The sequence below is a fragment of the Shewanella sp. FeAMO genome (genome assembly GCF_053653955.1).
The window spans coordinates 1,495,807-2,418,552 of record NZ_CM132201.1 but is presented as its reverse complement, the minus strand read 5'-3'; the positions used below and the strand labels follow the sequence as shown (position 1 = coordinate 2,418,552).

Genomic DNA, 922,746 nt, shown 5'->3' with positions numbered 1-922,746 from the left:
GGCAAAGCCAAAGACTTAGTGATTTCGAGCCATAAATAGGAGCGGTAATGCATTCACGGAAACCTTTCTACCTGGTGGTAGCTCTGCTGTTTATTGTTGGGCTCAGCGCCAGTATTTATCGTGGTATTGAACACAATGTGCCCTTCCTGCCCGGTGAGCAGGTACAAAGTTGGGCTGTCGATGCCAAAGTCAGTTTTCAGGGTACGGGTGGCCCGGCAGAAGTCTCTTTCTCCCTGCCACAGGATCCGGCATTTGAAGTCTTGATGGAAAATGCCACCTCCCCGGGTTATGGCCTGACTATCAGCAACAATGAACAGGGCCGCCGCGCGCTTTGGTCGATTCGTCAAGCCAATGGTCAACAGGACCTCTACTACAAGGTCACCCTGATCCCCACTGGCCGTGAAATACTCAAGGCTCAGGAAGAACCCCTGCCGCCTGCACCTTATATCTGGTCTGCGACCGAGAAAGCCGCCGCCGAGCAGGTGATGGACGAAGCCTGGGCTCGCAGTGCCGGTAACCTCTCTTTTGCCCGTGAGATCATGCGCGCCATTGCCGGCCGTGATCGCAGTCAGAACATAGAGCTGCTGCTGTCGGCCAACTCACCCACCAAGCTGTTTGTCCATATGCTCAATAGCCGCGGTATTCCAACTCAGGAAGTCAATGGTCTGTATCTGGAAGATCAGCGCCGTCGGCAGCAGCTTTCTCCCTTTGTCGAAGTCTATCAGGACGGTAAATGGCACCTGTTCGATCTGGTCAAAGGCACAGAGGGCCGTCCGGAAAACATGGTGCTGTGGGAGCGCAGCGGTAAATCGGTATTGGACGTACTGGGTGGCAGCAACTCCCAGGTCAACTTCTCCATGCTGAAAGACACACGTTCAGCCCTGGCGACTTCCATAGACATGATGGCCAAAAACAACGCCATCGACTTTTCCCTCTATCAACTGCCGCTGGAAGAACAGAGCCTGTTCAAGGGTATTTTGCTGATCCCTATCGGGGTGCTGATGGTAGTATTCCTTAGGGTTATCATAGGAATAAAGACTTCAGGTACCTTCATGCCTGTACTTATCGCCCTGGCCTTTATCCAAACCACACTGCTGACCGGCCTGATAGGTTTCCTGCTGATTGTGGCCTTTGGCTTGATGATCCGCTCCTATCTATCGCATCTGAACCTGTTGCTGATTTCGCGAATATCGGCGGTGATCATAGTGGTGATAGGCATCATAGGCCTGTTTACCCTGCTGTCGTACAAGTTTGGGCTCAGTGAAGGCCTGACTATCACCTTCTTCCCGATGATCATTCTCGCCTGGACCATTGAACGTATGTCGATCCTTTGGGAAGAGGAAGGCGCCAAAGAGGTGATGGTGCAAGGTGGCGGTTCACTCCTGGTAGCCACTCTGGCTTATCTGGCCATGAGCGCCACTTGGGTACAGCACTGGGTGTTCAACTTCCTGGGTATCCATTTGGTGATCCTGGCGCTGGTGCTGCTGATGGGTCAGTACACGGGTTATCGACTGCTGGAGCTCAAGCGCTTCAAGCCACTGGCAGGAGAATAAGATGAATTTTGCCTGGCCATGGCAGCTGCGCCGCGCTGGCGTGCTGAATATGAACAAGCGCAATATCGACTATATTGGCCGCTACAATCCGCGCAAGTTTTACAAACGGGTGGACGACAAGCTCACCACCAAGCAACTTGCGCTTGCCAATGATATTGCCGTACCCGATCTGATAGGCGTGGTGCGCGAGCAACACGGTATCAATAGCATTCCCGAGCAGGTAAAAGATCGTAGCGGCTTTGTGATCAAACCCTCCAAAGGCTCGGGCGGCAAAGGGATCTTGGTGATCACCCATGTGGAGAATGGTCGCTTCTATAAGCCCAACGGCAATGAAGTCACCCCGAGCGAGGTCGATCGCCACGTTTCCAATATCCTCAGCGGCCTGTTCTCCCTCGGTGGCAAGCCGGATGTGGCCATTATTGAGGGCTTGATTGAGTTCGATCCCGTATTCGATGGCTTCAGCTATGAAGGGGTTCCGGATATCCGCCTGATAGTGTTCAAGGGTTTTCCTGTAATGGGAATGCTCAGGTTGTCCACCGCCGCTTCCGATGGCAAGGCCAACCTGCACCAGGGCGCGGTTGGTGTCGGCTTGGATATCGCTACCGGCCGCGGTCTGCATGCGGTGCAGTTTGACTGCCCGGTCGATTTGCATCCGGATACGGGGCGTAACCTGATTGAAATCGAGGTGCCCCACTGGGATACCTTGTTGCACACGGCCTCGAGCGCCTATGAGATGTGCGAACTGGGTTATCTGGGAACCGATATGGTACTGGATCAAAACAAGGGACCACTGCTGCTGGAGCTCAACGCCCGTCCCGGGCTTGCCATCCAGATAGCCAATGGCATGGGGATATTGCCAAGGCTGCAGCATGTGGAAAGAATGACGGGCAAACCCATGTCAGTGGAAGAACGGGTCGCTTATGCCAAGAAGCACTTTGCCAGCCGTTAACTCCGGCCTGAGTCCGTCTCGCCTCAAGTCCAGGCTGCCACTGTCGGTGTTGGCGTCGCTGCTAGCATCGACTGTGGCCTCTGGCATTTCCCCTGTCCTGGCCGCGCCTGATGCCGTCCCCTTGCTGACGGCCCAATGTGTCGAATACAGCAGCAATTTTCAACCTGAATTTCAGGATCTGCAGTTGCTGGAGCGACAAACCCTCGGGCTGCACAATATCAATGACCGCCTCGGTTATTATCGGAGTTTTCCCCTGTCAGCGGCTCAGCATGAGTTGCTGTTGCAGTGTCAGTTGAAACTGGCCGACACCATGGATAGATTCCTGAGCGAACCGGCGCTGATAAGCCTGACATCCGAACTGAACCAGGATGATGAGCCACAGCTTCAGGCATTGGCCCAGAGGTTGGACTGGTTGATGCAGCAACATCTGGGCATAGAGGAAAAAGCACGCCTCCACGGCGCCCAGGCCAGCATTCGCCAGGGAATGCGCAGTGACGATCTCAAGCTGGAGTTGGGACAATGTGCCCTGCCCGGCATGCAACAGGCTCTCAATCCCGAAGAGAATTCAGCGGAGCAGGAACAATCACCCCAAAAGCCTGGCTTTTTTGCAGTCAATATCGCCTCTTACTTGATGCAACAGGCCGATGGTGATTGTCGCGCCAAGGTTTGGCGCACTTATCAGGGCCGCGCCAGATTACGCAATCAACTGCCGCTGTCATCCGTTTTTGCCCTGAGACAACAACAAGCCAAGGCGCATGGTTACCCGAGCTACAGTGATTTTATCCTCAGTTCTCAGTTGCTGAGTACGCCAAGCGATGTGGCCAGGTTTCTCGATGCCAGCACCCAAAAACTGGATTACGCCCCCTGGGATCTGGGCCGCGAGTTACAGCAGGCCCAGTCAACAGAAATGGTCGCCCTCAAGGGCTCTGAAGTACTAAAAGCTCTGTTTGACCATCTCAAACCGCTGGGATTAACCGCAGAGCAGATTAACGACGACTGGCTCAGGGTGTATCACCATGGTCGGCTGCTGGGTGAACTGCTTATCAGCGAAGGCAAACACAACCGCCATAAAATGCTGCGCCGCGCCGTTGTCGGCCAACAAACCGGCCAGAGCGAGCTGGTGCTTAAGCCTCAGCAACTTAGGCTAAAAGATTATCAGACCGCAGTTTCTTCCCTGAGCGCCGCCATAGCCCAACTCAGTGGCGGCGGCCGTTATTATCTCAACAACAGTCTGGAGTTGCCTCAGGATGGCGCCGGAGTGGGCAAAGCTTGGCTGGAGCGCTATCTGAGCGGCGCCTTTGCATTTTCACTCAAGCCAGCTCCCAGCTCGCGCGAACAACTGGCCGAAGAATACCAGCAGCAGCTCAAGGTGTTTCGTGCCAAAGTGGCCCTCGCCAGCTTTGAAGCCTTTGGCAACAGCCAATACCCACAGCTGCACAAGGCGTTTGAAGCCAGTTTTAATGGCTCCTGGCCCGAAGTCAGTGACTATAGCTACAGCTTTGGCGCCATCAGCGATCAGGGGCCGCTCTATTATCTCGGGCTCTGGCAACAGCAACTTGCCAAAGCCATAGATGTTCACACCCGGGGCTGCAACCCGGCGCAACTATTTGATCTCTTGCTGGTCAACGAATCAGCCCAACCTATGGTCGCCCGTTTGCAAAGCCTGTTTGGCGCTGCCGATGCGGCCACACTCATCCGGAGGATACGCGATGCCAATACTCAAGAGAACCGGTCAACTGACACTTGCCCTCTGCCTGGGAGTGATGAGCAGTACGCTGGCCGCTAAGAGCCAGCCCAGCGCTGACGAGGTTTATCAACGCATTCAGCAGAATCTGGAGCAGCACCTCTACCAACTGCCACCCAGGGTGCAGGGCCATTACGGGATCCGCCTCTATCGGATGACAGGTGACGAGCAGTACGCCAACGCCGCCTTGGTGGATCTGTTTGCGGTTACTGAAGCGCAAAGCTTCTATGCCTGCCAACTGGACGACCCTGAATTCGTCAAAAGTGAATCGCTCAAGGCGATATCCCAACTGGGCAATGGCCCCAGGGCCAAGGCACGCAAAAAAGCGCTCAAACCCTTCCCCGAATTTCTGTTTTATACCGATGTGCTGCTGCGCTACGCCAGTCGCATAGATGAATTGGGATTTAGCGGGCCCTGCCACGACAAGTTACTCAAAGGGCTCAAGAGTACAGATCTGCAGCACGGTCTGACCGACGAAGCCATGATTGAAGCCTGGGCGGCGCAGCTGGTCAACTACGTTTACTGGGCCAAGCAACTTGGCGTTGGCGATTACCTGGAAGACTACAAGGCCGCCTTCAAACGTGTCTACCCCGATGCCGAGGATGACAAGCTCAGTAAGGCACAATATCGCAATAAGCTCTATGGCCTGACTCACTTTATCTTCGCCGCCAGCGAATACTATCAGCACCCGGTTGATGCCAAGGAGTTCGCCTGGATCCTCGATTACTTCGAAGCCAACCGCGAGCGGATCCTCAATGATGCCACCAACGATATTATTGCCGAAGTCGGAATAAGCTATCTGCTCGCCGGCAAGGGCAAAGATCATCCCATGGTGAAAGCCACTCAGGCGCACATCATCAAGTCATTCGATCCTGAGGTGGACTTTATTCGCTCCCCCAAAGGCAACCCGGCGCTGGCCCTGGGTGAACACCGCAATGTGCTGGCGATGATGCTGCTCAAATGGCCGGAAAAACTGCATAAAGGCCCCTATTTGAGTGAGCTCAAGGCGACCCGGAAATACCTGCCGATGCAGGTGACGCCACTCGAGTCGGTAAAACAGGCGACCGAGTCGACGAAAAAGGCTAAATAGTTTGAAAAACTGGCAGTTTCCACCCATGATAGGCCGAAATCTGACGAGTTTTTAGAAAATGAACAGACCCAAGTCCACATTGGAACAGTGGCGGATCCTGCAGGCCGTCGTCGACTTCGGTGGTTACGCCCAGGCCGCCGAGCAGCTCAACAAGAGCCAATCATCCCTCAACCATGCTGTGGCCAAGCTGCAGCATCAGTTGGGGATCCAACTCCTCGAAGTGCGTGGCCGCAAGGCCTATCTGACCGAATGCGGCGAAGTACTGCTGCGTCGCTCTCGTCACGTCACTCAGGCTGTAGGGGAATTGGAGCAGCTCGCCAGCAATCTGGAACAAGGGTGGGAGCCGAGTCTGAGCATCGCCAGGGAACTGGTCTACCCCATGGAAACCCTGACCGAGGCGCTGGCCGCCTTTCTGCCCCAAAGCCGCGGAACCCGGGTCACAGTGCGGGACACAGTGATCAGCGGTACCCAGGAGATGATCAAAAACCATCAGGTGGATATTGCGATTTGCGGTACCCCGCCCATGGGTTATATCTCTGAGCCCCTTTGCGATCTGGACTTCTACCTGCTCTGCCACCCTTCCCATCCGCTCGCGGCTCAAGTGGAAATTGAAGACGACAGAGTGCTGGCCCAACATCTGCAAATTGTGATCAAAGATACCGGCGTCAATAGTCAGCAGGAAATCGGCTGGCTCAAGGCCGAGCAGCGCTGGACCGTCAGCAACTTCCACGAAGCCAAGGTGATCCTGGCCAAAGGCATAGGTTTTTGCTGGATCCCGGCGCATCTGGTCAAGCAGGAGCTGGAAAATGGGCAATTGGTACGGCTCAGTCTCAAAGGCTCCAGCAGTCGCAAGATACTGCTCAGTCTGGTAGTGCCACAGAGAGACAAACAAGGCCCGGCCTGTAAGCTGCTGGAATCACTGATCCTGGCTCAACATAAATCCGGCTCAGTATAAATCTGAGCTCATTATAAATAGTAAGAAACGGAGCAACTTCATATTTACGCTGTGTCCCTATGGTATGACGTCATGAATATCAGTTGGAAAAAGACCCGAACAGCCCCTGGAGAGCGCTATAACGCTGGTTTTTCACACAGTATTATTGAGGTTTTGACAAAAGCCCCTGAAATTTGAAGTTAATCTGGCGCATTATTTCTGTAATATCACAGAAAATATCATTAAAGTCATATAGATATAAAACACTGTTGGTAGATAATAGGTTTGGAAACCGCGCATGTACGTTTAACTGCAAGGGATATTTTGGCTAGACTCTATTATATCTAACTAATACAAAGAGATAGCTATGCGCGTTTACAGTCCTCCGAGGACTAAAACGCGCATGCGCACTATACAGCTGTTATATGCTCAGAGGGAAACTGTGAATCAAGATATATTAAACATTGCGTTTGAGGAAAGCATCGATAGTAAAGCTATTGATCAGTTAAAGCAGTCCCTAGAACATCTTGGTCAAGATGTGGCTTTTCACGAAACTCCTAAAAAAGGCCCTCAAGCTTCCATCCTACTGCTTGGCATCTCATCCGTTGCAATCCTTTTTGGCGGAGCTTTTGTCAAAAAGCTAGGCGACAAGGCAGCTGAGGATACCTATCCACATATTAAGAATGCTTTATCCAAGTTATATCTAAAATACTTCGGGGAAGACCCAGAGTATAAAGTCAGTATATTGACGACGTCCGAGAATAAGGAACCAGACACAAAGTATTCCTTAATATTGGCGCTGTACTGTGTAGGAAAAGATAATCAGCGGGCTAAGTTTTTATACGAAACCAGCTGGTCAAAAGAACAATTAGAAATGGCTACGGACATTTACATTCGCGCAATGACCGAATTCGTGACCAACAACCAGAGTGAAGTAAAAGAGTTGATTGACGCCAGTGGTAGCAGAATGGAGCCTCATTTAATTGCTTGGTCCCCTTCAGTTGGGAAGTTGGTTAGAATTAGCGCATTACCTAGCCATGTGCGCAAATAACAAGGCCAGCCAGAGGGACACCCAAACCACTGCGCACTTTGTCTGCCCCTGCTGGCGGCGTTAGGCTTCCAGTATGTTCGAGTATGATGATCTAGAAAAAATTGATTTTGAAGACATGAGTCTTGGGCGCTACCGAGGTCTTTATACAACCACGTATAACCGGTTTGCATTTAGAGTACCTGATTCCGAGGAGAGCATTCGAATCTGTAGATCTCCAAAGCTTGGTCGCGATAATGGTTTAAATTTTTGGTTAGCTGCCGAACTTCAAGATGACTGGAGCGATCGAGAAGAATACTTTAAGCCATATATTATTGAGGCTGATTTTACAAAGATATCAGAAGATAAATTTAACTCAATGGTACGCAGCCAGTGTAGTGAGCTTATAGCGCAGCCAAGTTTACCGCTTAACACAGGGGAGTTCGTTGGAGCCTATGCAATGTATACCCTTGATAGGGAGTTAATAGTTGACTTGTATGCCGAATACACAGACGAATATATACATTTCATTTGGGAGTCCACAGCCTAACAAGGCCATGCACGTGACCTTCGGTACTTGTCACGCTTTTTTGTGCCAAATACCTCGGCTCGTGATGGCGGCGTTATGTATAGGAAAGAGATATGATCGAGAAGCCTAAAGTAACTACGCTTACAGAAGCCAAGGTAATACACAAGCTTCATTGTGGCGAATGCAACTGGAAGCAAGAGATAGCTGCAAACACCGATGCAGAAATTAAGTGTTGCCCTTGGTGTGGATGGAGTGATTTAGACATAAGCACAGTTGCTAATGAAGGTGGATTTCAAGAAATTGAATGCGAAAAGCACGGTAAAGTAACAGTAATTATGCCAAGTCCAAATATTGAACTACTAGATTTTATGGATAATTTATTTTGCCCATTCTGCTGAGAATATAGATTCCCAACGTTAATGACGCGGAAGTAAACCTCCGACTATGCTTTGTTTAAGCATTTAACAAGGAGGTTATTATGCCGCGCTCTCGCCGAACTCAAATTAGCCTTGAAGATATGTGAAGCACTAACGACTCTCATCCCGAATGCGCTGCGCCTGTTGCTGCTCAGCGGCTATCACGTCGGCAACTGAACCCGACTCAAGCTGCAACTCGGCCTTGGGTGGACTGAAAGCCTGTTCATTCAAGGCATTTGACTGCTGTGCTATGGCGCCCATCAAACGAGACAGACCTATGGGGAAGTTTGCAGAGTCGCCAGCCTTGGGTTCAAAGGAAGGCGCGGACTTTTCAGCAGCCGGATCTGCGGCTCCCAACAGGTTTTGACTCAGCTCAGGCTTTGGTGCGGCGGCAAGTCTCTGGGTTCCGGCCTCTTCTCTTGCCTGGTTATATTTACGCATCGCCTCGGCGGCAACCCGGATATCGGCCATGGAGGGATCGACAGGTGCCATCGCCGCCGCATAGACCTGTTTCATTTTCGCCATGGTCGCCAGCGGATCGCCGTTCACTACAGAGACATCTATCTGAACTTCACCTTCCACCGCGTAACGCTTGCCATCGGGTCCTTTCTCGAATTCAAATGCCGGTTGTCCGGCATGGATCCCGCCTACCGCGGCATGAGCCTGTTCATGGGATCGCACCTGGGTATCGCGCTTCATCAGGGAGTCGATTTCCCGCTCAAGCGCCTGTTGCTCACGACTCTCACGGTTCTGCTGCTGTTTCTGTTGCGCCTCATCCGGCTTGGGTTCGGCTGCGCTTGTCGTATTCGACTCCCCGGTTGACTGGCGAGCCGCCCCTTCGTCCCCTTCTTTTACTTCGCTGCCAGCCTGGCTCGATGAGCGACTCGAAGAGCTGCCAGAAGTGTTGTCAAAATCCTGCTCTGCCCCACTCATAGAGTTGGCGGAAGTATTTGTGCCATTAAAAGCGGGAACCTCAGGAGCTTCTCCCGCTAAAGTTACTGGTATCACAGGGCCGCCGACAATGTCAGCCCCTTGGCCGGAAAAGGCAGATGCTTGAGTCGATGTCCCCGCGAGCGGCATCGATGCTTGAACCTCTCCATGCCAATGGCCAGAGCTGGACAAGGCCGCTGCCCCCAGAGCTCCTTTAGTCAAACTGACCAGTGCTTCCCGCGGTGGCTTTACAATTTGTGGCTCTGAATGTTGCGCAGCTGAACCTTGGAGTGGGCTCAGATTAACTGAACTTGTATTGACTGGGCTTTGATTTCCCGAGCTCAGGTTTATTGGGCTCGGGTTTATTGAGCTGGGCTTTACGCCACTTATCTGAGAGGGATTTTCCTGAGAGGGATTTTGACTGGCGGAGATTTTACCGGCAGGGTTGGCGCTGAGAGGCGATTGGTTTATGGAGCTGCCACTGCTTAAGTTGGCAATTGACGAGCTTGGCCGCCGGGACACGGCTGTTGCCGTCAGCCCCGCGCCAGCCAGCGCGCCAACCATATATTACACCTCGATATCTATGATACTGCCTAAGGTGTCGGATGCGCGTTCAATCACCTCTACTGAAGCTTGCCCCTGGGCCTTGGATTCCAATGCCGATACCAGTGCCGAGGTTTTGTCTGCCTCCTCAACCGGGCGGGCCGAATCGGCCTGCTGCGCAGGTGCCGGACGGGCGATATCCACTGTTGCCTGAGTCAGGCCGGACTGGGCGCTTTGCAGCCCTTGAACTCCCGCCGAAAAAGCCGATGGAATTTGCATGATTGCCCCTTGTCTGTATTGGACTGTGGATTTTCGTTCTGCGGCTAAAATCAGTTACTACCATTTTAGCCACAGCTTTGAACAATTATTGGCCAATTCAGTGCAAATGTACAGTCCGAAAGGTTTATGTCCCTTGATGGGTTTCCGCAAAAGAGGCGCCTGCGAGCCAACTCGCGTCCCAATCTTTCCACACAGGTTGCATGCCTTGTGCTCGAATGGCGCTGACCACCTCAGGGACTGTGCGCTCATCACTTATCTTGAACTGATCCAGCTGCAACTTGGGATTGCTATAACCACCTGGCTCTGTTGAGCTGGCGGCACTCACATGGGTGATCCCAAGGGGCAATAGATTGTCCCTGAGTGAGGCGCTCTCCCGGGTAGAGAGACTCAACTCCAGCGCCGGGCTGAACAAGCGCATGGCGCAGATTAGTTGCACCAGTCCGGCATCATCCAGAGTCACAGCCGGCGTTACTCCGCCAACGCAAGGCCTGAGCCTTGGCAGCGAAACGCTGAAGCGGCTACGCCAGTACTTTTGCTGCAGATAGTCCAGATGCAATCCCATCAGTGCCGAGTCCAGGCGCCAATCATCCAGTCCGAGCAAAACCCCCAGGCCTATCTTGTCGACCCCGGCCCTGGCGGCCCTGTCCGGTGTATTGAGCCTGAAACCAAAGTCCTTTTTATTGCCTCTGAGATGATGGCGGTCATAGGTGGCGGGCTGATAGGTCTCCTGATATACCATCACGGCATCCAGTCCCTCATCAACAAGGCGTCGATAGCCCACTTCGGCGAGGGGCTGCACTTCAATCGCCAGATAGCTGAAGTCCTGCTTGAGCCTCAAAAGCGCCTGGGCAAAATAATCCAGCCCTACCTTGGTTTCATGTTCGCCGGAAACCAGCAACACAGAATCAAAGCCACGCTGCTTGAGAATGGCAATTTCAGCATCCAGTTCGGCCTGGCTTAGGGTCTTGCGGCGAATTTTATTGCTCATGCTGAAACCGCAGTAGTCGCAATCATTGGCGCATAGATTGGAAACATAGAGCGGCGCATAGAGACCTATGTTGGCGCCGAACTTCTTGCGGGTGAGCGCAGCAGAGAGCTGCGCCATAGGCTCGAGAAATTCCCGGGCCGCCGGTGACAAGAGAATGGGCAAGGCCGAGGGATTGTGCGCTATCGTCTCGGGCCGCGCCAGACAGCGCTCAACCTCGGCGGCGCTGACACTGGCAATAGCAAGGCGCAGTAGATCTCTGTCGATAGCGGTAAAACGCTCAAAAAAATCAGCCATGGTTTTCTCCCAGATTGAGAAAACCGGTCAGCGGACTGGTGTTTTGGGCTCGATTGCTGATGGTCCCGAGTCCGGCAAGATAGGCCGCTCGCCCGGCGCGCACCGCATCCTTGAAGCAGCCCGCCATGGTCACGGGATCCAAGCTGGAGGCGATGGCAGTATTGACCATCACGGCATCGGCGCCCAACTCCATCGCCCGCATCGCCTGAGACGGCGCGCCGATCCCGGCATCCACCACCACAGGCACATTGGCCTGCTCTATGATGATCTTCAAAAAGGGTTCTGTGGCCAGCCCCTGATTGGAACCTATGGGACTGCCAAGCGGCATCACGGCGGCGCAGCCTACCTCTTCGAGGCGCAAGCACAACACGGGATCGGCATGCACATAAGGCAGAACAGTGAAGCCTTCGCTGCACAAGATCCGGGCCGCTTCCAGTGTTTCTACCGGATCCGGCAATAGATAACGGGGATCCGGGTGGATCTCCAGCTTCAATAGTTGGGTGCCCAGCATCTCCCGTGCCAGCTCGGCGGCAAAAATCGCCTCCCTGGCATTGCGGGCCCCGGAGGTATTGGGCAGCAGCTGCACGCCGCGCTCTTTGAGCGGTGTTAGCAATTCATCGCTGCCCTGGTTAAAATCGAGCCGCTTCATCGCCACAGTAACCAACTCGGCGCCGCTGGCCACGAGCGAGCGTTGCATCAGCTCTGCCGAAGCAAACTTGCCGGTGCCGCCAAATAGCCTGGATTGAAACTCAAACTCGCCAATTTGCAACATATCAACCTCCGGCAACGGCGGAAAACAGCTCGAGGCTGTCTCCGTTTCGGCATTCAAGCACTGGCCACTGAGATCTGGGCACTACGGCGCCATTACGCACCAGCGCCACGCTGCCAGGCGCTATTTCACACCACTCGAGCAGCTGTAACAGCGTCATAGCTTCAGGCAACTCTTTGACTTGATTGTTTATCTTAATTTGCATCGCAATTCTCCTCACGGCTAAGCTCAGAACGCCCTTTCATAAATTGAGCTTCGGTTTGATTTCCAGCCTGAGATTGGGTTTGACAGCAAAGACATGCCGGGTCGGCGCAAAGCGCAGCCTCACGCACGCTTAAAGTGCGGCAATCCAAGCTGATGAGCCGCCCCAGGGTGCTGCGCTCTCCAAGCAGAGTATTGATGGCTGCCAGCGACTGCATCGCCGCCAGGGTTTGCACCGCAGGACCCAGCACCCCCATGTCGCGGCAGCGCCCCGAGCCTGTGCTATCCCGCGGGAACAGGCATTCGTAACAGCCCGCCTCGGGGTTAAGCCAAGGGGCGGTATGACACAATAGGCCGGAATCGGCGCTGATCGCCGCCGCAATCAGCTCTTTGCCCAGCTTCACACAGGCTTGATTAAGGTTATGACGGCAAAGGAAATTATCGCTGGCATCCAATACCAGTGACGCCTCGCGAATAAGCTCTGCGCTCTTGGGGCCAAATAGCTTGGGCTCAATCTCAATCAGGCAGTTTGGATAATCGCGCCCTAGCTTTTCCTTGGCCACGTCGACCTTCAAACGGCCGATATCCTGCTCGTTGTAGAGCAGTTGCCTTGGCAGATTACCCAGCTCGACAATATCGGGATCGATTAGAATGAGACGCCCTACTCCGGCGGCGGCCAAAGAGTGCGCCAGATGATGACCAAGGCCTCCTAGCCCCACTATGGCGACCGTCTTGGCCCGTAAGGCGAGCTGTCCCGCTTCTGATACTCTGGGCAGCAGCAACTGGCTGCCGTAACGGATAAAGTCGCGGTCGCTCAGCCCGGCATTTTGTTGAGCATAGCTAATCCCGCTTGCAATCGGGGCTGCTCGCCCTAACCAGCTTTGTGTCAGGCGCCTGAAGGCCGTTACCGGCTCGGCGGCCTCGGTAATGGCCCGCACCACGGCGACATTGGCCACACCGGTATGCTTGACGGCATCAAGGTTATGCTCGTCAATGCCGCCAATGGCAACCGTCGGCAGCAAGGAGCCGAAGGTTTCGCTATAGGCGCCAAGGCGCGCCAGTCCCTGGGGCAGAGATGGCATGACTTTGGTGTTGGTAGCAAAAATATGCCCGAGGGCCAGATAACTGGGCCTGTGGCGCAATGCAAGCAGCGCCTCGAAATAACCGTGACTGGATAACCCCAGCGCCATACCCGCCCCTTGGATGGCCTCAAGGGATGCCTGGCTGAGATCCTCCTGGCCCAAATGCACGCCAAAGGCGCGGTGGGCAATGGCCAGTTGCCAGTGATCATTGATAAAGACCCGCGCCTGATATTGGTGCCCGAGCGCGATAGCGCGAATGATCGCCTGCTCGGCGCTCGAACCGGGCAGCACTTCCTCCTTGAGCCGCAATTGAATAGTGCGGCAACCTGCCTTGAGTAAGGCTTCCAGCAATTCGACATCGGCCACGACTGGGTAGATACCCAAATTATGGGGCAACGTTTTGAAGCCTTCAGCACTAACGCCTTTAGCACTAACAGCATCAGCAGAGGTTGGTGCTGCAAGCCAAGGGGCGCCAAGCACCTGGGCTGGGTTGGCCCAGGGATAATCCTCCAGCGGCCAGATGACAGGCATAAGCTCGGCGGCCAGACAAGTCCCTGGGCGACCTAAGGGCCCGGGACCACTGCCTACCCGATAACTCTGCACCAAGGCGCCATTGATATAGGCCTTGGCCAAGATCAGCGCATCGGGCAAGATCCAGTCGTGGGCCAAAAATGCCGCTATGGCACTGGATAGCGTGCAACCGCTGCCATGGTTGTTGCTGGATGCTTGTCTTGGGCTCGCCAACACAAACCCCTGCCGTTGATGCAACCCGGAGCTGTGAGGCAAGTCTTTAAAAAGCAATAAGTCTTCTGCCAGACCGCGCGCGATCCCCGCCTCGAAATCCCCGCCCTTGGCCAAGAGATGGCAAGGCAGTTCGTTTGCCAGGCAAGTTGCCGCATCTTGCCAGGAAGGAAAGTCATGAATATCGCTGTGACTCAGCAACGCCAGCTCGTGAATATTCGGGGTCAGCACAGTGGAGAGCGCCGCCAGCGGCCGGTAATCCAGCCGCGCTGCGCCCGTTGCAGTGCTCTTTGAGAGTGCATCGCCGCAACTGGCCACCATGACGGGGTCGACCACCAAAGGAACATCAGGCAGGTGCCGAGCCAACCAGTCACAAAGCAGCTGCAGCTGCGCTTGATTGGCGAGCAAGCCGATTTTTATCGCCTTGGGCGGCAAGTCACCGAGCAGAGCATTGAGCTGCGCCAGCAACATCTCCTCGCTCACCGCCTCGGTTAGCGTCACTGCCACACTGCTTTGGGCGGTCAAAGTGGTGATGACAGAGCAGCCATGACAGCCAAGATTACTGAAGGTGGCCAGATCGGCCTGGATCCCGGCGCCGCCGCCACTGTCTGAGCCGGCTATGCTCCAGACTATCGGCCTTTTATCAGCCGCCATTTCAGGCTTCCTCTTCATAGCGTGCAGCCTCTGGCTCGGGCTTGGACTTGGGTTTGGGATTGGACTCGGACAAGGACTTTTCGCCTGCTGTAGCCGGATGATACAGGGCGCTGCCAGCGGCCTTGAACTGCGCCGACATCCGCGCCATCCCCGCCTCGGCATCCAGTACTTCCAGCGGCTGTGCCGTCAGTTCTTCAGCCTGCACAGGCTCGGTTTGGCGCTCTGCCGAGTCTGCCCCTGATGAATCCCCCGAAGCTAGCTGAGACGCAGCCAGAGACGCAGCATAGTCGCGTACATCCTGGGTGATTTTCATCGAGCAGAACTTGGGGCCGCACATGGAGCAAAAATGCGCCACCTTGGCAGACTCCTGAGGCAGGGACTCATCATGGAACGCCCGGGCGGTATCGGGATCCAGCCCCAGGTTGTATTGATCTTCCCAGCGAAACTCGAATCTGGCCTTGGACAACGCATTGTCGCGCAGCTGAGCGCCTGGGTGCCCCTTGGCGACATCGGCGGCATGCGCCGCAATTTTGTAAGCAATAAGCCCTTGTTTAACATCCTCTTTGTTTGGCAAGCCCAGATGCTCCTTGGGAGTCACATAACAGAGCATGGCGCAGCCGTACCAGGCAATCATCGCCGCGCCTATGCCAGAGGTGAAATGATCGTAGCCGGGCGCAATATCCGTGGTCTGGGGCCCCAAGGTGTAGAAAGGGGCCTCATCACAGTACTCAAGCTGCTTGTCCATATTCTCCTTGATCAGCTGCATAGGAATATGGCCCGGCCCTTCGATTATGGTCTGCACATCGTATTCCCAGGCGATTTTCACCAGCTCACCCAAGGTTTCCAGCTCGGCAAACTGAGCCTCGTCGTTGGCATCGGCAATCGAGCCGGGGCGCATGCCGTCACCGAGCGACAGAGAAACATCATAGGCGGCGCAAAGCTCACAGATGTCGCGGAAATGGCTGTAGAGGAAGTTTTCCTTATGATGGCTCAGGCACCACTTGGCCATAATGGAGCCGCCACGGGACACCATGCCGGTCACCCGATTGGCCGTCATGGGCACATAGCGCAGCAATACCCCGGCATGAATGGTGAAGTAATCCACCCCTTGTTCGGCCTGCTCTATCAGGGTGTCGCGAAACACTTCCCAGCTGAGATCTTCGGCAATGCCGTTGACCTTTTCCAGCGCCTGATAGATGGGCACAGTACCTATGGGCACAGGCGAGTTGCGCACTATCCATTCGCGGGTTTCGTGGATATAACGGCCGGTGGACAGATCCATCACCGTATCGGCGCCCCAACGGGTGGCCCACACCAGTTTTTCCACCTCTTCCTCGATGGAAGAGGTCACCGCCGAATTACCGATATTGGCGTTGACCTTCACCAAAAAGTTACGGCCGATAATCATAGGCTCGGCTTCAGGGTGGTTAATGTTGGCGGGAATGATGGCGCGGCCACGGGCCACTTCGCTGCAAACAAACTCAGGGGTTATCGGCGTGGCAACTATAGCACCAAAGGCTTCTCCTTTGGCCTTGCGGGCCAGCTGCGGATCTTTGGCAAGTGCTTCATTGGCCCGGGCCATATTTTCACGAATGGCGATATATTCCATTTCAGGAGTGATAATGCCGGCACGGGCGTAATGCAATTGGGTCACCCGCTTACCCGGCTTGGCCCGGCGCGGTTTGGGCAAAGCGTCGAATCTCAAATGATCCAGCCCTTCATCCGCCAGCCGCTGCTGGGTAAAACTGGAGCTGACCGAGGTCAGCTCTTGCGTATCATCACGCTCTAGGATCCAGCCCTGGCGGAGCTTATCCAGGCCCTGGCGCACATTGATAGCCACGTTGGGATCTGAATAAGGGCCGGCACAATCATAAACACGTACAGTGGGATTGGGTTCAAATTGCTCACTGCCATCTTGGGTTGGTATTCGGGTGTCTGTCTGCCTGATTTGGCGCATGGCTACCTGAATATCGGCCCGGGAGCCCTGAACAAACAGCTTCTGTGAATTGGGATGCTGCAAGGGTTTAAGGTTATCGATAAAGGCCTGGGCGGCCTCACGGGTTTGACGACGATTGGATTGACGATTTGACATAAGCAAGCTCACTCTTTTGGAAAATGAAATTGCTTGTCAGGAGAGTTGAATAAATAAGCGGCGCAAGCTGACTGGTTAAACTCCTTGATTTGGAGTCCCCCTCCGGCGGTGTTGGCAGACTGGCCTCGTGGTTTCAGGTCAGTTCAATGTCCGCTTGAGAAGCCAGATATCGCCTCGGCTCTTTAAAGCCTTTGGCATAGATTTTTGCTCGCAGTGGCTGCGGTAATGCTGCAGCTGAATGCTTGTTTCCTTCGCAGGTGCTAGCCTGATCAGGTTCAACGGATCCCGAATAAACGGTCTCAGCCCAGAGGGCACTCCGACAAGATTGCTGTCGAGTATAAGCACAAGCCGAAGCGGGAAACAAGCCCAATGACAAAACGCGCCGCAGGATCAAATCCATTAAAATCACAATTTAATTATCTGAATTAAATTGAAATACTCGCAAAAATTGAACAAAAAATTTATTTCAAGTCAAATAAATTGATTGCAAAACTCACTTACCAAGCCGCTTTAGACGGCTGGCCACCGCCTCCTTGAGTGCTTTTTCCATCTCTGTCTGACCGCACTTAAATGGAAACCCCAAGTTTTCGGCATAGGGATTGAGCGGAGTCGGCACCTTGACGACCCGATAGCAGGTATCACCATCCTTGACGATACGGTTGGGGTCGAGCGGCAGATCCAGACTGGCCACTTTATTGAAATCATCGGCGTCATTGACCCAAAGCACCTCCATCTCCCCATCCATTTCACTGAGGCTCTTACGTCCCGTGGCCTTATCCGCATATTGCTGTGATAACTGCTGCAGCGCCTGCTGTTGAGAGTGTTGCAATACTTTTCGGGCAGACTTTAATGCGCTTGAACTGAAGTCCAACTGAGCTTGCTCTGCCGGCTGCGGTCTAAAGTCATTTGCTCGCTCGGGCGCAGGTACGGCTGCATTTTTCGTTTCTTCAATGACTCTACCAATAGGCTTAACGCTTTGATCCTGAGTCTTGGGGATGCTTTGCTCTTTCTGGTTTTGAACCATGCCTTGTGGAGTTTTTTGCTCGGTTTTTTGTGAGTCAGAACGGTTGCTTGAGTCAGCTTTGTTAACCTCTATCGCTTCCTTGGGCTGGGTTATTGCTTCTTCCTCCAAGGCTTCCGGCACTGGCGTTAACTGTTTTGGGCTGGGCTGACTGAAATACAGATAGGATTGCAATGCCTTGGGTTTGGCAGGCTCAGTCACCACTTTTTGCCATTCGGCCTGCTGCCAAAACCAGGATAACCCCAGCAATAGTACTAAGTGCGCGGCTCCCGCTACAGTCCAACTGCTGAAGGCGTTGCCCTTTGCCTCACCATCCCCCTGCTCTGCTTTTTTAGCCATGCCAACTTGCGCCAGGCATTGGGGTTGAAACCCAAGCTGTTGACTAAAAGGCGATTGGGCAAAGAAAGGGGCAATCGAATGTGATTGAGAATGGCTTGGTTGGCAGGAACAGGGATTAATGATTTCATCCAGACCAAGCTCAAAGGCTACATCCCTACCCGGGATGCTGATGCTCAAGCTTGCCATTGCCGCCGAGCTTTCGTCTCGGCTGGCAATAAACTTTTCTGGAAGATAAGGCATAAGCCGCTGATTTATCCGTCGCTGAATGTAAACTCAGTGTTAGAGGAAAACCCTCGGCAAAAAGTTCATTCCCTTGTTTGAAAAGCAATTTACGCTACAAGCTCAAATCGACGGCTTCAAGCAAAACAAGTAAAACCCTTGTCGAATAAGACTGACGGAATTCTCTGAACAAAATAACCGTAAAAAGCGACTTGGAAGCCGGGCAACGAGTTGTTAAGGTGCCACATTAGACGTTTGCAAAAAATGCAGACGATACGGTTCAAGGAATAAATCCATCTCAGCGAACACTTGTACACTTTTATCTAGCCATGGCGCTACGGCGCTGTTAGACTCACTTTCAATGAGGTCGAACCAGAGAGTCAATCATGCCCAACAGCAAAGCCCCAGCAGCCGAAGCCCAGTTCAATGGCCAGTTTTCCGCTGGATACAGTCTGAATGAAGAGATAGCCAATGCCGTCAGCCATGGTTTGGGGGTGATTGCCGGCATTCTTGGGTTGGTGCTGATGTTGCTCAAGGGCTGGCATTCGCTGGATGCCATTCAGTTAACAGGTGTAACCATCTATGGAAGCAGTATTATCCTGCTGTTCCTCTGCTCGACCCTGTATCACAGCATTCCTCAGCCAGTGTGGAAACGGCGTCTCAAGATGCTGGATCACTGCGCCATCTATCTGTTAATCGCCGGAACCTATACCCCACTGATGTTAATTACTTTGGCCGATGCCCAGGAAGAATGGGTGCTGATAGCCATCTGGTCGTTGGCACTGGGGGGAATAGTGTTCAAGAGCTGCTTTATTCGCAGATTCAAGGCTCTGAGCCTGGTGCTGTATCTGGCCATGGGCTGGCTCTGCGTCGCCGTGTTGCCTGAGCTTATCGATAACCTGTCAACTGCCGGGTTCAACTTGCTGTTGGCCGGGGGCCTGAGCTACAGCTTAGGTGTGATCTTCTACGCTACCAAGGCGATCCCTTTCAATCATGCCATCTGGCATCTGTTTGTGTTGGGCGGCGCCGTTTGCCATTTCCTGTGTGTTTATCTGACGGTGATCTAACGCAGGCGGATAGACTTAACTCAGCGCCGCCGTAGAGAGACGGCTTCCGGCTTGCTGTGCTAACTCTAGTGCAGCTAGGCCGGAGCTCTTATCTCAGCCTGCCATTGATTAAACTCACTGAGTAACCGCCTGGCGGCGATACTATAGTCTCCCCCCAAGTCTTGCCAAACAGCCGCAATACATTCCAAGGTACATAACCCGCCCTGGCGCTGATTGCGCCGCAAGCGAAACGCCGAGTCCTGCTCTGTTTGCAGCTCGACTCTGGCAAGCGACTGTAGATAGGGGCTTTGGCGATACATCTTGCCGGCCTCCTGCCAGGTTGCATCGAGTATGACCAGCGAATTTAGCGGCTTCCCTAATTTCAGAGCAGCTTTCTGAGCGGCTTCCTGAGCAGCGTCTTGAAGCAATGTTGCGTCCTGAGCCGGGCTTTGGTTTGGGCTTTGGCTTAAGTTTGGGCTTTCATTTACAGCTTGAGTTCTAGAAGTATTTTCTTCGGTTTGCGGATAGAGTAAGGCTGTTCGCCCCAAAGACAAGTGCTCCATTAACCAAGCATCCGGGGCTTTACGCGCCCACAGTACCCGCTTACAGAGAGTCGGATAAGCATTAAGCGCCAGGGTGGCTGTGTTACTGGCTCGATTCAGCTCTCTTTCATGGGTCAGCAGGATTATTTTCACAGGCAGTTGCAGCTTAAAATGGGTTATCGGCTAATGGAAATCCCGCGAGTTTACCACCAGCGCGTGCATACTGCCCGAGATATCCTCCAGCCGACCGGCCAGCAGATGCAATACGCCGGACGAAAATTCCACGACCCCGCTCACCTTGAGGATCCTGGCGCTCAAATAAGCCTGTCTCTGGGCTCTGGCCGTATCACTCCATACCACCAGATTAACATTGCCGGTTTCATCTTCGAGGGTGATGAAGGTGACTCCACTGGCGGTGCCAGGCCTTTGCCTGCCGACCACCAGCCCCGCCACAGTCACATTCTGCCCATGACGACACTGCCATAAAGAGGCGGCGCTGTGACACTTGCCGAGTAACCCCTGCTCTCTGAGCAGTGCCAGAGGATGGCGCCCCAGAGTTAGCCCGGTACAGGCGTAGTCAGCCAGCAAGGCATCAACTTCGGTGACCTCAGGCAAGGCGGTTTCAAGGCGAAAATCGGCCTCGTCCGGCTGCTCAAACAAAGGCAAACGCTGCTGACGGGCGGCCAACTGCCACCTGATCTGATGGCGATCGCCGCCCAGGGTAGCAAAGGCATTGGCGCTGGCCAGCGCCTCCTGCTCACGCCTTGGCAGTGCCAGAGCCGCCAACTGCGACAAGTGAGTAAAGCCCTCGCCCCGACCCGCTACTATCTTGACGGCACTGCGCTCGGATAATCCCTTGACCAACCTGAACCCGAGGCGCAGTGCCAAGGAGCCATCGGTTTGTCGCTCCAGTGTGCTGTGCCACTGACTGAGGTTGATGCAAACCGGCAACACCAGGCCGCCATGATGACGAAGATCCTGAATAAGCTGTGACGGGCTGTAAAAGCCCATGGGTTGACTGTTGAGTAAGGCGCAGCAAAACGCCACCGGGTAATAGTGTTTGAGAAAGGCCGAAACATAGGCCAGGAGCGCAAAGCTGGCCGAATGAGACTCGGGAAAACCATATTCGCCGAAGCCGCGGATCTGGTTGAATATCTGCCTGGCAAAGGTGTCACTATAGCCTCGGGCCGTCATCCCCTGAAGCAGCTTGTGTTCAAATTGCTCCAGCTCGCCACTGCGTTTCCAACTGGCCATGGCGCGGCGCAATTGATCGGCTTCCCCGCCACTGAAACCTGCGGCGACCATGGCCAATTGGATCACCTGCTCCTGAAAAATGGGCACCCCCATAGTGCGTGACAACACGCTTTCCACCTCGGCCGAAGGAAAAGTAACCGGCTCGATTTTATCGCGGCGGCGCAGAAAGGGATGCACCATGTCTCCTTGAATTGGACCCGGGCGCACTATGGCTATCTGTATTACCAGATCGTAATAACAGGCGGGTTTGAGCCTGGGCAGCATGCTGGTCTGGGCTCGTGACTCCACCTGAAACACCCCCATACTGTCGCCCTGCTGCAACATACGATAGACGGCCTGATCTTCCCAGCGAATATCCGACATGGCAAAGGGACGAATGTGACGGGAGATCAACTCGAAACATTTGCGGATCGCGGTCAGCATTCCCAACGCCAATACATCGACCTTTAACAGCCCCAGACTCTCGAGATCATCCTTGTCCCATTGGATCACAGTGCGCTTGGCCATGGCGGCATTCTCTACCGGCACCAGCTCGGCCAATGGCCCGGCCGAAATCACAAAGCCGCCGACATGTTGCGACAAGTGCCTTGGAAAACCCATCAGGGTCTCCACCAGCGGCAACAACCACTGCCCCAAACCTTGTTGTGGCAACAGCTTGCCTTGTTGCAACTGCTGCTGCCAAGGCACTTGCGGATCGCAGCGATCGACAGCGCCTATCAGCTCATCCAGCCGTTGCTCGCTGAGCCCCAGAGCCTTACCAACATCTTTCATGGCACTCTTGAAACGATAAGTGATCACACTGGCGGCCAGGGCTGCACGCTCGCGGCCATATTTTTGGTAAATATACTGGATCACCTCTTCGCGGCGTTCATGTTCAAAATCGACATCGATATCCGGCGGCTCATGGCGCTCCTTGGAAATAAAACGCTCAAACAGCATGTTGACCTTGGTAGGATCCACCTCGGTGATCCCGAGGCAATAACAGACCACAGAGTTGGCGGCCGAGCCACGTCCCTGATGCAGTATCCCTTGCCTGGTGGCAAAACAGACCAGATCATAGATGGTCAGGAAAAAGTATTCGTAATTGAGCTCGGCAATCAGCTTGAGCTCGCGCCGATACTGAGTCTGCACTTCAGGTGTTATCGCCTCGCCAAAACGCCTGCGGGCGCCCTTTTCCACCTCCTGCGCCAGATATTCACTGGCGCTTAGGCCGCTTGGCACCAACTCGGCCGGGTACTCATATTTGAGTTCATCCAAGTTGAAATGGCACCGGGACGCCAGCTCACAACTCCTTGCCAACCAGGCTTGGGGATGACGCCTGGCCATAGCGGTTATCGGCTTAAGCGCCATTTCGGCATTGCCCGATAACAGCTCACCGGCCATGGGCACGGCGCGGCCATGGCGGATACAGCTGAGTACATCGTGCAGCCTTTGCCGCTCTGCAAGATGCATCTGCACATTACCGGCGGCGACACAGGGAAGGGAAAAACGATTCGACAGCACCTCACAGGCCTCGAGATACCAAGCCTCTCCGGGTTGCAATTGCCGCTCCATCAAGAGATAAAGCGGCAGTGAAAACACGGCTTTGACCCGTGTCGCCAGGGCATTCAATTGTGCCAGACTGCGCTGCTGCAGCTGCGTCAACCAAGGAGTTTGCTGACTTAGGCTTTGGTGCTCAGTGCTTTGCAAGTCGGCTTGCGCCAGCAACTCGCTCACAGATGGTGGCCGCCACAGGCAAAAGCAGCCGCGGTCAATGGCCGCAAAATCATCCAGGGTTAACCGATACTTGCCCTTATCGGCCCGGCGCCGCCCCCGGGTTATCAGAGTGCTGATAAGACCATAGCCCCGGCGATTTCTTGCCAGCAGTACCAGGCAGCCTTCCGGCAGGTGGAATTCGGCGCCGACAATCAGCTTGATACCGCTTTGTTTGGCGGCCTCATGCGCCTTGACCACACCCGCCAGAGAGCACTCGTCGGTAATGGCGATGGCCTCATAGCCCAGTTTGGCGGCCTGCTGCACCAACTCATCCGGGTGAGAAGCCCCGCGCAAAAAGCTGTAATTGGAAATAGCATGCAATTCGGCGTACATCAGCTGAACCAAGCGTGAAGAAAGAGCCCATTAGCGGTGCGAAACAGCCAACACAGACCGCCGTTCTCCTTATGATGGGCAAGAAAATAATCCCGGCAGGGAAAAGGCCCTGAATGCCAGGGGCTCTGTAACCTTTCCGGCCCTCTAAGCAGCTCCACGGCTTCAGGAGCAATGGCTTGCGGCTCTTGCAGCAGCCAAAGAGGCCGCAGCGCCAGCGACGGCTGAACTGGCGGCCTTGCCGGTGGCGGCCAACGAGTCAGGGAAGCCGCAGTGCTGGCCAGTTCAGGCATGGGATCGGCCGCCAACACCAAAGAGCGCACCTTATGGCTACCTAACCTGGCCTGTAATCTGGCGAGTAATTGATTGGCATCCTGCTGCTGCCCTTCTCTGGACTCAGTCAACTCTCGACTACCCAGCTGCTGCGACACAAACTGCCTGGCTCGCAGCTCAATATCGACGACCGGGCTCGGCAGTTGCAATCCTTCCAGCTGTAAACGGCAGAGCTGAGATAACCCCTGCAGTTGATATTCTCCGAAGGGATAGTTGAGTGTCAGTTGCAGCGCCGGGGTCTCTTGCTCGCGAAACTTCAGCCACAGCTCCAACTGTTGCACCGCCAACTGCCTGATCCGCAAATAGGTTGCCAATTCCCCCAGCAGCTTTTGCAATGGAAACAGCAATCCCTGAACCCACTCAACGTCATGCAGCAAGGTCAACCTGGCCTGAAACTGTTCGGGTAACTCATATCCCTTGCGGCAACAGGGCAAGCGCCCCTGGATTTGTGCCAGCAGCTGCAGCAAACCTTGACCAAAGCGCCGCCCCAACTCGGCAAGGGGTAAGGCATCAAGCATGGCTAGAGTCGTCAGCCCAAGCGCGCCGAGTCGTTGCCGTTCCTCTTGGGTTAATGGCAGCAAATCCAGTGGTAAATCTGGCGGTAAGCCGTGATGCACCTTGAGGCGCCCGGCTTTTTCAGCTGTGGGTGAGCTCATGAAGGCAGCTGATACCGCGCTGATACCGACGTGAGTATGCCGCGCCAATATAGACGCATCCAGCGGTCTGTGTGCCAGCACCAATGAGCATTCCAGACCATAGGCGGCGACTTTGTTGAGATAAGCCTCGACAATGGCGCTCAAACTGCCAAACAGTTTAACCATGGACCCCACTTCCAGCAGCAGGGTATCTGTAGGCCAGCGCGCATCGGCCGCATTTTCAGCCGCTTGTTCAGTAAGCCCGGATAACAACGGCGGCCAGATTCTGGCGCTGAAATCATAGCTCCACTGACACAACCAATCCCGCAACGCCTCGCTGTCCACCTCCTGTAGTGGCCAGAGTTGCAACTCTCCCAACAGCGACTGAGCGCTGCCGACACTCATCCCCGCTGTAACGCCTTTTGCTTGAGCGTCGGGACAGGCCGAATGTATAACCAGCTTCCGGCTATCATATAAGGCCATGGGGACTTGGGGATCAAGAGGCTCTAACGCCGCAGCGGTTGGCACTGCTTTTGGTTGATTTTGGGTTTGGGGCTGCGGTTGAACGCGTGTTTGAACATGAGCCGTACCACTACCTGCCATACTTCCTGTCATAGTGTCGGTCATAGTACCTGTCATAGTGCCCGCCATATTGCCGAGCATAGCCAGACGATAACGCTGATATTGCAGCAATAGCTGTGGAAACCAGACTCCCATCCATACCTGGGGCATCTCAGATAGCCTCTTGGCTCTGAGCAGTATGGCTTTGAGCGGCTTGGCTTTGAGTGGTTTGAGAATTGGCCGTTTGCGGATTCGCGCTTTGAAAAAGCCCCGCGGGCTTGTTTGACTCTTGCCGTGCAGTCCAGGGATTAGGCGCGCATTCATTGGATGCAGCAATCCTTGACTGCGCCATCCCCCAAGGACCATGAAGCACGTTACCATAAAACACAGTGCTATGAAGATCAGTGCCATGTAAACCAGAGTCGTGAAGCACAGGGCCATTGGCCTTGCGGCCGGAATGGTTTGGAGCAATTGAGTCTGTTGAGTTACTTAAGCTATGATTGGGAGCCGCCTTGCCGCTTCTCAGGGTTACCACGCCCGGCTCGATATGGGGCAATTCAAGCGCCAGTGCCGGCAAGCCACGCAGATGCAATTCAGGGACGGGCCAACCACCGCGACGCTTTAAAATTTGCAGCCTGGCGGTATTAACGCCAGCCGCGCTGATAGCCAGCTTTAGGGTGACAGGATGATTGCTGTCGGCCTGAGCCATAGGCAACTGGCAAATTCCCAGCGCCTTGCCCTGCTCTGCGGCAAGTTGCAACCTTCTGGCCTCAGTCAGTGTCAGCTTGTCCAGCCAACTCAGCACCAGGGGACAGGCGCCGCTGCTCAGCCCTTGCTCCATGGCCCAGAGCACCTCTTTACGCTGGGTTAACTCCAGCCACAAAATACGCTCGGCGGCAATACCGTGCTGGGCAAAGCTCTGTGCCAGCGGCTGCAATGGCGGCGCTATCAGCATTATCATGGCATCTCTGGACTCATCCCCTCTAAATTGATTTCTTTTGGACTGATTTTTTTCGGAATGATTTCTTTCGGAATGTGAGCCACACTGAGCCGGCAGTAAATAACGCATCAAAGGCAGCAACAGGCTGAGTTCCCCGTGCCCAGGAGACTGGCTGAAGAGCTCACAAATGCCCTGCCTTGGCCACCCTGCATCACTGAGCTGCGTATCCAATGCTTCAAAACCACTGGGATACCCCAATGTTTTGCCCTGACTGCCCGGCCCCAACCAGAGATCCCGGCGCTCCAGCAGACCGTTCAAGGCCTGAGATTTTGCTGGATCAGATTTTACAGAGTGAGTTTTGGCTGAAAGAGACATGAAAAACACCGATACTGTATTTTTATACAGTATAGCGAACTTTAGCCAACTGACAAGTCGTGCTGGCGCCAAAGCCTTAACCCGAGATAGAATAAATGAGAATGATTATCGAAACATATTCTCGACTTCAGCGAATAATTCAGGAGCTTGCCTTGCTGCCCTTTTCCGGCCTGTTTTCCCAACTCCAATGGCGACTGTTTGGCTATTTTGGTGTGTCATTACTGCTTATCCTGCTGCTCGCCAGTAGTATTGAAGCCATGTTGCTAAACCGCTTGTTACTGCTGCCCCAGCAGACCCAAAGCCAGTTACAGCAACTGGCCGATGAGGCCAACGACTATATCGTCAGGGGCGATATAGCAGGACTGGCGGATTGGGAGGGGCGTCAGGCATTTGTACTCTATGTGCTGGATAGCAAGCAGCAGGCGGTGAGTCAGCGGGAAATGCACCCGCACTTTGTTTACAAACTCAATTTCCTCAAGCAGTTGCAGCAGCCTATGGGGGACAGGGTGCAAAAACCTTTGATAGGCCTGCCACTACGCAATAGCCTGGAGCCGGACAATCCCCTGCTCTTGGTGGTACAACTCAACGCCTCTTTACACCCGGCGCAGCAACTGGATAAAAGCCTCTGGCTTATCCGTATCCTGGTAGGACTACTGGTGCTTTTGTTGTTCAGTCGTCTGCTGAGCCGCCATCTGATCCAGCCGCTGAGTTTACTGCGCAGTGCCACCCGTCAGCTGGCACAGGGCCAACTCGATACCCGGATTGCCGGCCATTTTTCACTAAAGCAGCCGGAATTTTTCCAGTTGGCGACCGACTTTGACCATATGGCCGAGCAGCTGCAAAAGAGCATTCAAACCCAGCAGCGGTTACTGAGGGATGTATCCCACGAACTGCGCACTCCCCTTGCCCGGCAGGAGCTGGCCTTACACCTGTTGGAAAATCGCTTGGGGGAGGAACATCAACAACCGCTTGCCAGGCTAAGACGCCAGGGCGAAGAGATGGCGCAATTGATTAACACTATTTTAGACTTCAGCCGCCTGAGCAACGGCTTCATTAAGCTGACGGCAGCGCCTTTTACCCTGACAGAATTACGCCGCTCACTGCTGCAGGATCTGGAGTTTGAGTCTGGCCCCAAGCAAAGCATAGTCTGGGCACAGGCCCCCATTGATGAGCAAACTTTGCATACCGATATGGCCTACTTGAAGCGGGCGCTGGAAAATGTCTGTCGCAATGCCCTCAAATATGCCGGTGAAACCTGCCGGGTGGAAATCCAGGTATCTCAATTGGGTGACGACAAATTGGGTGATAGCAGACTGCAGCTGAGTGTCAGCGATAATGGACCCGGGATCCCCAAAGAGCAACTGGAAGCCTTGTTCAACCCTTTCACCCGTTTGGATGAAGCGCGTCACAGCTCTCAGGGAGGTTATGGGCTGGGATTGGCGATTGTGCGCCAGTGTATGCAGCTCCTGGGCGGCTCGGCCCAAGCGATCAACCGGCCTCAGGGCGGTTTGAGCATATTGCTTGAGCTGCCGCTGCAACTACCAAACTGCAGCGAAGCCCAACTTAAGTCTATTGCTTAGGCGGTAAACTTACGCACCTTCTTCAGTGCCATCTCCTGTTTAAGGCGGGAGAGATGCTCGATAAATACCTTGCCGTGCAGATGATCGATTTCATGTTGCAGCACTATGGCCAGGAAATCATCACTGTGGATCGTCTGGGCTTGGCCCTGGCGATCCAGATAGCTGACAGTGACCGACTCGAAGCGTTTTACCTTGGAGCGATAACCGGGAATGGACAAACAGCCCTCTTCACCGATAAATTCACCGCTGGACTCAGTGATCTGCGGATTGATCAGCACCAGAGGTTGATTGCGCTCTTCTGAGATATCAATGACGACTATTGCGTGCCCACTGCCCACCTGGGTCGCGGCCAAGCCGATACCATCGTCTGTGTGATACATGGTTTGCAACAGATCATCGATGAAAGGCTGCACGGCTTCTATTTCGGTGACAGGCTTGGCTTTACGCTTGAGCCTGGGATCGGGAACCGTCAAAATATCCATAATTGCCATAGGGTTATATTCTCAATTTACTCGACTTGGCGTTCAATGGGCGCCATTATGGCGAAAAAGCATCAAAAGGCAAACCTTGCGTGTGCAGCGCAGAGCGGCCATGGCACTTTTGCCAAGTGAGTAACCTCCGCTATGGAATGGTATTATAATTTGCGCCAATAGCATCAGGAGCCAAGATGACCCCGGAAACGAGCGCCCCGCCACTGAGTCCAATGCAGAAGATTTGGCACATAGTTGCATTGATCCCCGAAGGTCGGGTGGCAAGCTATGGCAAAATTGCCGACTATGCCGGCCTGCCCGGACGGGCACGCTATGTTTCCCGGGCACTGAAACTGGCGCCGGACAGCCTGGCGCTGCCCTGGCACAGGGTTATCAACAGTCAGGGTAAAATCTCCTTTGCCAAGGATACCCATCCGTTTCAACTACAGATGAGCCTGCTGCGCAGCGAAGGCGTACAAGTGAACCAAGGCAGAATTGCCCTGTCTGAATATGAGTGGCGGCCGGACATGGCCACTCTGGTCTTGTCCATGCCGTTTTAACCACAGGAGACTGCCTTTGATCCGTTCGCTTCTACTCTTGATACTGTTACTGCCCTTGCCGTTATGGGCGCAGACCAGCCCCCTGGCACCCCACACCGCCGAATATCAGGTCAATTATGGCGAAATCAATCTCGGTGGCGCCCGTTTTATGCTGTTGCCGCCAGAGGGCGACTTCTATCAATACAAATTGGACAGTGATCTCAGCCTCTTGGTGCTGAGCGATAAACGCCATATCCGCAGTGAGTTTACCTATCAGGATGGTCAGTTGACGCCGCTGCGCTTCAGCCATCAGCGAACCGGCACTGGCCCCAACTTCAATGAGCAGATAGCCTTTGCCAAGGAACAGGGCAAAATTTTCAGTCGCTACAAGGATGAAAAGAGCAAATTGGACTATTCAGGCACTCTCTACGATGCCCTGATGGTACAGCTGCAGTTTCGGCTGGATCTCGCCGCCGGCAAGGAGCCCCTGGCCTATGAGCTGGTCAAGGACAACGAGATAGATGACTATCGTTTCAAGATAGTCGGCAAGGAGCGGATGACACTGGACAGTGGCGTCTATAACACAGTGAAACTGGAAGTGGTTCGAGACAGCACCAAGCGGCAGACCTTTGTTTGGATGGCGCCGGATCTCGGCTGGCTACCGGTGCGCCTGACCCACTTTGAGTCAGGCAGCAAGCAGCTCGATATCAAGTTAGCCAAGCTGAGCCTGGGCTCGGAAGTCAATAACCAGCTCGCCAAGACGGAATAATTTCCAATCCCCCGGTGCCAACAGCTGCCAGTTTTCGTTGCCGGTCAACGGCCGGGTGGCTATGACAGTGACCACATCCTTGGGGGTGGTCTGGGTGTCAAAATCAATCACCACATCCGTGTCTATCAGCTGCGCCCGGCCAAATGGCGCCCGGCGGGTGATATAGCAGAGGTTATTGCTGCAATAACTCATCAGATAACGGCCGTCGCTGAGGATCATATTAAACACCCCAAGAGTGCGGATCTCCTCGGCAAGCTGGGCCACATACTCAAACACGGGCAAAATATCATCCGGCTCGGATTCGCCGAAACGTTCGACCAGGCGGCTCATTATCCAGCAAAAGGCCTGCTCACTGTCCGTGTCACCCACGGCCTGAAAGCGGCCGCTTTGAAACTTCTGTTCATAGTCAGACAACTGGCCGTTGTGGGCATAGGTCCAGTAGCGGCCCCAAAGCTCGCGGGTAAAGGGGTGGGTATTTTCCAGCGAGACTTCACCGCGGTTGGCCTGCCGAATATGGCTGACCACCACTTCACTCTTGATCGGGTATGACTTGATAAGGCTTGCCACATGGGACTGGCTGCTGGGGCTGGCATCCTTGAAGGTGCGGCTGCCCTTGCCTTCATAAAAGGTGATCCCCCAACCATCCACATGGGGCCCGGTCACCCCGCCTCGCTCCGCCAGCCCGGTAAAGCTGAAGACAATATCCGTTGGCACATTGGCACTCATCGCCAGCAGCTCACACATCTTGTTTTTCCTGTCACTGAATCTGTTATTTCATTATCTGCGGCATTGTAGCCAAGCCGTGTCGGCAGGGGAATTATTGCTTGCAATAAAAAATTTAAACAATTGTTTGAAAAATGCTTGTATTCGATTTCGCTTAGGTTTAATTTTATTGCGACACAGGTCTGACCACATACTATAATTGTGATCTTGATCGCTCTCAAGCGAGGCGTTCTACACTGAATAAAGTGGTCGTTTTATTAAGGAGAACAAACAGTGACTACCCTACTATGGATCCTGGCATTGCTCTTGGTTTTAGGAGCAGCAGCGTACCTCAGAGTATCCCTGCTGACCGCAACCATAGCCGCCGCAGTGGTCATGGCAGCAGGCAGCCTGCTGGATGTAACTGGACTGATTAGCTGGATAATTTTCCTGGTTATTGCCCTGCCGCTGAACCTGAGTGCCTTCAGGCAGAGTGTGATAACCCGGCCATTACTTAAACTCTATCGCGGCATCATGCCGGAGATGTCTTCTACCGAAAAAGAGGCGATTGAAGCCGGTACTACCTGGTGGGAAGCCGATCTCTTCGCCGGTAATCCCAACTGGAAGAAGCTGCACAACTATCCGGTTGCCCGTCTGAGCGCCGAAGAACATGCCTTTCTGGAAGGACCTGTGGAGGAAGTCTGCCGCATGGTTAACCAGCATATGGTTTCCCATCAATTGGCGGACTTGCCTGCCGAAGTATGGCAATTCCTCAAGGACAAAGGCTTCTTTGCGATGATCATCAAGAAGAAGTACGGTGGTCTGGAGTTCTCTGCCTACGCCCAATCCCGGGTACTGCAAAAGCTGGCCGGTGTCAGCAGTGAACTGGCTTCAACCGTAGGTGTGCCCAACTCACTGGGCCCGGGCGAGCTGCTGCAGCACTATGGTACACCGGAGCAGCAGGATCACTACCTGCCCCGCCTGGCCAAAGGTTTGGAAGTTCCCTGCTTTGCCCTGACCAGCCCTGAGGCTGGTTCAGATGCCGGCGCCATTCCGGATTTCGGTGTAGTCTGCAAAGGCCAATGGCAAGGTGAAGAAGTACTGGGGATGAAACTGACCTGGAACAAGCGCTATATCACCCTGGCACCTGTTGCCACAGTTTTGGGGTTGGCATTCAAGCTTAAAGATCCCGAGCATCTGCTTGGCGATAACGAAGAGCTGGGCATTACCTGCGCCTTGATCCCGACCGATGTTGAAGGTGTGGAAACCGGCCGACGCCACTTCCCGCTCAACTGTATGTTCCAAAATGGTCCAACCCGAGGCAAAGAGGTGTTTGTTCCTCTGAGCTTTATCATAGGTGGCCCGAAAATGGCGGGACAAGGCTGGCGCATGCTGGTGGAATGCCTGTCGGTTGGCCGCGGCATCACCCTGCCCTCCAACTCAGCCGGTGGCGTTAAAACCGCGGCTTTGGCAACCGGTGCCTATGCCCGCATTCGTCGTCAATTCAAGCTGCCTATCGGTAAGCTGGAAGGCATTGAAGAGCCAATGGCACGCATCGGTGGTAACGCCTATCTGATGGACGCTGTAACCTCCTTGACCACCACAGGTATTGATCTGGGTGAAAAGCCTTCTGTCATCTCGGCGATAGTCAAATATCACCTGACCGACAGAATGCAGAAATGCGTTATCGACGCCATGGATATTCACGGTGGTAAAGGGGTATGTCTTGGCCCCAACAACTATCTGGGACGCGGATATCAAGCGGCACCTATCGCCATCACGGTTGAAGGGGCCAACATTCTGACCCGCTCAATGATCATCTATGGTCAAGGCGCCATTCGCTGCCATCCATATGTGCTGGCAGAGATGGAGTCGGCCTTTGATAGCGACGTAAACCGTGGCCTGAATAACTTTGATGCGGCGCTGTTTGGCCATATCGGCTTTACCACAAGTAATTTTATCCGCAGTCTGTGGATGGGCCTCACCGGCAGTCGCTTCTCCAATGCGCCTTTTGCCGACAAGACCAAGCGTTACTATCAGCATATGAACCGCTTCAGTGCCAACCTGGCCTTGCTGTCGGATCTGGCGATGGCGACCTTAGGGGGTAACCTCAAACGTAAAGAGCGGATCTCTGCCCGCCTGGGTGACTTGCTCAGCCAGTTGTATCTGGCATCGGCAACCCTCAAGCGTTATCAGGATGAAGGCCGTCAGAGTGAAGATCTGCCACTGGTACAGTGGGCGGTTGAAGACGCGCTCTACAAGCTGCAGTCTTCTCTGGATGATCTGCTGGATAACTTCCCTGCTGGCCTCGGCGGCGTGCTGCGCCTGGTGTTGTTCCCCTTCGGTCGACCACTGAAGCGCCCAAGTGATGTGTTGGACCACAAGGTAGCCAAGATAATGCAGACCCCTTGTGCCAGCCGTGACCGTCTGGGTAAGGGACAATTCTGGGAAGCTTGCGACAACAATGCCGTAGGTATTCAGGAGCAGACCTTCAAAGACATACTGGCGGCAGAGCCCTTGTATGACAAAGTCTGTAAGGCTGCCGGCAAACGTCTGCCCTTCATGTGGCTGGATAAAGTGGCCGCAGAAGGCAAGGCGCTGGGTGTTCTGAGCGATGATGAAGTGGCCCTGCTGGAGCGCGCTGAAATCGGCCGAATGAAATCCATCAACGTGGATGACTTTGACCCCGCCGAACTCAAGGCCCAGAGCCTGGAGCAGGACAGCCGCGAAGAACAAGCTGCTTAAACCTGCCGAGTAACAAGCATGAAAAAGGAGACTCTGAGTCTCCTTTTCTTTTATGGCGAGGCAGACTTGATCACTTTTATGTGTCTATCTTTTATGTCTCTATCTTCTCTGTGCTTATCTTCTTGTAGCTATATCCACCTATTTTTCACCGACCTTACCGCTCTGCCATTTCATCCTTGCCTTGAGCTCATATCTGCGCTTAGCTCAACTGTTTCTATAGAATGAGATGTCATTTTCCGCTTTGGCGCTCTCTTTGGCGCAAGAATTCGGCCAGCAGTTCATCGGTTTGTTGCTGCTGCGCAGCCTGCCAGCCATCTTCATGGACCGCCAACTCAAGTGGTCGCCGGGGCAACCAGCCTTTGCGCTCAAGCTCAGGGGTATCGTTGAAAGCGCTCACCCGCCCCAGACACAAATAAGCGATAATTCTTATCTCCTCAGGTATCCCCAAGGTCTCACGCAACACTTCATCATCAAGAATACTTACCCAGCCCACACCCAGGCCTTCGGCTCTGGCGGCGAGCCACAGATTTTGCACCGCGCAAACTGCACTGTAGTTGTCCATTTCCGGCTTGATGGTGCGGCCAAGTACCACAGGCCCGGTGCGGCTGGGGTCGCAGGTCACACAGATCCCCAAAGGCGCCTCAAGAATACCTTCAAGCTTTAACCGTTGATAATGAAGCCGTCTTTCGCCACTGAACTGTTCCGTCGAACGGGCATTGGCGGCATCAAACCCCTGTTTAATGGCGCGGCGCTTGGCTTCACTGCGCACCAGAATAAAGTCCCAAGGCTGCATAAAGCCAACGCTGGGCGCATGGTGCGCCGCATCCAGGATCCTCTGTAAGCTCTCTTCGGGAACCGGCTTTGACAAAAATTGACTGCGTACATCGCGGCGGGCAAATATCGCCTTGTACAAGGCTTCTCTCTCCTGCAAAGAAAACGCTTCTGCTTCGGAGGAAACGGCAAAATCGGACATGGTTCACCTCTTTGATGGCTGATCTTTAACGCCTGCGGTGCCCGGACTATAGCAGGCATGTTAGTGGAAGCGCCAATCCGGCATCTCAAGATTTGATGCTGCATTAATCTTCTATAGCCAAACCTTGTGATACAAAAATACCGGGCCGTTTTAATGACCCGGTATTTTCCGTTTGCTTTCGGCGCTGTGGCTCAAATTTGATCAGGCGGTAACTTTCCCCTTGTCTTCCCCATTACCTTTCCCACTCTCTTTTCCACCGGCTTCGCCCTCTTTATCACAGCTCACTTTGTCTTGAACATCAGCCTCAGTTAGCGCGGTTTGCTGCTCTTTCGCTTCCTGCTCCTTGGCCTTTTGCTCGGCTTCAGCCCTTGCCTGCTTGAGGGTTTCCTCCGCTTCCTTGAGCGCCGATGCCTCCGCCAGCGCCTCTTTGGGGATCAGGCTGATAAGCTCGATTCCGCTTGGCAAATCTGTAGTGTTGCCGGTCAACATAGTGACCTTACCATTTTTCAGGTACATCAAGGGCACCACAGTTTCACCATAGCGGCGGCAAAAGTCTTTGTAGCCAAAGCTTTCTGTCAGGTTAGTGCTCTTCAGCACCCCGCCCTTGGACATCAAACTGGCCAGCTTGGCGTAGGAGACAGTTTCACCGAACAGGCACATACGCTTCAAATAGGACTCAGACAATTGATGGCGGGCACTGGTACCATTGCTTTCCGTGTTGCTGAGACCATAAACCTTCTTCTGTCCGAGAATATCCTGGAAATGGAAATAGACCACAGGGTTGAGCTGGCGATAGGGAGACAGGATCAACACCTTGCCGATGCCGGTCAAATCCAGATAGGTGTCGGCATGCTCCGAGGCCGGGTTGCCAAAGTAAACCGGAATATTATCCATCCGCGCCAAACGAATGTTATCCCAGTTACTGTCGGCAAGGATCACCTTGATATCCTTGCTCTTGAGCACCTTGGCCAGCTCCCGGGAAAACTTGGAAGCGCCAAAAATCAGCAGGCCGCGGGCAGAGCCTGCCTGCACCCCAAGAATACTGGCCCAGCGTCTGGCGGTGAGCGACTGGATCACAACTGTGCCTATGATGATTAAAAACACCAGTGGCACTATGGTCTCGGCGCCGGGCACTTCCATCTTTTCCAGCTTGATGGCAAACAGTGATGACACGGCCGCCGCCACTATCCCCCGCGGCGCCACCCAGCTCAAAAACCACTTTTCAGCGCTGCTGAGCGAAGTGCCTATACCCGAGAGCCAAATGCTCAGCGGCCTGGCCACCAAAAGCACCACTGCCAATACCCCAAGGCCGCCCAGACCAAGGTCCAGCATGGCCGACGAGTCCAACCTGGCCGCCAGCAAAATAAACAGCGCCGAGATAAGCAGTACCGTGAGCGTCTCTTTGAACTCGAGGATATCGGCAATATCCACGCCGCGCATATTGGCGAGCCAAATCCCCATTACTGTCACGGTCAACAGGCCGGACTCTTCCTGCAATAGGTTTGAACCGACAAAGACCCCGAGCATTATGGTCAGCACTGCCGTGTTGGTTAGATAGTGGGGTAAGAGATTACTCCTCAGCACCCGCCCAACAAGATAACCGGCCAAGGCACCAAGCCCAAGGCCAATACCCAGCATAGAGCCGAGTGCCAGCAGTACATGCGCTGTCTGCCCAGCACTGACAGTAATGTACTCAAACACCAACACCGCCAGCATGGCGCCTATGGGATCTATCACTATCCCCTCCCAGCGCAGAATGCTCGCCAGCTGAGACTTGGGCTTAACGGTTCTGAGCATGGGCACAATCACAGTCGGCCCGGTAACCACTACCAAGGCCCCAAACAACAGTGCCAGCGGCCAATCAAAACTCAGCAGGAAATGCGCCGCCGAGGCGATGCAGCCCCAGGTGATCAGCGCGCCCACAGACACCAAATGCGTCACCATCCGGCCGTGGTCCTTGATCTCCTTGAAGTTGAGCGTCAACGCCCCTTCAAACAGAATGACAGCAACCCCGAGGGAGATGATGGGAAACAGCAAGTCGCCGAAAATCGCATCGGGATCCAGTAAACCCAGCCCGGGACCCAGCAACAAACCACAAAGCAGCAGCGGCAATATCGCCGGCAGACGCATCCGCCAGCCAATCCACTGACACGCCAGAGATAAGACTCCTATCAACGCCAGCATGGCGGTGATTTTTTCAACCATAAGTAGAATCCTTTTTTGTTTCTTTCGGGCGACCCGAAACAGCTTTACAGCATGAGCAACGCCAGAGTCAATCGCTGTTTCTGTATGAGCATATATGAGTTAAAGAGGATGGGATCAGAAATTTTTGTGGCAATGTGCCAGATTCGGCTTGAAACCAGATAAAACAAAAAGCCCGGTCATTGCTGACTGGGCTTTCTGCTTGTTTGGCGGAGCGGACGGGACTCGAACCCGCGACCCCCGGCGTGACAGGCCGGTATTCTAACCAACTGAACTACCGCTCCAAACTCTTGCTTATCGCCTGGGCAATAAGGCTTGAATTCGTTAACTTGACTGGCGGAGCGGACGGGACTCGAACCCGCGACCCCCGGCGTGACAGGCCGGTATTCTAACCAACTGAACTACCGCTCCACTCAAGTTGCCGGGAATAATACGTAGGCCCCTTGTCAGCGTCAACAACTTTTTTACCCCGAGGATCCCGATTAGCTAAAAAATCAGCAAAGCATGGATAATCAAGATGTTCAGTTGGATTTGCGCTCATCCTCATCGGGTAGGGTCAGGTCAATCTCCTGCACATCATCTTCCTTGGGCGCCGCCTGCTGTTTTGCCAGCAACTGCTCTTCAGCCGCAGCCAAGGCCTGCTTCAGACTTTGACGCTTGCGCCAAAACAGAATCGCACCGACCCCAAACAGTAACAGCAAGACGTTACCACCTATGATCAGGTAAAGGGCATTTTGTTTGGCCGCCGCTTCTTCTTTGGCTGCTATTGCTGCAGCCCTGGCGGCCATCTCTTCGGCGCTCGGTGGCGGCTTGGGTGGCTCGACAAAATTGAAAAAGCGCTCCGGCAGGGTCAACACCAGCTCCCTTCCCTGCTTGTCTGTGCTGAAGACAGTGCCCTTGATACGGTAACTGCCAAAGTCACTCACCTGGGGCAGCACGAGTTGCGTGGTGCCTTCTGTGGGCTGACGCACGGTAACCGGCAGTTGCAATCCGGCCGGCCCCAAAAGCTCAATATCGAAATAGGTTTCCTCAAGGCGCAGAATGTCTGGATTGGCACTCAGCATCAGGCCCCATGGCTGAGTCAGGGGATCGTCCGGCTCAACCACCTTAATATCCACAGGCGAAGGTTCGAGGCGAAATGCCTGTTTGAACTCACGTTCAAACACATCGTTTTGCACACTGACCTGCAGGGTGTAATCTCCCCAGGGCTGGTTGAGGTTAATATTGGAAGTAAAGGTGCCGTCATCTGGCCGTTCATCCAGCGCCTCCCCGTTGTCCTGATAACTGCCGACAATAAGGGTACCGGCGGCAAAGTTTTCATCGCCCGGTTTGTGGGAGGAAACAAAACGCGCCGTCCATTGCAACAGGTATTCAAGCCCGGGAAGTCGCATTCTCAGCGAATCACCGGTGAGATGGGCGGTCAGCTTAAGGCGCTCGCCCTGATACAGTGGCTGAGGCAGTTCATCCACCTCAATCCCCAGCTCGGATACCCAGGTGATTTGCGAGCCGGGCACCACTTTACCAATGAGCTGCCAAGGGCCTGGCACAGGGTTTTCCACCGAAATCATGTCGCCTGTGACACCATCGGTCCATTTGACATTCTCCGGGTGGCGCGAGGCATACCATTTACTGCCATCAGGCAAAACCACCACCACAGGGGCGGAGCCGTATTCCCGCTGCACCAGAAGCACGATTCTGTCGACCATATGGTCGACCCGAAAACGATTCTTAAGCTCAGAGGCCTGTTCCTTGGGTACTATCTCGGCCACAGCCGGGGCCCCAAGGCCAAGCAGCAGACACACCATGAGGCCCAGCGCTGGTCTCAATCCCATTATTTGCTTCAATCCATAGGTTGTGGCTCGTCGCGCCAGAGGCACTTGCCTGATTTTGCAACTAAATCGAGCCTTTGCTCATGCATATTCAGTTCATCGGCCGATGCGGCGATCACTTTAAGTTTTGCGCGATTGGCATCGAGACGCATGATGCCGCCGGCTTCCTGACCTGCTTGCTCGCTGGAGAGGTTGAACTTGGTCTGGCCGCCTGTCATCGCCAGATAAACATCGGCGAGGATCTCGGCATCGAGCAAAGCGCCGTGATACTCGCGGCGGGAGTTGTCTATGTGATAACGCTTACACAGGGCATCCAGATTGTTCTTTTGCCCTGGGTGCAAAAACTTGGCGATGGCCAGGGAGTCGAGGATCTGACAAATATCCGCCGTCACCGGCCCTCTGGGATGGGTCATGGAAAACTCATGATCCATAAAGCTCACGTCAAACGAGGCGTTGTGAGCCACAATCTCCGCCCCTTGAATAAAGGCGATAAAGTCGGCGGCTATTTCATGAAACCTGGGCTCGTTGGCCACTCTCTCATCTGTGATACCGTGAACCGCAATCGCTTCTTCATCAATGGGTTGGCCCGGATTGATATACTGGTGGAAAGTGCGGCCGGTCAAGCGGCGGTTAATGACTTCCACACAGCCGATTTCAATGATTCTGTGGCCTTGATAGACGGGGCCTGCGCCCTGGTTCATACCTGTGGTTTCGGTATCCAGAATGATCTGCCGACTGGCATTCGATATGATATTCATCTATTTTTTGCAGCTTCCTGAGTGAATTTACGGGTATACTCGCCCGCATTTGCCGGATATGGTAACAACTTGATGAGCGAACTGAAACAGATCCAGATATACACCGACGGCTCCTGCCTGGGCAACCCCGGGCCCGGCGGCTATGGTGTTGTCATGCGCTATAAACAGCATACCAAAGAACTCTCCGGTGGCTTTGCCCTGACAACCAATAACCGCATGGAGTTGCTGGCACCTATCATAGCGCTTGAGAGCCTGAAAGAGCCTTGCAAAATCGTGCTGACCAGCGACAGCCAATATATGCGCCAGGGGATCACCCAATGGATCCACGGCTGGAAGAAAAAAGGCTGGGTCACTTCCAACAAGACGCCGGTGAAAAATGTCGATCTCTGGCAGCGACTCGATAAGGCCACGCAACAGCATCAGATAGACTGGCGCTGGGTCAAGGGCCACGCCGGACACCCGGAGAACGAGCGTTGCGACACCCTGGCCCGCGAAGCCGCCGAGGCCAACCCTGCCACAGTCGATCAGGGTTATCAGGCCAGTCTTTAGAGGCTTGGTCTCTAATGACTACCTTTGTCCGCGACTGTCTTGAGTTTCAAAAATTTGCCGCAAAAGTCGATAAAGGCCTGCGCCAACGGCGTCAGGCTGTGGCTCTTGTGGCGAATAAGGTAAAACGGCCGCTCGAGCGCCAGCCCCTCCACCTCCACCAACGCCAGCTCTCTGCGAGCTAGCTCTTTATCCAGTGTCAGCTCAGACAAAACCCCAAGCCCGGCGCCCTGTTTCACCGCCTGTTTGATGGCATCCGGAGTTGGAAAACAGAAACGGGCTTCTGGCTGCAGGTCCAAGCGGTTGGCGGCATCGACAAAGTACTCCCGGGTGCCAGAGCCCTCTTCTCTCAATACCCAGGAGAGCCCTTTGAGCTCGCTTGGCGAGACCTTGCTTCCCGCCAGCGGGTGCGCCGGATGGCAGAACACCTTGAGACAGTCCTGATGCCAAGGCAATACGGCGATACGACTGTCGAGGCAATAACCTTCAATAAAGCCCAACTCGGCGCGAAACTCGGCCACATCGCGGATAACCTTACGGGTATTGTCTATCGCCAAGTCGACCTGAGTCTGAAGGTGCTGCTGGCTGAATGCCACCGCCGCCTTGGCCAGCAGAAAATTGCCTATGGTGGAACTGGCGCTGACATTTAACATACCGGCCAGTTCATGGTTGTTCGGAGTAAAAGCCTGCTCTATGCGCTCGATGCGTTGCAGCACATCGCTGGCCAGTGGCAACAGCAGACTGCCTTGAGAGTTGAGCTGCAAGCGGTTGCCTATACGCTCAAACAAACGGGTATCGAGCTGCTTTTCAAGCTCCGACAGTGCCATGGAGGTGGCCGGCGCGGAGAGGTTAACCCGCTCGGCGGCCTTGGCCACTTGGCCTGTGCGGGCCACGGCTTCAAAAATCATTAACTGTTTCAGGGTAATACGCATTGCAATTATTGCTCTTCTTTAGTGCGGCGCTCCAGTTGTCTGCCGGAGAATCCCGGTGTCGGCGTGGGTTGCCAGCCGGGGATCCGCTGACGACGTTTATCCCCCAAGGGGGTTAACGGCGAATCCAGCTTGCGGGCCACCAACAGATACAGAGAGCCGGTACCCGGCAGCCACTTTTGCTGCCAATGATGCCATATCCTCAAGGGTGCGGCTTCGCTGAGCAGCGAATGGTACAAGAGCCGCTCATCGTGCACCAACTGATACCCCAGAAGCCCCAGCCAGTCCTTTACCCTGGCCGGCATAAAGAAATGGCCGCTCCAGGGTAAAGCCTGCTGAAATCTGGGCAGCAGCTTGCCGAAAAAGGCGCAGCTGAACGGGTTAATCCCGACGATGAAAAGATAACCTCCGCTGACCAGCACTCTGTCGGCTTCACGTAAAATCCGGTAAGGGTTTGCCTCAAACTCCAGTACCAGGTTCATCACCACCGCATCTATGCTGGCCGGAGCCAACGGCAGCGAGGCAAAATCGGCAACTATCGAAGCGCCGTTGCCGGGATAGAGGGAAAACTGATGCCCGACCGGACAGTTTTTGATCTCGAGTTCGCGGCTTAAGGCCCCCAGGCGCAACAGATGATAACCAAACACTCTGGGCCACCAATAGGCCAGTTTGCTTTCCAGTTCACGTTTGATAGTCTCACCGGCTGGCAAACTGTCCCAGGAGCTGGGTCTGGACTCAGACGAGAGAGGCATAGATACTCCGGTTAAGCCGTTCTAGGCTCAGCTTAATAACGAACCGCCTATACAAGCAAGTATGAGGCTCAGTAAAATTGAAACTGATCCCGTCGACTCAAAGGAGCCTTGAGCTTATGTCCAATGTCAATGTCCCCCTCGCCCGGCCAAAGATAACGCCCATTGCCGCCTTCGATGACAACTATATCTGGGCCATAGTGTCGCCCCAAGGTGATTGTTGTTGGGTGGTGGACCCGGGTGATGCCGCGCCCGTGTTGGCTTTTTTGGCGCAAAATAACCTGACGCTGGCAGGGGTATTGATAACTCACCATCACAGCGACCATACCGGCGGTATCCTGGCCTTGAAGGAAACTTTCGGCTCGCTCCCGGTTTACGGGCCTGCCAATCCGGCCATCAAAGGCATTACCCGGGCACTAACCGAGGAAGGCGAATATCGGCTTGAGCCTGGGCAAGGCCGATTTGCTTTAGAGTGTCGACTGTTCAAGGTCCCCGGGCACACGCTGGATCATATCGCCTACTTGATTGGCGATGCCCTCTTTTGCGGCGATACCCTGTTCTGCGCCGGCTGCGGCCGCCTGTTTGAAGGCAGCGCCGAACAGATGTACCACTCCTTGAGTCAGTTTGCGGCCCTCGATGACAACACCAAGGTGTATTGCACCCATGAGTACACCGTGGCCAACCTGCGTTTTGCCAAAGCCGTTGAACCGGATAACCAGGCACTGACTGACTACCAACTTGCCGCCGAAGCGCTGCGTGAGCAGCAACAACCCACACTCCCCTCCACTATTGGTCGTGAAAAGGCCATCAATCCCTTTATGCGCTGCCAAAAGAACACACTGCAGAGCGTACTGGAGGCCCACAGCGGCCACCCCTGCCATGATCCCGTGAGCCGCTTTGCAGTTCTCAGGCAATGGAAAGACAATTTCTGAAAACCGGGTTACAATGAGCCGCTTTTTTGTGTCGTTATTATGACAACGCTAGGCCAAGATAGATTTATCTACTTGTTTTAAATAACAATACTTGGCTTCCAGTAACGGCACTTCTTTTTCACCACGGAAACCAAACCAGGGTAAAAGTACCACCCAAGGTACTATCCCGGGCCAAGGGACCAGGCCTATCCCAGGTTTCCGTTTGATGTGCGTTTGCCTGTCTGTTCAGGCCATCATTCGAGGATTGCTGTTTTTGAAGCAAATCAGATTTTTTATGTTGGCGGGGAGCCTTTCCCTGCTTGGCGGCTGTCAGCTGCTGTCTCAGGCGCCGGAGTCCACTGCCGAAGCGCCGGTCAAGGCCACTCCAGCTCCGGTCATCACTCAGGCTCCACAAGTCATCAGTGAGCCGGAAGTCGCTGTCACAGATGTATGGCAACGGATCCGCAGCCAACTCAATATGCCGGTTCCCGATGAGAAGCTGGTGCGCCAGTACCGCCAGTGGTACATCAATAATCCAAGACACCTGGAGCAGATCTCCGAGCGGGCTGCCCCTTTTATGTATTTGATTGTCGAGCAGATAGAAGAGCGTAAATTGCCGATGGAGCTGGCGCTACTGCCGATAGTGGAAAGTGCCTTCGACCCCTTTGCGTACTCCCATGGTGCAGCCTCCGGGCTGTGGCAGTTTACGGCGCCCATGGCGCTGCATTTTGGCCTGGAGATCAACTGGTGGTATGACGGACGCCGCGACGTACCAGCTGCCACAGCCGCTGCGCTGAATATGATGGAATACCTCTACGACAAGACGGGCGAGAACTGGCTCTATGCCATTGCCGCATATAACACAGGCGAAGGTCGGGTGTTGAACGCGGTCAAGCGTAACCGTCAAAAAGGGCAAGCTACCGATTTCTGGTCCCTGTCACTGCCCAAGGAAACCGAGCGTTATGTGCCACAACTGCTGGCACTGGCCGATGTGATCAAAAACGCCGACAAATACGGCATTAACCTGACACCAATTGCCAACGAGCAGAAGCTGGAAGTGGTCGATGTCGGTAGTCAGATAGACTTGGCCTTGGCAGCCCGCCTTGCCGGTATGGAAGTCAATGAACTGCAACAGTTCAACCCGGGTTTTAATCGCTGGGCCACAGCGCCGGAAGGGCCACACAAATTGGTACTGCCGTTGGACAAGGCCAAAGAGTTTGAAATCGCCCTGGCCAGCACTGAGCCCAGCGAGCGCCTCAACTGGCTCAGATACAAGATCCGCAAGGGTGACTCCCTTGGAGTGATAGCCAAGAAACATCATACCAGTATCGATGTGATCCGTTCTGTCAACGGCATCAGTGGCAACAATATTGTCGCCGGCAAGCACCTGTTGATCCCGGTCGCCCTCAAGGATGCATCGGCCTACCCGCTCTCCAAAGAGCAGCGTCTGGGTCAGAATAAGTCCGGCAAGAGCAAACGCAGCTACCAGGTCAAGTCCGGTGACTCCCTGTGGCAGATAGCCAAGGATAATGGTGTCAGTGTCAACGAGCTGGTGAAATGGAACGGTATCTCGGCCAAGACGCCGTTGCGTCCCGGGAAACAGCTGACCATCTGGACTAAAGCCTCTGGCAAATCCCAGAATGCCAACGCCGTAATGCGCACCGTGAAATACAAGGTTCGCTCCGGGGATTCGCTGGCACGAATAGCCAGCAAGTTCAATGTCACTGTGGATGATCTGCTGGAATGGAACCAGCTCAAGGCCAGTAAATACCTGCAACCCGGACAGATGTTGACCCTGTTCGTGGATGTGACCCGAGTCAAGACCTGATAAAAACTCCTACCCAAGCGGCATCTTTGATGCCGCTTTTGATCCTGCTCTAACTTTCACAAGCCGCTTCGGTACAATTGTTAACCATTTGTTCGCTGTCACAAATTTGACGCTCATCTTTGTCGATAATCATCCGCTGAATTAATCCACCCTAAATAAAAACAAAAATGAGCAGAGATTTGTCCATTACCGGCATCGAGACGCCGGTGCCTGAAGGTGCCCGTATTCTATCAACCACAGATCTCAAAGGGCGTATCACCCACATCAATCAGGAATTTGTCGAACTTTGTGGCTTTTCCCATGAAGAGTTGTTGGGCCATGGTCATAACATAGTGCGCCATCCTCATATGCCCAAGGCAGCCTTTGCCGATCTCTGGCAACAGATCAAGAGTGGCAACAGCTGGATGGGTTTGGTGAAAAACCGCCGCAAGGATGGTGGTCACTATTGGGTCAACGCCTACGTCACCCCGATCCGCCGAAAAGGCAAAATAGTTGAATATCAATCAGTGCGAACCAAGGCAACACCAGAACTGATTGCCAGAGCCGAGGCCTGCTACCGGGCCATCAATCAGGGAAAATCGATACTGCCACGCGTTAAACTCGACCTGACAACCAAACTGGCACTATGCTGGGGTGCATCACTGCTATCCTTGGTGCCCCTGCCCTGGCTAAGCGGTCTCTGGCAATTTGTGCCTGTCTGCACCGCGGCAACTTTGATGGGCTGGAGCCTTTTCAGACTCAAACAAAGGTTAAAAAATGTCAGTCAACTCAGCCGCGGAGTACAGAATAATCCACTGATGCAGGCTATTTACTGTAACAGCACAGATGAACTCGCCGAGCTGGAATTGAGCCTGAGAATGCAGCAGGCCGAGATATTTGCCATCACAGGGCGGATAAAAGACAGCGGTGAGATCCTCGATAACAGTTTGAGTGCCCATCAGGCCGCAGTCGATGCCAACTACCGCGAACTGGCACAGCAAACCGGCGCACTGAAACAGCAAGGTGATGCCATCAACGAACTCAAAGGTGCTGTGACAGAGATTGCCGAAACTTCCGCTGACACCGCCAACGAGGTCACTGAGCTTGAGCAAAGTAACCGGCAAACGCTCGAAGCCCTGGCCGCCAGCCGCGCAGCCAACAGTGAAATCACCGCTCTGCTTACCAAGGTGGAGGCTCAACTGCTGGCGCTGGATAAACGCTGCAGCAGCATTAACACCGTGCTGGAAGTGATAGAGCAACTATCGGATCAGACCAACCTGCTGGCACTCAATGCGGCAATCGAAGCGGCCCGGGCCGGTGAAGCCGGCCGCGGATTTGCCGTGGTGGCCGATGAGGTACGTAACCTGGCAATGCGCTCCGGTGAATCCGCCGGTGAAATACATCAAATTATTGCCGAGCTCAGTCTGCAAAGTCGGCAGACAGTGACCGAGATGGAGCGCAGCCAGCAACTGACCAAAGAAAGTCTGCAACTGGAGCAAAAGTTGGCGCAGCGGTTGGATGAAGCCACCAGTGCCCTGGGCCGAATTGCCGCACACAGCCAGCAAATCGCCGTTGCCACGGAGCAGCAAGCCTGTGTGGTTGAGCAGTTGCACCGCCACTCAGAGCAGTTGCAACAAGGGGTTGGCAGCCTGACCAGCAACAGTGAAGCCGCAAGCCATCACGGCGAAGAGTTGACCCGCCAAAGTGAGCGGCAAAAGGAACTGATAGCCCAGTTTTAACGCGCTTTACCGCCCGTTACAGCTTGGTCAAAGACTGAGTACCCCAATAAAAAAGTCAGGATTAACCTGACTTTTTTATTCCAACCTAGATAAGCGCCTTAACGCCTCGCCACCGGCACTTCCAGCATGGCCATAGCCGCCAACTTGGACTCCAGAGGTTTGCCTTCAAAGCGGGCCTGGAAGCTGTATCCCTCAGGGCCAATTCGCTCAAGTGTCTTGGCCGGTACCTTGAACATCACTTTCAGCGTCTGTCCCGGCTTGATACTGGTATCTCTGATAGCCTGAGTGAACATCATTTCATCCGACCAGGCCCAGACTCGCTGTTCCTTATCATCCACCAACCAGAGATCCGCCGTCATCCCTGAGTTAAAGCGGATCCCAACCACGTGCTCGCTCGGGTTACGGATCTCCAGCATCGCCTGCAGCGGCTGCTTATTGACTACTTCTGCAAACGTCAGTTTACCCTCAAGCAAGGCAGCTGTCGGTGCTTTTTTGATGGTACCAAAGTGCAGTGTCGGCATTCTGAGTTCCTCCATCCCAGTCGGAGTCTTTTGAGGCACAGGCTCAGTAGTTGCAGCATTGGAGCCACTGCAACCTGCGAGTGCCAAGACCGCCAGCAAAGGCAAAACGGCACGCATCATTTACCTCCTCCGAGTTTCTTGAAGATGCTGTCTTTAAGCTTGTCTTTCACCTTCTCGGTTTCTTCCTTGAGTTTGGAATCAAACAGCGCCTGGGTATCGAGTGCAAACTTGGGTTCCTGGAATGAACCGGAAATCATCAGCGGAATTTCAACACCGGCCAGATCATTCTTGCCTTCACCGCCTTGGCCCTTGAGACTGCCGACCACTGAGGTTTTCAGCTTATAGTCCAGTTGCTCACTGATAAGGTTGGCACTACCGGCACCCGCCAAGCGAATAAGTGGTGAGGCCATCGCCAGATCCGGGTTATTGGCCACACCATTTTTCAGACTGAAACTACCAGTCAGGCTGGAGAAGTCTGTCTTGCGTTCGCCCTCTTCCTGAGCCGACAAATCACCTTTTAGCTTGGCCTGGGCGCTGCGGATCATATGAGGGATATTCACGCCGTAAAGGGCACCGTCACTGATTTCAAACTTGCCGTTGGCGTCTAGGTTTTGCTTGATGTTATCCGGAATTAGGCTCTTGCCTTTACCTTTGACATTAAAAGCGGTGGCACCGGCAAGAATTTCCAAATCGGCCGCATCCTTGAGCAAAGGTTGAATTTTGACGCCACTGAGCTGAGTATCAAAATTGTAGCTGGCGACCTTGTTGCGACCGTCAAGCTGTGCCTTGGTCATCAGTTTGCCCTGATACAAGTCAGCGCTGAGCTGCTTCATATCCAGCACGCCATTGTTCAGAGCCAGATCCATTTTCCAGTTTTCAGTGGTCAAGCCGGCAGCCTTAATGGTCTTAACAGTAAGATCCATGGCGAAGTTGACCTGCTTCATCGCACTCAAGTCCGGTTCACTGCCGGCCTTGGCGGCCGTTGCCGACTCAGTGGTTTTGGCTGCGGCTTTATCTTCCTCTCCGGCAGGCAGTAACTTGTCGAGGTCAATTTCACCCAGTGCCAACTTGGCTTTTACATCCGGTACCTTGCCGCCGAAAGCCACTTTAAGATCCCCTTTGCCTTCAATATCGGCCACCTTGAGACTGCTCAATACCAGCTCGGCGTTTTGACGGTTGAGATCCAATTTCACATCGGCATTCAGATCGGCGCTCAACTTGCCGCCGGGCATACTCTTGCCTTCAACGCGATTTTCAATGGCAAAGCCGGTGATCTCCAACTGCTTCATGTCCGCTGAAATCTTCAATTGCCCTTTACCCTCGCTGGCAATTTTCATGTCCGGCATGCTGCCGCTGAACTTATAAGCCAGAGGGGCAAATTTACCCAGCGAAAACTCGCCCAGGGTCAGGGACTCAAGTACAAAGGTTTGGTCACTGCCACTGCGCTTGTCGAGCAGATGAATTTGGGTATTGGTGATATTGATGCCACCGATATTGAGACTGGCCAGCCCCTGAGCGTTGCCTTCGGTATTCTTGGGTTGCTCTTTGGCCGTACCGGCATCGCCGCTGAGCCCATCCAGACTGGTGCGGCCGTCTTTCTGGGTTATGAGATCCAGTTTCAAGCCATCGAGGTTTAACTGGGCAATTTCCACTTCTTTACGAAACAGCGGCATCAGAGCAACTTCAGCGACAACCTGATTAACTGCCAACATCTGTTTCTCGTCGAAACCATCCGGGTTACTCAGGCTGATACCGCCCAATTCAATTCCCAGAGTCGGGAAAAAAGTCCAGTTGAGATCCTGACTGATGACCAATTCACGCCCTGTCTGTTTTTTTACCGCATCGACTATTTCGGGTTTAAAGTCGTTGGGATCAAATAACAAGGTCAAATACAGAACCAGACCGAGAAACAATACCGCGAAAATACCCAGTATCCACTTAACCACTTTCATAATAGTTTCCTTGTTCAACAATAAGGACAAAGGCGCTTGTTCAACTGATAAAGGCCATATTCAAGGGATTTTGGCTGACGGCGATGCCATTATCATCGGCATAGAGCATCATGCCGGGAGTTATCTGCACATCGCCAATGGAGAGCGCACAATTGATTTCTCCAGCCCCCTTACGCTCGGTTTTGATAGGTACCGCCGCCAGGGCCTTTACCCCAAGCTGCATGGTCGCCAAGGTAGCAACATCGCGCACGGCGCCATAAATCACGACTCCCTGCCAACCATGGTCAACTGCGCTTTGGGCAATAAGGTCTCCCATCAGGGCCTTGGATATAGAGGCGCCACCGTCCACCAACAGTACTTTACCCGTGCCATCGGTAGCCAACAGCTGTTTCACCATGGAATTATCCTCGAAACACCTGACGGTTACGACTTCGCCCCAAAAAATAGACTTGCCACCAAACTGGTGAAAAACAGATGGCAGCAACATGAGATCATTTTCATAATGATCAAAGAGATCCGGTAACAAATCCAGCATATAGGCCTCCGTGCAAATACTGCTTTCTAGGTTAACGCCCTTATCCTGCCACCACAAGTTTCATGATAGCAGAACAGGCATCTCCTACGCTGTGCAGTGAAATGCTTGAGTAAGTTCGGAAATATACTATAAACTACTACAAGTGACAGCTTTACGATCCCTTTATCCTGTCCACTCTTTCGGGCAAAACTTCGTTTTAAGTGAACATACATGACAAAAGATCTCGATTTGCAGAGTGCTATTGCGGCGCTCGATGCATATGGATATGAAAAAAAACACTCAACGGATCTTGAGCAAGCCAGAAACAAACAACAAATGACCCGTTATTTGAAGTCTTTGGACTATAGCCTCAGGCGTCTGAAGCTTCTGCAGGAAGCGGTCAATGAATTGGTCGAAGAAACGCAGAACGACTTGCATAAACAAGAGCAAGTCCAAACCTTCAAGACCAAGGTCATCAATTTATCCCGCGAACTCAATATGTCCTACGATGAAGTATTGGTCTATATGGCCAATCAAGGCGGTAAGTAAGTCCTATAGGGAAGTGAGTTCAGTATCGATTGCAATATAGTTCGATATACCAGAGAGGCGCAGACAATATCTGCGTCTCTCTTTTTATAGCAATGATATAAACCCTTTCTGTCCAACAACTATTTATTCCATCTTTTAAATTTCATTCCGTTATTGAAAGTTTCTGGTGCCTAACAAAAAGCAATAAGTATCCGCTCAAATCCCCAACCTATTATTCGTCCGGATTATTCCAAATAATCCCATGAAAATTATGAGGCTTTATAGCGCACCCTCTTGTTTGCACTACACTTAGGTACAAACGGCCCAGTTTGAAAAGATAAGGGCTCAAAGCTGTGACGAATGGAGGGCAGCAACCACCATGGGAAAGATGCTAGTGCCTTTGGCTCTGCTACTACTCTTGTTTATCTGGCTCAGCGGGCCCAGGCAACCAACCTCCCCTGTTTTACTCAATCAGACCCCGGTTCGCATCGCCGTGTCCACCTCGCTGCTTTCAGCCCCTGTCATCATTGCCGATAAGCTCGAACTCTTTGCCCGCGAAGGCGTCTATGTGGTGCTGCAACCACTTCAAGGTGGCGATCTTTGTTTCGAGGCCCTGCTCTATCACAGGGCGGATCTGGCCACCAGCTCAGAGTCAGTGGTGATGTTCAACAGCTTTGAGCGAACCGACTTTACCGTGCTGGCCAGCTTTGCCGAATCGGATAACGACATTAAGCTGTTAACCCTGAGCCAGAGCGGTATCACTACCCCGGCGCAACTGGATGGCAAACGCGTTGGAGTCGTTGCCGGCAGTGCCAGCGAGTACTTTCTCGATACCATACTGAATATTGCCGGACACCCAGCCTTGGCGCCAGTTAGGGTGGATATCCGCCCGTCTGGCTTGGCACCGGCGCTGTTGGCCGGCGATGTGGATGCGATTTCAGTTTGGGAGCCCTACGGATTTCAGCTGCTCAAGCATCAACCGGGCAAGATAAGCGAGTTCCCCAGCCGGGGGTTATATAGCCTTTCTTTCAATCTCATCAGTCGTAAGGCCGACAACCAAGCATACTACGAGCATCATGTGCGGATCCTCAAGGCGTTGAAACTCGCCAGTGAATTTATTGTTCTGCACCCGCAGGAAGCCCGTCAACTGGTTGCCGAGTATCTGCACCTGCCAACTGAGGAGGTTGCCGCCCTCTGGCCCGACTACCTGTTCCGTCTGTCGCTGGGTAACAGCCTGCTCAGTAATCTGCAGTCGCAGGCCCGCTGGGCCATGGCCAGTGGCACCATTGAAGCCCGGCAGCTACCGGATTTCAGAAGCGTCATAGATCCCACTGCATTGGATCAGATACAACACATGTCTTTGGTGGAGCAGCAATGAAGCTATCCAGCCGCCTCAATATTCTGGTCATTCTCTGCATCACCCTGACGCTGGTACTGGCGCTGTCACTGCTGCAACAGCGCCATTTTTCCCAGCAGACATTCCAGCAGATGCACAAACTGGTGGAGCTGCAACTGCATCTGGATCTGCTGCGCTCCAACTTGTGGCTGCTGCAGCAATACCGGGATACCCGGGCAGTTGAAAATACCCAGCGGGATCTGCTGCGCCTCAACGCCCTCTTGAGTAACACTCAGGTCGATGATGAGCAGCAACAGCAGCTATTGGCCAATTTAAAACGCCAGAGCAGCAACATCAGTACCCTGCTGGAGCATTCCCTGCCCAAGCTGTCGCTGATAGCAGATGATCAGTTGGTCAGCAGCATGTTGCTGTCCAGATACAATATGAGCATTCAATCCATGAGCGAAGATCTGTTTCGCTTTCAACACTACACCATGGACAGAGCCCGTATACTGCAGCTCAGTCATCTCTATCTCAACGGCGCCCTGCTGCTGGCCATTGCCCTGTTGGTGACAGGCTTTACCCTGCATACTCTGAGGCGTTTTCGGCGCCACTTGGGCAGTTTGAAACGCGGCATTCGCGATCTGGCCAAAGGCGATCTTCACAGCCGTATCAGGTTGGAACAACAGGATGAACTCTCGGAGCTGGCCAATGAATTCAACAATATGAAACAGGCATTGATGGAAACTACAGCCCGAAAGGAGCAGTTACAGCTGGAAGTGGAGGCGCAAACCCGTCAGTTGCAGCAGCAACAGGATAGATTAAGATATTTGGCGGATCATGACGATCTCACCGGCGCACTCAATCGCGGTGCCGCCACCACCGAGCTGGAAAACGCCATAGCACGTTGCCAACGTCAACAGCTTAAAGCGGCGCTGCTGTTTATCGATCTGGATAAATTCAAACCCATCAACGACAACTTTGGCCACAGCGCCGGTGACGCAGTGCTGGTGGAAATCGCCAAAAGGCTTCGAGAGACCTTAAGACGCTCGGATTTGGTGGCCCGTATCGGCGGCGATGAATTTATCATCTGGCTGGAGCCGATAAATAGCCGCGAAGAAGTCTGTGCCGTGTTGGAAAAGATTCATGCCTTGGGTGCCGATATCCCCTGGCAAGGGCAACAACTGCAAGTCGGCCTGAGTACCGGCATCAGTCTCTATCCCGAGCATGGCGACACCCTGGCCGAACTCATCGGCGCTGCCGACAGTGCCATGTATCAGGCCAAGCAGGCACTACCTCAGGCTTCCATGGACCTGGCACTAAAGAAGCGCTACAGCTTTGCCTCACCCAGTGCTGATGCCTGACTATGCTTGCCCGGCCACACACGCCTGAACTTCAAACTGCCGGCCAGAGGCGCCTAAACCAGTTGAATCTCGGCAGTCTTATCGCCAACAACAGCAACATGGCAGCAAGGTAAAGACTGGGCTCAATGATTTCAGACTTCACCGACCAGTAATAATGCACAGGTACCAACAGGGCAATGGCATAAATACTGTAGTGCAGTTGCTGCCAGCGTCGCCCCATCCGGCGCTGCAATGCCTTGAACGAGGTCAGCGCCAGCGCAGCAAGCAACAACCAGGCGCTGGCCCCCACCAAAATATAGGGACGCTTGATAATTTCACTGAGTAGCAGCTCCCAGGCAAACAGCAAATCCAGGCTGAAATAGCTGAGAATATGCAAGCAGGCCCAGGCAAATACCCAGAGTCCGAGCAAACGCCGGGTCTGCATCAACAACCCCAGTTTGAATTTTCTGGCAACTGGCGATACCAACAAGGTGGCCACCAAGGCGTTGAGTGCCCCTTTGCCGGTAAAATGGATAATATACTGCACAGGATCGCCACCGGCACTGTCTGTCACCACTTGCAGAGCCAAATAAAGCAGTGGCAAACCGGCCGCCAGATGCAGCAACGCCTTTAACCAAGGCAGTAGCTTGGGATCTAAGCGCATCAATAATATTTCCTTAAATCCAGATCCCGGTAAAGATGGGCTACCTGCTCGCCATAACCGTTGAACATCTGGGTAGGGATCCTTTTGGCAGAGAAGATCCCACCTTCGGCAATCCGCCGCTCTGTCGCCTGTGACCAACGCGGGTGATCCACCTTGGGGTTCACATTGGCATAAAAACCATATTCATGGGGTGCCAGTTGATTCCAACTGGTCGGTGGCTGTTTGTCCAAAAGCCTAATTTTCACGATAGATTTAATGCTCTTGAAACCGTATTTCCAGGGCACCACTAAACGCACGGGAGCACCATTTTGCGGCGGCAGTGTCTTGCCATAGAGACCCACCGACAGGAAGCTTAACTCGTTCATCGCCTCATCGAGTCTCAATCCCTCCACATAGGGATAATGAATGCCGCCGCCCATCAAGCGATTGCGTTGCCCAGGCATTTGCTCGGGATCAAACAGGGTTTCAAAGGCCACATGAGTCGCAGAGGATTTGACTCCGGCCTTGGCCAGCAAAGCCGCCAGCGGAAAGCCTACCCAGGGGATCACCATGGACCAGGCCTCGACACAGCGCAAACGATAGTGGCGCTCCTCCAGGGGAAGCAACTTGAGCAGATCGTCATAGTCCAGCGTCAAAGGGCGCTCGACCTCACCTTCCACTTTCAGCATCCAGGGATTGACCTTGAGGCCCTGACTGTTTTCGAAGGGATCTTGTTTACCTGTGCCAAACTCGTAGAAGTTGTTATGGCGGATCACCTTGTCAAGGGGTGTCAGGCTTCCCGGTAATTGAAAGTTCGGGTTGCTGCGATAGTTGAGATTTGAGGTCACAAATGCCTCGCTCTCGCGCTTTTCACCAAAAAGGTCAAACAGGCCTGCCTGAACATGGCCGGGAATACTGGCACCTATGGCGCCGAGCCCCAACGCCTTGACTATGTTGCGTCGATCGCGAAACACGGCTTCCGGCGTGACTTCTGTTGCCGGCAACTCCCAGGGCATTTGCCTGCCGATACCCTGGTTAAATTTTTTATTGCTCACAGAGACCTCTCAATAGCTGCAGTCAATTCAGTTTATAAGACCCAGGCAGGCAAAGAAAAATTTCTTGCTGGAATAATTCCTGCGGCTCCATTGGCTGAACCTTGGCTGACAAGGGGTACAAAATGGGCAACTCTTGGCCATTTATCCTGAGTCTGCATGCCCTGGGCCTTGAAGGCCCTGACTCATTCTGCGACTCTATCCGGGTTTTCCGCTCCTCTTTTTGCACTCAAGGGACATGATATGGACTTGGCCACCACAATTTCCGCGCCTCAACTCATTGCCGCCGCAGCCGTATTACTGCTGGGTATCTTGCTTGGCGCCCTCTTTAATCAGCGCATGACCCGCGGCCGCTGGCAACAGATCAAAGACCAGTTGGTGCTGCAACATGAACAAAGATGCAGCGAACTCAACGAACAACTCAGCAGCAGCCAGGAAAAAGCCGAATGGCTGGTGTCCCAGCTCGGCAAGGCAGAGGCCATTGCCGAGCGGGTGCCCGACCTTGAACAGCAACTCAAGGATGCTCAGCGCAAGCAGTTGGAAACTCAGTTAAACCTGTCAAAGTCCAATGCCATGCAGCAGACAATCAGCGCCCGCTTCGACGCCGAGCAACAGGCGCTCAACGATAAGATTGAGCTGCTTGAGCGCAGTGAAACCCGCCTGAAAGAGCAATTTGAAAACCTGGCCAACAAAATTTTTGAAGACAGAAGCGAAAGGCTAAAATCCCAGAATCTATCGCAGCTAGATGGTGTTCTTGGGCCGCTGAAGCAACAACTCGAAGGATTCAGAAGACAGATTCATGAATCCTACTCACAGGAACAGAGTGAACGTTCCTCACTGAAACACCAGCTGGAAGATCTCAAGCAGCTCAACCTGCGCATGAGCCAGGATGCGGTCAACCTCACCAAAGCGCTCAAGGGTGACAACAAGCAGCAAGGCAATTGGGGGGAAGTGATCCTGGAGCGGGTGCTGCAGGAAAGTGGGCTCAGACAAGGGCACGAGTATGACGTGCAGCAGGATCTGAAAAATGATGCCGGCAAGCGCTTTAAACCCGATGTCATCGTCCACCTGCCGGCCAACAAGGATGTAGTGATAGATGCCAAGATGTCACTGCTAGCCTATGAGCGCTACTACAATGCCGAAACCGATGAACAGCGCTCCCTGGCGCTGCGTGAACATATCAACTCTATCCGCGGTCATATCAAAGGCCTGAGTCAGAAGGACTACCAGCAACTGCACGGCATCAAGAGCCTGGATTATGTGCTGATGTTTATTCCGGTGGAACCCGCCTTCCTGCTGGCGCTGGAACAAGAGCCGCAGTTGGTTAATTTTGCGCTCGAAAACAACATCATGCTCGTCAGCCCAACCAATCTTTTGGTGGCACTGCGCACCATCAATAACATCTGGCGCTACGAGTATCAGAACCAACATGCACAGAGGATCGCCAGGCAAGCCGGAAAAATTTACGATAAACTCTGTGGCTATCTGGAAGATATGGACAAACTCGGGCGCGCGCTGGACAATGCAGAGAAGTGTTTCAACGGCGCCATGAATAAGCTGGCTACCGGCAGGGGTAACCTTGTCCGCCAGGCTCACCAGATGCAACAGTTGGGCGTTGAAACCAGTAAACAACTGGATAAACAGTTGCTTGAAAAGGCGATGACAGAGACTTCCTTGCCGACAGACCAGGAGGTTGATGCCATAGAGGATTCAGAGCCGGACAGCGAACTGGCTTCCTGAGCTCAACCCCGCTCTCAAGTGAACCAGGCCATCAACAAGGAGTTTTAGATGCGCAGAGCCTTGACCCGAATCGCCCTCGCCGGCAGCGTTGCCTTGAGTGCATTGACAGTATCCACTCCCTGGATGCTGTTTCCCGGGATAGGCCATGCGGCCAAGGCACCTGCCGCTTTGGAGCAACAACGCCAAAGCTACCTAAAGGCCAGAGAAGCGCTGGATAAGGGCCAACTTGAGGAGTATCGCAAGCTCAGGGCCCAACTCAAGGATTACCCACTCAATATCTATCTGGATTTTCACGCCGAGCTGGATGACATAATGGCGCTTTCTGGCTCAAAGGCGCTAAAGGCATTGGACAAGTTTGAGCATTCACCCTTGCACGCCAGTGCCCGCCACAGGTACCTGGTGCAAGCCGGTGCCGACAAACGCTGGCAAGACTTTCTGGCCATTTCCCCAGAACTTCCACGAGCCACAGAGCTGCAATGCTATTTTTACCGGGCCAAGCTTGGCCAGGGTGAGGCTCAGGTCGCCTGGGATGGCGCTCGCCAACTCTGGCTCTATGGTCGCTCCCGTCCCAAGGAGTGCGATCCCCTGTTTAATGCCTGGAGCAAGGCCGGGCACCGCACTCAGGAATTGATTTGGTCGCGGATGATGCTGGCCTTTGATGCTGGCCAAAGCGGTCTGTTGCAGTATCTGGGGCGTAAAGTGACTCAGCATCAGAGCCAGGCCAAGCTGCTGCAGGCGGTATACAAAGATCCCAATCGCCTCAGGCACATGAATCAGTTTGATGGCGATGCCCCCATCTACAGCGACATAGTGTCCGCCGGGCTTAAGCGCCTGGCCCGCAAAGATCTGCGTCAGGCAGTTCGCCTGTACGTCAAGTATGAAAAAGCCGGCAGATTCAGCGATTTCCAAGGGCGACAACTCAACCGTTATCTGGTCAGACGAGCGCTTATCGTCGAGGACGAGGGGCTGAGAGATCATATCGACACCATGCTGCCGCTGCTCAAGGCCGACGATCTGACCGAGCGCCGTCTGCGCTGGGCTATTGCCGAGCAAAATGACGCCGATATCCGCCGTTTTCTGCCGCTGCTCAGCGACGAAGGCCGCAACGATGCCCGCTGGCGCTACTGGCACCTGAGGGTCAATGGCCGGGACGATACCATGCTCGAAGCGCTCAGCAAAGAGCGTAATTTCTATGGTTTCTGGGCCGCCGCCGAACTCGGTGTCGCCCCCAACCTGGCGCATGTGCCGACTCAATCCCAGGCGCAAATGCAGGCAAGACTCGCCGATGACAAGGCGCTGGCGCGGGTATCTGAACTGCTGGCACTGGATAAACTGGTCGATGCCCGCATCGAATGGGGCCAAATGCTCGCCCGCCACAACAAGCAGATGCGCGCCCAGTACGGCGTCTACGCTCAGCAGCAAGGTTGGGACGCGCTGGCGGTTGAAGCCAGTATTCAGGCCCGGCTATGGAATGATATGGAGATGCGCTTTCCCTATGCAGCAGACCCTTTCTTTACCCGGGCAGGCAAAGACTTCAAGGTCAATGTCAATGAAATTCGAGCAATCTCCCGCCGCGAAAGCGCCTTCTACCCTTATGCGACTTCGTCAGTGGGCGCCAGAGGCCTGATGCAGCTGATGCCGGCCACCGCCAAGCAAACCGCAAAAGAGTTCAAACTGGCGTTCAACGGCAGTCGCAGTCTGTACGACCCGGCCATCAATGTGCCACTCGGTAGCGCCTACTACACCAAGCTACTGGAACAGTTTGACAACAACCGGGTGCTGGCCGTTGCCGCTTACAATGCTGGCCCTCACAGGGTAAAGCGGTGGTTGAAGCAGAGCGATGGCAAACTGGATGTGATGAGCTTTATCGAAACCATCCCCTTCAGCGAAACCCGCTCCTATGTGCAGGCCGTATTCACCTACCGGCAGATTTATGAGCTGCGTCAACAACAGGCGCTGCCACAATTCAGTGAAACAGAGCTTGGCCGCCGCTATTGAAGCGGCGGTGAATTGGCACTGAGTCAATTTCCCAACGCTTTGATATTAAAGCGCTTGTTCCTCGCTGTATTTTTCAGCGCTCGGTACTTTAGTGGGGTAAATGGGCTTGTTATCCCACGGCTATAATGGGAATAATTAGCATTCATTTAGCTAACTCCGTTGATGACTGCATGGATCTTTCTCCTCCGCGGCACATTGCCTGCGAATATCAGCCACTTGTTTGCCCCAGGGCCCTGACCATTCAGGGCTATGAGGCCCTGGCCCGCTTTTACAATCAAGAGGGAAAGGCGCTGGCGCCCAATCTGGTATTCGACTGGCTGCACAGAGACAGCCGCGCCCTGGCGGCGGTAGAACTGCAAGCCAAGCTGTTGCAACTCAATCAGGCGCCTAAAACGCCAAGGCTGCACCTGAATCTGGATCCCCACGCGCTGGACAGCACCAACTGTCAATGCATGATGCAGGCGCTGGACAAATATCAGCAGCAAACCGGAGGCTTGACGGTAGAGCTGATAGAAAACACCTGTGTCAATGACGCCGATAAGGCCCAGGCACTACTCAAGGAACTGCACCGCCGCGGGATTACCGTGGCGCTCGATGATGTCGGTGCTCCCCATGCCATGGTGTCGCTGCAACTGCTGACTGCCATCGACTGCATCAAGCTCGACCGTCACTGGCTGAGTGCCATCAAGGCACCACTCATGGCTAAGCTTTTGGAAAATCTGCTTAATTTTGCCAAGTCCTGCCAAAAAATAACTATACTCGAAGGAATTGAAACCGAGCAGCACCTGTCTCAGGCACTGGCTTTGGATGTGGATTTAGTGCAAGGTTTCTATTTCAGACCTCAGTTCATCCAGACGGAGCCGGAACTGATTTCAGTGACCATCTAACAAGGAAGCCAATGTGTCCAAGAGCCAGATAACCCAGGTACTGCAGCAACTCGAGCAAGTTTTGATAGGCAAGCCCAGGGTAATACGGCTGGCACTGGCCTGTTTACTGGCCCGCGGCCACCTGCTGATTGAAGATCTGCCGGGCATGGGCAAAACCAGTTTATCCCACGCACTGGCGCAAACCTTAGGCTTGAGTTATCAGCGGGTTCAGTTTACCAGCGACATGCTGCCGGCGGATATTCTCGGGGTTTCCATCTTCGATAAGCAGCAATCTGAGTTTGTATTCCACCCAGGCCCCATCTTCAAACAGATGGTGCTGGCCGACGAAATCAACCGCGCCAGCCCCAAGACCCAGAGTGCCTTACTCGAGGCGATGGCAGAGCGGCAGATCACTGTCGACGGTGTGACCCACAGGCTGCCGCATCCTTTTTTTGTGGTCGCCACCCAAAACCCCACCGACCAATCAGGCACCTTTCCACTGCCGGAATCCCAGCTGGACCGCTTTATGATGCGCCTCTCCATTGGTTATCCCAGCCAGGACGCCGAGCTGGCCATGCTCAAAGGGCAAGAGCGCACTCAGCCCCTGCCCCAGTGTCTGAGTGCGCTCGAGCTGGATCAACTGCAGCAGGAGTGCGAGCAGGTGGCCGCTTCCGATGCCCTGCTTAACTATATTCTGGCGCTGGTGGAAGCTTCCCGCAGCCAAAACGAAGGCTATGGCCTTTCCCCCAGAGCCACCAAGGCGCTGCTGGCGGCGGCCAAGGCCTGGGCCTATATCCAGGGGCGTCAATATCTGGTGCCCGAAGATGTGCAAGCAGTGTTTGGCGCCGTTGCCGAGCACCGCCTGCGGCATTCGAGCCAACTTCAGGGCGAGCAGTTATCGGCCAAGTTACTCGGCACCATTAATCCCATTCGGTAACAATGAGATGGCCTCTGTGACCTCCCTCTTCTCTGCCCGGTTCAACCGCTGGTTGTCACGGCGTATTCCCGCCGCCAAAGAGCAACGTTTGAGCCACAGAAGCATCTTTATTCTTCCCAGCGGCTTCGGCGTTATCTGGCTGGCGCTGGTACTGCTGCTGTTTCTGTTCGGCACCAACTATCAAAACAACCTGGTGATCGGCCTGGCCATAGTATTGGCCAGCGTGTTTCACACCTGCATCATTCACAGTTACCGCAACTTAGCGGGACTGAGACTCAGTGCCCGTAAGCCTCCGCAAGCCTACGCCGGCGACAGCCTCTCCTTCCCTGTGACCGTCAGTGCCGACAGAAGCCTGTTTCGGCTCGGTTTCAGCTACCCGGGAGAGCGGCAAGTCTTTGTCTCCTGTGTCGATAACCAGGAGCAGACGGCTTTGGTGCCCATGCAGCCAAGACCCAGGGGCCTTTGGCATCCAGGTAGACTCAAGGTGGAGTCCTGCTACCCTCTGGGGCTCTGCCGCGCCTGGTCTCATCTGGATCTCGACACCAGTCAATGGGTGTTTCCAGCGCCTGTGGTCAGCACACCTAAACTGGGGCGCAGTGAACACGTCCCCGAATCCCAAGACAGTGGCGAGTGGCTCAGCGGCGTCGATGAATACGCCGGGCTTAAGAGCTATGTTCCGGGTGAATCGCTCAAACAGGTGGCCTGGAAACAGTGGGCTCAGGGCCGAGGCATGCTCAGCAAGGAGTTTGCCGAGCCTCAGGGGGCGCCCTTGTGGCTGGAGCTTGATAGCAAGTTAACCGGCGATGAGTTGGAAAAGCGCCTGGGTGAGCTGAGTTATCAGGTCAATCAACTGGACCATTCAGGCCAAACCTGGGGGCTTAAGTTAGCGGGCAGGACCATAGCGCCTTCTCAAGGCGAACCTCAGCGTCAGGAATGCCTCAAAGCCCTGGCGCTCTATCCGGCCAAGGCTGAAGGTACCGGCCGATGAAAGCCGCGCGCTTGAAAGCAACGCTCAAGGAGACCTCGGAGGAGATCATCACCCGCCGCACCTTGCTTTGGCTGCTGATCACCAATCTGGCAGTGCTGGCGCCGCTTGCAGGCAAAATCACCTTGGGAACCCTGGGGATCTGCGCCATCTGTTTTGTCTGGCGCTTGGGGATCTATCTTGGCAAGGTCGCCAGGCCCCCCAGAGTGCTGGTGACTGTGCTGGCTATTGCTGCGGCGCTGACGCTGGCGCTGGTGAGTCGCGAACTTGGCCTGCTCAATGCCCTGGTCAACTTGTTAATCCTCGGCTATTCCCTCAAATATATCGAAATGCGCAGTCGCCGCGATGTCAAAGCCGTGGTACTGGTGGGCTACTTTCTTATCGCCCTCACCTTTATCGACCATCAGCAGATGCTCGACGCCCTGCAACTCTCGCTGGTGGCGGCGCTCAACACCTGCGTGTTGGCAAGCCTCTACCACGAACAGGCCTCGTTCAATCGCCAGATCAAGCTAACCCTGGTGCTGCTGGCACAGAGTCTGCCGCTGGCGCTGCTGCTTTTTGTGGTGCTGCCGCGTTTCAGTCCGCTTTGGATGGTACCGCAGATGAAAAGCAGTACCACAGGTCTGTCCGATGAGCTGAGCTTTGGTGATATCTCGCGCCTGACCAAATCCAACGAGCTGGCATTTCGCGCCAGTTTCAAGGGCCAGATACCGGCTCCGGAAGACAGGTATTGGCGCGCACTGGTATTGGAAGAATATGACGGCAAACGCTGGCAGCAGTCACGGGGAATAAAGGCGCTGCAGCAAGACAGCTTTATCATGAATCGCCGCCCCGAACCCGGCGCCCCCAAAGGGCCTTTTATCGATTACAGCATCATAGCCGAGCCGAGCGGCCAGCATTGGCTGTTCGGCTTGGATCTCGCCTACAGCATGGATCCACGCCTGGTGAATCTGCCGGACTTTCGCCTCTATGCCGTGAGACCGGTAGAACAAAGGTTGCAATACCGGGTGATGAGCTATCCGGATGCCCCCCTGGATAACCGCTTGAGAGCGCCGCTGCGGCAGCTCAATCTGAGCCTCCCCGATGAAATCAACCCCCGCAGCCGCAAACTTGCCGCCGATTTTGCCCGCCGTTACCCGCAAGCCGAGCAGCGCTTGACGGCCATGATGCAGTATTTCAACAGCCAGCCCTTTTTCTACACCCTGACGCCCCCACCGGTGGGGCCGCAGCAACTGGACGACTTTTTGTTTGAAAATCGCGCCGGTTTCTGTGTTCACTACGCCTCGGCATTCACCTTCATGGCCAGAGCCACCGGCTTGCCCGCCCGCATTGTCACCGGTTATCAGGGCGGCGAATACAACCCGCAGGCCGGTTATCTCAGCGTGTATCAATATATGGCCCACGCCTGGAGTGAAGTCTATCTCGAAGGCAAAGGTTGGGTACGTTACGACCCCACCGCCATGATAGCGCCCGAACGAATTGAGCAGGGTTTCGACTCCCTGTTCAGCCCGGAAGAAAGCTATCTTTCCGAACTGCCGTTTGCCGGGGTGCGGACCAGCGACTGGTACAACAGCCTGAGACTCAGGCTCGCCAGCCTGGATTACTACTGGAGCGTCTGGGTACTGGGTTTTGACAACGCGCGCCAGCAAGAAGTGCTCTCCAAACTGCTGGGGGAAGTGAGTATCGGCCGCCTGGCAGCCTTGGTCCTCGGGGTGATGGCCCTTACCTTTATCGTCATTTTGTTCACCACTGGCCTGCTGCGGCTTAAAAGAGGCCCTGACAGCATCAACCGTCACTATCTCAAGGTATGCCGCCAGGCTGCCAGGCTCGGGCTGCCAAGGCCGGCTTCCCTGGGGCCTGTGGATTACGCCGCGGCGCTTGCCGCGCGCTGGCCGGCGCTGACAGAGGAGATAGAAAGCTGGACCTCTCTCTACATTCAGCTCAAGTATCAAGACGCTTCCAAGGAGTCGGCGATATATAAACGCCGCTTTATCCGCCAGTCCCGCGCTTTGTGGTTCAAACTGCTGAAACAAGATTTGCAACCCGATAAATCAAGCACCTAGAATAGAGCACCTAGAATAGATCACCAAAGCAATAAACGGCCCAAAGCCAGGTAACCTTGCTGCCTATGTTTACTCTTATCCAGTCCAACAAGATGGAATTGCTGTCAGCCACGCTGGCAGACCGGCTTCGTGATGGCGTGCCCGGCATGTCGCCGCTTAGCTGTGAGCAAATTCTGGTGCAAAGCCCCGGCATGTCCACCTGGCTCCTTCTGGAGCTTGCGCGCCACAATGGCGTGGCAGCAGCGCAGGAGTTTCCGCTGCCGTCCAGCTTTATCTGGCAGCTCTGTTATCTGCTGCTCGATGATGTGCCCAAGGAAAACCCCTTTACCAAGGCGGCGATGACCTGGAAACTGATGGCGCTGTTGCCCTCCCTTCTGGATAGAGACAATTTTGCACCGCTCAGACATTATCTGGGCGACGATGTCGAGCTCAAACTGTTTCAACTCAGCGGCCGTATCGCCGATATTTTCGATCAATATCTGGTATACCGTCCGGAATGGATCCTCGGTTGGGAGCAAAATGAATCCCCGCTGGAGATAGCGCCGCAGCACGCCTGGCAACCCGAGCTTTGGCGCGAGTTGGTGCGTTACAACAATCAGGAGTTGCAACAGAGCCATTACCACAGGGCCAATCTGCACCAGGCGCTGATAGAAACGCTGACAGGCGGCAACGATCATGCCTTGGAAGGCCTGCCGCCCCGATTGTTCGTGTTCGGGATCTCCTCGATGGCGCCGCAAACACTGGATGTACTCTATGCGCTCGCCAGTCGCATCGAAGTAGTGATGCTGAGCCTCAGCCCCTGTCGTCACTATTGGGGCGATATCATAGAGCCCAGGGCGCGGGCGCGAATGGCGCTGGCTTTTGAGGGCAAGAAACAGTTGCCCGAGCTCTGGGAAGACAAGCTGGAAGTCGGTAATCCCATTCTGGCCAATAACGGCCGTCTCGGCCGCGAGCTGCTGGATATGGTGCTGGAGCTACCCCCTGAGCGGCTGGAACTGGAAGAGCTGTTTCACCCAGGCAACACAGATACCCTGCTCGGCGGCATTCAAAATGACATTCTGGAGATGGAAACCTTAGGCGAGCCTCTGGGGCCGGATGTCAGCAAATACCTGAATATCGCCCGGCGCAGGCCCTTGGCCGCCACCGACGACTCCATCACCCTGCGAAGCTGCCACAGTCCGCTGCGGGAAGTGGAAACCTTGCACGATCATCTGCTGCATCGCCTGCGCAGCGACCCTTCGCTGGCCGCCAAGGACATCATGGTGATGCTGCCTGATGTGGCCGCCTACGCCCCCTATATCGATGCGGTGTTTTCCGCCAAGAGCGGCGATCATTTTATCCCCTATGCCATAGCCGATCGCGGCGCGGCTCAGGAATCCCCCTTAATTGCCGGTTTTCTCAACCTGTTGGCGCTGGACAAGAGCCGCTTTGGCCTGACAGACATCATCAGTATTCTCGAAGTGCCCGCTGTGCTCGCCCGCTTTGGCATAGCTCAGGAGGAACTGGAGCAGCTCAAGGGCTGGCTCAAGGCCGCCGGTATTCGCTGGGGCCGCGACAGTCACAACCGTGAAGAGCTGGGCTTGCCCGGGTTTGACAAACACTCCTGGGCCTTTGGGATCCGTCGCATGCTGCTGGGCTATGCCCTGGGCGATGATGCCGAGCTGTATCAGGGCGATCTGCCGCTGGCCGGTATTGAAGGCCAGTCGGCGCAGGCGCTCGGCAAGTTGTTGAATTTTATCGAAGCACTCGATAACTTCAGGGAAGAGCTCAAGCAGCAAACCCCACCGGAAGAGCGGGTGGCGCAGCTTAACGCCCTGCTCGATGCCTTTTATCTGGCCCAGGAGGACGATGCCAGGGAAGAGATCAACGACATTCGCCAGGCCATAGACAGATTCGCCGAAGAGCTGCGACTGTCGGGCTTTAGCGGAGTATTGCCGCTGACAGTGGTTTGGCAATGGTTCAACTCAACCTTGAGTGAGTCCAGGGTCGGTCAGCGTTATCTCGCCGGCAGCGTCAACTTCTGTACCCTGATGCCGATGCGATCCATCCCCTTCCGCCAGGTGTGTTTGCTGGGAATGAACGATGGCGTCTACCCCAGGGTACAACATCCTGTGGGGTTCGATCTCACCGCCCATGAAAAGCCAAGACGCGGCGACCGCTCAAGACGCCTGGATGACAGATACCTGTTTCTCGAAGCCTTGCTGTCGGCCCGGGATCAGCTCTATATCAGTTACATAGGCCACAGCGAGCGCGATAACAGTGAGCGTATTCCCTCCATGCTGGTATCGGAATTGCTGGAATACATTCAGCTGTGTTATCGCCCTGACGAGGCACAATTTACGCCGCCCGCAGTGCCCACAGATGCCGATGAGATTGCCGCCCTTGGCGATCTGGCGGCCGATGCGCTGATGCAGCGCCTCATCATTCAGCAGCCGCTGCAGCCCTTCGATGCCCGGCTCTACAGTGACAGTGAGCTGCCCGGCAGTTTTGCAACCCAGTGGTGCCCCCGGGAGATGTTTGCCGCCCAAAGCCCGGCGCCTTTTATTGAACATGAGCTGGGCGAGGAAACCGCCCTCAAGGAGCCGGAGCTGGAACTCTCGGCGCTGATCCGCTTTTTCCGCAACCCGGCGCAGTATTTCTGTCAGCGGGTACTGCAACTGGACTTGAGGCTGGATATCGACAGTCAGGACAATGATGAGCCCTTTGAGCTCAACGCCCTGCAACGCTATCAGCTGCAGCTGCTGATGATGCAGGATGCGCTGGAAGACGAGCGTGGAGAGCTGAATGAAACCCTGCTCGACAAGCTCAAGGCCGAAGGTCTGCTGCCGATGGCGCCGTTTGACGATCTGCTGCTGGATCAATACCGCCGCGATATCGCCCCGGCGGTGGAGCGCACCCGTTTTCTTCGCGCCGAATTGCCCAAGCCGGATGCCATTGAAATAGCGCTCAAGCTTGAGGTCAATGGCCGCGAGCTGCTGCTCTGTGGCCGTATCGAAGACTGCTACCCCAAGGGGCTGGTCAACTTAAGGCCGGGTACCACCAAGCCCAAGGATCTGTTGAGCCTCTATATTCGCCACCTGTGCCTCAATGCCAGCGGCATTCACAGGCACAGCTATCTGCTGGATGCCGGTCACTTCCACGCCATGGCGCCGCTCAAGGCCGAGTCCGCCAAGGCCCTGCTGGGTCAGTTGGCCGCCTTGTTTGAACTGGGGCAGCACAGGCCGCTGCCCTTTATGGCGCAAACCTCCATGGCGTACTTCAGCGCCGAGGTAGAAGATGGATTGCCCATTGACACTGAACATCAGCTGCGGCTTGCTGAGGCCGAAAGCGCCTGGTTGGATGATGCCGGGTTCGGTGACGGCCAGGATCCCCATAACGCCCGCCTGTTCCGCTTTCCGGATGACTTTGGTTTAACCCTTGATAACAGCGCCTATGCTGGCACGGCGACGGATTTTGGGCTCAAAGCTGGCGAACCTAAGTTGAGTGAAGATGAGTTGAGTGAAGATGAGTTGAGTGAAGATGAGTTTACCCTGAGCAACATGAGTACGGGGTTGCCGGACGGCTGGCAACTCAGACTCAAGCAGAGCCTGAGTTTCCCGGGGTTGGCCCAGGGGATTTTGGCGCCGCTTATCAGCCTTTACCACAAAGACAAACTGGCCGCCCTGGCCGATTTTACCCAGATGGGACAGGAATAATATGCAAGCACTGGAGCCATTGAGTTTACCGCTGAGCGGCCGGCGCCTGATTGAGGCCAGTGCCGGAACCGGCAAGACCTACACCATTTCCGGCCTCTATCTGCGCTTATTGCTGGGTGATTTTGAGCGCCCGGGCCTCGGTTGTGAGCAGATCCTGGTGGTCACCTTTACCAACGCCGCCACCGAAGAGCTACGCGACAGAATACGCAAAAGGATCCGCAGCTGTTATCAGCGCTTTATTGGCCTAAGCGTCAAAGACGATTTTATCGAGCAGCTTTATCAACGCTGCCCGCCAACTCAGCGAGCAACCGCCCTCAAGCAGCTGGATCTGGCGCTCAAGAGCCTGGATGAAGCCGCCATTTTTACCATTCACGGCTTTTGCCAGCGGATCCTCTCGGATATGGCCTTTGAGTCGGCGCTGCTGTTCGAGTCGGAATTTACCCTGGATGACAGCGAATACCTGCGCCAGAGTGTGCGCGATTTCTGGCGCCATGTCTGCTATCGGCTGCCAACAGCGCTGGCGACCGCGATAGCCTCCCATTATGCCACTCCGGATGCGCTGGGGCGCGAATTGAGACCTCTGCTCGGCGCCAGTCAAGCGAGCGCCAACCGCGACCCGGGGAAATTCGACCAATATGCCGAGCAGTTGCAGACTCAGCTTGCAAGACTGCGACTGAGCTGGCCAAGAGAAAGGGACGCCACCGAGGCCCTGCTCCACAGCCTGCCGCTCAACGGCACCAGCTATGGCAAGCAGGCCGATGGCTACCCCAAGCTCACGGCCATGCTGGAGCAGATGGACAACTGGGCCAAGTATCATCAGGGGCTGCCGACCCCGAAACTCCTGGACAGCCTGGCTCTCGGGTCACTGAAACTGAGAAAAGGCGGCGAAATCCCTACAGCACAACAAGCGCCGCTACTGGCGCAGATAGAAGCGCTCAGAGACAGCGTAGACTCGCTTATTCCGGCATTTCTCTATCAGGCAAGAGCCCAGATAGCCGAGCGTTTTGCCGAGCTCAAGGCCGAGCGCAACTTGCTGAGCCCGGACGATCTGCTGCTGACCCTGGCCAAGGCCATAGGCGGCCTGACCCAGACGGCGCCGGATAGCGGCCTTGCCATAGGTGAGCAGCTCAAGCAGGAAATAGGCAAACGCTTCCCGGTGGCGCTTATCGACGAATTTCAGGATACGGATCCGCTGCAGTTTGCAATTTTCTCCGGCATCTACCCGGCGCAATTGCCTGAGCAGGATGCGGATGCCGGCGCCCAGCCTGAACCCAAGCCAGAGCCTGACCCCAAACCAGAGCCAGAGCCAAGTCGAACTCTGTTGATGATAGGCGATCCCAAGCAGGCGATTTACGCCTTTCGCGGCGCCGATATCTATACCTATATCGAGGCCAGGCGCAATACCGCCGATCACTATAATCTGGACACCAACTACCGCTCGGCCAGCAACATGATTGCAGCAGTCAATCGCCTGTTTGCCGGTCGCAACGACCCTTTTATCAGTGACGCCATCCCGTTCGAGCCGGTCAAGGCCAATGACGCTGGCAGCAAACAGCTGCTCGCGCCCGGCGCAGACTCGGCGGCGCTGCAGCTCAGGCTGCTCAAGGAAGATCCGGACAAGGGCCTCAACAAGACCCAGGCCCGTAAACTGCTGGCCGAAGATGCTGCTGCCGAAATCGTGCGTCTGCTCAATGCCGCCAACCGTGGTGAGTGCCGCCTCAGTGGCAGTGAGCAGCCGCTGCGCGCCCGGGATATCGCCATTTTGGTGCGCGACAGAAATGAAGCCGCCGTCATGCAACAAGCGCTCAATAGTCGCCAAATCGGCGCCGTATTCCTCAGCCGCGACTCGGTAATGGTCACTGAAGAAGCGCGGGAAATCGCCCTTATCCTCAAGGCGCTCGCCAGCCCCAGGGATGAACGGGCGATTCGCTCGGCACTGGCCTGCCGCTTGCTGGGTTTCAGCGCCAATAAGATCCATGAGTTCAACCAATCTGAGACATTGCGCGCCGAGGTGCTCGATACCTTCATGTCGCTGCATGATCTCTGGAGCCGCCGCGGCATCATGCCGGCGCTGCTCAATCTCGCGGATCACTGGCAGCTGCTGGAACGGCTCGGCCGTGAGGCCAACGCCGAGCGGTGTCTTACCGATTTTCGCCATCTGGCGGAACTGCTGCAGCAAAAATCCACCGAGCTCGAAGGCATGAGCGCCCTGGTCAACTGGTTTGAGCAGGAACTGCTCTCCGGCCAAAGCCGTGAAGAGCAGCAACTGAGACTTGCCAGCGAACAAAATCTGGTGCAGATAGTCACTATCCACAAGAGTAAGGGGCTGGAATATCCTGTGTGCTTCATCCCCTTTGTCAGCCTGGCCCGCGACGGCAGTCGCCGCCCCTCGCCCATGCTGTACCACAAAGACAATCAATTAGTCTGGGATCTGGACGCCAGTGACGAAGGCTGGGAAGCCTGTAAACGCGAGACGCTGGCCGAAGATCTGCGCCTCTTGTATGTGGCGCTGACCCGGCCCATATATCGCTGTTATCTGGGGCTGGCCAACCACTGCCGCATGAACAAGACGGGCATCAACAGCTTTTTGAAAGATACCGCCATAGGCTATCTGCTCGGCATTGAAGACAAGGACTGTGACGGCGATAGGTTGCAAAGCGCCGCCGCATCCCTTGTTTGCGAGGCCATCTCCTTGACCGAAATAGGCGATGCAGACCCAAGTCGCCTTCAAGGCACTGAAAACCACTCCCAAAGCCCACTTTGTGCCCAGGTGCCGGCGGCGCGTCAAGGCGCGCCCTGGCGGGTTGGCAGCTATTCCGGCTTGGTCAAACATCTGCCCCACGAGCGGGTGTTGCCGGGCGCCGGTGATGAGGAGTTTGAAATCGAGCCTGCCTCTGTCTATGAACCGCAGGATGTCTTGCAGGCCAACCGCTTCAGCTTCGCGCGCGGCGCCAATGCCGGTTCTTTTATGCACCTGGTACTGGAGAAAATCGACTTTACCCAGGCCGAAGAGGAACTCTTGCTGCATCTGCCCCAGGCGATGCAGCAGTATGGCATCGACAGCGATTGGCAAGATGTGCTTTATAACTGGTATCGGGATCTGCTTAACGCCGACATCGCTCTGCCCCAGGGGCAGAGTCTGCGCCTGGTTGATCTCAGCAAGCGCCAAAAGCTGGTGGAGATGGAGTTTTATCTGCCCCTTGGCGGCGATACCCAGCTTATCGATACCGAGCTCAGCCGCTTGCTGGCCAAACACGGCTATGGCGGTGAGCTGCGCTTCGATGCCTTCAAGGGCATGCTCAAGGGGTTTATCGATCTCACCTTTGAATATCAGGGCCGTTTCTATATTGCCGATTATAAATCCAACCATTTGGGGGACGATTTCAGCGATTACAGCCAGGACAAGATGGCCGCCGCCATCAGCGAGCACAGATACGATCTCCAGTACCTGCTCTACAGCCTGGCGCTGCACAGATATCTGAGCCTCAAACTGCCGGACTATTGTTATCAAAGTCATTTCGGCGGCTGCTGTTATCTGTTTTTACGGGGCATGTCAGCGGCTCATCCCGGCGCCGGGGTGTTTGTGGACAGGCCGGATGAAGCGGTGATCCTGGCCCTGGATGCCTTACTCAAGGGCGAATCGCCCTCGAGCGCCCCTCAGTTGGAGTTGAGTCTATGACAGATAGCCCATCAATACTGCAAAGCAGCCAAGCTGTTACTGCGCTGCTCAAGCAATGGGAAGAGCAGCGGCTGCTGACGGCGCTCGACCGCCACTTTGCGCTGCAGATGGCCGCCATTCACCGGGAGCCATCGCCGCTGTTTCTGCTGCTGTGCGCCCTGCTGAGCCGCCAGTTATCATCGCAGCACGCCTGCCTGCCACTGGGGAGCATAGCTTTTGATAATCCGCTGGCAGAGCCCCACCCCAGCGTGCGCCTCAATACCGACCCGGCAAGCCTTGAGCTGGCGGTGGCCAATTTTGCCGCCGTCGGCGCCCCGGGTGAAGACAAACCCTTGATCCTCGACGCTGGCCGCCTCTACCTCAAACGCTATTATGATTTTGAGTGCCGGGTCGCCCGGCGCCTCACCGCCATGGCTGCCACTGAATACCCCGCTACCGACGAAGTGCGGCGCGCGCTCGATTGCCTGTTTTTGCCGCCAGCCAGCCATACTGGCCAAGCGACTATTGATGAAGCTGAAGCCGATAGTGAAGCTCAAACTAATAATGAAAATTCCGGCAAACGCGATTGGCAAAAAGTCGCTACCGCCACCGCTTATTGTCGCCAGTTGGCGGTGATCACCGGCGGCCCGGGCACAGGCAAGACCACCACGGTCACCAAGCTGCTGATGCTCCTGTGTCTCGGCAGTGAGATGAACATACGTCTGGTGGCCCCCACGGGTAAAGCGGCTGCGCGCCTGACCGAATCGATAAAGGCCTCCAAACAGCGCCTCGCCAAAGAACTTCTTCCCTTTGCCGCCGAGCTTGACCTTGGCGCTATAGACAAGATCCCCGAAGAAGCTGCCACTGTGCATCGCCTGCTGGGAGTGATCCCAGGCTCGCACAGATTCCGTCATCACCAAGACAACCCGCTGCATCTGGATCTGCTGATTGTCGATGAAGCCTCCATGGTGGACTTGCCTATGATGGACCGGCTGCTCGATGCCCTGCCCGCCAATGCCAGGTTGATACTGCTCGGGGATCAGGATCAGCTGGCCTCTGTGGAAGCCGGCGCCGTGCTCGCCGATATCTGCGCCGGTCTGCGCCACCAGCAGGACTGGCGCATGCGTTACAGCGCCGAGTTTGCCGCAACACTGACAAGGCTCACCGGCTTTGACCTCAGCGATTGCGTCAATCTCGCCCCCGGCATAGGCAATAATCTTTGTATGCTGCGTCACAGCCACAGATTCCGCGGCGATGCCGGCATAGGCGTGCTGGCCAAGGCGGTCAACCTCAGTGATGGCGCCGCGATAACTGATGCCTGGAATGGCGGCTATCAGGAGCTTGAGTGGCTGGAAATCGGTAAACAGCAGCAGGGGCTGGCTCAGCTTCTCAGCCAGGCCTGTGAGCACTACCGCGACTATTTGGAAGTGGTGCACAGGCCGGACATCGGCGCCGATGAGATCATCGCCCGTTACAACCGCTTTCGACTGCTGTGCGCCACCCGTGGCGGCGATTTCGGTGTCGAGGGGATCAACCGGCAACTGACACAAGTGCTGAAACAGGCCGGACTGATCGCCCCGCAGCAGGAGTTTTATCCGGGCCGACCGCTGATCATCCAAAGCAACGATTACAACCTGGGGCTGTTTAATGGCGATATCGGCGTTATTCTGCCCGACCGAGACAGCAACAGGCTGCTGGCGCACTTTATTCAGGCCGACGGCAGTGTGCTCAAGGTGTTGCCAGCGCGTCTTCCCGGCCACGAGACCTGTTTTGCCATGACAGTGCACAAATCCCAGGGCAGTGAATTTGATTCTGTGGCCTTGGTGTTACCGCCGAGCCCGAGCCCGGCGCAGCTGCAACTGCTCACCAAGGAGCTGATCTACACCGCCATTACCCGCGCCAAGCAGCATTTTTGCTGCCTGGGCAACAGCTCAGTGTTTGATGGTGCCTGTCGTCGCCTCACTCGCCGGGCCTCGGGGCTGGCCGATAGGCTGTGGCAATGATTGTGGCAGAGATTATGGCTGTAGCCGGGACTATAACGAAAACAGCAACCGGGGCAGATGCCATACGGCCCCGCTTCGCTCTGGCGGCAAAATAACCAGATGAGAGCCTGCGTCAGCTGCCGTTATACTCAAGGCCTGTCTAAGCAGGCATAATATCGGCCAAGGTTATTTATCAGGCCGCTCAGTCAGGAGAATTCATGAGCAAAACCCATATCTTGTTACTCTGTGGCGGCGGGGCCGCCGAGCACAGTATCTCTTTGATGTCGGCTGACTATATCGAAAGTTGCCTGGCAAATATTCCCGACATGGAAGTGCTCAGGTTGGAGCTGGACGCCGACGGCCACTACCACACCAAGCAGGGCCAGGTTTGCGAGCTGACCAATCGCCGTGAAGTGCGCTTCGATGAGGCCGAGCCCAGCTGGCCGGTGGACTATGTGATCCCTTGCATTCACGGCTATCCGGGTGAGACCGGCGATATTCAGTCCTATTTCAATCTGATCAACCTGCCCTATTTCGGTTGCGGCTCCGAACCCAGCAGCAACTGCTTCAACAAGGTCACGGCCAAGATGTGGTTCAGTGCGCTCGATATCCCCAATACCCCTTATCTGTTTCTCAGTGAAGCAGGTGAAGCGGCCAACACCCGCTGCCGTGAGGCCTTGAATGAATGGGGCTCACTGTTTATCAAGGCGGCATCCCAAGGTTCATCCGTCGGCTGCTACCGGGTGGACAACGGCGATGATATCCCCTCGGTGCTGGAGCAGGCCTTCAGTTACTCCCCCTACGTGGTGGTGGAAAAGACCATCAAAGCCAGGGAGCTGGAAGTGGCCGTATATGAATACCAGGGTGAAGTGATTGCCACAGTGCCGGGTGAAATCATCTGCGCCAACAACACCTTTTACAGCTTCGATGAGAAGTATGATGCCAAGAGCAAGGCGGTGACCAAGGTCGAGGCCGAACTGAGCCAAGCGCAAATCGATACCATACGCGATTATGCCATTCGTGCCTTTAAGGGGATGAAGCTGTCCCACCTGTCGCGTATCGACTTCTTCCTTACCGATGAAGGCGAGATACTGCTCAACGAGATCAATACCTTCCCGGGCATGACGCCCATCTCCATGTTCCCCAAGATGCTCAGCAACAATGGCCATGATGTCAGCGAGTGGCTGGTGAGTAACATAAGACGCCAGCTGAGCGAACCGCTCAAGTAAAGCCCCCGTCCTGAGCCAAGCACCAACCAGACTGAAACAAACGCAAAACCACACCCGCCACTCGCGCGGGTGTTCTTTATCCTGCTAAGCTGAAAAAGGTGTGAAGGCATGCAGGAGAGCTTATGTTCAGTGCGATAGATATAGATCATCTGGTGTTGATCTGCAGCAGTCTGGAAACCAGCCAAGCATTCTATACCCAAGTACTGGGGGCTCATCCCGAGCGGCGGCTCGACTCCCCTTGCCTGCTGCAACTGAGATTCGGCAGTGCCCTTATCGATCTGGTGCCAAGAAGCGATCAACCTTTAGGTCTCAATATGGCGCACTTCTGCCTCAATATTGCCGCCAAGGATGAAGCCTCAGTGTTGCAACACCTTGAGCAACACGGCGTGCACCACGAAGGCTTTTCGGAAAAATATGGCGCCCGGGGATACAGCCGCTCTATCTATATTTACGATCCGGACGGCAATCAAGTGGAGCTTAAACTCCTGAGTCGGCAACAGCAGAGCTGCCAATAAGGCGTTGCTTAATCATGGATTTTTAATGGCGATTTAACAGATCAAAAAGCGCGCCGGGAAAGTTCGGCGCGCTTTTTCCATGAAGCAATAGGCTATGCCCAGAGCTTTGGGCTCAGAAGCCTTCCACTCCCTGCATATCCGGCAGGTGATGGGCTATCCCCTTGTGGCAGTCGATACAGGTCTTCTCACCGCTTGCCAGCGAGGTGGAGTGCATATTGGCCGCCCGCTGTGACTGACGGGTGAAGTCCATATACTGGAAGTTATGGCAGTTTCGACACTCCAGCGAGTCGTTGGCCTTGAGTCTGGCCCACTCATGCTCGGCCAGTTCGCGCCGCTTGGACTCGAACTTCTCCCGGGTATTGATGGTGCCGAACACCTTGCCCCACACCTCCTTGGAAGCCTGCATCTTACGGGCTATCTTGTCGGTCCAATTATGGGGAACGTGGCAGTCCGGACAGGTCGCCCGCACCCCGCTGCGGTTCGTGAAATGTATGGTGGTCTTCAGCTCCTGATAGACGTTGTTCTCCATCTCGTGGCAACCGATACAAAAGGCCTCCTGGTTAGTGGCTTCCAGGGCAGTGTTGAAACCACCCCAGAAGATGATCCCGGCAACAAAGCCTCCCAGGGTCAGAAAACCCAGACTGAAGTGAACACTGGGCCGGTTCAGCACCCGCCATATCTGTTTCAGTTTCTCAAACATAGCGACTCCTAATGGCTGGATGGGTTCTCAGCCCCGGACTTGAGCAAGTGATCCATATCGACAAAGTCATTCTCCACCATCAATCTGGCGTCCAGTTGCGGCACATGGCACTGGGTACAGAAATAACGTCTGGGTGACAGCTCGGCCAGGAAGTTATTGTCTCTGTCCATATAGTGAGTCACGCTCACCATAGGCGCCTGCGATTCGCCGGTGCGACTGCGGGCATGACAGGACATGCACTTGTTGACCTTAAGATCCAGCTGGTAGCCGTCTATCTTGTGCGGTATAACCGGCGGCTGCATCGGGTAGTTACGGGTCTGTTTGATATCCGTATTTCTCACCTTCTGCATCACAGGCGGTGTCGGCTGGCTATTGAGCGGCGCCTGACGCAAAGTCGCCACCTTATCTTCGGGAATGCCGGCAGCATTGACAGACAGCGCGGTCATCAGTGCAGCAAAGGCCAACAGGGTATGATTCGATTTCATCTTCTTATCCTCCTCAGGCCTTCATCACTTTCACGGCACACTTCTTGAAATCGGTCTGCTTGGACAGCGGATCCGTGGCATCAAGAGTTACCTTATTGATCAACTGACTGGCGTCGAACCAGGGGACAAACACCAAACCCACCGGCGGCTTGTTGCGGCCGCGGGTTTCCACTCGGGTCAGTATCTCGCCGCGGCGGGACACTACCTTGACCTCATCCCCTCGGCGCAGGCCGCGTTTTTTGGCATCATCCGGATGCATAAAGCACACGGCATCCGGGAAGGCGCGATAGAGCTCGGGTACCCTCTGGGTCATGGAGCCTGAGTGCCAATGTTCCAGCACCCGCCCGGTAGAGAGCCAGAGATCATATTCGGCATCCGGGGATTCTGCCGCCGGCTCGTATGGCAGCGCGAAGATAACCGCCTTGCCGTCTTTTTTACCGTAAAACTCAAAGCCCTTGCCGGGTTTAACGTAGGGATCCGAGCCCTCGCGGTAACGCCAGAGGGTTTCTTTGCCGTCAACCACAGGCCAGCGCAAACCATGGGCCTGGTGGTACATTTCAAAGGGAGCCAAGTCGTGACCATGACCACGGCCAAAGGTGGCGTATTCCTCAAAAAGCCCCTTTTGCACATAGAAACCAAAGTAATTGGCCTCGTCGTTCAGATAATTGCCGTCGCTTTCACTGAGAGGGAACTTATTGACATTGCCGTTCTGGTACAGCACTTCATACAAGGTCTTGCCCTTGTATTCAGGATTGGCCGCCAACACAGCCTCGGACCAGACTTCGTCTGTGGTAAAGCGCTTGGAGAACTCCAGTAACTGCCAGAGATCCGAGCGCGACTGTCCGGGCGCTGACACCAACTGATGCCAGAACTGGGTGCGGCGCTCGGCGTTACCATAGGCGCCCTCTTTCTCCACCCACATGGCGGTGGGTAGAATGAGATCCGCGGCCTGGGTGGTAACCGTTGGGTAAGCATCGGACACCACAATAAAGTTCTCCGGATTACGGTATCCGGGCAAGCCCTCTTCGTTGATGTTGGGGCCGGCCTGCATATTGTTATTCACCTGCACCCAGTAGCAGTTGAGATCGCCATCTTTCAGACGCCGGTTCTGCTCTACCGCGTGGTAGCCTGGCTTGGGCGGAATGATCCCGGAAGGGATTTTCCAGATGGTCTCGGCAATCTTGCGGTGCTCTGGATTATTCACCACCAGATCTGCCGGCAAGCGATGGGAGAAGGTGCCCACTTCCCGCGCAGTACCGCAGGCTGAAGGTTGACCTGTGAGTGAAAACGGACTGTTGCCCGGGGTGGCTATTTTGCCGGTCAGCAAATGGATATTGTAGATAAGGTTGTTACACCAAACCCCGCGGGTATGCTGGTTAAAGCCCATGGTCCAGAAGGAGGTCACCTTCACCTCGGGATCGGCGTAGAGTTTCGCCAGCTCCAGCAATTTATGTTCGGGTACGCCCGAGAGCTTGCTGACCTTCTCCAGGCTGTAATCGGCGACAAACGCCTTGAACTGATCGAAGTCCATCGGGGTGGATTCACCGGCGGTGGCCACGTTCTTGGCTTTTTGCTGCAACGGATGTGAGGGCCGCAGGCCATAGCCGATATCGGTTGTACCTCTGCGGAAGTTCACATGCTTGTTGACGAAGTCCCAATTAACCTTGTCATTACTGATGATGTAGTTGGCGACATAGTTGAGAATGGCCAGATCGGTTTGCGGCGTGAAGACAATCGGCAAGTCGGCCAAATCAAAGCTTCTGTGCTCGAAGGTGGACATCACAGAGACTTTTACATGGGGCGCGCTGAGGCGTCTGTCTGTGACCCGGCTCCAGAGGATTGGGTGCATCTCGGCCATGTTGGAGCCCCAAAGCACAAAGGCGTCGGCAGCTTCAATATCGTTGTAGCAGCCCATGGGCTCATCCATGCCAAAGGTACGCATAAAGCCGCCCACGGCCGAGGCCATACAGTGACGGGCGTTGGGATCGATATTGTTGGAACCGAAACCCGCCTTCATCAGCTTGGAAGCGGCATAACCTTCCCAAACCGTCCACTGACCTGAACCAAACATGCCCACCGCCGTCGGCCCTTTGGTCTTGATGGTGTGCTTCCACTTCTCGGCCATGATGTCAAAGGCCTGATCCCAACTGATAGGGGTAAATTCACCGTGCTTGTCGTATTTGCCGTCTGTCATCCGCAGCATGGGAGTCTGCAGCCTGTCATGGCCATACATGATCTTCGACAGGAAGTAGCCTTTAATGCAGTTTAGGCCGCGGTTGACCTCACTGTTGGCATCGCCATGGGTTGCCACGACCCGGCCTTCGCGGGTGGCCACCATCACAGAGCAGCCAGTACCGCAAAAGCGGCACGGCGCCTTGTTCCAATCTAGCTGGGTGTGTTCTGAACTGGTGATCAGGTTGCTGGCGGTGGCAGGTAAAGCCAATCCTGCGACCCCGGCTGCCGCCATGGCGGCATTGGCCTTCATGAATTCGCGTCTGTTCATTTTCATTGCTCTTCCTCTTCGAGCTGTTCACACTGGTGATACACCATAGCGGTGGAGATCACGCCCTTGAGGGCATTGATCTTGTCCATGGTGGCGAGGATCGCCTGTTCGGTCGGGCCTTCCAGCACCACAACCAGCTTGCTTTCATCGTTAACCGACAACTCGGCATTGCCGAATGACAGAATTTGCTGACGAACGCTGGCCATCTTGGGTGGCATCACCTGAAGGATCAGGCTGCTGACATGCAATTCCCTACTCATCTCGTTCCCCTGTTTTAAGGACTCTCGTTATGCTGGCGTTAACCGGCTCCCGGTGGACCGGTTAAAATTTGACTGAACCAGATGGCAAAGCCCAGACCGCTGACCAGTAAAACCGACAGCAGGGGTGCCAAAAAAACCGTCAGGAAGATAAATATCTTCAGCTCCAGACGTTTTTCATCAGTACTCGGTGTCTCGCTCATGGCTCCTCCCTAGGCGCTATGAAGATGGCTTGCTGCTGTGCTGTTCCAGGGCAACGGCCGCCAAGCCAGGCAGATTAAAGCCGCCTTTGAAATGCAACTTGTTTTTCGGTTTCAATCATAAAGGCAAAGTGTTAACAAACTGTATACCCCCAAGTTGGTAAACACCTGATGCCGTTGATCTGGATCATATAAATAGCCGGCAAAAGACGGATATCACAGCTTTCAACCGCCTCAATCGATTGTAATTTCGACATTTTCCGTTTTTAGCTATTCAGGCTTACATGAAATACAGCAAAGAAGTGGCTATTTCGCCAATAAATAGCGGTCAAAAAACAAACGAAATGAGCAAAATATCCATTAGGGAGTAGAGCCCAGCCAGGGCAGGCTTTAAAGGCATAGATCGGCAATCAAGGGCGAAACAGAATCCTGTTCTATGTCACAGAACTCAGTAAAAACAGTATCTTGCAGTTGCAGCAACTGGTTTGGAACCTTAGCATTATCATGCATTTTAGTTAAACCTTTTAATTTCAGGGCAGATTTCACACGCCTGATTGTACGTCGCCCAACCAAGGAGAGCCTTTAGTGAATCCCTTCCCCCACTCTGCTGCCACACTCCCCATTTTGCTCGGCCTGAGCCTGTCATTTTCTGTTGTTGCAGCAGACAAAACATCGAGCCTGCAATATCAGACCTGGGCCCAAACCGCCGAAGAACTGCAGCGGGAAGATATGCTTGAGAAAAACCCCGCCAGCGTCATCCTCTGGGCCGGCTCGGCTTATGCCAAGGAGTACCATAGCCCCAGAGGGCACCACTTTGCCGTCGCCGATGTCAGTCACAGTCTGCGCAGTGGTGTTAGCCCCAAGGCTGGTGAAACAGCCCTGTCGGCCAGCTGTTGGACCTGCAAGACGCCGGATGCGCCCAGGCTGATGAAAGAGCTGGGCGTCGAAGGCTTCTCGGCCAAGAGCTTTGCCGAGCTGGGTCCGGAAATCCAAAACCCTGTGTACTGCTCCGATTGCCATACCCAGGGCTCAGCTGAACTGACACTGCCAAGACCTCATGCCCAGGACGCCATGGCCAAAGTGCACAAACCCTTTGGTGAACAAAATCAGTCGATGCAGCAATCACAGGTTTGCGGCCAATGCCATGTCACTTATTACTTCCAGCCTGAGCGTCAGGACAAGGTCAATATCCCCTGGATCTTCGGCAACAGCGCCGATGAGATAGAAAAGTATTATGACGCCCGGCAGTTTTTCGAGTGGGTGCACCCGGTATCGAGAACGCCGCTGGTGAAGGCGCGCCATCCCGAGTTTGAACACTGGAATCGCAGCGCCCACGCCAAGGCTGGTATCAGTTGTGTCACCTGTCATATGACCCAGGAAACCAGCTCCGACGGCAAACCTTTCACCAACCACAAGATAACCAACCATCTGCCGGACTTTGAAGCGGCCAATTGCAGCAGTTGTCACCAGAGCCAACAGCAAATTACCCAGCTGATTGCCGACAACAAGGCGCTGCTGGAAGCCAAGGCGCAGCAGTTACAGGAACTGCTTATCAAGGCCCATTATGAAGCCGGCGCCGCCTGGAAGGCAGGAGCCCAATGGCAACAGATAGGCTATGCCATCATGGGGATACGCCATGCACAGTGGCGCTGGGACTTTGCCATGTCATCCCACGGTATTCACGCCCACAACGCCAAAGAGGGTGAAGCCCTGCTGAACAAGGGCTTAGAGCAGATCCGCGCTGCCAGAGAGATATTGAGCAAGCTGAATGCCGACCTTGGCGTAACCCGAGTCGATTATCCGGACTACAGTACCAAGGCCAAGGCGCAGGCCGCCATAGGCGTAGAGCTGGAAAAACTGACCGAGGAGAAGCAAGCCTTTATCGAGACCGAAGTTAAAAAACATTGGTCCAAGGCTGCAAACTTCGGCTATTGAGCGGCAAGGTGAACAATAGCCGGGATGAGAGCCAAGCCTTAATCAAAACATGCAATTTTGATTGGAAATAAGCGGCGTTCAACAATAGCCGCGGTGGGAAATATGGCCGTTTACCAGGCGGGCACCAGCAGGCACTGTATTGTTCTTGCTGTGCTCTGGGCCCGCCTGTTTTTTTATCGCGTCCACTTTAGGAGCCAGCTGCAGCTGTCCAGTTAAAACTGCTGCAACTGGTTAAGGATTCGCTTTTCCGATATCGGATAGGCAGTGCCCAGACTCTGGGCAAAACAGCTGACCCTGTACTCTTCCAGCATCCAGCGCACCTCGGCCAGCGCCTCCGGTACCGCCTGGCTGCGCGGCACCTTGGCAATCGCGGCCTTGAACTCTGTCTCGGCGTTGTGAATGCTGTGCAGGTGCAAACGGTCACGGTTGGGATCCACCGGCAGCTTGTCCAGGCGCAGCTCAATCGCCTTGAGATAGCGGATCAGATCGCCAAGACGCCGCCAACCGGAAGCTTCAACAAATCCCTTGAACACCAGGGCATCCAATTGGCTTTGAATATCACTCATGGCAAAAGCGATATCCAGGCTGATTTTGCCCTTGAGACGCTTACGGACCTTCTGGTGCAAGGTCAAAATCTGCTCCACCTTAAGGGCGATGGCCGCTGCGGTTTCATTGAGTTCGGCCCTGACAATCTCCTTGGCTTTGGCAAAGTCATCGGCGCTTCGGACATCCAACTGCTGCTCATCCAAAAGCTGCTGAATTGCCGCGGCAATAATGTCATCTATCAGTATCTGCACCTGGCCGAACGGATTGAAATACATCGCCAGTTTGGCCTTGTTGGGCAAGGCCTGCTGTAGATGTTTCACCGGCGATGGAATATTGATAAGCAGCAGCTTTCTCAGCCCTTGTCTGTGGTGGGAAAGCGCCTGCTGTTCGTCATCAAATAATTTGATGGAAACTGTATCGCCGGCATCCACCAAGGCGGGGAACGCCTTCACCTCATAGCTGCCTTTGCGGCTTTGATATTCTTTCGGCAGGTCGCCAAAGCTCCATTCGGTCAGGGCGTTTTGCTCTATGCCCTTGTCGGCAACCTTGCGTATCGCCTGGTTTACCTGCCCCTGCAATGATGCCTTGAGGCTGTCGAGATCCCGGCTCTGGGCCAAGAGCTTGCCCTTATCGTCTTCCACCTTGAAGTTCATCTTCAGATGGTCGGCAATGGCGTTGAGATCGAAATCCTCCGGATTGACACGGGTGCCACTCATTCTCAGCAGCTGTTTGCACAGGGAGGGCAACAAAGGCTGGGCAAAAGGTTCCATCGCCTGCACACAGGCGCGGGCATAATCCGGCGCCGGCACAAAATTGCGCCGCAGCGGTTTGGGCAAGGACTTGATCAGGGCAACACACTTCTCCTCCCTAAGCCCCGGTACCTGCCAGTCAAAATCGGTTTCATCCAACTGATTGAGCAGCGCCACCGGAATAAGCACAGAGACGCCGTCATCCTCGGCCGCCGGTTCAAAATGGTAACTCAGCTTGAGGCTGAGATTGCCCTGCTGCCAGCTGTCGGGGAAGTCCAATGCTGATACATGGGTGTCATCCCTTTGCATCAAGAGTTCGCGGCTGAAATTGAGCAGCTCAGGGGTCTCTCTCCTGGCCTGTTTCCACCAGGTGTTGAATTTGGGCTGGTTGTATATCCCTTGTGGAATGCGTTCATCGTAGAAGGCGAACAAGGCGTCTGTATCCACCAGAATGTCGCGCCGCCGCGACTTATGTTCGAGATCTTCCACCTCTTCGAGCAACGCCTGGTTGGCCTTGAAGAAGGCTTCATTGCAGCGCAGCTCACCCTCGGCCAGAGCCGAGCGAATAAAGATTTCCCGAGCCTTAACCGGCTCCAGCGGGCCAAACTGTACCCGGCGGCGGTTGACTATGGTGAGGCCATAGAGCACCTGATTTTCCAGGGCGATCACACTGCCCTGTTTGGCTTCGAAATGGGGCTCGTTGTGCTGCTTCTTGACCAGATGCGCCGCCAGAGACTCGAGCCATACAGGATCGATACGGGCGCAGGTACGGGCGAACAGGCGTGATGTTTCGGTAAGCTCGGCCGCCATAATCCACTTGGGGCCCTTCTTGGCCAGCGGCGAGCCGGGAAACACAAAGAAGCGCCGGTTGCGGGCCCCCAGATACTCGTTGTCTTTATCCTTGAAGCCGATATGGCTCAGCAGCCCCGAAAGCAGCGCCTGGTGCAGCGGCTCATATTCGGCGGCCTGACTGTTGAGGCGCCACTTGAGGTCGTGCACACTCTGACGCAGCTGGGCATAGAGATCCTGCCATTCGCGAATACGCAAATAGGCCAGATACTCGGCCTTCACCTGCTTGCGGAACTGACTCGATGACAGGCTCTTCTGTTGCTCTTTGAGGTACTGCCACAGATTGAGCCAGGCAACAAAGTCGGAGTCTTTGTCGGCAAAACGGCGATGGGCCTCATCGGCGGCCTGTTTCTTCTCATGTGGCCGCTCGCGGGGATCCTGAATCGATAACCCGGCGACAATCACCATCACCTCATGCAGACAACCCAGCTTATTGGCCTCAAGCACCATGCGGGCCAAGCGGGGATCGACCGGGATCTTCGCCAGATCGCGCCCGAGCGGGGTCAGTTTCAGCGCCCCTTTGTGCTTGCTCACCGCCTGCAACTCTTCGAGCAGCAAGAAACCGTCGCGGATATGGCGCGGATCCGGAGGCTGAATGAAGGGGAAGCCCTCAATGTCACCCAGGCCTATGGCCAACATCTGCAGGATCACGGATGCCAGGTTGGTACGCAGAATTTCAGGATCGGTAAACTCCGGCCGATTAATAAAGTCCTGTTCGTCATAGAGGCGAATACAGATCCCCGGCCCAACCCGGCCGCAACGTCCCTGGCGTTGATTGGCACTGGCCTGGGAGATGGGCTCAATCGGCAAACGCTGCACCTTGGTGCGATAGCTGTAGCGACTTATCCTGGCGGTACCCGGGTCGATAACATAGCGGATCCCGGGCACAGTCAGCGAGGTTTCGGCCACGTTGGTGGCCAATACAATGCGCCGCCCTGGATGCGACTTGAATACCTTGGACTGCTCGCCGTATGACAAACGGGCATAAAGCGGCAAGATCTCGGTATCGCGCAGGTTACGCTTTTTCAGCTGCTCGGCGGTATCGCGGATTTCGCGCTCGCCGTTCATGAAAATCAGAATGTCCCCCGGGCCTTCGCGACAGAGTTCATCGACGGCGGCAAAGATGCCGTCCATCAGATCCAAGTCGGCGTCGTCATCCTGCAACAGAGGGCGATAACGGGTTTCCACCGGATAGGTGCGGCCGGACACTTCCACCACGGGCGCATTGTCAAAATGCCTGGAAAAGCGCTCCACATCTATGGTGGCCGAGGTGATGATCAACTTGAGATCCGGGCGCTTTTGCAAAATTTGCTTCAGATAACCCAGAATAAAGTCGATGTTGAGACTGCGCTCATGGGCTTCGTCTATGATGAGGCAATCATACTGACTGAGCCATTTATCCGATGCCAGTTCTGCCAGCAGGATACCGTCTGTCATCAACTTGATATAGGAGTCCTGGGAAACCGCATCGGCGAAACGAACCTTAAAACCCACCGCCTGACCCAGCTCTGTCTTGAGTTCATCGGCAACCCGGCTGGCCACGCTGCGGGCCGCCAGCCGTCTGGGCTGAGTGTGGCCAATCAGACCACGGCTGCCAAGCCCTAAGTCGAGACAGATTTTGGGCAGCTGAGTGGTCTTGCCCGAGCCGGTCTCACCGGCCACTATCACCACCTGATGATTGATGATGGCCGAGGCGATTTCATCGCGCTTTTGTGACACCGGCAGCTCATCCGGATACTCGATGACAGGTCTGTCTGCCAGCCTTTGCTGCGCCCTTTCATAAGCCTGCAGCGCGGCTTCACTGAGCTCGGCGAGTTTTTGCTGTTTGGCTTCTGAGTCGGGGCTTTTTTTCAAGCGAAACAAGCTGCGGCGAATGCGCGTCGCATCGGCCTGAAAGCAGAGATCCAGATATTCGCGGGAGAGTGGGTGCAGCTTAGCGTTCAAAACCTGTGTCCATTGGGATCAAAAACGGCGATCCTAACAAGGATACGCCGTCTTGGGTATGCTTACTGACTGATAACGCCCAAATTTCAGTCAAATCAAGCGTTGTTGTCAGGCCGGAGTCAAATAACACTGCTGCATATAGATGTTCATGGCCTTGAGCACATTGGTACGGTTGATGGTTCCCACCACCCGGCCATCTTCCACCACTGGGTATATTTTCGGCTTCTGCCCCAGCATCTGCTCGGCCAGCTGCAATATGCTGTCATCCGGCCTGACCCAAAGAACATCGGCGCGCATACAGTCGCGCACCACGGCGGTCAGATCGCAGTGATAACTGCTCTTGAGCATGGCGGCCATACAGTCTTGCTGTGACAAAAAGCCCACCAGACTGCCGCCGGCATCCACCACGGGCGCCCCACCCTTATTGGCCTCAAGCAGTTTTTCCACCGCAGTGGCTATCGACATATCCGCCTTCAGCAACACAGGCTGACGGTCCATATGATCACGTATTTTTATCGAATCCATAGCTTTCCCCAAGTTCAAAACGGCTTCATTGTTCAGTGTAGCCAATATTTTGCCCTTGGGGTTCAAGGCAGCAGCGATTGCCTCAATCCAAAATTTTAGTTATCCCGCCAGATCATCACTTCCGCCGCTTGATTGCTCTTGCGCCAGGCACGGTACATACCTTCGGTGTTGAACGGTGTTGCCACATTGCCTCTTTGGTCAATGGCGATCACCCCGCCACTGCCGCCGGCTGAGATCAGCCGCTGATTGATCACTTCATCGGCGGCCTGCAAAATCGATTTTTGCTGATACTTGGCCCTGGCGCAGATATCGCCGGCCACATGGAAACGGATAAAGTACTCACCGTGGCCGGTCGCCGAAACGGCGCAGACACCGTTCTCGGCATAAGTGCCGGCACCTATTACAGGTGAATCACCGATGCGGCCATAACGTTTGGCTGTCATGCCGCCGGTCGAGGTCCCGGCTGCCAGGTTGCCCTGCTTATCCAATGCCACTGCGCCAACGGTACCGAACTTGTAATCAAGATCCAGAGGACTAAGACGCGCCTGAAAGTCTTTATTGGCTTCGGCGGCGTTGATTTTGGCCTTGGCATCGAGAAGCTGCTGATAGCGCGCTTCGCTGTCAAAGCGATTGCCGGGCACCAGCTCCATTCCCAACGTCAGGGCGAACTCCTCGGCGCCCGCCCCCGAGAGCATCACATGCTCTGACTTGTCCATCACGGCTCTGGCGAGATCGATTGGATGACGTATATGTTTAACCCCGGCCACTGCACCGGCATTCATGCTCTTGCCGTCCATAATGGAGGCATCCAGTTCATGAGCACCATCAAAGGTATACACTGCGCCGACTCCGGCATTAAACAAGGGACTGTCTTCCAGCACTCTGATGGCAGCCTGCACCGCCTCCATGCTGGCGCCGCCCTTATCCAGCACCTTATAACCGGCATTGACGGCTTCAGTCAGCTTGTCGCGGTAGGCTTTTTGCTGCTCTTCAGTCAAGGCCGCCTTGGAAATAGTGCCGGCGCCACCATGAATGGCAATCGCAAAAGGAGCCTCGGCCGCCCAGGCCGGCAGCAACCCAGGTAACAGGAGTCCCAGGCTCAGGGCAAGAGTTTTTATTTTTGTTTTCATTGTATTGCTTCCATATTAACGACTGCTGCCTTTGTAACCATTTTATGCCTGGATGGCAATCTGTTACTTGCCTGAGCCAAGATCAGAGGCGACAATAGCAGCAATGTTACGCTAAGCAAAAGTTCTGATTTCCTTGACCAAATACAGTCGCTTTCCCGCGTATATCCTGAGTTTTGCGTCGATCATGCTGGCAAGCCCCCAGGTAGTGGCCGCCGATGATCCTCTGCTTAATCTCCGCATTGAAGGGGTTTCGGGCGAGCTTGAGAAAAATATCCGCGCACACTTGGGCAACTTTCCGGAGTCCAAGGTGCAGCGCCGTGCCTATCTATTTAATGTCAGCGACAGCGTTGAGGCCGCGCTGGAATCCATGGGTTATTACCATGGCAAGCTGGAACAAGAGCTCAAGGAAAGCGAACAAGGGCCGTGGGAGCTCAAGCTCACTATCACTCCGGGAGAAGTTACCCGTCTGCAGTGGGTCGATATCCGCCTCGAAGGCGAAGTACTCAACGACCCCTGGATCAACCGCTGGCTCAGCCAGGTCAAGGTCAAACCCGGCGATCCCCTCAATCACGGCGATTATGAACAGATAAAGTCGCAGCTTATTTCGCTGGCGCTGGCCCGGGGCTATTTTGATGGCCATTATCAAAAATCAGAGATCCGCGTTAATCGCGATCTCAATCTGGCACAGTTCAACCTGTATTTTGACTCGGGCAAGCGTTATCAATTTGGCGAAGTGAGCTTTGAAGGCCACAGCCTGCAGCCGCAGTTGCTCGATGACTTGTTGCCATTCAAGCCCGGCGCGCCCTACAGTACCCGCAAGCTCACACGGCTCAATCAGGAGCTGCTGGATACCGGCTATTTTGCCAATATCAAGGTGTTGCCCCAAATCGACAAGTTGACAGAAGACAGCATCCCGGTACGGGTCGAGTTGACCCCAAGACCGGATCACTCCATTGAGCTGGGTCTGGGTGCCGACATCGGCTCCAGCACAGACAGCAGCCTGGATCCCAGGGTCCGGGTGACCTGGCGCACCCCGCAGATAAACAGTTACGGCCATTCCCAGGAAACCAGCATAGAGTGGTCGAGAGACAGACCTAAATTCCTCTCTACCTATACTATTCCCCTGACTCATCCTTTGGATGATCAGCTCAAGATCCGCGTCGGTCTGCTGAGGGACAAATACGGCGTAACTCAGGACTATGTTCCTGAGGACAGGGACTTTAGCAATACAGGTCAGTTGGAATCAACCAAGAAGCTTCTCGGGGTTGGCCGCAGCAAACGCCTGCATAACGGTTGGCTGCTGAGCTACTCGCTGGAAGCGATTCAGGAAAGCTACACCCAGTCGGATATTGATTATGATCCTGGATTTTTGCTGTTTGGTACCACGCTGTCCAAGACCATACGCGGCGATAACAGCCTGGATCCCAAGTCGGGTTTCCGGCAACTTTACAGTATTGAATATGCCGATCCTTCACTGGGTTCAGAGATCCGCCTGACTCGGATGCAGGCCAAATTCAAATGGATTGAGACGTTCTTTGAAAAGCACAGATTTGTTTCCCGTCTCGATCTCGGGGTCAACCTGGCGGCCGAAGGCGATCTGGCCTTGATCCCGCCGTCGCTGCGTTACTTCGCCGGTGGCGATCAGAGTATTCGTGGTTACAGCTATCAGGAACTTGGGCCTCACTTGGATTACACCAATGATCAGGGCGGCCTTTCACGGGAAGTGGTCGGTGGCCGCTATCTGGCGGTCGGTAGCCTGGAGTATCAATACTACCTGACCCCAAGCTGGCGGCTGGGTACCTTTGTCGACGCAGGTAACGCCTTTGATGTCAGTCAATTTGAACCTGTGGTTTCCGTGGGCGGTGGTATTCACTGGATATCCCCCATAGGCCCCATCAAACTGGATGTGGGCTTTGGCCTGCACGAATCCGATGCCGAAGACAGGCCCTGGCGTATTCACCTGACCATGGGGACAGAATTATGAGCCAAGCCCCAATGCCACAGAAACCCAACCCAAGCAGCAAGCAAGTGGCGAAAAAGACGCGCCCCCTGTGGCTCAAGTCCTTGAGGTGGTTCACCCGCACACTTTTGTATATCCCGCTCGGCTTGCTGGTGCTGTTGGCACTCTTGCTGGGCACGGCACCCGGGAGCCATTTAGCGGTATTTCTTGCCAGTGCTCTGGTGCCGGATCTTGAACTGGAATATGCTTCCGGCACCCTGAACCGGGAGCTGCAACTCAAACAGGTACACTGGCAGATGGACGGCATCAGTGTCGATGCAGATGCCGTTACCCTTGCCTGGCAGCCTGCCTGCCTTTTGCAAAAGCAGTTATGTGTCGACGCCCTGGTGTTGACAACGACCCGGGTCGACATAGACACCCAGGCCTTAGCCTCAGATTCAGCCTCTGAAGAAGAAGCGCCAAGCTCGGGAGAACTGGTACTGCCCTTTGGCATCAGCCTGAAGCGAGCAAGCCTCACGGATATTCAAGTGCGGGTCGATGAGATGCATTTTGATGCTGCGGCATTGAATACAGCAGCCAATTGGCAGGAAAGTGGTTTGCAGATCATCCAGCTTGAAAGTCGCGGACTCAGCGTGCTGATCCCTGAGGCTAATGCGGCAGAAGCGCAAGCGACAGACAAAAACAAATCAGCCGCAGTGGCCAAGCAACAAAAAGCGGCACCAAAGAGTGAGACTGATGAATGGGCGCTGGCGCAGATGCCAAACGTTGCCATGCCCTTCCCCATTTATTTAAAGCATGCCGAGCTAAAGGACTCACGCCTGCAGATCATGGGGCGGGATGACAGGTTTGAGGAACTGCGTCTCAGCGCCAGCTACATCGGCGCCGAGCTGCGAGTCAACGAGTTTTATGCCAAACACACAGATGCCAGTCTGTCGCTGGAAGGTGAACTGACTCTGGATAAACATTGGCCCATGGCACTGACGGTACAACTGGAGTTACAGCGTTTACCTGAACTACCGGGACTCGAGCAGCAACAGCTGGATCTCGCCCTCAAGGGAGATTTCAGCGACTTGCAACTCAAGGCCAAACTCAGTGGCGAGCAGAGCCTGGCACTCAATGCCAGCGTCAATCTCGCCAACCCGGAACTGCCCTATTCAGTGAACATCTCAGAAGGGGAACTGCATTGGCCCTTTGATCTGGCTCAGTACAGTGTCAGCGAACTGGCGTTGGAAAGCCGCGGCAGCCTCAAGCAACAGGCCGCCAGTGTGGTCGCTCAGATAAGCACTCCCTTCTACCCTGAGCTCAGCCTCAATACCCGCCTGGCGCATCAAGGCCAAAGGCTCAAGATTGAAGAGTTCAGCAGTGACAGTAGCGCCGGTAAACTTGTACTCCAGGGTACGCTGGATTACGCCGATGGCATCGCCTGGGATGCAAATCTTGCGCTTTCACACTTCAACAGCGGCGCGATAACCCTGCCTTCTACCGAAAAAGCTGCGAAGGAAAAAGACCCAAATAGCCAAGTTGCCCACAACAAGCGCAAGAGTGACAACGAGGCAGCAAGTGCACAAAGCCAAGCAGACGAGGGCAAATCTGAAGAAAGTCTGGCGGAAGATACGCCGGTGATCCCGTCCAGCGATATCAGCGGACAGCTGGCCAGCAGTGGTCGCTGGCAGGATAGCAAGTGGCGAGTGAGTCTGAAGCAGACCCAACTTCAGGGCTCATTGGACCGCCTACCCTTTGAACTGACAGGCGATCTGGATATAGATGATTCGCTTGAGCTCAGCAGCCAGGGATTATCGCTGCGGGCGCTCAATACCCGCCTGGACCTGTCAGGCAGCGCCAAAGAGCAATGGGCTCTCAGTGCCACGCTGGACGTGCCCGATTTCAATCTCTGGCATCCTGACGCTTTCGGTGCTTTGACGGCAGATATCCAGGTGGTGGGCGATGCCAAACACCCGCAGGTACAGCTCAAGGCCAATACCCAGAGCATCAGATTTGGCGATCTCAAACTCAGCGGCAGTCAACTCAAGGCGCTCTATGCACCGCTGGATCTGCATGAGTTTGCCCTGTCGCTGAAGACAGGTGAATTTGACGGCGCAGGTATTCATCTTGATGGCATCACTCTCAGAGCCAAAGGTAATGAACAGCAACAGAAACTGGGGCTGGAAACCGAGGGCGATCTGCAGCTGGATACTGCCATCCACAGCAAGCTGGATCTCGCCAAACAAAAGGCCAAGGTGGAACTCAGCAAATTCAACTTGGGATCCGTTCTGGGGCTGTGGCAGCTTGAACAAACAGTGTCACTGGACTGGGATCTCAAGCAGAACCGTGGTGAACTCAGTGGCTTTTGTTTGAGTCACCCATCCAGCAGACTCTGCCTGACCGATAATGTCAGCCTCAGTGACAAGGGTGAAGCCAAGTTGCATTATCAGGGGCAACCCGGGCAACTGCTCGCCAAGCTGTTACCCGAGCAGTTCAGCTGGCAGGGTGATGCCTTGATGGATGCCGCCATCGTCTGGAAACCCGGCGCGCGTCCGCAGGGTAAGCTCGACTTCCAGTTGGCTCCTGGGAAAGTCAGCCTTAAACGCAAACAGCAAGCCAGTGCCAGCGTCGACTATCAGGCGTTGAAACTCAACGCCACCCTGGATGATGATGCGCTGAGAAGCCATATTCTGTTCAATTCCGATGCCCTCGCCCGCTGGGAAAGCCAGCTGGATATCAAGGTCACTCCGGATCGCAGCCTCAGTGGTTACGTCAATATTGAAAAAATCAATCTACAACTGCTTGGCCAGTTCATGCCACAACTTGAAACCATTGAGGGTTTACTCGGCGCCAACCTGAAGTTGGATGGCAGCCTCAACAACCCAGAGCTCAGTGGTCAACTTAACCTACGCGATGGAGCCCTGGCCAGTACAGTCAACCCCACTAGACTGGAGCAGATATCACTGGATATGGCCTTTGCCGGCCAAACCGCCGAGCTCCAGGGCCAGTGGATGATGGGCAGCGGCCAGGCGAACCTCAGCGGTCAACTGCGTTGGCCTGAAGGACAATTCAGCGGTGATATCCAGCTCAAGGGACAAGAACTCGGTGTCATTCAACCACCACTGGCAATTGTCAATGTCAGCCCGGATATTCAACTGCATTTCAGCCCGGACGCGCTCGATATCAAGGGTGAGGTCAAGGTGCCCTCCGGCAATATCAAGGTGGTGCAACTGCCGGCCGGAGGGGTGAGCGTATCATCCGATGTGGTATTCAGCGACTCTATTTCCGAGCAGGAGGCCAAGGCATCCTCCATGGCCTTGAGCGCCGATCTGAATATTGATGTCGGTGATAAGCTGGCTATCGATGGTATGGGTCTCAAAGGGATGTTGGTGGGTACCTTACGGATGCAGCAATCGCCGCAGAAGCCGCCGCAACTCTTTGGTGATATCAAGGTAGTTAACGGCAGCTATAAATTCATGGGGCAGACGCTGAAAATTGCCACAGGTGCGGTGCAGTTTGTTGGGCCTATGCAGATCCCCAACCTCAATATCGAGGCTATTCGGGAGATCCGCGATGAAGATGTCACCGCCGGGGTACGTATTACAGGCACTCCCAACAAACCGATAGTGACCCTGTTTTCCAACCCCGCCAAGGAGCAGGCCGAAATCCTCTCCTATATTGTCCAGGGTAAAGGTTTTGGCTCCGGCAATGAGCAGAACAACTCACTGATGATGGGCGCAGCGCTGTCGCTGAGCTCCCAGGTCGATGGTGGCGCCATTTCCAGCCTGGGCGACACGGCGGCCGGCCTGGTAGAGATGTTTGGCTTCTCCAATGTGCAGTTGGATACCAATGATGATGGTAAAGTCGCCATCAGCGGCTATATTGGCAAAGATTTGATGATCAAATATGGTGTCGGTGTATTCAATCCGGGTTATGAAATGACGGTACGCTACTATCTGTTGTCGCAGCTCTACCTGGAAAGCGTATCCGGCACTCTGGGCCAGTCACTGGATATCTACTACAGCTTTGATCTTTAACTCATGGTAGCGGATGTCTGCCTTGCGGGCATCCGCTACTTATCCCATCCGGCCTGGACATAAAATGCGACTTAAAGCCTAATTAGCTGTCCCTGCAGCTCAAAATGCAGACATAAAAAAAGCGCCCTGAGGGCGCTTTTCAACATCCAATTATCGATTAAGCGTAAACGAAGTCTACGTGCTCGATCATTGGCTTGAACGCGTGACGCTGCATAGCCTGAGCGCGTACTTTAACTTCTTTACCGTCCAGAACTATGGTCAGATCGCTGGTGTAGAAGTCATCGTTGGTTTGGATGTTGATGATATCTTTGTGCTCGAACACAATAGCAACGGCTTCTTTGCCGGCGCCATAGATAACGGCTGGAACTTTCCCGTCACGACGCAGGCGGCGGCTCGAACCTTTCCCAATCTCAGTGCGGGTTTGTGCTGGAATAGTGTAAGACATAATAATACTCTTTTGATAGTCAATAACTGGCCACTATTTTCGACCAATAGCGGCCTTCATATAAAGCGGGCGAATACTAGCACAGAGGTAACTGAGCCGACAAGCTGATTTACCCTTTACAGGTAAAAGTGAAGTCAATTTCTCTCTCCCGCTGTTGCTCATCTGTAACATCTGTAATCATTAAGAAAAGCCATTGCTTAGCAGAGGTTTTACCCTGATCGAGATCACAATTTTTCCATCGCCCTGCTGCTACCCTGCTTTCAGTAATCTGGTTTTATTACATGAAGCAGGCCGATGAACGCCAATCTGCAGCAACTGATACGGGATGATAGCCTGTGCTATAAACTGGCAGCGGAACTCCATTACCTGATCGAACATGCTCCGTTTCAACAGGAGAAGCTCGACCTGATTTTATTGGAGTTTCTCGCCTGTAATCAGCAGAAAAGCGGCCATCTGTTACATTTGATGCGTGCCTGCAACTGCCCGGATCTTATCGAGCAATTGAGCTCAGACGCTCTCTTTTATGACAGACTCAACACCTTGGTCGCCGACTGGCAGCAAACCCGCGAGCTGTTACGTCTCAGATTGCAGTTCAGCGAGCTGATGGCTCTATTGGAAGATAGAAAACCCCGCGAACAGGGCTTTATCCGCAGGGCAGAAACCAATCTCTCTGTGCCGGAAAAACCTACCAGCTGCGCACCGGCCCGCAGTCAACGTGGACAAATCCCGACTTCGGATAATAGCCGACTCCCCCTAGTTTTAATGACAGGGCAGCCTCACGCAAAGTCTCAAGCTTAACTCCGGGGATCGCGATATCCATTGCCATACCCCGCATATGGTAACTCTTCTTGGCTACGCCGTTACTCTTGCCGGCCAGCATGGCGTTGGTTTTAGGCGAGCGATAACCTGAAATCACATGGATCTCTTCAGAAACCGACAATGTCTGCTGCAGGTTGAACAGGAGATCGAACAGGCGTTTATCCATAGGGGCCGCCAAATTCAGCCGATGATCTCTCAGCAGATGGCTGAACTGCGACAGAGTGTTACTCTGATAATGACCGTCTTTCCAATAAGTCCCATCGCCACGCTCCCCTGTATGCCGGTTATAAAAACTCAGATATCGACTACCTTTAGTAGACCGACTCGCCATCGCTTTTGAAGGAAGCATAGAAACCATTGCCGCGCCGCCAAGGCCCATCAACAACTGCCTACGGGCAGGACATACTACTGACACTTATTCACCTTGCACAAAAAACAACCACAAGGCGGCAAATTATACGGGATTAACGCCAAGGTCAAGCGCCGATTTAGAGGCAGCGCCGCGGCCTTTTGAGATGAACTAGACAGAAATCGAGATAATTCCTTGCACCACATTAAGTTAGTAAAGCTTGGGTTCGGCGTCCCAAAGATACTGTTTATCAAGGACGCAGCAAATGCTCCTCACTTCCCTGATGCTGCTCTGCCTTGTGGGCCAATTCAGTATTCCTTATCGTCTGCGCCTCAAGTGCCACCTTAACTCCCGGGCTCAATTGATAGATGTCGCTGCGAAATTGCGCTCTTTCCCGCTCATCCATCCACGCAGTCCAATAAACCAGATGAACAGGCAGGCGCTGCTCAAAGGCAAACCATTGAGTGGTTTGATAGTCACTTTGCATCCGCTGCCAGGTTCTCTTGTCCCGCACCAGATTATTGGCCATCCAGGACGCCAACTCTTCCACCTTGTCGACCCGGATACAACCGGAAGACAGGGCTCGATTGGCTTTGGTAAACAGATGCTTGTCCGGTGTGTCATGCAGATAAACATTAAAGCCATTGCTGAAATGGAACTTATAGCGTCCCAAGGCATTATCGGCGCCCGGTTGCTGTACCAAACGATAAGGGAAACGGCCACTCGCCTCTTTTTGCCAGGCTGCGGCGCTTTCTTCCACTCTATTGCCCTGATAGTCATAAACATTGAAATGCCGCTGCTGCAGATATTCACCATCCTTGCGGATCTGCGGCAGTAAGTCGCGCCTCAGTATACCCCTTGGCACAGTCCAGGTAGGATTTAAAACGATATTGGATACCTCACTGCTGAGCAGTGGTGTTTGCCGATAGGGTTTGCCGACTATGACCCGGGAGCGTAACTGCACCTGGTTGTCATCCACCAGAGTCAACTCAAACGCCGGGATATTCACCAACAGATAGCGCTTTCCCAATTGCTGCTTGTAGACGGTGCGGGCGACGAAGTTGCCGGCCAGCATGCGGGCACGTTGCAATGGTTCAGTATTGAGCCAACGCAGCGTATCAGGGCCTATGATGGCATCGGTTTTAAGCCCATGACGGGATTGAAACGCTTCTACCGCCGAGGCCAGCTGCGGTGAATAAACCTTGTTGTCGCCCGGCTCGCTGCTGAGATCGCCAAGCCAATATAGACGCTTCGCAATTGTTGGGAGCAGCAGATGACTGTCGCCAGGGCGCAGCCAACCACCGGGATCCAACCTGGGCCATTGATGCCGCTCAGCGAGCCAAATGAGATAGCGGATCCGGCTGCTGGTTGCCAGATAGTCGTCTTCCTGAGGCTCCAGCGCCAGCGCCCGGCTGAGCGAATTGGCGTCAAGGGGTAGCGTGTTGAAGGCCAAAGGAACGCCACGACGCTTCCAGAAGGCTGCAATATCCTGTTCAATCCCCTCACGCAACTCCAGTTGAAGGTTAAGATCGCCGCGGCTCATGGAACGTAAATCATCGGCAAACTCCTGCCCTTCAGGCAGCAGAGCCAGCAACTGCAGCTGATTATTCAGGATCCTGATAGCGGCATCATCGGCTTTAACTGCATATGCCGCGCCGCTGAGGAGCAGAATGATCAGTAAAGGCATTAACACGCGCTTTGTCATATCGGCCTCCCGGGACATAAGCTCAATTATGGCAAATATGCGCCGTGATTCGATGATATTTTGCTGACAATTGGCTGAACGACCCTCGATTAACATAATACATTGGCAAGTCAATGATTATTAGCGATTGATAATTAACCACTTATTAGCACAAGCCTGTGATCATGGAGATTATTCTGATATAAAATCCTGCCAAAGCAGTAACAGGCAATATAATGAACAGACAAATGCTCATTCGGCAGATGGCCGAAAGACAACAGATCTCAAAGGCTCAAGCCAAAGTGCAACTGCAGCATATTCTGGCTAGCCTTACCCAGGCACTCAGTGAAGGCGAGAAGGTTTATCTGCCGCAGTTTGGCACTTTCGAGCTCAGATACCACCTTCCCCGCAACGGCCGTAACCCACAAACCGGTGAACCTTTGGAGATTGCCGGCAGCAATCAGCCTAGCTTTAAGGCTTCCCCTTCGCTGAAACAGGCTCTGCAGCCAGAGTAATACGTTCTCGGGGCAGGCTCTCTGCCCCCTGCATCAATAGTCATGCTTGTTGCTGGCCAAAGATATCAATACTGACGCTTGTATCTGACAGTTGAACCGGGATTTGATGTGATAAAAGTCAGCAGCTATTAACGAACGTAAACTTGGTATGAAAACAAGGGCTAAGTTTGCTTCTAGTGACTTTAAGGGAATTCAATTTAGGGGGATTAAATTTGGAGGCGCGACCCGGAGTCGAACCGAGATCGACGGATTTGCAATCCGCAGCATAGCCATTCTGCCATCGCGCCTTTTTGGGGTCACAGCATTGAGGTGCTGTGTGAGATTGGAGCGACATATCGGGTTCGAACCGATGACCTGTACCTTGGCAAGGTACCGCTCTACCAACTGAGCTAATGTCGCATCACTTTTCTTGCTTCGTTTTGTATTCAGAGCCAGCCCTGACTACGGATTGGCATTCTACGCTTTTAACCCCGACTGTCAACGAAGAATTAGTGCTTAACTGTTTGCTTGGACACTAAATAATCTTATCGAAACATTATTGTGCAATCGGGCACAAACTAGCACCGTTTAACCTGCTATCAGATCCTTCCAGGCGGCCTTGATATAACTGATCATCGACCAGAAGGTCAGGAAAGCCGCCACATACAGCAAGGCATAGGCGGTATAGATCATCCAGTCGCCCTGCTTCCAGATAAGGCCAATAATTGCCACCATCTGGGCTGCCGTCTTATACTTGCCAATCCAGGATACCGCCACAGCGCCGCGTTTACCTATCTCGGCCATCCACTCACGCAGCGCCGATATCACCAGCTCACGCCCTATCATAAACAGCGCCGGCAAGGTCAGCCAGATGGTGTTGTAGTCTTCAACCAGCAGCACCAGGGCCGTGGTCACCATCAGCTTATCGGCCACAGGATCCAAGAAGGCACCAAAACGAGTGGACTGCTCCAGTTTACGGGCCGCATACCCATCCAAGGCGTCGGTAATGGCTGCAAGCCAGAAAACAAATGCAGCCATGAACGGCGCCCAACTGTACGGTAAGTAAAATACCAGAACAAAAACAGGCAGTAAGAACAGCCTAAACCAGGTAAGGGCGATGGGTATATTAAACGGCATGATAAAACCAAATAATCAAAAGCAGCGCCAATCTTGCCTGATTTTTACTACCCCCGCAATGCATCGTGTATCGTTTGAGCCATTTCTGGACTAATCCCGGGCACTTTTGCCAATTCCGCCACACTTGCCCCCTTCACCTGTTGTAATCCCCCCAGATATTGCAGCAAAGCCTTGCGTCTTTTCGGGCCAATCCCCGGGATAGACTCAAGGCTTGAGGTGTTGCGGGTCTTTTGGCGTTTATTTCTATGACCGGTAATCGCAAACCTGTGGGATTCATCACGAATATGTTGAATAAGATGCAGCGCCGGTGAGTCATCCGGCAGTGAAAAGCTCTCTTCGGTATCACCGAAGATCAGGGTTTCCAACCCGGGTTTGCGGCTTTCACCTTTGGCGACCCCAATAAGTGTAGGTACGGCCTCTATGCCGACAAACTTTTCGTTGACCACTTCCTGGGCCATTCTGAGTTGCCCAAGGCCGCCATCGATAAAGACAATATCCGGGATCTTGCCCTGTGCATTGACTTTATCAAACCTGCGAGTCAAGGCCTGCTTCATCGCCGCATAATCATCACCGGGAGTAATGCCCTTGATGTTGTAGCGCCGATATTCGCTCTTGTCCGGCCCTTCACGATTGAACACCACGCAGGAGGCCACAGTGCTCTCCCCCATGGTATGACTGATATCGAAGCACTCCATACGTTTAATCGGGGTGCTTTGTTCAAGCGCCTCTTCAAGCAGCAGGAATCTCTGCTCCACCGTATTGCGGTGGGCCAGCTTGGTATTGACGGCATTGGTAGCATTGGTCTTGGCCAGGCGCAGATAACCGGCTCTGTCCCCCCTGACCCGAGTGCGGATGGCCACTTTCTTGTTCAGTGCGTCCATTAACACCTGCTCCAGCTCTTCCAGCTCCTCATAGCCGTCACTCAGGAGAATTTCCCGCGGGATAGTACGCTGAATATCGACATTGAGATAAAACTGCAGCATAAAGGCTCTGAGTACCTCAGCCATTTCGGTCTGCGCCGGCACGCTGGGATAGTAGCTGCGGCTACCGAAAATCTTGCCCTCGCGAATAAACAACAGGTGGAAACAGGCCACCCCTGAGGCGTAGTGCACCCCAATAACATCAAGATCACCATGGCTGGATGACACTTCCTGCTGCTCGGCCACTCGTCTGAGCGCCATGATCTGATCCCGATAGCGGGCCGCCTGCTCGTAGGCCATGGACTCGGCCGCCTGCTCCATTTTCTTGACCAAGGCGCTGAGCACCTGCTGATCCTTGCCCTTGAGAAACAGGGTCGCCAACTTGACCTGCTCCAGATATTCCTCGTCCGAGACCTTGCCGACACAAGGGGCGCTGCAACGCTTGAGCTGGTACTGCAAACAGGGACGCGAGCGCGCCTTGTAGTAGAGATCGTCACATTGACGAATAGGAAACAGTTTCTGCATCAAATGCAGGCTTTCACGCACCGCACCGCCATTGGGATAAGGCCCGAAATACTGCCCCTTCTCCCGTTGCGGCCCCCTGTGGTAAGCAAGCCTGGGGTGCCTGTGCTGGCTCAGCAAAATAAAGGGGTAAGACTTGTCATCCCTGAGCAGCACATTGTATTTCGGCAAGTACTGCTTGATGTAATCGTTTTCCAGGATCAGTGCTTCGGTTTCACTGTGAGTCAGTGTCACATCGATATTGGCGATATGGGACACCAGCGCCTGAGTCTTCACATTGGGCAGATTCTTGCGAAAATAAGACGAGAGCCGTTTCTTGAGATCTTTGGCCTTGCCCACGTAAATCACGCTACCGCCGCTGTCGTACATACGATAGACGCCCGGCGCTGAGGTCAGATTTTTAAGAAAAAGCTTGGGATTGAATTCCTGCGGCATGAACCCACTCTATGAATAACGGCTGAAGAGATAAAGATTTCAGGGACAGAAAACAACAAAGAAAGAGGGAGCCATGGCTCCCTGTGTAAATCAGAACTGCCCGGTGTCGAGCATTTTATACCGAATCGCCAATCGGGTCAGCTCCACATCGCCGCTGATCCCCAGTTTGGCAAACAAGCGATAACGGTAGCTGTTAACCGTCTTGGGGCTGAGATTCAGCTGCTCGGAGATATCATTGACCTTCTCACCATTGGTGATCATCATCATGATCTGCAATTCCCGCTCAGACAGCGACTTGAAGGGGTTTTCATCAGTCTGATCAAACTGACTCAAGGCCATCTGCTGGGCAATTTCCGGTGACAGATATCGCTGCCCGTGAGCGACCTGCCGAATGGCTTGGATCACCTCCGGCGGCTTGGCTCCCTTGGTCAAATAACCGGAAGCACCGGCCTGCATCACCTTGGTCGGGAAAGGGTCCTCTGAGTGAATAGTCAATACTATGATTCTGGCATGAGGTTGGTAACGCAGAATTTTACGGGTGGCCTCAAGCCCCCCTATTCCGGGCATATTCATATCCATCAAAATCACATCGGCTTCATTCTGCCTGCTCCACTGCACAGCAGCTTCGCCATCACCTGCTTCCCCTACAACTTTAATGCCTTTCTCATCTTCGAGGATCCGGCGGATCCCGGTTCTGACCAACTCATGGTCATCCACCAAATATACGGATATCAACTTCAACCCACCTTATTATTGTCGGCCTTTTCGTGTAGCCCTGATTCTTCGAAGCCTTTGGGATAATTTAGCCCATCTGCCGACAATAGAAAAGCTCAAGTTAACTTTATGATTATAAAAGAAACTCATTCTTATGTTGACTTGGATAAGGGATAAAGTGCAACAATCTTCCCTTTTGTTGCATAAAAATTCTCTTGCCAAGGCAATAAAATGCCAAAATCAGTGCAACAATGCCTTGGCCGAAAGACAAATAGGTTCTGGTCGACATTGAGCCGGTTAGGATTCAACCAACATATGTAAGTTCCGGCCAACCCGTTTCAGATCTCTCAGGGCCGCCGCTTCTGTAGCCATACGCAGCGGCCTTTGCGGAATTTTGATGGTATTGTGCAAAATATCCATGTCATCGCGCTGGGTATGGGTAAATTCGATAGTGCCATAGGGTGTCTTGAAAACTCCCTTTCGACCTGTGGTCATCACGGTAATGTAGCTGATAGGGATCTGCGAAATCGCACCGTATTCAGACAGGGCCGATTCCAGCGAAACATAGTTATACTCACCGCGCCGCAGTGCACAGGCGATATGCTCTACCGCGTAACTATCTCGCCGGCTCAGTGCAAACAGGTATACGCCGCGGCAGGGCCTTTCCAGGATCCCCTGCTTTATCAACCTAGGCAGGCTCTGCTTAAACGCTTCTGCCGTATCATCAAAAAATAGCCGCCTGAGATTCCCCTTGGTATAAACATAAATACCTTTACGATCAAAACTGTGCAGCCGTTGCAAAGCAGTACTGATATCCATAATCCAATCAAGTAGACATAAAAGTGCTTAATAGCATACCTAAATGTCCACTTAAAGCTATTGGAGCGAGATGACCTCTCTGTCTGAATTGAGAGGAAAATTTATGGACTTGAAACTGTGTAGGCGAGCTCTAACACAGAACTGATTTTCCCAGTAGCAATCATTAAAACTGGGACACGGAAAAGCCCGCTTATTTGCACAAGCGGGTCTCTCAGAATAAGGCAGAGGTACAGAGATTTAAATCCTGCATAACGGCGCTATAAACCCAGCAATCCGCTAACCGATACCAGGCTAATCGCTATTATCAAAACCAAGATATGAAAAAGCCCGCCTGTTCACACAAGCGGGCTTCTCTGAATATGGCGGAGGAGCAGGGATTTGAACCCTGGATGGGCTATAAACCCATGCCGGTTTTCAAGACCGGTGCATTCAACCACTCTGCCACCCCTCCGGAACGACGCAAATAATATATCCAACAAAAAAGCGTGTAAACCTTTAATAAATCATTTTATTCCAACTGCTTATTCGTTAAACAAAGCGGCTTTTAGTTGAGCATTTCAGAACTATAAACTGTCCCAACCCCGTCAGATAGATCTGAGTATCGTTGATGTAGTCGTTGGACAAACAAGTGGATTGCCTACTCTATTGGCGACTTTAAGTCTATGACTGGCATAGGAACGGAAATACGAAAGGCCCACCTTTTTGCACAAGCGAGCCTATCTGAATATGCTAAAAGGAGCAAGGAGTTGAACCCTGCATAATGGCGCTATAAACCCTCAATACTCTAAGTGGTACCTAGCCAATAGCAATCATCAAAACCAAGTACGAAAAAGCCCGCCTGTTTGCACAAGTGAGCCTCTCTGAATGTGGCGGAAGTGCAGGGATTTGAACCCTGCATGACGGCGCTATAAACCCAGTAATCCTCTAAGTGGTACCTGGCCAATAGCAATCATCAAAACCAAATACGAAAAGGCCCGCCTGTTTGCACAAGCGGGCCTATCTGAATGTGGCGAAGGTGCAGGGATTTGAACCCTGCATAACGGCGCTATAAACCCAGCAATACTCTAAGTGGTACCTGGCCAGTAGCAATCATCAAAACCAAATATGAAAAAGCCCGCCTGTTTGCACAAGCGGGCTTCTCTGAATATGGCGGAGGAGCAGGGATTTGAACCCTGCATAACGGCGCTATAAACCCAGCAATACTCCAAGTGGTACCTGGCCAATAGCAATCATCAAAACTCAGATACGAAAAAGCCCGCCTGTTTGCACAAGCGGGCTTCTCTGAATATGGCGGAGGAGCAGGGATTTGAACCCTGGATGGGCTATAAACCCATGCCGGTTTTCAAGACCGGTGCATTCAACCACTCTGCCACCCCTCCGGAACGGCGCAAATATTATAAGCTCACTAAGCCGTTGTAAACCCTTATTTCTAAAAATATGTTCATATGCCTAAATCTCAGCCATCCGAAGGATTCAAACGGAACTCATATCGAACAATAAAAGCCGCTCCAGAATGGAGATTTACCATGCCGCTCCGTCACCCCTGTGGTAAAATCAGCTTATCTTTAAATGACTTTGAGCCACAATGAAGCCTAGCTTGATCCCGGCCGGGGCCCTTACCCCTCAATACTCCAATCTGCAGCTTCCCACATCGAGCCAACTGACAGATCTATTACTTGGACAGGAAAGAGTCATAGACGCCTTTGGTCTGCTGCAAACCTTATCAGGACAACAGCTCTTCCTGGCAGACTTCCAGGGTATCCACCGCACTTGGCTGTTTGAAGCCCTGAGCGCCCAAAGCAAAATGCCAATGCAATATTTAAGCGGTCGCATCACCCGGGCGCAGCTACTCGGCTATCCGGATAGTCAACCATCAAGGCAACCGGGTGCCCTCGCAAAGCCCGGACTACTTTTTATCTGCGCCGAGTCCTTGTGGAAACGTGAGCCTTTATGGGAGCTATTGTTGGATGCCATCGAAAAAGGTGGCTTCGAGCTTCAGGGACAATGGCAGCCACTGCAAGCCAAAGTTGTATTGGTGGGCTCGAGTCTGCTCTACAGCGAGCTCAGGTACCATGAGCGCAGATTCAGCGAGTTGTTCGCCCTGCTTGGCGAGCTGGTATTTGAAATTGATTTGCAAAAGGTTACTGTCAATGCCTATGTAGCCTGGCTGGCAGAGCTGGCCAAGCTCAGTCATTGTCAACTGACCGAGTCGGCCTTACTGCCTCTGCTCAGGTACAGCAGTCGCCTGACAGAGCATCAGCAGCGCTTGAGCCTCGCCAGCGCAGATTTGGCACAAGTGTTCGCTGAAGCTGCTTTTTACAGCCAGGGGCAAGCGCTTGATGCCCACGCCATTGAACATGCCCTGGCACAACGTCAGCAGCGACATAACGCCCAAGAACAGCAGTCGGCACAAAATCTTGATGACGCCTTCATCTATTTGCCAACTGAGGGTGCTATGGTGGGGCAAATCAATGGCCTGACAGTGATAGACACCTTGGATTATTGCTACGGCGAGCCGGCCAGGATCACGGCATCAGTGCATTATGGTGATGGTGAAGTGGCCGACATTGAGCGGAAATCTGAGTTGGCGGGCAATATCCACGCCAAGGGAATGATGATCCTGTCCGCATGTCTCTATCGGGTATTTGGCCGCGACGCGCCCTTGCACCTCAATGCCAATATTGTATTTGAGCAGTCCTATCAGGAGATTGACGGTGACAGTGCCTCCTTGGCCGAATATTGCAGCCTGATCTCGGCGATAACCGAACAGCCGATAGACCAAGGGCTGGCTGTAACAGGTGCGCTTGATCAGTTCGGCAACGTACAGGCCATCGGCGGTGTCAACGAGAAGATTGAGGGTTTCTTCAAGCTCTGTGCCAGGCGTGGCTTGACCGGCAGCCAAGGGGTGATTATGCCCAAGTCCAATGTGCAGCAACTCAACCTGGCACCCGAGATCATAGCGGCGGTAGAGCAAGGTCAATTTCTGCTCTACGAAATCACTCATGTCGACCAAGCTGTCACTCTGTTGATGGGGATAGAGGCCGGGGAAGCAGACGAAGACAACAACTTCCCCGAAGACACTTTATACGGCATGGTGCAACAACGACTGGACAAGTTGGCAGGCAATCTTGATGAAGAACCGGGCTATTTTGCGAGCTTGCTGGCAAGATTGCCATTTTTTCGCCAATAAGTAGCTGATCGGAGTTGTTTGGCTTACACCTGTTCGCTAATCTTGGCGGCACTTGATGAAGGATGTGGTAACAACAATGACTAAAGCAAACAGTTTCAACAAAGAAGAGCTCATCGCCTGCGGCCATGGTGAGATATTTGGCAAGAACTCCCCTCGCCTGCCCGTGGACAACATGTTGATGATCGACAGAGTCGTCACCATCAACGACAACGGCGGAGCCTTCGGTAAAGGTGAAATTGTTGCAGAACTGGATATCAACCCGGATCTCTGGTTCTTTGGCTGTCACTTTGTTGATGACCCTGTTATGCCAGGTTGTCTGGGACTGGATGCCATGTGGCAACTGGTTGGCTTTTTCCTTGCCTGGGAGGGCGCCGTGGGTAAAGGCCGTGCACTTGGTGTAGGCGAGGTCAAATTTACCGGCCAGGTGCTGCCAGGCGCCAAGAAGGTGACTTATAAGCTTAATATCAAGCGCACCATACACCGCAAACTGGTGATGGGTATTGCCGATGCGACTTTGGAAGTAGATGGCCGCGAGATCTACTCAGCCACGGATCTGAAAGTGGGTGTATTCAGCGATACCTCAGCCTTCTAAAGCCATCGAATACAAGCAACAAGGTCGGCAATTGCCGACCTTGTTGCTTTCAGAGCGCTATAAAAATGCCCTCATCTGGGAGGGCAGTCTTGCTGAATTACTTATTGAACAGGCCGTTTATCCGGCCTTCTACCCCTTCGCGCCAGCCTCCTAGCCACTGGGAGCGAGAATCAAGATTCGAATAAGGACAAAGCTCCTTGGAGCGGCCGCCGACACCGGCTTGGAATCCCTTCGAAAAGGCTCGGTCTAAACGATCTCGTTTTTGTCTCTTCATGCAAGCGTCCTCTGTACTATTTTACATAGAAGCATCAGCTTCACTTGCTATGAATAGAACTTTTCAACGCCGAGATCAATCAAAAAATCGCCAATTATAGCGAAGAAATTTTAAACTATTGAGATCCTGATTAAAAAAAATCGGCGCCTTTTGGGCGCCGATCTCACAGGCTTAAACTAAGCTTAAATTTTGCGTCTGCGCCACCAGATCAGCGGCAGCAATGCCAACCAACCCAAGCTGGCCGCACCGGAACGCTCAAACGGCTTATCGATATCACCGTCGTCCACCTGAGTACAAGCTTCCCCACTGCCACTGGGCTTCAGAACAACCATACGCGGCAGATAAGAAGTCACTGGCTGACCGTTACCATTAAGCTCAAACAGCGGCTTGCCGTTTTCGCCGATCACCAAATTGCCGTCGTCATCAAACTGGTAAGAAGGCTTACGGATAAAGGCAGTACCTACTATGGTGCCTTCCTCATTGATGCTGTTGGCTTCCACCACCACTATGTCAGTGTTGTAGGTCAGGGTTTTGCCTGAGCCATCTTCAACACTCACTTCATGACGTTTCCAGTTGCCTTCGGCATCTTTCTCATAGCCTTTGGACTCACAGGTCAGCAGCTTATTGAGATTACTGAACTCACCGGACTCTTTGTCAAACAGGAAACCCACCTTAGGTCTTGGTTTGTCCTTGTCATGGGTAGACTCGATATAACCCACGACCTGACCTTTGTTGTTGATATCTCTGGGCTTGCTGGAGAGATCAGACATGGTGTTGTAGAAATCATTGGGAGTAACCGGCTTGGTCTCAGGGTTATTGGTATCATAGATAAAGAACTTATCGCGGATATAGCCCTGAATGTACTTGTTGTAGCTACCGACCAAGATCCCTGCATCATTGACATCATAGGCAATGGAGTTGCGCACATCATCATCGACAACCGGGATCCAATGGTACTTGTATTCACCATTGGCATCTTTACTCCAGTAGGCCGCATCCATTCTCAGGTTGTCTGAATCGTTATAACGATAAACATGGGAGCGTCCGGCAACAACTCCAGAGTTGTTCAGCCCCAGCCCCTGAGCGGTAAAGGTATAGTCTGAATCACCGGGAGTCAGACCAAGTGGCAGCTCAGTGCCGGTAACCGCGCCATTTTCATACTGCCAGACATAGGCACGCATCTGGTACTGAATATTGCGGGTGTTGTTGGCGTTGGGATATTTTTCCCGCTGCAGACACACATCCAGCGGCAGCGTGTTGTCGTCACTGAGACAAGCCGCGGCCCGTTCGGCGCCATAGTTACTGATGGCGGTACTGGCATAGCCGGCAACCAGGTTGTTGCTGTTGATGGCTGATGCCATGGACCAACCGCCGAGCTCGGCCGTCTTGTCGTCCTTGGTATAAGTGGTATAAGGCGGCAACAGCGGCACTTCAGTACTGCCGTCTTTAACAAAACCGCGCTGCTCGAAGTCACGGTAATACCAGTACTCCTGCCCTTCGGTTTCCCCGGTGTAGTCGACTTTCTTCTCTTTACCTGTCATAGCACCGACACGAATACCGGCGTCATTGACGTCATAGAAGAAACTGTCAACCGAATTGACACTGGCCGGATCGGCAGGGTCGGTATCCGCAGGCGGCGTGCTACCGTTTACACTCTCAAAATTGGGTGTCCAGGGACTGGCAGGATCGTTTTCCTGAGAGTTGAAGGTGAAGTTATTGGCAATGATGGGATCATTGATGGAATAGGTGATCTTTTCCTCTGGGGCGATACCATCTTCAATGTCGATAATGCCGTCATCATTATCCACATCCGAGGTGCTGAGCTTTTTCTTGCCCTTGGCTACACCTATGGCTTCATTATTGGCATTAACGCCCATACCATAACCAGTACGAGTATCGGTCAGGTTACCTTTGAGATCATATTCATCCAGGTTGACGACTTCATAGACAGGAGCCGCCTGCGATACCTGTAATACACTGATAACCCCCATGGCCACCAATGACAGCGCACTATTCAACTTCATTAATTTGATTCCCATTTAAATTTTTGAGCTTACTTCATTGACTCGAGTTCTTCCCAACGCTCGAAGTAAGCCTCCAGTTGCTGTTCTTTCTCTGCCAACTGTTGCAATTCGCTGCTCACAATAGCTTGATCCTGCGAATAAAAGTCCGGCTGATTGACGCGCTTCTGCAGCTGTTCCAACTCCTGCTCCAGAGTTTCCATCAAGGCAGGTAAAGCATCCAACTCACGTTGAAGCTTATAGGAAAGCTTTTTGGCTGTCTTGGGTTCTGCGGCTTTTTGCGGCGCAACCTCCTGTTTGACAGGCTTAGCTGCCTCAGGTTCCTCAGCGTCGCGATAGAAACGTGCCCCTTGGGCAACCGCATCCTGATAGCCGCCGACATATTCACTCCAACGGCCGTTGCCACTGAACCACCAGGAACTGGTGACCGTATTATCAATAAAGGCCCGGTCATGACTGACAAGCAGCAGAGTACCTTCATATTCAGTGAGCAGAGACTCTAGCAATTCCAGTGTCTCTATATCAAGATCATTTGTCGGTTCATCGAGAATGATAAGGTTGGCCGGCCTGAGCAGCAGTCTGGCCAGTAGCAAGCGGTTTTTCTCACCGCCGCTGAGCGCCTTGACCGGTGTACGGGCCCGCATGGGCGAAAACAAAAAGTCCTGCAGATAACTGAGGATATGCCTGTCTTTACCGTTAACAGTAACTGTGCTCTTACCCTCGCCGACGTTTTCTTCAACCGTCTTCTCCGGATCCAAGGCTTCGCGGTATTGGTCAAAGTAGGCGACTTCCAGCTTGGTGCCCGTCTTAATTTCACCACTCTGCGGCGCCAACTGACCTATCAACAACTTGATAAGCGTGGATTTACCGCAACCGTTGGGGCCAATCAGTGCGATGCGATCGCCGCGCATCACATTGGTGGAAAAGTCCCGCACCAGGTCCTTATCTACCAGGTTGTAATTGAGATCCTGCACCTCAAACACCAACTTGCCACTGCGATCGGCTTCAGACACCTGCATTCTGGCATTGCCCTGGCGTTCCAGGCGGGCCCGGCGCTCCATTCTCAAGGCCTTGAGGGCCCTCACCCGGCCCTCATTACGGGTACGGCGAGCCTTGATCCCTTGACGGATCCACACCTCTTCCTCGGCGAGTTTCTTGTCGAAATGCGCATTTTGTTCGGCCTCAACCCTGAGCCACTCCTGCTTACCATCGAGATAACTCTGGTAATCACCGGGCCAGGAGGTAACCACTCCACGGTCCAGATCCACTATACGGGTGGCTATCTTCTGAATAAAGCCACGGTCGTGACTGATAAAGGCGATGGCGCCCTTATATCCCAACAGAAACTGTTCCAGCCATTCTATGGTGTCGATATCCAGGTGGTTGGTAGGCTCATCAAGCAGTAACAAATCCGGCTCGCTCACCAAAGCTCTGGCCAGGGCGACTTTACGTTGCCAGCCGCCGGAGAGTTCAGACAGAGGTTTATCCGGGTCCAACCCCAGCAGCCGACAGTTTTGCTGAATACGGTTGTCGAGCTGCCAACCATCGAAGTGATCCAACTTGGATTGCAACCGCTCAAGGTTTTTCAGCATTTTGTCGAGCGCTTCGCCCTGGGCCTTGGCCATAGACTGCGACAGTTGATGGTATTCTTCGAGCAGTTGGCCCACATCGGCCAGACCGGCGGCAATATAGGAATAGACAGTGCCCTGTTCCGCTTTGGGTGGGTCCTGTTGCAGGCGGCTGACTTTAACATCGGTGGCGATATTGAACTCACCATCATCAAGCAGGACTTCTCCTGCCAACACCTTCAATAGACTGGACTTGCCGGCGCCATTACGGCCGACAATACAGACCCGCTCGCCGGCTTCAATACTGAAATCTGCCTGCTGCAGCAGAGGGGTATAACCATAGGCAAGCGAGCCATTATTGATACGAACCAGACTCACATTATGCTCCTGTAAAGCGTTTTACTTGCTGTTCATCGAAGGGCCAACAGAGTTCCTCACCCATGCTGTTGGCCAGCACAGGAATAAGCACTCCATAGCGTTCGGCAAGCGTTTCTTGCTCGCAAATATCCTGGGTGCGATAACCAATATTCAGGCCATCGAGCAAGGTCATGGCCAACTCACACAGATGGCAACCATCTGTGTGGTATAGGGTCAATGGCGTCTCAGGCATGGGTTATCAACCAGGTATTATGAATATGCGGATTGCGCTTGTAATCCATTGGCAGCATCTGGGCATCCATATTGGTAACTGACATGCCCTGAGCCGCCATGGCCTCGCTATCCATTTTGAACTTACGTTTATTGTTGGAAAAGATTATCTCTCCGCCCGGATTGAGCAGCTTGAATAGATCAGACAACAACTTGACGTGATCGCGCTGCACATCGAATGAGTCTTCCATCCGTTTGGAGTTGGAGAAGGTTGGCGGATCGATAAAGATAAGATCAAACTTACGGTCACAATCGCGGATCCATTGCAGGCAGTCGCCCTGCTCGAAACGATACTGTTTACCAATCAAACCATTGAGCACAAAGTTATCCTTGGCCCAGTTAAGGTAGGTGTTGGACATATCCACAGTCGTGACCGACTTGGCACCGCCAAGCCCGGCGTGCACCGACGCGGTTCCCGTATAGGCGAACAGGTTGAGTACGTCGCGACCGTTGGCTTTACTGCCCACCAGTTTGCGAATAAGCCTGTGATCGAGAAACAACCCGGTATCCAGATAATCGGTCAGGTTGAGTTTGAAACGGGCACCGTACTCCTGGGTAACCAGCTCCAGCTTTTCTTTGTCGAGCCGCTGATACTGATTTGTACCCTTCTGCCGCTCGCGGGTCTTGAGGATGATCTTGTCCGGCTCAACACCTATGGCACCGGGCAAAGACAGAAGCACATCGGTCAAACGTCGCTTGCTGACGGCTTCAGGTATGTTGGCGGGCGCCGCATACTCTTGAATCACCACATAATCCAGATACTTGTCGATAGCGACATTGTACTCGGGGATATCTGCATCATAGAGGCGATAACTGTCGATTCCCTCTTTACGGGCCCACTTATCCAGCTGTTTCAGATTCTTTTTCACCCGGTTGGCAAAGGCACTGGCAATATCACTGACCTCAGCCCCTGACTGCTCGGCCGCCACCGCTGCCCTGCGGGTAGAGTTGGCATGCAGGGTATAGAGATTAAAGGCGCACTCCAGTGCCCCGTTGAACATCTTCATCTGCTTATCGGCCTTGAGCTTAAGCGATGAGATCAATTCGATATCACTGCAAAGCAAGGCCACTTGCCAGCCACCGAACTCACGCTTGAGCTTGTCGCCAAACTGATAGTAAAGCTGCAACAAAGAGGAGACATTGCCCAAACGCTCGCCGTAGGGCGGGTTGGAGATCAACAAGCCTTTGTCCAGCGGTGGCGTGATATTGAGAGCATTGGCCACACTGAACTCAATCAGGTGACTGACACCGGCGCTCTTGGCATTACGTTTGGCCAGCGCCACCATGCGCGAGTCCATGTCCGAGCCGAAGAACTTCACATCACAACGGTTCTTGCCTATGCTGGCCCGCGCCTTGGCTTCCTCGACTATGCTTTGCCAAAGCTTGGCGTCATGGCGATACCAGTGCTCAAAGCCAAAGCGACTGCGTTGCAGCCCCGGGGCCATATCGGCCGCTATCATAGCCGCCTCAATCAACACTGTGCCGCTGCCACAAAATGGGTCCAGCAAAGGCGTTTGTTTATCCCATTGGGCCCTGGCTAACATGTTGGCGGCAAGGTTCTCTTTTAATGGCGCCTCACCGGTACCGCTGCGATAGCCACGTTGATGCAGCGCTGGACCGGAGAAGTTCAGCGCTATGGTTACCTGGCCGTTACGGTAGTGGGCATCGATTTTGAAGTCGGCATCGACACGTTGCACATTGGGGCGGTTGAGATCGTCTTCGCGGAAGCGATCCACTACAGCATCTTTAATCTTGAGGGCGCCGAACTGGGTGTTCTTGATAAAACCGCCCATGCCGTGAAAGTCGATACTAAAGGTACAACGGTTATCAAAGTGGCTCGGCCAATCGATACAGAAGGCCGCATTATAAAGCTGTTCGGCGGAATCACAGGGACCGCGATGCAATATAAGCAAAATACGGCTTGCCAGTCTGGTCCAAAGGGTAATGCGGTATGCCAGCTCCAGTGGACAGGAGAAATAAACCCCGGCCAGGCTTTCCTTGACCTCAAGCGCACCAAACTCGCGCAGTTCCTGCGCCAAAGCATATTCAAACCCCTTGGGGGCCGCCGCAAAAAAATTCAACATGAACAAACCAGATAGCAAAGCAAAAATGAATGGCGCATTATACCCTTTGATTAAGGTAAAAGATAAAAACTTCCGTTTTCAGGACCGCTTTTCTTGGTCAATCCTGCCGAATTGTTGGAGTTGTGACCGATACGTTTAATCTCCGCGCACGGATGAATTAAATTTGAACACTCAATGGCATTTTGATGATTTGTCCTTGCATTGCCGCCCCTTGGTCGTTATAGTCCACCCCGCTTTAACGGACGCGGGATGGAGCAGCATGGTAGCTCGTCGGGCTCATAACCCGAAGGTCGTCGGTTCAAATCCGGCTCCCGCAACCAATTTCAAATTCCTTAATTATGAATTCAAACTGATTAGTACAAATCGGACGCGGGATGGAGCAGCATGGTAGCTCGTCGGGCTCATAACCCGAAGGTCGTCGGTTCAAATCCGGCTCCCGCAACCAATTTCAAATTCCTTAATTATGAATTCAAACTGATTAGCACAAATCGGACGCGGGATGGAGCAGCATGGTAGCTCGTCGGGCTCATAACCCGAAGGTCGTCGGTTCAAATCCGGCTCCCGCAACCAATTCCTTTCTAAAGAACCAACTCCTCTTATTAACTAAATTTGAATGATGAGCATAGCAAGAGCTTATCGGGATCGGCTTGTTCTCGTGTCGCAAGAAATTGTAAATGCTTCCCCTCCTCTTGCTTCAAGCTCAAAATATCAACCTTTGCCATAACCACCAATTCCTTGGGCACATGATTCTTCCCCAAGCCTGCAAGCAACAGGCAGCACTTTGCCGATAGTACATAAAAGAAAAGCCACTCTGTGAGTGGCTTTATCTGTGTTCTATTTCAATAAATCGGCGGCATACCTTCCGGACGAGTGCGTAGTACCTTAAGAAACCACATGTACTGCTCAGGATAGGCGTTGATCACCTGCTCCACCGCCTTATTCAGCGCCTTGGCTTCATTTTCCTTGCCCTGCATCGACTCGGGATCAATTGCCGGCATAACAGTCAAACGAAAGCACCTGGCTTGCTCGTCGTAGCCAATCTTCACCGGCATTACCTGAGCGTTACCAGCCTGTGCCAAACGGCCAACCACAGGTAAAGTAGCCTTGACTGTTCCTAAAAATGGCGCAAATACGCTCTGTTCCGGTCCCAAGTCTTCATCCGGCAAATAGAAGAAACTGTTACCCTGTTTCAGCTCAGCCAACAAGGCCCGGATCCCGGCTTCACGCATATAGATATTGCCGCCTTGAGAGCTGCGCATCCGGTTATTGAACCAGTTGAACAATTCATTTCGATGCGCCTTGGCCATGGAGACCATGGGCAAGTCCAAATTCAGCCTCAAACCGGCATACTCTATGCCCCACACATGGGGCATGATAAAGATAATCGGCTGCCCTGCTTCACGGGCAGCGGCAATATGCTCTTCTCCCTCAACCTTGACTCTTTTGCGTATATAGGAGCTCGGCATCAAGATAAGCTCAGATTGGGCCAGCAAGGTCATCACAAAAGCTTCGGTGTTGCGCTCCAGCAACTGCTCGATTTCCGATTCACTCTTATCGGGGAAACAGGCTTTGAGATTGGCTCTGGCCACCTTAATGGGCTTATGGGCTATACGCCTGACCAAACGTGACAAGCCGCGAGCGATAGGATCGCGAATAATGGCGGGCAAGAGACCAAAGAGAACCAGTACGCCTATCGCCAACCAACTGCCCCAAAATCTCGGATGCAACAATGAGCAACGGAAGCGCCTATCGAAGTATTTGCCTTTCTTAGGCTTGGAAGGTGTATTTGACAAGGTTTAACCCCTGGGTGTAATTCCAATGCAATGCCAAACCAGGCATTAAAAAGCGATACAGCATAGTAGAAGTGTTTTCTACAGACACAAACAGGGAAGCCACTCACAGGAGCGGCTTCCCTGTTCTGAATTACTGACCGAGCAGTTATTTGCCTTTGTTAGCGGCTTCTACGCGACTCTTCAGCTTCTGTCCCGGACGGAATGTCACCACCCGACGGGCAGAAATTGGAATGTCCTGACCTGTTTTGGGATTCCTTCCCGGTCTTTGATTCTTATCCCTAAGATCAAAGTTGCCAAAGCCAGATAACTTGACCTGCTCACCATTTTCAAGCGCAGTTCGGATCTCTTCGAAAAACGCTTCAACCATCTCTTTGGCTACCCGCTTGTTAATGCCAAGCGTTTCAAAAAGATGCTCTGCCATTTCGGCCTTGGTAAGTGCCATACTTTAATCCCTCAACGATGCGTTGAACTCGGACTTGAGTGCAGAAACCACTGTATCAACCATCTCAGCTATCTCTTTTTCCTCAAGTGTACGAGTGTTATCTTGTAACGTAAGTGCGATCGCCAGACTCTTTTTGCCCTGCTCTACACCTTTACCTCGGTATACATCGAACAAGTTTAAGCCAACCAACTGATTTTCGCCAACTTTTCTTATCAGCGTCATCACGTCACCTGCGGCGACTTCTTCATCAACCACTATGGCGATATCGCGGCGATTGGCTGGAAACTTAGACACAGCCTGGGCTTGCGGTAATTTAGCCTGCAGCAAGGCGTCCAATTCCAGCTCAAAAACTATGGTTTTGCCATTCAGCCCAAAAGGCTTCTCGAGGCTGGGATGGACTGCACCTATATACCCTATGACCCGATCATTTCTCAATATTTCAGCACATTGCCCCGGATGCATAGCCGGATGCTGCGCTCCTTTAAAACTAAATTCAGCTTCGGAAACTGTCAAGCCAATAATGGCCTCTAAATCACCTTTAAGATCGAAGAAATCAACGGTTTTCGACTCCATGCTCCAGTGCTCGTCGCTCTGGGGACCGGCGATCACCGCACCCAGCATGGCTTGTTGTCTTACGCCGGATTCTGCTTGTGCATCAGGAATAAAGCGTAAACCAGTCTCAAACAGGCGTACACGAGTCTGTTGACGGGCCTGGTTGTAACCCACAGCATTCAGCAATCCAGTGAACATAGACAGGCGCATAGCCGACATTTCACTGGAAATCGGGTTAGGCAGTACCATGGCTTCGCTGTCAGGATGCACCAGTTTTTGCAGCTTGGGATCGACAAAACTATAGGTGACAGCTTCCTGGAAACCTCGGGCCACCAACATAGCCCTCACCCGACTAAGCTTCAGATCCGACTCTTTATGATCTGTCATAGAGAGGTGCGCCAGCGGGGCTGTGTTCGGAATATTGTTATAACCGTAAATTCGGGCTACTTCTTCGATAAGATCTTCTTCAATTGCCATGTCGAAGCGATAAGTGGCGGTTTTCACCTGCCAATCGCTGCCCTGTTTTTCAACCTGGAAGCCCAGACGGGTCAGGATCTCTTCCACATCGGCATCACTAATCTGATGACCAAGCAGTTTGTCCAGCTTGCTGCGACGCAGTTTAATGTCGGCAGCCTTTGGCAGATGCGCTTCGCTCTTGGCCTCAACCACAGGGCCGGCTTCGCCGCCACAGATATCCAGCACCAAGCGGGTAGCTCTGTCCATAGCCTTATGCTGCAGCTCTGGGTCAACGCCGCGCTCAAAACGATGCGAAGAGTCGGTGTGCAGTCCAAGGCGACGGGCCTTACCCATGATGGCCAAAGGCGCGAAGAACGCACACTCCAGCATAATATCGCGGGTTTGCTCACTGACGCCGGAAGCCTCACCACCGAATACACCAGCCAGGGCCAATGCCTGGCTGTTATCGGCAATCACCAGGGTATCGGCTGGTACAGTAATTTCGTTGCCATCGAGCAGAGTCAGCTTCTCTTCACCGTTACCCAGACGCACCTTGATGCCGCCGTCAATCTTGTCCAGATCAAAAGCATGCATAGGTTGACCGAATTCAACCAATACATAGTTGGTGATGTCCACGATAGGATCTATCGAGCGAATACCGCTGCGGCGCAGTTTCTCCACCATCCAGTCAGGCGTTTGCGCCTTGACATTGACATTGCTGACCACCCGGCCCAGATATCTCGGGCAAGCTTCCGGGTTGGCCACGTCAATTTCAACTCTACGCTCACTACTGACGTTGGCAGCTTCCCAGCTTGGCTCGGTCACGTTAAGACGGTTGAGCACGCCCACTTCGCGGGCCAGCCCCACCATACCCAGGCAATCTGCACGGTTGGCGGTCAGATCCACATCGATAATCACATCATTAAGCTGCAGATATTCACGAATATCGGTACCGATAGGAGCATCCAGCGGCAGCTCAATAATGCCGTCGCTCTCAATCTCTATGCCCAACTCGCCATAAGAACACAGCATGCCGTGTGAAGGTTGTCCACGCAGTTTGGCTTTCTTGATTTTGAAGTCACCGGGCAGCACCGCACCAACAACGGCCACAGCAACCTTGAGTCCCTGACGGCAGTTAGGTGCGCCGCAGACGATATCCAACAGCTCTTCGCCGCCGACATTGACCTTGGTGACCCTTAGCTTGTCGGCATCGGGGTGTTGACCACATTCAACCACTTCACCCACTACCACGCCGGAAAAGTCACCGGCAACGGCAATGACGTCGTCCACTTCCAGGCCGGCCATGGTGATTTGGTGAGTTAATTCGTCACGGCTAATCGCAGGGTTAACCCACTCACGAAGCCAGGATTCACTGAATTTCATAATACTAAAGCTCCGTTATTTGAATTGCTTGAGAAAACGTAAGTCGTTTTCGAAGAAGGCGCGCAGGTCGTTGACACCATAACGCAACATGGCCAGACGCTCGACGCCCATACCAAAAGCAAAACCGGAGTATTTATCAGGATCGATTCCCACACCGCGCAGCACATTAGGGTGAACCATGCCGCAGCCGAGTACTTCCAACCAGCCGTTCTTGCCTTTCACATCCACTTCGGCAGAAGGCTCGGTAAAGGGGAAGTAAGAAGGACGGAAACGTATCTCCAGATCCTCTTCAAAGAAGTTACGCAGGAAGTCGTGCAAAATGCCTTTCAGTTCGGCAAAGTTAACATTCTCATCGACCAGCAGGCCTTCCACCTGATGGAACATAGGCGTGTGAGTCATATCGTAGTCATTACGATAAACACGACCGGGAGAGATAATCCGCAAAGGTGGCTTTTCCACTTCCATGGTGCGAATTTGCACCCCTGAAGTCTGGGTACGCAGCACTACCTTGGGATTGAAGTAGAAAGTATCATGCCCCGCACGAGCAGGATGATGCTCGGGCATATTCAAGGCATCGAAGTTGTGATAATCGTCTTCGATTTCCGGCCCCTGTTTGACACTGAAGCCCAACTCACCAAAGAAGCTCTCAATCCGTTCAATGGTTCGGGTGACCGGATGCAAACCACCATTGTCCAGGCGACGCCCCGGCAGGGTGACATCTATTTTCTCAGCCTGGAGCTTCTGCTCCAACTCGGCTGCTTTCAGCCCTTCAATTCGCTGACTGAGGAACTGCTGTACCTTTTGCTTGGCTTCATTGACCTTCTGGCCGAAGGCGGGCTTTTCTTGTGGACTCAGGGTCGCCATCAACTTCATCATGTCGGTGATCTTGCCCTTCTTGCCAAGATAATCGACGCGGATGTCATCGAGGATTTTCAGATCACTGGCCCCTTCGATGGCGGCTAAGGCCTGTTCTACGATCTCAGTTAACTGCTGCATCTTCTCTTCCAGTGCATGCCGGCCCGTAGGCGGCGATTTTGGTGTCTGTTTGAATTAAAACAGTAAAAGAGTGAAATTTTACGTTAGCTACAGGTCTTTGACCAGTGGTGTGAGGCATTTTAGCAAATGAATTGCCTACAAAAAGTGCTTTTTTTAACCATTGATGCCCTGAGCAAGACGAGTTGTGGTGTCCGAGGATAGAAAGTGGGCAACAATGCAGGAAAAGCACAGTACCCGAGCACGTCTGTGATAAGCTCGCCCCACGGTCAATTCCTCTTTGCAAGTCAGTGTCAACAGATAGTAAAAAGCCAGTAGCTCAGAAAGTGACGACAAAAATTCAGGCAGAAGATACCGCCAAGGCCGGCATTCACCTACGTGATTATCAGCAGCAAGCCGTGGATGCCGCTGTGCGCTATTTCCGCGCTCAGTCAGGCTCGGCTGTGATAGTGCTGCCCACGGGTGCCGGCAAGAGTTTGGTGATTGCTGAACTGGCCCGTATCGCCAAAGGCAAGGTACTGGTACTGACCCATGTTAAAGAGCTGGTCGCCCAAAACGCCGAAAAAGTTGCCCTGTTGACTGATGAAGCCAGTATCTACTCGGCCGGCCTGAGGCAAAAGCTCACCCAAGGCAAAACCGTTGTCGCCAGCGTGCAATCCGCCGGGCGCAACCTGGAAGCCTTTGACAGCCACTACTCCCTGGTGGTCATAGACGAGTGCCACAGAGTGAGCCTTGAGCAGGACAGCCAGTATCAGCAACTGCTTGAACACCTCAAATCCCACAACCCCAAACTTAAGCTACTGGGTTTGACGGCCACCCCTTATCGCCTTGGGCTGGGTTTTATTTATCGCCGCCACTATCACGGCCGGGTTGGTAATCCCGACCGAGGGATTTTCGATGACTGCATCTTTGAGTTGCCCTTAAGGCCCCTAATTAAACAAGGCTATCTGACGCCGCCCAGGCTTTACGATGGCCTGAGCGCTCAGTATGACTTCAGCGGCCTGCCGAGCAACAGCAATGGGGAATATGATGAGGCTAAGGTCGATGCCCTGCTCAGTCACAGTGGCCGTGCGACCAAGGCCATTGTTAACCAGCTAAGGCAACTGGCCAACACCCGCAAGGGAGTGATTATTTTTGCCGCCACTGTGCGTCACGCCGAAGAAGTGCTAACACTGCTGGCTGACGAACCGGCAGCGCTCATCACAGCGACCACAGAGATGCAACAGAGGGATACCATCATCCGCGCCTTTAAAGCCCAGGAACTTAAGTTTCTGGTCAATGTGGCCGTGCTCACAACAGGGTTTGATGCGCCCCATGTAGACCTTATTGCCATCATGCGGCCCACGGCATCTGTGAGCCTGTTTCAACAGATGGTTGGCCGCGGGCTGAGGCTAGCCGAAGGCAAACAGGACTGCCTGGTCATAGATTATGCCGCCAGCGGCTTTGACCTGTTCTATCCCGAGGTCGGCACTCCCAAGCCCGCAGCAAACTCGGTGCCGGTACAGGTTCCCTGCCCCGAGTGCGGTTTTGCCAATATCTTCTGGGGCAAGACGGATGAGGATGGCGACATCATCGAACACTTCGGCCGCCGCTGCCAAGGACTGTTGCAGGACAATAGTCAATGCAGTTATCGCTATCGCGCCAAGTCATGCCAGGATTGCGGCGCCGAAAACGATATCGCTGCCAAGATTTGCCATCAATGCCAATCGACTCTGGTCGACCCGGACAAACGCCTCAAAGAGGTGTTGTCAAAACAACATCATCATCTATTCAAGGTGCAGCAAATGTTGCTGCACGCCGAAGAGGGGCGCCTCAGAGTTCAGTATCTGGATTATGACGGCAATGACTTCAACCAGTATTTTAAAATGGAGACCAGTGCTCAACGCCGGGCACTGTTTGCTTGTTTTATTCATCCCCACAGCAAAACACCTGGGCTGAAACTGCCGAAATACAGTCAACCACAACAACTGGTCGACGATGCTGCGCGGTTTCGGGCGCCGGATATGCTGCTGCTGAAAAAACAGGCGCGGCGCTGGGATTTATTGCAAACTTTCTTTGATTACCAAGGCAGGTTTCAAACCGAAAAATCATTCCTGGGATCAAGCGACTTAGCATAGGTCTTTAAGCTGTGGTATAACTGCTGCAAATCAAGTCCATGGGAGTCAATATGTTTGTAGTTATTTTCGGTCGTCCAGGTTGCCCATATTGTGTACGTGCAGTGCAGCTTTCTGAGCAACTGGCTGAAAAGCGTGATGATTTCAAGTTTAAGTATGTCGATATTCACGCCGAAGGCATCACCAAGGCCGATCTGGAAAAAACCGTAGGCAAGCCGGTTGAAACAGTGCCGCAAATTTTCGTCGACAAAGAGCACGTCGGCGGCTGCACTGAATTTGAAGCTTATGTCAGAGAAAACAACCTGCTCTGAAGCAAGCCTCCTTCTCGACGCTAAGGCACCCAAAGGGTGCCTTTTCTATATCCCCAGTCCGGATTGCATATCTCTGCCCGGCTTCGCGCTCAGCCCAACTGCAAACCCTGCGCGCTCATTCAGCACGAGTGCCCCACTAATTATTAGGTGCCCTTAGAAAAATGGCGGCTTTTCTCAAGAGGTTGTATTATGTAACAGCTTGAAAAGCTTATTACTGAGGATATATGCAAGGGAACCAGGCAAAGCAACAATCCAACCGATTACCTTGGCTTCCCGGCTGGCTGAAACGCTTGCCGGTCAAGTTTGCCCTCAGTCAGTTACTCATCAGCGCCCTCATTGTCATCAGCACTGTGCTGGTATTGCTCAGCATTCAACGTAACCAGTTGCTCAGTCAACAAAGAGCATTGAACCAAAGTTATGGTCAAGTCGTTACCGCAAGACTGCAGGAAGTGACCTCTCAGATAGAAAGCCTGGTCAGTACCATGGCGAACCTTGGTGCCCTTTACCGCAGCAATGGCACAGCGCTCAAGGCCAGTATCGAGTCGGTGCTGGAATTGGAAACCCAGAAAGAGATGATCACCGGCGGCGGGATCTGGCCTGAGCCCCGAGCCTTTGAACCCGGGCGGATCCTCGACAGCCTCTTTTGGTATCGCGACAGCTACGGCAAACTGCAGCAACTCAACAGCTATAACGAGCAGCCACAGCAACGCTACCACAACGAAGACTGGTATAAACCCACCCGCTTTTTTCCGGCCGACAGAACCTTCTGGTCCAGCGCCTATCGCGATCCCTACACGGCCGAAGCCATGGTCACTGCCTCTGTCCCTATCTGGCAGGATCATGAGTTTATCGGTGCCGCCACAGTGGACATCAGCCTTGGTGGCCTTAACCGTTTCTTCAGAGGCGCACTCAAAGATCTCAGCGGTTATGTGTTTGCCCTCGACTACCGCAACCATCTGCTCGCCTCTCCCTGGGAAGATGAGTTGCTGGACAGCACGCTGGAAAAGCCGCTGAGTCTGGATAATTTTCAACGCCTTGAACGCCTGTTCCCCGAGTTTCAATCTGTTGGTGAAGCACTGCGCAGCGCCGATCAGGTGCTTATTCAGGAGGCCAATCAACATAAGGCCTTCAGCAGTCAACAGCTCAAAAGCCTGATGGGCGAGCGTGATGAAATCGAGGCGGCACTGCTTGCCACCATAATCAACAACTCTGCCAGAGAATGGCCGGCCAATGCCAAGCTGCTGCTGACCCAAGAACTGACCCGGGATCCCTTGCTCAACGAGCCAGCGCTGGTTTCGGTATTTTTGATGCCCAAGACCTATTGGAAAATTGTAATAGTCACACCGCTGTCATCCCTCAAAGAGGACGCAACATTGATTGCCGGCAAAGTCGGCATCTACCTGGTGGCGATCCAGTTGCTGGCACTGCTGCTGTTATTTCTGGTGCAGCACAGATTGTTTATCAAACCTATCAGCCGCATGGTGGCAGCGCTCAGGGAAAATAACCCTGCCCGGCTGGAGTTGGACGCCAGAGACAGAGAAGATGAACTGGGGATGCTGGCCGGCAGTTTTATCTCCCGCACCCGTCAGTTGGAAACGGCGATGGCCAGCCTGGATGCCAGTAACCTGGCGCTGGAGCAGCAACTGGAGGTGCAACATAACGCCCAACAAATTCTCAAGACACGTACCGAGCAGCTTAATGCATTGATGAATCATTCACAGAACATCATCTACATCAAAGATTTAACCGGGCAATATACGCTGGTCAATGACAAGTATTGCGAAATTACCGCCCACGAACGGGCGCAGTTTATCGGTGCCGATGACAATCAGGTCTTCCCTCTCGGCCTGGCACAAATTTACCAAGCCAACGATCAAAGGGTTGTCAGTAACCAAAGCCCCTTCTGCTCTGAAGAACCCATTGCCACCCCTCTGGGGGATGTCCTGTATCAGGTAACCCGCTTCCCCATCCGCGACGAATTTGGCGAACTATGTGGCATAGGGGCGATTGCATTCGATCTTTCCAGTCACAAACGCCAGGAACAGCAGTTGGGGCAAGCCCTGGAGTTACAGGCCGATATCAATAAACGCAACAGCCGTACCCTGCAACAACAGCAGCAACAGATAGCTCAATTGGAAGGTCAATTACAGCAGGCACAAAGCAAGTCTCAGTTGCTCAGTCTCAGCAGCACCTTGATGAAAGAGCAGGAGTTGCAGCTGCCAAGACTACTTGCCCAGTTGGTTGCTGACTTGTCTGCCGACTTCGATCAGCTCGGCGCGAGTTTGTTTGAAGCCGAAAGCACCGAAGTTTTGAATCAGTCCAAGGAACTTATTCTGCTTGGTTCCGCCAGATTGCGTCACCTGTTGGCGCTGGTCAATTATCCACAGACAGAGGTCAAGACGCTTCATTTCGATGAATTCGTGACTCACCTGCAGGCTCTGATGGCGCCACAGTTTGCCGCCGCAAATGTTGAAATGAAATTGGCGATTGCGGACAAGCTGTTGCCTGGTGCCAAACCCTGGCATCTTTTATTGCTCTTCTACCCTTTGCTGAGCAACACTCTGCATCATGCATTTACCCATCAATCTGCCAATGCCCTGATAACTATTGAGGCGGACAAGCTGGACGAGCGCCATCTGGAGGTTACAGTAACAGACAACGGCAGCGGAATAAGTCAGGAGACGCTGGCCCGTATTGAACAGGCCGCTTCACAAAGCGGAACCGGCACTCTGTCACGGTTACAGAGCTATGTGAGGCTAAAACTGCTTGGAGAAATGACCATCAGCTCCCAAGAGGGAGACGGCTGCTGCATCCGCCTGCTGCTGCCGCTTGAGTCCATTGAGTAGTTTAACCAGGCTCCCCCTGAGGCGAGAGAAGACTCAAGCGCTGGACTTATCAAACCTTTGCAAAACTTTTTCAGCTAGACGATTTCACATGGGCCGGGATTTCAAAATAGCCTGACTCTAAGCAAAGAGCTGCCATTCCATACCATTGAAAAATATCACTATAATATTCCTCTGGATGACAAAAGCCGCCATAATAGGCGGCTTTCACGGGGTATGGTTAGAAGCGCTTAGCTGTCAGTCGCTTTCTTTCAGGCTGACATCCACCAGATAGTGACCCTGCAGCCAGTTTCGGCCAATCAACAGTTTATGGGTCATCTTGCTTCTGTCTTTAAGGTTAACCTTGACCGGATACTCTCTTCCCGGCTCGCCAATGTTGAGTTCCACCATATAACGAATTTCACTGCCTTGGGCATTACGGATAAGCGAGGTATTGGTGATCATGGCATGCAGGCGTTGCTTTTCGCCCTTTTCGTTTTCTGTGGTGAAGCTCAGCTGTTTACCGATATTCTTTTCCATATCCTCATCGCCGTTTTCCACTTTCAGATCCGTAGCATGCAGTGAATTTTCCACCGCGCCGGTATCTATACGGGTTTGGAAAATCAGTCCTGATTCCCGCACACTGATGGGAGCGACCGGCCCTATGATGCGCTTTTCAGCCACATCGACCAGAAAGTCATCGGACAGCCAGTTGCGGCCGATAAGCAGTTTATAATCCATGTGGCTGCGGTCTCTGAGATTAACCTTGACCTTACGTTTGTGATCGCCAAACGCGACGTTCAACTCCACCATGTAACGCGTCTCTCGTCCCTGAGAGTTACTGACAGTAGATGTCTTGACGATTTTGGCCTTGAGCTGCTTTTTCTCACCACGTTCGTTTTCTGTGGTAAAGCTGAGCATTTTGCCCACGTTATCCTGCATCTTCTTGGCACTGCCGCCAATGACCTTGAGATCCACCACATGCATGGAGGTGTTGGCCGCCCCGGTATCAATACGGGCCTCAAAACTGAGCCCGGCTTCGGCGACCGTCATAATTTCAGTCTGACCTATGACTGTTTTTTCCTGGGCAAACACTGATGTCGAAAGCAACATAAAACAAAGACCAAGTTTTTTAAGCATAGGACTATTCCATTCATTTCACTTAACAAGATGAAAATCCGGCTGAAGTGCCGGAACTTACAGATAAGACAGATGTTAACGCTTCAGGTTCCCGAGAGCCAGGCTCGGCCCTTGGCCATTTCCGCTCTGGGAAACACGGCCACCGGGCAAGGGAGCATCAGCGCCAAGGTTTGAGCCATGCCCTCGATGGCAGGGCTATCGGTGATCACAGCTATACGGGAAAAGTCCTGCAGATGAAACAGTCCAAGGCAGGCATCGTCCCACACCGCTTGCAAAGAGATGCCCTCGAAGTCGGCACCGTATTCATACCAAAGTTTAATGAGCACATGTTCCCTGAGTTTGGACTCCACCGCTGGCAGCAAAACAGCATCGTAATCATCACCGCTGATCACACCGCTGGCGCGAACTGCCACTGTATTGTCATCAAACCCGGAAAGCAGTGTCAGCATTGAGCGCCTCCACCTGTGTGTTATTGAGACAGGAGCTTGGCGATTTCCTGATCAAACAGATTCTTGATCAAACCGGCAAACTCGCTGATAAACAAGGTTTGCTTTGCCGTAGCCTTATGATTGGCCACCTTGGCCAGGATCTCTTCCAAATCGTACACTATGGCATCTATCTCACGAATAACAGTGTTACGCTGGGCGAAGGACAGTTGCGGATTCTGGCCACAGACCATAATAATCTGCGCCGACAGCTGCTCTTCAAACTGTTCCATGACGCTGCTGTCGCCCAAAGATTCCCCTTCGGGAGTCTCAAACAATCCAAGGTGTTCGGTCAGGAATTGTATGAGGTGCATATAGCCGTCTTTGTCTGTAACCATCTTTCTTCCCGCGTGCAACGTCTCAGGCCAACCCATAAGGGGCAAACTTCCGAACGCCGCCAATGCGGCGATCAGAGAGTCACATTATGAAACAAAATCCGCCTTGAGTCTTGCCTCAAATCAAGCCGTCGTTTGTTACTTGTTTAATCTTAGAACAAAAGAGACAGGAACAGCCTTACTGATGCTGGATAGTCCGGCAATTTCACGTAATTTTTCAACCCCATCGGTCAAACCAAACTCTTCGGCGTTCACTATGACGGCTTTTTGCGAGGTTACCAAAAGGCTCGACTCACCGAGTCTGGCCACCACCACACCAAAGCGCTTGTTCTGACTTTTGCCATGCAGCGACAACACGCCATCAATCTCAGTAGTCAGCAACTCGCCGGGTTTGAGCTTGTCCAATAGATCCGCAGGCACTTGCGCTGTCAGCGTCAGGCTAGGAAAGTTAGCCACCTCAAACAGCATGGTTTGCATCCGCTTGTCGCGGATTTCAATGCCGGTATTAACGCCGTTGAGCGGGATCTCCAACTTGAATTCGCCACTCTCGGCAAGTGTGCCACTCACCTGGTTGAACTCATGTACCTCGGCGATATCACCTTTCTTGACCGACACAAAGCTAACCTTGGAGTCGGCATTGTCCAACTGCCAGTCAGCCGCCAGGGCCAGGTTACTGAAGGCGCCGAGCGCCAGCAAGGGGATCCATTTCTGCATATTCTTGTTCCTTGTAGGGTGTGAATTGAACTGCGCCGGATTTCACCCGGGTAAAAGCAAGCGCTTTTTGTAGATTACTCATTACTAAAGCATATTGTTCACTTCAAGAAAACCTTTGCCGCTATTGAGTGAACTTTTGCTCACGGACCACCACGGCCGCCTGCAACCATTTCTCTCAGCGTCACCAGACTGTCAAGCCAATGAAACAAAACCCTTTTATTCTACAAACGCTAATACAGACCAGCAGCCAAGATTAGGTAACGAGGAAACTATGTCAGAGCAACAAGTGACAGGAACCGTTAAATGGTTCAACGATGAAAAGGGCTTTGGTTTTCTAACCCAGGAAAACGCCGCCGATGTGTTCGTCCACTACCGCGCCATTCAAGGCAGCGGCCGCCGCACCCTGAAAGAGGGTGAGAAGGTCAGCTTCAGCGTGACTGAAGGCCAAAAGGGGCTGCAGGCAGAAAACGTAGTGCGGTTAAAATAGCTGACGGGTAAAAGTAAAGGGACGGCAGATGCCGTCCCTCTTGTTATGCCATAGCGCCATCAAGGTGCAAGACGATTGATCTCCCATCCGTCATCTGTGCGGCTGTAGAGGAATCTGTCATGCAGCCTGTGCTCACCGCCCTGCCAGAATTCCACACTGGAAGGCACTATGCGGTAGCCGCCCCAAAACTTGGGCAAGGGGACTTCGCCCTTGGCAAACTTGGCCTTCATCTCGGCAAACTTACTCTCAAGTGCCTGACGGGCGCTAAGTTTGCTCGACTGTTTCGAGACCCAGGCCGCTATCTGGCTGTCTTTCGGACGGCTGACAAAGTACTTGAATACCTCTGTAGCAGACAGGGCTTCGGCTATACCTGTCACGGCCACCTGGCGCTCCAGCGGATGCCAGGGGAACAGCAAACTGACCTTGGCGTTGACGGCAATCTGCTGCGCCTTACGGCTTTCCAGATTGGTAAAGAATACAAAACCCTGCTGATCAAAACGCTTCAGCAAGACTATCCGCTGAAACGGTTGGCCGGTTTCGTCCACTGTGGCCACCACCATGGCGGTAGGGTCCGTCAAAGGTGCATCCTTGGCTTGCGCCATCCAGCGCTCAAACTGCGCCATGGGCTCGGCGGCCAGATCGGCGCGCCTGAGGCCGCCCTGGGTGTATTCGCGGCGAATATCACTCAAATCTGTCATCGTCTATCCTTGTCCCTGAGCCGGGCGCAACGCCCCAGCGAAACGGCCCCCCAGCCTAGCCAGGGGGCTCTATACAAGAAGAAAAGCCAACGACAAGCGTTGGCTTAACGTAAAGCGGCTTACTTGACTTTGCCCTGCCCCAGCGCCCAGACATGCAGCATTTCCAGGCCCAGCGTCGCGCCCGCAAGCGCAGTAATGTCGGCGCTATCGTAAGCAGGTGCCACTTCAACCACATCCATACCCACTATGTTGAGGCCCTTGAGACCGCGGATAATTTTCAGCGCCTTGTCGCTGGTGAGACCGCCGCATACCGGAGTACCGGTTCCCGGCGCGAAGGCAGGATCCAGGCAATCGATATCGAAAGTCACATACAAAGGCATATCGCCAACCCGCGCCTTGATCTGCGCCACGATTTCATCGGCGGTCATTTCATTGGCCATGGCGGCATCAATCACCTGAAAACCGTGGCCTTCTTTGGTGTATTCGGTGCGGATCCCCACCTGCACAGAATGAGCCGGATCGATCAAGCCTTCGTTGGGGGCATGATAGAACATGGTGCCATGGTCAAACTTGCTGCCCTGACTGTAGGTGTCGGTGTGAGCATCGAAGTGCAGCAGCGCCATCTTGCCAAACTGTTTGTGGTGCGCGCGCAGCAGCGGCAGGGTCACAAAGTGATCGCCACCAAAACTCAGCAGTGTCTTGCCGGCGGCCAGAACTTTGCTGGCAAAGTTTTCGGTGCGCTCGGTAAAGTCAGCGGCATCACCACAGTTGAATACCAGATCGCCGGCATCCACTATCTTGATATATTCGCTGAGGCTGAAATCCCAAGGCCAACGCTTCTCTTCCCAGGCCAAATTGGTCGAGGCATTGCGGATAGCTCCGGGCCCCATACGGCCACCGCTGCGACCGGTAACGGCCATATCGAAAGGCAAACCTATTACCACCACATCCGCATCGCTTTCTAGCGGTTTGAAATCCAGTGGCTGACGCAAATAACCAAACGCATTTGAATAAAGCGAGTAATCAGGTTTATCTGCTAAAGTGGTCATAAATACTCCAAAACTTGGCTAATGCCGATATTTACATGGACTCAGGGATCAGCACTTCGTGGCACATCTGCTGATAGTGACTGAAGCCAACATTATAACCCTGCTCCAGGGACAAAGAGCAACTTCCCAGACATAAATGTTCAGGGTAACCACGGGTGTCCAACTGGGCGTTGAAGCCGATGACATCCCAGCTGCCGGGATTGAGAATGGCCAGCAAACGGGCGAAGATATCTATCGGTTGCGCGGCGAGATCCAGGTTGGTCTCGAAGCTGACATAAGAGCTGCTTTCCTGGGGCGTGATATGAATAGTCATATACTCTTTGCCGCGAATGCCGTTGATGGAATAACCAAAGGGCTCAAACAGGAAGTCATCAAACTGGAATCCTGGCAGCATCTCTTCCAGTGCCAGCAGTTGGCGCACCCCGGCGCAGCTTTGGTTATCGGAGCGTAGATAGTCGGCCGCCTCACCGCGAATGTGATACATCAACAGCTCACTGGTGGCATCACCGCTCTCGGCGCTGAAGGCCTTGTCACTGCAAAACAGATAATGATGATGGGAATCCAGATGACCGATACGGTACGCCACGCCGGACAGTTTCTCTCTCAGTGCCTGTAAGTCCTGCTCAAAAGAGCTGGCCTGCAGGTGCGACAGATATTCGTTTTTGCGCTGAAAAGTCGCAAAGGCTATCGCCTCTTCGCCGAGGGAGTCGATAAAATGCAGGGTCGAGCGCGCCAGTGTGGTGGTACCACAGGTCAACATTAAAAACCTGTCGTCCCAAACAAACAGACTCGACTCGCTGAGCAGATAGGCATCGCAATAATCATTGCTGACGGAAGAAAGGATTTCTGCATTGGCCTTGGCCACCATCTCTTCCCAGAAGGGCTTTCCCAGTGAGCGCAGCGAAGGCGTAGCCGGCGTCACTATCACTTCAATTTTTTTTTCTGAACCTTCAAAAAACATCTTTTATCTCTACTTGTTGCAGGCCCCGAAGGGCCTGCTGAATGCACCGACCTTATGAAAAATCTTCCAGATAGGTATAACCCTTAAGACCCAATTGCAGCTCTTCAAGGATCGAGGTGCGTTCGTCTTCGGCAATATGCTGATTCACCAGCTCTTCGTAGGTGCGCATAAAGGACACAGCATCCAGGTTCACATAGCGCAGCACATCGGCCACAGTGTCACCGGACAGCACAGACTCTATGTTGGCCAGGCCGCTTTCATCGAGACGCACCACAGCCGAGTTGGTATCACCAAACAGGTTGTGCATGTCACCGAGGATCTCCTGATAAGCCCCAACCAGGAAGAAACCGATAAGATACGGGCTCTCGGCACTCCAGGCAGGAACCGGCAGTGTGGTTTCAATCCCCTGCCCGTCCACATACTGATCCACCATGCCGTCCGAGTCACAGGTGATATCCAGCATCACGGCACGGCGCTCTGGCGCGGTATCCAGCCCGGTCAGCGGCAACACAGGGAACACCTGATCTATACCCCAGGCATCCGGCAGCGATTGGAACAGCGAGAAATTGACGAAGAACTTGTCGGCCAGTTTCTCATTGAGTTCATCAATGATGGGTCTGTGATAACGGTTCTTGTTGTTCATCAAGCCCTGTAGCTCGTGACAGACACGCAGGTTGGTCTGCTCCGCCCAGGCGCGCTCTTCCAGGCTAAGTTGCCCAAGAGCAAACAGAGCGTGAGCTTCGGCCAGATCCGATTGGGTATCGTGGAAAATCTCAATCAGGGCACGGGAATCGGCGCGGCCGCGGATATCGCTCCAGGACTGCCACATGTTGTGCAGCAGCTGTGGGGCATCCTCTGCCGGTGGCTGGATATTCTCAGGGGAATAGGCCTCGGTACCGATAACATCCGTGATAAGTACGGCGTGGTGCGCGGTCAGGAAACGGCCGGACTCAGAGATAATCCTCGGCACCGGCTGCTCGTACTCGGCGCAGACATCACTCAGGGCGCTGACGATATTGTTGGCGTATTCGCTCAGGCCATAGTTCATAGAGTTGTTGCTTTGGCTGCGGGTACCGTCATAGTCCACCGCCAAGCCGCCGCCCACGTCGAAACAGTTGACCTTGGCCCCCAGTTTTCTCAGCTCACAGTAGAAGCGCGCCGCTTCACCCACACCATGGCGAATATCGCGGATATTGGCAATTTGCGAACCCAGGTGGAAGTGCAGCAACTGCAGCGAATCCAGCATGTCGGCACTCTTGAGCTCATTGACCACCCGCAGCACCTGCGCAGCAGACAGACCAAACTTGGACTTTTCACCGCCGCTGGCCTGCCACTTGCCCTTGCCCTGGAACGCCAGACGTGCGCGCAGCCCCAGACGCGGAGTAACCCCAAGCTCGCGGGACTCCTGCAGCACCATCTTGAGCTCGGACATCTTCTCCAGCACTATGTAGACCTTGTGGCCCAGCTTTTCGCCTATCAGTGCCAGGCGGATATATTCTTTATCCTTGTAGCCGTTACAGACTATGACTGAGCTGGCCTTTTGCGCCATCGCCAGTACCGCCATCAGCTCAGGCTTACTGCCGGCTTCAAGCCCTAGTTGCGGTGCTTCTTTGCTGACCTGGCTGGCGAGGATTTCCTCAACCACTGTCTGCTGCTGGTTCACCTTGATGGGATAAACTAACAGATAGTCCTCGCTGTACTCATACTTTTGAATCGCCTGATTAAAGGCCTGGCACAAGCTATCGACCCTGTGGTGCAAAATCTGCGGGAAACGGACCAGCACAGGCAGGTTAACACCGGCCTTCACCATGTCTTTGGCCAGTTCGTTCAGGCCGATTTTGCTGTCCGGATTCAAAGGATCCGGTGACACTGTCACCTCACCCTGATCGCTGATCCCGTAAAATCCCTGGCTCCAATATGCGACGTTGTAGCCGACGCGGGCATCGTCAATAGACCAATCACTCATGTTCGTTAGCCTGTTATCAAAAAATGGGTTATGCGGTAACCGTCATCGCTGACGCGACCGCCTGTTCGACAAACGCCGGCAGCGCAAAGCTTGCCTGATGGATAGCCGGCGTGTAATAACGGGTGGTAATACCGGCCCGTTCAAAACGCTCTTCGAGAGTCGCCAGGCTATGCTGACGCGCCTCAAGATCATCGGTTGCCCAGGCAAAGGCCATGCTGCCACCCACATAGGTAGGCACGGCCGCCATATAGAACCGACACTCTTTCACATAAGAGCTCATGCGTCTGACGGTATTTTGCACTTCATCCAGCTGCATAAAAGGCACGCCGTTCTGAGCGACAAAAATCCCATTTTCATTGAGACAACGCTTACAGCCCTCGTAAAAGTCGGAACTGAACAGTACTTCTCCCGGACCAAGGGGATCTGTGCAGTCAGAGATAATCACATCAAATTTTTGCTGTGATTGCCTAACATAATCCATCCCGTCGCTGATCACCAAGTTGACTCTGGGGTCATCATAGGCACCTTGGGAATGGTTTGGAAAATAGCTTTTACACATTTCCACCACGGCGGCATCAATCTCCACCATGGTAATGGATTCAATCTGTTTATGTTTGACCACTTCCCGCAGCATGCCGCCGTCACCGCCGCCTATGATAAGCATCCGCTTGACGTCGCCGTGGGCCAGAATAGGCACATGGGTCAACATTTCGTGATAGACAAACTCATCTTTCTCAGTGGTCTGGATGGCGCCATTGAGCGCCATGACCCGTCCCATAGCGGCATTTTCAAAAATGCTCAGGTGCCACTGTTCGGTCTTTTGCTCGAACAGCACCTTTTCCACCTCAAAATACTGCCCGTATGCCGGATGCAGTGTCTCGTAGTAAATATTCTTGGCTTGCATTTAACCTAAAACTCTTGGTGTTGAATGTAAGGGTGGACAAATAACCCGTCCTCGGCGATTCAAAAATGAATGCCGAGTGAATGTATCGTCGTAGATGGACGACGGGCTCAGTTGGGACTATTGGCCTGTTCGCGGCCGGAATTGATGCGGATTAACGTGAGATGTTTCAAGCCGGTATTGTCATAGCTGACAATGGTTGAAAACCTGTGTTGTGGCACTTGGCGAACCAGTGCGGCAAATGAATGGCTGTGCATTAGCTAAAACCCTCTTAACCCCGTGTAAATGGTGCTTTTTTCATTTACACGGTTAATGACTCGTGAACCATAATAACCCTGTTACTCACGTTTGCCTGTCAGGACTGAATGTACCTTCAAAACGGCGCAATTAAACCTTGCTGTGCCCCATAATGCAAGCACGAATCACAGTTTATCCAAGGCTTTGAAATATAAACTACAGTTGCTATGTTCACTCATGCCATTTAAGCGAGCTTTTTTCGATTTATATCAATAAATTGAGCTTTGAAAGCCGATTTTATCTGTTCAAGATTTTTTAAATACTCAGGCTCCTTATTTTGATCGCCAGATACCGCTTTGGGTACCTAGTTTGCTTCAATGCAGCCCCCTTGGGGAATTCGAGGGTGAAAACTCACCCTCAAACAAAGGGTTGTTATCGTGAAGCCTGGCGATTCAAGCAAAAAGCGCGGCAGCTAAAAACGCCACCCAATTTAGCGAATTAATCAAAGGTCATTTCCGGCACAGATTCACCGCAATGCAGTCTGCCCGCCGTCTTGGCGCGGATCTCCTCAACAGTCACCCCCGGCGCGCGCTCCAGCAGATGAAAGCCGCCGTCACGGATTTCCAGCAATGCCAAGTCCGTCAGCACCCGCTTGATACAGTTTACCCCGGTCAGCGGCAGCGTACAGCGCTCAAGCAACTTGGGCTCACCCTGTTTGCTGCAGTGCATCATGGTACATATGATGTTGGCCGCGCCGGCCACCAGATCCATGGCGCCGCCCATCCCTTTGACCATCTTGCCCGGGATCATCCAACTGGCAATATTGCCCTGTTGATCCACCTCCATCGCCCCCAACACAGTGAGATCCACATGCCCGCCCCTTATCATGGCAAAGCTCAGGGCCGAGTCGAAAATCGCCGCGCCTTTGACCGCAGTGACTGTCTCCTTACCGGCATTGATCATGTCGGCATCTATCTTTTCCTCCAGCGGAAACGGCCCCATTCCCAACAGACCATTTTCCGAGTGCAGCATCACCTCTATCCCGGGTGGCAGGTAGTTGGCTACCAGAGTGGGAATGCCTATGCCCAGATTGACATAATCACCGTCACGGATCTCTCTGGCGACCCGCATAGCCATCTGTTCGCGACTCAACGCCATAATGCTGTTCTCCTGTTAGCTGGGTCGAAAGGTGCGCTTTTCGATGCGTTTTTCAAACTGTCCCTGCACCAAGCGATCGACAAAAATTCCCGGTGTATGAATTTGTGATGGCAGCAGGCTGCCGGGCTCGACTATCTCTTCTGCCTCTACCACGGTTATCTTGCCCGCCATCGCTGCCAAGGGGTTGAAGTTCATCGCGGTGTGGCGATAGATGCAGTTGCCCTGCCAATCGGCCTTCCAGGCGCGAACCAGCGCAAAGTCGGCGACTATGCCGCGCTCCAACAGATACTCCCGGCCTTCGAAATGTTCACTGGGTTTGCCCTCGGCCACCGGAGTACCGACTCCCGTGGCCGTGTAAAACGCCGGGATCCCGGCGCCGCCGGCGCGGATCCGCTCGGCCAGAGTGCCCTGTGGTACCAACTCCACCTCCAGCTCACCACTCATCATCAATTGCTCAAACAGGGCGTTTTCACCCACGTATGACGCCACCATCTTGCGAATTTGGCGGTTTTGCAGCAACAGCCCAAGACCGAAGTCGTCGACGCCACAGTTGTTGGACACCAGCTCCAGATCACGCACCTCTCTGCGCACCAACTCGGCTATCAAGCCCTCGGGAATGCCACAAAGGCCAAAGCCTCCGGCAATGATCCGCATCTCATGGGTTATCCCCTCCAATGCCTGTTCATGACTGGCAACCCTTTTATCCAACCCGGCCATAGTGATTCTCCTGTGTCAGCCTGTCTTGCCTTATTGCGCGGTCCAGCCACCGTCCAGCACCAGCGTCTGGGCGGTAATATTGCGCGCCGCCGGCGCCATCAAAAACGCCACCGAATGTACGATTTCATCGACGCCGATAAACGCCTTCTTCGGCATGGGGGACAGCATGATGTTGTCGATAACCTCTTGCTCACTCATGCCGTGCTCCCTTGCCTGGGACGCTATCTGCGCCTCCACCAGCGGTGTCTTTACATAAGCCGGGCAAATAGTGTTGACGGTAATGTCCCAGTCGGCGTTTTCCAGCGCCACGACCTTGCTCAGCCCCAGCAAACCGTGTTTGGCGGCCACATAGGCCGACTTGTACCTAGATGCCACCAGTGCATGGATAGAGCCGATATTGATGATGCGGCCAAAGTTGCGCTCCCGCATTCCCGGCAGCAATGTCTTGCAAAGCATCGCCGGGCCGGTGAGCATCACCTGTTGCAGCAGTTGCCACTTCTCGGCCGGAAAGGCATCGAGGCGCGCCACATGCTGCATTCCGGCATTGTTGATGAGCACATCCACTTCAATGTCAGCCAGTTGCTCGGTCAGCGCTTCGATGGCCCGGGGGTCGGCGACATTGAGCCCAAGGCCCAAGCAGTTGCCGCCGGCTTGATTGAGCGTGTTGGCAGCCAGTATCGCCCGCTCAGGGTCGAGATCGCTCAGCAATATCCTGTGGCCAAAGGCCGCCAGCTCAGTGGCAATCGCCAGGCCGATACCGCTGGCCGCGCCGGTGATCAATACGGTTTTAGGGTCTTTCATACAGGCTCCTTAAAATTACGCCCTGCGGCGGCTTGACTCAGTCCGCCAGAAATGCACGGATTTCATCACTCTTGCTCTGAATGGAGAACAAGCCATCGAGATGGCCCCAGGGGCCTTCAATTTCACTTATCTCTACCTCTTTACCCAGTTCCTTCATGGTGGCGGCCATCTGCCTCACCCTCTGGGGCCGCAGCAGCAGATCGCCACTGGCGGGCAGCAACAGGCTCTTGGCCTTTATCTTGGCCAAGGCGGGTTTCAGCTCGCCCCCTTGCCAATCGGCACTGAACATTTGCGAGGCCCGTACCAGATACAGTACATGGTTGGCATCCTGCAATGCCGCCCTGGCCCCGGCGCGCTGTTGCAAGATCTGGCTGATTTGCGGCAGCGTGCGAATATCCGCCAGCGCGCCTTTGTCGGCAACAGTGAAATCCTTGAAGCTGGCCAGATAAGCCTCCGGCGCCATTGCATCCTGGGTGATATTGAGCAGCGCCGCGGTCAGCCCTGCCACCGGGGGCGTCTTGCCGTAGTAGTCGCCGCCGCGCCAGTTGGGATCCAGCCGGATAGGCAGGGTCCATTTCTCCAGCGCCGGTACGCTCCAGGCATCCATGCTGTCGGCGCCGATAACATGAATGAGCCGCTCGACTCTGTCCGGGTAACTCACCGCCCAATCTAGCGCCTGAAATGACCCCATGGAGGCACCCATAACCGCATGCAGTTTTTCAATGCCGAGACTCTCCAGCAGCAAGCGCTGCACCTCGACGAAGTCATGAATGGTCACCACGGGGAAATCCAATCCCCAGGGTTTGCCGGTTTCAGGGTTGATGCTGGCAGGCCCTGTGGTGATGGTATGACCGTCGTGCACATTGGCGTTGACCAGAGTGTCGGCGCTGACAACAAAGAAGCGATTGGTATCTATCGCCTTGCCCGGCCCTATGATGGCGTCCCAATAGCCACTCTGGGGATCAGACTCGGCGTACTTGCCGGCGGCGTGGGAATTACCGGAAAAGAAATGAGTGATCAGTATGACATTGTCCTTGGCCGCATTGAGACTGCCGTAGCTTTCCCAGCCGACGGTCACACTGGGCAACACTTTGCCCGATACTGTGCGAAACTCAGTGGTGGTAAACGACTTTTTCTCCACCAGCATAGGCTGGGCGGCCGCTTTCAAGGACGAAGCCGCCGTGGCAGAAACGGACTCGGCCGAAGCCGGAGCACTGGCTTGGGCAACCCCAAGCAGCGCCGCAAACATGCAGGATACAAATAACTTCATATTCACCTCTTAAAACCAAATAAACAGAGCCAGTGCCAGCGCGACACCGATAAGGGGCAGCAGGGTCGTCAGCGCCGCCATCGCCCAATAGGCGCGCTTGTGGGTTTCCTTACAGATGGCGCGAATGGTGGTAACCACATAACCGTTATGGGGCAAGGTATCCAAAGCACCGGAAGAAATGGCCACCACTCGATGCAACTGATCCGGGTTCACCCCCATATCCAGATAATGGGGCGCCACCAAAGGCAAGGCTATCGCCTGGCCGCCGCTGGCAGAGCCGGTAAGGCCGGCAATCACGCTCACCGCCACCGCAGCCCCCAACAGCTCATTGCCCGGCATATTGGTCATCACCTCAACCGCAGTGGCAAAGGCAGCCGATGATTTGGCCACGGCGCCAAAGCCGACCACGGCGCTGGTATTGCCTATGGCCACCAAAGCGCCTGTGGTGCCGTCATTGACCGCCCGTCCCAGATGATGAAAATGGCGGAAGTTGATTAACATCAGCGTCAGCACCCCACCGAGCAAGGCAACTATCAGGGCATTTTGTGCCAGGGTATCGTGCAGCCAAAAGGAGATAACCAGCACCACAATAAGAGGGATCACCCCTGTGATGGGATGGGGCAGATCCCGCTCCGGCACTTCAGGATCATCACTGCGCGCCTCGAAACGCTCGCCTCTGGCGATGGCTCGGTTAATCATCCACTTGAGCCAGAAATAACCGCTGACCGCCATAAACAGGGCCACCACCAGGCTCACTTCCCAGGCGGCCCAGGGAGAGGTATTGAGGTATTTGATCGGGATCCAGTTCTGGATCTCAGGCGAACCGGCCGAGGTCATGGTAAAAGTCACCGAGCCCAGTGCCAACGCTGCCGGAATAAAACGCCGCGGCAGATTGGCATCCTTGAACAGCCCCAGCGCCATGGGATAGACGGAAAATGCCACAATAAATACGCTGACGCCGCCATAGGTCAACACGGCACAGGCGGCTACCACTGCCAGCACCGCATAGCGGATCCCGAGTTTCCCCACAATAAAATGCGCCACCGCATCGGCCGCGCCGGTATCTTCCATAAACTTGCCAAACAAAGAGCCCAGCAAAAACATAAAGAACCAGGACGCCAGAAAGCCGGAAAAACCGCCCATATAGGCACTGACAAAGTCAGCCCCCGAGGCATCGAATAACGGAATATGGTTGCTCAGCGCCACCAAGGCCGCGCACAGTGGCGCGGCGACAAACAGGTTGACACCTCTGAGTGTCAAAATGATCAGCAGCAGTAAGCCACCGAAGAGTCCCAGCATACTCAACATAAGCCCATCTCTTGTTGTTGGCCGCCCTGTTCCGGCGCCGCAAATTTGCAGCGATTGATCAGGCGCCATTGTTAATTTTTTGCAAACATTTTTTTTGCAACCAAGAGAGTGACAAGCAAAAGCCGGATTGAACATAACACCATAGTGCTATACACAAAATAACCAATAAATTTCAAATCATTAAATAACACTGTACTAAGGTGCTAATTCCCTTCTGCTTCCTTTGCTCTAGAGTAAACGCCGAAGTATTAACAAAAACAAAACAAACAAAACAGCAAAAGGACTTAATCATGAGTCAATCCAAGATCCCCTACTCTCTGCTGGCACTGGCCATAGCCTCGGCACTGACGCCGATAGCGGCTCAGGCAGAAGAAACCAACAATAAGGGCGAGCTGGAACGTATTGAAGTCACCGCCAGACGCACAGTGGAAAACCTGCAGGAAGTACCGGTCGCCGTCACCTCAGTCAGTGAGGCCGAGCTTAATGAACGCGGTATTACCGTGGTGACCGAAGTGCAGCAGTTCTCCCCCAATACCACGCTGCAGGCGAGTCGGGGAACCAACTCCACCATGACCGCCTTTATTCGCGGCGTGGGCCAGCAGGACCCGCTCTGGGGTTATGAGCCCGGCGTCGGTATCTATGTGGATGATATCTATATCGCCCGCCCACAGGGGGCGGTACTGGATCTGCTGGACGTGCAGCAGATAGAGATACTGCGCGGCCCTCAGGGCACGCTTTACGGCAAGAACACCATAGGCGGTGCGGTCAAGTATGTAACCAAGGTGATGTCCGGCGATCCCCAGTTGAATATTCAGGGCTCCTACGGCAGCTTTAATCAGAAAGATCTCAAGATCACCGGCCAGTATCCGCTGATAGACGAACAGCTGTATCTGGGCTTTGGCTATGCCAACCTCAACCGCGATGGTTTCGGTGAGTTTTTGACCTCGGCCGAGCCGAACCAGGACAAAGAGAACTACAACAAAGATCTCAGTGCCATGCGGCTCACCCTGGAGTATCACCCGACAGACTCACTGTTTTTCCGCCTCGCCTGGGATAAAACAGACGATAAGTCCAACGCCAAGGGGGGCTATCGCCTGCTGCCGAGTCTGCTGACTGATGCCCCGGTACCGGACAGCAAGTTCGACTCCTACACCAGTCTGCCCACCTGGAACGAGGTGGACCTCGAAGGTTGGAGCTTCACCGGCAGCTGGGACATAAACCACTCAACGCAGCTGAAATATATTGCGGCCAGAAGAGAGAGTTACTCACCCACCAACATAGATTTCGACAACACCTCACTGCAAATTTTCGACGTACCGGCCATCTATGACGACGAGCAAACCACCCATGAGCTGCAGCTGCATCACAGCGGCGACAACTACAAGCTGGTGTCCGGTCTTTACTACTATGATGCCGAGTCCTGCGGCCAGTTTCAGGCGATTCTCGAAGAGCTTGGAAAGGCGCTCAACGCCCCTGGGCTGACCCGTGAAGTGAGCGGCTGCTCTAACTCCACCAGCAAGGCGGCCTATATTCAGGGCAGCGTAGACTTGAGTGACAGCTGGTCCATGACCCTGGGGCTGAGATACACCCAGGATGAAAAGCAGGCCTATGTCCGCAACGGCCTGATATTCGATACCGTCTATCCCGAATCCGGATGGGTACCTGGCTATGTCCGCCCCGAAGGCGACTTGGTGCCCTTGGTATTGGACGACAGTGAAGACTGGTCCAAGCTGACCCCAAGAGTCGGGGTGGAATACCAGTACTCGGATGACATCATGTTCTTTGCCAGTTACGCCCAGGGATTCAAGTCCGGCACCTTTAACCCCAGGGCCGAAAGCGCCGAACCGGCGGCAGATCCAGAAACCGTTGACAGCTTCGAGCTGGGGATGAAGAGCGAATGGGGCCGCAACTTAAGGGCCAACCTAACCCTGTTCAGCCTGGATCATAAGGACAGGCAGTATATCTCTGTTTTGCCGGGCGACACGGCTGCCGATCTCAATCAGCGCCTGGGCAACATAGGCTCTTCGGAGGCCCGTGGCGCAGAGCTTGAGATGACCTGGGTGGCCACAGATGCGCTGAACTTTGACCTGGCGGTGGGCTATATCGATGCGGAATTCAGTGAAGTGTTCGATACCGACCCTGTCACAGGTGAAACCTTCGACAAGTCGGACAGGTTTACCATAGCCAATACCCCGGATCTCACCTTTAACCTGGGTTTCACCTATCGTCTCTACGCCGATATCGGTGAGTTTGTCTTTAACGGCAACTATTACTATCGCGGTGATTATGTGCTGTTTGAGGAAGACAGCCTGCTAACCCAGGACGCCTACGGCCTGCTGAATCTGGGGATCACCTGGTATAGCAATGACGGCAGCTGGTATGCCGGCCTCTATGGCAAAAACCTCACCGATGAAGAGTACCTTATCGGCGGCTATCAGTTTGTCACCCCGGATCCGAGCGATCCGACAGATGTCAGCAAGTACACCCCAGGACTCGGTGGCGACAACACCCTGATTGGTTATTACGGCGATCCACGCACAGTGACCCTGACGGTAGGCTACCGCTTTTAATCCGTGCCCCGAACAAGGCTTACCCTAGGGTAAGCCTTGTTTTTATTGATACTTTCCCGTATAAAACTTGAAACCCGGAGCCCTTAGGATGAGTCTGGTGAAAGCCATAATTGCCGATGATCACCCGCTGTTTCGCAGCGCCCTCAAGCAAGCCGCCGCCTGCGTATTGGATGAAGCACAGATACGCGAATGCGCCGATCTCGAGGGGTTGTTTGAGCTGCTCGGGCGACACAGTGAAACTGAGCTGGTGTTTCTCGACCTCGGCATTCCAGGAGCCAATGGTTTGCAAGGACTGTCGCAACTGCGCAATCAATACCCGGATGTGTTGATCATCATGGTGTCGGCCACCGAAGCACCGGCGATTATGCAGCAAGCCATCGCCCTGGGCGCTTCGGCCTATGTACCCAAGTCCTCGCCGCTGGAGCGGATATCCGAAGCCATCGCCGAGGTGCTCAATGGCGAAACCTGGCTACCGGCGGATTTGGCGCTGGAAACTCTGGACGCCGATGACGAGCAGACGGACTTTGCCAGAAATCTGGAAAAGCTGACGCCGCAACAATACAAGGTGCTGGCGATGATTGCCGATGGCCTGCTCAATAAGCAGATAGCCTATGAAATGCAGGTGCAGGAAACCACGGTCAAGCAGCATGTATCCGCCATTCTGCGCAAGCTCGGCCTCAACAACCGTACCCAGGCCGGCATCCGCTATAACCAGCTCAGCCGCCCAGAATAACGGTTTCCCCTTCCCCACAAAGCGCTTTATTTAAAAGCGCGCCTCAATTGAGCAAACGCTTGATACTGCGCCTGAGCGCCGGCAGCTTCAACGGCTTGTAAAGCAAGGGGAAACCGGCATCACTAACCTGCTCGCGAATGGCTTCGGCCTGATTGGCAGTATTGATAATCACAGGTAATTCGGACAAACCCTGGGAGGCCAACAGCTCAACCCCGGTGAGACCGGCATCCAACTGATAATCGACTATCAAGAGTTGCGGCAAGGGCAAACGCGCTTGCAGTTCAGCCAACTGCTCGGCGCCGGTGGCCTTTTCTATCTCGCAGCCCCAACTGCCCATGACCTGCCCCAGGGCTTCGAGCACGGTTTGATCATTATCCACCAGCCAAACCCGCAACCCGGCAAAATCGGACTCACTCTCCAAAGTCTTGGGTTTGACCGCGGCCACAGCCCCCGGCAGCGACTTGCATTGCAGCAACAAGGTAAACTGAGTACCGGTTCCTAACTGGGAACCCAGCAGCAAGGGGATGTCCAACAGATCGCAGATACGCTTGGTAATCGCCAGCCCAAGCCCCAGCCCTTCGGCGCTACCGCGGCTGCCGAGCTGCTTGAACTCTTCAAATATGGTCAGTTGATCTTCCTTGGCGATACCAATGCCCGTGTCTTCCACTATCAATGACAAGAGTCCGTTTTCAAGATAGGTCTTCAGCCGCACTTCGCCCTGCTCGGTATAACGAATGGCGTTGCTGAGCAGATTACGCAGCACACGTTTGAGCAGCGCCTTGTCGGTATTGAGCAGCACTTCCTGACTCTCGAGATGAAAGCCAATGCCTTTTTGCGCCGCAAGCGCCTGATACTCGTGCCTGAGGGGATCTATGATTTGCCGCAATGGAAATTCACTGACATTCACCTTGAAGGCTCCGGCGTTGAGCTTGGTCAGTTCCAGAATACTGCTGAGCAGCTCTTCGGCGCTGCCAAGGGAGCTGCGGATATTATCGGCCAGGGTTTCCAGCTCACTGCCCCTGGCTTTATCACTCATCAAGGAGCAGAACAGGCTGGCGGCATTGAAGGGTTGCAACAGATCGTGACTGGCGGCGGCAAAAAAGCGGGTCTTGCTCTCGGTTGCCTGCTCGGCCACCCGTTTGGCATTGGACAGTTCACGGTTGGCCTGGGTCAACGCCCGGGTGCGCTGGTTGACCTTTTCTTCCAGCGAGGCATTGACGTGTTCCAGCTGGCGCTGCTGGCTGACAAAGTCGGTCACGTCCGTATAGGTGGTCACAAAGCCGCCACCGGGTAAGGGGTTACCCTGCATCTCATACACCCGGCCATTGCTGTGGGTGCGCTGATACTTATAGGCACTGCCCTGACGCAGATAGTCGAGACGCTTGGCAATTTCCTGCTCGGGATCCTCGCCACGAAACATACCTCTGTGGGCGTTGAGGCGAATGATCTCTTCCACCGGCCGACCTATATAGAGCGCCTCATCCGGGTAGAGAAACATATCCTTGTAGCCCTGATTCCAGGCCACCAGCCTCAGCTGGGAGTCCACCACACTGATCCCCTGTTGGATATTTTCTATGGTCGATTGCAGCAAGTCGCGATTAAAGCGCAGCACTTCGCGGGCCTCATCGACAAATTCGGCCACCTGCTCCAGCCCCTGATGTTTCTCATCTTTGGCGGCATCGATAATCAGCCTCGCCGAAGCGCCGCCGACCATGGCGGCGAGCTCTCTCTCGACCAGCTGTTCGGTTCGCACCGGCGCATCCACTTTCCAGTGATTGGGATCCAGCGGGAACTCGCTGGCAACCAACTGACTGGCCGAGTCGGCTTCGCCGAAGCGTTTCAGCAAGGCCGCCAGATCATGAAAACTCAAACTGGCCTTGGGCACACCTTCCCGTCTGTCATCCCGGCTGATAACAAACTTGCTGCTCTGCAGCCGCTCAGCGAGCCCCGCCGGGCGCAGCACTGGCAGCAAGATATACACTAATAAATTGAGCCCAAGCGACAGCAGCATGGACTGGGTAATATCATCCAGCCCCAGCCCAAGTAGATCCCGCGGCGCCAAAGCCTGAACTCCGAATGGGCCATTGTCGAGCCAGGGCTGGTAACCAACCGCGCCTATCACCAGGTTCGGCAGCAGCAAGGTATAAAACCACACCAGCGAGCCTGAGGCGATCCCCAGCTGCGCCCCGAGACAAGAGGCCTGACGCCACCACAAACCTATGATCAGCGCAGGTGCAAACTGCGCCACCAGGGAAAAAGACATCAAGCCCACCATGGCAAGGGAGTTGGTATCGGCCAGTATTCTGTGGGTAAAGTAACTCAGTAGCAACAGCGCGAAGATCACCGCCCTTCTGGCCTGCAGCAAGGCGTTTTGGCTGAGGCCGCGACTGCCGGAGGCCAGTGATGAACGCCGCAGAATAAACTGGTTGATAAAGTCGTTAGTGATCATGATTGACAGCACTATCGCCGAGACAATCACCATGCTGGTGGCCGCCGAAAACCCGCCGAGAAACACCATCAGGGAAACGGCGTGATTCTCTACCGCCATCGGCAAGGCCAGTACGAAGGAGTCCGGCGCCACCTGCTCCTTACCGAACCATAACAGGCCGGCTACCGCGATAGGCAAAATAAACAGATTGATAAGAATGAGATACAGCGGAAACAGCCAGCGCGCCGTACTGAGATGGCCCTCGCCGCCCGTTTCAATAAACTGCATATGAAACTGACGCGGCAAACAGAACATGGCCAACACCCCAAGCAGGGTATGGGTGGCATAGATGTAGCCGGAGTCGACCTCAAAGCTCAAGCGCCCTTCGGCCTTGGCGCTCTGAGCCTGTTGCCAGAGTGCCAGCGGGCTGTCGAACAAACCGAAACAGACAAACAGCCCAACCGAAATAAAGGCAGCCAGCTTCACCAGCGATTCAAACGCCATACTGGCCACCAGCCCCGGGTTGTGCTCGCTGGGTCTTGGACGCCGGGCACCAAACAGTACGGCAAACAGCGCCAGCAGCAACATGATATAAAAGGTACTGTCTTGCCAGAATCCGCCTGAGGAAACCTCTTCGCCCGTGAGCATGGCGATACTTTCTGAGGTGGCCGACAGCTGCAACGAAATATAGGGCACTATGGCAATCACGGAAATAAAAGACACCAACCCGGAGAGGCTGGAAGACTGGCCATAGCGGCTGGCGATAAAGTCGGCCAGGGATGTGAGTTTTTCATCGCGGCAGATTTGTGCCACCCGGCAGTAAAGCCGCCAGCCAAATAGAAACAGGATCAAGGTACCGGCATAGGTGGGCGCCAGCCACCAACCATGATTGGCAGCCTGAGCCGTGGTACCGAAAAAAGCCCAGGAGGTGCAGTAGACGCCGAGTGTCAGGCTGTAAAACAGCGCCCGAAAGCGTTTGGGTTTATATTTATCCGCCCACCAGGCGATGATAAACAACAGCGCGAGATACAAGAGTGCCAGCAGGCTGACGGACCAGATAGAGAACATAGGCAAAGGTTTTTATTTTCAGCTTAACCAGTTCTGCTGCAAAAAGCAGCGCTAACTTTAGTCTTATTCAAACTTAGGGAAGTCTGACTTCGACAGGCCCCGGCATGCCTTCAGTCAGATGCCTTGAACGCCAATTGCTGTGCAAGCCACGCCCTACAAAAGAGAAGGCCACGAGGACTTATTCGTACCTTCCCTAACAAAAGTCACGGGCATAGGTGGGCGCAATCCGTTATAATCCGCCGCAGCTGAAACAAAGTTAATCAGGTTCAAAAACAGATGGCAGAAATAGGTCAAAGTTGCACCCTGGAAGTGGTCAAACAGGTTGATTTCGGGGTTTACCTCAACGCTCATGAGTTGGGACAGGTGTTATTACCCAATAAAGTGGTGCCCAAGGGTTGTCAGGTTGGCGACAAGTTGGAGGTGTTCCTCTATCTGGACTCCAACGACCTGCCTATCGCAACCACTAAAAAGCCCTTGGCTCAGGTGGGTGAGTTTGCTTATCTCAAGGTGGTTTCCATTGGTCGGGTCGGTGCCTTCCTCAATTGGGGACTGGAAAAAGATCTGCTGCTGCCCTTCGGTGAGCAGCACAAGCAGGCCGAAGAGGGCCGCAGTTACCTGGTCTATGTTCACCGTAACCGCGCCGACGAGCGGATTGTCGCTTCGTCCAAAATCGATAAGTTTGTCGATAAGAGCCCGGCTTGGTACAAGAATGGTCAACAGGTTGACCTTATCATTGCAGGTACTACAGATCTCGGCTACAAGGCGATAGTCAACAATAAGCATTGGGGCGTCATCTATCAAAATGAGGTGTTCCGTAAGCTGAAGTTTGGCCAAAAGCTCAAGGGTTATATCAAGCAGGTGCGTCACGATAACAAACTGGATCTGACCCTGCAAAAGGCTGACCGTCAGGAGTTGGATCAGCAATCACAGCGGATCATGAAGAAGCTGGCCCAGGCCGGCGGTTTCCTGCCCTACAGCGACAAGACCTCGCCCGAAGTGATCTACGCCGAGCTCGGCATGAGCAAGAAGGCCTTCAAAAAAGCCATCGGCGGCCTGTTCAAGGCCGGAAAACTGCGCATCGAAGATGACGGTATCCACGCCAATAATTGAACAAAGAACTGGCAAAGAATTGAGCTAAAATAACGCGCCTGCCCTATTCAGGACAGGCGCAGCCGAGGAAAACCGCGACATCGGCTCAAGGCTCTGATATAACTCAAAAACACTGAGTAAAATGTCGGTCAGTTGGCCGATATCTGCCTTGAATGGAACTGTCAATTATGTTGCAACTCAATGCCATCGAAGCCAGAGTGATTGGCTGCCTGCTGGAAAAAGAAGTCACCACTCCGGATCTTTATCCCCTGTCTCTCAATTCACTGACCCAAGCCTGCAATCAAAAGACCAGCCGCGATCCCGTGATGGAACTGAGCGAGTCTGAAGTGCAGCAAGCCTTGGACAGCCTGAGTAAAAAACGTCTGCTGAGTGAGCAATCCGGCTTTGGCAGCCGGGTCATAAAATACCGCCACAGATTCTGTAACACTGAATTTGGCGAGCTGCAGTTTTCCCCGGCGGAGCTGGCGATAGTGTGTTTGTTGCTGCTGCGCGGCGCCCAAACCGCAGGTGAACTCAGAAGCCGGGCTCAGCGGCTGTTTGAATTTGACGGCCTGCCACAAGTGGAACAAACCCTATTGGCGCTGAAAGACAAAGGCTTTATCCGCCAACTGGCCAGGGAGCCTGGAAAACGTGAGATACGCTTTGCCGAGAACTTCACCGAGAATGATGGTGTATCTGAAGGTTCCGGCGGCGCAGATACCACTCAGATTGCCAATCAAGCTGCAGCTCACCATGAAGGTGAGCGCGAAGGTGAGTGCGAAGGTGAGCCAGAAACGGCGAGCCAGAGCCGGATAGCCTTGCTTGAACAAGAACTGGCGACAATGAAGCAAGAGCTGGCTTTACTAAAACAGGAATTGGCCGAGCTTAAGGCGCAACTGGCATAATTGACCGTAAAAACGACAGCTACCGCTTGAAATAGCGGCCAGGCGTTGGCCTGCCTGGCCTCATGGTGTTAGGCTGGCGTCTTATCGGCAACCCAGTGCTTGCTCCGGTCGCTGCAAGGACTCCATATTTGGAGCAAAACAAGGAACCACATGACAACTGCAACTCACAGCACTCATCCCGGAGGGCTGAAAAACGCCCTGCAACTCGCGGGATTTGAACTCTATAAACTCATTTTCCACCGCCGTGGCACCCTGGCGATGATAGCTTTCGCCTTGGTGTGGCTGCTGATCCTCGCCTATCTGGTCCGAGGTGCCGCCAGCTTTCTGTTGAACCCGGACTTCAAGCATTTTGTTACCGGCGCCTTCGGTGAAGGCACTCTGGATCAACTGTTTGCCTGGCCGGTTGCCGAGCAAGCCGTCTATTGGGTCATCAGTCTCTACCTGTTCCCCATGTTCAGCATTCTTATCTGCGGCGATCAGTTCGCCTCGGACAAAAACCGCGGCACACTGCGCTTCCTCAGCCTGCGTTCGGGCCGCGATGCCCTCTTCTTCGGCCGCTTCCTCGGCATGATGTTGATCCAATTGCTGTTGGTTGTCATCACAGTCATAGCAACCGTATTTTTGGCCATGAGCCGGGATATGGCGTTGGTGCTACCCGCGCTGACTTCCGGCTTGATGATGACACTCAATCTGGTATTGATCCTGCTGCCCTACACCGCCCTGATGGCGCTGTTCTCACTCTGGGCAAGCTCGGCCAGATTGGCCAGCGTTTTTGCGGTGCTTTTCTTTGCCGCCATGATGATAGTAATGGCGGTTATCAATGCTCAGCTGCCCATGCTCTCTTTCATCGGTTATCTGGTGCCCGGAGCACAGATAGATGCCATGCTCAATGCCCAGCCGCTAACGGCACTGTCAAGTGCTTGGTTGCCGCTGCTGCAAACCATTGGATTATTGGCGATAGGCCGCACCATGATGCAGCGAGGTGATCTATGAGTCTGATTAACTGTAAAGGCCTGAGCAAACTCTACGGCGGCAAGCGGGCATTGGATTGCGTCGACTTGCAACTGGAGCCCGGTAGTCCCATCGCCCTGGTCGGCCCCAACGGTGCCGGCAAGACCACCTTAATGAGCCTGCTGCTGGGTTATATACGTCCAAGTAGTGGTGAAATCACTGTGATGGGACAGCGCCCGGGCAGCACCGGACTTTTGGGACAGATCTCGGCCCTGCCCCAGGACGCTGCCCTGGATCCCGGCTTCAGCCTGCTGACTCAATTCAGCCTGTTTGCCCGCATGCAAGGTATGGGCGCCGAAGCCGCCAAGGCAGAATCCATGCGGGTGCTGGCGCTGGTAGGCCTTGAGGACGTCGCCAATCAAAAACCCAACTCTCTGAGTCATGGTATGGGGAAACGCGCCGCGATAGCTCAGGCGCTGATAGGCAACCCCAAGCTGGTGTTGCTGGATGAACCCACGGCCGGACTGGATCCCGCCAACGCCCGCAAAATTCGCGAGTTGGTAGAATCCCTGAGCGCAGACACCACCTTTATTATCAGCTCCCACAATCTGGATGAACTGGAAAAACTCTGTGATAGAGTGCTATATCTGGACAAAGGTAAACTGAGCCAGTCGGTCACCATGCAGCAGAGCAGCGCCGAAGCCTATCTGACGCTGCAGATGCAACACTGTGATCAGGAAAAACTGCTGGAGGCACTCTACGCCCTTGAAGGTGTTTACGAGGTCTCGGCCAAGGGCAAACAAAACTACCTTATCCGTTACCAACCGGAGAAGGACACCTTGGATATCGAACTGCTGCAGCTACTCAAGCAAAATGGCTGGCAATATCGCAGCCTGATGCGAGGCCGCACACTGGAAGATACCCTGTTCGACGGCGCAGCCTGAATCTCAGCCACTCGTCTATACCTGTCGAGCCCTGACACGAAAAAACCTAGCCTTGGCATAGGTTTTTTCTTTCGTCTACAGCAGGTTAGTGTCACGCTTTTACTTTTTTAATCGAACCACCCAGGGTATTTTCACCTAGCCCCGCTATTTACACTCATTCATATCAGTTTGCATCAGAATCAGTTTACAGCAACTTAATCACATCCCTTTCTACATTACGCCTGCCATTTTCACCAACAAAGTCTTGGGAAAGGCGCAAGTGCGTTCTTTTTCGTAAGGAGTGGCTTGGGCCTGACCGAAGTCATACCAGGGGGCCTGCCAAAATCGGATAAATCAGAGACTCAATTGCGGTTATCGGGATAAATGAAGGTATATTTTTTAAAACAGAGTAATAGCTTGAAATAAGTTAATCTTAATTTGAGAGATCACTACAAATTAGAACAAAAGCTCTAGCCAGAGACCACTTGTTGAAGAGATAAAAGACTGAAGAGATAGAAATTGAGCGGGCTTAACTATGAAGACATAAAAAGCCAATACATAAAAATCAAGGCATAAAAAAACCGCGCTTCCTTACACCTGAGAGTGTAGGTTCACGCGGTTTATTACTGTATCGCTCGGGTTACCCCGAAAAGCGATTAGCCGATAACAGAAACGTTTTCAGCTTGAGGACCTTTCTGGCCCTGAGTAACAGTGAAGGATACTTTCTGACCTTCGTCCAGAGTCTTGAAGCCGTCAGAGTTGATGGCGCGGAAGTGTACAAACACGTCTGGACCAGACTCTTGCTCGATGAAACCGAAACCTTTGTCAGAGTTGAACCACTTAACTACACCAGTTACTTGTGACATGATATAAATCCTGTAAATAAAACTATCTTTTAAGCCTTAACGGCGGTGGAGCTGAAAATGCCGGTATTACTTATGTTTACAGGACGAACTGGTCGTATTGAAGACATAAAAATAAGCCCAACTTTCAAGCTAAGTAGACTATAAATCATTCTGGAGATAAGTCAACAAACTTAATTGAGCCCTTGAGGTTTTTTTTACTTAAATTTCGAGTATTTGCCGTAACAAGTTGAAACCTATCTTATAGTTCTACGTCTTATGTATTACGCCGGTAAACCTGAATGTAAAAATCCAGCTCACAACCCAATCCCTCAGCCTGCAGCTGCTGTTTTTGTTCGGCGCTGAGCTTCCAGGCATAGGGAGTCATCTCCAAAAAGTCATTGCAAACCTGCCCGGCCGGTAAAACCAGCGGCCACTGCAATCGCTCATCATGCAGCAGACCAAAACCCGGTAGCTCTGACTTGGTCGGCTCATGCTCTCTTGGCTCACTGTAGATGATCTCTTTTAACTGAAAGTGATGTCTGGGGCCTGGGGATACACAGATAAAAATGCCGCCTGGCCTACACACCCGCGCCAACTCCTTATCTTTTGATGGCGCATAGATACGCAACATGAGCTCAAAAGCAGCATCGGCAAAAGGCATGTCGTAGGCGCTGGCCACACAAAAGCGCATCTGGGGATGTGCCTTGGCGGCGTAGCGAATCGCGGTTCTGGAAATATCCAATCCATAGAGTTCGCCACCAACAGCTTGTTGCAAACGCTCGCTGTAGTAGCCTTCACCGCAGCCCAGATCCAAAATCTCGGGTTGTCCCTTGCCATACTCCAGCGCCAGCTCGTTGACCCTGTCGCTGAGAGCCTGATAATAGCCGGCGTTCAAAAAAGCACGCCTGGCCTGCATCATCTGCTTGTTGTCACCGGGATCGCGGGAGTTTTTCTTCTGCACCGGCAACAGGTTGACATAGCCTTCCTTTGCCTGATCAAAACTGTGGTTTTGGCCACAACGCCATTGTTTTCCGTCCTGCACCAACTCGCTGCGGCACAGGGGACAAATATAAGTCATGCATTACTTCCATCAGAATCGGGCTTTGCAGCCCAAGGTGGTTTTACTCTTCGTCGGTCAACTGCCTGACCATGGCATTGAGCTCCGGCGATGACAAGAGTTCATAGCACTCAAGCGCGCGCCTGAGCTTTTCTTCGGTGCCATCATGGTTGGCACTCTGGCGGTAATTGGGACGCTCAAGCGACTGATTATAACATCGCAGCAGCCATTGACGTTTCTGGGATAGACCTGTGAGCAGATGCCAGACTTCGTTGAGCAGGCCTTCGGGCAATTTAGCCCCATGCGCCTGCTGGTATCGTTCCAGCCTGATTCGAGCCTGAGTCACTTCACTGAGTTGCACCGCCAACTTTTCACTACTGGCTTGATAATCCTGAGCTTCGGCCAACGCTGTCTTGGCCAGAATGATCTCTCTTGGCTCCTGTGACAAACGCAAATCCTGCTCCAGAGGCAGCAGCTCGAATCTGCCGGTTTGTAACGAGCAGAGAAATGTCTGCCCCGGCCATAAATCGAGACACACTCCCTGCCTCAGGGCAGCGATGCAACTTGAAGTACTGGTTCCAACTTCAGAGTAGAGTCTAAAGCCCTGACCTGCCGTGCGCGACACTCCATCCTTCCTGACGGATTCCAAGGGTAGCAACTGCTGAGTCAGAAAAGGTTGCAGCCTCAAAATAAACTGCCCCTGCGAAGCCTTGTCTTCTCCTTCAAGCATTACCCACTCAAGCAGCGGCGAGCGCAAGGCCTCCGACAACACAAAATCACTGACACTGTCTGGCAGGCTGAGGCACAACCTGGTCGGCATTGAAAGATTGACTATGGTGGGTGAACTGAAAAACTGACTGTACATCTGCATCCCTTCGGGTAATCCGAACCTCGTTGTCCCTGCCGGCAGGCCGCTTATTGTAACCAGAGGCCATCGATTCACCAAGGGCGGTTTTTAACCGAAATACCAGCGATAATGCCGGCAAAATCCCATTTCCGTAAAAAAATGTTAAGATAAGCTTTTGTCTACAGAGCCAAAGTCATCAGCATGAGTCAAGCCCAACCTCAGCCTTCCATATTCTGGCATGATTATGAAACATTCGGCGCTAATCCGGCGAAAGACAGGCCGGCGCAGTTTGCCGGGATACGTACCGATCTGGAGCTGAACATCATTGGCGAGCCCGAGACCTTTTACTGTCAGATAGCCAGCGATTACCTGCCCTCTCCCGAGGCGATCCTCATCACAGGGATCACGCCGCAGCTGGCGAATGGCAAAGGGCTGCCGGAAACCGAGTTTATGGGGCGGATCAATGCCCTGTTCAGCCAAGCCAATACCTGCGTCGCCGGCTACAACTCGCTGCGATTTGATGATGAGGTCAGCCGTTATGGTTTTTACCGTAACTTTATCGATCCCTATGCCAGAGAATGGCAGCAAGGCAATTCCCGCTGGGACATTATCGATTTGGTTCGGGCCTGCTATGCCCTGCGCCCGGACGGGATCAACTGGCCAACCAAAGAGGACGGCTCTCCCAGTTTCAAGCTCGAACATCTGACCCAGGCCAACGGACTCGGCCATGAAAAGGCTCACGATGCCATGTCAGATGTTTACGCCACCATAGCCTTGGCCAAACTGATAAAAGAGAAACAACCAAGGCTGTTTGACTACTATTTCAAACTCAGACGCAAGCAGGCAGTCTCTGAGCAAATCGATGTACTCAATATGCAACCTTTGGTGCATATCAGCTCCAAGATCCCGGCGACTCAGGGCTGTGCCACTCTCATTGCCCCTGTGGCCCATCATCCGGAGAACAAGAATGCCATTGTCTGCGTTAACCTGCATATGGATATCAGCCCGCTGATTGAATTGGATGTAGACAGCATTCGCGAGCGCCTCTACACGCCAAGAAGCGAATTGGCAGAAGATGAATTACCCATACCGGTTAAACAGGTGCATATCAATAAGTGCCCCTTTATTGCCACCGCCAAGACACTGACCGATGAAGCCGCCGAGCGGATTGGATTTGACAAGGCCTTTGCCCGCGAGCAATACAAGCGCCTGCGCCAGCATCCGCAGATCCGCGCCAAGCTGGCAAGCCTGTTTGATACCCCAAGGGACAACCAGAGTACAGATCCGGATCTTATGCTCTACAGCGGAGGATTCTTCTCTCCGGCGGATAAGGCCAAGATGGAGATGATCCGCCATACCGCCCCCGATAATCTGGCGGCGCTGGATCTCAGCTTTGACGACCCCAGGCTCAAGGAGATGCTGTTTCGTTACCGTGCCCGCAACTATCCCTCGACACTTACGGACAAAGAAACACTGCGCTGGCATGAGTTCTGTCAGCAAAGACTCAACGATCCGGATTATGTCATTCGCTTAGAAAATCTGTTGGAAGAAACTGCCGAAAATGAAAGTCACCAGCGACTTCTCAAGGCTCTCGTGCAATACTTACAGGCGCTTTAACGGAATTTTGCGAAGCCAGTCCCGTTTCCACTGTAACTTCCTGACTAAACTGGATAACCATTAGCTTAACATTTAACAAGGAATGGCCAATGCAAGACAGATTTGTAAACAGCCTGAACCAGTTGCCCAAGACACTTGCCGAGCAATTGGTTCCACTGCTCAACGATGAGTTCGCCGGTCATCTGGATGCACAGCAGCTGAGTGAGTTGGCCAAGGTCAGCGGCCTTGGTGATGATGAATTACTGCTGGCACTCTTGCCTATTGCTGCGGCACTGGCCAATCCGCCAATCAGCGAGTTCTATGTCGGCGCCATCGCCAAAGGCAAGAGCGGTGATATCTATATGGGCGCCAATATCGAACTACCGGGTGAAGCCTTGTGTCACTCGGTTCACGCCGAGCAAAGCGCCATCAGTCATGCCTGGCTGAGCGGTGAAAGCCAGGTAGTCGATATCATAGTCAACGAGAGTCCCTGCGGCCACTGCCGTCAGTTTATGAATGAGTTGGTGGCCGGGCAAGAGATCCGCATTCATCTGCCCAAGCAGCCTACAGCGCCTTTGAGTCATTACCTGCCCTACGCCTTTGGTCCCAAAGATCTCAATGTCACCACACCTTTGCTGAGTAAACAACAGGTAAACCTGGCGCTTGAAAGCTCCGATCCCATGGTGATTGAGGCGCTGGATCACGCCAGCCTCAGCTATGCCCCGTACAGCAAGAGCCATTGTGCGGTAGTACTGGAAACGGCTGATGGCGCCACCTTCTGTGGCCGTTACGCCGAAAACGCCGCCTTTAACCCATCCATGATGCCGATGCAGATGGCACTGTCGACCCTGCTGCGCCATAACCGCAGCTTCAGCGAAATCAAACGGGCGCTGCTGCTGGAATCGGCCGATGGCAAAATCTCTCTGGTGGGAGCCAGCATGGACGCCCTGCACGCAGTGGCGCCTGTAGAGCTGGAACATATAGTGGTCAGCCCCGAGCCCAACTGATAGCAGACTCAAAACCCAAAAAGGACAGCTGATGCTGTCCTTTTGTTATCTCCAATCGCTGGCCTTACTTATTACGGCACTTCTCCTGGCGAGCCATCAGACTGGAAGTATCCCAGCGGTTACCGCCCATGGCCTGCACTTCTGCGTAGAACTGATCAACCATGGCAGTCAGCGGCAAATGCGAGCCATTGCGTCTGGCTTCATTGAGTGCTATGCCTAAGTCTTTGCGCATCCAGTCCACCGCAAATCCAAAATCATACTCGCCCTTCAACATGGTCTTGTGACGATTTTCCATTTGCCAGCTCTGGGCCGCGCCTTTGCTGATCACCTCAACCACCTTCTCGCCATCGAGCCCGGCGCTCTTGGCAAAATGCATGGCTTCGGCCAAACCTTGTACCACCCCGGCAATGCAGATTTGATTGACCATCTTGGTCAACTGCCCGGCGCCAACATCTCCCAATAGTTCGGCGCAGCGGGCATAGGCAGCCATCACAGGTTTTACCCGTGCAAATACCGCCTCAGAGCCGCCGGCCATAATGGTCAATACCCCATTCTCGGCACCGGCCTGACCGCCGGAAACCGGCGCATCCATAAAAGCGATGTCCTTCTCGGCCAGCAAAGCGGCCAACTCCCGCGCCACGTCGCATGAGGCAGTGGTGTGATCGACAAAGATACTTCCCGGAGCCATACCATGCACTGCGCCCTCTTCACCCAGTACGACCTGGCGTAAGTCATCATCATTGCCGACACAGGCAAAGACAATATCCTGCCCCTCGGCGGCTTGGGCCGGAGTCGCGCAGCAGCGCCCACCAAACTCTGCCGCCCAGGCTTCAGCCTTGGAGAAAGTACGGTTGTAAACAGTGACCTGGTGCCCCTGTTTTTGCAGATGCCCAGCCATGGGATACCCCATAACACCTAGACCGAGAAATGCGACATTCGCCATGATATTTCCTTGATTGTTTTAAGTGCGGGAACAGGCTGGCCCGATTGCCGACCATGCTTCAAAACCTTTGGCGTAAAGCCAAGGTTTTGGTTTAAAGCAAAATTCTTAGTTTAAACCAAAGCCGAGAGTGACAATTCGAGCCGATGTTTAAGCCGCATTTTGCCATGGGGCAGCGTAAAGGAGAAGTTGATACGGGTAAACTCAGCATCCCGCATACAGAAAAGAGCCACGAATGTGGCTCTTGAAATCAACACTTAAGGATGAACGTGCGCTTCCATTTCCGCGCCGATTTTCTTGCGCATCTCCATCAACTTGATTGCCGAATCCCTGAGCTCTATGTCTCTTGCCGATGTCGGCTGCCATTCAGGTACAGGCGTAGGTTTACCTTCATCGTCTACCGCCACCATGATGACAATACAGTGAGTGGTCAGATGGCGCTCGGAATCCTTGGGATCGCCGGCCTTTACGTCCAAACCTATGTGCATGGAGGTGCTGCCGGTATAGATCACCTTGGCGCTCACCTCCACTATATTGCCCACATGAATAGGTTTGACAAATCTGATCCCACCGGCATAAACCGTGATGCAGTATTTACCGCTCCAACCGGCCGCACAAGCATAGGCCGCCAAGTCAATCCACTTCATTACTGCGCCGCCGTGTACCTTGCCGCCAAAGTTGACGTCAGCGGGCTCGGCCAAAAACCTCAGGGTTATCTGTCTCTCTGTTCCTGCCATGGGATCCTCTCATCAGGCTTGGCGATCTGCTGACCGCACCTGGCTGAGAGTGTACGCGAAAATTTCGCAATCACCCAAACTTACATACCAGGAAACTTCCGCCAATCACCAGAGGTAAGGCCAGCCGATAAATCCAAAGCTGCAATTTGCTGCTGATAAAACGGGACAGATGAAACAGTGAGTAAATGCCCATCGCCAGCAGGAAGATGCCAAGCACCTCTACCCCGGCTATCACATCGGCATCGCCGCCGGCATAAACCGCTGCTGTCAACAAGGCAAACCAGAGCACTGTATAGGCAGCTATGGCCAAACTAAAAGTGCGAACACCAATTTCCATCGCCGGTTGCCAGCGGCTGTTTTCGCCCCGCACCAACTCGGTTAAATTGGCAGCAATCGCTCCGACTACGGCCATAACAGGAAACATTGCAGGATTGAGCATAGTGAAAACTCCAGAATCATTTGGCGGGATTCTGGCGCTATATTCAAAGAATGCCAATAGAGATGAACAAAGGTTAATTCTGGGTTTAGCTTGAGAATATGACTAACTGATTTTAAAGATAAAAAAAGCGCCATCTGGCGCTTTTTCAAGAGGTTGAATCTTAAACTCGCTTCAGCAACAAAGAGCCATTGGTGCCACCGAACCCGAAAGAGTTACATAGCACATGCTCTACTTTGGTCTGACGTGCGGTATGGGCAACAAAGTCCAGATCGCAACCTTCGTCCGGGTTGTCCAGATTGATGGTAGGCGGAACTACCTGATCTTTAAGGGCCAACACAGAGAAAATGGTTTCCACTGCACCGGCAGCACCGAGCAAATGCCCCGTCATCGACTTGGTGGAGCTCACCATCAGCTTATAGGCATGATCGCCAAAGATGGACTTCACTGCCGCCGCTTCGGCCTTATCGCCTGCCGGCGTAGAAGTACCGTGAGCGTTAATATAATCTATGCTTTCGGGTGCCAGGCTTGCATCTCTCAGCGCATTTTTCATGGCTGCCGCAGCGCCGGCGCCATCGGCTGGCGGCGAGGTCATATGGAAGGCATCGCCGCTCATACCGAAACCAACCAGCTCGGCATAAATCTTGGCACCGCGAGCCTTGGCGCGCTCATACTCTTCCAGCACCAGTACCCCGGCGCCGTCGCCGATAACAAAACCGTCTCTGTCTTTATCCCATGGGCGGCTGGCCGCCTGAGGGTCATCATTACGGGTAGACAAGGCCTTGGCCGCGGCAAAGCCACCCACGCCCAGAGGACAAGTCACATCTTCTGCGCCACCGGCAACCATCACATCGGCATCGCCATAAGCTATGGTACGGGCTGCGAAACCTATGTTGTGAACCCCGGTGGTACAGGCAGTTGTCACCGCAAAGTTAGGGCCGGTCATGCCGTACATAATGGACAGATGACCGGCAATCATATTGATGATGGTGCTGGGCACAAAGAAAGGGGAAATTTTACGTGGGCCACCGGCCATCAAGGCGCTGTGGTTTTGCTCAATCAACCACATGCCGCCCATACCAGCGCCGATAGCGGTTCCGACTCGGGTCGGATCTTCTTTATCCATCTCCAATCCGGAATCACGCATGGCCTGAATGCCGGCAGCCATACCGTACTGAATAAAGAGGTCCATCTTGCGGGCGTCTTTACGGGACAGGTACTGCTCTACGTCAAAATCTTTGACTGAGCCTGAAAAACGGGTGCTGAATTCGCTGGCATCAAACTTGGTGATAGGCGCGATACCGCTCTGACCTGCCAGCAAGGCTTGCCAGGTGCTGTCCACTGTGTTGCCGACCGGGGTCACCAGACCCAGGCCAGTGATAACGACTCGACGTTTAGTCACTGTGTCCACCTTAGATTAACGGGTGAGTTACCATGATAGGCTAGGCTGTTGCAGCCTACCATTGCCGCCGGCCAGCAGCCGAATGGTCACATGACACGATAATGCATCGGCTGATACTGGTACAACCAGAAACTGACGGGGCGAAAACAAAAACAGGCGGCAATTATGCCGCCTGTTTTCTGGAATTCTGGATTACTGATTCTTGGAAACGTAATCGATCGCTGCCTGAACGGTAGTGATTTTCTCAGCTTCCTCATCAGGGATCTCGGTATCAAACTCTTCTTCCAGAGCCATAACCAACTCAACAGTGTCCAGAGAATCTGCACCCAGATCGTCTACGAAAGAAGCTGCTGGCTTAACGTCTTCTTCTTTAACGCCCAGTTGCTCTACGATGATTTTCTTTACACGTTCTTCGATGTTGCTCATTAGTTTTCTTTCCTATTCAAATTACGCACTTGCGTAAGATTGCGAGTAGTTTATTAGATTTGACCAACATTGCAAGCCTAGAATTCGTGGTCTAACCACGATTTTAGGCCCTCAATTGCTGCAGATCACCACCCAATTGCGACAGTATCCCTGCCATTCGCCCTTAAACCATATACATCCCGCCATTTACATGCAAGGTTTCCCCTGTGATGTAAGCGGCGGCATCCGAGGCCAAAAAGAGCACGGCGTTGGCAATTTCCTGTGCCTGACCCAAGCGTCTCATTGGAACCTGGGACATGATGGCCTGTTGCTGATCTTCTGTCAGCTCATCCGTCATATCTGTCTGGATAAAACCAGGAGCAATAGCATTAACTGTAATTTGACGAGATGCAACCTCTCTGGCGAGAGATTTTGTAAATCCGATCAAACCCGCTTTGGCCGCAGAGTAGTTCACTTGGCCCGCATTGCCCATGGTACCTACCACAGAGCCGATATTGATGATACGACCATGACGTTTCTTCATCATTGAGCGCATCACTGGCTTGGATAACCTGAAAAGAGATGTCAGGTTGGTGTCCAGGATATCCTGCCACTCATCCTCTTTCATCAGCATCAATAAATTGTCACGGGTGATGCCAGCATTGTTTACCAGAATATCAACATCACCGGCTTTTTCTTTGATCGAGGCAAATAAATTTTCAACAGATTGTGGATCTGTGACATTCAGCACCAAACCATGGCCCTTATCGCCCAGATAAGCCGAGATGGCTTCAGCGCCACGCTCACTGGTTGCGGTACCGAATACTGTGGCACCGGCCTCGGCCAGAGTAGTGGCAATCGACTTGCCAATGCCACGACTGGCGCCGGTAACCAGGGCAATCTTGCCGCTTAAGTCTAATGTTACGCTCATGAAAAGCTCCTTATTCGATCAATGCAGCCAGAGAAGCGGCATCGTTGACTGCCTTGGCAGTAAGGGATTTATTAATGCGCTTGCAAAGCCCGGTCAAGACTTTACCCGGACCCACTTCATAGAGCTCAGTGACCCCCATGGCCGCCATGGCTTCAACGGTTTCAGTCCAGCGCACCGGGCTGTATAGCTGACGTACCAAGGCATCACGGATATCAGCGGCAGCTTGTGGCTGGGCGACATCCGCATTGTTAATCACGGGAATTTGCGGCTGGCTAAATTCGATGTTACCCAGTGCACTGGCCAGTTTATCGGCGGCAGGCTTCATCAAAGCGCAATGGGAAGGCACGCTCACAGGCAAGGCAACCGCCATTTTGGCGCCTGCTGCCTTACAGGCTGCGGCGGCGCGCTCAACCGCGGCTTTTTCACCGGCAATCACGACCTGGCCTGGGCTATTGTAGTTAACCGGGCTAACCACAGCGCCTTCGGCGCTGTCTTCACAGGCCTTGGCAATGGCGTCGTTATCCAGGCCTATGATGGCAAACATGGCGCCGGTTCCGGCAGGAACCGCTTGCTGCATCAATTGACCACGCAGTTCAACCAAATTAACTGCATCGGTAAACTTGAGCACCCCGGCACACACCAGCGCCGAGTATTCACCCAAACTGTGGCCTGCCATCACGCTGGGCGCGGATTTGCCGGCCGCTTGCCAGGCGCGATGCAGGGCGACACTGGCGCTCAGCAAGGCAGGCTGGGTCTTGTCAGTCTCGTTAAGAGTTTCGGCCGGTCCCTGCTGCACCAGTTGCCACAAGTCGTAACCCAGTACTTCACTGGCTTCACGAAAAGTCTCGGTCACGACCGGATAGCCTTCGGCAAGATCGGCAAGCATGCCAACAGCCTGAGAACCTTGTCCCGGGAACACGAAAGCGAAGTTTTCCATATTCATTTACCTATGATTGCAGGCAGCAAAGCTGATGCCGCTGCCCGAGTCCACTGATCTGCCCGGCAGATCAACTTGTATGCATTGAGACGTCCCGCTCACTTACGCGAAGAAAGCAGGCACTGAATATCAGAAGCGAACCAAGGCGCTACCCCAGGCAAAACCGGCACCGAAGGCTTCAAGCAGCAAGAGTTGCCCGCGCTTGATGCGGCCATCGCGCACCGCTTCGTCCAGTGCAATCGGCACTGAGGCAGCTGAAGTATTGCCATGTTTGGCCAGCGTCAGCACCACTTTATCAAGACTCATGTCCAATTTCTTGGCTGTAGCATTAATAATGCGGAAATTGGCCTGATGTGGCACCAGCCAATCTATTTCTGACTTGTCGACGTTATTCAATCTCAGGGTTTCTGTCACCACATGGGACAACTGAGTCACGGCGACCTTGAAGACATCGTTGCCCTTCATGGTCATAAAGCCCACGGCTTCGGAGGTTTCTCCGGCTCTGGGTGGAAAGGCACATTTGAGCAGATCGCCCTGACGGCCATCGGCGTAGATATGGGTAGAGATGATCCCCGGCTCTTCACTGGCGCCCACCACGGCGGCACCGGCACCATCACCAAAGAGAATAATGGTGGTCCTGTCTTCCGGCTCACAGAGTCTGGAAAGCACATCGGCGCCTATTACCAGCACTTTCTTGGCCGCACCGGTTTTCACGAACTGATCGGCAACCGACAGCGCATAGACAAAGCCGGAACAAGCCGCAGCGACATCAAATGCCGGGATGGTATGAACCCCCAACATGGCCTGCACTTCACAAGCAGCTGCCGGAAAGGCGTTTGCCGCACTTGTGGTGCCGCAGATAATCATATCGAGTTCACCGGCTTCGATGCCTGCCATTTCAATGGCCTTCAACGCCGCCTGATAACCCATAGTGGCAACCGTTTCACTGGCATCAGCGATCCGACGCTCAGAAATACCCGTGCGCTCAACAATCCACTGGTCACTGGTTTCCACCATTTTTTCCAGATCCTGATTGCTACGCACCTGCGCCGGCAGATAACTGCCAGTTCCAAGAATTTTTGTATGCATAAGGAGAAATCAGCTGTTTATATCTAAAAGTATCGACTCGAGACGCTGCTTGATCATCTCAGGGAGTCGACGTCTTGCTTCAGTGACTGCCAAGCTAATCGCTTGTAAATAGGCAGTTTCATCCGCATTCCCATGGCTCTTGACGACTATTCCGCGCAATCCTATCAGACTTGCTCCGTTATAGTGGTCGGGGTTCATCTGTTTGAGCACGCTTTGAATACTGGGAGCCAATAATTTGGCCAACATGCGTACAAAAAAGCCTCGGGTCAGCCCTTCCTTAAGCTGATGGATCAACAGTCTGGCAATGCCTTCTGAAGTTTTCAGGGTAATATTACCGACAAAACCGTCGCAGACAATCACATCGACTTTGCCTCGGTAAATCTCATCCCCTTCGATAAAACCTTGATAATTGATTTGAGGAGTATGTTGCAACAACTGGGCAGCCTGCTGCACCTGATCGTTGCCTTTGATCTCTTCGCTACCGACATTGAGCAGTGCAACCTTGGGTCTGGGTTGTTTGGTCACTGCTTCGCAGAGTACTGAACCCATGACGGAAAACTGGAACAGAGTATCTGAATCACAGGAAACATTAGCCCCGAGATCCAGCAGATAGACTGGCTTATGATTGATGGTGGGAAGACAACTGACCAAAGCGGGTCTGTCTATACCCGGCAGCGTCTTTAGTACAACCTTGGCCATCGCCATCAGCGCGCCGGTATTTCCCGCACTGACACACGCCTGGGCCTCGCCTCTATGCACAGCATCCAGCGCCTGACGCATTGAGCTGTCACGCCGGCAACGCAAAGCATGCACTGGCCTGTCGGACATACTGACCACTTCAGTGGTATGCCTGAGTTCTATTCTATCTGTAATGTCTTGCCCGGATTGGGCGAGATATGGCTGTATCTGGTCTTGGTCACCAACCAGAATAAACCTGAGATCTGGATATAATTTAAGTGCCTGCAGGGCTGCAGGCACAGTCACGTGGGGGCCATGGTCGCCACCCATCGCATCTAACGCAAGCGTCAGACTCGTCATAAGACAATCAACAACTTACTTGTTGATTACCTTTTTGCCACGGTAGAAACCGTCAGCAGTCACATTGTGACGACGATGCAGTTCACCGCTGGTAGCGTCTACAGACAGCTGAGCAGTGCTCAGTGCATCGTGTGAACGGCGCATACCGCGCTTTGAACGAGATTTTTTATTCTGTTGTACAGCCATTGATCTGTCTCCTGGATTACTTGCTCTTCAGTTTTTCTAACACTGCAAACGGATTTGGACGCTCCTCTTGAGCGGCTTCAATCTCGCCTATAGCCACATCCTTGGAACCTGTATGACATTCATCTACGTCATGGGTAGGTATCAAGGGCATAGCCAGTATCAATTCATCTTCAATCAATTGATGCAGACGAACTTCGCCAATTTCATTACACTCAATAGGGTCATACGCATCCGGGAGCTCATCGATTTCAGCTTCATTCCGGCAAGGACTGAAACTAAACTCGACCGTAACCTCTGTGGTAAATAGTGTCATGCAGCGTTGACATAGCAGAGTGAGCTCCGTCACAGCCTTCCCTTTCAGGTAGACTATCCCCTGTAAATCCACACCACACTCAATTGACACTGTCACATCGGAACAGTCGCCGGCACATAATTCATTCAATCGCTTCAGTTGCGTACCAGGAACAACACCTTGATAGCTAAGGCGGCTGGTCGCAGCACGAATGGGATCAATTGAAACCGGTATCTTTACTGTTTGCATAAGGCGCGCATATTATAGTTTGAAACCGCCGGAGTCAAAGGAAAAATGATGATGAGGCTCGCAAAGGAAACAAAACCTGTGCGCCCCCAGCCATCATAGGCCTGTTCCAACGGGTTCGAAATTGACGGACGCAGAATTCTACCCAAGCACAGGGCTCTTCACAAGCCGTTGCCGCGCAAAATAAAGCCAGTCATCTCATCCCAAAGCCACTCTTGCCAGGCCTTGGCAAATTTGGCGACAATATCCGGCTCCCACATCGCTTTGGAACCCAAGATATGACCCACCAAGATGACAGCACCCAGGCTGCGGTATCACCCACAGAACCTCAGTTGATTTTAGCCTCAACCTCCAGTTACCGAAAGGCACTATTGGCAAAATTGGATTTGGCGTTTGAGTGTGTAGCTCCCGAAGTGGATGAAACGCCCCTGCCTGAAGAAACCGCCTTTGATTTGGTCAAGCGTCTGGCGGCAGCCAAAGCGCAGGCCGGGGCAAAGCAGCTAAGCAATGCTCTGGTGATAGGTTCTGATCAGGTCGCTGTGATTGATGGTCAAATCGTCGGCAAGCCACTGACTGAAGAGAAAGCCTGCAAACAATTACAGGCCGCCTCGGGGAAAAGCATCACCTTTTATACCGGGCTGGCGCTCTTTGACAGCCGCAGCGGCCAAACTCAGGTGGAAGTCGAACCTTTCACTGTGCATTTCAGAAACCTGAGCCGAGATGAAATCACCGACTATGTTCGCCGCGAGCAACCGCTCTGGTGTGCCGGCAGCTTTAAGTGTGAAGGCTTGGGCATCGCCCTGTTTCGGGCCCTTGAAGGACGGGATCCCAACACACTAATAGGTTTACCCTTAATCCTGCTCATCGAAATGCTCTCCCGTCAGGGTATAAAAATATTGGGAGATGCTGCGGCGCCAGTAAGATGAAGGCTCAGGCGCTGCCTCTTACCTGTACCTATTCCCTCCTACAGACTTGCCAAGGAACATGTGGCACTGTGATGCAAGATGATACGGGTGTCGGATGGGTCTGAATCTTATCACAACAAGGTAAATTGAAGTGCGTCAGCGCGGCTTTCGCTCTACACTAATAACAATTAATCAACATATCTCTTTTGATGATCCCTTGTAGAGTGAAAAGATGACAGATACCGAAGAAGCCTTGGCTCTACTGGCTGCTCCCTGCACAGATAAACGCTTTTTTCAACGGGCACTGCGCGCACTCGCCTTGGTGACCCAATGTCGCTGGGCCGGCTTTGGCCGACTCAAAAACAATTCCCAAGGCGAAATCATCGCCTTTTGTGACAACAAACAGTCTCTGCCTGCTTTTGAGTTTGAATTGGCCGGCTCTCCCTGTGAGTCCCTCTATCAACAACAGGAAACCAGCACTCACATACTCCACGCCCGTGATCTGCAGAAACGATTTCCCCATTTTGCCATGATCCGCGAGATAGGCGCCCAGAGTTATCAGGCCGAGTTGATCCTCGGCAGTGATGGCAAACCGGTCGGCCATATTTTTGTACTCGACACCCTCCCCCAGGCCGAAAGCGCCAAGTCAAAAGAGTTTTTCCGGATCTTGGCCCAGCGTATCGGTCTCGAATATCACAGAATGTTGGTCAGTCGCGAGCTCGCCATGCACAAGCAGATGATAGCCACCACAGATCATCTGTTGGCATTTATCGGTACCGATTACTGTTACCGTATGGTCTCCAAAGGGTATGAGCAGCTTTTCAACCGCGTTCAAGAGGAGATCATAGGTAAGCATATTGCTGAACTGCACGGTGTAAGCGCGTTTGAGAAGAAGATCCGGCCGCTACTTGAGCGGGCCTTTAACGGCGAAACGCTGGAAGCCAATCAGTGGTTGCATCCACCGCATCTGGCCGCGCCGATACTGATGAGTGTACGACATTCACCCTGCATCAATGATGCCGGCGAAATTTGCGGCGTCATAGTCTCGTCCCACGACATCACCCGTCTGTCAGCGCTGGCCTTGTCCAGCCTGGGCACTGAGCCATTGGATCTTAATAGCGGGAGCCTTGGTGCAAAGGACTTGAGCACAAAGAACCTGAGCAAAGAGAACTTGAGCGCAGAGCCCCCAAACGCGAATAACCTGAGTACCCAATTGGGCCAGGAGTTGAAAACCGCCAATTCCTGAACTTGCACTTCACTTTATTTAGGGAAGGTGCGAACAAGTCCCATGTGTGCTCTGCGTCGGCTTACTGGCCTGGATGCAAGGCGTGGTTCGCAGCAAATGGCCCTAGTCCTTTGCAAGAAGCGCAACACAGCAGGCAGGCTTGTAAGCCACGCCCTTCGGGGCTTTCACAGCAACCGGCTTTCTGCGTTATCCGACTTCGACAGGCCCCGGCATGCCTTCAGTCAGATGCCTTGAACGCCAATTGTTGTGCAAGCCAGAGTGCCACGAGGACTTATTCGCACCTTCCTTAGCAGAATACGGAAAGTAAAAGGCCTGCATCTGCAGGCCTTTTCACTGTGCACTAGGGACTGTATTCCCGTAAGCATCATAGGTGATGTAAAAGCCCCAATGGCGTGTCGATAATAGCTTTGGGCGCTGCTTCATGTAAGCGTTCGCGACTATGGGCGCCATAACTGACCCCTATGGCATCCATACCGGCACTGGCAGCCATATTGAGATCGTGTACCGAATCACCCACCATCAAGGCTCTCTCAGGCGCTATCTTTAATTCAGCCAATAGCTGTTGCAGCATGTCCGGGTGTGGTTTACTTCTCGCCTCATCGGCGCTGCGGCTGGCATGAAAAAACTCTCCAAGCCCAGTTTCCCCCAGTACACGTTCAAGACCTGCCCTTGCCTTACCTGTCGCCACTGCCAGCAGATACTTCTCACTGCGCAGCTGTGACAGCAGTGCCGGAGTTTCACTGAAAAGTGGGCTAGGCGTGGTATCAAGCAGCAGGAACTGCTGCTTATATTCCTCTCTGAGCGCCTGATATTCGCCAACACTTCCCGCTGGATAGAGGCATTGCAAGGCCTCTGTCATAGATAGGCCAATAATGTCACGTACTGCCTGCTCCGAGGGTATAGGCAAGGCCATTACCCTTGCCGTATTTTCCATACAGCGGACAATCTTGCCTATTGAGTCCATCAGTGTGCCGTCCCAATCGAATATCAGCAGCTCGTATGCCTTCATGGCCTGTTTCCTTATTCTTTGCTATACCCGAGTAAGTTTATCCAACAACTCAAGTAACTCAGGATCCAAAGGAGCCTGCACTGTCATTTCAGTCTCTGTGTCAGGGTGAGTGAACTTAAGTTGCGCCGCATGCAGAAACAAGCGATTCAACCCGAGTGCCCGCATACTGTCATCAAACTTTTGCTCACTGTACTTTTCGTCACAAGCAATAGGATGACCGGCATACTGGCAGTGTACCCGGATCTGATGAGTACGACCGGTAACCGGGCTGGCCTGCACCAGTGTGGCACCGTCATAACGCTGCAAAATTTTGAAGCGGGTTTCCGAGGCCTTGCCTTCGGTATTTACCCGCACAATGCGTTCACCCGATTTGAGCGTCAGCTTCAGCAATGGCGCCTTAACCACCTTGTCGTGCTTTTGCCACTCACCACGAACCAGCGCCTGATAGTCTTTTTGCATCTGCTTGTGCCTGAGCTGGTCATGCAAGTGCTTTAGCGCGCTGCGCTTCTTGGCAACCAAAAGCACTCCGGAGGTGTCTTTATCCAGACGGTGCACCAACTCGAGAAACTTTTGTTGCGGTCGCAGGGATCTCAGCGCTTCAATCACGCCGTAATCCACACCACTGCCACCGTGTACGGCGATGCCGGCCGGTTTGTTCAGTACCAGAATATGTTTGTCTTCAAAAAGAATTCTGTCCTCTAGGCGCGATACCCGCTCAAGATTGGCGGAAGGCGCCGTGCGGTAGTTTTCTTCACTGACCCGAACCGGCGGAATGCGTACCTGGTCCCCTTCGGCCAACTTGTATTCAGGCTTTATCCGTTTCTTGTTGACCCTGACTTCGCCCTTGCGCACTATGCGATAGATCATGCTCTTGGGCACGCCCTTGAGCTTGCTGAGCAGAAAATTGTCAATGCGCTGGCCAACATTGTCTTCGTCAATGGTCACCAGGCGAACTTGCTGATTGGGTGATGGCGTCTCGGTATTCATAACACTTATGTTGCGGTTCGGGGCGCGCTATTGTACAACATGTTGAGGCTTTTGATTGCCGATTTTTTTGAATTCAGCTATATTTCAGCGGCGAACCCTGCGTATTGATGAGCCATTGCTCAATCTATGAACGGTTCGAACAGTGGAAAGCGCTTGAGCGATGTCTGACTTCCGAGGTCGCAAATAGTTGATTTGCAAACCGTACATAAAAGAACACTACTGAAAAAATTGTTTTTACGGTTAAACCTGGACGGAAACACGAAATTCAGACCACTTTCAAGCCGCCACTATGCTGTTTTCGAAAGTTAATGTTAACTCGTCATCAAACGACAAGGCTCGACTTCGGCATTACCGGATTATTATTGAAGAATTTATGGGGTTGGTTGATGTTTTACAACGAATTCCTTGTTTTTGTAATCATTGAAAAATAAGCCATAAATAGGATGCGACACGCAGCGAATGCGTCTAACAGCAATGCGCACCTCCCAGCCTGGAGGAACGCCGAGAGGCGTCGCCCGAATGAGACCAGGCCCGTAATGCAGCGACCAGTACGTTTGATGACCTCTTATTAAGAAGAATGACGTCATCATGAAACGGATGTTAATCAATGCGACTCAATCCGAGGAGTTGCGCGTTGCCCTGGTTGATGGGCAACAACTCTATGATCTGGATATCGAAAGCCCAGGCCATGAGCAGAAGAAAGCCAATATTTATAAAGGTAAAATCACCCGCGTAGAACCCTCTCTGGAAGCGGCTTTTGTTGACTATGGAGCCGAGCGCCATGGCTTTCTGCCACTGAAAGAGATCGCCCGCGAGTACTTCCCCAAAGGTTACTCCTTCCAGGGTCGTCCCAGCATTAAAGAAGTGGTCAGTGAAGGCCAGGAAGTCATAGTTCAGATAGATAAAGAAGAACGTGGTAACAAGGGCGCCGCCCTGACCACCTTTATCAGTCTGGCCGGCTCTTACCTGGTACTCATGCCCAACAACCCTCGCGCCGGTGGTATCTCCCGTCGGATAGAAGGTGATGAGCGCACTGAGCTGAAAGAGGCCATGGAAAACCTGGAAGTGCCCAACGGCATGGGGCTGATTGTCCGCACCGCAGGTGTTGGCAAGGCCGCCGCCGATCTGCAGTGGGACTTGAAGGTATTGCTGCACCATTGGACAGCGATTCAGGAAGCGGCCGAGAGTCGCCCTGCTCCTTTCCTGATTCATCAGGAAAGCAATGTTATCGTTCGCGCCATCCGTGATTACCTGCGCCGTGATGTAGGCGAAATTCTAATCGACCACCCACAAATTTATGCCGATGCCAAACAGCATATCTCCCTGGTACGTCCTGATTTTGTCGACAGAGTCAAACCCTACTCATCTGAAGTGCCGCTCTTTACCCACTATCAGATTGAGTCACAGATAGAATCCGCATTCCAGCGCGAAGTCAGACTGCCTTCCGGCGGCTCTATCGTTATCGATCCCACCGAAGCACTGACCTCTATCGATATCAACTCCGCCAGAGCCACCAAGGGCGGCGATATCGAAGAAACCGCACTGAACACCAACCTGGAAGCCGCCGACGAGATTGCCCGTCAGTTGCGTCTGCGCGACTTGGGCGGCCTGGTGGTTATCGACTTCATCGATATGACTCCGGTCAGACACCAACGTGAAGTGGAAAACCGTCTGCGTGACGCAGTTCACCATGACCGTGCCCGTGTGCAATTGGGCCGTATTTCCCGCTTCGGTCTGATGGAAATGTCCCGTCAGCGTCTGCGTCCGTCTCTGGAAGAGTCCGCCGCTCACATCTGCCCACGCTGTAACGGCCAAGGCACCATTCGTGGTACCGAGTCGCTGGCACTGTCGATTCTGCGCCTGATGGAAGAAGAAGCCATCAAGGAAAACACCTCTCAGATTGAGGCCATAGTGCCTGTGGATGTCGCGGCTTACCTGCTGAACGAAAAGCGCAAGGCCATACGCATCACTGAGCAGCGCCATGATGTTGAAGTCTATGTGATCCCGGATCCACACATGATGACCCCGAACTACCGCGTGGTACGTCATCGCAAGGACGACCAGATCTCTGAAGTCAGCTACCAGCGTGTGGAAGAGCCGGAAAACAAACTGTATGAACCACGTAAACTGGAACGTGCTGCTGCACCCAAGCCAGCCTTGAGTGGTTTTGCTACACCTCTCAAGCAGGAAACTGCCGAAGCACCACAGACAGCCAAACCGGCGGCCAAAGCCGCAACGACTGAAGCGGCCAAGCCCGGAATAATTTCCCGTTTCTTCGCCGCCCTGGGTGCCATCTTCTCCTCTTCCGAGCCACAAGCCGACAAGAAGCAGGAAAAGAGCACTAAAGACAATCAGGAAGGCAGCGGCCAGAACAACCGCCGTAACCGTCGCAATGACCGCAACGACAGACGTCGCAAGAGTGGTGATGACAAAGACGGTAACCGCGATTCACGCAGCCGCAACCGTAAATCGTCCGCCAATGAGCGCCCTGCCCGTGATAAAGACGAGCAAGGCAACAAGCGTCAGGCAAACGATACCGGCAAGCCAACCCGTGGTGACCGTAACGACAAGGCTCCCAAGTCTGAAGCTGTGGATGAACGCAAGAGCCGCAGCAAGGCCCGTGACGAAAGCGAGCAGGAACCAAAACAGGAAGCCGCCCGTGAGCGTCGCCAACGTCGCAACCTGCGTCGTAAGGTGCGCATTGAGGCCAGCGATGCACAGGAAGCCGTTGACAATACAGCAGAGGCAACCAGCGCCGAAGTGAAAGCCAGCGCCCAGGCCAAACCTGAAGTAAAGGTTGAGGCAAAAACCGAGGCCAAGCCAGCTCGCACCAAAGAAAGCGATGCCAAGGATAACGCCGAGCAAACCGACAAGCCGCGTCGCAGCCGTCGTAAGCCTGCTGCAGCTCAGGCTGAGTCCAAGGAAATGGAAGTTCAGGCCGAAGTTGAAGCCAAGTCAGAAGCCAAGAGCGAAACCGCTGCCGAGCTGAAGGGTGAAGAGTCAACTCAGGTTGCCACTAAAGCCCAAGGTGCAGAGGTGTCACAAGACATTCAGGCAAGCGCCGACGTCAGCCCTGTTGCCAATGCCGAGCAAATCGCTGAAACCAGTGTTCAAGCTAATGGTGTTCAAAGTGATGCCGAAGCCATTGAGGGTGCTGAAGAAGACGATAAGCCCAAGCGCGAAGGCCAACGCCGTAGCCGCCGCAGCCCTCGTCATCTGCGCGCAGCCGGTCAGCGTCGCCGCCGTACTGAACAGGAAGGCGAAGAGTCTGAAAGCACTGAAAAGGCAAGCACTGAAAAAGCAGCCTCTGAAGTAGCAAATAACGCTAAAGAAGAGGTTGTCGCCGAGGCATCAGCGCCTGCCGCTGCCGTTGAAGTCGCCGCTGAGCAAGCAAAGCCTGCCGACAAAGCTCAAGAGCAAGCGCAAGCTGAACCTCAAGTTGTTGCCAAGCCGGCTCCTCAGGTTGAAGCCAAAGCTGAAGCAACAGCCGAAGCTCAGGTTGAGACCAAACCTCAAGCCGAGGTCGCTGCCAAGGTAGAAGTCGTTGCCGATACAAAAGCCGCCGAAGTAGAGGTAAAGGCTGAACCCAAAACAGCAGAAGCCGAGCCAATGACAGCGCCTGAAGCCCAAGCTGAAAAAGCTGAAGTTGCAAAAGCTCAACCAGTCGAAGCTGCGCCATCAAAAACGGCAGAGAAAGCGAGCGAAGCGCCCAAGGCAAAAGCTGCTGAAGAGATTGCATCCAAGCCCAAGGCAGAAACTGCATCGGCAAGCGTCGCCGCCTCTGCCCCTATGGCCAAGCCGGCTGCTATCAGCCGCCCTGCGCGCCAGTCAAGCAATGAAGCCAAGGAAAGCCCGGCAGCAACACCTGCAACAACCCAGGCAAGCGCCGCACCAAGAGTCAGTCGCTTCAGCACTATGGTTGGCTCAGATACAACCAAGCCACAGGTGGATCAACGTGCTCACGTTGAAGTGCCCAAAGGCCGTGAGTATCAGGCCAATGGCGAAAGCGCGCCACGCAAGAGCCATGGTAACAGCGCCGAGTCAGATATGGCCCGTCCCTGAACCTAAGTGTTGCTGAGAAAAACCATGCCCTCGGGCATGGTTTTTTTATTTTGATCTGCTTCACACTTCTGTCACAACAGAAATTTTGCTAGTATGCGCAACTTTGTTTTTAACCCTCAAGATGGGATCCCAAGCTGAATGTTTGAACTGATACGCCATAAAACCAGCAGTCACAAGGCGGATATACTCTCCGGCCTAACGGTTGCTATGGCGCTGGTGCCCGAAGCGGTAGCCTTTGCCTTCGTAGCTAAAGTAGAACCTATGGTGGGCCTTTATGCCGCCTTTATTATGGGACTGATCACGGCTCTCATCGGCGGTCGTCCCGGCATGATATCTGGCGCCACCGGCGCGATGGCCGTGGTCATGACCAGTCTGGTGGTGTCCCACGGAGTCAGCTATCTGTTTGCCGCCGTGGTGCTGGCCGGGATAATTCAAATTACCGCCGGAGCACTGCGGCTTGGCAAGTTCATTCGCATAGTGCCCTATCCTGTAATGATAGGCTTCGTCAACGGCCTGGCCATAGTCATATTCCTGGCGCAACTGGGGCAATTTCAGGTCAAAGTCGGCGAAGAGGAGATGGCCTGGTTACCCGGTGCAGATATCTGGCTGATGCTGGCGCTGATAGCCATGACTATGGCTATCATACATTTTCTGCCTAAGCTGACCACAGCCGTGCCTTCATCCCTGGTGGCCATACTGGCAGTAACCGCTCTGGTGGTGGGCCTGGATCTGGATACCCGCAACGTGCTCGATTATTTGCGCAATATGAGCGGTAATCCTGAGGCAACTATCGCCGGCACACTGCCAAGCTTTGCCATTCCGGCCGTGCCCTTCAACCTGGAAACCCTTTATATCATAGCGCCCTATGCCGTTATCCTGGCAGCTGTTGGCCTGATTGAGTCTCTGCTGACCCTGACTGTGGTCGATGAGATGACCCAGACTCGCGGCCGTGGCAACAAGGAATGTGTCGGGCAAGGCGTGGGTAACGTCACCAGTGGCTTTTTCGGTGCCATGGGTGGCTGCGCCATGATTGGTCAGTCGATGATTAACATCAACTCAGGGGGCCGCGGTCGTCTTTCCGGGATCACCGCCGCCCTCACCTTGCTGTGCTTTATTCTGTTTGCCGCCGCCTTTATCGAGATGATCCCGCTGGCCGCCTTGGTCGGGGTCATGTTTATGGTGGTACTGGGAACCTTTGAATGGGCCAGCTTTAAAGTAATGCGCAAGGTGCCCAAGCACGATGCCTTTGTTATCGTGCTGGTGACTGTGGTGACGGTATTTACCGATTTGGCGATTGCGGTATTTGTCGGGGTGATAGTATCTGCGCTGGTATTTGCCTGGGAGCATGCCAAACAGATCAGTGCTCAAAAGAGTATAGATGCCAACGGTTGGGCGGTTTACCGCCTCAATGGCCCACTGTTTTTCGGCTCGGCGGCTTCGTTCCTTGAGTTGTTTGATGCCAACAATGACCCCAAGGATGTCGTGGTCGACTTCCAGTCATCCCGGGTCTGTGACCACTCGGCTCTCGATGCCATAGACACCTTGGCCGAGCGCTATGTGAACCAAGGCAAACGCCTGCATCTTCGTCATCTTTCCAACGACTGCAAGCAGTTGCTGCACAAGGCCGGCGATCTGGTGGAAGTCAATCTGATTGAAGATCCCAGATACAAGATTGCCGACGACAAGTTAGACTCGTAAATTAACACTGTCCAGACCATAAAAAAACGGCAAGCTGAGGCTTGCCGTTTTTTTATTCTACTTCAGCTTGGCACTGAAACGCCGTCGCACCTTATCCAGCTTGGGTTTAATCACCAAGGCACAATAGGGCTGCTCACCATGGAGCGCAAAATAGTCGTTATGATAGTTCTCCGCCGGATAGAAACCATCAAAGGCGGTCAACTCTGTCACTATCGGCGCGCTAAAGACGCCTTCCTCATCCAGCGCCTTAATCATGGAGGACGCCGTCTCAATCTGCTTATCCGAGTGCGCGAAAATCACCGAACGATACTGAGGCCCCACATCGTTGCCTTGGCGATTCAAGGTGGTGGGATCATGACTGGCAAAGAACACTTCTAACAGCTCGGCATAGCTGATGACAGTGGGGTCAAAAACTATCTGCACCACTTCGGCATGGCCGGTTGCGCCGCTGCATACCGCCTTGTAGTTGGCATCTTTTGCCGCGCCGCCGGCATAGCCGGAAGTCACTTGCGTAACCCCGGCCAAACTTAAAAATACCGCTTCTGAGCACCAGAAACAGCCGCCGCCCAGGGTGGCCGTCTCCAAACGCTTTTCAGTTGTCGGCTGCTGAGCCTCGGCATCATCTATGGCCTCAAAGACCATGGAGACAGAATTGACGCAATGTCGCAAGTTCTTTGCCGTTAACCCCTCTCCTTCAAACACATGTCCCAGATGACCACCACATTGACTGCAAACGATTTCGGTTCTGCGACCATCGGCGTCGGGTATCCGGGTGACGGCACCAAAGATTTCATCGTCAAAGGCGGGCCAGCCACAATGGGCATTGAATTTATGCTCGGACAAATACAAGGGGGCACCGCATTTACGGCACAGATATCGCCCCTTGGCATTGTGTTGATACAGCTCTCCACTGAAAGGGCGCTCTGTGCCTTTTTCCTCTATGACATAACGCTCAAACTCGTTCAGGGGTTTCATTTAACGCTCCTCGATTGCTCTGCGTAACCCATAAGACCCGAATTGCAGCGGTTACCGTTCACTCTAGTTACACAGAGCCATAAAAGTGACTTGGATCACTTTACGTTGCCCCTATAAAGACATCAAGGTAGACTTGCGCTCGGGTCACCCGACTGCCAACAAAATGTCCATAGAGACACGAGTATCGGGTCAATAAAAAATAACCAAGAAAGATGATGATGAAACTGGAAACCATAGACTATCGCGCCGCAGATGCTGCCGAGCGCTTTGTAGAATCCCTGCGCAGCACCGGCTTTGGCGTGTTGCGCAACCACCCTATTTCACAACAGTTGGTGCAGGATATCTACCGCGACTGGCAGGACTTCTTCAACAGTGAAGAAAAGCAGGCCTTCATGTTCAAGCCGGAAACCCAGGATGGTTTCTTTCCGGCGAGCATTTCAGAAACCGCCAAAGGCCATACGGTCAAAGACATCAAAGAGTACTTTCACGTCTACCCCTGGGGCCGCATTCCTGAGCAATTGCAGGACAATATCCTCACCTACTACCAAGAAGCCAATGCGCTGGCCGCCGAGCTTCTGGACTGGGTCGAGGCGCACTCGCCTGCCGAGGTGGCAGCCAACTACCGCACTGCGCTGTCGCAAATGATAGCCAATAGCCACAAGACGCTGCTGCGGGTGCTGCATTATCCGCCAATGACAGGTGATGAGACTCCGGGTGCCATTCGCGCCGCCGCCCATGAGGATATCAACCTGCTTACCGTATTGCCCGCCGCCAACGAGCCCGGGCTGCAGGTGAAAAGCCTCGACGGGGAATGGCTGGATGTTCCCAGCGATTTTGGAAACCTTATCATTAACATAGGCGATATGCTCCAGGAGGCTTCCGCCGGTTATTTCCCATCGACCACTCATAGGGTGATCAACCCGGAAGGCGCCGATATGAGCAAGTCGCGGATCTCACTGCCGCTGTTCCTGCACCCTCGCCCCGACGTTGTGCTGTCAGAGCGCTATACCGCCGACAGCTACCTGATGGAGCGCCTGCGCGAACTTGGGGTTATCTAGCGCCTGCGGGCGCTTTTTTCAGTTCGGAATGCTACAATAGCGCTCTTTTTTCAGTTTTCAGCAGGATAAGCAATAGATGGCGATTCAATGGTATCCGGGACACATGCACAAGGCCCGCAAAGAGATAGAAGAGGTGATGCCTCAGATAGATCTGGTGATCGAAGTGCTGGACGCCCGAATACCCTACAGCAGTGAAAACCCCATGGTGGCTAAGCTGCGCCAGGACAAGCCTTGTATCAAGTTGCTGAATAAGTCTGATCTGGCCGATCCCGAGATAACCAATCGTTGGATTGAGTACCTGGAGCAGGAACAAGGAGTGCGGGCACAAGCCATCACTACCCTGCAACCTGCCATGGTCAGAAAGATCCCCGAGCTGTGCCGCAAACTGGTTCCCGTGAGCGAAGGTGCGCTCAAGGATATTCGCACCATGATCATGGGCATCCCCAATGTAGGCAAGTCCACCATCATCAACACCCTGGCCGGCCGGGTGATTGCCAAGACAGGTAATGAACCTGCGGTGACCAAGGCGCAACAAAGGATCAACCTTAAAAACGGCATAGTGCTGTCCGACACGCCGGGGATCCTTTGGCCCAAAGTGGACAATGAAGCCTCGGGTTATCGCCTGGCGGTCACAGGTGCCATCAAGGATACCGCCATGGAGTATGAGGATGTGGCCCTGTTTGCCGCAGCTTACTTCCTGCATGCCTACCCGGAGGCGATGATGGAGCGTTATAAGCTGACCTCCCTGCCCGCCACCGACATCGAACTGCTCGAAGAGATAGGCCGCAGGCGCGGCGCCCTCAGAAGCGGCGGTCATATCGATTTACACAAGGCCTCGGAACTGCTGTTACATGAGTTCCGCTCAGGGAAAATCGGCCAGCTGTCCCTGGAAACGCCGGAAATGGCCCAGGCAGAAGAGGTCGAAGTGGCCAAGCTGCTGGCGGAGAAAGAGGCCCTGAAGCAGGCAAAGAAAGAAGCCGACAGGCTGAAGCGCTCCGGCAAACGCCATCAGGGTTAAGTTTCCCTCAAGAAGCAAACTTAGCGAAAACAGGCCGCCATTGTGGTCTGTTTTTGTATGTCACTTATCCAACCAATTATCCAACTAAATTCCGCATAAGCTTTATGACTTAAGTCCTTTGCAGAACCGCTCACCGCGCCGGCGGGATACTCCTGGGCCTGGCGGCCTGGATCCGGGCAAACAGCCCGGCAATACTCAACTCCAACAGATCCAAAACCTGCTCAAATCCGCTGTCGCCACCATAGTAAGGATCCGGGACTTCCCTGATTGGGGTATCGGCAAAGTCCAGCATCAAGGCCAGCTTGTGTTTGTAAATCTGCGGACAAGCCTCATCTAGGGCCTGAAGATTATCACGATCGGCCGCCAGAATAAGATCGAAATGAGCAAAGTCCCGCGCACACACCTGCCTGGCTTTGATCCCTGAAAAGTCCAGTCCGCGCCGCTCACCGGCGGCGCGGGCGCGTCTGTCCGGCGATTCCCCTGCGTGATAACCTATGGTGCCGGCCGAATCCAACTCCAATGTCAGTCCCATGGCCTGAGCCTTGGCCCGGGCCACAGCTTCAGCACTTGGTGAGCGGCAGATATTGCCCATACAAACCATCAAGATACGGCTGATTTCGCCCTCGCTGACACTTGGCACACTTTGAAATTCCACCTTAAGGTTCCTTATTGGCTGACACGGCAGGATTGCGTTCCGCATCCGGGTCGGCGGCAGAGACTTTTGCCTCAATAGCCTCTGCCGGGAAACTGAGTCGATAGTCGGATCTTACCCTAAGGAAGCGGGCAAACCTAGGCTTGCCGCCCGAGGTCAGCCCGGAGAAAGCAAAGGTCACCCAGGTTCCGGGAAGCGGCGGTGAAGCCCTCTCGGCATCGGTGAAACCTGTTCCCAGACGAAAGCTTACCCCAGCCTCGGTTTCCACCAGCAAGGCGCCCATCATGCCTTGATACTTGCCTTTTCCCGGAAGTATCGCCAGCACTCGCGCCTCGGCATCTTCCACAGGTTTGAGTTTTAACAAGGCATCACTGCGCCCCGCCAGATACATGGCATCAATGCGGTGCGCCATCAGGCCTTCGCCCCCTTTGGCCACCACCTGTTGTAACAACAGATGTAACTCTTGCGTGCTGCTCAGACGCCGCTGCTCGATGACATAGAGATAAGGGGTCAGTTGGTGATACTGCTTGAACACCTGATAACGTTCGGCAAAAGCCATTTTCAGCCCAGGGGCATCGAACAGATAAAAACCCAGCTGGCGCCAGGAGTCTGCTTCGCCTAAACCTCTGGCCAGCAGCGATGCAGTATCAAAGCTGTGATAGCTGCCCCAAAGCTCTCCTTCGAGTGCCACGGCAGGAAAGTCCTTCACAAACCAAATTGGTGCAGGAATCACTCTGCCCGAGCGGCTCAGCAAACGCCTGCCGTCCCATCTGGCGCGGACACCATCGAGTTTTTCACTGACAAGAAAATCCTTGATATCGGCCTTTTGTTGTTGCCAACGACCGGCCAGCTCCGGGGCCGGTAATTCTCTATCACCGGCCGCCGGAAACGAGAGCATAAAAGACAAGGCCAGCAGAAAAGTTTGCAGCAGTAACAGCATGGCCGGAAAACGTTTAAGGTATGCTGTTGTCGGTAAAGATTGCGGATATTGCATAAGCCCTCCCTGGCTATCGACCAATTGCCTGCTACATCCTATAGCAGAGACCAAAACTACAAAGATCAAAACTACCAAGAGTATAGAAAGTCGTGGCGGTTATGGTGACAACTAGTGTAACGATTATCGAAACGGCCCTCCCCCTTTGCCAAACCTTCCGCCTTGGCATAATAACGGCCAAACACCCGTGGTAGGTGCAGTAACTGTTATATCAGCGGTAAGATGAGCTGCTATAATGCCGCCGCACCTTGGAAACCTCAGCGCCACTGCACTAATAGTCAAATTAGTCACTAGTGACCAACGCGAGGTCAATAAAGGAAGCGACAAGTTGCAACCCCATTAACCCAGGAACCTTTCACGGTTCAGCGGGTCTTTATACAGCAACCGGCCATAGCCACAGATCAAGAATTGAGAGAATATGAAACCCGCCAACAATCATGGACTGAAACGCATTTTCCGCGCCACCGGCTTTTCCATCAAGGGCTTATGCTCCGCCTGGAAACATGAAGCCGCCTTTCGTCAAGAAGCCGTATTGGCATTGTTAATGATCCCGCTGGCGTTATATCTGGATGTGGCCAAGACAGAAAAAATACTACTGATAGCGACGGTATTTATCGTCATTATTACCGAGCTGTTGAATTCGGCCATTGAAGCCGTGGTCGACAGAGTGGGTGATGAAATTCACCCCTTGAGTGGCCAGGCCAAAGATATTGCCTCGGCGGCGGTCTTTATCAGCCTGTGTTTATGCGGCCTGACCTGGGCCGTGGTTATCTGGCCTTTGGTGTTCTAAAGCGCTTTGGTATGTTGAATGCACGCTTTGGTATTTTGAATGCTTCAGTAGTAAGGCAACCGGGCATCAAGGCAAAACGCTCAATGCCCGGCCAAGTTTAGAACTGACTTCTGAGGTAGTTGACCGCTTGCAGTATCTGCTCCAGGCGGTCGTTGCCCGGCAAGTAGGCTACATAGACATTACGCCTGAGCGGTGTTTTATCATCAATCACAAACAGCTCTCCTTTTGCCAGATAAGGTTCAATCATGTTTTGCGGCAAAAATGCACTGCCACCATTATTGAGCAGAAAGTCCAGCGCAATACGAGCCGAGCCGGTATGCAGCACAGGAATGGGCAACTCGGCATAGTCTCTGGCATGTTGGATATTGAATGCCGTGCCCCAATCAACCTTGATGTAATGCCTGTCCGTCAGTTCATCGACGGAGGAAGCCGCCTCTGTGCTCACCAGATGCAGCGACACCTCCCCTATCTGCAACAACTCAAACTCTTCCAGCTTAGGGGGATCGAAGGCAATGGCCAGATCCAGCGTTCGGTCCATCAACTGTTTGGTCATGGCCGCCGGTGCCAGAATTTCGGTGCGCAGCGCCACTCCGGCAAGCCCCTGATGTAAACCTTGCATATATCCCTGCAGATAAGCGTCCCAGATATTGGGCGCCGCACCGATAACCAGTTGCACCGACTGGTGTTCACTCAGGGAGATATCCTGTTTGGCCCGCTCCCAGGCGGTCAGTACCGCTTCGGCATGCGCCAGCATCCGCACCCCGGCCGGGGTCGGTTGTATGTTGTTTCGCTGCCGTTCAAACAGCTCGACCCCGAGAATACTCTCCAGCTGCTTAACCCTGAAAGATACGGCACTGCGGGTCAGATAGAGGTTTTCGGCGGCCTTCCCAAAATGGCGGGTATGGGAAACTTCCAGAAATGTCTTGAGTAAATCCGTGTCCATAAAAAATTCTTTATCGTCATAGACAAATTTTTTTGATTTATAAATCAATCATACTAGCCAATACTCTGCTTGCAAATCTCCTCAAGAACCATTTTGTAAGGAATATCGCCATGTTGACCACGACTCCTTCACCATCGGCACTGCAGAGTGCATCTGTGCAACAAGCCGCCAATGAGAGTTTCGTCAGCGAACGCCGTTTCTATGACGACAAGAACTTCCCCAAAGGCTTTCGCCGCAGCGGGGATTTTACTTACAACGAAGCAGAATTACTCGAAAAACATGGCGTTGCCATGCAGGCTCTGGCGGAGGGACGCCAAGCCCCCCGGAATCCGGAGGAGAGTCATTTTGTTGAAGTTGTCCGCGGAAATTCCGCTCCCGGTAGCTTGTTGGAAAAGATCTGGGTAAAGTATGTCAAGTTGGCTTCTGGGAAGCCTTTCTACGCAGTAGTCGGCACCACTTTAGTGAAAAAGGCCGATGCTGAGTATATTGACGATATGATAGATGACGATGTTCAGGATGAGCCTGAACTTGAGGATGACCAATGAAAATTAGGGTTTGCGACTAAATGCGTGGTTGGATTTTATATAAAGAGACCGCGACTCAGCTAAAACCTGAATTGTATGAAATAAACCGATTGTTGGAGGCCGCCAAGGCCGACAATATCGAACTTGAGGTCTATGCTCCCGATGAGTTTGACCTCACAGTGACCCGAGAGGACAACAAGAGTATTTTACTGAACGGGCAACCAGTAGAGTTGCCCGATTTTATTATTCCCCGTATGGGCTCGGGTACCACCTATTTTGCCTTGGCGATTATCCGCCACCTGGAACGTCTTGGTGTTTATTGCCTCAACTCTTCCAAGGCGATAGAAACCGTTAAGGACAAGCTGTTTTCCCAGCAACTGTTGGCTGAAAAGAATCTGCCAACGCCCAAGACCATGCTGGTGAAATTCCCGGTTGATGTTGACCTGGTTGAACGTCATTTGGGTTTCCCTGTGGTGATCAAGACACTGTCCGGCTCGCAAGGCAGCGGCGTGTTTCTGTCACACAAGGCACGTGAGTTCGATGATCTGATGCAGCTTATCGAGGCCACCAACAAGAATGCCAACATCATTCTGCAGGAGTTTATCTCCAACAGCCATGGCCGGGACTTGCGAGTCTTCACCATAGGTGGCCGGGTAGCAGGTTGCTACGAGAGACGCGGCCAAGAGGACAGTTTCAAAGCCAATGTCAGCGCCGGTGGCTCAGCCAGCCCCTTTGCGGTCACACCTGAAATAGAGTGGCTGGCAACCCAGACAGCCAACATACTGGATCTGGATGTTGCCGGGATAGATCTGCTGTTTGACAACGGTCACTACAAGATTTGTGAAGCCAACTCCTCGCCGGGCTTTGAAGGACTGGAGTCCTGTCTCCACCTGGATATAGCAGCACAAATACTGCACTTTATCCGCATCCGTTTGGGCATGTTCAACAAGGATTCCAAGAAAAGCGACAGCAGCGAGTCCGAGGCCTGATCCGAACACGAGCTTTAATATCAGACTGAAGCGCTCCTTTATGGGGCGCTTTTTTGTGGTAGATCATAAAAAACCACACATTTGTAAACATTCTATTCACAAAAACCATCATTCTGGTTTAGACTCTTTGCAGTCGCGCGGATTTTCAGCATTCGAAAATACAAGAAGTGTCATCCTGCAAGCTACAGCTGGCAAGCACTCAAACCGCGCACGTGCCGATTTATCCCGGAAAAGGAATCTCTGAGAAGGCACTTGGATTATCTGAGTAACGAAAAGAGATTACCCATTGTTGACACCACACTCTATTAACAATTCAGGTTTGAGACTGTCGCTGACACTCGCCCTGCTCTGCTGCGCCACTACCCAAGCCCAAGCCGGCGAGTGGAGCTTGAATATTGGTGGTTTCTACTCTCAGTCCGACACCAATATGCAAGTTACCGATCCCTTGGTCGGCAACGATTTCGATCTGGATTTTGAGTCTGATCTGCAGTTGGCGGAAAACGAGTTTCTGCCTCTGTTTGAATTGGGATACCGTTTCAACGATAGACACCACATCTATTTTGACTGGAAACAACTACACCGCAGCGCTGAAACTCAAGCGGTCAGTCGACCATTTCAGGTCCAGATTGACGATACCGTCTATGATGTCAAGGCCGGTGGCCAGCTGGGCACCACGCTCAATATCGATATAGCCCGCATCGGCTATGGCTATGATCTGTTTCAAGGCAACGGCTATAACATAGGGGTCAGTGTAGGGCTGCATACCATGTTCATTGAAAGCAGCTTCGAAGGTTCAATCGGGGCCTGTGCCACCTCAGAGCTCAGCGGCAATATCTGCAGCGCCCAGCCCATTCCCAGACTGGTGGATGAAAGCGTTACCGCACCTTTGCCGAATATTGGCCTCTTTGGTGACTATGAGCTGGCACCCGGTTGGCAATTTAATTTGCATGCCCAATATTTTTCCGTGCGCCTTGATGATCTCAAGGGCTCACTGGTCGATATCAGAGCCGGCATGAAAACCACCCTGAGTGATCGTTGGGACATCACCTTGGCCTATAACTATTACAAAGTGGATGTGGATGTGCGTCAGAGCGCATCGGACGCCGCGGTAAAAGTGGCCGACTACAACCTCTACTATAGTTTTATCGGCCCTATGTTATCGATCAGCTACCGTTTCTGAACTTGTTCTCCGCTTGACGGTACAATCACGCTTTTTCCTGACGCTTTTTCCTGACGCTTTTTCCTGCCCCCTTTCCCTGACCATAGTCGCTTATTGGCAGCTCGAGTCAAAGCTGTCATCCACTATCTTTTGCCGACAATCACCAAGTATTCCAGTCCTCTCGCCTGCCAAGCCTCTCAAAAAGTGAGTTTGATAAAAATCCACTCTTGCTCACAGTTACCCATCTGATAATGGTTATCATTTAACAGAAAGGATGAGGGAGGAGGCAAAGATGAGTAACAAGCTGGCAGTCACAGGGCTAAATGATCCTATCGCCCAAACACTTTTTATCCCGCTCTATATGAAATCGTGCCAATCCAAACTGAAAGATGCCTTCTTCTCAGATCCTTGGGCCTGCGCGCTTATCGAACAATTTGATTATGACTTCTCAAGTTTTGACCAATCTGTATTGAGCTCAGTAGGGGTCGCCATCCGCGCGGGTTACTTTGACAGACTCACGGCGGATATTATCGCTGCGGCGCAGTCCTGTGTTGTAGTCAACCTCGGAGCCGGGCTCGATGCCCGCTTTCAGAGGGTTCAAATGCTGATGGGAAACACGATGGAAGACAAGGCCTCGTTTTACAACCTGGATCTGCCTGAAGTGATTGCCCTCAGAGAGCAGCTCCTTCCTGCGGACAGTTGTGAGACATGCATCAGTGCTTCTGTATTTGATAGCGATTGGATGGATGAACTCAATGCCCGTCATCAGGGCGCAACCTTTGTTTTTATTGCTGAAGGCCTGCTGATGTACTTCGACAATTGTCAGGTACAACAGTTGCTTCAAGAACTGGCCAGCAGCTTTCCTGGTTGCCATATTCTATTCGACGGTATCAGTCGCTGGATGAGGGACAATTCAGATAACCACGACAGCGTAAAATATGCCGGTGCCGGTTTTAAGTTGGCGCTCGACTCGCCACGGGAGATTGAGCAATGGCATGGAAAGCTAAAGGTGATTTCAGTCGCGCATTACGCCGATTTCAAAGAGTGGAAACGAGTAGGTTTCTTCAATTATCTGCTGTCCAAATACATTCCCAAATACTTCCACTCCAGTTTTCTGGTGCATGCCTGTGTCGAGCAGCCATGAAAAACAAAGGCATTCAATTAATTACGCTTTCAAGTGACAAGAAGCATGGACAGGTGTAACCCTTTTTGAGTCACACCTGCCACCAAACTCAGCGCTGATCCTGAGCCCGGCGCTTCTTGAAGTCCGAGTCTTCAAGCCATTGGGGCCAGTCATTGTTATTGGCCAACCGTGCCAGGATATCGCTTATCAAGGCCAAGTCCTGCCGAACCCCATCCAGACTCCAGCTTGGGTCATAATCATCGGCTGCCTTATGATATTTATGGGCAATATAATCCGGGTCTGTATCCCCCAAACTCATAAACAGCAAGCCGGGTACCCCTTCCTTGGCCAGAGCGAAATGGTCCGAGCGGAACATCAAGCCATTTTGCGGCCGGGGATCGGCCTTGACGTTGCGTCCCTGCCCTTTGGCAGCATCATTCAAATACTGCTCCAGCTCTGACACGCCCTCACCATAACGCAGGATGTAATCCACGCCTTTACCCATATTCATGCCGTCTATATTGAGAAATGCCACCAGCTGCTTGGTGGGAACCGGAGGATTTTCGGCAAAGTACTGGGCGCCAATGAGTCCGGTTTCCTCGGCAGTAAAAGCGCTGAACAGAATCGAGCGTTTCGGGGCATCAATGCCCTTTTGCTGTTTGAAATGCTTTGCCAGTGCCAGAACACCGGCCACACCTGAGGCGTTATCCACAGCGCCGTTGAGCACCACTTCCTTGCCATCTTCAATGGTCTTTCCCAGGTGATCCCAGTGAGCGTGCATCACCAAGTATTCATTTTTGTGCTCGGTTCCAGGCAACAAGGCCGCCACATTGTGGGATTGCGCCAGTTCTATCTTGTTGTTCAAGGTCAGATTGGCCTTGAGTTTCAACGGCACCGCCTTGAAGCCTTTATTGACCGCCTGTTGCTTCAAGGTATCAAAGTCCAGACCCGCCTGGCTGAACAGCTTCTTGGCGCTATCGTGCTGGATCCACCCCATCACGCCAACCGATGATGCGTTGTTATCTTTATCCACCAGGGTGTACTTGGTATTGGTGTTGCTGTTACGCACCACTCCCCAACCGTAAGCGGCGGGCGCAGTTTCATGCACAATAAACACGGCTTCGGCGCCCTGGCGGGCCGCTTCTTCATATTTATAGGTCCAGCGACCGTAATAGGTCATGGCATTGCCCTTGAATATCATGGGATCCTGAGTAGCAAAGCCAGGATCATTGACCAGCACAATCAGCGTCTTACCACGAACATCCAGGCCTTCAAAGTCATTCCAACCGTATTCCGGGGCATTGATACCGTAGCCGACAAATACCACCTCGCTGTCTTGCAGCTCCACCTTGGGCGTCACTCTTTGAGTGCGGGCGGTGAACTCCTCACCGTTGCTGAAACTCATTGAGCCCAGCTTAAGCTGCATATTCTGATCTGCAGTGATCCTGGCCATGGGCACGGCTTGCAGATAACTGTTGCCAAACCCGGGCTCAAGCCCCATCTCCTTGAAGGCCTCGGTAAGGTAATCCAAGGTCAGCTGTTCACCGGCCGACAGAGGCGCACGGCCTCCAAAAGCGTCGCTGGCAAGGGTTTTCACATCCTGGCGATAACTGGATTCATCCAGCTCAAAGGGGGCGGCCAACGCCAGAGCGGGCGTTAACAGTGTGGCCAATAGGCCACACACAGAGGTAAATTTCACGACTTCATTCCTTGCTATTATCTATTTTGTTCAGCCATTGTAACAGCGGGGCAGCATTCGGCAATCAGCGCAACAAGGTGACATTCTGTGAGCCTTTGGATCCACAAGCGGCTTAATTTATGTCAAGCTGAATAGGTAATTGCATTGACAATGAGTTCCCCTATGGCCATGACTCTGCTTCAACAAGCCGCCCAATACCTGAAAAAAGCCTTGCCGTTGATGTTAAAACATCAGATACCGACAACGCCGGTCAACTATGCGCTCTGGTATGCCTATGTCAGCGAGCGCAACCCGGCACTCAATGCCAGCCTGGATGAAGCCGTCAGCCAGTACAACACCTGTCCGCCCTCCACGGCGGAACTCCTCTACCGTCATCATCTGGCCCCGGAAGATGAACTGGATGTCAGAGATATGCGCCAGAGTATGGAGGCGATAGCGACCGAGCTGTCTCAGTCACTCAAGGATACCAGCTGCGATGCCGACAGTTTTCGCGCCAAAATCGAGCGTAACTTTGGCCGTATCAGCCGCTTGGATCAGGACGCCATGGATCTTGAGCAGGTAATGGGCATGGTCAGAGCCCTGGTGAAAGACTCGGATGATATTCGCAGCAGCACGGATTATTTGAGCTCGCAACTGAGCAAGGCCCAGCAGGAGATAGACAGTCTGCGGCTACAGCTGCAAAACACCGAAAAAGACATATTGTTTGATGCCCTCACCGGCTGCCTTAACCGCCGTGCCTTCGATGCCGACTTCGATAGCTTGTTGAGTCAGTCGCCGAAGGGCTGCTGCCTTATTCTGGTGGATGTGGATCACTTCAAGCGTTTCAACGATGAATATGGGCATCTTTTGGGGGACCAGGTGCTCAAGGCGGTGGCCAAGCGTCTGCAGGATAGTTGCCGTGACGGCACCAAGTTGTATCGTTTCGGTGGTGAAGAGTTCGCTATTCTGGTGCCGACCAGTCAGCTGAGAGTGGCCCGCCAACTGGCCGAAGCCATGAGACGGGCACTGGAGAAGGTTAGCGTAAGAGACAGGCGCAAGGGCCAGCTCATCAGCAATATCAGCGCCTCCTTCGGGGTTGCCGAGTGGCAGCAAATGGATACCCGCCAATCCCTTACCGAACGCGCCGACACCTTGCTCTATGACGCCAAGCGTTTGGGCCGCAATCGGGTGATGCCGATATCAGGCTGAAACCGCCAGCGTTTGCAAGGCTTCTGCCTGCACCACAAATCTAAGCTCGGCGCCGCCGCTCAGGCTGTCGAAGGGATAACAGGTGATCAGCGTCAATAGCCGCTCATCACTGCCCATCAACCAACGGGTCTCAGATTCATGCACGACTGCGGTAGCCCGTATTCGATAAAAATGGATCTGGCCATCCATGCCCTGCAAGCGGATCTCCTGCCCCACCCTAGCCCCGGCCAGAATCGCGAAATGGGTATCCCTGTGACCGGCAATCACTGTATTGCCTGTCTCTCCGGCGCCGGCTCCCGAGAGCATCTGCGCCGGTCCAAAGGCCAGATTACGGCCACTGGCCCCGGCCAGCACATAGAGTGGCTCATGCTTGCCTATCCACAATTTGGCCGTGGGGTGGGTATCGGCCCAGGACCAGGGTTTGTGTGCCTGGCCGTCAGTCAGACTCTTGGCCCAGGCCTTTTCAATCAAGAACTGGGCGAACATGGCTTTGGCTTGCATATATCCTCCTTTAAACAGCATGGCCGAACCTGCCACAACCAGAACAACTATCACTATTGAGCAGATATCGCTAAAGCGCCCCCTATTGACCGAGGGCATAGCGCCTGCTGTCAGGGCCTGCTCAGCCTGGCTCATCGCCCCGCCTCCTCACAAGCACGGCGGCCAAAGGCCCTGGGGAAAGCCGCCAGCATCAGCGCCGCCAGCAAACTTGCCAACCCCAGCAGCAACATCAGCCGGCTGTCGGTGGCGGTCTGCGGCAACTTACCCTGCCAGCCCTTGGGCGCATGACTGGCCACTTGCCCTTCCCGGGTCGCCGCGGCGTCCGGATTGACCGGGGTGACATCCACTGCCACCAGGCTGGTGTACGGACTGACCAAGTGGTACTTCAGCGACAGCGCTGTGACCTGGCGTTCAATGCGTTCACTGTTGGCAGCATCTTTGGCCAGCTCCAGCGCGGCTATCTGTTTTCTGGCCCAGATAAGATCCAGCCCTTTGGGATCAGCCTTGGCATTGAGCGCCAGCTCCTGCTGCCAGAATTGGCCATCGATAAGACCGGATACGATAACGGCCTTGTGGGCATTGCTACGCTGTTTGATGCTCACCAATACCGGCTCACCCTGATAGAGATCCGGAATTTGTGCCGGCCAGTAATCCGGCACTGTGCCGTCAGGGTAGCGCAGCGACACATCTGTGATCCTGGGAGCGGAGATTTTTTCCAGCAAGGCAACCACCTTTTGCTCCACCTCCTGCATCTTGCCAATATAGGTAAAGCTGCCACGCCCCAGCTCTGCGGCGCGCTGCATAAAGTGGGAGTTGGGGGCACTGCCTATGCCTACGGTAAACAGGCGGTTTTCGCCGAGCCTGTCTTTAATCAGTTCAAATAGCGCCTGTTCATTGCCTACGGCGCCATCCGTCATGAAAATCACTTGCCTGAGCGCCTTAATCTCACCTTGCGTGCCGACTTTATTTTGAGCGGCAAAATCATTGTTCAATGCCAACTCAAGCGCCTTGGCCATCTCGGTACCACCGTTGGCTTCCAGGGCACGAATAAACTGCTGTGCCCGACCTATATTGTGGGCCGTCGCCGGCAAAGAGTTGGCCGCCATGGTCTGCACTGCAGAATTGAATTCAACAACATTGAAACTGTCCTCCGATTTGAGACTGCTCAATGCATACAGCAATGCCTGTTTGGCCTGAACAATTGCATCTCCCCCCATGGAGCCCGAAGTATCTATCACCAGAATAAGCTCCCTGGGCAAGGGCTTGGCCACCTCTTTGCTCTGTGGAGGCATCAACATCAATAGACTGTATTCATCCCTGGCAGCTTGGCCTTCGGCCTGCGCTAAAGAAGGTGCTGGGGTATGGGTCTGGCCTTGCTGGCTGAACAGCGCCGCTGCGGGCTTGGCGCCCGGATCCGCTTGCCATTGCAACACAAAGTCGCTGTCGGCCTTGGTATTGTCTTGTTGCAGCTGCACCCGGATACGGCCATCACTCAGGGTTTGTTGGGAAATAGCATGATAAGGGGATTCCAGCGACAGCAAGGGAAAACCGGCATCCAGGATAATATCCAAACTGAGACGATTCTCCTGGCCACCGCTTTGCGCTTGGGTGCCTATAGGCTCAGAGCTCTCACTATCAGCGCCGGTGAACATCTTTTCAAGGCCCGCGGCTTCAATCACAGGGCTCAACAACCGCGCCGCCTCTTCCACGCCCTTGAAGCTTTGCAGCATGCTTTGAGGCAGATAACGGGGCGTGTGGGTCATGGGAAAGCGCAGGCTGAACTGACCATCACGGTAATCCAATGCCTGCTGGTAGCTGAAGCTGACTTTAAGGGTTTCCCCCGGGGCCAAATTAGCCACCTGAGTGGTGAACAGGTTGGGCCGCTCCTGACTCAGTAAACTGGCGCGCTTGCCCTGAGCCTTGGCCTGCTCAAAAGTGCGCTTGGCCTCTTCCTTTGGTTGAATAACCCCCTCGATGATCCGCTCACCTATTCTCAGCTGCATGCTGTCCACCGCCGCCTCATTGGGCAGCGGGAACAGGTAACGGCCGTGGATCCACTCCTGGGTATCATTGGTGAATGACTGGGTGACGCTGACTCTGTTACTCCAGCCACTGATGTTCATGCTGACTTCGGTTGCCAGTGCCGGGGCCTGGGTGTCGCCGAAGGCGAGCACCCCGGCACCTGGCCATTGCGGATTATCAATCAGTTGAAGGGTATCTTCCTGAGCCTGCGCACTTGCAGGCTCTTCGGCAAGTTGGGGGCCATTCTCGGCCCAGGCTTCAACCGAGCTCACCAGGTTGAACACCAGCAGTGCCAGCAGGGCAAAGCCTGAAAATTGCAGGGCGTTAACGGCCCTGCATAAATAAGTATCAGAATCGCTGTGACTGGCGGCGGGCATTCTCTGAAACTGCTCGTTTTCCTGCCGAGGGATATCCATATTCATTTTGCCGCTCCCTCTCAATTACCGCTTTGTTGATTGGCTGCCAGAGCAGCTCCCTGAGTCTGCAATTTCAGCGTGACCCGACGGTCAAAGAAGTCGCTCTCGCGGCTCTGTTTGGCACTGAGGGGAGAACTGGCACCAAAAGCCTGGGTTTGCAAACGCTCTTCGGCAACGCCTTGGCTAACCAAATAACTTTTCACCGCCTCAACTCGCTGCTCGGACAGCGTCTGGTTGTAATCAGAATTACCGCGGCGATCGGCGTAACCGGTCAGATCCAACATCAGCTCAGGCGACAGGCTCATGGCATAGGCCAAATCGTCCAGCTGGCGGGCAAAGTGGGGTTCGATTTCGGCGGTGCCGGTACGAAACTGCACATTCATACCCACTATCAACTCTTCGAGCTGGTCAGCTCGGTCGCGGGAAAGCGCATTGAGGCGACTCTGGGCATCGGCGTATTGCAACGATAACTCCTTCAGCGCTCGCTGCTTCTCACTGAGACTCGCCAGTTGTTCGGTTTGCTCGGCCAGCTGTTGCTGCTGACTCTTGAGCTGCTCGTCATCGCCCACAGACTTACCCACTATGCCACCGGTGAAGGCACCGATAACGGCCCCCACAGGCCCCCCAACCACGGCGCCCAGCAGTGCGCCTGTGCCAAAACCAACCAACTCTTCGTTGTGGTCTCTCTCCTGAGTCGGTAAGTTTGGCTGGCTGTCGGCGTGCGCCAGAGAAGAAGTCAGCAACAGTGATGCCATGATCAGGGAGGCTATGGGGGTCTTTTTCATCATCTCGATTCCTTTTGTCTTGTAGAGCCTGCTGCCCAGTTGGCAGCGTTCCTCGTCGTTGAGATGATTAAACCCCATTGAAATGGCAAGTCTGGGGAGCAAAAATGGCACTTTGGCTATCAATTGTGGCAACAAAATGGCAATTGGAAGCGATCGCTTTTTTCACGGCTAAAATCCTGTATAGTCACGGCTATTCACGGCTCGGCAGGAACAAGAGGCAGATGAAACGCATTGCCATAGTGGAAGATGAAGCTGCAATAAGAGAAAACTACAAAGATGTGCTGCAATCACAGGGTTACTCTGTGCAGACTTACGCCAACCGCCCCGAGGCCATGCAGGCCTTCAACACCCGCTTACCGGATCTGGCCATTATTGACATAGGTCTGGAGCATGAAATCGATGGTGGCTTTACCTTGTGCCAGTCGCTGCGGGCGATGTCGGGCACCCTGCCGATTATTTTTCTCACCGCCAGAGACAGCGACTTCGATACGGTTTGTGGCCTGCGTCTGGGTGCCGATGACTACCTGAGCAAAGATGTCAGTTTTCCCCATTTACTGGCGCGGTTGGCGGCGCTGTTTCGCCGCTGCGAACTCGCCGGCAGCAGCGCTCCGGCCGATACCCTGATGGAGCGCGGCGCCCTCACCATAGATGCCAACCGAATTCAGGTATACTGGCAACAGCAGCCGATTGAATTGACAGTGACCGAATTCTGGATGGTGTACGCCCTGGCCAAACATCCCGGCCATGTGCGCAGCCGCACCGAATTGATGCAGGAAGCCAAGATTTATGTCGATGACAGCACCATTACCTCCCATGTAAAGCGGATCAGGCGCAAGTTTATCGCCGCCGATCCGGCCTTTGACTGCATTGATACCGTCTATGGCATGGGTTATCGCTGGGATCCCGAATCTTGAAGTTTCCCTCCTATCACCCGCCAATAGGCCTCAGAACCAAGACTCTGGTACTGTCGCTGTTTTTGCTGTGCCTGCCCTGGCTTGGCTATCAGTATGTGTGGGAGATGGAGAAATATCTGCGTCACGGCCAGGAGAAAACCCTGGAAGGAACCACTCAGGCCCTGGCTACGGCGCTACATGAAAGACCCAGGCTGTTCGACAGCCAGGCCAGTTTCCTCAATCAAGTAGAAAAGGGCCGCGATCTCTACGCCTATCCGCTCAACGGCCCCATTCAGCTGGATGGCCGCCTCAATGATTGGGAGGCCTACCGCCATCGCGCCATGACCTATGGCGAAGAGCATACCCTGATGCGCTTGAGTGACAGCCAGTCAACGCTGAGCTTTACCCATATGGTAGGTAAATATGGCGGCTACCTTTACGGCTTTTTCGAGGTAACGGATCCAAAGGTGATTTACCGCGGCCGCAACAGCCTGAGTGTGGATCGCAACGACTATCTGGCTATCGCCACCCTGGCCCCGGATGGCCGTTTTCGCCGCTACACCATAGCCAACAAGCACGATGGCTGGCTCAGCGCCTTCGAGTTGCCTGAAAATCCGGCGCTCAGCGCCCCGGTGACACCAGAGGTCCGCATTCAGGGCCAGTGGTTGAAAACCGATAAGGGTTACAATATTGAACTCAGAATGCCGCTGGAGATGGTGGGCAGTAAACTCAGTTTTGCCATTCATGATGTCAACGACAAAAAGAGCCGCAGGCTGGAAGCCATAGTTGGTACCTCGGCCACTGACCGCGCCGACAAGCTGGGGACGGTTCTGGTACCATCACCGGAAATTGAAAGTATTATCAAAGGTATGGGGCATAACAGCTCGCGGATATGGGTGGTGGATGTCCATGGCCGGGTGCTGGCCAAGTCGGGCGATATTCGCGCCGATTCCAGTGTCTGGACCCGCTCGGTCGAGGAGGAGCGGCAACCGGAAAGCTTCTTTGGCAAACTGGAACACGACTATCTACACCCCATCTACTACACAGTGCTGACCAAGCCGCCTATGGATTTTATCGACTCACTGCAGGACTCGACCGAACTCGGCGGTAGCCATATTCGCCGGGCGCTGAATGGCCAGATGGCCTCCACCTGGCGCCTGACACCGGATAACAAGGCGGTGGTGTTGGCGGCGGCCAGCCCCATCTGGATTGACGATAAGGTGATGGGCGCCGTGGTTGCCGAGGAAACCACCCATGGTATCCGTACCCTGCGTAACCGGGCACTGGAGAAGCTGTTCAATGTGATCCTGACCGTGATGGCCATGGGAACCCTGGCACTGTTTGTGTTTGCCTCCGGGATCTCCAGCCGCATTCGCAAACTCAGGGATCAGGCCGAGCGCGCCATCGACAGCCAGGGGCGGGTTCGCGACACCATTCCACCTTCAAAAGTGCGCGATGAAATTGGCGATCTGTCGCGCAGTTTTGCCAATATCGTCAACCGATTGGGGCAATATACCCACTATCTGGAAAACATGTCCTCGCGGCTATCCCACGAATTGAGAACCCCGGTGGCCGTGGTACGCAGCTCATTGGAGCACTTGAGTCTGCAGCAACTGGACAAGGACACGGCCAAGTACGTCGACCGCGCCCAGGAAGGGGTCAATCGCTTGTGGCTGATCCTCGCCAACATGAGCGAAGCCACCCGGCTCGAGGAGTCCCTGTCCCAGGCCGAGATAGATGAATTCCCACTGACCAAGGTTGTGGCAGGCTGCGTCGCCGGGTATCAGATGACTTACAAGGAACAAGGTTTCGTGCTGGTGTTGCCGGATGAACCTTTGACCATGCGTGGCGTGCCTGAATATGTCGCCCAGCTGATGGATAAGCTGGTCACCAACGCCATTGAGTTCAGCAAAGCCGATACCGATATCCGCATCAGCCTCAAGGTGCAGGGCAAACAGGCTCTGCTCAGGGTGGAAAACCAAGGGCCACTGTTGCCGGAAAACATGACCGAGCAGATCTTCGAGTCCATGGTCTCAGTGCGGCCACAAACGATGCAGTCCAAACCTCATCTGGGACTGGGACTTTATATCGCCAGGCTTATCACCGCCTTCCATGGCGGCCATATCAGTGCCAGCAACCTGAGCGACGGCTCAGGTGTCGAAATTCGGGTCAGCCTGCCGCTGCTTTAAGCCGCGGACAACTTGAACAAGTCTCAAGCCCGCCGCACTGGCAATGACAAGATTCAATGTTAATATGCCTCAAAGGGGCGCTCGCCCCGCAATCACAGACAAGAGTTGCATCCATGAAGAAAGCCACCAAGCTGGTCTCGCTCGGCCGGGACAAAAAGTGGAGCAAGGGAGTGATCAATCCTCCCGTGTTTCGAGCATCAACCGTCGTATTTGACAGCATGGAACAGATGCGCCACGCCACGGCCAATCGCGCCAAAGGGGAGATGTTCTATGGCCGCCGCGGCACCCCGACTCACTTTGCCTTTCAGGCGGCCATTGCCGAACTCGAAGGTGGTGTTGGCACTGCGCTCTACCCTTCAGGCTCTGCGGCCATCAGTGGCGCCCTGCTGTCTTTTCTGAAGGCCGGTGATCACTTGCTGATGGTAGACAGTGTCTACGAGCCCACCCGGGATCTGTGCGACAAGCTGCTCCAGGGGCTGGGGATTGAAACCAGTTACTATGACCCCTTGATTGGCACCGGTATCCGCGAGCTTATCCGCCCCAATACCAAAGTGCTGTTTCTGGAATCTCCCGGCTCCATCACCATGGAAGTCCAGGATGTACCGACCCTGTGCCGCATCGCGCATGAGCATCAATTGGTCACCATGCTGGACAACACCTGGGCCTCCCCCATCAATTGTCGCCCGTTTGAGATGGGCGTCGATATCTCGATTCAGGCCGCTACCAAGTACATAGTGGGTCACTCGGATGTGATGCTGGGTACGGCGACCGCCAATGAAGCACACTGGGATACCCTGAGAGAGAACAGCTATCTCATGGGCCAATGCACCTCTGCAGACGATATCTTTCTGGCGGCCAGGGGCCTGAGAACCCTGGGGGTGAGAATGGCGCAACATGAAAAAAATGCCCTCAAAGTGGCCAATTTCCTGGCGCAGTGCCCGGAAGTGGATCACCTGCGCCACCCGGCGTTTGCCAGTTGCCCGGGGCACGAGTTTTTCCTGCGTGACTTCAGCGCCGCCAACGGCTTATTTTCCTTTGTGCTCAAAGAGGGTAACCGCCAGGCGATGACCGCCTTCGTCGAAGGGATGGAGCACTTCAAGATGGGATTTTCATGGGGTGGCTTCGAGAGCCTTATTCTGGCGATATCCGGTATAGAGAAATTGCGCACGGCAACCCAGTGGGAAAGCAGCAAGCCCCTGGTGAGACTGCATATAGGTTTGGAAGATCCGGACGATTTGATTGCCGACCTCGAGCGAGCCTTCGAGCGTTATCACACCGCAATGCAGGCTTAATCAGCAAAAAGCCCGCTTGAATGCGGGCTTTTTAAGCTTATCGCTGTTAGCGTCAGTCAAAGTCCAGCTCATCTGCCGACACTCCTACGCCCAATTCACGGGATAAGGCCATCTGCTCACGAATATCCTCTATTCGCCTGCGTGCAGCGCTTATCCGTATGTCTTTTTTACTGACCCGGTTATTGGATGTCAGTGTTCCCTCTTGGGCCGCTTCGCTCTTGCCTCTACTCACAGATTGATTAAATGACATGTTCTTCCCTTAACTTCACGCCGGTTCTCTCCAGCTGTCTCAAGAGCGCTTCCTGCTCACTTGGGGCAAAGCCGGTAACCCGGAGTTAAAAACGACACATCCGGTATTAAACACACCGGCAACCCTCACATCATGCCTTATTAAAGAGCCCGTTCCTATCGGAAAGTTCCCTTATTTTAATTCCGTTCAGCAAAAACTCAGGCGTATAAAAAACAAACAAGTGCAAACGCTCAATTAATTAACGCACGACACACCTTATAAATGCATAGAAACATTTGCTTACTATTATCGGTGATGCAAATTTGTTTAAATAAAAACATATATTTAACAATGTGTTTTAAAGAGCAATAAGAGCAAAAATAACATATTGATTTTAAATAGATTAACTCTTCATCCTTAGTTGTTTTATAAATGTTAATTTTAAATTAATTTTAAATTAATAAATATAGACAAGTGTTGCCAAATCTAGGTTTAAATTGAATCATATCTTTGTCATTGAAACATTTGACAAACAAAATAAAAACATTGCCACGCAAGGCAATTTACAATAATAATCAAGGAGAGAGATATGACATCCATATCTACAACAGCCAAGGCCGTTCGCTTCGGTCTTCTGGCTGCTGCAACCAGTATTGCTTGTACAGGTTTCAGTTATGCTGAAGATAAGCCTGAAACATTTGAACGTATTGAAGTCACAGGTTCAAAAATCAAGCGTATAGGGGAGATAGCACCAACACCCGTCACAGTGATCACAGGCGATGGCCTTATCGAAGCAGGTGTTACCAACGTAGCAGATCTGCTGCATAAGATGCCTAACACTCTGGTTGGTCTGTCACCGGAAACCACCAACAACACTGTTTTTGCCAGTGGTCTAAATAACACTGACCTGAGAGGACTGGGCTCCGACCGTACTCTGGTGCTGGTTAACGGCCGGCGCTTTGTAGCCGGCTCGCCAAGCTCAGGCGCCGTGGATTTAAACAACATCCCAACCGCCATGGTTGAGCGTATTGAAATCACTACAGGTGGCGCTTCTGCAGTTTATGGCTCTGATGCCATTGCCGGGGTGGTCAACATAGTGACCAAAACCAGTTTTGATGGCTTGGCTATCGATGCTTCTACCACCCGTCCTACTGAAGATGGTGGTGAAGAGGAATACGCCTCGCTGACTTTCGGCTCTGACTTGGGTAAAGCCAACTTTGTGACCAACATCAGTTGGTCACGTCAGGGGCAGATTTCATACATGGACAGAGAGTTCCTGCGTGAAGCGCCGATTGTGGTTCGCAATCAGAATGCCAATGGCCCGAATGATCCGCAGGCAGTAATGTGGGGCTATGGTCAACAGGTACTGGCTTCATACAGCAAGACAGGAACTTTTGTCTCCAACGGCACCCGTTATACCTTCAGCGATGACGGTCAAATTCGGCCAATGGATCTGGGTCAACCACTGCCGCCGCTGACCAGCGGCCGGGTGGACTATCTCGGTGGTGAAGGCTACAACTTTGCCGAGAACTCTTTCATCAAGACACCACTGGACAGGATCAATTTCTTTACTGTGATGAACTATGACATCAATGATGATCATAAATTTACCATGGAGGCCAACTACACCAAGTCTGAAGCCTATGGTGAAAGTTCACCTGCATTCCTCAACTTCCGTCTGTACGATGACAATGCCCTGCTCTCACCCGAAGCGGCGGCTTTGGTGACGGCCGGCGAATCCACTGCTGGCGCCGGGGTAAACGTAGGCTATCTGGCATCTGATTTCGGCAACCGTAAATACAGTCAGGACAGAACCACAGCGCGTTTGGCACTGGGTGTTGAAGGTGCGCTGTCCGATACCTGGTCCTATGACGTTTACGCCACTGTTGGCCATGTTCAAGCCGACACCGAATGGTATGGCGAAATGTTCGAGCAGCGCTTCTATGACGCTGTCGATGTGATTAAAGATACCGACGGTAATCTGGTATGTCGTGACGAATACGCCCGAGCCAATGGCTGTAAGCCTCTGAACGTATTCGGCCGCGGCCAATATGATGAAGCCGCCTACAACTGGGTCAGCACAGATGCCATTCGCCGCTCATCGATAGATCAATACGTCGCCGGTGCCTCTGTCAGCGGCGATCTGTTTGAACTGCCAGCCGGCTTTATCGCAGCGGCATTCAGCGTTGAATACCGTAAGGAAACGGCTGAAACCCTACCGGATCCGGCAATGCGTGAAGGTTTGCTGTTCAACAACCAGTCTCAACCACTTTATGGTGAGTTTGATGTGACCGAGGCATCAGCCGAATTGTCCATCCCGCTGCTGCAGGATGTGATGTTGGTGCAGGATCTGACACTGGAAACCGCGTTCCGTTATATGGACTACTCCTCCTCCGGCTCTGATACTGCCTGGAAAGTGGGTATCAACTGGGCGCTGAATGATGATCTGCGCATCCGTGCCAACCGTTCCAAGTCTGTACGGGCACCTAACATTGCCGAACTGTACACCCCATCCAGCCAAACCTTCCGCACGATCAACGATTATTGTGCTGCCAGCTTCAGGAACAGGATCAACCCTGATTACCTGGACAATGTGTTGGCCAACTGTGCGGCTCAAGGGATCCCGACCGACTTTGAACCATCCCAGGACTGGTACGGTTCAACTCGTCCAGGCTTTATTGTGGGTAACCAGGACCTGAAAAACGAAGTTGCAGACGACATCACTCTGGGCTTTGTGTACACCCCGTCTTACCTGGAAAACTTCAGCCTGACGGTGGATTACTGGAAGTTTGACATGGAGAATGTGATCAACAGCTTCAGCGGTGCTGAAGTGGTCAAGTCAGTCCAGTACCATAGATAATGACTTCTGTCCTTTGCTGGAACGTGATCCCGATACCCATGAGATAGTGAACTACTATGAGAAGCCGGTTAACTCGGCATCCAGTATCACTTCAGGTTTCGATATTGAAGCCAACTATCGCCTTGAAACCAGCTTCGGTGACTGGGGCTTCCGCCTGTTCAGTACCTATCTGGAAGAGCGTTCATTCAACTCTACCGGATTCGCCGATGATGAAGTCAAGGAAGTGGGTGAGCAGGAGCGTCCGCGCTGGCGTCACCGCTTCACCACAGACTACACCTACAATGACTTCTCTGCCGTGCTGACAGCCAACTATCGCAGCGGAACCGTGCTGGACAACGAATGGTCACCCAATCAAAACAACTATAACGACATCCCGTCTTATACCACTTTTGATTTGACCAGCCGTTACAACATCACTGATGCATTGCAGGTTCGCGCCGGCATACTCAACATGTTTGACCGCACCCCACCTCGCCAGCCAGGCGTATATAACCAAGGTGCTTACTACGACATGCTGGGTCAGCGCATCACCCTGGGTGTAAATTACAAGTTCTAATCCAGTAGCACCCCCAAAAAAGCCTCGATTTCGAGGCTTTTCTTTTTTATATCTTGACCTATCAGTTTACCGCCTGGGGCCTTGGCTCATAGGCATCGGTTCCCCATAGCGGCACAGTGGACAGGGCGTGCTTGTGGCTGCCGTTGGTTTCTTTGGTGGAATAGGACAGATACAGGAGTGTCTGGTGTTCGCTGTCATAGATACGTCTCACCTTGAGGCTCTTGAACAAGATGCTCAAGGACTCGGTAAATACTATCTCGCCCTTCTTCCCCAGTTCGATACTGGCCAGTTGCGCCTTGGTTATCGGTCCTGTCTGGCGACAGCTGATACTCATATCCGATGGGTCGGCAAAATCCAGATTGGCCTCTATGCGGCTGATATGACAGGTTACACCGGGCAGTTTGGGATCTGTCTTGGCATCTATGATCACATCTTTGGTGGTAAATACGCCCAGGCTGACCTTGCCCACATCATCGCCGCACCCGGCGAGCAAGCCTGTCGCAGCTGTAGCGACCAAGGCAGCCAAGAGTGGCGTTTTTTTCAGTGCCATGAAGAGTCCTCTTTCAATTAAAGTGCAATTTAACGGTACAGGCGCTCGGCCCAGCGGGTCAAGCCGGCCACCACAGAGCCGAAGTGATCGCCACTGACCAAAGCCACATCCGGGAAACGCGCGCGGATCTGCTCGGTAATATACGGGCTCTTGGCGCTGCCACCTGTGAGATAAATGACATCCGGCTGACATCCCCCTTCCGCCAAAGCCTGGGTGATAAGCTTGTGCACCGTTTCGAGCGATTCATCGATGGCGGCCACAAAGGTGGCGGCATCGACATTCACAGTCAAGGGCTGCGATTTGGGCGCTTCGACAAAGCCTATATCCATAGCGGCTTGCTTACTGTCGCTCAGGGCGATTTTAAGCTGCTCGGCACTGCGCACCAAACGATAACCCAGCTGATCTTTTTGCACCTTCAATAAGCGCGCAAGTTTCGCCTGCTCTTTGGCATCCCGCTGCAGCTCTTCAATCAACTTGCGACTACTCAAGGCAGAGAATTCCCGCTGGGCACTGACATCGTTGACGGCGACCGCGTTCCAGAAGGGTTGCCTTGGCATAGGCTTGCCTGTGATCAGCGCACTGCCGAGCCCCAAGTGCGGCATAAAACCAGCCATCGCCAGAGCGATATCCAGATCGTTGCCCCCTACCCTTTGACCACTGTGGCCCAGGCAGTCGTCACTGCGATCTTTCTTGTCTTTAAGCTCAGGCCCCATGCGCACAAAGGAGCAATCGCTGGTACCGCCGCCAATATCCACCACCAGCACCCGCTGCTCCCGGGTGAGTGTCGACTCAAACTCAAGGGCAGCCGCCATAGGCTCATACAGAAAAGCCACATCGGTGAACCCGGCGCGCCGGGCCCCCAGAGTCAAAATGGCCTCGGCTTGCCGGTTGCTCTGCTCGCCGCCAATGCCCTGAAAGTTAACCGGTCGCCCTATCACCACCTGGGAAATAGCCTGCTTCAGGCTCTGCTGCGCCCGGGTATGAATTTCCTGCATCATCAGGGTGACGATATCTTCAAACAGCGCCATCTGATTGCTGAGCAGGCCCGAAGCGCCGAGGAAGGACTTGGGCGAGCGAACATAGAAGCCCTCTTCCGGCATCTCCATATAGGTTTCAATCGCCTGATTGCCGATGAATACCGCTTGCTCGTTGGCAAGCAAATCCAGTTCCAGGCGTGCCGTTCGGGCGCGACTCAGCTCGGCGGCGCGTTTGGGTTTGAAATCAGCCTGGGCCGCCAACGGCAAGCGCTGCAGCACAGATTCGGAAATGAGTTCCCGCTCCATGGCATAAATGGTCGACGGCATATAGTTACCATCCTCGGCCAGAGGCAAGAGTCGGGTCTTGCCCCCATCCATCACGCCAATGGCGCAGTTGGCACTGCCATAGTCAAAACCTGCAAACATTCCGTCCTCCTGCTTTCGCTGGCTCGAAGTGGCCCGGGCGCCGCTTTTTGCTTTGAAGACAAAGCCTCAGCGCCCGCTCCCGGCCAGGAAACCGGCCGAGAAAAAAGAGCGCAACATAGCATAAGCCGGACAGAAAGCCCAATCGCCAATATCGCTCTCTTTGACCAAAGTGGGGGCATTGTCATTCTTTCGACATAAATTCGCTCTACCCTTAAATGCTTCTTGCGTTCTTGCAAAGGACAAAGGGCTAAGGCCATTTGCTGCAAACCACGCCTTGCATCCAGGTCTATAAGCCGACGCAGAGCACACATGGGACTTGTTCGCACCTTCCTTAGCGCCGACGCAACCCCGAATTCAAACCTGAGCCGGGCCGAAATAGCGTCAAACCAAGAAACTGCGCCCCGCCTTTATTCTCTGATTACAAGCGGATATCGGAGTGTTATTGTATATCTGCCGGGCTTTCTCTATGTCCGGCGTCTGCTCACGAGGAGTCTTTGCCGTGTCACCGTCCGTCGAAAAATTTTCTCTGGATAAGGAGCTTTCCTGGCTGTCTTTCAATGAAAGAGTCTTGCAGGAAGCAGCCGATCCTCTGGTTCCTCTGGTGGAACGGGTTCGCTTTCTGGGCATATTTTCCAACAACATGGATGAGTTCTTCCGGGTCAGGGTTGCTGCGGTGCGTCGCTCGATTCTGTTATCCAGCCTGCAGGAAGGTCGCAACTCCAGCCGCCATTTGATGGCCAAGATCCAAACCAAGGTATTGATACTGCAAGAGCGTTTCGACGCCATTTACGGCGAGTTAATGCGGGAACTGGCAAGACACAGCATCTTTCTCATCAATGAGAAACAGCTGAGCGATTTTCATAGCCAGTGGCTGAAGAAACACTTCAAGGATCAGCTCAAGCGCCACATCACGCCGCTTATCCTCAGCAACCGCTCCGAGCTGTTCAAACAACTCAACGATGACACCACCTATCTGGCGGTGTGCCTCTACAGCCGGGAAAAGCGTCAGTACGCCCTGGTGGAAGTGCCCACCAAGAATGTACCGCGTTTCATCCAACTGCCGGCAGAAACCTCGAAGCGCCGCAAGCATTTGATTTTGCTAGATAACATAATCAGACACTGTGTCGATGAGCTATTCGCCCCCTTCTTCGAATATGAAGAGATTGAAGTCTTCTCCATGAAGCTGACCCGCGATGCCGACTTCGATCTCACCGATGAGCTGGAACAGAGCCAACTGGAAAAGCTCACCAAGGGCCTGAAAAAGCGCCTCACCGCCGAGCCGGTACGTCTGGTGTATGACAAAGAGATGCCGGAGCATATGCTGAGCATGCTTACGGCGCAGCTGAATATCTCCAATACCGAGTGCCTGATCCCCGGCGGCCGTTACCACAGCTTCAAGGACTTTATCGGCTTTCCCAATCCGGGACGCAAATACCTGGAAAACGACAAGCTTCCGGCACTGGACTCGGCCGGATTCAGTGTCTGTGCCAACAAGTTTGACGCCATTCGCCGCGGCGACATCATGCTTTATTACCCCTATCACAAGTTTTCCCACTTTACCGAGCTGGTGCGCCAGGCGGCCTATGATCCTGCCGTCAAGTTCATCAAAATCAGCCTCTATCGGGTGGCGAGAAAGTCCCATATAATCCAGTCGCTGATAGATGCGGTGAAAAACGGCAAACAGGTCACCACTGTGATTGAACTCAGGGCCCGTTTCGATGAGCAGGCCAATATCGAGTGGAGCCGGGTGCTGGCCGAGGCCGGCGTCAAGGTACACCATGGGATCCCAAGCTTGAAGGTCCATGCCAAGATGTGCCTTATCGGCCGCGAGGAAGCCGGTGCAATGCGCCTCTATGGCCACATTGGCTCGGGTAACTTCAACGAGGGCACGGCCAGGGTGTATACCGACCTTTCGCTGTTTACCGCCAATCAGGAAATTGCCGCCGAAATAGAGCAGGTATTTGAGTTGATTGAGCACCCTTACAGACGGGATAACTTCCAGCATCTGATAGTTTCCCCCTATGATGCGCGCCAGAAGCTGACCGGCCTTATCGAGCAGGAGATCATCAATGCCCAAAGCGGCATCAAGGCCGCCATCACCCTCAAGCTCAATAATCTGGTGGATGAGGCGATGATCCAAAAGCTGTATGAAGCTTCCAGCGCCGGCGTCAAAATCCGTCTGCTTATTCGCGGTATGTGCGCGCTTATTCCCGATATTCCCGGGATCAGCAACAATATTGAGGTCTTCAGCATAGTGGACAGATTCCTCGAGCACTCGCGAGTGATGCTGTTCCACTCAGGCGGTGAAAACAAACTCTTTCTCTGCTCCGCCGACTGGATGGGGCGTAATATCGATAACCGTATTGAAGTCAGCACCCCGGTATATGATCCGGGCTTGAAGCAGATGATCCTCGATACCCTGGCGCTGCAATTTACCGACAACATCAAGGCGCGGGTGATCAACAAAGATCAATCCAACCCCTACCGTAAGCGGGGCAACAAGCGTAAGGTAAGATCCCAGATAGCCATACATCAGTATCTGGGCAACTACGAAAAACAGCGGCAACTGGATCTGGCCAAGCCCCAGGAACCGACGCAATAGCAAAATGAGGACCACCTTGACTGCAACACCCAAGCATTTTGTCGCTGTGGATATGGGCTCCAACAGCTTTCATCTGGTGATAGCCCGCGAGCAGGATGGCAGCATTCAGATCCTGCATAAAGAGAAACGTCTGGTACAGTTGGCCGAGGGGCTGGATCAGGACAACAGGCTGGATAATGACGCCATAGCGCGCGGTCTCGCCTGCCTCAAGGATTTCAACCTCAGGTTTTCCACTCTGGATCAGGCCAGAGTCAGACTGGTGGCCACCCACACTCTGAGAGTCGCCCGTAACCGTGAGGCCTTTATCGAGGCTGCCAGGGCCATTATGCCCTACCCGGTCGAAGTGGTATCCGGCCATGAAGAGGCGCGCCTTATCTACAAGGGCATAGCCCACAGCCAGGAGCTGGCAGAGCGCAACCTCATCATAGATATCGGCGGAGGCTCCACCGAAGTGGTGCTTGGCCACAAGACTCAGGCGCAGATACTCTCCAGCCTGCGCTGTGGCTGTGTCAGTTACAACCAGAAATACTTTGTCGACGGCAAGCTGACGCTGGAGAACTTTCGCGCCGCCCAGGCAGCAGCCGATAAACAGTTTGCCTCACTGGCCAAGGAGTATTTCAGTGGCCAGTGGGATCTCACTCTTGGCAGCTCAGGGAGTGTCAAGGCCATCTGCGAAGCGATGCAGCACTTCTTCAACGATGAAACCATCACTCTGCCCAGGCTCAAGCAGTTGAAACAGCAGTTGCTGGACTGGGGGCATGTGGATCAAATTGAACTGCCGCAGGTGGACAGCAAACGTGCACCTTTGCTACCGGCGGGGCTGGCTATCCTGATCAGCTTCTTCAAGAGGCTGCCGATCACCGAGTTGCAGTTTGCGCAAGGGGCTCTGCGCGAAGGCGTACTATACGAACTTGCCGGGATCAGCCAATTCGGTGATGTCAGCGGCCGCACTGTCGAGAGCATGGCCAAACTCTATCATGTGGACTTGAACCATGCCGCCAAGGTAGCCACTTCCGCCAAACAGCTGTTTGATGCCGTGGCAGACGGTTGGCAACTCGAGCACTGGCGCTCCCTGCTGGAACATGCGGTGAAACTGCATGAGATAGGGATCCATATCAACTCCCGCGCTCACCACAAACACGGCGCCTACATCATAGCCAATAGCGATCTGCCCGGTTTCAGCCAAGAGCAGCAACAGCTGCTGGCACTGCTGATTGGCAACCAGCGCAAGAAACCCAACCTGGAGGCGCTGGCACAACTGGAGCCCGCTCAGAAATTACGCCTAATCCGCCTAATGGCGCTGCTGCGCCTCGCCGTGTTGCTGAATCTCGGCCGTATCGCCCGCAGCTTGAAAATCACCCGGGTAAAACCCACGGCAACAGGCATGCAGATAAGCCTGCCCGAGCCGCGTCAACGCATCAGCCTGTTTGCCAAAGACCTGCAGCGGGAGCAAAAGCAGCTCGCCCAGTTGGGTTTTGAGCTGCAGATAAGTTATGCCGACAACTGACGTCCTGTGACTAGGCCCTTGTTATATCGGTAACTGGGGTTAATCAGTGGCTGTGATGCCCGCCTTCAAGCTGCTGACCATCTGCCGAGTAGAAGCCTGAGCTGCCATGTTGAATAAAGCCCTGGGTGATCATCTTGGCAATAAAAGGGTCAGACTCACTGTCGCCCACATCGGCAAAGTCGAGGTCCTGGAAACCTGAGGTAAGCCGCTTGAAACTCTCCTGGCTCACAGGCGTCAGTTTGCTGAGCCGATAAACAATATGCTGCTCACCTTGAGTGATGGTCATCTCGGCTGGCAGTTCCAGCTCGCTTATCCAGCTCAGTTGCAAAGACTGCGACTCGGTGGCACTTTTGTTCGCGTGACTATGATTTTCCTCATGACTTTCTCCATGACTCTTGCTCTTAAAAGAATAGCTCTGACGGGTGAAGCAGCTATCCTGCAGGCTTTGGCCCTTTTCAAATTGACTCAAGGCAGCGGGCGATATCAGGTGAAACTGCCTATCGAGATCGGTGTGAATATTCAGCGCCAAGAGGTCACCACGGCGATAGCTGATAGAGCGTTTCTCCTGGGGGAAATAACGCACATACTCACCATTTTTATGCCAAGCCTCATAGCTGACAGGGCTGCGCTGATAGATGATGGTATCGTCAAAGCGCGTCAGGGTCAGTTGCTGCTGCCTGGCCTGCTCACCGCTGCCAACAGTGATCTGATAGCTGGCTTGAAAACGACCGGGTTTGGCGGCACAAACATTAGCATCATCGCCAATTGAGCCGCCCGCTTTGACATGGACGTGCTCCTGGCTGCCAGGCTGGTTGCTGACAGACTGAGTATTGGCCATGGCAAACTGCCCCAGAGAAGCTGTGATCCCCAAAGCGAGTGACAGCGTGAGTGACAATGTGATTGACAATGCGAGTGGGCGACCAAGAACGCGAGGGGCTGTGCAATGAGCTGTGCAAAGAGCTATACGAGGAGCGATATGAAGCGCTACGCGGGAAAAAAAGGGTAACGCTGGCTTGAATGTTACACGGGACATAATAAACCTACTGATATGACTCTAAAACAAAAGACTAAAACCAAAGACCAAAACCAAAGAAGCAGCCTGACACCCTGCCTGAAACTAGGGGCAGGCAGGGGCATCAGGCTGCGAAACGCTAAACCTTATTGCGCCGCGGCGGCCTCGGCCTTATTGACCAAATCACCGGCAAAGTTCATCACATGGAAGATGTGGTTCTGCTCAACCGTACCCTGGACCAGGCTGGCACCCGGGCCGCGAGCGAAGATGGCCACATCTTCACCGGCATGGGTTTCACTTTCCAGCGGCACCAATGCCTCCTGATGGAACCCCACACTCTGGGTGTCTATGTAATTTAGATCCACCCGACCAGGCTCGGCGGCATAGTTGTAACGCTCATCGCCACCGGTCGCCAGCGAGCCAAAGCCCAGGCCATTGGCATAACCAACCGTGGTATAAGGCATGCCGTTGGCATCGGTAGAGTTGGTGACCGACGGCTGACCGTTGGCATCGTTACTCTTCACCAGGCCCAGGATAGGATTACCTCGGGTCGGATAGCCGGCGATGGTGAACACATGGCTGTGGTCGGCGGTAACCATCAGCAAGGTGTCATTGGCCGAAGTCTTCTCCATGGCGACACGTACCGCCTCAGACAAGGCTATGGTGTCGTGCAGGGCACGGGCCGCATTACCGGCATGGTGAGCATGGTCGATACGACCGGCTTCAACTATCAGGACAAAGCCTTTGTCGTTCTTTTTCAGAATATCGATACTCTTGGCCGTCATCTCTGCCAGAGAAGGCTCGCCGGTAACACCGGTCTCGACTCTGTCGTAGTCATATTCCATATGAGAGGAGTTAAACAGCCCCAGCGCATGCTCTGTGCTGCCGGTATCCATCGCCAGGAAGCTGTCACGGTCGGTAACGTAACTGGCGTTGGGGTACTGGGACAGCCACTCGGCGGTCAGATCGCGACCATCGTTACGCTTACCCGCTTTGCCTTCAGGATCGATAGTAGTGTTGGGAATAAACGCGCGGCGACCACCGCCCATAACCACATTGATCCCTTTGCCGTTATTGAAGTCCAGCATCTGGGCGGCAATGTCTTTACAGCCGTTGCTGACGGCTTCGGCCGGCAAGTTGCTGTCCGCTTCCCAGTCGCGATCCGGCACATGGGCATAAGTGGCCGCCGGGGTAGCGTGAGTGATACGTGCAGTTGAAACCACACCGGTAGCCATACCCGCCATGGCGGCCAGCTCCAGCGAAGTCACCAGGTTTTGACCGCTGGCGGAGGAACAAACACCGCGCTCGACACCTTCAGCCTGTGAGATCACGCCAACGTCCGTCTTCACCCCGGTGACCATGGCCGTCATGGTGCCGGCCGAATCCGGGGTTTGACCATCAACGTTATATGTCTTGGCCAGGCCAAGATAAGGCAGAGTCTCAAAGGAGAGTGAGTTTTCCTCTCCGGTTTGCCCCTTGAGTTGACCATCGAGGATCCGCGCCGCCGTCACAGTTGAAACGCCCATGCCATCGCCGACAAACAAGATGATGTTTTTCGCCGCCCCCGCCTGGGTGTTATTACTCATATTGGATGCCTTGGTGACGCGGTTTTGACCATCGACATACCATTGATTAACGGCGGTCCAGTCTTTTCCGTCACTGCCGTTGCTTCCATCCGTACCCGGGGTACCTGCGGTGCCGTCCTTGCCGTTGTCACCGTCACTTCCACAGGCCGCCAAACCGAGAATCGCGGCCAAAGACAGTACCAGTAATTTCTTATTCATTTCCTTGCTCCCAATTAATACTTAGTACCGCCAAGCTCTTGGGCTTGATTGATAATGTGGAAAATCACGTTCTGCTCCATTACACCCTGCACCAGGTTGGCGCCGGGGCCTGTGGCATGCAGACTAATGTCTTCACCGGCGTGGGTTTCACTTCCCATAGGAATAAGAGCTTGTTGCATAAAGTCTTTGTCTTGAGTGTCCACTGAGGTCAGGTCGTCACGGTTCCCCACAACTGCGCCCGGGCCATTGGTATAACCCAAGGTGGTGTATGGCTTACCATCGAGGGCAGTAGAAAGGTTTCCATCTACGCCGTGTACCAGACCAAGAATGGGGTTACCCCGCTTCGGATAACCTGCGATGGTGAACACGTGGCTGTGGTCGGCGGTGACCAGAATGAGCGTCTCTTCCGGGTTGGTGTTTTCGACCGCCGCCTTAACGGCGTTGGAGAGTTCCACCGCATCGGCCAGGGCGCGCTTGGCGTTACCGGCGTGGTGACCATGGTCGATACGACCCGACTCGACAATCAGCAGATAGCCCTTGTCGTTCTTCTGCAAAATCTCGATAGATTTCGCTGTCATCTCAGTCAATGAAGGTTCGCCGCCCACATCATCGGCGCGGTCCGCTTCATATTCCATGTGGGAGGAGTTGAACAAGCCCAGCAGGTGATCTGTGGTGCCGGTATCTATGGCATCAAACTCTGCGCTGTTCCATACATAGGCGGCGTTGTCCAGGTTGTCGACCCAAGCCTTGGTCAAGTCCAGGCCATCCTTACGCTGCCCTTTCTTGTTCTCGCCATCAGTCACTGTTTCAGGGATAAAGGCACGGCGACCGCCGCCCAAGGCGACTGACAGGGCATTGTCTTTATCGCGCATCACCATCTGGTAGGCGATATCTTTACACTCGTTGGCTACCGCCTCGGCAGGCAAGTTGGCGTCAGATTCCCAGTCACGCTCCGGGCTATTGGCATAGGTTGCTGCCGGAGTGGCGTGGGTGATACGTGCAGTGCTCACCACACCGGTAGATAAGCCTTTGGCATTGGCCAGATCCACCAGAGTCGCCAGCTCATTGCCTTTGGATGACAGGCAGTTGCCACGAAGGCTCTGTTCGGATACCGAAATCACCCCTGCTTTGGACTTTACCCCGGTCGCAATGGCCGTCATGGTGCCTGCACTGTCCGGTGTTTGCTGGTTGGTGTTATAGGTCTTGATCAATGCGGTATGGTCAAATTTCTCAAAACTCAAGAAGTTCTCTTCACCACCCTGGTTACTGGCCAGCTGCTGCCCTTGGTAGATACGCGCAGCAGTCAAGGTGGAGATCCCCATACCGTCACCGACAAACAAAATGACGTTTTTGGCTTTTGCTTTTGATTCTAATGTAGCCTTGTCTGACACCCGCTGGGCGCTTTCCTTATACCAATGGCTGTCAGTTTGAACACTGGGTAACACGGCGCTATTGGCCGCCATGGTTACCAGGCTGCAAGAGATCAACGCAGCTAATCTATTTTTCATCACTTTCATCATCCGTATTGGGTTGAAGTAAATTGTTCGCTATTAAAAATAAAGCGGCCTGATTGTCAGGGATCCAGATGACAGATTTGATTAATCAAGATTGCAGTTATGTGAAGCTCTGCGTTTAAACGACACAAATCAAAGGAAAAGCTGGCTTTTTGGCCAAGAAACCTGAATGAGTATTGGATGGGAAATACATTAAAGGAGACACTTGTTTGTTCTGACTATCGAAAAACAGTGGTCGCAGCCACCATAGCATAGCTTGAATATCCACCAGAGAAGCACTGAAAAGCTCAGGAAAACTATAATAAAAGAGCCATTTGGTTCTTATGTGTTTGTCACCGACTGGTTGCAACTGTTTGGCAATTTGGAGAAAACAATGACAGAGCAAGCACTTAACCAACACTAAAACCTGTTGGATCCCACAAAGTCACCCTCTTCAAATATATAAAAATATGCATTATTTATCAGTGTATTAATAGATTTCATCATTAGAAAACGTTTCACAAAAGCATTTCAATTCGTTATTTCAGGCATTAAGGCAAATCAGGCAAGCAACTCGTCATTTTAGGCAAACTTACTCGGCATCCCCTGCCTATACTGGTGCTAATTCAGGAGCAAATGACAAACACTGTTTCAGCAGTACTTCCTGATAACGACCAATTCTTGTTAGGAGCAACCCAAATGAACAAAGTCTACTTCCCCAATACCAACGGTCTGGACATTACGCTCGCTGGGCTGATCAACTTCCCGGAAAACTTCGATGCTACCAAGCGTTACCCTGCGATTGTGGTGTCGCACCCTGGGGGTGGTGTGAAAGAGCAAACCGCGGGCACATACGCAAAAAAACTTGCAGAGCACGGGTTTATTGCCATTGCTTATGATGCGTCTTATCAAGGTGAAAGTACCGGCAGCCCGCGCCAATTGGAAAACCCACACGTACGTACGGAAGATGTGAGTGCCGTGATTGATTACCTCACCACACTGGATTACGTCGACAACGACCGCATTGGTGCGATGGGGATCTGTGCGGGTGCGGGTTATACCGCCAATGCAGCCATCAATGATCGTCGTATCAAAGCGGTGGGAACGGTCAGCATGGTGAACATCGGCCAAATGTTCCGCAACGGTTGGGACAACAACGTCAAAGACAGCGATGCGATTCCTTACCTTGAAGCCGGTTCTGGTGCGCGCACTGCCGATGCCACTGGCGCGGAGCCTGCAACCATGCCAATGGCGCCGATGAAGGAAGAAGATGCACCGAATGAAGAGCTGCGTCAGGCTTGGGAGTATTACCATACCGATCGCGCGGCGTATTGCACCGCACCGGGTTTTGCGACGGCTCGCAGCCTGACTCAAATCATCTCGTATGATGCATTCTTTAAAGCGGAAGCGTTCTTCACGCAGCCACTTTTGACGGTGGTGGGCAGCAATGCGGGCAGCAAATGGATGAGTGATGATCTGATGGCGCGTGCGGCGAGCAATGACAAACAGATGTACATTGTCGATGGTGCCAACCACATGGACCTCTACGATGGCGAGTCACCGATTGCTGAAGCTATTGGCGTACTTGCACCATTCTTCCAACGCACGTTGTAACACGCACGATGAATATCAACGAAGGCTCAACACATTGAGCCTTCTGCGAGGATAAAACGATGGATATTAAAAAAGTCTCGTTCCGAAACGCCGATATGGCTTAGGATATGGCCGCATTCATCTTGTTGCCAGACGGCTTTGACGCAGCAAAACGCTATCCGACCATGGTTAGTGTTCACCCATTTGGGAGCTGCAAAGAGCAAACCTCCAGTGCAGTTTATGGGAAGGCGTTGACTGCATTGGGCTATGTCGTGATTGCCTTTGACGCCAGCTTTCAAGGTGAGTCGGGCGGTATGCCCCGTTATGTGGAAGATCCTACGCAACGCGTCGAAGACATCAGCCGCGTGATCGATTATGCCGTGACCTTACCTTATGTGGATGAGACCCGCATTGGCGGATTGGGCATCTGTGGTGGTGGCGGTTACATTCTTAATTCTGCCCTGACCGAGAAACGTCTGAAAGCCGTTGTGGGCATTACACCTGTCAATGTGGGGCGTTTGTTCCGCGAAGGGTTTAGCTTGTACAACCCCATCGGCACATTGGAAGCCATGGCGACGCAACGCACGGCTGAAGCTCGTGGTGCTGAGTTACAAGTGAATGAACTGTTGCCACCAAGCCTCGAATTTGCAAAAGAAAACGGTTTGACCGATCGCGATGTGTTTGAAGCCACAGAGTATTACAAAACACCGCGGGGACAGTCGGAAGGTGGTGCAACGCGCATGGTCTTTTCTCACGCTCAAAAAACCTTAAGCTGGGATGCCTTCGCATTTGCAGAAACCTTGATGACACAACCTATGATGGCGGTGGTTGGCCAGAAAGTGGGCGCGTTTGGCGCGTTCCGTGATGGGCAAGAAATTTATGGTCGAGCGGTGGCTTCGAAAGATCGTCAATTGGTGGATCTGGAGAATTGGTCGCACTACGAGCTGTATGACCACCCCGAGGCGGTGAGTTTGGCCATGGAACGCGTGGCGCCATTCTTGGCGAAATATCTCCAATAAGTGAATGATGCGTTCTTCGCGTGAGTGAAGAACGCATCATTCACCTTTTTTGAAATCGTAAGGGATGGCACTGATGATCCGTTTGTTCCTGATGTTGCTGTTGGCATTCGCTCTCATCTTGTTCGTGGTTGCATTTGTGGTCACGCGTATTGAAAATGCACAAGATGCGGCCAATCATGCGTTAAGAAATCACGCGTTAAAGCACGATGATTTCAAGCATGATACGTTAAAACATCGCAGCGCTTCGGAAAAACCTCGAAATGTGGCCGTTGTGGTCTTTTCTCGTTCAGGAAATACGGGCGTTTTAGCCGATCACATCGCCGAAACGTTGGATGCGGATGTCCATGAATTAGTGGCAAACGACTACCAGATTGGGATGGTTGGCTGGATAAACGCATTGAGCGATGCACGGAACGATTTCGCGGACATCTCACCGAATCACATCGATGTTTCGCACTATGACACCGTGTATCTGGGATCGCTCATCTGGTTATACAGCCCAGCGCCACCGATCTGGCAATTTGCGAACAATACCGATTTCACCAACAAACATGTGGTGTTGGTGAATACGTTTAACAGTCAATTTAAGCAGCATTTTATTGATGAATTTGAAGCACTCGTGCGTTCGAAAGGCGCGATCAGTTTTGCTCATCAATACGTGAAGCGGGGAAGAATGGGAAGCCAAATATCCTCGCAAGAGTTAACCCAACGATTCGATGAAAAATACAATGTGAAAAGAATCAACGACAGAGCAGGTGAACGTGATGAACAGCAATAACGCCAATCAAGCGCTGGTGGATCAAGTGCGCGCCTACAGCAGTAAAGAGGGCAGCTACGTCACCGATATCCCCGGGCTTGAAGTGCATATTCGAAATACGCCGACAGCGCCGCTGCATTGCATTTATAGCCTTGGATTTTCGCTGATCTTACAAGGGAGCAAGCAACTGGCGATTGATGACAGGCAAGTCCCTGTCGAAGCCGGGCAGTCGATGCTTACCACCTTTGACACACCGATTGTATCGCATGTGACAGAAGCAACACGTCATCAGCCATTTTTGGCGCTCGCCCTGAAATTAGATTATGACCTGATCATGCGAACGTGCACGGAGTTGCAGCTCGACAAGCCCGATCGTCACTTTGAGTATCAATCGATTTCCATTCAGAACATGGACGATGGCATATACCGGACGATGAGCCGTCTGCTAGCGTTGGAGCAAGAGCCTGAGTATCTCGCGAGTTTGGTGCCACTGATAAAAAAGGAACTCGTGATTCGCTTGCTTCATGGGCCGCATGGCACTCAACTGCGACATATTGCATCTGTTGGTTCGCCCAGCAATCACATTCTGAAAATCGTGACGTGGATGAAGAAGAACTTCACCGAAACCGTCGGCATGAATGAGCTGGCGGGTCAGGCGCACATGAGCGCTTCAAGCTTTCGAGTGCACTTTAAAGCCTTGACTGGCAGCAGCCCGTTGCAATACATGAAAAACCTAAGGCTACAAGAAGCGCGGGAACAGATGCTATTAAATGGTCTTGACGCAACTCAAGCCAGTAATCTGGTGGGCTATGAAAGTGCCTCTCAGTTTAGTCGTGAATACAGTCGTTTATTTGGATTACCGCCCCAAAAAGATATTCAGCGCCTGCGACAATATTAGAAACGTGGAAACGAGCAGTAAACCGCATTCGCTGTAGTAGCTCAGACCAAACTATTTGCCCGAACTCACAGTCGAACGACAGAATTCAGTAGCTACTGCTCATTTCCTGCTTCAACTTTTACCGCTATCAAGAGGTTTGCTTGGCCTGCTCTTTCTGACGCTGTTTCTGCTCACGGCGCTTATGGATCACTTCTTTGACATCGGCGCCTATGTGAGCCTCACCGCGGCGCTTGGCCAGTTGCATCTGCCGCTCACGCTCGATAAATCGCCGGCGCTGCTTTTCATCCAGCTTATCTATGCAATGGGGACAGCTGACACCCTGCTCATAGGCCGGGCTCTGCATATCGGCCTCGGTTATCGGCATCCGGCAGGCATTACATTGATCGTACTGGCCTTTTTGCAACTGGTGATCCACTGAAACCCGGTTGTCGAAGACAAAGCATTCTCCCTGCCACAGACTCTGCTCTTCGGGCACTTCTTCCAGATATTTGAGGATCCCACCTTCAAGGTGATATACCTCATCAAAGCCTTGTTGCTTAAGGTAGGCGGTGGACTTTTCACAGCGGATCCCGCCGGTGCAAAACATGGCTACCTTCTTGTGCTTGGCCGGATCCAGCTGCTGCTTCACATATTCGGGGAACTCGCGGAAAGTCTCGGTCTCGGGATTGACGGCATTCTTGAAGGTACCAATTTGCACTTCATAGTCGTTGCGGGTATCAACCAGCAGCACATCGGGATCGGAGATCAGCGCATTCCAGTCTTGGGGTTTGACATAAGTGCCGACCACTTCTCTGGGATCTATGCCTTCCACCCCCATGGTGACTATCTCTTTCTTGAGTTTGACCTTGGTGCGGTAAAACGGCATCTCATCATCAAATGAGCGCTTGGAGACGATATTATCCAGGCCATTCTGGGCATCCAACCAGGCCATCAGGGTATTGATGCCGCTTTCCGAGCCGGCCACTGTGCCATTAATGCCTTCGGCAGCCAGCAGCAAGGTGCCGCGAATACCATTGTCTTCCATGGTCTCGAGCAACGGCTGACGCAAAGCCTCATAATCCGGCAGGGAAACAAACTTATATAAAGCGCATACAACTATTTTGGACATCATTACCTCAACTTCTGCTGGCTGGAACCTAATTTCCAGTGCATAACAGCCTCACCTTCTGGAACCTTCCTTAGGTGATCGGCCTCCCAAAATGGGGGCGCCATTCTACCCCAATCACAGTAGCGCAAATAGACAGCAAAAGTAGGGTTATTAGGCGATTTCTGAATCAAGTAGCCGTATCGTAACGACTCAATCCTATACACGTCTTTGGGCAGGCGACCTTGCCTGTCACCCGAGTCATTCCTACAATGGCTGTTTTATTGAAATGCCAAGGGAATCTTGTGACTCAAGTAAGCAGTCAAACTGTGCTGTACAGCTTTCGCCGCTGCCCCTATGCCATGCGCGCCAGACTGGGCTTGATTGCCGCCGACCAGTCTGTTGTGGTGCGGGAAATTCTGCTGAAAAATAAGCCGCAGGAGATGCTGGCCCTGTCGCCGAAGGGCACAGTGCCTGTGATGCAACTCGCCGATGGAAGGGTGCTTGACGAGAGTCTGGATATCCTCTTCTGGGCATTGGCGCAAGCCGATCCCCACTCATTGCTGCCGCAAAATCCTGAGGAAGAAAACCTTACCTCGGCACTGATTGCAACCAATGACAGGGCATTCAAGCCTTTGCTGGACAGATACAAATACTTTGACCGTTATCCTGAGTTCAGCCAGCAAAGCTATTTCGAACAAGCGCTCGAGTACTTGCTGCCACTGGAGCAGAGACTGGCTGAGGCTCAAGGGCTGCAAGAGCAAGCCATGTTGCTCGGGCGTATGAGCGCGGCGGACCTCGCCATCTTCCCTTTTGTGCGCCAATTTGCCCATGTGGATAGAGCCAGGTTCAATGCAGCCCCCCTGCCCTGTCTGACTCAATGGCTGCAGGCCTGGCTCGAGCACCCCTGGTTTATCCGCGCCATGAAACCCAAGCCTCTGTGGCTGGAAAGCGGCGAGCAACAGCCGCTTTAGCGCCTGCCGAGCAATCTTGGCAAGCGTTTGCGTGCTATCGGGATCCCGCCAGGTTTTACAGGTGTGACGGTCTGGGGGCGCTGGTATCATCGCCGGCCAAACGCCGCACTTCGGGGGCCTGGCCCTCAGCGACCGCTTGTTTGTAGTTTTGATGCATACGCACTGCCAAGGCCAAATCAGGCCTGATGATCAAGCCATCCTCCGCCACATCTATGCCACTGGCTTCACACCAGCTGAGCAGTTGACGTTTACGGCCCGCCAGCACCAGGCTGACACCGCGGCGCTTCAACAGGTGCGCCAAATCGGCAATCATGGCCATCACACTGATATCCAGATGACTGAAACAGGCTACAGCATCGACTATCACGCAGTCCACCGGCTCGGGCTGCTCTTTTAACCTGGCCAGCAGCTGGCGTTTGAAATAACCTGCGTTGAAATAGGTCAAGGGTGAGTTGAAACGGTAGATCATGATCCCCGGGATCGCCGTGGCCTTGTCACTGCGGTCGATACTGCGCAGCACCCCTTTGCGATCGACACCGAGCAGCTGCTCCGAGGGTTTCATCACTACCCGGATAAATTGGAACAAACCCAGCAGCACTGCCAGGGTGATCCCCGGGATCACCCCGATAAAGAGCACGGCCAACAGGGTGATCAACGCCAGGGTAAAGGCGCCGTTGTCACGCTTTCTCAGCTTCCAGATCCCCTTGATATCAATCAAAGAGAGCGATGCGATAACGAGCACCACCCCGAGCGCCGCCGAAGGGATATATTGCAGCGGCGCAGTCAGGAACAGGGCCACCAGGGCTATCAGCAGCGCCGCTATCACAGAAACCAGCTGCGACTTGCCGCCATTGGCATCATTAACCGCGGTGCGCGAATCGGCGCCGCTGATGGCAAAACCCTGAGACAGCGCCGAGGCGATATTGGCTACCCCAAGCGCGCGAAACTCTTTATCAGGATCTATATCGTAGCCGTTTTTGGCGGCAAAGCTGCGCGCCGTCAGCATCATGGAAACAAAGCTCACCATGGCAAGGTTCAGCGCCGGCATCACCAGTTCACGGCTGAGCCCCAAATCAAATACCGGTGCCTGAAACTCCGGCAGACCGCCTTCGATAGTGCCTACCACCGCCAGTTGATACTGCTGCAAATCAAACAGCCATACCAATAATCCTGCCACCGCAATCGCCACCATGGAGGCAGGCAGTTGCGGCCGCAGACGCTTGACCAGCAGAAACACCAGCAAGGTGGCCAGACTCATGCCCAATGTTGGCCAGTGAGTGCGCGACAGATACTCGGCGCCGCCTGCCAGGCGTTCCAGCAAATAGCGGGAGTCGAAGCTAAAGCCAAAAATCTTCGAGAACTGGCCGACGATAATGGTTATCGCCACCCCGTTGAGCAGCCCCATCAAAATCGGCCGCGAGAGAAACTCGGCAAGCACCCCGAGCCGAAAGCGACTGGCCAGCAGGCACCAAATGCCCGTCATCAGGGTCATGGTCATCACCAACTGCCAGTGCACCTTGGCATCTCCGGCGGCCAGTGGCGTCACCACAGCGGCTATCACGGCGCAGGTCGCGGCATCCGGACCCACTATCAGTTGCCTCGATGTACCAAACAAGGCATAAATCAACATAGGTAAAATACAGGAGTATAGCCCGGCAACGGCGCTGACCCCGGTAAGCTGGGCATAGGCGATGGCCACAGGCAAGGCCACTGCGGTTACCGACAAGGCGGCACGCAGATCATCCCGCAACCATTCTTTTTGGTAATGCAGCAATCCTGCCAGCCCGGGAAGTGATTGAGTCAGCAACTCCCTGGTGTTCCATTGTGGAAAATTAACTCGCATATTCAGCACTCAACTCCATCAATTTAAGCGCATACTGTCCTGAGTGGATAATGTAGTGAGCTTATGCCAGGAAGTCATCCAGGGCGAAATAAAATATTCTCACTATTCACATTTCCGCTTTTGTTTGTCAGTAATGTAAAGAAAACACTTGGGGGGATTGGCTAATTGGCCGCCGCGACTTAACATAAACCCCAAGCCCCTTTTCGTGGCATGAATCACACTCCTGACCAAGCATCCAATGCTTTTTGGCCAATATAATGAGGTTAAATTGGATACCCAACCCCAGATAACCAGGCGCACGCCCCAAGGGCTGCATCTGGCCTTGCTTATTCCCATGCTGTCGGCCATCGTGGCGATAACGCCTTTGGCTATCGACATGTATCTGCCGGCCATGGCTACCATAGCCGAAAGTTTCCATTCCGATATCACTACAGTGCAGCAGTCTCTGAGCCTGTATCTGGCCGGGTATTCTCTGGGTATGCTTACCTTTGGGCCTTTGGCCGATCGCTTCGGCCGTCGTCCTTTGGTGATCATTGGCCTATCGGGATTTATGTTGGTCAGCCTGGGATTGGCGCTGTCGCAAACGATAGAAATGTTTTTAAGCCTCAGATTTGTCCAGGCCTTTATCGGCGCCGCCGCTACCGTGGTGATCCCCGGCTATATCAAGGAGGTCTATGGTGACAATACGGCCAAGGGCATGTCCTATGTCAGCCTAATAATGATGCTGGCGCCGCTGCTGGCTCCATCCATAGGCAGCTTAATTCTGGAGCTGGGTGAATGGCATTTGATTTTCTTTATTCTCGCCTTCTATGCCCTGCTGCTGCTCATGCTGGTATTGCTGAAACTGCGTTTGCCTTCGGATATGCAAGGCGCCGAGCGCAGCCGCAAGTCATTCTTTGGCGCCTATGCCACCGTCTTTACCCGGCCAGGCGTTAAGCTGCATATCGGCAGCGGCGTGCTGACTTCATTCGCCTTCTTCTGCTATCTGACAGCCTCGCCGTTTGTCTATATGTCGGTATTTAACTTGGATAAGTCACTGTTTGCCATACTATTCAGTACCAACGTAGGCGCCTTGATGCTGGCCAATATTATCAACTCACGCATTGTTGGTCGCTATGGCTCAAGACGCATGTTGGTTGCCGCCACTATGCTCGGCAGTATTGCCGCTACCGGGCTGTTACTGGTGAACCTGCTCGACTTGAGTTACCACTTTACCGTGGCCATGCTGATCCCCCTGATGGGATGCCTGGGGATAATGTCGGTTAACGCCGATGCCATAGTACTGATGAAGTTTCAGCAGGAAACAGGCACAGCCACCGCGGTTATCGGCACCCTGAGGTTTGGCTTTGGTGCTCTGGCAGGACCGCTGCTGGCGCTGTTTTACACGGGTACTGCCGTGCCCTTTGCCGCGTTGATGCTGGCCTCTGTGCTACTGGTGGGTCTGTGCCAGTTCGCTGTCAGTCGCCGCCCTGTGCCAGAATGCCGCAGTACCGACTCCTAAAATAAAGCTGGCGGTAAAGCACGCTCAAGCGTTTGAAACCGCTTGAGCGAAAAGCGCCGTTTGGAGACTTTCCGCAACCCCAGAACCACAATTTTCAAAGACTGGGTTCATACACAAGGAATTAGCGGCGCTTTAGACCAAAGTCTAAAAAGATCCTCAATTAGGTATAAAACATAATAAATTCAATACGTAATAAATAGCACTTTAGCAAAACCCTACCGCAATCAGGGCCGTTTTTCGGCGGCAAAAATGAAATTTATTCATGCTCATAAAAAAGCTGCTTCCAGGGGCTTGAAAACTTCTCTCTTTCCAATATGATGAAATTCTGTCCATTGGTGACAGAGACCCATTCCCTACAGGGAAGTGTGCCCCAAGGCCGGGTCGACAGCTGGCCGGAACTACCCTTCCGGCCCGAATTAGAGCGATAACCGTCGCTGTAAAAGTTACTGTTTACCGTAACGGTATCTTATCAAGGAGTACCAAATGGAGATGCTTTCAGGCGCCAGCATGATAGTGCGTTCGTTAATTGACGAAGGCGTAAAACATATATTCGGCTACCCGGGTGGCTCAGTTCTCGACATCTACGATGCCCTGCATCAAAAATCCGATATAGAACATATTCTTGTCCGCCATGAACAGGCGGCCGTGCACATGGCCGATGGTTACGCCAGAGCCACGGGCAAGGTCGGCGTGGTATTGGTGACATCCGGCCCGGGAGCGACCAATGCCATTACCGGCATCGCCACCGCCTACATGGATTCAGTCCCTCTGGTGGTGCTTTCGGGCCAGGTGCCCAGTAACCTGATCGGCAATGATGCCTTCCAGGAATGCGATATGATAGGGATCTCCCGCCCTGTGGTGAAACACAGCTTTTTGGTGACAGATCCCACCGAAATTCCCACCATTATCAAGAAAGCCTTCTATATCGCGGCCAGCGGCCGCCCAGGCCCTGTGGTAGTGGATCTGCCCAAAGACAGCCTCAACCCGGCGATACTGCACGAGTATCAATACCCGGAAGAGATTAAGATGCGCTCCTACAACCCGACGCTTTCGGGTCACAAGGGCCAGATCCGCCGGGGTTTGCAGGCCTTGATGGCCGCCAAAAAACCAGTTCTGTATGTGGGTGGAGGCGCCATTATCTCCGGCTGCCACCAGCAGCTATTGACACTGGCCGAACGACTGAAACTGCCTGTGGTCAATACGCTTATGGGGCTGGGCGCCTTTCCCGGCTCTCATCACAACAACCTGGGCATGCTGGGGATGCACGGCCTGTACGAAGCCAATATGGCCATGCACCATTCAGATTTAATCTTCGGCATTGGCGTGAGGTTCGATGACAGAACCACCAATAATGTCGCCAAATATTGCCCGGATGCCACCATACTGCACATAGATATCGACCCTTCATCCATCTCCAAGACCATCAAGGTGGATATTCCGATTGTAGGCTCGGCCGATAAGGTACTGAACGAGATGCTGCAATTGCTGGATGAAGACAAGGTAACGCCTCAGGATGACGAGGCGCTGCAACACTGGTGGCAGCAAATTGCTTCCTGGCGCAGCCGCAACTGCCTCGAGTATCAGCGCAATGCCGAACGGATCAAGCCTCAGCAAGTGATAGAAACCCTCTATCGCCTGACAAACGGTGATGCCTATGTGGCCTCGGATGTTGGCCAGCACCAGATGTTTGCCGCTCTCTATTATCCTTTCGACAAACCACGGCACTGGATCAACTCAGGAGGCCTTGGCACCATGGGATTCGGCTTGCCGGCCGCCATGGGTGTCAAGATGGCGATGCCGGATGAAACCGTTGTGTGCGTCACCGGCGACGGTTCGATTCAGATGAATATTCAAGAGCTTTCCACCGCACTGCAATACGATGTGCCGGTGAAAATCATCAACCTCAACAACCGCTTCCTCGGGATGGTGAAACAGTGGCAGGACATGATCTACTCGGGCCGCCACTCCCACTCCTATATGGACTCAGTCCCTGATTTTGCCAAAATCGCCGAAGCCTACGGCCATGTGGGGATCAATATCGACCATGTGGATGAGCTGGAGAGCAAACTGGCACAAGCCCTGGCCATGAAAGACAGGCTGGTGTTTGTGGATATCAGTGTCGATGAAACCGAGCACGTCTACCCGATGCAAATTCGTGGTGGCGCTATGAATGAAATGTGGCTGAGCAAGACGGAGAAAAGCTGATGAGACGTCGAATCATATCTGTATTGATGGAAAACCAGCCCGGCGCCCTGTCAAGAGTTGTCGGTCTCTTCTCCCAACGCGGCTACAACATTGAAACTCTTACGGTTGCGCCCACCGATGACCCTACCCTGTCCCGGCTGACAGTCGCGGTTGAGGCCGATGAAAACATTCTGGAGCAGATAGAGAAGCAGCTGCACAAGCTTATCGATGTGCTCAAGGTGTCCAACATCACAGAGTCCACCCATGTGGAGCGGGAACTTGCCTTGGTCAAGGTCAAGGCAAGCGGCGCATTGCGGGAAGAAGTGAAACGCACCGCCGATATCTTCCGCGGCCAAATCGTTGATGTGACAGCCAATCTCTACACAGTACAGATGGCCGGCACCAGCGATAAACTGGATGCCTTTATTGCCGCGCTGACCGAAGTCACCAAAGTGGTGGAAGTGTCTCGCTCCGGAGTCGTGGGGCTTGCCAGAGGCGACAAGGCGATGCGCGCCTGAGTCTCCCCGCCAAAGTCCACGCATGAAAAAACCAGGCTTGAACCTGGTTTTTTACTGTCTGTGAAAACTTATGTTATTGCAGAGGTTTGCTTATCCGGATAACCACCCGGCGGTTGCGGGCCCGCTCGTCACTGGAGTCGTTTGAAGCCACATGGCGGCGCTCGCCGTGCCCTTCGGTATGGATCCTGTCACCCGGGATACCCCGCGCCACGAAGAACTCTTTGACTGAACCGGCGCGCTGCTGAGACACCTTCTGGTTGATACTACGACCACCATAGCTGTCGGTATAGGCGTCTATCAGCACCAGTTCCACTTCGGGATCATAGGCCAGGTACTCCTGCACCCGCGCCAGCTGCGCCTTGGAATAACGGGTCAACTCGGTACCGCCCATCTCATAGGTAAGCACGGTAAAGGCGATATCATCGAAACTGTAAGGCAATAGATTGGCCAGGCACTGCTTGAACTCGCGGTATTTCTGGGCAAAGTTGGCCGCAGAAAGGCCGACCGCCACCTTGTTGCTTTGGTTGTACCAATCGCTGTAGTAGAAAGTGGGTTCCATACCGCGATCCAGCTCTGCCAGCATGGACCAGGCGGCCTTTTTCGGCACTTCACCATTGAAGTATTTCTGGTAGCTCAACTCGGTAATCGCCTTGGATGTCACCCCGGGACGCCAGGCCGGCGCCTTGCTCATCAAGCGGGCATGGGTCACGGCATCAGGCTTTTGCCACATATCCAGAGTAAACTGCAGATTCAGCTCTTTACCCGCATGACTGGAAAACACCGCCTTGCCGTAGGCGGGAATGTCGTGCTCCAGGCTGCAACCTATGGGGGTATTTTGCGCCACGCGCCAATGAGAGTCGTCAAGTGACGCCACATAGTGCCTGAGATCCGCCATCGCCGACAGCGGCAGACAAAGAGTCGACAGCAGGAACAGTTTACGCCACATAGAAATCTCTCTTTTCGCATACCATGTTGTCTCTATCGGCAAAGAAATTCATTCCTTTAGCCTATAAAAACAACAATCGAACATGACACCCTGTTGATGTTTTAGCATAATAGCCGCTTCGTTATTTTCCAGGGGAAATGCATGACTCAGCCAAGCCTAGCCAACCAACTCAAGCACAGATTCAGGGGCTATTTCCCTGTGGTGATCGACGTGGAGACCGCTGGCTTCAATGCGCAGACCGACGCGCTGCTGGAGATTGCCGTCACCCTGCTGAAGATGGATACCGAGGGCAATCTGGGAATAGACAGAACCCTGCACTTCCATATCGAGCCTTTTGAAGGCGCCAATCTAGAGCCGGAGGCACTGGCATTCAACGGCATAGATCCCAACAACCCTCTCAGGGGCGCCGTCAGCGAGAAAGAAGCTTTTCTGGAAATATTCAAGGCGGTGAAGAAGGCGCAGAAGGCGGCCGATTGCCACCGTTCTATCATAGTGGCTCACAATGCCGCCTTCGATCACGGCTTTGTCAGTAAGGCAATTGAGCGCAATGATATCAAGCGCTCGCCGTTTCATCCCTTTGCCACCTTCGATACCGCCACTCTGGCCGGATTGGCCATAGGCCACACAGTGCTGGCCAAGGCCTGCGCCTTGGCCGGGATCCCCTTCGACAACAAAGAAGCCCATTCGGCGCTTTATGATACAGAGCGCACCGCCGAGCTGTTCTGCTATATAGTGAACCGCTGGAAAGCCCTTGGCGGCTGGCCTTTGCCTGCAGCTGCCGAAACCCCACAGGATGTGGTCTAAACCCGCTCAAAGATACGCTCAAACATAGCAAGTCGGCTCGGACATATAAGCCGACTCAAACTAAAGTGTTTCCCGTCCTCACGCCAAATCCTTTGAGCATCTGGTGTGAGGGCGCATCAAAACCCAGCGACCAAAGACCAGCGTTCAGAAACCCGTTCAGAAACCAGTGACCGGAAACCAAAGATAGCCTGGCTCAAAACCAAAGTCTTGAGCCTCATGTTTAAAGCCCGGTGCGACTATCGAGTTTCAGGGCTTTAATCAAGTCGAATACTTCATGGATTTCTTTGAACACTTGCTCTATGTCTGCGCTGAGATCCAGCGGCTTGAGAAGATCCAGTTGCGGCTCAAAATAGCTGTGCTGACAGGCTATTTTGACAAACAATCGCCCCTGTCTAAAACAGGCTTCCAGCTCGCCTTGATAAAATCCTGATAGTGACAACAAACGTTCCATAGTCGCTGTATTGAGCACATATCTGGCTTCGAGCTGATCGTCACTGTAGACCTCAAATCTACGCTCAAAGTCCGGGTCTTCCAGCTTTACCCTCGAGAGCTTGTTTCTGAACTGCGCCAAGCCATTGGCCATAAAACCTTTATCGCGGCGCACTTGGATGGTCGCGGAAAATGTCTTCGGCAGGTCAAACTCTATCACTATGCCATCGAACAGCGTCTTATATTGGGGACCATTATCGTTCTTGCCTGTGCGTTCGAGTAACGTCAGTTCCCTAAGCAGAAAAGGCACATTAAGATATTTGCCTCTGACCGAGTTTTGAAAATAACCTTTGTCATAGTCGGGAAAGAGACCATAGTCTTTATAGCTTTCCAGTTCAGGCAATCCCGAGGGGTTGAACGCAAAGCTTTTACCGAAATACCCCAGCAGTAGAGGATAGATCTCCTCAACTATCTGGGTACGCAGTTCACTTATCTCACTGCCAGCCCAGATGTTGGCCAACACCACCACCGCCAGAGATAGCACGGCGCCGCCAAAGCCGATAAAAAACACCCCTTCTTTAAAATCCAGCATGAAGGCGCCGTAGAAACTCATGGCAAAAAACAGCAAAAATGCCGGAATGCCAATAAAGGTGAGAGGCGCAACTATCTTTCTACGCTCTTTATACCTGGCAGCAGCGGCCTCTCGAACCGACTCATAACGTCGACACTTGGGTGCAATCTTTTGCGCATAATATTGGCCGAAGGCCTGCTTGTCTTGCTCCGGAATAGCAAACTCCATTGAATTCATCCTGTTTTCCTTGCTATTTTTCCGGTTCAATTAGCAACTATCTTGAACCTTTCGTCAAGTTCTGAGCTCTGGAATGGGCAATAAAGGTTTAGATAGGTGTAAAAAAAGCTGCCCGAGGGCAGCTTTATAAAGCCATACATGCAATTACAGCTCTTCAGCGTTCTCAGACAGGTAGGCAGCAACACCGTCTGGGCTGTCTTTCATGCCTTTCTTGCCTTTTTCCCAACCTGCAGGACAAACTTCACCGTGCTCTTCGTGGAATTGCAGCGCGTCAATCATACGCAGCATTTCATCGACGTTACGGCCAAGAGGCAGATCGTTAACGACCTGGTGACGCACCATGCCTTCTTTGTCGATCAGGAAAGAACCACGGAAAGCCACACCGGCTTCAGGGTGCTCAACATCGTAAGCCTTACAGATATCGTGGCGAACGTCGGCTACCAGAGTGTATTGAACCTGGCCGATACCGCCTTTTTCCACTGGGGTGTTACGCCATGCATTGTGAGTAAACTGAGAATCGATAGAAACACCGATCACTTCAACGCCACGCTTCTTGAACTCTTCCATGCGGTGATCGAAGGCGATCAGCTCAGATGGGCACACGAAGGTGAAATCCAGTGGGTAGAAGAACACTACCGCAGGCTTGCCTTTGATTGCTGCAGTCAGGTTGAAGCTGTCAACAATTTCACCAGAACCCAGAACAGCTGCTGCAGTAAAGTCCGGAGCCGGACGGCCTACTAATACGCTCATTTTATACCTCCATCTATGGATTGAGCTGTGAATAAAACAGAATCCGTTTTAACTACAAGCCATTATAAGAGGTGCCATGCACCTGACAACCTATTTAGGATCAATATCACGCTTTTGCTGCATTTTAAGGCTTGTCTGGGTAAGAAATCGGCAAGTGTGCGGCCACCGCAATTACCTGGCTCACAAAGCGACTCAATAACCTTAGGATCCAGTTCACAAAGAGAGATTTTTTCCCGCAAACACTGATTGCAGCTGGACATCCAAGCCACCCCAGTCAAAAATAGCCCCTTTGTTTAGCGAATAAGACTTTACTATGAACGCAGTTGTGATTGCCGTCTGTCTGATGCTCGCTCTCAGCCTGGCCCGGGTCAATGTGGTGATCGCCTTGACGATCAGCGCCCTGGTTGCCGGCTTGATGGGAGGACTGGACATCCACCAGACCATAGAGGCATTCAATACCGGCCTGGGCGGTGGAGCCCAGATAGCCCTGAGTTATGCCCTGCTCGGCGCCTTTGCCGTGGCCCTGTCCCATTCCGGGCTGACCACTTTGATCTCCACCTCTGTGATCAAGGCCCTTGGCAAAGATCCCGATAGTCAAAACCTCAAGTGGGTTCGCAGCCTGTTGCTGCTGTCCCTGCTGGCCATGGCTATCAGCTCACAAAACATTCTGCCGATCCATATCGCCTTTATCCCCATTCTGGTGCCGCCACTCTTGCATCTGATGTCCAAACTCAAGCTGGACAGGCGTTTGGTCGCCTGTGTTATCACCTTCGGCCTGGTCACCACTTATATGGTGTTGCCTGTGGGCTTTGGCGGCATATTTCTAAACGACATACTGCTGGCAAACCTGCAGTCCAACGGCTTAGAGGCCCAGTCAGGGGATATTCCCCAAGCCATGCTTATTCCGGCCGCCGGCATGTTGGCCGGACTGTTGACGGCCGTGTTTATCAGCTATCGCAAGCCAAGAGAGTACCGGGAAGAGCAGATCCTCGCCGCTGAACCGGAAACCGGACTCAGCAAGCGCAACATCATCATTGCCGTGCTGGCTATTCTGGCGACTCTGCTGGTGCAGCTGCAGACAGATTCGATGATTTTCGGCGCCCTGGTTGGCTTTATGATCTTCTCATTCAGCGGCGCGCTCAAACATGTGGCCGATGAAGATATCTTTAACCAAGGCGTGCGCATGATGGCCAACATAGGCTTTATCATGATAGCCGCCGCCGGTTTCGCCGCCGTGGTCAAACAAACCGGTGAAGTGCTGACTCTGGTCAGTGCCATAGGTGAGTTGATTGGTGACAACAAGGGCCTGGGCGCGCTGTTGATGTTGGTGGTGGGTCTGTTGATCACCATGGGTATTGGCTCATCCTTCTCGACTATCCCCATTATTGCCACCATCTATGTGCCGCTGGCGCTGAACTTTGGTTTCTCTGTGCCTGCGGTTATCGCCCTGGTCGGCACCGCCGCAGCGCTTGGGGATGCAGGCTCACCGGCATCGGACTCAACGCTCGGCCCCACCGCCGGCCTCAATGCCGATGGTCAGCACGATCATATCCGCGACAGCGTGATCCCAACCTTTATTCACTACAACATTCCGCTGCTGATCTTCGGCTGGATTGCCGCCATGGTACTCTAAGCACTGCCTTGGGGAATGATGGCCCTGAATACAAAAAGCCAGTCTGTATCAGACTGGCTTTTTTGCTTTAGCGGCCTGCTTTACAAGCCGGGGTCGAGCTTATCAGCGCGGTTTCAGGCCTGAGTTTCTTCTATCAGGCGGTTACCTGAGCCTATCTCTATTTTGCGCGGTTTCATGGCTTCAGGGATCTCGCGCACCAAATCTATATTGAGCAGGCCGTGTTCCAGATGGGCGCCTTCGACGGTCACATAATCGGCCAACTGGAAGGTACGTTCAAAGCCGCGCTCGGCAATGCCCTGATACAGGTATTTACGCTCCGGAGCCTGTTCGCCCTTGGTGCCTTTCACCAACAGCTTTTCGCCCTCGCTGGTGATCTCCAGCTCATCCATGGCAAAACCTGCAACCGCCATGGTGATCCGGTAACGGTTCTCACCCAAGAGTTCGATATTGTATGGAGGGTAACCGGCATTGCCATTGTTGGCGGCGGCATGTTCGGCCAAACGGGCCAAACGATCAAAACCGATAGCGCTGCGGTAAAGGGGAGTCAAATCATAGTTACGCATAGTCATATCCTCATAGATTAAGCAATATGTAGTGTCGGGCCGAATCATCGCACCCTAGGTTCAAACGGCCGCCCAATGGCACGGCCTTTAATTTATCGGTCAAGGCGCTTCCCCTGCCGACACTCAATAGATAGGGTCGGGCAATGGTATTTCAAGTCCCGGTAGAATTATTTGGTTAAAAATCACCCAAATCCACATGACTGCCCTGCTCTTTTGCCACAAAAAAGCAGCCCCGAAGGGCTGCCTGTAAAGTGACTTAAAGTGCTATTTACTGAGGCACTTCACAACCCAGTGGGCTGTTGGAGTTTTCATAAACGATATCGCCTACCGGCTCGTAATCAACGGCCTTGATGCTTTGCTTCTCTTTCAGGAAGCTGTAGAAGACTTCGGCATCAACATAGCCGGTTTGTACAGGATCCAGCTTGGGATAGCCGTCACCGCCCGCGGCGTTGAAGCTGGGTACAGTGAAGGTGTAGCTGTCTGTTGCACTGTAATCCTTGCCGTTGACTTCGCTGATAGCGACCGACTTGGCCTGACAGTCAACTGTCATTTTCACACCTGTGATCTGGGCATAAGCCCCTGAACCGCGCTGCATGGTAGCCACTACACCCAGATAATCGCTGAGCTCGGCACCTGTCATAGTGCTCAGGGTGATCATGTTACCGAAAGGCTGCACTGTCAGTACATCACGGTAGCTAATATCACCGGGGGCGATAGAGTCACGTACACCACCCGAGTTCATCACGCCGATATCGGCATTAACCTTGGTGGCCTGCGCCATAGCGAGCAAACGGCCCAGGTTGGTCTGCTGACCACGAACCACGGCGCGATCGCCTTCCAGTTTGCCATCGGTAGTGGCGATGATTTCGCCCAGTTTTTCACTACCCTTGTCCTGATATTGCTGCAGTACAGCCTTCACTGTGGTATCGGCAGGGATCGGCTCACCGGCCAGTTCCTCTGTCTTCTTGCCTTCGGCGTCCAGTTTTCTCAGGTTGACCGGGATCAGCTTGTAGCTGGCCAGGTGCAGTTTGCCGCCATAATATTCAAAATCGGCGCGGCCAACATATTTACCCCATTCATGGGCCTGCATGATCCAGGTGCCGTTTTGCTGATCAGGGCGACAATCATCACCTGGGTTGAAATCGGCATAGCTCTGGGTACCGGGTTCCATACAAACCGGATTCTGTGAGTGGCCACCTATGATAACCTGCAGTTGTCCCTCTTCCAGGGCGCGAGCCATGGCCACGTCACCCGGGGCGTTGCTGCCATTTTGGCCATCGGCATAGTGACCCATGTGAGTGGTCGCCACTATGATGTCGGCGGCTTTGTTATCATTGATCTCTTTGATGACCTTTTTGATCTCTTCTTTGGGATCAGTAAACTCAAGCTCGCCGATAAACTCAGGGTTACCTATCTTAGCGGTATCTTCTGTGGTCAAACCTATGACAGCTACTTTAAGACCTTTAACATCGAAAACCTTGTAAGGCTCGAAGTAACGGGTGCCATCTTTTTTGTAGATGTTGGCAGCCAGCATAGGAAACTCGGCGAGCTCACGCTGCATATCCAACACGCTCAGTGGGTTATCAAACTCGTGGTTACCCACGGCCATGGCGTCATAGCCAATCAGGTTCATGCCGATAAAGTCAGGCTCGGCGTTTTGCAGATCCGACTCAGGCACACCTGTGTTGATATCACCACCGGAGAGCAACAGAGTCTGGCCGCCGTTGCTTTCCACTTCGTTGCGTAAGCGCTCAACCAGCGTCTTACGGGCTGCCATACCATACTCACCGTCACTGTTTTCCCAGAAGCGGCCATGGTTGTCATTGGTGTGTAAAATGGTGAACTTGGTGCAGTTATCGGCGCCGCAGACTTCCGGTGCCGGATCCTTGTCATCACTGTTACAACCGGCGAGAGCAGCCAGAATGGCTGTCGCCAAAAGTCCTTTCATCAGTTTATTAGACATAATTAAATCAACCCCATGTTTTTATTTATTTTTACCATCATCATTAATAAGCGGTGAAGCGAACTTCCCGCGCCCGACATACTAGCAAGATTAAGTCGAACATGTGTCATTTTTATTAATAAAAGTGAGCTAAATGTGTGATTTTAAGGCGGGAAATAATACAGTTTGTTTACGTTACCAAATAACCCCCTAAACGAGGGGGATATCAAAGCGGGATATGCTGCGGGACCAGGATTTAAGAACTCTAACCAACCATAGTTATCTTGCTGTTATTTAAGATAATAACTAAAGCTTGCCATGAGACATGGCTATTGTTTGGCAAAACAAACAGCCCGGGTGATAATTTTCTTGCCCCAGGCTGCTTAATTTTCAGGCGCTCAACCCTTAACTGTCACTTAGGGAAGGTGCGAATAAGTCCTCGTGGCACTCTGGCTTGCACAGCAATTGGCGTTCAAGGCATCTGACTGAAGGCATGCCGGGGCCTGTCAAAGTCGGATAACGCAGAGAGCCGGTTGCTGTGCAAGCCCCAAAGGGCGTGGCTTACAGACCTGTCTGCTGTGTTGTGCTTCTTGCAAAGGACTCAGGCCATTTGCTGCGAACCACGCCTTGCATCCAGGCCCGTAAGCCGACGCAGAGCACGCATGGGACTTGTTCGCACCTTCCTTAGCTCAAACGCGCCTGCAGCCACTGACTGATGAGATTAAGCTCCTGCGGTACCACGCCGTGCGCCATTGGGAAAGTGTGCCATTCAAGCCGATATCCCCCCTGCTCAAGCGCCTCTTTAGCCATAAGCCCGGCACTGAGGGCAACCACATCATCCTGCTCGCCGTGGCATTGCAAAATAGGTGTATCACGGTTGGCGCTGCTCACGTCTTCCGGCAGTTGCTCACCCCCTGGCAAATAACAGGACAGCGCCATAATGCCAGCCAAGGCTTCGGGATAACGCAGTGCGGTAAAGAGGCTCATCACCCCGCCTTGGCTGAAACCGGCAAGCACAATACGGTTGGCGGCAATGCCCTGAGCGACTTGCTGCTCTATGAGTTGTCGAACCAAACGCTCGGATTGCAACACCCCTGGCATATCGGCTCTGTCATGGAGATTGAGGCTCTTGATGTCATACCAGGCGCGCATCACATAGCCACCATTGACAGTAACAGCCTGCTCAGGCGCATGTGGAAACACAAAGCGTATCGAGTGATCGGCCGGCAGTCCCAATGCCGGCACCACAGGGGCAAAGCCGTCACCCGAGTCACCCAAACCATGCAACCAGATAACACAGGCCGTGGCCGGCTCCCGGGGTTCAACGACAACGGCATCCAGGGTGGCTGACGACATAACAACATCCTTCTTGATAGGCAAAAAATGTGACCGACATCATATCAGGCTGAAGATTCCTTGCCAGTACCATTCTAAAAATTCGAATAAAAACACATGTATTTCGCGCTTTACCCACAAATAACCACCACCTAGACTGAGATGCAAGCCATGAAAGCAAAGCGGTTAAAGGAGCGACAGATGGGATTATTGCAGCAGGGCAAATGGGTTGATCAGTGGTATCAGACAGACAAAAGCGGCGGCAAGTTCGTCCGTGAAGATGCAAAGCTGCGAAACTGGATCACCCCGGACGGCAGTCCGGGCCCCAGTGGCCAAGGCGGATTCAAGGCCGAGCTGGGCCGCTATCATCTCTATGTTTCACTCGCTTGCCCCTGGGCCCACAGAACCTTGATATTTCGCGCCTTGAAGGGATTGGAAGCGCTGATCTCTGTCACTGTGGTCGAGCCCCATATGTTGGAAAACGGCTGGGAATTTGCCACAGAGGCGGCTGGCCCCAAGGGCGGCCACCATATCCAGGGCGCCGAGCAAGACCCTTTGTTTGGCAAAGCATTCCTCTACCAAATTTATCAACTAGCCGCTAGCGATTACAGCGGTCGGGTGACAGTACCTGTGCTGTGGGACAAACATCATCAGACCATAGTCAGCAATGAATCGTCGGAAATCATCCGTATGTTCAACTCCGCCTTCGATCATCTGACCGGCAATAACCTGGACTTTTACCCGCCCCATCTGAGAGAGGAGATAGATACGCTCAACGAGTTCATCTATCCCAATATCAATAACGGGGTTTACCGGGCCGGTTTTGCCACCTCACAACAAGCCTATGAAGAGGCCTTTGAGCAGCTGTTCAGTGCCCTTGACAGATTGGAGTTGCAATTGAGTGAACGCCGCTTTCTCACCGGTTCACAAGTCACTGAGGCAGACTGGCGCTTGTTTACCACTTTAATCCGTTTCGATGTCGTCTATGTGGGCCACTTCAAGACCAATAAACGCCGCATTGAAGACTACCCGGCGCTGAGCCAATACCTGCGCGATCTGTATCAGTACCCCGGCATTGCTGCCACGGTCAACTTTGAACATATCAAACAGCACTATTACTACAGCCATGGGCAGATAAATCCCAGTCGCGTCGTACCCAAGGGCCCCGAGTTAGACTATCAGCGCAGCCATCAACGCCACAGACTGGAATAGTAAATCACTCGGGCGTCAGGCCGTAAAAGTCTGCCAGTTGCTCGAGCTGTTCATCTGAGTCGAGCCGCAGCTGCCAACGCACGGCGCCGGCATCGGCCAGCAGAATGCAAGGGCCTTTGAGCAAACGGATATCGTCGCTCAGCGCCATCAACACTGTCTGCATGGCCGGCAAGCGTACCTGCAGCTCATTGGGACTCAGCAGCAATCGCCCCTGCTCGCAGTCAATTTTCATCCCCTCTCCTCTCAATGGTTTTTCAATCAAAAACGCCCGCTAAAGCGGGCGTTTTCAGTTAAAGCCAAACTCAGTGGTGATGGCCACCGACGCCATGGGCATGACCATGGGCTATCTCTTCATGGGTAGCTTCACGGGCGGAAACGACTTCGATATCAAAGGTCAGCTCGCGACCGGCCAATGGGTGATTGATGTCCACAGTGGCCATAAACTTGCCCACCTTGACCACAGTCACCTGACGCTGGCCTTGATCTGTATTGACGACCGCGCGCATGCCTGGCTTCCATACTTTGGCGCCCATCAGGTGTTTTACCGATACGCGCTGCTCGGCGCCTTCAACACGCTCACCGTAAGTTTCAGAGGCAGGCAAGGTCACACTGAACTTGGCACCTACCTCTTTGCCTTCGATGGCTTTCTCGACTCCAGGCATCATGTTGTCATGGCCATGCAGATAGGCGATGGGATCGTGCCCCTCGTTGGTTTCCAACACTTCACCCTTTTCATCGCGCAGTGTGTAATTGAACTGCACCACCATATCTTCTTTAACGCTCATTCTGAGTCCTCAGTATTCATGATTCCGGCGCAGCTTAACAAAACTGTCGCCTGCACTCCACTGCTTTGGATTACCGCCCGGCGCCAGGCACTATCGCCAGATGCTCGAGTCGCTCCAGCACCTGGTGGTTTTTAAGTGCCAACTGACAAACACCACCATCGATTTGATGCTTGGCGGAGCAATCCACACTCCAGCTGCGCAGCAGATATCCGGCCAAGGCTGCGTTGCTGGCCACCTTGAGTTCACCATCCTCCATACGATAGTCGAGCATAATCGCCTCCGGATGCTTCAGGCTCGGATGGGGTACCAACACCAGTTCCACCGGCGTCAACCAGTTGTTGTCGGCTGCCGGTTGCTCCTTGGGCAAGGGAGAGCCCTCAAGTTCTCTGGCCTGCTTGATACGGGTCACCACAAAGTCGTTGAACTTGCCATGCTGTCTGTCAAATGCCCGTACATGCCAGCGCTGGCCGTTGTTGACCAGGGCATGGGGCACAATTTCACGGAGGGTTTCACCGCTTGAGGTTGAAACATATTGCAGCGCCAGCGCCTGCCCTTGCTGAATCGAGCGCATCAGCGCCGCGATAATCTCGGTATCCGGATGAATAAGCCGCACCGCATCGAAACAGACCTGACTGGGAACCAGGGGCTGTGACAAACCATCACCAAAGCCACGGGCCAAACCCGAGAGAATGGCTTCGGGATCGTGATGAAACAAGGGCTTGAATTCATGCTGGCGCTGATAATGACGACTGGGGTGCATCAGCTTGAGGTTCTGCGGCGCCAATTCGCGATAGAGGCTGAAGTCGCGGGTGGCGGCCGCCAATCCGGTGGCAAACTTGGCAATCAGATCCTGACGACTGACCTGGCCAAAATACTGCAGACTGAAATCGATAAAGGCCAGACGCTGACGCTGGCCGTGACTCAACTTATCTATGTTGCTCATCTCGCTGCTCATATCATTCCCTGAGTTCAAATAGGTGAGGGAGAACGCCAATTTCTGCTGCCGGCATTATCCGGGCAGTTTCTTGGCGCCTTTATGAGCTAACATTAGCCAATTCCTTGGCTGCTGGCAATCATTTTGATTAGCAGAACTAGAGTCCCAGAGCTTTAAAGGTTTCGGCAGAGGGGAAACCGTCGGCCACCAAGCCTTTGCTGAGCTGAAACGCCTGTAAACTGGCGCGGGAGTTACGCCCGAGAATACCGTCCGGCTTTCCGGCATCAAACCCCTGCTCATTGAGCTTTTGCTGCAGCGCCTTTATCTGGGCGCGGCTCAAGCGGGTTTGCTGCGGCGGTGCTTTGGCCAGCCGTCCGGCGCCACTTATTCTGTCGGCCAAATGGCCTACTGAGATGGCATAAAACTCAGAACGGTTCCAACGCTGGATCACCTGGAAGTTATCGTAGCCGAGAAACGCTGGGCCCTCGTGCCCGGCGGGCAGATAGAGTCTGGCTTCCATCTGGGCCTGTGGCAGCACCTCGCCATTGCTCTGGGTCAATCCCAGCGACTGCCAGTCGGCGAGAGACTTTTTCTGCCCCAGATGCTGATAATCAAACGCCTCAGGTAAGCGAACCTCCCTGCCCCAGCGTTCGTTGCGTTGCCACCCCAGGTGAGCAAGAAAGTTTGCCGCCGAGGTCAGGGCATCATCTATGCTGTTCCAGAGATCCGCCTTGCCGTCACCGTCACCATCGACGGCATAACTGGCGTAGGCACTGGGCATAAACTGGGTGTGTCCCATGGCACCGGCCCAGGAGCCTTGCATATCGGCGGCAGCAAAACCATATTGCTGGCTCAGCTTCAGCGCTGTCATCAACTCCTGGGTAAAGAAACCCGAGCGGCGGGAGTCACAGGCCAGAGTCGCCAGCGAGTCCAGGACCGGCATCTTACCCTTGTAGCCTCCGAAATTGGTCTCCATGCCCCAGAAAGACAAGAGATATTGCGGCGGCACGCCATACTCGCGCTTGAGCTTGTCCAGCAGCGCCTTGTGCTCAACCAGCAGTTCCCGGCCCTTGGAAACCCGCCAATCGGTTACCCGCTTATCGAAATAGTTGGCAAATGTCTGGGTAAACTCGGGCTGACTGCGATCCAGCTCTATCACTCTGGGGACAAACTTGAGTGGCTTAAGATGTGAGTCGATGGTCTGTTGACTGATGCCCTCGTTAAGGGCCTTGTCCTGCAACTCCACAATACACTGAGGAAAAGCCGCTTCCCCGGCCTTTATCAGGGCTTCTACAGGATCCTCATTCTGGGGGGCTGCCAGCGTTTGCGTGGCCAGCAGCAGGGGAAACCAGGATAATACTCTGAACACCTTCCGACTCCTTAAAAGATTAAACACCCCATCGAGTTCCATCCTAACCAGTCGCACAGCGTTTTTTAAGCCCCGCAGGCATAATTCCCTGCCGTTGAGCCGATTTTTAAGCATTTATTCCTGTTTGTTCATCTGAGGTTAAGATTCACTTGGACTCCAGTGCTTATGCCGTATAATGGCGCTACTAACCCTTGCTCAAGAGAGAGATCATGACTGATTTAGCGCCGGCACTGAGCCAATTTATCGATAACGTCAAAGAGCACCAGCAGGTGTGGGGCTTACAGGACGACTCCGGCGAAGGCTGGGTGGTGTGTGACTCCAGCGAATATGAAGACACAGATGTCATGCCTTTATGGTCTGATCAGGCAGTGGCCCAGAGTCATTGCACCGAGGAGTGGGTCAACTTCGCACCGGTAGCTATTTCACTGGAAGAGCTGCTGGAGTTCTGGATTGAAGATCTCAACGAAGATGGCGTATTGATTGGTATCGATTGGCGCGCCGAGCAGGAATGTCCCGAAGTTGAGCCGGTAGAGCTGGCCAAGTTCCTGGTAGACGTGGAAGCCGAATAAGCTTTACCCGGTCGGGAGTCATCAAGACTCCCGACTTCTTTTAAGACTCAGAGCAGCATCTGCACAACCCTATGCCCTGTCCCTTGGTCGACATCCCCTTTAATTGCCGTCACAGCTGCTGGTTTTGTGCCGAACCCTGTGAGCACGTTTTTGCCTTTAGAGCCTCCCCCCATGCAGAACATGCCTCACTGAGCGTGCCAGCCTGTAAGGAGTGCCTGACGCTGGCCCGCCAACATACTCTCACCTCGATATACGAGTGCCGTATTGCGGTTAAAGATGCGTTGATGAAGCGCTACGCCAAACATCTGGCCATAGGGCTGAATTGGACCCGTGAAGAGCTGGAAGAATCGGAGTTTTCCTGCAAAATTCTTGGCGGCTTTAAACGCAGCGCCTGGTTTATGTATGAAGTGGCCAGAGACAGGATCAATGCCAAGGGCTGGCCCCTGTGTATTGAGGGGGTTCCGCTGAGCGACGAGACGCCAAATACCGGGTTTGACTTCGACGGTTTGCACTACAGCTCAGTGTTTGCCGCCATAGAGCACTACGCCAAAAACTTTGCACTGGATAAAGACTTTCTGCAGGCCTTGACTGCGATCTGCGGCCGCGACAGATTTGCCTTTGCCGTGCGCCTGGCCAGACTCAACATAGCCGCGGACAAACGCACCAAGAAGCAACTTATCCGCGAACTGGAGCAGGAAAACAGCCGCTAATCAGCTCAGCTGACGAATTCTGTCCTGCACCGCTTCCACCAGCAGATCCGGCTGAAACTTGGAAATAAAGCGATCACAACCCACCTTTTCCACCATCGCCTTATTGAAACTGCCACTGAGTGAGGTATTGAGGGTGATATAGAGATCGGCCATCCGCTTGTCGTTGCGCACCTCATAAGTCAAACGGTAACCGTCCATTTCAGGCATCTCGGCGTCGGTGATCATCATCAAAATCTGATCTGTCACCTTGAGCCCCTGATCGCACCAGGACTTGAGCAGCGTCAGCGCCTCGCGCCCATCGCTGCGTTCAATCACTTCAAGCCCCAACTGTCCCAAAGTATCGCGAACCTGGCGTCTGGCGGTGGGCGAATCGTCGACAATTAAAATCTTGTGCCCCGGCATCTTGGCCACCAAGGACTCATCCAGCACACCTTCCGAGAGACGCACGTCATAGTGGATGATCTCTGCCAACACCTTTTCCACATCGATAATTGACACCAACTCAGTTTTACCCTGAGTCTCAATACGGGTAATGGCGGTAAGGTAATGATTGCGGCCGGCAGTCTTCGGCGGTGGCATGATATCGCCCCAGGTCATGTTGACGATATGCTCAACCTTGCCCACCAGAAAACCCTGCACGCTGCGGTTGTATTCTGTGATGATAAGGTTAGCGTCTTCGCCCACCGGCATGGGCGAAAAACCTATGGCACTGCGCAGGTTAATGACAGGGATGGACGTACCGCGGATATTGGCGACGCCACTGATGGCGGGATGACTGCCGGGCATGGCAGACAGTTCCGGCAGTTTCACTACTTCTTTGACCTTGAATACATTGATGGCAAACAGCTGGGTCGAACTGATCCTGAACAGCAGCAGTTCCAGACGGTTCTCACCCACGAGTTGGGTACGTTGATCTACGGATTCCAATACTTTTGCCATAACGACTGCGTTTCCAATTTAACTTCGGAGTATTGAGCAAATTATAGTGGTAAAGCGGCACAACAAACCATGCTTCAGGGCAAATTTAGGCTAAATTGTCTTAAATGATACGCACTTGGATGCTGTTATATCGGTTACAAAAAAGGGTCAAACGCATCTGCCTTCATAGAGTTAAGCTGGGCTACAGCAAAAGCGCGCTCACGCCCCCTGATTACACGTCATTATCCCGCTCAAGCTTTGCCGACGGTTTTACGGGCCAGGGTGATACCCGCCAGCGCCGGCAACTGGTGTTGGCGGATAATCTCAAAATTGCCGGTATCTTCAAGAACAGCCAAGAGTTCAGCGTGATTGAAACGGTTTTCCTGGGGATGTTCAAACAAACGCCGACTCAAGGGATTACAGATAGCAACGCGATAAAGCTCTTCCATGACGAAATAGCCGCCAGGGCGCAATACTCTGTGTACTTCGGCCACCGCCTGTTGCCAATCCGGAATATGATGAAAGGCGGCAAAATCGACCACAAGGTCAAACTGGCTATCGGCAAAAGGCAAGGTGCTGCCATCGCCCTGGCACAGATGCAACCAGTTTTGATCCGAATACCGCCCGGCGCAGTGGCTGACCATGTCGAAATCAAAATCGAGCGCCCACACTTCTTCCGCCCCCAGATCCTGACGCACAAGCGCGATTCCCTCACCAAAGCCGCAGCCTATCTCCAAGGCGCGACTAAAAGCAGGTAAAGGCTTGGCAAACAGCTTCAACAACATCCGCCGCTCCAGCTGTCTTTGCAGCCACAAACGCAGCGGATGCCTGACTATCGATTTTTCAAAGCGATTGAGTTGCATGAATGGCAAACCACCCAAGATAATTCATGGTTAATATTTAAGGCCCTTGCGGCGACAATCATCTTCACTCTTCCCCAAAGGGTTCCAGCGGCAGTTGATCCCAATAGATGCCCTGACCGAAGAAGTCTTCCAACAGTTGATTGAGCCGCGAAAAACTGCTCACCCTTTGCGGCTTGCCACTGATACAGTGCCACACGTACCTGTGGCAGTTATTGTCAAACAAGTCATAATCCCGATACTGAAACAGGCTCTCGCCGGCGCGGGTCAGCGCCTGTTCACTGACCAAGGGCATTCTTTGATGATCGCAGGCAACAAACACCTTGCTGCCGCTGCGACCTGCCAGGAAACGCTTCACCGACACTGGCCGCACAAGGCCGCTGCCGTGGAGTTCGGCCAACATACCGTCACCGAGCCAGATACCTGTGTGTTCAATGACCCCGAATACGTGGCAGCACACCAGCATCCCGGGCTGCACTCGTTTGACACTCTGACTGTGAAACCATTCACTGGGTGTCAGCCGCGCCTGCCCCTTGGCCCCCTTTGTCGGCATATCCTTGAGTACTCGATTGCGGGCGACTTTCTTACGCTTCTGCCCTTCATCGGCAAGCCACACGGCGCCGAGTGCGGCAGAGCCGAGCCAGAGTAACGGAAGTGCCATAGCTTTGCTCCTTAACGCCTTGAGTGGCACTTTGAAATTAATCGAATTCGGGCCGCTTGGCAAAGTTCAATTCGACCAAGCTCAGTTCTGACAACGCTCTGCTCAGTGTCAAACCAAGGGAATACACCCAGGAAGTGTTCACCGACTGCTATACCCAGGAGAGGAAATCGGCCACAGGCTCTTTGGCAGCATCACAGCTTTGCGCCAGAAACAGCTCACCACAGGCCAGCGCGTCAGTCAGGGCATTGTGGGCCGAATACGGCGGCAGATGATAGCGGCTGCGGCAAGCGCCGAGGCGCAGACTACCGCTTGGCAGCACCTCCTGTTGCCGCTGCAGGCGGGTCTTTTCCAGCAGCAGGGTATCTATCACGGGAAGATGCAGCTTAGTACCGTATGCCTGCTGACAAAGCCTGCTGAGAAAAGCGCAGTCCAAAGGAGCATGATGCATCAGTAAAATGCGCCCCTGACTTTGCCGTAACAGCCAAGGCAAGAGCTGTTCGGGCGCCAGCGCCCCCTGTTCAAGATGGCGATCCATAATGCCGTGAATCGTGGCGCTCTGACCGACGCTGCCGGCAATACTCACCAATTTGTGGCGGGCGCCGCTGAGCTCCAGTCTGCCTTTGTTGATGGGCACCACACCAATGGAGAGTATCTGATCGCAACCCGGCTCTAGGCCGGTCATTTCCAGGTCCAGCGCCATCAAAGGCGCCTCTGCCACAGGCTTGGACAACACAGGACTCAAGGCCTGGTAAAAAGTCTTGAGTGGCTCCTTGGCCTGCCAGCAATGCCAGGCCAGGCGGGCTTTGTGCAGCAAAGGCATCCTAGAAACTCCGGGTAAACTTGAGCCTCAGCGCCGCCTGGGCATCATGCACCACTTTAAAGGCATCCCTGAGTTGATGGCGCATCAGTGAAGAGAGTGCCTGCGGCATCAAAAAATTGCTTATCCCCTGGCCTTGCTCAAACTGACGCCCCTGATTGGCCAGCCGCATATGGGCAATAAACTCATGGGCATCGGCAAGGTTGAGGGCATCTTTGCGGCTCAGCAGCTTGCTCTCCATCAAGGCGCGGATCCGTTTGGCGGTATTGACCTCTTTGATGCCGGCAGCCAAGGCATAAACCCGGGCGATGTCATTGATAAGGGCGCTGCCCCTGTGTTTAAGATCCATCCCCTTGACCTCACTGCCATCCCTGTCGAGCACAAATTGGCGGAAAAATCCCAATGGCGGCGACTCACTTAAGGCATTACCGGTCAGGGCCGCCAGAAAGATATCCTTGTCTTTGGTCTGCGCCAGCACTTTGTCTTGCAGCGCATCGAACAGGCTGTCCGGCCCATATACGGAGCGCATATCGAAAAAGATGCTGGCATGCATCAAGGCCTTGGGCTCAGGGGTGTTGACCCAAGAGGCAAACTTCTGCTGCCAACTTGCCAGCGACAAACACCAGTTGGGATTTTGCGCCATGATATCCCCGGGGCAGTATACATAACCGCATTCGTTGAGCCCGGCGCACACCCCCTTGGCCAAGGCCTGAAAATAACCTCTGGCATGCTCATCCGGCTCTTCGGCCAGCAATAAACCATTGTCCTGATCCGAGCAGGCGGCCTGATCCTGCCGCCCCTGAGAGCCAAATGCCAACCAGCAAAACGCCATAGGCGCCTCGCCGAGCAGCGCCTGATTGAGCTGGATAAGCCTGCGGGTAAGCGCATCGGTAACTGAGGTCAGTACCCGGCCAATCTCCTCGGCACGGGCATCTGCACTGATAAGGTTTTGCAACAAAAGCGGTATTTGGCGACTGACCCCGATAAGGCTTTGCAAATCTTTTTGCCGCTCTATCTCGCCTATCAGCAGCAAAGGTTGGGATGCCTGACTTCGCAATATGTCTGTGCTGGTGATCATCCCGACCGGCTGCTCTCGCTCCATGACCGGCAGATGGTGAATGTTGTGCTCGCTCATCAGCAGCATGGCTTCAAATACCAGGGCCTGGGCATCTATGTATACGGGCTGGCGGGTCATGGCTTGAAACACGGCTTCATTGCCGGTAAGCCCCTCGGCCAGCACCCGATTACGCAGATCCCTGTCGGTGAGGATCCCCACCAGTTTGTGATTATCCAGAACCAACACAGACGACACCCTGTGCTTGCGCATCAGCTTGGCCGCATCCGTGATACAAAGGCGGTGATCGACACTGACAGGCTCATGGGTCATCAGGGTGCTGATACGGCTGGTGGTGGTCAAATCCCTGGCCCGAAAACGACCTTGGTGGCGCAACCGTTTGGCATAGGCGCGGTTGAAGAAGCGGTCGAAGCTGCGACACTCCAGGCGCAGAGTGTCAAACAGCGCCGGTGGCACATGATAGACCAAGCCATCTTCGAGGATCAGCACCTTGTTACTGATCTCCTCGCCCGACAGCAGAGAGGGAAAGCCAAAGCAATCGCCCTCCCCCAAACGGTCCAGCAACTCGCCTTCGGCATCGCGCACTTCAAAGGCACCGCTGCGAACGATATAGAGCATGGGGTTGGCCGAATCCAGCGGCACGGCTTTCATCGACTTGCTGTAATAACCTATGCCGATGGCGCGGCAACATTGCTCCAGCAAGGGTTGCGGCAGTTCATCGAAAGGAACCGTCTGTTGCAGAAAGCTGCGAATAGGCAGCAGTTCACTCTCATCCATGGGCGGCCTTTAGAGTTGGACTGACTAATCTCAATATTGCCCACTCTGTATCATGCTGGCTATCTGGCTTTAGTCGAATACAGCCAGAACCAAGGCAGAAAGCCCGAAACAGAAAGCCCAAACCAAAGAAAAATAGAAAGTTGAGTATCCAACCCAAACTGCACTGATAAAAAAATCCCCCGGCCAAGCGGGGGATCTTCCATTTATGCAGCATCAGACTATCAGTGTTCCTGCGCCGTGCCTGCACCTTTGGGGAAACGGATGGATTCAACCATTTCCTGTACATGCTCCGGAACAGCGGCTGTCATCTTGGCAACAATAATCGCCACAACAAAGTTGAGTATCATGCCAATCATGCCTATTCCTTCAGGCGAAATACCAAACAGCCAGTTTTCAGCGCTGTTATCGGCAGGATTAATGAACTTGAAGTAGATGATATAAGCCGCGGTAAAGCCAAGCCCCACCACCATACCGGCTATGGCCCCTTCCTTGTTCATCGACTTGGAGAAAATACCCATCACGATTGCCGGAAACAGTGACGATGCCGCCAAGCCAAAGGCAAAGGCCACCACTGCCGCCACAAACCCGGGCGGATTAATCCCGAAGTAACCGGCAATCACTATACCAACAGCCGCCGCGGTTCGGGCGTAGAACAACTCCTTCTTGTCTGAGATGTCCGGCATAAAGTTTTTCTTCAACAAGTCATGGGATACCGAGGTTGAGATAACCAGCAGCAAGCCCGCAGAAGTCGACAGCGCCGCCGCCAGACCACCGGCTGCAACCAGAGCAATCACCCAAGCTGGCAGATCGGCGATTTCAGGGGTCGCCAGCACCATGATATCGCGGTCGATATTCATCTCATTGCTGCTGTCGTCAGTGAGATTACCCTTGGCGTAGTACATCTTGCCGTCGCCGTTTTTATCATTCCACTTGATAAGTCCGGTGGTTTCCCAGTTTTTGATCCACTGCGGCGCCGACTCATAGGCAACACCGGTCGATTCAGGACCATTGATGGTTTCTATCATGTTCACCCGGGAGAACGCCGCCAAGGCAGGCACAGTGGTGTACATAATGGCAATAAACACCAGCGCCCAACCGGCACTGATACGGGCATCTTTCACCTTGGGTACGGTAAAGAAACGCACAATAACGTGTGGCAAACCAGCAGTACCTACCATAAGCGCGGCAGTGATAGCGAATACATCTATGGTGCTCTTGGCGCCTTCTGTGTATTCAGTGAAACCCAGCTGGGTTTGCAGGCCGTCGAGTTTTTGCAGCAGATACACCCCGGTATTATTCCCGGCGGCATCTATCAGCTCAGCGCCAAAACCGATTTGTGGAATGATATGGCCTGTCATCATCACAGAGATAAAGATGGCCGGAACCATAAAGGCGAAAATAAGCACGCAGTATTGCGCAACCTGAGTGTAGGTGATCCCCTTCATGCCACCGAGCACGGCGTAGAAGAATACTACCGCCATACCTATATACACCCCAGTGTCGACATCCACTTCCAGGAAGCGGGAGAACACCACCCCAACACCGCGCATCTGCCCGGCAATATAGGTAAAGCAGATAAAGATGGCGCAAATCACAGCCACAACTCGGGCCGCTTGGGAGTAATAACGCTCACCAATAAAGTCAGGCACAGTGAACTTGCCGAACTTACGAAGGTAAGGCGCCATGCACAAAGCCAGCAACACATAGCCGCCGGTCCAGCCCATCAAGTACACACTGCCATCGTATCCGACGAAAGAGACAATCCCCGCCAGCGAGATAAAGGAAGCGGCCGACATCCAGTCTGCGGCCGTCGCCATACCGTTCATCACTGGGTGAACCCCGCCACCGGCAACATAGAAATCTTTGGTAGAGCCGGCTCTTGACCAGATGGCAATCCCTATATAAAGGGCAAACGAGAGCCCCACAATCAAAAACGTTAATGCTTGAACATCCATACGGCCCGCTCCTTAGTCTTCGTGTACGTTATATTTTTTATCTAAGGCATTCGCTTTGGCCGCATATACGAAAATCAGCACTACGAATACATACATGGAACCTTGCTGGGCAAACCAGAAGCCAAGCTTGAATCCCATAAAATGAATTTCATTGAGAACATCCACCAGCAAAATCCCACAACCGTAGGAAACCACGAACCAGATGGCCAGTAGTGCCAGTACCAAGCGCAAGTTTTCGCGCCAGTACCCCTTTGCCTTGTCATTGTTTTCAAAACCCATAGCGACTCCCCTGTGGTAATAATTATTAAGTCACAGTTAATCTAGCAACCGCCGGGAGTGCCACAATCAAGACCTTAGTCTAACCCCAAATTTACACATTAATAACAATTGTAAAAATCCAATATTTATCAGCTGGTTAAAACAAAATACGCCAATAAAACGCTCGTTTAATTGGCGCTTATTATTAGACCAATGTCGAAGTGATTTTCAGGATGGTTTGCATCGGGAAGCGGCCCTTCTCCGCCATGGGAAGGGTCGAACAAGAACCCAAAGCTGCCATAAACGCTTTTATCGAACCGAGGTGGAATAAACTCTTATGACCATTCAGGCTCTTGTCTGAATTTGTTCGGCAGATTAATGCCAAAAAGCGTAAAAAAAAGAGGCCATTCGGCCTCTTGATTGCATTTTCTTGACTGCATTTGCAAAGTGGTCGCTATGGCGCTTCCTGGTTCAAATAGAGGACAAGCGCTGCCAGCTCCTTGGGATCTGAGCTTTGGGAGGTGATCAAATACTTGCCATTGACCAAGAGTGAAGGCACACCACGGATCCCTGAGAGCTGAGTCTGGGTATCATAATTGGCCAACGCCAGCTTGCTGTCGGCCGAGCCCAAGGTTTGGTTAAGCTCTTGCTCATTGACCCCCTGCGCCAAGAAGAAATCCTTCAACTGCTGCGGCCGATCAAAAGCCTGATGTTTCTCATGGATCCTGTTGAAAATATTGCCGTGCACCTGATCGGTTATCCTGAATTTTTGCGCCAGATAATAGGCTTCCTGACTGAGGATCCAGGAGGGACGCCCGGCACCGACCGGGGTTCGTTCAAAATCCAGTTTCCCCTTCAGCAGGGCAGCAGTTTGCTGCATCAAGGGATCCTTGTGATAGCAATGGGGGCAGTTATAGGAGAAAAACTCTCTGACTATGCCACTCTTGGCTTCCGGGATCCCTGGCACCTTGACATAATCGCGCCCTTCCTGAAAATCGGCCGCACTGGCACTGAAACTGCCGAAGGCCAAGAGTATCAGCGGCAAGGCTCTCACCATTCTGGATAAAAAAGACATAGGGTTTCCTCTTGTTCTGTTTTTAGTCACGCTTTTTATTGGCAAGCGGCAATAAGGCTATCAGCCTCGGGGTAACTGTATTCAAAGTCAAGCTCGCGGCAGATGAGAGAGCCATCCACCCACTTACCGGTTTCACTCTCTGTTGCAAACTCAGGCGATGCCAGGCCAAGCGCCTTGGCGGCAAGCGGATAGAATTCTTGCCTGGTTGGATGACACGGCGCACAAAGGTTATAGATGGCCCCTGGGTTAGCGGCGGTCAATAACTGCAGGCAGGCATTTATGCAATCATCGAGATGCACCAGATTCACCACGGCGTTTGCTCCGGGCAGCCCTTTCTTGCCGGCCAGGAAGCGCCCGGGGTGACGGCCAGGTCCGACCAAGCCGGCAAATCGGATGACAGTGACTTTGAGACCTTCGTTGGCAAGCGCCAGTATCTTCTGCTCAGCCATCGCCAAGGTGCCGGAATAGCTGTCCGCCGGAGCATCAACAGATGTCGCCTCTGTGACCACGCCCTGAGACTGTGGGTAAACCCCTGAACTGCTTATAAACAACAGACGTTTGATGGAACTTGCTGCAATCACAGGCAATAAACGCTCGAGAGAGGACAGATAATCATTGGCGCCACGCCTGAGGCCGGGGGGGATATTGAGCACCAAGGCATCACAGCCATCCGGTAACGAAGGTAAAGGTGCAGGCTCAGCAAGATTGAGGGTTACGGCATCCATCCCCTCTTTTCTCAACAGATCCGCGCCCTCCTCGGTACGCTTACTGCCGCAAACCTTAACGCCTCTGGTCTGCAGTTCCTTCGCCAGTGGCAAACCAAACCAGCCGCAGCCCCAAACCGCAATATGTTTCATCGCCCTACTCCGTTGTAAACCGAGCTCAAGCATAAGACAAATAACAATAAAAACCAGAGGTGGGCCTATGAGTGGCCAAACTTTGGCCGCTCACGGCAAGAGAAAGCGGGTTGCAAGCTATTCCAGGGCGCTGAAATAGAAACTGATGCTGGCACCGGTTTGCAGGGTTTTTGAGGCGCCTTCGGTCAGTTCATCAGACTTGAGCACGGCCTCCACGCTGACCTCCTCATCCATAAGAAAGCGCAACTTAGGCTCGCTGCCATCGCGTTTACAGGCCCAGACCTGGGGTTGTCGCACCTCTGCAGTCGTCATCATCACCTTGCCGACACTGTTGTCAGACAGACTCACCAGGGTGCCAGGCGGATATATACCCAGCACCTTGACCAGCGCCGAAATCAACTGCTCCTGATGTTGGCCGACCCTATTTTTAAACAGATAACCCAGGGCAATTTGCGGTGACACCATCTCCTGACGCGCCAATTGGCTGTCATAGTCATTGGCCAGTGCCACTATCTGAGTGGTCAGGGGCAGCTTGGCCAGCTTGAGCCCATCGGGGTAGCCTGAGCCATCGATAAACTCATGGTGATGCATCACTATATGCAGTACCTCATTGCCGAACAGGCCACTGCGCTTGAGCATGTCATAGCCAAAATTGGGATGCATGGAGAGAAAATTGCTTTCATGGGGGCTCAAGGGGCCGCGCTTGCGCCTGATGGCATCGGGCACCTTGAGTTTGCCTATATCGTGCAGCAGTGCCCCCAGAGCAATATCCCTCAGCTTGTCCTTGGACAACTCAAGCGAATGACCGATCATCAAGGCCAGTACCGCCACCGATATCCCGTGCTGAGTCACGCTGGGAGCGCCTTCACCACTGGACACCAAGGCCAACTTGGGATTATCGGATTCCAACAGATGCTCCAGCATCAGCTCTACCAGAGCAGAGGCTTCACGAACGGCGCCTTCGGGATCGGACACCAACTTACTGACCACGGTACGACTGTCATTAATGGCATTCAAAAAACGCCCCTGGCTCTTGCGTATCGCCTTGCGGGCAGAGGCTTTGGGATCCGGTTTATTGTCCTTTGTTTGCTCTGTTGCCTGCTGCGCCTCGTCTTCCTCTTCAATCACATCATTGAGCAGCTCCTCGTCGGAGAGCAAGATGACATAGGGCACCCCGAGATTACGGATCATCTCTATCTGGCTGGCATCTTTGATTTCTATACGATTGAACAAAAAGGGATGATCTGTCCAGGACAGAGGCAACTTCACTGTAATGCCGGTTTGCAGGCGTGACAGCGGGAGATGGATCCTTTCAGCTTTGGCCACTCAAAGTTTCTCCAGAGAACAACTTGATAAACAAGGTTTTAAAAAACCAATACCCAAGAGTCTTAACTATAGACCATTGAAAACCAAGCGTAAGACTTCAGCGCCAAATTTATGACAAAAACAGCATATTTGACAGTGTTTTAGTTCCTAAACGGCCGCCGAAGCCCTTTTCTGTTCATATTTCATCCAAAACAGTTGCGATTGATAACTCTTTAAGCCGAAAATATGCCAAGGGGTCTCTGTTTTATATAGCAAAAAACCGCCAATCTTGCCTTGTATGTCACTCCAACTTGTCTTGTTTTTGCCAGTCGTTCAAATAGTGGCGCAAATGAGCCGACTTGGCGAGGTACAGCAAAGACCAGAACAGCAGCAATGCATCCAGCGCCAGATTCCAACTGAACAGCCAGTCGCTGTGACCAAGACGTTGAATAAGCAGCATGCCGTCTATCCCCAGCAACAGCGCCAACCACCAACGAATTTGCCGAAATAGTGGGATCACCACCTCAAATACCCGTTTACGTTCCGCCACGATCAAACCATAGACCAGCAAGGCGCCGGCGCCGGCGGCCAGAGCCAATAGGAAGTCGCTCTTTTCCGGATAAAACAGCCGCACCAGAGCAGCCCTGTCGCTGGCCTGGGTCAGAGACGCTGCAAACACACACCAGCCGCGGGCCAGAAACAGCACTATGATGTAAAGCAGTAACGGCGGCTTGATATGACCGTTATTGTCGAGCCAGCGTACATGTTCAAATTTAAGCAAGGGCAGAATTCCATCATTGTGACTCACCCAGACAGGGCCTGGCGCAGCCATCATAAAAAAGTAACCGAAAGCGCTCACGCTTGTGACTGACCCCGGCTTCTAGGCAGATGAACCTACAGGCTTTGAGTCCGAAGCATCTTCCAAAACAATGAGGTGGGTCCTGCGGCGGCGCAATTCAAGTTGTGTAAGGCAAATAAGCTAAATAAGGGGGGCTTGAACAGACTGTTTGGCTTTTTTGAGTCTGAAATGTTAAGAGTCCTTATCAACTCGGGTCAGTTGATGCTAAGTGAACATAAAAAAGCCCCGCAGCTTAGCGCAACGTAGTTCACTTAAGCGGAGCTGCCTTGTGATTAACAGGATATCGGGTCTTTGATATTTTTACCGCCCTAGGCCGATTTGGCTTAGGGCGTTTGTCTATAAAAAGGATGGACAAGTCTCCTCGCAGACTGTTTAGACGCTTCGGCGTATTACCTGGTGACACCGCTTTGCTCATGACTTTGAGCTGACTTGCGATGAACTGACAAGCGTACTTAAAGCTGATTTCATTGGGCATTCGACCATGCTCTACTGCCGCTTGGCTCGCTTCTCGTCTCACCAAGTTATAACCAAAGTCGGCAAAGCAGTTTTGAATAGACATAAAAAATCGGAAACCTACAAACAGGTTTCCGATTGTCTCTCATCAGGAGGATCGGTCAACCGATCCTTATCTGATCTACGTTGCGCAGCTTGGCGGGGCTTAAACAGAGAAATAAAGCTCAGGGCTGCAGCAGCGCCAGCAGGCCGGCTTCATCCAACACCTTGACCCCCAGCTCATTAGCCTTGGTCAATTTGGATCCAGCGGCCTCGCCGGCCACCACGCAGTCGGTCTTCTTGGAAACACTGCCGGACACTTTGGCGCCGAGCGCCTCCAGCTGCGCCTTGGCGTCAGTGCGGCTCATCTGGCTCAGGGTGCCGGTCAATACCCAGGTCTGCCCCTTGAGCGGTTGCTCGTCTTCAGACGGCGCTTCGATGGCCGGCCAGGTCACCCCGGCGGCCAGCAGTTTATCTATCACTTCAAGGTTGTGGGGCTGAGCAAAGAAGTGCGCCACATGCTGAGCCACTATGGCACCGACATCTTCCACTTCAATAAGCTGCTCGACACTCGCTTGCTTGAGGGCATCCAGCTCTTTGAAGTGCCGTGCCAAGTTGGCGGCGGTGGATTCACCCACCTCACGGATCCCCAAAGCGTAGAGAAACTTGGCCAGGGTTGTTTGTTTGGCCGCCTCTATGGCCTGCACCAGATTGGTGGCCGACTTGAGCCCCATCCGCTCCAGCATGGTCAGGGCCGAAGCCGTGAGTGAGAACAGATCCGCCGGGCTCTGTACCAGCTCCTTATCGATCAACTGCTCGACTATCTTGTCGCCCATGCCGTCTATATCCAGCGCCTTGCGGGAGGCAAAGTGTTTGATGGCTTCCTTGCGCTGCGCTTCGCAGAACAGGCCACCGGTGCAGCGGGCCACGGCTTCCCCCTCGAGGCGTTCCACCTGAGAGCCACAAACCGGGCATTGCTCCGGGAAACTGATCTCTTTGGCATCCTCAGGTCTTTTTTCCGGCACCACGGCAACCACTTGCGGGATAACATCACCGGCGCGGCGAATGATCACAGTATCGCCAACTTTGACCCCAAGGCGGGCGATTTCGTCGGCGTTGTGCAAAGTGGCGTTGGAAACTGTCACCCCACCGACAAACACAGGCTTGAGCCTGGCGACCGGTGTCACGGCGCCGGTGCGGCCTACCTGAAAGTCGACCCCTTCGAGCAGAGTCATCTCTTCCTGGGCCGGAAACTTATAGGCGATGGCCCAGCGCGGTGCACGGGAGACAAATCCCAGTGTTTGCTGCGCTTCTATGCTGTTGACCTTGAATACCACACCATCGATTTCATAGGCCAAAGCACTGCGGCGCGCCATAATATCCCGGTAGTAGTCATCCACTTCGCTGAGGTCCTTGGCAAGGCGGATCTCACTGCTGACCGGCAATCCCCAAGTTTTAAGCTGCTGTAACTGCCCAAGATGGGTGTCCGCCAGCGGGAAGGATTCCGGCTCAACCACGCCCAGTGCATAAGCGTAAAACGCCAGTGCCCGAGAGGCAGTGATCTTGGAGTCCAGCTGCCGCAAACTGCCGGCGGCGGCATTCCGCGGATTGACAAACAGCTTGTCTCCCTTGACTCGGTTACGCTCGTTGAGCGCCTCGAAGGCCGCCTTGGGCATGAATACTTCACCGCGCACTTCCAACAGCGGCGGATAATCATCGCCCCTGAGTTTCAGTGGCACCGCCCGAATGGTACGAACGTTTTCGGTAATATCTTCACCGACCGCGCCATCGCCCCGGGTGGCGGCACGCTCCAGCACGCCATCGCGATAGAGGATACTGACCGCCAGACCATCGAGCTTGGGCTCGCAGCAATAGCTGAACTCGCCGACTCTGTCAGTCACCCGCTTATGGAAGGCAGCAAAGTCTTCTTCACTGAAGGCGTTGTCCAGACTGAGCATAGGTTTGAGGTGAGTCACCTGTTCAAACTTGGCCAGCGCTAGACCACCGACTCTGAGGCTTGGCGAGTCGCTGCGTTGCAGCTCAGGGTGCTCGGCCTCCAGCATCTTGAGCTGCTGCATCAGGCGGTCATATTCGGCGTCGGGAATGCTGGGGTTGTCATCCACATAGTAGCGAATGTTGTGCTCGTTAATGGTACTTATCAGCTGATCAATTTCGTTTTCAATGGCTTGCATAAAAATTCCGCACAAAACAAAGGCCGCAGAGGCGGCCTTGGATAGAGAGACTCACACAGGCTCCCCGATGGATATCAGCCCTGAGCCCGAATACGGCCCAGGTAAGCTTGTTTGGTGTCTTGATGCCATGGCTGACGCTGGCCGTCCAGCAGATCGGCACCAAGATCATCCGCCAATTGATGGGCGGAATTGAGCATGATGGAAAAGTTCATCAGCGGATCACCGTGACAAGGCAAGGTCATAAACAGAACTATCCCTTGAGTGTTGAACTGCTCCATGTTGTCCGGGTCAAACACCCCGGGCTTAACCATGTTGGCCAGGGAAAACAGCACCCGACCTGTGCCGGCGTTGTCTTCATGGCGATGGAAAATGTTCATGTCACCAAACTTGAAGTTCAGTGCCAACAGGCAAGGCAGCAGCTCAGCGCCGCTGAGGCTCTCGCCCTCTTTGGCAACCACATGCAGTACCAAAACATCTGTGGGATCGGGCAACTCATCGTGGCGCGATTCTTCCTTGGCCTGCTCGCGGGTCTGTTGTTCAGTGGCAAGTTGTGGCTCTGGCTGGCTGTTTACCTGATGACCGGCCTGGGGTGTGGTTTGAGTGTCGCTGTGATTATCCGCGCCCAGCCCCAACTCCATCTGCATTTCGGCAGTATCTTCTTCATCATCGATATGTAACACAGGCTCTTGCCGTTGTGGCTTGCTGTTCACTCTCGGCTCGGGTTTGGCGCCTGAGAGGGAAAACGACTGTTCGCCTTCAACTTCATCCTGCTGAGGCGGCTGGAAACCAGGTTTACGCAACTTGCTGCTCTTGAGCTTGGGCGGCTTCTCGTCCGGCGAAATTTTACGCACCCTCACCTCACCAATTCCATCGGCATCGAAACCTTCGCTGTCACGCCGGGCCTGGTCCTTGTAGAAACCTGTCAGCGGATTTTCTTTCAGCGACTTGGGCTGCTGTTTGCGGATAGACCAGAAACCGTGAACCAGCACGGCGATGATGGCAATCGCACCCAACACAAACAATACCAGTTGCAAATTTTCCATTGGTTACCTGTTTTCCTATGGTTATCCGGCGTCGGCCATAGCCACCGCTTCTTCAATATCGACTGCGACTATGCGAGAGACACCCGGCTCATGCATAGTGACACCTATCAACTGATCAGCCATCTCCATGGTGAGTTTATTGTGGCTGATATAGATAAACTGTACGCTGTCCGACATCTCCTGCAAAAGACGGCAGAATCTGTCGACGTTGGCGTCATCCAGGGGTGCATCGACCTCATCCAGCATACAAAAAGGCGCCGGATTGAGCCTGAAAATCGCAAACACCAATGATAAAGCCGTCAGAGCCTTTTCTCCACCCGAAAGTAGATGAATCGTGCTGTTCTTTTTGCCCGGTGGCCGGGCCATGATGGTCACTCCGGTATCGAGCAAATCATCATCTGTCAGTGCCAAATAGGCACTGCCGCCACCAAATACCTTGGGAAACAACTCGCCCAGTCCGGCATTGACCTGCTCAAAAGTCGCCTTGAAGCGACTGCGGGTTTCCCTGTCTATCTTGCGGATCGCCTCTTCGAGACTGGCCAGCGCCTTGTTGAGATCTTCATCCTGGGCATCGAGATAAGCCTTACGTTCTTTTTGCTGCTCATACTCTTCAATGGCCGCCAAGTTAATGGCGCCGAGGCGACTTATCTTGCGCCGAACTGATTCCAGTTCATCCTGCCAGGGCGCTATTTTTGCTTCATCCGGCAGGTTTGCCGCCACTTCATGCAGCTTGATCTGCTGCTCGCTGAGCTGCGCCAATTGGCTGTCGGCCTGACCTTTCAATCCCTCGCGACGTAACTTTAACGTGCTGATTGTCTGAGTCAAGTGCTCCAGTTGTCCAAGCTGTTGTTTTTGCTTTAAAGCTGTACTATCCAACTGCTGTTGCTGCTCGGCAAGTTTGGCCCGGGTGCGCTCAAGCTCCGTCTGCATCCCGTGTTGCTGCGCAAGCAATCCTTCCAGGCGTTGCTCCAGCGGTTGCAGCTCGGCTGTATCTGCATCTTGCTGCGGTTTATCCAACAATTCCCTGCGCTTGTGCTCGGCCTGCTGCAACTGCTCGGTCAACTGTTTACGCCGCTGCGATGCCAACGCCAAGGCGGTTTTCTGCTCCGCCAGAGTCCCGTTCAAGGTTTTTAACTGGCGCTCGAGTTCGCTCAGGCTGACTTTAAGGCTGTTTTTTTGCTGATTGGCCTCGTTGTGGCGCTCACTCAGCAATCGCTCCTGCCGCTGGCGCTCATACAGAGTATCATCGGCAGCAAACTGACTCTCAATCAGCGTCTCCAGCTCAAACTGCTCCTGCTCGAGGCGCTCTTTCAACTCGGCGATTTCCGCTTCTATCTGTTGCCTTTGTCTGAGTTCGCGTGCCGCCTGCTCGGTGGCCGCCTCACAAGCCATCACTGCGCGGGTCAACGCCAGTTGCTGTTGCTGTAGCGCCTCGGACTTGAGCTGCTGAGCCTGCCTTAATTCGTTGAACCTATCCTGAGCCGCAGTGGTTTGTTGCTGCGCCTGCCGGCTCTCGCTTGCAAGCTTATCGAGCTCGGCCTGAATGGCGCCCTGCTCGGCGGTAAGCTTCACCAGTGACTGGCCATCCTCGGCAAGTGTCAGCTTTACATCATGCGCAAAAAGGTTGCCATCGCGGCAGAGGATCAGTTCCCCCTCTGCCAGCCCCTGCTCAAGCAAGTTGGATGCCTGCTGCGCCGACTCGGCCCAGCGCACCCTGTTAAGCCAGGGGCTTAAGTTGACGCTGGCGCTGACCGGCCCCCAACTTTGGCGACGAGTCTGAGCAAAACCTTTGCCATCAAATGGTTTGGAGTCAGGATAGACAGCGGCGCGCATCAAGGGCCCAAGCCAGGCCTCAACCACTTGCTCCCAACCGGCCTCAACCTGAATGTCCTGCCAAAGCTGAGTCAAGGCAGTTTGTGTTTCTTGCGTTGCTTGAGCGGCGCCTTCGAGCCACTGACTTATCAGCTCCAGGCGGCCAATTAGCCCCGAGCGGCGCTGCACCAACTGTTGCTCCGCTTGTCTTGCCAGCTCCAACGCGTTCTGGGCCTTGGTCAACTCTGCGCCATGCCGTTCGACATCGGTTTTAGCTGCCGCCAATTGTGACTCACACAAGCTGACCTGCTGCTGAAGCTCAGCCGGGTTTGCCCCGTTATCGGCCTCAGGTTGCTGCAATCTTGCACTGAGCTTATCAAGCTGCTCGCTGCGCTGGGCATGTTGCTGCTTAAGATGCTGCTCCCGGGTGGCGGCCAGCTCCTGTTGATGCTTGATATCTCTGACCGCAGTCACCGCCTGTTGCAACTCGCCGGCAAGGCTTTCACTTTGCGAGAGCGCCGCTTCATACTGCTGGGTCAGTTCAAACTGCTGCTCTTCCAGTTCTTCCTGGCGCGGCAAATGTTGCTGCAAACTGTCATCCAGGGTTTGCTCCTGCTGCTTGGCCTGAGCCAGCTGTTCATTCAATGTGGCGATTTGCTGTTGCAGTGCACCCAATTCAGATGCCTGCTGTTTATCCCGCTCTTTGAGATACTTGAGCTGCTGCTCGATACGGGCGATTTCAGTGTTGTTGTGATAAAAATCGGCAACCTGGCGCTGCTCCTTTTCACTGAGTTCATCCTGAGCCAGCTTTTGCCGAGTCAGGCTCAACTCCAACTCTTGCTTCTGCGCCTGCTGCTGGGCCAGCTCGGTCTCCAGCCTTTCTATCTCGCTGTTTTGCGCTTCGGCCTGCTCATTGAGCTCCAAGAAACGCATCACCAAGAGTTCGGCATGCAAGCGCCGCTCGCTTTGCTTGTATTCCCGATAGCGTTTGGCGGCCTGAGCCTGAATCGTCAACTTATCCAGTTGCTTACCAAGCTCGGAGCGAATATCCCCCAGGCGCTCAAGGTTTTCGCGGGTATGGCGAATACGGTTTTCCGTGTCCTTGCGCCGCTCTTTATAACGGGAGATGCCTGCGGCCTCTTCGATAAAGACCCTGAGTTCCTGCGGTTTGCATTCGATCAAGCGGGAGATGGTGCCCTGGCCTATGATGGCGTAGCTGCGCGGCCCAAGGCCGGTGCCCATAAAGATATCCGTAATATCCTTGCGGCGGCATTTTTGACCGTTGAGAAAATAAAGGGCTTCGCCATCGCGGGAGACCTGGCGCTTGACGGAAATTTCGCCGTAGTTGGCATACTGGCCGCCGATACGCCCAAGGGTGTTGTCGAATACCAGCTCAACGCCGGCGACAGAAACAGGCTTACGGGCACTGGAGCCGTTAAAGATAACATCGGCCATGGAGTCACCGCGCAGGTGTTTGGCCGAGCTTTCACCCAGCACCCAGCGCACGGCATCAATCACATTGGATTTACCGCAGCCATTGGGGCCGATAATGGCCGTCAGCGGATTGAGAAAAGGGATTTTGGTAGCATCGACAAATGACTTGAAGCCAGCGAGTTTTATCTGTTTGAGTCTCATATTTGCCGTTGGATGTCAGTGCCGATTGTTTTTGTTTTGCGGGCCAATCCTGAAGGAAATTCAATAGCCTGATTGAAACGCCGCCGTCCTGGCCCAATAAGCTGTATAAGCGCTGTCACTTTAGCAAAGCGGGCCGCATTTTGTAACGCTTTTTATTCCCTTGGCTGCGTTTTTCCCTTGTTTTCGTGGCCTTGGTTGCTCAAAATCGGCCCTAAGTGTTCTTTTATTGAGAGTAAGTGGTACATGTCCGCATCTTCAAGACCCGCCAAGAGCGGCGTCAACTATTTTCTCGAAGGCTTTAGCCTAATCAAACGTCCGGGCTTGCGCAGCTTTGTGTTTATTCCGCTGATGATCAACCTGCTGTTGTTTGCCGGAGTCATCTATTTTGCCATAGGCCAACTGGGAAATGTGTTTGCCTGGCTCGAAGGCCAACTGCCCGACTACCTCAGCTGGCTTAATGTGATCCTCTGGCCACTGGCGATTATCACCCTGCTGGTGCTGCTGTCGTTTATCTTCAGCTCTGTGATGAACTGGCTGGCAGCGCCATTTAACGGCCTGTTGGCCGAAAAGGTGGAGCAACTACTGACCGGCAAGCCGCTCAATACCGGCGGCACCTTGGATTTAATCAAGGATCTGCCGCGGATCCTCGGCCGCGAATGGCAAAAGCTGGTGTATTACCTGCCGCGAGCCATACTGATCTTACTGCTGTTTTTTATTCCTGTGATTGGCCAAACCGTTTTCCCTGTGGTCTGGTTTATCTTCAGTGCCTGGATGATGAGCATCCAATACTGTGACTATCCTTTCGATAACCACAAGGTGGCGTTCAAAGAGATGAAGTTTGCCCTGAAAAATACCAAGGGCAGCAGTATGAGCTTCGGCGCCGCCGTCACCCTGTTTTCCATGATCCCTATTGTCAACTTTATCGTGATGCCGGTTGCCATTTGCGGTGCCACCTCCATGTGGGTCGACAAGTATCGCGAAGCCTATCGCAATCCGGCCATAGCACCAGATTAAGCTCCATAAGGCCAATTGAGACACAAAAATGCCTGCAGTTGCAGGCATTTTTATTGCTGAGGAAAGCTCTGTCTTAACAGGCACGCAGAATTAAACTGCCGATGGAGTAACCCGCACCGAAGGAGCTCAACAGGCCCAACTCCCCCTGTTTGAAGTCCTGGTGATATTTATGGAAAGCGATTACCGAGCCGGCCGATGCCGTGTTGGCGTATTGATCCAGCACCACGGGCGCCTTCAAAGGCTCGGGTGTTTCACCCAGGAGCTTTTTCACCACAAACTGGTTCATATTGATATTGGCCTGATGCAGCCACAGACGCTTGAACTGCTCCGGCGTGATACCTGCTTCTTCGAGCTGCGCATCCAAATGCTGGTATATCATGGGCAGCAGCTCTTTAAAGACCTTGCGCCCCTGTTGATGAAACAGCTTGTCTGCCTCGCCGGAAGTGGCCGGATCACAACGGTTAAGGAAACCAAAGTTGCTGCGGATATTGTTCGAGTAATGGGTAAAGCAGCGGCTCGACAGAATTTCAAAGGCTTGCTGGGCGCGGCAAGTTGCGGCCGGCTCCAATACCAAGGCCGTGGCCACATCACCGAAAATAAAATGGCTGTCGCGGTCACGATAATTGACCTGAGCCGAACATATCTCAGGATTGATGACCAACACGCGCCCGGCGCTACCACTGCGAATGGCATTGGCCGCTGTCACCAGGGCAAAAGTCGCCGAGGAACAGGCGACCTGCATGTCAAAGCCATAACCCCGAGTGCCGAGGGCTTGTTGAATTTCAATCGCCATCGCCGGATAGGCCCGCTGGGTGTAGGCACAGGCGACTATCACCAAGTCAATGTCATCCGCCTTGAGGCCGGCATTATCAAGGGCTTGCTTGGCCGCATGCAAGCCCATTTCAGCCTGCAGTGACAGGCTGTCGCTGGCACGTTCAGGGATCAGCGGCATCATGACTTCAGGATCCAAGATCCCCTCTTTGACCATCACAAATCTGTGTTTGATGCCTGACGCTTTCTCAATAAACTCACTCGATGAGTAATTCAGCGCCGCCACATGGCCAAGATCTATCTGGGCACGGTTTTCGGTATTGAACAGGTCAACATACTGATTGAAGCTGTCCACCAGTTCTTGATTGGTTATTCCTTCCGGAGGGGTAAACAGCCCGGTACCGGAAATGACAATCGCATCCTTCATAAACTACCTTCTTATTGTTTTGTGACCGGATCCGCCTGCAGCACAGTCTCTGTTGGACTCATGCGTGGCTTACTCAGATCGATAACAACTGTTGCTGAGATCTTATCCTGGATGGCTTGCCTGTTGGCATCCCAAAAAATCTGCAAGAAACCCAGCAGTCCAGTGGCAAAGCCTGCACCGTATCCCCCGTAACGGCCAAAGGCGTCCCATAGGGAAAGCTTACCACCTCCGAGGGCAATCACCCGCACCCGCATGATTTTTTTGCCTAAAGTCTGACCATCGAACCAGGCAGTGAACAAGGTAAAATAGAATGCCGCCCAGCCAAATCCAAACCCGAGGTCATTGAGCATCCCCTTGGCCCAAGCGAGCAAACTGTATTGTGTTTCTTCCTCCTGCTCGTCCTCTTCAGCTCCCTGTCTTGAGTCGTCTTCGGCAGATGCCGGCTTGGTTTGTGTGTCGATTTTCGCATCGTTTTTTGCATCGGTTTGTGCGTTAGTCTGTGCATTGAGTGCCGCTACAGACTCGGGCTTCATTGAAGCCAACTGCGGCATCAAGTCTGCATTTATCGCCGCAATATCGGCTGAAGCAAGCGGCAAGTTATCCAATGCACCTTGCAGCATGGTCTCGGCCTGGGTGCGTGACAGCCCTGCCTCAGCCGCGGCATTGACCAGCAAACCCGCTTCATGTTGGGCACAGGCCTTGTCCTCACACAAACTCAAACGCAACAGATGCGGCGTCAAGGTCAGCAGTGTCTGCCCCTGAATTTCATTATCGCGACGCTCTTGCAGGCCGTTGACTTTTATCATCTGCGGCACCGCAGACCAAAGCAAAACCACCGCCATAAACAGGTACAAAAGCCCCTTGGCCCAAGTGGAGATCCTGTTGGCGTGATTGTGTATATAATAAGCCAGCAGGCACACCAAAAGCACAAACAGCGGGCCGGCCTGTTCGGCCAGTACTGCTATCAACAAACCGTCTATCGTGATAGCCAGTGCCCGTTTCCAAGGCTTTGCCAAGGGGGTGTAGAGTAGCTCCGGCGCCACACTGAATGCGGCCGGTGTCACTATGCTGCGGGGATCTTTGCCCGGATACAGCTTAAAGCCGCTCTGTTCCCCGGCTCGATTCGGATTTGCCTCCTCGGCATTGAAGTTATGATCCAAGCCTGCTCTCCTATTTGGAATAGAATGTTGATTTTTGGTTAACGTCGAATTGGCGTTGAGATTAACATAAAGCTAAACTGGCTTACTCCGAAGTTACGAATAACAGAGATTCATGTAATAACTAAAAAGAATAAAGAAGAACAAAGATTCACTTCTCTTTGATCTCATGGAGATTATGCTTTAGGGATGCAATCAAAGGAGGCCAGCAAGCCATGAGCAAAATTTTCGAAGACAATTCCTACACCATTGGTAACACTCCACTGGTTCGTCTTAACCGCGTCAGCAACGGCAAGGTGCTGGCCAAGGTAGAAGCCCGTAACCCAAGCTTCAGTGTCAAATGCCGTATTGGTGCCAATATGATTTGGGACGCCGAGAAAAAAGGCCTGTTGACCAAAGACAAAGAGCTGATTGAGCCCACCTCGGGAAATACGGGTATTGCGCTGGCCTATGTTGCCGCCGCCCGAGGTTACAAGTTGACTCTGACCATGCCCAACACCATGAGTCTCGAGCGCCGCAAGCTGCTCAAGGCACTGGGCGCCAACCTGGTACTGACTGATGGTGCCAAGGGCATGAAAGGGGCCATCGAAAAGGCCGAGGAAATCCGCCAATCGGCGCCGGATAAATATCTGCTGCTGCAGCAGTTTGACAACCCGGCCAATCCTGAGATCCACGAAAAAACCACAGGTCCTGAGATCTGGAACGATACCGATGGTCAAATCGATGTATTTGTTGCCGGTGTCGGTACCGGCGGCACCATTACAGGGGTGAGCCGTTATATCAAGAACACTCAAGGCAAGGCGATCACTGCTGTGGCCGTTGAACCAGCCGACTCACCAGTGATCAGCCAGACTCTGGCGGGCCAACCTGTGCAGCCGGGTCCGCACAAGATCCAGGGCATAGGCGCCGGCTTTATTCCGGGTAACCTGGATCTGGAGCTGATTGACAAGGTAGAGCTGGTCACCAATGACGAAGCGATAGAGATGGCTCACAGGCTGATGAAAGAAGAAGGCATTTTGGTGGGGATCTCCTCCGGTGCCGCCGTCGTTGCCGCCAACCGCATCGCCGCTCTGCCAGAATTTGCAGACAAAAATATAGTGGTGATCCTGCCATCTGCCGCCGAGCGTTATCTGTCCTCGGCCCTGTTTGTCGGCCAATTCGGCGATCAGGAAAACGTGCAGTAAGTAAGCATAAACCGCAACTTGAAAGCCCTGTCTAATGACAGGGTTTTTTTATACCTCTAACGCTATCAGCCCAAACGCAGCGAACTGAAGACCCCCTTTTGATGCCACAATTCAAAGCAGCAGTAACCACATATTTGCCCTCTTGATCAAAGTTTTATGCAACTGGCCTGTACTTGACTTGGGCTTTGGGCCATAAAGGCTTTTTTGAACCTTTCCCACGGCTCCCTAGACAATGCCCTTTTTCAGTGAACCCGCCAAACTCAGTGCCTTCGAAGCCAAATTTGAAGCACAAAAAATCGCCTTCGCTCCGGTCAGTTTTCAGGTGACCCGCTGCCTGCTGCAGTTCGACATCCTCAAGCATATAGATGCCGCAGGCGATGAGGGCATTAGCCTTGAGATACTCAAAGAACAAACCGGGCTGACAGAATATGCTCTGGGCGTTCTGCTCGATATGGCGCTCTCCATGGGGCTAGTTTGGCACAAGGGAGACTATTACATCCTCGACAAGACAGGCTGGTTTCTGCTGCATGATGATATGGCCGCCACCAACCTCAATTTTATCCACGACATCTGTTACCAAGGCCTGTTTCATCTGCAACAGGCGCTGGAGCAAGGCTCTCCCGAGGGACTGAAAGTATTCGGCGATTGGCCCACTATTTACCCAGCCCTGAGCCAGTTACCGACAGAAGCGAAACACAGCTGGTTCGCCTTCGATCACTATTATTCAGATCATGCCTTTGACAGCCTGATGCCGCGCATATTTGCCAAAGGGCCGGCTCATTTGGTGGATATCGGTGGCAATACCGGCAAATGGGCCTTGAAATGTGCCGGCTACAACACACAGTGCCGGGTAACCATAATGGATCTTGCTCCCCAGCTTGAGCTGGCCGCCGAGGCAGCAAAAGCCGCAGGTTTGAGCGGGCGGATATCCGGCCTGGCGTGCGATCTGCTTGCCCCTGACGGCCCCTTTGTGACCGACGGCGATCTCTATTGGATGAGCCAATTCCTCGACTGTTTCAGCGAGGCACAAATCCTGGCCATCCTGCAGGCTTGTGCCAAAGCCATGCCGGCGACAGCCGAGCTCTGCATTCTGGAAACCTTCTGGGACAGGCAGCCCAATGCCGCCTCCGCCTACTGTGTCAATGCCACCTCGCTCTACTTCACAGCCATGGCCAATGGCAACAGTCGTATGTATCACTCCAAGGTACTGCTGAAACTACTGCAACAGGCAGGTTTCTATGTCGATGAAGATATCGATGACATAGGGCTTGGGCATACTCTGCTGCGCTGCAAGCTTAAATAAATTTGAATCAATGAATAATTTAATTTCAATTTTATTAATCAAAGGCCGGTTTTAGACTAGGACCATCAAATCGGAATCTAGAGGTCACAGTATGAAACTCGTTGCCACTACCACTGAAGAACTCAGCACTCGCGAGTCCAAATTCAGTAAAGCCGCCTTCAGGCGGCTGCCAAGCCCACTGGCCGGATTGGCGCTGGCTATCGCCAGCCTGGGCTGGGCCTGGGAAAACGTGTCAGCAGAATTTCCCGGCCTGGCATTGGGCGCAGCGATTGCCGGGATATTACTGTCTCTGCTGACAGTCAAATTCATTCTGCATCCTGAATTACTGAATGAAGAACTGCGCCACCCTGTGGTCGGCAGTGTGCTGCCCACCTTTGCCATGGCACTGATGGTGATCTCCAAAGCCGTAGGGATCCATCTTCCTTTGTGTGGCTTCCTGATCTGGTTGACGGCTATCGCCATTCACTGCTGTTTACTGGCGGCCTTTGTGCTGCATAGAGCAATGGACTTCAACCTGGAGCATATGGTGCCCAGTTGGTTTGTGCCCCCTATCGGCATGGTGGTGGCCGCCGTGACCTTTCCCGGCGCCGAAGCCGGCGAGGTAGGCGCCCAAATCGCTCACATCATTCTGATGTTCGGCTTGGTGAGTTACTTGGTGATGCTGCCTGTGATGCTATATCGCTTGATCTTTTGTAATCCGGTCGCGGATGCAGCCAAGCCGACCATAGCGATTCTGGCAGCACCGGCCAGCCTGTCTCTGGCCGGCTATCTGACCCTGACTCCAGAGCCTGAGCTTTGGTTGGTCGCCCTGCTGCTGAGTCTGGCCCTGCTGATGACCCTGGTCATCTATCTGGCCTTCCTGCACTTGCTGCGCCTCCCTTTCAGCCCTGGGTTTGCTGCCTACACCTTCCCCATGGTGATAGGAGCCACTGCCCTACTGAAAACAGCCGCCTGGTGCAACAGCCAACCCATGCTGCAATCGCTGCACCGGCCACTGGCGTTACTTGGAAATATTGAGCTTGTGATAGCCAGTGCTATTGTCGGCTTCGTCGCTATCAGTTACCTCAGACACTACCGCCCCTGGTCTCTGGGAAACTGAAATTCCCATACACAGAAACCCGCAAGAGCGTGACGCAAATCACGCTTTTGCGATTTATTGGATCTTCAATGGTCCATTGAAATCTACTCAAGCTCCTAGACAAAACAAATTCAACTCTTCACCACGAACAAGTTTAAACATTAATAAAACATTTAACTCCACATAAATTTACAGTAGAGAATAATTTACTAATTAATATGACTAATTAGTCAGCAAGATAGAGAGTCAGAACAAATAAACGCTGTACGTTATATTTATGATAACAAGATGAGTACATTTGGTTTCAGTATAATTTAATTACATCTGTATTATCCTTGTTGCACTTTTTATTTCACTAAGGTTATATTCCTGATACATCCGGAAACATTTTTTAATTAATTCGGATGAAAAAAATAAAAACACACATAAGTATCAGGGAGAAAATAATGCAAGCTAATTCTAAATTAGCCAAAGCAGTGCGCTTTGCGTTAATTGGTGGTGTTGCAACTGCAGCTTATTCCGCACCAGCATTGTCGGCAGAACAAGATCAGCAAACGGCTAATTCTGCCGTTGAGCGTATCTCTATCACTGGCTCACGTATCGTACGTGAAGGTGCCGTGGCCCCTACCCCGGTGACAGTAATTTCGGGTGAAGAACTTCTGTCTACCGGTGTTACCAACATAGGTGAAGCCCTCAACCAGTTGCCTGCTCTAGGTAACACCTATTCTCTCGCCAACTCTGGACGTTACATTGGTACTGCCGGAGCCAACCTGTTGGATCTGCGTACCATGGGTACCGACAGAACCTTGGTGCTGGTTAACGGTAAACGCCATGTTGCCAGCTCAGCGGGAAGCTCTTCGGTTGACGTAAACACGATTCCAAGTGCCTGGGTCGAAAAAGTGGAAGTCATTACGGGTGGTGCATCTGCTATTTATGGTGCAGATGCAGTAACAGGCGTAGTTAACTTCATTCTGAAAAAAGACATTGTCGGCTTGGATATTTCCGCTATCAAAGGTCGAGCCGATGACAGTGGTTTTGGTAAAGACAGAGTTTCGCTTTCTTACGGTACAGATATCAATGATGGTCGCGGTAATATCGCCTTCGCCGCAGAATACAGCGCTCAGGATAGACTCAGAGCGTTCGATCGTGATCAAACCAAAACCTCATTTACCAGTCTGAAAAATACCAACAGACCCAAGGATGCCGACGGTAACTATATCGATTCCAATGATCCGTCTGATCCAGACAAGTATTTCCTGCCAAACGGCGGACATTATAAGATCAGCAACGCCGGTACCTTCTTCCTGGATGGTTGGAAGACCTTCAATCCAGACGGGACTATCCGTGATGTCTACATCGGCCCTAAAGTTGATGGGAACTATTGTGTCGACTGTGACTTCACCAACTTGAGACAGTTTGAAGATCTGCAACCAGAATTCAAGCGTTATAACCTCAACCTGAAGAGCAATTATCAGCTGAATGACGATATGAACCTCTACTTTGAGGCCAAATATGTCAACAGTCAGGCCAGTGATTATGGTCAGCCTGCCTTCTTCTTTGGCAACAAGGTAAACACAATTAAGGTTGATAACCCTTATCTGGATCCCAACCTTGTTGCTCTGATGAAGAGCAACAAGGATGCGGACGGTAACCCTCAGCCACTGGATTCAATCGTCATCAACCGTTTCATGGCCGACCTGGGCCAACGTGTCGAGGACGACACCCGTGAAACCCAGCGCTACGTACTGGGTCTAGAAGGCGTCTTGGCTGATGACTGGGATTATGACCTGTACGCCATCTATGGCCAGACAGATCTGGAACGGGTGAACAAAAATAACCTCATCTATGCCAACTACCAAAATGCCCTCGATGCTGTCATGCTCGACGGTAACATAGTCTGTCGCAGCGAAACCGCCCGTGCTGAAGGTTGTGTGCCGGTCAACATTTTTGGTGCAGGTAACCCAAGCCAGGAAGCCATTGACTACATCAATACCACTTCTGTTGGCACCGCAGTGATCAAGCAAACCGTTTTGGGTGGCACTATCACCAATTCCGGGCTATTCGAACTGCCAGCCGGTTATGTAGGCCTGTCTACCGGTGTTGAGTACCGCAAAGAAGAGAGTGAGATCAAAGAGCCTGAGAATGCTGCAGGCACATTCTTCAACGCCTTGGGTGAAGACAAAGGTGATTTCGATGTCAAGGAAGTATTTGCCGAGGTATCAATACCTCTGCTGGCCGACTTGCCGCTGATCCGTCAGTTGGATATGGATCTGGCCGTACGGTTCGCCGATTACAGCACCATTGGCAATGCGACCACCTGGAAAGCCGGTCTGAGCTGGGAAATCAACGACGAGTTGAGAATGCGCAGTACCTATGCTGAAGCCATTCGAGCGCCTAATATCAGCGAGCTGTTTGGTGCCCCAAGTCAAACTTTCTTCCGGGTTGATGATTCATGCCGTATTGATAACCTCAATAACCTGGCCGATTCTTCCACTCGCCGCAAGAACTGTGCCGCGCTGGGTGTACCTACTGATTTCAATGATCAGTACGATGCCAAAAGCATAGAAGGCAAGAGCAGTGGTAACCGGGAACTGAAACCTGAAGAGTCCACCAGCTACACTGTAGGGCTTATCTATCAACCTGAGTTTATCGAAGGTCTATCTATGACACTCGATTACTGGAATATCAAGATTGATGATGCCATCAGTTCTATTGCGGCTCAGGACATCATAGATCGCTGCCTGGATTCGACCAGTGGTATAGATAACCAGTATTGCGCGCTGATCACCCGTGACCCATCTTCACACCAGATAACGTTGATTCAGAGTCACTCTCTGAACGTTGCAGCCTTGGAGGCCTCTGGTGTTGACCTGGATCTGGCTTATAAGACTGACATTCTGGGTGGTGATTTCAGTGCCAACCTGATTGCGACTCACCTGCTTAAGCGCCGGAACTTCTCCTTCCAGGATAATCCCAGCGATTACGAAGAATTGGCCGGCACTTTGGGATATGCAGATTGGCAGGCCAACCTGACCCTGAACTACAAGTATGAAAACTGGCTCAGCTACTGGCGTACCCGTTTCGTCAATGACGTCAGCTTGTACACAGATAAGGAACTGGCCCGCAACGCAAACCCAAGTTCAAACATGCAGTACGACGATTACTTCATCAGTGATGTCGCCGTGGGTTATCAGTTTGATTCCGGTATAACGCTTAAGTTCGGTATCGATAACCTGTTCGATAAAGACTTGCCTTATGGTACGACCGGTACCACAGCAGGTTCTGCAGCGTACGATAACGTCGGTCGCTTCTACTACACAAGTCTGAGCTATTCCTTCTAAGCTCATTTAAACTGAATATTATTCGGTAAATAAGCGGCGCATTTTGCGCCGCTTATTATTTATTCAACCAACCCCGCAAATGTTAATCAAATGTTTTTATCATGTTTTTAAATGTGGTTACTGATGTTTTTTAATAGTTTCAAAACATCTGATTACATCTTTATTACAATAAATAATCGGGTAACAAGCATTTAACCGCTTGTATTATTTGTATCTTAATGGTTACATTTTGTCGCCGAATTGTTCTATGCCGGCTCGAATAAATACAAAAAGACAAAATAAATATCATAAAAGGATATAAATGATGAATCTCAGTGTCAGCAAAGCTGTGCGCTTCGCCCTCTTTGGCGGCGCAGCAGCGGCCACTCTTAGCCTACCTGCAGTTCAAGCCAACGAAAACGAACAACTGGAGCGCATCGAAGTTACCGGTTCACGTATCAAGCGTACCGACATGGAATCGGCACTGCCGGTAACTGTGATGAGTTCTGAAGACATAGCCAAAACCGGCCTGACAGATGTTTCTGCGGTACTGGCACAAATGCCATATAACACTGCGGGCAGCTTCATCAGCGACGCCGGCAGCTCTGCCAGTAACCATGCCAGCTCGGGCATGCGTGGTCTGGGTTCAAACCGCACCCTGACCCTGATCAACGGCCGCCGTATCGCACCATCAGCCACTTTTGGTGCCGATGCAACCAACCTTAACCTGATCCCTATGGACGCCATCGAGCGCATTGAGATCCTTCGTGACGGCGCTTCTGCCATCTATGGTTCCGATGCCATTGGTGGTGTAATCAACATCATTCTGAAGAAGAACTATGACGGTCTTGGATTCGATCTGAAATACGCCAACCCGACTCAGGATGGCCGTGATGAAATGTCGGCGTCGATGACCTTCGGTAACACAGGCGATAAGAGCACCAGCCTGGTAATCATAGAGCACAAGAAGTTTGATCCTCTCAAGGGTGGTCAGCGTGATCATTTGACCGCCAACTGGGATGAGGCCTATGGCCGCAGCTCTCTGTATGCACCGGAAGGTACCTGGCGCCCTGTGGCTGCCCGCCCAGGCAAAAAAGAAGACGGAACCTTTGAAACGCCAACCTACACAGGTAACTATGTACCGGGTAAAGACTGTCCGGCCGATCAAATCGTTCAGAGCAAAGATGGTCCACGTTGTGGCTATAGCATGTATGAAGGCACCGATTACCTGCCGGATCAGACCAAAGACTCTTTGTTCAGTAACCTGACTTACAGAATTACCGACAACCTGGAATGGTTCGGTCAGGCGATTGTGATGCGTGACAAGTCCACGACTTCCTCTACCGCACTGTGGACCCCTAACCTGTACATAGCTGCCGACAACCCACTGAACCCAACTTATGGCACAGCCAACGCAAGCGAAGTACAGGCTTACCACCGTCTTACCGGTGTGGCCGATCGCAGCACGACGTTCAAGTCCGATGTGATTGACGTGGTTACCGGTCTGAACCTGGAGCTGGATGCCGGTTCACTGAACTGGTATGTACAGTACTCAGATCAGCAGGTAGACATAAGCACTGACTCCTATGTGTTTGAAGACAACCTGCAACAAGCCGTAGACGCCGGCCTGTACAACCCATTTGTTCTGGGCGGCAATGCGACTCAGGCAACCCTGGACAGCTTCCTGCACACCGCCACCCGTCAAGCTGACTCCAAGACCACAGCGACTGCCATTTCCTGGGCTGCGCTGGCTCCTATCGCACTGCCAGGCGGTGACATAGGTTATGCCGTGGGTGCCGAGTACCAGAAGATGGAATTCAGCGATCGCCGCGACGCGCAGCAAGCTGCCGGCAAAGTACTGGGTACTTACGGTGGTGACTCCGCCGGTGAGCGTAACTACAAGGCTGCCTTTGTTGAGCTGGAACTGCCGGTCACTGACGATCTGAACATCAAACTGGCCAGCCGTTATGACCAATACAGCCTGCCGGACGAAGGCCAGCTGTCCAGCTCTATCAACCTGCGTTACCAGTTGTTGGATAACCTGGTACTGCGCGCCTCTTACGGCCAGGGTTTCCGTGCTCCGTCACTGGATGATCTGCTGGGCGAAGCCGCTACCAGTTATGACAGAGTGATCGACACCAAAGGCTGTCAGATGCTGCCGGCTGACCAACGCGAAGGCGCTGATGTGTGTGAGTCAACTCAGTATCTGCGCAAGAGTTCAGGTAATCCGGAGCTGAAACCTGAAGAGTCTGATCAGTATGCCTTCGGTGCAGTGTGGAACATCACTGATGATATCTCTCTGGTTGTGGACTACTACAACATAGAGATCAGCAACCAGGTCAGCTACGTTGGTGCCCAGACTATTCTGGATCTGGAAGCCACGACCGGCCTCGGTGCGTACGATCCTAAATATGTCTATGTGAAGCGTGATACCGACGGCAAGATTGAAGAGATTGGCGCCGGCTACATCAACATGGACGGGGTACAAACCTCGGGTCTGGACGTCTCTTTCAGCTCGCGCTTCGAGCTGGGTAACTACGGCAACCTGAAGTTCGCACTGGAAGGCACCTATGCACTGGAATACACAGAGCAGGCCAGCCCGGTCGACCCACGTTACGACGTGCTGGGTACCAAGGGATATCCTGAGCTGCGTTTCAACTCCACCTTCAGCTATGAGTACGATGCCTTCAGCGCCTCGCTGATCGCCAAGTACATAGACTCCTATGCCGGTGAAACGCCACAGCAGCAAGCTGCCAACATCGACAAGCAGGACTTCGGTTCCTTCACCACTTGGGATCTGGCCATGAACTATGACTTTGACAAGTTCGGTAAAGTCACAGTCGGTGCCCGTAACCTGTTCGATGCCATGCCTGCGGTGAACTATGAGCTGTCCTACCCAGGTTATGACGCCGATACCCACAACATTATCGGTCGCGTAGTCTACGCGGGTTATCAGATCCGCTTCTGATAAACGCTTTAATAGCCAAAAGCGCAGTCATTGACTGCGCTTTTTTTTGTTTAATTCCATCCTCAACAATCAAGCATGGAGCTTCATTCCGCTTTGTCCTGTGTGGTAACCAAAACTTCCCGTACCGGCAACCATGCCTGACAGCCCAGCATGGCCAAGAGGGAAACCAGCAAGGCCGGTACCACAGGGTGAATATGAAGCGGCAAAGGCAAGGCCAGCCATTGCAGCATTCCATAACTCAGCAATCCGGAAATCATCGCGGCAAACACCGAGTTGCCAGTCAATGAAGGCCAGAATACCGCCGCCAATATTGGCCAGAGAAACACCGCCTGCAGCGCGCCGAAAGCCGCCAGATTGAGCCAGACTATCATGGCCGGCGGCTCCAGCGCCCAGTAACAGGCGAGCGCAGCAATCATCAACATGACAATGCGGCTCAAACGCAGCTGGCTTTGCGCCGAGGTTTGTGGCCTCACCTTAACCCAGGCATCCCGCACCAGACTGACCGCCGCCTGCAGCAACATGGAGTCCACCGACGACATCACGGCGGCGATGGGCGCCGCCAGCAACACCCCGGCCAAAAGTGGCGAAAACAGTCCGGAGATCAAGGTAGGCATGATTTCATCCGGTACCTGCAAATCGGGATAAAGTGCCCTGCCCATCAAACCGATAAGATGCGGTAACAGTGTCATCAAAACACTGATAAGGGTGCCCCAAATAATGCCTTTCTTGAGCGCCTGGGTATCTTTAACCGCCAATAAACGCACCACAGTATGTGGCAGCCCAAGCGTACCGAAACAGATAAGCACCCAAAACGACAGCATCATGGGCCAGCCCAGTTGCCCTTCATTGCCGTGGGGCTGCAACAAGGCCGGATCTTCGCTGGCCACCTTGGACATCAACTCTGTCATACCGCCATGGCCAAGCAGGGTGAAAAACAGCAGCAATAGCCCCAGTAGCATTACTATTCCCTGAAAGGCATCTGTGATGGTCACCGCCCTAAACCCACCGCTCAGGGTGTAAGCCAACACTGTCACCACAAACAGTGCCAGCCCCAGGCTGTAGTCGATACCGCTGACCCCGGCAAACAACCTGGCGCCACCGATAAACTGCACCGTTATCATGGCGATAAATCCAAGCACCAAGGAGCCCAGCGCCAACGTGCTGACTCCTTTATGTTCGAAGCGAGCGTCCAACCACTCAATTAAGGTGGCGTAAGGCGCCTTGGCCGCGAGGATCTTCGGCCCCAGCACTCCCAGGGTCAGCATGGCGACCGGCACCTGGATCAAGGCAAGCCAAACCCAGCCCAAACCTATCTTGTAGGCGGCGCCCGGACCACCGATAAAAGAGCTGGCGCTGGTATAGGTGGCCACCAGCGTCAAGGCCAACATGGGGCCATTGAGAAAACGGCCACCGATAAAAAAGCGCGCCGCCTTATCCTGATAGAGGCTGGCCTTGTCTTGTCTGGCGGCAATAAAGCGGGTCAACACCAGGCTGAGCAACAGATAAAGTAATACGGGGATAAGAGTGGTCACTCTTTATGCCCTCCCCGGCCAAACAGGTAGAAGAGTCCCATAATGAAAAACAGCGGGGTCAGGATACAGGACAGCCAAAACCACAATGGCAGGCCGTAATAGTCAGGTTTTGAGTCCCAGACACCCATATCGGTCAACAGGGGCCCCAGAGCCCACAAGAGGGCGTAAATCAGGGTAAGTATGATGGCCAGACGTGCCATGGATGACATAACGGCCTCCTTGGATTGCTCCTGGGGTTGGAGCGTGACAGCAAAAAGAAAGCGTTGATTCTAATCAACTCTTCCCCCGAGTGCCAAGGCATGACTCAAGTTACGCTTTGGTTGTGGGATAAAGTTATCACCCGGTTACCTGATGATATTCCGTTAACTTTTTGACTGCATGCCGAATTAACCATGACAGGACTCACAGCCCTGAGCCTGCTCCCGAACAGGTCACAACGGCCCAAAATTCAAGGCCTGGTTCAAACTTTGACACCGATTTGTGAAGCGGTACGAATAAGGATTTGCTTAAATAGACTGTCGGCGGATCCCCCAGTGTCGGCGCTATGGCATACAATTGTTAACCTGCTCGCAAAATTTAGCTTTTCCCTGTGGGTAAAGGCCGATATCAGATGCCGACAGCACGGCTCTGTGTTAATATTTTTGTGGTAAATTGGTAAGACCAATTTTAGAGTTCGATGCATAACGAGCGATTCTTTGAACAGACTTTCTCGGGGTAGCTAAAACCTCAACCTGGGCTCTGTAAGTAAAGAAGATGGAGATTGCGGCAACATGGGAGATGTAAACATTTCCAGTTTGCAACCATTCATCGCGAGCAACAGCACAGATTGGACTTTTATAACGTGTTACAAGCTTATGCTTGGGTCAAACACCAAATAGAAAGCACAGGCTGCGGTAGATAACGCTGCAAGATAATTAAGATTGTGGTGAATTGTTTCAAGACGGTTTTTCAGGCAAAAAAGGAATGGCGAAAGGTAGTTTAATTTCATAATTCAGATTATACGGCGATTAAATTGATCTGAATCACGTAATTTAATTACATTCTGCTTATAGTTAACGAATTCGATGGCTCAAGGGTCATCACACAGAACAAGCGATAAATGAATTTCATAACCTAAACCGGTGGCCAGCCACCAAATGAGCGAAAGAAGGCAGCTATGAACAACAGTCCTAGCCCATTTGATGCATCAACCCCTGCCAATACTGCGCAGAAGGTCGAGGATGCGGCCGTCGTCAAAATCGGCCGCGATACCCAGTCGACCCTGTTGCTGGCCATGACTGCGGGGGTGTTTATTGGCCTCGCGTTTATCTTCTATGTTGTCGCCACTGCCGGTGGCAGCGCCCTTCCCTACGGTCTCAACAAACTCATCGGTGGCCTGTGCTTCAGCCTGGGCCTGATGTTGGTGGTGGTTCTGGGCGGCGAACTCTTCACCTCTACTGTATTAACCATTACTGCCAGAGCCAGCAAACGAGTCACCACCAAGGCCTTACTGCGCAACTGGGGGCTGGTCTATCTGGGCAACTTTATCGGCGCCATGCTACTGGTAGGTCTGATGATCACCGCCAAACACTATGATGCCGGCCACGGTTTGATAGGCCTTGGTTATATGAAGACAGCTCAGGCCAAACTGCACCATGACTTTTTCCAGGCCATCGCCCTCGGGATCATGTGTAACATCATGGTGTGTCTGGCGGTATGGATGGCCTATGCCAGTCGCTCGGTCACTGACAAGCTGCTGGCCGTGGTGTTGCCGGTTGCCATGTTTGTCGCCGCAGGTTTTGAGCACTGCATTGCCAACATGTTCCTTATTCCCATGGCCATTATCAGCAAAAATATGGCCGGCACTGAATTCTGGACAAGCGCCGGGGTCAGCCCCGAGCAGTTTGCCGATCTCACATGGAGCCAATTCGTGTTCCATAATCTGGTTCCCGTCACTCTGGGTAATATCGTGGGGGGAGCTTTATTTGTAGGGTTGACTTACTGGTTTGTGTATCGCCGTCCCTTGCTGGCCAAGCAAGGCAGCGAGGCCAGCAAGTAACTTTATCTCAACTAGAAGGTATGAGTACTATGACCGAGAAAACTGAGCTGTTTGCAAGCGCATGGGAAGGCTTTGTTCCCGGCGATTGGAAGACCGAAGTCAATGTACGTGACTTTATCCAGAAGAACTACACCCCCTATGAAGGTGATGAGTCTTTCCTGGCTGGCCCCACCACTGCGACCACAGCCCTGTGGGACAAAGTCATGGAAGGCATCAAGCAGGAAAACCGCACCCACGCTCCGGTCGACTTTGATACAGACAAAGTCTCTACCATAGATTCCCATGATGCCGGCTACATCAATCAGGAACTGGAAACCATCGTTGGTTTGCAGACTGATGCGCCACTCAAACGCGCCATGCTGCCCAACGGTGGTATCCGCATGGTTGAAGGCTCCTGCGCCGCCTATGATCGCGAGCTGGATCCTGAAATCAAATATGTCTACTCCGAACTGCGTAAGACCCATAACCAGGGTGTGTTCGATGTTTACACTCCGGAAATTCTCGCTTGCCGTAAGTCAGGTGTACTGACAGGTTTGCCCGATGCCTACGGTCGTGGCCGTATCATTGGTGACTACCGTCGCGTAGCCCTCTACGGTATCGACTACCTGATGAAGGACAAGGTTGCACAGTTCACTTCACTGCAGGCTCAGATGGAAGCCGGTGAAGATCTGAGCAACGTTATCCAGTTGCGTGAAGAGATTGCCGAGCAGCACAGAGCGCTGGGCAAGATGAAGAAGATGGCAGCCAAATACGGTTATGACATCTCCGGCCCTGCCAAGAATGCCAAAGAAGCCATCCAATGGACCTACTTCGGCTATCTGGCCGCGGTGAAGAGCCAAAACGGCGCCGCCATGTCTCTGGGTCGTACTTCAACCTTCATCGACGTTTATATCGAACGCGATCTGAAAAACGGCGTGCTCACCGAAGAGCAGGCTCAGGAAATGATCGACCATTTCGTGATGAAACTGCGTATGGTGCGCTTCCTGCGTACTCCTGAATACGATGAGCTGTTCTCCGGCGACCCAATCTGGGCTACCGAATCTATCGGTGGTATGGGTCTGGACGGTCGTCCACTGGTGAGCAAGACCAGCTTCCGCTTCCTGCACACCCTATACAACATGGGTCCAAGCCCAGAGCCAAACATCACTGTGCTTTGGTCTGAGCAGCTGCCTCAGCCATTCAAGAAATACTGCGCCAAAGTGTCTATCGACACCAGCTCCATCCAGTATGAAAACGATGACCTGATGCGCCCTGACTTCGAGTCTGATGACTACGCCATCGCCTGCTGCGTGAGCCCCATGGTTGTGGGCAAGCACATGCAGTTCTTCGGTGCCCGTGCCAACTTGGCCAAGACCATGCTGTACGCCATCAACGGCGGTGTGGATGAAAAGCTGAAAATTCAGGTCGCTCCGAAGGCAGATCCTATCACAGACGAAGTGCTCAACTATGATGACGTCATGAGCCGCCTCGACGGTCTAATGGACTGGTTAGCAACTCAGTATGTCACTGCGCTGAACACCATCCACTACATGCACGACAAGTACTCTTACGAAGCCGCGCTGATGGCGCTGCACGACAGAGACGTACGTCGCACCATGGCCTGTGGTATCGCCGGTCTGTCTATTGCTGCCGACTCCCTGTCTGCCATCAAGTATGCCAAGGTGAAACCGGTTCGCGATGAAAACGGTATTGCCGTAGACTTCGAAATCGAGGGTGATTATCCCAAGTTCGGTAACAACGACGCCCGTGTTGACGACATCGCCTGTATGCTGGTTGAAGGCTTTATGGCCAAAATTCGTGACAAGAAGATGTACCGCAACGCCATCCCAACCCAGTCAATCCTGACCATTACTTCCAACGTGGTGTATGGTAAGAAGACAGGTAATACTCCGGATGGTCGCCGCGCCGGTGCACCATTTGCCCCGGGTGCCAACCCAATGCACGGCCGTGACGAAAAAGGCGCTATCGCTTCACTGACCTCAGTAGCCAAGCTGCCCTTCGCTCACGCTCAGGACGGTATCTCTTACACCTTCTCCATTGTGCCCAATGCACTGGGTAAAGATGAAGATGCCCGCCGCACCAACCTGGCCGCGCTGATGGATGGATACTTCTCCCACAAGCCAGGCCATGAAGGTGGTCAGCACCTGAACGTCAACGTGATGAACCGTGAAATGCTGGAAGATGCTGTCGTCAACCCTGACAAGTATCCACAGCTGACCATACGTGTTTCAGGCTATGCAGTGCGCTTCAACTCACTGACCCCTGAGCAGCAGCAAGACGTGATTACCCGTACTTTCACCAAAGCACTGTAATCCGCGTTTGAAACCAGGCTGCAGCGGCCGCCGCTGCAGCCATTCCAAGGAGAGCACATGACAGTAAAAGGACGGATCCACTCGGTGGAATCCTTTGGCACAGTAGATGGTCCCGGCATTCGCTTTATCGCCTTTATGCAGGGTTGCCTGATGCGCTGTAAATACTGTCACAATCGCGACACCTGGGATCTGGATGGCGGCAAGGAAGTGACGGTCGCGGAGCTGATGGAACAGATAGTCAGCTACCGACCTTTTTTAGAAGCCAGCTGTGGTGGCGTGACCGCCAGCGGTGGTGAAGCTGTGTTACAGGCTGAATTCGTTGCCGAGCTATTCAAGGCCTGCAAGGCCGAAGGCATTCACACCTGTTTGGACACCAACGGCTTTGTCCGTAAATACACCGAAGTGATCGACCAGTTGCTGGACAACACAGATCTGGTACTACTGGACATCAAACAGATGGATGATGCCAAGCATATAGATCTCACCAAGGTCAGCAACCAGCGAACATTGCAGTTTGCCGAATATCTGGCAAAACGAGGCCAGAAAACCTGGATCCGTTACGTGGTTGTCGGAGGCTATACAGACGATGAAGCCTCTGCCGAAAAACTGGCTGAATTTATCAAGCCAATGACCAATGTGGAAAAAGTGGAATTACTGCCCTACCACGAACTGGGCAAACACAAGTGGGAAGCCATGGGGGAGCACTATGAACTCGACGGCGTATCGCCGCCGGATCGCGAAACCATGGAGCGAATAAAGGCTATATTTATCCAGAAAGGGATCAATGCCGGTTACTGATTCAGAGCTCTTCCCAAAATCCGGCATCGAGACGTTCAAAGGCCAATTTAAGGATCTGCGCCATATCCATATAGCAGGCCTTGGCCCCTAAAGGGCGACTGCTCACCCCAAGCCCGGAAAGCTTGGCATTGAGTTGATTTCCCCAATCGAGCAAGGACAGCGGCAAGGGATGGCGAGCACGCCAACCCAGCCACAGATAGCCCTGCAAAGGCAGGCTGAGAAAGAACAGAAAGATAGCTATGGCCTGGGGAAGATAGTCCCAACCATAGAAATAGAGTGGCGCGGCAGCCGATAGCATGGCCAACACAGGCATCAACTGCAACGCCAACTGAGTGGCACGAATAACGCGAAACTCAGGAAAAAAGAAACCCAGTTGTCTGACCATGGGCCAGGTCTTCATATAACGATGACCTTCCCTCACGGTTTTGAGAAAGTTAAGGCTCAATCAAGGCACCTGAAACAAGCATAATATTGCTTTTACCTTAGCACAGTTCCCTATTCGGCCCCAACAACGGCTTGACGGCAGGAACGCAGTGAAACAGGTTACAGGCGAGTCCAGTTCACCCGTAACTCATTAATTAAAAACGGCGAAAGGTTTTTAACATGTCTAAAAAACTGGTATTGGTTCTAAATTGCGGCAGTTCTTCTTTGAAATTTGCAGTCATGGATGCACTCACGGGCGATGATCAGATCTCAGGTCTGGCCGAGTGCTTTGGTCTGGAAAACTCCCGCATCAAATGGAAACACAATGGCGAAAAGCATGAAGCCGCACTGGGCGCATTTACCGCGCACCGTGAAGCCGTGGAATTTATTGTAAACCAGATCCTGGCTCCCCTGCCTGAACTGGCGTCACAGATCCTAGCGGTGGGTCACCGTATCGTGCATGGCGGCGAAAAATTCACCCGCTCGGTTATCATTGACGACCAGGTGATCAAAGGTATCGAAGACTGTGCCTCACTGGCACCGCTGCACAATCCGGCGCACCTGATAGGTATTCGCGCTGCCATGGCCTCGTTCCCAAGCCTGCCTCAGGTTGCCGTGTTTGACACCGCCTTCCACCAGAGTATGCCTGAGCACGCCTTTGTCTATGCCCTGCCCTACAAGCTTTACCGTGAGCATGGCATTCGTCGTTACGGCATGCACGGCACCAGCCATCTGTTTGTCAGCCGTGAAGCGGCCAAGGTGCTGGGTAAAGAGCTGGCCGACACCAATGTAATCTGTGCTCACCTGGGCAACGGTGCTTCGGTCACGGCGGTTAAAGGCGGCAAGAGCATGGATACTTCCATGGGCCTGACACCACTGGAAGGCTTGGTGATGGGAACCCGCTGCGGCGATATCGACCCCTCCATCATCTATCATCTGGTGCACCAACTGGGTTACACCCTGGAGGAGGTCAACAACCTGCTGAACAAGCAGAGCGGCCTTTTGGGGATCAGCGAACTGACCAATGATTGCCGTGGTATTGAGGAAGGATACGCCGAAGGTCATAAAGGTGCCACACTGGCACTGGAAATCTTCTGCTATCGTCTGGCAAAATATATCGCCTCCTACACTGTGCCATTGGGCCGTCTGGATGCCGTGGTCTTTACCGGCGGCATAGGTGAAAACTCCGACATTATCCGCAAGAAAGTGCTGGAACTACTGTCCATCTTCAACTTCCAGGTCGATGATGAACGCAACCTGGCCGCCCGCTTCGGCAATGGCGGAATTATCACTAAAGATGAAGGCACTCTGGCCATGGTCATTCCCACCAATGAAGAGTGGGTTATCGCCGAAGACGCTATTAGTTTGATAGAAGAATAATATGACCAATCAGCCGCCTGGTTAGCCTGGCGGCTTTCATGTTTTTTGACTTTACAAGATTCACCGGAAAACCATCGACTCCGAAGAGGTTTTTATGTCCCGTAACATTATGTTGATCCCCATAGGCACTGGCGTCGGTCTGACGTCTATCAGCCTGGGGATGGTTCGTGCATTGGAACGCCACGGCGTTAAAGTGCAATTCTTTAAACCCATTTCCCAGTTGCGCCCGCAGGATCACGGCCCTGAGCGCTCAACCACCATCCTCAGCAAGTCCCCCACGGTCAACCCGCTTGAGCCGTTTGAAATGGCCCACGCCGAAGCGCTGATCCGCGCCGATCAGACGGATGTGCTGATGGAGCAAATCATCGCCCGCGCCAGTGAAATTGCCGATAACACTGAAACCCTGATCATCGAAGGCCTGGTGCACACCCGTAGCCATCCGTTTGCCGATGATGTCAATTATGCCATTGCCAAGGCGCTCGACGCCGATGTGATCTTTGTGGCAACCCCAGGCAACGATAGCCCGACCGGGCTGATGAACCGCCTCGAAATCGCCTTTAACTCTTGGGGCGGCAACAAGAACAAACGTCTTATCGGTGCCATCATCAACAAGATTGGCGCGCCGGTGGACGACGAAGGCCGTGCCCGTCCGGATCTGTCTGAAGTATTCGACCATCAGGACGTTCAGCGCAGCGATACTGCCGGTATGTTCCAGTTGCCGGGCAAGAGCCCACTGAGGATCCTCGGCAGCGTGCCTTACAACCTGGATCTGGTGTCCCCCAGAGCATCCGACTTGGCCAAGCACCTGCGTGCCCGCATCATCAATGCCGGTGAGATGAACACTCGCCGTCTGCGCAAGGTAACCTTCTGTGCCCGCTCTATTCCCAACATGGTGCAGCACATTAAGACAGACTCGCTGCTGGTCACCTCTGGCGATCGCTCCGATGTTATCGTATCTGCCTGTCTGGCAGCGATGAACGGCGTCAAGATTGGTGCCTTGCTGCTGAGCGGCGGTTATGAACCTGAGCCTGAGATCATGGCCTTGTGTGAACAGGCCTTTGAAACCGGCCTGCCTGTGTTCCTTATCGATACCAATACCTGGCAAACCTCGCTCAATATTCAACGCTTTGACCACGAAGTACCTGTGGACGATGCAGTGCGTATTGAACTGGTACAGGAATATGTTGCCGGTCATATCGATCAGAGCTGGATTGAAAGCGTCACCGAGAACTCGCCCCGCGAGCACCGCCTGTCGCCACCGGCTTTCCGCTACAAACTTACCGAGCTGGCCCGCGCCGCCCGTAAGACCGTGGTGCTGCCTGAAGGCGATGAGCCGCGCACCATCAAAGCCGCCGCCATCTGCGCCGAGCGCGGTATTGCCCGCTGTGTACTGCTAGGCAAACGCGACGAGATTCTGCGTATCGCAGCCCAGCAGGATGTCATTCTGGGAGAGGATGTCGAGATTATCGATCCCGATGAAGTGCGTGAGCGCTATGTCGAACCTATGCTGGATCTTCGCCGCCACAAGGGCCTGACCGAAGTGGTTGCCCGTGAGCAGTTGGAAGACAACATGGTGCTGGGCACCATGATGCTGGCCCAGAATGAAGTGGACGGTATCGTTTCCGGTGCAGTCAACACCACGGCCAACACCATTCGTCCACCACTGCAGCTGATTAAGACAGCGCCCGGCTCCAGCCTGGTCTCTTCCATCTTCTTCATGCTGATGCCGGATCAAGTGCTGGTATATGGTGATTGCGCCATCAACCCGGATCCCAATGCCGAGCAGTTGGCCGATATCGCCATCCAATCGGCCGAGTCGGCCAAAGCCTTCGGCATTGAACCCAGAGTCGCGATGATCAGCTACTCTACCGGTGACTCAGGGACAGGCTCGGATGTGGATAAGGTGCGCGAAGCCACCCGGATTGCCAAAGAGAAGCGTCCGGATCTGGTGATTGACGGCCCACTGCAGTACGACGCCGCAGTAATGCCCAACGTGGCTCGCTCCAAGGCGCCGGACAGCCCGGTTGCCGGTAAGGCGACTGTGTTTGTATTCCCGGATCTCAACACGGGTAACACCACTTATAAGGCGGTTCAACGAAGCGCCGATCTGATCAGCATAGGCCCTATGCTGCAAGGTATGCGTAAGCCGGTGAACGATCTCTCCCGTGGCGCCTTGGTGGATGACATAGTCTACACCATCGCCCTGACCGCTATTCAGGCCACTCAGAGTAATTAATGGCCAGATAGCCAATTCAAGAAAAGCGTCTGCTCCGGCAGGCGCTTTTTTGTGGTCTATTTCACATAGGAGTGTACTCACTCAGCGAGCATCAAAAGCCGGGGAACAGATTGGGTAATGAAAGGTTTATCAGGATAAATCGATGCCGGCCTGCGCACCTGCGCGTCTTTTCAACCTACCCTTTGGAGCTGGCAGCTCAAACCTCTATAAGAACTGATATTGGATACTGACTGCGGCTTTTATCAGCAAAAGCTGTACAAAATCAACGCAAAGGATCCTTTACGCCAGTTATGATTCAGTCAGGAATGAGTCATTAGGAAAGAAACGGATAGGGAAAAGTGCCAAGCGTCAAAAAATAACCAGCGACAATTTAACGACGATATCAATCGCTTAGGAAGTATCTATCGAGTCTTCAACACTCTTGTCCACAGATTCTGTGGATAAGAATCTCTGCGCTATCCTCTTTATATGCCACAGGATCGCCGATCCCGTCAAGCGTGCGGCATCGGCTTGCGATCAATACTAAAAAAACCGATACTGTTTGGCACCAATCATCAGGGTCAACACTATGAGATATTTACTTTTTCTTTGTCTGCTAGGCCTATTTGGCTGCAATGATGACCCGAGTAAAGCCACCATAGATAGCCCGGAACAAGTCGCCCTGGGATTCTTTCAGGCCATCTACGTAGATAAGGATGTCGAGAAGGCAACCCATTATGTCGATGATCCGATGAAGGAGGTGCTGAAAAGTTACTATATCGCCGCCTCTGTACAGCGCCATATGCTCAATCTACAGATGACAGATGTCACCCTGGAGATTGAAGAGATAGATATCGACTTCTTTCGCAAGTTCACCGATGACGTGACTGTCGTGGTCAAATTTACCGGCCGTAGAGGTGGCCGCCCCTGGGTCGATGACAGAACCATTCGCCTGCATAAACGGGGCCGGGCCTGGGTGATAGTGGAAATTCTCCCGGAAACCGGCAAGATCAACTCAGGTTCCCTGTAATAATTGTGCACTGACCCACGCAAGGGCCGAAGAGGTTTATCCCTCAAAGCCCGCCGTGCTAAACTCACAGGCAATTTTCACTCAGTCTGATTACTATGAAACAACTGTTGGATTTCCTGCCGCTGGTCATCTTCTTTGCCGTTTATAAGTTTTACGATATCTATGTCGCCAGTGGCGCCTTGATAGCCGCAACGGCGCTGCAACTCGTGGTGACCTACCTGCTGTACCGCAAGCTTGAGAAAATGCATCTCATCACCTTTGCCATGGTGGCCGTATTCGGTACCCTGACCTTGGTGTTTCACGACGATGCCTTTATCAAATGGAAAGTCACCATAGTCTATGCCCTGTTCGCCTTGGGTCTGGGTGTCAGCCAATTGCTGAATAAGCCTGTACTCAAGGGCATGCTGGGGCAGGAACTCAAGGTCGCCGACAAGATATGGGCCAGAGTCACCTGGTACTGGGTCAGTTTCTTTATTATCTGCGGCCTTATCAATATCTATGTCGCCTTCAGTCTGAGTCAGGAAACCTGGGTCAACTTCAAGGTCTTTGGCTTGACCGCAGTGACGCTGCTGAACACCATAGCAACCGTGGTTTATCTCTTTAAACACATCCCCGAAGAGCAACGCAAGGAACTCAAATAATGTGGTATATGATCTCATCCCAAGATGTTGAAAACAGCCTGGAAAAACGTCTTGCCGCTCGTCCGGCCCATCTACAGCGCCTGCAATTGCTGGCCGATGAAGGACGATTGATGCTGGCCGGTCCACATCCCGCCGTGGACAGTGAAAACCCGGGGGACGCCGGATTCAGCGGCTCTTTGGTGGTGGCCGAGTTTGAGTCGCTGGAAGCCGCCCAGGCCTGGGCCAATGCCGATCCTTATGTTGCCGCCGGCGTTTATCTGAGTGTTATCGTTAAACCCTTCAAACGAGTGCTGCCCTGATGAAAATCGTTTCCTTCAATATCAACGGACTGAGAGCTCGTCTGCATCAACTGCAACAGTTGATAGACAGTCACCAGCCGGACATCATAGGGCTGCAGGAAACCAAGGTGCACGACGAAGCCTTCCCTCTGGCCGAAGTGGAGGCCATGGGGTATCAGGTACATTTCCACGGTGGCAAAGCCCACTATGGCGTGGCTCTGTTATCCAAACAGGCCCCCATTGAGGTTCAAAGAGGCTTTCCCACCGACGATGAAGATGCCCAGCGCCGGCTTATCGCCGGAAAGTTCATTCAGGACAACGGCCGGGTGCTGACAGTGATCAACGGCTACTTCCCCCAGGGGGAGAATATCAATCACGAGACCAAGTACCCGGCCAAGCGTAAGTTTTACGCCGATCTGATGCAGTATCTGCAAAACTCATTCAGCCCGGATCAGGATATTGCCATCATAGGGGATATCAATATTTCGCCGCTGGATCTGGATATCGGCATCGGCGATGCCAATGCCAAACGTTGGCTGAAGACAGGTAAATGCAGCTTCCAGCCGGAAGAGCGTGAATGGTTGCAAACCCTGCTGGATTGGGGTTTAGTGGATACTTTCCGCCAGTTGCATCCACAGCGCAGCGAACGCTACTCCTGGTTTGATTATCGCAGCCGTGGCTTTGATGATAACCGCGGCCTGCGTATCGATGTGATCCTGGCAACCGAGTCGCTGGCAAGCCGTTTGAGTGAGGCCGATGTGGATTACGCGCTTCGCGGCATCGACAAACCCTCGGATCACGCGCCTATCTGGAGCTGTTTTCGCTGACATTGTCGTTAATGCTTGACGCTGACCACAGCAAGCGGCACGCCTGAAGCAAAAAACAAAGCTCAGGAAACGCTATAACGCAAAACGCCGACATCTGATGATGCCGGCGTTTTTTTATGGCTCAGCTGTCTAGCAGTTCAACTGGTTTTATACTGTGCCAACAGCCGGGTCAGAGCGGCAGAAGCCTGGGCCAGTTTTTGACTCAGCTCTATCGCCCTTTCGCTGGCCTGGCGCATCTGATCCGAGTGGCTGCGGATATCGCCAAGCTGCGAGCTGATCTCCCGGGCCGACACGCTTTGCTCTTCGGCCGAGGCAGCGATTTGGCTGCTGCGATCAAATACCGCATCCACTGAGCCACGCATCCCCTCAACATCTGTACCCACCTGAATGATCGCCTGGCGGCTTTCGTCGGCCTGCGACACTATCGCCTCGGTCAACTGAGACAAATTACGGCTGCCCGCCTGCAAACCCTCAATCATACGTTGAATTTCCACTGTCGCTTCCTGGGTTCGCCCCGCCAGGGTCCGCACCTCGTCGGCAACCACGGCAAAGCCGCGCCCCTGTTCTCCGGCTCTGGCAGCCTCGATGGCGGCATTGAGCGCCAGCAGATTGGTCTGCTCGGAAATACCATCAATAGTGGTCACCACGGCGCCAATCTCGGTGGCATCCCGCGAAAGTTGCGATACCGAAGAGAAAGCCTCGGCAATCCGGCCCGACAACTCACCTATACTGGCAACTGTTTCTGCTATGTGTCTGGCGCCCTGTCCCATCTGAGAGGCATTGTCCCGGGTCTGGGAAGAGGTTTCGGCGGCGTTGTGGGACACTTCGGTAATGGCATTGCTCATCTGCTCCATCGCCGTGGCCACAGTATCGAGAAACTGCCACTGAATTTTGCCCATCTCATCACCGGCGGCGGCTTGCTCGGCAAATTCGGAAGCCGCCATCGACAAGGTTTCGGCATTGCTGCTGATGGCGGTGACCATTTCGCTCATGTTATCGGCGCAGCGATCAATCTCGCGGGCTATCAGGCTGAAATCATCTGTGCCGAAGAAATTGAGCCTGAAGCTCAAATCGCCGTCAGCCAGGCGTTTGATTGCCATATACATATCCCAGAGCCCGCCGCCGAGAGAGGTGGAGATCCAATAGCTGAGTTGAAACAATGGCAACAGCCCGACAAAAGCCCACAGCAGCAACCAGTTTGCCCGGCTGAGCATCTCTTGCTCCGGCAGTGTTAAGCTGTCACCGAGCCAGTAGTTGCCGTCACGGCTACTGAGCATGACTTTCACCTCGGCGCGCGGTTCATTGCGGCTAAGGCCTTGCTGCTGTAGCCAAAGATCGCGCCCCTGCTTGGGCGCCAGCTGGAGCAGGGTCTCGGCTTTGGCTTTTAAACGCGCCTCAGCGCCCTGGGTTACACTGGCATCCAACTGCCACCAGTTGGCCAGTGCGATAGCGGCGGTTATGGCGGTAACCAGCGAACACACAAGCCAGAATTTACCGTTGAGACTGAACTTAATCAGCATGGCATCAACTTTTCTAAACTGGATCTGCTTCATCAGTGCTCCTCAGCGCGAAGCTAAAAGCCGGGACAGGACCCTGGCAGTATAATCTATTACTCCACCACCCTTTCGACCGGCAGAGGTTTTGTTTGAGTTTGACGACTGCGGCTGGTTTGGCAATAGCCCATGAGATCGGTCAAGCGACTCATGGCATAACCGAATACGGCACCAATCAGCAGCGGCGGCATAATAGCCGCAATATCCGCCGACATGGCAAAGGTGATGCAACAACCAATAAAGGCACCGGGAATAAAGTTAAGTTTACCGAAGCAGGCCTGCAGGCACATGGCACTGGTGGCTATGCCGGTGAAGATCCAGCCGAATACCGGCGAGACAAAGAAGCTGCTGCCGCTGATGATAAGCCAGGCCCAGAATACTCCCGATGTATTGGTGCACCAGGCCTGAAGCAAACCGGCGAACCCACTGCGTCCTTGAGCAAAGAAAGTACTGCACCCCAGAAACCCTATCCAGGTGATCAGACCAAAGGTGTCGGCAACCCCACACCATACAGTGGCCAAGAGGCCGGCAGATATTGCTGCATGCCAACGCTGTTGCATAGGAGTATCTCCACAAAATGTAACTATTGGTTAAATTACCCCGTTTTTGATAACAAAAACCGGATCTACACCAAAAAAGGGCCTATTAATGCCGAGACCTGGCTCACTTTGCAAACATTTAGTAGTAAAAAAACAATAATGGAGTGAATTTCAGCCAAATAAAAACCCGGGCATGCCCGGGTCAGTTGCAACTGGAATAGCCTCAATCGGCCAGTAGCTGATCGGCAACGAAAGGGTTGTTTCGCCGCTCTTCACCAAAGCTCGACATAGGGCCGTGGCCGGGAATGAAGTTGACCTGCTCGCCCAAGGGCCAGAGTTTGTAACGAATGGAGTCAATCAACTGCTGATAGTTGGAGCCGGGAAAGTCAGTACGGCCTATAGAGCCACGAAAGAGGACATCTCCCACCCAGGCCAGGTTCTCTTCGCGGTCAAAGAAGATCACATGCCCGGGTGTATGCCCCGGACAGTGAAACACCTGCAATGCCTGCTCTCCCAATGTAACCTCTTCACCATCTTCGAGATAACGGTCTGCCTCGAAGGCTTCACAGGCCGGGAAACCAAAGTTCTGGCTTTGGCGTGGCAGGTTCTCCAGCCAGAATTTATCGTCGATATGCGGGCCAATAATCTGCACGCCACACTCGGTGGCCAAAGCCTTGGCGGCACCGACATGATCTATGTGTCCGTGAGTCAAAAGAATATATTGCAACTGCAGGCCGTGCTGCGCCAGGGCATCCATGATGCGCTCATGGTTACCGCCTGGATCTATCACAGCGGCTTTGCCACTCTTCTCACACCAGATGAGGCTGCAATTCTGCTGGAAAGGGGTCACTGGGATGATCTGGTATTTCATTACACACACTCGCAGGCTGTTATCGTTCCATGATCGATAGATCGTCTCGATGCATGATCCACCAACCCGGCAACAGAAAAATTGATCCCGGGCAGGAAAGCGACAGATAAGCGGCTTTTCTGGCGCCGGTTTGCAGCGCAGGGATTTTTGTATACAATTTTGAGCCATCCAACCTTCAAGCCCAAGGCCCTACATGATAACAGACAGCCGTCTTGCTGGCATCCTGAGCCGCAAACACTTCTTCTCTCTGCCACTGGATTATCAGCATCCCACCGGGGAACAACTGCAAATTTTTGCCAGGGAGCTTATCGGCACCCAGGATAACGCCGCGACCCTGCCACTCCTGGTGTTCTTTCAGGGTGGCCCGGGCTTTGGTGCTGCCCGCCCCCTTACCAATGGCGGCTGGATTAAAAGAGCGCTCAAGGAGTATAGGGTACTCTTGCTGGATCAGCGTGGTACTGGTCTTTCAAGCCCGGTCAGCTTCAAGACACTGGACGGCATGACGCCTGACGAACAGGCTGAGCACCTGAGCCATCTTCGCGCCGACAACATCATCCGCGATGCCGAGGCGATTCGGGCGCAACTGAGCCCTGATACTCCCTGGAGCATTCTCGGTCAGAGTTTCGGTGGCTTTTGCGTACTCAGATATCTGAGCGCCGCGCCGCAAGGGCTCAAGGAAGCCTTTATTACCGGCGGTATCCCTTCCCTTGATCGCCCCGCTGCCGAGGTTTACCGGGCAACTTATCAACGCCTGCTGGCCAAAAATCAGGATTTCTTTACCCGCTTCAAAGATGCCAAAGCCCTATTGGCCGAGCTAAGAGGCTTTATCAATAGCCATGAGGCGCGCCTGGCCACAGGAGAACGGCTGACCCAGGAAATGCTGCAACTTTTGGGTGTCAACTTAGGCATGGAGCAAGGGCCGGAGGCGGTCTACTATCTGCTGGAGCAAGCCTTGATAGATACCCCAAGTGGCAAGGCGCTCAATCCCCTGTTTGAGGCGCAGTTCTGCCAAATGCTGGATTACAATACCAACCCGCTGTTTGCCATCATGCACGAGTCCATCTACTGCCAGCAGCAAGCCGCAAACTGGGCCGCCCACAGGGTGCGGGGCGAATATCCGGCTTTTGCCCCGGACGCCGAAGAGCTGCTTTTCAGCGGTGAGATGATTTACCCCTGGATGTTCGAACAGTTTGCCAACCTCAAGCCGCTGAAAGCCTGCGCCGAATTGCTGGCCGCCAAAGCCGATTGGCCTTCACTCTATGACCCGAACATTCTTGCCAATAACCGTGTACCTGTCGCCGCTGCCATCTACAGCGAAGATATGTATGTCGAGCAGGCCTACAGCCTGGAAACCGCCGCCAGAGTCGGCAACCTCAAGTATTGGTTGACCTCTGAATATGAGCACAATGGCATACGCATGGATGGTGAGCGGATCCTCGATAAGCTGATTGCGCTCAATCGCGGCCAGGCGCTCAGGTGAATTCAGCTTGGGTTAATTTTAAAAGCGCACACTGAACTTGGTTCCACATCCATTGACGCTTTGCTTAAACGCTTGTTTCGGTGTCGTCCCGGTCTGCCCTTTTTGGCAGACCTTTTTTTATCCAAAAAAAACCGCAGCCAAGGCTGCGGTGGAAATAACGGACTGGGTCCAATCCAAAGAATACAGGGAGACTCGAACCGCCGACTTAGCGCTTCATTGCTGGATAGGTGAACTCATGGCACTGATTGCAATAAACCTTGCTCTCTTTGTGCTCCTGATGGCAGTAAGTACATGGCAAGTCCGTGCCATAGTGCAGGCTGTCATGGGGGTTGGGTTCAACATCATGACCGGCGTTGGCCGGACGTGCTGTCTGCTTGGCAACATCTTCAGGAGTGCCGTGGCAGGCTTCACAGGCTGTCGCATCAGGAATGGTCTTGCGCTTGGCATCACCATGGCAGGCGGCGCAATCGACACGACCATTTTCAGCTGTCATGACTTCTTTGTGGTAGTCCTTGATCTTCATGGCGTTGGCCGCTCCAGGCAGCAACAAGGCGCAGGCTACAAGAACAGTGGATATCATCTTCAACATCTTGGGCTTCCTGTTGCGGGGCAGTTGCCTGCCCCGCTCTTCTATCAGTAGTTGGCAATAAAGTCGTGTGACGCCTGAATGTCAGGAGTGAAAGGACGATCTTTGCTTACGAAAGGCACTTTCTGACGATAACCTTCATACATGGCACCTGTGGCTTTACCCTGCTTCAGGCTCTTGTCGTGCATCTTGCGCAGATCGATAGCTTGAGTAGAGTGCAACAGCTCCAGACCATAGATGGTGTTGGTGTTGTCAACAATCTGGATCAGGTTGTCAGAAGCCAGTTTCAGGTTGGTGAAAGTGTCTTCGATGTTACCGGCAATTTGGATACCATCGAATGAAACCGGGCTAGCCAATTGCTTGTTACGCACCTGCATGTCAACGAAGGCTTTCTGGATAGCACCGAAAGCATGACCATTGTTTTCCGGACCGGCCAGGAAGCGGCTCAGACGGGTAAAGTGGGCATCAGACAGGTGGATAGTGCGCATTACACTGTTGTGAGACACGTGAGTCAGGGCAGTGCTCAGGTTCTGTACCGCCAGGGCAACAGGCAGAGGCTCGAAGTTGGTGGTTGGGAACACACCACCCTTGCCTTCAACCATGTATTTGGCTACCTGAGGGAACTGGCTGTAGTCCTTGGATGCGCCCAGTACTACGGCTGGGTTATCGTCTGAGTGGTTGATCTGGATATCAATCACTTCGCCCAGATCCACCAGGGCTTTCTTGGCACTGGCCAGAGTGTAGGCTGTGGTGCGATAGCTCAGAGGATCCTGCAGCGGACGCTCATCATTCAGTTGCCACAGATAGCTGCCATCCAGTTGCGCCAGAATATCTTGAGTCGTTGCCTGAATATAAGGGAAAGGACGGATATCATTGGTTTGTGGCAGGAAAGGTGCCACGTTACCATTCAAACCTTCAAGGCTCAGACCGAATACGGTTGGAGACACTTCCAGCAGGTGCTTGGCATCCTGATAGCCCTTCATCGCATAGGCTACAGCCACTGCGTTGTTGGACAGGATAGACAGGGCATCTTTACCCATAGGCTCCAGCAAAGGAACTCCGGCATCGGCCATGGCTTCACGGCTGCTGACACGCTTGCCCTTGTAGAACACTTCCCACTCACCAATCATCGCCAGACCTACATGAGAGGCCAGCAGGATGTCGGCTTCACCCACAGTACCCTGTGAAGGGATAACAGGAGTAATACCCTTGTTCAGGTAGGCTTCGTAAAGGTCGGCAACCACAGGCTGAACCCCGGTTTGACCGGCCAGAATGGTGTTCAGACGCACGGCCAGAGCCACACGGGTCAGACGCACTGGCATAGGCTCGCCGACACCGGCACTGTGAGCGCGCAGCGTGCTGTAGTTGAAGCTACGGGAAGCATCCATAACGGCGGCACTCAGCTCACCATTGGCATCAAACAGCTTATGGTCTTTGTTCAGGCCCACACCTACAGTCAGACCATAGACAGGCTTGCCCAGACGCGCAGCTTCCATCAGCAACTCGTGAGACTTAACCAGTTTGGTGCGTGCCTGAGAGGCTACTTTGACTTTGGCGCCATCGGCAATGGCCCAGGCTTGTTCCTGAGTCATGTGCTTGCCATCCAGAACCACTTGTTCCATTGCCAGAGCACTGCCTGACATCAGGCCCAGCGTCAGCGACGCCAGCATTAGAGATTTGTTCATCATCTTACTCCTTGTTATTGAATTTGTTACGCTTGCTTCAGTGCTACCGGCTTGGCAGCGGCACAGTTACGGCCTGCATTACGGCCGGTGACAATACCTTCAGCCACAGCACAGGCACCGAGGCGGCTGGCACCGTGAATACCGCCGGTGGATTCGCCGGCCGCATACAAGCCTGCAATCGGTTGGTTACTGACCAGATGCAGGACTTCAGAATTGGTATTAACCTTGACACCACCCATGCAGTAGTGAACTTTCGGCCACATACGCACCGCGTACCATGGGCCCTTGTCCAGCACTATGGCTTCCTGCATTGGACGACCAAACTCTTTGTCTTCACCGCTCTTGACCGCTTCGTTCCAGCGGGCCACCTGCGCCTTGAGCTTGTCGGCCGGCATACCATAGGCCTTGGCCAATTCATCCAGAGTGTCGGCCTTGGTGATCACCTTGTACTTGATACCCCAATCCAGCGTCTGGGCATTCTTGGCACCTTCGGCATTGGTAAAGCCAATGGGATACACAGGGTTGTTGTGCTCATCTCTGCGGGTCATGATGGCATCGGCACGCGCCTTACGGTCGGCCAGCTCATTAAAGAAACGCTCACCGGTGCGCACATCCACCACTATGCCGTGAGGATAAGTGGCAATGGTGTTGAACTGGGATGCAGTACCAAAACCTTTCTCATCGGGTGATGCCCATGGGCCCAGCTGAATTTGATCCAGATGGATAGGGTTGGCCCCCAGAAGCATCATCTGCTTCAGTGCTTCAGAGGTCGCACCCGGATGGTTGGTTGAGTCCAGGTCATTGTTCAGCTCAGGCAGCTGCATCATGCGATATTCGATATCCCGACCAAAGCCGCCGGTCGCCATGATCACCCCTTTGCGGGCACCTATGGTGCGTATCTTACCTGTCCGCTCCCGTGGGAAATAATAACCTTCACGAACCTCGACCCCGATCACGCGGCCTTCAGCATCACGGATAAAAGATTCGAGCTTTGTTTGATTTTTCATGATCACGCCTTTGGCGCGGGCGGCCTTGACCAGCGGACGTATGATACCGGCGCCGGAGCTTTCTACTGTCTGCAGTACCCGCTGCACACTGTGACCACCGAAATGCTGTACGAAAGGCTTCCACTTAACGCCGTAGTCAATCAGCCACTGGCAGGACTCTGCCGTGCCGTTACATACCAGCTTGAGCATCTCAACATCATTCATGCCACGACCTGCGCGCAACATGTCGGCCACCATGGCATCTACTGAATCTTCAATACCGGCCTGCTTTTGCAACGGAGAACCGGCAACCGCCATGGCACCACCATTAATGGTTGAGTTGCCGCCAAAAACCGGCATCTTGTCGATAACCATTACGCTGACACCGGCTTCACGAGCCTGCAGGGCTGCTGCCATACCGGCAAAGCCACTGCCGACTACCAATACGTCTACCAGTTCATCAAAGGATTCCGGCGCCTGTTCGCGGCACTGGGCCATGGCACCACTGCTGACAGCCATCCCCACCCCGGTCACTGCCAGAGCGGCGCCGCCCTTGAGCAACTGACGACGACCACTGTCTATTTTCTGTTTTTCTGTCATGTACTTATTTTCCTTTCATGCAGGGAAAGAACTCAGTCAACCAGTTGCACTGGCCATGCCAACTAACCAAAAAGAGGTGCTCAGGGGGAGATTTATGATTACGGCCACAGAATCACGAAATATAAAGATCTACAATCACGAAACTTCGCGGTTTATTTGAAATATCAATGGAAAAACACTTTTATTACGAGTGTACCAGGCGGCTCTGTAGTAGCCTGCAGTTGGAAACCTCGCTTAAACACTACTTCGACTATGTACGTGACTCAGTGCCACTCGATGGCCTGTTCATTAATATTTATCGAAAAGAATTCAATGATATACAATTTATCGCCCAGGCCAGCGAAACGCAGGCAAGCACGCTTGATGTCCAGGTTTCCCTCCCAGAGGGACTGGCCAAAACGCTGGAAGATCCCGATAGGCCGAGGGTGAGGATTGTTAACGACATTGATCATGATCCCGTGACATCCCAGGTTGCCCCCAAGGTGATCCCCGGGATCCGCTCGCTGATCATTTTACGTATGTCGATGGAAGATACCCATTTGGGCATAGTAGGTTTTTACTCCAAGAGTGCCGGTACCTTCCGCCCCCGACACGCAGATATGTTGGCGCCGCAGATGAGCACCTTTGCCCTGATCACTGCCCTCAACCTCAGAGGTCGTAATCTGCTGCTGGAAAATCAGGCGCTGGCCAAACAAAACGTTAGCCTCCAACGCACGCTGGATGTGCAAAACGGTGTGGTCGGTGCCAACTCGGGGCTGAAACAGGTGATGCAACAAGTGCAATCCATCGCCCATCTCAACACCACAGTACTGATGCTGGGGGAAACCGGTTGCGGAAAAGAGGTGATTGCCAACGCCATTCATGAACTCTCGGCCAGGGCCGGCAAACCCTTTGTCAAAGTCAACTGCGGCGCCATTCCCGAGACCCTTATCGACTCAGAGCTGTTCGGCTATGAGAAAGGCGCCTTTACCGGCGCCGAATCGCGCAAGGCCGGTTATTTTGAACAGGCCAACGGCGGCACCATCTTCCTCGATGAGATTGGTGAACTGCCACTCTCGGCTCAAGTGAGACTGCTGCGGGTACTGCAAAACAGCACCATTACCCGAGTCGGTGGCCATGAACAGGTACACCTGAACATCAGAGTGATAGCGGCAACCCACAGGCACCTGCAAGCCATGGTGCATCAGGGGGATTTTCGTGAGGATCTCTGGTATCGGCTGGCGGTATTCCCGATAGACATCCCCTCTTTACGCCAGCGGCGCACAGATATCCCTCTGTTGGTGCAGCATTTTATTGAACAGCTGAGCGCCCGATTCCAGTTGATCAAACTGCCCTGTATCCGCCCTGAGCAGTTGGTCATTCTCAGTCAGTACAATTGGCCCGGCAATGTCAGGGAGCTGATCAATGTGCTGGAGCGGGCCATCATTCAAAACCCGGCCGGACCACTGGACTTCAGTTTCCTGGCGCCGCAAACCGAAGCCGTGGCCACCGCCAGCGGCCAGACCATAGTGGTCGACCCCAGCCATGCGGGCAATCAACTGGTACCGCTGGAAACCATGACCCGTAAATACATAGAGCACGCCCTTAAAGTGACCGGCGGCAAGCTCTACGGCCCCGGCGGCGCTGCCGAGCTGTTGGATATTAACCCCAATACTTTGCGCAGCAAGATGAAAAAACTGGGGATCGTTTAGAAACAGGACATAGCAAACGACTCTGGGCAGGAGCAAGCTAATTCCGGCGGGGAAAAATAACATAAAAGGCCGAAAGTCATCACTTTCGGCCTTTTTATTGCACCTTGCTGCCGGGTCTGGCTGTTGTATCTTTTCGCATCGACGGACTTGAAAGCGCATATACCAGTGGCGTTAAAAAGCGTAGCGCAGCGAGAAGCTGTACTCAAGGCCATCGTTGGGTGCAGTGCCCCAACTCTTGTAGTGCGTCAGCTGCAGCTTGAGACTCAAGTCTTGCGCCAATGGGCCGGAAACAGCGGCAAACAATTGATGACCATAATCGTCGTCATAACCAAAGACAGCCGCATGCTCGTGGTCACGCCCAAAAGCCGCAGTATAATCCAGGTTCAGTTTCCAGCCCTTGGGGAGCACTGGCAAATCGTAGTAACTGTTGCCATTGAGCACCACGCCGGATAATCCTGAGTAATCTTTATCGGTCAGATTGGACTGACTCACAGTATAATGCCCCGCCAACCCCAGGTTGAAACGCAGCGCGCCGCAGTCAAAATGCTGCTTCAAGCCGAGATAAAAATTGTCCTCGGTCAGGTGCTTATGGGTGCCGAGAAAGTTTTGCAGCCACAGGGCGGTACGCTCTTCGTTGAGCCGATAATGCCAAACCGTCAATGACTTGAAGGCGACCCGTTTATCCGCCACCCATTTACCGGGGTTTTCCACCTTGAGCATCTGATAAAAAGTATTGCGCTCGTCACGACTAAAATGACTGAGCGCCGCAAAGCTTTGGTTGAAAGCCCCGGGATTATCGTCACGGGTGGCACTCGTAAACCCCAGATAACCGGCCTCTATTTGAGTCGATGCGCCGGCATCAGTCGTGCCAAAACCGCCAAGCAAGGTAACGGCTAACCCGACTATTTTACTATTGAGTTTCATCTTTTCCTTGTTCAATCAGAGTCTCCTTCACACCCTGGACTCATGTCCGTGATGGCATCTAGTTTCCCCTGTCCAATGCAATGGATAAGCTCGTGAATAAAGTAAAAAAAGGCCACCCTAAGGTGGCCTGTGCAGGGAAATACAGGGAGCCCCTTAGAAGAAGTAACGGATACCTACCGCATAGTTGTTGTCCTGCAGATCTTCCCAGGACTTGTCATCCATGCTGCTGAAGTCAATCTTGGCTTCGGCATACATCACAGTGTCACGGCTGTAACGGTAGTGCAGACCCAGAACCGCAAACTGGCGGGTCCAATCGCCTTGGATGGCGGTGTTGGCATCTGTGTCCAGATCCTGATAGCTCAGCAACAGAGAAGGAACAAAGCCGTTGTCATACTGGTAAGCAAGGATGAATTCGCCGCCGGTGGAATCGTACAGGCTGCCGCCAACCAGTTCGTTTTGCTTGCTCTTGTGAGCGTTGAAGCCCACGTACAGACCATCGGCGTCACGGCCTGGAGCATACTGGTAGAAGCTGCCGTACTGGGCACCGATACCGACGATCTGGTTGGTATCATCAACGGCAACACCGGCCAGGTTGCCTTCAAAGTCGCCACGGTTGAAACCGGCCAGAACCTTGAACTTATCGGTCACGTAGTAAGTCACGCTGGCACCATAGCTGGAGTCAAAGCTCAGCTCAGAGCCATCGTTCAGAGCGGCGCCGTTTTCGTCAAACAGGGCAACATCGTCATTTTGCTTGGAAGCATACTGCAGGGCGATATGCAGCTTGCCGAAGAAGGTATTGCGATACTGGAAGGCTGCATCGGCACGACCGGCACCGGTCAGGCCACCGTCACCAAAGGTGTAGGCACCTACAGACCAACCAGTGAAGGCATTGAGCACGTCGGTAGTGTAAGCCACATCATAGTATGCACCCCACTGCTTACCGAAAGTCAGAGTACCCCACTTATCGTGAGCCATACCCACATAACCCAAGCGGTTGAACAAGAAGTCACTGTTCTTCTCGGCACGCATCTGACCGCCGCCCTGGCCTTGGGTGTAGATCAGGCCGTCATCGCTGGTCACCATGTTGATGCCCCACTCTGTGTGGGCAAAGGCGCGCCAACCGTTACGCTCCTGACGGTCAAAACGGAAACCTACGCGAGAGAAGTTATCAATAACAGAGGTTTCATGACCATCATTGAAGGCGGCAAAACCCAACCAACCTATCATGTTCACACTGTTGGTCTGATCGTTATACAGTTCCACAGCCTGAGAAGCGCCACTCGCCAGCATAGCCGGGATCATAAGTGCCAGGATCTTCTTGTTCATATTCATTACCCTTTTATAAGTAAAACGCGTTTAATACGCTGATTTATTAGACATATTTCTATGTGTTACTCGAGGGCTGCAGTTTGCGTGCCAGCTGTTAAAAAGCCAATCCCAACCCCTGGTTTCCTGAGCTGGATCGACAAATCGTGAAATATCGTGGTTGGCGGGCGTTAAATGCCGTGAGAAGAATTAAATATCGTTGTAACAAGCGAGCAGTTTATGCAGCAAAAGAGATGCATGCGTATCGGCAAGAGCAGAGTTTACTGCCACACAGGAAAGAATAACGGTTTGATTTTTATACAGTTAAAGCTGACTCGGTTCGAATCATCACGAATGCTTGATGTAACAAGAGTTGATAAAGAAGGGGGGATAAAACAAAGGCAAAACCGCCGAGAATAGAAAATGAAATTGCTTTATTAAGATATTGATTTTATGAAACTTTAAATATATTCGGGCAAGATTTGCAACCCAAGCCAACTCTATTGCATTATGAAACAGTCAACCGCTGACACCTGGAGGGAATATGGAAAGCCTGCAACATCTGCCCGCCGAAATACTGCTGGGCATAGTCAATGAGAAACTGAGACTGCACTGCCCGGACAGAGATGCACTTTATTACGAACTTGACCTGTCACCTGCCCAGCTCGAGCATAAGCTCAGTGCACTGGGATACGAGTACCATGCCCTGTCCAACCAATACCGACGCTTGAAATAACCCCAAGTTCTCAGGACGTTGCGGACTGGGCTTTGGTTTTGCTCTTGGTCGCTGAGCGATAGCTGCGCTTGCCGGTGCCGGTCTTAACGCCAGTGCTCTTCTTGGTGCTTGTGCCCTTGGGGGCACCTGCCTTGCCGGCATAAGCGCCACTGCGACGTTTACGTCCTTTGAAGCCTGTACTTTTCACGCCACTCAAGGCCGTAGGCAGTTGTGCCTTGGCCTGCTCAATAAGCTCGCCCAGTTTAGCCGTCAAGGGTTGCATAAAGGCCTGATATTTAAGCTCACGGTGACAAATCGCATCCAGGCTACTTTCCCACAGCGCCGTCATATCCGGCGTGGTGGCCACTTCAGGCAGGCTTTGAATAAGCCCGCTACCGGCCTCGGTAGCCAAAATACTCTTGCCCTGACGTTTCAAAAAGCCACGTTTAAACAAGAGTTCAATGATCCCGGCGCGGGTCGCTTCTGTGCCCAGACCATCGGTTTCCTTGAGGATTTTGCGGATCTCAGGGTCTTTCACATAGCGGCTTATTCCTGTCATCGCCGCCAGCAGTGTGGCATCGGTAAAATGCTTGGGGGGCTGGGTCATCTTTTCCACTAATTCACCCTTAAGGCAATCCAGTATCTGCCCCTGAGTCAGCTCAGGTAAGCTGGTTTGAATATCTTCCGCTTCATCGTCGTCTTTTTGTTTGCCAAACAATTGCTTCCAACCCTGTTTCAATGGCTGTTTGGCCTTGGCCACGAAGCAACCTCCGACAATGTCGATCACGGCGCGGGTTTCAAGGTACTCATAATTAGGGTAAAACTGCGCCAAATACTGACGGGCAATCTGCAAATACACCTGACGCTCACGCTGTGATAAAACCCCGAGGTTAGCCGTCTTTTCCGTAGGCACTATCGCGTGATGAGCGTCCACCTTGGCATCATTCCAGGCCTTGGACTTAAGGGCGGGATTGGGCGCTTCACAGCCTTGCAGCAGTTCTGCCGCCCCTTGGGTAATGGCATTCAAGACTGCCGGGGCCAGCTGTAACTGCGCCTTGGGCAGGTGACGGCTATCGGAGCGCGGATAGGTTATCAATTTATGCCGTTCGTACAGGGACTGCGCCGTATCCAGCACCTCTTTGGCGCTCATACCGAAGCGTTTGGCGCAATCAATCTGCAGCGCTGACAGACTGTAGAGCAAAGGCGGTGCCTGGTGTCTTTGCTTACGCTCCAGCTCATCTACCCGGCCGGGTTGGCCGGTGATCCTGCCGACCACATTCATCGCCAAACCGCGGGAGAGCACCCGCCCCTCCTCATCCATCCAAGGTTGACAGGCCTCACTGGGCTGCCAGCGGGCGCTGAAACAGCTCCCCTCTTGGGTGCTAAGATGGGCCAGTACTTCATAAAAAGGTTTGGGCACAAAGGCAGCGATTTCCAAGTCGCGCCGGACAACCAAACCAAGCACAGGGGTTTGCACCCGACCGACCGACAGCACGCCCTGATAGCCCACCTTGCGCCCCTGCAGGGTATAGGCACGGGTCATATTCATGCCGTAGAGCCAATCGGCTCGGCTACGCGCCAGTGCCGAAGTCGACAATGGCACAAACTCGCGGTTGCTGCGCATCTGCCCCAGGGCACGTTTTACCGCCTGCGGGTTGAGGTCGCTTATCAACAAGCGTTTAACCGCTGCCAACTTATCGCCCTTGACCCCAAGATGGGCAATCACTTCATCCACCAACAACTGCCCTTCCCGGTCAGGATCGCCGGCATTGACCAACTCACTGGCCTGCTTGACCAATTTACGCAAGACACTGAGTTGGCCGCGACTGCTGGCTTTGGGTTTAATCTGCCAATCGGACGGGACAATAGGCAGATGTTCCAACTGCCAGGACTTGTAGGCGGGATCGTAAGCATCCGGCTCAGCTTGCTCCAGCAGATGACCTATACACCAGGAAACACAATCTCCGTTGCCAAGCTCGATATAGCCCTCATGTTTGCGATGGGGTTTGGGGAGCACCTCGGCGATGGCGCGCCCAAGGCTGGGCTTTTCGGCGATATAGAGGATCATCCACTGCGTCCTTTGGCTGTCACTGAACAGTATTACTGGATAAAATTACAGTAATTCTAGCCAAGTCATCTGTCGGCTGCAAACCCTCTGTGGGTAATGGCATGATTAACTAAGCTTGATTGGGCAAAGTTGATAGAACAAGGCGATTGAACAAGGCAACTAAACAAAGCAACTAAACACAGCGCAGCTATCTATTTTCCTCCTCAAGCTCCGCCAGGAATTCTTCACTTACCCAGTCAGCCGTTTCGGGAAGGACTTCTTCTGACAACCAGGAAAAAATATCCTTGTACACGGCCCTGGCCGGAAAACCTTGCTGTTCGCGCTTTCCTGTCCAGGTTAAATGGACAGAGACCAGCTCTTTTTGTATTTCGCCGTCAATCACTTTAAACCCGGCCACGCTGTCATTGTCTTGCCGCCTGGCGATGGGATAGAAGTCCTCCCCGGTTTCTTTTTGGTATTCCATTCTCAGCCCGGGTCCGCCGGGTTCATCGATAAACCACCAAGGCATGAGTCCTGCAAATTTATGCGCTTTCAACCAGTAATACTCTATGGGTAACTGCATCTGCTTAATTCCTTATTGTCCCGACGCTCTGCCCCAGGGTAAAAGCAATTCTCCTGGGGTGGCCATAGTGAAATCAATGGGTTATTTAAGTAAAATCATTCACTATTCAATTTGAAGTTAGGAGTATATCCGGATCATGTTGAAGTACATTGAGCAATTTCCCAAATGGATCTCTAATATAAAAGCGGCGCACACCCCAAGGCTCTGAGATTGGCCCGTATTCAATCTTTATGTTTTGCGCTCTCAGCCGATGAAGCACCAAATCAAGATTGTCCACCTCAATAGAGAGATCTGGCACCGGCGTCCCTGAGCCGCCTTCGGTTGCCAAACTGATTTGAATTTTCATCTCTTCAGCTGAGCCAAGGGTTTTAATCCAGCCATGGTCCATAACCAGCTCAAGACCAAAAATCGATTCATAAAATACTTGGCCTGCGTCCAGGTCGGCAGCAGCCACATTGGCTACGATTCGTTTCACTTTCATCAAGCAAGTCTCCTGAAATCTGCTCAAGCCGGCAACGCCGCCGATACGAAAGAGCGAGTCTGTTTTTTTAGCCTAACCATTCGCATGGCACCTGACCTTGCCGATAGCTTTGCTTTAAATAATCCAGAAACCTTGACTCCAAGCCCATGGTCCGAGCTTTCTCAATCAGCTCCAGGTCATCTGTGATATAACAGCATATCTCGTGGCAATTGGTCGCTTCGGACAATTTTATAAACAACGCTTTGCTATCAAATTTGTTATCCAAGTGAGCATCAACCTCGCCTACTTGCTGATTTAAATGCACCCAAGCATTATCAAATGCCGCTTCATCACTTTTATCCAGCAAGGCATCCAGCTCATCAGCGCGCTTTGAAAACAGATTTTCCAGTAACTTGTCCATAGTGTTGAATACAACCTTTCTCAGTATTTCCCTTTCTACCTTGCCGTAATCTATGCCCTATCAGCGGCTGAAATCAACCATGAAAGCCCGGCCGAGACTTTCCAGGCCAATAGCAAGCCCCTATTTTTTCGACAGTCAAAACCAAGTGTCCCAACTGCGGTCCATCTTCAAAGTACTATTCGAAGATATCTTCACATACCCATGATTTTATTATGGAAATATTCATACCTCCATAAGCTCACTTTTCCATCACTCAGTGTAAATTCAATTGCGAACCATTCTTGTTTGCAATTAAAATGCAACATCTTTCAGGAGGCCAAATAATATGGAAACGTCCCCGCTGTTGTTGCGCTGTAACCAACTGCTTTGGTGTGAGGGATTGGTCTTGCTGGCAATCATGCTGGTATTGGCCAGTTTTGGGCTGGATGCCCGGCTGTTGATCCTGCTTTTGGCACCAGGCTTGGTGCTGTCTTTAGCCTTGGGATACCAACCCGGCAAGAAGACGCTCAGCCTGGTGTTTGCCTGCTGGGTCCCTGTCTGGTGCCTCATTTAACCCCTTGAGTTGTTTAGGAGAATGTTATGCCCAAATCCATGGTTCGGATGAGCCTTGTCGCCGCTGCTGTCAGCAGTCAATTGCTGCTGATGGGGGCCGCCATGGCCGAAGAAGCCCAGATGGAGCGCATGGTGGTCAGCGCCAACCGTACCCCTACCCAGATAAGCGAGCTCTCCAGCACGGTTTGGTTAATCGATGAAAACAGCATCCGCGAGCAGATAGACAGCGGCAAAGGCGTGAAAGAGATGCTGGCCGCCCTGGTTCCCTCCATGGACGTATCCAGCCAGGGCCGAACCAACTTTGGTCAGAACATGCGCGGCCGCGCCATGGTGGTGCTGATAGACGGCGTATCCATGAACACCTCCAGAGGGATCAGCCGTCAGTTGGACAGCATAGATCCCTTTAACATCGCCCGCATTGAAGTGTTGGCCGGCGCCTCAGCCCTCTATGGCGGTGGTGCTTTGGGCGGCGCTATCAATATAGTGACCAAAAAAGCCGCCGACAGCCAGGATACCTTTGAAGCCGAAGCAGGTTTCAAATCGGGTTTTAACGGCAGTGATGACTTGGATTACCGCGCCGCCTTTGCCGTGGCCGGCGGCAGCGATACCCTCAAGGGACGTTTCAGTGCCGCCTGGCAGGAAAATGGCCAATGGTTCGACGGCAGCGGCAATCAGGTGATGCCGGATATCACCCAAACCGGCATGCAGTACACCCAAGGTTATGATCTGATGGCCAATCTGGACTGGAGCCTACCAAACAATGCCACCCTCAGTGCCATGGTGCAGTTTTACAACAATGAGTCCGATGGCGACCACGGCCTCTATATGGGGGAAAACTTCAGCGGTGTCACCTCAGATGCTTCCCTGCTCGAAAGCCGCAAGGGATTGAATGCCGATCGCAGTCCCAAAACCGATCGTACCTTACTTAACCTCAGCTATACCCAGGCTGATTTTCTCGGCCAAACCTTGTACCTGCAAGGCTTTTATCGCAAGGAAGATCTCGACTTTCACCCCTTCCCTTACGTCAGTGAAACCCTCGGGGTTTACAACTTCTCGGCCTCGTCACAAAACACCGGCATTTATGGCCTGAAAGCCGTGTTGGAATCCAAGCCCAGCGACAGCCTCAAACTCACCTGGGGCATCGACTGGGACAAGGAGAGCTTCGACTCGGATCAGATGAGTTTTGATCTCGACGCCGCCAACCAGAGTGGCGGTTTGACCATGAAGGAGCTGTTTACCACAGGCCGATATGTCGACTTCAGTGTCGAGTCCATCGCAGCCTTCCTGCAGGGCAGCTGGGATATCAACGACTATCTGGTGCTCAACGCAGGTTATCGTTATCAGCAGATGGACAACAACGTCGATGACTTTATCGGCTATAACCAACAGGTGGCGATTGCCCAGGGTAAGGCGCCGGGCGCCGATGCTATCAAGGGCGGCAGCACAGACTACCATGTCGGCCTGGTTAACCTGGGATTGGTGGCTAAACTGAGCCAGGATCAGCAACTGTGGCTTGCCTACTCACAGGGCTTTGAGCTGCCGGATCTGTCCAAATACTATGGTCGCGGCAGCTATCAGGCCAATGCCGATGGTTATCTGCAGCTGACCAACAGCATTAATATCAATGATTCCCGCCTCGATGGCATCAAGACCGACTCCTTTGAGCTGGGCTGGCGCTATCTGGCCGACCGTTGGCAGGCCCAGGCCAGTCTGTATTACGCCATCTCGGATAAGGTGATTGAGGTCAATCGCAGCGATCTGACCATAGAAGTCAAGGACAAGGATAAACGCACCTATGGCCTGGAAGCCCAACTGAACTTCGATATCAGCAGCGCATGGCAGGTGGGCAGCAACCTGCATCTGGTTCGCAGTGAAATCAAAAATGGCGCCGACTGGATTGATGAGACAGTCACCTATGCTTCACCTTCCAAGGCCACGGCCTTTATCGCCTGGCGCGGTGACAGCCAACAGTTAAGATTGCAGGCCGAGCATAGCTTCAGCGCCGACTCTGACTATCGCTTCAAGGCAAATGATGGCCAGAGAAGTGAGCTGGACAGCTATACCACTTTGGAGCTGCTCGGCTCCATCAAACTGCCGGTCGGCACCCTGAGCTATGGCATAGAAAACCTGCTTGACAAGGACTACAGCACCCTTTGGGGCCAGCGAGCCGCTTACTTCTACAGCCCGACTTACGGCCCGGAGAAGATGTTTGACTATCACGGCCGTGGCCGCACTTTTGCCATCAATTACCACCTGAGCTGGTAAATAACCTCAAAAAGCGTCGCCCCTGCGGCGCTTTTTCTCTTTTGCGCTTGTCAGCTCATCCCGGATCCCGTAGTTTGTGGCGGCCATTTTATTTACAGGGAAGTGTCATGCTACTTTTAATCGCGGCGATTATGATTGTCCTGCTGCGTCGTTTGCTCAAGGCCGATGAGCCCTTTCAGGGCTATGAATGGCTCGCGATTGTCACCTTGGCTATTTATCTGCTCTGTTACTTCTACCTGCCGCCATTTGCACCGGCAAGCAACCAGAGAATGGGGTTACTGTACGAGATGATCCCAAGCTTCAGCCTGGGCGCTATCCTCTTTCCCGAACTGGGTCCACGCTACCCGGAAAAAGTGGTTTGTGTTTTGGGCGGTCTTGGACTGCTGACCTCTGCTGTGATATTGGCAATATTCAAACTGAGCGTTTGGTAGGTCGGCCCGGGGATTAAACCGGAACCTCTGGTTGAATGGCTGAGAAAACTCACAGCGACGGCTTAGGGCGTTTGCAGTGCCTCGCCTACCTTGGCCAAAATGAAACCGGCTCTCTTCGCAACCGACCATTTGGGCACTTCAATTAACTCATAACCGAAAGCCTCATAGGCTTTTTGCATCGCATGATAAGTCGCCACCGCTTCACTGAAGTCCTGCTTACGTTCCATATCATTGGCGTAAATGGCTTGCCAGGGCGGAAAGATGAATACCCTTGGGTGATAAACAAGCTCACGGCAATGACTCAGCAAACTCTCGGGAATAGTTAAGTTCTCAAGCAGGCTATAACCGTAGGAATCCAGCATACTGCGGTCAAAGAAAATAATGCCGTCATCGCCGCTGAAAGCTTGATAACGCGCCAGCTCTTCATCAACCATGGCATCACGAAAAGCGCTCTTGTCATCCCAGGGCAGCGCCCTTCCAGCTTGCGCCAGTTGAGCCTTTATCACCTTACGGCCGACTTCCGGCGCACTCGGGTAACCCAGGCTTTGCAAAAAGTCGATGACAGACGTCTTGCCTGAACCCGGCCCACCGGTAAATACAATGCGATTATGCAATCAAACCTCTCTTTGCTTATCAACGGCAAACTGACTTTAAGCTGATTGAGATTTTGTGCCGCTAAAGCCAATCCCGCTTCAGATGGCACGAATAGCAAACAACCGCCCTGTGGCGGCTGTCTGGCGGGGGAAAACAACTCAAGATTCGATACAGGCGCGAATTCTATCGGCTATGGTGTGCAGCTCATCCTTGTCCCCCTGATGGGCCGCGTGCTCCATCAGGCCTTTGAGCGGGCCGGGCAACACATGGAAATGTACATGGGGCACAGTCTGACCGGCGGCGCTGCCGTTGTGTTGGAACACAGTGGAGCCCGGGATCCCCATGGCCTTTTCCACTGCCTTGCCCATCAGTTTGACGGTACGCATGCAGGCCGCCGCCGCTTCATCAGACAACTGATACAGGGTCACGGCCGGCTCTTTGGGCAACACCAATAAGTGGCCCTTGGTTTGCGGCATGATATCCATGAAAGACAGAGTATGCTCGTCTTCATAGAGCTTGATACAGGGCAACTCGCCGCGAAGAATGCGGGCGAAAATATTGTTGTTGTCGTAATTCAGATCCATCTTGTCACTCCATACTGACGAACCGATTGGCTTGGAAGCTATTGGTGTACCACAAAAAAGGGCCGGTTGCACCGACCCTTTGGTATTGAAGCTTAGCCGAAGTAACTGTCGTCGAAGGCCATGATGGATTCACTGGCCGCGGCGATTTGACGCCGATAGCCACTGGCGCTGCTGACATAGTAGTCCATAAAGAAACCCGCCGAGGCCAGTTTGCCGGCATAGAAACCGTCGGCATCATCTGCCAGCCCATCGAGCGCCAGCTCGGCCATCCGCGCCCAGATCCACGCCAGCGCAGCTGTGCCAAACAGCTGCATATAAGGCATTGAGGCCGCACCCAGGTTGTCGGGATTCTTCATCGCCAACTCCATCAGGCTCTGAGTACCACGCTGCAGATCCATTGCCGCCTGGCCCAAACCTTCGAGCACTTTGGCAAACCGGGGATCTTGAGCGGCCTTGGGTTTGGCACCTTCGATAAAGGCCTCCACCTCTGCGGCCCAGAGTTTCAGCGCCGCGCCCTTGTCCCCCATCAGCTTGCGTCCCACCAGGTCCAGGGCCTGCACGCCATTGGTACCTTCATAAATCATCGCGATACGGGCATCACGGACAAACTGCTCCATCCCCCACTCATGGATATAACCATGGCCGCCAAACACCTGCTGGGCATCGACACAGGCGCTGAAGCCTCTATCTGTGATAAAGCCCTTGACCACAGGGGTAAACAACGCCGCCAACGCCTTGGCTCTGGCCTTTTGCTCGGCATCCTGATGCCGCTCGGCTTCATCGAGCCACAGCGCCTGCTGGCCGATAAGGGCGCGGGCGCCCTCATTGAAGACTTTTTGCGACAACAGCATCCGCCGCACATCACCGTGCACCAGAATAGGATCGGCATTTTGCTCCGGCGCCTTGGTGCCGGACAGTGCCCTTCCCTGAACCCGCTCTCTGGCGTAGGCCAGCGCGTTCTGGTAAGCGATTTCAGAGACGCCCAGCCCCTGAACCCCAACGCCCATGCGCGCCTGATTCATCATGGTGAACATGGCTCTGAGGCCTTGATGGGGTTCGCCCACCAGCTCGCCTTTGGCGCCATCGAACAGCATCACACAAGTGGAATTGCCGTGAATGCCCATCTTATGCTCGAGGCCGCTGGCCTTGACATTGTTGGCCTCGCCCAGGCTGCCATCTTCCTTGACCCAGTATTTGGGCACGGCGAACAAACTGATCCCCTTCACCCCGGCCGGTGCATCCGGCAACCTGGCCAAGACCAGGTGCACTATGTTTTCGGCCAGATCGTGATCGCCACTGGAGATAAAGATTTTCTCACCGCTGACAAGATAGCAGCCGTCAATGCTGGGCTCGGCCTTGGTGCGCAGCAGCGCCAGATCGGTACCGGCATGGGATTCGGTCAGATTCATGGTGCCGGTCCACTCGCCGCTCACCAGTTTGGGTAGATATTTGGCCTTGAGCGCCTCGGAGCCATGGGCAAAAATGGCACTGTAAGCACCGTGGGTCAGCCCGGGATACATGGCAAAGGCCATGTTGGAGGAGGTCTGCATTTCGGTGGCAAAAATACCCACAACTTCCGGCAAGCCCTGACCACCGAACTCAGGATCACAGGTCAGCGTTGGCCAGCCGTTGTCCACATACTGGCGATAGGCATCGATAAAGCCCTCGGCGGTTTTCACCCCGTCGGCTTCCAGTCGACAGCCCTGCAGATCGCCGACACTATTAAGCGGCAGCATCACCCCAGTGCTGAAATCGGCCATACCTTCGAGAATGGCATTGACCAACTCAGGGTCTATTTCATCGAACCCCTGCAGCTTTGGCTGCTGATAAATATCCAGTAACTGTTCAAGAATAAAGCGGTAATCCCGCATCGGCGGCTGATAACTTGCCATATGCTTATTTCCTTTTCCCTGTGATTGATGTCTCACCTTAGCCAATTCTGAGTAAAAACTCAGCACCTCTGACCAGTTTTATATCACTTTTTTTGAATACAAGAACAGCGCTCTGCGTAAATTCGCTTGAACAGCCCCTTATCTCGGGCTGTAAAACTTTGTAAGCTAGGGGCATTATCCTGTTCGCCCGCTAAAGGAATCCTGCATGGCCAGCGTCAACACCCGCAAACACCCCAATGGTCTGGACTATATCGAAATCGATACTCCACTCTGCTACGGCCGTATTTTTTTACAGGGTGCCCAGATAGACAGCTTTGTGCCCAAGGGCAAGGCGCCGCTGCTGTGGGTTTCTCCTGCCGATGACTATCTGCCGGGCAGTGGTATTCGCGGCGGTATTCCCGTCTGCTGGCCCTGGTTTGGCATGCATGCCAATGAGAGCTGGCCCCAGCATGGCTTTGCCCGTACCCGGCTGTGGCAACTTGAGCGAACTCATATCAGCAATGAACGGGTAGAGCTGAGCTTTACCCTTAAACTCAGCGACGAGGACAAAGGTTACTGGCCCCACGATACCGAGGTGCGGCTGGACTTTGTCCTCAGCGACAGCCTCAGGGTCAGCCTGATTAACCGCAACCTCGGAGAGCAAAGCGTGACGCTGACCCAGGCGCTGCACACTTATTTCCCCATCGGCGATATCCACCAGCTGCGCGCCACAGGCTTTGCCGGCAGCCAATATATCGAGTTTGGTGAAGGCCCATATGCACAAGTCGAGGACGAAGTGCGCTTTGAGCGCGAGACCGACCGGGTTTACACCGGCTTGTCCGAGCTGCAAAAGCTGCATACCCCCAACGGCACGATTCTTGTCAGCCGTGAGCAGAGCCACTCGGCAGTACTTTGGAATCCCTGGATAGACAAGTCCAAGCGGCTGGCCCGTTTCCAAGAGCAGGATTACCTGTCCATGGTCTGCCTGGAAGCCGCCAATGTGCTGGAAGATAAACTGGTGCTCGGCCCCAAACAGAGTCACACTCTGACCACAGAAATCCGCTGGCAGGAGTGAGCGGCCAAGGCCGGGAAACACCAATGAGGTATCGACTCCCAAGCAAGAAACGCCTGACGGTATGGGCTGTTGGCCTGTTGCTTCTGCTGGTGCTGCTTCCGGGTGCCCTGCTGATGGGGCTGGCTTGGTCCCTGTATGAAAGGCCGCAGTGGCTGCTGCCGCATATTAATCAATATCTGGCTGCGCAAGATATTCGTATCGACGAGTTGCGCCTGGCGCCTGAAGGCTGGGACAGACTGAGCTTCGATTATCTCAAGCTTGATTACCAGGGCAGCGAGCTTGAGTTTCATCAACTCAGGCTTCAGCTCAAATCGCCTGTCAGCGCAAAACGGATTTGGCAATTGCTGGCAGGCGAAGCATCGACGCCGCCCCCTGGCTCCACCGACTGGTTGATGGCGCAACTTCAAAAAGTCAGCTATCAAGACGCCGGTTTTAGTTTGACGCCTGAGCTACTCTTGCCCGGCGGTGATGATGGCGGTCAGAGCCTGGCGCTGGACTTGAACTCTGTGCCCGAAATAGCCCTGGGGCCGACCCGAATAAGCCTGCAACCCGAGGCGGGCGTATCCGATACGCCCAATACGTCGCTGACCTTGAATAAGGCAGGTAATACCCCAAGCTTTACTCTGATGCTGCAAAAGTTGCAGCTCAGCCCTTCCGGGCAACTGGTTACTGAGCTGGCCACCCGGTTACAAGGAGTGCAACAAGAGACTCACTCAGGAACTCAAACAAGACAAGAGACGCCCCTGCTGGCATTAACCGCCGACTTGAAAGCCAAACTCGCCAACGGTGCCCCCGCCTGGCGATTGACCAGTCAACTGCATCTCAAAGCGCTGCAACAGGCGCTGGCAAGTGTTGAGCAGGACCCGGCCGCAGCGCCCCTCATCAGCGCCTTTAAGCTTGATGAAATAGTGAATGCCGAGCTAATGCCGAGCCTTGGCGGAGATCTCTTCTCGCAACTGACTCTGGATTTAACCCAAGGCAACATAGACTCGCGCCATTGCTGGTCAACGCCGACTATTGCCATGCCAGGACTCGAGCAAGTGGCGCTTAAGATAACGCCGCAGCCTCTGGAAGCTAAGGCACACAATTCATTGACCGATAGCCCTCTGTGCCCAAGTTCCAACGCTGCTGCCAGTTTCAGTGCCAAGGCTGAGGCTGAGGTTAAGGATAGTGATGGCGCGGGGTTGCGCTTTCGCTTTTCGGGCTCCACCAGCGAGCAGATTTTTGAGCTGGCGCCGCTGAGACTTACGCTTTCAACCACTCCGGCTCAGCGCCAAGCGCTGCTTGCCTTGCTCGCAGCAACATCCACATCCGCACAAACATCAGCAACCCAGGCCGCGGAACTCGAATCGCAATTGGCGCAGCTGCAGCAAGTCTTGGCGCAAGAGCCAGCTGAAAAAAAACAAGTAAAACCCCTTATCGCCGCAATTGAGCTGGCGCTTGATCAGGGCCTCGACGCCGAATTCAAACCCACCAAGGTCACTGATACAAAGAACAATGCGGCAACGGGCAATGAGACATCCATGCGGGTATCGCTGCCGAGTCTGACAGTGCGGCCGTTACTGCCCGCCCTGATGACAGAGAAGCAGCAAGCGTCGTTCGGTACGCCAATTAATCAGCCAAGTGCTGCGAAACTGAGCCCGGCAGCGCTCAGTAGTGGCGAGCGGCCGAGTTTGCTGCTGACCCTTGAAAACCTGCAATTGCAACTGCCAAAGGCCACAGGAGCACAGCAAGACACTTCTGTTTCTTTGCCGCAAAGCGCCAAACCTCAAGGGTTAAATTCACCGGGCTCTGGTTTATCAAGCTCTGGCTCATCAGGCTCAAGCTCACCAAACTCCTCAAACTCAAAGCCCTTGTCGGCCGAGCAGCGACTCGAACTGGCGCTGCAACAGGCCATTCAAGGGCTGCAACTCAGCCTAAATCAGTTGCCACTGGAACAAGCAAGCACAGACTGGCGCCTTGAAGCCTCCCTGCCGAGCGGTTTTCGCTGGCAGTCGGCTGCTGCTGAATTGCAACTCAATGAGGGCGCATCACTCAATAAGGGCGCATCAATGGCGCTTAGCGGTAAGCTGGCACTGGAGCCGACAAGCGAAGGGCAACAACTGAACTTCAGCCTCGCGGCCAATCCCGGGTTCAGCACTGGTGCCATTCAAGCCGGTATAGAGGATAAAAGTATCCAACTCTCGGGCTTTAAGTTGTCACTGCTGGACCCGCTCAGTGGCAGCTTCAACCAAGGCAAACTTAAGCTGTCTTTGCCCGCGGTCAGCAGCCAGTTGGGTGAATTGCAGGCTAAAAGCGGGCCGCTGGCACTGTCGATTGCCCAAACCTCACTCCTGAGCCCCGGGCTCAGTCGAACCCTGGATGCCAACCTAAATCAAAAACGGCACTTGCCACTCTTGAGTCAACTCTTGGATGAGCGTTTTGCCAGTCGTCTGAATCTGGCCTTCGATGGGCTCAACTTAAGCCAAACCCGGCATACCAAGCTCGGACCTCGCACCGAAACCCTGCTCAATCTGGGCTATGGCAGCTTCAGCCAGACCATTGACTGGCAGGATAACCGTCTTATCAGTGAAGAAAACTGGCAACTGGATAATATCCCGCTTCACAGCCGCCACGACTTTATGCCCATCTGGCCCAAGCGGGCCAAAGATCCGCTTGGCTACCGCTTGAACAGTTGCTGGACCCTGGATACGGATCTCGCTGATATCAAGGCGCTGGCGGCCAAGAACCTGCCCTTGCCTCCTGAGTTGGTACTCAGGGGCGAGACCCACATGATTGCCGACCTCAAGCTCGAAGGGCTTGGGCGAGCGTTGCAATTGCAACTGGATTTCAACCCGCTGCTGTCGGATCTCTCCGGCAGTATCAGTCAGTTACCATTTGAAGGCGCCAACCTGTCGGCCTTGTGCCGTTTGACCCTTGACAAGGAAGCCAAGGCGCCGGCAGAGGCCGAACTCAACTGTCAGCAGCTCAAGGCTTCGGTACAGGCCTTCAACCCCGGAGTGCTGTTGACCAATCTGGGACTGGAAGGCCAGCTCAGCCTGACCCCTGAACTCGACAGCAACCAAAGCACTCAAGCCAAGCTGTTGCCCGGGTTTCGGGATGCCGATATTCAGGTGCGCGGCCAAGGCGAGTTACTCAAGGGACAAATGCTGCTGCCCAGCTTCCGCTTGCGGCTCAACGCGCCATCCAATGCCTATTTGGTGTTGCAGGGCCTGAGCCTGGAAGAACTGTTGGCCATCCAGCCTCAGGAAGGCATCTACGCCGACGGTATTTTCGATGGTGTCTTGCCGGTATTTATTACCGACGGCCAGGTGTCGGTCAAAGGCGGCCGCCTGGCGGCCCGAGCCCCAGGCGGACTTATCAAGGTCGGCAATAATCCGGCTGTAGCTCAAATGCGTGCCGGCCAACCCTATCTGGACTTTGCCTTTTCCACCCTCGAACACTTGCAATATTCTACCCTGGCCAGCACTTACGATATGGCACCGGATGGTGAGGCCTGGCTCAAGGTTGAAGTAAAAGGTAAGGCCGAGGGGATTGAACGCCCTATCCACTTGAACTACTCTCATGAGGAGAACATGCTGCAGCTCCTCAGGAGTCTGACCATAGGTGACAAGCTTCAAACCCAAATTGAAGCTTCCATGCAGTGAGGACACAAAAGGACATGAATGTGAAACAGACTAAATTTCTGCTGCCGCTGGCTGCAGCCTTGCTGCTGGCGTCGGGTTGTACCCCAACGGTCAAGATTGAGCCACCGGATAAACCAATCGTTATCAACTTGAATGTGAAAATCGAACATGAAATTCGCATTAAGGTCGATAAAGAGTTGGATCAGCTGCTGACCAATGATGAACTCTTCTAAGGTGCCAGAATTCGCGAAAGGAAAACACAGATGAAAACCAAGTTGATGACCCTGACTGCCGCCCTGTTGATGAGTTTCTGCGTCTTTGCCATAGGTTTGCAGGACGCCAAGAGCCAAGGGTTGGTGGGTGAACAGCAAAACGGCTATTTGGGCGTGGTCAAATCCAGCGCCGAGGTGACGGCACTGGTTAAGGATGTCAATGCCAAACGCCGGGCACATTATGAAAAAATCGCCCGTCAAAACGGGATTTCCGTGGATGATGTTGCCAAACTCGCCGGCGCCAAGGCGATTGCTGCCGCCGACAAAGGTCATATAGTGCAGGATGCTTCCGGCAAGTGGGTGCGTAAATAACCCGTTAACCCTTTAATAAGGACTGGCTCAATGCTGGTCCTTTTTTATCGCGTTAACCCTTATCAAAATATTCCCCGGCCCTGACATAAGCGCAGCCCGCTTGTGTCGCTTCAAAGGTGCCCCCACCCCGCAATTCCCGCATGGCATAGCCCCATAACAAGTTTTCATGAGCGTGGCAGCACAGACGGGTCGTAAAATCGCATTTGCTGAATTATTTCTGAACTATGACTACAGCACACTCTTTCGTCGCTTGCCACTATCCACAGGAGTCAAGATGCCACTGGCTATTCTTGCGTTAACTGAGCCTACGTTAGTCCCTTGCGTCTCGATTGATACCTAGCGTCTGGGTTGGCAGCCAACACTTGATGTCGATTGCCGCTTTGGTTAACCTCACGGCACAGACTGCAGCCCCAAAGGAAGGACCCTATGGCTGAATCCCCCGCACAGATCATGCTTGAAGACGCAGAAACGCTCCACACCCGCCAGGCGGTATGGAGCGCACTGTCGGACTTGTTTCTTGATACAGATGTCGCCCTGCACTACCCCGGCATCACCCGAGTATGTGCACTTTCACCCTATTCCCTGCCGGAACTGGAGCATATTCTCTACCGCGAAGTTGCCCCTGTGTGCGGCCCCAATCTATTCGATGTCTGTGGCGAATGGGCCGGTTTCGATGAGCAGTGGCTCAAGGAGAGTATTATGTTGCAGTTCACTACTCCTCCCGGTCTTTGGCAAAGATTGAAGCAGCGCCTGGCACAAAGAATGTTCGCCCGTTACCTGACGCCTCATTGGCAACTCTTGTCGCTGCAGATCCAAAGCCGGCGCAATAACCAACGCTAACTAGCCCTTTAAAGTCTTTAGCCGCTGAGCATTGGGCGGCAGCGGCTTCCAACGGCCAAAGTCATATTGATTCCAGTCTGACTGAGATATAGAGCGCCCCCTTTGATCCAAGCCATCGAACGTGCCCGAGCAACTTACCTTAAGCGCACTCAGATGCCAGCCCTAAAAACTGCAGTTTCATCACAGACTTATTTCGAGTATCCAATTTGTCCCTTTTACAAAAGATTTCCCTGCATTCGATCACAATTTATTAAATGATAACAATTATCACTTGCACTCATATTTGTAAAAATATAAATTTGCCCCCCACTTAAAGCTTATTTTCTCAATCGCTTCATTTGTTAATCAGGACAGATACTCATGCCTAGCTACAAGTTTAAGCTCAACGCCCTGCTGCTCGCTATGCTGGCATCACCGGCCTTTGCCGACGATGCTGTCGAGCGCGGAAATCAATCAATCGAAAAAATTGTCGTTTTGGGGGAAAAGACAGAGAAATCATTGAAAGACGTGAGTTCATCTGTATCTGTCATCACGGAGGAGCAGCTTAAGACGCTGCAATACCTGTCGGTGCATGACGCCATCTCTGAAATACCCAACCTGGTAGTGCTGTCCGGGCAGATGCCCAATATCCGCGGGGTTTCCGGTAACGGAGCCGCCACCGGCTTTAGTGGGGTTTCCGGCGGCGCCAAGACCCGGGTATCGACCATAACCGATGGTGTGGCAGAACCTTTTATGGCGGATTTGACCGGCGATACCGGCATGTGGGACATAGAGCAGATTGAAGTGTTTCGTGGTCCCCAATCCACCAGCAATGGCCGCAACAGCATAGGCGGCGCCATGTTTATCAAGACCAAGGATCCGACTTTTGACTGGCAGGGTGCCGCTCGGGTGGGTTATCGCAGTGAGAGCCAATATATAGACTCGGCCGCCGCTATCTCCGGCCCTTTGATTGAAGATGAGCTGGCCTTTCGCCTGTCGGCGCAGCATACCGATGGCGAAACTTACGCCAACCCGGTTATCCATGAAGCTAACCCGCCGGGCTTTGATCTGAATAAGCTCAACACAGACAGAATAAGAGCCAAACTTCTGTGGGAGCCCGCAGCCATTGACGGCCTCAAGGCCATGCTCAGCTATGCCAAAAACCATGAGCGCGGCAACACGGGACGGCAATACTTCAGTGGTGACGATCCCTGGAAGTATCAGCCCATCAACCCCAGAAACATGGACACTGAATCCGATACCGGCAGCATCAAGCTGGACTACAGGATCAGTGACAATTTCTCGGTCGACTTCTTGCTGGCCAGAATGAACTACAACTGGGTGATGGATACCTATGACAAGGATCCTGCTACCGAGCAAGTGGTGAGTATGGAGGAGTCCAACACCACGGCTGAAACCAAGCTGCATTTTGGCCTTAACAGCGAACTCTACAGCGGCTTTATCGGCCTCTACTATTTCAAGCGCGATCAAGACTTCAACAGTATCGGCGGTTCGGTTTATCGCGGCGACGACAATAGTGACTCCAAAGCGGTTTTCGGCGAATTTACTTATAACTTCACCGATGACTTCAGGATCACCGCCGGAGGCCGGGTCGAACGGGAATCGCAGCTGCGTAACTTCTGGATGAAGCAGCCGCAAACGCCCATAGAAGATACCCTGGACAACAGCAAGACCATCAAGTTGCCCAAGCTGGTGCTGCAATATGATATCAATGCCGAGACCATAGTCTCCTTAAGCGGTCGCCGTGGTTACAACGCCGCCGGTGCGGCGATAGGCTTTCCGGAGAATGAGTTCTACTTCTACGATGAAGAGTACGTTAACGCCTATGAACTTGGGCTGAGAACCAGCCTGGATGGCGGTAATATCAACCTGAGCGCCAACCTGTTCTACAACGACTACGACGGATATCAGGCCACAGGTTCTGCCAGACGGGTTATCAACATGGACAAGGTGATTACCTATGGTGCCGAGTTTGAAGCCTCAGCCATGGTGACCCGGGATCTGCGCCTGCACGGCGGCCTTGGGCTGTTGAGTTCGGAAATCAAGGAGCCTGGAGAAGGTTATGCCTCTGCCAAGGGCAATGAACTGGATTCGGCCCCCTCAATGACCGCCAATCTCGGTGCCCAGTATTGGCTGACAGATCAGCTTACCTTCAGTGTCTCCGCCAACTATGTCGGTGAGTACTATGGTGACTTTGAGAACACAGAGGAACGAGTTGCCGGTGACTATGTGCTGGCACGTATGTCGCTCAATTATGAGACAGACAACTGGATCTTCAACGCCTTCGTCAACAACGCCTTTGATGAGAAAGCCGTGTTGAGCCGCTCTCCGGCAGCCCGTAACTACCCGGATGGCTATGCGGCGATAGTCGATCCCCGTAACTTTGGGGTCTCTGTCACCTACCAGTTTTAACCTTAGATAAGCCAAAAGGCTCCCAAGGGAGCCTTTTTAATTTTATTGAAGCCCCTTTGACCAAGGGTTACGGCTTCAAAGCCGTTTCATGACTGAGTCTCACGCGGCGATCATCCCCTAAGTGCGTTAAACACAAAGCGGAAAACTCGCTTTGCCAACGGGTCAGCTCAAACCCATAGCGTTCTTGAAAGGCCTGAGTCTCAAAGTACATGGAATAGGCATAGTTTTGATACAGCATCAATCCAGGCAGCACTTGGCCAGCCTCTAGATACTCCCTGGATGCCGCCAGCATGATGGGATAGTTGTCGTTATGCTTTTCACCGCCGAATCCCGGCTTAAAGCCATCAAGCCGGCGGATGAAGGGATCATCTTCAAGATAAGTTTGCAACTGCACCTGGCTGAGCATTCGCATTACGCCATCGGAGGGGATGCCGAAGGCCCAATTACTGTGAAACGCCCGTAGAGCAGCATGAGCCGCCAGTTCATTTCGCCCCAAACGCCTTAACTGCGATGCCAGTGCAAACCAATAGTCACCCACTTCCGGTAATTGCTCGCAGGCCTGCTGCAGTAAAACAATGCCTGCCTCAATATCGTCCTGCTTGGCTGGCCCCTCCTCTGCTCCGCGAAAAAACGCCTTGGCGCTCTGAACCAACATTGGTGCAAAGTCTGCGTCTTGCGGCTCTTCATCGCCGCGCTCCCAGTCGTTGGCTTCGAGCCAGGCAACAAATTTACCGGCGCCGGAAAAGGCCGGTACCACCTTGGCCTCATCGTGCCACATGTCACAGACAATCGGCGCCTCTGTCTCCCGGCCCAAGGGCCAATAGAGCCCAAAGTAATCACCGTTGCCGAGCTCGGCATCGAACAGAGGCAGAAAGCCCAATGAAGGATAGGGTCCCATGGGCTGTTCGTCCGCAGTAAAAGGTGACAATAAATTGATTTCAGGAGGAATATGCATGATGCGACATCTCTATCAGCGCGGAGGAAAACAACTGTTTTTGAATGGGGTTAGAGGCTAGCTCGCCGGCGGAATGGAATAAGTGCCCACGGCATGGGCCACCAGGTCGCTGTGTCCGACCGAAAACACAGACACCTCGGCAATCGCCAGTGATTTACCCAGTTTCAGCAGCCTACAATCGGCGACAATGTCACACTCGGCACTGGGTTTACGCAGGAAGTTGATATTCAGGTTAGTGGTTACCGCCAGCGGCACTATGCCTATTTCCCCCAGCAAGGCGACATAGATGGCAATATCCGCCAGCTCCATCATGGTCGGCCCTGAGACAGTACCACCGGGGCGCAGGTGCGCCTGAGTTATCGGCTTACGCACTCTGGCCGACTTATCTCCCAGATGTTCAATCACAATGCCGCTATGTGGCAGCTCATAGTTAATAAAAGCTTGCAGCTCGGCGATAGTCACCATCTAAACCTCCTTGATTGTTAGGCCAGTCGTTGCGGGTATCAATGGGCATGGGTATTACTTGGACATTGGCAGCCTCTGGTTTAGCTGCCCTTCTACTCCTGTTTGGTCGTGGGCTTTGATACCACTTTTGATTGTTGCCGACGTTTAAGCTCCCGCCCCTGAAGGGTGAATATCGACCAGACCAACAACAAAGGCAGCATTGGGACTATCCCCCAAAGCAAATCCACAGAACTTGCCACCAAGGTGTATTTAAGCTGATATACCGGCACCAACACCCAAAGGGGATAGCTGTAAAACAACCCTCGCACCAGACGCATAGACAAACTGCGACGCAGCTCGGCGCCGGGAAGCGAGGCAAACATCAAGGCAAACCAGCCCAAAACGCCCGTCAGCAGTGCAAAACCCAGCACAAGCTGGATCAATAGTTCCGGCATTGTCCTCTCCCTGAGTATAAGCTTCTAACCCTTTTGCCCGATTTACAGCGCTGACCGGAGCTCTCCTGTCAGCCAGGAGCGGTCATCGCAGAAGCAAAGGCCAAGCGCCCACGACCAGCTCGCTCACTTTCAGCTTAATCACTGCCAGAATCACATCCCGGTTCCGCAGCGGCGGTTTCCGCTGCACTATGGTCTGTGCTGGCATCATGCAGGCTCGTGATAGAAAAATCCTGTGGCCGGCCAAAGATAACCTCCGCAGCTTCCCTTCTCAGTTGCCCATAGTCCGGCTCACTGGAACCTTGGGCGATGGAAGTTTGCACCGAAATGCGGGAAAACTCGGCCGGTGAGCAGTACATGGCATAGGCATAATATTCGTTGGTCGAAATCCTGCCATTGCTGTCACCGGCTCTGGCCGGACGCCTGAGCTTTTGTCTGATTAAGGCCCTTTCCAGCTGATTTCTAGAGTAATATCTCTTCTTGCCATAATGCTTTAGCAAATCCCTGGATAGCTTACGGGCATATTGCCTTATCTTTCGTTTTCGAAACAGATGGGCAAACATAAGAACTCACTCTGCTTGGCTCGCTTCTCCAATATGCCGCTTTGTGCTCAGAGCCTGATTGGAGCCCACTTGCCGAGCGGCACCAAAGAACAGATATGGCGCGGCAAATAAGTTAATGATTAAACTGTAAAACAGCGGCAACAAGGCCACGCCCAAACCGGCCATGATGGTTTCGACGCCGCCTAAGCTTTGCATCAAAACCCGCAGCAAACCGTAAATAAACATAAGCCCGGCGGCCAACCAGCATACTTTGATGGCACCCCGTAATTTGGCGCGCCTTGTCGCAGCCAAAGGGGTAAACCAACAAGCCAGGGCGGGCGCAATAACGCCAAGCATGGAGGGGAAATCGATAAACATGGCCCAGTGCGCCGACAAAACCAGCTTGCCAAGCGTATACAAACAGACCAACCAGTAGACTATGACTGCTGCCCGGTTCAATTTCTCCTCCTGTTCTCGCGGTTAGGCTTCAAGTGCCAATTGCAGCAATAAGTCCAGCTGAACCCTGGCATCGCCTCTTTGAGTCTTATCAATGGCAGGCTCACCACCGAGACGCAGTGCCGGGGTGTAAAAGTAGATCTGGTTCTGCTGCAGCTTGCCTTGCAGGTCACTGACTTGCTGAAGATCCTTCTTCCTGAAGAAACTGGCTTGCACTTCATCGTCACAACACCAGTCGTTGAAGAAATCTTCCATGCTCCAGGTGAGCACATCTGTCTGCGAAGTGTGGGGATCGATAAAGGCGATATCTTCATCCCCTTCGTCGCTCAGGAGCCGATAATAAAAAATGTCGCCAAAACAGCTGATAGCGAACGGGATGCGACTCATGTCTTCATCCAACATCAGCCAGCCCCAGAGATTGTCCAGGTATTCATCCGGATCAATAAGTTGGATTAAACCATCACCATAGTGGCCAAAGCCATGTTGTTGCCACAGTTCCAATAAGCACTCGGGCAAATGGTCCTGATATTTGGCAAGAGTTGGCGCCGATACTGATTTGATATCTGCGCCGGGTGGCAGATGGTCGATAAAAGATTGCAGAAGCATTGAGGTAAAATTCCTTTTCCTATCAGAATAACTGTCACAAAACCTTGGGTTTTCCGTGACCTTGATTTGAAAGCCTTAGCAGGCACTTAGACATGGGGCGTGAATAAGCCCGTTGCCGATTATGCGGCCTTTGATAGCATGATTGCAATCCCGAGAGACGCACCGGCTATACACAGAGCACAAAAATCGCTGAGACAGTATCGATATTTGTCCACAATATCTATTCGATCGCAAAACTCTCGGCGACAAGCTTTAAGGTATCAGTCTGAGCTTGGTACAGCCCTGGCATCGAGCCGTAAAATGGTGAAGGCGATGCTTTCGCCGCTAATATTGCTATCGAAAGGTGCCTCCAGCCGACATAGGCCGACATCTATGACAGCACCTTGGGTAATATCGGTTATGGTGCCAAATGCGCGGTAGCTCCATCCCTGAATATGCTGCAGCTGCCTTAACCCCTCCGGGTTGCCGGCCAACATGGTGTTTTGATCCTCCTGTTCACAGGCAATACCGACGCTCAGCTCAATATCAATGATCTCACCATAAGTCAGGCTGTCACCACCGAATTCATCCATCACAGTAAGCGGCTGCCCCGCCACTTCAATAACGGCTTCAAGGTAATCGCCCTCGGTTTGCTTAAATACTGCTTGCACGGTTTTCCTTATAAAATTCTTTTTTGAGGCTGTTTCTCAGTTGGTCACTGCTCAGCTTCTTTGGCCGCCAGCCACTCACATTCGGCTGTGGTGGCCAATTCCCCCAATTGACGACGCTGATCCCGCCCCTGGAAACTGGAACGAGCCCCCTTGAGGATAGGTACCGCATATTGAATATCACGGGCCAGTCGCTCGAGAAATAGATTGCCGGAACGGCGATATTCCGCCATTTCCTGCCCATTGAGCTGGATCATAAAGCGGTTGTTATGTCGGCAAAGCACATCCAGATATAGTTGTCCTTCATGCTCCAACAGGTACCATTGCGCTTGAGACATCGCCAATACTTTCATACCCAGCTCCCGACTATGCAGCTTTTACCGAAAGAGGCATAAAATTACAGCAGCGTAAGCCACTCTGAGGTATCTGCCAGAATAAACTCATAGCGTTTGCCATCATTGAGAATGACCCGCAGCGCATCTGCCGATATAGGGAAAATACCGCCGCCAGTAGCCAGACACTTTTCTACCGCGCAGATATCATCACGCTTGAGTGTGTAGGGCCCCAGCCCCAGTTGCTGATTGAAAGGCACAAACTTAAGTTCATTGCCGGTCAAGGAGATTTTGCCATCGGCTTTGGCCACTCCATTCTGCACTGTAGTCATTGACGATTTGATCAGTTCTGCTGCCATCCTTGCTTCCTCTTGGGTAATGCCTTGCTTCCTTAAGGCCTTGTTGGCATAAGCCATCAATAATGTTCAAACTACCTCAATAGATGAGGTTTGTCATCCCGATGAACGGGCACTGCTGCACTGCAAAACTCAGGCGATAGCCTCTGGCAGGATGAGCTCCGGCGCGCCAAAACAGTGAAGATAGCCATCAATAATGGCCAAAGCGTCTTCATCCGAGCAGAGATAAACGGGCAAACCATGCCGCTTAGCCAATTGCTTTGCATGCTGTTTTTGGCTGAGGCCATGGGATTGGTCTCGGCTCTGCGAATGAACCACATGGGGCACAAATAAAAGGTCGGCCAAGCCAAGCGCCTTCAGGTTTTCAAGGCCCACTGTATTGCTGTCACCACAAAGCGCCGCGGTTTCTATGTTGGCGGTCAGCAGCATGGCACCGGCACTGACACCAACCAGGAGATGTCCGGATGCAGCATAACTCTTGAGTTTCTGCTGTTGATTGCGACTATGCAAGCCGCGCAAAAAACGGTAAGTATCCCCGCCCGAGAGATGCACTAAAGGCTTATCCAGTAACGTCTGCATCACAGTGTCGTTAAAACCCTGCTCAAAATCCAGGTAGGTGTTGAGACCTATGCCAAGGCCTTGATAAAACGCCTGTGTTGCCCGGTAGAAATCCCCCTCGGGGTCAGGCTCTGAACCTATGTAACCACCCGCTTGTCCTTTAAGCCCCAAAGCCTCAATAACAAACGCTAGCGCCTTATGGCCGGTTGCGCTTTGGTGATTACTGAGCAGCAGTAGATTCATACTTTTTCGCTCCTTGAAAGTCGGCAGTTTCTTGCAACACCCAGAGTTTCCCGCTCACAGCCTCAACGGCCATTCGCGCCGTGATTAATAAAGTTCTTCAGCCTAAGACATCAGCGCAGGGAGTCAAAAGCAGCCAGCAGTGCTTCATCTTCTCTTTCTAACAGGCACTCGCCAATCTCATCTATGGGTAACGCAGCGCTGCTGGACAACAGCTTAAGGGCTTCAATATGCTCAAGAGTCAGTTCATGCTCGGTAAGCAAGAACGACCAATCGAAACTGTCGACAAGCGCCTGCTCGACACCATCGGCATACAGCTGGTTAAACCTTTTTGGGTTGTGACCGAAGATCAATGCCGCCAAGCAAGCATATTCGCCGAATTCACTGTCATCATCAAAGCAGTAATCCAACGCTATGCCCCGACTTAGCAAGGCAGCCAAAGCCTGTTCACCGGCTCCATTCAAATGGTATTCATTGTAAAACAAACAGGCCGCCGCCGTAGCCAGTGCCTTATGGGAGAAGGCGTATCTGGGCAGTAGAAAATTAAAAATGGCGTAAGCGTCAGACTCTCCTGCAAAGACCAATTCCAACAACCGGTTATGGTCCAGGCGGCCACCCACTGAAATAAACGCGCTAATAAAACCGAGATAAACATCGTGACACAGCCGGTAAAGATGTTCAGGGTCGTCTTCGACCAAGCTGCCATCCGGGCCGTTGACTTTGATGATGTCAAATAGCGGCGTAAACTGCTTCGGCTCGGAATAATACGCCACACGGCAATACATAAGGTAATAGATTTGATAGTCCTTGATAACGGCGTTCGCTCTGAGATAAGAGATGATCTCAAGCCAGGCAGGGTCTTTCTCTATCTTGAACATATATTGGGACCAGGCTTTCGGCATGTGCTGGCGCAAATAGTCCAGATTGCCTTCTTCAATATGTTGTTTTATCTCATTTAATCCACGAAACACGGCATTCCTCTCATAACAGGTGTAAATCTTCTCCGGGAAATCCCGGGCTTGGTAGGTAAAAGACCTGAGTTAGGGCTGACTCAGTTTTTGCTCAAGCGCCCGGTTCTGAGCCATAATCTCTTCGAGAAAAACCGAACCATGCAGCCTGGCCAATTGCAGCGCCTTGATAGACGCCGCCATAGCCTTATCGAGCTGTTGGTTAAGCGTATAGGCCGTTGCCAGGCTGTCCCAAAGGATTTCCGAGCGAGCGAATTTCTCTACTCCTTGCTCCAATATGGCAACGCCCCAGGCAGTTTGGCCCTCATAGGCGGCCTTTAGGCCGTATACATTGAATTGATGTGCCGACAACGGAAAGGTATAGCCATACTCGGCAGTTTTTTCCCTGTAGAACGCCAGCAGCTGTTGCAGCGACATCACATCGACTTCCGGTACCGCGTTCCAGCCACTGAAGATGGCTTTAAGCCCCTCGACATTGCCAATCAAGGGAGTGCTGTCGTGGGTTTCTCGGGCAAAACGGGCATTGAAAACCTGTAGCTTTGACGGCTTCTTGGTTTCCAGTTTTTGCAGCATGGCATCAAAGGCCTGCGCCATCTCGCCTGGCTCACTCGCCATACTGAGAAACCAGCGCATGGGCGCTTTGCGCTCGCGAGTCTGGTATTTGTCGTAATCTGTAATCAAGGCAACATCGTCCCACCACAGGCTGGGACTAATGGCTATCGCGGCATTGAAGGAAGATGCCGGACCGAGCACCTGATAACTGCTGTAAAGCCCGGCCAAAGAGTGGCCAAATATCATCCGGTAAGGCGCCAGACGGTAACGTTCACTCAATGTAGGCAGCAGTTCCTCTGCGATAAAACGGTTATAAACATCGGCCTTTCCCGCCCTTGCGGCGAAATCTTTCGGCTCTGTGGGAGTAAAGTACTTGAGTCTATCGCGGGTGCTTATGCCCACCACTATCATTTCCGGTACTATGGCGTATGTGCTCAGAAAGCCGACGCTGGATGCCACATGATGAAACTGAGTCGAACCATCAAGTACCAACAGCAAGGGGTAGTGAAAACTGTCTGAATGTCGATAACTCTCGGGCAAAGCAACCTGAACTGTCACGGCTTCATCGATAAGCCCGGCCGCAAGTGTAAAACGCTGCTCTTCGGCCAATACAGTCAGCGACAGCAAGGCACAAAGCAAAAATACGAATCTCATGGAAATCCTTGTCAGTAAAACGTCTTTAAAGGGCATTCAAAGGCCGGCCGGCACGGGATAAAAGAAATCTTTGCCATTCATCGCCAATGCCTGCAACTGCCCGGCATCTATCGCCAGACTCACCTCGGCGCTCCAGGCAGGAAAACCACCTTTGGCTAAAAGGCTGACGGTCAATAGCAGATGGCCACAGGCATCTGTCGTTGCCACAAGACTGTACTCACCTTCTATGGCAGCCCAGCTTTGCTCGCCTTGCCAACCCTGCCACTGCCGGGCAAGCTCCTCAAAGAAATCCGCCGGGTTCCGTCCGTAGGGAGGATTTTCCACCCTCACACTTGCCTGCATGCCTTCTCCCGAGATAGTCACGCAATAGTGTTCAAGCCAACCACTGGTGTCCAACTCGGGTTTATGAAAACGCACAGAGCAGCCAAAGCTGTTTTTCAATATCCATTCTTTCACCTTTCCGGCGTCCTCTTTACCTGGATTTAAAAGCAGCCGGGTTACAAACGGCCTTTGAGCGGGTGCTGAGTTTGCCAACCACTGGCTCCGCGGCTGCTGACAAAATACACCAGCAGATCGGCCGCGCCACGATGGCTGACCCAATGAATGAGTGACGTAGCCATTGAGCGGCTCGCCACCTGGCACCAGAGACTATCCTGATTGTGTGTAGCGCCGCGGCTGTCGACTCGATAAACCAATAGATCGGCGGCCGCGCGGGAGCTGACTTCATGTACCAGCACCTTGGCCGCTCCCCGAACCTGAACCTCATAAATAAGCGCCATAAAACCTCCCTGTTGTAGCTTGGCTCTTGGTGGTTTTGCCTCTTATATCTAAATGCCACGCCTGTGATGCCTGAACACTCAGGGCTGTAGCATGCCTAAATCTTCAGCCACTTTCAGCGGGTTAAAAGGCCCGTCGATAGCCTTTGCCAGCGCCTCAACCTGACTCTGATCCAGGTGTTGTATCGCCTCTTTGTCCGGCGTCTCAAAATAGATAAAACCTTTGAGCAAGTCGTTGAGTGTGGTGATATCGGCATCGGCGAGTACCGCTTTGAGTCTCAGTGCTTCATCCTCAGTACACTGATAGTCTTTTAACTCATTCAGGTAAATCAACACTGCTATCTTGTCTTCACGTGCCAGAGCGTTGAACCAAGGGCTGGCGGGGAATGTGAGTGTCGATGTCTTGCCCTGACGATCACATGCTTGCCAGCTGTCATTCCATTGCTTCAGATAGGAAAACTTATCGACTTGAGTTGCGCAGCCTGACAGCAACAGCGCAATTGATACCACTATGATTTTCTTCATAAATCCCTTTTATTCTGCAAGCTTGTTGAAGATACCAACAACCCGCTTGAGATCATCCTATTTAAAAGCTCATGCCATAAACCCTGTGACACTAGCGGCTTGATGCGGCGAGGCCAATGCCGAAGCAGACAAAGACGCCGCCGCTTAGCTTATTCAGCACTGAGCTTCCCTTGCCGGAAGCCAGCTTGGTCTTGGCAATGGAAGCAAACAGGGCATACAGAGTGTGAATAAGGATCACCAAGCCACTAAAGGTTGCGGCGAGTAAGGCAAACTGAGGAGCGTATTCCCGCTGCAGGTCGATAAACTGCGGGAATATCGACATAAAAAACACGATCGCCTTGGGGTTGGAGATGGAGACTAAAAATCCTTCGGCGAAACACTTGCGAGCGCTGCCTTGCTGTAAATGAGCGCTGCTGGTGCCACCACCCTTGGCTCGGAACATTTTCAGGCCAAGATAGATAAGATAAGCGGCGCCAATAAACTTAATTACAGTAAAGGCCAGTATTGAACTGGCCAACACAACCCCCAAACTGGTGGCCGAGATCAAGGCAACAAACAAAATAGCCAGTGCGACCCCAAATATACCGGCAAAGGTCTTGAGCAAGCCGCGTTGAATCGAGTTGTTGACGGTCAGCATCACCGCTGGCCCAGGCAAGAGAATGGTGGCCATGGCAACACCGAAATACACAAAATAGTTATCCATTTTTATTCCTGAACTGATAAAACTGTCAAAAACCCTTAATCCATTCAAATCTGCCAATCATTGTCATTGATATAGGGCTGCAAACCCGGCAAATATGGATAAGCGATAAGCTCAAATCATCACCATAACCCAGGCGCACGAGTTTGATGTGCTAGAGAATCAACATCCGGTAATGAGTAAACAAGAGAGCGCGCCAAACCTTGAGTTCAATCGGCGATAGCTACCGCGGAACCGACAATCCTTTTCGTCCCTGAAACATCCTTGAATACCACAGGAGCTTGTACTGTATCTCATTGATAGTTATGGCGACCATACCCAAGCAAGTCACAGATTACAAGAAGATTTCCCGAAGGCCAAAGCCGCTTCTTTGGGTGCAAAATCGCGCTGGTTATGGTGCCAACAGGATTTGCTGTTTCCCGGCCCATCCCATTAGAATAACCTCGTTTGCTTATTCCTTGAGCCAGGGAGCCAGGAGGGGCTGCCAAGATTTTGGGACGGGCTCGAAAGGGAATAACCTATCAACACCAAGGAGGGAACATGAAGCACTATCGAGGCAGTTGCCTTTGCGGCAAGGTTCGTTTTGAAATCAGCGCTGAGCTGCAGCAGTTCTTTTTGTGTCACTGCAGTCGTTGCCGCAAGGATTCAGGTTCGGCCCACAGTGCCAATCTGTTTTCAGACAGCGCCGAGTTAACCTGGCTCAGTGGCCAGGACGCCATTACTGCGTTTACCCTGCCAGGTACCCGCCACAGCCGCCACTTTTGCGCCGTTTGCGGCTCGGCGCTGCCCAAAGCGGTCAAAGGTAGCCACCTGCTGCAAATACCCGCAGGCAGCCTGGACGATGAGCCGGGTCTGACTCCCCAGGCGCACATTTTTTGTCAGACGCGCGCCGCTTGGGATAGTGAATTGGAAACTGTGCCGCAATGCGCTGATAAACCAGATATTTAGCTTTACTCATTCAGATATGATTTACTGATGACTCTCCCATTGGCACTATCAACTTACAATTACGCTCTGGTGTAACCATTATCGAGTAGGAGATTTACGCTTTGAAAAGACCCGATACTATCTCCAATTCAGCTAATAGCTATATTCTTTAGCGTGCATTCTGAGCTCTGCCGCCTTATTCTCCAGATATTCTGCAGTATTGAGCAGTCTTTCTATCACATCTGCCGTATTACGGGAATTATCTCTAATCACTGTCATGCTGCTTGCTAAATCACGTGATACCAGAGACTGCTCCTCTGTAGAAGAGGCCACCTGCGTATTGATATTATGAATAGCCTCAGTGCTCACAAGAATGTTCTCAAAAACTGAAATAATCCCGCCAAACTCTTCATCGGCCTTATTCATCAATTCAGCAGCTTGAGTCACAGAACCGCCAACTTCGGTTGTCCGTTGTTGTAAACTAGCGACTATGTCGTCAATCTCTTTTGTAGAGTCCTGAGTACGCTGTGCCAACGAACGTACTTCATCGGCAACAACCGCAAAACCTCGCCCCTGCTCTCCAGCGCGAGCCGCTTCGATTGCTGCATTCAAAGCCAGTAAATTGGTTTGCTCAGCAATAGCCTTGATAACTTCCAGGACATTGCTTACCTGATCACTTTCAGTGACCAAATGTTGCATAGCTACTTTTGTTTTTGCAAACTCCTGTGCTAACACGCTCATTGCAGACTGTGCCTGTCGTACAGTCCTCTGACCTAAGGATACATTGGATTCATTCTCCGCGGCTCTAGCTTCAGCCTCTTGGGTATTTTCGCTGACATGCATCAATGTCGTCGTCATCTCTTCCATAGCACTAGCACTTGAATCCAACTCAGAGGCCACTTTTTGAGAGCTGGCTCTTGACTCATTTACTGCTGACTTGGCTTCCTCCGACAACTTTGCAACCTCTTTAGAAACGCTGTCTGTTACAGCCAAGGAGGTTGCCAATGAACTTATAAAAGCGTTAATCTGCTCCCTTATTTGGGCAATTTCACCACTGGCTGTAACCTGAATCCGTTTACTTAGGTCTTTCGTTTTCTGAATGTCCATCAATTGTTCGTATACGAGTACAATTGGATTGGCAATTTTATATTTAACCATCACGAAACCAACAATACTGACTAAGATCACTATAGCCAGCAGTAGCTGCGACCAGAAAAGAGCGCTTCTGAGATCCTCCATTCGCTGGATAAAGTCTGCACCAGTACGCTGATCCAGAGCCGAAAAAAACTGGTCAATTGGTGCCATAATTTTGGCTTTTTCCCTATGGTAAGCAGGACTGTGAAGCAGTTCTCTTGCCAGCGCCAGATCTGGTTCTCCCCGAACACTATATTTGCCACTGGTCGGATCCAAAAATATGCCTTTAACCGCATTCATTGCCTTAACTTCCAACGCCACTAATGCATCAGAATTCGCTTGGGCCTGATCCAGGAAGTCGAACTCCTTTGCACTAAAGCCCAAAGACTTCATCGTGTCTTTAATTGCAGCACGTTCGCCATCCGCTTTGGGTTTGTCACCATAATTCAATACTAAATCCCAATATATTTGGTGGTAGTGCTGCGGCCGAGGTTTCTCTCCATTGCGAATATCAAGAATATCCTGATACATCTTCTCGTATTTCTCTTCGCCGGTAATAGCATAGGTACGGGCAAGCCGTGTAAGATCGTCTGAACTTTGTCTCAGTTCATCAGCCACCTGATAAGACTTATATCGAATATTCGCCGCATCACCTAACTGAACAATTTTAGCCGATTCATTCATAGTGAAGATGAAGGTTAACAAGGCGCTCGCACATATAGCACCAAAAACAAGGCTCATCATGGATTGCGTTTTCATTCATGCTCTCTTGACAATTAGAGGAATCGTCCTTTAAGCGTAACGCATGCGCATCGTATAGATAACAATATTTTCACAATTGTGATGAGTTCACAAAAATCATACCTGCCTTAACTTCAAATACATTTTTCAGTAGCCCACACATGAGACTTAAGATCAACATCAAAAGACCGAGTCTTCATCCCTTTAGGGAAGGTGCGAATAAGTCCTCGTGGCACTCTGGCTTACACAGCAATTGGCGTTCAAGGCATCTGACTGAAGGCATGCCGGGGCCTGTCGAAGTCGGATAACGCAGAGAGCCAGTTGCTGTGAAAGCCCCGAAGGGCGTGGCTTACAGGCCTGCCTGTTGTGTTGTGCTTCTTATTTGCTGCGAACCACGCCTTGCATCCAGGCCTGTAAGCCGACGCAGAGCACACATGGGGCTTGTTCGCACCTTCCTTAGATTACCGCCAACTCCACCATGGCAGCGGTGTACATCTTAAGGTTCAGCTGCAACTGCTCGCGGGTGATAAACTCATGTTCACTGTGGCCTGTATACTCGACACCCGGCATGGCCGGACCAAAACTGAGGGCATTGGGAAACAGTTTACTGTTGGTGGAGCCGCCAATAGCAACAGGTTTAGGGTCGGCAATACCGGTAAACTCGGCAAACACATTGAGCAGGGTTTGCAGATGCGGCGCCTTATCCATCACCTTGGGCTCGCCCCAATAGCTGCTGACATCGACCAGAGTCACGCCGTGGGATTGCTGCCAACCGGCCAGCGCCGCAGACAGCTGTTTATCCAAGGTTTCCGGGCTCTTGCCTATGGGGCGCCTTAGGTTAAGCGTAATACTGGTACCACCCTGCCCCCACTCCACCACAGTCGGCGCCAGCGACATAGGGCCCATAAAATCATCACTATAGCCCAGCTCGCCAAAGCGCTCGGCATAGAGGTCCAAGCCTATCATTTCATTGATAAATGCCAGGGTTAATGCCGACTGGCTCGGCGCAAATATCTCAGACTCCAACAGCGCAGCCAGATGAGTCACGGCATTGACACCATCTTCAGGGGTTGAGGAATGGGCCGATTTACCGTTGGCGGCTATCTCCAGGCTGTCGAAATCCAGGGTAAAATCATAGCGCATCCCCTGCTGGGCTTCTGCGGCGCGTTGCAAACGGCTGACCATTGCGCTGTCGGCTCCGCGGATCAGGGCCAAGGCCTGCTGGGGGATCTGACTGGCAAAGGAGCCACCGCTGAAATGCTGCAGTTGCGGTTTATCGAAATTAGGCGCCTTGACTTTGGGTTCAGGTATCGTGAGTTTTATCTGGCTCCAGCCCTTCTCGGCGGTGACTACAGGATATTCGGCGTCTATGGTGATATTCATATCGGCCGCTTGATAGTCCTTGAGAAACACTTTCAGCGGCTCCCAGTCCGACTCCTCGGCCAGATATACCATGAGTTCAATGCGGCGGTTCAGTTTTACCGACTTGTCCTTGAGCGCCTTCATGGCGTACATGGCGGTGACTATCGGCCCCTTATCATCTTCGGTGCCGCGGCCTATCAGCTTGCCCGGTTGCGATTGAGTATCCAGTTGATAGGGACTCTGGTGCCAAAGCGTTGAATTGGCCGGTTGCACATCCCCGTGGGTAATGATGCCAAGCTTATTAGCGCCGCCGCCCCTGTCTTCGCCAAGGCCTATCAAGAGCACATAACCGTGATCAGCATAATCCAGCCCCAACTGCTCAGCTTGAGCCTTGAGCGCCTGCTTGAAGCCGATGAATTCCGGATTGGTGTCGGGCGTCAACCCTGGGATAGCCTCGGTATTGAAGTGCACCAACTCGGCGAGACTCTGTTCCATCTCGCTGCCATAGCGGTCAAGGCTGTACTGGGCCAAGGTTTTCGACAGTGGCGAGACTTGACTCAATGCAGACTCTGTACCTTGGGCAGCACTTACGCTTGAAGTCTGGCTTGAAACCTGGCTCGAGGGCTGAGCCGTAAGGCCGCTCTCTGCGCTTACAAAAGGAGCAAACACGCACAGGGACAGCGACAGGGATAAACGGGAAAGTGTTCTTATCATCATGGCAGGGTGGCTTTTGTTATCTTTTATTTTCAATGGCCTGAGAGTGTGCCACAGATACAGTTTCGATACTGCATTCGCTAAATTTTGTTACAAACTAAACAGGACAAAATTGGCCTTTTTCAATACGGCATGTTACTAAGGACGGCTTCGGCGCGGCCCGCTGCGCCATACGGGAGATAAACACCAGCATAGAGGAATAACAATGAAGGGAATGACCCTCTCTCCAGTGGCTCTGGCCCTGGGATTGGCGCTGACACTGAGCGCCTGCGACAACCAGCCTGTATCCCAGAGCGACACATCTGCCCAAACTCAAGCGCCTGCGCTGCAGAATGGCACAGGCACAAACCCAGCCGCAGCCAAGGCCGAACAAACCCGGGACAACCCTTTCTTCCAGCCCTGGAATACTTACCTTGAAATCCCCGCCTTTGATCGCATCAAGTCCGAGCATTACCTGCCGGCCTTCAAACAAGGGATTGCCGAGCGCAAGGCAGAGATTCAGGCCATCATAGATAATCCGGCCGCCGCTGACTTTGCCAACACCATAGAAGCCATGGAGCGCAGTGGCGCCTTGTTGACCAAGGTGTCAGGGGTGTTTTATAACCTCACCAGCGCCGACACCTCTGCCGAGCTGCAGAAGATCTCCAAGGAAGTATCCCCGCTGTTGTCTTCCAGCCGCGATGATATTTACCTCAACAACGCCCTGTTTCAGCGGGTTAAGACTGTCTATCAGCAAAAAGATCAGCTGGTACTTAACCCGGCGCAGCAGAAACTGCTCGAAGACACCTACAAACGCTTCAGCCGCGGCGGTGCCAACCTGGATGAAGCCGGTAAGGCGGAGCTTAGAAAGCTCAATGAAGCGATTGGCAAGCTGAGCCTGGAGTTCGGCGATAATGTGCTGGCAGAAACCAACGACTTTGAACTTGTGATAGACAAGCAGGCCGATCTGGCCGGTCTGCCGCAGGATGTGATTGACGTTGCCGCCCAGGCGGCCATCAAGCGCGGCCATCCCGGCAAGTGGGTATTTACCACCCAACGCCCCTCCGTCACCCCGTTTTTGACCTATGCCGATAATCGTGAGCTGAGAGAAAAACTCTACAAGGGTTATATCGAGCGCGGTAACAACGACAACGCCCACGACAACAAGAAGGTGCTGGCAGAGCTGGCGGCTCTTAGAGCCAAACGAGCCCAGCTTCTGGGCTATCCGAGCCACGCCCACTATGTGCTGGAAGAGCGTACTGCCAAGACTCCGGAAAATGTCTACGCCCTGCTGGATAAAATTTGGCCCGCCGCCCTGGCCCAGGCCGAAGCCGAAAAGGCCGAGATGCAAAAGCTTATCGACAGCGAAGGCAAAGACTTCAAACTGGCCGCCTGGGACTGGTGGTACTATGCCGACAAGATACGTGTCGCCAAGTACAGCTTCAACGAACAGCAGACCAAGCCATACTTCTCGCTGGAAAACACCCTCAAGGGCGTGTTCTACACCGCCAACCGCCTCTATGGCATCAGTGTCACCGAGCGTGACGATCTGCCCAAGTATCACCCGGATGTACGCACCTTCGAGGTGAAAGATAAAGATGGCAGCGTTATCGGTATCTTCTTTGGCGATTACTATGTGCGTGACAGCAAACGCGGCGGCGCCTGGTCCAATGCCTATCGCCGCCAGGCGGTGGTTGATGGCGTCAACGAGCAGCCCATCATAGTCAACGTACTCAATTACCCTCGCCCCAGTGGCGATGAGCCGACGCTGCTGACCTTCGATGAAGCCGGTACCCTGTTCCATGAATTCGGCCATGCGCTGCACGCCTTGCTGTCCAAGGTGGAGTATCGTTCCCAGTCCGGCACTTCCGTGCCCCGCGACTATGTGGAGTTCCCGTCACAGGTGATGGAAAACTGGATGACTCAACCGGATGTGCTGGCGCATTTTGCCAAGCACTATCAAACCGGTGAGGTGATCCCCCAGAGCCTGGTAGACAAGATCCGCGCCGCCAGCAAGTTCAACCAGGGTTTCGCCACGGTGGAATACATGGCAGCCACCAAGCTGGATCTGGACTGGCACAGCAGCAGCGTCACCGAACCTCAGGATGCGGCCGCCTTCGAGCAGCAATCGCTGAGCAATATGGGGCTGATCCCCGAGATAGCGCCGCGCTATCGCTCCACCTACTTCAGCCACATCTTCTCCGGAGGATATTCAGCCGGTTATTACTCCTATATCTGGTCTGATATTCTCGGCGCCGATGCCTTTGAGGCCTTTAAGGAAAACGGTATTTTTGACCCGGCTACCGCCAAGGCGTTTCGCAGCAACATCCTTGAGCGCGGTGGCAGTGAAGATCCTATGGCGCTTTACAGGGCGTTCCGTGGTCAGGAAGCCGCCATTGAGCCACTGCTGCGCAGTCGCGGTCTGCTGGCGGAATAAACGCTTGCCGGATTAGCAATGTCCAGCAGCGCAATCAAAAAAGCCGTTCACTCAGTGAACGGCTTTTTTTAGTTCTTTCTCAAGGCTGGACTTTATCAGGGCTGGGCTTTCTCAAGGCTGACCGGTGTATTGCTTGACTCCGGGCGGGATAACAAACCAGTCCTGCTTTTCACTGACCCAGGCATGGGCACTCGGCTGAATGATACGGGTATCTTCCAGGTTACTGGGCTTGAGCTTGATACTCTGCGGATCAGCCGGGTTGTAGTGATAGATACGATTGCCGCAGCGACCACAAAACTTGGCGGCGCTGATATTGCCGCTGGCCGAACCCCGCTGCCAATGGCTCAGTTCGCCACTGAATTCTATATCTTCGGCTCTGACAATCGCCGTGATGCTGAAGGCACTGGTGGACAGCTTCTGGCATTCCTTGCAGTGGCAGGCCACCACCATCTGCGGCGGCGCCAACAAGCGATAACTGACAGCGCCGCACTGGCAACTGCCCTTGATGGGGTAACGAATAGCGTCCATAGCTTTTATCATCTTATCTGAGGGATAAAAAACACCCGCCATTTGGCGGGTGTTATCAAGGGTTTCAGTCTACCAGGCCTCGGCGCTTGAGCAGCGCATCCACTGTGGGTTTCTGGCCGCGGAACTGGATGTAGTCCTGCATCAGATCCTCACTGTTCCCCTTGGAGAGAATTGCCTGACGATACTTGTCACCATTGGCTCGTTTGAGGCCACCTTCAGCCATGGTATGGGCAAAGGCGTCGGCAGCGAAAACTTCGGTCCACAGGTAAGCATAATATCCGGCCGAGTAACCGCCACCGAATACATGACTGAAATAAGTCGACTGGTAACGTGGCAACACAGGCGCGTAATTCAGGCCATGTTTGGCACGGGCCTTGGCTTCGAAGGATTTAACGTCCGCCACTTGTTCACCGGCCTTGAGGGAGTGCCACTCCATATCAAGCAGCGCTGCGGCCAGATACTCTACCGTGTCATAGCCCTGGTTGAAGGTAGCCGCTGCACGCACCTTTTCCAGCAAGGCTTTCGGAATTGGCTCGCCGGTTTTGTAATGTTTGGCATAGTGAGCCAAAACGTCCGGATCTGTGGCCCAATCCTCGTTGGCCTGGGATGGGAACTCAACAAAGTCCCTTGGAGTAGCGGTACCAGCAAGGCTTGGGTATTTCACCTGCGAGAACAAACCGTGAATGCCGTGGCCAAATTCATGGAACATGGTAGTCACTTCATCAAAGGTCATCAGCGTAGGCTGACCTTCGGCCGGCTTGGGAATATTGAGCGCGTTGTACACCACAGGCTTGTTATCCAAAAGGAAGCTTTGGGTCACGTACTCATCCATCCAGGCGCCGCCGTTCTTGCCTACTCTGGCGTAAGGGTCCAGATAGAAGAGCCCGATGGAGCTGCCGTCTTCGTTGAATACTTCCCAGGCGCGGACATCTTCCTGCCATACCGGCAGATCCTTGCGCTCTTTCATTGTGATGCCGTAGAACTTCTGCATGGCGTAGAACATGCCGTCATTCAGCACGGTATTGAATTCGAAGTAGGGCTTGATCTGGCTCTCATCCAGATCGTATTTGGCCTTGCGAACCTGCTCGGCATAGAAGGCCCAGTCCCATGGCTGCAGCTCAAAGTCGGCACCGGATGCCTTGATTTGCGCCTGGATATCCTTGCCTTCAGCCTTAGCCTTGGTAACGGCCTTGGGTGCCAGGTCATCCAAAATGGCAAATACCGCATCCGGATTACCGGCCATCTGATCGGCCAGTACATAGTCAGCCCAGGTTTCATAACCCAGCAGTTTGGCCTTTTCGGCGCGCAACTGTGCCTGCTTGAGTACGATAGGACCATTACTGGCCATGGCGCGATTGGCCGAAGTCTGCCAAATTTTCTCTCTCAGGCCTCTGTCTTCCAGGCTCGACAGCAGTGGCTGGCGGGTGGTATTCACCAGGCTTATCAGGTAGCCCTCTTTACCCGCTTCCTTGGCGGCGTTGGCCAGGGCGCCTATCTCATCCTCACTCAAGCCTTTGAGCTGCGCCTTATCGGTCACCAGGATCACATCATCCTTGAACGACTTGAGAATGTTTTGCGAAAACTCGGTCGACAATGTGGCCAGCTCACCGTTGAGCTCACGCATTTGGGTCTTGTCGGCTTCGCTCAATTTGGCGCCGGCACGGACGAACTGATTGTAATAGAAGTCCACCAGACGCTGATCTTGCGCGCTCAGGCTATCTTTGTGGTTGTAGACAGCTTCAACCCGGGCAAACAACTTGGGATTGAGGAAAATATTGTCGCTGTGTTCGGTAAGCTTGGGAACGATTTCCCCTTGAATGGCCTGAAACTCATCGTTGGAGATCAACCCGGCCAGATTGAAGAAGACCCTGGAAGTACGATTGAGAATGGCGCCGGTCTTTTCCATCGCCACTATGGTGTTATCAAACGAAGCGGCTTCGCTGTTGTTGATTATGCCGGCAATTTGCTGGTTGTGTTCCTTGATCCCGGCTTCAAAGGCCGGCAGATAGTCTGCGATTTTTATCTTGTCGAACTGCGGCGCATGATACTGCAGCGGACTTGGGCTGAGCAGCACATTGCTTGCTGTTTGTTCGGTGCTTTTTGCCTCTGGCATACTTTGGCTCGCTTCTTTGGCCGGGGCATTACTGACAGTTTCATTGGTTTGCTGTTCGGCACAGGCACTCAGCACCAGTGCAGCGCCTATGGCGGTGGCGATTAATGTCTTACGCATCTTGACTCCATTAACGGCAGGCTATTGCTTAGTTATGATTGAATACCCGGGACACCTGTCTCGGCGGGGCAACAGCCCTGTTGATTCCCGCCATTACCTTAACAACTCTTCCGCTATTTGGACAATGACTTAACTGTAAGAAATTCTGCCCTCCCCCATGGAGCCGACATGACTGAGCAGAAATCCAGCGCCAAAGTTGGGCCTCTTGCGGTCACTGGAACAAGTTTTGAACAACCGGGACAGTCAGCGGACATTTATTTGCCACTTGTCACAAATTGTCACCCGTTTTTAACGGCCGATGTCACATAAGTGTCGCCGCCTTTGGGTATACTGCGCCTTGGTTAACCAGATTAATCACATGATTAACAGTGATTTAACCGGATGATGGACGGGATAATCTCCCGGGGTCGATAATAAAAACCAAGAGTAGTAAACAATGCAAACTAAAACACTAGTAACACTGGCGGTTGCCGCCGCAATGGGTCTCAGTGCCTGTGGCAGTGACAACAAGGATGAGCCAACGGTGAGCGTAGATCTGCGGGTTTTGGAAACCACAGATCTGCACACCAACATCATGGATTACAACTATTACAGCGGCAAGGAAGACCCTACTATAGGTCTGGCCCGTACCGCCAGCCTGATCCATGCCGCCCGCAAAGAAGTCACCAACACGGTATTGGTCGATAACGGCGATCTGTTGCAGGGCAGCCCCATGGGCGACTATATGGCCAAGGTCGGTATCGCCGATGGCGAAGTGCACCCCGCCTACAAGGCGATGAACCTGCTCGATTATGCCGTGGGTAACATAGGCAACCACGAATTCAACTACGGCCTGGATTTTCTGGAGAAATCCCTCGCCGGCGCCCAGTTCCCCTATGTCAACGCCAACGTCTATTGTGATGCCGATGATTGCTGGAAGGGACTCAAGAAAGGTGACAACCTGTTTACCCCTTATCTCATCAAGGAAACCGAGGTTAAGGACACTGACGGCAACAGTCACAAGCTCAAGATTGGCTATATAGGATTCGTGCCTCCGCAAATTATGCTGTGGGACAAGCAGAACCTCACCGGCAAGGTACGCGCCGAGAGCATAGTGGAGAGCGCCAAGAAATTTGTGCCGCAAATGAAGGCTGAAGGCGCCGATATCATTATCGCCATTCCGCACTCAGGCATTGGCTCCACCGAAAACCCAGGCGATCCTGCTGCCGAAAATGCCACCTATGCCCTCACCTATGTCGACGGCATTGATGCCATCATGTTTGGCCACAGCCACTCCATCTTCCCCGATGCCCGCTATGCCGACTTGCCCAACACAGATGTGGAAAAAGGCCTGCTTAACGGTGTCCCCGCCGTGATGCCGGGTCGCTGGGGCGACAACATGGGCCTGGTCGACTTCAAACTGCAACGTAAAGACGGCAAATGGACTGTACTCTCGGCCCGCACTGAGGCCCGCCCTATCTATGACGGTGCCAACAAGACGCCTCTGGTGGAAGCCGATAAGGACATTCACGATGCGGTTGAGCTCGAACACCAGGGCACCATCGCCTTTGTCGAGCAGCCAATCGGGGTAGCCGCCGCCGACATGTTCAGCTTCCTGACGCTGGTGCAGGACGACCCGACTGTGCAGATTGTCTCCGACGCCCAGATAGCCAACGTCAAGGCCAAGCTGCCGGAAGCACTCAAGTCATTGCCTGTGCTCTCTGCAGCCGCGCCGTTCAAGGCCGGTGGCCGCCATAGCACCACCAGTGATGCCGATCAGTATGTAATGGTGGACAAAGGGCCGCTGACCTTCAAGAACGCCGCCGATCTCTACCTCTACCCCAACACTATGGTAGCGGTTAAGCTAAACGGCGCCGAGCTGAAAGACTGGCTCGAGTGTTCAGCCAACCAGTTCAACCAGATAGATCCTGCCAGCACTGAGCCGCAGGAGCTGGTGAACTATAACCACCCCACCTATAACTTTGATGTTATCGATGGCGTGACCTACAAGATAGACGTGACACAGCCGAGCAAATTCGACCGGGATTGTGCTCTGGTCAATGCCGATGCCTCGCGAATTGTGGATCTGGCCTTCACCGACAGCGAAGGCACTGTCTATACAGGTGAAAACCTGGCGGCCAAGGAATTTATCGTCGCCTCCAACAACTACCGCGCCTTTGGCGGAAAGTTTGCCGGCACCGGCAGCGAGCACGTGGTACTGGAACTGCCGGACACCAACCGTGAAGCTCTGGCGGCTTACATCACAGAGCAGTCCAAATACAATCCTGAAACCGACAAGTATGACGCCATGGTTAACCCCACGGCCGACTATAACTGGGACTTCAAGAGTATAGATACGGCTGTTGCCCTGGATATCCGCTTTGCGACTCAGGACAGTGACAAGGCCGCCAACTTCATCCAGGCCAACCAGCAAAGGACCATGACCAAGCTGAGTACCGATGAGCTGGGCTTTGCCGTCTACCGCATAGATCTCAAGCCTGCCCAATAAGACTGTCGATTGAGACTGAAAACGACCCAAGCGCCCTCAGGGGCGCTTTTTTATGCTTCTTCTTGCCATAATTTAAACCTCTGGCAATGTTATAAAGTAAGTACAATAAAACACCAGACTCACTCAGCCGTCACGACGGCAAGATTGCAGGAAATCTTTTATGTCTTCGATACCCGCGCCCTTCTCCCAAGCCTGTGAAAACAACCGCGAGCCGATACTCAAAATACTCAAACAGGCATTCTCAGGCTGCCGCAGGGTATTGGAGATAGGCAGTGGAACCGGTCAGCACTCTGTCTACTTTGCCCCGCAGTTGCCGCATCTGGTGTGGCAATGCAGCGATCAACCCCAGTATCTGGATGGGATCCGCGCCTGGCATGCCAAACTCCCGGCGAGTAACCTGGCCGAGGTAATCACTCTGGAGGTGTGCTCACCCTGGCCGCAGGCGGCAACTGAGCCGGCGCCGGATGCCATCTATAGCGCCAATACTGCGCATATCATGAGCCAGCCCATGGTGGAGGCGATGTTTACCGGCATAGGCAAAGTATTGCAAAGCGGCGGCCGTTTCTGCCTCTATGGCCCCTTCAACTACCGAGGCGATTACAGCAGTAACTCCAACCGGGTGTTCGATGCCATGTTACGGCAGCGCGATCCACAAAGCGGCATTCGCGATCAGGAGTGGATCCTGATGCTGGCCGCAGCCCAGGGGCTTGAGCTTTGTCAAGATCATGCCATGCCCGCCAATAACCGCCTGCTGGAGTTTGTTCGCAAAACGGCTCGCTAACTGAGAAAAAGTCATGCGAAAAAATCACGAGAAAAAGCCACAAGAAAAGTCACGAGCCAACAGTCGTGATAAAAAGCAGTGAACAAAAAGTAGTGAACAAAATAAGCGTTTTACCTGAAAAGCTCAGGCGCTATCAGCCTCTGAAGCGCCTTTGTTTTTACACGGCTTTGGCGTAGAGAAACAGATCTGTGGCCTTGACCTCGCCCTGCTCCAGATAGGGTTTACGCAGGCTGTCGATGAGCTCAAACCCGGCCGCGGCCAACTCACTGACGAAAAACACTTCGGGATAATAGTGGATAAATACCCTGTCTCCTGCGCTGGAGCTTTGATAGCCGGACTCTTGATAGTCATCCTCCATGGAGGCCAGATACAGGAGCCCGCCGTCATTCAGTAGCGCACGGCAGTCTTGCAGTAAGGCAATCACATCCTGACGTTCAAGATAAGGCGTGACGAAGAGCAGAACTATTGCATCAAAACCCTCTAGCGTGTCTAAGCCATCAAGGGCATTAAAGTCATCAAGGGTATTAGAGCCATCAGAAACCCCAAGGCTTAGGGGCGTAGCTGCACTTTCAGGCACATCTAAGGTTGCGATAGCCTGCACGGCATCAGCTTCAAGCAGCGACGAAAGACAACCAAGCTCGCGGCTATCCAGCCGATAAAAACGTCCCTCGGGTAACAATTCACTGGCAAGTGCCACCATAGCCGGCGCCGCATCTATACCCACTATCTCGAGCTCAGGCACCCTTTTTGCCAACATGCCGCTGACATGCCCTGGGCCACAACCGATATCCAGTAACCGCAGGCGCCGTCCGGCACAGGCCTGATACTGCTTCAGCAAGGAGGCAAAACGGTTATGGGCCGAGTCATAACAATCGTTGCCGGCAAACTTATCCCGATAGGGAAGCGCCATTTTGTCAAAGGTGGCCACGGTTTCCCGGTACTTATCCATTGTGCTTCTCTCCCTGCACCATCAACAGTCGAGGCTCAGCATACTGACTGGCACAGAAAAAAGCCAACCTCAAGGGTTGGCTTTATCAGAGAGGACTTATCAAGGATGACAGACGTTATGCAACTCCAGGTTGGTACCTATATCCTTGTTGCGGTTGGCCTTGGCATCGTCGTTACGCAGCTGGGTCAGATGATCCAGATAGGCCTGATCCACATCCTTGGTGATGTAGTGGCCGTCAAACACTGAGGTTTCGAAACGCTTGATATCCGGATTTTCCATTCGCACCGCTTCCACCAGATCGCTCAGGTCCTGGAAGATGATGCCATCTGCGCCAATGAGACGGGCGATTTCATCGGCATCACGGCCATGGGCAATCAGCTCATTGGAGGTTGGCATGTCTATGCCGTAGACGTTGGGGAAGCGGATCTCGGGCGCGGCCGAGGCGAAATACACCTTCTTGGCGCCAGCTTCACGAGCCATCTCGATGATCTGCTCTGAAGTGGTACCACGCACTATGGAGTCGTCCACCAGCAGCACATTCTTGTCCTTGAACTCGGCGTTGATGGCATTGAGCTTGCGTCTGACCGACTTCTTGCGCTCCTGCTGCCCCGGCATGATAAAGGTACGACCGATATAGCGGTTCTTCACGAATCCCTGACGGTAAGGCAGATCCATGCCACGGGCAATTTCCAGGGCGATATCACAGGAGGTTTCCGGAATAGGGATCACCACATCGATATCATGGTCGTACCATTCCTTGCGGATCTTCTCACCCAGCTTGGCGCCCATGTTGACCCGGCTGGCATAGACTGACACCTTGTCTATGGTGGAGTCCGGACGGGCAAAGTAAACGAATTCAAAGATACAGGGGGCATAGCTTGGCGCTTCGGCGCACTGACGAGTAAACAGCTCACCTTCCGTGGTGATATACACAGCTTCGCCGGGAGCCACATCGCGCATCACTTCAAAACCAACGGCATCCAGTGCCACGCTCTCTGAGGCCACCATATACTCGGTACCAGAGGCTGTCTCATGCTTGCCGAGCACCAGAGGGCGAATACCGAAAGGATCGCGAAATGCCACCAGGCCCTGACCGATAATCATGGCCACCACGGCGTAGGCACCGCGGGTATCGGCGTGCACCCGGGAGACGGCATCGAACACTTCATCCGGGCTCAAGGTCAGGCTGTCGGTCTTGTCCAGCTCATCGGCCAACAGGTTGAGCAGCACTTCAGAGTCGGAAGTGGTGTTCACATGGCGGCGCTTGTTGCGCAGTCCTTCGGCCAGTTGCACTGTATTGGTCAGGTTGCCGTTGTGCGCCAGAGAGATCCCGAAAGGAGAGTTCACATAAAACGGTTGGGCTTCAGAGGCACTGGAGCTGCCGGCCGTGGGATAACGCACATGGCCCAAGCCTGCGTTGCCCTGCAGCCGCTGCATATGCTTGGGTTCAAATACGTCCTTGACCAGACCATTGGCCTTACGCAGGCGAAAGGCATTCTGATCGATAGTCACTATGCCTGCAGCATCCTGGCCACGGTGTTGAAGCACTGTCAGTGCATCATAGATGGTCTGATTGACCGCCGAGCGGCCAACGATTCCGACGATACCACACATGGGTAAGCTTCCTCATTGTAAGATGTTCTGATAATTGTATTTTTTATATTTTGGGTACAAAGCTTGAGGTATTTTCCAAGTAGTCAAAAAACCACTGGATAACCACCCCGAATTCGGGCACCAGTTGCGAACCCTGCCACCAATCGGTTTTGGGTGCGCCGGTAAAGGCATCCATAAAAAAGAGTATGGCACTGACTATCAATGCGCCGCGCAGCGCACCGAAACACAGGCCAAGAATTCTGTCCGTTCCCGAGAGCCCTGTCTTGGAGACCAACTGGCCGATCAAATAGTTCACCAAGGCCCCCACTATCAGGGTGACAATAAACAAGATGGCAATGGCAACCCCGTTTCGCAGCACCTCATCATTGATTTGAGTGATATGAACGGCAAGGTCCTGATAAAACTGGCTGGCGATGAAAAAGGCGGCGAACCAAACCACCAGCGACATGGCTTCTTTGGCAAAACCACGGATCAGACTGATAAGGGTCGATAATCCGATAACTATGATGATGGCGTAATCTATCCAAACCATGGGTAGAAGTATCCGGTGAAGATTTAAGTCGGCGGGATTCTACCAGAGAAGGCAAGCATTCTCACCCCCGGGGCGTAAATAATTGCTTGCCGACTCGGGGCAAACTGTCATCTTTCCTGTGGGTTATAGCGAACCACTTTACCCTTGAGTTTGGTCAACTCTTCAACCTTCTTCTGTTGCTGTTTGATGCGATCACTGGAGACATCCGGACCGACAAACACCCGGGTCAACTTTCCGTCCACAGGCTTGTCCGGCAAGGTATAGGCGCTGAATCCGGCCTTGCGCAATTTGGCTACCAGGGCTTTGACATTGGCCGCGTTACTGAAGGCGCCGAGCTGTAAAGTCCAGGCTGCATCACTGGGTTTGGCCTTGGGTTCGGGAGTCTTTTTGACCTCCTGTGGCTTGGATTGGGCGGTGTTGGAAACACTGTTTTCGGTAGCCTTCACCTCGGGCGCCGCCGGTTCGACTTCAACCTGAGGCTCGTCTGTCTCCTGTGCCAAGTCCAGAGTCTCGGCTACATCCAGGGTTTCAAACTCTCCCGGCTCCGCCAATTGCGATTCGGTATCCGGCCGCAGCGGAATTTCAGTGAACTGCTCTTGCTGGCGCTCTTTCTTGCCATCGAGAATGTCAGGTAAAAAGATCACCCCCAAGGCGACCAATACTACGGTACCTACAAGACGGTTATGAAACTGAGTCGACAAAATATCTTCCTTCCAGTCAATTAGATAAGCGCTTTAAAGCCCGAAACAGTGTAAAAGGAGCCAAAGACAATTACCACATCTTCGGCGCCGAGTTTGGGTTTGAGGTATTGCCAGCAATCCGGCATCTGTTCAAATTCCCGGGCGTCACAGCCATCCGGCAGGGCTTTTCGCAAACGGCCGGCATCGGCACCACGCTCATTATGCAAGGTCACCAACAACCAGCTGTCTATACTAGGCGCCAGCGCCTGCATCACGCCCTCGATATCCTTGTCCTTGAGCATACCGCAAACGCCATAGACTCGCCCCTTGGCCTGCAGTTCATCCAGCCTTTGCGCCAGATAGCGGGCCGCGTGGGGATTGTGCGCCACATCCAAAATAATCAGCGGCGCCTCACTGATATGCTCCATTCTGCCGCTGAGCCTGACACTGGCGAGCCCTGAGCGAATCGCCGCTTCGGAAAGTTCAGGCCAGAGTTGTTCCAGCGCCGCCAAGCTAGTGGCGGCATTGGGCAGAGGTAATTGCGGCTTGGGTAAGCCTGCAAACTGCCAGTGCTCACCGCAAAAATCCCAGCCTGTGCGGGTTTGCTTGTAGGAAAATGCCTGCCCTACCGCCTTGAGTAAGGCGCCCTTTTCATTGGCAACCTCAACTACGCTGGCAGGCATCTCGGCATCGCCCACTATCGCCGGGCGGTTCTTACGGAAGATGCCGGCTTTCTCACGGCCAACCAGCTCCCGGGTGTCACCAAGATACGCCTGATGATCAAGATCTATGGCGGTTACCACACTGACATCGGCATCTATGATATTGGTGGCATCCAGCCTGCCTCCCAGGCCCACTTCCAGAATAACCAGATCCAGCTTGGCCTGCTTGAACAGCAGTAATCCGGCCAAGGTGGCATATTCAAAGAAGGTCAGCGAGGTGTCCCCCCTGGCCGCTTCTATGGTTTCAAAGGCCGAGATAAAGTCGCTATCCGGTGCATCGACGTCGTCTATTCGCACCCGCTCATTGTAATTGATGATATGGGGCGAGCTGTAAACCCCGACCCGATAACCCGCCGCGCGCATGATCTGCTCCAGCATACGGCAGGTGCTGCCCTTGCCATTGGTACCGGCAACTGTGATCACCTTGGTGCTGCCCAGTGACAGCACCCCGAGCCTGGTGGCAACTTGGGTGACCCGCTCGAGCCCCATATCGATTTCGGTCGGATGAATGGCCAGCAGGTAGTCCAGCCAAACAGACAAAGGAGCGTTGGCTCCCGGTAGCTGATGCGGATGAGCGGATGATTGCGACATTTGATTCTTCCCTTAAATCTTGATGTTGCCGCAAGCAAAAGCGTAGCGGCAACAGCATGCTAACGGTTTCAGTCCGGCATAAACAGTGGGCCCATGGCCAACTTGGGCAGTTGATATTGCTCAGGATAGCTGACATGCACCAGATAGAGGCCATTGGGTTTGGCCGTGGGGGCAGCCTGGGTTCTGTCTTTGAGCTCCAGCAACTGTCCCAGCCAATCCAGCGGCTGATTGCCAAGCCCCACTTCCAGCAGCGAGCCGACAATATTGCGCACCATGTGATGCAAAAAGGCATTGGCTTCGATATCCACTATCACATACATGCCCTGGCGGGTCACACTGACCCTGTGCACATTGCGAAACGGGGTGCGCGACTGACATTGGATCGCCCTGAAACTGGTGAAGTCGCGCTCGCCCAGCAGATACTGAGCCGCCTGATGCATCTTCTGCTCGTCTAGGTCACCGTGATAATGGCTGACGCCACCACGCAAAATGCCGGGACGGAAATTGTGGTTGTAGATGATATAGCGGTAGCGGCGAGCGGTTGCCGAAAAGCGGGCATGAAAACTGTCATCCACCTCTTTGGCCCAGCGCACCGCGATATTGTCCGGCAGATTGGCATTGACGCCCAGGGTCCAGGCGCCTTCTTTACGCACGGCAGAAGTATCAAAATGCACCACTTGCCCGGTGGCGTGTACCCCGGCATCGGTGCGACCGGCGCATTGCAGTGCTATCGGCTCATTGGCGACCAGGGATAAGGCCCGCTCCAACTGCCCCTGAACTGAATCCACTTCGGCCTGGCGCTGCCAACCATAATAGCCGCTGCCGTCATATTCGATACCCAACGCAATACGCATCTGTTTCTCCCCTGATCTCAAGGCGGCGAATTCTACCACAGAGCGGGCATTCGCCTCCAAGAAAAAGCCCGGACAATAAACGGACTGCATAAAAAACGGCGCTCCAGGCGCCGTTTGAGTATTGATTGAGCTCTAGCCCAAGGTTTTTATCAGGGCTGCAGCTTCCTCTTGCTGGCGGGCGTTGCCGTCCAGCTCCACCTCTTTAAGCAATGCCTTGGCGCTGTCTTTGTCATCGATTTCGATATAGGCCCGCGCCAAGTCCAGCTTGGCATTGACAGAGTTTTCCTCATCATCGACATCGACCATAGCGGCGGCGCCAACGAGGGAGTCGAGCTCACCCATATCCACATCCAGCTCCTTGTAGGGGTCGGTATCACTGTTGCCTTCGTCGGCTTCACTGAGCAGGCGCTCAATATCGATAAAACCGTTTTCCTTCTGGAAGGCGCTGAGATCGTGCTCAGGTACCATGCTGGAAGCCACCTTGCCTTTTTCTTTGGCATCGAGGGCCGCAAGCGCTTCATCCACTGTCAGTTTATGGTCTTCGAGATCCAGCGAGTCATCATCATCCAGTTCGAGACTGAATTCCTCATCCGCCTCAGCTTCCTTGGCAACGTTTTCAGAAAAAGCGGCCAACAGGTCATCGTCGCTCAGGCTCTTGTCACTGTCGTCAGTATCCTGGGCCAGGTCAATATCCAGAGCCTGCTCGGTATCTGTTACGCTGTCTTCAACATCAGCAGCCTGTTCCTGGTTAGAGAGTTCCTCTTGAGCCAAGAGCTCTTCTATGGCTGAAGGCTCTTCTTGCGCTGAGGGCTCTTGCTTTTCTTGCGCTGAAGGCTCTTTTGGCGCTGAGGGCTCTTCCTCAACCAAAGGCTCTTTGGGTGCGGAGGGCTCCCACTCAAGAATATGGGGATCATGGCTCTTGCTGCCGGCCTTGAGATCGTCGAAGAAGCCGGAATCCTTGTCGCTGCGTTGAGCGCTTTGTGGCGCGCTGTCGGTATCCCTGCTCTCATCGGCTAAAGTATCGGTTTCATCGGACTTCTTAGGCTCATCCAAGTCCTCAGCCTGCGACAAGCCTGCCAGCATGGCATCCAATTCGGCATCGCTGCGCTCAGTGGCATCATCCGACTCAACCTCTGAGCTATCTTCCTCGTCAGTCTCAGCTATCGCCTCATCAACGTTATCTATCGCAATTACGTCATCCGCAAGCCCAGCCAACAAGGCGTCCAGATCTTCACTCTCTTCCTCAGCTTGAACCGGCTCTGCTTCAGCTTCCTGAGTCTCGACAGCATCGCCCAAGTCATCGAAGCCTGCCAGCAAGGCATCTATGTCTGCCTCTGTATCGCTGGAGTCTATGGCAACATTGTCATCTTCAAGCTCTGCGGCGATAGCGTCACTTAAGTCTTCCGTTTCAGTGCTCTCTGCTGCCGGCGAGTCGAATCCAGCCAACAAGGCATCAATGTCTGCTTCTTCGCCCAGCTCGGTATCAGCTGAGTCATCCTCATCCAGCTCCAGCTCGGCAGCAATGGCAGCGCTGAGATCTTCCTCTGCTTCTGTCTTACTATCGTCTTCAACTTGAGTACCGGCTTCAATTTGAGGTTCTGTGTTTTCATTGACGTCAAACCCGGCCAGCAACGCATCGAGATCGGCTTCCTGTGTCTCATCCAGAGTCTCTTCAGCCTGTTCATCTTCGGCCAATTCGGCGGCGATGGCAGCACTGAGATCTTCATCCTCATCAATGACTACAGCGCTGTCATCGGCCTGGCTCTCCAGATCCAAACTCTGCAGCTCTGTGTCCAATTCAGGCTCGGGACTCTGCTCTTCGGGTTCAAGATTAAGGTTCTGTTCAAGCTCGGCTTCAAAGCTCTGGTCGAAAGCGGCCGTCACATCTTCGGGTAAGGTTTCACTGAGCTCAGGCTCTGATGCTGGAACACTTTCGGCCTGCAACTCTTCAGGAATGGTTTCCTGTTTATCGGTATCGTCCAATCCGGCCAGCAGTGAGTCCAAGTCTTCTTCAGCGGGTTCATCCTGCTCACCCGACTCCTGCTCGCCCATGGCTTCGGCCCAGAGATCATCGAGGGACTGGCCTTCATCTTCGGTCTCTTGGGTGTCATCTCCCTCTCCCGAGTCGATGAACATCTCCTGCGCCATGTCCATCTGCTCGTTGTCACTCTCAACTTCCGGCTCAGGCTGCAGCGCTGAGCTGTCGACATCCAGCAGTGAATCAATGGAATCGTCCGGATCATCATCCAGATGCACCGCCAATTCATCGTCGGCATTGGCCATCTCGGCTGTGGCCGCGCCGGCGATAGCCGCGGCAGCCATTGGAGCCGCTTCGGTCTGTGGAGCTTGGGCATCACTCTGTTTACGTCTGCGGCGCAGCATGCTCCATAGCAATAACAACAGCAGTACCGCGGGTATGGCCGCGGCCAGGGCCAGTAACAGCGGGTTGTCCATCAGGCTGCGCCAGAGGTCGTCCGGCTCATTAGCCGTAGCGCTGGCAGCTTGAAGTTGCTGCTTGAGTTCAGCGTTTTCGGCTTTGAGTTGCTGCTCCTGCTTTTTGCTGGCCTGCAGAGACTCTTCCAACACAGACAGACGCTGATTCAGTTCATCGATTTGCGCTTGCAGCCCTTGGTTATCGGTATTGGCCACTGTGAGCAGGTCCTGCGCGCGTCCCAGTTCATCGGTCAGGCTCAGATTGCGGCTCTGCAGCGCTTCAATGCTGTTGTCGTCGGCCGTTTCCGGAGTTGCTTCCGTGGCTGCTTTTTCGGTTGTGGTGGCTGGCGATTTGTCTGCAGCCACTTGAGTTGGCTCAGTCGATGGCTCACTGACCTTCGGCTGCGCGCTGTTTTCCTTGGCACTTGTAGCTACATTGGATGGCTGCGCCGCTGTTGGAGTTTGGGTGGCCGCCGTTGGCTCTTTTGCGGCTTGGCTTTCACGCTCGGGGGCTTTGGCGGTTTCAATTTTGCCATCATCTGCTTTTAGCGGCTTACCGGAAGACCAGCTCTTGTCGTCCTGCTCGGCACGGGCTCTGGCCATACTCAAGGGGATAGCCTGCATCACCTCTTTGGAAGGGATCAGCAGTATCATGCCCCGTTCCAGGCTGTTGTAATTATTGGAGGTGAAGGCGTGCGGGTTGGCCTCAAATATAGCGGCCATGACCTGATAGATGCTGACACTGGAATCCGGTCTGACTTTCTGGGCAATGCTCCAGAAGGTGTCTGATGGCGTAGTCGGACCATACTGGCGTACCTGTTGGCGCACCTGACCATCAGGGCCGGTAATTTTCAGGCCTTCTGCATGGGCGGGTTCAATGAGAGTACCTTGGTTCAGGGCAAAAAAAGCGGCCATCAGGCCAACAAGATATGAAGTGCGAAAGTTCATCCATTCTTCCCTTTCAAGCGCTGGTTTCGCCAACTGACGACTGGCTTTAGGCATTTGTATTTATTGAGATTACTATAAACCAGAAATGTCCGCCCTGCTACTGTTCACATTTGCAAAACAAAAAAAGCCTGCTGCTTGCAGGCTTTTTCAACAGAAACAAAGAGTTCTTAGAGTGTTAGAGATAATCGCGGATTAAGATCTCGCCTATCTGTACACTGTTGAGCGCCGCGCCCTTGCGGATATTGTCAGAGACCACCCAAAGATCTATGCCCAGATCGTGGGAAATATCCTTGCGCACCCGGCCGACATACACAGGGTCACTACCGGCACCTTCGGTGACAGCTGTCGGATAATCATCATCATCTTCAAACAACACCACGCCTTCGGCATCCCGCAATACCGCCTTGACTTCCGCGGCATCAACCGGCTGCAGCGTCTCGATATGAATCGCTTCCGAATGGCCATAGAACACAGGTACCCGTACCGCGGTAGGGTTCACCAAGACCTCGCTGTCGCCGAGGATCTTCTGGGTTTCCCAAACCATCTTCATCTCTTCTTTGGTGTAGCCATTTTCCATAAACTTATCTATATGCGGCAACACGTTGAAAGCTATCTGCTTATCATAAACCTTGGGCTCTGAAGGCAAGCCCTGCAGCAGCTTGGCAGATTGACCCGCCAGCTCTTCAATCGCCTTTTTGCCTGTACCGGAAACCGACTGATAAGTGGCCACATTGATACGGCTGATCCCAAAGGCATCATAGATAGGCTTGAGCGCCACCAACATCTGAATGGTTGAGCAGTTGGGATTGGCGATAATATTACGGTTACGGAAGTCGGCAATCGCCTGTGGATTGACCTCTGGAATAACCAATGGAATATCCAGGTCGTAACGGTAGTGGGAGGTGTTATCTATCACCACACAACCGGCATCGGCCGCTATCGGCGCCCACTTGGCCGAAACATCACCACCGGCAGAGAAGAAGCCTATCTGCGCCTGAGTCCAGTCGAAGCTCTCCACATCGAGGATCTCTACCTGTTTACCGTGAAAACTCACGGTTTCACCGGCGCTGCGACTGCTGGCCAGTGGAAACAGATTCGCCACCGGGAAGTTACGCTCCTCAAGGATTTCTATCATGGTTTGACCCACAGCCCCTGAGGCACCCAATACGACAACGTTAAATTCCTGCGACATTTACAGACCGACTCCTGAAAAACCTAAATGAGACAACCAATCTACCCCAGAACCCCCGGCGTTTGAAAGAGTCAAAGCACTGAATTCTCGCCTATGGCGGTGATTTTTTCTCATGTCATCAAAACCTGCGGGGTTTTTCAGCATTTTCCGGAATTTTTCATCGTCATCACGTAGATCATAAATAAATCGGCATAGAGACAATAATGCCTTTTCATCGGGCATACTGCTGATATCGAGCCGGGAATTCCAGCGCTCGGGCAATAGAGTGGCAAGCGACTTGTCCGCCGGGCGATTGAGTATCGCCATCAAGGCCTGATATAACATGAAAGTGCCCCGGGCCTTGCCTTCCAGGCTGTAACCGGCAATATGCGGGGTGCCAAACTCCACCAAAGACACCAGTTCCATCATGGGGTTGGGCTCCCCTTGCCAAACATCCAGTACCAACTTGAGGTCCGGCCGCTTGGCCTTGACCCGGATCAGCGCGCGATTGTCTATCACTTCACCGCGGCAGCAGTTAAGCAACCAGCAGCCGGGTTTCAATGTCTCCAGTCGCTGCTCGTCAAACAGATACCAAGTAGGATGTTCGCCATCCCGGGTCAGAGGCACGTGCAGACTAACGATATCGGCGCCGACAATCAGTTCATCCAGGCTGACAAAACGGCGGCTGTCTCCAGCCTTGGCCAGTAAGGGGTCGCAGAGCAAGGTTTTGATTCCGTAGGCTTCAAGGCAGCGCGCCAGCGCCGAGCCGGTATTGCCGGCGCCAACTATGCCAACGGTTTTGCCCTTGAGCTGAGTATCAAATCTGTTGGCCAACTCCAACATGGCGATAAAAGCATACTCGCCAACCGCAGTGGCATTGCAACCTGGGGCATTGGAAAAGGGGATATTACGGGACGCCAGATAAGCCTTGTCCACATGATCTGTCCCTATGGTGGCACTGCCGACAAACTTAAGTTTATGTGCGCCTGCCAGCAGCGCCTCATTGACCTTGGTGACCGAGCGCACCAGCAAGACATCGGCATCGGCCACTGTGGCCGCATCCAGATGACGACCATCAACAGCCACTATCTCCCCCAGCTCGGCAAACAAGGGCTGCACATAGGGCATATTTTCATCAACCACCAACTTCATCGACTTTCCTGCTCTGTTGTGGATTAAGCCGCTATTCTATCAGCGGCCTGCAGACTTGTCTGAGTCCGGCGCACATTTAAGGAAGCTACTAACAAGTTCTGCGTCAGCTCATAAGCAAAGAAGGAAGCCATTCGGCTTCCTTCTTGTTTCACTGAATCAAGGCGCTTACTTGTACTTGCGCATCACCAGTGTGGCGTTGGTGCCGCCGAAACCGAAGCTATTGCTCATAACAGTGTTGAGCTCGGCGTCGCGGTATTCACGCACAATTGGCATACCTTCTGCGGCCGCGTCCAGATTGTCGATATTGATGGAAGGCGCGATAAACCCACCTTCAAGCATCAACAGGCTGTATATAGCCTCATGAACACCGGCTGCGCCCAGGGCATGGCCTGTCAGCGACTTGGTTGAGGCAATCGCCGGCATCTGGCCGTCGAAAACTTCACGCAAGGCTTCCAGTTCACGCACATCACCGACAGGGGTAGAAGTACCGTGAGTGTTAACATAATCGATAGGTGTATCTACTGACTCCAGCGCCATCTTCATGCAGCGCACCGCACCTTCACCGCTTGGGGCAACCATGTCATAACCGTCTGATGAAGCGCCGTAGCCGATGACTTCGGCATAAATCTTGGCACCACGGGCCAGCGCGTGCTCCAGCTCTTCAACAATCACTATGCCGCCGCCACCTGAGATAACAAAGCCATCACGGTCGGCATCATAGGTGCGGGAAGCTTTTTCCGGTGTGTCGTTATACTTGGTCGACAAGGCGCCCATAGCATCAAAGCCCATGGTCAGGGTCCAGTCGATTTCTTCGGCGCCGCCGGCAAAGACCATATCCTGTTTACCCATCTGGATAAGTTCCACCGCGTGACCGATACAGTGCGCACTGGTGGCACAGGCCGAGCTGATGGAATAGTTCATCCCTTTAATTTTGAAGGGCGTCGCCAGACAGGCACTGGCAGTAGAAGACATAATCCGCGGCACAATATAAGGACCTACGCGCTTGACGCCTTTGGCACGCAAGGTGTCTGCCGCCTGAACCTGGTTGGAAGACGAAGCGCCGCCGGTACCCACGATAAGACCCACACGAGGATCTGAATACTGCTCTTCGGTCAGACTGCTGTCTTCAATAGCTTGCTGCATAGCCAAATAGGCGTAGGCTGCGGCATCACCCATAAAACGCAACGCCTTGCGATCAATAAGCTCTGCGGGATTGAGTTTGATGTCGCCCCAGACATGACTGCGCAGCTGCATCTCCTCAAACTGATCCGAGTGGGTGATACCACTGCGGCCAGCCTTGAGAGATTCAGTCACTTCTTGTTTGTTATTACCGATACTTGAAACAACGCCAATTCCGGTGATCACGACTCTTTTCATGTTTTACTATCCATTCCGTACAATTCAGTACCTACTTTTGCTGACGCCATGTTAGCCGTTTTACAGCATTTAAGTGGTCAGCTTTCCGTAAACTTGGGTAAAATAATGCCGAACAAGGCCTCCAGAGTAAAAGATTGCCCGTGAAACAGGAACAACTTCGGCCATCCGGCAGTGAAAATACGCAAACTTGCAGCCAAAATCCCACATCTGCAGAAACAACACAAGCCCCGACGACAACTCTTACGCCCTACCAACAAACCCGGCTCGATGACAAGCCCCTTGGACGGCAAATATGTCTGGCGGCGGTAGGCGGCGAAACCCTGCTGCCTCTGATACAGCTCTGGAGCCAACTAAGGCAGGATTATCCCAAGCTTGTGTTACAACTTTTGCTATTCGCCGCCGATAAAGATTCCCAAGCCGAGTCGCTTGAGCTTCTGAAAAAAAAACTGCAATTATGGCAGAAGGCTGAAAATACGACATCCGCCGAGAGTCAAACGACTGCAGTAATGAGTTTGCTCGCCGAGCTGCAGGCAGGCAAACCCATGGCGCTCCCAGGCTGCCAGCGCTTTGTGCTCGATGGCGGCAGGCTGAGACTGGATCTCTATCTTGAATTCGACGCTGCGCTGCTCAAAGAGCTGCCAGGTTTAAGCCATCAAGGTTGGATAGACAACTGGCTGTGGCTTGCCGAGTCCTTGCCCTCTGAGGCAGCGGCATGGCAGATGGCTCGCCTGGCCAAAGACAGCGCCGCCCTGCTGTGCTTACCGGAAAGAAAAGAAAGATTTGCGCCCTTAATGGTCAATAGCGGCCTCAATGCTGCGGATTTTAGCAGCCCGGCATCGCTGCTTTTGACTCACCAAACTGAGCTCGAGCCTATCGCCAAGGCTGAGCGCCTTGCCTTGCGGCACCAAAGCAGTGCCCGGCTGGCGCCCTGGCCACTCTATCGGGAGCCGGCGCTTGCAGCCGATGACAGTGTTGCCATTATCGGCGCCGGTGTGGCCGGCAGTCAGTTGGCGTTGTCGCTGGCCGAGCGTAAACAAGCCAGCCAGGTATTTTGCAGCGAGGAAAACGCGGGTGAAAGTGCCAGCGGCAACCGTCAGGGCGCGCTCTACCCGCTGTTGACTCCGGAAACATCCGAGCTCAACACCCTGTTCCAACAAGGTTTTCTCTTTAGTCGGCGGCGGATAACCGCGCTGGCTGCCGCCGGTTTCGATATCGCCCATGACTTTTGCGGTGTGTTGCATACAGGTTTTGATAAGCGAAGTCGCGCCCGTCTGAATAAGATTGCCGAGGGCCAAAACTGGCACTCGGATATTCTGCGCCGGGTCGACAGCACTGAGGCGACAGAGCTTGCGGGATTGGATATAAAAGAAGATGGTCTTTTTTACCCTCTGGGTGGCTGGGTCTGTCCCAGAGCCCTGTGTCAGGCCGCCATCCAATACGCCGTCGACTCGACTTACTGTGACTTTCAACCCCGAACCCATATCAGCGAGATTTCAAGAGAAGGTAGCCTCTGGTGGCTGATTACAGCCGATGGTCGCCGCTTTGGACCATTCAAAAAACTGGTGCTGGCAAGCGGCGCTTCGCTGACGGCGCTGCCACAAACTTCGGCCCTGCCCGCCTCCCCCTTTCGCGGCCAGGTCAGTGAAGTTGCAACTCAAGGCGGTTTGGGAGCGCTTAAGACCGTACTCTGCGCCAAGGGCTATCTCACCCCGGCCTGGGGGGGTATTCATTGCCTGGGAGCCAGTTATGTTAAAGATCCCGAGCAGTTGGCCTACAGCGCAGTCGAGCAGAGAGAAAACCTGAAAAAAATCGCCATGAGTTATCCGGATGCCGACTGGCACCAGGGGCTGGTGATGGGGCAAGGTGCCAGAGTGGGTGTGCGTATGGTCACCCGGGATCACTTCCCCATGTTGGGACAAGCGCCGGATGTCGAGGCACTAATGCAGGGCTATCAGCAACATCAGCACACTCCCGAGAGTGCCCGCTACTGGCAACAGGCGCAGGCGCCTGTGCATCCGGGTCTATATGTTCTTGGTGGTTTGGGCTCCCGCGGCCTCAGTACCGGCCCGTTGGCGGCGGAAATTCTGGCATCAGAACTTTGCCATCAGCCTTTGCCTGTTGGAAGTACACTGCTGCAGCGCCTCAACCCCAACCGGATGTGGATGCGAAAGCTCATCAAAAGCAAGGCGCTGTAAACTCTCTGAATTCGCTATCATTTCAAACACAAAAAAGCCCCGAACGGGGCTTTTTCTTGCTCAAACCAGACTCAGGCGGCGATCCGCTGTTTCAGTTCTGACCAGGCGCTATCCACCAGACGATAATCGGCATCTTCAAGCTCTTTGGCTGCCAGTTTCAGACATTGCTGCATCCGCTCATTCAAGGCATCCGGCCCTTGTTCTGACTCGTTTTCCAGCTCGGCCAGCACCACGGCAAAATGCCCCTGCAGGTAACCGCTGGCAAACAGGGCATCATCGTCACCGCCGGCCACTATCTCGCCAATCCACTGCTCCAATGCCTGTTCGTACTTCTCTAACATGCTCTACTCCGCTAAGTCTGGGTTGGCCACCTGATACATCACGTAATCCCGGTAACCTGTCACAATTCGATAATAGCCACTAAGTTCGCTATCCAATTTCTGGTCGCCACTATCCACGATAAGCGGCCTGCCTTCAAGTGCTTTTAGTTTGCTTTTGGTGGCAAGAATGATGATATTTTCCTTGCCAATGCGCCGGATAAGCTCGGGCGACAACTGCTGGTTGCCACGGCCAAGAATGTGCCCTTGGCCACCTATCAGGGTAATGACCAACTTAACCTTTTGATTTTCAGTGGCACTCAATAACTGCGCCGCATTAAGATCCGAGGCCAGCAGGGCCTTGTTCTGCACCAGATCCACCCCAAGCAGGGTGTTATCAAGCCCCAGCTCCTCCATCACGGCCGCCACTGTACTGCCGGAGCCCATGATATAGAGCTCATCTTCCATATCGCCGACCACATCGGCGGCAATATCCGCCAGCACCAGTTCATCCACCTCGCGGCCGCCCATCTTCACCGCCTGGATATATCGCGGCTCCGCAGGCACTGTCATTTCACCATAACGCCGCGCCCTGACCGTGCCTTGGCGGAAGGCCTCTTCATCTATGTCCATCACATCGGCGCTCATCAGACTCACCAGGGCGCCTTCCAGCAGTTGCTTCAATACCAACCCGGATGCATGGGGAGTAATGCCGTAAACACCCGAATGAATTTTGACCCCGGCCGGTACACCGAGTACGGGGAAGTGCTCACCGACAACCCCATAGATATCCCTTGCCGTGCCATCGCCGCCGGCAAACAGCAGCAAGTCCAGCTCCTGCGCCATCAAGGCCTTGGCGGCAGCCTGGGTATCACTGCGACTGGTATCCGTCGCCGCCTGGTAACACACCTCGGTGCGAAAACCCAGCTTTTGCGCCAGGTCGGCGCCCATGTTACCCGAGGCGGTATAGATTTGCAGGCGCTCGGCAAAAGGCGTTATCACTGCCAAGGCCTGCTCCATTCGCAGCCCGGCCTTGGGGGTGGCGCCAAGGCTCAGCGCCTCTTTTGCCACACCGTCGCTGCCCTTGAGGGCCACACTGCCCCCAAGCCCGGCCAGCGGATTAATGATAAGGCCCAGTCGAAACATTTTACTCATAACTCTCTCCGGCAAATGATGCTCTGCTCTTGTAAGAAATCATCAGGCGTCAATGGGGTCACTCTGTGATTGACGCCTGGAGTCGCTACCCGGAATAGCCAGCACGGCCAACATGGACAGCAAGGCGCACGCGGCGGCAAACACCCAACACCAGAAGGCGCCGCTGCCATCGCCCCAAATCAGGCCGCAGATCCAGGTGCCCAAAGCGCCGCCGACGCCAAAGCTCAAACTGGCGTAAAGTGCCTGGCCCTTGCTGCGGTGACTGATATCAAAATTACGGTGAACAAACTGGATGGATGCCGCATGGGTCAAACCGAAGGTAAAGGCATGCAGCAGTTGGCTGAGCCCCAAAAGCAACATGCTTTCGGCGCCAAAAGCCACCAGAAGCCAACGCAGCGCCGTCATGCCTATGCTCACCAGCAGCAGCGTCTTGACCCCATAGCGACCGAGTAACCTGGGCGCTATCATAAACATGAAGATTTCCGCCATTGCCCCGAGAGCCACAAAAATACCGGCGCTGGCCTCTGTGTAACCCACCTGCTTGAGATAAAGCACGAAAAAGCCGTAGAAAGGCCCGGCGCTGGCTTGAAGCAACATGGCAGACAGTAAAAACCACAGTAGCGGCCGCCCGAGTTTGAGTGCCGGCTTATCCTGCACGGCCCCCGCCGAGGCCCGATTCGATGGCAAGGGTAAGGCACAGCCCAGTAACCCAAGAAACAGACTCAGCCCCACATAAAGCAGCACCTCGGGGCCAAATTCCTTGATGGCCCAGCCTGTGCCCACCACCAGCACGATATAGCCGACACTGCCGAAACTGCGAATGAGGCCATACTTGTTGGCTTCAGCCCCCAGGGTTTCCAGGGTGATTACCTCAAGCTGCGCCAGAATCGCATTCCAGAAGAAGGTATAGAGGGCCAAACTCAGCGCCAGATAGAGAAAGCCGCCATGATAAAAGAAACTCAGATAGGTCAAGGCGGCGGCAAAGGCACCGAGCTTGATAAGCTCAGAGCGCATGCCGGTGCGATCCGCCACCAGCGCCCAGACATTGGGCGCGACTATGCGGGTTGCCATAAGTATGGCCAGCAGGAAGCCTATTTCGGCGGCGTCGAAACCACGGTTGTCAAAAAATACCCCCAGATAGGGCACCATGACACCGAGTATGCCAAAGAAGAAGAAATAGCAGGCAGAAAGCCAGGCGAGCTGTCCCCCTGCGGGAAACAGTCCGCGCATTTATCGCATTCCAAGTACAGGTGTAAGGCTGCTGACATCCTGGTTTTGGGCCCGATGACGCAGCAAGTGATCCATCAAGACTATCGCCAACATGGCTTCGGCAATGGGCACGGCGCGGATCCCGACACAGGGGTCGTGCCGCCCCTTGGTCACCACTTCAGCCTCAGTGCCCTGCACTGTCATGCTCTTGCCTGGCACGCTGATACTGGAAGTGGGTTTCAGCGCCATATGCGCCACTATGGGTTGCCCGGAAGAGATACCCCCGAGCACACCGCCGGCATGGTTGCTGTCAAACCCGGCAGGCGACATCAGATCTCTGTGCTCTGAGCCCTTTTGGTTAACAACGGCAAAGCCATCACCGATTTCAACGCCCTTGACCGCATTAATCCCCATCAGCGCATGGGCAATATCGGCATCGAGACGGTCAAATACCGGCTCGCCAAGGCCGACCGGCACATTGGTGGCCACCACACTGACCTTGGCACCGATGGAATCACCGGACTTTTTCAGCTCGCGCATATAGTCATCCAGCGCTTCCAGCTTGGAGGCATCGGGGAAGAAAAAGGGGTTCTGTTCTACCTGAGCCATATCCAGAGTGTCAGCGCAAATAGGCCCAAGCTGGGAGAGATAACCTTGGATCTCAATGCCGTGTACCACCTTGAGGTATTTCTTCGCCACAGCCCCTGCCGCCACCCGCATGGCAGTTTCCCGCGCCGAGGAGCGGCCACCGCCGCGATAATCGCGCAGGCCATATTTTTGCTGATAGGTATAGTCGGCATGCCCGGGACGGAACAGATCTTTGATATTGGAGTAGTCCTGGCTGCGCTGATCGGTATTTTCAATCAACAGGCCGATGGAGGTGCCTGTGGTCTTGCCCTCAAACACGCCGGAAAGAATACGCACCTGATCCGGCTCGCGCCTGGCAGTGGTATAACGGGAAGTACCCGGACGGCGACGGTCGAGATCCTGCTGCATATCGGCTTCGGTCAGCTCAAGCCCTGGCGGGCAGCCATCGATAATGCAGCCCAGTGCAAGCCCATGGCTTTCACCAAAAGTGGTGACGACAAAGTTCTGACCTATGCTGTTTCCCGACATCCGCTTAATTTCCCCCTGGAGATAAAATGACCGAGCGCCGAGGTTCGGCCATCCGAACCTCGGCTTTACTGGCCCATTGGCTAATGGGCCGCTTTATTATTCACTGTCTTTAAAGATGGCGAACAGTGATTGATTTTCAACTAGCTGATCTTTTGTCAGCACAAACACCCCATCACCACCATGTTCAAAGCTGACCCAGGTGAAAGGCACATCGGGGAACTGCTCAATCAGGTGCACCATGGAGTTACCCACTTCAACCACCAGGATACCGTCATCTGTGAGGTAATCGGCGGCGTTGGCCAGAATGCGTTTAGTGATATCCAGGCCGTCTCGACCGGACGCCAAACCAATTTCCGGCTCATGGCGATACTCATCCGGCATATCGGCAATATCTTCGGCATCAACATAAGGGGGGTTGGACACAATCAGATCGTACTGCGGCGCTCGTGGTACTGCGCTGAAAAGATTGGACTGCATGGGAAACACCCTGTCCATCACGCCGAGCGACTCAACGTTTATCTGCGCCACTTCCAGTGCATCCTCGCTGATATCCAGCGCATCGACCTCAGCCTCTTCAAACTGATAGGCACAGGCGATAGCGATGCAACCGCTGCCGGTGCAGAGATCGAGTATCCGTCTTACCGGCTTGTTGTAGAGCCAGGGACCGAATCCGTTTTGGATCATCTCGGCAATCGGTGAGCGAGGCACAAGCACCCTTTCGTCCACATAGAAGTCCAGCCCGGCAAAACGGGCGGTGTTGGTCAGATAAGGCACGGGTAAACGCTCGCGTACCCGGCGGATGATAAGCTCAACTATCTTGTGTTTTTCGCTGCTGGTGAGATTGGCGTGGATCACCTGCTGACCAATGTCATCGGGCAGATGCAGGGCATGAAATACCAGGGAAACCGCTTCGTCCCACGCGTTATCTGTACCATGACCATAATAAACATTGGCGTCATTGAAACGGCTGACGGCCCAGCGCAACATGTCGCCTACCGTCCGCAATTCGGTGACGGCTTCATCCACAAAGATCTTATCCAAAATCTGACTCCGGCTTTATTCTTATTCCGCCCCATTGTAACTGAAGTCTGTTCAGAAGAAACAGGATTCAATAAAATAGCCTGATGAACGAAGAAAACGACAAAGAAGGCCTGGCGGAATTTCAGGCACTGGTATCCGGGATCACCCCGCTCGACCAGGATAAACGCCATTTCCGCCCGCCGAGCAAAACCAAGAAGCAACTGGCTGAAAAAGAAGTTCAGATACAGGCGGACAGTTATTTTTCAGACGTTTACCAGCCATTATTGCCAGTTAACGGCCCTATGCGTTGGTGTCGGAACGATGTGGACGCCATGGAAGTCAAACGTCTGCGTAGAGGCGATTATGTGCCTGACTTTCTTTTGGATCTGCATGGTTACCGCCAAACCGAAGCCAAGCTGGAACTGGCAGCCTTGATCCAGGCCTGTATCCGTGAACACAGCCCTTGCTGTAGTGTCATGCACGGCTACGGCACCGGCATTCTCAAACAGCAGTTACCCATGTGGCTGGCGCAGCACCCCAAGGTCAAAGCCTTTCACCAGGCCCCCAAAGAATGGGGCGGCGATGCGGCGCTGTTGGTACTGATAGATATCGGTGAACATCCCCACAGACGCTAGCCACAGTAGAGCTGCCCCCTTTTAAAGACTTAGCGCGATAAATGCAAGGAACCCGGCCATGGCCGGGTTCCTTGTTTAGCTGGCGCTTTAAGATTCATCTTTTAATCACATAAGGCGCATGATTTCAGGTTAGTTGCAGCACTAAAGGCGGCTTTAAACCTGGGGAAAGCACTAGGCGATATTGTGCGGCCCTTGCTGCCACATCACGCTTGCCTGCTGACCATGTACATCAATAAGTGCCACTGACGAGGTCGCAAATAACGGCGGCTCAATGCCGGCCACCAATTCACTGACCATATAACCCAATAGTGGCATGTGGGCTATCACCAACACCTTGTCAGCCTTGAACTGTTCCGCGTATGCCTTCACCAGGCTGGCAGCCATTTCAGGGTCAGCAGATGGTACCAATTCATCCAATACCATCCATTTACGCGGTTCAGGAAAGTGCTTTCCCAGTTCTTGCCAGGTCTGCTGCGCTCTGAGGTAGGGGCTTACCAACACCAGATCAAAGGCAGAGACTGAATCATTCAGCCAGTTGCTCATCTGTGTCGTATGGAGGCGTCCGGCATCAGTCAGCATTCGCTCCCGATCCGAGGGTGCTTCGAAACTGGCCTCACCATGGCGCATTAGAAAAAGCTGCATACATCACTCACTACAGAAAAAGTTCTTATGGTTCTATGTCAATTGTAGCCGTTTATAGCGCGGCAACAAACCGCACAGCTCTCAATCTTTAGTCGAAAAATCCAAGAGATATTTGCCAAAAAAGCATAAGGCTATCAATATATAACAATCTGTCTATACGGGAGTTATCCCTTGAGCACTTGCCAGTCTGTCATTTCCAGCCCCAATGACCACCGCAGCTATCGTCATCTGACTCTGACCAACGGCCTGCGGGTGTTGCTGGTGCAAGATATGCATTCTGCCCAGGCCGCCGCATCCATGGCGGTCAATGTCGGCCACTTCGATGATCCTCAATCCCGCCCCGGGATGGCACATTTTCTCGAACACATGTTGTTCCTGGGTACAGCCAAATTTCCCGAGGCAGGAGGTTATCACAGCTTTATCAACCAACATGGCGGCAGCAATAATGCCTGGACGGGCACAGAGCACACCAACTTCTTCTTTGCCATAGATCCCCTGGTATTTGCCGAGGCACTGGACAGATTCAGCCAGTTCTTTATTGCACCTTTGTTCAATCAGGAGTTGGTGGACAGAGAAAGACACGCCATAGAATCTGAGTTCAGTCTCAAGCAGAAAGATGATATCCGCCGTATCTATCAAGTATTGAAAGAGACGGTCAACCCGGCGCACCCTTTCAGCAAGTTTTCCGTCGGTAACCTGCAAACCCTGGGCGGAGACGAGCAACAGCTCAGGGAAGAACTGCTTGCCTTCTACAAGAGCCATTACAGCGCCAATCTGATGACTCTGTGTCTGGTGGCTCCCAAGGCAATCGATGAGCTCGAGCAGTATGCCAGACGCTATTTTTCGGCAATAGAAAATCATGATCTGCAAAAAACTTATCCCGAACTGCCACTGTTCTCCAGTGAGCAACTGCAAAAGCAGATCCATATAGTGCCGCTTAAAGAGCAAAAACGCCTGACCCTGAGCTTTGCCCTGCCCGCTATCGATCGCTTCTATCGCAGTAAGCCACTGACCTTCATCAGTCACCTACTTGGGAGTGAGAGCCACGGCAGCCTGTTTTCCAAACTCAAGGAAGCCGGTCTTATCAACGGGCTTTCCGCCGGTGGCGGCATCAACGGCTACAACTTCAAGGAATACAGCATCAGCATTCAGCTGACCGACAGAGGTTTGAACCAAACCGACAAGGTGGTTGCTGCTTGCTTCGGTTATATCAAACTCATTGCCGATACTGGGCTGGAAGACTGGCGCTATCAGGAAAGAGCCAATCTGCTCAAACTGGCATTTCGCTACCAGGAACAGATAAAAGCCCTGGATCTGGCCAGTCACCTCAGCATCAATATGCAACATTATCAGGTTGAAGATACCGTCTATGGCGACTATCGCATGGATGGCCTGGATGTCGCTGAAGCCAGAGCACTGATGAGCCTGATGACCCCGGATAATATGCGCCTGCAACTGGTGGCCCAGGATCTGGATACCGAGCAACAAGCGGCCTGGTATCACACCCCCTATCAAATTAAACCCATAGAAGAAGCCAGGCTGGCACTGTGGCGCTGCGCCGAGGCTGAAACCGGGATGGAGCTGCCAAGGCCTAACCCTTTCATCGTAGAAGACGCCATAGCCCGAGGCGAACCCAGCCGGCATCCTGAGCCGGTGATTGTCGCCGAAGGTGCCGGTTACCGTATCTGGCACAAGAAAGATGATGAGTTCAATGTCCCCAAGGGGCATCTTTATCTCTCGCTCGATTCGGATCAGGCCAGCCCCACGCCGAGACATGCCGCCTTGACCCGGCTGTATGTGGAGATGCTGCTCGATCATCTGACCGAACATACCTATCAGGCGGAAGTAGCCGGCCTCAGCTACAACATCTACCCCCATCAGGGCGGGCTGACCCTGCATTTAACCGGTTTTACCGGCAACCAGGAAACCCTGTTGGCGCTGCTGATAGACAAAGCCCGGGAGCGCAGTTTTACCCAGGAGAGGTTCAACCTTATCAAACGCCAGTTACTACGCAGTTGGTATAACCATGCCCAGGCCAAACCCATCTCCCAGCTGTTCACCAGCTTGACGGTAACCTTGCAAAAACGCAGTTATGAACCACTGCGGATGGCTGAGCTGTTGGAAGATATCACCCTGGACGATCTGCATGACCATGTGAGCGCCTTCTATGAAAAAATCTATCTGGAAGGCCTGGTCTACGGTGACTGGCTGGAACAGGAAGCCCAGTCTCTGGGAAAACGACTCAGCCATATTCTGTCTCTGGTTTCCAAGCCCAGCCGTGAATCTGCAAGAGAGTTGGTCAACCTTCAGGGGAAAGGAACCGTACTCAGGGAGCTGAACATAGCTCACCCGGACAGCGCCATCATAGTCTATTACCAATCCGTGTTTGCCACTCCGGAGAAAATGGCGTTGTTCAGCCTGCTGAATCACACCATGTCGTCGACTTTCTTCCACGAGCTGCGAACCCAAAGACAACTCGGTTATATGGTGGGCACAGGCTATCTGCCGCTAAACCGCCACCCGGGGATGATCTTCTATGTACAGTCACCGACCGCCGGGCCACTGCAATTACTGGAAGCCATAGATGAGTTTATCGCCGACTTTAACTACGCCGTGATGCAGATAACCAATGAGCAGTGGGAAAGCACCAAGCAGGGACTGATCAACCAAGTCATGGAACATGACGCCAACCTCAAGACCCGCGGCCAACGTTATTGGGTCAGCATAGGCAATAAGGATTATCACTTTAATCAGCGTGAGCTGGTGGTAGCAGAAATCAAGCGCCAAACCCGGGCCGGCCTGATCAAGTTTATGATGGATAAAATGCGCACCAAACACAGCGATCGTCTGGTGCTGTTCAGCACAGGAGAACAACACAGACATCTGGAACGTCTGCAAGCCGGTTCCTTGATCACAGATTTACGCGCCTTCAAGCAACAGGCTGAGCAGTTTAACCTTTAATCCCTGGACTGCCCTTGCTCAAACGAGGAATTTTTCTCCATTCCAATTGGTATCGAAGATTGTTCCAAGACAAAGGGCTGCAGCAGTTATAATCAAAAGGTATTATATTCAATAACAGCACAGCATGCTTTTAAGTGGATGGCACAGCTCGATTTATCACCACATATCTGGGGCAGAAATGAGATAAACGTATGTGATAGAAAGGTTTAATTTTGACAATCAGGCTACTTTCTGAAAGAGTTATCATTCAACGGTACTGGCATCACTCATTATAAAATTTACTAAATTTATGCCTAATCTCCTGCTCCGCCTCATATTGCTCTGGTCTCTCGTTATTGCCTTTATCCCGGCTAAAGTTTCAGCACTTCCCCTGATTGACACTCCAGCTCCCATCCTTCTGAAAGCAGAAACATACGGCGTCCCTGAAGGACTTTCGCAAAGTACAGTGACATCGATAACCGAGGATTCGGACGGTTATATCTGGATAGGCACGCTTAACGGCCTCAACCGTTTTGATGGCAAGGAGTTCAAACAGTATTTCGCCAATGATGGGAGTGGCCTCAAAAGTTCGTTTATTCAAAGTTTATACTTCCATAAAGATCTTCTGTTAGTTGGTACCAATAACGGCCTCTATACCTACAATAAAGAAAAAAATACCTTCATATCCGTAAGTGGTATAAACGGTGCAGTTTGGTCTCTCCAAGGAATGGGAGATTCAATCCTGGTCGGTCTCAATGACAAGATAGCTAAAGTCGAACAGATCACAACTGCAACGCCTAAAATAACTCTGTTACAGTCTGAGAGTTTCCTCAATGTAAAACAGGTTATAGTCAATAATAACAGTTACATAATACGAAACCATGATGGTTCTGTTTATCATACTGATGAAAATACAAGTAAAACTGAGTTGATATCAAAAGAGTCAACTTCCATCAGCCAAGATGGGGAATATGTTTATATCTTAAAGGAAGATGGAATATACAGATGGAAAGATAATGAACTTAAAAACATATCGATTGGAAGCTACAACAGCATTTTCAATTTAAACAATGACCTGTACGCCCTAAAAAACAATAAAGTCTTTAATATCTTATCAAATGGTGATGAAAAGCGTCTTGGTCAGGTAGATGGCATAGATCTCTCGACCTCCATGAGCTTTGTATATGCTGAAAAAGGTAGGCTTTACATACCTTTTCTGAATAAAGGTTTTTCTGCAATAGATATTGAGAGTCAACTCGCGTCTACTCTCACAAGTAATACTCAGAGTGTTTGGCATATACAAAAGAATCAACAAAATAACATTCTTGTTTCTGATGACACCCAAATATTAACTCTGCTAGATGAAAACCTCGATGTCATATTCTCCATTGACTCTGGAATCAAAGGACCTAAAACAGCAGGGCTGGTAAAGGATACTATATTCTATGGTTCACTAGATGGATTATATGCAATAAATATCAGTACAGAAACACGCTACCAAGTAGTTGCCAGTCCCATAGTCGCTTTTGCCGTAAACAAAGATGAAACCAGAATTGCGGTAAGTACTGCAGACTCGTTAATACTTGAAGTAGATATAAAAACACTAACTGTGGTCAGTCAACATGATTTAAGTAGTAAACCAGCAATCTTCAACATGGCCTATGAAAATAATGAATTGTATGTTGCTACTCAGGCCGGAGTATTTATTGTCAGTAGTGCTGGTGTAAGACATATTTTTGAAGAAGAGTTAACCTACAGTATTGCACCGATTGATTCGGGGATATATATAGGAACTGGGACAGGGCTAAAGTTCTACGAGAAGACGACCCAAAGTATAACAACCAAGTTCATCACCAATAGCCCCATCTACTCAATAGCAACAGATTCAGATGGAAACTATGTTGCAACCTCTATCAGAAAAATTCTCATAGGGATTGCCGGGAGAACCTACGTTTTAAATGAAGACTTCGGCAGTCAGTATGAATACAATACACAAAGCGCTTCAACTTGGAGAAATGGATTCCTGCTGGGTGGAATCTCCGGGTTAACCATTATTTCACCCAATGATATTATTAACTTCAAGAATAGTCATAAGCCAAAAGCCAACCTCAATGAGTTATTAATATTTAATATCCCTCAAATCGTCGACAACAGTAAACTTTCTGCTGCGCTTTCTCTTTCGAAGGAGATCAAACTTAAGTATTCTGACTATCCATTCACTCTCAGATTTAACAGCCCAAAGTATTCTCATATAAAACTCGAGTATGAGTACCGACTTCAGGGGCTTTCTGACGACTGGATTAGTTCTAAAGGCATCAATTCTGCAACTTATACTAATCTTTCACCCGGAAGCTATACCTTCCAGGTCAGGGCGATAAATCCCATCACAGGTGAAAAAGGTCAGGATACTGAACTTCAGGTAAATATAACCCCTCCTTGGTGGCTTTCCACGCTTGCCAAAACTCTCTATGTATTGGCGATACTACTGATACTGACGGCTATCACCAAAGCCGTGCTGCGCAAGAGAGAGATCCAGCGTCAAATAGCCTTGAGTGAGGAGCGTCTAAAGCTCTCCCTCTGGGGTAGCGGTGATGAGATGTGGGACTGGGATATAGAAACGGGGCAGATATACCGCTCCAATATCTGGGGTTCTCTCGAATTTCCCCGCGACGGCCAGCGCTCCGGCCACCATGGTGAAGAGAGCAATATACACCCTCAAGATAGAGAGCGGGTAAGAGAAGCACTCAATAAACATTTTTACGGTGAAACAGATCATTTCGAAGCAACCTACAGAGTCAAAAGCAAGAGTGGTGAGTGGCTGTGGATCCTCGACAGGGCCAAAATTGTTGAGCGGGATGAGCATGACAATGCCCTTCGTATGACGGGAACCATCAAAAACATCAACAGTTTCAAGACAGCAGAAGAGCAGCTGCGCCTGTTCGAACGGGCGATAGAGAATATCTCGGAAGGTATGTTTATTCTGGATGCCGATTTCCATTATGTTGAGGTTAACGAAGCCTGCTGTGAACTAACCCAACACAGCCGAAACCAGTTGCTCGGCACAACGTTGCAGTTCAGCCGTTATCCTGACAATTACAATCAACAAATAAAGCAGTTATTGCAGCAGTACGGTCGCTGGAGCAACGATATAGAAGCCATTAAAGGCGATGGTTCAGAGTTCTTGATGGAGCTCACCATAGATGCGATTTACGATGAGCAAGGGAGCCTGACCCATTATGTTGGGGTGTTTTCCGATATCTCCCGTCGAAAACAGCAGGAAGAAGAGCTGCGCAAGCTCACCAATAATGATCTCCTGACCGGTCTTCCCAACCGCTCCAACCTGCAAGTCACCCTAGGCAACCTGGTGAAAAAAGACCATCACCACACTCTGATGGTGCTTGATCTGGATAATTTCAAAAAGATCAATGACTCCCTCGGTCACCAAATAGGTGACGAGCTTTTGATCCTGGTCGCAGAAAGGCTGCAGCAATCTATACCCGGACATACCAACCTTTATCGCCTCGGTGGTGATGAGTTTGCCATTTTGGTGGACAAGAATCCCGATATAGGTTCCAGTGCTGTGATAGCCAGCCGCGTCATAGACGCATTCGGTCAAGCCTTTGGACTGGTAGGTGAACAGCTGGTTGTCGGCGTCAGCATAGGCATAGTGCTTTATCCCGAAGACGAGCAAAATGAGCAAGCGCTGCTGAGAAAGGCCGATATCGCCATGTACCATGCCAAGTCTGCCGGTGGTAATCGTTATCAGTTCTACTCAGAATCCTTGAACCGCAATGCAATCCGGCAGTTGGAGGTAGAAAATCTTATCCGAGAAGGCCTAAAAGACGATCTGTTTGAAGTCTATTACCAGCCAAAAATCAATCTGCGCAGCGGTTTGGTATCGGGTATGGAAGCCTTGGTTCGCTTGAATCATCCTCAGCACGGATTGATCCCACCCAATGACTTTATTCCGCTGGCAGAGGAAAATGGCCTGATTGTTGAAATAGGTGACCTTGTTATGCGAAAAGCCTGCTTTGCAGCCCAGCAGTGGCGTGAGCAGGGATTGTTTGATGGCCGTGTGGCTGTCAATTTGTCGTCGCGACAATTCGCACTTCCCGATCTGCAGCAAAGAATCGCGTCAATTTTACGTCTGACCCGCCTGCCACCGGCTAATCTGGAACTGGAAATCACCGAAGGGACTGTTATCAAGCATCCGGAAAAAGCCATTAAAGTCATGCAACAACTGGCTAAAATGGGAGTCTGTCTGGCACTCGATGACTTTGGTACCGGCTATTCATCTCTGTCCTATCTGAAACGATTCCCCATTCACAGCTTGAAAATAGATAAAGCCTTTGTCGACGATATCGATAAGTCTGACAGAGACCTAAAGATGGTCGATTCCATCATCACCATAGCCCACAATATGGGGCTTTCCGTTGTGGGAGAAGGCGTGGAAGACTCATCACAACTCAGTATTTTAAAAGCGTTAAACTGTGAAGAAATACAAGGGTTTATTTACAGCAAAGCCGTACCGGAAGCTGAATTTTCCGAGTATCTGAAACAAAATCTGCCCGCATTTACAGGAAAGAAAAATACAATTTAAGAACCAAATTTAAACCGCATATAAACCGATAAAAAGCCAAAATAAAACCAATTTAAAACTGAAATAACACTTTGGCATAACTCCTGCTTTATCTCTCTCAGCGTCAAGAAGTTAACCGCTGACTGTTACCACTACCCTGAGAGAGATAAAATAATGATTAAATCAATACTTGCTACCGCCGCCGTTGTTACCAGTTCACTGGCTTTTGCTGCTGCACCTAACGTCAAGTTCAAGCCTGTCGAGTTGGCTGCTGCGCCTAATGTGAAGTTTAAGCCTGTCGAGCTGGCCGCTGCCCCTAATGTGAAATTCAAGCCTGTCGAGCTGGCCGCTGCCCCTAATGTGAAGTTTAAGCCTGTCGAGCTGGCCGCTGCCCCTAATGTGAAATTCAAGCCTGTCGAGCTGGCCGCTGCCCCTAATGTGAAATTCAAGCCTGTCGAGCTGGCCGCTGCCCCTAATGTGAAATTCAAACCTGTCGAGCTAGCCGCAGCGCCTAATGTGAAGTTCAAACCTGTCGAGCTGGCCGCAGCGCCTAATGTGAAGTTCAAACCTGTCGAGCTGGCCGCTGCCCCTAATGTGAAATTCAAGCCTGTCGAGCTGGCCGCAGCGCCTAATGTGAAGTTCAAACCTGTCGAGCTGGCCGCTGCCCCTAATGTGAAATTCAAGCCTGTCGAGCTGGCCGCTGCCCCCAATGTCAAATTTATATACGCCTGATCCTAGGGCTTTGGAGGACTAATTATGATCGTAGCAATCAAGAAGTTATTGGGTCTGACCAAACCAGAGCGTAAACGGGTGAAACTGCCGGAGGGTCTGTGCCACCTGGAAGTGGTTCCTGCCAGAGGTTGGTGGAACTGATGAAACAGCGAAAAAACAAGGGAGCATTTATGCTCCCTTTTGCTGTGATTTGGAATCAATAGAGGATTCTAGAAGGAATGCTTGCTATCGCCGGACCGAGTGGTTTTGCGGTACGCTAGTTGCCTATGTGCATTAAATAACAACATGGCAGCGGGTCCCAGCAACAACCCGGCAGCCACCCAACGTTTAACCCCCATCCCCGCCTTGAAGGCTGAATGTCCCAGAGTGTAAGCGGAGACGCCCAGAGTCCCCGCCAAAGCCAAAGCGCCTGCCAGTATCAGTGTCAACTTGCCTCACCTCACTTGTTGCAGCGCATCCCTTCACTGTCCAAAAGAAAGCCGGAATACTACCCCAGCAGCGCTCAAAATAACAGCAAAAGGTCAGTAATTCGCCACCCGAGCCTGGCAAAAAATGGTTCGACAAAAATAGCCTGACAACCAATCCCCCGGCATTACTCAAGCCTTAACAGCTCACCACAGGACTTTTGCAGCAGACTGCGACAACGCCACAGGCCAAGCAGTGCCACCAACAAGGCGCCACTGAGGGGAGCCAACAGCCACCATTGCCAGTGAGGGCTGACTCTGAGTTCAAACACCTGAGTTTTCAAAAGCCAGAGCGCAAACTCCGCCACTGTGACCGCCAGAATGCCCGCCACGGCACCTAGCAGTGCAAACTCCAACGCCGTGGCAAGCTTAAGCAAGCTTCCCGGCGCACCAAAGGTGCGTAGAACCGCCAGTTCTCGTTGGCGACTGGCCATGCCGGCTTCGGTCTGCGCTATCATCACCAGGGCACTGGCCAATACCACCAGCACCAACACCAGCGTCAGTGCCAAAGATACCTGGGCGACTATCTCTTTGAGCTGAGCCACCATGGCCCCCACATCTATGATGGAGACAGTGGGGAAATTACGGATAAGCTCAAGCACAACAGCCTTTTGGCCATCATCCAGATGAAAACTGGCCATGGAGGTATAAGCAAAGGGGGCCAAGGCTTCCTGACTGAAAATCATAAAGAAGTTGGGTTGCAGAGTTTCCCACTGCACAGAACGAATACTGGCCACTTTGACAGTCAGCGTTTGGTTATCGATAACAAAACTCAGGCTGTCTCCGACAGTAATTCCCAAGCGCTCGGCCACCCCGGACTCCACCGACACGTCATCGGTTTGCCGATTAAAATGGCCCTCAAGGATCTCATTGTTGGGCGGCAAGGTATTTCGCCAGGTGAGATTCAGTTCCCTTGAAATCCCAAGACGCCCTCTCTGCCCCTGTTCCTGCTCTTCGGCAGTGATCACCTCCTCACCATTGATAGCGCTGAGCCGACCACGGATGACAGGATAGATATCTGTGGCAGCAATCTGGCGCTGAGCCATAAAGTCCGCCAGCGGCTCTACTTCGTCCGGGGCTATGTTAACCAGGAAATAGTTCGGCGCATCCTCAGGCAACTGCTTCTGCCATTCGCTGAGCAAGTCCTGACGCAACGCCATTATGGTCAGCAATAACACCAAGGCGCTGGAAAAGCCCACCAGTTGTACAGCGTTTTGTCTGGCACGGCGCCGAAGGCCCGCCAGTGCCAGCGACAAGGGGTTGGTCGTGCGCATGCCAACACTCTGCCCCAGGCGGATTAACAAAAAACCCATCAGGCTGAGCAGCACCCCGAGCAACACCACGCTGGCCACCACGGTCAGGGTCAAAGGCAAAGAGCGCGAGTAGAGCCAGCCGAGTAATCCCATGGCCGCCAAACTCAGCAGCAGATGCAACCACATGCCCAGACGTATTCCTTCTAGCTGGCGTTGCAACACCCTGAGCGGCGGAATAGCCAGCAGCCGCATCAGCGGATAGGCACTGAACATAAAGGCGCTGATAAACCCTGTAGCCAACCCCAAGAGAAGCGGTCTGAGCATAGGCGGAGAATAGGCGGCAATTTCCGCGGGCAAGGCTCGGCTGATGAGATAATCCAGCACCAGGCCACCGAAGATCCCCAAGATCACTCCAAGAAAGGTCACCAGCAGCAGGTGCAGACCGAACAATAAACGGATTTGTCTTGCACTGGCGCCAAAGGTTTTCAGCATGGCAACCACATCATAGTGACGCTGGCAATAACGCTGGGCGGCAATGCCGATGGCGGCGCAGGCAAGGGCTATCCCCAGCAAGCTTGCCAGCAGCAAGAATCGCTCCGCCCGCTGCACCGCCCCGGCAATCGGCGAATCGCCGGATTGTACATCAACCCAACGTTGGCTACTGGTCAGCAGTGGCTTGGCGTATTCTTCAAAACGGCTCAGCGCCTGGCTGTCCCCGACAAACTGATAAAGATATGTCACCCGGCTGCCGGGTTGAATGACCCCGGTTGCCGCAACATCATCAAGGCGCATCAACACCAGGGGGGAAGAAGCAAATGGATTGAAACCGGCATCGGGCAGCCTGTCTATCTCCTTGGCCAGCGCCATCTGGGCGTTACCCAGCTCAACACTCTTGGGATACCCCAGCAGGCCCCCAAGACGCATTTCAAACCACAGTTCACCTGGCTGCGGCAAGGCACTGGCTTCTCCTTGACGCAAGACAATTTTGCCCTTGAGCGGATAGGCATTATCAACTGCCCTGACAGTGACCAACTGAAATGCATCACCGCTGTAAACCATAGAGTTGAACTGCAAACTCTGCGATTGCTTCAGCCCTAACGCGTTGGCCTGCTGCAGTATGCCTGCATCTATGGGGACGGGTGAATTAATGATTCGGTCGGCGGCAATAAACTTGGCCGCCTGGCCATTGATGGCGAGCTGCAATCTGTCACTGACCCGGGCCAGGCCGGTGACAGACAACACCGCCAGGGTCAAGGCCAGCACAATCAATACCAACTGCCCTTGCTTGAGCTCGCGGCGAAACAGGCGCCATGCCAGCGTCCATTCCATCAGCGCCCCTCCTCTGCCGTTACCGATGCCGCCGGCACCTGGCTCTCTGTCTTGGCCTCATGCAAACCGGCCTCTTCCGGCAGGGTTTGCTGCCCCTGCTCATACAATCGCCCTTCGTGCATCTCCAACTGGCGCTCACAGCGACTGGCCAATTGCATATCGTGGGTCACCAAAATCAAGGTGGTCGAACTCTCGCGATTGAGCTCAAACAGCATGTCGGCAACCCTGTCGGCGTTGTGTTTGTCCAGGTTGCCCGTGGGTTCATCGGCAAACAGCACCTTGGGTTCGCTGATAAAGGCTCTGGCGATAGCCACCCGCTGCTGCTCACCGCCGGAAAGCTGTTTCGGGTAATGATTGAGCCTGTGCCCGAGGCCAACTCGCTCCAGCATGGCTTTGGCTCGCTCTCTGGCATCCTTGATACCCGCAAGTTCAGCCGGCAGCATGACATTTTCCAGGGCGTTGAGGGTATCAACCAACATAAAAGACTGAAAAATGAAGCTGACCTTCTGCTTACGCAGCGCCGCTTTCTGCTCTTCATTAAGCCCGGCCAGGGCACTGCCATCGAGCCAAATCTCACCGGACGAGGGGGTATCCAATGCCGCCAGCAGGCCCAGCAGAGTTGATTTACCTGAGCCTGATGGCCCAAGAATGGCCACACTCTGGCCCGGCTTGACATCCAAATTGATGCCACTCAGGATAGTCAGGTCACCTTCCTGGGTAGTGACAGTTTTTACGAGATGGGAAACCTTAATGGCACTGTTCTTCAAAATTGCTTCCTTATGCTTGCGTCCGCTGGCATTGATACCAGTCATATTCTTGTTCTCTGCGCTGCCCGTCAAGGCCGCTGATGTACTGATCCTGGGGGACAGCCTGGGAGCCAGTTACGGCATGGCCGAGAAACAGGGTTGGGTCGAAGGGCTGAGACAAGCCTTACCCGAGCATAACATTGTTAATGCCTCTGTCAGCGGCGAAACCACGGCCGGTGGCCTCAGAAGATTGCCTCAGTTGCTGAAGTCGGTAAAACCCTCGCTGCTGTTGGTGGAGCTTGGCGGCAATGATGGTCTGAGAGGCTTTCCGCCAACAGAGCTGAAAAACAATCTTACAAAAATCATTGCGCTGGCTCATCAATCCGGCGCCAAGGTGCTGCTTTCCGAAGTCATGGTACCGCCAAACTACGGCCCCAGATATGCCAACGCCTTCAGCGCCGTTTACAGTGACCTGGCCAAACAGCCCAACGTCACCCTGATGCCCTTCTTTATGACAGAGATAGCGCCCTTCCCCGAGTTGATGCAGGCCGATGGGCTGCACCCGAACGAAAAGGCCCAGCCCAAGATCACCGCCTTTGTGCTGCCCTGGGTTGAATCGGCAATCGAAGCCATCAAAGCCCCTGCCACAGACGCATCTGCGCCGGCAACGGGCGGATAAGACTATCGCCGGACATAATAGCCGCAGGACGACATAGCTAAAAACGACTAAAGGCTGCGGCTGAATACCCTCACCTTGTGCCCCATCAGTTCACTTTCTTCCTGCGGCAGCATTCCCAACTTGAGGGCTATCGCTTCCGAGCCCAGGTTGCCATCCATGATCAGGGCTATCAACTCATTCACGGCGCAAATCGCTTTTATTTCTGGCAATGCATGGCTGGCGGCTTCATAACCCAGTCCCTGGCCCCAGTATTCAGGCAGATATCGGTATCCCAACTCAACCTTGCCGAACTCCGGCAGGAACTTGGGGCCGCAAAAACCTATCACCTTGCCATCGGCCTTATGCTCAACTGCCCAGCGACCATAGCCATACTTGCGGTAGTCGGCCAAAATGACCTTTTCAAGCACCTGAGCGGCCTCTTCAATATCCTTCAATGGCTCGCCGGGAATATACCTCAGCACTTCGGGAGTACTGTTCATGGCAAATAAAGCCTGCTGATCACCATCACGGAACTGTCTCAAAATTAATCTGGGGCTTTCGGTAATCAAGATTAACGACTCCTTGTTATTCAGTTTGTTGCCTTAAGGTTGGCTAAAGTTTATTAATGTTTAATAAATCATAACCATAGATTACACTAGGGCGGGCGCGATAAGTCCATACCCGATCGGATTGAAAGTTGTTTTGTCGCAATAAGATTGCAGTGCAACCCGGCTAGTATGCCCATACCGGCCTGATAACATAAAACAAGGAAAGCGTATGTCCCAGCAAAAAGTCTATATTCCCCTGGCCACCCGTACCAGCCAGTACATCATGGCTGAAATACTGATGACAGATGCGCTGCTCAGCCACTATGCCAGTTACGAAAACTGCTACCGCGAGATCAGCAAGTTGGTATTCCAGTTGGCAGAAAAGGAAGATCTGCACAACATTCATGTGATCGCCAATGACAAACTGCCTGTGGTGCGTTTTCACACCGAGGCCTACTGCTTCCAAACCGCCGAACAGATCCTGTTCTTTTACAACCCGGCCTACCATGAAGCCCAGAACCTTTTCTTCCAGCCGGACTACAAGGCCCGCAAGTTAAGACTGCTGTTTTTGGCCACAGGTAAGGAAATTCGCGCCAACGCCGCCAATTTCCACAGCCGGGTCAATGCCGTATTGAATGGAGTGTTGGACAACCTGCCGGAGCAGGAATTAAGGGTCAAAGTCCGCGATCACCAGCACATGGCCTACGATCTCTTCGCCCGTGCCAAGGGGGAGAAAAAGACCTATGGCTACAAGCTCAGGGATATTTATCAGCGCTACAAGTCGCGCAAGTGCAAACTGCCGGAAGATCACAGCTCATTGGCCTATGTCACCGTCAGCCTGCCGCTGAGCCGCCGTCTGAAGCAGAGCGTGCTGGAAGAAGAGCATACCGAAGACTTCAGCCCGCTGTACCAGTTTCTTGAGGACAAGTTCCGCAGCGCGGCGGCCGGCAAGCAATTGCACCGCATCGCCATGGTGGCCAACGGCCTGATGCCTTTGGTTCGCAACAGTAAGTTCGAGAAGGTGGAAAGTACTGCCGAAGCCCAGATGATAGGCTTTGATCCTGCGGCAACCGACACTCAGTTTGTCAGCCATTGGGATGGGCGCAACCTGGTAGAATCGGTGCACTTTTTGCTGGTTGCCGGTAAAGAGGACTACACAGAGCCAGGTTATGGCCGCTACATGAACCAGGTGGAAGCGGCTTTGAAAGACTTTGCCGAAGCCATAGGTTTGGATCCGGAGCGCCGTGAACTGGTGTTGAGATTCCATCAGCACATCAGTTACAAGCGTTAAGACTCAAAAAAGCCGGGCTAGCCTGCACAATACAGCTCAGCCCGGCTTTTTACCTTGTTATTATGAGTGTGCTATGAGTGAGTCCCCTGGGCTCGGTTATTTCCGCCCTGTGACCACATTGATTCTGGCAACATCCACCAGATCGCTCACCTGATATTTGTCGAACAGATCCAACAAGGCATCGCTGCCCTGCTCCAGTTTCAACATCATCTCTTCTTCATAAAGCGGCACCAGGCTATAAAAATTGATGCACTTGTCCTGGTCAATCTCCAGGGTGTGGAAACCCTCATCAACCAGCAGTGACGGCAGAACTATCATGCCGTTTTGACGGGTATTTTCGGCAAAGGCTTCGGCAGGATCACCATTGGGTATTGTGTGTCCCCAGCCCAGCCAGCTGTCGTATTTATGCGGAAAGCGCGCCAAAAACTTAAGCTGCCTTACAGGCCAGTACCACTGTTCATCGCTGAAGGCTTCCTGACTTATCTGCCAATGCGCCGGCAAGGTGATCATCAGCTCCATAAACCTGGGGATATCCGCCTCTTCGGGGGTACTCATAGGCAAGTCACTCATGCCGGAAGTCACCAGAGTATGGAAAGGTCGCTCGTCTGTCGGTGCCACATAATGCACATCAATATGCACAGTATCCGAGATAACTTCATGAAAGACCCAGGTGACTTCACCAATATGGCGCTCAATATGTTCGCTTATCTGGACGATACACTCTTCACCCATAGGCGATTGCCATTCCTTTTCACCATCCGTGTATCTGAAAATGGGATCACCGGAAAGGCTGTATTCTTGTTCATCCTTACTCATGCCAACTCCTTTTGATTCTGACGCATGAGGTTTTATCACTGCCGGCGAACTAAATCCAGAATAAATGATGAAAAACAAACTGTTGTTAAAATAGTGTTTACATATGGCGATAACATCTCAATCTGTTATTTGCCGCTACTTGCATTATTTAGTGCTAATTTGGCCGGATTTCACATTGTCAGTCGGGAAGTGAATCGGGATCTTGTTAACGGAATAATAACAATAATCAGGAGAGATTATGTTCAACAAGAAAAACCCCCTGACTTTGGCGTTGCTGGCAGCCGGGTTAACCGTGGGACTCATTGCCTGCTCGGATGACGACAATACGTCTCAAACCACTGAACCGCCGGTCGTGACGCCACCGCCGGTAACCAGCCCCTTCCCCGAAGGCGCCATCATGGTTGAAGCCGGAGACAATTTGACAACCCGAATTCAGGAAGCTCTGATCAACGCCCAGAGTGGCGCTGTAATCGTGTTGCCAAAGGGCCGATTTGAGATAGATGCCACCTTGTTGTTTGACGGCGATGTCGACGGTGACGGCAGCTATGCCAGCAATGTCACTGTCATGGGCCATGGCCGCGATGAAACCATTCTCGACTTTGCCAATGCCAACGCCGGTGACGGTATCTTTGTGCAAAACGCCCTCAATATCACCATCAAGGATCTTTCGGTCTATGAAGCCAAAAACAACGGCATCAAGCTGAAAAATACCAATGGCATCATACTGCGCAATGTCTCCGCAGTGTGGGAAGGTGAGCTGGATCAAGGCAATGGCGCCTACGGCCTTTACCCGGTGGAATGCGAGAATATTTTGATTGAAGACAGTTATGTCCGCGGCAGCGCCGATGCCGGTATCTATGTGGGCCAGTCTGAGTACATAGTCGTCAGGCGCAATATCGCCAAGGAAAACGTCGCCGGTATCGAAGTGGAAAACTCGCGCTTTGCCGATGTCTATGACAATGAGGCCATGGGCAATACCGGTGGTATTCTGGTGTTCGACCTTCCCATTGGCAACCACAAGTACGGCTCCAGCGTACGGGTATTCAACAACAAGGTTTATGACAACAATACCCACAACTTCGCCAACGCCTCTGCCAACCCGGCCGGAGTGCATATTGTTCCTCCCGGCACCGGGGTGATCATACTCTCCACCAACGATGTGGAAGTGTTCAACAACCAGATCAGCAACCACGATACCCTAGCGGTCACAGTCTCCAGCTTCTTTATCGCCGAGCCGGATGTCTCCGCCTTTGCCGCCAGCTATGCCCAGCCGGGTCAGGCCATTGAAGATGGCTGGCGCGCCACACCGCGCAACATCTATATCCATGACAACCAGATAAGCGGTTTTGCCACCAAGCCCAACGGTTATCTTATCGAGGATATCATCAAGGCCTACATCTACAGCCATGGCCGCTTCCCGGGGATCCTCTACGATGGCCTGGGTGAACTGCTCGCCAACAATAGTACCGGCGCCTATCTCGGATTTGGTGAACTCCCCTTCAACCCTGACGGCAGTGAAAATGTCTGTGCCAGCAACAATGGAGATGTCAGCATTGGCCAGCTCTACGGCAACAGCAATACCGATGTCAGCATTCCCGATGTCATGTATGAAGCCAAGCAGCAGCAACTGTTGCAATGCTCTTTGGTCAGCCTACCTGTGCATACCGTCACTTTCGGCGAACAGATCTTCGGCTGCGGCGTGGATGATGATACCGAAGGTTGTGACGGTGGCGTGCTGGTCGGCGGTGGCGGTACTATAGGAGAAGGTGAAGGCGGCCTTGAAGGCGATGGCGACCTGTCGCTGTGCAGCGCTCAAGGCTCTGGTGTGAACTGGGATGCTCTGACGGGTGCCAATTGCAGCAGCCTGGCACAATACCGCCTGTTTACCGACGCCTCTATGCCGGCGGCCATGCCAAACAGTGGCGGGATCCCTTACGATCTCAACACGCCGCTGTTTACCGACTATGCCAGTAAGTATCGCTATGTGTTTGTGCCGGAAGGGAAACAAGCCAACTACAGCAGCAATGAGGCCTTTGACTTCCCGGTAGGCACAGTACTGGTGAAAACATTTGCCCTGCCTGCCGATACCGCAACCAGAGGCGTGGACAATGAAACTCTGATTGAAACCCGGTTGTTGATCCACAGAGAGTCGGGCTGGACCGCCCTGCCCTATATCTGGAATGCCGAGCAAACAGATGCCACTTTGGCCAAGGCCGGTGCCATTCAAGGCAAGAGCGTGGTGCACAAGGGGCAAACCCTGAACTTTGACTATGTTGTCCCGTCAATGAATCAGTGCAAGCAGTGTCATCAGTTCAAGGCCGACAGCGCCAGTCAGGCGGTGTTTATGCCGATTGGTCCCAAGGCCCGCCATCTGAACCGTGACTACCCCTACCAGGATGGCAGCGCCAACCAACTGCTTCATTGGCAAAGCGCGGGTATTCTCAGCGGCCTGCCAACCCTTACCAGCGTCGACAAGGTACCAGCCTATGTGGATGGTGATGAAGCCACTTTGACTCAACTCAGTGACAGCGAGCTGATGCAAACTGCCAAGGGCTACCTGGATATCAACTGCGCCCACTGCCACAGACCCGAAGGCAATGCCTCCAATACCGGGCTGAAACTGGAATACCAGCGCAGCTATGATGAAGACAACGGCTTCAGCCACGGCACCTGTAAATCGCCTGTAGCCTATGGCGGCGGCACTCTGGGCTATGATGTGGTACCGGGTAATCCGGCCGAGTCCATCATGCATTTCCGGATGCAGAGCAATGAGCCCGGCGACAGAATGCCCGAAATTGGCCGTAGCCTCAGCCACGAGGAAGGAGTCGCGCTGATAAGCGAATGGATTAAACGTTTACCAGCGGCCAGCTGCTCCAACTGAAGCTGGAGCCAAGCAGACTGAAAAACGCTTACCGCAATAAGCAAAAGGCCCGGGTTTGACGACCCGGGCCTTTTTAGTCTTCCTGCCCCAAGCGGCTGAAATAGCCTGGTGGATAACCGAGCCAATGCTTGAAGCTCTGGCGAAAATGACAACTGTCGCTGTATCCCAAACGCTCGGCAATCTCACTCACCGATAGCCGGCCCTCAAGGATCCAGCTCACCGCTCTTTGACACCTTTGCTGATCCACCAGGCGTTGATAGCTGCTGCCGAGGGCCGCCAGCTTGCGCCTCAGGCTGCGACTGCTCATGTGTAACCTGAGTGCCATGGTTTCCAATGGCGGCACAGCGGGAAAGTCGCCATCCAGCTCGGCAATAATCTTTTCAATCAGCGAACTCTGCTGCTGACAGTTTTGGCTGTGATCGGAAAAATGACTCAGATCCACAGCCAGCGCCAGGTAGGATTTATCGAGGCGCCATTCATTGAAGTCACTCTGAAACTCCAGCTGTTTGGTCAGTTTTGCCAATCCCTCAGACGGCATCAAAGTGCCGGTAACACAGATACAGTTAAAGCTGACCTCTTGACCGGTTAACTCCCGCGCCAAACTCAGCAGCGCACCTATGCTGTGAAGAAATTCGCCGCGATAGATTAACGACTCGGCCCGGCCGGTATTGAGCCAGCGCAGGCGGATTTCCCGCTCATCTTCCAGCAGCAACAGATCGGCAAAACTACCCACCCACTTGGGATGGTTGAGCACAAAATCCAGGCATTCACCGAGATCCCGGCAATCCCCAAGCAAAGGCAACAGAAAGCCCAAGTCGGTTACCTGGGTATTGAGACCAGCCAGCAGGCTGATATCCTCACGTCGACTACGCTGCATGAGAAACGCTATGGTGGCGCTGAGCTGCCAGACCCGCACCAATTGGCACTCCTTGAGTTCATTGATACCCGTGCCTATGTGCCGGCATATCTCTTCGGCAGCCTCGGCTCCCAATTGTGACTGAATAAAACGAATAAGGTTGGCCAGTTCAAAAGCCGGGTACGCCTGATCCCCAACCATCATGTTGGCTCGGTATTTGATCTGCATAGTTATTGTTATCTTTTTGTTAATCCCCCAAGGCTGTTTTAACGTATCCAGCCAGAGAATTAAAGGCGTACTGCATAAAAAGGCCTAAATGCCTCTGTTTATGAATTTTAAAAGCATTAATGTCGGTGTTTTATGCAAAATAGCGTCAATTAGCCGCTCGAATTGGTCTGCGCTTGCGGTCGTTTTCTCAAACTCATCCGGAGGCAGAATCAGCCAAGGTCTTAAACACATTAGGAATGCATTCGGCCAAAGTAATCCTGTGGCTGAATGGTTTTGGCAGCGACTTGAGTGACGATAACGCCGGCACGGTTTTGCCGGAAGAATAGTGACATAAAAAACCCCGGCGTGCCGGGGTTAGATTAGCGAATGGATTAAACAGCAGGAGTTACATTGGCCGATTCTTCTCGGCCAACTTGTTGTAGCAGGCGTTGAGCATCAAAGAAGCGCTGTGGGCCAACTTGTCGGCCAGTTTCTTGCGCAGCTGATATTTTACCTTGATCACAGTGCGATCCGCGGCCAACTTCAGCAAAAGATCATCACTGGTGCCGACTTCATCTATGAGCCCCAGCTCTACGGCCTGCTGACCATACCAATGTTCACCTGTTGCCACCTTGTCCAGCTCCAGTTGCGGCCGATAACGCCCGACAAAGTCTTTGAACAGCTGATGGGTTTCTTCCAGTTCCTGTTGGAACTTGGCTCTCCCCTCATCTGTGTTCTCACCGAACAGCGTCAGGGTGCGCTTGAAATCACCGGCGGTATGCTGCTCATAATCAATGTCATGCTTCTTCAGCAGCTTGTTAAAGTTCGGCAATTGGGCAACAACACCTATGGAGCCTATGATAGCAAACGGCGCGGCAATAATGCGGTCGGCGACGCAGGCCATCATATAACCGCCACTGGCAGCCACCTTATCGACACATATGGTCAGCGGCAGCCCGGCATTGCGGATCCTGTCCAGTTGGCTGGCCGCCAAGCCATAGCCATGAACCATGCCGCCACCACTCTCAACGCTGGCGACTACCTCATCACCTTCCTCGGCAATTGCCAGAATGGCGCTGATCTCTTCCCGCAGTGACGCCACTTCGGCCGCTTCTATGCCACCTTTGAACTCGACGACATACACCTTGGGATCTTTTGCTTCCCCGGCATCAAGCGCCTTGTCGTGGGCCTTTTGCTCGGCCTTGAGCTGTTTCTCATAGGCCTTGAACGCCTTTTTGCCCAAAAGCTCTGCCTTGAGGTGATGCTTGAGCGATTTAAGCTCATCGCTGAGATGCGTCAGTTTCAGCTCGCCCCTGTCACTCTTTTGTTTTACCGCCGATGCCACCACAATTACCACTATGGCACCCACTGCCACCACCAAAGTGATCGCCTTGGCCAGAAATAATCCGTACTCGTATAAAAATTCCACTACAGGGTTCCTTTCACCGCGAGAAAGCACACAAAATCGCGCTATTCTAGCAGCCCTTGCATAGATAAAAAAACCCGGCATTTCGCCGGGTTTGTTACAAAAAACATATGAGTAACCGCTTAGCCACCGCAGCTTTGCAGAACGGACGAGTCGGTCACCAAAATGCTGGCACCATCTTTACCGGCAGAAGAGGCAAAAATAGACACCTGAGACTGCATTTCTGCTGTCGCCTGAGCCGCCATGCCATCGGTCACGCCCGGTACTTCGGATGGGTCGATGAGTGAGCTGTGATGCCCCTTGGCAAAGCGCACAGCGCCGCCACCGGCACTGGTCTGATCGACGCAGTTAAGCCCCAGAGTCGCAATCAAAGGCTCGGTGCCTGACAGCGGGAAGCCCGCGACAGTACCAGGCAGAACCTGATCGCCCTTGTTACCAGCGCCATCACCGACGATTTCCACCAGATGCACCGGCAAACCCGTGGCCTTGAGCATGGCAGTCTGGTTGATAGGATCGGCTGACTCTATCCCGGTCTGCACCGCAAAGGCGAAGGTAGGGATAAATTCGGCGTATACCTCCTGAACCAAGGCCTCATATTCGGCCGAACCCGGCTGATATCCTTGTTTATTGGCCGCGTCCACCAAGGCCTTGAAGGCATCGGAAGCCGTCACATTGGCAAACAACAGAGGTGCAAAGGTGGCTGAACCGGCGAAAGAACCCGCCAGGCCGCCGCTAGGCGCCACCAAAGATGCGCCCTTGATGCCATAGTAGTTGGGCAAGGCTGTGCCGGATGCTGGGTCTTTCAAACCTGTGCTGGCATAGGTCGCGAAGTTGGTGCCGACAATGGCGCCAAGGCTAAGCCCCTGAGCGGTTATCTGGTTATTGTCAAACACCTGAGGCGCGCCCATTTCGGCCAGTTGCGCCGACATACCTGTTATCGCGGCTCTAAGCGCCAGATGATCCATGGTCGCCTGACGGAAGTTATCCCGTACCGACAGCGTGCTTTCTATGTTGACAAATACCAGCGGATTGCCATTTTGGAAGGCATCCGGCTTGCCGACAACATTGCCATAGGCAGCACCTGAGGCCGACACTTCATAGATGCCGTCACCATTGGCATCAAATGAACGGGCACCGTGCAGCGGCATATCTATGGCCACTGTAGCCACACCGGCAGCGGCATAACTACCGGCATAGGCCAGCGACATCTCTTTGCCGCCACCCAGACCATGCAGCGCTATCGTGGTAGGCCAGCCACTGGTTGGTGGCGTGAAAGGCAAGCCCTGGCTGGCATAAAATGCCGCAAGCTTAGTGGCGTTGGGCATGGAGATCAGCACAGGCACAGTTTCGTAGTTGCGAATCGCCGGAATGGGATTAAAGCGGGTCAGGTGCTTGGTGGCATCGGCCGCACTGTCATCATCCAGTTTCCACGCTTTGCCGGCCAACAAGGAAGGATTGGCCAGTGCAGCGGCGGGATCTATGTTGTAAGCCATCGCCTGGGCGGCAAAGTTCTCCTGGCTCAGAGTACCGGCCTGCAGCGCCAGCAACACAGATACCGGGCTGTCGCCCTGGGCCTGCCAGTGGCCGTTAATGCCGTCACAGCTTGCCGATGAACAAGTGCCGTAAACCGGTACTTCAATGGCCGCAGTGTAGACATCGGCCAAATCTGCCAATACATAGGCTATGCCGTCAGCAGGGGTGAGCCCAGCTGCCATCGCCACTGTATAGCCGGCTGGAGTCGGAGTTTGCAGCCACTTGGGCGCATAGGGTGAGCCAGGTTGCAGCATCAGCAGCTTGGTGGTTTCATAAACATCGGCCACCGACTGGGTGGTAAACAGGCCTGAATAGGTAATGCTTTCCTTGTCGACGCCATGAGCCGCCGCCATGCCCTTCTCATAACTGTTTACCAGAGTTTGCAGCATCAATTGATCGGCGGTTTCCAGCGGCGCTGTGTCGATATCCAGTTTCAACAGGCCATAGGTATAGGAAGGCGCTATCGGGCGCTCGGCCGAATCCATGATGAGTTTAGTGGTGGCATAGATATAAGACTGAGCTGGCTTAAGTGGTTTCAGTGGAACAATGACAATCTTGTTGCCGGACGCTTGAGTGATAAAGTCTTCCCCCCAAACCAGCTCTTCACCCACTTCACAGGCAGAAACCGAAGGCTTGGCCTGGCACTCGGCTTTGGAAGAAAGCGGGCCGCCGCTGACGGCTTCAAACATTCTCACCGCTCCAGGCTGGGCCACGGAAGATGCCAGCAGGCTCAGGGTATTGCCGCTGTTATCTTTGGAAGGTTCAATATCTATGGTTATCGGTTGCGTGGTTGACCAGCCATCCAGCGCGCCCAGCGCCAGCTGCGGATTGGTATAGTCACCGGAGGCTTCTCCGGGAATATTCAAGGTACCGTCTGTGGTGCCGCTGAGCAGTAGGTCGTTTGGCAAGGGAACTTCAGCTTTGGCAGGATCAAACACCAAATGGGACTCAGGGATGAGCGGCTCTGTCTTATCCTTAAGTTCGTTATAGCTGTCTTCACCACATGCTGTCAGTCCAAGTGCAGATGCGATTGCAACACCCAAAATGAGTCTTTTCATCTTTTTTCCCCAAATCTTGTTGTAATAATTTTGTTTTCCCCAAGAAATTGGTCACAATACCCCAGACACTGTGACCAGAGGAGCTGAAATCAGTCCTCAGCTCGTCTCAAGTTAACGTAAAAATATTGAGTTAGCTACATTTTTGTCACAGTTACACGCAACGAAAAGTAACAATGAACAGTCATTTGTTTTAAACAGATGTATACCGCTGTAGTGAGTCGAGTATTGGCGGGCTTTAGCGCGAAGAGGAAACAACTCCCCATGTTGGAATATCAAGCAGCAAAAGATCTTCTCAAGGGCAAAACTATTCTGGTAACCGGTGCCGGCGATGGCATTGGCAAAACCGCAGCCAAGACCTATGCCGCCCATGGCGCCACAGTGATCCTGCTGGGCAAAACGGTCAAGAAGCTGGAAGCCGTTTACGATGAAATTGAAGCCGCCGGTGGCCCGACTCCAGCGATTGTGCCTCTGGATCTCAAGGGCGCCAGCGAACAAAACTACCGCGACATGGCCGAAACCATAGAGCAGCAATTCGGCAAGCTCGATGGCCTGCTGCATAATGCCAGCCTGTTGGGCGCTTTGGGGCCATTTGAACATATTGATATTCAGTCACTGGAAGATCTGCTCAAGGTCAATGTGGTGGCCGAAGTCATGATGACCAAGGCACTGTTGCCTGTGATGCGCAAGGCCGAGCACGCCTCAATTATTTTTACCTCCAGCAGTGTTGGCCGTAAGGGCCGCGCTTACTGGGGCCCATATGCCTTCTCCAAGTTTGCTACCGAAGGCATGATGCAGGTGCTGGCTCATGAATGTGAAGGCACCCAGGTGCGCGCCAACAGTATCAATCCGGGAGCAACCCGCACCGGCATGCGCGCCAAGGCTTATCCGGCAGAGAACCCTCTGGATCTCAAGACGCCAGAGCAGATAATGCCCGTTTATCTGTATCTGATGGGCGATGACAGCCTGCAGGAAAACGGTCAGGCCTTTAACGCGCAGTAGTATTTTCCTCAAGAATAAACGCAGTCCAATGGGCTGCGTTTTGCTATTCATACGCCATTCATACACGTTTTATAAAAGAAATAAGGAGGCAATCCATGAGTCAAGAATACCCTATAGGCACTCCAGGTACTCCCTGGGGAGATGCCGAAAAATCCGCCTGGCGCGCCACCCAAAACATCAAACGCAGCTACCGTGAACAGGTGCTCGACAAAATCGATTCCCTCAAGACAGCTTTTGAATGCCGCCGGTACGGCGCCTTAAGTTATGACCCGGAACGTTATCCCCTGCTCGCCCTGCAGAGTAAATCGCCACAGGCAGATAAGCCCTGGGTATTGGTCACTGGCGGGATCCACGGTTATGAAACCAGTGGCGTTCAAGGTGCGCTGCAGTTTCTTGAGCAGGAAGCCGAACGTTATCAAGCAGATTTCAATCTCCTGGTCGTCCCCTGTGTCAGCCCTTGGGGATACGAAGTCATCAACCGTTGGAATCCTTTGGCTATCGATCCCAACCGTTCCTTCTTTGAACCCAGCCCGGCAGAAGAGTCTGCCGCATTGATGGCTGTGGTTGCTAGCCACGGCGCCCCTTTCCTGGCTCATATCGATCTGCATGAAACCACAGATACGGATGAAACCGAGTTTCGCCCGGCGCTGGCGGCCCGCGATGGCAAAATCATAGCTCCCGGTGAGATCCCGGACGGTTTTTATGTGGTAGATGATGAAGCCATGCCGCAACCTGAATTCCAACGAGCCATTATCGAAACGGTCGCCAAAGTGACCCATATCGCTCCGGCCGACAAAGACGGCAATATCATCGGCTCTCCTGTGGTCGACCACGGCGTTATCCGTTATCCGCTCAAGCAGCTTGGTCTATGTGCCTCGGTTACCAATGCCCCATACACCTGCACCACAGAAGTCTACCCGGACAGCCCGCAGGCAAGCGATGAACAGTGCAATGCCGCCCAGGTAGCCGCGGTTTGTGGCGCGCTGGATTATCTAAGGAAGGTGCGAATAAGTCCTCGTGGCACTCTGGCTTGCACAGCAATTGGCGTTCAAGGCATCTGACTGAAGGCATGCCGGGGCCTGTCGAAGTCGGATAACGCTGAGAGCCGGTTACTGTGAAAGCCCCGAAGGGCGTGGCTTACAGGCCTGCCTGCTGTGTTGTGCTTCTTGCAAAGGACTAGGGCCATTTGCTGCGAACCACGCCTTGCATCCAGGCCCGTAAGCCGACGCAGAGCACACATGGGACTTGTTCGCACCTTCCCTAAAGCTAACCCGGAATTAAGTTTTCAGGATTGAAGCTGGAGCCTTGAAACTTAAGTATTGAGGCTCAAATAACTAGACCCGGCACTAAGCTTTATGCCCCAGTGCCGGCTCTTAATTAACTTATTTTCCTCGCCTTTTGGCGATGTGACCTCACAGCAACGCCAGTTTGGCACTAAGACGCTTCACCATGGTATCTATATCGGGATTCGGCGCATTCAACCCTTCAACCAAGGTCATAAAATAGCAATCCATCATAATGGTTGCCCTCACTGCATCATAATGAGGCGCACAGGTAAACAGCAGCTCTTTGAACTGGCGGATCTGCTCATCAAAGAAAGCTCCTTGCCAAATTAAGCCTTGCAGCAAGGTTTTACTGAACTCCACATGCTGCAAATAGAATCCGTATAAATGCCTGGCATAATGCTGCATCTTCAACTTAGGCTGCTCAAAGTCATCGCTGCTCTGCGCCTCGCTGATAACTCCGGCGATAAGCTCCAACATCAACGCCTTCAACAACTCTTCTTTATTGCTGAAGTGGCTAAACAAGGTGCCATTGGCAATCCCTGCTGCTTTGGCAATATCGCGGGTCGATGTCGCTTCAAAACCTTGCTCGATAAACAGCTCCCATGCGCATTGGCAGATGCGCTCGCGGGTTTGGCGTTTTTTAGGGGTCATATTTGCAGTCAAAAGTGAACCTTTTACTTGTAATTGAGCGCGCTCAATAAATATAATGAGCGCGCTCAATTTTATTTATACCAAGGTAAATCACATGAAATCAGTCGTTAAGATTCTAACACTCGCAGTAGGCTATGTCTTATACATCCCCTTTATCTGCTTCTATTCGTATATCTTGGGGCCGATACTGAAAGCCGTCCTGATACCCGGTGGACTAGTGCTTATTGCGTTTATGATGGGCCCCAAGGCAGCCTGGCAGGAGTGGAATAACGCCAGGCAGCCGCAAAACAGCCCCCTGCCAAAGCTGGAGTGATGCCGCTCATCGCGAGTCAGCAAACAACAAGCCCCGGCAAAATCAAGAAGTAAGTCAGTCTTTCAACTTTCACTCTTCTGATGCTGGGGCCAGTGTAGGTTGTAGTGCATATAACGGAGACAAATTACTTTAGGGGAGGTTTACACAGTCGGAAACTTTGACAAAATTAAGTGTATCGACCTTGAGTTCTTTAAAAACCTTAACAATCTTCTCGTGAACCATGACATGAGGAAAGTCAGAGTATTCAGGCATAAATACCAAACGTTCATTTTCGGGTATAGTTTGCATCTTTTGCTTGCAGAGAGAGTATCGTTTTATTGCATACTCGTCTTCACCTGGCTTGTAGTTGTTAATCAAGCACTCTTCAAGGTTCAAAACATCCATATACTCAAAAATATTGAATACCCAAAAGCCTTCATGATAATTTTGCTCGTCGTCGACAATCACAGCGGGGTATAACTGAAAAAACTCATTGTCTACCTCACCAAGCTCCCGTTTGATCTCGTCATCAATAATAGGGTAGTTAATTGCCATATGCGCTTTTTTAATTGGTCGCTTAACCCCTTTTGCAAGGTCCTCATCCCGATAGCCATTTTTAAAAAACATAGGATCACCGGCCGTTAGTTTCGTGAACTCATAATGTCTCGTGGCAGAACGCATTTCTGGGCTAAGGTATAGGGTTTCCTCATCGTGGTTCAGGGAAAGAATATAATACTGCTCGTTGTATGGGTTCATCTGCCTTCTCTTTGGAATTATTTCGAATTTACACAAGTGGTCTTTTCAGTTTTTCTTTAAAATCATTACTATGAACGAAATAAAAAATAATCTCTCATTACCGGCATTCATGCTCCAATAGCGTTGACAACCAAGTTATAGTAGTTCTGGACACTTAACCGGCAAAAGTAAATCGCTCTGCCCCCTTTCAGCAGTATTTCCCGTTCTTATGTCCCGGGTTTTCTCAGACTCCACTCAATTAGCTTGGCTCTGATCAGGCGTTGCGAAAACTGCTGGGGATCAAGAACCCAGTTGGTGGCGATTTCCCGAACGTTCGCGTCATCAGGATAACCTCCCCCTGTAGACAAACCGTTAATATGGCAACGCTTGGCCGCTTGAACCTCAGCCTCTGTAGGTTCACCCGCCGAAATGTGGCTTTGGTCATATTCATGCAGCCCATCATGATACACGGCGTATTTTCTTGTTACCTGACCGTCTTCCGCCATAAACCAAAAATTGTATATACCGCCCTGATGGTCGCCAAAGCCATAGGTTTTCCCAAATTTCTGGCTTAACCTAGCGGCGAATTCTGAAAGGTTGCGTAGGCATTCATCCAGCATCTCCATACTGTCCCTGCGGCCATACTGCCGGAACGGCAAGCCCCAACCGCCAAGGTAGATAAGCCCATCAAGATCCGCGACAACCAGGTGTGAAGTTTTCCAGATAAACTTCAGATCGTCGGCAGACCCCAAATCACTGATGGACTTGATATCCGCTTCCCCCTTCAGGTGTTCAGCTATTCCATCTATGTCGCGGCTTTCTACGACCAACCAAATCATATTGCGATACATCGAAACGCTCATTTCTATTCCCTTAAATATCTGGCGAATGCAATTTCAGTAGTCCACGGATTCTAGTGGCTCAACAATGAGCCGGGACAGTAACAAAACCCAAAAACAAAACCAAGACAATAAACAAAATCCAGACCCATAGTTTTCGACAAATTGTTGACTCCTTGCCTAGGTTTCAATGGTTTGTTAGGTATCAAGGACTCTTCGCAACTGATTGATGATAGCGGGCGCATCATCCGCAATAACAAGGTGGCCACACTGCAGCCAGCAGGACGACCTGTCCTTTTGAACCGTTTAATATTCCCACCGACAATGGGTTGCGACTTCACCTATATCAGGGCTTCTTGGTCCCTTGCAGCTATGACAATGCTCTATAAAACCAGAGTTACAACCACCTCCAACATCGATGAAGGCAAGGGGCTACCCATTGCCAGAAGCTATTTAGCTGAATTCCCAAGGCTCCATGCTCTCCCTCACCCATCGAACCCTATTCGATCTTCATTGTGCTTGGGAACTCGACTTTGTACCCACTTCAATAGCCGAGAAACCTTCACTGGAGTTGAAAGAGGATCTTCCTCAAGTGGAAACCTCTGCCTTTCTGTAACATTGACAACTAACGCCTTTACCCGGCTTATATCGGGTGTCTCCATTGTTCCTGGCTATATTGTTCCTGTTCCCTACTAAAGCAGTGGCTGTAGATTACATACCACGCATATAATCACGCACATCCTCATCACTGAGTGATTGCGTTTCATCACTAACTCCTAAACTTAGAATGCTCGTCTTTGCTCGTGGGTTAGGCTCTGATAAAAAGGAGTATTGTAAGCACTTTTTCGCACAGAAGAATAAGACGCTAATACCTCTGGAGAAATAGCTTCAATAGGGTTATAAGAAAAATCAATCCTCCTAAGGTTATTCCCAGGCTTCAATTTTGGCAAAGACATTAAACGATTGAATGAAACATCGACTGCTTTTAGCCAGGGCATCTCAGCAATCACACTGATATTATCAAGGTCGTTTTCACTAACAAATAAGCCTTCCAAATTAGACAGTGATGCCACCGCCGAAATATCAACAGTCCCATTATTTCTAAAATCTACTTTTACAAGACTGGGTAATTTATCAATACCATCTAATGTAGGTAGATTACTAGTTGCACCAAATATCTCTTTTAAGTTTGGTAAATCAGTCACATTTTCCAGAACATTATCTTCGATAGAACGAAAAGCAATACGTTTTAACCTAGGTAGATTACTAATTTTCGGTAGGCTACCTTTTTTCACGTCATAGATTGAAATCTCTTCTAAATTTTTAGGAAGGGCTAAGCCTTTAAATCTTGAGTCTTTCATTCCATCAATACTCAATTCACGCAACTTATCTAAATTGTGTACAGTGGCAATATTCTTGTAACCTGGATTCTTTAATCTAAGCTTCTCCAAGTTTTTCAAAGAACCTACATCAATGTTTAAAGATGACAAATCTATGGATAAGAACTTTAGCGACTTTATTTTATTGATACCGTTAAAACTACTCGAGTTAACCACATAACTAATCAATAAATCGAGATTTACTTGTTTTTCTAAGTTACTAATAAGGCGTATTTCCTCACCACTAATCAATAATTTATTAAGGCACCCAGATTGAGGTAGAATAATATTTCTAACATTATCTACTGCTGAAATGCTGAGTCGTTCCAATTGATAAAACTGGCTCAAATCCATTTTATCATTAATAAACATTGACCGTCTTAAATGAACATAACGAGCATCCACAATAGCTGATAAAAACTCTGGAGGTATAGTTGTGTTTTTCTCTGATACAACGTTTACTGCTTTGCCATGTTGGTCTAAAAGCACGGCAATGCGAGATAGCGAACCCGAGCCTCCAAAATGTTCATTTCTTCCTTCGATTGAAGGAACCAGATGATCATTTTGCCTTTCACGGCGCTCTGATGGAAGATCCCCGAGCTCCCCTGTTAGGCCATTGACAAAGAAGCTTAGTTTTCCATATTCAGGTTTAAAATTTTGCTTTATCTTTTGCACTACGGGCGAAGCTTGGATAATCGCTGCCGCTTTCTCTTCGGGAGACAACGCCAATACTTGCCCTACCACCAGTAACCATAATCCAAGTATGGCTGTCAACGAGCCCACATGTTTTTGTTTTATCACTATTTGTTCTCCATCAATCGATTCTGAGTATAATTGAGGATACGAAATCTCGGGTGATTCCATATTCTACACAGGTGAAATTCTTGCTCGCTGGGTTCTGCTGGCGAAAATTAAATCAGCATTCAACAATTGAGCAACAGACATGACCTCAATGTTTACTCATTCATTCTCCAATAAATGAACTGAGATAAAGCACTTACCATGTCAAGTCAAGTCAAGTAGTAAAAAACGCCGAAGGCAGTTTTTTACTACTTATTTTTGTTAATTACCTTTCCTCAAAATGCCAACGATAATAATGTGTAGCATTGTGGTCAAACCAATAATAAACACATAATCAAGCAAGCTATTGACCCCATCCGACAACTCGATATACATCCGATAAAGCAACGGTGGTAGATTACATACCACACATATAATCACACACGTCCTCATTATTGGGTGATTGCGTTTCATCACTAACTCCTAAACTTAGAATGCCCGTCTTTGCTCGTGGGTTAGGCTCTGATAAAAAGGAGTATTGTAAGCACTTTTTCGTACAGAAGAGTAAGACGCTAATACTTCTGGAGAAATAGCTTCAATAGGATTATCAGAAAAATCAATTCTCCTAAGGTTATTCCCAGGCTTCAATTTTGGCAAAGTCATTAAACGATTGAATGAAACATCGACTGACTTTAGCCAGGGCATCTCAGTAATCACACTGATATCATCCAAGTCGTTTTCACGAACAAATAAACCTTCCAAATTAGGCAGTGATGCTACTGACGAAATATCAACGGTCCCATTATTTCTAAAATCTACTTTTACAAGACTGGGTAATTTATCAACACCATCTAATGTAGGTAGATTACTAGCTGCACCAAATATCTCTTTTAAGTTTGGTAAATCAGTCACATTTTCCAGTACATTATCTTCGACAGAACGAAAAGCAATACGTTTTAACTTAGGCAGATTACTAATTTTAGGCAAACTACCTTTTTTTATGTTAAACATCCAAATCTTTTCTAAGTTTTTAGGGAAAATCACGTCTTTAACTTTCGGACTATCCATTCCATGTATACTTAGTTCACGCAAATGTTCCAACTTATTAATAGTGGAGATATTCTTATATTCCGGCATAGTTAACACAGCTCGCTCCAAATTCATTAAGGAACCGATATCAAGGTCAGATCCTGATAAATCTATTGACAAGTACTTTAGCGACTGACTTCCATCAACAATATCGAATCCATTAAAATTTACTACGGAGCTAATTAACACGTTAAGATGAGTTTGCTTTTCAACATTCAAAATACTCTCCAGATTAGCTTGTTCAATCCTTAACTTAGCTAAATTTCCAGCTTCTGGTAGAACTATATGTTTTGTCGTGCCTACACCTAAGATTGCAAGTCTCTCTAGATTACCAAACTGACTTAAATCAAGTGTACCGTCTAAAAATTGCACTCCCCACAGAAGCATATACCGAGTGTTGGCAACAGCCTTTATAAATTCAATTGGTAATTTGGTGTTACTCTCAACGACAACATTTATAGCTTTTCCTTGTTGATCAAGAAGCACAGCGATACGGGACAGCGAGCCAGTCCCGCCAAAAAATTCATTACTTCCTATTATTGCAGGAATAAAGGCGTCATTATGTCTTTCATGCTGCTCCGAAGGTAGCGGGCCGAATTCTCCTGTAAGTCCTTCAACAAAAAAATATAGCGCGCCATATTCAGACTTAAAACTTCTCTGAATATTTTGTGCTACAGGCGAAGCTTGGATAATCGCTGCCGCTTTCTCTTCAGGAGACAACGCCAATACTTGCCCTACCACCAGTAACCATAATCCAAGTATGACTGTCAACGAGACCACATGTTTTTGTTTTATCAATATTTTCTCCATCAATCGATTCTGAGTATAATTTGGGCGTAAAATGAAAAGGACGCAAAATGAAGACACCCATAATTCTTGGTAGATTATTGGCTCCTTGTCTAAATAACTGATCCTATTTGTGCTACATCTTGCTGAACCCTTGTGGCGCAAGAGTTTCCGGATATGCTCTCCTGAAGCCCAGCTCATCAGGCTTGGTGTTCTAACTGCGTCAAGTTACCATTTGGAGACGATATCGGTGCAGTATTCTACTGTTTGGAACAGTTATTTAGGCTTGAATGGAGCCTTTGAAAAGGAAAGGATACAATACCGAGGCCAAGATATACTCAAGTAAGTCTTGATTCTCCCCTTCTATCACTGCATTTATAAAGCACTTCCCCTTTGGGCCCAGCAATATACAGGACATCCTAAACACTTTCCAACAAACATGCAGCCAAACATGCATGACCCCCTAAACACTTTCTGAGCCGCGAGGAGCACGTTGCAGGGGGCAGCCTTTGATAAATAACAACGTATTTTTGGAAGTAGGCTCTCTGAGACGATCACTTTCAGAGGTTCATGTAAAATTGCCGTTTTCAGGCATATCTGCAGCAGGCTTAAGCCTGCTTATGCAAAATTACGAACGGTTTAAGGTTAATGGGGATGTATTGCTTGGCTTTGTTGCTTACCCCGGCACCATTTACCACCATATTTGGCCTTCATCGCACACATCGCATCCCATCGGCCACTCATGCCACTGTACTGACGGCGAAACTCCTTGGCGGAAGTTATCCAGGCATCGTCGCTGATACCAAGCTCAAGCAGTAGTTTGGGTCTGGAAGAGGCAATAAAGCCACGCTTGTCTTCCCGCACCGCCCGGCCTGTCCAATCAATCAGCTCCAGATAGTCGGCAAAGTGAAACGGAATCCCGACTTGTTCGGCGGTAGTTGCTGCACCATCAAATTGCAGCAGTGGCTTAATTGAAGCGTTGGCAGATGCAGGCTCAGCAACTTCTTCTATGCGTTCCTGAATGGATGTGTAATCAGAAGTTTGCAGCGAATCTGCAATACCGGCGCGAATGGGATTTAAATCCACATACATCATGCAGGCCAGTAGCGCCTGTTCATCGAGCAACGCCTGCGACTTAAAGCGTCCTTCCCAGAATACGCCCTTGCAGCCATCTTCTCGATTGGCCTTGCGGGCGACATCTTCGTTTAAACAGCGCATAAACCAACTAATGCTGCCAAGGCGTTCCTGCCAATCGCTAATCAGCGTATCCAACAGTATTTGCTCACCTTCTGAGAGACTATCGCCCTTGAGGAACTTTGCCGCCACAGGATTGCCATTAAAGAGCCCTGTCCAACGCTCAATGACTTCAAATGGCGACAACGACTGTTGCGCAGCCAGGTCGATTTTGAGCACCAAATGGTAGTGATTACTCATGACCGCATAAGCGCAAACGTCGATGCAGAATATTGACGACAACTGCCTGATTCTATCCACTATCCAGCCACGCCTATGTTCGTAACTGCGCCCCGACAGTGCATCTTCACCACACAAAAATGCCCTTCTCACGCAACGGTTAATCACGTGGTAAAAGGGCGTACTTTCAGCATCTATCAACTGGCGACGGGCAGTGGTCATAACCAACCTCGACTGAGCTTTGATGGGTATTTCAAAGCCTAGTCAAGGCTGTGTGAAACATCAAAAAGATATGGCTGTCCTGTATTCCTGTCGACTGAGCTTTGATGGGTATTTCAAAGCCTAGTCAAGGCTGTGCGAAACATCAAAAAGATATGGCTGTCCTGTATTCTCTGTTGACGACAACTGCCTGATTCTATCCACTATCCAGCCACGTCTATGTTCGTAACTGCGCCCCGACAGTGCATCTTCACCACACAAAAATGCCCTTCTCACGCAACGGTTAATCACGTGGTAAAAGGGCGTACTTTCAGCATCTATCAACTGGCGACGGGCAGTGGTCATAACCAACCTCGACTGAGCTTTGATGGGTATTTCAAAGCCTAGTCAAGCCTGGGCGAAACATCAAAAAGATATGGCTGTCCTGTATTCTTTGTGTATTCTTTGGCTGTCCTGTATTGTTTTTTGTAAAAGGGCGTACTTTCAGCGTCTATCAACTGGCGACGGGCAGTGGTCATGGCCAACCTCGACTGAGCTTTGATGGGTATTTCAAAGACTAGTCAAGGCTGTGTGAAACATCAAAAAGATATGGCTGTCCTGTATTTTTTCTCTTTGATGGGTATTTCAAAGACTAGTCAAGGCTGTGTGAAACATCAAAAAGATATGGCTGTCCTGTATTTTTTCTCTTGATGAGTATTTCAAAGCCTAGTCAAGGCTGTGTGAAACATCAAAAAGATATGGCTGTCCTGTATTTTTTCTCTTGATGAGTATTTCAAAGCCTAGTCAAGGCTGTGTGAAACATCAAAAAGATATGGCTGTCCTGTATTTCATCCTGTATTTCTTCCTCTAAATTAACTTTGTCTGGACTGCTACGTTTCTTTTTTGCTCTTTGTAGTGAGCAGATGTTATTTTAAAAAAATCACTGGGATCTTTGATACTTCCCTCAAGACCTTGCTTTTTTATACTTATATATAAAGCTACTGCATGAGCCTGACAGTTAATTGACTTTTTGGGATTAAACTCAATATCAGTAAAACAGTCAAAGCTCTCTAGCGAATTGAGCAAGGAATCATTTTGAATCAAGGCGTTGATATATAACCAATCGTAAAAATAGGTTCTAGGAATTAAAGGGAAATCCATATTAAAAAATTTAAACTGAACGAGATTTCCAGAGTCTTTAATTCTTATATCCTTTTTGGCTTCCATTGAGCTCTTTTGAAAAAGATCTGTGTAAGGACCGCCTTTCTCGAAAACTTTGCTCCCCTGAAAAGCTGATTCAACACTAAACTTTTGCTGCTTTTTTATTGTGGTAATTTCTAGATTAAAAGCACTTAAAGAAACTCCAAGTTCATCTATCGATTTACTTGAAACCTCTAAGAGTCGCTTACACCCCATAGTCCGAGCTACTGAATGCAGCTCAGCTATTGACTTCTGCTTTTGCGATAGTGAAAATCCTGAAAACCATTTAAAATCAATGCTTTTCTCAATAACTCCCACTTTATCTTTTCGAGGTAGGAATACCGGACGAATTGCCATTATTGCCATTTCCTTCGATAAGTGCGGCTAGCATAGAGTACCTTATTTGGTTCATTGATCACTACTTGTACATTATCGGTGAAGTTCGATATGTTTTTCTTTATCTGTCGATTAGATACAACCACACCGAAAATACTTTCTGTAGGAACAGAATGTTTAACAAGCACTTCCGCTTGAACATCTGTTGGGTCATATTTATTGAGGCATTGCTGCTCTCGACTATCTATCCAAGCAAACTCATCATACATAGACTTAAATGAAGAAACATCCCTAAGAGTGTCATCCCCTATACCGCTGACCAGTCCATCAGCAGCGTTATGCTTAAAAAACAAACAATCACGTTCCCACAGCACACTCGATTTAACTCCCAACACACACCAATCAGAGTCATTATCCCGATATTTGTAGAACATTTTGTCGTTGGGGTGCGCGATAGACAGCGAAATTGTATCAGGTCTGTGATCCAATCTCTCCATGTCATTAACTACCACTCCTTGATAGTGCTCATCGATCGTTCTTCGAGAGACTAATCCATGTGCGAGTATGCTCTTCAAGTTAGAAATATGAGTAAAATGAATCAGATAAGGGATCTCTAGCTGCTCCGCAAAGGCTCTTATTCTGCTCTTATTATCCAATTTTCTCTCCTAGAAAACGAAAAGTAACGTGCTAAAGTAAACCTAACACCTGTATACTGCGCACGCACGTTTTGGTCCTCGGATGAGTGTAAACGCGCATGCACCGTTTCTAAACCTATTACCAACCAGCATCTTGTAGCTATATGCCCCCAGCAAGACCCATACCTACCGGACAAGTCCAAACTCTGCTCTTCCCTGAATTCCGCTGAAAACGGAAAAATACCACTGCCGCCGACTTTGAGCCGCTGAGCTTAAGGAAGCGCTAAAGCTAAGCGGTTGAATTGGTTATACAATACCTAGTACTGAATGTTAAAACAATTAGCCAAAGGTCAAGTTTTTGACAAAGGCCACAAAACCCTGATTTGGCTGATTTTTGCAACAGAATTGACTGGCTTTGCAATCCGAAACAACTTTCCTTGTTATTGGGCCTAATCTAGTCACGCTGGCTGGTGTCGAGCAGACAGGTATTGTTGCTGGTACTTTAGCCTTTAAGCCCGATACGGGCGAAATAGATGGCGGTTTTGCCCTCATGGCTTGAGTAGTACACCAGCTTGAGTTCATCGCCGTCCAGCTCGATACCGGCGTAGCTGGTATCGCCGCCGGATGGCAGGGTTAAGAGCTCGGTGACCTTGGCTGTAGCACTATCGATTTCCACCAGCGAGGTGCGCACCTTATTGTCATAGAGGCGCACCACGGCCAGCAGGCGGTCGTTATAGAAAAAGGCCACCGGGCCACCGATACGGCAACTGAGCGGCTGCCAGTGCCAGATTTTGAAAGGTGCCTTGGCCTTGCCGAGCAGCCCGGTTTCTTGTGCGTCCCACACAGGATCGCGCCTAAGCAGGCAAAGCACTTCTGTATCTGAAGAGGTTTGAGCAGAGCGAGTCTGCTCGCCGCCCCGAAACAGCAGTGATGATTCGTTGACATAGCCGTCATTTTGCAAGGGGGCAACCCAGGGCGTAAATTGCAGCGTGCCGGATTGTGATGCTTGCAAGCGCTCACTGCGATAGAGCCTGACATCACCATCGGCGCCTGGGCGATAGCCCACGCCGTAGAGGCCATCTTCGGCCTCGGTCACCCGCCAGAGCCAGTATCCGGTATCGGCGACTTTTTCGGGCGCCGACCAGTTGATGCCATCCAGCGAGTGCCACATCAAGGACTGCAGCGGCGCCTTGCCATGTTTGGAGGCTGCGCCAAAAAGCCATAAACGGCCGGCATGGGCGAGCAGTTTGCCGTCACGCAGATCGCCAAGCTCGCTTTGAATAAGCGCCGCGGCCTGCCAGCTTTGGCCATCGTCGCTGGATTTAAGCACTCTCAGCGCACCATCATCAGACACATGGGCTTGGCCCTCCCGAAAGACGCAGTAGAGCGCTCCCTGCCAGCGGCATAGATCGCAAAAGGCGTTGTGTTCGCCTTGGTCCCAAATTTTTGTGTGTGAGATCAGCTGCATGCCTTGGCTCCCTGAGTTGCTGTTCCTTTATCTTATACCATTACTTAACTGCGCCAAGGTAAGTGGACTTTTTACGGTAAAAAGTGATGGCAAAAAACTTTGGCGAAAAGCTATGGCAAAAACGACGACAAAAACTATGCAAAAAAGCAGCGAGAAACAGTGCAAAAAGCTTAGAAAAACAGTAACAAAAAAGGCCGCCGCGGCGACCTTTCATTGCATTGGAATCACATCTTTAGATGGGATTAGATAGGCTATCGACAAGCTATAACACACTGCCGATAAGGCCTTGGCGGCATCAGCTGCGCTGCCGGGTCGGCTTGGGCTTGCCCGCCGCCGTCTTGTGTTTACGCACGGCGCGGCGCACCTTGGCACTGCGTACCTTGTTACGGGCCACGCTGTGTTTGTCGGCGCCCAGCATAGAGCGAGTTTCCGGATCCATGCCCGCCAATTGGCGCAGGTAGTTGACCTGCTCCAGCGGCAGTTCGACCCAGCCGCCACGGGGCAGGCTCTTGGGCAGTTCTATCATGCCGTAACGCACCCGAATAAGGCGGCTCACCTGCACTTCCTGGGATTCCCACAGACGACGCACTTCACGGTTACGCCCTTCGCGCAGGGTAACGTGCCACCATTGGTTGATGCCTTCGCCACCGGCGGCCTTGATGTGGTCAAACTGAGCCGGGCCATCTTCCAGCATAACGCCGCTGCGCAAACGCTGCAGCGCCGCTTCCGGCACTTCACCGAAGGTACGCACGGCGTACTCACGCTCCACTTCATTGGAGGGGTGCATCAGGCGGTTGGCCAGTTCACCGTCTGAGGTGAACAGCAACAAACCCGAGGTGTTGATATCCAAACGTCCCACTGCAACCCAGCGGCTGTCTCGGGTGCGGGGCAGACGATCGAATACTGTGGGCCGGCCTTCGGGATCTTTGCGCGAGCAGATCTCCCCTTCCGGCTTGTGGTAGGCCAGTACCCGGCAGATCACATCATCGGCAGATTTCAGCGATACCGCACGGCCATCGATACGTACCTTGGCGTCGGCTTCGATGCGATCACCCAGTTTGGCGATTTCTCCGTCAATACTCACGCGACCTGCAGCAATCCATGCCTCCATCTCACGACGGGAGCCATGGCCTGCACGGGCCAAGACTTTCTGCAATTTTTCGCTCATTCAAGTTGACTCTTCTAAGGGTTCCGGCGGTGTTTTCATCCCCGAAAATACCGCCTCTAATGATTCGGCGTCAGACAGAGGCGGCAGATCCGCTATGCTGTCCAGACCGAAGTAAGCCAGAAACTCTGTAGTGGTGGCGTATAACGAAGGCCTTCCCGGCACCTCTTTGTGCCCCACAACGCGGATCCAGCGTCTGTCTGTTAAATTCTTGATAATCTGGCTGCCGACAGCCACCCCTCTGACCAGCTCAATTTCGCCGCGGGTCACAGGCTGACGGTAGGCGATAACCGCCAGGGTTTCCAATGTTGCCCTGGAGTACTTGGGCGCCTGCTCCTGCCACAAAGGTTGCAGCAAGGGGCTGAGGCTGTCGCGGGTCTGAAACCGATAACCGCCAGCAACCTTGACCAGTTGTACTCCACGCTCCTGGTAATCCAGGGTCAATTCATCCACCGCGGCGCGAATACGCTCGCGGGAGACACTGAAATCGGCCAGCACGGTTTCTCTCAGCGCCTTCAAGGTCATGGGCTTGGCCAGCACAAACAGGCTGGCTTCGATCAGTTGTTTCAGCTGAAGGTCGTTAATCTTCGCCAAGTCGGCTCCCGTCAGTACGCCTTGAGATAAATTCGCGATAAAGGTTCGGCCTGGATCAGTTCCACCAGCAGTTCCTTTACCAATTCCATCAACGCCAGAAAGCTGACCACCACTCCGGCGCGCCCCTCTTCCACCTTGAACAGGGCTTCAAAAGGGGTGTAATGCTCACTGGAGAGCATGGCCAGAATTTGGCTCATCCGCTCCCGGGTAGAAAGCTGCTCGCGCTGCACCTGGTGAGAAGTGCCGGCTTCCACCCGCTTGAGTACTTCGCCAAAGGCCCGGGCCAGTTCAGCCAAAGACACATCCGGCGGCACCAGCAAGGGCTTGATATCCGGCGCCTTGCCCGCCTTGGCCTGGAATACGTCCCGCTCGAGCCGGGGCAGTTCATCCAGCCTCACCGCCGCCTCTTTGATGGCTTCATAAGCCTTGAGTTGGCGGATCAGCACGGCTCTGGGGTCTTCCTCTTCCTCGGTTTCCAGCTCCGGCCTTGGCAACAACAAGCGCGACTTGATTTCCGCCAATGTTGCCGCCATCACCAGATAGTCGGCCGCCAGCTCTACCCTGGCGCCCTGCAGCAGCTCGATATACTCAAGATACTGGGCGGTGATCCTGTGGATGGGCAGATCTACCACATCCATTTTTTGCTTGCGGATCAGGTACAAAAGCAAGTCGAGCGGCCCTTCAAACGCCTCAAGAAACACCTCAAGCGCCTCGGGAGGAATAAAGAGATCGGCAGGCAGCTCTCTAAGCGCCTCACCCCGCACTACGGCAAGCGGCAGACTCTGTTGAACGCCTTCACTCAAGCCGTTTTCTCTCCTCTGGCAGCATCCTTAAGGCGGCATAGGCCGACCAAACGCGCGATTATACCTTTATTGAGCGGTTAAAGAAATGGGCTGATATCGCCACTGCCTTCACGGACTATGACCATTTCGCCTTCAGACATGTCTATCACTGTGGTGGGCTTTTCGCCCAGGTAACCGCCGTGGAGAATGGCATCTACCTGATGTTCGAGAATATCGCGGATATGCTCGGGATCCGACTCGGTAAAGTCGTTGCCGGGCAGAATAAGACTGGTGGACATCAAGGGTTCACCCAGAGCTTCCAGCAGCGCCAGGGCGATAACATTGTTCGGTACCCGAATGCCTATGGTGCGTTTCTTTTCGTTCTGCAGCCTTCTTGGCACCTCTTTGGTGGCCTTGAAGATGAAGGTGTAACAACCCGGTGTGTTGTTCTTCAGAATGCGAAACGCCTGGTTATCGACTCTGGCATAGGTCGACAGCTCAGATAAGTCGCGACACATCAGCGAAAAGTTATGATCATTGTCTATCTGGCGAATTCTGGCGATACGGCTCATGGCGTCTTTATCACCAATCATACAACCCAGCGCATAGCCGGAATCTGTGGGGTAAACTATGACCCCGCCGCTTTTCAGAATGCTCACCGCCTGGCTTATCAGACGGGTTTGAGGATTCACCTCATGTACGTAGAAAAATTGACTCATTTAGTTATTGTCCATTGCTTGCATTGCCAGACCCAGTTCAATCCCTGGGGCCGATACAGATTCTTGCCCAGTTCCAGCCAGCGGCCGGGAAAGTGGAAATCGGATCCCACCGAGGCGTAGAGGCCGTTGAAAGTGGCCAGCGCCCCTAAATTATTTCTGTCGTCTGTAGTTTGCTGCCCGAGCACCACCTCCATGGCATCGCCACCGGCGGCCTTGAACTCGCGCACCAGGCGTTTGAGCCACTTGGCCGACAGTTGATAGCCACTGGGGTGGGCCAATACGGCCACGCCACCTGCGTTGTGGATTACCTCAATGGCCGTCGCCATCTCGCCCCAGTTGTTGGGCACATAGCCCGTCTTGCCGCGGCCGAGAAACTTCTTGAACACGCTGGCGCTATCCGGCGCGTGCCCCTGCTCGGCCAGGAAACGGGCGTAATGGCCACGGCTCAGCGCCGCATCACCGGCGAGCGCCCTGGCGCCTTCGTAAGCCCCTGGAATACCGGCCTTTTCAAGCCTTGCGCCTATCTCGCGAGCCCGCTCTTCCCTGAGCTCACGTTGACGCTCGAGAAAGACAAGCAGGTTTTCGTCGTGGCGGTCGATATCCAGCGCCACGATATGAATATCATAGGCGTGCCAACGGGTAGAGATCTCAACCCCGTCCACCAGGGTCAAAGGTGAGCTCTGCCCGGCATTGAAGGCATGGGCCTCATCCAGCCCGGCGACTGTGTCATGATCGGTAATCGCCAGCAGCTCAACCCCCTTTTCCAGGGCGCGTTCGAGCAACTGAGACGGTGTCAGTTGGCCATCTGAGGCTGTGGTATGGCTGTGAAGATCGGCCAAAGTATTTTCAGTTATCATAGCGCTATTGTACTTGGTTTTGTTGGCAAAATGCGATTTATCTCCGCTGGGCGACGGCAAATTGGCAGAAATTTGCATAAATTAAAAATATTCAATTGACATTGGCGGGCAGCTGGGTTTTTCTATAGGTCAAACGTCGAGAGGACAAATTTTCAATGACACACTTCAACGCTTCACTCAACATCATCTGGTGGTGGCACTTCCCTTAACGCGGGTAGTGTGAAGCGCTGTGCACGATTGAAAATAACGCAGCCAAATTCAACAAAGAGCCCGCAAGAGATTGCGGGCTTTTTTGTGCTTAACGGTCAGGAAAACCCCGCAGCCAGGCTAAACAGCGGAACAACAGGAAGGACAGATGAACAGAATCGAGCCAATCGCCAGAGTACACTGCCAGACGCGGTCACTGCCCTATTACGACGATCCCCTGAAACTGTATCAGCAACTGACTCGGGACAAGCCTCACAGCATGTTGCTGGAGTCGGCCGAAATCGACAGCAAGGATCACCTGAAAAGCATTATCCTCAGCCACGCGGCGCTGGCCATTCGCTGTGACGGGTCGACCTTGAACTTCGAGGCTTTGACAGACAACGGCGCCGGACTGCTACCCGCCATTCACGACTTCTTTAACTCGCGCGGTGAGGTCAGCCTGGAGAATCAGAGCCTCAAGGTCGTGCTGCGCCCCATCACTGCCGAGCTGGATGAAGATGCCAGACTCAAGGCAGGCTCGCCGCTCGATGGCCTGAGATTACTGCAGCAGGGTCTGGTTGATGAAAACGAGAGCCAGTTTGAAACCGGATTTCTGGGCGGCGTTTTGGGGTACGACCTTATCGCCAGCACAGAGCCGCTGCCAAGCGTAAGCCAGGGCACCAACCACTGCCCCGACTATCTGTTTTATCTGGCTGAAACCCTGATAACAGTGGATCACCAAAAGGGCTGCGCCGAAGCCGTGGTGATGGAGTTTAATGGCAACAGCGAGGTGCAGGCCGAGCTTGGCGCCAGACTGGATGCCATAGAAACCAACTGCCAGCTGCTGGAAGATGTCGCCCCTTTGAGCGGCGTACATGCCGAGGCCAGCGTCAATATCAGTGACGCCGATTTTTGCCGCCAGGTGAGCCGCCTCAAGGAGCATATCTGCGCCGGTGATATCTTTCAGGTTGTGCCATCACGCAGTTTCAGCCTGCCCTGCCCCAATACTCTGGGCGCCTATCGGGCACTGAGACTGACCAACCCCAGCCCCTATATGTTTTACCTGCGCAGCGCCGACTTCACCCTGTTTGGCGCCTCTCCGGAAAGCGCCCTCAAGTATGAAGCCGAGGGCAATCAGGTTGAGGTTTACCCCATCGCCGGTACCCGCAAACGCGGCAAGACCCCAGATGGCGAGATAGATTTCGATCTCGACAGCCGTATAGAGCTGGAACTGAGACTGGACAAGAAAGAGTTGTCGGAGCACATCATGTTGGTGGACTTGGCCCGCAACGATATCGCCCGCATCAGCCAGAGTGGCAGTCGTAAAGTGGCCGAGCTGCTGAAGGTAGACAGATACTCCCATGTGATGCATCTGGTCAGCCGGGTAACCGGGCAGCTTAGGGAAGATCTCGACGCCCTGCACGCCTATCAGGCCTGCATGAACATGGGCACCCTGGTGGGCGCCCCCAAGGTGCGCGCCGCCCAACTCATTCGTGAAACCGAGCAGCAACGCCGCGGCAGCTATGGCGGCGCCGTAGGTTATCTCAACGCCCTTGGCGATATGGACACCTGCATAGTGATCCGCTCTGCCTTCGTCAGCGAAGGCATGGCGCACATCCAGGCCGGGGCCGGAGTGGTCTATGATTCAGATCCCCAGGCCGAGGCCGACGAAACCGCGCAAAAGGCGCAGGCAGTGATCAGTGCAATCAAGATGGGAGGTGGCCTGTGAAACTCTATCTATTGGATAACTTCGACTCCTTCACCTACAACCTGGTGGATCAGTTCCGCAGCCTGGGCTTTGAAGTGCTGGTGTACCGCAATAATGTCAGTGCCCAGTTGCTCGCCGAGCGGATGCTGGCGGAACCGGGTCAGGCGGCACTTATTCTGTCTCCCGGCCCGGGTGCCCCCGGAGAAGCCGGTTGCATGATGGAGCTTATTGCGCTGCTGGCCGGCAAACTGCCTATTCTCGGTATCTGCCTTGGTCACCAGGCCCTGGTTGAACATTACGGCGGCAAGGTTGAACGTGCCCCCCAAGTGGTACACGGTAAGGCCAGCCCGGTCGAGCACAACTGCGACGGCCTGTTTGCCAACCTGCCATCTCCCTTGCCTGTGGCCCGCTATCATTCACTGGTGGCAACCAAGGTGCCCGACTGCCTGGAGGTGATTGCCACGACAGAAGGCATGCCTATGGCCATCAGCCATCGCTGTGATGCCGCAGTCGGCTTCCAGTTCCACCCCGAATCGATTCTCACCACCCTTGGCAGCACCTTGCTGGTGCAAACACTGCAATACCTGACCATGAGCCGCGAGGAAACCTGCCATGACTGAACTGCAACCTCTGTTCGACAGCCTGTACCGGGGCGAGTCCTTAAGCCGCAGCCAGGCCGCCAGCCTGTTTGCCGAGCTTATCGACGGCAAGCTCAGCGAAAGCCAGATGGCGGCCATGCTGATCGCGCTCAAGCTCAAGGGCGAAACCATAGACGAGATCAGCGGCGCCGCCGATGCCCTGCTGGCCGCCGCCAAGCCGTTTCCGCACCAATGCCAAAGGGTAGTGGATATTGTCGGCACCGGCGGTGACGGCCACAACACCATCAATATCTCTACCACGGCCGCCTTTGTTGCCGCCGCAGCCGGGGTCAATGTTGCCAAACACGGCAACCGCGGGGTGTCCAGCAAGTCGGGCTCTTCCGATCTGCTGGCACAGTTCGGCATAGACTTGACCATGTCGCCCGAGTGCGCCGCCAAACACCTTGCAGTCAACGGCCTGTGTTTTCTGTTTGCGCCCCATTATCACGGTGGAGTGCGGCACGCTGTGCCTGTGCGCCAGGCGCTCAAGACCCGCACCCTATTCAATGTACTCGGCCCGCTGATTAATCCGGCTCGCCCCGACTACATGTTGCTCGGGGTCTACAGCCCGAGCTTGGTTCGCCCCATCGCCGAGGTGTTGCGGGCCCTTGGCGTCAAAGGCGCCATGGTCGTTCACGGCAGCGGCTTGGATGAAGTGGCGCTGCACGGCGAAACCCAGGTGGCCGAACTCAAGGGTGCAGAGATAGTGGAATATCGCCTCACCCCGGCAGACTTTGGCGTGCCGCAGGCGACGCTGGCCGAGCTGGAAGGCGGCACCCCGGCAGAAAACGCCCTTATTACCCAAGCACTGTTCGCCGGTAAAGGCAGCGCCGCCCAGCGTCACGCCGTGGCCATCAATGCCGCCTGCGTGCTCTATCTCGCCGGCAAGGCTGACAATCTCAGGCAGGCCACCCAACTGGCACTGGCCACCCTGGATGATGGCCGCGCCTGCGCCAAACTCAACGCCCTGGCGGACAAAGCCCACCAAACCCAGACTGAAAACAATGACGCCAACTCACCACAACCCAGCAAGGCAGGAGCTATATCATGAGTAACGTGCTTGAGCGTATCGTCGCCACCAAGCAGCAGCATATTGAAGCCCTCAAGCTGCGTTTTCCCGAAGAGAGCCTGATGCCCAAGACGTCGGATCGCAGCCTGTATCAGGCACTCAGTGCAAAAGGCGCCGGCTTTATTCTGGAATGCAAGAAGGCCAGCCCCTCCAAAGGGCTTATCCGCAAAGACTTCGATCCGGTTGCCATTGCCGATGTTTACAGCCGCTACGCCTCCGCGGTGTCGGTACTGACAGACGAAGCCTTCTTTCAGGGGGACTTTCGTTATTTGCCCAAGGTGCGGGCCAGAATCAAACAGCCGGTATTGTGCAAAGACTTTTTTGTTTCGCCTTATCAGGTTAAGTTGGCGGCCCATCAGGGCGCCGATGCCATCTTGCTGATGCTGTCGGTACTCAGCGATGAACAATATCGATTGCTGGCGAGCGAAGCCGAGCAATATGCCCTCGACACCCTCACCGAAGTCTCCAACGAGGAGGAACTCAAGCGGGCGCTGGCTCTGGGCGCGCCGATTATTGGCATCAATAACCGCAACCTCAGGGATCTGAGTACAGATCTGGCGATGACAGAATACTTAGCTCCCAAGATCCCCGAGGGGACACTGATCATCAGCGAATCCGGGATCTACAACCGTGAAGATGTACGCCGCCTCAGCCCGCTGGTCGACGGCTTTTTGGTGGGCAGCTCGCTGATGGCCGAGGCCGATTTGGATCTGGCCTGTCGCCGCCTTATCTATGGCAACAACAAGGTGTGTGGCCTGACCCGGGAGCAGGATCTGCTGGATGCGGCAAAATCCGGTGCCGTCTATGGTGGCCTCATCTTCGCCGCCAAGTCCCCCCGTTGTGTCAGCCGCGCCCACGCCGCCGAACTGTGCCGTTACAACGCCGAGCAGCCGCGTAAACTGGCGATGGTGGGGGTTTTTGTCAATGAATCACCGACTCAGATGGCCGAGCTGGCCAATGAACTGAAACTGAGCGCGCTGCAGCTTCATGGCAGTGAATCAAGCGAAGATATTGCCAAGCTCAAGCAGCTGCTTGAGCAAAATGGGCACCAGGCCGAGATCTGGAAGGCAGCCCCGGTCAATGTCGACGGCGGCGAGCTGCCGACCTTGCAGGAAGGCGCCGACCGCTATCTCTATGACAGTAAAAGCGGCGACAGCTTTGGTGGTACCGGCAAACATTTCGATTGGCAGCAAGGGCTTGCCCAGCGTGAACGCGCCATGCTTGCCGGTGGCCTGAGTCCGGACAACGCCGCCTTGGCTGCCACCCAAGGCTTTTTCGGGCTGGACTTTAACTCAGGGGTGGAAAGCGCCCCCGGCATCAAAGACAGAGCAGCACTGCAGGCGGTGTTTAAGCAGCTCAAAGCCTGACAAGAACAACAGTATTCGCCTGTCAGACAGGCGCAACAAGTATCCTAAGGAAAGCAGTATGAGCGAGTTAAAACTCAACCCTTATTTTGGGGAATACGGCGGCATGTATGTGCCGCAGATTTTGATGCCGGCGCTGAAGCAGTTGGAAAGTGCCTTTGTCGAGGCCCAGAATGATCCCGCCTTTCAGGCCGAGTTCACCGAGCTTTTGAAAAACTATGCCGGGCGCCCCACCGCCTTGACCCTGACCCGTAACCTGTCGCCCAATGACAAGGTAAAAATCTACCTCAAGCGGGAAGATCTGCTGCACGGCGGCGCCCACAAGACCAACCAGGTGCTGGGGCAGGCGCTACTGGCCAAGCGCATGGGTAAAAAAGAGATCATCGCCGAAACCGGCGCCGGTCAACACGGGGTGGCCACCGCCTTGGCCTGCGCCCTGCTGGGCCTTAAGTGTAAAATTTACATGGGCGCCAAAGATGTGGAGCGCCAAAGCCCTAATGTGTTCCGCATGCGTTTGATGGGCGCCGAGGTCATTGCTGTCACCTCAGGCTCTGCCACTCTCAAAGATGCCTGCAACGAGGCGATGCGCGACTGGTCCGGCAGCTATGACAAGGCGCACTACCTGCTGGGTACCGCCGCCGGGCCTCACCCTTTCCCTACCATAGTCAGGGAGTTCCAGCGCATGATAGGCGCCGAAACCAAGGCGCAGATCCTTGAGCGTGAAGGCCGACTGCCGGACGCCGTCATTGCCTGTGTCGGCGGCGGCTCCAACGCCATAGGTATGTTTGCCGACTTCATAGATGAAGCCTCGGTGCGCCTCATAGGCGTTGAGCCGGCCGGAAAAGGCATAGATACGCCGATGCACGGCGCGCCGCTGCGGCACGGCAAGACAGGCATCTTTTTTGGCATGAAGGCGCCCTTGATGCAGGACAGCAACGGCCAGATAGAAGAATCTTACTCCATCTCTGCCGGGTTGGATTTCCCCTCTGTGGGCCCGCAACACGCCCACCTCAACGCCACCGGACGCGCCACCTATGAGTCGGCCACCGATGAAGAGGCGTTGGATGCCTTCCAGTTACTGGCCCGTAGCGAAGGGATTATTCCGGCGCTGGAGTCGGCCCACGCGCTGGCCTATGCCATAAGGCTGGCCAAAGAGTGCCGCGAAGAAACCATACTGGTGGTTAACCTCTCCGGCCGCGGCGATAAAGACATATTTACCGTTTCCGATATCCTGGCAGAGCGCCAGGCTGCATCTGCGCAGTCAGATAAATCACAGGAGTCACAGGCATGAGTACACGTTATCAAACCACTTTTGCCCGGCTGCAGGCCGAAGGCCGCGGCGCCTTTGTTCCCTTTGTGACACTGGGCGATCCCGGCCCTGAGCTGTCGCTGCAGATTATCGACACCCTGATTGCCCATGGTGCCGACGCCCTCGAGCTGGGCTTCCCCTTTTCCGATCCGTTGGCCGATGGCCCGGTGATCCAGGGCGCCAACTTACGGGCGCTGGCGGCAGGTACCACGCCGGCCAAGTGCTTCGAGCTTATCGCCGAGGTACGCAGCCGTTATCCCGAGTTGCCCATCGGCCTGCTGTTGTACGCCAATCTGGTATACGCCAACGGCATCGACAACTTCTATCGCCGCGCCGCCGAGGCCGGGGTGGATTCAGTGCTGATAGCCGACGTGCCGGTTGAGGAAGCCGCACCTTTTATAGAAGCCGCCAAGGCCCATGCCATAGCGCCTATCTTTATTGCGCCACCCAATGCCGATGATGATACCCTCAAGGCGGTGAGTGAAGCCGCTGAAGGCTACACCTATCTGCTGTCCCGCGCCGGGGTAACAGGCGCCGACAATAAGGCAGGTATGCCGGTGGATGAGGTACTGGCCAAGCTCAAAGCCTTCGATGCGCCGCCTCCACTGTTGGGGTTCGGTATCGCCGAGCCGGCTCAGGTCAGTGCCGCAATTGCCGCCGGCGCCGCCGGTGCCATCTCGGGCTCTGCCGTGGTCAGGATCATTGAGCAACACCAAAATGCACCCGATATGCTATTGAGCACTCTGGCCGACTTTACCCGTGCCATGAAGGACGCCAGCTAATCTCAGCCCTCTTTAATCCTCCAGCCAGGGTATTCCCTGGCTTTTTTATGTTTGCCTTACAATGACTTTGCGCTTGTTACTTGTGTTGGCACAGGGTAACAAGATACCCTTGAATCATTCTCTATGCGGTTGCAAAGAGAAGCATGTAAAACCGAGATCCTTGTATCAAGCTAATCATCTCGGCTTCAGGGACGAAAGGGACTTTCGGCCGTGCGGTAGCTATTGTTTTAATGCACTGTTTTAAAGCTGTATTTAAGGCAATGGCTTGGGATAGAGCCGCGCAGCACTCAGATACGCTTCAGGAGCCCAGTCTCAAACCGCGACTGACAACCAACTACACCAAGCGGAACTCAAGTATGAGAAGACTATTTTACCTCCCGATTATTCTATTCTCGACTGCTGCTATGGCATAAACACTGGAAACGGATGGTTATAAAATAGAGATAGAAATCAACTGTGAAAGTGAAATGTTATGTGACGATGTTTCCTATATAGGCCAGTCCAAAAAGTTGGGGGAATCAAATAAGATTAACCGGTAGAACAGTACACACTATGTGCAATGATGGTGTTACCCCCTGCACCTTCCTGGGCTATGAGTTTCAAAACGACTCAATCAATTACTTTGTTTCCGTCTTTGGCGAGCTTAGCGTCACCAATCAACATGGCGAGTTGATCCTGGAACAATCCGGGCAATGGCTCGATTAGCATACTCATCAGCAAATCCAAATTCACTATCAGACTTAATTGTATAAAGGACAGGGAAAGAATAATGATAAAAAGGATGTTAGCTGTTTTTGGGATAAGCTTTTTTATTGTCAGTTGTGCCAATATTCCACTTGGCACCATGCTCAGTCTAAGCTCCTTCGATGAGCAGGATTTTGTTCAATTAAACCCGCAAGTCATCAGATCGCAGATCCTTATCGATGCGCCGGGCAAACTCGACCTTGATACCACTGAACTGACCCTGGAGCTGGATAGCAGTAAGGGAATATCCAGCTATCGCTTCCCGCTCAGACTGGAATCGACTGAGATTATCCCCCAAAACGAGGGACTGTTCAGCACCAGTCCTATGAAACACCATTACCAATTGGCACTCTCTGAAACGGCAATAAGCAGTTTCAGGCAAGTGCAGGCGTTGATAAATACCGAGACACCCACAGAGTACAGCTTTTCCATCGACGCGGGCCTTGCTGATACAAGCAAACCGTTAAGGGAAGTCACCTTGTCGGTTTTGATCAAACTGACCGAAGAGCAGGGATATCTGACCTTGATAGATAACGCAACACTCAACCTCGAACATTAGCCTTGATCTTGGGCCTTGAGCATAAAAAGACAGCAGCCTTAACCCCTGATTTGATTAAGACTAGCTCCAAAACAACCAACAACAACTCAAGGAAATCGGTATGCAGATTGACCTTTTACAGCAAGTTGATGATGACCTGCAAAATGAGCTTATCGACAAGCTCAGAACCTATAATCACAGCTATATAAACGAAACTAGCCAACCTCTTGCCGCCATCGCTCGCGATTCCGAGGGACAACTCATTGGTGGCGTGAGTGGCCGCAGCATCTATCGCCAGTTGCTGATTGAGGTTGTTTGGGTCGCGAAGGAGCATAGAGGTTCAGGCCTCGGCAGCCGCTTAATGGCTCTGTGCGAGCAAGAGGCAATCAAACGGGGGTGCCTGGCTGCGCAGCTCGACACTTTGTCGTTTCAGGCGCCGGCATTTTATGCCAAACAAGGGTTTGAAGTTGTCGGTTCGGTCAGCGGAATTCCCGGCAGTCCGGACAGGTATTTTATGTGTAAACGCTTCAATGGCTGAAGGCCTGGCCAGGCTGCAATATGCCTTTTCTCCTGAGGGCGTGTTTGCGCCTTGTTCAATTTAGAGACTTGTTCCATGCACGGACTCATGAGTAACACCAAGTGGCGCAAGGTATTGACTGTTCTGGCCAAGTACCCCGTCTATCTACAGCTCAAACGCCTGCAGGATGAAGACTTTCCACTGGATGTCGAACGCGCCGATCTGATTCTATCTGAGCTGGGTGCGACACACTTTACTTATGTAAGATGTTCAGTCAGCTACAACGAGATAGACAAGTTGAAAGTAAAACGTCCAGCCAGAATATCGGCTTGGGGAGCAAACGAGATGACAGATTTATTCTCAGAGCTGAGCACGGACCTGAAAACCCTAGGTCAGCTCCCTTGCCAATTTGGGACCGATACGCTTGTCCTGTTCGGTTATCAACAAAACGTCGACTGAAGCCGGTATTATACTCCCCCAAAAATGACAGAGAACGCCATGACACTGACACAACTCAAGAAACTGTTACAGCAATGCCCCAACGCCACTGCCGACTATCCTTTTGGTCCTGAGGCCAGAGTCTATAAGGTGATGGGTAAGATGTTTGCCCTGCTGGCCGAGCAGGAAACGCCCCCTAGGGTGACACTCAAGGCCAAACCTGCCGATGTGCAGGCACTGATCGATAGCTTTGAGGCGATAGTGCCCGGCTATTACATGAATAAGCAGCATTGGTTCACGTTAACCTTGAATGGTGAGGTCAGCGAGGATATGCTCCGTGACCTGATTGAGGCATCCTACGCCCTGGTTGTCAGTAAACTGACCAAGGCGCAACAAGCCCAGTTGCAACAGCAAAACACCTAAAAATGACTTTTCTGATTGAGGGAACAATCGAGATGCGTGCCAGCCTGCGACAAAAAGTTATCCATGTCTGCCAGCAAAAAATCGCCCAGAAGGGCGAGAATGTTGGCGTCTCCTTCTATGCCTTCTTTGCCAACAAGAATGATGATCCCGAGTTGCTCATGGAGGCCGCTACCTGGTGGATCCAGACCCACAAACTGGATCACTTTGAGAAGGCCCGCAAAATTCTGCAAATGGTGCAAGCCGGGCAATAACCTCAGCGGCTGAGTAGCGCTAACCAGAGCCTAATTAAGCCCATGGATATAAACCATGCAACTGCAGGAAGCGCCGGGGAAAGATGAGTACGTCCTGCTCGGCCTGGTTCTCAAAGAGAACCACAACCCGACCCCGGATTGGAAAACCACAAAATATGAACATTGAAACCCCATCCAGTGCCGACTTTGCTGAGCTGCTGCAAGTCTGGGAAGATTCAGTGCGCGCCACCCACGACTTTATCAGCGAAGCCGATATCGCCTTTTTCAAGCCGCTGATCCTCGATAAGGCCTTCCCGGCGGTGACGCTCAGATGTATACGAGATGAGGCCAAAGCCATTGTCGGCTTTCTGGGCGTAGCAGACGACAAGATAGAGATGCTGTTTGTTCACAGCCGGGCTCGCGGCCAAGGCGTAGGCAGTGCCCTGCTCAAGCATGCCATCGAAGACCTCGGCGCCAACTTGGTCGATGTCAATGAGCAAAACCCACAGGCGGTCGGATTCTACCGGCATCAAGGCTTTAAACAGATCTCCCGCTCGGCACTCGATGCCATGGGTAAGCCCTTCCCTATTTTGCATCTGGCACTTGATACCTCAAAAGGATAACTGATTGATGTCCAAGGAAGATGAGTTAAACAAAAAATATCGCGCACTACCCCGCGGCGCTCGTTGGCACTTAAAGCTGGATGCCGATGGACGAGCCTACTTTATTGGCAGACAGCAAACCCTGGCTACAATCTGGGGCTTTATCATGCTGGTTCCCCTGTCGGCCTCAAGTTTAATGGCTGTGGTGCTGACAGGTAAATCACAGGTATTTCATGCCGTCTCGGCCTTGCTGTTGTTAACCCTGGCAATTGGCTGTTTGGGGGTGAGAAGGCGTTGGCTGTTTGACCCTAAAAGCGCTGAGATTCAAGAATACACCGGCTGGTGGCGTATAAAAGCCAAGCCCCGTAAAACCCTGCCCTACAGTCAACTCTCTATTCATATTACCCCACTGGCGCAAACGCCCAATGGGGTACAGCTGGTGCTGCTCGGACAGCGCCACACCCTGACAGATATGGCCGAGGCGCTGGCATTGATAGGCTTTTTGCGCGGCTGCGCCGGCCCGCTTGCAGTCAATGAACTTGAAGTCTATGAAAAAGTCACTGCCTGGCCCGAGTTGAAAGCCGTGCCCTTTGACACAGCTCCAAGCGACTCGGCGCCGGAGGCCGAGAGCCAGGCCGCAAAATCCCCCCATACCGAAACCAAGCCTCTGAAAGCCGCGACTCAAACTGGCCAATCCATCAGTCAGTACCGGCCCATTTGGGAGCAACACCTGATGTGGAAACTGGCACTGCCGCTGCCGCTTTTTGCCCTGCTCGGACTGCTAATGACACGCTTAGGGAGCTGAGCCATGGCGCACTGGAACAAGTACTCCTCACAAAGGGCCGAGTTGGTATTTGGCCGCTGGACCTGGTTAATCGGCCTGCCGCTGGCGGCGCTGACTCTGGCACAGGTGTATTTCGGGCTTAACCCTGAATTGCTGCTCGGTTGGGCCATGGGAGCAACACTCGGCTGGCACGCGTTATTCTGTCGCCATAAGATCTTGATAGACAAAGATACCTGTGTGCTGGTGCACAGTATTCGCAGTATCTACCCCATAGGGCAACTCAAGGTGCCACTGGCCGAAATCAGCGGATTTTGCCTCTGCCCCCACTTCGGCGAGCCCAGATACTGGGACTTGATCTTGATGCTCAAGGATGGTCAGAGAGTGACCCTGCTGAGACGTAAGGGCAAGGCCGCAATGCAGGAGTTGGGTAAAGAGCTGGCCGATGTCAGCGGCCTGGCCTATGACGAAGAGTTCAGAGACTGAATCCCGGCTTGCATGAGCATTGAATAACATTCCTGAAGAACCCAATTGTCAAACTGATACCAGACAAGGAGGCTGTATGTCTGTTTATACTTCACCAAACGCCCAAACTCCTAGCGCCAGCTATGGCGCGGCGGACAAGAAACCCACTATCGCCATAGTGGCTTTCGATGAATTTACCGATATCGATCTGTTTTTGATGTGGGACATAGTGGGCCGCATCCAGAATGATTGGCAGGTCAAGCTGCTCGGCAGCAGCAAAAGTCACAAATCGGCATTGGGTCTTGAGATTGAGATGCAGGGCCATATTCGCGAAGCCAACCAGGCTGATGCCGTGCTGTTTATCAGCGGCAAACAGGGGATCCCGCTGGCGCTGCAAGACCCGGACTTTATCAATACTTTTGAGTTGGATCCCAACAAGCAACTGCTCGGCTCTATCTGCGCCGGTTCCTTTATCCTGCAAAGATTGGGGTTACTGGATTGCCGCGCGGCCACCACGCATCCGGATGCCAAAACGGCATTGCAAAAGACAGGTGCCGAAGTACTGGATGAACCTTTGGTGATAAGAGGCAACATAGCTACCGCCGGTGGCTGCCTGTCGGCCATGTATCTGTGTGCCTGGCTGGCCGAACGCCTGCTCGGCGAAGAGAAGCGCCGGGAAATGCTAAGGGAGCTGTTGCCCGCCGGACAACAGCCTCAGTTTGAGGCCATTATTGATGCCAGCCTGCAAAGTGCTGCCGAGGCTGCAATCCAAACCGCATGCCAATAACTATTGAGAATAATCGCCTATAGAGGTTCTGTGGCAATAACAGCTTGAGAAATCCGTAGCGCTCCAGTAATTTGGGCCAAGTTTCATTGCTTGGTGCCGTTACCGAGCTTAAGGAGTCGAGATGCAATCTGCACTGGTAAGCAGCGAGTGGTTGGCCGCTCATCTTTCTGATCCCAAGTTGGTCATTTTGGATGCCAGCATGGACAAGGTGATAGGCCGCGAGCCGATAGTCTACGATGAGCCCTGCTTTATTGCCGGTGCCCGGCGGCTGGATCTGGAGCGGGAGTGCACAGATCTGCAGTCCAGTGAGTTACACGCTCTGCCGAGTCAGGCCCAGTTTACCGAGCTGGTGCAGCGGCTAGGCATCGACCAGGACTGCACTGTCGTCATCTATGACAATCAGGGCATCTACTCATCGCCCCGGGGCTGGTGGTGTTTCAAGGTCATGGGCTTTGAGCAGGTGTTTGTTCTCGACGGCGGTCTGCCCAAATGGCTCAAAGAGCAGCGCCCCTGCGCCGACAAGCCGGCGACCGAGTTTCAGCGCGGTAACGCCTGTGGGCAATATCAAGCGGAAAAGGTCTGTAACGCCCTCCAGGTATTGGATACCCTGGCAGGCAAGCAGGCCATGATACTGGATGCCAGAGCCAGCTCACGCTTTCTCGGCCAGAGTCCCGAACCCAGAGAAGGCGTGCGCAGCGGCCATATTCCCGGCGCCGTGAATCTGCCGTTTGCCGAAGTGCTGGATGGCGACAGCCTGAAACCTCAGCCGGCACTGGAGCAGATTTTTCTGCATCTGGGTGCCATGGACGCCAGACGCAGCGGCAAACCTTTGATCTTCAGTTGCGGCTCAGGGATCACCGCCTGTATTTTGATCCTGGCGGCCTATCAGGTACGCCTCGACGCCCTGATACTCTACGACGGCTCCTGGGCCGACTGGGGCAGCAAGGCCCATCTGCCGCTGGCAACAAGTTAAGACCAAAGCCGTTATAAACCAAAGCGGTTAAAAATCAGGGCTGTTAAAAACCATCTCTCGCTTTCAGCCCAACTGAAGGCGAGCAACAAACAGTTCTCTAGCTTCACCTTCACCCTCGAGCTCAATCTCAAGCCTGCTTCCCCAAGCAGGCTTTTTAACATCATAGCCGCCCACCAGCTTGCCCCTGCAAAATAGAGCCAAGGCTGCTGCTTATGCTTGTCTAAAGAACAGCCTTAAGCCCTTTTCTGACAACGCCACACTTTCTTAAGGCGCCGCAATCTTTCAACCAACATGCTTTTCTTTCACCGCCACAAAGTATACGATTCATATATGTTTTATATATAAAGTGTATTTTTAGCATATGGGAATTATCAAGATCTCCGATGAACTCCATGAGGAGCTGCGCAAGGCCAGCGGCCTGATGGCGCGCTCCATCAACGCCCAGGCGGAATTTTGGATCAAGATGGGCATGCTAGCCGAGCTTAACCCCGACCGGAGTTTCAATGAGCTGATGGCCGAGCTGTATCAGCGGGAAGCCATCAAGGTACCGGGAGCGCAAAATGCTTGATCAAAAAAGAAAAATTCATTTAAAAACTGCGGCTGAAGCCGAGCTGATGCGCCGCTCAGGCGCCCTGCTTGCCAAGGTATTTGCCATGTTGGATAACTTTGTTGTTCCCGGCATTTCGACCATGGCCATCAACGACAGAGTAGAAGACTTTATCGTCAACGAGCTTAAGGCGCGCCCGGCCAGCAAGGGCCAATACGGCTATGCCTATGTGCTCAACAGTTCGGTCAATGAAGTCGTGTGTCACGGGGTTCCGTCGGAGCAGCAGTTGCTGAAGGCCAGCGATATCGTCAATCTGGATATTACCCTCGAAAAAGATGGTTTTATTGCCGACTCCAGCAAGATGTACCTGATGCCACAAGCATCGCCTTTGGCCAAACGCCTGGTACAGGCCACTTATGAAGCCATGTGGCGAGGGATCAAGATGGTCAGGCCCGGTGCCCGCCTCGGGGATATTGGCCATGCGATTCAGCAGTATGCCGAATCCCAGGGCTACAGTGTGGTCAGGGAATACTGTGGTCATGGCATAGGGCGCGAGATGCACGAAGAGCCCCAGGTGCTGCACTATGGCCGCGCTGCCAGCGGCCTGGAACTGCGAGCCGGTATGTGTTTTACCATAGAGCCGATGATCAACCAGGGCGGCGCCAAAATAAAGACCAAGAAAGATGGCTGGACAGTAGTGACCCGGGATAAAAAACTCTCGGCCCAGTGGGAGCACACCATACTGGTGACAGATACCGGCTATGAAGTGCTGACCCTCAGAGATGAAGAGCGCTGAACCACAGCGCTCATCCCAAACGCTTACGGAACCTCAATGAAGCGAGCAACACGCCTCCCAGGGTGAACGCCCCCAGCCAAAAGGCATCTTTAGCCAACATCAGGATATCGGCCTCACGCAGGACTATGGCGCGCACCATACGCATAAAGTGCGTCGCCGGCAGCGCTTCGGCAATCCACTGTGCCGCAATTGGCATAGCTTCGTAAGGAAACATAAAGCCTGACAACAAAATAGAGGGCAGCAGGATAAATACTGTCAGTTGCATCGCCTGCAATTGGGTCTTGGCAATGGTGCTGATCACCAGGCCCAGGCTGAGGCTGGCAAAGATAAACAGCAAAGAGGCCAGCAACAAGCTATCCAGACCGCCGCGCACCGGCACACCGAACAGGAAGTGGCCCACGCTGAGGATAATACTCACCTGGATAAGCCCCACCAGCACATAGGGGATGATTTTCCCCACCATCAGCTCCATGGGTTTGACCGGGGTGGTGATCAGAAACTCCATATTGCCTTGTTCTCTTTCCCTGACAATGGCGGCAGAGGTGAACATGATCATTGTCATGGTCAAAATCACCGCCAGCAAGCCGGGCACTATGTTAACCACTGTGCGCTGCTCCGGGTTGAAGTACTGCACCACCTCAAAACTTGGCACCCGGTTGTGGCTGCTGAAACCGGCCACCTCATCCAGCGGCATGCTTCTCAGGCTACGAATCGCGGCGGCGATAACCGTATCCGAGCCATCCACCAGCCACTGGGCCACGGGCCGGGTAAGCTGGCTGTCACTTTGACGACGGTCGAAGGCTGGATGATTCACCAGACGGGCATTGAGATCCGCCGGCAAATAGAGCACGGCGCGCACTTCCCCCGAGGTGATGGCCACCTCGGCCTGTTCGATAGAGGCGTATTTTGCCTTGAAGTCCACCACTTGGGTGGCCTTTACCGCCTGCACCAAGGCCCGGCTATAGCTGCTGGCGGACATATCCACCAATCCGGCGGGCAGATGCCTGGCATCGGTATTGATGGCGTAGCCAAACAGCAGCAGCTGCACCAGAGGGATCATCACTATCATGCCGAAGGTCATCCTATCCCGCGACAGCTGCCTGAGCTCCTTGAGCATGATTGCCAATATCCTAGCCCACATGTCGACCTCCGGTGCAGGATACAAACACATCTTCGAGACTGGGGCGTGCCATGGCGAGCTTGCGCCCATCGCAATAGGGGCTGAGAAAGGCGATGGGATCTGTGGCATCACGCCGCACCAACACCCTGAGCCGGGTGCCTACCTGAGCGGCAGAAACAACCTCAGGCAAGGCCACCAACTGCTGCTTGAGCGCCCTGAGCTGCTCACCGCTCACTTCCACCACGCTGGCGCCCATCTGTTGCATCAGTTCGGCCGGGGAGCCATCGGCCCGCTTGGCGCCGCGCTCAAGGATTGCCAATGCATGGCAGCGCTCCGCCTCGTCCATGTAATGGGTTGAAACCAAAATAGTGGTCCCGGCGGCGCAGAGATCGAACAGCCGCTCCCAAAACTCGCGGCGGTTTTCCGGATCGACCGCCGAGGTGGGTTCATCGAGAAACAACAGCTCGGGGGAGTGCAGTGTGGCGCAGGCCAGTGCCAGACGCTGCTTCTGACCACCACTCATGGAGCCGGCCAACTGAGACTCCCTGCCCTCCAGGCTATACAGATGCAGCAGCTCTTCAATGCGCGCCTTGCCGCGGCGGCCGAACAAGCCATAAATACTGGCGACAAATCTGAGGTTCTCCAGCACAGACAGATTATCGTAGAGAGAGAACTTCTGGGTCATATAACCTATACGTTGCTTGAGCGCCTCTTCGTTACCGGCAAGTGGCTCTCCCAATACGGTCACCTCACCGGCATCCGGCAACAACAGGCCGGTAAGCAGACGAATCGCAGTGGACTTGCCGCAACCGTTGGGGCCGAGAAAGCCGTAAATACTGCCACGGGGAATGGCGAGACTGAGATTATCCACCGCGGTCAACTCACCAAAGCGCCGGGTCAGTCCGTGAGCTTCAATGGCTAGGGGAGCTTCAATGGCCAGGGAAGAATCAATGGACAAGGTGGCTTGAGTGGCCGAAGAAGCACCGGCATCAGCTGACTGAGTCATGGCAGTCGTACCTCCAGCGCCAGCCCTGAGGGCAGAGACTCGGCGCCCTCGACATCGATATCCGTCAGATACATTAATCTGGCACGATCGCGCTCATTAAGGGCATAAAACGGGGTAAAGGCAGGTTGGGAACGGATATTTCTGACGGTGCCGTTGAGCGGCTGCTCCACCCCATCGACCCAGACCTCCAGCTTGTCGCCACGGGAAAGCTTACTGATGGCCGTTTGCGGCAGATAAACTCTGGCATAGGGTTTATCAAGTGCCAAAAGCGCGACAAGTTGAGTGCCCTGAGCCACTCGATCGCCCCTCTTCCAGGGCAATATGTCCACCTCTGATGCCAGCGGCGCCCTGAGACTGAGGTCGTCCAAGGCTTTCTCCTCGGCCTTGAGCGCCGCCGCTGCGGCTGCCACTCTGGCTTCGGCCTGGGCCAGTTGTTCGCTGCGGGTACCGTTTTCCAGTTGCAGCCATTGTTCATTGGCCTGCTCGACCAAGGCCTTGGTGTGATCCCGCTCGGCGATGGCCGCATCCAGCTCCGCCTGCCCCACCACTTTGGCGGCAAACAGCTCGCGGGTGCGCTGATATCTGAGTCTGGCTTCGGTCGCGGCTGCCGTTGCCGCCTCTATGGCGGCTCTGGCCGCTCGCCGCTCTTCTACCCTGGCACCTTGTTGCAGCTCATCGAGCCTGGCGCCGACCTCGGCCAGTTCGGCGCGGCGCTGTGCCACTCTGGCTGCCGCACTGCGGCTGTCCAATTGCAGCAACAACTGCCCCGCCTCGACCTTGTCACCCTCGGCCACATGGATATCGGCTATCTGCTCGGCAACGGGGGCTGAAAGCTGGATACGATCCCGCTCCAGTGTGCCCATGGCGCGGCTTTCGTCGCTGTCGCCGCAAGCTTGCAACAGCAATAGTGTCGCTGTCAGTATCAGGGATATCTTGTTCATTGGGGTTCCTCACTGCCTGGGTTGGCGGCAATATCCTGGCGCAATAAGCCTTGATGCAGGACTTTGGCATTGTGCTCTGCCAGCTGTTTGAGCCAGGTTTCGTTCAATTCGACACCGAAGTCCCGCATCAGATGGGCCGGGGCGATCAGCGGAAACACCATCAGGCTGACAAAACTCAGCCGCGCCAAGGTAGGGTCCAGGTTGGGATTAAGGCCTTGATCTTGCCCAAGCTGGCGGATCCACAGCCTCGAGCGGCTGAGCATGTCACTGAATACGCTGGCAAGGGCATCGAAGGCTTCACTGCCTTCTCTGTGATTCAATACCTGGATGATAAGCCCGGGCAAGGCCGGGTTGGCGGCCATAGCGCGGTAATAGACCTGCATCAGCTCAAATGGCCCGCCAAAACCTGGCTCGGGCCTTTTCTTGCTCGAATCAAGACTCATCTTGCTGGGCTCAAGGCGGCTATTGTTGGGCTCAGGGCTGTTTGCAGAGCCCTCAGAGGTAGATTGGTGACTTTGCGCGGCATTGTAGTGTTTGAAAGCTTCCAGCACAGGAGCGATGGTGTCTCTGACCATGGCCTCAAACAGGCCTGCCTTGGAGCCGAAGTAATAACGGATCATCGCCGCATCCACTCCCGCCTTGCGCGCCAGCTCTCGGGTGGAAACCCGCTCATACCCCTTCACGGTAAAGCAACTGCGCGCGGCTTCTATCAAAGCATCCCTGGCCCCTGAATGGCCTTTAGGACGACCGGCTGTGGCTTTCATCCCCTGCTCCTCAAAAATTCCTCTTGTGATGAATATACTCAGTTTAGTGCTTATATGGCAGTGAGTTAATTCTCCATTCATGCCTATGTTGGGGAATTTAGTCGGCCCAGTTCAGAGGCATTGAGCAAGCTTGCTCCACCGTATTCGACTCCTGTCCTTTACCTCTCCGCCGACGGAGCCAATGGGAATTCCATCACTCTTGAGCAAATCGCTCTCAACTCAGCCACTCTCAAATCAGTCGCTCCCAATGCTGTAAATGCCGTCTTTATCCGACCAATTTGTGGTTATCGGTACAGACTTCTAATCAGACCAGTTACATCTTTACACAAATCAATTGAGAATCATTTGCATTTGTATTTGAGTGCATGCTAATTTGTCGCCGCTGTCGTTGAGAAACGGATGACAGCAAAAAAGGAATGGCCCAGGGAAAGGCCGAAGTAGTTCCTTATCCCTGGGTGACTTGTCATTGATGACTGACCTCATGTCAGTCGCAAAGGAGGCAAAAGTGACACACCCCAGCATGGAGCCTGAACAGGCGAGCAATGACCCGAGCTATGATGCCGCCGGCCACCTGCCGTTCGCTCCCCACACTGAACTCTTTGGTATCGCACCCGAACACCACTACTCCCGCTTGATGCAACTGGGCATGGATACCCTGAAACACCGCCTTGAACGGCTGGATGGCCCCAGCAGTGGCATTCGCCCCGAAGAGCTGCAAAGCGCATTTTCCGATATCAATCTTGACCGCCCCCTCGGGGACATGAAGCAAGTTCTGGCCGAACTGGACAAGCTCTATCTCAGCCACGCCATCTACTTCCAACACCCTGATTATCTGGCCCACCTCAACTGCCCTGTAATGCTCACATCCTTGTTGGCCGAGCAGTTGAGTTCTGCCATCAATACTGCGGTGGAAACCTGGGATCAGAGCGCCGGCGGGACTCTGATTGAACAGAAGGTTATCGACTGGGCCTGCGAGCGCGTGGGATATCAAGGATTTGCCGACGGTGTCTTCACTACCGGCGGCACCCAGTCCAACCTGATGGCGCTGCTGCTTGCCAGAGAGTTGGCCGGCAGCCTTGAGCCGGGTCACAGAGGCAATGTTCTGGCCGGCCTGGCTGCCAATGCCCGCCGCTACCGCATTCTCTGCTCTGAATTCAGCCATTTTAGCATTCAAAAGGCGGCCGCACTTTTAGGGTTGGGACACGAGGCGGTTGTGAGTGTCGGTTGTGATGCCAATCGGCGCATGGATCCCAAGGCGCTGGCGGGCAAACTCAGGCAGCTCAAAGCGGCAGGACTGATCCCCATCGCCGTGGTCGCTACCGCTGGGACCACTGACTTTGGCGCCATAGATCCCATAGCGCCCATAGCTGCCCTTTGCCGCGAGTTCGGCTGTTATCTGCATGTGGATGCGGCCTACGGCGGCGCCTTGTTGCTGTCACGCACTCAGCGCCAACGCCTCGAAGGCATAGAGTTGGCCGACTCTGTCAGCCTAGATTTCCATAAGTCCTTCTTCCAGCCCGTGTGCTGCTCGGCGCTGTTGGTCAAGGACAAAGGCGTGCTCGGTTACCTCACCTACCATGCCGATTACCTCAACCCTGAGTCCCAGGCCCAGGCCGGAGTGCCGGATCTGGTCAATAAGAGCCTGCAGACCACCCGCAGGTTTGATGCCCTTAAGCTATGGCTGAGCCTGAGAGCCGCCGGGCCGGATGCCATAGGCGAAATGTTCGACACCCTGATTGCCACCACAGCCGAGCTTTATGAAAGCTTTAGCCGTTTCCCCGAGTTGCAGACGGCGCAGCGCCCGTCGCTGACTACCCTGGTGTTTCGCTTCAACGACCCGGCACTCGGCAGCGCCGAATTGGATGAATGCAATCGCCATATCCGTGCCCGTCTGGCCCGTGAAGGCCGCGCCATGATTGCAGCGACCAAGGTGGCCGGCAGCCAATATCTCAAGTTTACCCTGCTCAACCCTCACACCCGTCTCGAGGATATCGAAGCCGTATTAACCGACATCTGCAAAATCGGTCGCGAGCAGGCCCGTCACTACAAGACCAGCGCGCTTTGCAGCGCCTGAGGAGGAACTGATGCAAACCAAAGTCTACGATATCCTGGGCATAGGGATAGGCCCCTTTAACCTGAGCCTGGCGGCCCTGGCCGAGCCGCTTGACGGTCTTGAGTGTCTGTTTGTCGATGCCGGCGCCGGTTTCGACTGGCATCCCGGCATGTTGCTGGAATCGTCCAGATTGCAGACCCCTGTCATGTCGGATCTGGTGACCATGGCCGATCCCACCAGCCGCTACAGCTATTTGAACTTCGCCAAACAGACAGGCCGACTCTACAGCTTCTATATCCGCGAAAGCTTCTTCCTGCCGCGGCAGGAATATAATCTATACTGCCAATGGGTCTGCGCCGAGCTGAGTAACCTTAAATTCAATTTCAAGGTCACCCGGGTCAGTTTCGATGCCGAAACCGACACCTATCTGGTCAAGGGGCAGGACAGAGTCAGTGGCCAAGAGCAGAGCCTGCGCGCCCGTCACCTGGTGCTGGGAACCGGTACCCAACCCTGGATGCCTCACTTCTGCCCCGGCGCCGACAAACGGGTACTGCACTCGGCCAACTATCTGCACCGTAAACAGGCGCTGCAGAGCCAAAATGACATCACCATAGTCGGCAGTGGCCAAAGCGCGGCAGAGATCTTCGAAGATCTGCTGCTGGATATCGACAAATACGGTTATCGCCTGCGCTGGCTCACCCGCTCACCAAGATTTTTCCCGCTTGAGTACACCAAGCTGACTCTGGAGATGACCTCGCCGGAATATATCGACTATTTCCACGCCCTGCCCGAGGCGCAGCGCCGCGAACTTATCGGCTCACAGAAGAGCCTCTATAAGGGGATCAACGCCGATCTGATCAACAGCATCTATGATCTGCTTTACCAAAAACGCCTGCACTGTGATTTTGATGTACAGCTGCTGACCAACACGGCACTGCAAAGCGTTCACAGCGACGGACAGCAACTGCTGCTGGGTTGCAGACATACAGAACTTGAGCAGGAGTTTGAGCTGACCAGTTCGGCACTGGTGATGGCCACCGGCTACTGCTACCAATTGCCGGACTTTCTCGAGCCGCTCCACTCGCAGCTGCTGTTCGATCAAAAGGGCGATCCCGATGTCCAGCGTCATTATCACATAGACAAGGCCGGGCGAATTTTTGTTCAGAACCTGGGGCTGCACACCCACGGGCTGTGTTCGCCGGATCTGGGAATGGGCTGCTATCGCAACGCCACCATATTGCGGCAGATCCTGGGCACAGCACCTTACGAGATAGAGCAACAAATTGCCTTCCAGAGCTTTGGTATTCCCAAGCAAGACACCAGTGCGCCCAAACGCCGGCACAGCAGCAATCAAGCTCTGCAGCGGGAGGCCAGCTGATGGCCTCTCAAACAGCAGTTAATCCGGCTGCCGACACAGCCGGCTTCAGCGCCAGATACGGCTTTGCGCCGGGCAAGCGCCTCAAGGTCAACGACTTTGATTTTTGTGCCTATCGGGAAAGCGAACACTTTGACACCCTGAGCGACTGGCTCGACCGCGACTATGCCGCCTTCTGGGGCATGCAATCCTTAACGCCCACCGAGCGCCGCGTTGAGCTCGCCCCCACTGCAGATAAGTTTGGCCTGATGGCCTATCGCGACGCAGAGCCTGTGCTCTATACCGAGCTGTACGATCCCCGCTTTGATGAAGTGGGCAAACACTTTGACTGCCAACACGGCGATTGCGGCATGCATTTGCTGCTGGCTCCTCCCACTAAGCCTCAGCGCGGTTTCAGCCGCCAGGCCATCACTGCTGTGGTGTCTCTGATACTGCAGCATCTGGGCTTTGCCCGCCTGGTGGTAGAGCCGGATATCAACAACCAAAAGATACACCCGCTGAACCGTGCGGTAGGCATCTGCTACAGCCACACCATTCAACTGGAAAACAAACAAGCCATGCTGGGTTTTTGCACCCTGCCTGGGTTCAGTGCCGCACTGGCAACAGGAGCCACACAATGACAGCATCCATTATCGAACAGACCCGTCTCAGCCATCTGACGCCTGCCATCTGGAACCAGGCAAGCCGCCATCTGCTGGCGAAAATTCTCAGTGAATTCAGTCATGAAAAGCTGATAGCGCCAGAGCTGTTGTTGCCAGCAGAAACAGAGCAAGAGGCCTGTTGGCAGCTCAAGCTGGATAGCCGGGATGGTCAGCTCTGCTACCGCTTCAGCGGTCGCCGTTATCAGCTGGATCACCTGCAGATAGCGCCGGATTCCATCGAGTGTTTCAAAGATGGCGAGCAGCAACAGCCGGACGCCATGCTGCTTATCATTGCCCTCAAGGAGAGACTCGGCATAAGCGATGCATTGCTGCCCACCTATCTTGAAGAGATCACCAGCACCCTCTACAGCAAGGCCTTCAAACTCCTGTGGCAGGCAAAGCCGGTGCAGGAGCTGGTGGATTGCGACTATCAGCAGATAGAAGCGGCCATGACCGAAGGCCATCCTGTGTTTGTCGCCAACAACGGCCGCATAGGTTTTGATGTCGATGACTGGCGGGCCTTTACGCCGGAGAGCGGCCAACCGTTGCAACTCGAGTGGCTGGCGGTCAGCAGTGAACATACCAGCCTGGCGCTGATAGCCGGGCTCGACTATCGCCAACTGCTGCAAGATGAGTTGGGCGATGCTTTGTTGCTCAGATTTGAGCAGAAGATCCGGCAACAGGGCAAAAACCCGGACGATTATTTTATGATGCCCGTTCATCCATGGCAGTGGCGCGAAAAGATCAGCCGCATATTCGCCGCCGATCTGGCCCGCGATCGCCTCATTCACCTGGGACAAGGCCGTGATGAATATCAGGTGCAGCAATCCATCCGCACCTTCTTCAACCTGAGCCAACCCAAGCGCTGTTACGTGAAGACGGCGCTGTCGATTCTCAATATGGGCTTTATGCGGGGTTTATCGCCCTACTACATGAGCCGCACCCCGGAGATCAACGCCTTTGTCGCCGAGCTTATCGACAGCGACCCTTTCTTTGCCAAGCAAAGATTTGTGCTGCTCAGGGAGATCGCCGCCATAGGCTATCACCACAGATACTATGAGCAGGCGCTGGAGAAAGACACCCCCTACAAGAAGATGCTCTCGGCACTGTGGCGTGAAAGCCCTTATGCTCTCAGCTTCCAGGGCGAGCCTTTAATAAAACCCGGCCAGCAACTGATGACACTGGCTGCGCTGCTGCACCAGGACAATCAGCAGCAGAGCCTGCTGGCGGCGCTTATCGAGGCTTCCCCCCTGAGTGCCCGCGACTGGATGAGCCGGCTGCTGGATCTCTACCTTACTCCCTTGCTGCACGCCTTCTTTGCCTACGATCTGGTGTTCATGCCCCATGGCGAGAACCTTATTCTGGTGCTGGATGACAAGGTGCCTGTCACCATATTGATGAAGGACATAGGCGAAGAAGTCGCAATTCTCAACGGCAGTGCGCCGCTGCCGGGACGGGTGGCGCAACTGGCGGTCTCGCTCGAAGAGGAGATGAAGCTCAACTACATACTGCTGGATATTTTCGACTGCATCTTCCGCTTTATGGCGCCGCTGCTCGATAGCCACACCAGCCTGAGTGAACAGGGATTCTGGAGCCTGGTGGCCGGAAAGGTACGTGATTATCAGGCTTCTCACCCCCAGTTTGCCGATAAGTATCGCCGCTACGATCTGTTCCAGCCGACCTTTGTCCGCACCTGTCTGAACCGGATCCAGCTCAACAACAACCAGCAGATGATAGATCTCGAAGACAGGGAGAAGAACCTGCGCTTTGCCGGCGATATCGACAATCCGCTGCACCCCTTTGCCGCCAGCCACAGCTTTGGCGTGACACCCACCCAGGCCGAGCGTCTTGCAGACCCGGCCTTGTAAACCTTCCAGGAAGTAACAGGAAAATGGACACAAACATGCAAACCCTTAATGGCTTCAGGCCGACCCCCATCGCCCTTCTCTGTTCTGTGCTATTGAGCGCCCCGGCATTCGCCGCCGACAAGAGCGAAACACAGGAGAAAGAGATGGAGGTACTGACAGTGGTCGGTGCCAAGAGCCAGCCAATGAGCTACAAGGCAAGTGACATGAGCACGGCCACAGGCATGAAGCTCTCGTTTCTCGAGACGCCGCAGTCTGTCACAGCCGTCACCGCCAAGGCCATTGAAGATCAGCAGCTCAACTCTGTCATAGATGTTATGACCAGTGTCGCCGGGATCAATGCCCGCCCCTCGGACAACGACAGATACTCCATCAGCGCCCGCGGGATCTCGGTCAGCAGCATTCTCTATGATGGCGTGGCAACCACCTATGACACCCGCTTCAACTATGGCGATAACCTGATGGACAGCGCCCTATACGAGCGCATTGAAGTGGTGCGCGGCGCCACCGGCTTGATGCTGGGTGCCGGTAGCCCTTCTGCCGCCATCAATTTGGTGCGAAAACGGCCCACTGCCGAGTTTCAGGGCAACGTCAGCCTGAGCAGCGGCTCCTGGGACATGCTGCGCGGCGTGGTCGATCTCTCCGGCGGCCTCAATCAGGATGCCAGCATCCGTGGCCGGGTGGTGCTGGCCTATCAGGACAGGGAAAACTGGCAACACAGATATGAGCAGCAGCGGCAAACCCTGTATGGCATCCTGGAAGCGGATCTGGGAGCCAATACTCTGCTGACCCTGGGCAGTGATTTCCAGCATACCAGGCCGGAAGGCACCATGTCCGGCGGCTTGCCGCTGTTTGACAGTGACGGCAACCGCACCAATTACGACCGTCATGTATCCACCGCCCCCAGTTGGGCCTCCGCCAAGACAGATGCGCTCAACGGCTTCGTGACTCTGGAGCACCACTTCAACCCGGATTGGAGCCTTAAAGGCAGCTATATCTATGGTGACAACAGCCTGGAGTTTGATGTGCTCTGGCCAACAGGTAACCCGGATCCTGTCACCAATGAGGGCATGGTCCCCGGCTCTTTGGCCTTTATCGACGGCAGTCGCACCCAGCACACCTTTGATCTCAAGCTGAGCGGCAACTTCAACGCCTTTGGCCGCAACCACCAACTGGTGGCCGGTGCCAATCAACAAAAACAGGATTTTGCCAACCCCTACTATGGCGCTCTCGGTGCCAAACCGCCTCTGGGAGACTTCGGGCAGCCCGGCTTTGATTACCCAAAGCCGCAATGGAGCGATCAGGTACTCTACGGCTCCTGGGGTGAAACCAAGCAACAGGCTGTCTATGTCGCTTCCCAGCTTGAGCTGACCGATGCCCTGTCCATGGTACTCGGTGGCCGCCTGGATAACTGGGAAACAGATCAGGATAACTTTGGAGCCAAACATGACTATAAGGTCGATAGTGAGTTCACCTGTTATCTGGGTCTGACCTATGCCTTGAGCGACGAATATGCCCTGTATGCCAACTACACGGACATTTTTACCCCGCAAAGCAAGGTTCAGGCCGATGGCCGTTACCTGGACCCCATCAAGGGCAGCAACTATGAGGCCGGGATCAAAGCCAGCTTGTTCGATGAGGCGCTGGACTTGTCGTTGGCCGCCTTTGAGATCCGTCAGGACAATGTCGGTGAGCAAACCGGCGAAAACCTGCCCAACAGCACTATCCCCATCTACCGCAGTGTCGACGGTACCAAGACTCGCGGCTTTGAGTTTGAGGTCAACGGTTCCATCAATGACAACTGGGATCTTTACCTAGGCTACACCCAGTTTGATACCGAAGATCCCAAAGGGCAAAAGATCAACACCACCAACCCGGAGCGGCAACTCAAGCTCTTTACCACTTATGAATTCGATGGCTGGCTTCACGGATTGCAGCTGGGCGCCGGGGTCAACTGGCAGAGCCGCATCTATAGCCAAGTCTCAAAACCGGACAAGAGTAAAGTCGAAGTGGAACAAAGCAGCTACGCCCTGGTGAAGCTGATGGCGAGATACAAGTTCAATGAACAGTTGAGTCTGAGAGCCAATCTGGATAACGCGCTCGACAAGAGCTATTACAGCCAGCTTGGCTTCTATAACCAATTCCAGTATGGCGCGCCGCGTAACTTCAGCGTCACCCTGGACTACCGTTTCTGAGCCGCGTTATGCCGTGAAACTACCCATAATAAGGAGCGCCCCGCACTGCGGGGCGAATAACAAATATGTTGTGTGAAGCAAGGCGCCTGTTGGCGCTTGTCGTGTTTTTGAGCCTGGGGCTGACGGGCTGTTATGACCCTCCGCAAACCAAAGCCCAAACACCGCCGCAAGACGGTTATCCGGTTTGCATTACCACGGCCCACGGGACCAGCTGTATCGAGTCGCCGCCCAAGCGAGTAGTGACCCTGGGAGCCGGGGCCGAAGACTGGACCCTATCCTTAGGGGTTGTACCCATCGCCATTGAACCCCATTACTGGGGCGGCGATGCAGAGGGTTATCTACCCTGGTTTCGCCAGGCATTGGAAGCGCAGGAGCTGCCGCTGCCCGCCATCATCAGCAGTTACCCCGAGCTGGATGTGGAGCGGTTATTGGCGTTGAAACCGGATCTTATTCTGGCGCCCCAGTCCGGTATCACCCGCGAAAGCTTTTTGCAGCTGAGCGCTCTGGCCCCCGTCATCGCCTATCCGGACAAACCCTGGCTGACACCGGTTAAGCAGCAGGTGGAACTGATAGCCAAGGCACTCGGCAAAGAAGTGCTGGCCGAAGCGCTTTTGAAACAGCAACAGGCCTATATCGCCCAAGTCGCCGCCGAAAACCCTGAGTTCAATGGCGTTCGCCTGGCCTATATCAATGCCGCCAGTCGAGTTGGCAATCTCTCGGTTTATGTCACAGGCGATCCCAGAGTGGATCTGCTGTTGGCACTGGGGTTTGTATTGCCACCACAGCTTTTTGGGCTCAATGCCAGCCGAGGCCACTTCGCCGCCCACATAGGACTGGAGCGCGCCGACATGCTGGACGATGCCGAGCTGCTGCTCAGTTGGTACAGCTCAGACAAGGCCAGAGCCGAGGTGGAAGCCATGGCGGTTATCCGTCGTCTGCCCGCCATGCGCCGCGGTCGGTATCTGGCGATAACCGACCCGACGCTGGTGATGGCAAGCTCCTACGGCTCGCTGCTAAGCGTTAAATGGGCTATCCCCAAGCTGGTGCCGCAACTGCAACAAACCCTGGCAGAGCAAAAAGAAAACCCTCGCCAAAACAGGCCGTCTGACACACAGCCAGACGCGGATACAGGCGCGCCATCGAATAAAAACGGGAGGCCGGGATGACACACCCAAAAATCTTTCTGCAACCTGCAGCGACCCAGTCCCCGAGCCGTCTTGGACGTAACGCTTTAACCCTGCTTGGGCTGCTGACGATACTGGCGCTGCTGGTATTGGCCAACCTGCTCTTTGGCGCCCGCACGCTACCGCTGACTATGCTGGGCAAGCTCTGGCAACCGGCCGCAGACGATCATCTGTCGCTGGTGTTACAGGCAAGGCTGCCAAGATTGCTGTGCGGCATGTTGGCCGGCATGGCATTGGCAATGGCCGGTTGCGTGATCCAGGCACTGTGCCGCAACCCCTTGGCAGATCCCGGTCTGCTTGGCGTCAATGCCGGCGCCAGCGCCTCTCTGGTCACTCTGGGGCTATGGAGCGCAACAGCGGGTTTGAGTCTCTTCTGGCAGGCCTTGCCCGGGGCGCTTCTGGCCAGCGCCTTGGTGTATATGATGTCCAGGGCGCAGCAATCCCAAGGGCAATCCGCTGCGGTCAGGCTGATCCTGGCCGGCGCCGCCATCAGCGCCGTGCTCGGGGCCTATGTCCAGGCCAGAGTGCTGCTGAACCCGCAGCTATTCGATGGTTTCAGGTATTGGATGGCGGGCTCCCTGTCCGGGCTGGGCTGGCCGGAGTTTCATGCGCTCTGGCCCTATCTGCTGCCCGCCGCGGCACTCTTGTGGCTACTGGCACCGGCGCTGAATCTGATGCTGCTGGATAATCATACCGCCAAGGCGCTCGGTGCCTCACAGGGCTGGCAGGGGCTGCTCGCCTGGCTGGGTGCCACCTTGCTGTGCGCCGCAGCCACCGCCATTGTCGGCCCGCTGGCCTTTGTCGGCCTGGCCAGTGCCCATCTGGCCAGGCGTTATCTGACACTCAATTTCCGCCTGCTATTACCGGGAGCCGCTTTGATAGGCGGCGCCATGGTGTTATTGGCAGATCTGTTGGCGCGGGTATTGATGCCGCCGGCCGAGCTGCTGACTGGCATCATGGTCGCCCTGCTGGGAGCGCCGTTTCTGTACCTGATGGCCCGAGGGCAAAACCTGAAGGAGGCGTCATGAAACCAACCCGTTTTCCCATCTGGCAATGGGGCCAGATAACCTTAAGAGCCCCCTCCACCGGCGCCATAAGGACCGCCTTGCTGGCCGTACTTTTGCTTGTCGGTGCACTGCTACTTAGCCTGATGCTGGGACGTCAGGGCCTGGCGCCGGTGAGCCTTGCCAAGGCCTTGTTTGCCGAAGCCTCCGACTATGAAAACTGGCTTTTGTGGCAATCACGCCTGCCAAGGGCCCTGTGCGCCCTCGGCGCCGGTATGGCGCTGGGACTCTCCGGCGCCGTGTTTCAAAGCCTTAGCCGTAACCCGCTGGGAAGCCCGGATATTCTCGGGGTCAATGCCGGCGCCAGTGCCGGCGCCGTCCTCTGGTTATTATGGCTGCCGGAACTGCCATTGCTGCCCGGCGCCCTCTTGGGCACAGGGGTTGTGCTCCTGCTGTTTTTCGCAGGGCTCGGCCGCCAGTGGCAGTTTTCCCGCAATCTGGTGCTGATGGGCATCGCCATCAACGCCTTTGCCATCGCTCTGGTGCAGTTTGTACTGACACTGGTGCAAAGAGAGCAGGCGCAGCAGATGCTGGGGTATCTGTCCGGCAGTCTGGCACACCGCACCTGGGGTGATGTGCTGCTGATAACCTCAGTGCTACTGCTGGCACTGCCCGCTCTGTTGCTGCTCTCCCGCCGTCTGTCACTGCTGAGCTTGGGCCAGGAACTGGCTCAGGCGCTTGGTAACCCAGTGCGCCAAAGTCAAACACTGGCGCTGCTGTTTGCCACCTTGTTGGCCCTGGGAGCCGTACTCTGCGCCGGTCCTGTAGCCTTCGTTGCCTTGGTGGCTCCGCATCTGGCCCGCTTTGGCAATCGTCAATTGGCACTGCTGCGCTCGGCGCTGATAGGCGCGCTGTTGCTGCTCGGGGCCGACACCCTCACCTTATTGCTGCCGGGTAACCAAAGGCTGCCGGTAGGCGTATTGACCGCCCTCATCGGCGGCGCCTATCTGGCGCTGCTGTTGAGCCGCGAAATCCGGGGACAACCGCAACTGGCCAAGGGACTGAAAGGAGAAAGATCATGACCCAATACCCTGACTATGACATAGCCCTCAGTGGGCATGAGCTTTATCTCGAGTACGGCCAGCGGCCCATCATAAGCGCCATGAACCTGGCCATCCCCAAGGGTAAGCTGACGGTGATCCTTGGCCCCAATGGTTGTGGCAAGTCGACCCTGCTCAAGTGTTTGAGCCAGGTACTGCCGCCCACACGCGGCCAGGTCATGTTGGGTCACACCCCCTTGGCGCAGTTGAGCAACAAGGCCAGAGCCAGGGAGCTGGCACTACTGGTGCAAAAGCCTGAATTGCCGGAAGGAATAGATGTGCAGGAGCTGGTCAGTCGCGGCCGTTACCCTCATCAGAGCCTGTGGCACCAATGGTCAGAGCAAGATGAGCTGGCGGTTGCCCAAGCCCTGGCTGCCACAGGGTTAACCACACTGGCACAAAGGCCGGTGGCCGAGCTCTCAGGCGGCCAACAACAGCGAGTCTGGCTGGCGATGGTGTTGGCGCAGCAAACCGACTTGCTGCTGCTCGATGAACCCACCTCGTTTCTCGATATCCGCGCCCAGCTGGCAGTACTCGACTTTTGCCGGGCGTTGGTGGATCAGGGCCGCACCTTGGTATTGGTGCTGCACGACATCAACCAAGCTCTGCGCTACGGCGATCACTTGCTGTTGATGCGTGATGGCAAGTTGATTGCCGGCGGCACGCCTGAGTCACTGTTGACCGAGGCCCTGCTGGAACAGGTGTTCGATATCAATGCCAGCATAATCACAGATCCCGAGGCCAACTGCCCGATGATTATCCCCAGACCCAGAGCAAAGCCCAGAGCCGCCGGGCACCAAGGCGGGGAGGATTCGACCAACAATGCCACCGGAGGACTGCCGTCATGGGAATAAGTATTGCCAGCGAGCTCAACCAACTATTGGCACAAAAAGCCGCCTTCTATGGCGAGCACTTCAAAGCCATAGAGAGTCTGGAGCAGTTACCCCAAGAAGCCATCAGCTTGAACTCAGTCTTGAGCCAGGCACATTACCCGGCGCTGCTGCAGCAATTTGCCCTGAGTTATCAAGCCAAGGTGTCCACGACTTGTGCCACAAAGCCCGAGATAGACGCCCGGGCACTGCACTCCATGTGGAGCCAGTGGTTTTTCGGCCTGCAACTGCCACCCCTGCTGCAGTGGTTGTTTGCCAGTCAGCCCGGCAGCGCACTTAACCACGCCATTGCGGCTGCAGCTTGCAGTGGCAACTGGTACCTTGAACCTTTTGATAACGGCCGGGCGGAAACCTTCTATCTGCTGCTTGATGCAGATGTCAGCCATCCGGCTCCCGCCGGGCAACTTGCCAGTTGGGAAAGCTTACTCGAGCAGTTGCTCATTCCCATTGTCGAGCGCCTGGCAGAACTGGGGCCAGTGCCATCAAAGCTGCATTTCAGCCATCAAGCCTATATTGTGCATTGGTATCTGGGTGAGTTGTCACTGCCCGTCAGTTGGCGTAGGCAATTGATAAGAGAGATGTTCGAGCAAGCTGAGCTGCAGCCACGGATTGATATTGCACCGATTGCTCATCCGTTTTGGCGAAAGCTAAGGCTCAAGCAGCAGCAAAGCCCGCGTATCGCCTGTTGCCTGCGGCACAAGCTTCCCTGCACCCAAATGTGCGCCGATTGCCCGCTGGATAAAGATGGTCGCAAAGGCAAAGGGCAAAAGGCCTGCGGTTAGGTTACGGCTCAATGCCTTTTGGTGGTTATCACCTGAGCCTTTCGATGGAGAAATAAAATGTTGTCCAAAAGAAAAGCAGCGACAAGTCGCTGCTTTTCTTATTGCAATCCTGGCTATTTAAAGGATTCAGGCCGGGAGTAGGCCCAGACGCTTAGAGGCTCAGGCTGACACCGACAAAGAAGGCACGGCCTTGCAGTATCATATCGCTGTTGGTGTCTTCCTCGGCCGGTTGCTCATCGGTAAAGTTGGTTACCCCGGCGCGTAGTTTCAGGTGATCGTTCACCCGATAACTGCTGCCGATATCGAAGCGGCTGTAGCCATCCTGACGCACGGCACTGCTATCCAGATATGAACCGAAATAGTTACCGGCAACATACAGCTGCCAATCGTCGGTGAGATACCAATCCAGTTGCACATTGGCACTCTGGCGAGGACGACCAGTGAGTTCATCACCGTCACCTGTCTCGGTATCGAGATAACTGTAGTTTGCCTTGAGGCCGAGATCCGCCGTGATATCCACGCTGGCGGTCAGCTCTACCCCTTGCAAAGTCACCTTGGATTCGTTGTAGTAAGTACGGGTTGGGCTGGAACCATCCCAAGCCGAAACCGTGATCAGATCTTCCACCTTGTTATGGAACAAGGTTGCAGACAGCTCATAGGAAGGCTGACTCCACAAGGCTGCCAGCTCATAGTTGACACTGGTTTCGGGCTCAAGATCTGCATTGCCCACCACAGTACAAGCGCCGCGGCAACTGACTGAAGAGAAAGTCGGAGATGATTCAAACAGTGCCGGAGCCCTGAATGCCGTGCCGACACCACCTTTGAGCACCAGTGCATCCGAAGCACGGTAAACCAGATACGCCCTGGGGCTGAAATGGCTGCCGTACTTTTCGTTGTCTTCGTAGCGGCCGCCGAGGGTCAGGGTGAAATCATCCAGGAAATCGAACTGATCCTGAATAAACAGCGAGTATTGTTCAACACTGTCACCACCGGTAAGCGGATATTGTACAGGATCGTCGACTTCAGTTTCAAAGTACTCGGCGCCGACTGTCCAGTCCTGCTGCCACAGGTTAAAGAAGGCCGAGCCTCTGAAGGTAGTGTTTTTCTCTTCGATGTCGCGTCCCAAAGGGGGCTGCAGCGAATAGCGACTGTTGTAGTCGTAGATATCCGACTTTTCCAGGTTGGCCAAAAGCTCGGTGCCACCCCAGCTCCACTCGCCTCTGTGAGTCAGAGCAAAGGTGTTGCGCTCTATCTTCTGCTCGCGTTTTGAATTGGCAGCAAAAGTGGTCAAGGGCACCTTGTCATTATCGTATTGATAATCCAAGTCCAGCGATTGATTGTCTGCCAGCTGCCAGGTGAGCGAGCCATAGAGCTTGCGAGTCTTGCGCTCTTCTATGGTGTCCTGATTCGGGGTCAGTTCGGGCATCAGCCAGGCGTCCTGCTCGGCCACCTCTGCGGTGAACATCAGCCCCAGATTATCTGTGAGTTTGCCCGAGCCAAACAGGTTGGTACGACTGCGATCACCGCCCTCGCCGTCCTGCATCCAACTGTACTCGCTGTCGAGTACCAGTTGCCAGTCATCATCTGGCGCCTTGGTGATCACGTTGATGACCCCGCCAACCGCATCTGAACCATAGAGAGCCGACATGGGGCCGCGGACAATCTCCACCCGGGAGATGGCGTCGATGGGGATAGCGGTCAAGTCAAAGTTACCGCCGCGCCACAGACCATTGGAAGAAGAAACCCGCTTGCCGTTGATCAACATCAGTACATAGTCTTCATCCATACCACGGATATAGATGCTGTTTCGGCCCGAGTCGTTGGTCACCACATTCACGCCGACACTGTTTCTCAGCACATCCCCCAGATCTTTGACCGGCATCAGCTTAATCGCTTCGGCATCGATCACCGAGATTGAGGCAGGTGCAGTGCTGAGTTGCTGATCCTTGGCACTGGCAGTAACGACCATATGCTCCATTTCACCTTCATCTGCCTGGGTATAACCACTGACAGCCATGGCGACCAGGCTCAAGGTAAGCAGTTTGCGGCACTTATCCAGTTTCATTCTATTCCCCCGATTATCGCGGCGACGATTGCGCCTTGTAAGTTGTTGCTTTTGGGTAAATCCAGGTAAAGCCCCTGGTTCCATGGCGCGAAAAAGTAGCATAATCTTTACAACACATAAATGATATTGGTTATCATTTACAATGTAATGACGCGAATGTGAGCCAGGCCACTCAAAAGCCCATCAGGGCTGAATTTCAAGCTGAAAATGTCACCTTTACCGAGTAAAAATTTCCATGAAAAAATCACTGTTTATCCCTCTGACGCTATTGTTCGGTCTGCTGGTAGGCTGCAGCGCCCAAAGCCTGGATAAAGAAGCCGCCGGGAAACAACAGCGACTGACGCTGAACTCCAATATATTGGGAGAATCGCGGGAAGTATTGCTGCGTCTTCCCAAACACTGGGACGCCAGGCACAGCAAGAGCTTTGCCCGTTATGTGATCCTGGATGCCGAGCAGCAGTTTGAGCATCTTGCACCCATGCTGGACTATCTGGCTTCCGGGGTTAATCCTGCGATACCTGAAGGCGTCATAGTCGGCATCATCAACCGTAACCGTATTCGTGACTTCACGCCGGTGAAACTGGAAACACTACCCGGTGGTAGACCCGCAGGGCCGCTTTATCAGCAATCGGGCAATGCCGGCGCTTTTCTCGACTTTCTCAATCAGGAACTTCACCCCTGGCTGAATGCCAGGCTTGGGCAGCCCGGCCCTACTGTGCTTATCGGTCACTCTTTTGGGGGCTTGTTGGCACTGGAGGCGCTGCGCCGGCAACAGCCTATGTTCAATGCTTACCTGGTGCTGGATGCCAGTCTCTGGTACGACAGCCCGACTTATGCCGATGAGCTCGAGCAGGCACTCACTCAGGGCAAGCTAACAGGCAAGCCCCTGTACATGGCGATCAGTAACCAGGCCACCACCCCAGGACTTGGCCGCAATGACTACCACAAACAGCGAAATCTGGCGCTGGCCAAACATCTGTCGGCGCTGCCGTCTCAGCAACTTATATTTCACAGCGAGTTCTTCAGTGACGAAGATCATCACTCCCTGCCTCACATAGGTGTCTATCAAGGTATTCGCTGGCTGATGCACTCGCAACAGTTGGATATATTCGCCGAGGATTTCAGCGTGACTGAAGTGGTCAGTCGCTTCACGCGCTTGAGCGAGAGCCAGGGTATTGAAATCAAGCCTCAGCATCATGCACTCAAAGGCTTGCAGCGCCAGGCACAAAGACAAAAGCTTGCTCAACAGCAGCGGATATTGACCCAGCTTATCGAGCATTATTACCCCGGCTCCGCCCTCGAATGACTCATCCGTAATTCAATGGCAACAAAAAAAGCGGCAACCCTGAGGTTGCCGCTTTTTCAAGATTTGAGCTGCCTGGCTGAGGCTTAATCCAAAAACGCTTCTTCGTCTTTCTCTACCGGAAGTGATTCAATCACTTCATCCTGCAGTTGGTAGTAAGCATCTTGGTACTCATGAATTTCCATAACAACTCCAGTCTATTCTGTAGGGTACAGGGCGTATCTTTTTCTTGGATTCCTGTTAAGTTCAGGTCCCGACGACACTTTATGCCCGATTCCGGCTTTTCGGAGCCCTGGGTGTTTCCCCTAAGGCGGCGCCAGTATAACAGGGCCCGAGAAAGAATTACAGAAAACTTTCACTTTCGTTACCATAAACTGGTGAAACCACCTTAAAAAGCTCAAATATCCACCGGTTATGTAGGAAGCACTGAAAGACTTTCAGTTTGATATGCCCCTGGGTTCTGAGGCGAAATTTTTTAAACACATTGGGTCTAGCGGCGGGCGCTGCAACTGCTATTGCTTAAAGGAGGCCTCCCCGGCCCCTAAATCAGCAAGAGGACGACGCCATGAATCATATTGTCGACTTTGAAGCACGAACCCTCGCCACCCTGCTGGCCAGTGGCGATATATTGGGAATGCGCATGTTTATGGAAAGGATGCAGATGCCCTTGGATGTCCAGGACAGGCTACTGCATCAGGCATCCGGCTTGAGCAGTTTTGATGTCGAAGGCATAGCCGCCCTGTTGGAAGAAGGCGGCCAATCCCTGATCTCTGAACGCCTCAGTTATTGAGTATCCGAGCCCGGTTCTCCCTCATAGCGATACAGCAACACTTTCAATGCCCTGTCAGGAGCCCGGTCTGCAAAGGCCGGTGGGTTATCCAGCTGCTTAACAAACTCAAGTTCTGGTGCAGCGTCACTGACCTGGCTCTGCAAAAAGGCTCTGTCCAGCTCAGGCGCATTGAGACAGAGCAACAGCTCGGCGCCTGGGTTCAAGAGTTGCGGCAGATGACGCAGCAATCGCAGATAATCTTTGGTTGCCACAAAGCTGCCCTTTTGGTTGCTGGGCGGATCGACAATCAGCAAGTCATAGGGCCCGAGTTTTTTAAGTTTGCCCCAGGACTTGAAGATATCATGCCCCAGAAAGCGGGCGCCGGCAGTAAGCCCATTGAGCAAATGGTTTTGCTTGCCGATGGCGAGCGCCCCTTTACTCATATCCATATTGACCACTTCATCGGCGCCGCCCTTGAGGGCCGCCACCGAAAACGCACAGGTATAGGCAAACAGATTCAGCACCTTCCGCTGAGCACTGTTGGCCATCACCCACTCGCGGCCGTTTCGCATGTCCAGGAACAAACCATGATTCTGGCCCCGTAACAGATGCAATTGATAACGGCAGCCAAGCTCGCTGGCCAGATGTGGCTCGGGTATCTCGCCGGCAATGAGCTCGGTGCGGGTCTGCCCGGCGGCGCGGTATTGATAGACAAGATTCAGGGCCAGCCCCAAGGCTTGCCAGCGTAATTGCAGACGCTCGGTAACCAGCGCCAGCTCTTCCGGCGTCAGGGGTTTAAAGGCGGTCAGCAACACCACAGGTTCAAACCAATCCAGGCATAAGTGCTCGGTGCCTGGATAACGGCCGCCGCGACCATGAAACAAACGGCCACACTCATCGCCTGGTGTCAGGTCGGTGATGGCTTCCAAAAATAACTGCATGAAATCCTCAACTTCTTATTTCTGCCTTTATTCGGCATCGGATGCCGCTTCTTTATCGGCATTTTCCCGCACGGCAATACTGGCATCGTCCGAGAGCAAGATTGCCAGCCAACTGCCACTCTGGCTCGATTCCAGAGCTATCTTGACTATCATGGTCAGCGGTACGGACAGCAACATGCCGACCGAGCCCAAGAGCCAGCCCCAGAAGATCAACGACAGGAATACCACCAGGGTGGACAGCCCGAGGCCGCGCCCCATGAATCTGGGTTCTACCAGATTGCCCATTACCATATTGGTTGCCAGATACAGGGCGGCAACCCCGCCTGCACCCGCTGTGCCCAGCTGCACAAAGGCCAGCAGTACGGCCGGGATGGCGGCGATGATAGAACCGATATTGGGAATATAATTAAACAAAAAAGCCACTACGCCCCAGAGCAGCGCATAATCCACCCCCATCAGCGCCAGACCGACACCGACAATAACACCGGTTGCCAGGCTGACCAGGGTCTTGATCACCATGTATTGGTTCACTGATTGCAAGAAGCGCTCAATCTGGGATAAACGCATCTCGGGGTCATCCAGCGCCAGATGCACCTTACGCGGCAAAGATTGTGCCTCAAACAGCATAAAGACTATGGTCAGCACTATCAGAAACAGGTTGGCCATGACATTGCCCACGCCGGAAAGCGTATTGGTGGTCAAAGACAAGGCCATGCCGGGGTCCAGATAGGCCAGCACCTTCTCTTTGGAGATGTGAATATTCAGCTCCTTGAGCTTGTCCAATATCCAGGCAAATTGCTCCACCAACTGCGCCCGGTATTGAGGCAATTGATGGGAAAACTCATTGATGGAACTGCCCACCACAGAGGCCAGCCAAAGCCCAAGTAACAAAATGATCGCCACCAACACAAATACAGCCAGGGCTCGAGGCACGCGGTAACGACTCAGGGCATTGATGGCCGGGCTGCAGATAACCGCAATAAAGGCTGACAACACAAAAGGCACCACTATGGCGCTGGCGGCCTTAATTCCCGCCAGCACTATGACCAGGCAGGCCATGACAGCAAATCCTTTCAGCGCCATGGACGGACGATAGGCTGATGACATAATTGAAATTCCTTGTTGATCTCTGTCACAATCAGCCGTTGCATCAACAACAAAAAGTAGTGACATGATGAAACCCGAATTAGCTATTATACGCATTAAAAACCTGCGCTTGCGCACTTTTATCGGTATCAAGGAAGAGGAAATCAACAATCGCCAGGATGTGATCATCAATGTCTGCATCCATTACTGTGCCGACAAGGCGCGTAGAAGTGATGACATGGAGCACGCGCTCAATTATCGCACCATCACCAAGGCAATCATTAACCTGGTGGAAGACAACCGCTTCTCCTTGCTTGAGCACCTCACAGGGAAAGTACTGGAAATTGCCAGCGAGCATGAATGGGTAGAGTACGCCAGCGTGGAAATCGACAAGCCCCATGCCTTGAGGTATGCCGACTCGGTTTCACTGCAACTGAGCTACCGTAAGCCGGTGTAAGTCAGTCTATACTCTGGAGAAACCTTCAGTGATTCAGGGAGAAAGCATGAATATTTTGCTCACAGGTGCAACCGGGTTTGTCGGTTCAGAACTGGCGCAGCGGCTGGCAAAACGCCATAGGCTGACTATTTTGAGCCGCAACCCCGCGGCGGCCGAGCAAAAGCTGGCGCTGGCACAAACCCGTTACATAGATTCGCTGCAAACACCCGGACTGCTTGAGGAGATAGATGCCATCATCAACCTCGCCGGTGAACCCATAGTTGCCAAACGCTGGAGCGATGAGCAGAAACAGCGGATCTGCCACAGCCGCTGGGATATCACAGAGCAGTTGGCCACGCTTGTCCGCAACAGCCAAAAGAAACCCCAAGTCTTTCTCAGCGCCTCGGCGGTGGGTTTTTACGGGCGTCAGGGGCCGGAACCCATAGACGAAAACGCCACGCCCCATGATGAGTTCAGCCACAGGGTCTGTGCCCAATGGGAGCAAAAAGCCCTGGCGGTTGCCGATCTCACTCGGGTTTGTATCTTTCGTATCGGCATAGTGCTTGGCAAAGATGGCGGCGCCTTGGCCAAAATGCTGCCAGCCTTCAAACTGGGCCTTGGCGGCCCGATTGGCCATGGTCGTCAGGGAATGAGCTGGATAATGCGCGAAGACTTGCTGCGCCTTATTGAATTTCTGCTGGAAACTGAAGCCTGCCGCGGCATATACAATGCCACTGCGCCTCAGCCTGTCAGCAATCGTGACTTCAGCAAGGCCCTCGGCAAAGCGCTGCACCGCCCCGCTTGTCTGCCGGCACCGGCATTGGCCCTGCAACTGGCCATGGGTGAGATGTCGACCCTGCTGACCGAGGGTCAGTTTGTATTACCGGTTCATGCCCAGGCCGACGGCTTTGAATTCAACTATCCGGAAATCAACCACGCCATGAGGACCTTATTCGATAACGACTAAAAGGTGTGAATAAGTCCCCGTGGTACTCTGACTTCGAGCAATGGCGATGACCAGGTTTATTGCCGGCATAAGCCTGCCATCCGGGGACCAGCGTCCTGTATCGACTTTCGGCGTGACATTGGCGTCATTTCAATCTCCTCTGACGCTCAAATTTGTTATCGAAGCATCCCAACTTAATGGCAATTCGGTTTATACTCTTGATCCTGCTAATCGTTCTTTCGGGAGAAAACCAATGAAAATCAGTGCACGTAATTGTCTTGGCGGCACCATCAAAGCCATCGAAGAAGGCTCTGTAAACAACGAAGTCACCATTGAACTGGCTCCGGGTGTCGAATTGACTTCCGTAGTCACCAAGGCCTCCTGTGAGCGTTTGGGGCTTAAAGTGGGTGACAGTGCATACGCACTGATCAAAGCCAGCAGCGTGATGCTGGGTGTGGACGAGTAATAGATGAGCAGCGCCGCAAGGCGCTGCTTTTTTAGTTATGCATAAGGACATCAGTTGGGCCGAAGTGCTGGGCCCGGAAAAACAACAAGCCTACTTTCGGGATACTCTGGCCTATATCGACGCCGAGCGCGCCCGGGGAAAGGCTATCTATCCTCCCAAAAACGATACCTTCAACGCCTTGCGTTATACACCACTATCGGCAGTCAAAGTGGTGATCCTGGGGCAAGACCCTTATCATGGTCCAGGGCAGGCCCACGGCCTGTGCTTCTCAGTGCCCAAAGGGGTGATGCCACCGCCATCATTGCAGAACATGTTTCAGGAGCTGGCCAATACAGTCCCAGGCTTTAGCTATCCAAGCCATGGCAATCTTTGCAGCTGGGCCAGTCAGGGCGTGTTGTTGCTCAATACTGTGCTCAGTGTCGAACGTGGTCAGGCACATTCCCACGCCCATCTCGGTTGGGAGCAGTTTACCGACAGAGTGATAGAGGCCATAGATAAATACACAGAAGGCGTGGTGTTTCTGCTTTGGGGTAAGCATGCCGGACTCAAGGCCCAGCGGGTTGACGGCAACAAACACCTTATCTTAAAGGCCCCTCACCCATCACCGCTCTCGGCTCATAGAGGATTCTTTGGCTGCAATCATTTCAATCAGGCCAACGATTACCTCATAGCCAAAGGCAAGCCACCCATAGACTGGCGCTTGCCGGATTAACCCGTTTTATCCGCAAGTTCCAGCAGCCTAGTTAACCGCTGGACATAAACGCTGGAGATAAAAAAACCGGTCACTTGGACCGGTTTTTTAACGTTAAATCAATGAGTCAAGTTACTCATCACCTTCTGGATAAATGATCTCGGCTTTGGCCTTCAGCATATCGATAACGGCGCGATAGTCATTCTCACCAAACTGGCTGTTGAGACGTTGCTTGATGGCCGCGACCTGATCGGCAGGTGCGCTTTCAGTGTCATGGATTGCATCCAGTACCACTACCGCATAACCGGTTGCCAGAGACACGGTATCAACGCTCAAGCCTTCTTTAGCCTTGGCCATCTGGAATGCCTTGCTCACCAAAGCGGAATCTACATCCTGGGTGAAACGTCCCAGGTTGGCGCGGCTTTGCAGCGCAATATCGGCATTGCCTTCTTTGAGCTTGACCATGTATTCCTGTGCCTTATCACGGGCAATCTCATTGGCTTTTTGCTGTTTAAGACGCGCTTCAATGGCAGGCTTAACCTCGGCGAATTCCAGCGTACCGGCTTGCTGATGCTCTTTAACGCGAACAACTACGACATGGTTGCGATCCACTTCAAGCAGCTCACTGTTCATGCCCCCCAGTACATCACTGGAGAAGGCAGCCTTGGACAGCTCAGGCTTATCGAAAGGTGCGGGCGCGTTGTCACGGCCGAACAGTCGGGTAGTCTTGATCTCTGCACCAACGGCCTTGGCCGCTTCCTGCAAGTTATCAGGAATTTCATAGCTGGTATCGGCCAGTTTCTGCTGCAGGCCATAGAACTGTTTTACAGCTTCTTCCTGCTTGATCTGCTCGACTATCTTGTCTTTCACTTCAGCGAAAGGCGCAGTTTGACCGCTCTGAATATCCAGCAGTTTGATGATATGGAAACCGAAAGGTGTCTTGACCACTTTAGAGATATCACCCTTGTTCAGTGCAAACAGGGCTTCATCGAAAGCGGGATCCATCACACCAGGCTCAAACCAACCCAATTCGCCACCCTTCTCACCGCTCAGGGTATCCTGGGAATCAGACTTGGCCAGCGCAGCAAAATCGGCGCCGTTTTCCAGTTGCTTATGGATATCCTCGGCCTTGGCTTCGGCATTGTCGGTCGAGGCGTCAATCAGAATATGGGCTGCCAAACGCTTTTCTGCGGTCTGGTATTGATTCTGATGCTCATCATAGTAAGTCTTGGCTAGCTCGTCACTGACCTCGATACCATCGACCAGATCTTTGGCGTTAAGCTCGATATATTCCAAGCTGACCATCTCCGGACGTTCAAATTGAGCCGGATTGGTGTCGTAGAATGACTTGGCTTCCTCTTCGGTCACTGTCGCTTGGCCCAGGAAAGGCTCGGCATCAACCAAGAGATAGCGAATATCACGGGTTTGTCCCTGCAGCTTGGCCAGAGATTCTGCCTCACCATTGAGAACAAACTCACTGCCAATCAAGGCGCTGATCAGCTGACGACGAGTCATGTCCACCCGCATGCTTTCACGGAAAGCTGCTTGCTGATAGCCCAATTGGCGCAGAATGGCCTCGAAGCGATCATTGTCGAACTTGCCTTCAGTCTGGAAAGCAGGCTCTTGTCTAATTGCTTCTATGATTTGGGCATTGGACACTCTCAAGCCCATTTCAGCGGCAGCTTGATCCAGCAACTTTTGCGCTACCAGACGTTCAAGCACGCCTTTTTTGATACTGGCCAGGTAAGCATCATTGGCCGCCAGGGCGTCAAACATCTCACCCAGCTGTTGTTCCAGACGGGCACGCTCGCTTTGATAGGCCTGGTCCAGTTCGGTTGTGGAAATCTCTTCACCATTGACTGTGGCGGCCGGAGCCACTGAGGAGGAACCCAGGTAACTGCTTACACCAGCAAATGCAAAGGAAAGTATCACCAGTACCAAAATACCTTTGGCAATTACGCCCTGTGACCCTTCGCGAATCTTCTCTAACATCAGACGTCTCGCTTATGCGATTAATAGTAAAAAAAAGGCGCATCTCTTGTGGGATGCGCCTATCTGTAACATGAATGGAGTCTGCAGACGCTACTTCAGCTTATCCTCACACTCCGAAACGTCGGTTAACCCGGCGCTTCCCAACCCGTAAAAAGCACTGCCAGGCAGTGCTTAGTCTTTACGAAAGCCCTACAAAGGCTGCGATGTTAATTAGTTAACAGCGTCTTTCAGAGCTTTACCTGCTTTGAATGCAGGGATCTTAGCTGCAGCGATTTTGATCTCTTTCCCGGTCTGTGGGTTACGACCAGTACGCTCAGCGCGCTCACGCACTTCAAAAGTACCGAAACCAACAAGAGAAATTTTGTCGCCTTCTTTCAGACCATCAGTCACAGCTGCGATGAAAGAATCCAGTGCACGGCCGGCAGCGGCTTTAGAAATGTCAGCACCAGAAGCGATTTTCTCGATTAGTTCAGATTTGTTCATGTCATCCCCTTGAATGTAGTTTTCGCGCCGCAACCAAATCCTTCTCTAGAGCGGTCTGCGGAGGCTTTTATAACAAGCTTGATACCAAAGTTCAAGCTCAGTTGGAAAACCAAAGAATTTAAATTGGATACAGCTCAAAGCCAGTTGCCCCAAGGGCTTGGCACAACTGGCTCTCCACAGACCTAGGCTACCACAGGTCTGGGTTTTGTTAAGCCCCTTTTTTCACTTTTTTTAGTGGCATAGGACATTTTCTTGCGTTAGCCCAAATTTTTAACCACTTCAAAGCCCTCGACTGGTCGCTCAAGCGCCAGTTGCAGTACTTCATCTATCCAGCGAACCGGACGAATATCCAAGTCTGCCACTACGTTAGCCGGAATTTCTTCCAGATCCCGTTCGTTCTCCTTGGGTATCAACACCAGTTTGATACCACCGCGATGGGCCGCCAGCAGTTTTTCTTTCAGGCCACCGATTGGCAGCACCTCTCCTCTCAGGGTAATTTCGCCTGTCATGGCAACTTCACCCTTGACCGGGTTACCCGTCAGGCTGGAAACCAACGCGGTACACATGGCGGCACCGGCTGATGGACCATCTTTCGGAGTTGCCCCTTCGGGTACGTGCACATGGATATCACGCTTCTCGTAGAAGTCAGGGTTGATCCCCAACTGCTCGGCGCGCGCCCGAACCACTGTCATTGCGGCCTGGATAGACTCCTGCATCACATCACCCAAAGAACCTGTATAGGTGAGCTTGCCCTTACCGGCCACTGAGGTGGCTTCAATGGTCAGCAAGTCACCGCCCACTTCGGTCCAGGCCAAACCTGTCACCTGACCAATCTGATTCTTGGACTCTGCCTTGCCATAGTCAAAGCGCTGTACCCCCAGGAAAGACTTGAGGTTGTCCTGATTGACATCCACGTGCTTGGTGTCTTTCTCCAGCATGATCTGCTTGACCACTTTACGGCAAATCTTCGACAGCTCACGCTCCAGCGCCCGCACCCCGGCTTCGCGGGTGTAATAACGGATCACCCCGAGAATGGCACTGTCATCGACTGTGATTTCATTCTTCTTCAGGCCGTTACGCTCAATCTGTTTCGGCAGCAAGTGCTGCTTGGCAATATTGAGTTTCTCATCTTCGGTGTAACCGCTAAGACGGATGACTTCCATCCGATCCAACAAGGGGCCCGGAATATTCATCGAGTTGGAGGTGGCCACAAACATCACATCGGACAGATCGTAATCCACTTCCAGGTAGTGATCGTTAAAGGTCGCGTTCTGCTCTGGATCCAACACCTCCAGCAGAGCCGAGGCCGGATCGCCGCGCATGTCCGAACTCATTTTGTCGATTTCATCGAGCAGGAACAGCGGGTTTTTCACCCCGACTTTGGCCATCTTCTGAATAATCTTGCCAGGCATAGAGCCTATATAGGTCCGGCGGTGACCACGGATTTCCGCTTCATCACGCACACCGCCCAACGCTACCCGCACATATTTACGGCCAGTCGCTTTGGCAATAGATTGCCCCAGGGATGTCTTACCTACCCCTGGCGGGCCAACCAGACACAGGATAGGTCCCTTGAGCTGTTTCACCCGGCTCTGTACCGCCAGATACTCGAGGATCCGTTCCTTAACCTTCTCCAGGCCATAGTGATCTGTATCCAGCACCTGTTCCGCCTTGGAGAGGTCTCGCTTAATCTTGGAGCGCTGTTTCCAGGGCACAGAGGTCATCCAGTCAACATAGCTGCGCACCACAGTGGCTTCGGCCGACATGGGTGACATCATTCTCAGCTTGTTGAGCTCGGCAGACGCCTTGTCTTTGGCCTCTTCCGGCATGCCGGCTTCTTCAATCTTACGGCTCAGACTTTCAAATTCGTCGTGGCCTTCATCGAGATCGCCAAGCTCCTTCTGGATAGCCTTCATCTGCTCGTTGAGATAGTACTCACGCTGGCTCTTTTCCATCTGTTTTTTGACCCGGGAGCGGATACGCTTTTCAACCTGCAGCAGGTCGATTTCCGCTTCCATCATGGCCATCAGATATTCAAGCCGCTCACCGACCTTGACCATCTCCAGCACAGACTGTTTGTCTGCCAGCTTGAGAGGCATATGGGCTGCCATGGTGTCGGCCAGCCTGTCGGCTTCTTCGATACCTGTGAGCGAAGTGAGCACCTCGGGAGGAATTTTCTTGTTCAGCTTGATATAGCCTTCAAACTGACTGATAGCGCTACGAACCAGCACCTCTTCTTCCCTGTCGTCCAACGCTTCGGACTCCAGGTAGTGTGCGGTAGCAACAAAGAACTCTTCTTCCTGGGTATAGCGTTCGATGCGGGCGCGCTTGCCGCCTTCGACCAATACCTTGACTGTGCCATCGGGCAGCTTCAGCAGCTGCAAAATAGAAGCGACTGTACCTACGTCGAAAATATCGTCTATGCCAGGCTCGTCCAGATCCGCATCCCGCTGCGCCACAAGAATGATCTGTTTATCCTGCGCCATGGCAGTTTCCAAACAACGGATGGACTTTTCACGTCCTACGAATAACGGAATTACCATATGGGGATAGACCACCACGTCTCTCAGTGGCAGCACGGGCAATTCGATTCGCGCTTCACGCTCTAGGGTCATAGTTCGATTCCGTTTCAGTTAAAGATTACAGAGAGTATATTGGGACGCTTTCCCGGCTTTCAATGGTAAAGACAAAAAAAGGAGCCCTAGTGGACTCCTTAATTTTCAACTTGATAGCTTGTTGCTCAGTTATTGGTCACCGGCAGCAGCCTGGGAGTCATTATTCTCGTAAATAAGAATAGGCGCTGACTCACCTTTCACCACAGATTCATCAATAACCACCTTGACCACGTTATCCATGGACGGCAGATCATACATGGTATCCAGCAGTATCGCTTCAACGATGGAGCGCAGACCACGGGCCCCAGTCTTACGGGACATGGCTTTTTGTGCTATCGCCTTAAGGGCGTCATCGCGAAACTCGAGTTCGACATTTTCCATCTCGAACAAAGTGGCAAACTGCTTGGTGATGGCATTCTTGGGCTGGGACAGGATCTGCACCAGAGCTGCTTCGTCCAGTTCACCCAAGGTCGCAACCACAGGCAGACGCCCGATAAACTCGGGAATAAGGCCGTATTTGACCAAGTCTTCCGGCTCAACCTGCAGCAGAGTATCGGTAATGGTGGCCTTCTCGGCCTGGCCTTTAACCTGGGCGCCGAAGCCTATACCGCTACCCACATGGGAGCGCTGCTCAATCACCTTCTCAAGGCCTGCAAAGGCACCGCCACAGATGAAGAGTATCTTGGAGGTATCAACCTGCAGGAACTCCTGCTGTGGGTGTTTACGGCCACCCTGAGGAGGTACGGCGGCAACAGTACCTTCAATCAGTTTCAGCAGTGCCTGCTGCACCCCTTCACCGGACACATCCCGGGTGATGGAAGGGTTATCTGACTTACGGCTGATTTTGTCAATCTCATCGATATAGACAATACCACGCTGCGCCTTGTCGACATCATAGTCGCACTTCTGCAGCAGCTTCTGAATGATGTTTTCAACGTCTTCCCCCACATAACCGGCTTCGGTCAATGTGGTGGCATCTGCCATGGTGAAAGGCACATTCAGGAACCGCGCCAGGGTCTCTGCCAGCAAGGTTTTACCACTACCGGTTGGACCGATAAGCAGAATATTACTCTTGCCCAGCTCCACACCATCTTTGGGAGTACTGTTTTTCAGGCGTTTGTAGTGGTTATAAACCGCTACAGACAACACCTTCTTGGCCTGCTCCTGGCCGATAACATAATCATCCAGATGAGCACGCAGTTCGTGGGGAGTTGGCAGCTTGTCCTGATCCCGGTTGGGCGAAATCTCTTTTATCTCTTCGCGAATGATGTCATTACACAACTCGACACATTCATCACATACATACACAGATGGCCCGGCGATCAGCTTGCGAACTTCATGCTGGCTTTTTCCGCAGAAAGAGCAATACAGCAATTTGCCGCTATCACCGTTGCCTTTGTTGTCACCCATTACTCTACCTCTTTTGCAGTCTGCTCTACTGCCATACACTTAAGCGTCTTCAATCTGAGCATAGCCCAGCCAAAAGCAAAAATCAGCCTTAACGTTTGGTCAGAACCGAATCCACCAAACCGTATTCCATGGCCTGAGAAGCGCTCATAAAGTTATCTCGGTCGGTATCCCGCTCGATGATTTCCAGCGGTTGACCAGTATGATCGGCCAACATCTGGTTCAGCTTCTGTTTGATCCCCAGTATCTCTTGGGCGTGGATAGCGATATCCGATGCCTGTCCCTGGAAGCCCCCTAAAGGCTGATGGATCATCACCCGCGAGTTAGGCAGACAGTGACGCTTACCCTTGGCACCACCCGCCAACAGGAAGGCGCCCATACTGGCCGCTTGCCCGATACATACAGTGCTGACATCCGGCTTGATAAACTGCATGGTGTCATAAATAGCCATACCGGCAGTGACAGAGCCGCCTGGTGAGTTGATATAAAGAGAGATCTCTTTATCCGGGTTTTCTGATTCCAAAAACAGCAACTGTGCCACGATCAGATTGGCCATGTGCTCTTCAACCTGACCAACCAGGAAGATCACCCGCTCTTTCAACAGACGTGAATAAATATCGTAAGAGCGTTCTCCTTTGGCAGTTTGCTCAACCACCATAGGAACGAGTGCATTAAGTACTGATTCTGGCGCGTTATGCATCATTAACTTTCCCTAAATAAAAAAACGGCCCGCATGAGGGACCTCATACGAGCCATTATAAATGGCGAACAACCAAGCAAGTCAAGCTTAGGTTATGCGCGGCCGGTAGCCTTGTTCATAAATTCTTCAAAAGCGACATCTTTCTTAGTCACTTTGGCTGATTTCAGAACCGCTTCAACGGCTTGCTCTTCCAGAGCCAGGTTGCGCATGTTCTGCATCAACTCTTCGTTGCCGTTGTAGTATTCGATCACTTCTTTTGGATCTTCGTAGGCAGAAGCCATAGAAGCGATCAACGCCTGTACGCGCTCTTCTTCAGCTTTCAGCTCGTTGGACTTGATCACTTCGCCCAGCAGCAGGCCGACTTTAACGCGGCGCTCGGCTTGTTCAGTGAACAGCTCGGCTGGCAGCTCAGGCATGTTGGCACCTTGGCCACCGAAACGCTGCATGGCCTGGCGACGCAGAACGTTAACTTCACCGTCGATCAGCGCTTTTGGCAGTTCGATTTCGTTGGCAGCCAGCAGGCCGTTCAGCACTTGTTCTTTCACATTGGCTTTCAGAGCTTGTTCCAGCTCACGGCTCATGTTCTTACTGATCTCAGCTTTCAGAGCATCGATGCCACCGTCAGTGATACCGAACAGCTTGGCGAACTCGTCGTTAACTTCAGGCAGGTTGGCACCCTTGACTTCTTTCACTGTGATAGCGAACTTGGCGGCTTTGCCTTTCAGGTTTTCGGCGTGGTACTCCTCAGGGAAAGTCACGTCGATGTTGAACTCTTCACCGGCTTTGTGGCCTTTAACGCCTTCTTCAAAACCAGGGATCATACGACCGCTGCCCAGTTGCAGTTCGAAGTCTTCGGCCTTGCCGCCTTCAAACTCTTCACCGTCAACACTACCCACAAAGTTGATAACGACTTTGTCACCGTCTTCGGCAGCGCGCTCAACCGCTTCGTAAGTCGCGTGTTGCTTGCGCAGGGTTTCGATCATGTTGTCAACGTCTGCTTGTTGTACTTCGGCAACAGGCTGCTCAACTTCGATACCGTCCAGGCCTTTGATTTCAACTTCTGGATAAATTTCAAAGGTCGCGGTGAACTCAAACTTTTCGGCGTCAGTGGCACCTGGGGTAAAGGTAGGAGCACCGGCAGGGTTCAACTTCTCGGCAATGATGGCCTCAATGAAGTTGCGCTGCATTACTTCACCGGTAATGTCTTGGCGAATCGCTTTGCCGTAACGCTTTTCAATCACACTAGCAGGGACTTTACCTGGACGGAAACCTGGGATACGGGCACGCTTGGCTTCGCGTTGCAGGCTGTCTTTAACCAGTTGTTCGATCTGCTCTGCAGGAACAGAGATGGTCAGGCGACGCTCCAGGCCTTGGGTTGTTTCAACAGAAACTTGCATTGTTTTACCTCGAAATGTGTCTAACGTCCTTTGCAATAGCCGATTGTTTCAACTATTCAGGTATTCGTTTCTTGATCTTTAACTTGACTGAAATGCCCATCAGAAGTGAATTCCGGCACCGGTCGCACATTGTTGATTGTTATCAAGACGCAGCATTATATCGACCGTTCTTAGTGGAGTCGAGCCTCAATGCCACAGAAAAGGGCATAAAAAAAGCGACCTAAGGTCGCTTTTTTTATAAAAGAGTGGGGTGACTGATGGGGCTCGAACCCACGACAACTGGAATCACAATCCAGGGCTCTACCAACTGAGCTACAATCACCACCGAAAGTGGTACGCCCGGCAGGATTCGAACCTGCGACCATCCGCTTAGAAGGCGGATGCTCTATCCAACTGAGCTACGGGCGCAGGATCTGCAAATTCGATTTGCATCCTAAGCGGTACTGACAATGCTATCCACACTGCCCTTGAAATCTGGTCGGTGATAGAGGATTCGAACCTCTGACCCTCTGCTCCCAAAGCAGATGCGCTACCAGGCTGCGCTAATCACCGAAAATTTTCTCCAAGCGCGGTTACAACCGGCTTGCCTCGAGAACGGAGCGCATCTTAGCCCCTCACCCAACAAGCGTCAACGATTTTTTTAAGCGCTTTATCTGCTTGGCGAAATTACGTGCTGCTTTGACGAAATTCTGTGTTCTGGAGCAGGTTTGTCCATGACACTCCCAAGCCTCACTGGTAAAATAGCGCCGTTTTCAACATCGCGCCATACAAAGGATATCCTACACCCATGACAGCCCAACTAATAGATGGCAAAGCGATTGCGCAATCCATAAGACAACAGCTAAAGCAAAAAGTCGCTGCACGTCAAGCAGCGGGACAACGTATCCCAGGCTTGGCTGTTATTCTGGTGGGTGCTGATCCTGCCTCTCAGGTTTATGTCGGCAGTAAGCGTAAAGCCTGTGAAGAAGTGGGGTTCATCTCCCGCTCCTATGATCTGCCGGATTCCACCAGTGAAGAAGAACTGCTGGCCCTGATAGATTCACTCAATGAAGATGCCGCCATTGATGGCATTCTGGTGCAGCTGCCGCTGCCGGAACATATTAAAGAATCCAAGGTGATCGAGCGGATCCGTCCCGACAAAGATGTCGACGGTTTCCATCCTTATAATGTCGGCCGTCTGGCTCAACGGATCCCGGTACTGCGCTCCTGCACTCCCATGGGGATCATGACCCTTATCAAGTCTACCGGTATCGATACCTATGGTCTGGATGCGGTTGTGGTTGGCGCCTCCAATATTGTGGGCCGTCCCATGACTCTGGAGCTGCTGCTGGCCGGCTGCACCACCACGACTTGCCACAGATTCACCAAAGATCTCAAGGATAAGGTCAGCCGCGCCGATCTTCTGGTGGTTGCCGTCGGCAAACCCGGCTTTATCCCCGGTAGCTGGATCAAACCAGGTGCCATAGTCATAGATGTGGGCATTAACCGTCTCGACAGCGGCCGTTTGGTGGGCGATGTTGACTTTGATCTTGCCTGTGAGCGCGCCAGCCATATCACCCCGGTTCCCGGTGGCGTGGGCCCTATGACCATAGCCAGCTTGCTGGAAAATACCCTGTTTGCCGCGGAGCAATATCACGACTAAGGGTAGATTGAAACCAACCTCAGTTTGGTTTTCAATTTCAAGCGATAAAAAACGCCGGCTTCAACAGCCGGCGTTTTTGTTTCGATTATTGGCAAAGAAGGATTACTTCTTGCGCCAGCTGGTCCCCTGTGGGCCATCTTCCAGCACCACACCCAGCTCATTCAGCCGGTCACGGGCAACATCTGCAGCAGGCCAATCCTTCTCGGCTCGGGCGCGGTTGCGCTCGGCAATAAGTGCTTCGATTTCAGCTACTTCATCGTCGCTGCCCTCGCCTTTGAAGAAGGCTTCAGGTGTAGAGCTGACAATCCCAAGCACTGCAGCCAGTTGTTTCAGTGACACGCCAAGGGCCGAGGCTGCCGCCATATCCACGCCCTTGAGGCGGTTGATTTCACGCACCATTTCAAACAGCACAGAGTAGGCTTCGGGGGTGTTGAAGTCATCATCCATCGCCGCCTTGAAGCGCTCAACATACTCTTCGGCAGGCGCCGCAGTGACACTCAGGTCAAGGTCTTTGAGCGCTGTGTAAATTCGCTCAAGCGCGGCTCTGGCCTGCTTGAGGTTGTCTTCCGAATAATTTAACTGGCTGCGGTAGTGGCCGGACAACAGGAAGTAGCGCACGGTTTCGGCATCATAATGCGCCAACACATCGCGAATGGTGAAGAAGTTACCCAGCGACTTGGACATCTTCTCTTTGTCGACCATCACCATGCCGGTATGCATCCAGTAGTTCACATAAGGCGTGTCGTGGGCGCAGCAAGACTGGGCGATTTCATTTTCATGATGCGGAAACTGCAGATCGCTGCCGCCGCCATGGATATCGAAATGCAATCCCAGGTGTTTGCTGTTCATGGCAGAGCACTCAATGTGCCAACCGGGACGCCCCGGGCCCCAAGGTGAATCCCAGGTAGGTTCGCCAGGCTTGGACATCTTCCACAGCACAAAGTCCATGGGATCGCGCTTGTGCTCGTCCACTTCGACCCGGGCTCCGGCCTGCAACTGCTCCAGGTTCTGCCCGGAAAGCTTGCCGTATTCAGGGAAAGAGGCGACGCTAAACAACACATCGCCATCATCGGCCACATAGGCATGACCACGGGCGATCAGCGCCTCAACCATTTCGATAATCTCGCCAATATGCAGAGTCGCCCTTGGTTCCATATCGGGGCGCAGCATGTTCAGGGCATCAAAGTCTTGGTGCATCTGGCCGATGAGACGCTCGGTGAGACTATCGCAGCTCTCGCCATTTTCATTGGCGCGCTTGATGATTTTGTCATCCACGTCTGTGATGTTGCGCAGGAAGTTAACCTGGTACCCCGCGTAACGCAGGTAGCGCACTATCATGTCAAAGGAAACAAAGGTCCGGCCATGACCGATATGACACAAGTCGTATATGGTGACACCACACACATACATACCCACTTTACCTGGGTTAATCGGTTGAAATTCCTCTTTTTGGCGGCTCAGACTGTTGTATATCTTCAACATCGACTTTCTCTTCAGCAATATAGGATTAGTGGGTAAAACGAATCTGGCAGTTTAGCATTGCCAAAAGCTCTTGAATACTGCCCTTTATAGCCGGAGTCGGATAAGTTAGAATCCGCCAACAAAATTTATCCTGAGGATCCGATCATGATTACACTGCACACCAACCACGGCGACATCAAACTGGCGCTGGATAGTGAAAAAGCCCCTCTGACTGTGGCCAACTTTATTAAGTACGCCCAGGAAGGCTTCTATGACGGTACTATCTTCCACCGCGTTATCGATGGCTTTATGGTTCAGGGTGGCGGCTTTACCGAACAGATGTCACAAAAACCCACCAATTCCCCAGTGCGTAACGAAGCCAACAACGGCCTGTCAAACAAGACAGGTACCATAGCCATGGCCCGCACTTCCGATCCTCATTCCGCCACGGCGCAGTTCTTTATCAACGTCAACGACAACACCTTCCTGGATTTCAAAAACGAATCCATCCAAGGCTGGGGTTACTGTGTATTCGGTGAAGTGGTTGAAGGTATGGACGTGGTCAATGCCATCAAAGGCGTGAGCACGGGCAACCACGGCATGCATCAGGACGTGCCTCTGGAAGCCGTGATCATCGAGAAAGTGACCATAGCAGACTGATAACTTCTGAATGCGCACTCTCTTTATCGGCGATCTGCACCTCAGTGCCGATCGCCAAGATATCCTCAACGCCTTCTATCAATTTCTCGATACCGGTCTTGAACAGGTCGATGCTCTCTATATCTTGGGGGATCTGTTTGAGGTTTGGGTCAGCGATGATTTGGCCGAGCCCTTTGCCCTGGCGCTGGCCGAGCGGCTCTATGAAGTCAGCCGCACCCTGCCAGTGTACTTTATCCACGGCAACCGCGACTTTATGCTGGGGAAAGAATACGCCGTCAAAGCGGGGATAACCTTACTGCCCGAGGTGTATCGACTCGATCTCTATGGCCACAAGACAGTGCTGCTGCATGGCGACAGCCTCTGCACTCTGGACAAGGCCTACCAGCGTTTTCGCCGTTTTCGCAATATGGCTTTGCCCCGCTGGATATACCGCCATCTGCCGAAGAAGACCCGCAGCAATATTGCCGCCAAGCTCAGGCAAAACAGCCAGATGCAGAATCAGCTGAAAAGCATTGAGATAATGGATGTTGAGCCGAGCGCGGTGGATGAACTGTTTGCCGGCACTGGCGCCGAGTTGATGATCCACGGTCACACCCATAGACCGGATATCCATCAATTGGCGGGTAATAAGCAGCGCTTGGTAGTGGGAGACTGGTATGAACAGGGAAGTGTCTTGAGCATCAGTGCCGACAACATAGCACTGACCAGCCTGCCTTTCATAGAATAAAGCCAGCAGACCCGGCTTTAACTGAACTCATTCGGTTCGAGTTTTATCTGTGTAGCTTGAGTCGGCTCACATTGAACCTAGCCAGCCCTGATAACCTATAAAACCCTTCCAATCCAGCAGTTGCCGACCCTGTCGGCATCTTTATCTATGTAGGCGCAATATCGAGTAGTTTAAAGCGGCGCCCCGCTGTGAAACCTGAATTCATCATCCGGCGCTAGAATAAGCTCGGCTTCCACCTCAGCAAAATAGGCCACTCTGGCGCTGATATCCTCGCCGGCAATCGCCTCGGCCAATGAAAGATAATCCTGATAGTGGCGCGCTTCAGAACGCAGCAGTGAAATATAGAAACGTTTAAGCTCATCATCGAGCCAAGGCGCCAGCTTGGCGAAACGTTCACAGGAGCGGGCCTCGATAAAGGCGCCCACTATGAGTTTATCTACCAGAGTCGCAGGTTCATGGGTGCGAACGTGTTTCATCATCCCCTTGGCATAACGGCCGGCGCGGATGTTGCTGTATGGGATATTGCGCGCCAACATCAGTTCCAGAACCTGTTCAAAGTGGTGGAACTCCTCTTTGATAAGGCGGATCATCTTGGCGATGAGCTCAAAGCCATGGGGGAATCCCGCCCTGGGCGTCAACTCACCAATCAACTCGTTCTTCTTCACCTCTCTGGCCAGAAATGCCGCCATATCCCTGTCGTTGTGATAAACAAACTCTTCGTAAGGCTTGGCCCAGGTTAGCAACTGCTCGCCACTTTGCTTGTCCACCGCATACTTGCGGACCAAAAACATCGCCGTCTGCGCCGCCTTAAGCTCACAATTACAGTGATCTATCAGCAATTCGGCCAGTCTATGCTCCTCTTTGGCAGCTGCTATCCAGCTGTCAGGGGTTTCACAGGCCAGGAATTCTTTTACTGGGGCGAGTAACTGCTGCATTGAGGTCAAGCTTCCACAAGAGTTTTCAAGGCCGCCAAGTCTACCAGCAAGCCAATGCTATGCCCACAGCCTCTCGGAGTACAAACTTGACGGCCCGCTGTTTTTGTTCAATAAATAGACTCAGAGCGGTAAAACGCTCGTCTGCAGTTTGACGAGCAAAAGTCAAAGCGGAATAAGGATAATTATAATGGTATTGAATCACTTAATGGGGTTGTATACTCATCCCAAACAGGAATGGCAAACCATAGAACAAAACCATGAGGCACTTAAAAGCTGTCTCAGTCACCTGCTACTCATTGCGCTCATCCCTTCTGTCTGTAGTTATATCGCCGCCGTGCATATCGGCTGGAACCCAGGTGCCGGCGAACCCTTGTTTCTAACTGCCCAAAGCGGCTTCATCATGTGCGCCGGCATGTATTGCGGCCTGGTATTCGGTGTGTTCGCCCTCGCCTACCTGGCCTACTGGATGGGACAAACTTTTGATGCCCATCCGGACTTTACCCAGTGCCTGGAACTGGCGTCTTATACTGCCACCCCACTGTTTATGGTGGGACTGGCGGCGCTCTATCCAGAGCTTTGGTTTATTATGGTGATAGGACTGATAGGCCTTAGCTACTCTGTATACCTGCTGTATACCGGGGTCCCTATCATAATGAATATTCCCGAGGAAAAAGGCTTTATCTATGCCAGCTCTGTGGTGACTGCAGGTTTGGTGCTCCTGGTCGCTCTGATGGCCAGCAGCGTGATCCTCTGGAGCATGGGACTCGGCCCAATACTGCAATAATAAAAGCAGTCATCAAAACACCAGAGACGAAAAAGGCGCTCCTTGAGCGCCTTTCTTACGTCCAATTCAGCCCTAGCCATATAGCATCCCCCAACGGAACCCAGGATGTGTTGGGTAAGCAGGAGATATCCGTCATGCAGAACTGCTAAGAAGCCTTACATCTGCTCTGTACAAACTTACAGGCCAAGCCCTAGTTCAGTAATTCCTTTGCAAGCGCGTCATGGCCCAAACGGTCAAATAATGTGGCCAACTCAGTTAAATCTATGCTGCTATTCCTTAGGTCTTCAAAAGCTTGAGCAAATGCTTGCTTGAACTTTTGATCCTCAAGATAAGCTTCAATAAACTTCGCCCAAAAATCTTCCGAATTGATAATGCCGGAGTTAAATCTCTCAACGTAAAAGTGTTTAGCCGCATTGGGTGCATTAATGAAGCAATCCAAATACGCCCATGCATAATCACTGTCCGTCGTTAAGTTCACATCCACATTGAGCTTGTTTATAAACCATGAAATTATTTCGGTTTGATCGGAGTTTTCATGATAACAGGAAGTGACACTGGCATTAACCAAGTAGCCAAAGGCAAGATTAAGCTCTTCGTTGGATACTTGAATGTTGGCAATCAAAAACTCAATGGTATCACGACAAATAAAGTTACAGCTCACCTGTAAAACATAACCCCAAGGTATGTCTGCCTCCATATCGAGCATTAATTTGAATAGTTCAACCCTGCCGGGGATTTGGCACATATGATAGAGAGCATCTTCATCGTCGAACTCATAGGATATTCCTTTGTCGAGCGACTTTAAGAAGTTGAGGCACTGGATGGCCGTAGGGGTGATATCAACACCGGCACTCTCGACAACAGCATTAAAAATTAGCTGCTCCATAGGTTCGGTATCTTTAAAATGATTGTAAATTATTTCGACTAGATCAAACCTGTTACTCTCAATTATCGAGGTCAATACCCTAAAGTCCAGATCGTTCCTGATTGATTCTATGTCACCATTATTTATTGCTTCTTCGACTTCATGTGCTTGTTGAATCAACATTTAGATACCTTATATACATCCAAGTTGTTAACGCTTAAATAATCCCTATCACTTCAGCATCTGTTGAAGAATGATTGTGTCTTTACTGATATCAATCGAGAGCAGCTTAACCAGTTATTCAAGGGAAGGTGCGAACGAGTCCCATGGGTGCTCTATATCGGCTCACTGGCCTGGAAACGGTTTAAAGCGCAGAGGGAAATAAGCGGGCTTGTGAAGCCGACGGCTGACTAAGCTTGCGAAAAACAAGTCTAGTCAGCCACAGCTTTACAGAATGGTACTGACTTAAGCGAATGAATCTCTTAATGCCACGGTGCGGTTAAATACCAGCTTATCTGGGCTTGAGTCCTTGCTGTCGGCACAGAAGTAACCTTCACGCTCAAACTGATAGGCCTTCTCGGCCTCCGCTTGCACCAGACCAGCCTCAACCAAACCATGCTTAACCACCAAAGATTCCGGGTTCAGCACTTCGTCCACAGTTTCTGCCGCTGCCGGATTGGCATCGACAAACAGGCGATCATAGAGGCGGAACTCGGCAGGCACAGCGCTGCTGGCTTCGACCCAGTGGATCACGCCCTTGACCTTGCGGCCATCGGCAGGGTTTTTACCCAGAGTCTCAGGGTCATAACTGCAGTAAATGGTGGTGACCTTACCGTCGGCATCCTTGTCACAACGCTCGGCTTTGATCACATAGGCGTTGCGTAGACGCACCTCTTTGCCCATCACCAGACGCTTGTAGTGCTTGTTGGCTTCTTCACGGAAGTCGGCCGCATCGATATAAAGCTCACGGCCAAAGGCCAGCTCACGATTACCCAGCTCTTCCTTGTTGGGATGCACTGGCGCACTGACATGCTCCAACTGCCCTTCAGGATAGTTCTCAATGATCACCTTAACCGGCTCGATAACCGCCATGGCTCTCGGGGCATTGTCGTTGAGCTCTTCACGGATACAGGCTTCGAGCATACCCACTTCCACCAGGTTATCCTGCTTGGTCACGCCGATGCGATCACAGAACTCACGGATGGAGGCCGGGGTGTAACCGCGGCGGCGCAAACCGGCGATAGTCGGCATGCGGGGATCATCCCAGCCATTGACCAACTGACGTACCACCAGCTCGTTGAGCTTACGCTTGGACATCAGGGTATATTCCAGATTCAGGCGTGAAAACTCATACTGACGGGTACGGTTGGGGATCTTGAAATCATCCAGATTATCCAACACCCAGTCATAGAGGCGACGGTTATCCTGAAACTCCAGCGTACAAAGGCTGTGAGTGATATTTTCCAGCGCATCAGAGATACAGTGGGTAAAGTCGTACATGGGATAGATGCACCACTTATCACCCGTCTGATGGTGATGAGCGAATTTGATCCGGTAGATTACCGGGTCGCGCATACACATGAAAGGTGATGCCATATCTATCTTGGCCCGCAGTGAACACTCGCCTTCTTTAAATTCACCGGCGCGCATCTTTTCAAACAGTGCCAGGTTTTCTTCAACGCCGGTGTCACGATAAGGGCTGTTCTTGCCCGGCTCTTTCAAAGTGCCGCGGTACTCGCGCATCTGCTCGCCATTGAGAAAACACACATAAGCCAGACCTTTTTTGATCAGCTCAACGGCATAACCGTAGAGGCTATCAAAGTAGTCTGACGAGTAATGGATATCACCGGCCCACTGGAAGCCCAGCCATTGCACGTCCGCTTTAATGGAATTTACATAGTCAATGTTTTCTTTTTCCGGGTTGGTGTCATCAAAGCGCAGGTTGCACTGGCCCTGATAGTCCCTGGCAATACCGAAATTCAAGCATATAGACTTGGCGTGACCTATGTGCAGGAAGCCATTAGGCTCTGGTGGGAAACGGGTGTGCACATTGGTGTGCTTACCGCTCGCCAAATCTTCATCTATGATATTGCGAATGAAGTTACTTGGACGTACTTCGGTGTCCACATGACTCATGAAATTCCTCTTTGCGAACAATGGCTGTCTAACGAAAAGAGGCATGATCCTACAGATCATGCCCGGTTACAATCCTTCTAGAATAAAAACTGCGGCGCACTTCGTCAAACCCGGCGCCGTGATCAAAAAAGCAGCCAAGATGGCTGCTTTTTATCTGCGACCTTACTCAGTCACTATCTTTATACCCGGAATGATCTCCTGGGTCTTGCGGCCTTTACGCTTCAGCCACATATAGAAACCAATCAGGGCGAAGACAAAGAAGCTTATCCAGGCGGTGGACTGCAATGGATGCTCGGCAAAAGTCGCGCCTTGGTAGACCACAGTGGCACTGCCGTAAGCCAGTGCAAAGGTCCAGGTAGCGGCAAAGGTAGCCCAGCGACTGCCAAACTCATTCACCAGTGCACCCATGGCGGCCACACAAGGGGTGTAGAGCAGAATAAACAGCAGATAGGAGAAGGCAGCCAATTGTCCGCTGAATCCTGCCTGCAGTGCACCGAATGTGGACTGATCAACCCCCTGCTCTTCGGCAGCCAGCGTCTTATCCTCAACATGGCCCACAGACAGCTTGAGCGGATCTTCCATCACTATGCCGAACAGGTTGGCCGGAATGGTCGCCAGCGCCTCGGAGAAGCTGTCCATCAATGGAGTAAGCTCGCCATCACCGCCATCAGCCGTGCTATACAGGCTATTGAGCGTACCCACCACCGCTTCTTTGGCGAAGATACCCGTTACTATCCCAACAGTGGCCGGCCAGTTGTCTTCCTCTATCCCCATGGGTGAAAACACCGGAGTGATCTTCTGACTGGCAACACTGAGCAGAGACTCCTGACTGTCTTCATGGCCAAAACTACCATCGACCCCTATGGCATTGATAAAGTTGAGCAGAGTCACTACAACCACAATTGTCTTGCCGGCACCGAGAATAAAGCTCTTGGTACGCTTACCTGTACGGGAAGCCACCGCTTTGAGCTTGGGCAGTTCATAGCTTGGCAGCTCCATCACTACGGCACTGCTGTTACCGGGCAGCAAGGTCTTGCGCAGCAGCAGGCCTGTGCCTATCGCAGCCAAAATACCGATAAGGTAGAGACCGAACACCAGATTCTGACCTGAATCAGGGAAAAAGGCCGCCGCAAACAAGGCGTATACCGGCAATCTGGCACCGCAGGACATAAAGGGCGCCATCATACCCGTGACAATACGTTCACGCTCACTGCCCAGTGTGCGGGTCGCCATGATGGCAGGCACAGAGCAGCCAAAACCGACAATCATGGGTACGAAGGCCTTGCCGGGCAAGCCGATACGGCGCATCAGGCCGTCAACCACAAAGGCGGCACGGGCCATATAGCCAGAGCCTTCCAGCACAGATAAAGCCAAAAACAGCGCCGCGATAACCGGAATAAAGGTCGATACCGTCTGAATACCCTGACCTATACCACCGGCCAGCAGAGTCACCAACCAGGCAGGAGCTCCTATATTGGTCAGCAAAGCCCCGAAATGATCGACAAACAGCGCGCCGGCACTGATATCGAAGAAGTCGATAAAGGCACTGCCCACGTTGATGGCAAACATGAACATCAGGTACATCACCAGCAAAAATACCGGAATACCCAACACAGGATGCAATACCAACTTATCGAGCCTGTCACTCAAGGTCAGCTGGCCGTCGGCATTGACCGACCCCTTGTATACACGCTCAACAAAGTCAAAACGTGTGGTGGCCACCATGATCTCTATGTCTTTGCCTTCCAGTGCCAGTTTATCCGTCACTCTGGAGACCTGTTCATCGAGCAAATTGTTCTGGCAAGAACCACAGCCCAAGCCATTGGCCAACATGGCCAGCGCCCGGCCCCGGCTTAATTGACTGTCGCTGCCCATAATGGCTGTGACACCGGTTTCAATGGTGGCGTCATATTGCAGCATCAAAGGCGACTCTGAAACCCGCCCTTCCAGCAGCTCTATCACCTGTTCCTTGACCCGCTCGACGTCTTTGGCTTCTCTTGAAGTCACGCCTATTACGGGGCAACCCAGCTCTCGACTCATGGCTTGGGTATCGACCCGAATGCCGCGCTTGACCGCCGCATCCATTTTGTTGAGCACCACAACCATGGGAATACCCAGCTCACGCAGTTGCACTGTCAGATACAGGTGACGTTCGATATTGGTGGCATCCACCAAGTTGATAATGCCATCTACTTTCTGGTTGGCCAGATACTGCTGGGCAATCTGCTCATCCAGCGAGCAATCACAGTTGCTACCGGCGGGAAGAAGATCGTAAATGCCGGGTAAATCGGTTAGAAAGACATCATCGCCATTAAGCGAAAAGTGGCCGGTCTTCTTCTCGACTGTCACCCCGGACCAGTTACCTACCTGTTGATTGGCACCTGTCAGGGCGTTGAACAATGTCGACTTACCGGCATTGGGATTACCGACAGTGACACAATGGAACTGCTTAGTCATTGGCCTTTTCCACCTCTATAATCTGTGCCAGATCCTGACGCATGCACAACTTGCTGCCGCGAATGTCCAATTCCAACCCGGATCCCATGGGAGCACGGCGGATCAAAGAAAAACAGGTATTGGGGGTGATCCCCATGGACAGGAGCTTGCGTTTGACCACTGCAGGCAGATCCAGATGGCCAACTTCGGAAATCATGGCGCGATCACCGGGTTTCAATTCACTTAACTTCATTGCCTCTACCACTGAAAACAGCATGCAAGCATGCGGGTAATGATTCGATTCTACCTGAAACAGTCAAATAAGAACTTTATCTGGATCAAGCTTTTCAACTGGTAACGATAATAGTTTTCAATTGTGTTGGCTATTATGGGACAAAAGCTAGCTGGAATAAACCGTTTAACTGCAAATAAAAGTAACTGAACCGCGGCTTTTTCTGCGGCGGATCCCAAATTCGAACAAAGACACACCATACCCAAAACGAGGCATGGATCACACTTTGTTGTTTTCTTTTTTAAATCAGCCTTCTTTACCCATAAGCATCATCAAAAAGTTATCGCTTTGTCACTTTTTTGCTCTATTCTTTAACATTAGCAATTCGGTAAATTACTGATGCATGCCTAATAACTATAAATCGGCAATGAACGCGCTCAGGATGGAATGATGAAAATGGATAACTCGAGTAAACCAAGCCTTTGGGGGTTGGGTTGCGCTCTCCCCTTATTGTTATTGTTGGCCTTCCCGGCCAAAGCTACCCCGTGGGACAACCAGGATCCGGCCGAAGTTGAAGCCACACTGGACAAGAAATTTGCCGAAGGCAAATACTCCCCCAAGGGTGCTGACAGCTGCCTGATGTGTCACAAAAAGAACCAGAAGGTAATGGCGCTTTTTGATGGTGTCCACGGCAATCCCAACCTCTCTCAATCTCCTATGGCCGATCTGCAATGCGAAGCCTGCCACGGCCCGATGGGGAAACACAACCGCGGCGGCAAGGAACCGATGATCACCTTTGGTGCCGACTCGCCGGTTCCGGCCGACAAGCAAAACAGCGTCTGCCTCAGTTGCCACCAGGATGAGCAGCGTCTGGGCTGGAGTGCCAGCCACCACGACACGGCTGGAGTTGCCTGTGCCAGTTGTCACCAGGTGCATACAGGCCAGGATCCCATCCAGAGCCGTGAAACCGAAGTCGCCGTTTGCAGCAGCTGTCACTCAGAGCAACGTGCCGACATTCACAAACGTTCCGCGCACCCGATACGCACAGAGCAAATGGTCTGCAGCGACTGCCACAATCCTCACGGCAGTCTGGGGGACGCCAGCCTGAAGCAGATGACGGTCAACGAAAACTGTTACAGCTGCCACGCCGAAAAGCGCGGGCCCAAGCTGTGGGAACACGCCCCGGTTACAGACAACTGCGCCAACTGTCACAACCCTCATGGCAGCGTCAACGAAGCTATGCTGTTGGCCAAACCGCCTCAGTTGTGTCAGCAATGCCATGCTTCCGACGGCCATGCAGCCAGAGCCTACTTCCCGGCCAATGAGCAAACCGGCTTGATGCCCAACGCCTATAACGCCGGCAACTCCTGTCTGAACTGCCACACCCAGGTGCATGGTTCCAACCATCCATCCGGCAAACTCTTGCAGCGATAAGGAGCTGAGTATGGTTATCGAGAAACAGACACAGATGAAACTATCACTGCTGGCGCTCACCATAGCCTGTGCACTGCAGCCGGCCTGGGCCGGTGGCTATTCGCTGCAACAGGCCAATCGCGCCGAGCTCAAGCAAGACAAGTGGAGTTGCGGCCAGTGCAAGTTGCCACAGGAAAGCCGCGGCACGCTCGAAGCCGGTGTGGCCTACAACGATGGCGACAATGCGGTGTTTGCCAATAGTAGTGGCACAGATGCCGATGGCGCCACGGGGCACCTTGGCGGCGATGTCGTCTTTTATGGTGAACAGGGTTACCGTACCCACATTGAAGCCGACAAACTGGGCTATGACACCGGCAGTGCCAGCCTGAGTACCGGAAGACCCGGCCAATTTGATATCCGTCTGGGTTATCGCGCCTTGGCCAACTTCGGCCCGGACAATGGCATGAGCCCCTATATCAATCAGGACAACAGACTGATGTTGCCGGACAACTGGCAAGCGGCTGCCCTCACCTCGCAAATGCCGGGACTTGATGACAGCCTGACAAGCCAGCGACTGGAAATGAAGCGGGATCGCTTCACCCTGGATGCCCATTACCTGGGAAGCTTTTATAAGGCGGGGCTCAATTACCGTCACGAGCAACGCGATGGCACCCGCCAAACCAACGGCAACTTTCTTACCAACTCCATGGCATTGGCCACCCGGGTGGATGACAGTACTGACGAGCTGGAAGCCAAACTCTATTTCAAAGGAAAGGGCTGGCTGGCCGGCTTCAATTCGACCCTGAGCCAATACAGCAACGACTATCAGGCACTCTATTGGGAAAACGCCTTCTTTCCCACATTCGGCGCCGCCTATAATGGCCAACTTGCCGACAATCCGGATAACAAGGCGCTGAGGGTCGGTGCCGATCTGCAGTTATCCGAGGCCGGACATCAAATATTGATGCACACGGCATTCACTCGCATGTCTCAGGATCAGGCGCTGTTACCGGCCACCATCAATGGTCCTTCACCCCAGTTGCCCGCAACCGATGGCGACATGCAGGTTGACGTGCTGGAACTCAAACTCAAGTATGCCGCCCGCCTCAGCAGAGGCTTGTCGGTTCGCGCCGGCTATGACTATCGCGACCGGGAAAACAAGACACAACTTAAAGAGTGGCCACAGGTGAGCAGTGACAGCTGGCACCAGGGCAGCGCCACGCCCGCGGCCTATGACCACACCCGCCAAAGAGCCGATATCGCCTTCAACTACCGTTTTACCCGCGCCCTGTCTCTTGACGCAGGTTACGAGTATGAACACCACAGCTATAGCGATCTGGCGCGCGAATCCCTGTTCCAATCCAGCGTGTTTGCCAAGCTGAACCTGCGTGCCAGCCGCGACTGGCAGTTGTGGTTCAAAGGTGAACTCAGTGAGCGCAGTGGCGGCAGTTATCAGGCATCCGAGCTGAGCCAAAGCCCCAATAATCCCTGGATGCGTCAGTATTGGTTGGCAGATCGCAAGCAAACCCTGTTGCGACTGCAAAACGATTACCGCTTCAGCGATGCCCTGTCGTTCAGCCTGGCGCTGAATCACAAGCAGCAAGACTATGATGAGACGCTTATCGGCCTGGATGAAGTCAGCAGTTGGGGCTATGGCCTCAGTGGCAACTATCAATTCTCAGCCCAGTTTGGCCTCAATGCCTGGCTCAATCAGGACTGGCAGGATACAGATCAAACCGGCTCAGCTTCTTTCGGCCCCAGCGGTTGGTACAGCCGTGCCAGCGACAGCAGCACTGTCGCCGGCTTCGGCATCTACTATAACGAGTTGCTGGATAAACAACTGGATCTGGGCTTCGACTGGCAATACTCAAAAGGCGAAAGCGACACAGATGTCAGCCAGGGGCTCACTCTGGATTACGGCGACTATTATTCACGCCGTCATACCTTCAACGCCTTTGCCAAGTATCACTTCAGCGACAAGATGGCATTGAGGCTGGATTGGTTGTTTGAACACTATCAGGACAGTGACTGGCTCAATCAGGGATTAACCCCGGATAGCATCCCCAACGTACTCAGCTTTGGAGATCTTGGCCAGGACTATAACGCCCACTATCTGGGGCTGACACTGAGTTACTCCCTATAAGAGCAAGAGGCGAAGAGCGATGTCAAAGGAATACACCCCAAAAACTCCCCTGTTTTACCTAGGCGCGCCCCTGCTGACCGCCATGTTGGCTCTCTCAGGTTGCGGTGGTGATGATGGCAACCCGGGAACCCCTGGCGAACCGGGCGGCGAGCCGGCGATGAATATCAGTAAGCTCAATATTGAGGTCAAGGAAACGGCTCTCGAAGAGGGCATTACCCGGGTAGATTACCGGGTCACCAATCAGGATGACGAGCCGGTAGTCGGTATCCCCTCCGGGCGCTTCATTGCCGCGCAGTTGTTGCCGGAAGGCAGCAGTGGGGCCGGGAACAGCAGTGAGTGGCAGTATTTCACCGCCGAGACCTGCTCCAGCAGCTGCCCTGGCACCTATGTTGACCATAAAAATGGCAACTACTCCTACAGTTTCAGTGCCCCTTTCGACGGGATGAATGAAATAGCTGAAATCGCCGGAGCCACTCACAGAGTAGTGATCAAACTCGGTGGTGATACCTTGGCCGATGGCACCGCATTGCCGGTAACCAATGACCATTACGACTGGCAGCCCCCTGGTGGTGCTCCGGCCTACAGCCGGAATATCGCTTCCATCGACACCTGTAACAGCTGTCACAATGACCTGGCGTTTCACGGCGGCAACTATAACCAGGTGGAAACCTGTGTTACCTGCCACAATGCCACTCGGGTCAGCAATCCGGAAAACATCTTCCCGCAAATGATCCACGCCAAACATCTGGCCGGATTCCCCAAACCCTTGTCCGACTGTCAGACCTGTCATAAAGAGGATGAAACCCTCAGCGAACAGCACAACTGGTTCCGGGTGCCAACCATGGAGTCCTGTGGCAGTTGTCATAACAATATCGACTTCATCAAAGGCGAAGGTCATCCGGCGCAAGCGGATAACAGCAATTGTGTCGCTTGCCACAATCCGGATTGGACCCGCGAAGTACATACCAATCAGGAGAACATGGCGGCCCTCGAGCAATTCAAGGCCGAGGTCACCAACGCCAGTGTCAGCGGCAGCAGTTTGAGCTTCTCGCTCAAGCTGAGTAACCCGCAGACAGGTGCAGCCTACAACGACAGCGCCGACAAGCAGGTGTTTGTCAACGATCTCAGGGTCTACGCCAACTGGGGCACCAGCTTTGATTACGCCACCCGCTCTGCCCGCTCAATTAGGGTGCATGAAGTGGTACCGCTGTCCGGCAGTGATGGTACCTATCAGTATCAGTTGGATGGACTGACCATTCCCGCCGGCAGTGAAGCCGATGCCGGTACCCTGGCGATTCAGGGCCGAGTCTGTGCCAGCCAAGGCATGCTGGTCGACTGCAGTGACAGCACCGCCAGTGTGCTGGTTATCAAGTCGAGCCATCAGTCATTCAACGCAGGCAGCCTCACCACGGTCGGACGGCGCCAGGTGGTCAGCAACGAAACCTGCGGCAGTTGCCATGGCGATCAACAGTTGAACTTCCACGGCTCTCGCAACGATTTGGCCGGCCAGTGCCAACTGTGCCACAACCCCAATATGCAGGCCGACGCCACTGCTGCCAATCCATCAGCGAGCAGCGCCGACTTCAAGCAGTTGATCCATGCGCTGCACTCGGCCAATTTTGAAGGGTTCGAGACGCTGCAATTCCCGGGGAACATAGGCAACTGTGCTCACTGCCACAGCAAAGATGAAAATGGCGTGCTGAGTATGGCACTGCCACTCAGTCCGGCGGTGCAACCCTTGAGTCTGGATGATGGCAGCTTCACCAGCCCCACGGCGGCAGTCTGCAGTAACTGCCACCAGAGCGATAGTGCCCGCAACCATATGACGCAACAGGGAGCCGTGTTCCAAGGCACCGAAGCGGATGCCAAGGCAGGAACAGAAAGCTGCGCCACCTGTCATGGTCAGGGCGGCATGGCCGATGTCACCAAGGTGCATCCTATCGCCCAGTAACAACAATAAGCCGCCCTTTAAGGGCGGCAATTACAGGAACGGGCCGGTCTTCAAAAGCTGGCTCAGTCGTGCAATCAAAGCAATGCAGGGAAATAATGATGAAAAGCTCAAGACTGGTTAAAGGGCATACCCGCCTGGCATTGGCCACTCTGATGTCGCTGACGCTCATGGCATGTGGCAGTGACGGTAAGGATGGCGAAGACGGCAAGGACGGCGTGATCGGAGTGAATATCGATGCCACTCCCACACTCAAGGTCAAGTTTACCGACGCCAAAGTGGAAGCAGGCAAGGTCACGGTCGACTTTATGTTGACCAATGCCAATGGTGTGGCTGTGCTGGGTCTGAACAAAGATTATGACCTCAGATTTGGTATCGCTCAGCTGACCCATGTGACCGAAACCATAGGTGAAGGAGAGGAAGCCAGAGAAGCCGATTGGGGATTCCAATGGCAAGCCTATATCAATAGCCTCAAACAACCGACAACGGTTCCCGACGGGGTGGATAACCTTAATCCGTCACCCCAGTATCAGGCCGGAGTCGAAGCCGCCAGCGCCTGCGAAACCTGTCTGGTGGACAATGGCGATGGCAGCTATAGCTATAGTTATCAGGTCAATATTGCCGAAGTCACAGAGCCGCTGGCCATAGCTTATGATGCCGATGCCACTCAAAGGGCCACACTGGAGCTGAAACTCCCCCAAGTTACCGCCAATGCCCATTATGATTGGCAACCCTCCAGCGGCAATACAGAAGGTATCCAGACCCGCAATGTGGTCACCATTGATGCCTGTTACACTTGTCACCAACCGGACAGCCTGGAGCTGCACGGCGGACGTCGAATAGCGCTGGAAAACTGCGCTTCCTGCCATACTGCGACTTCTGGAGATCCTGAGTCGGGTAACAGTGTGGAGTTCACCTATCTGATCCACGCCATTCACCGCGGCGCAGAACGGCATACCTATGATGCCGACGGCAATGAAGTGCCGGCGCCATACAAGATTGTCGGTTATGGCGGCAGCGTCCACGACTATGGTGTGGTCGGCTTCCCTCGTAAGCCAGCTTCAGACTGTAGCGTCTGTCACCAGGAAGGCAGTGGTGCTCCCGCCAATGCGGATCTGTTTAAGGCAGAGAAGAGCAATACCGCCTGTGTCGCCTGTCACACGGAAAAGCCTTCATCCCACCACTCCAGCACCGACTGTATGGCTTGCCACAACACTGACAATACCTATCACGGTACCGGCAGCGCAGCCAAGCGCCACGGTGATGTAATGCAAGCCTACACTCTGGCAGCCGAACTGAGCGTCAAGGTGTTGGAGGTCAGCAGCAACGCCGGCAAGATGACCTTTAAAGTGCAGGTGCTGGATAAAGACGGTAACGCCATGGATCAAAGCTTTATCGATCAGGGCAGCCGTATGATAGTCGGCTGGGATGTAGACAAGGACTACCCTGCCTATAACGAAGCCTCCTACAGCCAGCGCCGTATTCGTCTCAGTGAAGGAAGTTTTGACACCACCAGCAAGAGCTATACGCTGACTCCGGCGTTTGATATGCCGGCAAGTCCGGATGGCAAGAGCTTTGAAATCTGGTCGGCACTGGAAGCCTGCTTCAATAACGGCGGTTATGGTGTTGCCGATATTCAATTGACAGACTGCGCAACCGATGGTGTTCGCTCTGTGGCTATCCAGCAGGAGCCCTACCGCTTTGTCTGGGGTAACAATGGCGTCGACAGCGGTATGGATGCAGTGGCCCGCCGCGCCATCATAGATCCGACCAAGTGCCAAAGTTGTCATGGCAAGGAGATCCATCACTATGACAATGGCGTCAACTGCCAGACCTGCCATACACCGGATAAGACACTGCGTAATGACGCCGATTATCCCGGTGGCAAGATCCCCTCAAGCTTTGCCTGGAAGGCACACGAGCGTGAAGGCCACTTCCTCAAGTATGCAGGGCTCCAGTCCGGCACTGTGCTGAAAACCGATTGTGCCACCTGTCATGCCGAGTCTTCCGGCAGCGTCACAGGTATCACTCTGGGTCGTTCACCGGATCGTGTCTGGCGCTATGGTGACATCAGCAATAGCGGCGCGGATATCTGGGTATCCTCAGATGCAGGCTCCTGCTTGAGCTGCCACCAACAGTACCTCAGCGATGCGGCCAAATCGCATATTCAAGCCAACGGCGGTATTCTGGATGGCATGGATGAGACCGATGTCCGTAATCGTGCCAAAGAGGCCTGTGCCACCTGTCATACCCCGGCTCAGCTGATGACTGCACACGGCAATTAACTTGCGTTTTGCTACCAAAGGGAGGCATGTGCCTCCCTTTTTTATGCAGCAAAATTCGTTAAAAACTCTTTCAAAAAACACGTTTTTTTGATCAGGATTAACGTTTTTTGATCTAGCCGTATACCCCTAAAGAAATAGTCGGATCTTAATCACATAACCCATCTAAAGTGACTGCTTAATCCCCACCACTTGGGTAGCCTTAGCCTTGGAAAAATAATTCCACACACTTTCCATGGTTAATGAGATTTATTCTTATTTAACCTCTGGTTAGTGATGATTAAAATCACTTGCAGGGAAATATCATGATGAAACGGTTTAATTTCAATGCCGCGACTAAAGCGATGTTGGGTGCCGGTTTGCTGTCTCTGATGCTGGCCGGTTGTGGCAGCGACGGTAAGGATGGTGAGACTGGTAAGCCAGGTCCTGTCGGCACACCCATAAGCAAAGTCAACACGCTGAAATCCAAGATTAATTCAGCATCTGTAGACACCAACGGCTTCCTGACAATCAACTTCAGCTTGTCCGATGCCAACGGCGCCGCCGTCTTTGGTTTGAAAAACACTGACATAGGTGCAGTCTCCTTCGGCCGTGTCGGCAGCGAAGATGAGATTGAAGGCCTGACCAATGTAGAAGGCCAAGCGAGAGAGATCTGGCTGAGCTACTTCAACAAAGACAAAGGTGACGGCTTCTACACAGGTTCTTCCTACTTCCAGGGTAAAAACTGCGAAGACTGTCTGACCGACAATCAGGACGGCACCTATACACTGAAACTGAACAAAGCCATAGATACTCTGGGTAAATACGACTACAAGGCCGACATGGTCAATGGTATTTACCTGGGCATCAAAACAGCCAATGCGGCCAACGTTAACCTGGTTAACAACAGCTTCTTCTACTGGCAGCCCTCTTCCGATACCACTCAGGCCAAACCCAAGCCGGTTATCGCCGATGAAACCTGCCAAAGCTGTCACAGACCCGGTCATGCCGGTGAACTGGCCATGCACGGCGGCAAACACGTCACTCTGGAAAGCTGTACTTTCTGTCACACCGACTACAACAGCTACATGAAGGATGACAAGGACGAAAATGGCCAAGTGATCGGTAGCCATAAATTTGATGGTTCCATCAAGGCCATGGCGCACGAAGTGCACAGCCATGCCTTCTACAACGGCATTTTCCCGCAATCAGCCAGCAACTGTCAGACCTGTCACCAACCAGATGAAAACCTGGCGATGGCCGATGCCTGGAAAGCCGATCTGGATGCTGCAACCTGTCTGAGCTGCCACAACAGCCAGTATGCCGTACCTTCCTGGCACTGGGATGCAGAAAACAACCAGATTAAAGAAGACAAACTGAACTGTGTCTCCTGTCACAGCGATCCTGATGGCCATGGCCGAGGTGCCGAACGCGCCCACTACAGCAACAACGACAGTGCCCAATCTGCCAAGACCAGCGTTACTTTCAACAGCATGACTTATGATGAGGCCAGCAAGACCATTAAGGCCAACATGACTGTCAAGCACGGCGACACCAATGTGACACTGGCGCAGATTGACTCCAGCCCATACTCACACGGCGGAGACACCAGCGCCATCGTCTTCAACGGTGTGGTTAAAGACGATTTCCTGGTTAACTACCAAAAAGTTGGCTATCGCTATTTCAGTGAGGGCGCCGACGGCAGCATAGATGTCACCTTCAGCGATGGCGACTTCAAAGTAGCCGAAGTCATGGGTACGCCAGAGGTTAAAGTGGCCCTGAGCAGCCAGTTGCATGTCTGCTTCGATGGCAAAGGCGCTGTAGCCGACTGTAAGCCAGTCGAAGACGGTGTTATCCCTAACTCCGGTCCTTACGTGCCATCTGACACAGCCTACTTCAATGTGGATGGCAGCAAAGTCGACAAGACGCCAAGGGTTCAACATGCCGAAATGACAGCTTGTCAGCAGTGTCACACCACTGCCATCAAGCATCGTTTCTCCAACGACATCGACGGCTGTGCCTCCTGCCACAACGGTACCCGCGACAAGAAGGGTGACGGCTCATCCAACCTGGCGTACATAGTGCACTCCAAGCACTACCTGTATGACAGCTCTGGCAACGGCTTCTTCAAGAAGACAGACTGTCAGACCTGTCACGGTAAAGACGGCTTCTCACTGAAGAAAATTGCCGCCGATGCCGCGCCGGTTGCCTTCGGCAAGACTGAAGATGGCACAGAACAGACTCTGGTATCACCACAGACTGCCGCCTGCGCCAGCTGTCACCAGCCGCCATACGGCCTGAGTGAAACCACTATCAACCACATAGTGACCAATGGTGGTGTGATAGGTACAGGCCACGGTGTAGCTGCAAGTGATTATGACGCCCAGAAAGGCCAAGAAGCCTGTTCTACCTGTCATACTGATTCCCAGCTGTTGGAAGCTCACTCCAACTGGGGCTTCAGTCACTAAAATTTAACCCTAAAGAGAGGCTTCGGCCTCTCTTTTTTTATCTGCCAAATTGCCAAAATCGAATTAAAAAACAGCGTTTTTTTGATCGAGATTAAGTTTTCCCTACCAGCTCAAATACCTCTTTATAAATAGAAAGATCCAAGTCACACATTAACACCAGTCATGCAGCTTTTCGGCCCTGCTTGAGTTAGCCTTTTCGAGGGAAATCCTATTTCCGGTATCGGGTTAAGGGCCAATTACATAATCAATTTGGTTGAGATGACTCAGCCACTCCCTAAACCAGATACTTCCACTATTGCAGGGAACAAGATGATGAACGCACAAAAAACCAGAATCGCACTGCTGCTGGCAGCCAGTGCAGCTACTCTGGCCTTAGGTGGCTGTGGTGGCGATGATGGCAACGATGGTAATCCAGGTAACCCAGGCGGCGAGCCTGCAGGTGAAATCAAAGAGCTGCATTTCAGCTTTGAGCAAGCTGTTGTCAAAGGCGGTATCCCAACGGTTGAATTTACCGTGACCAACGAAGACGATATGCCTGTAGTTGGCCTGCAGAAGTTCCGCTTTGCCGCCGCTCAGTTGCTGCCGGAAGGTGCAACCGGTGCAGGTAATGCCTCTCAGTGGCAGTATTTCGGCAACGAAGACTGCACTGTTAGCAGCAGCTGCGCAGGTACTTTCGTTGACCACAAAAACGGTAGCTACAGCTACACCTTCAGCAAGACCTTGAATGAGCTGAGTAAAGACACTATCAGCTTCAACCCTGAGCTTGCCCAGCGGGTACTGCTGCGCGCTTACAATACGCCTCTGCCTGACGGCACTCTGATCCCCAACAGCAACGCCTTCGTCGACTTCAGTGCCGACTCTGGAGCCTCCGCGGCTTACAGCCGCAAGCTGGTGAGTACAGATAGCTGTAATACCTGTCACGGTGATTTAGCCAACGTCAAACACGGCGGCGCCTACTCAGATGTTAACTATTGCGCCACTTGCCACACCTCAGGCAAGGTGAAACCAGGCAATGAATTCAACGCCATGATCCATACCAAGCACAAGGATCTGGGCCTGGATGCGCTTAACAGCTGCCAATCCTGTCACAACGACACCAATGTCGAGTTGACGCCCGATTGGGGCAACTGGTCCAAAGTGCCTACAGCTGCAAGTTGCGGTAGCTGCCACAGCAACATAGATTTTGCTGCCGGTCAGGGCCACAGCCAACAAACCGACAACTCCAACTGTATCGCCTGTCACAACAGCAAGTGGACAGAAGAGCTGCACACAGGTGTAACCGGTGACAAACGTGCCGTTATCGCTCAGCGCGGTCTGGCAGCAGAACTGACCGGCAGCGCCGACAACAGTGCGACTCTGACTGTGACCCTGTTGGACAAGGCCGGCAATGCGCTGGATGCCAACAACGAACTGGCCAAGATCAAGCGTCTGGAAACCATCACCAACGTGGGCCCTAACTTCCCTGTCATGGGCTACAACGTCAGCCCAGGAAGCGGTAAAGCCAAGGTCGCCAAAGATCTGGTTAAAGACGGCCAGCTGCAGGACGCCGTGACTCTGGTTGACGGCAAGCTGCAATTCACCGTTCAGGACCTGCCTTTCGGTGCCGGTGATGCCGATACCGCCTTCAGCTTTATCGGTCTGGAAATGTGCAACCAAGGCAGCGAGCTCATCGCCTGTGCCGATGGCGTTGCCACTACCAGCATGAAAGCTCAACTGGCCTTCGGTACCAAATCAGGTGATGCACCTAGTCACCGTCATATCGACTCAGTGAACTTCGCTACCTGTCAGGGCTGTCACAGCGACACCTTCGAACTGCACAAAGGCCACCATGCCGGCTTTGTGATGACAGAGCAGCTGGGCCGCGAAGTAAACGGCAAGCTCACCGTCGGTGTTGATGGTTGTGTGGCCTGTCATACTCCAGATGGTACTTACGCCAGCGGTGCCAACAAAGGCGCATTGGAGATGAAACTGCACAAGACCCACATTGAAAAGGCTCACGGCCTGATCGGTGGCAACTGTTCAGCCTGTCACAACGACCTGAATCTTGATGCCTTCAAGAACAAGGGGGCTCTGGCAACCTCAGCAGGCATGTACACCACGCCTATCACTGCTACCTGTACTTCTTGTCACACTGTCGGTGGCGACTACATGGTACACACCAAGGAGCAACTGGAAGCCTACGGCGCTGTGGTAGATGGTGATTACACCGCTGCCAACCAGGCTGCGCAGCTGGAAACCTGTTTCTACTGCCACAAGCCAACCGCCGCAGATCACACTCAGGTGAAGATGTAATTTGCCCAGGCCGGGGGAGTCCCCTCCCCCGTCTTTCAAGGGTTTGGACAAATTAAGGATGCCTAATATGAGAATCAGCAAAAATATACCAACACTGCTAAGCGCCCTTTTGGCGACGGCAGTGTTATCTTTTGGTGTCACCCATGCGGCGCACGCCGCCAAGTGGGACGCCAAAATGAGCCCGGAAGAAGTGGAAGCTACCTTGGATCAGAAGTTTGCCGAAGGCAGCTACTCTCCCAAGGGTGCCGACTCCTGTCTGATGTGCCACAAGAAGTCAGAAAAAGTCATGGACCTGTTCAAAGGGGTTCACGGCGCCATCGACTCCAGCAAGAGTCCTATGGCCGGACTTCAGTGCGAAGCCTGTCACGGCCCCATGGGCAAACACAACCGTGGCGGTAACGAACCCATGATTACCTTCGGTAAGGGTTCTACCCTGGCGGCCGACAAGCAGAACAGCGTCTGTCTCTCCTGTCACAAGGATGACAAGCGTATGTCCTGGAACGGCGGTCACCACGACAACGCCGATGTTGCCTGTGCTTCTTGCCACAGCGTGCATACCGCCAAGGACCCTGTGCTCTCCAAGAACACTGAGATGGAAGTATGTACCAGCTGCCACACCAAGCAAAAGGCTGACATGAACAAGCGTTCCAGCCACCCGCTGAAGTGGGCACAGATGGTGTGCAGCGACTGTCACAACCCTCACGGCAGCACGACCGATGCCGATCTGAACAAGGCGTCAGTCAATGACACTTGTTACAGCTGCCATGCGGAGAAGCGCGGCCCAAAACTCTGGGAGCATGCACCCGTCACTGAGAATTGTGTCACTTGCCACAATCCCCACGGCAGTGTCAACGATGGCATGCTTAAGACCCGCGCTCCGCAACTGTGCCAACAGTGTCACGCCAGCGACGGCCACGCCAGCCGTGCTTATCTGGGTAACACAGGCATGGGTTCTCAGGTCAACGACAACGCCTTTACCGGTGGTCGCAGCTGTCTGAACTGTCACAGCCAGATCCATGGTTCAAACCATCCATCCGGCAAGTTGTTCCAACGCTAAGGAGGCGGGAAGATGAAATTCAAACTTAATTTGATCACCCTGGCTCTGCTGGCTCCTGCCAGTCTGGCGATGGCCGCCGACGGTTATGACCTGGCCAATGCCAATACCGAAAAGGTCAAGTTTTCGGCCTGGAGCTGTAAGGGTTGCGTCAGTGAAACCGGTGTATCCGGTACTATTGGTGCCGGAGTTGGCTATAACGACTCTGACGATATCCGCTCTGCCAACGCCTTTGCCGCCGAAGATGACTTTGCCGGCAAGGTGGATGCAGACCTGAACTATCGCGGTGAAAACGGCTATCGAGCCAGTATCGAAGCCGATAACCTGGGTATGGAAAACGGCCGGGTCGATATCAATGCCGGTAAACTCGGACAGTACAATATCAACCTGAACTACCGTCAGATCCACACCTATAAGACTGACTCTGCCATGAGTCCTTACCTGGGAATTGGCAGCGGCAACCTGACACTGCCGGCCAACTGGCAGACAGCCGGTGGCAGCAACGAGATGCCCATGCTGTATGACAGCCTGAGCCCACTGGAGCTGTCGCTCAAGCGCAAGCGCACAGGCCTGGGTCTTGAATATCAGGGTGAAGAGCTGTGGAGCACCTATGTCACCTATATGCGCGAAGAAAAAACCGGCCTGAAAACTGCGTCCGGCAGCTTCTTCAACCAGTCAATGATGCTGGCCGAGCCTGTGGACTACACCACAGATACCGTCGAGGCCGGGATTAAACTCAAGGGTGACAACTGGTTTACCGCACTCAACTACAATGGTTCATTCTTCAAGAATGATATCCAGACCTTGAGATTCGACAACGCTTTCAACCCAACCTTTGGTGCCCAAAGAGTGGGCTATATGAGCCTGGATCCGGATAACGAGTCTCACACTGTGACCTTGAGCGGCCAATTTGCCCAGAAAGGCGCCGTGGTCAGCGGCCGTTTGTTCGCCGGACAGATGACCCAGGATGAGGCCTTTATCACCTCGGGTTACGGCTATCAATTGCCGCAGGAATCCCTGGACGGCAAAGTCGATATCCTGGGGATGAACCTCAAGGCTGTCAAACGCGCCACCCGCAATCTGCGGATCAGCGGCAGTTATGATTACTACGACAGGGACAACCAAACCCAGATCCAGGAATGGACCCAGATCAGTATTAATAACGTCAGTGGTCGTGTGGCCTACAACACCCCTTATGACAACACCAGTCACAAGGCCAAGTTGGCCATGGATTACCGGATTGCCAACGGCATGAAGTTGGACGCAGGTTATGACTACCGTCGTGATGAACGCAGCTATCAGGACAGGGAAATCACCGACGAGAACAGCGTTTGGGCCCGTTTCAGTCTCAACAGCTTTGAACACTGGAATATGTGGATCAAGGGCAGCTATGGCAAGCGCGATGGCTCAGAGTACGAAGCATCTGAATGGACCTCTTCCGAGTCCAACAAGTTGCTGCGCAAATACAATCTGGCCGACCGCAAGCGCACTCAGGTTGAAGCCAGGGTGACTCACAGCCCTATCGACACCCTGACCCTGGATTTCGGTGCCCGCTATGCGCTGGATGACTACAACAACACGGTTATCGGTTTGACAGAATCCAAAGACCTCAGCTATGACGCCAGCATCAGCTATTTGCTGACAGACGATCTCAGCCTGAGCGCCTTCTACAACCATCAGACCATAGACTCAGATCAGGCCGGCAGCAGCAACTTCAGCACTGTCACCTGGACAGGAACCGTGGAAGACAAGGTGGATGTCATAGGTGCCGGTTTGGCCTACGACAACCTGCTGGAGAAGAAACTGCGTCTGGGGCTGGATTACACCTACTCTGACTCGGACTCCAGCACTCAGGTACGCCAAGGCATCACAGGCGACTATGGCGATTACTATGCCAAAGTGCACAACGTCAACCTCTATGCCCAGTATCAGGCTACTGAGAAAATGGCGCTGCGTCTTGACTACAAGATGGAGAAATACGAGGACAACGACGCAGGTAACGATATCGCCCCGGATGGTATCTGGAACCTGGTCAGCTTTGGTGACAACAGCCATGACTACACGGCTCACCTGATCATGCTGAGCGTCAACTACCGTCTGTAATTCTCGCTCTTAGCTCCCAAAAGCCCGCTTTTCGCGGGCTTTTTTATCTCTTCCCGCCTTCACCTCAAACCAACAAGCATTCGGTAAAATTCCTCTTGCCAGCGGCCCTTTTTGCAGCTTACACTGCAAAACGCTACATTTTTGTAACAAATATAACAATTAAGACTATATGACCTGAGGACAAAGGCATGAGAATCACTCATACACTACAAGGAATAGCCTTGCTCGCGGCCCTTTCCAGTACCAGCGTGCTGGCCGATGGCATTCGTGCCAGCCTGGAGATGAGCCAGCAGAGCTATAAGGCCAGTGATAACGTGTTGGTCACTGTGACCCTAACCAATGACGCCAACCAGCCGGTAAAACTGCTCAAGTGGTACACAGCCGCTGATGGAATGGAAGAATCCCTGTTCAAAGTCAATGCCGATGGCCTTGACCGTCACTATCTGGGCGCCCATTTCAAACGCCCGGCGCCCGGCAAACAGGACTATATCAAGCTCAAATCCGGTGAGAGTGTGTCCTATCAGGTAGAGTTGTCCTCACTTTACGACATGAGCAGCAGCGGCAACTACGAGATAAGCTATGATGTCAGTTCTTTGCAACTCTTCTCCCCCAACCCGGGCCAACAAAAGAAGCTGGCCCGCTTAGGGATAGAAGGGATACATTCAGATCCGGTCAGCTTCTATGTGGAAGGCCGTGAATTCAAGTCCGGCGCCAACAAGGGTAAACCCGGCAGTGGCGATGGCGGCACGGCGCCCGACGGTATCAGCTTTACCGGCCGTTGCAGCAATTCCCAACAGAGCGATATTCTGGCGGGGCTGGACGCCGCCCGCGCCATGGCGGCAGACAGCAAGCAATACCTCGCGAGCAACAACAACCCCTCAAGCTCGGTGCGTTATGCCACCTGGTTTGGCAGTTACAACAGCAGCCGCTGGAATAGCGTCAGCAGCAACTTCAGTGCCATAGACTCGGCCTTGAACAATCAGCCACTGACCTTCGATTGCAGCTGCAAGAAGAGCTATTACGCCTACGTTTACCCGACTCAACCCTACAAGATCTACATGTGTAACGCCTTCTGGAGCGCACCGGTATCGGGCACCGACTCCAAGGGCGGCACCATAGTCCATGAAATGAGTCACTTCAATGTGGTGGCGGGAACCGATGACATTGTGTACGGCCAAAGTGGCGCCAAATCGCTGGCCCTGAGTAATCCTGCCCAGGCGATTCAAAATGCCGACAGCCACGAATACTTTGCTGAAAACACCCCCTTTCAAAACTAAGGAAGCTTCAGCAGATTAATTTACCTTTCGTGGGCCGGCTCCCCCGGCCCACCTCCCTGTTACCTTGTGAGCTTGGGCGGACGGAACTGCCCCTTTTTTCCTCATAGTCTCAGAGCCATCCCATAACGGCCATCAAGAACTTGCAAGCCTTTCGCCTTTAAGCCAATGTAAGGCGCAGCCTTTATGATGAGAATCTATTGATGAAGTTGAAATATCCTTGTGCCTTGGTCGCCCTTTTTCCGCTATCGGCCATGGCCGCACAACCCGACGGTTTAATGGCCGGGGTGTTTACCATACTGGTGCTGGGTGGTTTTACTTTGGTTAACCTGCTACTGCAGCTGGTTTTTTACTTCAACGGCCAATATAGCCGCCCTGGGTTTGTCCGCAGCCATATCTATTGGGCCTTACCCATTCCGCTCATGACCCTGTTACTTGTATTCTGGGATCATGCTTCTATTGCCGATCTCAGTATGAACTTCGGCCTGGTGTTGATAGCCGTGGCGCTGGCGTTGTTGCCACTACAACTGAAAAACTCGGCCAAGGTCGCCGGGCCTCAGGCCGGTTGGCGCTTGCTGGCAACCTCTGCCTTATTGTTGCTGCTGGCCAATATCATCTGGCCGCTGGCTATACCGGCAATGCTTATCGCCTGGAGTGCTCCTGATTGGCAGCAGTGTAAAGAAAACGGCTTTAAGCTCAGCCGGATAGTGTTGCTGCTGGCGGCGCTGGGGCTGACATTGTATGAAGGCTTTCAGGCCTGGCAACATTTTTTCGGTGCCTGATTTTCGGAGCCTAGTTTTCGAAGCCTGATTTTCGGAACTTAAGTAGGGTCTGATATCCATCAAAAACCAGGAAATATAATGAAAACTGCCGCTCTGCCCAGTGATTTTCCGCTACTCGATGAGGTGCGAGCCTGCACCCTGTGCCGGGATAAACTGCCGCTACCGCCCAAGCCGATACTGCAGGCCCACCCTGACGCCAGGATTTTAATCGCGGGGCAAGCGCCCGGCAGGATAACCCATGAGCGTGGCCTGCCCTTTGACGATGCCAGCGGCGACCGGCTAAGGCAGTGGCTGGGGGTGAGCCGCGAACAGTTTTATGACCCCAGGCGGTTTGCCGTCATTCCCATGGGATTTTGCTATCCGGGAACGGTTGAAAAACAGGGTCGCAAACAGGGTGATATGCCGCCGAGGCCAGAATGCTCAGCCACCTGGCACCCAAGGCTTTTTGCCGCCTTGCCCAATATTGAGCTGACACTGATCCTCGGCAAATACGCCATGGCCTGGCACCTCAAGGGCAGCCCGCTGGCCAAGGCGTCCGTCGGTACCGCCGTGGCAGAAGCTGATTCGCTGTGGCCGACAAAACTGGTGCTGCCTCACCCGAGTCCGCGTAATCGCCTCTGGTTCAAACAGCACCCCGAATTTGAGCAAAACCTGTTACCCAGGCTCAGGCAGAGAGTCGCCGAGTTATTGGCACATTAGGGTCTGTTGACCCTTGAAGATGGTTTTTGCAGCTTTTGTCGTTTTTTATACCAAACAACGACAAATGCTACCCAAAGGGCTCGGCTAGACGCGCTTTACTCTTTGTTGCAAGGTATTTACCTAGGCCCCTAAGCTGCATACCTTGCGTCGCGATTAAAACGCGTCTAGTACGAGCAAAATTCAACCATGAAAGGTCAACAGACCCTAGAGGCTCGCATGTATTTTCTCGACGCCGCGACCGCGCAGCAGATAGTGGATCGCACCATGAATATCATCGACCACAATATCAATGTGATGAACAGTCAAGGGGTGATCCTCGGCTCCGGCGACAAGCAGCGACTCAACAGTGTCCATGAGGGCGCCCTTCTGGCCATAGCCCAAAACCGCACTGTAGTGATAGATGAAGGCAGTCGCCACAGCCTGCACGGTGTCAAACCCGGGGTCAACCTGCCGCTGCATTATCACGGCAAGATAATCGGCGTTGTCGGCATTACCGGTAATCCGGCGGAGCTGTTGCGCTATGGTGAGCTGTTGAAAATGACCGCCGAAATGATGGTCGAGCAAGCCAACTCTCTCGAGCTGGATCTCTGGCATAAACGCCAGCGGGAAGAATTTATTCTGCAACTGCTGAAACGGGACAATTATAGCGAAAGCGATTTTTGTGCCTGGGCCGCCCAGCTGCAGATAGATCTGCAAAAACCCAGAGTTGCTGCCGTGATAGAGCTCGCCAAAGGCGAAAGCAAGGCCACAGATCTCAAGGAAATCCAGCGCTTGCTCGAGTATCCCCAAAGGGACAACCTGGTGGCCATGACCGCCATGGATCAGTTGGTGATCCTCAAACCCGCCTTTCTCGATGGTCGCAGTTGGGATCCGGCGCTTGAGGATCTGCGAATCGAGAAACTGCTTGCCCGTTTGCCGGCCGACACCCAGGGCCGGCTCAAAATCGCGCTGGGGCATTTCTTCCCTGGTGAAGGCGGTATTAGGCGCTCATTTCATACCGCGCTGGAAACCCTGAGATTGGGAAAGAAACGGGCGCCGGAAAAGACCAAATACCTCTATCAGGATCACGCGCTGGCGGTATTGCTGGCCGGACTGGTCGATAGCTGGCGCGGTCAGGAGCTGGCAGCGCCTTTTCGCAAACTGCAGCAGCATGACAAAAAGGGCCTGCTGACCCGCACTCTCAGCGCCTATCTGCAACACTTCGGCGACCAACAACAGTGTGCCAAGGCACTGTTTATTCATCGTAATACCCTGAGATACCGCCTGGAGCGTATCAGTGAAATCACCGGCATAGAGCTGCAAAGCCTGGATGGATTGCTGCAACTCTACCTGGGAGAAGTCCTCAGCCGCCTGGAACACAAATAATTGTGCACACGCACAAAAAACTACCCTCTTTCAGGGGGGAATTCCGTATTTTCCCCTAAAGCCATCACGGCGCGGCAACTGGGATAATAATCGCCAGCCCGCCTTCGCGCCGGCGCCCCAACCCTACACAAATAACGACCCAATAAGGGACACTTATGAGCCTGGTACTAGTACTATTGGCGGTGATCATCTTTATTGTTATCGCCACCTCAACATTTAAACTACACCCTTTCTTGACGCTGCTGCTGGCGTCATTTATCGCCGCCTTCGGATTCGGCCTGCCCGCCGGGGAAATCGCCAAAACCATCAGTGGTGGTTTTGGAGGTATTCTTGGTTACATAGGGCTGGTGATAGTCCTGGGAACCATCATAGGCACAGTGCTGGAAAAGAGCGGCGCGGCCATCACCATGGCCGATGTGGTCATCAAGGTGCTCGGGCAGCGTTTCCCGACCCTGACCATGTCCATCATAGGTTATATCGTTTCCATCCCGGTGTTTTGTGACTCGGGCTTTGTGATCCTCAACAGCCTGAAACAGTCTCTGGCCAACAGAATGCAGGTTTCCAGCGTTGCCATGAGCGTTGCCCTGGCCACCGGCCTCTATGCTACCCACACCTTTGTGCCGCCGACTCCCGGCCCGATTGCCGCCGCCGGTAACCTGCAACTGGAAGCCAGTCTGGGGCTGGTGATTGCCGTCGGTATCCTGGTTTCTGCCGTTGCCGCCTTCGCTGGTTTGCTCTGGGCCAACCGCTTTATGAACACTGAGCCGGATGGCGAAGGCGCCGAAGAGCTCAAGGCTTCTGCCGAAGAATTTGAAACACTCAAGGCTGCTTATGGCAAACTGCCAAGCCCCTTGGCGGCGTTCTCACCTATTTTTGTTCCTATTTTGCTGATCTGCCTTGGCTCTATCGCCGCCTTCCCCTCCAAGCCCATGGGTGAAGGCATGCTGTTCAGCCTGTTCCATTTCCTCGGCCAACCGCTCAATGCCTTGATGATAGGCCTGGGACTGTCACTCTTGCTGCTCAAGGGCGACAACAAGGTCAAAGAGTTTTCCGATCGTATCTCACAGGGCCTGGCTGTTGCCGCCCCCATACTGCTGATTACCGGGGCCGGCGGCGCTTTTGGCGCTGTGATCAAAGCCACGCCTATCGGTGACTTTATCGGTACTTCACTGTCAGCTCTGGGTATAGGTATCTTTATGCCCTTCCTGGTGGCGGCGGCACTGAAGTCGGCTCAAGGCTCCTCCACAGTGGCGCTGGTAGCCACTTCGGCTCTGGTGGCCCCCATGTTGGGTGATATCGGCCTTGGCAGCGAAATGGGCCGGGTGCTGACCGTCATGGCCATAGGCGCCGGAGCCATGACAGTGTCCCACGCCAACGACAGCTTCTTCTGGGTAGTCACTCAGTTCAGCCGTATGAGCGTAGCCCAGGCCTATCGGGCTCAGACTATGGCGACCCTAATTCAGGGGATCACCGCCATCATCTTCGTCTGGCTGCTTAGCCTGGTTCTGCTCTAAACTCTTCCCTTGCTGCTGCCGGTTTCACCGGCAGCCCGTTGTACAGGAAATCAGATGAAAATAGTGATAGCACCGGATTCCTTCAAGGAAAGCCTGAGCGCCCTCGAAGTGGCCAATGAAATTGAAGCGGGCTTTAAACACAGGCTGCCGGATGCCGAGTACCTCAAAGTGCCGGTGGCCGACGGCGGCGAAGGCACAGTGCAATCTATGGTCGATGCGACCAATGGTCACCTGGTCGAGCTTGAAGTCTGTGGCCCACTCGGACAAGCTGTGAAGGCCCATTACGGCATTCTGGGTACAGAGGGTGGCACCAGTGGCGCCCGAACTGCAGTTATCGAAATGGCGGCCGCCTCCGGGCTGCATCATGTCAGCCCGGCGCTTCGCAATCCAAGGCTCACCACCAGTTACGGCACCGGCGAGTTGATTGTCGATGCCATGGAACGTGGCATTCGCCACTTCATCATCGGCCTTGGCGGCAGTGCCACCAATGATGGCGGCGCCGGTATGGCCAAGGCGCTGGGCGCCAAACTATTGGATAGTGACGGGCTGGAAATAAGCCCGGGCGGGGCGGCGCTTGCGGCCCTGGCAACACTGGATTGCAGCCAACTGCATCCGGCGCTCGCTGACTGCCATTTTGAAGTGGCCTGTGATGTGGACAACCCTTTATGCGGCGAGCGCGGCGCTTCGGCGGTATTCGGGCCGCAAAAGGGAGCCACAGAGGAAATGGTCGCCGAGCTTGACGCCGCCCTCGGCCACTTTGCCGATATTCTGGTTCAGAGCGGCTTTGAAGATAAGCGCCTGCAAAGTGGTGCCGGCGCCGCCGGTGGCATGGGACTTGGGGTAATGGCATTTCTGGACGCCGAGCTGCGCCCAGGTATCGACATAGTCATGCAGGCTGTGGGGCTGGATGCAAAACTCGAAGGCGCCGCATTGGTTATCACCGGCGAGGGACGCATTGATGGACAAACCATCTATGGCAAGACACCCATGGGAGTTTTGCGCCTGGCAAAGGCGCGCAACATTCCCGTGATTGGTATTGCCGGCTGTTTGGGAGCTGGCTCAGAGCTGGTGTTGGAGCAGGGAATGAGCGCCATTTTTGATATCATTCCCTCGGCCTGCGACTTGTCCAAGGCGCTGGCCGAAGCCAGAGCCAATCTGCAGCGTACCTCGAGCAATATCGCCGCTCTGCTGGCTCTGCAACTGAATAACGCCAATTGATTTTTCGCGGGTCAACCTCTGTGGCCCGCCGCTTTTTCGCTTCAGTTTCAACTTGTCTGACCGCAATCCTTGCAGTAAAGTGAGCTGCCATTTCAAGACATGTGCAGACACAGGCAGATACAGTGTGAGACCAAAGCCCAATGACCGCCAGCAAGCAACGCCAGGCCACCGCCTCAGAAAACTCTCTGATGCGTATCTTTACCGTGCCCGAAGCACCGGAATCGACCCTGAGCCGCATAGAGCAGGCATTGTCTCAAGATCTCGCCGGTTTCCTGACCCAGAATATCGCCGCGCTGGAAAAGCCCCTGAGTGAAATCGAAAAGGATTTCCAGGCCTTTGAAATCCCGCGTCAACCCAGATTTGTTTCTGACTACACAGAAGAGATGATGCAGAATTTGGTGGCACATTCAGTACACACCGCCGCCCCCAGCTTTATCGGCCATATGACATCGGCGCTGCCCTACTTCGTGTTGCCCTTGTCGAAAATGATGGTGGGCCTGAATCAGAATCTGGTCAAAATCGAAACCTCCAAGGCCTTCACTCCCTTGGAGCGGCAGGTGCTGGGGATGATGCATCACCTCATTTATGGCGAAACCACCGACTTCTATCACCGGTGGATGCATAGCGCCAATCATGCTCTGGGAGCCTTCTGCTCCGGCGGCACAGTGGCCAATATCACCGCCCTATGGATTGCCCGCAACCAACTGCTCAAGGCTGACGGCCAATTTCGCGGTATCAACCGCGAAGGCTTAGGCGCGGCGCTCTGCCACTACGGTTGGAAGGGCCTGGCGATACTGGTGTCCGAGCGCGGCCATTACTCCCTGGGCAAAGCCGCCGATCTGTTGGGCATTGGCCGGGATAACATAGTTTCAATCGCGACCGATGCCAACAATAAGGTCGATATCGACGCCATGCGCGAGGCGGCCACCAAGCTGGCCCGGCAGGGCATCCGAGTCATGGCGATTATCGGCGTTGCCGGCACCACAGAAACCGGTAACATAGATCCTCTACCTGAGCTGGCCGAGTTGGCAACCGAGCTCAATTGCCACTTTCATGTTGATGCCGCTTGGGGCGGAGCCAGCTTGTTATCCAGCAAATATCGCCATCTGCTCAAAGGGATAGAACTGGCAGACTCAGTGACCATAGATGCCCATAAACAGATGTATGTCCCTATGGGGGCCGGTATGGTGCTGTTCAAACAGCCTGAACTGGCCCGGGCGATAGTGCATCATGCCGAATATATTTTGCGTAAAGGTTCCAAGGATTTGGGCAGCCAGACTCTGGAAGGTTCCCGTCCAGGAATGGCCATGCTGGTGCATGCCTGCATGCAGATAATCGGCAAGGAAGGCTATGAAATACTGATCAATAATTCGCTTGAAAAGGCCCGCTTCTTTGCCGGCTTGATTGAGCAACACAGCGAATTTGAACTGGTGAGTGCGCCCGAGTTGTGCCTGCTCACCTACCGTTGGTGCCCCTCTTGGGCACAAACCGCTCTGAACCGGCAATTGGCACAGGGTAATCTTGACAAGGTCAAAGAGATCAATGGCATTCTTGATGACCTCACTCGCGCCATTCAGAAAAAACAACGTGAACAAGGCAAGTCTTTTGTGTCCCGCACCCGGATCCAACCCGCCCGTTATCACAGAGAAACCGTGACTGTATTCCGGGTGGTACTGGCCAACCCGCTGACCACGGACACCATACTGGCAGATGTATTAAACGAACAAACTGAGCTGGCAGCTTCTGAAACCGGGCTACTGCAGATGCTAAAGCAAGCCTGCAACTAAACATTTATTGAGGGCGATGCTGAGTCACGCCCTGCATGCCGTTTTCCCTAACCCGCACGCCTTTGAGCAGCCCCACTATCATATCGGTGGCATTCAAGGCCGCCATCTGCGGAAAGTCCTTGATCTCTATCTTGCCGCTGATCTCCATATGAGCGTAACGGACACGGTTGACCTTGCTGTCGGTACTGATCCAACGAAACTCCCGCTGGGTATCCGAGTATTTACCATCACTGATAAACAGCCGCCCTTCCCGCCCAGCCACCTTGGTCTTGCTGCTGGCAAAAAAGGCCATCATACCGCTGTAGCGGCTGAGCTCCTCTTTCAGCGCCTTGCCCTGATCTTTGCCATACACGTTCACCAGGATCTCAAACAGTGAGTCTTTACCGTTATAAAACTCCATCCCATAGTTCTCATGGTAAGAACCCTCGGCATTTTTCAACGGCTGGGAATTGGCGATCAAGATATTTCTTTGCAAACAGACGCCCGCCTGTTTATGCGGCCAGGGCTGATATTCAATCTTCTCTATCGCCTGACGCATCCATTGCAGCCGCTGCTGCAATATCTCATCCACATTGGGGGCGTTACGGGCTATAAACTTATCCGCTCGCCCATCAATGCTGAGTCCCAACTGCTGCTGCGGAAAATCCTTGAAAAAGAAGCTGGTAAAAAAATGCTTGGCGTTTGGATCTTTGTTTAACTTTCTGCGGTCTTTATAGTACACCACCGTTTTCAAGTTCGGCTCCAGATCTTTGATAACATATTTGGTCGGATAGTGTTCGGCGTCTTTAATACGCAACTCCTCCACGTAAGCCAGCCATTGCTCAAGCCTATGCTCACCGGTTATCACCCCTTTCTTTCGGTCGGTATTGTTCTGATGATAGATGTTGATAAAAAACTGCGGCTGACCATAACCCGAGGTGAGCAGTTGCATCTCTTGGGGTAACTCAAACTCAAAACGTCCCACGCAGTGTTTGGTAAACACCATGCCGGCCGGCCCAGGCGGTATCTCCTCGGCGTACATCAAAAGCGGAAAACCTGCATAAACCAGGCAGCAGGGACACAGCTTTCGCCGCAGTAAACTTAAGCATCTTCTTATCAACGGTTCCTTCCTTTCACTCCTCGCGTTAGTCCTTCACCCCGACCATGCCGTTTTCCCTAACCCGCACGCTTTTGAGCAGCCCTACTATCATATCGGTGGCATTCAAGGGCGCCATTGCAGGAAAGTCCTTGATCTCTATCTTGCCGCTGATCTCCATATGGGCATAACGGACACTGTTGATTTTGCTGTCGGTGCTGACCCAGGTGAACTCCCGCTGGGTATCCGAGTATTTGCCATCACTGATAAACAGCCGCCCTTCCCGCCCGGCCACCTTGGTCTTGCTGCTGGCGAAAAAGGCCATCATGCCGCTGTAGCGGCTCAGCTCCTCTTTCAAGCCCTTTTCCTCGCCTTTGCCATACACGTTCACGATGATCTCAAACAGTGAATCTTTTCCGTTAAAAAACTCCGCCTGATAGTTTTCGTGATAAGAGCCTTCCTTATACGCGCTCGTTGGATAAGGCCCTGAAGGGGTAATCGGTGGCTGAAGATTGGCAATCAAGATATTTCTTTGCAAACAGACACCCGCCTGTTTATGCGGCCAGGGCTGATATTCAATCTTCTCTATCGCCTGACGCATCCATTGCAGCCGCTGCTGCAATATCTCATCCACATTTGGGGCATCTCGGGCAATGAACTCATTAGCACGGCCATCAATGCTGAGTCCCAACTGTTCCTCCGGAAAATCCTTGAAAAAGAAGCTGGCAAAGTAGTGTTTTTTATCTGGACCATATCTTCGATAATCTGTGTAAAACACTACTGTTTTCAAATCCGGCTCCAAATCTTTGATAACATACTTGGTTGGATGAAGCTCAGCATCTTTTAGGCGCAACTCCTCCACATACTCCAGCCATTGATCAAGCCTATGCTCACCGGTTATCACTCCTTGCTTTTCTGCCTTATCATCCTGATGGTAGATATCGATAGAGAACTGCGGCTGACCATAACCCGAGGTGAGCAGTTGCATCTCTTGGGGTAACTCAAACTCAAAACGTCCCACGCAGTGTTTGGTAAACACCATACTCGCCGGCCCTTCCTGTATTTTTTCCGCTTGCGCCATCACAGCCTCTCCCTGCCAAAAACAAACTAATGCCAGACTGCCGAGCAGCCCGCGTTTAATCCTCTTGCGATAACCTTCTGCCATCTCTATCCCTTGAATTTCTGGTGAATATCCGGCAGCCAAGACTGAAGCACACCGACCATCAGCTCCCTAACATCGGGGCAGTTAAAGAACCCTTGATGATCCTGGGTCGCCACCAAGCCGATAGTCTGCACCCCTTTGGGGTACTTGCCCGCGCCTTCATGCACGGTACCATCACCCTTGGCCGTCTCGCTACCCAACCTGAAGCTGGTACTTTGAGCCCTAGGCGGCGTATGGGCATATTGATGACCATAGCGGTTCTGTTCCATCCAGCTCTTTAACTTGCGTTCATGCTCGGCCAGCTCACTACTACTCAGCAGTTTGACCTCGCCCTTGACAGAGAGCCAGCCATGGTTTTCATCGCCTATGACTTGCCAGCGCTCCACCGCCGCCGTCTCCAGCCCCGGGGTCAAGCCGTTCTGCAGCTGCCACTCACAGGTATCAAACGCCTTGGTGTCCGGGTTATTGCTGTAGAGCAGTGTGGTAGTCTTGTGAAAATTGGCCGCCAATTTATCGTGAAAGGTTTCACATTTGGTAATTCGATTCAAAAATGCATTTTTATGTTTTTCAAGCTGCTCATCGGTTGGATTGGCCAGCTCAGGTGCCAACAAGGGAGGCTGCACCAGGCTATACCAGGTATCGAAACGGCGATAGAAATCATAAATGCCACTGCCATAGCCTATCTGCAACAGTTCCCGTTTGTCTGTCTGTTTCGCCGGATCCTTATTGACAAACAGCCACTCCCCCTTATTGGCCGCATCCACGTAGAGCTTATTGGGCATCAGTTCCAGCCCGCCCTGACAAAAGCCCAGTATTGCCGTGGTATCGGCGGCGTTCTTGCCCAGCACCATTTTGACGACCTGCCCCAAAGCACCGTGGCCGACGGCGCCGCAGCGAAACTGAAAATAAGTGGAGGGGCTGCCGTGGGTTGGCATGGCGCCATGGATAACGGCTTCGACTTGAGATTCCAGGCCGCTTAAGATAAAGCCGGCGCGGGAGGCGTATCCGCCCATGGAGTGACTGATGACCACAAACTTAATATCGTCCTTGGTCAGCCCCAGGTTATCGCCTTCTTTATCTTCCTTGAGTAGCTGTGTCCTGAATTCCTCAAGTTTATCCTTGAGTCGCTTCCCGGCGTATTCATTGCTGCGCATCCAGTTATAGCCTACGGCAAATACCGGGAATTGCAGCCCGGGATACAGGCGTTTAAATAACGGCTCCTTCGACTCAAGATATCGAAGCAGCGGGCCGTAACTGTCCCATAACACCTCGCCCCAACCCCGACGCTTTTTGAGTTCCATCTGCGACTTGGGTACTGAAGTATAGACCCTGAAATACTTATCGGTGCCTGGGTCTTCCACCAATAAATGATCATCCCGATCGATTATCGGATCCCCTTTCTTTTTAGTTTTACCATTAACCAACAATGCTTTACGCTGTACCGGACCGGCAAAAATCAAATCTTTGATCCGAGGCCAGGCGGCGGCTTTGGTTCGGTACTTACGGCCGGTTTCCGCTATTCCGCGGCCCTTTTCCTTTATCCCTATCCACTTTCGATTAAACCATTTACCTATCCCCTCAAAGAAACCATCATCATCGTCCGCCTGCGCCGCGGCGAGCTCGGCTTCACGTTCGGCCTTCAGCTCCATGGCGGTACTGCTGGGACCACTGAACTTTCCCCCGGCAGCAGGATCCCATACTGAGTCGCCACTCTTTTTGTTCATCAAGCGGGTGCCCATAATACCGGGGACGAACACCAGCGCCACAATACCCTTGCGGCATTTACAATCAGCGTTACAGCTCATAACCAGACTCCATGGTAGAAGATTGCTGTTCCTTGGCCCACTGCAACAAGATAGCCGCTCGTCCTGAAGGCAAGCCGGTCTTGGTCACTATGGCACTCACTTCCGGGTCATCGAGTGACACTTGTGCCAAAAACAAGGCCTCGGCAACCAAGCGCAGATGGCCCAGCTCGGTGAATCCATATTGATAAGCCTGACTGACTTGCTGCTCGAGCCAGTCATAGCATGCCTGCCCATCTGTTGGTGGACTTTCCAGTGATAACAGGTGACGTGCGAGGGCATGGATCTGGTTTCGCCTTTGCCAGTTTGGCATCGCATCCATGATTTCCTGACTCAGTTCCCAGCTCATTCGCTTCTCCTTAAGACACTGTCAAGGCAGCATCTCCCTGAATGACTTTGCCGCCATGGGCCGTGGACGCACCCTGCAATACCACGGCAATGCCATTGACCGTCAAACTCGGATGTCCCTGAACCAGGGTATCTGGCCCGCCAACCTGGCAGTCACACTTGTGCCCGGTTAAGGCCACAGGAATACCGTTGACCGTCAGAGCACTTTCTCCCTGGTTTATCGGTCCACCAACATGAGGGGTATTGCCGCTGAACATAGGGCAAATATGTTGATGTCCTTTCAAAGCAACCGGAGTCCCCATATTAATCCTCCTTAATCGATATCGCCTGGCAGCCGTATCCGTCCGGCTCCCTTTGCCAATTCAGCCAATGGCTATTGAAACGAAAGGGGTTAAGCGATGCATAGAGCACTGACCCCAAAGGCTCAAGAAATGCATCCCTTCTGGCCTGCGTTTCTTCGGTTAAATAGTGATGTAAGACCCTGGGGTCGTAGAAACGAAAACGAGTAGTTTCACCATCAGGCTTGACGGCATACAACCTTTGCCCCAGTGCTTCTTTCAGTGGCTGCAGGGCTAGCTCACTCTTGCACCACAGCGCGCTGTGACCATGGGTGTCTTTCTCCAGCATCAGTTTTATCAGCTCATCCTGTCCCGCAAGATGGAGTAACCAAGGGCCGTTATCCACCAATGCCTGATCCCGGTAATCAAACAGGCTATGACACTCGGCTCCGGCCCCTTTGGCAAACCACAAGGGCTCGGGGCATAGCGCTGCATCCAAGACCAAGTAGTTGGGCCCAAACGCCTTGAGGCTATTTTCTTTCACCATAGTCATACTGTTATTCTCCGCAATCGGGACAAAGATCGACTATCGGGTTGCCCTCTTCTGCGGCACTCTTCAGCGTCGCCAATTGAGGCTTGGCTCCGGTTGTTACAGCCACTGGCCCCTTGAGCTTGATATTGGGAGCTTCGAGAGTGATCCCGCCGGAATCTATAAGTATCTTGCCTCCTGGCTCCTGAATAGTGACTTTCTCCGAGCCATTGAGGGTGAGCGACTTGGTGTGCACCAGTACGCTTTCACCGGCTTCCAATAACACCTTTCCCTCAACCTTCTGGGTGTAATGGCCGCCCACTTCCAAATCGTGATTGGCTCTGGAGTACTCGTGACGACGATCCATGACTTCGAGGCGATAATGACGCTTGATCAGGGTTTGCCTGTCTCTGGTCACTTCCAGCTTTTGATCCTGACCAATCAATGCCTGCTGATCTCGACCTATTTCCAGAAACTCATCCTGCCCCACGTTCAGGCGCTGATCCCGTCCTATGTGCTTTTCTCTATCGTTACCCACCTGATAGTGCTGGTCGTGGTTGATTTCCAGCTTATGGTCTTTCTGGGCATGCAAATAGATGAGTTGATTTTCGGCGGCATCCTCAAAACTCAACTCATTGAATCCCAGCCCCTTGTGGGTTTGGGTCTTGAGCACGGTTTTGGTTTTGTTGGTCGGCAATACATAGGGCACAGGATTGGCAGCATGGTATGTGCGACCGGTAATGATAGGTTGGTCCGGGTCGCCTTCAAGAAAAGAGACTATGACCTCATGACCAATGCGTGGAACCGCCATAAAACCGTACTGACCACCGGCCCACCCCTGGCTGACACGAACCCAACAGCTGCTGTGCTCATCGGCCCGGCCATATCTGTCCCAGGGAAGGTGCCCTTCAATTGCCAATAACTGGTTTTGATACTGAGTCGGGGTGCTACTGTTCCCCTCCTCTGCCGCTGCACCCTGTATCCCGCTGTGTTTTACCCCCACAAGCAACCAGTCACGGTTAAACGACGCATCTGGATGTTCGCCCAAGTTGAACTTGATACCGGCACCGGCATCAGCAATATCGGACATTGCCGATGCCATTTGGGTTTCATTCCGTAACGCCTGCAATCTGGCCGCGGGTGAAAAGCTCTCCTTGGGCGTCATCCTTGTAACGCCCCGGATAATCATAGTGCTCATAAAGCACTTCAGATCCCGCTTGCTGGAAGTCGAGCTGATTGGCTATATCATCCTGCAAAAAGCTATAAGCAGGCTTTTTGAAGCTGTAATCCTTGAGTTCGGCCTTGGCACTCGCCAGTTGCTTGGCGTAACTGAAGCTGCGGACAAAAGGCACTTCGCTGTCGCCGCCGCTCAAGGCGTTATAGGGGAATAGTTGTTTGGCCGCCGGCAGCTTGCTGGTGGCATCACAGAAAATCAGCGTATGTTTGTCGTCACTGAATTCGAAATACCAAAACACCCCGGCCTCAGCCGAAAGACGGGTGATAAAGTCAAAGTCCGACTCCCGATACTGAACACAGTATTCGCGCTTTTCCGACTCGTAGCGTGCATCCCAACTGAAGGCATAATCACTGATACCCATTTCATCAAGCAGGGTGCTGAAAATCTGTTTGAGGGACTTTTCCTGAAAGATACGGCTGTTTTGCCGCAGCCGCAGCCGCGCCATGGCAGGTTCCATGGTCAGCTTGTATTGAGTATGTTTATGGCCTGAGTCTTCCTTGGCAAAGCGGCTGACTATACCGTGAAAACGTCTGACTCGAACACCGTCCTGCCAAATACTCAAGACGCCATTCTTATCGACTATCTGCTCGGCAGTAATATCATCCCTGCGGCTCAGTAATATCAACTCTCCCTTGAAGGGCGAGGACAACTGCTCATCAAAATCAAACGACAGCAGGTTGAAACTATCGTCCGCCTCCGCTTCTGCCTTGAAATGAAACCGCAAACCACTGCCAAGATAAAACATAGCCGGTATCCTTGTTCGAGTTCGTCCTGACTCTAATCCGATAGAATCACTCTTTTAATGTCATCGAAAACCTATTTGCAAAACCTTTACATCAGATAACAAGAGGCGCCCGGCTATCAGCCGGAACACCTCTTAGAAAAACAGTTGCTGAATGAATTATGCTTCGATGGGCTTGCGCCAATCGTCGGCACCAGAGGTTCCGGCGCTGACGTGATCCCAGTCTATCTTGCGATAAGCCATGGACACTTCAACCAACTGAGTAAAGTCAGCCTTATTGGGATCCTGGCAGTGAGGCATATTGCAGTTGATATCTATGATAGTGGCGCCTTCCAGCTTGGTCGTGAAGAAGTGCTCTTGCTTACCTTCGATAGAAGTGCGGTACCACTTGAGCTCAACCTTGGTCAGTTTCTCACCGGAAGAGAGCGAGTTGTACATCAAGGGAACGGCTTTGTTCAGCGCGACGGTGAACTTGAACGGCTTGTGCACACGCTGACCGGAAGGCATGCCGGACTGAGGGTCGGTTGGCACAGTCACAATGTGGTTGAACTCCTGAACCAGCATCTCGTCTTCATGGCCTTCCACAAAGATGTCACCGACGGATTCCGCAGTAAAGGCGCCGGCAGTGAGGTTGCCCTGAGTTTGGCCTTCGATAGAGATATAACATGGTGTTGGCATGATAAATTCCTTTTTAAAATTCACTGAGGTTTGGATTAACCTTCCTAGCTAAGGCAACCTTCATGCCAAAATTTAATCAATTGATTTCGTTACTGTTTAAAAAACAGCCTAATTGGCTGGGCAAAAAATTGCCCGAACTTGAGCAAAAAATTGCCCGGCGGGCAAGAAATTGCCCAATCAGTCAGGCATACCTTAAAAACTTATTTTTTGCTGCTTTATGGCGGCTAAGATTGACCGTCGCAATCCCTCACTTACCAGGCACTGGTATGTGTACAGAATATCCAGCGCAAGGTCCCAGGTTAATATGCCGGATAATATCCGAAATAGAGAGCCCGGCAGAGGAATCATGATGAACGCCATAGACATAGGCCTGACCTTGGTGAGCCTTGAACACTGGAGCCTCACCTGCCTCATGGCAACTCAATAGTATGTGTATCAAGTCAATCATATTTGTTGTGTTACTTCTCTGTCTCGGCCAGTTGATAAGTTAGATGGAAGTAGGAGATTGGACATTTTCATGAACCAAGATTTGATAATCAGCGGGCTTTGGCTATCTAATTCATCATCATGGCCCTTGCAACTGCCGTGCTAAACTGCCGATTCGCATTGACATTTAGCGAGAAATATAATTTCATACCAACAGTCCATCCAATTGTTTTTAAAGAAAAATGATAGAAGTAAAATGTTTTACGTTTTTTGCCACACAGAAGTTACGCGCATCAGATATAACAAAAATAGTGGAGGATAAACATTACCCAATCATAGAAATTGGCGGTTTAGAGCTATCTCCAAGCATAAGACTCACATGTACCAACCCTAATATAAACGAGTTTGATGCTGATGATATGTTAGGAGGGTTCTTTTCGGATCTATTCGACTCTATCAATAATGAAATAATAGAAGAGGATGGCAATGTAATTATAAAATCCATTTTTGTCCTACAATTCGATGTTGATTGTCCTATATCACTACATGGCGACGAAATAACCTACAAAGAAGGAGAAAGAGATTACTCATATAAAGTATCACCTTCTTTCTGTAGAACAGACTTTCCACCATTGACCGATTCGATAGAGATTAAATCAGAAAAGAAACTCACAATAGAAGAAGCAGTTAAAGAATTGATAATGTAATGAATGGGTTGATGCGCTTATTACCGGGTAAAGACATCTGCAATAAGGTCGCCTTGAGTTTGAGCATCGATATAAGTACAAGATAGAGTTGGTTTGATAAATTTCTTTTTAAAATTTACTGGGGTTTGGATTAACCTTTCTATCCGAGGCAAGCTTTACGCAAAGTTTAATCAATTGATCTGGTTACAGTTTAAGACTTGGTCTAACTGTGTGGTCCCCTTTTCACTCAATCATACCTTAACACTTATTCTTGTTGCTTCATGGCGGCCAGGATTGGCCGTACAATCCCCGGGGAGTCTTAGCTAATCAGGTACTCGCCTGCGTGCAAAAATATCCAAAACAACGCCAGGTAAACTGGTTAATATGCAGGATAGAGAGACTGACAGGGGAATAAAGATGGCCGAAACAGCCAATGCACAGCAAAGCAAATCGCTGCGCCACAAGTCCCGCAGGCAAGGGCGGGAACGGGCGACTTATCGTCTGGCCGAAGAACTTGGCGGCCTGGAAACTCTCAGTGCCAGCTATCATCAGCAGAACTTTGGCCGCCACAGTCATGAAGGCTTCACCTTGGGAATCATAGACAGTGGTGCCCAGCGGTTTTTCCGAAGTGGCGGAGATCATGTTGCCCCCAAACACAGCATCATTCTGGTGAATGCAGATGAGGTGCATAACGGCCGTTCGGCAACAGAAAATGGCTGGTCGTATCGGGCACTTTACCCTACCCCTGAGCAGTTTGCCGAACTGGCACTGTGCAGCAAGCAACAGGTGCCCTGGTTTGCCGAGCCCGTGGTACAGGACCCTCTATTGGCGCGCCTGATAGCCATCACCCATGAAGCGCTCAACTATTCGAGTAATCGCCTGCAACGGGAAAGCCTCTTGTACGAAACCCTCAGCCTGTTGATGCTGCGTCACGGTCGGCTGAAGCCCGCTGCAACTGTCCAGGCAGGCCCCCTGCTGAATAGGGCCAGGCAGTTTCTGGAAGACAGTTGCAGCAGTAACATCTCGCTCCAGGAACTGGCCAATCTGGTACAGCTGCCGCCTTTTGTGTTACTCAGGCAGTTCAGGGCACAATTTGGTTTAACCCCGCACCAATACCAGACTCAGGCAAGATTAATTCTGGCGCGAAAGTTGTTGCGGCTGGGCGCTTCCCCCATCCAAGTGGCACAGGACTCAGGATTTTGCGACCAAAGCCATTTGAACCGTCAATTCAAACGGGCATTCGGCACCACTCCGGGCCAATTTGTTCAAACAGAAAAATCATCAAGATGGAGTCAAGATTGACCATTCACAATCAGCAATCATCATGCGTTCAGGAACTTAACCAGGGCCGCGAATTTTTACGGGGTACCCTGGCGGTAATGCCGCTGACTTTAGCTGTTATCCCCTGGGGAATATTGGCCGGCTCGCTGGCACTGGAAACCGGCCTCAGCGCCTTAGAGAGTCAAGCCATGAGCCTGTTTGTTTTCGCAGGCTCGGCGCAGTTGGTCGCCCTCGGAATGATAAAGGCAGGTTCAGGCCTACTGGCCATTTTGGTTACCACGGCATTGATTACCTCGCGTCATCTGCTGTATGCCATGGCGATGCGTCCAGCCATCAGCCCTTTACCTCTGCGCTGGCGCCTGACACTGGGTTTTCTGCTCACGGATGAACTCTTTGCGGTGGCCAATCAAAGCAAGGAAAGTCCCCTTAGGCCCTGGTACGCCCTGGGAGCTGGTTTGAGTTTTTATCTTGGCTGGAATCTGGCAACCCTGGCCGGAATTCTTGCCGGCAGCTCTATGGATAATCTCGGCTCTCTGGGACTGGATTTTGCCATCGCAGCCACCTTTATCGCTTTGGTGGTGCCGAGGATAGTCAATGTTGCCACCGCCTTATGTGTGCTCACGGCCATGTTGCTGAGCGTCCTGTGTGAAGCACTGGCTATCCCGGGAGGTCTGCTGATCGCCGCCGTAACCGCCATGGCTGTGGGGTATATCTATCAAAGCCTCTTGGGCTGCAGTCCAGTTAAACCGGTTGAGACAACACAAGATAAAGGCGAGGAGCAGGCATGATTTGGTTAACCATACTGACAATGGCGCTGTTGGTGATACTCAGCCGTTATGTACTGCTTGAGCCCGGGCTGCCGATACGGCTTGGCAAGAAAACCCAGGCTTTCCTTGGCTTTTCGGCGCCGGCGGTATTAAGCGCCATCTTCGCCCCCATAGTGTTTCTGCGAGACGGCGAGTTGCAACTGAGCCTGAGCAATCCCTACCTCAGCTGTGCCCTGCTGGCTGCCTTACTGGCACTGCTGACCCGCAACACCCTGCTGACCACTATCGTCAGCATGGCGGTATTTTTCTGGATCTACTGAGGCCTCAGTCAATCACGGCTTTGGTGGCGGCCGCTCCCGACCAGGCCCGCAGCTTGTGGCCGGCAACGGCGTAATAAAGGATCATCCCATAGCAGGGAAGGAGGATCCCGTAGGCGCTTTGATGGGGCACACCCTGGTGCACCAAGGCGCCATAGAGCAATGGCAGCAAGGCGCCACCGGCTATGCCCATGATGAGCAGTGCCGAGGCCACAGCAGTCAGGCGGCCGAGCCCTTCCAGCGCCAGCGGCCAGACCGCGGGCCAGACCAAGGCGTTGGCAAAGCCGAGTAGCGCAAGGTAAAGCAAGGGATCCGGCAGCGGCATTATCCCCAAAGGTTCAAGCAAGAGACTCGACAGCTGCATGCTGGTTTCATCCCCAAGCATGATCCCTAAAGTAAACACCAACCCAGCCAGCGCCGAGCCCACCAAGGCGCTGCGCTGACTCATCACTCTTGGGATCAAGAGTATGCCGAGCAAATAGCCCAGCACCATAAATCCCATGGTGTAGGAGGTTAGAATGCCAAATTCGGCCACTTTAAGATGCTGGCCATAGAGGCCTATGCTGTCACCGGCAATCACTTCGGCACCTATATACATAAAGAGAGTCAGTGCCCCGAGAATAGCCTGGGGATAGGCCAGAATGGCGCGCCAATCTGTTCTCGGTACCAAGCTGTCACAGCTTTTGGCCTGGCTGTCCTGTTCAAGTTGCAATTCGGGCAGAGGCGAAAATCGCACATACAGCAGCAACAGAGCCAAGACAACCGCCATAGCCAGGTAAGGCTGCACCAAGCGGGCAGACAGTTGCTCCAATGCCGCAGTGCGCTCAAGCTCACTGAGCTGTGCCAGCGCTTCCGGCGTAAAAGCATCCATACCTGTAAGCACCCAGGCACTGAACACTAGAGGGACAATAAAACCGGCGCCCTTGTTGACCACGCCCATACAGCTGATCCGCATGGCGGCGCTTTCTCGCGGACCAATGCAAACAATGTATGGATTGGCCGCAGTTTGCAGTATGGTAAGGCCGGTCCCCAAAACAAACAACGCCAGCAAAAACAGGCCAAAGGTGTGGCTCAGCGCCGCAGGGATAAACAGCAGTGCGCCACTCGCCATTACCCCAAGGCCAATCTGTAGCCCGGCACGGTAACCGAAACGGGTCAACAGCCCGGACATGGGCAAGGCCATCACGAAGTAAGCGATATAGAATACAAAGGCCACAAGATAAGCTTGCAGCTCATTGAGTTCACAGGCGATTTTCAGAAAAGGGATCAGTGCACCATTGAGCCAGGTTACGAAGCCGAATACAAAAAAGAGTATTCCAATCAGCACCATGGGCAGTAAAGTGCCGCCTCCTCTATTCAGGGTGTTATTGTCCATTGTCGGCATCTCCTCTTGTTATTGTTATTCTCTGTCAATGATTATCCAGCTGCTGCCAAGGACAGATGTCCCTTGAAGCTACTTATTTTCAAACGCTTTTGCTGCGAACTTCGGCGCCCGCTGCAAGCCTGCCGCCTTGCCAGCGCTTTGACTGATACAGGGCATCGTCAAGCAGCAGCAAGTCAGCCCGCATGCCTTCGGCCAACATGCCTCTGTCATTCAGCCCGGCAAAAGCGGCTGGAGTACTGCTGGCCATGGCAACGGCCTGCTCCAGCGGGATCCCCAGCACCTTGACGGCATAGCGAACTGCCGTTGTCATCTCCAATACTGAGCCGGCCAAAGAGCCGTTGAGATCCCTGAGCTCAGTACCGCGGCGCACAACTTTACCGCCGAAAAATGCAAACTCCTGCTCTTCAGAGCCCACTGGCGACATGGCATCTGTCACCAGCATCAAACGTCGACTCCCCTTGGCACGCCAGGCGAGAGTGGCGCTGACCGGGTGCAGATGATGACCGTCGAGAATAATGCCGCAAAATGCCCTTGGGTCACTGAGCGCCGTTCCCACCATGCCGGGGGAACGCGATTCCAGCTGTGACATACCGTTATAAAGATGGGTAAAGCCGCTGGCTCCGGCATCCAGCGCCGTCATCACGGTTTCGGCATTGGCATTGGAATGCCCCAACGACACTCTGACACCGAGCGCCACCAGGCGGCGAACATCTTCAGGCCCTACCCTCTCGGGAGCCAGAGTCACCACACAAACACCCAGTTGGGACACAGCCTCGGCGTAGAGCGCCAACTCAATATCGCCAAGCTCTCTTAAGCGTGCTTCACTGTGGCACCCCTTACGCTCCAGTGACAGATGCGGCCCCTCAAAATGGATCCCGGCTATGCCGTCAAGACCGGCTTCCCTGGCGCTGATGGCCGCCGCAAGTGCCGTTTGCATTACCCTGATATCGTCGCTGATAAGCGTCGGCAACATGCTGGTGGTGCCGAAACGGCCATGGGCGTCCAACATCAGCTTAAGCGTCTCAACGCTGGGCTGCCGGTTGAACATGCGGCCACCACCACCGTTGACCTGAGTGTCGACAAAACCGGGAACCAGAAGGCCTGCATAGTGAGTTGCCGCCTCACCTTCCTTGGGCGCCTTGGCAATGGTATGAATACGGCCATCGACTATCCGCAGCCAAACCTCACTACTGCGGCTCATTTGCGGCCCGAGCAGGGCACCATAGGCACCAATCCAGAACGGGGCCTTGTCAGTGTTGCTGTTCATGCCAGCCTCCGGTCAACAGGGTATCCATATCCGCTACCTGCTCGTTGGCGCTCACGCTATTGCTCTGTTCCACTCTAGTCGCCAGCGCCTTTCCCAGCATGGCGGCGCCGCGAACGCCACTGGCGGCGCCGAATTGAGCGGCGCAAAACTCGGGCAACTGCACCCCATTGAACATATGCCTGGCGGTAGCCTGCGGCAGCGCCGCCAAAATTTCCGGCACTTCGCTCAAGCCGCCGCCGAAGACAAAGATGTCCGGATCCAGACTGAGGATCTGTCCGGCCAACACACTGCCCAGGGCATCCAGATAAGCATCGAAACTGCGTTTGGCTATGGCATCACCGGCGCGCAGCGCCGCCAGCCAAGCGTATGTATCACCCTCGCCGCCAAACTCCCGGTAGATACGACCAAGGCCAGTGCCAGAGACATAGGTTTCGGCGCAGCCTTTGAGGCCACAGCCGCAATCATAAAGCGGCAAGCCATGGCGCAGCAGCACGCTGGCCGCCATGCCCTGATGGCCGAACTCGCCGGCCAGACAGTGGGCGCCGGTGATCAGTCGCCCTTCGATACAGATCCCGCCGCCAAGCCCGGTACCGAGTATGAGCCCAAGAACTCTGGCATGATCTTTCCCGGCTCCCAGCAAGGCTTCGGACAGGGCGAAACAACGGCAATCATTGCCAAGGGCCACAGGACGCGACAACAAGGCGCCCAAATCTTCGGCCACTTTACGCTGATTGAGGCAAGGCACATTGCTGGAGACCACAGTGCCATCGGCGCGGATCACCCCGGGCAGGGCTATCCCCACAGTGCCCGGGATGCCGGACTCGGCCGGCCAGCGCCTGTCGGCCTCGCTTATCTGCAAGGCGAGTGAGGCCAGAAAGCTCTGATAATCGTCACCCTGAGTCGCAATGCGCCATTTATCCAACAAACGCAATTGTGGACTGAACACCGCCAGTTCTATCTTGGTACCACCGATATCCACACCGTAGTACATGGCTCAATCCTCTGTGTTATCCAGGCTGCCGGGCCGAGTATAAACCGCAAGCGAATGCAGCTTCACCCCCTGCACCACTCTATTGACCTGGCCGCTGGGACAGGGATTATCCGGTGACACCCCAAGCTCCAACGCCTTGTAAAATGCAAGTAGCTGACAGTAAACAATAAAGGGCAGTGTCAACCAAGCCTCTTCCAGACTGGCCTGACCATCTTGGGCCAGAGCCTCTTCACTCAGATAACAGATATCCAGCGCCCGCTTATCGGCGCGCAGCTCTGCCAGAAGATCCAGATCGTAGGCTCTGGCATAGGGCTCAGAGCTGCCGAGCAGCACTATCTGGGTATCTTCATTCACCAGTGACTTGGGGCCGTGACGAAACCCCAGCGGACTCTCAAAACTGCTGATCACTATACCGGCCGTCAGTTCAAGGTACTTGAGCGCCGCCTCCTGAGCCGCCGCCTTGAGCGGCCCGGCGCCGAGGAACACTATCCGCTTGCAGCAATGGCCCGCGGTTTGCTGCACCCCGTCGAGCCGGGTTTCGAGCAGTTGCTCCGTCAGTGTCAGCACCCTGGATAGCGATTTGTCTTCCTCGGCAAACAGCAGCAGGGTCGCCAGATACATACAACTGAAGCTGCTGGTCATGGCAAAGCTGCGATCGTGGCTGTCTTGGGGCATCAACCACAAACAAGCCTTGTGACTGTGTTCGGCCGCATAGCTGGCCAAGGCTCCCTCAGGGTTACAGGTCAGCAGCAGATGACTGACATCTGTCAGCAACTCATCGGCCAACGCCAGCACAGCCAGGGATTCAGGGCTGTTTCCAGAGCGGCCATAGGAGACTATCAGAGTCGGCTGCAATGGGTTGAGATGCAGCCTGGGGTGAGAAACAATATCCGTGCTGGACAAGGCTTCCACCCTCTGGCCAGGCAATCTGAGTTGCCGCTGTAAAAAGGCTGCCAACGCCTCGCCGATATAAGCCGAAGTACCGGCGCCGGTGAGAATAATCCGCAGATTGTCCTTGGCCAGCAAGGGATTGAGAAAAGCGCTGAGCTGCGCTTCCCTGTGTTTGAAATCGGACTGTAATTCGCGCCAGAGAGTTGGCTGCTGGGCTATCTCGGTCGCCGTCCATTTACCACTCTCCGGCGCGTGCCAAAGCGGGTTGGCGGCAGATTTTGGATACAAGTGGGTCTTTGATAGGTCACTGACTTGCATTGATTTATCCTTCGATGGCAGCAGGCTGACAGGCGCTGGCATAACGGCTAAGCACCAGGCCGATATGATGGAGTACCAGCTCAATCGCCGTGGCAGGCAGCTCGCCTCTGACCACGGCCGGATAGGCCAGCGGCAGATATTGGCTGATAAGGGGCTCGGGAATGGGGTTTGCCAGATTGGCCAGCAGCTTGTCTATGGTCAGCGACAATTCGGGCCAGTAGTAGCGGATCCTGTCACTGTAACTGAATCCCAGTTGCCAATCCCGCAGCGCAGGATCTGTATAGAACGACTGCCAGTATTTGGGCTCAGACAGCATCTTCTGCTCACACAGTGCTCTAAGCCCTGAGCGTTTCGCCGCCGGCACCAGCAAGACCTCTATATGATCCAGGGCAAACAGCCCCTCACGCAGGGCAAAAGTCAACTGCGGCCCCACCTTGAGAATGGCAAAATGGCCGGCCACCAACTGGGCGTAATGCTCCGGCAGTTGATAATCTGTGGAGTGGGCTTCAAACACCAGGTTGGGCTGCTCGCGAATAAAGCGGCTCTGCTCCTTGGTGAGCGTATCATCATACTGATGTACCCCGGCATTGCCGAACTCCACCCCTGGCTGCACCACCAGCGCAATCACCCGCTGCCAAACCTCTGCCCCAAGCCCCTCGGCGGCAAAGGCCTGTTTGTGGGCGCTAATGGTGTGTTTCATCGCCGCGACCGGGGTGACATGCAGCCCCTCCTCCAGCGAACTGACACCACCGGGAGCGGGTACTTCAGTGCCTATCACATAACAGAGCTGTTGCCCCGGCGCCTTGGCCGCTTCTGCGGCGCGGCACAGTCTGGCGGCGCGCGCGGCAATCACCTCATCGGCAAGGGGCGTTTGTTCCTGATGACAAGCCATGCTGGCATCCAGATGAATTTTACAAAATCCCGCCTCGACATAGGCCCGCACCATGGCTTCGGCCTCAGCCATCGCCTGCTCGGCAGTCAGGTGCTTCCAGGCCACCGGCCCCAGGTGATCGCCGCCGAACAGCAACTGCGCTTCGGCAACACCTTCACTTTGGGCCAGGCTCTTTACAAAGGCGATAAAATCGGCGGGGGTCATGCCTGTATAGCCGCCGTGCTGATTGACCTGGTTGGCCGTAGCCTCAATCAGCAAAGGCGCCCGTTGCCGCGCCGCATGACGCAAAGCGGCGCGCAGTACCAGCGGCTGGGCCGAACAGACGGAATAGATCCCCGCCTGCTGCCCGGCCTTGTTGGCCTCAATAATGGATTTGAGTGCAGACATGCTTACCTCAACCTACAATGCCAAGCGGTTTGGCACTCTGCCACACGCCACGGGTAAAGTCGGGGAAATCCTTGGAGTTACCGCGATCGGCCACTGAAGCCGCCGACAGAGGCTGCACCGCCGACCAGGCCGCACCGTCATACACATCCTGATCCAGCGGCTCGCCGTTACGCAGGCAGTAGATCATCCGCCAGCACATTAAAAAGTCCATGCCGCCATGACCGCCGTTCTTTTCGGCCGCCTCGCCCATCTGCAACCACAGCGGATGGTCATACTTGGCATACCACTGGGTCATATCCTGGTCCCAATGGTGGAAGCTGCCACTGCCACCCTGCTCCAGCGCTATGCGGTTGGGGAAACCGGCAAACACCCCATTGGTGCCCTGAATCAGGTTATGGCGGCTGTAAGGACGCGGCGTTGTGGTGTCGTGTTGCACCATGATGGTTCGGCCTTTAACCGTCTTGATAAGACTGGTATTGATATCACCGCAGATATAGTTGAGCTTGTTGCGGGCATGGTCGGCGGGGAATTCACGCTTGGCATAGGCTGCGCGCCCAAGCGACGGAGAGCTCATGGAAGTGAGATAGTCGAACCTGTCCCCGCGGTTGATATTCATGTACTGGGACACAGGCCCCAAACCATGGGTAGGATACAGGTTACCGTCAATCAAGGCGTGATACTTGGTACGCCAGGAGCCCGTCTTGCGATCTATCTCCTTCATCTGCCAGCGCAGCTCGTGAATATAAGCGGCCTCACCGTGCAGCAGTTCACCGAACAGCCCCTGGCGTACCATGTTGAGCACCATCAGCTCGTCGCGACCGTAGCAGACGTTTTCCATCATCATGCAGTTGCGCTGGGTTTGCTCGGCTGTGTCCACCAGATCCCAGAGCTGCTCCATGGTGATCCCCATAGGCACTTCAACAAAGGCGTGTTTGCCGGCCAGCATAGCCTCTTTGGCCATGGGGTGGTGCCATTCCCAAGGTGTGGCAATGACCACTATGTCCACATCCTGGCGTGCCAACAATTCACGATAGGCGTGTTTGCCCTGGGAATAATAACCGGGCTGGGCCAAGCCTGCGTCACTCATTACCTTCTTGGCGCGTTCTATGACCAGGGGATCGGTATCGCAGATAGCTGTTACCCTGGCACCTTCTATGTTGTTGAAATGATGAATGAACCCAACACCTCGCTCACCGACGCCGATTAGCCCCACCCGCACTTCGGCCATTTTCGGAACCACCAGCCCCATGACAGAGCGGCCACTGGCCTTGGGTGCCAGTGCAGATGAACCGGCATTGGCGGCGCAGCCAGCCAGCGCCGAGGCAGCAGCTGTGGCCACCGAAGCTTTCAGAAAGGAACGACGATCAAAACCAGACATAACTTCTCCCCTTGTTATTTGTTTTTATCTATCAGGTGCAGCTGCACCCCTTGCTTGGTGAGTTCTTCCACATAGCGCTCGGGAATGCCGCTGTCGGTCACCAGTTGCTGGATCTGCCGACTGGCACAAATGACATGAAACGCCTGTTGGTCGAATTTGGATGAATCGGTAACCACTATGATCTCGCTGGCAATCTCACACATCATGCGGTTGAGACTGGCTTCCTTCTCAAAATGGGTGGTGAGACCTGTCTTGAGATCAAAACCATCCACCCCGAGGATCAGCTTGTTGAAGTTGTAATCCCTGAGGCTCTTCTCGGCGATGGAACCATAGAAAGACATCGACTTCTTACGCAGCAAGCCGCCGGTGATCATCACCTCAACGTCGTCGGAACGCGCCAGCTCAGTGGCTATGTTAAGGCCGTTGGTCATCACGATAAGATCTTGATGTTCAAGGAGGTTGGCCGCAACTTGCTGGGTAGTGGTGCCCGAGTCCAGCAACAGGCGGTCGCCATCATTAACCAAAGAGGCCGCCACCTTGCCCAGCTCCTGCTTCAGTGCCGAATAGCAGTGGCCCTTCTCTTTCAGTGACAGTTCACGAATAAGGTCGGAGTTGACCATGGCGCCACCGCGGGAGCGCACCAACAATTGCTTTTGATCCAATACCGCCAGATCCGAGCGTATGGTGACTTCCGAGACCCCGAAGCGATTTGCCAGCTCGGTGACCGACACCTTTCCCTGTTGTTGGGTCAGCCGGACTATCTCCTGCTGCCTCTCAATAGTGTTGAGATTATTCACTGCACTCTTCCTGTTTTGTTTGTTGCGCTCTGGAGCAGGTGAACCTGCACTGGCTTTCGAAAGCTTTCAATCTACTAGCAACGTCGTCAAATCATAACAACAATTCTTATTCCACAACGACTTAAGCCAAAATCAACAACAAATTTTCACTTTCAACTAGCTAAACTATGCACCAAACCGAAAACAATTAAAAGACATTTTACATTTTTTTATTGATCACCCAGAGTTTTTAACGCTATAAATAAGCAATCGAAAGTATTTCGCTGTTTCCAATGCTTTCGAAAAACAACAAAAGCGAAAGGCATTAAGCCTGATAAAAACAAACAGCGGGGAACCCATGAAGCTCTTAGCCACCCAACCTGCCCTAATTGCCCTGGCAGTTGCCAGTGCGCTGGCAACACAGCCGGTTACGGCCAATGACGAGTCCGACAAGGAAAACAAGGCTCAAACACAACAAAACTCAGCTCAACAGCAGGATGCCGAGCTGGAAAGGATCCAGGTAACGGGTATCCGCTCAGCCATTAAGGAGTCGCTGTTTCTGAAACAGAATGCCACCGCAGTGGTGGATCTTGTGGTGGCCGATGACATAGGCAAGTTTCCGGATGAAAACCTGGCCGAAGCACTGCAACGTATTCCCGGGGTGACCATTACCCGCAACGGCGGCGAGGGACAGAACATACTGATCCGCGGCCTGGGGGACGGCTACAACATCACCACCCTCAATGGCCGCAAGCTGGCGTCGGACAATGCCGGGCGGGACTTCAACTTTGACACCATAGCCTCGGAGCTGGTCAATGTGCTGGCGGTTTACAAGTCTCCCGAAGCACGGCTCACCGAGGGAGGCATAGGGGCAATTGTGGATATTCAGACCCGCAAGCCTTTGGATTTGGACGGTTTTACCCTGCAGGCCTCGGCCAAGGGTATCTATGAGTCGCGCACCGAAGACCTGCATCCGCACGCATCTCTCATCATAGGCGACAAGTCCGATGACGACAGTTTCGGCGCTCTGTTTTCCGCCGTTTACTCCAAGAAAACCCTCAGGGCCGACACCTATTCCGCCGATGGTTTTTTCGATGAAGAGGAAGGCTGGGGTGTCGACAGCGCCGGGGTGCCGGTAGACACCAACGGCAATGGTGTGATTGATGAAGGCGAAATCTACGCCTCCAAAATACCAAGCTACATGTACTATGCCAACGCCCAGGACGTACGCGAACGCATCGGTGGCACCCTGGCGCTGCAATGGCGGCCTCTGGATAATCTGGATGTCAATTTCGATGCCCTCTACTCTCGCTACAATACCGATGGACACAAATACCAGATAGGGTTTGTCAACTATGACGAGGAGTGGACACCGGGTACCCCGCTGTTCAGCGATGCGCAGTTCGATGAGCTGGGGCGAGTGGTTTCCATGCGTCAGCAGGGCGACAACACTATGGTGGAGCTGCTTAACCTGAGCACACCGCGCAAGACAGACACCTACCAACTGGCACTGAATACGGCGCTGTTTATCACCCCCAATTGGTCGGTCACCGCCGATCTTGCCTACTCGGCCGCCAAAAACAAGAACAAGGGCGACAATCGCTTCATCGTCGCCCGCGGCTTTGTCGACAACATAGATATCGACTACACCAATGGTCAGATGCTGCCGGATGTGGTGATAGGCCCTGGACTCACCAGCGAGCAGACCTATGGTGCCCACTACAGCCTAAACAGTGGCACTGGCGTGGATGACAAGGTAACGGATCTTAAGCTGATGACCCAGTATTTGCCGGAAAGCGGCTTTATCAGCAAGCTGGATGCCGGGATAAACTATGTCAAGCAGGTCAAGAGCCAGAATGAGTTCAGATCGAAAAACCCCAGCCAATTCAGTCGCGGCGGCTACTATCTAACCCGCGACGGTTATGCTTTTGACGGCTCGGGAGTCTTCACTCAAGGCGAGTTTGAGCTGTTCCAAATTCCGGGCAATGTGTTTGTGCCCGCCAACTTCGATAACTTCCTCGACGGCGAAAACAGCATCTCACCGGATCCCTGGCCCAGCTTTGACTATGACAAGTTGCTGGAATACTACCGCTCCATCAACAGCGATGCCGCCAATGAGGCCATAGTAGCCAGTGCCAATCAGGCCGGTACTTATGAGGTAAGCGAGGCCGTGACCTCGGCCTATGTGCAGATAACGATTGAAGAGCTGCTGTTCGATCTGCCCTATATGCTCAATCTGGGGGTCAGGGCCAGTCGCACCCAAGTCGATTCCGAAGGCTTTGGCTATGACTTGAGCAAGGTAGTGCTGGATGATGCCGGTCAGCCGCTCAACGATGACTGGCGCACTGTCAGCCCGGTAAACTACAGCGACAGCTATACCAACATATTGCCAAGCCTCAACTTCAAGCTGAACCTGCAGGACGATCTGCTGCTGCGCATCTCGGCCGCCGAAGTATTGAGCCGCCCGTCACTCTACTCGCTCAGAGTCTGGGCCGCGCCCAACTTCACCAGTCAGGAGCAGGGCTTACCAACTCTGGTGCGCGGTAATCCCGGGGTTGAGCCCGAGCAGGCCAAACAGGCGGATCTGGCGCTGGAGTGGTATTACGGCGACAGCAGTTCACTGAGCGGCGCCCTGTTCATCAAGGATATCGACTCCTTTATCTCTGATGAAAAGACCCCCATGGAGGTCGATGGCAACCGTTACCTGGTAAGCCAGCCGGTTTCCGGACAGTATGGTGCCAAAGTGCAGGGCTTTGAAATTGCCTGGCAACAATCCCTCGAACAGTGGTTGCCTGAGCCGTTCAACGGCTTTGGCTGGCAGCTTAACTACACCTATGTGGACAGCAGTTATGACGATCCTGAGCTGAAAGCCAAGGATCTGCCCTTCAAGGGGATGTCCGAGAACTCCTACAATGCCGTGCTCTACTATGAGCAGTATGGTTTGCAGGCGCGCCTTGCCTATAACTGGCGCAGCAAGTTCCTGGTGGATCCGGATGCCTGGGGCGGCCCGGCCTGGATAGACGACTACGGCCAGTTGGATGCCAGCATCAGCTACGACATCACAGACAACTTGACCCTGTTCAGTGAAGCCTCCAACCTGACCAACAACCGCTACTCCGGTTACATCAAACGCGAAGATCAGGTGAATTATCTGGAACGCTTCGGTACCCAGATAGCCGTGGGTATTCGCGGCAGCTTCTAAAAACAGAGTTTGGGTGAAAGGATAACGCCTTCCGCCCAAACTCCATGTCGGCCCGGGAAACCGCCATATAGCCTGGGCTGACATCTTCCAAATCAATCCTTCAAGCCGATGATTCTTAATTAAAAGCTACTCTGTTGCTCCCAAGTCACCCACTTGCTTAACAAGCAAAGCCTGGGTTAGTCTCTAGCACTCCTTTTAACACCCGGCTGACAAAAGTAGACGCGATTCAGCCGACTCAGCATCCGGCATAGAAGGCCGGCTTCAAGGAATTGGCCGGGCGGTTAATCCCAAGCACTTCCCCCAAAATCAAAGGACTCGAAAACTGTGATCACCTGCTATATCAAATACGTCATCAAACCCAAGCAACTGGCCGAATTTGAACGCTACGCCAAAATGTGGATCCCCTTGGTGGAAAAGTTCGGCGGCACCCATAATGGTTATTTTCTGCCGAGCGAGGGTGCCAGCAATATCGCCCTGGCTCTGTTCACCTTCCCGAGCCTGGCAGAATACGAAAGCTATCGCAATCGAGCCAAAGACGACCCTGAATGTCAGGCGGCGCTGGTATTTGCCGAACAAACCGACTGCATTGAAAGTTATGAGCGCAGCTTCTTTCGGCCAGTGCTCGGTTAAGGAGAACGAAGATGTCTTCAAGCTTGTTTGCCCCGACACTCGAGACTTCGAGACTCAGGCTGCGGCCGCTGCAAGTGCAGGATGCCGATGCCCTGCTGGCGATATTTTCCGATCCCGAAGTGATGAAATACTGGAATACCGCGCCCTGGACCCATAGCAGCGACGCGCTGGATTTTATCTCTGCCGCCAAGCAGGGCATGACCAGGCAAGAGGGCATCACCCTTGGCATATTCCAGCGGGATACCTGTGAGCTGCTGGGGAAATGCATGTTGTTCAGTTATGACAGCGGCTCCAAACGGGCTGAGATAGGTTTTGGCCTGGGCAAAGCCGCTTGGGGCAAAGGCTATATTCAAGAGGCCGGCGAAGCCCTTATCGACTATGGCTTCAACACGCTTAAACTCAGACGCATCGAGGCCGAGATAGATCCCGGCAACAGTGCATCGGCCAAGGCTCTGGATAAACTCGGCTTCATCCGGGAAGGTTTGCTGCGCCAGCGCTGGCAAATCAATGGTGTTATTTCAGATTCGGCGCTCTATGGGCGACTGGTCAGCGACTGACCATGGCTCTGCATCAGGCGGCGCAGAATGGTATCGGCTGTTTGGCGCCGGTGAAGCTATGGCGCAAATGAGTGAAACAATAAAAGGACTCGATAGTTTGGATAGTTTGCTTGATACGCTGAGGATGCTGAAGAAGTACCAAGACGATTTATACTGCAATCCACCGGCAACAGAGGCGCAAATCGATCAGTTGCTTAATGTCTGGGAGTCTATTCCACCAGATTTACTGCCCATCGACTATCTGGATTTGCTCAGGTATGCCAATGGCATCCAAATTAACAATGTCATCCTTAACTCAATCGACGAACTATTGCACTGCAGCCTGGAGCAGGATGACTTTTTACAGCTGGGCCATGAAGGCAACCTGGACAGCATAGTGTTTCACCTCCCCAGCGCCGAATACCGGGTAGTGAATTTTTTCGACTTACGGGAAACCTTTGAAAGCTTTGAGCACCTGAAAGATTTGATAGCTTACCTGTTGCGGGAGCAAGGAATAATGTCTTAGGGAAACTGACATTTTGAATGTTCAAAGTTGGCTGTTCACGCCAGCGCCCTGTCGGTCAAGCGTCAGTATGATCAGCTTTCGCCCTGGCTTTGCTCCTGTCTTTTATAGTCATCCTCCATACGGCGGACAAAGTCCTCCATCTCCTGGCCCGGGGTAATGGGGAAACGCTCCGGCAACTGTGACAGATTAACGATACGGTCGACCCGAAAGGAGCGAAAGTCGTCTCTCAGTTCACACCAGGCCAACAAGGTCCAGGTGCCACGCCAAAAGTAGATAGCCAGCGGCCTTATTTTGCGCTGACTGGCGCTGCCTTTTACATCCTGATAGTCGAGCAGCACAAAGTGGCGCAGCCTGGCGGCGATACGCAGTGGGTCAAGATAAACAAACTCTTGCTGATCCAGATAGAAGTCCGGTGAGAACATCAAACTCTGTAGCGCCCGCAAACGCTCAGGCACCACGGCTTCGACCTTGATAAGCGCCTGTTTGGCCGCCTTGCCCAGCTCATTGCCGCCCCAGGTCTGCACCATGCGGATCCCCAGTTGAATCGCTTCCAGTTCGGCCTCATTGAACATCAGCGGCGGGACACTCACCTCCTGACGCAGCAGATAGCCAAGCCCGGCCTCCCCTTCGATGGGGATACCACTGAGACAGAGATCCTGAATATCCCGGTAAATGGTTCTGACTGACACTTCCAGGCGCTCGGCCAATACGGCCGCAGTGGTCAAACGGCGGTGGCGCAGGATCTGCACTATCTGAAACAAACGGTCGGCGCGGCGCATGACTTAATACCATCCCTTATAGCTGTTTGATTTGACTTCCATAGTTTGGCTTGAAACACCAGGCTTACAGCGCAGACCAATGTCGATTTATCCCAATACACCATGCGTTGCCCTACTTGCCTCCCACCCTTTCATTCTTGCTGACTGAGTAAACGCCTATGCGCTATGGTATTCATTCAAGCAAAGACCGACATTGCGTCGGTCCCGATAAAGATAACAGCGCTGAGCTTACAGCTGCATGGCCCACAAGCCAAGTCGGTTGCCTTCGGAATCGGCTATTTGGGCACAATAGCCGCATTCACCTTCCTTGATGGGCATAGGTGGCACGAGGATTTGCACACCCTGTGCTTCCAGCTGACCTATGGTGGTACCCAGCTTGTCACCCAGGTGGAGGTAAACCACGGATGCCGTCATTGAAGGGGCCATCTGCGGGTGTTTAATCAGCCCAAAGCAAGCGGTATCACCACTGGTGCGGCTGACGCTGACATACTCACACTCAGGCATAGGGTCTTCGCTGCAGTGCAGTCCCAGCACCTCTTGATAAAAACGCTTGGCGCGAGCCATATCGGCAACCGGGATCTCACTCCAGACCAAAGGGATTTCTGCTGACATTTTCACATCTCCATGTTGATTCAGTTGTGGCAGGAGGACCATCCTCCGCCGTCCTGACAAGCTTGGCTCTCAGGACGAAAACAAGTATGCACGGGTGCTGCTGACAACCTGTTGTCAGTAGTCTGAGCGAAAACACCAATAAAATTTGTATGGGAGTAAACGACAAAAGGCCCGCAGTGCGGGCCTTTATCTATCTTCTCAGCGGTTTTCCGGGGCAGTAGGTTACTTGGGCAGTGACGCCTGATGGCCGCTGACGAAGGCATCCAGCGCGGCCCTGGCCCGGCTTTCGGCATCTGCCAGGCTGTCGCTTGCCTGCATAGGCTCAACCACCTCGTAATAACACTTGATCTTGGGCTCGGTTCCCGAGGGCCGCACTATCACCCGGGCACCGCCTTCAAGGTGGAAGGTCAGCACATCACTGGCCGGTAATTCGATAATCTCCCGCCGCCCATCGGCGTAACGCCGCTCGGCCGATTTGAGATCCTCGGTCACCAATACCGCCATGCCCGCAATGGACTCGGGAGGATTGGCCCGCAGATGGGCTCCGATATCCGGCGTCCCCGGCTTGAGCGCTATGCTCACCTGAGTATTGAGGTGTAAACCATAGTCGCGATAGAGTTCTTCCAGTCTGTCCCAGATGGTTTTGTCCTGCGCCGCCAGCTCGGCAGTCAGCTGGGCAAAAGCCACCAGCGCCGACAGGCCGTCCTTATCCCACACCATGCTGCCCACTGTATAGCCCAGCGCCTCTTCATAGGCGAACAGGAATTTATTGCTGTCGCTCTGTCGCTGCATACCAACATTGGTGAGCCACTTGAAACCCGTGAGCGTGGTATAAAACTCACCGCCCTTGGCCTTGGCGATTTTGGAGAGCAAGGTTGAAGAGACTATGGTGGTTCCCAGCAGACGCTGATTGGCCGGCGCCTTGGACAATAGATAGTGGCCCAGCAAGGCCCCCACCTGATCGCCGGTGAGCATTTGGTATTCGCCATCATCTCGGCGCACTGCTACCGCCAGCCTGTCGGCATCAGGATCGTTGGCACAGGCCAGCAACGCCTGATGCTGCTTGGCCTCGGCGATCACCAGATCCATGGCGCCCTTCTCTTCCGGGTTGGGGAACTTAACCGTTGGGAAGTCACCGTCCGGTTTTTCCTGGGCAGCGACAGAATAAACCTGAGTAAAACCGGCATCCTTGAGCACTGTCTTGGCCATTTCTGCGCCAACACCATGCATGGCGGTATAGGCCAGGCTCACCCTTTCGGGCGCCGTTTTGTGCTGCAACACATCGGCATGGAACACACCGCGGCGATAGTCCTGATAGAAATCATCCTGCAGCCAAATGAGTTTACCCTGCTTGGTGGCTTCACTCTGCTCCAGCCAAGGCAGCTCTTCGTTGGCAGCCTTATCTATGCAGGCAGCAATACCTGAGTCATGTGGCGGAATGATCTGCGCGCCATTACCCCAATAGACCTTGTAGCCATTGTATTGCGGCGGGTTATGGCTGGCGGTCACAACGATGCCGGCGGCAGCTTCAAAGTGTTTCACCCCAAAGGCTACCAGCGGCGTGGCGGCCACTTTGGCGGTGAGTCGCACCTTAATCCCCATGGCGGTCAACACGCTGGCGGCATCATGGGCGAAGGTACGTGAGTCATGGCGGCCATCGAAACCTATCACCACACCGCGGCTGGCGGCATCTTTAACCTGGGCGAGCAGATACTGCCCCAGGCCCGCTGTGGTTTGGCGGATAACCAAACGGTTCATCCGCATTGGACCGGCGCCGACCACGCCCCTGAGACCGGCGGTGCCGAAGGCCAAACGGCCGGCAAAGCGGGCGGCCAATTCAGTTTCATTACCTTCGGCTTTAAGACTCAACAGCTCATCCCGAGTTTTAGGATCGGGATCTTTGTCCAGCCAATGTTTCAGTTGCAGCTCCAGATGAGTATTCATAGGTGGCCTCTTTGATAATCAGTTTCATTCCAAAGTAAGAAAAACTCAGGTCCGCGACAAGTGAATTTGCATTAATTTTATGATTTTGTTCGGACTTTAAAGCAGCCCCTCCTACTTAAGTTAGCCCTTTGCCATCCGTATGGGGTGTTTGCAGCGGCAACGAGAACTCTAGTAGAGTGGTTCCCGGCTTGATTTGGCTTGGCTTAAATTTCTGCTTCATATCGGAGTTGGCTTATCAGCAGATTGATACCGGCATTTCAGCGGGACATATTGATGGAGATAACGTTATTGAAGATCTCCTTGTCAAATTGCTGCTCCAGTTGTTGCCGCCAGGGCATGGGACAAACACGCACCAGGAAGAACTGTTCCCGGGAGGTATCTGTCACAAATGCCATGCCGTGTTGCATCAATTCATAGTGGATATCATGGACAAACACCATGGAGAAATTCTGCCTGCCGGTAAGCTGGTTGATATCCTCACGGCTCATGCTGACCCCATGCTCTACCTGCTCGAAACGCTTGTAAAGCCAGTCGGCAAACTCTTTGGCACTGACCATAGACATAATCCCATTCCTTATAGAAGTTTGAGTCACTCAAAGCGCTGTCAGCCGTTCGAGTACCAGCCGGATTGGCGATAGCATAGTGATTCTATGGCGAGTCAGGTTAGGCGGTCATCGACTGGCCATATCCATAAACTATAGTCGAGCCCGGAGTGCCGGGGAGATGAATGGCAACCTGCCTGAGACAGTCGCTGAGTTCACTGACAAAGCCCAAATGTAAAAACGCCCCACAAACCTGATTGCGGGGCGTTTTGTCAAATAGCCAAGTAGGCCGTTAAAGGATCAGAGCTTGAAAATATTGTCTTCCGAGTCCCGGTCCACCAGCTTGATGAAGGGGTCGACCCCGACATAGGCAGGCTTTTCGCTCAGCACCAGTTCGAGATGGTTCTCTCCGCTCTTGAGCCGATATTTCTGCAGCGACAACACCTGATCATCCTGCTTGAGCTTGTCCGGGTTGACCTTGAAGGCGCCTATATCAATCCATTCATCCAGCGGTACTTCCTGCTCGGCGCCCTTCTCTGAAGCGACCCGGCGCTGGGCATAGATATCCAGACTGACTTTAAACTGGCCTTCCGGCGTTTCGGTTACCTTGGCCTCGGTCAGACGCAGGTCATAGAGACTGATCTCAGAGAAGGAGTTCTCAATGAAACGCGCCTCGGCACCGTCCGTATTCCGTTTCAGATAGCTGAGCAGTTCCAGAGTGGTCGGGAAAGGATCGCCGCGGAACTTGTAACGCTCAAGGAATGCCTTCAAATTGGCATTGAGCCGTTCTTCACCCAGGCGGTCACGGATCCCCATCATGATCACCGAGCCCTTCTGGTAATGGATATAGCCCTGCCCTTCACTGCGCAGCAACGGCTGTTCGCCCTTGCTTTCCGATGAGCGACCTCGCAGGTAGCGGTCAAGCTCATACTTGAGGAAGCGGCGCAGCATCTGCGGGCCATACTTGTGCTCCATCACCATCAGCGCCGAGTATTGCGACAGGCTCTCGGAGATAACCGCACTGCCCTGTACATCGGCAGCGCCAACCTGATGCCCCCACCACTGGTGTGCCACTTCGTGGGCCGTCACATAATAGACGGGGTCAATATTGTCCGAGTTGCGCAGGTCGGCGATAAAGCCGATACGCTCAGAGTAAGGCACAGTGTTGGCAAAACTCTGGGCAAAGGAGCGATAACCGGGAAACTCTACTATACGCAGTTGCTTGTGTTGATAGGGACCAAAAGCCTGGGTGTAATAGTCGATAGAGTCTTTCACCGACTCTATCATTCGCTCCACGTTCCAATAGTGGGCCGAATGATAGTACACCTCGATCACTATGTCCTTGTACTTCTGCCGGTCCACTTCGAAACGTCCGGAGAGGATCGAATAGAAGTTAACCATGGGGCTATCCATCTTGTAATGGAAGAAGTTGCGACCATTTTCACGCCATTGCCGCTGCAGGTATCCGGGCACCAGTGCCATCTGCTGGCCTGAGGTGGAAACCGTGGCTTCAAAATCGATAAAGTCGCCGTCTACGCCAAAGAAGTTCTGCCGATAAAAGCGCGCGTCTTCCAGCTTATTGGCTCTTGGTTTGTCTTCAAGACCACGTTTCTCACGCTCGTGGCGATCGCTGAGTTCATAGCCTTCCTGATACCCAAACTGAGGCAGCAGCTCGATATTATTGATAAAGGTGCCGTTTTCGACCATGGACAGATCGAAGTTGGACTCTTCAACCCCTTGGGTTTCCCGAATCAAATGAATGCGGCCGCTGATTTTCTCCCCCGGCGGCAACGGCTTGTCAAACACCAGCCAACTGACATTGAATTTATCGTCAAACTCGCCCAGAGTCGCCCCCGGCAAGGTGATGCTGAGATCTTCCGCGCGGGTGTGGGACGGTAGACTGACCAGCAATTTGCTTATCGGCTTGTCCTGTTTGTTGACCCAATCAAGCTTGATATCTGCCTCGATTCGCCGTGACTCAGGATAGATATCAATGTCGGCCTTGACCGCAGTGGTGGTCAGCACGGGCAAAGACGCATACTGCTTGAATTTCTTCTCATAGTCGGCGCGCAGGTCGGTTTCCTCATCATTGGTATAGTAATGATTGACCACCTTGGTCTGGTAGAAGAGATAGCTGCCGCTGGCAACAAACAGCAGCACCCCAAAGGCCGCCAGCAAGCGTCCCTTGGCTCCCAGTTGACCGCCCAGCAGGGCAAACCTGTGTTTCAGAGGCTGTTTCGGCCCCCTGTGATAGAGACCATAACCCAGCACAAACAGCAGCAGTGAGAAACCGCCCCAATAGAGCATATACAAGCTGTGGCTCAAGAGTCCCCAGCCGTAACCGTTCATATCCGAATAGACCAGGTAAGGGGAAGCGCCAAAGTTATACAGTGAATGGCCGAATCCCCAACTGGCCATCACAAAGGTCGTCAGGTAGTAGGCGACAAACAGCCCCATACCGGCATACTTGTTCGGGCTGAGCACCTGAAAGAAGAACGCCAGAACCGCCGACATCAGCAGTGGCAACAGATAGTAAAATCCCAGCCTGATGGCGTATTGAGCCAGTTCGAGATTGTACTGCCCCTTGATCAGTTGGAAAGTAATTGTGGTCAGGGTCGCCAACAGGTACAGAAGCGCCATCACCAACACCACAGCCACCAGTTTGGAGGTCCAGAACACCAGATTCGGCACCGGCAGACTGTCGACTATGTCCCCCATTCCGGAGTTGCGCTCACGCCAGACAATCTCGGCGCTGTAGTAGATGAGTACTATCACCATCAGCAGGCCGGTGGCCCCGGCAATATTATCGACCATGTCCTGGGTCAGCGGCCAGTTGGAGGTGCCATACCAACCAAAATCACCGAACATGGGCCCGACCAGGTTAAAAACGGTGAGCAGCCCCAAAATCACAAACGGTGCTGTGTAAAGCACCTGGCGGATTTCAAAACCGACTCGGGCCTTGAACTGCGCCGAAGTCGATGGCGAGCTTGCACGGCTCAGTTGCTGCAAGGGCTGCAATGCCGGGGTTGCAGACAGCTTGCCGGAGCCTTTGTCCTTCTTGCGAGTAAGTGTTGGTTGGCGCCAGACCTTGGCTACAAGCAGCAAGATGACCGCCAGAGAAAGCCACATGGCGCGGTTGCTGAGCATAACACCGGTCAGCTCCACCAACTGGGTGTTTTTCTCGGCTATGGTCCAGTAACGGGTAACGTCGGCAAAGGTGCGCAGTGCAAAGGGATCCAACATGGCCGCCAGCGTGCGAAACTGGGGCTGACTGGCCAGCTCGCCGGTGAGGTTGTAGATAATAAGCAGTGCTACGGCTGTCAGATACAAACCCATCATGGAGCGAAAACGGCTGGCCATGGCATAAAACAGCGCCGATATCAGCAGCAGGCTCGGCGCGGCCAACAGCAACAAGGGCAGCAGATAATAGCTGAGCCGATTTTCACCGAAACGGCTGGCATCGACCCAAGGCATAAAAGAGCCGAGCCACATCGCCAGCGGCACCATGGAAAACACCGCCATGACCACCAGATAACTGCCGAAAAAACGCCCCAACTGATAGGCCAGCGGAGTCAGCGGTTTGGAATAGATCAGTTCCTCCATCCCGTGCTGCTGGTTGCGCACCGCTGTACTACCGACAAAGTTGACCACGGCAAACATGGAGATAAAGCTCATGATCAGCAGGGTCTGGGCAATGCTGAAGGGGCTGTTCTTCAGCACCTCACCGCCACCACCTATCTGCACATTGTTGGATACAACGGATAGAAAGCTGATTAAAAACAACAGCAAAGAAACAACATAAAAAGATGGCTGCCGCAGATAGTAGCGCCATTCAAAGCGTAACATGGAAACAAACATGGGCAGTTCCTCAGGCAGCCTGAACCGGCTTGCTGTTGCGGTGGCGATACAGGGTGCTGAAATAAAGATCTTCCAACCCCGGCGTTGCCTGAGTAAAACCTTCCGGCGCCGAATCGGCCCAGACATGCAGCACAGTGCGGCCGGCAAACAGGCGTTTGGCAATCACATTGAGCTGTTGTTCAAGCTCGCTGGCCTCGGCCTGGCTGACGGTGCGAGTCCAAATTTTTTGCTCCAAAGAGACCACCAACTCCATGGGATTGCCCTGCAGCAGGATCTGACCACCGGCGAGCACCGCCATATTGGCGCAAAGCTCCGAGACATCTTCCACTATATGGGTCGAGAGGATAATCACCTTCTCTTCCCCCAGGCTCACCAACAAGTTGTGGAAACGGTTGCGCTCCTCAGGATCCAAGCCGGCGGTGGGTTCGTCGACAATCAACAGCTTAGGGTCGCCAAGCAGCGCCTGCGCAATCCCGAAACGTTGACGCATACCGCCGGAAAAACCGCTGACCGCCTTGTTCTTGTGTTGATAAAGGTTGGTGTGTGCCAGTAAGCCATCCACCATCTCACGCCGCTCACCCTTGTTGTTGATCCCTTTGAGAATAGCCAGGTGATCGAGCAAGTCCCAGGCGCTGATCCTGGGGTAAACGTTAAAATCCTGCGGCAGATACCCCAGGGTCTGACGCAATTTTTGCGGCTGTTTGAGAATGTCTATGCCGTCGAAACTAATGCTGCCGCTATCGGCACTTTGCAATGCGGCTATGGTGCGCATCAAAGAGGATTTGCCTGCACCGTTGGGGCCGAGCAGACCAAACATCCCTTTGTCTACCTGTAGATTTACATTATCCAGTGCCTTAACACCGTTGTCATAGGTCTTGCTTAGGGCTTCGATACTGAGCATAGTTTCCTCATGCCGGAGAGATAAATGAATACCAAGCTAGCATGATTTAAACATTACAACTTGCAAAATTTGTAACAAAGATTCAAACATTTAACATACTTTGTTCGCTAACGCCGATAACCTTTTGCTGTACAGTTTCTCAGCGGCGCAGAGATGCCGCCAGTGATGGATTGCAATATGTGCGGTACTTTGGCTCGCCTAAAAGGCCTTCACTTGCTGCAGTTTCAACCCATTGAAATCCTGCTGCCCTGTGAGTCTCGGCCCCTGGTAAACCAGGCTATCTTTTGCTCCGGCAGCAAAGGCAAGTTCCTGCAAGGCGCGCTCTTCTATCATGGTCAGGCCACCGGCATATTCGTCGCTTGGCTGGATGATAAGCAAAGGTGCCTTGGCAAAAAGTTTTCGCGGTAGTACCCGCTTAACCAGCTGTTTGAGCAGGATTCCGGCCAGGTAAAAGTCCGCCAACGGGGTACGGACATGTTCGAAGGGATTGAGGCATTTCACTCCCTTGGTCGCGGCCAGTCGCCGCGCTTCATCGCCCACTGCCAACAGCTTGAAACTGCCCTTGTTATCCTGCTGCACTGCCACCTCAGGAATGGTCTCAAGGCTGACTTGCCCCAGACTATGACGACTGTCGGCAAGGGTGAGCCTGATACGTTTGGCGTTGAACTCGATATAAATAAGCGCCGGCTTTGTGCCGGGCAACAGCGACAACATGTTATTTCCTTATGATTTTCCTGAGCTAGTGGCCAAGAGAGCGCCTTAGCTTATTCATCCCCTGCTCCATACTGACGATGACCCTGTAATCCAAGTCCCTCTTGGCGGCTGAGATGTCGTAGTAGTGGCTGCAGGAAAGCTGTTTGGCGACAAAGCGGGTCATCAGCGGCTCCTGCTTGATAGCCAGCAGTCGGTAAATTCCTTCGAGCATGGCGCCAATGGCGTAGGCCAGAGTGGCCGGTACCCGCTTTTCCACCGCGGGTAAGTTGTCACAGGCAAGAATGCTGTCGAGCATGGCCGCCATAGTAAGGGGCTGATCGTTACTGACAAAATAGGCCTTGCCATTGCAGCGGCAAGGTTCAGCCAGCAGGCTCCTGGCCGCGCTCAGGTGGGCAAAGGCGGCATTGTCGATATAAATGGTGTCCACTAATTTATCGTCACGACCCACCAACTTGAGCCGGCCCTTGCGGCCTCGCTCCAGCACGCGGGGCACCAGATGAGGATCGCCAGGCCCCCAAATCAGGTGCGGCCGAATGGCCACTGTCTTCAAGCCCTCTTTGGCACTGGCCAGCACCAACTCTTCCGCTTCCGACTTGGAGGCGCCGTAATGGTTGAGATAACGCCTGGCGTAGGGAACGGATTCATCGATACCGGCCTCATCCTTGCCATCGAAAGTGACACTCGGCGTGCTGGTATAGACCAGATAACCAATCCCCAATTCACGGGCGCAGGCGATGATGTTTTCTGTCCCCAACACATTGGGGCGAAAATAGCTTGCTCTGCTGCCCCAGACTCCGGCCTTGGAGGCAACGTGAAAGATAAGCTCACAGCCATCGAGGGCTTGTTTCAGTGCCTGCTTGTCGCAAATATCGGCGCGCACCATGGTAGCGCCCATGGCCTCGAGCGCCGGATAATGGCCCCTGGCCACCCCCACGACCTGAATACCGGCAGCCAGCAGCGGCCGACATATGGCCTGCCCCAAAAAGCCTCCGGCGCCTGTCACCAACACCCGCTTGACTCGGGTCGCGAGTTCCCGGGCCAGCGCCAACAGCTCGGGATGAAGTTCATCATGCCCGGTTTCTTGTGACAAAACCGCTGTCTCTTGTGACAAAGCCGCAGGCAAATCCTGCGACGAGGCTATTGACTCAGGTGATTGAGATTGTGGTGCAAATGTGGCCATAGTGGGTTTCTGTCTCTGTTATCTATTTTGGCTTCCAGCCGTTTCCATCCAACTGTTTTTGCGCCCAAACGGCAAGTTGCTCGCGGAATATCTTGGCATTGTGGCGCACATCCATGGGAAAACCAGGATGCAACATAAAATGCCTGATGCCTCGGGTCAGTGGCTGCTTGTCGGCAAGTGCCTGCAACTCGGTAAACAGCTGTTGCTGTTCGGCTGGCGACAGGGATTGCTCAAGCTCGATGCAGATAAGCGGCGCTTTTTCGGGCACTGTGCTATCAAGGGAAGTGCTATCAAGGAAAGTGCTATCAGGGCCAGTAGTCAAAGAGAAAGCGCTCTCTTGGACTATCCCCCCGCCGCCAGGCTTATTCTGCATCAGTTCAACGCCAACCAGTGCCGAACGTTTAACCTGAGGATGGGTATTGAAAATCCGCTCACAGGGAATAGACAGATAGCGCTTTTGCAGCTCACCGTCCTGAATGACATCCACTCTGTGGGCCTTGCGGCCACACATCCACAAGTTGCCATCGGCATCTAGATAACCGAGATCGCCCATCCGGTGCAGTTGCCGGCCTTCATAGGCAATCTTGGCCTGTTTGTTGGCGCCTTCACGGCGATAGTAGCTCTGGTTGACCACAGCGCCGTCAACGACGATTTCGCCTATCTCCCCCGTCGCCAACTCGAGAGTTGGCGACCAGCTGTCGATGGCCTCTTCACTGATCCCTATGATACTGACCCTTATTCCGGATACCGGCTTACCGACACAGATGCCGCCGCCCTTGTCGGTGATGGCGGAGGTAGTGCCAAGCGCCTTGCTGCCAATCATGGAGACTGGCAGGGATTCGGTGGCGCCATAGGAGTTGAGCACTTCGACATCCTCGGCCAACATGGCGGAGAAACGCGCTATCGCCTTGGGATCGGCCGGCGCACCGGCGGATATCACCCGCTTCAAGCTGTGCAGCCGGCGCCCGCTTCCGCCGCGTCCCAAACGGTCGAGCAAGGCGGGGTTCACGAACATATTGCTGCAGGCATAGTGCTCTATGGCGGCAAACAGGTTTTCCGATCTGGCGGTTATCGGTTTGCTGGCATCCATTTCAGGCACTATCGATGCCATCCCCAGCGCCGGTCCAAAGAGAGCAAACAGCGGGAAGGTCGACAGATCCCGCTCGCCGGGACGAATGCCATAGTCATTTCGCAGCGCAGTTATCTGCGCCTCAAACATGCCGTGGCTGTAGACCACGCCTTTTGGGGTGCCGGTGCTGCCACTGGTAAACAAGATGGCCGCCATCTGCTGCGCGCCGAGCTGCGCCATGGGAAATGTGACTGACTCTGGTGCCCTGGCCAACAAACGGCTGACACTGCTGCCTCCCCAAGGAGGGTTACGGCCAAGAAAGCCTTCACCTGCCGTCAGCAACAAGCGGATACTGGGTTTGCCCCAACCGAACAGCAATCTGGCCACATGGGCCTTGGGGATCCCGATAAAGGCGTCGGGTTCGGCTTCCGCCAGACACTGCTTGAGCTTGGCGCTCCCCATACCTGGGTCCACCATCACAGGGATAATACCCGCCTTGAACAGGGCAAAGGTAAGCACAAAAAACTCTATCCCCGGAGTCACCATAAGCACGGCTTTCATCCCGGGTTTGAAGCCATAGTCGAGCAAGGCGCTAGCAAGCCGGTCGCTGTCGCTGTCCAGGGTCTTGAAATCAAGCTCCTGGTAACTGAACTTACCAGCGCGGCGGCGCTGCACGGCAACCGCCAGGTCCTCGCTCTGGCTAATGGCCGCCTGCTTCAGGTGACGACACAGGTTGTGCCCCTTGGCGGAGTTTGCCTCTGGGGCCGGTTCATTTGCAGCCATTTGCGAGTCTTCGGCGGGTGGGAACATCTCAGTCAGCGCTCCCGGCTGAGGTTGTTTCCGCCGATGCCTTTTCTTCAGGGTTAGATGTTTGTTCGTCGGCGCTTTGAGCCACTGCCGTTTCATCAATAAAGCGGCGAATATGGGCTATCACCTCATCACTGGCGTCTTCAAGAATATAATGGCCGCAGTCGGCAAAGGCGTGCAGCTCGGCTTTGGGCAGGCGCTGCTGCCAACCTTCAAGGAAGTGCCGGTCAAAGACAAAGTCCTTGAGACCCCAAAGAATAATGGTCGGCACCCGGGTAAACTGCTGCAAACTGGCATCAATCGACTGCACCAACTCCCAGTTTCTGTCGCCGGGCTTGAGCGGAATATCCTGTACAAACCTCAAAGTCGAGATTCGATTTTGCCAGGAGTTGAATGGTGCCACATAAGCGCGGCGCACATCCGCGGCCATGGGCGCACGTTTGACTCCCACATAGGAAGCCGCGGACGAGAAGGCATTGAAGCCCCGCACCAGCAGGGTGCCAAGCGCGGTATCGCGGCAGATTTTCAGCGCCAGCGGCAAGGGCTTGCTCTTTGGCAAACCGAAGGCGGCGGTATTGAGCAGCACCAGGCGTTTAATCCTCTCGGGATAACGGGCTGCATAGCCCATGCCTATCATGCCGCCCCAGTCATGCAGCACCAGCGTGATATTGCTGCGAATATCCAGACTGTCCAGCAGTGCTTCCAGATCGTCGATGCGCTGCGCCAGCGTGTAGTCATAGGCATCATCGCCCGGTTTGTCGGACAAGCCGCAGCCGATATGATCCGGCACCACACATTCATATTGGTCGCTTAACGCCTGCACCAGGTTACGGTAGTAAAAAGACCAGCTGGGGTTACCGTGCACCATCACCACGGCATCGGGGCGTTGGCCGTTAATCCCGGCGGGTTTTTCATGCACATAATGCAGTTTGTGGCCGCCGAGCGTGATGAAATGACGCTTGAACGGGAAGAGTGTATCTAGGGTGGCCATTGGCTATCCTGTTGTTAATTTTGGTTATTTAGGCACTATTCTAATGGGCCCTGTCGAATGGGCATTGTCTAAAACCTGTATCAAGGGCTTACCAGCGCAGCCCCAGCATCATGCAGTTGAGTCCCGAGCCTATGCCAAGAAAGCTCACCCGGTCGCCTGCCTGCAAAAAGCCTTCACCGTGGGCCAGCGCCGCCGACACAGGCAAAGAGACAGTGCCCATATTGCCAAGGCGGGCAAAGGTGGGAAACTCTTTGTGCTCGGCAATGCCCAGGGCGCCCAGTACTTGCTTTCGGTTGGCAGCCCCCACCTGATGACAGATAACCTTATCCACCTGTCCGGCAAGCCACTGGCGCTGCTGCAAAAACTGCTCCCAGGTCTGGCGCGCCAGCTCCACCCCCTCCTTCAAAAGGGCAACGGCATCTGTGCGCATCACCTCGCGGTAGAGGCGGTTACCGACCTCGACAAACCCCCACTGACACATCTGATGATGCTCCGGCGCCGCCAACTGACTGGCACCGAGCAACTGATGCTTGCGGGAGGTGGAAAGTGGCAAGCTGCCATCCGTGAGGATAACGGCCACGGCACCTGAGCCGCCGGTCAGGGTGGCCAGAGAAGCCGCAAAGTTTGCCATGCTGGGTTCGGCCAGCATCTGCTCTATGGACGCCTCGACTATCTCCCGGGATGATTCACAGGACACCACCATACCGGCGCGGATCTGCCCCAGTTCAATACGGTTGGCCACATCCAGAATACCGGACAGGACTCCCAGGCAGGCGTTGCTGATATCAAAAACGGCGCAGTCGCGCCCGATACCTATGGCAGAAGCCACAGCGCAGGCCGTGGCTGGCTCATGCTGGTCACGGCACACGCCGGTGTAAACCAAGGCGCCAAGCGCTTTGGGATCCAGCCCTGTCTCGGCCAGCGCCTTTTGGGCGGCGCACACTGCGCCTTGGGAAACCTTGAAGCCCTTGGGCCACCAACGACGCTCCTCAATGCCCGTCAGGGCAGCGAGTTGCCCAATGGGGATACGAAACTTTTGATAAAGCGGCGCAAGCCGGGATTCCAACTCGCGGCTGGACACCATTTCCGGCGCCAACTCATAAGCCAGACTATTGATATACACACGGGAATAATTCATGAAAAGCCAATCGCTCTCTCGGGCGCTCTGTGCCCTTGTTATCTTTTGGGGTCGTGATAATTAAGTCTTATGCCCCAGGCTGGCGTCATTTGACCAAGAAACGCCGGGGTATTCAATAAAAAACGCATTAAGCCGGTACTTGGCGCCGACTAATTCCCCGCTTGAGAGACATCTCTGTCCAAGCGGGCCTTGTTGTTTCATTTATCGGCTACCAGGCAACCAGGCATGGATTAAGGCATTGCGCGGCGTGGTGGCCTGCTCACAAAAGGCGCCTAGCTGCACCCGGTAACCGGCCTCCAACAGGAAACAGACCCTATCGAGCAGCAGATACCGTTCAATAACCGGCCGAAACAGATGTGCCGCCAAGTCAATACGGGCGGTTAATCTGCGCCTTTGCTCCCCCAAGCGCTGATAGGCGGCAAAATCCACCGCCTCAGGCAATAGCATTCCCTTTTGCGCCGCGGCCCAAAGACAGAAGTCCTTGAAACGGCCGGACAGCTGACTCTGCCGTACCGCAGGCAGTGGCAGATAAGTGTCCTGAGCACGCAGCTCACGCTGCAGACTATCGAATCCGAGCCGCCAACTGACCTCTTTGATCCTGTCGGCGCGCGCCTTTTGATTGGCAATAACACTGTGATTAAGCGGCAGTTGCAGCGCCGCCTTATCTAATCGCAGCGCCTGCTCTTGGGCACTTTGACTCAAGGGAGTGATATCGCCGGAGGGCAAGAGGTGATAACAACAAGGGGAAACCGAGACCACAGCGGTGCCACTTGCAACCGCGCGGCGCAGCAGCGTCAGGTGCAGCTCGCCGCAGGCATGCAGCGCAATGGCATGCTGCTTGGGCTTGAGATAACAAGGCTCGGCGGCAAAGGCATCGGCACAGACAAATTGCTGCGGCAAGTTACGTTTTTTTGCCGCTAGCTCGCCGGCTTCGCACAAAGATGCTTGCCACTCCAGGCTCAATACCGCCTTGCCGCTCAAGGCACTGAGCAGGCGCCCGAGATGCCCTTTTCCGGCGCACCACTCCAATAAAGGAAAGGGGTTGTTATGGGTGGCGATGGTATTGGCAAAGCGGCTTATCTGCTGCCATTTTCGGCCCTTTATACTGGCACTGAGCCGGGCCTCGGTTGACGCACAAAGCTTAGGTTGGCCATTATCCTGCTCAGGTGCGGGATAATCAAAGAGGTGCCAGGCAAAGTGTCTCTTGTCCCACAGGGCCAATTCCTGCTCGCTCAAGTCTGCAACCAAGGCCGGCCAGAGGGTTGTCAACAACAATGACTGACTGGCATCCACAGTCTCGAGCGCATCGTCATCAATAGCCCAGAGCGCTGCGGCCAGCTTGGCAAAGCGCTGCTGCCAGGGAAGCTTGTGGTGCTCGAAACTCCTGACACTCCAAAGCGCGCGGCTTGAGAGCAACAATTGACTGAGCTGTCGAAGCTCTGCTTTCACCTCGGGCAAGCTGCAATCGACTGCCGTCAGCCGGGTTTCAACCCTGCCGGCCTCTGGCTCGGCTTGCCGGGGGGAATTCTGTTGGCAGTCACACATTTTACTGGCCCGATTAACTTAAAGGGGTCGCATTATAGCCCCTGGTTGCCTTTGAGGAAAATAGCGCCACCCAAGCAGGAAACAGGGGGCAAAGCCTGCGAAAAAGCTGGGGTTGAGTCTCCCGCTTGCTGATAGCTTTACAGCCAAGGGGAAAAGCCAGCAGTAAGGACTAATTCACATAACAATTTGATTAAAAGTGGATTATTGTTTCAATAAACTATGCCTAAAGCCCGAGTCATCATCTTTCCTGGCGGCTTGGCAACGAAAGCTGCCGCCGCTATTTTCAGGTATAAATCCGCTCAAAGCTGTTACCTTTGCACCTGCCGCAATAGACTGGTGTACCCAAGCTGACAAAACAATCGAACCAACTCAATCTAACGAATTCAATCTAACGAAATGGTCGAGTGAAATCGGTCGAGCGAAATCAATCGCGCCAATTCACGCGCTACACTCCGCCGCTGAACAGAATATTGATAAGAAGGATGTTGAATGATCCAATCTCCCTGCGTGGCGCGCTGCGGCCTCAATGAAGACGACTTTTGTATGGGCTGCCTGCGCCATATAGATGAAATCGTCAATTGGAGCCGTTGCCCGGATGAAGAGAAACGCGCCATTATTGCCAAACTCCCGGAGCGAAAACGCGCCTTTTCGGGCATGGAAAACAGCGGCATTATCAGCAGAGCCAAATACCTCGAGGCAGAGGCCAGGCTTGGGCGCAGCGACAAGAGCAAAGCAAGTAAAAAAGAGTGATACAGCTTTAAGCGTTCAAGGCAACCAAGCCTTCATAAAGAAAAAGACCGCAATCGCGGTCTTTTTGGAATTTATGGATCACTCAGTCATTACTGCTCTGAGCTGACATTCCCAAGGGAACTGGCGGCACCGCCATTACCGTTGTGGGAATGGTGAGTTTCTGTGAGGCGACGCATCAGCGGCAATACTGCCAGCGCGATAAAGGTACAAACCAGCGCCGCTATCCCCAACTTGTTGAACAAGCTGGTGTAGATGGGCAGAGTCTCAAGCGGATCGGTTATGTTCTTCGGCACACTGGCGAAGTTGGCCACCACACCACCCAGATACTGAGAGATGCCCGAGGCGACAAAGTAAGCCCCCATCATAAAGCCACCCATGCGCTCAGGTACGTAACGGGCAATCATAGCCAAGCCCAAACCGCTGACCAGCAGCTCACCGAGTGAGTATGCGCCATAACCCCAGATCATCACCCAGGAAGAGGTCTTGCCATCGACGGCAAACATACCGGCAAAGCTGTAGATGAAGAAACCCAGCGCCACTACGGCAAAGCCCAGTGCGAACTTGGCGGCAATGGAAATATCCTTGTTGTTACGTCCGGCAGAGGCATAAACCCAGGCCAGCACAGGACTGAGCAACATGATCCAGATAGGGTTCAAGGCCTGGAACTGCGCCGGTGACCAGGTCCACAGATCGATGCCAAAGGCCTGGAAGTTCCAGTCGACGTTACGCAGGGCAAACAGCGCCAGCGAGGTAGACATCTGTTGGTAAAACACAAAGAAGAATACGGTTTGTACCGTCAGAACCAAGGCGGCTATCAAACCGGCCCGTTCACTGGTTTCACTGTTTTTAATCAAGTAGATAAAGATACCGAGTACGGCGGCACCAGCGGTGTAAACAAAAGCGCGGGCCACATCTTCATATTCGAGGATAAAGGCTGAAGCCACTACAGACAGAGCCGCCAGGCCGAGTACCGCAAACAGCTTATTCATTTCCACCGGACGGGTATCCGGCTCCGAGCCATAGTTGGCCAGAGTCTTACGCATCATGGCGTAGTTACCCAGGCCTACCAGTAGGCCCACGCAGCAAACGGCAAAAGCCGCATGCCAGCCAAACTCGTTGCCATAGTTGGCGTTGACGTAATCTTTAATCCAGGGAGTCAACAACATGGAGAAGGTGGAACCCACGTTCACCGCCATGTAGTAAATGGTAAAGGCGCTGTCTATCTTGGAGTCGTCCCCTTCATAGATTTTGCGCACCAGGTTACCGGCATTGGGTTTGAACAAACCGTTACCGACAACGATTACCCCAAGGGCCGAAAACAGGAACCAGGTGTTTTCGGTCGGCACTGTCATCAAGGCATAACCCAATGACAGAATACCGGCACCTAGCAACATGGTGCGCTTGGTACCGAGAATTTTATCCCCGACCCAGCCACCAATCGCCGGCGACACATAAATCAATGCGGCACAGGCACTCCATACCAGGTTGGCGCGACTGTCCTCAAACCCTAGACGCTGTACCATGAAGTACACGATAAGCGCCTGCATACCGTAATAACCGAAACGTTCCCATAGCTCGATAAGTGACACAGTCATAAAAGAATGCGTCTTGCTTACCTTAGGAGACCCTAATGTCATTTTGCTTGCTTCCATCTTGATTTGAAATAATTGTCAGACGAGTATAAAACTGCTGGCCGCACAATCCAACGCAAACTCTGAGGCAAAACACACTTTGTCGCAATTCTCCTACTCAGCTCAAATTCCATTGGCGAATTTTTCAACAAAAACTTACCTTCAGTGGGGAAAACGGAGCAAACCCAGCTGCCACAGGGGTTTCCACTAATTAATGAGAATTTTTATCAGTTCCAAAATCACCACCAAAGCGACTTGAAAACAGCATTTATCAGCGCCTATGACATAAAAAAACCGTCCTTGAATGGACGGTTTTTGCATTGAATGACTTAAGCCTTATCAGGCCTTTCCAAAAGAAGCGGTCAATCTTTGGCCGCCATTCTAGCCTTGAGATCGGCAAAAGGATTGAAGGTGGCCGGCGCCTGTTTGGCTTCACTGGTGTCGCCGTACTGCACCAGTTCTTCAAACCTGGAGTGCTCGTTGTCATGGCAGTAGAGACACAACAGCTCCCAGTTGGAACCATCTGAAGGGTTGTTGTCGTGATTGTGATCTCTGTGATGCACAGTCAACTCACGCAAGTTCTTGTGGGTAAACTCCCTGGCACAGCGGCCACAGACCCAAGGATAAAGCTTGAGCGCCTGCTCCCGATAGCCTTTTTCACGACTCGCCTGATACTCACGGGCCTGCGCCAGCACCCGATCCAATTTACTCTGTTCTGCCATCTTTCTTTTCCGGTGAACGGGCCCTTAAGGGCCCTCTACATATTCTGCGCTGGACAGATGCAGATAATGCAGGTGCTTCTCATACTGAGTCACCACATCTGCCTGGATCTGCTCTTCCGTATAACCCATCACATCATAATACTGTCCGCCGTGTTCGAGGAAAACTTCAACCCGGAAGTAGTTATTTTGTGACTCATCCTCAGCTTCTGCCTGAGTCTGATGGGTCACAGGCAGCGTAAAGGCGCGGATCCGCAAGCCATAGACAAAGGTCTGCACCTCTTCATTTTCGATGACCAACCTCACCCTGTCTTCATCGTACTGGAGATCGGCATTGATACCGCGTGACAAGAAGCCCTGAGAGACCTTGGACAGCGCCGGTGTCGCCACGTTGTCGACAAAGCGCCGCGCCTGCTCGTAGGAGGGATGCGACACCAACACATCTATCCTGTCTTCCCAGGACACGCTGGTTCTGGCGTACTGCACACTGGTGGTATGCAGCTGCACGCTGTTGATTTTGAGCCAGTCATCCTGCAACGCCTTGAACAGGCCAAAGCAGATAAGCAGCATCACCAACAAGAACGGCATGGCACTGGCAATCGCTGCCGTTTGCAGCGCCTGCAAGCCACCTGCGAGCAGCAGCACAGAGGCAACCACACCTTGCATCAGGGCCCAGAAGATCCGCTGCCATACAGGCGCATCGGCATCGCCGCCTGAGGTCAGGTTATCGATCACCAAAGAGCCTGAGTCAGACGAGGTCACAAAGAAGGTCACCACCAGACACACAGCGATGACTGACAGCAGATTGGAAAGCGGCAAGTGCTCGAAGAAGGTAAACAGGGCGACTGACACATCGGTAGAAACCGCGGTAGCCAGATATTCGGCGCCATGGTTCATGATGGCATCTATCGCCGAGTTACCGAAAACCGTCATCCACAGGAAGGTGAAACCACTGGGAACAAATAAGATCCCCACCAGGAACTCACGAATGGTGCGGCCGCGGGAGACCCGGGCGATAAAGGTACCGACAAAAGGTGACCAGGAGATCCACCAGCCCCAGTAGAGTAGAGTCCAGCCACCGAGCCAGTCATTCTTCTGCTCGTAGGCATAGAGGTTAAAGGTCTTGCTCACCAGCTCACTCAAATAGCTGCCGGTGTTTTGCACGAAAGACTGCAGCAGAGCAACCGTTGGACCAAACAGCAGTACTATCATCATCAGCACAAAAGCCAGCCCGAGGTTAAGCTCACTTAAACGCTTCACCCCTTTATCCAGGCCGGAAAACACAGAGCCGGTGGCGATAAGAGTGATACCTATGATCAGTGCCACCTGCACAGTGCTGCTGATAGGGAAAGAATCACCCAACAGATAGTTGAGTCCCGAGTTAACCTGCAATACCCCGAAGCCCAATGAGGTAGCCACACCAAACATAGTGCCCAGCACGGCAAAGGTGTCGACGCAGTGGCCTATGGGACCATAAATACGTTCACCAATCAGAGGATAAAGGGCACTTCTTGGCAGCAGCGGCAGCTTATGCCGATAGCTGAAATAGGCCAGACTCAAGGCCACTACCGCATAGATGGCCCAGGCGTGAATACCCCAGTGGAAGAAGGTGATCTTCATCGCCTCTTTGGCGGCTTCAACTGTCTGGGGATCCGCATCCGGCGGTGCCAGATAGTGCATCACAGGTTCACCAACCCCAAAGAACATCAAGCCTATGCCCATACCGGCAGAGAATAGCATGGCAATCCAGCTCTTGTAGCTGTAATCCGGCTCGGCATGATCCGGCCCAAGCTTGATATCACCGAAGCGACTCACCATCACAAAGATGATGAATACCAGAAAAATGGCCACGCCCATGATATAGAGCCAGCCGGCCTTCAACTCCAGCCAGGATTGAGCTGACTTAAATAGCTCCTGCGCTTCATTCGGCCAGACGGCACACACCAACACCATGAAGGCGATACAGATCACTGACGAAAAAAACACCGGAGGATTAATACTCGACTTAATCAAATTTTGCGCTCCTTTTTACGGATAAAACTGCGCTGCCTGCGATCAAGTTCCTAAGTTACCGCTGAACTCGGCCGGGGACAACGCTTATCCAAAGCCACACCAAAAGCTTATCGGGTGTTTATGTGCAGTATGTGACACCCTTCCGCGGACAAGCTCTCGGCTTGATAAAAATGGAAGAGATAGGACCCACCGGGATCAAAGTGTTGGCGGGACAGACAAGATTACCGTGGCATATTGAATGGCAATCGACTCGGACACAAACTGCTACTTTTGGCAACAATCGGCGCTGATTATACACAAAAACGGACAAAATGGGGAGTCTCTGGCGACTCCCGCTCACAGAATCAGCCTTTTCCTACTCGCCGCTCTTGGGGGTTTGTGAAATACCCGCGGTCAGATTAAAGCGCATCGCCTCCTCGAATGACCAATCCACCATGATCAAGTCCTCTCGTTTGACCAGGCTGGTGACCCCGGCCATCTGATAGGAAAGTTGAAACAGCACAGGCACCCAGTCCCCTTCGGGCAAGGCATCGAGCAGCGGTTGAGGCGGCTTGTCCGTCATAATAAAGCCGACCACAAAACCGCCGTTTGCCTGGCGCACCAATACTGTTTGCTGCGACTTGGGCTTACTGCCATCTCGGTTCATCAAAGAAGCAATATCGCGAATACTGCCATAGACAGACTTGAACAGGGGAAAGCGCATCAACTGCCGTTCAATCCAGCTCCAGAGCCAAACGATGGGGCTGACGGAAAACAGTAAACCGGCAACAAATACCAAGGCTGTGACCAATATAAAACCGGCTCCGGTAAATACAGTGTCCATGCCCACCAGAGAGAAGAGTAACTTGCCCAGGCTGTCGAGAGATTCAAACAGGGACCAGAACAGCCAGAGACTAAGCGCCATGGGCAGCAGATTAAGCAAGCCACGGATCAGGGTTTGTTTCATTGAATTCCTCTTGATATTTAAGACTGTATAGGGCGCAGGACAGAGGCTCAAAGGAAGGTTTCTCGGCTGCCCCTTCCCCAACAGGCGCTCAACTCTGTATCCTGACAGAGACGCAAATCGATAGCAAAATGTTGTGCATTACCCCGGGAGGCCGCAGGGTCTCCCGGGTGCGACAAGGAGAATAACAGCATGCGCGTAACCCGACTGGATCACCTGGTGTTAACCGTCCGCGACATAGAGCAGAGTGTCGCCTTCTACCAAAAACTGGGCATGAAACGCCAAACCTTTGCCGATAACAGAACGGCGCTGCAATTTGGCGATCAGAAAATCAACCTGCACCAGCTTGGCCGCGAATATTACCCCAATGCCGCCAAAGCCCAAAGTGGTTCGGCGGACTTGTGCTTTATCACCTGTGGTTCACTCGAGGATGTTATGGCGCATCTCAATGCCATGGGTATCGACATCGAAGAGGGCCCCATCGCCCGTACCGGCGCCACCGGCCCGATAGACTCAGTCTATATTCGCGATCCTGACGGCAACCTGATCGAGCTGGCAGAATACCGCGTTGACTAGGCTGGGCTTTGACGAGACTGCTTTGACTAAGTCCCCGTTGACTAAGTCCTATGTTGACCAAGTTCTCTGTTGACCAAGTTCTCTGTTGACCAAGTATTCCGTTGACCAAGAGCTCCGTTGACCGGGCGGTGCAGCTAACCGAGCTGCACCAGCCTGCACTGGCACAAAAAAGCCGCTTGAATGCAAGCGGCTTTCTCTAAGGCTCGCGGATAAGAGCTTAAAGCTCTTTTTCCATCTCCTCGTAGGAGACATGGCGTACGTCTTTGCCCTTGACGTAGTAAATCACGTACTCACAGATGTTTTTGCAGCGGTCCCCTACCCGCTCAACCGCGCGGGCAGCCCAGAGCACATCCAGCACACCTGGGATAGAGCGGGGATCTTCCATCATGTAAGTCATCAACTGGCGAATGATGCCTTCATATTCCTTGTCCAGCTTGGCATCTTCCTTGTGCAGCTCCAGCGCCGAGTCGGCGTCCATCCGCGCCAATGCATCCAGGGTCGAGTGCAACATACGGGTGGCATGGCGCCCCATGGACTCGATACTGACCAGCAGCGGCTGCTGATTATTGCTGCGCTTCTCCTGTGCCGCCTTGGCGATACGCACACAGGCATCGCCGATGCGCTCAAGATCGGCAATCGTCTTGGAGATGGCTATCACCAGACGCAAGTCACTGGCCGCCGGCTGACGCTTGGCAATGATACGGGTACACTCTTCATCTATCATCACCTCCATGCCGTTGACCTTGTGATCGCCCTCGATCACCTTCTGCGCTAACTCGGTATCCAGGCTGCCCAGGGCATCCAGCGCCTGTTCCAACTGCCGCTCCACCATGCCGCCCATGGCCAGCACCCGGTTGCGGATATCTTCCAGCTCGGCATTGAACTGGCCTGAGATATGTTTATTCAGGTTCTTGTTTTCCATTTGCTTCCCCTTGCTCGGACGCAGCGTTTATCAACCGTAGCGGCCGGTAATATAATCTTCGGTCTTACTCTGTTTTGGCGTAGTAAAGATAGTGTTGGTATCCGAGTACTCAATCAGCTCGCCCATATACATAAAGGCAGTCTGATCCGACACCCTGGCCGCCTGCTGCATGTTGTGGGTCACTATCACCACTGTGTACTTGGACTTGAGCTCGGTGATCAGCTCTTCGATAGTCAGGGTCGAGATAGGATCCAGTGCCGAAGTCGGCTCATCGAGCAGCAAGACTTCAGGCTCAATGGCTATCGCCCGGGCAATCACCAGACGCTGCTGCTGACCACCGGACAACCCGAAGGCGTTGTCATGCAGCCTGTCTTTCACCTCGTCCCAGATGGCGGCGCCGCGCAGTGAACGCTCACAGGCTTCATCCAGCTCACGGCGGTTACTCACGCCCTGCAGGCGCAGGCCATAGACGACATTTTCATAAATGGACTTGGGGAAAGGATTAGGGCGCTGGAACACCATTCCCACATTGCGTCTCAGCGCCGCGACATCCACTTTCTTGTCGTAGATGTTTTGACCATGGAGCAAGATTTCCCCGTCGATATGGCAGTTATCCACCAGATCGTTCATCCGGTTGATACAGCGCAGCAAGGTGGACTTACCGCAACCACTGGGGCCGATGAAGGCGGTGACCTTCTTCTTGGGGATCTTCATGGAAACATCAAACAGCGCCTGCTTGTCACCATAGCGCAGATCCAAGTTACGGATCTCCAGCGCCGTCTCTTCGGCAGGCAGGTTCGCCAGATCCAGCGTCTCAGTATTCATTACCGATGAGTCTATCGAAATCATATTCTGTCCTATCACTTCAGGATAATCGTCAATTAGTGTTCAAGCGAGCGGTACTTTTCACGCAGATGGTTGCGCACGCTGATAGCCGTCAGGTTGAGTGCCACGATCACAGAGACCAGCAGGAACGAGGTGGCATAGACCAAAGGCCTGGCAGCTTCTACGTTGGGGCTCTGGAAACCGACATCATAAATATGGAACCCGAGGTGCATAAACTTACGCTCAAGATGCACAAAGGGGAAATTCATATCCACAGGCAAGGTAGGCGCCAACTTGACCACCCCCACCAGCATCAAGGGTGCCACTTCGCCGGCGGCGCGGGCAACCGCCAGAATAAGCCCTGTCATAATCGCCGGGCTGGCCATGGGGATAATAATCCGCCACAGGGTTTCGGCCTTGGTGGCCCCCAGAGCCAGGCTGCCCTGACGCACTGAGCTTGGAATACGTGACAAGCCTTCCTCGGTGGAAACTATCACCACAGGCAGGGTCAGAATCGCCAAAGTCAGTGCCGACCAGATAACCCCGGGAGAGCCAAAGGTGGGCGACGGCAACGCCTCAGGATAGAACAGCTGATCCAGCGAGCCCCCCAACATGTAGACAAAGAAGCCCAGACCAAACACCCCGTACACAATAGAAGGCACACCGGCGAGGTTGATCACCGCGATACGTATCATCTTGGTGATCGGCCCTTTCTTGGCGTATTCGTGCAGATAGATGGCGGCCACCACACCGAATGGTGTCACTATCACGGCCATCAGCAACACCATGAATACTGTGCCGAAAATCGCCGGAAACACCCCGCCCTCTGTGTTGGCTTCGCGGGGGTCGTCACTGATAAAGCGTCCCAGACCAACAAACCAGTGGCCAACCTTGTCGATAAAGCCCATGCGGTTGACATAGCTGACATCCAGCACCGAATCCAGGCTGAGGGTCACTTCTTCGCCGCGCATGTCGCGTACTATCACAGAGTCACGCCCGGCTTGCTCACGCAGAGAGAACAGCTGCTTTTCCAACCCTTGATAATGCTGATCCAGTTGCTGACGCTTGGACTCAAGCTCGGCTTTACGCTCAGGCGTCAGGGCATCGTCAAGCTCATAGCCACGTTCTTTGAGGCGCAGACGTTCCAGCTCATAGTTAACCGCGCCTATGTCCTGCTTCTGCAGTGCCATCGCCTGATCGGCCAGGTCCACTGCGCGCTCGATATGCTCCTCGAGTGAGTTCTGCACATCGCCGCCGAGCTCCAGCCGCTGGCCCTTCTCAATCACGGCCACAGGGTAGCCGTAGAAGTTACCGTTCTTGGTACGCTCTATCATGGCCAAGCCTTCCGGGGTGGAGCGCGACACAATATCTGTCTCCAGAATCCAGCGGAAATCCAGGCCGACAAACTCACGGTTACCCGTCTTGACCAGATAGCGGGTCACAAACTCACCCGGCTCTGAGTTGAAGTGATAACCGGCGGATTTCAAGCGCTCGGTCGGCACTTCTTCTCTGTCGTACAGCTCACCTATCAGGGTGTAGCGCTGGCCTTTGTCATCCTGCATCTCCCACTGATAGATATCCGCGGGCCAGAAATAGCTCAGGCCACGCCAGGCGATGAGTAACAATAGCCCCAACACCGCAATCAAACTCAGGCTAACGGCGCCCCCTGTCATCCAGATCCAGGGAGAGCCTGATTTAAACCACTTACCCATTGCACAAACCCCTTAAGGTGATTGGCGAAACATCTAGTGTTCTATTCATAATTTATCTCCCGTTACAGTGAGCTGTAGCGGTCACGCAGACGCTGACGCACCACTTCGGCCACAGTGTTGAACAGGAAGGTAAAGATAAAGAGCACAAAGGCTGCGAGGAACAATACCCGGTAATGGGAGCTGCCGATGGCCGACTCCGGCATTTCCACCGCGATATTGGCCGCCAGGGTCCGCATCCCTTCAAACACGCTCCACTCCATGATGGCGGTGTTCCCCGTGGCCATGAGTACAATCATGGTTTCACCCACGGCGCGGCCAAGGCCCATCATGACTGCCGAGAATATCCCCGGGCTTGCGGTCAGCAGCACTACCCGGGTCAGGGTCTGCCAGGGGGTAGCTCCCAAAGCTAGGCTGCCGTTCGACAGGTGACGCGGCACAGAGAAGATGGCGTCTTCGGCAATGGAGAAGATGGTTGGAATGACGGCAAAGCCCATGGCAATTCCCACCACCAGCGCATTGCGCTGATCGAAGGTGATCCCCAGCTCATTGGTGATGAACTGGCGGGTGTCGCCGTGGAAGAAGGCCACTTCGATTGCCGGGCTGATGGTAAAAGAGAACCAACCGACAAAACAGATAACCGGGATCAACATCAGTTCCTGATAGGTTTCCGGCAGTATCGCCTTGATGCGCCCCGGCAGCTTGGACCAGGCATAGGCACTGGTCACTATGCTTATCGGCAACAGCAACAGCAAGGCCAGAATGCCGGGCAGATGCTCTTCAATCAGCGGTGCCAGCCAGAGACCGGCCAGGAAACCGAGGATCACTGTCGGCAGGGCTTCCATGATTTCAATGGTGGGCTTGACTATGCTGCGCACCTTGGGCGACATGAAATAGGCGGTATAGATAGCGCCGGCAATCGCCAGAGGAACGGCAAACAGCATGGCATAGAATGCCGCCTTTAGCGTACCGAATGCCAGCGGCATCAGGCTGAGCTTGGCTTCAAAATCATCAGAGCCGGAAGTGGACTGCCAGACAAACTGCGGCTCAGGGTAACCTTCATACCATACCTTGTTCCACAGGGCACTCCAGGAAACTTCCGGGTGGTCGTTGTCAACCGCGTACAGGTGCAGCTTACTGCCATCTTCAATGATCAAGGCATTGGAGCGGGGGCTGAAGCCCATAACACCCGGCGCCTTGAGATCGAACTTCTTGTCGAACAGCTCGCGCTCACTCGTGGTGTAAAGCAAAGACAGTTCACCCTCTGGGCTTACTGTGGCAAAGCTCTTGCGGTAGAACTCAGAGGCTATGGTGTCCACCTTACCCAAACCGCTAAACTCACGGATCTCCTGATAGACACGTCCGCGGTCGCTGGCCACCTGAAAATACTGGGCCACCACACCGTTATCGTAGCCGACCAGCAGTGAACTGGCGCCCGCCAGCAGGCTCAAACTGGTGACCTTGGCCTTGGCTTTCTCGACATCTATCACCTGTTGCAGCGAGATTTCATCCACATATTGAATGTTGTAGACAAAAATCTTGTTGCCGGACTGCAGCAGCAGTTGGCGCTGATCCGGGGTCATGAGTTGATGTTCAGTACGGGAAGGCGCATCCGGCAGTGGCATGGTTTGTGTGTTCCACTCCACTTCCTCTGTCATCATGTTCTCTTCGCCGACCATCTTGGTCAGTTGCCAGCGATTCTGGCTGTCCTGGTAGGCAAAGCTCATGCTCTCCGAGCTATAGCCGAAGGCGAGATTTTTGAGTGGCGAGCCATCCTCGGCAACCGTCAGTGCCGACTCCCCCAGTGGATACTTAACCTTGGGCGTGATCAGGCGCTGGTTATTGGGATAGCTGACACCAAACTCGACCCCGGCCAACAAGAGTTGACCGTTATCCAGTCCGAGGGCAAACAACTGCTGGCTTGGGGCACTGACGGCGCTGCTGACCACTTTGCTCGAATCTGGCACAGGCAGTTTCACCTGTTGGTGCTGCTGATCGCCTTTGACCCTGAAGAAATCCACCACGCCTTGGTCACCGACCCGATAGAGCAGTTCATTTTGCTCGTCACTGCCCACCATCAGCGTCTTGTCTGAACTGGCCGGCAGACTCACTTCGGTGACGGGTTCAACACTGGCGCCGTCAAACACCGGCTTAATCACGTAAAGCAGATAGAAAAAGATCAACAAAAGGGCGACGAACACCATGGTTCCGCCCACTGTTACCCCTATCTGCGCGGCCTTATCCTTGAAGGCTCTGCGGCCGGAGCCTTTGCTCACCAACAGATCTTTCGACGCAGAAGCAGGCTGAATGACCTGACTTTCCATTAAGAACCTCTATTATTAATAGCTGTTAGGCTTTTTTACCGAATTAACCGTACGTTATTGCGTTTCGGCCAACCCAGGTAAGACCATCCCTTATCGAGTGGCTGGGATTATATGACGCAAAAATGACAATAGTGTTACATAGCTTTTTTTAACATTATTCAGGAGTCTGTCTACCATGCTTCGTTACCTTATCACACTGCAAGTCCCTGACAGAAAAGGATTGGTTGAGCAGATTGCCCATGCGGTCAGCCGCCACGGCGGCAACTGGCTCGACTCGGAATTACGTCATATAGACGGGATTTTTGCCGCTATTTTGCTGCTTGAGGTTCCCAGCGAACACTGGGATGACCTGCTCGATGCCCTGGAGTGCATCGATGGTATGGCGCTCACCAGCGCCAGGGCCGGCCAGCAGCAGAAATATATCAAACGCCTGAGTTTCAACCTGGTGGCCTACGACAGGCCCGGGCTGGTGCTGGACATTTCCAACAGGATCAATGCCCTGGGCATCAATATCGAGCAATTCAGCAGCAAGTTTGAAACCGCGGGCCATACCGGCATCGCCCTGTTTCGGGCCACCATCAGCCTGGGATTGACCGACCCTATGCAGGAGGAGCGCCTGACCGAATCCCTCTACAGCATAGGTGATGATCTGGTACTGGATAAGCTGAATCTGACCTGAGCCCGATACTGCAGCTGCCCGACCTCTAACTCTTGAACGCCTGCAAAAGCAGCAACCGATGTGCAATCGATAATTCCTGTTAGGAAAACTGGTACACTGGCGAAAATCTCAAGAACAGAGCTTTGTCGTTATGCTTGGAACACTGGATAAGATGGCCGTCGCCCTGGACGAGAACCATCTGGCACAATACACCCTCAGAGTGGCTGAACAGCGCCTGGCGTTGAACCCTTTGATAGGCAAGAGTTTAACCCTGAGTCACACGGGTAACATCTTCTGCTGCAACTGCGGTAAGAAGACCAAGAAGAGTTACTCCCAGGGCCACTGTTATGTCTGTATGCAGAAACTTGCCAGCTGCGATCTCTGCGTAATGAAACCTGAAACCTGCCACTATGATCATGGAACCTGCCGCGAACCCGAATGGGGCGACACGCATTGCATGGTGCCCCACTATGTTTACCTGTCCAATACCTCGGGAATAAAGGTCGGCATTACCCGCCACACCCAGTTGCCCACCCGCTGGCTGGATCAGGGAGCCACCCAGGGGCTGCCGATATTCAAGGTCAGCAGCAGGCAGCTTTCCGGCCTTATCGAAGTCGAGCTGGCCAAACTGATTGCCGACAAGACCAACTGGCAGGCGATGCTCAAGGGCAACAACGACGAGATAGATCTCAAGGCCAAGGCCGAAACGCTATTGCCGAGTATCGAAACCCGCTTGCACGAGCTGGCAATGAGCCGCGGTGATTACAAGATAGAGAGATTGACCGAGACAGAGACGCAAATTCACTACCCGGTCAGTGAGTTTCCAAAGAAGATCAAGTCCCATAACTTTGACAAAGAAGCCGTTGTCAGCGGCACTCTGATGGGCATCAAGGGTCAGTACCTGCTTTTCGATACCGGAGTAATCAATATCCGCAAGTTCACCTCTTATGAAGTGGAAGTCAGCTACTGATTTTTTAATTTGAGCAAACAAACGGCGCCTCTTGGATGGGCGCCGTATTTCATCCTTGAGCACCTTTGGTGCTTGCCAGTACCCCAGAGGCTGCCTATGATGGCCGCCAATAACGCCCTTACACAGATACAGAGCAGAATATGGCCACAGACTCCATGATGGGATCCCAGACTATCGCCGCCCAGACCCAGGCTTGGGTCAAGGAGGTGATCATGAAGTACAACATCTGCCCCTTCGCCAGACGGGAAGTCGAGCGCGACTCGATTCGTTACACAGTTTGCGAAGAAAGCCGCATGGATACGGCCTTGCAGGCGTTGCTGGACGAGTGCCAATATCTGGATGAGCACCCACAAGCGGAAACCAGCCTGTTCATTCTGCCGAGGGGCTTTGAAGGCTTTCACCTCTATCTGGATCTGTTGGCCTTTGCCGAGCAGCTGTTGTTCGAAGAGGGTTATGAAGGGGTTTACCAGTTGGCCAGCTTTCACCCCGACTATTGTTTCGAAGGGGAGCCCCAGGATGATGCCGCCAACTATACCAACAGAGCGCCCTATCCGACCCTGCACATCATACGTGAAGCCAGTATGGAACAGGCCTTGGCCGAATATGATGATCCTGAGTCGATCCCCGAGCGCAACATCGCCTTTGCCCGCCGCAAGGGCAGCGAGTTCTTCGCCAAACTGCTGCAAAACTGCCTGAGCCGAAAACCATAAAAAAAGCAGATAAGCCTTGATGTGATTCAGGCTTATCTGCCCCTTCCCGGGCCTTACCCCAGACCTTGAAACCCTAGACTTTGAAACGCCCGAGGGTTACCTGGGTCTTATTGATTAGGTCGAAGAGCTCACTGCCATGGTGCGCCGCTTCCTCGGCGCTGCTGGCGGAGATTTCACTCAGATGATGCAACTGTTCCAGATCATGGGACAGACTCTCGGCCGAACGTGCCTGAGATTGGGTCGCCGAGGCTATCAGGCTGTTGACGCTGGAAATGGCGTCTACCTTGGCGGCAATCAGCTGCAGTGCTTCACGGCTCTGCTGTGCCTGCTCAACCCCCTCCCGAGCCTTGTTACAACTGGCATTCATCACATCTGCGGCATCTTTACTGCCGGCTTGCAAACGTTCTATCATCGCCTTTATCTCTTCGGTCGACTGCTGAGTCTTGCTGGCCAGAGAGCGTACTTCGTCGGCCACAACGGCAAAGCCCCGCCCCTGCTCACCGGCACGGGCCGCCTCTATGGCCGCATTCAGTGCCAGCAGATTGGTCTGCTCGGCAATCGCCTGGATCACTTCGAGGATCCGCCCTATCTGCTGACTGTCATCATAAAGCCGCTGAATCACTCCCGAGGCCCGCTCCACCTCGGCGGCAAGTGAGTCTATCGACTCACGATTGCGCTCTATGATGGCCTGCACTTCCTGGGAGACCGCCCTGGCATCCTTGGTGGAATCCTCTGCCTCGGCCGCGTTTTGTGCCACCTCGTGGATCACGCTGGACATGTCACGTATCGAGTGGGACATCTGTTCCAGGCTGCCACGCTGCTCTTGAGTGGCGGCATTGGCACTCTGGGATGTATGGCGGCTTTGGGTGGCTATCTCGGTCAAGGAGCTCGACTGAGCGGTAACATCGGCCAGGGCTTCCTGCACCTTGATAATGAAGTGATTGATGTTGTCACACAGGCCGCGCAACTCATCGTCGCTCGAATATTCGATACGCCGACGCAGATCCCCTTCTCCGCGAGCCAACTCCTGCGCCAGTTGGGTGATCCTGTCCACCGGGCGCATCACCAGGCGCTTCATCACCAGCAGCAGGCAGATGATGATCGCCACGGCGACAGGAATAGCAACGGCTATGCCTCCCAACAACATAGCATTTGTCTGCCGCTGGATCTCCTGAAGACTCCAGCTCATGCCCAGTACCCCAATCAGCGCCTGATCACGGCTGTTGATAATGGGATGAAGTATTTGAATGTCCTTGTCGGTGACCAAGGTCTGAGGCTCGCCGGCTTTCAGTTGCGGCAGATGCTGCCCCAGCGAGGCCTGCATCTGGGCACCGGTCTTGCCTGGCTCACCAAACTGAGCAAAAACGGCCTGCGAAGCATCAAACACCACGGCATACCCGAGGTTCCCCCGGGTCTGTTTGGCCAGATTGACAAACTCCTCCTCGACCTTGTCCGCCTTGCCAAATTTCACCGCATTGAGCAGTTGTTGCGACACAAATCCGGTGATCACCTGACTGCTGATCCGCTCCATATCGACCAGAGTGCTGGTGAGCCTATGCTGGCTTATAAAGTTGGTCAGCGTAAAACCGGCCAAAACCACCACAGAGGCGATCAAGGCCATCTTGCTGCTGATCCTGTTGAAGATTCCCATACAGACCTCCCTGACTGAGGGGAAATAACAAGCAAAAGACGCTTACAGTAGCTCTACGTTGATCCCCAGTGTAATGGCGCCTATCACTGCGCCGGACGAGGGGTCGACAACAGGCAGACTCAGCTGACTCTGATAACTCTGGGTAGACTCATCCTCTTCCACCTCGCTGATATGGATACTGTCTGGCCCCTTGGCGAAGGTTTGCTGCCATTTGGCTTCATCCCCCTGCCAATAATCTGAAGTCATGGCACTCTGTCCCACATTCAATCCCTTGTCATCCATGACAAATATTTCGGTATAAAGGCCATTGCTTTGCTGCAGTTTCTGCCGCAAAAAATCGGAAAGCGGATTGTTGAGAAGCTTATTCACCAATGGCTTGTCGGCGGCAGCAACCTGAGCACGCCATTGCTTGTCCAAGTCGAGAATTTGCTCCTTGGAAAGTTCGGCATTGGCACTGTTTTGTTGCTTGATGCTATCGACGATCAAAGGGTCGCCAAGCCAACTCTTGACCTGGGTATTGGCAAGTTCGCTGATGGCGGCTTCATAGTCGTTGGCATTGGCTGAAGCGGCAACAAACATAGAAGTCGCGCCGAGCAGCGTCACACTGAACAATGCAGCGCAAGATTTGCTGCGACAAAATTTGCTGATAGAGGTCATCTGGGTTGCTCCCTGCTGTGATAGAAATCATCCTGAGATAAGACTAGTCAACAAATCACAAGAGCGCTTGAAAGATAAAAGAATATTCTTAAGTAAGCCGCAAGGCCCAGGCTGACGCCGCCCACTCCAGCCTGGGCCAATGGAGCAACTATTCAGAAGGTGAATCTGTGCGACAGGCTAAGCACCAACCTGGCATCGGCATTGTCCGAGTCTAGGCTGGTATCTTCACCCGCCAGCTCAATATCTATGCCGTGATATTGGGTCTGGTAGGCGATGCGGTAGTGTTGATAGCCTCTGCTTTCCTGCCACTGCCACTTGTCTGTATCATCCGATGTGGAACGGTCAAAACTCAACCTCAGCCGGTGACCGGGCGCCAATTCAAAACTGTGGGCCAGCATCACTATGCTGTGGCCGGCACCGGTACCAAAGTAATCCCAGCTATACCAGAGATTCAGCTCCGACTGACCGAATGGCGACTGATAACCCCACTTGGCATAAGCTTCCGGATAGTTGTAGTCATCGGAAAAGGATTCGCCGTGATAGCTGTAATAGGCAAGCCCGGCATCCAGGCTCAGGTGTTCATTGAACTGGTAAAAATAACCTGCGTAACCGTCAAGTTCCAACCAGGTATCATCGCCACCACCGAAGTCGACATTGGAAGCGAAGCTGCCAAGATACCAGCCACTTTCACTACTGTAATCCAAGCTGGCCTGTAACGCCGGGCCTTTATCTGTCTGACTGACCCCGTTGAAACTGTAATCCGATGCCAAGGTCACGGTCGATGACCACTCGGCCTCGGCCGTGAAAGTCAGTGTCAGCAGTGCCGCCACACCGCCGCTCTTGAGATAATTTGCCATGGCGTTCAAGCGCATCTGTGTTCCTCTTTTGGTTTTATGGATTGAAGCCGGCATCAGTCAGCCAACTCTATTTTATTAAAATCTATAGTGTTTTCTTTGGGAGAGCCTTGGATCCGGCCCAAGGTTTTCAGTTTGGTCAGCAGCATGTAACCGGCACAGGCGAAGATAAGCCCAATGGCCAGGGCCCCAACCCATTGGATCTCCAGGAAATCCAGTTGGAACAGCAAGGTCAGCAGCACCATCACGGCGATATTGCCAAGCAGATAGTTGCGTTTGCCGAGCCTGGCAACCGTCAGCCCCAGGTTATCCGTGTAGAGACGGATCAATGAGTCCAGCGAATTGATCACAAAGGTAATGCCCACCATGACCATGGCCAGGTTATAAAAGCCGGATGTGGATATGGCCTGGGTATCGTAGAAATAGAGGACACTGAACCAAATCGCGATGGGAATGGAGGGAAACACCATCATGGCCAGCAGCAGCTGCCAGGTCTTGATCCCGCCGACAAACCGCGAGGTAAACTGGCCTATCATAATGCTCCAGGCAAACCACCAGAACAGGTAAAAGGCGTGATAGTCATTGAGCGGCAACACAAAATGCTTGATATCGACAAAGTACTCACCCAATAACGAAAAGGTGGTAATGAAGTCGCCGACAGTGCCGCTCTCCCCTAAAAATGCGCCGCTCCACATCAGGGCTATCAGCGCCACAAACAGCCAGGTACTGGCCAGGCTGAGCACCTTGACGTATTTAATACTGGTACTGGAATAAACCGCGATGGCGATGACGGCAAACACTATCAAATAGAAGGCGCCTATGACGGACTCTCCATCGCCCATCTCCGGCAGATACCAGGGCAAGTTGCTGAGCAGCAGATAAGCAGTGAAGGCACAGGTGCCGATAATCACCATGTTGTTGATGAACTTTACCGCCTTGAGTTCAAAGAACTTCACTCTGGGCTCAATGACGCAAAAATAGAAACAGGTGACAAAGTAAAAACCCCAGATGAGAAAGGCCCAAAATCCAAACTCTATCGCCAAGGGATTGGAAAAGGCGTATTCGGGGCTGCTGTTGGTATCTGTGTAAGTGCCGAATTCGGTGAGCGGGAACATGATCAAGCCTACATCCAGGCCTGAGGTGAACAAAATAGCGATAAAGGTGTTGATCCGCACCGGGGTGACACCTACGCAGGGGATGTTGCCCCACCGATACAGGATCACCCCTATCATGGCAAAGGTAAATAAGATCCCTGCTGAAAGCCAAAGCTCCATAATTTTTCCCTTTATTGTTGATTTAAATTATATTTTTCTAATTCCAGCCCCAGACTAATGGCAAATTTTGGCCAGCAAAAAGCCCTCGGCTTGGCTGCACCGATTTCAGCATTGACAGGGGTTAAGGGGCCGACTGCAGACTGGCCCCTTGGATTTTAAGATCAGCTAGGCCGCTCGGGTGCGTGGCAGCGCTGCTGCGCTCGCCACTTGTCAGCCAGAACAACTGTGGCATCAGAGGCCGGTAAGGCTTCACGGCCGCGGATAATATCGGCGGCCTTCTCTGCCAACATTATGGTCGGTGCATTGAGGTTGCCATTGGGAATGGTGGGGAATACGGAAGAGTCCACGACTCTCAGTCCTTCAATGCCATGCACCCGGTTTTGCGGGTCCACCACGGCCATGGGATCTGTGCCCATCTTGCAGGAACAGGATGGATGATAAGCACTCTCTACCGAGCGACGAACAAAGGCATCGATCTGCTCATCGGTTTCCACCTTGGCACCAGGCTGGATCTCTTCTCCGCGATAACCATCGAATGCCGGCTGATGAATAATCTCCCGGGTCAGGCGCACACAGGCGCGAAAGCCTTCGATATCATCCTGGTGCTGCAAATAGTTGAAACGTATCTGCGGATGCCGGTGCGGATCGCTGCTCTGTACCCTGACCCATCCCCGGCTCTTGGGCTTATTGTGGCCGATATGCACCTGAAAACCATCGCCATCAAAGGCTTCCCGGCCGTCATAACGCATGGCGGCGGGCAGGAAGTGATACTGGAGATCCGGTGCGGCCAGGCCCGCCTTGGAGCGGATAAAACCGCAGGATTCAAAATGGTTGGTCGCCCCGAGTCCCGTCTTGGTAAAGAACCAGCGGCTGCCGATCAGGAACTTGTTCCACCAATCCAGTTTGCGGTTGAGGGAAACTGGCTGGGTGCAACGGAACTGAAAATAGAACTCCAGATGATCCTGAAGATTCTCCCCCACCCCGGGCAAGGCATGCTCCAGCTCAATACCGGCTTCTTTAAGGACTTCGGGCGCACCTATACCGGAAAGCTGCAGCAGATGGGGCGAGCCCACAGGACCTGCTGAAAGGATCACTTCACCGCCCATGCAAACCATGGCCTGCTGCAACTTGCCGCCGCATTCATAGCGCACCCCGGTTGCCACCTTGTCCTGCAGCAATACCTTGTGCACCAAGGCGCCGGTCACCACTTTTAAATTATCCCGTGTCATGGCCGGACGCAGATAGGCATTGGCCGTAGACCAGCGCACACCATTTTTCACCGTCATATGCATGGCGCCAAAGCCTTCCTGCTGGGCACCGTTGTAATCATCCGTGGCCAGGTAACCGGCTTGCACACCGGCATCAACAAAGGCCTTATACAGAGGATTAGCCATGCGGTTGCCGTTGTTGACCCCCAAGGGCCCTCTATCGCCTCGATACTTGTCACCGCCAAAGGCCCAAGTCTCGGCCTTTTTGAAATAGGGCAAGCAATCGGCGTAGCTCCAGCCCTCGGCGCCACTGGCTTGCCACTCATCAAAGTCATGGGCGTGACCGCGGACGTAGACCATGCCGTTGATGGATGAAGAACCGCCGAGCACCTTGCCCCTGGGACAATGCATGCGCCGGTTGTCCAGCCCCGGTTCAGGCTCGGTTTCAAACTGCCAGGCATACTTTTGGGTATTCATGGGAATGGACAACGCCGTCGGCATCTGAATAAAAATGCTGCGATCGCTGCCGCCGGTTTCCAGCAACAAGACCCGTTTGTTTTTATCTTCGCTCAGGCGGTTGGCCAGCACGCACCCTGCGCTACCGGCACCGACAATGATGTAATCGAAATTCTGGTTCATAACAGCTCCTTAAAATGGACTTTCCAGGGGCTGCATGCCGACATAAACCGATTTGGTCTGGGTATAGGCCTTGAGGGTTTCACTGCCGTTCTCCCGGCCGACTCCCGAAAGCTTGTAGCCACCGACGGGCATCTCCGAGGGTGAAGCGCCATAGGCATTGATCCAGCAAATCCCGGCCTGAAGCCTATGAATCACCCTGTGGGCGCGGCGAATATCGCGACTAAATACCGCAGCAGCCAGACCAAGGGCCGTATCGTTGGCGCGGCGGATCACTTCCTCTTCATCGTCGAAAATCAACACAGACATCACAGGGCCGAAGATCTCTTCCCGGCAAATACGCATCTTGTCATCACAGTCGACAAATACGGTCGGCTCAACAAAGAAACCCTCTGGTGCCGAGTCCGGCGTCAAGGGCTTGCCACCGCAAAGGAGCCTCGCCCCCTCAGCCTGCCCAAGGGCGATATACCCGAGCACCTTGTCTCTGTGCGCGTGGGATATCAGGGCGCCGAAATTAGTGTCCGGCGCCATGGGATCGCCGGCCTTGATATTGGCCATCCTTTGCTGCAAACGTTCGATAAAGGCCGGGTAAAGATTGCGGGCGACATAGACCCGGGTACCATTGGTACAAACCTCTCCTTGGGTATAAAAGTTGCCCAGCATGGCGGCGCTGACGGCATCTTCCAGCTCGGCGTCTTCAAAGATGATCAGCGGGGACTTGCCCCCCAGTTCCATGGTGACATCCTTGAGACTGGAGGCCGCTGCCGCCATCACCTTCTTGCCTGTGCCCACTTCGCCGGTAAAAGACACCTTGGCGATATCCTCACTGTGAGTCAGCCATTGACCTACTTCGGCCGCGCCCTGCACCACATTGAACACCCCGGCGGGCACACCAGCTTCGATAAAGATTTCCGCCAGCTTCAGCGCGCCGAGCGGGGTCTCCTCTGACGGCTTGAAGATCATCGCGTTACCGGCGGCCAACGCCGGCGCCGACTTCCAACAGGCAATCTGCAAAGGATAATTCCAGGCGCCGATACCGGCACAGATCCCCAGAGGTTCACGGCGGGTATAGAAGAAATCATCGCCAACACTTTGCTGACAGCCTTCCAGGCCCACCACTATGCCGGCGAAGTATTCTATGGCATCGGCCCCTGTGACCACGTCCACCACAGACGCCTCCTGCCAGGGTTTACCCGTATCCAGCACTTCGATTTTGGCCAGCTCATCGTTGCGCTGCCGCAGCAGGGCCACCGCCTTCAACAGCACCCGGCTGCGGGCCATGGCGCTCATGGCTGACCAAGCGGCAAATCCGCGTTTGGCACTGGCAATGGCCGCCTGTTTGATGGCCTCATCGGCCACTTCAACGCGGTATTGCACCTGGCCCGTGCCAGGGTTAATCACCTCAAAGGATTCACCCGAGGCGTTGGCCATATAACGACCGTCAATAAAATTCTGATAAACAGGCTGTGTCATCAATGTACTCCGTGATAGGCCAGACTTTGGTCAATGAAATCGATACACCAGGATTCTGCGGCAGCAAACGCCTGCTCAGGCTCAGGACTGAGAGCACTGCGCAGCCAAAAACCGTCAATCATGGCGGCCACCTGCTCGGCACTCTTGAGCGCCTGCTCCCTGGGCAATAACTGTTTGAAAGAGAAGGCCAGGTTACTCTGCAGTCTGGCACTGTTGACCTGCTGCAACCTGGCAAGCCCGGGCTCATGCATGGACTGAGCCCAGAAATTAAGCCAGGTACGGGTAGCCGCCCCCGAGCGTTGAAACTCGGTGAAGTTGGCCGCCACTATGGCGTGCAGCCGTGCCTTGGGGGAAAGCTGCCGCTCTGCCGTTTGCGCCAGCAAAGCCAGCTTCAGTTGCTCCAGCAAATGCCGCAATGTCGCTTCAATCAGCTCCTGCTTGCCACCGAAATAATGGCTGATGATCCCCGACGACAACCCGGCCAAGCGGCTGATGCTGTTGATGGTGGTATTGTGTAAACCATTGGCGGCCACCGAGGCCATAGTGGCATCGATCAGTTGCTGGCGGCGCACGGGTTTCATTCCAATCTTGGGCATATTTTTTATTAATTGACCGTTCAGTTAAAAACAAGCCTAATGATTTGAACTGTAATTATCAACCTGACCGGAGCCGAGTTTTCAGATCACACAAGTCACAAAAGAGTGATTTACCTCACAGCAACAAATGCTTACGTTGCTTGAAATTCATCTGAAAAAGTTTCTATTTACCGATAAAACTTCGCTATTTCTGAGGTTTTCACCGAAAAATTACTGCAGAACGACCCAAGTGTTTACCGCCAAAATAGTTACAACAGATATCATTTGAGATAAAACCTTATGACTCACTCTCTAACCCGATAGCGCAGATAAATGCGCCTATCGCTCCGGACCTAACCTGCTGCTTGGAAGCCGGACACTGAGATTGAGACTGGGGCTGAGGATAAGGCGATGAGTAGGGGGAAGCAGAGAATAAGGTGACAATGAGAAAGAGTGATTAGAATGAGGAGTTATGACCAAAAAAGAGGAGTCATGATTAACAAGAGGAATACTGAACCTGGAAACCGACTAACGCTGAACCATGTTGATAGATGAATAAAGTGAAAAGGCGGATAAAGCGCAAGACAAGAGTCCCTACGAGGGACTCTTGCATCAGATGAAATCGGCTGAGCAGAAAAATAACTGCCGCAGCAAGACCTATGACCGACGACCGAAATCTATCAGGGTGCTGCGATACAGTTCGAGCAGCGCCTCGTTGCGCACCCCTACCCCAACACTTTGCGCCGGCATATCGCTCCAGTCATCATGGGGATGGCGCCGCTCGTAGGTTTTCTGCATTGTGTGGCCAATGGCCGGCCCGGAGCAAACCACCCGCACAGGCCCTTTTCTCAGGGTAAACAGGCTGGGATCTATCACATAGGCAATCGCCGAGGGGTCGTGCACATGGCAGCCGGAAATTCCCAGGCTACGCTGGTAAAAGTCGAGATAGAAACGGCTTATCTGGTGAATAAAGCGTCCCGGCTCACCGGCTTCATCGCGCAGCTTATCCAGATACTCGGGCGTAAAGAAACTCTCATGGGTCACATCCAGACCGATAATCACCACGGGCCAGTCGGCAGTAAATACGATATCGGCCGCCTCGGGATCGTCATGGATATTGGCTTCGGCAAACGGGCTGACATTGCCCTGATGGCCGTTAACCCCAAAGGCCCCGCCCATGATCACCACTTCTTTAACCAGTTTGGTGATCCCGGGTTCATGCTGCAGCGCCAGTGCCAGATTGGTCAGAGGCCCAACAGCCACCAGAGTGATCTCCCCCGGCTGCGCCTTGAGCTGCTCGACGATATACTGCCATGCCGGACGGGGATCGGCGCTTAGGCTGACATCGGCGGCGGTGACTTGCAGATCGCCAAAACCGGTATCACCATGAACTATGGTGGTAGGGCCGACAGGAGGGCGCGACAACGGCTTATCCGCCCCCATGGATACGTCTGCCTTCATGCCGTATTTCTGTTTCAAGTAAAGGGCATTGCGAGTGCTGTTTTCAATGGTGGCGTTGCCAAATACTGTGGTGATACCGATAAGATCCACAGATGCATGCCCTTCGGCAAACAGAATTGCCATTGCATCATCAATACCGGGATCTGTATCCAGGATAATTTTCTTCGTCACAATCCAGCTTCCTTTGTGATGTTATTGATATTATCTGTGCCGCTGCAAGCCGGCGGCACTGGCCCATTCTAGCGCTAAATCTCACGCTGTGCGCCCCATAATACCGCGCCCTATCGAGGAAATGAGACACAGGGGTCAGTATCTGTTCACCTAAGGGCTATCACTGCAATATTCGGCTCTCATCCGGATAAGTTTTACAGCCCATAAAAGCGGCGAAACGCGCAATCAAGCGGCATGAACCACCGCGGTATTGCAGGCAATTATTGCTTTTCTGACAAATGCCTACAGCAAAGATGCTGTTCTTGATAGTCGCGAGCGAATAGGACTTTAGTCTGATATCAGCCACAACCACCTTCCATTAACATCGATACATCAAAACAACAACAAGAGGTGTCCCATGAATGCTGTGCTGTTGATGTTAATGGGCCTGGGCGCGATGGCGGCCGGCTATTTTGTCTATTCAAAATTCATCTGCGAAAAAATCTTCAAAGTCGATCCCAACTTCGTGACTCCTGCACACGAGATGCAGGATGGTATCGACTATGTGCCCACCAATAAATATGTGCTTTGGGGCCACCACTTTACCTCTGTGGCCGGAGCTGCACCGATTATCGGCCCGGCTATTGCGGTTATCTGGGGCTGGGTGCCGGCCTTCCTCTGGGTGGTGTTCGGCACCATCTTCTTTGCCGGGGTGCACGATGCCGGCGCCATCTGGGCCAGTAACCGCAACAAGGCCAAATCCATAGGTGCGGTCACGGGTGATGTTATCGGCGAGCGGGCCCGCAGCATCTTTATGGTGGTGATATTCTTGGTGTTGCTCATGGTTAACGCCGTGTTTGCCGTCGTCATTGCCAAGCAGTTGATCAACTTTCCCAGCGCTACCCTGCCGGTTTGGGGCGCCATAGTGGTGGCACTCATCATAGGCCAGCTCATCTACCGCCGTCTTATCAACCTCTTGGTGGTGTCCATTGTCGGCGTGGCAGCATTGTACGCGCTCATCTATATCGGCCCGTCTTTGCCGCTGGCATTGCCGGAAACCCTGGGGCCGCTGTCGGATAACCAAAGCTGGATCATCCTGCTGTTTGTTTATGCCGCCATCGCCTCGCTGCTGCCGGTATGGATGCTGCTGCAACCACGGGACTATATCAATGGTATTCAGCTGTTTATCGGCTTAGGCTTGCTTTACGGCGCCGTGCTTCTGGGCGCGCCTGATATAGTGGCACCGGCCTTTAATACCGATGTGCCCGAAGGCACTCCATCCATAGTGCCACTGCTGTTTGTTACCATTGCCTGCGGCGCGATTTCCGGCTTCCACGGCCTGGTATCCAGCGGAACCACCTCGAAACAGCTGGATAAAGAGCCGGATGTACGTTTTGTCGGCTACTTTGGCGCCATAGGCGAAGGCTCTCTGGCACTGGCGGCCATCATAGCCGCCACAGCGGGTTTTGCGACCCTGGCCGACTGGCAGGCTATCTATCACGCCTTTGGTCAAGGGGGCGTCAGCGCCTTTATCAAGGGCGGCGCCAATATCCTCGAATCCGGGATAGGCATGGACGAAACCATGGCGCAAACCCTACTGACGGTAATGGTGGTGCTGTTTGCCGGTACCACCATGGACACAGGCTTGCGGCTGCAGCGTTACATCTTCCAGGAATGGGGCAGCATCTATAACCTCAACTGGATGCAAAATGGCGCCGTCGCCACTCTGCTGGCCGTGGGCACCTGCTTGCTGCTGGCCTTCGGCGCCGGCGGTGACGGCTCGGGTGGCATGCTGATCTGGCCGCTGTTTGGCACCACCAACCAGTTACTGGCTGGCCTGACATTGTTGGTAATCACAGTGATGCTGGTGAAACTGGGTCGCCCCATGTGGTATACCCTGGCTCCGCTTATCTTTCTGCTGGTGATGACCACCATGGGCCTGCTTATTCAGCTCAAGGGCTTCTACGACAAACAGGATTGGTTCCTGTTCACTCTGGACTTGGTGGTACTGATCGCCGCCATAGTGATTTCACTGGAGTGCAGTGCCACGCTGAGCCGTTCGCTCAAGGCGCGTAAAACTGCGGCGGAGAACGACTGATGAAGCTGGCGAAGATCAAGGCATTGGTCAAAGACCTGAGCTACCTGGCGGAAGAGGCGTATAACGCCCCTTTTCGCTCGGCAGTCGCCCGCGCCCGCAGGGAGCAGGACGATCTTTTTATGCTGCTGATCTTCTCCGAAATGATGGGGGTACCCAACCCGGCCAGTTACTACACTCTGGAGCTGCAGCCCTTGATGCTGGAAAAGTTCCATGACTGGCACCTGCGTATGGGTATGCCCCACTCACCGCTGGATCAGTTCAGATGCTGTTGAAACAAGATGTTAATTAAGGACGGGCTATGGCACAGCTGACCGACAAACGTATTCTGTGGGTGGGTGGCAAAGGCGGTGTCGGCAAGACCACTGTCTCCTCCTCACTGGCCCTGTTGGCGGCCGGGCGCGGCAAGAAAGTCCTGCTGGTGTCCACAGATCCGGCCCACAGCCTGAGCGATGCCTTTGCCAAGCAGATAGGCGATCACTGCACCCGGCTGGCACCGAATCTGGATGCCCTGGAAATCGACCCGGATGAGGAAGTGCGCCAACATCTCGACCGTGTCAGCCAACAGTTGAAGAGTTTTACCCGCCCGGAGATGTTCGCTGAAATCGAGCGGCAGATGCGCCTCACCCGACAGTCTCCCGGTGCCCAGGAAGCCGCCTTGCTGGAGCGGATTGCCAAGACCCTGGAAAGCGGCCTCGGTGAATACGATCTGATTATTTTCGATACCGCGCCCACCGGCCATACCCTTAGGCTGCTGAGCCTGCCTGAGGCGATGGCCGCCTGGACCCAAGGTATGCTGAGCGCCAATCAGAAATCAGAAAAGCTCGGCGCCATGCTGTCGCACCTGACACCCGGGCGGGGGCGTGATGTCGATAACCCCTTCGACGATCCGGCCGAGCACGCCACCGCAGGAATGGCACCGCGCAACAAGGCCATAGCCGAAACCCTGTTGGCCCGCCAACGGCTGCTGCAGCGCACCCGTGAGCTGATTAAAGATCCGCAGCAAACAGGGCTGCTGTTTGTCCTGACCGCAGAGAAGCTGCCTATTCTGGAAACCTGCCGCGCCGTAGCCAGCCTGCAGGCCGAGCAGTTACCGTTGGCAGGTTTGGTGGTCAATCGACTGCTGCCACCCGAGGCCGACGGCAGTTTTCTTGCCAAACGCCGCCAGCAGGAAGCCGTACACCTCGAAGAGATAGACGTAAACTTTAGCAAGCTGCCCCGCTTTCGACTGCCCCTCAAGGAAACCGATATCCAGGGCCTGAACGGTCTTGAACAGATGGCGACAGAACTGGCCAAAGCCGGGCTGTAAATTCAGCCAATTTCCCTTCAATCGTTTGGCCTATTTCACCAAACGCAGACAACACCTGCACCCAATCGCGAGCTCCGGCAAGGGGCTACTGATATCAGAAGGTATACCTTTGACACAGCCAAATCCGCAGCATAAGAGACGCCGAAGCCTATAAAACCAATCACCAGAAAACTTCACAAGGCTTTGAATTTAAACATATAAAAAACAATCAACTCAAATCAAGAAGGCGCAGTGACGCAGCAGTCTCTACATCTCAACGTTGCCTGTTACCAAGATCACCAACCTCAAAGTTAACAAAATTTAAACAATCGCTTGATTAAAACCAGTGTTAGCCATATACATGAGGGTGCAGAAGTTTAGCAGTTGCGAAATAAACCAACATTAACCAGCAACTTCGTGGACTAACCTATGAAAAAGCTAATCGGACATGGAGATTGGCCCAGTGCCAAAAGTCTGTTCTCTGCCCTGATCCCCGGCCTGTTTACGCTGGGAACCCTACCCCTAGCTGCAGCTGAAACGCAAACCACCCAGGCGGTCGACAGCCTGGCGCAGCAATGTTTTATTATTCAATCGCCAACCAATGGCCAGTATCTGCATCGCTTCCATCAGGGAGGCACTGTGGATGATGGTCTGAGTTATCGTTTCGATAATATCAGCCAGGCCGAGGCCAGTGCGTTTTACTTCAAACCCAGTCGCCGCGGTCATTTTATGATGACAGACGCAGATGGCCGCTTCTTTGCCAGCCATCTGCCGGCCGAAGTCAGCGCCGGTCGTTACCCGGGGGAATTTGCCGAGTGGCGGGTTGACGCCGAAACAGCACCATCCGGTGAATTCAGTTATCGCTTTCACGCCGTGGGCCTCAATCTGGGACTCAGGCACAACTACAGCGGCGGAGGCTTGTATTTCTTCGATCTGCTCAACCCTGGAAACAACACTTCAGAGGCAAGCTTCAAGCTGGTTGCCAGTGACGCCTGCAGCGCGTTTCCCGAGGTTGAAGTCAATGCCAGTGGTGATTTCTCCGCCCTGAAAGGCGATGCTTCACTGCCGGTGCGGGGTCTGGTCGATGCCCACACCCATATCACCTCGTATGAGTTTATGGGCGGCAAGATGATGCATGGCAAGCCGTTCCACCGCTGGGGGGTGACCCAGGCGTTGAACGACAGTGCGGTGATCCATGGGCCGAATGGCTCACTGGATCTCATCGGCAATCTCTACTCCTTCAACGACGCCAACTTCCGCTATGACACCCGAGGCTGGCCGGACTTCCCCTGGTGGCCCAATCACGAGCAGATGACCCACTCAGGTTACTACTACAAGTGGATTGAGCGCGCCTGGCTAGGCGGTTTGCGCCTGATGGTCACCCATCTGGTGGAAAACGAGGTGTTGTGCAACGCCCAGAAAACCATCAATCCCGCCAGTTGGGTCAACCCCAACGACTGTAACACCATGAACAGCATTCAGTTGCAGATTAACCGTCTCAAGCAAATGCAGGAGTATATTGATGTGCAGTCCGGCGGCCCCGGCAAAGGCTTCTTCCGCCTGGTGTCCTCGCCTCAAGAGGCTCGCGAGGTCATTGCCGACGGCAAGCTGGCGGTGCTGATGGGCATAGAGGCCTCAGAGCTGTTCAACTGCGGTATCAAGGATGATTGCAACCGCCGCCAGATTGAAGAGCAACTGCAGCAAGTTTATGCCAAGGGGGTGAGAATCCTGTTCCCGACCCACAAGTTCGATAACCAACTGGGCGGCTCAGTGGTGGAAGACGGCTTTATCAATATCGGTGAAGTCTTGGCGACGGGCCATTTCTTTGAAACCCAGGCCTGCGACGCCGACACCCAGGGCAGACCATTCAAGTCCGGTTTCCCCATTTTGGGCGAAATCCCAGTGCTCAAGGATATTCTCAATGCCGTGGGTCTCAATCCCCAGTACGACGAGAACATGCTGCACTGCAACAAGCATGGCTTGTCCGAAAAAGGCGTCTACCTGGTTAACCGCATGATAGATATGGGAATGTTGATAGAATTGGATCATATGTCGGCACAAACCGCCACCAGTGTGATGGATATTGTCGAGCAGCGCCAATATGGCGGGGTGATCACCAGCCACAGCTGGATGACTGATGGCACCCAAGGCAGACTGCACCCCAACACCCTGCGCCTGGCCAAGGTCGGCGGTTTTATGGCGCCCTACAACAGTAACGCCAACCATCTTGGAGGCAGTATTGATAGATACCTGCAGTTGATAGCCGATACTCCTTTTCTGCCGGGTGTCGGCCTGGGAACCGATATGAGTGGCCTCGGCGCTCAGGCCGGTCCCAGAGACGATGCGGCCACTAATCCACTGCACTACCCCTTCGTCAGTGAGTTCGGTATCCAGTTTGAGCGTCAGGTATCGGGGAATCGTGTATTTGACTTCAATCAGGATGGCATGGCCCATTACGGTATGCTGGCTGATCATCTGCAGGATGTGCGCGAGCAGCTTGGCGGCAGTACCTATGAAGCCTTGATGAACTCGGCCGAAGCCTATCTGCAGATGTGGGAGCGCGCAGAAGCCCACAGGGATGAAGCCTATATCAATCCACTGCCGACCTATGTGCGGATAGTCAACCGCGCCTCGGACAAGTGTATGGATATTCCGGGTAATGGCAGCGATATGGTCAATGGCACAGATGTGATCCTCTATGATTGTGAACGCGACGCCTGGGATCAACGCTGGAGCTTTGATGCCGACAAACGCATGTTCAGCAACAAAGCCAATCCATCCTTGTGTTTGGACAATCGCGGTCAGGCCTACAATGAAGGCGAAATCGTGGTATGGGAGTGTGTCGACAGCGACAATCTGCGTTGGGATTATGACGGCCGCTTTATTCGCAGTGCCCATGACGCCAATATAGTGGCCGACGCCTATGGCCGTGGCAACGATGCCCAAGTGGGTCAATGGCAATTTCATGGCGGCGCCAACCAGCAATGGTTGCTCAGGCCTGAGATGACTATTCACCGCTGGGTCAGTTTGCGGGATAAACGTACCGGGCTATGTATCAGCGCTCCCGAACAGGCCCAAAGCGGCAGCCTGGTGAACCTGGACAACTGCAGCAACCGTCAGGGGCAAAAATGGTACTTCGATCCGATAAAAGGCAGTATCAAACTGGCTGGTGACGCGGGACTGTGCCTGCACATTCCGGGTGGCAATACCCAGGATCATAGCCAGTTGGCACTGGCGCCCTGCGATGCTTCCAATCCGGCTCAGGCATTCGATAAAGACGGCAGCGTGTTCTCAAGCCGAATGGCACCCAATCAGGTGCTTGATGCCTCGGGAGAACAAGCCGGCGCGGCTCTGATCCTCTACCACCACCATGGCGACAGTAATCAGAAGTGGAAGTCCAGCCTCTGATCCAAGCCCTTAAAAAACAGCAAGGCCGGTTCAATGAACCGGCCTTGTTTATTGTGATTTTTTTTACTTGGTGTTAAACCAAGCTCGCCATAAAAGACTTAGGCTTCAATGCCTTTGCTGGCCAGGAACTCATCATAAGTGCCCTTGAAGTCGCTCACGCCATCAGCGCTTATCTCTATGATACGGTTGGCCAGAGATGAAACGAAGGCGCGGTCATGGCTGACAAACAGCAAGGTGCCTTCATAGAGCTCGAGGGCGTTGTTCAACGACTCAATCGATTCCATATCCAGGTGGTTGGTTGGTTCGTCCATCACCAGAATATTGGGCTTTTGCAGCATCAGCTTGCCAAACAGCATACGCCCCTGCTCACCACCGGACAGTACCTTGACAGATTTCTTGATGTCGTCGGCGCTGAACAGCATACGGCCCAGCACTGAACGCACCGCCTGATCGTCATCGCCTTCCAGACGCCACTGACCCATCCAGTCGAACAGGTTCATATCATTTTCAAAGTCGCTGGCATGATCCTGGGCGTAGTAGCCGATACGATGGTTTTCAGACCACTGAATGGTACCGCTCTTTTGTGGCAACTCGTGGATCAGAGTACGCAGCAAGGTGGTCTTACCCACGCCGTTTTCACCCAGAATCGCGATACGCTCGCCCACTTCGGCGATAAAGTTCACATCCTTGAACAGCAGCTCATCGTAACCATTGCTCATATTCTCAACAATCAAAGCGTTACGGAACAGTTTCTTCTCCTGCTCGAAACGAATGTAGGGGTTAACCCGGCTGGAAGCCTTGATCTCATCCAGCTTGATCTTGTCGATTTGACGGGCACGGGATGTGGCCTGTTTGGCCTTGGAAGCGTTGGCAGAGAAGCGCGCCACGAAGGTTTGCAGCTCGGCAATCTGTGCCTTCTTCTTGGCGTTTTCAGCCACCAGGCGCTCGCGGGCCTGAGAGGCGGCTGTCATATATTCATCATAGTTGCCCGGATAGACCCGCAGCTCACCATAGTCCAGATCCGCCATATGGGTACAGACAGAGTTGAGGAAGTATCTGTCGTGGGAAATGATGATCATGGTGCTGTTACGCTGGTTAAGCATCTCCTGCAGCCAGCGAATGGTATCGATATCCAAGTTGTTGGTCGGTTCGTCGAGCAGCAACACATCGGGATCAGAGAACAAGGCCTGTGCCAGCAGCACCCTGAGTTTCCAACCCGGTGCCACTTCACTCATGGGGCCAAAATGTTGTTCCAGCGGAATACCCACCCCGAGCAGCAGCTCACCGGCGCGGCTTTCTGCGGTATAACCGTCCATTTCGGCAAACTGCATCTCAAGATCGGCCACTTTAATGCCATCTTCTTCGCTCATTTCCGGTAAGGAGTAGATGCGATCGCGCTCCTGCTTCACCGCCCACAGCTCTTTGTGGCCCATGATCACTGTATCGATAACGCTGTGCTCTTCATAGGCGAACTGATCCTGGTTCAGCTTACCCAGACGCTCGTTGGGATCCAGCGACACATTACCCGAGGTTGGCTCCAACTCACCGGAAAGGATCTTCATAAAGGTAGACTTACCGCAGCCATTGGCGCCGATAAGGCCGTATCTGTTGCCTTCGCCGAATTTAACCGAGATGTTTTCAAACAGCGGCTTGGCGCCAAACTGCATGGTGATGTTAGCTGTCGTTATCACTGTATGATTCCAAAATATCCAGATGCGGGACCGGGCCATGTAAAGCCGCGTCCAAGAGCCCAAGGCCTGTGATTGGCCGGGTAAATAAAGCCGGGCACTATAACATTCCTGCGTGAATTATCAACCAAACTCGCGGGCAGCCAGCGAGATAAAATAGTGCAACCATATGTTTATAAAAGACTTTAAAAATCTTCTGCAAGCAGATTAAAAATCCAGATCGCGGCCACACACCAAGGTAGTTTCCGCCTTGTTTGTTGCAAAAGTGCTGTAACAGCCAAGTTCAGCGCGCAAAATATCCGCAGGCAAGGCATATCCCGGCTCACCATTGATAGTGATGCTCTCGCTGTCCTCGGTGTAATCCGTGCTCAGCGTGGTGCCATCGGCCAACTGCCAGCGACTGAGAAATGAGTGCACATTGGCACAAACCATGATTTCACACTCCAGGGTCTTTTGGCTGTCACCCTTGATCACTATGCACTCAGTGGTTTTCTCGCCGCAGCCCGCCTGAGCAGGCACAGAGATGGCGCTCAGCAGCAAGACACCGCCTAGCAGACTCAGCTTAGCTGCCGCGGTTAATTTTCTGGATTGCATTTTCCTACTCCTTTCCCATTTCGTTTCTCATTCCCTGTTGCCCTTGCTGTGACTCGCTCGGTCAGCGATATCCAGCCCCAAGCTTATATTGACCAAAGGCTCTTATAGACTAAAGGCTTTGACAGGCTAAGGGCTCAGGCCGTGACCGCCGACTGTCTTTTTCGGCAGGCATTGGTGCTGAGCAAAGGCAAACCCCTTATTTAAACAGGAAAAACAAGGCGATAAAACAAGAAAACAATAAAAAGCCGGGGCAATTCCCCCGGCTCGAACGCTGAAAGAGCTTAATCCAAAGACTTACGCCGCAAGCGGTTGGCATTGGTCACCACAGTCAGTGAAGACAGCGCCATTGCCGCGCCGGCCACCACAGGGCTCAGCAATATTCCTGTCAGCGGGTACAGCACCCCGGCGGCAATAGGGATCCCCAGAGTGTTGTAGATAAAGGCGCCGAACAGGTTCTGCTTGATGTTGCCAAGCGTCGCCCGCGACAGGGCAAATGCCCCGGCCAAGCTGCCCAGCCTTGGGTTAAGCAAGGTCAGGTCGGCGCTCTCTATGGCAATCTCTGTGCCTGAGCCCATGGCAATGCCGACATCGGCGGCCATCAGCGCCGGGGCGTCATTGATCCCATCACCGACCATGGCCACCACTTCACCCTGTGCTTGAAACTTATTGACCCAGGATTGCTTTTCATCCGGCAACACCCCGGCGATGACTTCCTCAATCCCCACCTGACGCGCCACCGCTTCGGCGGTGGCCTGGTTATCACCACTGAGCAATACCAAGCGTTTACCCTGGGTCTTGAGCGCGGCCATGGCTTCTTTGGCATCGGCTTTGATTGGGTCACTTATCCCCACCAACGCCAGCAGCTGATGATCTCGGGCCACCAGCACCTGGGTGTGTCCAAGCGCCGCCCCCTGCTCCAGTCTTGCCTGGTGCGTCTCGGTCAGCCTAATGCCCAGTGCGTCCATTAGCTTGCTGTTACCGACCGCCCACTGTCGGCCTTCAAACTGCCCCAGCAGACCTTGCCCCTGGCGATAGTCAAACCCCTGCGGCTCACTCAGTACAACCTCTTTGGCTTTGGCGGCATCCAGCAGCGCCGCCGCCAATGGGTGGCCCGAGTGTTGTTCAAGGCTGGCCACGGCGCGCAGTAGCTCGCGCTCATCAAAGGCATCATCAAAAATATCCACCTGGGTGACGGCGGGCTTACCTTCTGTGATGGTGCCGGTCTTATCCAGCACCACACAGCTGACCTTGCTGGCGGTTTGCAGCGCCTCACCGTTTTTCACCAACACCCCCATGGAAGCGGCGCGGCCGACAGATACCATGATGGACATAGGCGTCGCCAGCCCCAAGGCGCAGGGACAGGCGATAATCAGTACACTGGTCAGCACCACCAGCGCATGGGACAACGCGGGCTCAGGGCCGACAAAATACCAGATGATGGCCGCCAGCAGCGCAATCACCACCACCACAGGCACAAACACGGCAGCTATCTTGTCTGTCAATCGCCCTATGGGCATCTTGGAGGTCTGGGCCTCCTGAACCAGGGCGATAATCTTCGCCAGGCGGGTATCGGCAGGCCCGGCAGTAACTTGGTAAATAAGGCTGCCGTTTCCATTGACTGTGCCGGCGCTCAGACTGTCGCCCACGGATTTAGCCACGGGAATGGGTTCGCCTGTGAGCATGGACTCATCGAGCAGCGAACTGCCTGAAAGCACTTCACCGTCGAGCGCCACTCTGTCACCCGGGCGCAGTCTCAGCTTGTCGCCCACCACCAGCGTTGCTATGGCCACGGTTTCATCGCCGTTTTCGGTGATCTTGATGGCCGTATTGCTCTGCAGGCCAATAAGCTTCTGCACCGCTTCACTGGTCTTGCCGCGGGCTCTCAGCTCCAATGCATGCCCAAGGTTAATCAAGCCGAGGATCATCACACTGGCCTCAAAGTACACATGACGGGTGCCGTCGGGGAAAAAGCCGGGAATAAGCACCACCAGCATGGAGTAAAGCCACGCTGTGCCCGTACCCAGGGCAATCAGCGTATCCATGTTGGCACTCTTGGCCTTGAGTGAGCGCCACATACCACTGAAGAAGTGCCCCCCGGTGGTGACCAGCAGCAACAAGGTCAACAGCCCCATGGCGCCCCAGATAAGTTGGCTTTGGCTATCGTGGATCATCATGTCACCACCGGCCAGACCCCAGATCATCAAGGGGATCCCCAGCCCGAGACCGGCGATGGCCTGTCTGATCCGGGTGCGATATTCCCTGGCATCATGCTCGGCCTTGTCGGCCATGGCACTGGCGGCGTCGGTTATCGGCTCGGCGCGATACCCGGCTGAGAGCAGCAGCGCAACGGCTTCAGCCACTGGCAAACCTGCGGCCACGCTCACCTGCTTATCGGCCAAGTTGACTCTGGCCTCGACCTCTTTGGTGGCAAAGGCTTTTTCTATCTTGGCCACGCAGCTGGCGCAGCTCATATCCGGCACAAACAGCAGTGTGGGGTTGGCAGGGTGAGCCGTGGCGGCCTTGTGCTTGACAGCTTTATCGGCATGCTTGCCAGTTTCAGCTTCAGTTGTAGTTGCGGCCACTGCCGGTTTCAAAGTGTCAGCCTGAGCTTCTGTCTCAGTCTCGGTATCAGCCTCGGCATACTCATCGCGCCAAGGCTCGGCGGTATACCCGGCGGCCTTTAACAGCTCGGTCAACTCAGCGGCGGTTTTATGGCTTTTCAGTGCAAGCCGTTTCTGTTTCAGATTGACTGTCACCTCGGCTTCATCGCTGAGCGCCTTACGAATACTGGCCTCACAATGACCACAGGTCATATCGCCAACATAAAAGTGGAAGTTTTCCGGCTCACTTGTATTACCTGGCGCAAGCGTTGGCGGGGTAAAGCCTGCGCCGGTTATCAATTCGGCCAGTTCGGCCGCGCTCTTGTGACTTTTCAGCCGCAGCTGTTTGCCTTTAAGGTCGACTTCTACCTCAAGCTCATCAGCCAGCGCCCTGCGAAGCTTACTCTCACAGTGGCCGCAGTTCATATCGGCAACATGGAAGTTAAAGCTGGCAGGGGCTTCAGGGCTGGGCTCTTGCGCGCTGTCACCGGCACCGGGAGCCGCAATCTCGGCCTGCTCAGCGTCATAACCTGCGTCTTTCAGTCTCGCCAGCGCCGTGGCGGGGGTAAGCTCAGCGCCCGGGGCGAATGTCAGCGTCAACGACTTATCGGCCACCTCGGTAGCGGCTTCTACGCCGTTATCGTCGGCAAACAGGGCCCTTATCTTGCTGGCGCAGCCGCCGCACTTCATATTCGTTATGGTGAATTGTATCTGGTCCATTGGAAACTCCCTTCTGTGCCCCTCGCAAGCGAGGCTGGCTCAACACTGAGATAAAGGTTAAAGTCTCCAGTAACGGGAGAGTCAAGCTCGAAAAATCATCCGTGAGATAAAAGGTGCACTGACTCTCAACAATGCGCTTGCGGCGCGACAAAATAGCCCACAATAGTCCAAATACGGCAGAAAGCGGGAGTTTGACGATGAAAATAGGCGAAGTGGCCAAGGCAACAGGTCTGAGTATCAAGAGTATCCGCTATTACCATGACATAGGCTTGGTTGAGGCCCATAGAGGCGACAACGGATATCGTGAGTATCGGGCAGCCGAAATCGAGGCGCTCAAGTTTTTGCAGCACTGCCGCGAGCTGGGCTTTACCTTGGATGAATGCCGGGATCTGTTGCAACTGAAACACAATCCCAAACGCTGCGCCGAAGATGTCAAACGCCTGGCCAAGGGGCACCTGCAGGCGCTGGAAGAAAAGATGACCAGACTGGCCTCACTGCATGCCCAACTGAGCGAGCTGGTATCTCAATGCCGCGGTGGCAGCCAGTCTAAATGCGCCATCATAGATGGCCTGTCCAGCGAAGCCAAACAGGCCTGAAGTTGTCACTCAGGCAATTTGGCTTGCTGCCCGGGCCGCGCCAAGGCTGCGGCATTGTCCAGCTTCAGTGCCGGCAGCGTGCCCGCCGGGGTGAAATCAAACACCATGCCGTAGAACACCAGCTCTGACTCCAATGCCAGTATCTTGTTGTGGGGCTGGCGAAAGCCGTGCCCCTCCCCCTCAAAGCCGATAAACGCCGTGGGAACGCCCTTATCTTTCAGCGCCTTAAAGATATGCTGCGACTGATTCGGTGGCACCACCTTATCTTCGAGCCCTTGCAACAGCAGCAAAGGTTCATTGAATCCCTGCAGATGATACAGGGGCGAGCGTTCACGATACACAGCCTTCATTTTGGGGTAAGGGCCTATCAGTTGATCCAGGTATCTTGACTCAAACTTATGGGTTTCCTTGCCCAGCACCTCGATATCACTGATCCCGAAATAGCTCACCCCGGCCTTGAACTTGTCATAGAAGGCCAAGGCCGAAAGCACGCTCAAGCCACCGGCACTGCCGCCGCGAATCGCCAGTTTGTCAGCACTGACCCAGCCTTGGTCAACTAAAAACCCGGCGGCCCAGACGGCATCCTCAACATCTGCCTTGCCCCAGTTGCCATAGAGACTCTGGCGATATTGGCGACCAAAGCCGGTACTGCCACGGTAATTGAGCTCAAACACGGCAAAGCCGCGACTGGTCCAGTACTGAATGGCGCTGCTGTAAGCCCGGTTGGCCTTGGCGGTCGGGCCACCATGCAGCATCATCAGCAGCGGCGGCCGGGTGTCCGGCAGGGGTTGGTAGTCACCATTTACCGGCGGATAAAAATAGCCGTGAGCCTTGTCTCCCCCCTTGGTGGTGAACTCCACATTGATGGCGCGGGAGATATATTTGGGATCCAATCCGCTGATCTCCGGGGCGTACACAAGCTCTGTACCGCGGCCGGAAACCTTGTAGATGCCGCGCTCGGGTGTTGGCCTATTGCCAACAAAATACACCCCGTCAGCCCCTTGCACCACCTGCCTGATATCGGCAAAGTCGGCGGCCAAAGGTTCAATGACCCCAGTCTGCAGATCCAGTCGCAGCAATCCGGCATCGCCTTCCTTGTTGAAGCTGGCTATTAGGGTGTTTTCATTCTCAAAGGCGTAAGCATGCTGGCCCAGCTTCCAGGCAGGGCCGCCGATTTCAGCCTTGAGTTGAGTAACCTGCTCGATACTGCCGTTGGCATCCAGCCGATACAGGTTCCACCAGTTGTCATAGTCGGCAATAAAATAGAGCACACCGCCAGGGCTGAACAGGGGTTGCATCAGTGCGCCCTTGCGCTCAGGGGCGATTTGGCGAATATTGGTCAACTGTCCCTTGCGGTTGAGATCCCCAAGCCACAACTGGGTATTATCCCAAGGCATGTTGGGGTGTTCCCAGGTGATCCAGGCAAGCTGTGTATTGTCGGCATTAATTGCCGGAGAACTGATAAAGTCGTGACCATCGACGAAGATATCCCCTTCACCGGAGAAATTCAGGTTAATGGTCACCAAACTGGCCTTGGGCTCTCCCGGTTGGCGATGATCTTCCCGGACACAGATAATCCGTGAGCCCTTGGGATAAGAGATACAGTCGCCGTGACGGGTGCCATTGGGTGTCAGTGCCAGCGCCTCCTGATTGGGCGCTATCCGGTAAAACAGCTGATCCTGCCCCTTGGTGACAAACAGGCTCTGGCCTATGCCGAGAAAGTCGCCTCCGCCATATTCATGAACGCGGCTGCCAATACCAAAGGCCGGCGCCACCACACTGGTAATGCTGCCGTCTTTTTCGAGACGCTTGATCCCCACCTTGCCACCTTCGGCCGGGCTGGATTCCGAGAAATAAATCGCATCACCGACACTCTGCAGCTCACCTATTGCCGAGGCACTGCCGTAGACTTCGGCGGCTCCCAAAGGTGAGACCCAGCTGCCATAAGCGGCACTAATCCTCTGTTCATTGTTGGCAGGAGCTTCTTGCTCCTGCGCAGGTTGACCGCAACCCTGCAACACTGAAGCCATCAGCGCTGCGGCCAGAATTCGCTTTCCGGGATTGAAAATCATGGTTTCGTTTCCCCCAACACCTGCCCAGGGGCAGGCTGAAACTACTACAACTTAAGTCTTGTGTTTTCTTGGTTTTTCTTATTTTTTATATCTGGCACAGAACCACTGCAAAACCCTGTACTGCTGCAAACTGGATAATCCAAAAAAGATGCAGATCCAAGGTGAAAGCAAATAGTACCAGGTGATGGGTTCTGTGGAGCGACCGCTGAGAAGCAGGTAGAAGAATCCGAAGTAGATTACCATGACCCCCACGACTCCCACCAGTAAAAGCAGGCGCTTGATTTGTTTCTCCAGCCAATGCATGGGTGAGTGTTTATACCTCTGGTGCTTTTACCTTTTAGTAGGGGAATTGTTCAATCCGGGACAAGAATTGTCAACGTCTGTGATACAAAGCGGACAAGTATCTGACACCCCGGATTGCAGAATGATAACGTTTGAGAGACTTGGGCGCGGCTCAACCGCCATTTTTGAGCAAATAACGCCCGGCATCCCTGGACCAACGAAAGTCCACTTTGCTGCCATTGTCGACATTTTTCAGGCGCAGATCATAGTATCCCTGATGTTTACGCCCAAGAAGCTGCAGCAGATTTTTGCCTTCATCAATAACCCGGGCGCGGACGCCGGTTTCATCCCGCTCACCGGCCAGATCTTTATAGAAATACATGGGTTCAGAGAAGATATTCACCAGCTTATCGCCATCAATTACATAGAGCTGCAGCGCTTCATAGAAGGCACCGCCACCGGAAAAGCCTTCACTGAAACCAACTCGGATCCCTATGGCGGTTAACTGGTCACTGACCTTGTAGGGTGCCAGATCCAGCTTTTTGACCGATTGAGGTACTGTATCAGAACCGCCATCCACTGTGCTTTCCAGATTGGAGTAGTTCCAGTTGACCGGGGTATTGAGTGGGCCATCGTGGGTAGCAAGCGCTTGGAAGTTCCCCTGGTCCAGCTTAAATACGCCAAAGTAAAAATCATGGGTCTGACGCTCGGCAAAGTTCTCACTGCAAAGATCGCTGCCATCTGTATATTTAAGCTCCGATTCTTCGGCAACCACACAGGCATAGCCCAGATACAGGCCCTGGTTGCCCCAAGGTTTGGCGCCTATGCTTGCCAGCAAGTTCGGGGAACGTCCCGGTGCCAACCAATCAAGCAACGTCTTGGGCGCAACGCCATCTGGCAAGCTCTGGCCGTCTTTGGCGAGCAGTTTTCCTTCCATCTGCTCGGCATAAATCTGCCGCCCTTCCTCGTGACGTATGGCAGCTTTGGCTTCACTGGGTTGAACTGTCTGGGTTTGGCTGGCATTGGTTTGGCTGGCATTGGCTTGTGAGCCGACAAGAGCACAGGAGAGCGAAGCAGTCAGCACTAGCGTGGTTGACAACAATAGAGGGTTAAAGGAAACCTGCCTAGTGGAAGAAAACATCATCCCTGTCCTTGTTTGAAACGCGGTAAAAAACAGGGATGATATCTATTTTCGCCTTGATATCAAAGCATTGAATTACAGGCGGATACCGCCGTCAATTTCAAATACCCGGCCATTGACATAGTCGTTTTCAATGATGAATTTAACTGTCGAGGCGATTTCAGCGGCATCACCCAAACGGCCGACCGGCACCATTTTCTCCAGGCGCTCCAGCGCTTCCGGTTTCATGGCGGCGGTCATTTCGGTGGCAATAACCCCGGGGGCAACAGCGGCGGCCCTAATCTTGTAGCGTGCCAGCTCTTTGGCCCAGCCCACCGCCATGGCAGCGACACCGGCCTTGGAGGCGGCATAGTTGCTCTGCCCTACATTGCCGGCCCGAGCCAGGCTGGAGATATTGATGATCACCCCTTCCTGGCCAGAGCTTATCATGGCGGCTGCGGCTTCACGGCCACAGAGGAAGCTGCCGCTCAGGTTTACATTGATAACCGACTGGAACTGCTCCAGCGACATACGGTCTGTCACCTGGCCCTCTTTGGCTTTAATCAGCATGCCGTCACGCAGAATACCTGCGTTGTTTACCAGCACATTGAGCTGACCAAAATCTTCCAGAATGTACTGAAAGGTTGCCATCACATCTTCTTCATCCGTGATGTCCACCGCATAACCCTGAACTTCGGTCTCGCCCATCAGGGCACAGGCTTGCTCCAGACGGTCCTGATCCACATCGATCAGCGCCAGACGGGCACCGGCAGCGGCCAGCTCCTGCGCCATGGCCAGACCCAGTCCACCGGCTCCACCTGTGATGGCGACTACCTTACCTTTTACATCCATTGGGTTATCCTTATTTCTCTTGCTTGAATTGTCCAAAAATACTGGAAAAATCGCGACGACCATTGCCCTTGCGAGCATGATTGACATAGAGGCTGCGCGCCAATGCGCCCATAGGGGTGCTCGACTGGCTGGACAGCGCTGCTTCCTGGGACAGGCCGAGATCCTTGACCATAAGATCCACCATAAATCCGCCCTGATAGTCATTGGACGATGGCACGCTTGGCATCACCCCGGGACAGGGGTTGTATTTCTCCAAGGTCCAGTTGCCGCCGCTCGAAACTTTCATGATATCCGACAGCACCTTGGGATCCAAACCATTATCTATCCCCAGACTCAGTGCCTCGCTGGTACCTACCATCAAGACAGACAACAGCATGTTGTTGCAGATTTTGGCAACCTGACCAGCTCCGGCACCACCTGCATGGAAAATATTGGCGCCCATGCACTCGAGAACGGGTTTGGCCTTGGCAAAACCTGCGTCGCTGCCGCCGCAGATAAAGGTCAGCGTACCGGCCGCGGCCCCGGCGGTGCCACCGGAAACCGGCGCATCAACAAACTCAAGCCCTTTGGCGGCCGCCGCAGCCGCCACAGTGCGGGCGCTGTCGGCATCTATGGTCGATGAATCGATAAGTAAGGTCCCCTCGACCACAACATCCAGCAGCCCTTGCTGCTGCTCGCTGCCGAGGTACAGGCTACGAACATGCTTGCCGGCCGGCAACATGGTTACCACCACATCGGCACCCGCCGCTGCGCCACAGGCGCTCTGGGCCGTTATAGCCCCCTGCTCTGCCAGGCTCTGCATCGCCGTCGGCACCAGATCGAATACCCGAACAGTCATCCCGGCCTTGATCAGGTTGACCGCCATCGGCCCACCCATGTTGCCCAAACCAATAAAAGCCACTGTTGTCATCTGTTTGCTCTCCCTGTTGGAATCTTGTTTGCCGGCATCTGTTACAGATCGGCCAATGGGTGTTCATGTTCAAATGGCGACTCGAGCAAGGCAGATACCGCTTCTTGCGGTGCTATCTTGCCCTTGCCGTAACGCCAGCTGGGATTACGGTCCTTGTCGATAAGCAGCGCCCTGACACCCTCACAAAAATCACCTATGGCGCAGCAGTTGAGGCTGAGCCCCAGCTCGAAGCGGAAACAATCCGCCAAGCTCATGTCGGTCCCAAGCCTTGACTGCTCGTAGGCCAGCGCCCAGCTAAGCGGGCTGCCGCTCAGCATGGTGTCACAAGCGCGCTGCAACCAGCTCTCTTGGGTTTCCAGGGCCTGCATCTTGGCGAGAATTTCGGCCATATCTCCGGTCATCAGCTCATCAATCTGAGCCTGATGGCCCTTCAAGCGGCTGCTGCCGGGACGCTCTTCACTCTGGGTTTCCAGTTCATTGAGCAGATCATGCAGCTTCTGCTGGTTGAGACTGGTGTTATTGCCCCAATTAACCGTCGCCATGGCATCGAGCATGCGCTCTTTATCCGTTGAGGCCAGAAAATGATTGCCAATGCCGGTATAACGGGCATCGGCCGCATTCATATTGTAGGCGGTCAGGCCGAGAAACAGCCCAGTCTTGCCCGGCATGCGGCCGAGAAAATAGCTGCCGCCGACATCCGGGTAAAGGCCTATGGTGACCTCAGGCATGGCGATGCGCGAGCGCTCGGTCAATACCCTGTGGCTGGCACCTATCATCAGCCCCAGACCACCACCCATCACTATGCCGTCGCCCCAAACCAATACAGGCTTGCCGAAGGTGTGCAGCTGAAAGTCGAGCCGATACTCCTCTTCGAAAAACACCCGGGCTTCCTGGGTGTAACTGCCGGGATTGGCCTGCTGCGCCTGATACAGCGCCCGCACATCTCCACCGGCGCAGAAGGCTTTGTCGCCGCTGCCGTCGAGGATCACGCAGGCAATCTGCTCATCCTGTTTCCAGGCAGCCAACTGCTTGGCCAGCAAACGCACCATGTTAAGATTCAGTGCATTGAGTGCTTTTTCCACATTGAGTGTCGCCACACCAATCAACTTGCCGCTGGCGGTTCCCAGGGTCTGAAATACCACTTCATGACTCATATCACCGCCTCCTTATGCGTTTTTCCAGTTGGCTGCGCGCTTCTCCAGGAAGGCATTGACCCCTTCTTTCTGATCTTGGGTGTCAAACAGAGCCACAAACAGCTCACGCTCCAGCGGCAGCGCCTGAGCTCTTGGCATATTACGTCCGGCCTGGATCAACTGTTTGCAAACGGTCACGCTCGATGGGCTCTGCTTAGCGGCCTTGGTCGCCAGCGCAATGGCGGCACTCAGAGCCTTGCCCTTACCAACTACCTCTTCGACCAGGCCAATCTCACAGGCCTTGGCGGCATCGATTCGCTCACCGCAAAGGATCATCCGCTTGGCCCAGCCTTCACCGACCAGAGCGGTCAGATTCTGGGTGCCGCCGGCGCAAGGCAGCAGGCCGACGGTGGCCTCGGGTAATGCAAGCTGCGCCTGCTCTTCGGCGATACGGATATCACAGGCCAGAGCCACTTCCAAACCGCCGCCCATGGCATAGCCGTTGATGGCGGCAATAGACACACCGCGAAAGGCGCTCAGGGTTTCAAATGCTTCGCCAAAATAGCGTGCCATGGTAGCGGCATTGCCTTTATCACCATCGGCAAACAGCTTAAGATCGGCGCCGGCCGAGAAGAATTTCTCCCCTTCCCCTGTCAGTACCAAGGCATAGATATCGGGATCATTGTTGAGCTCTTCCACCTTGAGGCGCAGTTCATTGAGGCTCTCGGCCGTCCAGGTGTTGGCCGGTGGATTGTTGATGGTCAGAACAGCCGTGTGGCCTTCGATATGCTCAATCAAAAAAGACATGAATGACTCCTTGCAATTCGGTTAAATGGGTTTGGCCTTAGAGGATCTCGCCAGCATGCTCATCCAGCAGACGGCGGGCGATGATCAGGCGCATAATCTCATTGGTTCCTTCCAGGATCTGGTGTACCCGTACATCACGGAAATGTCGCTCCAGCGGGTATTCGCGGATGTAGCCGTAGCCGCCGTGAATTTGCAGCGCGCTGTCACACACGGCAAACCCTATATCTGTGGCAAAACGCTTGGCCATGGCGCAATAAGCCGTGGCTTCGGGATCGCCGCTGTCCAGCTTAAATGCCGCCAGACGCACCATCTGCCGCGCGGCGACCAGTTCTGTGGCCATGTCGGCCAGCTTGAACTGCAGCGCCTGGAAGGCGGCCAGTGGTTTGCCGAACTGCTTGCGCTCATGCATATATTCAGTGGCGCGCTCAAGTGCAGCCTGAGCGGTACCCACAGAGCAGGTGGCGATATTGATGCGGCCGCCATCCAGGCCCTTCATGGCGAAGGTAAAGCCCTGGCCTTCCTCACCCAACAGATGATTGACCGGCACCCGCACGTTTTCAAAAGTAATGAGTCTGGTTGGCTGGGCGTTCCAGCCCATCTTGTCCTCGGCCTTGCCGTAGATAACACCCTTGGCATCAGCCGGGATGGCAATGGCCGAAATTCCCTTGGGGCCGGCCTCACCGGTGCGGCACATCACCACCAAAAGCTCGGTGGCGCCGGCGCCCGAGATAAACATCTTGGAGCCGTTAATCACATACTCATCGCCGTCGCGCTCGGCGCGGGTGGCAAGTGAAGCGGCGTCACTGCCTGAACCAGGCTCGGTCAGGCAGTAAGAAGCCAGCTTGCTGCCTGTGGTCAGCGCTTCAGACCACTCGGCCCGCAGACTTTGCTGGCCCCAGGTTGTCACCATCCAGGTGGCCATGTTGTGAATGGTCAGCATGGCTGTGGTGGCAGTGCAGCCCTTGGCCAGCTCTTCAAAAATAATCGAGGCATCCAGACGCGACAGGCCCATGCCGCCTTCAGACTCGGGAGAATAGAGTGAACAGAATCCCAGCTCCCCGGCTCTTTGGATCACGTCTTTGGGAAAGTGATGCTCCTCATCCCATTTGGCGGCAAATGGGGCCAGTTCATCGGCGGCAAACTGACGGGCCAGCTCGGCGAATTGGCGCTGATCTTCGTTGAGATTGAAATCCATGCTTGACTCCTGTGCGCAGATCTCTGCGTCTTGCGGTGATCCGGTGACGCCGGATCTCTTGTTATTTACTGTTGCGATTAAAAAGGGGCACCGGCCATTGCCGGTGCCCTTGGGCTCACACTGTTACTTGAGGGCGATAGTCATATTGGGACCAGAGGCGATATCAGACTCGAACCAACGGCTGGTGATGGTCTTGGTCTCTGTGTAGAAACGCACCGCCTGCTTGCCGTAGGCGTGCTGATCGCCGTAGAAGCTGCCCTTCCAACCCGTGAAAGAGAAAAATGGCAGCGGCACAGGAATAGGCACGTTGATACCCACCTGACCCACTTCAATTTCATGCTGATACTTACGCGCCGCAGCGCCGCTGGCGGTAAAGATAGAGGTGCCGTTGCCGTAAGGGCTGGCGTTAACCAGCTCAATGGCATCTTCCAGCGACTCGGCTTCCATACAGCAGAGCACAGGGCCGAAGATCTCTTCCTTGTAGATGCTCATGTCCGTGGTTACCTTGTCGAACATGGTCGGGCCAACCCAGTTACCAGACTCATAACCGGGTACAGTGCAGTCGGAACCATCGAGCAGACATTCAGCGCCTTCGGCCTTGCCCTCGGCGATAAGCTTGAGTACCCGCTCTTTGGCGGCCGGGCTGATGAGTGGGCCGTAACCGGCTTCCTTGTCATCCCAAAGACCGGGACGCACCTTGGACAGGGCTTCTTTCAGCTCAGGGATCCACTCTTTGGCGGCACCGACAAACACAGCGACCGACAGCGCCATACAACGTTGACCGGCGGCACCAACCGAGGCGCCCACCAGGTTATTGATCACTTGCTGCTTGTTGGCATCAGGCATAATCACGCAGTGGTTCTTGGCACCGGCAAAGGCCTGCACCCGCTTGAGGTTGTCAGTGCCTGTCTTGTAGATGTACTGACCCACGCCCACAGAACCCACAAAGGAAATCGCCTTGATATCCGGGTGAGACAGCAGTACATCAACCGAAGTTTTATCACCATGAACCAGCTGCAGCACCCCCTTGGGAGCACCGGCCTGTTCAAACAGCTCCACCAGACGCTGCGGCGTCATTGGGTCCTGCTCGGACGGTTTGAGGACGAAGGTGTTGCCGCAGGCGATAGCCAGCGGGAACATCCACAGCGGGATCATCGCCGGGAAGTTGAATGGCGTAATCCCGGCGCAGACACCCAGCGGCTGAGTGTAGGAGTAGGTATCTATGCTGCGGGCCACGTTCTCAACCGTTTCACCCATCAGCAAGGAGGCGATGTTGCAGGCATGCTCGGCCACTTCAATGCCGCGCCAGACATCACCCTTGGCATCTTCAAAGGTTTTACCCGTTTCCTGGGCCAAAATGGTGGCCAGCTCGTCATGGTGTTCTTTCAAAAGATGTTGATAGCGCAGCATCACCCGAGCGCGTTCGGAAACGGCCACTTCCTTCCAGCTCTTGAAGGCTTCCTTGGCGCTGGCGATGGCGCGCTCAACTTCCGGCTGGGTCGCACAGTTGATAAAGGCGATGGTTTCATTGTTGGCCGGGTTGGTGACATTGATCTGCTTGCTGCCGGAACCGTTGACGAATTCGCCATCTATGTAGTGCTTGACTTGTGTGCTCATAAGAATTCCTTGTAAGTAGTGGAACGGCGCAGCAACAGCTCTTGTGGCTGTTTTTTGGTGACGCCGTTTCCTGTCTTGTTGATTGCTTCAATTTGTTGCCGGCCGCTGCCGCGGCCTACTGGATATTAGAGCTCAATCGCCATGGCAGTGGCTTCACCGCCACCTATGCACAGCGATGCCATGCCACGTTTGAGACCTCGGGCCTTGAGCGCATGAATAAGAGTCACCAGCAGACGGGCGCCGGAGCAACCTATCGGATGACCGAGCGCACAGGCACCGCCATTGACGTTGACCTTGGCGGCATCCAGCCCCAACTCACTGATGGCCAACATGGTCACCATGGCGAAGGCTTCGTTGATTTCGAAAAGGTCGACCTCATCCTTGCTCCAGCCAGTCTGTGCCAAGAGTTTTTGCATGGCGCCCACGGGCGCCGTGGTAAACATGGCCGGCTCTTGGGAATGGGTAGCATGGCCCTTGATGGTGGCCATCACTGCCAGCCCCAGGTTTTCGGCCTGCTCACGGCTCATCAGCATCAAACTGGCGGCACCGTCGGAAATCGAACTGGAGTTGGCGGCGGTAATGGTGCCGTCTTTGGCAAAAGCGGGCCGTAGCGCCGGGATCTTGTCAGGACGGGCATTGCCGGGCTGCTCATCGGTATCAATCAGAGTATCGCCGCGGCGGCTGCTTACGGTTACCGGGACTATCTCCTCCTTGAAGGCACCTGAGGCGATGGCCGCATTGGCTTTTTCCAGTGAGCTCAGGGCGAAGGCGTCCATGGCTTCACGGGTCAGGCCAAAATCGTCGGCAGTTTTCTGGGCGAAAGTTCCCATGGCGCCACCTGTGTAGGCATCTTCCAGCCCATCGAGGAACATATGATCCAGCACCTTACCGTGGCCCATACGCATGCCGCCGCGAGCCTTATCCAGCAGATACGGCGCCTGACTCATGCTCTCCATACCCCCGGCAATCACAATATTGGCACTGCCGGCCTTGATAAGATCGTGCGCCAGCATCACGGTTTTCATCCCTGAGCCGCACACCTTGTTGACTGTGGTTGCGCCAACAGACTGGGGCAAACCTGCCCCCAAAACCGCCTGTCTGGCAGGGGCCTGACCGAGGCCGGCCGGCAATACACATCCCATCAGCACTTCATCGACCTGTTCGCCCTTCACACCTGTAGTTTCCATCAAGGCCTTGATGCTGGAAGCCGCCAGCTGAGGAGAAGGCACAGTGGAAAGACAGCCCTGAAAACCGCCCATGGCGGTTCGTTTGGCGGCGACGATAACAATATCCTGAGGACGACTCATTGTTGACTCCCTTGTTGGGCACCCAAACACCGGCCCAACAGCAGGCCGGCGGTGTTAGGTGCAGCAAATGTGTACTCTGTTGCTGCCACTTTGACGTTTACGCGAACGTAAGGCAAGTACTAATTAGTCTAATACAGGCTCTATTTATAGGTATTTTTGTCAGGGAGGATTTACAGCAGGATGACAGCGCGTGCCCTGAAAGGAAGCCAAAACACTGCGGCTTAGAAAAGGTTAGGGAAGGAAGTATCAATTTGAGGAAGCATAGGCAGTAGAGGCCGACGCCATCTGGTTTGATATGAGCTAAGCCCTTTTGGACTTAGGCGACAGGAATCACAAGACTGCGACTCCCGCCAACAAAACATTTGGCATTTGCAGCTCAGCCACTCTGTTCCCAGGGCGTAATAGCACTGAGATCCGATAAGTCATAAGGGGTCAACTGGTAGACATAATAGTTGAGCCAGTTGCTCACCAACAGACTACCGTGACTATACCAACGAGCTATCGCTTCAGCCTCTGGGTCATCGTTGCGGAAATAGTTTTGCGGGATCTTGGGCGCCAACCCGGCCGCCAGATCTCTTTGGTACTCATCTTTAAGGGTCGACTTGCGATACTCTGGATGCCCCATCACAAACAGGTTGCGATTGTCCTTACTGATCACCAGATAGGCACCGGCTTGGTCCGACTCGGCCAGCACTGTCAGTTCGGGATGCGCCTTAAGCTCGTCCACATCCATTTGGGCATAGCGGGAGTGCGGAGCATAAAACTCATCATCAAAGCCGCGCAGCAAGGGCACGTGGGCGCGAATACGCCTGTGCTGATAAACCCCGGAGCATTTTTCAGCGAGGATCTTACGCTCGAGTTGATACAGGTGGTAAAAACCGGCGTGGGCCGCCCAGCAGAGAAACAGTATCGAGGTGACATGCTCCTGTGACCAATCAATAATTTCGCGGATATGATCCCAATAAGTGACCTCCTCGAAATCCAGCTGTCCCAGGGGGGCGCCAGTGATGATCAGGCCGTCATAGTTGCGATGGCGTACATCTTCAAAGTCACGGTAAAAGGTATTGAGATGATCGGTCGGCGTATGTTTCGACTCTTTGTCGTGGATCCTCAGCAGGTCAATATCCACCTGCAACGGAGTATTGCCCAACAGCCGCAGCAACTGGGTTTCTGTCTCAATCTTGTTGGGCATCAGATTGAGGATCAACACCTTCATCGGCCGTATATCCTGCATCGCCGCCCGGCTCTCGGACATAACGAAGATATTCTCCGACTCAAGAACGCCGGCGGCTGGCAGGTTATCGGGTATTCTTACGGGCATAAAAGCGCCTCTCCTGAACTATCCAGGGCAAGGCGCTTGGCTTGGTATACCTGTTAGCGCCCTACCTTTTGCACCATGACTGATACCGGCTCAGCCTTGTCGATATCGACAAGATAAGCCTGGGTATTGATAAAGAGTAAGTCATCCTTGAGAGTGATCCTGGCACTGACACTGTAGCTGTGGCCACTCTGGAACTGATCCCGGGCAAGAATAAACTTAAAAGGCGTTGGGCTGGTCACGCTGTCGCGCTGAATAACCGCCAGCACTTCTGCCGGAGCATCCGCCTTGGAAACGTCCTGAACCTGAACCGTCAGCACGGCTTCCGGTGGCAGAGCAATACGTTCGCGGTACCAAACATCGCCATCAATTTCGACTGTGGCATTCGGGGTCGCACAACCTGTGAGTGCCATCATTCCTGCTACAGCCGCCATCATTGGCAGTCGCAGCCAGTTGCCTGTCATTTTCATTGCTAGCTCCTAATCATACACAAAGACTTCTGGATGTCTATACATCCAAGTTTAATCATTGAGAACCTGGGAGGATAATCCTATCATAGGACTCCATTTTTGAGTTCAAATATCCTTATGACACAAGCAACTGCGATTATTGTGGGCGCCAGCTCACTCCTCAGCCGTGAAATAGCCCGCCGCCTGGCCGATGAAGGCACTAAACTGGCATTGCTGGCACAGGATCCCGACTCATTGAAAGAGTTTGCCGCCACCCTGGCAACCGAGGCTCAGGTGTTTGGCCTGGACATAGATAAACCACAAACCTTGATAGCCGAGCTGGAACAGATTTGGCAACAGTTGGGGGGGGCACATCTGGTGTTGGTCAATACCGGACTCAACTCCTATCACCCGGATCTGCCTTGGCAGTTGGAAGATGAGATCATCAGTGTCAATGTCCGTGGCTTTGCCGCCGTTTGCAACACAGCTTTCAGGCTGTTTCGCGAGCAGGGTTATGGCCAGCTTGCGGCTATCAACTCCATTGCCGGTCTTCGCGGTGGCCCCAGCGTAGCCTTTCATGCCTCCAAAGCCTTTGGGATGAACTATCTCGAGGGGCTGTCCATGCATGCCCAAAGGCTCAAGCTACCGATCACCATCACGGATATTCAGTTGGGTTTGCTGGATAAGGCAGCGCTGCAGCAGAGCAGGCTATGGCTATCCCCCGTAGATGTGGTTGCCGGGCAAATCATCCGCGCCCTGCAAAAAGGCAAGCGCCGGGTCTATGTCACCAAACGCTGGGCGACGGTTGCCTGGCTCACCAAACTGCTGCCCGAGTTTATCTACAATACCCGCCACTGGAAGGTGAAGAAACGCAAGGGGCAAGCGGAATAATCTTTTAAAGCGACAGCCGCTGTTCCAATTGCCGGCGAATGGTTTCCTTAAGCCAGCGCAACTTGGGATTGTGGCTGTTGCGTTTGTGCCACATCAGGGTAAAGAGAATGGTGAGTTTTTCCCTATCTTCCGCAACCATTGGCAATGGCCGGGTCACCAGCTCAGGGCATGTCCTGGCCGCATAGGTCCGGCAATAGCCAGGAGCCGTGGTTAACAGCTGCGACCCGGACTGTGATGCCAGCCATAAAGATTGCTCAAACAGGGAAACCGACAACGCGATATCCCGCTTCAGACCTTTTTCAGCCAGCAGGCTATCCAGAGCCCAGCCCTCACATTTTTCCCACTCGATATTGATTTGCCGATACTCAAGGAATGTCTCCAGGTTCCAGACTTGCTGCAGTGCGGGATGATCTTTCCGCAGATATACCAAGGGCTCGTCGCTGAACAAGACCTCATAATCCACGGCCGCAGGCAAGAGTGCCAGCGTCTCCCGCGAGCCGGGATGACTCTCACGCCCCGATAGCCCCAAATCAGCCTTGCCGGAAATAATGGCGTCCAAGGAGTCATAGTCCCAATTGCGGATCCGCACCACGGAGTCAGGGAAATGGGCATCAATCAACCCCGGAAGTTCAGGCAACAATTCGAGGTAGAATGGTGACTCCAACATCAGCTGAAACTCTACCCCTTTGGGGACTTCAACATTGCGTTTGGCCACTATGCTGCTGGCCAACTGAAACAGCTCGGCCAACTCTTCGGCCAATGCCAACGCCAATGGCGTCGGCAACAGTCCTTGGGGAGAACGAACCAATAGAGGGTCATCGAACCAATGACGTAACTTGGTCAAAGATTTACTCACGGCAGAAGGTGTTACCGACAGGCGTTTGGCCGCTCTGGTAACACTACGCTCACTGAGCAGGATCTGCAGCGTGACCAAGAGGTTAAGATCGAGGCGATGTAAGGCTCTGTTCATCTTGCTTCCATTGGCTATTGGTCTTAATTGGAGCGCGCGAGGTAAAATACAGGAGTATGATGCTGCCCAAAGCGGCGATCAGCAAGCTCAGTATCAACATGGTGCTCGCCGTCAATCCAAACCAGGCACTTATCGCAATGAAGGCTCCAGACCAACTTATCTGGCAGATCCCCAATATGGAACTTGCCAGAGCCGAGCGCTGAGCAAAGGGGGCCAGAGCCTGGCTCATAGTGACCCCGAACCCCACAGAAAAACCGGCGCAAACAAAGCCAATGCCCAGCAAATATAGCCAAAGCTCTGCGGCCAGAGACGCAGCCAACAGCAGTACAGTGGCCGCCAAGGCAAAAGCCAGTTGCGACAGTTGCAACATGCGTTGTTGGCCAATCGAATCTATTAGCCAGGGAGAAACAAAGGCCATAACCATGCTTATCAGTGCCAAACCACCCATGGCTGAGGCGTAGCCACCACTGTAGAGCCCTAACTGCTCCATCAACAGCATGGGCGAAGTATTGACGAAGGTGAGTATCGCCGTCACGGCCAGACAACTGATCAATAAGCGACTGACGAAAGTCACACAGAGCAAGGATTCACCGGCTATCAATTCTCCCGCCGTCTTGGCCGGAAGCGACTCCTGCAAACCCAAACACAAAAACAGCGCCGCCGCAGCCAACAAAGCCATCAATACAAACAGCGCCGGCCAGGGAAAATACTGCAAAACCAGATGCCCCAGCACAGGCGCTAAAACCGGCACTATGCAGGTAACTCCATTTATCATCGACAAGACTTTGGCTCGTCTTTGGTCATCAAGCACATCCCGCAGAATGGCAAAGGTCACCAGATAGGCCGCTCCGGCACCTATACCCTGTCCGGCCCTGGCAAACAAAAACGCCGTGATTGATAGAGTCGTGGCGGCCCAAATCGACGACAACACAAAAATCAGCGCTCCGCAAAGGGCTACCGGCTTGCGCCCGAGCCTATCGGCAAGATGCCCACCGAGCAACATGGCCAGAGCCATGCCCGCCAGATAACAGGAAAAGGCGTTGTGCAATTGGGCCTCATCGGCGTTCAGGGTGCGGGCTATCTCGGGCAAGCCAACCAAGTAGAGATCGATCCCCAATGGATAGAGTAAAACCAAGGCAAAGGCACAGATAAGGTAATAACGCATGATCAGTTGATAGAGCAGGAATTTGCTTGTCAGCATAAATGCCCGGACTGATGCCAGCGAGTTGCCATCAAGACAAGAGTATTTTCCTCAGAGGAAAAACATACAGCTGACGTCAATGACAAAAAAGGCGCCAGAGGCGCCTTTTCAATAGTTGGGAGCTTTGGGTTGGGAGCTGGGTTTGGGGGAGATCAGAAGGTGTAACCTATGCTGACCATATAGACCCAAGGATCGATATCAGTCTCGATTGTCACAGCGGCAACTTCGCTGTTGCTGGTGCCATAGTGGTAGTTGAACTTAACATCCGTGCTGATCTTGGCATACCACACAGAAGCATTCACCAACCAGTTATCGTTGATCTGATAATCCAGACCCACTTGTGCGGCCCAGCCCCAAGAGTTACTCAGGCTCAGATCAGAGAGTTTGCCACCGACGTCATTGGTGAATTCATTGTCGAAGAAATTGGTGTAGTTAACACCGACACCCACGTAAGGACGCAGCTTGGACTCGGCATTACCAAAGTAGTACTGGGCCACCAAGGTAGGCGGCAGATGCTTGGTTTCGGCAATCTTGCCCAGCTCTCCGAGAGATACGTCATGGCTGAACGGGGTCGCGGCCAACAGTTCGATACCAAAGTTATCTGTCAGCATATAGCCGAAGTTCAGACCCAACTGGGTGTTATTGTCCACACTAAAGGTGCCGAGATTTCCCAGATCCGGGGTAACAACATTTTGGCTGGACTCGTCCGGGGCTACCACAACGGCACCGGCACGAACGATAAAGTCACCGGCCTTGTGGGCCAGTGCAGGGGCAGCAACAGTAGAAAAAAGGGCGGCGGCAATCAATCCTGATACGATATTTTTTTTCATCATCTCACTCCGTAGCGACAACACAGCGCTTTGTTTTTTATTACATCCATAACAACTGAGGCCACACTGCCAGATTTAACTCTTCACATTTTTGATCTGCATCAAGCGTTTTAAGAGGTACCCAGATTTAGATACAGCAAGCGCGAAACAGATCACATAAAATAAAGGTTTATTGATATTACACCTTTAAAATAAGTGAGCCAGTTCAAAACTCCACTAACCCCAAAGTGAAAGAAAAGTACATTTTTCGAGCAATAACGCTTGAGCCACTCACACCAAAAATTAACAATCAGTCACAGTAAGATATGCTGACCAGCACTTACAGAATGGTGTTTTTAGCTGGAGAGAAAAGGAAGCAGAGGATGCCAGATAACTGCAATCGGCAAGATAAATGTGTCAGAGAATGCTTGAGAAAGTACTCAGTAAAGCCTCTTGAGCAACGGATAGTTTGCCAACCAGTTCTTAGCCTTGAGCCGACTCTCGAATACGCCGGGAGTGCTCTTGGGATTAGGACTGAGTTCCAGCGCCAGTAAAGGGCCAAGTGGGAACAGATTGAGCAGTTGCAGCTCCCCTGCCCTCAACCTGACAGCCAGGGCCGTTTGCTGCTCTGGCCAGTAACTCATGGCATCAATCACTGAAGTATAGGGTTTATGGTGGTTTTTAAGGTGCATTCTGGCCTGGTTCTTTACCGACCATGGTAAGTCGAGTGCTGTGGCCAACTTGGCCTCATAGGCCCTGTCGGTGACTTCCGAGCAGTCGTTTGGCTCAAAGTAGAGCACATCTATGTCGCTGAGCCTGGATACACTGCCGTGCAACTTGTCCCACACCAGATTACGGACAAATCCCGCGGCTACCCAGGCATCAATAGGCCCAAGGTTTGCAACACACTCAAGTGCCTGCATTCGCATCCTGTCCTGCCTGAGCCAGTTTTCAATCAGCTCAGCCGCCTCACTTTCACTGACCTGCTGCGGCTCTCTCGGCTCAAGCTTATCATTTGCCACCATAGCCCCCTTAAAAAGACAAAAGCCCCCGCAGAGCGGAGGCCTTTGAGTTTAACTCAAGCTATCACTTCTCTTCAGTGTCTCTATCCATGTTCTCTGTATTTTCCAACCAGAGAGCATTGATGATACCGAAGGAACAAGCCAATAAAATGCCGAGTATCCAAGTGAAATACCACATAATTCAGGCTCCTTAGTAAAGTGATGTGCTGTTGTTTTCAATGTGCTGACGGTTCAGACGGCCATACATCTTGTAGTAAGTCCAGCAGGTGTAACTCAGCACTGTTGGTACAAAGATGATCGCAACCCAAGTCATTACTGTCAGAGTCATCTGGCTGGCGGTAGCATCCCACATGGTCAGACTGACGTTAGGCTCCTGTGATGAAGGCATCACGAATGGGAACATAGCCGCGCCACAGGTCAGGATGATACCGGCAATGGCCAGTGAGCTGAACAGGAAGGCGAAACCGCTACGCCCCATACGGCTGGTCAGCAGCACCAAGGCAGGCGCCAACAGGCCCAAAGCAGGGAACAGCATGGTTACTGGGTACTTGTCGTAGTTGGCCATCCAAGCACCGGAAACAACTTCAACTGTCTTCATGGTTGGGTCAGATACGGCGTTAGTATCCAGAGCCGAAGTCACCACATAGCCATCAATACCGGTAGCCAGCCACACACCGGCTGCACCGAACAGTACAATCAGCAGCAGTGCGGTCAACTGTGAAGCTGCAGCGGCGCGATTGCGCAGCTCACCTTCGGTCTTCATCTGCAACCAGCAAGCACCCTGCATCATGAACATACAGGCACTGACCAGACCGGCCAACAGGCCAAAGCCATTGAGCAGACCGAACAGGCCACCATCATAGTGGGCACGCAGGTACTCGTCGAAGCTGAAAGGCACGCCTTGCAGCAGGTTACCGAAGGCAACACCTATGATCAGCGGAGGAACAAAACCTGCGACAAACAATGCCCAGTCCCAGCTCTTGCGCCAGCGTGGATCTTCTATCTTGGAGCGATAGTCGAAACCTACGGGACGCAGGTACAGCGCCAGCAACACTATGATCATGGCCACGTAAAAGCCGGAAAAAGAAACGGCATATACAGTAGGCCAAGCGGCGAACAGGGCACCGGCACCGGTGATCAACCACACCTGGTTACCATCCCAGTGAGGAGCAACCGTGTTAATCATCACCCGGCGCTCGGTATCGTCCTTACCCAAGATTGGCAGTAAGGCACCTACCCCCATATCAAAGCCATCAGTAATAGCGAAGCCTATGAGCAAGACGCCAACTAACAACCACCAGATAAATCTTAATATTTCATAATCAAACATAATGAAATCCCTCTGCTCAGGCTTCTAGTTTTTCAAAGTGATAACGGCCGGTCTTGAGACTGCTTGGACCCAGGCGCGCAAACTTGAACATCAGGAAGAGCTCGATAACCAGCAGCACTGTGTAGAACAGAGTAATGCTGATGATACTGAACCAGAGATCGGCCGCCGTCAGGCTGGAAGCAGACACAAAGGTCGGGAGAATCTCGGAGATAGTCCATGGCTGACGACCATACTCGGCCACAAACCAACCACACTCGATGGCGATCCAAGGCAGAGGCAAGCTGTAGAGCGCAGCTTTGAGTACCCACTTCTTCTCTTCAATCTGATGACGGGTGCTCTGCCAGAAGGCAGCTGCAAACACTACCAGCATGACGAAACCAAGGCCCACCATGATACGGAAGCTCCAGAACAGCGGTGCTACGCTTGGAATAGAATCCCTTGCGGCCGCCTTAATCTGCTCTTCGGTGGCATCGACCACTTTATCTGTGTAGCGCTTCAGCAACAGACCGTAACCCAGGTCAACTTTCTGCTCTTCGAAAGCCGCGCGAACCGCAGGATCTTCCTCAATAGCAGGGTCAGCCTTGGCGGCACGCAACTGCTCAAGCAGGGCATAAGCCTTCATACCGTTGCGGATGCGAACTTCGTGCTCGGCGATCAGATCCTTGATACCTGTCACTTCTTCATCGATAGAACGAGTAGCTATGATACCCATGGCATATGGGATCTTGATGGCATAGTCGGTATGCATGGTTTCCTGGTTAGGGAAACCTATCGCAGTAAAGGCTGCCGGAGCAGGCTCTGTGTGCCATTCAGCTTCAATCGCCGCCAGTTTCACCCGCTGAGCTTCACCAACTTTATAACCAGATTCGTCACCCAGTACGATAACAGACAGGATAGAGGCCATACCAAAACTCGCCGCAATGGCGAAAGAGCGGCGGGCAAATGGCAGGTCACGCTTCTTGAGGATGTAGTAAGAACTGATAGCCAGAACAAACATGGCACCGGCTACATAACCGGAAGCAACAGTGTGAACAAATTTAACCTGAGCGACTGGGTTAAATACCACTTCAGCGAAGCTGGTCATTTCCATGCGCATGGTTTCATAGTTGAACACGCTACCCACAGGGTTTTGCATCCAGCCGTTGGCGACCAGGATCCACAGCGCAGACAAATTACTTCCCAAAGCAACCAACCAGGTCACAGCCAAGTGTTGACGCTTGGAGAATCTGTCCCAACCGAAGAAGAACATACCCACGAAAGTGGATTCCAGGAAGAAGGCCATCAAGCCCTCAATCGCAAGAGGAGCACCGAAAATGTCACCCACATAGTGTGAGTAGTAGGACCAGTTGGTACCGAACTGGAACTCCATTGCCAGACCTGTGGTAACCCCCAGGGCAAAGTTAATACCGAAAAGTTTGCCCCAGAATTTAGTCATGTCCTTGTAGATCTGCTTATCTGTCATCACATAGAGTGATTCCATGATTGCCAGCAGGAAGGCCAAACCCAAAGTCAAAGGAACAAACAAGAAGTGATACATGGCTGTCAGCGCGAATTGTATGCGCGATAGCTCAACGACTTCTTCAACTATCATTTGTGACTCCTTACATGGTGCTCCGCCCGTTGTCTTCAGATCCCCATCAAAGACAACAGGTGGTGAGTTGGATAGCTTAGTTCATTAATTTCTTATCTACCCGGAAACCCGGATAAACCACCCAAATGATTCGCGTTGCTGCGCTTTAACTCACCAAAAGCTTAAAAATCGGTTTTTGGCGGCCTTAACGAGAGGCGAATCACGCTTTTGCAGATTTATGCGATCAGCATCAGCATTTGCCAGTGTTCCAATATTTGCAAATTATTTAATATCAGGCACTTGCGTTATTAGTTCAGCTAAGATTTGCCCTGATTTTATACCACTTGAATTTGACGCAAATCAATCAAACTCCGGGCTTTAGCTGGGTTTTGCGGAGGGGCACACAGCCACCAAGGATGAGTATTGACTTTGCAACAAAATCCTGCTAGAGCATTTACACCAACTATAAATAATCCATCATTTTGGATGCTTTAGGTAAAAACATATACAAACTAGCCAAAATAAACTTTTTAACAATTTCCAAGGTTAAATATGCTAACTCAAATTGTGTGATTTTGATCTCATCATTTTTTAAGCATATGATTGTAAAGAAATAAATAAAAACAAATTAACCAATAATAAAAACCACCAAAAATTCAGATTAATTTTTCTAATCTAATATCGTACTATTTCTCGTTTGATAAAGCCGCCAGGGTTGACTAATATGTAGCCTGTGTTAAGGAGACGCTCGGGTCGGCCGACATCAATATCTGCAGACCTTCCTCCGCGCACATTGACTGAACTTTGTGTGGAGATATCGCTATGAAAAAGTTTTTTGAACGTCTGGTTAACTGCTACAAGCCTGTTTTTGTTGAACTTTACAAGTCTCAACTGGTTTACTAATCACAGCTGAGCAACTGCTTGTCTTGAAGTTTTGTTAGCGCAAAACGGCCCCATAGGTATTCCTATGGGGCTTTTTCGTCTCTGCAGCCATTAAAGAGTGATTCCAGCCTTAGTCCGGCTTTAACCTGTTAAGCGCTGTAAAGCCTGCATTTTGACACTTCAATACATAAGAATATATTGAACAAAGTGCAAGCTATTGATGATTTAAAGTTTTTACTGTAGGGCAAAAGTTAAATAAAAAAGGCGGGTTATAAATACCCGCCTTTTTTTACCCTTTATGGGATGATTTTTAACCTTATCCCAACTTCACTCTGGCGTTACGGAACATTCTCATCCAAGGGCTGTCTTCACCCCAGTTTTCCGGATGCCAGGAGTTGGCGACTGTGCGGAACACCCGCTCAGGGTGAGGCATCATGATGGTGACTTTGCCATCCAGGCTACAGATCCCGGACAAGCCGTTGGGCGAGCCGTTGGGGTTCTGTGGATACAAGCTGGCCACCTCACCTTTACCATTGACATAACGCAGCGCCACAGTGCCGCTCTGCTCGGCCGCCGCCATGGCGGCGGCTGAAGCAAACTCGGCACGCCCTTCCCCGTGGGAAACGGCAATCGGCATTCTGGAGCCGGCCATACCGCTGAAGAACAGCGATGGGCTTTGCTGCACTTCCACCAGGCTAAAACGCGCTTCAAAGCGTTCAGAGCGGTTACGGACAAAGTGCGGCCAATGCTCGGTACCCGGAATGATCTCCTTGAGGTTGGAGAGCATCTGGCAACCGTTACAAACACCCAGGGCAAAGCTGTCGGCACGCTCGAAGAAGCGGCTGAAGTCCTCACGGGCACGGCTGTTGAACAGGATGGACTTGGCCCAACCTTCACCGGCGCCCAATACATCACCGTAAGAGAAGCCACCACAGGCCACCAGTCCCTGAAACTCTTCCAGGCTGATACGGCCACTGAGGATATCCGACATATGCACATCGCGGCTTTCAAAACCGGCACGCTCGAAGGCCGCTGCCATCTCGATATGCGAGTTGACCCCTTGCTCACGCAAAATCGCCATCTTGGGCGCAGCGCCCTTGAGGATATAAGGCGCGGCAACATCTTCTGCCGGATCAAAGCTTAAGTTAACCGTCAGGCCGGGATCGGTTTCATCCAGCTTGAGGTCAAACTCTTCACGGGCACACTCAGGGTTATCCCTGAGCGCCTGCATTCTGTAGGTGGTTTCAGACCAGAGCTTACGCAGCTCGGTACGTGAAGCACTATAAATTTCAGCACCTTGATCCTGGATACGGATGCGGCCATCGTCACTCAGCTCTGCTATCGGATGACAATCCACACCGGCATCAGTGTAAGCCTTGATAATCTCGGCGGCTTGGTTTTTGCTCACCTGCAGCACGGCGCCCAACTCTTCGTTGAACAGGCGCGCCAGGGCGCTGCCGGCCAGCGTAGAAATATCCACATTCAGGCCAGTGTGACCGGCGAAGGCCATCTCCACCAAGGTGGTGAACAGACCGCCGTCACTCTTGTCGTGGTAAGCCAGCAAACTCCGCTCGGCCACCAACTGTTGAGTCACCTCGAAGAAACCTTTCAATACCGCTGCCTGATCCAGATCCGGCGCGATATCGCCCAGCTCACCGAACACCTGCGCCAGGCAGGAACCGCCCAGACGAGTCTTGCTCTTGGCCAGGTCGGCCAGCAGCAGTAGGGTTTCGCCCTTGTCGGTACGCAGCTCAGGGGTCACGGTATTACGAATGTCGCGCACCGCACCGAAGGCAGAGATGATCAGCGACATAGGTGCGGTAACCGCCTTCTGCTCGCCCTTGTCTTCCCAGGCGGTCTTCATCGACATTGAGTCTTTGCCCACGGGAATGGTCAGTTCAAGCTCGGGACACAGCTCTTCGCCCACCGCCTTGACCGCCTCATAGAGGCCGGCATCTTCACCCGGGTGACCGGCTGCAGACATCCAGTTGGCCGACAGCTTAATGCGCTTCAGTGAGCCGATATCGGCACCGGCCATGTTCAGCAAGGATTCGGCCACGGCCATCCGCGCCGAGGCGCCAAAATCCAGCAAGGCCAGCGGAGTGCGCTCGCCCATGGACATGGCTTCGCCCACATAACTGTCGAACGAGGAGGCGGTAACCGCGCAATCCGCCACAGGTACCTGCCAGGGGCCGACCATCTGATCGCGGTTCACCAAGCCGGTTACCGTGCGATCGCCTATGGTGATCAAGAAGCTCTTGTCGGCAACGGTTGGCAGAGTCAGCACCCGCTTAACGGCTTCCGCCAGATCGATGGACGCTTCATCCAGCGCCGCAGACTGCGCCTTTTGACTCACTACATCACGGCTCATCTTCGGTGGTTTGCCCAACAAGACTTCCAGTGGCAAGTCGATAGGCTTGTTGTCAAAGTGCTCATCGCTCAGGCTCAGGTGCTGCTCGGCAACCGCCTCGCCCACCACGGCAAATGGCGCGCGTTCGCGCTCACAAATGGCGGCGAAGGTATCCAGGTTTTCGGCTGCCACAGACAGCACATAACGCTCCTGGGATTCGTTACACCAGATCTCCAGCGGGCTCATGCCTGGCTCATCGGAAGGCACGTTACGCAGCTCAAACTTACCGCCGCGACCGGCATCGCTGACCAGCTCAGGGAAGGCGTTGGACAAACCACCGGCGCCCACATCGTGAATAAACTGGATAGGGTTGGCATCGCCCATCTGCCAGCAGCGGTCGATAACCTCCTGACAGCGGCGCTCCATTTCCGGGTTTTCCCGCTGCACCGAGGCAAAGTCCAAATCTTCACTGGACTGGCCGGACGCCATGGAGGAAGCCGCGCCGCCGCCAAGGCCAATGTTCATCGCCGGGCCACCCAGTACAATCAGCTTGGCGCCTAAGGAGATCTCCCCTTTCTGTACGTGCTCTTCACGAATGTTGCCAAGGCCGCCGGCCAGCATAATAGGCTTGTGATAACCGCGCACCTCGACACCATTGTGGCTGCAAACCTGCTGCTCATAGGTGCGGAAGTAACCCAACAGGGCCGGACGACCGAATTCGTTGTTGAAAGCGGCGCCGCCCAGAGGGCCGTCGATCATGATGTCAAAGGCGGTCACAATCCGGTCCGGCTTGCCGTAGTCGCCTTCCCAAGGCTGCACAAAGCCCGGGATCTTGAGGTTGGATACGCTGAAGCCGGTCAAACCCGCCTTGGGCTTGGAGCCGCGGCCGGTAGCGCCTTCGTCACGGATTTCACCGCCCGAGCCAGTGGCAGCACCAGGATAAGGACTGATGGCGGTCGGGTGGTTGTGGGTCTCCACCTTCATCAGAATATGCATCGGCTCTGTGTGATAGCGATAAACGCCGTCACTGTCGGGGAAGAAACGCCCGGCTTCAAAACCTGTCATTACCGCGGCGTTGTCTTTATAGGCCGACAACACATAGTCCGGGGTCTTCTCATAGGTATTCTTGATCATCTTGAACAGCGACTTGGGCTGCACTTCGCCGTCAATGGTCCAATCGGCGTTGAAGATCTTGTGACGACAGTGCTCTGAGTTCGCCTGAGCGAACATCATAAGTTCAATGTCGTTGGGGTTGCGCTCAAGGCGCAGGAAATTAGTGACCAGGTAGTCGATTTCATCATCGGCCAGCGCCAAACCCATTTCGCGGTTGGCGATTTCCAGCGCTCTGCGGCCTTCGCCGAGAATGTTGACGCTGACAAAAGGCTTGGGCTCAGTGCGGGCAAACAGCACATCGGCCGCTTCAAAGCTGTCCAGTACCACTTCCATCATGCGGTCGTGCAGCAGCGCCTTGAGGCTCTTGAGCTGTTCGCCGCTCAGAGCATCGGATTCCACATAGTAAGCCAGACCGCGTTCCAAACGTTTTACCTGCTTGAGGCCGCAGTTCTGGGCGATGTCGGTGGCTTTGGAAGACCAGGGAGAAATTGTACCGGGACGGGGAGTTACAAAAAGAAGAGTGCCTTGGGGCTCGTGGGATTCGATGGCCGGACCGTAGGTTAGAATCTTACTCAACTGCGCTTGGTCATCGGGGTTGAGCGCTTCGCTCAGATAAGCCAAATGAACATATTCGGCATAGATTTGCTTTACCGGAAGCTGAGCGGCTTCACAGGCCTGCATCAGCTTTTGCACTCTGAATGCCGAGAGTGCGGGGGCTCCGCGGATGATCTCCATCACGTCTTATCACCTTATTATTTATAATTACAGGGTCAGAGGTGGCGCTATTATAGGTAAATGCGCCCTACAAATCACCTCAGACTTTGCTTAAAACAGTGTTTCCTGTGATATAAAGTAATCCTATGGGGTAATATACCCTCCGGTGCCTGACCCCATGGTTCAATCATGGGGATACCAGGCCTGCAATCAAGACACAATTCATTGAATTTATTTACAAATTAATCAAACAAAAGGAATAACCCCTATCTCAGCGGCAAACCACAGGCTAAGGGCTTTTACCGATAGATAATGAAACGATTCACCGCGACTCTCACCCTGATAATCTTGCTGGCAGGCTGCCGGCAACCTGTCGTGGATGAAGCTCAGGTAACCCCGGCGGTGAATGAGGCCAAGGAACTCAGGGTTGGCACCCTCTATGGCCCACAAATCTATGTTTCTTCCACCCAGGGCAGTGCCGGGTTTGATTATGAGATGGCGGCGCGTTTCGCCGACTTTCTCGGCAAGCCGCTGGAGATGAAGCCCTATGGCAATATCAATGAGCTCTACCAGGCGCTGAAACAAAACGAGATAGATTTGATTGCCGCCGGGCTGTCGGATACCCGTAGCCGCAGACAACAGTTTCGTCTCGGGCCACCGCTTTATCGGGTCAATCAGGTGATGGTCTACCGCGCCGGCACCCCTGTCCCCAAAGATCTCAACGCCCTGGATGCGCCTGTTACTGTGATAGCCGACTCGTCGTTTGTGGAAACCCTGAACCGACTCAAGGCAGATAATCCCAACCTTGAGTGGCAACAGGTCGCAGATAAAGATAATGAAGAGCTACTGAGCATGATAGCCAGCGGCGAACTCAGCTACACCATTTCAGATTCCACCAGCATCAATATCAATCGCCGTTTTATGCCTGAGCTGAGATCCGGCCAGGTGCTGGAGCAGCAACAGGCTGTGGTTTGGCTGTTGCCACCCAGGGGCAGCGATCAACTGATGAGCCAACTGCTGCGTTTCTGGCACCAGGAACAAAGAGACGGCACGCTGGAACACTTGGTGGAAAAGTACTTCGGCCATGTCAAACGTTTCGACTATGTCGACACCCGCGCCTTTATCCGCGCAGTCGACAGCAAGCTGCCCAAGTACCGCCATCTGTTTGAAACCTATGCCGGTGAACTCGACTGGCGCAAGCTGGCCGCCACCAGTTATCAGGAGTCACACTGGAATCCCAGGGCCCGCTCACCGACCGGCGTGCGCGGCATGATGATGCTGACTCTGGCAACCGCCAAACAGTTGGGAGTGGAGAATCGCCTCGATCCCGAGCAGAGCATCCGTGGCGGTGCCCGTTATCTGAGCGACATTTTGGTGCGCCTGCCTGAGTCTATTCCGGAGGAGGAGCGGATGTGGTTTGCCCTCGCCTCTTACAACATAGGCTATGGCCATGTGGAGGATGCCCGTAAGTTGGCACAGGCCAGAGGCCTTAATCCCAGTGCCTGGAAAGATCTCAAGCAGGTATTGCCCTTGCTGCAAAAGCGCAAATACTACCAGCACACCCGCTATGGCTATGCCAGAGGCAACGAGGCGGTGCATTATGTCGACAGCATTCGCCGTTACTATGACACTCTGGTGTGGATAGACAATCAGGCCAAACTGGAAGCCCTGGCCAGAGAGCAGGCTCAGGAAGAGGCTGCACAAAGAGAAGCTGAATCCCAGGCCGGGGAAGAAACCGAACTCAGCGGTGCCCAGCCCAACTGAAAACCCCGCACACGACTCATTTTCGCGCCAAACAGTCTGGCTTTGATGCGCAGCCCGCCATTTGGGGCTGGCGCAAGCTTAAATAAGCTGTTAGCTTGAAAGCATTACAAAAACTTCAGAATATACTAAGGTAACCTTATGAAAAGAAAGACCATTAACAATGCAATGGCCCGTCGCCGCAGCCTGGTAAAAACCCGTCACAAACGCATTCTCAACCGTCACAAACTCTTCTTCAGTTTTCTGCAGCAGGCGGATTAAACTTCCTTGCCTGCTTCAATGCCTTCTGCTCCTGTCTGCGTCGCCTGAAAAAGGCGCTCAACTGTTCGCTGCACTCCTGTTCCATCACCCCGGCGCTGACCGCCAACTTATGATTGAACAGGGGATGACGCACCAGATCCAGCACTGAACCTGCCGCGCCTGTCTTGGGATCCGCAGCCCCGTACACCAGTCTCCCCACCCTGGCATGCACCATGGCCCCGGCGCACATGGCGCAAGGCTCCAGCGTCACATAGAGGGTAGTATCCAGCAGACGGTAGTTTTCCAGTTGACTTCCCGCCTGCCTGAGACAGAGAATTTCCGCGTGGGCACAGGGGTCGTTGGCGGCAATAGGCTGGTTCCAGCCGCAGGCAATAAGCTTGTCATCTTTGACCAGCACGGCCCCTACCGGCACTTCCCCGAGCGCCTCAGCCTTTTGCGCCATCTCCATGGCCAACTGCATCCAATGTAAGTCGCGATTCTCTGTCATTCTATTCATCCGTTCTCAATGCGGCGCCAGTATAACTGGCATGAATACCAGTACCAAATCCGAGATCCGCGGATATCGACTCTTTCGGCGCCTGCATGCGGCATAGACTCAAGGCCGCTCCAGGATCCTCGGGCCCGCGCCTTCCTGACCCAGCACATCATCTGGGTTTCTGAGTGGACATTCGGCCAGCGATAAACAACCGCAGCCTATGCAGCTGTCCAGCTCGTCCCGCAGCCGGGTCAGCTTCTTGATCCTCTCATCCAGCGAGGCCCTTAACTCGGCGGAAATGGTCCGCCACTGCGCCGCCGTCAACTTGGCGTTGGTGCCGTATTTGGCCAGTGCCTGCTTTATCTCCTCCAGCGGCACTCCGGTGCGCTGCGCCACCTTAATGATGGCAATCAACCTAAGCACAGTCGAGGGAAAGCGCCGCTGGTTGCCACTGCTGCGCTGGCTGCTGATAAGCCCTTTGGACTCATAAAAGTGAATAGTGGACACCGGTACCCCACTGCGTTTGGCGACCTGGCCTATGGTCAGAGCACCGCGGGATGACACTTCGTCATCATTTTCAGGTTCGGCAGTAAATTTTGTGTTCATTGACTATTGACCTCAAGTTAACTTGAGGTTTTATAGTGCCGCCGAAGGAATAAATCAACCCCCGCCAAGGATGGCCCCTTTACATAAACGACAAAAAACACAGGAAACTTGTCGCTATCATGATCAACAAATCCCTATCTCTGATGCTTGGCCTTTCGCTGCTTCTCGGCCTGGGTCTTACCTACGGCCTGAAAGCCGATGATGAGGCTGACAGTGGCGGCCATGGTTATGGCCCTGTGGCTGTGTCATTGGCCAGCGTGCAACAAATCAGCCTGCCACAGCAACTCGACGCCGTTGGCGAACTTGAAGCCGCTGCCCAAATCGCCGTCGCTGCCGAGACATCTGGCCGGGTAACGGCGCTGCACTTCGACTCGGGGCAACAGGTTAAAGCCGGTGAACTCTTGGTGCAGCTCAATGATGCGGTGGAGCAAGCCGAACTGTTGCAGCAAGAGGCGCAGTTACTGGCAGCCGAGAGTGCCTATCGGCGTCTCGTTAGCCTGGCCGCCGATAATCTGGCCTCCAGGGAAGCACTGGACAATGCCCTGGCCGAGCGCGATATGGCCCGCGCGGCTGTCGCCCGAACCCAGGCTCTGATAGCCCAAAAGGCCATCAAGGCCCCCTTCTCCGGTACCTTGGGGATCCGCAAAATTCACTTGGGCCAATACCTTGGCGCCGGTGAAACCATCGCCCAATTGGTGGATGACAGTCAGCTCAAAATCAACTTTGCGATCAGCGAAGCCCAGGCCGATAAACTTGAGCTTGGGCAAACATTGCAACTCTGGACAGACTTACGCCCCAATGAAAGCTGGCCCGCCAAACTGAGCGCCATAGAGCCGATTGTCGGCAGCTCACGAATGCTGCAACTGCAGGCGATATTGCTGCCAAAACCTATTGATGGCGAGCCTGATGATAAAGAGCGAGTCGACGACAAGCCTGCCGAAAAAGCGGCCAGCTATCCAAGCCAGAAGAATGGTGCTGCCAAGCTGAGAGCCGGCATGTTTGCCCGCGTAGCCTTGGAAAAGTCCAGACGCCAGGCGCTGATGATCCCCGAAAGCGCCATCACCTATAACACCTGGGGCGAAACCGTGTTTCGGGTCGATGCCGGAGAACAAAGCCTCACGGCCCACAAAGTGGCAGTTAAAACCGGCCAACGTCAGAATGGCTGGGTCGAGGTCATCTCCGGCCTGTCGCTTGATCAACTGGTGGTCACCTCCGGTCAACTCAGGCTGAGTGATGGCGTCCAGGTCAGCAGCACGGGCCAGGACAGCCTCACCGCAGCGCTGCTTTATCAGAGCAAGGGGCAATCACAATGAGATTTACCGACCGTTTTGTCGAGCGTCCGGTGCTGGCACTGGTGGTCAGCAGTCTTATCCTATTGCTGGGGCTGTTCTCCGTCGGCAAGTTGCCGGTGCGCCAATATCCGCAGCTGGAAAACGCCACTATCAGTGTGACAACCCAATATCCCGGCGCCTCGGCCGAGCTGATGCAGGGCTTTGTGACCCAGGTGCTGACTCAGGCGCTGTCATCGGTGGAGGGCGTCGATTTTATCTCCTCATCCTCCACCCAGGGCCGCAGTCAAATTCAACTCAGGATGACACTCAACAGTGACTCCACCCAGGCTCTGACCGAAGTGATGGCCAAGGTCAGTGCCGTGCGCTACAAATTGCCCAAGGATGCCTTCGATCCTGTTATCGAGCGCTCCTCGGGTGAATCCACCGCCGTGGCTTATGTCGGTTTTGCCAGTGACAGCCTGAGCATTCCGGCCCTGACCGACTATCTGTCGCGGGTGGTCGAGCCCAGATTTGCCAGCATTACCGGTGTGGCCAAGGTCCAGCAGTTTGGCGGTCAACAACTGGCGGTGCGCCTGTGGCTCGACAGCGACAAGCTTGCCGGACGAGGCCTGACGGCCGCCGATGTGGCCGATGCGCTGCGACGTAACAACTTTCAGGCCGCTCCCGGTGTGATCAAGGGCCAGTTTGTTGTCGCCAATATCAAGGTGAATACCGATATCACTGATGTCGCAGCCTTTCGCGATCTGGTATTGAAAAACGATGGGCGGGACTTGGTGCGCCTCGGTGATGTCGGCACTGTGGAACTGGGCGCCGCTTCCAAAGAAAGCAGCGCCTCCATGGATGGTCAGGCAGCTGTGCATCTGGGGCTATTTGCCACCCCCAAGGGCAATCCTCTGATCATAGTGGATGGCATTCGCAAACAGTTGCCGGAGATCCGCAAAACCTTGCCGCCGGGTGTTCGGGTGGAGCTTGCCTATGAAAACGCCCGCTTTATTCAGGCATCCATAGATGAAGTGCTGCGCACCTTGCTCGAAGCACTGTTGATAGTTGTGCTGGTGATCCTCTTGTGTCTCGGGTCGCTGCGCTCTGTGCTGATCCCCATAGCCACCATTCCCCTATCCATGCTCGGCGCCGCTGCACTGATGCTGGCCTTTGGTTTCAGCATTAACCTGCTCACTCTCTTGGCCATGGTGCTGGCCATAGGCCTGGTGGTGGATGACGCCATCGTGGTGGTAGAAAACGTCCATCGCCATATCGAAGAGGGGAAACACCCAGTGGCGGCAGCCCTGATAGGCGCCCGCGAAGTGGCCGGCCCTGTGATAGCCATGACCATTACCCTGGCGGCAGTTTATGCCCCCATAGGCTTGATGGGCGGCCTCACCGGCAGCCTGTTTCGTGAGTTTGCCCTGACCCTGGCCGGGGCTGTACTTGTGTCCGGCATAGTTGCCCTGACCTTATCGCCGGTAATGAGCTCAATGCTGCTGCAACCTAAGCAGAGCGAAGGCCGACTGGCCCGCGCTGCCGAGCATTTTTTCGAGCGCTTGGGCGATAGTTATGGCCGTTTGCTGAAATGGTCGCTCGCCCATAGAACCCTCAGCTTGGGCTTCGCCCTGCTGGTGATGCTTGCTCTTCCATGGCTCTATTTGCAGCCGCAGCGGGAATTGGCCCCCACGGAAGATCAGGCCGGCGTATTAACCGCCATCAAGGCGCCGCAACATGCCAATCTCGAGTATGCCGAGCACTTCAACCGGCAGTTGGATCAAATATTTACCCGGATCCCGGAAACCCTGGGTACCTGGATAATCAATGGCACCGATGGCCCGGCGGCCAGTTTCGGCGGTATCAATCTCAGTGACTGGAGTGAACGCAGCCGCGACGCCAGTGCTATTCAGGCCGAGCTGCAGCAACTGGCGGGCACTATCCCGGGCAGCAGTATCTTTGCCTTCCAGTTGGCGCCCCTGCCCGGTTCCACCGGCGGGCTGCCGGTACAGATGGTATTGCGCTCCCCCGGCGCTTACCCCGAGCTTTATCAAACCATGGAGCAAATCAAGCAGGCGGCGCGCCAGAGCGGTTTGTTTGTCGTGGTAGACAGCGATCTGGATTACAACAACCCAGTGGTGCAACTCAGTGTCGACAGGGCCAAGGCCAACAGCTTAGGGGTGAGGATGCAGGATATCGCCGAGTCATTGGCGTTGCTGGTGGGCGAGAACTATGTCAATCGCTTCGCCATGGACGGCCGTGCCTATGATGTGATCCCCCAAAGCCTGAGGGAACAACGCCTCTCGGCCGAAGAGCTTGGCAAACAGTATGTACGCAGCACTGATGGCACTCTGGTGCCCCTCTCCGGCCTGGTCACACTCGAGCGCGGAGTCGAGCCAAACCGTCTGAGTCAGTTCGGCCAGCAAAATGCCGCCACCTTGCAGGCGATTCCAGCGCCGGGAGTCAGCATGGGGCAAGCTGTGGCCTTCCTTGAGCAACAGCTTGCAGCACTGCCCGCCGACTACAGCCATGACTGGCAGTCTGACTCGCGCCAATATGTGCACGAAGGCAACAGTTTGGCCTTTGCCTTTATCGCTGCACTGCTGATCATCTATCTGGTGCTGGCGGCGCAGTATGAAAGCCTGATTGACCCGCTTATCATTCTGATCACTGTGCCTTTGTCCATCTGCGGCGCCCTGCTGCCACTGGCGCTGGGGTTGACCACTCTCAATATCTACACCCAGATAGGGTTGGTCACTCTGATAGGCCTTATCAGTAAACACGGTATTTTAATGGTGGAGTTTGCCAACGAGCTGCAACAGCAAAAACAGTTGAGCCGTCAACAGGCGATACTGGAAGCCGCCAGGATCCGCCTGCGGCCGGTGCTGATGACCACGGCCGCCATGGTATTTGGGCTTATCCCCATGCTGTTTGCCAGCGGCGCCGGTGCCGCCAGTCGTTTCGGTCTGGGCCTGGTGATCGTTTCCGGCATGTTGATAGGCACGCTGTTTACCCTGTTTATATTGCCGACCATCTACACCCTGCTGGCACGGGACCATACCCGCATAGATGAAAGACAGCAGCAGTTGGCGCCTGTATTGCAGAGCCAGTAACTCGGGCTCGCTATAGAAAGACCAAACTGCCCGCGATTGCGGGCAGTTTATTATTCGCTGCGCTCCTTAAGCGACATGACGATTCCTTAGTCTTGTGCTTCCTGAGGCTGGTCCGCTTTATCTTTGGCTTCCCTGCGCCGTTTCAATTCGGCGCGCATCCAGGCGGCCGATTCGGCCATATCCCGCCTGAGCTTGGCTATCTCCTCATCCGTGAGCCGCCGAACCAGCGGCTCATCTCGCTGAGATATTGAGTTTGGTTTTGCCGTTTCCTGCTGTTTGCTCATGGTCATTATTCCTTTTTCCGGAGCGGGTCCATGTCTCCAATAGTTTATCTTGCAAGCCAATAAAACCAAAGGGCCCCATTCACTCGGTAAAAGTGAATGGGGCCCTCAATCAGTTCTCTTTATTCCGCTCTCTTTAACAAGCTAAGTTTGCGGCCTGGCACACAAGAGGCTGTTAGCGGAGGATCATCTGCGCCCGCTCAGGGCCGACAGAGATCATTTTTACCGGTACGCCCATCAGCTCTTCAACCCGCTGCACATACTTTTGCGCCGCCAGAGGCAGGCTCTCAAAGGTGCGACAAGCCGTGATGTCTTCGCTCCAGCCTTCCATCTGCTCATAAACCGGCGCCAAGGCTGAGGTTTGTGGCCAAATCGGGTTTTCGCTGTGATCGCCCTGATAATCGATGCAGATTTTCAGATCCTGCATCCCACTCAAACAATCCAGCTTGGTCAGCGCCACTTCGGTCGCCGCCTGCAGCTCGACACCGTTACGGGTGGCCACGGCATCGAAATAGCCCATATCACGGGGACGCCCGGTTACCGCGCCGTACTCATTGGCGGCTTCGCGGAAGCTGTCCTGCTCTTCCATGGCGGTGATCAAGGTGCCGGTTCCCACTGATGAGCTGAAGGACTTGGCTACGGCAATCACCCGTTCGGGGCGCAGTGCCGGTAAGCCACTGCCGAGACCGGCATAAGCGGCGGTCACGTTGGAAGACGTGGTCCAAGGGTATTCACCGTAAACCAGGTCACGACCCGCGCCCAACTGGGCTTCAAACAGCAGGTTTTCATCTTTTGTCTGCAACGCTTTCAGTGGCTCGCTCACATTGCAGATGGCATCACGCCAAGGAGCAGAAACTTCCAGCAACCAGGCGGTCATCTCTTCTGCGGTTTGCGAAAATTCAAAGGAGGGGTACAGCGCCTTGAGCTGCGGCAGTTTCCAGTCCAGCATAAACTGGATACGTTCACGCAGTACTTCAGGCTGCTTCAACCAGCCCACCAGAATGCCTTTTTTCATTACCCGGTCACCGTAAGCCGGGGCAATGCCCTGGCGGGTAGAACCGTAAGCGCCGTCACCGAGACGCTCCTCTTCCAGAGTATCTTCAATGGCGTGGATTGGCAGGCACAGAGTCGCCCGGTCGGAAATGCACAGATTGACATTGACGCCGGCGGCTTTTACCTCGGCAATCTCTTCGGAAAGTGGCGCCGGGCTTATCACCATGCCGGGACCCAATACCGCCAAACAACCAGGATTGAATACGCCGCTAGGCAGTTGATGCAGTTTGAATGTACCAAAGTCATTCACCACTGTGTGGCCGGCATTGTTGCCGCCCTGAAAACGTATACTCGCCGCTGCACTATCTGCCAGATAGTCCACGATACGGCCTTTACCTTCATCACCCCAGTTTGCACCAACTACAACGATAGACGACATTTCCAGTTCTCCTAAACAAAAACCTGTCTATCCTATGACCACGGCATAAATAAGAAAAATTAATAATCATTATTGGCTTGATAAGAAATCCATATCGGGATATTTTGCTTCGGAATCGAAGATAGCGGGCAATTGTCGTGACCAAGGCCATGACTAAGGCCATGATTAGGGCCATGACCAAGCCGCCAACCATAAAGCGCCTGCCCTAAAGCTGCAAAAGTACCGCTAAAAACTCTTAAAGAGGCTGTTATGCTCGAACTCCACTGGCTTAAAACCTTTGTCACCCTGGCCCGCCTGGAACACTTCGGCAAGGCAGCCAATGAGCTGCATATGACTCAACCCAATGTCAGCTTGCATATCAAGCAGTTGGAGCAAACTACCCGAGTAAAGCTGATTGAGCGTAATCCATTTCGGCTGACCCAAGCCGGTGAGCGTTTGCTAAGGAGTGCGCACAATACCCTGATGGAGCTGCAAAGTTGCCAGGCCGATCTCAACGCCATCAATGATCTGTGCCAGGGCACCATGACCATAGCCGCCAGCGATATTATTTCCAGATGGCTGCTGATAGGCCCGTTTCAGTCGTTCAAAACCGAATTCCCCGGCATCGACCTGACTCTGCTGAATACCACCTCATCACAGGCGGCAGACCTGGTAAAAAGTGCCAAGGCCGATCTCGGCTTTGTGATGGCGCAAAAAGAGAGTCAGCCGCTGCATTTTACCGAGCTGAAACAAGTGAAATGGTACGCCTTGGACAATGATCTCAAGGCCTGGCAGAGAGGAAAAGTCCCCAGCCCGCAGGAAGCACCGACCTTGATACTACTGGGGCACGACACCCGCACCCGGGATCTGATTGACCCGGCACTGCCTGAGCTCAAACTGCCGGAATACCGCATCATGGAAGTGGGCAGCGTGGATGCCCAAATCGACTGGGCCGAAGCCGGCTTCGGCATCGCCATAGTGCCGGACTTCGCCCTGCACCCGAAACTCAATTTGCAGTCCAGCATTACCCCACTGCCCAGCTTCCCTTCCGCCAGCCTGGGGTACATAGTGCGTCAGAACCAGGTGCTATCCAAAGCCATCAAGAAACTGCTCCATTGGGTGGATGAAGAGATATTGCAGTCGCCGAGTGTGGGTTAACTGTGTGGAGTTAACAGGCATTCAACGACTTCCTGCTGCAGGGAAACTTAACAAGCCGGCGTCAGGGGAAAATAACCATTGACGCCATAGCTATTTGTTATGCTTGCCTTTTCGCCATTGGATGCTCAGGATTCAACTGAAGTAAATCCCAAAGGTTGCCATACAAATCTTTAAATACCGCTACCGTACCGTAATCCTGCTCCTGGGGGTCACGTACAAACTCGATACCTACTGATTTCATACGCTCGTAGTCTCGCCAGAAGTCATCGGTATTCAAGAAAAGGAATACACGACCTCCCGCCTGATTGCCAATGAAGTCTAATTGCTCAGGTTTTGAAGCCCTTGCCAACAACAAAGCCACTCCGTGGGAATTGGGCGGCGCAACCACAACCCAGCGCTTATCCTGCTCTGGTTGGTAAGTGTCTTCAATAAGCTCAAATTGAAGCTTATTGGTATAAAAATCGATTGCTTCATCGTAGTCTTTTACTACCAGTGCAATATGGACAATGTTCTGTTTCATCTTCTTATTCTTACCTTATATGCTGAACTGACTTGGACATGATGTAACCCCAGATTTTATCCCCTCAGTATTCCTGCAGCAGGGGAACCAATGAACCCTGTCGGCTTATACTTCATAAGTTGGGTAATCGATATAACCTTGTTCACCACCACCATATAAAGTTAGCCTTGCATCTGCATCGAACTCAGCCAATGGCCAGTCATGGGTAAAACGGGCAACCAAGTCCGGATTGGTCACAAAAGGCGTACCAAAGGCAACAAAGTCGGCATACTGTTTGTCGAGTAAGCTTTGCGCTGTCTGCTTGGTCAGCTTGCCAGCCACCATAATAGGATTGCTATATACACTGCGAACCTGGCGACGAAATGCCTCGGGTACTACCGAGGAACGGGAGATATTCTCCGAAAAATGCACATATGCAAGATTCATCGGCTGCAACTTTTCCAGCAAGGCCAACGTCAAAGGCACTATTTCCGGGTCCTCGCCGGCAAAGCCTTCGTTAACATAAGGGGACAAACGTACAGAGACCTTGCCTGCGCCAATCGCCTCACAGAGTACCTGTAGCGTTTCCAGCAAGAAACGCATCCGATTCTCTTGATTGCCACCATATTGATCTTGTCGTTGATTACTTTCCAGCCTTAAGAAAGTATCGAACAGATAACCATGTGCGGCGTGCACTTCAACGCCGTCAAACCCCGCCTCGATTGCATTTTGGGCTGCTTGCACAAAATCTGCGGTAGTGGCTTTAATCTCAGCTTCTGTCATCGCTTTTGGCTGTTGTGTTGCCACCATACCGAAGCCGCCTTCAGCCAACGGGCCAAACACCTGATCTGGAATGCTAATTGCCGATGGTGCCAAAGGTTGCGAGCCGGCGATATTAGCATGGCTGCGACGCCCCACATGCCAAAGCTGAACAAAGATTTTTCCCCCTTGCTGATGGACAGCTTGAGTGACTTTTTTCCAGCCTTGGATCTGCTCAGGGGTATAAATCCCGGGGGTCATCGAATAGCCTCTCGCGATGGCTGAAACCGGTGCTCCCTCTGTAATAATGAGCCCGGCACTGGCGCGTTGCCGATAATACTCAGCCATCATCTCATTGGGAATGTCTCCCGGTTGAGAAGTACGTGAACGTGTCATGGGAGCCATGACGATGCGATTGTTGGTCTTCAATGCTTGACCATGGAATGCTGTTAACATGCTACCCCCTATGCCTGATAACTTGGATAATCAATGAGCCCTGCTTCACCGCCCCCGAATAGGGTGTTGGGATCATGTTCAGCCAAGGGATAGCCCTGTCGTAAACGCTCCGGCAGATCTGGATTGGCAACAAAAGGCCGACCAAAACCTATCATATCGGCCAGGCCAGCGTTAATGGCTTGCTCTGCCTTCTCCAAGTTATAGCGACCGGCATAAATCAACACTCCTTGATAGGCTTCACGGAGCGCTTGCTTGAACGAAAGCGGTGTATCGGGCGCATCGTCCCAGTCCACTTCGGCAATATGCAAATAAACAATGCGATGTCGATTGAGTAGTGCTGCAGCAGCGGTATAGGTTTCAATAGGGTTTGCATCCACGGTGCCGTTGAGTGTGGTCAGCGGCGCCAGACGCACCCCGACGCGATCTGCCCCAATGGCGTCAACCAATGCCGTAACCACTTCATCAAGAAAACGAAGACGGTTTTCAAGGCTGCCACCGTACTTATCACCACGATTGTTTGCTTCGGAATCAATAAACTGGTTAATCAAGTAGCCATTGGCGGCATGTAATTCAATACCATCAAAACCGGCTTCAATAGCATTGAGCGCTGCTTGACGATAATCAGCGATAACTTGCTCTATATCGGCCTTTGTCATTGCCCTGGGCTGAACCACATCGACAAAACCGGGTTTGTCGCTGCCATTATCGACGAACACTTTCACGTTCTCTGCCTTAATGTCTGATGACGAGATAGGCTGCAAACCACCAATATTGTCCGGATGAGTCACTCTCCCCACATGCCACAACTGCGCAAAAATCGCACCGCCTTTGGCATGCACAGCCTCAGTCACTCTGCGCCAACCGACAATCTGCTCGGGAGTGTAGATCCCCGGCGTCCACGCATAACCTTTTGCCATGGCAGAAATCTGTGTACCCTCTGAGACAATCAAGCCCGCACCGGCACGCTGCGCATAATAGGTTGCCATCATCTCGTTGGCCACATCGCCTGGCTGACTGGCTCTTGAGCGCGTCATAGGTGGCATGACAACTCGGTTGTTGAGCAGTAGCTCACCCAGTTTGATCGATTGAAAAAGTAATTGCGTCATAGAAAAGCCCTCTCATGTGATGGCAGGCATAGTAACAAACCCAAAAAGAGGCATTGAGAGCAATAAAGACAAATCATTTTTGTCATATACGCAAAAATCATCAAGTAACATGAAAGCCCAATACCAGATAAGGAAAAGCATTCGACTCCCTTGAGCCATGGAAGGTACAAATAACGTTAGAGGAGGACTGGATTACCGCCGACGCAAACCGCAAAGAGAGCTTGCCCAAAGCCGAGTCATAGCGTCAATTTAGGCTGAATAAAGTCAATAAAAGCAGAGATACGCTTGGCAACATTGGAGGATTTATAATAAACGGCATTAATCTGCTCTCGTCCTATATTGGTGATTTTTTCCCTTTCCAATAAAGGGATTAAACGCCCCTCACTGATATCTTTCTTCACCATAAATCCAGATAAGCAAGCGATACCATTGCCCTGTAATGCCAGTTGCCTCACCGTTTCACCGTTACTCGATGTTATTGTTGGGGTGATACGACCAATCCCTTTGAGCGGCCAATCGTTAAGGGTTTTAGGGCTGGAAAAACCCAATAAATCGTGATGAATAAGCTCACTGCTTTTATTGATAAATCCGCGTCTTGCCAGGTACTCAGGCGAAGCGACAACATAGAGCAAACTCTTACCGAGCGGCCGTGCGTGCAGCGTCGAATCGCTTAAAGAACCTATTCGAATCGCTAGATCTGTTTTCTTTTCCAACAGATCAACAAACCCTTCGTTGGATGTCAGTTCCAGTTCAATATCCGGAAAGGCTTGCATAAAGGGCTGGATAAGCGGCACCAGTTGGTGAAACACAAATGGACTTGCGGCATCGACGCGTAGACGCCCCTTGGGTAATGTCCCTCTGGTGATAATCTCTTCTTCTGCTTGCTGAATTTGCGACAAGCCAAGACGAACTGTATCAACAAACTGCCGTCCCTCTTCAGTTAATTCTATGCGGCGCGTAGTACGATTGAGTATAGAAACCCCAAGCTGACTCTCAACCTTACTCACCGCCCTTGAAACCCGCGAGACCTGGATATCCAAAAGCTCAGCTGCCGGAGAAAAGCCACCATTGTCTACAACCGCCAGCAGTATTGCCAAGTCATCGGAGCGTGTTTTCATCACTCTTACCTAAATACATCACCAGCATTTTTTGCATTTATAGCAAATATCATCTACTGAAACACTTATTTTTGACAAAATGATTTCTACGCATAATGCTCGCAAACACCGGAGTCCTCCTTTGGTATCGCGCCCATAGACAGCAAAAAAGGCGCCGAAGCGCCTTTTAAAATCACTATCCCGAGAGGGCTTGTTCTCACCCTACTCCAATATCAATGGTAAGAAAATACACTTAAATAATAGGCAGTTAAAAATAAATCACTCTCGATAACATCATATATACCATGCGCATAATTTTTTTGTTCTTTACTGCTCGTCGACGTTTTAGTTCTGCTTTGGCCCAGATGAAGATTTGCCATATCACAACGAAGCGCTTGTTTCTCTTCTGCAATAAGTAAACGCGGACCAGATTTAGTTCTATCCATCATATGTCTTCCACCTGCCGCTGGGGATTTTAAATCCAGCATCAAAACCTGAGTTACCAGCAAGACACCTCAAGGATATTTTTAGACTATTTTTCATACACACCTTGAAAGCCATCTGCATTGCCCCAAGATCCTGCATGAGGAATATCCTCATTAAACATAAGGATTAAATCATGAGTTTGAAACCAGGACCAAAACCAATAGCCAAGTCGACTGGCAAGCCAGATCAGCGTCGACGTGACAATAAAAAAACACCAGGAAACACTCCGGATCTAAAGCCGAGTAAATCCTCGACCAAGTAACGCTACCTCAATATCGAGTCAGAGTAAGTGGTACTGACTCTTGTTGCTAAAGCCCAAAACACACTTTTGCCCCTTTCCGTGTTTCGCATGACTGAACTAGCTCTGCTTGGTACTGTCCTGTTGACCAAATTTCAGTAATGCTACAAAGTGTCTAGAGAAGTAGTGGCGATTCAACATAATGTTTTGCATTAGTTTTTATTCATTTACATGGATTGGTGAAAATGATCAAGTCAGAGATGTTTAACCCAAATAAAAGCTTTTTGAGTTTACCAATAGTGTGGTTTGCCGTTTCTACTTTTTTGTTGTTATCATGTGTAAGCATAAGTTTTATTATTTGTAATTCAAACCTAGAGTTAGACTTGTCATATAATGGTTTTAATTCGTTTATTTCAATTTTTAAATTTCCTCTCGGCATTTCAGCTTTAATCATACCAGTTATTGCACTATTGGCAGCCAACCATCGTTCCGAGCAAACGAAAGAGCAAATACGAGTAACCAATGCTCAGAATGTTTTTTCAAATTACTATAAGCATATTGAAGAATTTACAAAGTATCTTTCGGAGCGAGTAGATAAAAATATTGATTTGAGATACGCGCATAGTAAGTTTTATCCTCGTGCATCCGAGGGGGATTATGAAATTGATCCTAAGCTGATTGACATGTTGGCTTTGCTTGACCAACTCCCAAATGATTTGTTGAAAAATCAACCTAAAACAATTGATGAACCTTTCGATGAAGATTTTTATAAAAATTATTTTGAATTACTTTGCAGTGTAGGTGCCTATATTGACAGAGAAAATGTTGAAACAAGGTTTACTACTCCTAGTTCAAATAATAAATTGGACAACACCTTTCTTTATGTGGCGATCAGGTTGATTCAGGATGCTTTGGTTTTGATTAGTGATGTAGAAGTTTATTGTAAGTTTTCTATTAATTACCGGAGCCAATTTAAAGTTATTAACAGTAGGTTTATCAACACCAATTCTGCATATGTGTATAAAAAGCCTGAAAAGCAAGAGGGGTTAATGAGAACACGAAAAAAGGAAAAGAAAGAGCAAACATTGGAAGAGGCACAAAGTTTGTTTATCAAGCAGCTTGAAAAGGCGGTAGAAGAATCAGAACTAAATTCATAGTGTAGTGGACGAGCAAATCTGGCTGTCAGATTAGACGTTTTTAATACCCAAGATAATCGATAGAACACTAATTTAGCAGAATCACTAGCACGGAAATATCCCCATAACAGCCATATTTTTAGCGAAAAAATGATTTAGAATCAAGATGCTTTTCACTGAGGTAACCTACATCAATTTCTTGGCAATATAGGTCAATGTCACGGCAGCTATCTATGAGACTATCAATGTGGATATTGAGAAATTCGGTATACATTTCATCACTAATGTTACTGTAAGAACCGTAACCTAAAGCATACAGCTGACTATCTGTCACCACGTAAAACCATTCTCTAGCGGGATGTATTCTGTGGCCCCAATAAAGCGTATGGAAGGTATGCTCCATTTCAGCCATGTCTTGCACTTGAACAGCGCGATGAACATACATCGGATAAGGCGTAGAAGTATTAAAAAGTTCATTGGAACGCTGTATTGGATCGACAGACAGACCAATTTTAAATTCATTCTCTCTGCCCATGCCTTCGCTTCGGATAAAATAAATAAACCCTGGTCCTCGTTTATCATGCAGCTGTTGCTTTGCCATTGCTATCTCACCTTTTCATTAACAAGATTCACGTTACTCCAAAACAAACGCGGCTTTTTTCAAGAGAGTTGCTCTTAAATTAGCCTTACTTATAGTAATGTGAGCTGGAGCATTTTGATTATTAACTCTAACACGCTTCTGTCCAGAAACGAGCTACAGCTTTGACATATATCGTGTGATCACCATATCGGTCAGATGTATATGGAAATGCTGGCCGGTGCACCATCACAGACAACATGTACCTTCTAACTACTGTGGCTGCCAAACGGCCAGCGTCTCATTTTGTCGATTTGATCGACCGGTCTCGTCATATCCTTGTAAGTACGCCCGGCCAACTTGTTTCGGAATAGCTCCATTTTGTCGGCAATGGCTTTCATCTTCAGGCCGTGCTCGGTGTTGTGCAGCCACGGCCCCAAAAATGGAAGGCCAGAATCAGAATGAACATCACTGCGAAGAAACCAAATACCTCCGCAAGGTTTTGGGGTAGAAAGCTAAACTCCATAATCAGTTTATGCCCAAAAAAATCTATAAAAGTATTCACAAATCCCACAATTTAAGGCAGATAAAGTACCAATAGAAAAAAGGCGCCGAAGCGCCTTTTTAAATCACTATCCCGAGAGGACTTATTCCCACTCGAATATCAATAACAATAAAATACCCATAAATAACAGAAGCTTAAGAAAAAACACATTCTCAATACCATTATCTATACCATGCTCAGATTTTTTTGATTCTTTGCTGCTCGTCGGCGTTTTAGTTCTGCCTTGGCCCACTCTGAGGATTCAGCCATATCTTTGCGCAATTCAGCCCTCTCTTCGGCTGTCAGAGTTCTGATTTTAGGCTCTGCCAGGATAGTAGTATTGTTCAATCTAGACGTCACTAAGTACCTTCTCCTAAAATGCAAATCATTATTGGTTAATGACTCTGACACTCCCACCTTTTAGCGATTTGCAATGTCATCCCCCCCACGCTCCAACACAATATCTTCAGAGCCATGCTCCACCGCTGGAAAGCATTCGGTTAGGTGCCAAATTAAACATTTTAACCCTTTAAGGCTAAGCGAATCGCTATCTCAAAAGACACTATATCACACCCTCCTTTCTTATCTCCCTTATAGTACAGAAAAGCCAGAACACTGATTTGAACCCAAACGTTTATGTCTAAAGAACAATCACCTCATCCAATGTTTAAGTTCATACCTCAATAAGGAGTTAGAGAGCAAACTTAATAAACTTTTTTGTCTTGAGTTATTAAAACGGTGGTGATTTAGGTCTGGTAATCTTGGCTAGCGTCCACGTGATTGAGGGGACTCTTCCGACAGGAACTGCCGCCGGGTTAATAACAACTATTATTGCAGTATGCTGAAGTAGAGATGTGTCGGTAATTGGCAAGGAGTGAAGTTACCCATTATTAGTAGGGGTAACTTACTAAGTAACTATGCCAACGACAGATCTGACTACCAGAAAGCTCATGTTTCGACACCATTACGTAAAGGGGAGCTGTTTTCCTTCTCCTACTTGGGTAATCCCCAATGATGCCAAAAATCCAAATAGTAACGAACAGACAAGCAGTGACAAGGTAAACCAAAACAAAACAGCCTTTCGGCTAGCCCCCATGGCAATTGCAAATGCTCCAGCGGCATGGATACCAATCAAAAATGGACCGAGAAAAGCTAGGCCTGGAACACCAAATTTTTCCATAATCATATGTTTACGATCCGTTATGTCGAGGGCTGCTTGCTCAGTTTCGGGTTTATTTCGCCAGCGCTTCATAAATAACTTAACTTTTTCACTGGCATAAATTATGGGAAAAAGCGAAAGTAAATTCCCGAAAAAGCCTGCAAGTGCAGCGGGAAACCATGGTAACCCAGCAATAACACCCAATGGGACGGCAATCCAAACTTCGAGCACCGGAATCGCCGCCCCCAAAAAGACACTGATATAGAGTAATAAATCATTCATTTAGATCGCCCTTTCTGCTTTTTTTTGTGAAGAACAAAACATATAAGCTTGGCACAACGATAAAGGATGCAATGGTGCCTGAAATAAGGCCGCCCATTATCACAACGTTAAACGAGCGCCACAGCGGATCATTGGCGATAAGCAAAGGAAGCAGCCCTAAAATAGTGGTTATTTGTGTCAACATAATAGGGCGAAACCGTTGCATTAAAGCCGATTTGAGTGATTCAAGTTCAGATTTTCCTGCGTCTTTCTCGATATCAATTTGTTCGATAATTAGCATAGCATTCGACACAATAATGCCTATTAGGGCGAATATCGCTAAATTTGCCATAAAATCGAAAGGCAGCCTGAAAATGATCAGTGCTAAAAGTAACCCAATGGCACAGAAGGGGATACTTAGTACGATGATCCCCACCTTACGAAACGAGTTGTACTTGTGGATGAACAAAATGATCATCATAAGTACACAAAGTGGTAGGAAAGCAAAAATAGCTTCTGCGGTTACCTCGCTCTCTTCAATCTCCCCACCAAACTCGATTTGCACTTTGCCAGTATTACGAACTTGCTCCAAGGTTACTGCGATGTTGGAAACCAACTCTTTAGAGGTCATCGCCGGATTAAGCGCTGTCACCGTCAGGGTTGGCCGCAAGTTTCTTTTCTTCACAATCGACGGATGAAACTCTGTATCAACGCGAGCAATTTCTGATAAATACACGGTTTTATCTGAAGATTGTGAGAAAATCTGAATATTATTTAATTGCGACAGTGTCGCGTTATCTGTTGGCATTGCCAGCATAATAGGCAGCAAGAACTCTCCTTCCCGAAGCTCAGATGTACTCTCTCCGAGAGTATTTTTCCTAAGAGCGGAAAAGATGTCTTCTCGTGTGACTCCGGCATAGCTTGCTGCGGCTTGGTCTATATTTACCACTAAGCTGGGGATAGGTTGTTCCCAGTCCTGTTTGATGTTAATGGTTCCATCTACTTTGCTAAGCGCCTCTTGAATCGTCGCAGCAGCCTGTAATAAATCATTATGGTTGTTGCTGATGATTCTAATGGCTGCTTCGCCTGGAGGCGTGGAGCCCATGAAAAACGGGTTGATCCCGAGCTTGGCATAGGGGAAAACGGGAGGCATCTCAGCCCTAAGTTGGCTTACAAAGGCCGCAACATTGGTTTCTTTACTCAGATTGATAACAAAGTAAGCGGTATGCGCAGCCGGATCTGGCGGATTCAGGCCAAGGATAAAGCGTGGCCCTCCTTCACTAACATACGCAGTAGCGCCTGTAATCTGGGGAAAACGCTGTCCCTCTGCAAGCCATCGCGTCATTTCTTGTGCAACTTCAGCTGTGCGGTTTGCAGGCGTGCCTGCTGGGAGCTCAAGGGATATTTGCATTTGTGAGCGTTCAGACGGTGGAAAGAATGCCTCTGGAATAGTCGCAGATAAAAATAACGATAGGATCAGGCTTGCTGTCGCACCTGCTAAAAATGCTTTTGGCCAGCTAATGACTTTGTCCCAAAAGCGAGACACGATCATCATTAAGCGCGAGAGCTTACTTTGCTCAGATGTATTTTTCCCTTTCCTTATAGACCACTGCGCCAAAATCGGCACCAGCATAATGGCGACAAACCAGGAAATGATCAGCATGACGCCAATGACGATGGTTAGCGTCTGCATATAAATAGCAGTGATATTATCGGTAAACATAGGTGGGGCGAATGCCAGGATAACCGTTAGGCTAGCAATCAGCATTGGCGTACCCAGTGTCTTTCCGGCGTGTAAGGCTGCTGATTTCCCAGACTCACCTTGATTGATACGTTTTGAGATATCCTCAACAATCACCATCGGGTTATCAACCAATATCCCCAATGCAATGATAAACGAGGCGATACTGACCTCATTAAGCTCAACACCAAGCACACGTAAAACGACTAATGTCATAATGCCTGTAATGGGTACGGCAAGTCCCACCAGTGAACCTGCGCGTAAACCCAGGGCGATAACGGTGACTACAGTTACGACCAGGATCGTTTCCAGAAGGGTTGAAATCATTTTGGATATGACTTGATTAACAACTTCACCTTGGTCGGTAATGATTTTCAATTGAAAGCCAGCGGGTAAATCGTATTCCCATTGCGCTATTTGTGTACGGAGGCGATCATTGAAATCGACCATGTTAACGCCTGGTGTCATATAACCTGCAACAACAATGGCCTGTCCCCCATTTAGATAGGCGGCGGTATTAAGTGGTTGTGCCGTTGCCCTTATTACATCCGCTAGAGTGTCAAGTGGTAACTGGCTGCCGTCTTGCAGCACAATAGGGATCGCTTTAATATCGTCAATAGCGTTGTAGCCGCCTCTGACATAAATACGACTCTCTTGGTCGCTAAAATTCACTCTGGCAATATCATCAAGCGTATTGTTTTTATGCAATTGCAGGTAGATATCATTAGGCTTGATCGAAAATCTGGACGCAGCAAATGGCTTTAGATTGATAGTCACTTGCTCTTCAGTGACACCATGCAAGGTGACTTTATCCATACCGGGGATATCGTAAAGAAAATCCCGCAGCTCACTGGCTTTATTTCTAAGTTGTTCAAACGTGTGATTGGGGGCACTAAGCGCAACAGTCATTACGGCAACGGCGTCATAACTATCGTTAACAAAAGGCCCAGACACACCATCGGGAAGTGAGTTTTGCACATCCTGCATTTTCGCTCTGACTCTGAGCCATGATTGCGCGTAGTCTGGTGTTCCGTCCTTAATCTCCAAAGAGATATGAATTTCTCCGGCACGAATAGACGTTGTGATATTTTTAGTTTCTTCCAGTTCACGCAAAGCACGTTCAACAGGGCGCGCCAATAGCGATTCCGTTTGATAAATATCTAAGCCGGGATGATAAGCGGTAATCACAGTGACATTTATCGGCAGTGTAGGCTCTTCCTGCGACGGGTAACTCGGGTATAACGCCAACCCTATGCTCGTAAGCATAAAAAACAGAAAGAGCACTAAACGGCTGTTAGCAAGTGAGAAATTGGTAATGGACATTAACGCGTCTCCCCTAAAACACGAACCTGTTGCCCGTCACTGATAAAGGCTGCTCCGGCTGCTACGTACCTCTCTCCGGGGTTCAACTCAGCATTGATAATGTAGCCAGTAGGTTGAATATCGATAATTTGTACAGGTTTTTTACTGACGGTATTGGACTCACCGTTAAAGGAATAGAGGAAAGCGCTGTTACTTGTTGCTTCAACATAAACTGCGCCGTGAGGAACCAAGAGAACGTTTTCACTATTTTTCAGACGATAGTTCACTGCAACCACGAGACCTGGCGGTAGAAAATTTCCCTCTGGCACTTGTATACGCAGTTTAACAGGCAAGCTCAAGCCATTACTTGCGCGCTCTGCAATATGAGACAACTCAGCCTCAAAAGACACCCCTTGATGACTAATACTGATAACCTGTTCATTTGTAGAACGTAGAGCATTTGCCAAAGGTACGGGGATTGATGATTCAACAATAAGTTGCGCTGAACTGTCGAAAGTAAAGATGACCTGATTCTGAGCCACCTCTTCAAAGGGTTCCACTTGTCTGGTAGAGACAACACCATCATAGGGGGCTTTTATTACTGCTTGAGAGAGTTCTCTTTCTGTGAGTCTGACTCGGCTTTGTGCTTCACGCACAGAGGCTTGAGCGGTTAAGAAAAGTGTTCTTGCCGCCTCTAAATCTTGCTGGGAAACTGCGTTATTTGATTTGAGATGATTAAGCCGTTCATAGTTTGCTTGGTGTTCTTCAAGCGCGATCTGCGCTTTTGAGGCTTCAGAGCGGGCGTTATCAACTGCTAGTTGATAAGGCTCCAAATCCAGTGTCGCCATGATATCGCCCGCTTTTAACCGGCTACCAATATCCACCTGCACCTTTTGCACTTTGCCAGGAACGCCAAACGAGAGCTGCGCTCTGCTCTCTGTTTGTGTTATTCCAGAAAAGCGAGATTCTTGGTAATGCGCGTTTGCACCTACTTCGTTGAGTGTTACCACTCGAATGTTCTGTTCAGTGGGCTCAAGTATACTTTCACTGCTACAACCCTGTAATAGGACAAGCAGGCTAACTAATGCATATTTACTAAATTTCCTTAATAATATAACTGATCGTTCGAGTATATAAAATGGCGAACTCATAACAAACCCTCTTGAAGTATGGCTTAAATATTAATTACTTTTTTGGTGTAAGAAGGGTCTGAACAAGCTGACGTAAAAGCTCACGCGAATACTCGATATCCGCAGTCGCTATCTGGCAGGACAAACCATCAATATAGGCAAAGATATAGTGTGTTATTTGCTCGGGTGTGAGCAAATAACTTGTCTCATCTTTATCCTGTAATTTCTTGATCATGGTACAACAGGTGTCAAAGAGCTCTTGACCTGAATCCTGTACCGCTTTCTTAATTTCTGGGTTTCTGGATGACTCCGCGAGGATCTCCAGATACATAATAGTTCCTGTTTTATCGCCTGTGAGATAGGCCTCTTGCTCCAAAGCATCCATGAAATCACTAGCGCTCTCAATTCTTCTCAAAGCATCGAGATCTCTGGAAGAATAGCGCTTGGCGATTTCCAGAATGAGTTCATTTTTTGAGGCGAAGTATTGATAGAGACTTGCCTGGCTGACTTTTGCAACACGAGAAATTTCCGCCATGCCAGCGCCATGAAAGCCTTTTTTAACAAAGCATTGCACAGCACCATCAAGAATAGCCTCGATTTTAGCCTCTCGAGCTGCATAATTCACTGGACGACCTAAATTAGACATAAAAATACCACTTATTTTAATGAGTGGTCAATCATATAATTGACGGAAATTTGTGTCAAACGATCTTTTCCTCGCGTAAGCAGTACACCTTGAAGGTGCACTGCTCTTCCTCGTTATTCGTTTTACCTTACCTCCTTTGTCACCTGGCGGATAGTGCCCAACGCCTCCTGGAAGTCCTCCGGCGTCGCTCGACCAGTTTCAGCCTGGTAGTACAGGATCGTGAACATATTGGAGACCGCCTCTGCGACTGGCAAAACCTGCCGGGCGGTTTCCTGGTCGATGAACTCCAGAGCGGCCAGCTTGGTCGCAGCCTGATGAATTGCTTGCTGAACTTCGATACTATGTGTGGTTGTCATGTGTCACCTCTCTGTCAGGTGGTATGTGGAAATGCGGACCGGTGCACCATCACCGGCCCGTGTGCTTTCTAACTACTTGCGTCGGCCAAACAGCCTGCGTCTCATTTTGTCGATTTGATCGACCGATCTCGTCATGTCCTTGTAAGCACGCCCGGCCAACCTGTTTTGGAATACCTCCATTTTGTCGGCAATGGCTTTCATCTTCTGGCCGTGTCCGGTGTTGTGCAGCCACTGCCCCAAAAAATAGAAGGCCAGCATCACAATGAACATCACTGCGAAGAAACCAAATACTTCCGCAAGGTTTTGAGGTGGAAAGTTAAACTCCATAATCAGTAATCCTTATCTAGTTAGGCCATGCGACCCTTTTTAACAAAACTGGCAACCTCTTCGTTGCGCTCCTGCTGGCGTTCCTGGACATACGACACGTAGTCCTCAACGTCGAAGGTGTGCTTTTCCGGGTCGCGCTCTTGCCATTCTGCGTGTGCTTGGCGGGCTTCTTCCTGATCCTCACTGGACAGGCCATCAAAGCCGCCTGCTTGATTCATCCAGCCAGTGCCGACACCGCCTAAGCTATCGTTGTCAAATGCAGCGGAAGCGTCGTCAGTCGCCCTCCTTGTCGTCGTCATCCCCGTCATTTTTCGTACTGTTTCGGATCGAGCTAGCTAAACGACCTCCAGCAGTGCGGCCAATTCGATCCCCGGCCATATCACTCATTCCCTTCATCAAATTCGCACCGGTATCCGCTGCAATACGACCCGCTTTTACAGCGCTGCCTTTAAAGCCGCCGCCAGAGGATTGGCCAGAGGCTTGGGAAAAGGAGCCAGCTTCGTCAGAATCGCCGCCACCGCTAAATGCTTCGCCCAGGCTCGACATAACGTCAGTATTGTTCGCTACGTTCTCACCTGCTTTTGCAAATGCAGCCTGAATAGCAGACGCACCGCCGGCGGTAGCCATTGCTGCACCGGCAGCCATACCACCAGTGGCAACAGCCGCTCCGGCCATCGCTCCGGCACTGATACTGCCTGCACCTGCCGCCGCGCCGCCTCCAGGAACCAGGCTGGCGACCACATTGGGAACCGAGTGAATAAGCATCACGAGAACCAGTGAAACTACAAAGATCACCAGCAGTTCACGCATAGGGGCATCATTGGATAGATCGGCATAGAAACCGTCCATGATCGACATGGCAATGCCAATGAGCAACGTCATTGTCATCAACTTCAAAGCAACGCCCAATACGCTTTTGAAGTAGTTGATTGCTATATCTGAAGTCCAGCGCGAACCACCAAAACCCAGCACGAAGACACCGGCATAGATCAATATCCAAGCCGTCACCAAAGCCAACAACACATTGGCCGCCACTACCGCCATACATGCTAAAATTGCCAGCGTGATTAAGAAGATAGACAAGTTATCTATCGGGCTTGTGATACTGTAGGACTCACCAGCTTTCACAATAATGTCGAACGCAATACTAATAGGCTCTGACGGGGTTAGGTCTCTCGGAAGGCCACCGGCTTGAGCACCGATCATTCTCAACGAGTCGATGATTGACGTCGCAAAATCTGGGCCGTTTCTGAGCAACCAGAGAAAGAAACCAAACGTCAGGATGAAGCGCACGAACTCGGCAAAGAACTCCCTTATATCCGCTTGTTTAAGGATTAAGGTCCCGCCAGTCCAAACAAGGGATATAGTACCCAGCGTCCAGAACAGCCAGGCGGCATAGTTTGTAATTACCGTGCCCCAAGTAGCACTGGCCGTCATGAAACGCACGGCCACTTCATCCAAGACACCATTAGGCTCAATGGCCGCTGACACAGTTTGCGAAGTCAGTACAACTGCTAGGACCATCACAAGTCGAATGAATATCTTGCTCATGATTAGAACCCCTTGTTCTTGGAGCGATCCGTGGGTTCGCCCATATCCCAAAGACAGTTCCCTTTTTCCCTCTGCTCTTTCGTCAGGTTCGGGTTGTCACAGTTGATCGTTGCAGGGTTGGGCCCGTCATCTTCACCGCACCCCACCAGAACAAAAGAGGCCAACGCGCTAACGATAAAAACTCGGGTGATTTTCTTCATGATTAAAACCCCCTGTTTTCTGAACGGTCGGTTGGCTCGCCCATATCGAACAACCTTTCACGAGACGCTTGATATTGAGCTTCGCGGTCAGCATCCGCCTGCATTCGAGTGCCAACGGCATTCTGCTGGGCAATCAACAGGCTTCGGATTTGCAGGAGCTGGTTGGCCTGGTTGCTAGCGAGCTGGTTAGCGTAACCAATGGCGGCCAGTTGGCCGTCCGCGCCTTGGGCGGCAGATTGCAGACGCTGGAGCTGTCGAGCGTCGGCTTGCAAGTTGTCTTGCTGCTGCTCCAGGCCCTTAAACAGCGCGTCGTTGGCCTTCTTCTGCGATTCAGATGCCAAGCGGCGGTTCTCGGCCATAGCGACCCGTTCGGCATCGCTGCACCCCGCCGACGAGAAACAAGGCGAGCTGCGGTAATAGGCCACGTCCTGGAACTTGCCTAGGTAAGCATCGAGGCTACCAAGCTGGTTTTGGTAATAGGCGAGTGTGTTGGTCGCCTGGTTCAGATCGTTGATGGTGCGCTGCGCCTGGTCCCAAATATGAGCCGCCGGGGCCATTGTGTTTTGCAGTTGGTTTTCATACTGCTGGAGTTGGGTTTGGTATTCCTGAATCTGCTTGAGTGTCTGCGCTACGGCTTCCATCGCAGACATGATGTTCTGCGATAGGTTGGTGCCATCAACTACTGGAATACCGGCGTAAACGGGCTGCAAGGTGCAAGTCGTCATAGCGACAGCCAGAGCAATTTTAGCGGCTAAATTTTTTCTTTTAACTTTTTGCATACGTTGATCTCCATTACCAATGAATGCTTTATCGTGCCTTTCAATGCATAACGTATAAGCTCAATAATTGGACATAAAAGTTGACGTGGGGATATTTAAGCCAATAACTCCTACGGCGGTAGCCGGTAGCCTCGCAGAGCAGGATTCCCCGTTGAGCGCCCCGGCGCGAATAAGGGAAAGTGAAGATAGTTAATTGGCTCCGCCGATTAGCTAACTTCACCTATCCTGCCCGCCTTTCAGCGTTGTTTACGCCAAGGAAAGTGTTGTCGCGAAAATCTGTTTTTTAGTGCAAACCATATAAAATCGCTTGATCACCTTCTTGCACGAACAGAAACAGGAAATAAACGCGTAATATCAGGCAATTACTACGCTAGCATGGGGGTATACACAGCCAAAAAACACAGCAATACACAGCAATACACAGCTTTTCCAATTCTGGAGGAGTTGCGCCCCTCAAGTGTCAATGAAACGTGCGAGTGCTAGGAATGCATCCGATGTAGCGCTCTGTATTCCAAGGACTTTTAAAAAACCCAGACACTCTGACGGCCTTTTCTTTGACAGTTTCAGATTGGTATCGGTTGGATCATCAGGTCAGGAAGGATCGCTACCAACACTCTGTGCGTGTCGAGCCGCTAGCGCCCAATTTCGGACAGATTTTTGAGCACAACGTCAGTGTGGATAGGAAATGTAGTGTTGTAGTATGTTGTATGGTGCTACTACATACTACAACCTACAAACCGCACACATTTTCAGCCTACTACCGGCTTAAGCTATTCATCTTGATGTATGGAATACGGCTTCCTGAGCCGCCCAGAGAGGCGCTTCAGGCATCTCCCTCGCTACCCCTGAACGACGCTTCTGGGGATTATAAGGAGGCTTTGGTCGTCCTTCGGACGGATTGAACGCCAAGGAAAGGTGATAGCCCTTGGCGAGGAAGCAGAATCGGCCACCCTCTTGGCGTTGAAACATCGGCCGGAGGCCGATAGATAATCAACCTCCAGCACCCAGCTGGAGGTTGCTGGATATCCTGAGATATCCTGAATATCCTGCCAAAACAGCAAAAAATCGGGCGGGTGTGAGTCGCTATCGGGCGGGTGTGAGTCGCTATCGGGCGGGTGTGAGTCGCCATCGGGCGGGTGTGGGACGCTATCGGGCGGATGTGAGGCGCCTTATCCTATTCTCAGCATCTATCGTTATTCCAACTTCATGCAATTTTTCTGCATCCTCCCTAAGCCTGGAACGCCCATTTCGCATCCTCTTACTATTGATGTTTTCACCACAGACTGCGCGAATGAGAGTATCAACATGCCACCCTCCGGCTGGATCATTCTTGTGGGTCAATATGTGTCGAGCGACCGCCTGACTAATCCCGTGCTGCAAGCGAGCAATTGGGGCAGGATCGTAGTACAGACTAAGGTCGTGCTCCAATAACATGACCAAGGCGATACCAAGCCGAACTCTCCACAGATTTCGCTCTCCTCCCGTCAAGGGATCAGGGCGTGTCATAGGTGAAGGGATAACATGATCGATCAAGCCGCCGATTATCGGAAAATCGAACTGTGGTGTTTCAATCGTTACAGTTGCTGCTCGCAGCTCTGCTAGCAGCTTCTCAAGATGGGAGGAACTATACCGGCTATCTGACAACGTTTTCCGCACTTTGGCAGGGTCTACCAATAGCTCTACACCACCATCAGAAACATCGCGTCGACGTTCGGCACAGTGCAAAATAGCCTCAACAACATCTGCGTGCCGCTGACCAAGCCTTCCCTTAATGCGACAGCGGCCAAAGGATGTTTCCATCCAGTCGGCCTCCATCAGGCTTGGGCGCTGACTGGCCTGGTAAAGCATCACTCTTGCCTGTGCACTGGTACTAGTTGGAGTGACCTTGTTACCAGTTGTCATCAGCGCCTTCCATAGCAACTTTAGATTTCTTGAACGGTAATACTCCTTTGGCCTTACGCTGCCTCTCCAGCACGGCAGGTTTCAGCACACCGCCTTCGTGACGCCTGAACCAACGCTCGGCGAAAGGAGAGCCATAATTCGCCTTGCTAACGCCATAGCGGACGAAGTACCCACGCTGACTATCATCAACACCCCATTCCTCAGCCTCGGTTTGCGTCATGCCAGACAGGTACGATTGCCAGCGAATGTTATCGACCAGAACAGACGACCCACGGCTGGCCTGTTGCTGGTCACCCGCACCAATCATGGCGGCGCTCTTACTGGCATGGTGCAAAAATACGATAGAGCACCCCGTATCGGCGGCAATGGCCTCCATGCGTCCGATCACTTGCGCCATTGGGCCGCTGGCGTTTTCATCTTCAATATGGAAACGGCGTAAGGTGTCCAGGATCATCAGGCGACGGCCTTCAGCCGCTCGCTTAAGGCCATCGAACCAATCGAGACACATGATGTTGGGGCACCTTCCTATCAGCGGCTCAATCAGCAAGCCTTCAGCAACGGCTTGCCGCTGCTCGGCAGTGAGATGTGCCCCAAGAGCATGTAATCGGTGATGGATAGCAGCAGGGGGATCTTCTGCGGGGAGATAGATAACTGGCCCAACAGTAAACTCTCCGACTTCCAGCAAGTCCGGGCCTCCAGCGATCTGCATGGCAAGCTGTAAGGCCAGCATGGATTTTCCGGCACCACCTGGTGAAACCAAGGCACCCACCGTACCGGCAACCATATTAGGTAAAACATAATCAAGAGGCGGCGGCGTTTCCGAAAAGGCCGCCATAAGATCAAGGGCCATACTGTTAGGCCTCTATGGTGTTGCCAGGTCGAGCGGCCCGGATTCCAGACGCTTTACGCGTCTCTATCCATTCTTCGACTTCCGATAAATCCCAGGCAACATTTCTGCTAGTAAGCGCTATGCGCTTCGGAAATTCCCCACGCTGTTCCAGGTTATAAATTGTGCGCGTTGAAAGTGGAATCATCTCCAGGAGTTGTTTCCTGTTGATGAGAACTTTATTTGCCATTGTTTGCATGCTTGAACCTCCATTTACCTGTTGAGGCTTCATCGTGCCAAGCAATGCAACTTGATTAAGCTTTATTTTTGGACTATAAAGTTGTTATGAATATTGAGCACCAAGCTAGACTAGACCTAGGGCAAGACTACATAGCTATCCTTCCAGGCTGCGCCCAGCCTGTTTCTCTTGCTATCGCCAAATTTAGAACGCGCTGGGGTCCTTACTCTGCCTTCTCTCGACGTTACCCCATTCTTCGCCTGATTCAAGAACTGATCGATCCTGCCATAGCTGAGTACATGGACTCCCTCCCAAACAGCTATAAAAACCATGTTGCGGGTATTGGCTCAGGGGTTGGATTTAGCGAAATCATCCGGCTGATAGGGCTGGAAGCAATGGTGCGCATGCAGCGCCAACTGCTACGCCAGTTCATAAAGACAAGTGATGAACAAACCCAAAGAGATCAGTGCTTCGTCGCAACCATTGAATCGTTAATTGAATTAACCTGGGATTGCGCCTGTAAGCGTCCGAAGAAATCAACAGCGACCAAAGGCGTCAACCTAAACGCACAACGAAAACATAACTTCTGCGAATTCTGTGGAAACCTTACGGAGTACTCAAAATTCATGCTCACAGTAGAGCAGAGACAAACAAATGAAGTTGAACTTATAGACCACAAGAAACTAGAACTTAGCCACAATTACTGCAAAGAGCATCGCCCCAAACTTGCCAATGACGAGTGGAACCCAAGTTACAAACAGGCAAAGCGCTCCCTCGCACAATTCAATATCGAACTTTCCAGATTAACTCATCAATCTGCACATCGCGCTAAGCCTCATGCTATGTCAGGAGACAAACTGATCGATGACTATTTCTTCCTATTCATGTTGAATTTAACATTACAGCCAGCAGACGTGGCGGAGCTTCGCAATCTGGCTCGAAAGATGGTCGACTCCAAGCTCTCAGACAATAAGAAGAAAATGCTGGTACTTCAGCATTATGGCTACTCTCAAGCTCAAATTGGCAAAAAGCTACTCAGCAGAAAACAACAACCAATGACACCTCAAGCAGTATCTAAAGCATTAGCAGCAGTTCGCAAAGATTTTTTACTCCCTGCTAACAGGCCAGGAAAAGGCCAATAGAAATTTTAGCTGCTAAAATTCTTGGGTTGTATTAGGTAGTCCATTCATCAATCATGTCAGCCCAGTCCTGCAACATGGCTGTGCGCTGCTCCCGATATTCGGCTTTGTTATAGATTGCCCTCACGCCCTTTTGCTCATGTGCCAGGCATTTCTCTATCCAGTCGGTGTTGTAACCGGCTTCATGAAGCAGGGTACTGGCTGTTCGTCTCAGGTCGTGCGGGCCGAATTTAGCAAGCGGTTGCCCCTCTTTTTGGGCCAGCTTGTAAGTCATCGTCATCACCCGGTTTAGCGTGGCACTACTCATGGGCACGTCAGAATCGTAACGCGACGGCAGAACATAATCCGATCCACCGGAGAACGTCTTCAAAGCGATGAGAATGTCCATGGCCTGCCTAGATAGAAACACCAGGTGAGGATTTCGCCGCTTCATCCTTTCTTTAGGGATCGTCCAGAGCGCTTCGCTGAAGTTGATCTCACTCCAGGTAGCATTCGTCAGCTCGCTTTTTCGCACCATCGTCAACAACAACAGTTTTACCGCTGCGCGGATCGATGGTGATGTACCAATACGCCCCATGTACTGATACATGATCCTAATTTCTTCGGACGTCAGGGTTCGATCTCTCGGCTCAAACCTGGCAATGCTTGCTGGCCGCACCAGGTCTGCTGGGTTCTCAACCTTCTGGCCTCGCTCAGTGGCCCAGCGGTATACCTGGAGTACAATCTCACGCGCATGAACCGCCGTAGCAGGCGCACCGCGCTCTACGATGGCGTCGGTAAGTGCTCGCAAGTCCTCGTGGGTGATTTCGGTCAGCTTCTGATTGCCGAATTTCTTTTCCAGCTCTCTCGTATAAACCGAGCGGCGCATATCACGGGTAGAGTCGGCCATCTGGTAGCCCCGTAGCCACTTTTCCGCCCAGGCACCAAAGGTTTCAGCCCCTTTTACACGCGCCTTGTCCCGTGCCTTCTCCTTCGCTGGCGACTTTCCATCAGCGACCATCCGCTTGGCTTCACTAAGTCGCTCACGGGCTTCTGCCAGAGTGATACCCCCAACGCCATAGCGGCCAAAAGTGATTGTCTCTTGCCTGCCATTGATCGAGTAGTTGTAACGGAATGAGATAGAGCCGGCAGGAGTGACAGCCACATAGAGGCCATCCCGGTCATTCACCTTGTAGAGTTTATCCCTCGGCTTGAGGTTGCGCAGCTTGGTATCGGTCAGCAAGAGTCTTATCCTTCTTCGATTCCGATACCATGCTGAAATATCGCCCCAAAATCAGGCTCTAATCTCAATAAAAACAGTCAGTTAAATAGTTTTGATACCATGAGCACACAGGATCAAGCAGCATGGTATCGGCTATCACTCATGGCATCATGTCTTGATAATACCACTTTGGATACCACGCTCAAGCGGTGCTTCCCGCTGCCATAAGTTGCCAAATACTGCCAGACATTAAAACAAAAAAGCCCATAATAACATGGGCTTAGGTGTCATTTAATGCCAGTTAGTACCAGCTAGTGCCTAACGTGTGATCATTCCCACTCAATCGTTGCCGGTGGCTTGCCTGAGATGTCGTACACCACGCGGGAGATACCGTCGATTTCATTGATGATGCGGTTGGACACTCGGCCGAGGAAGTCGTACGGCAGGTGAGCCCAATGGGCAGTCATAAAGTCGATGGTTTCCACGGCGCGCAGAGAAACAACCCAGTCGTACTTGCGGCCATCGCCCATTACACCTACGCTGCGAACCGGCAGGAACACAGTAAAGGCCTGGCTGACACGGTCGTACAATTCGGCTTTGCGCAGCTCTTCGATGAAGATGGCATCGGCGCGGCGCAGCAGATCGCAGTACTCTTTCTTGACTTCGCCGAGTACCCGTACGCCCAGGCCTGGGCCAGGGAATGGGTGGCGATAAAGCATGTCGTAAGGCAGGCCCAGCTCCAGGCCAATCTTGCGTACTTCGTCTTTGAACAGTTCACGCAGCGGCTCAACCAGCCCCAGCTCCATATCTTCCGGCAGGCCGCCGACGTTATGGTGCGACTTGATCACATGGGCCTTGCCTGTGGCGCTGCCGGCAGATTCGATGACATCAGGGTAGATGGTACCTTGGGCCAGCCACTTGGCGTTGACGCACTTACCGGCTTCTTCGTCGAAGATTTCCACAAATACCCGGCCGATGATCTTGCGCTTGGCTTCAGGGTCGTTTTCGCCTTTAAGGGCATTGAGGAATCTGTCTTCGGCTTCAACCTTGATGATGTTGAGACCGAAGTGGTCACCGAACATCTCCATCACTTGCTCGCCTTCGTTCAGACGCAGCAGGCCGTTGTCGACAAACACACAGGTGAGTCTGTCGCCGATGGCACGGTGCAGCAACATGGCGGTAACAGAGGAGTCGACCCCACCGGAAAGCGCCAGGATTACTTCGTCGTCACCTATCTGCTTTTTCAGACGCTCAACGGCATCTTCGATGATGGAAGCGGGTTTCCACTTGGCTTCACAGCCACAGATTTCCAGCGCGAAATGCTCCAGCATGCGCTTGCCCTGACGGGTATGGGTCACTTCAGGGTGGAACTGCACGCCATAGAAACCTTTGGCTTCATTGGCCATGGCGGCGAAAGGGCAGGTTTCGGTCTTGGCAACCGCGACAAAGCCTTCAGGGATGGCCGAGACCTTGTCACCGTGGCTCATCCATACATCCAGCAATGGACGACCGGCTTCGTTAACGGCATCTTCGATGTTTTTGAACAGTGCAGATTCGGCCAGCAGTTCGATTTGCGCGTAACCGAACTCGCCCTCGCCTATGCCCTGGATAACCTTGCCGCCCAGCTGTTCGCTCATGGTCTGCATGCCGTAGCAGATACCCAGTACAGGCACGCCTGCGTTAAACACATACTCAGGGGCACGGGGAGAATTGTCGGCGGTGACACTCTCGGGACCACCTGCCAGAATAATGCCCTGAGGGGCAAACTCGCGGATCTGCTCTTCACTGACATCCCAGGCCCAGAGTTCACAGTAGACGCCAATTTCGCGGATACGACGGGCAATCAGCTGGGTATACTGGGATCCGAAATCAAGGATCAGTATCTTGTGCTCATGAATATTGCTCATTGATAACCTTTATCTCTTTAGTTTGATTGCAGTGCCTGCCGTAACAGGCACAGTTTTTATCTGCTTATAAACCAAGGGCGACACTCATGCCGCCCCGAATTTGTTAAACGCCTGAACGGTAGTTCGGCGCTTCTTTGGAGATAGTCACATCGTGAACGTGGGATTCGCCCATACCGGCAGAAGTCACCTTGACGAACTGGGCCTTTTCACCCAATTCCTGAATGGTGGCGCAGCCTGTCAGGCCCATACAGGAGCGCAGACCGCCCATGTATTGATGGATAATCTCTTTGATTTTGCCTTTGTAGGGAACACGGCCTTCGATACCTTCAGGTACCAGTTTGTCGGCAGCGTTATCGCTCTGGAAGTAGCGATCGGAAGAGCCCTGAGACATGGCGCCCAGTGAGCCCATACCGCGGTAAGACTTATAGGCACGGCCCTTGTAGAGTTCAGTTTCACCTGGAGACTCGTCGGTACCGGCAAACATGGAACCAGCCATGATGCATGATGCACCGGCGGCCAGCGCCTTGGCCAGATCGCCGGAGAAGCGGATACCGCCATCGGCAATCACAGGGATACCCAGATGCTTAACGGCAGCAGCGGCATCGGAAACCGCAGTGATTTGCGGTACACCCACACCGGTAACGATACGGGTAGTACAGATGGAACCAGGGCCGATACCGACTTTAACCGCGTTCACACCGGCTTCTACCAGCGCCAGGGCACCTTCGGCGGTAGCCACATTGCCGCCAACGATTTGCAGATCAGGATACTTGGCACGGGTATCGCGAATACGCTGCAGTACCCCTTCAGAATGGCCGTGGGAAGAGTCAATCAAGAGTACATCGACACCGGCTTTTACCAGCGCATCAACACGTTCTTCGTTACCGGCACCGGCACCAACAGCGGCACCAACACGCAGACGACCCAGCTCATCTTTACAGGCATTGGGCTTACGCTCGGCTTTCTCGAAGTCTTTAACTGTGATCAGGCCCTTGAGCTGGAATTCATCATTCACAACCAGCACTTTTTCAATGCGGTTGGAGTGCATCAGCTTTTGTACTTCATCCAGCTTGGTGCCTTCAGGTACTGTCACCAAACGCTCTTTCGGGGTCATGATTTCAGAAACCAGGCGGTTGGTATCGGTCACGAAGCGCACGTCACGGCCGGTGATAATACCTACCAGTTCGTTGGCGTCATTGATTACCGGATAGCCGGCAAATCCGTTCTTTGCAGTTAATACCTTAAGCTCGGCCAGTGTCGTGGAAGGCTTCACTGTCACAGGCTGTTGAACCACACCTGCTTCATAGATCTTCACTTTACGAACTTCTTCGGCCTGCTGTTCAATACTCATATTCTTATGAATAAAGCCCAAGCCGCCTTCCTGCGCCATGGCGATTGCCAGACGGGCTTCGGTCACTGTGTCCATTGCAGCGGACACCAGGGGGATATTCAGTTCGATTTTGTCGGTCAGACGGGTCTTGAGATTGGCGGTATTAGGGAGAACGGTCGAGTGGGCTGGAACCAGCAGCACATCGTCAAAGGTAAGCGCTTCTTTAATTAATCGTAGCATTGCAACATCTCCCCGGGGGTCAGATTTGAAGGTGAAATATTGCGGCGGCATTATACCTTGCAACCCCGGGGTGGTAAATGGGAAAATAGAGAAAAATTCCAATTTGAACGCAAATTCCATGCCAGAGCCCAAAAAACAGGTATATACCGTCTCCCGCCTCAATGCCGAAGTTCGCGCCTTGTTGGAGGGAAACCTCGGCAGAATTTGGCTCAATGGTGAAATTTCCAACTTTGCCAGCCCAAGCTCGGGCCATTGGTATCTGACGCTCAAGGACAATCACTCACAAATTCGCTGCGCCATGTTCCGTGGCCGCAACCAGAATGTGACCTTTCGCCCGACCAACGGCCAGCAAGTGCTGGTGCGGGCAGCCCTGAGTGTGTATGAGCCAAGGGGCGATTACCAACTGCTTATCGAAACCATGCTGCCTGCCGGTGATGGCCTGCTGGCGCAGCAGTATGAAGCGCTGAAGCTGAAGCTAGCGGCCGAAGGCCTGTTCGCCGCCGATACCAAGCGGCCACTGCCGGCCAATATCCAGCGCATTGGGGTGATAACCTCTCCCACGGGCGCCGCCATTCGCGATGTACTGCATGTGCTGAAACGCCGCGATCCCTCCATCGAAGTAGTGATCTACCCCTCACAGGTTCAGGGCGGTACCGCCGCCAACCAGCTTATTGAGGCGCTCACACTAGCCAACCAGAGGCTGGAAGTGGATCTGTTACTGCTGACCCGCGGCGGTGGCAGCCTGGAAGATATGTGGTGTTTCAACGATGAAAATCTGGCTCACGCCATCTACAACAGTGCCCTGCCGGTGATTTCGGCGGTGGGCCATGAAGTGGATACCTGTATCAGTGACTATGTCGCCGATCTGCGTGCCCCTACCCCATCGGCCGCCGCCGAGCTGGTATCCCAGGATGTCGACAACAAGCGGCAAAAGCTGACCACGGCCATGGCCAGGCTGCGCCAGGGCTGGCAACACTGGCACTTGGCCAAACGCCAACAGCTGTCGCTGCTGGATCACAAGTTGCAGCGCCAGGATCCCAAGCGGCGGCTGGAGCAGTTGGTACAGCAGTTTGATGAGCAGCAACTGAGAATGACGGCCGCCATCAACAATCGCCTGCACCGGCTGGAACACAGGCAGCTGCAGCTCAAGAGCCGCCTCGAAGCTCAGAGCCCGGCCCACAAGCTGAGCCTGGAAGCCAGTAGGTTGAATTATCTCGGTCAACAGTTGCAGGACGCCATGGCCGATAAACTGAAAGAGGCCAATGCGCGCCTGGGTGCCAGCGCCCATTCGCTGGAAAGTGTCAGCCCGCTGTCGACCCTGTCCAGAGGCTACAGCATCAGCAAGAACGAAGCCGGTAAAGTCCTGGAAAACAGCCAGGACGCCGTGGTCGGCGAGCAGATGCGCACCCAATTGAAACAGGGTGCGCTGCTCTCAAGAATTGAAGCCATTATTGAGGAATAGCATCAATCAGATAAATGCTCTTCGCTGGAGAAGGGAACCGAATTGAAAATACCTATGAGTCGTTGACAGATGTTATTCCAGTTCACAGGCCCTTTATTAAACACAACTCACTGAATTAAAGTGCAATATTGGTCATCAGAAACAACAAAGCCGGGTTAAACCCGGCTTTGTTTTGCGAAAACCCTATCAGGATTTCTTGTTCTTGATGTGTGCCATCATCCGCTTGCGGCGTCTTTCCTGGCTCAGGGTCAGTTTCTCCCCTTTACCTTCAAAGGGGTTGGCCCCTTCCTGGAAGCGCAGCTGGATGGGCGTACCCACAACCTTCAGCGAGCGGCGGTAGTAGTTCATCATATAGCGCTTGTAGGAATCCGGCAGCTTGGATACCTGGTTGCCGTGTACCACCACGATAGGCGGGTTGTAACCACCGGCGTGGGCATACTTGAGCTTGACCCGGCGACCATTGACCAGAGGTGGCTGATGATCGTCCTGCGCCATCTGCATGATCTTGGTCAGCAGCGAAGTGGACACCCGTCTGGTAGCACTGTCGTAAGCTTCTTCGATGGATTCATACAGATGACCCACGCCTGTGCCATGCAGCGCCGAGATAAAGTGGATGCGGGCAAAGTCGATAAAGCCCAGACGACGGTCCAGCTCACTCTTGACCCTTTCCTTGACGTCATTGTCTATGCCGTCCCACTTGTTGACCGCAATCACCAGCGCGCGGCCGGCGTTGAGGGCAAAGCCCAGCAAGCCAAGGTCCTGCTCGGCGATACCTTCACGGGCATCGATAACCAAGAGCACCACGTTGGCGTCTTCAACCGCTTTCAGGGTTTTAATCACGGAGAATTTTTCAACGACTTCATGCACCTTGGCGCGGCGACGCACCCCGGCGGTATCTATGATGACGTACTCGCGGCCCTCCCGTTGCATCGGAATATAGATGGAGTCGCGGGTGGTGCCCGGCTCATCATAAACCACTACCCGCTCCTCACCGAGGATACGGTTGGTCAGGGTCGACTTGCCCACGTTGGGCTTGCCGATAATCGCCAGCTTGATAGGCAAGTCCTGCAGTCTGGCCTGTTCGGCTTCGGCTTCCTCTTCTGTGTATTGACGCTCGTCGACCTTCTCTTCCTCGGGCGCATCCGGGTTAATCCCCATCGCCTCGGCAAAAGGAGCCAGCGCATACTCAATCATATTGGTAACGCCGCGGCCGTGAGCCGCCGCCATCTGATACACCTCACCCAGGCCCAGGGCCCAGAATTCGGCGCAGGCGGAGTCGGCATCGATACCGTCAATCTTGTTGGCCACCACGAAGGTGGTCTTTTGCCGACTGCGAAGATGTTGGGCTATGGCCTGATCGGCCGCGGTCAAACCGGCGCGGGCATCTGTCAAAAACAGCACTACATCCGCTTCTTCGATAGCCGCCAGCGATTGCTCGGCCATCTTGGTTTCTATGCCTTCTTCGGTGCCGTCAATACCGCCGGTATCCACCAGGATGAATTCGTAACCTGACAGATAGGCACGACCGTATTTACGATCCCGCGTCAAGCCTGGGTAATCCGCCACCAGTGCATCACGGGTGCGGGTCAGACGATTGAACAGGGTCGACTTACCGACATTGGGTCGCCCTACCAGGGCCACTACAGGAATCATCTTTTTGCCTCTTTAAAACTTCTCAATAAAAAGCCCCCGGAACGCACTCCCAGGGGCTTGGCAGCATCAAAGCCTGGGATCAGGGCAGAGTTACTGTGGCAATTTTGCCATCCCGGGTCTGCAGATAGATTTTGTCGTCAACCACCAGAGGTTGACTGAACAGACCCGAGCTGTCGACCTGCACCCGACCCACAATTTGGCCGTTGCTGCGATCGATAAAGTGCAGATAACCTTCAAAGTCACCTACCACTACATAGTCCTGGAACACGGCCGGAGCAGTCAGATCCCTATTGGTCAAATCCGAGTTGCTCCACAGCTCCAGACCGTTACGTCTGTCCACTGAGTATACACGGCTGTGATCGTCCACCAGGAACAGGCTCAGGCCCGCAGTGTCCAGCTCATGGAAACTGGAATACTTACGCGACCAGACAATACGACCGCTGCGCATTTCCATGCTGACCAGGTTACCGTTGTAGCTCACCGCGTACAGGTTGTCACCCAGCAACAGCGGCGTCATATCGACATCGGCCATACGGCTGAACTCGTTGCCACCTTTAGGGGTGTAAATCGGTTGTTCCCAAGCGGGTTGACCATTGTTCTTGATAACAACAGTGACCTTGCCATCGGCCGTACCGACAAAGAAACCGCCCTGGGCATAAGCCGGAGAGCTGGTACCGCGCAGAGTCAGGTTCGGCAGGGACGCTTCATAACTCCAAAGCTTTTCACCTGTGTCGACATTGAAGGCATCCAGCGAGCCTGAGCTGCTGTTAACCACCACCATGTCTTCGGCCACTGTGGGCAAGGACAACAGCTCGCCGTCGGCTACCGCATGCCAGAGCACTTCACCGGTTTCGGCATCAAGCGCTGCCAGCAGGCCACTTTCACCACCGACAAACACCTTGTTACGGGCCGCTGTCACGCCGGATGCCAAGCGGGCACCCTTGTTCTTTTTCAGGGCGCCATCACGAAACGCCTCGCTGAAGTCTGTGCTCCAGACCTTCTCGCCGCTGGTCTCGTCAAAGGCGGTTACTTCACCGTAACGGTCGGCAACAAAGATTTTGCCGTAACGCACTGCAGGACGCAGACGGGAGTAATAATCGCCAACACCACTGCCAACCGAAGCGCTCCAGCTAACCTGTGGGAATACGCTGGCATTGATCTCCAGCAGCGGGCTCACAGGTTCTTCTTCCACATCGCTGGAAGCACAACCTGTCAGTGCGCCTATGGCCATGCCACAAGCCAAAAGGGTTTTACACCACGACTTCATTGGCCTTCCTTATGCCTGATTCAGGTTATCGAGTTTCATCTGCAGCGCCGGACTGGTCGTCACGCCACCATTTTTAACGGCTTCCTGATAGGCCAGTCTGGCCTTGTCGGTTTCGCCCTGACGCAGCAGCAGATCGCCTTTAAATTCATCTCTTTGGGTAGAAAATGCGCTGTTCTTAACCTGTTCCAGCGTGGTCAAAGCGGTAGCAACCTGGCCCTGCTCAGCCTGAATACGTGCCAAACGCAAGGTGGCAACCGCAGTCAGGGTATCGCCCGGCTTGGCGGCAATCACGGTTTTGAGTGCGGCTTCGGCCTTGGGCAGGTCGCCTGACTCAACTGCGCTTTTGGCAACAATCAGTTGCATCAGCGCCGAGTAACCGGCTTGGGCGTGCTGCTTGTCAAATTCGGCAGCGGCAGCCATCACCGCGGCTTCATCACCGCTTTGCATCAAGGCCTGATTAAAAGCCTGAGAGGCGGCTTCGGCACGTTCCACTTTGACATCGGAGTAGTAGTTCCAGCCATAGAGGCCACCCAGACCTATTACGACACCTGCGACTATCGAAGTGCCATAGTCTTTCCAGAACTGCTTGATCGCTTCGACTTGTTGTTCTTCTGTGCTGTAGATTTCCACCCGCACTTCCCCTCTAAATTATTTAATCAGTTCTGCCAAATAGTCGGCCAGGGCCTGGCGTTCAACATCCTGCTGAGCCCCATCACCCCGCAGCGGTTTCACCGCCACCTTGTTATTGGCCAGTTCGGTCTCACCGATAATCAGCGCAAAACCCGCGCCGCTCTTATCGGCTCTTTTCATCTGTTTCTTGAAGTTGCCACCACCGCAGTGACTCATCACCTTGAGCTTGGGCAGCTTCTCGCGCAGTTCCTGGGCAATTTTCATCGCCTCGATTACGCAGTCATCACCCATGGCGGTCACGTAGACATCCACTTCGGCAGCAACATCGGCGTTCAGCTTCAGGGTTTCCAGCAGCAGAACAATCCGCTCCAGTCCCATGGCAAAGCCCACTGCCGGCGTTTCTTTACCGCCAAGCTGGCTCACCAGGCCATCGTAACGACCACCGGCCAGTACTGTGCCCTGAGCGCCCAGGCTGTCGGTGACCCACTCAAATACGGTGCGGTTGTAGTAATCCAATCCGCGTACCAGGCGTGGGTTAACCCTGTATTGGATGCCAACGGCCTCCAGGAGTTCACACAAGCGGGCAAAATGTGCCTTTGAGTCTTCACCCAGGTAGTCCATCAGCGCCGGAGCATCGGCCAGCAAGGCCTGAACCTGCTGAACTTTCGAGTCCAGCACTCGCAGTGGGTTGCTGTACATGCGCCGCTGGCTGTCTTCGTCCAGCTTGTCTTTATGCTGTTCGAGGAAGGCCACCAGCGCCTCACGATAGGCTGCGCGCTCGTCGCTGTCACCCAGAGTGTTCAGCTCGAGGGAAACGTGTTCGGTCAATCCAAGCTTCTGCCACAAAGAGGCGGACAACATCAACACTTCGGCGTCAATATCGGCGCTCTTGATACCATAAACTTCAACCCCAAACTGATGGAACTGACGATAGCGCCCTTTCTGTGGCCGCTCGTGGCGGAACATGGGGCCCATATACCATAGACGTTGTTCCTGGTTGTACAGCAGGCCATGTTCGTTACCGGCACGAACTGTAGAGGCGGTGCCTTCCGGGCGCAGGGTGAGGCTGTCACCGTTGCGATCGGCGAAGGTGTACATCTCCTTCTCAACAATATCTGTCACTTCCCCTATCGAACGCTTGAACAGGTCTGTGTTCTCAACGATAGGTGTGCGGATTTCACTGTAACCGAAAGAGGCAACAGAGGCGCGCAATACCGCCTCAACTTTTTGCCATACGGGGCTTTGGGTTGGCAGAATGTCATTCATTCCGCGAATCGCTTGGATCTGTTTTGCCACTATCTCGACTCGTTTTGCTCTGGGGCTAAAAATTCAAAAATGCCAGCCATTATAGGCGCTTCACCGGCAAACGTAAAACTGGCCAGCGCTGGCCAGTTCACATTCACGTCATCAGGGATTATTCGGCTTCTTTGACTGAAATACGGTTTTCCATCATTTGCGCCTTGGCGCGAATTTTGGCTTCGAGGGCATCGACCAGATTGTCGTTGTCGAAGCGCTCTTTCTGACGCTCACCTTCATCGTAATAACCGCTCTTGCGGTTACCGCCGGTGAGGCCAATATGGGACACCAGGGCTTCGCCGGGGCCGTTGACCACACAGCCTATGATGGAGACATCCATGGCTGTGGTCACATCTTCCAGGCGCTGCTCCAGGGCGTTAACCGTGCCTATCACATCAAACTCCTGTCTTGAGCAGGATGGACAGGCGATAAAGTTAATTCCGCGGGAGCGAATGCGTAGCGACTTGAGGATATCGAAACCGACTTTGATCTCCTCTACAGGATCGGCAGCCAGCGATATTCTCAAGGTATCGCCTATGCCTTCGGCAAGCAGCATGCCCAGGCCCACTGCCGATTTAACGGCGCCGGCACGGGCGCCACCGGCTTCGGTGATCCCAAGGTGCAACGGCTGTTTAATCTGTTTCGCCAGCAAACGGTAGGACTCCACCGCCAGGAACACGTCCGATGCCTTCACCGAGACCTTGAACTGGTCGAAGTTGAGCCTATCGAGAATGTCCACATGGCGCATTGCCGATTCCAGCAAGGCTTCCGGGGTGGGCTCTTTATATTTGTCCATCAAGTCTTTTTCGAGACTACCGCCGTTTACCCCGATACGGATGGGGATATTTTTGTCACGGGCAGACTCAACCACGGCGCGAATGCGTTCTTCATTGCCTATGTTGCCTGGATTAATACGCAGACAGTCGGCGCCGTATTCCGCCACTTTAAGGGCGATGCGGTAGTCGAAATGGATATCGGCCACCAGCGGCACCTTGACCTGCTGTTTGATAAGCTTGAACGCTTCGGCGGCATCCATGGTAGGCACAGACACCCGCACGATATCGGCGCCTACGGTTTCCAGCGCCCGAATTTGCGCCACTGTGGCTTCTATATCTGTAGTGCGGGTATTGGTCATCGACTGCACTGCGATGGGAGCGCCATCACCAATGGGCACATTGCCGACATAGATGCGGGTGGAAGGACGGCGTTTTATGGGATTTTCACTGTACATCGTATTCTGCTCTGTTGACTCGGCGCCCTGTGGGCGCCACTTCAATTATCCTGCTTGATGCTATTATGCCTGTGGCAGGGTCAGTCTGGCTACCCGACCGTTGGGGAAATCGGCAAGGCTCACTGCCTGGCCGTTAAATGTCAGGCTAACTGTCTGCGGCGCGCCCAAGACCAGTTTAAAAGGCGCTTTACCCTGTACATTGATGCTTTGTCCTGGCGATCTCAGACCATCTATCAGAGTCTTGCCGTTGGCATCTGTGAGTTTGATCCAGCAGTCACCGTTAAGCTCAATACCGACCGAAGCCTGCGCCGGGTCAGCTACCGGCTCCAGCTCTGCCGCCTCGACGCCGGCGATAGCACCACTGGTGTTGTTCTCGGCACTGTCTGTCTCTATTTCAGCGCTCTCAGTATCACTCTCGCTTTCCAAGACTGGGTTTGATGCCGCAGAGGCGCCCGGCTCATTATCCGGCAGTACATCAACGGGCTGCTGCGACGTGTCCTGTTGTTCCATTTGTGCCTGACGTGATTCAAACTCTCTGGCCTGCTGCACCTCTTCTGCCGTCGGTTTGGAAAAGTCGACATCGGAAACCACAGAAGGCTTTTGCAGCCACCACACCACCAGCAGAGCCAGCAGCAGAAAACCGATTAGGTAAGTCACCAGCATCAAACGGCTGTCGGTAGCCTGACGGCTGGTCTTGCGCGAAAAGCTCTGCATCGCAGGTTCAGTCACCTTGGGGACCTGCCGAGCCAAACAAGCGTTAATGGCTTCTTTGTCTACATCCAATATGCGGGCATAGTTCTTCACGTAGCCGCGGACATAGGTGGAGGAATCGATATTGCTGAAACAATCGGCTTCAATATCGGCCACAATACAGGGACGCAAATGCAGCCTGGTAGCCGCATCTTCTATAGTGATACCTTTTTGTTCGCGTGCGCTTTTCAGTAATGACCCGAGCGTATCCTCTTGCCCGGGAACCTTTTGGCTCTCGTCTTCATCCTTGTTGACTTGGTTATTCAACTCTGTCATCAGTGCATACTTGCCCGGTATTGTTTGGCCTGGGGAGACGCTGGAAATTTGGCCTGCAGCAGTATTCCGTAACGCTTGGCGGCCGCGTCATCATTTAACCCTTGCTCAATGCTAATGCCCAACGCCAAACTCTCCGCTGTTTCGGGAATCACCCTATGAAGGCGTTCCAACTGCACTCTGGCCGCGGCGTAGTTATGGGCGTCAAGCTCCAATTCTGTCAGTTCCAGTAATGAGACCTGTCTTCTGGGCTCATACTTTAGCGCCATCTCAAAATAGTGTCGCGCTTTTTCTATTTCCCCGGCATCCCGGCTGCAAATACCCAGGTTTTCATAGCTGGAGGCAGTGCGGGTATATCTGGGGTTGTCGATTGCCTTCAGGAACATCTTCTCTGCCTTGGCATATTTCTTCTGCTGGCAGAGAAATACCCCAAAGTTGTTCATCGAGTCGCCGCTGGCATTGCGGGTATCTATGGCGGCTTCATAGGCTTGCTCAGCCTTCACCGCTTCACCCACGGTTTGATAGTAATAGGCCATGGCAATATGCACTTCCTCAAGATGAGGGGCGTATTCCATGGCCTTGTCGAGATTAAATTTGGCTTGTTGGGAGTTACCCTTTTGCAGATAGGTCAGGCCTAACTGCGTCCGTTCCTTGGCGGCGGCAATTTTATCAAACTGGCGTTCCGAGACCGGAATGTCCGTGCCGGCATAAGTTCGCTCGGTCACACATCCGGGCAACGTGGCCCCGAGCAGTAACGCGAGCGCTAAACCTGGCAATCCGTGCTTCATTGGCAAACCTATAAATCTGGACAAACAAAGAGTTAATCCATTGTGACCGAAATTTGATTGGCTTGCATGCGTTTTTTCGCCAGACGCTTGGTTCTGTCACGTATATCCCCGGCCAACTGGCCACAGGCGGCATCGATATCATCGCCGCGGGTCTTACGCACTATCACGGTAAGGCCGTATTCCATAAGCACTTTGGCAAACCTGTCGATACGGGAGTTGGAAGAACGCCCGTAAGGAGAGCCAGGATAAGGATTGAACGGGATAAGGTTGACCTTGCAAGGGGTATCCTTCATCAACTTGGCCAGCTCATGGGCTTGCTCTGTGCTGTCATTGATATGATCCAGCATCACATATTCCAGCGTGACCCGGCCGCGGTTGGCGTTGGACTTGGCGATATAACGACGAATAGCAGCCAGGAATTCGTTGAGCGGATACTTCTTGTTGATAGGCACCAGCTCGTTACGCAGCTCGTCATTGGGGGCATGGATACTGACCGCCAGCGCCACATCGAGGGCGTCGCCCAGTTTATCCAGCGCCGGTACTACGCCGGATGTGGAAACCGTTACCCGCCGTTTGGACAGGGCAAAACCAAAGTCATCCAGCATGATATCCATCGCCGGGATCACGTTGGCCAGGTTCAGCAAGGGTTCACCCATGCCCATCATCACCACATTGGTGACCGGGCGCTCACCGGTTTCCTTCTGGAAGCCGAGGAAATGGGATACCCGCCAGATCTGGCCGATAATTTCAGATACTGTCAGGTTACGGTTAAAGCCCTGCTGCGCAGTGGAGCAGAAAGTACATTCCAGCGCACACCCCACCTGAGATGAAATACACAGAGTCGCCCTATCATCTTCAGGAATATAGACGGTTTCCACTTCCTGACCTTCGCCGACATTGATGGCAAACTTGATGGTGCCATCGGCCGATTTCTGATAGCTGGAGATCTCCGGCGCCACCACTTCACAGCGCTCTTTCAGCTTGGCCCGCAGGTGCTTGTTGATGTTGGTCATCTGGTCAAAGTCACTGATCCCGAAGTGATACAACCACTTCATCAGCTGTTCGGCACGAAACGGCTTATCGCCCAACTCGACGAAAAGCTCACGCATTGCCTTACGATCAAGATCCAAAAGATTGATCTTTTTTTCACTCATTTGACTTACCTCAACACCAAAACCTGCAGCAGGGCGGCGAATTATACAGATAGGCCGCCACTATAGCCAGTAATTCAGCGGATCCCCTTATACCCGACTTTCGCTCTACCGAGCAGAAAATTAAGCTTCAGCTCACAAGCTCTATGATAGAATAGCGCTGGGCTAATGTTGGCCTTTGCATCGGAGTGATAATTCCCCCCTTATGCTAACGCTTATCGTTATTGTATTGGTCGCCATCGGCGTCTCTTTTCTCTGTAGTGTGTTTGAAGCCGTGCTGCTTTCGGTGACTCCCAGCTATATTGCGTCGCTGCGCCAGTCCAACCCGGATGCTGCCGAACGTCTTCAAAAACAGAAAGACAATGTCGAATCTCCCCTGGTCGCTATTTTGACACTCAACACCATAGCCCATACCGTAGGTGCGGCCGTGGCCGGTGCTCAGGCTGCCAAAGTGTTTGGCGATGAGATGTTGGGGGTATTCTCCGGGGTACTGACCTTCCTCATTCTGTTCTTTTCCGAAATCATCCCCAAAACCATAGGTGCCAACTACTGGCGAGCCATGGCCCCCAGTGTGTCTGTGGCTCTGGTGTGGATGGAACGCATCACCCTGCCGCTTATCTGGATGTCCAATAAGGTTACCCGTTTGCTCGGCAAAGGTGACTCTGGCCAGTATATCCGTCAGGAAATGAGCGCCATGGCCAAAATAGGCCATGAATCCGGTGAACTGGATGAACAGGAAAGCAAAATTCTGACTCAGATGCTGAGCGTCAAGGAGATGCCGGTTACCGCCATCATGACTCCAAGAACCGTGATGTTCACTCTGCCGGCCGCCCTGACTCAACATGAATTTGTCAGCCAGCATATCAATAAGCCTTTTACCCGGGTGCCTATTTTCGACAAGGATCACGACGACATCATAGGCTATGTGAACCGTACCGATGTGCTGCTGAGTGAGCGGGATAATCCCGATGCGCCCCTTGGGAACCTCAAGCGCAATTTGGTGATAGTGCCGGAAACCGCCCGCATCCTGCCGCTGTTTGAGCTGATGATAAAACGCAACGCTCAGATAGCCATGGTGGTGGACGAGTACGGCAGTGGTCAGGGGCTGGTGACACTGGAAGACATAATCGAATCCTTGCTGGGGCTGGAGATTGTCGATATCAATGACCCGGCCACCGACATGCAGCAACTGGCAAGGCGACTTTGGAAACGCCGCATGAAAGATAAGGGGATCCGACTCTCGGATGACAGAGAGCCGGTCACTGACTCCCAAGGGCTCTGATTTCAGAATATTAATTCAGTGCTTTAATACAGGTGTCATCCAAGTGGGAGATAGTTTGACAGGCTAACGACCCACCCATCAATACAGTCATCATTTTGGGGGAGCTTGAGCTCCCCCTTTTTCATCGGCCTCTGGAGGTGTACAATCCCCGCTCGCAGAATGAGGATGATATGCACACAGATTATGTTTTAAGACTTGCCCATCTCAACGATACCCACTCACACTTGGATCCCTGCCGGGTTCAGTTCAAGATTGACTCTCAGGGACGCGAGTTTGATCTTCACAGCCACAGTGGTGGCTACGCGCGGATCTCGGCTCAGGTCAAGGCCGCAAGAGACGCTGCCCAAGCACAAAACCAGCCTTTTATCCTGCTCCACGGCGGCGATTGTTTCCAGGGCACCTTGTATTACAGCCAGTTCAAAGGCCGGGCCAACGCCAAACTGCTGAAGATGTTGGCACCCGATGCCATGGTCATAGGCAACCATGATATTGACGATGGCAACGCTCTGCTGGCCGGCTTTATCAAAGAGGTCGGCTTCCCTGTGCTGGCGGCCAATATGGATCTCAGCGGCGAAGCTGAAGATAAGCCCGGGCGTCTTCGAGGGCTGGCCAACCTCTATGATCTGGATACCGCCTCAGGTATCGGCCGCAGCCTGATAAAGCCTTTCCACGACAAGCAACTGGCCATAGTCGGTATTACTCTGGATCAAATGAAAGCCATCGCCAGGCCGGATCCCGATACCGAGTTTGCCGATGCCTTTGCCACTACCAGGAAGACTGTTGAAGCCCTCAGGGCCAAAGGCATAGTGCACATCATAGTGCTGAGTCACTTAGGGTTGGAGCAAGACAGATTACTGGCCGAAACCATCCCCGGGATCAGCCTGATAGTCGGCGGTCACACCCATACCCTGATGGGTGATTTCCGCGGTTTTGGCCTGCCATGCCTGCCCTATGGTGAAAGTGTCAACGGCGTGCCTATCCTCCATGCCGGCAAACATGCCGAAACCCTGGGGCTCGCCGACATTCAGTTCGATGATGCAGGCCGAGTGACCCGGCTCGAAGGCAGTAACATCTTTATGCTGGACAGTCAGTTTCTGCTGAGCGGCCCACAGGCTGCCACCGAAGCCGACTATCAAGCCGCCAAGGCGATATTGGAACAACACCCAGGGATCCACTGGGATGATTACGATGAAGCCATGGAGCAAGTGATTGCCAACGAGTTCCGCCCGGCGATCAGCAGCATGGAAAATCAGGTGCTGGCTCTGGTACCCAAGGCCCTGGTACATACCCGTCTGCCAAGCCGCACCCTGCCCCACGGCAGTGAAATTGCCCCCTGGGTCAGCCGCAGCATGTTTCTGGAGTCCAGAGCCAAAGACCAAAGAGTGGACTTTGCGCTGCATAACGCCGGCGGCGTGCGTCAATCTGTACCCCAGGGGCAGTTGACCAAAGCCGACGTGCTCGGGCGCCTGTTGCCGTTTGAATTGCCGCTGGTTAAATATGAAATTGCCGGTGAACACCTCTACCAGGCGCTGGAGTCGGCCATCAACGCCGCCACCAACAACGGCGTGCGTGGCACCGGCGCCGGCAGTTTCCCCTATACCTATGGGCTGAGATATTTCTATGATGGCCGCAAAGAGCAGGGAGAAAGGCTATTGCGGCTGGAGCTGCTGCGGGCCAATGGGCAGTGGCAAGCACTGGCGCCGGAGCGGCACTATATTGGGGTGTCCACCTGTTACACCACAGCCGGGAAAGAGGGCTATGAACCCCTGCTGCAAGCCCGCTGGCAGGAATCCATGCCGTCGCTGACATTGCCGGGCGCCTTCATCAACTTCCTGAAAAAGGCCCCCAAACTGGATGAGTTGCTATTGCCCCATGTGCACTATACCAGCCACAGGGCCGAGGCCGCCGGCGAATAGACCGGCCGCCATTCAGAGCGGTTATGCCTCGTCCCTTTTTTTGACAAAGCACCATTCAAGGTCATCAGCCTGCATGCTAAACCCAGGTTATAAGCCATTTTATAGACTGCTTCATAAACCACGTTATAAACTGCTTTATAAGCCAAAGTCACTGCCTTGCAGGCGCTCGGCAAACCAGCCAAGCGCCTTTCCCATCTCCCCTTTTCGCCAGGCCATGTAGATGGGCAGAGAAGGCCTGGGCAAGGCCACTTCGCGCTGCACCAACTCACCTTTGGCCAATGCCTCCCGGATCAAATGCAGCGGCAAAAAGCCCACCCCTATTCCCATCTTCTGTGCGGTGATCTTGGCTTCCATCGACGACACCCGGATAAGCTGGCGACTGTCAAACACCCCACTGGAGCGCTGACTCAAGGAGCGCGAGGTATCGGCCACTATGATGGATGGAAATTGCAACAAGGCTTCAGAGGCTATCTCTGTGTCAAATTGCGCCAAGGGATGCTCAGGCGCCACAACAAACACAAACTCCAGCTCACCAAGCTTTTGCAGTTCATACTGACCTCTTGGCAATTCACCCGTGACGCCTATGGCGATATCGGCGCGGTTGGAATAAAGCGCATCCCAGCCGCCGCCAAGGGCCTCATGGGTCACGCTGACGGTGAGCTGTTTACCCAGCTCGGTGAATTCTTTAATTAATGAAAGCAGCGGCGCCTGTGGCAAGACGGTATCCAGCGCCAGTGTCAGTTGCGCCTCCCAGCCGGTTTCCAATTGCCTCACGGCATCCTCAAGCCGGGCGGTGGCCGCCAGGATCTCCCGCCCCTGGGCCAACACCAAACGCCCCACTTCGGTAAGTTGAGCCCGAGTGCCCTTACGTTCAAATAATCTGCTTCCCAGCTCGCTCTCCAGCTTTTGAACCTGATAGGTCAAGGCAGATGGCACCTTGAAAAGCGCCTCGGCCGCTGCCGAAAAACTACCTTTTTTATCTATAGCATCCAATACTTTAAGCGCATCCAGGCTAATGACAGAGTGCATGATAAAACCTATGTTCAATTTTTTTGAAATTCAATATCAAAATGTTCCGATTTTCAGCCACAAAGGTCAAGGATAAACTGCACAGCAACTGGACAGGAAAGCCTATCCACCCTATTCAAATTCATTGAGGACACCATTATGAAAGACCTGATTATTAAACTGCTCCGCACCGATGCCGGTTTCGCTCCTCTGGCGCTGCGCCTGCCTATAGGTATCACTTTTATGGCTCACGGCGCCCAGAAGCTCTTTGGCTGGTTCGGCGGTTACGGCCTGGAGGGCACAGGACAATGGATGGCCTCTATCGGCCTGACTCCCGGATATTTGATGGCACTGATGGCCGGCTCCAGTGAATTTTTCGGTGGTCTGCTGCTTATCATAGGTCTGTTGATTCGCCCCACTTCCGCGGTGTTGGCATTCACCATGTTGATGGCGATAGTCACAGTGCACCTGGACAACGGCTTGTTTATGTCCAACAACGGTTACGAGTTTGGTCTGGCATTGCTGGCCGCCACTGTATCCCTGGCGATTTCCGGCGCCGGTAAAATGTCCATCGACAGCATGATTGCCCGCAAGACACATTAATTCTTGCAAAGCACACATCTTGCTTTAAGCCATTCACTGCTTACAGGCCTTGCATCCTGGCCTGTAAGTCCGTGAAGAGCACACAAAAGACTTGTCTGCACCTTCCCAGCAGGAGAACTGAATTATGATTTATGTACGTCATGCCGACGAACGCGGCCGGGCCGACTTCGGCTGGCTCAAGAGCCAACACAGTTTTTCATTCGGCAACTATTATGATCCAAGATTTATGGGGGTCTCTGCCCTGAGGGTCATCAATGATGACAGAGTCGCGCCAAGCGCCGGCTTTGATACCCACGGCCACAAGGATATGGAGATCATCAGCTATGTGATTTCCGGCACCATAGCCCATAAAGACAGCTTTGGTCACGTGAAAACCCTGCCGGCCGGTGAGTTCCAACTTATGTCTGCCGGCACGGGGATCTATCACAGTGAGTACAATGCCTCGGCAACTGAACCACTGCATTTCCTGCAGATCTGGATCCAACCTAGCAGCCTGGGTGGCACCCCGGGTTATCAGCAAAAAGCCTTTGCCCAGAGTTCGGCCCTGACCCCGGTCGTCACTCCCGATGGCCGCGATGGCACCCTGTCCATCAAACAGGACGCCAGCGTCTACCGCCTGGAGCTGACCGCTGCCGAGCAGACGAGCTTCAAGCTGGCAAAGGGACGCAACTTTTATGCTCAAGTGGTGGAAGGAGAGCTGCAATTGGCAGGTGAAACCCTGCAAAGTGGCGATGGCATTCACATCAACGAACTTGAGGAGTTTGCCATCAAGGCCGGCAACAAGAGTGCCGTCGCCCTGGTGTTTGATTTGCCATAACAAGCAGCATTTCTTGGCGTTTGTCCATAGGCCGCCCTTGGAACTTCATTTGGGTGATTTTCCAGGGCGGCTTGGGTTATAACTGCAGCAGCATACTGAAATTGGTCAGCACTTCCCCGTGGCGTTGATGCTGATTGCGCTTCAAGGTTGTAAAGCCCTGCTTGCCGAAAAACGCTTTGGCATAGAAAGAAGCCTCTACCCTCAAACACTGCACCTCGGAATCGACGGCGTATCTCAATAGCTGCCGGTAGAGCTCGGCGGCAATCCCCCGGCGCTGGGCATTGGGGTGAGTAAAAAGGCAGTCTATCTCGGCTTCACCCGGCGCATTCAAAGGCTTTAGGTTAATAAATCCGAGCAAATTGCGACCATCTTCGGCAACCCAGAGCGCCGTCCCCTGCAAACGATTCCGCCACTCATCTTCGCTGCGCTGTGCAGGTGACCAGGCCTGGCATTGCGCCTGGCTGTAATGCTCTGTGCTGGCGTTTACCACCAGATGAAACAGCTCGGCGATGGCCGCGCTGTCCTCGGGGCGACCTTGGCGAACAATAAAGCCGTGCTCGGCTTGAATGGGCGTTTGTGAAATCATAGGCGGCTTAGCTCTTGTGCTCCAAAGGCGGCAGTATCAGCTTCATAAAGTAGCTGCCGAACATTTGGCCGGATTTTTCCTGGTAGCTTTTGTGATGCAAACGAAACCCGGCCCGTTCAAACACAGGTTTGGACAGTGCCGAAGCATCTGTTGTCAGGTGATGATAGCCTTGGGTGAGTGCCCACTTCTTTGCGGCTTCAAGCAAGGATGAGGCAACACCCTGACGCTGGCTATCGGGCGCCACATAAAGGCAGGCGATGTAACCTCGCTCACGGAAGGTGGTCTCCAGCAACACAAAGCCGACACATTGAGGACTTTGCTCGCTGCCCTTGAGCATCACCCAGGCCTGAGCCCGTTTGAGCCTTAGCTGCCAGTATCGCCCCGAGCGCGGCGCCGCCGACCAAGCCAGACGCTGAGCCGCGCTATAGCGGGCATCATCTATGGCAGTAACGGCACTGTGGTAGAGATTGGCTATCTGCTCCCCCAAGTGCCTGTGACGAGAATGAGAGTAAACCTCTACCCGCAACATGAGAATTGGTACCAACACAGTTGAATTGCAGGCATTTTGCCCGACATTTGTGCTCAGGCAAAGCCCTTAAGCGCAAATAAAAAAGCCGCGAACAGAGTCGCGACTTTAACAGAGAGTGGATGAAATCACTTCTTATCGATTTCACCAACAAACATCAGCTTGTCAAAAGTCCGGTTGAGGGTCTTGCTGGTGAAGTTGGTCATCCACATCTGCTCGGTAACCTGCACCTTATCACCCTTGGCCACCGCTACCTGAGGGCCTGCCGCCCAGAATGTCTTATCGGCTTCTTTAATCTGCACATAGGTATAACCGCCACTGTTCATGGTGTCGACCACTGTGCCTTCATGTACCGCACCTTGCGCCCAGGCTGAAGATATACCCAGAGCCAAAGCCGCGGTCGCCAAGATCTTTGCCAATTTTGCCATTGTCTGTTGCTTCCTGTTGTCGTTGGAAATACTGCGCCATTAAAACATGTGTTATTTCATAAATCGCTAATAGGGTTCACACTTTTGACAGCTTCACGGACGTAGTAAGGGCCGCAGCATAGACTCAAGTCCATTGAGCTTCACCTCATAGATAAGCGCCAATTGCTGCCCAAGTTTGCCCTCGGGGAACCCCTTGGAGTGAAACCACACCAGATAAGGCTCGGGAAGCTCCAATAACTTGCGTCCGGCGTACTTGCCAAAGGGCATGGTCTGATTGATGGCTTCCAACAACTGCTGTTCCGGCTGCATCTTCTCTCCGTTTCAGGCTAAATTTGCCAGTATACTCCGGAAAAGTAAACTTGAGTGGAAAGCAGGCCAATCTGCGCGGTTCATAAAAGCAGGATTAATCAATTTTGGACGAACAAAGATGAAAATTGGTGAACTGGCACAGAAAACCGGCCTGGCTCCCCGCGGATCCGCTTCTATGAACGTATTGGGCTACTGAATGACAAGGCTAAGCGCAGCCTCATCTACACCCCGGATGCCAGCCGGGCGACGGCGCTGCCGGGTAATACCCAGGACGCCTATGGCCAAACCTTGCATCTTCCCTGCGACTATAACCTTTTGACCTTCCAAGAGTTCATCTCTCTGGCTGCAGAAACTGCTCAAGGCACATATAGGCAAGACGGTGACAGGGCCCGATGGAGCAGCAAGGGCAAAGTTGCCGACCTTTGTCTGGGGTGAAGTCAGTAATGCGCAAGGGGAGCGGCGCACAGCGAGGATAAAAACTGCCAATGGTTATAGTCTGACGGTTTTTGGTTCGCTGGCGGTTGTGGATTATCTGCTGCAGCATAATCATGATGGCGGCAGTTATACGCCATCACAACTCATGGGCGCCGACTTGATAACTCGATTACCGCACTCGGGTGAGCTGCAGCTGATTTAGGCTTTTAATTCAACCTACGCTTCTCAGCCAAAGATTTCCCGGCACACTGTGGCCGCCTGGCTTGAACCCCAGGCGCTGCGCCAGGACTTCGTCTCCCGGAAGCACCTCCAGCATCAGTTGCCGCTTAGGCGCTCCTAGAAGCGATAATCGCTCAATAACCGTCTCCAACAAAAAGCTGCCGAGTCCAAGATGGCGAAATTCGGGCAACACCAGAAAGTCCTGCAACAGATAGTGCTCCTGTTCCTGACTGGGTTCAGCTGCTGAGCCGCTGCGCACCAAAGCCAAGGCCACCAGTTGTCCCTCCTGCAGATTTTCCCCACCGGACCTTTCCCTGATACATAAGGACAGCAGCGGCTTGGCAGGCAAACAACTGTCATCCAGTCCATGCACCGGCAGTCCTGCCCTGTCCCGGAGCAACAAGAGTTCGTGGGTTGCCAGACAATACTCCATCACTTCAAAGCGACTGGTCTGGTTGAGTACATGGCCCATAAATGCCTCCTTGCATAAATACTGATGGTCGGAACGCCAGGGTATCCCCAGCCAATACGCCAACATGGCAGAGTACTGTGGCAAGCAGATGACAGTTGCAACAACCTGGGTGACAAGATAGAGCTGAAAAAAGCCGGCACCCCAAACGACTCCCGAATTCAGATAATAAGTGCACCACTCATGGTTAAACGGTGAGGAGAGATCAACTGCCTGTTGGTGATACTCTGTAGTCGCCAAACAAACATGAGTAGTTACCATGAATTACAAGCAGTTGATCGAGGGACAACGATACCAGATTGAGGCCTATTTACGCGAGGGTTTCAGTTATCGGGAGATAGGAAAACGTCTGAAAGTCAGTCACAGCACAATCAGCCGGGAAGTAAATCGCAATCGAATTCGGGATAACCATTACTTGCCGGAAGTCGCTCAGGCGAAGGCACTAAAACGCCGTTGTCAGTCCGCGAAGTCTAGAATATCTGGACTGACCATCACCTTTGTTGAGTTCGGTCTCAATGAGAAGTGGAGTCCGGAACAAATAGCCGGTGTCGGTAAAATCATCGGATATAACGTCAGTCACGAGTGGATTTATGGCTATGTCCAGCGTGATAAATTATGCGGCGGCAAGTTGTACAAACAGCTACGCCAGAGTCACCGAAGATACCGTAAAGGTAACCGTGCGAAGCGTGTGATTATCCCGAATCGCGTAGGCATAGAGCATCGTCCCGCTATCGTGAACAAGAAAAAGCGGTTCGGAGACTGGGAAGCTGACACGGTTCTGGGCAAGCAAGGTACGGGCGCGATTGTTAGCCTGGTTGAGCGAAAAAGTAAGCTGTACCTGATACGCAAAGTGCCAGCGAAAAGCGCAGCCGATGTGGCCCGGGCCATGGTTGGTATGCTGTGGAAATATCGAGGTTATGTTCGAACTATCACTGCGGACAACGGCAGCGAGTTCTGTGACCACGAACAGGTCGCAGAAAAGCTTAAAACGGATGTCTACTTCGCTAACCCTTATTCGTCCTGGGAACGCGGACTGAATGAAAACTTCAACGGTTTGCTGCGGCAATACATACGGAAAGGCACCGATTTGCGGACGGTAACAGATAAGCAAATTAGTGAGATTGAACGGGCATTAAATGCCAGACCGAGAAAGTGCCTCGGCTTCAGGCAACCTATTGCGGTATTCAATGAATTACGCAAGGCAGCCTAATTTAGCGAGTGGTGCACTTCGGAGTTGAATTCGCGCTTAAAGGCACACCAAGAGTCTGATTAATGGACCAATCGACAAAGATCACATTTATTTATACTTTTTAGGTCTAATAAAAATATTTTTAATTCCTACAAACGGTATCTGCTGCGTCATAAAAGAAGCTCTGCTGAAACCTACCCTGTGGCAGAGCAGACTTAACAAATAAATGACGCGGAAACATTTTTTTAACATCATAATTTTATTGATAATTTCCTACGTCACCTCCCCTCACCGGCAACACTGCCATTATTACGGCAACCCAAGGGACAACGCCAAAAACATGACGCAACAAAAACAATAAAAACCAATAAAAATCATCAAGTTGACCAAGAACAATTTAGCTTTTACATTTGTTTTACCGTTCACTGTTCACCTCCGTCAGCGACAACATTTCGGAGTGCAGAAAAGCAGCGATACGGCAAACATCAGGTTGGGAACACTCCCGAACCAAGGAAAGTTGTAAGCCATCAGGGAAAGAGCAAATAACTTAATAACAGGCTTTCAGAGGGCAAGACAATGATCATACTCGTTGGCGGTGAAAAGGGGGGCAGCGGCAAGAGCTGCCTGGCACAAAACATTGCCGTTTTTCTCACGGTGGAATGTGGCGCATCGGTGATCATGGTGGATTGCGACCCTCAGCGAACCACCTCTGATTGGATCCAGGCCCGCAACAACGACAGCAAACTAGCCGGGATCAACTGTGTTCAACTCTATGGCAAAATCCGCAACGATCTGCTGAGCCTGGAGCAACACTACGATTATGTGATAGTCGATTGCGGCGGCCAGGACAACCTGGCGCTGCGTGCCACCATGTCAGTGGCCTCCCATGTACTCATGCCCCTCAGGCCCAAACGCCGCGATCTTAAAACCGTCAGCCATATGGACGACATTGTCGCTACCTGCATGATGATAAACCCCAAGATGCGCGCCTCTTTTGTCATCACCCAGTGCCCTAACCTGCCCAATCAGGCCAGCCGTATTCTCGAGGCCAAGGAAGTCTGCAAAACCTATGATATCAATGTGCTGGACGCCATTACCTACAGCCGCAACATCTATGATGACAGCGAAGAGTCCGGCCGCTCGGTAATTGAATTCGAGCCCAAGGGCAAGGCCGCCGCCGAGATCCGTGCCATCGCCTGCGAAATGCTGCAGGCACAGAATGCCACTGAGATCCGCAGCCGCCTGATGACCAACCAACTCAACAGCATGAGGACTCAGTATGGGACTGGCCGATCTGAAGAAAAACGTTACGCCATCTGAAGTCGATGCCCGTAAGCGTATGTTAGCCATGCAATCCCTGGATGAGTTTATCGATGGTGCCATCTATTACGCCATGGGGCAAACACAGCAATCGGCGGCAACTATGCCGGTTGAGCAGCGGTATTCCAATACAGCGTCCGCCAATCAGGAAGCCACTCAGCAAAAGCTGATACCCAAACGCCGCCACGAACCTTTTCGCAAGGCAACTTTCACCCTGAGTGAAGCGGCCATCAGTCACCTGGCCGAAATGGCCAGCGACTGTGATATTGCCAAGTCACGCCTGATACGTTTGCTTATCAAGCATCATCACAGCCTGACACCGCAAGAGCGCCGCGAGTTGGAGCAGAAGTTTATGCCGGACTGATTCCTTTCCCTTGAAATGTGTGGACTGTTTGACACTCCCACCCTTTGCTGACAGCCGATAACAGGTTTCAACCTCTTTGCTGTCAGCTTTTTTTTGCTTGTTTTTCATGCGCCGAGCTTGAGTTATTCCCACTGAGCCCCCACAGATCTGATTAGACTCTTTAGCCATGGAGCCGGATCATGCTGGCCATTCTGATCACCCTTGCCGCCGGCGCCAGCGCCATAGGTTGGATCCTCAGCCAATCCTGGCGGGATCGCAGACGCAGAGACAAGATACGCGCCAAGCCTTTCCCCAAGGAATGGCGCACTATTCTGAAAAAACGTATGCCCTATTTCCGTTCCCTGCCCAGTGACCTGCAACTGCAGCTCAAGAAACACATCCAGGTGTTTCTGGCGGAAAAGCAGTTTGTCGGTTGCGACGGGTTGGAGGTAGATGATGACATCCGCCTGACCATAGCCGCGCAGGCCTGTCTCTTGTTACTCAATCGCCAAACCGACTATTACCCTAACCTGAGACAAATTCTGGTGTACCCATCGGCCTTTATTGTTCGCCAGCAGCAGCGGGATGCCAATGGCCTGGAATGGCACAGCCAAAGGTTATTGGCGGGAGAATCCTGGGGTCAGGGAAAGGTCGTCCTTTCCTGGCAAAATACCCTGGATGACGCCGCCGATCCGGCAGACGGCCGGAATGTCGTGATCCATGAATTCGCCCATCAACTGGATCAGGAAGCAGGCGATGCCAATGGCGCTCCCAGACTCGGCGAGTTCAACGCCTACCCTGTGTGGTCGCAGGTGCTTGGCCGAGAGTTTGCCAAACTGCAGGCTCAGGCCGCCAGTGGTGAGCCCAGCCTATTCAGTTACTACGGCGCCACCAATCCGGCCGAGTTCTTTGCCGTAATAAGCGAGGTGTTCTTCGAACAGCCGCAGCAGATGAGAGCCGATTATCCGGCACTCTACCAGGAACTGAGCCGTTTCTATCGTCTCGATCCCCTGAGTTGGCACTAGGCCAGCTTTCAACTGGATAACGGCATACCTGCAAACAGAAAACCCATTTGGCTCACATCTTGTGCCCAATTGGGTTAAGCTGGGCCGACAATAAAAATTTATAAGAGGAAACATTATGTTGCACCTTAAGCCTCTGTTGCTGACTACAGCGCTGCTGCTATCGATTTACGGCCATTCAGCCTTGGCAAATAGCCCGGAAGCCGGCAATCAAAACGGCCAGGAGCAAAGCGGCCAGCTCGATGATAGCCAAACTCAGGCCGCTTCGGTATTGGATAAGCTGCACCAAAGTGCTGCCAATGCCGACTGGGACAGCTACTTTAGCCTCTTCAGCCCCGATGCGGGGTTTATCGGTACAGATGCCAGTGAATACTGGAATATGGTTGAATTTGAGCAGTATGCTCGTGCCACCAAGGGCTGGACTTACCAAAGTTCCTCGCGCCGCCTGGTACAGCACGGCGATGTGATAGTGTTCGATGAACTGCTGGACAGCCAGTCCTATGGGCTTGGACGGGGCACAGGCACGCTTGTCAAAACCGAACAAGGCTGGCAAATACTGCAATACAGCCTGAGTTTCCCCATTCCCAACGCCCTGGCACCCAGAATTACCGATCAGATAAAGCTGTATCGCAAAAAGCAGAAATCAGTGCCTGAAGGCAACTGAGAAACAGATGTTGGCCAACTGCACGAAGTGGCCAAAACTGTCAAAATCTTCAGGATGAATATCCCGGCCCGAACTGGCCTTGTCGGCGTAATAGACGCCAATTACCTTATTGTCCACTTTCAGCGGTGCCAGCATAAAACCACTGGCGGGGACTTTTCTCGCCAGTTGTTCACCGAGCACGGCTTTGTCGGCCCCCTCGCCCTGCCAGGCCAGTTTCTGATTTTCAATACAATCCCTCAGCAAAGTGCCGCGGCCTTCCAGCTCGAGAATAAAGTCGTTTTTCATCTCCTCGGCGCCGTCCCCAAGCGCGATTCTCGGCTGCAACATGCGCCTGCTCGGTGACAGCAAGAGCACGGCGCAGCGGTCGAGACCAATACCCTCGAGTATTCCCTCCAATGCCGTGGTCACTACCTTATTGAAATCAGTCTTCTCGACGGCAAAGCCGGTCAGCTCTCTGAGTTTTTTCAGCTGGAACGCAAGATTTGCCTCGCGCACTACAACCTCAGCTACCCTCTCCTGAGGCAGCAACTGATCTGTGTCCGGCAGATACTCGATAAGCACCTTGGCGCCATAGGCTTCGGCTAACTTGACGGTAGCGTTGGAGCAGTGAAGGACCCGGCCACGAAACTCATCTGTATCCAACTGCAGCATATCGGCGGCTTGTTTAAGGCGCCGCTCCAGCTCCTCGGGTTTGAGTGCGGCGCCGGCCAGCGCTTCGCTGAGTTTATTGGCCAGAAAAATACTGCGAATTTCCGGCGTGCGTTCATCGGGATTGCTGAGCGACTTGCACAAGAGTTCACCCAGGCCCCAACTGCGGGCCAGCCCCTGGCTGAGCTGATTGAATGAAGCCCCGAGCGCCTCACGCACCAGATTGAGCCTGTTTACGGCATCACTCTCGGCGCTGAGGGCAGAATCCAGCACCTCGGCCAGTTCGGCTCCCGTGCTCCAAAAGGCACTCTCACCCAAGTGATAGAGCAGCGCGGCAATAAACGCCTCTTCCTGCAACTCCTCATCGTAGCCATCGAGCATCATCTTGGCCAACATGGCGGCCTGAAACGCCTGAGCCATCAGCTTAAGCAACCTTTGATAAACCGAGGGCGCCAGATTTTTGCTTTCCAGCAAACTGGAGAGGAGTTTGGCGGTAATGCAGATATTGCGGATGGTGTCGAACCCCAGTACCACGGCAGCGCGGCTGACCGTTGTAACAGGGCTTATCCCCTTGTTATAGATGGCGCTGTTGGCCACCCGCAAAATACGGGAAGTGAGCGCATTGTCGTGCATTATGCTGCGCCCCAGAATCGCCATGGAGGAGACATCGTCCTTGGCGAGTTTTTCCAATGTCCTTATTGTTGAGCAAAGTGCGGGCATTTCCTGATCACTGATCCTGCGGGTCCAGTAATCCACCCCCTTGTTGGCTGATTTCAAATACGACTCAACTCTTTCAGATATTGGCCCAGCGGTGGGCTTGAGAATGGAACTCTTGTTATGAATAAAGCACAAACTTCAAAGAAATAACACAATTACAACAAAAAAAGGCGACTCAATGAGTCGCCAAAACACAAGCAACAAGGCTCAAATGACTGGGAAGTCACAAATTACCCCCCGAAAATGGCGTAGGTTCATTTCCGGGGAAGTGGCGCCCGAGGACGCCAACACAGGGGATTAAAACTGCTCTTCTTCGGTCGAACCACTCAGAGCCGTGACAGAGGACTGGCCGCCCTGGATAACATTGGTCACCTGATCAAAGTAACCTGTACCCACTTCCTGCTGATGCGCCACAAAAGTGTATCCCTTCTGCGCGGCAGCGAATTCGGCTTCCTGAACCTTCTCAACATAGTGCTTCATGCCTTCGCCGCGGGCATAGTCGTAGGCGAGATCGAACATGTTGTACCACATGTTGTGAATACCGGCCAAAGTGATGAACTGGTACTTGTAGCCCATGTTGGCAAGCTCCTGCTGGAACTTGGCAATGGTGGCGTCATCCAGGTTCTTCTTCCAGTTGAACGAAGGTGAACAGTTGTAGGCCAACAGTTGATCCGGATACTGGGCATGGATGGCTTCGGCAAAGCGGCGCGCCTCTTCCAGATCCGGCTTGGCGGTTTCACACCAGATAAGGTCGGCATAAGGTGCGTAGGCAAGCCCGCGGGAAATGGCTTGATCCAAACCTGCCTTCACCCGGTAGAAACCTTCCTGGGTACGCTCTCCGGTGATGAAGTCGCGATCATAGGGGTCGCAGTCTGAGGTCAACAGATCAGCGGCGTTGGCATCGGTACGGGCAATCACCAGAGTATCCACTCCGGATACGTCGGCTGCCAGACGGGCCGCCACCAGCTTCTGTACCGCTTCCTGAGTCGGCACCAAAACCTTGCCGCCCATGTGACCACACTTTTTCACCGAGGCCAGTTGATCTTCGAAGTGCACCCCGGCGGCGCCGGCATCTATCATGGACTTCATCAACTCATAAGCGTTCAGCACGCCACCGAATCCGGCTTCAGCATCGGCCACAATCGGCAGGAAGTAATCGACATAACCCTCATCTTCCGGGTTTTTGCCCTGATTCCACTGGATCTGATCGGCGCGGCGGAAAGAGTTATTGATCCGTCCCACCACGGCAGGCACAGAGTTGGCCGGATAGAGTGACTGATCCGGATACATGGTGCCCGCCAGGTTGGCATCGGCCGCCACCTGCCAGCCTGAAAGGTAGATGGCCTCGATACCGGCCTTGGCCTGCTGCACGGCCTGACCGCCGGTCAAAGCGCCGAGAGAGTTAACATAGCCCTTCTTCGCGCCGCCGTTAACCAGTTCCCACAACTTGGCTGCGCCGCGCTTGGCGATAGTGTTTTCAGGAACCACTGAACCGCGCAATGCCACAACTTCTTCTGCGGTAAATGGACGACGAACGCCCTGCCAACGTGGATTTTCAGCCCAATCCTTTTTCAAAGCTTCTATCTGCGCCTGACGTGAATTCTGTGTTGCCTTGGTCATTTTGACTCTCCTTCGTAGGGTAATTTGGCAGCCACCCAGCCCCCGCGGGCAGCAGCCGTTAATGGTTATGGGGTTATCGGGTAAGCAGCTCGTAGCCCGGCAAGGTCAGGAAGGTCACCAGCTCATCGGCTGTGGTGATCTCTTCCAATAAGCTTGCCGCCTGCTTGAATTGGCCGTTATCGAAACGCTCGCTGCCGAGCTCTTCACGCACATTGGCCAACTCTTCTTTCAACATGGCGCTGAACAGCGCCTTGGTCACCGGCTTGCCGTTGGAAAGCTTTTGCCCGTGCTGGATCCATTGCCAGATAGAGGCGCGGCTGATTTCCGCTGTGGCTGCGTCTTCCATCAAGCCATAGATGGGCACACAACCATTGCCGCCAATCCAGGCTTCTATGTACTGCAGTGCAATACGGATATTGAGTCGCATCCCCTCTTCGGTGCGCTCACCATCACAGGGTTTGAGCAGCTCGGCCGCCAGGATGGGGGCATCCACGTCGCGGGTGATATGCAGCTGGTTGGCGTGCTCTTCACCTATATATTCGTTGAAAATCCCCATGGCGGTATCGGCCAAGCCAGGGTGCGCCACCCAGGTACCGTCATGGCCGTTTCGGGCCTCAAGCTCTTTGTCCTTGCGAACCCGCTCCAGCACCTGGGCATTGGTTTGCGGATCCTTGGCGGGAATAAAGGCCGCCATGCCGCCCATCGCCAGAGCGCCGCGCTTGTGGCAGGTCTTGATCAACAGGCGTGAATAGGCGCTGAGAAACGGCTTATCCATGGTCACTTGCTGGCGGTCCGGCAAAATACGATCGGGATGCTTCTTCAAGGTTTTGATATAGCTGAAAATGTAATCCCAGCGGCCACAATTGAGCGCCACTATGTTGGAGCGCAGCTCATAGAGGATCTCCTCCATCTCAAACACGGCCGGCAGAGTTTCAATCAGACAGGTGCACTTGATGGTGCCGCTCTGCAGGCAGAAACGCTCTTCGGCGAAAGCAAACACCTTGGCCCACCAGCGCGCCTCAAGATGGCTCTCGAGCTTGGGAATATAGAAGTAAGGTCCGCTACCCTTGGCTAGCAGTTGGCGATAGTTATGGTAGAAGTACAAAGCAAAGTCGAATAAGCAGCCGGGAATGGGCTTACCGTTGAATTCTACATGCGCCTCCGGCAGGTGCAGCCCCCGCACCCTGGCAATCAATACCGCGGGGTTGGCCTGCAATTGATAGTGTTTGCCGGTTTCCGGCGCGGTGAAATCAATTTCACCGCGGACGGCGTCACGCAGGTTAATTTGGCCCTCGACCACCTTCTGCCAGCTGGGTGCCAGCGAATCTTCGAAGTCGGCCATAAAGACTTTAACATTGGCGTTGAGCGCATTGATGATCATCTTGCGATCCACAGGCCCGGTGATCTCGACCCGTCTATCTTTAAGATCCGCCGGTATACCGCGAATTTGCCAATCACCATCTCGAATGGCCCGGGTTTGCGGTAAAAAGTCCGGCAACTCGCCGCCGTCTATCCGCTGCTGACGTTGCTCACGCTTTTCCAGCAAGCTGGTCACTTCCGGAGCAAACTCCCGACACAGAGCCTCGAGGAAGTTGAGCGCACCTTCAGTAAAAAGGCTCTGCTGCTGTGGTATTTCGGCCCCCTTAATACTGAGCCCTTGCTGTGCGACTGTCTCTGCTATCATGCTGCTGTCTCCCTGGATGGCAGATAAGGCTGCCAAACCCTGCAAATGTTCGTTTCGTACTAAAACCTATCGATAAACATTTGTATTTGCAACAGTCGACATGTCTAAAAAAACGTCAAAACATAGGCTTTAACTTGACTCAAAATTGGTATGACCAAGCCAAAAGCCAAAGCACAATTTATTGTTTTTAGAATAAAAAATATTAAACCATAAAGACTCATGCTGCAGGTTACAGAAAAATGTCAGACAACTTGACCACACAAACGACAAAGTAATTTATTACGTAATTAAATAACAAGAAGGAAAAATTAATTTCCACAAAATATCATTAAAACTTAGGTCTAATCCGCGAATATCCGTTTCGAACTCTCGTCAGGGTCAACTTCAAATAACCAACAAAAACAAATAGTTAACAATAATGCAACCGTGATGGATATTAAACGAGCGTTTAATTCTAACCTTTACGTAAAGGTTATAATTAAATGTGATCGAGATCCGTTTTTCACGACTTGCGTATAGTGATCAACACAGGCCGACTCTTTGGTCAGCAGCAATAAAAAAACGATTTTTTTTAAATTTTTTTCAAAAACTTGCCTATTTTGCTCCCGAAACAGGATCCAAGTGACTTAGTCAAAAAATATCCATTCGGTTGACACAGTTTGAAACTTTTGTTGCAAGACAAATAAAAACCATTATCATTCGCACCCTACTTTAGAGGGGGATGATCTCAAATGCAGCAATCCGCAATATCTCTGGCGGTGACGGCTTGCCTGTCGCTGACCATGGCACAGGCCGCACAGGCAAACGAAGCGACTCAGTCACAACAGGTATCACAGGATGTGGAACGCATTACCGTTTATGGCAAACAAAACAAGGTGGTAATGAATTCAGGGCTGGCGACAAAATCAGATATGTCGCTGATGGAAACCCCGGCGGCTTTGGTGGTGATAGATAAAGAGCTGTTTGCCGCCCAGGGGGCCGACTCTCTGCAGGATCTGGTGCGTAACATCAGTGGTGTTACCCAAGCCGGCAACAACTACGGCATAGGTGATAACCTGGTGATCCGTGGCCTGGACGCCAACTACACTTATGACGGCATGTACGGCGGCGCAGGACTCGGCAACACTTTTAATCCCACTCGCTCCATGACCAATGTGGAAGCGGTTGAGGTGCTCAAAGGCCCGGCGACCGGGCTCTATGGTATGGGCAGCGCCGGCGGGATCATCAACCTTATTGAAAAGAAACCTCAATTTCAGGACAGCACAGAAGTCAGCGCCGAAGTGGGCTCCTGGAACAGTTACAGCCTGGGGCTCGACTCAACCGGAGGCTTGAGCGACACCCTGGCCTATCGCCTGGTGGCCAAACATGCCCGTAGCGATGGCTATCGTGATATCGGCAGCGACAGAGATGAAGTCTATACCTCGTTGAAAATTCTGCCTTCAAACTCTCAAGATCTGGTGCTGTCGGCCGCTTGGATTAAAGACTCTGTGCAAGTAGACTCTGTAGGCCACCCGATACGTATCTACAACGCTGCCTCTACCGGTGGCCTGAGCGGCGCACAAATCAGCTGGCAAGATTTGGTTAACGACCCCAATGGCGCCGGCATTCAACTGACTGAGGCGCAGCGGCAACAACTGGCCGACTCCCTGGTGGCGAGCGATGGAATCGAACCCTTCGACATAGGCGATACCAGCCTGGCCTCTCCCATCAGCAGGCCCAATGAAGGCGAAGAGTGGCGCTTCAAGCTGAACCACAACATCGCCCTCAGTGACAATCTGCAGCTCAATCAGCAGTTACAGTATAGAGACTACCAGTCCGGGTTCATCCGCCAGACTGGCGCATATAACTATGTTTACTGGAAACGCAAGGTCAAATCCGTAGACGTGATCAATGCCGATCCCCGTGCGCCACTGGTGATTGATGATGTCCTGTATCCTTATGCCGCCAGAAGACAGGAATACCGCAAGGTAGATGCCCACGAGAAATCCTGGCAGTACTTTGCCGATATGCGCTACAACTTCAGCCTGGCAGGCATAGACAGTGAGCTGTTGCTGAATGCCAATCTGGAAGACAGAGATATCGCCTACAAGAGCTGGGCACTGTACGACAAAGATGGCGGCGGTGAACTGCCTTATATTCTGGATATCCGCAATCCCAACTGGGGTGACAAAGCCTTTGAGGACTACAACCCGGATCTCAAGGACAACTACAACAAACAAGTCCGCGCCTGGGGTCTGGGCATGCAGTATGTGGGTTACCTGAGTGAAACCTTTACTGCCAGGGTGGGTGTAGCGTTCAATGAGATTGAGCAGAAGTACAGTCATCTGGGCACCCCTAAAAAAGATCCGACCCCGGAGCAAGACACCAAAGATCACGGCATTACCTACAACCTGGGGTTAACTTATATGCCGACGGATAATCTGTCCTTCTTCGTCAATCATGCCAAAGGACGCACGGCCTACAGCGTGCTCGGTGCCGTAACGGGTGCTGAGAGCGGCGGCGCGGCGGACAGGAAGGATTCTGAATCCCTGAGCTATGATCTCGGTATGCGCTTCAAGGGCTTTGACGATCAGCTGCTCGGCTCCTTGGTCCTGTTCCAGAGCGAGCGCACTAACCTGCGCTACGGTAACCCGGAATACAATGACAAAGAAGGTGCTCCTGACTACAACATCTCAGTGCCCGAGTTCTTTTACGATGGCAAGGACAAGACCACTGGTGCCGAGCTGGATCTCAACGCTCACCTCAATGAAGAATGGTTGATAAACCTCAATGGTCTGTATCAGGATGCACGCAACAAGAATGACCCCAACTCCAGCAGCTACAACAGCCGCCAGAAAGGGGTTCCTCAGGTCAGTGCCAGTGCCTGGGTCACTTACAGCCATCAGTGGCAGGCGCTGCCGCAACCCTTGTCCGTCAGCTTTGGAGTTCGTTATGTCGACGAGCGCAGCACCAACTCGGATTCCTTCGGGATCCCGGATGGCAAAGTGCCCGCCTACACAGTTTGGGACTCGGCCATTGCCTACAAGACCGATGACTGGAGTGTGCAGCTGAACCTCAATAACCTGTTCAACACCCGCTACTACGACAAGGCGATGTTCCTTGGCGGCATGCCGGGGGCCGAACGCAACGCCAAGTTGAGTGTCAGCTACCGCTTCTAAACCACAAAAGCGCGCCAATCGGCGCGCTTTTTGTCTCAGGGCAGACCCCTTATAGGCCCTTGTCTTTATCCGCCCGCATCAATGACTCCAGCTCCGCCCTGCCCTTGTTGGACAAACGAATAAGCGCCTTGAGATCGTCCTTATGTTTGGCCCCGGCCTCAACCTGCGCCTTGTCATGCTCGGCAAATATCTTCACTCGCTCATTGGCCTGTACCTGACTCAGACCCAGCGTATGCAGCACACTCTCACTGGCACTGAGCGCCGAGCCAAAGGTTTCCCGAAATACCGAAGTCACCCCCAGGCTCATCAAACGATAGGCATGGTTACGGTCACGGGCCCTGGCAACTACGGCCACATGGGGGAAGTGAGTCTTCACCTGAGTCACTATCTGCAGTGAGTCTTCCACATTATTAACCGCCACCAGGATCACCCGCGCCTTGGGCAAACCGGCCGAAAACAGCATATCGAGCCGCTTGGCATCACCAAAGTACACCTCACCACCAAACTGGCGCACCACATCCACGTGGCGGGCGTCTTTATCCAGCGCCACAAACGGGATCCCGGAGGATGCCAAAATACGGCCGGTTATCTGCCCCATGCGACCAAAACCGGCGATCACCACTTCACTGTCAGCCGCTTCTATCACATCCGGCAGACGGCTGGTTTCGGCCGGTTTACCGAGTTGCTTGAACAACTTAAGCAGATAAGGGGTTATCGCCATCGACAAACCTATAGCCAACACTAACATCTGGCTGATTTTTTCAGACAAAATCCCCGACAGCTGCGCCTGGGAAAGCAGGACAAAAGCAAATTCACCGCCTTCTGCCAGGATCAAACCCAGCACCATGGCACTGCGCCAGGTATGGTGCCTAAGCTTTCCAAGCAACATCAGCACCAAAGTCTTGACCGCCAACATGCCAAAGAGGATCCCCAGCAACGCCAAAGGCTCCTTCAGCAGCAATCCTAGATCCATGGTCATGCCCACGGCCATAAAGAACAGCCCCAGCAGTAAACCCTTGAAGGGTTCTATATCGGTTTCAAGCTGATGACGGTACCCAGAGTTGGCCAACATGATACCGGCCAAAAATGCCCCCATACCAGCCGACAGCCCGAGCCAGGCCATCAGCGCCGCACTGCCCATCACGAGTAACAGCGAAAATGCCGTCAGCACTTCACGGACACCACTGGCCGCCACCAGCTGCAATACCTTGGGAAGCAGGTACTTACCTACCAGCAAAAAGCCCAAGAGAGCCACACAGGTCCAATACCAGGGCACGGCATGATGAGCCGGATCGGCGCCACTCGGCGACAGGTAAGCAATCAGCAGCATCATGGGGATCACCGCCAAGTCCTGCATCAACAATACCCCAAAGGCATCACGCCCCACTGGAGTGGTAAGCAGCCGCTGTTCATTCATCAGCTGCACCGCAAATGCGGTAGAAGACAATGACAGCGCCGCGCCGATAATCACCGCCGCTTCGATGGAAAGTCCGACACCGAATGCCAAGGCGCTGACCGCAGCCCAGGACAGCAGCAACTGACCACTACCGAGGCCAAATATGGCACTGCGAAGCTCCCAGAGTTTGCCCGGGGTTAACTCCAGCCCCATCACAAACAGCATGAGGATCACCCCAAGTTCGGCAAAATGAAGCACGGCGGCAGGCTCAGACACCACGGCAATACCACCCGGCCCAAGCAAGACGCCGGCGGCGAGGTAAGAAAGAATGGGGCCAATACCAAAGCGTTTGCCCAGTGGGACCAAAACCACGGCAGCGAGCAGAAACATGAGCACTGAGGTAAAGATGCCGGCCTGTTCCATCAAGACTCCTTAACAAATGGCGATAGAGGGCTGTTGTTTGTCACTCTTATATTCCGGGATGCACTTTGCCACTAAGACCAAGTTCAGCCCTAAAAATGCATGGATAATCGAAACGGCCCAAACCAGATTTTGCTCAGGCCTATCACGGGAGTTTCAGTATAGCCAGCTTTATAGACCTTGATAACCGAAATTTTGAGCAAATATAAAAATAAGTCTTTTAAATACAAATGGTTTTCAATGCTGCAGCAGGCTTATTGCAAGCCGGTAAAGCGATTTCAAATTTCTTGTCAGTCTGTCAATGGTGCGTTTGGCTAAACCAGAAAGAATCAGCCGCCGCCCCCGTTAACTTATTCTATTTGCCGGGTGTTAATTTGAGCCAAGACAACAATTTGGCAACAGAGAGACGAACCAAGTCACTTTTATGTTGTCGAAGCCTCAAGCGCCGAGTCAATAGCCCTTGTCAGCACGGGCTGGGCTTGGGTATTATGGCCGACAGTTTTTCATGAAGTAGCACATTCAATGTCAATTAAAAAGCAAAGTCTTACCCTGCTGAGCGTCAGTGCGCTCACCCTCTCACTCAGTGCCTGCAGTGTCTTTGACTGGCTGGTGTACAAGCCTGATATTCCACAGGGCAACTATATGGAGCCTCAGCAGGTGGAAAAGCTGCGCATCGACATGACCAAGGAACAGGTGGAATTTGTGCTTGGGCGTCCTGTGCTGCGTGACAGCTTCAAGGATGATACCTGGTACTATGTTTACCATTACAAGAGTGGTCGTGATGCCAGTATTACCCATAAGGAACTGATCCTGCATTTTACCGGTGATCAATTGGCCAAAGTCACAGGGGATTATGAACTGAGTAATGAATTCAATACCCCGCTGGAGCAAAGTAGCCTGCCAATGGCCAACAGCCCAGAGCTGACGCCGCAGATCCCGCAGCAACGCGGTGATGAAAAGCCTCTGGTTGAAGAGCAAGATCCCGCCAAAATGAATAAGCACGAGCAGGACGGTAAGTAATTCCGAATTCCAAGCTTGCACAGACAAAGACATTAAAAAAGCGCCAACAGGCGCTTTTTTAATGTCTTGCTTTTACTCAAGTCACTCAGCTGATTTTGGCGCCGGTCACTTTATTGATCCGCCCTTCCTCGGCCGCTTTTTCGGCGCGCTTGCGGCGCACCTCTTTGGGGTCGGCAATCAAGGGGCGATAGATTTCGATTCTCTGCCCGGGCTCAACTTCTTCATCGTGTTTGACCTGGCGACTGAAAGTCCCGAGTTTCACCTTTTCCAAATCAATCTCTGGGAAAAAGGCCTGGATGTTACTCTGACGCACAGCCTCAATAAAACTGGTACCCGGTGTCACGGAAACACTGATCACCTTCTGTTGTGTCGGTAATGCATAAATGACATCGACACTGAATTTTTCCTGTTCACTTGCCACTGTATACTTCCTTCGCCCGTTGAGTAAAAGCCGTCACCATAGAGGTAACCAACTCTTTGAACACCTTGCCGAATGCCATACCAACCAAGGAGCTGGAGAACTCAAAATTCAACTCAAACTCCACCTTACAGGCGTCCTCGGCCAATTCGGTAAAATACCAATGGCCGGTCAAATGCTTGAAAGGACCATTCTCCAGTTGCAGCTCGATACTCTTGCCTTCCACCACCTGATTACGGGTGGTAAAGGTTTTGCTGATCCCGGCCTTACTGATATCCACCGATGCCAGCATGGTTTTGCCATCAAACTCCAGCACCTTACCGCCAACGCAACCGGGAAGAAACTCTTTATAAGACTCGACATCATTGACTAGCTGGTACATCTGCATCGCACTGTAACGCACCAGAACACTGCGGGAAATCTGTGGCATCCGTTGGTTGATACTCTTGGCTGATCAAAAACAGACCCGGATTTTAGCACGCCGGCCGAAAAACGCATCCTTTGTTCCATCGCAATGGGAGCGGCCACCATAAGCGCTCAAAAAGCCAGCAACAAAACCCTAAGCTACTGCCCACAACTCAAAATATTCTTCCAGGCCAATTCCAAATTGGTGGCTGCTGCGTATAATAGCCAGCCTATGGCTAAGAAGAATGCAAAAAAATCCGCAAACGCTCCGGCAACCATTGCCCGGAACAAGCGTGCGACCTTTGAATATCGCTTCGATGAAAAATTCGAGGCCGGTCTGTCCCTGATGGGATGGGAGGTCAAATCCATCCGCGCCGGCAAGGTGAATCTGTCGGAAAGCTTTGTCATGCTGAAAAATGGTGAAGCTTTCCTGCACAACTGTAATATCACCCCACTCAGCGCGGCATCGACTCATGTGGTCTGCGACCCGACCCGCATGCGTAAACTGCTGCTCAATCGCCGTGAACTGGACCGTCTGGCCGGCTTGGTTGAAAGACAGGGTTACGCCATAGTGCCTATCTCCATGTACTGGCGCAAAGGTGCCTGGGTCAAGGTTGAGATAGGCTTGGGTAAAGGTAAGAAAGCCCACGATAAGCGCGATGATATTAAACAACGTGACTGGGCTATCGAGAAAGCCCGGGTCATGAAAAGCAAGTAACTGATATCTTGCCGTTATTTCGCACGTAAATTGTGCGGATAACCAGCAAGTGATTGTCCTTTGTCAATTAAAGCCTTGGTAAGCCGGCGGTAAAGGGGTTACAATCAAAACATCACGGGGGCGATTCTGGATTCGACGGGATTCGCGAAACTCCGGGAGCATGCCGAGGGGCGGTTGGCCTCGTAAAAAGCCGCACAGTTATAGTTGCAAACGACGATAACTACGCTCTAGCAGCCTAAGGCCGCTAGCCATCTACCACAGGTCTCGCACATGGGCAGTGGATTTGATGGTCACCTTACATAGTGCTAGCGAGGGAACCTTGTCTGGGGGTGAACCGCGAAACAGTACCAGGCTCACCGTTTGGAATCCTGTCTTTCGGAGTTCAACCGGTTAAACAAAAGAGAGACTAAGCATGTAGCGCCTTGAGCGTAGGTTTTTCGGACGCGGGTTCAAGTCCCGCCGCCTCCACCAAATAAAACAAAGGGTTAGCAGAAATGCTAACCCTTTTTCTTTGCCGATTTAGTAAAAATGGTAGCAAAGTGGCAGCAGAGAAATTGCGGGGTGCTGCCACTTCCCTTCTTTTCAGTTCTGGATCCTCTTAATATCTTATTGATCAACTGCTTTAGTATGGCCGCCGTTTTCTGGCTTTCTCTCATACCCTCACGGAATCCACGCAAAACCCCGTGCTGCTGCGGCTTTTACGCCTGCATCCATGGTCAATCCAACCTAGTGGGACTGTAAAACAGTGAAATTAACCGCGATCTTTTCAGATCTTCGATCCTTTCCCCGGCCCAGTGTCTGCGCTTTGTGGCGCCATAAACTGAACAAATTCAAAACTGAAAAAATTTGAGGTGCAAACCGCGCAGGAGGGTGAGGAAAGCCCAGCGTTAAGCCGGGCTGGTGTGGGCTTGGCGTCACTTAATCCCGTCTGCGGGTGTAAATTGCGTTAACGAGCGCCTCGGCGGAGGAACCGGTCTCCACACTGGGGAAGCCCTGCCCAATGTCTATGTATGCAGCGCCCGTTTCGACTTCATGCATCACGCCATTAATTTGGTGTGGCTAGCCTTTGTATAGAATGCTCTCCCCTACAATTGGTAAACGGGTGAACGTTCCCGTAATTGTTTCCTCATTCAGTTTGAATACAGCCGTTAATTTTTCCATGTTCACTCCTCGTTGGTTGCTTTTTGTACATTGGGGCTGCGCCTTTTATTTCAAGTGGTTAATTCAATTTATTTTACAAATACCCTGCATCACGTAGGCCTGACGGCGGTTCAGTTCCCCTTTTGGAAACTGAACCGGCATCAAGGATAAACAGTAGTTACTATGCTGCAATGAGGTTATTTGGTGATGGGTCGAGCTAGGCCTTTTGTGCTTCTGCTGCACTCGCCTTGCCGGAGAAGTCTCCAGTATCATTCGGTGCTGGGCTGGTGCTGTGGATATGACTGGCACAGATAGTTGCCAGCTCTGCTACAGTTCTCATGAGTTCAGATAACAGCTTGAGCACGTTTTCATCTTCACTTCCCTGCCACGTTTTTGGGCTGCGGTAATCCTCCCTATGGTCAGTGACGTTGGCAGTTCAATTTCCAAGTAACAAAAAAGGGCCATCCTTACGGATAGCCCTCAGGGGTTAATTGGCAGATAAGCTTACTTATAAAAAGCTTCGACTGTGCCTTTGATGGTCATCAGCAGAGGCTGGCCGCGGCGGTCGAGCGCTTTGTGAGAGGCGACTTTAATCCAGCCTTCGCTGATGCAGTATTCTTCCACGTCATTGCGCTCTTTGCCATTGATGCGAATACCCACATCGAACTCAAACACTTCGGCCACATGGTGTGGGCTGCGTGGGTTGATAGAAAGGCGATCCGGCAGAGCGGGTGGTACTTTGGTATCGGTCATAATCTTCATCTTGGGTAAATAAAACTCGCGATATTGTAGGCAATCCCCCAATCTGGCTCAATAGCGGCGAATGGCTTTATCCACACGGTTTATGCCCTTTTTATAAATCCAATCAGCCAGTTTGGTTGTTTGGCCATGGGCTAAACTTTATCTGACTCGATTGCACGCTAGTTGATATGTGAATCAATAGAGTCTCGTTCCAAACAATTAACGGCGTATGCGACGAGCCGGCAGCTGAAGTTGTTCTAATGGCCGAACAGCTCATCCCCAAATCCAATAGAAATAGTACTTGGGAAAGCCCCAAGAAAAATCGGCGCAAAGCCAAAGCCTGCGCCGATTTCATGGGATGGATTATCCGCTCTCTTACTTGTTTACATCAACCGTCAACGATTACTGCAAATCGAACCTATCCAGCTCCATCACCTTGGTCCAGGCTTTGGCAAAGTCCTCAACGAAACGGGTCTTGCCATCGTCTGCGGCATACACTTCAGCGACGGCCCTGAGCTCTGAATGGGAACCAAACACCAAGTCGACCGGCGTAGCCGTCCATTTGAGCTTGCCGGACTGACGATCAAGGCCCTGATAGAGATCTGGCTCCTTATCCTTTTCCCAACGAGTGGACATATCCAGCAGGTTAACGAAGAAGTCGTTACTGAGCTTGCCTGGGCTTTGGGTGAACACCCCATGCTTGCTGCCACCGCTGTTAGCATTCAGCACTCTGAGACCGCCGACCAATACCGTCATTTCAGGAACCGTCAGGTTAAGGAAGTTCGCCTTTTCAATCAGAGCTTCGGCCGGTGATGCCGGGCTTTGATCACTGAAATAGTTTCTGAAGCCATCGGCCTTGGGCTCAAGCACGGCAAAGGAGTTCACATCTGTTTGGGCCTGAGTCGCGTCCATCCGCCCGGGATGGAAGGCAACATTGACTTTAACCCCGGCATCGGCCGCGGCTTTTTCTATGGCTGCACTGCCGCCCAAGACAATGAGATCGGCCAGCGACACCTTTTTACCGCCCTTGGCTTTCTTGTTAAAATTCTTTTGGATTTTCTCAAGTTTACCAATGACTTTCGCCAATGCCTTGGGATCATTTGCCGCCCAATCGCTCTGGGGCTTCAGGGCGATTCTGGCACCATTGGCGCCGCCACGCATATCTGTGCCACGGAAAGATGACGCAGCGGCCCAAGCCGTTTTCACCAGCTCAGGCACGCTGATGCCTGAATCCAAAATAGCCGCTTTCAGTTGTTTGATATCGGCCGCGTCGATCAAAACATGATCGACGGCAGGGATAGGGTCTTGCCAGATCAGATCTTCAGAAGGCGCGTCTTTACCCAGGTAGCGGGTCTTCGGCCCCATATCTCTGTGGGTCAACTTGAACCAAGCCTTAGCGAAGGCCAGCTCAAACTCGGCCGGGTTGTTGAGAAAACGGGTCGTGATTTCGCGGTAAATAGGATCTTCCTTCAGCGCGATATCACTGGTGAACATGATGGGAGCATGGCGCTTGTCGGGGATATGGGCGTCAGGCACCAAATTGGCGGCCTTGCCATCGGCAGGGATCCATTGAATGTGGCCGGCCGGACTCTTGGTTTGTACCCAATCGAAGGTGTAGAGCCAGGTTAAGTATTCCATGGTCCACTTGGTGGGGTTGGAAGACCAGGCACCTTCCAGGCCGCTGGAAACCGTATCTTCCGAGTGACCTTTACCGCAGCGGTTTTTCCAGCCAAGACCCTGCTGCTCTATTCCGGCGGCAGCGGGTTCTGCGCCTACACACTTGGCTGGATCATGGGCGCCGTGAGCCTTGCCGAAGGTGTGACCACCGGCGATCAGCGCCACGGTTTCTTCATCATTCATGGCCATACGGCCAAAGGTATCACGGATCTCCTGGGCGGATGCCAAGGGATCTGGTACGCCATTGGGCCCCTCAGGGTTCACATAGATGAGCCCCATCTGGGTGGCTCCCAAGGGTTTTGCCAACTCACCCTTTTCATTGTGGCGTTTATTGTCGAGCCACTGTTTTTCGGCGCCCCAGTTAACCTTTTCGGCTTCCCAGTCATCAGTGCGGCCACCGGCAAACCCGAAGGTTTTAAAGCCCATGGACTCCAGGGATACGTTACCGGCCAGTACCATGAGGTCGGCCCAAGAGATCTGGCTGCCATACTTTTGTTTGATTGGCCAAAGTAGGCGGCGAGCCTTGTCGAGACTGACGTTATCAGGCCAACTGTTGAGAGGTTCAAAACGTTGCTGACCACCACTGGCACCGCCGCGACCGTCAAAGATGCGATAAACACCGGCACTGTGCCAGGCCATACGGATAAAGAAAGGGCCATAGTGGCCATAGTCGGCGGGCCACCAGTCCTGAGAAGTGGTCAACGTGGTTTTGATATCGGCTTTGACGGCGTCCAAATCCAAAGAGGCAAAGGCCTTGGCATAATCATAATCGGCGCCGTAGGGATTGGATTCAGCGCCGTGCTGGCGCAGTGGTGATAGATCCAGTTGCTGGGGCCACCAATAGGCGTTGGTTGTTGCGGCCTGAGGTTGAGCGGCAGATTGCGACTGCGCCGCTTGGGTAGCGGCTGCGCCAAAAACCATAGCGACAGACAGCGCCACCGCGGTCAGAGATGGGATACTTGATTTCATGTTGGAAGTCCTCTTCCTTGGTGAAGGGCGTGGGATAAGCCACTTTCCCGATTCAAGTGCCGCGAATGCCGGCGCCTTTGGTTAGCACGCCTTAACAAACGGGCACAGTTAAACAGCGGCGAATACGGCCTGCCGCTGTTCACTCCAAGGTAGTGAGGAAACTTATTCGCGACTAACGATTAAATCAGATTGTCGTAATCTAAAAAGAAGCATTAACTAATTTAGGGAATGGTATTCTGTAGTTATCCAACTATTCTCTGACGGCTTCCTAACCCGGTGAGATTGACACCATTTCAGCCATCTCAAAAACACAAACCTGCTATTAAGCCATTCTGCTTAACCATTCTCTAAGCCATTCTCTAAGCCAAAGATTGGAAGTCAGTAACTACTATCAAGTATTCGTGTTTAAACCCACTTTTGAGCGCAAAAGGGCTTGGCCTGTCTGTCTTTGGCAGAGAGTAATGGCTCACCCTGTGCGATATTCAGCGGCCAGTCTATCGCTAAGTCAGCATCGTTCCAGACAATGGCACCTTCATCGCCGGGCTGATAATAATCGCTGCACTTGTATATCACCTCGGCCGGGCCCTTGGTCACATAAAAACCATGGGCAAACCCTGGTGGGATCCACAGCTGACAGCGGTTCTGTGCCGATAAATACAAACCGTGCCACTGCCCAAAGGTGGGAGACTGGGGACGAATATCGACAGCGACATCGTAGATCTCACCGCTGATAACCCGAATCAACTTGCCCTGGGGGTATTGGCACTGAAAATGAAGCCCCCTAAGCACTCCCGCGCCAGAGCAACTGTGATTTTCCTGCACTAAAGTGACAGCAGCCTGACCGGAATCCATCAAGGCTTTTTCAAAACCGGAGGCTCGAAAGCACTCCATAAAATAGCCCCGGGTATCGCTGAAGATTTCGGGCGTAAACAATATCAGACCGGATAAAGGGAGAGATTGAGCTTTCATCAAGAGGCACAAAAAACGGTAATTGGAGGGATTGTAACAGGAGTCGTAGTCATAGGACGATAGCCTTTCCATTGCATTGCGTAAACAAGCCGGTTACGTGACTGAATATGCTCTGAACCGTAACCCAGATGGTGTGACAAAAGCCTTACTCCCGCCAAAACAGCTGTGCTAGCCTGAAGGCCAACTTAGGTAACTTAAGGGAATAAACCATGAACAAGTCTACTATTTTTGCGTTATTGATGACGAGTGGTATGGCGCTTGGCTTGGCGGCTTGCCAAGACCAGGAGACACAATCTCCGGCCACTAACGGCCAAACAGAAACGGCTACAGCCCCCGCTGAGCAAACAGCGCAAGTACCAATGGGTGATACCAGCCAAAATGCGCTGGATTGGGAAGGAAGTTATAAAGGGCTGCTGCCCTGTGCAGATTGCTCAGGAATAGAAACCACGCTGACGCTCAAGGGAGACAACAGCTATCGCCTGCAGCAAGTGTATCAAGGTAAGGACGAAAGCATATTCAGCGAAAGCGGCAAGTTCACCTGGGATGCCAGTGGCGGCAAAATCACCCTCGAGGATGGCAGTAAATATCTGGTAGGGGAAAATCAGCTGTTTATGCTGGATAGAGAAGGCAACCGCATCACCGGCAGCCTGGCGGATAACTATAGGTTGAGTAAAGAACAGTAATTGGCACAGTGTAGAGCCGCATAGTTAAGCTAATACAGCCAAGTCAAGTCATAGTGCGCTTCAGATCTGAAGCGCGCTATGGCTCTTTTATCAATAAAAGGCTTTATACCAATCAGCAAAAGCCTTCACCCCTTCACTGATCCCAACTTGTGGTTTGTAAGCCACAGCTTTAAATAAATCTTCGGTATCTGCCCAAGTGGCCTGGACATCACCATCTTGCATAGGCAGCATAATTTTTTCAGCCTTTTGCCCGAGTGCTGCTTCAAGCTCGCTGATAAAGTCCAATAAACGAACCGGGCTGCCATTGCCTATGTTGTACACGCGATATGGAGCACTGCTTGTTGCCGGAGTGCCCTGCTCTACCGTCCAATCACTTTGTGTCTTTGGCACTTTATCGGCCACTCTGATAATGCCTTCGACAATATCATCAATAAAGGTGAAGTCACGGCTCATATCCCCCTGATTAAACACCTTGATTGGCCTGCCAGAGGTAATGGCATCGGCAAACAGCATAGGTGCCATATCCGGGCGCCCCCATGGGCCATAGACGGTGAAAAACCTCAGTCCCGTTGTGGGCAAGCCATATAGGTGCGCATAGCTATGAGCCATCATCTCATTGGCTTTTTTGGTCGCCGCATAAAAAGAAACTGGATGATCAACCGAATCCGTTGTCGCAAACGGCATCTTCTTGTTGAGGCCATAAACAGAGCTGGAAGAGGCGTACACCAAATGCTCTATGCCATGATGGCGACAACCTTCCAACACAGTAAGAGTGCCGACAAGATTACTGTCTGCATAAGCATAGGGATTTTCAATCGAATAACGGACGCCGGCTTGGGCACCCAAGTGGATAACCCGCTTGAAACCACCTTTGGCAAAGAGTTCAGCCATGGCTTCCCGGTCGGCAAGATCAAGCTTTTGGAATTGGAAATGGTTAAAATCAGCCAGTTTTTGCAATCTGGCCTGTTTTAAACCGACATCGTAGTAATCATTGAGATTGTCGATACCAACAACTTCGCACCCTGCCTCACAAAGCCGTTCGCAAACTCGGGCACCGATAAAACCGGCTGCGCCGGTAACCAGATATTTCATTTTGTTGGTCTCATTCAACTTGCAGCCCTTCTGCGGCGTATTCAATCATTGCCAAACAGGTCCCGGGTATAGACTTTATCGGCAACATCTTTTAGCTCATCGACCATGCGATTGGAAATAATCACATCAGAGATCTGTTTAAACTCAGCCAAGTCGCTTATCACCCGCGAGCGGAAAAACTCATTCTCCTCAAGTACCGGCTCATAAACCACCACTTCTATCCCTTTGGCTTTAATCCGCTTCATCACGCCTTGCACTGCAGAAGCGCGGAAGTTATCTGAGCCAGACTTCATTATCAGCCGATATACCCCAACCACTTTGGGCTTTCTGGCAATAATAGAGTCCGCAATAAAGTCCTTACGAGTTCTATTGGCATCCACTATGGCCGCAATCAGATTGTTGGGAACCTGGTTGTAATTGGCAAGCAGTTGCTTGGTATCTTTCGGTAAACAGTAGCCACCATAACCGAATGATGGGTTGTTATAGTGACTCCCAATCCTGAGGTCCAAACACACACCATCAATTATCTGGCGGGTATCCAGCCCATGGGTTTCAGCGTAAGTATCCAGCTCATTGAAATAAGCCACACGCATGGCCAAGTATGTGTTGGCAAAAAGCTTAATGGCTTCGGCTTCTGTGCTGCCGGTAAAAAGTACCGGAATATCGGGCTTTAGCGCGGCTTCAGCTAGCAGATGAGCAAAGCGCTCTGCCCGCTCAGAACGTTCGCCGACAATGATCCTCGAAGGATAGAGGTTATCGTATAAGGCTTTGCCTTCTCGCAAAAACTCAGGTGAGAATATGATATTGGCCGAGTTGTACTTCTCACGTAATGCTCTGGTGAAACCAACTGGCACAGTTGACTTAATTACAATGCAAGCAGAGGTATTAACGGCGACAATGTCCCGCGTCACCTCATCGACGGTGCTGGTATCGAAGTAGTTAGTCTTGGGGTCGTAATCCGTTGGTGTTGCAATGATGACATAATCTGCGCCACGATAGACTTCTTTGTCCGTTGTGGCAGTTAACTGCAACTTATTGCTCACCAAGTGTTGCTCAATAAGCTCATCGGCGATGGGCGAGCGCCCGGCATTGACCATTGCCACCCTCTTCGAGGAGACATCCAAAGCCCACACCTGGTTATGTTGTGCCAACAACACCGCATTTGACAAGCCCACATAACCCGTACCAACAACCACTATCTTCATTTTATTCCCCAATGGCTTATGCTGTACGCTAACTTAGCACAGGAGAAAAACGACCGATACAAGACAGAATTCATAAATCGAGTAAGGAGCAAAGATAGGCTGCATATTCATTGCTTCCCATAGATATCGCGTGTTGCCTGAGTTGTTCTGTGGATATCCAATGCTGTCGCAAAGCTATTTCCTCAAGACAAGCAATCTTTACTTGCTGCAATGTTTGAATACTCTGAACAAAACATGCAGCCTGGTGGAGCGACTCTACGGTACCGGTATCAAGCCAAGCAAACCCTCGACCCAAGCACTCAACATCCAGGACGTTTTCCATCAAGTAATGATTGATAAGGTCTACTATTTCGAGCTCGCCTCGCGCAGAAGGTTGCAAGCTCTTGGCAATGTCTGATGCTCTTCCATCTAAAAAATACAAACCTGTCTGCGCCCAATTAGATTTAGGCTTCAAAGGTTTTTCTTCAATCGATAGAGGCTTGCCAGAATCATCAAATGTAATGACCCCAAAGCGCTGAGGATTTTTCACTTGGCAAGCAAAAACAGTTGCGCCTTTATCTCGGGCACGTTTAGTCATTACATTATTTAACTGACCGGTGAACCCTTGGCCGTAAAAGATATTGTCGCCAAGGATTAGGCAACAAGGTTGCTGCTTCAAAAAATCATCGGCCAAAATCAGCGCTTGAGCAATCCCTTGGGGCTCATGCTGAACCAAGTACTCAAGTCTAATCCCATAAGCACTGCCATCACCAAGTAAACGCTCAAATGCGGTCCGATCCTGAGGAGTGGTTATGATGAGAACTTCACGAATACCCGCCAACATAAGAACCGATAAAGGATAATAAATCATCGGCTTATCAAATACGGGCAGTAGCTGCTTGGATATCCCACGAGTAGTAGGAAACAAACGGCTACCTGTACCGCCAGCTAATACAATGCCTTTCATGGCTACCTTTTTATCTGCTGAAACCGTTCCAGCACACTCGTTGCGGTCACAATATTACTGCCCACAACTTTTACGACGATTGACATACCAAGCAACTGTTTTACGTAGACCTGATTCAAAAGACTCATAAGGTTGCCAACCTAATTCAGTTTGAATCTTGTTAGCGTCTATAGCGTAGCGCATATCATGACCAGGCCTATCCGCAACATAACTAATCAACTGCTCATACTGCGTCAAACCTTTGGGCTTGTTAGGGGCAAACTCTTCCAAAAGAGTACAGATAGCCCTCACAACATCAATATTTCGCCTCTCACTCTGCCCCCCTATGTTATAGGTTTCACCTATACGTCCCTGAGTCAAAATACTAACAAGTGCTCGGACATGATCTTCAACATAAAGCCAATCTCTTACTTGCTCCCCTCTTCCATATATTGGCAAAGGATTACCTTCCAGCGCACAGGATATCATCCGTGGAATTAACTTTTCTGAGTGCTGATAAGGGCCATAGTTATTTGAACAATTGCTGATAACTACAGGTAAGCCGTAGGTTTTATACCACGCACGCACCAAATGATCACTGGAAGCTTTGGATGCAGAATATGGGCTACTTGGTGCATATCGATTGTTTTCAGTAAATGGTGAATCTAACAAATCTAGCTCACCATAGACTTCATCTGTGGAAACATGAAGAAAACGAAAGTTAGCCTTTTGAACACCACAAAGACCTTGCCAATAGCTACGAACAGCTTCTAATAAAGTGTAAGTGCCCACTATATTGGTTTGAATGAAAGCAGCAGAGCAGTCGATTGAACGGTCAACATGACTTTCCGCTGCTAGGTGGACAACTACATCTGGTTTATGTTTCTCAAATACTCTATCTAATTCCGCTCGATCACAAACGTCAATCAGCTCAAAAGCGTATCTTTTATCTTTCTCTACGCGAACAAGAGACTCGAGACTGCCTGCATAAGTTAACTTATCAACATTAATCACACTATCTTGAGTATTGTTGATAAGATGACGAATAACAGCCGAGCCAATAAATCCGGCTCCACCTGTGACTAAAACCTTCATTTTTCACTACCAATATTGATGAGTTTAGCTATGCTATATGACTATTTCTGAGTGGTATATTCCAAGAATATTTCATTACACTTCGCTGAATCTCACCTGCTGAAAACGAAAATGCCCACTGTAGTAAAAAGTGGGCATTCACTTGAAGTAAAAGTAAAGTCTATTGTGCTAGCAAATTCAATAGTTGCTGACGAAACTCTTTACCCAGCTTTTCATTACGCAGGCCATACTCAACAAAAGCCGTCATATAACCAAGTTTGTCGCCACAATCATGAGACTTACCTGTCATATTGAAGGCTTCGACGGTGTCTGATTCAATCAACATGTCGATTGCGTCTGTTAATTGGATCTCATCACCTGCACCTGCGGGGGTTTTAGCCAGCAAGTCCCAGATTTTTTCAGACAAAACGTAACGACCAACAACAGCTAAGTTTGATGGTGCTTCATCAACGGCAGGCTTCTCAACCATCGCCTTAATAATTGATGACTCTCCAGGTGCTATGTCTACCCCAGCACAATCAGCAATACCGTACTTGTTCACTTCATCTTGAGGTACTGGAGCCACCATAATTTGGCTAGCTTGAGCCACTTTATAGCGTTTGATCATCGCCGCCAGATTTTCTGAGCTTTGATCGGCACTATACTCATCCAAAATCACATCAGGTAACACAACCGCAAAAGGACTGTTGCCTATACAAGGTTTTGCGCAAAGCACCGCATGACCAAGCCCCTTAGCCTCACCCTGACGAACATGCATAATAGTCACGTCTTTAGGGCAAATTGATTGCACCTCATCTAGCAACTGACGCTTTACTCGCTTCTCAAGCGTCGACTCAAGCTCATATGAGGTGTCAAAATGGTTTTCGATCGCATTTTTACTGGCATGAGTCACCAGCACAATCTCTTTCACACCGGCTGCTACACATTCATTAACTATGTATTGAATAAGTGGTTTATCAACAAGCGGCAACATCTCTTTCGGGATAGCCTTAGTCGCAGGAAGCATACGGGTACCAAGACCCGCTACGGGAATAACAACTTTCATAAACAATCCGATAATATAAAACGCACAAAAAAAATCCTCATGAGAGGATTTTTCCCCAATAACTCAATAAGCTAAGCTTTACGAAGCCAGGTTAATATTTGCCAAATGTGTGCTAATGCCCAATTATAGGCCACAAAAATCGCGACAAAACCCAAAAACATGATCCATTCAGGCACATGCATCCATTCTCCGGAAATACCTAGTGCAGCTAGGGAAGCTGCGATTAAGTGGTTCGCAGCTCCCAATATGACACCCCAAACCGTCCTTTATCGACGTCCTGTGGCTCAATTTTCCAATTTTCAGCCCAAAATCGTCTCTTCGGGGCTGATTTTGGCCCTATTTCAGGCCAATTTCCTCATTTCAGGTAGATCTCGCCTGTGCCCGTATCAATTGGTCAACTCGAACCAGGTTCGCTAGGGTGAATAACATCGCCAGTTGACTGTCGTTTTTAGCCAGCCCCTTGTACCTGGCTTTGACGAAACCAAACTGACATTTTACTATCCGAAATGGATGCTCAACCTTCGCTCGGATACTCGCTTTCAGGTATTCGTAACGGATGGCCAGCTTGTTCTTGCGCGGGTGTTGCTTCAATGCATTCACTTTGCCGGGACGCTCGGCGATAAGCCAGTCTGCGCTGACATCGCTGAGCTCATCGCGCTTTTCGGCCCCCTGATAACCGGCATCGGCTGAGATAAATTCTTCATCGCCATGCAGTAACTTGCCAACCTGATTGAGGTCGTGCTCGTTAGCCGCCGTGGTCACCAGACTGTGGGTCAGGCCACTTTTGGCGTCCACGCCAATGTGCGCTTTCATGCCGAAGTACCACTGGTTACCTTTCTTGGTCTGGTGCATGTCTTCATCACGGCTGTTGTGTTTGTTTTTGGTAGAGCTGGGGGCTTGAATGATGGTGGCATCCACCAAGGTGCCCTGGGTCATTAGAACGCCACACTCTGCTAGCCAGTGATTAACGGTACTGAAGATTTTGCGGGCCAGTTCATGCTGCTCCAGCAAATGCCGGAAATTCATGATGGTAGTGCGGTCTGGAATGGCTTTATCCAGTGACAGGCGAGCAAATTGGCGCATGGAGGCGATTTCATAGAGGGCATCTTCCATGGCCTCATCGCTCAGGTTGTACCATTGCTGCATGCAGTGAATACGCAGCATGGTTTCCAGCGGATAGGGCCTGCGACCATTACCGGCCTTGGGATACACAGGCTCGATAACGCCAAGTAATTTGTCCCAGGGAAGCAAGTTATCCATTCTGCCAAGGAAGATTTCTTTGCGGGTCTGGCGGCGTTTACTGGAAAACTCACTGTCGGCAAAAGTCAGTTGCTGGCTCATCCGGTTACTCATTCAGGGTTCAGGTTACAACACGATGATCTCATATCTCGGACTTATTCGCACCTTCCCTAGGGAAGCTGCGATTAAGTGGTCCGCAGCTCCCGATATGACGCCCCAAACCGTCCTTTATCGACGTCCTGTGGCTCAATTTTCCAATTTTCAGCCCAAAATCGTCTCTTCGTGGCTGATTTTGGCCCTGTTTCAGGCCAATTTCCTCATTTCAGGTAGATCTCGCCTGTGCCCGTATCAATTGGTCAACTCGAACCAGGTTCGCCAGGGTGAATAACATCGCCAGTTGACTGTCATTTTTAGCCAGCCCCTTGTACCTGGCTTTGACGAAACCAAACTGACATTTTACTATCCGAAATGGATGCTCAACCTTCGCTCGGATACTCGCTTTCAGGTATTCGTAACGGATGGCCAGCTTGTTCTTGCGCGGGTGTTGCTTCAATGCATTCACTTTGCCGGGACGCTTGGCGATAAGCCAGTCTGCGCTGACATCGCTGAGCTCATCGCGCTTTTCGGCCCCCTGATAACCAGCATCGGCTGAGATAAATTCTTCATCGCCATGCAGTAACTTGCCAACCTGATTGAGGTCGTGCTCGTTAGCCGCCGTGGTCACCAGACTGTGGGTCAGGCCACTTTTGGCGTCCACGCCAATGTGCGCTTTCATGCCGAAGTACCACTGGTTACCTTTCTTGGTCTGGTGCATGTCTTCATCACGGCTATTGTGTTTGTTTTTGGTAGAGCTGGGGGCTTGAATGATGGTGGCATCCACCAAGGTGCCCTGGGTCATTAGAACGCCACACTCTGCTAGCCAGTGATTAACGGTACTGAAGATTTTGCGGGCCAGTTCATGCTGCTCCAGCAAATGCCGGAAATTCATGATGGTAGTGCGGTCTGGAATGGCTTTATCCAGTGACAGGCGAGCAAATTGGCGCATGGAGGCGATTTCATAGAGGGCATCTTCCATGGCCTCATCGCTCAGGTTGTACCATTGCTGCATGCAGTGAATACGCAGCATGGTTTCCAGCGGATAGGGCCTGCGACCATTACCGGCCTTGGGATACACAGGCTCGATAACGCCAAGTAATTTGTCCCAGGGAAGCAAGTCATCCATTCTGCCAAGGAAAACTTCTTTGCGGGTCTGGCGGCGTTTACTGGAAAAACTCACTGTCGGCAAAAGTCAGTTGCTGGCTCATCCGGTTACTCATTCTGGGTTCAGGTTACAACACGATGATCTCACATCTCGGACTTATTCGCACCTTCCCTAACTTCATCGCAAAATCAGGGGTAATTGGGAATTCTCCCACTTTGCCACGCACACCATCAGTACCAAAATACTTCCTAGACATACAAAATCCTTAAAAACAAAAAAGCCGAATACAATTTCGGCTTTTTAAATCGTTTTACGTAATTAGATATAAAAAAATCAATCACTACCAAACAAATCACGGGTATATACTTTATCAGCAACATCAGCGAGTTCATTAGCCATACGATTAGATACAATCACATCCGCTTTCGCTTTAAATTCTGCAAGATCAGTTATAACCCTAGAGTGGAAAAACTCAGGCTCATTTAAAACGGGTTCATAGATGACAACTTCAATCCCCTTTGCCTTAATACGCTTCATTATGCCTTGAATACTCGAAGCCCTAAAGTTATCGGAACCAGCCTTCATGATCAGTCGAAAAATGCCGACAACTTTAGGATTACGACTTAAAATAGAATCCGCGATAAAATCTTTACGAGTGGTGTTTGACTCAACAATCGCTCCAATAATACTGTTAGGTACATCGGCGTAGTTGGCTCTAAGTTGCTTAGTATCTTTAGGCAAGCAATAACCACCATAACCAAAGGAGGGATTATTGTAGTGATTACCAATACGAGGATCTAAACACACACCCTCAATTATTTGCCGAGTATCTAACCCATGGGTCTCAGCATAAGTATCAAGCTCATTAAAGTAAGCAACACGCATTGCAAGATAAGTGTTAGAGAATAACTTAACCGCTTCAGCTTCAGTCGAATCAGTAAATAACACTTGAATATCTTTTTTAACCGCACCCTGAACTAATAAATCTGCAAAGACCTTGGCGCGTTTACTGCGCTCACCGACAATAATTCGTGATGGATGCAAGTTATCATAAAGCGCTTTACCCTCACGCAAAAACTCAGGCGAAAATAGTATATTATCACAATTATATTTTTCTTTAATCTTGACAGTAAAACCGACTGGTACTGTAGATTTAATCACCATTACCGCATGGTGATTAATCGCTAACACATCTTGGATCACTGCCTCTACTGAGGATGTATTAAAGTAGTTCGTTTTTGGATCATAATCAGTCGGAGTTGCAATAATTACAAATTCAGCATTTTTATAAGCGAATACCTTATCAAGAGTCGCCGTAAAGTTAAGTGATTTATTAGCTAAAAAATCACTAATTTCGGAGTCAACAATTGGCGAACAACCATTATTTAAAAAATTAATTTTTTCTTCAGAAATATCAAATGCAATAACATTATTATTCTGTGCAAGTAACATTGCATTTGCCAAACCAACATATCCAGTACCAGCGATAGAAATATTCATTTACTCAACTCATCAAATAGTAAAAAAGAAATCTAGCTTTTTCCCTAAAACTAACTCTACAAAAAAATAATTTAAAAGCCTTACGGAAATTGAATTTAACAAGCAATGACAGAACCAAAGTGTAAAAAACAATATAACGACGAATTAAAATGGCCTGACGAATGCTCAATTGTTCACCTACACCATCATGTAAATAACCATTATAAGTTTTCAACTTACCGTTCATAAGTTTAAAATAACTATCTTTAGAACGCATTGACATATTATTGGACAAACCAACGCCAAGTCTATAGAAAACCAATTCATTACAAATATAAGAAATACGGCCTAACATCAATGCCCGTAAAGTTAATACCTTATCTTCACTTGGCAAACCTTGATATAAACTACCAAATGAATCAAAAACTCTTCTATGATAAGCAGCACTACATCCTAAAACACCAAGGTCACCTCTCAAAAATGAATCAACAGTCATTTCTCCATTTCTTTGGTGATACCTAAATCCACTCGACTCCTTAGCTAAAACATGACCTTCAGAGTTCATATCAAAGGTATTTGAATAAACGCAAAATGTATCTACATTATGATTAAAACACTCAAGCACAATTGACACACGATCTGAATGTGAAATATCATCCCCCCCCATTAAGAAAATGAAATCACCTTGAGCCAATCTAAAGCCGTTATTAAGATTATTAACAACACCAGAATTAACACTTGTTCTAGTGTATTTAAAATTATAAATAGATGCCATTTTACAAATTATGTCCCAAGTACCATCGACACTATGGTCATCAGCGACTATCACCTCAAATTTATAAAAAGTATTTTGATTTAAAGCAGATAAAATTGCCTTTTCTATAAAATCCTTTTGATTGTAAGACAGTATAATGAAACTTGCTACATAATTACCATTACTCATCATAAGCTACTTGACCACAAACAAATTATAAAATTAAGAAACCATTGACTTACATATTTTAGATTGATTTCTGACTAGATATAGTGTCTCGCTGCCTTAGCAGGCTAACTAAATAAATCGGCAACACACCAAAAATAAGAACGTACAAAATAAACTTCATACTAATGACTTGATAAAAAGAGCGAGATATAGGGATAATGGATGCTGTGTAAATAGCAAGAGGAAAATAAAGCAAATAATTTTTACAAAGTAAATAATCAAAAATAAGCAAAAAAAGTAAAAATACAAATGAAATAATAAATGGAGACAAGATTAGCCCAAACCAACCCATCGAATACCATGCTTCTCCCATGAAGTATGTATTCACATTTACAATATTTGAATTCCCAGCATAAAAATCCATAAATTTAATAACTAACTTATCAGCAGGTTTAAAGGCGTCATCACTAAGCCAAGAAAATACATCATAATAATTCACATTTAAATAGTCATAAATATAGTACATCCCCTGATTCTGCCCAATTAAAACACGATCGATAACAGACAGAAAAACATTAAAATTAAAACTCTCATCACTTGAAGATAAATAACTAATTAAAACCACTAAAAATGAAATTAATAAAGTAAAATAAAAAAAATACCTCACTTTATTATCAATCACAATGGTAACAAAAAATAAGCAAGAAACAATAATAATAACAGGGGCTTTTTGGGCATCAAAAACCAAATTAGAACAAGCCAGAACAAAGAATAACAAAAAATAAATCAAGTAAACTTTTTTATCAAAGATCTTATATAATATAAAAGTATATATTACAGAATAAAACCCTAGTATTTCTACTACTTTAGATAAATATTTAACATCTACTGAAACAACGCCTGTTTGAATTAAATATCTAGACTCAGCAGCCTTTAATGGGTCACCGGAAAGAAGAAAAAAAAGGGGTGATTTTGAATAAAAAAAATAATATTTATAAGAAATATAACAAAATATAAAAAACAAGATATAGCTCAACTGTTTAGTTGTTAAGACGCTTTTGCTTGCAAAAAAAAGTTCACGAACGCTACAATAGCGAGTGCAATTATTTTTTTTAGTTATTTCAAAGTAAAGAATAAAGAATAAAATAAGAACAAAAACAGAATAAGTGATTGCCAACATAAAAATAGCTATTGACTCGTAACTTACATCATTCAATCTAGGGAAAAAATCCTTCATAAAGAAGGCGATATAAATACCTAAATAAGTCAACAACAATAGCTGTAAAACAAAAAATGGTTGTGTGTATGAATACCAACCAGTAAATATTCTTAACTTTTTTCGATAACATCTATAAATTACAAGCGTGGAAAAAGTAAAAACAATACTCAAAAAAAGAAAAATCAAAGATATAGAATCAAACATAATTCAATCCACCATTGACTTTAATTTCTTAATTACTGCATTTGATGAAAACTCGGTATTGATGACGTCAACTATTTTTTCGTAAACATTTACATTTAGTGAATAAGTAGATAGATTAGAAAGTATAACTGATAATTCTTCGATTGATTTACTACGTGAAATAGATGGATCACTAAAGGCATAAGAATTAACAAAAGAAAAGTATTGAGACATTAACTCTTTTGGACCAAAATTACACTCAGAATAAACAATACTACACCCAGATAAAAGCCCTTCTAAAATAACCATTCCGAACCCCTCTGCGTAAGAAGGTACAACAAGGTAATCAGCGTTAAGCATGAATGACTTTACATTATTTACTTTACCAACGAAGTTAACCTGTTCAACTAAACCTTCATTACATACATATTGTTCATATACGGTACGCATTGGACCATCGCCAACAATAGTTAATGTAATATTTTTATTGCTAACACATCTTTTTAATGATTCAAGTAATACATCACATCCCTTAACTGGAGTTAATCTTCCAACGAATAATAAAGATACACTGTTGTTTGAGGGAAAACACAACCTAGCATTCTTTTGTCTAATTGTTATGACATCCTCATATTGGAGCGTATCAATAAAATTATATAAAATCGATATATTTCTTATTTTATACAAAGATTTCAGTTCATTTGCGATCCCATTAGATACAGTAATAACTTTTAAGTTTAGAATAGAACTAATTTTATACAACAGATATATAATGCATTGTTTCGTATATGTTCTATTCCCAAACCCTGACCTAGGTGCAGTATGAACGGTTAAATATAAGTTTCTCACTCCAGTTAACACATGTGAAATTAGATTAAAAAAATTAGCTCTCTCCATATAGCTAATGAATACGCCATTATGCTTATTCCGATAGCAAAATTTCAAATATTTAAAAAAACCAGAGAACCCAATAAATTTATTCAATACTATTCCAGGATGCAGTGAGTATTCAACTTTATTAGTAAAGACCAGTAATTGGACTTCCTCACCAGAGGCTTTCATCTCATTGCAAGTCTTCACACAAACAGATTCAGCTCCACCAATTGTTAATGTCGGTATAATAAAAAAATATGTCATTCTCGATAGCTCGATAAATTAAATTTAGTTAGAGAACTTTCTAACATTTTTCAAAACAAAAAAAAGATAAACTAAATAACTTAAAAGATACGCATAACTAGCTCCAACTATACCGAGCTTTGAAACAAAAAAAAACGTGGTTATAACAAAAGAAATTGAAAAAAATATTTCTGACATAATATACCATTTTGTCGCACCACGGGATAACATAGGATATGCATACAACCAACTAACTATTTTTATTACATCACCAGATAACTGAATAGCAAATAAGTCTCGCGCAGCTCTAAATTCTTCGGTAAATAATATTGTAATAGCTACATCACGTAGTAAATATACAGTTAAAGACATTAATATCACACTAGGTATAATGACTTTAGCTGTATGATTTATCTCTTTAATGATAGCATCGATACCAACTAACGATGCTAATCGAGGCAAATAGTAGGTCCCTAACGCCATAGTTATCACCCCTAAATACACTTCAGAGATTTTATATACCGCTTGCCATTGCCCAGTTGCTTCCCACCCCACTTGTTCAATTAAAATATTGCGCACTAAAATAAGTGAAATTGGTAAAGTTAAAGCAGAGGTAATCGCCATTAACATATAACCACCAATTGATTTACGCGCGCTTGCGTCAGTATTCCCCCACCAGTAACGTAATTTAAACCAAGGTTGCCTTAGGTTAGCAACTAACATCACCAAACCTATTAACGCAGATTGAATCGCAGCGGCTAAAAGAGCACCTCGTATATTGTAAAAAGTAATCATGGCTAACATCACACCACCAGATATTAGCGCGGATAGCATACCTAACCCAACATAACGACGGTATAACTGCTGACCATTAATCACTGAATTACACAAGGTGCCAAGTGCTGATAATGGTAACACGCATACTGTCGACATAACGATCCAAGCAAGTTTTGTATCCTGAAATAGCCATAAAGCAATATGGTCAGCTAATAGCAAGCCAGTTGGGATTGCGATTGAAGAAATAACAAGTACCCATTGTAGCGAAGCACGCCACCATGGCGTACAAGCCGTAAACCCTTGTTCCTTATTTTCAGCAGTGTACCGGACAATACCACTCCCCACTGGTGCATTAATAATTCCGTTTAAACTGCCCACCATACTTTGCACTTGACCAAGCATGGCCAAACCTGTAGGACCAGTATAAATAGCCACCACTTTAGCGATGACAAAACCCATCGCCATTTTTAGCAGGGTTAGTAGCCCTGTCATGGCGGTGACTTTGAGTAATCGTTTCATGCAACAAACTCATTCATCGCTGAAATGACTTTAGCTATGTTTTCATCGTTCATGGTTGGGTCAAGCGGAATAGAAAGTACTTGCTGATGAATTAACTCAGTTAGTGGCAACTGCAAATCAGAATAATGACTATAGGCATGCTGTTTATGGGGGGGAATTGGATAATGAATTAGCGTTTGAATGCCATTCTTAGCTAAATATGCTTGCAGCGCTTCACGCTGCTCACAACGGATGACAAATAAATGCCAAACATGTGCGAGTTCTTCATTCACTTGCGGCAGTGTAATTAGCGAGTTGCAGATATGAGCACGGTAAGTTTGAGCAATATGCTGACGACGAGAGGTTTCGGCCTCTAAATGGCGCAACTTAACTCGTAACATTGCTGCTTGAATTTCATCAAGACGGCTATTAACCCCTTGATACAGGTTTTCATACTTTTTATGCGAACCATAATTCCTTAAGGCTTTAAGAGTTTGCGCTAACTCATCATCATTTGTGGTTATTGCACCTGCATCACCGAGTGCCCCCAAATTTTTACCGGGATAAAAGCTAAATCCTGCAGCATCTCCCCAGTTCCCAGCCCGTTTACCTTTAATTTCAGCTCCATGAGATTGCGCACAATCTTCCAACACTAGTAGGTTATGTGCATTGGCAATTGCCATAATTTCTGGCATCGGCGACAGCTGCCCATAAAGATGGACAGGTAAAATCGCCTTAGTCTTGGGAGTAATGGCCGCGGCTAGTGTTTCGGGGTCAAGATTAAAGCTACCTGGGTTTGGCTCTACCAATACCGGCACCAGATCATTTTCGGTGATTGCCAACACGGAAGCGATATAGGTATTTGCCTGGACAATCACCTCATCACCAGCTCGTAATTTACCAAGTTCCTTCCACGCACGGAGGGTTAGGATTAACGCATCAAGCCCATTGGCGACCCCAATAGCATGCTTAGTACCGCAGTAAACTGCAAACTCTTTTTCAAACTCGATCAGCTCATTACCCATGATATACCAGCCTGAATCAATGACTCGCGCACAGGCATCTTTTAAATCTTGCTGGTATTGGTTGTTAATAGATTTTAAATCAAGGAAGTTGATCATATTACTGCTCTATATATTTAATAATTTTGGCTGGATTACCGACTACCACAGCATAAGCGGGTACATCTTTAGTCACCACAGCACCCGCACCAACCATGGCATGCTTGCCAATAGTTATGCCGGGTAACAAAGTGGCATTGGCACCAATAGAGGCATGGTCTTCGATTGTTATTCTAGAAAATGTATCAGGGTAAACTTTAGAACGGGGCATTTTATCATTGGTAAAGGTCGCGCAAGGGCCTATAAAGACATTATTACCAATGTTTGTACCATCCCAAATATATACGCCTGATTTAACTGTTACGTTATCTCCCAGCACTACATCATTTTCAATCAGGGTATGGGCACAAATATTACAATCGCGACCAATTATGGCCTCTTTTAGCACAACAGCGAACTGCCAAACTCGAGTGCCATCGCCTATTTTTCTGCTCTGTACATCACTTAACGGATGAATAAACATTTAATAAACAGCCTCAATAAATCTTTGATAATCTCTTATATAATCTGACTCATCATATATATCACTTGCCAATACCATCAAAATACAATCATCCGAAAAATCATGCATTTCTCGCCATAAGCAAGAATCAATTAGCAACCCTTTTGTAGGAGTATCAAGAATAGCTTCTTCACGGGTTAATCCATTATCCAAAATGAACTTACAACACCCATTTATTGCAATTGCTACCTGCTTGAGAGTCTTGTGCGCATGTAAGCCTCTCACAGTATCAGCTTTAGTAGCATAAATACAATAAACACGTTTTATATCAAATGGGATATTCCCATTTTCTTCAAATGAAACTAAATCACCTCTTTCATCACCAAGGTTTTTAAACTCAATAAATTTAATTAAGCTCACTTCCTCTCCTTTATGCCAGCAATGAACTAAGATATTGCCCATAGCTATTTTTGGACATTTCACTTGCAACCTTTTGAACTTGCTCATCAGTAAGCCAACTATTTCGCCAAGCTATTTCTTCTAAACAAGCAATTTTGTAACCCTGCCTTTTTTCGATCGTTTCAACAAATGAGGCTGCTTCTAATAGGCTTTCGTAAGTACCAGTATCTAACCAAGCAAATCCACGTCCAAGCTGCTCTACATTTAATTCACCCATTTCGAGAAATGCTTGATTGATACTAGTGATTTCTAACTCCCCTCGCTCGGAAGGTTTTACATTTTTGGCAATATCAATTACTCGATTGTCATAAAAATATAACCCAGTTACCGCGAAATTAGATTTTGGGGTAATAGGTTTCTCTTCTATGCTAATGGCCTTCTGATTTCGATCGAACTCCACCACACCAAAACGCTCAGGATCTTTGACTTGATAACCAAAAACCGTAGCACCTACTTGGCGCTCTGCTGCCCGCTTTAAAATTGGCGAAAAACCTTGTCCCCAAAAAATGTTATCCCCAAGAGCTAAACACACGCTATGGTTACCAATAAACTCTTCACCAATAATAAACGCTTGTGCTAAACCATCCGGGCTTGCTTGAACTGCATATTGCAGATTAATACCAAAGTCGCTACCGTTTCCAAGAAGGCATTGAAATGATGATTGGTCCTCTGGCGTCGTAATAATTAAAATATCCCGAATTCCCGCAAGCATAAGTACAGAAATTGGATAGTAAATCATTGGTTTATCGTAAACAGGCAATAACTGCTTTGATACCCCCTTAGTAATAGGGTACAAACGAGTGCCAGAACCACCTGCGAGGATAATTCCTTTCATATTAAAATTAGTTCCTAAATCGGCCTTAGGTTTAAAGAAAAATCTGAGCTTTAAACAACATAATAAAAGAGATTAAATGCCTAAGCGCTCACGTTGATAGCTGCCATCTTGAACATGCTGGCACCATTCTTGGTTAGTAAGATACCACTCGACGGTTTTACGAAGGCCTGTCTCAAAGGTTTCTTGAGGTTGCCAATTAAGCTCACGGCTTATTTTAGATGCATCAATGGCATAGCGGCGATCATGACCTGGTCTATCAGTAACGTAGGTAATTTGATCTGCATAAGCCGTGGCTTTAGGCACTAACGTATCTAAAATACTGCAAATAGTTTGTACCACTTCAAGATTCTGTTTCTCGTTGTGGCCACCAATATTGTAAGTTTCGCCAATTTTTCCCTCAGTGGCCACTATATATAAGGCACGAGCATGATCTTCAACATATAACCAATCGCGGATCTGCTCTCCTTTACCGTAAATAGGTAATGGCTTACCTTCAAGTGCATTGAGAATTACCAGAGGGATTAACTTTTCAGGGAAGTGAAACGGACCATAGTTGTTGGAACAATTAGTCACAATCGTTGGTAGACCATAGGTTCGCAGCCAAGCGCGCACTAGATGGTCGCTGGAAGCTTTGGAGGCAGAATATGGGCTGCTTGGTGCGTAAGGCGTGGTCTCGGTAAATAAAGGCAACTCCTGATTTACTGCTTGGCAAGCTTGCTCATCAGGATGTGGCAAATCACCATATACTTCATCGGTTGAAATATGGTGGAAACGGAAAGCCGATTTGCGCTCAGCAGCAAGTTGCATCCAGTAATGGCGTGCGGCTTCTAGTAACGTGTACGTACCAACGATATTGGTCTGAATAAAATCAGCAGGTCCAGTGATTGAACGGTCAACATGCGACTCAGCAGCAAGATGCATTACGGCATCAGGTTGGTGCAGTGCAAATACTCGATCTAGCTCTACTCGATCACAAATATCTACTTTTTCGAATGTGTAGCGCGGATTATTAGCAACCCTAGTAAGTGACTCTAAGTTGCCCGCGTAGGTAAGTTTGTCTAGATTAATCACACTGTCATCAGTGTTTTCAATGATATGGCGTACGACTGCAGAACCAATAAAACCTGCACCACCAGTTACTAAAATTTTCATTCAATTACTCTTTCATATTTTACTTTTTAAAAAGCCTTTATAGGCATACAAAATAAAACATTTAATAGTTTTAAAAAAGCTTAAACCAACTACTTCTCGATAAAAAGCCCACTGCCACTTTAATATTTTTAATTTATTTTGTGTCATACCTGTATCTACGCGATATTTAGCTAACACATCTTCGATGCCAAATGCTTTATCAATATCATTTAAAATATTAAGCCACAGCCCCATATCTTGCCTTTTACGAATTAATGGCATATAGCGTTTACCTAACACTTTAGCGTTATATATCGCAGTTAAACAACCTATAACATTGCCTGTCAATAATTCCTGATAATTAACAGTATTAGGTGGGATGACTACTCCACCATCTCCGTTAGCACTAAACTTTTGATACGCACTATATGATAGTAAAGCGTTATTTTTCTCCATAAATTCTATCTGAATAGACAATTTACTCGATAACCAAAGATCGTCAGAATCTAAAAAAGCAATATAATCACCCGTCGAATTTATAATACTATTGTTGCGTGAAGCACCTGCGCCAGAGTTATTCTCTAATTCAAATATTTTTATTCTTTTATCTTTTTCACAATATCTACGTACGATGTCTCTAGTATCATCGACAGATACATCATCAGTAATTAGCAACTCCCAATTTTGATAGGTTTGAGCAAGAACTGACTCTATACTTGCACTAATAGTTTTAGCGGAGTTATAGCTTGGCATAATAATCGAAACAAGTGGTTGATACTCCATTTATCGCCCCATACCGAACAAAACAACTTTAACAGTTTTCAGCAGAATTTTAATATCTAATAAGGTGCTATGGTGCTTAATATAATAAATGTCATACTTATGTTTCCAAACTGCATCTTCAACTGAAGCACCATAGGGGTAACTCACTTGCGCTAACCCAGTAACCCCAGGTTTAACCGCATGACGGAAACGATAATAGGGAATTTCTTTTTCGAGTTTGGCGATAAATACTTCGCGTTCTGGCCTCGGTCCAACAATCGACATTTCGCCTTTTAAAATATTAATTATTTGAGGTAATTCATCAATGCGGGTTTTGCGGATAAAATTACCCACTTTTGTTACGCGAGTATCATTTTGAGTTGCCCATTGCGCGCCTGACTTTTCTGCATCACTACGCATTGAACGGAATTTAATGACTTCAAATTCATCATTATATTGTCCTGTGCGACGCTGTTTATAAAATACAGGACCAGGGCTTTCTAATTTTATCGCCAAAGCGGTAATAAGCCCTACTGGAATTGCCACGGTACAAAGCAAAAATGCTGCTAATAAATCAATAACTCGTTTTGCTAACTGGGTACGTTTGGTTGATAAAATCGAGAATGCTTTTTGATGTAAAAAATAACCGCTATGAAGTAAACGAACCTCAGTATAACCTAGCCGTTCATCTAGATAACTTACTAACGGCTCCACCCAAGCACCCAACTCAGTTGCTTTAACCAAAAATTGCCGTTGCTCTTTGGATAAACGAGCACTTTCAAAGTGACAAATAACTTTACAGCTTAAATCAGTAATGCTGTAGTCATTAACGATCATATCGAATGAGTAATCATCAATAATCTCACCTATCTCCAACTCCCTATCTTTAGGGCAATAGACATAAATTACCTCCTGAGTGAGTACCTGTCGTTTTGACTTAAAACGTTTAGTTACCGTTTTAATTGGTTGAAACTCATCGGCTTCTACTATTTCATTGACTCGTAAATTCATACAAAGACCTAATTTGTTAACCATTAGGATGGCCTATGGCATGCAGAGCACCGCTACATGACTTTAAAATTAAATGCAGAAACTCTACGTTTATATTCTATACACTCTGTTTACGAGCAAAGTGCCTTATTAAAACAAACATAACACCTAACATGCCGCCAAGCATTGTGCCTAGTACGCATATTAATGCACGTTTAGGTTTAGCCTTTTCTTCGGGTGCTAAGGCGGGGTCGATGGTCTTAAACACATATTCATCACGCACCTCGGCAAACATAATGGTTTTAGCTTGTTCTTCCACTAACTTATAAAGAATCGCTTTAATATCGGCGACATTGGTGAGTTCAATCTGCTTATTTAAAAACTGCGTACTGCGCTCTTCCTTCTGTACATCCCAGTGTTTCATCACCCGATTGATGTCCTCCACCTGCTAGGTTAACCACTGTTACTGCTTGGTGGGAGTTCTAATTCGAAATCTCCACTTTTTCCATCTCAGCCTTCCAACCAATGCTGAGACACATTTCATCCATTTTGAGACAGTAGCTCTTATTTCTAAGTAAGCGCCATCCCTTGTAAAACCTAGGTTTTACTGTTTTTCAGCTGTTTTTCTGAAAACAGTCCCAATAGGCCCATAATTTCTTTTTTTAACTTTCTTTTCTAACAAAATGTCTGATAAGGACGATCATTATCGCTAACATACCGCCTAACATGGTACCTAGCACACAAATTAATGCACGCTTTGGCTTAGCCTTTTCTTCGGGGACAAAGGCTGGGTCGATTGTTTTAAACACATATTCATCCCGCACCTCGGCAAACATGATAGTTTTAGCCTGTTCTTCTACCAGTTTGTATAGAATGGTTCGAATGTCGGCGACATTAGTGAGTTCAATCTGTTTATTTAAAAAATCCGTGCTTCGGTTAGCCTCTGCAACATCCCGCTCTTTCATGGTTAGGTTGATGTCTGCAACTAACCAATCTACCCATTGCTTGGCAACAAAAGGAGATTTATGCTCTATCGTGATTTTAACCATCCCTGTATCTTTATCTTTATTAACAGAAAAAATTTCTAAAAACTCTTTATGAGCCTCCTGTAAAGAAGGTTTGGGCTGAAATGGCGGCTTTACGTCACGTACCCAAGTCTTGCTATCTTGCTCATAAATATCCCGGTCAAATGAAAAACTATTGTCAGCCATGTGCCACTTATCGACCGCCATTAGCTCAGGCAGTATTTGGTGTTTTTCAATAAAATCACCAATAAATTGCCTTGATTTGAGTACTTCAATCGCCAGTTGCGTCTTATCAGTGCCACCGTTGCCGCCTAAGTTGATCCCCGCCATACTGGCAAGGCCACCAAACTGGGAAGCAAGTCCCGCAAGCCCTCCTGCGCCCTGCTCTTCCGACGCCGGGGCCAATAATGCCTCCGATTTATAGATATTCGGTAGCATTAGCGCGATAACCACAGAAGCAACGGCAAATACCAGAGTGACACCGGCAATTAACCATTTCCCTTGCCAGATTACTGAAAAGAGCTCACGGAGATCTATTTCGTCATCTCTCATCGTATTCACAGCGAACTGTGCATCCGGATGCTGTTGAGGAGTAATTTGTGAAGTCATATTTATGTCTATTTTTTATACTGCATTGATTTTGTTCTAGAGCCTGAAACCATGGCTCTAGAACAAGTTTGTTATTAAGAATTACAACCCAGAGATTGTCGCAACAGCCACAGCCGTGTTGTAAATGATCTGGGTGACTTGACTCCAGAGCGTCAAGTTATCCTTATACTCTGTGTCCAGCGGAACTATGATGGTATCTCCTGGCTGCAGATTATCTTCACTGCTAAACCACATGGAACGTTTGGGCATCATCACAGAACCATCTGCTTTAATCACATAAGTTCTGTCTTCATCTGCACGCTTACGGGCTCCGCCGGACATATTCAGATACTGGTCTAACGTGAGACCTTCCTTATACCTGTGGGTCGATGCATGTTGAACTTCTCCCATAACAGCTATGGTCTGTTTGGTTGAAGGCACGTAGAGGATATCTTGATCTTCGAGCTGAAGGTCGGCTTGGGTAATGCCCACGGAGATAGCAGGTAAGTCAACAACCAGTCGGCCAACAGCTTTAATGCCTTCAAGATCTTTAAGCATCAACTGAGCATCTGCATAGTTGACCACATTGCCATCTTTGGAAACGCCTCGAGTGGCAATATCACGCCGAAGTTGATCGGCCAGTTTTTTAATTTCCATCTGCTCTTGTTTGCGAACAGACTCACGCACAAACACGGCAGATGGAAGATAGGCGTATTCGGTAAAGCCGCCAGCTCGTTGAATAACATCCTGCAGTGTTTCGCCGCGGCGGATGTTGTATACGCCAGGGAACTTCACTTCACCGCGTATTTCAACAGTTTGATGTTCCTGCCAATCAGGCGTAGTCATCACTGTCAAAATATCCCGCCCTTCAAGAGCCAAATCAGCTGCTTTGTTACCTTGTAGAGCCGAAGTCAGATCTACAGTCTTATGCACTATTGATGAACCAGTAGCATCTGTAATGGTGCGGGTTAACTCAGCTCTTGCTGTGTAGGCACCTTCCTTTAGGCCGCCAGCGGCTTCAATCAAAGAACTGACTGAAGCATTGACACTTAAAGGATACATACCTTCGTGGCGTACCTGGCCACTGACAGCGACTATTTTAACGCTGCTGCCTGCGCGAGCCTGGGCGTTAAGTTTGCTGATAACCGGATACAAAAGCTCGCTGCGGTTCATCATATAGCTGTACTTGACCAGATCTCTATCATCAAAAAGATTGGTAAGCATCTTGCTCACTTCTGCGGTAACAGCTTCCTGTTCAGCTTTCTGCGCTTCATCCAGCTCATAACTCGAACCATCGTTGACAACTATGCCAGCAAGTTCAGTACGCTTGTTAAGGCGCTTGTTTTGCAAATCGTTAAAACCCGCCTTGAACAGATCTGAACCCAGTAACGAATCGCCGGTAAGGGAAGTGACCTTAGCAACTCTTTCTTTAACCAGCTTGTTCAGCTCATATCTGTTGATGCTGTCATCGCTAAAGTTAAATATGATCAACTTATCTCTTGGCTGTAGTGCCAGGTTCTCACCGGCGTCCTGATGCACTATTGCTTTGCCAGGTGCGAATTGATAGACCTCAATATTGCCATAATCATCTACTTCACGAAGCAGGATGGCGTAATCTAGATCTGCTGAAATTTGTAAATCGGACCAAATAGACTTGAGGATGTCATTGACTTTTAAGCCTTCATGCCATTGATATTTCCCTGGCCGAACCACAGCACCAACCAAGGTAATTGCATTATCATATTGGCCCGAGGTGCCTTTAACTCGAATAACATCACCGGCCTTGGCAAGCGTTTTTTGCCCTTTAGCAGACGTCAAATCAATCGTGAGCAGCGACTTAAGCCCCTGGTCATTGTAACGCTCAACCACACTGCCTTTAGGATAAGAACCCGGTTTAGCCCCGGCAGCCATATTAACGACATCACCAAGGGTTTCTCCCCCTTTGAGCTCATAAATTGCCGGACGGCGAACTTCACCGGCCACGCTGACCAGGCCACCTACTGGAGGAATGAAAACCACATCACCAGATTGCAGACGCATATCGCCGGAGGCATCGCCGCGCATCAATAAATCATAAAGGTCAAGAGTACCAATCAGCTTACCACCACGCTTGAGTTGCACTTTACGTAATGAACCAATTTCGTTGACGCCGCCGGAGACAAACAGCGCCTGTGTCATGGTTGACAGACTGGATACAGTATAAGAGCCTGGTTTATAGGCATCACCGGCCACAAAGATACGGATAGAACGCAACTCTCCCATGGTGATATTGGACTCAATGCCTATCATCTGATGCTTGATGCGCTTTTGCAGCGTGTCTTTGGTTTCCGCAAAGCTCAAACCCGCCACACTAATTGGGCCAAGCTCAGGGAATTGCACTGTACCATCACGGTTAACAGTAAGAGTAAACTCCCGATTATCTTTACCGAAGAGTTGTACATTCAGAGTGTCTCCAGGCCCCATAAGGTATTCACTGGGAACAGGTACATCTGAAACGGGAGCAAAAGTGCTAGGCTCACCTTCAAACAGGGAATAGCCAAATCGTTCTAGCTCTGCCTTGTCTGCCGCAGCGGTAAAATCCAAGCTGTGCTTATCTTGACCGCGGCGATTATTCAGCTCTCGCCCTTGGCCATTTTGATATTGCCAATTTTCTTGATCATTACCTTGAAAATTCTGCTGTCCTCTGGGGTAAACCAACTGTGGGTTTTCCAGTTTCTGACTGCCGCTGTTACTGCTACCTCTAAGCATGGCGGGGTCAATACCATACTGTTTGGCTAACCTTTCCTGCTCAGCACGAGGCAAATTTTTGAATTGTTCAATCATCTGAGGAGATGGCGTAATTGCCTGAGCTTGCGAGCCAAGCAAAGCCAGTGCTCCTATACTCGCTATGATGAGTTTTTTGGTTTTCTGTAACACCAGTTGTCTCCGTAATGGTGAGTAACACTAAAAATCAAATGAACCTTGCTACAACAATAAAAACCGGTTCGGGTGTAGTAGCTCCCCCAAACAGGCCTTCATCTCAGGTCAATGTTCCCCAAAAGTGGATTCTGTATATCAAGCATTGGTAATTAGATAGGACCTGTTGCCATCTGGAGAGTATGGAAATTGTCCATATTGATAGCTTTCAGGCACACAACCGTTCCGCGTAGCGCCCAGACGGCTTCGGCGTTCACTAAGAATATGAAACTATTCATATTCTTGTCTTTCAGACACGCTACCGATCCGCGTGGCGCCCAGAGGGCTTCGGCGTTCACTAAGAATATGAAATTATTCATATTCTTGTCTTTCAGACACGCTACCGATCCGCGTGGCGCCCAGAGGGCTTCGGCGTTCACTAAGAATATGAAATTATTCATATTCTTGTCTTTCAGACACGCTACCGATCCGCGTGGCGCCCAGAGGGCTTCGGCGTTCACTAAGAATATGAAATTATTCATATTCTTGTCTTTCAGACACGCTACCGATCCGCGTGGCGCCCAGAGGGCTTCGGCGTTCACTAAGAATATGAAATTATTCATATTCTTGTCTTTCAGACACGCTACCGCCCATGGATTTCGGCCTCCAAACTGCCCTTTGCAATGCAAAAATTTATATTTTTTAGTAAGTTAGGAATGCCATTTAAATAAAATAACATTCCTACCCTGTACCGGCTCTTACTTTAACCGGGGATTATACCCCACACCAAGGTGTGACACAGATCGAAAAACGCTCAACTCTCAGAGCATTGATTATTTATTCAATTTGTATTCTAAAACAGCGATGGCTTGCGCAACCAGAATCCATAACAAATTGATTTCCATACAAAACGAAATACGGTTTCAAGATTAACAAACGTTGGATTTGTGTAACAATGGCAAATGTCTCACATACCAGATGGCTGATTACGCACATACGGCTCTGATTGCACTTTGTTCAACGGTGATGCTCTTATGCTGGCCAAGGAAGGTGAATAATACCTTGCAGCGGGTATCACCACACTTCTCTGCAAAAATTCCGTCAAAGTCTGCGAATGGCCCTTCGGTGAACTGTATTTTATCACCAGACTGCAGGGGCTTTTCTGTGATCAAAGGCGTAGCCAATTCACGTTGTTTAAGCTGAATGATCAGTTGTTCATCTATTGGCAGTAGTTTCTCGCGGCAGTTGACTAAATCAGCAACACCACGAGTAGATCTGAGCTGACGAACACTGGTCTGCTCAGGATCAAACTTGATGAATATATAGTTGGGGAACAGAGGTTGCTTACGAACGACAGTCTTGTTTTTCTCTTTTTTTTCGCTCCGCACCATCGGCAAATAAGTCTCCAGCTCTTGGAGCGTTAGATTCTGTTGTGCCCTCACTTCGCTGCGAGGTTTACAGTACAAAAGGTACCAGGCCTTCATGGTGTTCTCACTACTTGGTTTCTGTCGGGTGACGTCCTATCACAGCGGGCAATCATATCAGACATGAGTTTGCGATTGAAAGCGAATTTCAGACCACGCCTTCACCCCACTTTAGTCTAATTGAAATTGCGAACTATTCCAGCACAACTCCGACCACTACCAGCCTAACAATTGTTCACAAAGCAGCCGCCTCGGGGGGCTAAAATTGACTTTGTTGCTGAATCCAGAGTATATAGGGTGGGCTTTGTTGCTTTTGATGAACAAATTACAATACAGAAAACCAAAGCCTCAATCACAGCGCATTAAAAGATATGCCCATAACACTTTACAAAACAGTGTGATGTTAACGGCAATACAGCTGGGATAAAAACAATCGCTTTCTGTGTCGACTTTTGTCACACGGCCAATTAACAATTTAAGGTGGAAGACTTCATGAGCTTAGCAAAACCCAAGGGGACGATGCTCGGGCATCCCAAGGGATTGTTCCTGCTGTTTACAACAGAGCTTTGGGAACGATTCAGTTATTATGCGATGCGAGCCATTCTGGTTCTGTATCTGGTTGATCAGGCCAACTCTCAAGGTGGTGGACTGGGTTGGACTCAGGCCGATGCACTCTCACTCTATGGTACCTTTACTGCGTTGGTTTACCTTACGCCTCTCATCGGCGGCTGGCTCGCGGACAACTACCTCGGACAACGTAAAGCGATTTATATTGGTGGTGCGCTGATGGCTATAGGCCAGTTTACCCTGGCAACGCCTCACAGCATGACTCCCGGCCTTGAAACCATGGTGTTTTACATAGGTCTTGGCACTCTCATCATAGGTAACGGTCTGTTTAAGCCTAACATTTCAACTATGGTGGGCGATCTGTATGAAGAAGGTGATCATCGTCGCGATGGCGCCTTTACTATCTTCTACATGGGTATCAACTTAGGTGCGGCGCTTTCTGGTTTTGTCGTTGCCTGGGCCTATACCAACTTTGGCCATAAAGAAGTCATCGATGGTGTTGAAACTACCATCAACAACTGGCAAGCAGGTTTCATGTGTGCCGGTATCGGTATGGTATTGTCGCTGATTATTCAATTCCTGTTTGCCCAAAAGTTATTGGGCGACATAGGTACAGTACCTTCTGCCAAGCTTGAACGTGAAAAAGACTTGGCCCGCGGTCAGGTACGTAAAGAACCACTAACTAAAGTCGAACGTGACCGCATTAAAGTGATCATGGTGATGGGTCTGTTTACCATCATCTTCTGGGCGGGTTTTGAACAGGCCGGTGGCTTGATGAACCTATTCACCAATGAGTTTACCGACCGCTTTATCGGTGCCTGGGAAGTGCCGACAACCTACTTCCAGTCGCTGAACGCCATTTTCATCGTGGTTTTTGCCCCGGTTGTTGCTTCTATCTGGATCCGCCTGGGTGATAAAGAGCCTAACTCACCGGTGAAATTTGCCCTTGGTCTGGTTCTGTTGGCTATCGGCTTCCTGTTTATGATTGGTGCCGTACTGGAAATGGGTGGCGACGCCTCAGCCAAGTCCAGCATGTGGTGGCTGGTTGGTGCCTACTTCTTCCACACCATGGGTGAGCTTTGCCTATCCCCTATAGGCCTGTCTATGGTAACCAAACTCGCTCCCCTGCGAATTGTATCTCTGATGATGGGAGCATGGTTCCTGTTTATCGCCATGGCCAACAAGATAGCCGGTGTAGTCGGTTCCTTTATCGGCCACGGCGGCGAGAAAGAAGAACAACTGGCCAACGCCATGTCTATCTTCTCCGGCATTGCCATCACCGCTGCTATTTCCGGTGTGATCCTTTATTTCATGGCTGACAAGCTGGTTGACTGGATGCACGGCGCTGAAAGCAAAATCCATGATCATTCTGAAGAAGAAGCTCTGGAGCAGGAAATGGCTGTAACCGGCGAGCACGAAGCCATTAAACGCTAATTCTGATATATACAAAGAAGGCTGCAAAATCTGCAGCCTTTTTTATTGGAGTTTTTCACAGTTTTAAGTTCAAGCCAATTAGTCGGCATTAAGGCCATTAAAAGGCCAGTTGCAGGAATCCACCTTGAGGTATTTTAGGGTTAAAAGTCAGCCCCAGGAATTTATCTTGCTGAAGCAGCTGTCTGAGCTCTGCCTCACTGGTAACAATGCAGAGCCTTTCACCTGGCATTAAACTCCGGAACTGAGTCGCCGGCTTGCCCCACTCCAATAACCCCAGCTGCAGTGAATCTGCCAACGCCAGAGGTGTAAGACCATCCTGGTTACGAATGTAGCATCTCAGCCCCCTGCCCGCCTGAGCAATAGCCGCGCGATAACTATCAAGCTCAATCGCGATGTAAATCATGTCGCAATAGAGATCCAGCCCCGACTTGACCAAACGATCATTCAAATAGCTGAGCATATTGAAAGGTTCTATCACCACAGAACTGACACCGTTGCGATTCAGTTTCAGCTTTTGATTGACGAAACTACGCATCAACACGCTGGCAAAGGCGGCCCTGTTGTCTTCCGGGTGAAAGTGGGCCATGTACATGATAAGGTGGTTATTCCCAACCATAGCCGAGTCGATGAAGTAAGGGCTTACCTGCTCATGTTTGAACAAGCTATAGTCCAACCTGGCCTTGGGATATTCAATACGGCTTGCGGGGAATAGCTGTTGCTGTACACACCTGGCCGCTTCAGCGTTTTGCTCCAGCAGTGCCAGGTTTTCGTTCAACTCCATAAAGGAGAGCTCTTCCACATCTCGATTAAGAGTATTTTGTTCCTGCTCAGGAGCCGTAAGACACTGATTAATGGCGTGCTCTATGCTGTAGAGATCCGATACGGGTTTAACCAGATAGTCACTGGCACCAATTCGCAGCGCCTCGACAACATCGGCCATAACCTGGTTTCCGGAAATCACAATGGAAGGAATAGCAGGGTTGATACGCGACATGGCTTTAAGCATTTCCAATCCCCCCATTCTGGGCATGGAGAGATCGGCTACAACCACATCATACTTTTGGCTTTTAAAGCTTTGCAATCCTTGTTCACCATCCTCGGCTTCAACAACATTAGCGCCCCTCCCGGTAAGAAAGGCGGCAACGATATTGCGAAAGACGGGATCATCCTCAACCAGCAGTACATTGAGACTGTTCAGCGCCATGGTCAATTCCCCGCAGGTTTCAATCGCCGGTAACGAGTGCCCGTATCAACCACCTGCGGGTAAGCAAACAGATGGTGGGTTACTCCAGTTCCTGCATATATTCATCAAGCAACTCGTCTTCGTCCTCATTCGAAGGCACATTGCCATCGTACACCTTATAGTCCATGTGCTGTATATAAGCGTCTTTAACAAAAGTGTATGGATCGAGCGCGTTGTCTACTAATCTTTCTTGATCTATGGCAACAGAACGGGCGTGGAGATTCTTCAGGCCCCACTTGATAACTGACTGCCACATTGTTAATTCAGACAATGGAAAGTATAGACCATCCACCCAATCTGAAGCGAGTTCACGGGTGACGTAGGGGCCGAAGAATGGCGCCATAAAGTAAGGACCATTGGGCACTCCGTAGTAACCGAGCACTTCGTTGAAGTCATCCTGTTTACGGGGCATCCCCATCATATCGGCGACGTCAATCAAACCAAGCAAACCCACGGTCGAGTTAACGGTAAAACGGCCACCGGCATTCAACGCCCAACCCCACTTGCCCTGCAATGTGTTGTTGACCAAGCTGTGGGGCTCTTCCAGGTTGAGAACAAAATTGTTGAGACCTGACTTGACCGGCATAGGCACATAGTCGTTGTAACCATGAGCAACCGGACGATAGAGAAATCTATCCAGATACAGATAGTTGAAGTCCCACATGACACGGTTGAACCCTTCTATCGGATCCCGCGGGTCGTTATAACTGATACGCACACCCTGTGTATTGTTGCTTTCGCCACTCCCTGCAGCCACTGCCGAATGCGCACTCAGGGCAGCCACAACCATCAGAATCCATTTAAACTTCATATTGCTCTCTTTGTAAAAGTACCGCTGTAATCCAACCGAAAAACAGTTAAAGCTTTGATTACCATAGGCCGATAACCTGAGTATACCTATGGCGACAGTCAAATTTCTGTCTAATGTCGATTTGGACGGATAAGGATACTTCGCTGTGGAAATAGATCAAATTTAAATTTACGATTGCCTACAGATAAAGCTACTTGAGGAGTGGGGTTTGCAACAATGGATCCAGTGAATGGTACAATCCCCCCCTCAGGGTCAAGCCCAACTCCTCAAGCAAATGCATCCATCCCTCTGCTTCCGGTAACCACAGTCGATGTGGGTAGCGAGCTCAGACTACAACTGCAAAATGCACAGTATCAATTGCAGCTTGCCAATCAAGAGTCCAACGCTCAAGCCAAGGCCCTGTTGCATCAGGCCAATACTACACTGCTGGAGCTGACTCGCCCCTTACCGGAAATCGTTCAGGGCAAAACAGCCCAATTGCTGTTGCTGGCCGGTGAAATCCAGATAAAACTGCCGGATGCTTTGATGCAGCTGGCGGCCAAAAATGGCATCAGTCAAACAGCACTGCAGCAGTTGGCAGCCAGGCCACAAGGTTATCCCTTACCCATGTTGACTGTTTCCCAAGGTGAAATGCGTTTTGCCAATGGTACAAGCATAGCCTTCCCGCCGCAGTTACAACTACCTGCCGGAGAATACGTTGCCAAAGTTGTCAGCAACAATCATGGGCTACAGCTGCAATTAAGCCCCATCAATGCCAGATTGGAAGTAAAACTGACACCTGTGGCAAATCTGCAACCCGCTGCCCCAACACAGGAAAGTGAGCAACTGATAACCAAGCCGGAAGTCGCCCAAACCTACGCCAGGTTGATAAAACTCCTTGAGCAGCAACCCCAATCCCAAGCGCAGCAAACCCAAAGTAAAGGGGAATCAGCACCATTGAGGGAAACGGCGGTTGATCTCAAAGCAGGCTTGTCTCAAACAGTTGCCAGCGGCAGCAAGTTGCCCGCTTCTGTCTTATCTCAGTCAACACAAACAGTTGATAATGCCCAGTTGCAGCAGCCGAAAAATGCCCCGCTGCCGGGGACAGATAAATTCAGTAACCAAGTACTTCAGCAGGCGACTCAAGCCAATGCGGATAAGCCTGTTGGCACAAGTGCATCCAATAAAGTTGTCGGCGAAACGGCCAAAGCGCCCGAGCTGAACTTTCTCCAGCGCGCCTTCAATAAGGCCGGTGCCATGCCAAGGGCCGAGGCTATGACACTGGAGGTCAAACATAACCTGGCCGCTGAACTGCTCAAGCAATTGCCGGCACTGTCGCCTGTGCCCCTGAGCGAGCTGACAGAGCCGTCCCAACTTCGAAGTGAACTGCTTGGGCTCACAGGGTTGCAACTGACCAGTCAGCAAACGCAATCCCAGCCTTCAACTCAAGCCAGTGCCATTACCACCTTGTTTCAGCTGTTACTTGGCGTTAGGGCCGGTAACCAAAACCTGAGTGTTCCACAACGCTTGAAGCAATACCTGGAAGGACTTCAGAGCCGATCCGGCCTGCAAACTCATCAGTTAGCTTCACTGGAGAAGAGCGGCACTCTGGACGCGCTGCAGCAGATGTCCCAGGCTGTCGCCCTATACCAGCAAGCCAATACAGACAATAGTGGTCAATGCTGGTATTTCATGCTGCCCTACTATCTCAACCAAAGAAATGAACAGTTGGAAGGCAAATTCGAACACAACAATCAGGATAAGGACGCAGACAAAGACAAGGCCTGGCAGTTGCAACTCAAGTTTAATCTGGGCTTGGGCTCCTTGCTCGTCAAGGCGCAGGTGAAGGATTCCAAGGTCGACCTGCAGTTTATCGGCAGCACCCAGGCGCTGATCAGCAGGGTCAGCAACTTCCTGCCCCCCTTGTCGCAAAAGCTGGTTCAGTTAGGACTCACTCCCAATGAATTGAACGCCCACGTTGCCCCTGTGCCGGCCACCCTGCTGCCAGGCGATCACTATCTGGTGCAACTGAAAGCCTGAGGAAAGACTATGTCCATGGATTCAAACGACAAGCAAGCCAAACCTCGTCAGGCAGTGGCCCTGAGTTATGATGGCAAAACTGCGCCCAAGATAACGGCCAAGGGCCAGGATCTTCTTGCGGAAGAGATCATTGCGTTAGCACAGGAGGCCGGGGTTCATATACATCAAGACCCTTACCTGAGTGACTTTCTGCAGATGTTGGAACTGGGGGAAGAGATCCCCAAGGAGCTCTATCAGCTAATCGCCGAACTGATAGCCTTTGTCTATATGTTGGACGGGAAATTTCCCGAGCAGTGGAATAACCTGCATCAGAGAATTGTCGACAAGGTTTAGGGAAGGTGCGAACAAGCCCCATGCGTGCTCTGCGTCGGCTTACAGGCTTGGATGCAAGGCGTGGTTCGCAGCAAATGGCCCTAGTCCTTTGCAAGAAGCATAACACAGCAGGCAGGCCTATAAGCCACGCCCTTCGGGGCTTTCACAGCAACAGGCTCTCTGCGTTATCCGACTTTGACAGGCCCCGGCATGCCTTCAGTCAGATGCCCTGAACGCCAATTGTTGTGCAAGCAACTCTCTAAACAAGAGAACGCCACGGGGACTTATTTGCTTTGCACCTTCCTTAAGTAACGGATAACACAGACAAGCCGTTACCCTGAGAGCCAAAACGGCTTGAGGTTTCTCGCATTCCTTTCAAATAGAAACAGAAAGAGCGCATCTCAATGCGCTCTTTCTTTACTCAGACAAAATATCAAGCCTGGGCCGTTTTACCGTGCAGACGGATCAAGAGTTCAGCTTCCGCCTTGGGCAACTCGCACTCGCGGATCAGTTCATCGACACCGGCTCCCAACTGCACCATCTTCATGGCCCTGCTGTAAAGCTTGGCCTGAGGGTCCTGCTGCATCGATTCATCGAGACGGGCATTTTGCTGCACGAGGCGTTTCTCAAGCTCCAACACCCGCCGGCCAACGCCTATGGTGCCACTACGCAGTTCTTGCAACTCCCGCTTGAAGGCATCTCTTTGCCTGTCGCTTTCCTTGACCAGAACAGTTAACGCCTCAACCTTGCTTCTAAGCTTGTTGCTTTGTTTTTGCAGGTACAGCACCAGTCCGAGACAGGCAATGACATATACCAGCGCAGCGATAAAAAAAACATCGCCCATCATCGGTTAAAACTCCTTTTCCCGCAAAAGCCTATCAGATTTGCGCCAACTCGGCCCATTCATCATCTGACAGCAGCTTATCCAAGTCCACCAGGATCAGCAGTTCGTCGCCACGGTTGCTGACACCCTGAATAAACTTGGCACTCTCTTCGGTTCCCACATTCGGGGCGTTATCGATTTCAGAGCGGCGCAGATAAACCACTTCGGCCACACTGTCGACCAGGATACCTATCACCTGCTTTTCCGCTTCGATAATCACGATTCGGGTAGAATCGTCCACTTCAGAGGAGGGCAAACCAAAACGTGAGCGGGTATCAATAACGGTAACCACATTACCGCGCAGATTGATGATCCCCAACACATAATGAGGAGCTCCCGGAACCGGGGCTATTTCGGTATAACGTAATACTTCCTGAACCTGCATCACATTGATGCCATAGGTCTCGTTATCCAGCCTGAAGGTTACCCACTGGAGAACGGCATCGTCCTTGCCTCCGGATACCGCTGCTACATTTCTTGAATCAGTCATATTTACCTCAGTCTATCGGATCCTGACAACCTAACCCGGCATTGAGCATTTCAATCAATGCCTGCACGTGCAAAATGCCACACATTTGTTCTTTCACTACTCCGGCCAACCAGGGGCGCTTACCTTCACTGCCACGCCAGTTGACCTGTGACTTGTCAATCTTGACCGCATTGACCAAAGATTCACAAGCCAAACCCCAATTACTGTTCTCTAATACTACAAGATATTGATAATTTACGGATTGCGCCAGTTTATCATCATATTTTTCCGGCATAACCCAGGCGCAGGTATCAACGATATTCAGCTGAGAGTCCCGATAACCCTGAACCCCCATAAACCATCCTGGCCGCCCAAAGATATGATTGATGCGCTCTATTCTGACTATGCCGCCCAGGCTTATCAGGGGCACGGCCAGCGTGAGTCCCGCCACCTTGAAGAACAATACTTGAAATTCATCCTCTAGTTGTTCCTTGAGCGGTTCTATAGGTGCCGCCGGCGCGCCGACTTGTGTCTCGAGCTGAACCTCTTCCAGAACCTCAGGCTCAGTCACCTCTTGGACTTGACTCTGCTCGCGCTGAGCCGCATCGGTCTGAGTATCCAGCTGCCCGGTTATAGCCTCGCTTTGCAGCGAGGCAACAGAGATGGTTTCCGACTGAGTGTCTGTCGGCACCTCTGTCTGCGTTACCTCGGCAACCTGCTCTTTAAACACCGGTGCCAGTAGCTGTTCCAGCGCATTACGGTCGAGTCTCGGCTTATCTGGCTCTGCCGGGTATTGCTTGGCTGTACCGTCCAGTCGAGAAAGCGGCGCTTTCTTGGGTGCCACATCAACTGGTACAGCGATATCGTCCCGTAACCTAGACGTTGCCGGCGGAGTCTGCTCAGTTCTTGCCTCAACTACAGCTTGCGCTTTTTGTTCAGGCTTAATCGCAGATTGCGCCTCGGATTTAACCTCGGGTGCCGGCTCAGTCAGCAGAATGCTGAAATAATCAAAAACAGTTTCATCAACCGATTTTGACATGGTCAAACTCCCCCGCCAGCAGATAATCCAGCAAACGCTCGTAGGCCTTCACTCCGCGCGAGCTTGGGGCATAGTGGGATGCCGGCAGATGGGCCAAACTGGCGTCGCGAAACTTGGTATCCACAGGGATCACATCCGGCCAAAGCGTGTCGCCGTAAACCTCACCAAGATGTTGCAGCGCCGCAGGTGAAGCCTTGGTACGTCTGTCATACATGGTTGGCACTATGGAATAACTGTAGCGGGTCTTTTTCGAGCGCCCCATCAGTTCCATGGTTTTAATCATTCTATCCAGGCCTTTAATCGCCAAAAATTCGGTCTGAACCGGGATCACTATGTGTTGGCTGGCCGCCAGAGCATTGACCATCAATACACCCAGCACCGGGGGACAGTCGACCAAGGCAACATCGTAGTCATCCTCAACCGACTTGAGAATATTACGCAGCACCAGCCCCATCCCCTCTTGATGACCAAGGGCACGATCCAAAGTGGCCAACGCCATGGTTGCCGCCAAAAGATCGACTCCCTCAACAGATGTGGGAACTGCGTGTTGCTTTACCAAAGAGGTATCAAGATTCTTATGAGCCAGAAAGAGATCATACAATGAGCCGGGCACCTCTTCCGAATCTATGCCCAGGTAATAACCCAGCGAAGCATGGGGATCTGTGTCTATCATCAGAACCCGCTGACCACGCTTGGCCAGTGTGCCCGCCAAACTGGCAACTGTTGTGGTTTTGCCCACTCCGCCTTTTTGGTTTGCAATGGTCCAGACTTTCACTTTCCGCCCCTTATTCTCGCCTTATCGGCCAACTAGTGTAACGAGCCACTATTATTGTCGTTCTTGTCTTGTACGGCTACTCATTACCCTCTTCACGGGTAGTGACACGGATCCCACCGTGAGGTAAACGTATTACTTTTACGCCATTTTCCAGCTCTGTCACCCTGGTATCTTCAGTCTGAGCAGGCAGCGGCACTGCGGCCCCAACCTCGCCCGGGGTTCTTTCCGGTGAAATATCACCCGGCGGGACTGACAAGTTGGCTGAAGTCGGAGCCTCTGGCCCCGTCCCGGATGTCACCTTAGGTCGAATCACATCCAATAAGGATGCGGTCTGTTGTGGGTGACGACTCATCCAATCGGCAATAATCGCGGCCTGTTCATCCGGCACCATCAAGAGAACCTGGGACGATTCAAGCTGGGCGACTTTCTCACTCAGTTGCCGATTTTTTTGTCGCAAGTCCCAGTAAAGCGCCGCCACTACCACCAAGGCGACCAAAAACAAAAACAGCGCCAACCGGTATCCCAGCAGGCGCGTCTCTTTGTCAGCCACGAGCCGATTCTCTCAATATCGCCTCTGCCATATTATCCAGTGAGATGGACTGGCTGGAGATACCGGCCGCCGTCACTGCCTGTGGCATGCCATAGACGACGCAAGAGGCTTCATCCTGGGCCCATATGGTGGCACCAACACCTTTGAGCATGCGCGCGCCTTCTCGGCCATCGGCACCCATCCCCGTCAGAATAACCGCCAGTACATCTCCGCCAAAGGCTTTGGAGGCTGAAGCAAAAGTGATATCGACACAGGGCTTGTAGTTCATCTCTTCATTGCCGGCGAGAATTTTAATCCTGCCTCCGGCGCCGGAGCGCTCGAGCATCATCTGCATCCCACCGGGCGCGAGATAGGCACAGCCTGGTCTGAGCATATCGCCATTGACCGCCTCTTTGACTTCTATCTTGCACAAGCCATTGAGCCTGCTGGCAAAGGCCGGAGTAAAGGCTGCAGGCATGTGCTGTACCAATAAGATAGGATGCGGATAATCCGCCGGAAACTGGGTCAAAATTCGCTGCAATGCCACAGGGCCACCAGTGGATGTGCCTATAGCCAACAGCTTGTATTGTTTACCACTGGCTCTGGCAGGGGCCGCTCCGCCGCTGCGCCTCACCGGCTGGCGACTGGCGGCAGCACTTTCAGCTGTGACAGCTTGACGCTGCAGACTGCTTGGCGCCGTGGGTCGGCTTGGGGTGGTTGCCGGCGTAGGCGCCACACTCGGACGGACTATAGGGCGGAATATACGCCTGCGTCCCAACGCCTTGACTCTTTGCTGAAGCAGTCGAATCGCTTCGTCCTTGTTGGTAGCAATGTCCTCAAAGCGTTTGGGCAGAAAATCGAGAGCCCCGGCGTCCAGCGCATCCAAGGTCGCCTTGGCACCATCATGGGTCAAGGAGGAAAACATCAGGATAGGTGTCGGATGAGAGGCCATTATCTGCCGCACGGCGGTAATCCCGTCCATGACAGGCATTTCAATATCCATGGTAATCACCTGAGGCTTGAGCTCGGCGGCCAGTTTAACGGCTTCGGCACCGTTATTGGCCATACCTATCACCTCAAGCTCAGGATCCTGATTGACTATCTCGCTGACACGTCGTCGAAAGAAGCTCGAATCATCGACAACCAAAACTTTAATGGTCATTTAAATCCTTATACGGCACTTCAACGCTTGGATTTGGCGTAGTGCTTCAATAATCCTGGTACATCGAGGATCAGCGCGATTCCGCCGTCCGACGTAATTGTGGCCCCGGCCATACCCGGTGTGCCATGCAACATGGAGCCCAGAGGTTTAATTACCACCTCTTCCTGACCTATCAGGGCATCTACCACAAAGCCTATCTGCATGGTGCCAAGCTGAACTATGACCACATGGCCATGTTTCTTGTCACCATGCTGGAAACTCATCGGCTTACGGCTGAGCCAACGCTCAAGATAGAAGAGTGGCACCGCTTTGTCCCGAACGATCACAGTCAATTGCCCATCTACAATATTGGTCTTGGTTAGATCCAGATGGAAAATCTCATTCACGCTGGAAAGCGGCAAGGCAAACACCTGCTTGGCAACTTCCACCATCAGAGTGGGCATAATCGCCAAGGTCAAAGGTACCTTGATCTCCAGACGGGTGCCTTTACCCTTGACCGAATCGATATGCACAGAGCCGTTAAGCTGAGTAATACGGGTCTTGACTACATCCATCCCAACACCTCGGCCGGAGATATCAGAAATCTCCACCTTGGTTGAGAAGCCGGGAGCGAAGATCAGGTTATAGGCTTCCTGATCGGACATTCGGGCGGCGCTGTCTTCATCCAGCACACCACGACTTATGGCAATCTCTTTGAGTTTGGCAGCGTCCATACCGGCGCCGTCATCCTCAATTTTAAGCAGGATATGGTCACCTTCCTGACTGGCCGCCAAAGTAATAACCCCGGTTCTGGGCTTACCATTGGCCTCGCGCACATCAGGCATTTCAATACCGTGATCCACTGAGTTACGCACCAGGTGCACCAGGGGGTCGGCAAGGGCTTCGACCAGGTTCTTATCCAGATCCGTGTCTTCACCTATCATCCGCAGATCTATCTCTTTATTGAGACTGCGGGCCAAGTCGCGAACCACCCGAGGGAAACGACCGAATACTTTCTTAATCGGCTGCATCCGGGTCTTCATCACGGCACCCTGCAGATCGGAGGTCACCAGATCCAGGTTGGCCAGCGCCTTGGACATCTCTTCATCTTCGCGGGATATCCCGAGGCTGACCAAGCGGTTACGTACCAATACCAGCTCACCGACCATATTCATGATCTCATCCAGGCGAGCCGTATCTACCCGAACCGTGGTTTCCCCCTGAGGCACACTGGTCGCTGCCTTGGCTGGAGCTGTGTCTTTGGCAACAGCAGGAGCCTTGGCCTGAGGTTTGGCAGCCGCTTTAGGTGCCTCGACTTTGGCAGCAGCTGGAGCCGCCTTTGGCGTAGCAGCGGCATTCGCTGCCGGCGCTTTGGGTGCGGCTACTTGAGATGCAGCAGGCGCTTTGGCACTTGCGTCACCCGCAGCTGGCTCTGAACCACTGGTGTTAGCGCCAGGGCCGGCGCCTTTACCGTGCAACTCATCAAGCAGCTTTTCAAACTCATCATCGGAAATTTCATCGGCATCGACACTGGCAGCAGGCGCTTCCTCTACGGCACTGTTGGCCGCAGGTGCGGCAGCAAACTGGCCTTTGCCGTGCAGCTCATCGAGCAGCTTTTCAAACTCATCGTCTGTAATGTCATCGGAAGAGGTGTTGGCAGGTGCGCTATCGCTAGGCTTGGGAGCATCACCACTCGGGGCCTGAGTACTGTTGGCAGAAGGCCCCTTGCCTGAACCATGCAGGGCATCCAGCAGGGCTTCAAACTCGGCTTCATCGATTTCATCTATGCTGCCTTCAGCCCCTTGGGTCGAGGCCTTGGGTGCTTCAGGAGTTGGCGCGGCCGGTTCATCAAACAGTTCCACCCCGGCGGCGCTGTCGAGCATGCCGTCAAACAGCTCATCAACACTCTCATCACTGGGTTCTACTGCAACAGGAGTTTCCTCCTGAGCCTGCTCGGAGGGCAAAGGCGCCCCAGAACTGAGCAACTTGAGTTTGTCCAGCAAGACTTCATCCGCGGGCTCTTGCTCCTGACCGGACTGAGTTTGGCCGAACATGGTATTTATACTGTCGAGCGCCTGCAGAATGATGTCCATCAATTCAGAGCTGACGCTGCGCTTACCGGTACGCAACAAGTCGAAGGTGTTTTCTGCCTCGTGGCATACATCCACCATGGGGGCCAATCCCAGGAATCCGGCACCGCCTTTGACCGTGTGAAATCCCCTGAAGATGGCGTTGAGCAGATCCGTATCTTCCGGATTGTTTTCCAGAGACACCAACTGTTCCTGCAACAGCTCTAGGATCTCGCCTGCTTCAATTAAAAAATCCTGGAGTATCTCTTCATCAACATCAAAGGCCATTAAATTGACTCCTATTAGAAACCCAGACTCGAAAGCAGATCATCTACTTCATCCTGACCGTTCACCACGTCTTCGCGTTGCTCTGCGTTCAGGATAGGCCCTTCTGCCTCTATGCTCTTCTCTTCCTTGCCGCGAATTTCATCCAGCGGCTGCTCACCGAATACTGTCAGCATAGAAACCAAGCTGTTTTCGACTTCCCGAACCAGTTCTATGACCCGGCGAATCATCTGTCCGGTCAAGTCCTGAAAATCCTGGGCCATCAGAATCTGATTCAGCAATTCCCGCAGGCGACAGGCATCGGCTTCGCTCTGCTGCATAAAGTGCTGTACGTCATGACACAAGCTCTTGAATTCATGCAAGGCCAGATCGCGGCGCATCAACTTGTCCCAGGCGGGCTTAACATTTTGCAGGTTGGTACTCAGAGCATCCGACAGCGGCAGACATTCCTCAACCGCGTCCATGGTCTTGTTGGCGGCTTGCTCTGTCATATCTATGACATAAGTCAGTCGCTCTTTGGCATCGGGAATATCAGTATTGGCAAGCTCAATAAGCCGGCTATCCACTTGAAAATCCACCAAGGCGCTATGCAACTGGCGGGTCAACTTGCCAACTTCATCAAACAGATCCCGTTGCAGGGGAGCCGCCAGTTCCCGAAGTAATTCATCGGCCTTTTCCTGCTCGCCCTGACTGAGCAAGGCCACTAATTCCTGCGCCTGCTCCAGTGTCACCAGCCCGGATGTCTCTGCTTTCATCGCATCACCCCACTCAACCGAGCCGTTCGAAGATCTTATCCAACTTCTCTTTCAGCGTAGCGGCAGTAAAAGGTTTAACGACATAACCATTCACACCGGCCTGAGCAGCCGCGATGATCTGTTCGCGTTTTGCTTCGGCTGTCACCATCAATACAGGGATATGCTTGAGGTGCTCATCGGCGCGAATCGCCTTGAGCAGGTCAATCCCCTGCATACCTGGCATGTTCCAGTCGGTTACGACGAAATCAAAATCGCCCTTTTGCAGCATAGGCAGGGCTGTTGAACCGTCGTCTGCTTCCTGGGTGTTGTTGAACCCCAGGTCTCGCAACAAGTTCTTAATGATCCGTCTCATCGTTGAAAAGTCATCAACGATAAGAATCTTCATATTCTTGTCCAAGGTTTCCTCCGGTGAGCTGACATACTTAAAAGTTGCTCAATCATTAATTACGCTTGTGTCCAGTGCTTGAGTTTGGCTTTCAGCCTCAGCATGGCCTGACTATGGATCTGGCTCACCCGGGACTCACTTACCTCAAGAATGGCACCAATCTCTTTTAAATTCAGTGCTTCATCATAATATAGCGACAAAACCAAGGCATCGCGCTCTGGCAAGCGCTTAATTGCATCGGTCAAGGCTGATTGGAATTGGCTTTGGGCCAGATCCTCAAAAGTGTCGTCGGCCGGCATATCTTCCGACACCAGTACATCGGGCGCTACCCCCAGGTCTTCTATCCCTATGATTTTTCCGGTAGAAACATCATTGAGAATATGATGGTATTCATCCAGCGACATATCCAGTCGCTCGGCAATTTCACTATCACGGGCATCCCGGCCCAGCTCTTGTTCGAGCTCATCCATTACCTGAGCTACACGCCGGTTGTTGCGATGAACCGAGCGTGGCACCCAGTCGCCACGGCGTATTTCATCTATCATGGCGCCACGTATGCGGATCCCGGCAAAGGTTTCAAACTTGGCACCTTTGCTGCCATCAAATTTGGATGAAGCTTCCAGCAGTCCCATCATGCCGGCCTGCAGCAGGTCATCGAGCTGAACCGATGCAGGCAGACGCGCGAGCAGGTGATGGGCTATTCGTTTTACCAACGGTGCATATTGCTCAACGATCTGTGTCTTATCGTTTAAACCTGAGTATGCAGCCGCTTTATTCACTCGCACCTTCCTCCTGGTATTCAGTTCTTTGTACCAAACGTTCGACAAAGAACTCGAGGTGGCCTCCCGGTTGCTGAGGTATAGGCCAGCTCATAATCTTGTTGGCCAGCCCATGGTAGGCGATGCTGGCCGGAGATTTGGGATAAGCTTCCACTATCAGTTTCTGCTTTCGCACCGACTTGCGCAGGTTCTCATCGAACGGAATAGTTGCTACAAGTTCCAGTGCCACATCCAAAAATCTGTCGGTTACTTTACTGAGCTTAGCAAATAACTCCATACCTTCCCGCAAACTACGTACCATATTTGCGACAATTTTGAAGCGGAACACACCATGCTCACGACTGAGTATCTTAATCAGTGCATAAGCATCGGTAATTGAGGTGGGTTCATCACAGACAACCACGAGTACATCCTGTGATGCACGAGAGAAGCTGAGTACCATATCTGAGATCCCGGCGGCCGTATCGACTACCAAAATATCAAACTGGGTTTTCATTTCGCTGAAGGCGCGGATAAGACCGGCGTGTTGGGCCGCAGTCAACTCGACCATGGCCTGGGTGCCCGAGGTGGCGGGAATAATGCCAATTCCTTTTGGGCCACGAACAATAATATCATCGAGTTCAGACTCACCCGAGAGCACATGGGATAAGTTACGTTCGGCGCGCAGCCCGAGCATCACATCCACGTTGGCCAACCCAAGGTCAGCATCCAATACCAGGACGCGTTTGCCTTTCTCTGCCAGAGCAACCGCAGTATTGATGGAGACGCTGGTTTTACCCACCCCACCCTTGCCTCCGGTCACGGCAATCACTTTTACTTTTTCGTTATTTGGTTGATTCATCATTCGTAAACCGCTCGCTTGGTCCCGGGTCATAGCTTTACTCAAATGCATAGGTCATCTCTTCTGACCTGGCTTTATTATTAAAATGGCTTGCTTCTGTCTTGTTCAATACGGCCAATGCCTGCTTGGCCAAGGTCAGGGTATCGGCTACCTGCATATCCTCAGGAACCCTTTGACCGTCAGTAATATAACTTAATGATAACCCACTTTGGATCAACACGCTCAGCGCGGCGCCCAAAGAGACGGACTCATCAAGTTTAGTTAAAACCGCCCCTGCGAGATCAATTCGCTGGAAATGACTTACCGCCTCTTCAAGCACCCGGCGTTGACCGGTTGCCGAGAGCACCAGATAGCTACGAATAGGCAAACGGGTATTGGCGGCAAGGTTATCCAGTTGTTGGTACAGGCGCATATCCCTTTGTCCCATACCTGCGGTATCTATCAAAACCAGTTTCCGGCTACGGAACTGATACAGTATCTGCTCCAACTCATTGAGATCATGAGCTTGCTTCACCGGACATCCCATTATTTTGCCATAAGTTGCCAATTGCTCAAAGGCTCCGATACGATAATGGTCCATGGTGACCAACAATACAGAATCCGGGCCATGATGGGCAATGAAACGGGCCGCAAGTTTGGCCAATGTGGTGGTTTTACCAACACCGGTAGGACCGACCAACGCGACAATGCCGCCCTGGCGCATTAAATCATCACCTTGATTATCAAGCAGGTTTGCCAGACTTTGCGGCAAGGCACGGCCAAGTTCAGCGCTTTGATAGTGCTGACTTAAAGATGCCAGGCGCTCGGCAACATCAGGGGAAAACTCGGCTTCCAGTAATTTACGCTTCAACATGGCGCCGACAGGATCTGTACGGCTGCGCTGATCCGACATCAAACTGGAAAGCTGATGGGTCAACAAACCACGCAGGGAAGCCAGCTCTTCACGCATGGCTTCCATCTCTTGCTGTTGCTTGACGCTGTTGCCCTTGCTTGCCCGCTCAGGCGTTTTTTCACGCAGCTGTGGCGCTGGCTTGTGCTCTTCGCCAAGCCCTTTGGCCCAAGCAGGCATATCCAAATCTTTGGCGCTGTTTTGCTGCCCCAGCTGTTCATTCAAACGGCTCTGTTGCCGCTCAAGCAAAGCTTGCAGAGAATCGGCAACAGGCTCCGGGTTGGTCTTACTATTGCTGCGCACATGACCACTGCCGAGGGAGACTTTGTCCTCACCCAACTCCATAAAAGGCGATGCGGTTGGCGCCGCAGCAGGCTTGGGAGAATCGTAATCAACCGCCGCCACTATCTCTATGCCGCCGGTAACCTTCTTGTTGGACATGATTACGGCATCTGCCCCCAGAGTCTCTTTCACCTGAGCCAGCGCAGCACGCATATCTTTGGCAAAAAAACGTTTAATCTTCACTTTCGGTTACCCCTGTTGGCCAACGGCTGACACTATGCGTATCTGTTTCTCATCGGGAACCTCCTGATAGGAGATCACCCGCAGATTGGGAATAGTGTGCTTAACAAAACGTGACAGAGTAGAACGCAGCATGCCGGATGTCAGCAATATGGCGGGCTGACCGACCATTTCCTGCTTCTGGGCCGCTCCGGCCAGTGACTGCTGCATACGCTCTGCCAGTCCCGGCTCGATATTCGGACCTTCGCCCCCTGTCGCCTGCATTGACTGATGCAACATCTGTTCCAACTCTGGCGCCAAAGTTATGACGGGGATTTCCGGCTCAGGACCGGCTATCTCCTGCACTATCATGCGTTTAAGGGCAATACGTACCGCGGCGGTCAACACCTCAGTATCATTGCTCTTGGGACCGTACTCCAGCAGGGTTTGGACTATGGTGCGCAGATCCCGAATCGATACCCCCTCGTTGAGCAGGTTCTGCATCACCTTAACCACATTACCCAGGGTCATCACATCGGGAATAAAGCCATCGACCAACTTGGGCGAATGCTTGGCCAGCATATCCAGCAACTGTTGCACTTCTTCGTAGCCCAGCAGTTTGGAGGCGTTATTGGTCAGAAGTTGACTGAGATGAGTGGCCACCACAGTGGCGGCATCCACAACCGTGTAGCCCAGAGTCTGGGCGTGCTCTCTGAGCTCGGGGGCAATCCATACCGCATCCAGACCAAAGGCGGGATCTTTGGTTTCTATGCCATCCAGCTTACCGAATACCTGTCCCGGGTTAATCGCCAGTTCGCAATCGTGACGTACTTCGGCTTCACCACTTGCCACCCCCATCAAAGAGATGCGATAGGCATTGGGAGAAAGGTCGAGGTTGTCGCGGATATGTACTGCCGGCACCAGGAAACCCAGTTCCTGAGACAGCTTCTTGCGCACCCCTTTGATACGGCCGAGAAGCTCGCCGCCCTGACCTTTATCCACCAAAGGAATAAGGCGATAACCCACCTCCAAGCCAATGGTGTCCACGTGACGAACATCGTCCCAACTGAGTTCTTTGGGTTCGTTGAGGCTCTTCTCGGTGGGCCCTTTCTTGGCGAGCTCCAGCGCTTGCTGTTTGTTCTTTTCATTACGTTTGTAGATAAAGAAGGCGCCCACTGAGGCCAGCAAGGCAAAGGTTAAAAACGCCAGATGAGGCATGCCGGGCACTATACCCATCACAAAGAGTACCGCAGAAGCGATGAGCAATGATTTGGGGTTGTCGAACATCTGCTGCACGACCTGCTGTCCCATATCGCCAGACTCATTCTGACGGGTCACCATCAGCGCGGCAGCGATGGACAACAACAGCCCGGGTATCTGCGCTACCAGGCCATCACCTATGGTCAGCAGGGTGTAAATCTCTACCGCTTGGGAAAAGCTCAGTCCGTGCTGAACTATTCCTATGATGAAACCACCCAAGATGTTGATCACCAAGATCAAAATACCGGCAATCGCATCCCCTTTCACAAACTTGGAGGCACCGTCCATAGAGCCGTAGAAGTCGGCCTCACGGGTGACTTCTTCGCGGCGTACCCTGGCCTGCTCCTGATTGAGGATACCGGCATTGAGGTCGGCATCAATCGCCATCTGTTTGCCCGGCATGGCGTCCAAGGTAAAGCGGGCACTCACTTCCGAAATACGCCCGGCACCTTTGGTTACCACGGCAAAGTTGATGATAATCAGAATGAGGAACACCACCAGACCTACGGCATAGTTACCGCCGATCACCACTGAGCCGAAGGCCTCAATCACTTTACCGGCAGCATCACCGCCGTTATGACCTTCGAGCAATACCACCCGGGTAGAAGCGACGTTAAGTGCCAGTCTGAGCAGAGTGGCTACCAGCAAAACGGTCGGGAAAGCAGCAAAATCCAGTGGCCTTTGGGTGTAAACAGCCACCAGCAGCACCACCAGCGCCAAGGCAATATTGAAGGAAAACAGGATATCCAGCAGAAAGGCCGGCATAGGCAAAACTATCATGGCCAGCGTCGCCAGGACCAGAAGCGGCGTGCCTACGCCCTTGAAGTTTGCCGGTTTTACTTGCCTCAGTTGCCCGAGCGTCGCTTTAACATCCATTCACTATCAGCCTGAAGTTTGACACTTAGGCCAAGTTCAGCAAGTTTCGCGCCAAGTTAGTTTCAATACTGCTTGTATTCATCCGGGATGGGTTGATTGAGAGGGATAGGTTTGGGCCGAGTGCCCTTGCCTTTTTGGTATTGCCTGAGCTGGAACACATAGGCGAGCACTTGGGCTACAGCGGTGAACAGGCCTTCGGGGATCTGCTGATTGAGCTTGGTAGTATGGTAAATCGCCCGCGCCAGAGGCGGCGCCGACACTATGGCAACCTGGTGCTCTCTGGCAATTTCACGAATTTTAAAGGCCACATCGTCGACGCCCTTGGCCAGCACAAAGGGCGCTGGTGACTTGTCTACATCGTACTTTATCGCTACTGCGAAGTGCTCGGGGTTAACCACTATCACATCGGCCTTGGGCACTTCACTCATCATCCGCCGCTGGGCCATCTCCCTTTGCAACTGACGAATACGGCCTTTGACCTCGGGCTTTCCTTCGGTGTCCTTGTACTCGTCTTTGACTTCCTGCTTGGTCATCCGCAATTGCTTGGCGTGGTTCCAAATTTGAAACGGCACGTCAATAACCACTATCACCAGGGTGGACGCACTCAGTAGAATAAACATCCATACCAAGAGATCCAATGCATGGCGTATATTGCCCGGCAGGTGATCCTGCGACAACCTGAGAATATCTTCAAAGTAGAAGCTCAGCAGCAGATAGGCTGACAGTGCCACCACGGAAAACTTGGCGATCCCCTTGGCCAGCTCCACCAACGCCTGTACCCCGAACATCCTTTTAAAGCCGGTCATAGGGTTCATCTTACTGCCCTTGGGCATAAATGCCTGGGTCGAAAAACTGATACCGCCTAGAACAATATTACCGACAAAGGCCACGAAACCGAGAAACAGAATAAAACCGGCCATAGGCCAACCCAGCTCGGCGGCAACTATACCCCAGACATTGAACATGCTGTTGGTATCGAATATCTGATCCCGTTCCATGGAGAAGATACGGCTCATGACAGAGGCCAGACTGGCGGCCAGACTTGGCCCCAGCATGGCAAAACCCACGGCTGCGGCCAACAATACCGCCGAGGTACCCAACTCTTTTGACCTTGCAACCTGCCCCTTCTCTCTGGCCTGTTGCAAGCGCCTGGAGGTTGCCTCCTCACTTTTTTCCTGCCCGTCTTCGTTCTCTGCCATCAGGGGACTCCATCCAGATTACAGGTCAGCTCCAGCATGTCACACAGCAACAGCTGCGCCGCATGCCAAACCTCATCGAAGTGAGCCATCACAGGCCCCAGTGTCAGCCAAAGAATAATCAGGCCACCTATCATGGTAACGGGAAAACCTATGGCAAAAATGTTCAGCTGGGGTGCTGCCCGGGTCATCACCCCGAAAGAGAGGTTAACGGTAAGCAGTGCAATAATGGCAGAGATAGACATGGTCAACGCGGCGCCGAACATATAACTGCCCCACTCAGCCAGGGTGCGATAGTTGGCAATTTTGATCCCTTCGCTGGATACCGGCAAGGTTTCAAAGCTTGCCACCAGCATACGTATCATCACCAGGTGGCCATCGACCGCCAGGAAGATCATGGTGGTCAGCAGCAAAAAGAAGTTACCTATCACAGGCGTTTGCTGCCCTGAGCTGGGATCCACCATGGAAGCAAAGCCCAAACTGGTTTGCATGCCGATTATCTGCCCGGTCAGCACAAAGGTTTGCATAATGAGCAAGGTAACAAACCCCATGGCGGTACCGATAAGAATCTGTTGAGTAGTAATAAATACTGCTGCGAGAGAGAAAAGATCCACTCCGGGCATGGGCGGCAAGACAGGCGCTATTGCCACAGTCAGGGCCAGTGCCAGCAACAAACGGACTCTGGCAGGTGTGGTATTGGCGCCAAAAACCGCCATCACCATCAACATGCTGGCCACCCGAAACAATGGCCAGAGGTAGGCGGCCAGAGTTTGTTGGATGCTGTCGAACAGTATCTCCATGGCTCAGCCCACCACTTGCGGGATCCTGTGAACCATCTCGATAAAGAAATCCATCATGGTGCGCACCAGCCAGTGACCGATAAACATCAGTGCAAATAGGGTCATCAAGAGCCTGGGCAGAAAACTCAGAGTCTGTTCGTTAATGGAGGTAGCCGCCTGAAACACTGCCACAATCAAGCCTATGATCAACCCGGGCACCACTATGGCCGAAACCATCATCACGATCACCGCCAGGGCTTCGCGGAAAATGTCGATCAGTGACTCGGGGGTCATCTGCGCCTCCTATAAACCGAAGCTGCCGGCGAGAGTGCCCATCACCAGGGTCCAGCCATCAACCAGCACAAACAACATGATCTTGAACGGCAAGGAAACAATCATGGGGGATAGCATCATCATACCCATGGCCATCAGAATACTGGCCACCACCAAATCCAGCACCAGAAAAGGCACAAACAGCATAAAACCTATCTGGAATGCGGTCTTGAGCTCACTGGTGATAAAGGCCGGGATCACCACTGTCATGGGAGCATCTTCAGGGTTGTTGATGTTCTGGTAGCCGGAGATCTCAATAAAGGAGTTGAGATCCGTGGTGCGGGTTTGTGACAACATAAACTTTTTCAGCGGCGATTGTCCGGCATCGAATGCTTGCTGCAAGGTCATGCTGTCATTCATGTACGGCTGCACCGCGTCATCATAGATGCGGTCAAACACAGGCGCCATGATAAAGAAGGTCATAAACAGGCTCATACCGATAAGAACCTGATTGGAAGGGGTTTGTTGCAGGCCTATAGCCTGCCGCAGGATAGACAAGACCACTATGATACGGGTGAAAGAGGTCAGCATGATCACCATGGCCGGCAGGAAACTCATGGCGGTCATCAGCAGCAGGATCTGCATGGTCACCGAATACTGAGTCGAGCCATCCGGCCCGGTAGTCACGGTTACCGCCGGAAACAGCGAATCCTGAGCCTGGGCAAAGCCCGGCAGCAGCATCAGAGGTAATAGCAGCAGTGGCCAATATTTCATGATGGTTTCACCCTGGCCTGCCTGAGCTTGGCGGCGAAGCTCTCATTGTCTATGGTCACCGGCCGCTCCAGCTTATCTACCAAAGAGACTTGCGCCGCAGTGACTCCCAGCAGGTATTGCTGCCCATCCAGTTCCACCAATACCAGCTTCTCTTTCTGCCCGAGCGGGGTAACTGCCAGCGTCTTGATAGCCGATTGGCTGCCCGGCACCAGATTGAGGCGTTTCACCAGGTAGGCCAGCACAAAAATCAACGCCAGCACCAGAATAAGCCCGCCCATCATGCTGGCCATGGTCGCCAGGCTGCTGCCACCGTCGTGAGTCAAGGCGGTTGCCGCCTGAGTCGTCGTTTGAGTCATGGCCACCGGCTTATTTGAGTTTCTTGATACGTTCGGTCTGGCTTATCACATCCGTCAGACGAATACCGAACTTGTCGTTGACCACTACCACTTCGCCGTGTGCAATCAAGGTGCCATTGACCATCACATCCAGAGGTTCACCGGCGACTCTATCCAGCTCCACTACCGAGCCCTGGTTGAGCTGCAACAGATTGCGGATACTGATAAAACTGCGCCCCACCTCCATGGAGATAGTCACGGGGATATCCAAAATGGTATCCAGTTTGGCGGCTTCCTCTTCAGACAAGGGTTTGGCATCGCTCTTGAGCTCATCCAAATCAACCGCCTTGGCCTCCTCTTCAGCCTGCTCGGCCATGGCGGCAGCCCAATCGTCCATCTCTTCAGTACTCATTCTCTATCACCTTATATATCCGAGATATCCTTGGATTTACCCTTGCGGGTTACCAGCTGCAGTTCGGTCTTGACCGTTTCCGGACGCGGGATCTTGTCGCAGATCTTCAGCGCCAGGTTTTCCCTTACCCGCCCCAGCTTACATCTGTAGGTGGGCAAGTCCTCAATCTTCATCACTATATGCTCAGGCAACTCAACCGGGATCACATCACCGGCCTTGAACTCCATTACTTCCCTGAGAGTCATCTCTTTTTCAAGCAGACGTGCATCCAGCCCCACTTCGACATCCATGATCTCGTCTTTCAGCGCCTGAGACCAGCGCATATCGGTATCTTGCTTATCGCTTTGAACCCCGGCGTCCAGCAGTTCCCGGATGGGTTCAATCATAGAATAGGGCATGGTAATGTGAAAATCGCCACCGCCGCCGTCCACTTCAATATGGAAAGAGTTGACCACTACCACTTCGGTCGGGCTGACAATGTTGGCCATCGCCGGGTTAACTTCTGAATCCAGATAGTCGAATTCGACATCCATCACAGGCGCCCAGGCATCTTTGTAATCTTCAAAGATAATCTTCAGCAACAGCTGTACTATGCGCCGCTCTGTCGGGGTAAATTCCCGCCCTTCGATCTTGGCATGAAAGCGGCCATCGCCACCAAAGAAGTTATCCACCAGAATAAACACCAATCTGGCTTCCATGGTAATCAGCGCTGTCCCCTTGAGTGGACTGAAGCGCACCATATTCAAACTGGTGGGCACAAACAGAGTGTGCACATACTCACCAAACTTGAGCATTTGCACGCCGTTAATGGAGACTTCGGCTGCCCGGCGCATCATGTTGAACATGCTGATCCGCAGGTGACGGGCAAAGCGCTCGTTGACAATTTCCAGGGTCGGCATCCGGCCACGGACGATACGATCCTGTGAAGAAAAGTCATAGGATTGGGCGTCGTGTCCCGACTCCTGGGCATCCTCTTCTTCGACGTCGTCCACGCCATGAAGCAGCGCATCAATTTCGTCTTGGCTTAATAAATCACTCACGATATTGCCTTCGCCTCTTGTCCCTGTTACTGCATCACAAAGCCGGTGAACAGCACTTTCTCAACGACTTTACGGCCGGTAACCGGTTGCAGTGTGTTTTGTACATTGAGCAGCGCCAACTGTCTGAGCTCATCCTTGCCTGCCTGGCTGCTGAGCTTTTCAACATCGGCACCGCTGAAAGTGGTCAGCAGTGCATCTTCAATCAAGGGAATATGCTTCTTGAGAGTGACATCGTCATCGCTGCCACGCACCATGAGCTGTACCTTTATCTCCACCAACCTGGAACGGTTGGCCCCCGGCAGGTTGAACAGAAATGGTCTGGGCATGGCCACATAGAAGGCTTCCCTGCTGTTACTGGCCTGAGCTTCTTCGGTTACCTGCTCACCTTCGGCCGCATCGACCGCAGTGTCATCTGAACCGCCCAGGAAAAACCACAAGCCAGCACCGACCAGCAGCAACACCACCAAACCAATGCCGCCGAAGATAAAGAGTTTCTTTTTGCTTTTGGGCGCCGGCGCCTCTTGCAGCTCAAGCTCTTCTTGCTCTGCCATTCTCTACCCTTTCCCTTAATCAACCGCAATGCCCGCGGAAAAATACCATCCCTATAGGTTACCTGCTCAGGCGTAATAATCTATACCCGAGCCATAACTTGTTGTGTGATTTGTGCTTTGTGCCGTTTCTTCGGCGGAAATTTCACCATTGGCACCCTCTTGGGCAAAACCACCTCCATTGCCACCTTGCTGCTCGCCTTGCTCCCGACCACCTTGAGAGATGTGGCTATCGGCCAGGTTCATTCCCTGCTCCTGCAGCATTTCTCTCAATCTGGGCATGGCCTGTTCCAGCATATCCCGGGTTTGTGGTTGGGTGACATGGAACTGCACCTGAGTCTGATCACCATGCACCTGAACTCTGACCATCATGGCTCCAAGCTCTGGTGGGTCGAGACGAATCTCAGCCTGCTGCACACCATTACTGACCATGGTAATCAACTGCTGCCGCATCACGGGGGCAAAACGCTGCACCATATCGGCGGTTTGCAGTGATTGCTCCATCCCCTGCCTCAATGACAGTTGATATTGGGCCATCTCTCCCCTCTGTGGAGGCTGCAACCCTTGTTGATGCAGCTGTTGCTGAAACGGGCTGATATCTGTCTGGGTTGATGCCGCATCGCCCTTGAGCGCCTGATGTATGGCGTCACTCACAGGGCTTCGTACCTCGGCAGCAGTCTGAGTACCTTTCACCTCAGCCTTAAGTAAGCTGGCGAGAACATCCTTGGCCGTAGCTTTGTCACTCTTGCCGTCAGCGCCAACAGACGTTGCCGCCGCGGCCACCGCAGCCCCCAAGTTGCCGGCAGTATCTGTCTTGGCCTTCTCGGCAATTGCGCTTTGCGCCAAGATCTTGTCACTCTTTTCCTCAGCGGCATTGAGCACAGCTTCACGAACCACAGCAGCCATACCATCCTGAGTCGCCGCCTTACGCGCTGACTTATCAGCATCCGGCCAACCCATTTGTTGCTCGCCTTCCTGAGACTTGGCCTTTTCCGCTGTTGCAGCCGCCTTGTCGAGAGCCAGCAAAGGAGCATCTATAGTTTCATCCTCTGCTTTGCTATCGCCTTTGCTTGCCGCTTTCTCATCAGTATCGGCCAGTTTGGCACTGTCTTCTTCACTCTCGTCGCCTTCGTCAGCGGCAATCACCTCTGCGCCTTCCAGACTATCTGTCACTACCATGCCAAGCTCGGCACTCCCCTGCTTGAGGTTTTCCAAGAGCTTCATCTGCTCTTCGGGAGACATGGCCTTGATCTCATCTTCTTTGAGCCCGGTGAGAGCGGCAATCTGTTTCAGCAGGCTCACCTCATCCACTTCGGTGACTATGGTGCCGTCTTCAGACGGCAATTTCTTGCCCATGGCTATTTGCCCCAGAATAAGCGAGACATCGACGGCCTGCTCAGCTTGGGCACCTTCTCTGATAAGACTGCCACCGGTAAATCCCGGCTTGGCGCCTTGCGAGTCGAACGAGAACTTAGCCTGCGCCTGTTGATAAGCGGCGAAAAAAGCTTCGTTATCAGTAGATTGTAGTGCATCTGTGGCAGAAACTCCCTTGCCGCCCGCATTGCCGATCAGGATATTGGATAACTGCTGCATGCCTTCCTCCAGCACCTAGGCCCTCAATAGATAAAGATAGGCCGAGTCAGAATTAATGTCTCTGTCTCAAACAAAGCAAAATTCACGCCAATAAAAAATATAGAATGAATATTAAGGAATTGTCCGGGAATGGATGTCGGAATGGGCTCAATGGTTGAGCTTGCGACGGAAAAACTGCTGGGAAGCAAACTCATCGATGAGTTTCTGCTCCTGTTTGGCGGCTTTGGCTTCGGCCTGCAGGGCTTTTTTCTCCAACAACATCTCCACCGCCTTACGCTTTTGCTGCTTCTCCAGCCAATGTTGCTGTCTATAGGCCCGCTGCTTATCGGCCTCGGCGACCACGGCAAGTTGTTGCCCTATGGCATCATCTACCTGACGCACAAATCGATGAAACTGCTGGTAATAGGAGGCGCCAATGCTCTGCCCCTGCTGGGCATCGAGTTGCTTCATATAGTCGAGACGGTATTCCTGCAGCGCCTGCAGCTGAGATTTACGCCTCTGGCATTCCATTTGTGCGGCTTTAAGCTGCAGCGCCGCCTGCTCTTCGGCTTCGACCGCCAGTTTCAACACTGTGTGCAAAGGATCGGATTTAGCCATCTGTAGTATTATTCCTTAAAATTGCCTGCCTTACGGGCCTTAACCCGGCGCTCTATTGAGATCAGGCTCCCCTATGGTCACTGCATTTTTGTCGAGCACGCAAACTCCCGCACTGAATGGCATTACACCTTACATTGGGCAGCAAGCTGCCCCAACATTTGCTGGCAATCGCTGAAACTAATGGCATCGCGCATCCCCTGCCGCAAAAAGGCGTTCATGGCGGGTTGCAGGCGTATGGCGTTGTCGATACGCGGATCCGAGCCTTGGGAATAGGCACCAATGGAGATCAGATCCCGGTTTTGCTGGTAGAGCGAATAAACCTGCTTGACGCGCCGCATCGCTTCCAGGTGCGCCTCGCTTATCACCATGGGTGCCACCCGACTGATGGAAGCTTCAATGTCTATCGCCGGATAATGCCCTGAGTCGGCCAAGGCCCGTGACAACACTATGTGACCGTCCAAAATGGCCCGCGAGGCATCGGCAATGGGATCTTGCTGATCGTCCCCTTCGGTAAGCACAGTATAGAAGGCAGTGATCGAGCCCTGCCCTTCACCACCATTACCGGCGCGCTCCACCAAACGGGGCAACTTGGCAAATACTGAAGGCGGATACCCCTTGGTTGCCGGCGGCTCACCGACCGCCAGGGCGATTTCCCGCTGCGCCTGGGCGTAACGGGTCAGGCTATCCATCAACAGCAGGACGTCATAGCCGAGATCGCGAAAATACTCGGCTATCCGAGTCGAGGTTTCGCAGGCACGAAGGCGCATCAAGGGGGAGGTATCGGCCGGGGCGGCTATGACCACAGAGCGGGCCCGCCCCTCGGCGCCCAGGATCTCTTCGATAAACTCTTTCACCTCCCGGCCACGCTCCCCCACCAGGCCAACCACAATAATGTCGGCCGTGGTGCCGCGGGTCATCATGCCAAGGAGCACACTCTTACCCACGCCGGAGCCGGCAAAGAGCCCCATACGTTGGCCCTTGCCCACGGTAAGCATGGCGTTGATGGCTCTGACGCCTACATCGAGCGGTTCGGTAATCGCCCGTCTGGCCAAGGGATTGATTGCCGGGCTATGGCGCGAGGCTTGTTCGTCTGTGTGCAGGGCGCCCATACCATCGAGCGGCTGGCCGTTACCGTCCAGCACCCGACCAAGGAGACTCAAACCGACGCTGAGCCCGGTTTGTTCACCGAGCGGCATCACCTTGGCGCCGGGCAGCACGCCCCTGAGTTCTTCCACCGGCATCAGATACAATAGCTCATCGTCAAAACCTATCACCTCGGCAATAAGCTTACCCGCCATGGTATCTATGGCACAGAGACTGCCGACCGGCGCCCGGCAACCACTGGCTTCCAGCGTCAGGCCAACCACCCGCACCAACTGGCCACTGGCAACCGCTTGAAACGGCGCCTGCTTTTCGGCCAAGTGTTTGAGTTCACTCAGCAGTTGGCTTCGGCGCTGCTGCATCATGAGTGTCTCCTTCGATGGGCTGTTCGCCCTCTTGGCTTGCGGTCTCGGCCTTGTCGCTCATAGCGGCTGTTTGTTCATCTGCAAGCGTTTGCTCCTGCTCGCTGTCCTGTGGCGGCGGGCTTGGCCTATCGTCTATTGCGGCCTGCTGCTGGGCGGCCTTTTTCGCCAACATGGATTGTTCGGCTTCAAGATTGGCAAACACCCCTTCCAAACGGGTTTCCAGGCGCATATCCACTTGCGAGCGTTGGCTATCCACCACACAATCACCACGATTGAGGCCGGGATCGGCTTCCAGTGTCCAGCGGTTACGTGTCAGTTGCTCTTCACCGTAGAGCTCGCTGACCAAAGCCATATCTTCCGGGTGCAAACGCAGATTCACTTTCTGCTCTTTGAGTGGCAGGGCATCTATCCCTTGCCTGAGCGCCGCCAGTATATGTTCCGGGTGGGTCTTCAGCTCATGGGCTATGAGGTTGCGCGCCAAAGTGCCGACCAAGGTCAGTAAAGATTCTTCTATCTGGGTATCCAGCAGCGCCAGCGGCGCCTCGAACTGAGCAAGCAAGGCGTCGAAACGCTCTATCATGACGGCGGCCTGTTGCAAGCCTTCTTCCCGGCCTTGCTCAAGTCCCTGGGCAAAACCTTCACTGTGGCCCTGCTCCAAGCCCTGAAGACGGCCTTCCTCCAGGCCTTTGGCCAGCCCTTGTTCCTTGCCTTCGGCAAAACCTTCCTGCTCGGCTTGCTCGCGGATAGATTCGATTTCAGCCAAAGTCGGTGGTGATACAGCCTCTTCGGCGGTCTTGGGCTCTATACGTCCAGGCTTATAGCCAAACAGATTACTCGGCTTAAGCGGCATGGCGTCACCCACATCGGGCAACTGCCAATTAACAAACTCGTCCGCTTCATCCGGCGGCAAAATGTTGTGGGACACCTTTTTGTCTGTCATTCAAACTCGCCTGTCAAAGGAATTCTTCACTGCCGCCGCCACCGAGCATAATCTCTCCGGCATCGGACAAGCGACGGGCGATGGACAATATCTCTTTCTGGGCCACTTCCACTTCGCTGATACGAATTGGCCCCATGGCCTCGAGATCGTCACGCAGCAATTCGGCGGCACGTTTGGACATATTGCCGAGGATCTTCTCCTTCAGTGGCTCGTCGGCGCCCTTGAGCGCCTTCATCAGTACATCCTGCTGCACTTCCCGAAGCAGCGTCTGAATGCCACGGTCGTCGACATCGATCAGGTTTTCGAACACGAACATCAAGTCCTGGATCTGCTGCGCCATCTCTTCGTCGGACTCGCGCAGAGTTTCCATCAGTTGGCTCTCCACCCCGGTATCCAGGTAGTTCATAATGTTGGCAGCGGCCTTCAAGCCACCCATCTTGGCGGCCTGGGCGCCACCCTGACCGGCAAACTGTTTCTCCATGATGTCGTTCAGCTCCTGCAGTGCTGCAGGTTGCACCTCTTCGAGGTTGGCGATACGCATCATCAAATCGAGACGGGTGTTTTCCGGGAACTGGGCAAAGATTTCCGCCGCCTGATCCGGTTCAAGATAGGACAAAACAATGGTTTGGATCTGCGGGTGTTCGTTCTGGATAATAGTCGCCACCTGTCTGGCGTCCATCCACTTGAGCGAGTCGAGGCCTTTGGCGCCGCTGCCCATGACAATCTGCTCGATAAGGTTACCGGCCTTGTCTTCACCCAATGCGGTAGTCAGTGCCTTACGCACAAACTCTTCGCTGTTAAAGCCTATGGAGGAGTATTTCTGGATATCATCCAGAAACAGCTTGTGAACCGCAACCACCTTCTCCTGGCCGAACTCCTGCATGGCCGCCATGGCCATACCCACCTTTTGAACCTGTTTGGGTTCCAAGTGTTTGAGAATAGAGGCCGCATCGGCTTCACTGAGACTCAGCAACAAAATGGCGGTCTTCTCAATCCCGTTGAGATTCTTGACGTCGAAGCCGCTCTCGGCTGGTTTATCCGCTTTTTTTTCAGGCATCTTCTTGCAACCAGTTCTTCACCACTTGGGTGGACAGTTCAGGTTCATTGGCCACCAGAGCACGTATGGCCTTAATCATATCATCATCTTTGTGCAGATCCGGTATCAGAATCGAACCGTCATCGGCATAGCTGTATTCACTTTCAGGGCGGTTGAGCATACCCAGGGTGTCGGCAGCGTACTGATCTTCAATATCTGCCAGCTCGTGCCCCAGCGCAGGTTCGTCCGGCATATTCTGGCCATCGGGATAGATGAGGCGTTTGAGCATGGGACGCACCACGAACAGGATAAGCACCAAAATCACCAAGGCACCTATGCCGAGTTTCATCGCCCGCCAGAACCAGGGCTGCTCCCACAGAGGTGGCTCAGGCAGGTCTTCAACCAGCTGATCCATAAAGGGCACAGTCACCACTTCTATCATGTCACCCCTTTGGCTATTGAAGCCAACGGCGCCTTCCAGCAAGCGACGGATATTGGCCATCTCTTCACCTGTGCGAGGCACTCTGGCAACCTGCCCATTTTCACCTGCAGCACCTGCCTTGTAGTCGACCGCCACTGAGACACTGACCCGGCGTACCACACCTATCTGCTGACGGGTATGGCTGATGGTGGTATCCAGCTCAAAATTACGGGTCGCTTCCCTATGGCTGTTGCCTGAAGTAACACTGCTGCTTTCTGCGGCATCGGCAGCGTTTTCAGGAATATTGGACTCCATCGGCGGCTGATTGGAAAGAGCTCCGGGGATACCGCCACTGCTGCCACCAACGCTGTTGTTTTCCACTGTCATTTCACTGCGAAGAGATGGCAGATCCGGATTGAAACGCTTGGCAGTTTGCTCGACTGCGGTGAAGTCCATGCTGACATCCACTTGAGAAGTGAAGTTTTCCGGACCGAGGATCGGCATCAGAATCGAGTCAATCTTGGTGCGGTATTCGTTTTCTTTTTGCTGCACCAGCTCAAGCTCGCGTCTGGCGCGGGCAGACACCCCATCCTGACTGCCTGAGTTCAGCAAGCGGCCGTTGGAGTCTGTCACTGTAACCCGGCTGGGTTCCATGCCATGAACCGCTGAGGCAACGATATCGACTATCGCATCAACTTCTTCCTGTCCCAAACCGCCCCTACGGGTATTGACCACCACTGTGGCACTGGGTTTGGCGCGATTGCGGGCGAACACATTTTCCTTCGGCAGCGCCAGGATCACCTTGGCACGGCTGACACTATTGAGCTCTTCAATCGCCCGCGCCAGGTTCATCTCCTGACTCTGCTTCAGCCTGGCCTGTTCCATCCGCTGACTGACACCAAAGCCGGAATCCTGGCTCAGATAATCCTTGGCCTCGGCACTGGAATCTATGCCGGCGCGGCTCAGCATCATCTTCACGTCCTGATACTTGTCTTCAGGCACAGTGATCACATCGACTTCAATCTTGTACGGTACCCGGTTCTTATCCAGCACATCGAGTACCTGCACCATCTCCTGGGTATCCATCTTGCCCAGAGGTCGGTATTCCGGTTCCTGAGCCCAGATCATCACAAATACCGCCAGAGCCAGACAGATAGCCAATGCCAGGATCATGGTGATCTGCCGCAGCATATCCACTCCCCCGAGGGAGCCCAATACACCCGACTTGTTTTCCTGTTGGACCCCTTCCAGCGTTGTTCCACCGGCGGAAACATTGGATCCTGCTACTAATTCTGTGCTCACGGTGCGTTCCTGTTATCCGGGATCTGTGATGCAAGCATGCCTTAAACAGGCATGCTCATAATCTCTTTGTAGGCTTCGACCAGCTTGTTGCGCACCTGCACTGTGGCCTCGAATGCGACGCTGGCTTTCTCGCGGGCAATGACAGTGTCAGACAGAGACACTGTGGTGTCGCCCATCTCCAGCCGGGTGGCCAGATTGGATGATGTGCTTTGCAACTCACTGACATTGCCTACGGCCTGGGCCAGTAATTGGCCGAAATCAGTTCCTGTGGTATTGCCCACCTGGCGTACAGGCGAAGACTGAAATCCCGTTGGGGCAATTTCACCTTTAAGTGATTGCATTTCTTGCAATAAAGAATTGGCACCTATTTGCATCTTCTCACTCCTGTCGTCAGCGAATTGACGAAAAATCTGGGTTACCAGACTCTATGCAATTAGTTTGCCAAAAATGGAATAGTCAAAGTTAAGCTAGGTAAACGCCCTGAATTCACCCAGGGCCTGAGGAAAAACACAGGAATTGGAAAGCGGCCTGACGGCCGCTTTGGAGATGACTCAGGCGGGCACCTCTATGCCCATCTCACGCATGCGCGCCATCTTGTATCTGAGAGTGCGGGCACTGATCCCCAATTTCTCTGCCACCAGCTTGCGACTGCCCTGACACTGGGCCAGAGTCTCAAGAATAATCACATGCTCCTGAGCCTTGAGCTCATCACCAAGCGCCTCCGGTGTTTCCGGGGCTGTGGTATCTCCCAAAGCAACATCCTGCAAATCGATAATAATATCGCCCGCTTCTATCTGCCCTTGACTCAAGATCAACGCCCGCTGGATCACGTTATCCAGCTCACGGACATTCCCCGGCCAGCGGTGGGCCAACAAACGTCGCACTGCAGCATCGCTGAGAACTGGCACCGGGTTAATCGCCGCGTTTTCAGCGTGACGCGCCAACAGATGTTTGGCCAACGGGATGATATCCGCCGGTCTTTGGTTCAGTGCCGGCCAGGCAAGCGGAAACACATTGATCCTGTAATAAAGGTCTTCGCGAAACTCGCCCTTGGCCACCATCTCTTTCAGATCCCGGTTGGAGGTTGCCAGCACCCGGACATCGAGCTTGATGGTCTTGCGGCCTCCCAAACGTTCAACCTCGCGCTCCTGCAGCACCCGCAGCAGCTTGGCCTGCAATGCCAGCTCCATCTCGGAAATTTCATCGAGCAACAGAGTGCCGCCATGAGCCTGTTCAAACTTACCGGGGCAAGCCTGATAAGCCCCGGTAAAGGCGCCTTTCTCGTAGCCAAACAAGGTGGCTTCCAGCATATTTTCCGGGATGGCGGCGCAATTAATCGCCACAAAAGGCCCGTCAGGCCTTTGGCTGTGCTGATGAATGTAGCGAGCCAGCACTTCTTTACCCGAACCGCTGGGGCCACTTATCATCACAGAGGCTTCTGAGGCGGCCACCCGCTGCGCCAGTGCCAGCAAGGCCAGGCTCTTTTCATCGGCCACCACTGGGCCGCCGCTAACCACCTTGGGGCGTAAATAGCGACTCACCTGATTGAGCAATACCTGAGGGGCAAACGGCTTGGCGAGATAATCCACGGCCCCCAGCTTGATTGCGCTGACGGCATTGTCGATGGTGGCATAGGCTGTCATCAACAGGATCGGCAGCTGCGGATGTTGCTGACGCAGATAATCCAGCAGCCCCATACCGCCGATACCTTCCATCTGCACATCGCTTATCACCATATCAAAACGATTACCTTTCAAAGCGGTTATCGCTTCTTCGGCGCTGGCGACATCGACGCACTCATAACTGGCGAGCAGCAAGGTATCGAGCAGTGCTTCCCGAAGCGCGGCATCGTCTTCCACCAACAAAATTTTTGCTTCGCTCATGCCACGCCTCCTTGAGAGTCTGTCGTTAACGGGAATGTCAGCGTGACGGTACAACCTGCACCCAGCTTACAGCTGAGGTCCAATTTGCCGCCGTGGCTGCGCACCACTGACTGCACCACCGCCAGCCCAAGCCCTGTCCCCTGACGCTTGGTGGTGAAAAAAGGCTCCAGCACCTGCTTTTGCATCTTGCTGTCCAGGCCCTTGCCGTTATCTATCACATCGAGGCGCAGTGCCTGATCGCAGCTCAGGCGCAAAATGACTCTTTTGGCGCCGGCTTCCAGGCTATTGATCACCAGATTATTGATAGCAGAACTCAAGCCATGAAGATTGACCTGCATCTCGCTATCGCCTTCAATTTGCAGGCTCAATTCAACATTTTGCCTGGCAGCGATGGGCTCACAGTTGGCCATGACTTTTTCCAGCACCGTCGAGAACGGCACTCTATCGCAGGCTTCCTCTTGCTTACCTTTGGCAATCAACAACATATCATTGACCTGCTGCTCCAGCTCGGAAAGCCGGTCGAGTAATTTGCCCTGAAAACGCTCTCTGGAGCCGGCATCCAGCCTTGGACTGCCCAAGTTGGCGGCATAGAGTAAAGCGGCAGACAGAGGAGTGCGTATTTGATGCGCCAGAGTGGCTACCATTTTCCCGAGCGCAGACAAGCGTTCAAGGTGGGAAAGGTTTTGCTGCAACAGTCGGGTTTCGGTGAGATCGGTCAGCATAATCAGCTGCCCCTGCTCCGGGGTCAGAGGCGTAATAGCCAGCTTCACCCGGCGGCCATTACGCAGGGAAACTTCATGACCATCGTCTTTTTGCGGCGCGAAGGCGCGATTGATGATAGTCAGCCAGCGCTGACCAACCAGAGGAACACCCAACAAAGATTCGGCAACCGGGTTGGCTTCACTGACCAAGCCGTCACCGTTGAGGATAACGACGCCCGAAGGCATGGCCTGCAGAATATGCTCCATACGATTGGACATATTGGCGGCTTCCCTTACCGGGATCCATTCGCGGCCATGATGAGAGATGGTTTCGAGCTGAGCCAGTGGGCTTGCAGACATATTAACCCCGTCAAAAATACGATGCTGACAGGGTTAATGCAGAGTTTATGCCAATTTAAAAATCTAAATTATCAGTAGCTTAGTCTTTACTCATGCCGTATTTGCGCATTTTCTCCACCAAGGTGGTGCGGCGAATACCCAGCATTTCAGCGGCGCGGGCAACGACGTTGTCCTGCTGATCCAGCGCCTGACGTATCATGTCGATTTCCAATTCGGCCAAGAGATCCTTGAGATTGACCCCTTCCGGAGGCAGCTCACTGGGAAAACGGGTCTCTGGCAAATCGACCGGCTCTTCGTCATTGAAGATGGATGCCAAGGCATCACGCTCCAGTTGCTCTTCACTGACCTCGACCGAATACTCGGGCACATCGATATGGCGATACTTGACCGGCAGGTCGTTAACATCGACCAGGCCGCCCGGATAGAGGATTGTCAACCTTTCTACCAGATTGGACAGCTCGCGGACATTGCCCGACCAGGCGTGTTCCTTGAGAGAGTCAATGGCGCGTTGGGTAAAACGCACCCGTCCCTTGCCTTCGTTGAATACCCGACTGACCAACTCCTGCAGCAACAAGGGGATATCATCCCGACGCTCACACAGAGGTGGCATTTCGATGGGGAACACATTGAGGCGATAGAAGAGATCTTCGCGGAATTCACCGCCTTCAATCATGGTTTCCAGATCTCTGTGGGTCGCAGCTACCACTCGCACATCGGCGGTAATCGCCTTATTGCCACCCACACGTTCAAATACTCTTTCCTGCAGCACCCGCAGCAGCTTGACCTGCATCTGCAGCGGCATATCACCTATCTCATCGAGGAACAGGGTGCCGCCTTCGGCCAGCTCAAAACGTCCCTTACGGGCACTGATAGCACCGGTAAAGGAGCCTTTCTCATGGCCAAATAGTTCACTTTCCAACAGCTCTGGAGGAATGGCACCGCAGTTGACCGGAATAAAAGGGCCATCGCGACGCTCTGAAAGATAATGAATATTACGGGCAACCACTTCCTTGCCGGTACCAGAGGGGCCGAGCACCAGCACAGTGGCATCAGATCCCGAAACCTGGTTAATCAGATGGCGCACATTGGCAATGCCGTCGCTGCGCCCTACCAGGCTGCGGAACAGCTTGGTCTGGTTGGCACTGGTTGGTACCTGCGGCCGCTTGACCTGACCGAAGACCTGGCAAAAATGCAACAGTTCAGTCAGTTGGGAATAGCTGAGAGGTTCTTCAATCTTGCCGAGTAGATTGGAAGGATTGGCATTGCTTTGCCCCAACAGCAACATAGGCTGCCATGGCAGTTTAAGCATCAGCGACTGCAGCGCCTCGTCCTCTATACCGTCACTGACCAATATCATGGCCCGACATCGAGTTTCCGGAGATTGCGCGTCGATAGCCTCGGGAGCCACAACTTCCACTTGCTCACCAATAAACTCTAAAACACAAGATAAGCGACTGGTGCGCTCAGAGGGGTTTCCGACAAGTAAAATTCGTTGATCTGTATGCATCATTCAGTGGGCCGCTAAGCTTTGGCAATTATGGATTCGCATTAATTATTAGTGTTAGTTGCTCTGGAAAGTCTGGCAATGCTTTCTTCACATACTCAGCTAAATTTGTAGCAATGCTGAATATTGTATTATCGGCACGATATAAGCAAGCCTAGGATGGCTTTTCTGCCTAACCCTTCCTGATTTTAGTCCAAATTCAGCACTTAAGAGCTAATATCGTCAATTAAATGGCGTAAGTCAAAAAGGCGCCAAAGGCGCCTTTATCTCGAATGGTTAATAACTCAACGGTTTTCTTCGTGAGCCGTAAGGTGATGTTTATCAGCGGGAATGGCATCCCAGGCTTCTTTGATGTCCCGCAGCACGGCCGCAACATCATCCAGCGCCTGAACATCATTATTCAGATTGGCCTCAGAGATACGCCGCAGCATAAAGTCGTAAAGGTTGCTGAGATTCTTGGCTATCTCACCACCGGCTTCCATATTCAGGCTGTTGCTGAGACCTGTGATAATACCAATCGCCTTGTTGATGAAAATTCCCTTGGACGACTGGTCGCCTTGCTCTATGGCGTAACGACTCTGGGCAATACGCTCCAATGCGCCGTTGAACATCAACTGAATGATCCTGTGCGGTGATGCAACTGAGATTTCACTCTCCAATGACACCTTACGATAAGACTGTAGCGACCCTCTCATAAATACCTACCTATTTGCATCTATAGACTTGTAAACATTGACCTGACGTTTGTTCTGACTCCTGAGCGCCAATAGCTCCTGCCTTTGTTGGCGTATCGCTTTGGCATGCTGCTCAAAAGTGGCAGTCAGCTCCAATTGCTCCTCTAGCAACTCAGGACTCTGCACTTCCTCTATCAGGGTCTGGAGCAAAGTTTGACGCCTGCTTACCAGCTCTTGCAAATTAGAGACCAACTCGTCAGTTTTTTCATCCTCGGCGGGAATTGTCAGTAAACAATCCAGAGCCCGGCGCAACAATTCGTTGATCTGATTCAGTTCTTCAGTTACCTGCATCTTTTATCCCAATCAGCTACTCTTCTTGACGACACCCGGCAAGGAGTTCAGGGCACCGATTACGTTCTGTCCCTGTGCTGACAACTGGCCAACCACCAGATCCATCGCGTTGAACTGCTTGGTCAATCTGGCTTCCAGCAACTCCATTTTAAGGGCAAAGGCCTCACGCTGATCCGCAAGACGTTGCTTATCGCCGGTATAGGCCTGATTGCGGGTGTCTATTACACCACCGGCCTTGACGTAGGTCGTGGCCAATTCATCCATGGCGTTGGCTAGGCCGGTATCCTTGGTGGAAAACAGCGCTTCGACCCCGTCCATATTGGTCTTGATGGCCTCATCAAGCTTGGCATCATCAATCGAGAGTTTGCCATATCTGTCGGTTTTAATGCCAATATCATAGAGTGCAATAGTACCGTCGGCCGTCGCCACCCTGTCACTGATCCCGGAGCGTAACTGAGATTCCAGTGAGCGGATCATGGAGTCACCCTGCAGCGCTGCAGCCTCTTTTTTGTCTACATCATAGGCCGAGAGCTTTTCTATCGAGGTGATCAGGCTATTGTAGGCATCAACAAAACCTTTGACGTTTTCTTTAACCGCATCGGTATCCTGAGCTATGGTCAGCTTAGTGGTCTTGTTGACATCAGCATCAGTGAGGTTGAGCGTCACGCCGGGGATGGCGTCTTTCACTTCATTGGATTGGGAAGTCAGCTTCTGGCCGTCAATATAGAGTACGGCGTTGCTGGCAGCCTGGATCTCTTCAAGATTACCGGCACCAAACATATCTGAAAGCCCGGTACCTGAAGTATCAGTTGCGGTTACGCTTATCTGGTTATCCGTGCCTTCTTTGTCGGAGCTGAATACCAAACGGCTGCCGGCATCACTGGTGATGACAGTGGCGGTAACCCCCGAATTATCGGCATTGGCATTCACTTTTTTGGCAATATCTTCAAGCGAATCTGTGGCTTCCACATCGACGCTGAAATTCTCGCCATTGACCGCAAATTGTAGGCTTCCTTCACCGACCGCGGCACTGGCATCGGCGGTGGCAGCACCGGCAACCTTGTGTTGCTGTGCCAAGGCCTCAATCTTGATGTTGTAGGAGCCGGGCAAAGAGTTTTTACCTGCAGTGGCAGTAAAGAAGTCTTCGTTGCCCAAGGTAACAGTACGTTGATTCAAGGCGCCGCCATCCTGGAGCTTTTTCAGCGCATCCTGGAACTTGGACAGCTGGCTCTTGAGGGTTCCTATGGCAGAAACCTTGGCATCTATCGTATCTTCGGTCTTATTGAAAATCGCCTCTTTAGGCACTTTCTCGGCGTCAACCAAGACCTTGACGATCTCGGTAATATTGAGCCCCGACCCCAAACCTGTTGCTGTTAATGCCATATCAACCTCTATCTCACGTTAAGCCTTTTAGGCTTCCGTCTTCATCAGCAGTCCTGCTACTTCTGAAAGTTTAGCAGCCAGCTCCAAAGCTTCCTCGCTGGGGATCTGTCTTATCACATCCCCTGAGTCTACATCCATCACGCTGACAACGTGAGTGCCGGATGTTTCATCCACTTTGAATGCCAGTCCCTTGCGCATCATAGACATGGTATTGGAGAGTTCTTCCGCCACCTGCTGCAGCTGCTCGGGATCTTGCTGCGCCTCCTTGTTCTGCTCCGCCTCATCGACCGGCTTGAGCAAGGCTGTCGCCTCGGTTTCCGCGTTCTTGGGAGCAGCTTCTTTCAACTGTCCCGGCTTCACTTCTGTCCTCACTGGGACAGCATTGGATAAGGTAGTAACTTCCATCGCCTATTCTCCACTCAGTTGACCTAACTGCCTTCAATATCTTCCTTCCATGAATGCAGCAAAGGGAGATCCGTTGCCGAACCTCCCTTTTACTGACGCGATAGCTAACCTGAAAGATTACAGCAGTGACAGTGCAATCTGTGGCAGCTGGTTAGCTTGGGCCAGCATGGCCGAACCTGTCTGTTGCAGCACCTGGCTCTTGGTCATGGCAGAGGTTTCTTTGGCGAAATCCACGTCCACGATACGGCTCTTGGCGTCGGCAACGTTGGCCTGAGTGTTGGCGCTGTTGCTGATGTTGTGTGCCAGACGGTTCTGGATGGCACCCAATTCGGCGCGTTGTGAGTCGATGTTCTTGATAGCGGCATCGATCTTACCGATAGCTGAGTCACGACCAGCAGAAGTCAGTACAGTCAGAGAGTTAACAGAGAGAGTACCAGCGTTGGTGGTCTTCACTTTAACTGTTACATCTTCGCCATCCTGGTGACCTACCTGGAACTTTTTACCGGCAGAGAAGCTACCTGTCATCAGCTTGGTGTTACCAAAGGCGGTAGTGTTACCGATAGCTGTGATTTCAGTTGCCAGCGCATCCATTTCGTCTTTCAGCGCCTGCAAGTCAGCAGTACTGTTGGCACCGTTTTCAGACTGGATGGCCAGGTCACGCATACGTTGCAGCATGTTGGTCTGCTCCTGCATCGCACCTTCAGAGATCTGGGCGATGGAGATAGCGTCGTTGGCGTTACGCATGCCGACTTCAAGACCTTGCACCTGGCTATTCAGGCGGTTAGAAATCGCCAGACCTGCAGCATCATCTTTAGCACTGTTGATACGCAGACCACTTGACAGACGCTCCATTGAAGTAGCCAGGCTACCGTTGGAGATGTTCAGGTTTTTCTGAGCTTTCAGTGATGTTACGTTGGTGTTTACTGTAATAGCCATAATGATTTCCTCTTTACCTGGCTTGGAAAACTAGCCTGTCTTCGTTTGAGCCAGGCGGGTCTTACTGGTTACAGTATCTTTAACGGCACCCCTGTTTTGATCTTTAGTCATTTTTTTCAAAAAATCATCAATTCTTCTTAACTCAATGATTGTTTGAGAAAAATAATATCGCCAGTGGTGATGAAACCACTGACGATATTGCCCTTTCCACTCGATTAGCCAAGCAGAGAAAGCGCGACCTGTGGCAATTGGTTGGCCTGTGCCAGCATGGCAGAACCCGTCTGCTGCAGTACCTGGTTCTTGGTCATGGCCGAAGTTTCCTTGGCAAAGTCCACATCCACGATACGGCTCTTGGCATCGGCAACGTTGGCCTGAGTGTTGGCACTGTTGCTGATATTGTGGGCCAGACGGTTTTGCACCGCACCCAATTCAGCGCGCTGGGTATCTATGTTCTTGATGGCGGCGTCAATCTTGCCAATGGCAGAGTCACGACCGGCAGAAGTCAGCACCGTCAGCGCATTTACCGACATTGATGCGGCATTATTGGTTTTGACCGTCACTGTCACGTCTTCACCGTCTTGGTGACCGACCTGGAACAGCTTGCCACCGGAGAACTCACCAGTCATCAGCTTGGTGTTACCAAAGGCTGTGCTGTTACCGATAGCGGTGATCTCATCACGCAGCTGATCCATTTCATCTTTCAGCGCCTGCAGATCGGCGGTGCTGTTGGCACCGTTTTCAGACTGGATGGCCAGGTCACGCATACGTTGCAGCATATTGGTCTGCTCTTGCATCGCGCCTTCGGCAATCTGGGCGATGGAAATCGCGTCGTTGGCGTTACGCATGCCCACTTCCAAGCCGCGAACCTGAGAGTTCAACCGGTTGGAGATAGCCAGACCCGCGGCATCATCCTTGGCGCTGTTGATCCTAAGACCACTGGACAGGCGTTCCATAGAAGTCGCTAGGTTACCACTGGATATGTTCAGGTTCTTCTGTGCCTTCATCGAGGTCACGTTAGTATTAACGGTAATAGCCATGTTGAGTTCCTCTTCCTAGTTTTAGCGCCAAGACTCGGAGCTTGGCTAAATTTGTTAACAATTTATCTGACAGACGGGTAGGTCTTTGCTTTCTGTTAAATAAAGTCAAACAGGGAAACAGAACCCACTCTGCTGAACACATTTGAAACGGCGTTCAACGCCAGCTGCTGTTTTTGAAACTCGGTTATCGCCGAGGCGTAATCGAGATCTTCCAGCAGTGACAATGCCGACTTATTCACCAGCTCTTCCTCTGCATGATTGGAGCTGTAGCTTTCGAGGCTTTTGAGATTATTCCCGGCCACCCCTCTGGCCACACTGAGCTGATTCAAGCCGCTATCAACGTTATTCAATAACTGTGCCAACTCAGCTTTTCCTTCCGGGGTATTGACCCGGTTGGGATCCTCCAGCAGATCGATTGCCTGCTGAATGGTATCGAAAATAGGTACCTCGGCATCGGGCTCCATGGTGAAGGAATCCCCGCCAGCCGGCGTGCCGTCCAGCTTCACCTCAATGCCATTGAAACTCACGGGATTACTGGCATCGAAGTTGGCCACATTAGCCACCGCAGTGCCACCCGAGTCCAACACTTCCAAATCAACCCCACCGGCACCATTGTCGGTAAAGTTAAAGGTATAGGTATCGGCCACATGAGCCGCGGGGTCATCTATCTTGGCGCTGAGTACCCTGAAGTCCCCGGTTTGAGAGGCCAAATAATTGACGCCATAGTCACCCAAACCATTGGGCACCTTCATAAAGGCCGAGTCCCCCGGGATGTTGGTGCCCATGGCAACCCCTTGAGCCACCAAGGCGTCACGAACGCCGCTGTCACCGCTGTAAACCATGTTGCCGCTGGCATCGAAGGCAAACGGCTGATTGTCTGTGCTGAATCCGGAGAACAGATAGTTGCCTGACTCATCCTGGGTATTGGCAATACTCATGAGTTCATCCAGACTGCCGCGCAGCTCATCGGCAATCATTTGCCGCTCTGACGGTGCCAGGGTGCCATTTACTGCACGCAACATCTGCTCTCGAATGCTGGTAACCAGAGTTTCGGCACTGCCGAGCTTGCTTTCCGCCATCGACAAATGATTCTTGCTGTAGTCCACATTCTTGAGATATTGCTGCACCAGCGCGTTTTGCTGATAGAGATTGTCTATGCCGATAGCCGCCACAGGATCGTCACCGGCAGTGTTGACCTTTTTACCGCTGGAGAGCTGCTCGAGGATCCTGTTGGTATCCGTTTGCTTCTGCAGAATGCTGTTTAAGTTCTGCTGGTACATCTGTGAAGTTGAAATACGCATCTCTCAAGCTCCTATCGAACCGAACTGAACAAAGTGTCGAACAGGGTATTAGCCGTGGTCATGATCCGTGCCGATGCCTGGTAGGCCTGCTGGAACTGCATCAAGTTGGCCGCCTCTTCGTCCAGATTAACCCCGGATTCCGACTGCACCCTGGCATAGGCCTGGTTGTAAATGGCCTCCGCCGAACCGGCCCTGACCTGGGCGGATTTGGTTTGGCTGCCAATATCCAGCTTGGTCTTTTCAAACACATCTCCCAGGGTCGACTTGCCATTGTTCATTATCTTGCTGTCACTGAGCTTGGCCATGGCCACGGCATTGGTGTTGTCACCCGGCGCAAAGCTGAGATCGAAAGTGAAACTCTCACTGCCGCCACTGCTGCCATCAACTTCGAAGGTAAAGCCAAAGGCGCTGATCTGCGGCGGAGTGCCCGCGGCCGTCCCGGTTGCCAAAGAAGCGCCGTTGACATCAAAGACTTCATAGGTAGGCGGATTGACACTGGTATCCAGGGTGAATGTCAGCTCACTGTCAGTCACGGGGAAGTTAGCCGCGCTTCTATCATCTATGCTGACCAACTTCACTGAAGTGCTGCCTGAATTACCTGTCCCGGCGGTGATTTTCGGCGCCGCAGCGGCAATCCCCTTGGGATCGGACATCACTACACCTATGTTGGCTGCCGCATTGGCGGTTGGCCGTATTTCAAACCTGTCACCGGCGGCCATGGCACCGGCGTCGATATTGATACTGAAACCGTTGGCGCCTTCCAAAGTGTTGCCGTTGAGCGTCAAGTTGGTCACGGCTCCCGTCTTCATATCCTTGAGTTCATAAGTACCGGCGCTGGTATAGTTCAGCTCATAACTGCTGCCGGACAGGGCGCCGACATCATCGATATTAACGCTCAAGGAAGCTGTGCCCGGATTACCCGAATAGGCGCCGACACGGCCGGCGGCAATCACAGGGTCATTGATATCGGTAAAAATAGGTTGTCCCAGCTCGCCATTGAGATCGAAGCCCTGGGACTGCATCTCGTTAAAGGCATCGGCAATCCCCAGCGCCAACTGCCCCAGCTCATGGCTGGCGGGCATCAGGGTGTTGTCACGAAAATCAAATAAGGCGCCCAGTTGACCACCGAGCTTGGCGGGGTCTGCCTTTAATTCACTGCCACCAAGGCTATAGGTCAGCTCAGGCTCGTTGGGGAAGGGGTCACCTGTGGTCACGCCCATAGTCATGGCCACTTCACCGGATACCAGCATAAAGGAGCTGCCCAGCATGATGGAGCGGGCACCGTTTTCCAGCGGGATCACATTGACTTCCGCATATTGGCTCAATTCCTGGATCAGGGCATCTTGCTTATCCAGCAGCTGCGCATCGTTCCCCGGCGTCTTCATCAGTTCAAGATTGATCTGCGCCATCTCTTTACTGATCTCATTGATCCTGGTGGTAATGCTTTCAATCTGATCATTGGTTTGCTGCACCTGACCACTCAGATGGCTCTGCATCTGATTGAGATTCTGCGCCAGTTGCGAGGCCGAGTTGAGCACAGAGCCGCGGATCCCCAGATCCGATGGCAGGTCAGCCAAGCTGTTGAGGCCGGAGAAAAAGTCATTCAATGAGGCTGGCACCGCCTTGCCTATCTGGGAAAACAGCTGATCCAATTCGCTGAGCTTGGTGTAGCTGGCCTCGGCGGCACTGAGCCCTGTTTGGCCGATACGCAGCTCTCTGGCGGCATAATCGTTGTAAATACGCTTAACTTCCTGCACATAGGTACCTGTGCCATAGAAGTTATTGCCAAGACGCATTGAGGTGGAGGTGCCTTGAATTGCCACCTGACGGTGATAGCCTTCGGTATTGACGTTGGCAATATTGTTACTGGTCACTCCCAATTGTGATTGGGCGGCCAGGATCCCGCTGCGGGCTATACTGAACAGATCCATAGACATGGGTTATCGCTCCTGCACCTTTACTGGCCCGGCTTTGAGCCGAACTCCTGCAACAATTGGCCAAAATCAGCCTTGATGGTATCCAGCACTTTCATCACCTTGTTGACATATTGAGGATCCGTGGCGTATCCCGCCTCGGCCAGTGCCTTGATAAATTCGCCGGGATTGGCGGCCATCTTGCGCGCCTGGCTATAACGATCGTTGTCGGAAATAAAGCTGACAAAGTCGTTAAAGCTCTGCTCAAAACTGTCATACACCCGGAAGTCCGCCTTTTGCCGCACAGCTGTGCCCTGCTCATATTCCAGGGTAGACACTGCCGCTTTCTCGCCCTGCCAACGCCTGTCGGCCTTGATGTTGAACAGGTTGTTGCTGGACTCGCCTTTATGGCCACGGACCATTTTCTGGCCCCAGCCGGTTTCCAGAGCCGATTGCGCCAGCAGCACTTCGGGTTGAGTCCCCAAAGCATCGGCAGCGGCCTTTGCATGGGGATAAAGCTGTCTGACAAACTCTTCCTGGCTGCCAATTGCCGGCCGCGCCTGCCGCCATGACGGCAATACTTTGCCGCTCAATACCTGCTGCAGGCTGTCATTGCTTGGCAGCGCGGAGGCTTTGGCCGCTGCTGCTTCAACACCGGATATCTTCTCCGTCTGGCCGCCGTTTAAGGCCGCGACGCTGCGGTTATCGACATCACCGCGGAGCACTGAGGCCGGGGTAATACCGGAGTTTTCAGGTGACAACTGCTGCACCATGAGATCCGCCAGCCCCAACATACCTTTGGACGACAGCTCCACCGACATCTGCTGATCGTGCATCTGCTCGTAGAACTTGGTGTACTGGCTGTTCATCGGGCTGTCGGATTCAAATATCGCATTGGCATCACGCATGCTTTTCATCAACATCTGCACAAAGATGCCTTCAAACTGCTGCGCGACTTCTTTAAGCGCCGCCTTTTGATCCTGCTGCGCCTGGGCTCTGAGCTTGTCCAGCCCACCGAGATCCAGAAATTGCGAAGCATCAGCCATTTTGTTCATAGTCGATAAACCAATGTGCCATTAATCAGATGATGATGAGTTCACCATGCAAAGCCCCTGCCATCTTTAAGGCTTCGAGGATGGCCAACACATCCGATGGCGCCGCGCCGACCATATTCACCGCCCGCACCAACTCATCGAGGGAAGTGCCCGGGTTGAACATAAACATACGTCTATTGTCCTGAGCCACATCTATGGTGCTGTTGCTGGTCACCGCAGTCTGGCCACCGGCCAGGGCATTGGGTTGGGAAACCTGAGTCGCTTCGGCGATGGTGACGGTAAGGCCGCCATGGGTCACAGCCGCCGGCAGGAGTTTAACGTCCTTGCCGACCACTATGGTGCCGGTGCGGGAGTTGACTATCACCTTGGCCGATTCATCGGCAGGCTCAACCTGAATATTTTCCAGGGTGGCCAGAAACGATACCCGCTGCGACACATCTCTGGGGGCACTGACCTGAATGGAAGAAGCATCGAGCGCCCGTGCCATACCCGGGCCGAGTAAGCCATTAATGGCATCTGCGGTGCGCTTGGCGGTGGAGAAATCGGCTCTGTGCAGGTTAAAAGTCAGGTGATCGCCATTACCGAAGGGGCTGGCCACTTCACGCTCGACTATGCCGCCGTTGGGAATGCGGCCCACGGTTGGCGTGTTCTGGATCACCTTGGAGCCATCAAGCCCCTCGGCGCTGAAACCGCTGACCACCAGACTGCCCTGGGCGATGGCGTAAACATTGCCGTCCACCCCTTTAAGGAAGGTCTGCAGCAGAGTGCCGCCGCGCAGGCTCTTGGCTTCACCCAGGCTCGATACCGTCACATCCAGGGTTTGTCCCGGCTTGATAAAGGGTGGCATATCGGCATGCACTGCCACCACGGCAATATTCTTGATCTTGGGCCTGAAGTTATCCGGCAAATTGATGCCGAAATTCTTCAGCATGGTCTTGAAGGTCTGCTCCGTGTAACGGGTCTTCTCCCCGGTGCCCGGCAAACCGACCACCAGACCGTAGCCTATCAACTGGTTATCCCTGACCCCTTGGATATCGGCGATATCCTTGATGCGCTCGGCCTGTCCCGGCAGGGAAACCAGCAAACAGGCAAGTGCCATGATTAATTTGATTTTCATGAGCTTATCCTCAGAAAGGCCACCAGTCAGAGAGGAAGAACTGGCTCAGCCAGCCCACCTTTTGCGAATCGGCAAAGGTGCCGGTACCGCTGTATTGAATACGGGCATTGGCGACTTTGGGCGAATCTATGGTGTTCTCGGGAGTAATATCCTGCGGCCGAATAATGCCGGTTACCCGGATAAACTCGTCGCCATTATTGATGGTGATCCACTTTTCACCGCGAATAACCAGGTTGCCATTGCCCAGCACCTGCATCACATTGGCCGAGATCTGCCCGGAGAGACTGTTGCTCTGATCGGCATCGGCCTCACGATTGGTATCCATGCTGTCGCCGTAACGGAAATCCAGCGGATTGCCCTTGATGGTGACATTGCTGCCGCCCATATAGAGCGGGTTCACCGACATGTCCGAGCCTTTCTTGATCTTGTTACCGACGCTTTTCTTCGCCTGGGTCGACTCCACCAGCACCACAGTGATGATGTCCCCTACCCTGTGCGCCCGCAGATCCGAGTAAAGCGAAGACGCCTGGCTATCCTGATAAATAGAGCCGGTCGGCGCTATCCGGGTCGGCGGTGCTTCGGGATACACAGGCGCATAATAGGGATCATCGGCTATGGGTTTATTCTGGGTAGCAGTGCAAGCCCCCAGAAACAAAGCCGGAATGATAAGGAACAAGGGTTTCATCACATCACCTCATCACAGATTCTGGTTCACGTAGGCCAGCATCTGGTCTACGGCCGAAATGACTTTGGAGTTCATTTCGTAGATCCGCTGACTCTCAATCAGGTTAACCAGCTCTTCGGTCACGTTAACGTTGGAGGTTTCCAGCGAGCCCTGACGAATGGAGCCCAAACCGTCAAGCGAAGCCGTGCCCTGAATTGGGGTACCGCTGGCGCCCGTCTCCAGATAGAGGTTTTGCCCTATGGGATCCAGGCCGGACGGATTGATGAAATCAGAGATGGTCAGCTGGCCCACCACCTGGTTTTCGGCGGCACCCGGGGTTTTAACCGACACTTCACCTTCGGCGGAAACGGTAATACTGGTGGCATCGTCCGGAATGGTAATGGCAGGCTGCAGCACATAGCCGGCGCCGGAAGTCACTATCTGGCCGGTATCATCCAGAGTGAACTGGCCGTTGCGAGTGTAGGCAGTGGTGCCGTCCGGCAGCTGGATTTCAAAGAATCCCGGGCCTTCAATCATCATGTCCAGCGCGTTATCTGTGGTTTGCAGATTCCCCTGGGAGAAAATCTTCTGGGTGGCCACTACCTTGGTACCTGCGCCCAGGTTAAGGCCATTGGGCAGCTTGGTGTTGGAAGCACTGATACCACCGGCCTGATTGACCGTCTGATACAGTAAGTCTTCAAATATCGCCCGGCCCTTTTTGTAGCCTATGGTGCTGGCATTAGCGACGTTATTTGAAATCACCGAGATGTCTGTTTGCTGGGCATCTAGCCCAGTCTTACTTATCCATAACGCGGGATGCATATCAATTACTCCTAGCTAATGCGCATCAATGAAGCGGACGACTTGTCGTTCTCTTCTGCGGTTTTCATCATTTTTACCTGCAGCTCAAACTGACGTTGCAGCTCAATCAGGTTGACCATTTCATCCACGGCATTGACATTGCTGCCTTCCACAGCGCCACTTTCCACATTCACAAAGGGATCGGCGGCGGCCGGATTGCCGTCCAGAGTGCGGAACAAACCATCTTCACCGCGCATCAGATTCTGATTGCCCGGGTTGACCAGCTTGATGCGGCCCACCTCTTCAATCACCTCTGCGGTTGCGCCCTGGGGACGAATGGAGATGGTGCCGTCGGTGGCAATCTGGATTTTGTCTATCGGCAACGGCAGCACTATCGGGCCGTTATCGCCCATTACCGGGTTGCCCCTGTCGTTACGCAGTAAACCTGTGGTGTCAAAACTCAGACTGCCGGAGCGGGTATAGGCCTCGCTGCCATCGGCTGCCTGCACCGCAATCCAGCCTTGATCTTTGATGGCTATGTCCAGATCCCGCCCGGTCGATTTGATAGGACCGGACTGAAAGTTGGCCGAGGGCGACTCTGTCATGGCAAACACCCGGGTCGGCAATCCTTCACCGAAGGCTTGCATAGCACGGGCCTGAGCCATGTCTGACTTGAAACCATCTGTGTTGGCATTGGCCAGGTTGTTACCCCGAACCGCCAGCGCATTCATGTTTTGTTTGGCGCCAGTCATGGCGACATAGAGAAGTTTGTCCACCTGCTGCTCCGTCAATCTTTTTACCTATTCAGGTAAAAGCAAACATCGTGCCAATAAAATGAGCAATCGAGCGCAGTGACAACAGAAGAACTTCAGTAACTTGGGGGTGTGTACAGGGAGAAGCGGCAAGACATTGCCGTAGCGGCAATGTCTTGCGCAGGAAGGATTAGCGGATCTGCAGCACTGTCTGCTGCAGTGTATTGTTCACTTCCAGAGTACGGGAGTTGGCCTGGAAGTTACGCTGAGCCGAAATCAGGTCCACCAGCTCAGTGGTCAGGTCGACGTTGGCCTGTTCCAGCGTTGAGGAACGGATACTGCCGAACACGCCACTGTTGGCCTCACCGGCCAGCGCTGCACCTGAGTCCAGGCTCGCTTTCCAGGAGGTGTTACCTACCTGGCTCAGACCCTGTTCATTGGAGAAACGCGCCAGTGCCACCCGCGCCAAAGGCACGGTCGAGCCATTGCTGTATTTCGCTGAGATCAACCCGTCTGTACCCACTTCCACATTGGTCAGACGACCCACAGTCACCCCATCCTGCGTCAATTCAGTGGCGTTGAACTTTTCCGAGAACTGGGTCGGGTTGTTGAAGTCTATGGTTATTGTCTGGGTTCCGTCCGCCGCAGGGCCGAGAACATTGGCACCGCCAACACCCAACTGCTCTGTGGTGATCACCGCAGGATCTGAACCTATGTAACCGCCGACATCGTTGAACTTGAGCACTGCGCCAGTCCAGCCACCAGCAGTTTGCGCTGTGCCTGTACCATCCGGGTTACCGTCACCATCAGTATCTGTCTGGTAGCTGCCAGCGGCGCCGCCCAGATTGACCGGCTTGTCGTCGATAGCATAATAAGCCACCCAGTTACTCTCGCCCGTGTAGGCGCCATTGTCCGGACGCACAAAATAGGTGGTCAAGGTGTGGGAGTTACCCAGGGAGTCATAAATGGTCACTGCGGTTGAGTTGTTGAAAGTGTCTGACTTGGATGGGTCAAACAGCGCCGGATCTTTGGTGGTCTGGGTGGAATCCAGGTTCATGCTGATGCCGACATTATTGGTCTTCTGCGGGCTACCGGCAGTATCCGGGATCTGCACCGGCTTGGTAGTGGTCAAACTCACAGAGGTGGAGTTGCCGTCTTTATCGACAGGGAAGCTCTGCAGGAAGTTACCTGCGGCATCGACCAGGAAACCGTTTTCATCACGCTTGAAGGCACCGGCGCGGGTGAAAGAGTAATCCTGACTGCCCACATTGGGAGAGGTCACGAAGAAACCGCCACCGTTGATCGCCAAATCCAACGCATTGTTGGTGGAGTTCAGGTTACCCTGGTGGAACTGCTGCGCCACCTGAGTGGTGGTCACACCGCCGCCCACAGTGGTTCTGCCGTTGGAGAAAATCGAGCTGGCGTAAACATCGGCAAACTCGGCCCGGGATTCTTTAAAGCCGACGGTATTGACGTTGGCAATATTGTTGGCTGTGGTATTGAGATCTTTCTGCGCCGCAGCAATCCCACTCAGAGCAATGTTAAAAGACATAATTCACCTCATGATTTTCAGATACTGTCCGGCGCAGCCGGGGCAGAAACAGAATTAAACTTCGGAAACAGCCAGCACGTCGGCCAGTCTGATCCCGCCAATACCTCTTAAGTTCAACACGGCACCACTGGCCGAGTTGAGCGATACACTGGTCACGTGGGCATAGGCACTGACAATAAGATCCTGGGACTTGCCATCGACAACCCCACTGGCCTTCATGGTGTAGATACCAGCCTCAACGGGTTTACCGTCCTTATCCAGGCCGTCCCATTCCACGTCTATGTTGCCGCCGGCACTGCCATCCACATCAAAGGTCTTGATTACCTGGCCGGCTTCATCCTCAACTGTCACCTTGATGGAAGGCATTTTCTCTGGCGATGTGATCACCCCTTTGAGGGTCGGGTCTTCCTCGGAAACATAGCCGGTGCCCGCCGGGATCAACACTTTCTGCCCCACCAGGCCAGATGCCTGCAAAGCCTGACTCGAGGTCATTACCGTGTTGAGGTTAACTATCTCCTCGTTGAGCTTGGAGATACCATCCACGGTAGAAAACGAAGCCATCTGGGCAATCATCTGGTCGTTGTCCACAGGCTTGAAAGGATCCTGCATCGACAACTGCCTACTCAGCAGCGAGAAGAAATCTTCCTGGGTCAGCTGCTGGTTATTGCTCTTCTTGGTCTCCGAACCCCCTTTGACACTTATGCTGTCGAGGAAGGGGTTAACTGAACTTACACTCATGGGCTATGTCTCCCTTTATTTGCCCATTCTCAGGGTCTGCTGCAGCATGGACTTGGCTGCATCGGCCACCTGGACGTTCATCTGATAGGAGCGGGAGGCGGAAATCATATCGGCCATCTCTTCCACTACATTGACATTGGGTTTGTAGATAAAACCATCGGCATCGGCCATGGGATGATCCGGCGAATACTCTTTCAACAAGGGTTTATCGCTTTCCACTATGCCCTTAACCTTTACCGCAGCGCCTTGCTGCTGTTGACCATTGGCCTTGGCCAGCTCGGCCTCAAAAATGGGATGCCGCGCCTTGTAGGTCTTATCGATACTGGAAGAGACGGAATCTGCGTTGGCTATGTTACTGGCTGTGGTGTTCAAGCGCACAGACTGCGCCGACATTCCCGACCCCGCAACATTGAAGATATTGTACAAGCTCATGATTAATCTCCTTTCAATGCCTTTTTCATCCCGGCGAACTTACCGTCGAGGAACCCAAGCGACATCTGATATTCAAGCGCATTTTGCATAAAGGCCTGCTGCTCTTTTTGCATATCGACAGTATTGCCGTCACCCGTGTCCGGTTGATCCGGTACCCGATACTGCACATGCTGGGCTGTCAGCGCCTTGAGGTCGAAATGCTTTTCAGAAGTTGCCGCCATACTCATCCCCTGTTGCCGCCCTTTTGCCGCCTGCAACGCCGAGGAAAAATCAACATCCCGAGCCTTATAATGTGGGGTATCGGCATTGGCTATATTGCTGGCAAGCACTTCGGCACGCTGGGCGCGAATACCCAGAGTGTATTGATGTATGCCAAGGGCCTTATCGAAACTGATCGCCATAAAACCGCCTCCTCCAATGACTCGACAAAAACAAAGCAAGCTTTGTGCCAGATGTAGAGTGGAGGGTAACAGATACCAAGATGATGGCCGTAAGGGTGAAAGGTAAAACAGAAAAGGCCCGTCCAAGTTGACGAGCCTTTCAAACTATTTAATTAAAAATCAAATGGTTAGTTGGTTAATTTTTCTTTTGATAATAGATGCCTGGGTTACAGCGAACCATGTCGAATTCATCGGTCAACCCGGCAATCGATTCACTGGCGCCCAAAAACAGTATCCCCTTGGGATTAAGGGCGGCAGCAAATTGCCGCAGTATTTTTGCCTTTGCCTCCGGCGCAAAATAGATAAGCACGTTGCGGCAAAAGATGATGTCGAACTTGCCAAGCAAGGTGTAGCTTTCAAGCAGGTTGTGGGCCCGAAAACTCACCAAACGGCGCACATTGTCTTTAACCCGCATATTGCCGTTGGGCAGGGCTTCAAAAAACTGACGCTTGCGCTCTTCAGACAGGCCGCGGGCCAACGCCAGCTTATCGTACTCGGCGTTTTTACAACGCTCCAGCATGGATGGTGACAAATCTGTGGCCTGAATCATGGCGCCACCCGGCAAAGCCCCCGGTTTACGCTGCTGATATTCAAGCACTGTCATCGCCAGTGAATAGGGTTCCTGGCCGGATGAACAGGCTGCCGACCAAATCTTCAACGGCCGCCCCAGCTTGGCATAACCGGGCAACAATGTATTGCCGAGCAGGTCAAAAGGATACTTGTCCCGAAACCAGAGGGTTTCGTTGGTGGTCATGGCATCGACGACTTCAGCGCGTAACTGACGCTCGGTGGGCCGCATCGACTGCTTAACTACGTCCGACAGGGATGGCAAGCCATATTTCCCCATCAAAGGCGCCAAACGGCTGCGAACCAAATACTGTTTGTTCTCACCCAATACAATGCCACTGTGCTGTTCAAGAAACAGCCTGAATTGATTGTACTCAGTTTCTGCGAGAGATTTATCTGGCACCTTAGTGTCCTAACTATCCGTGAAAACGTCGCTGCAACTCAATGCAGCGCCATTTAAAAACTGGGTCAGCGTTATACCCCAGCCCCATTTGCAACACAAGACATCAAACTCACTATAGTCATAAAAATCCACAGCAGACAGCGACTATAAACTCAGATGCTTGTTAACTGCCGATGCCAATTCATCGGGGTTGAACTTGGCAATAAAATCGTTGGCGCCCACTTTTTGCACCATGGCCTGGTTGAACACCCCACTCAACGAGGTATGCAACACCACCTTGATATGTTTCAGCTTGGGATCATCACGGATCTCGGCGGTCAGGGTGTAGCCATCCATTTCCGGCATCTCAATGTCTGAAATAATCAGCGGGATCTCATCGGCGACATTGTCCATCTCCGACGCGATGCTTTTCAACTTATCCAGCGCTTCCCGGCCATCTTTGGCAGTATCTATCTGCAGGTTCAACGAAGACAGCGCCCGAATGATCTGCTTACGGGCCACTGAAGAGTCGTCAATCACCATAATATGATAGTGCTGCTCTCTGTCGATTGTGAGAGATTCATCGATTTCCTGACTGATGTCTGTCTTAACCGGCGAAATTTCATCGAGAATTTTCTCAACATCGAGAATTTCAACCAACTCACCTTCGATTTCGGTCACCGCGGTCAGATAAGAGTATCGCCCTGCCCCTTCCGGTGGCGGCATGATGGACTCCCAGTTCATATTGATGATCCGCTCGACAGACTTCACCAGGAAGCCCTGCACGCTGCGGTTGTACTCGGAAATAATGATGAAGCAATCCTTGACATCATCTATGGGTTTGCCGCCGGTCGCCGCACTGAGGTCGATAACCGACACTGTGGTGCCGCGAATATGGGCCACGCCCTTAACGAAGGAGTTCAACTTGGGCAGTGCCGTCAGCGGTGGGCACTGCAGAACCTCTTTAACCTTGAACACGTTGATCCCGAACCTTTGCCTGCCGTTGAGTTTAAACAACAGAAGTTCGAGACGGTTTTGTCCGACCAGTTGAGTGCGCTTGTTGACTGATTCAAGAATGCTCGACATAAGGCTGCCTTGTTGTCTTTGTATTGATAAATACCTGCTGTCACGCAGACAGGCATACTATTTGCTTTGTCCAAGACACTGGGTCTCAGTCAAATTTCTGACTAAACCTGTGGTGAAGCCAGCACTGGGATCCGCGAATCATTGAAAGTATAGGTGTAATCTGGCGAGACAAGCTAGCCCGTTCATTATGAAAGTAAATTTTGCGTACATTTTGGCTACAATTTTAATGCCCATCCCAGCGGTGGCGGCAGAGAATAGCTTTGTTCCCAGTATATCGGCCGTAGAAAGCCTGGCTAAAGAGGCAGTTGCCAAAAAAGTGCTGGCGGCCGAGAATGCTCAAATAACCATCACGCCGCAACGACTGGATTCCAGGCTCACGCCCCCCAGATGCAATTCGCCTTTGACGGCTGAACTTGCCAGCGACAGAGAGATAAGCCGCAACAATACGGTACGCATAGGTTGTAACAGTCCGGAGCTCAGCTACCCGTGGCAAATCTATGTCTCGGTGCGGGTGGATATCAGTTACCCTGTGGTAGTAGCTACCCAGACACTGGCCCCGGGCACTGTGCTTGGGCCGGAAAATCTGGCGCTGCGTTACATAGATGAAACCAGTTTGCGCGGCGCGCAATTTGACGATATAGCCACAGTCACAGGTACCCGCCTCAAACGGCGCATAGCCAAAGACTATCCGGTATTTGCCGCCAATCTCTGCTTTGTCTGCAAAGGTGACAGAGTCTCCATCTATGCCCGTAACGAGAAGTTTCAAATAAAAACTGTTGGTGAAGCCCTGCATGATGGTAACCTTGGGGAACAGATTCGGGTAAAAAACACTCGCTCAGACAAAGTGTTGGAGGCTACTGTCACCAATGTGGGCGAAGTGGAAGTTCGAATGTAAAAAATGCTAAAGTTCCCCTTGGCGGTGCCGATAAGACAGCAAGGTAATCAGAGAAAAGGCTGGAGCCGAGATGGCTATGGATATTAAACAACTGCAAAATCAACCCAGGGTGAACACAGGTTCAGTCCCCAAGAACACAGCTCAGAGCAGCCAAACAGCTCAGCAAGGTGCTGCTCCGCAGAAAGCTGACTCTGTTGTGGTGTCACAACAGGCGCAGCAACTGCAAGGAGTACAGAGTAAAATGGCCTCCCTGCCAGAAATAGATCAAAAGAAGATCACCGAAATTAAATTGGCGATCGCCGAAGGCAGATATAAGGTTGACCCGGAAAAACTGGCAGCCAACATATCTCAATTCGAATCAGAACTGAACGAACTCAATAAAGGGTCCTGATGCCTGATACCCCGGATATCACCAGCCTGATAGCACAGCAGACGACTCAACTCGAGCGTCTGCTGAACTTGATTGAGCAGGAAAAAAACGCCCTGCTGGATCGCAATGCCGATAATCTGCTGCAACTGGCCAAAGACAAGGGCGACCTGCTCAATGAGGTCAAAGCGGTAGATGAGGCGCTCTCTTCTCATCCTGAACAAGCCAAACTCAGTCAGCCACTATTGGCCGAACAGGTCAGTGAAGCTCGCGAGCTATTGGCTGCTTGCCAACTGCGCAATCAGGAAAATGCCGGCCTGATAGAGCTGAGCATGGCCAGTATCAACCGCCTGGCGCAAGCGCTGCAGGTCAGCCGTAACGCCTCCAGCCTGACCTATGACGGCAAGGGCAAAACCTCAACCATCGCCACCCTGGGCAACGATCTCAAGGCTTGATTAAAACCCTACTGCTGTTGCTTATAGCTTATCGCGTAAGCTCAACCCTTTAGTGAGAATCACCGCCTGTGCCCCCTGCCCTAGTTTGAACTCAAGGTGGTTACTCAGGGCTCTCAACCCGGAACGCAAAGCTCAGCCCTCAATTCAGCAACGCATCTTAAGCCATAACAGGCCACAAAAAAGCAGCCAAACAAGGCTGCTTTTTACTTATGCCAATTGAAGGTGCGAGCCACTCTCTACAAAATTTACAAAAGTGAACGCCGCGGGGACTTATTCTCACTTTCCTAAAAATAAGTGATCTCTTTGACTCGCTGGGGGCGATTTTGCTGCTGATACAGATCCCACACCCGGGCGAAATCCAGCTCCAGTTCGGTCACATAATGATCTCCGGCCGGATAACTGCGCACCACCTTGGCGCCGCGGATCACTCCGGAAACCGAGGCCTGGATATTATCGCCTTTCAGCATCCAGTCACTGACTTTGCTGTCGGCCGACAATCGCTGACCATAGACTTGTTCGGCCAATTCCCGATAAGCGGCAATCTTGGATGCCTGCATCGCCATCAGCACCTTTTGCGACTGTTCCTTGGCCGGTTGGCTGGCCAGCGGGGCATAGCCTATTGCCGTCAACTTGGGAAAACTGCTCGGCGCCTCAGTCTCCCACTGCACATATCTGTCCTTATCGGCGCAGCCACCCAGAATTAGCGCCAGCGCCAGCGTGGCCAATGACAGTGTTTTGTTCCAATGCTTCATTACTTGTCTCCCACTATCCGGCCCTTATCCTCACCACGGCTTTCGTAGCGATAAAGCAGCCCTTCTTTTGACACCACCTTATTGGATGGTGCCAGGTAGCCGGGCAGCTCTTGCTCCTGTACCCGCACACCGGCTGCCGAAAGCACCCGGTTGTTGTTGACGTTGACAATTCGGCTGTTGAACAGCATTTCACCTTTGGCCTGACTCATGCTGGTGACCAGTACATGTTCCACCGCAATATCGGTCGGCAGTTGCTGCCAATCACGGGTAAGGATGAAATCCCCCTGTGGCGTTACCCGCACCGCATCGGCCAGGTTCAAATCCACCAGGTTAAAACCGCGCTGATGAAAGGCCGTCATCAGCCCCTGCTGCAGTTGTGAAGCGAGCGCATTGCTGCTCTGCATGTCTTCCACCATCACAGGTGTCATCACCAATAGCGGCTGGGTCGGCTTGAGAGCGTCATTATGAGCTACCAACTCATCAACCAACTGCTGCGCCAATAGATTGACTGGCGCCGCTTGCGACTTGACCTGGGCCTGCTGTTGCGGCGAAGTCATGCTGCAAGCAGGCAGCAAGAGTAAAGGCAATATACACAGGGCTTTATACATAATATCCATCCCACTGGTACCCTGGCGGGCACTTGCTTTATTGAGGAACCTGGCGACTCTTGGACCTGGCATGAACCTTGACCGACCTGACTTATGCCGCGCTTTCTCCGAGGTTGTCATTAAGCACCACGGCTAACTCGATTAGCGCCAAGTTCCTTTCACTGGGGTAAAGCTATGCAAATAAAATACCAACCTAAGTAAGGGAAGGTGCGAGCAAGTCCCATGTGTGCTCTGCGTCGGCTTACGGGCTTGGATGCAAGGCGTGGTTCGCAGCAAATGGCCTTAGTCCTTTGCAAGAAGCACAACACAGCAGACAGGTCTGTAAGCTACGCCCTTCGGGGCTTTCACAGCAACCGGCTTTCTGCGTTATCCGACTTTGACAGGCCCCAGCATGCCTTCAGTCAGATGCCTTGAACGCCAATTGCTGTGCAAGCCAGAGTGCCACGAGGACTTATTCGCACCTTCCTCAGGCCTGCAGACCAAGTACAAACAGATGACACCGGCGAACAAACCCGGTTGCCTGGCAGCTTATTACAGGCTTTTACGAAGATGTTTAAGGGGCTTATCTACGCCTTTTCATTTCCCACACCTTCATTTGCCCCTTCAATTTATCCACTGGCGGGCAATGGGAACTTATATTCTCTGTTCCCTTATCGGCAAACTCTTGCCGCGCTTTAGTCATGGTCGCAAACTGCGCTGCATCAGCTGTGAATGGATGGCGCTGGCATAAAATTTGAATAGCAAGCGATACCAGTTTAAGTGGCGGCAAAATTCCGTCACCCTGACTCTTATTTTGAGGAACCGTCTTATGAGATTGCGCCCTTTGCTCTTGCTGCCGCTGCTAGGCATCAGCCTGAACGCCATGGCAGAGTGGACCGAGGCCCGAGGTGAAGCCAAAATAATCAATGGCAATCTGACCCAGGCACGGGAAGCGGCAATGGACAACGCCATCAACATGGCCTTGCTCTCCCGTGGCGGCAGTTTCCAATCAACCCAGAGTGTCAGCCAGGGGCGCTTGACCCAAAACGATTTCAGCCTCTCCAGCCAGGCGCAGATAAGCAGTGTCGAACTGGTCAGCGAAATGCGCCAGGGAGACAAGCTCAAGGTGGTTATGCGGCTCGATATTCTCGACGGCCCGGATAACAAGTGCCAAAGCTCAGCCATCAAGGCCGCTATCCTGGTGCCACAGGCCAGCATTAAGGACAGAAGCCAACTGCGTTATGGTCAGTTGGAAAATTTCCAGCGAAGCCTGTCCGAGCGGATAGCGGCAACGCTGGATAAGCAATCTTCCACCAGTTTTGCCCACCTGCATGCCAAAGAGCGGCTGGATATCAAAGAAGAGCTTATCAATATCCGGGGTTACCGTTTGCCGACCTGGATAAGTGAAATTACCGACAGCCAGTATCTGTTGCTGCCGCAAATCATAGATATCTCCACCGAACCGGCCGAGTCCGGCTTTATGGGCCTGTGGGACAGCGAGCCTCAGCGACTGTTTCAGCTGCAGCTCAGCCTCTATCATGGGATCAGCGGCGAGCAGATCTGGTATCAGAACTACAGCATTTCCGCGCCCTGGGAGTTTGCCAAAAATGAATCCGTCGCCCCCAACAGCGACAGATTCTGGCGTGCCAGTTATGGGCAGGCCATAGATAAGGTGCTGGCCAATGCCAGTAAAGATATCGATATGGCACTGGCCTGCAGACCGCTGCTGGCACAGATAGTCGTGCGTCAACAAGATAGAGTGATACTCAACCTTGGGCGACGCAACGGCATCCGCGTGGGCGATCAGTTCCAAATCGTGCTGCAACAAAACCTGCCCGACCGCATGAACCAGATGCGCGCCGTGGCCGGAGAAACCCGGGCAAAAATCACCATAGATCAAGTCACGGAGGAAAGTGCCATCGCAGTGCTCAGCGGTGAAAATGCCGCCCTCAACATTCAGGTGAATGACATCGCGATTAAGATTTAAGCAATTAAATCCAAAGCCTTTTCATCCGGGTGAAAACCAGTATAATCACTGGCGTCTCCCTATAGCTCAACAGGATAGAGCAGTCGCCTCCTAAGCGACCGATCGGGGTTCGAGTCCCTGTGGGGAGACCAGTCACTTCTGCTTGTGACTGCTTGCACAAGTTTCAAGCTTTTCTTTCAGTTCCTCTTTTTCTGCCGATTCAGGCGCTTCAAATTAATGATTTTGTTCTCTGATAGTTTTCTTTTGGGAAAACGTTGAGTTGGTGATGTGGCCATCGTGGCTTTAAAGCCCAAAGTAACCAACCAACTTGGATTTAGCTCTCGCTAAGCAATGACCCTTCACCTGCGGTGCGGATGGACAGGAAGCTCGAATGCAGTGAAGGATAGGACGTCCGAGAACGGTCCTTTTCGCACAGGCGCTCCTGTGACATGGCGAGTGTTGCGCAGCAACATGCTTTCGAGCGCGAGTCAGGGATGTCGAGCTGGCTCGTTGTACATGGATGCATTTGCTCCACGACTTTACGCCGCTGGTACAGCGGCTATCATGGCTTTAAGCCAGAACTCACCAATAAACTTGCGCTTAGCTGCCAGTTCACCATCACCTGCGGCGCGAATGGGCACGCCGTGAAGGACAGGACGTCCGAGAACAGTCCTTTTCGCACAGGCGATCCTGTGACTCGCTGCAAGTACATCCTTGTAAGCTCTGCCTCGGCATCCATGCCTCGGAAGGTCACAGTTCCGCCTGTGCCTGGGAATTAGGTGTATATCTTTAGCAACTCAGTTGTGCTTCGGGTATTCCGGCAGTCAAAACCAGCCGCTACGGCGATGAAGCCCTAACCCGCCTTCGAGGCATTGTCAGCTTTGGGGTTGAAGTCATCACCCGAGTGCTTACATGGGTGCTTTCTCAGGCAGACTGCACAGACCGCTTTTCCTTGGAGAGCAGTCAATAAGTGTACAGACCATATCAAAACCAAAAATCAGCCGTGACACAAAGCATTTGAAAGTCGGATGAAAGACGGTAATATCCTTAAATAATTAGAGGAAAGCCAAGCTTTTACATGCAAGCAGCTACTTAAGGATGAGTCATGGATCCGCTGTCGCAACTGTTCGCCGCCTATCTGGAGATGGTGAGCAATAACATCACTAACGCCTACATTGATGCGGCAAACACCAATGTCACAGCCCAAACACTCACCTACAAGGGCACCGATATTCGATTCCAGCACTTTCTCTGGCAGGTAAAGCAAGAAAGTGTCTGTGCCGACCTAAAGCAGCAAGCAACGTCCTATTCCAAGTGCTCGCTGCAAGCGAAAGCCATGTTCACAGATTTGTGCAATCAGCTATCCAGCATGAAAAACCTGAACTCAAAGGGCCGCAGCTTATCGCGGATGTATTGCAGTGCATCCCTTAATTACAGACCCGTGATAGCCAAAATAGGCGAACCGACCCCAAAGACTGGAAGATCATTTCTTTTCAATCCAAAGACAGGCGCCGCAGGCGAACCCGTACGGCAAACAGAGCAGCAGGTTAAAGAGAAAGAATGTAATCAGCTCATACTAAAAGCGATGAAGGACAGCAGCCCTGAATTGGCTAAACGCCGAGATAAAATCTGCGCTGAGGCAAAGTAACTGAAAAGTACCGTGTGGCACAGTACGAGTCGGACAAGAAGCCTGAAGACCCGTTTGTTGAGCAAACGCAACTTTTTGTAAGAAAGAGCAAATGTCCTAGAGACGATCGAAAAGAGCTGTGATACGTTCGAGCTAAGTGGAACACTTGTTCCATACAATCATACCCTTAGGGGGCGGCAGGAATGCTGGAATCCGAAATCCATGGGCGGTAGCGTGTCCGAAGAACAAGAGACAGAACAGTTTCTGTCACTTAGCTAGAGCCGAAGGGCCTCTGGCTCGCCACGCGGCAAAAATGTCGGGAACATTTTTGAACAGCTTCAGCTGTCCCGAAGGGTGAAGCACAGGATGTGCGGAATAATCGGAAGCGTGTCCGAAGGACAAACAGCCCACGCCGCAGTCAAATAAACAACCTGCTGTTGGTACTTTTTGCTTCGCCGATACATAAATCACCTCCTTCCTTAGAAGGTAGGCCAAGCTTGCAAGGTCTCACTATTAAAATGTTAGATTTCACTAGGTACTTAAATAGAGAACGGGTAAATGGGAAAGAGAATAGCCTTACTTATTGGCGTATCCAAATATGATAATGAAGCCAACCTTCCGCCATGTAAAAAGGATATACAGGTAGTTTCAAAAATCATCGCTGGATCAGGCTGCTATGATGACTGCCTTACGTTGGACGGTAATGAAAAGAGCACAACATTGAAAGCTGAAGTTGCTTCATATATTAGGAAGCACCAAGATGACGCTATAGATGAGATATTCTTTTACTACACGGGGCATGGATCAAGTACGCCAGATGACTTCCTCTATTTGTTTTCAGATTTTAGCTCTTCAAAAATTGAGCAAACATCGCTAAGAAATAGTGAGTTTGATTCCATGCTAAAGTCCTTAAGTCCAAAGCAGACTATTAAAGTGGTTGACGCGTGCCAAGCAGGGACGGAATACATTAAGTCTGATAAAGATCTACGATCAATTTTTGAGAAGTCATCATCTGAATCATTCAAAAAAACATACTTTTTGTTTTCTTCGTCAAGCAATCAATCCTCTGTTGCTCTAGAAGACTTCAGCGTCTTCACAAAGAGTTTTGCAATGTCTTTGCTCAACTATGAGGGGGAAGACATCAGATACAGAGATATAATGGACTATATTTCTGACGATGTTAGCGTTAAGAAATATCAAACACCACTCTTTATTCAGCAGGCTGATAATACTGAAATCTTTTGCACGGTATCAAATGAGCTTGCAGATTCATTGAGAGATAGCCTGAAAACTAATACTCGTACAGAAACACCTGAATTAGCTGTAGGTGAAGTGGATGAAGGGCCTAAAGCTAGTGGAAATGAAAAACTTATTCGTCTGATCCAAGAGAAAAGCAAAAGCTATTGTAATTCTGAGCAAGCTCAGGAGTCACTGGAAGTATATTTTAATGAATTTAATTCATACCAATGGAGCGAAATAATTACTTCATTGTTTGAGGTAGAGATCAATACTCAGCAAGATTACACTGGGATTACTGGTCTAAAAGGAATTGGAAAATGGATACAGGATAGCAAGGAAAAGTATTTTGCATCGGAAACTTATACTCAAGAAGGGTACGAAGCAAAAGAAAAAGTAGTGTCCGAAGATCGTTTTGGTTTTAACAAAACTACGGAATACAGACCAGTAACAAAATATAGAGATGTTATTGATGGATTCCGATTAACAGCCCCATCGCCGCAGCATTCAGTCGTTATTATTTTCAAACCCAAGGAAGAAGTTTTAAACTGGTACAGACTATTTTTTACACATGCCTTTTCAAAGTCGAAGCTTACAGTCTTTTCTAAGTATGAGGCTGAGACAGAAAAGAGCTGGGATAAAAGAGGCACTCAAAATCAAAACGAATGGAAGATACTTCATTGTGGCTTTAAAGAACATGAAGCCATTAGGCGGCTAGTTCAATCGTCGTTGAAAGACATTGAAAATAACATTATTGACCTAATTAAAAGCAAGTTCGGTGTTGATGAAATCTAACAAGGCATTGCAGCGGATAAACCGCTGAATGCGGCATTAAGACTAACCGATACCTTAGAGAAAATTATGACACTAGAAGAAACACAAATAAAAAAAGAATGTTTTGATAAAAAATTTTACAGTTTTGGTACTGTCAAAATTTTTGAAAAAAGAGTATCTAAATATGGTTTTTGGCTCAAAAGTATAACATTTCTAGGGTTAGTACTCCCTCTTGCATTAGGTACATTTGTTGCTGCATTTTCATCCGAACAAGAAATTTTGAAAAACATATTGCTACCAATTTGCGGCATTTTAACTATAACCCAAGCAATTTTATCTTTATTGTCGCTGTCATTTAAATGGGATGATAATTATTCATATGCGATTGGCGCAGTAAAAAACAACACCAGACTAACTAATGATTTTGAACAATTAAGTAGTGAAAACATAACAAAAATAAAAAGAGACATATCTAGATTAAGAGATGAATATACAAGACAAGAGATTGAAGATAACACTCAAAATATAACTGACAAGGAAAAACGCTTCGCGATGAGATTATCTTTGTTTCAGTATAAATGCACATGTAAAACATGTAATACAATTCCACAATCCTTGACAGCCAGTGATTGTGATACCTGTGGCAACTTTTAGGAGTAAAAATGGATAACAAAATTAAGCATGTTTTGAATGGTTTTAAGGGTCTTGATTTATCTCAGAAAAAAGAATTCTTTGAAATCATAAAAGATTTCGAAAAATACCCACACACAACAGATGGTAAAATTAAAGAATCGATAGGCTTAGAGCATTTCAATGAAAGTGTTACTGTTAACAAGTCTACGGTCAATTTTGGCCCAACTCCGGGTGGTTGCCCTTGTTGTGGTAGAAGTTAGTCTTAACAAAAACTTGGTGTGGGACCGCTTCGCGGCCCCACAAGTAAAAGTTAAATTCTCCTCATCAACTCTCGCCGCTCTTCCGGCGAGAGTTCCCCTATCTCTCTGATAAGCCGCTCTACCCTGCTTTCCTGCTCTGCTGGCTGCACGACTTGACCAGCTTCAGCCCCCAACCCCATTAAGGCCGCCGTGGTGCTCCCAAGCTCCCGCCTGACCTGCTCAATATCCAAATGGGCATAGGTGCTTGCGGTTATGCTGATGTCACTGTGGCCCAGCAGATTACTGGTGGTTTGCCCGTGGTTTCAACATCAGCCGCCAGCATCACGCTCCAACTAGTGATCGACCGACGCAGATCATGAATGGTGACACTTTTGCCCTTGCCTTTGCCTGCAGTCCCGCTCTTTAAGTTATCCGGTCCTAGAAGCTGCCCTGACTGGATTTTTCGGTCACACCACCTGTAAGGCTGTTATCTGCATAAACATCATTTCAGTATTACTGGCCTATATCTATCCCATTGATTGTACAGGGCCTTCAACTCTTGTAAAATCCGGTAGCAAGCTTGAGTGCAGGCTACTTTTGTGGTCACTGGAAGAAAAATCGGTAAATGGAATTAGTCAGCTCTTCGCATTGCGCGGCATCTTATGCTGCGCCTCAATCCGTAATTGTCGATGCCATATTCGGTACACTTTTCGATGCACTTTACCGGGCATCTTGCAATCCATCTCGTTCCACACCTTCCGGCGCACTATCGACAGCGAATCAGGCCAAATCCAGGGCTTATGTCCCCCTAAGCCCAAGTTAATCAGAACGATAAAATCAGAACGATAAAACTACAGCGTTAGGCATCTGCAGCGGCCAACAGGCTAATAACCATACCCTACAATAAGTTGCTTATATTATGTCCCAATTTACAGAATCCCTCCCCGACTACTTTAATGCTGTTAAAAACAGTGACGGCTTTCCTGAAAAGTTCATCAACGACCTTTTCTTGATTGGCAAATGCAGTGCCGATACCGACTGCGTGAAAGAGATCCGTCAACTGCTGAAACAGCATGCGAGCCAGGATATTCAGAATGCCTTCAAGTGCCGCAAGAAACTGATTAAAGGCGAGAAAGAGCCTGATATGAGAGATGTCTTCTGTGTCCTTTGCGAATATGCCAGCCTATCGGCCGAGCTGGATGTCGATTACCTCTATGCCAGGCTGGGACATACCATCATAGATATTCGAGCCGGTCAGTCACTGGAGGCACTCTGCGAGCGCCCCGAGCTGTTGGCGCGTTTCCCCTCGGTGACTTTTCTGGCCATCGAAGAAGTGCCCTTTTGTGGACAACAGTTGCCGGAAAGTATCGGTAACCTGCCACTGCTTGAAAAGCTCAACATTGAAGGCGATTACAAGACACTGCCCAAGAGCATTGAAAAGCTAAAGAAACTGCAAGAGTTTAAAATTGACTCAGTGCCGCTGGAAAGTCTGGATCTTGATTTTCGCCAACTGACAAACCTCAGCAGCCTAACCTGGTACTATACCCCTATCTGCGGCGCCGAGCTGTTTGATTTACCGGCCGGATTGACCAAGATTGATCTGGGCCGAATCCCTGATTTACAGCGCCTTGGCACTAATCTGGATAAGCTGCCACAGCTGCAACACTTGAAAATCTCATGCTGTCCCCAACTTGCATCTATTGATGAGCAACTGACCTTAGCCAACCTCAATAATCTGACACTATGGAAGAACCCGTTATTGAGTTCAATCCATGCCAATACGGTGCTTGGCAATCAAAAAACATCTTTCACTAATGGCATAGATATCCGCTTTGCCCCAAAGGTATATGAAGATATAACCCGACTTAAGATCCAAGAAAAGAAACTGCTGGCATTGGTCTGTGAGCATGCTGCATGTTTTCCTAATCTCAAAGAGTTGCACCTGGGTTACACCAGAGACTTAACCGGCATTCACTTCCCTTTTGGGGCGTTTTCGCAACTGGAGAGCATCTGGGGGGCTGATTTCGTCGACGACGGCTTCTGGGATGAACTACCTCTATGTCAAAGCCTTAAAAATCTTAGTTTTAATTCGACCAACTCGGAAACCATCCCTGAGTCGTTTAAAGAGATAGCGGCGCTGGACAGCCTCAGCATAATAAACGGCCAAAAACTCACCATAGATGCGTCATTGTTGCCACGAAACATCAAAAAGTTGGAAATCGACCGCTGTCATCGCCTTATTGCCCCAACCGAGAGACTAACCCTGGATGAACTCATTCTAAGCCATTGCCCGGTGGACAACGAACGGCAGCTGTTCAGCAATATTTCTACAGCTGTGATGAAATACTACCCTGACGATGACACGCCGGACACGGGGGAAGAGCTGTCTCAATACCTGCCTCAGCCAGAGCGACTCTCCTCCTTCACCACTAGACTGGCGACAGCTAAAATCGCCGATCTATTAATGCATTGTCACAATCTAGCGTCGCTCAATATTGACCCGGCTCAAGTTGAGACTGAGCGTGAGGATGGGGACGCAGACCAAAGGGAGACTTTACCTGGTTTGAATTGCCCCGCCGTTACCCAGTTGACCTCGCTGGAGCTGCACAATACAGACGTCGTTACTCTTGGCCCATTGTTAACGAATAGCCCCAAGCTTGAGACAGTTAAACTCAACAAATTCGACGATTTCCCTGCCAATGTTTCGCTGCCACGGCTGAAAACCCTGTTGATTTCACGCAGTGATCTTAAAACCCTGGCCTCACTCGATGCGCCGGCATTGGAAACATTGAAACTGGCCCTGTGTTATGAGTTTAGTCTGGAGGCCACCAAGGCCCTGGTGAAATATACCCACTTGCATCACCTTAAACTGATGGGAATGCACAAGAGCCTGGATCATTTCCCCATGGAGCTTAAAGCACTACCGTTAAAGCGGCTTTCTCTGAGAGGCGGCGATATCAAGGTTATCCCTGATTTTATCGGTGAGTTTACCGAGTTGGATACCTTATCTCTGGAGGACTTTGTCACTGAGTCTCTGCCCGAATCCATGTTGGCGCTTGAGAAGCTGGAACGCTTGAGTATCGATTGCTGCAAATTCCTTAAACCTATCCCTCCCAGCTTCAGAAAGCTCAAGCTGAAAGTCCTTTGCTACACCATAAGCAAATTCAGCGGTTTCAACATGAACCCCAAGCTGTATCAAAACTTGCTGACCCCGAATTACACCGAGCAGACCAAGTATCTCGACGATTAAGTTATTAGGTCGATTCAACAGAGTCGCTCAGCGCCCCAGTAAGACTTAAACTCGAAAAAGGTTTACAAACTGGAACGCGATTTGCTGCACTGAAGCGCCATGGAGTCATCAAAGCCATTTTTTTGACAAGCGGGTTGCCAGGTGAGTAAAGCGCAAAAGATTGCAGCCGGTAAACGCCTGTCGGCACTCGAAGGCCTGCGTATTGAGCCGCCAGATGCTGTGTTATGTGCCCTAATAGGCAGATTGAGGGGAAATCCCATTTGGCCAGGGCCATTAAGCTTCCAGCTTCTTGGCATACAACAGGGTGCTTACCGCTCTAAAATGAGTCGGGTATTTGAAGCTATGCTCTCTGATACAGATTAAGACTTTGGCAAATGCTAAGTACCAAGGTACTGTATTATTTAAACTTTAGAGTCAAAATCCTATCGTCTGCCAGGCGGGGGGACAATCTGGGTTTTAACACAGCCCATCTTCAACGAGGAAACCTCCATGACAGAGCTGTTTGCAGCCAATTTGCAAATCATCCAGTCCAGATGGCCACTGGCGGGGGCGATACTCAAACAACAAACGCCCGGCAGCCTGGATGCGGCCTTGGTGACAGGGCAAAATCAGACCATCAGTGTCGATGGCATTCAGCTCAGCAGCCGTCACAACCGTTTGGCAGAAGCCAGACTGTATATTGATACCCTGCCAGCCGGCGCGACCGAGGTCAGTCTTTATGGCGTAGGAATGGGCGATGTACCCAGCGTATTGTTGGATAATCCCGCCATCAGCAAACTAACCGTGAACATTCTCAACCCGGCCATTTTCGCTCTGGTACTCAGCTACACAGATCAATCAGAGTGGTTGAGCCATCCGGCCGTCACTCTGGAGTTGCAGCCGGGACAACTTAAAGTGACCCAACCTTATATCGCTCTGATAGCCGACCTTGAACTCTGCAGTGATGAAAATGCCAGGCTCAGGGATCTCTTGGTGCTCGAGCAAAATCTTCCTTATATCAACCGCCGCCATCAGGCGACCGACCCTGCAATAATCAAGCGCCTGCAGAACAATCGCCCTTTTCTGCTGCATGACCCAGATGTGATTGAGCTTAAGCGGCAGGTTCACAGTCATAAGGCCCTGGTCATAGGCGCCGGGCCTTCGCTGGAAGAACATTACGATTACCTGGCCAAGTTGCAAACGCAGGGGCAAAGGCCGCTGATTATCTGCGCCGACACCGCCATGAAGGGCTTGCTGCACCACAATATCCGCCCCGACATAGTGGTTTGCATCGACGGACTTATCGGTGAATACCACCTGCCTTTGGCACTCAGCGAAGGAATAGCACTGGCTTATTATCCCAGAGTCGCCCCCGAGATCCTCAATGGTTGGAGAGGCCCCAGGTTTAACGCCTATGGCAATAGTCCACTTTATGATGCACTGGGCAAAGAGATACCCAAGACTCGCCTTTATACCAATGGCAGCGTGATCCACCCGGCGATAGATCTGGCAGTACTACTGGGCGGACGGGAAATTACCCTGCTGGGCTGCGACTTTTGCTATTGCCACAATAAGAGCCACGCCTTTTGGGATGACTTTGCCAAGACCTCTCAGGACGAGATGACCCAAACTTGGGTAAAATGCACCACCCAAAAAGTGCAAAATGCCAGCCACTGGGTACTGGATGGCCATGGTCAAAGGGTGGCAACCGATCTCAACCTCAGGGCTTACCTGCGAAACTTGGAAACCTACATAGCCAAGCGGCCTCATGTCAGGTTTTATCAAACCAGCCTCTCAGGCGCCCGAATTAAAGGTTGCCAATACAAGGAGTTGAAACCATGATCCAAGATTCATTGGCACAACAGCTGCTCGACACGGCCATCGCGTTCAGGCTTGGCAAAGAAGCAGAGGCCTCCGGGCGGCTGAAAGATTGCATAGAGCAGATGCAAGCACGACTGGAACAGCAACAGCTGCCAAACGAAGCGTTGCAACTGGTGCCCGGCATGTTGGCCTCGCAACAACGCCATGACTGGCTGGGGCTGGCCGACACCCTGGAATATGAACTCGTGCCTTTATTGGCCTAAGCACTCAGGAATAATCTTTCAGTGCCGATAAAGCACTTGAATCACCCAAGCGGAAAAAACTGATGAAACATACGCTTTTTATTGCCGAAGTCTCCAGCAATCATCACAGGGATCTGGAACGCTGTTTTGATTTTATCGCGTCTGCGGCGGCCATCGGCTGTGATGCCGTCAAGTTTCAGCTCTTTAAAATTGATCAGTTGTTCGCCCCCGAGATCCTCGAAAAGAGCGAAATGCACAGAAAGCGCAAGGATTGGGAACTGCCGGTCAGTTTTCTGCCACAGTTGAAACGCTGCTGCGATAGCCACGGCATTGCGTTTTCCTGCACGCCTTTTTATCTCGATGCCGTCAAAGAGCTTGAACCCTATGTCGATTTCTACAAAATCGCCTCTTACGAACTGCTGTGGGATGAACTGCTGATAGCCTGTGCCAAGACAGGAAAACCCGTGGTCATTTCTGCCGGAATGGCCAACTTCGACGAAGTTGATCACGCTATCTCTGTGTTGAAAGACTCAGGTTGCCGCGATATCACCCTGCTGCACTGCGTATCGGCCTACCCGACGCCTAAATCCGACTGCAACCTGGCGGTAATTGGCGCTTTTCGCGAGCGCTATGGGGTTAAAGTGGGTTGGTCTGATCACAGCGTATCAGCGGCGGTGATTCGCCGCGCCGTTGGCCGCTGGCAGGCCGATTGCGTGGAATTTCATATCGACCTGGATGAACAGGGCGCCGAATACGCCGCAGGGCACTGCTGGCTACCCCAGCAGATGCAGCCGGTGATCGCCGAATGCCGCGAAGCCGAGCTTATCGACGGTCAGAGCGACAAATTGCTGGCCCCCAGCGAAGCGCCGGATCGCGACTGGCGTGCCGACCCCAGCGATGGTTTGCGGCCGCTGAAGCATATGCGGCAAAGCTATCAAGGCAATTGATAAAAAACGGGGGGCATAAGCCCCCTGTCTATTCATGCCAAGTCGCGTTTCAGCATGCCGTTATAAAACGGATCTGCTCATAAACCCAAGTAACCCTCTGTTCCAGCTCTTGCATATTATCGGCCACGACAATAAACACCCCGGCGCGATCAGCATGACTGGTAACAGGTTTAATCTGCTCTCCTGGCTTGACAAAAAACTCCAGCTTTTTGACAAAGTCTTGTTTGCTAACTTCAGCAACACCTTCAATGGCCAACAATTTTCCAGGCTCAGGAAAGAAGTATCGATTGGCAACCATCTGGTTAACCCTGGGAGTTAACGCCTCGAAGTCAGGTTTCTGCCCCAAGGCGATTTCCAGTGCCGTTTTGACATAGTTGATCCCCAGCCCGAGTGGTACCAGACTCTCGGAAAAATCTCCCCCGCTGAGGCGGGTGGCCACTTCTATCACCTTGGGACCATTCTGGGTATAGACGATATCGCCTTTAATCACCCCGGATGTTACACCCAAGGCATCAGCAACCTGATCTATCAAAGTCTCAACTTTGTTCCTTTGGCTTTGCGACAATCGGCTGGGTTGCCAACCGCCATTTTCAATGATGTAGGGCGAGAACCTCTGCAGCATTTCGTAATTGCGGTCCACAAACCCGGGAGTAACGCTTTTTCCCTGATAAAACAAAGTTTCGGTGCTGATTTGTGGACCCGGCAAATACTCCTCAACCATGACTTGACCGCTAAAGGATTCATTGACCGAACGCTCATAGAGCATCTCGATATCCATTCCCTCTTTAAGAAGGAAAACCCCTCTCGCACCCGAGCGGTCAACCGGCTTAATGATCAGCGGAAGGCCACGTTCAGCAATCACTTCCAATAGCTGTTTCAGGCTATCTACGGCGCTGAACCAGGGGATAGGCAATCCATGAGCAGCGAAACACTGCTTCATTTTCAATTTATCTGTTGCTATCTCTGCCGCCTGCAAGGGAATACAGGGCAAAGACAGATGTTCAGCCAGGGCCGACACATATTGGGAAATATCACTGCCCATCACGGCGACACCGTGGACAGGATAGGTCAACCCATCCACAAATTGCTTTAACGCCGGCAAGTCTCTGGTACTGACAACCGCATATTCATCGGCCAACGCAAAGCCGGGGGAGCTGGGATTGCCATCCACAACAACGACCTTGAGCCCCATGCTCTTGGCGGTTTTGATTGCATACAGCTGATCTGCACTGCCGCCGAGCAACAAGATAGTTTTGCGCTCAGTTATCAAGAATGGCTCCTCCACTCACCGCCAGGATCTGACCGGTCATATACTGTTGCTCGTCCGAAGCGAGCATAATGCAAGCGCTGGCAATATCTTCAATCCGCCCGGCCTTTTTCAACAGCGTCATATCCAACACCCTGGCACCTGCCGGAGAGTCAATTTCATCTGCAGTTTGATCTGTTCTAACCAAACCTGGCGCTACGGCATTCACCAGGATATTGTGCTCGGCGCCGTACCGGGCCAGGATTTTGGTCAGGCTATTCAGTCCGGCCTTGGATACCGCGTAATGCACGGTTTTAGGCCCGTGATACTGTCCGGCCACCGAGGAGATATTGATGATGCGGCCACCACCGTTTGCCTTCATCAGGGGAAAGATTTCCTGGCAACAGATAAAAGGCCCTTTGAGGTTGGTTCCCAAAATAAGATCCCAGGCCTCATCTGTGACTTCTTCAAACCAGCCCCTTTGATTAATACCGGCATTGTTGACCAGGATATCTACCCGACCGAAAACCTTTTTGCTCTCTTCAAGCATCGCCTTGATATCATCACGCTGCGAAACATCGGCCTTGACCTTCAATACCTTGCGGCCCATAGCCTGGATCTGTTCCGCAACAGAATTGGCGGCAGCATCATTGGCACGATAATTAAGAATAATATCGGCCCCCTCGCGGGCAAACGCCAGGGCTAGCCCGGCTCCAATGCCTCTGGAGGCTCCGGTTATCAGAGCCACTTTTCCCGCCAATCTACCCATGAGTCGTCTCCAGATACTCAGGCCAGCGTTGCCCAATTTGCTCATAAATTTGTGCCACACTGATCCCTGCTTCCTGGCTGCATTCCTGTTTACTGCCAGGGCGAACAAAGGCATCATTGACCCCGGTACGCAATATTCTGACTCGAATATCTGCATCGCTGAGCGTTTCCAGTACCGCGGTGCCCAGTCCGCCCGCCAGAACACTCTCCTCCAATGTCACTATATCCATGCCCGGCAACAGCAGCTCTTTGAGCCTTGCCTCAGGGAAAGGCTTGATACTCTGAATGCAAATAATGCCGAAGTCTTTACCAGACTGTTGCAGCTTGGATTTCAACTCCCAGGCACTGGCCAGGGTGTTGCCTAAAGCTATCAAATAGCCATCCTGCCCTTCGGCGGCCACCGACAGACCACAAGGCTCCATCTGCCCGATAGCGGGTTCGGTTGCCAAGATGGGTTCATAAGGATGCAGGATCACCATAGGCCCCTTGGGCGCCGCAAGCCTCTGCGCCAGTACCTGCTCCGCTTCAGCAGAGTTGGCCGGATAGATAATCTGCATATTGGGGAAAGAACGCAGATAGGGAATATCATATAGACCATGGTGGGTTGAACCATCGTAACCTGCGAACCCGGCTCTGACCCCCAACACTGTGACCGGCAGGTCCATGTAACAGGCATCGTGCAACAATTGGTCAAATGCTCTTTGCATAAATGTGGTTTGCATGCACACAACCGGCTTTTTCCCTTCCAGGGCCAGGCCACAGGCCATACCCACGGCATGCTGCTCTGCCATCCCCACATCTATGACTCGGTCCGGATAGGTTAAAAATAACTTGTCCAAAGACGATGCATAGGGCGTTGCCGGTGTGATGACCTCAATATCACCATCTTTTTGCATCAAGCTCTCAAGCTTTTCAGCAAGCACTACGGCATAAGTTTTGCCCGCAACGGTAGGCGCAGCCCCCTGCCCTGTGACAGGATCAAACGGCATGGAAAAGTGCAACTTGTATGGATGCCCGGCAGCACATGCCAGACCGCGGCCTTTTTCGGTTTTCAGATGAACGACACAAGGTCGAGCTAATTGCTTGGCGGCCTCAAGAGCTTTCACTACGGCTTCAACATCATGGCCGTCAGCCACAGCGATATACTGATAACCCAAGCCTTCAAAGAAATGCCGCGACTTTTGCTGCCAATCTTTTCCCGTGGTGACGTTTCTCACGCCACCGACCGAGGGAGCTATCGCCATTTCATTATCATTCAGCACCAAAACCAGTTTAAGGTCTTGCGCGCTTCCCGCGAAATTCAATGCTTCAAATGCCATCCCTTCCACAAGGGAGCCATCGCCAATAACCGCAACCGTGGAAGCCGTTTCATCCCGAGAGCGCAGCGCCGAGGCGATACCGCTTGATAATGAGATGGATGTACCGGCATGAGACGCATCTATAGTGTCGTGTTCACTCTCTTCTCTGGCAATAAATCGGCTCATGCCACGATAGGTATTCAAGGAGTCAAAAGCCGGCATTCGGCCGGTCACCAGCTTATGGGTATATCCTTGGTGGCCGGTATCGAATATGATTTTGTCTCTTGGTGAATCAAACACATAGTGAATAGCCAGCGTCATTTCCACCACTGAGAGGTTGGCGCCAATATGCCCACCAGTGGCAGATATTTTCTCGATAAGAAAATGGCGAATAGCGTCAGCCTGAGAGGCCAAGGCAGCTACAGGTAACGCCTTGAGTTCGGTTGGAGAGGTTGCAAACGGTTTGAAGGCATTATTTGCCATAGAAGTTAATCCTCAGCAATTATCGAATAGGATTGATACAGACCAACACAGTGTTTGTGCCGTAAGGATCGGCATTATCGTAGATAATCCCGGCCTTGATCCCTATAACCTTGACGATATGAAAATATTCGCCGACCAGCTTCAGGAGATAGTCCAAGTCATATTCCACCAAGTGACAGGCATTAACGGGAATATGTCCCAGACTATTTTGAGGCGTACTCAACACCAGCATGCCCCCGGGGCGAATAATACGCTTGAGCTCACTGAGACACTCACGTTCAGGTACATGTTCCAGTGTTTCAAAGCTGGTGACCGCATCATAGCTGTTATCCGCAAAAGACATGGCGGTGATATCTTCAACAAAGAAATCCACGTTCTTTTGTGGTGAGTGTGCTTTGGCAAAGGCAACACTTTCCGGATCCAAATCGGCTCCGTGCACTTGCGCCAGACTCTCGGACATCATCCTCACGCCATACCCATCGGCACAGGCGATATCCAATACTTTCATATTGGGTTTCAAATAACGGAGCGCCAGTTCGTAATGAAAGCCCAACCTGTCTCCCGAGGCTATCCGCTTACCATTGACCTCCTGACGGGGGATCTCGTAAATAGCATTGGCCAGACGTCGACATTCAGACAGGTATTCATCCGAATAACTCGGGGTTGAAAGCAGGTACTCAAAACTGAATTCATGCCTGTTGAGGGCAAAATAACATTTGGGATGGACGTGAAACTTGGCATCTTCCGGAGCCTGCAATTGAGTGACAAGTTTTCTCAGCGCGCCGACTCTAAACACTTCGGAACTGAAATGGACCGGGAAATCATCGGGTAACTTAACGCAATCCAACTGACGGCTTTGAGCCAGCGCCAACATTTCCTTGCTGAGATCCGTATCAAAACAGAAGTGGATGCCATCGGCCCTTAAAATGTAATCCTCATCATTGAGATCTTCTGCGGCCGCCAGCATTCGCTTTAGCGGGCTTTCATCATAGCCATAAAATGCAGTTAATCTGGGATCATTCAAGTCACTGACAATCTGATCCAAGGCGCCACTTCGATCAAATTCCGGCGCGGCAAGACGTACCTCATACTCAGGGAAAGCACTCAGGGCACGCTTAACGGTTCTGACAACGGCGATTTCGCCATCAACCAGTCCCATACATATATCGGTTCCCCCGGCCCAAGAGCGGGAGCTGGCCTGAATCAGTACTCTGACCTTATTCATTGTTATCTCCTTGTTTTGTCGCGTCTGACTAGACCTTTCTGGCAAATAAAACTACTTCTCTTCCCAAGCCGGCATTGGCCAAGGCTTGATAGAAGGCCCGTTTACTCGAGTTACGACCTGCTTTATTCAATTGTGTATCGAATCTGATCCGTTTTTGATGACACGCCCGCCCCAACTGGCCGTCATCAACATAGTTGTCTCCCATGAGTAAAAACATATCCATCGGAAATGTGGTTTCTTTCAGGAAGACGTCGAACCCCATCTTTTCAAGTAAGTTACCGAGTGAGTCAAAATCAAAGAAATTCAGATGATGAGGCGGAGCAACCCACCAGGGGCGATATCCCTCAATCTCTCTCAGTGTCTCTTGAAAGGGGTTATAGTCGTTGGGGACAACAACGCATAGCACTCCCCCGGAAACCAAAGACTCCCTCATTAAGGCTAACATTTCGATGGGATTGGGAATGTGTTCCAGCACGGCGTTCGCGTGGATAGCGTTAAACTTACCCAGTTTGGCAGCGCTACTTTCGGTGAAGAAGTCCTCAACAACCTCAGTACCCAAGCTGCGGGCATGTTCACAAGCCCTAACAGAGGGTTCTATGCCGATGGCTGACCAACCGCGTTGCTGGCCGTGTTGGATGAAAAACCCCGGACCGGAACCCACATCCAGTATTCTGCGCTCATTCTCCGGCAAGCAATCTTCCAAAGTATCAAATCTATCAGAATACACTTGCTGCCACCATTGGCTATCTGCGGTACCTTCCTTGATAAACAATGGCTTATCACTGACATAGTATTCGTGCCGGTATACGGTTTCCAGCTCGGCTGCTGTGGGTAGCGGGTGCACATGTTTAAAACCACACACTTGGCAGTCTATGACCTGAAACCCGTCGACCTCATCGAGTAATGGGCCAGAGTGCTTATCACAACCAATTGATACCATGTGCTTTCCTCAATGCAATATGTGTCACTAATCCAACGCTGTCCGTATTGAATGCAAGTTATAAGCCAGGACTTATATATTCCTGGTTATCGGCCTCATTCACCCGGAATTGAATAATCTGTATCTAGTTTAGCGAGTTAAAGCGGGTAAAAGCGACTACTAACCTCGGATGGGCTTATCAAGTTGTTACTGGTCATCTCCATCGCATTTGTTATTATTCAAACATATACAGCTTTGACATCGACAAATGACCAGCCAAGCATCCATGCCAGCTTCAAACATACGGGTAGCCCTATACACGGTTTTTCACCTCAACCTGGCGTTTTCCTCCGTTGAAACAGAGCAGCACTCTGAGGTGGTAAAACGCTGCTACTGGCCATTGCTGCAGTTGGCTGAGGGGGGCATACCTGTTGGTCTTGAGCTAACCGCTTATACACTCGAGTGTATCAACGCGGTAGACCCGGCCTGGGTCATTCGCTTCAAAGAACTGTTGGAGCAACTAAAGTGCGAGCTGGTTGCCAGCGGCGACAGCCAAATCATTGGGCCGCTGATCCCGGCCGAGGTCAACTGTGCCAACCTGAGGCTGGGTCAAGAGGCTTATCAGCGCCTGTTGGGCATAAGCCCCAGACTCGCCTATCTCAATGAACAAGCGGTTTCAGCCGGCTTGCTTGATATCTACATAGATGAAGGCTTCGAAGCCGTGGTGGTAGAGTGGGACAATCCCTTTTCCCATAACCCAGAGTGGCAACGAGAGCGGTTAATGCGGCCACAATCGTTAAAGAGCGCCAGCGGCCGACAGATCAAGGTCATCTGGAACCATGCCATCGCCTTTCAAAAATTCCAGCGCTATGTTCACGGCGAGCTAACTCTGGAAGATTATCTGCAATATCTGCGCAAGGTGTTGAAACCCGGCACTCTGGCATTTCCGGTTTATGGCAGCGACGCCGAAGTGTTTGACTTCCGTCCCGGGCGCTACCATACCGAAGCCGAGCCAATAAGCGGCGAATGGCAACGCATAGCGCAGTTGTTCATGGCCCTCAATGACATGGACGGCTACCAGTGGAGCCTCCCCTCCAAGCTGCTGCAACATTGGCAAGGCTTAGAACCCCTGGCACTCACCAATGCCCAGCACCCGGTTTCGGTCAAGAAACAGGCCAAATACAACATTACCCGTTGGGGGCTGAGCGGCCGCAATGATCTCCACCTCAATAGCCTTTGTTACCAAAGGCTGGCTGAGCTCAAGGCGCAGCCCAATACAGACGATGCGAGTTGGCGAGACTTGTGCCGCCTCTGGGCCAGCGATCTCAGAACCCACCTGACCCAAGCGCGCTACGAGGCGCTGACATTGACCAAGATGGCTTCGGCCGCGCCAACATTTACGCCCTGGCAAACCCGTAAAGACATCCACATTCATTATGATGAGGCCAGACGCAGGCTGGAGGTGCAAACCCCGGACATCAGGCTGACACTCAACGGCAACCGCGGTCTGGCAATTGATACGCTGGCCTTTGCCAGCCATGACTTTGAAGCCGTTGTCGGTACCCTGTCACACGGCTACTTCGACCATATCAGCTATGGCGTCGATTTTTACAGCAATCACCTCCTGCTGGAGCGTTTTCGCGACCGCGACAGAGTGGCCGATCTCAATCGGGTGGAATACCAGCTAGGGGAGCAAGACGGCTGCCTGGTCATCTATTGCCGCCAAGCGCTCAAAAGCGGCGCGATATTAAAATGGTATCGGCTCGAAGGTGAGCGCCTCTTTAGCGGCTTTCATTTCGAAGAGAGCAGCCGCCCGGAAGCCTCGGTACGCTTGGGCTTTATGACCCTGCTCGATTGTGAGCAGCGGGCCTGGTATCAGACCCGTCTCGGTGGCCACAGGGATGAATATTTCCAGATAACCAGTGACATGGATCAGGGCGCGCCAATCTCCTCGATAGTCTCCTCATCCAGCGCCTTGGGGGCAACCTCGGGCTCCATCTGTTTTGGCACCCGGGCAAGAGGCATTCGTATTGACTGGAACCCTGCGCTTTGTGCCACCTTGCCGATGATTTCCAGCAAAAAAATCGATGAACAATATCTGAATCGGCTGTGGTTTTCGCTGGCTGAGGCCGATGAAACCCTCAAACCCGGCGGGCAACTGTTGAGCCTTGAGCTGTGCATCAGTCCAGTTAGCCAAACCTCTCCCCCTTCGGCAACAGAAACACCCAAAACAGAGGAACAGTCGCTATGACCAAGACACTTGCCATTGTCGGGGCCAGGCTCAACTCCAGTCGTCTGGCGGGAAAACACTTATTGCCACTGGCCGGCGACCCCATGATTAGCCATATTTGGCGCAGACTGATGCAATGCCAAGAAGTAAATGACTGTGAACTGGCCACAACCGCAGATGACTTTAACCGCCCACTGCAAGATTGGGCTGCTGAACATAGCGTCGAATGTCATCCCTATGAAGGCGATGTCAACGACCTGATGGCAAGGCTTGATTGCATAATCCAAAGGCAAGATCCGGATTATATTCTCTACGTCTGCGGTGATTGTCCACTGATAGATCCCGGCTTTATCGACCATGGGCTGAAAGCGCTCAAGGCATCGGGGAAAGACAGCATTGAACTGAACCCAGGCGTTGTTTCTATGCATGAAGGGATGGCCTTCTATAGCCGCCGGGGCTGGGACAAATTGATGTCGGTCAGTCAATGTGCCATGTCCAGAGAACACGTAGGCTATGGGGATAAGTTAACCCCGATACTCGAACGTTTGAGCATTCCCGACAGCGGCGACTATTCAAAAGTCCACCAGCGAATCTCTGTCGATACCCAGGCCGATTACCGCTTCATGACTGAGGTCTACCGCCGCTGGTACGCCGAGCATCCTGCAGACTCTATCGTTAGCCTCGTCTGGGTTCAGGAGCAACTGCTCAGTGACCCGGCCTTGAGTGCCATCAACGCCCATGTGCAGCAAAAGGCCGCTGATCGTCAATACGCCAAGGCCGGCATCTATTGTCACTTGGGAGCGGAGATCGGCCTGGGACACTTCAAGCGCGCCGAGTTAATCGCCGATGCCTTGCAGGAGTATCTGGCCATAGGTGCCCAAGTTCATGCGCTCTACGAAGGCTCGACACCTAACTCACTCGCCCAGACATCATCAGCAAAAGTCACTTGGTATCAAACAGAAGCGGAATGGCTTACTGCGTTGAAGGCCGATGCCAGCCCGCTGATCATACTGGATCTCCATCCGGATTTTATCGCTCTACCTGCCATCAAGCAGGCGCTGCAAAACCTAAGACACAAGGGATGCAAACTTGTCGGCATAGACAAACTGGCGCCGCTGTTACCTGAGTTGGATTGGCTGTTCATTCCCAGCTTCAATACCTCACTGCAACATCCCAAGGTATCTTCCGGCTGGCAAAACTACCTGTTCAGTCCCCTTCCCCAAAGGCCGAAGAAGCCTCAAATTTTGGTATTGACCGGCGGCAGCGATGCCCTGGGGTATGGCCAAGCGTTGCCAGGGTTACTGAGTCAACTGCATACCGATTGGCCGATAGTCTGGATCCAGGGGCCATTGGCACCGAGGCCACGATTGCCCGCCGGGTGTAATATCCAAGTGCTTAAAAATCCGGAAAATCTCAAGCAATTGATTGCCGAATCCGAAGTGGTGCTGAGCTGTTATGGCTTGTCGCTGTTTGAATCCATCTATGCAAGGGCGGCGACTTTGCTGCTGCCGCCAAGGCATCTGTGCGATGACGCCGAGCTGGCACTGTTGGAGAAAACGCAATCTTGCCTTATCAGCGACTCGCTCTCTGATGCCATTCACAAACTGGAACTGTTGCTCAGTGATGCCAAAGTGCGCGAAAATTTGCAAACAGAGGCCGCCAGGGTCTTTGCCAACCATGGCGGCATCAAGCAGCTGATGGCTGAAATCAGCTCGCTACTAAAATAGCGACAAAGCTAGTGGCAAAGCTAGTTGTAAAGAGAGCGGCAAAGAGAGCGACAAAGCTAGTCGCAAAGAGTAAAGCAAACGACAGCACGACGGTCCCAAGCTGACATTTTCGAGTTTACATTCTCGAGCTTAAGATGCCGCCCTGGTATTTAGGCTGGCGGTCAACTCATCAAGCACCTTTTGCTGAGCGGTTTCATCCAGAGCCGGATATAAAGGCAGAGTCAATATCTCATGATAAAACTGCTCTGCTGCCGGGAAATCGCCTTCTTTGAAGCCAAGAGAGAGGTAATAGGGTTGCAAGTGCACCGGGAAATAATGCACGTGCACCTGAACGCCTCGCTCTCGCATGGTATCGAACACCGCCCGGCGCCGCCCGGCCTCCTTGAGACGTATCATATAAAGATGACGAGCACTCATACTACCGGGTAAAGGCTCCACGCTCACAACCGGCAACTTGACCAGTGCTTGGCTGTAATAAGCGGCCAGTTGGTTGCGCTTGCAGACAAATTCATCCAAGCGCTCAAGTTGCGAAAGCCCCAGCGCCGCCTGCAGATCTGTCATACGGTAATTGAAGCCTAAGGTATGCTGCTCGTAGTACCAGTCGCCTTCGTCTGAACGCAGCATTTTGAGCGGATCTTTAGTAATCCCATGACTTCGATATAATCCAAGCCTAAACGCCAATTCGGGATCATTCGTCTGTGCCATTCCCCCCTCGGCGCTGGTAATTATCTTGACCGGATGAAAGCTGAAAACCGTGATGTCCGAAAACTCACAGCTACCAAGCTTATGCCCCTGATAACTGCCACCGATACCATGGGAGGCATCTTCGATGATCTTGAATCCATACTCTTTACCCAGCTCGGCGATAGCAGCCATATCACAGCTGTGACCACAGAGGTGAACCGGAATAACCACCTTGGGTAGAGTACCTTCTCGTTTAGCTTGCTCCAGCTTGGCCTTTAACGCTTCAGGGCACATGTTCCCGGATTCGGGATTGACATCGACAAAGTCCACTTCAGCGCCACAGTACAAGGCACAATTGGCAGAAGCTACGAAGGTAATGGGGGATGTCCACACTCTGTCGCCTGGCCCGACATCTAGTGCCAGGCAAGCAATATGCAAAGCCGAGGTGGCGCTGTTTACCGCAACGGCGAATTTGCCACCAGTATAGTCACACAACGCCTGTTCAAACGCCGGCACCTTGGGGCCCTGAGTCAGCCAGTCGGATTGCAAAACTTCAACGACAGCGTCAATATCGTCCCGGCTGATATTCTGTTTGCCATATGGGATCATACATCGGCATCCAGCTTGACTATTTCATCGCCGACCAGAAAATGAGGGTTGGTTCCCGAGTTATATTCAAATCCCATTGCTACCGGCTGCCCTGTCTCCCCAAGCGCATTGGTACAGAAATCGGTTTCCCGGCCAAAGAAACGGATGCTTGGCGTGATAACAAAGTGATCATCAAACTCGAGAGTATGGTGAGAGTCATCTGCAGGGCACATGATTTCGTGCATTTTCTCGCCGGGACGGATACCGATAACATCATGCTCCAGGTGCGGAGCATAAGCCTTGGCCAACTCAGTAATACGCACAGAGGGAATTTTGGGCACAAAGATCTCCCCGCCCTGCATCCGCGCAAAGTTCTTCAGCACAAAATCCACCCCTTGCTGCAGGGTGATCCAAAAGCGGGTCATCTCCGGATGGGTTATCGGCAAGGACTCGGCGCCATCGGCAACAAGCTTCTTGAAAAACGGCACCACAGAGCCCCGGGACCCCACCACATTGCCATAACGCACCGCTGCAAAACGTGTTTTGCTGCTGCCGACTATGTTATTGGCTGCAATAAACAGCTTATCGGAGGCCAATTTGGTGGCGCCATAGAGGTTGATAGGACTGGCCGCCTTATCGGTCGATAGCGCGATCACTTTCTTCACTTTATTGCTGATCGCCGCCTTAATTACATTCTCGGCGCCATGGATATTGGTCTTGATACATTCCATCGGATTGTATTCAGCAGCCGGAACCTGTTTCATCGCTGCGGCATGAATCACATAGTCCACATCCTGCATCGCCTGCATCAAACGGTCACTATCGCGCACATCGCCGATAAAGTATCGCATGCAGGGATCATTAAACTGCTGCTGCATCTCGAACTGCTTGAGCTCATCACGGGAAAAGATAATTAAACGCTTGGGTTTGTAGCGAGCCAGCAGAGTTCTGGTGTATTTCTGTCCGAAGGAACCTGTCCCACCAGTAATGAGTATTGTTTGGTTGTTGAACATATATTATCCAGCCCTCTGCTTTTACGCTGACGATAAACCTGAATGGCTTTACGTCATCCTCTTATCCCGGTCAATATACAAAATCTGAGCCAAACCAGGCTATTAACCAACAACTTAAAGTATGCACAGTATAGGTTTCATTGTATAACAAAAACTTAGGAGACAAAGTCAAAAGCCGATTTTCAATACAGAGATCACTTCACCTCTTTGAAAACTGGCACATATCTTGAGATTATGGACTCAAGCACAGTAAAACGTCAGACAATTGGCGTCCAAGCCATCAGGGGCCCAGATGCAAAGCACTCCATCAGCCATGCTCAATACTTTTGCCGTTAGCCGTTTCAACGAAACCTACCTGCCGGCGATCAACCGGCAGATATTTGAACAATTCGACTCGGCAAGCCAATATCGCAATAAATTCGCCAAGCAATTAACGGCTGAAGACACCCTTTACATCTTCACCGGCATGGATTCTGGCTTGTTGGCCAACTATATACTGTCTATGGAGCTTCCAGCCGGAAGCCGCTTTATCTTCGTCGAACTGCCGGAAGTGTTGAGCCTACTCAATATTGACCTTCCAGATTCACTCAAGAGTAAGTTATGGATCACTACAGAAGCCGAATTGCCCGAGATACTCAAACAAGCCGGTAATGATATTTGTATCGCCAAAGGCCAATACCGCCATTACCACTCTATGGCCGCAGCAGCCGAGACGCTTCCCGAGTATATTTTGCTAAAAAGTGCTATTGCACAGGCATTGGATCACGAACGTTTCAATCAAGGTGTCAACTACAACCAGAAAGAGTTTGTACAGCGGCAACTGGAAAATGTCTGCGATAACCACTCTCCGGCAGAAATACTGCGAGGGCATTTTGAAGGGGAAACCGCCATTATAGTCGCGGGCGGCCCTTCAATGGACTTACAGCTCGATTGGCTCAAGGCCAATCAACAGAGAATGACCATATTCGCGGTTTCCCGCATTGCTGCCAAGCTCATCAATCACGGGATAAAACCTGACATAGTCGTGACAGTGGATCCACAGGCATTCAGCTTTGATGTCAGTAGAGAGATGATGCAATACCCCGAAGATTTTCTCCTGGTTCACTCTTACCACGCCCACCCTTGGATAGTGGGCCAATGGGCCGGGGGAAATCTCTATCTGGGTGACCGCTTCCCCTGGCAAACCCATCACAGCAATATCATCACCAAAGGCCCAACTGTCACCAACAGTTCATTATTGCTGGCAATAGAGATGGGCTTTAGCCAAATACTGTTTACCGGCATGGATCTGTGTTACTCAAGGCATGGCGTTTCTCACGCATCCGGCACTCAGGAAGCGAAATTGGGTCCCAGCCTTGGGCATATGTGTGAATGGGTGGAGACCTACAGCGGCTATCTGGCAGAGACCCCTCTTCAGTTACTCCATGCCAGGCAGGCGATTGAAGATGAAATCGCCGCCCATCCCCAGCATGAATATATAAACCTTTCCGAGGACGCCGCCAGAATAGCGGGCATTGGTTTTTGCTCTCACGAGAACATAAAACTACAACAGCGCAAAAAACCCTTGTCAGAGCGGTTTTCAAGCTCAAACTTGAAACAAGTAAATAAGAAAGCCGATCTGCAACTGTGTTTTCAACAACTCGAACAAGCCAAGCAAAAGTTGACCCGAATTGAAAACCTTACCCATAAGGCATTCAAAGCCTGTCAGGCTGAAATCAATTCAAAAAACCCTTCGAACAAACTGTTAAAACAACTGCAGACCACAGAGGCCAAACTCAACAAAGACTTCAGTGACATGGCTCAACTGATCAAGTTTTATGGTTACCGGGAATTTTCAGCATTTCTAACCGCTCGCAGCAGCGACGAGTGGACTCAAACCCAAATGCAGCAGATGAACCTGGATTACTACCAGGCCTATTGTGTCATTGCCAAGCACTTGGGCGGGCTTGTTGATAGCGCCTTAACCCGGGTGAAATCCCGCCAAGAAGAACTCAGCCCGGATGCCAAACTCGAGTCACTGGCCAAGCAGTGGCAGCAGGATAACACGCCAGGCAGAGTGCATATTTGGCGACAAAACCATCAAATACGGCCTCAGGAACTAACTCTGGCCGATGAACTCGATAAGAACTTCCACAGGATGTTGACTACTGCACGCCAAGTTTATCGCGACGTCTTGGCCGACAGTAATACTCAGGACAGAATATTTGACAAGATAATGCTGTTTAAGAGTCAACGGCATCAACACGGTCTGCAGCAAATGGTGAATAACCTCGAATTCGTACTGCCGGAAAAACCCGAGCTCAAACGCCTCTATTGGCTGGCCAAAGCCAATTTGGAGGTGCTTAAACAAGCCCCTGAACAAGCACTGCATGCGCTGCAACAGATAGATCAGCAACAAATAACCGAAACCGAGCTCAGAATGATTTCAGTGCTGGCGCTGCAGCTCAACCTGCTGCCTTTGGCCGAAACCACTCTGGCGGAATTAAGCCACTTGAATGACAGTTTTCTACCGCAATATGCCCACGTTTTACGTCTCAGTGGTAAAGGGCAACGGGCACTGGAAACCTATCTGGATTATCTAGGTAAATATCCGCAGGATCTGCAGGTATGGCTGAAGTTAGCGCAGTTCATGCAGGCAGTGCAGCAGGATGAAGCCGCAGTCACGGCGTTTCATAAAGTACTGGAGCTTGACCCGGATAATCTCAGCGCCAAGCAGGGATTAACTGAACTGCAAAACAGAAACTAAACGCCAAAGGCCGTTTCCTGCGGCCTTTCTTTTCCCCTTTCGCCACCGTTATAATGCCCCGGCAAATAAGCGCAGTTCCGGAGAACAAAACTTGAATCACAGCTATATTCCACTCGATCAGTATCGCCGCAAATGGATCTTCAACCATAAGGATCTGCCGGTCAGCGACCAGGACAAGGCGGCCATATTGCCACTGGATCAGAAGAGTGCCATGGAAGTGTGGAATCGCTGGATAAGCAATAAGAGCAGCTGCGCCGAGGATTTTACCAAGGGCGACTGGGCCAGCCGCAGTTCCACCTGGCATCAAACGGAATACTGGCAAAGCCATTGGGACAGCGAAGACAACAGCCTGCCGGAACCTCTGGCCGAATTTATCGACTGGCCGGCGGATGCCCCTGTATATTTCTGTTATGAAAAGTATCAGGTGATCCAAACATGCTGGGAAGTCTTCGCCCGGAACTGGAAATGCTTTCTATTTTTCGACGATGGTCCCTTACTGATAAGCCCCAAACACAAGCAAGCCGTCTGGTTCAGTCAGGATGGCAACTTCAAAATGGGCCTACGCGGATAGTTTTGACAAGCGTTCAATCAACAATAAAACCCTTGTTAGTATCATTAAGATACAAGCGACCAAGAGAGCAAAATGAAAAAAATAGCCTTAACCGCCCTGCTGTTGGGATTGTCTCTATCCACCACAATCAATGCCCGCGAAATTGCCGGTGAAAATATCCCGGAAACCCTCAGCATTCAGGCAGCAACCCCGCTTAAGCTCAATGGTGCCGGGGTACGCAGCAAGTTCTTTATGGATCTCTACATTGGGGGTCTCTATCTGCCTGCTAAGGCGACTACCACAGCCGCAGTATTGGAGCAGCCACAGGCAGCAGTCAGCTTAAAGATAGTCTCGGGTCTTATCACCGCAGATAAGATGCGCTCGGCGATTACTGAAGGTTTCGATGACGCAACAGGCGGTAAAACTGAGGCCATACAAGCCGATATCGACCGTTTTATGAGCCTGTTTCAGGAAGAGATCAAAGAAGGCGATACCTTTCTCCTGTATACCAGCCAGGAAAGTGGTGTCAGTGCCTATAAGAACGGTGAATTGCAGGACACCATCGCCGGGGAAAACTTTCGCCGCGCGCTGCTGAACATTTGGCTCGGCGATGAACCGGCCCAGAGCAGCCTGAAAAAGGCGATGCTGGCTAACTGAGCCTCTGAATGAATTTCACGGGCCAATAGCTTAGCGAATGACCCGGTTTAATCGATGAAACTTGCTCGCTTCTGCGGGCAAGTTAATCAAAAACTATAGCTGAGATGGACAGCGCCGGCCAGATAGTTATCCAGCTCCTGCTTGATCTCAGGCTCGCTCAACTCAAGCTCGGGGTTGATGAAGTAACCCACATAGGCGTTGAGATTGAACCCTTGTCCCAGCTGCCAGCCCAAACGGGCGAAGCTGCTGATTTCCGTCAGCTCCAGTGTCTGTTCGTTTTCCCCCACCAAAATCCGCTCAGTGCGATGAGATGACCCCAACCCCAGCTCCATCTCAGGCGAAATCCGATAACTGAACTCTATCCCGGCCGGACCGGTAAAACCTGCCTGAAAGGGGTTGCCCACCCGCCATCTGTCACTGAGTTGCCAATCGATAAGCAAGTAAGGAACTGTTCTTACCTCACTGATATCATTGAGATAAGCAACCCCAAAACCCAACATGTTACCCGAATCAAACCTGTGAACCGCGCCGGCGATGACACCATAGCTTCTGGCATCAGAAGAGGAAACATCATCACTGTAAGCATACTGCAACTGAGGCGCCAGCATCAGACTCCAATGCCGGTTCAGGGTATATCTCAGGCTGACAGAAGCCGAGTAACGCTGGGCCGAGTCAAACTGACTGGCAGCAAAAGCAATATCACTGGCGCCATTGGTTGGCAAAGCAGAGAAATCCCAATCCAGTTTGTCATAGCCAAGGCTGACACCCAGACCCCAACGTTCATCCAGTTGCCAATCTCCGCGTGCGCCCAGAAGATAACTGCGGCGTCCCAGCTCTCCACCACCATCAATATCCGTATCGGCATTTTCAATGGCCGCCAGGCTCAGGGTATAGCGGGAGGTTGGTGCCTCTGCGGCCAATAAGCCGGTGCTGGCACTGATAGCGCCCAGTAAGATAAATGCGGCCGTTTTTTTCATTTCATGTCCTTTTGCCGTTCAAAGAAAAGCCCAATTATAACAGTACGCTATTCCAACCTATGCGCTTTGAGAAACAATCCCGCCGTTTCAATGCAATAATCCCTGTGTTGCGCCTCGAGTTGCCCTGTATCCAGCCCCAACTCTTTTCTGAGCCGCAGCTCACCAAACAACATTAGGCTCAGCCTCACCGCGGCCTGACGCTTGTTGCCGAAGTGGTACCCGCCATGACGCTCAACCTGGGTAAAGAAATCCACCAACAGACCCAACATGTACTCGGGTCCGGCATCGAAATAAAGCTGCGCCGGTTCTGGATGAGTATCCACTTGGGAAACACAGGCGCGATAAACCGTAATGGCATCCTCACTGACGATCAGCTCGCCGAAATACTCAGCAAACACCGCCAGTGCCTGCTCCGGCCGGGCAGCGTCGGCCAACAGCACTTCGGCAATCTGGCGAACCACGCACTTGGATTCAATGGCCGCCACAAACAGCTCATCCTTACAACCAAAATGAGCGTAAACCGTTTGCTTCGACACCCCGGCGGTTTTAGCCACTTCATCCATGCTGGTATTGGGAAACCCTTGAGCGCAGAAGAGCTCGATTGCGGCTTCCAGTATCTGAGCCCTCTTCTGTTCACTACGACTTAATTGCTGAGTATTCATATCGTTATAACTAGTACCTAATTCGGCAACGCCTTGGAATGCATTAGACCATAAAATAGACTAGACAGTCCAGTTCTACCAAACTAGACTAGTAAGTCCAGTTTAACCTATCAATAACAATTATCAGTCAAAGCAGGGAGAGGACGTTGCAACAGACCATCAAGGACGCCGGAAAAACCAAGGTACCCCGGCCTGAAACCAAATACGTCAGCCACAGGAGCCTGGGCAGAGGTGCGCTGGTCGCCACCCTCACTTTGTTATTATCTCTATCCGCCTGCCAACCGCAGCCATCTGAGCACAGTGAAACCAACCCCCCAGTGGTCAACAGCGCCAATCTTGTGTTAAAGCCAGGTTACACCAAGCTGCAGCAATTCAGTGGCAGCGTACGAGCCGGCAATACCACAGGCATAGGCTTCGAACTCGCAGGCAAGTTGCAAAAACTCCTGGTAGATACAGGTGACAGAGTTAAACCCGGACAACTGTTGGCACAGTTGGATACCAGCTTGCTGGAAGCCGAGCAGACCGAATTACAGGCGGCACTGGATCAGAACCAGGCCGATATCTCGCTGGCCCGGGCAACGTTGAAACGCTCACTGGAGCTCAGTGCCAAACAATATCTTTCCGAGCAGCAACTCGACGAGCTCAAAGGCAAGCTGGCCAGCCTGGAAGCCGGGCACGCCAGGCTGGAAGCCTCACTGAAGGCCAATGAGCTTAAGCGGCAGAAATCGCTTCTCATCGCCCCCTTTGCCGGTGTGATAGCCGCAAGAGAGCATAATCTCGGCGAAGTCATCGCCCTGGGCAGCCCGGTATTTACCCTGGTGCAGAGCGACAATCTGCAGGCACTGATAGGTGTGCCGCTGAATATTGCCGAGCAGTTGCAACCGGGAGCCATTCTCAGTCTCAGAGTCGCCGAACACTACTATCAGGCCCAACTGCAAGGGATCAGCGGCCAAATCAACCCCGTCACCCGCACAGTGCAGCTCAGGTTCAGCATCACCCCCACATCGGAAACGACACCTATCAATGGCGAACTGGCTTATTTGCAGTACCGCCGTGAAGTTCCCCGTGAAGGCTACTGGGTTCCGGTATCGGCGCTCACCGACGGTATTCGCGGTCTGTGGAATCTGTACGTGCTCAAGCAAGATGTCGAAGGGTTTAAACTGCAGCGCCGCGATGTGGAAATTCTCTATACCGAGGGCGACAACGCCTTTATTACCGGTGCCATCAGCCCGGGAGAGCAGTTTGTCACCACAGGCCTGCATAAACTGGTTGCCGGGCAAAGAGTCTCACCGGGAGCGGCATTGACCGCAAGAGGTGGACAATGAACGCTGTTATCAAGGCTTTTGTCGAGAATGGCCGCCTCGCCAGCCTGTTGATAGCCCTATTGCTGGTTGCCGGGCTCGGCGCCATTTCCAGCCTGCCACGCACCGAAGACCCCCATATCACCAACCGCTTTGCCTCTGTGATCACCAGCTATCCGGGCGCTTCCGCCGAGCGGGTCGAGGCACTGGTGACTGAAGTACTGGAAAATGAGCTTAGACGACTTGAGGAACTCAAGCTTATCCAGTCCACCTCAAGACCCGGGGTCTCGGTGATTCAACTCGAGCTCAAAGATAACGTCATAGAAACCGAGCCGGTCTGGTCGAGAGCCAGAGATCTGCTGGCCGACAGCAGCGGCCGCCTGCCACAGAGTGTCAATCTGCCGGTACTGGACGATCAGCTGGGTTACGCCTACACCGCCATCATAGGCCTGGGATGGCACGGCGGCGGTGAATCGCGCCCCGACATTCTCAGCCGTTACGCCAAAGAGTTGCAAAGCAAACTGCGGCTCTTGAGCGGTACAGACTTTGTCAAACTCTATGGCGCGCCGACGGAGGAAATTCTGGTAACGCTGGATGGCGAGCGTATCAATCGTCTCGGACTGACACCGGGAGCCGTTGCCGGAATTCTCAATCAGGCCGATACCAAGGTGTCGGCCGGTGAAATCAACAACCAGAGCTTCCGGGCATTGGTGGAAGTTTCCGGTGAACTGGACTCGCTGGAGCGTATCCGCCAGGTGCCGCTGAAGACCGACAGTTTCGGGCAACTGATCCGCCTTGGCGATATCGCCGTTATCAGCCGCCAGCCCAAGGATCCGCCGGATAATCTGGCGCTGCTGGACGGTGAGCCCGGCATCATGGTGGCCGCCCGCATGCTCAACAACACTCGGGTGGATATCTGGAGTGAACAAGTCCGCCAGGTTGCGGCCGAGCTGGAACAAGGCTTCCCTGCCAATATCCGCATGCAATGGCTGTTTGAGCAAGAGGGGTATACCAATGAGCGTCTGCAGGAATTGCTCGTCAACCTGCTGCAGGGGTTTGTGCTCATTCTCCTGGTGCTACTGGTGACTGTCGGCATGCGCAATGCGCTTATCGTCGCCTTGTCGCTGCCACTGACAGCACTGTTTACCCTGGCCTGCATGAAGTTTACCGGCCTGCCCATTCATCAGATGTCGGTCACCGGCCTGGTAGTGGCACTGGGGATCATGGTGGATAACGCCATTGTGATTGTCGATGCCATTGCCCAGCGTCGCCGCGAAGGCATGAGCAAGCTGCAGGCGGTCAATGCCACCATCAGGCACCTATGGCTGCCGCTCGCCGGCTCTACCATCACCACCATGCTGGCATTCGCGCCGATAGTGCTGATGCCGGGCGCCGCCGGCGAGTTTGTCGGTGGCATTGCCATTTCGGTGATCTTTGCCCTGCTCGGCTCCTACCTCATATCCCACACCCTGATAGCCGGTCTCGCCGGGCGCTTTAGCCGCGCCAGGGACAACAACAGCTGGTATCACCACGGAGTGAATCTGCCAAGGCTTGCCAGAGCCTATCGCCAGACTCTGCAACTGGCGCTTGACTACCCGAAAACTGCGGCGCTGCTGATCGGTATCTTGCCGCTGACAGGCTTTGTGGCCTCCGGGCAGATGACAGAGCAGTTTTTCCCGCCATCGGACAGAAACATGTTCCAGCTGGAGCTCTACCTCTCGCCCCATGCCAGCCTGGCGAGAACGGAGCAGAGGGTCAAACAGCTCGATAGTGAGCTGCGCAGTACTGACGGCATAGAAAGCGTCAATTGGGTCATAGGCGGGAACGTGCCCTCCTTCTACTACAACCTGACTCAAAAGCAGCAAGGCGCCAGCCAATACGCCCAGGCAATGGTAAGGACCCGCGACTTTCGCACCGCCAACCGCTTAATCCCCGAGTTGCAACAGCGGCTGGATAAGGACTATCCGGATGCGCAGATCCTGGTGCGTAAACTGGAGCAGGGCCCTCCCTTCAACGCCCCTGTGGAGTTGAGGCTTTATGGCCCCAACCTCGACAGGTTGGCCGAGCTTGGGGATGAGGTGCGGCGAATGTTGGCCGAGACCCGGGATGTGATCCACACCCGGGCAACCCTGAGCCCGGGGGCGCCCAAGGTGTGGCTGCAGCTCGATGAAGATGCCAGCCTGATGGCCGGCCTGAATCTGGGAGAAATCGCCTCGCAGATTCAGATGTCCACCACAGGCATCACAGGCGGTAGCCTGCTGGAGCAAACCGAATCGCTGCCGGTGAGAGTCAAGCTGGGTGCCGGTGTCGGCGAGCAGCAATCCAGGCTGTCACAGATAAGTCTGCTGTCGCCCAATGGTGAGTCGATTCCACTTTCGGCCGTGAGTCAAAGCCATGTCAATGCCAGTCGCGGCGCCATTCCTCACTATAATGGCCAGCGGGTCAATATTCTCGAAGCCTATATCGCCTCTGGCGTGCTGCCGCAAAAAGTGCTGGAGCGAGTCAAACCCAAACTGGCCGAGCTTAAACTGCCCGCCTCCTACCGAATAGAGATAGGCGGTGAGAGTGCCAAGCGTGATGAAGCCGTGGGTAATCTGCTCTCCAATATCGTCTTGGTGATCACCGCATTGCTGACAGTGCTGGTACTCTCTTTCAACTCCTTCAGACTGACGGGAATCATTCTGCTCAGCGCCCTGCAATCGGCGGGGCTCGGGCTGCTGGCGGTCTGGGCTTTGGGTTATCCCTTTGGCTTTACCGTGATAATAGGTCTGCTGGGCTTGATGGGCCTGGCTATCAATGCCGCGATAGTGATCCTGGCCGAACTCGAGTCCGAGCCTATGGCACGCGCCGGCGACACCGAAGTCATTCTCGCCGGGGTGATGAGTTGCAGTCGTCATATAGGTTCAACCACCATCACTACAGTAGGCGGCTTTCTGCCACTTATTCTGGGCGGCGGCGGTTTTTGGCCCCCCTTTGCCATAGCCATTGCCGGAGGCACGGCACTGACCACCCTCTTGTCTCTGGTTTGGGTACCTGTGGTCTACTCTCTATGGCTGAAACCTCGGCCAGAATGCTCCCGCGATTTGGCAATGGCGAACCAATTTTGATCAAAAAAGGCACACCCAAACGGGTGTGCCTGAAGATCCAACGAGGATCAAGGGAGCGGCGTTAAAACGCCTGACGGAAGCCGGCCCAGTAGGTTCGACCCCGGATATCGTACAGGTTGGAGTTATAGCTGCCGTCGTAGGCCAGCACTGGGCCCTCATCGGTGAGGTTGGTTACCCCCAGCGACAAGCTGTTGTTCCAGGGTAAGGTATAGGTGTAACTGAGGTTGTGATACCAGATACTGTCGAGTTCATAGAGCTTGCCGTCATCAATAGTTTGCCCCGTCGCCGGATCCCAACTGTCATCAAGAACATCCCAGCTGGTTTGACTACCGATAAAATTACTGAAATAGCTGACGGCATGGTCGCCATAGTTCCAGTCCAGCGTCAGATTCAATCTATCCTCCGGGGTGCCCTCTCGCCCGGCGACATCATCCCCCAGCACCTGTTCTCCGGCGCTGGCATAGGTATAGGTATACTTGAAGTAGTGTGACCAGCCGAGGCCCAACTTCCAGTCACCAAACTCTGTTTCCAGGGTGCCACTGAAGCTGAGATCCAGCCCCTCACGCTCACTGCGGCCGAGATTGAGTTTCTGACTCTGCACATAATCGATACGGCCATTACCCAAACGGGAAATCGCAGTGCCAGGATAGATATCGCTGACATCGGGTCTGGGCTGCCCCTGGTCATCTGCCGCCTGCCAGAGTCTTGCCTGGGTGCGGACGATTTCACTGGCCGACAACTCTTCGATCATATTGGTGATCTCCAGCGACCAATAATCTACCGAGACATTGAAATTGTCATTGATATCCCATACCAGCCCCAGGTTGTAGGATTCAGACTCTTCGGCTTTGAGTTCCAGATTGCCGCCGGTCAGGGTCGGTGCATTGTCGGTGCGGCTGCAAGAGTCGATATCTTCCTGATTATCGTAACAACTCAGGTAGTTGGTAATATCGCCATAGCTTTCGCTGGTGCCCTGATAGAGATCCGACAGAGTCGGCGCTCTGAATCCTGTGCCCCAGGATGCCCTCAACATCAAGGACTCCAGCGGCCGATAACGCAGCGACAACTGGGGGTTGAAGGTACCGCCGAAATCCGAGTAATCATCGTAGCGCCCGGCCAGATTCAACTCCAGCGAGTCAAATAATGGCAGCATAAGCTCGAAGTAGGTAGCCCAAACTTCACGCTCACCCTCGCCGCCACTGCCACCGTTGCCGCCGGTTATCATGCCGGCCTCAGCCAAGGCATCCTCCTTGGAATCCAGTGATTCTTCACGATAGGAAGCGCCGACATACAAGGCACTGAAGCCACCGGGCAACTCAAACAAATCCATGGAAGCGCCGCCATTGATATCCAGATAGGTAGCCGTCATGCGCTTATCATAGTTGGCGGTAGCGCCACCGGGCATGGGGGAATTCGGGTCTCTGGGGTCCCAGCCGACAAAGTTGTTGCTGTTTGTGTCCCAATGGCCGATAAGATCTGAGCTGGCGCCCTTGAGTTGATAGCCAGTCCCCCAAGTGAAGTTGCTGTATTTATTGTAGTTGAATGCAAGATCCCAACTGATAAAGTCGGCAGTGCCGTTGAGCGCCAGCAGATAGTCAAAGATGTTGTCATGATGCTCGGCGACCCTGTCACCCGCGGTATCGAAGCGAAAGTTCATTCCGGCAGAAGGGTCGGCCATCAGCTCAACCAACTCGAGCCCCTCGGCCGTGGTATAGGCGGGTAAACCATTGGGAATGCTGATCCAGGCCGGGACCGGCGCCGAAATATCCCGGGTCTCATTGGCGGCCCAATAGGCTCTGGCAGTCAGTTGCAGCGAATCACTCAGCTCATAGGTATAGTGCAACAGGGTATTGTTGCGGCTCTGATCCACTGTAGTGGCTGCGGCCTTGGTATAGTCATAGGCGCACAGGGTATCGCCGGGATAATCGCTGTCGTTCAGCACACCGACAAACTTATCACCATAAACATCGGCGCAGTCTCTGTCACTGTTGGCAAAGGGAGCCGAATAAACCCAGTTTCCTGCCGCCCCTTGGGTCAGCACCCTGCCGGTGGGCGAAACATTGACCCAATCCTGATAGTCGGATGCATCGCCACCCGGTACCACAAAGGGTTGGGTAAACCAGCGCTGCGACTGCATGATGGGTTTCTGCTCATAGTGTTCAAAGGTGAACACCAGATGGCCCTTATCGGAATTGAGTCCACCGGTGAACGACAGATTGGAGGAATCACCGCCTTCATTGCTGGGCCTGTCCATACGACCGTCGAGCTGGATACCCTCGAAGTCCTTCTTGAGAATAATATTGACCACACCGGCAATGGCGTCTGTACCGTAAATCGCCGAGGCGCCGTCTGTCAGTATCTCAATTCGCTCGACCGCCGCCATGGGAATAGTATTGATATTGGCCGCACCGCCATCCAGCACAGGGGACTTGGCCATACGTTTGCCATCCAGCAGCGTCAACGTATTGAAGGCCGAAGCCCCTTTGAGTTGTACCGTAGCCTGGGAACCCCAACCATTGTTGGAACCACCGCCCCAGGAACCGAAGGCGTTGAGGTTGGAGGAACGCAAGGCATCGCCGACCGTGGCAAACCCGGACTTGGCCAGCTCATCGGCGGTAATAGTGGTGATTGGGGTCGCGCCTTCCATATCGACACGCTTAATCCTCGACCCTGTGACTTCAATCCGTTCCACCTGTTCTGCCGCGCTCTGTTCGGCCCAAGCCGATGCCGAAGCCCCCAACAGGCAGGAAATGGCGATAGCCAATGGCTGCATTCTCATACTCGTTCTCCCTTCCTCTAATATTAATCAATCAGTTAGCTCTATTTATCTTTCTACTCCCTGGCTTGCCCCACTTTTGTTTTAACCCGTAGCGGTAACAAAACCGCAACTTTTATATCACATATTTTATTTTGTATACAATATAAAGGGTTAAAAAATTGCCCAAACTGTACTGCTGTAATCAAGCTTCCTCTAAAATAAAGGGGCGAGCCCATAGTTAGATTCAGGTCAAAACTTGTTTAACGTGAATGAGATAAAGTTCAACAAACCGGTCATACAGGAATAACGATAATGAATTACCGCAACTGGCCTATCGCCAAACAGATCGGCACACTGGCTTTTGTGCTGACGATTTTGGTGTTTGGCATCCTGAGTAGCATCTCCTACCTGACAGCCTCATCGACCTTGAAAGAGAAAGCGATAACCGCCATGGAGCAACAGATCCATGGGGTCGATGATCTGCTGGCATTGCAATACGAGAGCCTGTTGTCCCTGGCCCGTCGCAATGCCGATGTATTCAGGGCCATGTATCCAGGCCAATTCCATAAACCGGAAAACAAAACTGTCAGAGTCCTGGGGATAGATACCCCGGCATTGATGCATGAAAAGGAACAGCTCAACTCCTCCCGCAGTAAAGTCGACAGATATGCCAACCTCACAGGCGGGAATGCCACTGTGTTCGTTCGTGACGGCGATGACTTTCTACGTATTGCCACCTCACTGAAAAAGGCCGATGGCAGCCGCGCTCTGGGGACTTATTTGGGAACAAAACACCCGGGCTATCAAAAACTTATCCAGGGCCAGGTCTATGAGGGCTATGCCAAGTTGTTCGGCCGCGACTATATGACGGTTTACCGTCCGGTCAAGGATGTTCAGGGCTCAGTGATAGGTATTCTCTATATAGGCTTCGACATCAGTGACTCTCTGGTGCAGTTGCAGCAGTCGGTCAAACAGCTGCGCCTGGAAGAAAGCGGCAACTACCTGCTGCTGCGCCGCGCCGACAAAGTGGTGGTGGCTCATCCCAGCCTGGCTCAGGGACAAACCGTGACAGAGGCAGAGCTCGATGGCTTGCCACTCGATGAGCTGATGAACAGTGAAGGGGTCAAGGGCTATCACAACAGCAAAGGCGTGGAGATGATTGCCTACAGCGCCACCATCCCCGGCTGGAACTGGGAGCTTATCGGTCAGGTCAAAGCCGCCGAGTTGAATGAGGAAAGCCAGACTCTTTTACTGATCAACGCCCTGGTTGCCGTGATTGGTATTCTGGTGATCACCGCCCTGCTCTCTATCGTGCTGGTACGCACTGTCAAACCACTGCAAACCTTGCAGCGCCATATGGAAAACCTGGGCAAAGGCGACTTCAGCCATGATCTGCCCAAGCTCGACAGCCGCAGCGAAAACGAAGTGGTACGGATAAGCAACAGCGTCACCGAAATGACCCAGGGACTGAAACAGCTGATCCAGGCATTGCAAGGCTCAGTACAAACTCTGGAATACCAGGCCGAACAGGCCCAGGAAGTTGCCCGTCTCAACGGCGATGAAGCCCAGGCGCTAATGGCTCAAACCGATCAAATAGCGACTGCCATTGAGGAGATGTCCACTTCGATACGCGATGTGGCCAACCACGCCGGTGAAAGCGCCAACCAGAGCCAACAGGTAGACGAAGCCTCCCGCGCCGGACACCAGCAACTGACCCAGGTGGTGCAAGGGCTGGAAACCCTTAGCAGACAGTTGAGCGAGAGCCATACCGCCGTCGAAGGGGTAGCCAAAGAGAGTGAAGCCATCAACACCATCACTGAAGTTATCAATGGCATCGCCGAGCAAACCAACCTGCTGGCACTGAACGCCGCCATCGAAGCCGCCCGCGCCGGCGAACAAGGGCGCGGTTTTGCCGTGGTGGCCGATGAAGTGCGCACTCTGGCAAGCCGCACTCAGGCATCGATTTCGGAAATCGGCCAGACCATCACCTCGCTGCAGGCCAAGGTCAAGGACACGGCTACACGCATGGATCAGAGTCATCAGTTAGGTAATCGCTCCGCCGAGCAGGGAGAGGAAGCCAACAATCAGTTGACCGCCATTGCCCAGCGGATTGCCGATCTGGCGGTATCTGTCAGCAGTATTGCCAGTGCCACAGAGCAGCAAAGCGCGGTGGCCGATGAAGTCACCCGTAATCTGCACCAGATAACAGATCTGGCCCGCGAAGGCGATATCCGCGCCACAGAAACCGTCAACTCCGCCAGAGAGTTGACCGAGCTGGCCGCCGCCTTGAAGAAACAGATAAGTATTTTCAGAGTGTAACAAGTAAAAAGGCGCCCAAGTGGCGCCTTTTCATATCCTGCGGCAACGCTTAACGCTGATCCAATTGCGGTAAAGGCACCGCCTTCATCAGCACTTCGGTGGTAAATTTGTCATTGTTGATCACAGGGTATCTGTCATAGGTCTGGAATATCACTCGCCCCTGATACTGGATCATGGCCACCACACCATAGTTGACATTGGACTCAACGGTTTCCGCCGGCAAAATGAATTTGAACGGCACCGGCGCCCTGGCAATATCAAAGCTCTTTTGCGCCACGATTACCCCTGGGGTATCCAAATCTATGATGGCAATTGTGATACTCGAACCTTGAGGCAAGGCCACTCTTTCCAGGTAGCCCGCCGCCCCGTTGACGATAACCGGTGCCTTGGGGTCAACCGTAACACAGGCAGCGAGAAAGACTATCCCGGCGGCAACGACCAGCCCTTTTACATATTTAATCATCTTTCATTCCCTTATTTGGCAGTCATACGTATCAGGCCTTCCTGAGTGGCCGAAGCCACCAGTTCTCCCTGTTGGTTGAAGAACTGCCCTCTCACATAACCCCGGCCACCACTGGCATTGGGGCTCTCTATGGCATACAGCAACCACTCGCCCATATTGACCGGACGATGGAACCAGAGTGAATGATCTATGGTGGCCATCCGCATCCCTGGGGTCAGAAATGACACCCCATGAGGCTGAGCTGCCGTCACCAAAAAGTTGAAATCCGAAGCGTACGCCAACAGGTAATCGTGCATTTCATGCTCAGGCGGCAAGGCACCATTGGCCCGCAGCCAAACATGGCGTACAGGTTCAGTCGCCGCCGGTGCCACAGGGTTGAGCGGATTGACCAGGCGCATCTCGATGGGGGCATCGGCCATAAACTTCTCCAGCATTCTGGCGGGCACCTTATCCCTCATGGTCATCGCCAATTCCTGCTGATTGAGTATCCCTTCAGGGCCGGGAACCTCCGGCATTTCTGCCTGGTGGCTGAAACCCTCCTCCGGCTCCTGGAAGGAACAGGTCATGTAGAAAATCGGCCGCCCTTTCTGAATCGCCTTCACCTGACGGGCACTGAAACTGCCGCCATCACGCATGTTTTCGACTTCGTAGACTATCGGCAACTTTTCATCGCCTGCCCGTAAAAAATAGGAATGCAGTGAATGCACCTGGCGCTCTTGCGGCACAGTGCGACGGGCAGCGCTGAGGGCCTGGCCCATGACCTGACCGCCAAACACATGACCAAAACCCAGATCCTGGCTCTGGCCCCGATAAAGTCCAATTTCTATCTGTTCAAGCGCGAGCAGTGACAAGAGATCATCTAAAACCTGGCTCATAAAATTCTGTTAACTGGCTGACATATACCGCAAAGATTAACCCAGAACCGCCCTTCGTGACCAGAAGCCTTTATTCTATCTCTATATCATGCTCGGCGGCGGCCTGCCTGGCCCATTTGACGATTTGTGCCTCTCCGCTGTCGCTGAATCCCAACGGAGTGGCCACACTCAGCTCCGGCCATGCTCTGGCCAAAAGCTCAGGCGTACAGGCGCCGGCATGGAAATAGCCCGGCTCGGTTTCAGCCATTCTCACTCGGCTGATACTGCCAGCCGCCGCCAAAAGATGCTGGCCATTAGGCGCCTGCTCACTGAGCAGAAACAACCCGGCCGCCAAAGGTGCATTCACCCCAAACAGGGGTTGCACCGGCAGTGCCAGATGTTTTTCCGTCATGGGAGTGGTGACCATGGGGCAGAGGCTGTTCACGCGGATATTGTGATTACTGCCTTCACGACTGAGACTATTGGTTAGTCCAAGCAAAGCCATCTTGGCACTGGCCCAGGCACTTTCGAACAGATCGCCGAAAACACCGCTGACACCGCCGAGCAGCAGGATCCGGCCATACTCCTGTGCCTTCATTCGTGACCAGAGGCCGTGACAAAGGAAGAAACTGCCATCGAGATCCACCTGCAACTGCCGTCGCCACTGTTTGGCAGTCAACTTTTCAAATGAGCAGGGATGGTGGATCCCGGCGCAGGCCACCAGCAGCTCTATGGTGCCAAAGTGGTCGCAGGCTTCCTGCAACACCTTGGCGATCCGCTGTTCGTCGGCAACATCACATTGCCAGGCTTTGGCATCCGCCCCCAAAGCAGAAAGCGCATTCAAGGTATCTTTACAGCTGTCGATATCCAGCAGTGCCAGGCTGGCGCCCCTTTGTGCCAATCCTATGGCAAAAGCCCGCCCCAAGCCCGAGGCGGCACCGCTGATAAGGGCTGTCCTGCCCCCAAACCCCATCATATTAACCTCTGCATTAGCATTAAGCCCATGAAATACCGGGTATTCTTTAACAATAAGAACACATAAAACCCAAGGGTAATTTGATTATGGCTGCATTTTTTTAATCCGCACGGGTACAAATGTGCGCTGACTCAAACTCTGTTAAATGCATTTATCCGATTGTGCTAACTTTCAAGTGGAAAATTGGTATCCTTAGCTTGTTTTTCCGTCTTTAACTCTGAAGAAAGGACAAGATGAACCCCTGGATTTTAGCCTCACGGCCGCGCACCTTGCCTGCGGCGATAGGACCCTTGCTGATAGGCAACATACTGGCTCTGCAACTGGAGAGCTTCAGTTGGGCCATTGCAGTGGCGTCCATGGTCTGTGCCCTGTTACTGCAGATTGCAGTTAATCTGGCCAATGACTATTTTGATTTTAAAAACGGTATAGATACCGAGGAGCGACTGGGGCCGATAAGGGTCACCCAGAGTGGCTTGCTCGATCCGCAGAAAGTACGCAACGCGATGATTTTTTGCCTCTTGCTGGCATTGGTAGTGGGGTCTTTCCTCATTTGGCACGGAGGCTGGCCGATTGCCATCCTGGCGGCGGCTTCCATTATGGGTGCCCTGGGTTACAGCGGCGGCCCATACCCGCTGGCCTCACACGGCCTTGGCGAAGTGGCGGCCTTTATCTTCTTTGGCTTGGTAGCCGTTGTCGGCAGTTACTACCTGCAGGCCGGTGATACCAGCACCGCAGCCTGGATTTTGGGTAGCGCCGTGGGCCTGCTCAATGCCGCCATCTGCCTGGTTAACAACACCCGTGATATCTATACCGACGAGAAAGCCGGCAAGCGCACTTTGGCGGTACGCATAGGTGAGGCCCAGTCCAAGGTGCTGTATCAGGCGTTGGTTTACTTACCCTTCGGCCTGATTATCGCAGGCTTCCTGCTGGGTTTGCTGCCTGGGCTGCCTGTGCTGCTGACCGGCCTCGCGCTGCTGATGGCCCGCAGGCTGTCCAGCGATTTCACGCAAGTATCGGGCGCGGCGCTGAATCCCCTGCTGGGACGTACAGCCAAACTGACCATGATGTTCAGTGCCCTGTTCAGCTTAGGCTTGGTGTTTACCATTTAACCCAGGGAAGCAATAACAAAGGCTTCCACTGCCATGCAGTTGGAAGCCTTTTTGTTGCCCGGCGATTATGTTCTGCCCGACCCGGTTTTCCCTCAATCCAGCTTAATCAGCGGCCGCTTGGGGTCACTCCAATCCAGGTGATAATGCTCGTTGGCAGCTTGGTCTATGCGCTCAAAACTATGCGCTCCGAAAAAGTCCCGTTGTCCCTGCAACAGATTGGCCGGCAGCGTCTCACTGCGATAACTGTCGTAGTAAGAAAGCGCCGATGAGATGCAGGGCACAGGCACACCAGCAAGTACCGCCTTGGCAACCGTTTGCCGCCATGCCTGCTGGCGCGCCGAAAGCGTTGAAGCAAAGCCATCGGCCAACAGCAAATTGGCCAATTCCGGCTCGCTGTCGTAGGCTACGGCTATGGATTGCAGGAATCTGGCGCGAATAATACAGCCGGCGCGCCAGATCCTGGCGATGGCGGCAAAATCCAGTTGCCATCCCTGCTCCTGAGCCTGCATCGCCATCAACTGGAACCCCTGGGCATAACAGCTCACCTTGGCGCAATAGAGTGCACTCTCCAGGCCATCGATAAAGCTTTGTTGCTCGTCCGAGGCCGCCGATTGAGTGTCTCGCGCTTCGGGACCGGCCAACTTGCTGGCCAAACTCTGGCGCAGAACCTTTTGAGTGCTGATGGCGCGGGCATAAACCGCTTCCGCGATAGTGGGCGCTGGGCAACCTATCTGCAGGCTGCTGACAGCCGTCCACAGGCCAGTGCCCTTCTGCCCCGCCTTATCGAGGATCATCTCTACCAGAGGCTTGTCGCTCAATGGGTCCTGTTGCCGCAAGACCTCGGCGCTGATTTCCATCAGATAACTGGAGAGCACACCTGTATTCCAGCGCTCGAACACCCGGGCAATGGCGTAGGCATCAAGGCCCAGCACTTGGCTTAGCAAATGATAAGCCTCGCAAATCAACTGCATGTCGGCATATTCAATGCCGTTGTGCACCATCTTCACATAGTGACCGCTACCGGCCGGGCCTATGTAAGCCGTGCAGGGATCCCCTTGGGTAACCGGGTTGCCTGGCTCGAATCTCTCCAGCGGCAATCCGGTGTCACCATCCACCTTGGCAGCTATCGCCCGCCAAATGGGAGCAACCCGCTCCCAGGCCTTGATGTCACCACTTGGCATCAGCGAGGGCCCGAATCTGGCCCCCACCTCACCGCCGGATACGGCTGAGCTGAAGAAGATAAACTGATCGCGATAGCGCTGCTCCCGCGCTATGGTGTCTGTCCACAAGCTATTGCCCGTGTCTATGACTATATCCTCGTGCTCAATCCCGGCATCGAGCAGGGATTGGCATACGGCGTCAACCGCCGTACCGGCCGGAATGGACAACAGCAGGATGCGCGGTGTTGCTAAATTTGCCATCAAATCAGTAAGATTATTACAGCCAAACAGCAATTGTTCCCTCTCGGTCACTTCCACCTTGGCCTGGTTTTCGGCAGCAGCCACTTTACGACTGTCCAGATCGAACCCCGCGACCCGATAGCCGTTATCTATGATATTGAGAGCGAGATTCTTGCCCATAACACCCAGGCCTATGACCCCGATGTCAGAAAGATGCTTGTGGGTTTGCATTGTTATTAATTCCACGGGTAGCAGAGGAGCCGGCCATTTTGTGAGCAAACAGCCGGCCTTGAGTGGATTAATTATACTGATTAACGAAAGTTAATTACCAGTCACCCTTGGCGATAACCTTGTTTGAAAAACACGATTAACAGGCAAACCTCCGGGTTCAGCTGGCCAGTTTCAGCCCCAAGACACCAATAAAAATCAACAGTAAACTGCCGATTTTCATCAGGCTGGCGCTCTCGCCGAACAGCCAGATACCCACCAATGCCGTGCCCATGGCACCTATGCCAACCCAAACACCGTAAGCCGTGCCTATTGGCAATGACTTGGTCGCCAGCCCAAGCAAACCGACACTGATGGCCATGGCGCCCAAGGTCAGCAGACTCGGAGTTAACTTGGTAAAGCCCTGAGTATATTTAAGGCCTATGGCCCAACCGATTTCGAACAAACCTGCGAGGATTAAGAGTATCCAGTTCATGGACTCGTCCCTTTTTAAAAAGGGGTCGTCCCCGGTAATAGATAAGGCGCTTGCAGGGTCGTCCCTGCGGCCTGAATGATAAGGCTACATATGTAGCTTAAGTTGCAAGCCTGAATGTAAAGCTTGGATGCAACTACTTTGAATGTAACGACTTGTTGCCCAGAACGGAGCAGCGGCATCTTAGCAAAGGCCGACTAAAAGGGCAAAGTGTAAGAGGCGCGCCTTTGCAACATGAAAAACAGCTAAAAAAACGCCTGCCGACGGCAGGCGCAAAAGGAGAAAGTCAACCTCAGGCGTGCTCTTTCACCAGAGAATCGGCATAGCCCATGCGGGTCAGTGCGGTGCGTACCAGATCCAGAGTAGCGGGATCCTCTATGGTTGCCGGCGCCTTGAACTCCTGGTTGTCGGCAATTTTACGCATGGTGCCACGCAGTATCTTGCCGGAGCGGGTCTTGGGCAACTTGGGCACGGCGCTCACCAAACGGAATGCCGCCACCGGGCCTATTTCCTGGCGCACCAGAGCCACCAGCTCCTTGTGTAGCTGCTCTTCGCTCAGGGTATTACCCATCTTGAGCACCACCAACCCCAGCGGCACCTGGCCCTTGAGCTTATCTTCCACACCGATAACCGCTGCTTCAGCCACTGCCGGATGCTGACAAAGCACCTCTTCAAAACGTCCGGTCGATAATCTGTGACCGGCCACATTAATGATGTCATCGATGCGACTCATGATGTAAAGATAGCCCTCTTCATCCATATAGCCGGCATCTCCGGTGAGATAATAGCCGGGATACATGGCCAGATAGCTGTCATGGTAGCGCTTATCGTTTTGCCACAGCGTGGTCAGGGTTCCGGGCGGCAGAGGCAATTTGATCACCACATTGCCCGACTGCCCGGGAGCCACCTGCTCACCCATTTCGTCCAATACTTCCACCTGATAACCGGGCACGGCTCTGGCCGGTGACCCGGCTTTGACCTGAATAGGGGCAACCCCCATCAGGTTGGCGGCAATCGCCCATCCTGTTTCGGTTTGCCACCAGTGATCTATTACTGGCTTGGCCAGCTTCTCGGCCGCCCAGTTGAGGGTATCCGGATCACAACGTTCGCCGGCCAGAAACACATTTTTCAGGCAAGAGAGATCGCTTTGAGCTACATAGCTTGCCTCCGGGTCCTCACGTTTGATGGCACGAATCGCAGTCGGTGCGGTGAAGAAACTCTTGACCTTGTACTTGGATATGGTGCGCCAGAAAGTGCCGGGATCCGGGGTGCCCACAGGTTTGCCTTCAAACAGCAAGGTGGTGGCGCCTACCAGCAGCGGTGCGTAGACAATATAGGAGTGACCCACTACCCACCCCACATCCGAGGCTGCCCAGAAGACATCGCCTGCGTCTATGTCGTAAATAGCCTTCATCGACCAGGCCAGAGCCACGGCGTGGCCGCCATTGTCGCGCACCACACCTTTTGGCTGCCCTGTGGTGCCGGAGGTGTAGAGAATGTACAGGGGATGAGTGGCTTCGACCGCCACACAATCGGCCGGGCTCGCCTGACAGATGGCATTCTGCCAGTCATGATCCCGCCCGGGCTGTAACTCGGCCTGATACTGGCTGCGGCCGAGAATAAGGCAATTTTCCACCTTGTGCTCAGACTGTTCCAGCGCCTTGTCCAGTAATGGCTTATAAGGCACAACGCCTGAGGGTTCTATACCGCAGGAGGCAGACAACACCAGTCTGGGTTTGGCATCGTTGATCCGGGTTGCCAACTCATTGGCGGCAAAACCGCCGAACACCACTGAATGTATCGCCCCTATGCGGGCACAGGCCAGCATGGCAAACACGGTTTCCGGCACCATGGGCATATAGATAACGACTCTATCGCCCTTATTGATACCGACAGATTGCATCCAGCCCGCCAGGCGGCTCACCTGCTGCTGCAATTCGTTATAGCTGATGCCGTACTCGGTATCTGTTACCGGGCTGACATATTGAATGGCGGTCTGTTCGCCACGCCCTGCGGCCACATGCCTATCCACCGCGTTATAGCAGGTGTTGAGCATGCCACCACTAAACCAGCGGTAAAATGGCGCCTCACTCTCATCCAGCACCTGCTCCCAGGGCTGTTGCCAATCTATGGCACGGGCACACTCGCCCCAAAACTGTGTCTTGTCCTCGAGTGACGCCTTATACAGGGCTAAACCCGGATCTATCATTATCTGTCCTCCCAAAGGACGCCGTTCTGCGACGGCACTGCGTTCCCTTCCTTCCTGGGACAATTAATAGTCTTTTTTGGCCCCGTCCCCAATTAGACGTTAGCCTAAAACCCTGCTCTAACTGCGCCTTTTGGCCTCAGGGCATTTTGCTGTTTATCCGCTCCTGCCTTCAAAATGATTGGAATGCAAACATAGGCATAGCGAAGGGCGACATGCATTGCTATCTGCTGCTGTGAGATAAATGAACAGCCAACTGAAACGAGTGTTTCAATACGGGCAAAGGCCGATGGCAGCAGGGATTGACACCTCACAGTTCGCAAAATGCCACAACAAACTTTACCTTTACGTAAACTTCATATATCTTGCCAAACAAGTTCCATTTTATGGTGTTATCGATGAGCGCAAACCACAATCCACAAACCACTTACTCCATCAGTGATCTGTCAAAGGAATTTGATATCACCACCCGCAGCATCCGCTTCTATGAAGATCAGGGGCTGCTCAAACCCAGGCGTCGTGGTCAGACCCGTATCTACAGTCTCAAGGACAGAGTCAGACTGAAACTTATTCTGCGCGGCAAGCGTCTGGGCTTTTCCCTAGCGGAAACCCGCCGACTGTTTGAACTCTACGATGCCGACAAGAGCAGCCATGCACAGCTCAATACCATGTTGGCCCTGATCGAAGAGAAGAAAACCTCACTGCAACAGCAGATGGACGATATCAAGGTGGTGTTGATGGAACTCAATTCTGCCGAACTTCAGTGCCGTCAGGCGCTGGATGACATGGAGCAGGAAAAAGCCTGAGCCATTGACCAAACACCATAATAATAAAATAAAAATATTAACTTACAGGACATCAAGCCAATGAACTCTCTCTACTCAAGCCTCAACTTTGGACTCGGTGAAGAAATCGATATGCTGCGGGATGCAGTCAACGGTTTCGCCGCCAATGAAATCGCCCCCATTGCCGCCAAGGTGGATCAGGACAACGCCTTCCCCAACGAGCTTTGGCCTCAGTTCGGCGACATGGGGCTGCTTGGGATAACAGTCCCAGAAGAGTTCGGCGGTGCCAACATGGGTTATCTGGCGCACGTAGTGGCCATGGAAGAGATATCCCGCGCTTCGGCGTCCATAGGTTTATCCTACGGCGCCCACTCCAACCTGTGCGTCAACCAGATCAACCGCAACGGCAATCAGGCCCAGAAGGAAAAATACCTGCCCAAACTGGTCAGCGGCGAGCATATAGGCGCACTGGCGATGAGTGAACCCAACGCAGGTTCGGACGTGGTTTCCATGAAGCTACACGCCCGCAAGGAAGGCGACCGTTACATTCTCAACGGCAATAAAATGTGGATCACCAATGGCCCGGATGCCCACACCTATGTGATTTACGCCAAAACCGACTTGGACAAGGGCCCGCACGGGATTACCGCCTTTATCGTCGAGCGCGGCTTCAAAGGCTTCTCTCAGGCGCAGAAGCTCGACAAGCTGGGAATGCGCGGCTCCAACACCTGTGAACTGGTATTCGAAGACTGCGAAGTCCCGGAAGAAAATATTCTCGGCGGCCTCAACCAGGGGGTGAAGGTACTGATGAGTGGCCTGGATTACGAGCGGGTGGTACTCAGCGGCGGCCCTCTTGGGATAATGACCGCCTGCATGGACATAGTGATGCCCTATATGCACGAGCGGGTGCAGTTCGGCAAATCCATCGGCGAATTCCAACTGGTGCAGGGCAAACTGGCCGACATGTACACAGGCATGAATGCCGCCAAGTCCTATATCTATAACGTCGCCAAGTCCTGCGATCGCGGCGAAACCACACGTAAAGATGCCGCCGGTGCCATTCTCTACAGCGCCGAGCTCGCCACCAAGATGGCACTGGACGCCATTCAGCTGCTGGGCGGCAACGGCTATATCAACGAATACGCCACCGGCCGTCTGCTGCGCGATGCCAAGCTCTATGAAATCGGCGCCGGTACTTCGGAAATCCGCCGCATGCTCATTGGTCGCGAGCTGTTCAACGAAACCAAGTAATGGCGAATGCCGGGGCCGTTCAAGCGGCCCTTCACGCTCCCCCATTCAGTCGAAAAGGATGACAAGCCGTGCCTCAAATCAGCAGTAGAATCAACGCCCGCAGCGATGAATTCAGGGAAAAACAAGCCGCCATGTCCCACCTGGTGGCCGATGTCCAACAAAAGCTCAACAAGATAGTCGAAGGCGGTGGCCCTGTGGCCATGGAGCGCCATCTGTCCCGCGGTAAACTGGCGCCGCGCACCCGGGTAGAGAAACTTCTGGATCCCGGCTCGCCATTTCTGGAACTGAGCCAGTTTGCCGCCTTCGAAGTCTATGACGAAGAAGTGCCCGCCGCCGGCATCATAGCCGGGATCGGCCGGGTCAGCGGAGTCGAGTGCATGATTATCGCCAACGACGCCACAGTCAAAGGCGGCACTTACTACCCGCTAACGGTGAAAAAACACCTGCGGGCTCAGGAAATAGCCGAGCGCTGTCACCTGCCCTGCATCTATCTGGTGGACTCGGGCGGTGCCAACCTGCCGCGCCAGGATGAAGTATTTCCGGACAGGGATCACTTCGGCCGTATCTTCTTCAATCAGGCCCGCATGTCCTCCAAAGGGATCCCGCAAATCGCCGTGGTCATGGGCCTGTGTACCGCAGGTGGCGCCTATGTGCCGGCGATGGCCGATGAATCGATTATTGTCCGTGAACAGGGCACCATCTTTTTGGCCGGCCCGCCGCTGGTGAAAGCCGCCACAGGTGAAGAGGTCAGTGCCGAAGAGCTCGGCGGCGCCGAGGTACACACCAAGATAAGCGGTGTGGCCGATCATCTGGCGCAAAATGACGACCACGCGCTGGAGTTGGCCCGCAATGCCGTCTCCCGCCTCAATCACCAAAAACAGATTGCCCAGACTCTGAGCCAGGTAAAGCCACCCAAGTACGATATTCATGAGCTCTACGGCATAGTCGGCACCGACTTGAAAAAGCCCTTCGATGTCAAAGAAGTGATTGCCCGCATCGTCGATGACTCGGACTTCGACGAGTTCAAGGCCGGTTACGGTGCCACTCTGGTGTGCGGTTTTGCCCGTATTCATGGCTACCCGGTAGGCATAGTGGCCAACAACGGCATTCTGTTTTCCGAGTCGGCGCAAAAAGGCGCGCACTTCATCGAGCTTTGCTGCCAGCGCAAGATCCCGCTGCTGTTTTTGCAAAACATCACCGGCTTTATGGTCGGCAAGAAATATGAGCATGAAGGCATAGCCAAACACGGTGCCAAGATGGTGACCGCTGTATCCTGCGCCACTGTGCCCAAGTTTACCGTGATCATCGGCGGTTCCTACGGCGCCGGTAACTACGGCATGTGCGGCCGCGCCTTTGAACCCACCATGATGTGGATGTGGCCCAACGCCCGCATCTCAGTCATGGGGGGCGAACAAGCCGCCGGAGTGCTGGCCACAGTGCGTAAAGACGGCCTGGCCCGCAAGGGGCAGACCATGAGCGCCGAGGAAGAAGCCGCCTTCAAGGCTCCGGTGATAGCCCAATACGATAAAGAGGGGCACCCCTACCATGCCAGCGCCCGTTTGTGGGACGACGGCATTATCGACCCGGCCCAGACCCGGGATGTGGTTGGCCTGGCATTGTCGGCGGCGCTGAATGCGCCCATAGAGGACACACGTTTCGGCGTGTTCCGCATGTAATGGAGGCCGGTATGGATTATCAATATCTGACCTTAACCACCGACTCCCGCGGCGTTTCATCCCTGGTGATGAATCGCCCGCAGCTGGCCAACGCCTTCGATGAAGTGATGATTGCCGAGCTCATTGATGCGCTGGAGTCCCTGGCCCGGGATCCCGCCTGCCGGGTGCTGCTGCTGAAAGCCAACGGCAAACATTTCAGCGCCGGCGCCGACCTGAACTGGATGCGCAAACAAGCGGCGATGGACTTTGATGACAACCTCAAAGACGCCGCCGAGCTGGCACGGTTGATGGCCACTCTGGATCAATTCCCCAAGCCGTCGTTGGCACTGGTACAGGGCGCAGCCTTTGGTGGGGCGCTGGGGCTGGTGTGTTGCTGCGATATCGCCATTGCGACGCCCAAGGCCAGCTTTTGCCTGTCAGAGGTGAAACTTGGCCTGATCCCGGCGGTTATCAGCCCCTATGTGCGCCGCGCCATGGGCGAGCGTCAGGCGAGACGCTATATGTTGACCGCAGAGCGTTTTGATGCCGAAGTCGCCAAGACTTTACAACTGGTGCATCAGGTAGCAGACGATCTCGAGGCCGCCGCAGCGCCCCTTATCGAGTCGCTGCTGGGCAACAGTCCGCAGGCGCTCAACTGGTGCAAACAGCTGATAAGCGATATCCGCCACGGACTGATAGATGAACAGACGCTGGCGCTCACCGGCGAGGCCATCGCCCGGATCCGGGTGTCTGCTGAAGGCCAGGAAGGGCTGAACGCCTTTTTCGAAAAACGCCCGCCGAACTGGCAAGGCACAAGTAACAATCCGGGCAGCAACTCCAGTTGCAATCCAGGCAATAGCTCGAACCCGCCAGAGCGCCGTGACTAAGGAAGGATGTAAGATGTTCAACAAGATTCTGATTGCCAACCGCGGCGAAATTGCCTGTCGCATCATACGTACCGCCAGGTCATTGGGTGTACGCACTGTCGCACTGTTCTCGGATGCCGATCGCCATGCCGCCCACGTGGCCATGGCCGATGAAGCCTTTTATCTGGGGGGCTCGGCGCCCGCCGACTCCTACCTCAGGGGCGATGCCATCATCGATATCGCCAAGGCCTGTGGCGCCGAGGCGATCCACCCGGGTTATGGCTTTCTGTCGGAAAACGCCGGTTTTGCCGCAGCCTGTGAACAGGCCAATATCGCCTTTATCGGTCCCAAGGCCGATTCCATAGAAGCCATGGGCAGCAAGAGCGCCGCCAAACTCATCATGGGCCGCGCCGGAGTGCCGCTGGTGCCCGGCTATCACGGTGATGACCAGAGCGATGAAGTGTTGCTCAGTGAAGCCGAAAAAATCGGTTTCCCGCTGCTGATCAAGGCCGCCTTCGGTGGCGGCGGCAAGGGAATGCGGATTGTCCGCAGCCTCACGGAAGTCAAGTCGGCCATCGACTCTGCCCGCCGTGAAGCCGCCTCCAGTTTTGGCAATGACAAGCTGTTGATGGAGCGTTACCTGGAGCAGCCGCGCCATGTGGAAGTGCAGGTATTTGCCGACACCCAGGGCAATGCCATTTATCTGTCAGACAGGGACTGCTCGATTCAGCGCCGCCACCAGAAAGTGGTGGAAGAAGCGCCGGCCCCCGGCCTCAGCGACGCCCTGCGCCGCCGCATGGGTGAAGCCGCCGTAGCCGCCGCCCGCGCCATCGACTATGTGGGTGCTGGCACGGTCGAGTTTTTGCTGGACACCCATGCCACAGAGGAAGACGGCAGCTTCTTCTTTATGGAGATGAATACCCGTTTGCAGGTAGAGCATCCTGTTACCGAGCTGGTAACCGAGACAGATCTGGTGCACTGGCAGTTGCTGGTCGCCGCCGGAGAGCCTCTACCCCTGACTCAGGAGCAAGTTGCCATTAAGGGCCATGCCTTTGAAGTGCGAATTTATGCCGAAGATCCGGATAACGACTTCCTGCCCGCCAGCGGCAAGCTCAACTTCCTGCGCGAGCCCAAGCCATCGCGCCATGTGCGTATCGACTCGGGTGTCCGTGAAGGCGATGAAATCTCCAACTTCTACGATCCCATGATAGCCAAGCTGATTGTCTGGGATGAGTCACGCCCAAGAGCGCTGCAGCGCCTGCAAAGGGCTCTGGATGACTTCCAGCTCACCGGCCTGAAACACAATATCGGTTTCCTGGGTAAAATCGCCGCTCACCCGGCCTTTGCCGGCGCCGACTTCAGCACAGATTTTATTGAGCGCTATCAAGCACAGCTGCTGCCTCAAGCGAAAGACAGCGCCCTGCCCTTACCGCTGCTGGCCAAAGCCGCACTGTATGAAATGCTGTGGCGCAAACGCGACTCCCAAGCCAAACAGGCAAACAGTCAGGACCCTTCCTCGCCCTGGAGCAGCGCCAGTGGCTTTAGACTCAACAGCGCCAAGCGCCACGATATTGCCCTGATGGACGATGAACACCATATTCATCACCTGCAACTGACTGAGCTGGCCAAGGCCGGTAGCTGGCAACTGACACTGGATGGTCAAACCCTGGTTATCGAAGGCGAGCTGAGCACAGATGAGGCCGGTGGTGACACGCTTCGCTGTGTGGTCGATGGGCATATCAGCAGCCAGCGAATCAGCCGCCAGGGCATGGACTTTACCCTGCTTGGCTGCTCCGGCGAGCTTAGCGCCTGTCATTTCCGCGCCATTCAGAATGAGCTGGAAGAGGAGCAGGCCAACCACGCCGATCTGCTCAAGGCGCCGATGAACGGCACCATAGTCACCCATCTGGTGGCTGTGGGCGACAGCGTTAAGGCCGGCCAAGGGCTGATGGTGATGGAAGCGATGAAGATGGAATACACCATAGCCGCGCCTTTCGATGGCACTGTGAGTGAGTTTTTCTTCCAGCCCGGCGAACTGGTCAGCGATGGCGCCCAGTTGCTGGAGCTCAGCGAACAACTCAAGGAGGCTTAAAAATGCTGCCTCCCAAGGTAAGCCTGTTTGAAGTGGGCCCAAGAGACGGCCTGCAAAATGAAACCTCGGTCAGCACACAGGCCAAGATAGCCCTGATTGAAGCCCTGGCCGATGCCGGGGTGAAGCGCATCGAAGCCGCCAGCTTTGTGTCACCCAAGTGGGTGCCGCAAATGGCAGACTCGGGCGAGGTGCTACGCGGCATTTCACGCCGCGCCGGCGTCTGCTACAGCGCCCTGACTCCCAATCTCAAGGGCCTGGAGTTGGCGCTGGATGCCGGCGCCGATGAAGTGGCGGTATTTGCCGCCGCCTCCGAAGGCTTCAGCCAGAAGAACATCAACTGCTCCATCGAAGAGTCCATCGCCCGCTTCGAGCCCCTGCTGAGCCGGGCCAAGGAGCAAGGCATTCGGGTTCGTGGCTATGTTTCCTGCGTACTGGGTTGCCCCTATGATGGTGAAATCGCCCCGGCAGAAGTGGCTCGGGTCGCCGACATTCTGCATCAATTGGGCTGCTATGAGATATCCCTCGGCGACACTATAGGCGTAGGTACACCGCTCAAGGCCCGCAAAATGTTGGAAACCGTGGCCGAGCGCGTGCCGGTAGAGCGCTTGGCGCTACACTTCCATGATACCTACGGTCAGGCGCTGGCCAACATTCTCGCCTGCCTGGAAACCGGCGTCAGTGTAATAGATACCTCGGTCGCCGGACTCGGTGGCTGCCCCTATGCCAAAGGCGCATCCGGTAATCTGGCCAGTGAAGATCTTGTCTACATGCTGCATGGTATGGGTATAGACACTGGCATAGATCTCAACAAACTGGCCCAGGCCGGACGGCAGATAAGCCAGCAGCTTGGCCGGCAAACCGGTTCAAAAGTAGCCAGAGCCCTGGGAGCTTAAGGCCTCCAGGTGGCACAACAGATAAGCAGTATAGCGACAGATAATAAACAGCAAGGACATCACTATGGCAGGACTCAATAAAGTCGTCGGCAGCTACGACGAAGCGCTCGCAGGTCTCACCAATGATATGACAGTCATGGTGGGCGGTTTTGGCCTTTGCGGCATTCCCGAAGGTCTTATCAATCAAATGGTCAAGATGGGCGTTAGCGGCCTGACCGCCATCTCCAATAACGCCGGGGTGGACGACTTCGGACTGGGGCTGCTGCTGCAACATAAGCAGATAAGCACAATGATCGCCTCCTATGTAGGTGAAAACGCCACCTTTGAGCGGCAGATGCTCAGCGGCGAGCTCAATGTGATCCTCACTCCGCAGGGCACACTGGCGGAGAAGATCCGCGCCGGCGGCGCCGGGATCCCCGCCTTCTTTACCGCCACCGGCTACGGCACCCCTGTGGCCGAAGGCAAAGAAACCCGCGAAATCAATGGCCGCCACTATGTGCTGGAAGAGGCACTGACCGCCGACTTCGCGCTGATCCGCGCCTGGAAGGCCGATACCATGGGTAACCTGGTATTTCGCAAGACAGCCGCCAACTTCAACCCCATGATGGCCACCGCCGGCAAGATAACAGTGGTGGAAGTGGAAGAGATAGTCGAGCCGGGTGAGCTGAACCCGGATCATATCCACACCCCGGGAATCTATGTGGATCGCGTCATCAAGGGTGTGTTCGAGAAGCGTATCGAACAGCGCACAGTCAAACAGGCATAAGGGCAGGAGAGCAAAATGGCACTTTCAAGAGAACAACTGGCCCAACGCGTCGCCAAGGAACTCAAAGACGGTTACTACGTCAACCTGGGGATAGGTATCCCGACTCTGGTGGCCAACTATATCCCCGAGGGCATGCAGGTGATGCTGCAATCGGAAAACGGCCTCTTGGGCATGGGTGAATTCCCCACCGAAGACACTATAGATCCGGATCTGATCAACGCCGGCAAGCAAACCGTTACCGCCGTCAAGGGCGCGTCTTTCTTCTCAAGCGCCGAGAGCTTCGCCATGATCCGTGGCGGGCATGTGGATCTCACGGTACTGGGCGCGTTCGAGGTGGATGTCGAAGGTTCTATCGCCTCATGGATGATCCCCGGCAAGCTGGTTAAAGGCATGGGCGGCGCCATGGACTTGGTGGCCGGTGCCGACAATATCATAGTCACCATGATGCACGCCGACAAACACGGCAACTCCAAACTACTGAGCAAATGCGAGTTGCCGCTCACGGGTTACGGCTGCATCAAGCGGGTACTGACAGACCTGGCCTTTATCGAAATCAAGGACGGCTCCTTCCACCTGCTGGAGCGGGCACCAGGTGTGAGTGTCGAGGAGATAGTTGCCAAAACCGCCGGCAAGCTTATCGTCCCGGAACATGTGCCAGAGATGGCACTGTAAATCAGACCCTTTGCCCCCGCAGAGATGTGATATCCCAAACACCCGCCGTTGCGGGTGTTTTTGTATTCAGTCAACAGGGACAATTCCCCCACCAACACTTACAGGGCTTACAGCGGCGGATTTTCCTATTACCTGCCGCAAATTTTCGCACAGGCACATCTGTGACACGGCGCGAGTTGCATAGCAAGGTGCTTTCGAGCACGAACCAAGGAGGGTGAGCTGGCTCATTATCCCTCAAGGCTCTGCCTCGGCCATACACTTCCCTGGGTATGAGCCAGTTCGGCGTTCATGCCTCTCGTTCGTAGCCAACGCAATGCGTTACTCTCCATACCTCGGAGGGGCAAAGTTCCAACTGCGCTTAGAAAATAGGTGCACTACCTAAGTTATTGAGTCTTATAGGTTCACTGTTCTGTCCCACCAGCATCCACAGTTTCGATAGCCACTGTGTATCCCCCTCTTGTATACACAGTGGCTATCCATTAACCTGAAACGGCATTGGCAATGGATGGCTTGACGCCAGTCAAGAGCGGCTAACGCTTTTATACTTTAGAGCTTGGATGCTACGACTAAGGCTCAATTCTATGCCTGTGACATCAGGCAGCTGCATGCGACAGGGAAAGTCGGGCTCTCTCCCCTCTTAGTGAAACCCCAAAATACTGCCCAGCCGATGTTGCAAAGCCCCTTAGTCCGGCGCTGGTCGTATCCAACAAGGATATAGGGTAAAAAACAATCATAATTTGGAGACTCAATTTGGCCACCAAAGTACTGCTTCTTCTTGCCTGCCTGGCGGCATCGAGTATTGCCCAAGTTCATGCAGCCGCCACAGAAACTGCCGCTTTAAGCACAGAGAGTACAAAGAGTGCACTGCAACAACTCAGTGCCAAGAGTAAGCTGCAAACCCAGGTGATGGTGCTTGGCAGCCTGCACCTGAGCAATATCAAACAGCAATTGGACAGCCGCTCTCTATCCTCCATCCTTGAGCCACTCTCCCGTTACCAGCCTACGGCCATAGCGGTAGAGTCACTGCGGCCACAGGATATCGCCACCATGATCAACGGCTCAGGCGAGTATCAAACTGTGTTGGATCATTTTGTGGGACAAAGATTTCTGGCGCTGGCGATAAAGGAGCAGCAGGAGTTGCGACTCTCGGCGCAAAAGGCGCTTGAGAGTCTGGAGCCCTTATTGGACGAGACCAGCCTTGAACCTGTGCAGCGAGCAAGGCTCATCAAGTTGGCCGTTGCCGCCTATCACAAAGAGATAGCCCTGCTGCACTGGCATTATTTGGACAAAACCGCGGCAAGCCCAACGATTTCCACCGAGTTGCAGCACTATCTGGAGCAACTTGCCGCGAGCAATAACGAGAAAAACACCCTTGGCAACAACCTGGCCATGGCACTGAAGCTCAAGCGCATTTATCCGATAGATGATCATCTGGATAAAGATCTCTACCGCCCCATCGAAGCGCGGCTGCTTGAGTCTTACAATCAGTCGCCTCATGCCGCCGCTCTGGCCAAAAGCGACTATATCAACAAGCCACAAAGGCTAAAGACAGAGGCGCTTGAGACAGGTAATTGGTTGCCGCTCTTTTCCTGGCTAAACAGCCAGGAGTACCAGAGGGCCGTCATTGACCAGGAGTGGAGCCTGTTTATCGATAAAGATTTAACCCAGGATGCGGCGCTCTCCCGGGTTGCCCTTTGGGAGATACGTAATCTCAACATGAGCTCCCACATCATGCGCGTGGTGGCTGCTAACCCTGGAGGCCGGGTGCTAGTGATAGTCGGTGCCAGTCACAAGGTGTTTCTGGAGCAGTATTTGGCCAATATGTTGGGGGTTAAACTGATCCAACCGCAGCAGTATTTTGCCGCCCCAAAGACATCAAAGGGGCAATCACCACAGCACTTGTTCTCAGATAAAGAGCAAAGATAAAGAGCATGAACTGTCCATAAAACCGATCCATAACACACGGTCAATAAAGCATCGCCCATGAAACATAGCTCACGAAATAGAAACAGCGGCAAAGGGTCATCAACTGCGCGCAGCAAGACCCACTCCGGTTGGCTTGTTGGCCTGCTCATGGGGCAACTGGCCGCTCTGGTGTTTGCCGTGCCGACCGCGGCGCTGCTTTGGTTGGCAACCAATAAACATCTGGCCCTGTGGAGCAACGGCCAAGCCTTTATCGGCAGCCTGGGTTGGTGGCTGACACTGGCAGTATTTGCCCTGACGGCGCTGTTACTGCCGCGACTCTTCCCAAGTCTGCAGGGGAAAGTCTGGCAGTTATTGATTTGGTTTTAGTTGTAAACAAGGAACCCCATGAAACAATTGCAAAGTGTAGCCTGGCTATTGAAAAAGACGGTAAAGTCTTGTGTGTCAAATCCAAGGGCAAAGATAAGTACTTTATTCCCGGCGGCAAACCTGAACCGGGTGAAACCCTTGAACAAGCCCTGACTCGGGAGTTGAAGGAAGAGCTCAGCATAAATCTGCAGCAAGACACCATTTGCCACAGGTTCAGCATTACGGATAAGGCCTTCGGCTTCGAGAACACTGAGCTGACCATGCATTGTTTCAGCGCGGGCTTTAGTGGCGACATCATTACCGCCGGCGAGATAGAAAGCCTGGACTGGATAGACATGGTGGGTATCATCAAGTGTGCACCGGCGGCGCAGCAGGCGATTGCAAGACTGCTTGGCGACCATTGAATCGACGTTCGCTGGAGCAGCTTTGTCCATCTTGGTCTATCCTGCTGCCAGATAACACAGAGTCAGGCTCGCACTCGCAAGCGAGCCAGGGAGAACACAAATGGACAAAAAATTGCAGCAAACCGACGGTAGTGTTTCTATCGACCACAAGATTGCCGCCCTGGGCGGCTGGCGCGCCGAGATGCTTGGCCATATCCGCGAACTTATCAAGGCAGCTATTCCCGAGGTAGTTGAAGAGTGCAAATGGGTAAAGCCAACGAACCCGTCCGGCGTACCTGTATGGTCAAGCCAAGGCATACTCTGTACCGGCGAGTCATACAAAGCCAAATTGAAACTGACATTTGCCAATGGCGCTTCGCTGCCGGATCCCCACAAGCTGTTTAATGCAGGTCTTGAGGGCAAACAGCGTAGAGCCATAGATATTACCCAGGGCCAATCCTTGGATGAAACGGCTTTCAAGGCACTGATACGTGCCGCTGCCTACTTCAACCACAACAAGGCTCTGAAACAGTAAAAAAGGCTGCCAGAGCGGCAGCAAAGATGCACCAAGCTATAGATATACAAATCTAAGGAAGGTCAATGAATAACCCGTTTATTCGCCGTTTGGCACTATTGTTTTTCCCCTTGTTTTCCCTTTACCTGGCGCCTGCGGCATTTGCCGAAGTAGATGAGCTTTTTATGCAGTATCTGCAGGGCCATTATCAGCTGGTTGGCAAAGCCATTGACTCAGATGCCAGCTACACGGGCAAGATGAGCATTTATGAGCAGGGCGGCGAACTTAAGGTGCGCCGGGAGATAGAAGGCTTAAGCATTCAAGGAACAGCAGCCATAGAGCCGGTGCTGAACGGCGATGCCAAGGTGCTTAGGATCCGTTTTCAGCAACGAGAGCGGGATATTGAAGCCAGCTGCCTGTGGCGCAGCGATCTGGATAACTATGCCCGCATCAGCTGCTACCTGTATCATCCGGGGGAAGACACAGAAAACCCAGGTTTGGAGGCGCTGTTTCACTTGAGATAACCACCAGAATTAACAACCAGGCTTGCCATTACGCGTTCAACACCTTTAACTCTCTTTAGCAATCAAACAGGGAAGTCACTATGAATCGGAAACTCATCACCTTAATCAGCAGCGCCTTAATGCTGGTTATCGGCACTACGGCGCAGGCCTGCACCCGCGCCGTCTATCACGGCGAAGAGCAGTTGGTGATCACCGCCCGCTCCATGGACTGGCGCGACAAAATCCCGGCGAGCCTGTGGCTGTTTCCCCGCGGCATGCAGCGCCATGGGGCGGTCGGCGACAACTCAGTCACCTGGACCTCACGCTACGGCAGCCTGGTCACCAGCGCCTTTGATATCTCCAGCACCGACGGCATGAACGAGAAGGGCCTGGTGGCCAATCTGTTATGGCTGGCAGAGTCGAGTTATCCCGAGTACCAGGGTAAACGAAAAGGCTTGTCGGTCGCTGCCTGGGTGCAATATGTGCTGGATAACTTTGCCACTGTCGCCGAAGCCGTCGATGCACTGAGAGCCGAGCCTTTTGTAGTGGTTTCCGCCAATATTCCCGGTACCCAACGCTTTGCCACCCTGCATCTGTCGATTTCCGATGCCGCCGGTGACAGTGCCATATTCGAGTACATAGACGGCAAGCTGGTGATCCATCACGACCAAAAGTACCGGGTCATGACCAACTCCCCCATCTTCGAGCAGCAACTGGCACTGAACCAGTATTGGCAACAGATTGGCGGCTTTACCATGTTGCCGGGAACCAACCGCGCCGCCGACCGGTTTGTCAGGGCCTCTTTCTATATGGATGCCATTCCCAAGACAGCCAATACCCGGGTGGCGGTTGCCGGCGCCTTCAGCGTCATTCGTAACGCCTCTGTGCCTTTCGGTATAGCTTCCGAGACTGAACCGAATATCTCTTCGACCCGTTGGCGCTCGGTCTCGGATCATAAAAATCGGGTGTATTACTTTGAAACCGCCTTAACCCCCAACACCTTCTGGGTCGATATGAAGGGCATCGACTTCAATAAACAGCAAGATGTGAAAAAGCTGACCATCAACAACAACAGCATTTACTCAGGTAACGCGCTGTCGGACTTTGTCACGGCCAAGCCCTTTACGTTCGCCGGGCTTTAATCTTTAAGGCAGGGAGCCAAGGCTCCCTGTCTATCTTTTTGACCTCACTGCCGAGCCTGCGTTCGCGCAAACCGTATCAAGGACTCAAAGCTGTTCAGCCCGGCTTAAGGCTGATGGCGGATACTGTGAACTCTGAGAATCTTTGCAGGAGTCCTGTGAATGAAGCTAGCCAACACCTTAGGCAAGTATTTCCCTAACCCCAAAACCGCTCTCTGGATGTTTTCGGCCCTGGCCCTTGGCACACTCTCCGGCTGCGGCTGGTTTGCCGCCGATGAAAAGGCGCAACTGGAGCAGCAGTGGCTCGCCAAAGATCAAGAGTTGCAACAAGCCATTGAGCAGATCCGCTCTCAAGGTCTGGATGCCATCAATCGCAGCGCCGAGGTCAGCTCGGTAACCGCCTGCGTCGCTGAAAAGCTCAGCCTGGATCCGCTTGGTGAACTGATCCAGGTCGATGGCGTATTGGCCGAGCCCGCCAGGGTCAGCGAGTTGCTCGGCCAAATTCAGCAGTTACTGGAGCAGGGCTTCAGTTTTGAAAACGCAGCCGCACTGCTGAATAAAGGAGCGGATCTCGCCGCCTATGTCAGCACACTTATCGAATCCCAGGGAATAGACAAGGCTTTGGCAGATGTCGAACAGCTACTGAAAAACGGCACTGATATCAAGGATCAGCAGCTCGGTGGCCACTTGCAAACCCTGTTGAACCAATGCCGCCAATCCCCTCCTAAAGGAAATGGATAGCGGCCGAACATCATTCATGCAAAAGACGGTGGCTGCAAACAACTTGCCGCCGCTCTCCCCTTGCCCGCCAAGGACATGACCACTGGCGCCACAGACTCACCAGATAAAAGAAAAATCCCAGTTATCCAATTAGCCATTCAAACCAAAAACCAGTTTTTATTGCCACCAACACAACAAAAACCAGACAGTTGCGCCATAGCTTTAAATCTTGGCTGTGATAGAGTCTCTTTGAACAAGGATCCGAGTCTGAATGTAATGGAGGCCATATGAGCACAGCAGTTCCACGTACCGTCACATCTCCCAAAAAGTTCATTATTGGCAAAGGCTTATTGTCGCAAATGCACGAATATGTGCATGACTTCGGCGACAATGCTTTTATTATTGCCGATGAGTTTATTCTCGGCAGGCTTGAGGATGAAGCCCTGACGGGTCTTGAGCAAAATGGCATCAGCAACCAACTGGAAAAATTCAACTACGAGTGCAGTGAAGCCGAGATCCAGCGGCTTGCCGCCCTGGCTGAGCAGGCTCATGCCAACGTAATAGTGGGTGTCGGCGGCGGTAAGACCCTGGATGCCGCCAAGGCCGTTGCCTTTCACCTTAAGCACCCCGTCGTTCTCTACCCCACCATAGCGTCAACCGATGCGCCCTGTACGGCTCTGTCAGTGATTTATACCGAAGCGGGTGAGTTTGAACGCTATCTATTCCTGCCACAGAATCCGGATGCCGTGATTGCCGACACCAGCATCATCGCCGCCGCACCGGCGCGTTTCTTTGCCGCGGGTATAGGTGATGCCCTGGCCACCTACTTTGAAGCCAGGGCCTGTTATCAGGCCGATGGCGTTAACCTGGTGTTGAAAAAGCCCTCGCGTACCGGCCTTGGACTGGCGCAGCTGTGCTATCAACTGCTGAGTGAAAACGTTGCCGCCGCCATGGATGCGGTAAACAACAAGATAGTCACTCCGGCGCTTGAGCAAACCATAGAGGCAACCATCTATTTAAGCGGTGTCGGCGCCGAAGCCGGTGGCCTGGCGGCAGCGCACGCGGTCAACAATGGTATGTCGGCGGTTGCCGAGCTGCATGGCGCCCAACATGGCGAGAAGGTGGTCTTTGGCCTCTTGACCCAACTGGTGCTGGAAAACGCTCCACAGAGTGAAATAGACAATGTTGTCCGCATCATTAAAACCGCGGGATTGCCGCTGACTCTGGCAGATATGGGGCTGAAGCACTTTTGCGAAGAAGAGTGGCGCAAGGTCGCCGAAATCGCCTGCGCCGAAGGCGATACCATGGGCAATATGCCTATGGCTATCAGCGCCGATGATGTCTATCAGGCGATGATAGCCGCCAACGCCATGGCCGAGCGCTATCGCCGCCAGGACTGACAACAGCCAGAGCTGCAAACCCTCCGCGAGTTGGTTTGCAGCCTTCTTTAAATAACAGCAAGGCCCAAGGTTACATTTTTGTTAGTCAAAGATGTTTTTAAGTTTTTTAAAAACAAAGACCTAACAAAAAAGGATTAAAAATCACCGGCCGGCAGAACCCCGGGGATTTGCGTGACACTCATCACACAACTATCGCCATTTAAGGAGTAGAAAGGTTTGAGCTTTATTTCCAGCCACTCGCCTCTGAGGGCCGGAATCCACGATAAATCCAAACATTTTCACCCGATGCCAGGAGTTGGCATCAATACCCTATTACTTGCAACGCTGGGAGGAACACATGGCATATGCAACGATCAATCCCTTCACGGGAGAGCTCATCAAAGAATTCCCCAACGCCACTGACGCCCAAGTCACCGAGGCGATTGAATCGGCCCACCAGGCCTTCTTGAGCTGGCGCAATACGCCCTTCGCCACCAAGGCTGAAATACTCAATCGGGCTGCAGCCCTGCTCAGAGACAGCAAGCGCCGCTATGCAGAGCTGCTGACTCTGGAGATGGGTAAAGTCATTGGAGAGGCGGAGGCCGAAGTAGAATTGTCGGCACAAATCCTCGAATACTATGCCCAGCATGCCGAGAGACTGCTGGCACCGCAGAAACTGCCGGTGGCCGATCCCGCCGAAGGGGAAGCCCTTTTAGTCAATGAACCTCTGGGGGTATTGTTGGCCATTGAGCCATGGAACTTCCCCTACTACCAGATTGCCAGGATCCTGGCACCACAGCTTTCAGCCGGTAATACCCTGCTGTTGAAACACGCCTCCAATGTGCCTCAGTGCGCCGCCGCTTTTGAGAGCCTGATGCGTGATGCCGGGCTGCCGCAGGGCGCCTTCCAAAACCTGTATGCCACCCGGGATCAAATCGAACAGATCATTAACTCACCCAAGGTGCATGGCGTGGCCCTGACCGGCTCTGAAGGTGCCGGCGCCGTTATCGCATCCCAGGCCGGCAAGGCGCTGAAAAAATCCACCCTGGAGCTGGGCGGCTCTGATGCCTTTATCGTGCTGGAAGATGCCGAACTCGAGAAAACCATAGATTGGGCGGTGTTCGGCCGTCACTGGAATGCGGGTCAGGTTTGTGTTTCATCCAAGCGAATGATCCTGGTGGAAGCCATCTATGACAAGTTTATGGAAGGCTATACCCAAGGTGTGGCCAAGCTTAAAGCCGGCGACCCCATGGATCCGAATACTACCCTGGCCCCATTGTCATCCCAGGGCGCTGCAGATGAAGTGAAGCAGAAAATTCGTGAAGCGGTTGAGCATGGTGCCACGGCTACCGAAGTCGGCCCCAAAGTGCCGGAGCAAGGCGCCTTTGTGCAGCCGACCATACTCACCAATGTCAACCCGGACAACCCGGCTTACTACTGGGAGTTCTTTGGCCCTGTCTCCATGATCCTCAAGGCCAAAGATGAACAGGAAGCGATTGCCATTGCCAACGACTCTCCCTTCGGCCTCGGTGGTTCGGTATTCACCGCCGACAAACAACGCGGTCTGGCGGTAGCCAAACAAGTCTCTACCGGGATGATGTTTGTCAACCACCCCACCATGGTCAAGGCCGATCTGCCCTTTGGCGGTATCCGCCGCTCCGGCTATGGCCGCGAATTGATCGACTTAGGCCTGAAAGAGTTCGTCAACCACAAGCTGATCAATGTGGTGGATATCGACGCCCCCTTCTGATCTCACTTGACTCACGCAGCTATCAATGACAGACCCGGCCATTTGGCCGGGTCTTTTTGTGTAAGTCCATGAACTGACACAGATACTGACAAGCAAGGCTTACAGGCTGGACCAGATTGCTTAAATGGACAGCATCGACTATAGATTTGTGACCCGGCATATCCCCGGCAACCGACAGCACCACAAGGACAAGGAAGCCCAAGGTTATCGCCACTTCAGCCATGTCATGGAGGACACCCTATGAACTCACAAATAAGCCAAGGTTTTGAAATCGCTACCTGGTACGATACCTGGAATCCTGTTGGCCTGAATAATCTGGTCAACAACCTGATCCCGTTGCACCTTGCCAGTCGCTACAGCCTGGCATTCGGCCAGTTGTCGGCAATTCACTCTGGTGGTTACTGTATTGAAATGAGTGGCAAATATGCCGATGCCATCAAAGATCAGCTGCTCTCTCAAGCGCCGGGTATCGAGCTTTATGCCGGAATTGGCAGTGAAGGCATACAAGCAAGCGTTGCCAGCAACAAGAGTGACAACAATCTCTCGACCCGCAATATTGTCTCCTGGCTCAAGGACAATCACTACACAGGGATAAACATAGACGCCGAAGAAAGAGAGGCGATGAAGCAAGTGGCCGAATTCGTCACTCAGTTGGGGCCTGAATTTCGTGCCGCCGGTCTCGGAATTGCCGTTTCAGTCCCCTGGCCCGGGGAAGGGCCGAGTTACCTCTACGGAGAGGGAGCGATCCAGGCCTTTAACGATAATGTCGATGCGGTGGAAATGCAGGACTACTCCTCCATCAATACCGCCCGCGATGCTGCGGTTTGGCTCGATGCCGGTTTAAAAGCCGAGATATTGATGGGTGGAGTCTGCAGTGAAAACTCCCGGGTACAAACTCCGCTCGAACAAGTTGAGCAGTGGACTGAGTTCGCCATTCACAATGGCTTGCGGGGCATGTTCAGTTGGCGCCTGGATAACGATCACGGCTCAGACGGCACCCGGGAAGACGTAGGCCCCAACTTTGCCTGCGCCAAGCGCCTATACGATACCCTGATGAAAAACAGATAGGCAGCACCTATCCCGGCTGGCTCACCAAGCCAATGCTTGCCAGCATTGTTGCCTGAACGGTTTCAGAGCCGCCGCCGGGAAATCTATGTCACGCGACCCGGCCGCTGCTGGCACACTGGCATGTAAATTTAGGCAAATCCCTTATCCTTGAGAGCTCCCTGACAGTTAAAGTGTTTATTCGCAGCGCTTTTGCAATGCTGTCCCGGTTCATATCCACGCCGCTGCCGCGCGGCGGCCTCTAGTCAATGGAGTCCTCAATGAAACAACACAAATACAGTATCAGTGTCGAGCATCTCGAAGATCAAAACGGTATGCCATCGAGCTATCAACAGGCACTCAAATTCGAAGTCGGCAATCACGACGATATCTTTGCCATAGTGGACAAAATCAAACAGCGACAGGACTTTGATGAAGATCAGGCTGCCGCCTTTGCCGTTGGCCTTAAACTCTTCAGTGAAGTGATGCTGGAGCAACGTAAAAATCCACTCTTCGATGAGTTTCGGCCTCACTTTATGCAGTTTATGAAACAGCTCAAGCAAGGAAACCGCAGCGCCTAAATAGCTTCATGGCAAGGAATGCAGTGTTATCACCCTGGCAAGAGCCCCAGGCGTTAACAACTTGTATTTAGTGCTTGTATTCACAGCTTGGGCCGTGTCATCTTAAGCGGCATCTAATACTCACAGCTGCATCATTCATGTCTGAACTGGAAAAGAAACTGCCGCCCCTGGCTCTCTTGTTGCTGTTTGCTCTTTTGCTGCAACTGACGTCCTATTGGCTGCCCTCTTCCGGCCTGCCTTCCAGCCTCAGCCTGAGCCTTGCTTTTTCTCTGTTGGCGGCCGGGCTGATTATCCCATTGGCGGGAGTGCTCAGCTTCAAACGCCATGGGACGACACCGGATCCCAGGGTGCCGGAGCAAAGTTCAGCGCTGGTAACCTCGGGGATTTATCGCTGCTCACGCAATCCCATGTATCTGGGATTTGTGTTCTTGCTGCTGGCGCAGACATTTTTCCTCAACTCACTCTGGCTGCTGATCTTGGTCGCCCTGTTTATTGCCTATTTACAGCGCTTTCAGATCCTTCCCGAAGAGCGGGCGATGCAGCAACTCTTTGGTGATCCCTACCGCACCTATTGTCAGAGAGTCAGACGCTGGATTTAACCCGGGCCTCCTCTTGTAAACCTGCCCCAGGCAAAAAACCACATTCGAATGATGCCACCAGGGGACAAGCTGTGATCCAGCGCATAAAGGCTTTGCCGTCAGGCAATTGTGGCTCCCAGTTTGCACCTTTCGCGGCCACCGCCGACTCCATCGCGATTCATCTCTGTCATAATTGCCCTTGACGGTCAACCCATACGCTTTTTGAGACACTGCCATGCCCCTGTTTGCCAGAGCCTCCGCCTTCGCCGATTTCATCTATCGCCATTCCCGCGCCGTACACACGGTAAAACTGGCCTTGGCGCTGTTTATTGCCGCCGCCATCAACGCCATCTGGTCTTTGCCTCACTTTGTCTGGAGCATGGTCACCATAGTGATCATCATGATGGGCCTGCCACAAGTGGGCGGCGCTATCGAAAAATCGCTGCAGCGGGCCATAGGCACCTGCTTGGGCTCGGCTTATGGGGTCTTGTTGGTGATCACCATGGGCGGCTATTGGGACTTGATGGGCTTACTGATCCTCGGGGTCAGCATAGTCTGTTATATCAATGCCGGCCGCTACAGCTATGCCTACCTGGTGGCTGGGTTCACCATGATCATAGTGATAGGTGACGCCAACCACGACACCTCGGAAGCCTTATGGCGCACCGCCAATATTCTCATCGGCTGCGTGATTGCCGTGCTGGTATCCCTGTTTGTGCTGCCAATCAAGGCCAAACAGGACTGGCGGGCCCAACTGGCAAGCTCACTGAAAATCATGACCCAAGTGCTGGAGCAACATCTCAATGCCGGCCAGGAAGAGCCGGAAAATGCCCGTAAGTCGCTGGAAACGGCAATGAAGGCGGTGCTGGCGCAGAAAAAACTGCTGTTTTCGCTGGAGTGGGAAAGCCAAACCTTGAAGAAAGAGGCCGCTACTCTGACCGAGCTGGCCAACAAACAGATAAGGGTGATCACGCTTTTGGAGCTACTGCTGCTCACCCGCTGGAAGGCCGAAGAGGATGAGGCCTATGCCAGAGTCAAACAGGTAGCCAGCGGGCTACAGCGAGAGTTTGCCTATCTGGCGGACTATGTGGCCAGCAACACACCCGACTGCCCCAAACTCCCCCTGGGACTCGGCTATCAATTGCAGCAACAGCTGCTTAAACAACTGCCATCTGAGCCGAGCGATGACTCGCCGGAAGCGGCCCATCAAGGTTTCGCACTCAGTGGTTACAGCTGGCTTATCTATCAACTGGCCCAGGCGCTGTTGGCCATTCATGGCGAGCTGGCCAGCCTGGATCTGGCTTATAAGCGCAAAGCATCTTCCCAGCGCCAGTTGGATATTCCCGAGTAACTGGCCACCGGGCGTTACAGCCGCAACAGGTCCTGCTGATGAAAGTGGATCACCACTTCAGGGTCAAGCTCGAGTGCCAGATCCAGTATATGGCTGATGCTGATGGGTCCCTCTCCCATCTGGCTTAAGCTGTTGTAATAGCCCAGTAAGGGTAAGGCCCAGCCGCGGCGCCTTTCAATCAGCTGCTGGTACAACAGGGCGGCCTCTTGGTATTGTTTCTGCTCATAGCTCAGCATGGCTTTGAGATAGACAAGCTGAAAATACGCACGGCCCTGACGCTTTAATCCCTTATCGAGCTGCGCCAGAGCCTCATCGGATCGTCCCAACGCCCGCAAGCTGACGGCCTGATAAAACTGCAGCTTATCCAGATAGTCATACTGTCTCGCGGCTCGTTTATAACTCTTGAGCGCCGCCTCATGCTGGCCCATTTGTGCCAGGATATTGCCTTTGAGCATCTGGCCATCGGCCCAAAGCTGAGGCTTGTTATTGAGATAGCGGTTTATCTGCTCCAGCGCTGCCGGATAGTCCCGGGTTTCATAGAGTGTCCTGGCAATATCCAACCTGAGATCACGCTCCGATCCCAAAGCCTCGGCTTTGCGGTAATCGGCCAGTGCGCCGCTATAGTCCGGACGCAGGCGTTGGGAATAAGCGGACAGCACCTGAGCCTTGGCCGCGGCGCGGAAAAAATACAGTTCAGAGTCCTTGGACAGCATGGGCTCGGCCTTGTCATAGGCCGCCACCGCCTTGGGATAATTGGGGATATTGCTGAAGTAATAAAGCTGCCCAAGCAAAAATGCCAGCCGCCCGGAGTCCGGGTAATTTTCTATGGCCGCATCCAGTCTGGGCGCCGCCTCTGCCATCTTCCTTTCAAAAATAAGCTTTTGAATCACTTTAATTTCTGAGGCGGGAACGGCTTTATCTGCAACGGCCTGCAATGGCAAAACTGAGCCCAGCAACAACAGCAACAAACCCGGCAACCGCTTTCTGGATATACGGCTTCCAGCAGGGGAAATAGACGACATAAGCTTCCTTTCTTTATCTCTTTATCTCTTTATTTATATCTTTGGCTGTTCGCCTGGGCTTTTACTATTGAACTTGTCACTTTGGGCTTGCAACCGCGACGCCTCGCATCAGTCCCAAATCAATTCGCGGTAGTGCTTACGACAGACAGACTCATAACTCTCATTGCCGCCTATCGCCACCTGCTCACCCTCGCGCACCGGGTTACCCGCCCCATCACGACGGATCACCATATTGGCCTTGCGACCACAGTGACAGATGGTTTTCAGTTCTACCAGCTTGTCGGCCCAGGCCAACAGGTACTGACTGCCAACAAACAGCTCGCCCTGGAAGTCGGTACGCAAACCGTAACAAAGTACAGGAATATCCAGGATGTCGACCACATAGGCCAGCTGTTTGACCTGCTCTTTACTGAGAAACTGGGATTCATCAAACAGCACACAATTCAGGTGCTGACGCTCATGTTCGGCGCGGATCATCTCGAGCAGATTGTCATCATGGGCAAAAATACGTGCATCACATTCAATACCGATCCTGGAAGCGACCTTTCCCACTCCAAAACGGTCATCTATGGCGGGTGTCATCACCAGGGTATGCATGCCGCGCTCGCGATAGTTATAGGATGACTGCAGTAAAGAGGTGGATTTCCCGGCATTCATCGCCGAATAGTAGAAATAAAGTTGCGCCAAAACGGCTCTCCCCTGAGAAAAATTCCGGCCGCAATTTTACACTTTTTACCACATAAATACAGGATGCATGCCCCATGCAGCCAAACTTGAGCATTGATTCAGCATTCGCTGAATCTACCCATTAAAATCAATTTGTTACACTTCTTTATCAATAAGCTGCTGGCCTGCAAACGTCGCGATTATGTAGGCTATAAACATTAAATTCAGCCACTTTTAAGCAACAAGTGCTAAGTTGCGCTAAAAAACTCATAACTAAAGATGGAAGTCATAATAATGCGAAAATCTCTTCTGGCGCTGGCCGTTGGCGCCACACTGGCTATTTCTGGCTGCAGCACCCACAATCCTCAGGACACAAATCTGGCAAGTGCGGAAGCCACTCAAAGCAATCCACTTTTTGCCAAGAGCACCTTGCAATATCAGGCCCCGGATTTTCGCCTGATCAAAGATGAACACTTCAAGCCTGCACTCGAAGCCGGTATTGCCGAGCACTACCAGGAAGTGTTGGCCATTGCCAACAACCCAGAGAAACCCACTTTTGCCAACACCATAGTCGCCCTGGAAAAATCCGGTGAACTGCTAAGCCGCGCCTCAAGCGTTTTCTATAATCTGACCGGCTCCAACTCCAACCCTGAACTGCGTAAAATTCAGGGTGAAATGGCGCCCAAGATGGCGGCCCATTCAGACAACGTCAATCTCAACCCGGAGCTGTTTGCCCGCATCGACAGCCTCTACTCTCAACGGCAGCAATTGGGCCTGAGCAGCGAAGAAGTGCGCCTTATTGAGGTGTACCACCAACGCTTTGTGCTCGCCGGCGCCAAGCTGACCGAGAACGAAAAAGCCCAGATCCGCGCCTTGAACGAAGAGCAGTCCAAGCTGGTGAACGAATTCCAGCAACGACTGATGCGGATGAACAAAGAAATCGCCGTAACTGTTACTGACGTTGCTCAATTGGAGGGTCTGTCCGACTCGGCCATTCGCAATGCCGCGGCCGATGCCAAGGCAGCCGGGCTTGATGGTCAATACCTGATCAGCATCACCAACACCACTCGCCAGCCTGTGCTGGCTCAGCTGAAAAACCGAGAGCTGAGAAAACAGATTTGGGAAGCCTCGGCCTACCGCGGCCTTGAAGGTGAAAACGAAACCGCCTCTCTGGTGGCCCGCCTGGCGCAACTGCGCGCCGAACGCGCCGCCCTGCTGGGATTTGATAACTGGGCCAGTTACCGCCTGAGCCCACAGATGGCCAAGACACCCGAGGCCGTCTATGAGATGTTCGGCTCCATGGTGCCGGCCGTTGTCGCCAACACCCAGAAAGAAGCCGCCGATATCCAGGCGATGATCGACAAGACTGGTGGCAAGTTCCAGCTCAAGCCTTGGGACTGGGCCTTCTATGCCGAACTGGTGCGCCAGGAGAAATATGATCTGGATGAAGCCAGCCTCAAGCCTTACTTCGAATTCAATCGAGTGTTGGAAGACGGCGTCTTCTTTACCCTCAACCAACTCTATGGGGTAACCTTCAAGCCACGGCCGGATCTGCCGGTTTATCACCCTGATGTCAAAGCCTGGGAAATGTTCGATGCCGACGGCAGCAGCATGGCCATCTTCTATGGCGACTATTTCGCCCGTGAAGGCAAGCGCGGCGGTGCCTGGATGAGCTCTTTCGTCAACCAGAACCTGCTCAAGGGCGACAAGCCTGTGGTGGTCAATGTGATGAACATCAAGAAGGCACCGGAAGGCGAAGCCACCTTCGTCAGCTATGACGAAGTAACCACCATGTTCCACGAGTTGGGCCACGGTACGCACGGCATGTTCTCCAAAGTAACCTACCCCAGCCTGTCCGGTACTGCGGTATCCCGTGACTTTGTCGAGTTCCCATCCACCTTCGAAGAGGACTGGGCCGGTCATCCACAGGTGTTGGCCAACTATGCCAAGCACTACCAAACCGGCGAGCCTTTACCCAAGGCGATGCTGGACAAGTTGCTGAAGTCCCGCAGCTTCAACCAGGGCTTCGACACCCTGGAGTATATGGCAGCCGCCCTGGTAGACATGGAGTGGCACTCACTGGACAAGGACGCACCGCTGCAGAATGTCGCCGAGTTTGAAGCCAAGGCGCTTGAAAAGCACGGCCTGAACATTGAAGCCGTGCCACCACGTTACAAGTCGACCTACTTTGCCCATGCCTTCCCGGGTGGCTACAGTGCCAGCTACTACGCCTATATGTGGAGCGAAATCCTCGCGGCCGATGCCTTTGCCTATGTACAGACCCAAGGCGGCCTGAAACGGGATATCGGCATGAAGTATCGCAAGACTATCCGCGAAGTGGGTAACAGCGTGCCACCTATGGAAGCTTACAAAAACTTCCGTGGCCAAGAGCCGACAACCGATGCCCTGCTCAAGCGTCGTGGTCTGCTCTGATAAGTGAGCGCTGACAACAGTTTAAGTCCGAGGGGCGAGATTACACCTCGGACTTAAGCATAAAAAACACCTGAGTCTTCCGGCTCAGGTGTTTTTTTATGACAAGCTATTCGACCTCCAGCACCGGCAATCATTCTCCCCGTAATCTGGGCCGGATCTATTTTGCAACCCCTTGAAAATGGACATGTGATACCTAAGGAAGGTGCGAATAAGTCCTCGTGACGTTCTCTTTTGTAGAGAGTGGCTTGCACAGCAATTTGGCGTTCAAGGCATCTGACTGAAGGCATGCCGGAGCCTGCCGAAGTCGGATTGAATCGTTAATGTTTCTTTAAAGAATTTTTAGTGGCTTATTCCTGTGAGTGGAGAAAATGTTGAAATACACACTATCCACTATTTAAGGCTTGCCAGGTTCCAAGAGATAGGTTTATAAGGGATCCACGCAGGGAGGAGCCTCCTCCCGTATTTTCTGTCAGCCTGGATTCTGTATGTCATTGGTCGCTTCCACAAGTTGCTTGCAGCCTAGTCGCCAACAAGTGACCGTCGCCAATCTCCTCCTGCTCTCTCTGGAACTCAACCGGGGCTGACAGGCTATTATCTTTTATTTTCTGTCAGTGAGAGTCGCTGGCAGAGTCATCAAAACGCTCACTTGCTGGTTACTTCAAAGCTGACATATTTGAGGAAGACTATGTTAAGTGCACGCAATATCGCCGCTTTGGGGTTTATGACCTTTGCCATGTATTTAGGCGCCGGCAACCTTATTTTCCCATCATTTTTGGGTTATCAGGCAGGCGACAACCTGTTTCAGGGCATGGCAGGCTTTCTACTGGCCGGTGTGGGCTTACCCGCCTTTGCTTTGGTCATTGTGGCCCTGGTGGGGGGCTCCGATAACCTGACTTCAGTACTTCCCCGCCCTCTGGCTACCACGTTCTGGATTATGGTATTTATCGTGATTGGCCCGGCATTTGTCATTCCTCGCGCCATCACAGTCGCTTACCAATTCGGTTTTAGCCCGTTTTTCGGGGACAACGCTCTGGGTCCTTTTTCAATTATCTTCTGCATTATCGCTGTGCTGTTTTCCCTGTATCCGGGCAAACTGGTCGACAACCTGGGGAAGTGGTTGACACCGGCGCTAATGGCTATCCTACTGGCAATGGCTATCGCCGCGCTGTTGTTTCCGAGTCAAGGCATTTCCCAGGCGACCGGCGCCTATGTAAGCAGCGCATTTGCCGAAGGTGTGACTCAAGGATATATGACCATGGACGCCTTGGGTTCTATCGGTTTTGGATGGGTTATCTTCCGCGCGATTAAAAGTATGGGTGTCACTCAGCCAAAGGCGATTACCAGGTACACCCTGATTGCCGCCTTGATGTACGCTGTGGCTATGGCACTGGTATACATCTCCCTGGCTTATATCGGCGCCAGCAGCGTCGGTGAATACAGTAACGGCGGGGATATTCTGACCACCTTTACCACAACACATTTTGGTATTTTAGGTACCTTGCTGTTGGGAGCTGTGATGATATTGGCTTGCCTGACGACGATAATCGGCGTGACGACTGCCGGCAGTGAGTTTTATAGCCGCACATTCAGTCAAGTGTCTTACCGTAACAGTGTGCTGGTCACCATGATAATTGGAGCGTTGGTTGCCAATATTGGTCTGGAGCAACTTTTGCAGATCACCCAACCCGTCGTGGTAGCCCTGCATCCGATTGCGATTGCCCTGTTATTGATTGCCCCGCTACGGCGCCTTGTGTCCATGTCTGGCGTACTTGCAACCTTAGCGGCAGCGTTGATCTTTGGCGCTCTGGACGCCTTGCATATTCTCGGCAGTATGCCTGCCAGCCTGGATGCAATTTTGAACCAATATCTACCCTTATACGCTTGCTATGCAGCTTGGATTGTCCCGACGGTTATTGTTCTGGCCATAGCGACGAGTTTGACTCTGTTTGCCCGCTCGGCATCGGTTCGCGTCATCACGGAAAACTCAATAGAGCTGCCACAAAAATAATTGGCGAGGCCGGTTTGAATCAATAGATATTTAGCCTGAATATCCAAGACGAGAGTACGCCTCCAACTCCAATGGCCCTGAAATATAGGTAACAAAAAACGCTGCCAAGGCAGCGTTTTTTAATTGGCCGGTTAGGCAGCACTGTTTTTGGGCTGCTGCCACTTGAGCCACACCAGCCCCAGCATGAACAGCACACAACTGCTGGCAAGCCCAAGCCCTACCGACTCGGTAAAGCCGAGTACTATATAGCCGCCGAGGGAAATAACTGCGACCAAGACCGCATAGGGCAACTGAGTCAGCACATGGTCGATATGATGGCAGCTGGCACCTGTGGATGACAGAATCGTGGTGTCCGATATCGGCGAGCAGTGATCGCCAAACACAGCCCCGGAAAGCACGGCGGCCAGCATAGGCAACATCATGCCACTGTGGCTGCCCATGGCCATATCGGCGGCAATCGGCAACATGATACCAAAGGTGCCCCAGCTGGTGCCGGTAGAAAAGGCGGTAAGCCCTGCCAAAATAAATAGCACGGCCGGCAGCAAGGCAAAGGGAATATTGCCACTGGCGAGACTGGCCATAAACTTGCCGGTTTCCAGTGAGCCTATGATCCCGGCTATGGTCCAGGCAAACATCAGAATATAGATGGCCGGCAACATGGAACGGGCACCCGAGGTGAGTGCCTTGAGGATCATCTTGGCTTCAATCTTCTGGATAAAGGCCAGCAGCAGCGTCACCACCAGACCGATGGAAGCGCCGAAAAACAGTGACGAGCCCACATCGGTTTTCTCGAAGGCACCTATGATACTAAAAGGCAGGCTTTCTGCCGCCAGGGCATCGGCACCACTGGAAACCATAAAATAGAAGGTCGCCACCACCAAGACACCTATGGGCAGGAACAGGCCGTGCACCTGGCCGGTTTCCGCCTCGGGCAGATCGGCATTGGCACCGGGTGGCAGCCCCTTGGACTCATCATAGAGATTGCCCTTGCGGGCGTTGAACTCGTGTTTGCGCATGGCGCCAATATCCAGCTCCATAAAGGTGACGCACAGCAAGAGTGCCAGGGCAAACAGGGCATAGAAGTTCATCGGGATCATCTGCACGAAAGCGCTCAGATGTCCTACTTCAGTAAAACCGTGGGCGGTGAGAATGCCGCCGATAAGGGCGATAATATAGGCGCCCCAACTGGATACCGGCGAGATAACGCACACGGGCGCCGCGGTAGAATCCAAAAGATACGCCAGTTTGGAGCGGGAGATATAATATCTGTCGGTCAGAGGCCTAGCGATACTGCCCACCACCAGGCTGTTGAAGTAGTCATCGATAAACACCGCACAGCCGAGAAACATGGTCAGCAGCTTGGCATCACGGCGATTACGGATATGCTGTCTGGCCCAGTTGGCAAAGGCTCTGGCCGAGCCACTGACGGTGATCAGCGCAGTGATCATCCCCAGCAGCACCAGGAATCCCAGAATATACAGGTTCCAGGCATTGAAAGCGTCATCGTCCCATACCAGGGAAAGCACCCTTTGCCCCAGATAAACCCCGGTGTCCAATACCGACCATTGATTGAGCAACAAGGCTCCAATCAATATCCCCAACCCCAGCGATAACAACACCCGACGGGTGAGGATCGCCAATAAAATTGCCACAACCGGCGGCAACAAAGAGAGTGCCGAATCGGCATAACTTGTTAGTGTCATTGAGTCTTGTTCTTCGTTAAATACGAATGGAGGGCAACTGAACTGGTGGGAAAAGGCAATGGCATACCGAGTAGCACCTGTCCTTTCAGTAGCGCTCCATAGTAACGTCAATCTGTCATCCCGACAGAATATACTATGGCAGTGCTGCCCCTATTTGGTAACAGCCCCAGCGGTGGACCTTGATAAGTCGCAACCACTTCGGCACCAAATCCTTTCGCGATACATAAACGGAATCACCCTGCTTACCGCTACTGATATTTAGTGCGCCTCTACTTCTCAGGACGCCTGATGTCAGGCGTGAGGCACATAAAAACATAGGCGGCTTTGAGGATGCTACCCCAAAGCCGCCTATCGTGACCTAGATCACAGATTAAATCAACTCGTTCAATTTAGGCACAACATCAAACAGATCAGCTTCCAAGCCATAATCGGCAACCTGGAAGATAGGCGCTTCAGGATCTTTGTTGATGGCCACAATGACTTTTGAGTCCTTCATCCCGGCCAGATGCTGAATCGCCCCGGAGATACCCACAGCAATATAAAGCTCTGGCGCCACGATTTTACCCGTCTGGCCAACCTGCAGGTCGTTGGGAACAAAGCCGGCATCCACTGCTGCCCGCGATGCACCTACGGCGGCGCCCAGCTTATCGGCCAAGGCTTCCAGCATGGCAAAGTTTTCGCCACTACCCATACCGCGACCACCGGAAACAATGACTCTGGCGCTGCCAAGCTCCGGACGAGCCGACTCGGTCAGGCTCTGGGATACAAAGCTGCTCTTGGCGTCAAAGACGCTATCGAGCTGATTGATTTCAGCTGAGCCTGCCTCAGCAACGGCGTCGAAGGCGCTGGCGCGCACTGTGGCCACTTTCTTATCGTCCAGGCTCTTAACGGTTGCCATGGCGTTACCGGCATAGACGGGACGGACAAAAGTCTCGGCATCAATCACCTTGGTGATCTCAGAAAGTTGAGCCACATCCAGCAAAGCCGCCACTCTTGGCAGAATATCCTTCCCCTGGCTTGAAGCTGCAGCCAGAATGTGGCTGTAGTCGCCACTCAGAGACAAGATGAGTTCTCCAATATTGTCGGCAAGATGAGCACCATAGGCAGGGTTATCGGCCAGCAGTACTTTACTGACGCCTTCAAGCTTGGCGGCAGCATCGGCGGCGGCCTTACAATCCTGACCGGCAACCAAGAGGTGAATATCTCCCCCTATGGCTTTGGCTGCGGCGACAACTTTGGCTGTGTCCTGTTTCAGGCTGGTATTATCGTGTTCTGCTATTACTAATACGGCCATTTAGATCACCTTCGCTTCGTTTTTCAACTTGTCCACCAGCTCCTCAACGGAAGCCACCATCACACCCGCCTGACGGCTGGCCGGCGTTGCTACCTCCAACACCTGTACGTGCTGCTTGAGCGCCACTCCCAGGTCATCAATGCTCATGGTCTCCAGCGGCTTGCGCTTGGCTTTCATGATATTGGGCAAAGAAGCATAGCGGGGCTCATTCAGACGCAGATCTGCGGTGACCACGGCAGGCAGAGGCATGGACAGAGTCTGTAAGCCGCCATCCACTTCACGGGTGACCAGCAGAGTTTCGCCTTCCAGCTTCACTTCAGATGCAAAGGTTGCCTGAGGCATACCGGCGAGCGCCGCCAGCATCTGTCCTGTCTGATTGTTATCGCCGTCGATGGACTGCTTACCGAGCAGAATAAGTTGCGCCTGTTCCTTGTCCTGCACCGCCTTGAGCAGTTTGGCAATAGAAAGGGGCACCAGCTCTTCATCGGTTTCGATGTGAATGGCACGGTCGGCACCCAGAGCCAGTGCGGTACGCAGTTGCTCCTGTGCCGCCTTGGGACCTATGCTGACAACGACGACTTCAGAAGCACTGCCGGCTTCTTTCAGACGCACGGCTTCTTCTACCGCAATCTCACAAAATGGATTCAACGCCATTTTCAGGTTGGCTGTTTCAACGCCTGTGTTGTCGGCCTTGACCCTGACCTTCACATTGGCATCGACCACACGTTTTACTGGCACCAATACTTTCATAGGGTTTCCTTCCTACACCTTGTATCTAATGTGGGTTGCGTACCGATGATACCAGGGCCATCAGTACAGGATGGCTCAACTTTACGTGCTGTTGACGTTAACGTCAACAGCAACTTAAACGCTCGTTTGTCACTTCTGTCACACTTTAAGGCCAGTTTTTTGAACACTTGGCAACTTTCATGGTCATAGAATTGAGTTAAATAAAGAAATTAATGTCAATTGGCGTAAAAATATTTGATCCAGACTCTTATAGTTTCTATTATTTATAGCGATGTTCACCATAACCCAATTTATAAATTAGCGTGGGACCAAAATACTTATGAGCGATTTTCTTGATATATTGACTCACGGTCGTCGTTTTAAGGCCGCAGTAAAAGAGTTGAGCGTTGCAGATCTGCGCGATCTGGCTGCCAAATTGGATAAGATCATTATTGATCGTGAAGAGGAAGCCAAGGAAGAAGAAAAGGCACAAGCTGAACGTCTTTCTAAAATAGAAGATATCCGTAAGCAGATGGAAGCCGTTGGCCTGTCTGTTGAAGATCTGGGTAATGTTGCTGCCGCCAAGGCTGCTCCCAAGAAGCGTGCTCCTCGCCCACCAAAATACAAAATCGTTGTAGATGGTGAAACTATTACTTGGACCGGTCAAGGCCGTATGCCAACTGTATTCAAGAACGAAGTAGACAAAGGTCGTTCAATGGATGATTTCCTGATCTAATCAGGCATCTATTTACTTAAGCCTCGACAGTGTCGGGGCTTTTTTATGTCTGATAGACGTCTGGCATCTGTTAAAAAGCCTTACAATTACGCCTTGGCATTTACATTTTGACTGGGTTAACTTTTATGGACATCAGCACAGCCATGTATCCCGTCGGCCTCAGATACCTTTTTGTATTATGGATATCTGTAACTCTTTGGTAAAAAAGTAGTGAATATATACTGATGTTCATATCTTTTTACTGATAGCTGTGACTTTTCCCCAAAAGAATAATGACAAGGTAGCCACAACAGATGAAACCCTCTTTCCCCGCCGCAAAACTGCTGTTTATCAGCCTTGTGGCCTGCAGCGCCTACGCCGATGAAACGCAACTGACAGACAATACTCCGAGATTGACCGCCTTAACCCACGCCAAACTCATGCTCTCCCCGGGTAAGCAATTGGATAACGCTACCCTGCTTATTGAAAATAACCGGATAAAGCAAGTTATTTCCAATAATGAAATTCCACAAAATGCTTATAAGATAGATCTCAATGGTTACACCATCTATCCGGGGTTTATCGATCCCTTTGCCGAATATGGCTTGGAGTATTCAGAATCACAGGCAACTATTGAAGGCCCTGTCTATCGGATAAACCCCAAAGGGGCTGTGGCTGCAAATGGGGCTATTCACGCAGAGAAAGAATGGTTTTCCTATGTATTGGCAGATAAAGAAGCCGCGTCAAATTGGATAAGCAATGGCTTTACCAGCGTTCAGAGTGCTCATCTTAACGGAATATTCAGGGGAATTGGTGTTTCACTGTCTTTGGCGGACAAGAATAGCAATCAACTGATATATAATCCCCAAAGTCGACATTTTATGGCTTTTGATAAAGGCAATTCACCACAGGACTACCCCAACTCCCTGATGGGAAGCATAGCGTTAATAAGACAGACTCTCAGTGATGCCAACTGGTATAACCAGAATAAAATGAAAGCAGCCGGCCGCGAGGATTTATTGTCACCGGAATTTAATATCGCCCTTGAGCGCTTGCACGATATAAAAACTCGTGGTGCGATATTTGACACCCGAAACCTCAATAACCAGTTGCGTGCAGCCAAACTCTTGAGCCAAGAAGATATCCAGCCAATCTTACTGGGAAATGGCCAGGAATATGCAAGAGTGAGAGAACTGCAGGAATATCGACCCGTGTTGATATTGCCGTTGAACTTCCCCGCTGCCCCTCAGGTCAGTGATGAAGACAATGCCAGGGAAGTACCACTCAGAACCTTGAGACACTGGGAGCGGGCACCGAGCAATCCTGCTGTGATGGCCGCCAACAATATCCCCTTCTCCTTCACCCAATACGGCATGGACGGTAAAGCCTTTTGGCCCAGGTTGAGAATGGCGCTGCAAGCCGGTCTCGACGAAGAAACCGCATTGGCAGCGCTGACCACAGAAGCCGCTGCGGCCGCCGGCATAGATAATTTGGTCGGTAAACTGGCGCCCGGCTATATGGCCGATCTGGTGATAGCCAAAGGCAATCTGTTTCAGGACGGCGAAATAGTCAGCGTATGGTTGCAGGGCGAAGAGCAAAAACAGCTGGCTCCGGAATTCCAGTGGCAAGGCAGTTATCGCCTGCATTTGGCTGAACTGGAATTGGATCTTGAGCTGCAACTGACCCAGCAAACGCCCCGAAAACTCAGGGGCAACCTCAGCAGTGGCGATCAACAGATAGCGCTTGCTCACCTGAAAGCCGACAGCAAACGCCTGAGTTTCAGCGTCAATTTGCAGGGTGCCGGCATAAATGGCATCAGTAGATTGACTCTATGGCAAGATGATGAAGGGTTGAGAGGAAGACTCTTGAGTGCCGATGGCGCCGTGACTCAACTGGCCGGCTCAAGATTGCCGCACGCGCCTTTAATGCCAGAGACAGAAGAGGATACACGGACAAATACTCAGGCAACAAGCCCCAAAACTGTGTCAAAGACCGGGCCAAAGACTGAACCCGAGTATCTCAGTCGTTTGACGAGTCCACTGCAAGCCTATGGCCGCAGTGAGCTGCCAGGTACGGAAAAACTGCATATCCGCAATGTCACCCTCTGGACTTCAAGCGAGGCCGGCATTATTGGCAACAGCGACCTGCTTATGGCCGATGGCAAGATTGAAAAGATTGGCACAGATCTCAGCACTCCGGCAGGTTATCAGGTCATAGAGGGAGCAGACATGCACCTGACCGCCGGGATCATAGATGAGCATTCCCACATTGCCGTCAACGGCGGCCTCAATGAGATGTCCGATGCCATCACCTCAGAAGTGCGAATAGCCGATGTGCTTAACCAGGATGATATTGCCATCTATCGCTCCTTGGCCGGTGGCGTCACTACCGCCAATCTGCTGCATGGCAGTGCCAACCCTATAGGTGGCCAGTCGCAGGTTATTCAACTGCGCTGGGGAGAGTCGGCCGAGGGACTCAAGTTCACCCAGGCCCATCAGGGGATTAAGTTTGCTTTGGGGGAAAACGTCAAACAGAGCAACTGGGGCGAGCGTTATACCCGTAGATTCCCGCAAAGCCGCATGGGGGTGAAGGCCCTGATGAGCGATGCTTTCAATGCCGCCAGAGACTATAAAGACGCCCAGGCCCAATATGCCGAGCTCCGCTCACGGGAGAAACGTAAGCAGCTCTCCCCTCGCCCCGATTATCGTTTACAGGCGATTGCCCAAGTGCTGAACGGCGAGCGCGATGTGCATATTCACTCTTATGTCCAGTCTGAAATCCTGATGTTCTTGCGCCTCGCCGAGGCCTACGATTTCAAGGTCACCGCCTTCACCCATGTATTGGAAGGCTACAAGCTGGCCCCCGAGTTGGCGGCTCATGGTGCCGGTGCTTCCACCTTTGCCGACTGGTGGGCCTATAAATTTGAGGTCTATGATGCCATTCCGCAAAACGCCTGTTTGATGATGAATGCCGGCGTGCTCACCTCGATTAACTCAGATGACTTTGAGATGCAGCGGCGCCTGAATCAGGAAGCCGCCAAGTCGGTGAAATACTGCGACATGTCCCAGGAAGATGCCTGGAAGATGGTAACCATCAACCCCGCCAAACAGCTCGGAATAGACGCCATAACAGGTTCGGTTGAAGAGGGGAAACAGGCAGATTTGGTGCTCTGGGATGCCAACCCCCTATCGGTTTATGCCAAGAGCCAGGCAGTGTGGATTGGCGGCAAACGCTACTTCGACCGCGCTGAGGATAAGCAAATGACCCAGGCTATTGCCGGCGAGCGCCAGGCGCTGATCCAGAAAATTCTTGGCAGTGACCCGGCGCGGCTTCAAGGCGAAACAACGTCTGAAATCATAGAGCCCTTGTGGCAATGCGATACCCAATTCAACGCCTGGGGCCAGAATAAGGAGAGCCGCCTGTGACCAAGTTTCCTCTATTGCCACACATGGCATCTATGCTGGCACATCTGCTGCTGGGTGGTTCGCTATTGATGTTCGCACCGGCAAAGGCCCATAACCTGATCCCGGCCGAGCGTCAGCAACAAGCCATATTATTGAAAAATGCCACGGTTCACACAGTCAGCCAAGGCACACTCGAAAATACTGATGTGCTGCTCGAGCAAGGTGTTATCAGCGCCGTAGGCCCAAGATTAACGGCCGAAAATGCCCGGGAATTTGATCTCAGTGGCAAACACCTTTATCCCGGCCTCATAGCACTGGATACCACCCTGGGCTTGGTAGAGATAGCCATGGCCAGACCAACAGTCGACAGCCGCGATGTGGGCAGTGCCAATCCGCAGCTTGAAGCCGCCAGCGCCTTCAACCCGGATTCGGAATTGCTGCCCAGTGTGCGGGCCAACGGAATCACCCACGCCCAGATAGTGCCGAGAGGCACAGGCATTGCCGGGCAATCGGCACTGGTCTCACTGGACGCCTGGACCATAGAAGATGCCCAGGTCCCATCCAAACCACAGTTCCACCTCTATTGGCCAACTGCGCCGCAAAAACAAGGTACCAGCGAGGCAAATAAGCAGGCACAAAAGGCCTATCAGGACGCGCTGTCACAGATACACAAACACTTTGAAGCGGGTAAACGCTACGCCTTGAGTCAGCAAGGCAGTGAAGGCGCCCTTGAAGACAGCCGCTGGCAAGCGCTCTTGCCTCTGTATCGCCAGGAGGCGCGGCTATTTGTCCATGCCGACAGGCAGCAGCAGATAGAGGCTGCCATTGCCCTGGCCCGTCAGTATGGATTCAAGTTAACCCTGGTCGGTGGCTATGATGCCTGGCGCCTGGGCGCAGCGCTCAATGAAATAGAGGCAAGTGTCATCTATACCCATACGCTTGACTTGCCGCTACGAGAAGATGAGCCCATAGGTCAGGCATTTAGAGTACCGGCATTGCTCAAGCGCGCTGGTATTCCCTTCGCCCTCGGCTTCAGCTCCGATTGGGACAGCCGTAACCTGCCGCTGGCCGCGGGCCAAACCGTGGCTTGGGGGCTCAGTAAAGAGCAGGCGCTCAAGGCCATTACACAAGATGCCGCCAAGATACTGGGGGTAGACAACCTGGGGGCGGTAGCGCCCGGGTTTCAGGCCAATATTGTGGTCAGCAGCGGCGATATTCTCGATCCCATGAGCAGCCGGATAGAGCTGATGTTTATCGACGGCAGGCAGGTGGATCTCAACAATCGTCATCGGCAGCTTTATCAAAAGTATTTGAAGCGATAGAATTTCCCATACAGCTCCCGGGATGGCCGGGAGCATGGACGAATAACTATAAGGCCGGGCCATGAAACCGATTTTTCTCTCCACTCTGGTACTGCTGCTTGGCGGCTGCGCCGGGGAATACAGCTTCAATTCCAACCTGGACAGCCAGGCTATCCAGGAGTATTTCAAACCCTCGGAAGTACAGCTGTTCGATGGCAGTCGGCCAACAGGCCAATATGAAGTGCTGGGATTGGTTGAAGGCAATGCCTGTCAGTCTGAGCTCGATGGTGTACCGGCTTCCATGGCCGATGCCCGCACTGAGGCGCGCCGGGCGGCCGCCGACATGAAGGCCAATGGTCTTATCATTAAAAACTGTGTCGAAACCCAGGAAGCCGCAGCCGGTTGCTACACCAGCGCCATGTGTGTCGGCCAGGCTATTCGCCTGGCAACCCCGAAGGAGTAAGCCTGACGTTATGGGGTTTTCGACTCAGATAGAAGCGGTAGCCTATTGCCGGACACCATATAAACAGAAGTTTGGTATTCCTCGTCAGCCGGGCTTGGTGGATTTTGTTCGCGGTTTTGTCGAACTGACAGCGCCCTACAATCATATTGATGCGGTGCGTGGGCTGGAGCAGTATTCCCACCTCTGGTTACTGTTCTGCTTTCATGAAAATCTGGCCCAGGGCTGGAAAACCACGGTGCGCCCTCCCCGGCTCGGCGGCAATGAAAAGCTTGGGGTGTTTGCCACCCGCTCCACCTTCAGGCCCAATGGCATTGGCCAATCTGTGGTGAAGCTGCATCAGATCCACCAAGGCAAAGGCAAGGTGGTCCTGGAGATCTCCGGCATGGACCTGCTCGATGGCACTCCGATAATCGACATCAAGCCCTACATCCCCTTCTCGGATGCGATACCCGAGGCGATAGGCGGCATAGCGCAGCAGGCTCCCGAGCAGGTTGAGGTCAGCTTCAGCCATCTCGCAGTAGAACAACTGATCCGACTCGAGAAACGCTATCCCGGGCTGGATAAGCTCATTCAGGCGGTGCTGGCCCAGGATCCGAGACCCGCCTACAAGAAAGGCAAGCCGGATCCCAAACGCTATCAAGTAGCTCTGTATGATCTGGATATCTTCTGGCATGCCCAAGAGCAAGGCATTGAGGTCGAAACCATACAGCCCTTTTGTGCCAAAGCGTCCGGCGCCGGTGCATGAGTGATTTTACCCCCTCAGCTGATGACTATCAGGCGCAACACAAGAGGCGCCTCTCCTGGATGCCCTGGCTCTGGTATCGCCTCAAACCCAAGCATCTCGAGTGGGCCCTTCCCTGGCAACAGGCGATTCAGGCCAGGCTCCAAGCCCTTGAAACCATCAGCATAGGGCAAAACTGCTTTATCGCCCCCGAGGCAGAGCTGTTTGCCGAACCCGGCAGGCCGATAACCCTGGGCGATGAGTCCATGATAGCCGCCAACTCCTTTCTGCATGGGCCGATACAGATAGGCCGGGAGGTCAGTATCAACCACGGCTGCTCGCTGGATGGCGGCAGTCGCGGCATAGTGATAGGTGACAAGACCCGTATTGCCAACAATGTCACCATCTACGCCTTCAATCATGGTATGGCGCCGGATATGCCCATCTATCGTCAGAGCAGCCAATCCAAGGGGATTGTGATTGGCGAGGATGTCTGGATTGGCGCCCAGGCCGGTATCGTCGATGGTGTTACCATAGGCGACTGCGCCGTCATTGCCATGGGCGCCATTGTCACAAAGTCGGTACCCGCGTTTGCCATAATGGCGGGAAATCCTGCTAGAGTAGTGGGAGATAGACGCGATAAGCCACTGACGGGCAGTGAAAAAAATCAATAAGAGGAAGTTGAGCGCCATGGATTGCCAAACCCGCCAAAACCCAAAACCGCCAAGAAGCATGTCACTTGGCTTGCCGGGGATCCGCAGCCGGTTACTGCTGAGTTTTTTTCTGCTTGCGGGGCTGATAGTGTTTTTTGGCGGAGCCAGCCTCTGGGTGATGGAGCGTACAGGCAAGGCCCATATCGCCGAGCTCCAGGATCAGAAACTGCTGCTGCAAACCATCAAAGCCAACCAGATGCAGCATCTGGCACTGCTGAAACTCAAAAACAACTGGCCTACCTATCCCTCCAACGAGCGGGAGGCGATCCTCGACGAAACCAGGCTGAGACAACAACAGATAATAACCACCCTGAGTCAGTTTACCCTGGCGGCCAAAGAATATGACGAGGCCCTGGCTCTTGGACAACAGCTGTCAGTGATGAGTGGTCAGCCTTTGAGAGCACCACATATGACCGGCATGATAAGTGCCATAGATAATCTTTCTCTGCGCCTGTCCGGCATAGGGCTGACCCACCTGGATGCCCAGGCACAAAAGAACAGCAAATCGCTGATGCAAACCCTGCTATGGCTGGTGCTCGGGTCACTGGCGCTGATAGTTCTGAGTCAAACTGTGGCCTGGACTGTACTTGGCCGCCACCTGCTCAAACCCTTGTTGCAGACCAGCCACAAGCTCAGCGAATTGGCGGAACAAAACTTCGGTGGCAACTCCCCAAATGCCGTGAATCGGGAAACACTCAAGATAAACCATGCGCTGTTGTCCCTTGAGGCCCAAATGAGTGCCTTGACCAGCGAGCAACAACAGGACGAACTCACAGGGCTCTATAACCGCCGCAGCTTCAACCAACTGTTGAAGCAGGCCTGGCACAAAGCGGTAGTGAAACAGCACAGGATAGGCCTGTTGCTCATTCAGAGCGATCAGGCCATTGCCAGCGAAACCCTGTTGCATTTGGCCCAAAGGCTGCTGGACTTTGAAATTAGCGGTGAACATTTTCTGGCGCGATTACAACAATCTCAATTGGCACTGTTACTGCCAGACCGGGATCCGGAAGCCTGTATCCGCATTGCCCAGAGCCTCAATCAATTTGTGCTGGCGGCCAATCTGAGAGCCAAGGCCCAAAGCCCAAGACTGACAGTCTCTATCGGTGTGGCCAACATCCAACCGGCCAGGCAACTCGGTTGGGACACCCTGGTATTTCAGGCTGAAGAAGCCCTGCTCAGCGCCCAAAACCGCGGCGGCAATTGCAGCGCCGGCGCCAATCAGTAGCCGACAGGCTAAATTCGAGCAAGGAAAGGGGAATTTATCCGCCCTGGCCGCGTGACATCATCAAAGCAAGTGATAAAATGGCGGCCATTCAATTCATTTCGGACCCAAGGTAATGCGAGTCAGTCAATACCTGTTATCAACACAGAAAGAAAACCCTGCCAATGCAGAGATAGTCAGTCATCAGCTTATGCTGCGCGCCGGTATGATACGTCGCAACGCCTCAGGCCTCTATAGCTGGCTGCCGTCCGGCCTGCGCGTACTGCGCAAGGTCGAAGCCATTGTGCGTGAAGAGATGAACAAGGCCGGTGCCATCGAAATTCTGATGCCCATGGTACAGCCGGGGGATCTCTGGGTGGAAACAGGTCGCTGGGACAAGTTTGGCCCGGAACTGCTGCGCTTTGTAGACCGTCACAATCGTGACTTCGTTCTGGGCCCGACCCATGAAGAAGTGATTACCGATCTGGTGCGCAAAGAAGTTAGCTCCTACAAGCAACTGCCGCTGACCCTGTATCAAATCCAGACCAAATTCCGTGATGAAGTCCGCCCACGCTTCGGTGTCATGCGCTCACGTGAGTTCCTGATGAAAGATGCCTACTCTTTCCATCTGGATCAGCAAACCATGGATGATACCTATCAGGCCATGTACACGGCTTACAGCAACATCTTGTCGCGCATGGGCCTGGCCTTCCGCCCTGTACTGGCAGATACCGGCTCTATCGGTGGCAGCATGTCACACGAGTTCCATGTTCTGGCCAACAGCGGTGAAGATCTGATTGCCTACTCCAATGGCAGCGACTATGCCGCCAATATCGAGAAAGCCGAAGCGCCGCTGCCAACCACAGAGCGCGCCGCGCCTACTCAAGAAATGACCTTGGTAGACACACCCAATGCCAAGACCATAGACGAACTGGTTGAGCAGTTTGACCTGGATATCACCAAGACGGTTAAGACACTGATAGTCAAAGGCGCCACCGAAGAAGCCCCGCTGGTAGCCCTGATTGTCCGTGGCGACCATGAGCTGAACGAAGTCAAAGCCGACAAACTGGAACTGGTTGCCGCGCCGCTGGAATTTGCCTCTGAAGCGGAAATTCGTGACGCGCTGGGAGCCGGCCCAGGCTCTCTCGGTCCAGTCGGTCTGACTATTCCTGTGGTCATAGATCACAGTGTTGCCGTGATGAGCGACTTTGCCGCCGGCGCCAACCTAGACGACAAACATTATTTCGGTATCAACTGGGAGCGGGATCTGCCGCTGGCCAGCGCCGCCGATATCCGTAACGTAGTGGAAGGCGAAACCACCCCTGACGGCAAAGGCACTTACGCCTTCGCCCGCGGTATTGAAGTTGGCCATATCTTCCAGCTGGGCACCAACTACTCTGCCGCCATGAACGCCACTGTGCTGGACGAGAATGGCAAGTCTCAGACCCTGCTGATGGGCTGTTATGGTGTCGGCGTCAGCCGCATCGTTGCTGCCGCCATCGAGCAGAATCACGATGACCGCGGTATCATCTGGCCGGAAGCGATTGCCCCATTCACAGTGGGTATTCTGCCGATGAACATGCACAAGTCACACAGAGTGACTGATACTGCCGAGCAGCTTTACAAAGAGCTGACCGATGCAGGTATCGAAGTGCTGTTTGACGACCGTAAAGAGCGCCCTGGCGTGATGTTTGCCGATATGGAGCTCCTGGGTCTGCCTCACACCATAGTGATTGGCGATCGCAATCTGGATGCCGGTGTTTATGAATATAAGAACCGCCGCACCGGAGAAAAGCAGGAAGTGCCTATGGCGGAGATAGTGGACTTTATCAAAAAGGCCGCTGGCCAGAAGTAAGCTCCTGAATTCAAGAGCCCCCAGGCTCCAGAAAACCCAGGAACAAGAAAGCCGAGCTTAGCTCGGCTTTTTCATGGCTGGAAACCTGCTTGCATATAAAAAACCGCAGATAAGTCTGCGGTTTTTTAGTCTCGCCGCTATGGGCGTTTTAGTGCGCTATCAGGCTTGGGTATCAACACCTTCACCACCCTTGGACACCATTACCATGGCAGGACGCAGCAGACGCTCATTGAGCTGATAGCCCTTTTGCATAACCAGCATCACAGTATTGGCCGGGAACTCGGCGCTTGGCTGCATGCCAATGGCTTGATGCTGCTCAGGGTTAAAGGCTTCACCCATAGGATCTATCTGCTTGACCCCGAACTTCTCCACCGCGGACAGGAAGCTTTTCAGTGTCAGCTCAACCCCTTCAAACAAAGGCTTGGTGGCTTCATCGGCCTTATCGGCACCCACCAGAGCACGCTCCATGTTATCGATCACAGGCAGCAGCTCATTGCTGAACTTTTCCAGGGCAAACTTATGCGCCTTCTCCACATCCTGCGCCGCCCGGCGACGGATGTTGTCAACTTCAGCTGCGGCACGGATGACAGAATCTTTCTGCTCCTCAACTGTCGCCTGTGCGTCAGATAAAGCCTGCTCCAGCTCCTCAATACGGAAGTTCGCCTGAGTCAGCTCGTCGATAATGCCGCCTTCCTCAGCTATGCCCTCGGTGGTTTCAACCTGGTCAACCACTTCTTCGACCTGTTCCTGCTCTGCTTTAAATGACTCTTTGTTCATTTCTACTCCAGCTAAAAATGCTTTGTTTCTGCATACTCTGGGCATATTATGGGGATCAAATTGACCGTTTCAACCCCCAGAGTTCCCAAAATCTATGTCCACTGAGTTTCATACTATAGGCCTGATAGGAAAACCCCACCATCAGGGGACCAACCTGACCCTCAAGCGCCTGCATCATTGGCTGAAAATGCAGGGCTATGATGTGCTGGTGGAAGAGAGAGTCGCGGCCGAACTCGGGAAAGATGTGCGCGCGGTAGACCTACTGGATATCGGCGAACACTGTGATCTGGCGATAGTCGTCGGGGGGGATGGCAATATGCTGGGCGCGGCCCGGGTTCTGGCACGCTTCGATCTCGGCGTTATCGGTGTCAACCGCGGCAATCTGGGGTTTTTAACCGATCTGCCGCCGGATGCCTTTGAGGAATCTCTGGCCAAGGTGCTGGATGGTGAATATGCCACAGAACACAGATTCCTGCTGGAAGCCGAGGTTTATCGCCACGGTGAAGTCAAAGCCAGCAATACCGCCGTCAATGAGGCCGTACTGCATCCGGGCAAGATAGCCCACATGATCGAGTTTGAGGTCTATATCGACAACCAGTTCATGTACAGCCAACGGGCCGATGGCATGATAGTGTCTACACCGACCGGCTCAACCGCCTATTCGCTGTCGGCCGGCGGCGCAATATTGACCCCCAATCTCGAGGCGCTGATCCTGGTGCCCATGTTTCCCCATACCCTCTCCTGCCGCCCTATAGTGGTCGACGCTTCCAGCACCATCAAACTGGTGGTGTCACCGGAAAACGGCGAAAACCTGGAAGTGAGCTGTGACGGCCATGTCACCTTATCTGTAATGCCGGGCGATGAAATTATTCTGAGGCGCAGCAAGGAGCGGCTCAAACTCATCCACCCAAAGGGGCACAACTACTTTCACGTCTTGCGCAACAAATTGGGCTGGGGCAGTAAACTCTTTTGAAGCCGGCGCTTGGGCGATGTCAGCTTGCCACTCAATCCAACTTAGTTAAAGCACCTGAGAATAAAGGTGCTTTTTTGTTATTTATTTTCAAAAAATGTAAAACACCATTCACGTGACCAAGATCACAATTTACTGCGCTCGATAAAACAGTGATCTGCATCACTCATAAACAAAAGTCAGAACAATCACAACCTGTTGATTATTAACAATATAAGCAACACCACATAAAACCCAACTTCACCAAACACTCAATTAGTGTGACATGAATCACATTCAAATTTTACGATATAAGCCTGCGTTTCCATCATAAATGAAATAACAGGATCACTTTATTACCGTTTTGAGCAAAACAAAGCCATAATTCCAAGGGTTTTGGGTCATTTCCAAGATTTCTATTCCCCAAAGTTATATAAGAGCCCAACAAAAGGCGATCTTGATCACATTTAGCCATTTTGTGGCGGAGATACTGCTCCCATAACCAAAAACTTAAGCCACATACGAAAGGCAAGATGATCCAGATCATTTTGGTTCCGGGTAAATTAACCATGATAAGCACGCACAACAACAAAAGGGAAAGGCGATAGCACTTTCTCAACACCACAATAAGCACAAGCAACATATGAAATGATGAGGCAACCATGACATTTCTACAGTTACTCGCAAGCCTGACACCCGTGATCAGCGTCATGCTGTTCCTGGTGTTGCTCCGGATGCCCGCATCCAGAGCTATGCCAATCTCCATGGTGATCACCGCCCTGGCCGCCGTTTTTATCTGGCAGATGGACACTACCCTGCTGGCCGCCTCCGTGGTTGAAGGCCTGCTGTCGGCGATTACTCCTTTGACCATCATCTTCGGTGCGGTCTTCCTGCTCAACACCCTGAAATATTCAGGCGCCATGGATACCATTCGTGCCGGTTTTACCAATATCAGCGCAGATGCCAGGGTCCAGGTGATCATCATCTGTTGGCTGTTCGGCTCCTTTATTGAAGGCTCTGCCGGTTTTGGTACCCCTGCCGCTATCGGCGCACCTCTGTTGGTACTCTTGGGTATCCCACCGGTTGCGGCCGCCGTGGTAGCCCTGATTGCCGACTCAACTTCAGTGTCTTTCGGCGCTATCGGTCTACCGGTGCTCTTTGGTATGGAGCAGGGTCTGCTCGAAGGCGGTACCAGCATGGCTGCGGCACAAATTGCCGAACATGGCGGTCACTTCAGCGATTATGCCCAGTTCATTGCCATGCATATGATCACCATAGATCTGATAACAGGTACGCTGATCCCCTTGGTAATGGTGTCTGTGCTGACAGGCTTCTTTGGTCGCAATAAGTCCTTCAAGGAAGGCTTTGCCATCTGGAAATTCGCCCTGTTCGCCGGTTTGGCCTTTACCATTCCTGCCTGGCTGATCAACTTCTTCGCCGGCCCAGAGTTCCCTTCAGTGATTGGTGCCCTGGTCGGTATGGCACTGGTTATCCCGGTTGCCCGCAAAGGCTGGTTACTGCCGAAAACGCCTTGGAATGACTTTGCCGAAAACGACAAGGAAGCAGAAACAGCTAAAGTGGAAACCAAGGCGCGCTTCTCTCAGTTGGCCGCCTGGACTCCGTACCTGATCATGGCCGCTCTCTTGGTGCTTTCTCGTGTGGTACAGCCACTGAAAGCCTGGCTGAACGGTTTCAATATCAGTTGGACCGGCCTGTTGGGCACTGAGCTCAAAGCCAGCTTCGCCACCTTCTTTGCACCGGGCGCCTTCTTTGTTGCCGTGTGTATTCTGGGCTTCTTCCTGTTCAGAATGAACTCCAAGGCCATTAAAGAATCGGTCACGGTTTCCTGCAAGTCCATGGTGCCAACCATTATCTCTCTGGGTGCCTCTGTACCCATGGTGAAAATCTTCCTTAACTCAGGCACCAACAGTGCCGGTCTGCAGTCAATGCCGGTAGCACTGGCGGATATGCTGGCCGGAAGCCTCGGCAGTGTCTGGGCCTGGATTTCACCTATAGTCGGTATTTTCGGTGCATTCCTGTCGGGTTCGGCTACCTTCTCCAACATGATGTTCTCTGGCCTGCAATACAGCGTGGCCGATAATATAGGAGCCAACCACGCGCTGATCCTGGCACTGCAAGGTATTGGCGCCAACGCCGGTAACATGATGTGCGTGATGAACGTGGTCGCGGCGGCAACTGTGGTCGGTATGGCCGGTCGCGAATCTGAAATCATCCGCAAGACTATGCCCGTGGCGCTTGGCTATGCTTTACTGGCCGGTACCCTGGCGGTGATCTGGGGCGGATTCTAAAAACGATAATAATCCTTCGATAAGGCAGCCGCCTTTAGCGCTGCCTTTATTATCAAATTTAATGTGTAGAGAAATGTCTTATGTCTATCAACTATGAAGCCGTGATCCGCGACCTGCGTAAACAGTTGGGAGAAGCCGCCGTCAGTGATGATCCTGTGCGCCGCTTTGCCTGGTCAACCGATGCCAGCTATTTCCGAATAGTGCCCGAGGTGGTGGTACATGCCGAAGAGCTGGAGCAGGTAAAACGTACTCTTGCGGTGGCCAGAAGCTACGGCGCTCCGGTAACTTTCCGCGCCGCAGGTACCAGTCTGTCGGGTCAGGCCATAGGTGAAGGCATCTTGCTTATCCTGGGATTCGACGGTTTCCGCACTCTGGATATCAGTGAAGACAGCAACAAGGTCACTCTGGGTGCGGCTGTTATTGGCGCCGACGCCAACGCCGCCCTCAAACCTTTGAATAAGAAAATCGGCCCGGATCCGGCAACTCTGGCTTCGGCCATGGTGGGCGGTATCGTCTCCAACAACGCTTCCGGTATGTGCTGCGGCACGGCTCAAAACAGCTACCAAACCATCTCCTCAGTAAAACTGCTGCTGGCCGATGGCACAGAGCTGGATACCGGCAGCGAAGAGTCCAGAGAAGCCTTCCGTCAGTCACACCCCGAACTACTCAAGGCACTGGCAGATTTGGGTGCCATGGCTCGCGGTAATGAGACACTGGCAGCGCGAATTCGTAAAAAGTTCGCCATTAAAAACACTACAGGTTACAGCCTCAACGCCCTGGTGGATTTTGAAGACCCCTTCGATATCATCAACCACATCATAGTTGGCGCCGAAGGCACCCTGGCGTTTGTTAACGAAGTCACCTATCACACAGTGGACGAAGCTAAATTCAAGGCCTCGGCCATGGCAGTATTCTTCAATATGGAAGATGCAGCCCGGGCAATCCCCCCTATTCAGGGCGAAAGCGTGGCTGCGGCCGAGCTGCTGGACTGGGCCTCCATCAAGGCGGTAACAGGCAAAAAGGGTATGCCGGATTGGCTTGCCGAACTGCCGGAAGGCGCTGCGATTTTGCTGATAGAATCCCGCGCCAATGATGATGAAACTTTGGAACGCTATACCCAGGACGTTATCGCCAAGCTGGCGCATATTGAGACCGAGCGCCCCATCAGCTTCAGCCGTGACCCGGCCGTTTACGGTAAATATTGGGCCATGCGCTCCGGCCTATTCCCCATTATCGGTGGTGAGCGTCCCAAGGGCACTTCGGTAATCATCGAAGACGTGGCCTTCCGGGTTGAAAACCTGGCCAGTGCCGCTCACGATCTGACCGAGCTGTTTCATAAGCACGGCTATCCTGAAGGGGTGATCTACGGCCACGCGCTGGCCGGCAACTTCCACTTTATCATTACCCCTAAATTCGGCTCCCAGGCCGATATCGAACAGTTCCATCAATTTATGGAAGCGGTCGCCGATATGGTGATCAACAAGTACGACGGTTCGATGAAGGCCGAGCACGGCACAGGCCGCGCCGTGGCACCTTTTGTGGAAATGGAATGGGGTAGTGACGCCTACACCCTGATGAAAAACATCAAGCAGATCTTCGATCCCGAAGGATTGCTGAACCCTGGGGTGATCCTCAACGACGACAAGCAGGTACACATCAAGAATATCAAGCCCTGTCCCGAAGTGGATGACCTGGTCGATAAGTGTATCGAGTGCGGTTTCTGTGAAAAGACCTGCCCCACCTCGGCGCTGAACCTGTCACCCAGACAGCGGATAGCCACCTTGCGTGAAATAGAGCGTCTGGAACAGAGCGGCGACAAGGAAGCGGCCGAGAAGATGCGTGCCGCCGCCAAGTATGATGTAGTGGATACCTGCGCCGCCTGTCAGCTGTGTACCATTGCCTGCCCGGTAGACAATAGCATGGGCCAACTGGTCCGCAAGCTGCGTACTCCCTACATCACCACCACAGAGCAGAAGGTTCTGGACTTCCAGGCCAAGCACTGGGGCGCCGTCAACCAGGTGCTGAGCACAGGCTTTGATGCCCTGGGCACAATACACAAACTCACGGGCACGGGTATCACCTCAGGGCTGATGAACATGGGCCGGGCGATTTCCAAAGAAGTGCCTTACTGGAACCCTGACTTCCCCAAAGGCGGTAAGCTGCCCAAGCCTTCGGCGCCCAAAGCCAACCAGGAAACCGTGGTCTACTTCGCCGCTTGCGGCGGCCGCACCTTCGGCCCAACGCCGCTGGATCCCGATGACCGCACCCTACCTGAAGTGGTAGTGACCTTGCTGGAGCGTGCCGGCTATAACGTGATTACGCCGGCCAAGACCCGCAATCTGTGCTGCGGCCAGATGTGGGAATCCAAAGGGGATTTCAAAAATGCCGACATGAAGCGTGATGAGCTTATCGATACACTCAGCGCCATGACAGAAGGCGGCAAGCTGCCCGTGGTTGTCGATGCTCTCTCCTGTACCTACCGTGCCCTTTCCGGTAATCCCAAGGTTGAACTACTGGATCTGGTCGAATTCCTGCACGACAAGGTATTGCCGAAACTCACCCTCACCAAGAAAGTCAATGTGGCACTGCACCTGGGGTGCTCGGCTCGCAAAATGAAGCTGGAACCCAAGATGCAAGCCATTGCCGATGCCTGCTCCGACAAGGTACTGCGCCCTGCCGGCGTCGATTGTTGTGGTTATGCCGGTGAGAAAGGTCTCTACAAACCTGAGATCAACGCCTCGGCACTGCGGAACATCAAGAAACTCATCCCCACTGACTTCAAGGAAGGCTACTATGCCAACCGTATGTGTGAGGTGGGCCTGAGCCACCACAGTGGCATCTCATACCGCCACCTGGCCTATCTGCTGGAGGAATGCAGCCGCTGATAACCGAGTAGAGGGAGCACTAAGCTCCCTCTTTTTTCATCTGTGTCAAATAATGGATTTCCGTTCGGATTACGAAACAAAAACCAAGATATTTAATCAATAAAAATCAGATAGTTACAATATTCTCATTTTTGCAAAAAAGATTTTACTCATTTACTGAATTAGCACTATTTATTGTGTGGTTATAGGCTTATATTCAAGCATATTTACCCTATGTCAGGTGATGTTCAAATACAGAGTCAGAAAGCATCTGGCCACACCGGACATAGATGATGTCGGTTAACGCAAGCAACATCCAATTAGGAAACACCAAATGAAGATAGCCTTGTTTATTCCCTGTCTGGTCAACCAGATGCTGCCGGATGTGGCCATCGCCACCTTGGAACTGCTGGAGAAACTGGGGCACCAGGTGATCCTGCCTGAAGGCCAAACCTGTTGTGGTCAGCCCATGACCAACTCGGGTTGTTTTAACGAAGCCCGCAACACCACATTGAAGCTGCTCAACGCCTTCAAGGGAGTCGAATGCGACGCTATCGTCTGTCCTGCCGCCTCTTGCCTGGTGGCAGCCAAGGAAAACTTCCATGAATTTGACGACAGCCCGGAAGCCGCAGCCGTTATCGCCAAGCTGTACGAACTGACCGAGTTCCTGCACGATGTCGCCCCGGTAGAGAGCTTCCCCAAGGCCTTCCCCCACAAAGTGAGCCTGCAGTTGAGCTGTCACGGTATCCGTATGCTGGATCTCGCCAGCCCCAGCGAATATATGGGCCCACGTTACAACAAGATGGAAGCCCTGCTGGAACGCATTCCCGGCATAGAGATCACCTATCCGGATCGCCGCGACGAATGCTGTGGCTTCGGCGGTACCTTTGCGGTGGATGAAGGTGCAGTGTCGGCCAAGATGGGTAAAGACAAGGCTCAGGCCCATGCGGCCACGGGAGCAGACTTTGCCGTCGGTTTCGACCCATCCTGTCTGATGCATCTGGATGGCATGATCCGCCGCCAGAAGCTGCCGATTGAAACCCGCCATCTGGCGCAGATCCTCAACGCTGCCATTTAGGGAGATAGCCATGTCACAGACACAAGGGGCCAACGCCCACGCCAGCCAGGCAGAGATCTTCTGCCGTGATGAGTCCAGAGTCGATTGGCATTCCAAAGCCCTGTGGGTGTTGCGGGAAAAACGCGACCGCGCCGCCGGCAGCCTGCCCGAGTGGGAACAGCTGAGGGATCTGGGTTCGGCTATCAAGCTGCATACCCTGACCAATCTGGCCAAGTATCTGGAAGAGTTCGAAGCCAACTGTATCCAGAACGGCATTCAAGTGCATTGGGCCAAAGACGGCGCCGAGCATAACCGTATAGTGCATGAGATTCTGGCCCGCCATCAGGTGAAGAAACTGGTGAAGTCCAAGTCCATGCTCACCGAAGAGTGCCACCTCAACCCCTTTCTCGAGAGCAAGGGCATAGAGGTTATAGACACTGACCTGGGTGAACGTATCATTCAGCTGAAAAAGCAGCCACCTTCACATATTGTGGTTCCCGCCATTCACCTCAAGAAAGAGGAAGTGGGCGAGTTGTTCCATGAAAAACTGGGCACAGAAGCCGGCGCCAGCGACCCAACTTACCTGACCCGCGCCGCCCGAGCCCATCTGCGTGAGCAATTCCTCAGTGCCGATGCAGCCATGACTGGGGTGAATATGGCTATCGCCGACAAAGGTGCGGTAGTGGTCTGCACCAACGAAGGCAACGCTGACATGGGCTGTAACCTGCCCAAGCTGCAACTGCACTCCATGGGGATAGACAAGCTGGTACCTTCAGTGGAAAGTGCCTCGGTTTATCTGCGCACCCTGGCCCGTAACGCCACGGGGCAACCGGTAACCACCTACTCCAGCTTCTACCGCGGCCCACAGGCCGGTGGCGAGATGCATGTCATCATAGTGGACAACGGCCGCACCGAGATGCTCAAGGACAAGATCCTGGCCGAGTCGCTCAAGTGTATTCGCTGTGGTGGCTGTCTGAACACCTGCCCTGTATATCGTCGCAGTGGTGGCTACAGCTACAACTACACCATCCCGGGCCCGATTGGCATCGCCGTAGGCGCCCAGCACGATGACACCAACTCCATCGCCTGGGCTTGTACCCTGTGCGGCTCTTGCTCCTATGTGTGCCCCACCAAGGTGCCATTGGACAAGATCATCTTCCGTCAGCGTCGCCTCAAGGCCGAGTCGGGTCAACTGCCATATGGCAAAGGCAGTTATATGCCTTTGGTCGGTAAGTTTATGGCCAGCACCACTATGCTGAACTGCTCCATGAGTATGGCAAGACTGGGCTTGAGAATACTGCCCGGCAGCCTGCTCAAGCCGTTCTCCGGCGCCTGGGGTAAATATCGTGAACTGCCCAAGGCACCCGCCTCCAGTTTCGAGGCCTGGTTCAAGAAAAACAGGAGCTAACCAGATGTCCAGCAAATCTCTTATTTTGGATGCCCTCAAGTCCTGTGCACTTGAAGGACACAATATGCCGACCATAGATGTGGCCCCCCGACTGGATGACCTGATTGGTCAGTTTGAAACCAATCTGGGAACCGTTGCCGGCAAGCTGCATAAGCGTGGTGGTTTTACCGAGCTGCAGCAGCAGGTCGATGCCTTGATTGCCGAAGGCAAGCAAGTGATTTCTCAGGTGGAAGGGGTAACAGGTAACCGTGAAGTGCCCGCTGACAGCCATGATCTGCGTGATATCGATTATGCCGTGATCAAGGGTCAAGTGGGTGTTGCCGAAAATGGTGCCATCTGGGTCAGTCAGAAATCTCTGTCCCACAGGATCACGCCCTTTATCTGTGAGAACCTGTTCCTGGTACTGGAAGCCGATGCCATTGTCGCCAACATGCATGAAGCGGCCGACAAGATAATCTTGGACTCGGGTGAGTTTGGGGTGTTTATTGCTGGCCCATCCAAGACGGCTGACATTGAGCAGGCCCTGGTGGTTGGTGCCCACGGCGCCTGTAGCCTGAATGTCTTCCTTATCTAACTCAGGATGAGGAAGACAAAAACGCCGGCAACTGCCGGCGTTTTTATTGGGCTACAATCCGCTCTGCAGCCTTAAAGCGTGAAGGAAATCTTTGACCACGTCTTGGCACTAACGGGCTTACCATCGACAAACTTGGGTGCATAACGCCACTTTGACACGGCTTTGACGGTTTCGGTTTCAAACTGCTTGCCACCCTTGGAATCCAGCACTTCCACATGGCTGACAAAGCCCTGTTCGTTTACAGTCACTTCCACGTTGACCCAACCTTCTCGGCTCATCCTGGCGTACTGAATTGGATAACCGGGCACGGCACGAAACAAGGGCCGCTGCTCCTGATCCACACTCCAGGGGCGCATATTGCCTATCGCCTGACAGTGTTGAGTCGCTTTGTCTTCTTCTCCATTGCGGGAATAGAGTTCGACCAGATAGGCATGAGCCGACAGCGCGACAGGCGCATCAAAGGGTAATACCTTGAGCTGCTCTATCACTTCCAGCAACAGAGGTTCGGCCTTGACGTACTTTTGCTCCGCCAGATAGATGGCTGCCACAGCTGTATCGGCATTGACCCTCTGCAATGAATCCTTTGGTGCAAGTTCGTGGTAAATCTTCTGGGCATCGAGGGCATAGGCCCGAGCCTCGCGGTCATAAACCTCAGTCACAACGAGATCGTTAAAAGCTTCGAGACGCACTGCGGCGGACAGCAGCCGGTCATTTTTGCCATCAGCCAAGGCTATGGCCTGCTGGTAAAGCTTAGCCGCCTCTTTGGGATTGCTGCTGTGCGCAAGCCCCATCATAGGGTCGAGCACTTCCAAGGCCTGTTCGCCATACAGCGCTTGATAGCTTTGCAACGCTTGCTGATATAAGACTTTGCTCCTTTGCTGATTGGCAATTCCCTGCTCATCCAACATCAGATTACGCGGCTGTTGCAGCGCCTTGGCCAGATTCATCGACAACGCCAAAGTCGTCCTATCGGTTGCACCCAATTTGGCTTTACCGTCGGCATAGGCCTGCTCGGCAGCACTAATTATCTGAGCCTTGTCACCCTTTTCCAACGCTTGTTGATAGGCCTGATAACTTTCATCCAACCCGGCTTGGGCAGTACCGAATATAAGAGGCAGGAGCAATAGCGACAGTTTGGATACTGAAACAGGGATAGATTTAGTAGATTGCGAGAAGTTGAACATGGCGCGTCTTCCTTAACACTGAGTATCTAGCACTTTTATGGATAATCGGCGCTTGGTGACTTCAAGTCACTGACTCGGCGGGCCTACTACCGAGCAAATCACAAACGCCAATAACTGCTCAAAGTAACAATATATAAACCTATTGTAAATAGCTGGTATTTTAAACAGCTCTCTGGCTAGTTTTTTGATTTTTCGGTTAAATCTTTAAATGCACCGTTTAATTTACTCAGTAACTCAAGCGGCAGCGGAAACAGGATAGTCGAATTGTTTTCCGCCGCCACTTCCGTCAGGGTATGCAGATAGCGCAGCATGATTGCATTGGGTTCTTTCCCCAGCGTCTGCGCCGCTTCCACCAGTTTTTCCGAAGCTTCCATCTCCCCCAGAGCATGGATCACCTTGGCCCGCCGCTCCCGCTCCGCCTCGGCCTGACGGGCGATGGCGCGGATCATACTCTCATTGAGATCCACGTGCTTGATTTCCACATTGGCCACCTTGATGCCCCAGGCATCTGTGTGGGAGTCGAGGATCCTTTGAATATCGGCATTGAGCATCTCCCTGTTGGCCAACATCTCGTCCAGCTCATGCTGACCGAGCACGGATCTCAGGGTGGTCTGTGCCAGTTGACTGGTGGCTGCGAGGAAGTTCTCCACATTGATAATCGCCTTTTGCGGGTCGACTACCCGAAAATAGAGCACGGCATTGACCCGCACCGAGACATTATCACGGCTGATCACATCCTGAGAGGGCACATCCATCACTATGGTTCGAAGATCCACCCGCACCATCTGCTGCACCACAGGGATCAGTATGATAAGCCCAGGCCCCTTGACCCGGTAAAAACGCCCAAGAAAGAAAATCACCCCACGTTCATACTCCCTGAGGATGCGGAACATGCTGATAAGCAAGGCCGCAAACAGCACCAATAACACCCCAAAGGAAATATTCAAACTACCGCTGATAGCTTCGCCCATGTCAGTCTCCTCTGCGTTGATTTTCAGTCAGCTCGATATCACCACTTTTCACCTCGGCCAGCTTGAGTACCAGCCCCTTAAGGCCCAAAACCCGCACCCGTTGCCCTGGGCTCAAGGCCTGTTCGCAATCACCTTGCCAATCTTCCCCCATAAAGTGCACCCGGCCGCGCCCGGGAAAGCCGTCTATCACCCTGGCATATTTCCCTACCATCCCCTCGGCGCCGGCCACTCCGGACAATTTGCGAGTTTTGAACACAAAGCTGATCAGTAGCAGGAAAAACAGCAGGCTCACGACGCTGACCAGAGCGATCACAGGCCAGGCGATACGAAAGGCTTCCACTTCACTGTCCACCAAAAATACCGACCCCAGCACAAAGGCGGCCAGGCCGCCGAAACCTAAAATCCCAAAGCTCGGCAGCATGGCCTCGGCGAGCAGCAAAGTAATTCCCAAGAGCAATAAACCACCACCGGCATAGCTGATGGGGAGCAGCTGGAAGGCATACAAGGCCAACAGCAAACAGATCCCTCCTATTACGCCGGGCAACATGGCGCCAGGACTGTAAAACTCCAGCAGCAAACCGTAGATCCCTAATAACATCAGTATGTAAGCGATATTGGGGTTGGTCAGCAGATTGATGAAACGGGCACGCCAATCCGGGCTGCGATCCAGCACTATGGCGTTTTCGGTTTTGAGTATCCAAGCACCACCTGGCATGGCTACCGACTTGCCATCAAGTATGGCCAGGAGTTGCTGCGGCGTATCGGCGATATAGTCGATAACATTGGCCTCCAGCGCTTCCGAGGCCGTCAGGGTCGCCGCTTCCCGCACCGCCTTCTCCGCCCACTCGACATTACGCTGACGCAGCTCCGCCAGTGCCCGAATATAAGCAATGGCATCATTGAGCTGCTTGCGCTCAAGTTTTTGACTGTTGCTGTCGCCTACAGGTTTTTTGGCTTCATTCTCTGACGGCTTGGGCTCCGGTTGCTCATTTCCCATGGGTCCCAGTTGCACAGGTGTTGCCGCCCCAAGACTGGTGGCACTCGCCATGGCGGCGATATGACAGGCATATAAGATGTAAGTCCCGGCGCTGGCTGCGCGGGCACCGGATGGATAGACCAGGCAGGCAACCGGCACCCTGGAACCGAGAATCGCTTGATTGATATCCCGCAGGCTGGATACCAGGCCTCCCGGGGTATCCAGAGTGATCAACACCAACTGACTGCCTGGGGTTGCAGCTGCACTCTCTATCCCCCGGATCAGATAGTCGCTGACACCGGGCCCTATGGCTCCTTTGACACTGAGCAGGGTAATGGTCGGCGCTGCGGCCGGGGAGTAAGGCTTTGGCCGGACGTGGTCTGCACCTAAGCCAGGCAAGATCCACAACAGAGCCAAGAGTCCTACACAGCCGCAGCGCCGGAACAAAGTATTGGCCGGCCAGCCTTTCATAACGCCCCCGGGTGGGTTTCCCCATACCTTAAGGATAGTCGGCTTTGGGGATTAGGCATAAAGCGCCCAAGTAACGGCCTTAAACCGAGCCGGTAGATATGAGCAGAAGGAGAGACCAATGAAAAAGGCGCCGAATCGATGGCGCCTGGTATTCAATGAGGGTTAGCGGACTATGCTGAGTCAACGGCAGGAATCAAGAGATTGAAACCCGCCACAAGGTTTATACATTTCGGCTCAAGGCTTATATATTTCAGCTCAAGGCTTATACGTTTCAGCTCAAGGCTGTTTCAGCCTACCGCCCAAACAATCGCCTGCAGTGATAGCATTGAGAAGATACCGGCCAGAATATCATCGGCCATAATGCCAAGACCGCCATGTACCTTGGCATCCAGCACCCGAATGGGCCAGGGCTTGAAGATATCGAAAATGCGGAACAACACAAAGCCCAGCAGCAACCAGAGTACACCGGCGGGCGCTGCAATCATGGTGATCAGTAACCCTGCTACTTCATCCCAAACTATGGCGCCGTGATCGTGCACCCCCATATCTTTGGAAGTCTTGCCGCACAGATAGATGCCACCGATACAGGCCAGCAGCGTCACGGCAATATACACCCCCAAACTGAACTGGGACAGCAACAGATAGACAGGCACGGCTGCCAAGGTTCCAAAGGTCCCCGGCGCCTTGGCCGCGAGGCCGGAGCCAAAACCGAGTGCCAGAAAATGCACCGGGTTCTTGAGGCTGACCCTTGCGAGCGCCTCGTCATGAGCAAACCACTTCATCTAAAAATGCTCAAATCCTGTCTGTTGCGGCTCGAATACCTCGCCATGATATTGCAGCCTGAGTTGATTACCGGCGAGGATCTGGCCGACTTGATAGAACTTGACTCCGGCATGGCCCAAGGCGGTTTCCAGTGCGCCGCGCTGCGCTTCCGGCACAGTGAACAGCAACTCATAGTCTTCGCCGCCACAGAGGGCATAGTCGAGTGCCGCATCCGCTGTGACAGTATCTTTCATCGCCTGGGACAGCGGCAGCTTATCCACTTCAATAACCGCACCGACGGCCGATGCCTTGAGGATATGCTTGATATCCGACAGCAAGCCATCAGAGAGATCTATGGCGCTCGACGCCAAGCCTCTCAGCGACTGACCGGCCAGAACTCTGGGGGAAGGATGATAATGGCGGTTAACCAGGTATTCCTTGTGCTCTGCCCTCGCCTTCAATTCACCGCGGATAATATCCAGCCCCAGGGCTGAATCCCCCAGGGAACCTGTGACATAAATCCAATTACCGGCGCGGGCACCGCTACGGGTGAGCGCCTTGCCCTCCGGCACTTGGCCATGAACCGTGATATTGATGGCTCTCGGGCCGCGGGTGGTATCGCCTCCGACCAGAGAAATACCATAGTAATCAGCCGCTTCAAATAAACCTGCACTGAATTGCTCCAGCCAGGTTTCATCGACACTGGGCATGGTCAGTGCCAGGGTCATCCATGCGGGCTCGGCCCCCATGGCAGCGAGGTCGGATAGGTTGACCGCCAACGCCTTGTAGCCCAATGCCTGGGCCGGCATGTCCGGCAAGAAATGGACATTTTCCACCAAGGTATCGCAGGAGATGGCAATGGATTTGTGTTCGGCGGGGTGCACCAGGGCACAATCGTCACCTATGCCGAGGCGGACATCTTTGCGCGCTTGGCCACGACCATGAAAATAGCGCTCGATAAGTTGAAATTCTTTCACTGTTGACTTGGCCACAGGTTCGCAGCCTCCCGGTTTTCCAATGAAAAAACGGTATCTTACGATACCGTTTGTCTAATTTCTTTCTGGTTCAGCGACGAGCTACCAGCTTGTCCAATATGCCATTGACAAACTTGTGGCTGTCCTCGGCGCCGAACGCCTTGGCCAACTCGATAGCCTCGTTGATCACCACTTTGTAAGGCGTATCCTTGCGGAAAGTCAGCTCGTAAGCCGCCAAACGCAAAATGGCCTTCTCCACAGGATCCACCTCCTCCATGGGACGCTGATCCAGATGGGGGGCAATTAACTCGTCCAGTTGAGCCTTTTTGGTTGCCGCTCCGGTGAACAGTTCACGGAAGTAGGCGACATCCACGCCGTCTATGTTTTGCTCGGTCAGAAACTCGTGCTCCACATCGGCAATATTGTTCCCGCTCAGTTGCCATGAATAGATGGCTTGAACCGCTAAACGGCGGGCTCTGCGGCGCTCTGAAGGCTTCATGCTTTTTCCTGTATTACAGCTGTTGCTCAAGTTGTTGCAGCACGTTCACCATTTCCAGCAGACCCAGGGCAGCTTCGCCGCCTTTGTTGCCAGCCTTGGTGCCGGAACGCTCAATGGCCTGTTCGATAGTGTCTGTGGTCAGTACCCCGAAAGAGACCGGGATATCGAATTCCAGACCCACTTGAGCCAGACCCTTGTTGCATTCACCTGCAACGAAATCAAAGTGTGGTGTACCACCACGGATCACTGCCCCCAGGGCGATGATACCGTCGAACTTGCCACTGGCGGCAACACGACGGGCGGCCAAAGGCAGCTCGAAAGCACCAGGTACGCGTACCACAGTGATGTTGTCTTCACTTACCTGACCGAAACGCTTAAGAGTGTCTACGGCACCCTCCAGCAGACTTTCAACCACAAAGCTGTTGAAACGGGATACAACGATCGCGACTTTGGCGTTTTTTGCTTCGATATTACCTTGAACTATGTTCATTATCTTACCTAACTTAGCTAAAGCACCCGGCCGGGGGCAAAAAGTGGCGCTATGATAGCACGCAATTTACCCCTTCGCCCTATGCAATTATTCGGAAATGGTTAATTAATTCTGTCGGCTCATTCGCCGGGAATATACTCAGTGACTTCCAGGCCAAAGCCCCCCAAAGAGTGATAACGCTTGGGCGAGCTGAGCAGGCGCATTTTGTTGACACCAAGCATCGCCAGAATCTGTGAGCCTACCCCAACCCTTTGGGAGGTTCCCTGCCATTTGGCGGTCACCGGCACTTCACCCTTGTCTTCGGCTTCAAAAGCCTTGACCTTGGCGATAATGCTCTCGTTCGGCTCCTGGTTACCCAGCAGCAACAGCACGCCACCATCGGCGGCAATCCGCGCCATGGCTTGCTCAAGCGGCCAGCTGCGCACTTCGTCGCGCTCAGAGAACAGCAGGTCATTAATAGTGTTTTGCAGGTGTACCCGCACCAGAATATTGTCAACAATCTCGCCCTTGACCATGGCAAAGTGCAGTTGATTGTCTATGGTGTCGCGGAAGGTATGCAGCTCAAACTCACCGAAACGGGTAGGCAGTTTGCACTTGGCCTCACGCACCACTGTGGTTTCTGTGTTATTGCGGTAGTTGATCAGATCGGCAATGGTGCCCATCTTAACGCCGTGCTCCTTGGCGAACACTTCCAGATCCGGACGGCGCGCCATGGTGCCATCCTCGTTGAGGATCTCCACGATCACAGCCGAAGGTTCCAAACCGGCCAAACGCGCCAGATCGCAACCGGCTTCGGTATGACCGGCGCGCACCAGCACCCCGCCATCCTGTGCCATCAAAGGGAAAATATGCCCCGGCTGAACTATGTCGGACGGCTTGGCATTTTTAGCCACAGCCGCCTGCACTGTCACGGCGCGGTCATGGGCACTAATACCTGTGGTCACCCCTTCAGCGGCCTCGATGGAGACGGTGAAGTTGGTCGAAAACTGGGCGTTGTTATTGCTGACCATCAGCGGCAGATTCAGCTGCTGGCAGCGAGCCTTGGTCATGGTTTGGCAGATAAGACCACGGCCGAAGCGAGCCATGAAGTTGATCGCTTCCGGGGTGACTTTCTCCGCCGCCATGATGAGGTCGCCCTCATTTTCTCTGTCCTCATCGTCCATCAGGATAACCATTTTGCCCTGACGAATATCCTCGATGATCTCTTCGATACTGTGTAGCGCCATTGTAAGACCTTTATCTCTTGTTCTGTGTAATCAATGAATTCTAACCTGTTAGCGCGCGATAACCAGTGGGCTGGCGCACATCTAGCGCATGAAGCCGGCCTTGGCGAGCATAGCCAGGGTGACACCTTCGCTCGGCTGCGCTTCCTCTTTGTGCTGCATCAGACGCTCAAGATAGCGGGCTATCTGATCCACCTCCAGATTGACCTTATCGCCGGGGCGCAGCTCAAGCAGAGTGGTTTCACTGGCGGTATGCGGCACTATGGTGAGACGGAAATTACGGCCATCGACCTCATTGACTGTGAGGCTGACGCCATCGACGGTAATGGAGCCTTTATGGGCGATGTAACGGGCCAGCTCAACGGGTGCCTCGAGCCAAAACTCCAGCGCCTTGCCCCTTGGAGTCACACTGATGACCCGCGCCATACCATCCACATGGCCACTGACCAAGTGCCCACCCAAGCGGGTGTTTGGCGTGACCGCCTTTTCCAGGTTGACTTTGGTGCCGACACTGTAGCGGTCAAAGCCGGTGAGACTGACGGTTTCGGCCGAAACATCGGCCACATAACCCTCCGCCAGACGTTCAACCACGGTCAGACACACGCCGTTGGTGGCAATGCTGTCGCCCAGACGCACATCACTGAGATCCAACTTGCCGCTGGCCACAGTCAGACGAATATCATCACCACGGCGCTCCAGCGTCCGCACTGTACCGACAGCTTCAATTATTCCGGTAAACATTCAATCACCTATCTTGAGAGTAAGCCGGGTATCATTGCCCAGCTTACGTTGATCAGTTACCCGTATCGCCGGGGTATCGGCTATCTGCTGATAGTTTGGCAAGGCCAGCAGGTTTCGGCCAGCGGCGCCAAGCAGTTTCGGGGCTTGATAAAGCAGCATCTCATCGGCCAACCCGGCGGTAATAAAGGCGCCGCAAAGCGTTGCCCCGGCTTCGACCAACACCGCATTGCAGCTCTGGTTCAGGTGTTGCATCAGCGCCGCGATATCGACCCTGTTGCCTTCACCGGCCAGCACCAAAGTGGTGACATAAGGCGGCAAAGCGGCTAGGAATTCATCCTCATAGGGACGGCAGCTGACCAAGAGCACCGGGCTGGCAATTTGCAACAGCCTGGCATCGAGCGGCATACGGCAGTTGCTGTCGAGTATCACTCGCAGCGGTTGAATAAGCTGTTGCTCGCTGAGGGTTTCACCCAGGCTGCCAAGCTCAGCGTGCCGGACATTCAGGGAAGGGTCATCGGCCAATACGGTTTCAATGCCGGTGAGCAGAGCGCAACTGCGGGCTCTGAGCCTTTGCACGTCGCGGCGCGCCTCGGGGCCGGTTATCCATTTGGACTCACCGTTGGCCAGTGCCGTCTTGCCATCGAGACTCGCCGCCAGCTTGAGGGTGACCCAGGGGCGATTTCGCTCCATCCGCGATAAAAAGCCCGGATTCAACTCTCTGGCCTGCTCGGCCAAGAGACCGCTCTGCACCTGAACCCCGGCTTCCTGCAGCATGCCGATACCTTGGCCGGCCACCTGAGGGTTGGGATCTGTCATTGCCACCACCACCCGCTTGAGGCCATGTTTAATTAAGGCTTCGGCACAGGGCGGCGTGCGACCATAGTGACTGCAAGGTTCGAGGGTGACATAGGCAGTAGCACCGCGGGCCTTGTCAGCGGCCATTTTCAGGGCATGTACTTCGGCATGGGGCTCACCGGCACGTTGGTGCCAGCCTTCGCCGACAATCTTGCCATCGGCATCTATGATGACGCAGCCGACATTGGGGTTGGGGCGGGTTGTATAACGGCCACGGCGAGCCAGCATTATGGCGCGGCTCATCATGGCGATATCAGTATTGGACCACATGAGGGTTTCCGTTACTTAACAGTTGGCTGTGACTGACAGCCTATTTTTTCTCCAGCTTGGCAATCGCTTCACCAAACTCTGACACATCTTCAAAGGCACGATACACAGAGGCAAAGCGAATATAGGCCACCTTATCCAGCTCAATAAGATGATCCATCATCAGATTGCCGATCATTTCCGAGGTCACTTCCCGCTCGCCTGTGGCTCTGAGGGTGGACTTGATCTTGCTGATCGCCTCTTCAATCTTATCCATGGAAACCGGACGCTTCTCGGCGGCGCGCAGCATACCGCCGCGCAGCTTGTCCTCATCGAACGGTTGCCTGCTGCCATCGCGCTTGATCACTCTGGGCATGACAAGCTCGGCACCTTCAAAGGTGGTAAAGCGTTCATGACACAGAGTACATTCCCGGCGACGGCGCACCTGATGACCGTCTGCCACCAGCCTGGAATCTATCACCTTGGTATCCGTCGCACTGCAAAATGGACAATGCATTATGCCTCCTGGTGCTCAGTTGCCGGCAGCGGCTGCTGCTAAATGGCAGAAACAAAAATGGCCGCTGAATTCAGCGGCCATCGAAGTTTATCCTATTCCCTTGAAAAGGTTAACCGTAAACAGGGAAGCGAGCGCACAGTTCCAGCACCTGGCCCTTCACGCGCTCGATAACGGCGTCATCGTGAGCATTGTCGAGCACATCACAGATCCAGCCGGTCAGTTCACGGGCTTCGGCTTCCTTGAAACCGCGGCGAGTGATGGCCGGTGTACCGATACGCACCCCGGAGGTCACAAAGGGTGAGCGGGGATCATTAGGCACTGAGTTCTTGTTGACTGTGATATTGGCACGGCCCAGAGCGGCGTCGGCTTCTTTACCGGTCAGCTCACGGCCAATCAGGTCCACCAGCATCAGATGGTTGCTGGTACCGCCGGAAACTATCTTGTAACCGCGTTCGAGGAATACCTCAACCATGGCCTTGGCGTTATTGACCACCTGCTGCTGATAGGTTTTGAACTCCGGCTCCAGTGCTTCTTTGAAGGCCACGGCTTTACCGGCGATAACGTGCATCAGAGGACCACCCTGACCGCCCGGGAATACCGCGGAATTCAGCTTCTTGTACAGATCTTCATCGTCGGCAGCCGACAGAATCACACCACCGCGGGGACCGGCCAGCGTCTTGTGAGTGGTCGAAGTCACCACGTGGGCGTGCGGCACAGGGTTAGGATAAACACCGGCAGCGATAAGACCGGCCACGTGTGCCATATCGACAAACAGGTAAGCGCCAATTTTGTCGGCGATTTCGCGCAGCTTGGCCCAGTCAACTATGCCTGAGTAGGCCGAGAAGCCGCCGATGATCATCTTGGGCTTGTGTTCCAGCGCCAGCGTTTCGAGTTCGCTGTAGTCAATCTTGCCGGACTCATCGATACCGTAAGGAATGATGTTGTACAGCTTGCCGGAAAAGTTAACCGGAGAGCCGTGGGTCAAGTGACCACCGTGAGCCAGGTTCATCCCCAGTACGGTATCGCCGGGTTGCAGCAACGCCATATAAACCGCGCTGTTGGCCTGTGAACCTGAGTGTGGCTGAACGTTGGCGTAAGTAGCGCCAAACAGCTGCTTGGCACGCTCAATTGCCAGAGTCTCCACCACATCGACATACTCACAACCACCGTAGTAACGCTTGCCTGGATAACCTTCGGCATACTTGTTGGTCAGTTGTGAGCCCTGGGCTTCCATGACTCTGGGGCTGGTGTAGTTTTCGGAGGCGATCAGCTCAATGTGCTCTTCCTGACGACGGGTTTCATCCTCAATCGCCTTGAACAGCTCAGGATCATAGTCGGCAATGTTCATACTTTTCTTCAGCATCTGTCACTCCAGCTGGCAAATCTTATTGGTAGGGTTGCGCGGTATTCTACTCTGAGTGTGACAAATATCCCAGTCGCTGGATGATGAAAATCCTTGTGTCAGCAGATGACTATGTTTCATTTGCTGAACAATGGTGCCGCTATCCGGCCGCATCTGGCAGGAGCCCTGGCAAATTGGTAAACTGCCGCCAGTTTAGGAAAACTCAGTTCAGGACAACAGAGAAACAATATGGCTCAGTTTGTATACAGCATGCTGAGGGTCGGCAAAATAGTGCCGCCCAAAAAGCAGATCCTCAAAGATATTTCATTGAGTTTCTTCCCCGGCGCCAAAATTGGTGTTCTGGGTCTCAACGGCTCGGGTAAATCCACCCTGTTGAAAATCATGGCAGGTCTGGACACAGAAATTGAAGGTGAAGCCCGTCCCATGCCGGGACTCAAGATAGGTTACCTGCCCCAGGAGCCCCAGCTTGATCCCAACAAGACAGTACGGGAAACCATAGAAGAAGCCGTCAGCGAAGCCAAAAACGCCCTCAAGCGTCTGGATGAAGTCTATGCGGCCTATGCCGAGCCGGATGCCGACTTCGACGCCCTGGCCAAGGAGCAAGGCGAGCTGGAAGCCATCATTCAAGCCCAGGATGCCCATAATCTGGACAATATTCTCGAGCGCGCCGCCAATGCCCTGCGTCTGCCGGAATGGGACGCCAAGGTGGAGGTGCTCTCCGGGGGTGAACGTCGCCGGGTGGCCATCTGTCGTCTGCTGCTGGAAAAGCCGGAGATGCTGCTGCTGGACGAACCGACCAACCACCTTGATGCCGAATCCGTTGCCTGGCTGGAGCACTTCCTGCAGGAATACTCAGGCACTGTGGTCGCCATTACCCACGACCGTTACTTCCTCGACAATGCCGCCGGCTGGATCCTGGAACTGGACCGGGGTGAAGGTATCCCATGGCAGGGCAACTACTCCTCCTGGCTGGAGCAGAAAGATGCCCGTCTGAAGCAGGAAGCCGCCAGCGAAAGCGCCCGCCAGAAGACGATTGCCAAGGAATTGGAGTGGGTGCGTCAGGGTGCCAAGGGACGTCAGTCCAAGGGCAAGGCCCGTATGGCCCGCTTCGAAGAGTTGAACAGCTCAGATTATCAGCGCCGCAACGAGACCAATGAGCTGTTTATTCCGCCCGGTCCTCGCCTGGGTGACAAGGTGATTGAGGTGCGCAATCTCACCAAGAGCTATGGTGACCGGATTCTGATAGACAACTTAAGCTTCAGCGTTCCCAAGGGCGCCATCGTCGGTATTATCGGTGCCAACGGTGCCGGTAAGTCGACCCTGTTCAGAATGCTCAGCGGCGCCGAGCAGCCGGACAGCGGTGAAATCGAGATAGGTGATACAGTCCAAATCGCCTCTGTGGAACAGTTCCGTGACTCGATGAACGACAAGAACACGGTTTGGGAAGAGATCTCCGGCGGTCAGGACATAATGCGGATCAACAATCTGGAGATCCCGAGCCGCGCCTATGTCGGTCGCTTCAACTTCCGTGGTGGCGATCAGCAGAAAATCATCGGTTCACTTTCCGGTGGTGAACGTAACCGGGTGCATCTGGCCAAGCTGCTGCAGGCTGGCGGCAACGTGTTGCTGCTCGACGAACCGACCAACGATCTGGACGTGGAAACTCTGCGGGCACTGGAAGAAGCGCTGTTGGAATTCCCAGGCTGCGCCATGGTGATCTCGCACGACCGTTGGTTCCTCGACCGTATCTGTACTCACATCCTCGACTACCGTGACGAGGGTCAGGTTAACTTCTACGAAGGTAACTACACAGAATACTCGGCCTGGCTGAAAAACCAATTCGGTGCCGATGTGATTGAGCCACACAGACTCAAGTACAAGCGGATGACCAAGTAATAGAAAAACCGTACAAAAACGGAGGCAAACGCCTCCGTTTTTTATTTCCTTTAACCCAGGCCGGCTTCAGAATCGTCCAACTGCCTGCCACTGTCCGAGCGAAACGCCTGCTCTCTGGGCACACACTCAAACACTTCACGCACATAATGGCGTTTGCCGCGGTTACCTATCCGCTCCAGCTTCATTCCCGGCATCTGCCGCTGGTAGAGCTCGGCCTTGGCCGGATCCCAGGAGACCCGAATAATCTCCTGCGCCGCTCTTGTTGTTTCCACCAGGCACTTATAGTCCTGACGTTGCCCCTTGGGCTGTGCGGCAGCCAGGGGCAGACTCAAGAGTATGGCCAAAGACAATATCAGCTTGTTCATCATCCGCTCCTCAGTTGGCCTGATAGTAATAAATCTTGTTGGTAGACGGGCCGCCGCCGACACACTTGTGATCGCCGGGTGGGCAGCCTGGATCCGACTTCACCTTCTCCATCTTTTCGCCGGCATTGCCAATGCCTATCAAATACATATAGCTATCGGCCACAGTGCCATCACTCCTGATATTGGGCGGCACAACCAACTGCGGTGTATCCGGGACACTCTCTCCCATCTCCAGATAGGTTTTTGTGTAACTGCGGGTGCCCTTGTGCAGATCAAAGCCATAGAGGTAGCCCTGCCCGGCAACCAAACACTGGTTGGTGGAGGTCTGCGAGCCGGGCACATAGGAGGTAAAGAAAACCCGCCCTTTGATGACACTGGCATCGGAAAGGCTTTTTTCACCATTGCGGGTAAAGTCGTAATACCAACCGCGCTTGCGGCCAAAAGCAATATGTTCTTTCTCTGAAGCCGGTGCCTTGGCAGTCACATCGTAAAGATCCGCCAACGTCAGTGCCTGAGGCACTGCCTTGCCCTTGAAACTCTGACTGAGGGTATTTCTGTCCTGCAGAACAAAGAACATGTCCGAGCGACTGGTGTTCGATGGAGATGGCCTGAGTCCGGAGCCGACCACCACGGCATCGTAAGGGATCTGCTGCGCCGAAATCACCGTCTTTGACTGGCCGTTGACCGTGACACGGTTCTCGCTCAGATTGCCAAACATGGTTTGCGCCACCACAGGGGCGGCAAAGAAGCGCCTGTCGGTATTCTCGGTGCTGCCGCCAAGAGAAGCAAACTTGAAGGCACTCCATTGTTTGGTGTCGGCACCAGCCATATCCAGCCGCCAAACATTGGCCCCGGTATCTGTGGCATAGATACGGTCAGTAACGCCATCACCATTGCTGTCAAGAATCGCGACCGAATTGGGAATGCTGTCCCTCAGCCCCGGCATTGGAGTATCACCGCCGGGGCCAAATCTGTGCAGTAACTTGCCGGTTTCGGCATCCAGAATGAACACCCCGCGGCCCTGGCTATCGGCGCCACCGACCTCCAGAGTATCCTTGGCCGGAGAGTACCCTGCCCCAAAGATGAGCACCGGCTTATCACCCTGACCTGGAATGGTGGTCACCACAGGCTTGGCCCAGCTTTGCCCCAACTCACTCATGCCGGCCGAGTCTGCGCTGATATGCCACATCAGGCTAGGCTTATCCGGATTGGTCACATTCATGGCGTAGTAACCACGGCCACCACGCCGCAGCCCCATAAATACCCAGGCCTTCTCCATCTTGTTGCCGCTGCGCTTGATATAAGCCACGGGTGAGCCATCAAAACCATAAACCGAATGCACGCCGGAAGGTACGTTGGCTCTGAGCGTTGCCAGATTGGGCAAAAATTCCCAAGGCATAAAGGCCCAGCTCTCATTGACCGAGTCCCCTTTGTCCTGAAACATATGCAGCATGCCGTGGTTACTGCCCACCAGAATACGGATATCCGGGTTCTTTGCGGACGAACCGAAATCTATGGCCAAAGGTTTGGAATGCAAGGGGTCGCCCAGAAGGTCATGGCGCTTATCGCTGCGGCTGTTGTTTTGGTTGTCATCGTCAATATCCTTGCCGATAACCCAGTCGAACAGATCCTGCAGTTGGCTTTTGTCTACTCCCATATGCTGCGCCAGCTTGGCCTCGCCACCGGCGTAACTGCTGGCCGCGGCCTTGGTCAGGGGCGACAAACCGCCTTTGGAAGCAAAATTGCCGTAGAAAGTGCGCTGCTTTTGGTTATAGAGGGCCTCGGCCACCCCACCTTTGGTGACATCGTCGCCATCACCACCGGCGTTGCAAGCCGCCTGAGAGCTCCAGAAGGAGCAGGCCGAGGTATTGATATTGCCATTGTCGGCAATGGCCGGATTGCCGTTTTTGTCTACCACATCCCCTGTGCCTGTCACCCTGAATTTCTTGATATTGCCACGCCAACGGGGGCCCTTGTTGGGCAGGAACATGGAATAGTACACAGAGTCAAAGGTCTGCACCTTGTTAAAGTTGTTGCTGGCCACTGAGGGCGAGGTGAAACTGGCATTCTTCTCCAGAATTTGATTGACCACCAACTGGATTGCCGACTGCAGCTTGCTGGCATTTTGGGCATCAAAGTAACGGCCGCCGCCTTTTTCAGCAGTCTTTCTCAGCAAGGCTTCCGCCCTGGCCGCCCCCTCACTGAAACCTATGGTAAAAGTATTGACCGTCTGTTTGCCGGCCATATTGGGGTTGACATCATTGCTGGCCATCCAACTGCTCAGGGCACTGAGATAACTGTTGCCATTACGGCTCACATAGGCATCCTTGCCCCCGGTCATCCCCTGCACCAAGCCGTCAGCGGCGCTATCCAGCGTCGGCTCACCGTCTGTGATATAGATTACATAGGCTTGGTTCTGACATTTTTTAAACGGTGAATCATAGATGCCATTCTTGATAATGCTCGGATCCGCTTGGGGCGTATTTTCCGTAAGGTAGGTGCGGGTGACTATGGGGCGGCCCCAACGATCAGTGACAACCCGCCCCCAATAGTCCCTCTTGTAGAAAGTGTAATCGCTGTCATCGTCTCCAAAATACACCCCTTGACCACTAAAGTAACGATAGGCCTCGTAGAGGGTTTCACACAAGGGTGTATTCTGGGCGTAAGCGATTTCCTTGACACTCTCGATAAGTGCTATCTTACTGGCAGCACTCTGCTGTTTTATCCCGGAGATGATCCGCCCGCCGTCACGCACTCCTTCCCTGTCATGGTTGAGGTTGAATATGGCCAGTCCCAAATCCACCCCGGGAGTCGTCACAATCACGTTCTGAATCGCTTCCTGGGCGAGTTGCAGGCGAGTCTTGGTGACCTTTTTCTTGTCGCTGTGGTACCAGCGTAGATAATCTTCTGTGTAGAGGGTCACCACACGACCTGTGCCAAAACCTGTGCGCTCGGCCGCGTCCTTAGCCGCCTTCTTCTGCGCCTCGGTCGAGCCATTGCTGACCTGGGTGTAGCTGATCACCTGATTGCGGTTACCGGCACTATCCAGCGGCAAACCATCGGGTATCCCTTCGGCATTGCCATAACGCTCATCCTGAATATCCTCGAAACAATCTATCAGGGTAACATTGGCACCATTGTTTTCGGGCAACTCTTTCCAGGTGCCATTTTGTCCGGAGAAACTGTATTCACGGACAAAACCGGTATAAATCCCATACTTGTTCAGATACTCCCAGGACGTTTGGCAGCCGTTATTGCTGCGCAAAAAACGCCAGGTCTTATCCTGCTTGCCCGGAACCGGCATATTGTCTGAATCAGGAGCACCTTTGGTGAAGTAAATAAATTCTTTCTTGGGCTCAAGAGCGCCACCACCTGCGCCGGGAGAATAACTCTCATCCACATCGTATACATAATTACCCATACTGGCTGAGTTATCGAAAATGATCAGCATTTGCGGCCGGGCACCGCTACGCGATGAGGACTCATAAACATAGAGTTCAGTGTCATCGGCCAATAATGGACTGGCCAATATAAAACTGCCAATACAGGAGAGCAACAAGGCCAGGAATCGCCTGCTGATTTGCCGCCAACAAGGGCCGATACATCCGTGATTTGTCATGGTAGTTACGTCGTGTTTTACCGGTGTTTATTCCACTGTTTTGATAGAGATAAACAAAACACCGGACTGTAAAATAAGGCTTTTATCTCTTCGAGCCTCTATTTACCACGGCAGGAACACCCAAACAACAAATTAATCAAATTATTTACATTAATATCAAAATGTGTCGATTTGGCCTCAGGTTAATCAAACAGATTTGACCTTAGCCAAATATCTGACTCGACTTCAACATTTAACCGAACACCCGCACAATATCAGCCAGTTCATTTTAGAAGATCCGGTATTCACTACTATTATGGTGTTTTTAAAATGACCTTTATTCAAAACAGGAGTGGCACACCTCTTGGCTGCGCCGAATCAAATGTAAAATATATGTATCAAAACCTCAATTATAATTAACATGGCATTTGCTGATATCCTAAAAACTCGGAATAAGGCACCGAAGAAGAAAGTTATCAATAGGAGAGACTTGGCCACGAAAGAAACCTCTTGTTCGGGCATTTACCTATTTGATGCAAACAGAGCGATGAAGCCAACCCTGGGTTTCTCAGTCCAGATTTTTGCCGGCCTGGTCGATTTTTCTTCCTGTGGCAGAGTAAAATTCCTCATTCCTTGATACGCACTCAAACACTTCGCGTATGTAATGGTGCTGCCCACGATTGCCAATCCGCTCCAGCACCATTCCCGGCATCTGTCGCTGATAGAGTTCCGCCTTGGACGGATCCCAGGAGACCCGGATGATCTCATGCGACGTTCTTGTTGTTTCCACCAGGCACTTATAATCCTGTCGCGTTTGCCCCTCGCTCGCCATCAGGGGGAAACATACGCTCAAAGACAAGCTAAGGATCACCTTGTTCACTGTACACCTCTGCGCTTCAATCGGCCTGGAAGTAATAGAGTTTGTGAGTCGCCGGGCCTTCACCGACACACTGTTCGTCCCCAGCAGGGCAGCCCTTGTCATCAACCAGCTTGTCCATGAGTGCTGCGGCATTCCCAATACCAATCAGATAGAGATAGCTGTCCCCGGCGGTTCCGTCGGCATTGGTGCCTGGCTGCACCACCAACTGCGGGGTGTCGGGGAGACTTTCCCCCGTCTCCAGATAAGTCTGGGTATAGCTGCGCGCCCCCTTATGCAGATCAAAGCCATAGAGATACCCCTTGCCCGAGACCAAACATTGCTCCGCAGAGGCTTTACTGCCCGGGACATAGGAAGTGAAAAACACCCGCCCTTTGATAATACTGGCATCGGACAGACTCTTTTCACCACTGCGGGTAAAGTCATAATACCAGCCGAGTTTGCGGCCAAAATCGATATGTTCCTGAGCGGAATTCGGCGCCTTGGTCGTCACATCGTAGAGTTCGGCCAAGGTCAGTGGTTGTGGGGGATCTATTTCATTGAAATTTTGGCTGGCAGTGTTTCTGTCCTGCAACACAAAAAACATATCCGAACGACTGGTATCCAAAGGCGATGGCCTGAGTCCAGAGCCCACCACTACGGCATCATAGGGGATCTCCATGGATGAATTGACTGTCTTTGACTCGCCGTTGGTCGTGACCCGGTTCTCGGTCTGATTACTTAACATGGTTTGCGCCACTACAGGCGCGGCAAAGAAGCGCCTGTCCGTACTCTCAGTGCTGCCGCCAAGCGAAGCAAACTTGAAGGCGCTCCAATTATTACGGTCGGCATCGGGCAGGTCCAGACGCCAGATATTGGCTCCGGTGTCTGTAGCATAGATGCGGTCGCTGACACCATCACTATTGTCATCAAGCACGGCCACCGTATTGGGGATACTGTCTCTGAGTTCAGGCATTTCGGTATCACCGCCGGGGCCGAACCTGTGCAGCAACTTACCGGTTTCAGCATCCAGGATAAATACCCCGCGCCCCTGGCTGTCGGCGCTGCCCACCCTCAGAGTATCCTTGGCCGGAGAGTACCCTGCCCCAAAGATGAGTACCGGCTTATCCCCATAACCAGGAATACTGGTCACCACAGGTTTGGCCCAGCTTTGCCCCAACTCGCTCATCCCTGCCGTATCGGCATTAACATGCCACATCAGCTTGGGATTATCCGGGTTGGTAACATCCAGAGCATAGTAACCACGGCCGCCGCGCCGCAGCCCCATAAACACCCAGGCTTTCTCAAGCCTGTTGCCCACACGTTTGGTAAAGGCCACAGGTGAACCATCGAAACCATAAACCGAATGCACGCCCGACGGTGCATTGGCTTTAAGTTCAGCCAGATTGGGGAGAAATTCCCAGGGCATAAAGGCCCAACTCTCACTGACCGAAGCCCCCTTGTCCTGAAACATATGCAGCATGCCATGATTGCTGCCCACCAGGATACGGATATCCGGGTCGGTTGCGGACGAACCAAAATCTATCGCCAGAGGCTTGGAATGCAGGGGGTCACCCAAAAGATCGCGACGCTTATCGCTGCGATTGCCGTTGCGGTTGTCGTCATCGACATCCTCGCCGCGTGCCCAATCAAACAGCCCCTGCAACTGGCTGCTGTCTACCCCCATATGCTGCGCCAGCTTGGCTTCACCTCCGGCATAACCGCTGGCGGCATCTAAGGTCAGCGGTGACAAGTCGCCCCCGGCGGCAAAATTGCCATAAAAAGTGCGCTGCTTTTGGTTATAGAGGGCTTCGGCCACCCCACCCTTGGTCACATCATCGCCGTCGCCTCCTTGACTGCAAGCCCCGCTGGAACTCCAAAAAGAACAGCTCTTGGCACTGATATTGCCATTCTCGGCAATGGCCGGCTCACCTTTGCTGTCGACCACTTTGCCTTTATCCGTCACTTGGAACTTCTTGATATTGCCACGCCAGCGAGGTCCCTTGTTGGGCAAAAACATCGAGTAATACACTGAATCCAAGGTTTGTAGCTTGTTGAAATTATTGCTGGCCACCGAAGGCGAGGTGAAGCTGGCGTTCTTCTCCAGAATTTGATTAACCACAGATTGAATTGCCGACTGCAACTTGCTGGCATCCTGGGCATCGAAGTAGCGGCCGCCCCCCTTTTCGGCGGTTTTTCTCAGTAAGGCTTCGGCCTTGGCCGCCCCCTCGCTGAAGCCTATGGTAAAAGTGGTCACTGTCTGTTTGCCTGCCAGATTGGAGTTAAGGTCATTCCGACTCATCCAACTGCTCAGGGCACTGAGATAACTCCGGCTTCTTTGGGTGATATAGGCATCCTCATCCCCCGTCATCTCTTGGATCAGATCATCGGCAGAGGCATCCTGAGTGGGTTCACCGTCGGTAATATAAACAACATAAACCTGGCTCTGGCATGGCTTGAACGGCGAAACATAGCTGCCACCCTTGATAATGCTCATATCCCTTTGCGGGGTATCTTTAACCAGATACTGATCGACAACCTTGCCATCGCTGTTTGTAAAAAAATAATCACTGTCTTTATCGGCGAAGTGCACTCCCTTGCCGCTAAAATAGCGAAAAGCCTCATAAAAGGTCTCACACAGTGGCGTGGCCTGGGCGTAGGAAATATCATTAATCCTGTTAATGAGCTCTATCTTGCTGGCAGCGGTCATGGACTTGATCCCCGAGATGATCCGTCCACCATCACGCTCCCCTTCCAGCTTGAAGTTCAAGTTGAAGATTGCCAGCCCCAAATCAACCCCAGGAGTGGTCACTATCACATTTTGAATCGCGTCCTTGGCGACCTGCAACCGGGTCTTGGTTACTTTCTTTTTGTCGCTGTGATACCAGCGCAGATAATCTTCCGTGTAGAAAGTAACCGGCCGACCCGTGCCGAAACCGGTTCGCTCTGCGGCTTCCTTGGCGGCTTTTTTCTGCTCAGCGCTGGAGCCGTCATTCACCTCTGTGTAACCAACCACTTCTTTACGATTGCCGGTGCCATCGAGCGGCAAGCCATCTACAATTCCTGAGGCGTTACCATAGCGTTCATCCTGAATATCTTCGAAACAATCAATCAAGGTAAGATTGGCACCGGCATTCTCAGGTAATTCTTTCCAGGTACCATTCTGCCCCGAGAAGCTATATTCCCGAATAAACCCGGTATAAGTTCCATACTTATTTAAATACTCCCAGGAAGTTTGACAACCGTTATTCTCCCTCTTGAACCGCCGGCTTCCTTTCTGTTCATCCAACACAGGAATATTAACTGAATCTGGAGTGCCCTTGGTAAAATACAGGAACCCGCTTTCGGTATTTTGACTGCCGGAGCCCTCTACTCCCGAGTAACTTTCATCGACATCATAGACGTACTCTTCCATGCTGCGGGAGTTATCAAAAATGATCAGGATTTGCGGCCTATCGCCGGTTCGCGAGGAGGATTCGTAAACATAAAGCTCAGTATCATCGGCTGGTACAGGCCGCGCCATCATAAAGAAAATAGCCAGCAGAATTAAATTACGAGCTTGCTTTCCGCCATAACAATAACGTGAAAACTTTATATCCCTGTAAATATTCATTGTGTTTCACCATATTTATACAGGCACCAATACAGTATTCCATGAATAAACAGAACACCAAACCAAATAACAACACCAATATAAACAACTCAGTTAGCACATATAAAAACAGGCGCACAAGCGCCAAAGGAAATAATTTAATATGACTTATGAATATGATGACCAAGTCTCATTAAAACCAAAGTAAAATGACTCCTGACAAATATCTGACTCGGCAAAAATTTACAACTACACATCTTACAACTCATTTTATTAAAAACTGTTGCAGGCAAGGAACAGTTTGAGAGAACAGATTCAGACATTCGCCATCGGTCACATTTTCACACTGGAATTTGCGCTTTTTTACACTCATTTACCAGCTTTATGCTTGAGGCTCCCGTAAAATAGGCAACCTTCAGATCCTAGCGGATCTCTACCGGCATCAGATGGGACACAATGAAAAAACCTTATATCGGACTCCTGGTCCTTGGCCTTTGTGTGGCCGCCTATCTCCTCTTGACTCCGACGGCAGATAAAGCCGGCAACAAACCTGGCTCAGGCATGGGGATGGGCAAAGCCGCCGTTCCCGTAATTACCGCCACAGTCACAGAGCAATCCCTGGCGCAATCCCTGACTCTGATAGGCAAGCTGGAAGCAGAACGCTCGGTCACTATAGCGCCTCAAGTCGCCGGCAAGATAGACGCTATCGCAGTGCGCTCCAACCAGGAGGTGAAGGCGGGGGAACTCTTGCTGGTTTTGGAAGAGTCCAAGGCCAAGGCGGCGGTAATGGAAGCTGAATCTTATCTGGCCGATGAGCGGCGTAAGTTGGGCGAGTATGAAAAACTGATCGGCCGCAACGCCATTACCCAGACAGAAATTGATGCCCAACGCGCCAGCGTCAGTATCGCCGAAGCCAGGCTGGCCTCGGCCAGGGCCGAACTTTCCTACCATCATCTGCGGGCTCCCTTTTCCGGTACAGTGGGCCTGGTGGATTTCAGCAAGGGTAAACTGGTGAGCCAAGGAACCGAACTCTTGAGTCTCGATGATCTGAGCTTGTTGCGGCTCGATCTGCAGGTGCCCGAATCTTATCTGTCGCAACTGAGTGTCGGCATGCAGGTACAAGGCAGCAGCAGTGCCTGGAACGGCCAACTGTTTCAGGGCGAGGTGGTTGCCATAGATCCCAGAGTCAACCCGGATACTCTCAATGTCAGGGTGCGGGTAGAATTCAAAAATAAAAACAAATACTTGAGACCTGGCATGATGTTATCGGCCACCCTGACCTTCCCACCAATTCATCAGGCGGTAGTACCTGTACAGGCGTTGGAGTATTCAGGCACCAAGCGTTATGTCTATCGCATAGATGAAAACAGCATAGCCCACCGCACCGAAGTGCATTTGGGCGCCCGGGTCGACAATCTGGTGCTTATCACAGATGGCGTCAGCCTGGGGGATCGCATTGTGGTGCAGGGGCTGGTGAATATTCGTGATGGCGCCAGCGTCAAGCCCTTGACCGCCGAAGCAGTACAGCAGACCGGGGAGCTTCACTGATGTTGTTATCCGATGTCTCGGTCAAACGGCCGATCAGCGCCATAGTGCTGAGCCTGCTTTTGTGTGTCTTTGGTCTGGTGTCTTTCAGCAAGCTGTCGGTGCGGGAAATGCCGGATGTGGAGAGCCCGGTCGTCACTGTGATGACCACCTATGAAGGGGCCAGCGCCTCTATCATGGAGAGTCAGGTCACCAAAAACCTTGAGGATGAGCTGACAGGCATCAGCGGTATCGATGAAATCACCTCGGTGAGCCGCAACGGCATGTCGCGGATCACTGTGACCTTCAAATTGGGCTGGAACCTCACCGAAGGGGTGAGCGATGTCCGTGATGCCGTGGCCCGGGCGCAGCGCAGGCTGCCGGAAGAAGCCAACGACCCGATAGTCTCCAAAGACAACGGCTCGGGCGAGCCCTCCATCTATGTCAACTTGAGCTCCAGCGAGATGGATCGTACCCAGCTCACTGACTATTCCCGCCGGGTACTGGAAGATAAGTTCAACCTGATCACAGGGGTCAGCTCGGTGGATATCTCAGGTGGCCTCTACAAGGTGATGTATGTGCGCCTCAAGCCTGAGCAGATGGCCGGTCGCAATGTCACTGTGCAGGATATCCTTGCAGCCCTGAAGGCGGAGAATATGGAATCCCCCGGCGGTGAGCTGCGTAACGACACCACAGTGATGACAGTGCGCACCGCCCGCCTCTATCTGAGCCCTGAGCAATTCGACTATCTGCAGGTCAGCAGCGCAAATGGCTCGCCGGTTTATCTCAAGGATGTAGCCGAGGTGTTTGTCGGCGCCGAGAATGAGAACTCCACCTTCAAGAGCAACGGCATAGTCAACCTCAGCCTGGGGATAGTGCCGCAATCGGATGCCAACCCGCTGGATGTCGCCAAAGATGTCTACAAGCAGGTGGACGCGCTGCAAAAGTTTCTGCCGGCCGGTACCCAGCTATATGTGGACTACGACTCGACCGTGTTTATCGATCAGGCCATAGACGAGGTGTATTACACCCTCTATATCACGGCGGCGCTGGTACTGCTGGTGCTGTATATTTTCATCGGCCAGCTGCGGGCAACGCTTATTCCTGCTGTGACTGTGCCGGTATCGCTGATCTCGGCCTTTATGGCCGCCTACTTCTTGGGCTTTTCCATCAACCTGCTGACCCTGATGGCACTGATCCTGGCCATAGGCCTGGTGGTGGATGACGCCATTGTGGTGGTAGAGAATATCTTTCACCACATAGAGCGCGGGGAAGACCCGCTGCTGGCCGCCTACAAGGGCACCCGCGAAGTGGGCTTTGCCGTTATTGCCACCACGGCGGTATTGGTGATGGTATTTCTGCCCATCTCCTTTATGGAAGGCATGGTCGGCTTGCTGTTCACCGAGTTTTCCGTGCTGCTGGCGGTGTCTGTACTGTTCTCATCCCTGGTCGCGCTGACACTGACACCTGTGCTCAGCAGCCAGTTGCTCAAGGCCAATGTCAAACCCAACGCCTTCAACCGCGCCTTGAATCGCTTCTTTGCGGCGCTCGAGCTTAAGTATCGCGCCATGGTGGCCATTGCCATACGTCACAAGGTTGCGGCACCCTTGGTTATCCTCGCCTGTATCGGCGGCAGCGCCTTGCTGGTAAACCATATTCCCGCACAGCTGGCACCGCAGGAAGACCGCGGGGTGATCTTCGCCTTTATCAAGGGCGCCGAAGGCACCAGCTACAACCGCATGACAGCCAACATGGACATAGTACAGGACAGGCTGATGCCGCTGCTGGGCCAGGGCGTGCTCAAGTCCTTCAGTGTGCAGGCGCCGGCCTTTGGTGGCCGCGCCGGTGATCAGACAGGTTTTGTGATCATGCAGCTCGAGGATTGGGAGGACAGGAATATCAACGCCGATCAGGCGCTGGTGATGATAGCCCAGGTATTGAAAGATATTCCCGATGTGATGGTGCGGCCCATGTTACCCGGCTTCCGTGGCCGCTCCAGTGAGCCGGTGCAGTTTGTTATCGGCGGATCCGACTATAAAGAGCTGTTCAAATGGGCACAGCTGCTGCAACAGGAGGCCAACAGCAGTGGCCTGATGCGCGGCGCCGATCTGGATTATGCCGAAACCACCCCTGAGCTTCTGGTCACGGTTGACAGACAAAGGGCGGCAGAGCTTGGTGTCAGTGTTGCCGATGTTTCGGAAACCCTGGAAGTGATGCTCGGCGGCCGCAAACAAACCACCTATGTGGACAGGGGTGAAGAGTATGATGTCTATGTGCGCGGGGATGAAAAACAGTTCAGCAGCATGAGCGACCTCAGCCAGATCTATATGCGGACCACCAAGGGCGAGCTGGTTACCCTCGACAGCCTGGCGCATATCGAAGAAGTGGCCTCGCCGCAGCGACTGAGCCATACCAATAAGCAAAAATCCATCACCATCAAGGCTAACCTCATGGATGGCGCCACTCTGGGGGAAGCACTGGATTTCCTCGACGCCAAAGCGATTGAATCCCTGCCCGGTGATATCAGTATCAGCTACACTGGTGAGTCGAAAGACTTCAAGGAAAACCAGAGCAGCATGCTGCTGGTATTCGGTTTGGCCCTCTTGGTGGTTTATCTGGTGCTGGCGGCTCAGTTCGAAAGCTTTATCAACCCACTGGTGGTGATGTTGACCGTCCCCATGGGGGTATTCGGCGGCTTCCTTGGCCTATGGCTGACACAACAAGGGCTCAACCTCTACAGCCAGATAGGGATGATCATGTTGATAGGCATGGTGACCAAGAACGGTATTCTGATAGTCGAATTTGCCAACCAACTGCGAGACAAGGGGCTGGCCTTCGAACAGGCGGTTATCGATGCCTCGGCGCGGCGTTTGCGGCCTATCCTGATGACCTCCTTCACCGCGATTGTCGGCGCGATTCCGCTGATCTTCTCCACCGGTGCCGGCTCTGAGAGCCGTATTGCCGTGGGAACCGTAGTGTTCTTCGGTATGGCGTTTGCGACCTTTGTCACCCTGTTGGTGATCCCGGCCATGTATCGACTCTTGTCCTATAACACCAAGTCGCCCGGCCATGTCAAAGACAGGCTCAATGCCGCTATCGCCCGGCAGCAGGCGCAGATAAACATAGGCTCAGGTTCAGATTGATTCTGCCGGGCTCAATAAAACACGGGATGCCAAGCGGCATCCCGTGTTTTATTGAGGAGTCAAAGAAAGGCTACTCCTTGAGCAGCATCTCAAAGCCACCCCAGATCATCCTCTTGCCATCGAACGGCATATCGCCGAGAGTCTCGGGAACGGAAGGATCTGTCATGATAAACTGCATACCTTTATCACGCGTGGCCTTGTCCGGCCAAACGATCCAGGAAACCACCACAGTCTCATCGTCCTGGCGCTTTATCGCCATAGGCATGGAAGTAAGCTTACCTTCCGGGACATCATCCCCCCAGCATTCTACCAGCTCCAAAGCCCCCTGAGACTTGAACAGACCCGCCGCCCGGCGTGCATGCTCAAGATACTGCTGTTTCTTGGCGCTGGGAACCGGAGCGACCATCACATCGATATAACTCATTCTCGCCTCCTTTGCTATGTTATCCCTGAACTTGCATCTTCCCTTGCAAGTGTAGGAGGCGAAACGGCATTTTGCCGTCTGATCCAATGGTTATCTGTCAGCCTGTCAGTATTCACAACGGCAGGCCTGGTTCAACGCTTTACTTTATTTAGCCCAGGTTTGGCAAGGACTGACAGCGCTCAAGCCAAGAGCATTTGAAGCTTCAGGCATCAGATACTCAGATACTCAGATACTTTGATGCTCTACTCTGGAGGCGCTCAACAGGTTGTCATGCACGGGACAACGATGGCAGACAGTATCGAGAAACTGCTGCTTTTGTTCTGCAGTCATGTCGGCGTCAATATCGGCATCCAGGGTAATACGGCGAAACCCGACAGGATCCTCGCTGGCTTTCCCCAGCAAACCGTCGGAATTCATCTCGCCACGCACCTTGATGTTCATCCCCCTGAGATCGATTTTCTGCTCTCTGGCCACCATTCTGGCAATGGCAGAAATACAGCCCCCCAGAGAAAACAGGAAGGTCTCAAGCGGATTGGCTCCTTCGTTACCGGCCGTCGGTTGGTCAATGACCAAGGTATGCTCACGCACCTGCGCTGTCACTTTCCAGCCTTTACCCATTTTGGTTTCAAGTTCAATAATCTTTTCTGGCATGGTACACCTCTATCCATTAGAAAAATTTCATTGAGAATAATCTAATGATATATAGAATGCAAACCACCACAATAATAAACGCCAACTGGTTCACAATCGAAAACCCGGGCTTAGCGGCACTCGCTATGAGGGGATGCAATTTAAGCAAAAACACACACCCTTTGCGGAAGGTGTGGCCCGGGTATTTGCTGATTTCAGAGGCCTGTGATTCGACTCAGGGCACAGATGGGACTTGCTCGCATCTTCCCTAAGACTCAGGTACTATTTTTAACCTTTCCAAACCAGGCGACTCAATCAAAGGATGAGAATGAGATCTGGAATAATAGCTGTATTAACTTGTTTTATTTACATGTTTTCTTCAACACTGGCTTGGGCCGAAGCAGAGACAAAAGTCTTACTCGCCGCCGAAGACAGCTGGCCACCTTTTGCCGACAGAACCGGGCAAGGCTTATCCCACCAACTGATAACCGCCGCTTTCTCTATTGAGCATATTCAAGTGGAAAGCTTGGTAGTGCCCTATTCCAGAGCCTTGATGATGGCCCGTAAGGGACAGGTGCAAGGGGTGTTCAATGTGACCCGTGAGCGCAGTACCGAGCCGGATTTTCTGTTTGGTGAAGAGCCGCTGTTTGTTGCCAATGCCTCCTTCTACTACAACAGAAATCGGCCACTGAATGCCCAAAACAAATGGCAGCTACCCAAGGGCAGCGTCGTTGGGATAATCAAGGGTTACGAATACGGCGATGAATTTGCCAAACTGAGCCAACAGTTACAGTTGGTACCGGTAGCCAGCCAGGAGCAATTACTCAACCTCTTGCTGCTTAACCGCATAGATGCAGCCATTATGTTCGACAAGGTGGCCGAAGGCTTTATCAAACGTATGGGGGTTGAAGAGGAGATCCTACCGGCATTTTCCAATCACCAGAGCCGAATATTTCTGGCATTTTCGCTGCAAAATGCCTCTTCTCCAAAGCTGGCCAAGGCACTGGATGAAGGACTGAGACAGATGAAACAAAGTGGTCAATACCAGCAGATCATCAGTAGCAGCCGCCTCTGAGCTGACCTTTGCCGACGCGAGTGCTAAACTGCCTGGCGCGACTCAATTACAGGTATTTGCATGCAACTCAGCTTCAGCCCTTGGTTTCATTTTCAATTGCAGATCTACTATGAAGATACGGACTTTTCCGGCGTGGTGTATCACCCCAATTTTCTGAAGTACTTCGAGCGCGCCCGTGAACAGGTTATAGGTGCCAACGAACTGAAACGCCTGTGGCATTCGGATGGAATAGGTTTTGCTGTCTATCGCTCCGAGCTCACCTGTCAGGAAGGGGTCGAGTTTGCCGATATCCTGGATGTCCGTACCCGCTTTGCCTTCGAAAGCAAATACCGCACAGTGTGGGAACAGGAGATCTGGCGCGAAAACGCCGCCAGGGCGGCAGTCAGTGGCCGGGTTGAAATGGTGTGCATGAATAGTCAGCGCCAGCTTTGCCCTATGCCGGCGACACTACTCGAACAGTTGGGGACACAGTTAAGGGCATAGCAGCAACAAGATTAGGCCTACAGCCAATAGTTCAGCTCACCGTCTTGGTTTGCATGCTGTGCTTGGCGTACCAGTATTCAAGCTCAGGCGCCGTCTTGGGTTTGGCGACAATATCACCCTGCAGCTGATCGGCCCCCAGGGAGATCAGCATCTGTTTCAGCGCCATAGATTCGACCCCCTCGACAGTGACCTCAAAACCCAGTGACTTGGCCATCTGGATGCTGGCACGCATAATATGCTTGGCATTGCTGTTGCTGAGCAACTCTTCATTGAACGCCTTATCTATTTTGACTTCATCTACCGGCAGATTTTTCAAATAGGCCAGCGACGAGTGCCCGGTACCAAAATCATCTATCGCCAGACGAATGTCCAGTTGCCGCAGCCGCTCCAGGATTTTTATCGCCTGCTCAAGATCGGCCATCAGGCTGCTCTCGGTGATCTCTATCGCCAGTACCTCACCCGGCAACTGATACTCCTGCAGTTGGCGTTCAATCTCCTGCAGCATGCAGCCGTTGTTGAGATCCTGCGCCGAAAGGTTAAGCGCTATCCGCACCTTGAAGCCACCGCTGCGCCACTTGCGCTGCTGCATCATCACCTGCTCCAGCGCCCACTGACTCACCAGGCCTATCATGCCGGAATACTCGGCCAGTGGAATAAACTCGGCCGGAGAAATGGTGCCGAATTTGGGATGTTCCCAACGGATGAGCGCTTCAACCTGGCGACAAAGGCCGCTGCTCACCTCTTCTTTGGCCTGATAAACCAGATACAACTGCCCTGTCTTCAACGCCTTGGGCAGGCTGTTGATGATCTCCAGCTCGCGCATTTGGATACTGTCTTCACCCGTCTGATAACCGGCAAGCAGATCACGGCTATTGCGGGCTTTTTTCAACGCCAGATCCAGGCGGCGCAACATCAGGCTGAGATCGGTATGATGGGCATGCAAATCCAGATAGCCCATCTGAATGCGGATACTCACAGGCGTACCTTCAATATCAAAAGGCACCTGTAACCTGCCCCGCAGCCGATGCAGATCTTCTTCTGTCTGTTGCTGCTCAAAGTACAGCAGAAACTCATCTTCATTCATCCGAGCCAGTAATCTGGGCGCCTGCTGCAATCCCAGCAGGCGGTCTGCCATCTGCTTGAGCAACTGATCGCCAAAGGCAAAGCCAAACAGGTCATTGACGTAACGGAAACGGTAGATGTCCAGCAGCACCATGGTGCCCTGTTGCAGCGGCATCAAGGCGGTAACGCTGCGCTTGAGCCCTACCCTATTGGCAAGACCTGTGAGTTTATCTTTCCCCACAGGTGGCGGAAGGGCCTGCAGCAACTTCTCCAGGCTATTGACCAGCTCATAGAAGGCGACCGGCACCCAAGGCAGTTCAAGTGGTGCGCGCGCTTTTATCTGATTGTCGAGTTGTTTTCCGAGCAGCTTGATAAAACGCCGCTCTTTTTGACGCTGGCGGCGCCACAAAAGGAGAATAAACACTGTGATTAACGCGATAGAAAGCAACCATGGGCCTATCATCAAAGCGGTATTCTCCCGTGAACGACAAAGATGGGTTAATTCAATACTTACTCATAGCTTTGCTTGATTGAATGGTACTTGTCCAGAAACTCATCACTGCCTAGCAGTTCGGCACTGACGGGCAAGCCCCTATCGACAAACACTTCCAGACGCTGTTCAAGCTCGGCGCCGGCTCGCAACTCCCCGGCATAGAAGGCCGCCGAGCGAATGAAGTCCAGGTAAGTCACATGATCCGGCAGATAGGGCAAATCAGCCCAGCGCTCGACCACTTCCATCACATCCGGGGCAAAGTCCCAGCTCTTGAGTACCGCCCGCCCTATGGGCCCTTGCATCTTGCGCACCAAGGCTCTTAGCTGATCTATGCTGCCAAAGAGCTCCGGGTGAGCCTCGGCCTCGGTCAGTACCGGCAAGGCACCGATATTATGCACCAGCCCCGCCAGGGTCAAAGTATCATAATTCAGACCGCTACCCGGATGGGTCTTGTTATAGATAAGCAGCATGGCGCCGGCCGCGGCGGTTACATCTATGGAAGTGCGCCACACCTCATCCATGACTTCCCACACCATCTCGTTGGTGGAGATGAACAACTGCTCCATGGCGATGGAGGTGGCGATGGATTTGATCTGCGCCAAGCCTATACGGGTTACGGCACTGTTGATGTTTTCCGCAGGAATACCCCGGCTGTAGAAAGCACTGTTGGCTACCTTGATCAAACGCGCCGATATGGCGGCATCCTGACCTATGATATCGGCAACTTCCCTCAGGCTTGAGTCGGGACGACTGACCACCTCCTGCACCCGCATGGCCACTTCCGGCAAGGTTGGCAGCACCAGGGTATCGTTCTTGAGTTTCCGCAACAAACCAACCAAGAGTTGATGTTCGGTAGACATGCACTCTCCAATGTAAAAAAACTGTTCAGATACTGTGACTCAGTATATCAGCAACCCCGGCAGCCGTGAGCGTAAAAAAACGCCAAGTGATATCAAGTTGCCGTAGTTGGCTACTGAAATCGACTGCCGGTCACTGTTTAATCGCCACCTTGTCCCAAATGGTACCAGAAGTCGCACCTTCCTTTGATAAGGCAAGGTTTCTTGTTGTTATGCCCGTTGTGATTGACAGCCAATGTTTGGGATATTTGCATACCCCTACTTTAATTAAGTAAAATGCCGCCCCTGCTGCCAAGTCGTGCAACCGCCGGACTGCCGTTAATTGAGAGTAAATTATGTTTAAACCAGAGCTTCTGTCTCCCGCCGGGACCCTGAAAAATATGCGTTATGCCTTTGCCTATGGTGCAGATGCCGTATATGCGGGCCAACCCAGATACAGCTTAAGGGTACGTAACAACGACTTTAAGATGGAAAACCTGGCTACGGGGATTCAGGAAGCCCATGCTCTGGGCAAGAAACTCTATGTGGTCAGCAATATCGCTCCCCATAATGCCAAGCTCAAGACCTATATCAAGGACATGGAGCCTGTGGTCGCCATGCAGCCGGATGCCCTTATCATGTCAGATCCCGGTCTCATCATGATGGTTCGTGAAGCCTTTCCCGAGCAGGTAGTGCACCTGTCGGTACAGGCCAACGCCATCAACTGGGCCTCGGTTAAATTCTGGCAGTCCCAGGGGATCAAGCGCGTGATCCTCTCCCGCGAGCTATCGCTGGATGAAATCGAAGAGATCCGCCAGCGTTGTCCGGACATAGAGCTGGAGGTGTTTGTTCACGGCGCACTGTGCATGGCCTATTCCGGCCGTTGCCTGTTGTCCGGCTATATCAATAAACGCGATCCCAACCAAGGCACCTGCACCAACGCCTGCCGCTGGAAATATGATGCTCACGAGGCCAAGGAAAATGAAACCGGCGACATAGTCGCAGTCAATCCGGTGCAGATAGAGCAGCCGACTCTGGGCCAGGGTCCAAGCAGCGATCAGATTTTCCTGCTGCAGGAAGCCAACCGTCCCGGCGAATATATGCCGGCCTTCGAAGACGAGCACGGCACCTACATAATGAACTCCAAAGATCTGCGCGCCATTCAGCACGTAGAGCGCCTGAGCCGTATCGGCGTGGATTCATTGAAGATTGAAGGCCGCACCAAGTCATTCTACTACGTGGCCCGTACGGCGCAGCTTTACCGTCAGGCCATAGATGATGCCGCAGCCGGAAAGGACTTCGACCGTAGCCTGATGAACCGCCTGGAAGGCTTGGCCCACAGAGGCTACACCGAAGGCTTCCTGCGCCGTCATGTTCACGATGAGTACCAGAACTATGAATACGGCCACTCTATCAGTGACAACCAGCAGTTTGTCGGTGAGTTTACCGGTCAGCGTAACGCCGAAGGCCTGGCCGAAATCGAAGTGAAGAACAAGTTTTTGCTGGGCGACAGCCTGGAGATGATGACGCCACAAGGCAACATCAACCTGACATTGGAAAGCCTGCAAAACCGTAAGGGTGAAGCCATTGAGGCCGGTTTAGGTTCGGGCCATACCGTCTATATGCCGGTACCGGCCGATTTGGAACTGGACTCAGCCATCTTGCTGCGTAACTTGCCGGAGGGGACGGACACCCGCAATCCCCATGTCGAAACAAAAGCCGAAACCAAAGCCGCAACAAAATAAACCAGGCTTGATTGAAAACAGAGAAAGGCTGCCTTGGCAGCCTTTTTTGTATGCTTTTTGCACACATTCACATTACCGAATACCACTGTGTTCTATATCGAATAGTCTCCTGCTACAGGGCGAGGCTTATCAGGAGATCTCGGCAGCCGGTATACGGGCATTTTCACGGCGATTGGTCGCTGTGATAAACAGCAGGCCAATCACGGGAACCAGAATGGCAGCGAATGGGATCATATCGGCACCCACTTGGCTATCGAGCACCATGCCGCCGAGAAATCCGCCGAAGGCATTGGCCAAATTAAATGCCGAGATATTGGCGGTCGCTGCAAGCTCTTGACCATCGCCACCGTGATTCATGACCCTTAGCTGCATGGCGGGCACGTTGGCAAAAGAGGCGATACCGAAGATGAAAGCCGTCACGATAAACATCAGTTTGCTCTCAACCGTCAGGCCAACCAGCAGCAGAGAAACTATCATCGCCAAGGTCCAGAACACAGATGCCTTCTGCAGATCCTTGTCAGAGGAGCGCCCACCCAAGGTATTGCCCACAATCAAGCCGACACCCACCACAACCAGGATCCAGGTCACCGCGCTTTCACCAAAACCGGTAACATGCATGGCAATGGGAGCCAGATAGCCGTAGAGGGTCATGAATCCGGACCAGGCAAAGACGGTTATCGCCAGACTGAGCAGCAACATGGGATTTTTAAAAGCCGCCAGTTGCGCCCTGACATCTTTGGCCTGACTGCTGCCTGTGGACTGGATCACTGTCAGGATGAAAAACAAGGCAACCAGACCCAATGCGGCAACGGTCAGGAAAGTGGTATGCCAACCAAATTGCAAACCAATCCAGGTTCCTCCTGGGACGCCAAGCACATTGGCCAGAGTCAGGCCGGCGAACATCTGCCCCACGGCTCGGCCGGTCATTTTTTCGGATACCAGATTGGTGGCCACCACGGCCCCTATGCCGTAAAAAGGACCTTGCACCAGGCCGCTGACAATGCGGCTTATCATCAAGACTTGATAGTCAGGGGCAAATGCCGACAACAGGTTGCCGGCAATGAACAACACCATCAAACCGGCCAGAACTTTCTTTTTGTTGAAACGTGCCAGGTAGATGGTGAGTATCGGCCCACCAAATACTATGGCCAGGGCATAAGCACTGATGAGATAGCCTGCCTGCCCTTCGGTAATTGACAATGAAGCGGCCACCTGGGGAAGTATACCGGCGATAACAAACTCGGCTGTGCCTATGGCAAATGCTGCAAGTGTCAAGATCCAGACCTGCAGCGGCATTTTTTGCTTGTTCATAATGAAATTTCCTGAGCTTTGAACGATGTCGGCTTGGCGCAGACACCGCACTATTGTTGTTGGGAATCGCTTTGGTAAAAGACGCTCAGTTGAGCAGCGCCCCGCCGTCGACATCGATAACCACGCCCGTCATATAGGGGTTTTGCAGCAATAACAGGTAGGCCATGGCGATATCAGCAGTCTGGCCAATCCTACTTACCGGCAAGGCCGCTTCGGCGCGCTGATACATGGTGTTTCTGGCTTCGTCTGACATGCCATGGTGCGCTTGTGTGTCAGTCAACCCGGGACTGACGGCATTGACACGAATCGGAGCCAACTCCTTGGCAAGCACTCGGGTTACGGCTTCTAAAGCGGCATTGATTGCCGTTTTCACATAAGTCGCGGCAACCACTTTGCGCGCCAACATTCCGGAAGTCAGAGTGATGGAACCACCGTGTTTGATGTATCGTGCAGCCTGTTTGGCAGCATTTATTGCGCCCCAAAACTTGGTATCGAAGGCGGCTTTGGCCTGAGCCAGCTCAACATCAACCACCCTGCCTGCCGGAGCGAAGGAACCTGCGGTAATGATCAGGTGATCGAAGGCACCTACTGATTCAAAGAAGTGATAAACAGATTGCTCATCGCTGATATCCAGCCCGGTTCTACGACTCGCAACATGAACCTGTGCCCCTTCGGCCCTCAATTGCCCTGCGAGTTCTGCGCCTATGCCGGATGTTCCGCCTATAACCACATAAATTTGGTTGTCTGTTTGCATTGTGTCTGTCTCCAATTACTAAGATGGAGCCAGTATATTTGTTGGATAAATTTTGATAATTGGTTAGCATTTGAATTAATTATTCAGCTCAACCAAATAATAAGCGGGACAAGTGGACAAATTTGCAGACATGACCTTGTTTGTCAGTATCGTCAAGAATCAGGGCCTGGCCGCCGCCGGTCGGGAATTGGGCTTGTCGCCGGCGACAGTCACCGCCAGATTGCAATCCCTTGAGGAGCGCTATGGTGTCAAGCTGCTGAATCGCAGCACTCGTCATATCTCCCTCACAGATGCCGGCGCCCTCTATCACCAGGCCAGCCTTGAAATAATCAACAGTGTCAAAGAGACGGAAAACCTGTTGCAAACCGGTACCAAAGAAGTACGGGGGCCATTGAAAATCTCGGCGCCGCGGGACATAGGCAAACAATATGTGTCGCCGATACTGACGGCCTTTACTGAGCTTTACCCGGATGTCATCCCCTACCTCTATCTGAACGACAATCTCACCAACCTGGCCGAATCCGGATTGGATATAGTGATACGTTATGGTGAACTGGCCGACAGCAATCTGATTTCCCGCAAGCTGGCTTCCAGCAGAAGGGTTTTGTGCGCCTCGCCCGACTATCTGGCCAAAAAAGGCACACCCATTACGCCGCAGGATTTGGTCGGCCATGATTGCCTGGCCATGATCCGCAGTAATGAAGAGCTGAAAACCTGGCATTTTCAGGATGATGAAGGCTACAAGGCCATCACAGTTGTGCCCAAACGCTTCTCGGACGATGGTGAAGTGATCCGCCAGTGGGCGCTGCAAGGTGCCGGCATTGCCCTGAAATCAATTCTCGATGTACAGAAAGACATCAAGCAGCAACGTCTGGTTACTGTGCTGAATGGCTATATGAAAAACTTCAGCGCTTCCTCCTCGGCAACTGGGGCTGATTTGAATGTTATTTACTTGAGTCGACAATACCAACCCAAGCGCATTCGCCTGTTTGTGGATTTTTTGATTGAAAGATTTCGCACCCAAACCCAAGAAAGTTCGCTGTCGAATTGAGACTTCAGGCAGGCAAAGCCTCAAACCTATCTTTGCGGTGCCGCCCGGCTCACACTAATAGTGTTGCTCACAGGCACAGGCCCTGTGATAAAATCTGTGCTATGACTTAGTTTGGGCTGCACTTGCTACTGTTTTGTGCGCCAAGCGTTGACCGAAAACCTGCAAGACAGGATAAGTAATTCCGAGGTAATACAAGGCAATGGCCTTAATCATTGATGACAGCTGCATTAACTGTGACATGTGTGAGCCCGAGTGTCCCAACCAAGCCATCACTATGGGTGAAGAGATCTATGAAATAGATCCGACGCGCTGCACCGAATGTGTTGGCCACTATGACAATCCAACCTGTGTTTCTGTCTGCCCTATAGACTGTATCGACAAGGATCCCGAACATCAGGAAACCCAAGACGAATTGCTGGTAAAATACGCTCAACTGACCGGCAAGCTATAAGGATAAAATGATGAAAACATTACTGCTTCTTGCTGCATTACTCAGTCTTGGCGCCTGTGCCGAGCTCAAGGAAACCGGCCGTACCATAGGCCATACCACCAGAGACGTGACCAAGGAGATAGGCCACACCACCCGGGATGTGACCCGTGAAATCGGCCACGCCTCCCGTGATGCCGCCAAATCGGTCAAGGAAGAATTGAAAGACTGAGCACGCCAGCCAACCGGGCAAAGCTCAGCCTGGTTGGCAAGCGCATTCAAACATCAGAGTTATCAGGCGGCATTGGCCCGCATACCGTGAGGCACGGGCAAGCCGGCTTCATTCACATTGACGAAGACCATCTTGTCAATGCTGACAATAGGCGCCAAATTCAGTTTATTGCGCACTTCGCAGCGAATGGTGATGGAAGTATGCCCCAGGCTGATAAGCTCAAGGCCAAATTCAATCACATCCCCAAGCTTGGCCGGGGTCATAAAGTTGATTTCCGAGATAAGCTTGGTCACATGGCTGACACTCTTCATCTGGCATGCGGCGAAGATGGCCGCTTCCTCATCGATCCAGCTCATCAACTGTCCACCGAACAAGGCTCCCGCCGGGTTGAGATGTTCGTGTTTAACCAAACGCCGACTGTAGTATTTCATGTTTGCGTCCTCGCATTCGCCTGTGATTGGAATTCTCACTTGAACTAAAGCAAATTGGACGCCAAACATTCAATCAATATAATTCAATAAGTTACACCACACTTGTGTTCATAAATGCCATTGCGATGCACCAGGATCACTCCTGCTGCACCGTAATGGACCGTGCTCAAACCTGGCTGAGCACCCGCTTGAAGGCCTGTAGAGTCTTATCGATATCGGCAGCGCTGATATCTTTGTGAGTCACCAGGCGTAGTTGCCGAGCGCCGCTGATACGTACTCCTTCCTGCAACAAGCCTTTGACCAGAGCTTCAATATCCACTGCATCGGCCAAAGTGGCAAACACCATATTGGTTTGTACCTGGCTCATATCCAGTGCCAGCTCATCCAACTGACTCAAACCTTCGGCCAAAACCTTGGCATTGGCGTGATCTTCCGCCAAACGCGCCACCTGCTCAGTCAAGGCCAACTCAGCTGCAGCAGCCAGGATCCCGGCCTGGCGCATCCCGCCACCCAGCATCTTCCGCCAGCGACGCGCCTTATGAATAAGCCGCTCATCCCCGAGTAATAAAGAGCCAACCGGCGCCACCAACCCCTTGGAGAGACAGATGGATACCGAGTCGAAATATTGGGTTATATCGGCTATCTCCAGTCCTTGCGCCACGGCGGCATTGGCCACCCGGGCACCATCGAGATGGATTTTCAAACCGTGATTGAAGGCCAGCTGCTGCGCCCTGGCCAGATATTCCTGCGGCAATATCTTTCCACCTATGGTGTTTTCCAGGCTTAATAGACGAGTGCGGGCAAAGTGAAAATCATCGGGTTTGATGGCAGCACGAATATCTTCGAGCGCTATGCTACCGTCGGCCTGATTATTCAGTGGTTGAGGCTGAATACTGCCTAACACGGCCGCGCCACCGCCTTCAAACTTGTAATTGTGGGCTTGTTGGCCACACAGGTATTCATCGCCCCGCTCGCAGTGGGACATGAGTGCCAACAGGTTGGCCTGAGTGCCCGAGCTGGTAAACAAGGCACTGTCAAAGCCGAACATCTCGGCGGCCATGGCTTCCAGGCGGTTAACCGTCGGGTCATCTCCGTAGACGTCATCGCCTACCTGCGCGGCCGCCATGGCCTGGCGCATTGCGGCAGTAGGTTGGGTCACGGTATCGCTTCTGAAATCTATCATCTCTCCCCCATATCACATCCAGTTGCCCCGCATTAAGATACATGGGGCCAAAACACTCTAGCGCCGCTCGGCTTGACTGTACAGCACCAGGAGAGCAAAGCTAAATAACTGGACTTTTTACCAAATTGACACCCCCAAACAGCCCAAACAAAACGAGAGAAAGACAAGTGTACACATTAATCAGTAATCCTCATACCAGATAAAAAATAAAACCATTTAAAATCATAAAAATACACAAACAATAAACAACAAACAATAATCAACCATAAATAAAACTAATCCAAAAATTTAAATAAAATCACTGTTAAACTGCGGTATTTTCCGGCAGAATTCTGATCCTTTGTTATTTTGATGCGAATATTATGCAAGAAGCTCAGTTTATCGCCATACTTTGGCTGATTGGTGTACTGGCCGAAGCAATGACCGGCGCATTGGCGGCGGGTAAAAAACAGATGGATCTCTTTGGCGTGGTAATTGTGGGGTGCGCTACCGCCATAGGCGGCGGCACGCTCAGAGACATGCTATTGGGTAACTACCCGCTGATCTGGGTAGAAAACTGGCATTATCTGGTGGCTATCGGCTTTGCTTCACTGTTGACTGTGATAATTGCCCCTGTAATGCGTTACCTGTCAAAGCTGTTTCTGGCAATCGATGCCCTTGGCCTGGCTGTGTTTTCCATTGTCGGAGCCCAAAAGACCCTGCTGCTGGGTTTCAGTCCCGTAGTGGCTGTGGTAATGGGGGTGGTTACCGGGGTTTTCGGCGGTATTATTCGCGACATTCTCTGTAATCAGATGCCGCTGATCTTTCGCAAGGAGCTGTACGCAGTGATCTCCATCATCACTGCCGGGCTCTATGTATTTTTGTCGCAGTGGCAACTGGCCGAATGGATCAATCTCAGCCTGTGTCTCACTCTGGGTTTCAGTTTGCGGATGCTGGCCATCAAGTATCACTGGGCCATGCCAACCTTCGACTACCAAACCGGCTCAGATCCACATCTGGACTAAGTGAGCAGGTAGCCCTCTAAAACTGAAAACGCCTGCACACAAGCCGGCGTTTTTACATTCAGCCCTTGCTGATTTCGCTCAAGGCCTTGAGCGCCGCGTCATAATCAGGATGGTGAGACACATCTGCCACCAGCTCACGGTACTTGAGCTGGCCATTGGCATCTATAATAAATATCGCTCTGGCCAGCAAGCCTCGGTTAGGGATCAATAGACCATATTTATTACCAAAATCACGCCAGACTGAGTCTGATAATACCTTGATTTTATCGACATTCTCCACCTTGCAGAAACGTTTCTGGGCAAAGGGTAAGTCCTCACTGACAGTCAACATGACCACAGAATCATCAAACTTGCTGAACTCCTTATTGAATCTCTTGGTCTGCAGGGCACAGACGCCGGTATCCAGACTGGGAACCGCACTGATAAGTACTGTCTTACCCTTGAAGTCACTTAAAGTCACTGGGGCAAACTTGTCATCCACCACCTTAAACCCTGGTGCAAGCTGGTTAAGCTCGGGCAACTTACCCATCAAGGTGACACTCTGGCCGCCCATTTTGACTTCGGCTGCCACTTTCCCTTCTGCCGCCATAGCCGAGGCGCTCGCCAAGGCCAATACACACACGGCGCTCCACTTTGTCAGTTTCAACATAGTTTTCTCCCTCAATCCCGGTTCAAATTCATCCTGGCTAATATAACGCATTGTCAGAATACAGGTAAAAAAAGACCGGCATCTGCCGGTCTTTGTCCAAAGCTGAACTTACTTGGAAGGCAGCTCTTTGACATGCAGATCCATCTGAGGATATGGAATGCCAATGCCGTTTTCGTCCAGAGACTGTTTAATCTGCTCCATCAGTTCGAAGTAGACCCCCCAGTAATCAGCGGACTTCACCCAAGGGCGAACCACATAGTTAACCGAAGAGTCAGCCAGTGTGTGCAGACCCACAGTATAGCCAGGCTCTTTCAGTACTTTCTCGTGGTTATCGAGAATGCTTGTCAGTATTTGCTTGGTATGACGGATATCGGCATCGTAAGAAACCCCAATCACCAGATCGATACGGCGCTTGTCCATAGCAGAGTAGTTGGTGATGCTACCATTCATGATAGTGGAGTTGGGCACTATGATGACCTTGTTGTCCGGCGTTTTCAGGCGGGTAGAGAAGATGGTGATTTCATCTACAGTACCGGCAACACCTGCGGCTTCAACATAGTCACCCACACGACAAGGGCGGAACAGTACCATCAAGACACCGGCGGCAAAGTTGGACAGTGAGCCCTGCAGCGCCAAGCCCACGGCCAAACCGGCGGCACCGAGAACTGCAACCAGAGAAGCAGTCTGAATGCCTAGCTGCCCCAAGGTAGCGATAACGGTAAATACAAACACCACGGCCCAAGCCATGTTGGCGACGAAGGAAACCACTGTCTGATCTATCTTGCGCTTGCCCAACATTTTAGCCGTGACTTTCTTGGCCACATTGGACAGATACTTACCGACAAAGAAAATGACAATGGCAAGCAGTATCTTGATGCCATAGGCCGCGATTAACTCGGGCGCTTGTTTGAACAGCCCTTCGAGATTTTCCATTGAAATACTCCCTTAAAAACCTTATTTAACTTACTTTTTTAAATCGACCACAAACTCAACCCTACGGTTAAGGCTGCGACCCGAGACACTGGTATTATCGGCGGCAGGCTGCTTACTGCCATATCCGCGGGTTCTGAATTGCGCCCCCGGAAAACCATAATCTTCAATCAGTACCATTTTGGCACTTTCGGCCCTGGCTTCAGACAAAGGTTGATTTATGGCATCTGAACCGCTGATGTCGGCATGTCCTTCAATGCACAAGTTTACCTTATATTGATGAAGAAAAGCTTTCATTCTGGCAAGTTGCGGCCACTGAGCCAAGGGGATCTGCGCCGAACCCAAGTCAAAATACAGCCTTACTGGATTGGCTGTACCGCATTTGGGGGGATAGACACCACCTGACGTTGTCGGTAAACAGATATCCGTCAGGGAGACGGCCTTGTCCAAGACACAACCATTGGCGCTCACAGCTACCTGTGCCGGGGTATCGGGACAGGCATCTTTAGCGTCAGGGACACCATCACTGTCAGAATCTTCCCAGGCAAGTACAGCGCTGCTCAGCAACAGCAGAGGAATAAACCCCGCCAAGCCCAAATAACGGTTCACTCAGGCCTCCCTAACTATCAATCCTTCATCTGTATAGATGAGTTCCAGGCAGAACACAATCCGCCGCCGGTTCACTTGGCTTTAGTGCGCCAAGTCACAGGTCACTTGCTAACGCATTGTATAATCGTCTGTAATTTTAGCCAAGATAAACCAGTATCTGCGGCAAAGAGTCGCTACTACAGCAGAAATCTCCTACATATAGTTGCCTTTTTATTAAACACCTTGCTGATATGGGCCGACATACTTGAGCCGCAAACTGTCATAGAACCAGTTAAACAAGGGGTTGTAGCAAAAGAAGAACACCAGAATACCGGCCTCGATAAAGAAAGCGTTGAGCAAGCTGGTTTCCAGCGCCCAAGCAATAGCGGGAACCGTCACCAGAATGAGTCCGCCTTCAAACCCCAGGGTATGCAATAACCTGAGCCCAATACCACGGGCATCACGGTTATTGCCATAAAGCCGGTCAAACCCCAGGTTGTACAAGTAGTTCCACACAATGGCACACAAACTTAAGAAAACACTCACGCCTGCCATGGTGCCCACTGCGCTGCCTGTGGCCCAGGAGGCAACCGGGATTAATAGAATAAGGGCTATGGCTTCGAATAGCAGTGCCTGAAAAATACGTTCTTGAGTAGTCATGCTTATTTCCATTCTGATTAACAGGCCGCGGATTATCATCTATCATCAAGATACCTAAAAGTTAGATACCATCACCAATAGTGATATGTTAACCACAGAACAATTGGAAGCTTTTGTCGCCAGTGTCGAGACGGGCTCCTTTTCAGCCGCCGCCAGACAACTGGGTAAAGTGCAATCCGGTATTAGCCAGCAGATAATGAATCTGGAGCTGGATACCGGGCTGCAACTCTTTGACCGCAGCGGTCGTTATCCCCAACTGACCGCGGCTGGGCATCACCTGTTGCCCTACGCCAAAGCCGTGTTGGCTCAGCACCGCAGATTGGCTCAACAGGTATCCGGTTTGGGCAGTGACACATCAATGGAAGTGATTCTGGCGGTTGATGAAGGGATCCCCTACAACCGCCTCGGCGATCTGCTCAGGCAACTGGAACAGGAGTTTCCGCAAATTTGCCTGAGTTTGCTGTGCGCCTCTAGCAAAGATGTGATTGCTCTGGTCAAGGAAGGCAAAGCCACTGTGGGCCTGCTGTTCAGTGAACCGGTTTACCCCGAAACCCTGGACTTTGAAACCATAGGCACTGTGACTTTTGAGTTACTGGTCAGCCCCAAACACCCCTTGGCCGAGAAACGTGCCATGCATACGGATATTCTCAAACTGCACAGACAACTGGTCATAGGCAGCAAATACTCGAGTAATTTCTGGTTCGATCAGGTGCACTCGCCGGATGTTTGGTTTGCCGACAACTATTACGTCCTGTTGGAGCTGGCCAAACAAGGGTTTGGTTGGGCACTGCTGCCAAGGCCTTTGGCTCAGGAAGCAATGAGTAAGGGGGAATTACAGGCCGTAAAGCTGGATTTTGAAGTAGGTGGCTGGCAGGCCAATGTGGATGTACTCCAGTCATCGGCCAGTCAGGTCTCCAGAGTCAATGTCAGAATGCGGCAACTACTGCGTGAACTGCTTAAAAAACAATAAAGCGGCTTTATGCCGCTTTATTCCAATATTGAATTCCCACATTGTGCCCGTGTGGATCAGAGGTTATTTTTCCACCTTGGGCGGGAAGTTGCTCATTACACTGGCTACCGCCTCGTTAACCTTGGCAATTCGCTTTTGCGGAGTATCGCTATCGCGAATAGTGTCAGCCACTGAGCCACGCCAGATGAGCTTGCCGGACTTGGCGTCGACCAGATCCACAATCAAGGTACCGACTTCATATTCGCGTACTGTGGTTTGGGTCTGCATATTGCCGCCCCAGCCCCAACCCGGCCCCCAATATGGGTTGTAACCATAGTTGGTGTTGAAAGTGTCGACATTGATTTTCTTGTCTACCTTGGTCAGATAGTTAACCAGGATATCGGCGTTTTCCTTGGTAGCAATCTGCAGGCCCTTTTGTGCCAACTGCCGATCCAAGGCATCACGTACTCGCTGATCCATCAAACCATCCAGATGATAGCTGGTGTCTTCGGATTGCTTTTCCACCCAGGCATAACTCTTGTACTGGCTGAAGTTCACACCCGGGTCATAATCCCAGCCAGTATTCAGTGTACTACAAGCACTTAGCATCAGTGCCATTGCGGCTGTTATCAGATACTTCATCGAAATTTCCTCGTTTACCCAGGCCAGGAAACGGCCATAAAAACCCATGAAATCAGCTTACATTTCAATCTTCTGCTCTACAACCGAATTTAACAAAATTTAGTTTACCGATTCAGCTTGACTTCAGCATAGCACCAAATGATAATGATTATCATGTAGATTAAATGGTGAATGACTCATGCTTTGGTATCTCGCATTCTTTATTATAGCCAGTGGCGTTTTGCTGACTCGAAATTCTCTGCTGCAACAGGCGCAGGAACTGGCCGGAATAGGCAGCATCAATCAAGCCAGGCGTTTGCTTATCCTGCCGCTGCTCATTCTCGGTTGGCTCGGTGCCAGATTGGTCGAGCAACAGATTTCACCTTTTGATCTGGCCGCTTTCGGCTTCGTCCTGACGACACTGACACTACTGGTGCCCAAGCTCAGAATACTGATGCTGCCCTGCGCCTTTTTATCTCTGGTGGCAGTGCTTGGCGGAATACTGCTTTCCTGACATCTTCTTGTGATTGCCGGCGTCCAAGCCGGTGGCTGATATTGTTCCCTGCACAATTTCAGTTTTTTACCAGCCACCTTAATGGTGGCTTTTTTTTGATTTCAGCGGCTTGGAGCAAGCCATTGGGCGCTTAGGCTAAATCTGCTAGACTGCGCCCATAAGCCATAGATCAGCATCAACAATGAAAACAGATCCCAATGTCAGTTTGGTATACAGTACCGACAAAGGCCGTATTAGCCAGCCCAAGGAACAAGCCACAGTCCCGACATCCGATGGTATCGTCCGGATCCACAAGGACAGCAAGGGCCGCAAAGGCAAAGGAGTTTCAGTAATCAAGGGGCTGGGACTGGATGCCAAGGCGCTGAAAGATCTGGCGCAAAAACTCAAGAAGCAGTGCGGTTGCGGCGGCACGGTAAAAGCGTTCGACATAGAGATTCAGACCGACAATCGTGAGCAACTCCAGGGCCTGCTGGAGAAGCTGGGCTACAAGGTGAAGCTGGCCGGCGGCTGACAGGCAACAAGTACCAGGAGCAGTATGATGGACAGTTTGCAAAATCATTTTCTTATCGCCATGCCTTCGCTCGATGATACTTTCTTCGAGCGTTCGCTCATCTATGTGTGCGAGCACGACAGCAAGGGCGCCATGGGACTCATGGTCAATCGTCCCATAGGCATTGAGGTTGATGAGTTACTGCTGCAGATGGAGCTGGCAGAAGAGGTATCTCTCAAGCCTTCAATAGACAACAGCGTACTGGTAGGCGGCCCGGTCAACCCGGAGCGGGGCTTTGTGCTGCACAGCAGTCAACCCTATTGGGCCAACAGCACTGCCATCAATGACGAGATAATGTTGACCAGCTCACGGGATATTCTGACCTCTCTTGGCACCTCAAAGGCGCCGGAGCATTTTCTGGTGGCGCTGGGATACGCTGGTTGGAGCCGCCACCAGCTGGAGCAGGAACTGGCGGAAAACAGCTGGCTGACCATTCCCGCCACACCCGAGATACTGTTCAATACTCCCCATGAGCATCGTTGGCTCAAGGCCACCCAATCACTGGGATTCGATATCTGGCAAATGTCCAGCCAGATGGGACACGCTTGATTACAGAGGCAAAATGACTGCAAAAACCGTACTGGGCTTCGATTTCGGCACCAAGAGCATAGGCATAGCCATAGGTCAGCAGTTGACCGGCAGTGCCAGCCCACTGACATCCATCAAGGCAGTGGATGGTATTCCCGATTGGCAGCAGATAGCGGCTTTAATCGAAGAATGGCAACCGGATCTCGTGGTGGTGGGACTGCCACTCAATATGGATGGCACAGAGCAGGAGATGACCCAAAGAGCCCGTAAGTTTGCCAACCGTATTGCCGGGCGTTTCGGTGTCAAGGTGGCCACCCAGGATGAACGCCTGACCACGGCCGATGCCAAGGCCAGATTATTTGAACTCGGTGGCTTCAAGGCGCTGACCAAGGGCCAGATCGATGCCGTCTCTGCTGTGCTGATCATCGAAAGCTATTTCGAGAACCAGTACTGAAACCTCTGCGGCTTAAAGACCCCCGGGGAGTTCAAGCCGCAGCTGGTCCAATCTTATTTCGGCTTCCTCAGGAATGAGTCTCATCTGGAACGGCCCCAGATCCTGCCCCCAAGCTATCAGGGCCTTTTGCCGGCCAACTGTCTGAGCCCCTGCAGCAAAACCTCCATATCCTCACCATCGGTATAGATATGCGGCGAAAAGCGGAAGCCAAATCTTGGGCGCAAGTCTGTCTTGATCCCCAATCTGTTGAACACTTGCTGCGCCGCCTGCCTATCGGCGAAATCGACTACCACAGTGCCACTGCGCTCGCCGCTGATATTGGGCGTCACCACCTTGAGTTCATGACTCAGGGCACAATCCAGGAGCCCCTGCCCCAGGCGCTGATTGTGTTGATAAATTTGACTATCGCCGAAAGCGCGCAGCTGCTGCAGTGACGCCGCTGCCAGCATGTAAGGCAATACGGAAGGCGTGCCCCCCCAAAACCTTTTTGCTCCCTTGGCATAGCGGAAGTCATGGATATCGAACTCAAACGGCGCCTCATGGGAGAACCATCCCAGATCCACAGGCTCCAGCGTCTGGGCCAACCTATCGCTGAGCCATAAAAAGGCCGCCCCCGGGCCAGCGCAACACCATTTAACGCAGGACCCCAAGACAGCATCAGCCTGCCACTGCCCCAAATCTATCGGTATGACTCCGAGAGACTGGGCAATATCCACCACAGTCATTACTCCTAAGCTTCGGGCCAAAGCGCAAATTTCACTCACTGACTGTAACTGACCGGTTTCAGAAATGGCATGGGTGATAAAGGCCAGCGCCACATCCTCTCCCAAAGCCTGTTGCCACTGACTCAAAGACACCAGCCCGGCTTGCGGCTCAAGCAACTGCAGGCGGTAGCCCTTCTTCTCGGCCTGTTGCAGTACAAACCCCATGGAGGGGAAATCCAGTTCAGTGGCCAAGATCCGCTGACCGGGCTTGGCATTCGGCAGGGCGCCGACCAGCTTGGATAAAGCCGAAGAGAGATTCAGCTGCGGGCAAAAGCCACTGGCGGGAACTCGGGTCAAAGCCGCAAGTTGCTGCAAAAACTGCTCAACCCCCTCGAGCCACACAGGCCAGGCGTCACCGCCTTGATGCTTCCAGGCGCCGAGAAACTCGCTGGCCGCAGCTTCGCAGCCCTTTGGCATAGCGCCCACAGAGTGGGACAAAAAATAGTGCCCTTCGGGCAGATGAAAACGCGATTTCAACGACATTCCAGGCTCCTCAGTCGGCAATCGAGTCGCGTTTGACACCGTAAACACCGCCCCAGATATCTGTCATCTGACCGCGAATTTGCCACAGTTTAGGGAAAAACTGCATCTTCATACCTGAGTTAAGGATTTCAGTGCTGCGCCCCTTCAGCGACATGCTGTCTATGCCTATGCTTCTGTGGATGAGTTTGATGTGATGGTAACGGAAGTGCTGAAACAGCTGGTCGTACTCTATCATGGCCTCGGCCACCATATAGCTTTCATCATGACGGTATTCACTGTTGTATATCTGCTCGACCGTCAGCCCCTTTTGCTCAAGGTAGACTCGCTCAAAGGTGAGCCACAGCGGCTTATAAAGCTGCAACAGGGTTCTGAATCCCGGTGATTCCTGACCGCTGCCGTTGCCCAGTTGCAGTCGAATGGCCTGATAATCCTTGATAGACATAGTGTCGAGAATACTCAGTTGCTCGATAAGAAACCCCATCGCCTTATGTACCCTGGCAAACAGGGTCAACACCTTGAAGGTCTCCCCTGCGGCCATACGCTCATCAATCTCCAGCAGGGTGTAGCAGATGAGCTTCATCCACAACTCCTCCGACTGATGCACTATTTGAAACTGCAGCTCATCGGCGTTACACAGCTGCTCATAGGGCTTCTGACAGCTGAGCAATTTGGGAGTATTGAGGTACTTTTCATAATCCAGTCGACCCTCTCCGGCCATGCTGGCATATATCTGCTCGCGATCCATGATGCCTTATCCTTATTCTTGTGTTGTTAACCATAAATTAACATTCAACTTGCCAAGCTAAGGCATAGCGTGGCAGGCAACAAGGGCAGCGAAGCGATCCGCAAAGAACAGCAGTGTCAAATATTGTTGGCAGGGCTGCCGGACTGCAGCCCTGATTAGGGGGAGGAAGAATGCTTACAGATAGGGACGAACCAACTCCGCCATCATCTCTATATGGCGCGGTCTGTCGTTGAGCGCCGCTATATAGCGGAATGACTTACCACCGGCCTGTTCGAAAAACTCACGGTTCTGCCCGGCAATCTCCTCCAGAGTTTCCAGGCAGTCGGCGCTGAATGCAGGACAGGCAACGGCTACATCTGTGATCCCCTGCTTTGGCAGAGCCATCATGGTTTCATCCGTGTAAGGGCCCAGCCATTTGGCCTTGCCGAAACGGGACTGGAAGCTACTGATCACATCATCCTCTGCCAGCCCAAGACGCTCGACCAACAATCTTGAGGTCTTGATACAGAAGCAGTAGTAAGGGTCGCCCAGCTTGAGATTCCGCTCCGGCATACCATGGTACGACAGCACCAATTTCTGCGGTTTGCCGTGTTGGGCAAAGTCTACTTCGATGGACTCGGCCAGCGCCTCGATAAACAGCGGATTATCGTGGTAGGTATGGATAAAGTGCAGCGACGGCAGGTAACGCCATTGAGTCAACTCTTTGGCTATGGCATCAAATGCAGAGCCCGTGGTAGGGCCGGCATATTGAGGATAGAGCGGCAGCACAACCAGTTTATCGACCCCTTGATTGTGCAGGCGTTTGAGCACATCGCCCACCGCCGGGTTGCCGTAACGCATCGCCAAGGCAACTTCGGCTTCAACGCCTTCGGCCTTGAGTTTTTCTGCCAAGGCCTGGGTCTGGCGCTCACTGATATCCATCAGTGGCGAGCCCTTATCAGTCCACACCTCACGGTAAAGGGCCGCCGATTTGGCCGGCCTGACCCTGAGAATAATGCCATGGAGAATAAGCTTCCACAGCGCCTTGGGGATCTCCACCACCCTGGGATCGGAGAGAAATTCGGCCAGATAACGCCGCACCGCCGCGGGTGTCGGTGCGTCCGGCGTCCCCAGATTCAACAGCAATATCCCGGTTTTACCACGCCCGGCGTGGCCCTTGTCTTTATCAAGACCGATAAACTTAGCCAAAATCACCTCAGATAGAAAACGAATAAGTCAGATATTAAAGCACAGATTCAATCGCTTTGATCAATTCATCACTATCGGGTTTGACTCTGGAGTTAAAGCTCTGCACCTGTTTACCGTCGCCACTGACCAGGTACTTATAGAAGTTCCACTTGGGCGCGCCGGCCTGCTGCCCCAGATAGGCAAATACCGGGTTCACATCACTGCCACGAACCGCAGAGGTAGCCACCATGGTAAAGGTCACTCCATAGTTGATGTAGCACACCTTGGCGGTATCCTTCTCTTCGTTTTCTTCCTGGAAAAAGTCATCGGATGGGAAACCTATCACCACCAGCCCGCGCTCGCGGTAGTCCTTATGCAGGGCTTCAAGCGCCTTGAATTGAGGCGTAAAACCACAATTGCTGGCGGTATTGACCAGAAGCACAGGTTTACCTTGGGTGAGTTCACATAGGTCGACAGACTCCTGGGAATGGAGCTTTCTCAACTTGATATTGAGGTAATCGGGGCACTGACCGGCAACAGCCGCCGTGGGCGCTAAAGCCAATGCTGTAAAAGCCAGCCTCTTCAATGCAGGCCCGGTTAAATTCAATCTTGCCAGGGGCTTGAACACCTTCACCATAACACCTCCATTTGTTTTTATTCTTACCAGCCTCAGCCGTTAAAAGTAGAAGCCAACATTGATATTCAGCCTTGAATGCCAACTGCTGTCGCCTTCGGCAATACCTATGCCGGGGCCGTTGACAAACCACATGTTTTTACCGGCGATCCAGTCCACGTAGGAGTAGAACTTACCGGCGCTGATGGCGCAACCTGTGACATTCTGCACCGAATCATCCAACCCGGTACCCGAGGCAAATACCTGGCTGTAGTCGTTATAACAGTTGAGCTGAGTGATAGGGCCCCAATCAACATCTATGGTGCGCGACAGGTTAAATGTGAGCACATCGGCCTCGGCCGCTATCTCAAACGGGTAGGCAAAGGCCGACAGTGCCAAACGCTCGCCGGGCATGTCATAGTCATAATGCAGATACTGCACCTGAGTCTGCCAGGCGTGCCAATCCATTTGCCAATGGGCTGCTACCGCCAAGCCATCTGTGTCTTCACCGGCAACGGCGCCGGCCATTGGCTTGTAGTCCAAACGGCTGTATTGCACAGAAGCGCCCAGTTTATGGGCAAACTCACCGGACTTCAGGCTGCGCTCGACTCTGGCATTGAACTGCCCTGCCTCTTCATAGGGGGCGTTTTCTGTGGTGGCGACATCGAAGGAATAGCGCTTGAAGCGGCTACCGTCGCCATATTCATCATTGGCAAACCAGGCGAGATCGTAGCGCCAGCCGTCCTTGTTGTACTGCCAGTGAATACCCGCATCATAGTCGTCTTCAAAGCCGAGATAATAAGTCGCGCCGAACCAGAAGGAATGAGCCGCATAGGGCAGCAAACCGAAAGGCACCTGGGTGACCCCGAGGCGAATGTCCGAGTTTTCTGAAAAGCGATAGCCAAAGAAGGCATGCTGGATCACATCCTGATCCTGATACCAGCGGTACTGAGCCGACGCGAACAGTTCTCCGTTATCGTATTTGACATCGGCGCGAAACAGCTCGAACTCCAACTTGGCATCGTCATCATAGTCTTTCCAGCCATAGTTGACTCGTACCGCCCCGCCGATATCCAGCTCGTCGGAAACCGGCACGGCCGCGGCCGGCAGAGTGAAACAACCGGCCAGAGCCAGACCCAAAGCTGAAAATAAAGTGGTTTGCTGCAATTGCATTCCCCTTCCATCCTTTTCACAAAACAGGCGCAACACAATAACAAAAAGATAGCTCTTTTTCGAACAATCCACTCAATACAAACAAAAAAGGCGTCATTCCGACGCCTTTTGCAGTGCTTTCCCACTAATCCATATCCAGGGTGACTCCCTCCATGAAACCTGAGTTACCGGTGTCATTGCTGTGGAGTTTAATCATGAGTCGCAGGTCGTTTGGCGAGTCGGCATGATGCAGTGCATCGGCGTAGCTGATCTCCCCTTCACAGTAGAGCTTGAACAACGCCTGGTCGAAGGTTTGCATCCCCTGCTCGTTGGACTTGGCCATGGTGTCCTTGAGCACGTGCAGCTCGTTCTTTTGAATAAGACTGGCCACCCTGGGGGTGTTGATCAGCACTTCGATGGCGGCGCGCCGGCCGCTGCCGTCCACCTTGGGCACCAACTGCTGGGCCACAATACCGCGCAAGTTAAGCGACAGGTCAAATAGCAGTTGTTGGTGCTTACTCTCTGGCACCAGGTGCATGATGCGATCCAGCGCCTGGTTGGCGTTGTTGGCGTGCAGGGTTGCCATACACAAGTGGCCGGTTTCGGCGAACGACAGGGCAAACTCCATGGTTTCCTGGGTACGGATCTCACCGATAAGGATAACGTCCGGCGCCTGGCGCAATGAGCTCTTGAGCGCCGCATCAAACGACTCGGTATCTATACCCACTTCCCGCTGGGTGATAATGCTCTTGCCGTGTTGGTGAACAAATTCCACCGGATCTTCGATGGTGAGTATGTGTCCCCTGGCATTGGCATTACGGTAACCGATAAGTGCCGCCAGCGAGGTGGACTTACCCGTACCGGTTCCCCCTACCATGATCACCAATCCGCGCTTGCTCATTACCAAGTCTTTGAGAATGGGCGGCAGGTACAGCTGCTCCACAGTAGGGATCTTGGTTTCGATACGCCGCATCACGCAGCCCGCCGACTCCCGTTGCCAGAAGGCACTGACCCGGAAACGCCCCAGCTCTTTGGCGCCCACGGCAAAGTTACATTCGCGGGTCTCGTGAAACTCCTTTTTCTGCTCCGGCGTCATCAAAGACTCAACAAACTCCAGCGACTGCGCCGGGGTAAAGGCGTTTTCCGCCAGCGGCCTGAGTTCACCGTCCACCTTGGCACTGGGAGGAAAGGCGGCGGTAATAAAGAGATCCGAGGCCTTGCGATCCACCATGGCTTTGAGAAAAGGTCTGACTTCCATGGGAACTCCTTAGAAATTCGCTTGTTTGTTGGAGCTCTTGGCCATGGCATCTTCCCGACTGATCAAGCCGCGATTCACCAGGTTCTGCAGGCTCTGCTCCAAGGTTTGCATGCCGTGGGCCATACCGGTTTGGATAGCAGAATACATCTGTGCCACCTTGTCCTCACGGATAAGGTTTCGGATAGCCGGGGTTCCCATCATGATCTCATGGGCCGCCACCCGGCCGCCGCCAACTTTCTTGATCAGGGTCTGGGAGATAACCGCCTGCAACGACTCTGACAACATGGTACGCACCATGTCTTTCTCGCCTGCGGGGAATACGTCAACCACACGGTCAATGGTCTTGGCCGCCGAGGTGGTGTGCAAGGTACCGAACACCAAGTGGCCGGTTTCTGCCGCGGTCATCGCCAGGCGTATGGTTTCCAAATCCCGCATCTCACCGACCAGGATGACATCCGGGTCTTCACGCAGGGCGCTTCTGAGGGCGGCGTTAAAGCTGTGGGTATGGCGATGCACTTCCCGCTGGTTGATAAGGCATTGCTTGTTTTGGTGCACGAATTCGATAGGGTCTTCAATGGTGAGAATATGATCGTGACGGTTCTCATTGACGTAATCTATCATCGCCGCCAGGGTGGTACTCTTACCCGAACCTGTGGGGCCGGTTACCAGCACCAGGCCGCGAGGATATGAAGCGATTTTCTTGAAGATTTCCGGCGCGCCCAGTTGTTCCAAAGTCAAAATGTCGCTGGGAATAGTACGAAAAACCGCGGCGGCGCCGCGGGACTGATTGAAGGCATTGACACGAAAACGCGCCAGATTGGGAACTTCAAAGGAAAAGTCGATTTCCAGAAACTCTTCATAATCCTTACGCTGCTTGTCATTCATTATGTCGTAGACAAGTCTGTGAACCCCTTGGTGATCAAGCGCAGGGACATTAATCTTTCTGACCTCGCCGTCGACGCGTATCATGGGAGGCACACCGGCCGACAGGTGCAGATCCGAAGCGTTATGCTTTACACTAAAGGCCAATAATTCAGTGATTTCCATAGTTTGGGATATCCGTTCAACCAAAAAGTTTACATCATGACAACAATAGCAGACAGACTGGCGCTAGCCCAGCGCAGGATAGCTCAAGCGGCGCAAATTTCGTCCCGAAATGCAAGCGAGATCAAGCTGCTGGCTGTCAGCAAGACCAAGCCGATCGCCGACATTGAACAAGCTTATGCCGCCGGGCAACGTTGCTTTGGCGAAAACTATGTCCAAGAGGGGCAACAGAAAGCCATGGAATTGACGCAGCGCTGTCCCGATATAGAATGGCACTTTATCGGCCCGCTGCAATCCAATAAATCAAGAATTGTCGCCGAGCACTTCCATTGGATGCACACCCTGGAGCGGGAAAAGATCGCCCGCCGCCTGTCGGAGCAGCGCCCAGAAGGCATGCCACCACTGGAAATCTGCATCCAAATCAATGTTTCGGGTGAAGATTCCAAAGCAGGAATAGCAACACAGAGCGAAATGTTTGAGCTGGCAAGCCTGGTGGACTCATTGCCCAACCTCAGACTCAGGGGACTGATGACAATTCCCAGTGCCGGTGAAGGCCCAAGGCTTGAGGCGGAGCTGTCGCACATGCAGCAACTGTTTGCCGAACTGAAGCTCAAGTTTCCACAGGTGGATACCCTGTCCATGGGTATGAGTCAGGATCTTGAGCTCGCCATCGCCAAGGGCTCTACCATGGTCAGAGTCGGTAGCGCTATTTTCGGCGAGCGGAACTACGGCTGATAAACCAGTCAATAAGATCTGAGATTGGCCGCTGAGACCTTGTTTTTGATAGTATTGGCCCAAATACTAATATCTCCCGCACGGTCAAACCCGATGCGGGATACACTCCAATCACAAGTGACAGGGGACAGCATGGCTCAAAAGAAAATCTGTTTTATCGGCGCCGGCAATATGAGCCGCAGTATCATCAGTGGGCTGGTGGGCAGCGGTTATCCGGCTGAATTGATCCAGGCCAGCAACCCAAGCACAGGTAAACTCGATGCCCTCAAGCGCGATTTCGGCATCCTCACCACCACAGACAACCAAGCAGCCTGTGACTGGGCCGATATCATAGTGCTGTCGGTCAAACCGCAACTGATGCAGCAGGTGTGTGAGCAACTGGCAACACTGCCGCTGGCCGACAAGCTGTTTATTACCATAGCGGCAGGGATCCCGGCCACCAGATACAATGACTACTTCGGCCAGCAGATTAAGCTTATCCGCACCATGCCCAACACCCCAACCCAACTTGGCTATGGCATGACAGGCCTTTATGCCGCAAGTGGGGTTGAGCAGGCGGATAAAGATCTTTGCCAGCAGATTATGGCCAGTGGCGGCGAGACCCTGTGGGTAGACAAAGAAGCGGATCTCAATTTGGTGATCGCCTTGGCGGGCAGCTCCCCGGCCTATTTTTTCCTGTTTATGGAAGGCATGATGGATGCGGCCAAAGAGCTGGGGCTGGATGAATCCAAGGCCAGGTTACTGGTGCAGCAGGCGGCTCTGGGGGCCTCACAGATGGTGATTCAAAATCCTCTGCTGAGCGCCGGCCAACTGCGGCAGAATGTCACCTCCAAGGGCGGTACCACCCATGAGGCGGTGGAAACCTTCCAGCGAAGTGATCTCAAGGGACTGATCAAGCAAGCAATGAATAACTGTATTGCCAGGGCTGAAGCCATGGCCAAAGAATTCTAAACGACCCAAGGGCGAAACTTTTCATGAATGAAGCATTGATTTACCTGATTACAGTCGTATTCGACCTCTATTTTATGGTAGTCATACTGAGGATCTGGCTGCAATTGGTGCGGGCAGATTTTTATAACCCCTTCAGCCAGTTTATCGTCAAAGCCACCCATCCTATTGTGGCGCCCATGCGGCGGATACTGCCCTCCATAGGTAGTCTGGATACGGCCTCTGTGGTGCTGGCACTGCTGGTGGTAGTCGCCAAAATACTCTTGCTGACCCTGATGGCGGGCGAGGACTTCAACCTGGTTGCAACCTTGATTTTTGCCCTGGTGTCCTTGTTCAAAAAGGCCGGGGTATTGCTGTTCTGGATCCTGATCATTCGCGCTATCCTCAGTTGGGTCAGCCAGGGGCGCAACCCGATTGAATATGTGATGATGCAGTTGACCGAGCCACTGCTGGCGCCCATTCGCCGCTTCCTGCCGCCCATGGGTGGGCTGGACTTGTCGCTGCTGGTGCTGATGGTATTGATGAATTTCGTCAACATACTGTTGGCCAAGACGATTCCTTTCTGGGCCATCGCTTGATGAAAGCCGTTAGCTGGGAGCAGCAGGATCTGCTGCTCAATCTCTATATCCAGCCCAAGGCCAGCCGGGATCAACTGGTTGGCCTGCATGGTGAAGAGTTCAAGGTGGCCATTACCGCGCCACCTGTGGACGGCAAGGCCAACGCCCACCTGACCAAGTATCTGTCCAAGGCCTTCAAGGTGCCCAAGGGGCAGATAGCCATAGTCAAGGGAGAACTGGGCCGCCACAAGCAGGTGCGTATTGAAGCGCCCAAGATACTGCCCGCTGAAATCGAGGCCTTGCTCTGATGCCATGGCAGCAGACAAGGGACTATAATCAATTCAACACACTTAACCTCAGGTAAAGCATTATGTTGCGCAAATTTTTGACCCTGCTTTTGTGTCTCGGCTCTCTGGCCGGTGTCGCCCAAGCCGAACAGAAGCAGACCGTCGGCCAGTTCGATATTCACTATATGGCGCTGGGCAGCACCTTTTTGACGCCATCCATCGCCAAGAGCTACGGCATAGAACGCAGCCGTTACACGGGTATCATCAATATCGCCGTATTGGATACCAGTGAAGAGGGCAATCCGGCAGTACCGGTCGAGATATCCGGCCTGGCCAACAATCTTATCGATGCCAGGATGCAGTTGAAATTCCGCGAAATTCGCGAGGGTGATGCCATCTACTATATTGCCGAGGTGCCCTATCGCGACGATCAGGAGATCAACTTTCAAATCCTGATAAAACACGGCAACGAGCTCAACACCACTCTGGCGTTCAAACAGAAATTCTACGTCGATTGAGCAGCACATTCCGTCAATAGAGCGCCGCCGAATGAGCGGCGTTTTTTATGGCCGCCCCGAGTGGATATTGACTGCCGACTTAGAGAAACGACAACAGCCATTAGGGCTCAAACCTTCCACGGCTCTACTTGTTTTCGCACCTTTTCATTGTCGCTGAGTGAGTAAACTCTTTTGCAAAATGATACTATTGCCGGCATTGCGAAATAAGGAAAATCCAAGATGAAACAGATAGTGCTTGCCAGTGGCAACAAGGGAAAACTCAAAGAATTCGCCGAGATGTTCAACGCCTTCAATATTGAGGTGTTGCCACAAAACCAATTCGATGTGCCTGAAGTGGCGGAAACCGGCACCACTTTTGTTGAAAATGCCATTATCAAGGCGCGCCATGCAGCCGAAATCACCGGTCTGCCCGCTATTGCCGATGACTCAGGCCTCGAAGTTGATGCTCTGGACGGCGCTCCCGGCATCTACTCCGCCCGTTACAGTGACGCCAACGCCACGGCCGAAGGCAATTACAACAAGCTGCTTGGCGCCATAGAGGCAACGCCAGCCCCCCGTACTGCCCGTTTCCAGTGTGTACTTGTGTATATGCGTCATGCCAAGGATCCGACTCCCATCATCTGCCAGGCCGCCTGGGAAGGGGAAATAGGTTTTGAACCCAAGGGCGACAATGGCCATGGTTATGATCCCGTATTCATTCCCTGTGGTTACCAGCAAACTGCCGCCGAGCTCAGCAGTGATGAAAAGAACCATCTCAGCCACAGAGGCAAGGCGCTGAAATTGCTGCTTGAAGCCTTCAAACAACAGGGGATCCTCGGCTGATGCTGACGCTGCCACCGCTGAGTCTCTATATTCATATTCCCTGGTGTGTGCAGAAATGCCCTTACTGTGATTTCAACTCTCACGGAAAACAGGGTGAGCTGCCACAGCAGGAGTATGTCGATGCCCTGCTTGGCGATCTCGACGCCGACCTGCACTATGTTCAAGGCCGGCAACTGCACAGCATCTTTATCGGTGGTGGCACCCCCTCCCTGTTCGATGCTGCCCAGATAGGCAGGCTGCTGCAAGGCGTGAATCGGCGCATTCCCTTTGCCGATGACATAGAGATCACCATGGAGGCCAACCCAGGCACCCTGGAACATGATGACTTCATCGCTTACCGCGCCGCAGGTGTCACTCGCCTCTCCATAGGTGTGCAGAGCTTTGCCAAAGACAAGCTCAACCTGCTGGGGCGAATTCACGGCAAGGATGAAGCAGTCAACGCCGCCAAAGGCGTTGCTGCAGCCGGATACCAGAGCTTTAACCTGGATCTGATGCACGGTCTGCCGAACCAGAGCTTTGAAGAGGCCATGGCCGATATCGACACGGCGGCGGCGCTCAATCCTCCGCACCTGTCCTGGTATCAGCTCACCATAGAGCCCAATACCCTGTTTCATTCACGCCCGCCGCAACTGCCGGACGATGAAGCGCTTTGGCACATCTATGAACAGGGCCAGCAAAGACTTGCAGCCCTTGGCTACCAGCAGTATGAAATATCCGCCTACGCCAAACCCGGTTTTCAGTGCCGCCATAACCTCAACTATTGGGAGTTCGGTGATTATCTGGGAATTGGTTGCGGCGCCCACGGCAAGCTGACGCTACCGGAGCAGGACCGCATAGTACGCACGGTAAAGATAAAACATCCAAAGGGATACTTAGCCACAGAGGATTATCTGTTTGAGGAGAGCTATGTACTGCCAGAAGACAGGGCGCTGGAGTACCTGATGAACAGGCTGCGACTGATGAGCCCCATCCCCTGGAGCGAATTTGAAGCGCGCACCGGCGTTGCGGCCAACACCCTGGATAAAGGCATGCAGCAGGCCGCCGAGCGCGGGCTGGTGGAGATCACTCCCGGTTACTGGAAGCTCACCAACAAGGGGCATATGTTCGTCAACGATCTGCTGTCGCAGTTTTGTTAACTCCATCTCTTATTAGCCTCCTCTTGCTACTGCCAAAGCGAAAGCAGCAAGAGGAAATATTTTCTAACATTTACGCCAAAGGAAGGTGTATATAAGCCCTCGTGGCACTCTGGCTTCCACAGCAATTGGCATTCAAGGCATCTGACTGAAGGCATGCCGGGGCCTGCCAAAGTCGGATAACGCCGAAAGCCTGTTGCTGTGGAAGCCCCAAAGGGCGTGTCTTACAGACCTGTCTGCTGTGTTGTGACTCTTGCAAAGGGCTTGCCATTCGCTGCGAATCACGCCTTGCATCCAAGCCTGTAAGCCAACGCAGAGCACACATGGGGCTTGTACACACCTTCCTTACGTTACCGTATTCCATTAGGATAAACTTCTTTAGACGCAAATGAGCCATAGCAGTCGCGGTTTCTGTGCGTCTTTCCTGACTCGGGCCATCGTCATCCGGCCTGCCATTGCCAAGCAAAAAGGAAGTTGTCCATGCCGATAACCATAAGAAAAAGTCTGTTGACGCTGGCCCTTGGCGCCGTTTTAAGCAGCAGTTATCCCCTTCTCGCCCAAGCCTCCGTCTCCGGGCAGAGTAACCAAGCATCAAACCTGGCTCTTGAGGTCATCAAGGCCGAATCCGCCAAAGCCAACGCCCTGTTTGAAGCCATCTTCAACGAAGATGTCGCCGCCAGCCCGGTGCGGCAGACCTTTCTTGGTATCAAGACAGATTACGGCAAATGGGACTCACTGGGAGATGCGGCCGATGATGCCGCGCTTGCTCGCGCCAAGCAGCAGCTTGAGCGCCTGTCACTACTGGATCCGACAAAGTTGGACTCACAGAGCAAGTTGAGCCTGGAGCTGTTGACCGCCAAGCTGCAACGCCAGATCCGCGATGATAAGTTCCGCCACTACAACTACCCGGTCAACCAGATGTACGGCATTCACTCGCTGGTGCCTTCATTGTTGATAAACCAACACTCGATAGCCGACGAAGCCGATGCCCGCGCCTATATCAGCCGTATAGCCGGGGTTCCTGAGCTGTTCGAGCAGCTGATTACCGCCCTTGAGGTTCGCGCCGAGGAAGGCATAATCGCCCCCAAATTCGTATTCCCCCACGTACTTTCAGACAGTCGCAATATTATTCATGGCGCGCCGTTTGATGGTGAGCCGGACAGTGCCATCTGGGCCGACTTCAAGAGCAAGTTGGCAAAACTCAAGCTGGATGAAGACACCCAAGATAAACTGCTGGATCAAGCCACCATCGCCCTCAAAGAACAATTGAGGCCAGCTTACCAAAAGCTGATTGCCTATCTCGAAACCCTGGAAAAACGGGCCGACAGTAGAGATGGAGTCTGGAAATTCCCGAGCGGCAGCGCCTTCTATAACAATGCCCTGGCCAATACCACCACCACAGAGATGAGCGCCGATACCATTCATCAATTAGGACTGGACGAGGTCGCCAGGATCCACGGCGAAATGCGCGCCATCATGGACAAAGTTGGCTTCAAGGGCGATCTCAAAGCCTTCTTCAAGTTTATGCGCCAGAATGAGGGCTTCTACTTCCCGGACAATGACGCCGGCCGCCGGGCCTACCTGAGAGAGGCCACCGCCCTTATCGATAACATGAACTCGCGCCTGGATGAAGTATTCAAGGTAAAGCCCAAAGCGCCTTTGATAGTCAAACAGGTGGAAGCCTTCAGGGAGAAGTCTGCCGGCAAGGCTTTCTACAACCAGCCCTCGGCCGATGGCAGTCGCCCGGGAACTTACTATGCCAACCTCTATGACATAATGGCTATGCCCAAATACCAGATGGAGGCACTGGCCTACCATGAAGGGATCCCCGGGCATCACATGCAGATAGCCATAGCCCAGGAACTGGAAGGACTTCCCAGCTTCCGTCGCTTCGGCTCTTACACGGCTTATATCGAGGGCTGGGGCCTTTACAGTGAGTACTTCCCCAAGGAGATGGGGCTTTACAGCGATCCTTACTCAGATTTTGGCAGATTGGCGATGGAGCTATGGCGCTCCTGCCGTTTGGTGGTAGATACCGGGATCCATGCCAAGAAATGGACTCGAGAGCAAGCCATAGCCTATTACATGGACAACACTCCCAATGCCGAATCTGACGCAGTAAAAATGGTTGAGCGGCACATAGTTATGCCCTCGCAGGCAACCGCTTACAAGGTGGGGATGAACAAGATACTTGCGCTTAGAGCCTACGCCAAGGAGGCGCTGGGTGAGCGTTTCGACATTCGCGCCTTCCACACCCTGGTATTGCAAAACGGCCCCTTGCCGCTGGATGTACTTGAGCAGGAAGTAAAAGACTGGGTGGCCGCGCAAAGCCAGGTTTGAAATTGAATCAACTGCCGCTCCCGTGAGCGGCTTTTTTATGCGCTTGATTCCGTCCTGAAAACAGGCATAAAAATACCCCGGCCACCTGGGCCGGGGTAAACCAAAATCAGGATGATGGTTTTAAGGCCGACATTGTTTTAGTTCGAAAACCTGGGTCGGCATTGATAAGGGCTTAACACTCTGTGTTGAACCAAGCAGTCTACAGCAGGAGGGGTCAGTCCCACGGCACACCCGTATGTTGGTTCCACCCGAATCAACTGCAACCATTGTATTGATTTCAGAACAGACTGCAACAAGATTATTAAAAACCTTTAGGATTCACTAAACAATAAAGCGATAAAAAAACCAACAAAATCTCAATATCTATATGATATAAAAACAAAAAACACCCAAGCAGAACTTGAGTGTTTTTCATTGTTCTATTATAAGAACGATATTTCTTTATTTTTCCTGGCGCAGGGCAAACAGATCTGCGTATTTTTTGTCCCAATAGGGTGGTGTACCTATGTGATCCTTAATGAACTCGATAAAGGCACTCACCTTGGGAGCCAAGTGTTTACGTCTTGGATAAACCGCCTGCAGCGGCAGATGATGGGTCAGTTGCCAATCGGGAAGTAGAGGAACCAGAGTGCCTTTTTCTATTTCATCTTCCAGCAGATAACTGGCGAGATAAACCACCCCAAGCCCACTGACAGCGGCAGACTTGAGCGCCGGCGCATTGTCGACTCTGAAATTCCCCGAAACCCCTATCTCACAGTAGTCATCGCCCTTCTTGAATTGCCAGACGCTGTGCTCATGCCATTCACCGTGGTAAACCAAACAGTTGTGCTCCACCAGCTGCTCCGGACGGGCCGGCATACCGTGGGCCGCAACATACCCGGGGGAAGCCACCAGCAGGAACTGACACTTCATCAACGGGCGGGCCACCATACCCAGAGGCAGTTGCTCTGACATGGTCAGCAGCAGATCCAGGCCTTCACTGACCACATCAACCTTATGGTCCAACAGGCTCACCTGCAGCTCGAGATCCGGGTGACGGGTCATAAACTCGGGCAGTGCCGGAATAATATGCATGGTGCCGAACGACTGGGAGATCCCTACCTTGAGCACGCCTCGGGTGGCATCATTGAGGTTGTGCACACTGGCCACCGCCTGATCCGCATCCCGGAGCAGTTCTTCCCCCTGCACATACAGCAGATTACCGGCTTCGGTGAGGCTTAAGCTACGGGTTGTTCGCTGGATCAACTGGATCCCGAGTTTATGTTCAAGATCGGCAACCTGGGTACTGACCTTGGATTTGGATATTCCAAGCCTGCGCGCCGCGGCACTGAAGCTGCCGGCACGGGCGACATGAGTGAAAATAGCGATAGGTTCTAACAGTTCTAACATGAAAGTCGCCTTAAGCCGTTTACAACACTGGTAAAAGCTTTCCTGGAAAAGCGACGGGCCTCACCGTCAAGACCCCAAAATGGGGTGTGGGCTGCCGGGTTTTGGAAAGCGCACTGGGTAGAGTCACTGAGTCCTGACTTGGGTGTCAGTTTTATTATTTTTGCGAAGTATACCAATTCTTTCTTATTGACTCTAACCCAAGGATAGCCTTGAGCCAAAAAAACCGCCGCAGTGATGGCATAATCAACAGATAATCAATAAAAAACCCCTGTATCAAGGGAGGGGAAGATACAGGGGGAATCACCAGCTTAAATCTTATTGCTGCAGTTCAACCTTGCCGGACAGTACCTGGAATTCGCCCAGTTCAGGGATCTGCTTGCGTAACTTGTCTTCCAGCACCACCAAACGTTGGAAGTTGTCGCAAAGCGCGTCGGCTCTCTGCTCCATCTCCTGGGCGCGGGACTCCATTTGCACTTCAATATCCTTGCCCATCTTTTCCATCTTCTGGCTGAAGGCATTGATCTTCTCATCAAAGGTTTCGCCCTCACCTGACATCATGGCGCTGCCCATGGCCATCATCAAACTGCCTAGCGACTGCTGTACCAGTTGCTCTATTTCTTTGGAAAACTCATCACCAAAGGCGTTTTCCAGCGACTCTTCAGTGGCCCCGAGGAAGTACTGGTCACCATTGCGATGAGCCACTTCATAGACTCGCTGTTGCAGACTGTCCATGGTTTCATCCAACTTGGCACCGGCGGCATCACCCAAGAGTGGTGTCAGAGCCATGCTCACGGCCTCGCTCGCCATGGTGACGGCATCTTCCACCAAAGAGATAACTTCGGGTAACTGCTGAGCCATGGCATCCGAGTACTCGTTGACAAGCTTGCTCTGCTCGGCATTCAAGGCCACTTCTTCACCTTCCACATAAAGGCGGCCCGGCTCAATTCGATAGTGTTCTTTCCCTTGATTACTGACACTCAGCTTCTTGGGTTCCAGTGATATGTCGTAGTTGAGTGACATCTCGCATTGCTCATCTCTTGGCTCAAAGTTGATCGCCATAGCAGGCGCCGCCGCAAACAGTGCACACACCAAAGATATTCCACCAATTGCTTGTTTCATTCTGTCTTCCCTCTCGTTTTAATCTGCCGAGTAAACTTGGTTACCGCTTATGGCTCAGAATAAAGCAGACTTTGTGCCAAAGTTATAATCAACTGATACTAAAAGAATAAACATCAAGTATGGCAGCAGAATATGAAAATCCACCATCTAGGAGTGGCAAATTTTACCAACTTGTAGCCGTTATGATGAATAAGACACAAGAAACCAAAGAAAGGTTTAACAGGGAAAGCTCTGGATGGCCTAGACTGTTCCTTTTCTTCACTGCATTCGGGATTAAAAGCCATAATAGCCGCTGTGCCAGCAGCCTAAAGTCGTGGTGTTCCACACCACACCGAGCAAGAGGCTTTGCTTGTCCAAAGCCCCTTGCATCCCCAAGGACACCCCGACGTAGCCGAAATCCCCGCTGGCTTATGAAACAAATTGGCTACACTCAGGACTCGCCAAACGCATCCATGCATAAGGGCCAGCTCGCCTTCCTTGGCTCGCGCTCATGAACTTGTCGCTTCGCAACATTCGCCTTGCTCGACCTTCGAGCCTCGACATCCCTGTCTCGGCTACGCCAATTTGCAACAACGCCAGCGGCGGCTCCGAAGGGGAGTCGGTGCAATTCTGTAAGAGCTAACTTGTTTGAAGCGACCTATATGCCCGCAGACATACACCTCATTTTCAGGCACAGGCGGAACTGTGACCTTCCGAGCCAGGGATGGCGAGGCAGAGCTTACAGGGATGTACTTGCAGCGAGTCACAGGATCGCCTGTGCATAAGCCTGCGGCAGGCAATGAGAAACATCCGTCGCCGGAGGCCCTGCCAATACTAATTAGTAACTTTTAGCTAAAAGCTATGATAGCCGCTGTGCCAGCAGCCTAAAGTCGTGGAGCTTCGCCCCACACCCGACCAAGAAGGGATCAACAGCAATCCCCTCTTGGATCTCCCTTGCCGCCCCACACGGTGTCGAAAGCCCCTCGGCCTAATGGCGCAAATAACTATCGCTTCAGACGCTCATCCCTGATTCGACTGTCGCTGCTTCGGCATCCATGCCTCAGCTATGTTATTTGCGCCAACGGCTTTCGGCGACACCGAGGGGGAGTCGGTGCAATTCCTCATCCCAAAGTGTCGTATTCAGCTGCAGATATACGCCTAATTCCAGGTACAGGCGGGACTGTGACCGTCGAAAACAGGGACTTTTTCGTCGAGCGCCCAAGGATGGGTTAACAGCGTGTCATAGGATCGCCTGTGCATAAGCCTGCGGCAGGCAATGAGAAACATCCGTCGCCGGAGGCCCTTAGTAACTTTTAGCTGGCAGCCATGATAGCCGCTGTACCAGCGGCCTAAAGTCGTGGAGCTTCACCCCACACCCGAGGAAAGGGGGCTGTATCGACTCGCCCCCTTTCCAACCCCCCTGCGACCCGCGACGCAGCGGAAACCCCCTTGTGCTTATGATGCCAATTCGCTATCGCGCCAGACGCTCATCCCTGATTCGACTGGCGCTGCTTCGGCATCCATGCCTCGCTACGCGATTATCATCAACGCCCTGCGGCCACTTCGAGCGGGAGTTGGTGCAATTCTGCAATCATAGCGTTGCTTGAAATTGCTTATATACCCACTAACATACGCCTATTTCCCAGGCACAGGCGGAACTGTGACCGTCGAAAACAGGGCCGAATTTTGTTCCAGACAAATTCGGCATTTCCTACGTCCCTGTAGGTCAGATGTTTTCGTCGAGGCTACAAGGACGTATTAACGCCGAGTCACAGGATCGCCTGTGCATAAGCCTGCGGCAGGCAATGAGAAACATCCGTCGCCGGAAACCCGGCAAGCGCTTAATATGCAACTTTAGGCTGAAAGCTATGGTATGGCGTAAAAAACAAAGGCAGCGGAATGCTGCCTTTGGGATCAGAAGATTGAGCGGCCAACGGCCAGCCTGAGTTGCTCCAGCGCTGCCGTACCAGCGAGTGAGTTGCCGCTGCGGTCAAGCTCTGGCGACCAGACACAGATGGACATGTCACCGGGGATCACAGCGATTATGCCACCACCGACACCACTCTTGCCCGGCATGCCGACCCGGTAGGCAAACTCACCGGCGCCATCATAAAGCCCGGATGTGGCCAGGAGCGCATTGAGTCTGCGGCTCTGCAGCCGTGATATCAGCTCTTTGCCATCCAATGCCTTACCGCCTTGGACCAGATACATCATGGCCCGGGAAAGATCGGCGCAGCTCATTTTCAAGGCGCAGTAATGGAAATAGCTTCGCAGCACAGTATCCACATCATTGTTGAAGTTACCGAAGGACTTCATCAGATAGGCAATCGCGGCATTGCGGGCACTATGCTGATACTCGGAATCGGCCACCACCTTGTCGTAGCAGATATGCGGATTACCCGCCAAACGGCGAACCACTTCCAGCATTCTGTGCTTGGGCGCTCCGAGGCGGCTCTGCAGCAAGTCGGCTATGACCAGCGCTCCGGCATTGATAAAGGGATTACGGGGAATGCCGCGCTCCAACTCCACCTGCACCAGAGAATTAAATGAGTGACCCGACGGCTCTTTGCCTACCCGGCTCCAGATTTCGCTTTCTTCATAGAGTGTCAGCGCCAGTGTCAGGCTGAACACTTTGGAAATACTTTGAATGGAAAAAGGCTCTAAATAATCCCCTGCCCCCACTGTGGTGCCGTCGGCCATGGTGACGGCAATCCCCAGCTTGTTGGCATTGACCCGGGCAAGGGCCGGAATATAATCCGCCACCTTACCCTGGCCAATCAGAGGGCGAACCCTGTCGAGCACCTGCTCAAGCAAGGCCTCGTCCGGGATTAACTCCACCAAATGTCGTACAGCTCAGTGACTTCCAACTCGCTGATTGGCTGAGCTTCCCAGAATGCCTTGACTGCGCTTCTGTCATCTTCGGTGCACTTGCCAATTCTTTGGGTGGCAATAATGCCTTCCCACTCTCTGTGGCCGCCACCGTGGAAGCCCAAGCCTCTAGGTTCTATGACTTCATCAATAAAACGGTCGACCAGGGGATCTATCTGTTCCTCCGACACAGAGTCGGCAAAACGCCAACTAACGTCAAATCCCAACTCCTGGAATTCATCAACACGCAACTTCTTGCGCAAACGACGACTGCGAATAGCCATACTGCTTCTCCCTCAGGTGTAATTACTCTGTACGTTCGAACATCAGATCCCAAACACCGTGACCCAGGCGCTGGCCGCGGGCCTCGAACTTGGTCAACGGACGATAATCCGGGCGTGGCACTACAGTGCCATCGCTGGAAAGGTTGCGATAGCCGGGGGCGGCATTCATCACTTCCAGCATATGCTCGCTGTAGTTTTCCCAATCGGTAGCCATATGGAACACACCGCCAATTTTCAGTTTACGCCGCACCAACTCGGCAAAGGCCGGCTGCACTATGCGGCGCTTGTGGTGGCGTTTCTTGTGCCATGGGTCGGGGAAAAACAGCTGCAGCCGCGCCAGAGAATTATCGGCAATGGCGTGCTCCAGCACTTCCATGGCATCGTGATGGAATACTCTCAGATTAGTGACTCCGGCTTCGCCGGCATCGGCAAGACAGGCGCCCACACCAGGCTTGTGCACTTCAATACCGATAAAGTTAAGCTCGGGGGCTTCCTTGGCCATGGTCACCAGTGAGGCACCCATACCAAAACCTATCTCCAGCACTGTGTCTGCCTCACGGGCAAAAACGGCGTTCAAATCCAGCGGCTCTGGGGAATAATCCAGCCCCATGCTGCCCCAATGCGCTTCTATGGCCTGGGCCTGGCCCTTGGTGAGGCGACCCTCACGCAGCACAAAGCTTCTTACTTTGCGCAGATATTTGCCTTCTTCGTTAAACTCGGCCGTTGTGACTTCGCTCATTTTTGCCCCTAGAGAGGTTTGAAAAAAGAAGGGCATTATCCAAAGTTCACCATACAGTGCAAGCCCTGATGCTGAAAAAGTATACCAACAATCCACAAGAACGAAATAAGTCAATCATTTGGGGGGATCAATCTCCTTGTTTCGCCCCTTGGCTGCGGCTACACTGCGCCGATGAACAAAACAGCCTCTTTCGCAGAACGTATCATAAAATGGTACGACTTGAATGGTCGCAAGACTCTGCCATGGCAACAGCAAAAGACCCCATACAAAGTATGGATTTCTGAGATTATGTTGCAGCAGACCCAGGTCGCGACTGTTATCCCCTACTTCCAAAAATTCATTGCCCGTTTCCCCGATGTCGTCAGCCTGGCCAATGCCGACACGGACGAAGTGCTGCATCTGTGGACAGGTCTGGGCTATTACGCCCGCGCCCGTAACCTGCACAAGGCCGCCATCAAGGTGCGTGATGAGTTCCAAGGCGAGTTTCCAACCGACTTTGACTCGGTACTGGCACTGCCGGGCATTGGTCGCTCAACTGCAGGTGCGGTGCTGTCGCTGTCTTTGGGACAACATCACCCCATATTGGATGGCAACGTCAAACGGGTACTCGCCCGCCACGGCGCCATAGAAGGTTGGCCCGGGCAAAAGGATGTGGAAAACCAACTCTGGCAGCTGACTGAAGCACTCACGCCCAAGGCCGAGATCCAAAAATACAACCAGGCGATGATGGATATAGGTGCCACCATATGCACCCGCTCCCGCCCCGCCTGTGACCAGTGCCCGGTCGCCCGTGACTGCAAGGCGCAGCTTATGGGGCGCCAGGGCGAATTCCCCGGTAAGAAGCCGAAGAAGGCGATTCCGGCCAAAGAAGCCTGGCTACTGGTGCTGGAACACAATGGCGAGATCTTGCTGCAACAAAGGCCACCCGCCGGGATCTGGGGCGGCCTCTGGTGTTTCCCCGAGTTCAGCAACAGACAAAACCTGCTGCAAGCCGCCAAAGCCTTGGGGCTTGCAGAGCACAGCATCACTGAGCTACCCGGTTTTCGTCACACCTTCAGCCACTTTCACCTGGACGCCCAGCCTATGCTGCTGCGGCTAAAGAGCAAAGTAGCCACAGACACGCTGCTGGACCAAGGTCACAGCGCCCAGAGTAAAGACAGGGTAATGGAACCCAAACCCTGTCTCTGGTATAACTTAAACCAACCTTCCCGGGTGGGACTGGCCGCTGCAACAGAGCGGGTATTGGCCAGCCTGGAACCGAGTCTGACCAAGGAGTAAACATGGCACGCACAGTTAACTGCGTCTATCTCAAGAAAGAAGCCGATGGCCTGGATTTCCAACTGTATCCCGGCGAACTCGGCAAGCGCATTTTCGACAGCATCAGCAAAGAGGCCTGGGGCCTGTGGCAGAAAAAACAGACCATGCTGATCAACGAAAAGAAACTGAACATGATGAATGTCGATGATCGCAAACTGCTGGAAGAGCAGATGGTCGCCTTCCTGTTCGAAGGTCAGGAAGTACAGATTGAAGGCTATGTGCCACCGGCAGAAGATGAATAAGCCGCTATAGCTGTAGCGAGCGAAATGAGAAAAGGCCCTTATGGGCCTTTATCTTTTGCTGTCGCGACGAAATTTATCGGCCAGTTCGTGGCGAATTCAGGCACCATCCAGGGCTCACCGGCGATATACTCGGTTGGCAATGGACTTGGGACCTTACAGCATCTGTGCTGTGTGGACAGCACTCTTGGTACGGTTTGTTTGTGACTGCAGGCCTGTAAAGGTTTCGAGCTTGTCAGTTATAGTGAGATGTTAGTTAACCACTGGTTGACAATCAACAAGCGATTAGGTGGTTCTCGACCAAAAAGATTATAATTTGATATTTCTTTATCCATAATCATCTTCTCTTGTGTTGCCTTATCACCAAAGTCAAAATTGACCACGCGAACTACGCGATCTAGTTCACAAAACTCAGTTTGTTGAATATCAGTAAAATTGGCTGCAGCAACAATCCTATCGTAACTAATCTTACCATCTACAGGTCTTAGTGAGTCAGGCTTGCAAACTTTGAGGTAACAGACAATAGCTATTACAGATTGATACTCACTATTGAGCTGTTCCTTAGTTAACATATTGCTCAATATAGAAAAATAAGAAAGTATTCTCTCAATCTCTCTAAATGATGGCTGGTAGTATTGGACAACTTCTACCAATACGTTCTCGCACTCTCTGAGATTAGTGTTTCGGTTCTCACCTGACATTTCCCGCAGGACATATTGTAAATATCTATAACCATGATCATTATACTGGTCTGTTGCTCTTGGCAGGGTTAACCATACATTGATAAATTTATGCAGGTAGTTAACAGGATTGCTCTCCCCATATTTAGCCTTAATTGACTGCTCTAATTGCACCCGATTAGTGACAAGGATAAAGGTGATTCCCTTAACAGAGAACAGATGTTTTACTTGCTCTAATAACTCAAGGGCAAAATCTGGCCGACAGCGATCTAACTCATCAATAATGAAAACTATTGGCCCCCCATCCCCTTGCTCTGTTGCAAATGTTGACAGATGTTCTTTGAACGCTTTTAGTGCCAACTTGTCCTTTTGGGCATGTTCAAACCTTTCCTTTACAAGATCATCCACTTGGTCTGCAATTAGATTGGATAAATCTTTCTCCACCGCATCAACGGCACTACCATCGATTACACCAGCGGTAACAGTTCTCACTGTCAGTTTTATTGCGCCTCTGGCTAGAGACTTACCAGCCTTAATCGCTTTATCCTTGAATTGAGTTTGCTTTTCTTCATCCGTATTTGAGATCAATTGATACATCTCAGATGCCAACGCCAAAAATGGGTCCTTTTGATAATCATTTTCGAAGGCATCGAAATACACTGACTGAATTTTTTTCTCCCGCTGATGCGACAAGTAACCCCGCCACATTTTGATAAAGGTACTCTTACCCTGCCCCCAACCTGCATCCAGCGCAATCACGGGATTACTCTCAGAATTTTCTATTAATTTGGCTAACCGCTCACCAAATTCTTTACGCTCGAAAATATCAATCGATGGCTCAAATCCAGTCTTATTGTCTATTTGTACTTCTGGTGTAACTATCTTCATATTTTCACCACTTCTATTTACATTCAAAAGCTTAACCATTAGAGCTTAATAAGTTGGATATCGACATCGCTAATCAAGTCGCCATTGTTTTTTTCAAGCTATTACGATAGTAAACCATCTTTAGATAGCAGCCACAGGTATTCCTCGGTTTCTGCTCCGACGAGACGTTTACTCTCGGAAACTACACTGCTCATCACTGGCAGAATTACAATAGCAGTTAACGGGCAACTATGCGCTCAATAAGCTCGCGCCAATGCCAACGTTTGAAACTTTCAAATCCACGTTTGACTATTAAAGTCCCCCAAAAATCCGGGGGACTCTTTAGTTATACAAGTCCAAGCTAGCCTTGTTGCCGCCGCCCCAGCAGGATAAAGCCCGCAGCCAACAGGGAAGAGATAAGGATATACACAGCTATGGTGGCCGAGGTTCCGGGCGGGATCAGCTTTATCAGCACACTGACCATCAGGCTTAAATACAGGCTTTCCAGCGCATAATAAAGCGCCGTTGCCAAACCCGCCGAAGCGGAGAAGGCGTGCAGCGCGCCGTTGGCCGAGACTGCACAAGTCAAGGCAATATTGACTCCAATCAGGTACATGGGAAGCATAAAGCCCAGCAGGGTAACGCCAAAGAGCCACTCGCACAGATAGAGGATAAGCCCACTGACAAATAGCCCCGCCAGCCCTCGAAACACTGTGCCGCTTATTCCCCAACGCCCAACCAAAGGCTTGACGAACCTGGTGGTCAGTATCATCACAATCGCCACCGAGCCGAACCAGAGGCTGAACTCGACTTTACTCAGGCTCAAGGTATCCATCAGCACCGAGGGCGAGGTGGAAAAGTAGGCGAAGAAGGTTCCCATTGCCGTTGCATAAGCCAAGGTATAACCGATAAAAGTCTTGGACCCCAGGATGGTGAACAAGCTATTGAAACGAAACGGCTGGGTTTTGGCCGGCCGGGTTTCTGGCCATTTAAACACTGTGTGCACGGCAACCACGGCAGCGAATATTCCCAGGAAGTAAAATATGCCCTGCCAATGCCACTGCTTTTCTATCAAGGCGCCCAGAAACGGTGCCACTGCCGGTACACAAGCCAACACTGAACCCATGATGGCGTAAACGACTACGCCTTCTTCCCTTTCTGCAAATACATCTCTGACCGTGGCAAACGCCGCAACCAATAGTGCAGACGCGCTCAGCGACTGTAACAATCTCAGTCCCAGAAAGTAATCGAAGTTCGGACTTAAGGGAATAGCCAGGCTGGACAATGAGTACAAGACAGCGCCAATAACGACTATCGGCCTTCTGCCAAACTTGTCCGAGAGGGGGCCAAACAGCAATTGCCCAAGGCCTAGGAGTGCCATATACATGGTCAGCGTCAGCTGAACCTGCTCCCTTCCTACCTTGAAACTTGTGCCGATGTCATTCACTGCCGGAAGGTATAAGTCCATCCCCAGTGAAGCAAGCAGATCGAAAGGTACCAGAAGTACCAAAGAGTATAAGAATGAGTAATTCCAGATATTGTTTCTATTCATTTTCGCGTCCAATTATTGCTAAGAATCTATTCAAGCGATAATTGGACTGCCTTCACTGCTCTCTTCATAATCTAACCTCTATTTTGCGGCGCCTTCGCGCCCGCATGACTATAGCGCCATGTTTGAACTCTGCCAAAGAGCAGCAAACCGGCCGGCGCATATTGGCACAAATAACCTTGGTCTGCCACAGCCAAATAACGAACGCCATGTCCGCTGTTTTCAGGCCGGGCGCACCTCTATCGATAGCGCTTCCTCGGCCGTTGGCACCTCAAAATAGGCACTCACCTGCCGAAAGACGGTTTCATTGTCGAACGCTGCCCGCTCCGGGCATTGAACTCTTCTGAGTGCCAGACGCTCGAGACACAACTCATCATCTGCCTCTAAATAGACCAGCAGATGCTGCGCTCCAGCCGCCTCGGCCAGGGCCTTGAATCCATGACGCTGCACTGCGGTATTGGCCGGGAAGTCCAGCACCACATCGACACCGCAACCGAGTAAGGCCTGAATATGTGCGCTCATAACAGGTTTGAGCCGGGCCGAAAACTTGAGATAGTCGCCAAAGTTTTGGATCTCTTGCGGGAAAAGAGCGGCAAGCCACTGATCTTCACTAATACAGACGGCGCGCCGCTCTGAAGCCAACTCTTGCGACAGAGTCGACTTGCCCGCGCCCATCTTGCCGCAGAAAAAGATTAAGGTACCCACTTGATTCATGCCTGTGTCTCCCTTTGAAACTGATAACGATTCTTTACCAATTGCCCCAGCAACAGCTGTGATGACACCAGCTTCAAGTTCACAGAACCAGGCAAGGTATCAAATAGCCGGATCCCGCCCCCCAGCAACACAGGCACTGTGGTAATGGTCAGCTCATCGACCAGAGCGGCGGCAATAAAGGAGCGAATAAGAGCGCCGCCATCGAGATAGATGTTGTGGTACCCCTTTGCATGCAAGGTGCCGAGCATTTCAGTTGCCGAGCCGCAAATTAACTCGGCTTTGCCGGCAAAACCCTCCGGTAATTGCTTGAGACTATTGCTGGCAACAAATACAGGTTTATCGTAGGGCCAGGCATCGAAGGCGGCCACCACTTCAAAAGTGTTGCGCCCCATGAGCAGAGCATCGACCGAAGCCATAAACTCGGCAAATCCCAGATCGCTGCCCTCCGGGTTATCTATTGCCGCCAACCAATCAAGCTCACCATTGGGTCCGGCAATAAAACCATCCAGACTCTGGGCCATATACACCCTATTTTTCATCTAACTACTCCTTCAGGGAAGGTGCGAACAAGTCCCATGTGTGCTCTGCGTCGGCTTACAGGCCTGGATGCAAGGCGTGGTTCGCCGCAAATGGCTTAGTCCTTTACAAGAAACACAACACAGCAGACAGGCCTGTAAGCCACGCCCTTTGGGGCTTTCACAGCAACCGGCTCTCTGCGTTATCCGACTTCGACAGGCCCCGGCATGCCTTCAGTCAGATGCCTTGAACGCCAATTGCTGTGCAAGCCAGAGTGCCACAAGGACTTATTCACACCTTCCTTAGCTCCGAACTCAATAACAGAAAGCCCTGTCGATTATTTTCCCTAAGACTCAAAACTGAGCCGATAGGGCCTGTCGATTGCCTCTCGCAGATCCGCCAGAGAAAATACCCGCTGCAACTCGGCAAACTTTTCGCCGTCAAAATAGACCTGCACCACGGGCAGACTGAAGATACTCATCTGGGCGGATAGCTGCTGGCCAGGGCCCTGACAATCGATATAGGCCGCCTGCAATAGTGGATACTCGTCGGCCAACATGGCGCTTATTCTGGGCTTCAACGCCTGACACACGCCGCAATGCTCGCCGCCGAACAGCAGTAATACCGCGGGTTGGCTTTCGAGCAGTTGTTTAAGCTGCTCAAGGGTTTCGATATTCAGCATGGTTTCAGCTCACAACTCACCGGCGGCCCAAGTACCCGGGCTCTATTGTTTGTATTGGCGCTCATTGTGCCATATCGGCGCTGACTTTCGCTGCCAGTTTACAGGCCAAAAAGAAAAAGGCGCCGACGGCGCCTTCTGTAAAAACTATTGTGGGTTACTGCTTAACCCCTTCAACCACCAGGTCGAGTTTGACGTGAGTGGAAGCCGGGCCCAGATCGGTAGTAATCTTGTAATCCTTGAGGGCAAACTCGGTAGCGCCGACAAACCCGGCGCGATACCCGCCCCAAGGGTCCTGCCCTTCACCGATAGCCTTGGCATCTATGGTCAGCGGCTTGGTCACCCCATTGAGGGTAAAGTCACCGGTGATCGCCAATTCGCCATTCCCTTTGTCCTCCACCTTGGTGGACTTGAAGCTGGCCTTGGGATACTTGCCGGCATTGATGAAGTCGGCTGAACGTAGGTGCTTGTCCCGCTCGGCATGGTTTGAATCCAGGCTTTGGGTGTTAATGGTCACATTCACCTTGGCATCAGCCGGGTTGGCCTTGTCAAAGCTGAAGCTGCCTTCAAATTCATTAAAACGCCCGACCACAAAGCTGTAGCCAAGATGGTTGACTCTAAAGTTGATAGAGGCATGGGCGCCCTGGGTATCAATCACATAGTCGGCGGCATTCACGGCGCAAGGCAATAACAGGGCGCTGCCAAGCAAACCGGCAAACAGGGTCTTTTTCATTTTGCTATCCTCTCTTGAGTTTAATCATCCTGACGAGTGTCTGATCTTTATCGATAAAATGGTGTTTCAGCGCCGCCAAGGCATGCAACACCACCAGGGCTATCAAGCTATAGGCGGCGTATTTATGTATCGCCCCGGCGATATCGGCCTGATTGTTAAACAGCTCACCGACACCCGGCAGCTCAAACCAGTCAAATACCGCGATCCCCCGGCCATCAGCGGTGGAGATCAATATGCCGCTCAACATAATCAGCAGCAGCAACAGGTAGAGTCCCCAATGCGTCAAACGGGCCGCCTTCTGCAGTAAAGGCTTGTCCGGTATCGCCTGTGGCGACGGGCTCAGCAGTTTCCACAACAATCTGGCCAGGGTAAGCGCCAACAACAAAATGCCGATACTCTTGTGCAGATGCGGCCCCTTCTGATACCAGGCACTGTAATAGGTCAAATCAACCATCCAGTAGCCGAGCCCAAACAGGCCTATCACGGCAATGGCCGATAACCAGTGGCTCAAAATGCTGACAAGGCCGTAGCCCTGACGAGTGTTGGCAAGCATTTTCTATCCTTAAGCTATGTCTTAAGCACATCATATGGAGGCTAAATGAAAACTAAAATCATTAAATATTGGCCATTTCTTTCGAAATTTTAGAAAGTAGGACAAAAGGTGGGCTTAAAGAGCCACAGCGATGCGGGTAACGCGGCAGATTGCGGCGAAGATAGTTTGATACAATAGGCGGCCTGCTGGCTTTTCAAGCGATATCAGTTTGATTTCAGCTCAAAAAGCCCAATTCTGAGCATTAACTGAGCGAACACAGGATTTATGCCGAAAAAGCACTTGCAGGAAAAAATTCAGAACTATATTATACGCGCACTCCGAACGACACGGGCCTCAACTCCCGGTTCGAAGTAGATGACTGACACTCAGTTCAGTTGCCCGAATAGCTCAGTTGGTAGAGCAGCGGATTGAAAATCCGCGTGTCCCTGGTTCGATTCCGGGTTCGGGCACCACAATTTAGCCGGCATAGCTCAGTTGGTAGAGCAACTGACTTGTAATCAGTAGGTCCCGAGTTCGACTCTTGGTGCCGGCACCATGAAACAACAAAAACGCCACTCACTGAGTGGCGTTTTTGTTTATATCATTCCCGCAGACTTCAGCCATGGTTTGACCCGATTTCTGCGGCAGACCGCCCTTTCCCTCTCCCTTTGCGCTAACTCATGGCTTAACCTAAAGCCGCTTTGCTTAAGCATAAAAAGCCAGCTAACCTTAAGGATAAACACTCGAAAAGGTCATTTTAATGCTTGAAGGAACAGCAAGTTATGAAATTCACTCCTGCAGTAATTGCCTAAACAAAAAGGAGTTGGGGTTTGATTTCTCAATGGCTTTTCAACCCATAATAAACATCAAAAATAACAGCGTATTTGGCTATGAAGCACTGGTTAGGGGATTAAACAATGAGGCGGCGGGCCAGGTATTTTCCAAGGTCAATGACCACAACCGCTATATCTTTGATCAGATGTGCCGGATAAAAGCCATCTCGCTGGCCTCGCGACTTGGCATAGACTCCATGTTGAGTATCAACTTTCTCCCCAATGCCGTATATAAACCCGAGCGCTGCATTCGAACCACTCTGGAAGCAGCCAAAAAATACAACTTCCCTACCGAGAGGATCATGTTTGAATTCACTGAGGTAGAGAAGATTGAAGACAGCAATCACGTTAAACGTATTGTGGAATGCTATCGAGCCCTGGGCTTCATAACCGCCATAGATGACTTTGGTTCCGGGTATTCAGGGCTGGATCTACTGGCAAATTTCCAGACCAATATCATAAAGCTTGATATGGCGTTAATCCGGAATATAGATACAGACAAAGTTCGCCAATCGATAGTGACACATTGCCTGAGCATGTTTCAGGATTTGGGCATCATCCCTTTGGCCGAGGGAATAGAAACCCAAGGAGAATGTTTTTGGCTCAAAACAGCAGGAATCGAACTGATGCAGGGCTACCTTTTTGCCCACCCGGGTTTTGAGAGCTTGCCCCAGGTCGATTTCTCCAATCTCTAAGCCACAGGTTTGTAGTGCCCTTTGTTCGTGCCTTCTATTAGAGCCCTGCGAGTGCACTCCCTATTTATGGGGACTTGTGCCTCTATCAAAAACCAAACACAAACTACATCTATACACGCCTTTCAGCCTGAGTAATTTTTGCTACCGTAAATTTCAATTTAAAGATCATTGCCTTATGATTCTTGCCAATTTTTCAGGGCGAAGACAATGGGTCGCGTAATAACACTTGATGGTTATGCTCAAAGATTTAAGCGGGTAAATGCCATAGCTCACTTCCTGGATGATGGGTTTAAAAAACCAGCGTATCGCCAGTACCTCAAGCTGTAACCGGGTTAACCCCAATCCCTATTCCGCGACCTCGATATAGATAGTGGCCAACGCCTTTCGACTGCGATGAAAAAGCCATTCGGGCTTGAGCCAGCCGTCATTGACTTCTTTATGACACAAGAGTGTTTGGGTTCGTGGCTGAGACATCAGCTATGACGAGATCCCCGAGCCAAAAGGCTCGGGGAATTGAAGCAAACGGCTATTACCGACCATGAGCAGTTAAGTCACCAAGGAGGGCTAAACTCTCGCTGTTACCAACTGCGCATCTTATGGCCTTTCAGCGCATAGAAGAGGATAAACAGATAACAGGGCAAGCCTATCCAGTAACCCAACTGCACATTGTCACTGAAGTGGGCAATCTTGCCGAATATCAGCGGCAGTATGGCGCCACCTGAAATACCCATGATCAGCAGCGCCGAACCCTGGGCCGTGTACTTGCCCAGCCCTTCCAGCGCCAGCGGCCACACAGAGGGCCAAACCAGAGCGTGAGCCAGGCCCATCATGGCGACGAAGGTGACTGTATCCGGAATAGTTGGAATACCGCTCCACCCCCACAGCAGCGACGAGATAGCATGGCTCTCGGCCGATGAGAAGATGATGCCAAAGATGCAAGCAATACCCGCCAAGGCCGAGGCGAGCAAAGCCTTTTCCTGGCTGATAAAACGTGGAATACAGCTAACCCCCAAAAGGTAGCCGATAACCATAAACACCATGGTGTAAGAGGTCAGGGATGCGAAATTGTTGACGTCGAGGCTGGCACCATAGAGACCTATGGTATCGCCGGCAATCACTTCAACCCCCACATAGGCAAAGATGGCTATGGCGCCCAGGATCACCTGAGGGAAATGCACTATACCGCTCTTGTCGGCGTGCTCTTCCTCTTCTCCCTCGAAGGCGATTTCAGGCAAAGCAGAAAACTTCACCAGTGCGATCAGTACCACAAGCGCCAGCGTCATATAGATATAGGGCATCACCAGACGCGCAGACAGTTCGCTTATTTGGGCTTCTCGCTCGGCCGGGGCCATGGCAGCCAGATGCCCGGCGGTGAACCCTTCCAGATCAGCCAATACCAAAGCGGTAAAAAGAATAGGCACTATCACACCGGCGCCCTTGTTAATCAGCCCCATGATGGAGATCCGCATAGCGGCGCTCTCCTTCGGACCAATATGCACCACATAGGGGTTGGATGCCGTCTGCAAAATGGTCAGGCCGGTTCCCAGTACAAAAAGCGCCAGCAGAAACATTAAAAAGTTGGCGCTGAAGGCGGCAGGAATAAACAGCACAGAGCCGACTGCCATGATCCCCAGCCCCACCGCCATGCCATTGCGATAGCCGGTGCGACGCAGGATCGACGACATGGGCAGCGCCATCACGGTATAGGCGATGTAAAAGGCAAAGGTGACAAACAGTGCCTGAAACTCATTGAGCTCACAAATGATTTGCAGAAAAGGGATCAATGAACCATTCAACCAGGTCACAAATCCAAAGATAAAAAACAGCGCACCTACGATAGTCATAGGCAGAAAACTGCTTCTTGAGGCTGCGTCAGCCGGGGTAGCAACTGTCATGTTCATAAACCTGCTTCTTATAGTAATTTATTGTTTGGCAACCAAATTTATCGGCGCCCCATCCATCTTGAGTGGTGTTTAACGCTTGAAACCTTGATGCCGCGGCAGCTCTATACACGGCTTTGTTTCAATAAAGTTACGTCATAATAACAAAAAAGACAACGCTGTCATTAATTTTAAACCAGGCTGATGTCGCTTGTTCGGCGAGCTAAGGAAGGTGCGAATAAGTCCTCGTGGCACTCTGGCTTGCACAGCAATTGGCGTTCAAGGCATCTGACTGAAGGCATGCCGGGGCCTGTCGAAGTCGGATAACGCAGAGAGCCGGTTGCTGTGAAAGCCCCGAAGGGCGTGGCTTACAGGCCTGCCTGCTGTGTTGTGCTTCTTGCTAATTTGCTGCGAACCACGCCTTGCATCCAAGCCCGTAAGCCGACGCAGAGCACACATGGGGCTTGTTCGAACCTTCCCTAAGCCTCAAACCCGAATAAACAACTGCCTGCGATACATCCACCAGAGCAGCAACCATTGCACCCCGAGCATGGCCAATACACCAAGCAGTGGCTGCCAGTTCTCGGGGGCGCTATTGATAAAACCACCAAGCAGACTTTCGCTGCTATAGCGCCACTGAACCAGACTGGAAGCGAGATAGATGATGATGGCGTTGCAACCAATCACCACAAAGGGGAAACCCAGCCAACGCAGCCCAAGCACATCGATAACGGCGTAGAACAACGCCAGCAGCAACAGACTCCAGCCGCTGCTCACCAGCACAAAACTGCTGGTCCAGAGATCCTTATTAACCGGGATCAGAGGATTAAGCAGCCAGCCAAGCCCCAAACAAACAAGCCCGGCCAGACACAGCAAACCTACCCTACCCCAGGCTGAAAAGCTTTGCTGCTGCAAAAAGCGGCCCACAAACACACCGGCCAAAGCATTGACCACTGCGGGAAGGGTCGATAACAGGCCTTCCGGATCATAAGGCTTATGTTGGTAACTGATCCCGGGCAGGAAATGACTGTCTACCCAGGCGTTGATGGAACCGGCGGCGCTAAAGTCCCCGGCACTGCCACCCGGGACCGGCAGCCACAGCTGCACCATGGCGTATCCCAGCAAGATAGCGACAGCAGCATAGATCTGGGTTCTGAGCCCTGTGTGCCACACCAGCATGGCGGCAAAAAACCAGGCGAAGGCGATACGCCCCAAGACGCTGGCATAGCGTATCTCATCCAGGGCCGCCGGCATGCCCGTCCCCCAGCCGTGATTGTAGAGCACGCCAAAAAACAGCAGTAAAGCCAAACGCTTAACTGCGTGCTTATATTTTGGGAGTCGCTCGGCAAACGCCAACTTGTCCAGACGCTT

The 922,746-nt window shown here is 52.7% G+C and carries 789 protein-coding genes, 15 tRNA genes, 1 other RNA gene, 6 pseudogenes and 2 riboswitches (2 of these 813 cut by a window edge); of the genes and pseudogenes, 314 read left to right on the top strand and 497 right to left on the bottom strand.

The annotated features are described in order from the left end of the window. The 9 genes from ACWAU4_RS10790 to ACWAU4_RS10750 all read left to right on the top strand — a co-directional run. Positions 1 to 39 carry the final stretch of an ATP-dependent zinc protease family protein gene (locus ACWAU4_RS10790; RefSeq protein ID WP_123116292.1) on the top strand. It extends 726 nt beyond the left edge of the window, so the window shows 39 of its 765 coding nt (coding positions 727-765); its start codon lies beyond the left edge, outside the window; the stop codon is at positions 37 to 39. An 8-nt stretch (positions 40 to 47) separates the two neighbouring features. Beyond that, positions 48 to 1,553 (top strand): inactive transglutaminase family protein, encoded by a 1,506-nt coding sequence (locus ACWAU4_RS10785; protein ID WP_028779244.1) that lies wholly within the window; start codon positions 48 to 50, stop codon positions 1,551 to 1,553. Position 1,554: 1 nt separating this feature from the next. Continuing rightward, on the top strand, positions 1,555 to 2,502 hold the full coding sequence (locus ACWAU4_RS10780; RefSeq protein ID WP_025009688.1) for an alpha-L-glutamate ligase-like protein: 948 nt from the start codon (positions 1,555 to 1,557) through the stop codon (positions 2,500 to 2,502). Next, positions 2,474 to 4,288: a M3 family metallopeptidase gene (locus ACWAU4_RS10775; protein WP_208125987.1), complete on the top strand. Its 1,815-nt coding sequence runs from the start codon at positions 2,474 to 2,476 to the stop codon at positions 4,286 to 4,288. The genes ACWAU4_RS10780 and ACWAU4_RS10775 overlap by 29 nt, the downstream gene beginning before the upstream one ends. Next, complete coding sequence (locus ACWAU4_RS10770; protein ID WP_243756875.1) at positions 4,266 to 5,336, top strand: DUF3541 domain-containing protein; 1,071 nt, start codon at positions 4,266 to 4,268, stop codon at positions 5,334 to 5,336. Before ACWAU4_RS10775 ends, ACWAU4_RS10770 begins: the two co-directional genes overlap by 23 nt. 58 nt (positions 5,337 to 5,394) lie before the next feature. Beyond that, the gene (locus ACWAU4_RS10765) at positions 5,395 to 6,291 is read left to right on the top strand and encodes a LysR family transcriptional regulator (protein WP_025009685.1); all 897 of its coding nucleotides are present in this window, start codon (positions 5,395 to 5,397) and stop codon (positions 6,289 to 6,291) included. 421 nt (positions 6,292 to 6,712) lie between these two features. Beyond that, a complete protein-coding gene (locus ACWAU4_RS10760) occupies positions 6,713 to 7,321 on the top strand; it encodes a hypothetical protein (protein WP_454290563.1) in 609 nt (202 codons plus the stop codon). Positions 7,322 to 7,394: 73 nt separating this feature from the next. After that, positions 7,395 to 7,847, top strand: a complete 453-nt coding sequence (locus ACWAU4_RS10755) for a hypothetical protein (RefSeq protein ID WP_144128421.1) — start codon at positions 7,395 to 7,397, stop codon at positions 7,845 to 7,847. A gap of 92 nt (positions 7,848 to 7,939) precedes the next feature. Continuing rightward, on the top strand, positions 7,940 to 8,224 hold the full coding sequence (locus tag ACWAU4_RS10750) for a hypothetical protein (protein WP_025009683.1): 285 nt from the start codon (positions 7,940 to 7,942) through the stop codon (positions 8,222 to 8,224). 129 nt (positions 8,225 to 8,353) lie between these two features. On the opposite strand, the gene ACWAU4_RS10745 is transcribed toward ACWAU4_RS10750, so the two are convergent. From ACWAU4_RS10745 to ACWAU4_RS10710, 8 genes are all read right to left on the bottom strand, one after another. Continuing rightward, complete coding sequence (locus ACWAU4_RS10745; protein ID WP_243756857.1) at positions 8,354 to 9,175, bottom strand: putative metalloprotease CJM1_0395 family protein; 822 nt, start codon at positions 9,173 to 9,175, stop codon at positions 8,354 to 8,356. A gap of 564 nt (positions 9,176 to 9,739) precedes the next feature. Next, a complete protein-coding gene (locus tag ACWAU4_RS10740) occupies positions 9,740 to 9,994 on the bottom strand; it encodes a hypothetical protein (protein WP_025888106.1) in 255 nt (84 codons plus the stop codon). Positions 9,995 to 10,118: 124 nt separating this feature from the next. Continuing rightward, complete coding sequence (gene thiH / locus ACWAU4_RS10735; protein WP_144220161.1) at positions 10,119 to 11,276, bottom strand: 2-iminoacetate synthase ThiH; 1,158 nt, start codon at positions 11,274 to 11,276, stop codon at positions 10,119 to 10,121. Beyond that, on the bottom strand, positions 11,269 to 12,048 hold the full coding sequence (locus ACWAU4_RS10730; RefSeq protein ID WP_144220160.1) for a thiazole synthase: 780 nt from the start codon (positions 12,046 to 12,048) through the stop codon (positions 11,269 to 11,271). Before ACWAU4_RS10730 ends, thiH begins: the two co-directional genes overlap by 8 nt. 1 nt (position 12,049) lies before the next feature. Continuing rightward, a complete protein-coding gene (gene thiS / locus ACWAU4_RS10725; RefSeq protein ID WP_071237576.1) occupies positions 12,050 to 12,250 on the bottom strand; it encodes a sulfur carrier protein ThiS in 201 nt (66 codons plus the stop codon). After that, entirely contained in the window at positions 12,240 to 14,723 is a 2,484-nt protein-coding gene (gene thiE / locus ACWAU4_RS10720; RefSeq protein ID WP_454290562.1) for a thiamine phosphate synthase, read from the bottom strand. Before thiE ends, thiS begins: the two co-directional genes overlap by 11 nt. A gap of 1 nt (position 14,724) precedes the next feature. After that, on the bottom strand, positions 14,725 to 16,815 hold the full coding sequence (gene thiC / locus ACWAU4_RS10715; protein WP_208125979.1) for a phosphomethylpyrimidine synthase ThiC: 2,091 nt from the start codon (positions 16,813 to 16,815) through the stop codon (positions 14,725 to 14,727). Between the two features lie 229 nt (positions 16,816 to 17,044). Next, positions 17,045 to 17,144, bottom strand: a riboswitch (TPP riboswitch). A gap of 164 nt (positions 17,145 to 17,308) precedes the next feature. Further along, positions 17,309 to 18,175 carry a hypothetical protein gene (locus ACWAU4_RS10710; RefSeq protein WP_208125977.1) on the bottom strand — a complete coding sequence of 289 codons (867 nt, stop codon included), beginning with the start codon at positions 18,173 to 18,175 and terminating at the stop codon, positions 17,309 to 17,311. 90 nt (positions 18,176 to 18,265) lie between these two features. Between ACWAU4_RS10710 and ACWAU4_RS10705 the strand changes: the two genes are divergently transcribed. Then, positions 18,266 to 18,496, top strand: a complete 231-nt coding sequence (locus tag ACWAU4_RS10705; protein WP_186265613.1) for a hypothetical protein — start codon at positions 18,266 to 18,268, stop codon at positions 18,494 to 18,496. Positions 18,497 to 18,780: 284 nt separating this feature from the next. Further along, entirely contained in the window at positions 18,781 to 19,461 is a 681-nt protein-coding gene (gene trhA / locus ACWAU4_RS10700) for a PAQR family membrane homeostasis protein TrhA (RefSeq protein WP_208125976.1), read from the top strand. A 74-nt stretch (positions 19,462 to 19,535) separates the two neighbouring features. Here trhA and ACWAU4_RS10695 read toward each other — a convergent pair whose 3' ends face one another. The 4 genes from ACWAU4_RS10695 to ACWAU4_RS10680 are packed head-to-tail and all read right to left on the bottom strand — an operon-like array spanning position 19,536 to position 26,165. After that, positions 19,536 to 20,135 (bottom strand): tRNA-uridine aminocarboxypropyltransferase, encoded by a 600-nt coding sequence (locus tag ACWAU4_RS10695; RefSeq protein WP_044734429.1) that lies wholly within the window; start codon positions 20,133 to 20,135, stop codon positions 19,536 to 19,538. A gap of 30 nt (positions 20,136 to 20,165) precedes the next feature. Beyond that, positions 20,166 to 23,324, bottom strand: coding sequence for an error-prone DNA polymerase (locus tag ACWAU4_RS10690; protein ID WP_208125974.1), 3,159 nt, complete (start codon positions 23,322 to 23,324; stop codon positions 20,166 to 20,168). After that, positions 23,324 to 25,021: a Y-family DNA polymerase gene (locus ACWAU4_RS10685; protein ID WP_208125972.1), complete on the bottom strand. Its 1,698-nt coding sequence runs from the start codon at positions 25,019 to 25,021 to the stop codon at positions 23,324 to 23,326. Before ACWAU4_RS10685 ends, ACWAU4_RS10690 begins: the two co-directional genes overlap by 1 nt. Before the next feature lies 1 nt (position 25,022). Next, entirely contained in the window at positions 25,023 to 26,165 is a 1,143-nt protein-coding gene (locus ACWAU4_RS10680; protein ID WP_208125970.1) for an ImuA family protein, read from the bottom strand. Between the two features lie 152 nt (positions 26,166 to 26,317). Here ACWAU4_RS10680 and ACWAU4_RS10675 point away from each other — a divergent pair, with 152 nt between their 5' ends. Continuing rightward, positions 26,318 to 27,745: a HAMP domain-containing sensor histidine kinase gene (locus ACWAU4_RS10675; protein WP_243756855.1), complete on the top strand. Its 1,428-nt coding sequence runs from the start codon at positions 26,318 to 26,320 to the stop codon at positions 27,743 to 27,745. Here ACWAU4_RS10675 and def read toward each other — a convergent pair. Continuing rightward, positions 27,742 to 28,236, bottom strand: a complete 495-nt coding sequence (def, locus tag ACWAU4_RS10670) for a peptide deformylase (protein ID WP_208125968.1) — start codon at positions 28,234 to 28,236, stop codon at positions 27,742 to 27,744. The genes ACWAU4_RS10675 and def overlap by 4 nt on opposite strands. Positions 28,237 to 28,412: 176 nt before the next feature. On the opposite strand from def, the gene ACWAU4_RS10665 reads away from it, so the two are divergent. Together ACWAU4_RS10665 and ACWAU4_RS10660 are read left to right on the top strand one after the other, a co-directional pair. Further along, on the top strand, positions 28,413 to 28,775 hold the full coding sequence (locus ACWAU4_RS10665) for an MGMT family protein (protein ID WP_129979719.1): 363 nt from the start codon (positions 28,413 to 28,415) through the stop codon (positions 28,773 to 28,775). A gap of 19 nt (positions 28,776 to 28,794) precedes the next feature. Continuing rightward, a complete protein-coding gene (locus tag ACWAU4_RS10660; RefSeq protein ID WP_231473497.1) occupies positions 28,795 to 29,523 on the top strand; it encodes a DUF3108 domain-containing protein in 729 nt (242 codons plus the stop codon). On the opposite strand, the gene ACWAU4_RS10655 is transcribed toward ACWAU4_RS10660, so the two are convergent. Next, on the bottom strand, positions 29,467 to 30,267 hold the full coding sequence (locus ACWAU4_RS10655; protein WP_025009668.1) for a class II glutamine amidotransferase: 801 nt from the start codon (positions 30,265 to 30,267) through the stop codon (positions 29,467 to 29,469). The two genes, ACWAU4_RS10660 and ACWAU4_RS10655, sit on opposite strands and share 57 nt — an antisense overlap. A gap of 252 nt (positions 30,268 to 30,519) precedes the next feature. Between ACWAU4_RS10655 and fadE the strand changes: the two genes are divergently transcribed. After that, complete coding sequence (fadE, locus tag ACWAU4_RS10650; protein ID WP_208125967.1) at positions 30,520 to 32,970, top strand: acyl-CoA dehydrogenase FadE; 2,451 nt, start codon at positions 30,520 to 30,522, stop codon at positions 32,968 to 32,970. Positions 32,971 to 33,199: 229 nt separating this feature from the next. On the opposite strand, the gene bluB is transcribed toward fadE, so the two are convergent. The 6 genes from bluB to dnaQ all read right to left on the bottom strand — a co-directional run bounded on the left by bluB (position 33,200) and on the right by dnaQ (position 38,732). After that, positions 33,200 to 33,943, bottom strand: coding sequence for a 5,6-dimethylbenzimidazole synthase (gene bluB / locus ACWAU4_RS10645; protein WP_025009666.1), 744 nt, complete (start codon positions 33,941 to 33,943; stop codon positions 33,200 to 33,202). Positions 33,944 to 34,144: 201 nt separating this feature from the next. After that, a complete protein-coding gene (locus ACWAU4_RS10640) occupies positions 34,145 to 36,148 on the bottom strand; it encodes a cation:proton antiporter (RefSeq protein WP_107004765.1) in 2,004 nt (667 codons plus the stop codon). Positions 36,149 to 36,352: 204 nt separating this feature from the next. Next, positions 36,353 to 36,429 (bottom strand) — tRNA-Asp (locus ACWAU4_RS10635). A 50-nt stretch (positions 36,430 to 36,479) separates the two neighbouring features. Beyond that, positions 36,480 to 36,556 (bottom strand) — tRNA-Asp (locus ACWAU4_RS10630). Between the two features lie 110 nt (positions 36,557 to 36,666). Next, positions 36,667 to 37,977, bottom strand: a complete 1,311-nt coding sequence (locus ACWAU4_RS10625; protein ID WP_454290561.1) for a TIGR03503 family protein — start codon at positions 37,975 to 37,977, stop codon at positions 36,667 to 36,669. An 8-nt stretch (positions 37,978 to 37,985) separates the two neighbouring features. Then, entirely contained in the window at positions 37,986 to 38,732 is a 747-nt protein-coding gene (gene dnaQ / locus ACWAU4_RS10620; RefSeq protein ID WP_345869700.1) for a DNA polymerase III subunit epsilon, read from the bottom strand. A gap of 72 nt (positions 38,733 to 38,804) precedes the next feature. Between dnaQ and rnhA the strand changes: the two genes are divergently transcribed. Continuing rightward, entirely contained in the window at positions 38,805 to 39,281 is a 477-nt protein-coding gene (gene rnhA, locus ACWAU4_RS10615; RefSeq protein ID WP_025009664.1) for a ribonuclease HI, read from the top strand. Positions 39,282 to 39,292: 11 nt separating this feature from the next. Here the strand turns inward: rnhA and ACWAU4_RS10610 are convergent, their stop codons facing one another. Beyond that, positions 39,293 to 40,210, bottom strand: a complete 918-nt coding sequence (locus ACWAU4_RS10610; RefSeq protein WP_071237593.1) for a LysR substrate-binding domain-containing protein — start codon at positions 40,208 to 40,210, stop codon at positions 39,293 to 39,295. 5 nt (positions 40,211 to 40,215) lie between these two features. Beyond that, positions 40,216 to 40,959 carry a class I SAM-dependent methyltransferase gene (locus ACWAU4_RS10605; RefSeq protein WP_109248001.1) on the bottom strand — a complete coding sequence of 248 codons (744 nt, stop codon included), beginning with the start codon at positions 40,957 to 40,959 and terminating at the stop codon, positions 40,216 to 40,218. Between the two features lie 116 nt (positions 40,960 to 41,075). Between ACWAU4_RS10605 and gloB the strand changes: the two genes are divergently transcribed. The 3 genes from gloB to ACWAU4_RS10590 all read left to right on the top strand — a co-directional run bounded on the left by gloB (position 41,076) and on the right by ACWAU4_RS10590 (position 45,413). Beyond that, entirely contained in the window at positions 41,076 to 41,888 is an 813-nt protein-coding gene (gloB, locus tag ACWAU4_RS10600; protein WP_144224486.1) for a hydroxyacylglutathione hydrolase, read from the top strand. Between the two features lie 274 nt (positions 41,889 to 42,162). After that, positions 42,163 to 43,695: a LysM peptidoglycan-binding domain-containing protein gene (locus ACWAU4_RS10595; protein ID WP_037467337.1), complete on the top strand. Its 1,533-nt coding sequence runs from the start codon at positions 42,163 to 42,165 to the stop codon at positions 43,693 to 43,695. A gap of 167 nt (positions 43,696 to 43,862) precedes the next feature. Further along, on the top strand, positions 43,863 to 45,413 hold the full coding sequence (locus tag ACWAU4_RS10590; RefSeq protein WP_062793464.1) for a methyl-accepting chemotaxis protein: 1,551 nt from the start codon (positions 43,863 to 43,865) through the stop codon (positions 45,411 to 45,413). Positions 45,414 to 45,511: 98 nt separating this feature from the next. On the opposite strand, the gene ACWAU4_RS10585 is transcribed toward ACWAU4_RS10590, so the two are convergent. From ACWAU4_RS10585 to ACWAU4_RS10575, 3 genes are read right to left on the bottom strand one after another with little or no spacing between them, the layout of a single operon-like run. Then, positions 45,512 to 46,054 (bottom strand): BsuPI-related putative proteinase inhibitor, encoded by a 543-nt coding sequence (locus ACWAU4_RS10585; RefSeq protein ID WP_081782881.1) that lies wholly within the window; start codon positions 46,052 to 46,054, stop codon positions 45,512 to 45,514. After that, on the bottom strand, positions 46,051 to 47,886 hold the full coding sequence (locus tag ACWAU4_RS10580; RefSeq protein ID WP_025009659.1) for an AsmA family protein: 1,836 nt from the start codon (positions 47,884 to 47,886) through the stop codon (positions 46,051 to 46,053). Before ACWAU4_RS10580 ends, ACWAU4_RS10585 begins: the two co-directional genes overlap by 4 nt. A gap of 40 nt (positions 47,887 to 47,926) precedes the next feature. Further along, the gene (locus ACWAU4_RS10575) at positions 47,927 to 48,421 is read right to left on the bottom strand and encodes a putative 4-hydroxy-4-methyl-2-oxoglutarate aldolase (protein ID WP_144190550.1); all 495 of its coding nucleotides are present in this window, start codon (positions 48,419 to 48,421) and stop codon (positions 47,927 to 47,929) included. 210 nt (positions 48,422 to 48,631) lie between these two features. On the opposite strand from ACWAU4_RS10575, the gene ACWAU4_RS10570 reads away from it, so the two are divergent. The 3 genes from ACWAU4_RS10570 (at position 48,632) to ACWAU4_RS10560 (ending at position 51,628) form a co-directional block, all read left to right on the top strand. Further along, positions 48,632 to 48,949, top strand: a complete 318-nt coding sequence (locus tag ACWAU4_RS10570; protein WP_025009657.1) for a hypothetical protein — start codon at positions 48,632 to 48,634, stop codon at positions 48,947 to 48,949. 358 nt (positions 48,950 to 49,307) lie between these two features. Then, positions 49,308 to 50,306, top strand: coding sequence for an ABC transporter substrate-binding protein (locus ACWAU4_RS10565; protein ID WP_028779269.1), 999 nt, complete (start codon positions 49,308 to 49,310; stop codon positions 50,304 to 50,306). Further along, complete coding sequence (locus tag ACWAU4_RS10560) at positions 50,303 to 51,628, top strand: GGDEF domain-containing protein (RefSeq protein ID WP_052658023.1); 1,326 nt, start codon at positions 50,303 to 50,305, stop codon at positions 51,626 to 51,628. Before ACWAU4_RS10565 ends, ACWAU4_RS10560 begins: the two co-directional genes overlap by 4 nt. Before the next feature lie 31 nt (positions 51,629 to 51,659). Here ACWAU4_RS10560 and msrQ read toward each other — a convergent pair whose 3' ends face one another. Next, entirely contained in the window at positions 51,660 to 52,274 is a 615-nt protein-coding gene (gene msrQ / locus ACWAU4_RS10555; RefSeq protein WP_044734415.1) for a protein-methionine-sulfoxide reductase heme-binding subunit MsrQ, read from the bottom strand. Next, positions 52,271 to 53,266 (bottom strand): protein-methionine-sulfoxide reductase catalytic subunit MsrP, encoded by a 996-nt coding sequence (gene msrP, locus ACWAU4_RS10550; protein ID WP_071237617.1) that lies wholly within the window; start codon positions 53,264 to 53,266, stop codon positions 52,271 to 52,273. The genes msrQ and msrP overlap by 4 nt, the downstream gene beginning before the upstream one ends. Positions 53,267 to 53,545: 279 nt before the next feature. On the opposite strand from msrP, the gene rmuC reads away from it, so the two are divergent. The 11 genes from rmuC to ACWAU4_RS10495 all read left to right on the top strand — a co-directional run bounded on the left by rmuC (position 53,546) and on the right by ACWAU4_RS10495 (position 72,970). Continuing rightward, positions 53,546 to 55,042 carry a DNA recombination protein RmuC gene (gene rmuC, locus ACWAU4_RS10545; protein WP_208125957.1) on the top strand — a complete coding sequence of 499 codons (1,497 nt, stop codon included), beginning with the start codon at positions 53,546 to 53,548 and terminating at the stop codon, positions 55,040 to 55,042. A 123-nt stretch (positions 55,043 to 55,165) separates the two neighbouring features. After that, a complete protein-coding gene (locus ACWAU4_RS10540; protein WP_208126171.1) occupies positions 55,166 to 57,040 on the top strand; it encodes a transglycosylase SLT domain-containing protein in 1,875 nt (624 codons plus the stop codon). 170 nt (positions 57,041 to 57,210) lie between these two features. Then, positions 57,211 to 57,927 carry an EAL domain-containing protein gene (locus ACWAU4_RS10535; protein WP_093982997.1) on the top strand — a complete coding sequence of 239 codons (717 nt, stop codon included), beginning with the start codon at positions 57,211 to 57,213 and terminating at the stop codon, positions 57,925 to 57,927. A gap of 13 nt (positions 57,928 to 57,940) precedes the next feature. Continuing rightward, positions 57,941 to 58,843: an AAA family ATPase gene (locus tag ACWAU4_RS10530; protein WP_096141712.1), complete on the top strand. Its 903-nt coding sequence runs from the start codon at positions 57,941 to 57,943 to the stop codon at positions 58,841 to 58,843. Beyond that, positions 58,731 to 59,831, top strand: coding sequence for a DUF58 domain-containing protein (locus ACWAU4_RS10525; protein WP_243756853.1), 1,101 nt, complete (start codon positions 58,731 to 58,733; stop codon positions 59,829 to 59,831). Before ACWAU4_RS10530 ends, ACWAU4_RS10525 begins: the two co-directional genes overlap by 113 nt. After that, positions 59,828 to 61,891, top strand: coding sequence for a transglutaminase TgpA family protein (locus ACWAU4_RS10520; protein WP_208125955.1), 2,064 nt, complete (start codon positions 59,828 to 59,830; stop codon positions 61,889 to 61,891). The genes ACWAU4_RS10525 and ACWAU4_RS10520 overlap by 4 nt, the downstream gene beginning before the upstream one ends. Before the next feature lie 65 nt (positions 61,892 to 61,956). After that, positions 61,957 to 65,586, top strand: coding sequence for an exodeoxyribonuclease V subunit gamma (recC, locus tag ACWAU4_RS10515; protein ID WP_208125953.1), 3,630 nt, complete (start codon positions 61,957 to 61,959; stop codon positions 65,584 to 65,586). Position 65,587: 1 nt separating this feature from the next. After that, complete coding sequence (recB, locus tag ACWAU4_RS10510) at positions 65,588 to 69,265, top strand: exodeoxyribonuclease V subunit beta (RefSeq protein ID WP_208125952.1); 3,678 nt, start codon at positions 65,588 to 65,590, stop codon at positions 69,263 to 69,265. Further along, positions 69,262 to 71,247: an exodeoxyribonuclease V subunit alpha gene (gene recD / locus ACWAU4_RS10505; RefSeq protein WP_243756852.1), complete on the top strand. Its 1,986-nt coding sequence runs from the start codon at positions 69,262 to 69,264 to the stop codon at positions 71,245 to 71,247. Before recB ends, recD begins: the two co-directional genes overlap by 4 nt. Before the next feature lie 197 nt (positions 71,248 to 71,444). After that, positions 71,445 to 72,455 carry a D-alanine--D-alanine ligase gene (locus ACWAU4_RS10500; protein WP_025888065.1) on the top strand — a complete coding sequence of 337 codons (1,011 nt, stop codon included), beginning with the start codon at positions 71,445 to 71,447 and terminating at the stop codon, positions 72,453 to 72,455. Between the two features lie 122 nt (positions 72,456 to 72,577). Beyond that, positions 72,578 to 72,970: a VOC family protein gene (locus tag ACWAU4_RS10495; RefSeq protein WP_096141705.1), complete on the top strand. Its 393-nt coding sequence runs from the start codon at positions 72,578 to 72,580 to the stop codon at positions 72,968 to 72,970. A 112-nt stretch (positions 72,971 to 73,082) separates the two neighbouring features. On the opposite strand, the gene ACWAU4_RS10490 is transcribed toward ACWAU4_RS10495, so the two are convergent. The 5 genes from ACWAU4_RS10490 to ACWAU4_RS10470 are packed head-to-tail and all read right to left on the bottom strand — an operon-like array spanning position 73,083 to position 77,118. Further along, complete coding sequence (locus ACWAU4_RS10490) at positions 73,083 to 73,670, bottom strand: cytochrome c3 family protein (protein WP_025009645.1); 588 nt, start codon at positions 73,668 to 73,670, stop codon at positions 73,083 to 73,085. Positions 73,671 to 73,678: 8 nt separating this feature from the next. Then, positions 73,679 to 74,155 carry a nitrate reductase cytochrome c-type subunit gene (locus tag ACWAU4_RS10485; protein ID WP_025888064.1) on the bottom strand — a complete coding sequence of 159 codons (477 nt, stop codon included), beginning with the start codon at positions 74,153 to 74,155 and terminating at the stop codon, positions 73,679 to 73,681. Positions 74,156 to 74,168: 13 nt separating this feature from the next. Next, complete coding sequence (gene napA / locus ACWAU4_RS10480) at positions 74,169 to 76,658, bottom strand: nitrate reductase catalytic subunit NapA (RefSeq protein ID WP_208126166.1); 2,490 nt, start codon at positions 76,656 to 76,658, stop codon at positions 74,169 to 74,171. Positions 76,659 to 76,660: 2 nt separating this feature from the next. Then, positions 76,661 to 76,918 carry a chaperone NapD gene (locus ACWAU4_RS10475; protein ID WP_025009644.1) on the bottom strand — a complete coding sequence of 86 codons (258 nt, stop codon included), beginning with the start codon at positions 76,916 to 76,918 and terminating at the stop codon, positions 76,661 to 76,663. Between the two features lie 38 nt (positions 76,919 to 76,956). Then, positions 76,957 to 77,118, bottom strand: a complete 162-nt coding sequence (locus ACWAU4_RS10470; protein WP_025009643.1) for a nitrate reductase — start codon at positions 77,116 to 77,118, stop codon at positions 76,957 to 76,959. 618 nt (positions 77,119 to 77,736) lie between these two features. Here ACWAU4_RS10470 and ACWAU4_RS10465 point away from each other — a divergent pair. Next, on the top strand, positions 77,737 to 79,050 hold the full coding sequence (locus ACWAU4_RS10465) for an ammonia-forming cytochrome c nitrite reductase subunit c552 (RefSeq protein WP_243756874.1): 1,314 nt from the start codon (positions 77,737 to 77,739) through the stop codon (positions 79,048 to 79,050). A 212-nt stretch (positions 79,051 to 79,262) separates the two neighbouring features. Here ACWAU4_RS10465 and hrpA read toward each other — a convergent pair whose 3' ends face one another. The 3 genes from hrpA to ACWAU4_RS10450 form a co-directional block, all read right to left on the bottom strand. Beyond that, positions 79,263 to 83,138, bottom strand: a complete 3,876-nt coding sequence (hrpA, locus tag ACWAU4_RS10460; RefSeq protein ID WP_167716225.1) for an ATP-dependent RNA helicase HrpA — start codon at positions 83,136 to 83,138, stop codon at positions 79,263 to 79,265. A 108-nt stretch (positions 83,139 to 83,246) separates the two neighbouring features. Then, positions 83,247 to 83,663, bottom strand: coding sequence for a CBS domain-containing protein (locus ACWAU4_RS10455; protein WP_071237621.1), 417 nt, complete (start codon positions 83,661 to 83,663; stop codon positions 83,247 to 83,249). 95 nt (positions 83,664 to 83,758) lie between these two features. Then, positions 83,759 to 84,793 (bottom strand): isoaspartyl peptidase/L-asparaginase family protein, encoded by a 1,035-nt coding sequence (locus tag ACWAU4_RS10450; RefSeq protein WP_071237610.1) that lies wholly within the window; start codon positions 84,791 to 84,793, stop codon positions 83,759 to 83,761. Positions 84,794 to 84,977: 184 nt separating this feature from the next. Between ACWAU4_RS10450 and ACWAU4_RS10445 the strand changes: the two genes are divergently transcribed. Both ACWAU4_RS10445 and ACWAU4_RS10440 read left to right on the top strand, forming a co-directional pair. Further along, entirely contained in the window at positions 84,978 to 86,777 is a 1,800-nt protein-coding gene (locus ACWAU4_RS10445) for an autotransporter assembly complex protein TamA (protein ID WP_037474016.1), read from the top strand. After that, on the top strand, positions 86,774 to 90,772 hold the full coding sequence (locus ACWAU4_RS10440; protein WP_167716220.1) for a translocation/assembly module TamB domain-containing protein: 3,999 nt from the start codon (positions 86,774 to 86,776) through the stop codon (positions 90,770 to 90,772). The genes ACWAU4_RS10445 and ACWAU4_RS10440 overlap by 4 nt, the downstream gene beginning before the upstream one ends. Positions 90,773 to 90,929: 157 nt before the next feature. Here ACWAU4_RS10440 and rplY read toward each other — a convergent pair whose 3' ends face one another. Continuing rightward, on the bottom strand, positions 90,930 to 91,217 hold the full coding sequence (gene rplY / locus ACWAU4_RS10435; protein ID WP_045282740.1) for a 50S ribosomal protein L25: 288 nt from the start codon (positions 91,215 to 91,217) through the stop codon (positions 90,930 to 90,932). 294 nt (positions 91,218 to 91,511) lie between these two features. Here rplY and ACWAU4_RS10430 point away from each other — a divergent pair, with 294 nt between their 5' ends. Next, on the top strand, positions 91,512 to 92,015 hold the full coding sequence (locus ACWAU4_RS10430; RefSeq protein ID WP_044734399.1) for a hypothetical protein: 504 nt from the start codon (positions 91,512 to 91,514) through the stop codon (positions 92,013 to 92,015). On the opposite strand, the gene ACWAU4_RS10425 is transcribed toward ACWAU4_RS10430, so the two are convergent. After that, positions 91,903 to 92,451 carry a DUF882 domain-containing protein gene (locus tag ACWAU4_RS10425; RefSeq protein ID WP_081737067.1) on the bottom strand — a complete coding sequence of 183 codons (549 nt, stop codon included), beginning with the start codon at positions 92,449 to 92,451 and terminating at the stop codon, positions 91,903 to 91,905. The genes ACWAU4_RS10430 and ACWAU4_RS10425 overlap by 113 nt on opposite strands. 184 nt (positions 92,452 to 92,635) lie before the next feature. Next, positions 92,636 to 94,090, bottom strand: a complete 1,455-nt coding sequence (locus tag ACWAU4_RS10420) for a L,D-transpeptidase family protein (protein WP_167716218.1) — start codon at positions 94,088 to 94,090, stop codon at positions 92,636 to 92,638. 203 nt (positions 94,091 to 94,293) lie between these two features. On the opposite strand from ACWAU4_RS10420, the pseudogene ACWAU4_RS10415 reads away from it, so the two are divergent. After that, positions 94,294 to 94,584, top strand: a pseudogene (locus ACWAU4_RS10415) (HU family DNA-binding protein); the annotation flags it as partial. A gap of 213 nt (positions 94,585 to 94,797) precedes the next feature. On the opposite strand, the gene ACWAU4_RS10410 reads toward ACWAU4_RS10415, so the two are convergent. The 8 genes from ACWAU4_RS10410 to ACWAU4_RS10375 all read right to left on the bottom strand — a co-directional run bounded on the left by ACWAU4_RS10410 (position 94,798) and on the right by ACWAU4_RS10375 (position 100,489). After that, positions 94,798 to 94,871, bottom strand: a tRNA-Cys gene (locus ACWAU4_RS10410). 36 nt (positions 94,872 to 94,907) lie between these two features. Further along, a tRNA-Gly gene (locus ACWAU4_RS10405) sits at positions 94,908 to 94,983 on the bottom strand. A gap of 168 nt (positions 94,984 to 95,151) precedes the next feature. Continuing rightward, on the bottom strand, positions 95,152 to 95,700 hold the full coding sequence (gene pgsA, locus ACWAU4_RS10400; RefSeq protein ID WP_028779289.1) for a CDP-diacylglycerol--glycerol-3-phosphate 3-phosphatidyltransferase: 549 nt from the start codon (positions 95,698 to 95,700) through the stop codon (positions 95,152 to 95,154). Between the two features lie 47 nt (positions 95,701 to 95,747). Then, positions 95,748 to 97,577, bottom strand: coding sequence for an excinuclease ABC subunit UvrC (uvrC, locus tag ACWAU4_RS10395; RefSeq protein WP_117200649.1), 1,830 nt, complete (start codon positions 97,575 to 97,577; stop codon positions 95,748 to 95,750). A gap of 90 nt (positions 97,578 to 97,667) precedes the next feature. Continuing rightward, positions 97,668 to 98,312: a UvrY/SirA/GacA family response regulator transcription factor gene (uvrY, locus tag ACWAU4_RS10390; protein WP_025009635.1), complete on the bottom strand. Its 645-nt coding sequence runs from the start codon at positions 98,310 to 98,312 to the stop codon at positions 97,668 to 97,670. Positions 98,313 to 98,588: 276 nt separating this feature from the next. Continuing rightward, complete coding sequence (gene abiEi, locus ACWAU4_RS10385) at positions 98,589 to 99,110, bottom strand: type IV toxin-antitoxin system AbiEi family antitoxin (RefSeq protein ID WP_025009634.1); 522 nt, start codon at positions 99,108 to 99,110, stop codon at positions 98,589 to 98,591. 360 nt (positions 99,111 to 99,470) lie between these two features. Further along, positions 99,471 to 99,561, bottom strand: a tRNA-Ser gene (locus tag ACWAU4_RS10380). Between the two features lie 837 nt (positions 99,562 to 100,398). After that, positions 100,399 to 100,489, bottom strand: a tRNA-Ser gene (locus tag ACWAU4_RS10375). Positions 100,490 to 100,695: 206 nt separating this feature from the next. Here ACWAU4_RS10375 and ACWAU4_RS10370 point away from each other — a divergent pair. Further along, positions 100,696 to 102,300, top strand: a complete 1,605-nt coding sequence (locus tag ACWAU4_RS10370) for a Lon-insertion domain-containing protein (protein WP_144164878.1) — start codon at positions 100,696 to 100,698, stop codon at positions 102,298 to 102,300. Between the two features lie 76 nt (positions 102,301 to 102,376). Beyond that, entirely contained in the window at positions 102,377 to 102,892 is a 516-nt protein-coding gene (fabA, locus tag ACWAU4_RS10365; RefSeq protein ID WP_025888985.1) for a bifunctional 3-hydroxydecanoyl-ACP dehydratase/trans-2-decenoyl-ACP isomerase, read from the top strand. Positions 102,893 to 102,989: 97 nt separating this feature from the next. Here the strand turns inward: fabA and rmf are convergent, their stop codons facing one another. The 5 genes from rmf to rlmKL all read right to left on the bottom strand — a co-directional run bounded on the left by rmf (position 102,990) and on the right by rlmKL (position 109,487). Further along, positions 102,990 to 103,166: a ribosome modulation factor gene (gene rmf / locus ACWAU4_RS10360; protein ID WP_081737068.1), complete on the bottom strand. Its 177-nt coding sequence runs from the start codon at positions 103,164 to 103,166 to the stop codon at positions 102,990 to 102,992. Positions 103,167 to 103,348: 182 nt separating this feature from the next. Then, positions 103,349 to 105,190: a DUF3466 family protein gene (locus tag ACWAU4_RS10355; RefSeq protein WP_454290560.1), complete on the bottom strand. Its 1,842-nt coding sequence runs from the start codon at positions 105,188 to 105,190 to the stop codon at positions 103,349 to 103,351. 29 nt (positions 105,191 to 105,219) lie between these two features. Continuing rightward, a complete protein-coding gene (locus ACWAU4_RS10350; protein ID WP_454290559.1) occupies positions 105,220 to 107,133 on the bottom strand; it encodes an ABC transporter ATP-binding protein in 1,914 nt (637 codons plus the stop codon). Position 107,134: 1 nt separating this feature from the next. Then, a complete protein-coding gene (locus ACWAU4_RS10345; RefSeq protein WP_208141604.1) occupies positions 107,135 to 107,365 on the bottom strand; it encodes a glutaredoxin family protein in 231 nt (76 codons plus the stop codon). Further along, the gene (gene rlmKL, locus ACWAU4_RS10340) at positions 107,358 to 109,487 is read right to left on the bottom strand and encodes a bifunctional 23S rRNA (guanine(2069)-N(7))-methyltransferase RlmK/23S rRNA (guanine(2445)-N(2))-methyltransferase RlmL (protein ID WP_454290558.1); all 2,130 of its coding nucleotides are present in this window, start codon (positions 109,485 to 109,487) and stop codon (positions 107,358 to 107,360) included. Before rlmKL ends, ACWAU4_RS10345 begins: the two co-directional genes overlap by 8 nt. A gap of 243 nt (positions 109,488 to 109,730) precedes the next feature. On the opposite strand from rlmKL, the gene ACWAU4_RS10335 reads away from it, so the two are divergent. The 3 genes from ACWAU4_RS10335 (at position 109,731) to ACWAU4_RS10325 (ending at position 110,057) form a co-directional block, all read left to right on the top strand. Further along, positions 109,731 to 109,807: transfer RNA gene (locus ACWAU4_RS10335), tRNA-Met, on the top strand. A gap of 48 nt (positions 109,808 to 109,855) precedes the next feature. Beyond that, positions 109,856 to 109,932 (top strand) — tRNA-Met (locus ACWAU4_RS10330). A gap of 48 nt (positions 109,933 to 109,980) precedes the next feature. Further along, a tRNA-Met gene (locus ACWAU4_RS10325) sits at positions 109,981 to 110,057 on the top strand. 269 nt (positions 110,058 to 110,326) lie between these two features. Here the strand turns inward: ACWAU4_RS10325 and lpxM are convergent. The 4 genes from lpxM to pheS all read right to left on the bottom strand — a co-directional run bounded on the left by lpxM (position 110,327) and on the right by pheS (position 115,109). Further along, positions 110,327 to 111,280 carry a lauroyl-Kdo(2)-lipid IV(A) myristoyltransferase gene (gene lpxM / locus ACWAU4_RS10320; RefSeq protein ID WP_107111085.1) on the bottom strand — a complete coding sequence of 318 codons (954 nt, stop codon included), beginning with the start codon at positions 111,278 to 111,280 and terminating at the stop codon, positions 110,327 to 110,329. A 145-nt stretch (positions 111,281 to 111,425) separates the two neighbouring features. Further along, complete coding sequence (gene ihfA, locus ACWAU4_RS10315; protein ID WP_025009628.1) at positions 111,426 to 111,722, bottom strand: integration host factor subunit alpha; 297 nt, start codon at positions 111,720 to 111,722, stop codon at positions 111,426 to 111,428. A 3-nt stretch (positions 111,723 to 111,725) separates the two neighbouring features. Continuing rightward, entirely contained in the window at positions 111,726 to 114,113 is a 2,388-nt protein-coding gene (gene pheT / locus ACWAU4_RS10310; protein WP_144168306.1) for a phenylalanine--tRNA ligase subunit beta, read from the bottom strand. 15 nt (positions 114,114 to 114,128) lie between these two features. Then, positions 114,129 to 115,109 (bottom strand): phenylalanine--tRNA ligase subunit alpha, encoded by a 981-nt coding sequence (gene pheS / locus ACWAU4_RS10305; RefSeq protein WP_208125938.1) that lies wholly within the window; start codon positions 115,107 to 115,109, stop codon positions 114,129 to 114,131. A 323-nt stretch (positions 115,110 to 115,432) separates the two neighbouring features. Between pheS and ACWAU4_RS10300 the strand changes: the two genes are divergently transcribed. From ACWAU4_RS10300 to ACWAU4_RS10290, 3 genes are all read left to right on the top strand, one after another. Then, a complete protein-coding gene (locus tag ACWAU4_RS10300; protein WP_243756851.1) occupies positions 115,433 to 117,223 on the top strand; it encodes a DEAD/DEAH box helicase in 1,791 nt (596 codons plus the stop codon). Positions 117,224 to 117,273: 50 nt separating this feature from the next. Beyond that, positions 117,274 to 117,531, top strand: coding sequence for a GrxA family glutaredoxin (locus ACWAU4_RS10295; protein WP_025009626.1), 258 nt, complete (start codon positions 117,274 to 117,276; stop codon positions 117,529 to 117,531). Between the two features lie 224 nt (positions 117,532 to 117,755). Then, positions 117,756 to 120,377 carry a PDC sensor domain-containing protein gene (locus ACWAU4_RS10290; protein WP_208125936.1) on the top strand — a complete coding sequence of 874 codons (2,622 nt, stop codon included), beginning with the start codon at positions 117,756 to 117,758 and terminating at the stop codon, positions 120,375 to 120,377. A 234-nt stretch (positions 120,378 to 120,611) separates the two neighbouring features. On the opposite strand, the gene ACWAU4_RS10285 is transcribed toward ACWAU4_RS10290, so the two are convergent. The 4 genes from ACWAU4_RS10285 to ACWAU4_RS10270 form a co-directional block, all read right to left on the bottom strand. After that, on the bottom strand, positions 120,612 to 121,493 hold the full coding sequence (locus tag ACWAU4_RS10285; RefSeq protein ID WP_454290557.1) for a putative ATP-dependent zinc protease: 882 nt from the start codon (positions 121,491 to 121,493) through the stop codon (positions 120,612 to 120,614). An 83-nt stretch (positions 121,494 to 121,576) separates the two neighbouring features. Then, positions 121,577 to 121,942 carry a SpoIIAA family protein gene (locus tag ACWAU4_RS10280; RefSeq protein ID WP_025009623.1) on the bottom strand — a complete coding sequence of 122 codons (366 nt, stop codon included), beginning with the start codon at positions 121,940 to 121,942 and terminating at the stop codon, positions 121,577 to 121,579. A 20-nt stretch (positions 121,943 to 121,962) separates the two neighbouring features. Beyond that, positions 121,963 to 122,316: a DUF3802 family protein gene (locus ACWAU4_RS10275; RefSeq protein WP_025888976.1), complete on the bottom strand. Its 354-nt coding sequence runs from the start codon at positions 122,314 to 122,316 to the stop codon at positions 121,963 to 121,965. 135 nt (positions 122,317 to 122,451) lie between these two features. Continuing rightward, positions 122,452 to 123,027, bottom strand: coding sequence for a YceI family protein (locus ACWAU4_RS10270; RefSeq protein ID WP_025009622.1), 576 nt, complete (start codon positions 123,025 to 123,027; stop codon positions 122,452 to 122,454). Between the two features lie 271 nt (positions 123,028 to 123,298). On the opposite strand from ACWAU4_RS10270, the gene ACWAU4_RS10265 reads away from it, so the two are divergent. Then, on the top strand, positions 123,299 to 123,514 hold the full coding sequence (locus tag ACWAU4_RS10265) for a cold-shock protein (protein WP_025009621.1): 216 nt from the start codon (positions 123,299 to 123,301) through the stop codon (positions 123,512 to 123,514). Between the two features lie 59 nt (positions 123,515 to 123,573). Here the strand turns inward: ACWAU4_RS10265 and pdxH are convergent, their stop codons facing one another. The 11 genes from pdxH to ACWAU4_RS10210 all read right to left on the bottom strand — a co-directional run bounded on the left by pdxH (position 123,574) and on the right by ACWAU4_RS10210 (position 134,580). Beyond that, complete coding sequence (pdxH, locus tag ACWAU4_RS10260) at positions 123,574 to 124,212, bottom strand: pyridoxamine 5'-phosphate oxidase (RefSeq protein WP_025009620.1); 639 nt, start codon at positions 124,210 to 124,212, stop codon at positions 123,574 to 123,576. Positions 124,213 to 124,331: 119 nt separating this feature from the next. Then, on the bottom strand, positions 124,332 to 125,261 hold the full coding sequence (speB, locus tag ACWAU4_RS10255; protein WP_096141692.1) for an agmatinase: 930 nt from the start codon (positions 125,259 to 125,261) through the stop codon (positions 124,332 to 124,334). A gap of 31 nt (positions 125,262 to 125,292) precedes the next feature. Beyond that, the gene (locus ACWAU4_RS10250) at positions 125,293 to 126,222 is read right to left on the bottom strand and encodes an adenosylmethionine decarboxylase (protein ID WP_044734378.1); all 930 of its coding nucleotides are present in this window, start codon (positions 126,220 to 126,222) and stop codon (positions 125,293 to 125,295) included. A gap of 52 nt (positions 126,223 to 126,274) precedes the next feature. After that, positions 126,275 to 128,188 carry a biosynthetic arginine decarboxylase gene (speA, locus tag ACWAU4_RS10245; RefSeq protein WP_025888969.1) on the bottom strand — a complete coding sequence of 638 codons (1,914 nt, stop codon included), beginning with the start codon at positions 128,186 to 128,188 and terminating at the stop codon, positions 126,275 to 126,277. A 28-nt stretch (positions 128,189 to 128,216) separates the two neighbouring features. Beyond that, on the bottom strand, positions 128,217 to 129,092 hold the full coding sequence (gene speE / locus ACWAU4_RS10240; RefSeq protein WP_208125926.1) for a polyamine aminopropyltransferase: 876 nt from the start codon (positions 129,090 to 129,092) through the stop codon (positions 128,217 to 128,219). Positions 129,093 to 129,199: 107 nt separating this feature from the next. Beyond that, complete coding sequence (locus tag ACWAU4_RS10235) at positions 129,200 to 129,346, bottom strand: hypothetical protein (RefSeq protein WP_093983023.1); 147 nt, start codon at positions 129,344 to 129,346, stop codon at positions 129,200 to 129,202. 478 nt (positions 129,347 to 129,824) lie between these two features. Continuing rightward, a complete protein-coding gene (locus ACWAU4_RS10230; protein WP_025009617.1) occupies positions 129,825 to 130,484 on the bottom strand; it encodes a CoA transferase subunit B in 660 nt (219 codons plus the stop codon). 15 nt (positions 130,485 to 130,499) lie between these two features. Further along, positions 130,500 to 131,201 (bottom strand): CoA transferase subunit A, encoded by a 702-nt coding sequence (locus ACWAU4_RS10225; RefSeq protein ID WP_117200642.1) that lies wholly within the window; start codon positions 131,199 to 131,201, stop codon positions 130,500 to 130,502. Positions 131,202 to 131,231: 30 nt separating this feature from the next. Beyond that, on the bottom strand, positions 131,232 to 132,002 hold the full coding sequence (locus ACWAU4_RS10220; protein ID WP_208125924.1) for a 3-hydroxybutyrate dehydrogenase: 771 nt from the start codon (positions 132,000 to 132,002) through the stop codon (positions 131,232 to 131,234). Between the two features lie 37 nt (positions 132,003 to 132,039). Continuing rightward, positions 132,040 to 133,272, bottom strand: coding sequence for an E22 family MetX-like putative esterase (locus tag ACWAU4_RS10215; RefSeq protein WP_208125922.1), 1,233 nt, complete (start codon positions 133,270 to 133,272; stop codon positions 132,040 to 132,042). Between the two features lie 9 nt (positions 133,273 to 133,281). After that, complete coding sequence (locus ACWAU4_RS10210; RefSeq protein ID WP_025009614.1) at positions 133,282 to 134,580, bottom strand: GntP family permease; 1,299 nt, start codon at positions 134,578 to 134,580, stop codon at positions 133,282 to 133,284. 290 nt (positions 134,581 to 134,870) lie between these two features. Between ACWAU4_RS10210 and ACWAU4_RS10205 the strand changes: the two genes are divergently transcribed. Continuing rightward, entirely contained in the window at positions 134,871 to 137,150 is a 2,280-nt protein-coding gene (locus tag ACWAU4_RS10205) for a TonB-dependent receptor (protein ID WP_208125920.1), read from the top strand. Positions 137,151 to 137,238: 88 nt separating this feature from the next. Further along, complete coding sequence (locus tag ACWAU4_RS10200; protein ID WP_025888960.1) at positions 137,239 to 137,883, top strand: response regulator; 645 nt, start codon at positions 137,239 to 137,241, stop codon at positions 137,881 to 137,883. A 43-nt stretch (positions 137,884 to 137,926) separates the two neighbouring features. On the opposite strand, the gene ACWAU4_RS10195 is transcribed toward ACWAU4_RS10200, so the two are convergent. After that, positions 137,927 to 141,379, bottom strand: a complete 3,453-nt coding sequence (locus ACWAU4_RS10195) for a PAS domain-containing hybrid sensor histidine kinase/response regulator (RefSeq protein ID WP_208125918.1) — start codon at positions 141,377 to 141,379, stop codon at positions 137,927 to 137,929. Positions 141,380 to 141,655: 276 nt separating this feature from the next. Between ACWAU4_RS10195 and ACWAU4_RS10190 the strand changes: the two genes are divergently transcribed. From ACWAU4_RS10190 to ACWAU4_RS10175, 4 genes are all read left to right on the top strand, one after another. Continuing rightward, positions 141,656 to 142,489, top strand: a complete 834-nt coding sequence (locus ACWAU4_RS10190) for a CvfB family protein (RefSeq protein ID WP_044734372.1) — start codon at positions 141,656 to 141,658, stop codon at positions 142,487 to 142,489. A gap of 167 nt (positions 142,490 to 142,656) precedes the next feature. Next, entirely contained in the window at positions 142,657 to 143,373 is a 717-nt protein-coding gene (locus ACWAU4_RS10185; protein ID WP_392464492.1) for a YceH family protein, read from the top strand. 150 nt (positions 143,374 to 143,523) lie between these two features. After that, a complete protein-coding gene (locus ACWAU4_RS10180) occupies positions 143,524 to 144,366 on the top strand; it encodes an ABC transporter permease subunit (protein WP_208125910.1) in 843 nt (280 codons plus the stop codon). After that, on the top strand, positions 144,363 to 145,268 hold the full coding sequence (locus ACWAU4_RS10175; RefSeq protein WP_107111096.1) for an ABC transporter ATP-binding protein: 906 nt from the start codon (positions 144,363 to 144,365) through the stop codon (positions 145,266 to 145,268). Before ACWAU4_RS10180 ends, ACWAU4_RS10175 begins: the two co-directional genes overlap by 4 nt. Before the next feature lie 635 nt (positions 145,269 to 145,903). Here the strand turns inward: ACWAU4_RS10175 and ACWAU4_RS10170 are convergent. The 3 genes from ACWAU4_RS10170 to ACWAU4_RS10160 all read right to left on the bottom strand — a co-directional run bounded on the left by ACWAU4_RS10170 (position 145,904) and on the right by ACWAU4_RS10160 (position 148,014). Beyond that, positions 145,904 to 146,113 (bottom strand): cold-shock protein, encoded by a 210-nt coding sequence (locus tag ACWAU4_RS10170; RefSeq protein ID WP_025009607.1) that lies wholly within the window; start codon positions 146,111 to 146,113, stop codon positions 145,904 to 145,906. A gap of 253 nt (positions 146,114 to 146,366) precedes the next feature. Next, on the bottom strand, positions 146,367 to 147,170 hold the full coding sequence (gene rlmA, locus ACWAU4_RS10165) for a 23S rRNA (guanine(745)-N(1))-methyltransferase (RefSeq protein WP_028779314.1): 804 nt from the start codon (positions 147,168 to 147,170) through the stop codon (positions 146,367 to 146,369). A gap of 43 nt (positions 147,171 to 147,213) precedes the next feature. Then, a complete protein-coding gene (locus tag ACWAU4_RS10160; RefSeq protein ID WP_025009606.1) occupies positions 147,214 to 148,014 on the bottom strand; it encodes a hypothetical protein in 801 nt (266 codons plus the stop codon). A 183-nt stretch (positions 148,015 to 148,197) separates the two neighbouring features. On the opposite strand from ACWAU4_RS10160, the gene sbcB reads away from it, so the two are divergent. Together sbcB and cdd are read left to right on the top strand one after the other, a co-directional pair. Next, on the top strand, positions 148,198 to 149,613 hold the full coding sequence (sbcB, locus tag ACWAU4_RS10155) for an exodeoxyribonuclease I (protein ID WP_096141683.1): 1,416 nt from the start codon (positions 148,198 to 148,200) through the stop codon (positions 149,611 to 149,613). An 89-nt stretch (positions 149,614 to 149,702) separates the two neighbouring features. Then, a complete protein-coding gene (gene cdd, locus ACWAU4_RS10150) occupies positions 149,703 to 150,599 on the top strand; it encodes a cytidine deaminase (protein WP_025009553.1) in 897 nt (298 codons plus the stop codon). A 64-nt stretch (positions 150,600 to 150,663) separates the two neighbouring features. Here cdd and ACWAU4_RS10145 read toward each other — a convergent pair whose 3' ends face one another. From ACWAU4_RS10145 to yceD, 11 genes are all read right to left on the bottom strand, one after another. Next, the gene (locus ACWAU4_RS10145; protein ID WP_144190511.1) at positions 150,664 to 151,542 is read right to left on the bottom strand and encodes an NAD(P)-dependent oxidoreductase; all 879 of its coding nucleotides are present in this window, start codon (positions 151,540 to 151,542) and stop codon (positions 150,664 to 150,666) included. A 254-nt stretch (positions 151,543 to 151,796) separates the two neighbouring features. Then, positions 151,797 to 152,276: an acyl-CoA thioesterase gene (locus tag ACWAU4_RS10140; RefSeq protein WP_025009552.1), complete on the bottom strand. Its 480-nt coding sequence runs from the start codon at positions 152,274 to 152,276 to the stop codon at positions 151,797 to 151,799. 70 nt (positions 152,277 to 152,346) lie between these two features. Beyond that, positions 152,347 to 152,715, bottom strand: coding sequence for a hypothetical protein (locus tag ACWAU4_RS10135; RefSeq protein WP_025888946.1), 369 nt, complete (start codon positions 152,713 to 152,715; stop codon positions 152,347 to 152,349). 160 nt (positions 152,716 to 152,875) lie between these two features. Beyond that, complete coding sequence (gene fabF / locus ACWAU4_RS10130) at positions 152,876 to 154,114, bottom strand: beta-ketoacyl-ACP synthase II (protein WP_028779317.1); 1,239 nt, start codon at positions 154,112 to 154,114, stop codon at positions 152,876 to 152,878. Positions 154,115 to 154,306: 192 nt separating this feature from the next. Further along, on the bottom strand, positions 154,307 to 154,540 hold the full coding sequence (gene acpP / locus ACWAU4_RS10125) for an acyl carrier protein (protein WP_006081231.1): 234 nt from the start codon (positions 154,538 to 154,540) through the stop codon (positions 154,307 to 154,309). 163 nt (positions 154,541 to 154,703) lie between these two features. Next, positions 154,704 to 155,450: a 3-oxoacyl-ACP reductase FabG gene (gene fabG, locus ACWAU4_RS10120; protein ID WP_025009550.1), complete on the bottom strand. Its 747-nt coding sequence runs from the start codon at positions 155,448 to 155,450 to the stop codon at positions 154,704 to 154,706. 10 nt (positions 155,451 to 155,460) lie between these two features. Continuing rightward, the gene (fabD, locus tag ACWAU4_RS10115) at positions 155,461 to 156,387 is read right to left on the bottom strand and encodes an ACP S-malonyltransferase (RefSeq protein WP_101058950.1); all 927 of its coding nucleotides are present in this window, start codon (positions 156,385 to 156,387) and stop codon (positions 155,461 to 155,463) included. 129 nt (positions 156,388 to 156,516) lie between these two features. Next, positions 156,517 to 157,476: a beta-ketoacyl-ACP synthase III gene (locus tag ACWAU4_RS10110; protein ID WP_025009548.1), complete on the bottom strand. Its 960-nt coding sequence runs from the start codon at positions 157,474 to 157,476 to the stop codon at positions 156,517 to 156,519. A 9-nt stretch (positions 157,477 to 157,485) separates the two neighbouring features. After that, on the bottom strand, positions 157,486 to 158,514 hold the full coding sequence (gene plsX / locus ACWAU4_RS10105; RefSeq protein WP_025009547.1) for a phosphate acyltransferase PlsX: 1,029 nt from the start codon (positions 158,512 to 158,514) through the stop codon (positions 157,486 to 157,488). A gap of 15 nt (positions 158,515 to 158,529) precedes the next feature. Then, positions 158,530 to 158,700: a 50S ribosomal protein L32 gene (rpmF, locus tag ACWAU4_RS10100; protein ID WP_025009546.1), complete on the bottom strand. Its 171-nt coding sequence runs from the start codon at positions 158,698 to 158,700 to the stop codon at positions 158,530 to 158,532. Between the two features lie 16 nt (positions 158,701 to 158,716). After that, positions 158,717 to 159,241: a 23S rRNA accumulation protein YceD gene (gene yceD / locus ACWAU4_RS10095; protein ID WP_025009545.1), complete on the bottom strand. Its 525-nt coding sequence runs from the start codon at positions 159,239 to 159,241 to the stop codon at positions 158,717 to 158,719. A gap of 275 nt (positions 159,242 to 159,516) precedes the next feature. Between yceD and ACWAU4_RS10090 the strand changes: the two genes are divergently transcribed. Together ACWAU4_RS10090 and ACWAU4_RS10085 are read left to right on the top strand one after the other, a co-directional pair. Next, positions 159,517 to 160,164, top strand: a complete 648-nt coding sequence (locus ACWAU4_RS10090) for a Maf family protein (protein ID WP_208125906.1) — start codon at positions 159,517 to 159,519, stop codon at positions 160,162 to 160,164. Positions 160,165 to 160,375: 211 nt separating this feature from the next. Further along, on the top strand, positions 160,376 to 161,389 hold the full coding sequence (locus ACWAU4_RS10085; protein WP_208125904.1) for a PAS domain-containing protein: 1,014 nt from the start codon (positions 160,376 to 160,378) through the stop codon (positions 161,387 to 161,389). Positions 161,390 to 161,753: 364 nt separating this feature from the next. Here ACWAU4_RS10085 and ACWAU4_RS10080 read toward each other — a convergent pair whose 3' ends face one another. Together ACWAU4_RS10080 and rluC are read right to left on the bottom strand one after the other, a co-directional pair. Next, entirely contained in the window at positions 161,754 to 162,398 is a 645-nt protein-coding gene (locus tag ACWAU4_RS10080) for an HAD-IA family hydrolase (RefSeq protein WP_045283750.1), read from the bottom strand. A 21-nt stretch (positions 162,399 to 162,419) separates the two neighbouring features. Further along, positions 162,420 to 163,385: a 23S rRNA pseudouridine(955/2504/2580) synthase RluC gene (gene rluC, locus ACWAU4_RS10075; RefSeq protein ID WP_054743938.1), complete on the bottom strand. Its 966-nt coding sequence runs from the start codon at positions 163,383 to 163,385 to the stop codon at positions 162,420 to 162,422. Between the two features lie 588 nt (positions 163,386 to 163,973). On the opposite strand from rluC, the gene rne reads away from it, so the two are divergent. Together rne and ACWAU4_RS10065 are read left to right on the top strand one after the other, a co-directional pair. Continuing rightward, positions 163,974 to 167,447 carry a ribonuclease E gene (gene rne / locus ACWAU4_RS10070; protein WP_208125895.1) on the top strand — a complete coding sequence of 1,158 codons (3,474 nt, stop codon included), beginning with the start codon at positions 163,974 to 163,976 and terminating at the stop codon, positions 167,445 to 167,447. Positions 167,448 to 167,585: 138 nt separating this feature from the next. Beyond that, positions 167,586 to 169,145, top strand: coding sequence for a SulP family inorganic anion transporter (locus ACWAU4_RS10065; RefSeq protein WP_028779322.1), 1,560 nt, complete (start codon positions 167,586 to 167,588; stop codon positions 169,143 to 169,145). 57 nt (positions 169,146 to 169,202) lie between these two features. On the opposite strand, the gene ACWAU4_RS10060 is transcribed toward ACWAU4_RS10065, so the two are convergent. Beyond that, complete coding sequence (locus tag ACWAU4_RS10060; RefSeq protein ID WP_123116229.1) at positions 169,203 to 170,120, bottom strand: bifunctional methionine sulfoxide reductase B/A protein; 918 nt, start codon at positions 170,118 to 170,120, stop codon at positions 169,203 to 169,205. A gap of 218 nt (positions 170,121 to 170,338) precedes the next feature. On the opposite strand from ACWAU4_RS10060, the gene ACWAU4_RS10055 reads away from it, so the two are divergent. Together ACWAU4_RS10055 and ylqF are read left to right on the top strand one after the other, a co-directional pair. Continuing rightward, positions 170,339 to 171,178, top strand: coding sequence for an isopenicillin N synthase family dioxygenase (locus tag ACWAU4_RS10055; protein ID WP_028779323.1), 840 nt, complete (start codon positions 170,339 to 170,341; stop codon positions 171,176 to 171,178). A gap of 76 nt (positions 171,179 to 171,254) precedes the next feature. Then, positions 171,255 to 172,196, top strand: coding sequence for a ribosome biogenesis GTPase YlqF (ylqF, locus tag ACWAU4_RS10050; RefSeq protein WP_025009538.1), 942 nt, complete (start codon positions 171,255 to 171,257; stop codon positions 172,194 to 172,196). A gap of 130 nt (positions 172,197 to 172,326) precedes the next feature. Here the strand turns inward: ylqF and ACWAU4_RS10045 are convergent, their stop codons facing one another. Beyond that, positions 172,327 to 172,797, bottom strand: a complete 471-nt coding sequence (locus tag ACWAU4_RS10045; protein WP_071239062.1) for a low molecular weight protein-tyrosine-phosphatase — start codon at positions 172,795 to 172,797, stop codon at positions 172,327 to 172,329. Between the two features lie 55 nt (positions 172,798 to 172,852). Then, positions 172,853 to 173,842, bottom strand: a complete 990-nt coding sequence (locus ACWAU4_RS10040; protein ID WP_243756850.1) for a DNA ligase — start codon at positions 173,840 to 173,842, stop codon at positions 172,853 to 172,855. Positions 173,843 to 174,260: 418 nt separating this feature from the next. On the opposite strand from ACWAU4_RS10040, the gene ACWAU4_RS10035 reads away from it, so the two are divergent. Continuing rightward, complete coding sequence (locus ACWAU4_RS10035; protein ID WP_025888399.1) at positions 174,261 to 174,632, top strand: diacylglycerol kinase; 372 nt, start codon at positions 174,261 to 174,263, stop codon at positions 174,630 to 174,632. Between the two features lie 97 nt (positions 174,633 to 174,729). Here the strand turns inward: ACWAU4_RS10035 and hdfR are convergent, their stop codons facing one another. Then, positions 174,730 to 175,575 (bottom strand): HTH-type transcriptional regulator HdfR, encoded by an 846-nt coding sequence (gene hdfR, locus ACWAU4_RS10030; protein WP_025009534.1) that lies wholly within the window; start codon positions 175,573 to 175,575, stop codon positions 174,730 to 174,732. Positions 175,576 to 175,685: 110 nt separating this feature from the next. On the opposite strand from hdfR, the gene ACWAU4_RS10025 reads away from it, so the two are divergent. The 4 genes from ACWAU4_RS10025 (at position 175,686) to ACWAU4_RS10010 (ending at position 179,391) form a co-directional block, all read left to right on the top strand. Further along, on the top strand, positions 175,686 to 176,120 hold the full coding sequence (locus ACWAU4_RS10025) for a MaoP family protein (protein ID WP_025009533.1): 435 nt from the start codon (positions 175,686 to 175,688) through the stop codon (positions 176,118 to 176,120). Positions 176,121 to 176,140: 20 nt separating this feature from the next. Beyond that, positions 176,141 to 177,088 carry an ATP-grasp domain-containing protein gene (locus ACWAU4_RS10020; RefSeq protein WP_025009532.1) on the top strand — a complete coding sequence of 316 codons (948 nt, stop codon included), beginning with the start codon at positions 176,141 to 176,143 and terminating at the stop codon, positions 177,086 to 177,088. A 286-nt stretch (positions 177,089 to 177,374) separates the two neighbouring features. After that, positions 177,375 to 178,268, top strand: a complete 894-nt coding sequence (locus ACWAU4_RS10015) for a hypothetical protein (protein ID WP_370628788.1) — start codon at positions 177,375 to 177,377, stop codon at positions 178,266 to 178,268. Between the two features lie 271 nt (positions 178,269 to 178,539). Next, entirely contained in the window at positions 178,540 to 179,391 is an 852-nt protein-coding gene (locus ACWAU4_RS10010; protein ID WP_208125891.1) for a class I SAM-dependent methyltransferase, read from the top strand. A gap of 88 nt (positions 179,392 to 179,479) precedes the next feature. On the opposite strand, the gene ACWAU4_RS10005 is transcribed toward ACWAU4_RS10010, so the two are convergent. Beyond that, positions 179,480 to 181,069 (bottom strand): M28 family metallopeptidase, encoded by a 1,590-nt coding sequence (locus ACWAU4_RS10005; RefSeq protein WP_025888395.1) that lies wholly within the window; start codon positions 181,067 to 181,069, stop codon positions 179,480 to 179,482. A 162-nt stretch (positions 181,070 to 181,231) separates the two neighbouring features. Here ACWAU4_RS10005 and ACWAU4_RS10000 point away from each other — a divergent pair, with 162 nt between their 5' ends. Then, complete coding sequence (locus tag ACWAU4_RS10000; RefSeq protein ID WP_208125890.1) at positions 181,232 to 182,257, top strand: GGDEF domain-containing protein; 1,026 nt, start codon at positions 181,232 to 181,234, stop codon at positions 182,255 to 182,257. Here the strand turns inward: ACWAU4_RS10000 and ACWAU4_RS09995 are convergent. From ACWAU4_RS09995 to pdsO, 3 genes are read right to left on the bottom strand one after another with little or no spacing between them, the layout of a single operon-like run. Further along, positions 182,249 to 182,857: a class GN sortase gene (locus ACWAU4_RS09995; protein ID WP_037436504.1), complete on the bottom strand. Its 609-nt coding sequence runs from the start codon at positions 182,855 to 182,857 to the stop codon at positions 182,249 to 182,251. The two genes, ACWAU4_RS10000 and ACWAU4_RS09995, sit on opposite strands and share 9 nt — an antisense overlap. Positions 182,858 to 182,889: 32 nt before the next feature. After that, complete coding sequence (locus ACWAU4_RS09990) at positions 182,890 to 185,202, bottom strand: marine proteobacterial sortase target protein (protein ID WP_208125882.1); 2,313 nt, start codon at positions 185,200 to 185,202, stop codon at positions 182,890 to 182,892. Between the two features lie 14 nt (positions 185,203 to 185,216). Further along, positions 185,217 to 185,984 (bottom strand): sortase-associated OmpA-like protein PdsO, encoded by a 768-nt coding sequence (gene pdsO, locus ACWAU4_RS09985; RefSeq protein ID WP_096141672.1) that lies wholly within the window; start codon positions 185,982 to 185,984, stop codon positions 185,217 to 185,219. Between the two features lie 218 nt (positions 185,985 to 186,202). Here pdsO and pdsR point away from each other — a divergent pair, with 218 nt between their 5' ends. The 3 genes from pdsR to ACWAU4_RS09970 all read left to right on the top strand — a co-directional run bounded on the left by pdsR (position 186,203) and on the right by ACWAU4_RS09970 (position 190,355). After that, on the top strand, positions 186,203 to 186,895 hold the full coding sequence (pdsR, locus tag ACWAU4_RS09980; protein WP_025009526.1) for a proteobacterial dedicated sortase system response regulator: 693 nt from the start codon (positions 186,203 to 186,205) through the stop codon (positions 186,893 to 186,895). Next, complete coding sequence (pdsS, locus tag ACWAU4_RS09975) at positions 186,892 to 189,063, top strand: proteobacterial dedicated sortase system histidine kinase (protein ID WP_025009525.1); 2,172 nt, start codon at positions 186,892 to 186,894, stop codon at positions 189,061 to 189,063. Before pdsR ends, pdsS begins: the two co-directional genes overlap by 4 nt. Before the next feature lie 113 nt (positions 189,064 to 189,176). Then, a complete protein-coding gene (locus ACWAU4_RS09970) occupies positions 189,177 to 190,355 on the top strand; it encodes a cystathionine beta-lyase (protein WP_208125880.1) in 1,179 nt (392 codons plus the stop codon). Between the two features lie 52 nt (positions 190,356 to 190,407). On the opposite strand, the gene ACWAU4_RS09965 is transcribed toward ACWAU4_RS09970, so the two are convergent. Then, complete coding sequence (locus ACWAU4_RS09965) at positions 190,408 to 190,605, bottom strand: PA3496 family putative envelope integrity protein (protein WP_025009524.1); 198 nt, start codon at positions 190,603 to 190,605, stop codon at positions 190,408 to 190,410. A 568-nt stretch (positions 190,606 to 191,173) separates the two neighbouring features. On the opposite strand from ACWAU4_RS09965, the gene ACWAU4_RS09960 reads away from it, so the two are divergent. Then, positions 191,174 to 193,444, top strand: a complete 2,271-nt coding sequence (locus ACWAU4_RS09960) for a TonB-dependent receptor plug domain-containing protein (protein WP_454290556.1) — start codon at positions 191,174 to 191,176, stop codon at positions 193,442 to 193,444. Continuing rightward, entirely contained in the window at positions 193,407 to 194,000 is a 594-nt protein-coding gene (locus ACWAU4_RS09955) for a TonB-dependent receptor domain-containing protein (protein ID WP_454290555.1), read from the top strand. The genes ACWAU4_RS09960 and ACWAU4_RS09955 overlap by 38 nt, the downstream gene beginning before the upstream one ends. A 61-nt stretch (positions 194,001 to 194,061) precedes the next feature. Here ACWAU4_RS09955 and ACWAU4_RS09950 read toward each other — a convergent pair whose 3' ends face one another. After that, entirely contained in the window at positions 194,062 to 194,550 is a 489-nt protein-coding gene (locus ACWAU4_RS09950) for a CreA family protein (protein WP_144168495.1), read from the bottom strand. Positions 194,551 to 194,579: 29 nt separating this feature from the next. Beyond that, a complete protein-coding gene (gene yegD, locus ACWAU4_RS09945) occupies positions 194,580 to 195,953 on the bottom strand; it encodes a molecular chaperone (RefSeq protein ID WP_454290554.1) in 1,374 nt (457 codons plus the stop codon). A gap of 466 nt (positions 195,954 to 196,419) precedes the next feature. Between yegD and ppk1 the strand changes: the two genes are divergently transcribed. Together ppk1 and ppx are read left to right on the top strand one after the other, a co-directional pair. Next, positions 196,420 to 198,555 carry a polyphosphate kinase 1 gene (gene ppk1, locus ACWAU4_RS09940; protein WP_174840002.1) on the top strand — a complete coding sequence of 712 codons (2,136 nt, stop codon included), beginning with the start codon at positions 196,420 to 196,422 and terminating at the stop codon, positions 198,553 to 198,555. 16 nt (positions 198,556 to 198,571) lie between these two features. After that, positions 198,572 to 200,062 carry an exopolyphosphatase gene (gene ppx, locus ACWAU4_RS09935; RefSeq protein ID WP_263858783.1) on the top strand — a complete coding sequence of 497 codons (1,491 nt, stop codon included), beginning with the start codon at positions 198,572 to 198,574 and terminating at the stop codon, positions 200,060 to 200,062. Positions 200,063 to 200,105: 43 nt separating this feature from the next. Here the strand turns inward: ppx and ACWAU4_RS09930 are convergent, their stop codons facing one another. From ACWAU4_RS09930 to ACWAU4_RS09920, 3 genes are all read right to left on the bottom strand, one after another. Continuing rightward, entirely contained in the window at positions 200,106 to 200,969 is an 864-nt protein-coding gene (locus ACWAU4_RS09930) for a hypothetical protein (RefSeq protein WP_208125867.1), read from the bottom strand. A 251-nt stretch (positions 200,970 to 201,220) separates the two neighbouring features. Continuing rightward, on the bottom strand, positions 201,221 to 202,858 hold the full coding sequence (locus ACWAU4_RS09925) for an alkaline phosphatase (protein WP_025888382.1): 1,638 nt from the start codon (positions 202,856 to 202,858) through the stop codon (positions 201,221 to 201,223). A 14-nt stretch (positions 202,859 to 202,872) separates the two neighbouring features. Further along, positions 202,873 to 204,375, bottom strand: coding sequence for an alkaline phosphatase (locus ACWAU4_RS09920; RefSeq protein WP_454290570.1), 1,503 nt, complete (start codon positions 204,373 to 204,375; stop codon positions 202,873 to 202,875). A gap of 675 nt (positions 204,376 to 205,050) precedes the next feature. Here ACWAU4_RS09920 and ACWAU4_RS09915 point away from each other — a divergent pair. From ACWAU4_RS09915 to ACWAU4_RS09900, 4 genes are all read left to right on the top strand, one after another. Then, entirely contained in the window at positions 205,051 to 205,965 is a 915-nt protein-coding gene (locus ACWAU4_RS09915; protein WP_101059200.1) for an alpha/beta hydrolase, read from the top strand. Between the two features lie 107 nt (positions 205,966 to 206,072). Beyond that, entirely contained in the window at positions 206,073 to 206,963 is an 891-nt protein-coding gene (locus ACWAU4_RS09910; protein WP_243756849.1) for an alpha/beta hydrolase, read from the top strand. A 73-nt stretch (positions 206,964 to 207,036) separates the two neighbouring features. After that, entirely contained in the window at positions 207,037 to 207,741 is a 705-nt protein-coding gene (locus ACWAU4_RS09905) for a flavodoxin family protein (RefSeq protein ID WP_208125866.1), read from the top strand. Then, entirely contained in the window at positions 207,728 to 208,618 is an 891-nt protein-coding gene (locus ACWAU4_RS09900) for an AraC family transcriptional regulator (protein ID WP_208125865.1), read from the top strand. The genes ACWAU4_RS09905 and ACWAU4_RS09900 overlap by 14 nt, the downstream gene beginning before the upstream one ends. Before the next feature lie 127 nt (positions 208,619 to 208,745). On the opposite strand, the gene trhO is transcribed toward ACWAU4_RS09900, so the two are convergent. Continuing rightward, positions 208,746 to 209,726 carry an oxygen-dependent tRNA uridine(34) hydroxylase TrhO gene (gene trhO / locus ACWAU4_RS09895; RefSeq protein WP_025009513.1) on the bottom strand — a complete coding sequence of 327 codons (981 nt, stop codon included), beginning with the start codon at positions 209,724 to 209,726 and terminating at the stop codon, positions 208,746 to 208,748. 281 nt (positions 209,727 to 210,007) lie between these two features. On the opposite strand from trhO, the gene ACWAU4_RS09890 reads away from it, so the two are divergent. Continuing rightward, positions 210,008 to 210,676: a glutathione S-transferase gene (locus ACWAU4_RS09890; protein ID WP_243756848.1), complete on the top strand. Its 669-nt coding sequence runs from the start codon at positions 210,008 to 210,010 to the stop codon at positions 210,674 to 210,676. Between the two features lie 55 nt (positions 210,677 to 210,731). Here the strand turns inward: ACWAU4_RS09890 and ACWAU4_RS09885 are convergent, their stop codons facing one another. Then, positions 210,732 to 212,519, bottom strand: a complete 1,788-nt coding sequence (locus tag ACWAU4_RS09885) for a SulP family inorganic anion transporter (RefSeq protein WP_044734343.1) — start codon at positions 212,517 to 212,519, stop codon at positions 210,732 to 210,734. 268 nt (positions 212,520 to 212,787) lie between these two features. Here ACWAU4_RS09885 and ACWAU4_RS09880 point away from each other — a divergent pair, with 268 nt between their 5' ends. The 3 genes from ACWAU4_RS09880 (at position 212,788) to ilvN (ending at position 216,722) form a co-directional block, all read left to right on the top strand. Further along, positions 212,788 to 214,020 carry a multidrug effflux MFS transporter gene (locus ACWAU4_RS09880; RefSeq protein ID WP_051472630.1) on the top strand — a complete coding sequence of 411 codons (1,233 nt, stop codon included), beginning with the start codon at positions 212,788 to 212,790 and terminating at the stop codon, positions 214,018 to 214,020. A gap of 483 nt (positions 214,021 to 214,503) precedes the next feature. Then, on the top strand, positions 214,504 to 216,225 hold the full coding sequence (locus ACWAU4_RS09875; protein WP_101059194.1) for an acetolactate synthase 3 large subunit: 1,722 nt from the start codon (positions 214,504 to 214,506) through the stop codon (positions 216,223 to 216,225). Next, positions 216,225 to 216,722, top strand: a complete 498-nt coding sequence (gene ilvN, locus ACWAU4_RS09870) for an acetolactate synthase small subunit (protein WP_144216371.1) — start codon at positions 216,225 to 216,227, stop codon at positions 216,720 to 216,722. The genes ACWAU4_RS09875 and ilvN overlap by 1 nt, the downstream gene beginning before the upstream one ends. A gap of 73 nt (positions 216,723 to 216,795) precedes the next feature. Here ilvN and ACWAU4_RS09865 read toward each other — a convergent pair whose 3' ends face one another. After that, entirely contained in the window at positions 216,796 to 217,668 is an 873-nt protein-coding gene (locus ACWAU4_RS09865) for a flagellar protein MotY (RefSeq protein ID WP_025009508.1), read from the bottom strand. 141 nt (positions 217,669 to 217,809) lie between these two features. On the opposite strand from ACWAU4_RS09865, the gene rnt reads away from it, so the two are divergent. Then, positions 217,810 to 218,472, top strand: a complete 663-nt coding sequence (gene rnt / locus ACWAU4_RS09860) for a ribonuclease T (RefSeq protein WP_025009507.1) — start codon at positions 217,810 to 217,812, stop codon at positions 218,470 to 218,472. Positions 218,473 to 218,692: 220 nt separating this feature from the next. Here the strand turns inward: rnt and ACWAU4_RS09855 are convergent, their stop codons facing one another. Beyond that, positions 218,693 to 219,709 carry a DUF3137 domain-containing protein gene (locus ACWAU4_RS09855; RefSeq protein WP_025009506.1) on the bottom strand — a complete coding sequence of 339 codons (1,017 nt, stop codon included), beginning with the start codon at positions 219,707 to 219,709 and terminating at the stop codon, positions 218,693 to 218,695. Between the two features lie 144 nt (positions 219,710 to 219,853). Continuing rightward, the gene (locus ACWAU4_RS09850; RefSeq protein WP_025009505.1) at positions 219,854 to 220,459 is read right to left on the bottom strand and encodes a peroxiredoxin; all 606 of its coding nucleotides are present in this window, start codon (positions 220,457 to 220,459) and stop codon (positions 219,854 to 219,856) included. A gap of 313 nt (positions 220,460 to 220,772) precedes the next feature. Between ACWAU4_RS09850 and ACWAU4_RS09845 the strand changes: the two genes are divergently transcribed. After that, complete coding sequence (locus ACWAU4_RS09845) at positions 220,773 to 222,092, top strand: Na+/H+ antiporter family protein (protein WP_062793666.1); 1,320 nt, start codon at positions 220,773 to 220,775, stop codon at positions 222,090 to 222,092. 113 nt (positions 222,093 to 222,205) lie between these two features. Here the strand turns inward: ACWAU4_RS09845 and ACWAU4_RS09840 are convergent, their stop codons facing one another. From ACWAU4_RS09840 to ACWAU4_RS09830, 3 genes are all read right to left on the bottom strand, one after another. Further along, on the bottom strand, positions 222,206 to 222,655 hold the full coding sequence (locus ACWAU4_RS09840) for an Hsp20 family protein (protein ID WP_028779347.1): 450 nt from the start codon (positions 222,653 to 222,655) through the stop codon (positions 222,206 to 222,208). Between the two features lie 268 nt (positions 222,656 to 222,923). Then, positions 222,924 to 224,618, bottom strand: a complete 1,695-nt coding sequence (gene ushA, locus ACWAU4_RS09835) for a bifunctional UDP-sugar hydrolase/5'-nucleotidase UshA (RefSeq protein WP_144216373.1) — start codon at positions 224,616 to 224,618, stop codon at positions 222,924 to 222,926. 663 nt (positions 224,619 to 225,281) lie between these two features. Beyond that, on the bottom strand, positions 225,282 to 225,953 hold the full coding sequence (locus ACWAU4_RS09830) for an alpha/beta hydrolase (protein WP_044734340.1): 672 nt from the start codon (positions 225,951 to 225,953) through the stop codon (positions 225,282 to 225,284). Positions 225,954 to 226,133: 180 nt separating this feature from the next. On the opposite strand from ACWAU4_RS09830, the gene ACWAU4_RS09825 reads away from it, so the two are divergent. Further along, positions 226,134 to 227,144: a glutathione S-transferase family protein gene (locus tag ACWAU4_RS09825; protein ID WP_208125864.1), complete on the top strand. Its 1,011-nt coding sequence runs from the start codon at positions 226,134 to 226,136 to the stop codon at positions 227,142 to 227,144. Between the two features lie 4 nt (positions 227,145 to 227,148). Here the strand turns inward: ACWAU4_RS09825 and ACWAU4_RS09820 are convergent, their stop codons facing one another. The 4 genes from ACWAU4_RS09820 to ACWAU4_RS09805 all read right to left on the bottom strand — a co-directional run bounded on the left by ACWAU4_RS09820 (position 227,149) and on the right by ACWAU4_RS09805 (position 230,232). Then, entirely contained in the window at positions 227,149 to 227,376 is a 228-nt protein-coding gene (locus ACWAU4_RS09820; RefSeq protein ID WP_025009501.1) for a DUF3389 family protein, read from the bottom strand. A gap of 70 nt (positions 227,377 to 227,446) precedes the next feature. Next, entirely contained in the window at positions 227,447 to 227,929 is a 483-nt protein-coding gene (locus ACWAU4_RS09815) for an FKBP-type peptidyl-prolyl cis-trans isomerase (protein WP_025888361.1), read from the bottom strand. A gap of 70 nt (positions 227,930 to 227,999) precedes the next feature. Then, the gene (locus ACWAU4_RS09810) at positions 228,000 to 228,884 is read right to left on the bottom strand and encodes a WYL domain-containing protein (RefSeq protein ID WP_234503005.1); all 885 of its coding nucleotides are present in this window, start codon (positions 228,882 to 228,884) and stop codon (positions 228,000 to 228,002) included. A 136-nt stretch (positions 228,885 to 229,020) separates the two neighbouring features. Next, the gene (locus tag ACWAU4_RS09805) at positions 229,021 to 230,232 is read right to left on the bottom strand and encodes a lytic murein transglycosylase (protein WP_370628787.1); all 1,212 of its coding nucleotides are present in this window, start codon (positions 230,230 to 230,232) and stop codon (positions 229,021 to 229,023) included. Positions 230,233 to 230,441: 209 nt separating this feature from the next. On the opposite strand from ACWAU4_RS09805, the gene ACWAU4_RS09800 reads away from it, so the two are divergent. Both ACWAU4_RS09800 and ACWAU4_RS09795 read left to right on the top strand, forming a co-directional pair. Beyond that, the gene (locus ACWAU4_RS09800) at positions 230,442 to 230,801 is read left to right on the top strand and encodes a DUF2750 domain-containing protein (RefSeq protein WP_025009498.1); all 360 of its coding nucleotides are present in this window, start codon (positions 230,442 to 230,444) and stop codon (positions 230,799 to 230,801) included. Positions 230,802 to 230,872: 71 nt separating this feature from the next. Continuing rightward, complete coding sequence (locus ACWAU4_RS09795) at positions 230,873 to 231,511, top strand: hypothetical protein (RefSeq protein ID WP_025009497.1); 639 nt, start codon at positions 230,873 to 230,875, stop codon at positions 231,509 to 231,511. On the opposite strand, the gene ACWAU4_RS09790 is transcribed toward ACWAU4_RS09795, so the two are convergent. From ACWAU4_RS09790 to ACWAU4_RS09720, 15 genes and pseudogenes are all read right to left on the bottom strand, one after another. Then, positions 231,512 to 232,450: a chemotaxis protein CheV gene (locus tag ACWAU4_RS09790; RefSeq protein ID WP_025009496.1), complete on the bottom strand. Its 939-nt coding sequence runs from the start codon at positions 232,448 to 232,450 to the stop codon at positions 231,512 to 231,514. A 230-nt stretch (positions 232,451 to 232,680) separates the two neighbouring features. Continuing rightward, entirely contained in the window at positions 232,681 to 233,292 is a 612-nt protein-coding gene (locus tag ACWAU4_RS09785; protein WP_045283739.1) for a class I SAM-dependent methyltransferase, read from the bottom strand. Positions 233,293 to 233,356: 64 nt separating this feature from the next. After that, positions 233,357 to 233,950, bottom strand: a complete 594-nt coding sequence (locus tag ACWAU4_RS09780) for a C40 family peptidase (protein WP_107352211.1) — start codon at positions 233,948 to 233,950, stop codon at positions 233,357 to 233,359. Between the two features lie 148 nt (positions 233,951 to 234,098). Further along, positions 234,099 to 234,770: an exonuclease domain-containing protein gene (locus ACWAU4_RS09775; protein WP_107352212.1), complete on the bottom strand. Its 672-nt coding sequence runs from the start codon at positions 234,768 to 234,770 to the stop codon at positions 234,099 to 234,101. Position 234,771: 1 nt separating this feature from the next. After that, on the bottom strand, positions 234,772 to 236,619 hold the full coding sequence (locus ACWAU4_RS09770) for a DUF294 nucleotidyltransferase-like domain-containing protein (RefSeq protein ID WP_144216379.1): 1,848 nt from the start codon (positions 236,617 to 236,619) through the stop codon (positions 234,772 to 234,774). Between the two features lie 221 nt (positions 236,620 to 236,840). Next, complete coding sequence (locus ACWAU4_RS09765) at positions 236,841 to 238,574, bottom strand: sodium:solute symporter family protein (RefSeq protein ID WP_025009491.1); 1,734 nt, start codon at positions 238,572 to 238,574, stop codon at positions 236,841 to 236,843. 12 nt (positions 238,575 to 238,586) lie between these two features. Further along, positions 238,587 to 238,853: a DUF4212 domain-containing protein gene (locus tag ACWAU4_RS09760; protein ID WP_025009490.1), complete on the bottom strand. Its 267-nt coding sequence runs from the start codon at positions 238,851 to 238,853 to the stop codon at positions 238,587 to 238,589. A gap of 433 nt (positions 238,854 to 239,286) precedes the next feature. Next, complete coding sequence (locus ACWAU4_RS09755; RefSeq protein WP_025888354.1) at positions 239,287 to 239,907, bottom strand: thiol:disulfide interchange protein DsbA/DsbL; 621 nt, start codon at positions 239,905 to 239,907, stop codon at positions 239,287 to 239,289. Between the two features lie 35 nt (positions 239,908 to 239,942). After that, positions 239,943 to 240,764 carry an SDR family oxidoreductase gene (locus tag ACWAU4_RS09750; protein ID WP_025888352.1) on the bottom strand — a complete coding sequence of 274 codons (822 nt, stop codon included), beginning with the start codon at positions 240,762 to 240,764 and terminating at the stop codon, positions 239,943 to 239,945. A gap of 117 nt (positions 240,765 to 240,881) precedes the next feature. Beyond that, positions 240,882 to 242,090, bottom strand: a complete 1,209-nt coding sequence (locus ACWAU4_RS09745) for an HD-GYP domain-containing protein (protein ID WP_028779362.1) — start codon at positions 242,088 to 242,090, stop codon at positions 240,882 to 240,884. A gap of 280 nt (positions 242,091 to 242,370) precedes the next feature. Next, positions 242,371 to 242,850 (bottom strand): DUF2919 domain-containing protein, encoded by a 480-nt coding sequence (locus ACWAU4_RS09740; RefSeq protein WP_037436491.1) that lies wholly within the window; start codon positions 242,848 to 242,850, stop codon positions 242,371 to 242,373. 325 nt (positions 242,851 to 243,175) lie between these two features. Further along, positions 243,176 to 243,457: pseudogene (locus ACWAU4_RS09735) on the bottom strand (IS4 family transposase); the annotation flags it as partial. A gap of 148 nt (positions 243,458 to 243,605) precedes the next feature. Next, on the bottom strand, positions 243,606 to 245,612 hold the full coding sequence (gene ligA / locus ACWAU4_RS09730; RefSeq protein ID WP_454290553.1) for an NAD-dependent DNA ligase LigA: 2,007 nt from the start codon (positions 245,610 to 245,612) through the stop codon (positions 243,606 to 243,608). A 74-nt stretch (positions 245,613 to 245,686) separates the two neighbouring features. Then, on the bottom strand, positions 245,687 to 246,655 hold the full coding sequence (zipA, locus tag ACWAU4_RS09725; protein ID WP_054743882.1) for a cell division protein ZipA: 969 nt from the start codon (positions 246,653 to 246,655) through the stop codon (positions 245,687 to 245,689). A gap of 21 nt (positions 246,656 to 246,676) precedes the next feature. Beyond that, positions 246,677 to 250,102, bottom strand: coding sequence for a chromosome segregation protein SMC (locus ACWAU4_RS09720; protein WP_208171036.1), 3,426 nt, complete (start codon positions 250,100 to 250,102; stop codon positions 246,677 to 246,679). A gap of 243 nt (positions 250,103 to 250,345) precedes the next feature. Here ACWAU4_RS09720 and cysZ point away from each other — a divergent pair, with 243 nt between their 5' ends. Beyond that, a complete protein-coding gene (gene cysZ, locus ACWAU4_RS09715; protein WP_025011788.1) occupies positions 250,346 to 251,116 on the top strand; it encodes a sulfate transporter CysZ in 771 nt (256 codons plus the stop codon). Between the two features lie 73 nt (positions 251,117 to 251,189). Here the strand turns inward: cysZ and ACWAU4_RS09710 are convergent, their stop codons facing one another. Together ACWAU4_RS09710 and ACWAU4_RS09705 are read right to left on the bottom strand one after the other, a co-directional pair. Beyond that, entirely contained in the window at positions 251,190 to 252,314 is a 1,125-nt protein-coding gene (locus tag ACWAU4_RS09710) for a beta-ketoacyl-ACP synthase III (RefSeq protein ID WP_101058192.1), read from the bottom strand. An 11-nt stretch (positions 252,315 to 252,325) separates the two neighbouring features. Next, the gene (locus tag ACWAU4_RS09705; protein WP_243885331.1) at positions 252,326 to 253,474 is read right to left on the bottom strand and encodes an RDD family protein; all 1,149 of its coding nucleotides are present in this window, start codon (positions 253,472 to 253,474) and stop codon (positions 252,326 to 252,328) included. Between the two features lie 212 nt (positions 253,475 to 253,686). On the opposite strand from ACWAU4_RS09705, the gene cysK reads away from it, so the two are divergent. The 5 genes from cysK (at position 253,687) to ACWAU4_RS09680 (ending at position 263,324) form a co-directional block, all read left to right on the top strand. Next, a complete protein-coding gene (gene cysK / locus ACWAU4_RS09700) occupies positions 253,687 to 254,655 on the top strand; it encodes a cysteine synthase A (RefSeq protein ID WP_025011786.1) in 969 nt (322 codons plus the stop codon). Positions 254,656 to 254,887: 232 nt separating this feature from the next. After that, positions 254,888 to 255,958, top strand: coding sequence for a methyltransferase (locus ACWAU4_RS09695; protein WP_208125853.1), 1,071 nt, complete (start codon positions 254,888 to 254,890; stop codon positions 255,956 to 255,958). A gap of 91 nt (positions 255,959 to 256,049) precedes the next feature. Next, the gene (locus ACWAU4_RS09690) at positions 256,050 to 257,057 is read left to right on the top strand and encodes a TDT family transporter (RefSeq protein ID WP_025011784.1); all 1,008 of its coding nucleotides are present in this window, start codon (positions 256,050 to 256,052) and stop codon (positions 257,055 to 257,057) included. 425 nt (positions 257,058 to 257,482) lie between these two features. Continuing rightward, positions 257,483 to 260,377, top strand: a complete 2,895-nt coding sequence (locus ACWAU4_RS09685; protein WP_044734326.1) for a TonB-dependent receptor — start codon at positions 257,483 to 257,485, stop codon at positions 260,375 to 260,377. A 301-nt stretch (positions 260,378 to 260,678) separates the two neighbouring features. Further along, on the top strand, positions 260,679 to 263,324 hold the full coding sequence (locus ACWAU4_RS09680; RefSeq protein ID WP_208125851.1) for a TonB-dependent receptor plug domain-containing protein: 2,646 nt from the start codon (positions 260,679 to 260,681) through the stop codon (positions 263,322 to 263,324). Between the two features lie 83 nt (positions 263,325 to 263,407). On the opposite strand, the gene panF is transcribed toward ACWAU4_RS09680, so the two are convergent. After that, positions 263,408 to 264,856, bottom strand: coding sequence for a sodium/pantothenate symporter (panF, locus tag ACWAU4_RS09675; protein ID WP_025011782.1), 1,449 nt, complete (start codon positions 264,854 to 264,856; stop codon positions 263,408 to 263,410). Further along, positions 264,853 to 265,065, bottom strand: a complete 213-nt coding sequence (locus ACWAU4_RS09670) for a DUF997 family protein (protein ID WP_454290552.1) — start codon at positions 265,063 to 265,065, stop codon at positions 264,853 to 264,855. The genes panF and ACWAU4_RS09670 overlap by 4 nt, the downstream gene beginning before the upstream one ends. Positions 265,066 to 266,012: 947 nt before the next feature. Here ACWAU4_RS09670 and focA point away from each other — a divergent pair. From focA to pflA, 3 genes are read left to right on the top strand one after another with little or no spacing between them, the layout of a single operon-like run. Then, the gene (gene focA, locus ACWAU4_RS09665) at positions 266,013 to 266,894 is read left to right on the top strand and encodes a formate transporter FocA (RefSeq protein WP_208125850.1); all 882 of its coding nucleotides are present in this window, start codon (positions 266,013 to 266,015) and stop codon (positions 266,892 to 266,894) included. Positions 266,895 to 266,923: 29 nt separating this feature from the next. Beyond that, positions 266,924 to 269,206, top strand: a complete 2,283-nt coding sequence (gene pflB, locus ACWAU4_RS09660) for a formate C-acetyltransferase (protein WP_028779374.1) — start codon at positions 266,924 to 266,926, stop codon at positions 269,204 to 269,206. A 57-nt stretch (positions 269,207 to 269,263) separates the two neighbouring features. Then, a complete protein-coding gene (gene pflA / locus ACWAU4_RS09655; protein WP_025011778.1) occupies positions 269,264 to 270,004 on the top strand; it encodes a pyruvate formate lyase 1-activating protein in 741 nt (246 codons plus the stop codon). A gap of 1 nt (position 270,005) precedes the next feature. Here the strand turns inward: pflA and yfbV are convergent, their stop codons facing one another. Next, complete coding sequence (yfbV, locus tag ACWAU4_RS09650; RefSeq protein WP_028779375.1) at positions 270,006 to 270,449, bottom strand: terminus macrodomain insulation protein YfbV; 444 nt, start codon at positions 270,447 to 270,449, stop codon at positions 270,006 to 270,008. Between the two features lie 158 nt (positions 270,450 to 270,607). On the opposite strand from yfbV, the gene ackA reads away from it, so the two are divergent. The 6 genes from ackA to xthA all read left to right on the top strand — a co-directional run bounded on the left by ackA (position 270,608) and on the right by xthA (position 276,798). Beyond that, entirely contained in the window at positions 270,608 to 271,807 is a 1,200-nt protein-coding gene (ackA, locus tag ACWAU4_RS09645) for an acetate kinase (protein WP_025011777.1), read from the top strand. A gap of 94 nt (positions 271,808 to 271,901) precedes the next feature. Beyond that, the gene (gene pta / locus ACWAU4_RS09640; protein WP_107004683.1) at positions 271,902 to 274,043 is read left to right on the top strand and encodes a phosphate acetyltransferase; all 2,142 of its coding nucleotides are present in this window, start codon (positions 271,902 to 271,904) and stop codon (positions 274,041 to 274,043) included. 568 nt (positions 274,044 to 274,611) lie between these two features. Beyond that, positions 274,612 to 275,052 (top strand): hypothetical protein, encoded by a 441-nt coding sequence (locus ACWAU4_RS09635; protein WP_025011776.1) that lies wholly within the window; start codon positions 274,612 to 274,614, stop codon positions 275,050 to 275,052. Positions 275,053 to 275,147: 95 nt separating this feature from the next. Continuing rightward, positions 275,148 to 275,693, top strand: coding sequence for a septation protein A (locus tag ACWAU4_RS09630; protein WP_025011775.1), 546 nt, complete (start codon positions 275,148 to 275,150; stop codon positions 275,691 to 275,693). Further along, positions 275,693 to 275,992, top strand: coding sequence for a YciI family protein (locus ACWAU4_RS09625; protein ID WP_025011774.1), 300 nt, complete (start codon positions 275,693 to 275,695; stop codon positions 275,990 to 275,992). The genes ACWAU4_RS09630 and ACWAU4_RS09625 overlap by 1 nt, the downstream gene beginning before the upstream one ends. Next, complete coding sequence (gene xthA, locus ACWAU4_RS09620; RefSeq protein ID WP_208125848.1) at positions 275,992 to 276,798, top strand: exodeoxyribonuclease III; 807 nt, start codon at positions 275,992 to 275,994, stop codon at positions 276,796 to 276,798. The genes ACWAU4_RS09625 and xthA overlap by 1 nt, the downstream gene beginning before the upstream one ends. A gap of 137 nt (positions 276,799 to 276,935) precedes the next feature. On the opposite strand, the gene ACWAU4_RS09615 is transcribed toward xthA, so the two are convergent. From ACWAU4_RS09615 to ACWAU4_RS09605, 3 genes are all read right to left on the bottom strand, one after another. Then, positions 276,936 to 278,351, bottom strand: a complete 1,416-nt coding sequence (locus tag ACWAU4_RS09615; protein WP_208125846.1) for a methyl-accepting chemotaxis protein — start codon at positions 278,349 to 278,351, stop codon at positions 276,936 to 276,938. Between the two features lie 56 nt (positions 278,352 to 278,407). After that, the gene (locus ACWAU4_RS09610) at positions 278,408 to 278,911 is read right to left on the bottom strand and encodes a DUF1097 domain-containing protein (RefSeq protein WP_025889517.1); all 504 of its coding nucleotides are present in this window, start codon (positions 278,909 to 278,911) and stop codon (positions 278,408 to 278,410) included. 202 nt (positions 278,912 to 279,113) lie between these two features. After that, positions 279,114 to 279,761 carry an MBL fold metallo-hydrolase gene (locus ACWAU4_RS09605; protein WP_208125844.1) on the bottom strand — a complete coding sequence of 216 codons (648 nt, stop codon included), beginning with the start codon at positions 279,759 to 279,761 and terminating at the stop codon, positions 279,114 to 279,116. Positions 279,762 to 279,954: 193 nt separating this feature from the next. Here ACWAU4_RS09605 and ACWAU4_RS09600 point away from each other — a divergent pair, with 193 nt between their 5' ends. Further along, a complete protein-coding gene (locus ACWAU4_RS09600) occupies positions 279,955 to 281,241 on the top strand; it encodes an alpha/beta fold hydrolase (protein WP_208125843.1) in 1,287 nt (428 codons plus the stop codon). A 205-nt stretch (positions 281,242 to 281,446) separates the two neighbouring features. Here ACWAU4_RS09600 and ACWAU4_RS09595 read toward each other — a convergent pair whose 3' ends face one another. The 3 genes from ACWAU4_RS09595 to ACWAU4_RS09585 are packed head-to-tail and all read right to left on the bottom strand — an operon-like array spanning position 281,447 to position 285,098. After that, entirely contained in the window at positions 281,447 to 281,830 is a 384-nt protein-coding gene (locus tag ACWAU4_RS09595; RefSeq protein ID WP_025010509.1) for a cytochrome c3 family protein, read from the bottom strand. A gap of 44 nt (positions 281,831 to 281,874) precedes the next feature. Beyond that, entirely contained in the window at positions 281,875 to 283,512 is a 1,638-nt protein-coding gene (locus ACWAU4_RS09590) for an HAL/PAL/TAL family ammonia-lyase (RefSeq protein ID WP_093983307.1), read from the bottom strand. Positions 283,513 to 283,538: 26 nt separating this feature from the next. After that, complete coding sequence (locus ACWAU4_RS09585; RefSeq protein ID WP_025010507.1) at positions 283,539 to 285,098, bottom strand: flavocytochrome c; 1,560 nt, start codon at positions 285,096 to 285,098, stop codon at positions 283,539 to 283,541. A gap of 167 nt (positions 285,099 to 285,265) precedes the next feature. Here ACWAU4_RS09585 and ACWAU4_RS09580 point away from each other — a divergent pair, with 167 nt between their 5' ends. Further along, positions 285,266 to 286,789: a sigma-54-dependent Fis family transcriptional regulator gene (locus tag ACWAU4_RS09580; RefSeq protein WP_208125841.1), complete on the top strand. Its 1,524-nt coding sequence runs from the start codon at positions 285,266 to 285,268 to the stop codon at positions 286,787 to 286,789. Between the two features lie 171 nt (positions 286,790 to 286,960). Here the strand turns inward: ACWAU4_RS09580 and ACWAU4_RS09575 are convergent, their stop codons facing one another. Together ACWAU4_RS09575 and ACWAU4_RS09570 are read right to left on the bottom strand one after the other, a co-directional pair. After that, positions 286,961 to 287,713, bottom strand: a complete 753-nt coding sequence (locus tag ACWAU4_RS09575; RefSeq protein WP_141250882.1) for a nucleoside-specific channel-forming Tsx family protein — start codon at positions 287,711 to 287,713, stop codon at positions 286,961 to 286,963. Positions 287,714 to 287,866: 153 nt separating this feature from the next. After that, positions 287,867 to 289,039, bottom strand: a complete 1,173-nt coding sequence (locus ACWAU4_RS09570; protein WP_025010504.1) for a porin — start codon at positions 289,037 to 289,039, stop codon at positions 287,867 to 287,869. A 523-nt stretch (positions 289,040 to 289,562) separates the two neighbouring features. On the opposite strand from ACWAU4_RS09570, the gene ACWAU4_RS09565 reads away from it, so the two are divergent. Beyond that, positions 289,563 to 289,754: a DUF4250 domain-containing protein gene (locus tag ACWAU4_RS09565; RefSeq protein WP_025889513.1), complete on the top strand. Its 192-nt coding sequence runs from the start codon at positions 289,563 to 289,565 to the stop codon at positions 289,752 to 289,754. Positions 289,755 to 289,764: 10 nt separating this feature from the next. Here the strand turns inward: ACWAU4_RS09565 and ACWAU4_RS09560 are convergent, their stop codons facing one another. The 4 genes from ACWAU4_RS09560 to ACWAU4_RS09545 all read right to left on the bottom strand — a co-directional run bounded on the left by ACWAU4_RS09560 (position 289,765) and on the right by ACWAU4_RS09545 (position 293,244). Continuing rightward, positions 289,765 to 291,801 (bottom strand): DNA topoisomerase III, encoded by a 2,037-nt coding sequence (locus ACWAU4_RS09560; protein ID WP_101059943.1) that lies wholly within the window; start codon positions 291,799 to 291,801, stop codon positions 289,765 to 289,767. Positions 291,802 to 291,988: 187 nt separating this feature from the next. Continuing rightward, on the bottom strand, positions 291,989 to 292,363 hold the full coding sequence (locus ACWAU4_RS09555) for a hypothetical protein (RefSeq protein ID WP_025010502.1): 375 nt from the start codon (positions 292,361 to 292,363) through the stop codon (positions 291,989 to 291,991). A 106-nt stretch (positions 292,364 to 292,469) separates the two neighbouring features. Next, on the bottom strand, positions 292,470 to 292,844 hold the full coding sequence (locus ACWAU4_RS09550; RefSeq protein ID WP_107004678.1) for a VOC family protein: 375 nt from the start codon (positions 292,842 to 292,844) through the stop codon (positions 292,470 to 292,472). Positions 292,845 to 292,911: 67 nt separating this feature from the next. Continuing rightward, entirely contained in the window at positions 292,912 to 293,244 is a 333-nt protein-coding gene (locus ACWAU4_RS09545; protein ID WP_208125837.1) for a hypothetical protein, read from the bottom strand. A 325-nt stretch (positions 293,245 to 293,569) separates the two neighbouring features. On the opposite strand from ACWAU4_RS09545, the gene ACWAU4_RS09540 reads away from it, so the two are divergent. From ACWAU4_RS09540 to ACWAU4_RS09530, 3 genes are all read left to right on the top strand, one after another. Continuing rightward, the gene (locus ACWAU4_RS09540; RefSeq protein ID WP_025889504.1) at positions 293,570 to 293,797 is read left to right on the top strand and encodes a hypothetical protein; all 228 of its coding nucleotides are present in this window, start codon (positions 293,570 to 293,572) and stop codon (positions 293,795 to 293,797) included. 26 nt (positions 293,798 to 293,823) lie between these two features. After that, positions 293,824 to 296,061: a TonB-dependent receptor gene (locus tag ACWAU4_RS09535; protein ID WP_454290551.1), complete on the top strand. Its 2,238-nt coding sequence runs from the start codon at positions 293,824 to 293,826 to the stop codon at positions 296,059 to 296,061. A 107-nt stretch (positions 296,062 to 296,168) separates the two neighbouring features. After that, positions 296,169 to 296,492 (top strand): hypothetical protein, encoded by a 324-nt coding sequence (locus tag ACWAU4_RS09530; protein WP_208125834.1) that lies wholly within the window; start codon positions 296,169 to 296,171, stop codon positions 296,490 to 296,492. Positions 296,493 to 296,554: 62 nt separating this feature from the next. Here the strand turns inward: ACWAU4_RS09530 and ACWAU4_RS09525 are convergent, their stop codons facing one another. From ACWAU4_RS09525 to ACWAU4_RS09515, 3 genes are all read right to left on the bottom strand, one after another. After that, positions 296,555 to 297,106 (bottom strand): AAA family ATPase, encoded by a 552-nt coding sequence (locus tag ACWAU4_RS09525; RefSeq protein ID WP_208125832.1) that lies wholly within the window; start codon positions 297,104 to 297,106, stop codon positions 296,555 to 296,557. 138 nt (positions 297,107 to 297,244) lie between these two features. Further along, the gene (locus ACWAU4_RS09520) at positions 297,245 to 297,670 is read right to left on the bottom strand and encodes an HIT family protein (RefSeq protein ID WP_208125831.1); all 426 of its coding nucleotides are present in this window, start codon (positions 297,668 to 297,670) and stop codon (positions 297,245 to 297,247) included. A gap of 92 nt (positions 297,671 to 297,762) precedes the next feature. Next, on the bottom strand, positions 297,763 to 299,562 hold the full coding sequence (locus ACWAU4_RS09515; RefSeq protein WP_208125822.1) for an acyl-CoA dehydrogenase C-terminal domain-containing protein: 1,800 nt from the start codon (positions 299,560 to 299,562) through the stop codon (positions 297,763 to 297,765). Between the two features lie 205 nt (positions 299,563 to 299,767). Here ACWAU4_RS09515 and ACWAU4_RS09510 point away from each other — a divergent pair, with 205 nt between their 5' ends. The 6 genes from ACWAU4_RS09510 to ACWAU4_RS09485 all read left to right on the top strand — a co-directional run bounded on the left by ACWAU4_RS09510 (position 299,768) and on the right by ACWAU4_RS09485 (position 308,078). Next, positions 299,768 to 300,616: a D-hexose-6-phosphate mutarotase gene (locus ACWAU4_RS09510; RefSeq protein ID WP_144159401.1), complete on the top strand. Its 849-nt coding sequence runs from the start codon at positions 299,768 to 299,770 to the stop codon at positions 300,614 to 300,616. 23 nt (positions 300,617 to 300,639) lie between these two features. After that, on the top strand, positions 300,640 to 304,263 hold the full coding sequence (locus ACWAU4_RS09505; RefSeq protein WP_208125821.1) for a YdbH domain-containing protein: 3,624 nt from the start codon (positions 300,640 to 300,642) through the stop codon (positions 304,261 to 304,263). Positions 304,264 to 304,283: 20 nt separating this feature from the next. Further along, complete coding sequence (locus ACWAU4_RS09500) at positions 304,284 to 304,475, top strand: YnbE family lipoprotein (protein ID WP_232786038.1); 192 nt, start codon at positions 304,284 to 304,286, stop codon at positions 304,473 to 304,475. A gap of 30 nt (positions 304,476 to 304,505) precedes the next feature. Beyond that, positions 304,506 to 304,826: a YdbL family probable chaperone protein gene (locus ACWAU4_RS09495; protein WP_039033385.1), complete on the top strand. Its 321-nt coding sequence runs from the start codon at positions 304,506 to 304,508 to the stop codon at positions 304,824 to 304,826. Positions 304,827 to 305,252: 426 nt separating this feature from the next. Beyond that, positions 305,253 to 305,666 (top strand): DUF7079 family protein, encoded by a 414-nt coding sequence (locus tag ACWAU4_RS09490; protein ID WP_052657997.1) that lies wholly within the window; start codon positions 305,253 to 305,255, stop codon positions 305,664 to 305,666. Positions 305,667 to 306,026: 360 nt separating this feature from the next. Then, complete coding sequence (locus ACWAU4_RS09485) at positions 306,027 to 308,078, top strand: TonB-dependent receptor (RefSeq protein WP_107111196.1); 2,052 nt, start codon at positions 306,027 to 306,029, stop codon at positions 308,076 to 308,078. A 67-nt stretch (positions 308,079 to 308,145) separates the two neighbouring features. On the opposite strand, the gene ACWAU4_RS09480 is transcribed toward ACWAU4_RS09485, so the two are convergent. From ACWAU4_RS09480 to ACWAU4_RS09405, 16 genes are all read right to left on the bottom strand, one after another. Then, positions 308,146 to 308,976: a tetratricopeptide repeat-containing protein gene (locus tag ACWAU4_RS09480; RefSeq protein WP_208125819.1), complete on the bottom strand. Its 831-nt coding sequence runs from the start codon at positions 308,974 to 308,976 to the stop codon at positions 308,146 to 308,148. A gap of 114 nt (positions 308,977 to 309,090) precedes the next feature. Next, on the bottom strand, positions 309,091 to 309,498 hold the full coding sequence (locus tag ACWAU4_RS09475) for a PaaI family thioesterase (RefSeq protein ID WP_025889080.1): 408 nt from the start codon (positions 309,496 to 309,498) through the stop codon (positions 309,091 to 309,093). 92 nt (positions 309,499 to 309,590) lie between these two features. Continuing rightward, positions 309,591 to 309,932 carry a hypothetical protein gene (locus tag ACWAU4_RS09470; RefSeq protein WP_044734307.1) on the bottom strand — a complete coding sequence of 114 codons (342 nt, stop codon included), beginning with the start codon at positions 309,930 to 309,932 and terminating at the stop codon, positions 309,591 to 309,593. Positions 309,933 to 310,066: 134 nt separating this feature from the next. After that, positions 310,067 to 310,492: a DUF6559 family protein gene (locus ACWAU4_RS09465; RefSeq protein ID WP_301561398.1), complete on the bottom strand. Its 426-nt coding sequence runs from the start codon at positions 310,490 to 310,492 to the stop codon at positions 310,067 to 310,069. Positions 310,493 to 310,498: 6 nt separating this feature from the next. After that, positions 310,499 to 310,930 (bottom strand): hypothetical protein, encoded by a 432-nt coding sequence (locus ACWAU4_RS09460; RefSeq protein ID WP_045283392.1) that lies wholly within the window; start codon positions 310,928 to 310,930, stop codon positions 310,499 to 310,501. 21 nt (positions 310,931 to 310,951) lie between these two features. Then, complete coding sequence (locus tag ACWAU4_RS09455; protein WP_025010481.1) at positions 310,952 to 311,533, bottom strand: GAD-like domain-containing protein; 582 nt, start codon at positions 311,531 to 311,533, stop codon at positions 310,952 to 310,954. 260 nt (positions 311,534 to 311,793) lie between these two features. Continuing rightward, positions 311,794 to 312,183: a hypothetical protein gene (locus ACWAU4_RS09450; RefSeq protein WP_025010480.1), complete on the bottom strand. Its 390-nt coding sequence runs from the start codon at positions 312,181 to 312,183 to the stop codon at positions 311,794 to 311,796. 44 nt (positions 312,184 to 312,227) lie between these two features. Beyond that, positions 312,228 to 312,533, bottom strand: a complete 306-nt coding sequence (locus ACWAU4_RS09445; RefSeq protein ID WP_045283390.1) for a hypothetical protein — start codon at positions 312,531 to 312,533, stop codon at positions 312,228 to 312,230. 44 nt (positions 312,534 to 312,577) lie between these two features. Then, positions 312,578 to 312,871, bottom strand: a complete 294-nt coding sequence (locus ACWAU4_RS09440) for a hypothetical protein (RefSeq protein ID WP_025889069.1) — start codon at positions 312,869 to 312,871, stop codon at positions 312,578 to 312,580. A 129-nt stretch (positions 312,872 to 313,000) separates the two neighbouring features. After that, positions 313,001 to 313,669, bottom strand: coding sequence for a Type 1 glutamine amidotransferase-like domain-containing protein (locus ACWAU4_RS09435; protein ID WP_454290550.1), 669 nt, complete (start codon positions 313,667 to 313,669; stop codon positions 313,001 to 313,003). A 110-nt stretch (positions 313,670 to 313,779) separates the two neighbouring features. Then, on the bottom strand, positions 313,780 to 314,637 hold the full coding sequence (locus ACWAU4_RS09430; protein ID WP_096141231.1) for a hypothetical protein: 858 nt from the start codon (positions 314,635 to 314,637) through the stop codon (positions 313,780 to 313,782). A gap of 69 nt (positions 314,638 to 314,706) precedes the next feature. After that, the gene (locus tag ACWAU4_RS09425; protein WP_208125815.1) at positions 314,707 to 315,840 is read right to left on the bottom strand and encodes an alpha/beta hydrolase; all 1,134 of its coding nucleotides are present in this window, start codon (positions 315,838 to 315,840) and stop codon (positions 314,707 to 314,709) included. Positions 315,841 to 315,876: 36 nt separating this feature from the next. Further along, entirely contained in the window at positions 315,877 to 316,296 is a 420-nt protein-coding gene (locus ACWAU4_RS09420) for a DUF6228 family protein (RefSeq protein ID WP_144225680.1), read from the bottom strand. Between the two features lie 41 nt (positions 316,297 to 316,337). Further along, positions 316,338 to 316,619 (bottom strand): DUF6150 family protein, encoded by a 282-nt coding sequence (locus tag ACWAU4_RS09415; protein ID WP_025010474.1) that lies wholly within the window; start codon positions 316,617 to 316,619, stop codon positions 316,338 to 316,340. Between the two features lie 78 nt (positions 316,620 to 316,697). Next, positions 316,698 to 317,141 carry a hypothetical protein gene (locus ACWAU4_RS09410; protein ID WP_208125814.1) on the bottom strand — a complete coding sequence of 148 codons (444 nt, stop codon included), beginning with the start codon at positions 317,139 to 317,141 and terminating at the stop codon, positions 316,698 to 316,700. 91 nt (positions 317,142 to 317,232) lie between these two features. Continuing rightward, positions 317,233 to 317,844 carry a LysE family translocator gene (locus tag ACWAU4_RS09405; RefSeq protein WP_028781056.1) on the bottom strand — a complete coding sequence of 204 codons (612 nt, stop codon included), beginning with the start codon at positions 317,842 to 317,844 and terminating at the stop codon, positions 317,233 to 317,235. Positions 317,845 to 318,381: 537 nt separating this feature from the next. Between ACWAU4_RS09405 and ACWAU4_RS09400 the strand changes: the two genes are divergently transcribed. After that, a complete protein-coding gene (locus ACWAU4_RS09400; RefSeq protein ID WP_208125812.1) occupies positions 318,382 to 318,789 on the top strand; it encodes a GFA family protein in 408 nt (135 codons plus the stop codon). Positions 318,790 to 318,921: 132 nt separating this feature from the next. Here the strand turns inward: ACWAU4_RS09400 and ACWAU4_RS09395 are convergent, their stop codons facing one another. Both ACWAU4_RS09395 and ACWAU4_RS09390 read right to left on the bottom strand, forming a co-directional pair. After that, positions 318,922 to 320,661, bottom strand: a complete 1,740-nt coding sequence (locus ACWAU4_RS09395; RefSeq protein WP_096141235.1) for a methyl-accepting chemotaxis protein — start codon at positions 320,659 to 320,661, stop codon at positions 318,922 to 318,924. A gap of 438 nt (positions 320,662 to 321,099) precedes the next feature. After that, entirely contained in the window at positions 321,100 to 322,722 is a 1,623-nt protein-coding gene (locus tag ACWAU4_RS09390; RefSeq protein ID WP_420908004.1) for a dipeptidase, read from the bottom strand. 202 nt (positions 322,723 to 322,924) lie between these two features. Here ACWAU4_RS09390 and ACWAU4_RS09385 point away from each other — a divergent pair, with 202 nt between their 5' ends. Beyond that, positions 322,925 to 325,135 (top strand): M3 family metallopeptidase, encoded by a 2,211-nt coding sequence (locus tag ACWAU4_RS09385; RefSeq protein WP_144134675.1) that lies wholly within the window; start codon positions 322,925 to 322,927, stop codon positions 325,133 to 325,135. 111 nt (positions 325,136 to 325,246) lie between these two features. On the opposite strand, the gene ACWAU4_RS09380 is transcribed toward ACWAU4_RS09385, so the two are convergent. Next, complete coding sequence (locus ACWAU4_RS09380) at positions 325,247 to 325,663, bottom strand: GFA family protein (RefSeq protein ID WP_454290549.1); 417 nt, start codon at positions 325,661 to 325,663, stop codon at positions 325,247 to 325,249. A gap of 64 nt (positions 325,664 to 325,727) precedes the next feature. Further along, positions 325,728 to 327,893 carry a M3 family metallopeptidase gene (locus ACWAU4_RS09375; protein ID WP_208125810.1) on the bottom strand — a complete coding sequence of 722 codons (2,166 nt, stop codon included), beginning with the start codon at positions 327,891 to 327,893 and terminating at the stop codon, positions 325,728 to 325,730. Between the two features lie 436 nt (positions 327,894 to 328,329). On the opposite strand from ACWAU4_RS09375, the gene ACWAU4_RS09370 reads away from it, so the two are divergent. Both ACWAU4_RS09370 and ACWAU4_RS09365 read left to right on the top strand, forming a co-directional pair. Next, positions 328,330 to 330,381, top strand: coding sequence for a bifunctional 2',3'-cyclic-nucleotide 2'-phosphodiesterase/3'-nucleotidase (locus ACWAU4_RS09370; protein WP_167714738.1), 2,052 nt, complete (start codon positions 328,330 to 328,332; stop codon positions 330,379 to 330,381). 160 nt (positions 330,382 to 330,541) lie between these two features. Beyond that, complete coding sequence (locus tag ACWAU4_RS09365; protein WP_144168430.1) at positions 330,542 to 331,162, top strand: DUF938 domain-containing protein; 621 nt, start codon at positions 330,542 to 330,544, stop codon at positions 331,160 to 331,162. 157 nt (positions 331,163 to 331,319) lie between these two features. On the opposite strand, the gene ACWAU4_RS09360 is transcribed toward ACWAU4_RS09365, so the two are convergent. The 10 genes from ACWAU4_RS09360 to fabB form a co-directional block, all read right to left on the bottom strand. Continuing rightward, positions 331,320 to 332,111: a class I SAM-dependent methyltransferase gene (locus ACWAU4_RS09360; RefSeq protein WP_208125809.1), complete on the bottom strand. Its 792-nt coding sequence runs from the start codon at positions 332,109 to 332,111 to the stop codon at positions 331,320 to 331,322. Positions 332,112 to 332,210: 99 nt separating this feature from the next. After that, a complete protein-coding gene (purF, locus tag ACWAU4_RS09355) occupies positions 332,211 to 333,725 on the bottom strand; it encodes an amidophosphoribosyltransferase (protein ID WP_025889048.1) in 1,515 nt (504 codons plus the stop codon). Positions 333,726 to 333,768: 43 nt separating this feature from the next. After that, positions 333,769 to 334,257 (bottom strand): CvpA family protein, encoded by a 489-nt coding sequence (locus ACWAU4_RS09350; RefSeq protein WP_025889046.1) that lies wholly within the window; start codon positions 334,255 to 334,257, stop codon positions 333,769 to 333,771. A 107-nt stretch (positions 334,258 to 334,364) separates the two neighbouring features. Further along, positions 334,365 to 334,958: an SPOR domain-containing protein gene (locus tag ACWAU4_RS09345; RefSeq protein WP_025889044.1), complete on the bottom strand. Its 594-nt coding sequence runs from the start codon at positions 334,956 to 334,958 to the stop codon at positions 334,365 to 334,367. A 20-nt stretch (positions 334,959 to 334,978) separates the two neighbouring features. Beyond that, positions 334,979 to 336,250: a bifunctional tetrahydrofolate synthase/dihydrofolate synthase gene (gene folC, locus ACWAU4_RS09340; protein WP_454290548.1), complete on the bottom strand. Its 1,272-nt coding sequence runs from the start codon at positions 336,248 to 336,250 to the stop codon at positions 334,979 to 334,981. Positions 336,251 to 336,318: 68 nt separating this feature from the next. Beyond that, positions 336,319 to 337,104 carry a tRNA pseudouridine(38-40) synthase TruA gene (gene truA, locus ACWAU4_RS09335; protein WP_025889040.1) on the bottom strand — a complete coding sequence of 262 codons (786 nt, stop codon included), beginning with the start codon at positions 337,102 to 337,104 and terminating at the stop codon, positions 336,319 to 336,321. Positions 337,105 to 337,236: 132 nt separating this feature from the next. Beyond that, on the bottom strand, positions 337,237 to 340,485 hold the full coding sequence (locus ACWAU4_RS09330) for a FimV/HubP family polar landmark protein (RefSeq protein WP_454290547.1): 3,249 nt from the start codon (positions 340,483 to 340,485) through the stop codon (positions 337,237 to 337,239). A gap of 175 nt (positions 340,486 to 340,660) precedes the next feature. Next, complete coding sequence (locus tag ACWAU4_RS09325; RefSeq protein ID WP_025010462.1) at positions 340,661 to 341,677, bottom strand: aspartate-semialdehyde dehydrogenase; 1,017 nt, start codon at positions 341,675 to 341,677, stop codon at positions 340,661 to 340,663. After that, on the bottom strand, positions 341,678 to 342,808 hold the full coding sequence (locus ACWAU4_RS09320) for a 4-phosphoerythronate dehydrogenase (RefSeq protein ID WP_117200603.1): 1,131 nt from the start codon (positions 342,806 to 342,808) through the stop codon (positions 341,678 to 341,680). A 165-nt stretch (positions 342,809 to 342,973) separates the two neighbouring features. Further along, positions 342,974 to 344,185: a beta-ketoacyl-ACP synthase I gene (fabB, locus tag ACWAU4_RS09315; protein ID WP_028781220.1), complete on the bottom strand. Its 1,212-nt coding sequence runs from the start codon at positions 344,183 to 344,185 to the stop codon at positions 342,974 to 342,976. A 140-nt stretch (positions 344,186 to 344,325) separates the two neighbouring features. Between fabB and mnmC the strand changes: the two genes are divergently transcribed. Then, entirely contained in the window at positions 344,326 to 346,380 is a 2,055-nt protein-coding gene (gene mnmC, locus ACWAU4_RS09310) for an FAD-dependent 5-carboxymethylaminomethyl-2-thiouridine(34) oxidoreductase MnmC (RefSeq protein ID WP_454290546.1), read from the top strand. A 71-nt stretch (positions 346,381 to 346,451) separates the two neighbouring features. On the opposite strand, the gene ACWAU4_RS09305 is transcribed toward mnmC, so the two are convergent. The 5 genes from ACWAU4_RS09305 to prmB all read right to left on the bottom strand — a co-directional run bounded on the left by ACWAU4_RS09305 (position 346,452) and on the right by prmB (position 351,218). Continuing rightward, positions 346,452 to 346,721 (bottom strand): YfcL family protein, encoded by a 270-nt coding sequence (locus tag ACWAU4_RS09305; RefSeq protein WP_044734290.1) that lies wholly within the window; start codon positions 346,719 to 346,721, stop codon positions 346,452 to 346,454. 3 nt (positions 346,722 to 346,724) lie between these two features. Next, the gene (locus ACWAU4_RS09300) at positions 346,725 to 347,852 is read right to left on the bottom strand and encodes an ATP-NAD kinase family protein (protein ID WP_208125795.1); all 1,128 of its coding nucleotides are present in this window, start codon (positions 347,850 to 347,852) and stop codon (positions 346,725 to 346,727) included. Between the two features lie 42 nt (positions 347,853 to 347,894). Then, positions 347,895 to 349,082: an MFS transporter gene (locus ACWAU4_RS09295; protein WP_208125793.1), complete on the bottom strand. Its 1,188-nt coding sequence runs from the start codon at positions 349,080 to 349,082 to the stop codon at positions 347,895 to 347,897. After that, the gene (gene aroC / locus ACWAU4_RS09290) at positions 349,083 to 350,177 is read right to left on the bottom strand and encodes a chorismate synthase (protein WP_107004652.1); all 1,095 of its coding nucleotides are present in this window, start codon (positions 350,175 to 350,177) and stop codon (positions 349,083 to 349,085) included. A gap of 96 nt (positions 350,178 to 350,273) precedes the next feature. Continuing rightward, positions 350,274 to 351,218 carry a 50S ribosomal protein L3 N(5)-glutamine methyltransferase gene (gene prmB / locus ACWAU4_RS09285; RefSeq protein WP_054743814.1) on the bottom strand — a complete coding sequence of 315 codons (945 nt, stop codon included), beginning with the start codon at positions 351,216 to 351,218 and terminating at the stop codon, positions 350,274 to 350,276. 83 nt (positions 351,219 to 351,301) lie between these two features. Between prmB and smrB the strand changes: the two genes are divergently transcribed. Then, positions 351,302 to 351,832: an endonuclease SmrB gene (gene smrB, locus ACWAU4_RS09280; protein WP_107004651.1), complete on the top strand. Its 531-nt coding sequence runs from the start codon at positions 351,302 to 351,304 to the stop codon at positions 351,830 to 351,832. A gap of 171 nt (positions 351,833 to 352,003) precedes the next feature. Here smrB and sixA read toward each other — a convergent pair whose 3' ends face one another. Then, a complete protein-coding gene (gene sixA, locus ACWAU4_RS09275) occupies positions 352,004 to 352,474 on the bottom strand; it encodes a phosphohistidine phosphatase SixA (protein ID WP_025010454.1) in 471 nt (156 codons plus the stop codon). A gap of 171 nt (positions 352,475 to 352,645) precedes the next feature. Between sixA and ACWAU4_RS09270 the strand changes: the two genes are divergently transcribed. From ACWAU4_RS09270 to ACWAU4_RS09260, 3 genes are all read left to right on the top strand, one after another. Further along, positions 352,646 to 355,435 (top strand): insulinase family protein, encoded by a 2,790-nt coding sequence (locus ACWAU4_RS09270; protein ID WP_107352252.1) that lies wholly within the window; start codon positions 352,646 to 352,648, stop codon positions 355,433 to 355,435. Positions 355,436 to 355,724: 289 nt separating this feature from the next. After that, complete coding sequence (locus ACWAU4_RS09265) at positions 355,725 to 360,014, top strand: EAL domain-containing protein (RefSeq protein WP_208125791.1); 4,290 nt, start codon at positions 355,725 to 355,727, stop codon at positions 360,012 to 360,014. A gap of 153 nt (positions 360,015 to 360,167) precedes the next feature. Then, a complete protein-coding gene (locus ACWAU4_RS09260) occupies positions 360,168 to 360,725 on the top strand; it encodes a hypothetical protein (protein WP_071238381.1) in 558 nt (185 codons plus the stop codon). 592 nt (positions 360,726 to 361,317) lie between these two features. Here the strand turns inward: ACWAU4_RS09260 and ACWAU4_RS09255 are convergent. Beyond that, the gene (locus ACWAU4_RS09255) at positions 361,318 to 363,771 is read right to left on the bottom strand and encodes an ABC transporter permease (RefSeq protein WP_208125789.1); all 2,454 of its coding nucleotides are present in this window, start codon (positions 363,769 to 363,771) and stop codon (positions 361,318 to 361,320) included. Beyond that, positions 363,771 to 364,583 carry an ABC transporter ATP-binding protein gene (locus ACWAU4_RS09250; protein ID WP_045283475.1) on the bottom strand — a complete coding sequence of 271 codons (813 nt, stop codon included), beginning with the start codon at positions 364,581 to 364,583 and terminating at the stop codon, positions 363,771 to 363,773. Before ACWAU4_RS09250 ends, ACWAU4_RS09255 begins: the two co-directional genes overlap by 1 nt. On the opposite strand from ACWAU4_RS09250, the gene ACWAU4_RS09245 reads away from it, so the two are divergent. Beyond that, positions 364,522 to 365,196 (top strand): arylesterase, encoded by a 675-nt coding sequence (locus tag ACWAU4_RS09245; RefSeq protein ID WP_044735765.1) that lies wholly within the window; start codon positions 364,522 to 364,524, stop codon positions 365,194 to 365,196. The two genes, ACWAU4_RS09250 and ACWAU4_RS09245, sit on opposite strands and share 62 nt — an antisense overlap. 47 nt (positions 365,197 to 365,243) lie before the next feature. On the opposite strand, the gene ACWAU4_RS09240 is transcribed toward ACWAU4_RS09245, so the two are convergent. Continuing rightward, complete coding sequence (locus ACWAU4_RS09240) at positions 365,244 to 365,744, bottom strand: GNAT family N-acetyltransferase (RefSeq protein WP_054743804.1); 501 nt, start codon at positions 365,742 to 365,744, stop codon at positions 365,244 to 365,246. Between the two features lie 208 nt (positions 365,745 to 365,952). Here ACWAU4_RS09240 and ACWAU4_RS09235 point away from each other — a divergent pair, with 208 nt between their 5' ends. After that, entirely contained in the window at positions 365,953 to 367,014 is a 1,062-nt protein-coding gene (locus ACWAU4_RS09235; RefSeq protein WP_025010450.1) for a DUF3083 family protein, read from the top strand. A gap of 96 nt (positions 367,015 to 367,110) precedes the next feature. Here the strand turns inward: ACWAU4_RS09235 and ACWAU4_RS09230 are convergent, their stop codons facing one another. Continuing rightward, a complete protein-coding gene (locus ACWAU4_RS09230; protein ID WP_044734278.1) occupies positions 367,111 to 367,830 on the bottom strand; it encodes a suppressor of fused domain protein in 720 nt (239 codons plus the stop codon). 238 nt (positions 367,831 to 368,068) lie between these two features. Between ACWAU4_RS09230 and ACWAU4_RS09225 the strand changes: the two genes are divergently transcribed. Next, positions 368,069 to 370,711 carry an SO2930 family diheme c-type cytochrome gene (locus ACWAU4_RS09225; protein ID WP_208125785.1) on the top strand — a complete coding sequence of 881 codons (2,643 nt, stop codon included), beginning with the start codon at positions 368,069 to 368,071 and terminating at the stop codon, positions 370,709 to 370,711. A 73-nt stretch (positions 370,712 to 370,784) separates the two neighbouring features. Here the strand turns inward: ACWAU4_RS09225 and ACWAU4_RS09220 are convergent, their stop codons facing one another. From ACWAU4_RS09220 to ACWAU4_RS09210, 3 genes are all read right to left on the bottom strand, one after another. Next, positions 370,785 to 371,795: an AraC family transcriptional regulator gene (locus ACWAU4_RS09220; protein WP_234518400.1), complete on the bottom strand. Its 1,011-nt coding sequence runs from the start codon at positions 371,793 to 371,795 to the stop codon at positions 370,785 to 370,787. A 385-nt stretch (positions 371,796 to 372,180) separates the two neighbouring features. Then, positions 372,181 to 373,203, bottom strand: a complete 1,023-nt coding sequence (gene sohB, locus ACWAU4_RS09215) for a protease SohB (protein ID WP_164489432.1) — start codon at positions 373,201 to 373,203, stop codon at positions 372,181 to 372,183. 119 nt (positions 373,204 to 373,322) lie between these two features. Then, entirely contained in the window at positions 373,323 to 375,791 is a 2,469-nt protein-coding gene (locus ACWAU4_RS09210) for a VolA/Pla-1 family phospholipase (protein ID WP_208125783.1), read from the bottom strand. A gap of 261 nt (positions 375,792 to 376,052) precedes the next feature. Here ACWAU4_RS09210 and ACWAU4_RS09205 point away from each other — a divergent pair, with 261 nt between their 5' ends. Both ACWAU4_RS09205 and ACWAU4_RS09200 read left to right on the top strand, forming a co-directional pair. Continuing rightward, positions 376,053 to 376,790 (top strand): YciK family oxidoreductase, encoded by a 738-nt coding sequence (locus ACWAU4_RS09205; protein ID WP_039033424.1) that lies wholly within the window; start codon positions 376,053 to 376,055, stop codon positions 376,788 to 376,790. A 95-nt stretch (positions 376,791 to 376,885) separates the two neighbouring features. Beyond that, positions 376,886 to 377,851: a M14 family metallopeptidase gene (locus ACWAU4_RS09200; RefSeq protein ID WP_045283371.1), complete on the top strand. Its 966-nt coding sequence runs from the start codon at positions 376,886 to 376,888 to the stop codon at positions 377,849 to 377,851. Between the two features lie 351 nt (positions 377,852 to 378,202). On the opposite strand, the gene ACWAU4_RS09195 is transcribed toward ACWAU4_RS09200, so the two are convergent. From ACWAU4_RS09195 to rnm, 15 genes and pseudogenes are all read right to left on the bottom strand, one after another. After that, positions 378,203 to 378,739, bottom strand: a complete 537-nt coding sequence (locus ACWAU4_RS09195; protein ID WP_223828938.1) for a TetR/AcrR family transcriptional regulator — start codon at positions 378,737 to 378,739, stop codon at positions 378,203 to 378,205. Between the two features lie 430 nt (positions 378,740 to 379,169). Continuing rightward, entirely contained in the window at positions 379,170 to 379,775 is a 606-nt protein-coding gene (locus ACWAU4_RS09190; RefSeq protein WP_107352263.1) for a hypothetical protein, read from the bottom strand. Between the two features lie 206 nt (positions 379,776 to 379,981). Further along, positions 379,982 to 380,617, bottom strand: a complete 636-nt coding sequence (locus ACWAU4_RS09185) for a hypothetical protein (protein WP_208125782.1) — start codon at positions 380,615 to 380,617, stop codon at positions 379,982 to 379,984. Positions 380,618 to 381,375: 758 nt separating this feature from the next. Then, entirely contained in the window at positions 381,376 to 382,773 is a 1,398-nt protein-coding gene (locus tag ACWAU4_RS09180) for a leucine-rich repeat domain-containing protein (RefSeq protein ID WP_141250884.1), read from the bottom strand. Between the two features lie 468 nt (positions 382,774 to 383,241). Further along, positions 383,242 to 384,639, bottom strand: a complete 1,398-nt coding sequence (locus ACWAU4_RS09175; RefSeq protein ID WP_141250885.1) for a leucine-rich repeat domain-containing protein — start codon at positions 384,637 to 384,639, stop codon at positions 383,242 to 383,244. A 633-nt stretch (positions 384,640 to 385,272) separates the two neighbouring features. Next, positions 385,273 to 386,262, bottom strand: coding sequence for a transposase (locus ACWAU4_RS09170; protein ID WP_208125781.1), 990 nt, complete (start codon positions 386,260 to 386,262; stop codon positions 385,273 to 385,275). A 174-nt stretch (positions 386,263 to 386,436) separates the two neighbouring features. Continuing rightward, positions 386,437 to 386,604, bottom strand: a pseudogene (locus ACWAU4_RS09165) (alpha-amylase family glycosyl hydrolase); the annotation flags it as partial. A gap of 501 nt (positions 386,605 to 387,105) precedes the next feature. After that, complete coding sequence (locus tag ACWAU4_RS09160; RefSeq protein ID WP_208125780.1) at positions 387,106 to 387,795, bottom strand: DarT1-associated NADAR antitoxin family protein; 690 nt, start codon at positions 387,793 to 387,795, stop codon at positions 387,106 to 387,108. After that, entirely contained in the window at positions 387,795 to 388,430 is a 636-nt protein-coding gene (locus ACWAU4_RS09155; protein WP_208125779.1) for a DarT ssDNA thymidine ADP-ribosyltransferase family protein, read from the bottom strand. Before ACWAU4_RS09155 ends, ACWAU4_RS09160 begins: the two co-directional genes overlap by 1 nt. Before the next feature lie 481 nt (positions 388,431 to 388,911). Next, a complete protein-coding gene (locus tag ACWAU4_RS09150) occupies positions 388,912 to 389,877 on the bottom strand; it encodes a sialidase family protein (RefSeq protein WP_208125778.1) in 966 nt (321 codons plus the stop codon). Positions 389,878 to 390,172: 295 nt separating this feature from the next. Next, the gene (rluB, locus tag ACWAU4_RS09145; RefSeq protein ID WP_025010665.1) at positions 390,173 to 391,045 is read right to left on the bottom strand and encodes a 23S rRNA pseudouridine(2605) synthase RluB; all 873 of its coding nucleotides are present in this window, start codon (positions 391,043 to 391,045) and stop codon (positions 390,173 to 390,175) included. Next, positions 391,046 to 391,636 carry an SMC-Scp complex subunit ScpB gene (scpB, locus tag ACWAU4_RS09140; RefSeq protein WP_025010666.1) on the bottom strand — a complete coding sequence of 197 codons (591 nt, stop codon included), beginning with the start codon at positions 391,634 to 391,636 and terminating at the stop codon, positions 391,046 to 391,048. A gap of 11 nt (positions 391,637 to 391,647) precedes the next feature. Next, positions 391,648 to 392,439: a segregation and condensation protein A gene (locus ACWAU4_RS09135; RefSeq protein WP_096141267.1), complete on the bottom strand. Its 792-nt coding sequence runs from the start codon at positions 392,437 to 392,439 to the stop codon at positions 391,648 to 391,650. A gap of 77 nt (positions 392,440 to 392,516) precedes the next feature. Next, positions 392,517 to 393,137 carry an L-threonylcarbamoyladenylate synthase gene (locus ACWAU4_RS09130; protein WP_025010668.1) on the bottom strand — a complete coding sequence of 207 codons (621 nt, stop codon included), beginning with the start codon at positions 393,135 to 393,137 and terminating at the stop codon, positions 392,517 to 392,519. Then, positions 393,134 to 393,994 carry an RNase RNM gene (gene rnm / locus ACWAU4_RS09125; protein ID WP_454290545.1) on the bottom strand — a complete coding sequence of 287 codons (861 nt, stop codon included), beginning with the start codon at positions 393,992 to 393,994 and terminating at the stop codon, positions 393,134 to 393,136. Before rnm ends, ACWAU4_RS09130 begins: the two co-directional genes overlap by 4 nt. Before the next feature lie 355 nt (positions 393,995 to 394,349). Here rnm and ACWAU4_RS09120 point away from each other — a divergent pair, with 355 nt between their 5' ends. From ACWAU4_RS09120 to map, 19 genes are all read left to right on the top strand, one after another. Beyond that, positions 394,350 to 395,909: an anthranilate synthase component 1 gene (locus ACWAU4_RS09120; protein WP_251101158.1), complete on the top strand. Its 1,560-nt coding sequence runs from the start codon at positions 394,350 to 394,352 to the stop codon at positions 395,907 to 395,909. Continuing rightward, the gene (locus ACWAU4_RS09115; RefSeq protein WP_071477071.1) at positions 395,906 to 396,508 is read left to right on the top strand and encodes an aminodeoxychorismate/anthranilate synthase component II; all 603 of its coding nucleotides are present in this window, start codon (positions 395,906 to 395,908) and stop codon (positions 396,506 to 396,508) included. The genes ACWAU4_RS09120 and ACWAU4_RS09115 overlap by 4 nt, the downstream gene beginning before the upstream one ends. Next, positions 396,501 to 397,577, top strand: coding sequence for an anthranilate phosphoribosyltransferase (gene trpD, locus ACWAU4_RS09110; protein WP_096141270.1), 1,077 nt, complete (start codon positions 396,501 to 396,503; stop codon positions 397,575 to 397,577). Before ACWAU4_RS09115 ends, trpD begins: the two co-directional genes overlap by 8 nt. Next, positions 397,574 to 398,962, top strand: a complete 1,389-nt coding sequence (gene trpCF / locus ACWAU4_RS09105; RefSeq protein ID WP_208125777.1) for a bifunctional indole-3-glycerol-phosphate synthase TrpC/phosphoribosylanthranilate isomerase TrpF — start codon at positions 397,574 to 397,576, stop codon at positions 398,960 to 398,962. Before trpD ends, trpCF begins: the two co-directional genes overlap by 4 nt. 58 nt (positions 398,963 to 399,020) lie before the next feature. Continuing rightward, complete coding sequence (gene trpB, locus ACWAU4_RS09100; protein ID WP_208125776.1) at positions 399,021 to 400,250, top strand: tryptophan synthase subunit beta; 1,230 nt, start codon at positions 399,021 to 399,023, stop codon at positions 400,248 to 400,250. Then, positions 400,247 to 401,050, top strand: a complete 804-nt coding sequence (gene trpA / locus ACWAU4_RS09095; protein WP_081737130.1) for a tryptophan synthase subunit alpha — start codon at positions 400,247 to 400,249, stop codon at positions 401,048 to 401,050. The genes trpB and trpA overlap by 4 nt, the downstream gene beginning before the upstream one ends. Positions 401,051 to 401,602: 552 nt before the next feature. Beyond that, positions 401,603 to 401,755: a hypothetical protein gene (locus ACWAU4_RS09090; RefSeq protein ID WP_201314576.1), complete on the top strand. Its 153-nt coding sequence runs from the start codon at positions 401,603 to 401,605 to the stop codon at positions 401,753 to 401,755. Between the two features lie 76 nt (positions 401,756 to 401,831). Continuing rightward, positions 401,832 to 402,353: a hypothetical protein gene (locus tag ACWAU4_RS09085; RefSeq protein WP_208125775.1), complete on the top strand. Its 522-nt coding sequence runs from the start codon at positions 401,832 to 401,834 to the stop codon at positions 402,351 to 402,353. Positions 402,354 to 402,453: 100 nt separating this feature from the next. Next, positions 402,454 to 402,870, top strand: coding sequence for a GNAT family N-acetyltransferase (locus ACWAU4_RS09080; protein ID WP_028780253.1), 417 nt, complete (start codon positions 402,454 to 402,456; stop codon positions 402,868 to 402,870). Between the two features lie 87 nt (positions 402,871 to 402,957). Further along, positions 402,958 to 403,308, top strand: a complete 351-nt coding sequence (locus ACWAU4_RS09075; protein WP_025010675.1) for a hypothetical protein — start codon at positions 402,958 to 402,960, stop codon at positions 403,306 to 403,308. Between the two features lie 39 nt (positions 403,309 to 403,347). Then, positions 403,348 to 403,710, top strand: coding sequence for an MmcQ/YjbR family DNA-binding protein (locus ACWAU4_RS09070; RefSeq protein ID WP_025886772.1), 363 nt, complete (start codon positions 403,348 to 403,350; stop codon positions 403,708 to 403,710). Between the two features lie 32 nt (positions 403,711 to 403,742). Further along, positions 403,743 to 403,961: a DUF6500 family protein gene (locus ACWAU4_RS09065; RefSeq protein ID WP_028780256.1), complete on the top strand. Its 219-nt coding sequence runs from the start codon at positions 403,743 to 403,745 to the stop codon at positions 403,959 to 403,961. Positions 403,962 to 404,116: 155 nt separating this feature from the next. After that, positions 404,117 to 404,563 carry a GNAT family N-acetyltransferase gene (locus tag ACWAU4_RS09060; protein ID WP_025010677.1) on the top strand — a complete coding sequence of 149 codons (447 nt, stop codon included), beginning with the start codon at positions 404,117 to 404,119 and terminating at the stop codon, positions 404,561 to 404,563. Between the two features lie 7 nt (positions 404,564 to 404,570). After that, a complete protein-coding gene (locus tag ACWAU4_RS09055; RefSeq protein ID WP_144132128.1) occupies positions 404,571 to 405,347 on the top strand; it encodes a hypothetical protein in 777 nt (258 codons plus the stop codon). Positions 405,348 to 405,350: 3 nt separating this feature from the next. Beyond that, positions 405,351 to 405,809 carry a hypothetical protein gene (locus ACWAU4_RS09050; RefSeq protein WP_025010679.1) on the top strand — a complete coding sequence of 153 codons (459 nt, stop codon included), beginning with the start codon at positions 405,351 to 405,353 and terminating at the stop codon, positions 405,807 to 405,809. A gap of 76 nt (positions 405,810 to 405,885) precedes the next feature. Beyond that, positions 405,886 to 406,575 carry a DJ-1/PfpI family protein gene (locus tag ACWAU4_RS09045; RefSeq protein WP_081737132.1) on the top strand — a complete coding sequence of 230 codons (690 nt, stop codon included), beginning with the start codon at positions 405,886 to 405,888 and terminating at the stop codon, positions 406,573 to 406,575. Positions 406,576 to 406,696: 121 nt separating this feature from the next. Then, complete coding sequence (locus ACWAU4_RS09040; RefSeq protein WP_208146802.1) at positions 406,697 to 407,548, top strand: sulfurtransferase; 852 nt, start codon at positions 406,697 to 406,699, stop codon at positions 407,546 to 407,548. Between the two features lie 361 nt (positions 407,549 to 407,909). Next, positions 407,910 to 408,116: a ParD-like family protein gene (locus ACWAU4_RS09035; RefSeq protein WP_025010681.1), complete on the top strand. Its 207-nt coding sequence runs from the start codon at positions 407,910 to 407,912 to the stop codon at positions 408,114 to 408,116. Further along, entirely contained in the window at positions 408,109 to 408,891 is a 783-nt protein-coding gene (gene map / locus ACWAU4_RS09030; RefSeq protein ID WP_208125773.1) for a type I methionyl aminopeptidase, read from the top strand. The genes ACWAU4_RS09035 and map overlap by 8 nt, the downstream gene beginning before the upstream one ends. 10 nt (positions 408,892 to 408,901) lie before the next feature. Here map and ACWAU4_RS09025 read toward each other — a convergent pair whose 3' ends face one another. From ACWAU4_RS09025 to ACWAU4_RS09010, 4 genes are read right to left on the bottom strand one after another with little or no spacing between them, the layout of a single operon-like run. Next, positions 408,902 to 410,032: an ABC transporter permease gene (locus tag ACWAU4_RS09025; protein WP_208125772.1), complete on the bottom strand. Its 1,131-nt coding sequence runs from the start codon at positions 410,030 to 410,032 to the stop codon at positions 408,902 to 408,904. Further along, complete coding sequence (locus ACWAU4_RS09020) at positions 410,022 to 411,017, bottom strand: ABC transporter ATP-binding protein (protein ID WP_208125771.1); 996 nt, start codon at positions 411,015 to 411,017, stop codon at positions 410,022 to 410,024. The genes ACWAU4_RS09025 and ACWAU4_RS09020 overlap by 11 nt, the downstream gene beginning before the upstream one ends. Then, positions 411,014 to 411,958, bottom strand: a complete 945-nt coding sequence (locus ACWAU4_RS09015) for an HlyD family secretion protein (RefSeq protein ID WP_208125770.1) — start codon at positions 411,956 to 411,958, stop codon at positions 411,014 to 411,016. Before ACWAU4_RS09015 ends, ACWAU4_RS09020 begins: the two co-directional genes overlap by 4 nt. Beyond that, the gene (locus tag ACWAU4_RS09010; RefSeq protein WP_208125769.1) at positions 411,955 to 412,722 is read right to left on the bottom strand and encodes a TetR/AcrR family transcriptional regulator; all 768 of its coding nucleotides are present in this window, start codon (positions 412,720 to 412,722) and stop codon (positions 411,955 to 411,957) included. Before ACWAU4_RS09010 ends, ACWAU4_RS09015 begins: the two co-directional genes overlap by 4 nt. A gap of 505 nt (positions 412,723 to 413,227) precedes the next feature. Between ACWAU4_RS09010 and ACWAU4_RS09005 the strand changes: the two genes are divergently transcribed. The 10 genes from ACWAU4_RS09005 to fhuF all read left to right on the top strand — a co-directional run bounded on the left by ACWAU4_RS09005 (position 413,228) and on the right by fhuF (position 425,811). Next, entirely contained in the window at positions 413,228 to 414,796 is a 1,569-nt protein-coding gene (locus tag ACWAU4_RS09005) for a pyridoxal phosphate-dependent decarboxylase family protein (RefSeq protein WP_197021448.1), read from the top strand. A gap of 10 nt (positions 414,797 to 414,806) precedes the next feature. Next, positions 414,807 to 416,153, top strand: a complete 1,347-nt coding sequence (locus ACWAU4_RS09000; protein ID WP_208125768.1) for a lysine N(6)-hydroxylase/L-ornithine N(5)-oxygenase family protein — start codon at positions 414,807 to 414,809, stop codon at positions 416,151 to 416,153. Beyond that, positions 416,153 to 416,770 (top strand): GNAT family N-acetyltransferase, encoded by a 618-nt coding sequence (locus tag ACWAU4_RS08995; protein WP_208125767.1) that lies wholly within the window; start codon positions 416,153 to 416,155, stop codon positions 416,768 to 416,770. Before ACWAU4_RS09000 ends, ACWAU4_RS08995 begins: the two co-directional genes overlap by 1 nt. Beyond that, a complete protein-coding gene (locus tag ACWAU4_RS08990) occupies positions 416,767 to 418,659 on the top strand; it encodes an IucA/IucC family protein (RefSeq protein WP_208125766.1) in 1,893 nt (630 codons plus the stop codon). Before ACWAU4_RS08995 ends, ACWAU4_RS08990 begins: the two co-directional genes overlap by 4 nt. 35 nt (positions 418,660 to 418,694) lie before the next feature. Next, positions 418,695 to 420,851, top strand: a complete 2,157-nt coding sequence (locus ACWAU4_RS08985; protein ID WP_243756845.1) for a TonB-dependent siderophore receptor — start codon at positions 418,695 to 418,697, stop codon at positions 420,849 to 420,851. Between the two features lie 65 nt (positions 420,852 to 420,916). Next, positions 420,917 to 422,017, top strand: coding sequence for an iron-siderophore ABC transporter substrate-binding protein (locus tag ACWAU4_RS08980; protein WP_208125764.1), 1,101 nt, complete (start codon positions 420,917 to 420,919; stop codon positions 422,015 to 422,017). Beyond that, a complete protein-coding gene (locus ACWAU4_RS08975) occupies positions 422,014 to 423,063 on the top strand; it encodes a FecCD family ABC transporter permease (RefSeq protein ID WP_208125763.1) in 1,050 nt (349 codons plus the stop codon). The genes ACWAU4_RS08980 and ACWAU4_RS08975 overlap by 4 nt, the downstream gene beginning before the upstream one ends. After that, positions 423,060 to 424,121, top strand: coding sequence for a FecCD family ABC transporter permease (locus ACWAU4_RS08970; protein WP_025886762.1), 1,062 nt, complete (start codon positions 423,060 to 423,062; stop codon positions 424,119 to 424,121). The genes ACWAU4_RS08975 and ACWAU4_RS08970 overlap by 4 nt, the downstream gene beginning before the upstream one ends. Then, complete coding sequence (locus ACWAU4_RS08965) at positions 424,118 to 424,993, top strand: ABC transporter ATP-binding protein (protein ID WP_208125762.1); 876 nt, start codon at positions 424,118 to 424,120, stop codon at positions 424,991 to 424,993. Before ACWAU4_RS08970 ends, ACWAU4_RS08965 begins: the two co-directional genes overlap by 4 nt. Then, entirely contained in the window at positions 424,984 to 425,811 is an 828-nt protein-coding gene (fhuF, locus tag ACWAU4_RS08960) for a siderophore-iron reductase FhuF (RefSeq protein WP_208125761.1), read from the top strand. The genes ACWAU4_RS08965 and fhuF overlap by 10 nt, the downstream gene beginning before the upstream one ends. A gap of 151 nt (positions 425,812 to 425,962) precedes the next feature. Here fhuF and ACWAU4_RS08955 read toward each other — a convergent pair whose 3' ends face one another. Then, positions 425,963 to 427,876 (bottom strand): TonB-dependent receptor domain-containing protein, encoded by a 1,914-nt coding sequence (locus ACWAU4_RS08955; RefSeq protein ID WP_025010695.1) that lies wholly within the window; start codon positions 427,874 to 427,876, stop codon positions 425,963 to 425,965. Between the two features lie 235 nt (positions 427,877 to 428,111). On the opposite strand from ACWAU4_RS08955, the gene ACWAU4_RS08950 reads away from it, so the two are divergent. Both ACWAU4_RS08950 and ACWAU4_RS08945 read left to right on the top strand, forming a co-directional pair. Continuing rightward, a complete protein-coding gene (locus ACWAU4_RS08950; RefSeq protein WP_208125760.1) occupies positions 428,112 to 429,182 on the top strand; it encodes an alpha/beta hydrolase in 1,071 nt (356 codons plus the stop codon). 562 nt (positions 429,183 to 429,744) lie between these two features. Beyond that, positions 429,745 to 429,969, top strand: a complete 225-nt coding sequence (locus ACWAU4_RS08945; RefSeq protein WP_025886758.1) for a hypothetical protein — start codon at positions 429,745 to 429,747, stop codon at positions 429,967 to 429,969. Here the strand turns inward: ACWAU4_RS08945 and ACWAU4_RS08940 are convergent. Continuing rightward, entirely contained in the window at positions 429,963 to 430,889 is a 927-nt protein-coding gene (locus ACWAU4_RS08940) for a class I SAM-dependent methyltransferase (protein ID WP_208125759.1), read from the bottom strand. The genes ACWAU4_RS08945 and ACWAU4_RS08940 overlap by 7 nt on opposite strands. A gap of 27 nt (positions 430,890 to 430,916) precedes the next feature. After that, positions 430,917 to 431,996 carry an AI-2E family transporter gene (locus ACWAU4_RS08935; protein WP_208125758.1) on the bottom strand — a complete coding sequence of 360 codons (1,080 nt, stop codon included), beginning with the start codon at positions 431,994 to 431,996 and terminating at the stop codon, positions 430,917 to 430,919. A 67-nt stretch (positions 431,997 to 432,063) separates the two neighbouring features. Here ACWAU4_RS08935 and folX point away from each other — a divergent pair, with 67 nt between their 5' ends. From folX to ung, 4 genes are all read left to right on the top strand, one after another. Beyond that, positions 432,064 to 432,432: a dihydroneopterin triphosphate 2'-epimerase gene (gene folX / locus ACWAU4_RS08930; RefSeq protein ID WP_208126154.1), complete on the top strand. Its 369-nt coding sequence runs from the start codon at positions 432,064 to 432,066 to the stop codon at positions 432,430 to 432,432. A gap of 46 nt (positions 432,433 to 432,478) precedes the next feature. After that, positions 432,479 to 433,378: a TIGR01777 family oxidoreductase gene (locus tag ACWAU4_RS08925; protein WP_144132151.1), complete on the top strand. Its 900-nt coding sequence runs from the start codon at positions 432,479 to 432,481 to the stop codon at positions 433,376 to 433,378. Between the two features lie 232 nt (positions 433,379 to 433,610). Next, positions 433,611 to 433,823: a TOBE domain-containing protein gene (locus ACWAU4_RS08920; RefSeq protein ID WP_025010701.1), complete on the top strand. Its 213-nt coding sequence runs from the start codon at positions 433,611 to 433,613 to the stop codon at positions 433,821 to 433,823. A 37-nt stretch (positions 433,824 to 433,860) separates the two neighbouring features. Further along, positions 433,861 to 434,535, top strand: a complete 675-nt coding sequence (ung, locus tag ACWAU4_RS08915) for a uracil-DNA glycosylase (protein ID WP_028780273.1) — start codon at positions 433,861 to 433,863, stop codon at positions 434,533 to 434,535. 111 nt (positions 434,536 to 434,646) lie between these two features. Here the strand turns inward: ung and ACWAU4_RS08910 are convergent, their stop codons facing one another. The 9 genes from ACWAU4_RS08910 to ACWAU4_RS08870 form a co-directional block, all read right to left on the bottom strand. Continuing rightward, on the bottom strand, positions 434,647 to 436,506 hold the full coding sequence (locus ACWAU4_RS08910; protein WP_144160449.1) for a SurA N-terminal domain-containing protein: 1,860 nt from the start codon (positions 436,504 to 436,506) through the stop codon (positions 434,647 to 434,649). Between the two features lie 210 nt (positions 436,507 to 436,716). Further along, positions 436,717 to 436,989 (bottom strand): nucleoid-associated protein HU-beta, encoded by a 273-nt coding sequence (hupB, locus tag ACWAU4_RS08905; RefSeq protein ID WP_025010704.1) that lies wholly within the window; start codon positions 436,987 to 436,989, stop codon positions 436,717 to 436,719. Positions 436,990 to 437,246: 257 nt separating this feature from the next. Then, positions 437,247 to 439,604: an endopeptidase La gene (gene lon, locus ACWAU4_RS08900; RefSeq protein ID WP_025886755.1), complete on the bottom strand. Its 2,358-nt coding sequence runs from the start codon at positions 439,602 to 439,604 to the stop codon at positions 437,247 to 437,249. A gap of 129 nt (positions 439,605 to 439,733) precedes the next feature. Next, positions 439,734 to 441,014 (bottom strand): ATP-dependent protease ATP-binding subunit ClpX, encoded by a 1,281-nt coding sequence (gene clpX / locus ACWAU4_RS08895; RefSeq protein WP_025010705.1) that lies wholly within the window; start codon positions 441,012 to 441,014, stop codon positions 439,734 to 439,736. An 88-nt stretch (positions 441,015 to 441,102) separates the two neighbouring features. Further along, positions 441,103 to 441,711, bottom strand: a complete 609-nt coding sequence (gene clpP, locus ACWAU4_RS08890) for an ATP-dependent Clp endopeptidase proteolytic subunit ClpP (RefSeq protein ID WP_025010706.1) — start codon at positions 441,709 to 441,711, stop codon at positions 441,103 to 441,105. A gap of 92 nt (positions 441,712 to 441,803) precedes the next feature. Then, positions 441,804 to 443,108, bottom strand: coding sequence for a trigger factor (tig, locus tag ACWAU4_RS08885; protein WP_025886752.1), 1,305 nt, complete (start codon positions 443,106 to 443,108; stop codon positions 441,804 to 441,806). 246 nt (positions 443,109 to 443,354) lie between these two features. Further along, positions 443,355 to 443,430, bottom strand: a tRNA-His gene (locus ACWAU4_RS08880). A 9-nt stretch (positions 443,431 to 443,439) separates the two neighbouring features. Then, positions 443,440 to 443,516, bottom strand: a tRNA-Arg gene (locus tag ACWAU4_RS08875). 67 nt (positions 443,517 to 443,583) lie between these two features. After that, positions 443,584 to 443,660 (bottom strand) — tRNA-Pro (locus ACWAU4_RS08870). Between the two features lie 235 nt (positions 443,661 to 443,895). On the opposite strand from ACWAU4_RS08870, the gene folD reads away from it, so the two are divergent. Continuing rightward, positions 443,896 to 444,750: a bifunctional methylenetetrahydrofolate dehydrogenase/methenyltetrahydrofolate cyclohydrolase FolD gene (gene folD / locus ACWAU4_RS08865; RefSeq protein WP_071238335.1), complete on the top strand. Its 855-nt coding sequence runs from the start codon at positions 443,896 to 443,898 to the stop codon at positions 444,748 to 444,750. A 102-nt stretch (positions 444,751 to 444,852) separates the two neighbouring features. Here the strand turns inward: folD and cysS are convergent, their stop codons facing one another. Continuing rightward, positions 444,853 to 446,232, bottom strand: coding sequence for a cysteine--tRNA ligase (gene cysS, locus ACWAU4_RS08860; protein WP_208125757.1), 1,380 nt, complete (start codon positions 446,230 to 446,232; stop codon positions 444,853 to 444,855). Between the two features lie 144 nt (positions 446,233 to 446,376). Here cysS and ACWAU4_RS08855 point away from each other — a divergent pair, with 144 nt between their 5' ends. Together ACWAU4_RS08855 and ACWAU4_RS08850 are read left to right on the top strand one after the other, a co-directional pair. After that, on the top strand, positions 446,377 to 446,871 hold the full coding sequence (locus ACWAU4_RS08855; protein WP_145838815.1) for a peptidylprolyl isomerase: 495 nt from the start codon (positions 446,377 to 446,379) through the stop codon (positions 446,869 to 446,871). A 10-nt stretch (positions 446,872 to 446,881) separates the two neighbouring features. Continuing rightward, entirely contained in the window at positions 446,882 to 447,598 is a 717-nt protein-coding gene (locus ACWAU4_RS08850) for a UDP-2,3-diacylglucosamine diphosphatase (RefSeq protein ID WP_208125756.1), read from the top strand. Between the two features lie 170 nt (positions 447,599 to 447,768). On the opposite strand, the gene miaE is transcribed toward ACWAU4_RS08850, so the two are convergent. Then, positions 447,769 to 448,533: a tRNA isopentenyl-2-thiomethyl-A-37 hydroxylase MiaE gene (gene miaE / locus ACWAU4_RS08845; protein WP_208125755.1), complete on the bottom strand. Its 765-nt coding sequence runs from the start codon at positions 448,531 to 448,533 to the stop codon at positions 447,769 to 447,771. Positions 448,534 to 448,720: 187 nt separating this feature from the next. Between miaE and ACWAU4_RS08840 the strand changes: the two genes are divergently transcribed. Further along, a complete protein-coding gene (locus ACWAU4_RS08840; protein ID WP_101059139.1) occupies positions 448,721 to 449,317 on the top strand; it encodes a Yip1 family protein in 597 nt (198 codons plus the stop codon). A 190-nt stretch (positions 449,318 to 449,507) separates the two neighbouring features. Here ACWAU4_RS08840 and ACWAU4_RS08835 read toward each other — a convergent pair whose 3' ends face one another. The 4 genes from ACWAU4_RS08835 to ACWAU4_RS08820 all read right to left on the bottom strand — a co-directional run bounded on the left by ACWAU4_RS08835 (position 449,508) and on the right by ACWAU4_RS08820 (position 455,007). Beyond that, on the bottom strand, positions 449,508 to 450,365 hold the full coding sequence (locus ACWAU4_RS08835; RefSeq protein WP_144133829.1) for a hypothetical protein: 858 nt from the start codon (positions 450,363 to 450,365) through the stop codon (positions 449,508 to 449,510). A gap of 282 nt (positions 450,366 to 450,647) precedes the next feature. Further along, complete coding sequence (glnS, locus tag ACWAU4_RS08830; protein ID WP_044734232.1) at positions 450,648 to 452,318, bottom strand: glutamine--tRNA ligase; 1,671 nt, start codon at positions 452,316 to 452,318, stop codon at positions 450,648 to 450,650. 162 nt (positions 452,319 to 452,480) lie between these two features. Then, entirely contained in the window at positions 452,481 to 454,775 is a 2,295-nt protein-coding gene (gene feoB, locus ACWAU4_RS08825) for a Fe(2+) transporter permease subunit FeoB (RefSeq protein WP_093983284.1), read from the bottom strand. Next, positions 454,768 to 455,007, bottom strand: a complete 240-nt coding sequence (locus tag ACWAU4_RS08820) for a FeoA family protein (RefSeq protein WP_025010714.1) — start codon at positions 455,005 to 455,007, stop codon at positions 454,768 to 454,770. The genes feoB and ACWAU4_RS08820 overlap by 8 nt, the downstream gene beginning before the upstream one ends. Positions 455,008 to 455,436: 429 nt before the next feature. Between ACWAU4_RS08820 and ACWAU4_RS08815 the strand changes: the two genes are divergently transcribed. From ACWAU4_RS08815 to panP, 15 genes are all read left to right on the top strand, one after another. Then, complete coding sequence (locus tag ACWAU4_RS08815) at positions 455,437 to 456,420, top strand: DmsE family decaheme c-type cytochrome (RefSeq protein ID WP_145838819.1); 984 nt, start codon at positions 455,437 to 455,439, stop codon at positions 456,418 to 456,420. A gap of 10 nt (positions 456,421 to 456,430) precedes the next feature. Further along, positions 456,431 to 458,542 carry an MtrB/PioB family decaheme-associated outer membrane protein gene (locus ACWAU4_RS08810; RefSeq protein ID WP_208125754.1) on the top strand — a complete coding sequence of 704 codons (2,112 nt, stop codon included), beginning with the start codon at positions 456,431 to 456,433 and terminating at the stop codon, positions 458,540 to 458,542. A 19-nt stretch (positions 458,543 to 458,561) separates the two neighbouring features. Continuing rightward, entirely contained in the window at positions 458,562 to 460,493 is a 1,932-nt protein-coding gene (locus tag ACWAU4_RS08805) for an OmcA/MtrC family decaheme c-type cytochrome (RefSeq protein WP_208125753.1), read from the top strand. A gap of 95 nt (positions 460,494 to 460,588) precedes the next feature. Beyond that, entirely contained in the window at positions 460,589 to 462,775 is a 2,187-nt protein-coding gene (locus ACWAU4_RS08800; protein WP_454290544.1) for an OmcA/MtrC family decaheme c-type cytochrome, read from the top strand. Positions 462,776 to 463,077: 302 nt separating this feature from the next. Continuing rightward, on the top strand, positions 463,078 to 465,219 hold the full coding sequence (locus ACWAU4_RS08795) for an OmcA/MtrC family decaheme c-type cytochrome (protein ID WP_454290543.1): 2,142 nt from the start codon (positions 463,078 to 463,080) through the stop codon (positions 465,217 to 465,219). Between the two features lie 309 nt (positions 465,220 to 465,528). Continuing rightward, positions 465,529 to 467,511: a multiheme c-type cytochrome gene (locus ACWAU4_RS08790; RefSeq protein WP_156019913.1), complete on the top strand. Its 1,983-nt coding sequence runs from the start codon at positions 465,529 to 465,531 to the stop codon at positions 467,509 to 467,511. A gap of 67 nt (positions 467,512 to 467,578) precedes the next feature. After that, entirely contained in the window at positions 467,579 to 468,568 is a 990-nt protein-coding gene (locus ACWAU4_RS08785; RefSeq protein WP_093983290.1) for a DmsE family decaheme c-type cytochrome, read from the top strand. A 12-nt stretch (positions 468,569 to 468,580) separates the two neighbouring features. Continuing rightward, the gene (locus ACWAU4_RS08780) at positions 468,581 to 470,668 is read left to right on the top strand and encodes an MtrB/PioB family decaheme-associated outer membrane protein (RefSeq protein ID WP_044734224.1); all 2,088 of its coding nucleotides are present in this window, start codon (positions 468,581 to 468,583) and stop codon (positions 470,666 to 470,668) included. Positions 470,669 to 470,856: 188 nt separating this feature from the next. Further along, positions 470,857 to 471,945: a M35 family metallo-endopeptidase gene (locus ACWAU4_RS08775; RefSeq protein ID WP_208125751.1), complete on the top strand. Its 1,089-nt coding sequence runs from the start codon at positions 470,857 to 470,859 to the stop codon at positions 471,943 to 471,945. Between the two features lie 200 nt (positions 471,946 to 472,145). Further along, positions 472,146 to 472,724 (top strand): hypothetical protein, encoded by a 579-nt coding sequence (locus tag ACWAU4_RS08770; protein ID WP_208125750.1) that lies wholly within the window; start codon positions 472,146 to 472,148, stop codon positions 472,722 to 472,724. A gap of 78 nt (positions 472,725 to 472,802) precedes the next feature. Continuing rightward, positions 472,803 to 473,423 carry a uracil-DNA glycosylase family protein gene (locus tag ACWAU4_RS08765; protein ID WP_144132163.1) on the top strand — a complete coding sequence of 207 codons (621 nt, stop codon included), beginning with the start codon at positions 472,803 to 472,805 and terminating at the stop codon, positions 473,421 to 473,423. Between the two features lie 216 nt (positions 473,424 to 473,639). Further along, positions 473,640 to 474,788 (top strand): sugar diacid recognition domain-containing protein, encoded by a 1,149-nt coding sequence (locus ACWAU4_RS08760; protein ID WP_107353362.1) that lies wholly within the window; start codon positions 473,640 to 473,642, stop codon positions 474,786 to 474,788. Between the two features lie 155 nt (positions 474,789 to 474,943). Beyond that, positions 474,944 to 476,302, top strand: coding sequence for a GntP family permease (locus ACWAU4_RS08755; protein WP_025886739.1), 1,359 nt, complete (start codon positions 474,944 to 474,946; stop codon positions 476,300 to 476,302). Positions 476,303 to 476,356: 54 nt separating this feature from the next. Then, positions 476,357 to 477,520 carry a glycerate kinase gene (locus tag ACWAU4_RS08750; protein ID WP_144132164.1) on the top strand — a complete coding sequence of 388 codons (1,164 nt, stop codon included), beginning with the start codon at positions 476,357 to 476,359 and terminating at the stop codon, positions 477,518 to 477,520. A 140-nt stretch (positions 477,521 to 477,660) separates the two neighbouring features. Continuing rightward, positions 477,661 to 479,307 (top strand): pyridoxal-dependent aspartate 1-decarboxylase PanP, encoded by a 1,647-nt coding sequence (gene panP, locus ACWAU4_RS08745; protein ID WP_208125749.1) that lies wholly within the window; start codon positions 477,661 to 477,663, stop codon positions 479,305 to 479,307. 4 nt (positions 479,308 to 479,311) lie between these two features. On the opposite strand, the gene ACWAU4_RS08740 is transcribed toward panP, so the two are convergent. The 9 genes from ACWAU4_RS08740 to ACWAU4_RS08700 form a co-directional block, all read right to left on the bottom strand. Then, positions 479,312 to 480,331: a hypothetical protein gene (locus tag ACWAU4_RS08740; protein ID WP_208125748.1), complete on the bottom strand. Its 1,020-nt coding sequence runs from the start codon at positions 480,329 to 480,331 to the stop codon at positions 479,312 to 479,314. Between the two features lie 100 nt (positions 480,332 to 480,431). Then, the gene (locus tag ACWAU4_RS08735; protein WP_208125747.1) at positions 480,432 to 481,547 is read right to left on the bottom strand and encodes a hypothetical protein; all 1,116 of its coding nucleotides are present in this window, start codon (positions 481,545 to 481,547) and stop codon (positions 480,432 to 480,434) included. A gap of 2 nt (positions 481,548 to 481,549) precedes the next feature. Next, the gene (locus tag ACWAU4_RS08730) at positions 481,550 to 483,349 is read right to left on the bottom strand and encodes a lipase family protein (protein WP_208125746.1); all 1,800 of its coding nucleotides are present in this window, start codon (positions 483,347 to 483,349) and stop codon (positions 481,550 to 481,552) included. Then, the gene (locus tag ACWAU4_RS08725; RefSeq protein ID WP_096141319.1) at positions 483,339 to 483,695 is read right to left on the bottom strand and encodes a hypothetical protein; all 357 of its coding nucleotides are present in this window, start codon (positions 483,693 to 483,695) and stop codon (positions 483,339 to 483,341) included. The genes ACWAU4_RS08730 and ACWAU4_RS08725 overlap by 11 nt, the downstream gene beginning before the upstream one ends. Before the next feature lie 10 nt (positions 483,696 to 483,705). Further along, the gene (locus tag ACWAU4_RS08720) at positions 483,706 to 483,996 is read right to left on the bottom strand and encodes a PAAR domain-containing protein (protein ID WP_025012114.1); all 291 of its coding nucleotides are present in this window, start codon (positions 483,994 to 483,996) and stop codon (positions 483,706 to 483,708) included. Between the two features lies 1 nt (position 483,997). Next, positions 483,998 to 484,525, bottom strand: coding sequence for a DUF4123 domain-containing protein (locus ACWAU4_RS08715; RefSeq protein ID WP_096141320.1), 528 nt, complete (start codon positions 484,523 to 484,525; stop codon positions 483,998 to 484,000). A 4-nt stretch (positions 484,526 to 484,529) separates the two neighbouring features. After that, the gene (locus ACWAU4_RS08710; RefSeq protein ID WP_424528228.1) at positions 484,530 to 485,591 is read right to left on the bottom strand and encodes a type VI secretion system Vgr family protein; all 1,062 of its coding nucleotides are present in this window, start codon (positions 485,589 to 485,591) and stop codon (positions 484,530 to 484,532) included. A gap of 19 nt (positions 485,592 to 485,610) precedes the next feature. After that, positions 485,611 to 486,483: a type VI secretion system tip protein TssI/VgrG gene (gene tssI / locus ACWAU4_RS08705; RefSeq protein ID WP_424528226.1), complete on the bottom strand. Its 873-nt coding sequence runs from the start codon at positions 486,481 to 486,483 to the stop codon at positions 485,611 to 485,613. Between the two features lie 156 nt (positions 486,484 to 486,639). Then, positions 486,640 to 487,158: an Hcp family type VI secretion system effector gene (locus tag ACWAU4_RS08700; RefSeq protein ID WP_025009852.1), complete on the bottom strand. Its 519-nt coding sequence runs from the start codon at positions 487,156 to 487,158 to the stop codon at positions 486,640 to 486,642. 62 nt (positions 487,159 to 487,220) lie between these two features. Between ACWAU4_RS08700 and ACWAU4_RS08695 the strand changes: the two genes are divergently transcribed. The 5 genes from ACWAU4_RS08695 to ACWAU4_RS08675 all read left to right on the top strand — a co-directional run bounded on the left by ACWAU4_RS08695 (position 487,221) and on the right by ACWAU4_RS08675 (position 490,638). Then, positions 487,221 to 487,508 carry a hypothetical protein gene (locus ACWAU4_RS08695; RefSeq protein WP_208125744.1) on the top strand — a complete coding sequence of 96 codons (288 nt, stop codon included), beginning with the start codon at positions 487,221 to 487,223 and terminating at the stop codon, positions 487,506 to 487,508. A 318-nt stretch (positions 487,509 to 487,826) separates the two neighbouring features. Beyond that, a complete protein-coding gene (locus tag ACWAU4_RS08690; protein WP_025009851.1) occupies positions 487,827 to 488,291 on the top strand; it encodes a hypothetical protein in 465 nt (154 codons plus the stop codon). A 396-nt stretch (positions 488,292 to 488,687) separates the two neighbouring features. Continuing rightward, positions 488,688 to 489,572 (top strand): AraC family transcriptional regulator, encoded by an 885-nt coding sequence (locus ACWAU4_RS08685; RefSeq protein ID WP_096141321.1) that lies wholly within the window; start codon positions 488,688 to 488,690, stop codon positions 489,570 to 489,572. After that, positions 489,569 to 490,339 (top strand): AzlC family ABC transporter permease, encoded by a 771-nt coding sequence (locus ACWAU4_RS08680; protein WP_243881778.1) that lies wholly within the window; start codon positions 489,569 to 489,571, stop codon positions 490,337 to 490,339. Before ACWAU4_RS08685 ends, ACWAU4_RS08680 begins: the two co-directional genes overlap by 4 nt. Then, the gene (locus ACWAU4_RS08675) at positions 490,336 to 490,638 is read left to right on the top strand and encodes an AzlD domain-containing protein (RefSeq protein WP_025886690.1); all 303 of its coding nucleotides are present in this window, start codon (positions 490,336 to 490,338) and stop codon (positions 490,636 to 490,638) included. Before ACWAU4_RS08680 ends, ACWAU4_RS08675 begins: the two co-directional genes overlap by 4 nt. A gap of 4 nt (positions 490,639 to 490,642) precedes the next feature. On the opposite strand, the gene ACWAU4_RS08670 is transcribed toward ACWAU4_RS08675, so the two are convergent. The 7 genes from ACWAU4_RS08670 to agaR all read right to left on the bottom strand — a co-directional run bounded on the left by ACWAU4_RS08670 (position 490,643) and on the right by agaR (position 498,940). Continuing rightward, positions 490,643 to 492,010, bottom strand: coding sequence for an MFS transporter (locus ACWAU4_RS08670; RefSeq protein WP_096141323.1), 1,368 nt, complete (start codon positions 492,008 to 492,010; stop codon positions 490,643 to 490,645). A gap of 88 nt (positions 492,011 to 492,098) precedes the next feature. Continuing rightward, the gene (gene nagA / locus ACWAU4_RS08665; RefSeq protein ID WP_416152955.1) at positions 492,099 to 493,220 is read right to left on the bottom strand and encodes an N-acetylglucosamine-6-phosphate deacetylase; all 1,122 of its coding nucleotides are present in this window, start codon (positions 493,218 to 493,220) and stop codon (positions 492,099 to 492,101) included. A 49-nt stretch (positions 493,221 to 493,269) separates the two neighbouring features. After that, positions 493,270 to 494,277, bottom strand: coding sequence for an ROK family protein (locus tag ACWAU4_RS08660; protein ID WP_096141325.1), 1,008 nt, complete (start codon positions 494,275 to 494,277; stop codon positions 493,270 to 493,272). A 3-nt stretch (positions 494,278 to 494,280) separates the two neighbouring features. Next, entirely contained in the window at positions 494,281 to 495,486 is a 1,206-nt protein-coding gene (locus tag ACWAU4_RS08655) for an SIS domain-containing protein (RefSeq protein WP_096141326.1), read from the bottom strand. A gap of 4 nt (positions 495,487 to 495,490) precedes the next feature. Next, the gene (locus ACWAU4_RS08650) at positions 495,491 to 496,765 is read right to left on the bottom strand and encodes a class II D-tagatose-bisphosphate aldolase, non-catalytic subunit (protein ID WP_096141327.1); all 1,275 of its coding nucleotides are present in this window, start codon (positions 496,763 to 496,765) and stop codon (positions 495,491 to 495,493) included. A 7-nt stretch (positions 496,766 to 496,772) separates the two neighbouring features. Beyond that, a complete protein-coding gene (locus tag ACWAU4_RS08645) occupies positions 496,773 to 498,143 on the bottom strand; it encodes a Gfo/Idh/MocA family protein (protein WP_028780309.1) in 1,371 nt (456 codons plus the stop codon). 14 nt (positions 498,144 to 498,157) lie between these two features. Further along, positions 498,158 to 498,940: a transcriptional repressor AgaR gene (gene agaR, locus ACWAU4_RS08640; RefSeq protein ID WP_044734208.1), complete on the bottom strand. Its 783-nt coding sequence runs from the start codon at positions 498,938 to 498,940 to the stop codon at positions 498,158 to 498,160. Between the two features lie 337 nt (positions 498,941 to 499,277). Between agaR and ACWAU4_RS08635 the strand changes: the two genes are divergently transcribed. The 4 genes from ACWAU4_RS08635 to ACWAU4_RS08620 all read left to right on the top strand — a co-directional run bounded on the left by ACWAU4_RS08635 (position 499,278) and on the right by ACWAU4_RS08620 (position 503,813). Then, a complete protein-coding gene (locus ACWAU4_RS08635) occupies positions 499,278 to 502,121 on the top strand; it encodes a TonB-dependent receptor (RefSeq protein ID WP_186265514.1) in 2,844 nt (947 codons plus the stop codon). 324 nt (positions 502,122 to 502,445) lie between these two features. Then, positions 502,446 to 502,751 carry an NIPSNAP family protein gene (locus tag ACWAU4_RS08630; RefSeq protein ID WP_025009831.1) on the top strand — a complete coding sequence of 102 codons (306 nt, stop codon included), beginning with the start codon at positions 502,446 to 502,448 and terminating at the stop codon, positions 502,749 to 502,751. Positions 502,752 to 502,762: 11 nt separating this feature from the next. Next, complete coding sequence (locus ACWAU4_RS08625; protein ID WP_045282427.1) at positions 502,763 to 503,308, top strand: GNAT family N-acetyltransferase; 546 nt, start codon at positions 502,763 to 502,765, stop codon at positions 503,306 to 503,308. Further along, positions 503,259 to 503,813, top strand: coding sequence for a hypothetical protein (locus ACWAU4_RS08620; protein WP_208125743.1), 555 nt, complete (start codon positions 503,259 to 503,261; stop codon positions 503,811 to 503,813). Before ACWAU4_RS08625 ends, ACWAU4_RS08620 begins: the two co-directional genes overlap by 50 nt. A gap of 71 nt (positions 503,814 to 503,884) precedes the next feature. Here the strand turns inward: ACWAU4_RS08620 and ACWAU4_RS08615 are convergent, their stop codons facing one another. From ACWAU4_RS08615 to ACWAU4_RS08560, 12 genes are all read right to left on the bottom strand, one after another. Next, a complete protein-coding gene (locus tag ACWAU4_RS08615; RefSeq protein ID WP_454290542.1) occupies positions 503,885 to 504,592 on the bottom strand; it encodes a helix-turn-helix transcriptional regulator in 708 nt (235 codons plus the stop codon). 228 nt (positions 504,593 to 504,820) lie between these two features. Beyond that, positions 504,821 to 505,204 carry a VOC family protein gene (locus tag ACWAU4_RS08610; protein ID WP_045282547.1) on the bottom strand — a complete coding sequence of 128 codons (384 nt, stop codon included), beginning with the start codon at positions 505,202 to 505,204 and terminating at the stop codon, positions 504,821 to 504,823. Between the two features lie 222 nt (positions 505,205 to 505,426). After that, positions 505,427 to 507,148, bottom strand: coding sequence for a phospho-sugar mutase (locus ACWAU4_RS08605; RefSeq protein ID WP_044734203.1), 1,722 nt, complete (start codon positions 507,146 to 507,148; stop codon positions 505,427 to 505,429). Positions 507,149 to 507,405: 257 nt separating this feature from the next. Continuing rightward, on the bottom strand, positions 507,406 to 507,711 hold the full coding sequence (locus tag ACWAU4_RS08600; RefSeq protein WP_025009827.1) for a hypothetical protein: 306 nt from the start codon (positions 507,709 to 507,711) through the stop codon (positions 507,406 to 507,408). A 279-nt stretch (positions 507,712 to 507,990) separates the two neighbouring features. After that, a complete protein-coding gene (locus tag ACWAU4_RS08595) occupies positions 507,991 to 511,548 on the bottom strand; it encodes an ABC transporter permease/M1 family aminopeptidase (RefSeq protein ID WP_454290541.1) in 3,558 nt (1,185 codons plus the stop codon). 10 nt (positions 511,549 to 511,558) lie between these two features. Then, positions 511,559 to 512,449, bottom strand: a complete 891-nt coding sequence (locus tag ACWAU4_RS08590) for an ABC transporter ATP-binding protein (protein WP_107004578.1) — start codon at positions 512,447 to 512,449, stop codon at positions 511,559 to 511,561. A 198-nt stretch (positions 512,450 to 512,647) separates the two neighbouring features. Further along, a complete protein-coding gene (locus ACWAU4_RS08585; protein ID WP_208125742.1) occupies positions 512,648 to 513,163 on the bottom strand; it encodes a rod shape-determining protein in 516 nt (171 codons plus the stop codon). A gap of 25 nt (positions 513,164 to 513,188) precedes the next feature. Beyond that, positions 513,189 to 514,343 (bottom strand): 2-alkyl-3-oxoalkanoate reductase, encoded by a 1,155-nt coding sequence (gene oleD, locus ACWAU4_RS08580; protein ID WP_107004576.1) that lies wholly within the window; start codon positions 514,341 to 514,343, stop codon positions 513,189 to 513,191. A gap of 22 nt (positions 514,344 to 514,365) precedes the next feature. Further along, positions 514,366 to 516,195: a fatty acid CoA ligase family protein gene (locus ACWAU4_RS08575; RefSeq protein WP_243756843.1), complete on the bottom strand. Its 1,830-nt coding sequence runs from the start codon at positions 516,193 to 516,195 to the stop codon at positions 514,366 to 514,368. Between the two features lie 28 nt (positions 516,196 to 516,223). Next, positions 516,224 to 517,210 (bottom strand): alpha/beta fold hydrolase, encoded by a 987-nt coding sequence (locus ACWAU4_RS08570; RefSeq protein ID WP_208125740.1) that lies wholly within the window; start codon positions 517,208 to 517,210, stop codon positions 516,224 to 516,226. Between the two features lie 88 nt (positions 517,211 to 517,298). Then, entirely contained in the window at positions 517,299 to 518,348 is a 1,050-nt protein-coding gene (locus ACWAU4_RS08565) for a 3-oxoacyl-ACP synthase III (protein ID WP_025886637.1), read from the bottom strand. A gap of 201 nt (positions 518,349 to 518,549) precedes the next feature. Next, positions 518,550 to 519,893: a class I SAM-dependent methyltransferase gene (locus ACWAU4_RS08560; protein ID WP_208125739.1), complete on the bottom strand. Its 1,344-nt coding sequence runs from the start codon at positions 519,891 to 519,893 to the stop codon at positions 518,550 to 518,552. A gap of 492 nt (positions 519,894 to 520,385) precedes the next feature. On the opposite strand from ACWAU4_RS08560, the gene ACWAU4_RS08555 reads away from it, so the two are divergent. Beyond that, on the top strand, positions 520,386 to 520,643 hold the full coding sequence (locus ACWAU4_RS08555) for a DUF1289 domain-containing protein (protein WP_025009817.1): 258 nt from the start codon (positions 520,386 to 520,388) through the stop codon (positions 520,641 to 520,643). Positions 520,644 to 520,732: 89 nt separating this feature from the next. Here the strand turns inward: ACWAU4_RS08555 and ACWAU4_RS08550 are convergent, their stop codons facing one another. The 4 genes from ACWAU4_RS08550 to ACWAU4_RS08535 all read right to left on the bottom strand — a co-directional run bounded on the left by ACWAU4_RS08550 (position 520,733) and on the right by ACWAU4_RS08535 (position 525,952). Beyond that, positions 520,733 to 522,280: a peptide MFS transporter gene (locus ACWAU4_RS08550; protein ID WP_028780324.1), complete on the bottom strand. Its 1,548-nt coding sequence runs from the start codon at positions 522,278 to 522,280 to the stop codon at positions 520,733 to 520,735. Between the two features lie 356 nt (positions 522,281 to 522,636). Then, a complete protein-coding gene (locus ACWAU4_RS08545; RefSeq protein WP_025009816.1) occupies positions 522,637 to 522,996 on the bottom strand; it encodes a YajD family HNH nuclease in 360 nt (119 codons plus the stop codon). A gap of 24 nt (positions 522,997 to 523,020) precedes the next feature. Further along, complete coding sequence (locus tag ACWAU4_RS08540) at positions 523,021 to 525,006, bottom strand: BCCT family transporter (protein ID WP_208125738.1); 1,986 nt, start codon at positions 525,004 to 525,006, stop codon at positions 523,021 to 523,023. A gap of 355 nt (positions 525,007 to 525,361) precedes the next feature. Beyond that, the gene (locus ACWAU4_RS08535) at positions 525,362 to 525,952 is read right to left on the bottom strand and encodes a DUF502 domain-containing protein (RefSeq protein WP_028780326.1); all 591 of its coding nucleotides are present in this window, start codon (positions 525,950 to 525,952) and stop codon (positions 525,362 to 525,364) included. Positions 525,953 to 526,141: 189 nt separating this feature from the next. Between ACWAU4_RS08535 and ACWAU4_RS08530 the strand changes: the two genes are divergently transcribed. Further along, positions 526,142 to 526,525 (top strand): VOC family protein, encoded by a 384-nt coding sequence (locus tag ACWAU4_RS08530; protein WP_208125737.1) that lies wholly within the window; start codon positions 526,142 to 526,144, stop codon positions 526,523 to 526,525. A gap of 217 nt (positions 526,526 to 526,742) precedes the next feature. Here ACWAU4_RS08530 and phoU read toward each other — a convergent pair whose 3' ends face one another. From phoU to ACWAU4_RS08510, 4 genes are all read right to left on the bottom strand, one after another. Then, on the bottom strand, positions 526,743 to 527,447 hold the full coding sequence (phoU, locus tag ACWAU4_RS08525; RefSeq protein WP_025886617.1) for a phosphate signaling complex protein PhoU: 705 nt from the start codon (positions 527,445 to 527,447) through the stop codon (positions 526,743 to 526,745). A 30-nt stretch (positions 527,448 to 527,477) separates the two neighbouring features. After that, positions 527,478 to 528,296 carry a phosphate ABC transporter ATP-binding protein PstB gene (pstB, locus tag ACWAU4_RS08520; RefSeq protein WP_025009812.1) on the bottom strand — a complete coding sequence of 273 codons (819 nt, stop codon included), beginning with the start codon at positions 528,294 to 528,296 and terminating at the stop codon, positions 527,478 to 527,480. Positions 528,297 to 528,328: 32 nt separating this feature from the next. After that, positions 528,329 to 529,984 (bottom strand): phosphate ABC transporter permease PstA, encoded by a 1,656-nt coding sequence (gene pstA, locus ACWAU4_RS08515; protein WP_025009811.1) that lies wholly within the window; start codon positions 529,982 to 529,984, stop codon positions 528,329 to 528,331. 62 nt (positions 529,985 to 530,046) lie between these two features. Then, positions 530,047 to 532,305 carry an ABC transporter permease subunit gene (locus ACWAU4_RS08510; protein ID WP_208125736.1) on the bottom strand — a complete coding sequence of 753 codons (2,259 nt, stop codon included), beginning with the start codon at positions 532,303 to 532,305 and terminating at the stop codon, positions 530,047 to 530,049. 175 nt (positions 532,306 to 532,480) lie between these two features. On the opposite strand from ACWAU4_RS08510, the gene ACWAU4_RS08505 reads away from it, so the two are divergent. The 3 genes from ACWAU4_RS08505 (at position 532,481) to ACWAU4_RS08495 (ending at position 534,643) form a co-directional block, all read left to right on the top strand. After that, entirely contained in the window at positions 532,481 to 532,984 is a 504-nt protein-coding gene (locus tag ACWAU4_RS08505) for a glycine cleavage system transcriptional repressor (protein WP_025009810.1), read from the top strand. Positions 532,985 to 533,114: 130 nt separating this feature from the next. Continuing rightward, entirely contained in the window at positions 533,115 to 533,933 is an 819-nt protein-coding gene (locus ACWAU4_RS08500; protein WP_208125735.1) for a DUF2797 domain-containing protein, read from the top strand. A 140-nt stretch (positions 533,934 to 534,073) separates the two neighbouring features. Next, complete coding sequence (locus tag ACWAU4_RS08495; RefSeq protein ID WP_096141337.1) at positions 534,074 to 534,643, top strand: DUF1415 domain-containing protein; 570 nt, start codon at positions 534,074 to 534,076, stop codon at positions 534,641 to 534,643. Positions 534,644 to 534,716: 73 nt separating this feature from the next. On the opposite strand, the gene ACWAU4_RS08490 is transcribed toward ACWAU4_RS08495, so the two are convergent. From ACWAU4_RS08490 to ACWAU4_RS08455, 8 genes are all read right to left on the bottom strand, one after another. Continuing rightward, entirely contained in the window at positions 534,717 to 536,294 is a 1,578-nt protein-coding gene (locus tag ACWAU4_RS08490; protein WP_117200552.1) for a methyl-accepting chemotaxis protein, read from the bottom strand. Between the two features lie 42 nt (positions 536,295 to 536,336). Next, positions 536,337 to 536,951 carry a PDC sensor domain-containing protein gene (locus ACWAU4_RS08485; protein WP_198556946.1) on the bottom strand — a complete coding sequence of 205 codons (615 nt, stop codon included), beginning with the start codon at positions 536,949 to 536,951 and terminating at the stop codon, positions 536,337 to 536,339. Positions 536,952 to 537,103: 152 nt separating this feature from the next. Next, positions 537,104 to 537,823, bottom strand: coding sequence for a TorF family putative porin (locus ACWAU4_RS08480; protein WP_391564060.1), 720 nt, complete (start codon positions 537,821 to 537,823; stop codon positions 537,104 to 537,106). A gap of 38 nt (positions 537,824 to 537,861) precedes the next feature. Beyond that, entirely contained in the window at positions 537,862 to 539,079 is a 1,218-nt protein-coding gene (locus ACWAU4_RS08475; RefSeq protein WP_025009804.1) for a choline transporter, read from the bottom strand. Between the two features lie 161 nt (positions 539,080 to 539,240). Further along, positions 539,241 to 540,926, bottom strand: coding sequence for a choline dehydrogenase (betA, locus tag ACWAU4_RS08470; RefSeq protein WP_101059105.1), 1,686 nt, complete (start codon positions 540,924 to 540,926; stop codon positions 539,241 to 539,243). 9 nt (positions 540,927 to 540,935) lie between these two features. Beyond that, a complete protein-coding gene (gene betB, locus ACWAU4_RS08465; RefSeq protein ID WP_101059104.1) occupies positions 540,936 to 542,396 on the bottom strand; it encodes a betaine-aldehyde dehydrogenase in 1,461 nt (486 codons plus the stop codon). Continuing rightward, positions 542,396 to 542,992: a transcriptional regulator BetI gene (gene betI / locus ACWAU4_RS08460; protein WP_025886595.1), complete on the bottom strand. Its 597-nt coding sequence runs from the start codon at positions 542,990 to 542,992 to the stop codon at positions 542,396 to 542,398. The genes betB and betI overlap by 1 nt, the downstream gene beginning before the upstream one ends. Before the next feature lie 636 nt (positions 542,993 to 543,628). Then, positions 543,629 to 544,603 carry a nucleoside hydrolase gene (locus ACWAU4_RS08455; protein ID WP_101059103.1) on the bottom strand — a complete coding sequence of 325 codons (975 nt, stop codon included), beginning with the start codon at positions 544,601 to 544,603 and terminating at the stop codon, positions 543,629 to 543,631. A 397-nt stretch (positions 544,604 to 545,000) separates the two neighbouring features. Between ACWAU4_RS08455 and ACWAU4_RS08450 the strand changes: the two genes are divergently transcribed. The 4 genes from ACWAU4_RS08450 to ACWAU4_RS08435 all read left to right on the top strand — a co-directional run bounded on the left by ACWAU4_RS08450 (position 545,001) and on the right by ACWAU4_RS08435 (position 551,373). Continuing rightward, positions 545,001 to 546,680: a carbon starvation CstA family protein gene (locus ACWAU4_RS08450; RefSeq protein ID WP_025886591.1), complete on the top strand. Its 1,680-nt coding sequence runs from the start codon at positions 545,001 to 545,003 to the stop codon at positions 546,678 to 546,680. Further along, positions 546,680 to 546,952: a cory-CC-star protein gene (locus tag ACWAU4_RS08445; RefSeq protein WP_025886589.1), complete on the top strand. Its 273-nt coding sequence runs from the start codon at positions 546,680 to 546,682 to the stop codon at positions 546,950 to 546,952. The genes ACWAU4_RS08450 and ACWAU4_RS08445 overlap by 1 nt, the downstream gene beginning before the upstream one ends. Before the next feature lie 26 nt (positions 546,953 to 546,978). Further along, positions 546,979 to 547,986 (top strand): ArsA family ATPase, encoded by a 1,008-nt coding sequence (locus tag ACWAU4_RS08440; RefSeq protein WP_107004562.1) that lies wholly within the window; start codon positions 546,979 to 546,981, stop codon positions 547,984 to 547,986. Between the two features lie 408 nt (positions 547,987 to 548,394). Further along, a complete protein-coding gene (locus tag ACWAU4_RS08435; protein WP_208125734.1) occupies positions 548,395 to 551,373 on the top strand; it encodes a ricin-type beta-trefoil lectin domain protein in 2,979 nt (992 codons plus the stop codon). Between the two features lie 98 nt (positions 551,374 to 551,471). On the opposite strand, the gene ACWAU4_RS08430 is transcribed toward ACWAU4_RS08435, so the two are convergent. From ACWAU4_RS08430 to ACWAU4_RS08415, 4 genes and pseudogenes are all read right to left on the bottom strand, one after another. After that, a complete protein-coding gene (locus tag ACWAU4_RS08430) occupies positions 551,472 to 553,064 on the bottom strand; it encodes an ABC-F family ATPase (RefSeq protein WP_025009796.1) in 1,593 nt (530 codons plus the stop codon). A gap of 204 nt (positions 553,065 to 553,268) precedes the next feature. Continuing rightward, positions 553,269 to 553,655 (bottom strand): hypothetical protein, encoded by a 387-nt coding sequence (locus tag ACWAU4_RS08425; protein ID WP_096141344.1) that lies wholly within the window; start codon positions 553,653 to 553,655, stop codon positions 553,269 to 553,271. A 281-nt stretch (positions 553,656 to 553,936) separates the two neighbouring features. Then, complete coding sequence (locus tag ACWAU4_RS08420) at positions 553,937 to 556,144, bottom strand: heavy metal translocating P-type ATPase (RefSeq protein WP_260851817.1); 2,208 nt, start codon at positions 556,142 to 556,144, stop codon at positions 553,937 to 553,939. 189 nt (positions 556,145 to 556,333) lie between these two features. Beyond that, positions 556,334 to 556,945, bottom strand: a pseudogene (locus ACWAU4_RS08415) (heavy-metal-associated domain-containing protein); the annotation flags it as partial. 227 nt (positions 556,946 to 557,172) lie between these two features. Here ACWAU4_RS08415 and ACWAU4_RS08410 point away from each other — a divergent pair. Next, a complete protein-coding gene (locus ACWAU4_RS08410) occupies positions 557,173 to 557,571 on the top strand; it encodes a MerR family DNA-binding protein (RefSeq protein ID WP_096141346.1) in 399 nt (132 codons plus the stop codon). Between the two features lie 5 nt (positions 557,572 to 557,576). On the opposite strand, the gene ACWAU4_RS08405 is transcribed toward ACWAU4_RS08410, so the two are convergent. From ACWAU4_RS08405 to ACWAU4_RS08350, 12 genes are all read right to left on the bottom strand, one after another. Next, the gene (locus tag ACWAU4_RS08405; protein ID WP_375336443.1) at positions 557,577 to 559,643 is read right to left on the bottom strand and encodes a S9 family peptidase; all 2,067 of its coding nucleotides are present in this window, start codon (positions 559,641 to 559,643) and stop codon (positions 557,577 to 557,579) included. 78 nt (positions 559,644 to 559,721) lie between these two features. Continuing rightward, on the bottom strand, positions 559,722 to 559,946 hold the full coding sequence (locus ACWAU4_RS08400) for a hypothetical protein (protein ID WP_025009792.1): 225 nt from the start codon (positions 559,944 to 559,946) through the stop codon (positions 559,722 to 559,724). A gap of 151 nt (positions 559,947 to 560,097) precedes the next feature. After that, positions 560,098 to 561,069 carry a hypothetical protein gene (locus ACWAU4_RS08395; RefSeq protein ID WP_144196747.1) on the bottom strand — a complete coding sequence of 324 codons (972 nt, stop codon included), beginning with the start codon at positions 561,067 to 561,069 and terminating at the stop codon, positions 560,098 to 560,100. A gap of 72 nt (positions 561,070 to 561,141) precedes the next feature. After that, entirely contained in the window at positions 561,142 to 561,897 is a 756-nt protein-coding gene (locus ACWAU4_RS08390; RefSeq protein WP_025009790.1) for an SDR family oxidoreductase, read from the bottom strand. Between the two features lie 10 nt (positions 561,898 to 561,907). Then, positions 561,908 to 562,807: a 3-hydroxyisobutyrate dehydrogenase gene (gene mmsB / locus ACWAU4_RS08385; RefSeq protein ID WP_454290540.1), complete on the bottom strand. Its 900-nt coding sequence runs from the start codon at positions 562,805 to 562,807 to the stop codon at positions 561,908 to 561,910. Positions 562,808 to 562,848: 41 nt separating this feature from the next. After that, positions 562,849 to 563,961, bottom strand: coding sequence for an enoyl-CoA hydratase/isomerase family protein (locus ACWAU4_RS08380; RefSeq protein WP_028780346.1), 1,113 nt, complete (start codon positions 563,959 to 563,961; stop codon positions 562,849 to 562,851). Positions 563,962 to 563,973: 12 nt separating this feature from the next. After that, on the bottom strand, positions 563,974 to 564,747 hold the full coding sequence (locus ACWAU4_RS08375; RefSeq protein WP_208125733.1) for an enoyl-CoA hydratase: 774 nt from the start codon (positions 564,745 to 564,747) through the stop codon (positions 563,974 to 563,976). A 37-nt stretch (positions 564,748 to 564,784) separates the two neighbouring features. After that, positions 564,785 to 565,942, bottom strand: coding sequence for an acyl-CoA dehydrogenase family protein (locus ACWAU4_RS08370; RefSeq protein ID WP_025009787.1), 1,158 nt, complete (start codon positions 565,940 to 565,942; stop codon positions 564,785 to 564,787). Positions 565,943 to 566,065: 123 nt separating this feature from the next. Next, entirely contained in the window at positions 566,066 to 567,559 is a 1,494-nt protein-coding gene (locus ACWAU4_RS08365) for a CoA-acylating methylmalonate-semialdehyde dehydrogenase (protein WP_144218882.1), read from the bottom strand. A gap of 125 nt (positions 567,560 to 567,684) precedes the next feature. Next, a complete protein-coding gene (locus ACWAU4_RS08360) occupies positions 567,685 to 568,866 on the bottom strand; it encodes a thiolase family protein (RefSeq protein WP_186265508.1) in 1,182 nt (393 codons plus the stop codon). Positions 568,867 to 569,242: 376 nt separating this feature from the next. After that, positions 569,243 to 570,187 (bottom strand): homoserine O-acetyltransferase MetA, encoded by a 945-nt coding sequence (gene metA, locus ACWAU4_RS08355; RefSeq protein ID WP_045282444.1) that lies wholly within the window; start codon positions 570,185 to 570,187, stop codon positions 569,243 to 569,245. Positions 570,188 to 570,240: 53 nt separating this feature from the next. Then, a complete protein-coding gene (locus ACWAU4_RS08350; protein WP_025886564.1) occupies positions 570,241 to 570,654 on the bottom strand; it encodes a YbaY family lipoprotein in 414 nt (137 codons plus the stop codon). Between the two features lie 117 nt (positions 570,655 to 570,771). On the opposite strand from ACWAU4_RS08350, the gene ACWAU4_RS08345 reads away from it, so the two are divergent. Then, on the top strand, positions 570,772 to 571,524 hold the full coding sequence (locus ACWAU4_RS08345) for an SDR family NAD(P)-dependent oxidoreductase (protein WP_044734178.1): 753 nt from the start codon (positions 570,772 to 570,774) through the stop codon (positions 571,522 to 571,524). 4 nt (positions 571,525 to 571,528) lie between these two features. Here the strand turns inward: ACWAU4_RS08345 and yidZ are convergent, their stop codons facing one another. The 8 genes from yidZ to purL all read right to left on the bottom strand — a co-directional run bounded on the left by yidZ (position 571,529) and on the right by purL (position 583,506). Beyond that, positions 571,529 to 572,494, bottom strand: a complete 966-nt coding sequence (gene yidZ / locus ACWAU4_RS08340; protein WP_208125732.1) for an HTH-type transcriptional regulator YidZ — start codon at positions 572,492 to 572,494, stop codon at positions 571,529 to 571,531. Then, on the bottom strand, positions 572,463 to 573,695 hold the full coding sequence (locus ACWAU4_RS08335; RefSeq protein ID WP_243756842.1) for an MdtL family multidrug efflux MFS transporter: 1,233 nt from the start codon (positions 573,693 to 573,695) through the stop codon (positions 572,463 to 572,465). Before ACWAU4_RS08335 ends, yidZ begins: the two co-directional genes overlap by 32 nt. 152 nt (positions 573,696 to 573,847) lie before the next feature. Beyond that, complete coding sequence (gene ompW / locus ACWAU4_RS08330; protein ID WP_045282445.1) at positions 573,848 to 574,528, bottom strand: outer membrane protein OmpW; 681 nt, start codon at positions 574,526 to 574,528, stop codon at positions 573,848 to 573,850. A 416-nt stretch (positions 574,529 to 574,944) separates the two neighbouring features. After that, positions 574,945 to 575,529: a nucleotidyltransferase family protein gene (locus ACWAU4_RS08325; protein ID WP_208125731.1), complete on the bottom strand. Its 585-nt coding sequence runs from the start codon at positions 575,527 to 575,529 to the stop codon at positions 574,945 to 574,947. Positions 575,530 to 575,590: 61 nt separating this feature from the next. Next, positions 575,591 to 575,704 carry a cytochrome bd-I oxidase subunit CydX gene (cydX, locus tag ACWAU4_RS08320; protein ID WP_025009779.1) on the bottom strand — a complete coding sequence of 38 codons (114 nt, stop codon included), beginning with the start codon at positions 575,702 to 575,704 and terminating at the stop codon, positions 575,591 to 575,593. A gap of 12 nt (positions 575,705 to 575,716) precedes the next feature. Continuing rightward, positions 575,717 to 576,856 (bottom strand): cytochrome d ubiquinol oxidase subunit II, encoded by a 1,140-nt coding sequence (cydB, locus tag ACWAU4_RS08315; RefSeq protein ID WP_028779211.1) that lies wholly within the window; start codon positions 576,854 to 576,856, stop codon positions 575,717 to 575,719. Between the two features lie 16 nt (positions 576,857 to 576,872). Then, entirely contained in the window at positions 576,873 to 578,447 is a 1,575-nt protein-coding gene (locus ACWAU4_RS08310) for a cytochrome ubiquinol oxidase subunit I (protein WP_025886552.1), read from the bottom strand. Between the two features lie 1,177 nt (positions 578,448 to 579,624). Next, positions 579,625 to 583,506: a phosphoribosylformylglycinamidine synthase gene (gene purL, locus ACWAU4_RS08305; RefSeq protein WP_208126150.1), complete on the bottom strand. Its 3,882-nt coding sequence runs from the start codon at positions 583,504 to 583,506 to the stop codon at positions 579,625 to 579,627. Positions 583,507 to 583,797: 291 nt separating this feature from the next. Between purL and mltF the strand changes: the two genes are divergently transcribed. Further along, entirely contained in the window at positions 583,798 to 585,249 is a 1,452-nt protein-coding gene (gene mltF, locus ACWAU4_RS08300; protein ID WP_093983521.1) for a membrane-bound lytic murein transglycosylase MltF, read from the top strand. A 232-nt stretch (positions 585,250 to 585,481) separates the two neighbouring features. Here mltF and tadA read toward each other — a convergent pair whose 3' ends face one another. Further along, a complete protein-coding gene (gene tadA, locus ACWAU4_RS08295; RefSeq protein ID WP_129980338.1) occupies positions 585,482 to 585,994 on the bottom strand; it encodes a tRNA adenosine(34) deaminase TadA in 513 nt (170 codons plus the stop codon). Between the two features lie 108 nt (positions 585,995 to 586,102). Continuing rightward, the gene (soxR, locus tag ACWAU4_RS08290; RefSeq protein ID WP_044734174.1) at positions 586,103 to 586,588 is read right to left on the bottom strand and encodes a redox-sensitive transcriptional activator SoxR; all 486 of its coding nucleotides are present in this window, start codon (positions 586,586 to 586,588) and stop codon (positions 586,103 to 586,105) included. Between the two features lie 119 nt (positions 586,589 to 586,707). On the opposite strand from soxR, the gene ACWAU4_RS08285 reads away from it, so the two are divergent. Together ACWAU4_RS08285 and ACWAU4_RS08280 are read left to right on the top strand one after the other, a co-directional pair. Continuing rightward, positions 586,708 to 587,901 (top strand): efflux RND transporter periplasmic adaptor subunit, encoded by a 1,194-nt coding sequence (locus tag ACWAU4_RS08285; protein WP_144190923.1) that lies wholly within the window; start codon positions 586,708 to 586,710, stop codon positions 587,899 to 587,901. Beyond that, positions 587,898 to 590,972, top strand: a complete 3,075-nt coding sequence (locus ACWAU4_RS08280; RefSeq protein WP_345841955.1) for a MexW/MexI family multidrug efflux RND transporter permease subunit — start codon at positions 587,898 to 587,900, stop codon at positions 590,970 to 590,972. Before ACWAU4_RS08285 ends, ACWAU4_RS08280 begins: the two co-directional genes overlap by 4 nt. A gap of 86 nt (positions 590,973 to 591,058) precedes the next feature. On the opposite strand, the gene ACWAU4_RS08275 is transcribed toward ACWAU4_RS08280, so the two are convergent. Both ACWAU4_RS08275 and ACWAU4_RS08270 read right to left on the bottom strand, forming a co-directional pair. Beyond that, positions 591,059 to 591,256 (bottom strand): hypothetical protein, encoded by a 198-nt coding sequence (locus ACWAU4_RS08275; RefSeq protein WP_144226690.1) that lies wholly within the window; start codon positions 591,254 to 591,256, stop codon positions 591,059 to 591,061. Between the two features lie 172 nt (positions 591,257 to 591,428). Further along, positions 591,429 to 592,685, bottom strand: a complete 1,257-nt coding sequence (locus tag ACWAU4_RS08270) for an adenylosuccinate synthetase (protein WP_107004544.1) — start codon at positions 592,683 to 592,685, stop codon at positions 591,429 to 591,431. A 249-nt stretch (positions 592,686 to 592,934) separates the two neighbouring features. Here ACWAU4_RS08270 and ACWAU4_RS08265 point away from each other — a divergent pair, with 249 nt between their 5' ends. Next, positions 592,935 to 593,822, top strand: coding sequence for a LysR family transcriptional regulator (locus ACWAU4_RS08265; RefSeq protein WP_454290539.1), 888 nt, complete (start codon positions 592,935 to 592,937; stop codon positions 593,820 to 593,822). A gap of 97 nt (positions 593,823 to 593,919) precedes the next feature. Here the strand turns inward: ACWAU4_RS08265 and ACWAU4_RS08260 are convergent, their stop codons facing one another. The 5 genes from ACWAU4_RS08260 to ACWAU4_RS08240 all read right to left on the bottom strand — a co-directional run bounded on the left by ACWAU4_RS08260 (position 593,920) and on the right by ACWAU4_RS08240 (position 598,248). After that, a complete protein-coding gene (locus ACWAU4_RS08260; RefSeq protein ID WP_045282449.1) occupies positions 593,920 to 594,342 on the bottom strand; it encodes a VOC family protein in 423 nt (140 codons plus the stop codon). Between the two features lie 105 nt (positions 594,343 to 594,447). Beyond that, a complete protein-coding gene (locus ACWAU4_RS08255) occupies positions 594,448 to 595,536 on the bottom strand; it encodes an alkene reductase (RefSeq protein ID WP_190535390.1) in 1,089 nt (362 codons plus the stop codon). Positions 595,537 to 595,544: 8 nt separating this feature from the next. Further along, a complete protein-coding gene (locus ACWAU4_RS08250; protein WP_335918051.1) occupies positions 595,545 to 596,642 on the bottom strand; it encodes an alkene reductase in 1,098 nt (365 codons plus the stop codon). A gap of 236 nt (positions 596,643 to 596,878) precedes the next feature. Further along, positions 596,879 to 597,760: a LysR family transcriptional regulator gene (locus tag ACWAU4_RS08245; protein ID WP_045282452.1), complete on the bottom strand. Its 882-nt coding sequence runs from the start codon at positions 597,758 to 597,760 to the stop codon at positions 596,879 to 596,881. A gap of 212 nt (positions 597,761 to 597,972) precedes the next feature. Beyond that, positions 597,973 to 598,248 (bottom strand): hypothetical protein, encoded by a 276-nt coding sequence (locus ACWAU4_RS08240; RefSeq protein WP_208125725.1) that lies wholly within the window; start codon positions 598,246 to 598,248, stop codon positions 597,973 to 597,975. Positions 598,249 to 598,708: 460 nt separating this feature from the next. Here ACWAU4_RS08240 and ACWAU4_RS08235 point away from each other — a divergent pair, with 460 nt between their 5' ends. Then, complete coding sequence (locus ACWAU4_RS08235) at positions 598,709 to 599,620, top strand: hypothetical protein (RefSeq protein WP_208125724.1); 912 nt, start codon at positions 598,709 to 598,711, stop codon at positions 599,618 to 599,620. Positions 599,621 to 599,738: 118 nt separating this feature from the next. Here the strand turns inward: ACWAU4_RS08235 and ACWAU4_RS08230 are convergent, their stop codons facing one another. From ACWAU4_RS08230 to ACWAU4_RS08165, 14 genes are all read right to left on the bottom strand, one after another. Beyond that, entirely contained in the window at positions 599,739 to 600,200 is a 462-nt protein-coding gene (locus ACWAU4_RS08230) for a GIY-YIG nuclease family protein (protein ID WP_208125723.1), read from the bottom strand. A gap of 1,484 nt (positions 600,201 to 601,684) precedes the next feature. Next, positions 601,685 to 602,161 carry a small multi-drug export protein gene (locus ACWAU4_RS08225; RefSeq protein ID WP_454290538.1) on the bottom strand — a complete coding sequence of 159 codons (477 nt, stop codon included), beginning with the start codon at positions 602,159 to 602,161 and terminating at the stop codon, positions 601,685 to 601,687. Then, positions 602,154 to 605,204: an efflux RND transporter permease subunit gene (locus ACWAU4_RS08220; protein WP_454290537.1), complete on the bottom strand. Its 3,051-nt coding sequence runs from the start codon at positions 605,202 to 605,204 to the stop codon at positions 602,154 to 602,156. The genes ACWAU4_RS08225 and ACWAU4_RS08220 overlap by 8 nt, the downstream gene beginning before the upstream one ends. Beyond that, positions 605,204 to 606,334: an efflux RND transporter periplasmic adaptor subunit gene (locus ACWAU4_RS08215; protein WP_454290536.1), complete on the bottom strand. Its 1,131-nt coding sequence runs from the start codon at positions 606,332 to 606,334 to the stop codon at positions 605,204 to 605,206. Before ACWAU4_RS08215 ends, ACWAU4_RS08220 begins: the two co-directional genes overlap by 1 nt. 34 nt (positions 606,335 to 606,368) lie before the next feature. Then, the gene (locus ACWAU4_RS08210) at positions 606,369 to 606,959 is read right to left on the bottom strand and encodes a TetR/AcrR family transcriptional regulator (protein ID WP_148514488.1); all 591 of its coding nucleotides are present in this window, start codon (positions 606,957 to 606,959) and stop codon (positions 606,369 to 606,371) included. 122 nt (positions 606,960 to 607,081) lie between these two features. Continuing rightward, positions 607,082 to 607,315, bottom strand: coding sequence for a type I toxin-antitoxin system ptaRNA1 family toxin (locus tag ACWAU4_RS08205; protein WP_148514489.1), 234 nt, complete (start codon positions 607,313 to 607,315; stop codon positions 607,082 to 607,084). A gap of 72 nt (positions 607,316 to 607,387) precedes the next feature. Continuing rightward, a complete protein-coding gene (locus ACWAU4_RS08200; protein ID WP_454290535.1) occupies positions 607,388 to 607,642 on the bottom strand; it encodes a hypothetical protein in 255 nt (84 codons plus the stop codon). Positions 607,643 to 607,662: 20 nt separating this feature from the next. Then, entirely contained in the window at positions 607,663 to 607,860 is a 198-nt protein-coding gene (locus tag ACWAU4_RS08195; protein WP_248444986.1) for a conjugal transfer protein TrbL, read from the bottom strand. Between the two features lie 55 nt (positions 607,861 to 607,915). Continuing rightward, entirely contained in the window at positions 607,916 to 609,193 is a 1,278-nt protein-coding gene (trbL, locus tag ACWAU4_RS08190) for a P-type conjugative transfer protein TrbL (protein WP_148514492.1), read from the bottom strand. A 2-nt stretch (positions 609,194 to 609,195) separates the two neighbouring features. Beyond that, positions 609,196 to 609,393, bottom strand: coding sequence for a hypothetical protein (locus tag ACWAU4_RS08185; protein WP_142609155.1), 198 nt, complete (start codon positions 609,391 to 609,393; stop codon positions 609,196 to 609,198). 2 nt (positions 609,394 to 609,395) lie between these two features. Then, a complete protein-coding gene (trbJ, locus tag ACWAU4_RS08180; protein ID WP_227481447.1) occupies positions 609,396 to 610,172 on the bottom strand; it encodes a P-type conjugative transfer protein TrbJ in 777 nt (258 codons plus the stop codon). A 1,146-nt stretch (positions 610,173 to 611,318) separates the two neighbouring features. Continuing rightward, positions 611,319 to 612,074, bottom strand: a complete 756-nt coding sequence (locus tag ACWAU4_RS08175; protein WP_123012689.1) for an ABC transporter ATPase — start codon at positions 612,072 to 612,074, stop codon at positions 611,319 to 611,321. Beyond that, entirely contained in the window at positions 612,061 to 612,924 is an 864-nt protein-coding gene (locus tag ACWAU4_RS08170) for a helicase RepA family protein (RefSeq protein ID WP_454290534.1), read from the bottom strand. Before ACWAU4_RS08170 ends, ACWAU4_RS08175 begins: the two co-directional genes overlap by 14 nt. A gap of 4 nt (positions 612,925 to 612,928) precedes the next feature. After that, positions 612,929 to 613,150 (bottom strand): helix-turn-helix transcriptional regulator, encoded by a 222-nt coding sequence (locus ACWAU4_RS08165; protein ID WP_158124140.1) that lies wholly within the window; start codon positions 613,148 to 613,150, stop codon positions 612,929 to 612,931. A 95-nt stretch (positions 613,151 to 613,245) separates the two neighbouring features. Here ACWAU4_RS08165 and ACWAU4_RS08160 point away from each other — a divergent pair, with 95 nt between their 5' ends. Next, positions 613,246 to 614,280 (top strand): transcriptional regulator, encoded by a 1,035-nt coding sequence (locus tag ACWAU4_RS08160; RefSeq protein WP_454290533.1) that lies wholly within the window; start codon positions 613,246 to 613,248, stop codon positions 614,278 to 614,280. A 31-nt stretch (positions 614,281 to 614,311) separates the two neighbouring features. Here the strand turns inward: ACWAU4_RS08160 and ACWAU4_RS08155 are convergent, their stop codons facing one another. The 3 genes from ACWAU4_RS08155 to guaB form a co-directional block, all read right to left on the bottom strand. Next, positions 614,312 to 615,499: a tyrosine-type recombinase/integrase gene (locus tag ACWAU4_RS08155; protein ID WP_454290532.1), complete on the bottom strand. Its 1,188-nt coding sequence runs from the start codon at positions 615,497 to 615,499 to the stop codon at positions 614,312 to 614,314. 308 nt (positions 615,500 to 615,807) lie between these two features. Beyond that, complete coding sequence (guaA, locus tag ACWAU4_RS08150; protein WP_028779200.1) at positions 615,808 to 617,385, bottom strand: glutamine-hydrolyzing GMP synthase; 1,578 nt, start codon at positions 617,383 to 617,385, stop codon at positions 615,808 to 615,810. A 103-nt stretch (positions 617,386 to 617,488) separates the two neighbouring features. After that, the gene (gene guaB, locus ACWAU4_RS08145; protein ID WP_025009769.1) at positions 617,489 to 618,955 is read right to left on the bottom strand and encodes an IMP dehydrogenase; all 1,467 of its coding nucleotides are present in this window, start codon (positions 618,953 to 618,955) and stop codon (positions 617,489 to 617,491) included. Positions 618,956 to 619,073: 118 nt separating this feature from the next. Between guaB and xseA the strand changes: the two genes are divergently transcribed. Continuing rightward, positions 619,074 to 620,417, top strand: coding sequence for an exodeoxyribonuclease VII large subunit (gene xseA, locus ACWAU4_RS08140; RefSeq protein WP_208125722.1), 1,344 nt, complete (start codon positions 619,074 to 619,076; stop codon positions 620,415 to 620,417). Between the two features lie 186 nt (positions 620,418 to 620,603). On the opposite strand, the gene der is transcribed toward xseA, so the two are convergent. From der to ACWAU4_RS08100, 8 genes are all read right to left on the bottom strand, one after another. Next, positions 620,604 to 622,070, bottom strand: a complete 1,467-nt coding sequence (gene der, locus ACWAU4_RS08135; RefSeq protein ID WP_039035069.1) for a ribosome biogenesis GTPase Der — start codon at positions 622,068 to 622,070, stop codon at positions 620,604 to 620,606. A gap of 79 nt (positions 622,071 to 622,149) precedes the next feature. Then, on the bottom strand, positions 622,150 to 623,337 hold the full coding sequence (gene bamB / locus ACWAU4_RS08130) for an outer membrane protein assembly factor BamB (protein ID WP_028779197.1): 1,188 nt from the start codon (positions 623,335 to 623,337) through the stop codon (positions 622,150 to 622,152). Positions 623,338 to 623,346: 9 nt separating this feature from the next. After that, complete coding sequence (locus ACWAU4_RS08125) at positions 623,347 to 623,967, bottom strand: YfgM family protein (protein WP_144439011.1); 621 nt, start codon at positions 623,965 to 623,967, stop codon at positions 623,347 to 623,349. 18 nt (positions 623,968 to 623,985) lie between these two features. After that, positions 623,986 to 625,263: a histidine--tRNA ligase gene (gene hisS / locus ACWAU4_RS08120; RefSeq protein ID WP_144219985.1), complete on the bottom strand. Its 1,278-nt coding sequence runs from the start codon at positions 625,261 to 625,263 to the stop codon at positions 623,986 to 623,988. A 118-nt stretch (positions 625,264 to 625,381) separates the two neighbouring features. Continuing rightward, positions 625,382 to 626,494, bottom strand: a complete 1,113-nt coding sequence (ispG, locus tag ACWAU4_RS08115; protein ID WP_025009764.1) for a flavodoxin-dependent (E)-4-hydroxy-3-methylbut-2-enyl-diphosphate synthase — start codon at positions 626,492 to 626,494, stop codon at positions 625,382 to 625,384. A gap of 63 nt (positions 626,495 to 626,557) precedes the next feature. After that, entirely contained in the window at positions 626,558 to 627,520 is a 963-nt protein-coding gene (locus ACWAU4_RS08110) for a RodZ domain-containing protein (RefSeq protein WP_208125721.1), read from the bottom strand. Next, complete coding sequence (pilW, locus tag ACWAU4_RS08105) at positions 627,520 to 628,305, bottom strand: type IV pilus biogenesis/stability protein PilW (RefSeq protein WP_028779192.1); 786 nt, start codon at positions 628,303 to 628,305, stop codon at positions 627,520 to 627,522. The genes ACWAU4_RS08110 and pilW overlap by 1 nt, the downstream gene beginning before the upstream one ends. Positions 628,306 to 628,337: 32 nt before the next feature. Then, positions 628,338 to 629,459 carry a bifunctional tRNA (adenosine(37)-C2)-methyltransferase TrmG/ribosomal RNA large subunit methyltransferase RlmN gene (locus tag ACWAU4_RS08100; RefSeq protein ID WP_025009762.1) on the bottom strand — a complete coding sequence of 374 codons (1,122 nt, stop codon included), beginning with the start codon at positions 629,457 to 629,459 and terminating at the stop codon, positions 628,338 to 628,340. 202 nt (positions 629,460 to 629,661) lie between these two features. Here ACWAU4_RS08100 and ACWAU4_RS08095 point away from each other — a divergent pair, with 202 nt between their 5' ends. Beyond that, positions 629,662 to 630,738, top strand: a complete 1,077-nt coding sequence (locus ACWAU4_RS08095; protein ID WP_025887502.1) for a CNNM domain-containing protein — start codon at positions 629,662 to 629,664, stop codon at positions 630,736 to 630,738. A gap of 170 nt (positions 630,739 to 630,908) precedes the next feature. After that, on the top strand, positions 630,909 to 632,654 hold the full coding sequence (locus tag ACWAU4_RS08090; RefSeq protein WP_144190942.1) for a bifunctional metallophosphatase/5'-nucleotidase: 1,746 nt from the start codon (positions 630,909 to 630,911) through the stop codon (positions 632,652 to 632,654). A gap of 135 nt (positions 632,655 to 632,789) precedes the next feature. Here the strand turns inward: ACWAU4_RS08090 and ACWAU4_RS08085 are convergent, their stop codons facing one another. Continuing rightward, the gene (locus ACWAU4_RS08085; protein ID WP_045282556.1) at positions 632,790 to 633,683 is read right to left on the bottom strand and encodes a LysR family transcriptional regulator; all 894 of its coding nucleotides are present in this window, start codon (positions 633,681 to 633,683) and stop codon (positions 632,790 to 632,792) included. 138 nt (positions 633,684 to 633,821) lie between these two features. Between ACWAU4_RS08085 and ACWAU4_RS08080 the strand changes: the two genes are divergently transcribed. After that, the gene (locus ACWAU4_RS08080) at positions 633,822 to 634,265 is read left to right on the top strand and encodes a DoxX family protein (RefSeq protein WP_096141373.1); all 444 of its coding nucleotides are present in this window, start codon (positions 633,822 to 633,824) and stop codon (positions 634,263 to 634,265) included. Between the two features lie 124 nt (positions 634,266 to 634,389). Further along, positions 634,390 to 635,082, top strand: coding sequence for a pirin family protein (locus ACWAU4_RS08075; RefSeq protein WP_208125720.1), 693 nt, complete (start codon positions 634,390 to 634,392; stop codon positions 635,080 to 635,082). 76 nt (positions 635,083 to 635,158) lie between these two features. Here the strand turns inward: ACWAU4_RS08075 and ACWAU4_RS08070 are convergent, their stop codons facing one another. The 4 genes from ACWAU4_RS08070 to ACWAU4_RS08055 form a co-directional block, all read right to left on the bottom strand. Beyond that, on the bottom strand, positions 635,159 to 635,668 hold the full coding sequence (locus ACWAU4_RS08070) for a GNAT family N-acetyltransferase (RefSeq protein WP_109248397.1): 510 nt from the start codon (positions 635,666 to 635,668) through the stop codon (positions 635,159 to 635,161). Between the two features lie 7 nt (positions 635,669 to 635,675). Beyond that, positions 635,676 to 636,215, bottom strand: coding sequence for a GNAT family N-acetyltransferase (locus ACWAU4_RS08065; RefSeq protein ID WP_231473479.1), 540 nt, complete (start codon positions 636,213 to 636,215; stop codon positions 635,676 to 635,678). Positions 636,216 to 636,322: 107 nt separating this feature from the next. Then, positions 636,323 to 636,622 (bottom strand): hypothetical protein, encoded by a 300-nt coding sequence (locus tag ACWAU4_RS08060; protein WP_025009756.1) that lies wholly within the window; start codon positions 636,620 to 636,622, stop codon positions 636,323 to 636,325. Positions 636,623 to 636,715: 93 nt separating this feature from the next. After that, the gene (locus ACWAU4_RS08055; protein ID WP_028779188.1) at positions 636,716 to 636,931 is read right to left on the bottom strand and encodes a DUF3820 family protein; all 216 of its coding nucleotides are present in this window, start codon (positions 636,929 to 636,931) and stop codon (positions 636,716 to 636,718) included. A 412-nt stretch (positions 636,932 to 637,343) separates the two neighbouring features. Here ACWAU4_RS08055 and ACWAU4_RS08050 point away from each other — a divergent pair, with 412 nt between their 5' ends. Then, on the top strand, positions 637,344 to 637,568 hold the full coding sequence (locus tag ACWAU4_RS08050) for a hypothetical protein (protein ID WP_144439006.1): 225 nt from the start codon (positions 637,344 to 637,346) through the stop codon (positions 637,566 to 637,568). A gap of 9 nt (positions 637,569 to 637,577) precedes the next feature. Here the strand turns inward: ACWAU4_RS08050 and ACWAU4_RS08045 are convergent, their stop codons facing one another. Then, complete coding sequence (locus ACWAU4_RS08045; RefSeq protein WP_170946696.1) at positions 637,578 to 638,057, bottom strand: GNAT family N-acetyltransferase; 480 nt, start codon at positions 638,055 to 638,057, stop codon at positions 637,578 to 637,580. A 256-nt stretch (positions 638,058 to 638,313) separates the two neighbouring features. Between ACWAU4_RS08045 and ACWAU4_RS08040 the strand changes: the two genes are divergently transcribed. The 5 genes from ACWAU4_RS08040 to ACWAU4_RS08020 all read left to right on the top strand — a co-directional run bounded on the left by ACWAU4_RS08040 (position 638,314) and on the right by ACWAU4_RS08020 (position 642,592). Further along, positions 638,314 to 639,264, top strand: coding sequence for an IS30 family transposase (locus ACWAU4_RS08040; RefSeq protein ID WP_115389073.1), 951 nt, complete (start codon positions 638,314 to 638,316; stop codon positions 639,262 to 639,264). Between the two features lie 555 nt (positions 639,265 to 639,819). Next, positions 639,820 to 640,563, top strand: coding sequence for an AAA family ATPase (locus tag ACWAU4_RS08035; protein WP_025009750.1), 744 nt, complete (start codon positions 639,820 to 639,822; stop codon positions 640,561 to 640,563). Then, positions 640,523 to 640,927, top strand: coding sequence for a CopG family transcriptional regulator (locus ACWAU4_RS08030; protein WP_096141378.1), 405 nt, complete (start codon positions 640,523 to 640,525; stop codon positions 640,925 to 640,927). Before ACWAU4_RS08035 ends, ACWAU4_RS08030 begins: the two co-directional genes overlap by 41 nt. Positions 640,928 to 641,106: 179 nt before the next feature. Next, positions 641,107 to 641,931 carry a M90 family metallopeptidase gene (locus ACWAU4_RS08025; RefSeq protein WP_208124447.1) on the top strand — a complete coding sequence of 275 codons (825 nt, stop codon included), beginning with the start codon at positions 641,107 to 641,109 and terminating at the stop codon, positions 641,929 to 641,931. Between the two features lie 115 nt (positions 641,932 to 642,046). Beyond that, complete coding sequence (locus ACWAU4_RS08020) at positions 642,047 to 642,592, top strand: nuclear transport factor 2 family protein (protein WP_208124446.1); 546 nt, start codon at positions 642,047 to 642,049, stop codon at positions 642,590 to 642,592. On the opposite strand, the gene ACWAU4_RS08015 is transcribed toward ACWAU4_RS08020, so the two are convergent. The 3 genes from ACWAU4_RS08015 to aceB all read right to left on the bottom strand — a co-directional run bounded on the left by ACWAU4_RS08015 (position 642,572) and on the right by aceB (position 647,261). Further along, the gene (locus ACWAU4_RS08015; RefSeq protein WP_208126148.1) at positions 642,572 to 643,960 is read right to left on the bottom strand and encodes an HDOD domain-containing protein; all 1,389 of its coding nucleotides are present in this window, start codon (positions 643,958 to 643,960) and stop codon (positions 642,572 to 642,574) included. The two genes, ACWAU4_RS08020 and ACWAU4_RS08015, sit on opposite strands and share 21 nt — an antisense overlap. Positions 643,961 to 644,254: 294 nt before the next feature. After that, positions 644,255 to 645,577 carry an isocitrate lyase gene (gene aceA, locus ACWAU4_RS08010; RefSeq protein WP_028779181.1) on the bottom strand — a complete coding sequence of 441 codons (1,323 nt, stop codon included), beginning with the start codon at positions 645,575 to 645,577 and terminating at the stop codon, positions 644,255 to 644,257. 73 nt (positions 645,578 to 645,650) lie between these two features. Then, positions 645,651 to 647,261 carry a malate synthase A gene (gene aceB / locus ACWAU4_RS08005; protein WP_025009747.1) on the bottom strand — a complete coding sequence of 537 codons (1,611 nt, stop codon included), beginning with the start codon at positions 647,259 to 647,261 and terminating at the stop codon, positions 645,651 to 645,653. 731 nt (positions 647,262 to 647,992) lie between these two features. Between aceB and ACWAU4_RS08000 the strand changes: the two genes are divergently transcribed. After that, the gene (locus tag ACWAU4_RS08000; RefSeq protein WP_208125719.1) at positions 647,993 to 650,419 is read left to right on the top strand and encodes a TonB-dependent receptor; all 2,427 of its coding nucleotides are present in this window, start codon (positions 647,993 to 647,995) and stop codon (positions 650,417 to 650,419) included. Between the two features lie 49 nt (positions 650,420 to 650,468). Here the strand turns inward: ACWAU4_RS08000 and ACWAU4_RS07995 are convergent, their stop codons facing one another. Beyond that, a complete protein-coding gene (locus ACWAU4_RS07995; protein ID WP_044734152.1) occupies positions 650,469 to 652,238 on the bottom strand; it encodes a monovalent cation:proton antiporter-2 (CPA2) family protein in 1,770 nt (589 codons plus the stop codon). 519 nt (positions 652,239 to 652,757) lie between these two features. On the opposite strand from ACWAU4_RS07995, the gene ACWAU4_RS07990 reads away from it, so the two are divergent. After that, positions 652,758 to 653,255, top strand: a complete 498-nt coding sequence (locus tag ACWAU4_RS07990) for an outer membrane protein assembly factor BamE (protein WP_054744896.1) — start codon at positions 652,758 to 652,760, stop codon at positions 653,253 to 653,255. A gap of 85 nt (positions 653,256 to 653,340) precedes the next feature. Here ACWAU4_RS07990 and ACWAU4_RS07985 read toward each other — a convergent pair whose 3' ends face one another. Both ACWAU4_RS07985 and ACWAU4_RS07980 read right to left on the bottom strand, forming a co-directional pair. Next, a complete protein-coding gene (locus ACWAU4_RS07985) occupies positions 653,341 to 653,676 on the bottom strand; it encodes an RnfH family protein (RefSeq protein WP_071237794.1) in 336 nt (111 codons plus the stop codon). Further along, positions 653,666 to 654,103 carry an SRPBCC family protein gene (locus tag ACWAU4_RS07980; RefSeq protein ID WP_025009744.1) on the bottom strand — a complete coding sequence of 146 codons (438 nt, stop codon included), beginning with the start codon at positions 654,101 to 654,103 and terminating at the stop codon, positions 653,666 to 653,668. The genes ACWAU4_RS07985 and ACWAU4_RS07980 overlap by 11 nt, the downstream gene beginning before the upstream one ends. A 207-nt stretch (positions 654,104 to 654,310) precedes the next feature. Here ACWAU4_RS07980 and smpB point away from each other — a divergent pair, with 207 nt between their 5' ends. Further along, the gene (gene smpB / locus ACWAU4_RS07975) at positions 654,311 to 654,796 is read left to right on the top strand and encodes an SsrA-binding protein SmpB (RefSeq protein WP_025009743.1); all 486 of its coding nucleotides are present in this window, start codon (positions 654,311 to 654,313) and stop codon (positions 654,794 to 654,796) included. A gap of 116 nt (positions 654,797 to 654,912) precedes the next feature. Continuing rightward, positions 654,913 to 655,267: a transfer-messenger RNA gene (gene ssrA, locus ACWAU4_RS07970) on the top strand. A gap of 1,173 nt (positions 655,268 to 656,440) precedes the next feature. Here ssrA and ACWAU4_RS07965 read toward each other — a convergent pair. From ACWAU4_RS07965 to rfbC, 3 genes are all read right to left on the bottom strand, one after another. After that, entirely contained in the window at positions 656,441 to 656,689 is a 249-nt protein-coding gene (locus ACWAU4_RS07965; protein ID WP_025011888.1) for a DUF3297 family protein, read from the bottom strand. A 390-nt stretch (positions 656,690 to 657,079) separates the two neighbouring features. Continuing rightward, on the bottom strand, positions 657,080 to 659,323 hold the full coding sequence (gene katG, locus ACWAU4_RS07960) for a catalase/peroxidase HPI (protein WP_208125718.1): 2,244 nt from the start codon (positions 659,321 to 659,323) through the stop codon (positions 657,080 to 657,082). Between the two features lie 405 nt (positions 659,324 to 659,728). Beyond that, positions 659,729 to 660,292, bottom strand: coding sequence for a dTDP-4-dehydrorhamnose 3,5-epimerase (rfbC, locus tag ACWAU4_RS07955; protein WP_144132240.1), 564 nt, complete (start codon positions 660,290 to 660,292; stop codon positions 659,729 to 659,731). Between the two features lie 209 nt (positions 660,293 to 660,501). On the opposite strand from rfbC, the gene ACWAU4_RS07950 reads away from it, so the two are divergent. Continuing rightward, complete coding sequence (locus tag ACWAU4_RS07950) at positions 660,502 to 660,975, top strand: copper resistance protein NlpE (protein WP_243756960.1); 474 nt, start codon at positions 660,502 to 660,504, stop codon at positions 660,973 to 660,975. 90 nt (positions 660,976 to 661,065) lie between these two features. Here ACWAU4_RS07950 and ACWAU4_RS07945 read toward each other — a convergent pair whose 3' ends face one another. From ACWAU4_RS07945 to rfaH, 25 genes and pseudogenes are all read right to left on the bottom strand, one after another. Continuing rightward, on the bottom strand, positions 661,066 to 662,067 hold the full coding sequence (locus ACWAU4_RS07945; RefSeq protein WP_144132241.1) for an NAD-dependent epimerase: 1,002 nt from the start codon (positions 662,065 to 662,067) through the stop codon (positions 661,066 to 661,068). A gap of 41 nt (positions 662,068 to 662,108) precedes the next feature. Next, the gene (locus tag ACWAU4_RS07940) at positions 662,109 to 663,272 is read right to left on the bottom strand and encodes a nucleotide sugar dehydrogenase (protein ID WP_454290531.1); all 1,164 of its coding nucleotides are present in this window, start codon (positions 663,270 to 663,272) and stop codon (positions 662,109 to 662,111) included. Positions 663,273 to 663,342: 70 nt separating this feature from the next. Then, positions 663,343 to 664,218, bottom strand: a complete 876-nt coding sequence (gene rfbA, locus ACWAU4_RS07935) for a glucose-1-phosphate thymidylyltransferase RfbA (protein ID WP_454290530.1) — start codon at positions 664,216 to 664,218, stop codon at positions 663,343 to 663,345. Positions 664,219 to 664,272: 54 nt separating this feature from the next. Continuing rightward, positions 664,273 to 665,292, bottom strand: a complete 1,020-nt coding sequence (rfbB, locus tag ACWAU4_RS07930; RefSeq protein ID WP_454290529.1) for a dTDP-glucose 4,6-dehydratase — start codon at positions 665,290 to 665,292, stop codon at positions 664,273 to 664,275. Positions 665,293 to 665,452: 160 nt separating this feature from the next. Continuing rightward, positions 665,453 to 666,337, bottom strand: coding sequence for a UTP--glucose-1-phosphate uridylyltransferase GalU (galU, locus tag ACWAU4_RS07925; protein WP_107111483.1), 885 nt, complete (start codon positions 666,335 to 666,337; stop codon positions 665,453 to 665,455). 360 nt (positions 666,338 to 666,697) lie between these two features. Beyond that, the gene (locus tag ACWAU4_RS07920) at positions 666,698 to 667,678 is read right to left on the bottom strand and encodes an IS5-like element ISEc68 family transposase (protein ID WP_101095774.1); all 981 of its coding nucleotides are present in this window, start codon (positions 667,676 to 667,678) and stop codon (positions 666,698 to 666,700) included. A 220-nt stretch (positions 667,679 to 667,898) separates the two neighbouring features. Then, a protein-coding gene (locus ACWAU4_RS07915) for an IS5-like element ISEc68 family transposase (protein WP_454290528.1) occupies positions 667,899 to 668,880 on the bottom strand; the annotation gives its coding sequence in 2 pieces (ribosomal slippage) (positions 667,899 to 668,840 and positions 668,842 to 668,880; 981 coding nt in all). Positions 668,881 to 668,946: 66 nt separating this feature from the next. Then, positions 668,947 to 669,033: pseudogene (locus tag ACWAU4_RS07910) on the bottom strand (hypothetical protein); the annotation flags it as partial. 77 nt (positions 669,034 to 669,110) lie between these two features. After that, positions 669,111 to 670,277 (bottom strand): nucleotide sugar dehydrogenase, encoded by a 1,167-nt coding sequence (locus ACWAU4_RS07905; protein WP_345851791.1) that lies wholly within the window; start codon positions 670,275 to 670,277, stop codon positions 669,111 to 669,113. 4 nt (positions 670,278 to 670,281) lie between these two features. Further along, the gene (locus ACWAU4_RS07900; RefSeq protein ID WP_345851789.1) at positions 670,282 to 671,202 is read right to left on the bottom strand and encodes a glycosyltransferase family 2 protein; all 921 of its coding nucleotides are present in this window, start codon (positions 671,200 to 671,202) and stop codon (positions 670,282 to 670,284) included. A gap of 55 nt (positions 671,203 to 671,257) precedes the next feature. Then, entirely contained in the window at positions 671,258 to 672,601 is a 1,344-nt protein-coding gene (locus tag ACWAU4_RS07895) for a hypothetical protein (protein WP_345851787.1), read from the bottom strand. Positions 672,602 to 672,604: 3 nt separating this feature from the next. Then, positions 672,605 to 673,717 (bottom strand): glycosyltransferase, encoded by a 1,113-nt coding sequence (locus ACWAU4_RS07890; protein ID WP_345851785.1) that lies wholly within the window; start codon positions 673,715 to 673,717, stop codon positions 672,605 to 672,607. A gap of 24 nt (positions 673,718 to 673,741) precedes the next feature. Beyond that, entirely contained in the window at positions 673,742 to 674,992 is a 1,251-nt protein-coding gene (locus tag ACWAU4_RS07885) for an O-antigen translocase (RefSeq protein WP_345851783.1), read from the bottom strand. Beyond that, entirely contained in the window at positions 674,989 to 676,092 is a 1,104-nt protein-coding gene (locus tag ACWAU4_RS07880) for a DegT/DnrJ/EryC1/StrS family aminotransferase (RefSeq protein ID WP_345851782.1), read from the bottom strand. The genes ACWAU4_RS07885 and ACWAU4_RS07880 overlap by 4 nt, the downstream gene beginning before the upstream one ends. A gap of 1 nt (position 676,093) precedes the next feature. Continuing rightward, entirely contained in the window at positions 676,094 to 676,555 is a 462-nt protein-coding gene (locus tag ACWAU4_RS07875; RefSeq protein ID WP_345851780.1) for an acyltransferase, read from the bottom strand. After that, complete coding sequence (locus tag ACWAU4_RS07870; RefSeq protein WP_345851778.1) at positions 676,556 to 676,954, bottom strand: sugar 3,4-ketoisomerase; 399 nt, start codon at positions 676,952 to 676,954, stop codon at positions 676,556 to 676,558. Positions 676,955 to 676,964: 10 nt separating this feature from the next. Then, complete coding sequence (gene rfbA / locus ACWAU4_RS07865) at positions 676,965 to 677,828, bottom strand: glucose-1-phosphate thymidylyltransferase RfbA (RefSeq protein WP_345851776.1); 864 nt, start codon at positions 677,826 to 677,828, stop codon at positions 676,965 to 676,967. A gap of 72 nt (positions 677,829 to 677,900) precedes the next feature. Beyond that, positions 677,901 to 678,980, bottom strand: coding sequence for a dTDP-glucose 4,6-dehydratase (gene rfbB, locus ACWAU4_RS07860; protein WP_345851773.1), 1,080 nt, complete (start codon positions 678,978 to 678,980; stop codon positions 677,901 to 677,903). A 12-nt stretch (positions 678,981 to 678,992) separates the two neighbouring features. Beyond that, positions 678,993 to 679,742, bottom strand: a complete 750-nt coding sequence (locus ACWAU4_RS07855) for a glycosyltransferase family 2 protein (RefSeq protein WP_345851771.1) — start codon at positions 679,740 to 679,742, stop codon at positions 678,993 to 678,995. Continuing rightward, complete coding sequence (locus ACWAU4_RS07850) at positions 679,743 to 680,732, bottom strand: exopolysaccharide biosynthesis polyprenyl glycosylphosphotransferase (protein ID WP_220777721.1); 990 nt, start codon at positions 680,730 to 680,732, stop codon at positions 679,743 to 679,745. A 97-nt stretch (positions 680,733 to 680,829) separates the two neighbouring features. Continuing rightward, positions 680,830 to 681,156, bottom strand: a pseudogene (locus ACWAU4_RS07845) (GNVR domain-containing protein); the annotation flags it as partial. A gap of 217 nt (positions 681,157 to 681,373) precedes the next feature. Continuing rightward, entirely contained in the window at positions 681,374 to 682,345 is a 972-nt protein-coding gene (locus tag ACWAU4_RS07840; RefSeq protein WP_454290527.1) for a Wzz/FepE/Etk N-terminal domain-containing protein, read from the bottom strand. A gap of 81 nt (positions 682,346 to 682,426) precedes the next feature. Then, positions 682,427 to 685,240, bottom strand: coding sequence for an SLBB domain-containing protein (locus tag ACWAU4_RS07835; RefSeq protein WP_208149198.1), 2,814 nt, complete (start codon positions 685,238 to 685,240; stop codon positions 682,427 to 682,429). Positions 685,241 to 685,392: 152 nt separating this feature from the next. After that, positions 685,393 to 685,842, bottom strand: coding sequence for a hypothetical protein (locus tag ACWAU4_RS07830; RefSeq protein WP_454290526.1), 450 nt, complete (start codon positions 685,840 to 685,842; stop codon positions 685,393 to 685,395). A gap of 363 nt (positions 685,843 to 686,205) precedes the next feature. After that, positions 686,206 to 686,703 carry a transcription/translation regulatory transformer protein RfaH gene (gene rfaH / locus ACWAU4_RS07825; protein ID WP_025011089.1) on the bottom strand — a complete coding sequence of 166 codons (498 nt, stop codon included), beginning with the start codon at positions 686,701 to 686,703 and terminating at the stop codon, positions 686,206 to 686,208. 432 nt (positions 686,704 to 687,135) lie between these two features. Between rfaH and ACWAU4_RS07820 the strand changes: the two genes are divergently transcribed. Next, positions 687,136 to 688,644, top strand: coding sequence for a peptide MFS transporter (locus ACWAU4_RS07820; RefSeq protein WP_025011088.1), 1,509 nt, complete (start codon positions 687,136 to 687,138; stop codon positions 688,642 to 688,644). A 97-nt stretch (positions 688,645 to 688,741) separates the two neighbouring features. On the opposite strand, the gene ACWAU4_RS07815 is transcribed toward ACWAU4_RS07820, so the two are convergent. Further along, entirely contained in the window at positions 688,742 to 689,848 is a 1,107-nt protein-coding gene (locus tag ACWAU4_RS07815; RefSeq protein WP_454290525.1) for a response regulator, read from the bottom strand. Between the two features lie 79 nt (positions 689,849 to 689,927). Beyond that, positions 689,928 to 690,698, bottom strand: coding sequence for an MlaA family lipoprotein (locus ACWAU4_RS07810; RefSeq protein WP_044734088.1), 771 nt, complete (start codon positions 690,696 to 690,698; stop codon positions 689,928 to 689,930). A gap of 216 nt (positions 690,699 to 690,914) precedes the next feature. On the opposite strand from ACWAU4_RS07810, the gene ACWAU4_RS07805 reads away from it, so the two are divergent. Continuing rightward, positions 690,915 to 692,717, top strand: coding sequence for a hypothetical protein (locus ACWAU4_RS07805; protein WP_454290524.1), 1,803 nt, complete (start codon positions 690,915 to 690,917; stop codon positions 692,715 to 692,717). A 9-nt stretch (positions 692,718 to 692,726) separates the two neighbouring features. Beyond that, positions 692,727 to 693,050 (top strand): EscU/YscU/HrcU family type III secretion system export apparatus switch protein, encoded by a 324-nt coding sequence (locus tag ACWAU4_RS07800; RefSeq protein WP_231473474.1) that lies wholly within the window; start codon positions 692,727 to 692,729, stop codon positions 693,048 to 693,050. A gap of 412 nt (positions 693,051 to 693,462) precedes the next feature. Here the strand turns inward: ACWAU4_RS07800 and ACWAU4_RS07795 are convergent, their stop codons facing one another. From ACWAU4_RS07795 to ACWAU4_RS07550, 50 genes are all read right to left on the bottom strand, one after another. Further along, on the bottom strand, positions 693,463 to 693,873 hold the full coding sequence (locus ACWAU4_RS07795) for a DUF2802 domain-containing protein (protein WP_454290569.1): 411 nt from the start codon (positions 693,871 to 693,873) through the stop codon (positions 693,463 to 693,465). Between the two features lie 34 nt (positions 693,874 to 693,907). Further along, positions 693,908 to 694,402 carry a chemotaxis protein CheW gene (locus ACWAU4_RS07790; protein WP_025011081.1) on the bottom strand — a complete coding sequence of 165 codons (495 nt, stop codon included), beginning with the start codon at positions 694,400 to 694,402 and terminating at the stop codon, positions 693,908 to 693,910. A gap of 7 nt (positions 694,403 to 694,409) precedes the next feature. After that, positions 694,410 to 695,420, bottom strand: a complete 1,011-nt coding sequence (locus ACWAU4_RS07785) for a chemotaxis protein CheW (RefSeq protein WP_454290523.1) — start codon at positions 695,418 to 695,420, stop codon at positions 694,410 to 694,412. Then, complete coding sequence (locus ACWAU4_RS07780; protein WP_044734086.1) at positions 695,404 to 696,195, bottom strand: ParA family protein; 792 nt, start codon at positions 696,193 to 696,195, stop codon at positions 695,404 to 695,406. Before ACWAU4_RS07780 ends, ACWAU4_RS07785 begins: the two co-directional genes overlap by 17 nt. Before the next feature lie 76 nt (positions 696,196 to 696,271). After that, positions 696,272 to 696,745 (bottom strand): membrane anchored protein in chemotaxis locus, encoded by a 474-nt coding sequence (locus ACWAU4_RS07775; protein WP_454290522.1) that lies wholly within the window; start codon positions 696,743 to 696,745, stop codon positions 696,272 to 696,274. Continuing rightward, positions 696,738 to 697,886, bottom strand: a complete 1,149-nt coding sequence (locus ACWAU4_RS07770; RefSeq protein ID WP_454290521.1) for a protein-glutamate methylesterase/protein-glutamine glutaminase — start codon at positions 697,884 to 697,886, stop codon at positions 696,738 to 696,740. Before ACWAU4_RS07770 ends, ACWAU4_RS07775 begins: the two co-directional genes overlap by 8 nt. 20 nt (positions 697,887 to 697,906) lie before the next feature. After that, positions 697,907 to 700,222: a chemotaxis protein CheA gene (locus ACWAU4_RS07765; RefSeq protein ID WP_454290520.1), complete on the bottom strand. Its 2,316-nt coding sequence runs from the start codon at positions 700,220 to 700,222 to the stop codon at positions 697,907 to 697,909. 14 nt (positions 700,223 to 700,236) lie between these two features. Further along, positions 700,237 to 700,974, bottom strand: a complete 738-nt coding sequence (locus tag ACWAU4_RS07760) for a protein phosphatase CheZ (protein ID WP_025011075.1) — start codon at positions 700,972 to 700,974, stop codon at positions 700,237 to 700,239. A 13-nt stretch (positions 700,975 to 700,987) separates the two neighbouring features. Next, positions 700,988 to 701,371 (bottom strand): chemotaxis response regulator CheY, encoded by a 384-nt coding sequence (cheY, locus tag ACWAU4_RS07755; RefSeq protein ID WP_025011074.1) that lies wholly within the window; start codon positions 701,369 to 701,371, stop codon positions 700,988 to 700,990. A gap of 47 nt (positions 701,372 to 701,418) precedes the next feature. Beyond that, positions 701,419 to 702,138 (bottom strand): RNA polymerase sigma factor FliA, encoded by a 720-nt coding sequence (locus ACWAU4_RS07750; protein WP_025011073.1) that lies wholly within the window; start codon positions 702,136 to 702,138, stop codon positions 701,419 to 701,421. Further along, positions 702,131 to 703,012, bottom strand: coding sequence for a MinD/ParA family protein (locus tag ACWAU4_RS07745; protein WP_025011072.1), 882 nt, complete (start codon positions 703,010 to 703,012; stop codon positions 702,131 to 702,133). The genes ACWAU4_RS07750 and ACWAU4_RS07745 overlap by 8 nt, the downstream gene beginning before the upstream one ends. 4 nt (positions 703,013 to 703,016) lie before the next feature. Then, entirely contained in the window at positions 703,017 to 704,393 is a 1,377-nt protein-coding gene (gene flhF / locus ACWAU4_RS07740) for a flagellar biosynthesis protein FlhF (RefSeq protein WP_045282484.1), read from the bottom strand. A gap of 6 nt (positions 704,394 to 704,399) precedes the next feature. Further along, a complete protein-coding gene (flhA, locus tag ACWAU4_RS07735) occupies positions 704,400 to 706,505 on the bottom strand; it encodes a flagellar biosynthesis protein FlhA (RefSeq protein ID WP_028779136.1) in 2,106 nt (701 codons plus the stop codon). A 62-nt stretch (positions 706,506 to 706,567) separates the two neighbouring features. Further along, the gene (flhB, locus tag ACWAU4_RS07730; protein ID WP_044734083.1) at positions 706,568 to 707,704 is read right to left on the bottom strand and encodes a flagellar biosynthesis protein FlhB; all 1,137 of its coding nucleotides are present in this window, start codon (positions 707,702 to 707,704) and stop codon (positions 706,568 to 706,570) included. After that, positions 707,704 to 708,501 carry a flagellar biosynthetic protein FliR gene (gene fliR, locus ACWAU4_RS07725; protein WP_025011070.1) on the bottom strand — a complete coding sequence of 266 codons (798 nt, stop codon included), beginning with the start codon at positions 708,499 to 708,501 and terminating at the stop codon, positions 707,704 to 707,706. The genes flhB and fliR overlap by 1 nt, the downstream gene beginning before the upstream one ends. Positions 708,502 to 708,504: 3 nt before the next feature. Further along, entirely contained in the window at positions 708,505 to 708,774 is a 270-nt protein-coding gene (fliQ, locus tag ACWAU4_RS07720; protein WP_025887440.1) for a flagellar biosynthesis protein FliQ, read from the bottom strand. Between the two features lie 9 nt (positions 708,775 to 708,783). Next, complete coding sequence (fliP, locus tag ACWAU4_RS07715; protein WP_243756868.1) at positions 708,784 to 709,494, bottom strand: flagellar type III secretion system pore protein FliP; 711 nt, start codon at positions 709,492 to 709,494, stop codon at positions 708,784 to 708,786. A gap of 29 nt (positions 709,495 to 709,523) precedes the next feature. Then, positions 709,524 to 709,883, bottom strand: coding sequence for a flagellar biosynthetic protein FliO (gene fliO / locus ACWAU4_RS07710; RefSeq protein ID WP_025011068.1), 360 nt, complete (start codon positions 709,881 to 709,883; stop codon positions 709,524 to 709,526). A 10-nt stretch (positions 709,884 to 709,893) separates the two neighbouring features. Then, positions 709,894 to 710,274: a flagellar motor switch protein FliN gene (gene fliN / locus ACWAU4_RS07705; RefSeq protein WP_025011067.1), complete on the bottom strand. Its 381-nt coding sequence runs from the start codon at positions 710,272 to 710,274 to the stop codon at positions 709,894 to 709,896. 11 nt (positions 710,275 to 710,285) lie between these two features. Beyond that, positions 710,286 to 711,314 (bottom strand): flagellar motor switch protein FliM, encoded by a 1,029-nt coding sequence (gene fliM / locus ACWAU4_RS07700; protein WP_025011066.1) that lies wholly within the window; start codon positions 711,312 to 711,314, stop codon positions 710,286 to 710,288. Between the two features lie 26 nt (positions 711,315 to 711,340). Then, positions 711,341 to 711,865, bottom strand: a complete 525-nt coding sequence (gene fliL / locus ACWAU4_RS07695; protein WP_045282485.1) for a flagellar basal body-associated protein FliL — start codon at positions 711,863 to 711,865, stop codon at positions 711,341 to 711,343. A 66-nt stretch (positions 711,866 to 711,931) separates the two neighbouring features. Further along, positions 711,932 to 713,455 (bottom strand): flagellar hook-length control protein FliK, encoded by a 1,524-nt coding sequence (locus ACWAU4_RS07690; RefSeq protein WP_052678480.1) that lies wholly within the window; start codon positions 713,453 to 713,455, stop codon positions 711,932 to 711,934. A 147-nt stretch (positions 713,456 to 713,602) separates the two neighbouring features. Then, positions 713,603 to 714,052: a flagellar export protein FliJ gene (fliJ, locus tag ACWAU4_RS07685; RefSeq protein ID WP_045282486.1), complete on the bottom strand. Its 450-nt coding sequence runs from the start codon at positions 714,050 to 714,052 to the stop codon at positions 713,603 to 713,605. A gap of 122 nt (positions 714,053 to 714,174) precedes the next feature. After that, positions 714,175 to 715,515: a flagellar protein export ATPase FliI gene (gene fliI / locus ACWAU4_RS07680; RefSeq protein WP_028779131.1), complete on the bottom strand. Its 1,341-nt coding sequence runs from the start codon at positions 715,513 to 715,515 to the stop codon at positions 714,175 to 714,177. Continuing rightward, positions 715,484 to 716,458 (bottom strand): flagellar assembly protein FliH, encoded by a 975-nt coding sequence (gene fliH / locus ACWAU4_RS07675; RefSeq protein WP_215793659.1) that lies wholly within the window; start codon positions 716,456 to 716,458, stop codon positions 715,484 to 715,486. The genes fliI and fliH overlap by 32 nt, the downstream gene beginning before the upstream one ends. A gap of 13 nt (positions 716,459 to 716,471) precedes the next feature. Then, positions 716,472 to 717,515 (bottom strand): flagellar motor switch protein FliG, encoded by a 1,044-nt coding sequence (gene fliG / locus ACWAU4_RS07670; RefSeq protein WP_025011061.1) that lies wholly within the window; start codon positions 717,513 to 717,515, stop codon positions 716,472 to 716,474. Beyond that, a complete protein-coding gene (fliF, locus tag ACWAU4_RS07665) occupies positions 717,508 to 719,217 on the bottom strand; it encodes a flagellar basal-body MS-ring/collar protein FliF (RefSeq protein ID WP_025887432.1) in 1,710 nt (569 codons plus the stop codon). The genes fliG and fliF overlap by 8 nt, the downstream gene beginning before the upstream one ends. A 41-nt stretch (positions 719,218 to 719,258) precedes the next feature. Next, positions 719,259 to 719,591 (bottom strand): flagellar hook-basal body complex protein FliE, encoded by a 333-nt coding sequence (fliE, locus tag ACWAU4_RS07660; RefSeq protein WP_025011060.1) that lies wholly within the window; start codon positions 719,589 to 719,591, stop codon positions 719,259 to 719,261. 177 nt (positions 719,592 to 719,768) lie between these two features. Beyond that, positions 719,769 to 721,100, bottom strand: coding sequence for a sigma-54-dependent transcriptional regulator (locus ACWAU4_RS07655; protein WP_045282487.1), 1,332 nt, complete (start codon positions 721,098 to 721,100; stop codon positions 719,769 to 719,771). Further along, on the bottom strand, positions 721,097 to 722,161 hold the full coding sequence (locus ACWAU4_RS07650) for a sensor histidine kinase (protein WP_045282488.1): 1,065 nt from the start codon (positions 722,159 to 722,161) through the stop codon (positions 721,097 to 721,099). The genes ACWAU4_RS07655 and ACWAU4_RS07650 overlap by 4 nt, the downstream gene beginning before the upstream one ends. 79 nt (positions 722,162 to 722,240) lie before the next feature. Beyond that, on the bottom strand, positions 722,241 to 723,671 hold the full coding sequence (locus ACWAU4_RS07645) for a sigma-54 dependent transcriptional regulator (protein ID WP_025011059.1): 1,431 nt from the start codon (positions 723,669 to 723,671) through the stop codon (positions 722,241 to 722,243). Positions 723,672 to 723,949: 278 nt separating this feature from the next. Then, positions 723,950 to 724,360 (bottom strand): flagellar export chaperone FliS, encoded by a 411-nt coding sequence (fliS, locus tag ACWAU4_RS07640; protein WP_025011058.1) that lies wholly within the window; start codon positions 724,358 to 724,360, stop codon positions 723,950 to 723,952. Between the two features lie 6 nt (positions 724,361 to 724,366). Next, complete coding sequence (locus ACWAU4_RS07635; RefSeq protein WP_025011057.1) at positions 724,367 to 724,690, bottom strand: hypothetical protein; 324 nt, start codon at positions 724,688 to 724,690, stop codon at positions 724,367 to 724,369. 12 nt (positions 724,691 to 724,702) lie between these two features. Beyond that, positions 724,703 to 726,073, bottom strand: a complete 1,371-nt coding sequence (fliD, locus tag ACWAU4_RS07630; protein ID WP_044734078.1) for a flagellar filament capping protein FliD — start codon at positions 726,071 to 726,073, stop codon at positions 724,703 to 724,705. A gap of 27 nt (positions 726,074 to 726,100) precedes the next feature. Further along, on the bottom strand, positions 726,101 to 726,433 hold the full coding sequence (locus ACWAU4_RS07625; protein WP_371872775.1) for a flagellar protein FlaG: 333 nt from the start codon (positions 726,431 to 726,433) through the stop codon (positions 726,101 to 726,103). A 162-nt stretch (positions 726,434 to 726,595) separates the two neighbouring features. Further along, positions 726,596 to 727,414: a flagellin N-terminal helical domain-containing protein gene (locus tag ACWAU4_RS07620; RefSeq protein ID WP_025011055.1), complete on the bottom strand. Its 819-nt coding sequence runs from the start codon at positions 727,412 to 727,414 to the stop codon at positions 726,596 to 726,598. 215 nt (positions 727,415 to 727,629) lie between these two features. Then, positions 727,630 to 728,451 (bottom strand): flagellin N-terminal helical domain-containing protein, encoded by an 822-nt coding sequence (locus ACWAU4_RS07615; protein WP_025011054.1) that lies wholly within the window; start codon positions 728,449 to 728,451, stop codon positions 727,630 to 727,632. 95 nt (positions 728,452 to 728,546) lie between these two features. Continuing rightward, positions 728,547 to 729,752 carry a flagellar hook-associated protein FlgL gene (gene flgL, locus ACWAU4_RS07610; protein ID WP_045282489.1) on the bottom strand — a complete coding sequence of 402 codons (1,206 nt, stop codon included), beginning with the start codon at positions 729,750 to 729,752 and terminating at the stop codon, positions 728,547 to 728,549. 11 nt (positions 729,753 to 729,763) lie between these two features. Next, complete coding sequence (gene flgK / locus ACWAU4_RS07605; RefSeq protein WP_044734076.1) at positions 729,764 to 731,689, bottom strand: flagellar hook-associated protein FlgK; 1,926 nt, start codon at positions 731,687 to 731,689, stop codon at positions 729,764 to 729,766. Positions 731,690 to 731,709: 20 nt separating this feature from the next. Beyond that, the gene (gene flgJ / locus ACWAU4_RS07600) at positions 731,710 to 732,720 is read right to left on the bottom strand and encodes a flagellar assembly peptidoglycan hydrolase FlgJ (protein ID WP_454290519.1); all 1,011 of its coding nucleotides are present in this window, start codon (positions 732,718 to 732,720) and stop codon (positions 731,710 to 731,712) included. 25 nt (positions 732,721 to 732,745) lie between these two features. Further along, entirely contained in the window at positions 732,746 to 733,837 is a 1,092-nt protein-coding gene (locus ACWAU4_RS07595) for a flagellar basal body P-ring protein FlgI (RefSeq protein WP_025011052.1), read from the bottom strand. A gap of 10 nt (positions 733,838 to 733,847) precedes the next feature. Further along, a complete protein-coding gene (gene flgH, locus ACWAU4_RS07590) occupies positions 733,848 to 734,522 on the bottom strand; it encodes a flagellar basal body L-ring protein FlgH (protein WP_025011051.1) in 675 nt (224 codons plus the stop codon). A gap of 12 nt (positions 734,523 to 734,534) precedes the next feature. Next, positions 734,535 to 735,323 carry a flagellar basal-body rod protein FlgG gene (flgG, locus tag ACWAU4_RS07585; protein WP_025011050.1) on the bottom strand — a complete coding sequence of 263 codons (789 nt, stop codon included), beginning with the start codon at positions 735,321 to 735,323 and terminating at the stop codon, positions 734,535 to 734,537. A gap of 11 nt (positions 735,324 to 735,334) precedes the next feature. Continuing rightward, positions 735,335 to 736,078: a flagellar basal-body rod protein FlgF gene (gene flgF, locus ACWAU4_RS07580; protein WP_028779120.1), complete on the bottom strand. Its 744-nt coding sequence runs from the start codon at positions 736,076 to 736,078 to the stop codon at positions 735,335 to 735,337. Positions 736,079 to 736,244: 166 nt separating this feature from the next. Then, positions 736,245 to 737,606 carry a flagellar hook protein FlgE gene (gene flgE, locus ACWAU4_RS07575; RefSeq protein WP_107111811.1) on the bottom strand — a complete coding sequence of 454 codons (1,362 nt, stop codon included), beginning with the start codon at positions 737,604 to 737,606 and terminating at the stop codon, positions 736,245 to 736,247. 54 nt (positions 737,607 to 737,660) lie between these two features. After that, positions 737,661 to 738,344, bottom strand: a complete 684-nt coding sequence (flgD, locus tag ACWAU4_RS07570) for a flagellar hook assembly protein FlgD (protein WP_107111812.1) — start codon at positions 738,342 to 738,344, stop codon at positions 737,661 to 737,663. A gap of 15 nt (positions 738,345 to 738,359) precedes the next feature. Next, positions 738,360 to 738,776 carry a flagellar basal body rod protein FlgC gene (gene flgC, locus ACWAU4_RS07565; protein ID WP_025011047.1) on the bottom strand — a complete coding sequence of 139 codons (417 nt, stop codon included), beginning with the start codon at positions 738,774 to 738,776 and terminating at the stop codon, positions 738,360 to 738,362. Between the two features lie 2 nt (positions 738,777 to 738,778). Further along, the gene (gene flgB, locus ACWAU4_RS07560) at positions 738,779 to 739,177 is read right to left on the bottom strand and encodes a flagellar basal body rod protein FlgB (protein WP_025011046.1); all 399 of its coding nucleotides are present in this window, start codon (positions 739,175 to 739,177) and stop codon (positions 738,779 to 738,781) included. A gap of 175 nt (positions 739,178 to 739,352) precedes the next feature. Then, positions 739,353 to 740,186, bottom strand: coding sequence for a CheR family methyltransferase (locus tag ACWAU4_RS07555; protein ID WP_025889999.1), 834 nt, complete (start codon positions 740,184 to 740,186; stop codon positions 739,353 to 739,355). Between the two features lie 144 nt (positions 740,187 to 740,330). Continuing rightward, positions 740,331 to 741,251 carry a chemotaxis protein CheV gene (locus tag ACWAU4_RS07550; RefSeq protein WP_025011045.1) on the bottom strand — a complete coding sequence of 307 codons (921 nt, stop codon included), beginning with the start codon at positions 741,249 to 741,251 and terminating at the stop codon, positions 740,331 to 740,333. Positions 741,252 to 741,438: 187 nt separating this feature from the next. On the opposite strand from ACWAU4_RS07550, the gene flgA reads away from it, so the two are divergent. From flgA to ACWAU4_RS07535, 3 genes are all read left to right on the top strand, one after another. After that, positions 741,439 to 742,146 (top strand): flagellar basal body P-ring formation chaperone FlgA, encoded by a 708-nt coding sequence (gene flgA, locus ACWAU4_RS07545; RefSeq protein WP_025011044.1) that lies wholly within the window; start codon positions 741,439 to 741,441, stop codon positions 742,144 to 742,146. A gap of 70 nt (positions 742,147 to 742,216) precedes the next feature. Then, a complete protein-coding gene (flgM, locus tag ACWAU4_RS07540) occupies positions 742,217 to 742,537 on the top strand; it encodes a flagellar biosynthesis anti-sigma factor FlgM (protein WP_025011043.1) in 321 nt (106 codons plus the stop codon). Next, positions 742,537 to 742,968 carry a flagella synthesis protein FlgN gene (locus tag ACWAU4_RS07535; protein ID WP_190535251.1) on the top strand — a complete coding sequence of 144 codons (432 nt, stop codon included), beginning with the start codon at positions 742,537 to 742,539 and terminating at the stop codon, positions 742,966 to 742,968. The genes flgM and ACWAU4_RS07535 overlap by 1 nt, the downstream gene beginning before the upstream one ends. 284 nt (positions 742,969 to 743,252) lie before the next feature. On the opposite strand, the gene ACWAU4_RS07530 is transcribed toward ACWAU4_RS07535, so the two are convergent. Together ACWAU4_RS07530 and ACWAU4_RS07525 are read right to left on the bottom strand one after the other, a co-directional pair. Beyond that, on the bottom strand, positions 743,253 to 743,720 hold the full coding sequence (locus ACWAU4_RS07530) for an LPP20 family lipoprotein (RefSeq protein ID WP_051472584.1): 468 nt from the start codon (positions 743,718 to 743,720) through the stop codon (positions 743,253 to 743,255). Continuing rightward, positions 743,720 to 744,337, bottom strand: coding sequence for a FlgO family outer membrane protein (locus ACWAU4_RS07525; protein WP_243880067.1), 618 nt, complete (start codon positions 744,335 to 744,337; stop codon positions 743,720 to 743,722). The genes ACWAU4_RS07530 and ACWAU4_RS07525 overlap by 1 nt, the downstream gene beginning before the upstream one ends. Positions 744,338 to 745,136: 799 nt before the next feature. On the opposite strand from ACWAU4_RS07525, the gene ACWAU4_RS07520 reads away from it, so the two are divergent. From ACWAU4_RS07520 to ACWAU4_RS07475, 10 genes are all read left to right on the top strand, one after another. Further along, positions 745,137 to 746,294 (top strand): flagellar assembly protein FlgT, encoded by a 1,158-nt coding sequence (locus ACWAU4_RS07520; protein ID WP_028779114.1) that lies wholly within the window; start codon positions 745,137 to 745,139, stop codon positions 746,292 to 746,294. Positions 746,295 to 746,349: 55 nt separating this feature from the next. Continuing rightward, a tRNA-Arg gene (locus ACWAU4_RS07515) sits at positions 746,350 to 746,425 on the top strand. A 953-nt stretch (positions 746,426 to 747,378) separates the two neighbouring features. Next, positions 747,379 to 747,921, top strand: coding sequence for a hypothetical protein (locus tag ACWAU4_RS07510; RefSeq protein WP_159352295.1), 543 nt, complete (start codon positions 747,379 to 747,381; stop codon positions 747,919 to 747,921). Positions 747,922 to 748,458: 537 nt separating this feature from the next. After that, entirely contained in the window at positions 748,459 to 749,931 is a 1,473-nt protein-coding gene (locus tag ACWAU4_RS07505) for a caspase family protein (RefSeq protein WP_144132489.1), read from the top strand. Positions 749,932 to 749,997: 66 nt separating this feature from the next. Next, entirely contained in the window at positions 749,998 to 750,564 is a 567-nt protein-coding gene (locus ACWAU4_RS07500; protein WP_144132487.1) for a mobilome CxxCx(11)CxxC protein, read from the top strand. An 8-nt stretch (positions 750,565 to 750,572) separates the two neighbouring features. Next, a complete protein-coding gene (locus ACWAU4_RS07495) occupies positions 750,573 to 750,803 on the top strand; it encodes a hypothetical protein (protein ID WP_144132485.1) in 231 nt (76 codons plus the stop codon). Between the two features lie 898 nt (positions 750,804 to 751,701). Continuing rightward, positions 751,702 to 754,032: a leucine-rich repeat domain-containing protein gene (locus ACWAU4_RS07490; RefSeq protein WP_454290518.1), complete on the top strand. Its 2,331-nt coding sequence runs from the start codon at positions 751,702 to 751,704 to the stop codon at positions 754,030 to 754,032. A gap of 489 nt (positions 754,033 to 754,521) precedes the next feature. Beyond that, positions 754,522 to 755,853, top strand: coding sequence for a motility associated factor glycosyltransferase family protein (locus tag ACWAU4_RS07485; protein ID WP_208125691.1), 1,332 nt, complete (start codon positions 754,522 to 754,524; stop codon positions 755,851 to 755,853). Then, positions 755,850 to 756,095 carry a hypothetical protein gene (locus ACWAU4_RS07480; protein WP_208125690.1) on the top strand — a complete coding sequence of 82 codons (246 nt, stop codon included), beginning with the start codon at positions 755,850 to 755,852 and terminating at the stop codon, positions 756,093 to 756,095. The genes ACWAU4_RS07485 and ACWAU4_RS07480 overlap by 4 nt, the downstream gene beginning before the upstream one ends. Positions 756,096 to 756,157: 62 nt before the next feature. Further along, positions 756,158 to 757,021, top strand: a complete 864-nt coding sequence (locus tag ACWAU4_RS07475) for an N-acetylneuraminate synthase family protein (protein ID WP_054744045.1) — start codon at positions 756,158 to 756,160, stop codon at positions 757,019 to 757,021. A 49-nt stretch (positions 757,022 to 757,070) separates the two neighbouring features. On the opposite strand, the gene ACWAU4_RS07470 is transcribed toward ACWAU4_RS07475, so the two are convergent. The 5 genes from ACWAU4_RS07470 to ACWAU4_RS07450 are packed head-to-tail and all read right to left on the bottom strand — an operon-like array spanning position 757,071 to position 762,981. Then, positions 757,071 to 758,291 carry an ATP-grasp domain-containing protein gene (locus tag ACWAU4_RS07470; protein ID WP_243756837.1) on the bottom strand — a complete coding sequence of 407 codons (1,221 nt, stop codon included), beginning with the start codon at positions 758,289 to 758,291 and terminating at the stop codon, positions 757,071 to 757,073. Further along, the gene (locus ACWAU4_RS07465) at positions 758,281 to 759,036 is read right to left on the bottom strand and encodes an SDR family NAD(P)-dependent oxidoreductase (RefSeq protein WP_025009379.1); all 756 of its coding nucleotides are present in this window, start codon (positions 759,034 to 759,036) and stop codon (positions 758,281 to 758,283) included. Before ACWAU4_RS07465 ends, ACWAU4_RS07470 begins: the two co-directional genes overlap by 11 nt. Next, positions 759,029 to 760,816 (bottom strand): 1-deoxy-D-xylulose-5-phosphate synthase, encoded by a 1,788-nt coding sequence (locus ACWAU4_RS07460; protein ID WP_208125689.1) that lies wholly within the window; start codon positions 760,814 to 760,816, stop codon positions 759,029 to 759,031. The genes ACWAU4_RS07465 and ACWAU4_RS07460 overlap by 8 nt, the downstream gene beginning before the upstream one ends. A gap of 19 nt (positions 760,817 to 760,835) precedes the next feature. Beyond that, entirely contained in the window at positions 760,836 to 762,041 is a 1,206-nt protein-coding gene (locus ACWAU4_RS07455) for a class I SAM-dependent methyltransferase (protein WP_045282500.1), read from the bottom strand. Positions 762,042 to 762,069: 28 nt separating this feature from the next. Continuing rightward, positions 762,070 to 762,981 carry a class I SAM-dependent methyltransferase gene (locus tag ACWAU4_RS07450; RefSeq protein ID WP_144164698.1) on the bottom strand — a complete coding sequence of 304 codons (912 nt, stop codon included), beginning with the start codon at positions 762,979 to 762,981 and terminating at the stop codon, positions 762,070 to 762,072. 265 nt (positions 762,982 to 763,246) lie between these two features. On the opposite strand from ACWAU4_RS07450, the gene ACWAU4_RS07445 reads away from it, so the two are divergent. Beyond that, positions 763,247 to 765,211, top strand: coding sequence for a glycoside hydrolase (locus tag ACWAU4_RS07445; RefSeq protein ID WP_208125688.1), 1,965 nt, complete (start codon positions 763,247 to 763,249; stop codon positions 765,209 to 765,211). Then, entirely contained in the window at positions 765,208 to 766,917 is a 1,710-nt protein-coding gene (locus tag ACWAU4_RS07440) for a cytidylyltransferase domain-containing protein (protein ID WP_096141458.1), read from the top strand. Before ACWAU4_RS07445 ends, ACWAU4_RS07440 begins: the two co-directional genes overlap by 4 nt. A gap of 129 nt (positions 766,918 to 767,046) precedes the next feature. Here the strand turns inward: ACWAU4_RS07440 and pseC are convergent, their stop codons facing one another. Together pseC and pseB are read right to left on the bottom strand one after the other, a co-directional pair. Further along, positions 767,047 to 768,210, bottom strand: coding sequence for a UDP-4-amino-4,6-dideoxy-N-acetyl-beta-L-altrosamine transaminase (gene pseC, locus ACWAU4_RS07435; protein ID WP_208125687.1), 1,164 nt, complete (start codon positions 768,208 to 768,210; stop codon positions 767,047 to 767,049). Next, complete coding sequence (gene pseB / locus ACWAU4_RS07430; RefSeq protein ID WP_208125686.1) at positions 768,207 to 769,202, bottom strand: UDP-N-acetylglucosamine 4,6-dehydratase (inverting); 996 nt, start codon at positions 769,200 to 769,202, stop codon at positions 768,207 to 768,209. The genes pseC and pseB overlap by 4 nt, the downstream gene beginning before the upstream one ends. A gap of 292 nt (positions 769,203 to 769,494) precedes the next feature. Between pseB and ACWAU4_RS07425 the strand changes: the two genes are divergently transcribed. The 3 genes from ACWAU4_RS07425 (at position 769,495) to ACWAU4_RS07415 (ending at position 773,155) form a co-directional block, all read left to right on the top strand. After that, the gene (locus ACWAU4_RS07425; RefSeq protein ID WP_454290517.1) at positions 769,495 to 771,948 is read left to right on the top strand and encodes a motility associated factor glycosyltransferase family protein; all 2,454 of its coding nucleotides are present in this window, start codon (positions 769,495 to 769,497) and stop codon (positions 771,946 to 771,948) included. A gap of 91 nt (positions 771,949 to 772,039) precedes the next feature. Next, positions 772,040 to 772,519 (top strand): DUF2947 domain-containing protein, encoded by a 480-nt coding sequence (locus ACWAU4_RS07420; RefSeq protein ID WP_045282504.1) that lies wholly within the window; start codon positions 772,040 to 772,042, stop codon positions 772,517 to 772,519. 72 nt (positions 772,520 to 772,591) lie between these two features. Beyond that, positions 772,592 to 773,155, top strand: a complete 564-nt coding sequence (locus ACWAU4_RS07415; protein ID WP_025009384.1) for a chalcone isomerase family protein — start codon at positions 772,592 to 772,594, stop codon at positions 773,153 to 773,155. A gap of 86 nt (positions 773,156 to 773,241) precedes the next feature. Here ACWAU4_RS07415 and ACWAU4_RS07410 read toward each other — a convergent pair whose 3' ends face one another. Further along, positions 773,242 to 774,132, bottom strand: a complete 891-nt coding sequence (locus ACWAU4_RS07410; RefSeq protein ID WP_208125684.1) for a DUF6268 family outer membrane beta-barrel protein — start codon at positions 774,130 to 774,132, stop codon at positions 773,242 to 773,244. A gap of 47 nt (positions 774,133 to 774,179) precedes the next feature. Beyond that, a complete protein-coding gene (locus ACWAU4_RS07405) occupies positions 774,180 to 774,794 on the bottom strand; it encodes a TetR/AcrR family transcriptional regulator (RefSeq protein WP_025009386.1) in 615 nt (204 codons plus the stop codon). A 221-nt stretch (positions 774,795 to 775,015) separates the two neighbouring features. Here ACWAU4_RS07405 and ACWAU4_RS07400 point away from each other — a divergent pair, with 221 nt between their 5' ends. Together ACWAU4_RS07400 and ACWAU4_RS07395 are read left to right on the top strand one after the other, a co-directional pair. Further along, positions 775,016 to 776,119: an efflux RND transporter periplasmic adaptor subunit gene (locus ACWAU4_RS07400; protein WP_208126138.1), complete on the top strand. Its 1,104-nt coding sequence runs from the start codon at positions 775,016 to 775,018 to the stop codon at positions 776,117 to 776,119. Then, positions 776,116 to 779,202: an efflux RND transporter permease subunit gene (locus ACWAU4_RS07395; protein WP_208125683.1), complete on the top strand. Its 3,087-nt coding sequence runs from the start codon at positions 776,116 to 776,118 to the stop codon at positions 779,200 to 779,202. Before ACWAU4_RS07400 ends, ACWAU4_RS07395 begins: the two co-directional genes overlap by 4 nt. A gap of 61 nt (positions 779,203 to 779,263) precedes the next feature. On the opposite strand, the gene ACWAU4_RS07390 is transcribed toward ACWAU4_RS07395, so the two are convergent. Further along, a complete protein-coding gene (locus tag ACWAU4_RS07390; protein WP_454290516.1) occupies positions 779,264 to 781,981 on the bottom strand; it encodes a TonB-dependent receptor in 2,718 nt (905 codons plus the stop codon). Between the two features lie 291 nt (positions 781,982 to 782,272). On the opposite strand from ACWAU4_RS07390, the gene ACWAU4_RS07385 reads away from it, so the two are divergent. After that, positions 782,273 to 784,279, top strand: coding sequence for a methyl-accepting chemotaxis protein (locus ACWAU4_RS07385; RefSeq protein WP_454290515.1), 2,007 nt, complete (start codon positions 782,273 to 782,275; stop codon positions 784,277 to 784,279). Positions 784,280 to 784,328: 49 nt separating this feature from the next. Here the strand turns inward: ACWAU4_RS07385 and ACWAU4_RS07380 are convergent, their stop codons facing one another. The 3 genes from ACWAU4_RS07380 to ACWAU4_RS07370 all read right to left on the bottom strand — a co-directional run bounded on the left by ACWAU4_RS07380 (position 784,329) and on the right by ACWAU4_RS07370 (position 786,572). Continuing rightward, positions 784,329 to 784,742, bottom strand: a complete 414-nt coding sequence (locus ACWAU4_RS07380) for a YbaY family lipoprotein (RefSeq protein ID WP_028779093.1) — start codon at positions 784,740 to 784,742, stop codon at positions 784,329 to 784,331. Positions 784,743 to 784,753: 11 nt separating this feature from the next. Then, complete coding sequence (gene tesB, locus ACWAU4_RS07375) at positions 784,754 to 785,617, bottom strand: acyl-CoA thioesterase II (protein WP_025889848.1); 864 nt, start codon at positions 785,615 to 785,617, stop codon at positions 784,754 to 784,756. A gap of 70 nt (positions 785,618 to 785,687) precedes the next feature. Continuing rightward, positions 785,688 to 786,572 (bottom strand): SDR family NAD(P)-dependent oxidoreductase, encoded by an 885-nt coding sequence (locus ACWAU4_RS07370; protein WP_129979596.1) that lies wholly within the window; start codon positions 786,570 to 786,572, stop codon positions 785,688 to 785,690. 233 nt (positions 786,573 to 786,805) lie between these two features. Between ACWAU4_RS07370 and ACWAU4_RS07365 the strand changes: the two genes are divergently transcribed. Beyond that, positions 786,806 to 787,681 carry a 1,4-dihydroxy-2-naphthoate polyprenyltransferase gene (locus tag ACWAU4_RS07365; protein WP_025009392.1) on the top strand — a complete coding sequence of 292 codons (876 nt, stop codon included), beginning with the start codon at positions 786,806 to 786,808 and terminating at the stop codon, positions 787,679 to 787,681. Positions 787,682 to 787,773: 92 nt separating this feature from the next. Here ACWAU4_RS07365 and gndA read toward each other — a convergent pair whose 3' ends face one another. The 3 genes from gndA to ACWAU4_RS07350 all read right to left on the bottom strand — a co-directional run bounded on the left by gndA (position 787,774) and on the right by ACWAU4_RS07350 (position 791,990). Further along, positions 787,774 to 789,312 (bottom strand): NADP-dependent phosphogluconate dehydrogenase, encoded by a 1,539-nt coding sequence (gene gndA / locus ACWAU4_RS07360; RefSeq protein WP_208194060.1) that lies wholly within the window; start codon positions 789,310 to 789,312, stop codon positions 787,774 to 787,776. A 157-nt stretch (positions 789,313 to 789,469) separates the two neighbouring features. Continuing rightward, a complete protein-coding gene (gene sugE, locus ACWAU4_RS07355) occupies positions 789,470 to 789,784 on the bottom strand; it encodes a quaternary ammonium compound efflux SMR transporter SugE (protein ID WP_025889847.1) in 315 nt (104 codons plus the stop codon). A 289-nt stretch (positions 789,785 to 790,073) separates the two neighbouring features. Next, entirely contained in the window at positions 790,074 to 791,990 is a 1,917-nt protein-coding gene (locus ACWAU4_RS07350; protein WP_144225914.1) for a propionyl-CoA synthetase, read from the bottom strand. A 395-nt stretch (positions 791,991 to 792,385) separates the two neighbouring features. Between ACWAU4_RS07350 and ACWAU4_RS07345 the strand changes: the two genes are divergently transcribed. From ACWAU4_RS07345 to ACWAU4_RS07245, 21 genes are all read left to right on the top strand, one after another. Beyond that, positions 792,386 to 792,793: a MerR family transcriptional regulator gene (locus ACWAU4_RS07345; protein WP_025009395.1), complete on the top strand. Its 408-nt coding sequence runs from the start codon at positions 792,386 to 792,388 to the stop codon at positions 792,791 to 792,793. A 60-nt stretch (positions 792,794 to 792,853) separates the two neighbouring features. After that, entirely contained in the window at positions 792,854 to 794,023 is a 1,170-nt protein-coding gene (locus ACWAU4_RS07340; protein ID WP_025889846.1) for an isovaleryl-CoA dehydrogenase, read from the top strand. A 68-nt stretch (positions 794,024 to 794,091) separates the two neighbouring features. Further along, complete coding sequence (locus ACWAU4_RS07335) at positions 794,092 to 795,699, top strand: carboxyl transferase domain-containing protein (RefSeq protein WP_025009397.1); 1,608 nt, start codon at positions 794,092 to 794,094, stop codon at positions 795,697 to 795,699. An 11-nt stretch (positions 795,700 to 795,710) separates the two neighbouring features. Further along, the gene (locus ACWAU4_RS07330; protein ID WP_243890836.1) at positions 795,711 to 796,565 is read left to right on the top strand and encodes an enoyl-CoA hydratase-related protein; all 855 of its coding nucleotides are present in this window, start codon (positions 795,711 to 795,713) and stop codon (positions 796,563 to 796,565) included. A gap of 13 nt (positions 796,566 to 796,578) precedes the next feature. Further along, a complete protein-coding gene (locus tag ACWAU4_RS07325; protein WP_208125678.1) occupies positions 796,579 to 798,636 on the top strand; it encodes an acetyl/propionyl/methylcrotonyl-CoA carboxylase subunit alpha in 2,058 nt (685 codons plus the stop codon). Positions 798,637 to 798,638: 2 nt separating this feature from the next. After that, positions 798,639 to 799,529 (top strand): hydroxymethylglutaryl-CoA lyase, encoded by an 891-nt coding sequence (locus tag ACWAU4_RS07320; protein ID WP_208125677.1) that lies wholly within the window; start codon positions 798,639 to 798,641, stop codon positions 799,527 to 799,529. Between the two features lie 64 nt (positions 799,530 to 799,593). Then, positions 799,594 to 800,295 carry a CoA transferase subunit A gene (locus ACWAU4_RS07315; RefSeq protein ID WP_208125676.1) on the top strand — a complete coding sequence of 234 codons (702 nt, stop codon included), beginning with the start codon at positions 799,594 to 799,596 and terminating at the stop codon, positions 800,293 to 800,295. A 15-nt stretch (positions 800,296 to 800,310) separates the two neighbouring features. After that, positions 800,311 to 800,967: a CoA transferase subunit B gene (locus ACWAU4_RS07310; RefSeq protein WP_107111149.1), complete on the top strand. Its 657-nt coding sequence runs from the start codon at positions 800,311 to 800,313 to the stop codon at positions 800,965 to 800,967. A 750-nt stretch (positions 800,968 to 801,717) separates the two neighbouring features. Further along, positions 801,718 to 802,893 carry a DUF5694 domain-containing protein gene (locus ACWAU4_RS07305; RefSeq protein WP_208125675.1) on the top strand — a complete coding sequence of 392 codons (1,176 nt, stop codon included), beginning with the start codon at positions 801,718 to 801,720 and terminating at the stop codon, positions 802,891 to 802,893. Between the two features lie 57 nt (positions 802,894 to 802,950). After that, a complete protein-coding gene (locus ACWAU4_RS07300) occupies positions 802,951 to 803,259 on the top strand; it encodes a hypothetical protein (RefSeq protein ID WP_208125674.1) in 309 nt (102 codons plus the stop codon). Next, entirely contained in the window at positions 803,160 to 803,663 is a 504-nt protein-coding gene (locus ACWAU4_RS07295; protein WP_454290514.1) for an NUDIX hydrolase, read from the top strand. Before ACWAU4_RS07300 ends, ACWAU4_RS07295 begins: the two co-directional genes overlap by 100 nt. Positions 803,664 to 803,763: 100 nt before the next feature. Beyond that, positions 803,764 to 804,177 (top strand): DUF1801 domain-containing protein, encoded by a 414-nt coding sequence (locus ACWAU4_RS07290; protein WP_208125672.1) that lies wholly within the window; start codon positions 803,764 to 803,766, stop codon positions 804,175 to 804,177. Positions 804,178 to 804,242: 65 nt separating this feature from the next. Next, positions 804,243 to 804,680 carry a hypothetical protein gene (locus ACWAU4_RS07285; RefSeq protein ID WP_208125671.1) on the top strand — a complete coding sequence of 146 codons (438 nt, stop codon included), beginning with the start codon at positions 804,243 to 804,245 and terminating at the stop codon, positions 804,678 to 804,680. An 80-nt stretch (positions 804,681 to 804,760) separates the two neighbouring features. After that, positions 804,761 to 805,801, top strand: a complete 1,041-nt coding sequence (locus tag ACWAU4_RS07280) for a linear amide C-N hydrolase (protein ID WP_208125670.1) — start codon at positions 804,761 to 804,763, stop codon at positions 805,799 to 805,801. A 159-nt stretch (positions 805,802 to 805,960) separates the two neighbouring features. After that, entirely contained in the window at positions 805,961 to 806,539 is a 579-nt protein-coding gene (locus ACWAU4_RS07275; protein WP_313955064.1) for a hypothetical protein, read from the top strand. Positions 806,540 to 806,805: 266 nt separating this feature from the next. After that, positions 806,806 to 807,918, top strand: coding sequence for a glycerol dehydrogenase (locus ACWAU4_RS07270; RefSeq protein ID WP_144191095.1), 1,113 nt, complete (start codon positions 806,806 to 806,808; stop codon positions 807,916 to 807,918). Positions 807,919 to 808,255: 337 nt separating this feature from the next. Beyond that, positions 808,256 to 809,647 (top strand): NAD-dependent succinate-semialdehyde dehydrogenase, encoded by a 1,392-nt coding sequence (locus ACWAU4_RS07265; RefSeq protein ID WP_144379799.1) that lies wholly within the window; start codon positions 808,256 to 808,258, stop codon positions 809,645 to 809,647. A gap of 240 nt (positions 809,648 to 809,887) precedes the next feature. Next, positions 809,888 to 810,715 carry a glycoside hydrolase family 18 protein gene (locus tag ACWAU4_RS07260; RefSeq protein WP_101059738.1) on the top strand — a complete coding sequence of 276 codons (828 nt, stop codon included), beginning with the start codon at positions 809,888 to 809,890 and terminating at the stop codon, positions 810,713 to 810,715. A gap of 257 nt (positions 810,716 to 810,972) precedes the next feature. After that, positions 810,973 to 811,272, top strand: coding sequence for a DUF3861 domain-containing protein (locus ACWAU4_RS07255; protein ID WP_025009408.1), 300 nt, complete (start codon positions 810,973 to 810,975; stop codon positions 811,270 to 811,272). A 137-nt stretch (positions 811,273 to 811,409) separates the two neighbouring features. Continuing rightward, entirely contained in the window at positions 811,410 to 811,871 is a 462-nt protein-coding gene (locus ACWAU4_RS07250) for a methyltransferase family protein (protein WP_208125669.1), read from the top strand. 214 nt (positions 811,872 to 812,085) lie between these two features. Beyond that, entirely contained in the window at positions 812,086 to 813,201 is a 1,116-nt protein-coding gene (locus ACWAU4_RS07245) for an FUSC family protein (RefSeq protein WP_208125668.1), read from the top strand. A 14-nt stretch (positions 813,202 to 813,215) separates the two neighbouring features. Here the strand turns inward: ACWAU4_RS07245 and ACWAU4_RS07240 are convergent, their stop codons facing one another. Further along, complete coding sequence (locus ACWAU4_RS07240) at positions 813,216 to 814,061, bottom strand: tetratricopeptide repeat protein (protein WP_164489414.1); 846 nt, start codon at positions 814,059 to 814,061, stop codon at positions 813,216 to 813,218. 270 nt (positions 814,062 to 814,331) lie between these two features. Then, the gene (locus ACWAU4_RS07235; protein WP_025009412.1) at positions 814,332 to 814,910 is read right to left on the bottom strand and encodes a thymidine kinase; all 579 of its coding nucleotides are present in this window, start codon (positions 814,908 to 814,910) and stop codon (positions 814,332 to 814,334) included. Between the two features lie 273 nt (positions 814,911 to 815,183). On the opposite strand from ACWAU4_RS07235, the gene ACWAU4_RS07230 reads away from it, so the two are divergent. Further along, the gene (locus ACWAU4_RS07230; protein WP_144164734.1) at positions 815,184 to 817,322 is read left to right on the top strand and encodes a M3 family metallopeptidase; all 2,139 of its coding nucleotides are present in this window, start codon (positions 815,184 to 815,186) and stop codon (positions 817,320 to 817,322) included. A 685-nt stretch (positions 817,323 to 818,007) separates the two neighbouring features. Continuing rightward, positions 818,008 to 819,330, top strand: a complete 1,323-nt coding sequence (brnQ, locus tag ACWAU4_RS07225) for a branched-chain amino acid transport system II carrier protein (protein ID WP_144379802.1) — start codon at positions 818,008 to 818,010, stop codon at positions 819,328 to 819,330. A gap of 131 nt (positions 819,331 to 819,461) precedes the next feature. Here the strand turns inward: brnQ and ACWAU4_RS07220 are convergent, their stop codons facing one another. The 3 genes from ACWAU4_RS07220 to ACWAU4_RS07210 all read right to left on the bottom strand — a co-directional run bounded on the left by ACWAU4_RS07220 (position 819,462) and on the right by ACWAU4_RS07210 (position 823,077). After that, a complete protein-coding gene (locus tag ACWAU4_RS07220; protein ID WP_208125667.1) occupies positions 819,462 to 821,033 on the bottom strand; it encodes a Na+/H+ antiporter NhaC family protein in 1,572 nt (523 codons plus the stop codon). A gap of 81 nt (positions 821,034 to 821,114) precedes the next feature. Continuing rightward, positions 821,115 to 821,313, bottom strand: a riboswitch (Lysine riboswitch). Between the two features lie 90 nt (positions 821,314 to 821,403). Continuing rightward, a complete protein-coding gene (locus ACWAU4_RS07215; RefSeq protein ID WP_208125666.1) occupies positions 821,404 to 822,327 on the bottom strand; it encodes an electron transfer flavoprotein subunit alpha/FixB family protein in 924 nt (307 codons plus the stop codon). Further along, positions 822,328 to 823,077 carry an electron transfer flavoprotein subunit beta/FixA family protein gene (locus ACWAU4_RS07210; protein WP_025009414.1) on the bottom strand — a complete coding sequence of 250 codons (750 nt, stop codon included), beginning with the start codon at positions 823,075 to 823,077 and terminating at the stop codon, positions 822,328 to 822,330. A 319-nt stretch (positions 823,078 to 823,396) separates the two neighbouring features. Here ACWAU4_RS07210 and ACWAU4_RS07205 point away from each other — a divergent pair, with 319 nt between their 5' ends. From ACWAU4_RS07205 to ACWAU4_RS07170, 8 genes are all read left to right on the top strand, one after another. Then, positions 823,397 to 823,792, top strand: a complete 396-nt coding sequence (locus ACWAU4_RS07205) for an H-NS histone family protein (protein WP_025009415.1) — start codon at positions 823,397 to 823,399, stop codon at positions 823,790 to 823,792. 293 nt (positions 823,793 to 824,085) lie between these two features. Beyond that, entirely contained in the window at positions 824,086 to 827,196 is a 3,111-nt protein-coding gene (locus ACWAU4_RS07200) for an amidohydrolase family protein (RefSeq protein ID WP_208125665.1), read from the top strand. Positions 827,197 to 827,228: 32 nt separating this feature from the next. After that, the gene (locus tag ACWAU4_RS07195; RefSeq protein WP_208126136.1) at positions 827,229 to 828,497 is read left to right on the top strand and encodes an amidohydrolase family protein; all 1,269 of its coding nucleotides are present in this window, start codon (positions 827,229 to 827,231) and stop codon (positions 828,495 to 828,497) included. Positions 828,498 to 828,558: 61 nt separating this feature from the next. Further along, complete coding sequence (rcsF, locus tag ACWAU4_RS07190) at positions 828,559 to 828,939, top strand: Rcs stress response system protein RcsF (RefSeq protein ID WP_028779067.1); 381 nt, start codon at positions 828,559 to 828,561, stop codon at positions 828,937 to 828,939. Between the two features lie 10 nt (positions 828,940 to 828,949). Further along, complete coding sequence (tsaA, locus tag ACWAU4_RS07185; RefSeq protein ID WP_025009419.1) at positions 828,950 to 829,684, top strand: tRNA (N6-threonylcarbamoyladenosine(37)-N6)-methyltransferase TrmO; 735 nt, start codon at positions 828,950 to 828,952, stop codon at positions 829,682 to 829,684. Next, complete coding sequence (locus ACWAU4_RS07180; protein WP_208125664.1) at positions 829,681 to 830,334, top strand: acyltransferase; 654 nt, start codon at positions 829,681 to 829,683, stop codon at positions 830,332 to 830,334. The genes tsaA and ACWAU4_RS07180 overlap by 4 nt, the downstream gene beginning before the upstream one ends. A 16-nt stretch (positions 830,335 to 830,350) precedes the next feature. After that, the gene (locus tag ACWAU4_RS07175; RefSeq protein ID WP_208125663.1) at positions 830,351 to 831,598 is read left to right on the top strand and encodes a diguanylate cyclase domain-containing protein; all 1,248 of its coding nucleotides are present in this window, start codon (positions 830,351 to 830,353) and stop codon (positions 831,596 to 831,598) included. A gap of 112 nt (positions 831,599 to 831,710) precedes the next feature. Then, positions 831,711 to 833,429: a proline--tRNA ligase gene (locus ACWAU4_RS07170; RefSeq protein WP_028779063.1), complete on the top strand. Its 1,719-nt coding sequence runs from the start codon at positions 831,711 to 831,713 to the stop codon at positions 833,427 to 833,429. Between the two features lie 159 nt (positions 833,430 to 833,588). Here ACWAU4_RS07170 and grpE read toward each other — a convergent pair whose 3' ends face one another. After that, a complete protein-coding gene (gene grpE, locus ACWAU4_RS07165) occupies positions 833,589 to 834,206 on the bottom strand; it encodes a nucleotide exchange factor GrpE (RefSeq protein WP_025009423.1) in 618 nt (205 codons plus the stop codon). A 94-nt stretch (positions 834,207 to 834,300) separates the two neighbouring features. On the opposite strand from grpE, the gene nadK reads away from it, so the two are divergent. The 6 genes from nadK (at position 834,301) to ACWAU4_RS07135 (ending at position 843,367) form a co-directional block, all read left to right on the top strand. Next, complete coding sequence (nadK, locus tag ACWAU4_RS07160) at positions 834,301 to 835,179, top strand: NAD(+) kinase (RefSeq protein ID WP_025887624.1); 879 nt, start codon at positions 834,301 to 834,303, stop codon at positions 835,177 to 835,179. A gap of 638 nt (positions 835,180 to 835,817) precedes the next feature. Next, complete coding sequence (locus tag ACWAU4_RS07155) at positions 835,818 to 837,464, top strand: L-lactate permease (protein ID WP_044734016.1); 1,647 nt, start codon at positions 835,818 to 835,820, stop codon at positions 837,462 to 837,464. 80 nt (positions 837,465 to 837,544) lie between these two features. After that, complete coding sequence (locus ACWAU4_RS07150; protein ID WP_107005697.1) at positions 837,545 to 840,349, top strand: FAD-binding and (Fe-S)-binding domain-containing protein; 2,805 nt, start codon at positions 837,545 to 837,547, stop codon at positions 840,347 to 840,349. A 313-nt stretch (positions 840,350 to 840,662) separates the two neighbouring features. Then, a complete protein-coding gene (locus ACWAU4_RS07145; RefSeq protein WP_045282525.1) occupies positions 840,663 to 841,406 on the top strand; it encodes a (Fe-S)-binding protein in 744 nt (247 codons plus the stop codon). A 10-nt stretch (positions 841,407 to 841,416) separates the two neighbouring features. Next, the gene (locus ACWAU4_RS07140) at positions 841,417 to 842,793 is read left to right on the top strand and encodes a lactate utilization protein B (protein WP_062793310.1); all 1,377 of its coding nucleotides are present in this window, start codon (positions 841,417 to 841,419) and stop codon (positions 842,791 to 842,793) included. Positions 842,794 to 842,797: 4 nt separating this feature from the next. Then, on the top strand, positions 842,798 to 843,367 hold the full coding sequence (locus tag ACWAU4_RS07135) for a LutC/YkgG family protein (RefSeq protein ID WP_054744010.1): 570 nt from the start codon (positions 842,798 to 842,800) through the stop codon (positions 843,365 to 843,367). A gap of 71 nt (positions 843,368 to 843,438) precedes the next feature. On the opposite strand, the gene ACWAU4_RS07130 is transcribed toward ACWAU4_RS07135, so the two are convergent. From ACWAU4_RS07130 to glyA, 12 genes are all read right to left on the bottom strand, one after another. Continuing rightward, entirely contained in the window at positions 843,439 to 844,551 is a 1,113-nt protein-coding gene (locus ACWAU4_RS07130) for an energy transducer TonB (protein ID WP_052657966.1), read from the bottom strand. Positions 844,552 to 844,727: 176 nt separating this feature from the next. After that, entirely contained in the window at positions 844,728 to 845,522 is a 795-nt protein-coding gene (locus tag ACWAU4_RS07125) for a slipin family protein (RefSeq protein WP_025009427.1), read from the bottom strand. A gap of 1 nt (position 845,523) precedes the next feature. Continuing rightward, positions 845,524 to 846,969 (bottom strand): NfeD family protein, encoded by a 1,446-nt coding sequence (locus tag ACWAU4_RS07120; protein WP_454290513.1) that lies wholly within the window; start codon positions 846,967 to 846,969, stop codon positions 845,524 to 845,526. 287 nt (positions 846,970 to 847,256) lie between these two features. Continuing rightward, the gene (locus ACWAU4_RS07115; protein WP_025009429.1) at positions 847,257 to 847,751 is read right to left on the bottom strand and encodes a phosphatidylglycerophosphatase A family protein; all 495 of its coding nucleotides are present in this window, start codon (positions 847,749 to 847,751) and stop codon (positions 847,257 to 847,259) included. Beyond that, entirely contained in the window at positions 847,752 to 848,708 is a 957-nt protein-coding gene (gene thiL / locus ACWAU4_RS07110) for a thiamine-phosphate kinase (protein WP_208126127.1), read from the bottom strand. A gap of 88 nt (positions 848,709 to 848,796) precedes the next feature. Then, on the bottom strand, positions 848,797 to 849,204 hold the full coding sequence (gene nusB / locus ACWAU4_RS07105; protein ID WP_025009430.1) for a transcription antitermination factor NusB: 408 nt from the start codon (positions 849,202 to 849,204) through the stop codon (positions 848,797 to 848,799). Between the two features lie 13 nt (positions 849,205 to 849,217). Beyond that, the gene (gene ribH / locus ACWAU4_RS07100; protein WP_025009431.1) at positions 849,218 to 849,694 is read right to left on the bottom strand and encodes a 6,7-dimethyl-8-ribityllumazine synthase; all 477 of its coding nucleotides are present in this window, start codon (positions 849,692 to 849,694) and stop codon (positions 849,218 to 849,220) included. A gap of 119 nt (positions 849,695 to 849,813) precedes the next feature. Next, a complete protein-coding gene (ribBA, locus tag ACWAU4_RS07095; RefSeq protein WP_208125661.1) occupies positions 849,814 to 850,920 on the bottom strand; it encodes a bifunctional 3,4-dihydroxy-2-butanone-4-phosphate synthase/GTP cyclohydrolase II in 1,107 nt (368 codons plus the stop codon). Positions 850,921 to 851,001: 81 nt separating this feature from the next. Then, a complete protein-coding gene (locus tag ACWAU4_RS07090) occupies positions 851,002 to 851,658 on the bottom strand; it encodes a riboflavin synthase (RefSeq protein WP_062793311.1) in 657 nt (218 codons plus the stop codon). Next, positions 851,659 to 852,783 carry a bifunctional diaminohydroxyphosphoribosylaminopyrimidine deaminase/5-amino-6-(5-phosphoribosylamino)uracil reductase RibD gene (gene ribD, locus ACWAU4_RS07085; RefSeq protein WP_109248318.1) on the bottom strand — a complete coding sequence of 375 codons (1,125 nt, stop codon included), beginning with the start codon at positions 852,781 to 852,783 and terminating at the stop codon, positions 851,659 to 851,661. 40 nt (positions 852,784 to 852,823) lie between these two features. After that, a complete protein-coding gene (gene nrdR, locus ACWAU4_RS07080; RefSeq protein ID WP_025009434.1) occupies positions 852,824 to 853,276 on the bottom strand; it encodes a transcriptional regulator NrdR in 453 nt (150 codons plus the stop codon). Between the two features lie 109 nt (positions 853,277 to 853,385). After that, a complete protein-coding gene (gene glyA / locus ACWAU4_RS07075) occupies positions 853,386 to 854,639 on the bottom strand; it encodes a serine hydroxymethyltransferase (RefSeq protein ID WP_025009435.1) in 1,254 nt (417 codons plus the stop codon). Between the two features lie 228 nt (positions 854,640 to 854,867). Between glyA and ettA the strand changes: the two genes are divergently transcribed. Then, entirely contained in the window at positions 854,868 to 856,535 is a 1,668-nt protein-coding gene (gene ettA, locus ACWAU4_RS07070) for an energy-dependent translational throttle protein EttA (RefSeq protein ID WP_025887609.1), read from the top strand. A gap of 50 nt (positions 856,536 to 856,585) precedes the next feature. Here the strand turns inward: ettA and ACWAU4_RS07065 are convergent, their stop codons facing one another. The 4 genes from ACWAU4_RS07065 to ACWAU4_RS07050 form a co-directional block, all read right to left on the bottom strand. Further along, a complete protein-coding gene (locus ACWAU4_RS07065; protein WP_144128501.1) occupies positions 856,586 to 856,903 on the bottom strand; it encodes a TapY2 family type IVa secretion system protein in 318 nt (105 codons plus the stop codon). A gap of 7 nt (positions 856,904 to 856,910) precedes the next feature. Next, positions 856,911 to 860,429 carry a pilus assembly protein gene (locus tag ACWAU4_RS07060; protein WP_338090062.1) on the bottom strand — a complete coding sequence of 1,173 codons (3,519 nt, stop codon included), beginning with the start codon at positions 860,427 to 860,429 and terminating at the stop codon, positions 856,911 to 856,913. A 637-nt stretch (positions 860,430 to 861,066) separates the two neighbouring features. Continuing rightward, the gene (locus tag ACWAU4_RS07055; protein ID WP_208125659.1) at positions 861,067 to 861,378 is read right to left on the bottom strand and encodes a TapY2 family type IVa secretion system protein; all 312 of its coding nucleotides are present in this window, start codon (positions 861,376 to 861,378) and stop codon (positions 861,067 to 861,069) included. 16 nt (positions 861,379 to 861,394) lie between these two features. Beyond that, positions 861,395 to 864,967, bottom strand: a complete 3,573-nt coding sequence (locus ACWAU4_RS07050; RefSeq protein WP_243890835.1) for a pilus assembly protein — start codon at positions 864,965 to 864,967, stop codon at positions 861,395 to 861,397. Positions 864,968 to 865,402: 435 nt separating this feature from the next. On the opposite strand from ACWAU4_RS07050, the gene ACWAU4_RS07045 reads away from it, so the two are divergent. Together ACWAU4_RS07045 and ACWAU4_RS07040 are read left to right on the top strand one after the other, a co-directional pair. Next, a complete protein-coding gene (locus ACWAU4_RS07045) occupies positions 865,403 to 866,494 on the top strand; it encodes an efflux RND transporter periplasmic adaptor subunit (RefSeq protein WP_025887603.1) in 1,092 nt (363 codons plus the stop codon). Next, positions 866,494 to 869,613, top strand: a complete 3,120-nt coding sequence (locus ACWAU4_RS07040; RefSeq protein WP_025887601.1) for a multidrug efflux RND transporter permease subunit — start codon at positions 866,494 to 866,496, stop codon at positions 869,611 to 869,613. Before ACWAU4_RS07045 ends, ACWAU4_RS07040 begins: the two co-directional genes overlap by 1 nt. 70 nt (positions 869,614 to 869,683) lie before the next feature. Here ACWAU4_RS07040 and ACWAU4_RS07035 read toward each other — a convergent pair whose 3' ends face one another. Together ACWAU4_RS07035 and ACWAU4_RS07030 are read right to left on the bottom strand one after the other, a co-directional pair. Then, entirely contained in the window at positions 869,684 to 870,037 is a 354-nt protein-coding gene (locus tag ACWAU4_RS07035) for a DUF1428 domain-containing protein (RefSeq protein WP_025887599.1), read from the bottom strand. A 225-nt stretch (positions 870,038 to 870,262) separates the two neighbouring features. Then, positions 870,263 to 870,688, bottom strand: a complete 426-nt coding sequence (locus ACWAU4_RS07030) for an OsmC family protein (RefSeq protein WP_045282530.1) — start codon at positions 870,686 to 870,688, stop codon at positions 870,263 to 870,265. Positions 870,689 to 870,989: 301 nt separating this feature from the next. On the opposite strand from ACWAU4_RS07030, the gene ACWAU4_RS07025 reads away from it, so the two are divergent. Both ACWAU4_RS07025 and ACWAU4_RS07020 read left to right on the top strand, forming a co-directional pair. Further along, positions 870,990 to 871,742 carry a substrate-binding periplasmic protein gene (locus tag ACWAU4_RS07025; protein ID WP_037436415.1) on the top strand — a complete coding sequence of 251 codons (753 nt, stop codon included), beginning with the start codon at positions 870,990 to 870,992 and terminating at the stop codon, positions 871,740 to 871,742. A 60-nt stretch (positions 871,743 to 871,802) separates the two neighbouring features. Then, a complete protein-coding gene (locus ACWAU4_RS07020) occupies positions 871,803 to 872,225 on the top strand; it encodes a thioesterase family protein (protein ID WP_093983558.1) in 423 nt (140 codons plus the stop codon). 31 nt (positions 872,226 to 872,256) lie between these two features. Here ACWAU4_RS07020 and ACWAU4_RS07015 read toward each other — a convergent pair whose 3' ends face one another. Both ACWAU4_RS07015 and ACWAU4_RS07010 read right to left on the bottom strand, forming a co-directional pair. Further along, positions 872,257 to 873,750, bottom strand: a complete 1,494-nt coding sequence (locus ACWAU4_RS07015) for a putative bifunctional diguanylate cyclase/phosphodiesterase (RefSeq protein WP_025887593.1) — start codon at positions 873,748 to 873,750, stop codon at positions 872,257 to 872,259. A gap of 47 nt (positions 873,751 to 873,797) precedes the next feature. Next, positions 873,798 to 874,640, bottom strand: a complete 843-nt coding sequence (locus ACWAU4_RS07010; RefSeq protein ID WP_025887591.1) for an HDOD domain-containing protein — start codon at positions 874,638 to 874,640, stop codon at positions 873,798 to 873,800. 332 nt (positions 874,641 to 874,972) lie between these two features. Between ACWAU4_RS07010 and trhP the strand changes: the two genes are divergently transcribed. Next, positions 874,973 to 876,361: a prephenate-dependent tRNA uridine(34) hydroxylase TrhP gene (gene trhP, locus ACWAU4_RS07005; RefSeq protein WP_144159095.1), complete on the top strand. Its 1,389-nt coding sequence runs from the start codon at positions 874,973 to 874,975 to the stop codon at positions 876,359 to 876,361. 129 nt (positions 876,362 to 876,490) lie between these two features. On the opposite strand, the gene ACWAU4_RS07000 is transcribed toward trhP, so the two are convergent. Beyond that, entirely contained in the window at positions 876,491 to 877,672 is a 1,182-nt protein-coding gene (locus ACWAU4_RS07000; protein WP_208125658.1) for an MFS transporter, read from the bottom strand. Positions 877,673 to 877,757: 85 nt separating this feature from the next. Next, positions 877,758 to 878,426 (bottom strand): SDR family oxidoreductase, encoded by a 669-nt coding sequence (locus ACWAU4_RS06995; RefSeq protein WP_107005685.1) that lies wholly within the window; start codon positions 878,424 to 878,426, stop codon positions 877,758 to 877,760. A 112-nt stretch (positions 878,427 to 878,538) separates the two neighbouring features. Here ACWAU4_RS06995 and ACWAU4_RS06990 point away from each other — a divergent pair, with 112 nt between their 5' ends. From ACWAU4_RS06990 to ACWAU4_RS06980, 3 genes are all read left to right on the top strand, one after another. Further along, positions 878,539 to 879,477, top strand: coding sequence for a LysR family transcriptional regulator (locus ACWAU4_RS06990; protein ID WP_167715039.1), 939 nt, complete (start codon positions 878,539 to 878,541; stop codon positions 879,475 to 879,477). 199 nt (positions 879,478 to 879,676) lie between these two features. Continuing rightward, the gene (locus ACWAU4_RS06985) at positions 879,677 to 879,928 is read left to right on the top strand and encodes a YfhL family 4Fe-4S dicluster ferredoxin (RefSeq protein ID WP_025009446.1); all 252 of its coding nucleotides are present in this window, start codon (positions 879,677 to 879,679) and stop codon (positions 879,926 to 879,928) included. A 7-nt stretch (positions 879,929 to 879,935) separates the two neighbouring features. Beyond that, on the top strand, positions 879,936 to 880,136 hold the full coding sequence (locus ACWAU4_RS06980; protein ID WP_025009447.1) for a hypothetical protein: 201 nt from the start codon (positions 879,936 to 879,938) through the stop codon (positions 880,134 to 880,136). 62 nt (positions 880,137 to 880,198) lie between these two features. On the opposite strand, the gene ACWAU4_RS06975 is transcribed toward ACWAU4_RS06980, so the two are convergent. Together ACWAU4_RS06975 and ltaE are read right to left on the bottom strand one after the other, a co-directional pair. Then, the gene (locus ACWAU4_RS06975) at positions 880,199 to 880,567 is read right to left on the bottom strand and encodes an acyl-CoA thioesterase (RefSeq protein WP_025009448.1); all 369 of its coding nucleotides are present in this window, start codon (positions 880,565 to 880,567) and stop codon (positions 880,199 to 880,201) included. Between the two features lie 166 nt (positions 880,568 to 880,733). Further along, positions 880,734 to 881,750, bottom strand: a complete 1,017-nt coding sequence (gene ltaE / locus ACWAU4_RS06970; protein WP_167715041.1) for a low-specificity L-threonine aldolase — start codon at positions 881,748 to 881,750, stop codon at positions 880,734 to 880,736. A gap of 362 nt (positions 881,751 to 882,112) precedes the next feature. On the opposite strand from ltaE, the gene ACWAU4_RS06965 reads away from it, so the two are divergent. After that, on the top strand, positions 882,113 to 882,754 hold the full coding sequence (locus ACWAU4_RS06965; RefSeq protein WP_025887582.1) for a trimeric intracellular cation channel family protein: 642 nt from the start codon (positions 882,113 to 882,115) through the stop codon (positions 882,752 to 882,754). 58 nt (positions 882,755 to 882,812) lie between these two features. On the opposite strand, the gene tpx is transcribed toward ACWAU4_RS06965, so the two are convergent. The 4 genes from tpx to ACWAU4_RS06945 form a co-directional block, all read right to left on the bottom strand. After that, positions 882,813 to 883,403 carry a thiol peroxidase gene (gene tpx, locus ACWAU4_RS06960; protein ID WP_096141497.1) on the bottom strand — a complete coding sequence of 197 codons (591 nt, stop codon included), beginning with the start codon at positions 883,401 to 883,403 and terminating at the stop codon, positions 882,813 to 882,815. Between the two features lie 108 nt (positions 883,404 to 883,511). Beyond that, a complete protein-coding gene (locus tag ACWAU4_RS06955; RefSeq protein ID WP_025009451.1) occupies positions 883,512 to 884,336 on the bottom strand; it encodes a mechanosensitive ion channel family protein in 825 nt (274 codons plus the stop codon). A gap of 30 nt (positions 884,337 to 884,366) precedes the next feature. Then, on the bottom strand, positions 884,367 to 884,942 hold the full coding sequence (locus ACWAU4_RS06950; RefSeq protein ID WP_083390265.1) for an OmpA family protein: 576 nt from the start codon (positions 884,940 to 884,942) through the stop codon (positions 884,367 to 884,369). Positions 884,943 to 885,155: 213 nt separating this feature from the next. Beyond that, a complete protein-coding gene (locus ACWAU4_RS06945) occupies positions 885,156 to 885,581 on the bottom strand; it encodes a PACE efflux transporter (RefSeq protein ID WP_025009453.1) in 426 nt (141 codons plus the stop codon). An 85-nt stretch (positions 885,582 to 885,666) separates the two neighbouring features. Between ACWAU4_RS06945 and ACWAU4_RS06940 the strand changes: the two genes are divergently transcribed. Further along, positions 885,667 to 886,551, top strand: coding sequence for a LysR family transcriptional regulator (locus tag ACWAU4_RS06940; protein WP_208125655.1), 885 nt, complete (start codon positions 885,667 to 885,669; stop codon positions 886,549 to 886,551). A 63-nt stretch (positions 886,552 to 886,614) separates the two neighbouring features. On the opposite strand, the gene ACWAU4_RS06935 is transcribed toward ACWAU4_RS06940, so the two are convergent. Beyond that, positions 886,615 to 887,172, bottom strand: a complete 558-nt coding sequence (locus ACWAU4_RS06935) for a DUF4136 domain-containing protein (RefSeq protein WP_025009455.1) — start codon at positions 887,170 to 887,172, stop codon at positions 886,615 to 886,617. Between the two features lie 178 nt (positions 887,173 to 887,350). Here ACWAU4_RS06935 and ACWAU4_RS06930 point away from each other — a divergent pair, with 178 nt between their 5' ends. From ACWAU4_RS06930 to ruvX, 4 genes are all read left to right on the top strand, one after another. After that, on the top strand, positions 887,351 to 887,665 hold the full coding sequence (locus ACWAU4_RS06930) for a hypothetical protein (protein WP_093983567.1): 315 nt from the start codon (positions 887,351 to 887,353) through the stop codon (positions 887,663 to 887,665). A 181-nt stretch (positions 887,666 to 887,846) separates the two neighbouring features. Next, positions 887,847 to 888,176, top strand: a complete 330-nt coding sequence (gene yciH / locus ACWAU4_RS06925) for a stress response translation initiation inhibitor YciH (RefSeq protein ID WP_025887568.1) — start codon at positions 887,847 to 887,849, stop codon at positions 888,174 to 888,176. Positions 888,177 to 888,203: 27 nt separating this feature from the next. Next, positions 888,204 to 888,764 carry a YqgE/AlgH family protein gene (locus tag ACWAU4_RS06920; RefSeq protein ID WP_062793315.1) on the top strand — a complete coding sequence of 187 codons (561 nt, stop codon included), beginning with the start codon at positions 888,204 to 888,206 and terminating at the stop codon, positions 888,762 to 888,764. Positions 888,765 to 888,777: 13 nt separating this feature from the next. Beyond that, positions 888,778 to 889,197: a Holliday junction resolvase RuvX gene (gene ruvX / locus ACWAU4_RS06915; RefSeq protein WP_025009458.1), complete on the top strand. Its 420-nt coding sequence runs from the start codon at positions 888,778 to 888,780 to the stop codon at positions 889,195 to 889,197. Positions 889,198 to 889,313: 116 nt separating this feature from the next. On the opposite strand, the gene ACWAU4_RS06910 is transcribed toward ruvX, so the two are convergent. The 7 genes from ACWAU4_RS06910 to ACWAU4_RS06880 all read right to left on the bottom strand — a co-directional run bounded on the left by ACWAU4_RS06910 (position 889,314) and on the right by ACWAU4_RS06880 (position 896,426). Next, positions 889,314 to 890,444, bottom strand: coding sequence for an aminotransferase class V-fold PLP-dependent enzyme (locus ACWAU4_RS06910; protein ID WP_208192953.1), 1,131 nt, complete (start codon positions 890,442 to 890,444; stop codon positions 889,314 to 889,316). 10 nt (positions 890,445 to 890,454) lie between these two features. After that, positions 890,455 to 891,189: a tryptophan 2,3-dioxygenase family protein gene (locus ACWAU4_RS06905; RefSeq protein ID WP_071237900.1), complete on the bottom strand. Its 735-nt coding sequence runs from the start codon at positions 891,187 to 891,189 to the stop codon at positions 890,455 to 890,457. Between the two features lie 174 nt (positions 891,190 to 891,363). Next, on the bottom strand, positions 891,364 to 892,377 hold the full coding sequence (gene hemH / locus ACWAU4_RS06900; protein WP_025009459.1) for a ferrochelatase: 1,014 nt from the start codon (positions 892,375 to 892,377) through the stop codon (positions 891,364 to 891,366). A 34-nt stretch (positions 892,378 to 892,411) separates the two neighbouring features. Continuing rightward, the gene (locus ACWAU4_RS06895; protein WP_081737044.1) at positions 892,412 to 892,993 is read right to left on the bottom strand and encodes a glutathione peroxidase; all 582 of its coding nucleotides are present in this window, start codon (positions 892,991 to 892,993) and stop codon (positions 892,412 to 892,414) included. 39 nt (positions 892,994 to 893,032) lie between these two features. Continuing rightward, complete coding sequence (locus ACWAU4_RS06890) at positions 893,033 to 894,142, bottom strand: hypothetical protein (protein WP_052678495.1); 1,110 nt, start codon at positions 894,140 to 894,142, stop codon at positions 893,033 to 893,035. Between the two features lie 124 nt (positions 894,143 to 894,266). Beyond that, on the bottom strand, positions 894,267 to 895,379 hold the full coding sequence (locus ACWAU4_RS06885; RefSeq protein ID WP_025887558.1) for a PilT/PilU family type 4a pilus ATPase: 1,113 nt from the start codon (positions 895,377 to 895,379) through the stop codon (positions 894,267 to 894,269). Between the two features lie 9 nt (positions 895,380 to 895,388). Further along, positions 895,389 to 896,426, bottom strand: coding sequence for a type IV pilus twitching motility protein PilT (locus tag ACWAU4_RS06880; protein ID WP_025009461.1), 1,038 nt, complete (start codon positions 896,424 to 896,426; stop codon positions 895,389 to 895,391). Between the two features lie 36 nt (positions 896,427 to 896,462). Here ACWAU4_RS06880 and ACWAU4_RS06875 point away from each other — a divergent pair, with 36 nt between their 5' ends. The 8 genes from ACWAU4_RS06875 (at position 896,463) to ACWAU4_RS06840 (ending at position 903,763) form a co-directional block, all read left to right on the top strand. Further along, positions 896,463 to 897,158, top strand: a complete 696-nt coding sequence (locus ACWAU4_RS06875; RefSeq protein ID WP_208125653.1) for a YggS family pyridoxal phosphate-dependent enzyme — start codon at positions 896,463 to 896,465, stop codon at positions 897,156 to 897,158. A gap of 132 nt (positions 897,159 to 897,290) precedes the next feature. Then, entirely contained in the window at positions 897,291 to 898,109 is an 819-nt protein-coding gene (proC, locus tag ACWAU4_RS06870; protein ID WP_144191065.1) for a pyrroline-5-carboxylate reductase, read from the top strand. A gap of 23 nt (positions 898,110 to 898,132) precedes the next feature. Further along, the gene (locus ACWAU4_RS06865; protein WP_044733985.1) at positions 898,133 to 898,684 is read left to right on the top strand and encodes a YggT family protein; all 552 of its coding nucleotides are present in this window, start codon (positions 898,133 to 898,135) and stop codon (positions 898,682 to 898,684) included. After that, positions 898,684 to 898,971 carry a DUF167 family protein YggU gene (gene yggU / locus ACWAU4_RS06860; RefSeq protein ID WP_037467122.1) on the top strand — a complete coding sequence of 96 codons (288 nt, stop codon included), beginning with the start codon at positions 898,684 to 898,686 and terminating at the stop codon, positions 898,969 to 898,971. Before ACWAU4_RS06865 ends, yggU begins: the two co-directional genes overlap by 1 nt. Before the next feature lie 62 nt (positions 898,972 to 899,033). Beyond that, positions 899,034 to 899,468, top strand: coding sequence for a DUF4426 domain-containing protein (locus tag ACWAU4_RS06855; protein WP_025887551.1), 435 nt, complete (start codon positions 899,034 to 899,036; stop codon positions 899,466 to 899,468). Between the two features lie 219 nt (positions 899,469 to 899,687). Further along, positions 899,688 to 900,290 carry an RdgB/HAM1 family non-canonical purine NTP pyrophosphatase gene (gene rdgB / locus ACWAU4_RS06850; protein WP_208125652.1) on the top strand — a complete coding sequence of 201 codons (603 nt, stop codon included), beginning with the start codon at positions 899,688 to 899,690 and terminating at the stop codon, positions 900,288 to 900,290. Further along, complete coding sequence (gene hemW / locus ACWAU4_RS06845; protein ID WP_208125651.1) at positions 900,290 to 901,426, top strand: radical SAM family heme chaperone HemW; 1,137 nt, start codon at positions 900,290 to 900,292, stop codon at positions 901,424 to 901,426. Before rdgB ends, hemW begins: the two co-directional genes overlap by 1 nt. Before the next feature lie 477 nt (positions 901,427 to 901,903). Then, complete coding sequence (locus tag ACWAU4_RS06840) at positions 901,904 to 903,763, top strand: DUF885 domain-containing protein (RefSeq protein WP_208125650.1); 1,860 nt, start codon at positions 901,904 to 901,906, stop codon at positions 903,761 to 903,763. 441 nt (positions 903,764 to 904,204) lie between these two features. Here ACWAU4_RS06840 and ACWAU4_RS06835 read toward each other — a convergent pair whose 3' ends face one another. The 5 genes from ACWAU4_RS06835 to trmB form a co-directional block, all read right to left on the bottom strand. After that, positions 904,205 to 905,152, bottom strand: coding sequence for a LysR family transcriptional regulator (locus tag ACWAU4_RS06835; RefSeq protein WP_025009469.1), 948 nt, complete (start codon positions 905,150 to 905,152; stop codon positions 904,205 to 904,207). Positions 905,153 to 905,467: 315 nt separating this feature from the next. Then, entirely contained in the window at positions 905,468 to 906,271 is an 804-nt protein-coding gene (locus ACWAU4_RS06830) for a YggN family protein (protein WP_052678496.1), read from the bottom strand. Positions 906,272 to 908,164: 1,893 nt separating this feature from the next. Continuing rightward, on the bottom strand, positions 908,165 to 909,079 hold the full coding sequence (gene glsB, locus ACWAU4_RS06825) for a glutaminase B (RefSeq protein WP_144162311.1): 915 nt from the start codon (positions 909,077 to 909,079) through the stop codon (positions 908,165 to 908,167). After that, on the bottom strand, positions 909,079 to 909,402 hold the full coding sequence (locus ACWAU4_RS06820) for a YggL family protein (protein ID WP_025009472.1): 324 nt from the start codon (positions 909,400 to 909,402) through the stop codon (positions 909,079 to 909,081). The genes glsB and ACWAU4_RS06820 overlap by 1 nt, the downstream gene beginning before the upstream one ends. 22 nt (positions 909,403 to 909,424) lie before the next feature. Then, positions 909,425 to 910,141, bottom strand: a complete 717-nt coding sequence (gene trmB, locus ACWAU4_RS06815) for a tRNA (guanosine(46)-N7)-methyltransferase TrmB (protein ID WP_025009473.1) — start codon at positions 910,139 to 910,141, stop codon at positions 909,425 to 909,427. Positions 910,142 to 910,312: 171 nt separating this feature from the next. Between trmB and mutY the strand changes: the two genes are divergently transcribed. Beyond that, positions 910,313 to 911,419 (top strand): A/G-specific adenine glycosylase, encoded by a 1,107-nt coding sequence (mutY, locus tag ACWAU4_RS06810; protein ID WP_025887546.1) that lies wholly within the window; start codon positions 910,313 to 910,315, stop codon positions 911,417 to 911,419. 2 nt (positions 911,420 to 911,421) lie between these two features. After that, positions 911,422 to 911,700 carry an oxidative damage protection protein gene (locus ACWAU4_RS06805; RefSeq protein ID WP_025009475.1) on the top strand — a complete coding sequence of 93 codons (279 nt, stop codon included), beginning with the start codon at positions 911,422 to 911,424 and terminating at the stop codon, positions 911,698 to 911,700. A gap of 236 nt (positions 911,701 to 911,936) precedes the next feature. On the opposite strand, the gene ACWAU4_RS06800 is transcribed toward ACWAU4_RS06805, so the two are convergent. From ACWAU4_RS06800 to ACWAU4_RS06770, 7 genes are all read right to left on the bottom strand, one after another. Next, positions 911,937 to 913,265: a KAP family P-loop NTPase fold protein gene (locus ACWAU4_RS06800; RefSeq protein ID WP_157822969.1), complete on the bottom strand. Its 1,329-nt coding sequence runs from the start codon at positions 913,263 to 913,265 to the stop codon at positions 911,937 to 911,939. Between the two features lie 340 nt (positions 913,266 to 913,605). Next, positions 913,606 to 914,796 (bottom strand): multidrug effflux MFS transporter, encoded by a 1,191-nt coding sequence (locus ACWAU4_RS06795; RefSeq protein WP_144217327.1) that lies wholly within the window; start codon positions 914,794 to 914,796, stop codon positions 913,606 to 913,608. Between the two features lie 219 nt (positions 914,797 to 915,015). Then, complete coding sequence (locus tag ACWAU4_RS06790; protein ID WP_096141517.1) at positions 915,016 to 915,507, bottom strand: AAA family ATPase; 492 nt, start codon at positions 915,505 to 915,507, stop codon at positions 915,016 to 915,018. Next, entirely contained in the window at positions 915,504 to 916,046 is a 543-nt protein-coding gene (locus tag ACWAU4_RS06785; RefSeq protein WP_044733973.1) for a dihydrofolate reductase family protein, read from the bottom strand. The genes ACWAU4_RS06790 and ACWAU4_RS06785 overlap by 4 nt, the downstream gene beginning before the upstream one ends. A gap of 323 nt (positions 916,047 to 916,369) precedes the next feature. Beyond that, the gene (locus ACWAU4_RS06780; RefSeq protein WP_054745432.1) at positions 916,370 to 916,705 is read right to left on the bottom strand and encodes a thioredoxin family protein; all 336 of its coding nucleotides are present in this window, start codon (positions 916,703 to 916,705) and stop codon (positions 916,370 to 916,372) included. Positions 916,706 to 916,859: 154 nt separating this feature from the next. Next, positions 916,860 to 917,435: a YceI family protein gene (locus ACWAU4_RS06775; protein WP_454290512.1), complete on the bottom strand. Its 576-nt coding sequence runs from the start codon at positions 917,433 to 917,435 to the stop codon at positions 916,860 to 916,862. Positions 917,436 to 917,439: 4 nt separating this feature from the next. After that, entirely contained in the window at positions 917,440 to 917,988 is a 549-nt protein-coding gene (locus ACWAU4_RS06770) for a cytochrome b (protein WP_156020037.1), read from the bottom strand. 376 nt (positions 917,989 to 918,364) lie between these two features. Between ACWAU4_RS06770 and ACWAU4_RS06765 the strand changes: the two genes are divergently transcribed. The 3 genes from ACWAU4_RS06765 to ACWAU4_RS06755 all read left to right on the top strand — a co-directional run bounded on the left by ACWAU4_RS06765 (position 918,365) and on the right by ACWAU4_RS06755 (position 919,495). Continuing rightward, positions 918,365 to 918,440, top strand: a tRNA-Phe gene (locus tag ACWAU4_RS06765). 7 nt (positions 918,441 to 918,447) lie between these two features. Next, positions 918,448 to 918,523: transfer RNA gene (locus ACWAU4_RS06760), tRNA-Thr, on the top strand. Between the two features lie 204 nt (positions 918,524 to 918,727). Beyond that, positions 918,728 to 919,495, top strand: a complete 768-nt coding sequence (locus ACWAU4_RS06755) for an EAL domain-containing protein (protein ID WP_107110957.1) — start codon at positions 918,728 to 918,730, stop codon at positions 919,493 to 919,495. A 345-nt stretch (positions 919,496 to 919,840) separates the two neighbouring features. On the opposite strand, the gene ACWAU4_RS06750 is transcribed toward ACWAU4_RS06755, so the two are convergent. The 3 genes from ACWAU4_RS06750 to nagX form a co-directional block, all read right to left on the bottom strand. Beyond that, positions 919,841 to 919,969, bottom strand: coding sequence for a hypothetical protein (locus tag ACWAU4_RS06750; RefSeq protein WP_260847081.1), 129 nt, complete (start codon positions 919,967 to 919,969; stop codon positions 919,841 to 919,843). Between the two features lie 104 nt (positions 919,970 to 920,073). Beyond that, on the bottom strand, positions 920,074 to 921,396 hold the full coding sequence (locus tag ACWAU4_RS06745) for a sugar MFS transporter (protein ID WP_427911186.1): 1,323 nt from the start codon (positions 921,394 to 921,396) through the stop codon (positions 920,074 to 920,076). 465 nt (positions 921,397 to 921,861) lie between these two features. Continuing rightward, positions 921,862 to 922,746, bottom strand: the 3' portion of a protein-coding gene (nagX, locus tag ACWAU4_RS06740) for a transmembrane glucosamine N-acetyltransferase NagX (RefSeq protein WP_144221490.1). 261 nt of this gene lie beyond the right edge of the window; the window shows 885 of its 1,146 coding nt (coding positions 262-1,146); the start codon falls outside the window, past its right edge — the gene reads right to left on this strand; the stop codon is at positions 921,862 to 921,864.

Excerpts from the sequence above, each read along its gene's own strand:
- ACWAU4_RS10785 (WP_028779244.1), top strand. The coding sequence starts at position 48 with ATGCATTCACGGAAACCTTTCTACCTGGTGGTAGCTCTGCTGTTTATT.
- ACWAU4_RS10780 (WP_025009688.1), top strand. The coding sequence starts at position 1,555 with ATGAATTTTGCCTGGCCATGGCAGCTGCGCCGCGCTGGCGTGCTGAAT.
- ACWAU4_RS10775 (WP_208125987.1), top strand. The coding sequence starts at position 2,474 with ATGCCAAGAAGCACTTTGCCAGCCGTTAACTCCGGCCTGAGTCCGTCT.
- ACWAU4_RS10770 (WP_243756875.1), top strand. The coding sequence starts at position 4,266 with ATGAGCAGTACGCTGGCCGCTAAGAGCCAGCCCAGCGCTGACGAGGTT.
- ACWAU4_RS10765 (WP_025009685.1), top strand. The coding sequence starts at position 5,395 with ATGAACAGACCCAAGTCCACATTGGAACAGTGGCGGATCCTGCAGGCC.
- ACWAU4_RS10755 (WP_144128421.1), top strand. The coding sequence starts at position 7,395 with ATGTTCGAGTATGATGATCTAGAAAAAATTGATTTTGAAGACATGAGT.
- ACWAU4_RS10750 (WP_025009683.1), top strand. The coding sequence starts at position 7,940 with ATGATCGAGAAGCCTAAAGTAACTACGCTTACAGAAGCCAAGGTAATA.
- ACWAU4_RS10745 (WP_243756857.1), bottom strand. The coding sequence starts at position 9,175 with ATGAGTGGGGCAGAGCAGGATTTTGACAACACTTCTGGCAGCTCTTCG.
- ACWAU4_RS10740 (WP_025888106.1), bottom strand. The coding sequence starts at position 9,994 with ATGCAAATTCCATCGGCTTTTTCGGCGGGAGTTCAAGGGCTGCAAAGC.
- thiH (WP_144220161.1), bottom strand. The coding sequence starts at position 11,276 with ATGGCTGATTTTTTTGAGCGTTTTACCGCTATCGACAGAGATCTACTG.
- ACWAU4_RS10730 (WP_144220160.1), bottom strand. The coding sequence starts at position 12,048 with ATGTTGCAAATTGGCGAGTTTGAGTTTCAATCCAGGCTATTTGGCGGC.
- thiS (WP_071237576.1), bottom strand. The coding sequence starts at position 12,250 with ATGCAAATTAAGATAAACAATCAAGTCAAAGAGTTGCCTGAAGCTATG.
- thiE (WP_454290562.1), bottom strand. The coding sequence starts at position 14,723 with ATGGCGGCTGATAAAAGGCCGATAGTCTGGAGCATAGCCGGCTCAGAC.
- thiC (WP_208125979.1), bottom strand. The coding sequence starts at position 16,815 with ATGTCAAATCGTCAATCCAATCGTCGTCAAACCCGTGAGGCCGCCCAG.
- ACWAU4_RS10710 (WP_208125977.1), bottom strand. The coding sequence starts at position 18,175 with ATGGCTAAAAAAGCAGAGCAGGGGGATGGTGAGGCAAAGGGCAACGCC.
- ACWAU4_RS10705 (WP_186265613.1), top strand. The coding sequence starts at position 18,266 with ATGGCTTGGTTGGCAGGAACAGGGATTAATGATTTCATCCAGACCAAG.
- trhA (WP_208125976.1), top strand. The coding sequence starts at position 18,781 with ATGCCCAACAGCAAAGCCCCAGCAGCCGAAGCCCAGTTCAATGGCCAG.
- ACWAU4_RS10690 (WP_208125974.1), bottom strand. The coding sequence starts at position 23,324 with ATGTACGCCGAATTGCATGCTATTTCCAATTACAGCTTTTTGCGCGGG.
- ACWAU4_RS10685 (WP_208125972.1), bottom strand. The coding sequence starts at position 25,021 with ATGCCCCAGGTATGGATGGGAGTCTGGTTTCCACAGCTATTGCTGCAA.
- ACWAU4_RS10680 (WP_208125970.1), bottom strand. The coding sequence starts at position 26,165 with ATGTCTCTTTCAGCCAAAACTCACTCTGTAAAATCTGATCCAGCAAAA.
- def (WP_208125968.1), bottom strand. The coding sequence starts at position 28,236 with ATGGCAATTATGGATATTTTGACGGTTCCCGATCCCAGGCTCAAGCGT.
- ACWAU4_RS10665 (WP_129979719.1), top strand. The coding sequence starts at position 28,413 with ATGACCCCGGAAACGAGCGCCCCGCCACTGAGTCCAATGCAGAAGATT.
- ACWAU4_RS10655 (WP_025009668.1), bottom strand. The coding sequence starts at position 30,267 with ATGTGTGAGCTGCTGGCGATGAGTGCCAATGTGCCAACGGATATTGTC.
- bluB (WP_025009666.1), bottom strand. The coding sequence starts at position 33,943 with ATGTCCGATTTTGCCGTTTCCTCCGAAGCAGAAGCGTTTTCTTTGCAG.
- ACWAU4_RS10640 (WP_107004765.1), bottom strand. The coding sequence starts at position 36,148 with ATGGTTGAAAAAATCACCGCCATGCTGGCGTTGATAGGAGTCTTATCT.
- ACWAU4_RS10625 (WP_454290561.1), bottom strand. The coding sequence starts at position 37,977 with ATGGGATTGAGACCAGCGCTGGGCCTCATGGTGTGTCTGCTGCTTGGC.
- dnaQ (WP_345869700.1), bottom strand. The coding sequence starts at position 38,732 with ATGAATATCATATCGAATGCCAGTCGGCAGATCATTCTGGATACCGAA.
- rnhA (WP_025009664.1), top strand. The coding sequence starts at position 38,805 with ATGAGCGAACTGAAACAGATCCAGATATACACCGACGGCTCCTGCCTG.
- ACWAU4_RS10610 (WP_071237593.1), bottom strand. The coding sequence starts at position 40,210 with ATGCGTATTACCCTGAAACAGTTAATGATTTTTGAAGCCGTGGCCCGC.
- ACWAU4_RS10605 (WP_109248001.1), bottom strand. The coding sequence starts at position 40,959 with ATGCCTCTCTCGTCTGAGTCCAGACCCAGCTCCTGGGACAGTTTGCCA.
- gloB (WP_144224486.1), top strand. The coding sequence starts at position 41,076 with ATGTCCAATGTCAATGTCCCCCTCGCCCGGCCAAAGATAACGCCCATT.
- ACWAU4_RS10595 (WP_037467337.1), top strand. The coding sequence starts at position 42,163 with ATGTTGGCGGGGAGCCTTTCCCTGCTTGGCGGCTGTCAGCTGCTGTCT.
- ACWAU4_RS10590 (WP_062793464.1), top strand. The coding sequence starts at position 43,863 with ATGAGCAGAGATTTGTCCATTACCGGCATCGAGACGCCGGTGCCTGAA.
- ACWAU4_RS10585 (WP_081782881.1), bottom strand. The coding sequence starts at position 46,054 with ATGATGCGTGCCGTTTTGCCTTTGCTGGCGGTCTTGGCACTCGCAGGT.
- ACWAU4_RS10580 (WP_025009659.1), bottom strand. The coding sequence starts at position 47,886 with ATGAAAGTGGTTAAGTGGATACTGGGTATTTTCGCGGTATTGTTTCTC.
- ACWAU4_RS10575 (WP_144190550.1), bottom strand. The coding sequence starts at position 48,421 with ATGCTGGATTTGTTACCGGATCTCTTTGATCATTATGAAAATGATCTC.
- ACWAU4_RS10570 (WP_025009657.1), top strand. The coding sequence starts at position 48,632 with ATGACAAAAGATCTCGATTTGCAGAGTGCTATTGCGGCGCTCGATGCA.
- ACWAU4_RS10565 (WP_028779269.1), top strand. The coding sequence starts at position 49,308 with ATGGGAAAGATGCTAGTGCCTTTGGCTCTGCTACTACTCTTGTTTATC.
- ACWAU4_RS10560 (WP_052658023.1), top strand. The coding sequence starts at position 50,303 with ATGAAGCTATCCAGCCGCCTCAATATTCTGGTCATTCTCTGCATCACC.
- msrP (WP_071237617.1), bottom strand. The coding sequence starts at position 53,266 with ATGCCCTGGGAGTTGCCGGCAACAGAAGTCACGCCGGAAGCCGTGTTT.
- rmuC (WP_208125957.1), top strand. The coding sequence starts at position 53,546 with ATGGACTTGGCCACCACAATTTCCGCGCCTCAACTCATTGCCGCCGCA.
- ACWAU4_RS10540 (WP_208126171.1), top strand. The coding sequence starts at position 55,166 with ATGCTGTTTCCCGGGATAGGCCATGCGGCCAAGGCACCTGCCGCTTTG.
- ACWAU4_RS10535 (WP_093982997.1), top strand. The coding sequence starts at position 57,211 with ATGGATCTTTCTCCTCCGCGGCACATTGCCTGCGAATATCAGCCACTT.
- ACWAU4_RS10525 (WP_243756853.1), top strand. The coding sequence starts at position 58,731 with ATGTGCAAGCAGTGTTTGGCGCCGTTGCCGAGCACCGCCTGCGGCATT.
- ACWAU4_RS10520 (WP_208125955.1), top strand. The coding sequence starts at position 59,828 with ATGAAAGCCGCGCGCTTGAAAGCAACGCTCAAGGAGACCTCGGAGGAG.
- recC (WP_208125953.1), top strand. The coding sequence starts at position 61,957 with ATGTTTACTCTTATCCAGTCCAACAAGATGGAATTGCTGTCAGCCACG.
- recB (WP_208125952.1), top strand. The coding sequence starts at position 65,588 with ATGCAAGCACTGGAGCCATTGAGTTTACCGCTGAGCGGCCGGCGCCTG.
- recD (WP_243756852.1), top strand. The coding sequence starts at position 69,262 with ATGACAGATAGCCCATCAATACTGCAAAGCAGCCAAGCTGTTACTGCG.
- ACWAU4_RS10500 (WP_025888065.1), top strand. The coding sequence starts at position 71,445 with ATGAGCAAAACCCATATCTTGTTACTCTGTGGCGGCGGGGCCGCCGAG.
- ACWAU4_RS10495 (WP_096141705.1), top strand. The coding sequence starts at position 72,578 with ATGTTCAGTGCGATAGATATAGATCATCTGGTGTTGATCTGCAGCAGT.
- ACWAU4_RS10490 (WP_025009645.1), bottom strand. The coding sequence starts at position 73,670 with ATGTTTGAGAAACTGAAACAGATATGGCGGGTGCTGAACCGGCCCAGT.
- ACWAU4_RS10485 (WP_025888064.1), bottom strand. The coding sequence starts at position 74,155 with ATGAAATCGAATCATACCCTGTTGGCCTTTGCTGCACTGATGACCGCG.
- napA (WP_208126166.1), bottom strand. The coding sequence starts at position 76,658 with ATGAACAGACGCGAATTCATGAAGGCCAATGCCGCCATGGCGGCAGCC.
- ACWAU4_RS10475 (WP_025009644.1), bottom strand. The coding sequence starts at position 76,918 with ATGAGTAGGGAATTGCATGTCAGCAGCCTGATCCTTCAGGTGATGCCA.
- ACWAU4_RS10470 (WP_025009643.1), bottom strand. The coding sequence starts at position 77,118 with ATGAGCGAGACACCGAGTACTGATGAAAAACGTCTGGAGCTGAAGATA.
- ACWAU4_RS10455 (WP_071237621.1), bottom strand. The coding sequence starts at position 83,663 with ATGGATTCGATAAAAATACGTGATCATATGGACCGTCAGCCTGTGTTG.
- ACWAU4_RS10450 (WP_071237610.1), bottom strand. The coding sequence starts at position 84,793 with ATGAAAACAAAAATAAAAACTCTTGCCCTGAGCCTGGGACTCCTGTTA.
- ACWAU4_RS10445 (WP_037474016.1), top strand. The coding sequence starts at position 84,978 with ATGCTGGCAAGCCCCCAGGTAGTGGCCGCCGATGATCCTCTGCTTAAT.
- ACWAU4_RS10440 (WP_167716220.1), top strand. The coding sequence starts at position 86,774 with ATGAGCCAAGCCCCAATGCCACAGAAACCCAACCCAAGCAGCAAGCAA.
- rplY (WP_045282740.1), bottom strand. The coding sequence starts at position 91,217 with ATGTCTTACACTATTCCAGCACAAACCCGCACTGAGATTGGGAAAGGT.
- ACWAU4_RS10430 (WP_044734399.1), top strand. The coding sequence starts at position 91,512 with ATGAACGCCAATCTGCAGCAACTGATACGGGATGATAGCCTGTGCTAT.
- ACWAU4_RS10420 (WP_167716218.1), bottom strand. The coding sequence starts at position 94,090 with ATGACAAAGCGCGTGTTAATGCCTTTACTGATCATTCTGCTCCTCAGC.
- pgsA (WP_028779289.1), bottom strand. The coding sequence starts at position 95,700 with ATGCCGTTTAATATACCCATCGCCCTTACCTGGTTTAGGCTGTTCTTA.
- uvrC (WP_117200649.1), bottom strand. The coding sequence starts at position 97,577 with ATGCCGCAGGAATTCAATCCCAAGCTTTTTCTTAAAAATCTGACCTCA.
- abiEi (WP_025009634.1), bottom strand. The coding sequence starts at position 99,110 with ATGGATATCAGTACTGCTTTGCAACGGCTGCACAGTTTTGATCGTAAA.
- ACWAU4_RS10370 (WP_144164878.1), top strand. The coding sequence starts at position 100,696 with ATGAAGCCTAGCTTGATCCCGGCCGGGGCCCTTACCCCTCAATACTCC.
- fabA (WP_025888985.1), top strand. The coding sequence starts at position 102,377 with ATGACTAAAGCAAACAGTTTCAACAAAGAAGAGCTCATCGCCTGCGGC.
- rmf (WP_081737068.1), bottom strand. The coding sequence starts at position 103,166 with ATGAAGAGACAAAAACGAGATCGTTTAGACCGAGCCTTTTCGAAGGGA.
- ACWAU4_RS10355 (WP_454290560.1), bottom strand. The coding sequence starts at position 105,190 with ATGAAGTTGAATAGTGCGCTGTCATTGGTGGCCATGGGGGTTATCAGT.
- ACWAU4_RS10345 (WP_208141604.1), bottom strand. The coding sequence starts at position 107,365 with ATGCCTGAGACGCCATTGACCCTATACCACACAGATGGTTGCCATCTG.
- rlmKL (WP_454290558.1), bottom strand. The coding sequence starts at position 109,487 with ATGTTGAATTTTTTTGCGGCGGCCCCCAAGGGGTTTGAATATGCTTTG.
- ihfA (WP_025009628.1), bottom strand. The coding sequence starts at position 111,722 with ATGGCACTTACCAAGGCCGAAATGGCAGAGCATCTTTTTGAAACGCTT.
- pheT (WP_144168306.1), bottom strand. The coding sequence starts at position 114,113 with ATGAAATTCAGTGAATCCTGGCTTCGTGAGTGGGTTAACCCTGCGATT.
- pheS (WP_208125938.1), bottom strand. The coding sequence starts at position 115,109 with ATGCAGCAGTTAACTGAGATCGTAGAACAGGCCTTAGCCGCCATCGAA.
- ACWAU4_RS10295 (WP_025009626.1), top strand. The coding sequence starts at position 117,274 with ATGTTTGTAGTTATTTTCGGTCGTCCAGGTTGCCCATATTGTGTACGT.
- ACWAU4_RS10290 (WP_208125936.1), top strand. The coding sequence starts at position 117,756 with ATGCAAGGGAACCAGGCAAAGCAACAATCCAACCGATTACCTTGGCTT.
- ACWAU4_RS10285 (WP_454290557.1), bottom strand. The coding sequence starts at position 121,493 with ATGCTTAAAAAACTTGGTCTTTGTTTTATGTTGCTTTCGACATCAGTG.
- ACWAU4_RS10280 (WP_025009623.1), bottom strand. The coding sequence starts at position 121,942 with ATGCTGACACTGCTTTCCGGGTTTGATGACAATACAGTGGCAGTTCGC.
- ACWAU4_RS10275 (WP_025888976.1), bottom strand. The coding sequence starts at position 122,316 with ATGGTTACAGACAAAGACGGCTATATGCACCTCATACAATTCCTGACC.
- ACWAU4_RS10270 (WP_025009622.1), bottom strand. The coding sequence starts at position 123,027 with ATGCAGAAATGGATCCCCTTGCTGGCGCTCGGCGCCTTCAGTAACCTG.
- ACWAU4_RS10265 (WP_025009621.1), top strand. The coding sequence starts at position 123,299 with ATGTCAGAGCAACAAGTGACAGGAACCGTTAAATGGTTCAACGATGAA.
- pdxH (WP_025009620.1), bottom strand. The coding sequence starts at position 124,212 with ATGACAGATTTGAGTGATATTCGCCGCGAATACACCCAGGGCGGCCTC.
- speB (WP_096141692.1), bottom strand. The coding sequence starts at position 125,261 with ATGACCACTTTAGCAGATAAACCTGATTACTCGCTTTATTCAAATGCG.
- ACWAU4_RS10250 (WP_044734378.1), bottom strand. The coding sequence starts at position 126,222 with ATGTTTTTTGAAGGTTCAGAAAAAAAAATTGAAGTGATAGTGACGCCG.
- speA (WP_025888969.1), bottom strand. The coding sequence starts at position 128,188 with ATGAGTGATTGGTCTATTGACGATGCCCGCGTCGGCTACAACGTCGCA.
- speE (WP_208125926.1), bottom strand. The coding sequence starts at position 129,092 with ATGCAAGCCAAGAATATTTACTACGAGACACTGCATCCGGCATACGGG.
- ACWAU4_RS10235 (WP_093983023.1), bottom strand. The coding sequence starts at position 129,346 with ATGCACAGCCATTCATTTGCCGCACTGGTTCGCCAAGTGCCACAACAC.
- ACWAU4_RS10230 (WP_025009617.1), bottom strand. The coding sequence starts at position 130,484 with ATGGCGTTGAGTCGCGAACAGATGGCTATGCGGGTCGCCAGAGAGATC.
- ACWAU4_RS10225 (WP_117200642.1), bottom strand. The coding sequence starts at position 131,201 with ATGGCCGGGTTGGATAAAAGGGTTGCCAGTCATGAACAGGCATTGGAG.
- ACWAU4_RS10220 (WP_208125924.1), bottom strand. The coding sequence starts at position 132,002 with ATGAAAGACCCTAAAACCGTATTGATCACCGGCGCGGCCAGCGGTATC.
- ACWAU4_RS10215 (WP_208125922.1), bottom strand. The coding sequence starts at position 133,272 with ATGAAGTTATTTGTATCCTGCATGTTTGCGGCGCTGCTTGGGGTTGCC.
- ACWAU4_RS10210 (WP_025009614.1), bottom strand. The coding sequence starts at position 134,580 with ATGTTGAGTATGCTGGGACTCTTCGGTGGCTTACTGCTGCTGATCATT.
- ACWAU4_RS10205 (WP_208125920.1), top strand. The coding sequence starts at position 134,871 with ATGAGTCAATCCAAGATCCCCTACTCTCTGCTGGCACTGGCCATAGCC.
- ACWAU4_RS10200 (WP_025888960.1), top strand. The coding sequence starts at position 137,239 with ATGAGTCTGGTGAAAGCCATAATTGCCGATGATCACCCGCTGTTTCGC.
- ACWAU4_RS10195 (WP_208125918.1), bottom strand. The coding sequence starts at position 141,379 with ATGTTCTCTATCTGGTCCGTCAGCCTGCTGGCACTCTTGTATCTCGCG.
- ACWAU4_RS10190 (WP_044734372.1), top strand. The coding sequence starts at position 141,656 with ATGGCAGAAATAGGTCAAAGTTGCACCCTGGAAGTGGTCAAACAGGTT.
- ACWAU4_RS10185 (WP_392464492.1), top strand. The coding sequence starts at position 142,657 with ATGTTGCAACTCAATGCCATCGAAGCCAGAGTGATTGGCTGCCTGCTG.
- ACWAU4_RS10180 (WP_208125910.1), top strand. The coding sequence starts at position 143,524 with ATGACAACTGCAACTCACAGCACTCATCCCGGAGGGCTGAAAAACGCC.
- ACWAU4_RS10175 (WP_107111096.1), top strand. The coding sequence starts at position 144,363 with ATGAGTCTGATTAACTGTAAAGGCCTGAGCAAACTCTACGGCGGCAAG.
- ACWAU4_RS10170 (WP_025009607.1), bottom strand. The coding sequence starts at position 146,113 with ATGTCACAAGTAACTGGTGTAGTTAAGTGGTTCAACTCTGACAAAGGT.
- rlmA (WP_028779314.1), bottom strand. The coding sequence starts at position 147,170 with ATGACTTATATTTGTCCCCTGTGCCGCAGCGAGTTGGTGCAGGACGGA.
- ACWAU4_RS10160 (WP_025009606.1), bottom strand. The coding sequence starts at position 148,014 with ATGTACAGTCAGTTTTTCAGTTCACCCACCATAGTCAATCTTTCAATG.
- sbcB (WP_096141683.1), top strand. The coding sequence starts at position 148,198 with ATGAGTCAAGCCCAACCTCAGCCTTCCATATTCTGGCATGATTATGAA.
- cdd (WP_025009553.1), top strand. The coding sequence starts at position 149,703 with ATGCAAGACAGATTTGTAAACAGCCTGAACCAGTTGCCCAAGACACTT.
- ACWAU4_RS10145 (WP_144190511.1), bottom strand. The coding sequence starts at position 151,542 with ATGGCGAATGTCGCATTTCTCGGTCTAGGTGTTATGGGGTATCCCATG.
- ACWAU4_RS10140 (WP_025009552.1), bottom strand. The coding sequence starts at position 152,276 with ATGGCAGGAACAGAGAGACAGATAACCCTGAGGTTTTTGGCCGAGCCC.
- ACWAU4_RS10135 (WP_025888946.1), bottom strand. The coding sequence starts at position 152,715 with ATGCTCAATCCTGCAATGTTTCCTGTTATGGCCGTAGTCGGAGCGATT.
- acpP (WP_006081231.1), bottom strand. The coding sequence starts at position 154,540 with ATGAGCAACATCGAAGAACGTGTAAAGAAAATCATCGTAGAGCAACTG.
- fabG (WP_025009550.1), bottom strand. The coding sequence starts at position 155,450 with ATGAGCGTAACATTAGACTTAAGCGGCAAGATTGCCCTGGTTACCGGC.
- fabD (WP_101058950.1), bottom strand. The coding sequence starts at position 156,387 with ATGGAAAACTTCGCTTTCGTGTTCCCGGGACAAGGTTCTCAGGCTGTT.
- ACWAU4_RS10110 (WP_025009548.1), bottom strand. The coding sequence starts at position 157,476 with ATGCATACAAAAATTCTTGGAACTGGCAGTTATCTGCCGGCGCAGGTG.
- plsX (WP_025009547.1), bottom strand. The coding sequence starts at position 158,514 with ATGACGAGTCTGACGCTTGCGTTAGATGCGATGGGTGGCGACCATGGC.
- rpmF (WP_025009546.1), bottom strand. The coding sequence starts at position 158,700 with ATGGCTGTACAACAGAATAAAAAATCTCGTTCAAAGCGCGGTATGCGC.
- yceD (WP_025009545.1), bottom strand. The coding sequence starts at position 159,241 with ATGCAAACAGTAAAGATACCGGTTTCAATTGATCCCATTCGTGCTGCG.
- ACWAU4_RS10090 (WP_208125906.1), top strand. The coding sequence starts at position 159,517 with ATGACCCACCAAGATGACAGCACCCAGGCTGCGGTATCACCCACAGAA.
- ACWAU4_RS10085 (WP_208125904.1), top strand. The coding sequence starts at position 160,376 with ATGACAGATACCGAAGAAGCCTTGGCTCTACTGGCTGCTCCCTGCACA.
- ACWAU4_RS10080 (WP_045283750.1), bottom strand. The coding sequence starts at position 162,398 with ATGAAGGCATACGAGCTGCTGATATTCGATTGGGACGGCACACTGATG.
- rluC (WP_054743938.1), bottom strand. The coding sequence starts at position 163,385 with ATGAATACCGAGACGCCATCACCCAATCAGCAAGTTCGCCTGGTGACC.
- rne (WP_208125895.1), top strand. The coding sequence starts at position 163,974 with ATGAAACGGATGTTAATCAATGCGACTCAATCCGAGGAGTTGCGCGTT.
- ACWAU4_RS10065 (WP_028779322.1), top strand. The coding sequence starts at position 167,586 with ATGTTTGAACTGATACGCCATAAAACCAGCAGTCACAAGGCGGATATA.
- ACWAU4_RS10060 (WP_123116229.1), bottom strand. The coding sequence starts at position 170,120 with ATGAAACCCCTGAACGAGTTTGAGCGTTATGTCATAGAGGAAAAAGGC.
- ACWAU4_RS10055 (WP_028779323.1), top strand. The coding sequence starts at position 170,339 with ATGAAACTGGAAACCATAGACTATCGCGCCGCAGATGCTGCCGAGCGC.
- ylqF (WP_025009538.1), top strand. The coding sequence starts at position 171,255 with ATGGCGATTCAATGGTATCCGGGACACATGCACAAGGCCCGCAAAGAG.
- ACWAU4_RS10045 (WP_071239062.1), bottom strand. The coding sequence starts at position 172,797 with ATGGTTTGTATGGGCAATATCTGCCGCTCACCAAGTGCTGAAGCTGTG.
- ACWAU4_RS10040 (WP_243756850.1), bottom strand. The coding sequence starts at position 173,842 with ATGCAATATCCGCAATCTTTACCGACAACAGCATACCTTAAACGTTTT.
- ACWAU4_RS10035 (WP_025888399.1), top strand. The coding sequence starts at position 174,261 with ATGAAACCCGCCAACAATCATGGACTGAAACGCATTTTCCGCGCCACC.
- hdfR (WP_025009534.1), bottom strand. The coding sequence starts at position 175,575 with ATGGACACGGATTTACTCAAGACATTTCTGGAAGTTTCCCATACCCGC.
- ACWAU4_RS10025 (WP_025009533.1), top strand. The coding sequence starts at position 175,686 with ATGTTGACCACGACTCCTTCACCATCGGCACTGCAGAGTGCATCTGTG.
- ACWAU4_RS10020 (WP_025009532.1), top strand. The coding sequence starts at position 176,141 with ATGCGTGGTTGGATTTTATATAAAGAGACCGCGACTCAGCTAAAACCT.
- ACWAU4_RS10010 (WP_208125891.1), top strand. The coding sequence starts at position 178,540 with ATGAGTAACAAGCTGGCAGTCACAGGGCTAAATGATCCTATCGCCCAA.
- ACWAU4_RS10000 (WP_208125890.1), top strand. The coding sequence starts at position 181,232 with ATGGCCATGACTCTGCTTCAACAAGCCGCCCAATACCTGAAAAAAGCC.
- ACWAU4_RS09995 (WP_037436504.1), bottom strand. The coding sequence starts at position 182,857 with ATGCCCTCGGTCAATAGGGGGCGCTTTAGCGATATCTGCTCAATAGTG.
- ACWAU4_RS09990 (WP_208125882.1), bottom strand. The coding sequence starts at position 185,202 with ATGAATATGGATATCCCTCGGCAGGAAAACGAGCAGTTTCAGAGAATG.
- pdsO (WP_096141672.1), bottom strand. The coding sequence starts at position 185,984 with ATGATGAAAAAGACCCCCATAGCCTCCCTGATCATGGCATCACTGTTG.
- pdsR (WP_025009526.1), top strand. The coding sequence starts at position 186,203 with ATGAAACGCATTGCCATAGTGGAAGATGAAGCTGCAATAAGAGAAAAC.
- ACWAU4_RS09970 (WP_208125880.1), top strand. The coding sequence starts at position 189,177 with ATGAAGAAAGCCACCAAGCTGGTCTCGCTCGGCCGGGACAAAAAGTGG.
- ACWAU4_RS09965 (WP_025009524.1), bottom strand. The coding sequence starts at position 190,605 with ATGTCATTTAATCAATCTGTGAGTAGAGGCAAGAGCGAAGCGGCCCAA.
- ACWAU4_RS09960 (WP_454290556.1), top strand. The coding sequence starts at position 191,174 with ATGACATCCATATCTACAACAGCCAAGGCCGTTCGCTTCGGTCTTCTG.
- ACWAU4_RS09950 (WP_144168495.1), bottom strand. The coding sequence starts at position 194,550 with ATGGCACTGAAAAAAACGCCACTCTTGGCTGCCTTGGTCGCTACAGCT.
- yegD (WP_454290554.1), bottom strand. The coding sequence starts at position 195,953 with ATGTTTGCAGGTTTTGACTATGGCAGTGCCAACTGCGCCATTGGCGTG.
- ppk1 (WP_174840002.1), top strand. The coding sequence starts at position 196,420 with ATGTCCGGCGTCTGCTCACGAGGAGTCTTTGCCGTGTCACCGTCCGTC.
- ACWAU4_RS09925 (WP_025888382.1), bottom strand. The coding sequence starts at position 202,858 with ATGAATAAGAAATTACTGGTACTGTCTTTGGCCGCGATTCTCGGTTTG.
- ACWAU4_RS09920 (WP_454290570.1), bottom strand. The coding sequence starts at position 204,375 with ATGAAAGTGATGAAAAATAGATTAGCTGCGTTGATCTCTTGCAGCCTG.
- ACWAU4_RS09915 (WP_101059200.1), top strand. The coding sequence starts at position 205,051 with ATGAACAAAGTCTACTTCCCCAATACCAACGGTCTGGACATTACGCTC.
- ACWAU4_RS09910 (WP_243756849.1), top strand. The coding sequence starts at position 206,073 with ATGGCCGCATTCATCTTGTTGCCAGACGGCTTTGACGCAGCAAAACGC.
- ACWAU4_RS09905 (WP_208125866.1), top strand. The coding sequence starts at position 207,037 with ATGATCCGTTTGTTCCTGATGTTGCTGTTGGCATTCGCTCTCATCTTG.
- ACWAU4_RS09900 (WP_208125865.1), top strand. The coding sequence starts at position 207,728 with ATGAACAGCAATAACGCCAATCAAGCGCTGGTGGATCAAGTGCGCGCC.
- trhO (WP_025009513.1), bottom strand. The coding sequence starts at position 209,726 with ATGTCCAAAATAGTTGTATGCGCTTTATATAAGTTTGTTTCCCTGCCG.
- ACWAU4_RS09885 (WP_044734343.1), bottom strand. The coding sequence starts at position 212,519 with ATGCGAGTTAATTTTCCACAATGGAACACCAGGGAGTTGCTGACTCAA.
- ACWAU4_RS09875 (WP_101059194.1), top strand. The coding sequence starts at position 214,504 with ATGGAGATGCTTTCAGGCGCCAGCATGATAGTGCGTTCGTTAATTGAC.
- ilvN (WP_144216371.1), top strand. The coding sequence starts at position 216,225 with ATGAGACGTCGAATCATATCTGTATTGATGGAAAACCAGCCCGGCGCC.
- ACWAU4_RS09865 (WP_025009508.1), bottom strand. The coding sequence starts at position 217,668 with ATGTGGCGTAAACTGTTCCTGCTGTCGACTCTTTGTCTGCCGCTGTCG.
- rnt (WP_025009507.1), top strand. The coding sequence starts at position 217,810 with ATGACTCAGCCAAGCCTAGCCAACCAACTCAAGCACAGATTCAGGGGC.
- ACWAU4_RS09855 (WP_025009506.1), bottom strand. The coding sequence starts at position 219,709 with ATGAATTCAATGGAGTTTGCTATTCCGGAGCAAGACAAGCAGGCCTTC.
- ACWAU4_RS09850 (WP_025009505.1), bottom strand. The coding sequence starts at position 220,459 with ATGAGCGTATTAGTAGGCCGTCCGGCTCCGGACTTTACTGCAGCAGCT.
- ACWAU4_RS09845 (WP_062793666.1), top strand. The coding sequence starts at position 220,773 with ATGAACGCAGTTGTGATTGCCGTCTGTCTGATGCTCGCTCTCAGCCTG.
- ACWAU4_RS09840 (WP_028779347.1), bottom strand. The coding sequence starts at position 222,655 with ATGCGTAACTATGATTTGACTCCCCTTTACCGCAGCGCTATCGGTTTT.
- ushA (WP_144216373.1), bottom strand. The coding sequence starts at position 224,618 with ATGTCTAATAAACTGATGAAAGGACTTTTGGCGACAGCCATTCTGGCT.
- ACWAU4_RS09830 (WP_044734340.1), bottom strand. The coding sequence starts at position 225,953 with ATGTCGTCAGCCACCCTGGATGCCGTTGTCGTTGAACCCCGGGAGCCG.
- ACWAU4_RS09825 (WP_208125864.1), top strand. The coding sequence starts at position 226,134 with ATGGGATTATTGCAGCAGGGCAAATGGGTTGATCAGTGGTATCAGACA.
- ACWAU4_RS09820 (WP_025009501.1), bottom strand. The coding sequence starts at position 227,376 with ATGAAAATTGACTGCGAGCAGGGGCGATTGCTGCTGAGTCCCAATGAG.
- ACWAU4_RS09815 (WP_025888361.1), bottom strand. The coding sequence starts at position 227,929 with ATGAGCGTTAAAGAAGATATGGTGGTGCAGTTCAATTACACACTGCGC.
- ACWAU4_RS09810 (WP_234503005.1), bottom strand. The coding sequence starts at position 228,884 with ATGAGCAGCGAGATGAGCAACATAGATAAGTTGAGTCACGGCCAGCGT.
- ACWAU4_RS09800 (WP_025009498.1), top strand. The coding sequence starts at position 230,442 with ATGACTGATTTAGCGCCGGCACTGAGCCAATTTATCGATAACGTCAAA.
- ACWAU4_RS09795 (WP_025009497.1), top strand. The coding sequence starts at position 230,873 with ATGCCCTGTCCCTTGGTCGACATCCCCTTTAATTGCCGTCACAGCTGC.
- ACWAU4_RS09790 (WP_025009496.1), bottom strand. The coding sequence starts at position 232,450 with ATGGCAAAAGTATTGGAATCCGTAGATCAACGTACCCAACTCGTGGGT.
- ACWAU4_RS09785 (WP_045283739.1), bottom strand. The coding sequence starts at position 233,292 with ATGCAACTCAATCGCTTTGAAAAATCGATAGTCAGGCATCCGCTGCGT.
- ACWAU4_RS09780 (WP_107352211.1), bottom strand. The coding sequence starts at position 233,950 with ATGGCACTTCCGTTACTCTGGCTCGGCTCTGCCGCACTCGGCGCCGTG.
- ACWAU4_RS09775 (WP_107352212.1), bottom strand. The coding sequence starts at position 234,770 with ATGCCTTTGCTGCACAAAGCCCGCCTGGCCTGGCATTGCTGGCAGGCC.
- ACWAU4_RS09770 (WP_144216379.1), bottom strand. The coding sequence starts at position 236,619 with ATGGATGAGAGTGAACTGCTGCCTATTCGCAGCTTTCTGCAACAGACG.
- ACWAU4_RS09765 (WP_025009491.1), bottom strand. The coding sequence starts at position 238,574 with ATGGATGTTCAAGCATTAACGTTTTTGATTGTGGGGCTCTCGTTTGCC.
- ACWAU4_RS09760 (WP_025009490.1), bottom strand. The coding sequence starts at position 238,853 with ATGGGTTTTGAAAACAATGACAAGGCAAAGGGGTACTGGCGCGAAAAC.
- ACWAU4_RS09755 (WP_025888354.1), bottom strand. The coding sequence starts at position 239,907 with ATGTCTTTTTTATCCAGAATGGTGAGAGCCTTGCCGCTGATACTCTTG.
- ACWAU4_RS09750 (WP_025888352.1), bottom strand. The coding sequence starts at position 240,764 with ATGAAACATATTGCGGTTTGGGGCTGCGGCTGGTTTGGTTTGCCACTG.
- ligA (WP_454290553.1), bottom strand. The coding sequence starts at position 245,612 with ATGCAAGCCATTGAAAACGAAATTGATCAGCTGATAAGTACCATTAAC.
- zipA (WP_054743882.1), bottom strand. The coding sequence starts at position 246,655 with ATGGAAAATTTGCAACTGGTATTGTTTGTGTTGGGTGCGATTGCCATC.
- ACWAU4_RS09720 (WP_208171036.1), bottom strand. The coding sequence starts at position 250,102 with ATGAGACTCAAACAGATAAAACTCGCTGGCTTCAAGTCATTTGTCGAT.
- cysZ (WP_025011788.1), top strand. The coding sequence starts at position 250,346 with ATGTCCGCATCTTCAAGACCCGCCAAGAGCGGCGTCAACTATTTTCTC.
- ACWAU4_RS09710 (WP_101058192.1), bottom strand. The coding sequence starts at position 252,314 with ATGAAGGATGCGATTGTCATTTCCGGTACCGGGCTGTTTACCCCTCCG.
- cysK (WP_025011786.1), top strand. The coding sequence starts at position 253,687 with ATGAGCAAAATTTTCGAAGACAATTCCTACACCATTGGTAACACTCCA.
- ACWAU4_RS09695 (WP_208125853.1), top strand. The coding sequence starts at position 254,888 with ATGCCCTTTTTCAGTGAACCCGCCAAACTCAGTGCCTTCGAAGCCAAA.
- ACWAU4_RS09690 (WP_025011784.1), top strand. The coding sequence starts at position 256,050 with ATGAAACTCGTTGCCACTACCACTGAAGAACTCAGCACTCGCGAGTCC.
- ACWAU4_RS09685 (WP_044734326.1), top strand. The coding sequence starts at position 257,483 with ATGCAAGCTAATTCTAAATTAGCCAAAGCAGTGCGCTTTGCGTTAATT.
- ACWAU4_RS09680 (WP_208125851.1), top strand. The coding sequence starts at position 260,679 with ATGATGAATCTCAGTGTCAGCAAAGCTGTGCGCTTCGCCCTCTTTGGC.
- ACWAU4_RS09670 (WP_454290552.1), bottom strand. The coding sequence starts at position 265,065 with ATGTCATCCATGGCACGTCTGGCCATCATACTTACCCTGATTTACGCC.
- focA (WP_208125850.1), top strand. The coding sequence starts at position 266,013 with ATGAACAACAGTCCTAGCCCATTTGATGCATCAACCCCTGCCAATACT.
- pflB (WP_028779374.1), top strand. The coding sequence starts at position 266,924 with ATGACCGAGAAAACTGAGCTGTTTGCAAGCGCATGGGAAGGCTTTGTT.
- pflA (WP_025011778.1), top strand. The coding sequence starts at position 269,264 with ATGACAGTAAAAGGACGGATCCACTCGGTGGAATCCTTTGGCACAGTA.
- ackA (WP_025011777.1), top strand. The coding sequence starts at position 270,608 with ATGTCTAAAAAACTGGTATTGGTTCTAAATTGCGGCAGTTCTTCTTTG.
- pta (WP_107004683.1), top strand. The coding sequence starts at position 271,902 with ATGTCCCGTAACATTATGTTGATCCCCATAGGCACTGGCGTCGGTCTG.
- ACWAU4_RS09635 (WP_025011776.1), top strand. The coding sequence starts at position 274,612 with ATGAGATATTTACTTTTTCTTTGTCTGCTAGGCCTATTTGGCTGCAAT.
- ACWAU4_RS09630 (WP_025011775.1), top strand. The coding sequence starts at position 275,148 with ATGAAACAACTGTTGGATTTCCTGCCGCTGGTCATCTTCTTTGCCGTT.
- ACWAU4_RS09625 (WP_025011774.1), top strand. The coding sequence starts at position 275,693 with ATGTGGTATATGATCTCATCCCAAGATGTTGAAAACAGCCTGGAAAAA.
- xthA (WP_208125848.1), top strand. The coding sequence starts at position 275,992 with ATGAAAATCGTTTCCTTCAATATCAACGGACTGAGAGCTCGTCTGCAT.
- ACWAU4_RS09615 (WP_208125846.1), bottom strand. The coding sequence starts at position 278,351 with ATGAAGCAGATCCAGTTTAGAAAAGTTGATGCCATGCTGATTAAGTTC.
- ACWAU4_RS09610 (WP_025889517.1), bottom strand. The coding sequence starts at position 278,911 with ATGCAACAGCGTTGGCATGCAGCAATATCTGCCGGCCTCTTGGCCACT.
- ACWAU4_RS09605 (WP_208125844.1), bottom strand. The coding sequence starts at position 279,761 with ATGAAATACCAGATCATCCCAGTGACCCCTTTCCAGCAGAATTGCAGC.
- ACWAU4_RS09600 (WP_208125843.1), top strand. The coding sequence starts at position 279,955 with ATGATAACAGACAGCCGTCTTGCTGGCATCCTGAGCCGCAAACACTTC.
- ACWAU4_RS09595 (WP_025010509.1), bottom strand. The coding sequence starts at position 281,830 with ATGTTGAAGATGATATCCACTGTTCTTGTAGCCTGCGCCTTGTTGCTG.
- ACWAU4_RS09590 (WP_093983307.1), bottom strand. The coding sequence starts at position 283,512 with ATGAACAAATCTCTAATGCTGGCGTCGCTGACGCTGGGCCTGATGTCA.
- ACWAU4_RS09585 (WP_025010507.1), bottom strand. The coding sequence starts at position 285,098 with ATGACAGAAAAACAGAAAATAGACAGTGGTCGTCGTCAGTTGCTCAAG.
- ACWAU4_RS09580 (WP_208125841.1), top strand. The coding sequence starts at position 285,266 with ATGGAAAAACACTTTTATTACGAGTGTACCAGGCGGCTCTGTAGTAGC.
- ACWAU4_RS09575 (WP_141250882.1), bottom strand. The coding sequence starts at position 287,713 with ATGAAACTCAATAGTAAAATAGTCGGGTTAGCCGTTACCTTGCTTGGC.
- ACWAU4_RS09570 (WP_025010504.1), bottom strand. The coding sequence starts at position 289,039 with ATGAACAAGAAGATCCTGGCACTTATGATCCCGGCTATGCTGGCGAGT.
- ACWAU4_RS09565 (WP_025889513.1), top strand. The coding sequence starts at position 289,563 with ATGGAAAGCCTGCAACATCTGCCCGCCGAAATACTGCTGGGCATAGTC.
- ACWAU4_RS09560 (WP_101059943.1), bottom strand. The coding sequence starts at position 291,801 with ATGATCCTCTATATCGCCGAAAAGCCCAGCCTTGGGCGCGCCATCGCC.
- ACWAU4_RS09555 (WP_025010502.1), bottom strand. The coding sequence starts at position 292,363 with ATGCAGTTACCCATAGAGTATTACTGGTTGAAAGCGCATAAATTTGCA.
- ACWAU4_RS09550 (WP_107004678.1), bottom strand. The coding sequence starts at position 292,844 with ATGAAAGTGAAACGAATCGTAGCCAATGTGGCTGCTGCCGACCTGGAC.
- ACWAU4_RS09545 (WP_208125837.1), bottom strand. The coding sequence starts at position 293,244 with ATGGACAAGTTACTGGAAAATCTGTTTTCAAAGCGCGCTGATGAGCTG.
- ACWAU4_RS09540 (WP_025889504.1), top strand. The coding sequence starts at position 293,570 with ATGGAAACGTCCCCGCTGTTGTTGCGCTGTAACCAACTGCTTTGGTGT.
- ACWAU4_RS09535 (WP_454290551.1), top strand. The coding sequence starts at position 293,824 with ATGCCCAAATCCATGGTTCGGATGAGCCTTGTCGCCGCTGCTGTCAGC.
- ACWAU4_RS09530 (WP_208125834.1), top strand. The coding sequence starts at position 296,169 with ATGCTACTTTTAATCGCGGCGATTATGATTGTCCTGCTGCGTCGTTTG.
- ACWAU4_RS09520 (WP_208125831.1), bottom strand. The coding sequence starts at position 297,670 with ATGGATCTGAATTACGACAACAACAATATTTTCGCCCGCATTCTTCGC.
- ACWAU4_RS09515 (WP_208125822.1), bottom strand. The coding sequence starts at position 299,562 with ATGGCAAGTTATCAGCCGCCGATGCGGGATTACCGCTTTATTCTTGAA.
- ACWAU4_RS09510 (WP_144159401.1), top strand. The coding sequence starts at position 299,768 with ATGGCCAGCGTCAACACCCGCAAACACCCCAATGGTCTGGACTATATC.
- ACWAU4_RS09505 (WP_208125821.1), top strand. The coding sequence starts at position 300,640 with ATGAGGTATCGACTCCCAAGCAAGAAACGCCTGACGGTATGGGCTGTT.
- ACWAU4_RS09495 (WP_039033385.1), top strand. The coding sequence starts at position 304,506 with ATGAAAACCAAGTTGATGACCCTGACTGCCGCCCTGTTGATGAGTTTC.
- ACWAU4_RS09490 (WP_052657997.1), top strand. The coding sequence starts at position 305,253 with ATGGCTGAATCCCCCGCACAGATCATGCTTGAAGACGCAGAAACGCTC.
- ACWAU4_RS09485 (WP_107111196.1), top strand. The coding sequence starts at position 306,027 with ATGCCTAGCTACAAGTTTAAGCTCAACGCCCTGCTGCTCGCTATGCTG.
- ACWAU4_RS09480 (WP_208125819.1), bottom strand. The coding sequence starts at position 308,976 with ATGGGACCCTATCCTTCATTGGGCTTTCTGCCTCTGTTCGATGCCGAG.
- ACWAU4_RS09475 (WP_025889080.1), bottom strand. The coding sequence starts at position 309,498 with ATGGTGACTATCGCCGAGCTGCAAGCTTTTATTAACTATGAGCTGCCA.
- ACWAU4_RS09470 (WP_044734307.1), bottom strand. The coding sequence starts at position 309,932 with ATGCCGGAACTATTGATCCAGCTTGTGCTGGGTTTTGCACTGCTGACG.
- ACWAU4_RS09465 (WP_301561398.1), bottom strand. The coding sequence starts at position 310,492 with ATGTTTGCCCATCTGTTTCGAAAACGAAAGATAAGGCAATATGCCCGT.
- ACWAU4_RS09455 (WP_025010481.1), bottom strand. The coding sequence starts at position 311,533 with ATGCTTCTGCAATCTTTTATCGACCATCTGCCACCCGGCGCAGATATC.
- ACWAU4_RS09445 (WP_045283390.1), bottom strand. The coding sequence starts at position 312,533 with ATGAAAGTATTGGCGATGTCTCAAGCGCAATGGTACCTGTTGGAGCAT.
- ACWAU4_RS09440 (WP_025889069.1), bottom strand. The coding sequence starts at position 312,871 with ATGGCAGCAGAACTGATCAAATCGTCAATGACTACAGTGCAGAATGGA.
- ACWAU4_RS09435 (WP_454290550.1), bottom strand. The coding sequence starts at position 313,669 with ATGAATCTACTGCTGCTCAGTAATCACCAAAGCGCAACCGGCCATAAG.
- ACWAU4_RS09425 (WP_208125815.1), bottom strand. The coding sequence starts at position 315,840 with ATGAGATTCGTATTTTTGCTTTGTGCCTTGCTGTCGCTGACTGTATTG.
- ACWAU4_RS09415 (WP_025010474.1), bottom strand. The coding sequence starts at position 316,619 with ATGGCGCTTATTTATGAGGTTCAGGTTCGGGGAGCGGCCAAGGTGCTG.
- ACWAU4_RS09410 (WP_208125814.1), bottom strand. The coding sequence starts at position 317,141 with ATGAAGAAAATCATAGTGGTATCAATTGCGCTGTTGCTGTCAGGCTGC.
- ACWAU4_RS09405 (WP_028781056.1), bottom strand. The coding sequence starts at position 317,844 with ATGGATAACTATTTTGTGTATTTCGGTGTTGCCATGGCCACCATTCTC.
- ACWAU4_RS09400 (WP_208125812.1), top strand. The coding sequence starts at position 318,382 with ATGAAGCACTATCGAGGCAGTTGCCTTTGCGGCAAGGTTCGTTTTGAA.
- ACWAU4_RS09395 (WP_096141235.1), bottom strand. The coding sequence starts at position 320,661 with ATGAAAACGCAATCCATGATGAGCCTTGTTTTTGGTGCTATATGTGCG.
- ACWAU4_RS09390 (WP_420908004.1), bottom strand. The coding sequence starts at position 322,722 with ATGATGATAAGAACACTTTCCCGTTTATCCCTGTCGCTGTCCCTGTGC.
- ACWAU4_RS09385 (WP_144134675.1), top strand. The coding sequence starts at position 322,925 with ATGAAGGGAATGACCCTCTCTCCAGTGGCTCTGGCCCTGGGATTGGCG.
- ACWAU4_RS09380 (WP_454290549.1), bottom strand. The coding sequence starts at position 325,663 with ATGGACGCTATTCGTTACCCCATCAAGGGCAGTTGCCAGTGCGGCGCT.
- ACWAU4_RS09375 (WP_208125810.1), bottom strand. The coding sequence starts at position 327,893 with ATGCGTAAGACATTAATCGCCACCGCCATAGGCGCTGCACTGGTGCTG.
- ACWAU4_RS09370 (WP_167714738.1), top strand. The coding sequence starts at position 328,330 with ATGCAAACTAAAACACTAGTAACACTGGCGGTTGCCGCCGCAATGGGT.
- ACWAU4_RS09365 (WP_144168430.1), top strand. The coding sequence starts at position 330,542 with ATGTCTTCGATACCCGCGCCCTTCTCCCAAGCCTGTGAAAACAACCGC.
- ACWAU4_RS09360 (WP_208125809.1), bottom strand. The coding sequence starts at position 332,111 with ATGGATAAGTACCGGGAAACCGTGGCCACCTTTGACAAAATGGCGCTT.
- purF (WP_025889048.1), bottom strand. The coding sequence starts at position 333,725 with ATGTGTGGTATCGTCGGAATCGTTGGCCGCTCGGCGGTCAATCAGACC.
- ACWAU4_RS09350 (WP_025889046.1), bottom strand. The coding sequence starts at position 334,257 with ATGGTTTGGATAGATTACGCCATCATCATAGTTATCGGATTATCGACC.
- folC (WP_454290548.1), bottom strand. The coding sequence starts at position 336,250 with ATGTCGCAATCATCCGCTCATCCGCATCAGCTACCGGGAGCCAACGCT.
- truA (WP_025889040.1), bottom strand. The coding sequence starts at position 337,104 with ATGCGTATTGCGTTGGGTATCGAATATGACGGCAGCGGCTATTATGGT.
- ACWAU4_RS09330 (WP_454290547.1), bottom strand. The coding sequence starts at position 340,485 with ATGAACTTTCGCACTTCATATCTTGTTGGCCTGATGGCCGCTTTTTTT.
- ACWAU4_RS09325 (WP_025010462.1), bottom strand. The coding sequence starts at position 341,677 with ATGTCGCAGGAATTTAACGTTGTCGTATTGGGTGCCTCAGGGGCTGTG.
- ACWAU4_RS09320 (WP_117200603.1), bottom strand. The coding sequence starts at position 342,808 with ATGAAGTTGGTGGTTGATGAAAATATGCCCTATGTGCAGCCCTTGTTT.
- fabB (WP_028781220.1), bottom strand. The coding sequence starts at position 344,185 with ATGAAAAGAGTCGTGATCACCGGAATTGGCGTTGTTTCAAGTATCGGT.
- ACWAU4_RS09305 (WP_044734290.1), bottom strand. The coding sequence starts at position 346,721 with ATGTTAGAGAAGTACGAACAGGCATTGGAGCAGTGGATTGGCGAGATA.
- ACWAU4_RS09300 (WP_208125795.1), bottom strand. The coding sequence starts at position 347,852 with ATGAGTAAAATGTTTCGACTGGGCCTTATCATTAATCCGCTGGCCGGG.
- ACWAU4_RS09295 (WP_208125793.1), bottom strand. The coding sequence starts at position 349,082 with ATGCGCGGACTGTTTCCCGCAGGGGGACAGCTCGCCTGGCTTTCTGCC.
- aroC (WP_107004652.1), bottom strand. The coding sequence starts at position 350,177 with ATGTCGGGAAACAGCATAGGTCAGAACTTTGTCGTCACCACTTTTGGT.
- smrB (WP_107004651.1), top strand. The coding sequence starts at position 351,302 with ATGAACGAAGAAAACGACAAAGAAGGCCTGGCGGAATTTCAGGCACTG.
- sixA (WP_025010454.1), bottom strand. The coding sequence starts at position 352,474 with ATGCAGCTTTTTCTAATGCGCCATGGTGAGGCCAGTTTCGAAGCACCC.
- ACWAU4_RS09265 (WP_208125791.1), top strand. The coding sequence starts at position 355,725 with ATGCCTAATCTCCTGCTCCGCCTCATATTGCTCTGGTCTCTCGTTATT.
- ACWAU4_RS09260 (WP_071238381.1), top strand. The coding sequence starts at position 360,168 with ATGATTAAATCAATACTTGCTACCGCCGCCGTTGTTACCAGTTCACTG.
- ACWAU4_RS09255 (WP_208125789.1), bottom strand. The coding sequence starts at position 363,771 with ATGGAATGGACGCTGGCATGGCGCCTGTTTCGCCGCGAGCTCAAGCAA.
- ACWAU4_RS09245 (WP_044735765.1), top strand. The coding sequence starts at position 364,522 with ATGGCACTGTTCTTCAAAATTGCTTCCTTATGCTTGCGTCCGCTGGCA.
- ACWAU4_RS09250 (WP_045283475.1), bottom strand. The coding sequence starts at position 364,583 with ATGACTGGTATCAATGCCAGCGGACGCAAGCATAAGGAAGCAATTTTG.
- ACWAU4_RS09235 (WP_025010450.1), top strand. The coding sequence starts at position 365,953 with ATGTCCCAGCAAAAAGTCTATATTCCCCTGGCCACCCGTACCAGCCAG.
- ACWAU4_RS09230 (WP_044734278.1), bottom strand. The coding sequence starts at position 367,830 with ATGAGTAAGGATGAACAAGAATACAGCCTTTCCGGTGATCCCATTTTC.
- ACWAU4_RS09225 (WP_208125785.1), top strand. The coding sequence starts at position 368,069 with ATGTTCAACAAGAAAAACCCCCTGACTTTGGCGTTGCTGGCAGCCGGG.
- ACWAU4_RS09220 (WP_234518400.1), bottom strand. The coding sequence starts at position 371,795 with ATGCAGATCAAATACCGAGCCAACATGATGGTTGGGGATCAGGCGTAC.
- ACWAU4_RS09210 (WP_208125783.1), bottom strand. The coding sequence starts at position 375,791 with ATGAAAAGACTCATTTTGGGTGTTGCAATCGCATCTGCACTTGGACTG.
- ACWAU4_RS09205 (WP_039033424.1), top strand. The coding sequence starts at position 376,053 with ATGTTGGAATATCAAGCAGCAAAAGATCTTCTCAAGGGCAAAACTATT.
- ACWAU4_RS09200 (WP_045283371.1), top strand. The coding sequence starts at position 376,886 with ATGAGTCAAGAATACCCTATAGGCACTCCAGGTACTCCCTGGGGAGAT.
- ACWAU4_RS09190 (WP_107352263.1), bottom strand. The coding sequence starts at position 379,775 with ATGAACCCATACAACGAGCAGTATTATATTCTTTCCCTGAACCACGAT.
- ACWAU4_RS09185 (WP_208125782.1), bottom strand. The coding sequence starts at position 380,617 with ATGAGCGTTTCGATGTATCGCAATATGATTTGGTTGGTCGTAGAAAGC.
- ACWAU4_RS09170 (WP_208125781.1), bottom strand. The coding sequence starts at position 386,262 with ATGACCACTGCCCGTCGCCAGTTGATAGATGCTGAAAGTACGCCCTTT.
- ACWAU4_RS09160 (WP_208125780.1), bottom strand. The coding sequence starts at position 387,795 with ATGGCAATTCGTCCGGTATTCCTACCTCGAAAAGATAAAGTGGGAGTT.
- ACWAU4_RS09150 (WP_208125778.1), bottom strand. The coding sequence starts at position 389,877 with ATGCAGCTGATCTCACACACAAAAATTTGGGACCAAGGCGAACACAAC.
- rluB (WP_025010665.1), bottom strand. The coding sequence starts at position 391,045 with ATGAGCGAAAAATTGCAGAAAGTCTTGGCCCGTGCAGGCCATGGCTCC.
- ACWAU4_RS09130 (WP_025010668.1), bottom strand. The coding sequence starts at position 393,137 with ATGAGTCAATTTTTCTACGTACATGAGGTGAATCCTCAAACCCGTCTG.
- rnm (WP_454290545.1), bottom strand. The coding sequence starts at position 393,994 with ATGATAACTGAAAATACTTTGGCCGATCTTCACAGCCATACCACAGCC.
- ACWAU4_RS09120 (WP_251101158.1), top strand. The coding sequence starts at position 394,350 with ATGAACAGAATCGAGCCAATCGCCAGAGTACACTGCCAGACGCGGTCA.
- trpD (WP_096141270.1), top strand. The coding sequence starts at position 396,501 with ATGACTGAACTGCAACCTCTGTTCGACAGCCTGTACCGGGGCGAGTCC.
- trpCF (WP_208125777.1), top strand. The coding sequence starts at position 397,574 with ATGAGTAACGTGCTTGAGCGTATCGTCGCCACCAAGCAGCAGCATATT.
- trpB (WP_208125776.1), top strand. The coding sequence starts at position 399,021 with ATGAGCGAGTTAAAACTCAACCCTTATTTTGGGGAATACGGCGGCATG.
- trpA (WP_081737130.1), top strand. The coding sequence starts at position 400,247 with ATGAGTACACGTTATCAAACCACTTTTGCCCGGCTGCAGGCCGAAGGC.
- ACWAU4_RS09090 (WP_201314576.1), top strand. The coding sequence starts at position 401,603 with ATGTGCAATGATGGTGTTACCCCCTGCACCTTCCTGGGCTATGAGTTT.
- ACWAU4_RS09085 (WP_208125775.1), top strand. The coding sequence starts at position 401,832 with ATGTTAGCTGTTTTTGGGATAAGCTTTTTTATTGTCAGTTGTGCCAAT.
- ACWAU4_RS09080 (WP_028780253.1), top strand. The coding sequence starts at position 402,454 with ATGCAGATTGACCTTTTACAGCAAGTTGATGATGACCTGCAAAATGAG.
- ACWAU4_RS09075 (WP_025010675.1), top strand. The coding sequence starts at position 402,958 with ATGAGTAACACCAAGTGGCGCAAGGTATTGACTGTTCTGGCCAAGTAC.
- ACWAU4_RS09070 (WP_025886772.1), top strand. The coding sequence starts at position 403,348 with ATGACACTGACACAACTCAAGAAACTGTTACAGCAATGCCCCAACGCC.
- ACWAU4_RS09065 (WP_028780256.1), top strand. The coding sequence starts at position 403,743 with ATGCGTGCCAGCCTGCGACAAAAAGTTATCCATGTCTGCCAGCAAAAA.
- ACWAU4_RS09060 (WP_025010677.1), top strand. The coding sequence starts at position 404,117 with ATGAACATTGAAACCCCATCCAGTGCCGACTTTGCTGAGCTGCTGCAA.
- ACWAU4_RS09055 (WP_144132128.1), top strand. The coding sequence starts at position 404,571 with ATGTCCAAGGAAGATGAGTTAAACAAAAAATATCGCGCACTACCCCGC.
- ACWAU4_RS09050 (WP_025010679.1), top strand. The coding sequence starts at position 405,351 with ATGGCGCACTGGAACAAGTACTCCTCACAAAGGGCCGAGTTGGTATTT.
- ACWAU4_RS09045 (WP_081737132.1), top strand. The coding sequence starts at position 405,886 with ATGTCTGTTTATACTTCACCAAACGCCCAAACTCCTAGCGCCAGCTAT.
- ACWAU4_RS09040 (WP_208146802.1), top strand. The coding sequence starts at position 406,697 with ATGCAATCTGCACTGGTAAGCAGCGAGTGGTTGGCCGCTCATCTTTCT.
- ACWAU4_RS09035 (WP_025010681.1), top strand. The coding sequence starts at position 407,910 with ATGGGAATTATCAAGATCTCCGATGAACTCCATGAGGAGCTGCGCAAG.
- map (WP_208125773.1), top strand. The coding sequence starts at position 408,109 with ATGCTTGATCAAAAAAGAAAAATTCATTTAAAAACTGCGGCTGAAGCC.
- ACWAU4_RS09025 (WP_208125772.1), bottom strand. The coding sequence starts at position 410,032 with ATGTGGGCTAGGATATTGGCAATCATGCTCAAGGAGCTCAGGCAGCTG.
- ACWAU4_RS09020 (WP_208125771.1), bottom strand. The coding sequence starts at position 411,017 with ATGACTCAGTCAGCTGATGCCGGTGCTTCTTCGGCCACTCAAGCCACC.
- ACWAU4_RS09015 (WP_208125770.1), bottom strand. The coding sequence starts at position 411,958 with ATGAACAAGATATCCCTGATACTGACAGCGACACTATTGCTGTTGCAA.
- ACWAU4_RS09010 (WP_208125769.1), bottom strand. The coding sequence starts at position 412,722 with ATGAAAGCCACAGCCGGTCGTCCTAAAGGCCATTCAGGGGCCAGGGAT.
- ACWAU4_RS09000 (WP_208125768.1), top strand. The coding sequence starts at position 414,807 with ATGCAAACCAAAGTCTACGATATCCTGGGCATAGGGATAGGCCCCTTT.
- ACWAU4_RS08995 (WP_208125767.1), top strand. The coding sequence starts at position 416,153 with ATGGCCTCTCAAACAGCAGTTAATCCGGCTGCCGACACAGCCGGCTTC.
- ACWAU4_RS08990 (WP_208125766.1), top strand. The coding sequence starts at position 416,767 with ATGACAGCATCCATTATCGAACAGACCCGTCTCAGCCATCTGACGCCT.
- ACWAU4_RS08985 (WP_243756845.1), top strand. The coding sequence starts at position 418,695 with ATGCAAACCCTTAATGGCTTCAGGCCGACCCCCATCGCCCTTCTCTGT.
- ACWAU4_RS08980 (WP_208125764.1), top strand. The coding sequence starts at position 420,917 with ATGTTGTGTGAAGCAAGGCGCCTGTTGGCGCTTGTCGTGTTTTTGAGC.
- ACWAU4_RS08975 (WP_208125763.1), top strand. The coding sequence starts at position 422,014 with ATGACACACCCAAAAATCTTTCTGCAACCTGCAGCGACCCAGTCCCCG.
- ACWAU4_RS08970 (WP_025886762.1), top strand. The coding sequence starts at position 423,060 with ATGAAACCAACCCGTTTTCCCATCTGGCAATGGGGCCAGATAACCTTA.
- ACWAU4_RS08965 (WP_208125762.1), top strand. The coding sequence starts at position 424,118 with ATGACCCAATACCCTGACTATGACATAGCCCTCAGTGGGCATGAGCTT.
- fhuF (WP_208125761.1), top strand. The coding sequence starts at position 424,984 with ATGGGAATAAGTATTGCCAGCGAGCTCAACCAACTATTGGCACAAAAA.
- ACWAU4_RS08955 (WP_025010695.1), bottom strand. The coding sequence starts at position 427,876 with ATGAAACTGGATAAGTGCCGCAAACTGCTTACCTTGAGCCTGGTCGCC.
- ACWAU4_RS08950 (WP_208125760.1), top strand. The coding sequence starts at position 428,112 with ATGAAAAAATCACTGTTTATCCCTCTGACGCTATTGTTCGGTCTGCTG.
- ACWAU4_RS08945 (WP_025886758.1), top strand. The coding sequence starts at position 429,745 with ATGAATCATATTGTCGACTTTGAAGCACGAACCCTCGCCACCCTGCTG.
- ACWAU4_RS08940 (WP_208125759.1), bottom strand. The coding sequence starts at position 430,889 with ATGCAGTTATTTTTGGAAGCCATCACCGACCTGACACCAGGCGATGAG.
- ACWAU4_RS08935 (WP_208125758.1), bottom strand. The coding sequence starts at position 431,996 with ATGTCATCAGCCTATCGTCCGTCCATGGCGCTGAAAGGATTTGCTGTC.
- folX (WP_208126154.1), top strand. The coding sequence starts at position 432,064 with ATGAAACCCGAATTAGCTATTATACGCATTAAAAACCTGCGCTTGCGC.
- ACWAU4_RS08925 (WP_144132151.1), top strand. The coding sequence starts at position 432,479 with ATGAATATTTTGCTCACAGGTGCAACCGGGTTTGTCGGTTCAGAACTG.
- ACWAU4_RS08920 (WP_025010701.1), top strand. The coding sequence starts at position 433,611 with ATGAAAATCAGTGCACGTAATTGTCTTGGCGGCACCATCAAAGCCATC.
- ung (WP_028780273.1), top strand. The coding sequence starts at position 433,861 with ATGCATAAGGACATCAGTTGGGCCGAAGTGCTGGGCCCGGAAAAACAA.
- ACWAU4_RS08910 (WP_144160449.1), bottom strand. The coding sequence starts at position 436,506 with ATGTTAGAGAAGATTCGCGAAGGGTCACAGGGCGTAATTGCCAAAGGT.
- hupB (WP_025010704.1), bottom strand. The coding sequence starts at position 436,989 with ATGAACAAATCTGAACTAATCGAGAAAATCGCTTCTGGTGCTGACATT.
- lon (WP_025886755.1), bottom strand. The coding sequence starts at position 439,604 with ATGACCCTAGAGCGTGAAGCGCGAATCGAATTGCCCGTGCTGCCACTG.
- clpX (WP_025010705.1), bottom strand. The coding sequence starts at position 441,014 with ATGGGTGACAACAAAGGCAACGGTGATAGCGGCAAATTGCTGTATTGC.
- clpP (WP_025010706.1), bottom strand. The coding sequence starts at position 441,711 with ATGCATAACGCGCCAGAATCAGTACTTAATGCACTCGTTCCTATGGTG.
- tig (WP_025886752.1), bottom strand. The coding sequence starts at position 443,108 with ATGCAAGTTTCTGTTGAAACAACCCAAGGCCTGGAGCGTCGCCTGACC.
- folD (WP_071238335.1), top strand. The coding sequence starts at position 443,896 with ATGACAGCCCAACTAATAGATGGCAAAGCGATTGCGCAATCCATAAGA.
- cysS (WP_208125757.1), bottom strand. The coding sequence starts at position 446,232 with ATGTTGAAGATATACAACAGTCTGAGCCGCCAAAAAGAGGAATTTCAA.
- ACWAU4_RS08855 (WP_145838815.1), top strand. The coding sequence starts at position 446,377 with ATGATTACACTGCACACCAACCACGGCGACATCAAACTGGCGCTGGAT.
- ACWAU4_RS08850 (WP_208125756.1), top strand. The coding sequence starts at position 446,882 with ATGCGCACTCTCTTTATCGGCGATCTGCACCTCAGTGCCGATCGCCAA.
- miaE (WP_208125755.1), bottom strand. The coding sequence starts at position 448,533 with ATGCAGCAGTTACTCGCCCCAGTAAAAGAATTCCTGGCCTGTGAAACC.
- ACWAU4_RS08840 (WP_101059139.1), top strand. The coding sequence starts at position 448,721 with ATGGTATTGAATCACTTAATGGGGTTGTATACTCATCCCAAACAGGAA.
- ACWAU4_RS08835 (WP_144133829.1), bottom strand. The coding sequence starts at position 450,365 with ATGTTGATTCAACAAGCACATGAAGTCGAAGAAGCAATAAATAATGGT.
- glnS (WP_044734232.1), bottom strand. The coding sequence starts at position 452,318 with ATGAGTCATGTGGACACCGAAGTACGTCCAAGTAACTTCATTCGCAAT.
- feoB (WP_093983284.1), bottom strand. The coding sequence starts at position 454,775 with ATGACTAAGCAGTTCCATTGTGTCACTGTCGGTAATCCCAATGCCGGT.
- ACWAU4_RS08820 (WP_025010714.1), bottom strand. The coding sequence starts at position 455,007 with ATGAAGTTAAGTGAATTGAAACCCGGTGATCGCGCCATGATTTCCGAA.
- ACWAU4_RS08815 (WP_145838819.1), top strand. The coding sequence starts at position 455,437 with ATGAAAATGGATAACTCGAGTAAACCAAGCCTTTGGGGGTTGGGTTGC.
- ACWAU4_RS08810 (WP_208125754.1), top strand. The coding sequence starts at position 456,431 with ATGGTTATCGAGAAACAGACACAGATGAAACTATCACTGCTGGCGCTC.
- ACWAU4_RS08805 (WP_208125753.1), top strand. The coding sequence starts at position 458,562 with ATGTCAAAGGAATACACCCCAAAAACTCCCCTGTTTTACCTAGGCGCG.
- ACWAU4_RS08800 (WP_454290544.1), top strand. The coding sequence starts at position 460,589 with ATGATGAAAAGCTCAAGACTGGTTAAAGGGCATACCCGCCTGGCATTG.
- ACWAU4_RS08795 (WP_454290543.1), top strand. The coding sequence starts at position 463,078 with ATGATGAAACGGTTTAATTTCAATGCCGCGACTAAAGCGATGTTGGGT.
- ACWAU4_RS08790 (WP_156019913.1), top strand. The coding sequence starts at position 465,529 with ATGATGAACGCACAAAAAACCAGAATCGCACTGCTGCTGGCAGCCAGT.
- ACWAU4_RS08785 (WP_093983290.1), top strand. The coding sequence starts at position 467,579 with ATGAGAATCAGCAAAAATATACCAACACTGCTAAGCGCCCTTTTGGCG.
- ACWAU4_RS08780 (WP_044734224.1), top strand. The coding sequence starts at position 468,581 with ATGAAATTCAAACTTAATTTGATCACCCTGGCTCTGCTGGCTCCTGCC.
- ACWAU4_RS08775 (WP_208125751.1), top strand. The coding sequence starts at position 470,857 with ATGAGAATCACTCATACACTACAAGGAATAGCCTTGCTCGCGGCCCTT.
- ACWAU4_RS08770 (WP_208125750.1), top strand. The coding sequence starts at position 472,146 with ATGAAGTTGAAATATCCTTGTGCCTTGGTCGCCCTTTTTCCGCTATCG.
- ACWAU4_RS08765 (WP_144132163.1), top strand. The coding sequence starts at position 472,803 with ATGAAAACTGCCGCTCTGCCCAGTGATTTTCCGCTACTCGATGAGGTG.
- ACWAU4_RS08760 (WP_107353362.1), top strand. The coding sequence starts at position 473,640 with ATGTATTTTCTCGACGCCGCGACCGCGCAGCAGATAGTGGATCGCACC.
- ACWAU4_RS08755 (WP_025886739.1), top strand. The coding sequence starts at position 474,944 with ATGAGCCTGGTACTAGTACTATTGGCGGTGATCATCTTTATTGTTATC.
- ACWAU4_RS08750 (WP_144132164.1), top strand. The coding sequence starts at position 476,357 with ATGAAAATAGTGATAGCACCGGATTCCTTCAAGGAAAGCCTGAGCGCC.
- panP (WP_208125749.1), top strand. The coding sequence starts at position 477,661 with ATGACCGCCAGCAAGCAACGCCAGGCCACCGCCTCAGAAAACTCTCTG.
- ACWAU4_RS08735 (WP_208125747.1), bottom strand. The coding sequence starts at position 481,547 with ATGGCAGAAGGTTATCGCAAGAGGATTAAACGCGGGCTGCTCGGCAGT.
- ACWAU4_RS08730 (WP_208125746.1), bottom strand. The coding sequence starts at position 483,349 with ATGAGCTGTAACGCTGATTGTAAATGCCGCAAGGGTATTGTGGCGCTG.
- ACWAU4_RS08725 (WP_096141319.1), bottom strand. The coding sequence starts at position 483,695 with ATGAGCTGGGAACTGAGTCAGGAAATCATGGATGCGATGCCAAACTGG.
- ACWAU4_RS08720 (WP_025012114.1), bottom strand. The coding sequence starts at position 483,996 with ATGGGGACTCCGGTTGCTTTGAAAGGACATCAACATATTTGCCCTATG.
- ACWAU4_RS08715 (WP_096141320.1), bottom strand. The coding sequence starts at position 484,525 with ATGACTATGGTGAAAGAAAATAGCCTCAAGGCGTTTGGGCCCAACTAC.
- ACWAU4_RS08710 (WP_424528228.1), bottom strand. The coding sequence starts at position 485,591 with ATGTCCGATATTGCTGATGCCGGTGCCGGTATCAAGTTCAACTTGGGC.
- tssI (WP_424528226.1), bottom strand. The coding sequence starts at position 486,483 with ATGTTTTATCTTGGCAGTGGTTTGCGGTTTCATTTCAAGGCAGAAGCG.
- ACWAU4_RS08700 (WP_025009852.1), bottom strand. The coding sequence starts at position 487,158 with ATGCCAACACCATGTTATATCTCTATCGAAGGCCAAACTCAGGGCAAC.
- ACWAU4_RS08695 (WP_208125744.1), top strand. The coding sequence starts at position 487,221 with ATGCCAAAATTTAATCAATTGATTTCGTTACTGTTTAAAAAACAGCCT.
- ACWAU4_RS08690 (WP_025009851.1), top strand. The coding sequence starts at position 487,827 with ATGATAGAAGTAAAATGTTTTACGTTTTTTGCCACACAGAAGTTACGC.
- ACWAU4_RS08685 (WP_096141321.1), top strand. The coding sequence starts at position 488,688 with ATGGCCGAAACAGCCAATGCACAGCAAAGCAAATCGCTGCGCCACAAG.
- ACWAU4_RS08675 (WP_025886690.1), top strand. The coding sequence starts at position 490,336 with ATGATTTGGTTAACCATACTGACAATGGCGCTGTTGGTGATACTCAGC.
- ACWAU4_RS08670 (WP_096141323.1), bottom strand. The coding sequence starts at position 492,010 with ATGGACAATAACACCCTGAATAGAGGAGGCGGCACTTTACTGCCCATG.
- nagA (WP_416152955.1), bottom strand. The coding sequence starts at position 493,220 with ATGAGCCGCAGTAGTGAGGTTTGGCTGCGGATAGTCGATGGCCGTATT.
- ACWAU4_RS08660 (WP_096141325.1), bottom strand. The coding sequence starts at position 494,277 with ATGTACTACGGTGTGGATATCGGTGGTACCAAGATAGAACTGGCGGTG.
- ACWAU4_RS08655 (WP_096141326.1), bottom strand. The coding sequence starts at position 495,486 with ATGCAAGTCAGTGACCTATCAAAGACCCACTTGTATCCAAAATCTGCC.
- ACWAU4_RS08650 (WP_096141327.1), bottom strand. The coding sequence starts at position 496,765 with ATGTCTGCACTCAAATCCATTATTGAGGCCAACAAGGCCGGGCAGCAG.
- ACWAU4_RS08645 (WP_028780309.1), bottom strand. The coding sequence starts at position 498,143 with ATGTCTGGTTTTGATCGTCGTTCCTTTCTGAAAGCTTCGGTGGCCACA.
- ACWAU4_RS08635 (WP_186265514.1), top strand. The coding sequence starts at position 499,278 with ATGAAGCTCTTAGCCACCCAACCTGCCCTAATTGCCCTGGCAGTTGCC.
- ACWAU4_RS08625 (WP_045282427.1), top strand. The coding sequence starts at position 502,763 with ATGTCTTCAAGCTTGTTTGCCCCGACACTCGAGACTTCGAGACTCAGG.
- ACWAU4_RS08620 (WP_208125743.1), top strand. The coding sequence starts at position 503,259 with ATGGTGTTATTTCAGATTCGGCGCTCTATGGGCGACTGGTCAGCGACT.
- ACWAU4_RS08615 (WP_454290542.1), bottom strand. The coding sequence starts at position 504,592 with ATGCGCCGCGCCGACCGTTTGTTTCAGATAGTGCAGATCCTGCGCCAC.
- ACWAU4_RS08610 (WP_045282547.1), bottom strand. The coding sequence starts at position 505,204 with ATGTCAGCAGAAATCCCTTTGGTCTGGAGTGAGATCCCGGTTGCCGAT.
- ACWAU4_RS08605 (WP_044734203.1), bottom strand. The coding sequence starts at position 507,148 with ATGAATACTCATCTGGAGCTGCAACTGAAACATTGGCTGGACAAAGAT.
- ACWAU4_RS08600 (WP_025009827.1), bottom strand. The coding sequence starts at position 507,711 with ATGTCTATGGTCAGTGCCAAAGAGTTTGCCGACTGGCTTTACAAGCGT.
- ACWAU4_RS08595 (WP_454290541.1), bottom strand. The coding sequence starts at position 511,548 with ATGTTTGTTTCCATGTTACGCTTTGAATGGCGCTACTATCTGCGGCAG.
- ACWAU4_RS08590 (WP_107004578.1), bottom strand. The coding sequence starts at position 512,449 with ATGCTCAGTATCGAAGCCCTAAGCAAGACCTATGACAACGGTGTTAAG.
- ACWAU4_RS08585 (WP_208125742.1), bottom strand. The coding sequence starts at position 513,163 with ATGTTGTCGCTGTTGCCCGGCACAAAGCCGGCGCTTATTTATATCGAG.
- oleD (WP_107004576.1), bottom strand. The coding sequence starts at position 514,343 with ATGGCCACATTTGCACCACAATCTCAATCACCTGAGTCAATAGCCTCG.
- ACWAU4_RS08575 (WP_243756843.1), bottom strand. The coding sequence starts at position 516,195 with ATGGCTGCAAATGAACCGGCCCCAGAGGCAAACTCCGCCAAGGGGCAC.
- ACWAU4_RS08570 (WP_208125740.1), bottom strand. The coding sequence starts at position 517,210 with ATGGCCACCCTAGATACACTCTTCCCGTTCAAGCGTCATTTCATCACG.
- ACWAU4_RS08565 (WP_025886637.1), bottom strand. The coding sequence starts at position 518,348 with ATGAATTATTCCCGTGTGTATATCAATAGTCTGGCTTATGAGTTGGCG.
- ACWAU4_RS08560 (WP_208125739.1), bottom strand. The coding sequence starts at position 519,893 with ATGTGTGACTGCCAACAGAATTCCCCCCGGCAAGCCGAGCCAGAGGCC.
- ACWAU4_RS08550 (WP_028780324.1), bottom strand. The coding sequence starts at position 522,280 with ATGACATTAGGGTCTCCTAAGGTAAGCAAGACGCATTCTTTTATGACT.
- ACWAU4_RS08545 (WP_025009816.1), bottom strand. The coding sequence starts at position 522,996 with ATGGCAGAACAGAGTAAATTGGATCGGGTGCTGGCGCAGGCCCGTGAG.
- ACWAU4_RS08535 (WP_028780326.1), bottom strand. The coding sequence starts at position 525,952 with ATGAAACAAACCCTGATCCGTGGCTTGCTTAATCTGCTGCCCATGGCG.
- ACWAU4_RS08530 (WP_208125737.1), top strand. The coding sequence starts at position 526,142 with ATGCGCGTAACCCGACTGGATCACCTGGTGTTAACCGTCCGCGACATA.
- phoU (WP_025886617.1), bottom strand. The coding sequence starts at position 527,447 with ATGGAAAACAAGAACCTGAATAAACATATCTCAGGCCAGTTCAATGCC.
- pstB (WP_025009812.1), bottom strand. The coding sequence starts at position 528,296 with ATGATTTCGATAGACTCATCGGTAATGAATACTGAGACGCTGGATCTG.
- pstA (WP_025009811.1), bottom strand. The coding sequence starts at position 529,984 with ATGGGTAAGTGGTTTAAATCAGGCTCTCCCTGGATCTGGATGACAGGG.
- ACWAU4_RS08510 (WP_208125736.1), bottom strand. The coding sequence starts at position 532,305 with ATGGAAAGTCAGGTCATTCAGCCTGCTTCTGCGTCGAAAGATCTGTTG.
- ACWAU4_RS08505 (WP_025009810.1), top strand. The coding sequence starts at position 532,481 with ATGCTTCGTTACCTTATCACACTGCAAGTCCCTGACAGAAAAGGATTG.
- ACWAU4_RS08500 (WP_208125735.1), top strand. The coding sequence starts at position 533,115 with ATGCTTGGAACACTGGATAAGATGGCCGTCGCCCTGGACGAGAACCAT.
- ACWAU4_RS08495 (WP_096141337.1), top strand. The coding sequence starts at position 534,074 with ATGGCCACAGACTCCATGATGGGATCCCAGACTATCGCCGCCCAGACC.
- ACWAU4_RS08490 (WP_117200552.1), bottom strand. The coding sequence starts at position 536,294 with ATGGGAATCTTCAACAGGATCAGCAGCAAGATGGCCTTGATCGCCTCT.
- ACWAU4_RS08485 (WP_198556946.1), bottom strand. The coding sequence starts at position 536,951 with ATGACCTCTATCAGCAAATTTTGTCGCAGCAAATCTTGCGCTGCATTG.
- ACWAU4_RS08480 (WP_391564060.1), bottom strand. The coding sequence starts at position 537,823 with ATGCGCTTGAACGCCATGGCAAATTATCTCAAGAGCGGCGGTGTGGCG.
- ACWAU4_RS08475 (WP_025009804.1), bottom strand. The coding sequence starts at position 539,079 with ATGGAGCTTTGGCTTTCAGCAGGGATCTTATTTACCTTTGCCATGATA.
- betA (WP_101059105.1), bottom strand. The coding sequence starts at position 540,926 with ATGAACCAGAATTTCGATTACATCATTGTCGGTGCCGGTAGCGCAGGG.
- betB (WP_101059104.1), bottom strand. The coding sequence starts at position 542,396 with ATGACACAGCCTGTTTATCAGAATTTTATTGACGGTCGTTATATGGCC.
- betI (WP_025886595.1), bottom strand. The coding sequence starts at position 542,992 with ATGCCCAAGATTGGAATGAAACCCGTGCGCCGCCAGCAACTGATCGAT.
- ACWAU4_RS08450 (WP_025886591.1), top strand. The coding sequence starts at position 545,001 with ATGAATGCTGTGCTGTTGATGTTAATGGGCCTGGGCGCGATGGCGGCC.
- ACWAU4_RS08445 (WP_025886589.1), top strand. The coding sequence starts at position 546,680 with ATGAAGCTGGCGAAGATCAAGGCATTGGTCAAAGACCTGAGCTACCTG.
- ACWAU4_RS08440 (WP_107004562.1), top strand. The coding sequence starts at position 546,979 with ATGGCACAGCTGACCGACAAACGTATTCTGTGGGTGGGTGGCAAAGGC.
- ACWAU4_RS08435 (WP_208125734.1), top strand. The coding sequence starts at position 548,395 with ATGAAAAAGCTAATCGGACATGGAGATTGGCCCAGTGCCAAAAGTCTG.
- ACWAU4_RS08425 (WP_096141344.1), bottom strand. The coding sequence starts at position 553,655 with ATGCAATCCAGAAAATTAACCGCGGCAGCTAAGCTGAGTCTGCTAGGC.
- ACWAU4_RS08410 (WP_096141346.1), top strand. The coding sequence starts at position 557,173 with ATGAAAATAGGCGAAGTGGCCAAGGCAACAGGTCTGAGTATCAAGAGT.
- ACWAU4_RS08405 (WP_375336443.1), bottom strand. The coding sequence starts at position 559,643 with ATGATTTTCAATCCCGGAAAGCGAATTCTGGCCGCAGCGCTGATGGCT.
- ACWAU4_RS08400 (WP_025009792.1), bottom strand. The coding sequence starts at position 559,946 with ATGCATTGGCTGGAGAAACAAATCAAGCGCCTGCTTTTACTGGTGGGA.
- ACWAU4_RS08395 (WP_144196747.1), bottom strand. The coding sequence starts at position 561,069 with ATGATGTTTTCTTCCACTAGGCAGGTTTCCTTTAACCCTCTATTGTTG.
- ACWAU4_RS08390 (WP_025009790.1), bottom strand. The coding sequence starts at position 561,897 with ATGGATGTAAAAGGTAAGGTAGTCGCCATCACAGGTGGAGCCGGTGGA.
- mmsB (WP_454290540.1), bottom strand. The coding sequence starts at position 562,807 with ATGACAACAGTGGCTTTTATTGGTTTGGGCAACATGGGTGGGCCGATG.
- ACWAU4_RS08380 (WP_028780346.1), bottom strand. The coding sequence starts at position 563,961 with ATGAGTCATGAAGTGGTATTTCAGACCCTGGGAACCGCCAGCGGCAAG.
- ACWAU4_RS08375 (WP_208125733.1), bottom strand. The coding sequence starts at position 564,747 with ATGTCTTTTTTGATTGAGCATATCGAAGGCCACACGGCTGTTCTGACC.
- ACWAU4_RS08370 (WP_025009787.1), bottom strand. The coding sequence starts at position 565,942 with ATGGATTTCAATCTCAACGAAGATCAGCGCCAATTCGCCGAGCTGGCC.
- ACWAU4_RS08365 (WP_144218882.1), bottom strand. The coding sequence starts at position 567,559 with ATGAGCACACAAGTCAAGCACTACATAGATGGCGAATTCGTCAACGGT.
- ACWAU4_RS08360 (WP_186265508.1), bottom strand. The coding sequence starts at position 568,866 with ATGAGTCGTCCTCAGGATATTGTTATCGTCGCCGCCAAACGAACCGCC.
- metA (WP_045282444.1), bottom strand. The coding sequence starts at position 570,187 with ATGCCCGTAAGAATACCCGATAACCTGCCAGCCGCCGGCGTTCTTGAG.
- ACWAU4_RS08350 (WP_025886564.1), bottom strand. The coding sequence starts at position 570,654 with ATGAAAATGACAGGCAACTGGCTGCGACTGCCAATGATGGCGGCTGTA.
- ACWAU4_RS08345 (WP_044734178.1), top strand. The coding sequence starts at position 570,772 with ATGACACAAGCAACTGCGATTATTGTGGGCGCCAGCTCACTCCTCAGC.
- yidZ (WP_208125732.1), bottom strand. The coding sequence starts at position 572,494 with ATGAACAGAGCCTTACATCGCCTCGATCTTAACCTCTTGGTCACGCTG.
- ACWAU4_RS08335 (WP_243756842.1), bottom strand. The coding sequence starts at position 573,695 with ATGCTGACAAGCAAATTCCTGCTCTATCAACTGATCATGCGTTATTAC.
- ompW (WP_045282445.1), bottom strand. The coding sequence starts at position 574,528 with ATGATGAAAAAAAATATCGTATCAGGATTGATTGCCGCCGCCCTTTTT.
- ACWAU4_RS08325 (WP_208125731.1), bottom strand. The coding sequence starts at position 575,529 with ATGGTGGCAAATGATAAGCTTGAGCCGAGAGAGCCGCAGCAGGTCAGT.
- cydX (WP_025009779.1), bottom strand. The coding sequence starts at position 575,704 with ATGTGGTATTTCACTTGGATACTCGGCATTTTATTGGCTTGTTCCTTC.
- cydB (WP_028779211.1), bottom strand. The coding sequence starts at position 576,856 with ATGTTTGATTATGAAATATTAAGATTTATCTGGTGGTTGTTAGTTGGC.
- ACWAU4_RS08310 (WP_025886552.1), bottom strand. The coding sequence starts at position 578,447 with ATGATAGTTGAAGAAGTCGTTGAGCTATCGCGCATACAATTCGCGCTG.
- purL (WP_208126150.1), bottom strand. The coding sequence starts at position 583,506 with ATGGAGATCATCCGCGGAGCCCCCGCACTCTCGGCATTCAGAGTGCAA.
- mltF (WP_093983521.1), top strand. The coding sequence starts at position 583,798 with ATGAAACGATTCACCGCGACTCTCACCCTGATAATCTTGCTGGCAGGC.
- tadA (WP_129980338.1), bottom strand. The coding sequence starts at position 585,994 with ATGACAGAGAATCGCGACTTACATTGGATGCAGTTGGCCATGGAGATG.
- soxR (WP_044734174.1), bottom strand. The coding sequence starts at position 586,588 with ATGAACACAAAATTTACTGCCGAACCTGAAAATGATGACGAAGTGTCA.
- ACWAU4_RS08285 (WP_144190923.1), top strand. The coding sequence starts at position 586,708 with ATGATCAACAAATCCCTATCTCTGATGCTTGGCCTTTCGCTGCTTCTC.
- ACWAU4_RS08280 (WP_345841955.1), top strand. The coding sequence starts at position 587,898 with ATGAGATTTACCGACCGTTTTGTCGAGCGTCCGGTGCTGGCACTGGTG.
- ACWAU4_RS08275 (WP_144226690.1), bottom strand. The coding sequence starts at position 591,256 with ATGAGCAAACAGCAGGAAACGGCAAAACCAAACTCAATATCTCAGCGA.
- ACWAU4_RS08270 (WP_107004544.1), bottom strand. The coding sequence starts at position 592,685 with ATGTCGTCTATCGTTGTAGTTGGTGCAAACTGGGGTGATGAAGGTAAA.
- ACWAU4_RS08265 (WP_454290539.1), top strand. The coding sequence starts at position 592,935 with ATGCTCGAACTCCACTGGCTTAAAACCTTTGTCACCCTGGCCCGCCTG.
- ACWAU4_RS08260 (WP_045282449.1), bottom strand. The coding sequence starts at position 594,342 with ATGAAACAGAACATTGTCCATATTGCACTGGTAGTAAAAGACTACGAT.
- ACWAU4_RS08255 (WP_190535390.1), bottom strand. The coding sequence starts at position 595,536 with ATGTTAACAGCATTCCATGGTCAAGCATTGAAGACCAACAATCGCATC.
- ACWAU4_RS08250 (WP_335918051.1), bottom strand. The coding sequence starts at position 596,642 with ATGACGCAATTACTTTTTCAATCGATCAAACTGGGTGAGCTACTGCTC.
- ACWAU4_RS08245 (WP_045282452.1), bottom strand. The coding sequence starts at position 597,760 with ATGAAAACACGCTCCGATGACTTGGCAATACTGCTGGCGGTTGTAGAC.
- ACWAU4_RS08235 (WP_208125724.1), top strand. The coding sequence starts at position 598,709 with ATGATCAAGTCAGAGATGTTTAACCCAAATAAAAGCTTTTTGAGTTTA.
- ACWAU4_RS08230 (WP_208125723.1), bottom strand. The coding sequence starts at position 600,200 with ATGGCAAAGCAACAGCTGCATGATAAACGAGGACCAGGGTTTATTTAT.
- ACWAU4_RS08225 (WP_454290538.1), bottom strand. The coding sequence starts at position 602,161 with ATGAATGATTTATTACTCTATATCAGTGTCTTTTTGGGGGCGGCGATT.
- ACWAU4_RS08220 (WP_454290537.1), bottom strand. The coding sequence starts at position 605,204 with ATGTCCATTACCAATTTCTCACTTGCTAACAGCCGTTTAGTGCTCTTT.
- ACWAU4_RS08215 (WP_454290536.1), bottom strand. The coding sequence starts at position 606,334 with ATGAGTTCGCCATTTTATATACTCGAACGATCAGTTATATTATTAAGG.
- ACWAU4_RS08210 (WP_148514488.1), bottom strand. The coding sequence starts at position 606,959 with ATGTCTAATTTAGGTCGTCCAGTGAATTATGCAGCTCGAGAGGCTAAA.
- ACWAU4_RS08205 (WP_148514489.1), bottom strand. The coding sequence starts at position 607,315 with ATGACAACCACACATAGTATCGAAGTTCAGCAAGCAATTCATCAGGCT.
- ACWAU4_RS08200 (WP_454290535.1), bottom strand. The coding sequence starts at position 607,642 with ATGGAGTTTAACTTTCCACCTCAAAACCTTGCGGAAGTATTTGGTTTC.
- ACWAU4_RS08195 (WP_248444986.1), bottom strand. The coding sequence starts at position 607,860 with ATGAATCAAGCAGGCGGCTTTGATGGCCTGTCCAGTGAGGATCAGGAA.
- trbL (WP_148514492.1), bottom strand. The coding sequence starts at position 609,193 with ATGAGCAAGATATTCATTCGACTTGTGATGGTCCTAGCAGTTGTACTG.
- ACWAU4_RS08185 (WP_142609155.1), bottom strand. The coding sequence starts at position 609,393 with ATGAAGAAAATCACCCGAGTTTTTATCGTTAGCGCGTTGGCCTCTTTT.
- trbJ (WP_227481447.1), bottom strand. The coding sequence starts at position 610,172 with ATGCAAAAAGTTAAAAGAAAAAATTTAGCCGCTAAAATTGCTCTGGCT.
- ACWAU4_RS08175 (WP_123012689.1), bottom strand. The coding sequence starts at position 612,074 with ATGACAACTGGTAACAAGGTCACTCCAACTAGTACCAGTGCACAGGCA.
- ACWAU4_RS08170 (WP_454290534.1), bottom strand. The coding sequence starts at position 612,924 with ATGGCCCTTGATCTTATGGCGGCCTTTTCGGAAACGCCGCCGCCTCTT.
- ACWAU4_RS08165 (WP_158124140.1), bottom strand. The coding sequence starts at position 613,150 with ATGGCAAATAAAGTTCTCATCAACAGGAAACAACTCCTGGAGATGATT.
- ACWAU4_RS08160 (WP_454290533.1), top strand. The coding sequence starts at position 613,246 with ATGAATATTGAGCACCAAGCTAGACTAGACCTAGGGCAAGACTACATA.
- guaA (WP_028779200.1), bottom strand. The coding sequence starts at position 617,385 with ATGAGCAATATTCATGAGCACAAGATACTGATCCTTGATTTCGGATCC.
- guaB (WP_025009769.1), bottom strand. The coding sequence starts at position 618,955 with ATGCTACGATTAATTAAAGAAGCGCTTACCTTTGACGATGTGCTGCTG.
- xseA (WP_208125722.1), top strand. The coding sequence starts at position 619,074 with ATGCCAGAGCCCAAAAAACAGGTATATACCGTCTCCCGCCTCAATGCC.
- der (WP_039035069.1), bottom strand. The coding sequence starts at position 622,070 with ATGATTCCTGTAGTGGCCCTGGTAGGGCGACCCAATGTCGGTAAGTCG.
- bamB (WP_028779197.1), bottom strand. The coding sequence starts at position 623,337 with ATGAAGTCGTGGTGTAAAACCCTTTTGGCTTGTGGCATGGCCATAGGC.
- ispG (WP_025009764.1), bottom strand. The coding sequence starts at position 626,494 with ATGTACAGTGAAAATCCCATAAAACGCCGTCCTTCCACCCGCATCTAT.
- ACWAU4_RS08110 (WP_208125721.1), bottom strand. The coding sequence starts at position 627,520 with ATGACAGAGTTGAATAACCAAGTCAACAAGGATGAAGACGAGAGCCAA.
- pilW (WP_028779192.1), bottom strand. The coding sequence starts at position 628,305 with ATGAAGCACGGATTGCCAGGTTTAGCGCTCGCGTTACTGCTCGGGGCC.
- ACWAU4_RS08100 (WP_025009762.1), bottom strand. The coding sequence starts at position 629,459 with ATGAGTGAAAAAAAGATCAATCTTTTGGATCTTGATCGTAAGGCAATG.
- ACWAU4_RS08095 (WP_025887502.1), top strand. The coding sequence starts at position 629,662 with ATGCTAACGCTTATCGTTATTGTATTGGTCGCCATCGGCGTCTCTTTT.
- ACWAU4_RS08090 (WP_144190942.1), top strand. The coding sequence starts at position 630,909 with ATGCACACAGATTATGTTTTAAGACTTGCCCATCTCAACGATACCCAC.
- ACWAU4_RS08085 (WP_045282556.1), bottom strand. The coding sequence starts at position 633,683 with ATGCACTCTGTCATTAGCCTGGATGCGCTTAAAGTATTGGATGCTATA.
- ACWAU4_RS08080 (WP_096141373.1), top strand. The coding sequence starts at position 633,822 with ATGAAAGACCTGATTATTAAACTGCTCCGCACCGATGCCGGTTTCGCT.
- ACWAU4_RS08075 (WP_208125720.1), top strand. The coding sequence starts at position 634,390 with ATGATTTATGTACGTCATGCCGACGAACGCGGCCGGGCCGACTTCGGC.
- ACWAU4_RS08070 (WP_109248397.1), bottom strand. The coding sequence starts at position 635,668 with ATGATTTCACAAACGCCCATTCAAGCCGAGCACGGCTTTATTGTTCGC.
- ACWAU4_RS08060 (WP_025009756.1), bottom strand. The coding sequence starts at position 636,622 with ATGGCAAAATTGGCAAAGATCTTGGCGACCGCGGCTTTGGCTCTGGGT.
- ACWAU4_RS08055 (WP_028779188.1), bottom strand. The coding sequence starts at position 636,931 with ATGCAGCCGGAACAGCAGTTGTTGGAAGCCATCAATCAGACCATGCCC.
- ACWAU4_RS08045 (WP_170946696.1), bottom strand. The coding sequence starts at position 638,057 with ATGGGCCATGTACTCAACCAGACCAGTCGCTTTGAAGTGATGGAGTAT.
- ACWAU4_RS08040 (WP_115389073.1), top strand. The coding sequence starts at position 638,314 with ATGAATTACAAGCAGTTGATCGAGGGACAACGATACCAGATTGAGGCC.
- ACWAU4_RS08035 (WP_025009750.1), top strand. The coding sequence starts at position 639,820 with ATGATCATACTCGTTGGCGGTGAAAAGGGGGGCAGCGGCAAGAGCTGC.
- ACWAU4_RS08030 (WP_096141378.1), top strand. The coding sequence starts at position 640,523 with ATGGGACTGGCCGATCTGAAGAAAAACGTTACGCCATCTGAAGTCGAT.
- ACWAU4_RS08025 (WP_208124447.1), top strand. The coding sequence starts at position 641,107 with ATGCTGGCCATTCTGATCACCCTTGCCGCCGGCGCCAGCGCCATAGGT.
- ACWAU4_RS08020 (WP_208124446.1), top strand. The coding sequence starts at position 642,047 with ATGTTGCACCTTAAGCCTCTGTTGCTGACTACAGCGCTGCTGCTATCG.
- ACWAU4_RS08015 (WP_208126148.1), bottom strand. The coding sequence starts at position 643,960 with ATGCCCGCACTTTGCTCAACAATAAGGACATTGGAAAAACTCGCCAAG.
- aceA (WP_028779181.1), bottom strand. The coding sequence starts at position 645,577 with ATGACCAAGGCAACACAGAATTCACGTCAGGCGCAGATAGAAGCTTTG.
- aceB (WP_025009747.1), bottom strand. The coding sequence starts at position 647,261 with ATGATAGCAGAGACAGTCGCACAGCAAGGGCTCAGTATTAAGGGGGCC.
- ACWAU4_RS08000 (WP_208125719.1), top strand. The coding sequence starts at position 647,993 with ATGCAGCAATCCGCAATATCTCTGGCGGTGACGGCTTGCCTGTCGCTG.
- ACWAU4_RS07995 (WP_044734152.1), bottom strand. The coding sequence starts at position 652,238 with ATGGAACAGGCCGGCATCTTTACCTCAGTGCTCATGTTTCTGCTCGCT.
- ACWAU4_RS07990 (WP_054744896.1), top strand. The coding sequence starts at position 652,758 with ATGTCAATTAAAAAGCAAAGTCTTACCCTGCTGAGCGTCAGTGCGCTC.
- ACWAU4_RS07980 (WP_025009744.1), bottom strand. The coding sequence starts at position 654,103 with ATGCCACAGATTTCCCGCAGTGTTCTGGTGCGTTACAGTGCGATGCAG.
- smpB (WP_025009743.1), top strand. The coding sequence starts at position 654,311 with ATGGCTAAGAAGAATGCAAAAAAATCCGCAAACGCTCCGGCAACCATT.
- ACWAU4_RS07965 (WP_025011888.1), bottom strand. The coding sequence starts at position 656,689 with ATGACCGATACCAAAGTACCACCCGCTCTGCCGGATCGCCTTTCTATC.
- katG (WP_208125718.1), bottom strand. The coding sequence starts at position 659,323 with ATGAAATCAAGTATCCCATCTCTGACCGCGGTGGCGCTGTCTGTCGCT.
- rfbC (WP_144132240.1), bottom strand. The coding sequence starts at position 660,292 with ATGAAAGCTCAATCTCTCCCTTTATCCGGTCTGATATTGTTTACGCCC.
- ACWAU4_RS07950 (WP_243756960.1), top strand. The coding sequence starts at position 660,502 with ATGAACAAGTCTACTATTTTTGCGTTATTGATGACGAGTGGTATGGCG.
- ACWAU4_RS07945 (WP_144132241.1), bottom strand. The coding sequence starts at position 662,067 with ATGAAATATCTGGTTACCGGCGCAGCCGGTTTTATCGGTGCCCGAGTT.
- ACWAU4_RS07940 (WP_454290531.1), bottom strand. The coding sequence starts at position 663,272 with ATGAAGATAGTGGTTGTTGGTACGGGTTATGTGGGCTTGTCAAATGCG.
- rfbA (WP_454290530.1), bottom strand. The coding sequence starts at position 664,218 with ATGAAAGGCATTGTATTAGCTGGCGGTACAGGTAGCCGTTTGTTTCCT.
- rfbB (WP_454290529.1), bottom strand. The coding sequence starts at position 665,292 with ATGAAGGTTTTAGTCACAGGTGGAGCCGGATTTATTGGCTCGGCTGTT.
- galU (WP_107111483.1), bottom strand. The coding sequence starts at position 666,337 with ATGAAAGTTGTTATTCCCGTAGCGGGTCTTGGTACCCGTATGCTTCCT.
- ACWAU4_RS07920 (WP_101095774.1), bottom strand. The coding sequence starts at position 667,678 with ATGAGCCAGCAACTGACTTTTGCCGACAGTGAGTTTTCCAGTAAACGC.
- ACWAU4_RS07905 (WP_345851791.1), bottom strand. The coding sequence starts at position 670,277 with ATGAATATTTCTATCGCTGGTACTGGATATGTTGGTTTGGCAAATGCA.
- ACWAU4_RS07900 (WP_345851789.1), bottom strand. The coding sequence starts at position 671,202 with ATGATGAGTAATGGTAATTATGTAGCAAGTTTCATTATACTGTCTTAC.
- ACWAU4_RS07895 (WP_345851787.1), bottom strand. The coding sequence starts at position 672,601 with ATGTTTGATTCTATATCTTTGATTTTTCTTTTTTTGAGTATTGTTTTT.
- ACWAU4_RS07890 (WP_345851785.1), bottom strand. The coding sequence starts at position 673,717 with ATGACATATTTTTTTATTATACCGACATTAACAATTGGTGGAGCTGAA.
- ACWAU4_RS07885 (WP_345851783.1), bottom strand. The coding sequence starts at position 674,992 with ATGAAACGATTACTCAAAGTCACCGCCATGACAGGGCTACTAACCCTG.
- ACWAU4_RS07880 (WP_345851782.1), bottom strand. The coding sequence starts at position 676,092 with ATGATCAACTTCCTTGATTTAAAATCTATTAACAACCAATACCAGCAA.
- ACWAU4_RS07875 (WP_345851780.1), bottom strand. The coding sequence starts at position 676,555 with ATGTTTATTCATCCGTTAAGTGATGTACAGAGCAGAAAAATAGGCGAT.
- rfbA (WP_345851776.1), bottom strand. The coding sequence starts at position 677,828 with ATGAAAGGAATTATCCTCGCAGGTGGTTCTGGCACTCGTTTGTACCCT.
- rfbB (WP_345851773.1), bottom strand. The coding sequence starts at position 678,980 with ATGAAAATTTTAGTAACTGGTGGTGCAGGTTTTATTGGTTCTGCAGTC.
- ACWAU4_RS07855 (WP_345851771.1), bottom strand. The coding sequence starts at position 679,742 with ATGGAGTATCAACCACTTGTTTCGATTATTATGCCAAGCTATAACTCC.
- ACWAU4_RS07850 (WP_220777721.1), bottom strand. The coding sequence starts at position 680,732 with ATGAATTTACGAGTCAATGAAATAGTAGAAGCCGATGAGTTTCAACCA.
- ACWAU4_RS07840 (WP_454290527.1), bottom strand. The coding sequence starts at position 682,345 with ATGACTTCACAAATTACTCCTCAACAGCATCCGGATGCACAGTTCGCT.
- ACWAU4_RS07830 (WP_454290526.1), bottom strand. The coding sequence starts at position 685,842 with ATGAATAATTTCATATTCTTAGTGAACGCCGAAGCCCTCTGGGCGCCA.
- rfaH (WP_025011089.1), bottom strand. The coding sequence starts at position 686,703 with ATGAAGGCCTGGTACCTTTTGTACTGTAAACCTCGCAGCGAAGTGAGG.
- ACWAU4_RS07820 (WP_025011088.1), top strand. The coding sequence starts at position 687,136 with ATGAGCTTAGCAAAACCCAAGGGGACGATGCTCGGGCATCCCAAGGGA.
- ACWAU4_RS07815 (WP_454290525.1), bottom strand. The coding sequence starts at position 689,848 with ATGGCGCTGAACAGTCTCAATGTACTGCTGGTTGAGGATGATCCCGTC.
- ACWAU4_RS07810 (WP_044734088.1), bottom strand. The coding sequence starts at position 690,698 with ATGAAGTTTAAATGGATTCTGATGGTTGTGGCTGCCCTGAGTGCGCAT.
- ACWAU4_RS07805 (WP_454290524.1), top strand. The coding sequence starts at position 690,915 with ATGGATCCAGTGAATGGTACAATCCCCCCCTCAGGGTCAAGCCCAACT.
- ACWAU4_RS07800 (WP_231473474.1), top strand. The coding sequence starts at position 692,727 with ATGTCCATGGATTCAAACGACAAGCAAGCCAAACCTCGTCAGGCAGTG.
- ACWAU4_RS07795 (WP_454290569.1), bottom strand. The coding sequence starts at position 693,873 with ATGGGCGATGTTTTTTTTATCGCTGCGCTGGTATATGTCATTGCCTGT.
- ACWAU4_RS07790 (WP_025011081.1), bottom strand. The coding sequence starts at position 694,402 with ATGACTGATTCAAGAAATGTAGCAGCGGTATCCGGAGGCAAGGACGAT.
- ACWAU4_RS07785 (WP_454290523.1), bottom strand. The coding sequence starts at position 695,420 with ATGTCAAAATCGGTTGATGAAACTGTTTTTGATTATTTCAGCATTCTG.
- ACWAU4_RS07770 (WP_454290521.1), bottom strand. The coding sequence starts at position 697,886 with ATGACCATTAAAGTTTTGGTTGTCGATGATTCGAGCTTCTTTCGACGA.
- ACWAU4_RS07765 (WP_454290520.1), bottom strand. The coding sequence starts at position 700,222 with ATGGCCTTTGATGTTGATGAAGAGATACTCCAGGATTTTTTAATTGAA.
- ACWAU4_RS07760 (WP_025011075.1), bottom strand. The coding sequence starts at position 700,974 with ATGAAAGCAGAGACATCCGGGCTGGTGACACTGGAGCAGGCGCAGGAA.
- ACWAU4_RS07745 (WP_025011072.1), bottom strand. The coding sequence starts at position 703,012 with ATGACCCGGGACCAAGCGAGCGGTTTACGAATGATGAATCAACCAAAT.
- flhA (WP_028779136.1), bottom strand. The coding sequence starts at position 706,505 with ATGGATGTTAAAGCGACGCTCGGGCAACTGAGGCAAGTAAAACCGGCA.
- flhB (WP_044734083.1), bottom strand. The coding sequence starts at position 707,704 with ATGGCAGAGAACGAAGACGGGCAGGAAAAAAGTGAGGAGGCAACCTCC.
- fliR (WP_025011070.1), bottom strand. The coding sequence starts at position 708,501 with ATGGAGATACTGTTCGACAGCATCCAACAAACTCTGGCCGCCTACCTC.
- fliQ (WP_025887440.1), bottom strand. The coding sequence starts at position 708,774 with ATGACCCCCGAGTCACTGATCGACATTTTCCGCGAAGCCCTGGCGGTG.
- fliP (WP_243756868.1), bottom strand. The coding sequence starts at position 709,494 with ATGCTGCTGCCGGGCTTTGCCCAGGCTCAGGATTCGCTGTTTCCGGCG.
- fliO (WP_025011068.1), bottom strand. The coding sequence starts at position 709,883 with ATGACTCAAACGACGACTCAGGCGGCAACCGCCTTGACTCACGACGGT.
- fliN (WP_025011067.1), bottom strand. The coding sequence starts at position 710,274 with ATGAGTACTGAAGAGATGGACGATTGGGCTGCCGCCATGGCCGAGCAG.
- fliL (WP_045282485.1), bottom strand. The coding sequence starts at position 711,865 with ATGGCAGAGCAAGAAGAGCTTGAGCTGCAAGAGGCGCCGGCGCCCAAA.
- ACWAU4_RS07690 (WP_052678480.1), bottom strand. The coding sequence starts at position 713,455 with ATGCAGCAGTTATCCAATATCCTGATCGGCAATGCGGGCGGCAAGGGA.
- fliJ (WP_045282486.1), bottom strand. The coding sequence starts at position 714,052 with ATGGCTAAATCCGATCCTTTGCACACAGTGTTGAAACTGGCGGTCGAA.
- fliI (WP_028779131.1), bottom strand. The coding sequence starts at position 715,515 with ATGCAGCAGCGCCGAAGCCAACTGCTGAGTGAACTCAAACACTTGGCC.
- fliH (WP_215793659.1), bottom strand. The coding sequence starts at position 716,458 with ATGACAGACAAAAAGGTGTCCCACAACATTTTGCCGCCGGATGAAGCG.
- fliG (WP_025011061.1), bottom strand. The coding sequence starts at position 717,515 with ATGCCTGAAAAAAAAGCGGATAAACCAGCCGAGAGCGGCTTCGACGTC.
- fliE (WP_025011060.1), bottom strand. The coding sequence starts at position 719,591 with ATGCAAATAGGTGCCAATTCTTTATTGCAAGAAATGCAATCACTTAAA.
- ACWAU4_RS07655 (WP_045282487.1), bottom strand. The coding sequence starts at position 721,100 with ATGAGCGAAGCAAAAATTTTGTTGGTGGAAGACGATGCCGCGCTTCGG.
- ACWAU4_RS07650 (WP_045282488.1), bottom strand. The coding sequence starts at position 722,161 with ATGTCTGCAAGCCCACTGGCTCAGCTCGAAACCATCTCTCATCATGGC.
- ACWAU4_RS07645 (WP_025011059.1), bottom strand. The coding sequence starts at position 723,671 with ATGATGCATACAGATCAACGAATTTTACTTGTCGGAAACCCCTCTGAG.
- fliS (WP_025011058.1), bottom strand. The coding sequence starts at position 724,360 with ATGAGAGGGTCGCTACAGTCTTATCGTAAGGTGTCATTGGAGAGTGAA.
- ACWAU4_RS07635 (WP_025011057.1), bottom strand. The coding sequence starts at position 724,690 with ATGCAGGTAACTGAAGAACTGAATCAGATCAACGAATTGTTGCGCCGG.
- fliD (WP_044734078.1), bottom strand. The coding sequence starts at position 726,073 with ATGGCATTAACAGCAACAGGTTTGGGGTCGGGGCTCAATATTACCGAG.
- ACWAU4_RS07620 (WP_025011055.1), bottom strand. The coding sequence starts at position 727,414 with ATGGCTATTACAGTAAACACCAACGTAACATCACTGAAAGCTCAGAAA.
- ACWAU4_RS07615 (WP_025011054.1), bottom strand. The coding sequence starts at position 728,451 with ATGGCTATTACCGTTAATACTAACGTGACCTCGATGAAGGCACAGAAG.
- flgL (WP_045282489.1), bottom strand. The coding sequence starts at position 729,752 with ATGCGTATTTCAACTTCACAGATGTACCAGCAGAACTTAAACAGCATT.
- flgK (WP_044734076.1), bottom strand. The coding sequence starts at position 731,689 with ATGTCTATGGATCTGTTCAGTATAGCCCGCAGCGGGATCCTGGCCGCC.
- flgJ (WP_454290519.1), bottom strand. The coding sequence starts at position 732,720 with ATGAACAAAATGGCTGATGCTTCGCAATTTCTGGATCTCGGTGGGCTG.
- ACWAU4_RS07595 (WP_025011052.1), bottom strand. The coding sequence starts at position 733,837 with ATGAAAATCAAATTAATCATGGCACTTGCCTGTTTGCTGGTTTCCCTG.
- flgH (WP_025011051.1), bottom strand. The coding sequence starts at position 734,522 with ATGAAACCCTTGTTCCTTATCATTCCGGCTTTGTTTCTGGGGGCTTGC.
- flgG (WP_025011050.1), bottom strand. The coding sequence starts at position 735,323 with ATGCATCCCGCGTTATGGATAAGTAAGACTGGGCTAGATGCCCAGCAA.
- flgE (WP_107111811.1), bottom strand. The coding sequence starts at position 737,606 with ATGTCTTTTAACATTGCTCTGAGTGGGATTGCTGCGGCGCAGAAAGAT.
- flgD (WP_107111812.1), bottom strand. The coding sequence starts at position 738,344 with ATGAGTGTAAGTTCAGTTAACCCCTTCCTCGACAGCATAAGTGTCAAA.
- flgC (WP_025011047.1), bottom strand. The coding sequence starts at position 738,776 with ATGAGCTTGTACAATATCTTCAATGTTGCGGGGTCGGGAATGTCGGCG.
- flgB (WP_025011046.1), bottom strand. The coding sequence starts at position 739,177 with ATGGCGATCAGTTTCGATAAGGCCCTTGGCATACATCAATACACTCTG.
- ACWAU4_RS07550 (WP_025011045.1), bottom strand. The coding sequence starts at position 741,251 with ATGTCGAGCATTCTTGAATCAGTCAACAAGCGCACTCAACTGGTCGGA.
- flgA (WP_025011044.1), top strand. The coding sequence starts at position 741,439 with ATGAAAGTAAATTTTGCGTACATTTTGGCTACAATTTTAATGCCCATC.
- flgM (WP_025011043.1), top strand. The coding sequence starts at position 742,217 with ATGGCTATGGATATTAAACAACTGCAAAATCAACCCAGGGTGAACACA.
- ACWAU4_RS07535 (WP_190535251.1), top strand. The coding sequence starts at position 742,537 with ATGCCTGATACCCCGGATATCACCAGCCTGATAGCACAGCAGACGACT.
- ACWAU4_RS07530 (WP_051472584.1), bottom strand. The coding sequence starts at position 743,720 with ATGAAGCATTGGAACAAAACACTGTCATTGGCCACGCTGGCGCTGGCG.
- ACWAU4_RS07525 (WP_243880067.1), bottom strand. The coding sequence starts at position 744,337 with ATGGATATTATGTATAAAGCCCTGTGTATATTGCCTTTACTCTTGCTG.
- ACWAU4_RS07520 (WP_028779114.1), top strand. The coding sequence starts at position 745,137 with ATGAGATTGCGCCCTTTGCTCTTGCTGCCGCTGCTAGGCATCAGCCTG.
- ACWAU4_RS07510 (WP_159352295.1), top strand. The coding sequence starts at position 747,379 with ATGGATCCGCTGTCGCAACTGTTCGCCGCCTATCTGGAGATGGTGAGC.
- ACWAU4_RS07505 (WP_144132489.1), top strand. The coding sequence starts at position 748,459 with ATGGGAAAGAGAATAGCCTTACTTATTGGCGTATCCAAATATGATAAT.
- ACWAU4_RS07500 (WP_144132487.1), top strand. The coding sequence starts at position 749,998 with ATGACACTAGAAGAAACACAAATAAAAAAAGAATGTTTTGATAAAAAA.
- ACWAU4_RS07495 (WP_144132485.1), top strand. The coding sequence starts at position 750,573 with ATGGATAACAAAATTAAGCATGTTTTGAATGGTTTTAAGGGTCTTGAT.
- ACWAU4_RS07490 (WP_454290518.1), top strand. The coding sequence starts at position 751,702 with ATGTCCCAATTTACAGAATCCCTCCCCGACTACTTTAATGCTGTTAAA.
- ACWAU4_RS07485 (WP_208125691.1), top strand. The coding sequence starts at position 754,522 with ATGACAGAGCTGTTTGCAGCCAATTTGCAAATCATCCAGTCCAGATGG.
- ACWAU4_RS07480 (WP_208125690.1), top strand. The coding sequence starts at position 755,850 with ATGATCCAAGATTCATTGGCACAACAGCTGCTCGACACGGCCATCGCG.
- ACWAU4_RS07475 (WP_054744045.1), top strand. The coding sequence starts at position 756,158 with ATGAAACATACGCTTTTTATTGCCGAAGTCTCCAGCAATCATCACAGG.
- ACWAU4_RS07465 (WP_025009379.1), bottom strand. The coding sequence starts at position 759,036 with ATGGGTAGATTGGCGGGAAAAGTGGCTCTGATAACCGGAGCCTCCAGA.
- ACWAU4_RS07460 (WP_208125689.1), bottom strand. The coding sequence starts at position 760,816 with ATGGCAAATAATGCCTTCAAACCGTTTGCAACCTCTCCAACCGAACTC.
- ACWAU4_RS07455 (WP_045282500.1), bottom strand. The coding sequence starts at position 762,041 with ATGAATAAGGTCAGAGTACTGATTCAGGCCAGCTCCCGCTCTTGGGCC.
- ACWAU4_RS07450 (WP_144164698.1), bottom strand. The coding sequence starts at position 762,981 with ATGGTATCAATTGGTTGTGATAAGCACTCTGGCCCATTACTCGATGAG.
- ACWAU4_RS07445 (WP_208125688.1), top strand. The coding sequence starts at position 763,247 with ATGCCAGCTTCAAACATACGGGTAGCCCTATACACGGTTTTTCACCTC.
- ACWAU4_RS07440 (WP_096141458.1), top strand. The coding sequence starts at position 765,208 with ATGACCAAGACACTTGCCATTGTCGGGGCCAGGCTCAACTCCAGTCGT.
- pseC (WP_208125687.1), bottom strand. The coding sequence starts at position 768,210 with ATGATCCCATATGGCAAACAGAATATCAGCCGGGACGATATTGACGCT.
- pseB (WP_208125686.1), bottom strand. The coding sequence starts at position 769,202 with ATGTTCAACAACCAAACAATACTCATTACTGGTGGGACAGGTTCCTTC.
- ACWAU4_RS07425 (WP_454290517.1), top strand. The coding sequence starts at position 769,495 with ATGCAAAGCACTCCATCAGCCATGCTCAATACTTTTGCCGTTAGCCGT.
- ACWAU4_RS07415 (WP_025009384.1), top strand. The coding sequence starts at position 772,592 with ATGAAAAAAATAGCCTTAACCGCCCTGCTGTTGGGATTGTCTCTATCC.
- ACWAU4_RS07410 (WP_208125684.1), bottom strand. The coding sequence starts at position 774,132 with ATGAAAAAAACGGCCGCATTTATCTTACTGGGCGCTATCAGTGCCAGC.
- ACWAU4_RS07405 (WP_025009386.1), bottom strand. The coding sequence starts at position 774,794 with ATGAATACTCAGCAATTAAGTCGTAGTGAACAGAAGAGGGCTCAGATA.
- ACWAU4_RS07395 (WP_208125683.1), top strand. The coding sequence starts at position 776,116 with ATGAACGCTGTTATCAAGGCTTTTGTCGAGAATGGCCGCCTCGCCAGC.
- ACWAU4_RS07390 (WP_454290516.1), bottom strand. The coding sequence starts at position 781,981 with ATGAGAATGCAGCCATTGGCTATCGCCATTTCCTGCCTGTTGGGGGCT.
- ACWAU4_RS07385 (WP_454290515.1), top strand. The coding sequence starts at position 782,273 with ATGAATTACCGCAACTGGCCTATCGCCAAACAGATCGGCACACTGGCT.
- ACWAU4_RS07380 (WP_028779093.1), bottom strand. The coding sequence starts at position 784,742 with ATGATTAAATATGTAAAAGGGCTGGTCGTTGCCGCCGGGATAGTCTTT.
- tesB (WP_025889848.1), bottom strand. The coding sequence starts at position 785,617 with ATGAGCCAGGTTTTAGATGATCTCTTGTCACTGCTCGCGCTTGAACAG.
- ACWAU4_RS07370 (WP_129979596.1), bottom strand. The coding sequence starts at position 786,572 with ATGATGGGGTTTGGGGGCAGGACAGCCCTTATCAGCGGTGCCGCCTCG.
- ACWAU4_RS07365 (WP_025009392.1), top strand. The coding sequence starts at position 786,806 with ATGAACCCCTGGATTTTAGCCTCACGGCCGCGCACCTTGCCTGCGGCG.
- gndA (WP_208194060.1), bottom strand. The coding sequence starts at position 789,312 with ATGCAAACCCACAAGCATCTTTCTGACATCGGGGTCATAGGCCTGGGT.
- sugE (WP_025889847.1), bottom strand. The coding sequence starts at position 789,784 with ATGAACTGGATACTCTTAATCCTCGCAGGTTTGTTCGAAATCGGTTGG.
- ACWAU4_RS07350 (WP_144225914.1), bottom strand. The coding sequence starts at position 791,990 with ATGATAGATCCGGGTTTAGCCCTGTATAAGGCGTCACTCGAGGACAAG.
- ACWAU4_RS07345 (WP_025009395.1), top strand. The coding sequence starts at position 792,386 with ATGAGCGCAAACCACAATCCACAAACCACTTACTCCATCAGTGATCTG.
- ACWAU4_RS07340 (WP_025889846.1), top strand. The coding sequence starts at position 792,854 with ATGAACTCTCTCTACTCAAGCCTCAACTTTGGACTCGGTGAAGAAATC.
- ACWAU4_RS07330 (WP_243890836.1), top strand. The coding sequence starts at position 795,711 with ATGGATTATCAATATCTGACCTTAACCACCGACTCCCGCGGCGTTTCA.
- ACWAU4_RS07325 (WP_208125678.1), top strand. The coding sequence starts at position 796,579 with ATGTTCAACAAGATTCTGATTGCCAACCGCGGCGAAATTGCCTGTCGC.
- ACWAU4_RS07320 (WP_208125677.1), top strand. The coding sequence starts at position 798,639 with ATGCTGCCTCCCAAGGTAAGCCTGTTTGAAGTGGGCCCAAGAGACGGC.
- ACWAU4_RS07315 (WP_208125676.1), top strand. The coding sequence starts at position 799,594 with ATGGCAGGACTCAATAAAGTCGTCGGCAGCTACGACGAAGCGCTCGCA.
- ACWAU4_RS07310 (WP_107111149.1), top strand. The coding sequence starts at position 800,311 with ATGGCACTTTCAAGAGAACAACTGGCCCAACGCGTCGCCAAGGAACTC.
- ACWAU4_RS07300 (WP_208125674.1), top strand. The coding sequence starts at position 802,951 with ATGAAACATAGCTCACGAAATAGAAACAGCGGCAAAGGGTCATCAACT.
- ACWAU4_RS07290 (WP_208125672.1), top strand. The coding sequence starts at position 803,764 with ATGGACAAAAAATTGCAGCAAACCGACGGTAGTGTTTCTATCGACCAC.
- ACWAU4_RS07285 (WP_208125671.1), top strand. The coding sequence starts at position 804,243 with ATGAATAACCCGTTTATTCGCCGTTTGGCACTATTGTTTTTCCCCTTG.
- ACWAU4_RS07280 (WP_208125670.1), top strand. The coding sequence starts at position 804,761 with ATGAATCGGAAACTCATCACCTTAATCAGCAGCGCCTTAATGCTGGTT.
- ACWAU4_RS07275 (WP_313955064.1), top strand. The coding sequence starts at position 805,961 with ATGAAGCTAGCCAACACCTTAGGCAAGTATTTCCCTAACCCCAAAACC.
- ACWAU4_RS07270 (WP_144191095.1), top strand. The coding sequence starts at position 806,806 with ATGAGCACAGCAGTTCCACGTACCGTCACATCTCCCAAAAAGTTCATT.
- ACWAU4_RS07265 (WP_144379799.1), top strand. The coding sequence starts at position 808,256 with ATGGCATATGCAACGATCAATCCCTTCACGGGAGAGCTCATCAAAGAA.
- ACWAU4_RS07260 (WP_101059738.1), top strand. The coding sequence starts at position 809,888 with ATGAACTCACAAATAAGCCAAGGTTTTGAAATCGCTACCTGGTACGAT.
- ACWAU4_RS07255 (WP_025009408.1), top strand. The coding sequence starts at position 810,973 with ATGAAACAACACAAATACAGTATCAGTGTCGAGCATCTCGAAGATCAA.
- ACWAU4_RS07250 (WP_208125669.1), top strand. The coding sequence starts at position 811,410 with ATGTCTGAACTGGAAAAGAAACTGCCGCCCCTGGCTCTCTTGTTGCTG.
- ACWAU4_RS07245 (WP_208125668.1), top strand. The coding sequence starts at position 812,086 with ATGCCCCTGTTTGCCAGAGCCTCCGCCTTCGCCGATTTCATCTATCGC.
- ACWAU4_RS07240 (WP_164489414.1), bottom strand. The coding sequence starts at position 814,061 with ATGGCAGAGGCGGCGCCCAGACTGGATGCGGCCATAGAAAATTACCCG.
- ACWAU4_RS07230 (WP_144164734.1), top strand. The coding sequence starts at position 815,184 with ATGCGAAAATCTCTTCTGGCGCTGGCCGTTGGCGCCACACTGGCTATT.
- brnQ (WP_144379802.1), top strand. The coding sequence starts at position 818,008 with ATGTTAAGTGCACGCAATATCGCCGCTTTGGGGTTTATGACCTTTGCC.
- ACWAU4_RS07220 (WP_208125667.1), bottom strand. The coding sequence starts at position 821,033 with ATGACACTAACAAGTTATGCCGATTCGGCACTCTCTTTGTTGCCGCCG.
- ACWAU4_RS07215 (WP_208125666.1), bottom strand. The coding sequence starts at position 822,327 with ATGGCCGTATTAGTAATAGCAGAACACGATAATACCAGCCTGAAACAG.
- ACWAU4_RS07210 (WP_025009414.1), bottom strand. The coding sequence starts at position 823,077 with ATGAAAGTATTGGTGCCAGTAAAACGTGTGGTCGATGCCAATGTGAAG.
- ACWAU4_RS07205 (WP_025009415.1), top strand. The coding sequence starts at position 823,397 with ATGAGCGATTTTCTTGATATATTGACTCACGGTCGTCGTTTTAAGGCC.
- ACWAU4_RS07200 (WP_208125665.1), top strand. The coding sequence starts at position 824,086 with ATGAAACCCTCTTTCCCCGCCGCAAAACTGCTGTTTATCAGCCTTGTG.
- ACWAU4_RS07195 (WP_208126136.1), top strand. The coding sequence starts at position 827,229 with ATGCTGGCACATCTGCTGCTGGGTGGTTCGCTATTGATGTTCGCACCG.
- rcsF (WP_028779067.1), top strand. The coding sequence starts at position 828,559 with ATGAAACCGATTTTTCTCTCCACTCTGGTACTGCTGCTTGGCGGCTGC.
- tsaA (WP_025009419.1), top strand. The coding sequence starts at position 828,950 with ATGGGGTTTTCGACTCAGATAGAAGCGGTAGCCTATTGCCGGACACCA.
- ACWAU4_RS07180 (WP_208125664.1), top strand. The coding sequence starts at position 829,681 with ATGAGTGATTTTACCCCCTCAGCTGATGACTATCAGGCGCAACACAAG.
- ACWAU4_RS07175 (WP_208125663.1), top strand. The coding sequence starts at position 830,351 with ATGGATTGCCAAACCCGCCAAAACCCAAAACCGCCAAGAAGCATGTCA.
- ACWAU4_RS07170 (WP_028779063.1), top strand. The coding sequence starts at position 831,711 with ATGCGAGTCAGTCAATACCTGTTATCAACACAGAAAGAAAACCCTGCC.
- grpE (WP_025009423.1), bottom strand. The coding sequence starts at position 834,206 with ATGAACAAAGAGTCATTTAAAGCAGAGCAGGAACAGGTCGAAGAAGTG.
- nadK (WP_025887624.1), top strand. The coding sequence starts at position 834,301 with ATGTCCACTGAGTTTCATACTATAGGCCTGATAGGAAAACCCCACCAT.
- ACWAU4_RS07155 (WP_044734016.1), top strand. The coding sequence starts at position 835,818 with ATGACATTTCTACAGTTACTCGCAAGCCTGACACCCGTGATCAGCGTC.
- ACWAU4_RS07150 (WP_107005697.1), top strand. The coding sequence starts at position 837,545 with ATGTCTATCAACTATGAAGCCGTGATCCGCGACCTGCGTAAACAGTTG.
- ACWAU4_RS07145 (WP_045282525.1), top strand. The coding sequence starts at position 840,663 with ATGAAGATAGCCTTGTTTATTCCCTGTCTGGTCAACCAGATGCTGCCG.
- ACWAU4_RS07140 (WP_062793310.1), top strand. The coding sequence starts at position 841,417 with ATGTCACAGACACAAGGGGCCAACGCCCACGCCAGCCAGGCAGAGATC.
- ACWAU4_RS07135 (WP_054744010.1), top strand. The coding sequence starts at position 842,798 with ATGTCCAGCAAATCTCTTATTTTGGATGCCCTCAAGTCCTGTGCACTT.
- ACWAU4_RS07130 (WP_052657966.1), bottom strand. The coding sequence starts at position 844,551 with ATGTTCAACTTCTCGCAATCTACTAAATCTATCCCTGTTTCAGTATCC.
- ACWAU4_RS07125 (WP_025009427.1), bottom strand. The coding sequence starts at position 845,522 with ATGGGCGAAGCTATCAGCGGTAGTTTGAATATTTCCTTTGGGGTGTTA.
- ACWAU4_RS07120 (WP_454290513.1), bottom strand. The coding sequence starts at position 846,969 with ATGAAAGGCTGGCCGGCCAATACTTTGTTCCGGCGCTGCGGCTGTGTA.
- ACWAU4_RS07115 (WP_025009429.1), bottom strand. The coding sequence starts at position 847,751 with ATGAAGTGGTTTGCTCATGACGAGGCGCTCGCAAGGGTCAGCCTCAAG.
- nusB (WP_025009430.1), bottom strand. The coding sequence starts at position 849,204 with ATGAAGCCTTCAGAGCGCCGCAGAGCCCGCCGTTTAGCGGTTCAAGCC.
- ribH (WP_025009431.1), bottom strand. The coding sequence starts at position 849,694 with ATGAACATAGTTCAAGGTAATATCGAAGCAAAAAACGCCAAAGTCGCG.
- ribBA (WP_208125661.1), bottom strand. The coding sequence starts at position 850,920 with ATGGCGCTACACAGTATCGAAGAGATCATCGAGGATATTCGTCAGGGC.
- ACWAU4_RS07090 (WP_062793311.1), bottom strand. The coding sequence starts at position 851,658 with ATGTTTACCGGAATAATTGAAGCTGTCGGTACAGTGCGGACGCTGGAG.
- ribD (WP_109248318.1), bottom strand. The coding sequence starts at position 852,783 with ATGTGGTCCAATACTGATATCGCCATGATGAGCCGCGCCATAATGCTG.
- nrdR (WP_025009434.1), bottom strand. The coding sequence starts at position 853,276 with ATGCATTGTCCATTTTGCAGTGCGACGGATACCAAGGTGATAGATTCC.
- glyA (WP_025009435.1), bottom strand. The coding sequence starts at position 854,639 with ATGCTGAAGAAAAGTATGAACATTGCCGACTATGATCCTGAGCTGTTC.
- ettA (WP_025887609.1), top strand. The coding sequence starts at position 854,868 with ATGGCTCAGTTTGTATACAGCATGCTGAGGGTCGGCAAAATAGTGCCG.
- ACWAU4_RS07065 (WP_144128501.1), bottom strand. The coding sequence starts at position 856,903 with ATGATGAACAAGCTGATATTGTCTTTGGCCATACTCTTGAGTCTGCCC.
- ACWAU4_RS07050 (WP_243890835.1), bottom strand. The coding sequence starts at position 864,967 with ATGAATATTTACAGGGATATAAAGTTTTCACGTTATTGTTATGGCGGA.
- ACWAU4_RS07045 (WP_025887603.1), top strand. The coding sequence starts at position 865,403 with ATGAAAAAACCTTATATCGGACTCCTGGTCCTTGGCCTTTGTGTGGCC.
- ACWAU4_RS07040 (WP_025887601.1), top strand. The coding sequence starts at position 866,494 with ATGTTGTTATCCGATGTCTCGGTCAAACGGCCGATCAGCGCCATAGTG.
- ACWAU4_RS07035 (WP_025887599.1), bottom strand. The coding sequence starts at position 870,037 with ATGAGTTATATCGATGTGATGGTCGCTCCGGTTCCCAGCGCCAAGAAA.
- ACWAU4_RS07030 (WP_045282530.1), bottom strand. The coding sequence starts at position 870,688 with ATGCCAGAAAAGATTATTGAACTTGAAACCAAAATGGGTAAAGGCTGG.
- ACWAU4_RS07025 (WP_037436415.1), top strand. The coding sequence starts at position 870,990 with ATGAGAATGAGATCTGGAATAATAGCTGTATTAACTTGTTTTATTTAC.
- ACWAU4_RS07020 (WP_093983558.1), top strand. The coding sequence starts at position 871,803 with ATGCAACTCAGCTTCAGCCCTTGGTTTCATTTTCAATTGCAGATCTAC.
- ACWAU4_RS07015 (WP_025887593.1), bottom strand. The coding sequence starts at position 873,750 with ATGATAGGCCCATGGTTGCTTTCTATCGCGTTAATCACAGTGTTTATT.
- ACWAU4_RS07010 (WP_025887591.1), bottom strand. The coding sequence starts at position 874,640 with ATGTCTACCGAACATCAACTCTTGGTTGGTTTGTTGCGGAAACTCAAG.
- trhP (WP_144159095.1), top strand. The coding sequence starts at position 874,973 with ATGTTTAAACCAGAGCTTCTGTCTCCCGCCGGGACCCTGAAAAATATG.
- ACWAU4_RS07000 (WP_208125658.1), bottom strand. The coding sequence starts at position 877,672 with ATGAACAAGCAAAAAATGCCGCTGCAGGTCTGGATCTTGACACTTGCA.
- ACWAU4_RS06995 (WP_107005685.1), bottom strand. The coding sequence starts at position 878,426 with ATGCAAACAGACAACCAAATTTATGTGGTTATAGGCGGAACATCCGGC.
- ACWAU4_RS06985 (WP_025009446.1), top strand. The coding sequence starts at position 879,677 with ATGGCCTTAATCATTGATGACAGCTGCATTAACTGTGACATGTGTGAG.
- ACWAU4_RS06980 (WP_025009447.1), top strand. The coding sequence starts at position 879,936 with ATGATGAAAACATTACTGCTTCTTGCTGCATTACTCAGTCTTGGCGCC.
- ACWAU4_RS06975 (WP_025009448.1), bottom strand. The coding sequence starts at position 880,567 with ATGAAATACTACAGTCGGCGTTTGGTTAAACACGAACATCTCAACCCG.
- ltaE (WP_167715041.1), bottom strand. The coding sequence starts at position 881,750 with ATGATAGATTTCAGAAGCGATACCGTGACCCAACCTACTGCCGCAATG.
- ACWAU4_RS06965 (WP_025887582.1), top strand. The coding sequence starts at position 882,113 with ATGCAAGAAGCTCAGTTTATCGCCATACTTTGGCTGATTGGTGTACTG.
- tpx (WP_096141497.1), bottom strand. The coding sequence starts at position 883,403 with ATGTTGAAACTGACAAAGTGGAGCGCCGTGTGTGTATTGGCCTTGGCG.
- ACWAU4_RS06955 (WP_025009451.1), bottom strand. The coding sequence starts at position 884,336 with ATGGAAAATCTCGAAGGGCTGTTCAAACAAGCGCCCGAGTTAATCGCG.
- ACWAU4_RS06945 (WP_025009453.1), bottom strand. The coding sequence starts at position 885,581 with ATGACTACTCAAGAACGTATTTTTCAGGCACTGCTATTCGAAGCCATA.
- ACWAU4_RS06940 (WP_208125655.1), top strand. The coding sequence starts at position 885,667 with ATGTTAACCACAGAACAATTGGAAGCTTTTGTCGCCAGTGTCGAGACG.
- ACWAU4_RS06935 (WP_025009455.1), bottom strand. The coding sequence starts at position 887,172 with ATGAAGTATCTGATAACAGCCGCAATGGCACTGATGCTAAGTGCTTGT.
- ACWAU4_RS06930 (WP_093983567.1), top strand. The coding sequence starts at position 887,351 with ATGCTTTGGTATCTCGCATTCTTTATTATAGCCAGTGGCGTTTTGCTG.
- yciH (WP_025887568.1), top strand. The coding sequence starts at position 887,847 with ATGAAAACAGATCCCAATGTCAGTTTGGTATACAGTACCGACAAAGGC.
- ACWAU4_RS06920 (WP_062793315.1), top strand. The coding sequence starts at position 888,204 with ATGGACAGTTTGCAAAATCATTTTCTTATCGCCATGCCTTCGCTCGAT.
- ruvX (WP_025009458.1), top strand. The coding sequence starts at position 888,778 with ATGACTGCAAAAACCGTACTGGGCTTCGATTTCGGCACCAAGAGCATA.
- ACWAU4_RS06910 (WP_208192953.1), bottom strand. The coding sequence starts at position 890,444 with ATGTCGTTGAAATCGCGTTTTCATCTGCCCGAAGGGCACTATTTTTTG.
- ACWAU4_RS06905 (WP_071237900.1), bottom strand. The coding sequence starts at position 891,189 with ATGGATCGCGAGCAGATATATGCCAGCATGGCCGGAGAGGGTCGACTG.
- ACWAU4_RS06895 (WP_081737044.1), bottom strand. The coding sequence starts at position 892,993 with ATGGTGAAGGTGTTCAAGCCCCTGGCAAGATTGAATTTAACCGGGCCT.
- ACWAU4_RS06890 (WP_052678495.1), bottom strand. The coding sequence starts at position 894,142 with ATGCAATTGCAGCAAACCACTTTATTTTCAGCTTTGGGTCTGGCTCTG.
- ACWAU4_RS06885 (WP_025887558.1), bottom strand. The coding sequence starts at position 895,379 with ATGGAAGTCAGACCTTTTCTCAAAGCCATGGTGGATCGCAAGGCCTCG.
- ACWAU4_RS06880 (WP_025009461.1), bottom strand. The coding sequence starts at position 896,426 with ATGGAAATCACTGAATTATTGGCCTTTAGTGTAAAGCATAACGCTTCG.
- ACWAU4_RS06875 (WP_208125653.1), top strand. The coding sequence starts at position 896,463 with ATGACAACAATAGCAGACAGACTGGCGCTAGCCCAGCGCAGGATAGCT.
- proC (WP_144191065.1), top strand. The coding sequence starts at position 897,291 with ATGGCTCAAAAGAAAATCTGTTTTATCGGCGCCGGCAATATGAGCCGC.
- ACWAU4_RS06865 (WP_044733985.1), top strand. The coding sequence starts at position 898,133 with ATGAATGAAGCATTGATTTACCTGATTACAGTCGTATTCGACCTCTAT.
- yggU (WP_037467122.1), top strand. The coding sequence starts at position 898,684 with ATGAAAGCCGTTAGCTGGGAGCAGCAGGATCTGCTGCTCAATCTCTAT.
- ACWAU4_RS06855 (WP_025887551.1), top strand. The coding sequence starts at position 899,034 with ATGTTGCGCAAATTTTTGACCCTGCTTTTGTGTCTCGGCTCTCTGGCC.
- rdgB (WP_208125652.1), top strand. The coding sequence starts at position 899,688 with ATGAAACAGATAGTGCTTGCCAGTGGCAACAAGGGAAAACTCAAAGAA.
- hemW (WP_208125651.1), top strand. The coding sequence starts at position 900,290 with ATGCTGACGCTGCCACCGCTGAGTCTCTATATTCATATTCCCTGGTGT.
- ACWAU4_RS06840 (WP_208125650.1), top strand. The coding sequence starts at position 901,904 with ATGCCGATAACCATAAGAAAAAGTCTGTTGACGCTGGCCCTTGGCGCC.
- ACWAU4_RS06835 (WP_025009469.1), bottom strand. The coding sequence starts at position 905,152 with ATGTTAGAACTGTTAGAACCTATCGCTATTTTCACTCATGTCGCCCGT.
- ACWAU4_RS06830 (WP_052678496.1), bottom strand. The coding sequence starts at position 906,271 with ATGAAACAAGCAATTGGTGGAATATCTTTGGTGTGTGCACTGTTTGCG.
- ACWAU4_RS06820 (WP_025009472.1), bottom strand. The coding sequence starts at position 909,402 with ATGGCTATTCGCAGTCGTCGTTTGCGCAAGAAGTTGCGTGTTGATGAA.
- trmB (WP_025009473.1), bottom strand. The coding sequence starts at position 910,141 with ATGAGCGAAGTCACAACGGCCGAGTTTAACGAAGAAGGCAAATATCTG.
- mutY (WP_025887546.1), top strand. The coding sequence starts at position 910,313 with ATGAACAAAACAGCCTCTTTCGCAGAACGTATCATAAAATGGTACGAC.
- ACWAU4_RS06805 (WP_025009475.1), top strand. The coding sequence starts at position 911,422 with ATGGCACGCACAGTTAACTGCGTCTATCTCAAGAAAGAAGCCGATGGC.
- ACWAU4_RS06800 (WP_157822969.1), bottom strand. The coding sequence starts at position 913,265 with ATGAAGATAGTTACACCAGAAGTACAAATAGACAATAAGACTGGATTT.
- ACWAU4_RS06795 (WP_144217327.1), bottom strand. The coding sequence starts at position 914,796 with ATGAATAGAAACAATATCTGGAATTACTCATTCTTATACTCTTTGGTA.
- ACWAU4_RS06790 (WP_096141517.1), bottom strand. The coding sequence starts at position 915,507 with ATGAATCAAGTGGGTACCTTAATCTTTTTCTGCGGCAAGATGGGCGCG.
- ACWAU4_RS06785 (WP_044733973.1), bottom strand. The coding sequence starts at position 916,046 with ATGAAAAATAGGGTGTATATGGCCCAGAGTCTGGATGGTTTTATTGCC.
- ACWAU4_RS06780 (WP_054745432.1), bottom strand. The coding sequence starts at position 916,705 with ATGCTGAATATCGAAACCCTTGAGCAGCTTAAACAACTGCTCGAAAGC.
- ACWAU4_RS06775 (WP_454290512.1), bottom strand. The coding sequence starts at position 917,435 with ATGAAAAAGACCCTGTTTGCCGGTTTGCTTGGCAGCGCCCTGTTATTG.
- ACWAU4_RS06770 (WP_156020037.1), bottom strand. The coding sequence starts at position 917,988 with ATGCTTGCCAACACTCGTCAGGGCTACGGCCTTGTCAGCATTTTGAGC.
- ACWAU4_RS06755 (WP_107110957.1), top strand. The coding sequence starts at position 918,728 with ATGCTTGAAGGAACAGCAAGTTATGAAATTCACTCCTGCAGTAATTGC.
- ACWAU4_RS06750 (WP_260847081.1), bottom strand. The coding sequence starts at position 919,969 with ATGTCTCAGCCACGAACCCAAACACTCTTGTGTCATAAAGAAGTCAAT.
- ACWAU4_RS06745 (WP_427911186.1), bottom strand. The coding sequence starts at position 921,396 with ATGAACATGACAGTTGCTACCCCGGCTGACGCAGCCTCAAGAAGCAGT.